Here is a 922,746-nt window from a genome sequence, read left to right on the forward strand (position 1 = left end):
TAAATGACCTCAATGAGCTTTGACCAGTATCCAGTTAAATATGAAGTAAATAATCTTAGTAGAAATTGAGTGAAAATTTATGACTACAAAAATTGCAATATTTGGTGTAGGGTTGATCGGTGGGTCGCTTGCCCTTTGTTTCCGCGGCAAGCCAGGGATTGAGGTTGTTGGCCACAGTCCCCGTTCCGGATCGCTTGAAGTGATGCTGGATCGCGGTGTCGTAGATGCCGCGACCCTTTCTATGGAAGAAGCGGTGCGTGACGCCGATTTTATCTTTCTGTGTGTCCCAGTAGGTAATCTGGAAGAGTACCTTGAGCAGCTGTATGAACTGCCGCTTAAGCCAGGCTGCATTATTACAGATGTAGGTAGCACGAAGGCCTCGATCGCTGCTGCGGCAGAGAAACTGTCACGGCCGGACGTGTATTTCATCGGTGGCCATCCAATGGCTGGCTCAGAGAGATCTGGTGTGGAGGCGGCCTCGACACTGCTGTTCGAGAATGCTTACTATGTTCTAACGCCAGCAACCGGTGTTCCAGATGAGGCTTTTGTCAAACTGGAGCAACTTCTACAATATACAAGGGCGCAGGTCGTACGGGTTAATCCTGTTCAGCATGATGAGATCGTTGGTGCGATTAGTCATTTGCCGCATATCATTGCGGTAGCGCTTGTGAATCAGGTGTGTAATTATAATGCTTCCAACGGCTTGTATCGGACCCTTGCTGCAGGTGGATTTCGCGATATTACGCGGATTGCTTCCAGCGATCCGATCATTTGGCGTGATATTCTGCTAAGCAATCGCGACGTGGTACTGTCGCTGCTTAAGGATTGGAATGAAGAGATCGGTGGCTTTATCTCCATGCTGGAGGACAGGAATGGGGAGGGAATCGTCGATTCCTTCGTCAAAGCAAACCGATTCCGTAGCGAGCTTCCTGAGCGTCGTAAAGGCATGATCTCATCGCTGTTCGATTTGTATATCAATGTCCCAGACCATCCGGGGATTATCGGACTTATTACGACGGAGCTTGGTGATCAGAACATTAACCTGAGCAATATTCAGATTGTTGAGAGCCGAGAAGATGTGCCTGGACTGCTACATTTGTCCTTCCGTCAAGAGAGCGCTATGGAGCGAGCCAAAGAGCATTTGCAATCGATGGGCTACACCGTATATGTCTGATTACTATTCTTATAAACATAACGAAAAGCGGGGTCTGTGTGACCCTGCTTTTTGATTTCAAAACCCAAATACATCATATGGAAAATTTGTAGTTTACCTACAATGTAAGCGCTAAAAAAATGTGTTGACAGAATGAAAACGGATACATTATAATAAAAGCACAGTATGGTTTCTCTCCACTCCTATCCAATATCTGTTGCTCGCTAGTGAGCATGCGTCACTTCAATTACGAAGTGACGTTTTTTTTTTATTTTGGTTAGTAGTACTGCTCGTCCGCTAAAATTATTTCAGCAATTGGGCGAACACGACGAGACGCATCTCATGCTCTTTTTCTTACGACTGTATCTTCCTGTGCAAGTAATCAGATTGAGTCTGTGCTCGTCCGTATCACCGAAGATTCTTTCCAGTGGTGCTTCAGCCGTAATGAAGGTTTCGACGCTATCAACAACATAAGTCAGACGTTGACCTGTGTTATTTGAGACGATGATGACGTCACCTGGAAGGAGCTTCTTCAGATTAAAAAAGATGGCTGGCAGGTATAGCTGTCCACATGCCCGTCCATATTGACATTACCCTTGGCTCCGGGAAGGACCCCAGGCTGAAGAATGCCTGCGATATTAGTATCCTCAGGTACATCCATTTGTCCATTTTCTGTAACGCCAACTGGCATGATTCGTGCAAAGACATTAATACTTGGGATATATAGATGATTAGGCAAGAATGGCTCAGTAGGGGGAGTATGTACTGAGTATTCGGAAGCCTTATGTGAATCGTCAGTCTGTATTAAATTACTATCAGTCGCCACCTTGGACGAAGCCTGAGGAAAATCGGTTGGAGCCTTCTGTATTTGTGCAGAGTCTGGGGCTGAACAGCTTGAGCAAGTAAAGGCAATAAGCATCGTAATTATCGTGAGCTTCCATCGTAGCATTTTCATCTTGGTAAATAATAGAAAGAGGGGGAGTTCCCTCTCTCAGCTCCTCTATTCTGTTTGTTCGCTTGCGCCACCGAAGCCTGTACGAGGCATTTCAGTAGCCTTTGTCTTGATGCTCTTTGCCTTGATACTCTTCGCATGTACTTTATGCTTTGCTGCTTTTTCCTTATGCATGTGCATTTTGTGCTCATGTGCTTTGTGCTCATGCGCCTTAGTCTGATGGGCAGGAGCGGCAGAAGCAGCTGATGCGAATGAAAGCAGAAGAGTAGCGGACAGCAGGACAGCTGACAGTTTTTTCATTGGCGTTTCCTCCAATACATATTTTATTCCCCGCGAATTATCGTCCCCCAAAATATCTTTTATATATATGGGAAAATACGGTGTCTCCACATCTTGAATTAAGACATCAAAGAATATCTTGAGAGATAACAGGATACATTGAACTTTAATAAATACTTATGAAGGGAACAGGATGCATGATTTACATTTACAACTGTTATGGGGGAACACATACATCTGTTCTAGCTGCAGCTTATCACTTAAACCGATTGCCGCGAGATCGCAAACCAACGAAGGAGGAGATATTGAATTCGTATTTGTTCGATAAGCTACTTCCGCAGGAACAGGGCAGATTGATTCACCATGGGCGGGATGATCAAGGTAATGAAGTTTATAGTGTAGGGAGGGGGAATTCCAAAGCGGTTATTCCGGCTATCTCCGGCTCGTTCCAGCTGTTGGCGGATAAGAAGAACTGCCGGAGAAGGTTGTAATTTCCAACACTTCACCAACAGTTCCTTGGGTGATGACAATGGGGGGCTTCTGTTCAAGACAGCTCAGACTAACGACTATTGGCCGGGCACTACTGGTGCTGGGGGCTCAGCAAACATATAAAAATATAATACAGTTGGTTGAGGCAACGACCCGAGCAGGCGATACCTTATCTCCAGAAGTACAGGTGCTGAACAATAAAGAAATGAAACCCTAAGACGCGTAATACAAACAGCTTAAAGCGGAGTTGGTCCAGAAGTGTAATCGGCAATCTCCGTCGATCCGAAGAATATTAAGCCAAAAACGACTATCAAAATAACAAGCTCAGCAAATCCTACGCCATCAAACTCTTCCAATTTTGAGGCCTCCTTACGATTAAAATATGAGCCATTTAATCTGTCATTTTCTTCATTGCGGCAAATACATCATTTATTGTGAGATCGCCATTGTTCTGAAAAAATGAAACAAGCGTATCTATGTTCGATCCGTTGCCGGAGCCGAGTGTTTTGTATTGGCCAATCAAGCTGATGACGACAGAAGCTTCTCTGAACAATTCGACCGAGTCCACTTTTAATTTGCCAGTTAACAGCAGGGCGGCAACAGCGGCTTCAATGCTCCCGGGCTTTTGTTGTTTTGATTTGGAAGATTTACTGTTAGAATTACTGTTTGAATTGCCATTTTTAGAGCTGCCATTTCTGGCTTTGCTGCCTTTGCCGGGAGAAGACATGCTATTACCTTCTTCCGTTTGTGAAATTGTGGATACGCACTTAAAGTGCTTGTTCAAAAAGTTCGAATTTTTTTAGCGAGAAGGTAGATGAAGTTAGGGACGGGCCACTTTTTGAACTTCCTATAAATATAATTTATGCCGTAATGAAGGTTAATGTTATCCTATTCGGCTAGATGAAGTTGTCTTAGCCTAGACATATTTTTATACTTCCTCCTTCTATGGTATAATATTGAAGGATTGCAATATGAATTGATAATGACGTCATCATATGGATGTTTTTTAAATATATTACATAAGCAAACCGCAACTTTTTTAATCCTGTTCGGTAATAATGTATAAGAATCGAACGGGGAATAAGCGCATGGATGGGCGAGGAGGTTCGCACTTAAATGACGGATTCCCAGATGATTCGTGAAATAAAAGAAGGCAATACCGAGTTGTACTCGGAGTTGATGCGAAGGTATCAACGCAAAATTTTGGCATTTGTATATCACATGTTAAAAAGCGCTCAATTGGAATTGTTGGCAGAGGATATTTGTTCTGAGACTTTTTATAAAGCATTTCGAAGTTTGCACTCATTCCGTGAAGTTGATGCTTCCTTCTCTACCTGGCTTTATACGATTGCAAGAAATACAGTTTTAAGTGAATTGCGTAAGCAGCGAAGCGGCAATGTGCCGTTAGAAGAGAGTGGATACATACCGGTTGCTCCGCACGAGCTTGTTCCTGAGCAGGCAGTTCTGCGAAATGAACGCGTTGTCCTCGTGCGCGAAGCGATTAACAACCTTCCGGAAAAACAGCGATCGGCGCTTATATTACGTGAGTACGACCAGCTGGACTACCAGGAAATCGCAAGCATTCTCGGTCAAAGCGTTAGTGCTGTGAAATCCTTGTTGTTTCGAGCACGCAGCAGCGTAAAAAGTCAGCTTGAACCCTATTTCTATGAGCCGAGCTTCGAGCATTATGAAGGGATGAAAAGCAGATGAATTGTAGTGAGGCGGAGCAATTATTTCCACTACTTCCGGATCTTCCGCAGGATGATCCACTTAGACAAAGGTTGGAATGGCATGTCTTGGGTTGTGAAACTTGCGCGGTAGAATATCGTTTCTGGCAGGAAAGTCTGGAGGTAGTTCATGATCTGCCGTTCGAGATAACTGATGAACAAGCCGAAACCGTTAACCGTAGGGTGATGGACAGGATATACTCGGAATCCCCCTGGCTTGCTCCAGATGTGCGGGACCCTGGGTACCATAAACGAATCAGCAGGCGCGTCTCATTATGGGCGGCATGCTTCCTGGTGGTATTTCTGTGCAGCGCATTACTGTTCGTGATGGGTGGAAAATTGGAGAACGACTCGAAGTATGAATCTTTGACGGGTGTTCTGCCGACCGCGGTAGCAGCAACCGATAGTGAGAAGATTAGCAATGTCTCCTTTAGCCTGCCGACCGAAGTCCGTGGCTTTGTTGATCCGTTTGTAGTGCAAATGGGCCCGACCTATCCTCAGTATTGGATGTACTTATCGATGGGGGGCATGGTTCTTGCCATCGTATCCTGGAAGGGTATCCGCCGCTCCAAGAGATAACGTGATATCTGCTTAGTATAGAGACGCTTCTTCTCCGGAAGAAGTGTTTATCTTTGTAGAGGGGCTTCATCCAACCTTCTCGGTGCTGAAAACTGATCTTTTTGAACAAATATAATTTTTTTATAGTCTTTCATTTTTGGGAGGTTGATTATGCTAGTTGGCTTGATACGTCATGGATTAACAGACTGGAATAAGATCGGAAGAATTCAAGGGCAGAGTGATATTCCTCTGAATGAAGAAGGGCGCAGTCAAGCGAGAAAATTAGCGGATCGACTGCTTACGGAACAAGAGTATCAATGGGATTTCGTCATTACGAGCGGTTTATCTCGGGCTCAAGAGACGGGAGAGATTATTGCTAAAGCTTTGAATATTCCGTTATATGATCCTGATTCAAGATTGATTGAGAAAGCCTTTGGTCAAGTAGAGGGGTTAACAGCTCAGGAGCGGGAGACGCTCTGGGGTGTGGATTGGAGGCAGTTAGAACTCGGTCAAGAGAGCGATGAAGCGATTCAAGAGAGGGCTTTATCATTTATGAAAGAGATCGGTGAGAAATATAGCGACAATAATGTGCTTGTGATCTCCCACGGTGGCTTGCTTGCTCAACTATTTACAGCTTTATATCAAAATAAGTGTACGGAGCGAATCGGCAATCTGTCCTTGACCATATTAGAGAAAAATGATCACAATTGGGATATGCGCCTCTATAATTGTACGCGCCATCTTGAGGATAAGCGAGATTTTATTGAATGACCTATTTCATGTAGAACCGCCATAAGGGCTGGTTTTTTTAGTATGAAGGAATAATTACCGTCAAATTTCCCATAATGGTATTAAAACGGCGAGGCGGTAACCTATGAATCTGGCGGATATGCTAACTTATGCTGATATTGCACAACTCAGCAGAATAGCGAACCATTATCAGTGCGATTGCAACGGAAACTCCAAGCATGAACTGATTCAATCCATCCTGCAGACAGTAGGGCGGCGCGGCTTCATCGAGCATCATCTGGATGAAATGAGCATGGAAGACTTACGTTTTTTGAACGCCCTTCTGTTCGATGGCCGGAAGCAATTCAGTCTTGAGGATTTACTGGCTTGTGCCAAGCAGTCGCGAGCGGCAAAGATCGAGCGCAATCAGGAGAAGGAACAAGAGCAAGAGCGTGAGAATCCCCGTGAGGTTATCTCGCGGTTCAGACAGCGCGCCTGGCTATTCCAGGGAGCAACACCTACAACTCGTTACTTATTCGAGGTTCCTGATGATCTGCGGCGTAGATTCCGTGAGGTAATGGTGAAACGCATGAGATCAGAGGTTGTACTGGCAGAGCAAGAACCGGTTATATACCGGGAAGAGTCTGACCTTATGTCGACCGATTTACACTTGTTCCTGGAATATGTTCTGAACCATAGTGTCGCTCTTAATGCGGAAGGGGTCATGTATCGGCGCAGCCAATTACAGATCATGGAGATGCTGCATGTGAGCGAGCCGCTAGTTGGCAAAGGCTGGAGATTTGGTTATGGCCGCCGCTTCAAGGATTATCCAAGTCGTTTCTCACTGCTATATGACTACGCCTATCATATCCGCCTAATTAAAGAGGAAGGAGACAGCTTGAGGCTCACCTCGAGCGGCTTGTCCTACCTCAAGGAGGAACATGGTGATACGATGCTACAGTTCGTAGTCTTCTGGTTAAGGCTATACAAAATACCGATACCGAATCTGCTCTCGATTATTTATTGGATCGAAAGATCTTCTGCGGACTGGGTAAGTGTAGCATCATTGTATCAGAAATTAGAGTCCCTAATAGCTGCATTCTTCTATGATACTCCCAAATCAATATTCGAAGAGCGGATTCTTCGAATGATGCTGCATCTGGGTATGATCCGTATCGGAGAGAATGGAGATGGGGAACGGTATGTTCAGACTACCGGATTTGGCAAGATGGCAACTGGGCAGTTGCATAAGGATTAGGCAAGGTAATACTTATCCTCGTTGACAACAGTGTATCGTATTGCTACAATCACTCCCAACTAAATGGCGGGAGAGTGATTCGTAGTGCTGATTGAATACCTAGGAAGAAGACCAAACCTGGATCCGTCGGTATTTGTGGCCGAGGGGGCGAAGGTTATTGGCGAGCTAACAGTTGGTAAGGATTCGACAATATGGTACAACGCGGTGCTCCGGGGAGATCTAGCGCCTATCATAATAGGTGAGCGCTGCAATATTCAAGATGGCGTCATTGGGCATGTTAACACCGCTCAGCCGCTAATTGTTCAGAGTGAGGTATCTGTGGGTCACGGTGCAATTATTCATGGCGCAACGATAGGCCAAGGTACATTAATCGGGATGGGGGCTATCGTCTTAAACGGCGCTGACATCGGTGAATATGCTTTAGTAGGAGCAGGATCTTTAGTAACAGAAAATACGAAAATTCCACCCTATACTCTTTCACTAGGCACTCCTGCAAGAGTCGTACGTGACTTAACAGAAGATGATTTGCTTAGGATGAAACGGACGATGGAAAGTTATGTAGTGAAAGGCCAAGAATATAGGATCTCTTGACAATGCATGGAGGTGCATCCTATGGATCAAATGAAGGTTACTTATGAAGCGATGCTCAGTTTAGCGGCGGAGATGGTCTGGGATGAGGCGCTGCGCAAGCACAGGTCAGAGCAAATATATAGCGAGATTGATTCTGCCCTGGCAAAAGGCGATGAGGTGGCCTTCCGACTTCTTACGGATGAACTGAAGACATTGAAACATTAGAGAAATGCCGTTCGGCATTTCTTTTTTTGTAATAGGGCGTGGACGGGGGACTATTTCTTTATCGGTTGGTAAATTTGCCCTTCAAATGTGACATCTCTGTGACTATAATAAGAGTGATACTAGGGGAGGAATGTTGCATGAAATTTAGTGAGATAGAGTCAACAGCCTGGGAGGAACTCCGTCCTTATCTGGACACTTGCCTACTTCCGGTCACCGCACTAACGGGGTTAGAGCAACCGTTTGAAGTGACGGACAAATTAGAACGGCTGAGGGATATTATGGATTGCGTCGAGATTCCGTTCAAAGGGAGGGTCGTTACTTATCCAGCTTTTCAATATGGTAGTACAGAGATCGCGGAGCTTATCAATGACGTATGTCGTAATATCAAATTATCTGGATTCAAGTACGCCATTGTAATATCAGCTCAAGCAGAGTTGAAGACAGAAGCGTTGAATGATGCGGATCTTATCCTTACGGCACTAGATTATCCGAACTATAAGACGCCCGAAGGAGTAGAACAGATTAGACAAGCAGTTCAAGCACTATGGCAAAGTTCTGAGTCGGATTAATTGTGACAAATTATCGACATTTTGGAAGCAAACCTACTGTTTATCCTTGGAAAATATGTGTCAAATTCTTGACGCTCTCAAAACGCTAATATATTATTAAACTGTCTTACATATTCATGTGATTATTGTCATTGAAAAGGGAAGATCATTAAAGATCAATTGGCGAAAAAAGGGGGTTGAAGACATTATGAGCAATCCGCATGACGAGCATGAATCGTCGCATAAACCGCCCATCCGTAAGGAAATGTCCCGGCGGCAGTTTCTTACATATACCTTGGGAGGCGCTACTGCATTTATGGTAGGTGGAGTGACGCTTCCGATGGTTCGCTTTGCCGTAGATCCGATTTTGCATAAAAAGGGCGAGGGCGCTTTCATTAAAGTGGTCGAAGCCAGCAAAATAACGAATGAGCCGCAAGAGTTCAATTTTGAACTTCCACAGCAGGATGGCTGGTATTCCAGTGTCGCCTCGCTCACGGCGTGGATTCGTAAAGACGAGAGCGGCAAAATTTATGCGCTTTCACCGATATGTAAACATTTAGGATGTACGGTCGGTTGGAACAATGACAAGAGTTTTCCTAACGAATACCACTGTCCTTGTCACGGAGCGCACTATACGAAGGACGGTAAGCAACTTGCAGTTGCACCGAAACCGCTTGATGAGTATAAGGTTATGCTCAAGGATGATTGGGTCTATCTCGGCGACATTGTTGCCAATACAAGAGTGAAGTAAGGAGGCGTAGATTCGGATGTTTAAGAATATGTATAACTGGATTGACGAACGTCTCGATATCACGCCGATCTGGAGAGATGTTGCTGATCATGAAGTACCAGAACATGTTAACCCGGCGCATCATTTCTCCGCCTTTGTGTATTGCTTCGGTGGATTGACGTTTTTTATTACTGTTATCCAGATTTTGTCGGGAATGTTCCTGACGATGTATTATGTACCTGATATTGTGAATGCTTATGCCAGTGTTGAATATTTGCAGACCCAGGTTGCCTTTGGGCAGATCGTTCGCGGGATGCATCACTGGGGAGCAAGTCTTGTTATCGTAATGATGTTCCTACATACGTTGCGCGTATTCTTTACTGGTTCTTACAAAGCACCACGTGAAATGAACTGGGTTGTTGGGATGCTGATCTTCTTCGTCATGATCGGGCTCGGTCTGACTGGTTATTTGTTGCCATGGGATAACAAATCCTATTTCGCAACCAAGGTTACGCTGGAGATTGCTAATTCAGTTCCGGTACTGGGACCGATCATTAAGGAATTGCTGCAAGGTGGAACTATTGTCGGTGCCGAAACGCTGACCCGCTTCTTCGCGATCCATGTCTTCTTCCTTCCGGCAGTACTGCTGCTCTTACTGGTAGGACATTTTATCATGATCCGCAGACAAGGGATCTCCGGACCTCTATAAGTGTGAGTTCATGAACAACCTCTATTTAAATATTAATGAATGAAGGGAGGCATTTACATGGCTCACGGAGACAAATCGAAAGAAAAAGTCGTATATGTCGGTGATTCTCGTGTTCGTAAAGGCGATGGCTTTGTTACACCTCCCGACTACACGGCTTATCCCGGAAAATCAGAAGCGTTCATTCCGAACTTTCTGCTGAAGGAATGGATGGTTGGTGTTGTCGTGCTTGTCGGGTTCCTCGTGCTCACGATTTCCGAACCGGCACCGCTCGGATTTCCGGCTAACCCTAGTGCTCAGGTCATTCCAATGCCAGACTGGTACTTTCTGTTCCTGTACCAATACTTGAAATATCCATATGCTTCTGGAGATTTTGTAGTTCTCGGAACGCTTGGGATTCCAGGTGTTGCCTTTGGTTCTCTATTGTTGGCTCCATTTCTCGATCGTGGCAAGGAGCGCAGATTCTATAAGCGGCCGATTGCGTCGTCGTTGATGCTTCTGTCGATAGCATCGTTGGTCTATTTGACCAATTTCGCCTGGACGCACTATCAACACGAGCTGAAGGCTTCAGGCCTTAAGCCGGAGCATATCCAGCGTGAAGAGAAGGCGCGTGAGAATCGGGAGAAGGGTCTACCGACAACGAATGCCGTTCAGAATAAAGAGATTGCTATCGTTGACAAGGATGATCCAGCGATGGAATCCTTTAAGAAGGCGACCTGTATCAGTTGTCATGGCGGAGATTTGAAAGGTGGAGGTGGGCCATCGCTACGCGGTATAGGTGATAAACATAATAAAGATGAGATTCTGACCATTATTAAAGAAGGCTTTAATGGTAGAATGCAACCAATGTATGATACTGCGAAAGCGAATGGCTTAAGCGATGATGATATCGATCATCTAGCGGATTGGCTTGCGAAGCAGAAGGCTGAAACTGTAAAATAGTAATAGCTGGATGAACCTGATCGTGAATACGATCAGGTTTTTACATATCTATCGGGCTAGTCCCGCCTAATGGAGAGGAGAATAAGGCTTGAGGCTGTCGATTTTGTGGAGCAAGTCATTGCTCGGGAATAAATACATATTATGGTGTCTATTTATTGTGAATCTGCTCGGAACGATCTACGGATATATTTGGTACGATGATCAGCTGCGGATGACGTGGGAGACTCAGCCGCATTGGTTGATTGTATTTGTTCCAGACAGTCCTACAGCTAGTTTGTTCTTTACTGCAGCTCTATTATTTTTATTATTCCCTAAGAAGTTAGGCAAATTCTATTTCATCCGTACGATAATTGAAGGATTAGCTGTCGTAACGAGTATCAAATACGGAGTTTGGGCGGTCACGATTATTTTTGCAGGAGCAGCCCAGGGAAATGCACTGGGGTGGCAGGATTGGATGTTGGTCGCATCCCATCTGGCTATGGCGGTCGAAGCTTTATTATATGTTCGCCTGTTTAAATTCGGCACATTGATGCTGATAGCTGCGTGGTGTTGGGCGCTATTGAATGACCTGATTGATTACAGCTTCGGGGTTTACCCGTGGTTGCCAGAAGTACTATGGAATGATGTGAACACGGTGATGATCTTTACCTTTGCCCTAACCTGCGCCAGTGCACTTGCTGGTTGGATGGCGCTCAAGGCGGCAAAACGATGGTAGTAAGCTTATAGTACGTGTTCAAAAAGTTCGGTTTTCAGCACCGAGAAGGTTGGATGAAGCTAGGGCATGAGGAGCGTAGCGTACGTGTTTTGTACGTGAGCACCGGAAGGCCCGACTGAATTCAAGATTCAATGTCGAATAACTCTCAGTGTTATTTCGTGATCAAAAGCGGACTTTTTGAACTACCTCTACAGATCAGGTTCTAAGCGTGGACAGCCTACCATAACATGATGGTAGGGAGGGATGTCCGTGAAATGGAAAGGATCTAGTCTATTAGCCGCTTTGTCTATTATCCTGCTGCTCCTGCAAGGATCCCAGGTTTATGCTGACGAGCTACCGGTCGCATCGACTGCGGATGTCAAAATAACGGAGCAGGAAAGAGCAGACAAGCTACGGCAACTGGAAGAGGCAACGGAGTTGTTATATCAAGACATGCAGCAGGGCAATACACAGAGAGCGAATCAGGATATGGAACAAGTCATTGAAGCGCTGGAGCGCCTGTCCTTCAAAGGGTTGACTTCGGTAGAGGGAATTCATGCTCTGGCTGAGAGCATTATGGATGTTAAGGAGACTTTGGCCAAGGCCGTAGATGGGCAAGAGGAATGGATTAGTTCATCTGCGCGGCTTAGGCTAGCTGTGAACAGTCTTACTCACCCGAAGCAGGCAATGTGGCATCAGTATTATAAAGTGTTGGGTGAGGATTTACAGCGAATGAACCAGGCTCATAACACAGGGAGCGGAGAGGCATTAAGACAGGCCTATCTTAGCTTGAAATCACATTACGAATTGATTCGTCCGGCAGTCGTGATCCGTAAGGATATTACAGAGATCAACCGCTTTGATTCCTGGTTGTATTATGTTGACAGCTTAACGAATGATACAAAAGCAGATACATCTGTACTAACTCGTACTCTGTTGCAAGGAGAAGCGTTGGTTAAGGAGCTGTTCGGCAAAAAGGGGGATGAACAGGTCTTTCTCCCAATCGCCGGATATGGAAATCCGTGGAACTGGAGTCTGCTCATCGGTGGTTGGATACTGCTAGCCTTGTTCTATACGGCTTACCGAAAATACCGGGCGAACCAGACGGTGATCACGATTCCTGGTAATAAAGAAAAGAATGATCGCTTCCGCTTCTAATCAATTTAAGAGAGGTGCCCATCAAAGATGGGCACCTCTTTCATTATTCTTCGCGAAAGCCCTCTCCGTGAACATCGCGAACATCGCTTATGATAATAAAAGCTCTGGGATCCACCGATTTAGCGATGCTCTGAAGACGTCTGATCTCCTGTCGTGATACGACACAGTAAGCCATTGGTTTATCCTGCTTAGAATAGGCTCCTTTGGCGGGAATCAGTGTGACGCCTCGCTCTAAGTCATTCGTGATGATATCTGCAATCGCCTCAGCATGGTCACTGATGATCATGAATGCTTTGGCTGAATAGGCGCCCTCTTGAATAAAATCGATCACTCTGGAGGCGATAAATACGGCAACGAGCGTGTATAGAATATTTTCCTTACGTACATAAAAGAGAGATAAGCCAATGATGATTACATCGATGCTGAGGATGACCTGTCCCATGCTGAAACCAAATCTGCGGCCAAGAATCCGAGCAATTATATCGGAGCCGCCAGTCGTTCCACCAAAGCGGAAGACAATGCCAAGACCAACGCCAAGCGTTACACCTGCATACATCGTAGCGAGAATATAATCGGTCTCTAACATTTCGATCCAGCCTTGGCTGAGAATATGTTCGAATACCCATAAGAAGAAAGAGAGGGAGCAGATCCCAATACCGGTCAGAATCATCTGCCGCCCGCCGAGAATTTTCCAACCCAGCAGGAATAGGGGGATGTTAATAATTAAGTTCGAAACAGACGGAGAGAAACCGAAGGCGTACTTCAGCAGAATTGTAATACCGGTAACTCCGCCCTCCATAAGCTGATTCGGTATTATAAAATATAGTAGGCCAAAAGCATAAATGGCTGTTCCAATAATAATCGGAACAACGGATCGCGCATAATTTGTGATATTTTTCATATTACTCATTTCTTCCTTTACTGGTGAGTAGTATAATCAATTTACGCAACTCTTTCATAGAGGTTGTTCTAGAGTCCTTTTTGAGCACGCACTCATAGTATATCTCTAAAAAGAATTTGTTTTCAATTTCCTGTTACGATAACATAAGAATTAATTTAGACAACAAGTTGGGGTGATAGGATGAATGAGAAATCTCTAGCTGAGATGCAGCGCGAAGTGGACAAGTATATTTCGCAATTCAAGGAAGGGTATTTCAGTCCACTGGCATTAATCGCGCGGATGAGTGAGGAGCTCGGCGAGCTTGCCCGAGAGGTCAATCATACATATGGAGAGAAGCCCAAGAAGCCGGACGAGCCGGAGGGCTCGATTGAGCTGGAATTAGGAGACATTCTCTTTATTACGATTTGCTTCGCCAACTCACTCGGAATTGATCTAACGGAGGCTCATGATAAAGTGATGCGAAAATTCTCGACCCGTGATGCGGATCGATGGACGAAAAAGGACACCGAATAAGGAGCACCTTCATATGCTGTATTAATGAATCAGCCCATTTTGGTTAGGGGGCAGCAGATGAAGGTGAAACAGTATTTAAGCGAAGCGTATCGCAGCATTTATGAGAATGATTTTGAGAAGGCACTCTATTGGTTTGAACAGGCACTAAGTATTGAACCGGATAATGCTGATCTTCATTATCGCCATTCGATCACTAGCGCCCGCAGCAATTGCCTCGACAAAGCACTAGTACATGCTAGCATTGCGACGACGCTTGCGCCAAATCATAAAGAATATGTGCTGCACTTTGATTGTTTAAGGGCAAAAGAGCTGCTCGGGATTGCCAGAAGGCATCTAGAGGGGGCAGCAGATGATACGATTAACCGATCTGAACGGGCCGTCCGTTTGCTTGCACGGGCGGGTGAGCTGGACCCTTTATCCGTCGAGGTACAGGCATGGTTAGCAATTGCATATGGTGAGATGGGGAGATATGATGCCGCCCTGTCTGCTCTACGCGAGGCTTACTCATTGCCTCAGGACGAAGTGGTTACGAGGCAACTCGCTGAATTGGAACAACAACTGGAAAACAAATTGAATCAGTCATCAACTTAGTTCAAGTGAAGGGGGATTAAAAATGGGGGAACAAATTAGAGTAGCCGTTGTCGGTGCAACCGGCAAAATGGGCAAAGAAGTCGTTAAGATGGTGCTTAAGGATTCAGAGCTTCAATTGGTAGCGGCAGTAAGTCCATCAGAAGAAGGATTGGACGCTGGAACATTGGTTGGTAAGTCGCAATGCGGAATCGCGATTACATCTGATCTGGAACTTGCTTTGCTTGAGAGTAAGCCGCAAGTTATGGTTGATTTTACAACACCTAAAACTGCATATGCCAATACTGAATTGGCGATCAGACTTGGAGTATCTCCGGTGACCGGTACGACCGGCTTTACGCCGGAGCAGATCGAGCATCTGGACAAGCTGTGCCAGGACAAAGGAATAGGCGGGCTCATCGCTCCCAATTTTTCCGTCGGCGCTATTCTGCTGATGAAATTTGCGGCCGAAGCGGCTAAATACTTTCCAAATGTGGAGATTATCGAATATCATGGGGATCAGAAGCTTGACGCGCCTTCCGGAACTGCGATCAAGACGGCCGAATTAATCTCGAACAACCGTAAGGAACATAGACAAGGCAATCCAAATGAAGAGGAGACCATTGAAGGGGCGCGTGGGGGTTATTACAATGGCTTCCGGATACATAGCGTTCGTCTTCCGGGGATCTTTGCTCAAGAAGAGGTCGTATTCGGGGATTTTGGCCAGACTTTGAAAATTCGCCATGATTCTTATGATCGCGCAGGATACATGCCTGGTGTTAATATAGCAGTGAAGAAGGTTCTGAACTGTAAAGGAATGGTTTACGGTTTCGAACATTTTATGGAAGAGTAGGAGATGAGACAGAATGCTTAACGTTGCATTTATTGCCCACGACAGAAAGAAAGAAGATATCGTCAATTTTGTAGTTGCTTATGAACATGTATTTCAAGGGAAAAATTTATATTCAACGGGGACGACTGGACAGAGAATTATGGAAGCTACCAGTCTGAAAATTCATCGTTTCTTATCCGGTCCTTTGGGCGGTGATCAACAAATCGGGGCGCTGATTGCCCAGAATGAAATGGATCTTGTTATTTTCTTACGCGATCCGCTGATGGCTCAGCCGCATGAACCTGACATTACCGCGCTGCTTCGTCTCTGCGATGTGCATGGTATTCCAGTTGCTACGAATATGGCTACGGCGGAAATTCTCGTTCGTGCCCTGGATCGTGGAGATTTTGCTTGGCGCGAACTGGTTGAATTGATGAAACCGGAGTTGAAGTAATGAGCGAACCGCTTGATATTTTAATTTTTGGCGCACATGCGGATGATGCCGAGATTGGAATGGCCGGTACAATTGCCAAGCAGGTTGCTGCCGGGTATAGAGTCGGCCTTTGCGATCTGACGGAAGCTGAGTTATCCTCTAACGGCAATGTTGAACTCCGCAAGCAGGAGGCCGTTGCAGCTGCTGAGCTGCTTGGGGTCACACTGCGCCTGAACCTCGGATTGCCAGATCGCGGCTTGAACGGTTCTGCAGAGCAGATCGCTGCGGTTACTGCGGTAATCCGTGAATATCAACCGGCGATTATTTTTGCGCCTTATTGGGAAGATCGTCATCCAGATCATATTGCTTGCAGTAAGCTGGTTGAGGATGCTGCATTCAATAGCAAATTGCGCCGTTATATGCCGGACAAGCCTGCAGTGGCTGCGCCAGAGCTTTACTTCTATTTCATTAACGATTGGAGAACTCCTGACTTGCTCGTGGATGTAACGGACAATTATGCGATGAAGGAGCAAGCCCTGGGTTGCTACCGCTCGCAGTTTGGAACAGAGCCGAAGGAGGAAGAAGTAGCACTTACGCCGCTGAATCAAGGATATGTAGAAAGGGTTAAGGCCCGGGATTCATTGATTGGTCAGCGTAAGCTTATTCCTTATGCCGAGGGGTTCGCGGTCAAGACCCCATATATTGTTAATCTATTTGGAACTCGGCGTTCATAAGTTATATAGGAACATATCGACCACTACATTATAAGGAGGCCCCCGCCAATGAACCAGCATTTAAAAATTGGCATAACATGTTATCCTTCACTGGGAGGTTCGGGGGTTGTTGCGACCGAACTTGGTAAACTTCTAGCAGAGAAGGGCCATGAAGTTCATTTCATTTGTCATGGAGTACCTTTCAGATTAGGAAGTTTCCATAAGAACATAATTTATCACGAGGTTGAGGTCAGCGACTATTATGTGTTCCGCTATCCGCCTTACGATCTATCTCTGGCTACGAAGATGGCTCAGGTTGCCAAGACGGAGAATCTCGATATATTGCATGTACACTATGCAATGCCACATGCGGTATGTGCCTTTCTGGCCAAACAGATGGTCGGTGACCGGTTAAAAGTGGTTACGACGCTACATGGAACGGATATTACCGTGCTTGCTCAAGATGAATCGCTTAAGGATCTGATCCGACTGGCTATTAACGAAAGCGATGCAGTTACTTCCGTATCGCGGGATTTAATCAGAGAGACTCGTGAAGTCCTTGATATATCGAGGGATATCGATTTGGCATACAATTTCGTGGATGAGCGTGTGTACTATCCTAGACCTTGTCTGGAGTGCCGTGATGATTTTGCTGCTCCCGGGGAGAAGGTGCTTATGCATATCTCTAATTTCCGTCCCGTCAAACGAGTTAGCGATGTAATCGATATCTTCGGAAAAGTAACTACCAAGATTCCTTCCAAATTGCTGCTCGTCGGCGAAGGTCCCGACTTGCCTAAGATTCAATGTAAGATCAAGGAGATGGGTCTTAGTGATAAGGTACACTTCCTTGGCAAACAAGACGATATTGCTCATGTCATCTCGATGGCAGACGTTCTGCTACTACCTTCGGAGAAGGAGAGCTTTGGTCTTGTTGCCTTGGAGGCGATGGCCTGCGGTGTACCGACAGTTGGATCGATAGCAGGCGGTATTCCGGAGCTCGTCACCCACGGAGATACCGGTTTCCTTGCTCCTATTGGTGATACAGATCAAATGGCTGAGTATTGTATCTCACTGTTCTCTGACACCCAGCTGGCGGAGCGTGTGAAGATGGCTTGTCTGGATCGCGCGAGAAATGATTTCAGCAGCGACCGGATTACCTCTATCTATGAAGCGATCTATTACCGTGTGCTGAATCGCGAAGTGCCTGGCCTCACATCGGTAAGCTAATCTCCTCTGGTTGCTTCGTCCCATTGGATATAGGCGAGTGAAGCGTAGGGAGAGGAATCGTATATTAGCATGGAGGCTTGCATTGTAATGAATTCATGGAAACAGGTAGACCCCCTGATGTATCGTCAGGGGGAAGCGGTGTTATATACACTGATCGCTCATGACTATGAAGCTTATTTGTCGGGGATGTGTGCGAGATGAAATTATGGGCCGAGAGGTCCATGATATGGATATCGCTACCTCGGCTAGACCTGAGCAGGTTATTGCTCTTTTTGATCGTACTGTTCCTACGGGGATTCAACATGGAACAGTGATGGTACTCATGGGCGAATATTCGTTCGAAGTGACGACATTTCGTAAAGAATCGGATTATGAGGATCATCGCAGGCCATCTCGGGTTGAATTTGTCGATGCGATTATAGAAGATTTACAGCGTCGTGATTTTACGATGAATGCGATGGCGCTCGGTATGGACGGACGACTGATCGATCCGTTCGCTGGACGAGGGGACATCGCTGCCGGTTTGATTCGCTGTGTCGGACAGGCAGGGGAACGCTTTGAAGAGGATGCCTTACGGATGATGAGGGCAATCCGGTTTGCTTCCGTCTTTGGTTTTAGACCGGTGAAGAGCTTGTGGAGAGCTCTATTATCCGGGAAGAAGATGCTATCCTTCATTGCCATGGAACGAATTCGGGCGGAACTTGAACGAGTTATTGAAGGGCCCCGCCCACTGCGTGGACTTGCCCTGATTCAGCGTAGCGGTATGATCGATGAGGTGAAATATCCCGTCTCTTATCCTGGACCGCTGCGAGAAAACTATTTAAGAACAATGGAGCATCCGTTAGTAACTGGTCTAGTGAAGCGTCTATATTTGCTGCTGAGAGGGCTGAATATTAGCGCAGATCAAGCCGATAGTTTGATGCGTCAGTGGACGTTCTCCAATTCGCTTGTGGAGCGGACTATTAAACTGATTAGATTCGATGAGCAGTGGATGACCCATATAACCTCCCTTCCTATAGAAGATCGTAAGGAAGAACAGAATTTGCGACGCGCCTGGATCTCCTTAGAGCTTGCTTGTGGCCGGGAGACGGTAACTGATTGGCTTGGATGTCATCAAGCGCTGCTACAAGAGCTCACTCAAGCCAACTCTCCCGTTCCCGTATGGGAGCAGTTGGCTGAGTGGGGCTTCTTGAACAGTCTCCTCAATCAAGCCGAGGCGTGGCATGAGGGGCTAACGGTATATGAACTGCGGGATCTAGCTATAGCTGGCAGTGATGTAATAGAGTGTACCGGCAAGAAGGGAGGACCATGGCTCGGGCAGCTAATGAAGCAATTGCTGGAGTCCGTAGCTATGGGCGATTTGATCAACGACCGTGAAGCGTTGTTGGAGCATGCGAAGGACGTGGTGAATCGAGATGGAATCTAATCATTTATTGCAGATGCTACTGGATAATCCCGGTCAGTATATCTCAGGCGAAGAATTAAGTCGGCGGCTGTCGATCAGTAGGACGGCGGTCTGGAAGCAGATTAATAAGCTTCGACAGGATGGCTATGAATTTGAGGCGGTTTCACGTAAGGGTTATAGACTGATTCATTCACCAGAACGAATCCATCGAGAAGATTTGCTATCGAGACTACAGACCACAACATTCGGCCGTCAGATCCTCGTTCAGGAAGTTGTTAAGTCGACTCAAGATGAAGTCAGGACATTGGCCGAGCAAGGTGCAACTGAGGGAACATTAATGATTGCTGAAGAGCAGACGGTGGGACGTGGTAGGCAAGGACGGAAATGGCACTCTCCACCCGGCAAAGGGATTTGGATGAGCATGCTACTGAGGCCGCGCCAACCGATCGCCTTTGCAGCTCAGCTTACACTGTTGACAGCGGTGGCAGTCTGTCGTGCCCTGCGCAAGGTAAGCGGGGTTGATGTCGGCATCAAGTGGCCTAATGATCTGCTCATTCAGGGCCGGAAGCTATGTGGATTCTGGTTGAATCGATTAGTGAGGACGAGCTGATCAAATATTGCATCGTTGGCATTGGCATTGATGTGAATCTGCTGCTGGAGGATATTCCTGAAGAGCTTCGCTCCGTTGCGACCTCGCTTCGGATCGAGAGCGACTGCAAGCAAGATCGGGTGCAGCTGATTGCAGAAATAATGTACGAGCTGGAGCAACTGTACAATCTATACAATGAAGAGGGCTTTGCTCCGATCGGTAACCTATGGGAAGCCTTATCCGTAACGATAGGACGTCAGGTACAGATCAAAACACCGCAGGGAGAGAGCAGCGGGATTGCAACTGGCCTGGATCCGTCAGGCGCCTTATTGATTTCCGATCAGCAGGGGCAGGAACGGACGATTTACTCCGGCGAAATCCAGCTGGGTTGAACTATGAACAACAGCGATCGGAAGAACATTTCACACGGCTGCTTTCATCCGTACAATCATTAGTTCAACTTACATAGTTGATCCAACCCCTTTATTGATAAAAATAAATTTGTTATACTGTTCGCAGGAGGCGGTATCGAGATATCGAACTGCACTCTTGTCGAGCGGTATTGCATGACGATTTAGCAGATTTAAGTATTCATCAAGGAATAGCTTGTTACACAAGCTATAGACGCGTATAGCTACAAGTAAATATAACGTCAAGTAGTATGCGTTGGATTCTGCTCAGAGCCGAAGAGGACCGAGACAGAAGGGACGATCGAAAGTGACTCTTCTTTGGATTCGGACCTTTTTAGTGCGTAACTAAAAGGTTTTTTTGTTGTGTTCGAGATACCGCATCGAAAACGACACGTAAGAGGAGACATGATTATGGCTGGAAAACAAATGTTAAACATTGTGAAAATGAAACGGATGAAGCAGGATGGCGACCCGATCTCCATGATTACAGCTTATGATTATCCATCGGCTACACTTGCCGAAGAGGCTGGGTCGATATTATTCTAGTTGGAGACTCACTTGGAAATGTCGTGCTGGGCTATGATACGACGATACCTGTCACACTGGATGATATGGTCTATCATTCCCGGTCGGTAGCCAGAGGCGCCAAGAATACGTTCATCGTGACTGACATGCCGTTTATGACATATCACGGAAGCATCGACGAGACGCTACGAGGAGTAAGCCGGATTATGCAAGAAGGGCATGCCCAAGCCGTCAAGATGGAAGGTGGAGCGGAGATCGCTGATACCGTGAAGAGAATTGTTCAGTCCGGAGTTCCGGTACTGGGCCATATCGGACTTACACCGCAATCTGTCAATCAAATTGGCGGCTACCGGATTCAAGGCAAGGATGAAGCCGATGCGAAGCGGCTGCTTGAGGACGCCAGAGCATTGGAACAAGCAGGTGCATTTGGCATCGTGCTGGAGCTTGTGACAGAAGAGGTAGCAGCCTATATCTCATCTGAGCTGAGTATTCCTACCATTGGAATTGGTGCTGGTCGTGGATGTGACGGGCAGGTGCTTGTATATCATGATGTACTTAAATATACTTCGAATTACCGCAATAAAAGGTTCGTTAAGACCTATGGAGATATAGGGGAGCAAATTCGCAGCGGTATCTCTGCTTATGTGCAAGAGGTTAAGGCTAAGCAGTTCCCTGCTGAGGAGCATGTATTTGCCGCCGAAGATGGAGTTCTGGATAATCTGTATGGTAAAGGAAAGGCGGAAACTCATTCATGAAAGTATTTACTACGACATCTGAGCTAAAAGAATTTCTGAAATCCGGGCGTATCGCCGCTATGAAGGAAGGCAAGGAACTGCAGGTTGGACTGGTTCCTACAATGGGATATTTGCATGAGGGCCATGCCAGTTTGTTGAGAAAAGCAAGAGCACAGAATGATCTGGTTGTACTGAGCATTTTCGTCAATCCGATTCAATTCGGACCAAATGAAGATTTGGACCGTTATCCGCGAGATGCGGAACGTGATTTGGCATTGGCAGAACACGAAGGTGTTGATGCCGTATTTATGCCAAGTGTAGAAGAAATGTACCCACAGCCAATTAAGACGAAAGTAGCTGTAGAAGAGCTAACCTCGAAGTTATGCGGAGCTTCCCGTCCTGGTCATTTTGATGGAGTAACTACAGTGGTCAGCAAGCTATTTCATATCGTTGCACCAAACCGAGCTTATTTCGGTCAAAAGGACGCTCAGCAGGTTGCTGTTGTCGCACAAATGGTCAAAGATCTTAATTTCGATCTAGAAATAATTCCTTGCCCGATCGTTCGTGAGAACGATGGCCTGGCTCTGAGCTCGCGAAATGTATACCTAAGTGCTGAGGAACGCCAAGCGGCGCTGATTCTGTCACGTAGCTTGAAGCAGTTGGAAGCAGATGTATATGGCGGTAAAGAGGTAACGGTTCTGGAAGCACGCCAACAGCTTACTCAGAAGATTGAGAGCGAACCATTGGCAGAGATCGATTATGTGGAGATAGCCGCTTTTCCAAGCTTAACCGCGCTTCAGCTGACAAATTCCTTCAACAGTGAGCTGGAGGTATTTGGAGCGATTCTAGTCGCTGTGGCCGTTAAATTTGGTACGACAAGACTGATTGATAATGTATTGTTAACAGGAAAGGGGGAGGCTATCCATGTATAGAACAATGATGAAATCCAAAATTCACCGTGCAACAGTTACAGAGGCAAATCTGAATTATATTGGGAGTATCACGATCGATGAAGATTTGATGGAAACTGCCGACCTTCTAGAGAATGAGAAGGTGCAAATCGTCAACAACAATAATGGAGCGAGGCTGGAGACATATGTAATTCCTGGTCCTAGAGGTAGCGGTGTGATTTGTCTGAATGGAGCAGCAGCACGTTTGGTACAGCCTGGGGATACAGTCATCATTATCTCATACGCTCAAATGTCTAATGAAGAGATCAGAAACTACAAGCCGACAGTCGTGTTTGTCGGAGAAGATAATAAACCAGTCGAGATGGCTTCCAAGGAGTTACATTCGACCATTCGTTAATGTCAAAGGGCGACCCCAGAGGCAGCGCTCAGCGAAGGTTCCACAGTTGGGTTATGCAATTAATGCCTGCGGGAATGAAAAGTCCCCCGAAACAAAAAATGAACTTAAGGCTCGCACTGATTGCTCGCACTGATTTCATTTTTAAGGGGTGGGATGCGGATGATTTTTCAACATATGTTTGCGGAAATGAATGAGATGTTGGATGAGATATCTAAATTTTATCCGATTGCCCAAGGAACGCAGAAGCAGGAGCTCACGCAAAAATGGAACCTTCTTAAGCACATGAGTGACGAAATTATTGAAGAATGGCTGAGCTTTGAAGAGAAGATGGGAGCGGTCAGGCAAAATTGGAGTGAGGCTGAAGCCGTCGATTATGTACTTCCTGAGATGAAATGTGATGCCTATGAGAAAGGGGAAGGTTACTATAAGCTCCTGATGTTCTCAAAAGCACTCGAACAGTTCCAGCTCGTTGTGCATGATTACCCGGATAGTCCTGTTGGCCGGACTTATTTAGCGATGTGTCATCTACATTTGCAGCAATTATCCGAAGCTTCCTCTCACTTCATCGCTGTGCTGGATAAGGCGACCAGCAATAGGCTTCGTTCCATTATTTACAATGCGCTGGGCTGTATCGAAGCCCAGAATGGGAAACGTCTGCGAGCGAAGGAATACTTCGCATTAGCCCATCGAAGCGACCCAACGCTACCTGAACCTCTGATGAATCTGCAGGCCTGTGACAACAGTTCAGGGAAGCTGAAATTTGGAGATGAACTGTCTCCATTAATGTAACGAACAGAATGAATCGAGCCGAGCTAAACAGCGACTTAACTGCAAGCGATGCACTCGTCATATGCCGGGGCATCGCTTTGTTCTTTTTTTAAAAATGCGTGTTCAAAGGCAACTTCTTAAAATGTTAGTTAATTTTCAAATTGGCTATATTCTGTTATGCTGTTTATGAGACTGGATTGAAGGGACTTAGGAACGAGAAATGAAATACGCGGTACTTGATTTTGAAACTACAGGCAATCAATCCTCTGATGAGATTATTCAGGCAGGACTTGCCATTATAGATCATGATTTGACAATTTCACAAGTTTATCGCTCTTATGTAAACCCGGGAATCCCTATTCCTCCATTTATAACAGGGTTGACCGGAATTACTGAAGAGGATGTCAAAGATGCGCCTGGATTGGACGAGGTCATGATGGAGATGGTTCCATTACTCGATGATGCAGTTCTGGTAGGACATAATGTAGCTTTTGACTTCAATTATTTACAGAGCGCTCTCGATAAGACGGGATACATGCCCTTTTCTGGACGCATTCTCGATACGATGGACTTTCTGAAAATATTCTTTCCTTCGCTGTCCACTTATCAGCTCGGATTGGTGTCACAGGAATTCAATGTGCAGCATGATCGGCCCCATCAGGCAGATAGCGATGCTCTAGCCACGGCTCTGATCTTCCTTAAGTGTCTGGAAGAGATAGAGCAGTTGCCTTTGCTTACGCTTCAGAGGCTGTCAGATCTGTTCAACAATGAAGACAGTGATCTGGCCTGGTTCTTTGATGCAATGCTACAAGAGAAGCAGCAGAAGGAATTTGGTGTTAACCCGGATGGGTTCACATACTACCGACAATTTGCCCTCCAGGTCAATGACTGGATGGATATTGAACCAGCCCGGGATCATATGCTCGTAAATCCACTGAAGGACGTATCCTTTGAACAGTTCATGGAGCAGGTCCGAGAACAGTTACAGCTGAAGCTGCCTGAATATGAAGAACGCGAAGCCCAGACCATGATGCTGGAACAAGTGATGCAGGTTTTTGATGAAGATAAGCATCTCTTGATTGAAGCTGGTACGGGTACCGGGAAGTCGCTTGGATATCTTCTTCCTGCGATCTACCATAGCGTGAAGCAGGATGAAAAGGTTATGATCAGCACCCATACGATTAATTTGCAGGAGCAGCTAAGGGAACGGGATCTTCCGCTTTTGACGGAGGTAGTTCCATTTCCGTTTCAGGCCGCAATTTTCAAGGGAAGGCAACATTATTTGTGTTTGCGCAAATTTGAACATAAAATAAATAGAAGAGATTTCACAACCCCAAAAGAAGAGGTGATGACGGCCGCACAAATGATCGTGTGGCTCGCTCAGACGGAAACCGGGGATGATGAAGAGCTTAATCTTGGAAATCGCGGCGGTGATTTCTGGGAGACGGTGGCCAGTGAATCTGAGTCCTGCCTTGGGCGCTCTTGCCCTTGGTTCCGGAAATGCTTCTACCATCGTGCTAAGCATGAAGCGGGCGTAGCCGATGTTGTTATAACGAATCATTCTAAGCTATTCACCGATATACAGGCTGGACATCAGCTTCTGCCGAGCTATGATCGTTTGGTCATCGACGAGGCTCATCATCTTGAGGATGTTGCTGGCAAGCATCTCGGCTTGCAACTCAAATATTTTACAGTTGTTCATACGCTAACCCGATTGTTCAAGGATAGCAAGACAGGGCAGCTTCCCTCCTTGCACTCCATGCTTCAGCAAGCGGGAACGGAAGCAGCAATGAAATGGATAACAGTCATTGACGGGATGTATCCATCGCTGATCGAAGTGAAGGAGACTTGGGACAAGCTGAGCGAATTGTTATTCGCATTGATACCTGAGCGTTCTGATGCGGCTCCTGGAGATCCGGGACAGTTCGTAACTAGACTTCTGCCGGATAAGAAGCCCAAGGCCTGGGATGCGCTAACTACATTAGAGAACTCGATATATATTACCTTAGGGGACATCCTCCGCAAAGGGGAGCGGATGGTGGCCGAAATCCGCGAGGAACAGGATGATTATGGTTCAGAGAGCCTGATTACAGACATCAGTGGACTACTTAAAGATTTGGCCAATGAACGTGAGACGCTTCGCTTCTTCATGAAGCTGGAAGATGAGAATACGGTATATTGGCTCGAGGCTAATGGGAACTACCGCAATCGTTCATTGCAAATCTTTGCGGTGCCGATTGATGTTAGTGCTCAATTAAAGGCATATTTCTTCGATAAGAAGAAAAGTGTAGTCATGACTTCGGCTACATTGACAGTTGATAAATCATTCGAATATGTGATTGAGCAGCTTGGTTTGCAGGAAGCAGCTAATGAGGACAGATTGATGTCTGCGATGCTACCTTCTCCGTTTAATTACAGGGAGCAGGCGTTAGTACTCATACCGCGGGATTTTCCAAGCGTTAAGGGTAGTGTTGGCGATGATTATTTTGTACAGACCCTGGTACGGTCTTTGGCGGACTCAGCAATTGCTACCAAGGGTAGGATGCTTGTTCTATTCACCTCCTATCGAATGCTGCGCCAAGTGTATGATCCGTTAAAAGAGCTTTTATCTGATGAAGGCATAACTGTTATTGGACAGGGAATGGATAGCGGCAGCCGAACGAAGCTGACCCGCCGTTTTCAAGGTCAGCAAGCCTCGGTGCTGCTCGGGACTAGCAGTTTCTGGGAAGGAGTAGATATTCCTGGCGAAGCTTTAACGAGCCTTGCAATTGTTCGCCTTCCGTTCCAGCCGCCGAATCATCCGCTTGTCGAAGCCAAGAGCGAGCGGCTGCAGAGAGAAGAAGAACCCCTTCATGAAGTTGTCGGTGCCTCAGGCAGTAATTCGCTTCAAGCAAGGGTTCGGCGTTTAGTGCGTTCATCCGCGGATCGTGGAATTGTCATTGTCTATGATACTCGCATTCTAGAATCTTATTATGGCAAGTACTTTCTTTATTCTTTGCCGGGACCGAAAATGGAACATATGACACTTTCTCAGATGGTTCCACGGATCTCAGAATGGCTAAACGATGATGAAGAGTCGTAATATCTTAAAATTGCACCTGTAGGGGGAAATAATATGAAATCAGAAAAAATTTCAGATGCGGTTGTACGCAGATTGCCTGTATACTTGCGTTTTCTTAACGAATTAAGCCATCGTGAGGTCTTAACGGTTTCTTCCCAGGAGCTCGGACAAAAGCTGGATTTAAATCCAGCTCAAATCCGTAAGGACCTCGCATATTTCGGTGATTTTGGCCGTAAGGGGATTGGGTATGACGTCTCATACTTGATCGAGAAAATACGGCAAATTCTGAATTTGGACCAGCAGATTAATGTGGCACTTGTCGGTGCAGGTAATCTGGGACAAGCCTTGTCCAATTATAATACTTATGTGAAGGATAATATGCGGATTATTGCAGTCTTTGACGCATCTCCAAATAAGATCGGTAAGAAGGTCAATGATATTACGATCCAACCGATCGAGGAATTGGAGCAGACGGTAAGAGACAAACATATTCAAATTGGAATTATTACAGTACCTGATGTGGAAGCGCAGCGCGTTGCCGATCAGCTTGTTGCTGCTGGAATCGGAGCGATTCTGAACTTTGCGCCTACGATTATCAAGGTTCCATCTGACGTGCGGATCCATGCGGCAGATTTCACAACAGATCTAATTAGTCTTGCTTATTATTTGCAAAGTGGAAAGGAATTACCGAAAGATGAGTCGTAAATGGTTGATTCAAAATGGTACGTTTGCAGTGCTGGATGAGAAGAATCCGATCGTCCATGGTTATATGTTGATCGAAGGAGATACAATCTCTTATATCGGCGAGGAGCGTCCAGAAGGCGTAGAAGGAGCAGAGACCTATGATGGTAAAGGCCAGCTCTTTATGCCGGGCCTCGTCAATTCACACGGACATACAGCGATGTCATTACTGCGTGGGTACGGTGATGATATGGTACTGCAGGAATGGCTTGAGCAGAAAATGTGGCCGATGGAGGCAAAGTTTACTCCAGAGGATGTATTTTGGGGTTCATCTTTGTCCGTCTTGGAGATGGTCAAGGGTGGTACTACAACCTTCCTAGACATGTATGATCATATGGATCAAGTGGGCAAAGTTGTGGAGACCGCTGGAATCCGCGGCGTTCTGACACGCGGTGTTATTGGTCTCTGCCCGCCTGAAGTACAGGAACAGAAGCTGGCCGAAGCGATTCGCATTTCACGTGATTGGCACGGTAAGGCGGATGGACGGATAACAACAATGATGTCGCCGCATGCTCCGTACACATGTCCGCCAGATTATATTGAGAAGTTTGTGCAAGCAGCGCATGATCTCGATTTGCCATTACACACACATATGTCTGAGACAAAAGCCGAGGTTCAGCAAAATGTGGACCAATATGGCGTTCGTCCAGTTCAACATCTACTTAATCTGGGCTTCTTCTCTCGTCCTTCCCTTGTTGCTCATGCGGTACATCTGACTGATGAAGAGATTGAGATTCTTGCTGCTCATAAGGTAGCTATCTCTCATAACCCAGGAAGCAACCTTAAGCTTGCCAGCGGGGTAGCACGAGTACCGGAGTTGCTGAAAGCTGGAGTAACGGTGTCGCTTGGTACCGATGGTCCTGCAAGCAATAACAATCTCGACATGTTTGAAGAGATCAGGCTAGCCGCACTTATTCATAAAGGGGTATCCGGTGATCCGACAGCTGTTCCTGCGCTTGAAGCACTTCGTATGGGGACGGAGTATGGGGCGAAATCGCTCTACTTGGAGAATACAGGTAAATTGGCTGCAGGTATGAAGGCTGATATGATCGCCGTAAATACGGATCAAGCTCACTTCCTGCCGCGGACGGATTATATCTCTCATATCGTCTATTCAGCAGGTCCAAAGGACGTAGAGCATGTATGGGTCGACGGTAAGCAGATTGTCCGCCATGGTGAATGTCTAACGTTGGACGAAGAGCGCATTCGCTATGAGGCGCAAGCGTCCTTTGAGGGCCTTCTCGGCCGTTAAGGTGAGAATTAGAACTCTAATTGGGAAGGAAAGAGAAGGTTGAAGAATAGAACCAAATGGATTCTGCTCTCCATTGTGATCCTGCTGATCGTCTTCTTTGGCCTTTACCGCTTCTATTTGTATATACAAGAGGATATTTGGCAGGGAGAGAATGCTGCAGTAACGCTGGCTAGACAAGAGACCGGACTTGTTGAATCGGAAAAGGTATGGAAGTCGGTCTGGGATGATGTGTGCTGGGTCGTTCTAGGTAAAAATGCGGACGGTGTAGAGATCATGGTCTGGATGGCGGAAGGGAAAGCCGCAGTGGAGAAACCGCTGTCTGAAGGGGTCTCCGAGCAGCAAATTCGTAAAATTATACAAGATCAGTTACCTGGAATCAATATTGTTAGATTGACGCCGGGTATTTATAACAATCAATATGTTTGGCAATTGTTCTATAAAGATAAATCTCATCATTATTACCGTTTCTTCAGCTTTAGCAATGGTGAGCCATTATCGGAAGTGTTCACATTGCCGAATCGTTAGAGATTGATTCAGATAACAAGCTTTGTTCATGAGATGAGCGCTTAATCGCAGCATTAATATGCGAATAAGCGCGATGATTCTCATTCGAACAAGGCTTGTTTTTTGCATAAAGATGAGTATATCCAAGGATGGAAACTTTTAAATGTCTAAAAATTAAAATAGTGTTCACACTTCGGTTTCTTCTTTTGTATAAGATATGATATACTTAATCCAGTTGTTTTGATAGATAAAAGTATATACTATTAATATATCAATATTAAAGGGGGACATCTCGTGAAACTGCGAATTGGAACGATCGCTGCTAGTGTTGCGGTTTCTGCACTGCTACTGTTTGGCGGCTGGTATGCTTATCAACATTGGGTGGTAGAGAGCCCGTTCGAGAAGACAGTGAAGCAATTTGACGGTGTAAATAGCGTCGAATCTGATATAAACAAAAAGCAAGTCGATTTGAAGCTAGATCTGAAACCCGGTACTAACCTTGGTGAACTGGTTAAGTATATTAAAGAGGATGGCAAGAAGTGGGTTGGTCAGCGGGAGTTGTCGTTTGAGATCAAGGATCAATCAAATAGTGATTTGAACAGAGCATGGAACAAGGTCCTGTTCCCGATTGCCCAGGCGATGGAGAATAAGCAGTATACGAATATTACTACTGCGCTTGATCAACTGCAGCAACAAAATGAATCTATTACTGCCAAGGCTGAAATGGATGAGAAGAATGTGTATATTACTCTAACAGATGGTAAAGCCAGTAAATTTATAATTCTACCTCGCGTTCCAGAACGAATGGGGGCATGGCCTAATGCGTAAGAGAATAGCAGAGATTTCTATTGGTGTAGTGCCTGTACTGCTCATTTTTCTAGCTTATATCGGTGTAAATATATTGCCGGTGGTATTCATAAGTCTCCTAATAGGCGGATTATTCATGCTTGCCAAGATGCGTGGTGGCATTGCAATAGGTGCAACACAGGACCGCAAACGAAGAAAGAACGGGCCAGCGAAGCTGACGTTCGCGGAGATCGGAGGTCAGGAGAGTGCCAAGCAAGAGCTCATCGAGGCGCTGGATTTCATGGTCCGTTATGAGGAAATTACGAAATTTGGCATCCGACCGATCAAAGGTATCCTACTGACAGGGCCGCCGGGAACCGGGAAGACGCTATTGGCCAAAGCCGCTGCCCAATATACGAATTCTGTATTCGTGGCCGCTTCAGGCAGCGAATTTGTAGAAATGTACGTTGGTGTCGGTGCGAGCCGCATCCGCGATTTATTCAAGGAAGCAAGAACCCGAGCTGCGAAGGAGAATAAAGAAAGTGCCGTTATCTTCATCGATGAGATCGATGTGATTGGCGGCAAGCGTGAGGGTGGACAACAGCGTGAATATGATCAGACGCTAAATCAGTTGTTGACGGAGATGGATGGGATCTATACTTCGGATACGCCTCGTATTTTGTTAGTCGCGGCGACCAACCGTAAGGAGATGCTCGACAATGCCCTGGTGCGTCCGGGCCGATTTGATCGTCATATTCAAGTTGATCTTCCCGACAAAGAGGTCGGATTCATATTCTGCAGCTCCATGCTCAAAATAAACCAATAGCTGAGCATGTGGATCTGGAGAAGGTGGCCGAGGAGACATTTGGATTCTCCGGTGCACAGCTGGAGAGCGTGATGAACGAAGCAGCAATCTATGCGATGCGTGATTCTGAAGAATTGATCACACAGCTTCATCTGTCCTTGGCGATCGATAAGGTCATGCTCGGAGAGAAGACAGACCGCGAATCGACGGTGGATGAGAAGCGGCGGGTTGCTGTGCATGAGCTTGGTCATGCTGTTGCTGCCGAGATTGTCTCGCCAGGTAGCGTGAACCAGGTCGTCTTAAGTCCGCGTGGACGGGCGCTTGGCTATGTTCGTCACAACCCGCAGGATGAGAAATATTTATATACCAAGGAGTATCTTGAAGGACAGATTATCGTCGCACTAGCAGGAGCGGCGGCGGAGGAAATTTACTATGGAGGACGAAGCACCGGATCAAGCAATGACTTCGAGCAAGCCTTGAACATCGTTCAGACGATGATGACATCTGGTCTTACTTCTTTAGGAATTATGAATATGGATATGATGACGAAGGAAGTGTTGATGAGAGAGAATTCCAGAATACTGGATGAGCTTGCTGCCAAGTCGAAGCAAATCTTAATCGATCATTCGGCGATATTCGACCAATCACTGGATATCCTTTTAAAGGAAGAAAGACTATCCGGCGAACAATTCCAATGTCAATTTAGTGAAATCAGTCTTTTACCTGGCATAAAACATGATGCCGGTTATTTTTTTTTACTTTTTCTTCGTGCTAAGATATTATTATATGTTGGGTATAAAAAGATGTATTATTCGACATTTGGGTACAATATTACGTAAGAAGATGAAAGGATGGAGCGAGAGAACCATGAATTTCAAAAAGATAGGTGTCATTGGTGGCGGCACGATGGGGCAAGGTATTGCCGAGATGCTCGCAGCTAAAGGACTTGATGTACTGCTTGTTGAAGAAACGACTGACAAACTGAACCATGCATATAGCATGATTGAGACGAGCCTTGATAAGCAACTCGAGAAATGGGCGATTACAAAGGCCGAGAAGAAGTTGATCTTATCCAAAATTCATAAAGTGACTCATTTTGCCGAACTCGGTACCTGTGATATGGTCATCGAGACCATTTCGGAGGATTTGGATGCCAAGAAACAGGTATTCAAGCAATTGGATCAAGTATGCCCAAGCAACATTATTCTGGCTAGCAATACTTCCACGCTCAGCTTGACTGAAATTGCCGGCTCTACCAAATATCCGGAGCGCGTTATTGGTATGCACTTTATTTATCCAGTAGCTAAAATTAACCTTGTTGAAATCATTCGTGGATTGAGAACTTCGGACTCAACCTTCGAGGAAACGAAAGGCTTCGTGGAAGAAGTTGTAGATAAGCACGGGATTATGGTCTATGAATCCCCAGGCTTTGTGACTTCTCGTATCATTTGCTTGATGATTAATGAGGCGCTGCATGTACTTGGCGAAGGCGTTGCTACTGCTGAGGATATCGATGATGCAATGCGCATCGGTTATCAATTCCAATATGGACCGCTGGAAATGGCTGACCGCTTCGGTCTTGATTCGGTACTTGCCGCTCTGGAACGCATGTTCCGTGAATTCGGCGAATTGAAATATCGCCCTTCCTTCGTGTTGAAGAAAATGGTTCGCGCCGGATCACTTGGTGTGAAGACTGGTGAAGGATTTTTCAAATACGATAAGGATGGTGACCGGGTGTGAAATTGCTCGTAATTAATGCAGGAAGCTCATCATTGAAATATCAATTATATGATATGACCGATGAATCAGTATTAGCTAAAGGCCTGGTTGAACGGATTGGTATGGATTCTTCGATCCTAAATCATAAGCCAACTGGCAAAGAGGAAGTTACTGAAGTAAGTGAAATTCTCGAGCATACGACGGCTATCCGCAAGGTGCTTGATAAATTGACTGATAAAGAGCATGGCGTACTGAACTCTGTTGAAGAGATTCAAGCGGTTGGACATCGCGTTGTTCATGGCGGGGAAGCGTTTAAAGGTTCTGCGCTCGTTACAAGCGAGGTTAAATCGGAAATTCGTCGTCTGTTCGACCTGGCTCCGCTCCACAATCCGCCAGCTATTCTGGGGATCAATGCAGCGGAGAAAAATATGCCTGGCGTACCTCAGGTTGTTGCTTTTGATACTGCCTTCCATCAGACAATGGACGAGAAGGTATATTTGTACCCGATCCCGAAAGTATTATATAAGAAGCACCGGGTTCGTCGTTATGGCGCCCACGGTACATCTCATGACTATGTGAGCAAGGTAGCGGCAGAGTATTTGAACCGTCCGCTCGAAGATCTGAAGATCATCACTTGCCATATCGGCAACGGCGCTAGCTTAACAGCTGTCAAAGACGGTAAGTCTATGGACACTTCTATGGGCTTGACTCCACTTGAAGGCCTCATGATGGGAACTCGCAGTGGCGATCTCGATCCAGCTGTTGTTACGTTTGTTATGAACAAAGAAGAGCTCTCGATTAGCGAAGTTAACTCGATGCTGAACAAGCATAGTGGTCTGCTTGCGATTTCGGGAAATAGTAGCGATATGCGCGATGTTACAGATGGAATGGCTGAGGGTGAGCCAAATGCAACATTGGCGTTTGAAATGTATGAATACCGTCTGCGCAAGTATATCGGGTCTTATGCAGCTGCGATGAACGGCGTTGATGTAATTGTATTTACAGCAGGTGTAGGGGAGAACTCTGTCATTGTAAGAGAGAAGGTTTGTGAGAACCTGACTTACCTTGGTGTTGAGATTGATCCAGAATTGAACAAGGTACGTTCCGGTGATCCTCGCCGTATTTCTACACCGAATTCCAAGGTAGAAGTATTGGTTATCCCAACCAATGAGGAATTGATGATTGCGCGCGATACGTACCGTATCGTTCAAGAGAATAACTAGTAGTAATTAAGAGGAGAGATAAGGACATGGCGAACAAAAGCGTTATTCGTCAAGTGGGCGAGCATGTCGGCGAGACTGTCGTCATTGGCAGCTGGCTCAACAACAAGCGTTCCAGCGGCAAAATTCAGTTCTTGCAGCTTCGCGACGGTACCGGATATATCCAAGGCGTTGTCGTAAAGAGCGAAGTTAGCGAAGAGGTATGGGATAAGGCGAAGAGTCTGACCCAGGAATCCTCAATGTATGTGACCGGTGTGATCCGCGAGGAGCCTCGTAGCCAATCCGGCTATGAAATGACGGTTACTGACATTGAAATTATTCATTTGACAGAAGATTACCCGATTACGCCGAAGGAGCATGGGGTAGACTTCCTGATGGATCATCGTCATTTGTGGCTGCGCAGTCCTAAGCAACGGGCGGTTATGGTTGTCCGTGCTGAGATTATCCGTGCGATTCAGGAGTTCTTCAATACGAACGGATTTACAAAAATGGACCCTCCAATTTTGACTCCAACCTCAGCGGAAGGAACAACCAATCTGTTCCATACGAAATATTTCGATGAGGATGCTTATCTGACACAGAGTGGTCAGCTCTATATGGAAGCTGCAGCGATGGCGCTTGGCAAAGTATATTCCTTCGGGCCGACATTCCGGCTGAAAAATCGAAAACTCGTCGCCACTTGATCGAGTTCTGGATGATTGAACCAGAGATGGCGTTCACGGATCATGAAGAGAGTCTCGTTGTGCAAGAGAACTTCGTTACCCATGTCGTGCAGTCCGTATTGAAGAACTGCCGTGCAGAACTGGAGACGCTAGGCCGTGACATCTCCAAGCTGGAGAATATCAAGGCACCGTTCCCTCGTATTTCGTATGATGATGCGATCGAATACTTGCATACGCAAGGCTTTGATATTCCATGGGGTGAGGATTTCGGAGCGCCACACGAGACCTCAATCGCGGAACGCTATGATAAACCGGTGTTCATTACGAACTATCCGGCAGGCATCAAAGCGTTCTATATGAAGCCTGATCCTAACCGGCCTGAAGTTGTATTGTGTGCTGATATGATCGCACCTGAAGGCTATGGCGAGATTATCGGTGGATCGCAGCGGATCGATGATCCTGAATTGATGGAAGAACGCTTCAAGGAGCATAATCTGTCTCAGGAAACTTATCAATGGTATTTGGATTTGCGTAAATATGGCTCTGTACCGCATTCCGGCTTCGGCCTTGGCTTGGAACGTACGGTTTCCTGGATTTGCGGACTCGAGCATGTCCGTGAGACGATTCCATTCCCGCGGATGCTGTACCGCTTATATCCATAAGCAGGGTGGTTAAGATGACGATGAACGATAGCTGGAAAGTATGGTCCAAAGGGATTTCCTTCGGACTTGAGGCGGCAATGGTGAATATTCCTCATGTTCTGTTCGTCCATTACCGGCAGCTGCATTTAGATGAAATGGAAGTCATGCTGCTTGTTCAGCTGCTTTCATTCAAGCAGGTGGAGCATAATGATTTTCCTTCTATCGATCAATTGGAGCTACGGATGGGCACGGCGCCCGGAGGGCTCTCCCCTGTCATCAGACGGCTGATGAAGGAAGGCTGGCTTAGTATCGATGACTTCATGGACGAAGCCACCGGGATACAATCGGAGTGTTACAATCTATCGGGGATGTATGAGAAGCTAGGGAAGTGTCTTGCTGAGCAACGTGCCGCTGGGCGGCAGGCTGAAGCACAGGTCACAGCTCCCGCACCGAAAGAGGAAGAGCAGAGGAACTTATTCGTTGTTTTCGAGAAGGAATTTGCTCGTCCGCTGTCCCCGATGGAATGTGAGACGATCTCCGGTTGGGTGGATCAGGATGGCTATCCTGAGGATTTGATACTGCTTGCTCTGAAGGAAGCTGTATTCGCTGGTAAGGTACATTTTCGGTACATCGACCGAATTCTACTGGAATGGAGCCGCAATCGCGTCAAGACAGTAGAGGATGCGAAGGCTCATATTCAGAAGTTCCGTACCGGGTCGCGTTAAGCCGACAGGATGTAGCGAATTGAATAGATATATGAAGAGCCAGGCCTCCGTAAAGGAGCCTGGCTCTTTGTTATATAGCCGTCATTGATTAGGTGCAGGGCCTATTAGTTTCCACGGTCCATATTGTCCAGTCGTACCTGGCTCTTGGTTCTGTGTCCACCAGAGCGCTTCCCACAACTGTCCGTTGTGCAGGACAATTTCGCCCTCTGTATATACTCGGATGTTATTCCAGACGAGGTATTCACCGAAACGGTTTGGATCACCTGGGAAGCCGGGCGCCGGATTTGTAGGTGCCGATGGATTAATGGAAAGGTTGACATCAATGACTTGATAGAACGCATTAACTGTATCGGCAATATCCCAAACAGCTACGATGACATAATATCCTTGGCGGTCGTTAGGAATAAAGCAGTCGTTGTATACGTCATTTGGCGGGATTGCGCCGTCATCCACATATCTGCAGAACAGCTCCAGATCCGACCGTTTCAACGGCGAATTCGGATCCCAGCCTTTCTTGGTAATATAATAATCCCAGGTATTTGTACTATGATTAGCGACGATTTTCCAATGGAAAGTATGCTCCCCACCGGTCATGTTCACTTTTGTCCAGCGAGTTGATGACTGTGCATCAAGCTCAAAGAATTTGTTACCGCTAGCAATTTTTCCATCAGGCACACCGATTTCTGGGAAGTCACCGCGTCCCTCAACACTCCATGGCTCATATTGTACGGCTCCGCAGTTCGTATTCTGTCCTGTATAACATAAATTAGCGCGGCTATTTACCTCATAGCCATGCGCAGATGCGCTATTCGCGAAGATCAGAGAGCATGCCAATATTAGAAATAAGGTACCTGCTGTAAAGTAGAGCATCTTCAGTCTAGAGAAATGATTGCCAGAAAAAGCTTGAACCGTCATATTAACTCCTCCTTCGTTTAAACAAAATAAAAAACCACTTTATTCTAGTTAATACAAAGTTAGCGATTACATATGACTGAATTCTTGGGTCCTGCAAATCTCAGAAGTATATTCGCAGCAGTAACCGCCCTCCTCCTTTCACAAATAGCAATTATGATCAAATCCCGAAGCTAAGGCTGTATACCTATCTAAACCTTGAATGAAGCCAAGATTCTTCAGGAATGATACTAGTCCTGTAAGAAGCATCAAATAGACTTGAGATAATCAATCTTATATTTCAAAGTGCAGAATATTAAAAATTTTAATTGTTAAATTTGTTATATATTATTCCAAATTACTAGAAATGTCAATTACTTTACAAAAAAAGATATATTTTTATTTATATGTTATTTGGTAGCGCGTTTATAGCTGCATAATTCTACAAATGATTCTTTTCTATGAAATTCTGATCCGAGATGCTAACTAAGTTACTCTTTATCCGTTACATAGTACAGGGAACAAACTTTCAGAGGAAATCTAGGCGACAAATTTAAATAAAAATATTTTTCAAATGATGCAGGGGTTGCCCAGGTTGCCGACGTCTATTATATGGAAGGAGGGGAGAAAGATTGGCGAAAAGGATGAGTTGCGCTTTATTCAGAAGCTCAGGCAAGGGGACCGAGAGGCTTTCCGTGAGCTTGTGCAGACTTACCGGAATCATGTCTATCGTATAGCTTACTCTGTGCTGCATGATGAACAGGAAGCCGAGGACACCGCGCAGGAAACTTTTCTGCAAATCTATAACTCTCTCTCCGAATACCGTGAGCAAGGCTTCAAGACCTGGTTAACCCGAATAGCCCTACATAAAGCGATAGATATGAAGCGTAAGCGAGAGCGCCGCAGAGAACAGCAAGGGAATGTTATTGAGTTGGCTTCACGTATGCCAGTCCAATCGGAGCATATATTACAAGGTCTACTTGAAGAGGAACAGAGGGATGAGCTAAGGCAGAAAATCAGACAGCTTCCGGACGGACATCAGATGATTATTACAGCCTTCTATTTGGAAGGCAAAAGCTATGGTCAGATTGCTGCTGAGCTTGAAGTCACCGAGAAGACGGTGGAATCGAAGCTGTATCGCGCACGAATATGGATGAGAGAGCATTGGAAGGAGGAGGAATGGCAATGAGAGCAGATAGTCAAGTTTCCCTGCAGGTCTGGAAGGCGTATATTCAGGGAGAGCTGACTCGGGAAGAAGAACAGCAGTTGGAGAACAGGCTGCTTGAAGATGAGGAAGCGGTGCTTCTCTATTCCGAAGCTCTCTCATGCTTGGAGAGTACAATACCGGAAATGAGAGAGGAAGAGCGGTGGCTTGAAGGACTGATGGACTCATTACCGGTGGCCACAGACCCTGCGAAGGAGCAAGGTCCAATCGGCAGATGGTTCAATCAAGCTTGGCTGCAATACGTGATTGCTGCGTCGATTACTTTGCTGCTGATGACAGGAGGGTTCTTCGATCATTTATTCTCAAGGGCTAATGAAGTGATCAACCATCCGCAGCAGGATATCTCGGTTAGCGATAGGCTTATGAAGGCAACCACCGGCTGGTTCGATAAATGGAATAAGTAGCTAAGATAGCTTGTTGAATACAAGATACAGAAAGGAAGGAATGACATTGACACATTATCGCAATCGCTTGCTTGCGCTCATATTAAACCTGATTCCCGGCCTAGGTCATCTTTATTGGGGAAGAAGGTAAGAGGGTGCTATACCCGGTATTTTTCTTCGGGGATCTTGTTCGGAGTACTATTAGCACTAGCTTCAAGAGAGGGAGCTTTCGTCGCTATAACCGCTGTTGCGGCGTTCATTCTCTGGTGCATCTCGATGCTCGATCTTATTATCGTACTATTACGGGAGCCTGCTGCCGTTCAACAACCGGTAGTATCGGATCCGCTTGATCCGCTGGGAATTATTCCACCACCGATGAGTCAAAAGGATAAGGATACCGAGCGCTTCTTCATTATTCTGCTCTCGTTCGTGCCCGGCCTCGGACATTTCCAATTGGGACTGATGCAGAGAGGGCTGTCCTTCCTAATCTCGTTCTTCGGATTGTTCACAATGTTGCTGTTCGTAACGGGAATTACACATGAGTCGATGTTTCTTCTGTTCCTTGGACTACTGCCGATCATCTGGCTCTATTCCATGTTCGATGCAGTTGGTCTCGTTCATCGCAAGCAGGCCGGGGAGATTATTCAAGACCGCAACTTGTTCGATGAATGGGAATCCGGCCGGATCGATGGAAGACGCAGCAAGATTCTTGCCACGCTGTTATCGGCATTTCCAGGTGCGGGTCAAATGTATCTCGGTCTTCAGAAGCGAGGTTTGCAGTTAATGGTGCTGTTCCTCGGAAGCTTCTATATAATCGATGTATTGCGTTTAAAAGTATTTCTGTTCGTGATTCCGATTATTTGGTTCTTCAGTCTATTCGACGGTCTGCAGCAAATTAGCCGTTATGGCATTCTGCCGCTAGAAGATCGGCCTTTAATCGATGGCAAAAGAAATTATCAGAATTGGCTCGGTATCGTTCTGATTCTACTTGGCGCTTATTATGTATCTATGGATCTATTGGTGCCAGCGATCGAGAAGTATTTCCCAGAGCTAAAAATTAGTTACTTTGTTCGTGAATATCTACGTCCGGTGTTGATTGCCAGTCTATTAATCGGCGGCGGTGTGAAGCTAGTGTCAGTCGGCACGAGGAATAAATCAGTGCAATAGAACTAAAACATACGCGAACAACTAGAATCCCCCTTTGTTTATTTCAATAACGAAGGGGGATTTTGGAATGCGTAGATGAGATTGAACAGTGCCAGATTTTTTTTAAAAAAATTTAGATGATGTCGATTCTGTGATTTCCCATTCGTTATAAAGATAGGAACGGCTTCCAAGCAGTTGGAGCGGGTAGGTTTCAATCTAAAAAAACGAGTATGCCGCTGTCATCTCAACCTCGAAGGATGCGGTTAGCTTTACGATCTTTAATCCGGCGGGGATTGAATTCCCGGAAGGAATGTTCGAGGGTCCATCAGAGCGAAAAACGATAAAGCTACGACAAGGGCAAGCCTATGACTCGGAACAACTGGAGAATCTTGTCATTCAGGCCTCGGCTATGTAGAACAATCCATTAGAATAACCCTTCGTTGATTTAAAATAAATGACGGAGGGTTATTCTTTAGACAATCCCTTATACATGTTTCGGTACGCAACCGGGGTAAGACTCTCGAACTTCTTGAACGTCTTAATGAAATACCCTGCGTCGCAGAAGCCTAGATCATCGCTCACCTGATTGACCAACAAATCAGTAGATTCTAATAACCGTTTGGCCCATTCAATCTTCAGTCTGGCGATAAAGACAGAGAAATTCTCTCCCGTCTCCTTGGTGAAGATACGGCTGAAGTAGCTAGGGCTAATATGGCAGAGCTTGGCCATCTCTTTCAAGATGAAATTCTCATTCTTATGCGTATAAATATAATCAAAGGCGGGCTGGAGTGCAGAATTCGAGGAGATGAATTTACCGGCTCCGTTTTTTAATTTCGTGTTGATCAGCGCTCCTGACAATTCTTGCTGGATCGATTGAATTCTGCGATATGCACGGTCGGCCGGATCAAGTTCCCGACTAGAAGTGGGGCCAGAAGCGTCTAAATTTGAGGTCAACATTCCTTTGTACAAATCGACGGTGGTATGCTTCTGAATCGCTTCTTCCACGATATAGGTGCTTAACTGCAGCAGCAGATCCACGCATTTCGTCACTTCATCATAAGTTAGGACTGGCAAATCATTGTAATGCTCCTCCAGCGCTTGGAATTTGCGATGGGTCTCGACATTGGCAGGCCGAGATACGACCTGTTCCATCAGCGGCATATCTGGTTCACGGAGCTTAAGCTGACCGGCCATAATGGCGCCAAGATATTGATTGTCGATAATGATCGGTATGGCGATATCGATAATATTGAAATGGCATAAATAGATATAAGGTTTATTCTGCCGGACGGCTTCAAGTCCGCCGCGGGCATCGCATTTTTGACAATATTGGGAGAGATGAGAATCCTGACGTACCCCTTGGCAGAAAGGCTGACAGTAACTGTGCTTGGTCACGGGAATCCCCTTATAATCGACCGTCAGAATGGCCATTTTCGTCACAAGCGATAGAGCATCCTGCAGCTTTTCCCATTTCTCCAGATCTATTATCTCCTCTAACTCAAATCGTGATTTGGACATGTTGGTAGTCTCCAATTAAGTAAAATTTACACTAAATCTATTATATCGAATTGTTCTACAAGAGGACAAGAAAATACAATTACATAGAATGATGACAAGAAAACACGATAAGAAAACGCTTTAAATTAAGCTCTTTGTTTCATGCTTCTCGGAATAGAGCATCCTATAATTAAAATATAATCTATTTGAGGAGGATGTAAGATGAGAAGAGCGTTTATTAGTCCAACGAAATATGTGCAAGGGGAAAATGAGCTGTTGAACCTAGGTTATTTTGTGAAGACATTTGGTGATTCTGCGCTGTTGATTGCACATCCTGATGATGTAGCACGTGTAAAGAACAAGCTTGAGGCAACTAAACATAAATTCAATATTACATTTGTAGAAAGTGGATTCCATGGGGAGTGCTCGCGACAGGAAGTAGCTAGATTGCAGGCGTTGGCGAAGGAGCATAACTGTGCATGTACGGTTGGTCTTGGCGGTGGCAAAGCGATTGATACGGCAAAATGTGTAGCTGAAGGCGAAGCTCTGATCATCGTACCAACGATCGCGGCCACCGATGCGCCGACAAGCCATTCCGCGGTTCTCTATACTCCAGAGGGAGAATTCGATGATTATGCGTATTTTAAGCAAAGTCCAAGTGTTGTCATGATCGATACGACAGTCATTGCTCAAGCGCCGACGAGATTTCTCGTTGCCGGGATGGGCGATGCGCTCTCGACTTATTTTGAGGCCAGAGCTACAGCCAATTCGTATTCTAATGTGAACGCCGGATTGCCGTGTGGAGTTCGCGAAGGTGTGTGCGGCGATGCCAAAGGGACGATTACAGCACTGGGACTTGCCAAGCTATGTTATGAGACACTGCTGGAGAACGGATATAAGGCCAAGCTGGCCTGTGATCAAAATATTGTAACCCCGGCTTTGGAGAATATCGTCGAGACAAATATTCTATTATCAGGACTAGGCTTTGAAAGCGGCGGACTGGCGGCGATTCATGCGATTCATAATGGCCTGACTGCCCTGGAAGGGACGCATCATTATTACCATGGCGAGAAAGTAGCCTTCAGCACGATTGCCCAATTAGTGCTTGAAAATGCCGACCGGGCAGAAATGAAAGAAGTTCTTGATTTCTCCCTTTCCATCGGGCTCCCGGTATGTCTGGCAGATATCGGTGTTGAGCATGTGAACTATGAGGAATTGCTGGAAGTGGCTAAGAAAGCATGTATCGCTGAAGAGTCCATCCATTCGATGCCATTCCCAATTTCCGAAGAAGCGGTTGCGTCGGCGATTATGGCTGCTGACCAATTGGGACGTCAATATAAATTGACCAAGGAGGTTTAAAATGAAGAAAATTATGAACAAGCCTGAAACCTTGGTTCGGGAAATGTGCAACGGACTAGTGCTGGCGCATCCTGAGCTAGATTTCAATTATAAATTTAAAGTTATATCCAAAAAAGAGATCAATTCTGATAAAGTAACGCTGATTAGCGGCGGCGGGAGTGGGCATGAGCGCTCATGCCGGATTTGTAGGTAACGGGATGCTGGATGCGGCTGTATGTGGCGACGTATTCGCTTCTCCATCGCAAATCCAGGTGTATCAAGCGATTCGTAATACGGCGGGTAGCAAGGGAACCCTGCTGATCATCAAAAATTATAGCGGCGATATTATGAATTTCAAAAATGCCGCTCATCTTGCCGGTGAAGATGGCATTGAGGTGGATTATGTCAAGGTGGATGACGATATCGCTGTCGAGGATAGTCTTTATACGGTAGGGAGAAGGGGCGTAGCGGGCACAGTGCTCGTCCATAAGGTTGCTGGAGCGGCTGCTGAAGCAGGCCTGTCATTGCCAGAAGTGAAAGAAGCAGCTCAGCACGCAATAGACAATGTCCGCAGCCTTGGCTTCGCTTTTACCTCCTGCACAGTGCCGGCCAAGGGTACGCCAACATTCCAGATCGAGGATCATGAGATGGAATACGGCGTTGGAATCCATGGTGAGCCAGGGATCCGCAGGGAGAAGCTGGTGACTGCTGATGAGTTGGCAGAGCGCATGGTCACATCATTGTTGGATAATCTGCAAATCAACGATCAGACGGAGCAGGAGGTCGCCGTATTAATTAACGGGTTTGGTGCCACACCGCTTCAGGAGCTGTATCTGTTGAACAATTCGGTCATTCGGGAATTAAATGCGAAGAACAAGAGAGTGTTCAAGACGTTTGTCGGCAACTACATGACAAGTATCGATATGGCCGGCGCTTCCGTGACGATTATGAAGCTCGATGATACGTTAAAGAAATGGTTGTCTGCGCCTTGTGATACACCGGCACTTGCGGTAAAAGGTCCATTTGAGCCAGTAAGTTATTCCGAGGTTATCCATGAGGAAAAAACGGTAGGCGACGTATCGTATAAGAACGAGACCGATCCTGCGGCAGCAGTCATTAAGAACGATCGACTATCGTTGCAAAATATCGTCTATTTGCTCGATCAAATGAGTGAGGTCATTATCGAAAATGAGGTTCCGTTCTGTGAGCTCGACGCCCACGCGGGAGACGGCGACTTTGGAATGAGTGTAGCCAAAGGCTTCAAGCAGTTAAAAGTGGAGTGGGGGGAGATTCTTGCTCACCATGGGCAGAATATCGGTGATTTCCTGGATGCCTGCTCACTTGTCATTATGGAGCACTGTGGCGGGGCCTCTGGACCGATCTGGGGATCAGGCTTCCGGGCAGCAAGCAAGCATGTTCAGCAGAAGCAGGAGCTGACCGCAAGTGAGGTTGCTAGTATGATGCAGGCTGTTGTCAAAGGTATTCAAGATACCGGTGAGAGATCATTCGGCAGAGGAGCCGTCGTTGGCGACAAGACATTGATCGATGCGCTTGTACCATTTGCAGACCAATGGACGAAGAGCGCAGAGCAGGGTGACGATCTGAAGCAGGCGGCAGCTAAGGCGGCTGAAGCAGCGGTCCAAGGTGCGCAGAAGACAGCGGAAATCGTAGCCAGGATGGGCCGAGCTGGCACAGTAGGCGAACGAAGCATCGGATACCCGGACGCAGGTGCGTATGCGCTCGGTGTTATTTTCACGGAACTGGCGAAGGCAATGAAATAATACGAACTGACTTTGGGGAGATTTGTCTTATTCCAGTGAATGTCGAAACAATTGCAAAGGGAACAGTCCTCGTTGGGAAAATCCATCGGGGCTGTTCCCTTTGCTATTTACAGTAGCAGGGAGAATAAGACTGATAATTGAAAGCAGATTATCGAAGCAGGGCGAGGCGCCGATACTCCAGTTCAAAAATAAATTCAAAGGCTTCCAGGTGCCGTTTGGCTTCCCAGATGCTGTTGCCCCAGGCATAAATGCCATGATTGCGCAATACGAAACCGGGAATATCGGAATGAATGGCTCCGGGTACGAGTCTGGCGATGGAAGGAATATCTATGTTGTTAGGCAGTACGGGAATCGCGATATTCGCATTTTCTTCCCAAATCCCAAGCTGCTTGATCAACTCGTTACTTTGTGCTGGGATGAAGCCGTGGTCCCCGTAATAATCACTAATCAAGTTATTAAATACGGTATGTACATGAAAAATAGCGCTACAGCCGGTCATTCGGTAGATTTTAGCGTGAATCAGGGTCTCCGTACTTGGCTTGAGCGAGGTTATCTCGCATGCTTCGCCTGTAGCATCGACAAACAGGAAATCCTGGGTGTATGCACCGCTTTGTCTTTACCGCTAGAAGTGATCGCAAAATAAAATTCATCAGGAGTATACCCGCCGACACGAGCGGATAAATCGCCGCTTGTGCTGGGGGACCAGCCCCTGGCTGCTAACTGCTCCTTCATTTCCTTAAGCTCGGTAAGCACGGCTTGCTTCTCTTCCAAGGTGATTTGTGCATAGGCCATCATTGACTACTGTCCCTCCTTAAGGATACAAATCTCCTCTAATTCCTATTTGCTTGAACACCACATATCCAAATGATTTGAAGTAATCGTATGATTGCTAAGGACAAATTATAATGCTTGTCAGTAAAATTGGCCCGATGAAGTAGGGATCATCGGGCCAATTTCATGGTTAGTTTATGGAGTTTCGTACATTATTGGGACTAGCCTTGCAGATTCGGTAAGTTGTCTAGGACAACTTATTTTAACGCTTCCTTTACGGCTTGCCCCATCTCACGGGAACGCTCCTCCGCTCTGCGGACGGCGGCTTTGACAGTCTCTGTGAAATTGCCCTCGCGCAGCTTATCCAATGCCGCGAGGGTTGAGCCGTTCGGTGATGTAATATCGGCACGCAGCTTGGCCGCTCTTCGCCAGTCTCGCGCATCATCACTGCTGCTCCAAGTACGGTCTGAATTGTTAATTCCCGCGCCTGCTCTGGGGATAGCCCACCTTCAATGCCGGCGGCGATCATCGCCTCCATCATGAGGTAGACATAAGCCGGGCCGCTACCTGATACACCCGTCAGAATCTCCATCTTCTCTTCAGGAATGACTGAGACAGTCCCGACGGCCTCGAACATCGTCAGTACCTGTTGTTTTTGTTCTTCACTGACTTCGTCAGAGAAGGAGATCCCAGTTGCACCGTATCCAATGGAGCTTGAAGTGTTCGGCATCGTTCTGGCGATCGGTGCTTCGAAGCCAAGTAACTTCTGGATCGTGTCGATGGACAAGCCGGCGATAACGGAGACGAGCAATTGCTTCTCCGAGAGATGAGGAGCGATCGCAGTGATGGCCTCCTTGGCATCTTTCGGTTTCATCGCCAGCACGATGATTGAAGCCTCATCCAACAGCTTATTCTTTTGCTCCTCCTGATTGCTAGTAACTACACCGTATTGATTCGTCAGATATGTCAGACGCTCCTGATTACTGCGATTCAGCATCGATATCGAGGTAGGCTCGGCGACCTGTTTATGAATAAGTCCACGGACGATCGCTTCCGCCATGGAGCCGGCACCGTAGAAGCAGATCTTGCCTGAATGTGATTCGTTAATGTTCTCGTTAGTGACCATGATAGGACCCCTAATGTTGATAATTAGTTTTGTTATGTCTAAGCTATTTTGCAAATTATAAACACTTCGGAAATGTAACGGAAATAGGTTCTGCACTATAATTCGTGTGATTAACCGCGGACTTGACCGTTGCCGTGAATGATATATTTAGTTGATGTCAAGGCTGGTAGCCCCATCGGTCCACGGGCATGCAGCTTCTGTGTGCTAATGCCAATCTCTGCACCAAAGCCGAATTCGAAGCCATCAGTGAAGCGGGTGGAGGCATTATGATAGACTGCAGCTGCATCCACTTCTTGAAGGAAACGCTCGGCATTTGGTTGATCCGCTGTCACAATACACTCGGAATGCTTCGTGCTGAAGCGGGCAATATGAGCCAGTGCTTCATCCAGATCCTTGACGACTTTGACGTTAAGAATATAGTCATTGTACTCGGTAGCATAATCCTCTTCTGTTGCCGGAACAGCCCAGTCTACCAGTGTTCTCGTCTGGTCGCAGCCTCTAATCTCTACGTTCGCTTCTTTGAACTGCTGCGCCAGAGTAGCTAGGTGTGTGGAAGCAAAATTCTGATGAACCAACAACGTCTCCATCGAGTTACAGACAGAAGGGCGCTGCACTTTGGCATTTAGCGCAATATCTGCCGCCATTGCTACATCTGCGGTGGCATCGAGATAAGTGTGGCAAATGCCTGCCCCTGTCTCAATGACCGGAACGGTGGCATTATTGACAACGTTCTGAATAAGCGAGCTGCCGCCGCGCGGAATTACGACGTCGAGCAATCCGTTCAGCTTCAACATTTCGTCAACCGAAGAACGGTTGGAATCCTCGATCAATTGCACCGCATCGCGTGGTATGGAAGTCGAATCTAACGCTTCATGGATAATCTCGACGATCTTGCGGTTGGAGTCAATAGCAGCAGAGCCACCTCTAAGAACAACAGCGTTACCTGTCTTCAGGCAGAGGCCAATAGCATCGACCGTAACATTCGGACGCGCTTCATAGATCATGCCGATAACGCCGAGTGGAACGCGGCGCTTCACGATGTGAAGTCCGTTCGGCCGTTCGAAGGTCTCCAGCACTTCTCCGATGGGGTCCGGCAGCGAGACGATCTGTCTCAAACCTTCTGCGATGTCAAGAATACGATGTTCATTCAGGGCGAGTCGATCGAGTAGGGATTCGCTTGTTCCATTGCTGCGTCCACGAGCAAGATCCTCCTGATTAGCGGCGATGATCTCTTCGTTATGCTCTACCAGCGCATTGGCCGCGGCAAGCAACGCTTCGTTCTTTTGTTCGGTAGTAAGTCCACCAAGGGCGGAGCAGGCGATACCTGCAAGTTGTGCTTTCTGTCTTACTTCACTCATTTCAAATACCTCCTTAAAATTTATATGTAGTGCCTAGATGATCAAGCTTTCAATGATATCCATTCGTCACGATGAATGACTTCCAGACGGTGGACGCTGTTCATCGTCTTCACAACCTCGGAGCTTGGCAGTCCCATGATATCTTGTATCTGCTCCGCATCATAGTTCACGAGGCCGCGACCAAGTATCTCGCCGTCCGAGTTAATGACCTCAACAACATCCCCGGCTTGGAAATGTCCTGTCGATTCACGCACCCCGACTGGAAGCAAGCTGCGTCCCCATGAATCAGCGCTTCTTCAGCGCCAGCATCGACCGTCAATGTACCGATCGGAATCGATAGGAAGCCTAGCCATTGTTTCTTACGAGGCAGAGCCGAGTCATTTGCTTCGAAGTAAGTACCTTGTCCTTGTCCGTTCACTACTTGCGTAAGCTGCCCCGGTTGTTTGAGCTTACCGATGAATACAGGAACTCCGCCGCGAGAGGCGATCTTGGCTGCGTCTATCTTGGAGCGCATGCCTCCGGTTCCAACGGAGGAGCCGGATCCGCCAGCAATCTTATAAATTTCATCATCAATCTCCCGAATGCGGTCTAGGCGCCGGGCTAACGGATCGATGCGTGGGTCCTTCGTATATAATCCATCCATATCCGTCAGGATGATTAATTGATCTGCTTTGATCAGATTGGCCACAAGGGCGGATAATGTGTCATTATCGCCGAATTTCAATTCATCAATAGAGACGGTGTCGTTCTCATTGATAATCGGAAGGATGCCTCGACCGAGCAATTCTTCCAACGTCATACTTGCGTTGCCCATCCGCTTGCGGTTCTGGAAATCGGAGCGTGTAAGCAGCACTTGCGCCGCCGATATGCCATGTACAGTTAGCGCTTCGCGATAGTTCTGCATCAATAGTGCCTGGCCAACAGCTGCGGCGGCCTGCTTCTCATGCAGCAGCTTCGGTCGCTCGGCATATCCGATCTCACGGAATCCTGCTGCAACCGCTCCGGAAGTGACGAGTAGGATCTGGTAATTTTCAGCCTTCAGGGCAGCTAGTTCGGAGGAGAAAAAGTCGATCGCCTCACGGTTTAATCCTCCCTCCGGTGAGGTTAATGAGCTGCTGCCTATTTTAACAACGATGCGTCTTAACATGGAGTTCACTCCTAGTAATAGGTTTATAAACAAAAAAACTTTCGCCTTTGCTCGCAAAGGACGAAAGTTTTACTTCCGCGGTACCACCTTAATTGATGATTAACTCATCCAACTTGATTACCCGGTAACAGGGGTACTGTCCGCTCTTGGTGAGCGGCCGCTCAGGGGTAGGTTTCGAAGAGGTGCGAAGTGCAAATTCTTGCAGCCGAGGAATCTGCTCTCTGTGGTCGCATCGCTCTTGTACTTGGTCCCGTCATAACGTTTATGTTCATGAAGAGATTATTTGTTATTGCTAGAATACCATGTGTCGCTTAGCTTGAAAAGAAGTTCAAGTCAAACTGTTCTTAAGACACCCTATAGTACCTGTCCGAGATTTTTTTATTTTACCTATTGACAGTTGGTAAAAGGTGGATTATTATCAATTCAAATCCGATCTAAAAAATTAGATCGATCTAAAATAACAGTTCGAATTAGAAATGTAGAATGATTTCTGTATCCAAATAGAGGAGGCATTTACATGAACAATGAACAATCTCAGTTTCTCGATATCTCCATAGAACAGGCTAAGCTACTGGGCAGCGCGCAGCGAGTTAAAATTATCACAGCACTTGTTGATACTGCTAAAACATCCAAGCAAGTGGCAGATGAATTGGGAGAATCTCCTGGCAGTATTCACTACCATATTCAAAAGCTTCATGAGGGTGGACTGATCGATCTAGTAAACACCCGGACCGTAGGGGGAATCGTGGAGAAATACTATCAATCGAAGGCTAAGTGGTTCAATACCAAGGGGGCTAATATGATCGATCCAGTGCTGGCTGACGGTTACGAAGCAGCATCTGCGACAAAAGTCAGCTTGCGTATGCAGCTTTCGCCCGAACAGAGGGAAGAGATGTTGGCGGAATTCAGGTCTTTGCTTGAAAAATGGGTTGCGGTTTCCTCGGCTTCGAAGGCGGAAGACAGTGAGGAATATGCAATTGGCATCAACGTGGTTTCGGCAGAACAGCTCAAAAAGTAATTCATTTGCTGAAGGCGGTGTATTCTGTGGAAATATTTAAAAATCGTAATTTCGCGGTGCTCTTTGTAGGCCGCATTCTGACGAATATCGGCGATAACTTATATGCGGTGGCAGCCATGTGGCTGGTATATAATTTGGGAGGTTCTACATTGTATACTGGGCTTGCCGGTTTCCTATCGATCCTCCCCCGTATTATTCAACTGTTCTCCGGTCCGATGATTGACCGTGTTCCGCTACGGGGGCTGCTAGTATATACACAGTTGTTTCAGGCATTACTGTTGCTTATTGTACCGCTAGCGTATTATTTTGACTTTTTGTCTGTTGGCTTAGTCCTTACAATTACACCTATTCTAACGACACTGAATATGTGGTTCTTTCCTGCGCAGCTTTCGGCTCTACCGAAAATTCTCGATAAGAAGCATCTATCACAAGGGAACTCCTTATTCACTATTGCATATCAAGGGATCGAAGTGGCCTGCCATGCGGCTTCCGGTGCTTTGATTATCATCCTCGGCGCGGTTTCGCTCTATCTTTGGAATTCGCTTGGATTCTTTATTGGAGCGCTGCTATTCACTCAACTCAGAATTAGGCCTTCCGACAAAAATATATCTAACAACGACATAACACCTCTTGAAAAAAACGGAGTAAAAAGCTCCAAATCAGCTCGTAATCATTTTAATAACTACATGTCAGACATGAAAGAAGGAATTAGACTGATTGTGGCTACACCCTTAGCGCGTATTCTATTCGGCATTATCTTGATAAATGCAGCCGGGGGAGCTACCTTTACTGTCATGCCCGCTTTTGCAAAAAGTCTAGGTGGAGCGCAGATATATGGATTTCTGTTGATGGCGCAAGCTTGTGGAAGTTTGCTGGGTGCCATCCTAGCTCCTTATTTGAGACTGGAACGAGTACGTTTGGGTTATCTGTTTGCTATTGCTTTTTGTCTCGCGGGAATTGCTTGGTTTCTTAGCATATTTGGCCATTATATTTGGCTTGTCATTCTGGTCTACGGCTTGGTTTGGTTTCCAGGAGGGGTCACCAACGTTATCGTCAACACAGTTCTTCAGAAAGGTGTGCCAGAGAAGAACCTGGGACCGTCTTTGCAGCCGCTACGGCAATCAGTGGCATTGTAAGCCCACTCGGCAGTTTGATCGGCGGTAGTTTGGGGGTTATCGTGGCAAGTTCTACAGTGATTGCAGGCTGCGGGATTGCTGTGATCTGTGTAGGTGTATTTTGGCTATTTGATCCTGCCACCCGAAGACTTCCTACCGTGGAACAAGTAGATACATCTTGGTTTGCGTCGTCTGTACGCTCGGACTCTGTCTCAGTATCTGCTTCGACGTAGAATTAATGTTGAAGGAAAAGTTTGCTAAGTTGATCTTGTAGTAACCAGATTCCAATCCTAGAACATAGAAAGTAGCTGCGATTTCGCAGCTATTTTCTATGTTCTGTCGCAAGCGAAGTTTGTGATTTTTATTAGAGATTAGCGTGAGTACGACTGCACCGGGTAGCCTGGATAAGCTGGGTATGGCAGTGGAGATGCTTGAGGACCCCCATATGTTGGGTAAGTGTTCGTCATCGCTGCCCAATGTGGCCTTACTGGCATTGAATATGCTTGCATCTGGGGTATGGACTGAAGGCCAGTAGGCTGTGGAGCCGCTTGGTTCCCATAAGTTTGGCTTGGCTGTAATCGCTGCGTTGATGCTTGTTCAGGCCGTACTTGTTGGACTGCTCCCGGCATCTGCTGAATCTGTGCCTGCTGAGGGGTACGTTTCTCATTGTTATAGGGACCAGATTGCTTGCAATTTTTTGGCGGGCCAAGAATAACTGTTGATGTGATAGGGGCGAGCGTCTGTCTGACCTCGGCCTCATTTAGGCAGTACGTATTAGCGAGTACACTGGCAGGAGTCAGTCTCAGAATGTCCGAACCGAAGATCACCTCTGGAATTGGGGCATCAAAAACGGCCAGCAGATGTGTATTATCCGTCGTTGCGATCTCATAATGCCACCAGCCCTGCGGAACATTGGCAACTTGGCCTGGCGTGATTGGCAAGTTAAGCAATTGATTGGTAAAAGGATTGATTAGGGTGACGACGGCCGAGCCGGTGATACAATACACTAATTCGGAAGCATTTTGATGATAATGAGGTTCAATCGTTCCACCGGTGCTAAGGAAAATATCGAGCAATGAGAAGTTTCCCAGTGTATTCAATTGATTGATTGACAGGGAATTAATATAATTTTGATTGTCTTTCTTGAAGAATAGGTTGTTCTTTAAATCGTAAGTGAAATTGACATTGGGCGAGGTATAATCCATGTAGGAGATAGACATATGCTGTACTCTCCATCCTTTCGATTAAAATTGATGTGGTATTCTATGCATTCGCCCAGTGGCTAGTGATTGAGATTCCCCTTAAGCATGGGGTTACGAAGATAAAGCATATCGTATTTATAAGGAGGATAAATTCATGGTTAATGAGAGGACCGATTGGAAAATTGCTCTAATCCAGACGCAGATAGCGGCGGGCGATCCGGATCGCAATCGAGTAATGCTGGAGCACAAAATGAGGCAGGCTGCAGAAGCGGTAGTGAAGCCGGATGTTATTGTATTGCCTGAAATGTGGAATTCAGGTTATGCACTTGAGCAAATCAATGAACTAGCTGATCTAGATGGGTTGACGAGCCGGACCTGGATTTCAGAGTTTGCTCGGAAGTATCAGGTTCATGTCGTCGCTGGATCGATTGCTGAGAAAAGAGAGGGCCTGGTGTACAACACCATGCTGGTGTTTGACCGGACGGGACCGAGGTAGCAGCTTATTCCAAAATACATCTGTTCGGGTTAATGAATGAGGATAAGTATTTGGTGGCAGGGGATAGAGCCGTTACGTTCAAGCTTGACGGGATAACGGCGGGTGCGTCGATCTGTTATGACATTCGCTTCCCGGAGCTTGCGCGGTCATTATCTCTAAATGGTGCACAGATGTTGTTCTTGCCTGCCCAGTGGCCGCATCCACGCTTGCAGCACTGGCGTACACTTCTAACCGCACGGGCCATTGAAAATCAGATGTATGTGATTGCATGCAATACGGTTGGCATAAAAGGCGATGATCATTTCTTCGGTCATTCAGCAATTATTGATCCATGGGGAGAATGGATTGCCGAGGGTGGGGAGACAGAGGAGATCGTGACTGGTAGTATCGACCTCACTCTAGTCAACACGGTGCGCCAACGGATTCCCGTCTTTAAGGACCGTCGTCCGGAGGCTTATGAGTTGTAGCGTTCTGCCAGGATCCTCTTGAACGTCTCAATGAATGCCTCCGCTGCCTTCGATAAATAACGCCCTTTACGGTAGGCGATAACGAGTGTGCGACTGGGAGCAGGATTGCTGAGCGGTAGATAGACCGGAATCAACTCACTACGTTTGGCTCTCGCGATGAAGTGAGGAACTAGCGTAATACCCATCCCGGCCGCAACCAGGGACTGGACAGTCTCTATGTTATTACTCTCAAATACAACGTTCGGTTCGAAGCCAGCCTGATGACACAGATCGATCGTTATTTTCCGGAAGCCTTGTCCTTTCTTCAGTACGATGAATGGCTCGTCCTTCAACTGTTTCAAGGAGACTCCGCTTCGATTTGCGGACTGGCTTGCCAGGGGATGCTGGGGTGGAACGGCCAGTTCGATCGGTTCTTCGCCAATTGGCTCGTAGGTAAGCGTCGGCTCCTGTAGCGGTAAAGAGAGCAGGCTCAGATCTGTGCCGCCTCCAGCGGTCAGCTTCTCTAGATTTAACGAGGTATCTTCTCGCAGTATAATATCAATGTCTGGATAAGCGGCTTTGAAGGCAGGCAGTACATACGGGAGTAAATGTGAGCCTGTTATTGGCATACTTCCAATTACGACGCGTCCAGCGCGAAGCTGGGAGATGTCATCCATTTCTTGGCGCAATTCCTTAACGGCATCCATAATCTTACGGGCATGCTCGATGAAGCTCTCGCCTGCATAGGTCAGCTCAACCGCGCTGGTGTTGCGCTGAAACAACTTGACACCGAGCTCCTGCTCCAGCTTGGACAATTGCTGGCTTAGTGAAGGTTGGGCAATATGCAGTTTGTCGGCAGCGCGTGAGAAGTTCTTTTCCTCGGCTATTTGAAGTGTATATTGCAGCTGTCTTAGTTCCATAAGTGCACCTCTTTTGATAGATAGATTTATTACGACGCATATTCACGTTGCTTATATGTTTTACCTATAACTATTATATGATATATAGGCAAGATTAGTCAGATAGAATATCCTGTTCCGGTAATAAATGTCGAACATGTTTGTTAAAGGAGATTCATTCTATGTATAATAGGGATAGTAGAACTCATGGGAGGTATTTGTGTGCGAAAAATATGGAAAGAGGTTCAAGGCTGGGGCATAGCAATCATCATTGGATTTGTACTTAGTATATTGATCGGTATATTCGTGATTCAACCTTATAAAGTGGATGGACACTCTATGGAACCGACACTGAAGGATACTCAACGAATCTACGCGTGGAAGATCAAGCATACACTGGATAAGCTGCCTAAATACGGGGATATCGTTATCGTGGATAGCCGCGTGAACCGGAGCCGTACTTTCCTGGATGATTTATTGGAGCATCCTATCATTAATTTAGTATCTGGCAAAGCAGATAATGAAATTTTTTATGTTAAGAGAGTGATCGGCTTGCCGGGTGATACGATAGAGGTTAAGGACGGCCATGTGTACCGCAATGGAGCAGAGTTGAGCGAGCCCTACATAAAAGAACAGATGGACCTCGGACCGGCTGAATCATGGGAGGTTCCGCAAGGGGATATATTTGTAATGGGTGATAATCGCAATCATAGCAATGATAGCCGCAGCATTGGTCCCGTTCCGTTGGATCATGTGATGGGAATTGATTTTAAGTAGACTTGAATATTGAACTGTATCAGGCATCCGTTAGGGTGCCTTTTTAAATGGATTTCTTATAGGCCAAACCTATCACTTTTATAGTTTTTATATCTTGGAACAATGAAGAGTTAAATGATATATTGATTTCAATATACGAGTCAATGGTTAGCAGCAAGAAATGCTACGCCTGACTTGTTCAATGTTCGAATCCTTGTGTGGGGTGAATTTAAATGAGCAACCAAAACAAAACGTTGTATGAGAAAATTTGGGAAAATCACGTGATTTATCAAGAGGAAGGTAAGCCTAGCATTTTGTACATCGATCTACATCTCGTTCACGAAGTAACGTCACCGCAAGCGTTCGAAGGCCTCCGATTGAATGGGCGTAAGGTGCGCCGTCCGGATCTGACGTTTGCAACGATGGATCACAATGTACCGACGAAGGACCGTTACAATATTTCGGATCCCATCTCCAAGCAGCAGATCGACACACTGTCGCAGAACTGTAAGGATTTTGGCGTTACGCTGTATGATCTGGATACGATCGACCAAGGTGTCGTTCACGTTATGGGGCCTGAACTCGGCCTGACGCATCCGGGTAAGACGATCGTGTGCGGCGACAGCCACACTTCGACGCACGGCGCTTTCGGTGCGTTAGCTTTCGGGATTGGTACAAGTGAGGTTGAGCATGTAATGGCGACGCAATGTCTCCAGCAGGCGAAGGCAAAGACTCTGGAAGTACGCTTCGTCGGCAAGCGTAAGCCAGGCGTTACAGCTAAAGACTTGATTCTTGGCGTCATTGCCCAATACGGAACGGATTTCGCGACAGGTTATGTTATCGAGTATACGGGTGAAGCGATCCGTGAGCTGACGATGGAAGAGCGGATGACTGTCTGCAATATGTCCATTGAAGCTGGAGCAAGAGCGGGATTAATCGCACCTGACGAGACGACTTTTAACTATTTGCGCGGACGTGAGCATGTACCGCAAGGAGCGGATTTTGACCGCGCTGTAGCTGAATGGTCTGATTTGAAGACCGATGAAGGAGCTTCATACGATCGCGTTGTTGAATTTGACGTCGACTCGCTGGTTCCACAAGTAACCTGGGGAACAAGCCCGGGTATGGGAACGAATGTGAATGCAAGCGTACCTAATCCAGCTGATTTCACGACAGAGAATGAACGCAAAGCAGCCGAGAAGGCGATTGAATATATGGGACTTACTCCAGGCACACCGATGACGGAGATTGAGATTGATTATGTATTTATCGGCTCTTGCACGAATGGCCGGATCGAGGACTTGCGTGCGGCTGCAGAAATCGCTCGTGGTTATAAAGTGTCCGATAAAGTAACGGCAATCGTCGTACCGGGCTCTGGACGTGTGAAGTTGCAAGCCGAGCAGGAAGGGCTTGATAAGATCTTCACCGAAGCAGGATTTGAATGGCGCGAAGCTGGATGCAGTATGTGTCTAGCGATGAACCCGGACGTACTACAGCCAGGGCAGCGCTGTGCTTCTACTTCGAACCGTAACTTCGAGGGTCGTCAAGGTCGCGGCGGCAGAACTCACCTCGTCTCTCCGGCGATGGCTGCAGCAGCTGCAATCAATGGGCGTTTCGTAGATGTACGTGAGTGGAATGTCATGAGCGAGATCGTAAGCTAAGGGAAGAGGAGGAGCATTATCATGGAAGCATTTAATAAACTAACGGGTATCGTCGGTCCTGTAGACCGGGTTAATGTGGATACGGATGCTATTATTCCGAAGCAATTTCTAAAGCGTATTGAGCGTACGGGGTTCGGACAATTTCTGTTCTATGAATGGCGCTTCGATACAGAAGGCAATGTGAATCCGGAATTCGAACTGAATAAACCGCGCTATAGCGATGCATCGGTTCTGATCTCTCGCGCCAACTTTGGCTGCGGCTCCTCCCGTGAGCATGCACCATGGTCGATCCTTGATTATGGGTTCCGCTGCGTAATCGCACCATCTTTTGCCGACATTTTCTATAACAACTGCTTCAAGAACGGAATTCTGCCGATTAAATTGTCAGAGGAGCAAGTTGAAGAATTGTTCCAGCGTACAGAACAGCATGAAGGCTACAAGCTGACCGTCGATCTGGAGAATAAGACGATTGTTGATGACTTCGGACTTAGCATCTCCTTCGATCTCGATGAGCACCGTCGCCAATTCCTACTGCAGGGCTTAGACGACATTGGTCTGACATTGCAGCATGAAGAACTGATAACTGCCTACGAGAAGCGCAAATTCGCTTAAATTAATTATTACTTAATCAATAGTCGATTCCCCTTGTTCTTTCCTACTTGGAAGCAAAGGGAGTCGGCTTCTTTTTGTTTGTGGATAATGGATAAGTTATTTAACCTCCTTTATTTCAATTTATATAGATTGGTAGAATTTCTCTCGAATATGAAACTTTCTTCATTAAAAATCCGTTATGAAATTTGTATGTATCTGTCACTCTCTGAAATATGAGTCTATCAGAAAACGCTATTATCTGATATCATGGAAGTTATTAGCAAACTGTGCGGTTGATTAGTTTTTAATCTGTTAGATGGTTGTCGGAGATATGTCGGATGCCGGAATTTGCTTTGTCAGATCTTGCTGCAGAAGTTGTTGGTGCTGCTCGCACTGCTGCAATCTCGCGGTAAATTACGAGAATGGTAGGGATAAGATGATGAAGAAATTGAGGTTCATAGTACTGTTCATGCTCTGTTTGTTCGCTATTCCGGGAATCAGCCAGGCGGCTTCCTCGGTCAGTACCCATATTTATCTTGACGGTTCTGAATTAGCACAGCCGGAGAAAGCACAGGCCGGGATAGTTAACGGGAATGTGATGGTCCCTCTACGTGTTGTGCTTGAAGGCCTTGGTTATGAAGTCAATTGGGAGAAGAAGACGGGAAGTGTGACAGTCTCACAGGCTGATACTACCTTGAAATTTGTAATTGGTGAAAAGACGGCCCTGTCCGGGACCGTAAGATTGAGCTTCGAGCAGCACCGTTTCTGCAGAATAACAATACACTTATTCCACTTCGCTTCGTAGGCGAGGAGATGGGTCTTCAAGTAAGCTGGGATAATAAGACAAAATCCGCTTACCTTTATAGTCCGGATGGTGGATCGGGCTCGGGGCTGGGGGAGGCAAGTCCGCTTCGAAGCCAGATGAGGAGGACGGGAAGCCGGAGAGTGTCCCACAGCAAGGTGATTCAAATGGTGGAGGAAGCACTGTTCCTTCAGCTTCGCAAGCTATGCTCAATGGTATTAGCTTCAGTGATAATCGTCTGCAAATCTCGGCATCTAACGATATCGAACCGAGCGTGTTCAAGATGGATGCACCAGACCGGATTGTTATTGATCTGCCGCAGACGTCTTTCTCTGAACAATTTGCAAGTGCCCTGCTACTGGATGACTCCATGCGGGGGCAATTTGCGGTAGCGGACCATCCTAGCGTATCTCAAGTCCGCTATGCTCTATTTACTAGCAATCCCGATACGGTTCGTATCGTACTTGATCTCAAAGCACCAAGTCCGTACACTGTTACTAGAGATGGTCTAGGCCTGATTACAATAGATCTGACAGAATCTACGGCGGTTACACCGTTTCCTTCCGGTGGCAGCGGGAAGAAGATAGTTGTTATCGACCCAGGACATGGTGGGACACAGCCAGGCGCTTCAAGTAAGAGCAAAAAGGTAGAGAAGGATTTCACACTAGCAGTTGGCTTGAAAGTACAAGCCTTGTTGGAACAGGAACCAGATATCGATTTCGTTCTTACAAGAACGACCGATGTCACGGTAAGCCTGCAAGACAGAGCCAAGTTGGCGAATGATTTGAAAGCTGACCTATTTATTTCGATTCATGGCAATAGTATCGATCCACCTGCTAATCCTAGTGGTTCCGAGACGTATTATACGAGAGAGAGAGCATTCCATTGGCGAATGTAATGCATAAGCATCTGGTAGCGGCGACAGGACTTACTGATCGTAAGGTGCGTTATAGTAGCCTTCATGTTACAAGAGAGACGAAGATGCCAGCGGTGCTGCTTGAGGTTGGGTATTTGAGTAATGATAAGGATGACGCCTTGATGTATACTGAGGAATTCCAGCAAAGAGTGGCCGAAGGGATTGTTGCTGGTATTAAGGAATATTTAGGACTGTAATCATCAATTACACGCTTGAAATGCGTAAGTCCCAAGGGGGAATGAAATATGAAGAAATTATGGCTCTCAGGATTGTTGGCGATATTAATCATTGCTTCTGTCGGATGCGGCCAAAAACCGGAAGCTTCACCGCAGGGAAATGATAGCTCTTCTTCGATCCAGGATCCGGTAGCAGCGGCACCGGATACGAATGGCGGTGGAGACAATGAGGGACAGAGCGGAATTACCGATCCGGCTACCTCGGAAGAATTGAAGGCTGACATCACGGTATATTTTACCGATGAGGATATTATGGATTTGAAGCAAGTCCAGCGTGAGATTACATACACTGACGCTAACGACAAATATGAGACAGCCTTTAAAGCTCTGCAGATGGCAGATGAGGGATTGATCTCACTGTGGGACAAGGTCGAACTGAACACGTTAGATTTCTCAAAGGGTCAGCTCGTGATCGATATTACAATTCCGCCAGAAGCTAGGCTCGGTGCTGGAGGAGAATCGCTTGCGATCGAGGCTTTGAAGAAGACGATGTTCCAATTTGACGAGGTGGACAGCATCGAAGTGACCGTGGATGGCAAACAGCTTGAATCGTTAATGGGTCATGTCGATTTGGAACATCCAATTACTAGATGATAGACTCAAATTCTGATAGGAATAGTTTCCGAGAATCTCGGAAACTATTTTTTTTCGGTTTGCAAAATAAGAAAATTGGCATATTATCGCAACTTTTGTGAGTTTTGGACGTCTAATAGTTCGTCTGATGATGGCCGGGCTATTGTCAGTTACCTGACATCATGAGTCAAAATACTTGAATGGTAGGGGTGAAGGATGAAAAAACTTGGCTTTGGTGTGTTGATGTTTTTTGTAATGTTTATGTTAGTCCTTCCACAGATCGGTCATGCTGCCTCGGGTGGTACGAGCATCGTCTTGGATGGAAAAACGCTGAACTTGCCTGCGAACGGACAGGTTCAGAATCTGAAGGGCAATGTAATGATTCCAATTCGTGTCGTCTCGGAGGAACTTGGTTTTGACGTCAATTGGGAGAAAAAGACGCGCACGGTAACTATACAGCAATCAGACACTGTATTGAAACTGGTCGTGGATCAGAGCACGGCTATCGTCAATGGTGATAGCGTAAAACTGCCGATGGCTCCTAAATTAGTGAGCGATACGGTGATTGTCCCGCTCCGATTTGTAGGGGAGCAGATGGGACTTCAAGTAAGCTGGGATAATCAGGCGAAGACTGCTTATCTTGTATCGCCAAACTCTGGATCGGGTTCAGGCAGCGGAGGAAATGCCGGCAATGGCAACCAAACACCCAATCCCGGACCGGTAGAGAATTTGGCCAATGTAAGTGGAATCAGCTTCAACAACAACCAGCTTATGATTGCGGTAGATAAAAATGTGAAGCCGAGTGTGTTCACAATGTCCGGACCAGATCGGATCGTCATCGATATTCCGAATGCTCGCTTCGGTGACAGCTTTGCAGCCGGACAGAACTTGGACAGCAACAAGAACGGATCACTGCAAGTAAGTGATTATCCAGGGATTTCACAGATTCGCTATGCATTGTTCAGCGACAATCCTTCGACCGTACGGGTTGTAATGGATATGGACAGTGCCAAGAAATATAAACTAGTGAACAACAATGACGGACTAGTCATTATTGATCTTAATGTTGAGGACTCTACATCTCCAGGAACTACTCCGGGGGGTGGCGGTAATGGCAAGAAGCTGGTTGTCATCGATGCTGGTCATGGGGGAAGCGATCCTGGAGCGATCAGTGTCACCAAGAAGAATGAGAAGGACTTTACCCTAGCTGTTGCGCTAAAGGTTCAGGCATTGCTTCAGAAGGAATCACAAATTGAAGTCGTCATGACTCGGGAGAGCGATACATATCCGACATTGAGTGATCGCTCCAATTTGGCGAATAAGTTGAATGCGGATATCTTTGTATCTATTCATGGCAACTCGGGACCGTCAACAGCGACAGGAGTGGAGACGTTCTATACTCGCTCGGATAGCGCTCAGCTTGCTAATGTTATGCATAAGTATCTTGTGCAGTCTACGGGGCTCGCTGATCGTAAAGTTAAAACGCAAAGCCTGCATGTAACCCGCGAAACAAAGATGCCGGCTGTACTTTTGGAATGTGGGTTCCTTAGCAATAGTAGTGATGAATCCAAGATGTTCACGGAGCAATTTCAGGATAGTGTAGCTAACGGGATTGTAAAAGGAATTAAAGAGTATTTTGGAATGTAATCATATAGTTTACTCAAAGTCCGAGTTCAAAAGTCCGTTCAAAAGCGGACTTTTTGAACTACTTTGTATAGGAGGTTACGATGATGAACAGAAAACTAATTGTATCAGGAATGCTGGTTCTTCTGCTCGTCCTGAGTACCAGTTGCGGACAAAAGCCGCAGGTTTCCCCATCTAATGGAGTTACTCAGGAACAGGTGGGAGCAGACGGAAAAAGCGATTCGCTCAGCTCAGAAAATGAGCAGGGAAGCAATGCCGAACAAGAAGGTAATACCGGTAATTTAGGGCAATCAGAAAATGGAGCTAACCAGGAGACTGAAGGGAACAGTTCGCTGAATGAGAAGAAGACTGCAAAGATCGAAACTTATTTCAGCGATGACCAGATGCTTGAATTGCAAAAAGTGGAGCAAGAAATCACCTATTCAAGTGACGACGACAAGTATTTAGCGGCCTTAAAGGCTCTGCAAAGTACTTCGGATCAAAAATTGTTTCCGTTGTGGGGAAAAGCTGTGTTCAACTCTGCTCAAATACAAAATGGTGAAGTTGTAGTGAATCTGTCTCTGCCAAACGAAGCAAGACTTGGCGCTGGTGGCGAAGCGATGGCTCTTGACGCGCTTAAACAAACTCTCTTTCAATTCTCTGAGGTTAAATCGATTCAATTGCTAGTCGATGGTCAAGAAGTGGATACCCTGATGGGCCATGTGGAATTAGAACAACCTTTGACTAGAAATTAGCCGAAATTGGAGGACTTAGGTAACTTCTGTCGAATAAGACATAGAAGTGCAAGTTCAAAAAGGTCGGTTTTTTAGCACTGAAGCTTATGCTTCTTTTTGTGCGATTTCTCAAAACGCATTCGTTGGATGAAGTCAGGGACTGGGGAGCGTACGTGTTCGGTACGTGAGCACTTGAGATGTTTCCGAAGGAACATTACTTCGTAAGCATCCCCTCAGACCCGCCTGAATTCAAGATTCAATGCCGAACTACCACCTGATTTATTTCGGGATTCAAGCGGACTTTTTGAACTGCCTCTAGGAGATTATTTTGTAGAAAGGGAGAATTTAATGTCATCATATAAACGCAAGTTTCAACGGAATATGAACAAAGCGGTATCTACTATGCTGGTAACAGCATTATGTCTAGGTGGAGGCGCGGCTGCCTTCGCAGATGGTGTGCAGGGAGAAGCTTCCCAATCGCAAACGCAGAATACGTCCTCATTCCAATTATTCAGTGATGTGAAAAGCGGCTTCTGGGCTGAAAAGCATATCTATAAACTGGCTTCCGAAGGAATTATTCTTGGTGATGCTGGGAAATTCCGTCCAGGAGACAGTGTGACTCAGCAAGAAGCAATTACAATGGCAATCCGCTTCATGAATTTAGATTCTAAGCTGGGTAGCGGTGAGAATACGCCTAAGGAATTGGTAGTCGGCAATTACTTCAAACCGTATGTCGAGCTTGCTCTGCAGCAGAAACTGATTGATAAGACGGAGGAAATCACCAGCACCAAAGAGAAGGAAGAGTGGGGCAAGAAGCCAGCTTCCCGTGAGTGGATTGCCAAGATTCTAGTGCGCGCATTGGACAAGGAAGCGGAAGCCAAAGCAGCGGCGGGTACGTCCACCGGGTTCGCCGATGAGAGTAGCATCTCAGCATCTGCTCGTGGATATGTTAATGTTGCCGTACAACTGGACCTAACAAAAGGTGTAGAAGGCAATAAATTCGATCCACGGGGCAATGTGACGCGTGCACAACTCGCTACCTTCTTTAGTCGCGGTGGCGATCATGTGAATCCGGGTTATGACAATGTATATGAAGGAATCGTAACTTCACTGAAGGATGACAGCCTGACATTGTTTGTGAATGGTACAACGCGAACCTTCAAGCTGGATAATCGTTCTGTATACTTCACGAAGGATTCGGAGACGAGCGTCTCCAAGGCTGCTCTTCAGCTATATACGAAGGTGCTTGTTGTGGATAAAATCGGATCGGCTGCATATGTTGAGGTGCGGGACGCTAGCCAGCAGCTTGAGAAGACGGAAGGAACCTTACTTAGAGTCCTTAGCGGCAACCGGTTGCTATTGTTAGTGAATAATGATTCAGTAACCTATACTTATGATAATAATACGATGTTCCTTGATCAAAACGGAAATAATATAGGTGCAGATAATCTGACTCCAGACAGTACCGTAGAAATTCAGCGCGAGACGTTTACTGCAGAGAAGAAGCCAATAATTGTTCAGGTGAAATCGGCTATCGTGAACAAGAGCGGTAGCGGTGTCGTTGAGGATTTCGATCTAACAAAGAAGACGATTAAGATCAAAGAAGCCTCTGGCTTGGAAGAGACCTTCAAATATGATGACAATACGATTGTTCTTTACCAGGATCAGCTGCTGAACAACCCTGGCGAATTGCAAAAGGGCGCTGCAGTTGAATTCACGGTGAAGAATAATGTGCTGACGAAGATCGAAGTAACACAAGGCATCGAGCGGACGGTAACGGGAACGTTGCTGAGCATCGAAGGGAAGTCGCTGATCAGCTTCATGAATACGAACGGCAAAGACGAGATCAAACGTCTTGTTGAGAAGCCGCTCATCGTGATCAATGGAATTGCTGATGCGACGCTGGATGATCTGATCGCTGATGTCAAAGGTGGAGACAAGGTCAAGCTGACGATCAATCCGGAGGAGCAGGTGACGAAGATCGAAGTTACCGGGCGTCAATCCGAATCGGTCAGCGCCGTATCGGTCGTTAAATATGAGCCTAAATTAAAAGCTCTGATGGTTGTGGATTCGGCAAAGAAGGTACATGCATTCACGCTGGATGAGAAGACGAAAGTCGAATATAATTCCGCTACACCTACGCTTGCTGGAGCGGAAGCTCTGCTGACTGAAGGTAGAAAGATCAATTTGACTTATATCGGGGATCGGGTTCTTTCCTTGCAAGTTATTTATAAATATGATGGAACCTATGTTTCTACGGATACAAGCAAGAAGCAAGTAACGATTCTGCAAGCTGACGGAACTAAGATTGATGTACCGTATCAAGGAACTGCGCCGTCGATTTCTATGTACGGGAAGAGTAATCCTGGTTTGTCGGATCTGAAGGCTGGTGATCCAGTTACAGTGATCCTGAGTGCCAATCAGGATGCATTGCAGACGCTAGCAGTCAAGAAGACCGTTCAATTTGAGATTACAAATGTCACAACAAGCAACAGTCGCATTAGAGCGGTTGCGAATGGTATTTCCGATGAATTCTATGTAGATCAAGCGACATTGTTCGGAGATAACGGTATCGCGATTAAAATTAATGATCTGAAGGTAGGCCAGACCATTAATGTTAGCTTCAGCGGACGTACGGCAACGTCTCTGCAGGTCGTTAAATTATCACTGGGCAAGGTGGATCAAGTTGATGGTTCGGTGCTGAAGTTGAAGAAATTCGACGGAACAAGTGAGACTTTCCCACTTGGAAGCGGTGTGAAGGTTGTTCGTAACGGAGTTGTAAGCTCGAGCTCCAGCCTGAATACTTCGGATCATGTTGAGGTACGTAAGGACACAGATGGCTCACTCCTGGTCAAAGTATTGTCCTCGATGGAGCGTCAAGTGTCACGTTACAACACGTTGACTAGTGAATTGTCGGTACTCAGATCAAGCGTAGCGGATAACAATTATCGCTTCTCTATTACAGATGATATATATATTCACCAAGGTGACACGACTTTGTCCGTGCAATCATTGAAGGAAAATGATAAAATTGTTCTGTATTTCAATGGCGACAAGCTGATTGAGATCGAAAAACAATAATCGTTTTCGTGAGAATAACCGTCTTGATGCGGGATGTTTCCCGGATCAAGACGGTTTTTAACCGTTAATGAGGATGAATGACCTTAGGAAAGCAGGTGAAGAGATGAAAGCTGAGGCTGTTCGGCATATTTTGGATACTATCGCCGTTATGTTCCCGGATGCTCATTGCGAGCTGAATCATAGCAATCCATTCGAACTGACGATCGCCGTTTTATTATCCGCGCAATGCACGGATGCTACCGTCAATAAAGTAACGGCTGATCTGTTTCAGAAATATAAGACGCCCGAAGACTATGTCTCTGTCCCGCCTGAGGAGCTGGAGCAGGACATCCGGCGGATCGGTCTGTTCCGCAGTAAGGCCAAGCATATTCAGAGCTTGTGCAAATTATTGATTGAGCAGTACAATAGCAAAGTACCGAATGACCATAATGAGCTAGTTAAATTGCCAGGTGTTGGCAGAAAGACGGCGAATGTTGTCATATCGAATGCTTTTGGCGTACCTGCCATAGCGGTGGACACGCATGTGGAGCGCGTTAGCAAGAGGCTGGGACTTGTGGGCTGGAATGATTCCGTGCTTGAGGTGGAGAAGAAATTGATGAAGCAGGTTCCGAAGGATGAATGGACCTTGACTCATCATCGTCTGATCTTTTTGGCAGATATCATTGTAAAGCTCAGAATCCGGGATGTGCAGATTGCCCGCTGCTGGATGTATGCCGCGAAGGAAAAAAACGTATGAAATAGTCACAACTTAGCAAGGATAGAGATAAGTGACTTAAACAAGATTAAGATAGTGAGGATGAGAAACAAGATGAAGTGTATTTCTGTCTATACCGACAATTTTGAGCAATTTTCCGATGTGTTTGAACAAGTGATGGAAATGGAGTTAAAGGAAAATGATGAATTGGAACTAGAGGGTCTTACTGTTAGCGATTCCGGTGAAGTTCCAGCACATTATCTCGAACGTATGGCTGTGAAGCCTGAAGTCGTTGTGATGAAGGACCGTCATAAAGGAGTTATGATCTTGCAGCATGGTAAAGTGTTCGAGATCTTGATCCCGACCGACTCAGATTTGGCAGAGAATGCTGCTGAGAGCACAACTGTATAATAGTAATGATTAATAGGCTGAACGGGCGATGTACTCCCCGTCAGCCTTTTTTGTTCTCATAACAGGTAGATCAGTTGGGGACAAAAACGAAGAGATAACTTGGACGAAGGATACGATTATTACAATTTATATAGATAAAAGAAGGAAATCATACATAAATTCGATCGATTGCAAATGAAGGCTTCCATGTGAGGAGCATGTAGGGTAAAATGTATATATTTCAAAAGGGATAGAGTCAAAATAAACTATCTCAATTAAAAAATTGAACTACCTATCATAAGGAGAATTTTCAATGGAAACGATTACAGATAGACAAGGCAGCAACCTGCATGAACGCCTTGTCCGACTTGGTGAGTGGTATCGGAGCCAAGCTGATGGAGTAGCCTCCGGAGAAATCGAAGATCTCCTGCATAAGCTGGCAGCTGATGAAGTGACGTTGGCCTTCTGCGGCCATTTCTCTGCTGGCAAATCGAGCTTGATCAATATGCTCTGCGGCAAGCAGGTGCTGTCATCGGGGCCGATCCCGACGACGGCGAATATCGCTGCACTTCGAAATGGAGCTCCAAAGGTCAGGCTTACGAAGGTCGCGAGTGAAGCTGGTATTAGCAAGGAATTGATTACGCTCTCAACAGCCGAGTTGGACGAATACTGCCGTGACGGAAATACATATGCAATGATTGAAATTTGGGATGAGATCAAGTTGCTGGAGAATGGCGGAGTACTGCTTGATACTCCTGGCGTTGATTCAGGGGAAGCTGCACATATGGTAGCTACGAATTCCGCGCTGCATTTAGCGGATGTCGTATTTTATGTCATGGACTACAATCATGTGCTCTCTGAGAGCAATCTTTCTTTTGCTAGACGACTAGCCGATTGGGGAAAGCCGCTCTATTTGGTGGTGAACCAGATCGACAAGCATCGGGAGAATGAATTATCCTTTGCAGATTACCGCAGGTCTGTTGAGCAGGCCTTTGAGTTATGGGGCATTGTACCGGCCGGGTGTTCCATATTTCGCTTAAGGAGTTGGATCATCCGCTGAACATGTTTGAGACGCTTCAGGAGACGATTATCCACTTGCAGGATAGTCACACGGAACTGCTTGAGTATAGTATCAATTGTTCGATCCGCTATGGAGCAGAGCAATTCCTCGCGCGTGCTAAAGCCGAGGGGGAAGAGCAGGAGCAAGATCTGCTGGAGCTTGTCGGTGGAGAGGATGGAATGCAGTCTATCGCGGATGAACTATCTGCATTTGAAGAAGAGTCGGTCCGCTATGATGAACAGGCAGTCCATATGAAGTGGGTGGCGGAGCTTGATTCGCTGCTGAACAATTCTTATCTTATGAATCCATCCTTACGCGCTGCGGCGGAGGATTATCTGGAGAGCCGCCGACCAGAATTCAAGACAGGATTCTTGTTCCAGCGCGGCAAGACACACCGTGAGCAGGAACGGCGCAGAGACTTTTCATGGAGAAGCTCACGGAGCAGACAGCAGCGCAAATAGACTGGCATGTGCGCGATTTGATCCGCAAACTAGGCCGCGGGTTCGATGCCTGGGATGCAAGGTGGGAGCAGCAACTTGATGAGCGGCTGCCTCAACCGGAAGAGTCATGGATCACGGACCCGGTTAAGGAAGGCGCGATGCTCTCTGGCGAGTACACGCTGCGCTACGCTACCGAGGTGGCGACCGGAATTGCCAGGTCGCTACAAGAGGGCAGCCCTGGGCATTGCCGATGGGCTGCTGAAGGAGCTGGCGCCGCGATTAGCTGAGGCGCGGCAAAGTCAGCCGCGCAGCGCGAGACGCTGCTGGCGCGGACCGCGGCCGCTGCGCAGCTTGAGGCGCAGCGCAGCGCCGCAGGCGAGCGCACCGCACATCTCATGGCGCTGTGCGGTGCGGCTCCGTCCCTCCCTCCGGGCATTCTGCCGGAGGTGAGGGACGAGGAGCTGCCCGCGCTAGCGGGGCAGCTTGCGGCGGTGCCGCCGGCACCGCCTGGCGCAACAGCGGTCGCGCCGGCGGTGGCTCCCGCTGCGGCCGTGGGCCTGCAGCGGTTGACGCAGGCAGCGGCAGTGCTGGAAGCCGCCGCTGCCAAGCTCTCCTCGTACCCGGCCTTCGGCTCGAGGGTACGGGAGCTGCGCAGCCGCGCGGCAGGGCTCGCGCACGGCCGATTCACGGTAGCGCTGTTCGGAGCGTTCAGCGCCGGCAAATCATCGTTCGCCAACGCCTTGCTCGGCGCCTCCGTGCTACCCGTATCGCCGCATCCGACGACCGCGGCGATCAATCGCATCCTCGCGCCTGAGGCCGGGATGGAGCACGGAACAGCCAAGATCAAGTTCAAAACGACCGAGGCAATGCAGCAGGATCTGGCGGACTCCTTCGAGGCACTGCAAATGGGGGCGTGGAAAGAGCGGACCTGGATTTCAGAGGTCGGTAAGCTGCGTGCGATTGATGTTCCCGCTACAGGGCGGGCCCACTACAGCTTCCTAAAGGCGGCTGCCGCAGGCTGGGAAGACAGCTATTCGAAGCTAGGTGCGTCTGAGATCACGGATCTTACGCAGTTCACTTCCTACGTCTCGGTGGAGAGCAAAGCTTGCTTCGTGGATCGTATGGATCTCTATTATTCCTGCCCGCTGACCGAGCAGGGGATCGTCATTGTAGATACGCCTGGCGCGGATTCCATTCATGCTCGTCATACAGGCGTAACCTTTCAATATATGAAAAACTGCGATGCCTTGATCTATGTAACTTATTACAATCATGCATTCTCGCGGGCTGACCGACAGTTCCTGGCGCATTTGGGTCGGGTTAAAGGCAGCTTCGCGCTAGATAAAATGTATTTTATCGTCAATGCCGCTGATTTGGCGGCGACGTCCTCAGAACTTGCTTCGGTAGTGGAGCATGTTAATGACGGACTGCGTAGCGCTGGGGTAGAGGCGCCACAGATTTATCCGGTATCCAGCTTGCAGGCCTTAAACGCAAAGGGCTTGGGAGATACAGAGCAATTGGCTGCATCGGGATTTGTAGAATTTGAGAGTACATTCTTTCATTTTCTAGGAAATGATCTGGCGGGCTTGGCTGTTCAGAGCGCCGTACGTGAGCTGAAGCAGATCATCCGCCAGGCCGATCAATGGGCGGAGGCTCTAGCTCAAGGTCAGGAGGCAAGACAACTTCAGCAGATTAATTTGCAGCTGGATAAGCAGATCTTCCAGAAGCAAACGGAAGAACTTGCAGCTGAGGATAAGTCGGCCGAAATTCGTCAGGAAGTGTCGGAGCTGCTCTATCATGTGCGGCAAAGATTGCGCCTCCTCGCCGGAGATTTATTCACGGAATACTTCCACCCGGTGCTGTTACAGGACGATGGCGGTGATATGAAACGGAAATTCTCAGCATCGATGCATGAATGGCTGTCTTCGCTGGCAATTGAGCTCCAGCGGGAGCTTCAGGTGACTTGCTTACGTACGGAGAACCGCTGCGGTGCTTGGCTGAATGAGGCAGGCGAACGCTGGATCCAGCAATTGCATCAGCAGTTGACGTTAAGTCCTGCATTGACCGGAGGAGAATTGTCCGCATGGAGTATGCCTGAGATACTTCAGGCAGAGCTTGAACTTCAGTTAAATACGGCCGAATATTGGCCTTATTTTAAAAATCCGAAATCCTTCTTTGAGGGTGGCGGAAGAAAGCGGCTGCGTGAAGCGGTCGAGGAACCTTTGTCAGGCATATTAAAGGAGGCTGTAGACAGAATCGAGGTAAGGTTAAGCGATTATTACTGTCTAGAAATGGTGCGTAGGTTTGGTGAATTAACAGCGCGATTTAATTTGCAATGGGAAGAATGGGAGCAAGGACTGGTGAATCTGTCTGAGGGAGATGGCGAGAAAGCGGAGAACTGGCTACAGATTACAGCCGAGCTGCGCGTCTTGACTGAGGAACTCAAACAAAATTAACAGTACATTCTTATTTACAAAAAAATTTCAAATGGGCTAAAGACTTAGGCGAATTTTCAGTAATCTTAATTCAAGATAGTCCTAAGTTGCTGGAGGTAATGACATGGAGGTTCTGAAGCAACTCTCGATTTATTATCGTGAGCGGCGATACTATTTAATATTATCTATACTATGTTTAGCGGCTACAACAGGGCTGGGCCTAGTATATCCGCTTCTGTTAAGGAAGCTGATTGACGATGTAATCAGGAAGCAACAATATAATCTGGTTATGGGCTTAGCCCTAACCGCACTATCGGTAGTTGTAATCAAAGCATTCATGCAGTTTCTGCACGGCTTCTTCGGCGGCAGGCTGGGCAACTATCTGGCTTATCGACTACGTAATGCTTGCTATGAAAAGCTGCAATTTCTATCCTTCCGTTATTATGACCGCGCGAAGACGGGGATCTAATGTCACGGCTTACCGGGGACCTGGAAGCGATTCGTAACTTCGTTGGCTTTGGTTTCGCTCAGATACTGAATCTCGTGCTGATGGTGACTTTTGGGATGGCAGTGATGATGTCGATCCATTGGCAGCTTACGCTAATTACTATGATTACGGTTCCGTTCCTGGCCGGAGTGGCCCTGAAATTCGAATCGAAGATTCACCCGGCATTTCAAGAGATGCGTCAGGCTCTTAGTTCATTGACGACAGCGGTGCAAGAGAACATTACCGGGGTACGTACCGTTAAAGCATTCGCACGTGAGTCACATGAAGTAGAGAAATTCTCGCACCGGAATGAGCGCTATAAGAACAATCAGATCTTTGCGGCGACACTGTGGAGTAAATTCTTTCCAGTGATGGAGTTGCTCGCATCGATTAGTGTAGCTGTTCTGCTGGCTGTAGGTGGAACACTAGTTGTTAAGGGCCAGTTGACTCTGGGCGATTTGGTAGCTTTCTTCAGTCTGATTTGGTTCATTATCGGTCCGATGTGGGGACTAGGGTTCCATATTAACAACTATACTCAGTCCAAGGCATCCGGAGAGCGGGTGCTTGAAATTCTGAATCAAAAAATCGATGTAAAGGATATCGAGAATGCTACCGATCTGTCAGCCACTGATGTGAAGGGCGAGGTTACATTTGAGAATGTGACGTTCGCCTACGGCAATAAATTATCGGCTGTCGAAGATATAAGCTTCGAGGCCTCTCCTGGCAAGGTGATTGGCTTCCTTGGTGGAACAGGGTCCGGTAAATCAACGATCATACAGCTATTGATGCGTGCTTATGATGTGAATGAGGGAAGCATTAAGCTAGATGGGCAGGATATCCGCACAGTGAGTGTGCAAAGTCTACGCCGTCAAATCGCCACAGTATTTCAGGAGACGTTCCTGTTCTCATCCAGCATTCGCAACAATATTTGCTACGGGATGAATGAGGTCTCCATGGAGGAAGTGATTCGCGTAGCTGAGTTGGCCAAGGCGCATGAATTCATTATGGAATTACCTGACGGCTATGATACGGTTGTTGGTGAGAGAGGTATGGGGCTGTCGGGCGGCCAGAAACAGCGGATTGCGATTGCGCGAGCGCTGCTGAAGAACCCGAAAATTCTTATTCTTGATGATGCGACCAGTGCGGTTGATATGGAGACGGAACAGGAGATTCAGGCTGGCTTCCAAGAGGTCATGCGCGGGCGTACAACCTTCATTATCGCTCACCGTATCTCTTCACTCAGACATGCCGATGAGATTCTTGTATTGGACGAAAGCCGTGTTGTTCAACGAGGAACGCATGATGAGCTGACTCAGATTCCAGGACCGTATCAGGATGTATATCGTATTCAATATGCCGATCATTTGGCCAAAGAAGAAGTACGTGCAAATAGGGGGAGGCATAACCCATGAATACAGAGGCACAAACTTTGCAGCAGAAGCCCCCGCAGAAGGGCAAGGTTAAGACGAAGATAGAGGATCGGTTTGTATATCAAGACGATGATATTATCGATAAAGCATTTGATTGGCAGCAGTTCCGCCGTCTGTTTGGTTATATGAGACCATATGCGAGGAAAATGTTGCCCCCAGTCATTCTGATGACGGTTCTCGGGACGATTACAAAGCTAACCGTACCATTCCTGACGAGTATCGCAATCGACAAAGCGATTGCTCCGGAAAAAGGCTCGCCGAGCTTGACGCTATTATATATTTTATCTGCTCTAGTGGTGGTTTTGTACATTATTCAATGGGCTACAGGGGTCTACCGCATTAAATATACAAATGTGATTGGACAACGTGTCATTTATGATCTCCGTTCGGATTTGTTTCGTCATATCCAGAAGTTGTCGTTCAATTTCTATGACAAACGTCCGGCTGGTTCTGTACTGGTTCGCGTGACGAATGACGTCAACTCCTTGCAAGATCTTTTCACGAACGGGGTCGTCAATCTGATGATAGACTGCGTTCAGCTGGCTGGGATCGTTGTCATCTTGCTGCTCATCAACTGGAAATTGGGCCTTGCTGTAATGGTAACCGTTCCGATTATGTTCTTGATATCTACCAAGCTGCGGCAAAAGATCCGTATTGCCTGGCAGGAAGTGCGGATGAAGAACTCGCGGATCAATTCCCATTTGAATGAATCCATTCAAGGGATTAGGGTAACACAGGCTTATACACAAGAGCATGAGAATATTCATTATTTTGATGTGATGAATGCCGATAGTAAGAAATCATGGGATAAGGCTTCGGCTATGAACCAGATGTTTGGTCCGCTCATTGACATTACCGGCGGGGTCGGTACATTTATTCTGTTTATCTTAGGTGCCTACTTGATTCAGCACGGTCAACTGACCATCGGTCTGCTGGTCGCGTTCAGCAACTATGTGGGTAACTTCTGGGAGCCAATTAACCGTATGGGGCAGATGTATAATCAGCTGCTCGTTGCGATGGCTTCCTCGGAACGGATCTTTGAATTTATGGATGAGGAGCCTGACATTGCCGACAAACCTGAATCGGTAGAGCTTCCTACGATTCAGGGCGACATTCGCTTCAAGCATGTCGTGTTCGAATATGAGAAGGGGCGCCAAGCACTAAAAGGAATAGATCTGAATGTTGAACCAGGCCAATCGATCGCATTGGTTGGACACACTGGTTCTGGTAAGAGTACGATTATAAATCTGCTTAGCCGATTCTATGATATCAATCAAGGTGAGATCCTGATTGACGGCTATGATATCCGCGATGTTAAAGTGGAAAGTTTGCGGAAGCAGATCGGGATTGTGCTTCAGGATACGTTCATCTTCTCCGGTACGATCCGCGACAATATTCGCTTTGGTCGACTGGATGCAACGGATGAAGAGGTTGAAGCGGCAGCCAAGGCGGTGGACGCTCACGATTTCATTATGAAGTTGCCTAAGGGCTACAATACGGAGGTTGAAGAGCGAGGCAACGCGCTGTCGATGGGACAGCGGCAGCTTCTGTCCTTCGCTCGGGCACTCTTGGCTGATCCGCGCATCCTAATTCTCGATGAAGCAACGGCAAGTATCGATACAGAGACTGAAGTGAAGATTCAAAATGCACTGAAGGTACTGCTGAAAGGTAGGACTTCCTTTATGGTTGCTCACCGTCTCTCGACAATTCGTAGTGCAGATAAGATCGTCGTGCTTGATCATGGTGAGATTAAGGAGACCGGGAACCATGAGCAATTAATGGAACATAAGGGAATTTATTGTGGTTTGGTTGAGGCGCAATTCCGCTATATGTAGAAATTTGTCGAACTTATTCGAAAATGAGATCTAGACTGCCGCTCTGACTATTGCAATCTAGAGTGGAAAACCTGAAAATAGAGTTAGTTATTTTATTTTCATATTTTCAGGGGGATTCTGGACTCATGTGGGGTGCGCCAGTATCTAAACATGCCAGGAGTATCATGCTTCTTGGCGGAGGAGAATTGGGCAAGGAAGTAGTCATTGAGGCGCAGCGTTTGGGCGTTCGAACGATTGTCGTTGACAGGTATGACCACGCACCAGCCATGGGTGTTGCTCATGAATCTTATGTGCTTGATATGTTGGATGGAGAAGCGCTTAAATCATTGATCGTTCAAGTTGCACCGGATCTGATTGTTCCGGAGATTGAAGCGATCGCAACACCCGTGCTGGTTGAACTGGAGCAGCAAGGATATAAGGTTATCCCGACTGCCAAGGCTGCTCTATTAACGATGGATCGCGAAGGAATCCGTAGATTAGCGGCTGAGGAACTCGGATTGCCTACAGCAAAATACCTGTTCGCAGACAATCTGGAGCAGTTACAGACCGCTGTAGCTGAGATCGGTGTGCCATGTGTGATCAAGCCGTTAATGAGTTCATCCGGCAAAGGACAGAGCGTATGCCGAAGGGTGGAGGATGTCGAGAAATGCTGGAATGCGGCTCTCGAAGGCGCTCGAGCTAGGAAGATGCGCGTCATCGTGGAAGCTTTTGTACCTTTTACAAGTGAGATTACGCTGTTAACTGTCCGTTCGGTAACCGGGACGATATTTTGTCCGCCCATTGGGCATATTCAGAAGGATGGGGACTACGTCGAATCATGGCAGCCTCATTTCCTGAATGAGGAGCAGCTACGAGAAGCTCATGAGATTGCACAAAAGATTACAGATGCGCTTGGCGGATATGGACTATTTGGTGTAGAATTATTTGTGACGGATCATGGCATAATCTTTAGCGAAGTGTCGCCAAGACCACATGATACGGGAATGGTGACGATGGTTACGCAGGATTTGTCAGAATTCGCGCTTCATGTACGTGCGATTCTTGGTTTTCCTATTCCTTCGGTTCAGCTGCTGACACCTGGTGCATCAGCAACCTTAAAGGCTGACCGAGAGGGTGAAGAATTCAAAGTCGCAGGTATGGAAGAAGCATTAGCATTACCGAGAACCCAGATTCGCGTGTTCGGTAAACCGCTCAGCAAGCCGGGAAGACGGATGGCTGTAGCTCTGAGCACAGCAGAGGATGTTGAAACGGCCCGCAGCCGCGCCAAACAAGCGGCAAGTCTATTAAAGGTGGTATGGTCAAATTGAGTAGTCAGGTGTATGCTCCTGCGTTAATCATTCGGAAGGGTTGCAGTGACGATGTCCATCATTTGCTTCCTTTGATGCGACAACTTCGTTATCCAACAACGCACAGTGTGCTCAAAGAGCGCCTTCGTATGTTGGAGGACAATCAACTGCATCATAGCTTGGTTGCTGAGGTGGATGGAGTGGTACGCGGTACTATCTTCTTGAAGCAATATCAGACGCATGATATGAATCAACCTATTACTCAGATCATCGCTATGATCGTAGATGAGGATCATCGAAGCAGTGGAATCGGTAAACGGCTTATGTCTGAAGCGGAATCCTGGTGCAAGGATCGCGGGAGTTCGCAATTGTTCTTGTCTGTTACGAATGAGAACAGCTTGATAGCCAAATCATTCTACGAGAGTATGGGCTTCACATGTACAGGACACCGTAGATTTAGCAAAACACTATCCTAGAAATCCATGAATATTATGAAATACTAAACCCGGCTCTCATGTGAGCCGGGTTATTTGTCATGTATTTTCTTATAAGTGCTGTTAGTTAGCAAGGTATAAATGCGATGCTTCCAAGGCCGACTCATCGGGGCACTCATAGCAGTTATTCCTGTAGGTTACCAGGGTACCTCGGAAAATGAGCTCTAGCATGGAGCAAGCAGATAGATCGTCCGGCGTTGTTAGCGCAGCCGATTTATTGCATAACTGGAGCCCCGCTCTCTCGAAAACTGCGCTGACGAATTGCGAGCAGAAATAGGAGTTCCTACCGCCAAACTCCATGTTCAATACGACACCTAGAATACCAAGGAAATTGTAGCTGTACAGCTCACTATTCTCCTCGAATTGGCGGACGAAGTTCCTCATTTTGGAGTAAGTCGTTTCGCTTACTGTGCAGCTATATACCGCACATGTTGCCCGTTCAAATATCCCTGAATAAATATCTTCTTTAACGAATCCGCCAATGAGCGGAATCAAGGGATGCTTCCTTCCGAAACTATACATTTCTCTTAATTCGGAATCAAAAGCTATTGAAGCGTGATTATAGGGGGCTTTCGTATATATACCGATCATTTTCGTAACAATTGTTCTCGGGTTGCTTAGTAAGATGTAGATTTGCTTCGAGTTATTCATCATTTTTCAACCGCCATTTTCCATAAAATTAGTTAGGTATTTACAAATGATGTATCCATTTGATATTACCATGGTAATCGTTTCCTTGGAATACCGAAATGGTCCGAAGACCGAATTAATACTAGACCAAAGTCGAGATCGGGGACTGATTTCCTTAATTTACTTTTATTGTAGAGTACGATAAAATCTTTGGCGATTAGAGGATTAATCAAATAAGTGAGAGTTCAAAAAGGGCGGTTTTCAGCACCGAGAAGGTTGAACTTTTTGAACTACCTCTATAAGAAGGCGGGAGATGACGTGTACAAATTAATCCTAGCTGACGATGAGGAAGACGTTAGAGAGGGACTGCTCGACCTGATAGATTGGGAGAGTATTGGCTATCAGATCGTCGATACTGCCGAAAATGGTAGAGAGGCCGTCGATCTTATAGAAAAGCATGTGCCAGATGTTGTTGTAACCGATATACAGATGCCCTTCATGGATGGTCTGAAGTTAACAGAATGGATTCGTCAGACGCATCCTGCGACCAAGGTTATTATTCTGACAGGTTATGAGCAGTTTGAGTACGCGCAGCGGGCGATTCAGCTGGATGTTAACGAATATGTGCTTAAGCCGTTCTCTTCAGAGGAACTGGCCGAGGTGCTGCGTAAAGTTAAACTCCAAATTGATGGTGAGCTGGAGGCTCGCAAAAACGTGCAGTTGTTAACGGAGCACTATAAGCGTAATCTACCTGTGCTGCAGCGCTTGTTTCTATCATCTCTAGTATCCAGGCCGCTCTCGCAGCAAGAAATCGTCGAGAAATGCCGCGGCTATAATTTACAACTGCAAGGTGAAGCATATGTGACCTCGATTATCAGGATTGACCGAGCGATCCGTCTGGCGGAGGGAATAGGGCCAGGAAGCAATCAGAAGCTGGTGAACAAGCTCTCATTGCGTGAAACGGATGATCAGCAGCTGCAATTATTTGCCGTGCTCAACATCGTGACCGAGATGATTCGCGAGCATTCTAGGGATCAGGCATTCATTCATCATGATGATGTTGTTCTGCTCAGCGTGTATGACGATCCGGGGGCAGAGCAGGCAGTAAATTCGACGCTTAAATGGCTGGAGGAGATCAGATTCAGTGTGGAGCGGTTTCTCAAGCTAAGTGTCACAGTTGGTGTGGGAACAGCTCGCTCGTCGTTGTCAGATAGCTATTATTCTTATAAAGAAGCGATGCATGCACTGGACTATCGCCTTGTTCTCGGCGGCAACAAACTAATATACATAGGCGATGTAGAATCTCCCGGAGATAGCGTGTTTGTGTTTGATGAATTGAAGGAGCAGGAACTAATCCGCTGCCTGAAGGTGGGAAGTGATGATGAGTTAAGGTTGCTGCTAGAGCAAATGTTCGGCAGTCTAATTGACTGTCGCAAATCGCTTCACGATTTCCAGCTGCGTCTACTGGTCATGCTAACCGCGGTTATCAAGGCCGCCAATGATATACATATCGATTTTGAAAAATTATTGGGTGAGGGCGGAGGATTTATCGGGCAAATATTCAGATTTACGCATGTGGACGAAGCCCGCGCCTGGTTTACCGAGCTATGCCTGAAGCTGAAGCAAATGATATCAAGTCGGCGGCAGACGAGTTACCACCAGCTGGTACAGCAAGCTAAAGATTATATCATGGATAAATATTCCGAACAGGATATCTCGATTAATAAAGTGTGCGCCCATCTGCATATCAGCACAGGCTACTTCAGCAATATTTTCAAAAAGGAAACGAAGCTTACTTTCGTGAACTATTTGCAGAATATACGAATGGAGGAAGCAAAGAATTTATTGGCGACAACGGATATGAAATCGTTTGAGATCGCTGAGCGGGTAGGATTCTCTGACCCGAATTATTTTAGCTTCTGCTTTCGTAAGAAATACGGCTTATCTCCGAAAGATTATCGGAATGGGGCACAGACCGTATGAGGTCATGGTGGCGTGTATTGACACGCTTTATTAAAGGCTTCCATTTTCGAAATATTCAGGTGCTGATTTCTAGCTCTTCGATTACGATTACTGTGCTTGTCGTTGTACTGGCAAGTCTGATGCTGTACGGAAGATTCTCCAAGGTTGCCGAAGAGAATGCTTATTTGAACCTGAAGCAGATCGTTGAACAGGTTAATTCCAATCTGGAGCTGTACGTCAGCGGGATGGAGGACATCTTTAATGTAACCCAGGATAAGATTGGTCAAGCCTCGAATGTATCGCATAACGAGCTGCTTGGTGAACAAATGGATACGATACTGAGCACCCGGGAGGATCTAGTCTCTATCGCACTTTTTACGAATGACGGGCAATTGGTGAATAGCGTCCCTGCACAACCGATGCGTAAAAATACGAAGCTTACGGAACAGAACTGGTTCGATGCGGCTCTGCTGATGCCTGGGACGCTACAATTTACGCCTCCGCATATTCAGAACCTGTTCAAGAGTGATTATCGCTGGGTCGTCTCGATGAGTAAAATGATCGACTATAGGGATGAGACTGGAATGAGAGAAGGGGTTCTCGTCATCGACTTTAACTTCCGTACGATCGATCAATTGAGCCAGCGCGTCAGCTTAGGCAAGAACGGTTATGTGTACATCATCGACGGAATCGGCAATATCGTATACCATCCGCAGCAGCAATTGATTTACGCTGGCCTGAAATATGAAAATCTAGAACCTGTGCTTAACTATACATATGGAAGCTATCTGGATGATCAGAACGGCGAGCAGAGGATCATTACAATTCAAACGGTGAAGACGGTGGGATGGAAAATTATCGGTGTCGCCTACGCGGATGAATTTTTGAGTACGAAGAAGGAATTGGCGGACTTTTTGTATCAGTTTTTGCTCATGTCGATCATGATTATCTTGATTATCAATATTTATGTTTCGGCGAAAATATCCAACCCGCTACGGCGCTTGGAGCAATCAGTCAAGCAGGTGGAGAAAGGTGACTTTTCTACACATATTTCTGTTGGAGGCGCCTATGAGGTTGAGCAGTTATCCAAACGTTTCAATCTGATGCTGCGGAGGATTCGTGAGTTGATGGATCAAATTATTCAAGAGCAGGAAGCCAAGCGCAAGAGTGAATTCGACGTATTACAATCGCAGATTAACCCTCATTTTCTCTACAATACGCTGAATTCAATTACGAGAATGGCTGAAATGGGACGTAATAAAGAAGTCGTAACGACGATCACTTCATTATCACGATTTTTCCGGCTTAGCTTGAGCAAGGGAAAACCGATCATCACAGTAAAGGATGAATTAGAGCATATTCGGCATTATTTGATTATTCAATCCATTCGCTTCAAGAACAAATTCCATTATGAAATCAAGGCAGATGAGGCGGTCCTGGATTGCCAAACCTTGAAGCTGATTTTGCAGCCGCTCATTGAAAATTCGATCCATCATGGCATCGAAAATTCAGTGGAAGAAGGAATGATCTTCATCCACGCGCATTTACAGGATGAGAAGCTAATATTTACGATCCGCGATAATGGGATTGGGATGACGAAGGAGCAGCTGGCGAAGCTATTAAGTGGTGATATTCGAAGCGAGAGCGGTTCAGGCGTGGGCGTGTTCAATGTGCAGACACGAATTCAGCTCTATTACGGGAAGTCATATGGATTGCATTATGAGAGCGAGCCTGAAGAAGGGACGATCGTCACGATTACGCTACCGGTACAGCGCTCAGACGATCACAAGACTGGAGGGAGCGTAAATGAATCTTAGAAATTGCTTGCTGAGAGGATTGATGGTTGTACTTGGTTTTTCTGCCCTTACAGCTTGTACTCCCACCGGAAACATACAGAGTAATGATAAGCCGCTAACGATCGATATGATCGTAAAAATGGAGCGGGGAGATTATTGGAAAACGATTCGTATGGGGGCTGAAGTGGCTGCGAAGGAATACAATGTGGAGCTGAATTTTCTAGCCCCGAATCAAGAGAACGATTATAAGCAGCAAATCAAGCTGATGCAGGAATCCATCGTTAGAAGGCCGGATGCTATAGTGCTGGCCGCCAGCGATTATGAGGCACTAGGTCAGGTAACTGACCAGACATCTTATTATAATATTCCGGTCATTTCTATGGATTCTGAGGTTGCCTCGACGAAAATAAAAACCTATGTGGGTACGAACAACTATGAAGCAGGTCAGACAGCAGCAAAACGCCTCAGCGAATTGACTGGTGGGCACGGGGAGATCGGTATCATTAACTTCGTCAAAGGAGCACGCAGTACAGATGAACGGGAGGAGGGCTTCCTAGATTATATGGCCCGGTTCTCGGGTATCGAAATCGTAGACATTGTATATAGCGGCTCAGACGAGACGTTGGCGTATGAGCTTACCCGTAAAATGCTACAGGAGCATCCTCGTATAAGGGGGCTCGTCTCACTAAGCGCAGAGTCCTCAATCGGAGCCGGTTTAGCAGTGCAGGAGATGGGGTATGCGGGGATTGTCAATGTGATCACCTTCGACAACCCTTCTGAAATGCTGGAGTTGCTTCAGGAGGGGACGATTCAAGCGATGGTGGTACAGAATCCGTTCAATAACGGTTATATGGCGGTTTATGCCGCAGTACAGGCCGCACACGGAGCCAAACTGAACGATAAAATTCCGACTACTGCCAAATTGATTGACCTTGACAATATGCTCTGGCCGGAAAATCAGAAGCTGATGTTCCCTTTTGTAAAATAACTAAGCGAAAAATCCAATTACATTAGAATTTTGATATAAGAGCGCAGTTTTCTTAATTCGCAAGCCATTAATTTTCCGTCATAATGTAAACGTATTCAAAACGAGGAGGTCAATAGCATGAAAAAAATAACGTCCGTATTGCTGGGGCTCGTTATGCTCGGAACGGTTATGGCCGGTTGTAACAGTTCGAGTGGAGGTAGCGGAGATACGCCGAAGGTCGGCGTAGCGATTTACAAATTTGATGATACTTTTATGACAGGCGTACGGAATGCCATTGAGAAGAATGCTAAAGGTATCGCTTCGGTTGATATTGTAGATAGCCAGAACTCGCAGCCGACGCAGAATGACAAAATCGATCTATTCTTAACGAAGAAGATGAAGGCGCTGATTGTGAATCCGGTGGATCGTACGGCAGCGGGTGTTATTATCGATAAGGCCAAAGCGAAGGATACACCTGTCGTATTCTTGAATCGTGAGCCACTTCCAGAGGATATGAAGAAATGGGATAAGGTCTATTACGTCGGTGCTAAAGCTGAAGAATCCGGCACAATGTCAGGTCAAATTATTGCAGACTACTGGAAGGCGCATCCTGAAGCAGATAAGAATGGAGACGGGGTTCTGCAATACGTGATGTTAAAAGGCGAACCAGGGCATCAGGATGCCGAACTTCGTACTCAATATTCGATTCAGGCTCTTGAAGACGCCGGGATCAAAGTAGAGAAGCTTGCAGAGGATACGGCCATGTGGGACCGTGTCAAAGGTCAAGAGAAGATGGCAGCCTTCTTGGCAGCTCACGGCGACAAAATCGAAGCTGTGTTTGCCAACAATGACGATATGGCACTTGGAGCGATCGAAGCTCTGAAGGCAGCAGGATATTTTAATGGCGATAAATTTATACCGGTTGTGGGTGTAGATGCCACCGCTCCCGCTATTCAGGCTCTGGAGCAGGGGACATTGCTTGGTACTGTGCTCAATGACGCTGAGAACCAGGGGAAAGCGTCTATCAAGATCGCTTCACTGCTAGCTCAAGGCAAAGAAGTGAATAAGGATTCCGTAGGCTACGAGATTACTGAGAATCAGTATGTCTGGGTCCCATATCAAAAAGTGACGAAAGACAACGCAGCCAACTTCAAATAACCGCAGATTGGCAGCAGCTTCGTTTGTAGTACGATCGTTGGAAGGTTCGTTGCCGAAAGGTGCGAACCTTTCAGTTTTTACGTAGCAGCATGTATGAAGAATACGTTCGCTGTGCCTCTTTTACGGAACAATAGATTAGGAGGCTGACATGATGATAGATCAGCAATATGTTTTGGAATTGAAGGGGATATCGAAGGAATTTCCGGGCGTCAAGGCACTTGACGACGTTACCTTACAGGTCAGACCGGGGACGGTTCACGCGTTAATGGGTGAGAACGGTGCTGGGAAGTCCACCTTAATGAAGTGTTTGTTCGGCATTTATAAGCAGGATGCAGGTGATATCTATTTAAACGGACAAAAGGTAGAGATTAATAGTTCGCGTGATGCGCTCCAGATGGGGATATCGATGATCCATCAGGAGCTACATCCCGTGCCGTTCCGCAGTGTGATGGAGAATATTTGGCTCGGACGCTTTCCATCTTGGTGGTTATTATTTATTGACCATAAGAAGATGTACCGTGATACGGAGGCATTGTTCAAACAATTAGATATTGATATTAAACCGGATACCATTGTCGGAAAGCTATCTGTATCTAAAATTCAGTCCATTGAGATCGCTAAGGCCGTATCTTTTAATTCTAAGATTATCGTAATGGATGAACCTACCTCGTCCTTAACGAGTGTGGAAGTCGAGCATTTATTCAAGATCATTCAGGAATTAAAGAGCCGCGGCGTGTCGATCATTTACATCTCGCACAAGATGGAGGAAATTCTGCAAATTTCCGACGAGGTTACAATCATGCGCGACGGCAAGAAGATCGGTACATGGGCAGCCGAGGAGTTGACAACCGATCTGATTATTTCTAAGATGGTCGGTCGCGATTTAACGCAGCGTTTCCCGCCGCGGAATAATGTGCCGAACGGTGTTGTTCTCAAAGTGGAAGGGCTGACTTCGATTCATCCAAAATCGTTTAACAATATATCCTTCGAACTGCGCAGAGGTGAGATACTTGGCATCGGCGGATTGGTAGGAGCGCAACGGACTGAGCTAATTGAGGCTTTGTTCGGCTTGCGTGAGGTCCAGTCCGGATCGATCACACTGAATGGAAAAATGGTGCGAATCAAGAGCGCTGCTGCAGCCAAACGGCATGGTATGGCTCTGTTGACAGAAGAGAGGCGCACTACGGGGATTTTTCCAGTATTGTCGGTTCATGAGAATGCAGCCATAGCCAATATGCGAAGATATGTCAGGCCTTATTTATTACTAAATGAACGGAAGAAACGGGACGAGGTCAATGAAATGGTAACAAAATTACGAACTAAAACCCCTTCTCCCAAGACGTTGATTATGAATCTATCGGGTGGTAACCAACAGAAAGTGCTGCTTGCACGCTGGTTGCTTACGAGTCCCGAAATTTTGCTGTTAGATGAACCGACACGCGGAATCGATGTTGGTGCTAAATATGAGATTTATACGATCATTGCTGACCTGGCCCAACAGGGTAAGAGTATCATTATGATTTCATCTGAAATGCCGGAACTGCTCGGTATGTCCGACCGTGTGATGGTTATGTCCGAGGGCCGGATCACCGGCATACTGAATGGTAGTGAAGCCTCGGAAGAAGAAATCATGCGTTTGGCCGCTCAACATTAGAGCATAAGAAGGAGAGAAGATGAATGGATATTAGAAAAATTCAAAGCTTTGTAACGGAAAATGCCATTTATATTGTATTAGCCGTGCTTGTGATAGCAATCGCAATCTATGAACCCAGCTTTATTGGCTTTAATACATTGCGGGATATTCTGATTCAATCATCAACCCGCGTCATTATTGCGCTTGGTGTAGCCTTTATTCTGATTACGGGCGGGACAGATTTGTCGGCAGGCCGAATGGTCGGATTAACGGCGGTCATATCAGCGTCAATGCTTCAGCAACCGGACTATGCACGTCGCTTCTTTCCTGATCTGCCGCAACTTTGGGTGATGACCCCAATATTTATAGCTATCGTAGTAGGTGTGATCTTCGGCCTAATCAATGGGGTGATCGTCTCCAAGTTCAAGGTTCCCCCTTTTATCGCGACATTAGGTACGATGGTTGCGATATACGGGATCAACTCTTTATATTTCGATACAGCTCCCAACAACTCACAGCCCATCGGAGGACTTAGAGCAGATTTTACAACGATAGGATCAGGATTTTTTAAGATGGGTGCATTCTCAATACCTTATATTGTGCTTATTGCGATCGCCGTATGTCTGATCGTATGGGTGTTGTTCAACAAGACGCGGCTCGGCAAAAATATGTACGCAATTGGTGGAAATATGCAGGCTGCTAAAGTATCCGGTATTAATGTTGTCCTAACTTTAATGATCATTTATTCGATTGCTGGTGCCTTATACGGTACGGCAGGTGTACTAGAAGCGGCCAGAACCGGCGGAGCGACGAATAACTATGGCAATATGTATGAGCTTGATGCGATCGCTGCTTGTGTTGTTGGCGGCGTATCGACTACAGGCGGTATTGGTACGGTTCCCGGCGTTATGGCTGGGTGTTAATCTTCACAGTAATTAACTATGGCTTGACCTTCATTGGAGTAGGACCTTACTGGCAGCAGATTATAAAGGGCGCCATTATCGTTGCTGCAGTAGCATTTGATATGCGGAAATATGCTGCAAAACGGTAATCGTTATCCTCTGCGATGATATTAGGCGGGTTCCGGAAGCGGACCCGCTTTTTCCATCATATTCCGATGCAAGCGAAGGACAAGCATGGTAGAATAAAAGAGACTATTTTCCAGATTGATTACCATGCTGAGGAGGGGATAAATCATTGAAGAAAATGAAGATGAAGGTTGCTAAGATGGGATTGATATTCTCCGTATTGGCAGTGTCTCTGGCGGCAACTCCTGCTGGTCATGGAACGGCAAGCGCTGCTGTTGCAAGTAAGAGTATGGCGGCAGTATATGCGCAGGTTCAAGCGGAACGGGCCGCTCAGGTTGTAGCGCTTGTGAATAAAGAACGGACTTCGGCAGGGCTAGAGCCTTTGACCGTACACACGAATTTATCGAAGATGGCCAAGGATAAAGCGATCGATATGTATCGGAGCGGTTATTTTGACCATACTTCGCCGAAATATGGTTCTCCTTTTGATATGATGGATACGTATAACATAACTTATCTCTACGCTGGCGAGAATATCGCCAAAGGACAGCGCTCAGCTGAAGAAGTCGTGAAGGATTGGATGAACAGTCCCGGTCATCGTGCCAACATCTTGAACCCCAAATATAAGCTGATCGGTGTAGGTTATTATAACGGTTATTGGGTACAGGAATTCATTGGTAAATAGGTTGTAAGATGCAATTATTAAGACAGTTAAATATAAAAATTAAAGCCGTGGCGGATGTCACGGTTCTTTATTATGCCATTTACCGCTTGGAGTCTGCATACATATCATAAGAGGATAACTTATCGCAGGGAGGAACCTACGAATGTCATTTTTCAAGCGGGAACAGGATTTGACGAAGTATGATTATAACAATACAGGCAGTGAGGCGGTGGATCTGAAGCAGCTTGAAGATAATTGTATGGATTATTCTTGTGGAAATATAGAGGATCAGAATGAAGTTCTTCTACGGATTCAGGCGGAATTGGAGGATACAGAGAGAGAACTGGCAGGGCGGATTACTCTGGAGGGAAAGTTTAAGCAGCTCTATGTAGAACAGCAGGCATTCGTCAATAGACGTATTCGTCAAGCCCATATGGGTGCCATGGCTCATCAGGAGGATTATGCCCGGCGCGCGTTGACGGAAAAGAGGTTAGCCGAGGCGAAGATGAAGGAATATTTGGCGAGTTACGAGTTGTATAAAGCAGAGGCTGAGCAGCTTCGAGACAAATTTGCTCATCTACTGGGGCAGCTTGAGGCTATGGAGCAGGAGCGGGGGAATCTGGTGGGAAACACTGACGGAGGCTAGGCATATTTTCAAAAATACGATGTATAGCAAGCCTGAGAAGCTGTTCTCAGGCTTTTTCGTGTAAAAATGAAGGCGGATCGGTTGTGGAATTTGCATCTTTGTTCAGGAAGTTTTATGTTATTACGTAAGTTGGTTAGAATTAATTAATGGGATATGATCAGGGATTCGGCACATACAGGAGGAACACGACCATGAATAAATCGTCGCGAATATGGCGAGTCACCGGCCTGCTCTCGGCGGTGTCAACACTGCTGCTTATTGTTGGATTTATCTATGCTGTCTATGATATGACGGTGCCGGCAAGCCAGGCAAGTAAGGTAAAGCCCGGGGACGGCGCACAATTGTCTGTCACGGCAGCGTCGCCTTACGATATTACTGCCATTGGCGATTCGCTGGCCAAAGGCACCGGAGATGATACAGGCAACGGATTTGCCCGTAAAACGGTGCAGTTATTAACGAAGCAGGGCAAGGAATCTAAATTAGTTAATAATCTCGGAATCAATGGGCTGACGACGAAGGCACTATTACCAATGCTCGATGAATCGGGAGTCCAGTATGGCCTCAAACAGGCTGGAATCATCATTTTGTCGATCGGCGGGAATGATTTATTCGCTGGGGCTCAGAGCTATCAGAGCAGCGGGGAGCTTCCGACCGAGGCGGAGATGGATGCCGCGGTGAAGACATTGGGAGAGAATTTTAAGAAAATTGTCAGCAAACTAAAGAAGATTAATCCTGATGCGCAATTGGTGTATGTTGGCTTATACAATCCTTTTGCTGATTTGAAGGACATGAAGGAAGCTGGAGATCGTGCGGTGGCGAATTGGAATTTGAATGTACTGGATACGATGAATCAGTATCCAGGCACAATTGTTATTCCAACCTATGATTTATTTACGAGCAATCTGGGTCGATATTTATCTGGTGACCATTTCCATCCAAATAGTGATGGTTATCAGATGATTGCGGATCGGATTGTACAGAGCATCGCGCTGATATAAGTTAAGGAGGAGAAGATTAGCGATGCATCATCTAACGAAGGCAAATGATGAGATTATTTTGTCGGTAGAGCATTTGAAGAAGCGGATCGGCAAACGCTGGATTGTGCAGGATGTATCGTTCGAAGTGAAAGCCGGAGAGATCTTCGGATTCCTCGGGCCGAACGGGGCGGGGAAGACAACGACGATTCGCATGCTAGTTGATCTAATTCGACCGACCGAAGGGAAAGTAACGATCTGTGGATATGATGTACAACGGGATCCAGAACGTGCGCTTAGCATGGTCGGGTCGATTGTAGAGAATCCAGAAGTATATACGTATTTGACAGGTTGGGAAAACTTAGAGCAGTTCGCCAGGATGCTGCGTGGGATCGATGCAGCGAGAATTCAAGAGGTTGCTGATCTGGTTGGTCTTGATCAGCGTATTCATGATAAAGTACGGACATATTCGCTCGGAATGCGACAGCGTCTTGGAATTGCCCAAGCCCTACTTGGCAGACCGAAGCTGCTCATTCTCGATGAACCAACGAATGGTCTTGATCCGAAAGGGATCAAGGAGATGCGCAGCTTCATCCGCCGCCTGGCAAAGGATGGGCTGGCTGTGTTCGTCTCGAGCCATCTGCTCAGCGAAATTCAAGTATTATGTGATCATGTAGCGATTATTAGCCGGGGCCGGGTCCTTGCGGTAGGTGCTGTTAATGAGCTACTTGACTCGAGTACAGGTTATGTTGTCTGGGAACTAGAGCCGTCTTCCGCTGGAGAGAATATGCTGGCTAGCCTTGGAATCAGCATTGTCGAGAATGTGGATGAAGTGCTGGATGATGCGATTATCGCTGGTTTTGGTGGTGAGGCGATCGTTACCCAGATGCAGGTGGATGATATTGCGGAAATTGTGCCTCGGCTTGTAAGCTCCGGGCTTCAAGTTCGATCTGTTCAGAAGGTAATTCCAACATTGGAACAATTGTTCCTGGAGATGACGGATGGTGAGGGTGTTGAATAATCTGCTGCTGTTAATTAAGAATGAGACGATAAAAATGATCAAGAAGAAGCGCTTTTACGTCGTTCTACTGGTGCTGCTCGTTCTCGTCCCCATGTTCACCTATGCCCAGATGCGGGAAGCCGCTTCAAAACGCGAGAAATTCGGCGCAGACTGGCGCAGGGAGGTCCAGCAGGCTATAACGGATAATCAGAATTCACTCGGCAGCGACCGTGTTCCTGAGGAGTGGAAGAAGTACCGTAAAATCTATATCGAGCAGATGAAATATTATCTTGAACATGACGTGAATCCGATTCAACCTGGTGGAGTATCATTCACCCGCGAATTTTTAGATAACGCCTCATCTTTGTTTATTCCTCTCTTGATCATGGGCGTAGGATCAGATATTGTATCCTCCGAGCGGACGGCGGGTACGATCAAGATGCTACTCACAAGGCCGGTCCGAAGGTGGAAAATACTGCTGAGCAAGTTAATTACGCTAATAATGTTCGTCTCTTTGATCATCGTCTCTACGCTGCTCATATGCTACTTGATTTCCGGGTTGTTTTTTGGTTACAGTGGATTTCAGCTTCCGGTATTTAGTGGCTTCCAATTGAATGGTGCCGAGGTGGATATGTCCAATGTCCATGCTGTACCACAGTGGAAATATATTTGCATGCAGTCGGGGTTAATCTGGTTCGTTGGAATTGTGGTTGCGATGCTAGCTTTTATGGTATCGGTGCTCGTTCGCAGTACTGCTGCGAGCATTGTCATTATGATGGCCGCGCTAATCGCTGGTAATATTCTCAGTAATATGGCATCAGCCTGGACGAGTGCTAAATATTTGTTCATGGTCAATCTCGGCCTTACGAACTATTTATCGGGGACGCCGGCTCCAATAGAAGGCATGACACTGGGCTTTTCACTCGCTGTTCTTGCCATTTGGGCGGCTTGTTCAACAATCGTCTCATTCCTTGTCTTTACGAAACAGGATATCATGAATTAAAATGGACAAGGATAAGAAAACATTTGTTTGCATTTATTTGGATTTGTAGTACATTAACGACTACATAACGAAAGTAAAAGGGGGAGCATGAATGGCGGAACAAATCGATTTGTTCGAAGAAGCTTCCGGCATCACTTCCGGAAGTGAATCTTCGGGATACGACGCGGACGACATTCAAGTGCTCGAAGGGCTTGTCGCAGTACGGAAAAGGCCAGGGATGTATATTGGCAGTACGAGCTCGTCGGGACTTCATCATCTGGTCTGGGAAATTGTGGATAATGCGGTCGACGAGCATTTGGCCAAATTTTGTTCCAAGATCGATATTACATTGAACAAGGATGGTTCTGTAACCATAGTAGATAATGGCCGCGGTATTCCAACTGGAATGCATAAGATCGGTGTTCCTACGCCGCAGGTCGTCTATACGATTCTGCATGCGGGGGGCAAGTTCGGCGGCTCCGGTTATAAGAAGTCCGGGGGACTGCATGGGGTTGGCGCTTCCGTAACTAACGCGCTATCCGAGTGGCTTGAAGTTGAGATCTATCGTGACGGCAAAATTCACCGCATGCGATTCGAGTACTGGGTGGATAAAAAGGTGTCGAACATGTTGGTGAACCGGTAACTGGACTCGAAATTATCGGCAATACGAATAAGACCGGTACGAAGGTAACATTCAAGCCGGATATTCGAGTGTTTACGAATGGGATTGGACTTAATTATGATACGCTCGCGGATCGATTGCAGGAAATCGCTTTTCTGAATTCGGGTCTGAAGGTGACTTTGAAGGATGAGCGTTCCGATCGCTCCGACGAGTTTTTTTACGAGGGCGGCGCGAGTCAATTTGTCGAATTTCTGAATGACGGCAAGGACGTGCTACATGATGTGGTTCACTTCTATGCAGAGCGGGAAGAGATCGAGGTAGAGGTAGCATTGCAATATAATGTGGGCTACACGGAGACTTTGGTGTCCTTTGTTAACTCGATTCCTACTCGGGGTGGCGGTACGCATGAGACAGGCTTCAAAACGGCGTACACACGCGTCATGAATGAATACGCAAGGAAAACTTCGATTCTCAAAGAGAAGGATAAGAATCTGGACGGCAACGATCTACGTGAAGGTATGATGGCTGTCATCAGCGTGAAGATGTCTGAGGTGGAATTCGTCGGTCAGACGAAGGATCAACTCGGGAGTGCTTCCGCACGGGGTGCAGTAGAGTCTGTCGTATCCGAGAAAATGGCTCTGTTCTTGGAGGAGAATCCGCAGGTCGCTCAAGTTCTGATCAAGAAGGCGGTGCAGGCCTCCAAAGCGAGGGAAGCAGCACGTAAAGCGCGAGATGAGATGCGCAGCGGCAAAAAGCGTAGCGAGAGCACGAATCTTGGCGGCAAGCTGTCTCCGGCACAGTCGAAGGATTATGCACGCAATGAACTGTTCATTGTCGAAGGGGATTCTGCTGGCGGCTCGGCGAAGCAGGGCCGGGACTCCAAGTTCCAGGCGATTCTGCCGCTGAAGGGTAAGCCGATGAACCCTGAGAAGGCCAAGCTGGCTGATATTCTGAAGAACGATGAGTATCGGGCCATTATTGCGGCGATCGGTGCAGGTATCGGCACAGAATTCGCTGTCGAGGATAGCAATTATGCAAAAATTGTTATCATGACGGATGCCGATACTGATGGAGCACATATTCAGGTACTCTTGCTAACGTTCTTCTATCGTTATATGAAGCCACTGATCGATGCCGGTCGGGTGTACATTGCCCAGCCTCCGCTGTACAAGATCACGAGGCGTTCAGGCAAGCTGGAGACGGTGCGATATGCATGGAGCGATGAGCAATTGCAAAATTATTTGAAGGAATTCGGTAAAAATTTCGAGTTGCAGCGTTATAAAGGACTGGGGAAATGAATCCGGATCAGCTGTGGGAGACGACGATGAATCCGGAAAGCCGTACAATGCTGCAGGTGAAGATTGAAGATGCAGCTAAGGCGGAACGGCGTGTATCCACCTTGATGGGGGATAAGGTTGACCCACGCAAGCGTTGGATCGTAGAGAACGTCGATTTTACGGAGTATGAGGAATAGAGGGTGACTTGATTTGAGTATGTTGGAGAATTTCTTACCGGCTTATTTGGAAGAGGTCGTAGGGGATCGCTTTGGCAGGTATTCCAAATATATAATTCAGGACCGTGCCATTCCTGACGTGCGCGATGGGCTCAAGCCGGTTCAGCGGCGGATACTGTATGCGATGTATGATTCGGGGAATACGCCGGACAAGCCTTACCGCAAGTCGGCCAAAACGGTCGGCGATGTGATGGGGAATTATCATCCACACGGTGACTCTTCGATTTATGAAGGCATGGTGAGGATGGCTCAGCCTTGGAAGATGGGACATATGCTGGTTGATGGTCATGGCAACTGGGGTTCCCAGGATGACGATCCGGCAGCGGCGATGCGCTATACAGAAGCGCGACTGTCACCGATTGCGATGGAGTTGCTGCGGGATATTGAGAAACGGACAGTACCGTTCAAAGATAACTTTGATAACTCAACTTTAGAGCCTGTGGTACTGCCATCCCGTTATCCTAATCTGCTCGTTAACGGAGTTAGCGGGATTTCAGCAGGATTTGCAACGGAGATACCTCCGCATAATCTACGCGAAGTTATTGATGCTTGTATTGCTGTTATGGAACGGCCAGAGCTTGGATTGGAGGAGATTACTTCCATCGTTAAAGGGCCGGATTTCCCTACAGGCGGAATCATTATGGGCGAGGAAGGCATCTTCGATGCCTATCGCACCGGGAAAGGGCGCATCTACTTGCGTTCCAAGACAGAGATCGAGAACCTGCGCGGTGGTAAGCAGCAGATTATCGTAACAGAAATCCCGTATCAGGTTGTTAAATCCCGTCTGGTGACGGCAATGGAAAATATTCGGCTGGAGAAAAAGGTAGACGGGATCGCTGAGGTTCGTGATGAGAGTGGACGTAACGGTCTGCGGATTGTCATTGAACTGAAGAAAGATGCTGATGCCCAAGGGATTCTGGCTTATCTGCTGAAGAAGACCGACCTACAGGTCACTTATAATTTTAATATGGTAGCGATCGTCAACAAAGCTCCGCGCCAGCTCGGCTTAAAAGCGATTCTTGAAGCGTATATCGCTCACCAGCGTGAGGTTGTGACGCACCGGACGCAATATGAGCTAGAGAAGCTGGAAGACCGCGCTCATGTGCTCGAAGGTCTGGTCAAGGCGCTTAATATTTTGGACGAAGTTATTGCGGCGATCAAAGCTTCGAAGAATCGTCAAGATGCACAGAACAATCTGCAATGGATGTTCGGCTTTACGGAACGTCAGGCAGACTCGATTCTTACTTTGCAATTATACCGTTTAACGAATTTGGAGATTACTTCGCTACAGAAAGAGCTCGACGAGATCGTGAAGAAGATCGCTGTATTACGCGGGATTCTGGAGAGCGATAAGAAACTCGTGGCTCTGATCAAGAAAGAGTTGTTAGAAATCCGTGAGAAATACGGGATTGACCGTCGCTCGGAGATTCAGAGCGAAGTGGAAGAGCTTAAGGTTAATCTTGAGGTGATGGTTGCTCAGGAGGACGTGCTGGTGACTCTGTCCAACGAGGGCTATATTAAGCGGACTAGCATGCTCTCGTTCACCCGTTCCGGCGGCGAGCGTGATGGCTCCGGGGTGAAGGAAGGCGACTATGTCAGACATGTGTTTGATGTGGATACGTTGCAGAATATTCTCATCTTTACACAGCGCGGACAATACTTCCTGTTGCCGGTGCATCAGATTCCCGAGTTCAAATGGAAGGACAACGGAACCGCGATTGTTAACGTCATACCACTGGCCAAAGAAGATACTATCATCGGAGCCATTCCGCTCAAATCTTTCGATGAAGCGGGCGTCAGTCTTGTCTTCGTAACAAAACGCGGACAAGTGAAACGTACGGAATTGAAGGAATACGAGACGAAGCGTTCGACGGCAGTTGCGGCCTGCAAAGTGGCGGATGGGGACGAAATTATTAAAGTTCAGATTAGCCGAGGCAGTCAGGATATTGTTCTGTTAACGAAGCAAGGGATGGCCATTCGCTTCGCTGAGAATGAAGTGAATGCGATGGGTCGCGTGTCTGCTGGTGTGAAGGGTATCGGTCTGAAGGAGGACGATGAGGTCGTCAGCGCGCTATGGGTTCAAGGCGATGAAGGCGAGTTGCTCGTTATCTCAGATCTAGGCTATGCGAAGCGCAGCCTGCTGCTCGATTATCCGCTCCAAAGCCGTGGAGGCAAGGGAGTGCAGACATTTGAATTCAAGGAAGGCAAGCGTGTTAAGCCAAACGGCAGCCGGATTGCAGGCGGCTTCCATTGTAAGGAGCCAATTACGATTGTGGCGATGACTCGGGAAGGGCAAGCTTATAGCTTTAGCTCAGAATCGGCGCCGCTTGCGGACCGTAAGTCGATCGGCAAGATCATGGCCCACATCGAAAAACAAGATGAAATTGTTGATCTGCTGATTTATTAAGTGGTGATCTAAGCGTTTTATTGGATCTATTTATAGAATAATGAAGAACCTTCAAGTCCGCGCTTGGCGGATTTGAAGGTTCTTTGTGTTATGGTTAACCTATCATGAATTAACGGAGTTTATTACAATACACTTGTGATGAGATTATTTCTATAGACGAGACTGAATCAAATACCATACAATTGCATTAGTTCGACATTTCAAGGAGGAAAAATTCATGCATAACACACAACATATTTTGGATGCAAAAAATTTCATTATGAGCAAGATAAAAGATTGTCCTACCATTGGATTGATTCTAGGCTCAGGCCTCGGAACACTTGCTAACGATATCGAAAACCCTGTAACAATCCCATACACCGAAATTCCTCATTTTGCACAGTCTTCAGCTGTTGGCCATGCCAACGAGTTGGTGATTGGACAATTGAAGGGGAAGACAGTAGCCGCTATGAAAGGGCGTTTTCATTATTATGAAGGCTTTACTTTAGATGAAGTTACTTTTCCAGTGCGTGTAATGAAGGCGCTTGGAGTTGAGAATCTTATTATTACGAATGCATGTGGAGCAGTGAATACAAGCTTTAATCCAGGGGATTTAATGTTGATTACAGATCATATCAACCTGGTTGGACAGAATCCGTTAATCGGGCCAAATAACGATGAATTGGGCACTCGCTTCCCAGATTTGTCCCAAGCCTATAATCCTGATTTACGTAAACTTGCTGGGGAAGTTGCTAATGACCTTAACATGAATTTACAACAAGGTGTCTATGCATGGTGGAGCGGACCTACATACGAGACTCCGGCTGAGATCCGTATGATCCGTACGATGGGAGCCGATGCAGTGGGTATGTCCACAGTCCCTGAGGCGATTGTGGCTGTCCACGGAAATATGAAAGTACTCGGAATATCCTGCTTAACAAATATGGCTTGCGGTATTCTAGATCAGCCCCTGAACCATGAAGAAGTGATTGAAGTAGCGGGTAAGGTTAGAGTGAATTTTATTGCATTAATTAAAGGCATTTTAGAAAGAATGGAATAGTGGGCGCAGAACAGGGATCTCCCTTGGCTTAACTTGTCTATGCAGAATACATCGTATCGGAGGCCAACAAGAAGATGAAGAGAGTTTATCTCGCTAGTCCATTCTTTAACGATAAAGAGGTCGCTGTTCTTGAGCAGGTAGAGAAGATTTTAGCCGACAAAGGCATGAACGTATTTTCACCATTTAGAAAAAGTAATGAAAATGCGGAGTTTGGTTCACGTCAATGGTCGATTGAAACATTTATGACCGATATTAAATATATTAAATGGTCTGAAATTGTTGTGGGCATTTATCATGGGAACTATTCAGACACAGGAACAGCTTGGGAGTTTGGTTACGCTTATGCGACGGATAAACCAGTGATTTTAGTTCATGTTGGCGAGAACAGTAACTTGATGGTTCATGAAGGAGCTCATGCTAATATTACATTGGAAGAGCTTAAAGATTATGACTTTGACAAGCTGCCAAGCTCTTTCTATTCAGGTGAAATGTTGTAGGACTGAGTTTGAAATGTATCAAAAAGCCGGGATCATCGTATTGATGTTCCTGGCTTTTTTGTGTAGTGAAGCTTTGATCATGCCATATTTGGAGTAATTAAATCATAATTAAGTGGTCGACAAAAGCGCTGATGATCGGATTTATCGACGTATCCTTGCGATAGACAAGGCCTACTTTCTTGCGTGGTGCGGGATCGGCAAGTGGAATAATCGCTACCTTTTCGCTAATCACGGTCTTGCCATAGGACTTGGGCAGAATCGTACCGCCTACACTTTGTTCGGCCATATGTAATTGAGATTCCAGGGTGGAGAGCTCCATAACAGGATTTAGTTGAATCTCCAGCTCGGCACAGGCGGAGTCGATCATCTGCCGAACCAGGAACTTCTGCGGGAATAGCACAAGTGAGACCTCGGCCAGCTGCTGAATCGTTATGTGGGAGTAGGTAGCATATTCATGGCTGGTGGAAATGGCCAGCACTAATTCTTCATCATAGAGTGGACGATAGACCAGTTGTTCATCAAATAGAGGCAGAAATACGACACCAACATCCAGCTGATTGTGCAACAATCCATCTCTGGTCTCCTCGGTAGCAAGCTCTGTAACGGTCAGCTCGATTCCGGGATAGAGGCGATGGAAAGCGACTAGAGCATCAGTTAATAAATGGTTGCCTGAGCAGCCAATCCGCAGCTTCCCCTCTGTAGCCCGGATAATTCATTAATTTCCTGACGAGCCAGCTTGAGTTCGTTAATGACCCGGTAAGCGTGCCCGAGCAGAATATGCCCGGCCTGGGTTAGAATCGTCTTCTTGCCAGAACGGTGAAATAGCGGGGCTCCAAGCTCATGTTCTAGCAGTCGGATCTGGTGGCTTAATGTAGGCTGTGAAATGCCTAATTTCTCAGCCGCTCTCGTAAAATGAAGCTCCTCGCTAACAGCCAGAAAGTACTCTAATAACCGGTGTTCCATTCGTAGCCCCCTTTATCGATAGATAATTTCTATGATTATAATCGATACCATAATATTGATCAATACAGATTAAATCGCTATAGTTATTAACAATAACTACCGTACCTAAGAAAGGGAGCGCTTGATATGGAACAGCTACAAGTGATTCGAACCAATCAGCCGAAGAGCAAACCAAATGAAGGGGAGCTGGGCTTTGGCAAATATTTCAGTGACCATATGTTTGTTGCAAATTATACGACTCAGCAAGGCTGGCATGATGCTAGAATTATTCCTTACGGGCCAATAAGCCTGGAACCATCCGCAATGGTGCTACATTATGGACAGGAAGTATTCGAAGGTATGAAGGCATACCGGGGAATGAATGGAGAGATTAATCTATTCAGACCGGAGAAGAATATCCAGCGCATGAATCTGTCCTGTGACAGATTAGGGATTCCTCAGGTAGATTCGGAATGGATGCTTGAGGCGATCTGTAAACTGGTTGAGATCGATCAAGACTGGATCCCGCAGCAGGTGGAAAATTCACTCTATATCCGTCCGTTCATCATTGCGACCGAGCCATGCCTTGGAGTACGTGCAGCTAAAGAATATCAACTGCTCATTATTACTTCTCCGGTGGGAGCTTATTATTCCAGCGGCTTGGCGCCAGTATCGATCTATGTAGAGGATCAATATGTCAGAGCAGTTCGCGGAGGAACAGGCGCGGCCAAGACTTCGATCAACTATGCTTCAAGCATCAAAGCGCAAGAAGAAGCCAAGCGCCAGGGCTACTCTCAGGTCATGTGGCTTGACGGCATTGAGCAGCGCTATATTGAAGAAGTTGGAAGTATGAATGTATTCTTCAAGGTGAATGGGGAAGTCATTACTCCGGAGCTGAACGGTAGTATTCTGCCAGGGGTCACGCGTGATTCGGTCATTGCAATGCTGAAGCATTGGGGAATCCCAGTGACGGAACGCAAAATTACCGTTGAGGAGTTGTTCGAGGCTCATAAGCAAGGAAAGTTGGAGGAAGCCTTCGGCACTGGTACTGCTGCAGTCATCTCCCCGATCGGTGCGATGAAGTGGGGGAGCTGAGTATTCAAATCAATGAAGGCAATATCGGAGAAGTTTCCGGTAGATTGTATGATTCGATTACAGGAATTCAGCAAGGAAAGCTTGATGATCCTCTTCACTGGAGATATTTGATAGGGTAATAGAAATACGGTCATAGATGAAATTGGACCAGGTCGCCTAATGGCGGCCTTTTTTTTCTTCTTCTTAGCTCCTAATCCCAGATTGAAAAATAATCCAATAAATTTTCTTGATGGAAAAATATTTGCACAAGGGAAAGATGGTGACTATGATATAAGACATGAGGACTTTGAAGGGGGAATGGATGTTGATTCAAATACATGGATTAACAGAAGAGGAGATTTACAAACTAGCAGAAATTTCTGCAGAGGGATTTAAGGATAATCCTGGGTTTCTGTTATGGGGGGATGATTCCAATTCTCGAAAGTATGTACTGACCCAGTTTTTCAATATTGTACTTGAAACATTAGCTGCAAACAAAATGGTATATGCAACATCGGAGAATTATGAAGGTATTTGTGCATTTTGGACTAAGAAGACGAGACTTAATTTGAAACAAAAATTTAAAATGCTAAAGTTGATCAAGTATTTTTCGATAAGAAGGCTAGCTAAGCTTTCAAAGCAGTTCTCAGGAATGAAAAGAGCAGAGCACTTTGTCAAAGAAGATGATGATTATCTCTTTATTTTTATGGTTGTTGTGCAAGAGCAGTACAGGCATCAGGGATATATGAGAAAAATGATGGAATTTCTATTTGGGGAAGCTGAAAAACGAAATATTCCATGCATTCTAGAAACGGACAGCAAAAGAAACGCAGAAATATATTCATATTATGGTATGAAAACAGAGAGTGTCCAACAGCTTTCTTCAGAGTTAACCTATTACATTCTTAAGCGTTAAATCATTATGGCAGGATTTTGAAAATGATTGTCGAAAATTTAATTTACACCCGCCTGTGATATTTGCATATCTATGATATCTGTCTGCTTTGTTGGCCAGAGATAAACAACTCATAAATATATGAAATATTCCGATATTAAGCGGTGATATCCATTTTTAAGTAGATCTATTGACTAGAGTTCAGCCTAGGGAGGGATCGGATTGCATACAGATGAATTTGTCAGATTGCTTGGAAAGATCGTTAAAGATTTTCAGACCCATATGGAAGACCATCTTGCACCTGCCTTAACGACATCGCAATTAAGCGTTCTTGAAGTCATGAATCAACAAGAGCATCACAGCTTGAAGCCTTCGGATCTTATTCCGTTTCTCTCTACTACACCCGCTGCAGTAACAATGTTGCTAGATCGCATGGAACGTGGCGAATTGATTCGTCGGGATCGCGATGAGAACGACCGTCGGATCGTATGGGTGTCCATTACGGAGAAGGGGCAGGCAGAGCTTGAGCGCGGAGTCTCCATTCGGGATACATATATCAATAGTATTCTTGATCGAATCTCGACGCATAACCAGCAATTGCTTGTTTTTTTACTTGGGAAAATATCTGGAGTAAAATCTTGAACGAGAAAATGGGGGATAATAGTAGCTTTATTTACATGAACATAGAAATAGCTTGCATTTAAGACAAACCGCTAGAGGGAGCGATTTGTCTTTTTTGCTTAGAAAAGGATGAAATTGAAGAGCAGGGAATATATTTATCAACAGTAATGGAGGTGTCCTTATGGGATATATCGAGGATCTGAGGATGCAGATAGGGAATCAACCTTTAATTTTAGTTAGACCAAGCGTTGCGATCATAAATAAGTTTGGGCAGATTTTATTGGTTAAGCATGAAGACAATTCCTGGGGAATACCGGGAGGCCTGATGGAGCTTGGTGAGTCAACAGAAGAGTGTATTAGAAGAGAAGTGAAAGAAGAGATAGGTCTTGATTTGGGACCGCTTCAATTGTTTGACGTATTCTCAGGGAAAGAGTTATATACGAAATTGAGGAATGGGCATGAATACTACAATATCATCATTGGCTATATTTGCACTGAATTTGAAGGGAAGATTATGCCGGATGGCGTTGAAGTTCTTGAGGCAGGATTTTATAGCTTGTCTGAAGTGCCCGCCAGTACACAACCGTATATTCAAGAAAAATTAAGACAATTAGGTCCTAAATTAGAGCAAGTCTTGAAAGCAACACAATAAGGGAAACCAAAACCATTACGTCATTAAATCTGTTGAATCCATCAACTGCAGGTGGTGATGAATCGTGATTTTCTCAATCCTACAGCTTATAGGTGGGGGTATTCTGGCCATAGGCTGGATTCCTCAGATCATGCAGATTATGAAGACGAAGTCCGTCAAGGATCTAAGCCTGAAATCCTACTTGTTCATGTTATTGGGCATAGGACTCATGGAGATTTATGCAATTGACTTAGTCGCAAACGGCTCTGGTATTGCTTTTTTGATGACAAACAGTCTATCTTTATTAGTCTTACTATTTGTAATTATGCTCGTTCTTCGTTATAGAGATAAGTGACCCTTTTATAAGAGAGGGATTACAAGGATCTAAATCTAGATTAAAATAAAAGAAAGTGAGAATTCAAAGGAGATACTCCGTAAATGACAGAAGAACAGCTTCCTTACAAGTTCAGTTTCTCGATTACTTACAAAGAATACAAGTCATTAACCTTAGCTCATTCGAAGAATCAATTGATTTTCATTAGTGTGTTCATATTTTTGGTCTTTATAGCAACTGCGTGGATCAAAAGTTCCGATCTTCACGTGATGATAATTAATGCACCGATAGGCATTATTGTTAGTCTAGTTCTGACGTGGTTCATGTGGCTGCTTACTCTTTCTAAGGCAAGGCGTGTGTATGAATCTAGTGGGGTTTTGAAGAATGAGCAGACTATCACCGTATCCGAGGACGGAATACAGATGACGATCGATACGAAGGATTCGTTGATTCCATGGAATGATGTTGCTAAGGTGACCGAGTCGAAGCTTCTAGTTATAATCTATCTCTCTCAAAATCAGGGTGTACTCATCCCCAAACATTCCGTGGATATGGCTAGATTTAAGAGAATCCTTCATTCATTTCTGGAAAGTAATCATTTGCAGATAAAATAACTATGATTTTTTAACTCGAGAATAACCATGGGAGAGGCGACTCTAAATTTATGAAGCAAATTGGTCAGGGTAGGACGGCAGATATATATGAGGTCGATGAGAGCAGCATTCTGAAGCTATATAAGAAAGGAATCTTCCATGAAGCGATAGATGTAGAATTTTCAGTTAGCCAATTTGTATATTCTATAGGCATTAACACCCCTAAGCCTATAAATTTGTTGTGGCAGGATGAACGACGGGGGATTGTATTTCAACGAATATCTGGCGTATCGCTACTTGATGCCATAACTCGGAGACCACTCCGTGCAAAGAAATATGCCCAAATTCTCGCCACCCTTCATTCTCAATTACATACATGTGAAGCAAGGGATTTAAAGAGAAAGCAGAAGGAAGTACTGGCTGATAACATTAAGTCCGCTCCTTTTTATCGGAAGAAGAAAAGAACAAGATCATCGTCTATTTGGATGAATTACCGAATGATCATAAGCTTTGTCATGGTGATTTTCATCCAGACAACGTTATGCTTGGCGAGCAAAATTGGGTGATTGACTGGATGACTGGAGCTGCTGGCCATCCAGCGGGCGATGCCGCTAGAACTGTAATTTTATTGAGCTTTGGTGCGTTGCCTCCAGGAACCCCGAAATTATCATAGGAATGATAATCCAAATGCTGCGAAGAAAAATCAAGAATGAATATCTGAAGCATTATTTAATGGTTACTGGAAGAAGTTTCGCAGAAGTCGATCAATGGATATTGCCAGTTGCGGCAGCTAGGCTTGTAGAATGGGTACCTGAAGAGGAAAAGAAGGAACTCATGTTAGAGATAAAGAAACGACTCGGATAGAGAATGGAGAGAACAAGTATGATTCTAGAAAAACTCGAATTACTGACAGTAAATCTGCAAGCAACGAAGACGTTCTATCAAGATGTGCTGGAACTGCAGATTGTTGAAGAAAAGGAAAATGCTTTCACGGTAAAGGCCGGGGCGACCCTCATTAGATTTGAAGAGACGGGGGCGTATGATCGTCCATTCTATCATTTTGCGCTTAATATTCCTGAGAATAAATTCCGCGAAGCGAAGAAGTGGATTCAGTCCAGGGTGCAGCTAATTCAGGAAGAAGGAGACGATGAAGCTTTCTTTACCTCCTGGAATGCCCACTCTCTATATTTCGAAGATCCCTCGGGCAATATTGTTGAATTCATTGCTCGTCATAATCTCTCCAACGCGATCTCTCATTGTTTTAGCAGCGCTGAGATCAATGGTGTGAGTGAGATCGGTGTGGTTGTTAACGAGGTAATCCCATTTGTGAGGACCTTGAATGAGATCGGTCTGCCTAACTGGAAAGAGGACGGTGAAGGACTTACTCCAGTGGGAGATGAGCGGGGCTTATTAATCGTCGTCAAGAAGGAGAGGACCTGGTTTTTCTCGAATCAGAAGCCTGCCGAGTACTACCCGCTGCGAGCTTACCTACAAGGGATTGGCCTGCTTACCTTTGCAGAGGATTCAACGTTTACTGTTGCCCCCGAAAAGAACTAGAATTTTGCCTAAGGAGGAACCCAATATGTATGAACTCAAAACAAAAGAAACCGATCACAGTGTTATTGAATTTATTGAGAACATCGACAATATGAAAAAGCGTGAGGATGCTTATCAGCTGCTCGATATTTTCACGGAAACAACAGGCTATGAAGCAAAGATGTGGGGACCTAGCATCATTGGATTCGGGAGCTATCATTATAAATACGACTCTGGTCATGAGGGGGATGCACCGCTCGTAGGTTTCTCACCTAGGAAAGCGAAGACGAGTCTGTATTTTGCCACAGGTGATTCTGGACGGGAGGAACTACTGAAGAAGTTCGGAAAACATACGGCCGGAAAGTCATGTGTCTATATCAACAAAACAGCAGATATTGATGTGACGATCTTGAAAGAACTAATTCAGCAATCTGTTGAGTTCTTGAAGAGTACCTATCCGAATCCATAGTAAATCAGGAACCTCGCCTTTGGCATAGTGCCGGAGGCGAGGTTCTTGTTGTTAATAGACTGAACATTTAATTGACGGGATAGTAAATGGTCATACTGAGCCGGGCCAGTTTATTGCTTGAATTGCAGTAGGTATGGGGTCTGTCGGCCTTAAAGCGTATGGAATCGCCTTCAATGATTGTGTACTCTGTTTCACCTAACCGAATGGTTACTTCCCCGTCGAAGACAGTTATAAATTCTTCGGTGCCTTCTCGGTGGGAATCCGAGTTAACCGTCCCCTTCGGGTCAATCTCGATCGAATAAATTTCAAAACGCTTGTCCTCTTGGAAATGAAAACAAGGTGATATCCGATATCTTCCTTCGTCCTCGGATAATACTTGAACATCATTACTGCGAACTACAGTCGCATCAGGCTGAGGACTATAAATAAGCGAAGTGAAGGAGACCTTTAGTCCATTCGCTATTTTCCAGATGGTTGCCAGAGTTGGGCTAGACTCTCCTCTTTCGATCTGTCCGATCATCGTCTTACTTACTCCGCTTAATTGAGACAGCTTTTCTAGACTTAATTTTTCCTTCTCTCGAATTGCTTTCAGATTTTTGGCCAGAGCTAGATGAATCTCCTCCAATTTAGCCACCCTCTTTTATTTACAATATAACGACCGATTTGTATAATAAAAAGCACGAACGTTATATTGTTCGTTTTAGGCATTATAGCATACATAACAAAGGGGGAGAGGCAATTGCCATGGGTTTCTTTTATTTTATTTGTTATAATTACTAGTTTTACTCCAGGCCCTAACAACATTATGGCTATGGCTTATGCGCAGAAATATGGGTTGAGAAGAATCACAACTTTTTGCTACGGTGTGGCTGGAGGCTTTTTTCTTATAATACTGTTGAGCAGCGGTTTTAATAGGGGACTTACTCGATTCATGCCAGTGATTGAGCTCCCGTTGACCATTTTTGGCGCAGTTTACATGTTATACTTAGCTTTTAAAATATTTACTAGTAACCAGAATGAATCCAGAGGTATCGTTGAAGGTCGGAATTTATTCTTAGTAGGAATACTGTTGCAATTTATTAACCCGAAGGGGATTTTGTTTGGCATAACGGTTGTCTCCGCCTTCATTCTCCCTTATTATGATAGTTATTCCAATTATTTCGCTTTCGCACTTCTTTTGGGCGCCGTTGGTTTATTGAGTACATTTAGCTGGGGATTATTTGGAACAGTATTTCAAAGGCTTATCTTACGCCATCATAAGATATTTAATATCGTTATGGCGATGTTATTAGTGTATAGCGCAATATCAATTATGATTAAATAGAATAGACGGGAGCTGAGAGAATGAGTAATTGGCCCACACCCTTTATGGAACCGGCAATATTGAGACAGCGGCTAGCAGCTATGAGTATTCTCGATGCAATATTGTGTTCGGAGGATTGGCTGCGCAGATACCAGTTTAACCCGCAATGGGATGAAGGTAAGGTACTGGCTTCTGTGAGCAATGGTTCTGGGGACGAAATTTATGTTGTATTTACTCCTGAGGGTGTCATCATAAAGGGATTTGATCATGAATCGAAAATGAGTCCTAATGCCAGAGATGATGGAGAGGTGTGGCCTGGTATTTATGAGCAGACTCCACCTTCTTTACTTAGCGGGCTAAATGACGAAGCGTTGTGTAAGGAGGATGTTACTTTCTGTTTGTGGAGAGAGTCTGGGGATCAAAAATGGAGATGTGGCGACATAGAATCCAAGGGATTTGATGACGGTTCTAATTATCTGTTAGGAATGATCTACGAAGCTCCGCAAGATTATGTAGATTGGGCAGAGGACTATTATGAAATGGAGCTGCCTGTCGATGTAGTTATACAAGTTTACAATGGCGATCCTGTCAGTGAAGAGATGATCTTGACCTTGAATCCGGAACGGGATGTACGGATGGCTCTTGAAGAGATTCGTGAGATCGGAAGATAGAAGGTAATACTACGTATTTTACCTACGATTTAGGATTTCTAGCATTGTCCAAGTAAACCCAAGCATAATATATAGTCCAAAATGCGAATGCCACAATAAAAGCATAAAAACGCTTTGTCGGTGGGAGGTATAAGATCATCAACAAGCGGCAATGGCGAATGGAGGCAAAAGAATAAGATACTTCATTTTATCGAATTTCAACTCAGCATCTCCTTCATTTGTAATGTTTGAACCATTGGATTTGTAATATTAACCAAATTATACTAAATAATAAGGGCAAAGCTCTATAAAAATTAGGAGGGTGTTCAATGAAATTCAACTGGCTTATGATGCCATCTTATTGGGAGACAGAGGTCAGACATAGGTATATTACACATGACACGGGCAGTAGCAAGCTGGTTGTATTATTTCCAGGCAAGAACTATCCTTGCAATCTACCGCTACTTTATTATGCTCGGAGCATAGCAAGCGAACAGGGATACGATACACTTAGTCTGGAATATGGATATCAGGCAGCAAAGATGGAGTTAAAATATGAGAACTTGCCCGTGATTATTGAAGAATGCACAGAAGCGGTTCGTCAAATCATAGGCGGCTATGATGAAGTGGTATTTATAAGCAAGAGCATGGGTACAATTGTAGCGGGTGAGGTTCATCGCAAGCTACAGTTACAAGTCAATCATATCTTTTTAACGCCAGTGATTGAGACGGTTCCATATATAAATTCTACCGATAGAATAGTGATCTACGGTAGTGAAGACTCTTTATTCGGAGATGCCGCTTTGCAGCAGATTGCTCCAGAGCATAATCATGGAATCATAGAAATTCCTGGAGCGGATCATGGACTGGAAGTAGGGAACGTTACAGAGAATCTAAGTCGATTACAGTTTATCGTTGATCTCTATGTCCAATTCTTAACTTCAGGAGCAGTAAAGAAATAAAAAGATCTAATTAGGAAAAGCCCCTCTAGAAGAGGGGCTTTCTTGATTTAGAGAATGAGATGTAAAGTGATTGTATTGTTCTATTCCAGGTACATTGATGTTACTTGCTGATCGAGGTCCGGCTGCCACTTTTCCAATATAATTGCAAAGCTAATCTTGCACATATGCATGCGATGAGCACGAACAGTAGAGACCATACGACTGCAGGAAGGAAGGTGATATCAGCCAGATTAGTTGCATCGCCCGCTTGACTAGGGTTAATGATAGACAGTGCCAGCAGGTAGATTGGACTTACGACCGATTCTTCGAGGCAGAGGAAGGCTAGCAGCAGGAAATAGAAATTGCGGACCCGCTCTCCAATAAAGTATATAAGAACATTTAATAGAATAAAAATGAGAAGCCACCATAGCCCATAACCTGAATGTACAAATAAAACAATGGTGATCAGCGCCAGTGCACTAATGACGATGAGACCAGCTGCCTGTCTCTGCTTGTAATAAACGAAGAACATCGCGATCGAGCACAAGGAGGCAGTAATATAGCCCGCGAGAGAGACGATGATCTGGCTCCAGCCTTGCTGTAATATGGAGTAAGTCACTCCGCTTTGATCCGGATTAAGCTCAATGCGCAGTACTCGGCCAGACATGATCAGTGTCAGTATGGCGTGGCCAAGCTCGTGAAACATCGTATCGAGAATACGAAACCAGTGGGAGAATGGAATCAACCGAGTCAGAAATGCCGCACCTAGCAGAAACAGCAATGCTTTAAGCCATTTATTCATAGCATACTTATTCTTCATAGAGGATCCTTTCATAGGCTTATTTATATTAATAGATAGTTCTTATTATAAGGGAAAATATGAGAAAAGTGACCAGACTTTTGTCTAGTTGCTCTTATGCTGCACAAGAGGGAGGATTTCTACAGTCACGCGGTTTTTTAACAAAATATAAAGAAGTCACCAAAGTAGTAAAATAAGGTCACAAAAATAGTAGTCAATACATCCGTTGCTTGTTTATAATCGGCGCGTAAGCATATTCATTGATTCGATCTCTTAGTCATATCATTCTAAATCAAAGGTGGTTTTGAAATGAGGGCAAAGATGGTTAGAAAGCTGACTGCTATCGTAATGAGCACATTGCTTCTGACAGTGATGACTTTTCCACTTACTACGCATGCCGCAGCAGCAGATGTCAGTATCAATTGGAATGATGTAAAGCAGGAAATCGACGGTTTTGGCGTCTCGCAAGCCGGATGGTCAGGTGCGATTTATGATCTACAGGAACCGGCGCGGAGCGAAATTATGGATCTCTTATTTACGCAGGATAAAGGAATCGGCTTGTCTATTCTTCGCGGTGCCATATTCGCTGAGTATAATCCTGCGCCAGGCCAATTCGATTTTACCGTAAGACCGGATCAAGTTTGGGTTATGCAGCAAGCCAAGGCGAGGGGCGTCGATAAGCTGATCGCTTCGACTTGGAGTCCGCCGGCTTGGATGAAGACCAACAATTCAACGACGCATGGCGGCTACCTGAAGCAGGAAAATTACGGTGACTACGCGCTTCTGATGTCTAAGTTCATCAAGGAGTACAAGCAGCAATTCGATCTTGATCTATACGCAGTATCTATCGCCAACGAACCGAATTCAATGACCTTCCTCTCCTGGGATTCATCGGAGTGGAACTCAACCAACTTCCAAGTATTTCTGAAAAATTATTTGAAACAAGCAATGATAAATGAAGGTGTGTCCTCTACTAAAGTAATCGCCGGCGAATCTTCCTGGTGGTCCGAGGATCTGATCAAGGACTCGTTAAATGATCCGGCTTCGGCTGAGAGAGTGGACATTGTTGGTGGACATAACTATCCGATTCCGATCTTGAATTTGGAGCTTCCAACCACACCGTTCTCTACTGCGGTCTCCAAAGGCAAGAAAGTGTGGATGACCGAAGTGTCTCAGGTGGACTCCTATGATCCGGGTATCAATTCCGGTCTGAAATTCGCAAAGCAAACCCATGACTTCATGACGAAGGCGGGTGTTAATGCTTGGATGTACTGGACAGGAGCAATACCTGGTGACAATGATGAGGGATTGATTAATGTTGATAAAGATACCAGTACGTATAAGATGACGAAGCGTTATTATACACTCGGAAATTACAGCAAATTTATTAAACCGGGATATGTTCGGATCGGTGCGACCGAGAATCCAAAGGCCAATGTATATTTCTCAGCCTACAAAGATCCTGCTACAGACAAGTTCACGATTGTGGCGATCAATAGCGGAGATGCGACTGCAGAGGTGAATCTGATTCCGAACGGCTTTACTGCAGGAACATTGACACCATATACGACCGATGATCAAATGAATCTGGCCCAGGGTCCAGCTGTAGGAGCTACCAACGGTAAATTCCAGACCATTATCCCAGCTCATAGCGTTGTTACTTTTGTCGGTCAGAAAGGATCACCACCAGCTCCCCAAGAGCAGACACTGATCGATGAGCTGGATGACTGGTCCAAGACATTTTCCCATACGAGCGGACTTGTGATGGATTCTAGCAATAGCGGATATTTTAATGGGGATAAGTCACGAGTTAAGCGCCTTGACGGAAAGACGGAGAGCTTTGTATATAAACTCCCGAACATTACTTCCTTTAGAGCCGATATGTATCAGTTTAGTGTATGGGACGGTATAGCTTTCTACGTCTCTTCCGACCAGGTGAATTGGACGAAATTAGCACATGCCAGCACTCCAGGAGTTTATACCGGCAGCCAGTGGTACCAAAAGACATATTATTCTACAGAGCTTCCACCTCCAGGAACCCAATACTTGAAGATTGAATTATCGGGTAGTGATTCTTGGGAGAAACAAGTGTCCCGGATGACTATTAAATACGCTATGTAATAGAATAAAAATAATAGTATAAGAGGGTGTGCATTATGCATGCCCTCTTTCTGCGTCTCCAATAAATTAGGAGAGGAACTTAATGTTTGTAAAGAGAATACATTTAAGAGAAAGGGAACTTGTGATGGGAGGTTAGACATTGACTAGAATCGGGTTCGTAAGACATGGGATTACCGAATGGAATAAGGAGAGACGGGCCCAAGGCCAGTCCGATATTCCGCTCAATGACTCTGGAAGACTTCAAGCTCAGATGTTGGCTGAGCGATTGAAAAATGGGGAATGGGATTGTATTTTCTCTAGCGATTTGTCACGGGCTAAGGAAACGGCAGAAATTGTAGCAGCGGCTATCGGATTGCCAGTTTGTATGGATCAGAGATTAAGAGAGATGCATAAAGGTGAGATCGAAGGAACGACCTTGGAAGAGAGAGTCGCGAGATGGGGAGAGGAATGGGAGAGCATTGAATTAGGCTTAGAAGCAGATCCATCTATTACTGGTCGAGGCATTTCGTTCATTTCCGAGATTGTCGCTAGTAATCCAGACAAGAACATTCTAGTAGTTAGTCATGGGGTATTGATTACTTTAACCGTCAAAGCCCTTGTCCCTGAGCAAGATATTGATCAGCATATACATAATACATCTCTGACTATCTTAGAACATTGCGGGTCCGAATGGAGATGCGAGCTATTCAATTGCGCCATACATTTATCAGAATCAGCACAGAGCAAGCGCTGAGCACCAGAAGTATCATTTATAAGTATACAGGAGAGGGAATCCGTGCATAGGCGCGGATTTTTTCATGCAGTGATTTATATCCAGAAAAGGGAAGATTTTAAACTTAGTAACAGAAGAATTTGAACTATACAAAAGTTACATAGATCAATAATATAAAGATGCAAGTTTTACTTTTTATTACATAAATATATTTTTTTAAAATATAATCCATCACTTAGCTTTAAAAGAAATTTTTCCTTTCACCTCCAAGAGAAGCAGAGCTTCTTGAAAACGCATACTAACACTCCGCATGCAAGCATTTTGATTCATTCCAGATGATGAATCGATGCCCTTTACCGCACTATTTTTTTCATTACAATCAAAGATTCATAGAGTCCGTTTACCGTCATGTTGGGTATATGCTTGTAGCCCATCATTTATTTTATCACATAGGGCCTTGAGTGAACGATTTGCTCTAATAAAGGGGGTGGTAGCTAAATAAATAGAAGGTTGTTAGGCAGCTGATTATTCCTTCATGACACAGTAGACCGCTGACTGGACCATAGTGACGGTGTACCGGACGGTACGCTAGTGTTAGGAATTGAATCGCAAACCATCAATAATAAGGAGTGATCCCATGAATTCGAAATTTTTAAAACGATTAGTGGCGATTATGGGAGTAGCAGCATTGGCGCTGACGCTAATTCAGCCTTATGGGACACAGAAGAGTTATGCTGCTGAAGCGCATGTTGACAATCCGTTCGTGGGTGCAACGATGTATGTGAATCCTGACTACGCGGCGTTGATCGATACTTCCATCGCACAGGTAAGCGACAGTACATTGAAGGCCAAAATGCAAACCGTTAAGTCGTATCCTACAGCCGTTTGGTTAGACCGCATTGCAGCGATTAATGGTGGTGACGAGAATGGCGGACGAAAAAGTCTGGAGCAGACAATGGATGCTGTTCTCGCTCAGAAGCAGGGGAATACACCAATCGTTGCAACATTTGTAATCTACGATATGCCTGGCCGAGACTGTCATGCTTTAGCTTCCAATGGTGAGCTACCTTTGACTGCAGCGGGCTTACAAAGCTATAAGACTGATTATATTGATCGCATTGCTGCGGTTTTTGCGAATCCGAAATATTCTGGAATCCGTATCGTAGCAGTCATTGAGCCAGATTCTTTACCGAATCTGGTAACGAATCTGAGCGATTCCAGATGTGCTCAAGCGAATTCCAGCAATATCTATCGCGATGCTACACGTTATGCGCTAGAAAAACTGCATGCGATCTCTAATGTCTATAATTACATGGATATTGGACACTCTGGATGGTTAGGTTGGGACAGCAACCGTCAACCAACGATTGATCTCTTCACTACAGTTGTCAGTGGGACTGCTGCAGGACTGGCAAGTGTAGATGGATTCATTTCGAATACAGCAAATACGACTCCACTTGAGGAACCAAATCTGCCTGATCCGAATTTGACGATTAATGGTAATCAGATCAAATCGGCAACTTACTACGAATGGAATCCTTATTTTGATGAATCCCATTTCACTGCTGCATTGTATTCGGGTTTCGTCGCTAAAGGCTGGCCTTCCAGCATCGGCTTCCTGATCGATACCTCTCGGAACGGCTGGGCGGACCGACCGGCCTACCAGCGCAAGTGGTACTACTGTTAATGCATACGTCGATTCTGGGCGGGTCGACAAACGGCTTCATCGTGGCAACTGGTGTAATGCCAGCAGCGCCGGCATAGGAATGCCTCCACAAGCAGCGCCAACTGGTTATCCTGGCTCGCATCTGGACGCCTTCGTATGGGTAAAACCTCCAGGTGAATCAGACGGATCCAGCTCCGCAATTCCGAACGATGAAGGCAAAGGCTTCGATAGAATGTGTGACCCTACTTACACCAATGCTAATGGTACATTGACAGGTGCATTGCCAAATGCTCCTGTATCCGGACACTGGTTCCACAGTCAATTCGTAGAGCTGGTCCAAAATGCATATCCAGCTATTCCGACTAGTGGCGGCGGAACACCAACTGTTCCTTCTGCTCCAGCAGGATTGACAGCGACAGCGGGCAATGCGCAAGTAGCGCTGAGCTGGACGGCATCAAGCGGAGCAACAGGCTATAACGTGAAGCGAGCTACAACGAGCGGTGGTCCGTACACGACGGTAGCCAGTGGAATAACCGCAACGAGCTACACGAACACGGGACTGACGAATGGCACGGCGTACTACTATGTTGTCAGCGCAGTGAACAGCGCGGGCGAAAGTGCGAATTCAACACAAGTGACAGCCACGCCACAAGCGACAGCGACTGTACCAGCAGCTCCGGCAGGATTGACAGCGACAGCGGGCAATGCGCAAGTAGCGCTGAGCTGGACAGCATCAAGCGGAGCAACAGGCTATAACGTGAAGCGAGCTACAACGAGCGGTGGGCCGTATACAACAGTAGCAAGCGGAGTAACTGCGACGAGCTATACGAATACAGGACTGACGAATGGCACGGCGTACTACTATGTTGTCAGCGCAGTGAACAGCGCGGGCGAGAGTGCGAATTCAACACAGGTGACAGCTACGCCACAAGCGACAGTGACTGTACCAGCAGCTCCGGCAGGATTGACAGCGACAGCGGGCAATGCACAAGTAGCGCTGAGCTGGACAGCATCAAGCGGAGCGACGGGGTATAACGTGAAACGAGCAACGACGAGCGGAGGTCCGTATACGACAGTAGCGAGTGGGGTAACCGCGACGAGCTACACGAACACAGGACTGACGAATGGCACGGCGTACTACTATGTTGTCAGCGCAGTAAATAGCGCGGGCGAGAGTGCGAATTCAACGCAGGTCACGGCAACACCGCAAACGACAGTGACTGTACCGGCAGTTCCGGCAGGATTGACAGCGACAGCGGGCAATGCGCAAGTAACGCTGAGCTGGACAGCATCAAGTGGAGCAACAGGGTATAACGTGAAGCGAGCAACGACGAGCGGAGGTCCGTATACGACAGTAGCAAGCGGGGTAACCGCGACGAGCTACACGAACACAGGACTGACGAATGGCACAGCGTACTACTATGTTGTCAGCGCAGTAAATAGCGCGGGCGAGAGTGCCAACTCCACGCAAGTCACGGCAACGCCAAATGGTGGAACGGGAACGTCCAGTTTAGTGCTTCAATATCGGACCGGGGACACAAACGCTACGGACAATCAAATCAAGCCTCAGTTCAACATTAAGAATAATGGTACATCTGCAGTGAATTTAAGCGATATTAAAATTCGCTATTATTTTACCAAGGATAGCAATCAAGACGTTAATGCCTGGATCGACTGGGCTCAGGTAGGTTCAGCTAATATTAATAAGACATTCGGGACAGCATCTGCTGTGAAGGCGGACACGTATATCGAGTTAAGCTTTACTTCCACAGCCGGATCTATTGCAGCTGGCGGACAGTCAGGAGAGATTCAATTGCGGATGTCGAAGGCGGATTGGTCCAATTTTGACGAGACAAATGATTACTCTTATGACGCAACAAAGACAGCTTACGCTGATTGGGATCATGTCACGCTGTATGTGAATGGTGTACTGGTCTGGGGAATTGAGCCTTAATAATCGGTTTGGACCGATCTCATTCGTATTCGTAGAGTCCATGAAAGATGGTGAGAATAAATGTTCAAAATATTAGCCAAAACCGTGTTGATCGGTTCGCTAGTTATTGGCGCAATGGGTCTAGGTACAGTAAGTACTGGAACCCAGCAGGCTAAGGCTGCCGCTAATTATTACCACACATCAGGGAGTAAAATCGTAGATTCTACTGGGAAGTCAGCCGTGTTTAACGGAATTAACTGGTTCGGATTCGAGACGTCGAACTATGCACCCCATGGTTTGTGGAGCAGATCTATGGATGATGTTCTGGATCAGATGAAATCTAAAGGCTACAACTTGATCCGTCTCCCATATAGTAACCAGATGTTTGATTCAGGTTCTGCTGCGAATGGGATCGATTATGCTAAGAATCCGGATTTGAATGGCCTGACTCCGATACAGATCATGGATAAGCTGGTTGATAAAGCGGGAGCCCGCGGGATGAAAATATTCCTGGATCGCCATCGTCCCGATTCCAGTGCACAATCCGAACTCTGGTACACTTCTGCCTATTCGGAACAACGCTGGATCGATGACTGGAAGATGCTGGCTACTCGTTATAAAGGAAATGATACTGTTATCGGTGCAGACCTGCACAATGAGCCTCATGGCACAGCTAGCTGGGGAACAGGGAATCAGGCGACAGATTGGAGGCTAGCTGCTGAGCGGGCAGGTAACGCCATTCTATCCGTGAACCCGAACTGGCTTATCATTGTAGAAGGAATCGAGAAGAATGTGCAGGGCTTCAGTGACAGCTACTGGTGGGGAGGTAATCTCAAAGGAGTAGCTAACTATCCAGTTAGACTTGACGTGCCGAATCAACTTGTCTATTCCTCACATGACTACGGTCCTGGTGTCTCAAATCAGACTTGGTTCTCTGATTCGTCATTCCCGAATAATATGCCGGGATTTGGGACGCTTACTGGGGATATATTAGCAAGCAGAACATCGCTCCGGTCATTGTCGGTGAATTTGGCGGCCGTGGCGTCGATTTGACCAGTACGGAAGGTAAATGGCAGAACAAATTGGTCGATTATATTGGAGCGAACAATCTCTACTGGACTTACTGGTGCTTGAACCCGAACTCCGGGGATACAGGCGGTCTGTTCCAGGATGACTGGACTACGTGGAATACAGCAAAGCAGACGATGCTGGATAGAATCATGCAGCCAATTAGCGGAGGCGGAGGAACGACCGTACCAGCTGCTCCGGCCGGATTGACGGCTACAGCAGGCAATGCGCAAGTAACGCTGAGCTGGACAGCATCAAGCGGAGCGACAGGGTATAACGTGAAGCGAGCAACGACGAGCGGCGGCCCGTACACGACTGTAGCTAGTGGAGTAACCGCGACGAGCTACACGAATACAGGTTTGACGAACGGTACGGCGTACTACTATGTTGTCAGTGCTGTGAACTCTGCTGGAGAAAGTCCAAATTCAGCCGCAGCATTTGCAACGCCAGCAGGCGGCGGTGGTACAACAGTACCTGCAGCACCAACTGGATTGACGGCTACGGCAGGCAATGGACAAATCAGCCTCAACTGGTCGGCATCCACTGGAGCAACAAGCTATAATGTGAAGAGAGCAACGACGAGCGGTGGAACTTACACTACCGTGGCTACGGGAGTGACAGGTACGACCTATACTAATCAGGGATTGACGAACGGTACGACTTATTATTACGTTGTCAGCGCCGTGAACTCTGCTGGAGAAAGTCCAAATTCAGCTGCAGCATCTGCCATACCTACGGGAGGCAGTGGCATACCATCCAGCAGTTTGGTTGTACAGTATAAGGCTGGCGACACCAATCCATCCGACAACCAGATTAAACCTTTCTTCAATATTAAGAACAACGGTACGACAGCTGTAAATTTAAGTGACCTCAAACTTCGTTATTATTTCTCGAAGGAAGGTACACAGAGCATGCAGTCCTGGATCGATTGGGCAGCTATCGGAGCCGCCAACATTCAACGGACCTTCACCGACACTTATGTTGAACTAAGCTTCACTGCGGCAGCAGGTTCTATTCCAGCAGGAGGCCAGACGGGTGAAATTCAGTTGCGGATGGCTAAGTCGGATTGGTCGAACTTTGATGAGTCGAATGACTATTCTTTTGATCCAACTAAGACGGCCTTTGCTGATTGGAACAAGGTAACTTTGTATCAAAATGGTACGCTGGTATGGGGATTAGAGCCTTAAGAAAAATGATATTAGAATGGGAAAGGGCCGCTTCGGCGGTCCTTTTCTTTTTTACTTCTATGTTCCATTATGCTCCATGTGATATTTAGAGAATTTCATTATAATAGGGTCATTCTCAAATTATGGAATGCATGATATAACTGAATGAGTGTTGTATTTTGAAAGTTAAAGTTGCGAATAGCGTATATATGACTGCTTGATATTATAACAAAGCGGAGGTGCTTGCATATGGAATTGAGACCGACGGAATATGTTGTAAAGGAACAAATACCGGCCAATCTATTCAGAAGCGTTGAAGCGGTGGGGGAAGATTAACGATTACCAATGAAAGACTGCTGTTCAATCCGCATATGATCAACATTCAGACGGACTCTGTTGAGATCGATATGGCCGACATTATCGGAGTTGAGAAGCGAAACACGATGGGGCTAGTACCTAATGGCATCAAGATCACGAATCGCTATGGCAGTGAATTTAAGTTTGTCGTATACAAGAGGGCTCAATTGATTGAGCTTATTAATCAGTATAGAACTTTTGGAATGTCACCAGACTCTAGTAGGACCTATTAAGTTGAGCCATGCTGAGAAATATCCTCTATTTAGCAATAACTACAATATTGTTCATAATGCTCCTCGGTGGTATTTTCTTATATCAAATCGGATTTTTCAAAGACACCCCAGAGATGAAGACAATGCAAGTTACAGAGATTCCTGATTTTTTATATATTCAGGATGCCCCCAATTTACCTGATTGGGAAGTGAAAAGTGTAGCAGGATTTAATGATCATTTCACTTCACCAACCTGCACGATTTATTATTCAAATGGTATTGAATTAGTACTTTCAACTAGTCCTATGAACTTCCAGAAATTGAACACTACACGATGAGAAGGTTATATTATTCGTTTAAAGTAAGGGAAGGAAGAACGGAGGACCTCGTTGTGGAACATATTAAAAGCTCTGAATCCAACCCTATAGAAGGAGGAGCAATTAATGAGTCAAAATCCGATCCAAACAGTGCATTTAGAAGAGAAGAAATTTATTGGGTTCCCCGTTACTTCCAGCTTTTCATTTCATGAACCTAAGCGAATTGAGGAGGCAAAACGCGAGTTCCTTGAGCGTAAGCATGAGATAAGACATGTTGTGAATCCAGATGAATATGTGTGCCCGCACTTCTCCTCGGAAGTATTGTTTACTTATTTCTTCTGTATGGAAGTTAGTGAGCTTGAGGACATACCGGAAGGGATGATCGGCTTCACTATTCCAGTCCGCAATTATGTGACAACGAGATCGGATACCGATCCTTACGAAGTGCTCCATACCTACATTAAAGACAACGGGATAGATCACAATCCAAAAGCTCTTGCTTTGGAGGTATATCAATTTGCCGACCCGGAATGGCCTGGCAAGGTTGATGTCTTTGTTCCGATTAAGGAGATATAAGAGACATAGTAGGAGGTATCACGCATGGATTTTGACAAATCGATAGAATTCGTGACCCAAAACTCTACTGATCCCTTTGATATAGTAAGGTTAGAGTTTATATTGTCTCAGAAGGTGCCCGGAGATGAACAATTAGAGAATATCATTCTTTCGCAGAGAACGGATGGGAGCTGGTCCCCTTTTTGGGCAGAGGGAAGCAGTTCACTGGATGCAACTTGCTATAGACTAGCCTTACTCGAGCAAGCCGGAATTAGAAAGCATCGAGTAGTAGACCAAGCAATTGATTTTATTTCAAGTCGAATGCATGAAAATGGTTCTTTTGAAGAGGACTTTGCGTTAAAAGATTTATGTCCTCCTTGGGCTGTTCCAGGTGAAGTTGCTCCAACGATTTATATCACTGCTAATTGTGCTTTTTGGATCAATTACTACACCTCATCTGTAGATCCGAGGACCGTCACGTATCTAAACCGTCAGATTAAGGACAATGGTACGATTCCTTCATTCTTGCATACGTACTGGTTAATAGGCGGCCTGTTTCATTCAATAGGTATGGATGGGGAAGCTAAACCTATTTTTCAAAGTTTAGTTGAGAAATGCAGTGAATTGTCTGCAGACAACCTGGCTTGGTTGATCAACACATTAATAGCTAGTCGAGTAGATCGTGAAGCTGAGGTGATCAGGGTTTCAGCCTCATACCTTTCTCGCCTGCAACTGCAAGATGGAAGCTGGAGGAGTGACGATGGTGCTTGGAAGGATGTCCATACCACGTTAGAGGCGATCAGGGCTCTTAGATATATTGGTTAGGAAGGTACGGAGTCTATCTTCTTTCTATCAAAAAAGAGGCTGGTGAATCATATGCCGCACGTACAAGTTCAAGATCTGCACATGTTTTACGAGAAGCTAGGTACAGGAGAACCAATCATTTTTTTACATAGCAGCTATTCTCGGGAATTCTTGCTTTTGCCAGTCAGTTGCTTGATTTTCAAAAGAACTATGCCTGCTATTATCCCGATTTCAGAGGGCATGGTAGGACCCGCTGCGAAAATATGGAGTGGAACTCAACCCAGCTTGCTAAAGATATCATTGATTTCATGGATGTGCTCCATATTCCTAAGGCTCATCTGATCGGTTATAGCTTAGGAGCAAATGTGGCTCTTTATTGTGCTGTCGATCATCCGGAGCGAGTCGCCTCCTTAGTCACAATTGGAACAAGCGGTTTCGCTGAACCTGCGGGAGTCGAGGAGTTTGAGCCAGAATGGCTGGTGGAGAATGGGCAGCAAGAACTGATTGAGCAAATGATTGAAAGGCACGAAGAGGCACACCTGGGAAATTGGCAGGAGTTTATGCGGCAATCGGCGATAGAATGGCGCTACTATCCACAGCTGACTGATGAGCAGTTAAGCGGGATTCGCTGCCCATCCTTGTTCATTACCGGGGAGCATGATCCGTTCGCAGGAGAAGAGAAAATCCAGAAGTTAAGTTCGCTTGTTCAAGGGTCGCAGTATCTGGTCGTTTCGGACTGCAGCCATAGGCCGCACACAGTAAGAGAGAAACCGGTACTTGTTAACGATTCGATTCTTTATTTTCTTAGTCAAACTTCGATCTAAGTTTTGTAAGAACTATTTCTTAAAGTGTGTGTTCAAAAAGGCCGGATTTCAGCACCGAAGCTTATGCTTCCGATGTGTGCTTTTTCAAAACGCTTCAGTTGGATGAAGCTAGGGGCTGAGGAGCGGAGCGTAGGTAAAACCTACGTGAGCACCGGAAGACCAGGCTGAATTCAAGATTCGCTGCCTTGGATACTTCTTGATTCACTTCGTGATCAAAAGCGGACTTTTTGAACATCCTCTTAAATGGGTTAGAAGGTGGAGAGGATATGGATCTGGAACAACGGAAGCACTGGAACGAGAATCACCAGCAATTGACGAGCCTGATCTTTATGGTGGACAAGCATGTACAAGCAGTTGATCTTTTTCTGACCCAGCACGCTCTATTGTATTCTTCGCAAATGAACGGTTCGGGTGTTACGACGTTAGAGGATCATTTATTAAATCAGATGACGGAGCAAGCTTTCCGTACATATCCTGTTAAAGTGCCGGGTACGAAGAACTCCATCGCTTGGCATTTATGGCATATCACCAGAATCGAGGACATGACAATGAATGTTCTTCTGAACGGTGAAGATCAGGTCTTCGAGACGGGGAATTGGAAAGAAAGACTACAGGTGAATTATATCCACAGTGGCAACGGGATGACCGAGGAAGAAGTAGCTGATTTGAGCTCGAATATGGATCTTTCTGCGTTATTAGCGTATCGGATCGAGGTCGGTCGTCAGACTCGCGAGGTCGTAGCCTCTACGCTTCCGGGACAATTTAACCAGAAGGTTGACCCTATAAGGATCAGGAAGCTAAAGGATGATGGAGCCGTTAAACTGGGGAAGAATGGTTGCTTGACTATTGGGGCAGCAAGAAGCTAGGCGGATTAATTCTGATGCCAGCGACCGGACATCTTTTCTGCATTTGAATAAAGCGGTCCGGATAAAGAGAAGCTGCAAAAGATCAGATGATATGAATTGAGAAGGAATAAATGCAAAAGCGGTTCGGCCCCCTAAATCTGGAGTCTGACCCGAGTAAAATACTGTATTCGTAGTCTAACGCTATATTTTAAAGTTTTACAAAGATCTATAGAACTGAGACCGATCTTCGAACTGCATAATCCAACTATAAAATTGGAGTGGAGACATCCGTTTTAGACTGCCATGCATTCTTCGGTTGTTGTAGAAATCGATATAGCTATCTATCGATTCATAGGCGGCCTCCATCGTCTTGTATTCTATTTTGCTGAATAGATTTTTCTCCACAATACTGTGGAACGACTCAATATATGCGTTCATATTTGGAGTTTTAGGAGGGATTCTTTCGTGTGAAATGCCCCAATTTTCACACGTATCTCCAAATAAAGCACTGATAAATTGAGGTCCATTATCTGTTCGGATCGTGGGTAGCGATTCTCCTGGCTGGATCCGGGACTCTAGTGCCTTTCCCAGAACTTGAATTGCATGAGTAGCCTTACATTCAGAGCCTCGGTAATAGCTCACAATAGCGCGGTCGAATACATCAATGATACTGAGCAGGAAAAGAAGCGGTCACGTCCTGCTACGTAACCATATTTAATATCCATTTGCCATAACTGATTCGGACCGGTGACTAGACGATTTCTAGGCAATCGACGAGGATGCTTCGTTCTTCTCTCTCGATACTTTTGGAGAATCCCCAATTCACGACACAAACGGTAAGCTTTCTTATTATTCAAAATGAGACGGTGATCCTTACGGAGGCACTCAGCAAGTAATTTATACCCATACTCGTTCTCTTCGCCTTCTGTAAGCTCTACGAACCACTCTTTAATCTGTTCGTCGCTTACTCTGGTACCGTTTTCCGTTAGGGAATAACCTGGGCATGGACGCCCTTTACGAATGCGTGTTACAGGCTCATCATGTTGGCCTATTCTTTTTTTCGTGCATAATAGCTTGACTCAGCCAACCCTAAGATTCGCAGTACCAGCGCTGCATAATCTCCCTGCTTAATAAACTGGTCTGCTATTTCGAATCTTTCAGATAAGCAGGGTTCTTCTTTTTAAGAGTTCACGCAGGATTTCGATTTCTAATTCCTTTTCGCCTAGGATCTTTACAGCGGTTTGGTATTTCTCTTCGACTTCCTGCAATCTTTTTAATTCCTGTAGCTGTTCATCTGCAGCGGGTATCTCATGCTCTTCGATTTGATCTCGATACTCCCTGATCCAACTACGAATAGTCTCAGGATGAACTCCATACTTACGGGACAATACGGCTACCTTAATCCCTGCTAGTGCCTCACGGACCACCTGTAAACGAACTTCTTCATACGCTTTATTCTTTCGTTTCATTTCGAATCTCCCCTTTATAAATAGTCTAATTTATTGGAGGGTAAGACTCCACTTTTATTAGGGGGCCGTGAGGAAAGTGCAGTTTTGATTCTCAATTTGCAACGCAGAGATTTATAAAACAGCCGCTAAGGCTAAATAGACATAAAACAGACGCTTCTAATCCGCCAATATCGCGGTATAGAAGCGTCTTCTTATTCTGCTAGCCTCATATCCGGTTGAATACAGATGGCTGCAATTTACATATTACTGCTCGAGACCAAGTTCTCGGCAACCTGCAAATATGTCCGCGAATCCCACAAATCCCAAGGGAATTGAGATGGGGGGAGGAGACTAGATCGACAGGCTCTTTGGTCACCGGATGAGGGAAGCCAACATACAGCGACCAGAGTGCGATTTGCTGGCCTGGCTTATTAATATGAGCCCCATATTTCTGGTCACCGTATAACGGACAGCCGAGATGGTTCATCTGTACACGGATCTGGTGCGAACGTCCGGTATGCAGTTCGATCTGCACCAGTGACAGTCCGTTTTCGGCTGAGACGCCAAGCACATGATAATCGAGAATCGCCTCCTTGCTGCCGGGTGTCCCCTTAGTCACTACGGATACCATATTGGTTCGTTCATCCTTCAGCAAGGTGTCGATCAAGTGTCCGTGCTGCTGAGGCGGCTGCCCATGAACGACGGCTACATATGACTTTGCGAATTTGCGGGTACGAACGGCATCGGAGAGGCGCGAGGCAGCCTTGGATGTCTTCGCGAAGATCATGGCACCGCCGACAGGACGATCCAGGCGATGGACGAGACCAAGATATACATTACCAGGCTTGTTATATCTCTCTTTAATATCTGCTTTCAGCAGATTCAATAGGTCCGGGTCTCCGCTGGCATCTTCCTGGGTTGGAACATTCACAGGCTTCTCAATTCCGAGCAAATGATTGTCCTCAAATAATATTCTCATTTCAGGATGTCCCGTTGTCCATGACACATCAGGCTCCATTATTACTCCTCCCAGCGGCCAAGAATTCCGCAAGGCAGGTTCATGCCGGACTTCGTAATCGGGAGACCGAGCTCACCGGCGGAGATTCGTCCGCCAAAACGGTTCTTCACAGTCATCGATAAAATGTTATTTAGTACAGTCGGTGAGATTCCCGTCGTATAAGAGTTGATCAGGAAGAACAGCGGTTTATCCGAGAGGATCGACAAGCATGACTCCACGAACGGATATAAGCTCTGTTCCAGCTTCCAAGTCTCCCCTGATGGTCCCCTACCATAAGAAGGGGGGTCCATAATGATTGCATCATATCGATTGCCACGGCGCTGCTCGCGTTGAACGAACTTGAATACATCATCCGTAATAAAACGGACAGGGCGATCTCCGAGGCCGGACAGAGCGAGATTCTCCTTGGCCCATTGCACCATTCCCTTAGCAGCATCGACATGCACCACAGAAGCGCCGGCCGAAGCACAAGCGACGGAAGCACCACCGGTATAGGCGAACAGATTAAGTACATTAATCGGACGATTCGCGCCTGAGATCTTGTCCATCATCCAGCGCCAGTTAGCGGCTTGCTCCGGGAAGAGACCCGTATGCTTGAAGCTCGTTGGTTTAATATAAAATTTGAGTTGGTCAAAGCCTATCGTCCAGCGTTCTGGAATCGGCTTCTTCATCTCCCAACTACCACCGCCGGAAGAGCTACGGTGATAGTGTCCATGCACATCCTGCCACGTCTTATCTTCATTGGCGATCGGCCAGATAATTTGTGGGTCTGGACGGCGCAGAATCACATCGCCCCAACGCTCTAACTTTTCTCCATTTCCTGTATCGATAACTTCATAGTCATTCCATTCATTAGCAACGTACATTTACGATAATCCTTCCTTCCAAGACAAGGTAGTTCATTGAATTCCCGATCGCCTGCAGGCCCCCGGGACGAATCATTCGGTAGTTATTGTACCTTATTTATCCGTCAACATGCTACTAATTGACGAATCTTGACCGAACCATAAACAATTATAACCGACTTTGGACTGTAAAAAGACCCATAACTATGATAATCTTGACAAAAAATATGTACTGCATGACAGATTGGAGAGAATGCAAAAATGCTTCGAGACTTTTTTCATATTATCGACCTTATAAAAAGCTGTTCTTGTTAGATTTCACCTGTGCTGTAATCGCAGGTCTGCTAGAGCTGGGATTCCCGATTGCGGTCAACCAATTCGTGGACAAGCTGCTTCCAGGTAAAGACTGGTCGCTAATCGCGATGGCCTGTGCCGCACTGCTCGGAATTTACATTTTGAATACGGTATTGAACTATATCGTTACCTACTGGGGACATATGCTAGGGGTAAATATCGAGACGGATATGCGAAAGAACATGTTCGAGCACCTGCAGAAGTTAAGCTTCAAATTTTTTGACAATCACAAAACCGGGCAACTTATGATGCTGGTTTGTAAAAACCTTATATAGCCTGCATTTAGCGGTCATTCAAGCAGCAAAATATTTCATTTGGGGGCGAATTGGGGGCGGAATTTTTCTAGCTTATCAGCTGCTTCGTCAGATAGCTTTTTGGTTACATGCGAATATATATTTGCAGTCGTTTGGAAATCAGTATGACCATGTCTCTCTTGAATTACTTTCAAACTTACACCCTCTTCTAATAAAAGCGTTGCAGAGGTGTGACGGAGATCATGAAGTCTAATATCAGGCAAATTATTTCTTTTAGTGAACCTTTTCCATCTATGAGATGGAGATGTAATATGAACTGATTTTCCTAAACCATCATGAAATACATATTCATGATTACCACCTTGCCAAATATCCATATTAGCATCCTTTTCTGCAATCCACTCAGTTTTAAATCGCTCTAATTCGTCCATAAACCATTTTGGCATTTTTACCGATCTTGATTTATTATTTTTTGGAGCTTTTGTAACTTGTCCAGAAGCTAGTGACTTATCAATATGGAGTATTTGTTTTTCAAAATCAATGTCACTCCATTGTAAAGCTAACAACTCCCCGCGCCTAAATCCACCAATCATGCATGCAGTAAAATACAATCTCCATGCGATCGGTTCAGTTTGTAAATGCATCAAAGCTTTACTTGCTTGTTCCGCATCATAATATTTTGTTGATCTATTATTGCCTTTAGGACGATCAACGCCATTCATAGGATTAGACTTAATAACTTGCCATTGTTGGGCTTTTGTGAAGATACTTTTTAAAATAGAATGACAGCATTGTTGCACACTTATAGAGTATCCTTTTATACTTTCCATAAAATCTACACAATGAAGAGTTTTTATGTTCTCCATTTGTTTACCTCGAAAAAAAGTAATCATATGCTTATTAATGAATGCATTATATGTTTTGATTGTATTGGGAGATAATTTGTTGACGTGAATAGAATATTTTTGTTCTACAAAATTTTCAAATAAAAATTTAGAAGGTTGAATATACTCTCCACTTTCAATCTCCACTTTAAAGGCGGCTAACTGATCTTCAAGGTAATCTTGAAGTTTTTTTGTTGTTCTCAATAATGATTTATCATTGATTGTTATGGTTTTTCTCCTTCTATCCCTTTTGCCGTTTGGTAATTCGCCTAAATCTATCGTGAGACGCCAAGATTGTTCGCCTCTTTTTTCAATATTTCCTTTCATTTAGAAATCCTCCAATCATCTCACTTATTTACCTCTCTTTTGCAATCTCTTTCATTTCTCGATACTGCTTCAAAGCGGTCTCGATAACTTTTATTTCGTCTTCGGTTAATACTTCGTTATTTACTAAAAATGTTTTTTCTAGATCGCTGTGATCATCATGTTCTCCAATTAATTTAGAAACGGTTATATCAAGAGCCTTAGCGATTGTCTTAAGAGTATCTAAGCTGGGGCTATAACGATCTTTCTCAACATCAGCAATATACGACCTTGATAAACTGCTTTTTTCCGCTAGTTGGAACTGAGTCAACTTCTTTTCTTTTCTGAACTTTTTAATGTTTTCTCCTAAAGACATAATTATTAACCCCCAATTAATGACGTGCAAACCAGACTTTCGATTAAAGTATAAGCTTAAAAGTAAGTGAATACAAGTCATTAAATGACGTAAATTCAAGTAAAAATGAGAAAAATGACGTGAAAAGTAGATAATAGCACGCAAATTCTTCCAAATGCTCTTATTCGCTTGATTTTATAGATTTACTAAATGACTAGAATACTGTACATTTTATTCAGGAGGTGACTTGAATGCTAGACAAAAAAACATTAGGAATAGTCATTAAAAAAGAACGAGAACGAAGAAAAATGACACAAGAAGAATTAGCAGAAAAAAGCGGTCTTTCGCGTTCTTATGTGTGTGATCTTGAATCTGGGAGGTATTTCCCTGGCGTTAAAACATTAATGAAAGTCTCTATCGGTTTAGGGAATGAATGTAACTTGATTGATATTGCATTAAAAGGAGAAGAAGTTCATGTATGATTCTTCTTTTCAAAAAGTAATGAATGATTTTTTTGAAGAAGCTGTAAGAGAAGCAGAAAAAAGAATATTAGCTAGGTTTGATGGTTCGTTTAGTAATACAGACACAATGCTTGATGTTAGTGAAGTTTCCAAAATGTTTGGTATATCAGATCAGACTTTATATTCAATGTGCAGACAGAAAAAAATTCCGCATCGTAAGTTTGGGAGTAGGGTTGTATTCAGCTCCAATGCATTGGAAAAATGGGGAAGAGAACAAGATGAACTAAATTATAGAAAAGAGTAATCAAATGAACAAATTGATTGAAAGAGAAAAGCAAGAGGTACAAGAAGCATTGGTTTTTTTTATAACGCGACTCGAATCAAAATTAAATGAATACCAAGACAGTGCTGTAGAAAATGAAGCGGATATACGTGATTTAAAAGATGCTAAGCGGGCTTATATAAAGCTTTTTGGAAAGGAGTAATTATATGAATCAATTAACTGAGGTACGTGTAAGGGAGATTGTCCGGGAGGAAATGAAAGAAGCTACCGCAGTAACGATAGCTCCAGCAATTACAGTTTCAGCAGATGTTTCAGTCGAAAAAGTAATTAAATGCATTACTGAACAATTAGAGAAATCTATTGTTCAATCGCGGAATCCTTTTGTGACTCTAACTGATAAAGTTCGGGATTAGACAAAACTCGAGTTACTGCTATAACTGCCATTCTAGCTGCAACTTGAGCGACTTGTTGGGTCATTACATGGTCTTGGATACTTTCAACATTGTCGAAGAAAATTTTCAATACATCTTTTTCAAGTTTATTAGCATCAATATTCATTGGTAGCACCACCTTTCTACATAGAATGACAATCCCACACTTAAATTCTAGCAGAAAGGAAAATATTTGAAAGGACTGATTATGTGAATAAATTAGTTAAAATCCAAGTTGAAAACAAGGCAAAGCAACTGACTATAAAAGAGGTGTATGGGAAGCGGGTTGTCACATTAAAAGAGGTAGATGAATTACACCTTAGAGCGGACGGAACGGCAAGGAGGAATTTTAACGAGAACAAAAAGCATCTAGTTGAAGGTGAAGATTATTTCGTACGAAATTCGTACGAAGCAAGATCAGAGTTTGGAATCACAGCGCCGAATGGTTTAGTTCTATTAACTGAATCTGGGTATCTAATGTTAGTAAAATCTTTTTCGGACGATCTCGCTTGGCAAGTACAACGGCAGTTGGTCAACACATATTTCCGAGTCCAAGAATCTAATCGCGATACGGTTAAAGCTTTGTTAGCAGCAACAAAGAATATCATCGCTGCTCATGAGCTGATGGAAGAGCGTGTGGATGACATTGAAAATAGGCTTGATACTCAAATCACCTTAGATAGTGGTCAGCAGCGCCGACTACAACAAGCGATCAATAAAAAGGTATGCACCATTGAACCGGACAAGGCAGAACGCGGAGAATTGTTCAGACAAATCCACAGAGAAATTAAAGACCGCTGGCAAGTGGCAAGTTACAAAGATGTTTTACGGCAGGAACTACAAGACGTTTTAAATTACGTGGAAGCCTGGAAGCCGATACGCCGGGCGAGCTAAAAAGGAGGGGACAAGCAATGCCAAGTCATGATGTGCAACTAATTCTAGCATTTAATAACTGTGTAGATCGTGGAGCTACTAAACAGCAATTGCAAGACTTTGTTGATCGGTGCCGTGTGCAGTGGACGAGCAATTCAGAAATGTTGGCTGTAGTTGATGGTTTGCAAAATAAAATTTGAAAGGGAGATAGAAATGCAAGTTAATCTTACGATGCGACAAATATTAAGAGTCCAAAATGCGCTCGAAGCAAGGATTAACGAACTCAAGAAGCACTCAGAAGAGAGCGCCGTGTTAAAAGACTCATTGGAAGAATACAAAGAGATTCAAAAGATTTTCAATGATGCTTTGTATCCAAATATACCGAAAGGAGAATGACCATGGGTAAATATCAAGGCGGCAGAAACGATGGGAAGCAGTTCTATGTAAGAGTGGGCAGTATTTGGATGGAGATTAATGCACTAATCGAATACGAAAAGGAAGCAGCTCATTATAGGAAGGATGTATCACTATGAACAACTCAAGTGTATTTTGTACCGAATTATCAAAAGGTGATGACGTTATTTTAGACAAGGATCAGGAAGTGTTGTTGATTTACCGCGACGGCTTCGAAGTACCAAAAGTTAAATTAGACAACCTTTCTGACATGCTAGCGCTTCGCAATCTTCTCAACGATGCTTATCCACCGGAGGTGCTAAAGACTGATAGAAAGATGGTGGTGAATAAGGAGGTCAGACAAATTTGACCGTTAGAATACGATTCAGCGAAAGTCAAGACGATCAAAGAGCTATGACGAAGGCTGGTGGCCAGATTGTTGTTCCAAAAGATAAAAAGCCTATGTTCTCTTTTCCGAGCGAATATCACTATAGGCAGTATCTAACGTATCGAAGGGAAATGAAAAACGCCCAAGGCGGCAACCAAGGGCGTAATTGAAACACTTATTAAAAATTCTACGGCAACAATAACACAAAATTTAGGAGGACGTCAAATGCATATTAAAAAAATTGAGATAAAGAACTGGCTCGGAATCAAAGAGTTATTATTTAACCCAGGAAAATTCAATAAGGTTTCTGGCGATTCTGGCACAGGTAAGACAAGCCTTGTCGAAGCGTTAGAAAAGGTATTTACGAATAAAAACCGCCGCACAGAAGTGATTCGTCATGACCAAGAAGAAGCGGAATTGTTTGTGGAATTGGATGACGGTCTACAGGCTACTCGTAAGATCCGGACGGAAAAATCTGATTATTTGAAGGTAAAGCATGATTCAAAGGCAGTAGCAAGCACAGAAACATTTCTTCGAAAGTTGATTAACGGCGAGATATTCCGACCGATTGAGTTTGTCCAGAAGACAACTAAGGAGCAAACAGAAATCATTTTAAACATGCTGCAGATCGGATGGACGGTTGATGATATTAAAAACTGGTTCAGTGAGGTTCCCGAAGCTGATTATCAACTTCACATCCTACAAATTTTGAAGCAAATTGAAACTGGTTATTATGCTGAACGTGAGAGCATTAACAGAGAAATCAACTTGTTACGGGCGAATATCGAGGGTATTAAGCGCGATTTGCCACCAAACTATAACGGTGATGAATGGCGCAGCGTGAACCTACAGGAGCTATATAACCAACTGTCAGAAGCGGAGGCGTCCAATAAACGGCTAGAAGAAGCTAAGTCCTTGATTGATGGCCTTTCCCTACGTATTGACGATATTAAACGCCGGGCAACACACGCAGCGGAGGAAAAGAAGCTTGATTACAACAGACAGCGTGACTCCTTAACAGCAGCCGTTACTAGATTGGAAGATAGTATACAGCGTGAACAGCTAGTAATTGATGATACAGACCGGAGGATTATTGAAGAATCTACACGCTTGGACAACGAGCTTGAACAAGCAATCGAACGCTTGAAACTACAATATCAAGCCAAAAAGCAAACTATGCGTGGAGAAGTCCGGTCTGCATCCGAACAATCCCGTGTGTTTATAGCGGAGTACAGGGAACAAATTGCTGAGAAAAAGACTACTCTTACCAACATTGAAGATCATGAGCGCAAAGATTTAGAGAAAATCGCGGATCATGAATCTAATCTTATTGCTACCGAAAACGAGAAGTCAGGTAACGCTCAAGAGGTTATTGATACGGTTGAATATATCGACCCTGCACCGCTAAAAGAAACAGCTGATCAGGCGGCATCCATGAAAGAATATCTGCGTGAATGGGAACGGATGAATGATATTATCCGCGAGAAATTAACGCCTAAGGAAGAACGCAGCGCCGAACTGACAGCCAAAATTAAGACGGCTAGGGATCTGCCAAAGGAACTGCTCAAAACAGCATCATTGCCAGTAGATGGATTGTCTGTAGATGAACAAGGGCGTATTAGAATCGACGAGACTCTTATTGACGGACTATCTGAAGGTGAAGCGCTGGAATTCGCTTTTAAGTTAGCGAAAGCCCAAGCAGGGGACTTGAAAGTTATCTGTGTTGATGGGTGGCAGAACCTTGGAAGCAAGCAACAGGAGATTATCGAATCTTCTAAATCGGATGAATACCAATACTTTGTACTCGAAACAATAGATGGCCAAGACTTAAACATTGAAGTGGTGGAGGGGTAAACCATGTCAGATAAATTACTAGTTATTCATAATAACCTTGAAAAATTGATAGATTCCAAGCGCGAAGCGATGCCTACTAGCTTTAACAAAACACGCTTTATCCAAAACTGTATGACTGTATTGCAGGATACAAAAGGTATTGAACAGTGCGAACCGGTTAGCGTAGCAAGGACGATGCTTAAAGGAGCATTCCTTGGTTTGGACTTTTTCAATAAGGAATGCTATGCGATCGTGTATAACGAAAATGTAGGCACAAAAGAAAACCCTAAATGGGTTAAGGGAATGCAATTTCAGACTGATTATAAGGGAGAAAAGAAGCTTGCCAAGAAGTATAGCGTTCGCCCGGTTAAAGATATTTACGCCAAGGTAGTTCGTGAAGGTGATGAATTTACAGAAGAGATTAAAGATGGCCAACAAACAATTCAATTTAAGCCACATCCATTTAACAATGGAGATATCATCGGGGCATTTGCCGTAGCTTTATTCGAAGATGGCGGCATGGTATATGAGGTAATGAGTGCCCCCGAAATAGAGGAAACAAGAAAAAACTACTCGAAACAAGCTAACGGTCAAGCATGGACCAAGAGTACAGGCGAAATGTACAAAAAGACGGTTTATCGCCGGCTGATGTAAAAATATTGAACTTGATTTTGACACGATTGAACAAGCACAAGCTTTTGAAGATTCTAGCGATTTCGATATGAGTAAGGAACCAAAGCCAGTACAACAAAGTCCATTAAATGAGTCTGTTGAAATGACTGAAGCTGAATACACGGTAGTAATGGACGGTGATACAAATGAAACTGAATAAGGATAATTACTTCAGTCAAGATGCTAACCGTCACTATATGTCAGTATCACAGTTCAAAAGCTTCCTGCCCTCATATGGAGGGTGTGAAGCTGGGGCGATGGCTAAGATTAACGGGGAATACGAATCTGCTCCAATTGCAGCCTTTATGGAAGGGCATTATGTACATGCTTGGAATGAAGGAACATTGGACGAGTTTAAGGCTAATAACCCCGATCTATACAGCAGCCGGGGAGCTACGGCAGGGCAATTGAAATCAAACTTTCAGCACTGTAACAAGATGATTGAGGTTTTAGAAAACGATCCGTTAGTTATGAAAGCATTAGCCGGGCGAAAAGAGGTTATCTTTACTACCGAATTGTTCGGCATACCATGGAAAGTAATGCTGGATAGCTACCAAAAGAATCTATTTGCTGACGTAAAGACGATGCGAGAAATGAGCGGAAAGTTTTGGAATACAGAAATAGGAGTATATGAGAACTTCATATATCACTATGGTTATCACATTCAGATGGCGATTTATGCGGAAGTCGAGAAGATTGAGAGTGGTCGCAAAGATTGGCTCCTACCACATATGGTTATTGTTACAAAGCAAGATCCACCCGACCATGAAATTATTTATTTTGATTATGACGCTATCGAACAAGGTTTGCACATTGTAAGCAAACATATAGAGCGAGTAAAGGCAGTTAAAAGCGGATCAGTTGAACCAGTTCGTTGCGAGAAATGCGAATACTGCCGGGCAACAAAGAAGATACAGACTATCAAACACTTTTCTGAATTAGCAGTTTACTAGGAGGTAATAACATGAACGTATTTTCATTAATCGGTAATCTGACAAGGGATCCTGAACTCAAATATAGCGGTGAAGGCAAAGCCTATACTAAGTTTTCTGTTGCTGTACCAAGAAGATTTAACCGGAATGAAGCTGATTTTTTCAACTGCACGGCATTCGGAAAACAAGCTGAAAATGTAGCTGAGTATTGTCGGAAGGGTTCAAAAGTCGGGGTAGTGGGTCAGGTCAATATTGACCGCAAGGAAGATAGGACTTACACCAATATCCTGGTTGATTCAGTTGAGTTTCTAACACATAAAGGCAGTCAATCTAATAACAAACAAGATCCATTTCAAAACGATGGTAAACCGATCGATATATCGAACGATGACTTGCCATTTTAGGCGGTGATCATATGTATGACTTTGGACACAATCCGGTTCCTAAACCTGGACAAGAGGTAAAGAGTCGAAGAAACAAACTACAAACACCGCAGCGACAAAGAAAACAAGGCGGAGAGCTAACCAAGGAAGAAGTTCGGGCAGAGGTAAAGAAACGTGATGGGAACTGGTGCTTACTGAGTGGTAAGCCAGGCCCCGGACTTCATCTCCATAGGGTGTGCTATAGCGGCATGGGCGGCGGTGGCGGTAAGTACGAAGTAAGTAATTGTGTGTTGTTGTCTGACTCTATGCATCGGCTTGTACATTCTAGTAAACGAACATGGCAGCCGCTGCTTTTAAACTTTTTGGATACAAAAAAGCAAGGTAATGACCCAAGCGCAATATTAAATGAGCTACGAAATAAAGCTAAATTAAGCGGGTGGTGACATGAAAGAAGCATATTACTTCTCGCATGACTGTAACGCCAGGCATGACCCTAAAATGACAGCCATGCGAGCTGCATACGGAGCTGAAGGTTACGGTTGGTACTGGATGCTCATAGAAATGATGATGGAGTCTAGTGACTACAAACTTGATATGCAATCCAAATACACATTCAATGCATTTGCATTGCAATTGCAATCAGAAACGATGCAAATGCAGAAATTTGTACAAGATTGCATTAATGAATTCGAGTTGTTTGTATCAGATGGTCAGTTTTTCTGGAGCAAGTCATTACTAAGGCGTATGGAAAAGCGTAAAAAAACCAGTGAAAAACGATCAGAAGCAGCAAATAAACGCTGGAGTAATGCAAATGCATCTAAAAGCGATGCAAATGCAATGCAAAATGATGCAAAGGAAAGTAAAGGAAAGGAAAGTAAAGTAAATGAAAATATAAAAGATATATGCGTGTCGGATGAATCCAACAAATATGATTCTGAGTTTGAAAACTTTTGGTCGGCATATCCTCCAAAGCGTAAAAGAGACAAAGCGAAGACATATAAAACCTGGCTTAAGAAAACAAAGTCCTTTGACAAAGTTAAAATGACGGAATGTGTGGAGCGATATGCAGCAGATAAAAAAACAATCGGTTATGACGGAAGTTACGCCAAGATGCCAACAACATTTTTAAACGCAGAAACATACAAGGACTATTTAACCGGAGGTGACGGTAGTGAAAGCACAGGATCTAGCCATGGCACTTCCGGAAAGTATACGGACTTCATTATCGAGTAATAATCCAACTTGGGAACATTGGGGCTGCTGCATCGCGTGTCATAAGTTGCTTGGTTATAAAGAGTACGCGATTTTAGGGCGTACCAGAAAATTTAGAATCCATTGTGACTGTGAGATTGAACATGATAAGCAGCAACGAGTCATCCAAGAACGCAAGGCCCGCACTCTTGAAGTGCAGAAAATATTCAACCGTTTGAACCTTATACCTGATTCTTTGACAAATGCAGGATTCAAGAACTTCCAGCAGCGCGAAGGATCAGAAAAAATATACGAGATTGCCAAAGGGTTTTACCGAAACTTCGAAAATGAAAAATTCGGTTATGTATTTTTCGGGACACCAGGCAATGGAAAAAGTCATCTAGCTAGAGCGGTGCAACGTTCGTTAGACGCTGATGGATGGCCTACATTGTTTCTTGACTGGCCTAAACTATCAGAACTAGCTAGAAGGTCGATCAAGGATGAACGAATAAATCTATCAGCGATAGTAAGGGCGGCGATAGATGTTGATTTGCTAGTGCTGGACGACATTGGAACCGGATGGCTAACGGATTTTGAATTTAAAAACGTAGCGTTCCCGATTATCAATGGACGGCAAAACAAGAAGACATTGTACACCGCTAATTTAAGCCCAGAACGTTTAGAGGCATGGTTTGCTAGTGATAAGGACGGGAAAGCACTGGATGAAGACGGTCGTTGCATCGATCGGATAATAGGAGATTGTAAGTTTGTCCATAACAAAGCAACAAGCATGCGGCGAGAGCGGGCGAGAATCATTGATTAGGAGGTAAGCAATGAAACACATAGATGATTACGAAATGATAGACAAGGATATTGAGTCATCAATGCGGTTTGCTCGGGAGTGCTTTGCAGCGGAAGAAATTGCAAACGATACAAGCCGGGATTTATTGGACCGGATCAGAGCAAGCGCAGAACTGCAATACAAGCAGGGGAAAGCTCGGGCCGAGGTGATGTAAATGGCAGTAAGTAAAGAGGATCGGAGACGGTATCAAGAAACGGCATGGAAGAAGGAAATGACGGAAATATTTGAATCGCTGGAATGGTCACTTTTCGAGAACTTTCAACGTGCCGACAGCATCATGGCTAAAATGTCAACCGAAGCTTCAGCATGCCAGATCCCCGGAGAATTCAGGGAACAGTTTATGAGGGACAAGCTAATAGACATGTTTGAACAGATTGCAGAACAAAGAGGAGGCTGAATAAATGACTAGATTCGTAGGAATAGACCCAAGTACTAAAACTGGACTAGTGATACTGAATGAATACGGAATAGTAGAGACACAAATTGAGGTTCTATTAAAAAACGGCACTCACTCAACGGCTACGGAATTGCAAGAATACGGCAGGGAAATTGCATTCTACGTTAATGATCATGATGTTGTTTGCATAGAGGGGTTTTCATTCGGATCAAAGGGGCAAGGAGTAAGCACGCAATACGGTGTTGGCTTTGCTATCAGGTTTGCTTTACAGGATATGGGGATACGGTTTTTAGATCCAACACCGAGCCAAGTCAAAAAGTTTGCAACCGGTAAGGGAAATACATCAAAAGACAATATGGTAATTCCCATTTTTAAAACGTGGAAGTTCGAACATGAATCAGATAACGTACGAGACGCCTTTGTTTTGGCTCAGATTGCACGATCAGTACGCACTGGTGTATTTACAACCAAATACCAGCAGGAAGTCATACAGGCGATTCTAGGCGGTAATAAGGACAAGAAGAAATCAAAGGCGGTGTAACCATGGGTCCAAGACAACAAGCAATCATTAATTTTATTGCAGAGTACAGAGAGTTAAATGGTTATTCACCAACAATTCGCGAAATTCAAATTGGCGTAAATTTAGCTTCGCCGTCAACAGTAGATGGACACTTGAATCGATTGGAAACGAACGGATACATCACAAGGAAAACCAATATACCACGGACCATTCTATTAACCGCCAAGGGAGACGAAGCTAGGAGTTCATTACAGACACTTTAAACACTCGGGAGTATAAACGGAAGGATACAAACTAAAGAGGCTTATACCGGCTTACAGGGCAGTGCGCAAGTGTAAATCTTAGTTTTCGGATCGTTTAACTAAAAATTGAGAGGAAGATGAAAATGTACGACTACGATTTTTACAACGAACCTAATGAATTTGAGCAGCAGGTAGATGAGTTTAAGGAATCGCTTATGAACTCAGTCCGCGATGATTATAAAGCCAAAATGGACAAGCTGCGTAAGGAAAATGCAGAACTGCAAGAGGTTAAGAAAAATTTTGAAGCTATCAAGCGTGATTTCAACCAGAAGGTTCTTGAACTGGATATGCAAAAGCGGACTTTGAAAAATGATGTTCGAAGAGAACGGCTCCTAGAGTTGATGGGAGATTTTAAGGTCGAATTATTTAGAGTGAATTACGACTGGAAGAGTGGTCCTAAGTGCGATAAATGTGATGAAGCAAGGAACATTTATTATAAGTCTCCATTAGGGAATCAAAAGGTTGAGCAATGTGATTGTAAAAACAATATTAAATACTACTATCCAAGACCACATATCTGCTCTTCATTTGAACTTCGTAACGGTAAATTTGTGGCTTGGTACAAACCTTATTGCGAAGCTGATGGCATGGAATTTGAGACTATCGGATCTTCAAGTGTCCCAAGATTCATTTACAAAGGTGAAGATTTCGAATTGATCAAAGAAGAGCACTATTACGTATACTTCGAAACTCAGGAACAATGTCAGGCTTATTGTGACTGGTTAACGGTTAAGGAGGATAACCAATGAAACAAGTATCTATTTTGAAAAGTGATTCAGTAACAGCAAACAATGACGGAGTATTGATAAAGAGTGGATCGACAGAGATTTTTCTAGGTTGGGATATTGTAGGGAAAATTGCAGATGTTTCTGAACCGCATTTTCAGAAAGAAATGATGATGGCTTTCGGGAGTTTGGTTTTGGAGGCTAATACCCATGAATAACCGGATACAAGAATTAATAGCGGCAGTTGATTGGTGTAAGAGCTTTGAATACAGCTTATTCCATATTACATTAACGGCGGCAGAAGAAATCGTATCCGAATATGACCGACTACAAGAAGGCCGTAATGCTGCTATAAGGGCTCTGGAAAAAGCAGAACAATTCATCAGTGCGATGATGGAGTTTTATGGAGAAGGATTAACGGTTTACAACTGGCATCAAAACGGAGACGGAGAACCGTGGGATAACTTTTTTGATAGCAACATGGAAGGTAACGAATTGGAATCTATCCGTACTGCTTTATCCCACCTGAAAGGATGAATAAACAATGAACCATCTGAGCCTATTTAGTGGAATTGGTGGAATAGATTTAGCTGCTGAATGGGCCGAAATGAAAACGGTGGCGTTTTGCGAACGAGAACCATTTCCACAGAAGGTATTGAAAAAGCATTGGCCTGATGCACCAATATACGACGATGTAAAAACACTAACGAAAGAGAGGTTAGAAGCTGATGGAATCGACACTGGAGCAATTGGAATTATTTCCGCCGGCTACCCTTGCCAGCCTGAGAGTTATGCCGGGAAGCGAAAAGGCAAGGATGATAACCGCTGGCTCTGGCCTGAAGCTTTTAGAATCATACAAGAAATCCAGCCCCGTTGGTTTGTTGGTGAGAATGTTGCTGGGCACATCACAATGGGGCTCGACAGTGTGCTTACTGACTTGGAAAGTATCGACTACGAAGCACAAACATTTGTTATACCGGCTGCAGCCGTCGGCGCCTTTCACAGAAGAGACAGAGTATTCATTGTTGCCAACATTAGTAGCCTCAGAGTGGAAGGGAGTTGCGCGGAACAGATACTGGGGAAGTCCGACTTATCGATCCGACAAACTGGCAAGTCGTTTCAGGAAGCGGAAAGAAGATTTAACACATTTGAATCCAGATTATGCAGAACTCTTCATGGGCTTCCCAATGGGGTGGACAGAGTTAAGTCACTCGGAAATGCAGTAGTACCGGGGCAAATATATCCTATCTTAGCGGCAATAAAGGCAATAGATGACATGATACAGCAAAGTTAACTCTATTTTAGAGGGGAGAGGTAAAAGGGATATGGAAGGATACAAGCTTAAAAAAGGTGACCTTGTTGTAATGCATACGTGTATGGAGCATGATCATCCGGATAACTTCGGGAAAATTTGGACGTGTCGTTCAGATGAATTTCAACACAAAGGGCATGATTACGGATCTATTTTTCTGGACGGATTCAGCGGATCTTTTTCGACTGAATTTTTGCAAAAGGTCAAAATTGAACCATTGCTTATCGATAAGGACGCAACTATAGCATCTCTACAGACAGAACTACAAAAGTCTAATGAATGCGCAGCACATTATACATGTAAACATCTTGCCGAAGAAAATCGGTATAACATGCAGAACAAGGAGCTTGCTGATAAGGACGAAACCATAAAACGGTTAGAAGCAAGTGTATCATTCAAGACGGTTGAACATGCTCAAAAAATAATGATCAGCGCAACATCTAACAATGAGCGGTTACGTAAAGCACTAGAAGAAGCAAGACAATACCCGAGACAACCAAACAATGAAGGCGGTTGGACGCTAAAATACGACTTTTTGGAGAAGATAGCGGACATGACATACCAAGAGTGCGAGGAATATTGCTCTATGGAACAGGTTGAAGGTGCTCTGTTATGTGCTGAAAGGCTATTAGGGGAAGGTGATAAGCATGAATAAATGTGGAGTATGCAATGAAGTTGTTCCGATGGATCATGAACAGTTGGGACGACGTGAAGATGACGGAACCATTACGCCTTACCACATGGGTTGCGAATTTCAGGCAAATAAAATTACACCATGTGAAGATTGCGGACAACATCGAAGATATTGCGATGATTGCGCTGAGCCTGTTTGGGAAGGTGATAAGGAATGAGTATAGAGCTGTATGACAAGGAAGAAATTTATGATAACGAGATAGCACCACTTATGAAGCGAGTTATTGAAATCTGCAAGCGCGAAGAACTTCCTATGGTTGCTCAATTCTATTTGAAACAACAACATCCAGATGCAGATGAGGAAAACGGCGCAATGTATTGCACCACTACAATAATTCCAGCGAGAGAGAAAATTTATGAAGAACATCATAATCATTTATATTATGTCGCTGAAGCTATGCGTTATGGACCGAGCGGAAAGCCTTATGTGATGGCGGCAACAATAACACATGGTTAGCCACTATACGGCTATAGAAGAGTAGATACAGCAGGAAGGAGTGTGTGAATTTTGGATTACAAGCAAAAGCGAATGATAGCGATCGGGGAGACATTGAAGGCATATACAGACGAGTCGCGACCGGGGCCATGGGTTGTGGCATATAGTGGCGGTAAAGATTCCACGATAGCTCTGGATATAGTGATTCGGTCGCTATTGCAGCTTAAGCAGTATAAACCAGAAGCTCTGAAACGGGATGTTTACCTTACTACGGCGCAGACGCATCTTGACTTTGTCACAGATCCCTTAAAACAAAGCGAACTTGCAAAGATAGAGAAGCTGGTTATTGAAAAATGCTTGCCTATTAAAACCGTCGAAGTTGCAGCGCCGATAGAAAAAAGCTTTATGTACCTAACGATTGGCCGAGGTTATCCCTTGCCAAAAAGCCGGATGAACCGCTGGTGTACGGAAAGATTGAAAATCGAACCATCGCAGAAGGAGCATAAAGCAATAAGTCCGACGCTTACGGTTACAGGCGTGAGACTTAGTGAATCAGCGGAACGGCGTAACAACATAGAAAACAGGCAAGTATCAGAGTTTTTCAGCAACACCGAATTTATGCCGATCGTGAACTTTACGTTAGATGATGTGTGGAGCTATCTAGTCAGAGAAGGAATGGCTTGGGGAGACGCTGAGGAACTAGGACAACTATATAAAGATGCAACCGGAGAATGTGGACTAAGGCAGCGCAAAGCCGGGGCAGATGAGAAAACTGATGACCCTTGTGGAGCTAGAACAGGATGTATTATCTGTCCAGTTGTCAAGATTGATAAGAGCAGTCAGGAATTTGCTAAACACAATCCTTGGTTGCAGCCTTTTGTAGGACTGAGAAACCTAATGATAGACATGTACAAAGATCCGCGAAATAAGGCGGGCAGAATGCGCGATGGAACGATTCTAGAGTATGGGAAGGGAACATTTACCGTCAAGGCACGAATGAGGCTATATGAAGCTGTTAGGCAGGCAGAAAGAGAGAATGAAGAGATAGCTGCACTATATGGAGTAACACCTCAAAAACTCATTTATTCCAAAGAACTTGACGACCTGATCCATAAGCAGTGGGAAGAAGATTTAATAGAATGTCCGTGGGTTGAGGATGCTGCTGAGGTGGGTAGGTTCTACGAGATGAAAATCAAAGGCTTGACTAATGGGTATCAGGTCACTTGGAATCATTACTACGATACTCCAAGCGAAAGTAATGAACCATACGCAAATATGATGAACTAGGCCGAAGGCCATCAAATAAACCAAAGGAGATTGATAGATATGGCTCATTATGAGTGTAAATATTGTGATCGTCCTGCTGGGTATATGGGTATACCGATTACCGTTGGATCTGAACAAATCTGCGCCTGTGGTGCTGAATGGGAAGATGCAAAAATACTGGTTGATGACGACGAGTATTACGATGAGGATTAAGGCCGAAGGCCATCGAGACGACCGAAATACTCAGCGTCAGCGGGGGCCGTATTAAGATTTTATAACAGGGATAGAGGCATAACCAAGCCTCTATCCTATAAAGGAGGGATACAAAGTGAAAGAAAACCAAAAAGCAGAAATCCAAGAAGTATATGAATTATTGATTGCTTGTTTAGAAGAAGAAGGTTACGAAATACCTTTTGCAAAGTATGCAGACAAAGATTATAAAGCGTTTGACTTGCCGCTTAGATCGGGTGAAAAAGTGCTAGTTACACTAAGTTGGGTTTAAGGAGGGATACAAAGGATGACTGAACTGGATTTGTATAAATTTGTTTCAGAGCAAGAAAGAGAATGGCGTGGAGATAAGCTGATTATGTGGCTTTATCCAAGTGATTTAACAGAATTTGCAAACTTGCTTGGCGGCAATTACCTTTCAGAAGGCGGAACAGAAGTAAGGCTGCTAACTGGCGGAATGATTGGAGTTGAACTAAACGAAATTTGTGAAGATTTTGATATAGACCCAGAACGGATTGCTACAAAAGATCAGGATTAAGGAGGGATAAAAGATATGAGAGAGATAGATTGCTATAACTGTGACGGAAAGGGTTTGGAGGTCGCTATAGGAGTGCATAATCTGCCTGAACAAGAGACATGTGTAGTGTGTAATGGCAAGAAGACCTTACTGGTGGATGAAGAGTTTGCAAAGTACATTCTAGGGGAGGTTAGAGAGTAATGGATAACAAGGAAAAGTATGAAGGTAAGACGGTGCAAATTTATGCCCACGTAGTGGAAGGCCGCTACGCAAGATTCATGTGAAAGAGGTCATCAATAACACGCACCTATTAGGGACAATCGTTGGAACAGAAGTTGATACTGCCTACTGCTTAACTGATGGTATTGAAGTGGAGGTATTAGATTGATGGATAAACAACCAAAGCTAATAGATGCAGATAAGCTGCTTGAATGGATGAGTAAACAATATATAGGATTTACAAATATGTTTGAACATCAAATTAAGGCGAAGATTGCAGACGGTGATTTTGATCCAGATCCCCTACCATTACCAACCATAAAGCCGGGAGATAAAGTGAGGATCATTGACGCTATGGAACACTCATTTATCGGGAAAGAAGATATTGTAACTAGTATTAGCGGATCTGCACCTTATAGTGCGCGGCTAAAAGAATCTCTAGGAGATTGGCCGCTATCAAGCTTGGAGGTATCCCATGACTGAGGTTAGAGACTGGCAAAAGGATAACGACCGACTACAGGAGATAAAATCAATCTTCGATGCACCGGGATATATATTTTACGGAGAATTAAATGAAGATGGGTTTGTCTCACAAGATGTAGCTGATGCTTCCGGGGATTTTGAATGGTTAATAAAGCAAGTTGAAGCAGAGAAAGAACGTGCAGATGACGCAGAAGGAAAGGCTAAATTTTGGGAAATGGAATATTATGCTTCACTTCGAGAATTTGCAGAGTATCGCACTAAACATCCATTAGATAAGGAGGGAGAAACAAAGTGAAGGAACTAGCCTTAAGTAAAGAACAATATGACAAAATAATGTCCGAAATATTGGTGTCTCATCGTTTTGGTGGAGGATCTAACAATCCAGATAGCAAGTACATTAAGTATGTTCGTCCAAGCTGGGATATGAGGGATGGAATGTGCTTCTCAATACGATTTGATGGGCTATTTGGAATAGATGGAACAAAAGAATTTAACTCTGGATACAGAGAAACAACCCATATGTATGAACGGATTATGGAATGGCTGAACAGTTCAACGGTTAAGGAGGGAGAAGAATCATGACACCTGAAGAGATACAAGCTATGAAGCCAGGCGAACATATGGATAGATTGATTGCGGAGAAAGTAATGCGTATGCATATAACTATTGGCGAATACAGCGGAGCAGAATATTGGAATGACGAAGATGATTTTTCGCCATATAGCGTAAAAGGATTCATACCTTCAATAGACATATCAACGGCGTGGGATGTAGTAGAAAAAATATCGAGCAAAGAAAACTGGATGCTTTATAGAATCGGGCAAACTGACGAAGATGGACAGATCAAATTTGAATGTGCATTTCTTGAGATTAATAGGGGCATTACTGGCTATGCAAGAGCAATAACAGCACCTGAGGCAATTTGTAAAGCTGCTCTATTAGCTGTATTAGGGAGGAAGAAAGGTGAACGACCAACAGCAATTAGAATACATCAAAAAAGAGTTTGGAAATAACCTGAAAGATGGCATATTAAACCTTCATATTTGTTGGCTCATAGATCAGGCAGAAAAATTGCAAGCAATGAAACAGGGCATACCTTGGATAAAGTACGATCCAGAGAATCCGCCGGAAGACTGTACGTCATTTATTGTAACCAACGGCAAAAATGTAACACAAGCAAGCAATCAATATGATCATATTAACGGCTTGAAGTGGTGGGATGACGACTTCGGTTTGTTAACTACTGTAACCCATTACGCACCTATAAACCTTCCAGGGGAGGGGTAGACATAACAAACGATACTGTAACAGCATTGACGCGATGGGTATGGACACAGAAGGCGCAGGAGATCGAACCAAAGCGACATAAGGCCGGGGAAATGGTATGGCCTCAGTACGCGAAGAAAGCGCCTAAACAGTGGCTAGAAGATGGTCTTATAGTGGACAAGACGGAATATGTCAAAGAAGGACAGACAGAGATATTTGATTTTATGTAAGGGGTGAAGGCATGGAAAACGAAGTGTTTCAAATAGCTTTCCCGGGAATGACGATTGATGAAGATGCGACATTTGAGAGAGTAGAAAAAGAGTTGAAGGCCGCAGCTCTCTATAAAAGAATGGGATTTGTTCGTAGGGAAGCCGCGCTCACTCCATCATATGCCGTTAAAGAAAACACAGGGTTTACAGGGATCAGTAAGCAAACCGAAAACATAGCTATTTACAACGTAGATGGTGAAGAACACGCAAAGTTAACTTATGATCGTGTGGCAATGGCAATAAGTAGGCTTATACATCCACATAAAGAGATTATATCAACTCGATACATGTCTTACCCGGAGCCTATAGATATTAATGTGTGGATGGAACTAAATCTATCAGAGCGAACTTATTACCGTTTTAAACGAGAAGCAATGTCAGAGTTGGCCTACGCGCTGCGATTAGAAGTAGTCATTGATGATACTGAAAAGTTGGCAGGAACTTGGCAGGAAGTTGGCAGAGAATTTGACTTTAGATAACTTAGAATAAGAGTATGGGAAATTGAATAAAGGACACCACAGAGGTATGGATACCTTGGATGATAGCGGCTAATACAGCGGCATAAAAATTCGCGGTGGTGCAAAGATCCTGAGCAATTCCCTAATGCGGGGTGGACTGAGTGATATCGGTCCGCTTCGCATATAGAGTAATAAGGGGTGAACGAATGAAAGTAGGAGATAGACGGAAATTCGCTTACCGCAAAAACAATGAGATATTGCTTGATTACGGTGAGGTTGCCAGTGCAGGTCGTACCACCATGGATGGAATAAAAGTTGTTGAAGTAAGGTTCGACAATTGCACTAGGTCATACTCATTAGATCATATTCAACATAGGTAATTCTAACCTTAACATATTCGTTACTCCACTCTTGCAAAGGTGCTATAAAGCACGCCTCCTCAACATAGCCGTGACTGCAGCGGTTAAAGAGTGGATCGCAGAGGCTACCGCTGCCTAAGTAAAGCGGTATACATAGTTGATTATCTATATGATAATATATGTTATGAGGTAACGGGGGTGATTTGTATGGATAACGATTTAACATACGGTAAATTGCAAGAGAAGTTTTGTGAGAAATTCCCTGGGTTAAAGCGATATATGAACGATTACAGACCAGCTGCAGGAATTAACACTATACGAATATGGTTTGATAATGGAATGGATATTGTGGTCTCATATGATCAAGATAAAGATGAATTTATGCTAACTAGTCGCCAATAGGCGGCTTTTTTATTTTACATAACAAAGGAGGTGCTTTAGTGCAGAAACATCAAACTTGGACAGATGAAGAATTAAAGCGATTAAGCGAGCTAAAAGGAACGGGCACACATGCGGAGATCGCGGAAAAGTTATCACATGAGTTTAATACAACTATCTCGTCTGAAGGTGTAAGGAAGCGTCTGAAAAGAGGGTGTAAGGTAGCACAAGCGCCTCTTAATTATAAAAACACAAAGGAAATACTACCTAACGGATCTCATAGGTCGGACAGATTGATAGAAATGTCTGAGGAGATGGAAAAGGATCCGAGCTATCTCTTGAGAGCACACGGATACGACCCAGAGATGTGGGAACTTACGGCTACCACATGGAGCGAGTGGGGACAGCATAACAGGCAGGACGGGACAGTAACCCTATATGCTAGCAAGATAACAATTAAACCGAAGCAGATTGGTTCTAACTTAGATGGATTGATAAAGGCCATAGAAAACATTGATCCAATTCTATTCACATACGAACAGGTTGAAACAGAAGACAAACGTATGCTTGAGATACCAATATTTGATTCACACTTTGGTATATCAGATTACGAATATTACAAACAAACACAACAAAAGATCATCGAAAGACTTTCATCCCGACATTGGGAGAGAGTCTTATTTATTTTGGGCCAAGACATGCTGCATAACGATGGATTTCGTGGCACTACAACAAGCGGAACGATTATAGAACAGGTAGATACAGCCAAGGCATGGGAAGAAGCTAGGAAGTTCTTTGAGCCGCTTATAGAGTTGGCATTATCACAATACAGTGTGGTTGATATCATCTATTCACCTGGAAATCATGACGAGGCTTTAGGTTGGGCATTCGTACAGATGATCAAAGCGAGATACCCACAACTCAACATTGATGATCGTATGGAGCAACGTAAGGCCTATGTCTATGGAGATAACTTTATAGGCATTACTCACGGCGATAAGGGGCGTAAAGACCTTCACAACATATTCCCAATAGAGTTCCCGCAAGAATGGGCCGGGGCCAAGAGCAGAGAGATCCACACGGGACATTTACACGTTGAAGAGACGAAGGATGTATTCGGTATGGCTGTAAGAACGTTAGCGACAAGAAACCGTACAGATAAATGGCACCGTGATAACGGATATGTAGGAGCACATAAGCGCTTCATGTTGTTTGAATATAGCGAGAAAGAGCTTGAATCAATTCATTATGTGTGAGGTGAGCAAAATGGCTAACGATCCAATAAATCCAAAGCACTATACAAGTGGAAAGGTAGAATGTATCGAAGCTATAGAAGCTGCTACAGATGGTTTAACAGGCGTTGAAGCTTACACTACAGGTAGCGCTATAAAATATCTTTGGCGCTGGAAAAGAAAGAATGGTATCGAGGATCTAAAAAAGGCGCAATGGTTTCTAAATAAGCTAATTGAAACGGTAGGTGATAACAATGGTAAAGCTTAGTCTCGACTTATTGAATGTCAAACCAGTTGAAGGAATGGCAAGGTTGCTTGCTGATATGTTCAGGGATGAAAGAATACCGGTGGAAGTCAAAGAGGAATATATAAATCAGTTCGAAGCGATTGAATGGGAGAACAAGCCAGTTACTGAGGCAGAAGCATACGGTAATGACTGCCCGAATGGTAACTGCGAAATATGAAGCAGTTCGTTAACGACATGATCCATATGAGCGAAGGGGAAAAGATGATCTTTTACTGGTGGGTATGGTTGGGTATGATCGGTATTTGTTTAGTTGCTGGATGGTTGCTCGGGGAAAAGGTAAGTAACAGAACGGAGGAATGACTAATGTCAAATAAGTGCCTATGTGTAAGCTGTGGAGGATGGTTCAAACGTCAAGGAATGGCTAAAGATGGTGTGACATGTCGTGATTGTAAAGAACAAAAAGCAAACGATCATTATTATGGAGTAAGTATTAAATCTGTGGGTGACGGTGAAATGATTTTGCCTTTAAATAATCTAAAAAAAGATCTTCTAAAACAAGATAACAATCTGTATTTGGAAAAGGTATATAACCGCGCTGATTTGATGAGTGCTATGGATGCTCTGGATAGGTTAGGCAAGGAGTATAAGGTTAGAAAACTAAACCAACAAGGCAATGCCATTAAGAATATTCCAAGTTTCTATTGGGAGATCAAAGAAGAGAATAGCAATGGCACTAAAACGTTTCTGCTCTAAGTCTGGATGTAAGATGCTAACAGATGGCAAGTACTGTGATGACCACGCCAACCTAGCACAAGATGATACAACAACACGTAACAGACTGTACGATAAGCAAGTACGTAACCAAGATGCAAAGAAGTTCTATAACTCCAAAGAGTGGATAGTGGCGAGAGCTCAGAGGTTACGTATAGATAAAGGACTATGTCAAGAGTGTTTAAGAGAGAAACGCATCAAGAGTGCTGATATGGTCCATCATACGAAGCCTATAAGAGATAATTGGGAGCTACGCCTAAGTATAAAGCACTTGGAGAGTTTATGTAATAGTTGTCATGGTAAGATAGACCACGACAAGCTCAAGTGAAATGGAGAAGAGCAAATGTTGGGAGTTATCAAAAGCATAGAGGAAGTACATGATTTACAAGTGACTTCGATAGCTCCGGGTAGTGGAACTGGAGGACGATTAGGAGTAAAGCAAATGCTCAATCAATTGTTCTTTTCTGATTCATTTATGGATGGATACAAAGTGGATACTGACAACCACACGCTATACGTGCTGATTGATAATGGTCAGTGTTGTAGTGAGTCATGGGGATATCTATCCAGCGAAGATGATTTAAATAAATATATTGGATCAACACTCACTGAGGTTAACTTAACAGATATAGCATTAAACCAAAAGAGAGTTGATTATAGTGGATACTATAAAGAAGCTGGCGGAATCCAGTTTGTTGATTTTCATACGGACTCAGGAGTGTTTCAACTAGCAGTATACAACGGACATAATGGTTATTATGGTCATGGGATATTAATCGTTAAAGACGACGATGTTATTTTGTCGGACACTCTATAGATATGGAGGGGGTGGGTCAAAAAGTTTTCAATGACAAACCCGAAGACCGCGTCTCCCCTTTTTTTGCGTGAAAATTCGTTTTTTGAAACTTTAGGAGGTGATCCCTGTGGGAAGAAACGCTAAACCAGTGTCCCTGCATCTTGCGCAGGGTAATCCAAATAGACTTACAAAGGAAGAATTGGCAGCAAGAGCGGATAATGAAGTTAAGCTTGGTAAAATCGAACTTGATCGTGTAAAACCACCGTCATTCGTAAGGGATGACACAGTTGCATACTCGTATTGGAAGCAACTTATGAAGGAATACAAAGATGCTGCAAAGCAAGGTATTGACTTATTAACCACATCTGATGTAAACCTGTTAGCTTTGTACTGTCGGACCTATTCAGAATATGAAAAACTGCTAAAACAGTACCAAAAAATAGAGAATATAGCTATCGATGACTATGTTTTCGAACAATATTTTGATAATTTGCAAGCTCAAGCCGAAGCCAATGAACAGGACGTTAATGAGTACGGATTGAGGGCCATGAAATATATCTCTCAACTAGCCTCATTGGATGGTGTTCTAAAGATTGAGACCGCCATCAACAAAAAGATGGACATGCTTATCAAAATGCAGGATCGCTTGTTCTTGAATCCTCTTGCCAAGGTAAAGAACATACCTAAACCGAAGGAGAAAGACAAGCCACAAAGTAAATTCGGTAAATTCAGCGGAGGGCGCGGAGGATGAATTATCCTCTTAATGTGCTGGCTGAAAATGACCGCACGACAAGATATGCTCTTGCGGTAGTTAATGGAGAACTTGATAGAGCGGTTGGGCAAACGGAAATACAAGCATGTCAAAGGCATCTTAATGACCTGGAGAGGCAAGGAACAGACGATTTTCCCTATGTGTGGGATCCGAGCGCAGCATATGAGCTTATAGAGTTCGCTGAAACGCTCACTTTGGCGGAAGGTGAAGAACCGGAGCCACTTAAACTATGGGGATTTCAAGACTTCATCTTCGGTTCTTGGCACGGGTGGAGAACGTTAAACGGATACAGACGCTTTAGAACATCATACGTACAAGTAGCAAGACAAAACGGGAAGTCACTCGGTAATGCGGTGCCTTCTCTTTTTTATGGTAATTTTGACGGATACATGTACCCTCAGATTTATGCTACTGCTACAAAACAGGCTCAAGCTTGGATAGTTGCAAAAGAGTGTGTTAAGTTCATCAACGCTGATCCAGAGTTATCAGGAACAAAATATGAAGCTGGTCTATTCACTATAAAAGAGTACGTAAATAAAATATTATGTAATTTGACAAATGGTGAAATTGTAGCTCTTGGACGTGATACAGAGAGTATAGATGGTTTCAGGCCATACTTCGGGAGTGTTGATGAGTATCATAAACACAAAACAAATCAGATGTATAAATTACTTGTTGATGGCACTACAAAACTAAAACAATGTTTAATATCTGTCATTACAACTGCTGGATTCGATCTTAATGGACCTTGTTATGATTTATATCAATATTGTAAAAAGATACTCGCTGGAGTTATTGATGATGAAACTCAGTTCGTTTATATTTCTGAGCTTGATCGTAATGATGATGTTTGGGATGAAAAGAATTGGGGCAAGGCCAACCCGTTGTGGACGGATCAAACGCTAATTAGTCTTCGTTCTGCTGCTATAAAGGCGAAAGAGATGCAAGGCGAGGAATTAAGAAACTTCTATACAAAGTCATTAAACGAGTGGGTGCAATTCGCGGACAATCAATACATGAACCTAGAACACTGGAAAAATTGCGAATCTGATATGACCATTGAAGACGTTCGCGGCGGTGAATGTTACTTAGGACTTGACCTTTCTAGTGGCGGCGACCTTACATCAGGCGTGTTAGAGTTTCCGTTGAATATTGATGGAGAGAGGAAATACTTTGTCCATTCGCATAGCTTTATCCCGGCGAAACGTGTTGCTGAACACGTCAAGACAGACCATGCTCCGTATGACATGTGGATCAAAGCAGGATTACTGACGCCAACACAAACATTAGGCGGCGTTAAAACTGATTACAAGTATATTCTAAGCTATTATAAAGAGCTTATAGATAAATATGACTTACAGTTAAAAGGAATTGCTTATGACCCTCATAATGCGGATGCTTTTTTAAGTGATCTCGATGAAACTTTTGGCGTTGATTGTGTGGAGATAAGACAAAGCGCTCGTAGTTTAAACGATGCTACGGTTGATTTTAAGCTTGAAGTCGAGGCGGGCAATGTTATTTACAACAAAGGTGAGAAACTTTTGTCGTGGAGTGTTGCGAATGCCAAAACTGAGAGTAATAGCTTTGGTGAAATCAAGATAGTCAAAGGTGAACCGGGTAAAAGGATTGACCCTGTTGACGCCATTATCGATGCTCATAAACTTACTTTAAGCATGGTTGAAACAACTATTGATATAACACAAGCGACTAATGACTACTTAGACATGATGGGATGGTAAGGGGGTGATAGATTGAGACTGTTTTCGTGGTTTAAGAGTCCGAAAAATCAAGCTGATGATAGCGATGATGGAGAATATGCTGATCTGAATAGCGAAAAATTACTAGAATGGCTAGGCATTAAGGGAAAGTATTCCAAAAATAAACTTTCAGAAGCTACTTACTTTGCGTGTTTGAAAATTCTCGCTGAAAGCATGGGTAAACTTCCGTTACACATGCTACAGAAAACAAGCAAAGGTATCGTTACGAGTGATAAGGATGACCTATACGGATTGTTAAAGCTTAGACCAAACCCATATATGACGAGTTCAATATTCTGGTCTACTGTCGAAATGAACAGGAATCACTATGGAAATGCTTATGTTTGGAAAAGGTATCAAGGCGCCAAACTGAAAGATTTATGGATAATGCCAAGTGATGATGTATCAATCATTTATGATGATGCTGGCATTTTCGGCAAAGAAGATAAGCTGTGGTACAGGTATTCTGACAAGCGTAGTGGGAAACAACACGTTTTCCCTCATGACGATGTTCTGCATTTCAAAACATCAATGACTTTTGATGGTATCACTGGATTGCCTGTCAGCGAGATGCTCAAATACACCGTAGATGGGGCGTTAGAGAGTCAAGAGTTTATGAACAACCTCTATAAGACGGGACTTACAGGCAAAGCCGTACTTGAGTACACAGGGGATCTCGACAAAGGGGCAAAGGAAAGGCTTGTGAAAGGGTTTGAAGACTTCTCTAATGGGTCTAAGAACGCTGGGAAAATAATTCCTGTACCGCTTGGTATGAAGCTTGTTCCGCTTGATATCAAACTTACAGATAGTCAGTTCTTCGAACTTAAAAAATATTCTGCCTTGCAAATTGCTGCTGGTTTTGGAATAAAACCAAACCAAATAAACGATTATGAGAAGTCAAGTTATGCCTCTGCCGAGGCTCAGAACTTGGCTTTTTATGTTGACACGCTTTTGTTCATCGTGAAGCAATACGAGGAAGAAATCACCTATAAGGTGCTTAGTACAAAACTCATCAAAGATGGTTACTTTTGGAAATTCAATGTCAACGTTATTTTGCGTGCAGATATCAAGTCGCAAATCGAAGCGCTATCCAAAGGAGTAAACAACATGATTTATACTCCGAACGAAGCGAGAGGATACCTTGACCTGCCTTCTGAAGATGGCGGAGATACTTTGTATGCTAACGGCAACTACATCCAGATATCAAAGGTTGGCGAGCAATATAGCAAATCAGCAGGGAAGGGAGGTGAGGAAGAGTGAAGTTCTGGAGTTTTATAGAAAACAAAGCAACTGAAACAGAACCAGAAAGCATTGAGTTACGAATAGAGGGCGACATCGTTGATGATAGCGATGTTTGGATCTATGAATGGTTTGGAGAGCCGGCGGCAGCCCCTAATTTGTTTAGAGAAGAACTATCAAATTACAAGGGAAAAGATTTAACTGTATGGATTGATAGTTATGGTGGTAGCGTGTTTGCAGGAGCAAGCATTTATAACGCTCTTAAGGAACATAAGGGCAAGGTCACTGTGAAAGTCGATGGTAAGGCTATGAGCGCAGCATCTGTAATCGCTATGGCTGGTGATGAAGTACTCATGAGTCCTGTGGCTGTAATGATGATCCATAACCCGCTTACAGGCGTTTATGGTGACATGCATAACTTGCGAAAAGTTGCTGATATCTTGGACGAAGTTAAAGATTCGATCATTAATGCATATGTCCTCAAAACAGGAAAATCAAGAGAAGAAGTTTCTGCATTGATGGACGAAGAATTTTATATGTCCGCTAATACTGCATTGAAAAACAAATTCGTTGACGGTGTACTTTATCAAGATCAACCGCTAAATGTTGAAAATCTAAGCGGAATTTCTCTGAATCGCCTATCGGTGGTCAGCAATGCAAGACAGTCAGTAGAACATGCAATTAACCTATTTAAACCGGAAGATAACGAAGATTTAGAACTTGAAATAAGCCTAATTTAGAAAGGATGAAAGTGTATATGAATAAGAAGTTGAGAGACATGTTGGAGAAAATTGAAAACAAAAAGGCAGAGGCTCGGGAGTTTCTAAACCAAGGGAAAAAGGAAGAAGCAAGAACGCTGCTTAATGAAATTAAGAACTTGCAAGAGGAATTCGACATTGCAAAAGATCTGTATGATCAGGAGAAAGAAGATATTGAAGATAAGGTAGAAAAACAACCAATTGTCGATGCGAAAAAAGGATTGAATGCATTCGTGAACATCTTCAAATCGGCTGTGCTTAAAAAGACAGCAAATGAAGAAGATGTGAAAATCTATAACATGATGACTGAAGCCGATCCGGTAGGTGGTGTTTCTGATGGTGGTATTACAGTACCTCAGGATATCCGCACACAAATTATGGAGTTGCGCAGATCAGAAGATGCGCTTGAAACGCTTGTGAATGTGGAACCAGTCTCAACTCTCAGCGGATCGAGAGTTATTGAAGTCAATGCTGATCAAGTTCCATTTGACAACGTGGACGAAGCGGCAGAGTTTCCAGACGTTGAAACACCGCAATTCGAAAATATCACTTACAAGGTGAAAAAGAAAGGCGGCATTCTCAAGGTAACAAGAGAATTGTTGCAGGATACCGCAGAAAATATCATTGGATACTTAAGACGTTGGATCGCTAAAAAGTCGAAAGTAACACGCAATTTCTTGATTCTAGGTCAATTAGACTCTAGCTTTGGTGGAGCTAAGACGAAGGAATTGAAGACGTTGGATGATTTTAAAGATGTGTTCAATGTATCTCTTGATCCTGCAATTGCAATTTCTTCCCGGGTACTAACCAACCAAGATGGTTTCAACTGGTTGGACAAGCTGAAAGACATTGACGGTAAATATGTATTGCAACCAGATCCGACTAATGCAACTAAAAAACTGTTGTTTGGTAGTTACCCAGTAACCGTTGTTACAAATAAAGTTTTACCAACTACAAGCAAAAATGTACCTTTCTATATGGGTGATTTCAAAGAAGCTATTACTCTCTTTGATCGCGAGACACTTTCTATCGAATTTTCTACTGAAGCAGGAGATTTGTGGGGTAAAGATTTGACAGGAGTTAAAGTTCGCGAACGCCTGGACATTAAGACAGTCGATAAAGAAGCAGTTGTTAAGGGTGTAGTAGATATTACTCCTGTACCTTAATAAACAAATTGAGGGGCCGAGAAATCGGCCTCTTTCCTGTATGGAGGTGATACATTGGCAAAGGTAATACTGGAATTTAAAGAGCGGTTCCATGACTATAAACGGTACAAGACTGGAGATGAATACCCGGAAGAAGACAAAGAAAGAGTGTCCTATCTTGTTAAGGCTGGTTTCTTAACTGTGGAACAGACAGAAGACGAACATAAACCGCGCCAACGTAAAAAGAGGGGCGTGAACAGTGATGGCGATTCTAACACCTAAAGAAACGAAGGTTTGGCTTAGAGTGGATGGTGATGACGAAGATACGATTATCGAAATGTTGATTGGAGCTTCAGAAACATATCTTCATAACGCTGTTGATACTATCTTTGACAGTGAAAACCAACTTGCTAAACTATATTGCCTAGTCTTGTGCGCTGACTGGTATGAGAACCGCGAATTAATTGGAGCGCAACCATCAGATAAGGTTAGGTTTACTTGCCAATCGATCATGACCCAGTTGCAACATGCCTATGGCGGTGATGCCTAATGGATAAATCTCTTGTAGATAGGTTGGACAAGCGAGTAACTATCTTGAGACCACCTGGTCCTGATGATACAGACGAATATGGACAACCATTAGATGAACTTATTGATGTATGCGAAGTATGGGCGGCAATTGAACCGCTGCAAGGTAAGGAGTTTATTGCGGCTATGCAGGAAAATGCCGAAGTAACAACGCGTATACGCATTCGTTATCGTACAGGAATTGATCGTACTATGACGGTTAAATATGGCGAACACGAATTCGAAATACTCTATATCATACATCCCCAGTTTGCTAAAAAGGAACTTCAGTTGATGTGCAAGGAGCGTCAGTGATGGCAGATTTTAGAATTGATGGGATGAAAGAGCTTGAATCTATGTTTAAGCAGCTTGAGAAGGTACCGCAAACAGTGGCTACAAAGGCAGCAAGAGCTGGAGCAACAATACCGCTCAAAGCAGCAAGAGAAGACGCTCCAGAAGATGATGGAGATCTTAAAAAAGGCATTATATTAAAACGTGAACGCAAGGTTAAAGTCGGAAAAGCTGTATATGGTGTAATGATGGACCCGGCGAAAAATGATATTTTTGTAAAAACAAGCGCTGACGGCAAGAGATCCTATTATCCAGCATCCATGGAGTATGGTTTTTTAACTGTAGATGGTGGTTATGTACCTGGATACCACTTTATGCGCAATGCGCTTGAGGACAATAAGGTTGCTGTTGAAAAAAAGGTACTAGATACAGCAAAGGTAGCTGTTGAAAAGATATTAAAGGGGTGATTGAGTGGACTTTGAAGCGGCTTTAACAATGGAATTGAAAACAATATCTGATGTACAAAATCGCGTTTATCCTCTCAATGCTCCTGAAAAAACAGCGAATCCATATATCATCTACGGATCTAGTGAAGGGCAAAGGACAAACACAATAACCGATGGATATCTATTAGATAAATCCGTCGAAGGTGAAATTAATATAATCGCCGCTAAGTATGCAGTGATGAAGCAAGTAACAAGACAAGTTATAGACATACTAATTAGCTTTAATCAGCGAGTAATAGGCTCGGGCGGCCCGTATATCGATGAAATGACATATGAGAAACCTGTGGAATTATACGAATCTAATGTTTCTCTATACCGCTGTGTAGTTGATTTTAAAGCATATTTTAAGGAGTGATTAATTTGACACAACGTGCATTAGGAACTAAGTTAAAGATAGGTTCTGGCGTATCAGCAGTGGCTATAGGAGGACTTAAATCCATATCGTCACCATCTATGTCTCAGGAAACAATTGACGTTACAACGCTCGATAGTGACGGTGGATACCGCGAGTTTATTGGTAGTTTTAAGGACGGCGGCGAAGTTTCTGCTTCTGGTTTTTTCAATCCCCAGAATGAAGGACAAGCTGCTGTTTACGAAGCGTTAGAAAATAGTACAGATGAAGATTTTGAAATTGAATTCCCTGCTGCAATGAAAGCAAAATGGGTATTTAGAGGTGTTGTTACTGCTTATAATACATCTGCAGAACTGGAAGATGCCATTAGCTTTGAAATAACTATCAAAGTATCTGGAAAACCTGAATTGAAAATTACGCAATAATAAATATTAAAAATCAGGCCGGGGTTATGCTCCGGTCTATTTTACTTGGAGGGATAAGGAATGAGTAAAGATAAAAACGATGTAGTTTTAATTGACCTTGATCGTCCGCGGGAATTGCGGTATGGACATAAGGCTTTGAAAACATTACTAGCCATGACGGGAAAAGATATTGATTCCATCGACATGGACAACATCGACCTGGGGGAAATTGAAAAATATCTCTATTGCGGTTTATTGTCAGATGCTAAAGCTAATGGTGAAACGCTGAAGCTAGAGAATATGGAAGATTTATTGGATCAAGCACCATCGTTTGGTCATATTATCGAAAAGATGAACGAAGCTTTTAGTGTCGCTTTTGGTGGATTAGACCCAAACTTGAATCAGCCGGAGAAGGTTCCGGCGAAAGTGTAAAGTTTAATTGGCAAGAATCAATGAAATTAGCTTTGAGAGTTGAGCTAAGTATCAGTGAATATAACGAGATTACTCCACATGAACTTAATTTACACATACAAGCTTATAACGAACGTATGACTTATGAAAATAAAGAACGGCTTACAGCCGCTTATCTTACTGCAGGATTGGCAAGAGCCAAGAAAATGCCAGACCTGAAGAAGATACTTGGCGAAGATAAGCCGGATATGCAAACTGACGAAAAGATGCTTCAAGTTGTAAAACAATTAAATGCCGCTATGGGCGGAACGGTTAGAAGTAGCGATGAATAATCGCTGCTTTTTTTGTTGTATGCAAGGGGGTGAATAAATGGCAGTTGTAAAAAACCTAATGGTTCGGCAGGTGCTGATTTTTCTGGTATGCGAAATGAAATGAAGCGCGCAAATCAGGATATGAAAAATTTCCAAAGCGGTATGAGTAGTTCGCTGAAAAAGTTAGCAGGTGCTTTTGCTGGGGTATTTGCAGTTAAAAAGATTATCGACTTCGGGAAAGAGTCTTATAAAGCATATAACGAAATGGCGATAAACGAAGCCAAACTAGCAACAGTTATGAAGTCAAGAATGAATGCTACAGATGATTCTATAGCATCTGTTAAACAGTTAATAGCAGCTCAAGAGGGGCTAGGAGTTGTTGACGTTGTAGCACAGACGGCGGCAGCACAAGAACTTGCAACGTATCTTGATACCGCAAGCGGACTAAAGGCGATCCTACCAACCATGAATGATATGATCGCCCAACAATATGGTATGTCGGCTTCAGCGGAGCAAGCAACGCAAATCGCCACAATGCTCGGCAAGGTACTGGACGGGCAGACAGGTGCGCTTAAACGATATGGATATAACTTCGACAAGGCTCAAGAAAAAATTCTCAAGTACGGAACAGAGGCACAACGCGTTTCCCTCGTTGCTGATATCATACGTGACTCTATAGGCGACATGAATGCCGAATTAGGAAAAACACCGCAAGGGCAAATGAAACAAATAGGTTACACCTTTGACGCGATCAAAATGACTATTGGTAGTGGGATAATGCCAATCTTACAAAAAATACTCCCATACATCCAAGCCATTGCCAATGCTTTTTTAAGGGCGGCACAGTTTGCCTCAGCATTCATAAGTGCATTCTTTGGATCTGTTAACACGGATAACAAAATGATTGCTAGTCAGGTAGGATCTGTCGAGGATCTTGGTTCTGCCTATGACGACGTTGGAAAAAAAGCGAAAAAGGCAAAAAAGGCTCAAAAATCAGTTGCCGGATTTGATCAACTTAATCTTGTAGGTGGTAGTTCCAATACTAAAGATGGCGAAAAGATTGATAGTATTGGTGCGGCAGCCGGGAACCTAGACAGTGGATTGTTCAGCGGCCTGACTGATTCAATGGATAATGTATCTTCAAAAGCCAAAGAAATGGCCGAGAAGGTTAAGAACGCAATTGCTACAATGAAAAACTTCATTGTCCAAAACAAAGATTATATTATTGCTGCTCTTGCTGGACTGGCTGCTGCTTTTACAGGAATGTGGCTAGCTGCTAATGGTGGAGCAGTCGCCAAAGGTGCAATGGACGCGCTTAAGAAGATTGCATTACTAGCTTCCCCGTTAAACTTAATCGCAGCCGCAATAGGTGTAATTGTATCGTTAGCCACATTGTTATATCTCAAGTGGGACGAGCTAGACACAAAATGGAAGGCTGTCGGTGTAGCTCTGTTAGGATCTGCCGGGCTTGTAGTATTGGCATTAAAGTTGGTAGAGAACAACCTTGACTCCATAAAGGCCGCGGCGCTTTACGTGTGGGATAACGTCTTAAATCCGTTTGGATCATGGTTGGCGTCTGGCTTTGTAGCCGCTTGGAATGGTGTATCTAAAGCCGCTGAATGGTTATGGAAAAATATATTAGTCCCGTTCGGCGGTTTTGTGACTAGCTTCAACAATAGCGTAATTAAACCGTTAGCCGCTGTTCTTAAAGATGCTCTAGGCGTGGCATTTAAGTTTGTGGCAGATGTAGCTAAGGATCTGTGGAATATGGTTCTTGTGCCATTTGGTAATTTCATCGGCAACACTTTCTCGAAGATTATTCAAGGCGCATCTGATGTATTCAGCGTTTGGTGGAAAAACGTACTTAAACCACTCGGTTCGTGGATTAGTGATAATTTCGGGCCTGTTTTTGTTGAACTTGGAAAAGCAATAACTTATGTATGGCAGAATGTCATGAAGCCATTTTCAGAGTTTATGCTCGGCAACTTCCAAACCATTCTCAAAAGTGTTTTTAGTTCGATTGGTACTATAATCAAGGGGCTGGAAACGACATTTGGCGGACTCATAGACTTTATCACTGGCGTGTTTACTGGCAACTGGAAGAAAGCGTGGGAAGGTGTTAAAACCGTCTTCAAAGGTGTTTTTGATACACTCTATGGCATTGTAAAAGCTCCTTTAGATTTGATTGTTGATGCTGTTAACACTCTTATTGGCGGACTAAATAAATTTAAAATTGATTTGCCAGATTGGGCAGGTGGAGGAAGTTTTGGGCTTGATATTCCTAGGATTCCTAAGCTTGCAAAAGGTGGACTTGCTTTCGGGCCTACGTTAGCTATGGTCGGTGATAACCGCGGCGCGGCATCTAATCCAGAGGTAATCGCCCCATTAAATCAACTCGAGAACATGATGAACAGTAATAGCGATCCACAAATGTTAGGTGTTCTAAATTCGATTCTAAGAGCCATACAGAGCGGACAGAACATAAATGTATCTGTATCGCAGAATGATGTTTATAACGCTGCTGTAGGCGGAATAAAAGACCACCAAAGACGCACAGGAGGTTTGCCGTTTCCAGTGTAAGGAGGAATGAATCATGCAATTAAAGGCAAATGGAAAACCGCTTGTGGCCTCTCCAAGTGAATTCAAAGTAACCATACTAGACCTTGACGATGCTGATTCATCTGTCCGCACATCGGATGGTAAATTGAATCGCGATAGAGTCCGGGTCATCAGACAAATAGAAATAGGTTGGAACGCTTTAACTGGCGTGCAAATTAAACAGATACTTGATGCGATGGAGAATGTATTCTTCGACTTTACTTTTCCCGATCCTAAAGCTGGAGGATATATTACTAGAAAGATGTATGTTGGTGACAGATCGGCACCAGTAGCATTCGAAAGGAAAGGCGTGCTTTGGTATAAAGATCTTAAATTCACGCTAACGGAACAATAACATGCATCCTATATCTCCTTTTTTGCTGAGTTATTGCGACAACCGGATCGGGAATTCAAAGTAAAAGCGGTTATTGACGGCGATGAGTATGGCAATAGACAAATTGTAGATTTCAAGATCGATAATAGTATCGCATCGGATGGTTTTGAGATTGGCACGGCCATACCATCTACTTTAACCATAAACATTAGAACAACAAAAGAAATCAAGTCTAATTCGAAGGTAATTCCATATATCGCGTTATCCACGTCAAATCTCACTTGGGAACAGATAGAAATACCGTGGAATCAGGTTGATGTACCGTGGAACGGATCCGGAACAAACTGGCTTCCATTGGGTGAATTTTTTGTAGATAAGCGAGAACGAATCAACAACGTATGGACATTCACGTGCCTAGATAAGCTAGTTTTCGCTGACGTTGCTTATATATCATCTCTGACATATCCAGCAACGATGAAAGCGGTATGGGATGAAATAATGAGGCGGTTAGGATGGACATATGACAGCAGTGTTGTGATTAATTCATCGTATATGATTCAAGTCGGTCCAGCCGGGTATACAATGCGTCAAGTGCTAGCTTATATCGCTGGAGCAAATGCGGCTAGTGTCATTGTCGGTAAAGATGGCGTTATTAGATTCAAACGGTTTTCAACATCTGCAGAGCCAGTATTTGAAATGACGCCATCTGACTACATTAGAGCTAAACAAACGAATCCAATTAAACAATACACACGCATGGTGGTAACTTACAACACAGAAGATGACTTATCATATGAATCAGGTTCAGGCGATGAAAACCATACACTAAGTCTTGAAAACCCATTTATGACACAGACGATGGTTAATAACCTTCTTGCAAGTTTAAAAGGATTCGCATATCTTCCATTATCAATGGATGCGCGCGGTTTTCCTCAACTCGAACATGGCGACATAATCGGATTTGAGCAGGATGAAAGTGCGGCGTGGATTGATATAGAAATACCGTGGAACCAAGTCAACATACCATGGAATGGGATAGTCAAATACAAATCCGTCATTTTGAAGCAAGCATTCAGCTTTAAAGGCGGTTTGAAGATGTCTATCGATTCGCCATCAATATCTGAGCAACAAAGTGAATTTGTCGTTGAAGGATCGTTGACACAACAAGTTAATAAACTTGATAAGACAGCAGTTAAAGAAGGTAAAAAATATTACGGCGCTACCATAACCAGAACAGAAGGATTGATAATAGAACGTGAAGACCACCTATCTAAGGCAGTATTTAACTCTGATGAATTGACTTTCTATGCTAATAATGAAAAGGCTCTTTGGTTTGATCTTCCAAACAGAAAATTTAAATTTAGTGGTACCTTAGAAGGCGTAGATGGTAAATTTACAGGAACCATAGAAGGTGGCAGTTTTATTGGGGGAAGCATTCAAATAGGTTCTGCTTTTAGCGTTAACAATGCAGGACATATGAAGGCTGTTGGCGCTGAATTCAGCGGGACAATATCGGCTGCAATTATAACTGGCGGACAAATAAGTGGTACATCCATCTACGGTGTTACTGTTACCGGTTCGACAATTAGTACCCGTGTTGGCAGTAGCAAGGGAATTGTGATGAATTCCGGATGGTCAGACCTTGAAGTTTATTCTGGCGTTTCAAGTGCTCACTTAACGTTCATGATAGAAGATCTGGCTGAGGATGCTGGGTTATGGTTTAACAGGGATGGTTTGATTACTTCTGGACGAGAAATACGCATTAGCGCACCTGGTGGTGTGTTCGTTAACGGAGTGCGTATAGGATGATTTTTCCTGATTTTTGTTATACAATGTAGAAAAAAACAGGAGGTTCATCTTATGAAAAAAGCAATTTATACCATTGTAACACTTTGTATTGGCGTTGTAATAGGAATGACAAGCACTGTTACTGCCTCCCCTGTACAAGATTATGTACAAGCTTCTATTCAAAGAATTAAATTCATTGTGAACGGTGAAGAAAAGAAACTTGATGCCGATCCATTAGTATACCAAGGAAGCACGTATCTTCCAGTTAGAACAGTGTTGAATGCACTCGGTTATGATGTTGGTTATAAGGCTGATAGTAAGACTGTAACGGCAGATAAATCAGTTGAAACCATTCTATCAGAAGCAAATGCGGCAATGCAAAAGGAGGGCAATGCAATGGAATCAAATGATCAAACTACAAACGATGGTTCTAAAATAATTGATGATCTTAATCATTCAATCACTAGAGAGAAAGAAACCATAGAAACAATAGAGCTAATGATACAAAATACCCAAGGACGTACTGATGTGTCGGAGGAATCGAAAAAACAAAAGATAGAGGAATATAAAGCGCGTATCGAGCGATCGCAAAATGCAATTGAGTCATACGAGGCTAAATTATCAGAACTAAAAAAAAAATTAAATATTTTCCAAAAAATGCTTACCAATGAATCCATCTAAATGGTATTATCAACTAGAATTAATAGGTAATTAGGGGGAGAATTTAGTTGGAACAAGCAAAAAAGAAATGGTATAAGCGTTGGTGGGTATGGCTCATAATTGTTCTTGTAATCGGCGCAATCGGTTCTAATATTGATAGTAAAGACGCTGAACCTACAACAAAATTAGATAATGCATCAAAACAAGGCGAACAAAACAAACAAGACAAGCAGGAATCAAAAAACAATGATTCTACAAAGATTGAGTCAGTGAAAACTGAAAAAGAAGATAAAAATAACAGTGATAAAAACGCAAAAGAAGAGAATAGAACTATAACTGCTGCTGGTGAAGGTATTGAAACTAAGAATTTCAAAATATCTGTTGTCAGCGTTGACGAACCAGAAAGCGATAATATGTTTATAGCACCTAGCGAAGGCAGTAAATTTGTAGCTGTCAACTTAGTAATAGAAAACATATCCAAAAAAGATTATACAGTTAGTTCTATGTTAATGTTTGAAGCTTACCAGGATGGATTCTCAATAAACGAAGACATTACAGCACATGCGATTAAAGGATACGATAAAACGATGGATGGATCTTTAGCTGCCGGGAAGAAAATAAAGGGAAGTCTCGTTTATGAACTACCGAAAGACTGGAAAGAGTTAGAGATAGATATTGATTTGACAAAGTTAAGCTTCAGTACAGATGGTGAAGTTAAGATTTTACTACAAAATAAATAGTTGATTGTTTTTCAATGGTCTCCACTAAATTATGGAGGCCTTTTTGTATTACCTGAAAGAAGGTGAATCTATTGGCGCAAATCAAAGCAATATTGAAGTGTGAACTTGATCCATTTAATCCTGTACCTGAAATATGCCAAGTAATAGACGCTATGATAGCCAATAACAAGCTTTATGAAGAGTCTATTTTGCTTGGGGTAATTGAATCCATACAGGGTCGTTTAGGTAGTTTAGAACAGCAAAAGAAGGGAGTTGGTACACGTGGCGTTGAGTAGATATGGTGGAGTGACTGGAACTGTACATGTAAATGAAGACTTTGAAAATATCAACGTTGCTTTAAATAATGTAGCTGCTGAAAATGACACCATTAAATCAAACGTTAACAAAGCTCAGTCTGATATAGATAATCATAAATTATCAACTTTAGCCCATGAGGCACAGAACATTGCATACGAAGGAGAAGTATCTGGTGCTAAAAACGTAAAACAAGGATTGGATATCACAAAACAGCGGATAGATACACTTATTTTAGAAAGTGGCAATAGTAGTCCTGAGGTTGTTGATGCGCGTAGTAGTTACCCAGTTTTGGGCGGACGCCTGAATGCGTTTGATGCACAGTTGGCTGATTATGCGTTGCATAAAAATAATAAAGTCACCGATATCGGCGGTGTGCATGGTCTATCAATTGAAACTGGAACTTGGCTCCCGATCTTAAGGGATATAAATAACAATCCGCTCAGCCATACTATGCAATACGGAAAGTATGAAAAACTCAATAAAAAAGTGGTAGCGTCATTCTTTATTGATATAAACGGGTTAAACGCAGCTAGTGGTCAAGTCGTTTTGAATGGTCTGCCATTTATAGAGGACAGAGGTTATGTTTACAGTGAGAACCTTCATTTTATTTCAACAGATGCAAACTTAGAGATGGTCGAAGGTATGGTTACATCATCATATTTAACCCTGAGGATTAAGAGAGTTGATGGATCAGTCAGCCCGATGACAACAGCCAATATGCCAACCAACATATCTATATCTGGCACTATTATTTATTTTACAAACTGAGGAGGTAAGACATGATAGAAAAGATTACACTAGATATGCTCAATCAGGATAATGTAAGCGTAAAAAGACAGACATATGTATCAGTTTCGGGGTTGAGTATCCTGTAGGAGATCCAATTAGGAGGGCATATGTTAATAGCATAGTCGGAAGACTCCAAATAGAAGAGGAAATCGAAGATCCTTATAAAGGCGTTATCATGCTTATGTGGGGAGACACACCAACAGTAACTGATCATACACAGTAGGACCATACTGCGCAATAACAACAGCGCCGCATAAGGCGTATTTTTTATGCCCTCGGAACTTATCCGGGGGCTATTTATATCCGGAGGTGATGGGATGGGATCGGAGCAAGCGGCTCTTAATGATATTAGCGTAAAGGTTGGAAGGTTTGAAGTTATGCAAGAAAACAATACCAAGGCAATTACAGATATGGCGGCAAGCGTTAATAAGCTTGTTGATAAGTTAGATAGGTCAGATGACATAGCAAAGGAAGCGCTAGACAAGTCAAAATCAGCACACAAGCGCCTTGATGGTATCGATAAAATTATTTTTTGGGTGTCTACAACTGTTATCGGATTGGTGTTGGTTGGGTTGGTTGGATTGGTTATCATTAAACCATAAGGAGATGTTGAAATGGAATGGAATGCGGTATTAGAGTTTATTAACGCGGAATTGTTGATTGTTGTTGTGGCATGCTGGATCATTGGATACGTCCTTAAACAGACACCTAAAGTACCTGACTGGACGATCATATACGGCGTTACTGCGGTCGCTATCGTCTTTGCTGTTGTATTGCTCGGGTTCACTGCTCAAAGCGTATTACAAGGCATTCTGAGCGGCGCTGTGGCTGTATATGGTAATCAGTTGGTTAAGCAGACAAGGAAAAGTGGTGAGGATGAATGATCACCAAAGGTAATTTTATTTTGATGGAAACATCCGAGTTTAGGCCATGGCTTACCAACCAAAAGATCACACGATCTATCACCAAATTACAAGTACATCATACATGGCTACCAAATTACTCTACACGCTTAAATCAAGATCATTTCAAATGCCTTGAAGGTATACGGAACTCACACCTAGCTAACGGGTGGAGCGGAACAGGGCAGAATATCACGGTCTTTGAGGATGGTAAAATAGCAATAAGCTTAGACCGGGACTTAAATAAAGTTCCTGCTGGGATCTCCGGGGCAAATACAGGCGCGCTGTGCATTGAGATTATAGGTAACTTTGACATTGGTGGCGATACCATTACAAGTGCTCAGAAACAGGCTGTAACACATGTATACGCTTGTCTATCTGATAAACTCAATATCACTATCAATACAGATAACATCGTCTACCATGCATGGTATACTCCGTCAGGATCGTTTCTTGGTGACTATGATAAAAACAAGTCAAGTAAAACATGTCCGGGAACAAATTTTTGGGGAGATGGCAACACAAAGGCAGCAGCCAATAAAGGCTTTATCAAAGCATTAAAAGATGAATATGAGAGATTAAAAAACGGTGGTGATGAAGTGACAAAGGCTGAATTTGAAGCATTAGAAAAGCGTGTTGCAGCAATTGAAGAAGCAAATAAACTTATTACTGCTCCTAAATGGTTTGTTGATGAATTTGGGAGCGCTGATCTAAAAGGTAAGATCAAAGATCCTAAACTTACATTCGAAGGTTGGAGAACTTTAGCGATTGACTTGCGTGTTCCCAAGAATTAGGATACAATCAGATCAAATCCGAAAGCATCGGTAGAAAAGCCAGCTTACCTTAATTGGTCGGCTGGCTTTTATTCGTTCAAATGCAAGTCATAATCATGCTCTGATCCTGGCACTGTGGGGTCAACGTACTTCTTTATATCTCCCCCTAGATACTTCTCCATTAATACGCCGCATTCTGCCCCTATATGGCTCCATAGCATGTTATATGAGTGATGATATCCCGGCACATATAACGAGCGTCTATGCCGCTTTGCGTACGTGTTTCTTCATATACCTTTATCCCGAGCAGTCTAAACTTGCGGCGTACCTCTTTTAGATCAACCATCACACGATCCATAGCAGTATCTATAAAGTTAATATATGGACCAGGAGTCTTTAGGTTCTGTTCAATTATCTTTTTATCGCGTTCAAACGCGCTGAGTACTAACGGCAGCAGTAAATACATCTTTACATATTGCATATCTGTAGGAGTCTGGTCGATTGGCATTTTATCACCTTTACAAGAACATTTGTTCTTATAATACTACCAGCGAGCTATATAATCAAATTAATTTGTCCTCTATTTGGCCTCTGAATGTCCTCCAAGTGACCTTTGTTATGTATAGTTTGGTGATATATTCAACTCATAAGAACAAGCGTTCGTTAATATTGATATTACCGCTTACATTAAATTATTTTAATCGGCGTTTATCGACAGCATTCGACTTTGCAAAGTGCTAAAGTTATCCATAAGCACCATTTGGGAGGGGATTGTTTTCTATACATAAATATGACGACTTAATTATTAGTTAAGTTTTCGCCAGGGGAGGGAGTATTTCTCCACCTAACCTGGACTTATTTCCATTCGTGCAGATCTTCCATAGTGCACCAAAGCACTTCTGATACTTTTGCGGCTAAGTCGTACGACAATAAACTCTTGCCATTAATAACTCTTGATATATGAGCTTCAGTGCAACCAACCATTATGGATAGATCGCGCGCGGTGATACCTCTTCTTAAAAGGAGTTCAGGTAGTAGGCTTTTCCCCGGTTCTCGGAGATTTGCCATGTCTTCACCTTTCTAAGTTTAACAAGTTGCAAGGTAAATTGTACCATGTGGATTAATTAAAAGTAAATATTATGAACTTTATTCTGGATATGATACAGGAAGAGGGGAAGTACAACATGTTAAATCTAAATGAAAAATCCAAAGAATTATTAGCTATCGTCTGTGAAACAACAAATAAAGAAAGCGTTGAGGAATTCAATAGGATTTTCATGAAAATAAGAAACTATATCCCCACTCATTTAATAGATGAATTTGATAAATTAGAAGAAATATACAATGATAATTCATTACCGTTAATCACGGCATACAAGATAGGTTATTATGACGGAAGTTATAGTGAAAAAGAAAAAGATGAAGCGAGCTACTATACTCGTTCCATCTTGGGGACAAATTGGGGTAAAAATAAGTCTGCGTAAAAACAATAATTATAATTGTTGTTACAATACACGTCATTTTATTCAAAAAAACATTCGAAATAGCAGTGTATTCTGCACATATTAAAAGATAACAAAACCGGGCATTTAATGTCACGCTTGTCAAATGATCTTGATAATATCGGTGAGGTCGCCCATCACAGGCCAGAGGATGTGTTTATCGCAGGTATGACACTGGTCGGTTCATTTATGCTCATGCTTTCGATCAATTGGAAGTTGGCTGTGTTGACCTTCTTAGTTGTGCCCGTACTCGTCTGGGCTGCGCTGCACTTCAATCGGCAAATGACGAAGACCTACCGTGGGTTGTTCGGGGCACTTGCAGATTTCAACTCTCGAGTTGAAGAAAACATCGGCGGGATTCGTGTTGTACAGGCTTTTGCCAATGAAGAGCATGAGAATAAGCTGTTCGCTGAGAACAACGGGCTATACCGCCGAACGAAGTTACGCGCCTACAAGATTATGGCCGGCAGTTTCTCAGTGAATTATATGTTGATGAGACTGGTCTCTTTATTCGTCATGATTTGCGGAACATGGTTCGTGATCCAGGGCGAGCTATCCTATGGGGAATTCGTCGGCTTTCTGCTTCTGGCTAACGTCTTCGTACGACCGATTGAGAAGATAAATGCGATTATTGAGAGCTATCCGAAAGGAATAGCCGGATTCAAGCGTTATATGGAGATTATGAATACAGAACCCGATGTAGCGGATAGAGTAGGCGCTTGGGATGCGGGGCAGTTGAATGGGGATATCGCCTTCCAGAACGTGAGCTTTGGTTACGACGGCAAAGACCGAGTGTTGAACCACATTAATCTGAATATCCACGCTGGGGAGACGGTCGCCTTTGTTGGGCCCTCTGGTGCAGGCAAAACAACGTTGTGCAGCCTGCTACCGCGGTTCTATGAGGTGGATGGAGGCAGGATCACAGTTGACGGGACAGATATCCGAGATATTACCTTATCCTCATTACGAAGCAATATAGGGATTGTGCAGCAAGATGTCTATCTATTCTCCGGCAGTATCCGCGAGAATATTGCTTACGGTAAACTGGGAGCCAGCGATGAAGAGATTTGGACAGCAGCACGCCGCGCCCAACTTGAAGATTTTATTGAATCACAGCCCGAGGGGATGGATACCGTCATTGGGGAGCGTGGAGTCAAGCTGTCTGGCGGACAGAAGCAACGTCTTGCCATTGCCCGTATGTTCCTGAAGAATCCTCCGATTCTAATTCTGGATGAGGCCACCTCGGCACTGGATACGGAAACAGAGCTGGCGATCCAGCAGTCTCTTGCAGAATTGTCAGAGGGGAGAACAACACTTGTGATAGCACACCGACTGGCAACGATCAAGAATGCCGATCGTATCGTCGTTGTGACGGGAGAAGGTATATCGGAGCAGGGCCACCACCAGGAGCTGGTGGCCGCAGGCGGCCATTACAGCCGCCTACACCAAGCGCAATTTGGAGCTATTTAAGCAAACACATAAGTCAAATAGTCCTGCGCACTGCGCAGCTGAAACCCGGCTGTCTCATAGAGCTTCATAGCAGCCGGGTTCTCTATGGCAACATCCAGCCAAATGCTGTGTCCGGCGGCGTATTCCCGAGCGATAACTTGCTCTAGGACAGCTCGTCCGATCCCTTCGCCTCTATAGCGGGAGTGAATCACAAAGCCATAGACCCAGCTTCGTTCCTCTAGTCTTGAGACGCGGATCTTGCCGACGATCTGGCCATCTGCAATGATCAGTTCGTTCTCGGCCATATCCTTGGGGCTTAGTCGTTCAAAATCTTGCAGTGTCTGTTCATAATTACATTGGAAGCCATCCTCATCCAGTTGGCTGAGTAATACCGCATCTTCCTGAGTAGCCGTACGTAGCGATATGCCCGGCCGCACGGAGCTGAGCTTATTCTCTGTCGCAACATATTGCATTTGGTATTCGGTAAAAGAATAGCTGCAACTGACAGTTTTCAGGAAGGCTTGGCCTGAGGCTGATGCCGCCAGCGTATTCAGCAAGATGGATGAGTACTTGGTCGCTTCTTCTCTAGTGATTCCATTCTTCAGCAATCTTGTAAAAATCCCTTGTCTTCTAAAATCAGGATGAACCATACCGCAAATCTCCATACTTCCGCCGATTACATACTTGCCTAGGAAGGCAATGAGCCGTCCTTCCCGGTATTCTACTAGATGAAGGCTGTTGTCTTCCTCCGGATTAAGCAGCATATCCCAATTCAGTTTTAGGTCAATCTGATCATGTTGTTCACAGATCGCCTGTAGTTCTTGCAATTCATCTACATTTAGTCTCAACATATGTATCTACCATCCTTTGCTAGTATTCTAGTAAAGGAATAAAGAAATAGCAACGGAAAGGATCAGTGTCTTTCGTTCTTCTGCAGAATATATCAAATTCTTGACAAAATCATTACAGCAGAGTAGCTTGGGATTATTATACAAAAATTGGGGAGAGGCAGGGAGAGCTATGGAGAAGAATGTTGTTGAGATGAAGGGTGTTAGCTGGCGGCGTGAAGGAAAAACGGTGCTACAGCAAATCGATTGGAACGTACAGGAAGGAGAGCATTGGGCTTTATTTGGCCTAAATGGCTCAGGCAAGACCACGCTTCTAAATTTACTCTGCGGCTACATCTGGCCGACAACTGGACAGATCAGCGTACTTGGCCATAAATTTGGCGAGGTAGATCTAAGAGAATTACGTAAATCAATAGGTTGGGTCAGCTCTTCGCTGCAAGAACGGCTACATGGTAATGAGAAGGCACAAAATCTCGTTGTTAGTGGCAAATTCGCCTCAATCGGTCTTTATGATAAGCCTACGGAGGCTGATTTCGAGCAGGCAGCCGCCCTCATGGAGCAATTACGCTGTGGACATCTCATGGATCGAACATACCAAACCTGTTCTCAAGGTGAGAAGCAGAAGCTGTTGATTGCCAGGGCTTTGATGGCGGCACCACGCCTGCTGATTCTTGATGAGGCAGCGAATGGGCTTGATTTTATATCGAAGGAAGGTTTGCTTGACAGTATCAGTGAGCTTGCGGAGAAGCCAGAAGCCCCAACTATGATCTATGTGACACACCATACCGAGGAGATTTTACCGATCTTCTCACATTCTTTATTGATCCGGCGTGGAGAGATTTTTGCCCAGGGCAGGACACAGGAAGTGCTGGATGGAGCCCGTCTGTCTGATTTCTTCGAAATGCCGGTTGATCTGAATTGGAATCAAGAACGGGCCTGGCTTTCGCGGAAATAAACTCTGTTGTAAATTTTGCTACTTTTTCCAGAGTGCCACGTACTATTAGTAATGTGCGTTCAAAAAAAGATGGCAAGATATGAAAAACGGAGGGATCCATATGGAGATGGGAACAAACCCTGGATCAAAGAAGACTGTCAAACTGCGTGGATTGTCAGGCCTTATTATCACGGTTATCGTTGTCGGAATTATAGGAATGGGGAGCTTCACACAGGTAGAATTCGGGCATGTCGGATTGTATAAAACGTTTGGAAAATTGAACAGCGAGGTATTGTCCCCAGGAATTCACTTCAAGATTCCGTTCATTCAGTCGGTCATTCAGGTGAACACCCAAGTGACTAAGGCGGAGACGGATACAACAGCCTCCTCGAAGGATTTGCAGCCTGTGTCGACACATGTTGCCGTCAACTATTCAGTGAATAAGGAATCGGCCTACAATCTAATGAATAATATCGGAGGGGCCTTCGACACGATCATTATTAATCCGGCTGTGCAGGAGATTGTAAAAGAGGTGACTGCGAGATATCAGGCCGAGGATCTGATTGCCAAACGGGATGTCGTTGCTGGGGAGGTTAGCGAGCTCTTGACAGCCCGTCTCGCGAAGTACGATCTTATCGTAAATGAGATTAATATCGTCGATTTTAAGTTTTCCGATGCTTTTAATCAATCGATTGAAGCGAAGCAGGTAGCTCAGCAGCAAGCACTCAAAGCCAGTAATGATCTAAAACGGGTTGAGATCGAGGCCAAGCAGAAGATTGCCCAAGCCGAAGCGGAGGCAGAGTCCCTTAAGCTGAAGAAGCAGGAAGTTACGTCGGAGCTTATACAATTGAAACAGATTGAGGTTCAAGAGAAGGCACTGGAGAAATGGGATGGGAAGCTTCCTTCCGTTACTGGAGGAGCAACACCATTCATCGACATTCAATCGTTAACAAATAAATAGACTATAGACTTAAGCATCTGCAAATGCCGCCCCTAATAGGGGCGGTATTTATGTTTGCTGTTGCCTCGACTTAGGGGAATGACCGCGGATCAGAAAGACGATCCAATATATCAGAGGAATAATAAATTCACAGACAATCAGCAATCCGGGCAATTTGAACCTCACAAATTCATTCAGTTCAGGTTGTGTCCTGACCATACACATGGACAGAATGGTGATGAAGGTGGTGGAGGACAACGTAAATAGACGGTGATCCTTGACTTGGGTGAGCTGTGCTATGCAAAAGAGGTTATGAAGATCGTGAAAGATACTTTGATGAACAGCCCTGTAAGCCATAGGATGATAAGAATGGGATCAACGGTCTGCAGGAAAGATCCGCTCTCAATGAAGCTGGTTAATTCCAGATCAGGATAAGCCATATTCGATGTGATCTCAGGTCCGAAGGCCAACAATACAAAGAACATATGCATCAGAATAATTACCAGAGAGAATAGAAGAGCTGATATTATATTTTTGTATGTTTTTTGTGGAGATTTCAAATAAGGCATAATTAGGAATAAAAAGATATTTCACCGAATAAGCTTATATTTAAGTAGATCCCACTGCCTAACTCAACAGGATTAATATGCGTGAGGAAGGCTGGGAGCATTGGTTTGTTGATCTCCCCGGAAGCTAGAATCGGAATCAGAAAATTGGATAGGACACTAAGTAGAAAAATGCCTTGCGCTGCTCGGAATATCGTCGATAATCCGGAATATACCGCATATGCTGCAACAAGACTGAAGATGAGTAGTATAGCCCATGATGGCGTTCCAACTAAATACTCGGAAAGCAGAAAGTCAGACATCTGCCGCAATGTGGCTGCACCAAGCAGCGCGTTCGTTAAGATGACTATAATAACTAGTATTGTATGCAGCCATTTTCCAACAAGCTCGTGCCCGTAATTGATGATGAACTCATCAGATCTGGATTTGGTAACTTTAATAGCCGGGTAGAGTAATAGACACGCCAGTAATGCGGCTAATAGTGTGGAAAGAAGAGAGGAAAATCCGCTAGCCGATGCTAAGGAATTCTCGAGAAAAGCTGTGAAAGTCGTATACATGGACACAGTGAACAGCGAGAAAATTTGTAGCGAACTAATTTTTTGCATTTTCTCAACTCCTCTCTTGAATTATTTGCTCCCGAAACTCATGAAGCTATGATTAGCGATGTAATTTAATATTATCGGCAAATTGAGCTTGTCCTTAAGAGCATACTGTAGCTCAATCATGATGAGGAGTGTGATTGTAATCGATAGACTAATAATTCTCTTCTTCAAGCTTGTTCTCTGATGACGCTGATTCATCCAGTCAAAGATGACGATCAGTGTAAAAACAAATCCGATCCAACCCATAACCTCCCTCCAAAGTTCAATTTTTCTTATAACGTTCTGAAGAGCGATAGTAGTTTCCCGATAGATTTAACGCGATGTCTACATCAATGTCGATCTTGAGTTGTTCGGCGTAATACTCGTTCCAATGATGTTGTAGTTGCTCCCAAGCTTTAGGATAACGCCAATCCAAGTAGTCGCTGAGCCGGAAGGCATCACATTTTGCTTGTTTTGTAGTTTGAAATGTTTGCTGCATCAGGTTTGCCAGATCTTTATTTAAAGACTTCTGAAGCAGAATAATCATCTCGTTATTTTTGACATCAAGATTTGAATTGGAAGAGAATAAATAGGCGTTACCCTTACTCTTGATTTGAAAGGCAACACGATTGTTTTTGAATGTAGGTTTGATCTTAGTTTGGATGTTGTCAATTTTGAATGTAATTTCTTGATTGTCCGTTGGTGATTTGATCGATGATATCGCAGAATTAATTTGTGAAGTAATCCATAGAGCCCCCTTAATTCATCAAATGTCAGTTGCCGTCCGGCGATCATTTTACCATTTGAAATAATGACTGCTCCGTTTGGACTGGCCCAGAGATTTTCTCCGAATTAACAACCTCACTTTTTGGAATGTTTTTGAAACTGATCTGTGGGATTAGTATATCTCCGGTTTTATACGAGGCCATTAGAAAATCCTTGACGGTTGTATTTAGAGTCAAATGATCGTCGATTAATTTAGTGAGTACGGTTGAGATGAAGCGTTCTGATACCGTTAAGGTACGTTTAATATCATCTACATTGTCCTTGGTTACGAAAAGGTTAGTACTGAATTGGAAATTTGGGAGTCGACTGATTAAATCGATGAGAGTGCCCATATCGTGCTGGGCGTAGCGGCTGCCGATGACAACAACTCGTGTCTGACCGAAGAAGATGTCTCTAGATGTGTCCAGTTGAATATCTCGCAACACTTGTCCAAGTTCTTTTCCTTTTTTAGATATAAAGGTAAATGGTTCAGCGCCTCCGCTACTAGAACCCCCGGTCTGGCCAGGGATCATCCGATTAGGGATTGGAAAGCCAAACGAGACCTCCAGATTTCCGTCCTCCAATAGATCGATGGTCATCATCGTTGGAAATATCCGTTCATTTAGCTCTTTGGATGACCAACATCCACTAAGTGTGATCACTAGCAATAGCAGAAGTGATGTATAGCATAGCTTTGCCTGGCCATTTTTTCATTCGTTATCACCCTTTGGCCTGGCCCAACCTCGGGCGTTCTTAGAAACTCTGTGACGATTATTGGAAGTGAGTGATGGCCTAGTACGCATAAACGTCCATGGCATCCGGATGAACGTATCATTCATATCCTCCTTACTAAGCGGTGTTAATGGAGATAAATAAGGTATCCCGAAAGACTTCAAATTGACCAAGTGGATATAGATCAAGATCAAGCCGCAGGCAATCCCAAAAAGACCAAATATAGACGCCAAAATAATAATTGGGAAGCGAAGCAGCCTGACGGATATACCAAGTTCGTAATGCGGGATAATAAAAGAAGCGATTCCGGTTAATGAGACGACGATCACTATCGTCGCCGATATCATCCCAGCTTGAACAGCTGCTGTACCAATGACGAGTGCTCCGATGATGGATACGGTTTGACCGATCGATTTCGGGATACGTATCGATGCCTCCCGCAGTGCCTCAAAGGTAATCTCCATAATAAATACTTCATAGACGACCGAGAACGGGATGATTTCACGGGCGGATGCGATTGTAATCAATAGTGGAAAGGGGATCATCTGTGGATGGAATGTAGTAATCGCAATATATAGAGACGGCAGCAGCAAGGAAATGAGTAAGAACAAATAACGTATCAACCGGATAAATGATCCGGCGACGAACCACATATTATAATCATCCGGAGATTGCATCAGCATAGACATTGTTACTGGAGCAATCAGACATACGGGGGTTCCGTTCATCATAATCGTTACCCTTCCTTCCAACAGTGAGGCGGTAACGGTATCCGGTCTTTCTGTATATTCAATTTGAGGGAAAGGGGAATATTGATCATCCTTCAGGAATTCTTCTACGTAGAACGTCCCTACGATGCCATCTATTTCAATATAGGATAGTCTACGCTTCAGCTCGGCAATGAGCTCTGGCTTGCAAATACCTTCTATATAACTGATGATTAGTGAGGTCTGAGTCCTTTTGCCAATAACTACTTTCTCCGTCTTGAGGGCCGGCGTCTTCAAGTGACGACGCAATATAGTTAAGTTGGTTGGCAGATCCTCGATGAACGATTCCCGCGAACCACGGATAATCGATTCATTGGGTGTCTCTTCGATAGAACGGGTCTGATAAGAGGCCACCTCGAAATTAATCATGCGCTTATCGCCATCGATAACCAGTGTGGCGCAGGAACTAAGAATATGGATGAGGCATTCGTTCATATCGGAGGTAATGGTATAATGCGAGACGGACAGGGACCTGCGTTCAAATAGAGTCTCATAAATATTTGATGATTCCGATGCTTCAGTTAATAGATCCTGCAATATGAAGTGCTGGAGTGAGTTCTGGTCTATCATTCCATTAAGATATATAATCGTGCAGCTCTCACCGGAGGATAAGGTGAATTCCCGGAAAGTAACGTCAGAGCAATTGCTGAATTGCTGCTTGAACCAGTCCAGACGTGTCTTGAGACTGTTGCTGGTCGCCTCCAGAACAGGCCATTCCGTCTGAGGAGGCTGTCCGCTTTTGGAAGGAGATTTTTTTTGTTTGTGATCGTGAAGTTGTTTCTTACGTCCCCAGAGCGACATGATAACAACCCCTTTCAACCCAAATGATGTGATTCAAACTATAAGGTTCGCGCTTGGAGCGAGTTTTATGCAAATGAATCTTTAGAACTATTTAAAGAAAGCGCTTTTTATTCGATATTATTAGTGCAGTGAATCGCTATTATCGTAATTCAGTTACATATATCTATATGTATAGATCTGACAGACTAGGAAGGCCTAAATTTGTCGAGAGGAGGCTGAGCATTTATGAAAATGCATATTACTGATCTTAAGGACGGGACCGGCTGAAATCCGATTTGTTCAATCGTGTTGGGCTCCACGTATTACCGAAAGGGACAAGCATACATAAAGAAGAAATCGCTCTTCTGTACAGACAGAGCATCGATTATATCGACATAGAACCGCGGGTCGATTCTACCGCTCTATTCGGGCTTGACCGCAGCGGATTCTCCAGCCAATTGCAGGAGAACTTTGAGCTTACGATTAAGGGGTACCAGTCGATCTTCCTAGAGGCTTTAACAACCGGTAAGTTCAATCAATCCATGGTAGATGATAAGCTACAGCCTATGCTTGAGGTTATTGATGAGAAGAAGGATGTCGTATCCTTGTTGATTTATTTTGGGCATGATGACGTCAATATTTACAATCATTCCTTACAAGTAGGACTCTTGTCTTATTACATCGCTTCATGGTTAGGGTACACCAAACAGGAGTGTACGGCCGTCAGTAAAGCTGGATATTTGCATGATATAGGCAAGAGCCGAGTACCGCAAGAAATTCGTAATCAGTCCCATCCTTTAAGTGATGAGGAGAGGGTAGAGCTTCGGAAACATACGAGGTATGGTTATGAGATTATCAAGGAGTCCATGTCTGATGAACGGATCGCCTTGGCAGCGTTACAGCATCATGAGAGAGAAGATGGCTCTGGCCATCCGCATGGATTGTACAAAGATCAAATTCATCCGTATGCTCAAATCGTGGCGGTAGCGAATGCTTATGTTGATATGACTGCTCCGGATGACAATGGCAATAAGCCGGCACTGTTGACGGTGCTTCGCAAGATATATGAACTCGGCTTCGGCGTACTGAATGAACGTGTAGTTCAAGTGCTGGCCCGCAATTTAATGCCTAACTTTATTGGCAAGAAGGCTCGGCTCAGCAACGGAGAGACTGCGACCATTGTATGGACGAATCCTTCGGATATCTTCAGACCATTAGTACAATCAGAGAAGAACTTTTATGATCTATCGACAGAACGGAAAATCGAGATTATAGAAGTATTTATGTAATTACAGAATAAAGGCCGCTGCCGGGATATATCCCATGCGACGGCCTTTATTCTATTTTAGGTTTCCAATCTCATAGCTGTAGCCGAATTAGATTTAGTAAGACTAATCCTTCCGCGGTTTGCGAGCTACCAAGCTGACCAGCTCGAGCAGTAGCACAGGTAGCGATACATTCGCTGGATAAGCTAGAAATCGGGGCTCCCAGTCAGGCGCGAATTTCTCCTTATAATTCCTTAGGCCGGTAAATCCGTAAAGGCTCTCACCATGCTCAAATAGCATATGCGCGAGTTTCTCCTCCCGCATAGCTGCTCGGCTACTACCAACGCTAGCTAACGGAGCCATACCGAGATTGAAGCGGGAATATCCCTGTTCCCGGCGAATTCGAACAGACGGATGAACAACTGATCCATCGTTCCATTCGGGACATTGGGTAGATGACGCATCAGATCTATGGATAATGTAACATCATGGTCGTAGACAGGAGCAATGGAGGCGAAGGCGATAATCTCGCTCTCCTGATTCGTAATCAAAGCGAGAGGAGCGAGTTGTAAGTAATTTTCGTCAAACCAGCCGATGGAGAAGCCTTTCTCTTTTTCCGTGTAGCCACTCATCTGAAATATACTTTAGTCGCTGTAGTAGCTTATCCTGATGAGGCGGCGTCGCAATTTCGAAGCTATAACCTTCTCTTTCGAAGCGATTGTGTGCCGCCCTGAGAGCTGCATTTCGCTTGCCACTTAAGGTGAAGCTACTTAGATCAACCATCGCTTCCTCGCCCAGTTTGAAGAACCTGTATCCATTCTCATGGTAGAGCGGCAAATAGTCAGAAATCGTCTGATAGAACACCGTCTCTAGTGCATATTGGTCAGCAAAGTTCTGGAACTGCTGAATAGCATCACTGATCTTTTCCTTCGGTCCCAGCGGGTCACCTAATACAACAAGCTTGTTATGAATTTTCGCATAAGGGATCAGTACTTGATTATCCATCGCCCAGAAGAAGCTCTTGTCCCCGCAAATAGCATATGTGTAAGCATATTACCGGGATAGTGCTCTAGAAAATCCTTTAACTTATCGCGATCTGCATCACCGATTTTGGACAGATTCAGCTGCTTCGGACGGAGCAGGTAAAAAAGAGTTAGCAGAAGCCAGGCAAGAAGTAGCCCGCTGACTGCTGAAAGGATGAATGCAGTGGATCCAAGCAGCTTAGGCGCATGCTCGCCCAAATGAAAATGAAACGGCTTCTTCAGAAAAGGGCGTGTACTCGCCCAATCAAATAATATACTCCAGAAATACAAGCAGTAATGATCATCCAACTAATGATGTGATATTTCCTAAGAGGAACCGACATCCGGTAAAATTGGTGTCTGGACATCCATAGCAAGAGAGCGATGACCAGCAGGATGATCGCCTCTTCATAATCGAATGCCTTGGCGAATGTGAAGATCGCCCCGGCAAAGAGTAGGAGCATCGTCCAGGAATAGGCACGTTTGACGCGCAGCGATATCCCCGTGACAATACGATCAGCATAATGCCAATGACGACGCTAAGCTGATGGGATAAGCGCATAATCGGTAATGAAAGAACACTCTCGATAAAATGGAACCGCGACAGAAGGGCGGGAGTAGCTGCTGATAGAAGTAGTAGTGCTCCTGCGACAAAGACGAGCTTACTTAGCGACCAGGCACTGACTTCACCAATAAAGCCAAGCGGTCCCGGCCAACTGCGCAACTTGCGTAAAGTACTAGTGACTTGTGCCGTCTGATAAGCTTCATTGGCGGACTTCTGAGAAGATGATTCTTCAGAACTATCTTCCGATACGACAGACACTCCTTTCTTACGATCCGAGAAAATTCAAAAGCCGCCATAATAAGGCCGATCAGCCAAGGCAGGATGTAGTATAGGATTCTGAACAGAATTAATACTACCGCGCTTTTCTCAGGAGAGTGTCCCAACAGCTGTAATCCGAGCAGAGCTGTCAGATCGAAGCCCCCGATCCCGCTTGGAGCCATACTGATAATGCCGGCAATTGCTGCCACTATGTATATCCCGAAGATTGCGGTAAAGGATAGATTCGGGAAAAATGCTCTACAAATGAACCAGAAAGTTAACCCGGCAAACAGCCATTCCATAAGGGAGACGGTCACTACAGAGGCGATCGTGCGCCATTGCATTTGCCCCCGGTCGCGATTGAACCATTTAGAGAATAGTGTCGTCCGATGTAGAAGTACGAATAACGGCAAATATAGTGCAGAACCCCATACTGCATATATAAGCCAATGATGAACCTCTGTAATTTGGCTGGCAGGGAAGACTGCAGAAATATTGAACCAGGCTAGCAGAGACAGTCCGGTAAACGGGATCGTCGACAGAAAGCCAACAGCTGCGGCGATCGTCGCATAGGAGGTTCCACGGCTGCGGAGAAGCGCAGTCCTTATTCCAGCCCCGGTCAGACCGGCGAAGCCTAACAAGTTGCTGGAGGTATTTGCGATCCATCCATATCTGAAGGTCTGCCAGCGGCTTAATGGAAGCTGGAAATGACGCCTGATTAAAAGATCATATAAGGTCATGATGGAGACAGCGATGAGAGAGAAGCAGAATAAGAACAGTAATGTCTGCGGATGAATATGGCGCAGATAATACAAGGTTTTGCCCCAATGAATCGTACGGAATTCCTTTTGCCCTTCCCAATACACGAGACCGATAATGACGATCGGGGAATAAGCCGAACCAATTTATTTTGATAAAGTGCGGATAACCATTTTTTTAGCTGTAATTTGTCGACGATTGTTCGGATGCGCTGCATAATAAATAAGCTCCCTTATTACATAAGTAATTATATTATGGTGTGCGGCGAAAGAATATGTCAAACATTGCTGTCACACCGAGTATATTATTCGTTGCAATGAACTGATCTACTCGGTTATCTATAAGGTTATTTAGATATTTTTGGTTTACTGTGATTTGGCAAGATGATATTATAACACTTGAAAATTAGAAATAATTTCAAATAGTTAGAAAGGGAAGATGTTGATGGAGGAAAAGCAACGCAAGGAACATCCTATTTTGTTTTCATTTATGCTTGGGATTGGATTAACATTGTTAGTAGCAGTAGCGTCTGCAGTTGCGACGATCTTGGAATCTGATGACCGGGGCATAGTGATTGCGCAAGGTATCGCGTTTTTCGTAATGGCAGTTATTATCACAATTTATATGAAGAAGAGAGATGCTTCTCTCGGGATATTCGGATTTACAAGAACAAATCTACATAAAGCAAAAGCAGTTCTATATTATCTCCCTTTACTTGTAATCGTGGTAGTTCAGCCTATTATTGGCGGATTTAATACTTCACTCTCGGTGACAGATATTGTTCTTATCCTGTTATTTTCCCTCCTAGTCGGGTATACCGAAGAATCCATTTTTCGGGGCATTATCCGTGAAAGATTACGTCCCAAAGGTTCTGTATTTTTTATCGTATTTTCTGCTTTATTTTTCGGTATTCTTCATATGGCTAATGCGTTTAATGGGAGTGGATTTCTTCATATCTTCCTGCAAGTCCTTAACGCGCTGTTGATTGGTTTCATTTTGGCATTAATCATTGAGATAGAGCACAGTATTATTCCCCTCATCCTGTTTCACTTTCTGTTCGATGCTCTGGCACAATTGACAAGTAGCTCCATCATAGATAAAGAAGTATTGGCGGTCTCGATTCTGAATATACTGTATCTGCTGTACGGGATATATCTGATTTATGTCATGTTACGGAGTAAGAGGGCATCATTGCATCCTAACGAACAAATAAGCCATTAAATATGACAGGGACCCCATAGGGGTCCCCTAGTTGCTTCTATATCATTTGTGCAATAGCATCCTTAAATTGATCTAGGGCTTTGCTGAGCAGAGCGCTAGGACAAGCCAAGTTAATACGAAGGAAGCCTGTTCCTTGTTCGCCATACAGTGAGCCTTCGTTGAAGGCAACTTTGGCTTCTTGATACATAAATTGTTTCAGAGCATCAGGGTCTAGGCCGAGCTTACGGCAATCCACCCATAGCAGGTAAGTTCCCTCCGATACAATCGTGTCCAGCATCGGGAGTTGCTCCTTGATGAACGAGACCGCATACTCCATATTGGCGCGTACATAATCGAGCAGAGCTTCCAGCCATTCTTCACTCTCGTTATAAGCAGCAATCGTAGCAGAAGGTCCGAAGAAGCTGACACCACCTACAGCCAGTGTCTGAACTTGCTTATCGAACAACCGTTTAATCTCGGGGTTCGAGATACAAGTAAATGAGGAATGAAGTCCAGGCATGTTGAAGGTTTTGGATGGCGCCAAGCAAGTAATTGTCCGTTCAGCAATCGCCTTAGATACCGTAGAGAACGGGATATGCTTCTTGTCGGCTAGTATTAAGTCACAATGGATCTCATCACAAATGACTCGGACATCATATTGCTCGCAGAGCTTCCCAAGACGCTCCAGTTCTTCGCGGTCCCAGACGCGGCCACCCGGGTTATGTGGACTGCAGAGTAGTAGTAACTTGGCACCGCCACGCATCAGACTCTCCAGATGCTCATAGTCCATTTCATAACGTCCGTTACGAAGCATTAACGGGTTCTCAGCAATAATCCGGCCGTTATTTCGAATCACATCATAGAACGGATTATATACAGGTGACTGAAGGATAACCTGGTCGCCTGGCTCAGACAATACTTGAATGGCGATACCAAGTGCGGGAACGACTCCGGGTGTATCCGTTAGCCATTCAGGTTTAATCGTCCAGTTATGTCGTCTGCTGAACCAACCGGTGATCGCATCTAGATACTCAGTAGTTCTGATCGTGTAACCGTACATTCCTAATTCAGCACGCCGTTTAACAGTCTCGATGACGGCGGGTGGACATTGGAAGTCCATGTCAGCTACCCATAGTGGCAGGACATCTGCATTGCCAAACAAACTTTCGGCTTGGTCCCATTTTAAAGAGAGTGTCCCTTTTCGTTCAAACTGCTCATCAAACTGATAAGTCATAGATTTGCTGTCTTCCTTTCTAAGCTATTAGCACTAAGCTGCAATATTTGCCTGCAAGGGTATGTCAGTTATTATTCATAACCGTTAATGACCACTTCTAATTCTCCGGTCATTGAGTCGATTAGAAAACCGTGAACGGGAACGTTAGCAGGGAGAAGTGGGTGGTTCTTTACAATGCCAACCGTATGGATGACACCTTCTTTCTCATTGTTAACTCCACGTAGCCATTTGTTCAGCTTGATACCGGAATTTTCTAATGTGCTTAGTACATCGTTGGAAATGCCTCGTTCTTGCATCGTTTCGATAACTCTATCCGAATTTATTGCAGCCATCCCGCAGCCTGTGTGCCCGACGATGAACACTTCCTCTGCTTTTAACTCATAGATAGCTACGATAAGACTCCGCATAACGCTACCGAAAGGCTGCGAAATAATCGCACCGGCATTTTTTATAATTTTGGCGTCGCCGTTCTTTAGATTCATTGCCTTAGGAAGCAGTTCCACTAATCTTGTATCCATGCAGGTGACAATAGCCAACTTCTTATCGGGAAATTTGTCGGTAATATAAGACTCATAATCCTTGTTCTCAACAAAATGGCGGTTATGCTCAAGAATAGTTTCTACACGGTTCATAGTGAACCTCCTTTCAAATTAAGCGGTGCTGTGATCTGTAGGATAGAAATAAAATTATTAATCCGCTTAAATTTTAATTATACGTCTCTAGAAAAGCATCAGCAAGAGAACGGGCGAAATAATTGAATTATGTTGCTCGTCTGTGATAATGTCATGGTGTATTCTACTTATATAGCTGGATGACATCATCTCAGATACTTAACAGATCGTGGCCAAAAATAAAAAAGAGGTGAAAAATCGGATGAATCAAAAAACAACGGAAATTTGGGAGCAATTCCAAGAGGTTCTTCGCAAAATGGCAAGCTATGGGGAAGCAGTTGCCCTGTTGCAATGGGACCTACGAACTGGAGCGCCGAAGAATGGTGCTGAAGCACGAGCTGCTACAATTGGCACGCTGGCAACAGAAAATTTCAAACTACAAACCTCCGAGGAAATGGGTGTTTACTTATCATATCTGAGTCGGCCTGAAGTGTTTGCTGAACTTGATGAGACAGACAAACGCCTCGTTAGTACCGTTCAGGAGGAGTATGATCGTAACGTAAAGATTCCTGCGCAAAAATTCCAGGAGTATATGGAGCTTGTATCGCATGCTGAGACACTATGGACCGACTTCAAGAAAAATAGCGACTTTGCTGGCTTCGAACCATATCTCACCAAGATCGTTGGAAAATTGCAGGAGATTATTGACTATTGGGGACCACGGGTACACGTTACGATACACTCTTAAATATCTATGAGCCAGACCTGACAGCCGAGAAATTGGATGAAGTATTCGGAAGACTGCGCGATCGACTCGTACCTTTAGTTCACCAAATTTCTGAGGCGTCAGAGATACCGGACACCGCTTTCCTGAACAATACATTTGCGATTGACCAGCAGCATAAATTCAGTCTGGCTATGCTGAAGGAGATGGGATATGACTTTGATGGCGGACGGGTCGACGAGACAGAGCATCCGTTCGAGACGACGATCAACCCGGGAGATGTGCGGATTACTACTCATTATTACGAGGATGATCTGACGAGTGCCTTGTTCAGCGCTCTTCATGAGGGCGGTCATGCACTCTATGAACAGAATGTGGATTCCAAGCTGAATGGTACTCCGCTAAGCCAAGGTACTTCGATGGGGATTCATGAATCGCAGTCCCGTTTCTGGGAGAATTTCATTGGACGCAGCCGTGAGTTCTGGGATCGCTATTACGGAGAACTACAGCAGCACTTCCCTGAGCAATTGAAGGGGATCTCTGTTGATCAATTCTATCGTGCCATTAACCGGGTCGAGAACTCGCTTATTCGTATTGAGGCAGATGAACTGACTTATAATCTACATGTCATCATCCGCTATGAAATTGAGAAGATGCTCTTCAATGAAGGTTTGCCGGTCAGCGAACTGCCGAAGGTATGGAATGAGAAATATCAATCCTATCTCGGAGTTACTCCGTCCAACGATGGTGAGGGAGTGCTGCAGGACGTGCACTGGTCTGGCGGTAGCTTCGGTTACTTCCCATCCTATGCGCTCGGAAATATGTATGCAGCCCAATTTGCCCATACGATCCGAAAAGAACTGCCTGAATTCGATAGCCTGGTTGCCGCTGGTAATCTGAAGCCAATCAAGGACTGGTTGACAGACAAGATTTATAAATATGGTAAGTCGCTGAAACCTGCGGAAATTATTAAGCAGGTCACTGGCGAAGATCTCAATCCAGACTATCTAGCCGATTATTTGGAACAAAAGTACAAAGAAGTTTACAAATTATAATCTCATAAAGGCTTCTAAATCATTTATATACGAAGCAAAAAGGGTACGAAAACCGTTATGGTTTTCGTACCCTTTTTTTAATTGGCATTCTGCTTTAGTAACTTCAAAGGTTTGAATTAATCGACTTCTTTGAGAGTTCTCTCAATGTTGGTTAAGCGTATGTTTATTTCTTGCATTTGTTGCTGCAGCCAATATGCGTTTTCTTTATCTATTTTTAGACGTTCGTCAGCTCGTCTTTCCGTTCGCCGAACAACTCCAATAATAAATACAATAATGGAGATAAATATTAAAATAGGAATTAGCAGTATAAATATTGATGGCCAAAAGATCTCCAACATGATCGAACTCCTTAATCTTGTTTATTTTTAAGAGTTAAACTACATACTGATTGAGCAATCAAATCCTCATTTAACTCAATACAGAAGGGGTTGAGCTCAAAATACTTCATTGCTTTGCCGTTGTCGGAAATTTCATGATGCCCATTGATAAGCTCGGCGTCCTCCAATCTTTGTAAATGTAAATAAAGTAGGGGTCTACTAATGCCTAATTCCCTTGCAAGTTGGCTTACATATTTCTTTTCGTGATGAAGTATCGCAATAATATGAAGGCGATAAGGGTTAGACAATGCCTCCAAAATTTTTAACAGTTCATCGCCAGTTAATTTGTTTTTCATATGTAATAATTTTATTACAGGTGTAATTTAAATGCAACTCCAAGAAAAAAACGGACTTTGGCTTGCTCCAAGTCCGTTTTACTATGTCTCAAGAATATTCAGATCTATCCTTATTAACTAGTCTTCAAACACAATGAATTCCTTAATGTTGTCCCGAATATAATTGCCAATGTTTTGAATGGTCGTTGGAGCGGCTTCATTGAATTGATAGGAAATGGAGCGTATGGATTCAAGCAGTTCTTGATTGAGGGCTAAATCTTCACGCGTTACATTAATCTCGTCTAAACTCCCCGGGTAATTGTACTTTTTTAGAACCGACTCTACTCTTTCGAGGATTTGTAGCATAGGATCATCCCCAAAATACTTTAATCCGGATTTGATCGAATACCAAATCTTAGGTTGTGCCATAAAATAAGCACTCCACCAATAAAATTCATCCAGCGATTCTATTGCGTGATCATAATATACGTGAAAAGAGAACAGTGACCGTTGACCTTCGGATAGATCATTATAAAATCCTTCCTTGATCGTGGAGCCATTTTCTAAAGTATGATCGGCCATTCTTTGTTTGTAAGTGCGTATTAATGGCTCAAAACAAACATTACACAGTTCTTCTTGACTCAGCGCACCTAGATCCTGTCTTTTCACTTTTGAAATTAATATATAAATCACTCTCCTCTCCATAATTATACAGTAGAAGGACAAAATGGGGGGGGTGAACCTGAGAAATAAATCCATAGGGGGATAATGGTACACGCAAACTCTAACGGACATAGCAGTCTCTTAGGGTAGTTATTTCGAACATAATAATTTTTACGGACATAGCTGGAGCTTAAAGGAGAAAAAGGCCCTTATTACAGTGGTTTACAGCTTTTGAGTATCGGTGGTGACCGTTAAAATTTGAAAACACCTAATTTTTGTGTTTAAGCGTCGCTGATGTCCGTTAGAGTGTGACGAGGAGAGCATCGCATCTTGACATATAGAGTATTACCCTCTCCATGCGCTTAACCAATTGCCCAGTTCGCGCATACACTTTAAGTATAAGCCTAATTATTTTTGTTAATGTGGAAGAGGTGAAGGGCATGTTTAAACGCAATGTGATGATGGTGATCGCACTGTTGCTCATACTGACGGCGGCATTGTCCGGCTGCGGAAGTGGCGGTGGATCGACCAAGGTGAAGATCGGTGAAGTCACGCGTTCGGTATTCTATGCGCCAGAATACGTTGCTTTGGAGAAAGGTTTCTTCAAGGATGAAGGGCTTGATGTAGATCTACAGACTACGGCAGGCGGGGATAAGACGATGACTGCTCTGTTGTCGGGGGCAGTAGATGTGGCTCTGGTCGGGCGGAAACTTCTATCTATGTGTACCAGCAAGGATCGGATGACCCTGTAATTAACTTCGCTCAATTGACCCAAACAGATGGGACCTTTCTCGTTGCTAGAGAAGCAATAAGCGATTTCGATTGGTCGAAGCTGAAGGGGAGTGTCTTCCTTGGCCAAAGAAAAGGCGGAATGCCACAGATGGCAGGTGAGTTTACGCTGAAGAAGCATGGTATCGACCCTCACGCCGATCTAGAATTGATCCAAAATATAGAGTTTGCCAACATAGCCGCTGCGTTCGCATCAGGTACGGGTCAATATGTACAATTGTTCGAACCACAAGCTTCGATATTCGAACGTGAAGGCAAGGGCCATGTTGTTGCTTCATTTGGAACGGAGAGCGGCCAGCTGCCTTATACCGTATTCATGACTAAGCAAAGTTACATGAACAAGCACAAAGATGTAGTCCAAAAGTTCACCAACGCAATCTATAAGGCACAGACCTGGGTTGGCTCCCATACGCCGGAAGAGACGGCGAAGACGATTGCGCCCTACTTCAAGGACACGGATATGGACATTCTAACAAGCTCTGTGAAGCGGTATCTCGAGCAGGGAACTTACGCCTCAACACCGGCCTTACATGAGGAAGCTTGGAACAATCTGCTCAATGTTATGGATAGTGCGGGAGAACTTAAGGAACGGGTAGAGATGGCAAAGGTGGTTAACAATGATTTTGCGGAATCTGCAGTGAAGGCTAGTTCCAAATAAATAGCCGGACGGAAGGGAGTGTGAGCGGTGGTTCCTGTCGTAGAACTGAAGGAATTGGATCATTTATATTTAACGGATCGGGAAGCGATACTTGCACTCAAGGGGATCAACCTGGCCGTTCATGCGGGTGAGTTTATTAGCCTGGTTGGCCCTAGCGGCTGCGGCAAGACCACGCTTCTATCACTAATAGCCGGACTATCGTCCCCTTCCCGGGGGCAGGTGCTTCTCCATGGCAAGCCGGTAATGGGACCAACACCTGAGATCGGATACATGCTTCAGCAGGACTATTTATTTCCTTGGCGGACGATCTTGGGCAATGCACAGCTCGGTCTTGAATTGACTGGAAGATTGAATGAACGCAGTATCCTCACGGTCATGGAGCTTCTGGAAGGCATGGGACTTGGGAATACAGCGAACCAGTATCCTCACCAGCTCTCAGGGGGTATGCGGCAGCGAGTGGCACTCGTCCGTACTTTGGCTACAGACCCGGACTTGCTGCTTCTGGATGAACCTTTCTCGGCGCTTGATTATCAGACGAAGCTTCAGCTGGAGGATCTAGTCGTTGATACGCTAAGGCAAAGGGGCAAGACTGGAATATTAGTCACGCATGATTTATCAGAGGCTATTGCGGTGAGCGACCGGGTTATTGTACTTGCTGCGAAACCTGGGAGAATGAAGAGTACTTATGATATCCCGGATAACATTCGTAAACTGCAACCTTTTTATGCCCGAGAGGAAGAAGGATTCAACGAGCTATTCCAGGAGATTTGGCGTGATCTGGAGACGTCGGATGAGAGGGGGCTGAAGGATGTCGCTCACACAAACGTTGAAGGTTAAGCATGAGAAGAAGGATTGGATTAAGGAGCAATGGCTAAGACATTGCCAGCTTAAGAGTAGGCGTCGGCGGCTCGTGCTTACTACTCAATTATCGCTTCTGTTATTATTCGTCGGGTTATGGGAATTGGCTGGTCAGTTGAAATGGATCAATGTACTGATTTTCAGTTACCCGTCCAAGATCGCCCGGCAAATTTTTAAGGATGCCTTGTCTGGAGAGCTATGGCCGCATTTGGGGATCACGGTGGCAGAGACGGCTGTTGGTTTCTTACTAGGGACGTTGATTGGAACGGCTTTGGCAGTTTTGATCTGGTGGTCCCCGTTCTTGTCCAGAGTGCTGGACCCCTATATGGTAGTGTTCAATAGTATGCCTAAGGTAGCACTAGGACCCATATTTATCGTGATGTTCGGCGCGGGCTATATGGCGATCGTCGTTACGACACTTTCTATCACAGTCATCGTTACGACTCTTGTGGTCTATAATAGCTTTAATGAGGTTGATCACAATTTGATCAAAGTGATTCGAACGTTTGGTGGCTCACGCCGAGACGTGTTCTTGAAGGCAATTCTGCCAGCTTCATTTCCTACAATCGTGTCGACCTTGAAGGTGAACGTTGGTATGGCCTGGGTAGGTGTCATCGTCGGAGAGTTTCTAGTAGCAAAAATAGGGCTGGGTATTTGATCGTCTATGGCTTCCAGGTTTTTAATTTCACCTTGGTGCTGTCTAGTCTAGTCATCATTGCCATTGTGGCAACGGCGATGTATCAACTGGTCGTATATATTGAACGCAAGCTGTTGAAGGAGCGATAAGCTCCTTCTTTTTGATACTGCCGGATTGCCCACTGCGAGCAAATCGAGTACGATGATGAAGTGAATTTGTTCGAATTTGTGTAAGTAGTAATGTAGTTTAAATTTGCACAAATATTCAAATGGTATATCTATAGTTTGTAAATGAAGGGTGATTAGATGGGATTCAGAGTAATTAAGACAGCGATCGCCACGGTACTGGCTATCATCATATCCGACGCGCTAGGTGTTGAAGGTGCAATATCCGCTGGCCTGTTGGCCATTTTGGGAGTGGATGTGACGCGAAAACGCAGCATTAGAACCGTATCGTCCCGATTCTTTGCTTCAATCTTGGGACTAATTATGGCGATTATTCTTTTCTACTTACTCGGCTTCCATATTTGGGTGCTGGCCGTCTACATCTTAATCGCTTTCCCGCTTCTTTCCCGCGCGAATTTCAAAGAAGGCATCGTCACGAGTTCTGTCGTAGTATTTCGTGTATTTGGCGGCGAGGTAATCAGCCTGAAGGTGCTGACGACACAGATCGAGCTACTATTGATCGGCCTTGGCTCCGCTATGATCGTAAATCTGTTATATATGCCGAAAGAGGAAGATAAGCTGCTCAAGATCCGTTATAAAGTGGACGGGCTATTCTCAATTATTTTTAGGCATATTGCGGCATCGCTTCGTGATCCAGAGCATCTATGGGATGGTAAAGAGCTAATTGAGGCTGGCAAATTGGTTGACGAAGGGCTAGCCTCTGCAAATCGAGGCCTCGAGAACCAGCTGATCTCGCCGAACGAGGCGTGGAATGTCTACTTCTATATGCGTAAGCAGCAATTGGATCGAATCGAAGGGATGCTTGAGATGATCTCTCTCGTCTATGAACGGATTCCACAAGGCGAAGCTGTGGCCACGCTATTTGAGCAGCTTAGTGTTGATGTAACCCAGGAGTTCTATTCGGGGCAGACGGAGGAAATGCAGAGACAGCTTGACTTGGAATTCAAAGAGATGAAGTTACCTTCATCGCGGGAAGAGTTCGAACTACGAGCCCATCTCCTGCAGCTCTCTCGTGAGCTAGCTTATTTCCTTGAGATCGCTAAGAAGGACAAGTCACGTCGTGCGGCTCAGACATCGTCTGTGGCTGATGTAGAAGAGTCTTGAGCCTTAGAAATATGTATGATCAGTTTATATTGCAGACAATAACGAACCTCTGGGGGTGCTTCAGGCACAAAATCCCAGAGGTTCGTTGTCAATTGCAGTATAAACAGAGAACAAATATTTTGAGTTACCAATACATATATATTTTTTAAGGATAATGGACGATAAAGCTTGGCTTATAGTTCATTTTCAAAAATTCCGATTTTCAGCACCGAGAAGGTTGGATGAAGCTAGGGCTTGAGGAGCGGAGCGTACGTGTTGGTACGTGAGCACCGGAAGGCCCGGGTGAATTCAAGATTCGATGTCGAGTATACTCTCAGAGTTACTTCGTGATCAAAATTGGAATTTTTGAATTACCTTATATAGGCATTCACATAATTATTTATGCTCATATATTCAACATTTGCCTATGTCCCGCATACACATGTATGGAATGATGTATGGAGGAGGTTCTAACATGTCATTGAAATATCAAAGTAGAGAGATTATAACGAAAGCGATCTGCGGAAAAGGTCGTAAGTTCTCTACCGTAACACATACCGTGACTCCGCCTCACAAGCCGTCTAGCATTCTGGGGGCCTGGATTATCAACCACCAGTATGAAGCGGTAGCAGCCGGCGACGGAATTGAAGTTATTGGTACTTACGATATCAACATCTGGTACTCCTATGATAAAAATTCGCAGACAGAAGTAGCCAAGGAAACGGTGTCCTATGTAGAGAGTATTCCGCTTAATTACCTGGATTCCAGACACCGCCCTTCAACGGTAGAGGTTACTGCGGAGGCAACGCAAGAGCCAAGTACCGTTGAGGCAAGCGTGACTGGTGACGGACGGGTATCGATTCGTGTGGAACGTGAATTCGCCGTAGAACTCGTGGCAGAGACGAAATTGAATGTTCTTGTCGTGCCTGGGAATGCAGAAGACAAAGAATATGATTTCGGATCTGACTCCGAGGATTACGAGGATTTAGATCCAGACCTCCTCGACGACGAGCTTTAGAAGAGTACTTCAAGAAGCGAGCTGCTGCATTGCAGATGGAGCCCCGAAGCTTTTGAACATTCCGTAAGTACGTATGTTCAAAATGTCAGACGTTCAGCACCAAGCAGCATTGAACTACTCTGTCAGTGCGAGTTCAAAAAGGCTGGTACCATTAAATCGCGGTCACTCATCCCTGAATAGCCTCGATTGGTTTTCTTATCAAAAGCGGACTTTTTGAACAAACTCTTTAAGAACTGTAGCAAGTTAGGTATTGGATTATAGTCTACTATATGCGGCAGGGGCGTCGTCGTCGAGGGCGGCTGCCCTCTTTTTGTTTTTATTTCGAATGAAGAAGCTAAAGCTGAGTGGGAGGTGTCATCGAAATGAACTCTAAGAAAAGTCATATCCTGCGTATTTGCATGCCCACCGGCGTATCTGCTCGGGAGATGTTCCATAAACTAGGCTCAGTAGCAGGGCCGTACCGTGTCTTGTTAGACCCAGTCGCCAATCAACGACCGTGGGGGAATGAATCAGGGAGTAGCATGAATGGGTTTGTATTCGGGCAGCCAGAGGCCTATCTGGCAGACGAGGTTGCTGAATGGTTCATAAATCACGAACTGGGACGCTTTATGAAACTTACTTCTACTGAAAGGGAACGGCGACTGATTACGGCTGGTTTACTAGCCTCCTTTGGATCTTCGAGGCCTAGCAACCAACGAACATACAAGCGTCGGTTCATAGTTAGCGTATTTCATCTCCGCGCCCTGCGTGCTATTCCGCTTGGTCGCTCAGGAATCGTCCGTTCTCCGGGACTTGGGCCGGAACAGGGCACCCCTTTATGGAGACGGCTGGAGAAGACGGCGATCCGGGCGTTGTATGCATTTGGACTTGATATGGGGGAAGTGATTATCGACGCAGGCGAGGAGGGGCTGTATTCAGTTGAGGAAGTTTCTCCGACACCTGATTTTACCGATGCAGCTACAGCTCAACTTTACGCGGATGCTATGGCGGAACATTTGGGTCGGCTAGATCAGTTTTCTAGCGAAGAGACAGAAGTGCTCATTGGGATGGACCCGGAATTTCTGCTCTTTAATCGTAGTTCGGGGAAGGTAGTACCTGCTTCTCGGTTCCTAAGCCATCACGGGGAAGCAGGCTGTGATGTGTTGCGCTTCCAGGGACGCAGACTGCTGCCGCTGGCAGAGCTCCGCCCAGCGCCAGGACGAGATCCGGATGAGATTGTTCGTCATCTGCTGCATGCTTTTCGAACGGCCAATACTTATATTTCTGACCGGAATCTACTCTGGCAGGCTGGGGGATGCCGCAGCGCGGCTTTCCGTTAGGAGGACACGTTCATTTCAGCGGAATTCCACTGACAAGTGAACTACTCCGCGTTCTAGATAATTACTTGGCGCTACCCGTCTTTATGCTAGAAGACAGTAGAAGCTTTCGTCGAAGGCCAAACTACGGATTTTTGGGTGATTACCGAATTAAGAGCTATGGTGGATTCGAGTATCGTACTTTGCCAAGCTTCCTCATCTCACCGTTAGTCACCAAAGGAGTCATCGCTCTGGCTAAGCTGATTGTAGAAGACCCAGGACATTTCAAGCGCAGACCCATGCAGGATGATGAGGTGTTCCGTGCTTTTTATAGCGGTCATCCAGAGCGGATCCGGCAGTTCATACTTCCTCTATTGTCAGATATAGTGCAGTCCGATGGCTATAGCCGTTATGAGAAATATTTGGATCCCTTTCTAGAAGCGGTTAAGTCAGGGCTGACTTGGGATGAATCCACCGATATTAGGGGGCCCTGGAAAATACAAAACAACTCGTAAGCCTCCATTCCTTTCTGTTATAATAGACTTCTAGTGTGAGTTCATACCGGACTTATAGAATGTCTTTTTATGAAATGGTAATTTGGAGGTTTCTCATGGCTAACTATACGCCGATGATTCAACAATATTTGAGTGTGAAGGCTCAGGCGAAGGATTCCTTTCTGTTTTTTCGTTTGGGCGATTTTTATGAAATGTTTTTTGATGACGCGATTCTGGCATCCAAGGAGCTGGAGATTACGTTAACTGGCCGAGACGGTGGCACTTCTGAGAAGATCCCAATGTGTGGTGTTCCCTATCATTCGGCTGAAGGCTATATCCAGCGTCTGATTGAAAAAGGGTATAAAGTGGCGATTTGCGAGCAAGTCGAAGATCCTGCCACGGCCAAAGGCGTCGTCCGTCGCGAGATTGTACGTGTTGTCACCCCTGGTACGATTATGGAAGGCAAGACGATAGCAGAGCATACGAATAACTACATACTCTGCGTTACTGAACAAGGTGGCAACATGGCGCTGGTCGTCTGCGATCTCTCGACAGGAGAGCTCTACGTGACCTCGTCTCCCGCGAACAAAGAATGGCTGCGTGATGAGATCGAGTTGTATGATCCGTCCGAGATCATCGGTGATGCAGAGCTGCTTGCATGGATTAAGAGCCAGGCATCCACGCTTGGGAAGCCGGTAGTGTATACCCCTTGGGATAGAGGGAAGGAAGAGACGGGACGCAGGCAATTCGGCGAGGCGACGTGGCTGAGACTCGAACCAGAGCGTCAGCATGGCATTTCTCTGCTAGTCGGATATCTGAGTGAGACTCAGAAGCGCTCCCTAGGACAGCTTACGAAGATTTCTTCCTATGAACCGGAGCAGTATATGATCCTGGATCCGTTTACCCGTCGGAATCTCGAACTCGTTGAGACGGTGCGGGAACGCTCTAAGAAAGGTTCATTACTATGGTTGCTTGATAAGACTGAGACGTCGATGGGTGCGCGCCTGCTGCGCCGCTGGGTCGATAAACCGCTGCTGCAAAAGAGCAGGATCGAGGAGCGACTGGAGGCGGTAGATGCGCTGCATCGTGACTTCATATTACGGGAGGATCTTCGCATCTTGCTCGGGGAGATCTACGATCTGGAGCGTCTTACTGGACGGATTGCCTTTGGCAGCGCAAACGGACGGGATTTGATTGCCCTTAAGGCTTCTCTGAATCAAGCACCGGCGTTGAAGCAACTGTGTGAATCATCAACATCTAACACTCTGCGAAAAATAGCTACCAGCATAGATATATGCCAAGACTTAGCTGAAATCATCGAGACATTGATTGCGGACGAGCCTCCGATATCATTGCGTGATGGTAGCGTGATTAAGAAGGGCTTCCATACTCATTTGGACGAGCTACGAGAAGCAGGTGCGAACGGGAAACGCTGGATTGCTGAGTTAGAAGCATCAGAGCGGAGATTGACAGGGATCAAGTCGCTGAAGATCGGTTATAACAAAGTATTCGGCTACTACATCGAAGTGACTAAATCAAATCTGTCTATGCTTCCGGAGGGGCGTTATGAACGGAAGCAGACGTTGGCGAATGCCGAGCGGTATGTGACGCCTGAACTGAAGGAGAAAGAACGTCTCATTCTAGAAGCAGAAGAGCAAATGGTCGATCTGGAGTATGCGTTGTTCCAGGAAGTTCGTGAGAAGATCGCTACTCAGATTACTAGACTGCAGTTACTGGCGGAGAAAATCGCTGAGATCGATGTATATCGTTCACTGGCTATCGTTGCATCAGATGGGAAGTTCGTCCGCCCAGTTCTTAGTGACGGCTTCGACATGGTCATTGAACAAGGCCGTCATCCTGTGGTGGAATCGGTAATGAATGATGCAGCCTTTATTGCTAATGCAACCGATCTACGCAAGGATGAAGCAAGCATTCTATTGATTACCGGCCCTAATATGGCTGGGAAGAGTACGTATATGCGCCAGGTTGCGCTTATTTCCATCTTGGCGCAAATAGGCAGCTTCGTACCGGCGGGGAAAGCGGAAATACCACTGGTTGACCGTATATTTACGCGGATCGGAGCGGCGGATGACTTGATCGGCGGGCAGAGCACGTTCATGGTTGAGATGGCCGACATTCAGATCATGACGGATAAAGCGACTCCGCGCAGTTTAATTATTATTGACGAATTGGGGCGCGGTACATCGACAAGTGAAGGCATGGCAATCGCTCAGGCCGTGATCGAATATGTCCATGATTATATCGGTTGTAAGGCGCTCGTCTCTACGCACTTCCATGAGCTGGCCCGACTAGAGAATAGCCTCTCGAATCTCCGGAATTACAGCATGGCTGTACAGGAGAGCGGGGATAAGGTGCACTTCCTACGCAAGCTGATCCCGGGTGCTGCAGATTCTAGTTACGGGATCTACTGTGCTCGCCTGGCGGGGCTGCCGGAAGGGATTATTGATCGTGCGTATGGTTTATTGCAGGGCTTTGATCTGTCGGCATCAGAAGCGGCTGTAGCTCGTCAGGAAGCTCATGTATCGGTAAATGGAGGTAATGATGGCAATGATGGCAATGATGCTAGTTCTGGCATGAGCCATCAACATACATCTGAAAATGTGAAGAACGTGGCTTCGAGCCAGCAGGCCACTACGGACAGAGTTGGAGCTGACTCCAATGTGGGTGAAGCTAGTGAGGGTTATACTGCACTGCAAGGCACGGAAACCGGTGGAACTAGTCAGCCTGAAGGGTTTGTTACAAGTAGAGGAACAGGAAGCTTGGGTGCCTCTATGGGTACTGTCGATACTGATGTTCCTACTGGTGTTCAGGATGCTGCTGGGGAAGTTGTTCAGCTATCGATGTTCGAGGATGATCTACCCGATCCAAGGCATGGTAAGCAAGCGCCTGCTGTTCAGCAACCGGCTGCGTTGAAGCAGATGGTAAGCATGGTGAAACATGCCGACCTGATGAACATGACTCCGATTCAAGCGATGCAGTTGATTAATGAGTTGAAGATGAAAGCAAATGAACTGTGATCAGTCTTCTATGTTACTCTAACGAAACTACAGATCGCTATTATCGTAAAAACAGTGATTAAATAAATTTAACGAAACTACAGATCGTTATTTGGCAGAAATCAAGGCTTTGAGCTGCAAATTTGCTTAAATAACGGTACCTAGTTTCGTTACAAGTTTTAGTACACCTTTTTTGGCTAAATAGCGATATCCAGTTTCGTTATGATAGATTAATTAAGCGAGGGATACTCGATAATAGTCACAGGTTAACCATGACGATCAAATAAGTGCATAACATACATTTATAAATCTAAAGTAATCGATTATTTCGGTAGTAATTGTAATTTGTACACTTAAAATCGCGCTTGTTCGTAGAATCCGTGAAACGAATGTTTTAAGTGTACGGTATACAATTAAAATGGTGTTTAGAATGCTCGTTACTTATTTAGTTGTACTTTTACAGTTAGGTTGAACACTTTATTGAAAACATGAAGCATCATGATGATGGATTGACTGAGGGGGAATGAACAATGGCTAAGATTGTTGTCTTGGATGAGCATATCGCCAACCAAATCGCCGCGGGTGAAGTGGTTGAACGGCCAGCCTCTGTGGTGAAGGAGCTTGTAGAGAATGCAATTGATGCTGGTGCTACGAGCATTGAGGTACAGGCTGAAGAAGGGGGATTGTCCCTCATTCGGGTCACCGATAATGGCTCAGGTATCGAACCTGATGATTGTGAGACGGCGTTTTACCGCCATGCGACGAGTAAGCTTCTGCAGGGCCGGGATTTGTTTCAAATCCGCAGCCTTGGCTTCCGCGGCGAGGCACTCCCGAGTATCGCCGCTGTGGCTAAGGTAAGGCTAGTTACTGCGAATAGCGATCAGGGCTTGGGGCGAGCTATTGAGATCGAGGGCGGGAATTTGAAGCTGAATGAAGAAATCGCTGCCCCTCAAGGTACAGATATCACCATTAAGGAATTGTTCTATAATACTCCGGCAAGGCTGAAATATATGAAGACGATTCAGACCGAACTTGGTCATATCTCTGATGTTATGTATCGTCAGGCGCTCTCCCATCCAGAGATCGCGTTTACGTTCCGACACAATGGAAATACGTTACTGCAAAGTCAGGGTGGTGGAGATCTGCTACAGGTTATCGCAGCGATTTATGGAGTGAACACCTCCAAGGGAATGGTGGCGATCGAGGCGGAGAACCTGGATTATCGCATATCCGGTTATATCGGCCTGCCAGAGATGACGCGCTCGAACCGAAGCGGGATGTCGACGATTGTTAACGGAAGGTATATCCGTAATCAGGGCCTGCACCAGGCGATACTTCGCGCTTATCATACATTGTTGCCGATCAACCGCTATCCGCTCATCGTCCTGACGCTGGACATGCATCCCTCGCTGGTTGATGTCAATGTGCATCCGGCCAAGCTGGAGGTCAGGTTTAGTAAGGAGCCGGAGTTGAACGGCTTCGTCGAGGAGAGCATCCGTGCCTTGCTGTCCGAGCAGGTTCTAATTCCTCAGGTGGTGAAGCAGAACATTGGTAGGGGCAGCACGAAGGCTGTGATTCAAGAGCAGTTCCATTTCACGCGTCCTGAGGTGACGAAGGACGTGGAGGATGGCAGCCGTCTCGTGGCTGCCGATAGTACAGCCGCCCGTGAAGTGACGGGCGGCATCGACAATGCGGCAGCCGCTCGCGAGCAAGCGGCTGCTGGCCGGGAAGCCGCACCAGCCTCCGGCGGTGCGGCAGGGCCTGGTGCAGGCGCTGGCTACAGCGCGCCTGCCGGGGCAGCGCAGCCGCGTACGCGCTGCGCGAACAAGCCGCGGGCGGCTACGCCAGTGGCAGCGGCGGCGGTATTACCGCCGCTGCGTCCAGCCGCCGCCCGGCGGCATCCGGCGCGTACGCAGAGCGCGCGCCAGGAGCGGCCAGCCCGGGCAGCTATGCCCCGGGCGGCCGAGGGCAAGCCGCGCCAGCTGTAAGTGGCGCGGCGTCGCAGGCGCTGTACGGCGCTCCGCAGGAAGCGCCGGAGCTGCCGGCCTTCCCTGAGCTGGAGCTGATCGGCCAGCATCACGGCACTTACTTGATTGCTCAAAATCAAGATGGCCTGTACTTAATCGACCAGCATGCGGCACATGAGCGTGTGAATTATGAATATTACTATGAGAAATTTGGACACCCTGCGGACGCTTCTCAAGAGTTGCTGCTGCCGATTACCCTTGAATTTACACCGTCTGACAGTGAAAAGCTGAAGGAGAGATTATCCTGGTTCGAGAGGGTCGGGGTCATCCTTGAGCATTTTGGCGGAGGTACCTTCCGTGTTGTATCACACCCTTACTGGTTCCCAAGTGGCGAGGAAGCCTCGATCATTGAGGAAATGGCGGAATGGGTGCTAAGTGAACGTGCAATTGACCTCTCCAAACTACGGGAGAAATCATCTACCTTGGTCTCCTGCAAAGCGTCGATCAAAGCGAATCAGAAGCTGACGATGGAGGAGTCCGATACATTATTGCAGCGTCTTGCTGCCTGCAAGCAGCCTTATACTTGTCCACACGGACGGCCGATCATTATTTCTTTCACAAATTATGATCTGGAGAAATTGTTCAAGCGAGTTATGTGAACGGAGGAATTCATGTTTTGATTATAACAACAGGAGATCACAGCGCTGCGGAACCAGTACAGCGTGCAATGGCACTCTCGAAGAAGTCAGGGGCTAGATTCGTTCCAAGAAATCGAACGTCATTGTCTAAATTGGCCCAGCGTTACGGAGATGACGATATTCTCGTTATTCTGGAGGGAGGTGCGCGGCTGCATCGGACTGGAGCGGAGCCACTTACCTTTCATCCTAGTATGGCTTTCGTCCGGGCGAAGCGACTGCTTCGTGGCGAACCGGACACGATGCTTGAAGCAGCAGGCGTACGCCCAGGCGATACAATTATCGATTGTACGGCTGGACTAGGTGCCGATTCTTCAGTATTTTCGCTCGGTGCCGGGCCTTCCGGAAGGGTGATCGCTCTGGAGGATTCCTTATCCTTGTGGGCATTGCTTACCGAAGGGCTCTCCTACTATGAGTCGGGAGTAACAGAATATGACGAGGCGCTCCGGAGGATCGAGACCGAGCATGTCCATCATTTGCAGGCACTCAAGGGGATGCCTGATAATAGTGCGGATATTGTGTATTTCGATCCAATGTTTCGCGATCCGATTACGGAGTCGTCAGCGATCTCCCCGCTCCGTACTTTTGCTAACAATGAGGGGCTGAGCCTGGAGACGATCGAGGAGGCATGCCGAGTTGCCCGCAGAAGCGTTGTGCTTAAGGAGAAGAAGGGAAGCGAAGAGTTTGCAAGACTTGGCTTTCAGGAGGTTGGACGTTCTCACACCAAAATTGTTTACGGAGTGATTTCACTTGATGATTAACGATAAACCGAACTTGCTCGTGTTGGTCGGCCCGACAGCGGTTGGCAAGACGAAGCTGAGCATTGAAATCGCAAAGGCATTTTCTTGTGAGATTATTTCCGGCGATTCTATGCAGGTATACCGCGGCATGGATATCGGCACGGCTAAAATACAGTCTTCCGAAATGGAAGGAATCCCCCATCATCTGATCGATGTGCTGGGTCCGGATGAACCGTTCTCGGTAGCCCAATTTCAAGATAGTTGCAGACGGTTGATCCCCGAGATTGGGGAACGTGGCAAATTGCCCTTCATTGTCGGAGGGACAGGCCTGTATGTGGAGTCGGTATGCTATGAGTATCAATTCACGGATACAGGCGCAGACGAAGAGTTCCGCTCCCGGATGCAGACAATAGCTGATGAGGAAGGCAATGAAGCACTGCACGCCCGATTGGCTCTCGTTGACCCCAAATCCGCAGAGAGATTGCATCCTAATGATGTGCGTCGGATCATCCGAGCTCTGGAGATTTATCACCTGAGCGGAACGACATTATCCTCTCAGTTGGATTCTCAGAATAAGCAGTCTCCATACAACTTATGTATCATCGGTTTGACAATGGACCGTCAAATGCTTTATAACCGTATTGAGCAGCGAATCGATGAGATGATGGATGCCGGACTTGTGGATGAGGTCAGAAATATGCTCGGGCAGGGATTTACCCGGGACCTTATTTCTATGCAGGGCTTAGGCTATAAGGAGATCGTAGAGCATTTAGAAGATGGAGTTCCCCTGGATGATGCTGTGATCAAGCTGAAGCGGGATACGAGACGATTCGCCAAGAGACAGCTCTCTTGGTTTCGGCATATGAAGGATATTTCCTGGGTAGATGTGACCGATCATAAAAATTTTTCCGGGAATTTAGAGGCTGTACGTGCTATAATAGCAGGAAAGTTTCAATCGAATCTTGAATATAAATCTAAATACTAATTGATCCTATTGGGGGTACGACGAATGAACAAATCCATTAACATCCAAGATACATTTTTAAATCAGCTTCGCAAAGAGAATATACCAGTTACCGTATTTTTGACCAACGGCTTTCAAATTCGCGGAACGATCAAAGCTTTCGATAACTTTACGATCGTAATTGACAGCGATGGACGCCAGCAAATGGTGTACAAGCACGCCATTTCTACCTTCCAACCACAGCGTAATGTATCCCTGATGCAGGAGTCTGCTGGCGAGGTATAATTTGGGGGTTTGAAACTTTTTGATCTTCAGTACGTTTAATGGTATAGGACTAAGAGTGGAGCAACCTGATTGAAGGTTGTTCTTTTCTTTCCAACAATGATTACTGGTCATTAGAGAAATACGATCATCTATCGAATCTGCTGTCAAGTTAGACTGGTATGAAGGGAGTCAGAGAAAAACAATGTCTACCAAGAGACCTTCCAGACTGGAAAGGAACGGCAAGCCAAATCACAAGCCTACCAAGCCTAATGGAACTAAAAAGAGAAAACTAACGGCTAGACGGGTAATGTGGACGCTATTTTTCACCGTGGCGATCGCTATCATATGTGCGCTTGCCGGATATCTTTATATTACCGTCAACGGTGAGAGAATCCTCAGTGAGAATGAGGATAAGCTGTTTATTTATGAAACTTCGAAGGTATATGACCGCAATGGAAATATGATGGGTGAATTGTCGGTGGATCGTAGCGAGCCAGTTGATTCCGATAAAATCCCTGATCTTCTGAAGAAAGCATTCGTAGCTACGGAGGATAGACGCTTCTATGAACATAGTGGTGTTGATCTTTGGTCCATCGGACGAGCTGCCGTTAAGGACGTCATGTCCCGTTCACTTGTCGAAGGGGGCAGTACGCTTACGCAACAGCTTGCCAAGAACATGTTCTTGAGCCGTGACAAAACCTTCTTCCGGAAAGCAACGGAAATGTCTATTGCAATGGCACTTGAGAACCATAAGACGAAGGATGAGATCATTACGCTGTATTTGAACCGGATTTTCTTCGGTCAGAAAGCGTATGGTATCAAGGCAGCGTCGCAGCGTTATTTCGGAGTTAGTGATTTGAATAAGCTGGAAATATGGCAAATGGCTACATTGGCGGCGATACCTAAAGGTCCGTCCGTATATAACCCAGTTTCCAATCCGGAACTGTCGAAGCAGCGCCGATCAGTGGTGCTTGATCTGATGTATGAACAAGGCTACATTACGGCAGCGGAACGCGATGAAGCGAAGGCCGTTGATTATAACTATGTTCCACCGGTGAAGAACGAGAGCTACCTGGCTTTCAAGGATTATGTTATTAAGGAAGCCGAGCAGAAATACGGGCTGACAGAAGACGATCTGAACCGTGGCGGATACAAGATTTATACAACGATGGATGCTCAAGCACAAATAGCCGTTGAGAAAGCGTTCGATAACAACGATCTCTTCGAGAAGAGTGTGGATGATCAGCCGGTACAAGCTTCGGTCGTTATCATGAACCATGAAAATGGCAGCTTGATTGCTCTGTTGGGCGGTCGTGATTACCAGCGCAAAGGCTTCAGTCGTATTGAAAGTCGCAGACAACCTGGCTCGGCCTTTAAACCGATCGTATCCTACGGTCCTGCGCTGGAGTCTGGCAAGTTCAACGTGAACTCGCAGGTCAGCAATGAACAGCAGTGCTTCGGCGACTATTGTCCTCGTAACCTGCATGGCTATTCCAAGACGATCGATATGACCACGGCACTGACGAAGTCTGAGAACATCCCAGCTGTATGGTTATTAAATCAGGTTGGAGTTAAGACTGGTGTGAAGTATGCTGAGGAAATGGGTATCAAGATGGATAAGAATGACAACAACCTGGCGATTGCGCTTGGTGGTCTCACCTATGGTACAAATACGCTGGAAATGGCAGGAGCATTCAGTGTGTATGCCAACGGTGGAGAATACAATGAACCATATTCCATCAAACTCATCAAGGATCACGACGGCAAGGATATTTTCAAATACAATCCGCCGAAGCCGAAGCGGGTATTTAGCGAGACAACCGCTTATTATATGACACAGATGATGCAAAATGTTATTAATGATGGTACAGGTAAACGTGCTAAAATCGATCGTCCACTTGCTGGTAAGACGGGAACAACACAGCATGGGATCAAGGGTCTGAAGAGCAGCAAGAACCGTGATGTATGGTTTGTCGGCTACACACCAGAGTGGACAGCTGCGATTTGGGAGGGCTATGACAATCCGGATAAGAACCATCTGCTGAACGGCAGCAGCGGTCAAGCCGCATCCTTGTTCGCGACAATTATGAAGGATGCTCTCAAAGGCGTTCCAGTGAAGGATTTCCCTGTTCCTGATAACCTCAAGCAAGCACCAGAGCCGCCGCAGGAAGAGGTACAGGTTACAGCACCTAGCGATTTGAGTGGTTCTTACGATGAAGGTACGGGGACTATTTCACTTAACTGGACGGGTGTAGATCAGACAGGGGTGAACTATCGGATATACCGTAGAGAGGCTACTGCGCCGAACTTTACACATTATATGGATGTAGTCACCACCTCGGCCGAAGATCTAACGATAACGCCGGGAACCGATTATGAGTATTATGTAACGGTCTACGATCCGGCAAGCGATACAGAAAGTCAGCCGTCAAACATCGCTCAAGTCTCGGTACCAGCAGAGGATAACGGTGGCGAGGGCGAAGTGATACCACCTCCGGATGGCGGTAATACGTCTAATCCTGGTGGAGGCAACGGTAATGGTAGTGGTAGTGGTAGTGGTGAAGTAACACCTCCACCTAGTGGCGGAGGCTCAGGTGAGTCTGGCAATGGTGGTAATCAAGGACCTCCTAGTGGAGATGGATCCGGCCAGGGGAATGGAACTGAGTCGGGTGGAGGAAGCAATAACGGAAGTGAACCAGGTGGAACTACACCAACTGATCCTGGTGGCGGAGGTTCATCTACCGATCCATCTGGGGATGGAAGTAGCGTTCCGAGTAGCGGCACCGGGGAATGTAGACTCCCTCGTTGTCCGATGATGTTACTCAAGATATAGAAAGACCGATATGAAAAGGTTAGAAATAGGGTTACGGGTAGAACACCGATGCTTATCCAAGAAGCATCGGTGTTCTTTTATGAGGTTGTTTAAAAAGTCCCCCTTTGATAAGAAAACCGGTTGAAGTAATTCGAGGATGAGCGACGGCGATTCAAAGGTAGGTTTTCTTGCGATATAGAATTTCATCATCTTCTGCTGATAACGTATAAATTCTATATCTAACACGAAGTAGCACTGGTAGCTTATTCGACATCGAACCTTGAATTCAGCCGGGCCTTCCGGTGCTCACGTACCCAAAACGTACGCTCCGCTCCTCAGTCCCTAACTTCATCCAATTTTCTCGGTGCTGAAAGTCTGACTTTTTAAACACGCACTTGTGTGTATTTTTTTTTTATTTTCGAAGATTCGTTTTTGAGTGAGCCTCTTAAATGTGGTAAGCTGAAGGTACATTGTGCCAGAGAGGTTTTGAACATGAAGCGAAAATTCGGAGATCGTGCGAATTGGCGCCGCGTGACCCAGCGCCAGTTCAAATCGAAGTATGTTGAAGGTGACACATTTACAGGTTATGCTACGTTCTATGGCATTAACGCGCTGCGCGACCCTCTATGGAAGACGTATGGAGGTCATACTTTTCGTATTGCCGATAAGGGATATACCTGGCTTCAATACTATCCCAAAGGAGCTCACTATGTAGTAACTGCCATGTTTGACGATCATGGGAGCATTGTGGAGTGGTATATCGACGTATGTAAAACCCAGGGGGTTACGGATCAAGGTGTCCCATGGTTTGATGATTTGTACTTAGATATTGTTGTACTTAAGAACGGCGAGGTGTTTTTACTGGATGAAGATGAACTGGATGATGCATTGAGCCGTGGCCTTATCAGTGTCAGGGATTACGACTTGGCGAAAGAGACGGCCCGTGATGTGATGAAATTGATTAAGAATCAAGCGTTCCCTTATTTTGCAATGTCGCTTGAGCATTATCGGACCGGCTACGTTCAATCTGATTCTAGCAATTCTGGAGGTTAACCATGGCTCAATACCGCGCAAGCTCACCGTATGCTGGGAACAGAAGAAGGAGCAACCGCAAATTCGTCTGGACTCTCCGTATTGGAGTGACATGTATACTGATCGGCATTTTATGGTCGGTCTATGCACTGGCCCAGATCGGTAGCGTATACAGGAATACAGCTGCGACTACTGTAGCTTCGGAACCTGTAGATGTAGGGATTATACTTGGCGCATCCATGTGGGGGGATCAACCTAGTCCCGGGTTGCAGGAGCGCCTTGAGCAAGGGCTTGCGGATTATGAGGCTGGCCGCTTTCATACCTTCATTCTAACAGGAGGCCTGGACAAGCCGGACTTCCGTTATACAGAAGCGGAAGGGATGGCAAACTATCTCGAGCAGCACGGCGTCCCGAAAGAAGCTATTCTACTCGAGAACAAGGCAACGAGCACTTACGAGAATTTGAAATTCAGCAAGGAGATTATGGAGGATAAGGGGTTAACCTCAGCTGTCATTATCACTCATACTTTCCATGGCAACCGGGCGTACGAGATCGCCGAAGCGTTGGATTATTCCAGCCCCAAGTTGTCACTTACAGAGACCCATGTTCTCAAGCGCGTTCCTACTATCTTGCGCGAAATTTTGGCTTATACGAAATGGAAGATAGATTATGTATTACTCGCTGTTGGCTGGAAATGACAAAACTTCTAATATCGGATGAGGAGAGAGAATACACTTAAATGTGTGTTTAAAAAGTCAGACTTTCAGGACCAAGAAGGTTGGATGAAGTAGGGACTGAGGAGCGGAGCGTACATAGTTTGTACGTGAGCACCGGAAGGCCCGCTGAATTCAAGATTCGATGTCGATTAAGCTACCAGTGCTACTTCGTGATCAAAGGGTGACTTTTTAAACAACCTCTTAAATGTGTGTTCAATAGCCCCTACCCTATAAAGAGGTGATCTGCGCTATGTCAGGGCGAGTAATGGCAAGAAGTGGTCCTCCTGAAGAGAGGCCTTCAAGACAAATTAATATTGTTCTACGTAATTCGGAGCCGCCGGTTGTCTCGCAGAGTGTTCCGGACAGTGAGGCTCATGCAACTACTGCCAAGCTCATGCCGCAAAATAGTCTGTTTGCAGATTTGCAGAAAGAGCTGGACGGACTGGTTGGATTGGATCATATTAAAGAATTGATGTATGAGATATTTGCACTTCTACAAATCGCCTCGATGCGTTCTGAGGCCGGACTGTTGTCCGGGGCTCAGGTATTCCATATGGTGTTCAAAGGAAATCCAGGAACCGGTAAGACGACCGTCGCCCGATTAGTGGCAAAGTTTTTTCAGAAAATGGGTGTACTTAGTAAAGGACATCTGATCGAAGTGGAACGGGCTGATCTTGTAGGAGAATATATAGGACACACGGCGCAGAAGACTCGCGATTTGGTCAAGAAGGCGATGGGCGGTATTCTGTTCGTGGACGAAGCCTATAGTCTGGCTCGCGGTGGAGAGAAAGATTTCGGTAAGGAAGCTATCGATACATTGGTAAAGTCTATGGAGGATTCGAAGAACCAGTTCATTTTGATTCTTGCGGGGTACTGTGACGAGATGGATTTCTTTCTCGATACCAACCCTGGACTACCTTCACGCTTCCCAATTGTGATGGAATTTCCGGATTATACGATTGATCAGTTGATCCAGATCGCCGAAGGGATGGCCAAGGAACGCGATTATATTCTGATGCCGCAGACAATTGTCAAATTGAAGCAGCATTTGCTCCGTGAGAAGATGGAAGGCGAGCATGTGTTCAGCAACGCTAGACATGTCCGTAATGTGATTGAGCGTTCGATCCGTCATCAGGCGGTACGCATTTTGAATCAATTTAGTGGTGGTTCTCCCGGTAAACTGGAGTTAATGACGATTCGTCCCGAGGATTTGAAGGTCGATAAGTAATTGGCAGATGACTCTGTCTGGATTTTGTTGACTTAGATGATTGAGAAGAAGTTGAACCTATGGTTAACACAGTGAACGGACGTTCTCGCGTTATTGCTGGAGCGTTCTACCAGCTGTACCATGGAGTTCAACTTTTAAAATTTTATGCATCGAGAATGTTAAGTGGTTTAAAAGTTAGACTTCACTTCTTGGATTAACTTAAAGGGAGAGAATAGTTGAATGGCGGTATTTTCAGAAGAGATAATAACACGAATGGAAGAGGCGGAATGTCAGGCAGAACAGCAGTTCCGTGAAATTGATCGTGTTGTGGACAAGAATCAGTTCAAAGTGATTGAAGCTTTTCAGAAGCATCATGTAAGTGATTTTCATTTTGCCGGATCGACTGGTTATGCATATAATGACCGGGGACGAGAGGTACTTGATCTTGTCTACGCGGACGTATTTGGTGCGGAAGCAGCGCTGGTCCGTCCTCACTTTGCATCCGGCACACATACGATCTCAACGGCATTGTTCGGTGTGTTACGTCCTGGGGATGAGCTTCTTTACATTACGGGTAAACCTTATGATACGCTGCATAAAGTCATTGGTAAACCTAGTGATGGCACGGGCTCTTTACAAGATTTTGGGATTACCTATGATGATGTGGCACTGTGTGCTGATGGTACGGTAGATTGGGATACAGTTGCCAGCAAAATAACATCCAGCACTAAGGTAATCGGAATTCAGCGCTCACGAGGATATGATTGGAGAGCTTCCTTCACGGTGGAGCAAATTGGTGAAATGGTGAAGCGTGTGAAGTCGTTGTCTCCGAATTGTATCGTATTTGTTGATAACTGCTATGGAGAATTTACGGAGGAGCAAGAGCCGACCGAAGTTGGGGCTGATTTGATCGCTGGTTCACTGATTAAGAATCCTGGCGGAGGATTGGCCGAGACAGGCGGATATATATGTGGGCGAGCCGACCTTGTGGAGTTGGCGGCGAACCGCCTGACTGCTCCGGGCATCGGAGGAGAAGTTGGTGCAATGTTGGGCACGACACGGGGCATTTACCAAGGGCTGTTCCTGGCTCCAACAATTGTGGGACAAGCCATTAAGGGAAGTATTTTAGCAGCGGCATTGTTCGAGCGGGTCGGCTTTGACAGTAAACCACGTTGGATTGACAAGCGTACGGATTTGATTCAGGCGATCTCCTTCAGCAGCTCGGAACATTTGATTGCTTTTGTACAAGGTATTCAGCGTGCTGCTGCGGTTGACGGCCATGTAGTGCCTGAGCCTTGGGATATGCCGGGTTACGATCATCCGGTCATTATGGCAGCGGGGACCTTTATTCAAGGGGGAAGTCTAGAGTTATCTGCAGACGCGCCGATCCGCGAGCCTTATATTGCTTATATGCAGGGTGGACTTACCTACTCCCACGTTAAGTTCGGTCTGTTGACTGCATTGCAGACGATGAAGGATCGTAAATTACTTTAAATTTTCTTGTAAGTAAACCTGACATCACTATTGACATGTTAGAATAACTTACATATCATTATTTTATGATAATTAAACTGGAAGGTTGAGAGCGATGAGTGACGATATTCGCAGAAATATGGCCTTGTTTCCGATTGGTATCGTGATGAAGCTTACGGATTTAACGGCTCGGCAAATTCGTTATTACGAACAGCATGAGTTGATTGTACCTGCGCGGACATCCGGGAACCAACGTCTGTTTTCCTTTAATGATGTGGAACGTCTTCTCGAGATTAAGGCCTTGATCGATAAAGGAGTCAATATCGCTGGGATTAAACAGGTGATCACTCCGGCAAATGGCGAATCTGAGGAAGCGACAGTCATAACGCGGGACACTGAAGAGAAACGTAAGGAAATATCGAATTCCGAGCTCTATCGTATGCTGAAGCAGGAATTGTTCACGAAGCAACGTCCTGGTCAGGTTTCTTTAATCCAGGGGGAATTATCCCGCTACTTTAAATTAAAATAACTGTTGGGAGATGTTAGCGTGAGTTACACCAAGGATGATATTCTGCGAATCGCCAAAGAAGAGAATGTCCGCTTTATCCGTCTGCAATTTACGGATTTGCTGGGAACAATTAAGAACGTGGAAATTCCAGTAAGCCAATTGGAGAAAGCGCTGGACAATAAGATGATGTTCGACGGTTCGTCTATTGAGGGCTACGTGCGGATCGAAGAATCCGACATGTATCTGGTTCCAGATCTGGAAACTTGGGTTATCTTTCCTTGGATTAGAGAGGATCGCATTGCCCGCTTGATCTGTGATGTGTATATGCCTGATGGCACACCGTTCGCTGGTGACCCGCGTAATATCTTGAAGCGTGTACTGAAGGAAGCCGAGGAAATGGGCTATACTTCGATGAACGTAGGACCTGAGCCAGAATTCTTCTTGTTTAAGACAGATGAGAAGGGCAACCCTACTATGGAGTTGAATGACCAAGGCGGTTATTTCGACCTTGCACCTACTGACCTTGGTGAGAACTGCCGTCGCGAGATCGTGCTGACACTTGAAGAAATGGGCTTTGAAATCGAAGCTTCTCACCATGAGGTAGCTCCTGGCCAACACGAAATTGACTTCAAATATGCTAAGGCAATTAAAGCGGCTGACCAAATTCAAACCTTCAAACTCGTTGTTAAAACGATCGCTCGTCAGCATGGCTTGCATGCAACGTTTATGCCGAAGCCATTGTATGGTGTGAGCGGTTCCGGAATGCACTGTCACCAATCCCTGTTCAAGGGAAAGACGAACGCATTCTATGATGAAAAGGATGATCTTGGTCTGAGCCAAGATGCTCGCCATTATATGGCTGGTATTTTGACACATGCGCGCTCTTTCGCTGCTGTAACTAACCCAACAGTTAACTCTTATAAACGTCTTGTACCTGGTTATGAAGCACCTTGCTATGTAGCTTGGTCTTCAAGCAACCGCAGCCCGATGATTCGTATTCCGGCTTCCCGCGGTGTTAGTACTCGTGTTGAGGTACGTAATCCTGACCCAGCTGCTAACCCATATCTTGCACTTGCCGTAATGCTCAAAGCCGGACTTGATGGAATCAAGAGAAAACTTCCGCTAGTTCAACCGGTGGATCGCAACATTTACGTTATGTCCGAAGAAGAGCTTATCGAAGAAGGCATTCCAAGCTTGCCTGGAGACTTGAAGGAATCTATCGGTGAATTGGTTCGCAGTGAGATCATGGCTGAAGCACTTGGTGAGCACGCTTTGACCCACTTCTGCGAATTGAAGGAAATCGAATGGGATATGTACCGGATGCAAGTTCATCAATGGGAACGTGACCAATATATGACGTTGTATTAATTCGAGGAATCCCTTGCGCCGTAAGGCGTGAGGGGTTTTTTGTATTTAGTTGGATGGAGTAGCCTTAATTTGTTGGCCCACCCAAACGGCCCCCGAATTTTTAATTCCTATTTTATAAATAGTCGTTTGAGTAGTTTTCAAACTTCTTCATATTCTTTGTTTCACAAGAAAGAGAGTTAATACCGCTTTTGCAAGAAATCTCAAAATCACTGAATTCGCAGGATAACATAGGGAACATGATCATGCATAATATCAGCCTGCTTTTAAGTCAAACCTCAATAGCAAAAGAGCCTTCCTAAAAAGGACGACTCTTGCCGAACTTGTAGATATTTGCTTAATTAATCACATTATCTACATCAAGGTGTTATAAAGCTTCCAGCGTAAGTTAGGTCATTACTACCAATGACTTGAGATGGAGTAACATAAGCTTCCTTTTTCTCGTCATAGTAACCAATGATATAGTCGGTTTTATTATTGCCATAATAGAATGCTTGCCAGATGAATTTTGAACAGTAGTTTGGATCTAATGAACCCAATTTAAAATTATCCCATGATGCCCATGGTATATAATAGGTTGATATACTCGCATAATTATTCTCTGCCCATTCAGCTGCTTTCACACCGTGAGCTGATCTATATACCTTGATAGTTTCACCTTTACCATGTCTACTTGAGTAAGCATAAATTCCATCTGATTTCCCGGCATTACCCGCTGCTGGGTTGACGTGATATACATTTAAGTCAGACCCTACAATACCGACATGTCCTACGATAGCAGTTGATGAACCAAACGATTTAGATGAGTAGACAATATCACCAGCTCGCATAATAACATTGCTTCCAGGGTAGTAAACAGGAAGTTCAGCTCTTGGCTCAACTTCTGCGTTTGCGCTTAAAGAAATTGAAAGTAATAGAAAAAAGACTAAGACTGAAAATAAATACTTGTAATATTTCATAATATCCCCCTTTAATAGAATATATTTACATATTTAATCTATCATAACTACCAGAAGTTTACAAGATTAACGACATGTAGTATTTTTATATCAACTAGTTTTCTGAAGGGGGCTATTTATGAGATTATATTCGAACAAGAGTTCTCAATTAATTATTACTTTACTCTACCCTTTACTAATTTTCTTATTATTGAGCTTCCGAGAAGAAATAGACACATGGATCGTCCCAATAGGCATATCATTTATATTTTGTTTTTTATGGAGAAACATTCGCTATTTAATGGTTTCAACATTGATTATGTGGGTTGTTACGGTTCCGTTGTGGTATTTTGTGGTTGAAATAGATAAAGAGAGTCAATTCGCAGTGCTTTTTAGTTCATCTTTACCACTAGTTGTCTTGCAATTTGTAGTTATTGTCTTAGTTCCAGAATTAATAATTATTTCTATTAGGAACTTTTTAATAAGAAGATTCATTTCAAAAAGTTGATTTATCACCTATACCGCGCCGTTCAATCAATGCTATAAACATGGATTGAAAATCTTATCGAGGATGTGCTTGTTATTAGCCCCGGATTTAAAATAGAATAGCATTTTAAGTTTTTCTCGGTACATAAATAATGTCCTTAGAACCTCTCAATGGAGAAGCCAAAGGACTGAAAATTTTACTTCTTCGTTATTTGTTTTTTACCTTTGGACACCGACATAAGTGGTCCGATCTTTTAGGTGATGTGAGAGGGAAGGGGCTTGCAGCCCCCTCTATATGATTATTCTGGCATGATCCAAACAATTTCGCTAATGCGGACAATAAATTTCTTATGTCTTTCTTCCAACACAACATGGTCTTGTTTTACATCGATGACACATCCATCGAGTCTGCCGCGTGTTGTTTCCAGAATAACAATTTTACCCATGAGGGACATTAAACACTCAACCACGCATTGATCGACGGGATGGACAATGATAGATTGAGGCATGTGTTGCTTGTGGGGCATGTTAGACATATTGGCCATATTAGCCATATTAGCGGTGTTTGGCATGTTAGACATATTAGACATGTTGGGCATTTGATACATCATTGGATAACCGTTCAAAAAATTACCTCCCAATATTTTATACGTCATTCTATGCATATGCCTATATAAGTAATTGGGCGTCCGCCTAGAGTTTGGAAATAAAATAGACAAAGGCCCGTTCTAGGATTAATACAAGGATCTCAAGTGAACGTTTAGATTGTAATGATTCGACAGAGCGTTTGAAAACCAGGGAGGAGAGAAGGGATTATATAATTACAATTTAAAAAGCATCCCACCAGGGATGCTTTTTGTGATCTTTGCTGCATTTAATCGTCAATTAATTGTATAAATCAATTCTAATGAAAATCTCGGAATAGGCCAATAACTTTACCAAGGATGCTTACGTGTTTCAAGCGAAGGGGCTCCATAGTAGGATTCTCCGGTTGCAGTCGGATATGATCCTTCTCCTTATAGAAGGTCTTAACCGTTGCTTCATCCTCCTCAGTCATTGCTACGACGATATCGCCGTTGTTCGCGGTTTGTTGTTGTCTTACGATAACATAATCGCCATTATGGATTCCGGCTTCAATCATGCTCTCGCCGACTACGGATAGCATGAATATCTCGCCATCGTTCGCATAATGATTAGGTAGCGGAAAGTAATCTTCTATATTCTCGGTAGCCGTGATCGGCACGCCCGCTGTCACTTTACCGACTACAGGAACGCGTGCTACCGAATGAGCAAACAGACCGGCGCTTTCGGATTCCTCGCCAAGAAGCTCGATTGCTCTCGGTTTGGTAGGGTCACGTCGAATGAATCCCTTCTTCTCCAGACGATCCAGATGTCCGTGTACCGTAGAGCTGGAGGCTAGTCCAACGGCTTCTCCAATTTCACGGACGGAGGGCGGATATCCTTTCGTTCGTACTTCGCTGCGTATAAATTCCAAGATTGCTTGCTGGCGGCTGGACACCTTAGACATAACCAATCAACTCCACTTAGTAACGTTTGGAAAAATTATAACATAGAACTACCGTTCGTACAAACATAAGTTCTAACATTGCTCGTTATTGACCCATCTTGACCATTTATGACGAAGAATGCTGTAAAAATAATTAGGGAACGAATGTTCGAAAAAAGTATTGAATCAAACAAGTGTTCGTGTTATATTATTTTCAGTAATAAGAACACTTGTTTGGAGATGAGGAAAATGCTTAAATATAGCACATATAAAAGTATTTATACGGAGTCAATCCAGAAATCTTCTATATTATCATCAGAGGTTCAAGGTTCCCGTATTTCTAAAACTGCCAAGAGAACGATGCTGGTGCTGGTACTGCTGTTATTAACCTGCACTGGGGTGGTCTCGGCTTTTGCCGCATCTAATGATAGCGTAAATAAGAAACCATTGGAGACAGTTATTGTTATGCCGGGTGATACTTTATGGGAGATCGCATCAGAACATAAACCTCAAGGTAAAGACATTAGAAGATATATAGAATCTATTAAGCGGGTTAACGGAATGCATGTAAGTTCGATAAAGGCTGGAGAGGTACTAGTTCTTCCTAAGTAATCAGTTACTTGTTCGATTTTTCCGGCCTGCTGATTGAACGTCGATTCTGTTTTACGATGAACCGAAATTACTATATAATGAAGAGAGCTTGTGTTACAGGCGGTTGTGCCTTGACAAGCTCTTTTTCTCATGTCAGAGTATGAATAATTGCTGCTTTGCATGAGTGGTAAATACGGCTTGAATATCTTCCAATATATGAGGATGCAAGCTGTAACATAAAAGATTAACGACTTGGGGAGGGACTTATGGATATAGAATCTGTTGTTGCGCGGATCAATGAATTGGCCCGTAAGCATAAAACTGATGGACTAACGGAAGAAGAGATTCTGGAGAGAGCTAAGCTTCGCGAGAGATATCTCGAGAATTTCCGGGCGAATTTCCGTCAAAGACTAGAACAAATCGAAATTGTCGAGGAGTAAGCCGGCCCTAGGGCCTGGCTATACATAACATGCGGCTTACGGATACGAGTGAGGCTTGATTGGCTTGACCTGTTGTAGGCTTATACTGTTGATAGGCGTTATTTAATATGAGGAGGACTGAGTATGGGTTCATTTGACAGAAAAGTAGAACGCAATCAAAAAAGATTGAACCAGAAAGGGAAAGGACCTGTGATTACGACAAGCACAGCATCCGATCCGCGAAGATCACTTGGTGTACGGGGGATGGTGACATTTTCCGCGGACGTAATATGATCCTTCCGGGCGTGCTGGTGCTCATAGCCCTACTATATTCAACCGTTGGCATTGTCGGTAATGCTGCAGAGATGAATTCTTGGCTTTATTGGCTGACGATAGGGCTATATTTGTTGCTTGCCTTCACCTTGTTCATGAGAAGACCTTATCTTCGCATTAATAAGAACTGGGTATATACAACCAAATACAACCGCGACCGACTTCTAGAGGCGGGCAATATTAAAAAAATCAAAGTAAGTCGCAAAAAAATTATGATCGTGCCTAAAATCAAGGATGCGAACTGGGTATTCTATCGTACTCGCAATTTGTTTGATACGACAGCTATGGGAGACCGTCTAGAGCAGTTCGCACACACTCACAATGTTCCGTTTGAGAGAGAATAGGATATTTCCGTAGAGCGCATAGCAAATAATGCATTTGTCATGGGAGAGGGAGGCTTGGTCGGAATGGCCATTAAAGCGGTATGTTTTGATTTAGATGATACATTGCTCTGGGACGATCGAAGCGTGAAAGAAGCTTTCGAGGAGACGTGCCGTAAGGCTGAATCCCTAACGGGCTGCAACCCAGTTGAGCTGGAAGCAGCTGTCCGTAGAGAAGCAAGGGAATTGTACGAATCCTATGAGACATTTCCTTTTACGAAAATGATCGGGATTAACCCCTTTGAAGGGTTGTGGGCAAACTTCTCAGCAGGCGAACAGCCGGAATTCCGTCAGCTTGAACAATTGGCACCGATCTATCGCAAGGAGTCTTGGCGTCGTGGCATGCTCTCTTTAGGCATTGATAATGATGAAATGGCTGCTGAGCTTGCCGAAGGTTTTGCTGCAGAACGCCGAGCACGCGCTTATGTATATGAAGAAACATTCCAAATCTTGCAGGAGCTAAAGGGGAAATTTAAGCTGCTTCTACTTACGAATGGCTGCCCTGCTCTGCAGCAAGAGAAGCTGGATGGGGTGCCAGAGCTCTCTGCCTATTTCGATAAGATCATTATCTCCGGTAGTTTTGGCAAAGGTAAACCTGATTCCTCGATTTTCAAGCACGCGCTTGATCAGTTAGGAACGAAGCCCGAAGAGACTTTAATGGTTGGGGACAAGCTTACGACCGATATTCGTGGATCACTCAGCGTAGGCATTCACGCAGTATGGATAAATCGTGATGAGAAGACCCGTAATGATGAGATCGTACCGGATTACGAAATCTCTCATTTATCCCAGTTGCATCAAATTATTACGGAATTTGCTTAAAATATAAGTTCAAAAGGCCGGTTACAGCACCGAAGCTTATTCTTTCGATGTGCGTTTTTTCAAAACGCTTCAGTTGGATGAAGCTAGGGCGTGAGGAGCGGAGCGTACGAAGTTTGTACGTGAGCACCGGAAGGCCCGGCTGAATTCAAGATTCGATGTCGAATAACTTCATGATTCACTTCGTGATCAAAAGCGGACTTTTTGAACTTCCTCTCAAGACCTCGCCATTTAAGATTCATGAGGAAGGAAGATAACATGCGAAGAAGAAGCTGGAGTTTTCTGATATTTGCGCTTATTCTCATCGTGATCAGTGGTTGTGGAGATAAAAGTTCTACCAATCACGTAGACAGCATGGCTATGGAACCGATTCAGGTGGGGCTTCAAGTGAATCCGACTGAGATTCAAGTAGGTGAAAAGGTCCACTTTGAGGCCAAGGTGACCTATCAAGGGAAGACAGTGGATGATGCCAAAGAGGTCATGTTTGAAATCTGGAAGGACGGAGATAGCGAAGACCAGCATAGTAAGGTAACCGTCAAGAGTGCTGGAGAAGGAAGCTACGTGCTGGAGAAAATCTTCAAAGAGGCGGGTAACTACCATGTTACCTCTCATGTTACGGCCAGAGATCAACATTCGATGCCTTCAGAGGAATTTACTGTGCATGAATAAGAATTCAATCTAATTGTCTTGTAAGAAAGCTGCTCTTCATGCGAAGGGCAGTTTTTTTAATGGCGTATTCCAGTCTGAATTTATGTCTATAGAAGCTTCAAGTTTCAATGGGACATGAAAAGAATAGCGTATATCATTGTGATATTGAAACTAATAGCAATCATGAAATGAGTCGCCAATTACGAACGATAACTAATCGAAGCGTAATTTCGTTCGTGTTTAATAATCCGATTACATACATTGGGATACATATATTTACTTCTCCGTTAGTAGAATTTGATTCGATTTAATTATTGATACTGACCCTTGAAACGTTTATTGAAATTTAACCCTAAGGTCAGTCATGGCGCGTGGTTCCCGATTTGGAATTGCATCTTTTCTTAATGGCTGACTTCTGATACACTAAAACTTAACGTTTTGCGGGAGGGATAGAACATGAGTAAGCCGAGTCTTGAGTCCAGAATGAAAGAACGAATATTAATCCTCGATGGGGCTATGGGTACGATGATTCAGCAGAGGGACCTGTCACCAGCCGATTTTGGTGGGGAAGATCTGGACGGTTGTAATGAAATGCTTGTGCTCACCCGTCCGGATGTGATTCAGGATATTCATGAGCAATATTTAGAGGCGGGAGCCGATCTCATAGAGACAAATACATTTGGTGCTACTTCGATAGTTCTTGCTGAATACGAACTGCAAGACCGTGCACGTGAGATTAACTTAGCCGCTGCGCGCCTAGCAATTGATGCAGCTAATAAGTATAGCACACCGGATCATCCACGATACGTCGTTGGTGCTCTTGGACCGACGACGAAGACATTATCGGTTACTGGTGGGGTCACTTTTGATGAGCTAACGGACAGCTACGAGGAACAAGCATTGGCATTAATCGAGGCTGGTGTTGATGTGCTGTTGCTTGAGACATCACAGGATACGCTTAATGTGAAGGCAGGGAGCATCGGAATATCCCGTGCTTATGATAAGTCCGGTACAAGATTGCCGCTGATGATATCCGGTACGATCGAACCGATGGGAACAACGTTGGCCGGACAGAATATTGAAGCTTTTTATATCTCGCTGGAGCATTTGAAACCGATCTCGGTCGGACTGAACTGTGCTACTGGACCGGAATTTATGCGCGATCATATTAGAACGTTGTCTGATATGGCAAGAACAGCAATTAGCTGCTATCCAAATGCCGGGTTGCCTGATGAGAACGGCAACTATCATGAATCGCCGGATTCGCTGGCCCAGAAGCTGGCGGGATTTGCGGAGCAAGGCTGGCTGAACATCGCTGGTGGCTGCTGTGGAACGACCCCTGCTCATATTGCCGCTATGGCCGATAAGATGAGCCAGTATGAGCCAAGAACAATCAGCGGCGAGCATCCTCCAGCATTGTCCGGCATTGAACCGGTCTATGTTGAAGTGGACAATCGTCCATATATGATCGGTGAGAGAACCAACGTTCTTGGATCGCGCAAGTTCAAACGGCTTATTGTAGAGGGCAAATATGAGGAAGCATCGGAGATTGCCCGTGCTCAGGTGAAAAATGGCGCTCAGGTGATCGACGTCTGCGTCCAGGACCCGGATCGTGATGAAGCAGAGGATATAAAGCTGTTCTTGGAGCTCGTAGCCAAGAAGGTGAAAGTGCCGCTGATGATCGATACCACGGACCCCAAGGTACTTGATCTTGCTTTGACATACTGCCAAGGCAAATCGATAATTAACTCCATTAATTTTGAAGATGGTGAAGAAAAATTCGAGAGCGTGACTCCTCTGATCCATAAGTATGGGGCATCGGTGGTCGTTGGGACGATTGATGAGAAGGGACAGGCAATTACTCGGGAAGATAAACTGGAGGTTGCCAAACGTTCGCATGATTTGCTCGTGAACAAGTATGGACTTTCTGCGGAGGATATTATTTTTGACCCGTTGGTGTTCCCGGTTGGTACTGGGGATGAGCAATATATTGGCTCGGCTAAGGAGACGATCGAGGGGATTCGTCTAATTAAGCAGGCGCTACCTGCCTGCCACACTGTGCTTGGGATCAGTAACGTCTCCTTCGGTTTGCCGGAAGCAGGGCGCGAAGTATTGAACTCTGTCTTCTTGTATGAATGTACGAAGGCAGGGCTTGATTATGCGATTGTGAATACCGAGAAGCTCGAACGTTATGCTTCGATTCCGGAGGAAGAACGCAAATTAGCGGAAGAGCTGATTTATAATACGAATGATGAGACCTTGGCTGCATTTGTCGCTGCTTTCCGTAACAAGAAGGTAGAGAAGAAGGAGAAGGCCGTCAACCTATCGCTTGAGGAGCGACTCGCTTCTTATGTAGTGGAGGGCACGAAGGAAGGTCTGATCCCGGATCTGGATGAAGCGTTGAAGCGTTACGGTGCACTTGAGATCATTAATGGCCCGTTGATGGCTGGGATGGAAGAGGTTGGACGTCTATTCAACAACAATGAGCTGATCGTGGCAGAGGTATTGCAGAGCGCTGAGGTCATGAAGGCATCAGTAGCTTATCTAGAGAATTTCATGGAGAAGAATGAGACATCCGTCAAAGGTAAAATCCTACTGGCGACCGTAAAGGGAAATGTCCATGATATCGGTAAAAACCTAGTGGAAATCATACTCTCTAACAACGGTTACAAGATCGTGAATTTGGGCATAAAAGTACCACCGGAGCGTATTATTGAAGCTTACCGTGAAGAGAAGGCTGATGCGATTGGATTATCCGGCCTGCTCGTCAAGTCGGCTCAACAGATGGTAGCCACAGCACAAGATCTACGCGGTGCGGGGATCGATGTACCTATCATGGTAGGTGGAGCGGCGCTGACGCGCAAATTTACACGGACACGCATTCGTCCTGAGTATAATGGACTTGTTGTCTACGCCAAGGATGCGATGGATGGACTAGATCTGGCCAACAAGCTCATGGATAAGGAACAACGTGAGAAGATGCGACTTGATATGGAAGCGGAGAAAGAAGCGGATTCTAAAGTTGCTGAGAAGGCACCGCTGCCACAGTTAACCCGGGTTGAACGCTCGAAAATATCACTTGATGTGCCTGTATATCAGCCACCTGATCTGGAGCGTCACATTTTAAGAGACTATCCGATTCAGCACATTATTCCATATATTAATATGCAGATGTTATTGGGACATCATTTAGGATTGCGAGGCTCGGTCGAGCAGTTGCTTGCTCAGGGTGACCCGAAGGCTGTTCAACTGAAGGAGACGGTAGATGAGATTCTAGCGCATGCGACACGTGACGGAATTATCCGTGCGAATGCAATGTATCGGTTCTTCCCGGCTCAATCGTCAGGCAACGATATTATCGTGTATGACCCAGCAGATCATAGTAAAGTACTCAAAACCTTCAGCTTCCCAAGACAACAGGTTGAACCGTACTTATGTCTAGCGGATTTCCTGAAGCCGGTGGACAGTGGTATTATGGATTATGTGGGCTTCCTCGTGGTTACAGCTGGACAAGGTGTTCGTGAATTGTCTGAGAAATGGAAGGACAGCGGAGATTATTTGCGCTCCCATGCGCTGCAATCTGTCGCCTTGGAGACAGCAGAAGGCCTTGCGGAACGGGTACATCATATTATGCGCGATATTTGGGGCTTCCCGGATCCGCAGGATATGACGATGAAGCAGCGTCATGGCGCTCGCTATCAAGGTATCAGGGTCTCCTTCGGCTACCCGGCATGTCCGAATCTTGAGGATCAGGGGCCGCTGTTTGAAATTATGAAGCCTGAGGATATCGGCGTAGAGCTGACCGAAGGATTTATGATGGAGCCAGAGGCTTCAGTCTCTGCCATGGTGTTTGCTCATCCGCAGGCTCAATACTTTAATGTAGATAAAGCCTAAGATGATTAATTGCGAGAACCCTCCGTCTAACGGAGGGTTCTCGGCAATTTGAGGGCACTAACGCCCGAAGGAGGTTATAGTCATGGAATTGTATTTCATGGGAACGAATGCAGGGGTTCCTTCATTGGAGCGCAACGTAACGTCCCTGGCGCTTCGTCTGTTCGACGAACGGCGCAGCTTCTGGTTGTTTGATTGTGGAGAGGGTACGCAACATCAAATACTTCGCTCGCCCCTTAAGCTTAGCAAGCTGGAGAAGATCTTCATTACGCATCTGCATGGTGATCATCTGTTCGGACTGCCAGGGCTCATCTCGAGCAGAGCTTACCAGGGGGAACACTCCGCTGACTATATATGGCCCGCCTGGGTTAAAGCAATATATAACAACATCGCTGAGTATCAGCGAGTCGAGGATCGATTATCGGCTAGATATCGTCGAACATGAAGGTGGAGAATTGTTCGAGGATGAGACCTTTCGCGTCGAGTCCGCACTGCTGGATCATCGGATCGCGAGCTATGGATATCGAGTCATTGAGAAAGATCTCCCGGGTAAGCTCGATTCTATTTTGCTAGGCAGTCACGGCATTAAGCCGGGTCCGCTATATGGCAGGCTAAAGCGGGAGAGAGCGTGGAAGCACCGGATGGTGTTATTATTACGCCGGACGAAGTACTGGGGAGTCCGAAGCAAGGGAGGATTGTAGCGATTCTCGGAGATACCCGTCCATGTAAGGCTGTCATTAGTCTGTCAGAAAGTGCAGACGCTATAGTTCATGAATCTACGTTTCTCAATGAGTTGGCACAGACGGCTTATGATTATCATCACAGCACTGCAAAGCAGGCTGCCGAAGCAGCGAAGGCGGCAGGTGCGAAGCAGCTCTATCTTACTCATTTCAGCTCAAGATATAAATCTGAGGAACAGCTTCACCGCTTACTTGTTGAAGCGCAGCAGACTTTTGCGAATTCTGAGCTAGCCCGGGAACATGTTATATATCCTGTGACACGTGCTGACGGGGAAGAGTAGGGTGGGAGATTACAGTGCTCTAATGAATTATTTTCCGGGAAAGCGCAGGATCTGACAGGCGATTGCAAAGTTTGCTATATCTATAAATAAGATAGATCCGTCTTCGATGTTGTTCGACGCGGCATGACGGGATCATGCGAAAGTTTGACAGAATCACGGCCCGATTACTGATTATTTTGACAACGGAATGTTCGGAAATTTGCTTGTCCTTTTGTTTTCCATGTACAATGATATTTGATACAGAGGAGGATAAAACGATGAGCAAATTAACAGCCGACTGGAAGGCTTATCTTATAGATTTGGATGGAACTTTATATCACGGAAGCCGTATGATACTTGGAGCAGACCGATTAATATCCGATCTCCAGGATGCTGATATTCCTTATCTGTTCGTTACGAACAATTCATCACGAACTCCAGCGGAGGTTGCCACCCATTTGCAGCAAATGGGAATTCCAGCCGATGAACATCACGTATGCACCTCGGCTGTAGCTGCTGCGCAGTACATCGCTGAGCAGTACCCGAGTAGCAAAGTGGCTCCGATCGGTGAGTATGGGCTGCTGGAAGCTCTTCGCGAGGCGGGACTAGAGTGTGATGAAGAGCATCCCGATGTAGTAGTTCAGGGGATTGACCGTTCCTTTACATATGAGAAATTAACGAAGGCGGCTCGGTTGATTTCGGGGGGGCACGATACGTTCTGACTAACCCTGATTTGCAGTTGCCCTCACAAGATGGACTGATGCCCGGTGCTGGTACTATCGCCGCAGCTATCAAAGCGGCATCGGGCCGTGAGCCGATCGTTATCGGTAAGCCGTCGGGAATACTGATGAAGTTCGCGATCGACAGGCTGGGTCTTCGTAATGAAGAGGTCGCTGTGATTGGTGATAATATGCTGACGGATATATCTGCAGGAGTCCATGCGGGTTGTGGCACGATTCTGACACTAACTGGCGTGACTACCGAGGACAACTTGGAGGAGTATGTTATCAGCACAGGGATTCAGCCTGATGTGATCTGCAAGAACCTGGATGAGATTCGCAAGCTGGTGTGTGAGAAAAGGTAATTTAAATAAGTGTTCAAAAAGATCAGTTTTCAGCACCGAAGCTTATGCTTTCGATGTGCGTTTTTTCTAAACGCCTCAGTTGGATGAAGCTAGGGCACTTTTTGAACTACCTCTAACATGAGAATGAAGGGAAGATGAGCCATGCCGGAACTACCGGAAATGGAAAATTATAAAGTACAACTATCACAGCATATCTTAGATTTACCGATTACTTCTGTGATGGTAAATCGCGAGAAATCGATCAACGTGGAAGGAGAAGCTTTCCGTTCCGAGTTGTTGGGCAGACAAGTGGTATTTGTGGAGCGCCGCGGAAAGCATCTCTTGTTCCATTTAGATAACGGACGCCGTCTTTTACTGCATTTAATGCTTGGTGGATTATTGTATTTGGGATCTTCCGACGATCGACCGGAGCGGAATACACAGATTGAGATTACCTTCGGTTCCGATCTTGTCCTATATTTCATGGGATTAAGACTTGGCTATCTACATATCCTCAGTGCCAAGGAAGCGGAAGAATCGCTGTCGCATCTGGGACCGGAGCCACTCGGGCGGAGAATGAACGAAGAGAGATTCATCAGTCTTCTGCAGAATAGGCGTAGCAGTTTGAAGACGGCTTTGGTTAATCAGGATATTATTGCAGGGATCGGTAACTGTTATGCGGATGAAATCGCCTTTGCCGCTGGACTACGGCCATCAGCTAAGCTGCAAAATTTCGAAATGGGAGACTTCTCACGTCTGTACCTTGCGATGCAAGAAGTGCTGATTAAGGCAACAGAAGCTGGAGGATATATGGAGATGCCTGTTATTAAAGGGGATACCTTAACGGGCGGCGCTAATGATATTTGCGAGGTATATGATCGGGGTGGGGAGACATGTTCCCGCTGTGGAGATCAGATTATAAAGGCAGAGATGGGCGGGCGCAAAGTGTTCTACAGTCCGGGTTGTCAGCATGATCGATGAGATTAAGGTCGGCGGACATTTCAGCATTCGATATGGATATTCCGGTGCTGCCAAGGCGGCGCTGCAGATTGGAGCAGGGGCTTTTCAGTATTTCCCCAAAAATCCAAGAGGTCTGTCGGTGAAGTCCTTTAATGCACAGGATGCAGAAACATGCCGCCAGCTTTGTCTCAAGAATCATATCGTATCAGTGGCACATACGCCTTATCCGAGTAATTTAGCCGCTGAGCCGAGTAACGAGGATGGACTTTTCCATCGAGTAGTAGACTCGCTGCGTAACGATCTGGAAATTGCAGAAGCTTGCGGTTCTATTGGAATAGTAGTTCATTTTGGCACAAATAAGGCTGGAAACCCCTTACAAAGTTATCAAAATATTATACAATGTATAAATAAAGTGCTTGCAAATTGGCGAGGTCAGACTAAGTTGCTGATCGAGAATCAGGCGGGGGACCATGGGGACATGGGAATGACGCTTGAAGAGATGGTTCAGATTCGCAAGCTATGTGATACTCCGCAGCATATCGGGTTCTGCCTTGATACTTGTCATGCTTTTGCATCGGGAATGTGGGTTGGTGAGAAGGATGATTTTGCGGATAAGGCACAGCGGCTGGGATTCTGGGAAGCTCTGTCCGTGGTTCATCTTAATGATTCCATGTATCCGCTGCATTCACGTAAGGACCGACACGCCAGAGTTGGGCAAGGATATATAGGAGAATCAGGTTTTAGAACGTTGCTACAGATGGATGCCATTCGACGTGTGCCATTAATTTTAGAGACCGCTACTGGAGCGGATGGAACGTATAGAGAGGATATGGAGCTGGTAAGGCAGTGGGCGGAGAGCTAGTGCTGGAATAACAGCGGAAAGGAAGAAGAACGTGATTCATCTATATATGGACGATTTCCGACAATGTCCAAAAGGGTTTACATTAGCGCGCTCGGTGGATGAATGCATTGAGTTGCTGCGTTTGACTGAAGTAGATATTTTATCGCTAGATCACGATATGGGTGTAGATGAGAAAACCGGCACTGAAGTGGCTGTTACTATCGCCCAGGAGGGTCTATACCCCCGTGAAATCTATTTGCATACATCGAGTAGTTGCGGTAAAAAAAGTATGTACGAAATCCTGTATCAGAATAAACCGGAGCACGTAGTACTGCATAACGGTCCGATTCCGTTCGAGCGTTTGGACGATATCGCGCGTCAGGCAGAGCAGCGTGCTGGAAAGTAAGAGAGGTTGCACAACTTGAATATTCACATACAAGAAAATACTGATGCTACGCAGGTCGTAGCGTCGACCCGATACGTGTGTACGGCGAATCATGGATTCGCTCCGTACGCACAGGAGGAACTGCGTAGATTATTTGGCTCGGTGAAGAGTACCGTGCTTGTATCTGGAGAGGTATTGCTGGTTACTCTACCGTTTGAGTCACAGGAGATTGAGAGACGTTTTGCTGAGGTGCAGCCTCTATTTTTGCGTCATATGTTTCCAGTCAGTTGGCAGTGGACGGTTGATGTAGAGAATTCGAACCGGGCTTGGGAGGATGAGCTTGTAGAGTACCTTCTTGCTGATGGGCGGATCAATGGGGCTAAGGTAGCTATCCAGCCACGGAAATCTGAAGGCTCATTGTGGCAGGAGAGTGCGCTTTCGTTCAAAGATATGCTTCAAGCACGGCTGGATGAATCCAAAGCTGAGTTTGTGGTGAGAGATGCCGATTTGATCGTATCTGTATTTATTGGGAAGGATCAAGTCCTGGTGGGAATCTCAACGCCGCAGCAGAATTTATCAGACTGGAATGGTGGAGCAATTCGTTTCCAGCGTGAGGAAGGGCAGATTTCAAGGGCGAAGTTTAAGCTCCTGGAAGCAGAATCAGTCTTTGATATCGATTTTTCGGCTTTTCATGAGGCGCTTGATATCGGGGCTGCCCCAGGGGGATGGTCCTCGTTCCTGCTGGAGCGAGGTCTTAAGGTAACGGCCGTAGATCCGGCAAAGATGCATCCATCGATACTTGATTCACCGCGGTTGACGCATATCCGAAAAAATGCGGACAGCGTTAAATTCCGTGAAGGACAGTTCGATTTACTCGTGTGCGATATGAGCTGGAATCCGAAACAGACGGCAAAAATGGTCATCGATTTGCTGTATGCGCTCGTACCGGGCGGAACAGCAGTCGTTACTGTCAAGCTGATGAGCAAGAAACCGATGGCGCTTATTCAGGAAGTTATCTCGCTGTTTGAGGCATCGCAAATGCAAGTACAGCGCGCAAAACAGCTGTTCCATAACCGTGATGAAATTACACTATATATGATTAAATATTAATAGCATGAACTAATTATTGTAAAAGTGCGTGTTCAAAAAGTACGGTTTTCAGCACCGAGAAGGTTGGATGAAGCTAGGGACTGAGTGGACTTTTTGAACAACCTCTAAAAAAAGAGTTTTACTTCTTATAAGTTTATGCTATACTGATTCCAAAATTATACAAGAATAACAATAGGGAAAGCATCCCGTTTAGTCTCGGCTAGTCCGAGCTGAACGTGATTGCTTTCCCTTTTGTGTTGCAAAGGAGGTTATCGCTTGCCGCATATTGCGATGCTTGCTGAAGGAGATGTTATTGCGGGACGATACCGGATCGAGCGCTTGATCGGACAGGGTGGCATGAGTCATGTGTATCTAGCTGCAGATTTAAAGCTTCCAGGTAAGCTGTGGGCGATCAAGGAAATGACGGACCGTGTGCCTAGAGAGATGCAATTGGAGGAGGAGGCAGCACTTTTGATCGCAATGAATCACCATCGTCTGCCGCGGATCGTTGATTTCTGGTCTAGTGAAAACGGAGATCGTTCTTATCTTGTGATGGATTATATCGAAGGGGTACATCTTGATAAGTATGTGCGGCAGTTAGGCTCTAGCTTCAAGCCGGAAACACTGGTCGGGATTGGCATGCAAATATGCGAAGGTCTGCATTACTTACATAGCCGAAAACCACCGATTATTCATCGCGATTTAAAGCCTTCAAATCTGTTGATTGACAGTAAGGGCGAGATTCGGTTTGTTGATTTCGGCATTGCCCGCAAATTTCGGCCTAACGGTATCGAGGATACGATCAAGCTGGGGACGATTGGATTCGCGGCGCCGGAGCAATATGGTGGCCGTCAGAGTGATGGAAGGGCGGATTTGTATTCCTTAGGTGCGGTGCTGCTCTATTTGGGGACCCATTGCAAGTATATGGAATGCACATCAGAGGCAATGACTCTGCTTGCCAAGAATGGATTTTCACGTCTAGGTCCTGTTATTGAGAAATTGTTACACAGCCATCCGGAGGAGAGGTTCCAAACAGCACAGGATGCGGGAACTGCCTTATCTAAGCTGCTCGAACGTTCACAGTCTCAAGGCATTAAGGCCAGGGGTAAAGAACAAGAAGGTGAAAAGGGTACATTTCCCGGTCGTTCTATTGTTATCGCTGTGATGGGAACCGGGCCGGGAGTTGGGGTAACGCATACAGCGATTTCACTGGCTCATTCGTTGGCCAGATATTCTCGAAGGGTTGCTGTGATGGAGCTTGATCCCCGGGCAACAGCGTTGGAACGAATTCTGCATAGGCTTGGGGATGAGGGGAGACATTCCAGACAGTTGCCTAACCGTCGTGCTCGTATTGAGGGAGTTGACTATATCAGAACCAGCTCAAGAGTTGAGATGCTTGATCTATTCGCAAAGGACTACACCTACATAATTTGTGATCTTGGTTCAAGCAGGCGTAAGGATTTGCTTGAGGAATATGTCAGGGCGGATCTGGCGATTCTTGTAGGCTCTTCTGCTGTGTGGAGGGTTGATGAATTGGAGCTGTTCGCTGCCGCTGCTCCAGGTCAAATCAAGCAATCGCCGGTGTACTGTCTTCCGTTTGTGGCTGGAGCAGAGGTTAGCAGGCTGCAGAGAACACTGGATACAAAGCAGGTCTATGCATTACCAGCCGATAGCAATCCGTTCGTCCCGGACAGGCCATGGAGATGGCACTGCTCCAGGCATGTAGTGAAGTGCTACCTCAAGGCATTCGTCCGGTCAAACGTGGATTCTGGTTATCCAGTAGAAAGTAGTGAAGGAGAAGTGAGATAGTAAATGATTAGAAAACGGACAAGGCAATTTATATATGCCGGAATTGTCGGTGCTGGAATCGTCGGTATTGCCTTCGTAGGTTATGCGATCCATGCTTCAAACAAATTGGAGCAGGTACGTACATCCGTGACTAAGCAATACGAATCTGAAATATCCGCGATGAAACAGGCTTCCGGTAATGTTGTCACCGGCTGGACCTTATCGCGGGAAATTCCAGCTGGAGAACGCATTACGAGACAGGATCTGACTTCGATTGTGCTTCCTGTGGACAGCGTTCCGGGTGATTGGTTGAAGGCCTCTGAGAATATCGTTGGTAAGGCCGCCAAAATTACGGTCGCTCCCAAAACGCTGCTTACCGACTCTTTGTTATTTGAGGAGGGGCAGTCTCAGACGATCTTCGTTATCGTGAGATGGGCTTCATCCAGTTGCCGGGTGAATTGAAGCAGAAGGATGTCGTCGACATTCGGATTCAATTCCCGACCGGACAGGATTATATTCTGCTGTCCAAGAAGCGGGTTGAATCACTCTCTCCCGGTGTTGTTACGTCAACCCTCAATGAAGAAGAGATTCTGCTGTTGTCCAGTGGGATCGTAGACGCTTATTTACATAAGGCATCTATTTATGCCCTTAAGTATGTGGAGCCGTACTTACAACGGGAAGCTATAATGACGTATCCGCCAAGCGATGCCGTGCTTCAGGTGATTCGAAAGGATCCGAATATTGTGGATATGGCGGAGCACGCACTGACAGCTACGATAAGAGCGGGACTGGAGGGCGATTTGGCGTCGGTCACGTCGCAGCGTGCGGCTGAATTTATGAGCCAGAAATCCACTTCTACTTCGGTCCGCACCTCGCAGGAGGGGAGCGATTCATTTGTGCTCGATGCTGGGAAGTGATAGTAACAGGAATCGGGTGGTTTGGTGGGTTGACAAGGTCTATTTGGAGGGGATCGGATGAAACGTTGGCTATTCGCCGGGGTGAGCGATAAGCGGGAGCTTATCCTCTACATATGTAAGCTGCTCACTGCGTCCGGACAGCGTGTATTGCTAGTGGATCGAACGGCCGAGAGCAAATATCAATATCTCACTCGTAACAGAGAGGCCGCTTTACCGCTAATCGAGTTCTGTGGCTTTGATATCACCAGTGGGAAGCTAATAACTACAGAAGAAGGAACTGGATTGCCAGAGGCAACCCGTATTAGGGACGAGAGCTATGATTATGTACTTTACGATTATGAGTTGGATCAGCCAGAAGAAAGAGGGCTATGCTCGCAAATGGATCAGTTTATATGGGTGACCACCTATGATCATTATGAGGTGGAACGAAGTGCTGACTGGTTCAGACAATTGCTTCGCTCGGATCCGGAACTGGCAGGCGTCCGTGTTCATCCTGTTCTGATAAGAACGGTGGAGAGCTACTTGACCGCAGATTACATGATAAGTCTGGCAGATGATTTACCGATAGAGTGGAATACAGAGGTTGCGTGCATCCCCTGGAATGAGCTTAATGCGGCCATCCATTATGAGAACGGGCATGAGCATATGCTTCATATTCATCGAATCACCAGCTCTTATAGAAGAGCCTTGATATCTTTAATTATACAGTTGACAGGCTGGACTAGAAACGAAACAAAAAGGGCGATGCGCAGCGCAAAAAGGAGGGTCATATGAGTCGAATTGTTATATGGGATTACGGTTATAGCGGTGCAGAGGATATCGCGGCGGCGATAGCCATTGTAACATCACTATACCAGAGACGGCGTGTATTGCTGATTAATGAAGAGGATGTCGGGCATGGAGTAGAGCAAGGATTTCCCGTGTATGACGCTGCAGTTAATAGAGATAGCTCGAAGATTACGGAGACCGGGACGGAAGCTTTGCTGCGGCTTCTTATCACTCAGCGCATATCACGGTATAACTTTGTGGACTATACAAGACCGTTGATTAACAGTCGTCTTGACCTCATCCCCGGTGCTAGTGGAGGACTGAACAGGCAGGCAGACGCTGCGCTGTTGCAACAGTTATATGCAGTAGCGGAGGATGTGTATGAATTCGTATTCCTGCATCGGAGCGGCATGTCGCTACCTGTTGAAGAAGCGGAAGAGGTGCTGCTGCTGCCTGTACTTCAACAGAATCGTATCGGACTTGACCCATTTTTTGCATATTATCGATCTTGTTCTGAGGTCTCAAGGAATAAGGTAAAAGGAATCATTCTCCGTAACTACGATCGTCAGGCCAAATGGAATATCGCAAATATCAAACGGTACTATAATTGTGAAATTCCGATTTATGGCATCTGTTATGATACTGGGTTCGCAGATTCATGGAATGAGCATGACCTGCTTCGGTATTTCCGTCGAATTCACTTGCCTGGTCGCATGGGAGCAAAACGTGGGACTATGCTGGAAGCTCTACAGGAGCTTGGTGGAGCATTATCCGCAGTCTCAGATAATTATTTACCTCCGTCATCCCTATCTGATGACAAGGGGGCTTAGCTATGGAACGACTTACGAACGGGATCGGGATTGCTTTGATTCTGCTTCTGGCACTTCTTCTCGTCTGGCTAAGGGCTAGAGCAGTATCTGAAGATAAATCAACGAGTAAGGTGATTCATGAACGTTATAGCCTACCCGATCTCATCGCCTATGTGAAGTTTCAACTACATGAACTGAGCCGCAATAAGATCAATCAATGGGGAATGGGGAGGAGTCCTGGGCACGTAAAGTGAAAGCAAGAACAGAGCTGCGCCAGGCACTGAGGGGATGTACTTATGGAGACCGTAGTGATAAGCGATTCGTTCAAACTTATATCCGTGATTTGCTACTTGAAGGATACGGGGTAACTGAGGAGAACATTGAACAGATTATTCCCTTTCAACAGCCATCAAGGCTGACTCACCAGGATCGGTTCGAGGTAATCTTCTATCTATATCGCAAAAGATACGGTGAAGATGCATTGTCGGTTCTAATTGAGGAATACGAGCTCGACGAGCCGAAGCAGACGACAGAAGTTGAAGAAGGGTATGTGTACGAAATTAACGGCGATGATATTGATTACTGCTTCGGTAGAGAATACAGACAGCTCTGCTTCGAAGAGAAGCTGGATATCGTCGTTCAGCGCGTCTATCAGTCCTATAAGGGTTTCTCTGTCATCGATAGTATGCTGGAGCAACGAATCGATGGAATAAGCGGCGGAGTAAGCGGAATATCCGGATCCGGTCATCTTGGTTATGAGCAGAATGATGTTAATGGAGCTACGTTTGGGACAGGCATTGAAGCTCCACTGGACGAAGATGGGCGAGATATATCTCGAGTATGGGAGAGCGTTTGGATATTTTATAAAGGGAAGAGTATCAGACTTCCTTTCCTATCCTTCGACAGTGAGTTCGAGCTCAGAAGGATCTGCCAAAATATATATAAATACAATTTGCCAGGTCAATTGTCAGAGGCCAGCGGATTTAAGGTGAACGATATGAAGGATGGTTCCCGGGTTGTCGTTGTCCGGCCTCCTTTTGCAGAGTCGTGGGCCTTCTTCGTCCGTAAATTTGATACTCAGGGAGCGACGCTTGAACAATTAATACAGGGCCGGGATTCAGAACTTCCAGTTCAGCTTCTGAAATATCTTATGAAGGGCAGCCGGATCACTTCGATTACTGGCTCGCAGGGCTCAGGTAAAACGACGCTGTTAATGGCGCTGGTCAAGCATATCTATGCATCTTATACACTTCGTGTTCAGGAGATGTCTTTCGAATTGAATCTGCGAAAGCTGTATAGTGCAAGAAATATACTTAGTTTTCGAGAGACAGAATACGTAAGTGGACAGGCTGGCCTTGACCTGCAGAAGAAGACAGATGGGACCGTACATATACTCGGTGAGGTAGCTACGGATGAAGTTGCTTCCTGGATGATACAAATGGCACAGGTAGCAAGCCTCTTTACCGTGTTCACGCATCATGCTAAGACCTTTCCTGATTTGGTCGATTCATTACGGAACTCGCTGTTGAAGACGGGAGTGTTCCGGGATGAGCGGGTCGCCGAGCTGCAGGTTGCTGGGGTTATCGATTTTGACATCCATTTGCGCAGAGACATTCACGGCAATCGTTATATTGAGCGGATTACGGAGTGTTGCCGCCGAAGCGATGGCGAAGCCGAAATATTGACCGGAGAACGAACCTATCAGGCAAGGACGATTGTTGAATATGTAGATGGTCAATACCGGATCATGCAACCGATAACCGAACAATGTCGTAATGAAATGCGGCGTGAGATGCTTCCGGAAGATGCCCTCCGTTTTGAGCAATTTCTGACTCAGTATTGGGGGGAGCAGATTGGAGCTTAAATCGATCTTGTTATGGATCGCATTTATATCATTTCTATTATTTGGCGGCGTCTATTTGATCGCTTTAGAGATTCGTAGGCGTGAAGAGAAGAAGGCAGGAGAGCTTGGGATTGCCTTAAATACTGCGACAGCGGGGCCAGGACTCTCATCCAGCTTCAAAGTATTCTGGGCGGCTCTACTATTACGATCCTATGCCTTTTCAATGAAAGTGCCACCCTTACGGTTATATGTGCTGAAGGTACGTGGCCGCATCTCGTTGCTGCAGACACCAGATGAATTCGAATTAAGAAGGCAGACGATGAAGCTCGTATATTCATTGCTTGGCCTATCTGGGATTGCGGTGGTCTCGCTGACATTGATGCATCCTAACGTGCTGTTCTTCCTCACAGTCATAATTGCTGTTGTCGTCATTCATGGGCTTATGCTCGAAGGTTATGTGGGGAGGCTGGAGAAGAAGCTACTGCTGCAAATGCTGCAGTGGTTCGCTGCGGTTAGACATGCCTATCATGCACACGAAATGGTAGCGGATGCGATCGACGAAGCGAATGAAGGCGCGAGTGAGGAACTGGCCAGACATGGGGAGAAAATCTATGAAGCTCTTATCTCAGCTGAGCCGGATAAGGAGCTTGATCGCTACTATGAAACTGCACCTAATCGTTTTCTGAGGGGCTTTGCCTCGATTTCCAGGCTGATTATGGAGTACGGAGATCGTAAGGATGAACAACAGGGATCGCTGTATTTGCGCGGGATCTCGAGCCTGACTGGGGAGATACAGCTAGAATTGATGCGCAGGAACAAGCTTGATTACTTGCTAAAAGGACTCAGTCTAATTGCACTAGCTCCTATTTTCTTCACGAAGCCTATTGAACTTTGGGCCAGACGGAATTTTCCACTGATGGATCAATTTTATTTAAGCAAGCTCGGAATCTCTATTCATATCGGCCTGTTCATTGTTATTATGCTCAGCTATATCCTGCTGCAGAAACTAAAAAGTGAGGAAGCAACCGCCTATCGGGCTGGCGTGGATATTTCGGCTTGGGAGGCAAAGATCTATCGCTATAAGGCGGTAAGAATGATTGTCAACTGGTTCTGTCCACCGCCAGGATCACATTGGTACGATCACATCGTCGAACTGCTTAAGGAGACGAATCAGACCCTTCGTGTTGAATTACTTCAGGTAAGACGAATCGCAATTTATCTTGGTTGTCTATTCCTCATGGTGGGCTCCATTAGTTGGACACATTGGAAGAGCAGGGAATGGATTGTAGCTGAGCCGCCTGGCAAGTTACGTATTTCTTGGCACACTCTCAAAGGAAGAAGGGGAAACTGCTCAGAAGATGGTAGAGCTGGAGCGGCAGATCCTACGCAGCCCAGGGATATCCACGGCGGACGATGATGCAGTAACACAAATCGTTACCACGGTGACGAAGCAGATCGGCTTGAAGCTGGATAAAGGCAAGGTAGAAGCGATTACCCAACGTGTTATGGACAAGCTTGATCGCTATCAAGCGGAGTACTGGAAATGGTGGGAGGTTATGCTTGCCCTCGCATTGCCCATGCTCGGGTATTACAGTCCGATCTGGACACTTCATTTCCAACGTAGATTAAGATTGACAGATATGAGGCATGAAGTGTATCAATTCCAGACGATGATCATGATTTTACGAGAGTTCGAACGTATCTCGGTAGAAGCGATACTGGAGTGGCTATACAGTTACGCCATTATTTTTAAAGCCCCACTTGAGAAGTGCTTGGCCTATTACAGCGCAGGAGCCCAAGAGGCTCTTCAGGGATTGAAGAATGAGATTGCGCTGGAGGAGTTCCAGCGCTTGAGCGAGCACTTGGCTCAGGCAGAGGAGAAAATACCAATTAGAAAAGCGTTTGATGATTTGCAGAGCGAGATGGGGTTTCAGTTTGAACGGAGACGACTTGATTATGAGAAGGATTTGGATATGAAGGCTGAACTGGGCCGGATGATCGGTTTTGCTCCCATGTACTCCATGATTTTCGCATATTTAGTTATTCCACTGATTTGGATGAGCTTCAAGCAGATGGATGTCTATTTTCAACAAATTCAAAATCTATAATGGTAGTCAAAATAGCTCCGCTCTTCAGACCCTAGCTTCATCCAACTGAAGTGTTTTGAAAAAACGCACATCGGAAGAATAAGCTTCGGTGCTGAAAATCGAACTTTTTGAACTCGAAATTATAACTAGGAGGAAAAAATATGAATAACGCTTCATCCGCATTAAAGGTAGCAGCTGGAATCTTCCTAACGATCGCGCTGATTACGATTGTTGTTGTCTTATTCGTCTCGGCTCAGGAGGCGACGAAGACGGCGCAGAACAATTTTTCAGACATTCAGACCGAACTGTCTCAGGCCGCTTTTACAGTATACGATGATACGACCGTTAGCGGTTCGCAGGTAACGAATGCACTACGTAAATTTAAAGACCGCGATCAATTCGGCATCCGGGTTCTTACGGGTAAGAACCGTCAAGGGGAGTGGTATGGAAATACTCTGAATATTACTGGTAATGCCGATGAATTTGGGTCTGTCATAAATAAAAGTAATACGGACATCAGCAATTCATGGAACGAGAGCTTAAATGAATATGTGAATCCGAGCGGGAAGTTCAAGGCCCGGGTTGTTAAGGATAATTCTAATGTCGTGCGCGGCCTGATCTTCACGCAGACAACTGTGAGTCCTTAATGTACCGTTCGCTCAAGGATATGATGTGGCTGCTCTGTTCCACGATACTGTGCATGGGCGCCCTTATATATACGCTTGATCATAGCGAGAGGCAAGCTCTGGTATTGGAAGGGATGGTCCCCTATATTCAGAATCAGAAGGTTAGTGTAAATACGCAGAATTGGATGAATAAAGCTATTCTGACGCAAAGCAGTTACGCTGGTGCGCAGATTTTATACGGTCTGGCAGATTGGCTGGATCAAGGAGTACAACTTCAGGTAGAAGATGTCCCCATTTCAGAGGTAGTTGACATCCCTTCTATATTGAAGACTGTCATTGAGCTCGATCGTAGTTATACCTATGATGCCGAATATGATCAGATGGGGCAGCTGTGCAACCTTTCCTTTCACCTAGTTACAGGAGGCGTTACTCCATGAGTAATCCGCTATCGAAGATAGTTGCGGCGCTGTTGGTAGTGGCTCTGCTGGTGCTGTACCCTGCAGTTCAAGCAGCAGAGCGCGAGGAGAATATAGCCGTATTAGCTGCTTACAATACGATGGTTCAATTCACGGATGCTGTTAGAAATAAAGGTTACTTGTCTGCTAGTATGTACGAAGATCTCGAGCGTGAGTTGGCTGTCTCCGGCCAGGTCTATGAGGTGGAGTTAGAGCACAGGCATAAGAAATATCATCCTGAGTATGACGATCCGGCTGATAGTGCGACGTTTCAGGATCGATTCAGCGTCATCTATGATTCCTACTATACGCCAGAGCTTATAGGTCGGTTATTTCCTGAAAACAACGGGTCGGTAGATGATCTAGACAGGTTGTACAAGATGGAGACAGGTGATTTCTTCTCTGTTGCGCTGACGAGACGCTCGGTTTCTCCGTATCAGGTGTTGACTGGATTCCTGAAGGTTCCATCTGCGGCCGGGAGGGATTCGCAGACGATGCATTATGGGGGAATAGTTCTAAATGAAGATTACTGATTGGGCTATTATCTTTGTCATAATCGTCAGCCCATTTCTCTGGGCTCTTTCACTGTATACCACGGATCTGCAGGAGGTTAACCGCCTGCAGATCCACTATACAACAGCGCTTCGGACTGCGGTACAGGATGCAGGGAGCGTGTTGAACCGAAATGAACTTCAGCAATTTGAGGTGGGATACGGCTCTAGTAAATATATGCGGGCAGATAAAGAACGGGCCCTGTCAGTTCTTCTGCAGTCGCTCGCGATCAACTTTGGTATAGCAGATGACCCACTGGCTCAAGCGGCATTTATGAAATATATTCCTTCTATAGTAGTGATCGATTACGACGGATATTGGATCTATGCGCTGGATGAGATTCGCGGAGCTGATGGAGAGCCAAGTTTAGAGTACCGCTGGCACCCAAAGAAGCGCTATGTTTATATGGATGGTGAGGGGAACAGCGTTGCTTTTACGCTGGATTCTTATATTAGGGTGATCTCTTCATCTACTGGTGAAGAGGTACGGGGGTTACTCGAGGATATTGCTACAATAGTTGACATACCGTTACTGCAGGATGCAGCTGTGTTCGACCAAGTAAGACGTTCGACCATCGTGCACCAGATTGAAGAGGATTTGCAGCAAGTCATCGCTGTACATAATGAATTTACCGCTAGATTAGGCTACACCTATACCTTCACTTTGCCTACGATCCCTCAAGAGGAGTGGAATAATACGTTGGATGATGTCGGGATTATCGCCTTCCTGCAGGGAATTCCCGTCGGGAATCATTACTATAACAACTTTGCTCTTGGGGGTGGGAGGCTGAGAAAGGCAGAGAGAATTGAAGGCGGATTCGATCCGGCAACGGGGATAAAATACTATTACTATGCAAAGTGCGAGGTTCCTTATAAAACCGAAGAGGTGTTCGCACGCAAACAGGAAGCTGCATCACAGGGTTATTATGAAGCCGATTGCAGGCCATAAAAGAACAGGCGCCACTCTGATGAGAGTGTGCGCCTGTTTGTGTATTGTGCTATGTTATTTAAAGGAGGCATATCCTTCATCGGCCATAACGACGCTGCCGTTGATAGCGCTCGCGTTCGGAGTGGAGAGTAGGTATACCGTATCGGCAATCTGTTCAGGCTGAGTCAGCTTATTGCCCATTACCTTGGACTTCATTGCATCAACTAGGCCTTGATCCTTATAGCCTTGAATAATTGGAGTATCGACGGCACCCGGAGCTACGGCAACAACGCGGATGCCATGTGGAGAGAGTTCGAGAGCCGCTGATTTGGTCATCATAATAACTGCGCCTTTGCTAGCGTGATAGGCGAAGGTTCCCGGAGAAGCCAGGAATCCGAATACAGAGGCAGTATTGATAATTACGCCATGGATCCCCATTTCTCTCATCTTCTTGCCAGCGGCGATGATCCCGTAGGCCACCCCATGCTGGTTCACGTTAATGACGGCTTGGTAATCTTCCAGTTTCTGATCTAGAACTGGGGTCAGACGGCCAATTCCGGCGTTATTGAACATCACGTCAATTCTGCCAAAGGTTTTAACGGCTTGCTCGACCAGAGCTTCGACATCTTCGAATTTTGATACATCCGTTTTAACGAAAATGGCTTCTCCGCCATTTGCCTTGATCTCATCAACAACAGCTTGTCCGGCTTGTTCATTGAAATCGGCAACGACGACGCGATCCCCTTCGGCTGCGAATTTCAATGCTGTTGATTTACCGATACCACTTGCACTACCTGTAATAACTGCAACTCTCTTTGTATCCATATGAGAACTCCACCTTTCTAGAAGTTGTAATTTATCTACGAGGTCATTGTAACAAATGTCATTGTTTAATAAAATTTATATATATTTATCTGCAATTAAATAATACTTAACAATTAGAATTGTTCAAAAAGTTCGGTTTTCAGCACCGTATCTTATTCTTCCGATGTGCGTTTTTTCAAAACGCTTCAGTTGGATGAAGGTAGGGTCTGAGGAGCGGAGCTACACGTTTTCGTAGAAAACGACTTCGTAAGCATTTGCTTAGACCCGGGTGAATTCAAGATTCGATGCTGAGTTACTTCTTCGATTTACTTCGTGTTAGATATAGAATTTATAAGTTATCAGCAAAGCTGATGAAATTCTATATCGTAAGAAAACCTACCTTTGAATCGCGGTCGCTCATCCATGAATTGGACTCGATTGGTTTTCTTATCAAAAGCGGACTTTTTGACTACCTTGTGAGAGGCGGGTTGTAAATGAATCTGGAACAGCTGGAGTATATCGTGGATGTGGCGAAGACGAAATCACTGACCAAGACAGCGGAGCGTACGCATGTAACCTTATCGGCGGTTAGTCAATCCATTTCTATGCTTGAGTCTGAGCTGGATGTTGTGTTATTCCACCGTTCTCGTGGCATCGGAGCAATTCCAACGGCAGAGGGCCAGGCTCTGATTGAGATTGCGGGCGAAATCTTGAACCTTGTGAAGCATCTGAAGGAGGAAGCGGGTAATTATAGCGAGCGATTAAATGGCGTATTATTCATCGGAACCATTCCTGGCCCTATGCACTTGCTGATGGAGCTGATCGCGGATTTCAAGATCGATTATCCAGATGTGAAGATACAGATCATTGAGAAGGGACCGAAGGATATTCTTGATGAGCTGCACAACAATCAGATTGACATTGGATTCATTGCACTAAATGAGAAGCAGATCAATCAGAACAAGACGCTGCGTTTCGAACGAACCTTTATGGGCAAGATGGTTGTCGGAGTTAGAGCCGATTCTCCGCTGGCTCTGCGGAAGTCCATACATCCGCGGGAATTACTGAAATATACGCTCGTATTGTACGATGACGAATATATCAGATCCTACATCACGGAGTTCGTGGCCAAGTTCGGGGAGCTTGATATTTTATTCATTTCTAACAATGTTCCGGCGATTCAGAAGGCTGTATTAGGTGGTCTAGCGCTTACGGTCGGCCTGGATTACTCGTTTAAAAATCAAGAGCTACCTGATAATATAGTGCCGATTGAGCTGGAGAATCATTATCCGGTATATTATGGCTGGGTAAGCTCTACTCAGAATCAGACCAATCCGATTATTAAACGCTTCATCCAACGGCTGAGGCATATGTAAGTCTCATAGTTTCGAACTCCGATCAATTAGGCTTTGCATGGATTGCTAGATTACGAACGATGGCTTGATATGCTACAATAAATTCTTGATTGTCCACATATTCAGAAGGACAAGCATGAAGTTTGAACGTCTAAATTCTACCTTTAGTTTTTCGAAAATAGTGATCTAAAGTTTCGTTAGAAGAGTAGTTAATAAGTGGATTCGCATAGAAACTTGGAATAAGGGAGTGGATCCTGTGCAGGATCGGTATTCGAGGCAAAAGTTGTTCCGACCTATAGGGCCGACTGGCCAGCAGATGCTCCTCGATGCTAAGGTGCTTATTATTGGAGCAGGCGCACTAGGTACTGGTCTAGCCGAGTCATTGGCCCGATCTGGGGTCGGCCATCTGGTGGTAGCAGATCGTGATTATATAGAATGGAGCAATCTCCAGCGTCAACAGTTGTTCACGGAGGAGGATGCTGCTTGCCGTAAGCCCAAGGCAGTGGCGGTCAAGGAGCGGCTCGCCATGATCAATTCTGAGGTGCAAGTTGAAGCGTATGTGATTGACGTTACTAGAGAAGAGTTGGAGGAACTGCTTCCTGGTGTCCAACTTATCCTTGATGCAACAGATAATTTTGATACCCGGCTGTTGATTAATGACATCTCCCAGAAATACCGAATTCCTTGGATTTATGGTGGCTGTGTTGGCAGCTATGGGATGACTTATACGATCCTCCCCGATGTGACGCCTTGCTTGAACTGTCTGCTTGGCACGATGCCGATTGGAGGGGAGACTTGCGATACGATTGGAGTTATCCCTTCCGCAGTACAGACTGTCGTCGCGCATCAGGCTACAGAAGCAATTAAGCTTTTGACGGGACAAGTTGACGCCTTACGTGGGACTCTGTTAACCTTTGATCTGTGGAAGAATGAACAGGTAGCTATTAAAGTCGATTCAGCCCGTCGAAGTGACTGCGCTTCTTGCGGAGAGGCGGCGACATACCCCTATTTATCTGCAGTTGGCACTAGAAAGACAGAAGTACTGTGCGGCAGAGATACGGTTCAGATCCGTCCCGCGCAACCCAAGGAACTGAATCTGGCTGAGATGGCACAGACATTAGGTAGATTAGGTGAAGGTCAGGTAGAGCGGAACCCTTTCTTGCTGTCATTTTCTATCGGGGATCATAGAATTGTGTTGTTTGCAGATGGAAGGGCCTTGATTCACGGGACGAAAGATCCGATGGAGGCTAGAGCAATTTATGACCGTTACTTTGGTTAACAGCCAATATATAATTATTTCGTATTTTACGGCCATTCCTGATCTACACGGGAATGGTTTGTTTATTTTTTGACCACTTTAATACTAAGTTGGAACAAGATATACATTCACATATACAGTTTGTTTGACGGACAGAAGGTGGGGGACAACATGAAGGCAAATTTGTTGCTGATTACAGATGATGAGAATTGGGGAGCAAAATGGCAGAACGATCTGGAAAGTACAGGATTCAAAGTTCATTTAGTTCTGGATACTGAGCAAATAGATCGGGAAATTGCCATAGAATCGCCAGAAGTTATTGTTATTTCGGGCGATTGGTCTTATGTTATTGAAATTATGCCAAGGTTAGGAGATGAACCGGCTTTTCCCATTATCGTATTGCAGCGGTCACCAAGAACGGCGGATACAGTAATGGCCTTCCAATATGGTGCAAATGATGTCATCAACGAGAATATGGCTATCGAAGAGATTAATGCGCGGATCGTTAGCTTGATAAGATTATTCAGGCGCATTATGGACGTTTATTCGGATGAACTATCCTTCGAGGATTTACGAATGGAGTTGAAGAGCCGTAAGGTGTTCCGGGAAGGTGAATTGATCCGTCTTACGCCGAAGGAATACGAACTGCTGAGGCATTTGCTCAAAAGAGTAGGTGAAGTCTGTCAGAGAGAGGCGATTCTGCAGGAGGTATGGGGGTATGATTTTGCCACCGGCACAAATGTGGTTGACGTGTATATTCGGCATCTGCGCAAGAAGATCGACAAGGGTAGGGCTCGCAAACTGATCCATACCGTAAGAGGAACGGGATATATGATACAATGAGGGCTGATCCCTGGCCAATATGGCACAGCGGGAACAGCCCTCGACTTTTTCATATCTTTTGTATGTTTTTTGTACTACAGTACGCGACGTGCTTTCAAGTAAGTTTTCTTCCAGTTACCGGAGTTAAGATCGGAGATCGTTACACCTGGTTTACCATAAGTGTGCAGGATTTTTCCGTTGCCCATGTATACTGCAACATGCGTTACGTTCTTGCCATTAGCGCGGCTTCCGCTTGAGAAGAACACCAAATCTCCGGCTTTCAGATTGCTCTTGGATACAGCTTTTCCGACCTTGGATTGAGCAGCAGCTGTGCGCGGTAGAGTTACGCCATATTTTTTGAAAATATGCTTCATAAAGGACGAGCAGTCAAATACTTTAGTAGTAGAAGTGGAAGCGCCGAATTGATAAGGGGTTCCCATATAAGTTTTACCATAATTGACAACTTGCGTTCCCTTGGATGTTGCGGTAGCTTGAGCTGCTGTATTCGATGCGGATGCGGATGCTGCATCAACGCCAGTGACCATAAAAGCGCTAAATCCGATTGTAGATGCAAGGCCGACAGCTAATATTTTTTTGGATATGTTGTTCATCTTCATGTTGTAGTTACCTCCAAAGTGACTAGATAGATTTTGTGTTATTGGTTAACCGAATCAAGTTAACCAGCTGAGATAAACTATAACAGAACTTTAATGTCCTAATAATTGGAATGGGTATGCTTAAGCTGGATACACCAAGGGTTTGAGGACGATTATTAAAAAACGATTAAAGTTACAAAATGTTAATTTGTTGACAACTTATTTATTATGAAAACAATGAAAAAACCTTGGTATCCCAAGGTTTTTAATCGTTGTAATAGTTTGTTTTAAAAGGTTACAATTTTGTATTATTCGATTTCAATCTTTACTTTGAATGATTAGTAACAGACCGCTGCGAATGGATACTGTTCCCTCTTTGCCTTCGAGACGGTTGCTTACTGCGAGCGACTGACCCATTTTTAAGGTGGCATTATGTAATGGATATTGGAAGCCTGTTAGATCAATTCCTGTTACCTCTGTGGTGATAGGCAATAAGGAGATATAAGTAAAACCTTGATTTTGGATATTAATGATGGAATCGGTTAAGGTTACATAATTGTTCTGATCCCAGATGGCGCATAGGATGTGCTGCTCCAGGCTCTTAACTAACAAGTGAATATTAGCTAGAGTATGGTCGAGTCTTGTCCCAGTGACACCGAACAGTACAATTTGTTCTGGCTGCTGTTCAATAGCGATATCGAAAGCAAGCTCCGTATCGGTTAAATCTTTGTTAATCGCATCGCAAGCCAGCATTTGTTCACTATGCTCTGAGATTTCCTCTAATTCAACAGGACTCACGGAATCAAAATCGCCGACAGAGAAATGTGGCTTAATTCCGTGCTGAACGAGAAATAAAGCTCCTCGGTCCGCGCCAATGATAATATCCTCAGATTGTATTTCTTCTATAAAGAGGAATCGATCGATCCTCCGGCAAAAATGAGTACTCGTTGTGCTGCCATATTCCTACTCTTCCTTTCTCTATCAGGCTAGTGGCCTCAGTTCAGTATAATTTAAATTTAAGTCTTGCACAATTAATGGAAGCGAGACTACAATGTATTGTATTATGCAATGAGAGCGCGAAGAAAGGGCAGTGAAGTACGGGGCATGGAACTATTTGAGATTTTTAGCGTAATTGGAACGGTTGCCTTCGCGTTGTCAGGCGCTTACGTGGCGATGGAAGAGGAGTATGACATTCTTGGTGTACTTGTATTAGGATTGGTTACGGCATTCGGTGGAGGGATCGTTCGTAACATCGTCATTGGTGTCCCGGTTACCATGATATGGTCCCAGGGAGGACTACTCCTGCTTGCGATCATTTCAATTGTTGTCGCGTTTATTTTGCCGTTATCATGGATTCACCATTGGAAGAAGACGGAGGCCTGGTTCGATGCCATCGGATTGGCGGCATTTGCGATTCAAGGTGCCCTTTACGCTACTGGCATGAAACATCCGGTTCTGGCTGTGGTTGTTGCCGCGATGCTGACAGGGATCGGAGGAGGAATTATCCGCGATCTACTGGCTGGCCGTAAGCCGCTGGTGCTGCGTGAGGAGATTTATGCTGTCTGGTCGATTGTTGCCGGACTTGTGATCGGACTTGGTATCGCCAAGTCTACAGTTAGTTTGCTGGTGTTGTTCGTCCTGGTGGTAAGTTTCCGAATGCTGTCTGTGTACTATAAATGGAAGTTGCCGCGTCGTTCTCTGAAGTTCGGAACGGTGGAGAATCCTTCTGCGAATCATGATAGCACGAAAGAACAGACGAAGACTCAAATGTAATGCAGCTATTATATAGATAGAAGTTGTCCGACGATGGACAAGATCTTACGATTAAATTAAACAAGAAGAGCGGACCGCGGTATATATGATTCCCGCGCAATCCGCTCTTTTTTTCGCATATGTTAGTTATTATAAAAAATACGTAAGCGCCTCAGGCAGTTCTTTCTGCCAAAATCCCCAGAGATGCTGGCCATCCTTCTCCAAATACTTCACTTTAGCGCCTCGCTCCTCAAGCAGCTTCTTAGCTTCGCGGTTCAATTCCACGAAATTGCAGGTTCCAAATGAATTAGTAAACTTGTCTTCCTGCAAACCGATAATCATATAGAGGGAGAGATTTGATAAATCATGTTCAGCAGCGATCAATTTCAAGGATGGTTCATAGTATGCACCGGACAAGCTGATGATTTTGGAAAACAGTGTGCGGTTTTTCATAGCGATATGCAAAGAGACTGAACCGCCGAGTGAGTCTCCGGCAAGAATGCGCTCCTGCGCCGTACGGCGGACGGGATAATTGCGCTCTACAAAGGGAATAATTTCTTCAGTGAAGCAGGCTGTATAAGCCTCATACCGTTCTCCTTCAGGAGAATATTCCGCGGTACGAACGGAGGTGTCCACTTCTACGCCGACAATGATAAACGGATCTATGTCTTCATCGAGAATCAGCTGATTTGCTGTCGTAGCAATGCGTCCGAAGTTGAAAAATTCCTCGCCGTCCTGGCAGTAAACCACCGGATAACTAATAACTTCATTATATCCTGGAGGTAGGTAGATGCGTAGGGACCGTTTCTCTCCCAGATGCTTACTATCGATTTCTTCTTTAATAATGGTTCGTTTCAGATAGCGCGAATCCGTCATTTTGCGTGTATCTCCTTCTCGATTGTTTTGCTTTGCAGATGTATTTAAGTTAACATAACCATAGGGACAAGGGTAGCACAGTACCTTGAACCACGAACTCTGTTACATAAATTTGATACACCTGTTATACAAACAAAAATAAAAATTTTGTTGTTTAAGCGCATTTCCTTTGACTTAACGACTAAAACAGTTGTATAATAATTCTATAACAGAGATCCATGATATTCAAATATTTCGTCGAGGTGAAAAAAATGAGCAAGATTCCTTATGAAGTATATACGGAGGACGTCGAAGCTTTGTCCGTGCTGTCGCCAGACGGTGAAATCGTGAACAAAGAGAAAGCTCCTGACTTAACCGATGATCAATTAAAAGAACTTATGTATCGCATGGTATTTACCCGTACTTGGGACGACCGTGCTGTTAACCTGGGCCGTCAAGGACGTCTCGGTTTCTATGCTCCTGTATCTGGACAAGAAGCTACAATGGTAGGTAGTGAATTTGCTCTGGATAAAGAAGATTTCGTATGCCCTGGCTACCGCGATATGCCGCAGCTCGTATGGCACGGTCTTCCACTTTATCAAGCATTCCTATACTCCCGTGGACATCAGCATGGTGGAGAAATTCCAGAAGGTGTTAACGTATTGATGCCGCAAATCATCATTGGCGCTCAAGTGCTTCATGCTATGGGGATTGCAATGGGCTACAAATTGAAACAACAAAAGCATGTAGCTATTACCTACACAGGTGACGGTGGTTCTTCTGAAGGTGATTTCTACGAAGCATTGAACTATGCTGGAGTATTTAAACTTCCGGTTATTTTCTTTGTGCAAAATAATGGCTATGCCATTACAACTCCATTCGCTAAACAAACCGCAGCTAAGTCGATTGCACACAAAGCAGTTGCAGCCGGCATCCGTGGCGTGAAAATTGACGGTATGGACGTATTTGCTGTAATTAGTGCGGTACGTGAAGCTGCTGAACTCGCTCGTAACGGAGAAGGAGCAACATTGATCGAAGCCGTTACTTACCGTTTCCGTCCACACTCTTTGTCCGATGATACTTCGAAATACCGGACTAAAGAAGAAGAAGGACAATGGAATGAGAAAGATCCAATCGCTCGTTTGGCTAAATACTTGGAAAAGAAAGGCCTTTGGACTGAAGAAGATACGGCTCGCGTAAAAGAAGAAGCCAAGGCTAAAGTAAATGAGCAAATCAAAAAAGCAGAACAAACTGAGAAGATGACTGTTTCTGGTTTGATCGACAGCATGTTCGAAACAACTCCTAAACATTTGGAAGCTCAAAAAGCTGATTTTCAATAATTAATTTGATCTTAACCCTATAAGTGTGTGTTTTTTAACAACTTCTATATAGGGATAAATATGCTGATTGGTTGTTCTAGTTCTAATGAGGAGGAAATGAAGCAATGGCACAAATGAATATGAAAGAAGCAATTCGCGATGCGATGCGCGTAGAAATGAAGCGGGATGCGAATGTACTTATCTTCGGTGAGGACGTAGGTAATGTCGGCGGCGTATTCCGTGTAACTGAAGGTTTGCAAAAAGAATTTGGAGAACAGCGTGTAATCGATACTCCGCTGGCTGAATCAGCTATCGGCGGTATGGCAGTAGGTCTTGGAATTCAAGGCTTCCGCCCAATCGCGGAAATCCAATTCGTAGGTTTCATTTTTGAAGCGCTCGATCAAATCCTGGTTCAAGCAGCGCGTATGCGTTATCGTTCCGGTGGTCGTTACAACTCCCCAGTTGTATTCCGTACACCATTTGGTGGCGGCGTAAAAGCAGCTGAGTTGCATACTGACTCTCTTGAAGGCTTGATCGCACAAACTCCTGGTATTAAATTGGTAATTCCTTCGAGTCCTTATGATGCAAAAGGTTTGTTGATCTCGGCTATCCGTGACAACGACCCTGTCTTCTTCATGGAGCATTTGAACTTGTACCATGCTTTCCGTGATGAAGTACCTGAAGGTGAATATACTGTAGAGCTTGGTAAGGCTAACGTTGTCCGTGAAGGTTCCAATGTTACGATCCTTTCCTATGGCTTGATGGTTCATACTGCAGTGAAAGCTGCCGAAGAGCTTGAGAAGAATGGCGTCAAAGCTGAAGTTATCGACTTGCGTACTTTGGTACCGCTCGACCTGGATACGATTCTTGCTTCCGTTAAGAAGACGAACCGTGTAATTATCGTTCAAGAAGCTCAGAAATCTGCTGGTATTGCTGCAGAAGTTATCGCTCAAATTAATGAGCATGCCCTTCTGCATTTGGAAGCTCCAGTACTTCGCGTTGCTGCTCCGGATACCGTTTATCCGTTCGCGCAAATCGAAGATCAATGGCTCCCAACAACAGCTCGTATTATCGAAGGCGTTAATAAAGTACTCGAATTTTAATAAAACGTAATATTTATAGGAGGTCCTCCAAGTGGCAAAGTTTGAATATCGTTTTCCAGAGCTTGGTGAAGGTTTGCATGAAGGCGAAATTATTAAGATGCACATCAAACCAGGCGACAAAGTAACTGACGAAGACATCATCATGGAAGTACAAAACGACAAGGCTGTCGTTGAAGTTCCATGTCCGGTAGAAGGTACAGTACAAGAAGTGTTCGGTACGGACGGCGCTATTTTCCGCGTGGGTCAAGTCGTTGCTATCATCGACGCAACTGGTGACATTCCTGAGCAAGATGCACCTGCTGAAGAAGAAGCTCCAGCAGCAGAAGCAGCACCTGCAGCACCGGCTGCAGCACCTGCAGCTGCGGCAGAAGCACCAGCTGCTCCAGACCGTGAAGTACTGGCTACTCCTAGCGTTCGCAAATTTGCTCGTGAGCAAGGTATCGACATTGCGCAAGTAGCTGGCACAGGTAAAGCTGGCAAGATCACTCGCGAAGATGTTGAAGCGTTCAAGAATGGTGGCGTAGCTCCAGCAGCAGCACCGGCTTCCACAGACGCTGGTCAAGCGGCAGCAGCAGTTGCAGCACCAACAGCAGTATCTACTGCAGCTGGTGAAGAAGAACGCGTTCCATTCAAGGGCATCCGTAAAGCCATTTCCAATGCGATGGTTAAATCGGCTTACACAGCTCCGCACGTTACGATTATGGACGAAGTTGATGTAACAGAACTCGTTGCTTTCCGTAAACGCATGAAACCTGTAGCTGAGAAGAAGGGCATCAAAGTAACTTACTTGCCATTTATCGTGAAGGCACTCGTTGCTGCTTCCCGTAAATTCCCAGCTCTTAATGCATCGATCGATGAAGTAAATAATGAAATTGTATATAAGAAACACTATGACATCGGTATTGCTACAGATACTGATAACGGCTTGATCGTTCCTGTAATCAAGGAAGCAGATCGTAAGAGCATCTGGATGATCGCTGAAGCTATTTCTGATTTGGCACTTCGCGGTCGCGAAGGTAAATTGTCTGCTGCTGAAATGAAGGGTAGCACGATCTCGATCTCGAACATCGGATCTGCTGGCGGTATGTTCTTTACTCCAATCATTAACTACCCTGAAGTAGCAATTCTGGGTACTGGCCGGATTACTGAAAAACCGGTAGCAAAAGATGGCGAAATCGTTGTTGCTCCGGTAATGGCTCTCTCGCTCAGCTTCGACCATCGTCTAATCGACGGTGCAACAGCTCAAAACTTTATGAACTACATTAAACAACTGCTTGGCAACCCTGAGCTGCTTGTAATGGAGGTGTAACAACATGGTAGTAGGAGACGCTTCAATCGATATTGATACACTAGTTGTAGGTGCTGGTCCTGGCGGTTATGTGGCAGCAATTCGTGCCGCCCAGCTCGGACAAAAGGTTATCATCGCTGATAAATCGGAACTCGGCGGCGTATGCTTGAACCGCGGATGTATTCCTTCCAAAGCGTTGATCGCGGCTGCTCATTCCTATGAGAACGCTAAGCATGGTGACGTTTTTGGTGTTACTGCTGAGAATGTAACTGTAGACTTTGCTAAGACACAAGAATTCAAGAACGGCGTTGTTAAGCAAATGACTCAAGGTGTTACCGGTTTGCTTAAAGGCAACAAAATTGAAGTGTTCAAAGGCGAAATCATGTTCATCAATGATTCGGAAGCACGTGCTTTCAATGAGCATGAATCCCTGCGTTATCGCTTCAAGCACTGCATCCTGGCAACTGGCTCCCGTCCAATCGAATTGAAGCCATTCCCATTCGGTGGACGCATTCTGTCCTCGACAGAAGCACTGAACTTGGAAGAAATTCCTGGCAGCCTTGTTGTTATCGGTGGCGGCGTTATCGGTGCTGAGCTTGGTCAAATGTACTCGAAGTTCGGTACGAAAGTAACGATCATCGAGGGTACGGATGCTATCCTTCCTGGCCTTGATAAGGACATGACTCGTCTTGTTGCGAAGGGCATGGAGAAGACAGGTATTGAAATCGTAACGAATGCTATGGCTGAAAGTGCTGAGCAAACGGATAAGAGTGTTAAGGTTAAATACTCTGTTAATGGTGAATCCAAAGAAATTACTGCGGACTACCTGCTTGTAACAGTAGGACGTCGTCCTAATACTGATGGTGACCTTGGTCTTGATCTGGCTAACATCGAATTGACAGATCGCGGTATGGTTAAAGTTGACCATCAAGGACGTAGTGTAAGTAACCCTAAAGTATTCGCTATCGGCGACATTGTTCCAGGTCTTGCACTTGCTCATAAAGCTTCTTACGAAGGTAAAGTTGCGGCAGAAGTCATCTCAGGCTTACCATCTGTAATTGACTACAAAGGTATGCCAGCTGTAGTATTCTCAGATCCTGAATGCGCAAGCGTAGGCTTAACTGAGAAAGAAGCTAAGGAAAAAGGCATCAAGGTTAAAGCGGGCAAGTTCCCATTTGCTGCTAACGGACGTGCAACTTCCGTGAATGCTACTGAAGGCTTCGTCAAAATCGTAGCTAATGCAGACAACGAAGTGGTAATCGGCGCACAAATCGTCGGTATCGAAGCTTCGAACCTCATTGCTGAGCTTGGTCTTGCTGTTGAGATGGGCGCAACGCTTGAGGATGTCTCACTGACAGTTCATGCTCACCCAACACTTGGTGAGATCGTAATGGAAACGGCTGAACTCGTTGAAGGCCATCCAATCCACATGATTTCTCGTTAATTCGAGGCTTAACGTTTCATCAACTCAAATCCTCTTATAGTGCGTGTTTAAAAAGTCAGACTTTCAGGGTGACTTTTTAAACTACCTCTAGTAGGATTTCTCCTAAGCATATTTTTGGCAAGACCGTTATGGTCTTGCCTTTTTTTTGCTTATAATGAGCAGTATCATACTGCAAACGATACTTATTGTACCTACCCAAAACATCCATTTTGCAGCGGTTACGTATGAAGCTGTAATGAGAAGCAGAGCAATGGTAATGGATACATAATGATCGACAGTACTTGGTTTTTTTCTAACGAATGATTGGGCTTGAGAAGCAGCTTTTTTTACTTTTGTGCTTGTATAATAAATCTTATCTTTAACTTGATTCTCCGTATCTTTTACTTTTTGATGTAGCGATCTATTCATATAGGCTTTATTCATGATCTTTCCCTCCGTATCGCCGTTTGGCGAATTCAGCGAATACATTTCCTTGATATTCTGAGATATCCAACTGTGCAGTCTCATCGATTTCCAAATTCGCATCTTCCTCGTAACCATCCTGTTCTTCACCGTCAAAACGATATAATTTCTGCAATAGCCTCCAAAAGGTCTCAATCTCGTCTGCTGTAAAGTCATGAAACATATCTGCTAGAAAATATGTGGACCTCTCGGAGCAAGTAATTAACGCTTCTTTACCTTCAGGCGTAATCTCGACATTGATAGAACGTTTATCCAGCTTGCTTGGTATCGACTGAACATAGCCTTTGTTCACTAGGCTCGTAATTAGTTTGTTCGCTGTCTGTTTTGTGGTACCTAGCTTCTTAGCAATATTCATCAGTGAGGTGTTCTCGACAGGTAAGTGAGCTATTGCAATTAGAGTCATATGCTGCCTTGAAGTTAATATTTCGAGATTCTCGTCTCCGCGTGTTTGAACCTTATTGACAACGGAAAATAATGTGGCATAACTCTGCTGCATGAAATGCAGTTCTTTTAGTAAAATGTTGATATCCATAGGCTGCTCCTTTTAAATTAGTAACCATACTGACTATTTAATAATATCGACTATTTACTTATTAGTCAACATACTGACTAATTTATCGCGTAAATTAATGAATATTTTAAAAAACTGTTTGATTGTGGATTTTTATGAAATATAATGTATCCATATATAGCTATGCATTCTATTAATCTTATCAAGAGGTCATATTATGATTAGAAGATTAAAAATAAGAACGTTAGTCATAGGCGGCTGCATTACTTTTTTCTTCATCATATTGTTAGTACGTGTATTCTGGGTGCAGGTCATGGAGACGGACTTCTGGCAGGCGTATGCCGAGAAGCAGTGGTCAAGACGCCAGATCTTGTATGCGACCAGAGGGACGATCACGGACCGTAATGGCGAGGTCCTGGCTATGATGGCACCTGCCTATACGGTGTCGGTCAATCCGAAGCTGATTAATAGTCTAGGACTGCAGGAGGAAGTGGCCACTGGACTTAGTGAAGTGCTTGGCAAGAACAAAGACGAACTGGTCAAGCTGGTGAATGCGAAGAATAAGGATGGGAACTTCTACGTACAGCGAGAGATACGCTATGAGGGCTATAAGATCGATCAGGAGCTGAGTGACCAAGTAGAGGCATTTACCCAGAAATTGAAGGACAAGCATGAGATCATTGACGTAGGGATCTATCAGTCAAAGGAGCAAAAGCGGTTCTATCCGTGGAAAAGTCTCGCGGCGCATGTTCTGGGATATGTTGACCGTGACGGCAAGTCCGTGTCCGGACTCGAATCGATGTATGATGAGGAATTGAAAGGACAGGATGGCTCTTTTGAATATAAAAGTGATGGCCGGGGAATTACGGTCACAAGGGCGGATGAGATCTACAATCCAGCGAAGGACGGAATGAATATCGAGCTGACGATTGATCATACGATCCAATATTATATCGAAGAAGCGATGAAAGAAGCATTTGATGAGCTGCAGCCGATCAGTATGACGGTCATTGCCGCTGATCCGAAGACGATGGAAATATTGGGCATGGCAAACCTTCCTACCTATGATCCGAATACGTATTGGCTGGAAGATGATCTGGGAAATTTTTATAATCATGCAATCAAATCGGTGTATGAGCCGGGTTCGACTTTCAAGATTGTGACGCTAGCTGGTGCTGTAGAGGAGAATCTATTCAATCCAGAGGCCAAATACATGTCGGGGAGCATTAAAGTGCCGGGCGCGACATTGCATGACATTAAGCATGCAGGCTGGGGAATATAAGCTATCTGGAGGGAGTCAAGCGTTCCAGTAACGTAGCCTTCGTCAAGCTTGGTTATGAAATGCTCGGACCAGAGCGTTTGAAACAGTACGTCGATGACTTCGGATTTGGGCAAAAGACAGGTATCGAACTGCCCGGTGAAGCTGGGGAGTCGTGAATCCGGAACGACCAGTCGAATATGCGACCATGTCCTATGGACATGGGATATCGGTTACGCCTCTGCAGCAGCTGGCTGCGGTAGGTGCTGTAGCCAACGGGGGATTGTTACTTAAACCGCATATCGTTAGATCGATTACCGATCCGCTGTCCGGAGAAGTAACTAAGACAAAGCCGGAGCCTATTCGTCAAGTAATAACAGCGGACAAAGCCCGTGAAGTTGGAGAATATCTGGAGCAGGTTGTATCCGATAGCGAGTTAGGGACCGGACGCTACGCTTATATTGAGGGTTATCGAATTGCCAGGCAAGACGGGTACAGCAGTTAAGTCAATCAAGGGCAAATATGATTATAACAAGCAGGTCGTGTCATTTATCGGATACGCGCAGGTCGATGATCCCAAGGTCGTGATGCTGGTTGTGATCGATCAACCGAGTAATTCAGACCTGGGCGGGGGTAAGGCAGCAGCACCGGTATTCAGGAAAATTATGAGTCAGACGCTCCAATATTTAGGAGTAAGTAAGAAGATCACCAAGTCAGACAACAAAGACGTAGCAGAGGCAGAGGTCATAGATTTGCTCAGAGCGCCGGATTTAAGCAAGCTCTCTTGCAGCAGGCAACAACTGAGCTTCGCAATAGGAATATTCCTTATTCCTTGCTAGGCGATGGGCAAGAGCTTGTATCACAATTTCCGAAGCCAGGGAGTTCGCTGATTAAGGGGCAGCAGGTATATCTTCTGACCGAAGCGGTGGAGCATATCGAGGTACCGGATCTCAAGGGACAATCTCTGAGAGATGCGCTTGAACTGCTATCAGTGCTTAATATTTTTGTAACGTTAGAGGGTGAAGGCTTTGTTGTCTCGCAGAAGGTCTATGAAGACAGCGGGAATAAACAGGTGAACCTTGTGCTTAAACCCCCGAGTGAGGGAATTAGAGGTAACGAAGAAGAACAAGAAGACGGCGATCAAGCTGTTGAATCCGGAAGCGATTAGCAGACGGTGTTGAATGCATTTGAACAGGGACGGACCATCATTTTTGGCATCGTCCTTTTTTATTTTTACATGGAGTAGTATTGATCAGAGAATTTGTTTTTGTTAAAATAAAACCGTCTGGACGGTACAGTAAATTTATGCGTAGTATTGAACATAAGGAGGTTGCAGTTATGGCGAACTCTAAGCGCAAGCTCCTCTTGGAGGCAGCTTCCGCAATTATTATGGAGCAAGGCATTCGCCGCTTAACGCTTGAAGAGGTAGCAGCCCGGGCGGGAGTCAGTAAAGGCGGACTGTTGTATCATTTTGCAAGCAAGGATGAGCTGATCAAGGGGCTGAACGAGGAGACGATCCGAGAGTTCCGCGAATTGCTACAGCAGGCACTGGAGGAGACGGGCAGCTATACGAAGTCTTATTTACTAGCTACAGTTCGACAGCTGGAAGGCTTGGGTCATTACAATGCTAGCTCCAGCATGCTAGCGGCGATTGCTACGAATATGGATCTGATTCAGCTATGGGAAGATGACTATCAGCGGTTCCGCAGCGAGATGACAAAGAGGGGCTTCCGCCTGAGGCTGGCCTAGTCGTTAGGTTAGTAGCCGACGGTTTTCTCTATTCCAGGTTATTCAACAGTGACCCGTTAAGTCAGGAGGAAGGACGGAGAGTCATTCAATATTTGTTAGATTTGATTGATAAGGAGAAAGATAAATGAGTTACTTGTTGTTAGGCCTAGCGATCGTGATGGATGTTTTCGCTGCGACAATGCTGAAGTGTCGAACGGCTTCGCTAGGTGGCTTCCGATTATTGGCGTTATTGTAGGATACGGAATTGCATTTTGGCTCATGGCGCAAGCGCTGAATTTTCTACCGCTGGGATTTGTATACGCAACTTGGAGCGGCGTGGGAACGGTCTTGACTGTTCTGGCCGGGATGTGGCTGTTCAAAGAGAAAATGAACCGTCAAGCCTGGATTGGAATGGGCATTCTGATTGCCGGTATCGTCTTGTTGAATGCAGCGTAGTAGAAGGAGGCACTAGAATGTCTGGAGTATTATATTTAACGTTGGCGATCATTTTTGAAGGTTTCGCTACAACGATGCTGAAGCTGTCGGAAGGCTTCACTATAGTTCTACCTAGTATTGGAGTAGTTGTAGGTTATTTGCTTTCTTTTACATCGCTTAATTTTTCTTTGAAGTATATTTCCCTGTCAACCGCTTACGCGACATGGAGTGGAGTGGGAACAGCATTATCGGTAATTATCGGGATCATAGTCTTTGGAGAGCAAGTCAACGGGCTGAAAATCGTTGCGATCGTGTTTGTCATTATCGGTATTGTAGTGATGAACCGTGCTAAAATCGAGAAAGAGGCTGGTGGAGTGAGTTATTCAGAACATGCACAATGAATTGATGTTCATAACATAATGTAGATCATAGACAAACTTATTTTCTGTAGCTATACTTTATAAAGTATCATACTAAACTTGTGAAAACCATTCGGATCGGTAATGGGTTTGAAGTTATACATTTTCAAAATGGAAGGTTGTGTTTGGCATGAGTAAGAAAGTGTATAGAGGCGAAGAAATCGAAGTTTATTTTGATGCAGAGAAATGTACTCATTCTGGTGTATGTGTGAAGGGAATGCCGGAGGTATTTGATCTGAAGAAGCGGCCATGGGTCAATACGGAAGGCGCATCTGCCGATAAGATCGCTGCACATATCGATACTTGTCCTAGTGGAGCGCTTACCTACAAATGGAAATCCAAATCTTCTGATAACGCAATGGAGAAGGAGTGAGATTCATGAGCAAGGTTCAACATAATGCGGAAGAGCATCAATTTTATATTCAAAATAATGGGGAGCTTATTGGAGAAATGACTTACAGCATATCCAGCGAATCTCTCTATATTATCGATCATACTTATGTGGATGACAAATATCGAGGACAAGGATTGGCTGAGGAATTGATGTCCACTGTTGTTGATTATGCAAGACACCATCAGATCAAGCTATTCGGACTTTGTCCCTTTGCCAAGCGGCAATTGGAGACGAAATTGGAATATGCAGATGTGAAGTATTAATAATGATTGAGCAGGCTGAGGCAGGTCCTTATCAGGGCTTGCCTTTTCTGTTATTGGCTAATCAAGGTTTGAGATAGCTTAGATCTGAGTAAGAGTTGACCTAAATTCACAGCTGTTATATTCTTTGGAATAACGTGGGGAAGGCTCTCGTATGAAGCTGCTATTTCTGTTCTGTTCGGGCCGCAAGCCGTTGGTAAAATGACCATCGGACATGAGCTTGAGAAAATAACGGATTTAAAGCTGTTCCATAATCATATGACGATTGAACTGGTGTCGCCCTTTTTCAGCTATGGAAGCCAGCCTGGACGATGGAGAACCACAGATTGAATTCCTATGCAGGGGAAATTCAAAAGGACAATCATTTGCGCATCAACAATACGGCAATTAGCACTGTCAATGTCGCTAAGATAATCAAAGAGAGCTTCGAACTGTAAACATATATGGAGGACTGATAATTAATGATACCAATTAAGCTGCCGAAGGAGCAGAAGCAAGAGATTGTAGAGAGTGTAAAGGAATATTTCGAAATGGAGCGTTCAGAGAGTATAGGGGATATTGCTGCGGAACAATTGCTCGATTTTATGCTCAAAGAGCTGGCACCTTATGTCTATAACAAGGCGATCGATGAGGCACGGCAGGCTGTAGAACAGAAATTAGCATCGATCGAGGAAGAACTGTACTCCTTGAAGAAACCACTGCGCTAATCTGGACGGCAGTTGATATAACCAAAAAGGGATGTGGGGGATCCCATATCCCTTAAGCATGGCCATACAATCTAATAGACAGGTCGTCAGAGCGGACTTGCTCAACAATCTCTATAAGAAGAAGGGGAGCAGATATAAACCAGTTATTCCGTAAAAAGGGATACGCCGACGGAAGAAGCGGCGTCGTGGAAAGAAACCGGGATGGTATCCGAACTGTCGTTTGTTCGCTGGCATTCCTGCCATCATTTCATCGGTAGGAACGGCAAGAGTAACACCGTCACTATCAACGTGTGCAATAAATCCGTCATAGCTCTGACCATCATTCGTAGTTATGCCGACATATTTATTCATACAGTTCCAGCATACTTGTTGATAATCCATAGCTAACCTCCTTGTTAGATTAGGTTCTCAACCATAGTCTATGGATTATTACCTATAATGCTCACGACATTCGCCCATATTGATTATAAATGAATGTGAAATGCAAGTACGCCCTCTTATCAGTTCACTCCAACAAAAAAGACGATGATTCCTATAAGGATGGCTACTCCACCGCCTATCCGAGTAAACGCAAGGTAAGTGTCGCTCGGTTCGGAATTTCCATCCACCTTCCAGCCTTCTTTTAGATACCAGGCAAACTCTGGCTTCGCCAAATTAAGTATACCGATAATGATACATATAATCCCGAATACAAAATTCATCGTGATCAACTCCTCTTGCAATAATTACGCGCAAGAAGAAATAATGTTTCGGTCACATGAACATGTCCGATGCAAAGAGGCTATCCTTGAAGTCACACGGAGTGACCTGGATAGCCTCTGCTTCATTTAAATGAATAAATTAATGCCCGATTGATCTGCTTTACCGAGGTAGTAGCCGACCCCGGCGATCTTAACACCGTCGATTAACTCCTCCTGCTTGATGCCCATCACGTCCATTGACATTTGGCAGGCTACGATCTCTACGCCTTGCTGGATCGCTGATTGAATCAGTTCCTCGAGAGAGGATACATTGTTACTGTTCATAACGGAGCGGATCATCTTCGCTCCCATACCCATCATGTTCATCTTGGATAGGGACAGCTTCTTACTGCCGCGCGGCATCATCGCTCCGAACATGCGTCCGATCATATTCTTAGACACAGCTACCTTCTCCGGCTTACGGATGACGTTCAGCCCCCAGAAGGTGAAGAACATCGTGACCTTCTTACCGCTAGCTGCTGCGCCATTGGCGATGATGAAGGAAGCAATTGCCTTATCCAGATCGCCGCTGAAGACGATCATTGAACTTCCGTCAGCTGCTGCTTGCACCGGAGCGCTTGAGGCTGTTTTCTCGGTCAAGGCGGCTCCTTTTTCTACATATGCTTCAATTGTGCCGTTCGGATTTTTGCTAACTTGTTTAAGTTGGTTACCGGACATGTTGACCCAGGCCTGAACATCTTCATAGAAACCGGCATCTGTTGCTATTACATGTAGGATCTCGCCATCGTTTAAATCATCCATCTTCTTCTTTAGCTGAACGAGTGGTCCTGGGCAGCATAATCCGCATGCGTCCAGCTCAGCAGTAGCCTGGATCATTGGTTCGGCTGTCGAGGCGATCTGCGCTTTGGCAGCCGTAGGCTCATGCTTTGTTAATTCTTGCATCGGGGGCGTAGCCGCTTTGCCAGGCTTATAGTTTGCCATTTGATAAGTTTTATAGCCACCGGTCAGATTACGAACTTTGAATCCCTTTTGCTGCAATATACGAGCACTAGTATACCCTCTTAAACCTACTTGGCAGTAGACCCAAATTTCTTTGGAAGCATCCAGTTCATCAAGCCGGCTGCGCAATTCATCAACAGGAATGTTCAAGGAGTCCGGAATATGGCCATTAGCATGCTCAAGCTCAGAACGAACATCGACCAAAATCGTATTGGCTGAATCCCGATCAGTGAGTTGCTCCACTGTGAAAACTTGTGTTCTTCCGCTTAGAATGTTCTCGGCGGTGTAGCCTGCCATATTTACCGGGTCTTTTGCGGAGGAATATGGCGGTGCATAGGCCAGTTCTAGCTCTGTTAAATCCGTAACATTACCGCGGAAGCGAATTACAGTAGCTATGTCATCAATGCGTTTGTCGACCCCGTCATAGCCAACTGCCTGGGCGCCAAGTACCGTTCCTTGATCATTAAATAACAGCTTCAATGATAGCGGAGTCGCTCCTGGGTAATAAGTGGCATGGGAGTTCGGATGAACATAGGAAACGTGGTAAGGTAATCCCAGACGGCGCAAAGTCTTCTCATTATTACCCGTTGCCGCACCCGTCAATCCGAATACCTTGATGATGGAAGTTCCTTGCGAGCCTTTATAGGTCGTTCCAAGACCGCACACATTGTCTGCGGCGATCCGACCCTGTTTGTTTGCTGGTCCTGCCAATGGAATCGCCGTTTTGCTTCCATTTACGAAATCCACGACCTCAACTGCGTCACCTACCGCATACACTTGATCCAGATTGGTCTCTAGAGAATCATTAACAATGATATGGCCGCGTGGCCCAAGTTCTAGCCCGCTATTCTTCAGGAAGCTGGTATCCGGGGTAACGCCGATGGCCAGAATGACAATCTCGCTGGTTAATGTGCTACCGTCAGCGGTTTGAACTTGAATACGATTGTCTGTCTCCTGGAATGAAGATACGGTCTGAGACATTAACAGATTCACACCACGTTCTTCAAGTTCTTTGGTTAATACTGCTGACATTTCAGGATCGAAGGGAGCCAAAATTTGCGGTCCACCTTCAATCAAGGTAACATCGAGACCGATATCGCGCAGGTTTTCAGCCATTTCTACGCCGATGAACCCGCCGCCGATGACGATCGCGGATTGAACCTTCTCTTCGACGACACGCGCTTTGATACGATCTGTATCGGGGATATTACGTAGTGTATGGATGCGTGAACTATCGATTCCTGGCAGATTCGGCCGGATCGGTCTCGCACCAGGGGAGAGGATCACTGCATCATAGCTCTCCTCATATTCGCCGCGTTCCTTGCTGCGCACGAGTACGGTCTTACTGTCCGGGCGAAGCTCCATAACCTCGCTCTCGGTACGAATGTCGATATTGAAGCGGCGATACATCGCTTCTGGTGTCTGTACAAGTAGCTTGGAGCGCTCCTTGATGGATTCTCCTATATAATAGGGAAGTCCGCAGTTGGCGAAAGAGATGTAAGCATCTCGTTCAAACATGACGATATGCGCATCCTCATCCAGTCTCCGCAGTCGTGCTGCAGCGGTCGCACCTCCGGCAACACCGCCTACGATTAATACTTTTTTGCTCATGCTAGTTCCTCCTCGAATAATGCTATCATCAGCTTCCGAATTTTCTCATCCATGATACGGTAATTGATCTCCAGACCATTACGCTCTGCTTCCACAATTCCGGCACTGCGCAATTTCTGCAAATGCTGCGATACTGTAGATTGCGGTAAATTCAAGCATTCCTGCATATGAGAAACGTTGCATTGCTTCTTCTCCATTAGCCCTCGAATAATACAGAGCCGCACAGGATGAGCCAAGGCTTTCAATATTTCTGCCTTCTGGTTATAGTCTTTAAAATTGTTATCCACAACGAATTCACCTCATACTATTTCGTTATATCGTAATATTACGATATATAGATATTTAAGTCAATTTCATATTCATTGTACAGGCGTGCATATATATGGGACATATGTAGTGCTAGGCTAGGCTGTCACAATGAATTACAAGTTAATAAGCAATGCTTGATTTCTTGTACACTGAACTGGTAAAGTTGAAACGGGCCAAATTTTAATAAGATGAAGACGAACGTTTTGAAAAGGAGATTAGGCAGGAAATGGACAATATTTTGGACTTTTTAAAATCAATTATTCTAGGTATCGTAGAAGGGATTACCGAGTTCTTGCCGGTATCCTCCACAGGCCATCTCGTTATCTTCGAGAACCTGTTAGGCTTTGAGGGTACAACCCCTTCCTTTGTAGAAATGTATACTTATGTAATTCAGCTTGGTGCCATTCTGGCAGTTATTGTTCTGTATTGGGCCAAGATCAAAGACACGCTCGTGAACTTTTTCCCTGGGAAGGTTGGATTTGAGCGTTCCGGGTTTAGGTTCTGGCTGATCCTGGCGATCGCATGTATTCCTGGCGGCGTATTCGGCATTTTGCTTAATGACCTATCAGATAAGTATCTGTTTACACCGGTTGTCGTAGCTATTACGCTATTCTTCGGCGGTATTTGGATGATGTATGCTGAATCCAGATTCCGGAACAATAAAGCTCCCGGAGTGAGCGGCGATGAGCTTAACGTAACCGTCAAGCAAGCGTTAATTATCGGTGCTTTTCAGTGTCTGGCGATTATTCCGGGAATGTCCCGTTCAGCTTCGACGATTATTGGCGGATGGGTGTCTGGATTGTCTACGGTTGCGGCAGCGGAGTTCTCGTTCTTCCTGGCGATTCCGGTTATGGTTGGTATGAGCTTGTTGAAAGTTGTGAAGATCGGCGGGCTGACAAGTCTGACAAGCGCTGAAATTATTTCGCTTATTATCGGATTTGTTGTATCTTTCATTGTTGCATTGGCTGTAATTCGGAAGTTCATTTCTTATTTGCAGAAGAAGCCAATGAAGGTATTTGCGATTTACCGGATGATCTTTGCTATTGTCGTTCTGGTAGCTGGGTTAATGGGGATTTTCCACTAATTAATTTAATAGTTGATTGATAAGACGCCTGGGCATGTGGAAGTAACCTTTATCGCTCAGGCTTCGTCTTTTTATATACTAGTAAACAACATCTCATAGCGGTAGTGGGTTAATTCAGATTGGTGGGTGAGAATGTGATTATTTGGATTAATGGTGCCTTTGGTGTGGGTAAGACAACGACGGCATTCGAATTACAGCGTAGGATACCAAATTCTATCGTGTATGATCCTGAGCATGTCGGATACTTCATAAGAAAGAAACTGCCAAAATCTATACATAAAGCGGATTTTCAAGATTACCCGATGTGGCGAGAAATGAACTATTCGATGTTACATCATTTGAGCGAGGAATTCATAGGGACCATTATCGTACCGATGACAATTACAAATCCGGATTACTTTGCCGAGATTGTTGGACGATTGCGAGGTGCTGGAGCTGATATAAGTCATGTAACTTTGCTTGCTTCCAGGGATACCTTGCTGAAGCGCCTCAAGGGACGGGGAGAGAAGGCAAACTCATGGCCGGTTCAGCAGATCGATCGCTGTCTAACCAGTCTTGGTACAGAGGTATTCGCCGAACATGTCTATACCGATGATTTGATGGCGGATGATGTTGTCGAACGAATTGCTTCGATTAGCGGTGTTACGCTTTCGCCCGATACGAGAAGCCGCTTCCGGAGAGCAATGGACCGCAAGCTGATTACGATCCGACATATTCGCTTTTGATCACGAAGTGAATCAAGAAGTAAACTGGACATCGAATCTTGAATTCAGCCGGGTCTTCCGGTGCTCACGTACCCAAAACGTACGCTGCGCTCCTCAGACCCTAGCTTCATCCAACCTTCTCGGTGCTGAAAAGCGAATTTGAACTCACATTTTAATGTCAGAATAAGATCATATTCTACTACATTGTAAAATTACAGTCTGTTATAATGAACAAGATGTGTTATTAAACGAGTATTTGGGGTGTGAGATAGATGAGAAATTATTTGGATTTACTGCAGGATGTTATGGATCATGGGACGGAAAAGAGGATCGGACAGGCACGGGCACTTATTCGGTATTCGGTAGACAATTGCGCTTTGACCTCAGCAAGGGTTTCCCGCTGATGACGACGAAGAGAATTCACTTGAAATCAGTTGTTCACGAATTACTCTGGTTCTTGAGTGGGGACACCAACATTAAATATCTGAAGGAAAATGGAGTTACCATTTGGGATGAATGGGCGGATGAGAACGGAGATTTAGGGCCTGTGTACGGCTCACAATGGCGTTCATGGCCGACACCGGACGGAAGAAGAATCGACCAGATTGCAGGTGTGATCGAGTCGATCAAGAACAATCCAGATTCGCGCCGTCACTTGGTCAGTGCTTGGAACGTAGCTGAAATTGACGAGATGAAGCTGCCGCCTTGTCATTTCGTATATCAGTTCTATGTGGCTGATGGGAAGCTGTCTTGTATGCTGACGATGCGATCAGTCGATACTTTCCTCGGTTTGCCATTTAATATCGCCAGCTATGCGCTACTCACGCATATGGTCGCACAGCAATGTGGCTTGGAGGTCGGTGAATTCATCTGGTCTGGTGGAGACGTGCACATTTACAAGAATCATCTTGAACAGGTGAAGACTCAATTGGAGCGGGAACCTTATTCTTTGCCACAGCTTGTGATTAAGCGCAAACCGGAATCTATTCTTGACTATGTCTATGAAGATTTTGAATTTGTCGGTTACCAGCATCATCCAGGCATTAAGGCCCCTGTCGCGATATAGAGCCAGACTTGGATAGGCAAGCATGAAGAGCAGTTTACGATGAACGGATTCCTAGGAAGGTGGATAACGAGATGGGAATGACATTTATTTGGGCTATGGCCAGAGATGGGGTTATCGGTCGGAACAATGATTTGCCGTGGCGTTTACCCGCGGATATGGCCTTCTTCAAAGCACAAACGACTGGGAAGACCGTGCTTATGGGCCGCAAAACCTGGGAGTCGATGCGTAGCCGCCCGCTGCCAAACCGCCGCAATGTCGTGATGACGAACGATCACTCGTATCATGCTGAGGGCGCTGAGATCGTGCATTCGGTGGAAGAGGCGTTAACTCTGGCAGATAGTGAGGAATTGATGGTGATCGGCGGGGCCGGGATTTTCAAGATATTGATTCCTTATGTGGATCGCTTGCTCGTGACTATGATTGAAGAGGATATTCCCGGGGATACCTTCTTCCGCAAATCGATTGGTCCGAATTCCAATTGGAGCAGGAGCGCGAAGGAATTCGCGATGAGAAGAACCCTTATAATTACCGGTTCTTGTCCTATGTGAGACTGCAACCGACTGTGTAATCGTGATACACTTACGATATCGAGTGAAAATATGTTATAATATATGTTAGCTACAGGGCTGCGCGGAGCGCGGCCCTTTTTATCTGTGGAACTGGAATGCTAGGAAAGTGGGGCGCTTGAAACAATGAAAACGCTCGTAATTGCTGAGAAACCCGATATGGGGCGAACGATTGCTGCGGTGATTGAACCGCGGGCGAAGAATAATCGCTCCTATCTGGAGGGAGAGCAATATATTATTACCTGGGCGATTGGACATCTGCTTGGATTGGCCGAGCCTGACGCTTATGATGACAAGTATAAAAGATGGAATTTCTACGATCTACCGATTATGCCGGAGCAATTCAAGATTGTGCCGAACCCAAGAACGAAGGATCAATTGAAGACGATCGGTGAACTAGCCAAAAGATGTAATGCGGTCGTGAATGCATGCGATGCCGGGCGTGAAGGACAATATATCTTCGCGTTGATTCAGCAGCGGCTTAAGCTCATGCAACCGGTTAGGCGGCTCTGGATCTCTGACTTGACCTCGGAGAGCATCGCCAAAGGCTTCGCTGAACTTCGGGACAGCTCTGAATTCGCCAATTTAACGAAGGCGGCGCGAGCGAGGAGCGAGGCAGATTGGCTCGTCGGTATGAACGCATCACGTGCCTTCACGACGAAGCATAATACACTGCTCTCGGTTGGCAGGGTACAGACACCTGTGCTCGCGCTGATTTATGACCGTCAGAAGGAAATAGAGAGCTTCGATTCCTTGACTTATTACGAGATCAAGGCTGAGTTTGAACAGTCTGAGCGTTCATATATCGGTACCTGGCAAGGAGACCGATTGACCGATGGAGAGAAGGCCAAGGAATTAGCGGATAAAGTTCGCGGCAAGCAGGGTCAGATCGTGGAATATGAGGTTAAGGAGACGAAGGAGTATCCTTACAAGTTATATGACCTGACGCTACTTCAACGCGATGCGAACGCAAAGTTCGGTTACTCTGCTAAGAAGACACTTGATTTGGCACAAGCTTTATATGAGCGCCATAAGCTGATTACATATCCGCGCACAAACTCCAATTATGTAACTGAACAGAACATCGAAGGAATGCACAAAACGCTGCATATGCTGAAATCTACAGATTACAAGGAGCTTGCCGATGGCGGGAATCAGAGTCTGGTAAATGTGAACAACAAGTCGGTTTGTAATCCTTCCCGTGTAGAGGATCACCATGCAATACTGCCAACCTTGAGAAGACCGGGAACGCTTAGCAAGGAAGAGGGGAATATTTATGATCTCGTCGTCCGCCGCTTCCTGTCGCATTTCTATCCGGCGGCCGAATATAAGCAGCATATGGTGATGACGGAAGTAGAGAAGGAATTGTTCAAGACGAATGTGAAAGAACTGCTGTCTTTGGGTTGGAAGATATGTCTGCCTGGGGATGACAATAAGGCTTCGAAGCGTGGCAAGAAGAAGGATGAAGAGGAAGAACAGGAGGAGGAGGTGAGTGAGCCGTTCTCTGTTGATCGCAATCAGCCGGTGTTGTGCAAGGAGGCTGAGGCGAAGGAGAAGGCGACTCAGCCGCCAAAGTCATATACAGAAGGCACTCTGCTCAAAGCAATGGAGAGCGCTGGTAAGCAGCTGGAGAATGATGAGCTCCGTGAAGCGATGAAGGATGCGGGTCTCGGAACGCCGGCGACTCGAGCAGCGACGATCGAGCGTTTGAAGAGTGTCGGATATATCACGATGCAGGGTAAACGGATTACGGTTACGCAGAAGGGGCGCACTGCCATCGAGCTAATCAGACATGCTGGAGTAGAGCTGCTGACCTCACCCGAGATGACGGGGCAATGGGAACGCAGGCTGTATCAGATCTCCAAGGGAGAGGCAACCAGCGAGAAATTTATGGAGAATGTGAAGAAGTTTACGGTCTCTATCATCGAGAAGGTGCGCGTACAGAAGAAAGCGGACGCTTCGATGTTCGAAGGCGGACCCGAGGAGAAAGGCAAGCGTGGCAGCCGCACAGGTTCTCGGTCCAAGGGAGGCGATTCCAAGACGGGGACCGCTTCCAAGCGGGGAAGTGGCTCATCTGGTAGTGGCAGGACTCCCGGGACAACTTCAGCCGGACAAGCTGCTAGCTCCGGAGGTTCGTCCGGCGGCGTAGCTGGAGGCTTCGAAGCGTTGGCGTCGTGTCCGCGAAGTGGCTGTGGCGGTCAGTTGATCGAGGGCCGCAAAGGCTATGGCTGTACCCATTACAAACAGGGTTGCGGCTTTGTTATTTGGAAAGAGTACGCCGGCAAGAAGATTTCGCGTTCGATGCTGCAATCATTGCTAGAGAAAGGCCACACTCAAATTTTGTCCTTTAAGCAGCCAGAAGGAGATTACAAAGGCCGGATTGAGCTGCTCGATCATGAGAGTGGGAAGCTGAGCTTGGAACGGACAGAAGGCTAGTGGAAGTGTGTGTAGTTGCCGAGCAGCCGAGCTAAACGAAGTGAACTAAAGAAAGAGCAGGGAATAGGCAAGAGGGTGAAATGGCTCTGGAGAAGCGTAGCGTTCGCCTTTGTTAACGGATTTCTCCCTAGTTGGATTCTATTAGATTAGGAAATCCGTGAGCAACTGCGATCGGAAGAACATTTCACCCGACTGCGCTTCCTCCGTTACAAGCATTTGTTCAACTACCATAGTCACACAAAAACTGGGCTGAAGGAGGATATCCATCAGCCCAGTTTTTTCACACTATCTAGATCTGTGAGATAGTTTATTAGAGCTACGAGTTTGCCCGGTGTTGGTGATAATGGCTGGGACCTCTTCGAGTGAGACTACCGTGTATAAATAAGAATCATTACGAGGAGGTATCTCTATGATATTATAGGTCCATTCATCGGGATGATTGATATGGATGGCATGGATACCTGCCGAGAGAGCTGGCGAGATATCGGTCCGTAGACTATTACCGATCATCCAAGTATTAGGACGGTTGAACGGGTGAGAGGTCAGGATTTCCTCCAATGCCTCTATGTTCTTATGCTGACGGATAAAGATACGGTCCTGAAAATAATCGGCCAGCTTCATCTGCTCAATTTTCCGTTGTTGGATCACAGTTTCGCCGCCGGTGTACAAGTACAGCTCATGCCGCTGACTTTGCAGGAAATCGAGCGTCTCGACCATTCCAGGATAAGGTTCAATGGATTGTTCATATACACTAAGGCCGAGCTTCATAAGCTGCCTTTCCTTAAGTTCATCATATCTCTCACCGAATTGCTGGCAGAAGTAGCGGTAGGTGTCAATCAGTGATTCCGGAAAATGTCGGCTGGCGAATCCTACTTGCTGTACTCCGGCTACATCGATTTCGATTTGCTTATCGCGAATCTCCTTAATCGGAAGCTGGTACTTATTGAACCATTCCGATACAATGTCGGCAAATTGACCTAGAATCAGATCAAAGTATTTGTTGCAATAGATCAACGTATCATCGAGATCAAAAATGATTTGTTGTTGTACATTATGTTTCATCTCTATCACTCCTTCTTGCACTTTCCCTTTATCATATTTATCCTAACTTAGCAGAAGAAGCAGCAGAAATGCAAATATCAATCTTCATGTCGGGACAGCCGCTAGATCCGAATATATGATTCAAGGAACATCTGTAGCTCGGATACACCGTCCGGACGGATGCTGAACTTCTCCGTACTACGGTCCGTGAGATGGACGCGAAGCATGCCTGCAGATCTTAGAATCATCAGTTCATGATGCAATTGGGCTCTCGATTCGTTAGTGTCCCGGATCATCTCCTGCATCGACTTGGGTTCATTCGCCAAATAGCGCAGCAGTTGCAGACGCTCCGGCTTGGATAAGGCCTGGGTCAGTCGGAGCAGGCAGATAGGCGGCTCCTCTTCGTCAGCCTCCGGAATGTCGATCGGATATTGGATAAGCAACACTTCTTCATAGAAGCAGTAGGTATTCACTGGTCTGAAATGAATCGAAGGAACGAGGATAATATGCTTCACTGGTAATTGCTGATCGAGTACAAGTCCACCCGATGCGAATTCAACCAGAGGCTCGGGATCCATTTTCTCAAGCAGATCCTTCTTCTCCATAGCGTCCTCTTCCATCATAACTGCGTATTGTTCCTCAATACCTTGAAAGTAATTGTTGTACCAAATGTTCAGAAGCGGTGCATAGTATTTCTGAATCCGTTGCGCATCTTCCAGAGTCGTACCTGGTACATGAGGAAGCATTCGGGCAAGCAGGGCATCGGCATTACCGTGAGATAAATCTTCAAGATAACCATTAATTTGCATGGTTGAGTCCCGCTCAAGCGCCAGGGCGAAGAGCAGATCATAATCTCCGAACGGATAATCGGCCGCCTCGGCGAAGGCTTGGCGAGCCTCCTCGCTCAGACTTAGTTGGATATCGTGAATCCATTCCCGTCCTATGTCCAAATTGTTAATCCATTTTCGTGTAGTATATAACATGAAGCTGCTGAGCAACTCATAAATCGGCGACACATCGACTTTTACATCATAAGCCATCCGTAAGGCCTCCCAGAACTATATTGCATACCTCTTAATTATGCTTGTGGGATTAGGGCTTGTCTACTATAATGTTTAGGAGTCGTTTCACGGGTTAAGGGGTTAATTACACTATCACATATGACTTAAAGTAGAAATCGTCATATTGTCTTGACGGTTTTCTTTGTTGTGCAGGGGGAAGGCATCATGACAATAACATCAAATTCTAGTAAATTTCCGATTCGTTTATCGCCATTTTTCTTATTAACAATGGTAATTATTATATCGGGGTTAAGCCAAGGACTGCTCTTGCCGGTTCTTGCCATCTTTATGGAGGAGCGGGGGATTCCATCCTCTGTGAACGGGATGCACGCTGCCGCTCTCTATGTCGGCTCATTTGCAATGACGCTGGTTGCCGAACGGGTACTTGGCCGTGCCGGTTTTAAGAAGCTGCTAATTGGCGGTATGGTAGCAGTTATGATCGCTTTACCGATCTTTCCATTAGTCTCGAACTTGTCCATTTGGTTCGTACTGCGTCTGATCGTTGGAATCGGCGACAGCGCAATCCATTTTACATCACAGCTCTGGCTACTTCTATTGTCGCCTAAGGAGCGTCGCGGACGTAACCTCTCTCTTTACGGCATGTCCTATGGGCTTGGCTTCAGCTTCGGACCCTTCGGTATCCGGCTTTTAAGCTACGGTCAGCTTCTTCCTTTTATCTTGTTGTCCATTCTTACTGCTATGGGAGTACTTCTTGTTATGGTTCGTATGCCTAATATGTATCCGGAGAAAGTAGCAGGTAATGCACGGGAGACACGCAAATACGGGCGAATATACAGATTGGCCTGGTTTGCTCTGTTTACCCCGCTATTATATGGGTATATGGAATCAACGATGAACAGTAACTTCCCAATCTACGGCCTGCGGATTGGATTGAGTGCAGAGCAAATCGCAACTTTGCTTCCTTTCTTCGGGATCGGTGGACTGATTCTGCAGCTTCCACTAGGAATGCTTAGCGACCGTTATAACCGAAAACTTGTATTAATGATTGCCAGGTCTAGGTGGTGGAGTGCTGTTCCTTATCGCTCCACTGGCAGAAAATCATTTTTGGAGCCTGCTGCTGTTGTTCATGGGAGCGGGGGCTTGGTTGGCTCCTTCTTCTCACTCGGACTGGCTTATACCGCCGACATATTGCCAGCAGGGCTGCTTCCTGCCGCAAATGTTATTGCTTCCTTCCATTTCTGCATCGGTAGTATTCTCGGTCCGAATGTAGGTGGGGCAGCGATGGAGTTCGTAGGTCCGGGTACGTTGTTCGTACTTCTGGGCAGTCTATATATGATTTTTACCTTGGCTGGATTCGGCTTTAGGAAACAATCTCTCGAAAAAAATGAAAATATGAACAGGCTGTAATGGATTTTCACGGCTATTTCCAATAAACTATAGAGTAGAACGACTTATGTATACTTACCTTTATAAATAGACAAAGGTACAACAAAGGCGAGTTCAAGAAAAAGCCGGTTGTAGCATCGAATCTTATGCTTCCGATGGACCTCGGTTGAGAGGTTTGCTTAACAAGAGCGGATTTTTGAACAACGTCTACAAAGGAGAATCGGACATGATCAAGGTTAGCCACTTAAAGAAATCGGTGGATGGAAATAAGAAACAGGTACTCCGTGATATCAATACTGAATTTGCTCAAGGGGAAATGGTTGGTATTGTCGGCGCAAGTGGTAGTGGGAAAAGCATGCTGCTCCGTTGTCTGGCACTTCGTGAGACTTGGAACAGCGGGGATTATTCATGGAACGAGGACAAGCTAATCCAGGGCGGCGGTAAGGGAACGCATAAATTCCGCTCCAGATTTGCTTATTTGGAACAGAATCCTACTCTTTATCCTGAGAGAACGGCGCTTAAGAATGTTCTGATCGGACAAGTTGGTCAAGTCTCGGCGATTCGCCGCTTTACCGGCATGGTCCGTTCTGATGATTATATGGGGGCGATGGATGAGCTTGAGAAATTCGGCTTACTCGACAAGGCCCATGTCAAAGCTGGCAAGCTTAGTGGTGGAGAGAAACAGCGGGTAGCAATCTGTCGTGCACTTGTCCATGGCGCCAAATTTGTCGCTGCGGACGAGCCGACAATCGGGCTGGATCCGAAATCGGCGGAGCGCGTCATCGAGACCTTCAGCCAGCTATGCAAAACTCAGGGAACGACCGTCGTGACTGCACTTCCACTTGAATTTGCTGAGAAATATTGCACGCGAATTTTGGGTATTCATTCCGGTGAAATTAAGGTGGATATTGTAGGGAGACGGTTGACGGCTGAGGAGAAACGGTTGATTGATTTAGCATGAAAAGAGTGATGAGTTTGAAAGGTAATCTAAGAAGCTGGCTGATGCTATGCTCTGGCTGCGTGCTGTTGTTCCTACTCAGCGGCTGCAGCATTATCGATGATCCAAAAGCTTTGATGCGCACGCCGCAGCTCTCCTCTGACCGGGAGTCGCTGTTCAACGTCATAAATGTCGAGACCAAAGGCTCGATTATCGCGCCGAAGGATGTGAAGAGCTCGATCCGAACTGCTGATCTGGACAATGATGGTGTGAAGGAAGCGATTGTCTTCTACGAGACTCCGGATGAGACGGTACGAATCCACGGGATGATTCTCGAACAACAAGGAGACAGTTGGATCGTTAAGGTTCGATTTGACGGCGAAGGGCAGAATCTCGAGACCTTCGATCTGAAGGACTTGGCCGGAGATGGTCGTCTGAACATTATCGCAGGCTTCTCTGGTGGGGGAGAGGATGTACAGAAAGGTCTAACTGTGTACTCTTATGACGGGCAGAAAGTAGATAATCTGTTAACCATACCATATAGCAATTTCCTGATCGATGACCTTAATCAGGATGGACAACTGGATATTACAGTCGTCAACTTGAAGCGGGAACAGAATGCAACTGTAACAGCATATCAGTTCGATGGAACATCGTTCAAGGAGCTGGATCAAATCCAATTGGATGATGCGGTTGAGGAATATTACAATACGGTCAGCGGTAACATTACACCAAAGCTGAGAGGTATCATTTTGGACGCCTCATTCGGGGCGCATTATGCCTATTCTCATATGCTTGTTATGAAAGATGGCAAGTTTGAGGATCTGGTTCCATCCCAGGATTTCACGTTCAAGAACTATCCAGTATACAGTGGGGACGTGGATGGCGATGGCATCCTCGAAGTGGGACGCTCGGAGAAGCCAATTGGCTGGGATGAGCCCCCTTATGAAATGCCACTCTTCTCTTACTATCAGTGGAATGAAGGAGCCGGAGATGATAAGACGAGCTGGAAGTTCGTTAAGCAGCAGTATATGGACCCTTCTGGCCGATTCTACTTCAACTTCCCTAAGGAATGGAACAGGACCGTAACGATCGACCCGAAATCCAATCCGGATGAGCATTTGTGGTTCGTCAAGGTGGATAATGGGGAGACGGTAGCGGAAATACGCTTCTTCTCGCTGTCGGAGTGGGAGAATTACAAGGATCAATGGGAGCTGCTGGCCTGGGATTATGACAAGGTTATCGGTTTCTATAGTAAGACGAATATGAAGGTTAACAAGGGTGAACAGGAAATTAAGCGTTAAACGCTGTTTATGATAGAGGGAGGAGACGCGAAGTGAGCAAAGTTTTGATATTGGAAGATGAAGAATCAATCCGAAGTTTTATCGTGATCAACTTGAAGCGGAATGGCTTTGAGGTGCTAGAGGCAGGTGATGGACACGAGGCGCTTGCGAAGCTGCAGAGCGTGCCGGATATCGATATCGCGCTGCTTGACGTGATGGTTCCAGGCATCGATGGATTTGAGGTGTGTCGCAGAATCCGCGAGACGAACGAACGGATCGGGATTATTTTTTTGACGGCAAAAGTACAGGAACAAGACAAGGTCTACGCGCTGTCTGTCGGAGCGGATGATCATGTCAGCAAGCCGTTTAGTCCTACCGAACTGATCGCCCGCATTCACTCTTTGTTGAGAAGGGTCAATGTTTATCGGGAGAGCAGCACGAAGGTTACTTTTACATCCGGACCATTCACCCTTGATCTGATCTCTAAGCAATTCAAGCGTGGCAGCCAATTAATAGAACTGACTCCGACCGAATTTTCACTGGTGCAATATTTCCTGGAGAACGAGAACTCCCCGCTTAGCCGCGATCAGCTGCTTGATCATGTATGGGGCAAAGAATATATGGGCGATCCGAAAATAGTTGACGTCAATATCCGTCGGCTTCGCCAGAAGATAGAGAATAATCCTTCCGAGCCGATGTTCCTCCAGACGGTCTGGGGGTTTGGCTATAAATGGAAGGGCGAGGTACAATGATCAAGAAGGGTATCGGACGGCAAATTGTAATGCATTATTTTATCGTCGTATTCGTAACTCTGTTCATGGTTGAATTGATCTTCTCTTGGCCATTCGCATGTATTATTACGATACGATCTATAACCATATGTCGAATCACACGACATGGGCGTCCGATTATTTTCAGAAATTCGTAAAGCTCAACGCGGATAATGATCCGAATTATTTTACGGAAATGCTCGATGCCTTTGAATTAAAGGATACAGAGCTTCTGATTCTGAACCGGAAAGGCAATGTCAAGGCGAGCAGCAATCCGTTCCAGGACGAGAAGGCGATACAGACTAGCGATGTATTGCAGGCCGCTTCAGGCAGTGTCGGTAAATGGATTGGTAGGCAGCCCTCTACAGGCGAGATGGTGATGGCCGTGTCATCCCCTCTACAAGTACGAGGGGAGAACGCCTACATCGTTCGTTATGTCACATCACTTGAGTCGGTTAATTCCAAGATGATGAATCTGACTTTGCTCTCTTCTGCGGTGTGTGTAGCCGTATTGGCGCTTGTTACCTTATTCAGTATCGGGCTAGCCAATTCGATCGTGAAGCCGATCAACAACATTCGTGCAGTATCTGCCCAGTTAGCGAAGGGGAAATTTGATACGCGTATCGAGGGCGAATATAGATATGAATTAGGAGAGTTGGCCTCTACGCTGAACTATATGGCTCAAGAGATCGTCCGCAGTAATCAGATAAAGGATGATTTCATATCGTCCATCTCCCATGAGTTGCGTACTCCGTTAACGGGAATCAAGGGATGGAGCGAGACGCTGACCTCAGGAGGATTCGATCCGGACGAGACAAAGATTGGTATGAACATCATCTCCAAAGAGACAGACGGCTTATTGGTCTGGTTGAGGAGATGTTAGATTTCTCCAAGCTGCAGCAGAATGAGATGAAGCTTGTGATCGGTCGTGTCAAGCTGCAGGATTTGCTCAAGGAGATTATGTTAAACGTATGGGCGAAGGCGGAGAAGAAGCAAATCCAGATCAAGCTTGATGGTCAAATTGATAAGCCGATCACGGTCATTGGTGATGCCAATCGATTGAAGCAAGTCTTCCTTAATCTGGTGGATAATGCGATTAAGTTCTCGCATGAGAATAGCTGGATCCATCTCGTGATCAATCCATTATCGGCGGATCAGGTGCAGGTTGAAGTTGTCGATAGCGGGATTGGGATAAGCGAGGAAAATCTGAATCGAGTTCGCGACCGCTTCTTCCAGGTCAATCATCAAGGCGGAGGAACTGGACTTGGATTGGCGATTAGTCAGCAGCTCGTTGAGCTGCACCATGGTCAAATGGATATACGAAGCGAGCTTGGGGTTGGTACTACAGTATCGGTCACATTACCGATGCCTGTTCATGATCCCGAAAATCGGGACGAAGAGGTAGAACAAATAAACTCCGAGGATCAAAATTAAATATGTAGTTGCATCATGAAGGGACTCTCTAAGGAATGCTGTACTTTAGAGAGTCCCTTTGTTATAAGTGTGTTTTTAAATATTTAAGTGTGCGTTCAAAAAGTCCGGGTTCTACCTCTAAGATGGCATTCCTTCTGCTCGGAGTCGCGGCGTCTTCTCATAGACCTCCATAAGCAATCTTGTTGGTTGCGGAATGAGAACTGGCTTGGCTGTAACGGTCTCACCGGGCCCAACGACCATAATATCGCCTAGTGCTCCCTTGATTATTGACCCATCTTTAATGATTGCATTTTCGCCAATAATGGCCTTCTCGATCCAGACATTGCGGCCAATCTTGGCTCCGGGCATTACGACGCTATCCTTAATCTTCGTATAGCGTCCGATGCTTGCTCCACCGAAGACAACCGATTGCTCAATCTGTCCTTCCAATTCGCAATTATGATGTACCAGTGAGTTGTTGATTTGCGTATGAAGGGCCAGAAAGGATGGAGTGCCGGGCAGTCCTTGGGTGAACATCGGCCAGGTTTCATTGTTTGTTAATTTCCAATCCGCGTTCTCGGTCAGTAAATCCATATGCGCTTCCCACAGACTTTGAACTGTGCCTACATCGCGCCAATACCCCATAAATTCATATACATGCAGTGGCTCTGTGCCTGTCAACATTTTAGGAATTAGGTCTTTGCCGAAATCATGGCTACTCATATTATCTTCCGCATCATCGATCAAATGCTGTTTAAGAAAATCCCAATTAAATAAATAAATACCCATGGAAGCTAAATTACTTGTCGGATGCATAGGCTTCTCAGCAAACTCTGTAATTCTGTTCTGTTGATCTGTGCTCATCACGCCGAAACGGTGCGCTTCTTCCCATGGTACGGGCATAACGGAGATGGTCGCTGTAGCATTTACTGACAAGTGATAATCAAGTAGCTTGCGGTAATCCATATGATAAATATGGTCACCCGACAAGATAAGCACCTGATCTGGCTTGAATTTGTCCACATACTCTATATTTTTGAATATTGCATCTGCTGTTCCTGCATACTCCTGTACACCGGCATTATAAGATGGCAGCAGGGAAATACCACCATGCTCATGCTTCGGGAGGTTCCATGCCTTACCCTCGCCAATATGTTCATGAAGAGATTCAGCCTCATACTGAGTAAGTACACCGATCGTATCAATTCCTGAGTTCACGCAGTTGCTGAGAGGAAAATCGATGATCCGGTAATGGCCGCCGAACGGTACAGCTGGTTTAGCAAGTTTGGATGTCAGCGGTGTTAACCTGCGACCTTCACCTCCAGCCAAAAGCATTGCAATACAATTTTTCTTATTCACTTCGCTTTTTCCCTCCCGTGTGGTTTGGACTGTGTTGTTCTTACGTACACTAGATATGACTCACTGAAATTAAAGGTATGGAAATTATCAGAAATTATTACAAGGAATTTTGCAAAAAGCATTTTTATTTTCATGCGCTGGGAGTTATCGTAATAATCATTAATAAGTGCGTGATTGAGCAACCCCTATAAAATTATTTGGAGAAGCGGGTGATTATACATTGTCCAATCGAGTAGATACGATATCTAAAGAAGATATTTATTTATTTCACGAAGGAATATTGTACCGAAGCTACCTAACCCTAGGATCGCATCTAACGATCGAGAATGGTCAGTCCGGCGTTCGATTCACCGTATGGGCTCCTAATGCGCAGCAAGTATCCGTTGCCTCGGATTGGAACCGATGGTGTGGGAGAATGATTTATTATATAAGATACCCGAATCGGGATTTTGGACTCGTTTTTTCCCGGATGTAGAGGAAGGAACTTTTTACAAGTATGAAATTACCGACTTGGATGGTGTTAAAAGCCTAAAGGCCGATCCGTATGCCTACTATGCTGAAGTTCGCCCTGCCACGGCATCCATCGTTAAATCGATTTCGGGTTATTCATGGCATGACGGGAACTGGCAGCACAGCCGAAAACCAATGTACCGTAGGCCAATGAACATTTATGAGCTGCACTTCGGAACTTGGCGCCAGAAGGAAGACGGCAGCTTCTATACATACCGGGAGATGGCAGACATTCTAATTCCTTATATTGTGTCGATGGGATATACGCATATCGAATTGATGCCACTGGCCGAACACCCTTATGACTTATCCTGGGGGTATCAAATTACAGGCTACTATGCTCCGACAAGCCGTTATGGCAAACCAGAGGATTTGATGTACTTCGTCGATCGCTGCCATCAGGCTAGGATCGGTGTTTTACTCGATTGGGTACCTGGCCATTTTCCCAAGGACGCACACGGTCTACGGCGATTCGACGGTACTGCATTGTACGAATATGAGGATGAGGCGAAGGCGGAGAGGCCGGGTTGGGGGACACTAAGCTTTGATTTTGGTAAGCCGGAGGTCAGGTCTTTTCTCATTTCGAATGCTTTGTTCTGGATGGATGTGTATCACTTCGACGGGCTAAGGGTCGATGCAGTAACCAGTATGCTACGCCTTGATTTCGAAAAGCAGGTTGGCCAGCATCCACTAAATGAGCATGGAAGTGTGGAGAATCTGGAGGCGATCGATTTCCTGAAGCAGCTGAACAAGATCGTCTTCAAATATTACCCCAATGCTCTGATGATGGCAGAGGAATCTAGCTCCTGGCCAGGAGTTACTACCCCAGTGGATGAAGGCGGACTTGGCTTCAATTACAAATGGAATATGGGCTGGATGAACGATACGCTTGGCTTTATGGAGACTGATTTTGGTGAACGTCCGATGAATCATCATTTGCTTACATTTCCGATCTGGTATGCCTTCGCAGAGAATTACACGCTGCCTTTATCGCATGATGAAGTGGTACATGGTAAGAAGTCCTTGCTCAGTAAAATGCCAGGAAACTATGAGCAAAAGTTTGCCGGTCTGCGGATTTTACATGGTTATTTGATGACATCACCGGGAAAGAAGCTGCTGTTCATGGGTGGAGAATTCGGTCAGTTTATCGAATGGAGAGATCAGGCGGAGCTGGACTGGCTACTCCTGGATTACGATATGCACCACAAAATGCTGGAATATACCCGTGCGCTTAATCATTTCTATTTAAGAGAGCCCGCCTTGTGGGAGAATGATCATAGTGGAGGCGGCTATCAGTGGATTAATCCACATGATGCGAATCAGAGCGTCATTTGCTACTTACGCAAAGGTCAGCGGGCCAGCGACACGCTGTTGGTCATCATTAACTTTCAGCCGGTAGAGCGGGATAATTACAGAATTGGAGTTCCCCAGAGTGGAGCATACGTGGAGATGTTCAATAGCAATTTGGATGTTCATGGCGGCGCTGATCGGATGCGCATCGCCCCATTGCATAGTGAGCCGAAGTGTTGGCATGATTGTTCGCACAGCATTGAGCTGGTACTTCCGCCGCTAAGCTTCATGATCTTGAAGCCGGTGACCAGATCTGGGCGGAGGCTTAAGCCTCACCGACCGAAGCTGGCCAGATATGGCAAAAAACCGAGGAGGAAGTATAAATGAAGATATTGTTTACTGCAGCTGAGGTTTTCCCGTTCATTAAGACAGGCGGGCTGGCTGATGTGATCGGTGCACTCCCAAAGGCGCTGCATGAGGCTGGCCATGATGTACGGATCGTATTACCTAAATATAAGGATATTCCATCCATCTACACAGACCAGCTGACCCATCTAGACGAGATGGTGGTGCCTGTCGGCTGGCGTAAACAGTACGGAGGAATCGAGTATTTAATCCATCAAGGTATGACTGTATATTTTATCGATAATGAGTATTACTTCGGCCGGGATGGTGTCTATGGTTATTGGGATGATGGAGAACGGTTCGCCTTTTTGAACCGGGCTGTACTTGAGATGCTGCCACGGATTGAATTTATGCCAGATATTCTCCATTGTCATGATTGGCATACGGCAATGATTCCGTTGCTTCTCAAGGAGCATTTTCAGGCCAATAAGGCCTACGCAAATATTCGAACTGTATATACAATCCACAATCTGCTGTACCAAGGGATTTTCCCATTTGAGATTCTGAACGACTTATTTAGTTTGCCTGAGCATTATTTTACAGCAGACGCGGTCGAGTATTACGGTAATGTAAGCTTCATGAAAGCCGGGCTTGTGTTCGCTGATCACGTAACGACAGTGAGTCCTACCTATGCTGCGGAAATTCGCACTCCCTATTATGGCTACGGAATGGACGGGTTGCTAAGTTCACTTGGTGATCGGTTGTCGGGGATTGTGAATGGCATAGATGCGGAGCTGTATAACCCGTTTACGGATGGGGAGATATATGCTAAGTATTACAACAGTCTGTTCAAAAAGAGGCAGAATAAGCTGGCGCTGCAGAAGGAACTGGGACTTCCTGAAGCAACATCGATACCCCTGATCGGCATGGTAACGCGGCTGGTTGAGCCGAAGGGCCTCGACTTGATGACACGTATACTGGATGAATGGCTATGGCAGGACGATGTACAGTTCGTATTGCTCGGTACAGGAGATAAGAGTTATGAGGATTGGTTCAGGGAAGCGGCGCAGCGCCATCCACAGAAGCTATCGGTACAAATTTTGTTCAGCGACAGATTGTCACGCCGCATTTATGCTGGCAGCGATCTATTCCTTATGCCTTCGCGCTTTGAACCTTGTGGCATTAGCCAATTGCTGGCCTTACGTTACGGGAGTATTCCTGTCGTCCGTGAGACGGGGGGCTAAACGATACGGTGCATTCCTATAACGGAAATACAGGTGAGGGGAACGGATTTACTTTTCACGATTTCAATGCGCATGATCTGTTAAATACCTTACGAAGAGCTGTATCCTTCTATAAACAGCCAGAAATCTGGGAGAGTATTGTCAAGAATGCGATGACCGGGACTATAGTTGGCTGCAATCGGCAAAACAGTATAGTGATATTTATGCAAGGCTTAAGTGAGTATAAATAAAAGCCGGGCTGGTATAATCCATTTGGATGGATTGATCTACCAGATTTCCGGCTTTTTTTGTTCATATGATATGGCGATACAGAATGCGGAAGCCATAGGGATCCAAATTGAGGTTCATCAGACCTGATTCAGGAGCAACTCTAACGCCAGATAATGCATCTTGCCAATCGCTTGTCTGAATCGGATGCGATAATACACAAGCTTTATCCGTATTATTCATCCAGACCATAAAATGCATCTTCTGATCCATACGCTCATATATAATGCAGGGATTACCTCTATTGGCCTGAAGGAAGCGGAAGCGCCCTTGCCTCAGTACGGTATGCTCCTTGCGCAGCGCGATCATCATTTTATAGAAGTCAAGCAGCTCGCGGTCCTGCTTGTTCGAATCCCACTCCATACATTTGCGGCAGTCAGGGTCAGCGTTCCCCGTTAATCCGATCTCGTCGCCATAGAAGATGCATGGTGTACCGATATAGGTGAAAAGGAAGACGACGCATAGCTTAAGCTTTCTTTTGTCGCCACCGACTCGGGTTAACAGCCGTGGCGTATCATGCGTACAGAGCATGTTGAAGATCACTTCATTCGTCTGCTGAGGATAACGCATAATGAGTGAGCCCATCTCGTTCGAGAAGTTGTAGCCATCCATTCCACCACAGAAAAATTCGAGCACCTTATCAGCGAAGGGATAGTTCATGACAGAATCGAATTGATCGCCAAGCAGCCAGTTCAATGAATCGCTCCATACTTCCCCGATAATGTATGCCTCCGGGCTCACTTTCTTCACGACGTTACGAAAATCACGCCAGAAATGATGATCGATTTCGTTGGCAACATCGAGCCTCCATCCATCCAGCTTAATTTCCCGTATCCAATATTCAGCTACACCTAGCAAATACTCCTTCACTTCGGGGTTGGCTGTATTAAATTTAGGCATATTCCCGTAGAAACCGAAGGTATCATAGGTCGGGACTCCATCTTTGATCTTCAATGGGAACTCATTGATATGGAACCAATCTGCATATTTAGAGTCTTGACCATGCTTCAGTACATCTTGGAACGGTGGGAATTGTTCTCCACAATGATTGAAGACTGCATCGAGTACGACGCGAATACCACGCTCGTGACAGGCTTCGGTGACCTTCCTCAGCAGATCGTTATCGCCGAAATGAGGGTCCACTTGACGATAATCTGTCGTATCGTACTTATGATAAGACGGCGAAGTAAATAAGGGTGTGAAGTAAATGGCGTTAATCCCTAGATCGGCGAGATGATTCAGATGTTCCAGCACCCCTTGTAAATCACCACCGAAGTAATTATCGAATTTCGGAGGGTTTCCCCAGTTCTCTACTGGATTTGGGTCATTACTTGGATTCCCATTAGCGAATCGCTCTGGCATGATCTGATAAAAGACTGCTTCTTTGGCCCATTCCGGTACCTTGAATACATCGATCTCGTGAATATAAGAGAACTCGAAGCATTCCCCGGTGGGGAAGGGGGCTCATGCTGTAGTCCTGAATCAAGCAAATAAATTGTCTCTGATCCGGCAACGAGCTTAAAGGCATAGGACAAGCGCCTGTAGCGAGGGCGTACAGCGATCTCCCAGTAGTCGAACATACGATCATGGGCGGCCTTCTCCATCGAGTACTCCTGATAAGTACCAGCCCAGTTATATTTATCACCAGTCATAATAACCACCTGTTCGAGGTCATCACGCTTCGTTCTGATTCGTAGATGAATCGTCGAATTATCGTAGGCATAGGCCCATTTGTCTCTTGGAACATGATATAGAGCTTCCAGCAGCATAAAGATTCAACTCCTCTCTAATATTATGTCCAAGCTCCTAGGAATTGAATAAAAGATTAATTACAAATTAAACAGACTAATAAATATTCACCATCGTTTTAACGCGACACAGTGTTGGAATGTGAATATATATACATAGAAAACACTTTTATAGAATAATATGGATATTCTAAAGTGATATTGCTAACAATTACAGCAGATATTTATTAACCACAGACTAATTAGCACGAAGAATCTGTGAATAAATGATGAAGGATTACATTTTACCTTTGCATATATATGCATTGTGCTTTATAATTGGTCAAGTAATTAAAAGAAAGTACAAGTTAGGAGAGAGAGAAAATGAAAAAGTGGGGAACATTAGTTATAGCTCTATTGATGGTAACCAGCTTGCTTGCCGCATGCGGACAAAATAAAAACAATGGTAGTAGTTCACAAGGGGCTGGGAGCAATGCCGGTAATTCTGGCAAGAAGGTAATAACGCTCGGTACTAGTGCAGACTTCGCTCCATATGAATTCCACATTAAGAATGACCAAGGACAGGATGAAATCGTCGGTTTCGACATTGAAATTGCTAAGGAGATTGCCAAGGATATGGGCGCTGAGCTGCAAATCAAGGATTTGCAATTCGATTCTTTGATGAATGAATTGAACAGCGGACGGATTGATTTCGCCATTTCCGGTTTGAGTCCAACGCCTGAACGTCAGAAGGAAGTAGATATGTCGAAGATTTACTTCACGACCGAGCAGGCTATTGTGACTCGTACTGGTGAAGAAGGTAACTACAAGACGATGGACACGCTGGTAGGCAAGAAGATTGGCGTACAGAAAGGTTCGATTCAAGAGGATATCGCTAAGACGATCAAGGATGCCAAGATTACGGCTTTGGCTAAGACTCAGGACATCATGATGCAATTGAAAACCGGACGGGTTGATGCTGCGATTATCGAAGGCCCTGTAGCTAAAGCGTATATTAGCAACATCGAAGGCTTGACGATCTCTGAAGCACAGCCTGCCGTAGAGGATGACGGATATATTGTTGCTGTGAAGAAAGGGAATACAGAGTTTCTTGATAAGGTTAACACTACTTTGACTCGGTTAATGGAAGATGGAAGTATCGATAAGTTTATTCAAGCGGCTAGTGATTTGGCTGTGAAATAAACATTGTACCTTTTAGAGGTTGTTCAAAAAGTCCGCTTTTGATCACGAAGTGATTCAAGAAGTAACTCGGCATCGAATCTTGAATTCACCCGGGCCTTCCGGTGCTCACGTACCAACTACGTACGCTTCGCTCCTCAGACCCTAGCTTCATCCAACCTTCTCGGTGCTGAAAATCGGACTTTTTGAACTCGCAGTTTAAGGAATTGCTCTAGAAAATAGCGGAGAAGCTTCGCTATTTTCTGCTTTTATGCAAGTTTTCTGATGAATTTGGGAGGAATGATCTGGTTATGAAGTTTTTTACGATGTTTTGGGATTACCGCGATTACTTCTTCACCGGTGTGCAGTATACGCTCTTGCTAGCAGCGATCGGTGTTGTTTGCGGCTTTATTCTTGGGCTTGTTGTCGCGTTGGCGCGGATGTCGCCCTTGAAAATCGTCCGTTTCATCGGCCATGCTTGGGTAGAGTTTCTGCGTGGTACGCCGATGATGGTGCAATTATTAATTATACATTATGGTTTCTCGCAATTATTCGGTGTTAACTTTACTCCGATTCAATCGGGTGCGATTACATTGTCAATCAATAGCTCGGCTTATTTGGCGGAAATCTTCCGCGCAGGTATTCAAGGTGTAGACCGTGGACAAGGGGAAGCGGCGCGTTCGCTAGGGATGTCACAGGGGATGTCGCTACGCTTCATCATTATTCCACAGGCGATCAAATCGGTGCTTCCAGCGATCGGCAATGAGTTCATTACGATTATCAAAGAGTCCTCTATTGTTTCTATTATCGGTGTGACCGAGCTGATCTTCCAATCTGGCTCTGTCGTCGGCATTACGTATAACGGGATGACTCCGTATCTGATCGTCGCAGTGATTTACTTTATACTGACATTCACACTATCACGGATTTTAGGTGTGTTCGAAAGGAAGTTGAAGGCCAGTGATAACCGTTAAAAATTTGCATAAAAAGTTTGGACATCTTCATATTTTAAAAGGAATTGACCTTGAGATTTCTCAAGGAGAGGTTGTCGTTGTGATCGGCCCAAGCGGATCTGGAAAAAGTACATTCCTTCGCTGTCTTAATTTACTGGAGACTCCATCTGAAGGTGAGATTCTGTTCGAAGGCGAATCGATCACTGCACGTGGGCATAATATCAATGTGACGAGGCAGAAGATGGGGATGGTGTTCCAGCAGTTCAATCTGTTCCCGCATAAGACGGTTCTCGACAATATTACGTTAGCTCCTATTCGCGTGAAGAAGTTGGACAAGAACAAGGCGGAGGCGATTGCGATAGACCTTCTTCAGACGGTCGGTCTGCAGGATAAGCGGGACGCGTATCCTTCGCAATTGTCCGGGGGGCAGAAGCAGCGGATTGCGATCGCTAGAGCGCTGGCGATGGAGCCACATGTGATGCTGTTCGATGAACCGACCTCGGCGCTGGACCCGAGATGGTCGGCGAGGTGCTCGAATGTCATGAAGAAGCTCGCTGACAAAGGTATGACGATGGTCATCGTTACGCATGAAATGGGCTTTGCCCGTGAGGTTGGTGATCGTATCATCTTCATGGACCAAGGAATGGTACTGGAGCAGGGCACGCCTCAGGAGGTATTCGGTGCAACTAAAGAGCAGCGGACAAAGGAATTCCTGAGTAAAGTACTGTAAAATCTGGTCTTATCATATTAACTTGTTTAACACCGCACGCTGCTTCAGCGCGCGGTGTTTTTTGTGTGAAGATATCTCGTTCTTTTTTTTCATCTACTGTAGATAGCCGAGACAAGCTTTCCAATCAGTAGGGGATATAGTATGATAACCATATAATGGGAAAGGTAGGGGGTTAATAGTGAAACAGCTAATTATCGGAGACGTCATGCATGAGCTGGTCTCTACACGTCGTATTCTGGCTTGCTTGCCTGAGGAACATATGACATGGAAGCCCCACGTGAAATCTATGACATTAGGCGGGCTTGCTACCCATATGATCAACCTGCTTAACTGGCAGGTAGCGATTTTTCTTTACCCAGAATTCGATCTATCAACCGTGCCGAATCGGCGGAAGCCTTGACCAGACGTGAAGACCTATTGGAAGAATTCGATGCGAATGTTACCAAGCTTGAACAGCTATTAGATAAATGTGATGAGAGTATGCTAGGGGAGGAATGGACGCTGCGCAGCGGCGACCATATTATCCTGCGCCAACCGCGGGCGAGCGCGCTCCGTACCTTCGGATTAAGCCATATGATCCACCACCGTGCACAGCTTGGAGTGTATTTACGTCTGCTCGATATCCCAGTGCCGGGATTGTATGGCCCTACAGCCGACGAGGAAGGCAAATAACCTAAACCTAACCGAACAGTCGAAGAGCATCAGCATGATCGCTGGTGCTTTTCGACTGTTTTTTTCTGACTCTTCATTTCTTAGAACTCGTACATATCAGGGAAATAATGTTAGTTATTTGAATGGAGAGGCCATATTTTTGTCATTAATTTATATTAAAAATTTCGCGTCCTATCAAGCTTTGTACGAAAATGGTAACAATTACAATAGCTATTGGTTACAAAGTTGTGATATATTCATTTACGCCGAAACTTACTAGATTAAGTACGGGGGACGATTTTTACGAAGGACGATTTGGAATCTAGTGATTACGAATTGGCTTTCTTGGGGTGAAGCGTGGCTGGGAAAGTAACAAAATCTTAATCTATTGTTACTATCTCTCGCGTAGGGAACTTCCTTTTCCCGAATCCGACAACTAACTCCGCAGGCGCACTAAAAGGAGGACAACAACATGAAGAAACAACATACATGGACAATCAAACGTATTATGGGGACGGCGATTATTACCGCTGGATTATTTGGAGCAATGCAAACTGTTCCTGCGCTGGCTGACTCGTTACATACAGCGAAGGATGGAGATACTTTCTATACACTGTCGAAGCAGTATGGAGTGCCGATGGACAAACTGATCTCAGCGAATCCTACGGTGAAGGCCACGAATATTTATGATGGCCTTAGCATCACCATTCCCGACAATAATAATAACACAACTGCTGCTCCGGAAGTGAAGGCTGAATCCACGGACAACGCAGTAATGCTGCCCACTCTGAACGTATTTTCTGATCAGAAGGTGGTAGAGGCTTGGGGCAAGAGCTTCAATTACTCCAAGACCATTAATGTCAAAGCATCAGCATATTCCTCGGCTGCAAGTGAGAATGGCGGATATGGAGCGGTAGATTATTATGGTAACCCACTTAAGCTTGGAACAATCGCAGTGGACCCGAAAGTAATTCCTCTCGGTACTAAGGTACTTGTAACCGGACATGATCATGCAGGTCTTCCAAAGAATGCATTTGTAGCGACAGCTACCGATATTGGGGGAGCGATTAAGGGCAATCGGATTGATATTTTCATCCCGGGAAGCAAGTCATTTGTGAATCAATTTGGTTATCAAGATGTTAAGTTATTTGTACTGAAATAGTAGATTAATAGAAAATTTAGATTATAGAGCCGAACCGGACAATTAAACTCCGATTCGGCTCTATTTCTAAATTAAAATTTATTTTTTTCGGTTTGTAGCATATCGGCTACATTTACGAATTGATACCCTTTGGATTTAAGCTCTTCAATAATCTCGGGAAGAGCTTGTATCGTTCCGCTCAAGTTGGAGCCCGAGCCGCCGCCTGCATGCTGTAGCACGATCGATCCTGGACCAACCGTCCTTAGAACATTCTGCTTGACCTTCTCTTTACTGAGCCCCTTCCAATCGAGAGAATCGACATTCCAATTCACAACTCTATAGTTATGCCGCTTCGCCCAGCGGATCTGCGCTTCATTAATATCGCCGTATGGAGGTCGAATCAGCTTTGGACGATAGCCGGTGATATTCTGAATCACCTTTTCGGTTCGCAGTATTTCTGACTGAAATTCCTGCATTGAGTGCTTCTTGAATTGATTGTGGGTATAAGAGTGGTTACCAATAATGTGACCATCTCTATGGATCTGACGTACAAGATCAGGATGTTTCTTGGCTCTGCTGCCAACGACGAAAAAGGTAGCTTTAACTCCTTCACGCTTCAGTATTTTCAACACTTGCGGCGTGAAGCGGGGATCGGGTACATCGTCAAACGTGAGGGCCACCTGTTTCACCCGTGGGCCGCGAAATACGAAGGTCTCAGAATATTTACGTTGTAGCTCGGCTAGATTAAGCGGTTTTGCGTTGGTCTCGGCGGATGTAGGTGCCGTGTCCTCCGTACCCGGTGACGACCGTTTGGCCTCAATGCTCCCAGAGCTCGGGAACAGCATGAGCAGGATGGTAAGGACGATCATCCAGTGTTTGAGTTTTGCGGACATAGCATTACCTCTTCTCCAAAATAATGTCATGATTTGGTATGCCCATAATCATCGGAAAATATGATGAAATGATTTATTTTCAAGGTAAGCGCTTCACTTAGATGTCATGGGTAATAGAGTGACGTTTGTCACAGACTGACTAGTGAAAAAAATTGCATCTTTATATGAAGTGTATAAAAATCAAGCAGGCGTTTATAAGTATGTGTTCAAAAGTGGAATTTTTGAACACCTTCTATAAGAAAGGGGACTGAACAAATTGACGGAAGTTATATCCAATGAGGAAGTAGCACCAGGAGTTTTTCGTCTGGCTGTTACCGGTCAATTCACCGGGAAGATGGGCCAGTTCTACATGATTCGGGCATGGGACAATTATCCGCTGCTGTCCAGGCCGCTGAGTATTTTCGATATCACGCCTGAACGGATTGAATTTCTTTATTTAGTCGTCGGTGAGGGAACAGCTATATTCTCACATTTAAAGCAAGGGGATCAAGTGAAGCTTGAGGGCCCATTCGGAAACGGTTTTACCACTCCGGAAGGAAAGACGGCTTTTGTTGGCGGGGGAATCGGGATTGCCCCGTTTTATTATGCCCTGCGCCAAGTTCCGAATGCCGATGTGTATCTTGGTTTTAGCCGCGAACCTTACGTGGTGGAAGAATTCCGCGCAGCATCAGCCGGTCAGACACATGTCAATGTGGGCGGCGTCATACTGGATGACCTTGATTTCGATGACTATGACACGATTATTGCCTGCGGACCACATCCGATGCTGCACGCCGTGCAGCGCAAGCAGCAAGCATCAGCTGGTCGTGCAAAAGTATATGTATCGCTCGAAAACCGGATGGCTTGCGGGATTGGAGCTTGTCTAGTATGCAGTGTGAAATGTAAAGACAAACGGAAAAAGGCATGTATAGATGGTCCTGTATTTCCAGTAGAGGAGGTCATATTCGAATGATTGATTTATCCTGTTCTTTCGGCAAGCTAACTTTTAAGAATCCCATCGTCATGGCCTCTGGTACTTTCGGATTTGGACAGGAATACGGAGCTTTCTATGATGTAAATCGTCTTGGGGGAATTTCCGGAAAGGGGCTGACCCTACAGCCGAAGGCTGGAAATGACGGAATAAGAGTCTATGAGACACCGTCTGGATTATTGAACAGCGTTGGTCTGGAAAATCCGGGAGTTGAAGCCTTCTTGCGTGAGGAGTGTCCTCGCTGGGAGCAGCTGGATCTCATCCGCATTGTGAATCTGGGCGGGAACACAATCCAGGACTATGTGGAGGGGGCTAAGTTGATCGAGACGGATGCAAAGAGAAGGTTACTTGAAGGCAATCCGGCTGTCGATATGATTGAGCTGAACATCTCCTGTCCTAACGTCAAAGCGGGCGGGATGGCTTACGGCATCCAGACGGAGACGGCACGAGAAGTCGTCAGAAAGGTACGTGCCGCAACTTCGCTGCCGCTTGTCATCAAATTGTCCCCAAATGCGGAGGATATCGTCGGTATGGCGGTCATGTGCGAGGAAGAAGGAGCAGATGGAGTATCGCTCGTGAATACTTTCTCCGCGATGAAGATCGATATATACAAGCGCCGGAGCGTGTTCAACAATCTCTATGCAGGCCTGTCTGGTCCAGCGATCAAGCCGATCGCTCTACGCATGGTGCATCAGGTCAGCAAGGCTGTATCGATTCCGGTGATGGGTATGGGCGGAATTTGCAGCGGAACGGATATTATCGAATTCATCATGGCCGGCGCTGCAGTTACGCAGATTGGCACCTATAACTTCACGAATCTTCGTGCCGGAGTAGATCTGCTTCAGCAAATAGAACAATTTATGCTCGCCGAGAATATTTCCACCTTGGACGAAATCCGTGGCATCCTATAAAATAGGGAAAGGATGTTCATAGGAGGCTGGAAAGATGGCATTTGAAGATATTAAATTGCAGGCAATTCCCATGGGCGAGATCTTGCGATCTTGGTTACTGGTGGGGTCGAACATATAGGAGCTGCTTCAACTGCATATTGGATTGGTGAAAATATAGAGGTTGAGACCTCCGCAGTACCAGGGCATAAAGAACATGTCTTGACCGTCAATATGGCAAGGGTGGCTGCCCAGAGACTGAAATGTACAGTGACTGTCATCATGGGAATTCATTATGATCACTTAAATAAAACAGAAATTGCCGAAGTGTCGGCTCGTACGGAAGCTGTGTTTAACGACTATCTCAGCTCCTGCTCCGAATAGGAAAGGGAGGGGAGACAGATGAATAACACAGTAACAACAAGCGATGATAAGTTCCGCCGTCATGCTGTATCCGTTGAAGAGGCCCAATCGCGTGTCATGCCATACGTCGTTCTGGGGGGAACGGAGCAAGTGAAGATTACCGAATCTAGGGGACGCATTCTTGCTGAGGATGTCATTGCGCCGCACCCATATCCGTTCTTTCGCCGCTCAGGCATGGACGGCTATGCGGTCATAAGCAGAGACATAGAGAATTGCACTGCAGAAGAGCCGGTTCTGCTTCAAGTGATTGATAACATCCCTTGCGGCAGTTTGCCTTCGGTTCCGATTGTTACGGGTACAGCAGCAAGGATTATGACAGGCGCAAAGGTGCCTGATGAAGCTGATGCAGTCGTAATGCTGGAGATGACTGAACAGGTGATTCAAGACGGCATCACATATATTAAGCTGAGACGGTCAGTTCCAGTAGGCAACAATATTACTCCGATCGGATTTGAGATTGCCGCTGGGGACAGACTTCTGGAGAAAGGGCGCAAGCTGTCAGCGGGCGAGGTCTCCGTACTGGCCACCTTTGGCTTGGCCTCTGTTCCTGTTGCGAAGCGTCCTCGGATTGCTGTTCTCTCTACCGGTTCCGAGCTACTGAAGGTAGATGAGCCGCTTCAAGATGGCAAGATTCGAAATAGCAATACCTATATGCTGGCGACCCAGATCATTGACGCGGGAGGGGAGCCTCATCTACTAGAGGCGATTCCCGATCAGTTGGACAAGGCGCGACGGATCATCGAGCAGGCTTTGGCCGACTACGATGTCGTGATTACAACTGGTGGAGTGTCTGTTGGCGACCATGACATTATGGCTGATATGGTCAAGGGACCGGAAGTAGAAATGCTCTTCAATAAAGTGACGATGCGTCCGGGCAGTGTGACGACAGCGGCGGTGAAGGACGGGAAGCTGCTATTCGCACTTTCCGGTAATCCTGGCGCTTGCTTCGTAGGCTTCGAGCTGTTCGTGCGTCCGTTGATCGGTGGAATGCTCGGCAGGGAGAAGCCATTTCTGGCGGAGATCGAGGCTGAGCTGGGCAGCGACTATATGAAGATTAACAACTTTACTCGGTTCGTCAGAGGACGGTTAGATCTTTCCTCCGGGAAGGTCATGGCTTATCCGGCTAAGCTCGATGAATCGTCTGTGATGGTCACGATCAAGGACAGCGACGTGCTTATCGTCATACCACCGACGACAACAGGAGTTCAGGCGGGACATCAGGTCAAGGTCCTGAAGCTCCCAGGCGGAGGATGGTGAGCGATGATTAGGCCGCCCGTCATCCAGATTGTCGGTTACAAGAATAGCGGGAAGACAACCTTAATCAAGCAGCTGCTGTCCGTATTCAATAGTTTGAAATTACGAGTTGCGGTGATTAAGCATGACGTTCATGGCTTCGAGATCGATCATGAAGGAACGGATACGTACGCTTATCGCCAACAGGGTGCAGCGGCGATCGCGATCACTTCCCCTTATCGTACGGCGTTGATAGAAGAACAACAGACTCCATTGGAGGAATTAATCGAGCGCTTCGGTAGCTACGATCTGATTCTGGTGGAAGGCTTCAAGCAAGAAGCATTTTCGAAGATTGTGATGCTGCGAAACGGCGAGGATCAGAAATTGCTTCAGGAGCTTGATCAGGTGAAGGCTTGTGTAATGAGGGATATAGAGATGGTGGAGCATGGATCACCACGAATAGAGCGAGTGGGCATCGCTGCCCCGCTCGCTCTATTCGTTGCAGATGAGATTGAGAAGATAGCAGTCTGGATTCTGGGCGAAGCGGAGCTGGTGCCCCTTGCCGAATAGGGCAAGGAACTACTCCCCTTCCGCCCGCCGCTCGATGGCTTCGGACATTGTCTTGTCGGTCAAGTGGGCGTAAACCTCGGTCGTCTCGGTTGAGGCATGACCGAGCTGCTCTTTAGTCTTATAAATGTCATTTTGCAAATAATAATCGGTAGCAAACGAATGGCGTAGCTTATGTACCGTCAGATAAGGTTTGCCGAATCGTTTGGCATATTTGATAATCATAGCCTGGATGGCTCTCTTTGTCATTCGCTTGCCTTCAGTCTGACCGTTGGGCAGGGCGACGAAGAGAGCTTTTTCCCGTTTTGGGGTTCGGTATCTCGTCTGCCTCAATTCAGTGTAATGTACGAGGTCATCTTTAGACTGCTCGCGGAAGTAGACCGGAGTCTTGAAGGTCTCGTCATTATTCCCTTTACGGTATACATAGAGCAACTTATTGTTCAAATCAAGATCATTCACATTCAGATTGACGACCTCTGATACCCGCAGTCCAGAATTGAGAATGAGGCTGGCAATGCAAGCGTCGCGCTCTCTATTATGCTCATAGGCATAGAGTGCCTGCTTATTGTTCTCGATGTCTTGTCCGTATCCTTCGGCAATATAGCTGATGAACTCGATCAGTTCATCCTCCTCAAGAATTTTCCCTTTCAGTTTGGCCGCAGTATCCTTCGGTTTATGGATTCGCTTGATCTCTACTTTAGCCATAATGTTGCGCTTCAGCAGTGGATAGAAATCCTCATCCTCGGCGATTTGACTTAAATAATGAAAAAGAGAACGTAGGGAGGACATTTTACGTGAGACTGTTATCCTCGAGTTCGTGCCCTCCGTTCGAGTCGTTAAATGCAGCCGGTAACCAGTGACGCTCTCCATCCTTAAAGTCTCTAGTTCCAGCAGTGTGACCCCTGCATTGTTGTCGGCGATAGAAAGACCCTCGGTGCGTAGCCAGCCAAAAAACTGCTCATAATCTCTGATATACTCCAACAGGGTAGAGGGCGAGAGATCTGGAAGCTTATAATCAATGAATTGCTGCACGAACCAGGGCATGTGAACCACTCTTTCGTCCAACTTCTTGCGGTCAATTACTTTTTGTACATTCATGTGTAGTTACACCTCCAGCTTGCGTGAAAGAAATATATAATCCGGTTCTCCGTGGGACTGCTCGACATCAAGCACCTCTACATTGCCAAAATATTGCTCCATCCGTTCTGCAAAAACAGGAGAAGCATTGGCGCTCCAGAAGGTTATGCATCCACCGGGTTGAAGCAGCCTATGTAGTTTACAGAAGCTGCTCTCGTGGTAGAGTGAATGATTCTGCTCGAACACTTTCCAGTCCGGTCCGTTATCAATATCCAGACAGATTAAATCGAACTGTTCATTCGTATTCCCGATCCAATCGATAAGATCTGCGTGAATGACTCTAGTCTTGAGATGTTCGACAGCCCGATCGGATACATCCGCCAGTTCCGTCTTGTTCCAATCAATGATCTTCTGCTCGATCTCTATGACGGTAACTTGTTCCACGCGAGGATCAAGCAGGGCCTCCTGTAACGAGAAACCGACTCCAAGTCCGCCAATCAATACATGTTGAGGCTGTGATACATATTGTAATGCGCTGCGTACGAGCAGCCGCTCCGATTCCCCATTATAAGTGGCCATGAGAAATGTTCCGTTGCTGATGATTTCGTAATCATTACCCCTACGTTGAAGCTGGATTTCTCCTCGGGTGGTCATCGCCCGCTCAATAATCTCAGCAGGATAGTCGCTATCATTCATGGGAGCGCATCTCCTTTGTTTAAAGTAGAGCCTTATTACTATTGTACACGATTACGGCTTGAAAATATCAACTAAAACGTATACATATTAAAAATACATCATATGAAAAATTCATAATAGAAAGACCTAGAAACGTACCTAGATCATGCCATCAATATCTCCAGTTTCATCTCTATTCCACACCAACGAAAATTGTAATAAGAGAGGCTCTTAATTAAAAGTCCGGTTCAATCTCTGCAGGAGAGTGCCGAACTGCTCCGATTCTTCATCACTCCAGTCCTTCAGCAGATTCCCGATCCGTGCCTGCCGTGAAGTTCTTGCCTCCTGAAATATCTGATGGCCTAATTCGGTGACTTGTAGGAAATAGGCTCGGCCATCAGACGGATCAGGAGTGCGGGATACATAGCCTTTCTCCTCAAGAGAAGAGACCTGTCTGCTGACAGTCGATATATCGAGATGAAACTCATCAGCCAATGTTTTCACACCAGCTTTGCCATGCGCCATAATTTGATGAATTAATAAATAGGCCGAGCGGTCGAGTATTTCATGCTTACGGTTTGTAATTCTGCGATATAGAATAGCAAGCTCAAGCTCGATCGTCTCCAGATTATGATTATTCACTTCTGAATCACCTCAAGTATTTATACAACTTCTATTGTAACCATTGTTTAATAGTAACATATTGTGGATTGTAAAATAAATCAAAGCAAGTTGATCGAAATTGTATTGACATCAATCCAAGTAGTTGTATAATACAATGATGTAGTTGTATTATGCAATTATATTTAGAATAGAGAGTTCAAAAAGTTCGGTTTTCAGCACCGAGAAGGTTGGATGAAGCTAGGGACTGAGGAGCGGAGCGTACGTAGTTTGTACGTGAGCACCGGAAGGCCCGGCTGAATTCAAGATTCGACGTCGAATAGCTTCATGATTCACATCGTGATCAAAACTGGACTTTTTGAACTTCCTCTAAAGAGAGAGGGAGGGAAATGATACATGTCTTCAAAAACTACGGCATTACCTGCTGAGTCAAATCTATTGAAGCCGGAAGAAGCAGCAACGAGCTTGCTTAAGCAACCGAGAGCGGTATGGGCCGTATTCTTCGCCAGTATCGTTGCCTTCATGGGTCTTGGTTTGGTCGACCCGATCCTACCAGCGATTGCAAAAAATTTGCATGCCAGCAGCAGTGAGGTATCCTTGCTGTTTACAAGCTATAATGCGGTGATGGCGATTGCTATGCTGATTACTGGCGTTATTTCTTCAAGATTAGGAATTAAAAGAACATTATTGCTAGGCATAGTCATAATCGCGATATTTTCATTTTTGGGTGGTTATTTTGATAATATATGGATGATTATCGGTATGCGAGGAGGCTGGGGCCTCGGAAACGCGTTGTTCGTAGCTACCGCGTTGTCGGCGATTGTTACTCTTTCCGGCAGCGGTACGACGCAGGCAGTTATCTTGTATGAAGCTGCGGTCGGATTAGGTATTTCTGTCGGTCCGTTGCTAGGTGGATGGTTAGGAGCCATCAGCTGGAAAGGACCCTTCTTTGGCGTTTCGTCACTTATGGTTATAGCTTTTATCGGACTCAGCGTATTCATGCCACGGTCTAAAACATCCGCTCCGAAATCCGGAAATAGTAACAATCCATCTAAAACCTCGATTATGGCACCTTTCCGTGCCTTGAAGCATCGTTCTTTGCTTGTGCTCGGATTAACTGCCTGCTTCTACAATTTTGGATTCTTCACGCTGATGGCCTATGCTCCTCTAGTGTTGGGCGAGATGGGCGTTGATGAGCACGGCCTCGGCTATATATTTCTTGGTTGGGGATTCTGCTAGCAATCACTTCCGTGTTCGTGGCCCCAATTTTGAAGGAAAAATTCGGTACTGTTAAGTCGATGTGTGCGATGCTATTCATGTTTTCACTCTGTCTTCTCGCGATGGGAATCTGGACGGATTCCAAGCTGGCGATTATTATCTCCGTAGTCGTTGCAGGTGCACTGCTTGGGAACAATAACACATTGATTACAGCTGCAGTTATGAATGCAGCTCCGGTTGAGCGTTCTACAGCATCGGCTGCATACAGTTTCTTGCGTTTTATCGGTGGTGCGATCGCTCCGTATTTGGCAGGGAAATTAGGAGAGAGCTTCAATTCACATGTGCCATTTATTGTTGGAGCTGCATTTGTTCTCGTCGCTGTCTTGTTTGTTTTCATGAATCAGCATCATGTCAAACATGTGGATGACGCTCCAAGCGGACATTAATAGTCGATAAGACAAACCACATACGACATATTTCGTGATATAATGAGCTATTGTCTGCTACGGATTTTTCAGATGCGTAAGGGGTTATTATTTCATGAAATTTACGGTTAATTACTTATCATTCTTCGTTATTCAAGTTGAGGGCAAGGAAGGCCAGACCGTTAAGAACTACAAGCATTTTCAGACGATGGACGGTTACGAGTATATTGACAGCGAGATCCGTTCTTTTCTGGACGGAGAGTTCACACGGATCGCCAAGCGCAAGGTGGAGAAGAATCCTGCGATAGAGCAGGCTCCGACGAAGATAGGACGTTTTATTGTCGAACCTGGCTATGAACTGGACAGCAATCCGAATTTCAATATGTTCGCGAGACTGCGCGGTGCTGAGGATAAGGAAGATTACAAGAATGCTTGTGATGATCTGGTACGTAGTTACCTAGATACGAGCTCAGTTCGTGGAGGGGCATTGATCGTTGTACAAGCAAAGCTAGAGAAATATTCGGAGGACCCATATATCTTCGTACTGAAATGTGACTTTGAACCGAAAATTGCCCGGATTTCCGATGAACGCAGCCTGATTACCACGGTAGAGATGGCGATTAGTGCACGAAATATGAAGTCTATCCTTTATCCGCATATGTATGAGGAGGGAATGGCCGATGAATGGGAATTGAAGATTCATCAATCTTCCCATGCCAAGTATTTCGAGGATTTCCTCCGGTTTGTTACCTACGAAATGTCTATACCGGAAATTGTTAATGAGCAGATGATGGAGTTCGTCCAGACTTACGTAGAGAATAAATGGCCGGACGAGAACGAGGAAGAGCGCCAACAGGTTGAGAAGGAAATTGAATTGTGGGCAGCAAGTGAGAAGCGGGTAATACAGGATAAGTGGGAGCCAGCGGAGGTCATCGAGGCGGCTGAGCGTATCGTAGAGATTAAGCCGGAGATCGAGCTAAAATTTAGAATCGGAGATACGGTTGTCAAAGGGAAACTGGCGGACTTTGGTAATGAGATTCATATCGCTAGGTTGAATGGCCGTTATGCTGTCATTCTTGAAGGCGAATCAATTACATTTGATAAGGCATTCTCTCCGGTAGAGCTTCTGCAACCAGATTCATTTGAGGTTGTCGCTCAACGGCTGATGGATAAGAAAATAGATGATGATGATGAGTTGTAATAATATCATAACAAGCGCTTATTTGTTTCGGTGATTTTGCCGTCAGATAAGCGTTTTTTCTTATGATCATAAGCTCCCTTTGCATGATTTGGACAGTTCTGGAAAGACTACTTGTTGCTAATGGTGCGTGTATCAAAAGATCTGTTTTCAGCACGAGAATTTCTAGGCTATGAAGCCGTTAGGATGATGAATATGTGGAAAGTCATAGTATCTCATTTTCCGGGCTGGGACGTTATTTTTCAATCGGTCATGTTATTTGTTCTGCCCGCAGGCTTCTATCTTTTGTCTAATTGGGTGAAATCGAGATTGGCCAAGCGGAGTTCGGCGGAGAGCAGAGAGGCTAGCAAGTCGGGAGGACTACGGAACAATAACAACTCAGAGAGTATAGCTGCTGAACAACCGGTAACAGGTAATTATGATCATGATCTCGCAGTGCTTAAGCAACAAGCCGTCAATCATTGCGATATTCATATCAGGGAGTTCAAAATCGGGGGGCGAATAGAGCTGCTGTTCTTTATGTAGATGGCCTTTATGATAAAAATCTGATGGATACGCAGGTTCTTGAGTCGTTGATGAACAAAGGGGGAATGATACCAATATCTCACAGGAAATCCCTATCACGAAAGAGAATTTGGTGAATCAGATTCTTCCGGTCAGTCAAGTCAGTGATACCGGTCAGCTGGATCAGATCGTGGAGGATATATTGACGGGCGCTGTTGCTCTACTAGTTGAAGGGTTAGAGGAAGTATTGATGATTAGTGGCTCAGCTGGGAATAGCAGAGGGATTGAAGAGCCGGTATCAGAAGGTCTATTAAGAGGCCCGCGCGCGGGATTCACCGAAATCATAAGCGAAAATACCGCTTTATTAAGGCGTCATGGCAAGAACGAGAGCTTACAGATGATCAAGTTCAAGGTTGGGGCGCGTGCTCAGAAGGATCTGATCGTCGCTTATATGAGAGATATCGCCAACTCTGAACTAGTCGATGAGGTCATTCGCCGCGTAGAGGCGATCGATATGGATTATTTGGCGGAGTCAGGCTATGTGGAGCAATTGATCGAGGACAACAGCTTAAGCTTGTTCCAGCAAATCCAGAATACTGAACGTCCGGACCGGGTCATCGGTGCTTTAATGGAGGGCAGAGTGGCGATTTTACTTGACGGGACTCCTTTTGTGTTGCTTGCCCCCGTTACCTTCAGCATGTTACTCCAGTCACCAGAAGATTATTATGAACGCTGGATACCGGCTTCATTGCTGCGAATACTGCGGTTCTTTACCGCCTTCTTGGCTGTATTTACTCCTGCTATATACATCTCGTTCATTTCATTTAATCAAGGGCTGATACCTACCGAATTAGTGGTAACGATTATAGAGTCCAGACTGTCCGTTCCGTTCCCTTCGATTATCGAAGCACTTCTTATGGAGGTCTCGATTGAAATTCTTAGAGAAGCCGGTATTCGTCTGCCCAAACCTATCGGTCCCGCAATGGGTATCGTTGGAGGTCTGATTATCGGTGATGCTGCAGTAAATGCAGGAATTATCAGTCCTTTTCTGGTTATTGTTGTGGCAGTTACTGCTATTTCATCATTCGCTATACCGTCCTACAGTGCGGGGATTACACTACGTATGCTGCGGTTTCTTGCTATGTTCTTTGCAGCTTTCCTTGGTCTATTTGGAACTGTATTGTTCTTCATACTGCTCTGTAGCCATCTGGCGAAGCTGAAGAGCTTTGGCGTACCGTATATTAGTCCGTTGTCTCCTTTCCGATGGAATGACTGGAAGGACTTCATTGTCCGTATGCCATTCAAGCTGATGAACCGGCGCCTTATTTTGATGAAGACGAAGGATTCCACCCGCAGAAAAAATTGAGGTCGTGATGGAGGAGAATTCTATGTTAACTGAAGATAAGAAAATCACGACTTCACAAACGGCAGTGATTATTAGCAACTGCATGCTTGGCTCTGGAATTCTCACTTTACCAAGAGTACTTGCTGAAGGTATGAAAACTCCTGATGGCTGGATGTCATTGTTGATAGGTGGGCTTTTGGTAATGCTGGCGGGATTGTGCATTGTTAAATTATGCAGACGATTTCCCGGGAAGACGATCTTCCAATTTTCTGTTGATCTTATGGGAAAGTGGCTGGGAAGCGTGTTCAATGTTGGACTTGCCGTTTTTTATATCTTCATAGCGGCATTTGAATTAAGAGTGATGTTTGAAGTAACGGCACTTTATCTGCTTGAGGAGGTTCCCCGATGGACGATTTTGATGTCTTTTATTTGGGTCGGATTATATTTAGTCCTGGGGGGCTTGGGCAATAGCCCGATTGTTCGAAATTATATTACCAATTACGATCGTAGTATTTGTTCTTACTATGCTACTGAGCAGTAAAATTTTTGAAATAGATAATTTGCTCCCCGTGCTTGGTGACGGAGTTTTCCCTATGCTGAAGGGCGTAGGTTCAACCATGCTCGTCTTCCTAGGACATGAGCTCATGTTTTTCCTTACGCCTGCAATGCAGCAACCTGAAAAGGCAGGGAAGGCGGTCATTATGGGAATCACGGTCCCTTTAATACTGAATCTGATTGCGTTTATTATGGTGATCGGTGGAATGAGTGTGTACGGGGCTACCAGCAGTACCTGGCCGACCGTGGACTTATTGCGTAGCTTCGAGATTAAGGGGCTTTTCTTTGAGAGATTCGATTATTTCCTGCTTGTGGTTTGGATCATGCAAATTCTAACCACCTTCTCTATTTTGCAATATGTATCTTCTAAAGGGTTAGCGCAGACGTTTAGAACCAATAATAAACCGATAATATACTTCTCGATGCCTATTATATTTATAATCGCTTGGGTTCCCCGAGACGTGAATGAGCTCTATAGTTTCAGTGATTTCTTTGGAGATATCGGGGTTTCTTTGTTCATGATTCTGCCTCCTATAATGCTGCTATATGCCGTGATCTTCAAAAAGGGCGGTGTGAGGTGATATGAGTCGTATGAAGCGGTGTTTACTAGTTATTTTCTTGATCCTGGTCCTGTTGAACCTCACAGGCTGCTGGGGAATCAAAGAAATCGAGGATCAGACGGTGCTTGTGGGGCTTGGTATGGACGTGGGCAATCTATCGAAAGAGGAGAAACAACTGGCGGAGAATGGAAATTCCTACCGGAAGAAGAATCGGGTTACACTTACATTTCAAATCATTCCATTTGAAATGAGACAAAGTTCTGGAAAATCGGATAAATCAAGTAATGATCTGTATTCGAACATTCAAGAAACCGGAGACTCCATGTTCCAAATGCTCCGTAAGATGGCAACACGGAGATCCAAGCCGATGATGGGCCATCATGTCAAAGTGATTATCATATCAGAAGAGCTTGCGAAGCGTATAGAAATTGACAAGCTGTTGAAGTTCGTACTTAGAGATAACGATATCAGACCGAGCTGCCTTGTATTTATAAGTAAGAGCAAAGCGAGCGAGGTTCTCGTCAGTAACAACTCTGGTGAAATCCCGTCCTTGGAGCTAACGGGCCTGGCCGAGAATGGGAGCAAAGCCAACAATGTACTGCCTCCTAAAAGTCTGACCAAGCTGGACGGAATTATTAATTCCGGCAGAGCTTCATCCTGCAAAATCTCGCCAGCTCTAGCGATGAGGTAGCTGTTGCCGGGGCATCCGTCATTAAGGGGAAGAACAGGAAATGGATCGGTTCCTTATCCATTCGGGAGGTTCTTGCGCTATCTTGGATGCGAGGGTCGGTCAAAGGCGGGGTGATTAAAACCTATGACAAGCAAGGGAATCCGATGACCTACGAAATCATCTCTGCCAAGTCTAAGGTTAAAGCTAAGATCAACGGGGAGGATATTTCTTTCCAAGTAAGTATCCGGTCGAAAGGAAGACTTATTGAGAACTGGGATACGAAGGAGCCAGCTGATAACGAAGAATTCATTAAAGAAGCGGAAGGTTATTTCGAGCAGGAACTTATGAATATGATGACGGATACGCTCCATACAATGCAAGATGTGTACCAGGTCGATGTCGGAGGGTTCAGGAATCATTTTCGTATTCAGCATCCCAAAGTATGGCGGAAGGTTGAAGAGGACTGGGATATCGTATTTAGCAAAGCTGATGTAAAGTTTGACGTAGATTTGATCATTGAAGATACAGGCTCTTCCGTCAAATAAAATTCTTGATATCATGTGGACAGCTTCTATCAAAAAAATAAATGTTGACTAAAAATTAAATTTGTGAATATAATATGATCAAGTTTTTGAAAAGATTGGCTATGAAGAGAATCAGGTCATGCGGGCGCTTATGTCCAGAGAACGGTGTATCTGCTGAAATCACCGTCTTAATCCCGAGTACCGACTCACCTCTGAGCTGCTGTCCTGAACCGCTGTTTAGCGTTAGGGAGAGCCGCTTGCACCCGTTAACGTGCGCAGATCGCGAAAATTTTCGCTCTGCCTAAGGCTGTATGTCTTGAGATGTACAGTGAAGCTGGGTGGTACCACGGAAGTTAACCCCTTTCGTCCCATAGCGCATATTATGCGCGGATGAGAGGGGTTTTTTGATTTATTTTGAATTGTTCTGGTGTGTGATTGCCTAATTGAATACAGAATGGCTGAGATAAGGACCAGATATGATGGATTATGTCCAGAGAATGGCGAGCAGGCTGAAATCGCCGTCTTAATCCCTGTATCAACTCACCTTGGAGCCGCATCTCCGAACACCGCTGCGTATTGCAGATGAAGGTTATTAAGAGATGCCGGGAGTTTTGCCCGTTATCGCATATAGAATCAGACCGTAAAGTGGTTATGATTCTTCTGAGGCCGTACGTTGCAATTTGGCAGTTTCAGGGTGACCCTGGAATTTTGTCTTGAGTGGACGGCATAACAAGGGTGGTACCGCGGAAGTGAACCTCTTTCGCCCCTGCACAGGTTAATTATTTGATCTGGCGCAGAGGCGAAGGAGGTTTTTTTAAAATCATTTTGAAGGGATGGAATGGAAAATGAGAAAAATTTATGTGTTCGATACGACACTGCGTGACGGAGAACAATCCCGGGAGTAAGCTTGACGACGGAGGAGAAGGTCGAGATTTCCATTCAGCTTCAGAAGCTAGGGATCGACCGAATTGAAGCGGGCTTCGCTGCAGCCTCTCCGGGAGAAATCGAGAGCATTCGTGCTGTATCTAGACAAGTCAAGGATGCGACACTGCTTAGTCTGGCCCGTTGTCATATGAAGGATATCGATGCGGTTGTAGAAGCGCTGCGTGATGCAGAGGATCCTTGCCTTCATCTCGTGCTCGCCACATCACCGATTCACCGGGAGCACAAGTTGCATATGGATAAAGCGAAAATTCTGGAGACGGCAGCATCGGCAATTCGATATGGGCGGAAATTCTTTAGCAAGATTGAGTTCTCCGCTGAGGATGCCAGCCGGACGGAGATCGACTTCCTGTGTGAAGTAACCAAGATGGCGATCGATGCTGGGGCCTGTGTTGTTAATTTACCAGATACGGTAGGCTTTGCAACACCTGAGCAGTTCGGCAATATGTTCAAGACGATCAAATCCAGTGTACCTGGTATCGAGAAAATTCAACTTAGCACACACTGTCATGACGACTTGGGAATGGCAACGGCCAATACGCTGGCCGCGATCGCAAATGGTGTTGATCAATTCGAAGGAACGATTAACGGTATCGGTGAGCGGGCGGGTAATACATGTCTGGAGGAAGTTGCGCTGGCGCTGGAGACGAGAAGTGATTATTATGGGGCGAAAACTTCCTTGAACTTAGGCGAGATCTACCGCACCAGCCGTATGGTCAGTAAATTAACCGGGATGAGCGTACCTGGAAACAAGGCGATTGTTGGTGCTAACGCATTTGCTCATGAGTCGGGCATCCATCAGGATGGTATGCTGAAGAATCGTAGTACCTATGAGATCATTACGCCGGAGACGATCGGTGCGAGTTCAAGCAAGCTCGTGCTCGGCAAGCATTCTGGCCGCCATGCATTCAAGGAAAAATTAATTGATATGGGCTATGAGCTTAATGAGGAACACCTCAATATCGCTTTTGCTAAGTTCAAGGTATTGGCTGATCGTAAGAAGAATATTCTGTCTGAAGATATCCGGGCCTTGTTGGACGGGAATCTGGTAGAAGGACCTAAGCCGTTCACGCTGGACAATATTCAAGTGTCATATGGGAATAAGACGATGCCTACGGCAGCAGTGCGGATTATCAAAGAGAATGGGGATATCGTTGAGGAGGCTGCAGTGGGAAATGGTTCGGTGGATGCCGTATATCGAGCGATCTCCAAGGCCACGGAGATTACAGCCGAACTGGAAGATTACACGATTCATTCTGTGACACATGGAACGGATGCACAGGGTGAGGTTCACGTTGTGCTGAGGCAGGGGGAGGTATCTGCTAGTGGTCGCGGGGTGAGCACGGATATTATCGAGGCGAGTGCGAAGGCATATCTGGAAGCGATGAACCGACTCATGAGCCGTCAGGACCGTGAGAAGCGTCGTGAAGGTAATATTGTGATCTCGTGATCAAAAGCGACTTTTTGAACAACCTCTAAAGGTGGGGTGGATATATGAGTGATGAAGCGGCAAGCAAAAGAGCGATACTTAATCATTCCAGCGTGATTGACGCGCGCACGCTTGCGGATTCTCACAAGCGGTTGGGCGAACTGATCAGACCTGGAATGCATGTGCTGGATATAGGTTGTGGAACCGGAGCTATTACACGAGGTATTGCAGAGATTACAGGACCAGAGGGCAGGGTCGTCGGAATCGATAACAATCCTGAATGGATAGCCAATGCGAGGTCACGGACGCAGGGAATCTCGGGTATCTCATTTGAAGTGGGGAACGTTTATGATCTACAGCTTGATCAGCAGTTCGATATCGTAACTTCTGCCAGGGTATTGCAATGGTTGAGTCATCCCTATGCAGCGATCGAGCAAATGGTTAAGAGGGTTAGAAGCGGAGGAAAACTGCTCATACTTGATTATAACCATCATAGAATAGAATGGAGTCCACCCATTCCACGGTCGATGCAAAGCTTCTACGATGCTTTCCTGAGATGGCGTTCAGATACTGGAATGGATAATGAAATAGCTGACCATCTGACGATGCTGTTGATGGAGACCTGGTGAACTGATCGATATTATATCTCTGCCCCAGCATGAAATCACTAGTCGTCAGGAGGAGCAATTCGTCCACAAGGCGTTGATCTGGGCTGAAGTTGCCGATTTTAAAGGGAAGCAAATGGTAGTGGACGGGTACATCTCCGAGTTGGACCGGGCAAGGGCGGAAGAGGAGTATCGTATCTGGGCCTGGCAATACGGAGAATCGCAGATGATGTATCTTCGATCCATCGAAGGAACCAAAAAATAAATACTAATAGTGAGAGTTCAAAAAGTCGACCTTCAGCACCAAGAAGGTTAACCTATAATATTCGAAAAAAAAGCAGCCAATTCGCAGGTAATACCGCATGTTGGCTGCTTTTATTATTTACAATTCGAGTTCGGCAATAGCTGCTTTAAGCTTGTTAGCTGAAGCTTGGAATTTCTCCAGTTCCTCATCGTTAAGTTCAAGATTGAGCACTTCGCGTACACCTGTTTTGTCTACAATACAAGGTACTCCCAGATATACATCCGATACTCCATTATAGTCGTTCAGCAGGGTAGAGACATTCAATACAGAAGCTTCGTTCTTTAGAATGGAGACGATAATACGGTCGAGCGCCAAGGCGATGGCATAAAAGGTTGCACCCTTCGCATTAATGATCTCATAAGCAGCGTTCTTCGTGCTCTCGAAGATGCTCTCACGCTCTTCATCTGTAAATACCAAATCGATACCAGCCACGTTAGCCAGGCTCCATAACGGTAATTCGGAATCACCATGCTCCCCAATAATATGGGCATGGATACTACGAGGATTTATTTCCTTGGCCTCGCCGATTAAGTAACGGAAGCGAGCGCTATCAAGCAGGGTACCCGAGCCAATGACTCGATTGGAAGGAAATCCGCTCTTCTTTAAGGAAACATAGGATAAAATATCCACTGGGTTTGTAGCGACAAGAATGATACCATGGGTATTGTACTTTACAATATTATGGATGATGCTGTCAAAAATATTGGCATTGCGCTTAAGTAGATCGATTCTTGTCTCACCAGGCTGTTGGGAAGCTCCGGCCGCAATTACGATAATGTCAGCACCTGCGCAATCGCTGTAATCGCCCGCCCAGATTTTCATACCGCCAGTAAACGGCAGACCGTGATTCATATCTAGAGCTTCACCAAGCGCTCTCTCTTTATTCGCATCGATCAGAACCAACTCGGATACCCGTTCCCGAAGCAATAAAGTGTAGGCAGTGGTTGCTCCAACAGCACCGGTACCGATAATGACAACCTTACTTGAACATAATTGAGATTCCATTCGCTTCACTCCTTATTGATTCGAATAGTAGTACATATATCTATGTACCCGGTAAATCGTACTTCATCCATTGTACATGAATTGGATTAAATTTGAAGCAAAATGTTATGAATTAAAACACAAAATTTTAATATTTTTGCCGAATGAATTGATGTCGAACAAGTCAGCATTCGTCTGTGGCAATGGTTTATTTATGTCATAATACTGCGGTTTTTATGCAGGATTTTTAACTAGTGAGATAAGTATGCTGGCTAAGCCGTTAAACATTGTAACCATTCTGTAAGGACGGCGTTGTCTAAATATATTATTCTATTAATATAAATATAAATAAGATAGGAACAGCGGTGATATGAATGTCTAATTCTAGAAACACAAAAGATTCAGAAATCTGGAAATCAAGAAAATCGAGAAACAGAAGAAAACGTCGAATTAAGCCTATTGTCACGATCGCGGTTATTTTGGCGTCTGCTGCAATTATTTTAACTGTAGTAGTAACGAAGAATTTAATGAATGATGATAAGGCAGGTTCGTCAGCTACAGTCGTAGCTCCACAATTGGATAGTCAGAAGGACAACACCTCCTCGGGAACAGAAGTTGTTCCTAATGACGATAACAATTCTGATGATAAGAATAAGCAACCAGATCAAGATAAAGGGACAGCCGACCAGAAGGATTCCGACAAGGATGACACTCAGGCGGACAAAGATAAGAACCAGACTCCATCAGATAAGAACAACAACGACTCGCAGAACCAGGCTCCAGCGGATAAGAACAACAATGATTCACAGAAGCCGGTTCAGAAGGAAGATCAGTATAAAGGTAAGAAAGTGATTTATCTAACGTTTGACGATGGTCCCGGCAAATATACATCAGAGATTGTCAAAATACTTAATGATAACGGGATTCATGCTACATTTTTCATGGTTGGCGGTAATTTGTCGGGGAATGAGGAGGCCGTAAAGGAGGCGTCTGAAGCTGGCAATTATATTGGTATGCATAGTATGACTCATGATAAGAAGAAGCTGTACGACCATGGAAGTGCTCCATTTATTAAGGAGTTCCAGAAGGAACAGGGATTAATGGAGGATATTCTCGGAACGCAGCAATGGCTTATCCGTGCCCCATATGGAAGTGCGCCAATGATTGATAAGAAATTCCGTGATGATATTGTTACATCCGGCTTTAAAATGTGGGACTGGACTGTTGATTCGCTGGACTGGAACTATCCGAAGCATCCTGAGAAAATAATTCAACAGGTCAAGAAGCAGGTACATCGTGATCGGGAAGTTATTCTTATGCACGAAAGATCGCAGACCGTTAAGGTCTTGCCAGAAGTTATCTCTTACTTGAAGGGTAAAGGGTATAGTTTTGCCGTCTACAAGCCTGATCAGCACTTCTCAGTGAACTTTGCCAAGGATGATAGATTGTAAGTCTATGTCAGCTCTATGATATAATTTTAATAGAAAGATAGAGTCATAGAGCTGTATGTTTGGAATCGACGAGTAATTGAAAGCGAGGTTTTAGTTCTTGAGAAGGTGGTATACGTTAATCGTTATTATTACAGCAGCTATTATGCTGCTCACTGCCTGTTCTTCCAACTCGCCTGCTACCGAACCTAAGGATAAAGCGGAGGAGCTATCTGAAGAAGGACAAACCTTGACTGTTATTAACCCGGATTCCGCAGGAAATAAGGCGGCAGCTGACAGTCCTGTGAACGAGACAAATAAATATGAGATTCAGACTAGACTAACGGATTTTCAGTTGCTGGGTGCCTCCACGGGGCTTGCCTGGGGAATAACCCACAGTGAACTTCGTTTGTATATGACGAATGACAACGGTGAGACTTGGACCAATATCTCCCCAGCGACATTGGTATTATTCTCCAGCAATCCTCAATATGGGAAAGATATTTATTTTGAGAATCCGACCCATGGCTGGATTATCCGTAATTTTTCCGAGTCCGGAGAGGCGATTGTACTAAGAACCATCGATGGAGGTATTACCTGGAAGATAACCTCTTTGCCTAAGGCAAATGAGGTTGCTTCCGTGTTTTTATTAATGAGGACCGGGGCTGGATCTTAACGATTGATAACAGTAAAAAGGGAGATACGACGAAAACGCTTTACTTCACAAATAATGGCGGGGCAAGTTGGGTTAAGGTAATGAGTACCCCGTTATTCCCGACGGGACCTTTAACAACGAGTACAACTCCGATTCAGACCAACTCCGTATCCATGACGTTCTCAAACGAAAAGATAGGGTATATTAGTGCGATTGAGTTTGGACAGCCAGAATTTTATGTGACGAGGAACGGGGGTATATCCTGGAATAAGAGCGACCAATTCTTTGATATGAGCAAATATAAGAATTGCTCCGGCTTCTTAACTGGAACCCCTACCTTCTTCAATAATTCAGATATCGGCTGGATGCCGGTCGGATGTATGCGCAACGATACCGTAAAGTATAACGGTTATTTTACAAATGATGGCGGTAAGACTTGGGCTTATGTCCCATTCGATATCGATTGGATCGCCGAGACCAACAAAGGTGCTGCGCCATTCTTCGTGAACAGTCTAGAGGGCTGGAACATTCACAATGGTACGGTATACCATACAACGAATCAGGGGAAGACATGGACAGCATTGCCGGTCAATGGGAAGCTGAATGATGTTATGGTGAATTTAGAATACAACCAGGTAGTGAAACTGCAATTTTTTACCGCGAAGTTCGGATGGCTGCTTGTGGCCAAGAGTGACGGGAAACGTTCGTTGCTCATGCAGACAGTGGATGGCGGAAGAAGCTGGCGCGTACTTTAGTACGTGCTGGCTTTTTTAATTAACATGCAATTGCTAGAATGAAAAAAATTATGATAAAAAAATTTAAGATTTATCTTATATTGTGAAAATAATCACATTTAAGACCATAACTTTGTGATATATTTAACTCATAAAGAAGAGAAAAAACAAAAACAAGAGAATCTAAACGAAAATTAAACTTAGGAGTGATTAATCATGAAAACTATGGACCAAGAACAAACTACTCGCAAATACATGCAGTTCTGTTATACATGTGAAGACGCTCATCTGTGTACTACCGAAGAAGCTTGTCAAGCTTGCTGGGCTGAGAAAGGGATGTTAGAAGAAGAACATGACGGTGCAGAAGAAACTCGTCAATTACTGCATATGTATTATGCATAACTCTTTAAGCCAAATGATAGAAATATAGCCTTCGATCCAATATGGGTCGGAGGCTTTTGCTGTTATATTAGGACAAGATCTCATATTTTCCTACAATTGCGAATATCAAGTTTTGAATCAGGTGGCATATACATAAGAAAGAAAGACAGGGCTTTATGGGCGAGTGAGTGCACCGCTCGATTTGATAGTAGGAGGGAGAAGAATGGAATCATGGGCCGAAATGCTTGGGGTAATGAATACCGCTTTTCCGATCTTTCTCGTCGTCATCTTTGGGGTGATTCTCCTGACTTCGGCGAGTGGAATTAGACGTTATTTTTCCAATAACCGACAGCCTTTATTAAGCGTCACTTCGATCATTGTAGGTAAGCGGACCGAGGTTTCGCACAGGCATGATACAGAGATGTCCGTCAATCGCTCAGATACGAAGTATTACGTCACATTTGAGGTCGAGAGCGGTGACCGCCTTGAGTTTGTGGTAAGCGGGCAGGAATATGGTCAGTGCTCGGAAGGAGACGAAGGGAAGCTGACGTTCCAAGGCAGCCGTTATTATGGCTTTGAGCGTCTAAGCAGAACTTATCGCGGGCTGCATGAGTACTGAAGCTTCATTGTAAGAGATAACGAAGAGCTGTCCGGGACGGACAGCTCTATTTGTATGAATATATGAAATATAGTTGAGTTCATTAGTGCGCCAAAGATTCTGTTCGGGACAAGAGCAGCTTGGCTACAGCCCTGCCGCTGGAGAAGGACCGTTCCGCTAATTCTCCCTTACCCTCGCAACCGTCGCCGCAGAAGAAGAGAGGGACATCTGGAAGCTGAAGCGGAAGAAGCCGATTAGTAACGATATTCTTGACGCTCGATACCATGGCTTTCTTTGACATCCTCTTGACTTCGGTTACATCACGCCAGCCAGGATAATACGTATCGAACAGCTTCTCCATCTTTTGAACTTTGCTATCTAGATACTGCTTCTTCTCGTCCTCGCTTAAGGTATCGTCATTTAAATAAGCTATACCCTGAAGTAGCTGCCCACCTGATGGTGCAACGGTATGGTCAGTGGCTGATACATCGCTGATGAACAGCTTGTTGTCCATATCACTAATGTAATGGAACGGACGCGCCACCACTTTGGAGAGACCAATATCGTACACGAGGACCTCGTTTGCCGTATTGTTCTTGAATGGCTCAATAGCTTGATTCCATGTCGTCGTCTCTAACAGCTTACCCACTTGCTGGACCAGGCATGGCCAATACAACTTGATCAAACTCCAGTGCCTCGCGGGTTTTGGTGTTCAGAATATACTTGCCGTTCTCCATACGAATGGATTCAACAGGCTCTTTGAGAGAAATCTCCCACTTCTCATTAGCTTCAACCTTGCTACGAAGCTGATTGGTGATGGTGGACCAGCTGCCAAGGATGTAGCTGACGGGTCTGCCGGAGAGGAATAGATTGTGATAATAATCGGCAATGACTTCACCAGATACTTGGCGGGCATCCTCTGGACTAATGAAGAAGTTGGAACAGACAAGATGCTCCCATAGTTCCTTGACGTCATGAGATGCATGCGTACGATCCAGATATTCTCCTAATGTACGGTGATTCTTCAATTGATGGAGATGTCCAATCACGGCAGCGATTTCAGTAATGAATCTGACCTTCTCTCGCTTGGTAAGTACTTCAGTCTTCATAATATTAACAAAGTCGAGTGGAGCCGCCGTGAGGGATTCATGTTTGGCATACACTACTTTGCGCTTATCAACCTGTTTGCTCTGGAACTGAAGTCCCAGTTCATTCTCCATATTGTGCAGCGTGTGTCTGTCGATCCCATAAACTGCATGTGCTCCATAGTTCAATGTAAAACCCGATTTCTCATAAGTGAACGCTCGTCCGCCGATTTGCGGGCTGCGCTCGAACACCGTTCCTTCGGTGTCTGGACTGTTGGATAGGTAAGCGGCGGCAGTTAAGCCAGCAAGTCCACCGCCAATGATCGCGATTTTCATGTAAGAACCTCCTAAAAGGTGTTATGGAAGGAGCTCTTGGTGATTACGCATATGAAGTGCTGTATTTATCCATATTCATTTACAGTATATGCTATTCATGTAAGCGCGTCCATAGAAATAGTCACTAATTATTCAAAATTGGAATCGCATTCAAAGTAAAAGGGTATTTGCCGTTAAATGTCACCACGATTACCTATTTCAAATGTTAAGATGCACCAATATAGGCGGATGCACATACGATATAGCGTTGAGAAGCGAGGAAAGGGGAACGGACGTTGCAGTAATTAAAACGAATTCAGAAGATGTTAAGCTGCTTGCGAGGCTGATCCGTACTGAAGCAGAAGGTGAAGGCGAGCAAGGGATGCTCATGGTCGGTAATGTAGGTGAACCGGATACCTGGTATGATCAACAAAATACCGGAAGATACAAAGCCCACTGCTTCTTTGCTTCTTCCGGAGAAGATTGTCCGAATGTTTATTGATAGTTAATTCAATACCCATAATTTAAGGAGGAAATGATTTATGTTCACACAATCATACAACCCGGTAGGCTATAATGTCGGAAACGGGACTTTTCGCAGATATTCGTCAGGAGGGAATTATTCAATGTCTCCGGGACAGACTCAGACTCATGCTATGCCACCGCAGGTTCCGGTAGGCAGCCCGATGACCTCGTCAGGAACCGCTGTGCCTACCCAGACGCCGGTTTTTGAGCAATCCTTTATCGAAAACATACTTCGTTTGAATTTGGGTAAGATCGGTACATTCTATATGACTTATGAGAACAATTCGGAATGGAATGCCAAGATCTTTAAAGGTAAGCTGGAAGCAGCCGGTCGGGATCATATCATTATTAGCGATCCCAATACAGGGGTAAGAACGATTCTCCTGATGGTTAATCTGGATTATGCTACTTTTGACGAGCCGCTACAATACTCATATCCATATGCAACAGGCAGTGTTCCATCAACAAGGGGCTGCTGCTAAAAGCAAGCGATAAATCCAAGCCTCCTGTACTTATATAGGGGGCTTTTATTTATGGATTGTACAATGGAAACAGAGATGGATTGGATATTTTCTATAAATTACGCCTGTACTTCAGTCATACACTGTGGTTTGACTGTGTAGTGTATAATAATATAATTATAGATGTAACGTACTCAAAATGAGAGTTCAAAAAGTGCGGTTTTCAGCACCGAGAAGGTTGGATGAAGCTAGGGTCTGAGGAGTGGAGCGTACGTAGTGGGTACGTGAGCACCTAAGATGTTTCCGCAGAAAACATGACTTCGAAAGCATCTTCTAAGACCCGGGTGAATTCAAGATTCGATGCCGAATTACTTCATGATTGATTTCGTGATCAAAAGCGGACTTTTTGAACTTCCTCTTACAAGGGAGATGAGTTCATTGGGGAGTTGACGATATATAACCGAAATAAACAACAATATTACTTTATACCGCGAAGGAGGTGTACCTATTCTCCGTAAATGAGCGGGAATAGGATACGTATTGACAGACCCTTTACCGAGTCTTTTTTCATTAGGACTAATGTTGTTATTGGTCTTGCTTAACGGTTTTTTCGTGTCGGCCGAGTTTGCGATCGTCAAAATCAAAAGCGGCCGAATTGACGCTTTGGTCGAAGAAGGGCGCAAGAGTGCTATAACTGCCAAGCACTTGTTAAATCATCTGGAAGGCTATTTATCTGCCTGCCAGCTCGGAATTACATTATGTTCTTTAGGCCTGGGGTTCCTAGGTGAACCGGTTGTGGCCCGGATATTGAATCCAATCTTTGTATGGGCAGGAATGGGCGAGAGTGCTGTCCATGTAACTTCAATAACTCTGGCTTTTGTTCTTATCGCTGTGCTTCATATTGTACTCGGGGAGCTAGCCCCCAAGACGATCGCGGTACGCAAATCCGAAGCTGTAACTTTATTGACTGCTCCACCGATGAAGATATTTTATAAAATCATGTACCCAGCTGTATGGGTGCTTAACTCGATGTCGGCAGGCCTGCTAAGAATGTTCGGAATTTCGCCAGTTTTGGGGAAGGAATCATTGCATACAGAGGAAGAAATCCGTGTAATGATGAAGGAAAGCAGCGAGAGCGGACTGATTGACAGTACAGAGATGTCGCTGGTTGACAATATTTTTGAATTTGCCGATACGACGGCAAGAGAGATTATGATTCCGCGTACAGAAATGATTTGTCTATATTCTCATAATTCAATGGACGAGAATTTGCAGATTGCTTTGGAAGGGACACGTACTCGATACCCTGTGTGTAATCAAGATAAAGACCATATTATTGGTTTCATTCATATTAAAGATCTAATACGCTCTAATTCGGATGATTATCATCATCTGATTCGTCCAATTATGGCTGTTCCCGAATCTATGCCGATTAGCAATTTGATGAAACAGATGCAGCGTGGCAAATGTCAGATCGCAATTCTGATTGATGAGTACGGAGGAACCTCTGGTCTTGTCACACTGGAAGACATCATTGAGGAGATTATTGGGGAAATCCAGGATGAATTTGATGAGGAGCGACCAGGTATTGAACAAATCGAGGAGGATGTGTTCTCCATTGATGGCTTAATGCTGATTGATTCCGTAAATGATCGCTTTGAATTAGAACTGGACTCTGACGATTATGATACGATTGGTGGATGGCTCTATTCTAGAATTGAAGTATTGCCGCCTCAGGTCGGTCAAACTGTGGAATATGATGGTTGTATGTACATCGTAGAGGAAACTGACAACAAGAGAATTTCACGCGTCAAATTGCTGAAGCAGGAATTTATTCCATTGGAAGAAGCAGGCGCTTAGACAATAGATAAATGAAGGGCACGGTGAATCATTCATCGTGTCCTTCGTTTACCGAAAGCGATTACATCATAATAAATAGGATTCTATCAGAATATAGGTTTTAACTATGAATGTAAGTTCAAAAAGTCAAACTTTCAGCACCGAGAAGGTTGGATGATGCTAGGGACTGAGAAGCGGAGCGTACGTTTGAGTACGTGAGCATAGGAAAGCCCAGTTGATTTCAAGATTCAATGTCGAATATTCCTTCAGTGTTACCCCGTGCTCAAACTTTTTGAACAACCTCTAAGGGAGTGTGAAAAGGTGTCATACCATTTAGACATACAATATAGTCGTAAATTTGAATTCATTAGCAGCCTACATAGCTATATATGCCGCAAGTCTCACAAAAAAATTGATCTGACACCGAACTGGGCCCAAAATATTAAACAACAGCTTACTCCCGAATTGTCCGCAATGCTTGATGAGTTAGAGGTGAATGGAGACTGGAAATTCTCATATCTGCTCATTTTACTCTCGACGGGAATGAATGAGATTCATGAGGTGATCGCTTGGCTCCAAAACATGTCCGTCGGGGATCTCTATGAATTGTTCGCGCCACATGGCAATCAGTTTCCGGCGAACATGGGGGAGTTCCAGCAGAGAATGATCACGGTATTTAGCGAATGGAACCGACAATACTTCGAACGATCTGATCCGGGAATTCACGAGGCGCTGCTCGGACATTTAGAAGAGAGAAGGACAGCCATTGGAGATATGAAGCAGGAAGCATTTATTGATGAGACGACGAATGGCTTGGTGTTTGAGCCTGTCTCTGGAGTGGACAAGCTGCTTCTCGTCCCGCAATACCATTTCCAACCGATGAATGTAATTATCCAGTACGGAGATGTGCTCTTCTGTCACTATTCGTCTAGGACGGATATCGGAGAAGAGGATTTTATGCCGATACATGATTTTCGTACGATCCGGGCGCTATCGGAGAAGAGCCGTTTAAGGATACTTCGTTATTTGCATCATGGACCTCGCAGTTTCATCGAAATTGTACGTGAAATGAATCTATCCAAAGGGATTACCCATGATCATATTGCCAAGCTACGTAGTGCCGGACTCATTTATGTTCATTTTCTGGGTGAGACTGTGACAGAATATAGCTTACGCCGCAAAGCGCTTAACGAAATTCAGATCAAATTACTCGATTATATTGAAAAATAGTAGACAGCCTTTTCCTCATAAATGCGAGGAAGAGGCTATTTTTTTACTTCAATTTTCTCGAAGTTTCGCTTTTATAAGAAATCTTTAACAGTTCTCTCTTTACAGAACCATTGAACGTACTTATAATAAACACTAACGGTTTAAAAGCATAGTTAGTCTGTCGGAATAATCGAAATTCTATATATGCTTAATATTTAAAGGATTTACAAAATTATATTTTCAAGAGGGGCAGGAGAGGTCTCATGAGAAAAAGTGCAATTTTGTTAACTTCATTAATACTAGCGGGTTCATTGCTATTGTCAGCATGCTCGAGCGATAATGCGGGGAATACGGCAAGTTCTGGATCCAGCAACGTATCGAGTAATTCCAATGCAGCGAACAGTGCTGTCGAAGCGAATCAGCCGATTGCAGCGAGTGATATGTCGAAGTTGCCAGGTCTGGCACAGAAACGTACAGATACGATCATTGTTGGCTTGACGAATCCAAGCGGTGCATTCACTCCTTATTTCCAACAAAGCGGTTATGACGGCAACGTATCTTCGCTGTTGTACTCTAGACTCGTCACTCAAGATGACAAGGGGCTTGCTGTCCCTGAACTTGCAGAGAGCTGGGATATTTCCGATGATCAACTAACTTACACCTTCCATCTACGCAAGGATTTGAAGTTCAGCGATGGATCGCCGATGACCGCGGATGACGTAGCTTTTACCTGGACATTGCTGTATGACAAAGCCTATGATGGCGATTCAATGATTCCTACGATCGGAATTAAGGGTGGGCAAGATTACAAGGACGGTAAGGCAACCTCTATTGAGGGGATTAAGGTCATTGATCCGCTTACCGTATCCGTCACTCTAGAGAAGCCAATTGCCACAGCGCCGATTGTACTTGGTGGTGAGATTTTATCCAAAGCGTATTACGGTAAAGATTATAAATTCGGCGATCTGGAATACATCAAGAAATTGCATGAAAATCCGGTTGGCAATGGCCCTTACAAGCTGGAGAAGTTCATTCCAGGCCAAGAAGTTCGTCTGGTAGCTAATGAATATTTCTATCTGGGCAAGCCGAAGACGGAGCATTTCATTTATAAAACCTCTGAGGGGGACACCTGGCAGTACCTAGAGACCGGGGAAGTAGACTATGGCTCCTTTACTGCAACACAGGACAATTTGAAGAAGCTGAAAGATATGGGCTACTTGAATATCGTTCCTTACACCCCAAGTGTATATGGCTATTTGGCTGTCAATCTGGGGCATGAAGCTTATAAGGATAAAAATGTGCGTCAAGCACTCGCCTACGGACTGGACCGTCAGGGTATCTATGTCGATGCCAATCAAGGAGCAGGCCAGGTGGCAAACATTCCGACAGCACCAATCTCTTGGTCCTACACCGAAGATGGAATCAACCCTTATGCCTATGATCCAGAAAAAGCGAAGCAAATCCTAGATGATGCTGGTTGGACTGTTGGTTCGGATGGAATTCGTGTGAAGGACGGTAAGAAGCTGACCTTGCATTTCCTAGGCAGCAAGAGCCCGGCAACCGATATCTTCATAGCTGTTGCTACAGAGGGATTCAAGGAGATCGGCATCGATTTCCAACCTGAGGTATTTGCGGACTTCAACGCACTGGTTGCTAAGTACGAAAGTGGTGACTATGATCTCGTATCCTTCTCGACGCCAATGCTGAGCGATCCTTCCGACGGTGTACAGCAATTTATTGATGGAGAGATCAAGGGTTACGACAATCCGAAGGTGAAGGAACTGTATTATGAAGCACTCTCCACAAGTGATACGGAGCAGCGGAAGCAGTACTATGCTGAGATGTATAAAATTTTGAACGACGAACTGCCGGTTATCTTTACAAGCTATAGAAAGAGCTATTATGCGTACAATGGCCGGCTGGACGGTGTGATCAACAATCCGTTCGCAGGATTCCAGGATGTTAATAATTGGTCTCTGAAATAAATTATTAATTCACTCATCCCCTGTACTGTATGACAGTATGGGGGATGCATCATAAGGAGCCGATCATGAGCACATATCTTGTAAAACGTCTCACTTATATGGTTATCATTCTGTTTGCCGCATCACTGCTTATTTTTTGCTTGTACGCATTTACGCCTGGCGATTTCATCAGCGGCAATATGAAGCTTAGTCCTGAGCGTAAGGAAGAGCTTCGGCAAATATACGGGTTGAACAAACCGGTTCTCGAACGATATGCGATTTGGATGAAGAATGCCTTCCACGGTGACTTCGGATATTCTTTGGCACAGCAGAAGCCGATTCTTCAGCTTTTTAATGATTATATATGGAATTCATTCTTGCTGGCGATCGTCTCAACCTTTTTCACATGGCTGATCTCAGTCATCATTGGCGTGATCGCAGCATACAAACAATATTCCTGGTTCGATTCACTCATTATGGTCATTATCTTTGCCGCCATGTCGATTCCGTCCTTCTTCATCGGCCTGCTCCTGATTAAGGGCTTCGCCGTCGATTTGAAGTGGCTGCCTCCTGGAGGCATGACGACGACTGGGAGCAATGCGACTGGATTTGCTTATGTGAAGGAAGTTATTCAACATATGACGCTGCCGGTTATTGTTATGACTCTGCTTAGCCTTGGGTCATTAACTCGTTACTTCCGTAGCAATATGATCGATGTGATCAAGCAGGATTATATCCGTACGGCCCGAGCCAAAGGTCTTAAGGAGCGTAAGGTGCTGTTCACTCACGCTTTGCGCAACGCCTTGCTTCCGGCAATCACGCTGGTCGGCTTCGAGCTACCGGCATTGTTCGGTGGTTCCTTGATTATCGAGAAAATATTCAACTGGCCGGGATCGGACAGCTCTATATGTCATCCTTCTCATCGCGGGATTACCCGCTATTGATGGGATTCACAATGTTTATTGCCATTCTGACCGTCATCGGAACTTTGCTGTCGGATCTGCTCTACAAATTGGCTGATCCACGAGTGAAACTATAAGGAGGTCGTACACCCTATGTCAGCTATGAGTGGTAATCTGGCCTCCGGAGGGGCGAAGGTGCCTGTCAAGGCAACTGCCGTGAAGTCTTCGCTGTGGAGGCAGTCTATTAAACGTCTTATGAGGAACAAGCTCGCGGTTAGCGGGTTTGTCATTGTAATTTTTATGATTCTGCTTTGCTTTATTGGTCCGCTCTTCTCGCCGTATTCAGGCAATCATAACAATCTGGCGATGATGAATAAGGCGCCTAGCGCTAAGCATTGGCTGGGAACGGACCAGTTAGGTCGCGATGTTCTGACTCGTGTTATGCTAGCGGGCCGCATCTCCCTAACCGTTGGCTTCGCATCGATGGTTCTGTCGGTATTTATCGGCTCTTTGCTGGGGGCGATTGCCGGGTATTACCGCGGTGTTGTTGATCAAATCATTATGCGGATCGCCGATCTGTTGCTGACGATTCCAAGTTTGCCGCTGCTATTCATCGCCGGCGCGATGTTGTCCGCTTGGAAGGTTCCAACCGACTATCGGATGTACATCGTTATGATCATGCTCAGCTTCGTTGGATGGCCGGGTCTGGCTAGGTTAGTCAGGGGCGAGATGCTCAGCTTGCGTGAGCGTGAGTATATGCAGGCTACTATTGTGCTTGGTTTGCGGGATCGCCGTAAGCTGTTCCATCATTTGCTACCGAATATTACACCATTATTGATCGTTATCGCTACACTAAATATCGGGGGATCGATTCTGATGGAATCGGTACTGAGCTTCTTCGGATTGGGTGTCATTCAGCCGACTCCAACTTGGGGAATATGATCGATTCAGCTAACAATCTGATCGACTTCCAGGAGAGACCTTGGCTATGGATTCCGCCAGGCCTGTGTATTTTCATCACCGTAATCGCCATCAATATTTTTGGTGACGGACTTCGAGATGTATTGGACCCCAAAAATAAAAGGTAGGTGGCTGTCATCATGGCAAATCATTTGCTCGATATTGAACATTTAAGCACTTATTTCTATACAGAGGAAGGCACTGTGAAGGCGGTTGATGATGTCAGCCTGCAAGTACGTAAGGGAGAGACAGTCTGTATCGTTGGTGAGTCTGGCTGTGGTAAGAGTATTACCGCGATGTCGGTTATGGGTCTGATTCAAGGTCCGAACGGGAAGGTTGTGGGTGGCAAGATCGATCTGGATGGAACGGATTTGCTCCAATTGGACAAGAACGAGCGTCGGGTTATTCGTGGCAAAGAGATCGGGATGATCTTCCAGGAGCCAATGTCCTCGCTGAACCCTGTGCTGACAATTGGACAGCAAATCATGGAGCCGCTAATCGAACATCTGCGGATGAGCAAGAAAGAGGCTCGTAAGCGGGCGATCGAATTGATCGAGCAGGTGGGCATTTCGCGTGCTGAACAGATTGCGGACTCTTATCCGCATGAGCTTAGCGGCGGGATGCTGCAGCGGATTATGATCGCCATCGCGATCTCATGTCAGCCGAAATTATTGATCGCTGATGAGCCGACTACGGCGCTGGATGTTACGATTCAAGCGCAGATTCTTGACATCCTGCGTAATTTTCGGAAAGAGACGGGCATGTCGATTCTGCTTATTACGCATGATCTGGGCGTTGTTGCGGAGATGGCCGATTATGTCATCGTTATGTATTCGGGTAAGGTCGTAGAGGAAGGCGAAGTTACCGAATTGTTCGCAAATCCGAAGCATCCGTACACCCAAGGTTTACTGCGTGCCAAGCCGATTCTGAATCAGCGGCAGGATGAGCTGTATTCGATTCCAGGGCAGGTGCCTAATCCGTTGGAGTTAACAGAATCCTGCTATTTCCATGATCGCTGTGAGCATTGCATGGAGATTTGTAAAGTCCGCAGACCTGAGCTAAGAGAGCTTGGTACGGAGCAGAAGGTCGCTTGCTGGCTGTACGAAAAGGAGGCGGCGGTTCATGTCTAAACCGTTATTAGAAGTTAATCATCTGAAGAAGTATTTTCCAATTAAATCTGGACTATTGAATCGCACTGTAGGTCATGTACGTGCAGTTGATGATATTAGTATTGCGATTAATCCGGGAGAGACCTTCGGACTGGTGGGGAATCCGGCAGCGGTAAGAGCACGGTTGGCAAGAGCATCGTACGTCTGACGGAAAAGACGTCGGGCGACATTATCTTCAAGGGCCAGGACTTATATGACTTATCTCCGCAGGAAATGCGTAAAATTCGCCCGCAGCTACAGTTAATCTTTCAGGACCCGTACAGCTCGCTGAATCCACGGGTACGTGTCGGCGATGCGATTGGCGAAGCGCTAATCGATCATGGGCTTGTACCGGCGGGAGAAGTAAGAGAGCGGGTGGAGGAAGTACTTGCCTCCTGCGGTCTGTCTTCCTATCATATCGACCGCTTTCCACATGAATTTTCTGGAGGTCAGCGGCAACGGATTGGGATTGCTCGTGCGCTCGTGTTGAATCCGGATCTGATCATTGCTGATGAACCCGTATCGGCACTTGATGTCTCGATACAGGCGCAGATTATCAATTTGTTCCGCAAATTGCAGGAGACACGCGGCTTAACTTATTTGTTCATCTCGCATGATCTGAGTGTAGTAGAGCATCTGTGCACCCGTATCGGCGTGATGTACCTTGGTACGATGATGGAGACAGCACCTCGTGACGAGTTGTTCAAGAACCCGCTGCACCCATACACGAAGGCGTTACTGTCAGCAGTACCTATTCCGATTCCGAAGTTGAAGCGGGAGAGGATCGTACTGAAAGGTGACATTCCGAGTCCGGCAAATCCACCATCCGGCTGTAAATTTCATACTCGTTGCCCGTTCGCCGTAGAACGCTGCAAATCCGAGGTTCCGGAATTTCGCAATGTTGGCAGCGAGCATCATGTAGCCTGCCATTTGGTGTAAGCTTCGGTGGTACTGAGTTAGTTCATTGCATGCTAAAATATCGAGATTCTAAGGCGTGTTAGTGGCATGTGAAATGTGGAAGGCTGGAGCTAGAGAAAAGCTTAGTACAAAAGCTTAATAATGATAGTTAGGTGCAGAAGTTAGAGTAGAAACAAATCCTAACGGAAATGAGGGACGTTATTCGGGCAAAATCCGAATAATGTCTCTTTTTCTTGTACAATAAAGTCTCCTAGTTCCATTAGAAATTCAAATGGCCTTATTTTACCGAAATAAGGGCTGTGATTTCCGTTATCAGCATAATGAAATTCAGCAAGTCTATGTGCAGGAATATTAGAATTACCGTGATCGAACTCATCACACTTATCGTAACCACCGCACCTATCAAACGTACCAAGCGGTCAATAATGTCCGGGTGATCCGGCGAAACATGAGGATGTTCCCGTTTTGTCCGTTTTTGACGCGAAAAAGGGGCGTCTCCAAGTCGAAAATCGACTTGGGAGACAACCCCTTCCTGTGCCACCATGTGATGCACGGCTAAGGATTACTATTAAAATGCCCACGCGCCTTGTTTGAAGATAGGTTCTTCCTGGCCGTCTTCCGTAACTCCGAAGATGTCCATCTCGCCGGATCCTACCATGAAGTCCTCATGGGCGAAGCTGGAGTTCAATCCGGCTTCAGTGAGCTCATCCTTGCTCATGGATTTGCCGCCTTCTAGGTTAAAGGCATAAGCGTTACCGATTGCCAGATGGTTCGAGGCGTTCTCGTCGAATAACGTATTATAGAACAGAATGCCAGATTGGGAAATCGGTGAACCATGCGGTACCAGTGCGACTTCGCCAAGATAGTGTGAGCCTTCGTCCAGCTCAATCAGATGCTTCAGAACAGACTCGCCAACCTCAGCACTGCTATCGATAATACGGCCGTTCTCAAAAGTTAATTTGAAACGGTCAATGATGTTGCCATTGTAGCTTAGTGGCTTCGTACTGGATACGGTACCGTTAACACCATCTCTCTGTGGAGCGGTGAATACTTCTTCCGTCGGCATGTTAGCCAGGAAAGTATTACCTTGCGCATTGATGCTCTCGGCAGCAACCCACAGATGTCCTTTAGGCAACTCAATTGTCAGGTCCGTTCCTGGTGCAATATAGTGTAATTTCTTGTACTTCTTGCTGTTTAAATAATCGGCTTTCGCTGATAATGTATTGATATGCTCACGCCAAGCAGCTACTGGGTCAGGCTGATCCAGACGAACCGTGCGGAAGATTGCTTCCCACAGCGCTTCGACTTGCTCGTTCTGCGGCAAATTCGGGAATACCTTGGCCGCCCAAGCTTGGGAAGGAACAGCAACGATCGACCAGCTGAATTTATCCGACATCTGTAAAGCACGGTATTTGCTCATTGCAGCACCGTAGGTTTTCTGATGATTCGTAATTCGCGTTGTAGATACGCCGTTAAGAAGGTCCGGGTCAGAGGAGATGACGTGAAGCACAGCAGCGCCGTTCTCAACAAGCTCAAGCATTTCACCAGCGTACCACTTAGGCTCGTCCAAGAATGATTCTTCAGCAGCCATATCGTAACGAAGGCGAGTGACTGTATCATCGCTCCAGTTCACTTTGACTGTTCTAGCCCCTGCTTCATAGGCCTGTTTCACGATTACACGTACAAGTTCTGCTGAATCAACCGTAGCATTGACGACCAGAGCTTGTCCCTTCTGCACATTTACACCGATCTTGACAGCAAGCTCAGCGTATTTTTGCAGTTTCTCTTGAAAATTCTCAATAGCCATAGTTACTCCTCCTATAAAAAAGGGTTATTCTATTATCATACTACGAATTACCGTAACTATCCAAGTAAGACAGGAAATTATTTAACCAATGGTAATTTTCCCTTCTGGATAGCGTAAGAGATCCTTTTGAGGTTTGGGTCTTATCGCATAGGCTAGTGTCAGTGGTCCAATACGTCCAATGAACATGACAAAGCAGAGGATGATTTTGCTAATGTTTGTTAAGTTTGGCGTTAGGTCGAGGCTGAGGCCCGTAGTCGCAAAGGCCGAGGTTGTCTCGAATAAGAGGGGAAGTAACTCACTGTCCTCCAGTGCTGATAAGACCATGGATACGGAAATAACCAGGAACAAGGCCATTAACGTCTGCGTAATCGCACGTAGAATGGACTCTTGTGGTAGTCGCTTCTTGAAGAAGACAATGTCCTGCCTGCTACGGATCATAGAATATACCGCCCCGATCAGGATGGCAAAGACCGTGACTTTGATTCCGCCGCCGGTGGAACCTGGTGCCGCCCCGATAAACATAAGTAGTACAAGGAAGAATTGGGTAGAGTGGCTCATGCTGCTAACATCTACAGTACTAACCCCTCCGGACCTGGAACTAATCGAATGGAAGAGGGAGGCTGTTATTTGCTGGCCGAGCGGTAAGTCCCCGAGCGTCGCTGGATTGAAGATCTCAATTGAGAAAATAACAAGCGCCCCGACTCCGATTAGGAAGGAAGACATGGTCAATACAATCTTCGAATGAAGGGATAATTTCTTGCATCTAGGATACTGGAGCAAGTCATGAATGACGATAAAGCCAATACCACCTAGGAAAATAAGCATCATAACGACGATATTGATATACAGGTCATTGCGAAAGTTACCGAATCCGCTTGAACTGTAATAGGAGCCGAACAGATCAAATCCAGCGTTGTTAAATACCGATATACTGTGGAAGATACCGAAATATATGGCCTTGCTGAGTGGCATCTCTATAGCCCATCTAGCAGCCAATAGAAGGGCCCCAGTTCCTTCAATTGTGATCGTATAATAGATGACGCGGCGAATCAGTGTCAGCAGGCCATCCATGGAATTGTAATTGATTGCTTCCTGCAGCACGAGGCGATCCTTGAGTGTGATCCTGCGGTTCAGGGCGAGAGCAATGAGTGTACCGAAGGTCATGAATCCCAGCCCACCAAGCTGTATAAGTAAGAGGATAACAATCTGGCCGAATAACGTAAAATGGACGCCGGTATCTACGACAGCCAGTCCAGTTACACAGGTCGCCGAGGTAGCTGTGAAGAAAGAATCTATGATATTTAAATGATGCCCGTTAACTGAAGAGATGGGCATGTACAGTAGAAAAGCTCCGATGATAATGATCATTCCGAAGCCGTAAGATAAAATCTCCGGAGGTGTCAGAGACCGCGGCTTGTTTTTTTGCTTTGCCAATGTTGTTCACCACCATTATCCGGGATATTGCTATTGATCAAAAAAATGTTACGATATTGCAGTAGGAGGTGCTTCTGCCTCGAATAATGATTATAATTAAGAACTACGGGAATATCGCATCCACTTAAAGAGGAAGTTCAAATAGTCCACTTTTGATCCCGAAGTAGATCATGAAGCTATTCGACATCGAATCTTGAATTCAGCCGGGCCTAAGCGGACGCTTACGAAGTTATGTTTCCTCCGGAAACATCTTAGGTGCTCACGTAGGTTGTGCCTACGCTCCGCTCCTCAGTCCCTAGCTTCATTCAACCTTCTCGGTGCTGAAAACCGGACTTTTTGAAACACACACTTAAATAAAGGAGCTAAGCAAAATGAATTTAATAATATTGCAATCTGAAATGCGTAAAGATGAAGACGGATCCTATGTAGGCAAGACGATTTTTCAGGTCGACTCGCATAAGGCAGATTATGAAATCACGTTCTACAGTAAGAAAGGTCGAGAATGGGATTACAGTCTGCACTATGCAAAAGAGTCAGGAGCCGAGGAAGAGCTTCTAGCGGTAGATGAACGGATCGAGCAGGATGACGAATGGTTCGATAGCTTGTTGGATGCAGCATGGAATACATATTCAGAAGAAGAATAGAGTAATTCTACACATGGATTGAGGTGACAGCCCTTGATGGATAAACCGTACTACCGAAGAAGTCTCGGTATTATTATGGCCCTGACGATTATTTATTTATTATCCAAGGTAAGTTTTATTTTTAATCCGCTCGTTACTTTGGTTCAAATTTGTATCGTACCGCTGACAATTTCCGCCTTCCTGTATTACCTGCTGCGCCCGATCGTTCATTATCTGGAAGGAAAGCATATGAACCGGGTCTTGTCTATTCTGCTGATTTATCTCATGTTTGCGGGGGTTATCACTGTCTTTCTCATCGTTGTCTGGCCGCCGTTGCAGAATCAGATTACCGAGTTCATTAACAATGTACCGAAGTTAATTACTGGACTACAGAGTCAGATGAATGATATTCGGGAGAATAACTATTTCTCCATGTTTAATGAATCGGATCTATCGATCACGAACAAGTTGATGGAGTATGCCAATTCAGCGATTCAGTCTGCCACCGGTTACATATCGCATGTGTTTAGTTTCTTGAATGACTTCGTTATTGTAGTGGGTACTGTCCCGATTATGCTGTATTACATGTTGAAGGACGATTATCGGGTCAGACCGATGATGGTCAGTGCGCTTCCGGTCCGGTACCGTGAAGACGGAGACCAAGTTTTGCAGGAAATTGACGGTATGCTTCGAGGTTTTATAGCAGGAAGAATGATCGACGCTGTCGTGCTTACCGTGATGAGCCTCATCGGCTTCTGGATCATTGGACTTCCTTATCCACTAATGCTCTCATTAGTCATGGGATTATTTAGTTTTATACCTTATTTCGGTATTCTGTTAGGCGCGATTCCTAGTGTCATTGTTGCCTTCACAATTTCTCCTAGTATGGTGATGTGGGTTATTATCGTCGTAGTAGTGTCGCATCAAATCGAGGGGAATTTGATTTCACCTTATATTTACGGCAGGACAATTAACATTCATCCGTTGACGACGATTATTCTGTTGCTCATTGCCGGAGATTTCGCCGGGATTCTTGGGATGCTGCTGGCCATACCGGTATATATGATGATGAAAATAATTGCCTTACGAGCTGTAAAAGTGTATAACAGCCAGAAATGATAATCAGGTGTGAGCTTTTTATCATGAAACCGTGATCAAAATCATATCTCCATCCCGCATCATAAGAGATGATTAATTAAATAGTGTGTGTTCAAAAGAGGACTTTTGAACAAGCTCTAAATAGAATTAATTCTCGGGGGATGATATTTTATGGCGGTCACCGCTAAAGCTGGGAAGTATTTCTACGCCTGGAGCAAAATTCTCCCTGACGGCTCTTTCTGCCTGTCGGATCAAGCCCTGCAGGAATACTATATTACAACAGAATCCAATATTATTCTGATGTCTGGCCGGAATACCCTGAAGGGCTTCAGCGTTCTCTGCAAGGAGAAGATTGCGAATTCTCCGCTTGCCGCAATATTTAATAATGTGCCACAGGTACAGAATTTTACGATTCCTGCGGGAGAAGCAGTGACTTTTAAGCAACGGCTATTCTGCTGGGCTTATCTGGACAAGGATCGGTACATTCACCTACCGATGGAGACCTGGAAGCAATTCGGTGTTACTCCAGGAGATCGGTTACTGAGCATGCGGGCCAACCATCTTGGTTTTGACAATCTATCGGAGGGGCCGTTTATTGACTTAGCCAAGCAACTCCGTGATGTGGCTGTCTACGAATAGAAGTTCAGCGATGGAAGCTATATGTGTATAGATTCGGTTGAAGGAGTACTATCACCTCACGGTTGGGGTGGGAAGTGCTCTTTTTTCTGATCTAAAGACTGGTTAATGTTGAACTAAGCTGCGCATTGTATAATAGGAAGGATAGAGAACTGCTGCACGAAAAGACGTTCTGATGAGAGAGGGAGTCGTTGCATAAAATGTTTGACCCAACGATATTTGAAAATTTGAAGGTTGTGCTGGAAGGTGCCGTATATGATCTTGACCTGAGTGGACAGGTTCAGGTGATCGGTCGTCATGACCGTATCGAGTTGTCCACGATGTCACGTTATTATGCATTACGATTCTGCCTGCCGGAGAAGAAGCAAATTCATGCTGAGCTGCGTTTATGGGCGGATACAGCGGATTTAGCAAGTGAGATTTTGGAGCTGGATAATCATAAACCGGGATGCTCGATGCAGCCTATATTCTATATTCCGATTCACGATCCTGAAAGAGAATGCCTGCAGATATCCCGTTTGGTAGAGGAGATATGGGGCTCTCGCTACCAGCCGATTCTGGAGATCAGGAGCATCTACGGTGATAAGCAAGCTCCGCATCTGCTGAAGCTGACGCTTCAATTTCACCGTAAGTTTGGTGAGGAGATTGCTGGCGATTTTGCGTCCTTACTGGAGCATATGATGATTTTACTGGATCGATTGTAGGAATTATTTAACTTGTATTATTACCGTGTTCTATAACAAACTATTGACATTTTCACGTTAGTGTAACTATCATTGTTACAATGGATAACGAAAGGGGGAGATACTCTATGACGATCAGTTCAAGATTTGCTGTGGCTATTCATATATTGTCACTGCTCGAACTGAACAAAGATGGCGTCTCTACTTCAGAATATATTTCCGGTAGTGTCAACACCAATCCAGTCGTTATTCGCCGTATAATGAGCATGCTTAGCAAAGCAGGACTTGCCAGTGTGCGTCCAGGCGTAGCCGGGCGAAATTGGCTCGCGATATATCGGAGATCACCCTGCTGGACGTATACCGTGCCGTACATGTTGTGGAAGAGGATGGTCTGTTCTCTGTACATGATAAGCCGAATCCGGAATGTTCGGTGGGCCGAAATATTCAGTCATCGATCGAGCCGATATTCGCGACAGCGCAGAAGGCGATGGAAGATAGTCTGGCGAAGGTAACGCTTCAAGATATCGTTGAGGATATCAGTACGAAGGAAGCTAGCGCCTGTGATTCATAAATGAAGTATCAATAACACTCAATATAATAACCGGCGCGGCTTCGGCTACGCCGGTTATTCCATATGTTGAATTTATACCTCTCTAGGCCTTCATTGAAGAGAAAGGAGATATAGTGATGGCAAAAGTATTGATAATCGAGGATGAAGTATCCATTCGAGAAGATCTGGAGATTTTGCTGAAGAATGCTGGCTACGAAGTTGTCTGTACAGAGGATTTTTTAAAAGCAGTGGGTGATGTAGAAGACAATAATCCCGATTTGATATTGCTTGATGTAAACCTTCAGGAATATAGTGGGTTTTCGATATGCACAGGGATTCGTAAGTTTTCAAACGTCCCTATTATTTTCTTAACAGGCAGAAATACTTCTATTGATGAACTACAGGCCTTTTCTCTAGGAGGCGATGACTACATAACTAAACCCTATCACCCCTCCGTACTTCTGGCTAGAATATCCACCATCTTAAAACGTACAAAGAGCAGTGTGCGAGATGAGGAGCAGATTCTCATACATAAGGGACTAACGCTGGATCTCCGATCCTACAAAATCATCTATGATGCGAAACAGGAAGAGTTGTCCAAGAACGAGTTTAAGTTACTGCATTACCTGTACCAACGAAAAAATGAGGTTGTTCCAAGGTTGGATATAATCGAATACCTATGGGATAACGATGTGTTTATCGATGACAATGCCCTGAGTGTTAATGTGACTAGAGTCAGAAGCAAGCTGGAGCAATTAGGAGTGTCTGATTTTATCGAGACAAAAAGAGGGGTAGGATATCGGATATGAGCCTCGGAAATTATCTGAAAGATAAAATCATATTGATTCTCATGAATGGGATAGGAGTGTTTCTTCTGTCCCTTTATCTATTTGCTGTTGGGAACAACACAGTCACTCTATCTCTCATTGCTGTCACATGGGGATTATCTTTCTGATTTGGATGGTGGTGGACTATGCCGAGCGGAAGCGCCATTTTGACAAGATAGATGCATTAATGGAGAAGCTTGATCAACCGTACCTTGTGCAGGAATTCATGGATCATTCATGGCGTCTAGAGGACCGGCTTTATCGAGAAATGCTCAGAAAGTCTAACAGAGCAGTTGTGGAGCGAATTTATCAGTTGGAAAATGAGCAGCAAGACTATCGTGAATTTATCGAAGGTTGGATTCATGAGGTTAAACTTCCGATCACTGGGATACGTCTTGCCTGCCATAATCAAGAACAGGATAACAGTAGACGCATAGAAAGATACTTAACCGAAATAGATAACGATGTAGAACAGGCATTATTCTATGCCAGGTCGGATCAGGTGTATAAAGATTACATCATCAAGGAAACTGAAATAGAGGCTGTAATATTGAACGTGCTTAAGAAAAATAAGTACTTAATGATACAAAATCAAATGAGCGCCAAGGTAGAATGTGATCGTATTACCGTATTTTCTGATGGCAAATGGTTGGAATTTATTTTGGGACAAATTCTGCTCAATGCTATGAAATATAAGAAGGAAAACGGTGGAATGATTTTATTTCAGGCCGAGACGATGAATAGCGGAATCAAATTGACAGTTCGGGATAACGGTGTGGGCATACCTGAAGGAGACAAGACGCGCATTTTTGAGAAAGGCTTTACTGGTTCCAACGGGCGAAACAGAGGCAAATCTACGGGGATTGGACTGTATCTTTGCAAGAAGCTTTGTATTAAATTAGGACTCGAAATCAACGCTCAATCCCTAGAAGGAGAGTTTACGGAGATCATTCTGCTCTTTCCCAAACACTCTTTTCTTTCAAAACTGAAAGATTAGTGAAAGATAACGATATACAACCTAAGAACGATAGAGACTATATTTGTGTTATCCGTTACGAAAGGAATGAAATAGAATGAGTGGATTGATTAAGGTGTGCGGTGTAGAGAAATATTATGGAACCAAAGCGAACATTACAAAAGTTCTGAATCGAGTCAGCTTTGACATTAATTCCGGTGAATTTATTGGAATCATGGGTCCCTCAGGTTCTGGTAAAACAACTTTGCTGAATATGCTCTCAACGATTGACACGGTGACCTCTGGTCATATTTATTTTGAAAATCAAGACATAACCACGCTGAATGAGGAGAAGCTAGCGGAATTTCGTAAACATAATCTTGGCTTTGTATTTCAGGACTTTAATCTTCTGGATACCCTGACGGTTGAAGAAAATATTGTCCTGGCTATGTCATTACAAGGGAAAGGCAAAAAAGAAATTCATGCAAAGTCTAAACAAACAATGGAGCAACTAGGTATCTATCAAATCCGAGATAAATTCCCGTATGAAGTGTCAGGCGGACAGAAACAGCGTTGCGCCTGTGCTAGAGCTTTGGTCAATGAACCGAAGCTGATACTCGCCGATGAACCGACAGGAGCACTTGATTCAAAATCCGCGACAATGCTGTTAGACACGTTTACAACGATGAATGAACATATGGGTGCTACCATTTTGATGGTTACGCATGATTCATTTTCAGCCAGTTACTGCAAGCGCATTTTGTTCCTAAAGGATGGTGAAGTTTTTCATGAACTGGTCAAGGGGGACGATTCAAGACGTGAGTTCCTGAATAAGATCCTGGATGTTCTCTCCCTCACAGGAGGTGACGTATCAGATGCTTGGTAGACTCACTCTCCGTAATGTGAGACGGTCCTCGAAAGATTACATTATTTATATCGTGACCATGGCTATTGTGGCTGCGCTTATGTTCGCGTTCAATGGCATGATATTCTCTAAAGATATGAAGGATCTCTACAGAGAATTTACCATATTTATTGTCCTTGTTGGCTTGGCATCATTTTTCATTGTCATGATCGTCATTTGGCTGATTCATTACATGGTTAACTTTATGATGGAAAAACGCAGTCGGGAGTTTGGAACGTATTTGCTTCTAGGCATGAAGAAGAAACAGATCGCTGCAATTTTTCGCTATGAGAATATGATTCTTGGGTTCATTTCCTTGCTTGCCGGAATCATTCCAGGGATGTTCTTTCAGATTGCGTTTACTAATATTTTCTATTCTATAATGGATGTTGAATATCGTATTTCTCTTGACTTTAGTCTCTGGAACCTGCTGCTGACCTTCGGTTTGTTCTTATTTGCTTATGGATTGGCTTTATTTAGAGTAAAGCGCAAATTCAACAAGATGACGATTAACAGTTTGATATCCATGGATAAACATAACGAGATTGTCAAAAATGAAAGAAGCACATGGAAAAAGCTGCTTGTATTCATCTCAGTTGCTTATATCATTCTATTTAACGTCCTTGTACTTACCTCCAAGATGAATATTGGATCGATGTGGTTTTATGTTGCCGGCTTGGTGGCAGCGATTTATCTATTGTATATAGGGCTGTCCTCGTTCTTCATCAGCTATATCAAAAAACAGCACAAGGGGATATACAAAGAGGCGAACATATTTGTGTTTCGGCAGTTGTCATCAAAGATTAAAACGATGCGCTTCACGATGGGGACACTGACGATTCTGTTTACAACGGTGCTGTTTGCATGGATGGTTGTCATGATGTTTGCTGATTATCAGAACAAAGAGCTTGAGAGGAGCCATCCATTCGATGTGTTGGTTTTCAGCGATGATACAAAGTATGACTTCCATAATGAACTAAGCATCATTACAGACGATTCAGTTATAGAAAATCAGCATATTTATAAAATATATGAAAACGGTACAGATCATATCAATCAGTATCTATATGAACATGTAGACGGCACATGGCAGAATGATCAAGGTAGCTCCTATTTTGGCCATGATACTTATATGGGCATTAGTGATTATAATTATATTCGGTCCATGCTTGGCTACGAAACCATAGAGCTAGATGATAATGGCTATTTGATTCAATGTATCGAGAGGGTAAGACCATATTTAGAGCAGCTCGCCGAAAGTGAATCACTCCTTGGTAACCAAGCTCTTAGTTATAAGGGGACATTCACCGACCCGCTTTCTCAAAATGGAATGAATGGAGCAGATTATCTGATTGTCGTACCTGATACATTTTTGAAGTCTATGCGCCCTTATTATTCCTTATTGGCTGCAAGTATTAAGGGAGAAGCACCAGCCCATTTAAGTGAGCGTCTGCTTTCTATTCGATCATCGTTATTGAACGAAGCTGGGGAATATAAGTATTCCATTCAACCTGGACAAGGTAGTAATAACATCATTAGCTATTCCTCCATTGTACTTGTTAAGGATAACGATATTGTAGAGGTAGGATTAGTTCTAGTATCTATAGCTTTTATATTGGCTTATATCGGGATTGTGTTTCTCTGTGCAGCCCTGACAATTCTAGCAGTCCAGCAGCTTAGTGATTCATCGAAGTATAAATTCCGTTATTCCATTTTGAAGCAGTTGGGATTGAGCAGAAAAGAGACGGATCGGGTTGTTCTGAAGCAATTAGGCGTATATTATTTATGTCCGTTCGTGATATCCATTGTACTTAGTATGTTTATCGGCTTGTTTGCGAGCGAACGATTCGTTTATTACACAGGTATTCAAGCGGGAATTTTCTGGTATTATCTGTTGGCCGCTTTCGTGTTTACGGTGTTATACGCTGTATACTTCATCGTGACCTATGTGGGTTTCTTGAGAAATATATATCACTAATTGAAAATTTACACAATGAAGGAACTGAAATAGCGCCCGCTATTATAGTTCCTTTTTTGTTATTTAACTTGGAATAAGTTCAAACTAGTGATTGACAACATAGATACTTGTAACTATAATGATTACAGGTGCTGTAACCAATGTGATTACATCAAATGATTATAGATTGAAGGAGGGATAGAAATGAAAGCAAGGATTCATCCTAAGGCAGAGATTGGGATTGTAAGATTGAAAATCACGAATTTAGACCGTTCGCTACGCTTTTATCAGGAAGTGATTGGGCTCCAGCTGCTGCGCCGAGAAACGCATCTTGCTGAGCTTACTGCTGATGGAGAGAAGGTTCTGCTTGTCCTGGAAGAAAGTGAGCATTTCCATATGATGCAAGGTAGAAATGTATCAGGCTTGTATCATTTTGCTATTCTGGTCCCGGATCGCGTGTCATTGGGACTGGCACTGCGTAATTTAATCAAGCATCAAATACCGGTTGGTCAAGGAGATCATCTCGTAAGTGAAGCTTTGTATTTGAATGATCCGGATCGTAATGGGATTGAGATTTATGCCGATCGTCCGCGAGATACGTGGCAGAGAGATGAACTGGGTGAATATAAGATGACCACGGACCCTGTCGATATCCAGGGATTGTTGGATATATCGGAGCAAGCCGAGTGGAGCGGTCAGCCGGCAGGAACTAAGATCGGACATGTCCATTTTCATGTTGGTGATCTGAATCGGGCTAGACAGTTCTATACGGAGGTTCTAGGTTTCGATATCGTATCCCATTTAGGGCAAGATGCTTTATTTATTTCGGCTGGTGGGTATCATCACCACATCGGACTAAATATATGGGCTGGTGTTGGGGCTCCACCAAATCCAGAGGATGCTACAGGGCTACGTTACTTCACAATTACGCTCCCTGATCAGGAGGCTCTTCAAGCAGTCAAGGATCGTCTGATACAAGCTGGAGTTGTCTATCAGCAAGAACCCGATTCCATTTCGCTTACTGATCCGTTCGGTATCGCCATGCGTCTCGTTGTTGCCCATTAATAATGTTGAGCTAGTTAATATTCACTGTTCATAGGAGCAGTGTTAATGAATAAATGGAAGTTATAAATTGGAGGTAATTAAAATGGCTAAAATTGCAATCGTAGGAGCAACAGGTAAAGCAGGCAGTCGTATTATGAAAGAAGCGTTGGATCGCGGACATGAAGTAACAGCGATCGTACGTAGTGCATCCAAATTGGACAATAAGGATGTTCCTGTAATTGAGAAGGATGTATTCGAACTGAAAGCAGAAGATGTGAAGAACTTCGATGTTGTAGTGAATGCCTTTGGCGCACCAGCAGGTCAAGAGCATCTGCATGTGGATGCCGGTAACGTATTGATTGAAGCGATAAAAGGGGCACCGACCACAAGATTGATCGTGGTTGGCGGGGCAGGCAGCTTGTATGTAGATGAAGCGAAGACGACCCGAGTGATGGATACACCAGGGTTCCCAGCGATCTTCTTCCCAACAGCTTCGAATCAGGGCAAGAACCTAGAAATTCTGCAAGCAACCGATTCGATCAAATGGACTTTTATTAGTCCCTCGGCTAACTTTGCGATCGGTAGACGGACCGGAGCTTACCAGACAGGCAAGGACCATCTTCTTGTCAACTCCAAAGGAGACAGTTATGTCAGCTATGAGGATTTTGCGGTCGCGGTGGTAGATGAGATCGAACATCCTGAACATATTAACGAGCGATTCACAGTTGTATCCGAAGCTTAATTCAGAATTGACAAAATTCAATATATATGGTGGATTACTTCACCTTATAGCCTCCATCGTCATGGAGGCTATTTTTGTGTTACAAAGATCAATTCACACAATAATATATGGGTTGAACTGAAGAGGGCAGGAAAAGGCAAGAGGCTGAAATGATTCTGAAGAAGCGAAGCGTTCGCCTTTGTGAGCGGATTTCTACCATGTCTGAATTTGTATATCAAGAAATCCGCGAACAACAGCGATTGTAAGAACATTTCACCCGGCTGCCTTCAGCTGGACAATCAATTCGTTCAACTCATATTAACAGCAAAAAGTAAAATTCGTTCCAAAATGCTCATTTCTATTTCTTATGAGACAGCGCTTACTTTCTTACAATTAAAACACATTCGATATTTCATTTTGCTAGACAACTGCCGAGGAGGAGAGAGAGAATGAAGCAGTCCAAAAAATCCTTACAGCTCAGCATGGGGATAAAGGAGCAGATCGCCGGGTATTTATTTGTTACCCCCTTAATGCTGGGACTGATTATTTTAACCCTGATTCCGGTGCTTGGTTCCTTGCTGCTTAGTTTCACGAATTGGAACTTTGTCGCTGGAATCGGTGCTATGAAATTTGCCGGGTAAGTAATTTCGTAAAGCTGATGCACGATAGTGTCTTCATGAAAAGCTTGGTCAACAATTTAATATTCGTTGTTATTGTACCGCTTACCATGATCGTTGCATTATTCCTGGCCATTCTGATTGATAAACATATTTATTTGAAAGATTTCTTCAAGGTGGTATACTTCCTGCCTTATATTTCGAGTATCGTAGCTGTAGCCATGGTATGGCAGGTGTTGTTCCATCCATCCTTGGGGCCAGTAAACAATATGTTGATGTCGTTAGGTATAAGCAATCCGCCGAAGTGGCTTGCTGATATCGATTTCGCACTACCTTCGCTTATGATGATTCAATTATGGATTATGCTCGGCTATAACATCATTATTTACATAGCTGGATTGCAATCCATTCCTAAAGATCTCTATGAAGCGTCAGAGATTGATGGGGCAAATGCATGGGTGAAATTCAAGAGCATTACATTACCTTGCGTATCTCCAACGACATTTTTCTTGTTGGTCACCGGGATTATCGGTACGTTCAAGATTTTTGATCTGATTCAGGTATTGACGCAAGGGGACCGGCCAACTCTACTACTGTTATCGTCTATGAGTTGTATGATACAGCCTTTAACCAGTTAAAGACGGGTTATGCTTCTAGTATGGCATTGGTTCTGTTTGTAATCTGCCTAATCATTACTACCTTGCAAATGTTAGCCCAGAAAAAATGGGTTAATTACTAATCAACCGACGAGAGGAGGTACTGAAATTGAAAATAAATCTATCGAAATTGATATGGACGATCGTAATGGCACTTATCGGGATCCTATTCGTACTTCCATTTATTTGGATGTTGTCGACTTCATTTAAGCCCGAGACGGATGTATTCAAATTCCCGATTGAATGGATTCCGAAGCATTGGAACCTCATTGAGAATTACAGGACTGTATGGAGCGGCGACTTTGTCCGTTACTACTGGAATTCTATATACATCACAATCGCAACTACTGTAATTAATGTTATCGTCTGTGCACTGGCGGCTTATGGCTTCTCTAAATTACGCTTCTGGGGCAGAGATACGATGTTTGTATTTGTACTTGCTCTGTACATGGTACCGCCACAGGCTTCATTAGTACCGCAGTTTCTTTTGTTCAATTGGTTTGATTTGATCAACACACATTTAGGCCTAATTCTGCTTAACAGCTTCAGTATTATTGGAGCCTTCATGTTGAAACAGTTCTTTATGGGCGTTAGTAATGAATATCTTGAGTCCGGTAAAATAGATGGCGCGGGTTACTTCCGCACCTTCTGGCAGATCGCTTTGCCGCTCATTCGCCCAGGTGTAGCTACCTATGCAATCCTTCGTTTTATTTGGACGTGGAATGATTACCAATACCCGTTAATCTTCCTGAAATCTAAAGAACTGTTCACCGTTCAGCTTGGAATCAGACTATTTGGTGACCAATATGGAGACGTCTATTCCTTAATGATGGCTGGGGCTGTATCCGCGATTCTTCCATTGTTGATTATTTTTGCAATCGGTCAGAAGCAGGTTATTGAAGGAATTTCGCTCGGTGGTGTGAAGGGATAAGGAAGTCAAAATAGTTTCGCTTAAGTAAAAATAGGGAACTTCGAAACAAATGATAGTATGGTAGGATTTTTGTGTAAGCGATTACTTACAATAAGTTGAACTGATGATTGTACAGATGAATGCTTCGGTTGAAATGTTCTTCCGATCGCTGTTGCTCACAGATTTCTTGATTCAATAGAATCCAATAAGGTAGAAATCTGTTCACAAAGGCGAACGCAGCTTATGCTTCCGAAGCTAGCTTTCTTTCAGAAAGCTCTCAGCTTCTCCAGAATCATTTCAACCCTTCGCTGTTCTCTGTGTAATCTTTAGTTCAACTATTATAGAAGTCGCTCAAGTAGTTATTAGAGGAGGGTCTATATGAGGATGAAAAAATGGTCAGTAATGTTGTTAAGCTTGTCTCTTGCTCTAGCGGTTACAGCCTGCGGCGGTGGCAATGGAAAGAACACAGATTCAAAGGCAAATGGCACGAGCAATTCTGGGGATAAGCCTACTACAGAACAGGTTACGCTGAAGCTTAGCACATGGCAGACAGATGCAAAAGCACAATGGAGCAAGATCATCCCAGAATTTGAGAAAGAGCACCCTAACATTAAGGTAGAACTGGATCTTCTGAATGAAAAAGGTGATTCGGTAGCTTCGATGCAAAAGCTGGATCTGATGGCAGCATCGAATGATCAGTTGGATATCGTTGAATTGCCTTATACGAATTATACTCAACGTGCGGATATCGGATTGTTCGAACCGTTAGATGATTATATTGCAAAAGACGGTTACAAATACGAGGATGAATATTTGGTAGATACGCATGTGAACGGCAAAATTTATGCTCTTCCATCGTCCATGCAGCGCTGGTTCGTGATTTTGAACAAATCGATGTTGGATGAAGCAGGGCTACCTGTTCCAACAGATTGGACTTGGAATGATTTTGAGCAATATGCGAAGACCCTGACCAAAGGAGAGGGTGCTGAGAAACGCTATGGCGCGTATCTTCACAATTGGCCGGACTACTTCCAATTACAGTTGATGAGTAAGCCGTCAGACAATACGTTCCTGAAGAGCGATGGAACATCTAATGCCAAGGATCCACTCTTGAAATCAAACCTTGAGATGATGAAGAAAATGATGTACGAAGATAAGAGTGCAAATCCGTATGAGGATATTATTTCGCAAAAGTTAGCTTATCGTAACCAATATTTCAACGGGCTCGCGGCTATGCTTCCGATTGGTGACTGGATGGTAGCGGAGTCAGGCGGAACGGATGCAATCCCGGCTACTTTTGAAACTGTATTTGCCCCACTTCCTAAATTAGAAGGAGAGAGCAAGCACTACTCACCAGTTCAACCTACCTATATGGCGGTAGCTTCGAAATCCAAAAATAAAGAAGCTGCTTATGAATTTGTAAGATGGTATACTTCCCAAGGATTAGAGATTGGCGGAAGAGTATTTTCCGGTTGGGCTAAATCGGATACGGATAAGCTGGTAGATACGATCGTGAACTCTTCCAAGGATCCGTCGAAGATTAATGTAGAATCGTTGAAATACACCATGAAAAATTCAACTCCTGGATCTTCATCTGTGCCAGCTAAATACGCGGATGAAGCGAAGAACGTTGTTATCCCAGAAGCTGAGCTATATCTGATGAATAAACAGGATATCGATAAGACGATTGATAGCATTGATCAGAAGATTACTGAAGTCGTGAACAACAACTAAATTGCGTGGGGACTTTTTAAACTACCTCTAAAAAAAGTAAAATTATTGCACCGGATAGGTGTAGTAATGAGTCTGGTTCTCCTAGTAGAAGGATTATACAATGATGGTATAAGGGAAAACGTTATGTTTTCCCTTATATCAATTCATAGCAGATGTGAGGCCAGTAATCATGAATAGGTTTAATTTCTCTTTACGCAAAAAATTGATTTGGTCAGCATTACTTTGTTTTCTACTGCCGCTCGGCGGAATTTATCTGATGACCAATTACTTGACGAAAGATCTTCTTCTGGAGCGTGCTGTTACCAGCTCTGAAGATGGTTTAAGGGCAATTCAGTCTGAAGTAAACAGTGTTATGGACCAGACGTTAGAGATATCTAATGTGGCACTCATGAATTCGGAGATCAGGCAACAGATTCAGTGGGGCCAGAAGAAAAAGGGCTCGCTGGAAGAGAACGACGACTATCACTTAAATTACAGTAGGCTGATCCGCATGTTGGATGAGCTGTTACGTCAGTATGATGATTTTTATGTCACCATCTTGGGAAAGAACGATTTTACATATACCAATTATTCATATAGTGATTTTAATCCTTATAAGCTGTACAGCCAGTCATGGTTTGAGCAATTAAATCATACACCGGCATTCTCCACTTATTGGGTTGGTTTGCAGCCTAATTATTATGATGGGGCGGGAAGAAGGGATCCTATGTGATCACAATAGGCCGTCCGATTCGAACTTCATCCAATAGTATTATTGGGTATGTTGTGATTAGTGTAAATGAGCGGAAAATCAACAGCTTGCTCACTAAAAACTTGAGTTCGAATCAACAGGTCATGTTGCTGAATGAAGAAGGAACAGTGGTTTCCCATTCAGATCCCTCATTCATCGGTAGCAAGATGGACTGGTGGAGACAAGACGAGCATGATCGAACGGTCGAAATGAACAGCAAAAAATATGTGTACGCAGAGCAGGAGATTCATGCGAATGATTGGAAGCTGGTTAGCTTGGTTCCATTGTCTTCGGCCATTTCCAAGAATAGACAAATCCTCTTGATTAGTTTCGGACTGCAGGCTCTGTTTTTCACCATTTTCTGTATTCTATTGACTGTATTAATTGCTACATTTACGAAGCCAATTCGAGATTTAAGCCGCTTTATTACGCATATTGGGCGGGGAGACTGGATATGCGTTCCGGAATCCGCGGTAACAACGAGGTTACTATGCTGGCACGAACGATTGATAACATGCTAGACCGGATTGAGTCAATGGTGGAGCAAATTACGATCGAGCAGGCGGGGAAGCGCAAGGCGGAGCTTGAGATGCTTCAGGCCCAGATTAACCCGCATTTTATGTTCAATCTGCTGAATTCCATCCGCTTCAATATTCTGATCCGGGGAGACCGGGAGAATGCGGAATTGATCGAATCACTGTCGTCCTTACTGCGCATGACGATTAACCGTGATAATGAGTTCATCACGTTACAGGAGGAGATCGATACGATCGGGCACTATACCCGGTTAATGAACTTCCGTCATGCGAATCAGGTTCGTCTGGATGTGAGCCTGATTCCTGGCTGTGAGAAGGCGCTAGTGCCAAGATTTATAATTCAGCCTTTTATAGAAAATGCAATTATACATGGCTTTGAGCAATTTGATGGTGATATCTTCATTGAAGCGGAAAGAGTAGAGCAGCAAGGGGCCAGTGATCTCAGAATAACGGTGCGCGACAACGGAGCTGGCATGAACAAGTCAAGATTGGATGAACTGCTCGCTAAGATGAATCAGGATAATGGTAATGCGAAGGAAGGGCCAAGACAGGGATTCTCAGGGATCGGTGTTGTGAATGTGTTCCAGAGATTGCGCCTGATTTATGGCGAGAAGTTAGTTACTGAGTTGCATAGTGAAGAGGATGTCGGGACCGTTATAGTAATCCAATTTCCGTATGAGACTAAGGCGAGGTGATCTTCATGTTGACGGCGATTCTGGTGGATGATGACTATCCGGTGTTGCGTTATCTCTCTGAGAACGTGGCATGGGCAGAGCTAGATATTGAACTGGTGGGCTGTTATTCGAATGGTCTGGAAGCCTGGGAAGGATCACAACGGCGATATCCTGATATCGTCATTACCGATATAGGGATGCCCAAGATGAATGGTCTCGAAATGCTGGAGAAATTCAGTACGGTAAATCCGCAACTTCGGTCAGTCATTCTATCCTGTCATAATGAATTTACTTATGCACAGCAAGCGATGAAGCTGAAAGCGAGCGATTATATTCTGAAAGAGAGCTTGAATGTAGACCAGCTGCAGCAGCTACTGGGCCATATATCAGCCGATCTGAGCAAGGAGAGGAATCGGACTGCAGAAGCTCTGAAGTATATGCAAATCGAGGCGAAGAATCGATCTGCCCTTAAGGAGAATTTTCTGAAGGATACGTTGTATCAGCTATCTTGGACGAAGGATGCATGGATCAAGCAGGCTAATCTGAACGGGTTAATGCTTAATGCCAAGCATTACGTCCCTCTAGTAGTATGTGTGGATCGCATGTCCGATATGATCCGTAGCCGCCAAATGAACGATCATACGATGATCTTTGCGGTGGAGAATGTCCTGCAGGAAGTGCTCGATGCTATGCATCGAAGCGTTATTTTCCGCTATAACCAACATGAACTTGTCATTCTTGTCTGCTGTGAAGAGCCTGTCAAGGAGCAGCAGCTGTTATTCTACTCCATACCGAAGGCGATTCAAGCTATTAAAAAATATGTAAAAGTATCGGTTACTTGTCTATTGGGTCGTCAAGGAGACACGCCAGATGAGCTGCGCCGTATCTTGCTGCCGATGCTGAACGATAGTAGTCAGCGCTTCTATTTAAGGGAGAATGAGTTGCATCGGTTCGAGAAGGCTGTATTTTCTGAAGAGGATATGTATGGAGAGTACGCGGCATTTTTCTCGAAAATTAATGATAGTCTAGCCCTAAATCTGCAGGAGCAATTGCGGAACACTATCGATGAGTGGACAGGGTGGGTTGAGAATCATCGCTTCCATCCGGCGAATGTCAAGGAATGGGTGCTGCAGTTGCTGATGGAACTCCAGATGAAGACGATGGTTACGCTTCGAACTCAACCGGATCTATCTGAAGATAAACTATACGATGTAGTCAATAGTATTCACTCGATGGAGCACCTAAAGAGTTGGATTATGGAATATTTATTGAAGCTGTCCAGGAAATTAAGCATCCTGTCGATCCGTTCCAAACGGACGGAGGTTATTCGGGCACAGCAGTACGTCATACAGCATGTTACTGAGAAATTAACGCTTGAGGATATGGCTGCTTATCTAAACCTGAATTCCAGTTATTTCAGCCGTTTATTCAAGCGCGAGACCAATCAGAACTTCATTGAATACGTCAATATGGTGAAGCTACAGAAGGCCAAGCAATTGTTGGAGCAATCCAGTAAGACGATCGAGGAGATCTCGGATTATCTGGGTTACGCTAATAAGAGTTACTTCATTAAATTATTCAAACGAGAGATCGGCATGACGCCGAGCGAATACACATCCTGGAATGGATGAGAATGAATCTTGGGGAGATGAGGAACGATGTGGAACACAGCGATTAAGGACGCCCTGGTTAAGCTAAGACAAAATATTGTTAAGCATCCTGGCATGCTGCCTCATATCATTGAGGGACAGTGCTACGAATGGGGAGAGAATAACGATTGGATCGAGGGCTTCTATACCGGTATGATGTGGCTTGCTTATGAATATGGCCAAGATACATTCTATAAAGAGTCGGCCGAGGCTTATCTGGCCAACTTCCGGGAACGTCTGGAGAAGCATGTCGCTCTGGATCATCATGATATCGGCTTCCTATATTCTCTGTCGGCGGTAGCGGAGTGGAGAGTTACTGGAAATGAAGAGGCACGTCAAGTTGCGCTTAAGGCGGCGGACACATTATTACATCGTTGGCGCCCACAAATCGGTATCATCCAAGCCTGGGGACTTGAGGATGATCCGGAGAATGGAGGGCGGATGATCATCGACTGTCTACTGAATCTCCCGCTTCTGTTCTGGGCGTACGAGCAGACTCATGATCAGAGATATTATGATGTTGCCATGCAACATGCGTTGATTAGTGAGAAATTCCTCGTTCGTGGGGATGGCTCGTCCTACCATACTTTTTATTTCGATAGAGCTAACGGTAATGCGATTCGCGGTGGCACACATCAAGGCTATCAGGACGGTTCAACATGGACACGCGGCCAGGCCTGGGGAATTTACGGCTTCGCTCTGGCTTATCGTTATACGAAGCATGAGGCTTTCTTGGATACTTCGAAGCGTCTTGCGAAATACTTTATCGAGCATATGCCAGAGGATGACGTTGTGTATTGGGATTTTGATGTACCAGTTGAAGAGGGAACGCCGCGTGACAGCTCAGCTTCGGCGATCACAGCATGCGGACTGTTAGAGTTGTTGGAATTGACTGCCGATGAAGGTGATAACTCCAGCCGTCAATTGTTCGAGGAAGCTCTGGATCGCACAATGAGATCGCTGGTAGAGAGATATGCGACTATGAATCTTCCGGATGCGGAAGGATTATTGAAGCATGGCTCCTATCATGTTCGAGGGGACCGTGCACCGGATGACTACATGATCTGGGGGACTACTTCTATTTGGAAGCCTTGGTGCGGATAGAGAAGGGGATTAAGGGTTACTGGTATGTAAAATAAATCTGGGTCCGGTTCGGGAATGTCATCCCGAGACCGGACTTTTTTAATTATATAGAGAATTCGTGAGTATCAAGTTATCCCAGACTGGGACGGATAGAGGCGTTTCAGTTTGCGTTGTTCATCCAGAAGCTGCATCATGGTTTGCTGGATGCTCCTGCCGTAAGTCGTTGCAAAAGCAGGATGCGCCAGATTCTTCGCTTCTAACGGATCTAGGGTGAGATTGTATAGTTCATATTCATCCTGCTCCGGAACGGTTTTGACATGTAGGCTGCATTTCGAGGGAGAATCTTCGGTCAAATTATCGGTTATCTGTGAAGTCAAGATCACATCCCTTACCCCTGGCTCGCTCCAGAACTGGACATTATCAAAATAGCGGGACAATTTCCAAAGCTCTTTCACACCATTATTCTCTAATGCCATTATCACGGTTTCGATATGATTCGGCTGTACAACAGCGGGATAAGGCATGCCTAACGGATTGATCTGTCGCAGGCCTCGTGTCACGTCATCATCGGTCATGAAGTAGAGTGGCTCATCAGCGATGATGTTGGCGTTCTGATTCAACATGGGCGGTGCCAGATTGCGTCCTACCAGCGGTTTTGCTTCACTGAATCTGTCCTGCAGGCGACGTTGTATCTCAGGAACATCAGCGCCGATGAGGCCTAGCATGGTAGGTAGAAGATCAACGTGACTAGTGAGGGTGTGGGTATCTTGACCATGTGGGAACAGATGTCTGTTATGAATCAGCAGAGGGACGTGTAGAAATTCTTCATAGGCACAGTACCATTTTTGATAGAGATGTCCATGGGAGCCTAGCAAATCCCCGTGATCAGAGGTGAAAATAACGATCGTATTGTCATAGAAGGAGGAACGGATCAGAGCTTCAAGTACTTTTTGCATTTGTTGATCAGCGTTCTTCTGCAGTTGGTAATACAGTCTTCGATAGAATGATTGGTTGGTGATGGGTTGCAGGGCTCTAGGGTAAATATCACGATAGCTTGCTTGGCAGCGTGGCTTGGTATTCAACGGCTCATGATTGGTTGGTGAGGGCGTGACTTCCGGTATGGTCCCCTCTACCGCAAAGTGGAACATAGGTAAATGTGCAGTAATAGCGCCGTATAATACGATATCATGCGGGTTCACGAACGAGGTTACAATCAACCAAGGTGGAGGATTCTCGTCATTAATCTTCTGTTGATCCAAGGACTCGATTAACTGAACTGTTTCCGCTGCGTAGACAACATCACGGCCGCTAATTCCATTTGACGCAGAAGAACCTGAGTTCCGGGGATTTTTGCCATGCGGCTCAGGACCAATCCAACCATGAAAGCCGAAATCGTTCAGGCGCTCCGCTCGGGCATATAATTGTGCCAATTGCGGATCGGGCACCCCGATTTTAGTGTCGTAGCTAGGCAGACTATTAAGGGTTCCGGGCACAATAATATCCTCATCGGACACATGCCATTTCCCCTTGTAGAAAGTCTGATACCCTGCCTCGCGAAAATAATCTCCCATCGTTGGCACCGTATTCCGATCCAACCAGAACATATCCGCATCGAAAGCACTCTTGGCTACTCCATTCGTCTGTGTAACCCCATGTAGAGAGGGATAGTGCCCGGTCATTATCGTCGCACGACTAGGGCTGCATGCGGAGCTTCCAATATAATGGCGATGGAACTCAAGACTATGTTGTTTTAAAAATTGCTGGGCCAGCAGGTTTTGTCTCCTCCATTCTTGAATTTCCGGATTCTCGTAAGGGGGAGGGTAGCGTTCTTCGTCTACCAGCAGAATTAGAATATTTGGCTTGTTTAATCGGCGTTCGGACCAAGTTAAGGGATCGCTCATATCGAACATCTCCAAATCAATATTGAAAAGCGGAAGTGTCTTTTGAAGGTGCAGCTGATATTAGATTATGATCATTATGATTTCAGCATTACAAGGTATCTCATACCTGGTGCCGCATGTTACAATATATGGAATCAAACTAAAAGAATCGTGATCATGATTTAAGGAGGACCCCTATGCTGGAGAAGAGATTAATTCAGTTCTTAAGTGAAGACAATCAGATCATGAATGATCTGAAGCTAGTACGGCAACTAGACTTGCCTCAGAGCTATATCGCAGCTGGATACATTCGGAATTATGTCTGGGATCGTCTGCATGGATACGGAAACCGTCGAACTTACGGTGACATTGACGTAATTTATTATGATCCACAAGATATATCAGAGGAACGGGATCGGCTGTTAGAGGATGAACTGAAGCGTAGTACCGGCAACGATAAGTGGTCGGTGAAGAATCAAGCAAGAATGCATATCCGTAATGAAGCCAGTCCTTATCTTTCTACGTTGGATGCATTAAAGCGCTGGCCTGAGACGGCCACGGCTGTTGGAGCAATGCTTGACCAGACGGATCAATTTCTGGTTTGTGCACCGCATGGACTGGAGGATCTATTCAAAATGGTAGTGAGAAGAAGTCCGTTCTTTTCGGATCAGGCTTATTATCTGGAAAGGGTCGGAAAGAAAGAGTGGGATAGATTGTGGCCGCTGCTGACCATAGTGGAGGAATAGCATTCGGTGGCAATATTCTTCCTAAGAAAAAAATTAATTAATAGGAGCTAATCTATATGCGCAGGTACAAATCCGTATCAGGTCGTGAACTCATCTATCATTCTTATGAGAAGCTATTAGAAGACTGGAGCGTCGATTATGTGGAGCGAGACATCATGACCTCGTACGGAAGCACCCATGTGGTGACCGCCGGCGCTATGGAGAATCCACCGCTATTATTACTTCATGGAACTGCGGACAATGCGGCGATGATGTGGATCTACAATGTCCAGCGTCTATCTGAGCGATTCTTCGTTATAGCGGTTGACGCAATAGGGGGATCCGGGAAGAGCGAGCCTAATATAGATTACTATGTAAAATTCGATCAAACTGTCTGGCTGGATGAAGTACTAGATGGACTTAGCATCGAATGGTTATATGTTGCAGGAGTCTCGTATGGGGCTTATTTAGCCTATCATTATGCCATTATGAGACCGGATAGGGTCATCAAGATCATATGCATGGCCGGTGGAATCGCAGCTAGCCAGGCTGAAGTGATGGGCAAGATGATGAAAGCCTTCCTACCGGAGGCGCTGTTTCCAAGTGAGGGTAGCTGCAAAAGACTGTTAAGGAAGTTGTCTGGTCCCAATTATAAGGTATTTGAGAGCAATACGGAGTTGATGAAGCATTGGTATTACTTGCTTAAGTATTTCAATAACAAGTCTATGGTACAGCACAAGCTGACAATATTTAACGATGAGCAAATCTCCAGTATCCGGGACAAGTCGCGCTTCTTAATTGGTGATCAAGATATGCTCAGCAATTATCCCAAATCGATTCAAAGGCTAGAATCGCATGGTTTAAATTATAGAATTGTGCGTCATGCCGGACATGCTATTAATCATGAGCAAGCAGAAGAGATAGATTCAGAAATCATCAAGTTCTTTATTGGCCCTTAATGTTGTCTGGAAGCAAGATGAATTGTAAGAGGAGAAACAATCTACCGATTATTGTTGATTCTATTTTTGAGGTGGAGTAATCTCGATGGAGCCGTCGGTGAAGTTTCTAAATATAGATGGGAGATCAGAGTGATGCAGTATTCAATCAGACCAATTACGGACGAGGATATACCTTTTTTATGGGAAACTTTGTACGAGTCTTTATATGTAATTGAAGGGCAGGAGCCGTTCGAAAAAGATATTATCCTTGATCCTCACATCTCCAAGTATGTAGAAGGCTGGGGCGGGAAGGAGATATAGGTTTTATTGCAGTTGATTATTCAAGTACGCCCGTAGGGTCGATTACCGCCCGTTATTTTAATGAAGAGAACAAAGGATTTGGGTATGTAGACCATGATGTTCCTGAGCTTGGAATGGCGTTATTGAAGACGTATCGGGGCATGGAATTGGTACGGCACTAATGTATAAATTGTTTGAAGCGCTCAGAGAAAAGGATGTAAGCAGAATATCGCTAAGTGTAGATCCAGGTAATATATCGGCTATGAAATTATATAAGAGATTCGGGTTTGAAGAGGTTGGTATGGTGGGTACGTCGGTAACCATGGTAGCTGAGGTACATACTTGAGCACATGAAGGAATAGTTGTTTATATTTATTCTATTCCTCGCTTTCCTACTGCAGTTGGTTGAAAATGGTTACATAATGATCAATGACCATATGAGGAGTGAAGGAATGAACTTTACAGTTCAAAAATGCAAACCCCGGATGATTATTCCGAGGTTGCCAATTTGCTGAATTATATACTCTCTGAGGAGATTCATGCGGATAATTTGGCTATAGAGGATTCCAAGATCCCCGCTGTAGGTTCGTTGGGGAAGAATGAATCAGGACTACTGACTGGTTATGACCGTATGCGGATCGTAGCTGTGGATGAGAAGGGAGTCATCGTTGGCTATGGCATATCCTGGAGAGCACCATGGACAGCGGCAGGAGAGCTGAACCATGCACTTATTGTGAATCCGCATTATAGGAATCAAGGGATTGGCGCAGCATTGTACAAAAAGTTGGAACAGTGGGCTTACGATATTGGCGCCAGTAAGCTGAATTATGAGGTACACGATGATCAGGACAGCTCTTTAGCTTTTGCCCGAGAGCACGGCTATGAACAAGAGAGACATAATTTCGAATCTGTCCTGGAACTGAACTCATTTGACGGGAGGATGTCTGAGTATATTAATCTCAGTTATCCAATTCTACCGCTCACAGAAATCGATGATCCTGACCGTGAACATAGGCTGTACGAGCTGTATAAAGAGACGGCGCAGGATATACCTGGCTTCAGTGGAGATTATTTTGATTTTCACGAATGGAGAAAATGGACCCTCGAATTGCCGGAATCAAAGCTTGAAAATGTTCTTGTAGCTCTGGATGGGAATAAATTCATCGGAGTCACTCATTTACTACACTTTGAGACTACGCAAAGTATGTATAATGAGTATACAGGTGTCCGACGAGATTACCGTGGCCAAAAGATAGGGTTATCACTAAAACTGAAAGCTATTGAGCTTGCTGTGAGTAAGAAAATAGAATACATGCGCACCAATAACGATTCATTGAATATTCCGATGCTAACGATTAATCGCGATCGTCTTCAATTCGTTGCTGTACCGGGCCGCTATAAAATGGTTAAGTTGATGCAGCAGGTATGACGTCATTTTAGTGGAAGTAATATACGAATGGATTTGAAAAGCTTGCATCTGCAGGCTTTTTTTAATCTTAATCTATGCTTGTTGTTGCTTTAGGAATCAAGTAGAATGCACCTTATATGAAGCTATGATGCTTAAGGAGTGGGACTTTATGAAAACTCATATTTATATTGTGAGACACGGACAGACGGAATGGAATGTGAAGCACCGGATGCAGGGACACCAGGACTCGCCATTAACGGATTTGGGTGTTGAACAGGCTAAATGGCTTGGTGAGGCGCTTCAGAACGAGCCTATCGACGTCATTTATGCGAGTTCAAGCCCAAGAGCAAGTAGAACGGCAGAGCTGATCAGAGCGGATAGAGAGATTGATATTTTTGAGACGGATGATTTCAAAGAGATTAATCTGGGTGCTTGGGAGGGAATGACCCAGGATGAGATAGAAGTTGTTTATCCGGATCAGATGGAGTATTTCTGGAAAGATCCAGGGAGATTTGGCGTATCTGGAAGTGAGACCTATCAGGAGGTATTTAACCGCGCTCATAAGAAGCTAACGGAAATTGTGCGAGAGCATGAAGGGAAGACCATTCTGATCGCGACGCATACTGTTGTAGTTAAGCTGTTGATGGGTTACTTCGAAGGTCGGACTCTGCAAAAATTGTGGGATCTTCCATACATTCATCCGGCATGTCTCTGTAAAGTCTCGTACGAAGGAGATTCGTGGGAGATTCAGTTGCATGGTGATATAAGCCATTATAAAAATACCGTTCAGTAGTGGGGGGCTAGTACATGCTCATCGATCTTACTCATTTAATACAGGATGGCATGCCCGTGTATCCTGGGGATCAGGAAACATCTCTGAGGCAGTCCAAACATATCAAGCAGGATTATTATAACAATCATCAATTGGATATCAATATGCATGCGGGTACTCATATAGATGGTCCAATGCATCTCCTGGACATTCAACATTATTTGAGTGAATTTCCGTTAGAACAATTTATAGGTCAAGCTTGTCTACTGGATGTATCGGGCAGAAGATTATAGAGTATGAGGAGAAATATGAGACGTTAATTAAGCCTCAAGATATTGTCGTTCTCTATACCGGCCATAGTCAATGTTATGGTCAGGAAGAGTATTTTATGGAATATCCAATTTTGACTAAGGAATTTGCCGAACTGCTAGTGCGTAAACAGGTCAAAATGATTGGGCTTGATACACCGTCTCCCGATAAGTATCCATTCGAGGTACATAAATTGTTGTTTCAGAATAATATTTTGATTCTAGAAAATTTAACAAACGTAGATCGTCTGTTAAATATGAGTCATTTTGAGATAATGGCATTACCAATGCTTATTCAGGCTGATTCAGCGATAGCACGAGTTGTTGCCCGTATAGATTTAGAGGCACGGACATAGAGGAGGATGCTACAGATGAGTTATACTTTTAAAGAAATGACCAGGGAGGCAGCCGTAATCATATCCCAATGGGAATATCCGGCTCCCTATAATTTTTATAATATGGACCCTGATGAAGAAGGGGTGGCTGAACTGATGAACGGTGATTATTTTTGCGTCACAGATGATGCCAGTTGTCTCGTTGGATTTTTCTGTTTTGGACTCTCAGCCAGAGTGCCAGGCGGTTATACGGCCGGCCTGTATACGGATGAGCAGCGACTAGACATCGGCCTTGGTATGGATCCCGCTCTCACAGGTCAGGGACTCGGAGGTGTGTTCGTTCAAGAGGGGCTGCAATGGTTACAAAATCAGCACGGGCAGAGCAAGTTCAGACTTGTAGTAGCCACCTTCAATGAACGAGCTAAGCGTGTTTACGCTGAGAACGGCTTTGTTCCGAGAGGAACGGTACTATCCAAGATTAATGGAGAAGAAGTTGAATTTTTGTGTATGGAAGCTGATTTATAAGCTGCGGACTTTTTCAACTTCATTATAGAGACAAAAGGTTACTTGTAAATGGGAAGTGTTTAGAAATGATCATGAATAAGACGATTGGGCTGCTGGCGCATGTTGATGCGGGGAAGACGACTTTTGCCGAGCAGCTTCTCTATCATACGAACAGCATCCGAAGTAAAGGGCGAGTGGATCATCAGGACTCTTTTCTCGACACACATGAACTAGAGAAGGCACGTGGTATTACGATATTTGCTGACCAAGCGATGATGAATTATGAGGCTTCAAGCTATTGTCTCATCGATACGCCGGGACACGTCGATTTCTCGGCAGAGATGGAACGATCACTACAAGTGATGGATTACGCCATTGTGATTCTAAGTGCAGTGGAAGGGGTTCAAGGACATACGGAGACGGTCTGGCAGCTTCTGCGGAAGCATCGTATTCCAACTATATTCTTCGTTAATAAAATGGATCGTACCGGTGCGGATCTTGAAGCTGTTCTGGAGCAAATTCATAGGCAGTTAACCCCATATGCGGTCAAGGTGAATGGACAACTAAGCATAGCGAATCTGGAGGAGGATCTAGTAGCAGCTGTCGCCGAGCATGATGAACAATTACTGGAGGACTATCTTGAGGGCAGCTATGATACAGATAAAGTTCTAACAGTGATGACAAGCACGATGAAGAAGGGTGATCTGTTCCCGGTTATGTCTGGTTCGGCGCTAATGGATCAAGGGATAGACGATTTTCTTAATAATCTAGAGATGCTGACCTCTACAACCTATAATCGAAATGCTGCTTTCGCTGCCAGAGTCTATAAAATACGGCATGAGCTGCAAGGAACATGTCTCTCCTTCCTGAAGATCACGTCTGGTAATTTGAAAGTCCGCGATGAAGTGAGATATATGAACAGTAATGGTGAACAGGTGCAGGAGAAAGTAACATCTCTTCGTACATATAATGGCGAGAAATATACGATTGTTGAGGAAGCTGAAGCAGGTCAACTGATCGCAGTGACTGGGCTCTCTTCAGCAGCTGTCGGCGATGGGCTGGGGGAACTGCAACAACGAGCTAAGTATGAACTTGTCCCGGCTCTGAAGTCCAAAGTTCTGTTCGATCCGAAGCTGTCTGTCCGAGAGGTACAGCGATATTTTCAGATGCTGGGCGATGAGGATCCTTCGTTAAATGTCATTTGGGATGAAGCGCTGCAGGAGCTGTATATCCATGTGATGGGGGCGATCCAGCTTGAAGTGCTGGAGCAGGTCGTCATGGATCGCTTCAAGCTGAAAGTCACCTTTGGCACGCCGGAGATATTATATAAAGAGACGATTGCAGGCGAGGTTTGTGGATGTGGGCATTTTGAACCGTTGGGTCATTATGCGGAAGTTCATTTGAGGATTGAGCCGGGACCGCGGGATAGCGGAGTTGTATTCCAAAATAAGTGCCATCCCGATCATTTAAGCACAGGTTATCAGAACTTGATCGGTCAGCATGTGCTAGAACGTGAGCATCACGGTCTGTTGACCGGATCTCCGTTTACGGATGTGGTCGTTACCTTGTTGAATGGACGAGCCCATAATAAGCATACGAGCGGCGGCGATTTTCGTGAAGCAACACACAGAGCGCTGAGGCAGGGACTGGAGCAAGCTGAGAACATATTGCTGGAACCTTATTACACCTTCAAGATCAAGGTCGATTTAGATTTGATAGGTCGTGTTATGTCAGATATTCGGCAAGCTCATGGTTCATTCGATCCACCTGAGACTCATGGAGATCAAGCATTCATTAACGGAACTGCACCGGTTGCTACGTTTATGAATTATAGTGCTGAGCTAGCTTCTTTTCGAAGGGGAGGGGATCGCTATCTATGCAACTTGGCGGCTATCAGCCGTGCCATGAGACTGAGAGAGTCATTGAGAGTCGGAGTTATGATATGAATGCGGATCCGGAGTATACCTCGGCATCTATCTTCTGTGCCAAGGGTCAGGCTTACAGCGTTCCTTGGGATGAAGCGGATAGTCATATGCATATTCAAAGATGATATAGCACTCAGCCTTCCAGTTCATCTGTTCAATAGATGAATACGGTGTGAACGATTTCTACTATGGCGATCTGTAAATCGAGGTATAGAATACTGAACAGCTTGTTTTCGTGCTTCTGTACGATATATAATAAACGGGGTATAAATCATGCTTTGGGGTTGAATATATGAACTTGATACTCAATAAATCGTCACCACCTATCTTTTGCTCTCGATGAATTAAACATAAATAATAATGAGGTGTGAACAAGATGGGACGTAAGTGGAATAATATTAAAGAGAAGAAAGCTTCAAAAGATGCTAATACAAGCCGGGTTTATGCTAAATTTGGCGTAGAAATTTATGTGGCAGCTAAGAAGGGCGAGCCAGATCCGGAATCGAACCGCGCGCTGAAGGTCGTTCTTGAACGTGCGAAGACCTATAATGTGCCTAAGGCGATTATTGATCGTGCTTTGGACAAGGCAAAAGGCAGTGCGGATGAAGTGTATAACGATCTTCGTTATGAAGGTTTCGGACCAAATGGCTCCATGATTATTGTCGATGCATTGACGAACAATGTGAACCGTACAGCATCAGCAGTACGTGCCGCATTTAATAAGAATGGCGGTAATATGGGTGTTAGTGGTTCTGTCGCTTATATGTTCGATTCTGCAGCGGTATTTGGGGTAGAAGGTAAAACTTCTGATGAAGTACTTGAATTGTTAATGGAAGCAGATGTAGATGTTCGTGACATTCTCGAGGAAGATGAATCGGTTATCGTATATGCCGAACCGGATCAATTCCAGGCTGTGCAGGACGCGTTCAACGCTGCAGGGGTCACAGAATTCACCATTGCTGAACTTAGCATGATTGCTCAGAACTATGTAACTCTGCCGGAAGATGGGCAAGCTCAGTTTGAGAAGCTGGTTGATGCGCTTGAAGACCTGGAGGATGTGCAACAGGTTTACCACAACGTTGAGCTTGAAGACTAAAATCGATTACTATATAATAAATATCCATTACAAGAAATCCTTATTTTATAAGGATTTCTTGTTTTTATCGGGCAAAGTCTGGAATAGACGATTTCGCATCAGGTGGTGTTGTATCTATGAGTTTTAAACTTAAATTTTCATTTACATTTTTGCTTAGTTTGCTATGCTTAGCCGGATTCGGAATGATCGCTTACTGGGTCGGCGGAATGCATGTTCACACTTTTGATAATACGGTGATCACGTTTGTTCAGGGGTTAGAGTCGGATTCTCTAACGAGAATAATGAAGGTGTTTACATGGATTGGTGGTCAGATTCCTGTTATTGTTATTTTGCTGGCGACACTCATACTCTTGTATGTCGTGCTGCATCATCGTAGTGAACTAGTATTCCTGGTCGCCGTCGTAGCCGGATCCGCATTGTTAAATATATTACTTAAGCAAATATTCCGTCGCGACCGTCCTTCCCTACACAGACTTATTGAAGAGACAGGCTTCAGCTTTCCCAGCGGTCATTCGATGGCTGCCTTTAGTCTCTATGGAGCGATCGTCTTCTTGGTATGGAAACATATTCCTTACATACTTGGCAGAATCGCAGTCATAGTTGGCGGGGCCTGTCTGATACTAATGATCGGCATTAGCCGCATTTATCTAGGTGTGCATTACCCTAGCGATGTACTTGGGGGATATTTAATCAGTGCTTGCTGGCTAACGGCATCGATCTGGTTATATCAAGGGTACTTGGAGGCTTCGTACGAGAAGAAGCGAGGTTATCGGAAGCTGAAGCGGTGACATCCTAACTTAATCAAATATTATGTGTTTATGATGAGAAGTTATTAATCCCGCACCATGATGGTCTCACATTGGTCGATATTGAAGAATATTGTTGATAATACAGGTGGTTCGGCAATGATGAATATTAATCTGAAATTTTCATACACTTTATTGTTTAGTTTGTTATGCTTGGGCGAACGACTGTCCGATAGCATCCAGATCGCGCTGCAGCATGGTAAGCAGAATGGGAAAAAGCATATATTGCTTCACCAGAAGCTTCTCGGCAGCTGTTAGAGATCAATTGCATCCATTGCCATAAGCCAAACTATCGTTCGTACATTTATTTCTGTTGTATGACAAATCGTTGACAATCGCGAGAAAAATAGGAATAAATGTACGGATTTTCGTACTATGTCACACTCGACCGAGTTATTCAATTATTTTGACAGTAGGACGTTTTTCGTGATATAATCGTTTTTGTCCGCTGGACGGCGGTCTTGCCGGACGAAGAGAATGCAATCATGGCGGAATTGGCAGACGCGCTAGATTCAGGTTCTAGTGTCAGCAATGACATGGAGGTTCAAATCCTCTTGACCGCACTATACCCATCAACAATAGGTTTCTGTTCTGCGATTTTCCGCGGATCAGAACCTTTTTTGTTGTTAGGATATTTAGACTCCCGATCATCGCCTGTAATACTTGTTTTCAACAAGGTGACTGAAGGGAACAGCCAATATTAGCTTTGTTTTTATTATCGTTGTTTAGTTTTTATTATATAACCCCCTACGAGACCAAAATATAATAAAGATGTACAAATAAACATTTCCAAGGGGGATGAGAAAATGAAGGGGAAGTACAAGTCAGGCAAACTCGTTTTAACTTCATTGCTCGTATCGAGTTTAATGCTGGCAGGCTGCGCTTCGAACAACGAACAAAGTGTAAACAGCCCGAGCCCTAACGCTTCCGACAGTGAAGTCGTGACAATCACAACAGCCCGTCAAGTCGGTGGAGACATCACGTTCAGGGACGGCGAGGACATCGATAATAATGTCCATTACAAATGGGCACAGGAAAAACTAGGCATTAACTTCAAAAATGAATGGACGGTAGGAACCAACGATGCCTTTTTGACCAAGCTGCGGCTGATGCTGAATACAAAAGAAAAGTTTCCAGATGTCATTCGCCTTGATGACCTAAAACTGGCGACCCAGTTGATCGATTCCGGAAAGATCATGGACATTACGGATGCGTTCGAGAAGTATGCGTCTCCCGCCTGAAGGAGCTGTTCGATACATATCCCGAGCTGTGGTACTCGGTTACGGAGGATGGCAAGCACTACGGATTGCCAATTACCAATGCGGTAAGCTCTTTCAACGTTCTGTGGATTCGTCAGGATTGGTTGGACAAGCTTAATCTGACTGCGCCCACGACGATCGATGAGTTGGAGAAGGTTATGGACGCCTTCACGAATCAGGATCCGGACGGCAACGGCAAAAAAGATACGATCGGTCTGTCGATCTCGCTGAGAGATGGAGTCACCACCTGGATGTCCTCGACCGATTTCCTTTTCGGTAAAACGGCGATCCCAGGGATTTGGAATAAAGGGGCAGACGGTCAACTTCAATACGGCTCTATCCAGCCGACCGTGAAACAGGGTGTAGCCAAGTTGGCGGAGTGGATGAAGAAGGGCTATCTCGATCAGGACGCGGGTACGTTGGACGCGGGCAAGGCGGTAGAAAGCTTTATCCAGGGAAAATCCGGTATGGTGTTTGGCGCGACTTGGATGTCGGGCGGCTGGCCGTTTACGGCTAACATGAACTTCGACTACAAGCCAATTCCGATACCGGCGGGGATTGACGGACAACAAGGATTTATAGGCGAGCCGCTCTCTTCGATGCGATTCTACTTCAGCAAAGACTTCGAGCATATGGACAGGCTTTTCCAGTATCTTGATGAGATCATGGGGCCCGGCTTCTATGACCCCGATTCGGATTTTGCGAACGGTTGGGCGGAAGGCTACGACTATATCATGGTGGACGACGAGCCGGTTTACGACCACGACAAGATCCCTGGCGGATTCGTCGATGCGAAGAAATATACACTCTTTTATAACGATATTCAGACACCGATGAAAGAGCTTGAAGTCATGGCGAAACTCGGAGAGGGCAATGCGCCGGAGACTCCTTACGAGAAGCAGTTCGCTAGCCGCGACAAGCGCTGGCAAGAGGCTTCGGCAGTACTGAAAACCTATATCGAGAAAGCCTCTGTTACGGATCAGTTCACCGGGCCACCTACCGATACGATGGCTCAGAAGAGCGATCTGCTCCGTAAGATAGAGAATGAAACGTTCCTGAAGATTATTTACAATCAAGCCTCGCTTGATACATTTGACACCTTTGTCGAGCAATGGAAGAAATTGGGTGGAGATCAGATCACGAAGGAAGTTAACGAATGGTATACTTCCGTGTCAGGTAAATAAACGGAAATTCTACAGCGGAGCTTGAGGAGGAATCTCCTCCTCATCTCTGTCTTGCATAGATAAGAACGAGGAGGCACATTCAGAAATGACTGAAGTAGCCGAAAAAAAGAAATCTTCACGATTTGTCAAGTATTTGCCGATCCATTTATTCATTTTACCTACGATTATCATACTCTGCATCTTTAACTATGCGCCGATGATGGGAATTATCCTTGCTTTTCAAGACTACAAGCCACGTCTTGGCATGTTTCATTCGCCTTGGGTCGGCCTAGAGCATTTCCATTATCTTTTCACGTATCCGGACGGCCTCCAAGTCATATGGAATACGCTGTTGATCGCCACGTTGAAGATCGTGGCAAATACGATAGTACCTATCATTTTTGCCCTATTAATTAACGAAGTCCGGCAACAGGCGTTCAAGCGAACCATCCAGACGATGGTCTACTTGCCGCATTTCCTATCCTGGGTCGTCCTGGGCGGCATCCTGACCGATCTGCTGTCCAATAGCGGCATGATCAACCAGTTGCTGGTCCGTCTCGGTTTCGATTCAATTCATTTCCTTGGAGACGGGACGTGGTTCCGGATTATCTTGGTGGTCAGCGACGTCTGGAAGGAATTCGGTTTCTCCGCGATTATATATCTAGCCGCGCTAAGCGGCATTAGCCCAGTACTATACGAGGCGGGTGAGATTGACGGGGCCTGGTGGAGACAGACACTGAACATTACTCTCCCTGCGCTCATCCCGGTCATCGTCGTGGTCGTGACACTTTCGCTAGGAAATATTCTTAATGCTGGATTTGATCAAATTTTCAATTTGTATAACCCGCTAGTATACCACGAAGGCGACATCATCGATACGTTTGTCTATCGGGTTGGCCTCATGAGTGGTTCATTCAGCTTCGCGACCGCCGTCGGTTTATTCAAATCTGCCGTCAGCTTTGTTCTGGTCGTGATCGCGTACCGGTTGGCCTATCGGTTTGGAAATTATCGAATTTTCTAACAAGGGGGACGGAGCATGTATCATAAGACTGTACCGTACAAAATTTTCAGTGCGTGCAATATCGTCATTCTCGCATTGATCTCGTTTCTATGCTTGATACCGCTTATTCACATACTCGCTGTATCATTCAGCTCCAGTTCGGCGGCGACCGCGAATATCGTCTCACTGTGGCCGGTTAATTTTACGACGATCGCCTATCAGAAAACGCTGGCAAATCCGTTGTTTTTCAACTCGCTGGTGTATTCGTTGATCCGAACGTTGTCAGGCACGGTGCTGTCGATGCTTCTGACCATCACAGCGGCTTACGGCTTGTCCAAGAATTTCCCAGGACGGGCAGTATATTCCTGGATTATTGTATTCACGATGCTGTTCAACGGTGGCTTGATCCCGACTTACATTGTGGTGACGAACCTACAATTGACGAATACGATATGGGCGCTTATCCTGCCCACTGCCGTCAACGTGTTCAACACTATTCTGATGATGCAATTTTTCCGCGGTATTCCAAAGGAGCTGGAGGAGGCGGCGTTTATAGACGGTGCGGGATATTTTCGGTCGCTCGCAAGAATCTATCTGCCTTTGTCGCTGCCGTCTCTGGCTACGCTATCCTTGTTCGCGATGGTTGGGCATTGGAATTCCTGGTTCGACGGGTTGTTGTACATGACGGATTATCGCAAATATCCACTCGCTACCTTTTTGCAGACGATAATCCAGAGTGGAGACATGCGCAATACGAGCATCGATCCGTCCGAGCTCGAAGCATTGTCCGAGCGGACGATCCGCTCCGCACAGATTTTCATCGGAGCTTTGCCAATTTTGCTCGTATATCCTTTTTTGCAGCGGTATTTCGTGAATGGCATGACGCTCGGAGCCGTCAAGGAATAGCATGAACTGCTTGATTCGTAAGGAAGTATTACTTTTCTCACGAGGAGAAAAACGGCGAGGAGGAGAACTGTGAAGCATACGCTTTTCAAAAAAATACTCTTGACGCTCAGCCTGTTCCTCGTGGCGGTATTGCTACTGTACGGCTATTCGAACGCGAAACATGAGACCGTCGTCAAAAAGCAGCTGCGCGATATGTCGATGAACCAGTTGTCCTTTTTTGCGGATCAAATGGACAATACGGTGCTCCAACTGGAGACCTTCTCGAGAATTCTGCTGCGCGATTCGAACATAATTGAACTCACGGGCTTCCCGTTGCTTAACAGTCCGTACGAGATCATGAGAAAAAAATTGGCCATTCTGGAGAAGTTGCAGCTTCAGAGTGCGTCGGCTTCGTGGACCAACGATATCACCGTGTTCGCACCCTCAGCCGGTCAGGCGCTATCGACCGCGACACATCCTGTTTCCAGCAATACGGATCTCAAGAGATGGGCAATGCGCAATTGGAACTATCTTGCGGCGAACGGCAGCCAGGACGAGGGAGAGTTCGTTCACATTAGCGTCGAACCATACGGTATGGCGCAGCGGATCGAGCAGGCAAACTCGGTTGTGGAGATTCGCTTCTCCGAGCGTAATATCGTGCAAATGTTGAACAAGTTTAATGATGAGGGTAAGGGTAACCCGCTGTTCTACCAGCGCGGCTATCCCGCCATTACGAACAGTTCGTTCGACCAGCGTCTCCTTGACGACGTTTTAGAGTATATGGACTTGCTCTCTACACAGGTCGGAGGAAACCAGGTCGTTCGCCTGCAGAACGTCAACTACCTGATCGCCTTCAAGGCCATTAGCAGCCTGCAGGGGTATGTCGTCAATGTTATCCCGCTTGACGATATTATGGCACCGATCCGTCAGAACAATTACTACGTGTACGGTTCGATATGTCTGATGCTACTCGTCAGCGTCTTCGTCGCCTGGGTCGTCTATATCAATCTGCAGGTGCCTCTCCGAGCGCTTGTCCAGGGCATACGTCAAGTCAAGATGGGGCACTACGGGACGCCGATCGAGACGCCAGTGAAAAATGAATTTCTATTTATCGTGAGGCAGTTCAACGAAATGACCTTACAAATTCAGGAACTCGTCGAGAATGTGCTGGAGGAGAAGATCAGAGCCAGTGAGGCCGAACTCAAGCAGCTGCAATCACAAATCAATCCCCATTTTTTGTACAACAGCCTGAGTTATATGGTGAATATGGTTAAGATGGATCGCAAGGATGCAGCGCTGCAGATGGGGTACCATCTGGCCGACTTTTATCGATATTCGACGCGCGTCGAAGAGCAGGAGGTGCTGCTAAGGGACGAGATCGCAAACGCTAGCGACTATCTGAGCATTCATTATCTTCGGCTGAGCCGGATGAGCTACGAGATTAAGGTTGAACCCTCGATGAACGAGGTCCCGATGCCCCGGCTGATTCTGCAGCCGATCGTAGAGAACGCGCTGATCCATGGCATCGAACTCATGGCTGGCGATTCCAACATTACGATCACGGGCTTCCACGAAGCCGATCGGTTCAAGCTCGTCGTGGAGGACAACGGAGGCAAGCTGACCGAGGCAAAGGTACAGGAGATGCGCCAGCGATTGGCGAACGTGAACGACGATAGGCAAGTGAGTTGCGGCCTGGCGAACGTTCACCGCCGATTGCAGCTTCGCTTCGGCAAGGATGCGGGAATCGGATTGTACCTGTCCCCTCACACGGACTGCGCGTAGAGATGAACTGGACATGGAGGGACAAAATTGACAAGACTGTTAATCGTGGATGATGAGTATCATCTCATCGAGAGTATGCTGAGCAGCATCCCGTGGGAAAGTGCAGGCGTCGAGGAGGTCGTCGGAGCATATTCGGCTCTGGAAGCGCTGGAGCTCCTGGAGGAGCGGGACTTCGATATCGTGATTACGGATGTGAAGATGCCGGAGATGGACGGGCTGGAACTGACGGCCATCATCAAGAAAAGGTGGAGATACATTAAGTGCATTCTGCTGTCCGGATATGTGGAGTTTGAATTGGTCAAGACGGGCATGCGTAACGAAGCGAGCGATTACCTGCTGAAGCCGGTGCGCGACGAAGTGCTGCTTACACGGTCCGGGAGCTGGCGGTTATTCAGCAGCAGGAGAAGGAACAGGAGCGGGCATATCTGGAATCCAAGGCGTTCCTCCACCAAAGTCTCCCGATTCTGCGTGCTAAGCTGCTCGGCGATCTGGTGTCCGGCAGCGAATGGCCGGAGCGGCAGTTGGCGGAGCGCTTGGAGCAGTACGACATCGGCATACGCGACGGCGACGGCGTCTCACTGCTGCTAGTGCGGATCGAACGCGAGGAGGATGGGCCGGATCGCACGGACGCCAAGCTGATGGCCTTTGCACTCACGAACATAATGGAGGAACTTCTGGAGGACGCGTATGATAGCTGGACCGGCGAGGACATGTACGGCCATCTGATGTTCGTCGTTAAGCGAAAGGTACAGGCGACGGCAACGCAGCCGCTGGACCGAATCTCCGACCAGTTTCTACGGATCGTTCGGCACCTGTACCGCTTTACGGTATCGGTTATCATTTCCCCTGAGGTGGCATTTCCCACCCGGTTGCAGCAAGCGTACCAACAGTGTGTCGCCTCGATTCGTCAATTCCTTGGAGATGAGCGGGATACGATCATCACAGTGGGGGCTGAACCGCGCAACTCCGTGCCATCGGAACTTTCAGCGCTGTACAGCCTACCGCTGTTCGTTCATTTACTAGAGGCGGGCCAGTGGGACGCCGCCCTTGCCAAGCTTGAGGACATCGCCGGGGAGTGGCGGCGGCAATTCAACGGCTCCTATGAGCATTTAATGGAAATTTATCACAGTCTTTCCGCTTCCTTTTTCTTTTTGATTCACAAGAACGGGAAACGAATCATCGATTATCGGCTAGCGAGTGGGAGTTTGATCCAGACGATCGACGAGCTGCAACAGTGGGCTTCGGAGCTGATCTCGGAATTTAGGTCCGAAATGCAGGACGATCTGTCCCGACATCGGAAGTCGCTGGTTGCGCAGGTCCAGCAGTATATCCAGTCGCATTTGTCCGCTGATCTATGCCTACAGACGATTGCTGATCGCGTCCATCTTCACCCGGTCTACCTGTCTAAAGTATACAAAAAAGAGACGGGCGAAAATATGACCGAATACGTCTATCAGTTGCGGATGGATAAAGCTTTATCGCTGTTGAATAATCGGGAACTGAAGGTGTACGAAGTAGCCGAGCAAGTTGGTTACAACAATCCTGCCTACTTCATCAGGGTATTTAAAAATCACTTTAATGTGACGCCGCAAGAGTATCGCGGTGATCCGCCGAAAGGATGAGCAAAAGCATGAACAAAGCAACCTCTCCATGGTGGTACGATAAGCCTGCAGGGTCATGGGACGAAGCGGCGCCGATCGGGAACGGTAAGCTGGGCGCGATGGTATTCGGTCACCCCAGCAAAGAGCGGATTGCGCTGAACGAGGACAGTGTCTGGTACGGAGGTCCGCGGGACCGCAACAATCCGGACGCGCTGGCCCATCTGGCGGAGATTCGCCGGGCGATTGTACAGGGAGAGCTCGACGTGGCTCACCGGCTCGCGGCGATGGCATTGTCTGGCGTACCTGAATCGCAGCGCCATTATATGCCGCTCGGCGACATGAGAATCGAGTTCGCAGAAGGTGGTGACTGGAGCGAATATCGCCGGGAGTTAGATATGATGTCTGGCGTCGTGAGCGCCTCGTACCTGCGTGATGGCGTACAGTACCGGCAGGAGGCGTTCGCCAGCTATCCGGATGGCATAATGGCGTTCCGGTACGAATCGGACTTGCCGGGGGCATCTCGCTCACGGCACGCCTGATGCGTGGCGATATGAACAGATACTTTGACGAGATTGCTCGACCAGCGTGCGCAACGCTGATCATGCGGGGCAACTGTGGCGGACAAGGTGGTATGGATTTCCGCATCGGATTGCGGGCGATCTCGAGGAATGGCAATGTCCGGCGGATCGGGGAGTACCTGGTCGTCGATAAAGCGGACAGCGTACTGCTGCTTGTATCGGCGGCGACCTCGTACCGCCATGACGATCCCGAAGCCGCGGTGCTCGCGTCGCTGGAGCGGGCGAGCGGGCGTGGGTACGATGTGCTCAAGGAGCGCCACGTCCGGGACTTCAAGGCACTGGCTGACCGTGTCTCATTGCGGCTTGATGGCATGGAGGAACATGAAGGATTACCCGTTGATGTCCGGCTGGAGCACGTCAGGCAAGGGGGCGACGACCGGGGGTTGGATGCGCTGCTGTTCGACTTCGGCCGCTATCTACTCCAGTCGAGTAGCCGTCCAGGCTCGCTCCCCGCGAATCTGCAAGGAATTTGGAATGAGAATATGCTGCCGCCTTGGGATAGCAAATATACGATCAACATCAACACACAGATGAACTATTGGCCTGCTGAAACCTGCAATCTCGCGGAGTGTCACGAGCCACTGTTCGACCTGATTGAACGCATGAGAGAGCCTGGTAGGCGGACTGCACGGATTATGTACGGCTGTGGGGGCTTCGTCGCCCATCACAATACCGACATTTGGGCCGACACCGCGCCGCAGGACACCTGGTTCCCGTCGACCTATTGGCCGATGGGTGCCGCCTGGTTGTGCTTACATCTGTGGGAGGCGTATGCCTTCAGCGGAGATGCCACGTTTCTGGAACGTGCTTATCCGACGATGAAGGAGGCAGCGACGTTCTTTCTGGATTTCCTCACGGAGACCGAGGACGGCCATCTGGTGACGAGTCCGTCTGTCTCTCCTGAAAATATATATGTGCTGCCAAACGGCCAATACGGCACGATTTGCAGAGGGCCATCGATGGACAGCCAGATTTTGTACGAACTCTTCTCCGCTTGTATTGAGGCGTCCTGCCGGCGACGACAGGACGAAGCGTTTAGGGCAGCCTTGATAGAGGCGCGGAGTAGGCTGCCCAGCCGGCTGTAGACGGAAACGGGCAGCTAATGGAGTGGATGGAGGATTACGAGGAAATGGAGCTGGGGCACCGCCATATCTCTCATCTATTTGCCTTGCATCCAGGTAGCCGGATCACCTTGAGGGATACGCCGGCATGGGCCGCCGCCGCACAAACGACGCTGGAACGGAGACTGGCCCACGGTGGCGGGCATACCGGCTGGAGCCGTGCCTGGATCATCAACTTCTGGGCTCGGCTGGAGAAGGGCGATCAGGCATACGACAATATTCGTGCGTTACTCGCCCAATCCACGCTGCCTAATCTGCTCGACAATCATCCTCCATTTCAAATTGACGGCAACTTTGGCGCTACGGCGGGCATCGCAGAGATGTTGCTTCAGAGCCATGCCGGCGTCATCCGTCTGTTGCCGGCACTCCCGAAGGCGTGGCCCTCTGGTTCTGTCGCCGGTCTGCGGGCTCGGGGATGCTGCGAGGTGGATATCCGCTGGTCGAGTGGCATGCTGGACGAGGCAACGATTCGGGTGCGCGAGGGCGGGAGCGGGCATTTACGCCTATTTGCAGGCATGCAAGTAACCGTGATTTCGGGGGAGGTGCCTGTCAATGTGGTATACGCCGTAGATGGCACGGCAGAATGGCCTGCGACGGCAGGTTCGACTTACATCGTAAGACCTCGTCTTACCTCCTGAGAAGCGGATCGCGGACGCCGGGGAGACGTTCGCGATTCGCTAATTATAATGAAGGGAAGTAGAAGCCTTTATGTCAAACCTCGGTCACAGACATTAGGAATTGATCAATCGTGAGTGGACATTCATGTACGGAGATATCCCGGAGGCAAAGGCGGAATCGTTCGACGACTCAACGTGGTACACTGTCGGACTTCCGCATTCGTTCGGCATTCCGTATTTCATGGAAAATGATTTTTATGTTGGATATGGCTGCTATCGTAAACGCCTCCATATCGACGCTTCATGGCTTGGCCGGAAGATCGGTCTTGAATTCCAGGGCGTTTTTCAAGATGCCGAGATCTATCTTAACGGTCGTCTGGCTGGTAGCCATCAAGGCGGCTATACCGCATTCTTCATCGATATCAGCGAACTGGCTCATGCAGGGACAATCTGCTGTACGTTCGTGTGAACAATCTGTGGAATCCGCGGCTCGCGCCGCGAGCCGGCGAGCATGTTTTCAATGGCGGCATCTATAGGGACGTCAGTCTGATCGTCACGGATCCGCTACATGTTGCTTGGTACGGCACGTTCGTGACGACGCCTGAAGTGTCGAGTGAGCGGGCGTCGGTCGAAATCAGGACGGAGGTCGTTAACGAAGGCGTTGCGTCTGTAAGCTGTACGCTCGTCTCGAGCGTGACTTATGCGGACGAGATAGTATTTGAAACGAAACAGCAACTGTCGATCGCGCCGGGCGAAAGTCTGGAACTCGTCGACTGCGGCCTTGTCGATTCGCCGCAGCTATGGCACCCCGATACACCGTGTCTGTACCAGCTACGCACCCAAATTTACCGGTTGGATGTGCCGGTTGACGAATACGATACGAGCTTCGGCATCCGCTGGTTCAGGTTCGATGCACACGAGGGCTTTTTTCTCAACGGGGAGCACTTTGATATTCACGGTGCTAATGTGCATCAGGATCACGCTGGCTGGAGCGACGCCGTCACACGTGCAGGGATGGCGCGCGATATTAAACTCATGAAGGATTGCGGCTTCCAGTTCATCCGTGGTTCGCACTATCCGCATCATACATGGTTCGCGGACGAGTGCGACAAACAAGGGATGCTGTTCTGGTCGGAGCTGTGCTATTGGGGGACGGGTGGACCCAAGGTAGAGGGTTACTGGACGAGCAGCGCTTACCCTGTCCGGGACGAGGACAAGGAGGCGTTCGAGGCCAGTTGCCTGTTGGCTCTGCAGGAGATGATTCGGACGAACCGAAATCATCCGAGCATTATCGTGTGGAGTATGTCCAACGAGCCGTTCTTCAGTGACCTAGAGGTCATGAACGAAGCGCGCACCCTTATCGTAAGACTGGTAGAAGAGTCGCATCGTCTCGACCCGTCGCGCCCCGCGGCTGTCGGCGGAGCGCAGCGTATGGGCTTCGACGCGCTAGGCGATCTGGCGGGATACAACGGCGACGGGGCCGCCTTGTACGTGGACCCGGATTCCCGAACTTTGTATCCGAGTACGGCAGCTTCATCGCCGACCGTCCGGGTGAATATGCGCCGTACTACGGGTACGGAGTGGAGCACAATCCGAGCTGGAGATCAGGAAAGGCGCTGTGGTGCGGAATTCATCACGGAAGCATCTTTTCCGATATGGGCCATATGGGGATCGTCGATTATTACCGGCTTCGCTCAATGCCTGGTACAGGTACAGGTACGAATTGCTTGGCATCGAACCGCCGACTCCTGCGCGCGACGGCGTGGGTCATGCGCTGAGATTGACGACGGATCGTACCGTCATCCGGACGGATGGGACGGATGACGCCCATCTGATCGTGCAACTTATGGACATCGACGGTCAACGGGTCAACTGTCCGGCGACGGTCACACTGGAGGTAACGGACGGTGATGGCCTGTTCCCAACGGGACGCACGATCGAACTATCGACTGAGGCCGGTAGCTTTCTGGACGGCATGGGCGCAATCGAGCTGCGGTCCTATTACGCTGGCACGATCCAGGTACAGGCGCGGTGCGGGGAGTTGAAGAGCGAGCTGACGCTTGAGGCGGTGGGGGCGGTGCCATTGGCGGGGCAGCCGTTACGCTGGCAGTCGGGACCGCCGTCACGCATGAAGGCGCCGGGCGAGGATATGATCTTCAATATCGCCAGGAGCCGTCCCGTGTTTTGCAGCAGCTATGCCGAAGGTTTTCTCTCGATGAATGTGACCGACGGCACCGCGGATACCTGCTGGATGGCCGCCGCAGACCGGAGCGAAGAATGGATCATGGTGGATTTGGAGGGGAGGAAGAGCGCCGACAGAGCCGTGATCATGTTTGCCGAATCGGTCGAAGAGTCTATAAAGACAGAGATCGAATATTCTTTTGACGGGAAGACGTTTTTGAAGATCGATGGCGTGAAAAAGGAAGAAAACTTCTTGTACTTTGATTTTCCTGCAAGAGAACTTCGCTATTTGAAGTTGACCTTCCCCGATTCACCGGCGGCGATCATAGCAATCGACATTTACACCTGAGGACGAGAGCGATTCGTCCAAATCACCTTCTTGAACAGGCTGTAGATATAATTTGACGTCAGTTGTTCCGCCCATTCTTCCAGCTCAAAAGGAAGGTGGGCTTTTTTTCATGAACAGCAAAACATGAATGATTCGGTCGATGCTCTGAGATTGCCAACTTATAGCGCGTCAAACCTCTAAGAACGATTTCGCGGTGTAAGCGATCGTTTTGTCCTTCCGTCGACTTATAATGCATTTCCATCCACGTGTAATACTACGGGCGCCAAATTGCCAATGGATCCGGCATTCGTCCCTACGTGGGGAAATAGTGGCCTGCCACCTTTTGAACGCATCGGAAAAATTATCGTATTTCCCCTCGTGAAAAACCCACGTTCTTCTCGTAGGTAAATGCTCAGTTTTCCTAGTCGGAATTCGAATTTGAACGATCTTTCGTACCAAATATATTTTCCTCTATTCAACACGAGAAACGGAGCGCCGAAATTTTCGAGCAGGCTATTAGGTCATGCGCTACATGTTCCGATCCATGGCACGCCATCGTGGATCGCGCCCCTCTTATGTTCTTGGTCGTCGTATCCGAGTCCGCTCTTCTCAATGTTTTACTTAAGCAGCTATGCTATTCCTCCGTGATGGCCCTTTTTTGTAAAAGGGTTTTGAAAAGACAGGCTTCAGCTTGGGGGATATTTAATCAGCGCTTGCTGGCTAACGGCATCGATCTGGTTATATCAAGGGTACTTGGAGGCTTCGTACGAGAAGAAGCGAGGTTATCGGAAGTAGGTACTCGGAAGTAGTTGCAGTGACATATGAATATGATCAAGGTATAATCTGATTAGTAAAGATTAACATTATTCCCGCATCAGGATGGTCTCATATCGGACGATTTTATGGTGCGGGATTTTTGTTTGAACTATCCTTTATCGGAGCAAAGCGTTGTCCATATAAACAGGATGAATATTGTGGTAACGGAGGCAATAGAATGGCGAAAAACACTGATTTGCCTATTATGTTATTCAGTGGTCAGCAGGATTTTGAGGACTGGCTCTCACAGCATCACGAAACCTCAGAAGGAATTATGTTGAAGATTGCGAAGAAGAATTCTGCAATCACTACTGTGTCTTATAGCGAAGCGCTAGACTGCGCATTATGTTATGGATGGATTGACAGTCAGAAGGAAAAGTGTCATGAGGATACTTGGCTGCAGCGTTTTACTCCTCGCAAAGCCAGAAGTATCTGGTCGAAGGTGAATAAGGAGAAAGCGGAAGTTCTTATCGCTAATGGTAGAATGAAGCCAGCCGGTCACCAAGCGATTGAGGTAGCTAAGCAGAATGGACGATGGGATAACGCCTACGAATCACAAAGCAAGGCCACCCTGCCGGAGGATTTTGCGAGTAAATTGGATGAGAATCTGCGGGCGAAAGAATTTTACGCTATGTTGGACAGCCAAAACAAATATGCGATCTTGTTTAGAATTAATAACGTCAAGAAGCAGGAGACGAGGCAGAAACGGATTGAACAGTTTATTACGATGCTGGAGCGGCATGAGAAGATTTATCCGTAGGTGGAACACGATATACAGATATAACGGGGAAATTATGAATATTATTAAATAAGTATCAGATTGTCTGCAGTATTCAAGAAAATCCAGAAAGGGTGTGTATTCAGTGAAACAACCATTTCTGCATAAACTGGAGCATGTACAAATTCCAGTGAGAAAGTTGGAAGAATCTATAGAGTGGTATACTACTAATCTTGGTTTTCGACTACAGAGTAAGTCTGATAAAAATAGGCACGCTTTTCTAACTTTGTCTGAAGGCACAATGTTAATGTTGTGGGAGACGTTGGATGACAGTCAAGCTAACTTTACTGTAAACGGGGAGATCATGCCGGTACTGCTGTTCAATACAACGAGAATCCATGAACTATTTCAATTACTGAAGTCTTTGGGAAGTGAGATTACTTTTTATCAAAATGAAGGGTTTGGCTGGGTTCTTAAGTTCATTGATCCCAATGGGAATATGTTGGGGGCCATTCAATACAACTAATCAATCATATAAATATTGCAGATAGGGTTGGAGGAGCATCTATGAAATATCTTTTTAAATATAATTGGGAAAATAGAGACCAATGGTTTGAGTTATGCCGTCCGTTATCTGAGGAAGAACTGCTCCGGAATCGAGCAGGTGGCGTCGGATCCATTCTGAAAACGCTATTTCACATTGTCGATGTCGAGTATAGTTGGATTCAAGGTATTAGTAATAATCCCGTCACTGACCCCAAGTTTGAAGATTACATGAGTGTAGATCTCATTCATCAATTATCCAATGAGTATCGTCCTCAGATCGAGCAATACTTAGCTAATTGGAAGAATGATATGGAATATGTAACGGTTCAGGTCCCTTGGAATGACGATTCCTATTTTGCAGGAGAAGTGCTAAGGCATGTCATCATGCATGAAATTCATCATATCGGACAGTTGTCTATATGGGCTCGAGAAACAGGAGTTCAGCCGATTTCAGCGAATTTTATAGAAAGGGGTTTCATGAAAATTGGATCATAAATATATTACGCGATTTACATGACTCGGAGGTCAAGGATAATGGCAGTTGAAAGTACAAGGCATTCTTGCACGTTAGCACCATGGTTATCTGTCAGCGATGGCAGAAGAGCGCTTTTTTATTATAAATCTGCCTTTCAAGCTAACGAAGTTTATCATTTAGAGGATCCTAGTGGTGCGATTGTCTCTAAACTCTCTATTGGTGCTGCTGAATTCTGGGTTAGTGACGATCCAGAAGCTAGTAACGGAAATGCCATTCCGATGATCTTAACTGTAGACGATCCTGATTCTGTATTTGAACAAGCATTAGTTGCGGGCGGGAGGAAGTTTATCCTGTTAGCGATTCTCATAATTGGCGAATAGGAAGATTGGTAGATCCGTTTGGATTCCATTGGGAAATAGGGCGTCCAGATATATGATGAAGGATGTAGTAAACACAACATACGACCGAGCTTAAGATATTTGTTATCTAAGGCTGGGTCGTTTTGTAAGTAACGTTAAGATTATTGAATCATTAACTAAGACTTTGAAGAGAGGATTGATTAGATGGAAAGAGAAAAAATAAAAATTGTTAATACATGGGGACTCATTGAGACAGAGCAAGCATGCTTGGATGGATCGATATTTATAGCGACTGGCGCTGAGAGACTGTATATGGAAGATGTTTCGCTTGCCGGAACCAAAATAACCAATGCAAATCTCAGCAATCTCGAGATCGACGGAGCACAGTTGGGAGGGGCTTACTTTCATAATATCGGCATTCCACGAGAAGGAGACTTTCACTATAATCCAGATACTGCGGGAAAGCCTGTCAGATTCGAGCATTGTGAGCTTGTACAGAGTAGTTTTACGAAGTGTGATTTACGTAAGGTTGAGATTCATGAATGCAAACTGGAGGGAATGCGGATCAATGGGATATTGGTAGAAGATCTTCTGAATGCATATGCCAAATTGCAGGTTAAAAATGAAGAGTGAGATGAGTATTCATCGTTGGCGATTTCACCGCTATGAACAACTTCATCAGTAAGGAAACAGTACTACACAATTAAGTTCTTCTCTTTGTAAAGTGTACATGCTAACATAGACCATAATTGTATATATCATACTAAGGAGTTGCATATTGCATGAGAAGAACTAGAAAAAGTATATGCGCTGGTATAATCGCCGTTGTGCTGCTTCTCACAAGCTCTGTGGCTTCGGTGTCCGCACATCCAGGTAGAACAGATGCAAATGGCGGGCATACTTGCCGCACGAATTGTGCGAAATGGGGATTAAAGAACGGAGAGTATCATTATCATAATGGTGGGGGTTCAAGCAAATCCAACTCTTCCAGTAAGAAGAGCACGACCAAAACAACGACTAAGAGCAAGATGACTACTACAAATAAAACAACGACCAAGAGCAAGACAATAACAACTTCGAGCAAATCCAAGCCAGCGACACCGACCTATGTGAAGTCAGGACTTATCGTCTATGTTAACGGAACGAAACTCTCATTTGATAGTGATCCATTGATCTATGAGAACACCAATTTACTTCCACTTCGCGAGATTGCCGAAGGAATGGGGGCAAGTGTTACCTGGAATAAGCAGAGTGGAACGATCACGGTGGAGAAAGATGTTCATAATATGACCTTAACGCTGGACAGCAAGACCGTGTATTATAACGGCAAGGCCGAGACCGCGAGTGCCGCACCGAAAGTGATTCAAGGAATTACATATGTACCCGCTCAAGTCTTCGCTAGAGGTCTGGGAGCTTCGGTATCCTATAATCAAAGTACGAACACATTAGATATCACCTACGAATAACAATGATGTACATTTAGTAGGGGACATTAAATAACAGTGCATTAAAAGTCCTTGTTGAGTGCTTTTAACGTACTGTTTTTTTATGGATTGAAGTCCTTGCGTTGACAAATTATATTTTTGTGAGATAGAATACTCTAAATGATTAAACGTTCGAACATTTAATCATTTAGGCGTTTTTCTATAATAAATGATTAGTTTATAACGATGTGGAAAGGTGTGTTTTAAATGAAAAACGTAAAAATACCTCCAATTGCACTTGGAACTTGGTCTTGGGGAAATGGTATAAATGGTGGAGATGCTATATTTGGCAATAATCCTTCTGAAAAGGAGCTACAACCCGTTTTTAATGCAGCTATGAATGCTGGATTTAATCTGCTGGATACAGCAGCCGTTTATGGAATGGGTGCATCTGAGACTATTTTGGGGAGTTTTATTAAAGATAGAAGAAGTGATGTGTTAATTTCAACAAAATTCACTCCACGTGGAGAACAGCCAGAACACGCACTAGAGGAAATGCTCACACAGAGTTTAAATCGGCTTCATATTGATTTTGTTGATTTTTATTGGATTCATAATCCAAATGATGTGGAAAGATGGACTTCTAAACTAATTCCATTGATGAAAAACGGAAAAATCAAATACGCAGGTGTTTCTAATCATAATTTAGAAGAGATCAAGCTAGCGGCTGCAATCCTTGAGAAAGAAGGTTTACAACTTTCAGCCGTGCAGAACCACTATAGTCTGCTTTATCGCTCATCTGAACAAGCTGGGATAATTGATTGGTGCAAAGAAAATAACATTTTATTTTTTTCGTACATGGTATTAGAACAAGGAGCTTTAACAGGAAAGTATAATATTCAGAATCCATTTAAGCCCGGAACGAGACGTGGAGATGCCTTTACTCCTGAGGTACTGCAAAAGCTAGACCATTTAATCGATGTTATGAGAGCAATAGGAAATAAGTATGGTGTAGAATGCGCACAAATTGCTATGGCTTGGGCTATTGCGAAAGGAACTGTTCCAATCATCGGTGTAACAAAAACAAAACATGTTGAAGATGCGGTTACCGCAGCTGGGATAAAATTAACAGAACAAGAAATCATAAGCTTAGAAACAGCTGCAAAGGAAACAGGTGTTGAAATTAAAGGGACGTGGGAGAAAAGTATGCACTTAATATAGGGGACAAGCAACCGTCATTTTTATATGATTACTCATCCGAATTTCAAATAAAGGGTATCCGTATCCTAATTGTTAGATGTATAATCATGGGAAAGAAATAAGCGAGAAAGGACGGTTGTTCATGAAGCTGTTCCCTCAGTTAGAAACGGAAAGATTTATTTTACGCAAGCTGACAGCGGCGGATGCCGGCGATATATTCCATTATTTCTCCAATGATGAAGTGACCAAGTATTATGAGGTTGAGAGCTTCGTAGAGTTGAAGCAGGCGCAGGATCTAATACAGTCGTGGAACAGCCGTTATACTAAGAAGATGGGGTTCCGTTGGGCGATTGCGGATAAGCTGAGTAATAAGGTGATCGGAACGTGCGGTTATCGCAATTGGGTAAAGGAACACTATAAAGCGGAGATTACCTTCGAGCTTAACCCGATCTATTGGGGCAGGGAGTGATGTCGGAGGTTCTGCAGGAGATCATGCGCTTTGGCTTCGATGATCTTGGATTGAACCGTATTGAAGCTTACATTGATTCTGATAATATCAGATCTAGGTATTTACTGGAGAAGACAGGATTTTTTGAGGAAGGCTATTTGAAACAGTGTTTCTACGAGAAAGGTCAGTTTGTGGATGCCGTACTATTCTCCTTATTGAAGGAACAGTACCGGGATAAAATTATAAGATGAGGATTTTCAGTTACTCTATTTATCAAAAGGAACTCAAAGAATCAGCATGCCGTACCTTCGGATGCTGATTCTTATTATTTACTCCAAAGTACCAGTACGGATAACTCTTATCTTTACATTCCCATGAATAGTGAAAGAAGGGAAGACACTGCTCCAATTTGTCGATTTGAGCTGAGCTTGTGAAACCTGACTTCGGTACACTTCCTTAAAGCCGATGCAATCGGAGTTTACAGCCTTCAGCTTGTTCAGAAATTCCTGAAGCTGATTGGATAATTCTATATCCAATTGTTTCTTAATGGCCACGACTGCTTCTGGCTTATCGAACTGATATGGTTCTGATATTTCTTGAATGTCGATGTCCATATTGATCCCTACGTTGAATTCAATGTTATGGGGATTTATAAGCTTCACTTTAGCTTTATTTTTAATGATTTTCATGACAACTTTTACATCTTGATCCGTGCTTTCATTCTCCAGAAATTTATTCATTCCACTCTTATTCAGGTTTTCTTTTTTTATAGTGGTTTCATACTGATAAGCCGTGGGCTCTCCTCTAAGTGATTTCAGAAAAAAACCTTCCCTAGGTGATGCTTGACCGACCATTTCATCATCATGAAAAAGAGCGATATTCGTCAAGACTATTCTTTCTTCCTCACGTTTAATGATGGGCAGTACGATATCTCTTGACATATCGCGACCACGGCATCGCGTAAATTCATGCAAAGTCATAATGGGGCTCCAGCTCTGCTGAGTATTATGGTCAAGCAAATCGTTCAGATATGTGCCGATATCTGCAAGATCTTCGTAAGAGTGAGACAGTAGATCTTCTACATTGCCATCCACAATCGCTAGCTTGATCATATCTCCAAGTGAAGGATCGCGGCTTAATACATCGATCTCGTTAATCATATGGAGGCGAAAGATATCTTTATCTAACAAAATTACACGGGTTTGACCGCTAGCCAATTCATAGGGGAGGCTTTCATTCATTTTCCGGCGAGCCCCTTTGCTTGTCATGGCGTTAACGGAAAGCGTTCGCTTACTCTTTTGGTATTCTGGTGTGGACTCTAGAAAGAAGCTGTAACCTGAAATGAATGGTCTTTCTTTGCATCATAACCAAGGGCAATAACAATCGAGATATCTTCCAGAACATTTGTCTTGAGGCATCCGGATAGCAATAAGGAGAAGGATATCAAAATAAGGCTCAGACGGGTTATCCTCATTTTGAATCACCTCCGGCAGATTTACGCCTTTGTCGGATACTCAATACTATTCCTGCAATCAAGGCGAGAATTAACGGATATATATAGCTAAGTATTATATTGAATACATTAATCCAATGATTGACTTGGTTAATTTTCGTATGCTCCTCAATATTATAAGAGATAACAAAAATCAACGTCATGACTATGATCATGATCGCTTTTGGATTGCTATTCCACATCCGTTTGCATCCTCTACTAATGGCCCAAGTGCTTATCGCAATTCCGGTTAACACAATGACCATCCATATAGAAATTACGATGAACTCCAGACGCTCGAGAAAAGGATACTTGATGATTTTAAGCATGTTAATAGATGGCCAGATGGACTTCTCTAATTGACATGAGGAGAAATACACAGTTGAAATCAACATTAAGACGAGATATATAAGATTGGTGAATCCAGCTCCCAACTGAACATGCATTTGAGCCTGCTGTTTATTGCGAACAAATGGATATAGCAGCATAATGATCTCAAATCCGGCCAAGCTAAATGCCATTTGTAGCGATCCTTGAATAACTTTCAAAGGTTCATCTGTATACAAGGGGAGAAGATGGCTCCATATGGCATACTTCAGAGGATAATAAAATAACAAAGAAGTAATCAGAATGATAATAAAGCCAATGACGCACAAACCTACAATAACCCGAATACCCCCATTTCCAACATACACCGTCAATATGGATAACAACAGAATGACCAACCATGAGGAGATATCAGGGAAGATCCATGTCTGAAGAACCTCTACATAATTTCGTATAATAATCGCTGAGACTGCAAGGTAATAGAGCATGTATATTAAGTTCAGCGTCATTCCGATCCCTTTACCGAATATATCGTAATGGATCCCAAATAAATCTGAGGATTCATACTTTCGCAGCATACGTATGATAAGCCAGATGACCAAGTGAGTCACGATTCCCGCTAGAAGAACAGACATCCAGGCATAGTGTCCGGCAAGTTTATTAATAGGTCGTTGAAAATTAAAAATACCAACCCCAATTTGAAAATTACAAATAATCAACGATAGCAAGAAAGCATGAAATTGCAAGTTTTTGTTAGGCAGGCTGTTGATTTTCATAGTTTCTCCTTAGTCGGAATGATCATTTGATTTCATCCATTGAAGGATCCGATTACTTAAACGTTGTTTATTATTTCGAGTGAAATCTGTCTTATAGTGGAACAGTGATGGGACTGTAAGCAGCATAGATCGAATAAGCCCATTCTTGCTTGGAGGATAGAGTGGAAATAGATAGGGCTTCCCATAACTCGTCATACGCAGCAAATGAATGATGAGTACTATGCTTAGGAAGACAATTCCCGGCAAACCGAGAAATCCGGCAATTAATAGCATTGGAAAACGGATGATTCGAATGGTGGAACTCATCATATAATTCGGAGTTGTAAAGGATCCAAGTGCAGCGAGGGCCACTAGCATGATCAGCAAATTGCTAGTAAATCCTGCTTCAACGGCTGCTTGTCCGATGACTATACCACCAACGATACCAATCGTCTGACCTACCTTTGACGGTAATCTGGCGCCTGCTTCACGAAGCAGTTCTATAGCTATTTCAAGTATCAGCGCTTCAATCAGTGGAGGGAAAGGTATTTTAGCGCGTGTAGATATAAGTGGATTAAGTAGTGGTGTCGGTATAATAACATAATGGTATGTAACCGCCGCAACATACAATGGGGTTAAATAAATAGAGATACATAATGCTATACTTCTCAGACAACGGTTAAATAGGCCAATTCCCCAAGTGGAATACCGGTCCTCTACCGAGTGAAAGAAATCAATAAAGGCATTTGGACCGATGATGACTTGTGAATTACCCTCAACAATAACGACGACTTTCCCTTCAAGAAGCGCTTGGGAGGTACGATCAGGGCGTTCCGACAGACTGCTCTCCGGAAATAACGAGTATTTATTATCTTGAAGAAGCTGTAGAAATAAGGGGCTACCTATAATTCCTTTATTCTGTTGGTTGCGGATACGCTCCCGAATCAATTCGACGAAGGGCTTGCTATCGGAGTCATCCATGTAGAGAATACTCGCTAGCGTGTTCGTGTCTGATGGAAGCTTAACGGACTCCTGGATGAGCCTTTCGTTAGTAATATAAGAGCGAAGTACCGCGATATTTTGCTCCATGGATTCAGTAAAGGCCATTTGCGGGCCGTAAATTGTCGATTCAGTGTCTGCATTACCTGGCGAACGCGTAGGAATGGATGCAATATTAATCAGAATGACTTGAGCAGATTCAGCAAGTGTAATGAGCACATATCCACTAAGCAGCTTCTCAATAGACTGCTCAAGGCTGTCCACCATTTTACAGTCTCCGATGGCGACCCAGTCCAGGACTTCATCTAGGGAATTTGCCTCGCCGTCCACAGGTAAACGTCCCAAAATATTTACATTTAACTGTAGGCTATCCACCATACCGTTCATATAGGAGACGGCTAAGGATTTACCGATTCCTTTGACGATCAATCCACCACTGCCATGGAGGAATTGACCGAGTTTATTCTGTAATTCTTCGCTGTATCTCGACATCAGATTCAACTCCTCTGATTTACTGGAAATTAGCTGTTCTAAAGCAGAATAAACTTATGTTATCCAAGGTCGCACTGAATATGCATGATTTTCCTGCTACTCATATCGGATGCCGTTCGATATTTCCTCTAAGCGTGCCCAATCTGATATGACGAGCCGCTTCTTCTCTTTAATGACCACGTTCATTACCATCAGCTTATGAATAACACGGTTAAGATGTCGCGGTGTGGTACCGATTAATGAAGCGATCTCGGAAATATGCGGGGTTAGGATTTCTTTGCCGAATTCATTTTGTAGCCTTGTTGTTAATAAGTAGCTAGCAAAACGTTCCTCCACGGATGCGAGCAGGTTGACTCTTGAAGCCGTGGTACAGGTTTGAAGCTTATAGGACAAGTGTCTTAGTAGCTCATTTAAGAAGCTGTTCTCCTGCATAAGCACGTTCTCTACGGTATCTTTATTAATGAATAAGAAGGTAGTGCGCTGAACGGCTTCGACTTGAGATTGTATGACTACCTTCTGAATTAGCTCAATATCTCCAAAGAGAGATAAAGGATGGCAGAACCGAAGTAGAAGTGATTTACCTGTCTCGACACTGGATGAGACCCGTGTTCTGCCTTCAACTTGAAAGTAAATGCCGTCTAATTCGGATCCTTCCCGAAGTATGACTTCACTGCGTTCATAGATGCGAAGCTGTAGAGAAAGACGGTCCGGTTGCGAAAGAGATGTTCCAAATGATATTGTTGAATATAGTTCTGAATGCGGATCTGATCCACCGTTGATTTCATAATTACCTCCTAATTTCGGACATATGTCCTTTTTATTATACAGATAATTGCTATGATGTAGTGGTAGTTCGAATAGCTCGTATCAATCATGAGGTAAATGAATAGAAAAAGAAGGAGTAAGGGCATGAAGTTTGTATTTGATCTCGATGGCACGATATGTTTCTCTGGTAAACCGCTAAGTACCGAAATGACTCGGGCTCTCGATCATCTGGTGGTGCGAGGGAATGAAATTATTTTTGCTTCCGCTAGGCCGATCCGCGATCTGCTGCCAGTGCTGCCGTCCCATATGCATAGCTATTCAATGGTTGGTGGGAACGGGGCCTTTGTGGCCGCAGAGGGACATATGGTGTCAACGATCCATTTTGACGAAGAGACGAAGGAACGAATCGTTCGTCTGATAGAACAATATGAGGCCGGCTGACTTAGCCGATAGTGAATGGGATTATGCATATACGGGGAATGTAGAGCATCCAATTAGACGGAATCTGGACCCTGAGAGCCGAGCTCATAATAGAGCCCTTGATGAGTTGAATGAACTCGTGAAGGTTGTTATTCTTAACAGTCTCGACCCGGAGCAGCTGCTCGCTGAACTGCAGAAGCTGCCGATTGTCATTCATAGGCATCATGCGGAAGATATTATCGATATCAGTCCAACGGGTGTTAACAAATGGGCGGGGCTACAGCAGCTAGGTCTCCGCGCTCAAGAGTTCATTGCATTCGGCAATGACGCCAACGACATCTCGATGTTTGAACAAGCATATTACTCTGTCTGCGTTGGGGATCATACTGAACTCTCAAATATGGCATCTGAACAAGTTGGAAATGCTGAGCAGCGAGTGATAGAGAGAATAGAGAAATTCGCGAATATATGTACTTGCTAGAATAATATAGAAGGCAGTCCTGCCGAAGTGCAGGACTGCCTTATTTTCTATTTGCCCCGGATTAACGCTCCTTATAAGCAATGATGTTGTTTATAGTCTACCATTTATTTTACTGTAATATATCTCCGACTAAGCAGCCACATCATCCCGCTTATCGCTAGGAAGTAGAGAGGCATCGTTAGCAATGAACCATTATGAAGCAGGCTCATTCCCCAGGTTGCCAAGCTGACTAGTAAGTAGTACCCCAAGCTGAATATCGCACCTGCTGTGCCGATCACGTCATGGAAACTGACTAATGCAAGGCTCAGACAATTGGGAAGAGCGATCCCAGACCCGAGCAGCATAATGAATAAAGCGATCAGAATGCACACAATAGCGATCAAGTCGGATAACATAGATAAACTACTTGCTATGGCTAGCAGTATAGCGCCGACGGTCATCACCAGACAGCCGATATGAATGATCTTCTCCGGTGCATAGATGGTCAGCATCCTTTTGGAGATCATCGCCCCGATTACAGAAGCGAGAGCAACGACTATACCCAAGAAGCCGTAAGCTCCTGGTGTTATATGAAAATACTCAATGAACAGGAAAGGAGCTTCCGCATAATAGCTGAATAGAACCCCATTAATGCCGCCAATGAGCAGTCCGAACACAAGCACTCGCGGTGATATCAGAATTCTTTTTAATACGGGTATGATGGCTACCTTAGTTCTGGCTGATACATCGGTTGTCTCTGGCAATCTCAAGAAAGCATACAAAAATAGTAGAACACTCATAACGACCAAGGCGAAGAATACCGCTCTAAAGCCAAAAAACTGGTCGATCCAACCGCCGATGAGCGGTCCGACGGCTGGTGTGAAGGCGATGACCGCGGATATTTGCGCGAACATAACATGTCGCTTATCACCGGATACACTCTCACGAAGGATCGTCTGGGTAATAACCGACCCTGTTGCCGCCCCGAAAGCCTGAATGAAACGGCTGACAAGCAATAGCTCGATAGATCCTGAGTAATAGCACATCAAGCTCCCTGCTCCATATACAAGGAGCCCGCCGAGCATTGCGGGTCTGCGACCTAAAAGATCGGAGAGCCATCCCCAACAGAATACACCCAACGCGAATCCGATAAAATAAATACTTAATGTCAATTGCACGGAGCTATTGGAGACACCAAGCGATGCTGAGATGTCGGGCAAGGATGGTGTATAGATGGTCTCACTTATTTGTGGAAAAGCCACAAGGATAATCATTAATAACAGAGATGGAACTGCATATTTCTTCATTCTATTTAGCCCTCCTACAAGCTAATATTCTGTCTGCGAATTACAACAAGAATATGAGCTTAGCTAGGGAAACGGGGGCATCATGATGGCAATACGGCCATATATCATCATTTCGTTCAGATTCCTTTCATATGTATGTGTAGGAGGGTTTAATTAATATCAATATTTGATACTTCGGATTACATTAGCATAGGTTAGAATGTAGAGTCAAGAATAGAAGAGTGTCTGAATTTCTGGCATGTCGGGATGGCTAGGAGAAAATTTAAAAATTATAAGAAATAAATTAGGCGCAAATACATGTTTTGGTAGAAAAAAAGCAGGGTTCAAAGTACAATTTAACAATGAGCATATCCATGAAATGAAGGAACCAGGAGGTGGGTTGAAATGCATTTTGTAACGAAACGGCTGACGATCAGGGAATTTGGATTGGAGGATATCGGTGATGTCCATAAGTATGCTTCGAACCCACTAGTAACCAAACATATGATTTGGGGTCCGAATACGGAAGACGAGACGAGGGAATATGTTGAACTGGTCATGGAACAGCAGCGTCAGGTACTTCGTCAAGACTATGAATTTGCTGTGGTACTTAACGCAACAGGGGAATTAATAGGAGGCTGCAGTCTTCATATCAGCAAATCAAGACAAGCCGAGATCGGATACTGTTTCGACCCTGCGTTCTGGGGACAAGGATATGCAACGGAAGCCGCGGGTGCGATGATTAGTTTTGGTTTCGGGCAACTGGGGATTCACAGAATTTATGCGACATGCCGACCGGATAACCTGGGCTCCGCCAAGGTCATGCAGAAGAATGGTATGAAATACGAGGGGCATTTGCGAGAGCATTTATGGCATAGAGGGAAATGGCATGATTCATACCAATATTCACTACTAGAATCTGAGTTCGTCTCTTCGGAGTTCGGGACCCGTCTGTGAAGTTACAATATGGGAATGGTCCTGACGAATGTAACATTATCTTATTGAGATTCGTTGTATTGTTGAGCGAACAAGTTATGGGTTCGACGATGATCCGGAGGTGAGAACAATCTATAAGACTTTTATTTTTGACGTTGATGGTACTTTAATCAATACAGAAGAAGCGGTGTTTGGATCGTTGCAGAAGATGCTTGAGCTTGAATATAACAAGAGCTATAAGCGTGAAGAGCTGTCATTTGTATTAGGTATTCCGGGCTCACGAGCTCTTCCACAGTTCGGAATCGAGGATATTGAGAGAGCAAATGAATTATGGAATCGGTATATGAAGGATTTTATGGATTCGATCCATGTGTATCCCGGCGTGGAAGAACTGCTATGTACTCTGGCTTCCAGAGGTGTTCAATTAGGAATCGTGACCTCGAAGACAAAGGCGGAACTAAAGGATGATTTTGAACCCTTTGGTCTACTAAAATATTTATCGGTCGTCGTCTGCGCCGATGATACCGAACATCATAAACCTCATCCTGAGCCAATCCATAAGTTCCTGGAGGTTGCCGGAGCAGATCCGGATAGTGCAATCTACATAGGGGATACCGTCTATGATTCCAGTTGTGCTCGTGATTCCAAGGTGGCTTTTGGCCTGGCTACGTGGGGAGCAAACCCAGCGCATAACATTGAAGCGGACCATTATTTTCAGAATCCAGAAGAAATTTTACAATATATAAAATGAAAGATTAGCAGGCACTGCTGATCATCATCATATCACTTGTGAACAGGGCAAGCAGTTGATCACTTGGATATTTGATAAAGAAGCCAGTTTAATTCAAGAGGTATAAAATCCATGAAGAATACAGATTTTCATCGCAATTTCAATTTATTCTTTGATGGTCTGGGATTACAGCGGCAATATACCGACCGCTCTGAACCGATGGAGCTGAGCTCGTTAATGGGGACAGGGCGGGTTCAGCGCTATGTGCCTCGCCATGATATGAATATTGTTGTCTCTGAGATGACATTTCAACGTGAAGTCGATGTATCGCTTAAAACCGGTATGCCAATGATTGAGCTTCATTATTGCTCACAAGGCACTCGGCAGTTTAGTGCGGATGGAGAGGAGTATCATTTGGCTCCGGGGATGATCAGTTTGCAGCTTATTCGCGAGACAAAGGTACGGTTCGAATTCGAGGAAGAGCAGCCTTATCAAATGCTCGGCATCGGGATTCCTGTTTCCACTTTTCATCATTTCTTAGAGGGTGCTGACAGCAGCAGGCCGGTTGATTTCAATAAACTGCTTGGTCAACGGAGTTACCGCGTCTTCCAAGAGAGAGTTGATCCGGCATCTTCCATGACCATAAAACGTCTGATGCAGGCGCTTCAGCAAAAAGGCATCAGTAATTTGGAGCTAGAGTGTAGTGTTCTTGAATTGCTGTCATCTTCGTTTCAGTCGCTACTGATTAAACGTAAAACATCGAATTTATCCAATAGCGATGTAGACAAAATAAAGAAAGCGCGGGAGATCATTCTGGAATGGATGGCGGATCCGCCTACATTAATTGAGCTATCCCGGATGATCGGCTTGAATGATTATAAATTGAAGGTTGGCTTTAAAGAGATGTACGGCACGACTGTCTTCGGATATTTGCGGGAGAAGAGGCTGGAGAAAGCGCTGCTTCTGCTTCAGGAAGGAAATATGAATGTTTATGAGACCTCGCTCGCCGTCGGATATTCTAATCCAAGTCATTTTGCACAAGCATTTCGGGATAAGTATGGGTAACTCCGGGAAGTCTGGCCCGACGCTCTTCGATTCAACCCCCGAATTCTCTATCGTAAATGATATATTACAAATGAACTGCTCTTTTGGGCAGTTTTTTTGTTGTCTTCATCGCTCCCTTGAACCGTAGAAATACTCCGTCCAGTGGTGGAGACAGGGCTTAAATCCAAGGTAATATGAACAAGTGATAATGAAAATCATTCGCATTAACGAATGGGGTTCGAAAACAGCGATAGATAGGAGTGAAAAGATGTGAAATACAGATTCACTGTAATGTTTCTTATTGTATTGTGTGGCATGATATCGATCGCTGCCTTTAATCCAATTATCGGCCCGCTATCCCGAGATTTGGGTCTTAGCGAGCTTCAGTCGGGATGCTTGGTATCGGTAGCCGGTCTTTGCTGGCTGCTAGGAGGGTACTTCTGGGAGAAACAAACCTTCATGAGCAGGAAGAAGATGCTGGCGTCCATTATGTTCGTCTATTTGATCACGCTGGTCATATTCGCTCTGCTTGCGGACTATGCAGCAGCTCATTGGCAAGGTTCGTCAGGGCTATTCTGGATTTTCTTCTTGCTGCGCGCTGTCGCAGGCTTCTTCTTCGGGGGAATTCCGGCCAAGGCGCAAGCTTATGTGATGGGGTGGACAACACAAGAGACGCGGACGAAAGGCATGGCTTTATTCGGAGCGGCGAACGGACTCGGGTTCGTATTAGGCCCGGCGATGAGTGGAGGCATGGCGGCGATTGGACTGACAGCTCCGATGTACGCTGTAGCCATACTGCTTGCCCTAATGATGATTCTGCTGGGATTATTGATCGAGGATGAACCGGAACAGAAGACGGTCCGCAGCGCCAAGGCTTCTTCACTCTCGCCGCTGGACGGAAGAATTCGCCTGTATCTATGGATCGGTTTGATGCTCTCTTTTGCCTTGAATATTGTTCAAGTGACAATCGGTTTCTATGTCCAGGACCATCTTGGATATGATGCCCGCCAGGCCACACAATTGATCGGGCTGGGACTGGCTCTGTCAGGAGTCATGGTCGTACTCTCACAGATCGTAATCAGTAAGCTGAAATGGAAATCTGACCATGTGCTTCGGGTTGGTTTGCTGTTCGTTGTACTCGGACTGCTGGGGCTTGTCGCTTTCATCCAGTATGCCTATGTCGATTTCCTTCTTCTCGGAATCGGGATTGGCTTCACATTGTTAGGTTATAGTGCAGGAGCGTCGCTGGCCGTACAGGATGAGGAACAGCGGAGTGTCGCTTCCTATATCGCCGCTTTGCAGGGAGGGGGCTCTTTCCTGGGTCCAGTTACTGGAACGGCATTATACACGGTGAATATAGCGGCACCTTACTCGTTCTGCGTGCTGTTAATCTGTGTGACCGGGCTCTTCTCCTTAAGAAGAAAGACGGTTCGTGTTCCGTCTGATCTATCGCAATAATGAATGATCTATAACGATCTCCGGCTTCCACCGGCGCCGGGCTTGCCTGAGCCTGACGCATGGGGCGGCAAAGTGACCAGTCTTGAGGGGCTGTCCACGCTGAATCCTGATCATCTGATTTTGATGGCCGATAGCTCGGACAACGTACTGGAGAAGAGCAGTATCTGGAACAGCCTGAAGGCAGTCTAGGCAGGCAAGGAATATCGTATGACAAGCCGCCAGAATTACAATGAAGCCTTATTTGCCCTGGGCAAGAAATCGCTGATGAATCAGTTTGTCGAGGATATCCTGAAAGGCTTGCAATAAGCGTTTTGTGGAGGAGGGATTCAATTGACTCATAAAAAAGGTATGTCCCGATTGTTTGAAATCGCCGGGGAAAGACGAGGTTTGTTAATACTCTCCGGTTTGTTGTCTTCGATAAGCGCCGTCTGTATGCTGGTGCCCTATGCCGCTGTATTTTTTATTCTGAAGGAGCTGCTGGAGCATGCCGCTGAACCGTCCATGGCTGATGGAGCGTTGATGGTGCGTTGGGGGATTATCGCCCTCTGCGGTCTGCTGGGAAGCCTGATCATGATGTATGCCGGAGGGATGGTCTCGCATGTAGCCGCTTTTCGAATTTTATATGGATTAAGGGTGAAATTGTCGGCCCATATCGGCAGACTGCCGCTAGGCTGGTTGAATGGCACGTCAACGGGAGCGGTGAAGAAGACGATGGAGCAAAATGTGGAGAAGGTAGAGACCTTTATTGCCCACCAGCTTCCCGATCTTGTTCATGTCGCGGTCACCACCCTATTCATGATTGTGGTCATGTTCCTGCTCAACGTATGGCTGGCTATCGCCTGCATTGTGCCTATCGTTCTTGCGCTGGTTGTCCAGAGCTTGCTGATGTCCGGCTCTAAGACGCAGGAGAATGTGCGGAAGTATCACGATTCACTGGAACGGATGAACGCTTCTGCCGTTCAGTATGTAAGAGGAATGCCTGCCATTAAGGTATTCGGGCAAACGGTGCAATCCTTCCGTCAATTTTATGAAGATATGATTCGATATCGTGATTTTTGTTTAAAATACACCGACCAATTCCAGACCGGATATCTGGTATTCAAGGTGATTCTCGGCTCCTTCGCCGCGTTCGTTCTGCCGGTAGGCGTGTATCTGCTAAGCCGCGATCCGGGAAACGTTGCTTTTGCTTCCGTGCTGCTGTTCTTCCTGATCATGGCCCCGGGTATCTCTTCTCCGATGTTCAAGATCATGTCCTTGACCTCTACGCTGAGGGATATCCGTGAAGGGGTAGAACGTATTGACCGGATTCTCGAAGAGCAGCCTGTATCAGAGCCGATACATCCGCAGCAGCCGGAGTCCTATGACATAAGCTTCGATCACGTCTCATTCGCATACGATGCGGGGGCCGGAAGCATGGAGGCATTATCGGATATTTCGTTTATCGCCAGACAAGGGGAGGTTACGGCGCTTGTGGGCCCGTCGGGAGCGGGTAAATCGACGGTGGCAAATCTGGTGCCCCGATTCTGGGATGTGAAGTCCGGAGCGATTCGCATTGGCCATGTTGATATCCGAGATATGGCCACCGTCGATCTGATGAATACCGTTGCTTTCGTATTTCAGGATTCATTTCTGTTCTATGATACGGTGTATAACAACATTGCCGTCGGTCGGCCTGACGCATTGCCGGAGGAGGTGCATGCAGCGGCGAGAGCGGCGCAATGTCACGCTTTTATTGAACAGCTTCCGCAGGGCTATGACACACTGATCGGCGAAGGAGGCGTATACCTGTCCGGCGGGGAGGAGCAGCGGCTGGCCGTTGCCAGGGCGATCCTCAAGAATGCCCCTGTGCTTGTGCTGGACGAGGCCACAGCATTTGCTGATCCCGAGAATGAATACGAGATGCAACTGGCCCTGAAAGAGCTGATGCAGAAGAAGACGGTCATCGTGATCGCGCATCGTCTGTCCACAATCAAGGATGTGGAACAGATTCTCGTGATGGAGAGCGGACGCATCGCCGAACGGGGAAGACATGAGGAATTGATCTCGGCTGGAGGAATCTATGCCCGAATGTGGGCTTCATACCGGCAGACTGAGAATTGGAGCATCGGCCAGAAGGAGGGGGTGGATGAACATGAACATGCTGCGCAATATTACCGCGGGTAATCCCCGCGCCTTAATCAGACCGGTTCTGTATACAACGTTGGCCAATTTGTTCAGCATAGTTCCTTTTGTGCTGCTTGTGGAGGCGATCAGGATCATCTTTCAATCATTTACCACTCCGGGGACTGCTCTAGACATGACACGTTTGTGGTGGGTATGCGGGGGGATGGCCTTGTCGTTGATACTTTTATATATCAGTGAGGTTCCTGCCTATCGCGCTCAGTATCGCATTGCTTACAGCGCCGCCGCTGACGGCCGGGCCCGTCTAGCCGAGCATTTGCGCAAGCTGTCGCTGGGCTTCCTGAACAAGCGTGATCCCGGGGACCTGGCCAATATGATGATGGGTGACTTCACGCTGCTGGAGCACGGTATCTCACATCTGGTCCCGCAGATGCTGGGAGCGATTGTCATGCCGCTTCTTGCTCTCGCAGGGCTATCGGTGCTCGATTGGCGCATGGCCCTGTCGTTGTTCGCTGCGCTTCCGGTCGCTATTTTGCTGCTGCTATTGACCACCGGCCTGCAACGCAGGCTTGGGGCTCAGCATATGCGAGCCAAGATCGATACGGCCAACCGTTTTCAGGAGTATTTGAACGGTATCCGCGTCATCAAGGCCTATAATTTGAGCGGAGAGCGCTTTGCCCGCCTGGAACGTTCATTCAAAGAATTGATGCGGCAGAGTATCCGGCTTGAAGGCTTGTTGGGGCCGATTGTATTGATGGCGATTGCCTGTATTCGGGCTGGTTTAACCTTTATGGTTATTGTCGGCGTTCATTTGCTTCTCGGCGGCAGCCTTGATTTGATGACCTTTATGGCCTTTCTGATCATCGGAACCCGTATATTCGAGCCGCTGACGATTGCGTTGGTTGGTTATGCGGAGTTCCGTTATCATGAGCAAGCCGGCGAGCGCATCGTCCAACTGCTGCAGGAACCTGTGATGCAAGGCGACAGACAGCCCGCAGCAGGACATGATATCGAGTTCAGGGAGGTTACCTTCGGCTATCTGGAACAGCCTGTTCTGCAAAAGGTAAGTCTCAGGATGCCGACAGGCTCCTTCACCGCTTTGGTCGGGCCTTCAGGCAGCGGAAAGAGCACCATGCTCCGCCTTATCGCCCGCTTCTATGATCCGGATCAGGGGACAGTGACCATGGGTGGGGAAGCGATACATGCGATGGATCCGGAGGCGCTGCTGCAGAAGGTTTCCATGGTGTTTCAGGATGTGTATCTGTTCCAGGACACGATTGCTAACAATATCCGCTTCGGGAAAGGCGATGCAACCGGGGAAGAGATCGAATCCGCCGCACGGCTCGCCTGCTGCCACGATTTCATTATGAAGCTTCCCGAAGGCTATGACACGCTGGTCGGCGAAGGAGGCAGCACGCTGTCGGGCGGAGAAAAACAGCGGATTTCCATCGCCAGGGCGATTTTGAAAGACGCTCCCGTCGTGCTTTTAGATGAGGCGACAGCTTCGCTGGACCCTGAGAATGAAGCGGAGATTCAGAAGGCGATTGACCAGCTTGTACAAGGAAGAACCGTTATCGTTATTGCGCATCGCCTCAAAACGGTACGTCATGCCGATCAGATTGCCGTATTGGATCAGGGGCAGATTGTAGAGACAGGCCGGCATGAGGAGCTATTGTCATTGAATGGCCTGTATGCCCGTCTATGGAGACGGCAGCATGAGACCGGCGGGTGGAGTATTTCTTCCTGAGCAACGACTTGATCGCATAGGCCCTTTTAACGATTAGCAAAAGGGAGTTATAATAATAAAAGATAATTTTACAGCTTTTACGATTATATCATGCTCTCAATCGCTAATTGGCAAGTAGAGTTACCATCTAATGAAAGGGCTGCACGACGATGACCGTAATGACGAAGAAAGCTTTGGCTTCTACTCTTAAATCGATGATGGAACGATCCTCATTGGAGAAAATCACGGTTAAAGATCTGGTGGCCGAATGCGGAGTGAACCGACAGACGTTTTACTATCATTTTCAGGATATATATGATTTACTAGGCTGGATTTATAAGACAGAGGCGTTAGACGCGATATCCAACTGTCGTACCTATGACACCTGGCAGCAAGGTTTCCTGAAAATATTCCACTATGTGCAAGGTAATAAAAAGTTCTGCCTTAGTACCTACCGCTCCATGGGGCGGAACATCTCGATCTCTTTCTGCATCAAGCGGTATTCGAGCTGTTGATGGGTGTGATTGAAGAGGTCAATGCCGGTAAGCAGATGCGAATGGAGGATAAGAAATTCATCGCCAATTTCTATACCTTTGCGTTCATAGGCATAATGCTGGAGTGGATTCGAAATGGCATGGGTGAGGAACCCGGTGTGATTATTGATCGGCTGAGTATCCTTGTGGAAGGCGATATTGAGAAGGCGATCAGTAAATATGTGAATATTAGCTAGCTCGGGAGCCGGATTAAGTAAAAAATCAAATATTTAGACATTTTAAGGGTTGTGTATAAATTTTATACATAACCCTTTTACTGTTTAGTGTTAACATTCCACATGCGCAGTATAGTGAATTTGCAGGGAAAATAATCATGTGTAGGTTACGCTAATATGAAATTCTAAATGGAGGTTATAAGCATGTATTACAGCAATGGAAACTACGAAGCTTTTGCCCGTCCAAAAAAACCAGATGGTGTTGATCAGAAATCAGCCTATTTGATCGGTTCAGGTCTAGCGTCACTGTCCGCAGCTGCATTCCTCATTCGTGATGGTCAGATGAAAGGGGAAAACATTCATATTCTAGAGGAACTCGATATTTCTGGAGGCGGATTGGACGGCATCTATGATGACGGAAGAGGATTCATTATCCGCGGTGGTAGGGAAATGGAAAATCACTTCGAGTGCCTTTGGGATTTATTCCGCTCCATTCCTTCATTGGAAGTAGAAGGTGCTTCGGTACTAGATGAATTTTACTGGCTCAACAAAGAGGATCCGAACTACTCCCTGCAGCGTGCGATTCTTAATCGTGGCGAGGATGCTCATACCGATGGCAAGTTTACACTTACACAAGCTGCTTCTATGGAAATTATCAAGTTGTTCTTCACTCCAGAAGAAGCGCTTGAAGATATGAAAATTACACATGTCTTCTCTGAAGATTTCTTCAACTCGAATTTCTGGCTTTACTGGCAGACGATGTTTGCGTTCGAACCATGGCATAGTGCAATGGAGATGCGCAGATATATTGCTAGATTCATCCATCATATCGGTGGATTGCCTGATTTCTCGGCACTGAAATTCACAAAATACAATCAGTACGAGTCACTTGCACTGCCACTGATGAAGTACTTGGAAGAGCAAGGTGTTACCTTCCAATACGCTACGACTGTAACCAATGTTCAATTTGAGATTACAGGTACAAAGAAAGTGGCTAAAAAGCTCGTATATGTTCAAAAAGGACAAGAAAAACAAATTGACCTGACTGAAAATGATCTGGTCTTCGTTACGAATGGTAGTAATACGGAAAGCTCCACATTAGGAGATAACAACACACCAGCTGTGATGAATACTGCTCTCGGTGGCAGCTGGGAACTATGGAAGAAAATCGCGGAGCAGGATCCTGCCTTTGGTCGCCCAGACAAATTCTGTGGTAATATTGCGGAAAGCAACTGGGAATCTGCTACAGTTACAACGCTGGATGACCGAATTCCTCCTTACATCGAGAAGATTTGCAAACGGGACCCATTCAGCGGCAAGGTTGTAACCGGTGGTATCGTGACGGTGAAGGATTCAAAATGGCTGATGAGCTTTACGTTGAATCGCCAGCCTCACTTCAAATCCCAGCCGAAGGATCAGCTCGTCGTGTGGGTGTATAGCTTGTATTGCGACGTGCCAGGCGATTACATCAAGAAACCGATGAAAGACTGTACGGGTATTGAAATCACGGAAGAGTGGCTCTATCATATGGGCGTACCTGAAGCAGAGATTCATGATATGGCAGTAAACTCCGCCAACTGCGTACCTTGCATGATGCCGTTTGTTACATCTTACTTTATGCCAAGAGCAGCAGGCGATCGCCCGAACGTTGTTCCTGATGGCTGTGTTAACGCCGCCTTTATCGGCAACTTTGCTGAGACACCGCGCGATACGGTGTTCACGACCGAGTATTCCGTCCGCACTGCTATGGAAGCCGTATACACATTGTTAGACATTGACCGCGGTGTTCCAGAAGTATTTGGATCTGCTTATGATGTTCGTGTGCTTCTGGATTCCACAGCGAAAATGATGGATGGCAAGAAACTAACCGACATGGAGCTGCCGGATACTGTAAAATTAGCTGCTATGACGGGAGTACAAAAGATTTCTCGTACCAGAATCATGCAGCTTCTGAAAGAGTATAAGTTGATTTAAACTAAAGAGATTATCATGCAAGTGCAACGTTCAATTATACTAATAGAGGATAAGAGGCAGAGAGGAACAACGGATCTGTCTAACATTGATAAGGAGATCGCTTGGCCGGGCGGTTTCCTTATTTTATTGGCTATGTTAAATTCTAATGTTGATTTGTGACCATAAGAAAACCGCCTTTGTGAAAAGGCGGTTAATTGAGCTATCGCTCCCAGTTAGCTTAATTAGACATAGTTGACTATGCACTTGTATCAAACATTGTTGGAATATTTATTTCTTTTACACAAGAAGCTTTGGAAAGACTTATGACGCATTTAACTAATGAAACGATATCTTGAAGGGGGATTTGTGTATAATTGTAGGCTGACAGGACTTTTTCGATTCCATCATCCAAAGGAATTTGGGTAGCAATTTCACCTGGGTTTATACAAGTTACACCAATTCCAAACTTTTTTACATGTTCCCTTATGGAATTGGCAATACCGCGCAAAGCAAACTTAGACGCTACAAATGAAACTTGTGTAAAATCATTATTCTCAAGACCTGCCGTAGAACCAACTAAAACGATTTTTGCGTTAGCCGACTTTTTTAAATTCGGTATAATCTTTTGTATACATGTAATTGCGGAAATTACATTCACATTAATAATTCTTGAAATTTCATTTGGGTCATCTTTTTCAAAATCATAGTCTTCACTAAATCCGTTGCTCTCCCATATCCCTGCATTATATATTAATACGTCTATGATGTGTTCATTTATCGTATTCGCAATCAAATTGTATGCATTAGATTTCGATAAATCAGCTTCTATCCAGTACTTATTGACTCCATCGTTAAGGTTCAAACTAGTAGGACAACTCCTAGAAACTATCCATACATTATCACCAATTTCTGGCAAACTTTTGACGAAGGCATCACCTAATCCTTTGCTCGCGCCAATGATAATAAAATTCTTCATGAACGTTGTTTCCTTTCATTTTTTGATTCAATTATTATACCAACCTTTGGAACTATCCTCCCGTTAACAAGAATAAGCAGAAAGCCGAAGCTTTTTGTTCGTGTCGGTGACAGTAAAAAGGCACGATTTGACCAACATATTTTTCTTATTCGATGCTGTATTCTCATATTCCTTGCTGTCTATTAAACGGAACCAAGCCAAATAATGTTGCAAATATTTGGTTGAAACACCATTGAAGCGGTCCATCCATTTCTTCAAACGGCTGTGATAGCTGTTTACGTTTTGGATATGGTAAACGCCTTTGACACGTTGTTTTCCGTCGGACTTAAATCGGTAATGAGCCATGCCCTTTGCATTCGCATAGGAGCTGAATGCCCGCCAGGAATCCGTGCAAAGCACGTTTGAGTCCGATAGATGACCACCAATCGCCTCATCTAACTTCGTTGTTCGAATACGACCACGCCCAAGAACGCCAGAGTAAGTCATCTTCTGACGGTCACGGGCAACGAGGACACACTTGGTCCTTGCTGATACCACGATATTTGGCTTTTCCGCCTCGTTTACGTGGCTTGCGTTCGGTGATGTTCCGCTTGCCCTTTTCCGAGTACAGTAAGTAGGTCTCGTCCATTTCAACGATACCTTGGAATGACTTGATTGGAATCTGTTTCAGGGCAGCAAGAATCTTATGTCGCCAGTAAAATAAGGTGACATATGTGACTTCGTCGTTTAATTGCTCGGCACATTTCCTCAGCAAATAGCCCTCAATCATGCATTCAATAAAACGAACCCACACATGAGGTCTTCTCGTTCGTTGCAGAGGCGTGTTTGTAAGGTCATTAAAGGTTTGGAGACAGGATTTACAGCGGTAACGTTGCCGTTTAACCTCTCCGACACGTGTTTTTACGGCGTACTTCCCAAAACGAACGACGGAATGGGTTTTGCAATGCGGACAAACAAGCCCATCTTTGTGCTTCTGCTCTTGGATTTCGTCAATTGCTCGAACGGGAGCCGACACACCCTTGGTTCGGGATTGCAAAAAGGAGATAAGCTCCTGCTTACCCCTATCGTCTAAAACATCAGCCAGCTTTTTTAGCTCCTTTAAATCCATAGATAAATCATCTCCGAACCGAATTGTTACCCTTACTATAGAACGCTTGTTTGTAGTTACCAAATATCAACATTAAGGTTTAACAAAGCTATTTTATTATTTTTTTGATTGACTAATTAATCAATGAATATTATGATTCCTCTATAACCAATATTTGCATCAAGGAGGCGGTACGTATGTCCCCAAGAATCGATGAACAAAATCAGCAAATTCGTGATGCGCGTAAGCAGCAATTGCTCGAAGCCGGGGCGAAAGTATTTGGGGAGAGGGGCTACGCAGGTACGAAAGTAAGTGATATTGTCGGGGAAGCTAAGTTGAGTCATGGTTTGATTTATCATTATTTTGCTTCCAAAGAAGATATCTATATTGAACTCGCCAAAACTGCGTTTACAACGTCCTATGAGGCGATCCGTCAAGTTGTAGAGATCGGTGGAAGCCCGTATGAACGGCTGAAGGCATTAACAGAAGGGATATTTGCTCATACCGGAGAGAGCGGTTATTTCTTTCTGATCGCCCTGCAGACGAATACATCGAAGACTGTTCCAGAAGAGGCCACGGCCATTTCCAAGGAATACTCTGCAAAGAGCCTGGAATTACTTGAGCAATTATTTCACGAAGGGCAGGAGCAGGGGGAGTTCATTCAGGCCAGCCCCTTTGAACAAGCGCTAATGTACTCTTCCATGCTAAACGGCGTTGTTTTTACCCGCTTGACCTATCCCGAGCTGGAGAACTTCCCGCAAGTTGATCAAATCTTGAGAATTTTCATCAATACACGATAAGGGAGTGAACAGGATGGAAACGAGGGAATTATCCATATATCGAAATCAGCAGGCTAAGGACCGCTTCATCGCTGCTTATGATCAAGCGTTAAGTGAATGGCCAGTACCCTATGAAATCAACTATGTGTCCACCGAATTCGGTGAGGCTCATATCATTCGCTGCGGGAATCCGGCCAACCCGCCCTTGCTGCTCATTCATGGTATGACGGCTACGTCGCTGATGTGGAGCGCGAACATCGCCGAATGGTCCAAGGACTATCATGTATATTGCATCGATGTACCAGGTGACTATGGTAAAAGCACGCTGCTGAGACCATTGTCGAACAGAGAGGCGGCTGCACAGTGGCTATTGGAGTTAACCCAGGAGCTTCGCTTGGAGAAATTTCATTTATTGGGGCATTCGATGGGCGGATTCTTATCCTTGAATTTTGCGGTGGCACACCCAGGGCGAGTGTCTTCACTTAGTTTGCTGGCACCTGCTGGTTCCTTCGCACCGCTGTCCAGAATGTTCTATCTGCAAATGTTCCCGGCAGTAATGTTCAAGGCGCAGTGGCTGATTGACCGGGCATTCACCTGGTGCATGTCGAAGCATAATAGCCTTGATCTACTTCCTAGCGCATACTGGGCGCTGATGACAGCAAGCTATAAGAACTGCTTTCCTCGGCTTGGCCTGCTTCCTTCCGTTCTAACTGACACAGAACTATCCCAATGTGCATTTCCTACCTTATTCATCGTCGGGGAAGATGAGGTCATCTACCGTAACTCCATCCCAGATGTGCGGGCGAAGGCCCGCTTGATTCCCGAAATCACCCTCGCAACCGTGCCTAAGGCTGGGCATCTTCTTAGTGTAGAACAGAAGCAGCGTATTAATGAGATAGTTATTGAATTCTTGGGCAAGCATCCGATAGATGCTAATAGGCAGTGAATATAGTGTATATATTGTATATTTCAGCAGTAAGCAATTGTGATCGGTTCATTCATAAAATCATGCTTGATCTCACCAAGAAGGTATGATAGTTTTTAATTAAAAGTTGATAATGATAATCATTATCAACTTTTAATTGTTTTAACTATTTATAAGGGGATGAACGCCGTGCATGCCAAAGAAAAATTACATCCTAATGACGGCTTAATTGCTACCAGCCATTTGCATAAAACAGATTTGCAAGAAATCAAAGCGTATATAGGCACCCATTATGATGAATCGTTGTCTATCACGCAGCTGGCGAGGATGGCTAACATTAGCCCCAAATATTTTGTGGATTTATTCAAAAAAACGTTCGGCCAAAGTGCGATGGAGTATTTAACGGACGTACGTATTCATCACGCTAAGCGTTATTTGGCGGAATCGGATGAGCGGCTTCGGGATATTGCCAAGAAGGTAGGGTACAAGGATGAGTTTTATTTTAGCCGCAAATTCAAAAAGGAAGTGGGGATGTCGCCTACTGATTTCGTGAAAAATACCAGGAAGCGCGTCGCAGTTTGTTCCCCCTCTGCCATCGGCCATTTACTCGCATTGAACATCATTCCGGAGATCGCCCCTCTCGATCCTAAATGGACTCCGCATTATTATAACCTCTACAGCGGCAAAATTAAGTCACATCTTATACTCACAAGCCCGTATTACGAATTAGCGTTTGAGACCAATCTGGATAAGCTGAGCCAGGCGCGGCCGGATGTTATCATCGGTTCCGATCAGATGCGGATTAGTGAGGGTAGCAGGTTGAATTCAATTGCGCCAGTACATTACATAGCAGGCAATAAAGGCTGGAGAGATCAATTGCTTGATATTGCTAATTACTTAGATAAGGAAGCTGTAGCAGAGCAGTGGATACGTAATTACGAGAATAACGTCGAAATTGCGAAGGCGCAAATGAGCCATTCGCTGGGTGACGATCGTATTATAGCCTTGCGGATTTATCGTACGCAAATGTTCGTATACCGGAATCGCGGGCTTCATGAAGTGCTTTATGAGGATTTAAACCTCCAGGCTGCTTGTGGAAAAGAGCTGAGCGGTCACTTACCTATTACCTTGCAAGAGCTGCAAGAGCTAGATCCTGAACGGATTCTGTTGATTATATGTCCGGAGGCTTTGACCCGTAAATATTGGTTGACATTGCAGCATTCGGAAGGATGGAAGAGACTACGGGCCGTCCAGAACAGTCATGTATATATGATCAGTGCTGATCCTTGGTTTGAGTATTCATCTGTGGCGATGGCTCGGATGTTGGACGAGGCCTTGCTCTTGTTTACCGGAAATTGTCCAAATATACTTCTGGATTATAGCTATGGCGAATCCTTAGCCAAATAAGTATACTCAAAGTCAACTGAGAACCATTATCAATCAAGGGGGATATATCATGTCAAGACTTTGGGGTACAAGAGAAAAGGAATGGAAGATTCTATTATCGATTCTATTAAGCTGTGTAATCATAGGAAGCTTGCTGGCCGGATGCGGTACCCAGGCGGAGAACAACGCTTCTAAGCCCAAACAGCAGACCGGAGGGGTTACAGCATCCGCTGAGGACGCCAAAGGGGAAAGCAGCAATGAAGAAGCACATGAGCGGATAATAACGGACGAGCTGGGACATGAAGTCAAGTTATCCGGTACGCCGAATAAGATCATTGCCCCTTATCTGGAGGAGTCTTTGTTGAAGCTGGGGGTGACCCCCGTTGCGCGATATTCTAATGCTAAAGATGGACATTGAGATTGGTTAGAAGGTTTAAGCGATGTACCGATCCTTGATTTTTCAGAAGGCTTGCCCTCTCCCGAGGTGATTATGTCGTATAACCCCGACCTGATCATTTTGCAGACAGAGACCTTTGCGGCAAATGGAGTCTATGATAGTTATGCTAAGATAGCGCCGACTTATGTTTTCAAAAATGCTTCTGGAAATATAGAGCAGTCGCTTGCCACAATTGGAGATCTGCTAGGCAAATCAACTGAAGCTGATGCGGCAGTGCAAGCCTATCGTGAGAAAATAAAAGAAGCTAAAGAGAAATTGAGCAAGGTTATGGAGAATAAAAAGGTTGCGATTATACGATTTGCACCCAAAGGGGTCAATATGATGGGTGGCAACTATTTGGCGGGATATTTGCTTCATCAGGAGCTGGGACTGGGCAAAACAGAACTTATCGGGGATGCAAACAGCGCGAGTCTCTCGCTGGAGATTATTCCCGAGCTTGATGCTGATTATATATTCGCCATTGATCAAGGGGGAGACCGTTCAATGATGGATAGCCCGATCTGGAAGAGTATGCCTGCTGTTAAGCAGGAGCATGTCTATGAAGTAGACAGTGGCTACTGGCTTGGAAGCGGCATGATTGCTTATGAGAAAATCATCGATGATGTGCTACGTTTTCTGAGCCAATAGGAGGGCTATCGTTGGAAAAAAGATATCAGAAGCTACGTTTGCCAATTTTTCACGTTGTAAAGTGGAGATTCCTAATGCGGAGCAATGGGTAATAACTTCTCGCATAGAACGACGAACCTACCGAATCACTATTGCCCATCCTATTGGAGAGCCACCACCTGGCGGATATCCGGTTATCTACTTACTGGACGGTAATTCGGTATTCGGCACGATGGTGGAAGCGCTGCGATTGCAGTGTCGCAGACCAGAGTATACCGGAGTCATGCCTGCGATTGTCGTCGGTATTGGCTACGAGATGGACGATCCGTATGCGCAAGAACGCTTCTATGACCTAACGCCGTTGCCATCAATGGAATATCGGAAACGTTCGGATAACGAACCGATTCCAGAGCAAGGTGGGGCGGAGGTCTTTCTGCAGTTTATTGAGGAGGAACTGAAACCGCAAATCGAAAGCGAATTTCTGGTCGATCGTACACGTCAAGCGCTGTTCGGGCACTCTCTCGGCGGATTATTCACGGTGTATGCGTTATTCAGAAAGCCTGAATCCTATCAATATTACGTTGCGGGCAGTCCGTCCCTGCATTGGAATAAAGAATATATGCTTGAATTGGAAAACGACTTTATTACTCGGGCAAGGAAGATACCAGTCCATATTCAAGTACTCTTCGGCGTAGGAGAACTGGAAAAATCGCATGAATGCGGCAATTGCGCTCGGGCACGAGCACTGACGGAACGACTGGCAGCAATTTCGACGGACATCGGCGTTAAGGCTAAATACCAGGAATTTGAACATGAAGGTCATGTATCAGTATTGCCAGTATTGATCAGCAGAGCACTTAGATTCGCATTACATCCAGACCCTACGAGGGACAATTAGGAAATATTCATAACATAGACATTGACTCCTTATGCATTTATCGTTATAGTACCTTTGTGCTTCAATGCAAGAAAGCCAGAAAGCGGGGAAGCTAGAAGGTGATAAATATATTCTCGTTCTTAGTGGGAGCAGGGAGTACATAATTTCTTGGCGATAACAAATGAATAAGGAGTCTTTACATCATGAATCGAGAGCTTAGTTTCTCAAAAAGTATTTTTCTCATTGTTTTTATTCTAGCACTACTCTTTGTATCCATATTTCTCTTAAAATCGGAGCCGCATCTACCGCTATTGGCAACTACCGTTGGTACAGCAACTATGCTGCGCCTATTTGGCTTCCCTTGGAAGAAGCTCGAATCGGCGATCATTCAGGGGATCCAGACAGCAATTATGCCGATTCTCATCCTGTCACTCATCGGCATTCTTATCGCTGTATGGATGATGAGCGGAACTGTCCCGACGATTCTATATTACGGAATGGATTATATTAAGCCGCAATTTTTTGCGGTAAGTGCACTATATGTTACAATCATCGTCTCGATGTTTACAGGTAGTTCATTTACAACGGTGAGTACAGTAGGGGTTGCCTTCATGGGCATTGCCTTAACTACGGGAATATCACCAACCTTGGCTGCAGGAGCGATCATCTGTGGAGCCTGCTTCGGTGACAAAATGTCGCCATTATCTGATACGACGAATTTTGCTCCAGCGGTAGCCGGAGTATCTATATTCACACATATTCGCAATATGCTATACACAACGATCCCGGCATTGATCATTACTACTGTATTTTTCTTGTTCGCTCCAAAGCCCGATGCGATAGATTTGTCTTCTATTCAGCAGATCAAGCTAGCCCTGCAAGAAGGGTTCCATATCCACTGGTTGACACTCCTGTCGCCATTTGCGGTTATTGCTTGCTCTTTCAAACGGGTGTCAATTATTCCAACACTGATCATAGGGATCGTCACCGGACTTCTAATAACGGCATTCGTTCAGCATCAGACGGCAATTGATGTCTGGTTCAGCGTAATGCAGAGCGGATATAAGAGCACAATCGCTAATGAGACGGTTTCTTCTATCGTTAACCGCGGCGGTTTGCAGTCGATGATGTGGTCTGTATCCCTAATACTGATCGCTCTCTCCTTGGGAGGTTTACTGCAGCATTGCGGTGTCATCGATGCCTTCTTCCGCAAGGCTATCCAGCCCTTGAAGCGGAGTAGCGCTATCGTTCTGATGACTGGCGCTTCATCTATTGCGGTAAACGGGATGACTGGTGAACAATACCTGTCAATTCTTCTGCCAGGCCAAATGTTCAAGGATGAATACAATCGCAGAGGGATTCCTGCCAAGACGCTGTCCCGTACGTTGGAGGACTGTGGCACACTCGTGAATCCGTTAATTCCATGGGGTGTTAGCGGCGCATTCTTCGCTGCGACACTAGGGGTTCCTGTCATCGAATATCTGCCTTATGCGACTTTCTTGTGGATGAGCCCGTTCATTACTTTCGCTTATGCTATAATCCCGAGATTGCAGAAGAATTCGCTTGGTCAGGAGCAGGTAGTCTCAGGGTAAATCATAAAGAGCCTGATATTTATCAGGTTCTCCAACCAATAGGGTTTCAGAACTTACTCCTAAGTTCTGAAACCCTATTATGCTTTTGAAAGGTTACATAGCCACATGCGTGCGTTTATACATCACTGATATTGCCGCTGCGATTAGGATCATCCCCATAAAGGCGGGAGCGGTATGACCAAGTGATACATAGATTTGACCACCAATGATAGGTCCAATTATTCTTGCTAAAGATTGAATAGCTTGGCTACCTCCTTGAATCCTTCCTTGTTCACTAGAATCAACAGACTTGGAGACCATTCCGTTGAATGAAGGCCCGAAGATTGAATCACCAAAACCAAATACAAACATGCCAACGATAAGAAGGGGATAGAATGAGAACAAAGCAGATAGCGCAATTAGGCCGTAACCTATAATCTCTGAAACCATTCCTAGAATAGATATCTGTACATCACTAAATTTTCTCAAAAGCTTAGGCATGATGAAGCCTTGTGAAATAATGTCTTGAACGCCCATGATTGAAAACATAAGTCCGATTAATGCAGGCTTCCAATTGAAAGTATCTATTGTAAATTGCGAAAATACTGCCTGTAGAGACCCATTGGGGATCCAAAGTAAGAAAGCTGAGATAAGGAGCCTGTTTAAATTTTTTATGGAAAGTATGTTTAGAAGCTGTGTAAATGGATTCAGTCTTGCAAAGGTAATCCTTGTCAGTCTGTTGTTCTTGTCAAGGCTCTCAGGCATAAATAAGAATCCATAAGCAAAGCTCAATAGAGTAATGATTGCTCCGGCATACATAGGTACGGAATAGCCAAACTTGGCGAGTAATCCGCCTAGAGTAGGTCCAATGACGGTACCTACACCTGCAACCGCACTCACCCATCCAAAGTATTTGGTCCGCTGTTCCTTAGGGGTAATGTCAGCAAAATAGGCGAAGATTGTACTTATGCTCCCGCCAGTTATCCCCTCTATGATGCGCCCAGCAAATAGTACGCATAGAGCTCCTCCTATGCCAAAAACGAAGTATCCAATTGCGGAACCCAAAAGACTTACTAAGAGTATTGGACGTCGACCATACCTGTCGCTCAAAGCCCCAATTCCTGGGGCCGCAAAAAACACGCAAATGGCATAAACAGAGGTCAGTAGCGTAACAACGATAGCTTGATCTCCCGGATCACTTATATAAGGCTGTACTAAGAATGGGACGACAGGTGTAATGATACTGAAGCCCATTCCGCAAAGAAACACAGACATAAGACCGAATATTAAGGCCTTTTTATTTACAGTTTGTGCTGTGTTTTGTTCATTGTTTGATCTAAATGTAGACACTTAAATGCTCCTTTCAAAGGTCTTAATTTTGATTCCTAGGAAACATTATTCATCGTATCTTCATTTTGTTTCCCTGTCAACAAAATATTAACAATAAAAAGGCAGCCTGCTCTCAATAGAGCTCGGCTGCCTGTCGTTTCATTTTTAGTATTCAAATTTATCTGACTTAATTTATGTCTATACCTTGTTTCTGGATTTCTGCATCCAGATGCCTACTATACTTTTCCATGAAGCTAAGCATACTGTCAAATTGCTCATCGGTTACCTGATCAAATACGACTTTATCCCGCTCCTGAAACTCTTTATGCAATTCATCATGGATTTTATAAACGACTTTTCCTTGCTCAGTAAGCCTGAAATAAACTTCTTTCTTGTTATCCGGCTTCTGATAGCTTTCGATGAGGTCTTTACTAATAAGCTTCTTAGTTATTTTACTAATGGCACCTCTGGTCATATATAATGACTCCGCTAGTTTTGTCACGTTGGAATCAACAATTCTACCAATGGAGTCGATACAATGTACTTCAGAAGGCTTATAATCCTTAAGACAGACTTCCATCTTAACCTTATTAAGCCAAGCCATCTTGTTAAATAACTCCCTGAAATCCATCATGACCTGTTCTTGTTTGTTCATGGCCTGCCCTCCGCCCGTTACTGCATTAACAATATTATATTACTTTTTGTTTCTATATCAACATTACCAATATTAATAACCGATCCAACAAACTATAAGCTGGGCTGGAGGCACAACATTAAGAGCCTGATTTTTATCAGGCTCTTAATTTATAACTTATTTACTCAAAAGGGAGGACCCAGCTAACCAAAGGATGTTAATACACTTTGCTCAATAATCTCCTGGAGTTCTTCTTTATGTGCTTCATACTGCTTAGCAGTAATGCTTCCGCTTTTTAGGCGGTCATCCAGCTGCTGCTGCAATTGCTTGGTCTGTAGTTCAATCACTTGGTCAATGTCGCCATCTTGATCAGCCGCAATGTCATGCAGAGATTTGCCCTCATATAACGACTCATACAGCTCCTTGTCGGATGATTGATTAAGAGCATCCAGTAAAGGATCCTTCTCTTGACTTTTATTGGCGGTCGACAGCTTGGCGACTGGGCTTGCGCTTGTGATGGAGCCGCTTAATGCGGTGTTTCCGAGGGAAATCACGACTGCCATCGTTCCGACGATCATCACTCGCTTTATGTTCATAGTAGAAAATCCTCGTTTCATAGTTTTAAGTAAAGATCATATGTTGGGTTAAGTGATAACTTTATCTTAATCCTATTGTAGACAACCAACCTGAAAAGAACCTTAAACTTTCTTTAAGACTAATTTAAATTTTTGGCAGGATAGACGGAGAAAAAATAAAGAGTTAGCTTCTAATCTGTAACATTAAATGCGAAAGAAGTCGGGCTTGTTTTGTGCGTGCTAAGGGAAGATCAACTTTTAAACCGTATTACTTAGCTATCTTTTAATGCCAGCAGCATGGTAGGCTCCATTCACTGTTATTGTAGAAAGAATGTGAGCCATTTCTTCAGGAGATTCCTTCTTCCCGTTTTCAATCCATTCTTGAATAATTCCTATGTGAGCCGATGCTACATAAGAGATAATATAATTTTTGGGGATTAATGTTTTTTTATTATCCAACAAATCGTTAAAGTTTTTATGAAATAATACTTCCCACATAAACCTTTTTAACTTTAGTTGAAATGACAAGTCCCCTTGTGGGCTTAAAACAGCTTTTATGAAATCACTGTTCTCATCTAAGTAGCGAAATATAATAACTGATAAGCGAAAAGGAATTTTGGACGTTTCGTCCTTACTAAATTCAGTGATGATGTTAGGGTAATGTTTGTTTATTACACTGGATAACTCTTTCATAACTTCTTCTTGACTTTTATTCATTAAATCATACTTATCTGTGTAATGAATGTAAAAAGTCCCTCGGTTAATACCTGCCTTATTAGTAATATCTTTTACAGACACACTCTCAAATCCTTGTTCCAATACTAATTCAATTAGAGCCAATTTAATTGCATTTTTTGTTCGAATAACCCTTAAATCAGTATAGTTCTCACTCATTTCAAGTCCTCCTGAAATTTTAATCAACAAAAACTAATATCTGTTCTTTAATCAACATAAATACATTTTTGATTATTGTGTAATACTATAAAAAATAGGATATTAATAATGAACAACATGTTGTTTTATTATATGGAATAACAATCCTTTAATCAAAGGAAGGTTTTTATCTTGAGGTTAATGTTGTAAAAACTAGAAACAGAGGATACAAAAGAGAAGGTATCATAACATATGAAATTTTTATTGAGGAATTGGTACAACTTTAGTGGGATATTGGCTTTAAGTTTATTAGCTTTATTTCCCTTTATTTATGGGGAGTTTAGTTATTTGCAAGGTCTCTTATTTCTAAACTTTATTGGGAGCAACACAAGTTCTTCTGCACGGTGTAGCTAGCAATATTCTATCTAGACAATGGTATAATCCTGGATTAGCTTCGGCATTATTTGGTCACTTGCCATTAGCTATTTTGTACATTTCTTACATCCATACAAATGGATTAGTTTCTTGGCTAGATTATGTCATTGCAATTATCTATATGGTAATCATGTATGTTTTTATCTTCCGTAAATTACTTATCGGATCATTAGCGAATGAAAATAGTTCCTACCCTTTTACGGAAAAAGAACTAGCCAAATATAAAAGATGGGATAAGTTTAATATTAAAAGAAAGTAACGATGTGAGCTGTTAAGAAAAGAGCGAAAGGTGTGGCTCTTTTTAATTTTCTCTCTCCTTAGGAACTTGTAGATAGATTCATACAGGGAGAACAGTTTATTGCAGAAAACCATAGCAAATGGACTGCCAGCTTCTTTGAAAAAAATATAACAAAATAATGTAGTTGTAGCATATAAAAAGAAATGGATAGAGATTCAGATGATTTCTGAAATCTCTATCCATTTTAATTTAACTAATATAATGTCTCAATCACTTAGTCTATTGGCATTATTGGACTTCCAACAACTTTCAATAAAACACTGTGGAAGCTGCCTCTTACTGCATTACTCATTAATAAATTCGGAAATTGCCGCTTAGAGCGAGCAAAGCAAAGAAATACAGACAATTGTCGTAATAGCGCCGTTCACCACTGCGCAGTGGTGTATTCCAGAACAAGTGCGCGAATTTTTCGGCGTCTGGGCCGTCCGCAGGCAGAGATGCCATCGCATTAGTCGCCAGCAGTCCGATGGGATGCAGCGCAGCTTCTTCAAAAGGCTGTCCGTCAATCGTATAGCGACGGTAGTCCGATACGTCAATGTCCCGGAAGAAATGTTGAATCCGGTTCGACTGCTCGACCTGCCATGGATCTTTTCGGAACCATTCCCAATCAAGGGCGATATTCGCTGCGACCCGGTACGCATCGCTGAAGAAATGACGGAAGTCGCCATGTGGCTGGGGTGCTGCAGGCGTTCCATCGAAATTCGCATATTCCGCTGCTAGACCAGTTACGGGATGACAGGCCTTATGTAAATAGCTACGGCTTGCTGCAGCAGCTTCACTCCAAAATGCACGATCTTGTTCATCGGCTTGTAAAGCGAACAATTCATAGAAATGGGGGAGATGATAAGACGGATCACTGAATGGTGACTCGGGTACGAATTTGATCAGTTTGGTCGCTGGATCCCACATCGGATCGCCTTCTCCATTCTCGCCTTGATGCAGACAAGCGCGGAGAATCGTCTTCGCCTGCTCAGAATAGTTGTAAGGCTCTGGACCGTCACCCCAGCGATTCGAGGCGAAGAATAGCGCCATAGCGAAAAATTCTTCTCCATCCGGTGCGGGTCCTGGAGACAACTTCGTACCATCCGGCTTGCAATGCCAAGCAAAATAATCCTTGTACCGCCCCTCTGTGTGCTGCATGAATTCCTTAGCGAACGTCCACATCCGATCGAATTCATCTTTTTTATTCATTTGAACAGCCATCATCATTCCGTAGGATATGCCCTCGGTTCTTACATCAATATTGCCGGTGTCGAGCAAATACCCTTTATTATCATCCAACTAATAGTAAATCCGCACATCAGAATCCCCGTAGAACAGTTCATTCCATGTGTTTTCAAGCTTTGCATTGATTTCTTCCTCAGAATAGCCGATTTCCTTGAACAAATTTCTATATTGTTTCGTGTGAAAAGCACCTTGCTCCAAAGTTGTCATCGCATCCTCCAGGATATCTTTTTGTCCAAATTATAGCATATTGGAAGGTGTATAAATTAAAGAGCTTCCCCTTATTAATATAGATTTCCGAAAGAGATCCGTAAGAATAAACCATCCTGGTCTATGATTTCAGAAGGCCTGGACGATTGTTTTTATTTTGCATATGTATAAAAATAACGTCGAAAATGTGCATTGCGGATACCGAAATGGGAGTATAAAATAAGCTTGAGCGAAATGAGATTGATAATCATTATCGATAGATTGTTTCGTTGATCATTGATATAGGAGAGGATCATGTTATGGCAAAATCTCGCCGATGGGTAGCGGTCTGCCTGGCTGTTCTGCTTAGCCTGTCCGTTGCCCTTGTCGGATGCGGCAAGCAAGGGGAGTCAAATAAACAGGCTGGACAAGCTGGCAAAGAAGGGACTGCTCAGCAGCAGACCAATAGTACGGGGAGCAGGGCAATAATGATACAAACGGGGAACAGCCATCAAGCGGAACTCGAACCGTAAGCGATGAGTTTGGAGAGGTTGAGATTCCTGTCCATCCTCAGCGTATTGCCGGAGTTTATTTGGAGGATTATCTGGTCGCGCTTGGCATTACACCGGTCGTTCAGTGGTATCATCCATCCTGGGGCAAGCAGGACTATCTCGATCTGAATGTTCCCCAGTTCGATATTACAGGCAGCATTGAGGCATTACTGGACGCATCTCCGGATCTGATTATCGTCGATGGAGTTGTTGATGCTGCCAAGTACGAAATATACTCCAAGATCGCTCCCACCTATCGTTTGCCTGAGAATATACTGCAGAATCCTCCGGAAATTCTCCGGATGATCGCTGATCTGGTGAATCAGAAAGAGAAGGGTGAAGAAGTACTTAAGCAATATGACCAGAAGGTTGTCGATGCAAAAGAAAAATTAAAGAACGCAATCGGGGATGAGACGGTAGCTGTGATCCGCCTTAATGTCGGGACAAAACGCTAGCCCTATTCGGCATCGAAAATCGATACACTGGAAATATCTATAAGGAAATCGGTCTGACACCTCCAACCATGGCGAGCGAGATGAAGGATTTCCATGCGGTCATATCTGAGGAGGTACTCCCAGAATTGAATGCGGATCATATTATTGTGTTCCCGTCGAACGGCTATTGGGATTCGGCCGAAAATAGAGAAGCGGAGAAATTGTTCGATAGTCCGTTATGGAAGTCTATGCCTGCCGTGAAGAATGGACATGTGTACCAGGTCGATCGGACGCATTGGCAATCCGGTGCGATCTACGCGAATATGAAGAAAATTGATGATCTGTTGAATATCTTCACTAAATAATTCGTGATATCAGAATTGAAGAAAATACCGTCAGGAGAGCGAATCCGTATTTGGGTTGAGCTTTCTTGGCGTTTGTTATATCTATTTTTATATCAATTTGATAGGAAAGGGATACGATGAGCCACGCAGGATTAATGAATATACACTACTCCATGTTATTCTCTATGTTTGGCATGGATTATTGTTACTTGCCTTTTGAATCAGCGGATAAGCCAATTATAGTGAACCATCATATCATACTCATTACAGTTCGCGGAGAAGGAAGCCTTTCTATTGATGAGGTCCCTTTGAACATGAAGCATGGTAAGGGTTATTTAATTCCTCCCGGCTCGGTCTACCACATCAGGCCAGGCAAGGAAGGGATCAGTTATTATCTGGTACTGTTTGGGATGCTGAGGTTAAGAGAAGATGGGAGCGCCGCCGCGGAAGAAGTAATTCCAGAGCGGATATTGTGTCCAGGTGAATTGAACTGCCAACCATTCTCTCAATGTATAGATCGCCTTGAAATATTGTATCAAATGAGGAATTGCCGTGATGAGCTTGAGTTCTTTGAGCAGCAGATCAGGTTCCAGGAGTGGCTGCGATTTATTTTCAGGCAAAATGGGTTCGTGCGGACGGAGAGGGATACGCGCCAAGCCGTGGAGGCTTCGATTCAGCATATTAAGCAGAACTATCAGGAGTCGCTCACCGTAGATCATCTAGCCACGCTGGTGAATATCACACGCTGGCAGTATACACGCCTTTTTAAGGAAATGACCGGTAAGGTACCGCTGGAATATATTAATGATTTCCGAATTGACCGGGCCAAGCAGCAGTTGCTAATGTCCGATGATCGTCTATTCGAGATTGCGCAGAACGTCGGGTTCAATAGCGAGTATTATTTCAACCGGCGATTCAAGAAATCGGTGGGTGTGTCGCCTGGACAGTATCGACGCAGTTATAGGGGTGAAAAAGGGTATTTGCGCCATTTCTGGAGGATTTCCTGGTTGCACTTGGCGTCACCCCTCTCATACAGTGCACTCAAGCGGAGTGGGGAAGCAAGAGTATCTTAAACTGGCTAATGTGCCTGTATTTGATGTCGGAATGGGAGATATGGAGGCATTATCGTTACATAAGCCTGACATCATTATCATCGATGGCGGGTTCAGTCGCTGGATTTCTTCAGATGTGCTGGGAAGCCTCGCACCGATGCACAGCCTCTCTCATCCTGGGGAAGATTGGCGTTCCACTTTAGAGACTGTCGCAGATTTACTAGACTGCAAATCAAAGGTTGTCAATATTATCGGGACTATGAACAGAGATCCGATAAGGCGCGTAAATTGCTTAAACCGTTGTTACATCGGCAAAGTGTAGCTTTTCTGCGCATCTCAACGCTTGGGATCAGTCTATATGGTGGTGAAGACCATGGCTATACAGGCCCTGTCCTGTACCGTGATCTCGGTCTGACGCCTCCCTTGCTTGTGAAGAAATTGACTAAGGATGCGAGGAAGGTATTGCTAGAGCCGCTAGAGCTACTAGAGCTTGATGCGGATCACTTGTTTATAACGTTCGATAAGCGTCATTCTACGAGAGAGGGGGAGGAAAGGGAGATTTTGAACTCGCCACTCTGGCAATCACTTCGTGCGGTGAGGGATGGCTGCGTGTACGAGGTGGATTTTTATACATGGATGAACTATGGGATTCTATCTCACCGCAAAAAAATAAATGACGTGCTGGCAGCGCTGACTTCTGGCTAGATTCAATTTTTAAAGAAAAAAAGGATTGTTTGAATATCTATCTCATGATAAATTGATAATGATTATCAATATCAATTACAAAAGGAGAGGATATATCTTGCATAGATCTTCAAGGTTGCATATTTTGCTAGTCTGTCTGCTAGGAATAGCTGTGCTATTGGCGGCATGTGGACAGTCTACAGGGAATTCAGCTTCCTCCGGCTCGGGGAAAAGAACAATACTTCGGGTAATAACCCGACAGCTTCATCATCGAATGCCACCAAACCGACGGAGACGGTTATATTCCATGCCGGGAACGGAGATATTGAAGTCCCGAGAAATCCGCAGCGTATCGTCGATTTGACGAATTTCTATACTGGCTATTTCCTGGCGATTGGAGTGAAGCCTATCGGCGTATCCACCGGAGCAATGGAGAATCCGTATTTTGCAGGAAAGCTGGATGGAGTAGTGGATGTCGGAAATGATCCTTCACCAGAGAAGATTCTTGAGCTTAACCCTGATTTGATTATTACATTCACGGGTAGTGAAGGGATCGACAAACTTGAGCAGATCGCTCCTGTCGTGGCCATCGACTACGGGAAGAAGAATTACAAAGATCAGATGATCGACTTTGGCAAGCTAACAGGCAAAGAGAAAGAAGCCGAGGATTGGGTAGTTGGGTGGAAAGCGAAAATTGATGATCTGAAGCCGAAAGTACAGGCAGCGGTCGGAGATAAGACCGTATCTATCCTTAATCCATATTCCAAAGGACTGTATGTGTTTGGTCATAACTATGGCCGAGGTGGAGAGATTATCTATGACGAATTTGGCCTTAAGGCTCCGCCTGAAGCGCAGAAGGAAGCGATCGACAGCGGAACAGGCTGGGCTTCCATCTCTCTTGAGAAGCTGCCGGAGTTCGCAGGCGATATCATCTTTACCTGTCCTTGGTCCGGAGATACAAGCGATCCGAAGATCATCTATGACAGCGGGATCTGGAAGGGGCTCCCTGCTGTCAAAGCGGGGCATGTTTTCCAGCTGAATCCACACGGCGATACATATAATGACCCGGTATCGCTGGAAGCGCAGTTAGAGTTCATCTCAAGCAGTCTATTGTCAGTGCAATAGGATGAACATTCCAACAAATACGGATTGGTTGCTTCATGTTCGGTTCAGGGTGACCGAAGCGGTGATGATCGAAAGCCGTGGTGACAGTTATCAGCTCCTATTCAAGGCATGTCCGGCCCAGATATTGCTCACCTCCTATAACCGGCATGGCTGCATTGTGATAGACGGGATTCTAAGTCCTTTATCCCCAAATAAGGTGTTTACGATCCAGCCAGGTCAACGTGTCGAGATTGACTATCCTTTAATAGGGGAACAGATCTTATATTTATTTTATTTTGAGATGTCTGTTGCAGAAGGTAGCGATATCGATAAGGAAGCAATCCGGCGGCTACCGCAGATTGCTGCAGTGTCTTCCCGGAGCAGATACTTGGCCTCTGTCAGAAAATCGTCGAGCACTGGAATACCGATGATGTCGCAGACCGCTTGGCTAGTGAAGCAGGGTTCCAGGATCTGCTACATTTGCTGTTGAAGAGACAAGGATGGTATGGGGATGTTCTGGAGCAGGTGAGGTTCTTCTTGGATCGCCATTATACAGAGACCGTTACAGTTGACTATCTGGCAGGTATGGCCGGAATGAGCCGGTATTACTTCATGAGATCCTACAAGGAAAGATACGGGCAGAGTGTCATGGAATATTTGACGGAAATCAGGATGAACAAGGCCAAGCAGCTGATGGAGGAAGGCACTGTGCTGCGTGAAATTACAGAATCGGTAGGGTATAAAGACCCGCAATATTTCAGCAGCCAATTCAGCAAATTTACAGGCATGTCTCCAAGCACCTATGTTGCCAACCGCAAAGAGAGGGTCGCTGCATATAGCTGGCCCAATATCGGTCATCTGCTGTCGCTGCAGATTATTCCTTATGCGGCCCCGATCGACCAGTCCTGGGCGGATGAGTACCGGAGAAAATATAGCTTTGACATCAAGGTTCCGTTAAGTCATGACTATGATTTCAACCGGCAGGCGTTGTGGCGTGCCCGTCCTGACAAGATCATTGCCCTGGAAGAGATGATCCCGGATGAAGAGAAGGCTAGGCTGCAACTGATTGCGCCAACCTTATTCCTGCCTTGGCATAGTGCGAACTGGAGAGTTCATCTACAGATGACCGCAAAGTTCTTGAATCGCGAAGCAGAAGCGGAGAAATGGTTGGTACATTATGATGAGCAGGCTGCAGCCGTACGCATGAAGGTTCCACCAGATTTCCGTGAGGGGGCCTGGCTTATCCTTACTTTCTGCCCGAGAGGAATAAAAATATGGGCAGAAGAGCTGGTACAGTTCTGTACGACGATCTCCAGCTTCCCTGCGCTAAAGGCGTTGAACAGATCGAATTTACAATATTTGCAGAGGTCGGGCAGCTGGAGCGATTTGATGCAGATGTGATACTGGTTCATGTGCTTAAGGATGCACAATCACAAAGCCTCTGGCAGAAGACCCAGGTGTCCGAGAGCTGGGGAATACTGAATCCAGTACGCCATGGCCAGGTGCTGCTAACATCAAATGCCGCATGGATGGCTGAACCGATTCTCGAATATACAGCAAATCGCCAGGAGCATTTATTACAGGAACTGGACCAGTTATTTAGTGCGCTGTAAGTAGAAATATATAGCATTATCTCGTATTCCTATGCGTGTCGAACATGATATATAATGTCCCTATCGATAATGATAATCAATATCAATTATGGAGGGGACAAGATGTTATCAATAGAAAGACAAGCGGTTGCGAGACGGAATGCGACCACTAAATACAGAAAATTTCGGGGATTGCACTACTGCTGATGGTGATTCTAGTCATTACGATGTTATCCGCCTGTGGCGGTAAAGAGAATCCGGAAGAAAATCCGGCGTCGCGAAGGCGGAAGCAAATACACCAGCTGCAGTCCAGTCTGAGTCGTCCAAGGAGAAAGAAGAAGGAAATACCATTAAGATCAAACATGGGTTCGGAGAAACAGAGGTCCCTGTACATCCGCAGCGAGTCGCGGTGTTCGGGCTGGAGGATATTATGCTATCTCTGGAGGCGCCGATGGTGTATGCCTATGACTTCAAAGGCTACTATCTGGATGATCAATTGCAGAAACTGAACATTTCCCTGTCCGGTAGCGCTGACTTCAAGCCGAACCCGGAAGCTATTCTTGAAGCCGATCCTGATCTGATCATCGTCCAGCAGTATTCCACGGATGAGAAGGGATACGCTGAGCTGAGCAAGATTGCACCTACGATCGCTTTCGCCCCGGATGATTGGAAGTCCTCGATCGTTGAGATCGGTAAGGCATTAGGGCTGGAGGATAAAGCACGAGCGGTGATTCAGGCCCATGAAGAGAAGCTTAAACAGGCACAAGATACAATTATTCAGGCGGTGGGTTCAGATAAGACAGTAGCCTTTGTCCGTCCTTCGGACAAGGATTTGCAAGTATTCTTCCCAAGCTTCAATCTAGTCTATACCGATTTTGGATTGAAGCCCGACTCAAGTATTGCAGATCTTCAGAAGAAGTCTGAGGACGGTTGGGGAATTAATCTATCACTAGAAGATTTGCCTTTGATTACTGCTGATTACGTATTCGCGATCTACGGTGGTTCGATAGACACAGAAGACGCGCATCAAGAAGCGGTAGGAACTGCGAAGCAAATTGAGAAGCTGCAGATTTGGAAGTCGCTCCCTGCTGTAAAGAAGAACCAGGTGTTTAAAGTGTCATCCAGACACTGGATGTCTTCAGGGCCGATTGCGGAGAGCATGGAAGCAGACGATGTCGTGAATGCGGTGACCGGCAAATTCTAGCGATTGCCGCAGCAATGCAAACATAAATGGCCGCTTCGATAGAGCGGTCATTTATGTTTGAACTGCAATTCTGATAGGTAAAGGTGGCATAAAATGAGTCTTAGCAAGGTAGATATGAACCTCACACAACAGAATGAAGAGGTTAAGAAAGTGACGTTACGTTCACATCAGTGGGCGGAGCAATCATTCTGATTGGAGGCGTAGTAGCTCTGATCCTCAGCATCGGACTGTCCGTATCCTTTGGGGCGGCGGATATTAAGCTTACAACCGTCTGGGAGGCGATATTTCACTACAATTCCGATTTGACACAGCATCAGATTATTCAGGAACTCCGGCTGCCGCGCGTTCTCGGCGGAGCGATGGTCGGCACTTGCTTCGCTGTAGCCGGAGCCATTATGCAGGGAATGACGCGCAATCCGCTGGCCGATTCAGGTCTGCTTGGTTTGAATGCCGGGGCAGGCTTTGCCTTGGCGTTATGCTTTGCTTTTTTTCCTGGTCTGCCATTCATCTACCTAATTCTGTACTCTTTCCTGGGAGCCGGTATTGGGGCAGGGATTGTCTACGGCATCGGCTCTATGACCAGAGGCGGGCTAACGCCACTGCGTCTGGTTCTGGCCGGAGCGGCCGTATCTGCATTGTTGTCCGCGCTTAGCGAAGGTATAGCTCTCTATTTCCGTATCGGACAGGATCTTGCTTTTTGGTATGCCGGTGGTGTTGCAGGTACGAGTTGGCTACAGCTAAAAATCATGTTCCCTTGGGTGCTTGCAGCTGTAATTGGAGCGATAATTCTGTCTCGCTCGGTCACGATGCTTAGTCTAGGAGATGATGTAGCGAAGGGGTTAGGTCTTCGCAGTGGTATGGTGAAGCTATTCGGCGTCATTATTGTGCTGATTCTGGCCGGAGCAGCTGTCTCGGTAGTAGGCGCTGTCGGTTTTGTAGGACTGATTATTCCTCATTTAACGCGGAAGCTAGTCGGAGTGGATTACCGTTTGATTATTCCGTGCTCCGGAGTTCTCGGCGCTCTGCTCGTCGTATTTGCGGACCTGGCGGCAAGAATGGTCAATCCACCATATGAGACTCCACTCGGTGCTCTGATTGCACTAATTGGGGTACCCTTCTTCTCTATATTTCACGCAAGGAAGGGAGGGAGCTGTAATGGCGCAGCCGACATTTGAAATGGACAACAAAAAGTCGAATATTTCACCTGAAGACATACGTCAGCAAAGAAGAAATGTCACTGTCCTGCTTATTCTTGGGCTGCTCATTATCATTGCCTTTGTGCTAAGCATGAATACTGGCTTTATCCGCCTCTCGCCGCTGGATACGATACGAACCTTGTTTGGGGAGGAACCGAGAAGGAACGGCTAATTCTATTTGATTTCCGTTTGCCTCGCATCGTAATATCGGTGCTGATTGGCGCCGGGTTGGCCGTGTCTGGCTGTATTATGCAAGGCATATCCCGCAATGCGCTTGCCGATCCGGGAATCCTGGGCATTAATGCCGGAGCCGGATTAGTTGTATTAATCTTTGTTGCCTACTATCCGAATATGGGCACCGCTTCGATATTTTTGCTGCCTGTGCTGGCATGGATTGGCGCCGGAGTGACGGCAGCCATTATTTTCTCCTTATCCTATAAGCGCCATAAAGGTTTGCTGCCAACGCGTCTACTGTTGACCGGTGTAGCCGTTGCCGCTGGAATCAGCGCAGCGACGATTGTTATTACACTACGAATTAACCAGGAGAAGTATCAGTTCGTGGCTACTTGGATGGCCGGGAGTATCTGGGGAACGAACTGGAAGTTTGTTCTGGCGCTGCTTCCATTCATTGTGATTCTACTTCCGTTCGTATTTTCTAAAGCGCGGACGATGAACGTGCTCAATCTGGGGGAGATGACAGCGACTGGTCTGGGAGCAAAGGTGTCCAGGGAGCAGGTTGTTCTACTTGCAGCTGCAGTAGGGCTGGCGGGCTCCTGTGTAGCAGTCAGCGGCGGCATCGGTTTTGTTGGCTTAATCGGACCACATCTGGCCAGAAGGCTCGTAGGACCGAAGCATCAAGCCTTATTGCCGGCGTCTGCATTGACGGGATCGTTCATGGTCATTGTAGCTGATATGTTGGGGCGTTTGATTCTGCAGCCGTCCGAGATACCGGCAGGTATTATCGTCGCCATTGTCGGAGCGCCATATTTTCTATATTTGCTAGCTCATTCACGATAATAGAGCCGAATTTTGCGATGGAGAATTTGCCTTAAGTACGTAGGAAGGGAGCGTATACTCTGTGCTGAGGAAATTTTTTTCCTATTATAAACCATATAAAGCTTTGTTCCTAGTTGACTTCTGCTGTGCCGTTGTTGCAGGGTTACTCGAATTGTTCTTCCCGATTGTCGTGAACCAGTTCGTTGATAATCTGCTGCCGAGCGGAAATTGGATGCTGATCTTCTGGGCATGTCTCGGATTGTTCGCCGTATATGCGTTGAATAGTCTGTTGCAATATATTGTCACCTATTGGGGGCACCGACTGGGCATCAATATCGAGTCGGATATGCGCGGTAAGTTGTTCAACCATGTGCAGAAGCTATCCTTCCGCTTCTTCGACAATAACAAGACTGGACATTTCATGGCCCGGATGACCAGCAATCTGATGGAGATCGGTGAGATGGCTCATCACGGACCGGAGGACTTATTCATCGCGGCAATGACGCTGATCGGCGCATTTGCACTGATGTTGACGATCAACTGGAAGCTGGCGCTGCTTGCCGTCGTCATCATTCCGGGACTGGTCTATCTGGCCCTCTATTTCAACCGGAAGATGATTCATGCGTTCCAGCGCATGTTCCGAGACATTGGCGAGTTTAACGCCCGGGTGGAGGACAGCATTGGCGGGATTCGCGTCGTACAGGCATTTACTAATGAGAAGTTTGAAGCCGAGCGTTTTGCTGAAAATAATGAGCAGTACCGACAGACGAAGTTTTTCTCTTATAAGATTCAGGCCCAGAACCTCTCCATTAGCTACTTCCTGATGAGGATCGTCATTTTATTCGTCCTCGTTTGTGGTACCTGGTTTGTCATTAAAGGGGAAATGACGAGTGGTGAATTCGTCGGATTCCTGCTGTTATCCAATGTCTTCCTCGGACCGATCAACAAGATTAATGCCGTTATCGAGAGCTATCCGAAGGGGATGGCTGGCTTCAAGAGCTACATAGAACTGCTTGAGACCGAGCCGGATATTGCCGATAGCCCGGATGCGATTGAGGTTGACCAATTGCGCGGCGACATTGAGTATCATCAAGTTACGTTTGGCTATGAGAATGAAGCCAAGGTGCTGGAAAATGTCGATCTAAGGATCAGAGCGGGGGAGACGATTGCATTTGTCGGTCCGTCCGGTGCCGGTAAGACGACGTTATGCAGCCTGCTGCCACGCTTCTATGAAGTGGAATCAGGTATGATTACAGTTGACGGCATCGACATTACTCGGATGAAGTTAGCTTCTCTACGAAAGCAGATCGGGATTGTTCAGCAGGACGTCTTCCTATTCTCAGGCACAATCCGCGAAAATATAGCCTATGGCGATCTAACCGCGGCGGATGCGGATATTTGGGAAGCTGTCAAGCGAGCCCGGCTGGATGAATTCATCGCCTCATTGCCTGATGGCTTGGAGACCGTGATCGGGGAGCGTGGCGTGAAGCTGTCCGGCGGACAGAAGCAGCGGCTCGCGATTGCCCGTATGTTCCTGAAAAATCCACCGATCCTTATCCTGGATGAAGCGACATCAGCTCTGGATACGGAGACCGAGAAAGCGATCCAGCAGTCCCTCAGTGAGCTGTCGGATGGCCGAACAACACTGGTGATCGCACACCGCCTGGCTACAATCAAGAATGCGGACCGGATTATTGTAGTTACGGAGCAGGGTATCGTCGAGCAGGGCAGACATAAGGACCTGGTCACAGCCGGTGGAGTGTACAGCAAGCTGCATGAGGCTCAATTTGGGTCATAAGGGATTATGAAAAGGTAGTTATAATAAAAATATAAACTAGAAAAAGGGGAAACTTCATGGTTTATCGAACTAGGCATTATTTATGGCAGTCCTGTATCGTTATTTTACTCGTTGTCGTACTATCCGCTTGTGGCAAATCGGCTGCTCCGGGGAATGCGCAGGAACAGGAGGTTGGTACAGAAAAGAGTCCGCGGCTGCAAAGGCAGAGACAAGAGTATATACAGACGCGCTTGGCCGGGAAGTTACCATTCCATTACATCCTGAACGGGTACTGACAACTCAATATTTGCCGGAGATGCTGGCAATCGGGATGAAGCCGGCAGGTGCGGCTACGCATTTGCTAACAGGCTTTGCGTCCATTAAGGACCAGATCGGTGGTATCGAAGATATCGGTGCCGCAAATGCGTTGGATCTTGAGAAGGCATTGGCACTTGAGCCTGATCTGATTATTGCTAATGAATACAATAAGGATCAACTGGATCAGCTTAATAAGATCGCCCCTACTGTTGTGGTTCAATGGGAAGGTCAGGATGCCTTCGAGCATTTCAAAGCGGTTGCTGATGTACTGGGCCAATCAGATAAAGCGGACAAGTGGATTCAGAACTTCGATAAAAAAGCAGAAGATGTGCGAGCTAAGCTTGCGGCTTATGTAGACGATAAAGAAACTTTTGGTGTCGTTGTGATCGGTGGATATGAGAAGGGGCAATTGAGAGTCTATGGAAGTGGTAACGTCGGATACACCTTATTCGACGCCCTGAAATTTCCGATGACAGATGCTGTCAAGCAGGAATGGGAGAAAGGAAATCACGAGGCCGGGATTAGCATTTCTCTGGAGAAGCTGCCGGAATATGCTTCTGCAGATCGTCTGTTCGTCGTTAAGTTTGACAATGATCCTGATTTTGTGACTGAAGTGGACAACAGTTCGCTGTGGAAGAACCTTCCGGCCGTCAAGAACGGTAATGTGTATGTGGTGGACGATGGCCTCTGGTTTTCTTACGATGTGATGTCTCTGAAGGCCCAACTGGACGACGCCGTGCGTTTGCTCAGCAAATAATCTGGAGTAATACGATAGCTTTGGATGCATGCCTAAGTAAGCAGGAAAAGTTTATATGTAGATATCTTGAGAGAGCAAATGATTTGATCATTTGCTCTTTTTGTACGCCCCAAAAGATAAAACACTGAATAGAAATCTAGAAATCTATTGATAATCCGCCAGTGATTCGTATACGTTGGGTGATTGAAGAAAGACCAGGTCAGAGCGTATTTCCAGGCTCCTGAGCCTGGTCTTTCAGTAGGTTTTGTACTGGGAGTATCACACAAATTTGTGAAATGGTGAATGAAGAGAGCCACTTATTAGCGTTATAAAAAACTTTGATCACAAGCGGTTTTACATATGGAAAAATAGTTGAAAACAGTGTAAAGATGCGGCTTTTCATGCTTAGGTACATAGTGATTCCTTCCCGACTGGTTGAAATTGTATTTTCAGAATCGATATATTTTTTGATAGAATAATTTGATGATAGGAAACCTGCCATGAGGAAACAATGAAGAGAGAGACATACTCGGGCGTTGACTGAAAAGGGGAGAACATATGAAATCTAAGAAGCTCGCATTGTTTACAATATCACTGCTGATCTTCATGCTGACCGGTTTGACTGGCTTGGTAGGTAATGCAGCGGCGGAGCCAAAATCTAGCAAAACTTATGTGATTGGTACAGATATTACGTTTGCTCCGTTTGAATTCCAAGATGTGAACGGTAAGTTCGTCGGGATCGACATGGATCTGCTGGAGGCCATTGCCCAGGATCAGAATTTCAGTTATGAAGTGAAGCCACTTGGCTTCAATGCGGCCGTTCAAGCACTAGAAGCGAAACAAGTAGACGGTGTAATCGCCGGGATGAGTATTACTGATGAGCGGAAGCAGAAATTCGAACTGTCAGAGCCTTATTTTGAATCCGGTGTGGTTATGGCTGTTAGCAAAAATAATGACGATATCAAAAGCTACGAAGATTTAAAAGGGAAGAAGATTGCTGTCAAGACAGGTACTGAGGGCTACCGATTTGCTGAATCGATTGCCACCAAATATAGTTTCACGATCGTGCCCTTCGACGAATCTGCCCAAATGTATGAGGATGTAAAGACGGGAAATTCAGTCGCTTGTTTTGACGATTATCCCGTACTGGCATATGGAGTCAATCAGAATAATGGGTTGAAAATCGTAACGAAAAAAGAAGCAGGCGGCTCCTATGGCTTCGCAGTGAATAAGGGAATGAATCAGGAGCTTATGGCTAAATTTAATGCCGGCCTGGCGAATCTCCAGGCAAGCGACCAATACGACCAGATTCTAGAGAAGTATCTTGGGGATAGTGCATCCCAAACGGTTGTGAAAAGCCGCGGGGGATTGATTCTCGAATCGCTGCCTGCGCTGTTCAAGGGTCTTGGGAAGACATTGCTGTATACGATCGTGTCCTTGTTCGTTGCCCTGATCTTCGGGCTGATCTTCGGATTTATGAAGGTGGGCCAGAACCGATTTCTACGCGGTGTTGCTACCGTATTCGTTGACGTTTTCCGGGGTATTCCGCTGATCGTCCTTGCTTTCTTTATTTACTTCGGGATTCCGCAGGCGTTCGGGTTCACGATGCCACTATTCCTGGCGGCCATTCTGACGCTTAGTTTGAATACGGGAGCTTATGTGACGGAAATTATTCGTGGTGGCATTCAGTCGATCGACCGCGGACAAATGGAAGCGGCCCGGTCACTTGGTCTGCCATATCGCAAGTCGATGATGAAGATTATTATTCCACAGGCGATTCGTATCATGATCCCGTCATTAATCAATCAGATGGTTATTACGCTGAAGGATACGTCGATTCTGTCGGCGATCGGTCTCGTAGAGCTAACACAATCCGGCAAGATCATTATCGCCAGGACATTTGCTTCCTTTGATATTTGGCTTGTCGTAGCTATTATGTATTTGGTCGTTATTACCGTTCTGACGAAATTGTCTGGTTATCTGGAAAGGAGGGCGCGCCGTGGGTAAGATTCGCGTTGATGGATTGAAGAAGAGCTATGGTACCAATCAGGTGCTGAAAGGAATCGATATGAAGGTTCAAGAAGGTGAGGTTGTGTGCTTGATCGGACCTTCTGGTTCGGGGAAGAGTACCTTTCTTCGTTGCTTAAATCGATTGGAGGAAATTACGGCAGGTCAGGTTATCGTTGATGATCTGGATATCGAGGATCCGAAGACGGATATCAATAAAGTCCGCGAAAATATCGGCATGGTGTTTCAACACTTTAACTTGTTTCCACATTTCAGTGTGCTGAAGAACATCATGTTTGCTCCAATGGAATTAGGCAAACTGGATGCAGGGCAGGCTCGTGACACTGCGCTACGCTTGTTGGAAAGAGTCGGGTTGGCGGATAAAGCCGATGTCTTCCCGAGCCAGCTGTCGGGTGGCCAGAAGCAGCGCGTAGCGATCGCTCGGGCTCTGGCGATGAATCCGGATATTATGCTGTTTGATGAGCCTACTTCGGCGCTTGACCCTGAGATGGTCGGAGAAGTGCTTGGTGTTATGAAGGATTTGGCCCGCGAAGGAATGACAATGGTTATTGTGACGCATGAGATGGGCTTTGCCCGCGAAGTGGCCGATCGGGTTGTGTTCATGGACGGCGGCTATATTGTAGAAGAAGGATCGCCGGAGGAAGTATTCGGCAATCCGAAGAACGAGCGTACGATCAGTTTCCTGGAAAAGGTACTGTAGTGCAGATGAATCCCTTCTAGGTGAACAAGTGCTGTAGATAAGTACTTGTTTACTTAGAGGGGATTTTTTGATTCATGACTGGTACAGGTGCATACAATTGATTTTGAATGAATAGCCGTAAATCCAATCATACTACAGGAAGAGTGTGGACTTGTGTCTTAAGAATAACTAAGGAAGAGTGATTAGATTGAAATGGACGTCGATATCATATCTGCTTCTCCTGCTGATGCAGAGCCCTGATAGCGTTCCGGAGTCTGACGAGTTAACAGTTACTCACGAAGGGAAACCGATCTCTAATCTGACTAGAGAGGCTCATCGTCTGCCGGTGTTCCCTCTGGTTGATATGAGTAGATATGAGCGCTGGGTTGATGAGTTAGACCGGATTACTTATAAGAAAGCGATTAATGCGCGTATTAATAGCTCGGGACAAATCGATCCAGGGCAGAATGGCTATAAGCTTAACAGACGTGAATTTTTGAAGGCTTATTATGGATATTTATATAATACCGGTGCTTCTTCCATCGAGGTTCCAACATATCCTGTCTATCCACGAGTAGATACGGAGCTACTAGCTTCGCTACGTTCTAAGCAGATTAGTAATTATGTGACTTACTATAACTCCAGTAATGCAGATCGTTCTCATAATATTGTCTTAGCGGCCAGAGCGATTGATGGTACGGTAGTCTTTCCTGGAGAGACCTTCTCTTTCAATCAGGTCGTTGGAATGCGTACGACAGGCAAGGGGTACAAACGAGCGGGAGTCATTGTAAGAGGGGAAATGACGGAGGGAATAGGTGGCGGATCTGTCAGGTATCCTCGACATTATTTAACGCAGTCGACAGAGCGGGGTTGAAGGTTGTTCAACGCTATTCCCACAGTCGTCATGTGTCATATGTACCTTCGGGCAGAGATGCGACCGTAAGCTGGGGAGGCCCAGACTTTGTGTTCGATAATGAATACAACCAACCGATTCTGATCCGTGCATTCGCCGGTGGTGGTAATATGGTCGTGAATATTTTCTCATCCAATGTCATTGAATATTCCCTAGAAAGATTCCTAGTATGTCCCATCAGCTTCCTGAAGAGATCAAAAATACTCACTCAGAATCTGGACCTAGCGTGATGAAAAACAACTCGATATAGATAATAAATCTTAGATAAAATACATTCTATACATAGTCAAATTATGCTAATATTCTTTGAGGGACGTTATTGTATCATTGCTGACACGAATCTACATAATCAGTAGTGGTTTTGTAACGCTGACATTCATAAGGGGGGATTCATCATGTTTAAAAAGTTACAAAGCAAGCTTATACTTATTTTTGCTCTATTGCTCATTATAGCTATGGTTACCTCACAATTGATAACCGGAGCTATAATGAGCAGCAGCTTCAAGAAAGAATTAGATACAATTGGGGCTGCTGAAGCAGAAGCGTTAACACAGATTACGGACTTACGTATTGATAATTTTGCCAAGGACATTTTGCAATTTAGCGAGCAGGATGAGATCGATAGCATTCTGATGAACGGCTCGTTAACTTCGTCCATGACGAAACAAATGAAGACATATACGAAGAATAATCCAGAAGTATCTGCTATTTATATGGCGGACTCGAAGAAGAAAATGTACGATCCAGAAGATAATGTATACGAGTCAACATATGATCCACTGACTAGGCCGTGGTACAAGCTGGCCAACGACAATAAGGATCAGGTGCAGATTAGTGAGCCATATATGGATCTTATAACCAAGAAAATGAAAGTTGCGATCTCAAAAGCGATTGTAGAGAATGATAAGGTGACAGGCGTCATCTCACTTGATTTAGATCTTGGACAAATTACGGAACAAATCAATGAGACTAATGTTGGATATAATGGCTATGGATTCATCCTAGATCAGGTTGGGGATCCGGTGGTACTACCAGATACAGATGGCAAAAATCAAATGGACAAGCCATATGTCGCAGAAATGTACAAAAAAAATGAAGGGAAGCTCCAGTACACAGATAATGACACGAAGAAGATTACATATTATAAAACTTCAGCACTGACTGGCTGGAAGATCGGTGCTGTATATAAAGAGAAGGATCTGTTAAGTCTCGTAAGTGGTATCGAGCAAATAGAATTGATCATTACGATCTGCGCCATCATCGTGGCTAGTATTATCGTTTATTTTGCTGCCAGATACATTACGAAGCCGGTTACTCAATTAACGAACCAAGTACAGTTAATGGCCAAAGGTGACTTGACAGTTCAAGGAAAGGCCAGATCCAAGGACGAGATCGGGCAATTAACCAGTCATTTTAATCAAATGGCTCAAAATATGCGAGAAGTCATATCCAAGGTTGTTGAATCCTCGGAGAAGGTATCGGATTCGGCTGTAAATCTGAGCGCGGTATCTGAGGAGACGAAAGCGACAAGTGAAGAGATTGCTCATGCAATGACGGATGTCGCCAAGGGTTCGATGGAAGGTGCGACCAATATAGAGAATATGCAACGTGTCACTCTTGACCTGGATTCGCAATTCAAGTTAATTCAAGAGACGATGGATGAAATGCAGTTCAATTCCAATAAGACGCAGGAGGCGAGCGTTGACGGCAGAGAGAAACTCGTCGTTCTTCAGACGCGTTCCGATGAATCCTTCACTGAAATACAAGCGATCGAGCAAGTGTTAAGTATTTTGGTCGAGAAAATAACGAATATCAGAGAGGTTGCAGCTACGATGAATGGCATTTCCGGGCAGACGAATCTGTTGGCTCTGAATGCCTCTATCGAGGCTGCAAGAGCTGGAGAAGCTGGCAAAGGATTCTCAGTTGTGGCTTCAGAGATTCGCAAGCTTGCAGAGAAATCAGCTGAACATGCCGATCAAATTAGTGATACTATCGTTGGTATTGTTGAAGAGGCAGAGAATGCAACTGCTGCGATGAGCAAGACGAAGGAAATTACTCTAGAGCAGAATGCTGCGGTTAAAGATACAGAGACTGCTTTTAAGACGATTCAAGATTTAATGTACCAAGTAATCCATTCTATTGATAACATGTCTGATGAAATGAAGAAAACCGTGACATTAAAGGATGACGTAGTACATTCGATTGAGAGTCTGTCGGCTATTTCAGAGGAATCAGCTGCCGCTGCTGAGGAAGTCAGCGCGTCGACACAGGATCAATTGCAAGCCATCGATACTGTTTCCAAATCTGCAGATGAATTAAGTCAATCCAGTACCGAATTAGAGCAATTGGTCAAGAAATTTACAATTTAGAAGTTATGTTTAGTTCAGGAACATTAGAGTAGACTCAGCGAAAAGTGAAGCCCGCATTTGACTGTTACAGTCAAATGCGGGCTTCTTCTATATAACTTCCTAATAACGTTCCAGCACCAAATTCGTCTTCAGCGAATCGGCAGGTACGAGCCAGCCATTGCTATTCAACAGATTCATCAGGCTGGTGCGTTTGGAGGCTGCCGTCTGATAGTCGTCGGTCTTGAAGGAAATTTCAACAATGTAGTCCGTTCCACTCCCGCTGGCCGAGGCAATCGGCCATACCTCAATATCTGTGTCTAGCCCTTCAAAAGTACCGCTGTATCTACTTGCCAGAATCGGGCCATGCGCATAAGCCTGCAGCAGCTTAGCCGTTCCCCAGCCTTGAGCATTTGTCTTATCAAGTTTCCCAGGGATCTTGCTTACCAGCATATTGAGCGCTTCTGATTCAGTAGGCAAAGTTAGCCCTTTGGAGGTCGATTCTTCTTTATCGTTCGAGAAGCTCAGCGTCTGTTTGCTGTAGCCCCAATCCACCTCAGCATCGTAATTCGTGTCCGCCGCGCTGAAGCCATCCAGGTTAGCCTGATTCAAGGCGGCATTGATATCTCCGTTCACCACGGCATAGCGTTTCTTATACGTCAATTCGTACTTCTTCTTATCTTCTTTTTGCGGAAACGTACATTCCAGCCTGAATCATTCAACGACAGATCCGTTGTATCGAAATATTCCACGAGCATCCGTGCTGCAGGCTCAGTAATCTGAAAAGCATCTTTAACCTCATTCTTGAGCGTAAAATCCTGCTTCAACACCGTGTCATTGCTTAGCAGAAACTTTACTTCATAGGATGGTACCGCGTTGCCTGCGGCCTCTACCTTAGGTTGGGATTGCCATCCAGTGGCCAACACAACTGCGCTCAATGCGGCAATGATCAACGTTCTGCCCGTCTTTGTCTTCTTCAATTTCATCATTTCAGCTCCTTTGGAATGAGATATGGGAATCTATGGTTCGATATCTACTCTAAGGGTGAAGTGTCAATTTCAGATCAAATTAAGGGTGATCTACAGTCAAAAATTGCAAGATTTATTATTGGTCTACCAAGAGTGACTATTGGATCGAACGGCTCCATTCATTAAGAAGCTCGATAAATTGGCCGCTCGTGGCAGACATATAGCGGTCCTGATTGGTAATGGCGTATACCTGACGTTCGGCGGGAAGACCGGGGATTGGCCAGATCCGCAGCAGGCCTTGGTCAGCCTCGGATTGGACAGCCATCCTGGATATGAATGAGATGTGCTCGCCTAGCATGACCGCCTGCTTGATCGCCTCCAGAGAATCGAGCTCCAATCTGGAGAAAGGGCTAATTCTATGCTGTTCCAGCCATTGATCCGTAATTCGTCGTGTACTGGAGGCCTTGCCATGCAGCACGAACGAAGAGGCGGCGATCAGCTCCGGCGTCCACTCCTCAGCTCCGGCGAATGGATGACTCGGGGAGCAGGCAAGAACAAGCTCGTCCATGCACAAAGCATAAGCTTTTAACGGATTTTCATGGAAGGATCCGGTAGAGATGATACCGATATCGATCTGATGAGAATGCAGCATTTGAGTGATGGCAGGAGCTGTCTTGACAGATAGGGAGATATGAATCCCCGGATAAGATTTGCTGAATACATCAATCAGCTTCGGTAAGATGTATGTTGCCGGAACGTAGCTTGCCCCGATCGTGAGCGTTCCCTGCCCTAGGGTATCGAATTCTTTAACGACCCGCTGTGCTTCCGCAGCTAGTGCATTGATTTTCATCGCATAGTGAAGCAGGGCATCAGCCGGCGTCTGTCAGAATGATCCGTCCCATACGGGCATCGAATAATTTCACCCCGAAGTCGCGCTCCAGATTTTTCATATGAAAGGTGACGGTAGGCTGCTTGAGTCCAAGCAGGTCAGCAACGGTGGTGATCTTATGGTGCTTCTCCAGCAGTTCAATAATCTCCAGCTTCAATAAATTAAGGTTCATCATCTGCAATTCCCATCCTTATATGAAAGAGATTCTTAATAAGTTGATTAAAAAATAATGCAGAGTATTGGCAAGAGGGAGAAATGATTCTGGAGAAGCGTAGCGTTCGCCTTCGTGAACGAATTTCTACCTTGTTGGATTCTATTTAATCAAAGAAATCTGTGAGCAACAGCGATCGAAAGAACATTTCACCCGGTTGCCTACATCTGGATAGTTTTTAACTCAACTTACTTATAGATTTAATCTATGAATATAAACGCAGTTCATTGAAATAATTAATTTTCATTTTACATAACTCTAATACTCCCTTTGATTCCCACAGGTAGACTAACTTATGTAGGAACGTAAGAGCAAGAAAACGTACCCAATGCGAATAAGGAAGGGAAATCATCAGATGGATTTAAACATAAGCGGTCTTGGCAAGAGCTTCGGCGGCAATATCGCGCTACATCCGACCGATCTGAGCATCCGTCAGGGGAAGTTCACGACGTTACTCGGACCATCGGGCTGCGGTAAGACGACGCTGCTGCGCCTGATCGCCAGTCTGGAACAACCGGATACAGGAAGCATCAGCTTTGGTGAGGATATTCTGTATAGCGCTGCAAGACAAGTGCCACCTCATCGGCGCGGCTTCGGAATGGTGTTTCAGGACTTTGCTCTCTGGCCACATATGACTGTCTTCGAGAATGTAGCCTTTGGGCTCAGGGCGACCGGGCGTAAGGAAGGAATTCACGATAGGGTGATGGAGGCGTTAGACAAAGTTAAGCTCAGCGGAATGGAGCAGCGCTATCCTCATCAATTGTCGGGTGGACAGCAGCAGCGGGTGGCATTCGCTAGAGCAGTGGCAACCCGGCCAAAGCTGGTGTTGTTTGATGAACCGTTGAGTGCGCTTGATGCCGTACTGCGAGATGAGATGCGCCTGGAGATGATGTATTTGGTCCGCGAAATGGGGCTTACCGCACTCTATGTGACGCATGATCAGATCGAGGCGATGTCCATGTCTGATCAAGTGATTGTCATGCAAGGCGGGCGAGTATTACAGCAAGGTGCACCTGAGGAGATCTACAATCTGCCTAAGCATTCGTTTGTAGCCAGGTTCATTGGGAAGTCGAACTGGTTGGCTGATGGGCAGTCGATGTTCAGACCGGAGCATATTCGCTTTGAACTAGGCAGCGAACAGGAGGTTCAATCCTACAATACTGTCGTATCGCAGGTGAGTTATGTTGGGGATCGTTATGAGGTCCGATTAAAGACGGATGAGGTAGCCGAGCTATGGTTGGCCCACTATCCAGAGCGACTAAGTGAAGGGACAGAACTGACTATCTATGTACCACAGAGATGTATTCACCGCATAAATGAAAGCTAATCAAGATTCCATAAAAAGAATAAAGGGGAAATGATCATGTTCAACTTAACACGTAATGCATGGAAAAAAGGTAGTGCGCTCGTTCTATCGTTAGCGCTTGGCGCCGCATTAGCTGGCTGCGGAAGCGACAATGCTAGCCAGAATACAGCAGCTTCGGCAAGCGCGGAGAATAAGCCAGCACAAGCTGCAGACAAGATTCTTACGGTATATACAGCAGGCCCGGAAGGACTTGCGAATAAGCTGATCGAAGAATTCCAGACGCAGACGGGTGTAAAGGTGGAGATGTTCCAAGGCACCACCGGTAAAATTCTGGCCCGTCTTGAAGCAGAGAAAGCCAATCCGGTAGCCGATGTCGTCATTCTCGCCTCGCTGCCATCAGCTCAAGGTCTTAAGAAGGATGGCTTGACGCTTGCATATCCCGAAGCTCAAAATGCCGATAAGCTGAATAAGGATTGGTCTGATTCGGAAGGCCATTATTTCAGCACCAGCGCTTCTGCACTTGGCATTGCTTATAATACGAAGCTGGTGACGACTCCTCCAACATCCTGGAGCGATCTGGCAAAGCCAGAGTTCAAGGACCAGGTGAACATTCCCGACCCGTCGCTGTCAGGTTCTGCACTGGACTTCATTACAGGTTATCTTAGCGACAAAGGTGAGAGCGGATGGTCTCTGTTCGAGCAGTACAAAGCAAATGGCGTAGCGATGGCCGGCGCTAACCAAGAAGCGCTTGATCCGGTTATTACTGGCGCGAAGAGCGTTGTAGTGAGTGCGGTGGATTACATGACTTATAAAGCAAAGGCCAAGGGCGAGCCGATCGATATCGTATATCCGCAAGAAGGCACAGTTATCAGCCCTCGTCCAGCAGCCATTCTTAAGTCTACAAAGCATGAAGAGAATGCGAAGGCATTTATTGATTATTTACTCTCTGATTCAGCTCAGAAGCTGGTCTCCGATGCAGCACTTCTTCCAGGACGTACAGATGTTAAGGCCGAGAACCGCGCTAACTTAGACGAAATTCCGCTACTTACGACAGATTGGGCATGGATGGGCGAGCATGGTCCGGAAGTAACTGATCAATTCACGAAGCTGTTCAAATAATATGAATAATACGGTACTACAGCGTCAATTAAAAATCTGGTCGATGGTGCTTGCGCTTCTAGTTCTTGGTCTTCTCATTGTTGTACCTTTGGCCGAAATTTTCATTCAGAGCGTGTATCGGGATGGGGAGCTGACTTGGTCAGCTCCGTTCCGTACACTGGCAAATTCCGATATGATGGCGGTGTTGCTATCCTCGATCTGGCTAGGCGTATGCGTCATTCTGGGAACGACCGTGCTTGCGCTGCCCCTCGCCTGGGTTATGGTCAATACCAGACTGGGGCGACTTCGCTGGTTGGAGATCGTATTCCTGATTCCATTCATGACACCACCTTACATCGGTTCAATGGGCTGGATTCTGTTCATGCAGAAGAACGGCTATCTGGAGCAGCTTGTTCCTGGTCTCGCTGGGTTAGGTCAGTCCTTCTTCTCCTTTGGAGGAATGGTCGCGATTATGAGTCTTCATCTGTATCCCTTCCTGTACTTGCTGCTTCGTGGAGCGCTGGAGCGGATCGGTGGGAATATGGAGGAAGCGGCAGCCGTCATGGGTGCACCGTTCTTGTATCGCTTCCGACGTGTGATTGCCCCATTGCTGCTATCGGCATTTGGTATGGGAGCCATGCTCGTCTTTGTGAAGACGATTGCTGAATTCGGCACGCCGGTTACGTTCGGCAAACGCATAGGCTACCAAGTGATGACCTCGGAAATTCATAAGTATATCTCTAGCTGGCCAATCGATTTCGGCAAGGCGACCTCATTGGCATCCGTACTGCTAACGACTTGTCTGTTGGTCTGGTATGCGCAGTCCCTGTTGAACCGTAAATATACTTATGGTCTGGTTGGGGGAAAAGGAGTACGTCATTCCTCGATGAATAGTGGCCGCTGGCTGCAGTGGGCAGGAGGAATCTACGCGGTTCTGCTTCTGCTCGTATCAGTGGGTATCCCTTATTTCTCCATCATCGCGGCTTCGACGATGAAGCTGCGAGGAGTTGGGCTCGCCTGGAACAACTTTACGTTCGATTTCTACAAAGAGCTACTGCGCTGGAATTCATCCAGCATGAAGGCTTTGATGAATAGTTTATGGTTATCTTTGGTTGCTTCTACGATTGCCGTGGCGCTGGGTACCTGGTTCGCTGTCGCGATCGGTCGGTCCAAATCTCGTCTGCAGCAGTTGATTGATCTGTTTAGCCTTCTGCCAAATACGGTACCAGGGATTGTTCTGGTCGTAGGATTGATACTGCTCTGGAATGCTCCATGGATGCCGATCCCGCTGTATAACACTTACAGTATGGTTATCCTCACCTATGTTATTTTATTTGTTCCTTATACGGTGCAGTACGTCAAGAGCGCCTTCACCCAAATCGACCCTTCGCTATTCCAAGCGGGTCAGGTGTTTGGCGGAAGGCCGGGATATATATTCCGTAGAGTGCTGCTACCACTCATCATTCCGGGGATGCTGGCCGGATGGATGATGACCTTCACCATTGCTTCGCGCGAGCTTGTTGGCTCTTTGCTGATCTTGCCTCCGTCCGTGCAGACCTCGGCGACGTATATTTACGCCCAGTTCGAGCAGGGGCAAGTATCGCTCGGTATGGCGATGGCTGTTATCTCTGTGGGAATAACGACGATTCTACTTATGCTGCTGGAAGTCCTCGGCTCCCGAAAGAAGTGGAACACGGCCTAATGGAACTGAAAATATGGGGTGGAGCCGGCGAGCATGGCCGTTCTTGTTATGTGCTAACAGGAGAACAGCATCGGATTATGCTTGATTGTGGCGTCAAGAAGGAGGGAACGGGACAATATCCCTTGCTTGATGTCAATCTGATTCCTGAGCTGACGGCAGTATTTCTGTCGCATGCACATGAGGATCATTCTATGGCTCTACCACTTCTATATAAGCACGGTTATGAAGGAGAAATATGGACGACTAGGCCAACGGTATCGCAGTTGGAGTTGTATTTTGCAAATTGGGGTAAATATGTAGCTGGCCGGAATGGAGAGCTGCCCTATGAACCCGAGGACATTTCGGCACTGAGATTTCGCATTCTAGAGGAAGAGGCCTCGGCAGGACAATGGCTGAAGCTGGACGATGGACTGACATTGCAGTGGGGGCGGAGCGGCCATATGCTCGGTTCTGTCTGGTTCCGATTTCAAATGGAGGGGCAGCAGCTGTTCTTCTCGGGAGATTTCAGTCGGGAATCTGCTCTGTTGGCAGCTGATGCTCCAGGTAAGCCACTTTCTGAAAGCCCCACTGTTCCCAATTCTTCTATATCTGCGACGGCATTATCCATTATGGACAATGCGTACGGAATGGATGAAGAATCCCAGGAGCAGAAACTGCATGCACTCCAGCAATTTATGCTCGAGGTGCTAGGGAGAGGTGGGCATGTGCTGCTGCCAGTTCCCGCATTTGGACGAGGACAGGAGCTACTCGTGTGGGCATTAAGTACATTCCCCAATCAGCCGATTCTGCTGGAGCGGGCGATTTATGAAGGGCTGTGTCAGATGGCGGAATGGGAGGCATGGTTAAGACCGGGTAGCCTTCATTCGATAGAGGGAGCGATGAAAACACTACATGTACATGTACCGGGTAGCCAGGAGGAACGGCTGCATTTATTGGAGGGAGAGGAGCCATTCATCATCTTCACGACCGATGGCATGATGGAGTCACCTCGTGCCCGCTGGTATGCGGAACGTCTATCATTTTCATCTAATCATGCTATCGTCATTACGGGTCATGCAAGTGAAGGCACCTTTGCCCGGCGGCTGCTGAGAGGAGAGACCGAGGAGACGTACTGCGAGACGGTACAGATGGGCTATAAAATCCATCAAGGTCTAGACGATGTCCGCTATATGCTACATGAGGTACCCAGTCGTCATACCGTACTGGTTCATGCCCCTAAGCCGGAGACGAATCGGGTAATTGTCTGCCTGGCTGGTGAAGGGTACCTAGGCTTGCATTCCTTGCAGCCAGGGTCCATATTACAAATATAGAAGTACAATAATCCTTCGTCAGACATTATGCCTGACGAGGGTTTTTGACGTTCTCAACGATCTGTAAAGGTGATAGAAAGTGATAGATATTTACCCCTTAATCAGACAAATTTATCCCTAATAATACATAAAAAGATAAAAATTAACTTATATAGGGAATATAATCCAAAACGGCGTATGGACATGTAAATCGTCTATGTATTCGTTTTCTTGCGTTATTAAGCGGTTTTACTGCGGGAGGAAGATTAAGCTAGTCTTAGGATTAGAGATAGAAAGAGAAAGAGGAAGAGAGGAGGAGCCCTACTTGTCATTCTTATTGTATGTAATAGCTGCTGTGTTTCTCATATTTCAAGCTCTGTATACGATCATTCCCCTTGTCTGCAGTAAGGTAAAAAGGCTTAATCCCGAGCTAGTGGAGAAATCAATATCGGTGCTCGTCCCGGCCTATAACGAGAAACTGACGATTAAAAATTGTCTGGATGCGATGGCTGGCCTGAATTATTGCAACTATGAGATTATCATCATTAACGATGGGTCCAAGGATGAGACCCTCTCCAGACTGGACGAACTACTGCAGCTCGAACCTGACTGCCGAACTCCTGCACATCAGTTAGCCTACAAGCCGATTATAGGCGTATACCGTTCAGTCTATTTCCCCCATATCCTCGTCATCGACAAGCAAAATGGTGGCAAAGCCGATTCTCTGAATGCAGGGATCGATTACTCTCTATCCGAGATCGTCATTACATTAGATGCCGACAGCATGCTAGAAACCAACGCCTTGAAATACGTCAATCAATACTTCCATAACAGCGATATTATTGCCCTCGGCGGCACCGTCAAAATTGTACAAGGGGCGGAGAAGCGGGACGGGACTATTGTAGAGAAGTTCAGAGGCCCTGGGCTAATTAAAAGCCAGATTATCAATTATACGCATGGCTTCTATGTACGCAAACTAACGCAGTCCTTCTTTAACTCCATTGTCGTGATATCCGGCGCTTTCGGCGCATTTTACAAGGATGTTCTGGTAGAGGTCAATGGATTCCGCAGCACTGTCGGCGAAGATATTGATATTACATTGAAAATTCACGAGTATTTAAAGGCCAATCGCCTGAAGAAGAAGCTGGTATATGCGCCTGAGGCGGTCTGTTACACGGAATGCCCGGAGAATTTGCCCAACTTCTACAAGCAGCGTATCCGCTGGCAGAAGGCGTTCATCGATTGTATTCTGATCTATTGGTCGCGGCTGTCGAGCCGTTTTGGTATAGGAGTAAATCTGTTCTTTGCTATTGACGGCTTCATGCTCGGTACCTTCTCGGCATTTATGACGTTCGTCTATATCGTGCAGATGATACTCTTTGCTCGCGGCAATCTGATCCACGCACTTATATTCATGCTGATCACCGTGATAATTAATGCTCTGCAAATTGTGATTTCATTTGTCCTCTGCAGAAAATATGGCAGCAGCTATAAGATTCAAGACTATATTAGGATGTTCATTTTTAGTCAACTGGAATTGCTCACATACCGGAATCTGCTGCTCTATATCAATATTATTGGGACGTTAAAATATTTTGATAATGATGAAGGCTGGGGGTTCGTGGATAGAAAAGGCGTCGCAGCCATCAGTCAAAATATCGCATCTGGATCGCATTCAGGATAGAAGGAGGACTCCTATGAACACGGTTATGGTAAGCAAACGAATCATATACGTAGATTGCTTGAGAATCCTATCAATTATTGCTGTTATTGCCCTGCATTACACGGCGGAAATACTGACCACATCGAATAATTTTCACACGGCTTCCTGGTGGATCAGCAATTTTTTCAATTCCATATCGCGGTTTGCCGTTCCCGTATTTTTTATGATAAGCGGTGCGATGATCCTGCGGACAGAGGTTCATTCCTATAAGGCTTTTTTCAAGAAGAGGATCATGCCTTTACTGATCTCGCTGGTCAGCTGGTCGCTCATCTACGGGTTGTATAACCAATACGTGATTTTGAAAAGCAATATGAATGGCTTCGAATTTCTGCTCGATTTCGGCTACCGTCTGCTGACAGATCGTAATTATGTGCATCTTTGGTTCCTTTATGCGATCATCGCCATTTATTTAACGGTTCCACTCCTCAGCAAATGGATCAAAGCCTGTAGTGAGAAGGATCTGAGATATTACTTGAGCTTGTGGTTTGCTGTAAGTATCGGGGGGCGCTTGCTGTACGATATCGTGGAACGGCTGACAGGAACAGGGATCAGTATACCACTCTTAAACATTCCGTTCTTTACGGGGTATCTCGGTTATTTTGTATTAGGCTACTATTTATATCATTTTGATCTGCCTGCGAGAATGAAAAATATGATGTTCAATCTAGGCTTCCTCTCATTTTTTATTGCCCCTGTTGCGACTTATTTTGTGTCCGTATACAGAGGCGTGCTTGACGAAATGTTCTACGGCAACTATTCCATCACCACATTTTTCATGGCTGTTGGCATGTTTATTTATTTCAAAGCTAAAGAGGAGGCGCTGAGCGCTAAAATGAATCATAAAGTACAAAAATTGCTCGGTTCAGTCTCCAAAGCCAGCTTCAGCGTATATCTGATTCATCTACTGATCGAGATGATGGTATCGGGCAGAACGGCGTTTGAGGCTTCATTATTAGAGGCAATTCTGGGCCTTCTAGCGAATATTTTCCTAATCCTTATGATCAGTTATGTCACTGTCAAGGTTTTGAATTTGAATAAGGCCACAACCTATATTCTGTTCGGCGGAAGAGGGTGATTCCATGAAGATCAGTTTATATACAAAAGTGTTCGTAATTGTATTACTGGCGGGTATGGGCCTCTATTTCTATCAAATCTCAAGCGCCGAGGATCATAAAGTGGTGGCGGTGTACGTGGAAGCCTGGAGAGATGCAGACAACGTCCGTTTGTCCGATAAAAATGTCGATATTGCTTATATTGCCTTTGCGAAGATAGCGGGGACGAGGCTCTATTTTCATGAAGACGAGGCAACGAACGAGCAGATTAAACGTAATATTCAAAAAATGAAGGAGAACAACCCTACGACACGATTCGTGCTTGCTATAGGCGGATATGGAGTGGATGGCTTCTCTGACGCTACAATGGATGAAAACCGTTATTTATTTACGGAGAGTATTGTTGAGATGATCCGAGAGCTGAAACTGGACGGCGTGGATATCGATTGGGAGTATCCAGCATTTCATGCTTGGAATACACAGAAATCACGGCCTGAGGACACGCAGAACTTCACCAGCCTGATGAAAGAATTAAAAGAGAAGATGTACCGGTTGCCTTTCAAGAACAAGGGATATCTATTGACTTTCGCCGCAGGCACGCAGGATTGGTATTTTCAGAACGTTGAGGTTCAGAAGGTTGCTAAATATGTCGATTACATCAATGTAATGAGCTATGACTTGATCGGCCAATGGTCGGATCAGACTGGCTTTAATGCCAATCTATTTATGGACCGCGGGAACAAGTCGCAGATGAGCGTCGATCAGATCATAACGATGTATCTTGATCATGATATAGACAGCAAGAAGCTGTTGCTCGGTATTCCTGCTTACTCCTATGCATGGAAGAATGTTAAGAACAGTTGGAATGACGGCGCATTTGCTCCCGGACAAGCAGTTGATATTGAGCAGTTGGATTTTACTTATAAGGTGATTCAGAAATCATATATGAACAAAAATGGTTACAAGCGTTACTTTGATGATCAAGCCAAAGCGGCTTATCTCTACAATGGAGAAACGTTCATCACCTATGAAGACACGGAAGCGCTAGTTGAAAAGGTGAAGTATATACATCAGCATGACCTCGGCGGCGCAATGGTCTGGGAATATTCTCAAGATGCCGAGGACGGGATCGTGAAATTTCTGGGAGATCAGCTGCGTCAATGATTAATTAGAGGATGTCGAGCCAGCAGCCAGTGTAAATCTTTTATAGTATAATAATTACTATTAGTGCGTGTTCAAAAGGCGGTTTTCAGCACCGAGAAGGTTGGATAAAGCTAGGGTCGAAAGGAGCGGAGCGTACGTAGTTTGTACGTGAGCACCGGAGGACCCGGCTGAATTCAAAATTCGATGCCGAATAACTTCTTGATTGACTTCGTGTTAGATATAGAGTTTATTCGTTATCAGCATGGCTGATGAAACTCTATATCGCAAGAAAACCTACCTCTGCATCGCGGTCGCTCCTCCTTGAATGACTTCGATCGGTTTTCTTATCAAAAGTGGACTTTTTGAACAACCTCTACTATATGGGATGAACAGAGAGAGAGGGTAAGGATGCCTACTATACTGGTTGCTGATGACGATGCGAATATTCGCGAGCTTGTTAGTTTATTTTTACGCACCGATGGATTCACAACTGTCGAGGCTGTAGATGGCCAAGAAGCGCTGAACATCTATGCCTCGACACAGGTGGATCTTGTCGTGCTTGATATTATGATGCCAATCATGGATGGTTGGACCTTGTGCAAGGAACTCCGCAGAGCTAATCCCGATCTGCCCCTTCTTATGCTGACAGCCAGAGGCGAAACCTGGGAGAAAGTAAAGGGATTCGAACTGGGGACGGACGATTATTTGACGAAGCCATTTGATCCGCTGGAGCTGACGGTTCGAGTGAAGGCATTGTTAAAGCGATACCGAATTGGCTCCACGCAGACCATCCAGTTAGCCAGTGTCATCCTCGATCGACTGACTTATAAGGTAACGAGAGGGACGGAGTCGCTCACCCTGCCGCTCAAGGAGTTCGAATTGCTGTATAAGCTGGCTGGAACACCTGGTCAGGTCTATACGCGAGAACAGCTGATTGATCAAATCTGGGGAATCGATTATGTGGGAGATGAACGAACGGTCGATGTGCATATCAAACGACTGCGCGAACGGTTCGCGACCATATCTGATTTTCGAATTGAAACTGTACGCGGGCTAGGTTACAAACTAGAGGTTTGCGAATGATCAAATCACTATATACTCGTGTGGTAGTTACATTTCTGGCCGCTATTATTTTGGGCACAGTCATCGGGTTTGTTATTACATTTTGGGAATATAGAGAGAAATTGAATGAAACCATGCATACGACCTTATCTAATTTCAGTCAGGATATCGTCCGGATTTACGAGATTCTTCCTGTTGATGAGGCGAACTTGTATGTGAGCGGTATGAGGCAGCTCAACGCTTATCATGTTCGAATTTACGATGGAACGGGGCAGTTCCAGTCCTATGGAGTACATAACGGACAGTCCCCTGCCTCTGTGACGATGGATCAAGTAAAGAAAGTATTGGGTGGGGAAATCGTGCGAGTTAATGCGAGTACTGTTTCTCCGAATCTCCTGGGGTTGCCGTTGAAAACGGAAATGGGTATGAAAGCGATGTTTGTGGAACAGCTGATAGCTCCTACTGCTTCCTTTAATATAAAATGGTTATCTTCTTTTGTGATCTATTCGTTAATTGCAGGCAGTCTACTAATTTTGGTTGCCTCTATATTCTTGGTAAGACCGATTAAAAAGCTAACCATAGCGACCAGACAGATAGCAGCCGGGGATTTCAATGTCGAGCTGAATATTAAGCAAAAGGGAGAGATTGGCTCTCTGGCTCGCAGTTTTGAAGAAATGATGCATGATCTGCAGCAGCTTGAACAAATGCGCAGAGATTTCGTATCGAATGTATCGCATGAGGTTCAGTCGCCACTCACTTCGATATCAGGTTATGCTAAGGCGCTTAAGCATGTAGCCATCTCCGACGTCGAGCGAAGCCGTTATCTTGATATTATCATTGCTGAATCGGAGCGGATGTCCAAGATGAGCGATGGCTTGTTGAAGCTGAGTTTGCTTGAATCACAGTCACAGCAGCTGAATCGGGTTTCATATGGGCTTGACGAACAGATAAGACGTGTGATCGTGGCGATCCAACCGCAGTGGTCGGCACGCGATATCTCTTTTGAGCTCCATTTAAAAGCAGTGACTGTAACAGCAGACTATGATCTTCTAAATCAGGTATGGACCAATATCATTGGCAATAGCATCAAATTCTCGGAGGAAGGCGGTGTGATTTCTGTCAGCGTCCTGCAGGATTCCAAAAATGTAGCCGTCCAAATCTCCGATGCGGGAATGGGCATCTCACTCGAGGATCAGAAGCGCATCTTTGAGCGATTTTTTAAGGCGGATCGTTCCCACAGTCGCAAGCATGGCGGCAGCGGCATGGGATTGGCTATAGTGAAGCAAATTGTATCTCTACATCAAGGTGACATCCGAGTAGAAAGCGAGCTTGGCCAGGGAACAACGATTATGGTCACTTTGCCAATAAATATTCTACCGGAGTAATTTAGAAATATTCGGTTATCGGATTGTTTAAGCTGCATTTCCTATGCTACAGCTTACATGGCAAGTAATGCTTGCTATGCTAGCGTAGCATTTTTTTATTTATATCTGTTCATATTCAGTTCATATTGTCGTCATGAGGAGTACATCTTCGTAAGATACACTTCTTCTTGTAGCCCAAGGAGGCTGAATAAACAGAGATAGATAGGAGAAGATGATCGTGCCACAAACAGAGAAAATGAATATAAAGAATAGAACGAGAGCCCAAAAAGTACGAAGTGTTTTGCTAAAAATAGCAGGAGCCATCGTACTAGCAGTTGTACTATTTCTAGTCGTTGTTTTTACAGTGGATAAGATCAGTAGTCGTGCGGAACAAAAAAAGATAGAGCCCTACGGTCAACAAGTATCTGTAGATGGGAAGAAGATGAATATATGGATTCAAGGGGAGGGGAAAGAGACAGTCGTTCTCCTACCTGGTTATGGAACAGCAGCGCCAGCACTTGATTTTAAAGCGCTAATCGAAGAGTTATCTCCATTCTACAAAGTCGTCGTGGTTGAGCCCTTTGGTTATGGATTAAGCGATGATACCAAAAAAGAACGAAACACAGCGAATATTGTAAGTGAGATTCATGAAGCCCTGCAGAGTCTGAATATTAATCGATACATTCTCATGGGCCATTCTATTGCAGGTATCTATGCGCTGGACTATGTGAACGAATATCCAGATGAAGTAATTGCATTTGCCGGAATCGATAGCAGTGTTCCAGAACAGGGCGGTATGGATGTTGAATTCCCAACGGGAACGTTCAAGTTTCTCAAAAAATCAGGTTTAGCTAGATTAATGTTGAAAGCATCGGGTGACCCCTATGCTGAACTCCCTTTTGATGATGAAACAAAAAAACAATTGAACCTTATTACGCTCAAAAATGTCTATAATTCCAGCAGCATGAATGAAATGGAACATATTTATTCTAATTTCGTTGCCGCCCAAAATTTAAAATTTCCGGAAAATCTTCCCCTTATTTTATTTGTACAATCAAATAATGAGAACAGAAAAGATTGGTTATCACTGCATGAAGAGCAAGCCAAAGAGTCTCGGTATGGAAAAGTGATACCACTTGAAGGAAGTCATTATTTACACCATACCCGTTCAAAAGAAATCGCCGAAGGCTTTAAGAGTTATGTGGAGGATATAATTTCAAAAGTGAAATAAAACAGCCTCCCTTTATTTATTAACGGTAAATTTATTTCCCGATACGCCTAGGCAAGGATATAATATAGTAATAACTTTGCCAATATGGGGAATGAAAATGTATCCAACGAAGCAGCAACTGGATAATTATGCGGAACTTGCCGTTAAAATAGGGGTTAATGTTCAGCCGGGTCAAACAGTGGTCGTCATGGCGCCCGTGACAGCAGCTGATTTGGTTCGGCTAATCACACTGCAAGCCTATAAATCTGGTGCGCACAACGTCTATGTAGAGTATAACGATGACGAGCTGACTAAAATTAAGTATCATCATGCACCCGAAGAAGTATTCTCAGAATATCCGGAATGGCGTGCGAAAGCGATGGAGGAATATGCGAAAAATGGGGCGGCTTTTATTCAGATCTATTCCCCTGACCCAGATTTGCTGGATGGTGTTGATCCAACACGAATAGCAACAGCTGCTAAAGCGGCGGCTACCGCACTAAGCAAATACCGTAGTTATCTGATGGGGCATCATACATCCTGGACATTGATTTCGTATGCTACACCTGAGTGGGCGTGCAAGGTGTTCCCAGACGAAAGTACGGAATCTGCCGTACAAAAATTATGGCAGCTTATCATCGATGCTACTCGCATTGATCAGGAAGATCCGGTTGAAGCTTGGAGATTACATAATGCTAAGCTTAACGAAATGGAAACCTTTCTGAATAATAAGGCTTACAAGCAATTGCAGTATGAAGCTCCTGGCACATCGTTAACTATTGATCTACCCGTGGGACATATTTGGCTTGGCGGTGCGAAGAAAAATAGAAAAGGAATTTTGGTCAATCCTAATATTCCTACAGAGGAAGTCTATACACTTCCAAGCAAGTATGGAGTAAATGGGACAGTTCGCAGCACGAAGCCTTTGAACAATAACGGTGTTATTATCGATGGATTTTCTCTGACGTTTAAAGATGGAAAGGTCGTTGATTTTAGTGCCGAGCAAGGTGCTGAAGCACTGCAGAAGCTACTGGATACTGATGAAGGGGCAAGATATCTTGGAGAGGTTGCGTTGGTTCCGCATGACTCTCCGATTTCTAACTCGAACGTGATTTTTTACAACACTTTGTTTGATGAGAACGCTTCTTGTCATCTGGCGCTAGGTCAAGCATATCCGGTTACTATCCAGAATGGAACGGAGATGGATGAACAGGCATTGGAGAAGCATGGAGTGAACAAAAGCTTGATTCATGTCGACTTTATGATCGGCGCTGCTGAGCTTTCCATTGACGGTATTACACAGGATGGACGTAAAGAAGCGATCTTTAGGAACGGCAACTGGGCATTTTAGAAGGATGATATGATGAATGTATCATTTGCTAAGTCTATAATATGATCTATCTGAATGTCTAAGAAAGGGAGTTTATTGTGTTTAATCTAACAGATTGTATAGGATTTATTACAAATACAGCTTCCAAGAAAATTGTCGACGCTTTTAATGAGCGATTGCGGGAAAGCAATATCACCAGGGTTAAATGGATTGCGTTGTTCTTCATCGGTGAAGAGAAGAATATCTCACAGAAAGATCTGGCCCAAAAGATGAACGCTAACGAATCCTCCATCGCCAGATTGTTGGAACGGATGGAAAAGGATGACCTATGTGTGAGGGAGAGAGATACGTCGGATCGCAGAATCATTAGAGTAAACTTGACGTCCAAGGGATCACAATTAAGAACTGAGCTACTGCCATTAGGGCAGATCTTCCATGATGATGCAACTGATGGGATTCCTACGGAGGATTTAGAGATTTTCAAGAACGTGCTGGATAAAATGGTTGCGAATGTTACCAAAGAACAATGATATGTAATAATTAAGGCAATCTCGCTAGCGTGCCGTCTATGGCGCCGCGAGATTGCCTTTTTATTGTACTATTCGATTTTAATGATCCCTGTTGTATGCAGAAGAACCAGAAGAACAAGAATTGGCGCAATGTAACGAAGCATGAACAGCCATATCTTGAACCAGACGGATTTCAATCCTGCTGCTTCTGCAGCACCTTTCCAGAAGTAACCTGGCAAATAGGGTAGTAATAAGCCCTCCTACGGGCAGCATGATATTCGAGGTTAAGAAATCAAGCCAGTCAAAGAAGTTCTTGCCGCCTATATTTGATAGGGATGGTGCAATCCCAAAGGATAGTGCGGATGGAAGCCCAATGAGCATAACAAGAACACTAATGATAATTACGGACTTCTTACGGCTCCAGCCCCAGCGGTCCATCGTAAAGGATACAGGGACTTCCAGCAAAGAAACCGACGATGTAAGAGCCGCGATTGCTAGCAGGATGAAGAACAGACCTCCGAAGAATGCGCCGAACGGCATTGCCGAGAAAGCTGCAGGCAACGCCATAAACACGAGGCTCGGTCCCGAGTCAGGAGCAATTCCGAAGGAAGCGGTAGTCGGGAAAATGATCAACCCGGCAACAAAGGCATAGATCAAATCACCAGCCCCGATCGCTAGCGTAGCTGATCCTAGCGATTGACGCTTGTCCACATATGCGCCATACGTTAACAGTATCCCCATCCCAAGCGATAGGGAGAAGAAGGCATGTCCCAGTGCGACCAATGCAGATTCTGCGCTCAGCTTGGTAAAGTCGGGTTTTAGGAAAAATGCAACACCCTCACCTGCTCCCGGTAGAGTTACAGCGCGGATCATTAAACCGATCAACAGAATGATTAGACCGGGTATTAGTATTTTGTTAAATTTCTCAATCCCACCGGAAATCCCTTTGATTACGACAAATGCAGTAATCAATATGGCAACAGCTTGCCAGACGATCGGTATATATCCGCCAATAAAGGAAGAGAACTGCCCTTCATAATCAGGATTGCTATACAAATGGCCGCTAAAGGATTGGACTGCGTAGTTCAGCGTCCAACCAGCAACAATGATATAGAAGGTCAAGATCAGAAAAGGAGCGATAACCTGTAGAAGCCCAAGCTTTCCGAATACTTTGGGGCCACCGGCTTTGACGAAGGAAGTAGCGGCACTGCCTCTACCTGCACGGCCAATGGCTAGTTCTGCTAATAGAACAGGAAGGCCTATCACGATCAGACAGATAATAAAGAGCAGGAAGAAGGCTGCTCCTCCATTCTCGCCAGTAATGTACGGAAATTTCCACATGTTTCCGAGACCTACTGAGCTGCCAATAGCAGCCATGATAAACCCTGTTGAAGAAAAACGGTCGTCTTTTTTCGACAACTCTGGGCTTTTTTGCGGTGTTGTCATAGAAGTTCCCCAGTATTAATATAAATATTTACTTATTATATTGCATTTTTGTAAGAAAACCATGGAAAAATGTTTCAAAACAGAAAATCTTATTTTCGACAAAATACTTTACAATGCAATTAATGCAGTGTAAACTAATAATAAATCATAAGTGAATTATTTCACAAAAATAAGGAGCTGACAGAAATGAAGAAAGATGTTAGACAAATGCTGAATGACTTTACTGGTGGCTTACAGGAACTGTCCGGAACAAATGGGGAGAGCGTTAATGCTTTTATGAACTTGCTGGGAACGAACTATGCCGATGGTGCTATTGATACGAAGACGAAAGAACTGATTAGTGTAGGGATCGCCGCCTATAACCGCTGTGAATACTGCATTGTGTTCCACGTCTATAAGGCGCTCGAAGCAGGAGCAACCCGCGAACAGATTATTGAGGCGGCTATGGTCGCTGTTGCCTTTGGCGGCGGACCAAGCATGGCTTACTCGGTTACCCTGCTTAAGGATTCAATTGATGAGTTCGAGAAGGACTTTAAATAAACCTATAAATTTCTATACGGCAACCTTCTGAATGGTTCGGGAGGTTGCTTTTTTCAGATAAGCCCAAGCACTAAAGAAAATCGGAGGGAACCTCATGATTATCAAGCTGGAACAGATCACAGGACACGCCAACAGGGCGAAAATTGGGAAGCTGAATGTTACTGAAGGTGATCAGATTGAGATAGGTCAACCTTTACTTCAGATGGAGAGCAAGAAAGGGAATTCACCTGTAGTATCTAAATATAAAGGCAAAATTGACAAAGTATTGGTCGAGGAAGACCAGGAAATTGAACTCGGTCAAAGCTTATTTGAAGTGACAACCGAAGGGTTAGCCAAAGAGACGGCAGAAAATAAACCGAAGTTGGACTACTTCAGTGGGCTTCTGCGTGGGAAGAAGGAGGATGTTCGAACTGAGCTGCTAATTATTGGCGCAGGACCGGGGGCTATGTCGCTGCCCTATACGCAGCTAAAAAGGGCATTCAAACTGTCCTTGTGGAGAAGGATTCCATGGGGGAACCTGCCTGAATGTCGGATGTATTCCGACCAAAGCTTTGATAAAATCCTCTGAGGTCTTCCATCAAATGATGCATGCCGATAATTTTGGTCTTTCAGTTAAGGAAATCGAGCTGGATATGGCCAAGGTAATTGATAAGAAGGATGAGATCAAGGGGACCCTGATATCAGGCATCGAATATCTGCTTGGCAAAAATAACGTCCGCGTCATTAAAGGCAACGCTTCATTCCTAAATGACAACCAGGTGCTCGTCAAGAGTGGAAAAGATGAATTCACGATTGAAGCCAAACATACCATCATTGCCACCGGTTCTCAAATCGCGGATATTAATCTGCCGGGAATTGATCAAGATTTTGTCATGAACAGCACCTCAGCTCTTGCTCTTAGAAAAAACATCAGCTCGGTTACGATTATCGGCGGTGGCGTCATCGGTATGGAGTTTGCTTTTCTTTATTCCAACTTTGGAATACAGGTCAATGTCATAGAATTCTGTGACAGGCTGTTAACGATGGTAGATAAAGACGTCTCAGAAGAAATTGCTCATATTGCTGCTGAGAAGAGAATCGGTGTATTTACGAGTTCCAAGGTAACCAGAATCGAGAAGGACCAGTCTGGGAAAGCAGTGGTTATCTTTGAACAGGAAGGCGCCGAGAAATTCATGACAAGCGAGAAGGTTCTAGTTGCGATTGGCAGAACGCCGAATCTGGACGGGCTGGAGCTCGAAAAGACAGGAGTCAAGCTGAACGACAATGGAAAAGGTATTGCCGTCAATATGCACTTACAGACTTCGGTTGATCATATTTATGCTATTGGCGATGTCACGAACCGGATTCAACTGGCCCATGTCGCTTCCCATGAAGGGATAGCGGCTGTGGATCATATACTCGGTTCTAATCCCCATGTTGATTACGGGATGGTGCCAAATGTGATCTTTACATCGCCGGAAATCGCAGCAGTAGGTCTGAATGAAGATCAGGCCAGACTTATGGGTAGGAACATTCAAGTTAGCAAGTTCCCGTTCCAGGCCAATGGCAAAGCATTAACGATGCGAGAAGGAAGAGGCTTCATCAAGTTAGTTAAGGATCTGGACAGCGGCAAGCTGATCGGTGCTTCGATCATTGGGCCTGAAGCTTCGGCGCTGATTAGTACAATGACAGTCATGATCGGTTCGGGGATAAGTGAGGATGAGATCGCGCACACCATTTTTGCCCATCCGACGACGGGTGAAGTGATCCATGAGGCTGTATTGGGCCTGAGTATTGGGGCTTTGCATTACGATGAATAGGATTATCCTGTCCGAAGAGCATAACCCGTACTATAATCTGGCGCTGGAGGAAGAGTTGCTGCGAGGCGTTAACTCGGATGAGGTCATCTTGTATTTATGGCAAAATGAGAAGACAGTTGTGATCGGCAGAAATCAGAATCCGTACCTTGAATGCGATGTACCGCAACTGGCGGCTAATGGAGTTCGGCTGGCCAGACGGATCTCGGGCGGAGGCGCCGTGTACCATGATTTGGGCAATCTGAACTTTACTTTCATTTATCAGGAGCATAACAAGAATCTCGAACAGCAGCTGCATGTGATTAAGCAAGCGGTAGAAGCGTTAGGGGTTACTGTTGAGTTCTCCGGTAGAAATGATCTGACCATCCAAGGGCAGAAATTTTCCGGACATGCCTTTTACGGAGAGAACGGCCACGAATTTCATCACGGGACGCTGATGGTGGATGTGGATTTGAGTCAATTGAGTCAGGTGCTCAGGCCCTCCAAGCTAAAGATGCAAGCTAAGGGAATCACATCCGTAAAGAGCAGGGTCGTTAATCTACAGCAGCTTTTTCCTTCCTGTACAGTGAATCAATTGATTGATTTACTGGTCGCGAGCTTTGGAGAAATCTATAAAGATGTGCAGGAGCCGCTCAAGTATAACAGTGAAAATTACATTCCGGCTCAGTTGAGTAAATATGCAGATTCCAAGTGGATTTTTGGCGAGAGCCCGAAATACGATGTGATGCTGGAGAGAAGAGTCCCACAAGCTATAATTCAAGCGTTGCTTTATATAGAGAATGGGATGATCAAAAGGATAAAAGTCCATTCTGACAGTCTTAGCACCTTGTCCTATGAACAGGTCGAGCAGCAATTCACCGGCAGGGTGTTTGACCTGCATTTCGAGGATCAATTATTTGGTGCAATCGAAGACTTACTTGATCCTAGCTCCTCATCCTCATAGAACCGCAAACACCCTTGTAATCATTGGTTAACCCAAGAGGTTCCGATGCATTATTAAGGGTGTTTTGCTTGCGATAATGGTATGCAGCAGGTCGAGCTTTGAGAAGACTACAGCCAGGTCGCGGCTATGCGAATGGAGGAAAGAAGGAAACTAAGAACAGCAAGAATAACGCAGCCTTTCAAAAAGCCAATAAAGTGAAACAGATAGTTCTTGTAACCCTTAGCGCCTTCGGTTCCCGGGATGACAATGAATTTTGGGGTGATCAGACAGAAAATAAGCCAGTCTAGAATAATTAGATCAGCCAAGCTGACGATTGTAAAAAGTACATAAAAATGAATAAAGGCCTGCCAAAACGTAATTTGCTGTGAATCCAGCACCAATGAAAATACAAGGGGAATGATAACAAGCAGTCCTAAGGGGATTCCTAGCTTATGCATCTGTTTCTTCTCATGAGGTGTCTGACTTGTTGTCATCCGTTGTATATCTTTAGGATAATCCTTGAGCCATATACGGGGATTGACAGCTAGAGACAGAATCAAGATGATTAAGAATCCGACAGATAATATCAGGCCTTCGATAAAGGATCTAGATATGTCCATGGATATTGCACCTCGCTTTGATCAATATTTAGTTATAGGCCCATTATAAATCACAAATGTTTCCCTAACAACAAAAAGTTTACATATGGAAACAATTTAGATTAATGATTTTTGTCTGGAATTAAGGAAGAGGACTAGATAAGCTATAATGGACTTACGTATGTAACAAGGAGGATATAGCTTATGGAATATTTAGCAATCTCAATCTCGCTTATTACCTTGATCGTATGTCTGAGTGTGTATAACAAAGTATCTGCCTTAGAGGCACGGATCAAAGCGATGCAGTTCCCAAGAACCGAAACGGTTCCCACAGTTCAAACTGAGGGACCAACGTCGTACTCCGGGCAGGATGAAGTCATTCGTCTGATACATGCGGGCAAGAAGGTTGAAGCTATTAAGAAATCAAGAGAATTGTATGGCATGTCGTTATTGGAAGCCAAGCAATATGTAGATGATCTGGCATTGAAGGTGTAGAAATAGAGGGGAGTCTCATCATGAAGAGGTATATCGTTATTGGAGCAGGAATTTTAGGGGCTTCAACGGCTTATCAATTATCTAAAATGGGAGCGGAAGTCCTTATTATAGATCGTAATGAGAAGGGACAGGCCACGGATGCAGCAGCTGGCATTATTTGCCCTTGGCTGTCTCAACGGCGCAATCAGGCTTGGTATCGTCTAGCTAAAGCAGGCGCTGGCTTCTATCCAGATTTAATTGAAGAGCTTATGAACGAAGGAGAGACAGAAACAGGCTACGCTAGAGTTGGCGCTCTCTGCATTCATCATGATCTGGAGAAAGTAATCAAGATGGAGGAACGGGCTCAACAGCGCAAAGCGGATGCGCCAGAGATTGGAGAGATCACGCGATTAGATGAGACAGAAACCCACCGCAGGTTCCCATTATTGGAAGAAGGCTATCATTCCGTTCATATAAGCGGGGCAGCCCGTGTAGATGGGCGCGCACTGCGGGATGCCTTGCTGCGTTCAGCAGAGAGACATGGGCGAAGCGGTTTGAGGGAAATGCCGTGCTGGAGTTCCAAGAGAATCGTATTACAGGAGTTCGTGTAGGAGCAGACACTTACACAGCGGATAAGACGGTTGTTTGTGCGGGAGCCTGGGCCAGGGAGCTGCTTCAGCCTCTGGGCATTCACTTTAACGTTCGCTTCCAGAAAGCGCAAATTATGCATTTACGGGCTGAGCATAGTCAGGATACGGGGAATTGGCCTGTGGTTATGCCGCCATCCGATCAATATTTGCTTGCGTTTGAGCACCAGAAGATCGTGGTCGGAGCGACTCATGAGAACGAAGTTCATAGCTATGATACAAGAATAACTCCAGGTGGGATGCAGGAAATATTGAACAAGGGGCTAACATTAGCGCCAGGCTTGGCGGACAGTACTTTCCAGGAGGTTAGAGTCGGCTTTCGGCCGTTTACACCTGGATTTCTGCCGGTGATCGGACAAATCCCTGGTTGGGAGGGACTTATTACGGCTAATGGCCTAGGAGCCTCCGGACTTACCATGGGTCCTTATATCGGAAGCCAGCTCGCCAAGCTGGCCTTGGGAATGGAGTTGGATATTCAGCTTGATGACTATGATTTAAGAGCAGCCATAGAAGAGCAATGACCATTGGGATGATAAAAAAAATCAGCAGACTTCAAAATATGACAGACTTCGACAAAGGGAGTCTGTTATATATTCTTTAGGCCTGGGAATAAAAACGTTTTTATTCTGGCCGATGGGGAGGTGAATTTTACTAAACGACTTCACCATAGCTTATAACTATTTAAAAATCGGAGGTACTGTATGGCAAAAGGAAATCGATTTCATAAAAAAGGATTTCGAATTTTTCTATCAACGATTTTACTGTTAGGAGCCTTTGTGGCAGATTGGAGTCTGGGGCATACAGATGTGGTCAATGCGGTGAGCAGTTTGTCGGATGGCGATTTTTTGAAGACGAACGGTACATCCATTCGTAAATCCAAGGGAACGGGAAGCAATGTATACCTGCGGGTACAAATGCTGGAGGCTGGCTGGTTCAGGAGTCGTGGATGAATCCAACGAACGCTCAGGATCAGAAGACGATGATGAATACATTCAAGGACCGCTTCGGTGCCGCAGCACGGGATGAGCTTATTTCTGTTTATGAGGACCATTACTGGACTACACAGGATTTTGATAACATTTCTGCGATGGGGATGACCGTTGTCCGCCTTCCTTTTACGTACATGAATTTGGTGGACGATTCCGGAAATTTGAAAGCGGATGCATGGTCGCGACTGGATTGGTTTGTGGAGAATAGCCGCCAGCGGGGGATTTATGTCATCCTGGATATGCATGGGGCATTTGGTTCTCAGAACGGTATGGATCATTCCGGAGAGATCAATGATGGCAATCAATTGTACGGAAATCCGAATAACCGCCAGAAGACCTTATGGCTATGGGAGAAAATAGCGGAACACTTTAAGGGGAACCCGGCTATAGCCGCTTATGACATTCTGAATGAGCCGGGAATTAAAGCTGCGGCGACAGGCCGTACGCAATGGGATTTCTATAACGATATCTATAATCGGATTCGGGCAGTAGATGGTGATCATATCATCATGATGGAATCTTGCTGGGATGCCGGGAATCTGCCGCATCCGCAGGAATATGGATGGACTAACGTCGTCTACGAATATCATTATTACCCATGGGATTCAGTGACCAGTGCTCCCGGCCAAGCGGCTTATATTTCGAGCAAAGTGACGGATATCCGCAGCCATAATTATGGAGTGCCGACATTCGTAGGGGAATTTACATCTTTTGATGTGGAGGACGCCTGGAAGAATACGCTGTCTACATTCAATCGCGAGGGCTGGCATTGGACCACCTGGACTTATAAAGTCACAGGCAGCAACAACTCTTGGGAATTTACAATCTTAATACAGAAGCGGTAGATATTTATCGTGATTCGCAAGAGACGATCCGTCAGAAATGGTCCAAGGTTGGCGCAAATTACAGTGCGGTGAATAGCAAAATCTACAACGTGATCAAGCCTTATTTGCAAGGATCAACAGATCCCGGCAGTGGCGGATCATCTTTATTTGCGGATGGGGAATATTATCTGACCGCTGTTGCTAACGGCGGGGTTGTCTCCGCGGAGAATGGAGGGGCCGAGCCATTAGTAGCCAATCGTGCCTCTGTAGGAGGGGCTTGGGAGAGCCTGCGGCTGGAAAATAACAGCGACGGGACAGTCTCCTTCAAATCGATGGCTAATCAGAAGTATGTCTGTGCGGTAATCGATGAGAGCAATCAGCTGTTGGCACGCAGCGCCTCAATCGGCACCTGGGAGAAGTTTGAGCTGGTTATTACCGGGAATGGCGATTACGGAATTAAGGCACTTGCCAACGGCAAATTCGTACAGGCGAATCTGAATGCGGGCGGCAGGCTAGAAGCAACTCAGGATAAAGTGGCAGGAGCTTGGGAAGCCTTCAAGATCACGAAAATGGGCGACTCTTCCGGACTGGAGTTTTGACGGCTCTCTGACCGATAAGTCCGCAGAATTTTATGAATATGCGAGCTATCAAGGCAAGTCTATTAAATTGGGCAAGGACGAATATACCTATAACGATCTGGTCTCCATAGGCATCGGCAACGATACCATCTCATCGCTGAAGGTTCCGCAAGGTTATAAGGTTACCTTGTACGTGGATGATCATTATAAAGGCGGAGCTAAGGTCCTGCTGGTGGATGCACCGTCTCTTGGCGATTTCAATGACAAGACCTCTTCGATTAAGGTTGAGCAAATAACACTCGGAAATTTTGACGAGGGGGGTTATACGTTGACCGCGATCGTAAACAAGAAGGTTGTTAGTGCGGAGAATTGAGGCAAGGACCCGCTCGTAGCCGACCGGAATTCCAATGGCGGATCAACAGAACGGAGCCAAGCTGTTTGCTTCCAGTGATACGATTGGGGGAGCTTGGGAGGCGTTCTGGGTACGGGAGTGAATTAAAACGAGAAGAAACAGCGGGCGGAGCTGAAGCTCCGGCCCGCTGTTTTTGTGTTCAAAACCGGGGATAGGAAGATCCAGAAAGAAAGTTCAACTTGAGAATCGACGATTTTATGTTCAATATATAAGAGACTAAAGTGTATATCAATAACTAGGAGAGTTGAGATGGGTCCAAGTGGAAAAAATGAAATGAGGAGCAGGTGTGAAGTCATGATAAATGTAGAGCGGTTGGCGGAAGTGTTCGCTAATGATTCCTATGAGATACAAAGTGTATATCGTCTGGTGATCCAGCCGAAGAGCCTGTTGCGGGAGTTCAGAACTTTAAAGTATGGATTTCTCTTTATAACCCGTGGATCCAATAAAATAATCGTCAACGGAACCGTCTATGAATTGCAGCCGGGCTCTGTATTTCACGCAGCCCCAGGCATGCAGATGGAAGCACAGGTTACAAGTGAAGCTGAGCTTGAGTACTATTCCGTTTACTATAATCTGGACAAGCACTGCTCAGAGAACAGCCTTCATGAGTGCAATACTCATTTCAGACTAGAATCCGGAGTGATTCCGCGAGTGATAGAATTATTGCTGATGCTCCAGCAGAATATCCATACCCCTGGAGGGCTGGGAAAGCTTCGGGTGAAGGAGCTGTTTCTAAGCATTATGCATCAAGTGCTGGTTGGGCATAAAAATCGGGAGGTCAGCGGTTCGATCGACATTGCAGCTATAGAAGAAGCCGTTGCCTATATTAAGAGAAATTATATGAACCCCTTAACACTTGAAGAGCTGGCGGAAATACATGCGATGAACCCTAAGCAATTTTCTTATTTTTTTCATAAGCATACAGGTGTCCGTCCCATTGATTTTGTGATCCAATATCGAATGGAGAGAGCTAGTGAGTTGCTGCGAGCCGGCAATTTCCCGATTCGTGATATTGCAGTTAGCGTCGGTTATGCTAATCCACTCTATTTCAGCAGGGCGTATAAAAAGAGATTTGGGATATCTCCATCCTTATACGCTCAGCAATTCAATAGTCCACTCTAATTTGAAGGCAAAAGGAAGCATTTTAATCTACCGATTTGATAATTGTGCATGCTGCATTTACTATTTGTGTATTTGCATTTGCTAGCGTCCTTGCTACACTATCAATTGAGAATGATAATCATTGATAACGAAACTGTTAATGATTAAGCTGTTCTCTTGAAAGCATCTAGAGATTAGTGCCATTTCTGAACGAATGACGATTCTCAGAGTGGGGAAAGGGTGGAAGAAGCAAAGTGAATGCACATCGGCAATTATGTATCGGATTTTCTTTATCAGCAACCTGGATGAAGGGACATGGCTGGCGACGTCCGGATAGTGGCGTGGAGAGAATGAGTTCGATCGATTATTATATCGAATTAGCCAAGCTGGCGGAGAAGGCCAAGCTCGATTTTCTGTTTAGAGCGGATTATCTATATGTAAGTCCGCAAATGCTGGGCGATTCCGCTAATTTTGGCAGTCCTGATCCGACGATGATATTCGCGGCAATCGCTCGTGAAACGGAGCGGATTGGACTTGTTACCACGATCTCCACTACTTTTAATCCGCCGTATGTTGTTGCCAGACAGCTACAATCCCTGCATTGGCTTAGCAACGGGCGTGCGGGCTGGAATATTGTAACCTCGATCGAAGGAGCTGAGAACTTTGGCATGGCTGCCATGCCATCCCCGGAAGAGAGATATGCGCGGGCGAGCGAATTTACCGATATAGTGCGCAAGCTCTGGGCCAGCTTCCCGCATGAAGCAGTACTGATTGATCGTGAATCAGGCCAATTTACGGACCCTAAGCAAGTGTCCCCGATCGATCATTCCGGGGAGTTCTATAATGTCCAGGGACCGCTCACCTTGCCTGCTCATCCGTCGGGAAATATCCCGCTGTTCCAGGCAGGAGCATCGGACATCGGTCGGAATTTTGCGTCTTCTGTTGCAGATGCCATCTTCGCGGCAATGCCGGACATGGAGTCCGGCATTGAATTGCGTCATGACCTAAGGAGGAGAGCAGAGGAACTCGGGCGTGACCCGAATGCGATTCGAATTTTGCCAGGCCTCTATTTCTTCCTGGCCGATACGCGCGAGAAGGCCCAAGGGCTGTTCGAGGCGGCCAATGCGCATTTAAGCACTGAACGAAGACTAGCATCGTTAAAATCTGTGTTGGGCCTGGATTTAAGCGGCTTTTCTCTGGATCATCGCGTGACTGAGGATTTGCTTCCTGATCCGGATCAGCCTGTCCGCAGCCGAACGCATGCTGAACTGCTCCGCCGCTATATTATCAACCACCAGCCGACCGTGGCAGAGGTGCTGTCAAGACCGGAAGTTCTCGGCTCCGCGCACTGGGTATCGGTTGGAACGGTGGAGGACGTATTGAATGACATTATTCAGAGATATGAAGCAGGGGCCATCGATGGGTTTATCGCTCTTCCAGGCGGCTCGGAACAATCAATGGAGCTGTTTTTCGAGCAGCTGATGCCGAGATTGGTGGAGCTGGGCTTATTTAGAAGTGAATATTCAGGTTCAACTTTGAAGGAGCATCTAGGGATTAGTTGATGCTAGCTGGTACCCAGGAATCCGATGAAGTAGCCATTTATAGCGAGGAGATTGAGAGATGCATAATAAGGAACTGTTTGATGTCACAATTGTAGGCGGTGGACCTGCCGGGCTGTTCTCCGCATTTTATAGTGGTTTACGTGAAATGAAAACGAAAATTGTTGAATTTCAGCCCTTTCTGGGCGGAAAAGTACATGTCTATCCCGAGAAGCTGATCTGGGATGTAGGCGGTTTGGCACCGCTTCCCGGCTCCCAGCTGATTGAACAAATGGTAGCTCAAGGTTTGACCTTTCAACCGGAAGTCGTTCTAGGAGAGAAAATAACGTCCATTGCCAAGGATGATGAAGATCATTTCGTGTTGCACACCACATCCGGCCGGAAGCATTACTCCAAGACAGTCATTCTGGCTATAGGGGGAGGAATTCTGAAGCCGATCAAGCTGGATATTGAGGGAGCGGAGCGGTTTGAGGTAACGAACTTACATTATACCGTAAAATCACTAGAACGCTTTAAGAACAAGACAGTGCTAATCTCTGGAGGAGGCAATTCAGCCATTGACTGGGCCAACGAACTGGAACCGATTTCCAAGCAGGTATATTTGACATACCGTAAAGAAACGTTAAAAGGACATGAGGCGGAGATTTCACGTCTTGAGAGAAGCTCGGTGGATTGTTTACTGAATACATCGATCGAGAAGCTGATTGCGTCGGAGGATCATCAGCGGATTGAGACGGTGGCAATGAGAAGTAATGAGACGGGCGGTACGTTTGAGCTTGAAATCGACGAAATGATCATTAATCATGGCTATGAACGCGATAAAGAATTGCTGGCCAACAGCGAGGTGCAAATCGAGTTGAAGGATTACTGGATTGCAGGCAATCCGTCGAGCGAGACATCGGTGCCGGGACTTTATGCCGCCGGCGATATTCTGCATCATGAGGGCAAGCTTCACCTGATCGCCGGGGCTTTCCAAGACGCCGCGAACGCGGCAAACAAGGCCAAGCAGTATATCTCGCCAGATGCAAATGCGCACGGAATGGTATCCTCACACAATGATCTGTTTACGCAAAAAAATCGTGAGTTGATGCAGCATTTATATGTCAAGAGTTGAAGAAGAGGCTGGAGGAAGTAGTATGAAGAGATGGTTAGGTAGTATAGTTGCGTTGGTCATTGTGACTGCAATGTTAGCCGGGTGTACCGGTGCGCCAGCGGCTGCGCCTTCAATGAACGATAGTAATGACGGACAGTCCAACGTGAACAGTACGTCTGAAGCTGGAGCGACAGACCTGGGCGTATGGCCCAGAACGATAACGGACGCTGCCGGTCATGAGATTGTACTTCAGGAACGGCCGGAACGCGTTGTTGTGCTTCATCCCCTATATTTGGATTACTTCTTGGCGCTGGATACACCTCCAGTCGCTTCGGGCAATGCTATGGGCGCGTTAGAGGAATACGCAACACTGAAGCCGTACCAAGGAACGGTGGAGATCGCTGATTTGGGCAGCGGGAGAGATTTGAATCTGGAGGCGGTAATTGCGGCGAACCCGGATGTGATCGTGACTTTTAAAGGCCATGTGGACGCGAATTATGATGAATTAAGCAAGATTGCTCCTGTTGTCCAAATTGACTATGGGGATACTTGGGAGAATGCCATGATGCTCTGTGCCCAGGTTATAGGCAAAGAACAGTTGGCAGAGCAGCTTATCAATGAGACTAAAGAAATCATTGCAAAGACGAAAGAACAGCTGAGTGGGTTGAAGGGAAAGAGCTTTGCGTTGCTGCGGGTTGACGGAAAAGCTAATTTTACCGCTCAGGGTGCAAAGAATACAGTCTACTACAATGATACTACAGGATTTGGTCTGTTAAAGCCGGAGGGCTATCCTGAAGACGGGCAAGTGTTGTCGCTGGAGGCATTATCGGCGATGAATCCCGATTATATTATTATCCAGCATGATCTTAAGACGGCTCAGGCAGCAGTTCAAGAGAAGGAAGCTATGGATGTATGGAAATCACTCACAGCGGTTAAGGAAAATCACGTTCTATTCTTTGATAATTCACTTAACACGGGAAGTGTCCTAGCCATTCGTCTGGCAGCGGAAAATTTTATGAATTTGGCTGGGCAGTAGATTCAACAGGCAATCGATTCTACAGTATTCGAAAGTAATTAGCGAACAGCAGGTTATGTAGATAAGGCCATCTCTCTGTAGTGGAAGCTGCAGCAGGGATGGCCATTTATTACAAATATGTTACTATATAAAATATTCATTAACTGGAAATAAAGAGTATATTTTAGTTATAATCGCCCAAATTAATCCTATGTTAGCAGAAATAGTGCTTTGTTTTATCGCTTTCACTTTGAGATAATGAAACCAACAAATTAGGATATTGCCTATTAAGGGATAGGTATACTCTAATAGTTACAAAATTGTCATCTTAGAGGAGGAACAACATATGATTAATATTAAGAAAAGTTTGATCAGCAGCCTGGTCGTCTCAGCAGTGGTCTCGGCGGTCGTTATTATTCCCTCTCCATCGCATGCTGCTTCCGTAAAAAACACCGTATCGTCAAATACAACGGTTCAAAATACTCAGAGTCAGACTGCTACTAATCCTGCTATTGAAAAAGTAATTCAAACAGGAATGAAATATTTGGGTACCCGTACGAGTTCGGTTCCAACCGCAACACAACGACAACATTTGACTGCTCTGATTTCATTCGGCAAATATTCAAAGAAGGAGCGGGCGTAGTACTTCCAACCGATTCCCGTCAGCAAGGGGCTTGGATTAAACAGAACAGTACGCCCGTCAATAACATAAACAACCTCAAACGTGGGGATATCGTATTTTTCATGAGTTATAAAGGGTCGAGCAGCTCCGCATACAGCCGGATTGATAAATCGAAGGAGCGGATTACACATGTTGCTATGTATTTAGGTGATGGAAAGCTTCTGCATACGTACTCCCAAAAAGCTGGTGGTGTGGTAGTAACTGATTTTTCTGCTTCCTGGCAGAATCGCTTCTTATTCGGAGGCAGTGTTCTAAAATAGAGATTATCTATATCGACATATTAGCTAAAGCCGCAGACATGCGGCTTTTTTTATTTTGGATGAATAATGCTTGTCACATAAACGTCATAATATCATTCGATTTTATATGTAAAAAGACTCGAAAGGGCTATGTCGGTGATAAAAGTTATAGCTTATTATACTATCGAGAGGATCTAAGTGGGGCTAATCGTCTGTAATTAAACGGGAAAGGAGGGAGGAAGAACAGCGTATGGTAGGCAATCGCACAATGATTTTCTATGTCCGCATTATTGTACAGCTTCTTATAATTGGCCTAATAGCGGGAATTAGCTGGAACATGGCTTCTACTTATGCTTCCGCAGCAGGATATGAGAAGGAACCGTCTAGTACACAACCCCTGATGCTACAACGAATTATTGATGAAGCTGAACCAGGGAGTGTTGTTGTATTGTCTGAAGGAAGTTACACTGGTCCAGTTGTGGTTGATAAGAAGCTGACCATTCAGGCCAAGGACAATGCTGTATTATCAAATAACACTGGTAATCCCGCCATAACGATCAAGGCAGACGCGGTAGTCTTACAAGGCTTAAGTATCCAGCAGGATTATGCTGATGTAGAGACGGCGGCCGTACTAGTTCAATCGGATGATGCCGATCTAAGTAACCTTAAGATCAAGACGCAGGGAACTGGTATTATGCTGCGTGATGCAAATGCTGTGACAATCCAAAATAATGAAATTACCTGGAAAAGGGTACGAGATGGTAGTGGCAGCGGAGTAGGAGAGAAGGGGAACGGGATTGATCTCTACAATTCCCACAACAACCTTATTCAACAGAATCGTATTTATAATATGAAGGACGGGATTTATTTAGAGAAAGGCAGCCAGTTAACCGTGGAAGAGAATCACATATACAGCTCTCGATACGGTATTCACTGCATGTACATAGACGATTCCCAGATTGTCGGCAATATCGGTGAATATAATTACACGGGTGCGATGATCATGGGAGTCAAGAACGCACGGATATCCAACAATTCTTTTCTGAAGCAAAACCGGAATGTATATGCACAAGGGATATTGCTATACGATGTACAAGCCTCTACGGTTGAGAGCAATATCGTAGATGGAAATCGTGTCGGAATTTACATGGAGCGTTCCAGTAACAATGAATTGAAGGAGAACTCGGTATATCGGAATTATATAGGGATTCAATTGCTCAAGGCTGAGGATAACAAGCTTCATCATAATGATTTTGTGGCTAATGTTATTGAAGCGGAAGCAGTGAATAGCAAGGCTAACGAGATCTATTATAACTACTGGGATTCGGCACAGGGCCTGGATTTAAATGAGGACGGAATTAGTGAAATTGCTTATTCAATTAATCCCTTCTATCAGCAGATCATATCAGATAAACCGGTATTTCAACTTTTTTTTCAATCACCTGGTATGACATTTCTAAGTGCGATGTACACGGAAAATCGGGATCAATGGACGACAGACATCTCTCCATCTATGCATTTAAATGTGATCCTAGACCATAACAAAGCACTAACTGATGTCGGGACGAGCATGTTCTGTCTGAGAAGACATATATGCTGATTATTACTTGTATGCTGTTTTTTACAGCTGTATTAACCATCATTTATTCGGGGGTATCGAAATCATGAAAAAAGGTCTAGCAGTTCTAATGATTATGTTTGTATTTGCCGCTTTGATCGGGTGTGGTCAGAAGAAATATGAGGCGCAAGCGATTAATGAGGACGTAGATGTATGCGCTGTATGTAATATGCAGGTGAAGGATGGGGCCTATGCAACACAGATCATTACCAAAGATGGCAGGAGCATTAAGTTCGATGATATCGGGTGCATGAACAAGTGGAAGTCCGAGAATGGAACGGATCAAATCGGTATGGATTATGTGCGTGATTATAACGATAAGAGCTGGGTAGAGTACGAGAAGGCAGCCTATGTCTATGATCCTTCTATCCGGACACCGATGGCATATGGGATTGTCAGCTTCAAGGATAAGAAGACAGCAGAAGCATTTATTAAGGAGCAGGGTGTGGGCACATTACTAAGCGCTGACGATTTAACGAAGCACACTTGGCAGCAAAGTATGGACATGATGGATATGAATGATCATGAGCATATTGAAGAAGATAACGGAGCGCATGGAGAAATGAACATGAATAGCAATAGTGGGCACTAAATCGAATAAAGGATGGGGATACGTGCATGACGGATCTACTGCAAATTGCGAAAAGAGAGATTAAAATGGGGTTCCGCAATCCCTGGTCTTATTCTTTTCTCATCCTGTTCTCTGTGTTCAGTTTATGTCTGCTGCTGATTAACTCACAGAATGAAGTTAGTGGTTATTCGGGAGTAACCGTTCAATGCTAAGTCTTATATTGTATTTGCTCCCGCTTATGGCTTTGTTCCTGGGTTCATTCTCACTGACGGCGGAGAAGGAAGAGGGAAGCTGGCAGCTGCTGTCGACTTATCCGCTTGGAACGCTTCCTTTTCTAGTCGGGAAGTTTACCGGGCTGTCTATGGTATTGCTGACAATTGTCTCTTTTGGCTACGGCCTTATGGGAATTGTTGCTGTTATTCTGGGCATATCCTTTGAATTGAGCACATACCTTCTCTTTCTTGCTTTCTCTTGCGGCTTAGTTCTATTATTCCTGAGCGCAGCCCTATTCATTGGCTCTCTATCTCGGAATCGTTGGCAGGCTCTAACGATCTCTGTAATGATCTGGTTCTTTCTGGTCATCGGCTGGCCTGCTATATTGATCTCGGTGCTCAGCTTGCTTCCTTATCTATGGATTAAGCCTTTGCTGACTCTCTTGACCATGCTGAATCCAGCCGAGCTGGTGCGTCTGTTCGTTGTTATTAAGCTCGGTGGAGGCTCGATTCTAGGCCCGGAATATTTCCAATGGGTAAGCTGGATTCAACAGCCATGGGGAAGCTTAGTATTTTTCCTCGTATTTATTGCCTGGATCGTATGCTCTATTGCATGCGTGTATTGGATTTGGGAAAGGAGACGTTCACTTGGATGATCCTTTTGTTATAGTCGAAGCTGTAAATAAAATAATCAAAAAGCAAACCATCGTTCATAATATCGATCTGAGGATTGGTACGGCTAGCATAGTAGGTCTTTGTGGTGGAAATGGAGCAGGAAAAAGTACTATTTTGCGAATGATTGCCGGCATTAACCAACCTACTTCCGGTGAAATATATGTCAATCGTCTTCAGTGGAAAAAAGATCGCAAACGATTCTCGCAGCAAATAGGCTATATGCCTGACGATTTTCAATTTCCGCAAGGTTTGACTGCTGGAGAAATCCTATCCTTTTGGGCAGCTCTACGCAGAGTCCCTGAGAAAAGAGTTGATGCGGTATTAGCTATGGTAGGATTGGAAGATAAGAAGGATAAGCCAGTTAATACCTTTTCCAAGGGAATGCGCCAGCGAGTGTTGTTTGCTCAAGCCTTATTAGCCAAGCCACCATTATTAATTATGGATGAGCCGACCAATGGTCTAGATCCTTATTGGATGAATGAATTTGTGAAGCTGCTACACAAAATTAAGCAGGAAGGTCATACGGTGCTGTTTTCAACTCATCAGCTCGAGATCGCTGAAGAAGTTGCAGATTCGGTCGTTTTTTTGAATGCGGGTCGAAATTGTGGTGGAGGAACCGTGACGGAACTACGCCAAAAATACGGTGATTATCCGCTTCAGGCTGCCTTTCAACAAAGCCTGGGATTTGAGCTGCGATGATGAAAATGAAATTGTATAAACAGAAATTAATAAGTCTCAGCTACAAACAGATATCACCGCAGCTGCGTCAAAAGAGGGTTAAAGTGGAAAATCACTTTAGCCCTCTTTTATTGAAAATAGTAATTACTAAGCATTTCGTCTTTGCTCATAGTTCTCTTTAAGACGTTTGATGTCTGCTCTAGGGGGAGAACCGAACATGCGGGAATATTCACGACTGAATTGAGACGCGCTTTCATAACCAACGCGATAAGCTACTTCAGCAGCCTCTGATGCCTCGGATAATAATAGACGACGAGCTTCTTGTAAACGCAGTTCTTTTTGAAACTGAATTGGACTCATAGCTGTCACTTCTTTAAAGTTCCGGTGAAATGAAGACACGCTCATGCAGGCCAGTTCAGCAAGCTCATCAATACGCAGAGGCTGATTATAGTGCTGCATAATTTGTTCTATAGCGTCCCTGATCCGATAAGTACTGCATCCTTCCATAGCAATCTGTGCCAATGTAATTCCATACTCTCCCTGCAATAGCCGATATAGTATTTCTCTGGTAAACAGAGGTGCCAGAAATGGAATATCGTCCGGTTGATCTAATAGTCTTGCTAGCCTGAGAATCGCATCTATCAGATTCGGCTCCATTTGACCGACAAATAAAGCCCGCTTCGAGTTACCTTTAGGCATCGGCTGCATGCCCGAGTCCGTTAAAATCTCTAAAATCTGATTCTTTGTAAATTCCAGTTTCAAACTTAAATAGGGTTCGTCAGAAGTAGCTTTGATGACCTGGCCAACTACCGGTAGGTTCATAGATGCAATCAAATAATTGGCGGGATTGTAAGTGTAACGTTCATTGGCTAGAAATATTTGTTTGGAACCTTTGGTAATGAAACACAAGCAAGGCTTATAAACTGCGTAGTCCGGTTCGGTCGTATTGGAATAACGGATCAAATATAGTGAGGGAATTGCTGTTTTTTGAATTCCTTCATGAAAGCAGTGACGTTCGATCAGCCCAGCTAGTTCATTATGCTGTTCATGTATATCCCGTGACATGAAATTCCTCCTCAATCGTTGTCCTATATAGTATAAGCTATCATATCCTTCATTCGAAGAGCTGTAAGAGAATTAGGCAATCATTCAATATTTTTGAGATAACGTATCACTGGGTAATTACAGCATAATAGATTTAGCAGACCGTATTCTGGCAAATAGATTGGTCTCTATTCATACTATTAAATAAAGGAGTGTGTAGAAGTTATGGAATACGTAAAACTAGGAAATACAGGGTTAGATGTATCCCGACTTTGTCTTGGCTGTATGAGCTTTGGTGTAGCAGAGCGTTGGACTCATCCTTGGGTACTTGATGAAGAGCGTAGTCGCCCAATCATAAAGAATGCATTGGAGCTCGGCATCAATTTTTTTGATACAGCAAATGTATACTCGGATGGTACGAGTGAAGAGATTGTTGGCCGGGCGCTGAGGGATTATGCCAATCGGGATGAAATTGTGCTTGCAACCAAAGTGCATTTCCGCATGCATCAAGGTCCAAATGGTGCCGGACTCTCCCGAAAGGCCATCATGAGTGAGATAGATAAGAGTCTCAAGCGATTGGGAACAGACTATGTGGATCTGTACCAAATCCATCGTTGGGATTACGATACTCCGATTGAAGAGACGATGGAAGCATTGCACGATGTTGTTAAGGCGGGTAAGGCAAGATACATTGGTGCCTCCGCTATGTACGCTTGGCAGTTTCATAAAGCACTAAATGTTGCGGACAGAAATGGCTGGACCAAGTTCGTGTCGATGCAAAATCATTTGAATCTTATGTATCGAGAAGAGGAAAGGGAGATGCTACCTCTTTGCAGAGAAGAGAAAATCGGTGTTATTCCTTATAGTCCACTTGCTTCAGGAAGATTGATTCGTGATTGGACGGAAACAACGCATCGTTCTGAAACCGATCAGATTCAGAGATCTAAATATGATGCGACTGCAGAGAAGGATCGATTGGTTGTGAAGCGAGTGGCAGAACTGGCGGAGAAACGTGGAGTGTCCCGTATTCATATTGCACTTGCCTGGTTATTGCAGAAACAGCCTGTAACTGCTCCGATCATTGGCGTTACAAAAATATCCCAGCTTGAAGACGCGGTAGGCGCGCTATCTGTTACGTTAACACCTGAAGAAATTGCGTGGTTAGAAGAGCCGTATGTACCTCACCCGATCATTGGTTTCAGTTAAATAAAGCCCCCATTTGATCTGCTATATTTCAGATCGAATGGGGGTTTCCTATTTTCATGAGATTTATAGTATTCCGACTTCTAAATTTAATTGTCAACCTGGAGATAAATTTTTAGGTTTACAATTAAATATCACCAAGCTATAATTCTATTACGTTAGAAGTCGACTCTAATGAGGATCGTATTTTATTTTGTTTTGACGGAGGTAGTCAGTTGAGAACACAAGAATTCGTATTCGCTGCATTATTCGCAGCTTTCATCGCAGTATTGGGTATGATTCCCCCAATTCCATTAGGGTTTATTCCTGTTCCTATAACAGCGCAGACACTTGGCGTTATGCTTGCCGGCTGCTTTCTGGGAAAAGAGCGGCTGCGCTTTGTCTCATCGTCTTTATCGTTTTGGTTGCAATAGGTTTGCCGATATTGTCTGGAGGGCGAGGCGGTTTATCTGTGTTAGTAGGACCGTCGGCAGGATACATCTTTAGTTGGCCGGTGGCTGCCTTTTGTATCGGATTTGCTACAGAGAAGGTATGGACAGGGATTAAGACATGGAAGGTTTTCTTCATCAATGCTGTTTTTGGGGTAATCCTAGTCAGTCTAATTGGAGCCCCTGTGATGGCTCTTATTACAAATACGTCGATTTGGGCTGGACTAGTAGCTTCCACGGTATACTTGCCGGGTGATCTGATCAAAGCGATTATCGCAGCGCTCATTGCGGTACAATTGAAGGCCTTCAGCCCGATTAAAGACATAAAGAATCAATGATCATGGTTAAATGAAATTTTCCATAGGTGTGATTAAATTGAATTTATTGTTACCTATACTTCAACATGCGCTACAAGAACCGAACCGGATAGCGATATCCTCCAAGCAGGGGAAACTAACATATGCGGCTTTGGTACAACGAGTTAGGCAAGTGGCACAAGGTATTATGCAGAATGGTATGAATCATGACAAGATAGCGATCCTGTCAACGAATCGACAGGAGTTTGTGGAGGTGTTTCTGGGCGCCGTCTACGCTGGATTTGTGCCCGTGCTTCTAGATCCAAAATGGAGTTCGGTGGAATTGAATGAGATTATTGGGCAATGTCAACCGAGCTTTATTTTTGCCGAGACTGCATTTGCTTCAAAGATAACCTTACAGAGTAATGATAGTCAGATAATTGAGTTCTCGGATGAACCATCTTGTTCTTATGAGAAATGGCTAACCCGGCACCAAGCGGCTCCCGAATTGAATCATCCTAACGAACTGTTATTTATCGGTTTTACTTCAGGAACGACCGGGATTCCAAAAGGATTCATGCGCACGCATTTATCTTGGATTCGAAGCTTTGAAGCGACGAATGAAGCTTTCCAATTAGTTCATTTGCAGCATTTTACTGCACCCGGTCCTTTTGTACATTCCTTGTCTCTATTCGCTCTGATGCAGAGTCTATATAACGGTGCGACGTTTCATATCGTGCAGCAATTTAATGCAGCTGAGGTACTGAGTTTGTGTTCAAATCATTCAGATATGGTTCTGTTTGCCGTGCCAACGATGATCGATTCGTTGATTTCGTTGACCGTTCCAGGTCATACGCATATCCAAGCCTTAATCAGCTCGGGCGGAACTTGGTCGGAGCATTCGAAGCAAAGGTGCCGGGAAGTATTTAACGGGGTAAAGCTGTACGAATATTACGGTTCATCAGAGGCGAGTTATATCAGTTATTTGAATGTGAATGAAGATAATAAGCTCGGATCGGTCGGTAGACCTTTTACAGGGGTTGAAATATCGATTCGAGACGAACATTTCCAGGAGGTAGCACCGGGAAGTATTGGTCAGTTGTACATTCGCAGCGACATGATGTTCCTTGGATATTATCAATTACCTGAAGAGACAGCTACTGTATTTCAGAACGGATGGCTAAAGACAGGAGACTTTATGTTCATCGATAGTGACGGATTTCTATATATGACTGGTCGTTCTAAAAATATGATGGTTACCGGCGGTCTAAACGTAATTCCGGAGGAAGTAGAAGCTGTGCTACAGCGTATTCCGGCGATTCGCGAAGTGATGGTATTCGGTATTCCGAACCACCACTGGGGTGAAATGGTAACAGCGATCGTACAATGGCGAGGAGATCAGCGGTTAACGATCGATGAGCTCAAGGCGTACTGTCGCGAAAATTTGGCTAGTTACAAAGCACCAAAGCAGCTCATCACTGTGGATCAGTTCATCTATACAAGCAGCGGGAAGATTGCACGCCACGCGATGAAAGAATACTTGAAGAGAGTGGAGTCATGAAAGAAGCTGTAATTGTATTGGCTAAACGTACACCTATAGGCAGAATTGGGGGGCGCTAAGTACGCTCGAGCCTGAAGTTATGCTTGCCCCACTGATCCGCCATATTATTTCTGAAACAGGTGTGCCACAAGATATGATCGATGAGGTTATTATCGGAAATGTTATTGGTCCCGGGGAAATATAGCGCGTTTAGCGGCCCTGGAGGCAGGGCTGCCTGTTACAGTGCCCGGTATAACAGTTGATCGCCAATGCGGTTCAGGACTGGAAGCGATAAATTTAGCAGCACGACTCATTCAGAGCGGCGCAGGGGACGTCTATTTGGCTGGCGGTGTCGAAAGCACAAGTCGTGCACCATGGAAAATGTTCAAGCCGAAAACGTTGGTTGGAGTTCCTGAGCTGTATACGCGAGCTCATTTCACACCAAGCTCATACGGCGATCCCGATATGGGCATAGCCGCAGAAAACGTGGCCCGAAAGTACGGGATTTCCAGAGAAGCACAGGATATGTACTCCTTAAGCAGCCATCAAAAAGCAGTGAATTCACAAGAAATCGGACGATTTGCAGGTGAAATTGTGCCGTTACAAGTGAACGGAGACTCGGTTGTTGCTGATGAATGTCCCAGAACCGATACAAGCCTTGAGAAGCTGCAAAAACTTCGGCCTATATTCATGGAAGAGGGTACCGTAACCGCCGGAAATGCTTGTCCTATCAATGATGGTGCGTCCCTAGTCCTCATCATGTCACTGCAAAAATGTCAAGAACTCGGCTTAAAGCCTATTTTACGTGTTGTGGATGCCGTTGCTGCAGGGGTTGATCCGCAATATCTTGGGATCGGCAGGTTCCTGCCATTCAGAAGCTGTTAAGCAGACAACGGATGTCGATAAATGATTTGGATGTCGTGGAGTTAAATGAGGCCTTCGCCTCCCAAGTGCTAGCTTCATTGCAGGAGCTTCACATCCTACAGAATAAGGTGAATAGAGGTGGCGGCGCGCTCGCTCTAGGTCATCCTTACGGAGCGTCCGGCGCGATCTTAATGACGCGCTTATGTGCTGAAATGATGCGGGAACCTTTCAAACGAGGAGTAGCTACACTGGGTATTGGTGGCGGTATGGGGCTTGCCACTTTAGTGGAGGCCGTAGAATGAATAAGCTTCATTTTAAGCTGCATCTGTCTGCGCAGTCCATTATGGATTACGCCAACAGTATTGAAGCACCTTTGCAAAAGATAGATGACATGTTGATCGCTCCGACAACGATGCCGGTTACTTTCTGGCAAATCGCGAAAGCTCCTTGGCTTAGCATGGATGAATCGCTCATTCACGGCATGCAGCAATTTCACTACGAAGCACCACTGATGGCGGAGATGGACCTGGATTGTGAATTGGCGCTAAGCAAAGTAGAGACTAAGGTGGGACGTCAGGGAGAGTTAACCTTATATACGCATACTCTTACTTGTACATGTGAGGGGAATCTAATCGTTACTGCGGTAACTACATTAATATTAGTAGGTGACAGTGTATGAGAAGACAGATTACTGCGGCTATGATCTCACAATATGCCGAAGTCTCCCAAGATACAGCAGCTTTTCATCTAGATACACATGCAGCTCGAGAAGCAGGTTATGAGCGTCCGATTGCGCATGGAATGTACATTATGGGATTAGCGCAGTCTTTATATCTGGTAGAGCATCGCAATCACTGGATTAGTTCCTATAGTATGAAGTTTCAAAAACCGCTGTATTCTGAGACAACCGCTTGCTTTCAATTTGAGGCTTGTGAGTACAATATCCAAGTCACTGTCACTTCAGAGGATGGAGATGTGATTGCCAAGGGTACTTTCACAGTGAAAGAGAGGGCCTTCTAGTGGAGAAAACGGTCTTGATTACCGGTGCCAGTAGAGGTATCGGACGCAGTATGGCGCTACAACTGGCGAGAAGCGGGTACCAGGTTGTTGTTAATGGGACACAACAGAAACTGATCGACACTGTCATAGAGGAGATTCGTATGGCGGGTGGCAAGGCTTTCGGTTACTGTGCCAGCGTCGCAGATCCCGAGGCAGTGACGGCTATGGTGGAAGCGATGGTTGAAAGATATGGCGGTATTGATGTATTGATTCATAATGCTGGTAATTTAATGGATAGCAAGTGCCTGTTGATGTCGGATGAGCAGTGGCGATCCGTATTGGATGTGCATTTGAATGGAGCCTTTTATTGTATACAGCGAGTGCTACCCTATATGACACAGCGCGGGGGCGACATACTGTTGATGACCTCTACTGCCGGATTACAAGGCTCTGTCGGACAGGTCAATTATAGTGCGGCAAAAGCTGGTATCCTTGGCATGGTGTGGACGCTGGCAGAAGAGCTGAAGCGTTATTTCATCAGAGTCAATGCCGTTGCGCCTGCGGCTTTAACCGATATGACTCGACCCGTAATGGAACATTTATGGCAAAAATGCGCACTTCGTAATGAACCGTACCCGGAGTTCTGGCAGGTAGGCAATGCTGATGATGTTGCCCTTTTTGTAGTCTCCCTGTTGGTGCAGCCCGATCAGGAGCTGACAGGCGAAATATTCGGAATAAACGGTTCGAAAGTGACCAGGTGGCAGAAGCCGGTACCTGTCAGCACGATGTATGGGACGGAGGCTTTTTTCACCTCGTGGAACAATCGGAAGGAAGGGCAATAAATGCTAACACTGGATCATGTTCATTTTTATTATGATAAGGCTCAGACGATCATAGATGATTTAAGTCTTACGATTAACGATGGTGAATTCGTTGCTGTCATTGGGGGCAATGGCTGTGGCAAATCAACGTTGGCCCGGCTTATGAACGGTTTGCTTCAGACCAGGAAAGGTAGAGTAAAACTTGATCACCTGGACACAGCAAACGTGAAGGATGTTGCAGAAATCCATCGACAAATTGGTTTGGTGTTTCAAAACCCGGATGATCAGTTCATTACTACTACAGTAATGGATGAGGTTCTGTTCGGCCTGGAGAATATTAGAGTGTCAAGAGATGAAATGACAATTCGGTTGGACGATGCGCTCCGGGCTGTACAAATGGAGGACTATACCGATGCAATGCCGCATGAGTTGTCAGGCGGTCAGAAACAGCGCGTAGCCATCGCGGCAATACTTGCCATGCGCCCCCGGATCATGATATTCGATGAGGCTACTTCCATGCTCGATCCACAGGGTAGAGAACAGCTACTTTCGATCATGTATGAACTGCATCGGCAGGGCATGACGATCATTCATATCACTCATCATTTGGAGGAAGTGCTCACAGCAGATCGCCTCTTACTGCTGCACGAAGGGAGATTGGAATTTGATGGACACCCGCTAACCTTCTTTAATACAGTTTGCCTGAAGGATTATGGGATGGATTCCCCCTTTGCCGTACGATTGCATCGAGCGCTTCAGTTAAGTCTCCCATTGATGGCCGATTGGAAGGAGATGATAACTTCCCAATGGTCTACGAGATGAAACAGGTGAGCGTGAGCTTTGCCGGGCGCAAGGCTCTTCATAATGTAAGCTGTTCTATTCAGAACGGCAAGTGGATTTCTGTCATAGGACAAACCGGCGCTGGGAAGTCAACCTTTGCCAAACTGTTGAAGGGATTGATCTCTGATTACGAGGGTGAATATCTGATCAATCAACAGCCTCTTCCTCGTGATCGAAAAGGACAGGTGAAGGTTGCTTCGGAAATTGGCTTTGTTTTTCAATACCCTGAGCATCAAATCTTTGAAACAACGGTATATAATGAACTGGCTTTTGCTCTGAAAATAATGGGATATTCATCCGAGCAAATCGCTGAGCAGATAGATTACATTTTACCGCAGTTCGGATTGTCTTCCGATATTTTGCCGCTGTCACCCTTTCAACTGAGCGGGGGTTTGAAACGGCGCATTGCCCTCGCCTCGGTATTAATGATGGAGCCGAAGCTGCTTATTTTGGACGAACCGACTGCAGGCCTTGATCCTTTAAGTCGAGATAATTTGTTGAATATGCTGAAGGAATGGCAGTGGAGGAACAACAGTACTGTTTTGTTCATTTCTCATCGCATGGAGGATGTAGCTCAATATTCGGACGAAGTGATGGTTTTTCGTGGAGGACATTTGCTGGGTCACTATGATGCTAGCGAATTATTTTTGAGAAATAGGGAATTGGTGGAGGAAGCGGGCTTGCTGCTGCCTGAGGCGGTACAGCTGTTAGGGCTGATCGAGCAATTATCCGGGCAGAAGATCGAAGTCGCAAGCTGCAGGGAGCAGGACATCCTTCGTAAAGTATTGCCCATTTGGCAGGCAAGAGGACATTTACATGGGAAATAAAATTTTGCTGGGACAATATGTAGAGACGAATTCCATCATTCATCGACTGGACCCGCGCTCGAAGCTAGTGTGTATGTTGGCGATGATGCTGAGCTTCTTTACACTGCAATCATTAATTAACTATACAGCTGCTACTGTCATTGTTTTCTTTGTTTTACTATTATCACGAATTCCATTCCATAAATATGCAAGAGGGCTAAAGCCTCTTTTATTTATATTGATGTTTACCTTTGTATATCATGCTTTGATGACAGAAGGTACTGTGATTTGGTCCTGGTCTGTTATCAAAATAACTACCGAAGGGCTGCAAAATGGATCATTCGTCGTGTGGCGAATCATTCTATTGATTTTGCTATCCTCAGTGCTAACCTTGACCACCAAGCCATTAACATTGGCTCAAGGTCTTGAAAAGCTGATGTCGCCGCTAAGCAAACTCCACGTGCCGATTGAGCAGTTTTCTTTGATGATTGTGATCGCGATTCGTTTTATTCCAACGATTGTAGAGGAGCTGGATCGTATTATGCTAGCCCAGAAGGCCAGAGGATATGACATAGCATCTCTTAAACTGCCAAGACGCATGTTTGCCTATATTCCGCTTCTAGTACCTCTGCTGATTACGACAATCCAACGTGCGGAGCAGTTATCGCTAGCTATTAATGCCCGGGCATATGGAAATGGTAGAGGACGTACCGTATATAAACAGCTCAAGCTGAAACGGATTGATTATCTGGTTGCTTGCTTCACGGCGATACTGGCATTAATCATGCTGTTAAGTTGAACTAATGATAATCCGAATTGGCATCCGGGTAAATTGATTTCATATCAGGGGGATAAGTGTGGATTGGGCTACACGGCTGACAGAGCTTCTGCAGATACAATATCCGATCATCCAAGGAGGGCTGGCTTATCTTGCCTATGCAGAGCTTGCTGCTGCTGTATCGAATGCCGGTGGCTTAGGCCAGATTACGGCTATGAGTCTTCCGAATGCCGCGTCTCTTCGTCAGGAAATACATCGTGCTAGAGCTCTGACTGACAAGCCGTTTGGAGTCAACTTTGCGATAGGGATGCATCATAGCGACTACGAAGACATGGTACAGACAGCGATTGATGAGCAGGTACCTGCTATAACGATAACGGGCGGAAACCCGGCTCCCTTATTGCAACAATTGCAGTCTACGAACATTAAGACCTTAGTGTTAGTCTCATCGCGCAGACAAGCACAAAAAGCGGAACAACTAGGCACTTCCGCTGTCATTGTCGTTGGTCAAGAGGGAGGAGGCCATCTGGGACGTGATGACGTAGGAACGATGGTGCTCGTTCCTCAGGTAGTGGATGCGGTTGGAATCCCTGTTGTAGCTTCAGGTGGTATCGGGGACGGACGGGGATGGATGGCAGCCCTTGCGCTTGGAGCCGAAGGGATCGAAATGGGAACTCGCTTTATCGCAACCAGGGAATGTGTTCATGCTTCGTCAACCTATAAACAAGCCTTGGTCGAAGCCTCTGAGAGTGATACGGCGGTTATCAAACGTTCCATAGGCGCCCCAGCGAGAGCGCTACGAAACAGCTACATCGATAAAATAATGGAGATCGAGCAACAGACGCCAACCTATGAGGCGTTAAAAAAATATATTAGCGGTGAAGCTAACAAAAAGTGGATTTACGAAGGCATTCGAGAAGAGGGCTTTGGTTGGGCCGGGCAAGTGACAGGCATGATTCATGATGTGCCAACGGTTTCCGAACTGATCAACAGAATGGTTCTTGATGCTGAGCAAATTCGAGGCAAGTGGCGATGAGGTGTAGATATCAGAACAGGAATACCTGTTCGATGACATATAATTGCGAAAGTACGGAGGCATGGACCCGAAAATTTAAAGATATCTGCTGGGAGAAGTTGTTATATAAATATCAAAAAGCCTAATCTATTAGGCTTTTTGATATTTATGTAGGGAATTGATGTGCCTTAGGGTAGGATATGCCATGTTATTTATGATTGTCACACTGGTGTAACATAACGAACCCAAGATAGTAGTATCAGATAGGGCAAGTTATGGAGGGATGTAAGATGACAAATAAAACGATTTTAATTACTGGCGGCACTGGCTCGTGGGGATTGGAACTGGTCACGCAACTTCTGAAAGAACAACCAAAGGAGATCAGGATATTCTCACGGAACGAATCGCTGCAAGTTCAAATGCGTCAAAAAATTGGGGATCCCAGATTAAAATTCATAATTGGTGATATTCGGGATAAAGCGGAAATGACCATGGCCTGCAGCGGTGTAGACGAGGTTTATCACCTAGCAGCGCTTAAACATGTTCCGATCTGTGAGAATCAGCCCGAGAGTGCGCTCAAAACAAACATAATTGGAACGCAAAATGTGATCGATGCAGCAATTGAGAACCATGTGCGGAAGGTGATGTATGTTTCAACTGATAAAGCAGTCAACCCTACAAATACCTATGGTATGACGAAAGCAATCGGTGAGAAGCTTATCATTTACGCTAATGGAAGATCAAATACAAGGTTTGCATGTTTTAGAAGCGGTAATGTTCTCGGAACGGCTGGAAGTGTTGTGCCTTTATTTAAAGAGCAACTGAATGAGGGGAGAAATCTCAGTGTAACCGATCCAGGAATGACACGTTTCTTTCTTACTTTAGAGGATGCTGTTCGAATCTTACTGACAGCGATGGAGAACATCTTCACAGGCGAAATATTCGTTGCTAAAATGGCAGCCTGTAGAATAACGGATCTTGCACAGGTGTTAATTAATCACTCTAAATCAAAGCAAACCAAAATTCATTATGTAGGCATTCGTTCAGGTGAGAAACTTCATGAGACATTGATTACGGAATCGGAGATCAGCCGGGTGAACGATATTCATGATCAATACTTTATTATTACCCCCGAAGACACAAAAGACTCGTTAGGGGTGAATGAAATTCAACTATACGATGCACGTCGAGGTTATCATTCGGAGGATTATATGATGTCACTTAAAGAAATTGAACAACTGCTTCACAGAGGAGGTTTTATAGGATGCAACGAAGAATTGTGCTAACGGGTGGCGGATCCGCTGGTCATGTTACAGCTAATCTTGTACTGATTTCTCGCTTGTTGGAGGAAGGTTGGGACATTCATTACATCGGGTCGAAGCGCGGTATCGAACGCGAAATGGTTGCCTCTTTGAAGAATGTTCGTTATTACGCGATTAATACAGGGAAGTTAAGAAGATACTGGGCATGGGCGAATGTAACAGATTTGTTTAAGCTTGTACTAGGCATTATACAGGCGTTCTTTCTCTTTTTCGGATTAAGCCAGGTGTTGTGTTTTCCTTAGGTGGATTCGTCGCAGTTCCTGTCGTGATCGGTGCTGCCATGAACGGAATTCCAGTAATCATTTTTGAGCCTGATCTCCACCCCGGGCTTGCGAATCGGATATCACGAAAATTTGCACAAGTAATGTGTACGACCTTCAGTAAGTCTACTGCCTTTGACCGGATATTTGACGGGAAAATGACACATGTCGGTCCGATTGTTAGAGAGGAACTGAAGTTGGGCAGTCGCGCACGTGGCATCGGGCTTTGCGGATTCAACGAAGAACTACCAATTCTTCTGATTATGGGAGGTAGTCAAGGAGCAGAGCGAATCAATCGCATTGTCAAAGAAGCACTCCCGAAGCTGTTAAAGAGTTATCAAGTCGTCCATATTTGCGGAATCGGGAAGATGGATCTGTCTATTGGTCACTACGCTGGTTATAGACCGTTTGAGTATGTTCGTGAAGAGCTTGCTGATCTGATGGCAATGGCCGATATTATTGTATCGAGGGCTGGTTCGAATGCGATACATGAATGTCTCCTTTTACGAAAACCTATGTTATTGATCCCACATGCCATTGGTGGAACACTAACAGGGCAAACATTAAATGCGGAGTACTTTAAGGATGCAGGCTATGCAGAGGTATTGTATGAATCTGATCTGACAAAAGAAACCTTCCTGAAAGCAGTGGATCGTACTTATAGCAATCAAAAATCATTTGTGGATGCGATGAAAGTTAGCAAAATGGACGGGGCAGTTGACAAGGTACTGGGATTCATTGAGATGGCCGTTAATGAGTCTATCAACGGTTAGATATTGGTAAGGGAGATTGATATGCGGATATTAATTGCAGACGATGAACCAGATATGCTTCGGATTTTAACGGCGTATTTCAAGAAGGAAGGGTACAAGGTGTTTACGGCAGAAAACGGAGAGGAAGCATTGGATATTTTTTATCGTGAGAAAGTTGATCTTGCTATTCTTGATTGGATGATGCCGAAGCAAAGTGGGATTGAAGTATGCCGGGAAATCAAATCGCGTTCGGACAAAAAAGTGCTGATTTTGACGGCCAAAAGCGAAGAAGAGGATGAACTGAAGGCGCTCAGCATTGGTGCGGATGAGTATATCCGTAAGCCTTTTCACCCGAAGATTCTCGTTCTCCGGGCCAAAAAGCTGCTAGACGATGACAAGGGACTGCTATATAAATCGCTTCGAATCGATCCAGAAGGCTATAAAATATATAAGGACTACGTAGATTTGCAGTTAACAAAAACGGAATTTGAGCTTATGTACTCCCTTGTCCGCCACAAAGGCCAGATTCTGTCCCGGCAGCAATTACTGGACTTAGTATGGGGTCTCGATTATTTTGGTGATGCAAGAACGGTGGATACTCATGTTCGCAGGTTGCGAGAGAAAGTTGGCGAAAACGTGATTCAAACGCACCGAGGACTTGGCTATAGCGTGGAGGCCGGCGATGAATAAGCTAGGGCGTAAGCTGTTTATAAGCATTACGGTTGCTGTCTTGCTCATTTTCATCATGTTCGTACTGCTAGCGAACCTGTTTATGCCGAAATACTATATTTACAAAACGAAAGAACAGCTCGGGGAAGCCGTAAATACAATTTCCGATCTTTCGGATGCAAACTGGGACGACGCGATTCCACAGCTTGAGCAGCAATACCACGTGACGATCGTGTATGACGATTTGCAGAAACCGGAAAATGACCTGAATGAATCGCTCAAACAGCAGCTTGCGACAAAGAGAGTGACGCTAAATAAGTTCTGGATTACGGACGAATCGTTGTTGAAGGTTAAATCGGGTATCCGAGTCAATAAAATATATGATCAAGGTAAGCTTAAATCCAGCTTCTACGCAAGTTTTATCCCGAAGGGCGAAACTATTGTCTTGATTGGGCTTTCGATGGCCTATATCAGTGATACGATCCAGATGATCAATGAATTCATTTTGATTCTTGCGCTTTGTTCGGTGCTGATTATCGTGTCGGTGGTCTGGATTTTGTCATATCGGATGACTAAACCACTGAAAGAACTAGGGCAGGTGGCGAAGGATATATCGGAGCTCCGTTTCCGAAAAGCCAAAGTCGTTACCGGGGATGAAATTGGGGAGCTGGCGGAAAGTATCAACGCCATGAGCGACAAGCTGAGCATTGCGCATGCGGATTTATCCAGAAAAAATGTAAGCTTAAAGCGGTTTATGTCGGATATGACGCATGAGCTGAAAACGCCGGTTTCGCTCATTCAGGCTTATGCCGAAGGGATTCAAGATGGGCTTGATGACGGCAGTTATGCGGCCACGATTCTGCGCCAGACTAAGAACATGGTTAAGCTTATTGACGAGTTTTTGAATTTTACGAAAATCGAAAGGGACGAGCTTGAACTTCGACCTGTTGCCGTTAAGGATTTGTTCCATGAATGTGTCGAAAAATTTAGCATCGAGCTGAAATCAAGGCATTTGCAGCTTGTGATTCGCGATGATCTGGAGGGAAATCCTTTGATTGCAGTGGATCCGGACAAAATTCGGATGGTGTTTCACAACCTACTTGGCAATGCAATCAAATATGCAACAGGCGAAAGAATTGACGTGCATTTTAGTAAGCAGGATGGTGAGATCGTACTTGCTGTGAGCAATCGATTTACAGGAGAGATCGCCGATGCATCTCAGATGTGGGAGCCCTTTTATGTGGAGGAAAGCTCGAGGCATAAAGCAGTGTCGGGCACGGGCCTTGGCCTTGCAATCGTCAAAACGGTTCTAGAACGGCATGGCTTTCGTTGCCATGTAGAAACAAAGGATCAGACGATCCACTTTTACATCTACTTTCAAGAAAACAACCCTCATTCGGCATGAAGCTGAATGGGGGCTATTTTCTTGGAGATAAAATAACTTATACGTTCCGGCACGAGGATTTAAGCATCATATTAGAGATTGGGTGCACGGAAGGTCGTCACCTTACTGCCATCCTCGATCACTGCCGATTTGGCCGGGATTGTGTGCTGGTTATACGTAACGTCTTTGTCAGAAATATTGACGGTAATCCGCAGTTGATCACCATAGGAGGCAGACTGTACAAGACGATCCGGGAGCATATTTGAAAAGACGTCATCGGCTTGGTAACAGCTTTCTCATGGAAAGGGCTCCACACCTTAAAATAATCCGTAATCAATTTCTTGTTCTTTTTCCAGCTGTCTTGATCGAAGTGATACAATGGCGGAACGTTGTAGAGAAGCTCTGTAAGCATTCGGCTCCCAATTTCGTCTTCGATTTTGAGGCTTCCCCATTCCCAATGATGCGTGGTGATCACCGAATCGTTATAAACAAGTTTATATAACGGCAAAGAGTAAAAGGGATCGGTATAGATATGCTCATACGCTTCCTTGACCGGAACGGTTTTGGCATATCTTTCTGGGATTCCTCCATTTGCTGACCAATACCCGCCGACATAATAAGGACTGGTCTTGTTTGCGCGCATATCCGGATCGGACCAGGCGATCACAGGCGTTTCGATCCCGTGCGCGAAGGCGATGGTCTGGCTGGCGAAGTCATTGCCGCCTTCGGAACCGATTACCATATGTTTATCGTCCCTAATGTACCCCATTCGCTCCAGCCGGGCCGCAAGATCCTGTTGCTGGGTCGTCGGATGCGACTTGGAATAATCGTCATAAATTTCTCCTGTAGCGTCGCAGTCAATGAACCAGGAATTAAAAGGGATACCATCTTGCAGTATGCTGCTGACACGCTGCTTGACGCTGGGTAGCGATAGCGTAGGATTTAGCTTGCGTCCCTTGCCTAAGAAGCCATTGATCTTTTGACCGTTTTTATTATCAATCGTTGCCGCATCGTAAAGGGAAGCATCAGGGAAAGATGCCGTGTTCCAGTCTATGCTCGCTTTCTGCTGTATGGAATGATAGGAATCGTACGGTCCTACCAGATACCCGAGACGCACCGCTTGTTCGACCATCTCGGGATTTAACAGCCCGTCCGCCCAATTGGGTAGGCCGATCCAAGCTTTACCGATTCCGGCATCATGCATGTCCTGCAGAAGTTCGGTCGAAGCTTTTGCTCCCCATAGTTCTATTGGGTCAGCGTTGTTTTTTAGAGCGCTTTTCAGCACGTTTTTGTTCAACTCATACAACTCTTGCTCGCTTAAACGATTGATACCTTTAGCAATAAGCTTTTTCGAGTTTTCATCCACATCCGCAAATATACCGGAATTGTAGAACTGGGGCATTTTTAAGACAGAATTCAGCGCTCTTGTCAGCGTTTGTTTTTGATAGTTGGCGATATACCCATTTTTGGATATGTCAGTAAGAGTCTGGTTATATTCCGTTGCACCATCTTCGCTGTACTTATCCAGCAGTTCTCCAATCCAGCCGTAGAGCGGCTCATGGATCGAATGAATGAGGGTATCCCAATGAATGTTATCTTTGGTTAATACCTGGCCGCTCCATAAATAAATATGCGGTGCACCAAACAGCTTACTCACGTTTGGGTTTTGGGCTACTTTTTCCGATAGCGTCGTAAATTCGCCTTTCTCCTGAATATAGGAACGGTAGACTTTCGCGATTTGAACCGGATTATTGTCGGTGACATAAACACGGAAACGATACGTTTTGTTCGGATTAACGGATGGAAATTCATGCGTAAAGCTCATTTGAATCGCAGGTTCGGTTTGAAATTGAACGGTGTCGTTGAACATATCGTCTGCAATGAATAGGATCGAATCCTGCTTTTGGTTCACGGCAAAAAAACGCATGGTAAAACTTTCGATAAAACTCATACTGTTATCCTTTAAATAGCTTTTCCATGTCTGATCTTCGCTAGGGATATATTTGCCTTCGCCGATGGGTAGCATGTAGCTGTCCCCTGCACCTTGGGCCATTCAAATTGCTTAGCTCCAGTAGAAGTTAGCGAGATTTCGAGGTAGCGGTCTTTTTTCTCCATTTTAATGTCCATTTGTTTCTGGGGGTATGTCCAAGAGATGGATGTAGGGGTTTTAGCCAGGTTCTTAACAGGCTCTTTCGGCATTGGAAGCGACGCGCTTGTCTTTGCTCCGTTTCGAATGATGAATAATTGGCTTGTCTCCGGGTCGGCGTTAAAGTCGAAATCATACGCTGCCGTTTGGCTTACGCTTTCAGCCGCATGACCGGCAGCCTTTTGCTGCGTTCCCTGTATGGCAGGCCGTGCGCTTTCTGTTTTTTGCATGTTCGCGCAGCCTGTCGCTAGTACCACGCTTGCCACACAGATGATGAATGTGATGTTTTTGATGTTCATTTCTTTCCCTCCTTAGCACCAATGTAAGATAAGAATGTTACATCAATGTGTCAAGGATGGTGAAAAAACAATTGCTAATGAAGGTACTTTACTTCACAATTATAATGTCTTTGAACAACAGCTAAAGAAAGATATAGTGGCTTGGAAAGTACTGTGGAGGCGAATATATGCTGATTAGAGAGATTGAGAAAAAAGATAACAAGCAAGTTGAGAGTCTTATCAGAACTTGCCTGATAGAATTTGGTGCGAATAAACCGGGTACAGCATGGGCTGATCCGAATTTAAGCGATTTCTATCATTTATACAGAGCCGATGGCTCTAAATATTGGGTCGTAGAGGAAGAGGGAAAGATTATAGCGGGTTGTGGGATAGGACCCGTTAATGGATTTTCGCATATTTGTGAACTACAGAAGATGTATGCATTGCAGGAAGCACGCGGGACCGGAGCAGCTAGCCAATTACTCGAGATCGCATTGGATTACGCGAAGGATCATTATAAGCAATGCTATTTGGAGACGCTCAGTAATATGATTGCTGCCAACAAGTTTTATACGAAGAAGGGTTTCAAATCATTGGACAAGCCGCTTAATGCAACGGATCATTTTGCTTGTGATGCCTGGTACATTATAGATCTATAGAATCATAATGTGATTATGTCCAGTTGTGGAGAACTCTGATAGGTTTAAAAATTATATGGATTATTTTTCCTATACCTATGTTACAATTGATTAGTCTTTGCATTTAGGCATTTATGTAGCTCAAAATGGTTCTACTATGCCGTAAAAAGAGATGAGTAAGGAGATTATCGGATGAGTATCCGTTTATGGTACACTTTTTTGAGTTTTGTTGCTTTGATTCTTTTAAGCGCTGCGGTGTACTCGGTGATTCAAACCAGAACATCATTTAAAGAGTTAGTTCTCAATCAGATGCATGAATTCGACTCTGTCAGTGAAATGCGCGTTAGTAAAAACTTTAACAAGCCAGATGAACAGGAGCTGAAAATTACGGATCAAGCTACAATTAAGCGCATTTTCAATAGTTTGTCTGACCTCAAACTATTGAAGAATAGCATGAAAACATTTAGTGACGATGAATATGAGATTCGGTTTCATGGGCGTACTTCAAGCTTTACCGTTACCTACTACCGTCCGGACCACATACGAATTATGAACGGTTCCAGCAATCATAAAAGATACAGTTGGGAATATAAAATTGTGAATCATTTTGATTCGAACGTGATCGAGGATCTGTTCAAAGGATGATCAATCACAGGCAAATTGCCTGTGATTTTTTAGTGTTTTGCTCGGAACATCTAACACCCCTTTTCCGCTATGGAAGAAGGTGTTTTACATGTTCGCTACCCGAGAATATGGTTGGCGTAAATATATTTATAGAAGGAATCTAACAAACAATAGCGAAAAATAAGCACTAGATGGAAATTTGTAGAATCGGAAGAAGGAGAGGGAGATTTGGCACTTCTACGCAAGCTGACCATTCGCTCACAGTTAACCTTCATTGCCCTTACTTTGGCAATCATTATACTGATCATTCTGTCGGCTAGCTATCTACAGATGGCGAAGATTGTGAAGTCGAACAACAACAAGGCGACGAGCGACCTGATCCTTCAGATGAAGCAGACGATATATGCGAACAAGGACGTATTGGAACGCCTCATTACGAACATTGCATTTAACAGCGATGTTCAGAGTTTTCTAATTGAAGAAGATAAAGTGCAACGATTCATGCTTAGTAAGCGAGTGGAGAGCTTGCTGATTAATACAAGGACACTCAAGGAAGGAATCCTCGATATTTTGGTGGTCGGCGATGATGGAAGCTGGATGGATATCGGGGAAGCCGAAGAATGATAGCTCCATATCAGCAACAACTCGCGGAGGGAGAGGCGTTCCAGTACTTTACGACCCGAGATGCATGGGATCAGTACTCAACGTCAAGCTTGTTCCTGATCGGTTTTCATATTAAGTATGCGCAACCCGGTGAGCGCTTCAATGAATCGATAGGTACGCTGTACTTTGTCATCTCTCCGAATGCTCTCATGGGAGGCATTAACAGTATCTCACAGGATATGAACTCCCAAGCCTTCTTCTTGGATCAAGACAATCGACTCATCTCAAGCGACGATACGGAAGGGTTGGAGAGTCAACTTGAGGTCCTCAATCGTGATCAAAATCTAATGAGTGATGAAGAGAAGGAGCTAGCATGGAACGGAAGAACCTATATAGCCAAGGGCGAGTACCTTCCAGAGCTTAAGAGCTCGATCGTCAGCATTATCCCGAAGGATGAACTGATGCGGAATTTGAATTCCATTCGCATTTTCTTTGGCATAATCTTCGTTGTTGCTGGAATTGTGATGGTAGTCCTGTTCGCGATTCTAACGAATAATATCCTACTCCCCTTGAAGAAACTGATGTTCTATATGAACACAGTCAAGCGCGGTAATCTGGATAAGCTGAAGCATAGAATCGATTTGGATGGCTATGTGGAAATTACCGTAGTAGCCAATGAGTTCAATAAAATGATGAATCAGATTGATACTCTAACGAAAGAACTGCTGGATACGAACACGGCGCTGCTTGGATCAGAGCTGGAGAAGAAGCAGGCGGAGCTGTCTTATCTCCGTAGTCAGATTAATCCGCATTTCTTATACAATACACTGGAGATGATCAAGGGAATGGCTGCTGTACAGGGAGCACAGGAGATTCGTGCCTCAGCTTCCGCTCTAGCCAGTATATTTCGCTATAGCATCAAAGGGGATAGCCTGGTACCGCTGAGGACAGAGCTATCCATTATCGAATCTTATTTACATATTCAGAAGCTTCGCTTTGGCTCAAGATTTCAGGTAGCGATGGATATCGAAGAGGCGGCGTTGGAATGTCCAGTACCTAAAATGATACTGCAGCCTATCGTCGAGAATGCGATCTTTCATGGTCTTGAAATGAAAGAGGAGCCAGGATTGCTTCGAATCCGTGCTATGAGAAACACAGATTCTGATCTCATCATCACAGTAGAGGATGACGGCGTTGGGATGGAGCCTGAACGGTTGGAATGGTTGAGGTCCACGCTACAGGAGTCGCCGAAGGAACTGCTATCCCCGAAGGGTGGAGGAAGCATTGGCTTTACTAATGTGAATGCCAGGATAAAGTTAATGTACGGGCCTGCATACGGACTTGATATCCAGAGTGTGGCAGGTCAAGGTACTTGGGTACAACTAACACTTTCATCTAAAGGCGGAGGTGCACGATGAAGATAAAGGTATTACTGGTGGATGATGAGCCGTGGGTCATCGAGAGCCTTAGGGCAAGCATTGATTGGAATACTCTTGGGTTCGAGGTGGTCGGTACGGCAAACAGCGGAACCGAGGCTATCTCCATGTTGGAGATCCTTAAGCCGGATGTAGTCTTCACAGATATTCGGATGCCAGGAATGAGCGGACTTGAACTAGTTAAGCGTGGCAAGATAATGGCTCCTGGGGTTGATTATATTCTGATCAGCGGCTATGCGGAATTTGCCTATGCCCAGAAGGCGATATCCTATGGCGCGATCGCGTATTGTCTGAAGCCCTTTGATGAGGCAGAGATCGAATCTATTCTGATCAAGCTTCGACGTGAGCGATCATCGCACCAAATCGGCGCAAGTGATGCCTCCATTGATAATGAGACGATGATACTTGGTTTTCTGGAGGAGCCCGATGAGGTTCAAATGCTGAGGCTATTGAATAGGTTAGAGGATTTGTCCGTGATCAGAAGTCCAGGCGATTCAATCGGCGTCATTGTATTAGCTTCTCCAAGTGTGGTCAGACCTGGTCTCCCTGAGCCATATCTGTACGCCAAGATCGGTAGAACGAAGCATCTCTTTCTGGTTCCCTATTATCATATAGAAGAACTGATCAGTTATATTGAGGAGCGGAGAATTGTGGATCTTCCAGTTTCCGAGGGAGAGGGTGGCTTGAAGATCTATGGAGTTGGTGTCACTGAACGATCAGCAATGCGTACGGACTTGCGCCGTGCGGTGAAAGAAGCTAATGAACTGGCCGATCAGTATTTCATCCATGGCGGCTTCATAATTGCCCGGAAGCAGCCGAGTATGGCAGGATCTTTTAAAGACCTGCTCAAACAGGTGGATGAGGTAATGCGAGTGGGGGACATGGCGCGTATCCACCGTATTTTTGACAAGCTTTCTCTACTATTCCATAGCGGTTCGCTTACGGTCCAGCATGCATTGCAGCTGCATCATATTGTGAACGCTTACTTATACTGCTTTAAGCTGGATTATGAGGAGCACATGCTCTATAGTCGCGAACAATTGCTGACGTCATATGATTCGGTTCAAGAGATGTTGCAGGATCTTCGTCAATGTGTCGCTGGCTTTGTCCTTCATACCCAAGATAAAGAGATGGTCCAGACAAGCAATGAAACGTTCCGCGCTATTTTGTCGTATGTAAACAATCATTTTACCGAGGATGTGTCGATTCAATTGCTGTCGAAGCAGTATTATACGAATCCAAGCTATATTAGCCAGTTATTTAAGAAGGAGATTGGCGAGACATTCACGGCATATATTGCGAAGCTGCGCATTGCCTATGCCTGTGAGCTTCTCAGAGGCACGAACTTACTCGTAGGAGAAATAGCGGAGAAGTCAGGGTATATGGATTATTTCTATTTCACAAGGATGTTCAAAAAATTCATGGGTAAGACTCGTCCCAGTTTAGGACAGAACTATGATACGTGGTATGTCTTCTTTTTAGTTTTAATATGGACCATTCTTAGAAATTAAGACCGGTCTGTGAATAGCCCCGGTCTCGGGGTTATTTTTATATGGAGAGAAATAACGATAATGCCTCGATATGAGCATTAAGCATAATCTTCTACAATGAGAGATGTTTATAGAAGAAAGCGGTTACAAGAAGGCACAAGGCAAGGGTTTTTCTAAACGAATGATAAGGGGGAACTGAAATGAAGCGAAAGTGGCTAGCAGCGCTGCTCATGATCACGATGATAGTCATGCTTGCAGCCTGTTCATCAGGAACTACGAATAATACGGCTAAGACAGACCCGAAGCCTGCTACAACTAACAGTAGTGAGCCAGTGAAGGAAGAGGAGAACAAAGCGGATGAGACTGCAAGTACAGCTCCTGTAGATGAGAAAATTGATCTGAAGGGCAGAACGATCCGACTCGGACAATGGTGGGGTATGGAGAACTATCTGTCCGAAGAGGAGAAAGAAATGCAGCGCAAGGTAGAGGAGAAATTCAATTGCAAGATTGAATATGTGACTGTACCATTCGATCAGATTCAGTCGCGGGTCATTACAACATCGGTTGCTGGCCAGCCGTTTGCTGACATCATATGGATGCCTTTGGAATGGACTATACCGAAGATGGTAAGCGAGGGGTATATTCGCAACATCGATGATCTGGTCGATATGAATGACCCCAACTGGAACGATATTATGTTAAGCTCCGGCAAATATGATGGCAAACAATACAGCTTTACTCAAAACGATAACAACGGAAACGGCTTCTATTATAACAAGACGCTTATTCAGAAGAATGGATTAGAGGATCCATACGAGCTGCAAGAAAAGGGCGAGTGGACCTGGGATAAATTCCTTGAGCTTGCTAAGGCGGTAACGAAGGACGGGGTATTCGGTGTTACTCAATATGGTGATACCCTGTCGCTAGCTATTCCATTCATCTACTCGAATAATGGCTTCGTTACGAAGGATGACAAAATCACCTACGATTCACCTGAATCGATGGAAGCCATTCAATTTGTATCAGACCTGTACAACGTTCATAAGGTCGTAGGTGGCACTTTCTCGGAAGGAACAGCACTCTTCTATCCAGGCTATCGCTGGGTAGCCTATGACTTCAATGGCAGCATGGCTGATGATTGGGGCTATGTATTCTACCCGAAAGGTCCGAAGGCGGACAAATATGTCGTACCAACGACCGTGAATATGTGGCATTTGATGAAAGATGTTGAGAATCCGAAGGATGTAATGGCGGTATGGATGGAGCTCTATGAACGCGATAAGGAGAAGGGCTACGACCTGGTCATCCGTGGTGAGGAAGCGAACTTCAGGAACCAAGAGGCCCTCAATACTTTACGGAAAATGCTCGGCAACGGTACGGTGTTACAGTACCAGGCCTATGAGGGCTTTCAAGGATATTTCAAAGAAGCGATTGACAACATTATGAGCGGTAAAGGCACACCGGCCAGTGAGCTGGCGAGAATTAAGCCATTAACGCAGGCGTCCATCGATGTGACCTTAAAGAAATAACCACAGAGCCATAGCGGGACACCCTTAAGGCGTATTTATCGCTTGGGGTGTCCCTCTTAGATGGAAGGAGGATGGGTATGCCCTCAGTTCATAGAAATTCAATCGTCAAGGGGCGTTGGCTGAAGCTTGTGCTCATCATGGTACTTGGGGCGAGTTGTATTCTGCCAGGTACGTTCTACCTGACGAGGTCTACGCAAGCAGACGCAGCGGGGACTGCCCGGAACGCCAAACAGGAAGTCATACCGAAGAAATATCAGGATGGAAGCTATGACCAATACTTGGCTCAGCACCAGAATGCACCGCGGCCGGACACTAAGATCGTGATTGAAGGAGAGAGCTTCACCAGTGCAGATGGGATGAGTCCGAGCATTGTGCAGGGAATCCCTGGATTAAGCGGACAGGCGGTGGAGACGGACGAGGAAGGCAGCTTAACGTGGACATTTGATATACCACAGGAAGGTATGTTCCAGATCGCTGTTCGTTATTATCAGCTCGAAGGCAAGAGTGCGGATATTGACCGGGAGCTATATATCGATGGAGATCTTCCTTTTACCGAGAGTAAAAATGTACTGTTCCACCGGATCTGGGCCAATGAGGGAGAGATGCAGCAGGATGATCGCGGCAATGATCTGTATCAGAAACAGATCGAGAAGCCGCTCTGGCAGGAGAATTATGTACAAAGCCCGGATGGGAGTCATACGGATCCGTATTTCTATTATTTCTCCCAGGGACAGCATACGCTGACTTTCGTATCGGCGCGAGAAAGAATGCTGATCGATACGATTACCCTGAAGCAACCTGATAAAGTACTCAGCTATGCACAGGTATCCGCTGGTTATGATGTTCAAGGCTATGCTCCAGCTTCTAACGTCCTGCTGAAGATCCAGGGTGAGGCAGCTGTACTGAAGTCAAGCCAGGTGCTGTATCCGATGATGGATCGAACTCGTTCGACGGAGCCTTACAATCTAACGAAGATACGATTGAACACGATCGGCGGTTATAACTGGTCGGAAGCCGGGCAATGGTTGACTTGGAATATCGAGGTTCCGAAGGACGGACTATATCATATTGGGATCAAGGCGAAGCAGAATTTCCAACGGGGAATGACCTCCTATCGCAAAATGTACATAGATGGGAATCTTCCTTTTGTGGAGATGGTGGACATTGGTTTCCCTTTCTCGACCGATTGGGAGATGAAGGAACTGGGCGCGGATCCAGGTGATTCTTCCAAGGCGGAGCCATATTTATTCTACCTTACTAAGGGACAGCATGAGATCAAGATGGAAGTTACCCTGGGGGAGATGGCGGATCTGCTGCGTATTGTAGAGTCCAGCGTGCTTGAGCTTAATAGCATGTACCGTCACATCATTATGATAACCGGCACGGTTCCGGATGAATATCGAGACTATCAACTGGATAAGAAGCTTCCAGATCTTGTACAGACCATGCTGGATCAAGCCGATATTCTCGAAACCGTCGTCGAACAAGCCGAACGGCTCGCAGAGGGAGGGGATCGTACGGCGGCGCTTACGCGGCTGATTGTTCAACTTCGTGACATGGCGCAAAACCCGGAGACGATTGCCAGACGGTTAGAGACCTTCAAGTCTAACACCAGCTCACTAGGCGATTGGATATATTCGATCAACTACATGCCGCTGTCGATCGATTACCTGGTGATTGCTTCCCCTGACGAGAAGCTTCCGTCAGCTAAAGCCAGCTTCTGGAGCAAGGTCAAATACAATACGGGGTCCTTCATGCTATCGTTCTTCACCGATTTCAACGCGCTTGGGGCCGCGAAGGACAGTGATAAGAAGATCTCGGTATGGACGACCATGGGGATAGATCAGGCGAAGATTGTCAAACGACTGATTGATGAGTCATTCACGAATGAGACTGGGATAGCGGTGGACATTAAAGTCGTCAGTGAAGGAGTATTATTGCAGGCGATGCTGGCTGGACGGGGACCTGATGTGGCATTCCCCTTGGGTAACGACAAGCCTGTGAACTATGCGCTCCGTAATGCGGTTGAGGATCTGTCCAAATATCCTGGATTCGATGAGGTGAAGCAGCGGTTCCATGAGAGTGCAATGGTTCCTTACCAATTCAACGGGGGATCTATGGGCTGCCGATGGGTCAGGGATTCCCGGTCCTCTATTATCGCAAGGACATATTGGAAGAGATGAATCTGGAAGTACCGGATACTTGGGATGACGTCTTCACGATGATTCCAGAGCTGCAGAAGCATAATCTGCTATTCGGTTTTCCTATCCAGGTGCTGGTTAAACTCGGTTCCAACGTTCAAGAAAGTTCTTCGTTACCGGTAAATCCAACCTTCGGGATGATGCTGTATCAAAACGGTGGAGAACTGTATAAAGAAGGAGGCAAAGCGAGCGCGCTTGCTACAGAGCTGTCGATCAAGACATTTATGGATTGGACCGATCTGTATACGACGTATAAGCTTCCGCTTACAACCGATTTCGTTAACCGCTTCCGTAGCGGTGAGATGCCGATCGCCATTGATGATTACACCAGATTCAATCTCATCAGTGTCGTAGCTCCTGAGCTAAAGGGTCTGTGGGATTTTACTGTAGTCCCGGGGACGAAGCAGCCGGATGGAACGATCCGCCGCGATGTACCGGCCAATGGAACAGCCGCAGTGATGCTGGAGGCCAGCAAGCACAAGGATGAGGCTTGGGCCTTCATGAAGTGGTGGACCAGTACTGAGAACCAGGCCAAGTACAGCTTGGAGCTGGAAGGATTAATGGGCCCCGCCGGCCGTAATCCGACGGCGAATCTGGATGCAGTGGCCCGTATTCCGTGGCAGACGAAGGATTATAAGACGCTGATGGAGCAATGGCCATGGGCGCGAGGCATTCCGGAAGTGGCAGGTGGTTACTTCACTGGTCGTCATCTGGACAATGCATTCCGCAGTGTCGTGATCTCGAGTGAAGACCCTCGCGAAGCGATCGATCTGTACACGCACTATATCAATGACGAGATCACGAAGAAGCGCAAGGAGTTCGGGTTGCCGGATTAATAAGTCGCTTTTCAGCACCGAGAAGGTTTAATTCAAGATTCGATGCCGAATAAACTACTAGATTCACTTCGTGATCAAAAGCGAAAGGGAGGCGTCTCAACATATGTCACTATCCAATCAAGGGGTTCAAGAGATCGCTCCGAATCCCAAATTGCATCGTCTGGGGGGACCCGAGAAGGGGAGGATAGCGCAGCTGTTCCGTGAAATGAAGATGAAGCGGCAAGGGTATATACTGCTTGCCCCATTCTTCATCCTCTTCTTTATCTTCACGGCTTTTCCTGTGCTTATGGCACTTGGACTCAGCTTCACGAACTTCAATATTCTGGAGCCTCCAAAATTCATCGGCTGGGACAATTATGCGAATCTGTTCATCAAGGATGAAGTATTCCTGATCGCCTTGAAGAATACCTTACTATTTGCTGTCATTACGGGACCGCTCAGTTACATTTCCTGCTTCTTTCTAGCCTGGTTAATTAACGAACTGCCGCCACGGATTCGTGCGATTATTACGCTTCTATTCTATGCTCCATCTATATCAGGCAACGTGTATTTGATTTGGCAGGTAGCATTCTCAGGAGACTCGTTCGGTTATGTCAATGCATTTCTTATGAAATGGGGCTTCATCCTGGAACCGATTCAATGGCTTCAGGATCCGAAATATATGCTATTCATTATTATGCTGGTGCAGCTATGGCTTAGCTTGGGAACGGCGTTCCTGGCCTTCATTGCAGGACTACAAGGGATGGATATGTCACTGATCGAAGCGGGAGCCATCGATGGGATTCGCAATCGCTGGCAGGAGCTGTGGTTCATCACGCTCCCTTCTCTAAGACCCATGCTTATGTTCGGCGCCGTCATGCAGATTACGTCATCGTTCGCGGTCGCCGATGTAGCGACGAATATGGTGGGTTTTCCAAGTCCACAGTATGCTGGGCACACCATTGTAACTCATCTGAATGACTATGGGAGCATCCGCTTCGAGATGGGTTACGCAAGTGCGATTGCGACGGTGCTCTTCGCGATCATGCTAGGATCGAATCTTATCGTACAGAAGCTCTTGAAGAAGGTAGGTGAGTAATCCGATGAAATGGACGATAAAGTGGAGATGGCGCAGACAGAAGAAGCTGAACCGTTCTTTTTCGATGGATATTGTCCTGTTTCTCCTTCTGGCGAGTGTGGGCGTCTTTATGGGAGCACCCTTCGTATTCATGATCAGCACAGCGCTGAAGCCGCTTGATGAACTGTTCTTATTTCCACCGACCTTTATCGTGCGCTCTCCGACGCTAGATAATTTCTATGATCTTATCCTGATCTTCTCCAATACTTGGGTACCGCTGTCACGATATATGTTTAATACGATCTTCGTTGCCCTGACAGGAACGGTAGGTCACGTAATTTTGGCTTCGATGGCTGCATATCCGCTGGCGAAGCTAAAGCTTCCAGGAGGAAATATACTGTTCATGATCGTTGTGCTCTCGCTGATGTTCGCTTCACAGGTTACTTCAATTCCGAACTATCTCACAATAAGCTGGCTTGGCCTTCTTAATTCATACTGGGCTTTGATATTCCCGGCGTTTGCTACTTCACTTGGACTGTTCCTGATGAAGCAGTTCATGGAGCAGATTCCCGATGCTTTGATCGAAGCGGCCAAGATCGACGGAGCCAGTGAATTTCGTATCTTCAGGAGCATCGTCATGCCGATGGTAAAGCCGGCTTGGCTGACCTTGATCATCTTCTCTTTCAAGGGCTTATGGGGAACCGGAAGCGGAGCACAGGGGGCATCGTACATCTACAGTGAACAGCTCAAGACGATGGACTATGTGTTCAGTCAGCTCCTGGGGGAGGCTTCTACCGCTCGGGTCCAATGGCTGCAGCCGCACTTATTATGATGACTGTACCGGTATTGATTTTTGTGCTGACACAGAGCAGTGTTATTCAGACAATGTCTACCTCAGGACTCAAAGAATAAGAGAAGGAGGGATCACAATTGACTTGGATACGAAGGATGACCTCCGTTCTAGTACTAATTAGCCTGTTCATCGTTCCGATTTCTGAGGTTCATGCGTTGCCTGATTATGGCTATAACTATTCCTATTGGGGCGATGCAGAGCCAGCGCCATATCCTTATCTGGCGGAGAAGCATATCTACGGTACCGACCTGGGTATCGGTGATTTGAACACACCGCAGGACGTATTTGTCGCGGGTGATCATCGTATGTATATCGCCGACACCGGGAATAACCGAATCGTGGTACTGGATGAGCAGGGCAAACTGATTCGTATAATTAAGGATTTTCAGAATAATGGTAGGCCGGATAGCTTCAACAAGCCTTATGGCCTCTATGCAGATAAAGACAGAATGCTATATGTTGCCGATACACAGAATCAGCGAATTGTGAAGCTGGATGCGGAAGGCCAGCTACTCCAGGTGATTGAAGCGCCTGAATCAAGCGTATTACCAGAGGGGTTCCAATTTTTTCCGAATAAGATCTTTGTGGATCTAGCAAATCGGATCTATGTTATCGCACAAGGAGCCTATGAAGGAATTATGGAATTCGATGCTAACGGTAGCTTCAAGGGATATGTTGGTACGAACAAAGTGAGGTTCAGCCCAGTAGACTTGCTATGGAAACGATTATCTACGAAAGAGCAGTCGAAGCAGATGGAGCTGTTCCTGCCTGTGGAATTTAGCAATCTCGATGTGGATGAGCGAGGCTTCATTTATGCCGTGTCCGCAGAGATCAACCCGATGACACCAATCAAGCGCTTTAACCCTAGCGGAGAGGATATTCTGCGAAGGGAAGGATATTTCAATCCGGTCGGAGATGTAGGGATAATACGAATCGAGGGATCGGAAGGTGCATCAGCTGATTTGCAAAATGAAGGAAGCTCTAGGTTTATTGATGTTGTATCCGATGTGAGCGGTATGTATAGCGGTCTAGATTCGGCACGTAATCGGATTTTCACCTATGATCGGGACGGCAATTTGCTCTATCAATTCGGAGGCGTCGGGACGCGATCTGATAACTTTCAGAAACCTGTGGCGATCGCTATGCTAGGAGAACGCATGGTCGTGCTTGATCAGGAGATGAACCGTCTTTCGATCTTTGCTCCAACCCGATATGGCGAGCTGATCCGCAAGGCGGTAATCGCACATTATAACGGAAGGGCAGACGAAGCAACTACGGCTTGGGAAGAAGTGCTTCAGCTGAATGCCAATTTTGACATTGCCTATATCGGTATCGGCAAGGCTCTGATGAAGAAGGATCAGAATCATCTCGCGATGGAGTATTTCAAGCATGGCAACAACCGCAAGTATTATTCCGAAGCATTCAAGCGGTATCGCAAAGAGTTTCTCTGGAATCATTTCGGGACGATTATGACGTGCATGCTTACAATCACTGCTCTAGTTATCGCAGCCCGGGTGCTATGGGTAAGGCGCAGAGCCAACGCTTTCTATGTGGACCGAGGCGTTATTGCATCTCCTTTCCATACGATATTTCGTCCCTTTAACGGGTTCTGGGAAATGAAGTACGAGCAGAAGGGGCGCACGAAGATCGCCATCATTATACTTATGTTGCTGATGCTGGTCATGATCCTGAAGCAACAATATGCCGGGTTTATTGTGAATTTCAACAAGCCGTCGGAGTTGAACAGCCTCAGCGAGTTAACCTACGTGGCTCTACCGTTCCTGCTGTTCTGTATCGCTAACTGGTCGTTAACGACGTTGATGGACGGCGAAGGGAAATTTCGCGATATCGTGATGGCGACAGGTTATTCATTGCTTCCACTTGTCATCGTCTATATCCCGCAAATCTTATTCAGCAACATAATGACGTACGAGGAAGCCACATTCTACTACCTGATGGAGACCATTGCTGTGATTTGGTTCCTGTGGCTCCTCTTCGTTGGAATGATGACGGTGCATCAGTACAGCATCTACAAGACAATATTGACATTATTCCTGACGGTGATTGTCATGATCTTTATAGTTTTCCTAGGTATTCTATGCTTCAGCTTGCTGCAACAAATGATTGCATTTGCCCAATCGATCTTTATCGAGATTCGGGCAAGGTTGTAAGGAGGGCCGGACATGAGCATAAGGAGAAAATGGATCATTCTGCTCTGCTGCAGCCTGATCTTAGCAGCAGGGATCGGTGAAGGATTGTCAGGAAATACAATTAGGGCTGAGGAGACAAGAACAGCCGGGAAGAATGAGTCGCCGAAGGATGCGGAGTTATTGGATTCTAGCGTTCAAGGTCATGAGGATAAAGTGGGATCGGACACGGTGGAGAGCCCGGCCGAGGCGTTAGATACTGTATCGCCGGATATAGCTCCGGCTACATCTTCAACATTAACGTCAACGGCGAAGCCGTTGGAGCTTCCACAGGGCACTGAGCTAGTGACGGAAAATGAGTATCTGCAGTTATATCTGAATAGCAAGACTACGGAACTGATGGTACGCGATAAGCTCACAGGACAGCTATGGAGCAGCAATCCCATTGACCGTGATGCGGATAAGGTCGCGAAGGGGACGAACCGGAGCGATCTCGATTCCCAGCTAATCCTGTCCTATTTCAATGATATGGGACATGAATCGCTGATTAACAATGCCGCAGATAGCATCGTGAAGGGACAGTTCGAGATCGAGAAGCTGGAGCATGGCGTGAAGATCACCTATGAGATTGGAAGCTCTGAGAAGGGGCTCGAAGCAATACCGAAGGTGATTAGCAAGGAAAGATTCGAGCAGCGAATTCTGGATCAGATTAGTGATGAGTCGGTACGTGGCCGACTTCGTAACCGGTTCTTTTACAATGAGGATAAGCAACAGTATGAGCGTAAGGAGATGAAGGACTACATCGTGAAGGATGTGGTGGAAATCCTCCAGTCGATCGGCTATACAGCGGAGGAAGCGAAGCAGGACAGCGCTACAGCCGATGGGGATACTGCTGCTAAGGAGAGCGCGGCACCCCGTTTCATCGTGCCACTTATATACGAACTTGATGGGCAGCAGTTATTGGCACATATCGATACCGCAGAAGTCCAGGATACTGAAGCGTTCCCAATTCGTTCGATTCAGCTTCTTCCTTTCTTTGGTGCTGCCGGGCTTAACGAAGAAGGGTATATCTTCGTACCTGACGGTTCAGGAGCTCTTATCGGGCTGAATCAGAATCATGCGGGGGCAAGGGCCTATGAACTGCCACTATACGGTGAGGATGCGACCCCAAAAGGGAATGAACTGATTCAAGCTCAATATAAGGAAATATCACGTTTGCCTGTATTCGGGCTGAAACGTGGAGACGAGGCGGTATTGGCGATCATTGAGAAGGGAGATGCGCAGGCTACTATATCTGCTGAGCCGAGCGGACGCTTGAACAGTTATAACTATGTAAATGCTTCCTTCCGGATGAAGGATATGGAGCCGGTTAATTCAGGGCAGGTTCTGTTACTAGACAGATCCCGAAATATTCAGCGATGTATAGCCAGGGCATTGCTATCCGATATAGCTTCATGAACGGTGAGAAAGCAAGCTATGTGGGGATGGCTGAGCGATATCGCCAATATTTGATAGAGCAGCATAGCCTCACTCCACTGCAAGAGAATGGTGAGCTTCCCTTGGTAGTAGAGTTGGTTGGGCTATCCCGGTGCGCAAGACTTTCCTAGGCATTCCATATGAGACCGTAGAGCCAGTAACAACCTTTAACGAAGCGATAGAGATCCTCGAGCAGCTTCAGCTAAAAGGAATCAAGCATATCCAGCTAAAGTATTCAGGCTGGTTCAATGATGGGTATTATCATTCACTGCCTTCAAAGATTAAGCCGGAGCGTGTACTTGGCGGAACGAAGGGGCTTGAGAAGCTGATTGAATATACCCAGGACCATCAAATCGAGTTCTATCCTGATGTTGCTTTTCAACGGGTATATAAGAATGGCAAAGGATTCAAGGCGCAGCGAGACGCTGCCAGATTCTTGAATCGCAAAGGTGCGTCCAGGCAGAACATCGACTTGGTGACAACTAATCTTACGTATAGACTGTATTATCTGCTTGCTCCAGATAAGATCAAGAGCGTAGTGGAGTCGTTCCTGAGTCATGTGACAAGCTTCAATATCCGTTCGTTGTCTCTACGTGATTTAGGAGAAGATTTGAACAGCAGTGTTGTACCAGAGAAGAGTACGTCCAGACAGGAAGCACAATCAATTGTAACGGATAGTCTGGAGGAGATGAAGGCTGAGTTAGATCGGCTTATGATTAGCGGCGGAAATGCTTATAGTCTTCCTTACGCCAGTATTATCATGAATGCACCACTCAGGAGCAGCCGTTTTAATATCGAGACGGAGGAAATTCCGTTCTATTCAATTGTTATTCATGGCTATGCAGATTATACTGGAAAACCGCTGAACCTGGAGCAGGACCAGGACTCTCAAGTTACGCTGCTTCGTATGCTGGAGACCGGTGCACTGCCTGTCTATCAATGGTTCTATGCCGATCCGTCTGTGATCCGCGACACGAAGCTGAACGAATTGTATTCCGCTTCTTACGCGAACTGGATTGATGAAGCGGCACAGTGTTATCAAGAGGTGAATGAAGTGCTTGGGAAGGTCCGTAATCAGCCGATCACGAATCATCGTAGGCTGCAAGAGCAGGTATATGAGACGACCTTCGGTCAGGGGATCCGCGTGATTGTGAACTATAATAGTGCGGCAGTTGAAGTCGAGGGAATGACGATAAAGGCGCTGGGGTATCGCGTGATCGGAGGTGGAGGAGCATGAGCAGACTACCGAAATGGATGACACGAACAGGGGAGAAGCGAAGATGGGGACTGAAGCAGCGGAACAAACTCACACTGAGGCAGAAGAAAGCAGGATTGGGAGTATTATTTGTTAGTCCATGGCTGCTTGGTTTCATCTTCTTGTTCCTTGTCCCGCTGTATCAATCATTTATCTACAGTCTTAATAAGCTCACTCTAGGCAAGGGCGGCTTCGATACGAGCTATGCAGGCTTCAGTTTCTACCAGGAGCTGTTCACGCAGCATCCTACCTTCAATCGAACGCTCGTTGAAGCGATTATGGATATTGTGATCAACGTGCCTTCAATTACGATCTTCAGTCTCTTTGTGGCGACGCTGATCAATCAGAAATTCAGGGGAAGAGTCTTCGCAAGAGCGATTTTCTTCTTGCCAGTTCTGCTTGCTGCGCCAGTTCTCTCTTTGGAGAATAGCTCTCAGATGACATTTATCGCGGCCTCGATTACAGGAGCAACGACAGAGGGCGGCGCCTTCGCATTTACGAGTTTCGAATTGAAGCGAATGCTGCTTGAAGCAGGCTTAGGCAACGGAATTGGTACCTATATTACGGGTTCTGTAGATCGGATCTACGAGGTCATCAGCTCGTCCGGAGTACAGATTCTGATCTTCCTCGCCGCTTTACAGTCGATCTCTCCATCGCTTTATGAAGCCGCAAAGATTGAGGGAACGACAGGTTATGAGGCCTTCTGGAAGATCACATTACCGATGATCAGTCCCATTATGCTTACCAATGTGGTGTACACGGTCATTGATTCTTATAACCGTAATCAGCTCAGCCAGATGATAAAGGATACGGCGTTCCAGTCCTTGAATTTTAGTCAAAGTGCGGCTATGGCGTGGGTCTATTTCCTCATCGTCTCGATCATTCTTCTTGTTACTACAGGCCTTATCTCTCGCAAGGTGTTCTACTATGATTAACGAACAAGGGGGGAATCTAAATGAAGTTACAGACTGAAGCAAGAGCGGCAGCTTTGAAAATGAGAAGAAGGGTGCAGATGATATCCCCATTGCAGCACGTCAAACATTGGAGTTGGGTCATTGTACGTGCCATACTGATTACGGGATTCTGCTTCGTCATCTTATACCCTCTGTTCTTCAAGTTGTCCGTCTCCTTCAAGGGTCGTGTGGACGTGTATGACACAACCGTGCTGTGGATACCGAAACACTTCACTTTGGATACAATCCGCATCGCCTTCAAAGCGCTCAACTATCCGAAGACGGCGCTGAACTCCTTACTGATTGCTGGGGTATCGACACTGCTGCAGGTCATTTCCTGCTCACTTGCTGCCTTTGCGTTCGCGAGGCTTCGCTTCAAGGGCAACGGTCTGTTATTCGGAGGGGTGATCTTTACGATTATCGTACCGGTTCAGACTATGATGGTCACGACGTACTTGAACTATCGCTACTTTGATATCTTCGGACTAATCAAGTTATTTACCGGACAGAATGGGGTCAATTTACTGGATAGCTACTGGCCTTTTATTCTGCAGTCCATTACTGGTATGGGGATTAAGAGCGGGCTGTTCATCTTCATCTTTCGCCAGTTCTTCCGCGGCATCCCGGTTGAGCTTGAGGAAGCCTCTTATATTGACGGCTGCTCTGTGCTGAAGTCATTTACACGGATTATGCTGCCGAATGCCATACCCGCTATGGTGACGGTTCTACTGTTCTCCTTCGTCTGGCAATGGAATGACAATTATTATGTGTCCCTATTCCTTACTTCGACGGATGTACTATCTACCAAGCTTCCGGTCATGTGGGCCTCGTTCTCTTTGAATGATCCGTTATATGCGTATTTGGTGAAAAACGCAGGTGAGCTGTTGTTCATGGCGCCAATCATCATTCTGTATATTTTCGCTCAGCGCTATTTCGTAGAAAGTGTGGAGCGAAGCGGATTGATCGGTTAACGTAATCGCTATTACAATAAAGAGCCACGTCTTGCCCGCAGCGGTTGTGAGAACCGAGTAGGTAAGATGGGGCTCTATTTACATATAATCGCTTTCGGGTGTTTACCGTTGCTGCAGCGCGTCATTGACTTCTTCGATCGCCTTGCTTAGTCCAAGCTGTTCATAATGTCTCACAGTATTATGCCACATCGCTATAGGGTCCTCACTACTAATCGTGACCTTGATAAGATCCTCAATAGGATTAATTAGTGTTCCAAGATTGTCCTTGGCCGGAGTGGAGAGCGAGTTGATCTTATGATACGTCGGAGTGGCCGTTGCATTCATAAGCTGCCATTCCATCTCATCAAGACTCTTCTGTATGTTGCGATCCCGGAAGTTAATCCGGTTCGTCTGGTCAAATCGGAAATTCCGCTCTTTGCCCCAAGAAGCCAATGACCGGAAGATGGAGAGTGAAGGGTAGAATCGTTCCAGATCGACAAGCTTCCGCTTCTGTTCGTCGTAGGGCCGGGTAATGATGATGAGATCATCCTCTTTATAATAATCTTTGCCCTCAAGCCCATAGCTGGTGAGCATCTGTCCCTCTGGTGAGAGAAGGTAATCGTATAAGCGCAAAATTCGATCCATCTTTTCGTCACTAAGCTTTGCATTGAAGTAAGTCTCTGACCAATACGTCTGTGCGGCATAAAAATATCGATAACCATCCTCCGTCGGCCACTGATGCAGTATATCTACGGCATCATAAAACTTTTGCCAAGGGTGAAGCTCGTTCCAGCGATCTTCTAGCTTGCTTAGACTATCTGGTGTAGCCTTATAGACGAGCGCACCAGCCTCATCATTTACAAACTTGTGAATGGCGTCCTCTTCTTTCATATAGTAGAAATCCTGATCCAACGCCCCGCTAGCATACAATTCCCGTAGCTGCGTTACGACATCATCCATTCTTTTAGAGGCATAATACGGAATCCACTGCGAGTCCTCGAACACCCATTGTTCGGTTGCCAATTGCGGAAATGTTGGGCTAAGTGCCCAAGTGAGCATACTCATGCCAGGAGCCGTCAGTCCTTCGACCTGTCTCGATCCGTCATGGGTCGTCTTCTGATGAAAGACCGTCAGCATGTTCAAGAACTGTTCGAAGCTTGATATATCCTTGAACTTCCGTTCTTCCATCCAGTCCTTACGAACGAACAGTACCCTCTCTAGCATCCATAGACGATTGGTTGGATATCCGATTCGGGGCAGCATATACAGTTTATTCTCTTTTTTTAGCGTATGGATATCTGGAATTTGGGAGATTTGATCGACATAGGGGTAAGGGGACAAGTCCTCAGGCAAGGGCTTAATCAATTGGTGTGTGATCCACTCATTATAAATTCCCGGCGAGTCGCTGGCGATCGAATGGGCGAATACATCAGGGAGATTATCCGTTGTAGCCCACATTTGTAACTTTTGTATATAATCTGAACTGGTGATATTCACAGGTATGATTGTCAGATTAAACTTCTGTTCAATCTTCTGTAGAATTGGGTCATTTCGTTCGAAGGCAGTACCGATATCCCAGAAGGCAATTGAGATTGTAAGATGCTCTTGGTAAGGGGAAACATCCTCTGTGGATTCATCTTTTAGAGTTGTGATCAAGTTTTGTTCAGATGTAAATACGATGGATAGTAGTAATAAAGCCATTAGTACGAGAATAGCAGATTGTGCAGACCGGGAAGAGCGAAGTGAAGACATGTGGAAGTCCTCCTCATATCACTGCAATAGAATAGCCGTAACTTTGTACTATGTTACTATTATAAGAGTGAATTGCTTGATTGTCAGCCGTAATAGAGATTTCCACGAAACTGTTATGCAGCTTCATTACAGGACACATAAAGAACAAATGAGTAGGCTATAGTGTTTTTATTGAGAATGTTCGATTACAGAGAAGTCTGTAGGTGAGGATATGAGAAATAGAAGTATTACATTTAAACTGTTTATTATTTCTGTCATTTTTTTTGCTTGTTTCTATCTTATGATTATTTTGTCTCAGTTCTTTTTCTTTGAGAAGTTCTATCAACATTACCGCATAACTAAGGTAGAGCGGGAATTGGATAAATTCGCTACGAAATATACGCAGGATAATACAGAGAACAAAGGGCATCTACTGGAAGCTATCAAATTTATGAGTCATAGCCGAAGTCAGCTGGCGGTCGTTAATATGGATGGCAACATGGTGATGGAGGACCCTTATCAACTAGTATTAGAGCTTCCTGATCATAAGAGGGTGCTTGTTGCGTTATCTCTTTTTATGAGCATGAATACGGAGAAGTTCCGGGAAGCCAATATTAAAATTGGAGACGAGTTGACGATCTGGGGAGAGAAGGATTTTCATGAGAACGACTCGACCACGATTCTGTATCCAGATAAGATCTATAAGCAGAACTCTAAATCCACTCCAATAGGAGAGAATATTGAAGGAGACTCTGTGTCAATTTCTGGAACTGTCGTCGATCTCGTCTTGCCGAATATAAAGAACTGGAATCAGCGTCAAGGCTTACTCATGATCGCTTTGTATGAGTACTTCCCGCTATCTCAAGAGATCCAAGATCAGCTTAATTCGATGGTTAAGCAAGAATTCCAGTGGGTGGACCCTTGGAGCGGCACAAGTAATTTTATCATCATTAAACCTGTCATGAAGGAGAATGGGAAAAAGGAACTGCTGTTCTCCATAACCTCTCTTCAGGAAATTAGTGATGCAAATGAAGCGTTGCGTTGGTTGTTCATTTACGTCGGATTGGGAGGCATTATTCTCATCCTAATCCTAGCACTCGTCTTTTCTAAAATGGTGGCGAAGCCTTTAATCGCATTAAATACTATGGCCAAGAAGATGCTGAATTTCGAATTTGGATCATTAAAGCCAATTCGACAAAAGGATGAGATAGGTAGCTTGTCTATGAGTATGCTAACAATGTCGCAGAAACTAGACAAGACGATGGGCGAGCTTCAAGAAGCGAATCAACAGTTACAGAAAGATATGGAACAGAAAGAACGAATGGAAAAGACACAGAAGGAATTCTTCACTAACGCATCACATGAACTTAAAACCCCTTTAAGTATCGTCAAGAGCTTTGCTGAAGGCTTGAAGGACGGAGTGAACTTAAATAAGCAGGATCATTACATCTCCGTCATTGTTGAAGAGGCTGAGAAGATGGAGATGTTAATTAAAGATATGCTGGATCTGGCAAGATTGGATTCCGGGACGATTGAATTGCGGAAAACATCCTTTATGCTCAGTGAACTGGTCGAGAAAGTCGCTAGTAGGCTAATGTATCCTTTACAGGATAAGGGATTAGAGATCGTCGTTGTGCCAGCGAATGAGCAGCCTGTTCTGGCCGATCCGTTATGGTTCGAACAAGTTGTCCTGAATTTGATTACGAACGCAATCCGCCATGCGACAGTAGGAAGCACTATATTAATTGAAGTTCACAGTGGACCGGATCGTACAACTTTATCTGTATCCAATCAAGGTGAAACTTTAAATGAAGAGCAGTTGAACCTCATTTGGGAGCGATTCTACCGTGGAGAAGCTTCACGTCAGCCGGCAGACTGGTGGGACCGGCCTTGGATTGTCCATCGCACAGCAGATCATGGATTTGCATGGCTGCAGTTACTCAGTGAGAAATCTGCAGGATGGCGTTCAATTTATCGTCGAGTTTCCGGAGTGACGCTGAATGGCTTCATTCGTATAATCATGAGTTCTAAGTATGCTGCTACTGCGGGTTGAGACAGCTTCAGAAAGAAGGAATATCGTGGGTAAACATGTGCTTATAGTGGAAGATGAAGCGCGGATTCGAGAAGTAATTTCGGATTACTTCATCCAAGATGGCTGGGAAGTCACAGAGACGGACAATGGGCGCGATGCACTAAGTTGGTTCGAAGCCCTCTATCCCGATCTAGTCATCCTTGATATTATGATGCCTCAGATGGATGGGTTTGAGGTGTGTAAAGAGCTTCGTATCCGTTCGGGGGTTCCTATCATTCTATTGACTGCCAAATCGGCTGACCAGGACAAACTGCTTGGTTATGAGCTTGGTGCGGATGACTATATTACAAAGCCGTTCAGTCCGAAGGTATTGGTCGCCAAGGCCAACTCGTTAATGAAGCGTGTGATAGACAATTATAGACCAGATGGATACCGAATCCTGTTCGGCACTTCCGTTCTTAATACGCTGGCGCATCGTCTAGAGGTAGACGGCGTAGAGGTTGAATTGACGCCAAAAGAGTATGATCTATTGTTGCTTCTCATCAACAATAAGAATCTGGTCGTCACTCGTGAATCGATTATCGCACGAGTATGGGGGATTGAATTCGATGGTGACAACAGAGTTGTAGATTCGCATATTAAGAAGCTCCGGTCGAAGCTCGGTTATGATTCGCAATATATCCGCACCGTGATTGGCGTCGGCTATAAATTTCAGCAAGAAGATCCCTCGACTAGAAAGGAGAATGACGATGAATTGGAAATTTGTTCCGAATACTTGTACTTTTGGAAATTTATCTGCGGGAGCAGTTTCTTTATTATTGACGATCCAGGAGCAATATCGGTTAGCTTTAATCTTTATTGCAATTGCGGCTCTATTTGATGTGTTTGATGGGTTCTTGGCACGAATAATGCACTGTAGCAGTGATTTCGGCAAGCAGCTTGATTCTTTAGCAGACATTGTGTCTTTCGGAGTAGCGCCCGCGTTTCTAGTCTTGTTGCATCAATCAGGAGAATTCCATTGGCTAAGTGCCTTAGCAGCAATTGTATTTCTGGTGTGTGGTGCTTCAAGGCTTGCGAGATTTAACATCTCGATCTCAAGCCCTCAATTTACGGGAATGCCAATAACCTGTGCCGGAACTCTGTTAGCCTGTTTGTCTCTTACAGATAATTTAAAACCATCGGTCATTATTGCGTTTACTGTTGTATTATCATTTCTAATGGTAAGCCGAATTCCGTTCCCTTCCCTTAAGAACATAAGCATCAGGAAGTAGGTCGGAGGAAGTTATGGAGACAGCGATCGATTTTATTACACAATATGGATATTTTGCAATTCTAGTGTTGTTGGCATTAGGTATTGTAGGGCTTCCGATTCCAGATGAGACACTTATGGTGTTCGTTGGCTATTTAGCTTCGGAGCATATATTGAACTATTTTCTAGCCATTATTATAAGCTTTATAGGTTCAGTAACCGGAATGGCCATTACTTATGTGATTGGGAGAAGGGTCGGCTCACCCATTATCGAGAAGTGCGGTAAGTGGGTCGGACTGACTCCGAAACGATATGACAAAGTTAGAAACTGGTTCAACAAGTACGGTTCCTGGACGATAGTGTTCGCTTATTTTATTCCCGGCATCCGGCATGTTACCGGCTACATGTCCGGGATTTCATCCCTTCCGTTTCGAAAATACCTATTCTTCTGCTGTACAGGAGCATTGGTATGGGCCATTTTGTTTATCTCGCTTGGATATTTTATCGGTGACCGGCTTCTGCGGTAATGAAAATGGACATATGTAACATTATTATCCTGCGTTGAATTTGACAACGCGGGATTTATAACATATATTGTTAGTAACAAAAGGATATTAACAATATGATACTAAGAACAAACTTTGATTACGGTGTAGGTGACGATTAATGGAATTAAGGGATCGCAATGGGTTGACGGAACGAGAGTTCCTTGAACAATATCGAGCTGGAGATTTTGAGCGCCCGTCGGTGGCCACAGATATGGTCATCTTTACAGTGAGTGATGCGGAGGAAGATAATTATCGCAAGCTTCCGGAGAAGGAGCTGCGCATCCTGCTCATTCAGCGTGGCGGGCATCCCTATCTGGGACAGTGGGCGCTGCCGGGGGGATTCGTCCGTTCTACGGAGACGACGGAGCAAGCGGCTCAGCGAGAGCTGCGGGAGGAGACCGGCGTTGATCATGTCTATCTGGAGCAGTTGTACACCTTCAGCGAACCGGGTCGTGATCCACGCACTTGGGTGATGAGCTGCTCTTATATGGCGCTCATTGATAGTAGTCAGGTTCAGGTCGAGGCTGGGGATGATGCGGATCATGCGGCTTGGTTCCAGCTCTCTCATCGATTGCTGCGGGAGTCAAAGGAGCTGTTGGAGGACGGGTATATCAAGACGATGCAGTACGATCTCAGCCTGATCTATGGAGATGTTTGCTTGAATGCTGTCGTAGAACGGAAGATCACATCGACGGCTACAGCCCATGCGACGGAGTACGCCATAATCTCCAATGAAGGGCTTGCCTTCGACCATGCGAAGATTATCACGTGCGCTATCGAACGCCTGCGGGGCAAGGTTGAGTATACGGATATTGCTCTTCATTTAATGCCTAAATTGTTTACCTTAACAGAACTGCAGCAAGTATACGAGGTCATTTTGGACCGAGATCTGCTGAAGGCGGCTTTCCGCAGAAAGATCGCCGATCTTGTCGAAGTGACAGATCATTATACGGAGAATGCCGGTCATCGTCCATCACGGTTGTACCGGAGAGATAGGGAGAGGATTTAATTGATCTATAACATAGATGACCTTCGCAAGGCCCATAATGCGGGTCAAAAATTTAAATATGTATTCTTCTGGGGGCATACACCGCCGTCAGACGGCAGTGTTAATCAGAGTTGCTTCAGTCAATGGTGGAAGATCGAATTTACTGTGGACGGTCAGCGCTATTCCTGTACAGAACAATATATGATGGCGGAGAAGGCGCGTCTTTTCAATGACAGTGAGATGGAAGCTTCGATAATGAATGCCAGACATCCGAAGGAGATGAAGGCCTATGGCCGAGCTGTGAAGAACTTCGACAATGAAGTCTGGGAACAGAACTGCTATGACATTGTGAAGCGAGGTAACTTGGCCAAATTTTCGCAAAATCCGCAGCTTGGTAATTTTCTGAAGACAACGAAGAGTCGGATTCTCGTCGAGGCCAGCCCGGTTGACCGCATCTGGGGTATTGGGATGGGGAAGGACGATCCCCATGTTGAGAATCCGATAAAATGGCGGGGACGTAATTTATTAGGTTTTGCACTGACTGAAGTACGGGATCAGCTCTTAACCGAAGATAGAAAGTAGGGTCGATTGCTCCAAAGATCGGAAGTGGATTCATTTGACAGTCTCTTCGGAGGTAAAGTAGGCTAAAGTTATACCCTATTGCACAATTGAGGAGGTTACAGATTTTGAAATATTTCTCCATATTTGCTTCCAAAAATGATATTGATGATCTAGAAGGCAAGATAGCGAGCGTGTTCGCTAAAGGTTATAAAGTTGGGATGAGTGGAAGCGATTATATCCTGCAGACTAATTCATTATTCAAGAAGCAGAAGCTGACGATTCGGGCCTTGACTGAGGATGCCAATCCGGATTATTTCGAGACGAATATTCCCGGGATGATGGGCTTTTATGAACGAATCGCTTTTGCAGATGGGCACCTGAAGGACTTAGTACTTACGCAAATCTCCGTATTTAATACGCTACTTACGGTCGAAGCAGAGAAGGAGCTTAGTGAAGAGCAATGGAAGCTATGTCTCGAGCTGATGTCTGCCCTTGGAGGCATCGGATTTCTACAGGACGGTACCCTGCTTGACAGTGACGGTCAAGTCATTGTTCATCCGGACGGAAGTTCTGGTCCTGCGGATTTTACGCCCATGCGTGCACGAATAAAATAATGGGTCCTCAGAAGACATCTGAGGAAGGCGCCCGGAGAAAGCAAGCGTCTATCTCTTACATACGTGAACGTGGTATACCTTATCTGGATTCTATGCCTGAGCTCCCGCCCGTAGCGGAATGTCGGTGGAAGACACCAGAAGAAATCGCAAGAAGAGCCGTGGCCCTGTTGATCGTGATTCAGTACGCTTGCGATGTTGCCCAAGGAGAAGAGCTTGGAGAGTCCAGGGACTTCATCAACAATCTACTGCGGAAATTCGGTGTAGAGGAACAGCTGACCAACAATGAGCGTGAGCTGCTACAGGACGAGCATCCGACGAATCAGGCAGCAATCAATATTACTTGGCAATATGAAGCTTATTGGGTATTGATCTGGGCGCTCGGGCTCGTAGAGAAGCTTGATTTTCCCGATCAGGTTTGTGACTGCGACTATGCCATTCAGGTCGTCTCAGAATGCGAATCCTTCGATGAATTCTATAAGAAGACATCGATACGTAGCCATGAGGTAATTCTTGACGAAGCCGACAGAATCTACCGTCTGCACTGGGCGTGTGTAGATAGTCGGATCCATGGTAAGAAAGCACCGGCTGGTATGAACGAGAGCATCGTCATGGAGAGACGACGTGGTTTGTTCTGGATGATCGGCCGCTTCGATGAAGGTTGGGACGATATTTCGATGGACACCTAGTCATAGTTAAATAGTCTCTGTTTACATGAATGACCGCCTTTTTATGGGCGGTTTCCTTTTTTGTGATATTCTTATAAGGCGTTCGGGTAGGGGAATAATCTCCACTTGCCAAAGAGACGATACATATATGTAATTTATTGATGGATGGGGTGTACAGCATAGATGATACTTGCTTTGTGGATAGTTCCGCTTGTCACATTAGTTATATTCCTCTGGTTCTACCTGAGAGATCCTAGGCGAATTATCAATGGCTTTCTGTTTAACATATTTGCCCTTTCAACTGCTGGAATATGTATTCTTGCAGCAATAACGTCCAATATTTGGATTCTTCGATTACTTGCGATAATTCCGATTATTTTAATCTTTTTGGTATTACTTTTTGGTGGATTCGCCTTGGCGATCCTCTTGGTGATTAATGGTCGTATCTTAATCAAAAAAGAAGGACGGAAATTTTCAAATTATCTCGCTTTAATATTAGGAATCTGTATCTTAGCTTATATCGTTATTACTATTATTCAGCCGGTTAGTTATGTACCATGGTGGGTACAAGTTTTATATTCAGGGATAACGATCTTACTATTTTATTTCTTTATCGATTTGTCCAGCTTCCTGTCGGCCTATTTTCTGTATCAGTTCAATCGTCCGAAATTGAATCAGAATTTTATTGTTGTACTCGGGAGCAGAATAATTGGCTATAGAGTTCCACCTTTGCTCGCAAATCGTATAAATAAGGCGATTGAATTTTATTATCGTCAGGAAACGGTGACAACACCGCCCAAGATCATTTTCTCCGGGGAAAAGGGTCGGATGAACAAGTGTCAGAGGCCGAAGCGATGCAAGCTTATGCGTTAGAAAAGGGAATTCCACTTGAAGATACCATTCAAGAGAATCGTTCCAGAAATACGTATGAGAATATGCTGTTCTCCAAGGAAATTATGGAGGATTTGAGCGGCGGAAAAGAGTATAACAGTATTTTCACAACGAATAACTTTCATCTGTTCCGAGCTGGGATGTATGCGCGCTTAGCAGGGTTGTCAAGCCAAGGGATCGGAGCTAAGACGGCTCTATACTACTGGCCAAATGCGATGATACGGGAATATGTCGCTGTTGTCGTCATGAATAAGAAGCGGCATAGTATCGTCTCCGGTATCTTATTAGGGATTCCGGTCGTTGTACTGTTATTTACATTTTTCGTGAAGTGATGACGGATTCGAATCAGAGTTAGAAGGGGAGAGGTGAGTATTCATGGACATAAAATATTCAATAACTCAAGCAACGCTTCAGGATTTGGATGATTTAGTGCTGTTATTTGACCTTTATCGGGTATTTTATCAGCAGCCCTCTGATTTGGAAGGAGCGAGGGCATTTTTATTCCAACGCTTCAATCATGCCGAGTCGGTGATCTTTATTGCACGAAATGCTTCGAATGGTTACGCAGCTGGATTTACTCAGCTCTATCCTACATTTTCGTCCATTTCTATGCATCGTTCATGGATACTTAATGATCTGTACGTACGGGAAGAATGCCGTAAAGAGGGCATTGGAGAGCTGTTGCTGAAGCAAGTGAAGGAATTTGCAGTATTAACTAAAGCAAAAGGCATTGCACTGTCTACGGCCCCTGATAATATCAGGGCTCAGTCACTATATGAGAAGGAAGGCTATGTTAAGGACGATGAGTTCTATAATTATTTCTTGGCTATAGCTCAAGAGTCATTGTAGGTTCTACTTAACTTCAACAGTGAGTTATTGGTGGCATTCAATTGAACCACCAAGAGATTGAAAGAAAACAGTATCGCTACTCTAAGGATAATCTTTGATTATTGAGCAGTCGTTATGTTATTAAAAAATAAAGGCAGTCGATTGCCCTACAGAATGAAGGAAATAAAGTGCTGCAATCTATTAGAACAGAACTGATTGAGGGTATAATCGCACTAGGAAAAATCAAATAAAATAGAGGGAGGTAAGCGATGAAAGTCTGGAAATGGGGCTATGAATCTGATAAATATGATTCTTTTACTTTTCCTAACCGTGATGCGGTAAATGATTATTTAGATCCTTATTTTAATGGAACTGTTATCGGGGAAAAATGGGAGAGGTTCCGTTTGAAACCTATCGTTCTCGGAAGCGTTGTGACTGTACAGGGATAGGTAGCCATATTCCTATATTCTGTGAACGTGCCGTAGAAGTGCTTGCACCTTATCTCAATTCGAATGTAGAGTTACTGCCTTTACAGCATCCTTCAAAGCGTTTCTATGCTGTCAATGTCATTAGGCTTATAGATGCATTGGACTATGAGAATTCAGAAGTTGAATATGTTGAGGGACAGCCCGGCTTTGTTAGAGATGTTAATCGATTTGCATTCAAGCTGGATGTGATCCAAGAGTCCCAAATCTTTATGATTCCAGAATATAAGAGTCTACGTATTTTTGTGACGGATACTTTTAAAGAGGCAGTAGAAGATAACGGGCTAAAGGGATTTACTTTTGAATTGCTCTGGGACTCCGAGATGAATAATGATGCTGAGGCAGATTTGGAGCGGCAGTATCAAGAGGCATTTGCGGCTGTAGAGCGTAACAAGGGTGAGAAGTTTTCTTTTGACGAGGCTATAAAAAGAATGGAAGCCGGGGAGAGCTTAGCGAGCGGTCAGTGGAGACTTCAGCAAGCACCTGACGGTACGGTAAGACTTGGGAATTTACAGGCGGATGGCAGCTACAGCTGGATTCAGCCAATCTTTTATCCTCCAGCCTTGCTTGACCTGAAATGGCATGTAGTAGATTCCCTACCGCTGAAATAAGAGACTAACTGTCGTACCCCTTACATTGAACTTTCGTTAGACGTGCGAGCATTTCATGAGCATATAAATAGTAACAGATTTGAAAGTTTACAAGTAAATAGAAGAAGGCTGCCAATCCAGTAATGGATTGGCAGCCTTTTTATCTCGCTCCGAACCTGCATAACGTCTAGACAGGATGATCCTTGTATTGCCTCGGTGTAACACCGGTATATTTCTTGAATACCTTCGTGAAATGGCTCTGATCGTGAAAATTAAGCAGACTGGCGGTTTGAAGGGGAGAAGAATCGGAGAAAGTGAGAAGCTTCTTAGCCTCTTCAATCTTCTGACGCTGAATATATTCGGTGACGGTCATACTCATCTCTTGCTTGAAGAGCTTCGAGAGGTAAGCGGGATGGACCCGGCAGCGTCTGCAAGCTCAGTCAGTTTAATCTGTTCATAGATTCGGTTGAATATATAGTTCTGACAGACCGCGATCGGCTTGGAGCTTTGATTTATGCGCTGGCGGCTGACACGGTCGGCGAAATCATTCATTACCTCCTGCATGGCTTGCGAGACTTCCTCCACCTCGTTCAACTCCTCAATATGCTGAATCCAGAGGTCGCAGATATTAAAAGCTACTTCTTGGTATAATCCGCCGTCGATCGCAGCTTGCATAGAGTGCGTAATGAGACAGATGGCCAAATTTTTCTCGTTGCGGAGCCGCTTTTCGAGACAGGATACCACTATTCTCTGCCGAGAAAAGGTCACGATACCGGAACAATTCCTCTTTGCGTCCTTCCTTCACCCATTGCAGCAGCAACTTACCCGACTTCAATTGATCGTGTATGTTCATGTTTAACCGCCTATCCAACAGACTTCGTTCCAACTCGTTGTTCAATTCGTGAGTCTTGAAGAACGGAACGCTACAGTCGACCACTTCTGTTATATCGAGCGGTCGGCGGAAAATTAAATAATTGAGTAGGATCCCTGCATGCAGCATCGATTTTTGATAGCGTACTGGCAATTGCTTATAGTATGCCCGCAGCGAATCAAGATGGACACCTGATAAGCCGTAATCGTATAGGAAGCCTTCAAGCATCTCGTCCGTAACCATCGAACTTACGGCTGGACCAATTACGATTGCTCCAGTGAGACCGGACATATCGCTGAAGCGGAGCCATACGTATTGGTCGAATCCATTCCAGGTGCTATAGCAAGGGATATCGCATGGCGAATGTTCTGAGAAAATACCAGTGAGAACTGTATTTCCATCAGGATCTAGCGGATGCAATTGTTCACTGCGCCCTGAAACGAATATAGCTTCTGTCGTATGATCGGCACAGAGCAGTCGTACAGGGAGCTGTAGATTATCGTGAACCATCTTAGCCAACCACAATTCGTTATCTATGATAGTTTGTTCCATTCATTTGCCTCATTTCTTCTATACAATTCATTACGAAGTTAAATATATACCAGTTAGACTGTAATTCTACCATAAAATCAATCCTGTATGCGTTACAATTTCACAAGATGAAGACTTAAGGGGGCAGCAAGAGAATCTGAACGGAAGCTAGTCACCGGTCTGGTGCAATAGATGGAGTGTCACAAACCTTCATCAAATAAGAATCAAAGTGTTTATATTCATAAAATTGAAAACGTTCACTTATTAAACGGGAGGCTAAGAAATGGACGGTACAATGAACAACGAACAGAGAGTAACACCGTTCAAAAGATTAACATTCGGCATTATGCTCGGATACGCTTGTATGATGATTGCGCTCATAACTCCGGCAATGCTGTTGCTGACATTTAAAATGATCGAGATTAGTCCGGACAATTACACAACTTCATTCGGTCTTGTAGCCGGAATTGGCGCGTTCTTCGCATTGATCGGTAACCCTATTGGGGGAACGATCAGTGACCGTACAAATGTAGCATTCGGCCGCAGACGAACCTGGTTCATCATTGGACCGATTGTCGGCTGTGTTTGTCTATTATGGATCGGTATGGCAACAGAAATCTGGCAGGTTACGGTTGCCTGGTCGATTGCACAATTTTTCTTTAACTTTGGTATGGCAGCGTATACGGCACTAATTCCAGATCAAGTTCCACTAGAGAAGCAAGGAACGATCTCAGGTATTCTCGGTCTCGTCTCGCCGCTTGCCGTTGTGATCGGAATGGCACTGATGACTATGATGACCGACTCTGCATCTCTTGTGAAATGGACCTTGCTCGCGGTTATTGGCATTGTTGGACCGATTATCAGCGCATTCCTGATTAAAGATAGCAAAGTTGAGATCGTAAGGGCCAGACCCGATAACATTCCGTTTGCCAAGAAGCTCGCTAATCTGTATCCAAGTCCGAAGAAGTACCCGGAATTTACATGGGCTATTTTTTCTAAGTTTTTGCTGATGATGGGATTTGGAAGTAGTTCGTACTTAGCCGTGATGCTAGTAAATCGTATGGGTTATACCGAGGCACATGCAACATCGGGGGTGGCTACGCTGCAAATGATCTCACTCGCCGCTATGTCTCTAACAAGTGTAGTTGGTGGGATGTTGTCAGACAAAGCTAAGAAGCAGAAACCGTTCCTTTATGGGTCTGCTTTTATCATGATGATTGGTACTCTAGTGTTCGCATTCATGCAGGATTTCTCGGTATTCATTGTTGCTACCGTCATCATTGGCCTTGGAGCTGGCTGTTTTACAGCGGTGGATACGGCCTTAGTCGCTCGTATATTACCGCGGAAAGAAGATGCTGCCAAAGACTTTGGACTCATGAATGTGGCTAATGCGCTGCCACAATCAATTGTACCGGCTATTGCGCCTCTGCTACTTGGTATAGGAGGATGGGCATTCTTCTATATCGCACTGGCATTATGTCTTGTATTGAGTATGCTCGCTACGAAGCCGCTTCCTGAAATAGGGAAGCGATCCAGTGTGGATACTGAGCAGCAATAATAGGCAGATAGATACAACAAGATTAACTTAAAATGAAAGGTAGGATTTACGTAATGACGAACCATGATGATACTGCTCTACACTATGAACCAACGATTGAATACGTAAAGAATGAGAACGGTCCAACGTTAGGCTATTCCACTGACTCTGGAGTTCGAATTATCGAGAAGGATGGCTTGCATTTTAAGAACTTGAGTAAAGACGGTGACTTGAAGCCTTATGAAGACTGGAGACTTCCTACTGAGGAGCGTGCCAAAGACCTCGCTTCCAGACTTTCTGTTGAAGAGATCGCAGGCTTAATGCTGTACAGCTCGCACCAGAATATTCCGGCAAGAAGTGGTGGCTGGTTTGGGGGAACGTACGCCGGTAAAGCTTATGAAGAGAGTGGCGCCAAGCCATGGGATTTAACCGATGAGCAGATTTCTTTCCTGAAGCAGACCCATCTTCGTCATGTATTGATTATGACGGTTGATAATCCGGAAATGGCGGCACGTTGGAACAACCGTCTCCAAGCTGTAGCCGAAGGAAGCGGCTTTGGTGTTCCGGTAAACAACAGTTCCGACCCTCGCCACGGCTTTGACGCTAGCTCAGAGTTCAATGCCGGTGCAGCATCAACGTCCCGTGTGTCATTTTGGCCAGAAACGCTTGGACTTGCGGCGACTTTCGATCCTGAGATCACGAGACAATTCGGAGAGATCGCATCGAAAGAATATCGCGCCCTCGGCATAGCAACTGCGCTGTCGCCGCAAATTGATATTGCCACCGATCCACGCTGGCATCGCTTCAACGGAACATTCGGCGAAGACTCCAAGCTGTCGGCCGATATGGCCCGTGCCTATGTCGACGGTTTCCAGTCATCCGAGGTTGAGCAGTCAGAGGGATGGGGCCCAGGTAGTGTAAATGCGATGGTGAAGCATTGGCCTGGCGGCGGCTCGGGCGAAGCCGGCAGAGATGCGCATTTCGGTTGTGGCAAATATGCGGTATATCCGGGCAATAATTTCGATGAGCATTTGATACCGTTCACGGAAGGAGCCTTCCAGCTTGAGGGCAAGACCAGACGTGCTTCGGCGGTGATGCCGTACTACACCATCTCCTATGACGAGGATAATAAGAACGGTGAGAACGTCGGCAACTCTTATAACCGTTATTTGATCAATGACTTACTACGGGAGGAGTACGGTTATGATGGAGTAGTATGTACAGACTGGAGCATTACGGCTGATGAATCCGAACACAAAGGCACCGTTTTCAGCGGCAAATCATGGGGAGTTGAGCATCTCTCCGTAGCTGAAAGACACTACAAGCTACTGATGGCAGGCGTCGACCAATTCGGCGGCAACAATGATGCAGGTCCTGTACTAGAGGCTTATCAAATGGGCGTAGTAGAGCATGGGGAGGCGTTCATGAGAGCGCGCTTTGAGCAATCGGCAGTACGGCTACTGTTGAACATATTCCGTCCTGGTCTGTTCGAGAATCCTTATTTGAATCATGAAGAGAGTAGTAAGATCGTAGGCTGCCCTGAATTCATGGCAGCAGGTTATGTGGCTCAACTGAAATCTATAGTTCTGCTGAAGAATAGGGGAGAGGTGCTTCCGATTCAGGGACGGAAGAAAGTCTATATACCTAAGCGGTTGCTGCCTGCAGGAATGAACTGGGTCGGCATGCCGACACCGGAGAGACTGGAAGATCCCGTTGATCTTAGTATAGTAGCTGAGTATTTTGACGTCACCGACAATCCAGAAGAAGCGGACTTCGGACTTGTGTTCATTGAAAATCCAGACTCTGGTATCGGCTACAGCCAGGAAGATGCGGAACAAGGGGGCAATGGTTATGTACCGATTAGCCTTCAATATCGTCCATATACTGCTGAATTTGCCCGTGAGCGCAGTATTGCCGGTGATCCACGAGACAGTGATGTGCTGAATCGTACGTACAAAGGCAAGACCGTGGAGACGCGCAATTCGCCTGATCTGGATGTCGTTCTCGATACGAAGGAGAAGATGAAGGGCAAGCCGGTTATCGTATCCTTGCTGCAGTCGAATCCGACGATTGTTGCTGAATTCGAGTCAGCACCTGATGCTATCCTCACTAACTTTGGTGTGAATGTCCGAGCTATTATGGAAGTGCTGACAGGCTCCTATGAACCGTCTGGTCTGCTGCCATTCCAAATGCCAGTTAACATGAAGACGGTTGAAGAACAATTTGAGGACGTTCCACATGACATGGAGTGCTATATTGATACAGAAGGTCATGTTTATGATTTTGGCTTCGGATTGAACTGGAGCGGTGTCATCGAGGATGCACGGACGGCGAAATACAAGAAGACACAGACACGTAATAAATAACTGCAAAAGGATGGCTCCCGTACTACAATGGAGTCATCCTTTTAAATTTCAATGTGTCAGATGCTTCTAATCCTTACAGCAATCACTCGCCCCAGTATTTCAGAGCAATGCTTTGCCCTTGATCAATCTTCGCCCATTGCTCATCCTCGGTCAATTCATTGCCGCCGTCACAGGAGGCAAAGCCACACTGGTGCGAGAGGAGTAAGCGTTCTTTCGGGATAATCTTGGACGCTTCGTCAAGTAATTGGAGTACGCGGGATTCGTCATCAAGGGTATTTGTTTTGCTCGACAGTAAACCAAGCACGATTTCAGTATCTGGCTTATCCTTGAACACTGCAAGTGCGTCAAGCGAACCTGCTCTGTCGTCATCCCACTCCAGGAAGAAGCGGTCGTATTTCAGTTGCTTTAAGAACAAATCGGCAATTTTGCTGTATGAGCCACCGCCCATATTTCGGGAATCGTAGTTGCCACGGCAATTGTGCGTCCACATTTTCAGCCCGAGGCTGTGACCGAAGTCAATCACTGTGTTATTGATGTCGATAAATTCCGCCGCCAACGCTTGTACAGTTTCTTGATCAATATTTTGACCCGTGTACGGAGAGTTAGGATTGTCGTCCGCAAAAATCTCCCAAAGGCAATCATCAAATTGCAGAATTTTACCTCCTGCTGCAGCGTATTCCTGAACGAATTCTTTGTACGCTTGAATAAGCCCCGCTTTTAATTCCTGCGGTGTGGCATAAACAGAATCTTTGTCGCCGATGTTGTCCGACCACGAGAGCTCCCCAAAGATATGCGAAGGCGATGGGATGCAGAGCTTCGTCTCTCTGTTGCCAGCAATTGCCGCTTGTTTTTTGAATACTTGAATAAAGTTATGGTTCTTCCCGCTTAGGGGTTCAGTAATCCGCAGACCAATGTCACGACGTGTCTCATATTTCTGAGTTTCATCCTTGTCGCGGAAAAAGTAGCCGTGGTCGGCAATATACCGGCTGATGCCTTTTAGCCCCCATACGAAATCCAAATGCCACATAGACTTCGAGAACTCGCCGTCCGTAATAATCTCGAGCCCATGTTGAATTTCCTTATCTATTACATGTTTCGTCGCTGCATGTTCACATTCCTCATATCCAGTTAAATCAGCATAGAACGGATATGTAATATCGTCACGATGCTCGATTTGGTGTTTGTAGGTCAATAGATTTTCGGGCGCAATAGACTGCCGACAGTTTGAAATTTCTTGCTCATTGGAAACCCTCCTAAATGTTTGATACCAAATGTTTGATATAAACAATCTAATATAAGAAGGGTCATATAGGGTAACTCCAAATTTCTATGTTCTGTTATAGCTATTAACTATACCTGACCATCCATAAGAACATCGTAAGCGCCCACGACCTGCTTTAATTCCTCAAGATACATTGTTGCCTGTTTGGTGAGTTGTATCGAATTATGCGCAATCCAACCAACCTCTATCGTATCGTCGATACGTAGCGGTACGGCCGTAATATTGTCTCCATTCAAGTCTGCGCTAACAATTCCCGTAGATATCGTGTAGCCATTGAGACCGATCATCAAATTGAAGATGGTTGCCCTGTCACTAACGCGTATTGTCTTTTTACTGTATGCCGTACTGAGAATTTCTTCCGAAAAATAGAACGAGTTATTCTCACCCTGATCAAAGGAGAGGCAGGTATAGTCTTCCAAGTCCTCAGGTGTGACGTACTTTTTCTTGGCAAGTGGATTTGACGCACTGACGAAAATATGTGGCTTAGCAATAAACAGCGGATGGAAGGTCAAGCCGTTCTCGCGTAGCAGCTTCTCAAGCACTCTTCTATTGAACGGATTCATATATAGAATGCCAAGTTCGCTTCGTAAGGTTTTTACATCCTCTATAATTTCATGAGTCCGTGTCTCGCGCAGTGTAAATTCATATTCATCCGCATTGGTCTTCTTGACCATATTTACGAACGCATTTACTGCAAAAGCATAGTGTTGAGTTGAGATGGAGCAGAGACGACGAGAGGGCTTCTTGCTCAAATAGCGCTGCTCAAGCAGGCTTGCTTGCTCGACAACTTGGCGGGCATAACCCAGAAATTCCACGCCATCCATCGTCAGTGTGATGCCTTTTGGTGTTCTATTAAAGAGTTCAACACCGGCTTTCGGCTTCCAAGTCTTTCACTGCGTTGGACAAGCTCGGTTGCGAAATAAATAGGCTTTCCGCCGCTTTATTGATCGAACCACAGTTCACGATTTCGATAAAGTACTTAAGTTGTTGTAAAGTCATTGGATTTTCCTCCCGGTCAAGTTTGGGATATTTATTCTCTTTTTTGTGCTCTTATTCTCTATGTTATATACATAGTATCAGCGTAAAATATTGACTGTTGTTTGCAGAATTATATCATATTCAGTGCGCGCAAAATATTTTGAATGAAGTAATGAAATTAACGGAGCTAGAAGGTGGCCTGAATGACTTTAAATATACTGAACAGCGAGGTGCACAGCCTCTTTGATCAATTTACGGATCTGATTCAAGGACAAACCCGGCAGCGGTCATGGGAACAACATATCACGATTCCTCCGCAGGTTGGAGAGGGAAGCATTTTGAGAACGCCGATCCGTCCCGGTATGGAAATTGTTGTAACCGACCTGACCTACGCACAGGATATGAAGCTTCGCATTCAGGAAGCCTGCCCGCTGTTTGAGCTTAGCTATTGCCTTAGCGGAGACATTTACTGTGAATGGGATGGCAAAGAAAGCCATACTCGTCATTGGACGGGCAATGTGCTATTTTTCGAGGATGAATTGGTCTATGAAGAGAAGAAGGCGGATGTCCGTCATCAAATGTTGGAAGTCCGCTTGTCCCCTCAGGCGCTGTTCCATTATGCGGCTGATCCGAGCGAGAAGCATAAAATGAAGACATGGCTGGCACGCCATAAGGGACATATTAATCCCTACCCGAATACACCGGAGATTCATCGATGTGTGTCGGATATGATGAACTGCACTTATGATGGTGGGCTGAAACGACTGTATATGGAGAGCAAGGCGATGGAGCTGATCGCTTTGTTTGGGAAAGTGGAAGGCCATGAAATGGAGAGCCATAGCCGCTTCTTGACCCGTGATGATCTACTGAAACTGGATCAAGCCAGGGAACTGGTGATTCTCAATTTCGAACAGCCGTTAACGCTTCAGGAGCTGTCGCGTAAAGTCGGGCTCAATGAATTCAAGTTGAAGAAGGGCTTCCGGGAACGTTTTGGTATGACCGTATTCGAACTGGTGCGGAAGAATAGGATGGAGAAGGCCCTGTATTATATGGAAATACAACGGATGAATATAGGGGAAGCGGCGGTAGCTGTGGGCTACAGTAATGTCAGCAATTTCACGACAGCTTTCCGTAAAATTTACGGATACAATCCAAGCGAATATCTCAGAAGTTTCAAATAATTATAGTAAATAGAATAGAAGAGATGTTATAAGAGGGATTTTCGGACATGATCAGCATGTTCGAAAATCCTCTTTGGCTTTTTCGGCTCCTTTTACAGGCAAAGAAAATCCCTTTGCAGGTAGAACGCTGAATCATTATCACTGATAATGATTATCAATTGGTCATGCTGCTAGTTCCAATATTTGCTGGAACGAAAAGCATGTCCAAATTTGCAGGAATTTCAGGGGAGGCAATCATGAGAAACTCAAGCAATAAAATGATCCAGTTCACTATACTTTTAACGGTGCTCGCTTTGTTTAGCGCTGCATGTGGCAATTCGCCGCATCAAGGAGCTCATTCAGCGAATACCGATAGTCAGGCCGTGGAAGGCGGAACATTAGCTGGTCATAATGGCAGTCAGCATTACCCGGTTACGCTCCGAATTTATACGGACGAAGGGAAAGAAATGAAGCAGACCATTGAGAAGGAACCGCAAAAAGTAGTCGTACTTGGAACAGCTATGGCAGAACTGATGATTCAATTCGGGCAAAAGGATAAAATTGCCGGTCTGGCCTATCTGGATCAGTCCTTTTCTCCATATACGGATGAAATCGCCAAGTTGCCGCTCTTAACTGAGCTGTGGCCGAGTAAAGAAGCCGTTATCGCCCTGCAGCCCGATTTGATCTATTCGATGTCTTCGGCATTTAAGGAAGATCGGTTAGGCGGGATATCCTTCTGGAACGAAAGGGGCATCCAGGTGGTTCCCGCATCGAATTTCAATATTGGACGCAGTATCGATTACTATTTCGACGATATCCGGAACTTTGGAAAAATCTTTAACGTGGAGGAGCAGACGGATTCTTACCTTAAGCAGCAGCAAACAAAAATCGATGAAATCACACAGAAGGCACAGCATGTGAAGGCTAAGCCTAAGGTGTTGCTGCTGGCAAACGCCGGGCGTGAAAATTACGATTATTATCCTCCATCCTGGTGCGTGATCGATGAGATGGTGGAAGGATCGGGCGGAGAGTATATGCAGTTATCGGATGGGTACATCGAATTGCAAATCGAAGCGATCATTGCTGCAAATCCGGATAAAATCATCTTGACCCATTTTCAGGAAAGCGACCATGAAAGCATCAAGAATAAGCTGCTCTCTAATCCGCGCCTGAAGAATATGAAGGCGATTCAAACCGGGAATGTCATGGTGGCGGATTACACAAATGCCATTCGAGGTGGATTGCAGCTCACGAATTTGTATGAAGAAGTTGCTCGATTCGTACAGCCCGAGCTGTATGGAGGACAATAAGCCATGGTAAGGCTGCAAGCGTATGAGAAGATCAAAGGCCACTGGGCTGATTTCGAGAAGTTAGCAAGCAGACGTTCTTCATTTGTCCTGATGATTTGTGCACTCGTTCTCGCTTTGATTTGTTCGATCGGACTAGCTTTGTCGATTGGTCAAGTATCGGTTTCCTTTGACGATGCGATGCAGATCGTCGTAAATCAGATGTTTGGCATCTCACTCGAACATCTTGATGGGACGCTCCCAGTTGGGGCTATTGATATCATTTGGAATATTCGCTTCCCAAGGGTATTGCTGGCTATGACTGTAGGCGCGGGGCTTGCATTATGCGGGACGGTCATGCAGGCCTTCGTGCAAAATCCGCTGGCGGATCCTTATATTCTCGGTATCTCGTCGGGTGCCTCCTTGGGGGCGACCTTCTCCATTATGCTGGGGATTGGGACAGCTAGTCTCGCAGGAAGCATGGGGGTGGCCTTTTGGGCTTTTATAGGGGCGTTAGGAGCAGCCGGAGGCGTGATGATATTAGCCAATTTGGGCGGAAAAATATCATCTGCCAAGCTGGTGCTAATGGGTACTGTAGTTAACGCACTATGTAGCGCATGCTCCAATTTCATTATATATATGGCGAGCAACTCCGAGGGAATTCGCTCGGTTACATTCTGGACGATGGGCAGCCTTGCTTCCGCCAAGTGGGATAGCTTGCCGCTTGTTGGGAGTATAACGATCGCTGCCGCATTCTTTTTTATGATGCAGTCACGGGTGCTAAATACGATGCTGATGGGGGACGAAGCAGCTATAACGCTTGGTATGAATATGAAAGCCTATCGAGGATTGTATATGGTGATATCTTCGGTTCTGACGGGGACACTTGTCGCGACATGCGGTATTATCGGTTTTGTCGGGCTTATCATTCCGCATATAGCAAGGGGTTTGGTGGGCTCAGACCATAAGCGATTGCTGCCGGTATCTATATTATTTAGCGCTATCTTTCTTATTTGGACAGATGTGCTGGCAAGGACGGTTATACCTAACAGCGAACTGCCCATTGGAATTGTAACGGCGCTTCTTGGAGCACCGATGCTGATGTACATGCTGTTGAAGAAGAACTATGGATTTGGGGGTAACTAGCATGGAACTGGCAGTCAATGAGATTGTAGTAGCTGTTAATGGCGTCCGAATTGTGAATGAAATTTCACTTTATGTCGGGCAAGGTCAATTCGTTGGAATCATCGGACCAAACGGCTGTGGTAAATCCACACTTCTAAAATCAATCTATAAAGTAATCAAACCAAAGCGGGGGGCGGTGTTTTTAGATAGTATCGATGTTATGAAGGCGAGGCCAAAGACGGTTTTTCAAAAGATGGCCGTAGTTGGACAATTTAATGATATGAATTTTGATTTTACAGTACTAGAAATGGTGATGATGGGGCGCACTCCGCATAAACAGCTTCTGGAGTCCGATCGCAAGGAGGACTACACAATCGTCCATAAAGCCCTGCAAAAGGTTGATCTTCTGGATTATGCGGATCGGAGTTACTCTACGCTCTCCGGCGGCGAGAAGCAGCGAGTCATTCTGGCACGTGCCATTGCACAGCAACCGGAGCTGCTCGTTCTGGATGAACCGACCAATCATCTGGATATCAAATATCAGCTGCAGCTATTGTCTGCCGTTAAATCGCTACAGATCGGCACTTTGGCCGCTTTACATGATTTGTCGCTTGCGGCATTATACTGCGATGTGCTGTACGCGGTCAAAGACGGGGAGATCGTGGCCAGCGGGACGCCGGAGCAGGTGTTGACCAAAGATCTGGTCCGGCATGTCTACAATATTGACTGCGATATTTACAACAATCCAGTGAACGGGAGAATAGCCTTTGCGTTTCATCCGAATGGAGACTGCTGCAGCGAAGGGAGCTGCCATAAATGACTTTGAATAATCCGACTGCGGCCCAGGTAAGTGAACTTGATCCAATACCGCAGGCCCATCCGCGCCGTTGGTTCGCCTTAATTCTGATTTTGCTGCCAACGCTGTTGATCTCGCTGAACAATTATATGATGCAGGTGGCGCTTCCAAGCATGCAAGCTAGCGTTCATGCCAGCTTCGCTGAAGCTCAGCTTATATTTTCAGGATATTCGTTAGGGCTGGCCATTGCCTTGATCCTGGGTGGGAAGCTGGGAGATTTGTATGGACGAAAACGAATGTTATGGATCGGAGTTATGGGCTTTACTTGTATGTGTTTGCTCGGCGGCTTGGTGTCCGACCCGACCTTACTCATTATGATTCGCATCGTTCAAGGGCTGTCGGCAGCGATGATTCAACCGCAGGTCTTGTCCATCATGCAAAGCAGCTTTCTCCCCAGTGAAAAAGGATTCGTCTTCGCTATTTACGGCGCAGTTATCGGTATCGGATTCACGTTGGGGCTGATCCTGGGAGGCTTATTGGTGGACTGGAATTTATTAGGTCTTGGTTGGCGAATCGTATTTCTGTTTAATGTGCCGTTTGGATTGCTGGTGATGCTGGGATTGCCCATCGTCCCTGAATCCCGCGGACAGTCCAGTCAAGGTATTGATTGGTTCGGGATCGCATTGATCATTCCGGGCTTGCTCATGCTTATCTATCCGTTAACCATTGGGCAAAAGCAAGGCTGGTCGCTATGGATCTGGGGCTGTTTGATCGTGTCCATCTTGCTGCTATTGGTATTTGTACTTTTGCAGAAACAGAGAGAAGAGACGGGGCGCACCCCATTGGTGGGGCTATCTATTTTCAAAATTGGCTCATTCCGCGTTGGAATCATTACAGAGCTGGTCGTATATCTTAGCATGTTTACTTTTTTCTTCATCTTGAATTATTATTTGCAGTCGGGACTCCATTTCGGTATTGCAGAGACGAGTCTTGTCTTTTTACCGCTAGGCCTTGGATTTTTCACCACCTCATTATTGTCGTCACGGATGGTGCAGAGATGGGGGCTATGGTGTTAAAAACCGGGATGCTTACGATGGGAGCCAGTTTATTTATACTGATCTGGTCCTTGCACATTGATGCCGTACATTTATTCCATTGGCAAAATATTATGATTCTCTTGGTATATGGGCTAGGTTTGGGCATGGCGACAACGCCGCTGGCTAATATGATCCTGCATCAGGTGCCCCCGACATTGGCCGGGACCGGTTCGGGCTGTTCACCACCTTGATGTATTTGGCGAATGTTTTTGGAGTAGCATTAATTAGCATTTTATTCTCGGCTGCTCTGCGCTCCCCACTTGCGGAAGCCAGCCTGGAAGACTATGTTCGAGCTTTCTCCTTGTCGACTGCAGTGAGCGGGGGATTGGCTATTGCGGCATTTGGCTGCATAAGCAGGATAAGAGAGAGGGAGGGCTGCGCAGAGTGAATGATTGACAAGCTTGATTATCATTAGTTAATTTATTAATATAAGTTAACTAAATTAATAGGATGATGAGCATGGCTAATACGGATATTTCTTTAAGAGAGATCAAGAAGGCGAGAGCTAAAATTGCATTATATGAAGCTAGTCTGTCTCTAATGGAAGATAAGATGTTTCACGAAGTTATGGTAGAGGAGATTTGTCAGATAGCGGAGTTATCGCGTGTTACTTTCTTTAAATTTTTTCCGAAAAAAGAAGATGTGCTTATCTATTTCATGCAAATATGGCTCACAGAACGGATCATTGAAATCGAGAACATGAATAAGCATAGTTTCGATGCTATCAGGCATTTGTTGTACAAAGTAGGAGAGCAAGCCGAGACGATCACTGGCGTTATGCCAAGCTTGATTTCTTTCCTCGCGCAGATGAAAATGCATCCCGCTCTTCAGGATTTAAGTAAAGCTGAGATACGGCTCTTGTTCCCCCAAGAAGAGGAAATAGGAGGTAAGACACCGAATCTTTACGATCTTTTTAAACGCAGCATGATTGAAGCTGAGGGATCGGGGCAGCTCAAGCAGGGAATATCCGTCGAAATTGCGGTGAAGATATTGTTCACGATTTTTTATGGTTCTTTTCTGACTGCTCAACAATATGCTTCTACCGATATTATCGGATTCTATGAAGCTCATCTTCAATTGCTAGAAAATCATTCATGAATTAATCTGGAACTATCATCATCAAGTGCTGATCTTATACAAATAAGCCAATGCCGTTTAATACGGTGTTGGCTTTTTAGCTTTTATATTGTTGTGAAATCCAACTGTAGTAATAGTCATTATTATTTACATAAATATATTTATTTACTCAAGTAAAGTTTTATATTATAATTTGCCTTATCAGATTTATGATCTCAATATTGGGAAGGGAGATTTATAATGGCTACAGGGAATGATGGGTTGCATGTTGTGGTTGGTACAGGACCGCTAGGGATGGCGGTTATGGAGGAGCTTCTACATAGGGGAAAAGCGTAAGGATGGTGAATAGAAGTGGTAGGGCGACTGTACCTTCAGGAGTACAAGTCGTTAAAGGGGATGCCGCTGATGTCGTAAGCATCGGTCAAGCTTGCAAGGGGGCTTCAGTTATATATCATTGCGCCAAGGCGCCTTATACTGAATGGCCGGAGAAGTTCCCGCCAATCATGAAGGGCATCATTGATGCAGCCGCAGGGGAAGAAGCCAAAATTGTCTATGGCGATAATCTATATATGTATGGAAGTAAGTATGAAGTACTTACAGAAGAATTGCCGAATGACGCAATCGGGCGTAAAGGTAGAACTCGCGCTCAAATGGCTGATGCGCTACTGGCTGCGCATCATAGTGGGAAGGTAAGGGCGGTAATAGGCCGCGGCGCTGACTTTACGGTCCTAGAGTGCTGGATTCCTCATTAGGCGAACGAATCTTTCAGGCCGCGCTAGATGACAAGCCCGCTGAAGTGCTGGGAAATATCGATATTCCTCATACATATCTATATATCCGCGATTTTGCGAAAGGCCTGGTTACACTTGGAGAGCGTGAAGAGGCTTTAGGTCAGGTCTGGCATATACCGGGCGCAGCTACCTTAACGACTAGACAAATAGTGGATATGATCTATGAAGCGGCTGGTAAGCAGCCCAAATTCCGCGTCGCGCCCAAATTCTTCGTATCTCTGATGGCCTTGTTCAACGCCAATATGAGAGAGATCAAAGAGATGCTCTATTTATTTGAGAAACCGTTCATGGTCGATTCGAGTAAGTATGAAAAAGTGTTTGGTACGGATACAACACCACATGAGCTAGCGATTACAGAAACGATGGCTTGGTTTAAAAATAGGTCTGTTCAATTCAAATCATAATTTGTACTTATGGTTAGTAATCTAGTGTGTTAACATAAAAATTACCAATTAGAATTTATAATTGGAGGCAAGTATATGAAGATATTCGTAGCAGGAGCAACGGGAGTGATCGGCCGTCTGCTGCTCCCCAAATTGGTGGAAGCGGGGCATGAAGTTGTTGGAATGACCCGCAATACGGAAAGTACAGAGCTTATTCGTACATCAGGTGCAGAAGCCCTTGTACTTGATATTTTTGATCGTAAAGCTGTATTCTCTGCTATGAAGGATGTCCGACCTGATGTTGTCATACATCAGCTCACCTCATTAAGTGATCGGGACTTCAAGGAAAATGCCAGAATTAGAATTGAGGGGACTCGTAATTTAGTGGATGCTGCGAAGGCCGCAGGGGTGAAGCGACTGATCGCACAGAGTATTGCCTGGGCATATGAACCAGGTGATCAGCCAGCTTGCGAAGAAGACTCACTCGATATAGACGCTCCCTTACCGCGTAAATCAAACATCGATGGTATCATCGCTTTAGAGCGGGCGGTGGCTGAAATCCCGGATCATGTGATTTTGCGTTACGGGATGTTTTATGGTCCTGGAACATGGTACGACATTGATGGTGAAATGGCGAAGAAGGTGTTGAATCATCAGCTCCCAGCAACAGATGGAGTGATGTCATTTCTTCATGTCGAGGATGCGGCCCATGCGGCATTGTTGGCTTTGAATTGGCCGGTCGGTCCAATCAATATCGTGGATAATGAGCCTGCTCCGGGAACCCTGTGGCTATCGGTTTACGCGGAAGCTCTGCAAGCCACTGCTCCAGAATATCAAGAGGGAAGACAGGGCTGGGAACGAGGCGCATCGAACGTAAAAGCAAGGACAGTATATGGTTGGGAGCCGTTATATCCTACATGGAACCTTACTTCCTTTTGACATTAGTTTGACATCAAACTATAATAGGGCCATGCAAACAAGAGACATTGTTTCATTAATTTCGAAAATTAGAGAGAAAGTCAATCGGTTTATTGTATCAGAGATGGCGAAGAACGGGATGGAAGGCATAGGCACTTCACATGGCGATATCATTTACGCACTTCTTAATATGCCTAGAATGACTATGGCCGATATATCTCAAAGGATCAATAAGGATAAGTCGACAGTGACTGCACTTGTTGAGAAGCTAGTTCAACTGGGATATGTAACTAAGGAAAGGAGCCAAGAAGACGCGAGAGTTGTTTATGTTGCCTTAACTCCCAAAGGAAGTGAATTAGAGCAGATCTTTGAATCGATATCCCACAACATGTTAGATGTATTTTACTTCAACATCTCTGATGAAGAAAAAGAAGAATTGCTTAGAGTTTTATCAAAGATATATAACAATTTCTAATTTTTTTTGAATGAATAGTTTGATATCAAACTAAATGATTATGGAGGAATCAATATGAAAGACTATACGAAATCATTACCACATCATACAGAGAAGTACGTTGGAGAGAACGATTTGTTTCTCGAAATATTTGAAGGAGAAGACCTTGCGGAGACAAATGAATTAAGACCTCCTTTGTTATTTGTGCATGGTGCCTTTACAGGCAGCTGGATGTGGAGTAAATACATTCCTCATTTTATTCGTGAGGGTTGGACCTGTTATTGTATGAATGTGAGAAGTCACTACAAGAGCAGACAACTGGATATGACGAAAATAACTTTTGAGGATTATTTGGATGATATTAAAGAGATCTTGAAGGAGTGTAAGTTCCCTCCGATTGTAGTCGGATTTAGCATGGGCGGAATTCTGGGTCAGAAACTGGCCGAGACCGTAAAACTCGCTGGTCTGGTATTAATCGACTCCGTAATCAGCAGAGAAGTTCATGATGTAGCGCCATACGAGGAATTAGCACAGACCATTACTGAGATCATCGTACATGCCCCGGCACGTGAAGAGCTCTCCAGCATCGATGAATCTACGGAGGATATTGAATTTCAAAGAAAGTACTTAGCCATGGAGTCAACCCAGGCGTACAATGCATTTTCTTTTTCAACGGAATCACAAGGTATATCTATAGACAACGCTTCAATTTCTTGCCCTTGTCTGGTAATTAAAGCCGTCAATAGTGATAATGATGATCGCCATGGGAAGATAACTGCAGAGCTGCTTCGCGGAGATTATCTCGGGCTATGGAATATGACGCACACCGGCGTGCTTGTAGGACAGAGATACATGGAATCGGCCCGGAAAATACTGGAATGGTTGAGGTTGCATGAAGTAGCGGCTTAATAAAAATTTGTATCATTTACCTCCGAGTATCGTCATACACCTTCTTTAGAACGAATAAAGGAGGTTCTCCATTGGATCAATCGGCACTTTTCGAGCATCGCTTCTGGCTGCAAATCTTAGGTGATCACTCAAGATTTATTTTCAACACACTCTCACCGAAAGAAACAGCAGATATACAAACCGCACATCAGTTTATTCAAGCCTTCGACCAGCTTCTCAATCAAACGCGTGATATAGATTCGGTTGCTCAGCTTGGAACGCTAAATAAGCATGCCTACAGTCTGACCGTAAACCTGCGACAATTCAAGTTGAACATTCTGGAACGTCAACTCGTCAAGCAAATTACGATTGGGTTGACGCCAACCTTCCTGAATCATATGGTCAATGAGCTTGAGGAGTACTTGCGTATTTTGAACTGCTTACTAGAGGGGAAGCCAGTCCCACAATTCGATGCGCTGCATCATGATTTTCTGTGGCTGTCTGACGCAGCCGCTCATGCTGCAATTATATCCAGTGATTTGGATTTTGTTGAGAAGCGGTTGATTGACAGAAGTCGGGCCTTTGAGGGACATTTTCAACAGTTTTATTTGAAGAGTATTGAAATGGCCGGTTTCATGAGGACAGAACTTCGGGATTTCCCAGCTTTCCGGAGATTCCATATAGATGTTGACATGGAGATGAATATATTCAGGGCCTTTTTGAAAGAACTGGAGGATTTGGAGCTGTCGGCAGAAGTGCTAGACCGCATTTCACCACTTATACCGGATCATATGATGAGGGAAGAGTGCTATTACTTAATGAAGCTAGCTCAATTAGGCTTGGTACATGATCCAGAATGTACACCGGATAAACCAAGAATAGAAGAGAAGATCTAACATAGCCGCTGTATAGCGGCTTTTTCCATTTATAGATCGGTTTATCAAGTTTAGCGCACCAGGCAGTATTATTATTAATATCTACTATTGATCCGATAAAATATATAGTATTAGATGTTCAGAATATAGTATAATTTGCTAATCTGAGGGGGCTATCTTATGGAAAACAATATTCTTGCTGAAATTCGCCGGCGTTGTATCGAGAATGGAATGCAGCCGACGGATGTCCCTTCTCCATTAACAAAGGTGACTGACGAACACTTACAGAAGCAAAAGAGGCTTTATGCTGACATCTTAGAGGTTACGGAGATTATTGGAGAAAACACAATCAAGCTACTAAATGGTCAGATGGTGCTATTCCTGGTTACGGATGATAAAGGTCTCGTTATTGATTCCTTCGGGGATCGCATCATGAAAGAGAACTTATCGCAATTAAATATTACAGAGGGGAGTGTGCTGGTTGAGCCTGAAGTGGGTATTTGCGCAACCCTTATCGCCCTTGACAAGAAAATTCCTTTCCAGACGGTAGGAACGGATCATTTCCATCTTGCTCTGCACGATTCGGCGTGTCACAGTGTTCCTTTTTCTTTCCCTGATGATTATGGTGGACAAGGGGTATTGCAGGGTACGATTTCACTGATGACAAGCGTCGTTGATTTTAGCAATTATCCGCTAGCTATGCTAGTAAACATGGTAGATTCGATGGCGCGAGAGTTGATCTTGAGAAGAACGAATCAGCGTCAATTGGATTTGCATCATCTTATGGTAAATAACCTTGATACGGGCATTCTCTTGGTTGATCGTCAGGGGTTCATAGTTGATTTTAACAAGATTGTGATTAACATGATTCCGGATTGCATTTCGGTCGGGCAAACTTCGCTTCATATAACTGAATTAGGAACATATATTCTGGAAGCGATTACGAAGGGACAGCCGCAGCGGGATATCGAAATTCACTACGACGTGAAAGGGGTACACACAGTTTGTTTGGTGGATATCATCCCTATCTTTGAGATGGGGAAAATTGAAGGAGCATATGCCCAGTTTCGCGATATTACTGAACGGTATTATCTTGAACAACAGGTGATTGTCAGTGAGAAACTTTCTGCGATTGGCAAACTGGCTGCTGGACTGGCGCACGAGATACGAAATCCGCTGACTACGATTATGGGCTTTGTACAAATCACTCGCTCACGTCCGCTTGACCCTGTAACTACACGTTATATGGGTTATGTTCAAGAAGAATTGGAACGCGTTAAGAATCTCGTATCCGATTTTGTAACTATGTCCAAACCATCCGTTCCCATCATAAAACCGATTGAAATCAATGCTTTTCTGGAAAGTGTACTCCGATTTATGGAAGGGCATGCAACGCTACATGATATTAGATTTACTACAAGTTTCTACACTACTGATCAGGATATCTTATATGCCGATGCAGCACAGATCAAGCAAGTATTGATCAATATTTTGCAAAATGCCGTTGAAGCTTCTAAGCCTAACGAGAAGGTTACTTTGAAGACGCGGAAACAGGATAACAGTTTAATCATCACTGTCTCTGACAATGGTATTGGGATTAGTCCAGAGAATCTGACTAAAGTTCAGAATCCTTTTTTTACGACCAAAGACAGTGGAACGGGGCTCGGATTATCTGTTTCTTACCGAATTATTAATAATCATAATGGAGAAATCACCATCGATTCTAGACTAGGTGTAGGTACGGATTTTAATATTCATTTACCTTTGACATGCAACAACATAAAGGAGTGTTCTATGTGAAAGATGTTGTGCAACTCTTAGTTGAGACCTTCGTCAAGCTTGGCATTTCACATGCTTTTGGAATTCCAGGAAAATCGGTCGCCCCTTTGATATTAGAATTTGGCAACCAGGATATTGAATTCATCTTGGGAAGACATGAGAGTGGGGCCGGATTCGCAGCCGGAGGCTATGCGCTTACGAATAACAAATTGGGGATAGTCGTAGCAACTTCAGGACCGGGAGGCACCAATCTTGTTACAGCCGCGGCACATGCGAAAATGAACTGCTTGCCTGTGCTCTTTATTACCGGACATGAGTCGGTAGCTGAAATGGGAATCCCGCAATGCCAAGATTCTTCGCAATTCGGTATTGATTTAGCAGAAATCATGAAACCTGTCACTTTGTTTAGTACGATGGTGACACGAGCCGATGCTTTTCCTGCGATCCTCACTTATGCTATGCGTGAAGCGATGACCGGACGAAAAGGACCTGTGCATCTATGTATTCCATTTGATGTGATGATCTCATCTGTCAGTGAGACAACTATTCATTTACCGTCTACTAGCATCGATTACATAGCTACCAACCTGACAGATGTCGTGGATCAGCTGCAAAATGCTCGTAACCCTGTTATTCTTGCAGGTAAGGGAGTAGTACTCTCGGGTGCACAGGAGTCACTCGCCAAGTTCGCAGAGAAGTATCATTTACCAATCGTTACAACCCCGGGTGGCAAAGGAAGCATTCATTCATCTCATCCTCTTTATTACGGACCTTTAGGTTTAGGTGGCCATCGAAGAGCTATGGATTTACTAGAATCAGATGTGGACTTGCTATTGGTAATGGGATCGCGTCTAAGTGATACCGCCTTGGCTGGTCTTGACCGTTCTCACTATCCTCAGCAAGTTATCCAGTTTGATATCGCTCGTGAATTTATGGGCGGTATTATACAAACGGAGTACATACCCGTCCTTGGAGATTTACGAACCAATTTAGATGAGATTTTACGTATTTATCCTCATGAACCAATCCATTTACATACAGCTACACCTTACCATGATCCACTCCCTGACTTGGAGTTTCTTTCTGTCGCAGAAGTCTGTCAATCTGTCAGTGATCTCATTCCGGAGAATACAACGATCTTTGCCGATGATGGAGCCCATGGCTATCATGCTGTCCGTTGGCTGGATCTCAAGCCTGGTGTGAAATTTTTCTTTGATTCTTATTTTGCCTCTATGGCTAATGCGATTGGGATGGCGATTGGAGCCAAGTTCGCCGATCGGGAGCGGAACGTCATTTGTTTAACAGGAGACGGTTGTATATTTATGTTAGGCTCTGAGATATCCACTTGTGTGGCTGAGCAGTTACCAGTGATATTTATCGTTATTAATAATGGGCAGCTGGATATGGCATTGAAAGGAATGCGGCAGTTTACCGGTCGAACGGATGGTACGATTTTCAAGCAACCTCTGGATGTCGCCGCTTATGCAGCTTCGATGGGAGCAGATAGCGCAAGATGTACAACACGTGACGAATTTAATCTGGTGTTCAAGCAAGCATTAAGTTTCAATAAGCCATTCGTCATTGATGTTATAGTGGATAAGGAAGAGATTCCTTCTTCCTTGGCAAGGGAAATGAAACTCGATTAAAGCGCTTGTAATAACAAATAATGAGTAAGAGAGGAATGTACCTTGGCGGATAATTCGCCAAATGAAGTCATGAAGAAAAGCCATGTTGTTCTATTGTTAATACTATTCGTAGCTACTCTATTTGGTCTACGTATTTTATGGATGGAGGTGTCTCCTCATCGAGATCAGGTTTCCATTCATAATGGGGAATTAGATTTACGTGATTGGGATGCAAAAGATGGAAATATTCTGTTGCTTGATGGGGAGTTGGAGTTCTACCCCTCACAATGGTTAATGAATGAGAATTCGGGACAAATACCGAACGGTAGAGCGCCTCGATTTCTCAATGTCCCTGGGGGTTGGGATGAAGCTCTGAACTACAAGGAACCAACACCATATGGTTATGGCTCCTATCGTTTACGCATTCATGTGAATCCGGCGAATGACATGAATTATAGCATTCGAATCATGAGCGTACGCTCATCCTCAGAGTTATACGTCAATGGTCGATTGCATGCTAAGTCCGGGCAAGTGGGGAGACGAAGGGGAATCTACGGCAAGAAATCTCCCCTATTCTTTCGACTTTGCAGCTGATGAGAACGGCGAGATCGATCTGGTGATTCAGGCGGCGAACTATGTGGATAGTCGAAGCAGTGGCATTGTGCGCTCAATTAAGTTCGGTTCAGTAGCGGCCATCGACAGAGATATGAAAATTTCTTCTTCCATGCAGTTTCTGGCCGCCATCATATTTCTGATACACTCTTTGTATGCACTTCTTTTATACGTGCTAGGCAACAAAGAGAGGAGACTGCTCTACTTCTCTCTGCTGACGTTATGCTTCGCACTCTCTGATATGTTCAGTAATGATGAGAAGTTGTTCCATCAATTATTTTATATCAGCTTGGATTGGGATTTTCGGATAACGAATATTTCTCTCATGGTCGGTTTTTTTGCCTTACTACAGTGTACGAATCATCGTGAACTTCCATATTGGAGAAGAATATATCCTTTGTATGTGGCATTGACTCTGGGAACGGCTATAATTACATTATTTTTAGAAATTAATCAGGTCATTATGTTCTTTCCGATGTATACGCTACTTGCGTTTACTGCCGGTCTGGTCACATTGATTTCGGTGTCTAAAATCGTCTTCTTCGATATTACAAAGCATTTGTTGCTGTTGTGTTCGATCCTAGCGCTATTCCATCATTTCCTCTGGGCATTATACTGGCGGGAAAGCAGCATGAGCATAGTTAGTTATCCATTTGATATGATCATTTCGATGGGCTTCTTAGCTTCTGTATGGTTCAAAGATTACTTCAAGATGCATGCGAATACTAAGGAACTTGCCGCCACATTGCAAAGAATGAATGACCATAAGGACCAGTTTTTAGCTAATACATCACATGAATTCAAAAATCCGCTGCATAGTATTTTGAACATGTCACAATCGGTATTAAAGAGGGAGCGCCATCTGCTGCAGGAGAGAAGTATCAATGAGCTTGAGAGGGTTCTTTCTGTAGGGCGTCGCCTAAACTTGATATTAAACGATTTGCTTGACGTGATGAGCTTGCGGGAAGGAAATCCACGTATGCAGCAAAAGGCCATACGCATTCAGCCGATCATAACTGGGGTTATTGATATGCTACAATTTAATGCGGAAGTGAAGTCCGTTCAAATTGTTAATCAAGTTGAGGATGATTTTCCTCCAGTCATTGCGGATGAGAACCGGATCGTGCAAATCGTCTTCAATTTACTACATAATGCTGTGAAGTATACGAATGAAGGGACAATCACGATCCAAGCTTCTGAAAAGGACAGTAGAGCCTATATTGTGATTACCGACTCCGGGATTGGAATGGATGAGGTTTTGCTTAAGCGTCTATTCCGTCCATATGAGCAAGCAGCCACGAACGAGACGATAATTGAAGGCGGTTTTGGATTAGGCTTAAGTATAAGCAAACAACTGGTTGAGCTTCATGGAGGAAGACTGGAAGTATCGTCTGTCCTAGGCAAAGGTTCTGAATTTACATTCTCATTACAACTTGCTTCTTTTGGAGCCGAGGTAGAGAATGAGACTTTTTCGATTTCTGATTCCTTTGCACAGATGGCTACAGAATTTATATCCGTACGAGAGGAAGTTTCAGCTGATCAGGAAATAGCGGAAATCCCCTTTGTTATGAAGGCAACAGCTTCAGACGAAATGAACCGTGATCGTCCGCTGATATTAGTTGTTGATGATGATCCCGTCAACCTTCAGGTACTTGAAGCTATACTGCCCATGGATGAGTATGATACAACGATGGTAACTAGCGGTAAGGAAGCGCTGGCTATGCTGGACGCCAAAGAATGGGATCTGGTCATCTCTGATATTATGATGCCGCATATGTCTGGATATGAACTAACGCAGATGATACGTGAGCGTTTTACACTCACGGAGCTTCCCATCTTGCTTCTTACGGCGAGAAGCCAACCGAAAGATATTCAATTCGGTTTCCTAGCGGGAGCGAATGATTATGTAACGAAGCCAGTGGAAGCGCTAGAAATAAGATTGCGAATCGAGGCGCTCGTCACGATAAAACAAAATGTACAGGAACAATTGCAGTTAGAAGCAGCGTGGTTGCAAGCGCAAATTCAGCCTCACTTCCTATTCAATGCTTTAAATTCAATCGCTGCATTAAGTGAAGTGAATCTGGGTAAAATGCAGGATCTGCTAAATGAGTTCAGTCATTTCTTGAGAAGTAAATTCAGCTTTCAGAACATGGATGGACTTGTTCCCATCGAAGAGGAGCTCAGTCTAGTACGCTCTTATCTATATATTGAGAAGGTTCGGTTTGATGAACGACTAGAGGTGATATGGGAAGTCGATGGCTGTGAGGGCTTGAAAGTACCTTTCCTGTCGATCCAGCCTTTGGTTGAAAATGCGATAAGACATGGTATTATGAAGCGCTCCCGTGGCGGAAAGGTAATCATTCGAATTTCTAATTATGACACGTATACAGAAATAACCGTTGAAGACGACGGGATCGGAATGGATGAAGTCCAATTGCAGCGTATTCTGGAGAGAAGAGCTGACCGCAGTACGGGAGTTGGTCTGATCAATACGGATCAGCGTCTAAAACGGCACTTCGGAACAGGACTTCATATTGAAAGTACGTTAGATTCAGGGACGAAGGTTACTTTTTATGTATACGACAGGTGAGTGGTAATTCAAAATGATGCCCTATGGCGGATTCTTAATATTCATCGATTTACATTGGGAGGCCTGTGACCATGCAGAACATTGTTGATTTACGTTTATTCAATCAGCTTATCTCTGGAGGGAAGCCAGATAAGCCTGAACAGGTCGCAAAACATCTGGGTGCTTTGCAGGCACAAGACTATCATCAAGCTCTATGGGCCATTGGATTGCGCATGTCATCGGGTACAGTGGCGGACATTCGAGCAAAGCATTGCAGATCATAAAATTTTATTGACTTGGCCGATGCGCGGTACGATTCATTTTGTTCCTGCGGAAGATGTGAAATGGATGCTAAAACTATTGGCTACGCGTACTCTGGCTAAGGATGCTCGAAGACAGAAGCAGTTGGAACTTAATCAGGAGATCATCGAACGCGTCAAGCAGATGTTCTATGATGTACTGTGTGGGAACAAACGGAAAACTCGACCACAGCTTATGCAAATGTTGGAGGAAGAAGGGATCAGCACGAAGAACCAGCGGGGGTATCACCTTCTTTGGTATCTTTCACAATCGGGTCTCATCTGTCAGGGGCCGAGGGAAGGCAAGCAGCAAACTTTTGTATTGTTGGAGGAGTGGGTGCCGAGTGCCAAGGAATTCTCCATGGAAGAATCGATTGGGATACTCGCCGAACGTTATTTTACAGGCCACGGGCCTGCTACTGTTCAAGATTTTGCCTGGTGGGCAGGCATCACGCTCTCAAATGCCCGACAAGGGATCGAAGCTGCTAAGTCCCGTCTGGTTTCGGATAAAATAAACGGTCAGGAGTATTGGTGGGCTGGGTCTTTACAAGATGGATCAATGGAGGAAAGACCAAGCGTCTATCTTCTTCCGGGGTTCGATGAGTATTTGCTCGGTTATAAGGATCGTAGTGCGGTATTAAGAGCTGAATATGCACCCCGCATTATTCCCGGTAATAACGGAATGTTTATGCCTACTATCGTCATCGATGGTCAGATCGCCGGAATATGGAAACGATCCATTAAGAGCAAAGGAATAGATATCGAATTTGATTTTGTTTACTTCTCTAACAGGCAGAGAAGAGAGCATTATCAAGGCTGCCGAGCGATATTGTTCATTTATGGGGCTACCTTTAGCTCAGGTATCTTTTAAGTAATATTAACATCTGGGCTTTTTGTACGAACCGCCGCTAATACGACGTCAATCGTATTTGTTGATTGAGAGAGGTAATCTCCTAAAGAAGCTCCGAGTGGACGAGTAAGAATGCGAGCAATCTAAAACGCTAATATTCCATCAAGTTTCAAGAATTTCCATGCTAAGAATACACAAGCGATGATAATGATGACTGTTATTTCTGTAAGAAGATAACCAAGACCGAGTTGTTCAGAAAATAAATCGCCGACGGCAGTTTCTAATGCAAAGGTGAAAAGAATGGTGAGCCAATAGAAAACTTCTCTTAAATAGTCTATGCATGAGATGATATAGTAAATATATATATAAGAAGGGGGCGATTGCACTGCCAAATTTGCAATTTGGCACGTTTGTGCTGAATATCGAACTGTTAATTTATTTGATTGCTGGTATCATCGGCGTTCTGGCGGTTCGTTTTCGGGAAAGAGATCGTCCACATCAGGAGCGACTCGTATCGGACGCTTGGAATGCCGTCTTTCTATGGTTGATTGTTTGGAAGCTAAGCTTGATTTTGTTCGACTTCAAGGGGGTCATCCAGCATCCGCTCTCTTTAGTCTTCTTTAGCGGAGGGCTGAAAGGTGTCTTGATAGCGTCCATTGTTGCGGTCGCTTATTTATTTCTACGGAATTATCGCCGGGTAAGAAGCTGGGAGGCGATGTTGGTTGTAGTGAGCTGGGGGGCAGGGATGGCGGCGACTGCATTCCTCGGTTTCATTCTTCTAAGCGGCCCGTCCGGCGTAGCTGATTATTTGGGACTGGCTGTATCGGTTACATTACTTGCTTTCCTTCTTAGTCCGTCGACTAGGATCGCAGCCCAATCGCTTGGAGTTGTACTCATCGTCGTGATGTTAGGGGTTACGATACTCAATACAACGGGAGGCAAGAGTGTTCGCCAGGATCAAGCTGCTCCTGATTTCGAATTGACAGACTTAGACGGAAAATCTGTTAGACTATCCGACTACCGTGGCAAAACCGTCGTCATGAATTTCTGGGCAACCTGGTGTCGTGTATGTCAAGCAGAGATGCCTCATATGGAGAGGTTTTATCAAGATCAACAGAATCAGGACGACGTTGTCGTTCTATCTATCAATGCAACGAGCCAGGAGCGAAGCAGCGATAATGTAGAAAATTATGTAGATAAAGAAGGACTAAGCTTTCCTATCGTGCTGGACAAGGATGGAGACGTGTTGAAAGAATATAAGGTAACTGCGTATCCGACCACTTATATTATCGATCCTTCGGGTAACATCCGAGAGCGCTATCTGGGTGCGGTCAGCTTCGATAGTATTAAGAAGGCAGCGAATAGAGTGGATTAGGGGATACTCCGAGATGAGCTGGTAATTTTAATAATTAAAATTCATACGAATCTTCCAGAGGAATTGTTCATGGTTGTACCGAAATATACTAGTACTGCTTCATCAAACATTTGGGCTATATGACCGAAAAGGAGCGTGCAAAGTATGGAAGCAAAATTATCAAGTGAAGAGTCTGCATTGATCATGCAGAGTGTTCAGGATTTCTTGTCAAAAATACGAAGAGAGTGTGAAGACTCCTCAGATAAGGAGTTCCTCTCTCAACAGATTAAGGTTGCCCAATCGGTATTCGAACAAGTTCTTGATTTAAGATTATCAGATGATGGCAAGACGATCAGTACTATAGGGGAAGTTCCAGTTAGAGATTTGGCGTTCAAAGCAAATTACACATATCATGGCCGAGATAAAATAACTAGAACGGGAAGTATTGTCGTAGAAGTTAGCCATAAGGCTTTCGTTAAGCAAGCTGTTAAAGATCGACTTCACAAGGATCGTGGCTGGGAACAAGGATGGATATTTGTAGGCTCGATTGAGCAAGTAGACAACATGGATGGAGCAAAATGAATTAGAGATTCCAAGTCCATATATCCAAATTGAAGGGAAGTTCAGGCCGCCAAGTAGGCGGCTTTTTCTATACTTTCAGGAGGGAAGTTAAAATGAACAAAACCGAACGGCAGCTCGCTATTACGCTTGAACTGCAGCGGACTAAGATGCTCAAAGCGGAAGATTTGGCGGCTCAGTTTGAGACGAGTGTGCGGACGATATATCGTGATATTCAAGCCCTTAGCGAGGCCGGAGTCCCGATCGTTGGAGCTCCCGGACAGGGATATTCTCTGATGGAAGGGTATTTTTTGCCACCTGTCGGTTTTACGGCAGATGAGGCAGTAGCCTTACTTATGGGAACGGATTTTATCGAGCAGAAGTTGGATGGCGAATACGTCAGTGCTTCTAAGGCGGCCAGGCGGAAAATCGAAGCGGTTCTGCCGGAACAGGTGCGCGGCGAATCAGCGCGTGTACGGGAAACAATGCGCCTTCTTCATATTAGAGAATCGGTAATGGGTCGGAAAGAGAAGGATTATCTTGGACAAGTACGGCGTGCGATTCTGGAACGTCGTAAATTAAGTTTTACGTATCTGAAAAAAATGTCAGAATTGGACGGGAAACGCGAAAGCAGGCGGGAGGTTGCTCCATACGGACTGGTGCTTGTTCAGGGAAACTGGATGTTGATTGCATACTGTGATCTACGGCAGGATATCCGTCATTTCCGATTGTCACGGATGACGGAGCTTACCGTGTTAGAAGAGCGCTTTTCCATGCTGCCCGGATTTGACCTGAGCCGTTACCGCCCACCTGACGACCGAAACATGCGGATAGTGGTTCGGGTGAATCTTGATATTGCCGACAAAATCGCCGAGACCTGGTAATTTTTATATGGAAGCGATGGAGGCGCGGAAGGACAATTTTCTGGTCACTTTTCGCGTTAGGCATATGGAAGAATTGCTGCCTTATATCCTTGGCTGGGGTGGAGACGTCGAGGTGTTGGAACCAGAATCTTTCCGACTTCGCATTCGGTCAGAGGTAGAAAAAATACTAAAACGCTACTGACATACTGTTGTCAGTAGCGTTTTTTTATATTAAGAATATACCTACTATTTATTGATGAGGAGTTGTTTACTTGATGAGAAGTACACAGGAAGCATTACAGGAGTTTGAAGCGACGGTAGAACGTTATTTACTCGAACTGGACAACCTCGATTTGAAGCAGACGCTTCAAAAACCGAACGAGGAGGAATGGTCCATCGGGCAAATGTATATGCATTTGATTCAATCGGCTCAATATATGCAATTACAACATGTCGACCAATGTTTAACAGAAAGTAATGAAACCTTGGCTCACGAAGAAGAAAAAACGGAGCAAGGTAGGATCATATTCGAGCAAGGAAGTTTTCCTCCCATTCGGATTCGAGTCCCGGCTTCGCCTCAATACACTCCGCAGCAGCCGGAAAGCAAGGAACAACTTACGGAAGGGCTTCATAGTGTGGTAGAGCGGATGAGACGAACGGAACCCGCCTTGAGTCAGGCATCCCTACGGCACAAGATCGCTCATCCCAGATTCGGCGCGTTAAACGCCAAAGAATGGTTCTTGTTGGTCGAAATGCATTATCGGCATCACTTATCGCAGTTGGAACGTTTGAAAATGGAGCTTTCATCGACAAATAAAGTATAATATACCAAAGAACCACCGAAGGATGAAAATCCTGTTGGGTGGTTCTTTTTTCTTGCGTCTACTATGCCAGAATTACAGAAGGGGGCGATGAAGAATGTTCCAAGATTTCAAACTCGTCGACGATCGTCCGGTCGCGATACAAGTGAAAGAATACGTGAAACGTTTAATTATAAAAGGGGCGCTTCAAGCGGATCAGAAGCTGCCTTCTACACGAGAAATGAGCGGATTGCTCAAGGTGAGCCGCAATACAATCATTGCCGCCTATGAAGGGCTGGAAGATGACGGATATACGTATGCTCTTCCTGGGAAGGGCAGTTATGTAGCTCAATTGGCTGCAGATAGTGGTCAGTCTGTTGCCTCCTCCGCCTGGCAGATAGACTGGAAGGCGAGAATGAACGAGTATGCCGGATCAGCTGTAGAGTTAGATATGATGAAGCAGGGCATCCGCGCTCAAAAAGGAACCATCTCATTTACCAGCATCGCTCCGGATGAGCATTTATTTGATCTCGGAGATGTGAAGCGAGCCTTTATGGATCGGATGGCGATCGAAGGGCAGGTGCTGCTGAACTATGGCTATGCTAAAGGCTATAAGCCGCTGATCGATTATCTGATGCGTTATATGGAGAATAAGGGAGTCGATATCAGCGGCAAAGATATGTTGATTACAAGCGGATTTACAGAAGGATTTGACATTGTGCTGTCGGCACTGCGTCCTTCTGGACGCCGTGGAGCGGCCCTTTGCGAGAATCCGACCCACCATACTGCAATCAAAAATATGAAGCTGCAGGGATTTGAAATTACCGGCATCCCGATGGAACGAGACGGTATAGATGTGGAGTTGCTTGAGGCGGAATTAGAGAAAAAGGCACATCACTTCGATCTAGCTTATCTAACGCCTTCCTATCACAATCCTACAGGAATAGTCATGTCAGCGGCGAAGCGCAACGCTGTTGTGAGATTGATGATGCGTTATCAGATTCCGGTGATTGAGGATGGATTCAATGAGGAACTACGCTATTCAGGATCGCATATCGCGCCTCTAATTGCGACTGCAGGCCAGGGGAATGGAGTCATATATATCGGTAGCTTCTCCAAGGTGCTGTTCCCTGGGCTAAGGGTAGGCTGGGTGCTTGCAGACAGGGCACTGATCGACAATCTGGAGAGCATTAAGCGTGCGCGTACGATTCATACATCAACAATCGATCAATCGATTTTGTATCAATATTTGCTCAATGGCAATTTCGATAAATATGTTAAAAAAGCACGCACGGAGTATAAACGCAAATACGAGCTAACGAAGGCATGTTGTGAAGCGCATCTTCCTGAGGCGCAGCTATCGGGCGACGGGGGCCTACATCTGTTTCTTACCCTCCCGCCAACTGTTGATACACGTCAACTGTTAGATGCTTGTACAAAACAGGGTGTTATTTTTACACCGGGAGACCGGTTCTTCATTCAAGAAGGCGAAGGGACGAATACATTGCGACTTGGGTTCTCACGGGTTACGGCTGAGAATATCGAGCGGGGGATTCAATTGATCGGCGAGCAGGTACGCCAAATTCTTAAGGCATAACGATAAATACAACAAATGAGGTGTCATGATGAAGATAGGTGTAATTATGGGCGGTATTTCTTCTGAACGTGAGGTGTCACTACGGACAGGTGAAGAGATAATTCATCATTTGGATCGAAGTCGTTATGAGGTAGTTCCTATTATCATTGATCAGCGAGCGGATTTAATCACTCAGGTTCAACAGACCAACATAGATCTTGCATTTTTAGCGTTGCATGGCCAATTTGGTGAGGATGGCACGGTGCAGGGAGCGCTGGAGACACTGGGTATCCCGTACACGGGAAGCGGTGTTCTGGCTAGTAGCTTATGTATGAATAAGCAATTGTCGAAGATGCTGCTTAAGGCAGCGGGAGTGAGTACGCCTGTAGGTCTTTGTTGGCAGGGAATGGACGAATATGATCCACAGGCGGTAGAACAGTTGGGTTACCCGGTTATTGTGAAGCCGAATACGGGAGGATCCAGTATTGGTATCCAGCTTGTGCATAATGAAACTGAACTGCTTGCAGCAGTTCAGGAGGCTTGTACTTTAGATCAGACCATATTGATTGAGCCCTATATTCAAGGGATGGAGATAACTTGTTCCATCGTTGATGGAGAGGTGCTACCTATTATTGGCATTCGCTCCGCTCATTCAGCATGGTTCGACTACACGGCAAAATATGAGGTTGGTGGCGCTGAGGAAAAAGTGATTGAGTTTCCTCCCGCGATCCAGCAGCGTGTGCGTGAGGCGGCGATTGCCACCTATCGGCAGCTACAGTGCAAAGTCTATGCCAGGATCGATATGATTTTGTGTGAGGATATCCCTTACGTGCTAGAAGTCAACTCTTTACCTGGAATGACCTCGGGCAGCCTGCTTCCGAAGAGCGCAGCGGCAGCAGGTATGAGCTTTTCACAGCTATTGGATCGGATCATTGACAGTTCGCTCCGCGAGCGGAGACAAGAATGGGGATGCTGCAGTATGTTTAGTGATAAGGGTGCTGGGAGATTTTTGTCTTCAAATGTACAGAATATTAAGCCATCGGGTATCCGTGCTTTCTTTGATCTGAATGCAGCAGCCGGAGATACGATTGGCCTTGGAGTTGGAGAGCCGGATTTTGTGACACCAGAACGAGTTCGTGAAACTTGTATTCAGGCTTTGCGTGATGGGAAAACCAAATATACCTCTAACGCTGGCTTGATGGAGCTGCGGGAGGAGATAACGAGTTATTTGAATCGTAGCTTTGCACTTTCCTATGACCCTAATCATGAAATCTTCGTCACGGTCGGGAGTAGTGAAGCTGTCGACCTGGCGCTACGGACCGTTCTTGATCAGGGGGATGAAGTGCTGATTCCGGCACCAAGCTATGTTGCCTATGAACCGATTACTCATCTGCATGGGGGAAGATTGTCGAAGTGATGACAACTCCAGAGGAGCGGTTCAAGTTGACCCCGCAAGCATTGCAAGCGGCGATTACGCCTCATTCTAAGGTTTTGATGCTCAATTATCCGTGTAATCCGACCGGATCAGTGATGACAGAGCAGGATTGGCAGCCGATAGCTGAGCTTCTTATTAAGCATAATTTGGTTGTTATTTCAGATGAAGTATATGCTGAGCTGACTTTCGGAAGAAAGCATGTCAGTATTGCCTCATTGCCAGGCATGAAGGAGCGAACGATCGTCATTAGTGGCTTTTCTAAAGCTTTTGCGATGACAGGTTGGAGAGTAGGTTATGCATGTGGTCCGCGTGAGTTAATAGCCGGCATGTTGAAAATCCACCAGTACACGGCGATGTGTGCTCCTACCATAGCACAGATCGCGGCGCTTGAATCATTGCGTCATGGTCTGGCTGCCAAGGACGAAATGATGGCAAGCTACAATGAACGCCGTAAGTTGTTTGTGGGTGGGTTGAATACTATAGGATTAACTTGTCATGAGCCTGAGGGGACTTTCTATGCTTTTCCTTCCATTTCTTCTACTGGAATGACATCTGAACAATTTGCTCTGTGGTTGTTGAAGGAGGCGAAGGTGGCAGTTGTACCTGGTCATGTGTTCGGGTCCGGTGGAGAGGGCTTTATCCGCTGTTCGTATGCAACTTCACTTGTCGATTTGGAGAAGGCCCTGGAGAGAATGGCGAGGTTCGTACAGATCACGCAGGCGGTATAATGGCTGAATATACAAACAGATCACTAAATGGACTTGAGTCCATAAAGTGATCTGTTTTTTGAGGTAGGGCTACATAATATATTTGCTTGTAAGTGACTGCTTTGCGCTTATGAGTTGTTTGGGTGTGCCCTCAAATACGACTTGTCCGCCATTGCTGCCACCTTCAGGACCCATATCAATGATCCAGTCTGCGTTTCTTATGACATTTAGGTTATGTTCAATGACTATTACCGTATTTCCGGCATCTACAAGACGATTCATGATAGCCAGAAGATGAGTAATATCCGACATATGCAGTCCAGTCGTTGGCTCGTCCATTACGTAAATGCTTCCCTTTTTGTGCAGTTCACTGGCCAGCTTGATGCGTTGGCACTCACCACCAGACAGTGAGCTAAGAGGTTGGCCAAGTGTCAGATAATCGAGTCCGACGTCACTCATGGCCTGTAGCTTCCGTACAACTTCTTTGATCTCAAAGAAATCGAGGGCTTCTTGAACGGTCATCGCCAGTACATCAGCGATCGACTTACCGTTCAGTTTGTAGCCCAATACTTCTTCTTTGAAGCGTTTGCCACCACACACTTCGCAAGGTGTCTTCACGGTTTCCAAAAAGGCCAATTCAGTATAAACCACACCAAGACCTTGGCAGTTGTCGCAGGCTCCCTTGGAATTGAAGCTGAACAATCCAGCATTCACTTTGTTGGCTGAGGCAAAGGCTTTACGTACATCATCCATGATACCGGTGTATGTAGCCGGATTTGAACGAGTAGAGGTACCAACAAATGTCTGGTCGATCACAATCGCATCCGAATGCTGCTGTAAGAACACTTCGTTAATTAATGTGCTCTTACCGGAACCAGCCACTCCTGTTACTACGGTTAATACACCGGTTGGAATATCTACACTTACATTGTTCAGGTTGTGAAGACTCGCATCTACGATGGATAATTTACCGGAAGGTGTACGGAAATGCTCCTTGATCGGCATCGAATGTTTCAAATGATTACCTGTAAGAGTATCCGCCTCCAGCAAGCCGGAATAGCTTCCTTCGAAGACAATGGTCCCGCCACGGCTACCAGCGAATGGACCGATATCGACGATATGATCGGCTACTTGGATCACATCAGGGTCATGTTCAACAACAATCACCGTATTGCCTTTGTCGCGAAGCTTCTGCAGTAATTCATTGAGACGATGCACATCTCGGGGATGTAGTCCAACACTTGGCTCGTCAAAGATATAGACGACATTGACGAAGCTGCCACTCAGATGCTTGACCATTTTAACCCGTTGAGACTCTCCGCCGGATAAGGTGTCGGTCTCACGGTCGAGGCTTAGGTACTCCAGTCCAATATCAATCAGGTGCTGCAATCTTTCGGTTAATGCTTTTACCATAGGGGCTGCAACCGGATCATTGATTCCTCGTATGATCTCAATCAGCTGACTTGCCTCCATGGAAGAGAGTTCAGCAATATTGCGGCCGTTGATTTTACAGCTAAGTGCTGCCTGGCTGAGGCGAGTGCCGCGACATAGCAGGCAAGGACCATCGGTGATATAGGGCTCGACCTTCTTCTGCGTTCGTTCCGACATTGCTTTAATATCCCGCTTGATATACTTGTTAGTGAACTTTTCGATGAATCCTTCCACCGTAATATTCACGGTCTTTCCACCGAACTGTGTAGCCACTTTCTTCGCCTTCCCGTACAGCAGTTCTTCTAGCTCCTCGTTCGAATAATCACTCAGCTTCTTATCGAGATCATAGGATCCCGACTGAACGATCATTGTAAAATCGAAGCTGCCCACAGTATAGTCTGGCAGTAGAATGGCCCCTTCAGTTAATGAGAGTGACATATCCAATGCCTTACTCATATCTACGCACCGACTGCGACCCGTTCCATTACATTCAGTACACATGCCATGTGGATCATTGAACGAGAACATATGCCCTTCGCCTACATAGGGCTGACCGATCCGTGAGAATAGAAGGCGGAGAATAGGGGAGATATCGGTAATCGTGCCTAAGGTTGAATGTGCGCCCCCGCCTAAGCGTTTCTGGTCAACGACAACTGCCATACTTAGATTTTCAATCGCATCGGCTTCTGGCTGCGGAATACGTGGTAGAAAGTTTCGGACGAACATGCTGAAGTTTTCGTTCAATAGGCGCTGGGACTCGGCTGCGATGGTATCGAATACGATCGACGATTTTCCGGAACCCGATACACCAGTAAAAATGGTAATTTTACGCTTAGGAATGCGCAAAGATACGTCTTTAAGATTGTTCTCCCGGCACCGCGGATTTCTATATATTCTTGGGACATAATTTTTTTCCACCTTCAAGTCCTTGAGTATTGGAAAATTCCATTCCACCATTCGGATGGTTGATGACGGAACTGAAAATCCATTGATAATGCTAAACTCATTCTTCTTCATCCTCTAAAAGTTGGCTCAACCGTATCATATTTGTATTCCAGTACTTGCTGTAGAAAGCTACCCAATCCTGAACTTCTCTTAGAGGAGTGGCGTTGAGTCTAAATCGTGTTTCTCTGCCGACTTTGCGGTCATGAACCAGATCAGCCTCTTTCAGAATGGTCAAGTGCTTGGATATCGCGGTGCGTCCCATTTGAAACTGTGATGTTATTTCATGAAGTGGTATCTCATCCGCCTCTGCCAACAGATGAATGAGTTCCCGTCTGGTTGGATCTGCAATTGCGCTAAATACATCCCTGAATTGATATTTCTCATTCATATTCACATGACTCTCTCCTAATTATTATTGCCAGGGACAGCCGCTAATTTCACCACGCTTTCCAAATGACTTCATCATATTAGACACCATTTAGTGTCGGTTTGATTATATGTGACCATTTGGTGTCATGTCAACGAGTGGAATGAAGATCGACTATTTATTTCTTCTTCAACCCAGCTGCAAATAAAGGACCTTCTAGCGTAATAGTCGATAGTATAGTTGCCATTTCTTGAGGAGTTTCTTTCCTGTCACCTAGCAGCCATTGCTGAATTACTCCCATATGAGCCGATGAGATATATGAAACTAAATATTCAGCAGGAACAAGCATATTAAGTTTATTTAAGGGCCCATTTTTACTATCAAATAGATTTTTCCACATAAATTCTTTTAGTTTTGTTAGGAAATTTATATCTCCTTTAGGGCCTAATACAGCCTTCAAAAAGTCCCTATTTGTATCTAGATACTCAAATATTAAAACAGCAACACTAAAGGGTTTTGATGCCAGGAAATTAATGCCTGGATCCTCAAACTGATCAGGCAGGTTCTTTTGCACAATGTCAGCCATTTCGTGCATGAGATCCTCTTGACACTTGGTCATTAAATCAAATTTATCTTGATAATGTGTATAAAAGGTCCCACGGTTGATTCTTGCTCTCGTGGTGATGTCTTTTACCGTGATGGCCTCAAAACCATTGTCTTCGATTAATTCCACTAATGCATTTCGGATCGATTCTTTTGTTCGAATGACGCGTAAATCGGTATTCATTTCTCTCAAGTGAACTCCTCCTTGAATTTTATTTTCAACACATCCACTAACAATGTCGGATAAACGACACAACTATGAATTGTGATTATTGCAAAGGAAATTATCTAAAATTATAATCATAACATCGATAAATAAACAACATGTTGTTCATTATTATAACAAAAAAAGAGGAGTGGAATACATGAAAATTTTAAAAAATAAGCTATTGTGGTTATCGCCTATCGCAGCGTTGGCAATCATATTTATTTTTTCACTAACCTTATTTCCATCGGTTCAACCACAACCCAAAAATTTGCCTATCGCTATCGTCAATGAAGATGAAGGTGTGAAGATGCCTGATCAACCTGAGATGAATATGGGGAATACGTTGGTTGAAATGATACGGAAAAGTTCGGAACCATCTGCAGATCAAGAACCTGCTGTGAAATGGATGGAAGTAAAAAGCACAGACGAAGTGCAAAAGGGTTTAGATAATCAAGAGTACTACGCTGCGCTAGTTATTCCTAAAGACTTTAGCGCCAAGCAAGCGTCGCTGCGAACACCAGACCCATCCTCGCCTGAGGTTCAAATTTTCATCAATCAGGGGATGAATACTGCAGCATCTACTATGGCAGGACAAATGTTGAATGGAATCGTTGATAACATGAATAATAGTGTTCGTACTCAGCTGCTGGAAGGATTTAAAGCTCAAGGGGCAACTTTAACCACTGAACAGGCTTCCAGTCTAGTTACGCCAATATCTAAAAAGACTATAAATGTACATGAAATCGGAACGAACACGGCAAATGGAAATGTACCCGTTTCCTTATTCCAACCCCTTTGGATGGGAAGTATAGCGAGTGCTGTAATTATCTTCTTTGCCTTTAAAAATACTCAGGTTCGCTCTAAAAAAGAGAAGCTTATGCTGAAAATTACACAGATTATCACGGGTGCCATTGCCGCTCTTGTCATTGGATTTGGGCTAACCTGGATTGCAGAGGGAATGGTAGGGTTCCATATTCCGCAATTTATGGATACGGCATTATTTTTAACGATTACTTCCCTTAGCTTCTTCCTGATGATTTCAGCGGTACTATCGTTGTTAGGAATAAAGAGTATGGTGGTCTTTGTTCTAATGCTCTTCTTCGGGCGCCACTGCTTGCACTTGCTCCTGAAATGATGTCTTCATTTTATCGTGATTGGATCTATTCCTGGTTACCAATGCGATATATGGTAGAGGGTCTTCGTGAAATATTCTTCTTCGGTAAAGGCTTAACCTGGAATACTCCTCTTTCTGTTCTCATCTGGATCGGGGTAGGGGGGATCATTATATTACTTGGATCTTCACTAAAACTGAGCTCAACCAAAGGACAAAACGCAGTACAGGGATTAGAAAGATAAAGGTTACAACATAACAAATTCGGAGCATCCGTTGGTGGTGGAAAGACGGGTGCTCTGGACATGTTAGGTTTTCACGGTTATAATTATGATTAATTGATTAAACGAATGAACGGAGATAGATTGTATGAGTGATCAAGACGAGCGTGTACTACAACAATTTAAAATGTGCATTCCATTGCTGGAAGTGTTAACCGATGCAAACCGTCAAGCCATCATTATGCTGCTTGCACAACACAAATCGGGTCTGAATGTCAATACGATAGCTGAACATATCAATTTGTCCAGACCGGCTGTCTCTCATCATTTGAAGGTGTTGAAGCAGGCTGGTTATATTGATTCCGAGAAAAAAGGCGTAGAAAATTACTATATGTTGACGATCAGCAAACCGCTTGAACAAATCAAATCATTAATTTCAGTCGTCGAAGCCCAGTGCAGCAGCTCTAAGTAAGCAACAAAAGAATTGCTGGAAATGGACAAACGATTTTTTTGTTCTTTTAGTCGAATTGTTTAAACCTATAATCCAAATAGGAGTGATATTAAATGAAAGCTATGATCATTGAGAAATACGGGAAGGTAACTCCATTAATCATGACAGAGCAACCCATGCCGGACATGGGAGAACATGATGTATTAGTGGAAATCCACGCAGCTAGCTTAAATCCGATCGACTATAAAATAAAGGAAGGTAAAGTGAAGTTCTTGTTGACCTACAAGTTTCCATTAATACTAGGAAATGATTTCTCCGGTGTTGTGGTGAAGGTCGGTGATCGGGTCACTGCATTTAAACCTGGAGATGAAGTTTACGGAAGACCGCGCAAAAGTCGGATAGGCACATTAGCTGAATATATTGCAGTACATGAAGAAGATATTTCGTTAAAACCGCACAATCTCAGCTTTGTAGAGGCAGCATCCATACCACTCGTCGGACTTACGACTTATCAAGCCTTTACTGATATTATGAATCTTCAAAAAGGCCAAAAAATTCTGATTCATGCAGGAGCAGGAGGCGTTGGCACCTTTGCCATTCAATTGGCCAAATTAATGGGATTATATGTCGCAACAACGGCTAGCGATAAAGGCTATGAATTAGTCAAATCGCTCGGTGCTGACCTGATCATTAATTATAGAAAAGAGAATTTTGAAGAATTGCTTACAGGATATGACGCCGTCTTTGATACATTAGGAGGAGAGGCTTTGGAAAAATCATTCCAGATCCTGAAGCCTGGCGGACAAATCGTATCCATCTCCGGTATGCCGAACGCAAGATTCGGTAAAGATCAACAATTGGGTTGGATGAAGACAATTGTTCTGTCCATCGTAAGCCGGAAGATTACAGCGCTTGAGAGGAAGAGCTACTCGAAGTATCATTACCTTTTTATGAAGCCAAGTGGAGCTCAATTGAAGATAATAAAAGAATTTATTGAAGCAGGCCATATTATACCGATTATCGATAAAGTTTATACTTTTGAAAATACCGGGCAAGCATTTCAGTATCTGGAAGAAGGACGCGCCAAAGGAAAGGTAGTCGTTCAAATGAAATGATCCAATTGAGTTGTAGAAAAACTGCCGGTTGAATGAACATGATCCAGGTATGGCAACCTAAGGAAGTGGTATACATCTCATTTTCCAGAGGAGGATATCTGTTTATGGCTCACCAGAAAAGAAGGAAAGAAGCTGCCTGGAAGTCTCGAAAGCAAGAACACCATCCTCATGGTAAAATCAAATCATTCAAGGAATTGTCCAGCGAATAACGAGAAGTATACTTCATGCAAGACAAAGACTGTCGGATTTCTCCGGCAGTCTTTTTATGCAATAATGAATCTAAAGGAGCGATTGAGAATGGCGCGTGTGTTATTCATTAATGGTGGTTCAGAGGGACACATCAACCCAACGATTAGAGTTGTTAAGGAGCTTATTTCACGTGGTGAAGAGGTCGTATACTTCTGTATAGAAGCTTTCCGGGAACGGATTGAGAAGATGGGAGCTACTGTAAGAACCTTTGACGATCAGAAATTTATAAAGGCCTTTATCTCAGGCGGTAGAAATTATTTACTCGAGCGAATCAACGGTTTATTACTTACTGCCGATATTGTTATACCAAGTGTTCTTGAACAGATCGAGGGAGAGCATTTTGACTATATCATTCATGATTCCATGTTTGGCTGTGGACGATTAATAGCTCAAATCCTTAAGCTTCCGGCAATCAATTCATGTACTACTTTTGCGCAAACTGAAGCATCTGTCGAAAAGATACTGGAGCAGTTTTATGATGAAGTTCCTTCAGAAATCGTTAGACTGATACAAGATAAATATCAAAGTCTAACGGAATTAGTGAAGGCAAAATATGATGTGGATATCAAGTCTCCCTTCGAATTGTATTGTAATCCTGCACCACTTACGATCGTATATACCACTCGGGAGTTCCAACCTGAGGCGGGAACATTTGACCTGTCTTATAAATTTGTAGGACCATCCATCTCGGCACGAATTACTCATGAGAGCTTCGACTATACAGCGATTAAGGAGAATAGTCCTATCTACATATCACTGGGTACTGTCTTTAACCAAGCGGTGGATTTCTACAAGCTCTGTTTTGAGGCTTTCGAGAACACGGATTATACGATTGTCATGTCTGTAGGGGATAGAGTCCAGATATCTGACTTAGGGGATATTCCTAGAAATTTCATCGTACAAAATTATGTCCCGCAAACGGATGTACTTCAATACGCGAAGTTATTTATTACCCATGGCGGAATGAATAGTGCCCATGAAGGTCTCTATTATGGCATTCCGCTTATTGTCCTCCCGCAAAGTGCGGATCAACCAATCATCGCTGAGCAAGTCGCGCGCACTGGTGCTGGCATAACATTACAAATGCAATTCATAACGGCGGATCAACTCCGTGAAGCTGCAGATCATGTGCTGAGTCGTGCATCCTTCAAGAAGGCTGCCATAAGTATGAAGGATTCCTTGCGAGCATCAGGAGGTTATCAGCAGGCGGTGGATGAGATTTTCAACTTTAAAAGTGATTTTAAAAAAGGATGGAATAGCTAATTATGAAGACTACACGTTCTGCATTAGTTGTGGGAGCGACGGGGTTGGTTGGAATCGACCTGGTGAAATTGCTTTGTAACAGTGAAAAGTATGATTTGGTGAAAATAATCGTTAGACGCCCAGTTGAGTACTCGCATCCTAAGCTAGAGGTACATATCTGTGATTTTGATAAGCTCACTTCACAGGATATTGGAGAGGTGCAGGATGTATTCTGCTGCATGGGTACCACCATCAAAAAAGCGGGATCTCGTGAAGCCTTTAAAAAGGTTGATTTTGAGTATCCACGTACGATTGCCGCTTTGGCTAAAAAGCAAGGGGCAGAACATTTCATCATCATTACAGCGATGGGGGCGAATGAGAAATCATTATCCCATTATGGCCGAGTAAAAGGGCAGATTGAAAAGGAATTAATTGCGATGGATTTCCTTCGATTGTCGATCCTCCGGCCCTCACTTTTAACAGGAAGTCGAAGTGAATTCCGGTTAGGGGAACGAATAGGGGCATTGGTTCTTAAAGTAATAAACCCTATTTTCGTTGGAACGATGAGAAAATATCGTTCAATTTCTGGACAACAAGTCGCATACGCCATGAAATCTATAGCGCTAAGCAGAAATGAGCAGAAAGTGACTATCTATCCATCTGATGAAATTGCCAAGATCAAATAAGGTTATGGTTAACCACTTTGTGGAGGATTGACTTATCCTTTTATTTTGTTTATAATTAGAGTGTAAAAATTAAATAACTGGATTGTTACTGGTAAAGCAGGCAATACCTTAAAACAGATAATATAGAGAAATTTTTCTATATGATTGTTTTTTGGATTGTGTGCTTTTTTGATTTTACTCGTTTTTTTTGTATTATGTATGAACGGGGGTGATGCTAGTGAGGGTTGCTAAAAAATTTAATAACAATGTCATAATGTCGCTTAACGAAAACAAACAAGAAGTTATTTTGATTGGCTGTGGTCTTGGTTTTGGAGTGAGCAAAGGGGATCCAATTAATAAAAGTAAAATTGAAAAGACTTTTGTCTTAGATAAAAACTACAATCGGGAAGCAGCTTTTGATTTATTAGCTGATATCCCTAAAGAACATCTTGATTTAATTAAAAATATTATTGAACTTGCTGAGAGTTTGCTTGAGGTTCAATTAAATGATTATATCTATTTGTCACTTTCAGATCATTTATTGTACGCATTTAAGCGCCATGAAGCAGGAACGGATATTAGTAATCCTTTATTGAATGAGATTAAAGCCGTTTACCCTAAGGAATATGAGGCAGCATTGCGAGCGTTGGAACTGATTTTCGAGGCAACAGGAGCCAGGCTGGCAAAGGATGAGGCAGGTTTTATTACCTTGCACTTTGTAAATGCTCAACAAGGACAAGTTACAATTAATGAAACCATGAAGATTCCTAAAATGATCAAAGAAATTTTACAAATTGTAGAATTTCATTTTTCTACCCAATTGGAAGCGTCGTCAATTTTTTATGATCGGTTTATTACTCACTTGAAATACTTCATTAAACGAAGCATTGATGCTCAGAATGAGGAAGATAATCCCCAAACTCTCACCATGTTGAAGTCTTTAAGGAAGAATACGCCTCAGGTATATAAATGTGTTGAGAAGATTTCTGAGTACATGCGAGAGTCACAAGATATAACAATTGGTGATGAAGAAAAATTTTATTTATTCGTGTATATTTATAAATTAACAACTAAATAATAATCAAAATGGATTGTTACTGCGATGCAGGCGATACCTAGGATGACATAGAGATTTTCTCTATGCCGTTTTAGGTATCTTTTTTATATCAACATTTTTATTTATGAGAGGAGAAAGACAGCATGAACAAAGGTTTTCCACAAGATTTCTTATGGGGAGGGGCTATTGCGGCCAATCAGATTGAAGGAGCTTGGAATGAAGATGGGAAAAGTATCGGCTTGTCAGATTTGTTTATTTATAAACCTGAAGCGGATAACTCTAAACTCCACACGGCGAATATGACTCAAGCTGAAGTTGAATTTGCGGTCAATGATAAAGACGGATACTATCCGAAAAGACATGGCATCGACTTTTATCATACGTATAAAGAAGATTTAAAATTACTAAAAGAAATGGGATTTAAAACACTGCGCTTTTCAATCAACTGGGCTCGGATTTTTCCTAGTGTAGAAGATTATACTCCTAATGAAAAAGGATTAGAATTTTACGATAACTTTATTGATGAGATTATCAAAAATGGCATGGAACCAATCGCAACCATTTTACATTACGAAATCCCCCTGTATATAACAGAGAAATATCAAGGTTGGAAAAATAAATCCGTCATAGATCTGTATGAAAAGTATGGACAAACTCTGTTAGAACGTTATCATGGTAAAGTTAAATACTGGATTGCGATCAATCAAATTAACTTGCTTCATATTGAGCCATTCCTGTCCATAGGGACATGCATTGATACTGTTGACAATTTTGAAGAAGCCAAATACCAAGGCGTCCACAATCAAATCGTGGGGAGTGCCCTGTTGAAGAAGTTTGCCAAAGAACAAGGATATGATGTTCAAATTGGCACGATGCTGGCCGACTTAACGGCTTATCCGGAAAATGCACATCCCGATAATGTACTCTTGGCGATGAAACATAATCGTCTGAATTATTATTATACGGATGTTCAGTTTAGAGGGGCATACCCAGGATATATCACAAGATTTTTTGATGAAAGTGAAATTGATATTAAGATTACTGCAGAGGAAGAAGCATTGCTGAAAGATAACACACTTGATTTCCTAGCGGTTTCTTACTATTTCTCACAAATGGTATCCATGGAGTTGACCAAGGAGCAGCATGTCTCCTATTCCTACAGTTCAGCTAAGAAAAATCCGTTTCTTGAGGTGAGTCCATGGGGATGGGCTATTGATTCCAAAGGCATGTATAATTGCTTATCGCAATACTGGGATCGTTATCAAAAACCGATCTTAATTGCAGAAAATGGATTAGGCATGTATGACAAATTAGTAAATGAAACGGTAAATGATGACTACAGAATTGAGTATATTAAAGATCATTTAATCCAGTTAAAAGAGTGTATTAGAGATGGAATTGAGATTATGGGTTTTTGTGCTTGGGGACCTATAGATTTAGTGAGTGCTTCAACGCAGGAGATGGAAAAACGTTATGGATTTGTTTATGTGGACAAGGATAACTTAGGCCAGGGAACTGGGAAGCGTTATAGAAAGAAGTCCTTCTATTGGTACAAAGGAATTATTGAGACAAATGGAGAAAATCTATAAAAGAGGGGGACATGAAGATGGACTATAAGAAACTATCAAAGGATATTATCCCCTTAGTCGGTGGTAAAGATAATATTAAATTGATCTGGAACTGTTTCACGAGATTACGCTTTAATTTAGTTGATGACACAATACCTCAAATCGAAGAATTGAAAAAATTAGATGGTGTTATTGATATTCAAGTTACGTCCTCGCAATTTCAAATTATTATAGGAAATAACGTCGAGATTGTAGCTGATGAAATTAATCGACTCATTGGTCACGATAAAAAACAATCCACCGAACAACCAGCAGCATCTGAACAATCAACACCTAAAAAAGGCGTGAAAAATAGAGTTAATGGGGTCCTTGAAACCATCTCAGCAATCTTTTCGCCTATACTACCGGCCATTATTGGCGCTGGTATGATGAAAGTTGTATTGGCACTGATTACGCTTACTAAAGTAATGCCAGAAACAAACGGTGTTTTCCAAGTATTTACGATGATCTCAGATTCAGCTTTTTACTTCTTACCATTCTTATTAGCGGTGTCTTCTGCGAGAAAATTCAATGTCAACGAGTTTATAGCATTGTGTCTGGCGGGAGTCCTACTGTATCCGACTTTAATAAATGGTGCGGCTAATGGATTGGAACCCATGAAATTTTGGCTCTTTAATTTGCCGTATTTAAGTTATAGTTCGTCTGTCATTCCCGTTATCTTAGGTGTATGGTTAATGAGCTATATTTATAAAGGCGTCAACAAAATAATGCCACCTATGCTCAAAGCAATTTTAACTTCCCTTGTCGTATTAGTGATCACAGTACCGATTGTGTTAATTGTGATCGCACCGTTAGGCTTTTACATTGGTGAGTATTTATCAAAAGGTTTGATTTGGTTATTCTCAACGGTAGGTCCTTTGGCTGGTTTTCTGCTTGCCGGATTCAATCCGTTTATCGTAATGACAGGAATGCACTATGCCTGCATGCCAGCCGCCATTCAAAGTTTGGCTACGAATGGATTTGATAATTTTTGGTTGCCGTTTGCATTAATCAGTAATATGGCACAAGCAGGAGCAATTTTTGCAGTGTTTGTAAAATCAAAGTCCCCTGAGCAACGTTCGATTACCATGTCGACGGGCTTGTCAGCAATCTTTGGGATTACGGAGCCGGGTATGTATGGGGTTACTATGAAATTGAAGAAGCCGTTATATGCAGCTATGTTAGGAAGTGCTATTGGCGGTTGTGTTGCGGTGTTGCTAAGTGTAAAAACATTTTCATTTGTACCTCCTAGCATTTTTGCATTACCCACTTATATTGCTCCTGATGGGAATATGTCTGGGTTGTGGGCCATTCTAGTAGGCATCATTGTAAGCTTTATTTTAAGCTTCATTTTTACAATGTTCTTTAAATTTGAATCCAATTCAACAAACAACAAAACAAACAACAAAACGAATGAACAAAAGAATGAAATTGAACAAGAAAAGAGCACGAAGTTGAATGTTGATTTGAATGAAGAAGAAGTGGTTGTTAGTCCTTTTGCTGGCAAGGTAATACCTATGAGTCAGGTGCCCGACACGGCATTTTCAGAAGAGCATATGGGTAAAGGGGTGGCCATTGAGCCTGATGAAGGGATCCTAAGGGCGCCTGTAGATGGAGAAATTGCTGTTATCTTTCGGACAAAACATGCGATTGTAATGACCACTGCTCACGGGGCAGAAGTATTAATGCATATTGGTATTAACACGGTGCAACTGAAAGGTGAGCACTTTGAATCCCTTGTACAGGTGGGGATAAAGTGAAAAAAGGTCAGCCGATAGTAAAATTTGATCTTGAAGCTATAAGAGCAAAGGGTTACGCTACTGTAACACCAACTATCGTTACAAATTATAGTGAATTTCCTGAATTTGAAATGGTCAAAACGAGAGAAACGATTAAGATCGGTGATCCGATAATGACCATTAAAGGAGCTATTTGATACTACGCGTATCAATAACTTAATGATTACTAAGAATCTCTCTATTAATTGGGGAGATTCTTTTTAGCTGTTCCAGTTCACCAAACTTCATGTTTTCCATTCCGAAAATTGCTTATAAACGCTTAACAAAACGTGCAGAAATACTTATAATCAAATTATGGAGGTGATCCCTATTTATCAAGAAGAAAGGCTAGTTAAGATTCTTGAAGTGCTTCATAAGGAAAAAATGATATCAAATCAGAGGATATGCGATATGCTTGCTGTTTCCAGAGACACCACGCGACGTGATTTCATTAAATTAGTGGAACAAGGTGCTGCGATTCGAACCCATGGAGGTATTGCACTACCTGAGTTTAATGACAAGATAAAGGCTTATAAAGAAAGAATCACGGCATCTGTTGAAGATAAATCTTTAATAGGAAAACTAGCGGCATCTTATATACAAAAAGGTGACCTATGCTTCTTGGATGTATCTACTACTGTAAAATTTCTATGTAATCACTTGAAAACAAACTGTACAATTTATACTCATTCTCTTGATAATGCAGAAGCATTATCTAACAATAACGAGCTTGATGTGTACCTTTTAGGAGGTAAGTTTAATCACGAGAATCGTTTTTTCTTCGATGTTAATGTGGCTTCTTCATTAAATGATATTTACTTCGATAAGACTTTTCTTGGCGCAGCAGCTATCCGAGAAGATGGTGTCTATTTCTCTAATGTTGAAGATGCGGTCATAAAAGGTTTAGTGGCAAAACGATCAAAAGAGGTTATTTTACTGACTGACTCACAAAAATTCAATCGAGTAAGTTCCTATAAAGGAATTGGTTGGTCTGATATTGACACCATTATCACAAATGAAAATCTCCCAAATAACTTTATAAAACAAGTAGAGGAAAATAAGATTGAAATCAAGTTTATTCATGAAAGTAGGGGAAGCGATGAACACTCCGAGGAGGACTACTCATGACAAAGATAAGGTTAGTTTTCAGTGACATAGACGGTACTTTAATCAATTCTAACCATGTTATTTCCGAGCAAACCAAGCATGCAGTAAAAACAACAACAAACCTAGGTGTACCCTTTGTCCTAGTTTCTGCTAGAATGCCAAGAGGAATTTTGCCGCTCCAAAAGGAATTGGAAATCGACTCTCCGATCATTTGCTACGGCGGTTCATTGGTAATAGATGGTGAAGGTAACACAGTTCTTAGTAAGAGCCTTCCGCAAAAGAATATTAATGGTATTTATGAAATGGTAAAAAGTAAATTCGCAAACATACAAATAAATATCTATAGCCACGATCAATGGATCGTTGAAAATTCTCAAGACGAATGGGTTATACAAGAGCAGCAAATCACAAGAGTCACTCCTGTTCAGTCAGACCTGATATCTTTTATTAACTCAAAGCCCGAAGTACATAAAATCCTCTGTATGGGTCCGAGTGAAGATATTGAAGAGCTTAGGAAAGTCGTAATGACAGACAATTCTGATCTAACGATTTACAAATCAAAAGACACTTATCTAGAAATCATGTCTGGGGAAGCATCAAAATCAAAAGTGATTCAGCAATTAATGAACCATTATGATGTTAAAAGAGAAGAAATTATGGCAATTGGGGATAACTTCAATGATGTTGATATGCTGAAATTCGCAGGACTAGGTATTGCTATGGGGAATGCGCCTGACGAAGTTAAAATATATGCTAACCAGGTGACAAGTAGCAATGATGAAGAAGGGGTAAGTTTGAGTTTAGAAAAAAATGTCATTCGACAAACGCTTGTTATATAACATAAAGTGCCTGCTTTATGAATGATATATGGGGTATATTTATTAGAGCATATCGCTTATGAAGTGATATGCTCTTTTTTCGACTAGATTAATAGACTGGGAAGATGAAGTATATCCCAATTATGTTATTATTGGGATAGAAGTTTAAACAAAAATAATTGAAGAAATTTTTCGGATTCGATGTCGATTTTCCTTTCCGTTATTCGTTGTCTTGATAACAGCAAGCTAAGCAAGCGAATAATCAACCTTTAAGGGACGGAAGGGCGGGGATCATCGTTATGGGGAAAATTATCATGCAGCAATTCATAACATTGGATGGAATTATGCAGGCGCCAGGCGATCCGAAGGAATTCGAATATGGTGGCTGGCAGAAGCCATATGTAGGCGAGGAGCACTTAGAACTGATTGTTGAACAGGCACATGCGGTGGATGCGCTCTTGCTCGGACGCAAAACTTATGAGAGTTTCGCGGCAGCATGGCCGTCAGCGAATGGCATGCGGGGACTGGCAGTTCGGCTGAACCAGATGGCGAAGTTCGTGATGTCGAGAACCTTGAGTCAGGCGGAGTGGAATACTTCGATCATCCATGGTGAGGCAGCCGAAGAAGCAGTGAAGATCAAGCAGCAATTAAGCGGAGATTTGCTTGTCGTTGGCAGCGGCGATCTCGCCCAGACTCTGATGAAGCATCAGCTGATCGATGAATATCGATTATGGGTTCACCCGGTAATCTTAGGTTGTGGTCAACGATTGTTCAGAGAGGGAAATGAGAAAATGCCTATGCACCTCATGGATGTCAAGTCATTGAGATCAGGTGTAGTGATTTATACTTACGAGCTGGAGAGATAATTATCAAAATTTAAATAAAAAGGAGATATGCACGATGTATTCAGTTATTTCAAAAGATGGTACATCCATAGCCTATGATCGAGTGGGTCAAGGACCGCCACTCATTCTGGTAGCGGGAGCATTTAGCTACCGTAAATTCCCCGGACAGGTGCAACTGGCCAATCTATTGTCAGAGCAATTCACTGTCTATAATTACGATCGTCGCGGGCGTGGCGATAGCGGGGATGCATCAATCTACTCGATTGAGCGTGAGATTGAAGATCTTCAGGCGATGATTGATGCAGCGGGTGGATCGGCCTATGTGTGGGGATTGTCATCCGGGGCGATTCTAGCTCTGCAAGCCGCGGCGAGAGGGGCGAATATTATGAAGCTAGCCTTGCATGAACCACCTTTTGTCGTTGATGATGCTGGTCATAAGCCACCGGAGGATTTCGCCAAGCATGTGTCAGTACTTATGGCCTCTAATCAGCGAAGTGAAGCTGTAAAATATTTTATGACCAAGGGAATGGGGGCGCCTTCATTTGTGGTTAGTATGATGCGAGTCATGCCAGGCGTGTGGACCAACCTGATGTCGCTTGCTCATACGCTACCTTATGATGCAGCACTGCTTGATGGTTATATGGATGGCAAGGCACTGCCTCAAAAGTTGTGGGATACCGTCAAGATGCCAACGATTGTCATCGAAGGAACTGAGAGCCCGGTTGCGCTACGTCATGCTGCCAAGGCACTGGCGGACGTACTACCGAATGCTAAGCTGCTGAGTAAAAAGGTCTCGGTCATACGAAAAAGCTCAATACGAAGCAGGTTTCATCTGAGCTCGAAACGTTCTTTAGTAGCAACGCATAAGCACCTTTAACCCCGAAGTTACGTATGGAAGCCCTACAGGTATAAATGAATCAATAGGAGGAGAGATCGACTTATGAGATTTATGATGATTGTGAAAGCAACAACTGACTCTGAGGCAGGAGGCATGCCGAGCCAAGAGCTTATCGATGCGATGCAGAAGTACAATGAGGAACTGGTGAAGGCCGGCGTGCTCTTAGCGGCGGATGGATTAATGCCTAGCTCAAGCGCAGTTCGAATCTCTTATCCGCAGCCCGGAGGCAAACCGAAATTGGTGGATGGCCCGTTTACGGAGACCAAAGAGCTAATAGCCGGATATACGTTGATTGAGGTCAAATCGAAGGAGGAAGCGTTGGAATGGGCACTGCGTATGCCGGATCCGCATGGATTTGGACAAGGGGAGATTGAGCTTAGGCAGGTGTTTGAAATCGAAGAATTGATGGACAATCCTAACACACTATCCAAGGAAGTTACGCTTCGTAGGCAGGTCGAGGAGCAGAAGAAAGCGTGAGTTCATCTCAGACACATCGAACCATTGATGCGATATGGCGGATAGAGTCAGCGAAGCTAATTGCAGGACTGACGCGAATGGTACGAGATGTTGCTCTTGCGGAGGATCTAGCTCAGGATGCGCTGGTCATTGCCCTTGAACGCTGGCCGGAGACCGGTATTCCAGACAACCCAGGGGGATGGCTGATGACGACCGCGAAGCGCCGAGCCATTGATTTTATGCGCAGGAGCAAGCTGCGTAATCAGAAATATGATGAGATTGGTCGCACGGCACCTTTATATACAGAGGATGAAGTAGAACATACTTTGGATGGGGAGATCAGTGATGATCTCCTTCGTCTGATCTTTATGACATGCCATCCGGTACTATCCCAGGATGCTAGAGTAGCTCTAACGCTACGTCTGTTGTGCGGTCTAACTACGGATGAGATTGCACGCTCTTTCTTTGTATCGGAGTCTACGGTCGCTCAGCGGATTGTTCGGGCGAAGAGAATGCTGAGTGCCCAGAAGGTCCCATTTGAAGTGCCTACCGGGGAGGAACTGAATCAGCGTATGGCTGCAGTACTTGAAGTCATCTATTTAATGTTTAATGAAGGGTACTCGGCGACTTCGGGTGAACACTGGGTTCGGCCTTTACTATGTCAGGAAGCGCTAAGGCTGGGACGAATTTTGGCTGAGATCGCACCTTATGAACCGGAAGTGCATGGTCTGGTTGCGTTGATGGAGATTCAAGCATCTCGTCTGAAGACACGGATTAATGTTATGGGAGAACCGATCCTTCTTATGGATCAAAATCGTACGAAGTGGGATCAACTGCTGATTCGCCGTGGTATAACGGTGCTGGAGCGGAGCCGGAAGCTAGGTCGACCGCTCGGCCCTTACGCTCTACAGGCGGCAATATCTGCTTGTCATGCCGAGGCGCGTTCCGCAGCTGAGACGGATTGGATCCGTATCGCGGCTCTTTACGATGCACTTGCCAGGTTAACGCCCTCGCCTATCGTGGAACTGAACTGGGCTGTAGCGATATCGATGGCATTTGGTCCAGCCCTTGCTCTACAGATTGTAGACGAGTTGAATAAAGAACCTTCTTTAAAAGAATACCATTTGCTACCCAGTGTTCGTGCAGATTTGCTTGCAAAACTGGGAAGGTATGATGAAGCACGGTCTGAATTCGAACGCGCTGCATCGATAACCCGGAATACCCGTGAACGTGAGCTCCTTCTTCAAAGGGCAGCCGAATGCGTATCGGCTACATACAAAAATGATTAATAAAAAAATGTATTTCTGTCACGTATAGTGCAGATGCCTACTCCAATCTAAGGGCTAAAGAATATGATGGTGTGAACACGAAAACAAGGAGGGGAAACATATGGGTGGTGTAGTTGGCGGTGTTGGTGAAGGATGCTATGGACCTGGAGTTGGAGGATTGTGGACTTCAACTGGCGCGATCTTGGTTCTGTTCATACTGCTTGTAATTATTACAAGAAGCTTCTGCTTTAACTGATCGCTAGAATGATAAGCTTGTCTTCACAACCTAAGTGAAGTACACCCCTTAGAGTAACCATTGGAGATACCCTTGGTATATCCGATGAATTCTAAGGGGTGTATTTTTGTGAATTATAGAGGTTTTTTAAACTCGCACTTAAATGACTAAGCTTAGTAATAAAATAAATCCTAATCCAGCTACGGAAATAATCGTCTCAAGTAAGGTCCAAGTTGCAAATGTCTCTTTCATGCTCAAACCAAAGTACTCTTTGAACATCCAGAAGCCAGCATCGTTCACATGTGAAGCAATTACACTACCGGCACCGGTTGCAAGCACAACTAGAGCAAGGTTAACATCCGTTTGTCCTAACATTGGAAGTACCAGACCGGTTGTCGTTAAGGCAGCGACCGTAGCAGATCCCAAGGAAATACGCAAGATAGCAGCAATGATCCAGGCAAGCAGGATCGGTGATAATGAAGATCCTTGGAACAATTCGGCTACGTAGTCGCCAACGCCACCGTCAATTAATACTTGCTTGAAGGCACCGCCTCCACCGATAATCAAGAGCATCATACCTATGTTGGAGATTGCGGAAACGCAAGATTCCATCACGTTCTTGATTGGAATTTTTCTTGCCAATCCCATAGTGTAGACAGCTACTAATAGGGATATCAACATGGACACATCTGCATTTCCGATGAATTCGATTCCTTTAAGTAGTGCATTTTCCTTAAATCCGATCGTTTTTTGCATCAAAGTGATGAACGTACCGATAGACATTAAAATTACAGGCAGCAGAGCGGTAAAAACACTAATTCCAAAACCTGGCGTTTCTTCAAGTTTGAATACTTTCTGTTCACCTAGCGAGCGGATATCGCCAGTTTTAGTAAATGCTTGAGGTACAAGCTTTTTAGCTAATTTTGTGAATAAAGGTCCTGCAAGTATTACTGTTGGAACCGCTACAATAAATCCATATAGCAATACATGGCCAAGGTTCGCACCAAGTTCACCAGCAATGGCGGTTGGTCCTGGGTGTGGCGGCAAAAATCCATGCGTTACAGATAATGCAGCACCCATTGGAATACCGAGATATAAGATGGAGACCTTCAATTCTCTTGAAATGGCAAAGATAATCGGAATTAATAACACTAACCCTACCTCAAAAAACAAGGCAATACCAATAATAAACGAGGCAGTCACGACAGCCCATTGAATGTTCTTCTCACCGAATTTGTTAACAAGAGTCATAGCGATACGCTGGGCGCCTCCGGAATCGGAGAGCAACTTTCCTAACATCGCGCCGAGACCAAAAATAAGCGCTAGATGGCCTAGTGTACCTCCTAAACCTGACTCAATGGTCTTTACAATATTATCTAGTGGGATGCCAAGTGCTAATGAAACACCGAATGATACAATAATCAATGATACGAAGGTGTTTAATTTAAAGAACATAATTAATACAAGTAATGCTACTATTCCTATTGCTACAATGACTAATGGCATCGTAATATCCCCTCACTGCTTAGAATTAGTTGTCTTAGATCAAGCTTCTTTGGTAATTGGTGATTCGTGTATATTCATCTTCTAATATTCTTGATAAGCTGATGAACACGGGTAGTAATTGTCTATATTCTTTTACGGCTTCTTCTTGTGGTGTGTGTTTGTAGGTACTACCAATCATTTGCTTAACGATATCAAAAGATTCAATTTGCCCAGTAGCGTAGAGACCTAGTATACATGCTCCTAGACAAGAACTTTCGTAACTTATTGGCACAACGACTTCAGATTCGAAAATATCGGACATTATTTGCCGCCATACTTCAGATCTTGCAAAGCCTCCAGTTGCTTGAATCCGGGTAACGGGGCCATCCATACACTCGGTTAAGGCTAAGAACACAGTGTATAAATTATAAATAACACCTTCTAGAGCAGCCCGAATCATATGCTCTTTCTTATGCGACATGGCCAGACCAAAGAATGAGCCACGCGCCTTAGGATTCCATAGTGGGGCACGTTCGCCTGCGAGATAGGGGTGAAATATTAGTCCGTCTGCTCCTGGTCTTACACGTTCAGCTATCTTGGTTAATACATCGTAGGGATCAATTCCAAGTCTCTTGGCCGTCTCTACTTCGGAAGAAGCAAGCTCATCACGGATCCAACGGAGAACCATTCCTCCATTATTTACAGGTCCACCAATCACCCAATGATTTTCCGTTAAGGCATAACAGAATATTCTTTCTTTCTCATCGGTTTGCGGCTTGTCAATGACGGTCCGAATCGCTCCGCTTGTCCCAATCGTGACAGCAATCTCACCTTTTCCAATTGCGTTCACACCTAGATTTGATAGCACACCATCACTGGCGCCAATGACAAATGGAGTCTGTGGATCGATACCCATCCGCTGCGCTAGAGCCAGATTGCAATTGTTGTATACTTGGGTGGTCGGTACGAGTTCAGATAATTGAGCACGCGTTATGCCAGCGATAGTTAAAGCTTCTTCATCCCAATCTAATGAGGATAAATTCATCATCCCCGTGCACGAGGCGAGGGAGTGATCGATAACATATTGATCGAACAACTTTTTGAAGATATATTCTTTGATTCCGATATATTTTTTAGCTTTAGCCGCGATCTCATGCCGATCATTCACGATCCAGGTAATTTTACTTAACGGAGACATGGGGTGGATGGGGGTTCCTGTCCGTCTGTAAACTTCATGTCCGTTCAATTCCTCTTTAATTTTCTGGGCCCATGCTTCACTGCGATTATCCGCCCAGGTGATGCAAGGTGTTAGTGGCTGATCATTTTCGTCAATCACAATAACACTGTGCATGGCACTGCTAAAGGAAATAAACGATGGTTGTTTATCTGCATGATGTATTGTAATGTTGGAAACCGCTTGCAAAACGGCCTGAAAAATCTCTTCTGGATCTTGCTCCGCTGTGGATATATCAGGTGTATGTAGCGGGTAACCAATATTCTCCGTTTGTATCACTTCACCATGATCGGTGAACAATACTGCTTTGGTGCTTGTGGTGCCAATATCTACGCCTAACATGTAGCTACTCATGATGTTGTTCTACTCCTTTAAAAAAATGATGTTTATTAATTACCCATATCAAGTCGCTATAATTTTCTTTAAATCGAATGTGCATCGACAATAGAACAAAGCTTTCCATAACGGGCTTTAATTTATTCCAAATCATTAAGAGATAGGGTGTGAATGGTACGGACAAAATGGTACCGCTTTCTATATTGCCAGAAATAATACGCATTCTTGAATACGTCATGATCTTACCTTCATTTGTTAATCAAGTATACTTGTATACAAGTATTATACTCTGGATTCATTATTATGCAAGCGTTTTTATTTTGCAAGTATGTCGATTTTCAAGTCTTGAGTTCGTTGTATTTGTAGTGGCCGGATAATCTATGTCCCAAATGTTAAGAAAATGATAAAGGAGCGTACGAGAATGAATCAGGAAGTAACCAATTTTATTGAAGAATTGAAGGAACCTTGGCATAAGGAATTTACCCTCAGACTGCGTGATGTGGTACATCAAGCGATCCCTGATGTGCATGAGCGTATTCAATATAAGAAGCCTCACTTTTTGAAAAATGGGAAATATGCAGCTGCGATCTCTACCTCGAAAGAAGCGGTTAGCTTCACCATTTTTAATTGTTCAGATCTAGAGTTCCCAGAAGGGAAGTTCGACGGTCCACCAGAAAGAAAGACGCTTAAGCTTCGTAAAGGAGATACGGTTGATCCCGAGCAACTGGTGTCATTGGTCAGCAAGGCTTCTAGCTCGCTTTAAATGCAAAGACAGTGCTGTATGATCAATATAGACGGTAATTTGACATATAGATTTTGCTTGCTCAAGTAAAGACTTCACCCCCGAAGCATACGCAAGACAGGCAATAACGAAGCAGATTTGAAATGGATACGATAATCCTATTTTCACATACGATATTGAAATTAAATAATGCGCTTACATGCTACCATGGCAGTAGTTGACCGAAAACGACTGATGAATGAAAGGCTGCGGCTTGAAAAGACGATGGCGTATTCATTCATATGGCGCTGCTAGGTCAAATACTTTTTGCAATCCGGGTCTGTCTTTACCGGGTTCAAATAACCGGAGGGAATTTACTATGACAAAAACGATTGTAGCGGTAATCGGCTGCGGAACCATTGCCAACAATGCTCACATCCCGGCCTATATGGCTAATAAGGACGTCGAGATCAAGTATTTCTGCGATATCCGCAGGGAGCGGGCTGAGAAAGCAGTTGAACAGTATGGGTGCGGTACGGCCGTGGAGGATTATCGGGTCATTCTGGACGATCCTGAGGTGATGGCGGTTTCGGTTTGTACTCCGAACAACATTCACGCCTCTATCGCGATCGATTGCTTGCGCGCGGACAAGCACGTGTTATGCGAGAAGCCAGCCGCCAGAACGTACAAGGAAGCGCTGGAGATGCAAAAAGCCCAGCATGAAACTGGGAAAACGCTGAATATCGGCGTCGTGAATCGCTTCAATAAAGGCGTCAATATTATCAAGCAAATGATCGAAAGCGGAGAACTTGGTGAATTGTATCATGTTGTTGTCAGTTTCCGTTCACATCGCTCGATTCCGGGACTGGGCGGAGACTTTACGACCAAGGATGTCGCGGGAGGAGGAGCGCTCATTGACTGGGGTGTTCATTTTCTAGATATCGTCATGTACTGTACGGGCGATCCGCAGCCGAAGACCGTATCGGGACAGACGTATTCCAAGCTCGGCAAAGATATGCCGAATTATGCATACTTGAACATGTGGGCAGGTCCTCCGAACTATGAGGGCAGCTATGATGTGGATGACTTCGTAACAGCGATGGTTCGGACGGAAGGACCGTCGATTACTGTGAACGGCGCTTGGGCACAAAATATCGGCGTCGAAGAAATGTATATTGATTTTCTTGGGGACAAAGCGGGCATTCGTCTTCATTACGGCAAGGAGTTTACACTGTATTCGGCGAAGCACGGTGCTTTGTTGGAAAGCACCCAAAATATCCGCAGGGCAACGCCTTCCAGGAGGAGATTGACTGCTTTATCTCCGCCATTCATTCTGGAGAAAAGCTGCCGTCGCATATTGATACGGTGATTTTGTCCTCACAAATTATTGAAGCTATTTATCAATCCTCTGAAGAAGGTCGTGAAATATCGCTTCTGGAACAGGGGGTGCTGGGATGAAGAAAATAGGTTTTATCGACTACTATCTGGATGAATGGCACGCGAACAATTACCCTGAATGGATCCGTAATGCTTCAGGCGGTACGATGGAAGTATGTTTTGCTTATGGCATGAAGGATGCCGAGCAGGGGCTTAGCAATACGGAATGGTGTACGAAACATGGTTTGACGTGGTGCGAAACGATTGAAGAAGTAATCACCCAAAGTGATTACTTGATCGTACTGTCGCCTGACAACCCGGAGCAGCATGAGGTACTTGCCGAGCTGCCGCTGGCTTCAGGAAAGCCAACTTATATCGATAAGACCTTTGCCCCGGACAGGGCAGCGGCGGTTCGTTTGTTTGATCGGGCCGCGAAGTATCAGACTCCACTATATTCTTCGTCAGCGCTCCGGTATGCTGCGGAATATATAGAAGTCGAGCGCTCAGGGATCAAGGTGATCTCGAGTTGGGGTCCAGGCGCTATGGAAAATTACTCGATTCACCAGATCGAGCCGATCATTTCCTTGATGGGGGTAGGCGCGAAGCGCGTTATGTTCATCGGCACGGAAGCTGCGCCAGCCCTACTGATCGAGTTTTCTGACGGAAGACAGGCAACGATTCAACAGCCGGGTCAGGGCTCTCCGTTCATGTTGTCCATCAACTACGACTCGGGAGCCTGCCGCGTCGTACAGCCGGCATCGGATTTCTTCCAGAGCTTTATTCGTGATTTGGTGAGATTCTTCGAGACCCGGGAGGTAACTGTGCCGTCCTTCGAGACCATTGCCGTTATAACCATTATTGAAAATGCACTTATTGCCGCTAAGCAGCCTTATCAGTGGATCGAGCTGACGGAGAGCCATTAATCGGTCAATCTAAATCGTTAAGAGATGCGGCCTAAGCCGCCTGTCGTCACTTGATTGAAGTTGCGATGGGCGGCTTTTTTGTGTTCTTATACGCTTTTTGTTTTTTCCACTTGCATGTTGCGATTCTTTTTTGAATCAACGGATCGAAGATTCGCTTGCTCCACTTACCGAGTAACGAAAGGGTTTTCGCATCGACGAAAAGATAGAACCAATGGGCTAATGCAAAGATGATTGGGGTTGTTAGTATAACAGTGAGAGTAACGCTGAGAGAGTAAGAGAACAGGAGGTGTAACTGATAGAATATATAGGATCCGAGTGAGCAGATTATCGTGAAGTGGAGTAGATATAAAGAGAACGATATTTTGCCAAGGTAAGAGAACAGTTTTCGGCTAAACAGCGATTGGAGGCGAGAAGAATTCAGAAGGGCCGTCAAGGTAAAAAATGCACCTAGTGTATGGTAGAACACAAAAAATGAAAAAGATGAGGTCTTCCAAACTAGCAAGGAATATACGGTGTTCTCGATACCCACATAAGGATAGGAGCCAAGATATAAGCCTATGCACAGAAGAAAGAGGGTGATCCAAGGTCGCTGAATGACCGTTAGCCAGTTTCGACCGCTGTACTTCAGGTCGCTAAGCGCCATGCCAAGTACGAAACCCAAATAATACGAATCAATAAGCAGCACGGCGAGAATCACATATCCGATAAACCGAAGTTTGAATCTGCCAATGGTCAGAAGAAATCCAAAAATGAGGAAGGAACCGAACAGTTCATAGGTCATGGTCCATAACACTGGATTGTAAGCGGATCCATATCGAAAGAAATTGTGGAATAAGGCTTCTTGAATCATGACAAGGAAGTTAGAGCTGGCCACAAACGGATCAGGCATTGAAGATAACGTCGTTTGGCGAATATCGCTAAAATATCCTAGACCAAGCAACATGACCATGTAGGCAAGTACGACGGACAGGGCTGCCGGAACCGCCAATCGAAAATATCGGCGCAGCGCGGAGGAGTAAATATGTATCTTATCTAACGTGCTAAAATACCGCCAGCTGAGCACAAAACCACTCAATACGAAAAAGACGCAGACAGAAAAATTGCCGTTGAACAATAAGTTCAGCGGTGTCCTTGCCGTAAAGCTCTCAAAGGAAAAGTGGACAATCTCCGGTTTTCCTTCAAACACTGATGGCGCAAATACCTGAAAAAAATGAGAAACGACGACCACGCAAGCTGCCAAACCTCTTAGACCATCCAAATAAACGATTTTCGATGCCATATACGCTCAACTCCCCAGTTTTTCAATATTCAGGGTTCAATTTTATTAGATTTAAAAAAGGAATGATTGTACTAACGTAACGAGTTGCAAACGCGAAGCGAGTGGCAGATGAACTACGGTTTTACGAAAAAGGGGACAAAGAGGAGTGATTTGAGATGAAAAAACTCGATATCGATCAATTGACCCGCAAAGGAGTGATTTATTTTAACTCCAAGTTGGAGATGCTGGAAGATTTGCATTGCAAGATGTATCGAATGGATTCGCTCGTCAGCTTGTCCACCCATTTTCATGACTACTTTCAGATATGGTACGTATCTAAAGGGGAATTTCTGCACACACTCGGCACGCGGCAATACCGGATTAAAAAAGGGGATCTGTTTCTTGTGCCTCCCTTTACGCTGCATCGCATTCAGACTTTCGAAAAAGAGAAGGTTGAAATTTTAGGTTGCGAATTTTTGCCGTCCTTCATCAACGAGAGATTTGACGATCCTGTCAAGGATCAAATGTTTTTTGACTTCAACTATTTGAAGCATTTTTTTAATCCAGACTGCACTCGTCATTCGCAGATTGTTTTTGATGGAGTAACGGATGGGAAAATCCGAAACTTGCTTCAGGATATGCTGAGTGAATATGAAGAACGTACGCCGTTTTTTCCAATCGCTCTGAAAGCGAATCTACTGCAGCTGTTATCGATCATCATTCGCCAGGTGAATGGGGAACTTGTAAAGGCCGGATTTCAAAAAATCGAAAGGTATCGGGATACGATGAATAAAGTGGTCGAATATATTGATCAAAACGCTCATGAGGACATTAAGCTGGAGCATATTTGCGCCATGTCTAATATGTCGAAGCCAACGATTTGCAGATTGTTTAAAGAGTGGACGGGCAAGACCTTCAACCGCTATCTTGTTAATTTACGTATAGCAAATGCGCTTGTTCTCCTGCAGCGTCCGTCATTGTCGGTCACGGATGTATGTTATGCCACAGGGTTTAACGAGCTCGCTTACTTTTGCAGAATTTTCAAAAAGTACACTGGCATTTCTCCCAATCAGTTCCGTAAACAGGCCATGAACAAATAGCTTTAAATTTTAACGATAGTCCAACTTTAAGATACAAAAGTGAAATTAACTAAAGCGCTTACATGCTAACATATGGGGTAGTTGATGGTAGCAAACGAGGGCTCGTTGTTGTTGCTATCAAAAGTTGAGGGGGGAAGAGACATGAAGCGAAAAGGAAGTATATTAGTTCTAATCTTCGTATTTATGTTTGCGATTTTATCCGGCTGCGGTGGTGGTAAAGATACTCCAAGCTCCGGGAAGGAAAGCGGTGAATCGAAGAGCGGAGACTCCAAAAAAGAATCGGTTGAGCTTAGCTTTTGGTATGGTTGGACCAGGTCCGGAAGCAGAAGCGCTCGAAAAATTGATCAAGAAGTGGAATGATGCCAATCCTGATATTAAGGTAAAAGGGTTGTCACAAAGCGATTACCAGAAGCAACTGACAGCCATTACCGGAGGTAATCCCCCTGATGTCGCGTCCAACTTCGGTCAGGATGTCGTACCGTGGGGAGAACGGGGTGCCATGATGCCACTCGATGATTACATCAAGAAGGATAACGTAGATTTAGGTGATTTTGTGCCAGCTGCCCTGAGCTCTTCCCAGTCCCAAGGTAAAACATATGCCATTCCAATTGCCATGCACGTAACGATGCTCTTTTATAACAAAGATGTGCTAGAAAAAGCAGGCTTGAGCGGACCTCCGGAAACGATGGGTCAACTCAAAGAATACATCACAAAGCTGAGTGTCAAAGATGATGGAGGAAAACTCCAGCAGCTAGGCCTATGGCCGGGGCTTGATGCCTTCACGTTCAGTAATGCTTATGGCGGATCTTATTACGATGCGGATAAAAAGCAGGTAACTCCGGATAATGCGGGTGTCAAAGCGGCTGTCGAGTTTGGAAAAGGGATTTGGGATCAGTTTGGATCCAGTGAGCTCGATCGGTTTGCGTCCGGATTAGGTCAGTACATGTCGCCTCAGAATCCTTTCTTCACAGGCAAGTATGCGATGACGCTCGATGGCGAATGGCTGCCGACATTCATTAAACAGTTCGCTCCGAACTTAAATTACGGCATTGCGCCAATCCCTTACGATGAAAATAATCCAAACCTCAAAAATCCGGGCAACGTAACCACAAGCGTATTTTATATTCCGAAAGGCGTGAAGCATCCGGACGAATCGTGGAAGTTCCTGAAATGGATCACGGAACCGGAACAAATGGCGGAGTTTACCGCGGCCATCGGTAATTTGCCTACCAGAACTTCGCTGCAAACCAATGAAATCTACAAGGATGTACCTGGCTTCCAGGAGTTTTTACAATATTCCTCGAGTCCTAATCTACACTCCTTCCCGGCCACATCTTTTTCGTCGGAGTATATGACGGAGTTCTCGACGCAATACAATGCAATTCTTCGTGGAGAGGTCAGCGTGGATGAAGGGTTGAAAAGGGTGAAAGATAAGATTCAGCCTCTAGTCAAATAATCCGACATAAGGATCTAACTCAGTCGCTTATAGGGCCGGGTTAGATCCAATCTATCATGAGGAGGACAGGTAGATGAGAGACTCCATATCCGGCAATTCATTTCTAAGGAGGAGGGGTTGGACGAGAAGGGAATGGCATTATTTTTGGCTAGGACTGGTCTTCGCTTCTCCATGGATCATCGGCTTCCTGGTTTTTACCGTATATCCTTTCTTCAGCTCTCTATACTTCAGTTTGACGGAATATGATCTGTTTAATTCCCGAGATGGGTGGGCATAGACAATTACCAGGCGATTATGAAAGATCACAACTTTTATAAATCTATCAGCAATACGTTGTTTATGGCTTTCATCTCCGTTCCTATTACGTTGTTCAGCTCTTTGCTCATTGCTATGTTGCTGAACTTTAAAGTAAAAGGCATCAATTATTATCGCACGATATATTATCTACCTGCGGTTATCCCAGGCGTCGCGAGTGCCTTGCTCTGGACATGGATGCTGAATCCGGACTTCGGCCTCGTCAACATTTTTCTGCGCTGGGTAGGCCTTCCTGATCCGGCTTGGCTGCTAGACCCTCGGTTTACCAAGCCTTCACTGATTCTAATGGGACTTTGGGGCTCCGGAGCGGGTTCACTGATTTTTCTAGCTGCCCTTCAAGGCGTTCCGCAAACCTATTACGAAGCGGCGCAGGTCGATGGGGCTAACTGGTGGTATCGGTTTTGGAAAATTACTGTTCCGGCGCTGTCGCCGATTATTTTATTCCAGCTTATCATGGGGCTAATCGGTGCGTTTCAGATTTTTACGGAATCTTACATTCTAGCGGGAGGAAAATCGGGCAACGCCCTTGGTGGACCTGGGCAGTCGTTATTATTTTATGCCGTTAATCTGTACCAGGAAGCCTTTATGAATCTGAAGATGGGCTACGCTTCGGCGCTCGCCTGGATTCTGTTTATCATTGTCATGATGATTACGCTGCTGGTCCTGAAAACATCCAAACGCTGGGTCTATTACGGAGGTGAATAGCGGATGAGCGCTGCAAAACTGCTTCGCACGAAAATTTTCCCACATACGATGTTGATCCTGTTTGCTGTATTTTTCCTATTTCCTTTCGTATGGCTTGTATTCACCTCGCTCAAGTCGTCGAACGAAATATTTGAGCTGCCACCGCGAATCATACCGGCATCTTTTCAATGGGCGAATTACATAGCTGCGTTTGAAACCGTACCGTTTGGCCACTATATGCTGAATACGCTCGTTATCTGTGTGGTATGTATCATTGGGCAATTGTTTGCCGCTCCGCTCGTCGCTTATTCGATCTCTCGAATCCCGTGGGTGGGGAGCAAAATTATTTTCGCGATCGTCTTGGCTACGATGATTTTGCCGTCGCAGGTGCAGTTGATTCCACAATACATCATCTTTGCGAAGCTCAGCTGGATCAACACTATTCTACCACTTACGATTGGGGCTTTTTTCGGAGCTCCATTCTATATTTTCTTATTGCGGCAGTTTCTCTTAGGCGTTCCCAGAGAGTTGTCTGAAGCAGCAAAAATGGATGGGGCGTCAGAATTCCGGATATACGCACAAATTATTCTACCGACATTGAAACCTGCGTTAGCGACCGTCGCCTTGTTTACCTTTGTGGGTGCATATACTGACTTTATGGGACCGCTTATTTACTTGAACGATGCAGCCAAATGGACGCTTACGCTCGGTCTGCAGGGCTTCCAGCAGGATCACGGGGCGCAATGGAAAAGCTGATGGCCGCATCAACGATTATGGCGATTCCTATGATTTTGCTCTACTTTTTCGGCCAAAAATACTTTATGCAATCGGGATCGGCTTTTACGGGGTTTAAGTAATTTATTTCACGGTGGAGAACCCGAATTGAAGCAGGCTGCTAAGGCAGTCTGTTTTTGCTTTGAACTTCGAAGCTTACTTGCCTTTAGATAAACAAATTCTTTTAAAAAAAGAACTTGAATAACATTTTATATCGAATTAACTTATCTAAGAAAGGAGGATTAAAATATGAAAATAACTATTGAAGAATTACCTGAATCAAGGATTGCATATTTCCGAAATGTTGGGGAGTATGGTGAAAGGCAGAACAAAGGATTAATGGAGGATTTTAAAAAGTGGGCAAAGTCGAACGGTATATTTGATAATTCTACAATTTTGGGTATACCGCAAGATAACCCAGAGATTACTCGTAAAGAGGAATGTCGTTATGATGTTTGCGTTGTTATAAATAAAGATTTTAATGTGGCAAAACCAGCTCATGTTGGTGAATTTTCTGGTGGAAAATACGCTGTTTTCTTGCTTGACCATACAAAAGAGGCAGTCAGTGAATTTTGGGGCAATATTTTTTCTGAGATAGAAAGAAATAATCTAACAATAAGAGAACAACCAATTATTGAAAGATATACTTCACAAATGATTGATAATCATTTGTGTGAAATATTAGTTCCTATACAGTAAAGAGGAAATATCTTCTTGTCTATTTTTATATAAAATTTTGGTAAGGTAGATAACAGTATATTGATAAGAGGTGAAGAGTTGTGGTGATTAAGAAACGCTGTTTGTTCTGTGATGAGATTGTCCCCACTGAATCGGAAGGCAATTACGATAGATATATAGGCTGTTCCTGTTCACCCGGCGGGTCCTATAGCTTGCATAAAGACAGCTACGAACTTATTAATTCGTTATCATACCAAAAGAAGCGCAATATACTTCATTTAGTATCGGCTTATATCCGGGAGCTAAATGATCGTGATGAAAAGGTTACTCTATCTGCTGACGATATGGAGTCCATTGAAAATTCTCCGGAAATCCCTGTGACTATAGAAGATAAAGGCAAGCGTCTACTGCAGTATTTGTATAGACATTCTGAAAGCTCTGGGGAGCCTGTTGTTATTCAACCACTTTCTAGCAACTATAACCTGACGTATTCACCGAATCTGCAAGAGCTGGTATATATCATTGATAAACTTAGAAACGATCAGTTGATCATCAGGGAAGGAATGAGCTTTCAGCTTACGGAACAAGGATGGAACGAAGCAGCGGCAAGTGCTGAAGGAAAAAAATTAAAGCCATGCTCCATTCTCATCTCGGAGGATATGCATTTGGGTACAGAGTGGCAGGAAAGAATATTGCCTTTGATCGAGCAGTACGGTTATCTACCTCGCTTGCTTGCACATACGAAGTCACAGAACTGCGAAAAGTACTCTTTGGAACTTATTGCGGACAGTAAACTGATTATTGCAGATTTAAGCGGTCAACCTCCTGAAGTATATTTTGGAGCGGGATATGCGCTCGGTTTGAACATTCCTGTGATCTGGACTGTAAACAGCGGTGAGGCCGAGATACCTCCTGTTAAGATAAAAGAAATTCGTCCAATTGTCTGGAATACTACTGAAGATCTAGCAGGATTACTCCAACAGAGGTTAAGTTGATAAACAGATCACCATTGGTTCCTTATGGAGAAGAGGTTGGCAATAAGCTGGCTGATCTTCTGAGGGAGCATATTCTGATCGCAGGGAAAATTGTAGCGGCTGCCAACCGACAAGAACGAAATCCATATGATTCATTTTGCCGACATCCTGACAGAAGGTATTGTCAAACAGTTTCCTGGAAAATTTTAAGCAAGAGCCATAGACAATAAAAAGCGGATCAATCTGAAGGAATTCCATTACGGAATTCCTTTTTATTTTTCCATAGATAATCCTTGGATCGCCTGGGTTCATTTCAACGCAAAACGAATATGATTATTATCCAAATTAGACTCATTCATATGACACTTGTCATACAGAAGACATTACAATCATGAATACCGAAAGAATGAGCGTTAGAGTATGATGGATTCAGTTTAGCGAGAAGGAGATATGCATATGATACAACCTTCAAGAACCATTTCTAGTGCTGTTGTACGCGGATTTGCAGGCGGAGTTATTTTCATGGCTTTATTCGGTACCCTATGGGCATATATTGGAATCATGGGATTGCAGGGTTTGGGGACTCCATTGTTGTTAGTCACAGCTAACGCCATAGGGATTGTAATGTTCATCGGTGGTGCCTCACTTATGCTCGCAGCACGAAAATTAAAGACTCCGACTTCAATATCAAAATCAAATGGTAAACGAATAGCAATATGGTTCGGTTGGCGGCGCTCTGATCCTGTGGGGAACTGGCGTAGCAGTGTGGATGATGGGGAAAATGTTACTTCATATCATTTAGGAGATAAGTGATATGCTCATTTTAAATCAAGCGCTATATGGGATAGGGTAGGGGATAAAGGTTGGTTTTAGAATGAAATAAGACTTTACCAGTTAAAAGCACAATCCGAATAAATTGATTCACATAAAATATGATCATCTTCAGAGATTGGAGGTGAACATATTGACACTAATCGAAATTCGCGATTTTGCTAGACGAAATGTTGGTCGCCGTGTAATTGTTGTGCTCAAGTCTGGAAGGCGTATTGAAGGAGTGATCGTCTTTGCCGGTCTTCTCTCTCTTATTCTTCGTTTTAGAGTTAGAGGAGTGTTAGTAAGACGGAGATTTTTTTATAGAAATATTGCCCGTATAATATTAGTATAATGACCGATTAATATTTAGAGTATCCCCACAAGTGATTGTGGGGATGCTTTTTGTCTGAATTCAAAAGTCGCATTATAAATAAATTGTCCTATTAGATAAAAAATTTGATAAGGAAAAAAATCAAAACAATAATTCCAAAGGCAATAAGCAAACTAGCCGAATTCCAGAGTACTTCCCTGAAATAATCGGAGCCCATTCTCTGTTTCTCTTCATGCCGCTGTTTGTGTATATGGGGATCATATTGTCCGGGCGGATTGCGAAAATCATTCATAAGAACATCTCCTTTTAACTAACTTACTTATTAGCAGATTATAACATTGCGGATACGGGGAAGATAGTTAGTTCTTCCATTAAACTACATGTATAAGAACTTTTGAGAAACAGTAATCATGGGGTTTCGAGGACCAGTAACGTTTCAGCGACCTCTATTCCATTCACAAGAAGCACAATTTTGTGCTGACCCGGATAATGGCGCCGTGTGGTCAGATCAGCCCAGCTATGTCTTCTCGTTCCAGTAAGATGTGAACCGCCGGGTACGGTCTTATCGGACAGCAGAAATAATTTACGCGTTGGCTTCCCGTTTGCCTTAATGAAGTAAATCCCATACTCAATACGAACATGTAATGTTTCACCTTCGCGAATATCAAGGTTATATTGTATTTCACAGCTATCGCCAATCATTAGAGTCGAGGGCTGCACAGAGATTGAAGCTGACGTAGTAAGCGGAACCTCCTCTGTAGAGATTGCGTAGCCAAATAACTTCATAGCTTCAGGGATCGCTCTGCGAACTAATGTGCGGCATCCCTGTCGTATGATCCAATCCGTATCAGAATGCGTGCCGATCCAGCGTTGCCCGGTTTTAAGCACCAAGGCGGGATTGTCCTTTGCAATGTCATTGAGATTATTAGCGACGCTCTTGCGCACATACAGGGAAGGATCTGCCTTGAGCAACTCAAGGATGGACAATACCGGGGTTGGATCCTCTTTAAACATTGGAAGGGCTTGTCCCAGGGAAGACGCGGGCGACAGCCTTCGCTGGCAAGCCGTCGTACATGCTCATTGGGGTGCTTAGCCCATATATTCATTCGGCGCATTGCCCGTTCCGGGTCCGACAGGATAAATGACCTTATGGCGAATTCGGCGGACGATTTCTGTGTAAAGTTCTCTAACGCGTTCATAGAGAGCTCCCAGTGCTTTTCCTCCCGACCATATACTTCTACAAAGTCCGGAAAGAAAAGATAGGGAAAACCAACGCAGCTGTCCGCAATGGTATACAAAATCTCCAGCGCAGCGGCATAGTCATGAGGAAGATAAAGCCCAAGTTTTTCGGATATCCGTCGTGTCCGGGCTTTAAGCGGAAGCGTATCCCATGTATCATCCATCATTGCCGCTACAAATGCCTTAGTATCAAAAACGCTATAAGCGGATTGAACCTTTTTACTAAAATCTAATAAAAACTTCTCATTATAGATATCTTTTAATAATTCCGCCAATGTATATCCTCCTTCAACGTAAGCACTGATCGATCTATGTCTTTGTGCTAACTATATCCGAATTTTATCAGATATAACCTGACAGCAGTATGGCATGTTATACGAGGGGAAATGGAAAGCAGCCTTATCATATCTAATTAACGGTCAATAATGTCCGATAAATTAGATCAAATGGAAATTATAGTCATATCAGCAGGTGGCTTAGCTTTGAGCTTACACCAGCTCCAATACGACCATCTGATGATTCTCTAAATACGGAACCGTATACTTGATTTCGCCATACTCGTCGGTCTTATAGGGAAGCTCCTCCATAGACGGGGCCATATAGACCCGCTTAATTGTTGCGGAAGCAGGGAGACGCAAGCTGACGTCAACGTCCTGCAGCGGTACGATGTCCTCGATGACTTCAACACGCCCTTTCAGTACGGGGGAGGCATACAATAAGTGATTGATGTAGCGATTCTCCTGAGCTTGATATTGGAGCGTAGCGATGCCTTGAGCTGGCAAATCGCAGCTCAGGGACGGCCGCGGCAACAGCCGGGAAAGAGCATGTATTACCATCTCTTTCAGGATGAGGTGGCCATTATCTGCATAGTCGCCGAATACATTCCAGGCGATATAGATGCCGTTCTGGCTTTCGATCATACCAGGTCCGTTATCCTCTCCGGCGCTCGGGGTATGTAAATGCGAGCTGAAGGTAAAGACGTCGCGGTTGAAATACGGATTCTCCCGTCGGCCAAGTGAATGGCCACCGTTCAGTTCCACCAGTTGTCCTTCTCCGTACATAACAAATGAAGCGGGCAAAAGGAAGCCTGGAGAGAAGTCCGGATGAAAATAAGACGGCTGGTACGGGTTGGTACCTTTCCATTCCAATCCCATTTCAAGCATAAAAGTATCGCCGGCCGCATTTAGGCCCGAACACCCCGTTGCTAGAACTTTTCCGCCGTTAGCTGTAAATATGTTGATGGCATCCCTCAATTTCGACCATACCGACACCTCATCCGGTAGAATCAACACTTTGTAACGGCTGAGATCCGCATCGACATCCACTATGTCGTACAGATAATGACCCTCGGTCAGAATTCGTACTGCTCCTGCATCAGCCAGATTGGTTCGTTCGTTCTTCTCCTGGGTGTCCGGGCAAGCCTCGCGAGCCGCTTCCAACGACAAGACGGCGATGTCTGCCACAGATGAAGTGCTGCGACACCATGGCTCTTTCGCTTCTACTTCAGCATAGGCGGAACCGATCAGGGCATAGGTCGCCTCATCCATCAGTCCCGACGGATGAAGCTGGTCGCCGATCGAGCATTTGGCACCGTGGGCTAGGCTGAGTGCCGTCTCGAAGCGCAGCGCATTTGGATGCTTATACCCGCCGAATTCGCCCATGAGGTGTGGAATTTTCCCGTCATGCCAAGATAGTCCATGCCCAGCGATTGGACGTAGCGCGCCGAAAGCGGAAAGTGATCATAGCCCCAGCCCCCGGTCGGCAGCGATTCAAGTTCCAGATGGCTGTTGACATGGGCAAGATCACGGCGGCCTCGCAGTTGATGACCGCTGTTATGAAAGACCGGAAGGCCTGGCTTGACAGCATCAACCGTTCCTCGTACTCGCCGGGTATAGTTCAGGTAAGTTCGTTCGCCCAAGGCGGCAACAGCTGCTTTGTCGCGTGGATCCTGTCCGGCCTCCCGAAGCGCGGCCACGCAATACTGGCATCGGCATTCACGAATTCCGACGATGTCGAGGAAAATGCCGTCCGCATCATAGTTGGAGACGACCTCATGGATTTGTGCCAGTAAGATGTCCAGGTAAGGTGTATTGAAGCAAAACTCGTGGTAGCCTGGTGTCATGAAATCTCTCGCCCATCGTGTCCGGTCTTCTGCATCACGGCATAACCATTCGGGATGGCGCCTGGCAAGCTTCTCATCGAGGCCGGCGGAGAGGTACACTGGCGTTTTGACGCTGATTTCATGAGCGGCGGAAATCATTTCGCCGAGCAGATCGAACGTGAGATGCGGATGCATAGTATTAGCTTCACTAGGATGATAGGCCCAGCCGTGATGGCATTTCGAAAAGACAGTTATAGAATCGACATGTCCGATGCGCAGCATATTCTGGAACTGAGATCTGGAAAACTGGCTTCCGATGCCTGGGATAGCCTCAGAAGTATGAAAATCGAGATGAACTTGACGGAAACGCATGCTTGAACAGCTCCTTTACTGGTATATTAGAGCGATTTCTTGTGTTCAATGTACCTCTTTTACATGGGAGCAACCAGTGATAATATGAACTTTGGATAGCACAAAACGGACTTGTGGATTGGAGAGAATCGACGTGTATTGTCTGGAATTTGCCATTCCGCCGCTGCCGCAATTCTTAATGGCGGGACATGCCGTACGGAAGCCAGGAGACCAGCATTTCGCTCGCGTCTTTGGTGTATACGACCTGCTTCTGGTAACGAGGGGAACGCTCTATATGACGGAAGATGAGACGGAATATGAAATCGGTGCAGGAAAGATGCTAGTGTTGGAAGCGGGGTTACCGCATTTCGGGCATCGATCCTGCTTGGAGGATACAGAGATTTATTGGGTGCATTTCGTCCATGGACATCCGGCAACGCACATCCGGCAGGAGCATATTCCTTGGTCGACCCTGCTGTCAAAAGGTACGGATGAGGATGTCGAGCCGTCCTCGCAGCAGCGGATGTACTTGCCGAAATTCGCTTCCGTTGATGTACAAAGCATAGTGCCGCTGTTACGCGAATTGGACGATATCCACAATGGGTTGAACGTAGAAACTGCACTGCGGCTCCATCTGTTGCTTGCCGAGCTGTTCGCGGCGCTGCAGACAGAATGTGTGCGGACATCCGAACCGGAGCCTTCCTTGCGGCTGGCCAGGGCTGCCGTAGCGTATTTGAACGAACATTGGAGGCAGCCGTATCAGCTTTCAGAATTGGAGGCAAGCCTGCATTTCCAGGCGAATTACATCACGAGATGCATGAAGAGACATATCGGCAAAAGTCCGCTGCAGTATGTGTTGCACCTGCGTCTGGAGGAGGCCAAAAAATTGCTGGGAGGAACGGTGCTTGGTATTTCCGAGATCGCGGAAAAGGTAGGGATCCGTGATCCTAACTATATGGTGCGTCTGTTTACGGCCAAGCTTGGCATGACTCCAGGGGCGTATCGGCTGATGCTTCGTCAGAGGAAGGGAGAGTAAGCTGCCGGGGATATGCTTGTCGATGATCCAAAAAAACGAATCAAATACCATTCTACCTTCGGTTAATGTTCCATCACTTTGATCCACTTGTATCGATTTACTTTGACAAGCGCTACAAAGCACTTAAGGATCTGATCACTTTTAAGAACTATAAAAATAATTACCGGTGAGAAGTTTAACACAAATGTTCCTAGCAACGAGGCTGGCAAAATCAGTAGCCACATAAAGATAAAGTCATTATACATCACGAAGGTTGTATCCCCGCCGCTTTGTATAATCCCAGATAAGGCGGGCATTTCATAAGATGTTCCGATCACGGTGATAGAGAGTATAGTCATGAACGCTGCAGCAAGGTCTTTGGCCTCATCCGAAATAGAGTAGAGGAAAAGAACGTGGTCTTTAGCAATAAACAAGATGATGCCGGTTAACACACCAATCAGAAGGTACAGGACCTGTAGTGTTTGGCTATAAGCCTTGATTTTTTGGAATATGCCTTCTCCCACCGTTTTTCCCATAATAATCGCAGAAGAAGTGGCGGAAGCATAGGATATGACCGTCACGAACTGAAATATAGTTGTTGCTACGCTATTGGCTGCGATGGCGGAGGTTCCCATATGACCAAGAATTCCTGTCTGTACAGCCATAGCTCCAGCCCAAGAGAAGCTCGATAATAAAATAGGCAGCGCAATTTTGGTATATTGCTTCAGGATCAGCCGATCCAGATTGAAGAAGTCGTGCAACTGAAGACGTAAGGCCTGGTTATGCTTCAGTACATACATGATGACGATGAAGCACTCCACGATGCGGGAGATTAAGGTAGCTGTGGCTGATCCTTCGAGTCCTAATTTTGGCAGCCCGCCATACCCATATACCAATCCATAATTAAGCGTGACATTAATAACCAGTGTACATAGAGATACAATCAGGCCGATTTTGACGATTTCCACGCTTCTTAGTGTAGCTAATAGAACATTGGTGATGGCAAAAAAGACATAGGAAAAAGAAATGATCGTTAAAAACTTAGCTCCTTCTTGAATCACCGGACATCATTCGTCATTGCGGATAAAAGCCACGATGAAGAACAGAGAGCTACCAGCCACATAAGAACGCCGATACAAATCGAAATCGCCATGCCGGCACCAACGACTTTTCGAATAGGTTGGACCTCATTCTCTCCCCAAAAGCGAGAAGCCATAATGATGACGCTTTGAGAGCAGCCGATCATCAGAAACGTTGCGATAAACTGAATCTGATTAGCTAGCGACGATGCAGAGAGGGCTATTTCACTATACCCGCCAAGGATTAGGTTATCCGAGAGGTTAACCGCTATCGTAATTGCGTTTTGCAGACCAATAATCAGCGTTAAACTGAAGAAGCTTTTGTAGAAGCTTCGGTCTCTTACCAAGAGACTCATGATGGTTCGACTCGCCGGTTCTTGTAATAGTAAATTTTATCCTCTTCATTGATTTCACGCTGCACTCTGCATGGGTTCCCAACGGCAATTACACCCGAAGGCACATCCTTCGTGACGATGCTTCCTGCACCAATTACACTGTTCTTGCCAATCGTTACGCCAGGATTAATAATAGCGCCGCTTCCGATCCATACGCCATCTTCAATCACAACAGGGAAGGCATACATTTGCCCGGTCGCACGTAATTCCGGATCAACGGGATGCCCTACCGTACATATGGTTACGTTAGGTCCGATTAAGACGCCATTTCCGATCGTAACCGTCGTATCATCTATAATGGTTAGGTTCGTATTGGCATAGAAACCGTCTCCAATAAACGTGTGGGAGCCATAACAGATATGCAGTGGAGGCTCGATCCAACAATTAGAACCATAATTCCCGAATAGCTCATGAGCCAAGGCAACTCGTTTTTCTACCTCTGAGGGTCTAGTATGGTTAAAGTCATATACTAGTTCTTTTCCTTTAAGGCGTTCCTCCGGCAATCCTTCGCCCATATCCGTAAAGAGCTTTCCATTTTTTATATTATCGCGTTGAGACATGCTTACGACCTTCTTTCTATACAGGATTGATATCTCATTGGATTATTTTATAATTATAGTGCATAACTATTTTCGATTATATCGAAATTAACCATATTTATATAACAATCGTATTTTCAGGAGGGAATATGACACAGCTGAATGTTGCTGACAATCTGTCGGAAATCATTGAATACGATACTCCTTATCTTCCTATTCGAACGAGACAATCCCAATTATCTTATTTTTACAATCGAAGCGCGAGCTGCCATTGGCATATAGATTTGGAGTTTATAGTCGTTTTGGACGGCTCCATGAATTACTTTGTGGACGGGAAAACTATATCCTTCAAAAAGGGGAAGGTATTTTTGTTAACTCAAATCGGTTGCACTATGGCTATGGTCATAAGGATGATGATTGCGATTTTCTCGTGTTATTGCTCAGCCCTCAGCTTCTTGTGCGGAATTCTCATATAGAAAATAAATATATTCGGCCGTTATTACAGGATCACCTGAGTAATGCCATTATTTTAAGAGAGGAAACTGCTTGGCAAAAGGAGGCGCTTCAATACATCAGAAAGCTATATGAACTATGTCATGAACAAGTGGAAGGCTATGAACTTCTAGCTCTCAGTCAGTTTGAGTTATTATTTTTACATTTATATCAGAATACGGTTGGAAATCATGGACTACACCAGGAGCACTCCAAGGATATGAACGCACTTAAAAATATGCTAGGATACATTCAATCCCATTTTGCAGAATATATCAGTTTACAAGAGATTGCTGCTGCTGGATCTGTTGGCCGTAGTAAATGCTGCACTTTATTTAGAAATTCCCTGAAAAAATCGCCGATAGAATACCTTACAAGCTATCGTATCCAAAAAAGTGTAGACTTCATGACTAACGATGGTCTTAACATGACAGAAATCTCGACTGCCTGCGGGTTTAGTAGTTCAAGTTATTTTGCCGAAACCTTTAAAAAAATATGGGGAGTCTCCCAACTGAATACAGAAAAACAATAACTAGCAACTAACTCGGAAGATCGATTGTTATTCTATTAAAATGTGGACATAGAAAGAGAAAAGGTGGAGAGAATCATAAGATGCAAGAGAATTTGCAAATCAAACAACATGGGGTTGAAGTTAGTAGTGAAGAGAGCTTTTTACAGGGAGTAAAAGATTGTATTCCTACATTATTGGGTTACTTGAGTATTGGGTTTGCTGCTGGAGTGCTAGGAACAACATCTGGACTAAGCATCACAGAAATTACCCTTATGAGCTTACTTGTATATGCTGGATCCGCTCAATTCATCTTAGCCGGGATGGTAGCGGCAAATGGCTCGGCTTCGGCTATTATATTTACGATATTCTTTGTAAATCTCCGCCACCTTTTATTGAGTGCGGCCTTATCACCTTATTTCAGACATTTATCTCCCTTGAAGAACATGTTGATAGGCTCTTTGCTCACGGATGAGACATTTGGTGTCGCCATAGCTCAGACAACGAACAAGACATACATCAGTGACAAATGGATGCACGGCCTTAATGTAACAGCTTATCTAAATTGGGTCATCGCCAACGTCGCAGGGGCATTTTTGGGACAGTGGATTACAGATCCTCAGAAATTTGGCCTGGACTTTGCATTGCCAGCCATGTTTATCGGATTGTTAGTTCTGCTGATGGTGAGTCGGGCGAAAGTGGCCGTAGATATTGTGGTTGCTGTAAGTGCAGTTGTCATTGTTGTAGGCGTATCTCTAGTGACTTCTGCAAGTGTAGGTGTCATCGTGGCTACAATCTTTGCCTCGACAATTGGAATGGTGGTGGAAAAATGGAAATAAGATGGTCAATTCTTATGATTATAATCGGGGCATCTATCGTCACGCTCATTCCAAGGGTGCTTCCGCTTGTTGTGCTTAGTCGCATACAAATACCCGAATGGGGAATGCGCTGGCTGAATTATGTTCCAATCGCAGTCATGGCGGCGTTAGTAGGGCAAGAGTTACTAATGAAGAATGGGGAAATGTTCCCTTACAAAGCAACCTAGAGTTATTGGCTGCATTGCCAACTTTCATCGTGGCTAAATTGACGCGTAGTTTGTTAGGGACTGTAGTGGTCGGGATTATCTCTATCATGGTGTTGCGTTTTATTTTCTGAGGACAAAGTCGTGCTACCACAACTTTGCCCTCAAAATGAATGGTTAGTCGCTATAAAAAATAAAACCTTGGAGGGCTCAATGAGGAAATCAAGACATGTAGCATTACTTATAGCATTGCTTCTGGTATTCGAAATGATTGCTCCGGTAAGAACCGTGTTCAGTAATCCTGACAGTAAGAGCTTAGTACGGGAAAAGTTATATTTTGAATGGATGGGTCACAAATATAGGAAAAATGAAACAGGCTTTCCTATTGTAAGGATGACAAAAGTAGATTTCTCTACAGGCTTATTTACATATGAAGATGCCATTATAGACTTTATTGATACTTCTACCAATTACTATTTTGAAAGTGCATGGGGGATGAATACGAAAAATCCTCTGGTTACATACGCGGTACTCAAAGGTGGAACGACAGAGAAAATAATAAAATATGATAGCCAGAGCAAATTGTTCACCCAAATTGCTGATCGTACTATCGCTGACGGAAAGATTGATGGAGTATATCCGGATGCAGGGTTGTATGTCATTGAAAAGGGAAGAAGAGAATACCTGGTTTATTCTTTAGCAACGAATAAGTTAATACATAAGGCCAAGGAGCAGCCAAAGGAACATTCAAATTCATTTATAACAAATTTTCTGTATAGAAATTACTTTGATCCTGAGCCATCAATAGGGGCGCTATATGTCGAGGCGGGGGAATACTATGATTCTAAAAAAAATGGGTATGTAACTTATCCTGGTGAATTTCCCTACGAGATTAAGCCAGATGGTTCTATTGCAAAGCTTCATTCATACAAAGTAAATGCTTCGGATGATTTTGTATACAAGAAAAGGCTAAGCAGTTCGGTCGTCTTTAAGCAATCTAAGACTAAAAATCACTTCAAGCACGAGCTCATCATTAATGGTCAAATTCGGACCCTGTTTGAGACGAATACAGAACGTCCGGACTATGCCTTCGCAGTGGCACAGATCAGTCCAGGGGGAAATATATCATCTTTTGGGTGAACTTCACTGAGAACAAAAGAAGAGTTAAGGGCAAGGAAGAATACCGTATCTTTGATACTGAAACGGGAAAGTTGGTTCAAACAATCCCAATTAATACGACCGGATCATCTTCCGGGAGTGAATTTGGAATCAGTTGGACCGCCGGTACGGATCATATTTACCAATCGGGTCTGTTAAGTTCTGGTGCGTATCGAGTTATTGATTCCAAAGTGACTACGCCCCGAAGATATGGAAATGTTGTCGATAATTTTAGACCGCCGTACTATACTTTTAGCCTGAATGATTACTTAACCGGAAATGATCCAATTCCAGTTAGCTTTAAGGGTAACTACATGCAATACAGTGGTCAAGGGACATTCCGAATCGCTGATCTAACCACGTATTCACCTGTCTCAGAATTAATGGACTTGTTGGGCGGGACTGTCATTACTGAGGCTGGTGAGACAACCGTGACTTATCAGGACAAATCATATACTTTGGATCCTAAGAAGCAGATCGTATGGAAGAATCGAACGTATTATCCGATTAGAGAGGTCTTATCAGGTGTAGGTTTGAAATTATTGACCAAAAGTAACAAGATGGCTACCTCCGATTGGAGAGAGTTACAGATCGTTGAGTAGGATAATTCAATGATAGTTGTTCCCACTATCCAATTTATCAGTCGAAGTTGTTAATCCGTATATATGTGTTTTTGTAAATCTGTTGAAAGTATTTAAACTGATAATTAAATTACTATCGTTTATAATTTAGATATGATGAAGTGAAATAATGATCTTATATATGCAGAATGGAGCTAACTATAATGTATCGCAATTTAGAAGATTGCCTCATTGATTTAGAGAAGCATGGTCATTTGGTTCGAATCCGAGAAGAAGTTGATCCGTATCTTGAGATGGCTGCAATTCATTTGAAAGTATATGAGGCGGGAGGTCCTGCCTTACTGTTTGAGCGCGTAAAAGGATCCCAATTTCGTGCGGTTTCTAATCTTTTTGGTTCAATGGAGCGTAGTAAATTTATTTTTCGAAAGACGTGGGATTCTGTACACAATGTAATGGCAGTTCGGAACGATCCAATGAAAGCTCTTAAGAAGCCCTTTAGCAATATAGGAACGGGATTAGCCGCATTTAAAGCACTTCCGTTAAAAAAATGGGGTAATCTTCCTGTTACAGCTCAAGAAATTCAAATTTCAGATCTTCCATTGATTCATCATTGGCCTAATGATGGTGGTGCTTTTGTAACATTGCCGCAGGTTTATTCAGAGGACCCCGAGAAACCTGGAATTATGAATTCCAATTTAGGCATGTACCGCATTCAATTAACCGGCAATGAATATGAGATGAATAAAGAAATTGGTCTGCATTATCAAATTCATCGGGGAATCGGAGTCCATCAGGCGAAGGCAAATAAAATGGGAAAACCGCTCAAAGTAAGCTGTTTTATTGGCGGTCCGCCAGCACATACTTTAGCAGCTGTTATGCCTCTGCCGGAAGGATTAAGTGAAATGACGGTAGCTGGTATGCTGTCGGGGCATAACTTTAAATACAACTATGTCGATGGTTACTGTATTAGCAGTGATGCTGATTTTGTAATTACAGGGGAGATATATCCTGAGGATACAAAACCAGAAGGACCTTTTGGGGATCATTTAGGTTACTATAGTCTAATTCATCCTTTTCCAGTCATGAAAATTCATAAAGTATATGCCAAGCCGAATGCGATTTGGCCATTCACAGTCGTAGGAAGACCTCCGCAAGAGGATACATCTTTTGGCGAGCTTATTCATGAATTGACTGGTGATTCGATCAAGCATGAAATCCCGGGGTAAAAGAAGTTCATGCAGTAGATGCTGCGGGGTCCATCCGTTGCTCTTCGCAGTTGGCAGCGAAAGATATACACCTTATCAGCAAGTAAAGAGGCCTACAGAGCTCCTTACACTGGCGAATCGAATATTAGGCACAGGACAATTAAGCTTGGCTAAATATTTGTTTATTACAGCTGATGAAAAAGAACCAATTAGTTCACATGATGAAGTAAAATTCTTAACTTATATTTTAGAGCGACTCGATCTGCGTCGTGACATACATTTTTATACGAATACCACGATTGATACCCTTGATTATTCCGGGACAGGTCTGAACAGCGGTAGTAAAGTAGTTATTGCGGCATATGGAGATAAATTGAGAAGTTTATGCCATGAAGTACCTGAAAATCTAAAGGGCATACGTGGATATGAGAATGTTCGGCTTATCATGCCAGGCGTTGTGGCGATGCAAGGTCCTAAATTTAACAGCTATGCCGATACAGAGAAAGAAATGCGAGGGTTGTGTGATGCCCTTCAAGAGAAGGGACCTTTCGAATCCTGTCCAATGATTGTTCTCTGCGACGACAGCTCATTTTTGAGTGAATCGATCCACAACTTCCTATGGGTTACATTTACGCGCAGCAATCCTTCCCATGATATTCATGGAGTGAATAGCTTTTATGAGCATAAGCACTGGGGTTGTGACAATTTAATCATTGATGCCCGTACTAAGCCGCATCAAGCACCACCTTTAGTTACCGATCCTACAGTAGAGAAAAATATTGAGCGTTTGTTTGTGAAGGGAGCTAGTCTGGCGGAATTATATAGTACAGAACTCAAAGTTTTAAAAATTGAAAAATAGAAAGAGCGTCTTGGAGATGACCCCAGACGCTCTTTCTGTTGTATCGACTAAAGACCTCTTGCTAAATAATGAAAAAACTTGGCAAGTAGACCAAGTTTAAAAAGTAATTGAAACACCAATAGCGCTATGATATAATCATTAGCGCATCTAAAATGAACATAAAATTAGTAATCATAATTATTCTTCCTAATATTATTGTATACCAGTGACCAGTGATTTGTCAATGCCCATTTTACCCGGACGGAAAAGGAGCGTGTTCAGATGAATAACAAAGCAAAAGAATGGCAAATAGAACAAGAACGACTGGATCAAGTCAGGGATAAACTGCAAGCAAGAATCGACGAGCTGGAGCCGGAGGTTACCGGGACGCGCGAGCAGGCTTCCGAAATTCGCAGACGATTCTGGGATGAAGTGACGGTCAATACAAGTTCGGACGAGGACTTTGAAGAGACATTTTATACCATTAAACAACAAGCCGCGGTATTATCCGAGCGAGAGCGCCGTCATCGGCTTCTTAGCCAGCAATGGAAGAACTTAAATCGCCTGTTGTCCTCACCATATTTTGGACGTATCGATTTTCAAGAGGATGACTTGGATTTGACCGAGCAGATTTATATCGGTGTATCTTCTTTCATGGAAAAAGATGGATTGAGCTTCCTGGTATATGATTGGCGTACCCCTATCGCGAGTCTCTACTACGATCATTCTCCCGGTGAAGCCTTTTACGACACGCCGGTCGGGAGAATCACGGGGACGATGGACCTGAAACGGCAGTATCAGATCCAAAATGGACAGATCCGCAATATGTTTGATGCGAACGAAACGATTGGAGACGAGTTGCTCCAGCGAGTATTGTCTAAAGGCGCGGATTCGCAAATGAAAAGTATAGTAGCAACGATCCAGAGGGAACAGAACGCGATTATCCGAGACGATCACAGTCGGCTGCTTATCGTACAGGGGCGGCTGGAAGTGGGAAGACTTCCGCGGCTTTGCAGCGTGTGGCCTACCTACTGTATAAGAACCGCGATACACTTAAGGCAGATCAGGTCGTTCTTTTCTCGCCAAATCCGATCTTTAACAGCTATGTATCCTCCGTGCTTCCTGAACTCGGGGAGGAGAATATGCAGCAGACGACTTTCCAGGAATATCTCGAATATTGGCTTGGTTCATCTTTGCGACTAGAAGACCCGTTCGATCAGATCGAATATGTGCTGACCGCCCAATCAACACCAAATTATGAAGCTCGGCTTCAGGGGATGAAATACAAGGCGTCTGAGGCTTACTTGAGAGCTTTGCAGAACTATGCAAAGTGGCTAGGACGGGAAGGGATGATGTTCGGAAGTGTTCGGTTTCATGATCGTGATCTGATCACTGCGGAGCAGATAAACTCACAATTTTACAGTTATGACCCCTCATTGAGCTTGGCCAACCGTGTAGATCTTCTGCAGAAATGGCTTATGAAGGAACTATCGATCATAGAACGTAAAGAACGCGAAGCCTCTTGGGTGGAGGAGGAATTAAATTATCTCGACATCGAACAATATGCGGAAGTTTTTGGTGAGCTGCACAAGGATCGGGAAGTGTTTGACATCTCTGAGCGTTACGCCGAGGTTTACGAGATAATAACTAAAAAGCGTCGGGAGGATGAAAGTGACTTCGATTTTGCCGACCGGGAGAAAGAGTTGCTCAGCCAGAGAATTGTGAAGCAGAGCTTCAAACCGGTAAGACGAAGCGTGAAGAATTTTTCTTTCATCAATGTCCAAGGGCTATACGCACAGCTGTTTGATGATAAGGCGGGTTATCGAGAGAAGACGGAAGAGGATGAGATTCCTGTTCTATGGTCCGAAATCTGCCAACAAACCAAAGAAAAGCTAGATCAGAACGAATTATTCTATGAAGATGCGACTCCGTACTTGTATTTAAAAGAACTGCTTGAAGGCGTTCGGACGAACACGGAAATTCGCCATGTCTTCGTCGATGAGGGGCAGGATTATTCGCCGTTTCAATATGAATATCTTAAAAAGCTATTTCCTCGTGCCCGCATGACAGTACTAGGCGATTTTGGTCAGGCAATCTTCACGCAATCAACAAAGTTGCAGGATACAGATTCACCGCTGTTTCAACTTTTTGGCAATGTCGAAACAAACTTGATCCGCTTGGTGCGTAGTTATCGATCAACACGGGAGATTGTGGAATTTACGAAGGAACTTCTCTTGGATGCATCGGAAATCGTACCATTTGATAGGAGAGGACCGAAGCCTCAGCTTGCAAGGTTAGAAGCTGGGGAGGGGCGTAATGCGCAGATACTGAGAGATATTGCGTCGCTTCAAGCCGAGGGCTACGATTCGATTGCCGTCATTACGAAGACGGCAGCTGAAAGCCGCAAGGTCTTTGAATCTTTACAGGCTCAAGGAAGCGATGAATTGCAGCTTATTACGAAAGAGACGGTCTATTTTGATAAGGGAGTAATGATTATTCCTGTATATCTCGCAAAGGGTATTGAGTTCGATGCGGTTCTGATCTATGAGGCTTCGCCTCAAACCTATGGCCGTGAAGCCGATCGCAAGCTTCTGTATACCGCGTGTACGCGAGCGATGCACCAACTTTTGCTATATACAACAGGGGATTGGGCACCATTTGTGAAGGAAATGAACACAAATTTGTATGAGATTGTGAACTGAACATTTAGAAAAAAGATCGTTCCCTTATATTCAGGGAACGATCTTTTTATTAGAAGCGGTCAGGTATCTTAATAATTACGAGCTCTCAAGAGTTAGCAACGTTTCTGCGACCTCGACTCCATTCACTAGAAGAACAATTTGGTGTATGCCAGGATAATGACGTCTTGTGGTCAAATCAGCCCAACTGTGCTTTCTCCTTCCTGCGAGATGTGCACCACCGGATCCTTGTCGTATAATCCAATCCATATCGGGATTTACGCCGATCCAACGACGGGCTGTATCAAGTACAAGGGAAGGATTGTCCTTAGCAACTCTAAAATGGACAATACCGGAGCAGGCTCCTTCTTAAATATCGGAAGGGCTTGTCCCCATGGAAGGCGTGGGCGGCAGCCCTCGCTGGCAAGACGTCGTACATGTTCATTTGGATGTTCAGCCCATATGGTCATCTGGTATAATGCCCGCTCTGGGTCAGCCAGAATAAATGTCCTTATGGCGAATTCGGAGGATGATTTCTGTGTAAAGTTCTCCAGTGCGGCCATAGAGAGTTCCCAATATTTCTCCTCCTGACCATATACTTCTACAAAATCGGGAAAGAAAAGATACGGAAAACCAGTGCAGCTGTCAGCAATTGCATACAAAACTTCGAGTGCTGCAGCATATTCACTAGGTAGTAAAGTCCCTAGAGTTGTAGAAATCCGCCGTGTTCGTGCGTTTAGTGGAAGATCATCCCAGGCTTCATCCATCACACCTGAGACAAATGCAGTAGTATCAAACGCGCTATATGCGGAGTGAACCTTTCTGCTAAAATCTAATAGAAAGTTCTTGTTATATACTAATACTACTATGAAATTCAGCCGCCCCCAAGTTTGGGAGCGGCTGTTTGTTGTGCAACGCTTTATGGATTCAGATCAATTACTCTGAGATGACGATGATCAATTCTGCATTCGTGATGCCTGGAAGAGATCTCGTCATGACACCGGAGTGGTAAGCTATGATTTTAGCACCTGGCGTCAATTTCGCTTCACCACCAAGGCTATTTACGATTTTCGTGTCTTTTGTGATGTTTAGGATGACATCATTGTAGAAATTTTCATCAGAGTTCACGTTCACGTAAACCTGCTTATCGTTGGTACGATCCTTCATGATTGTGCCTTCGATTTTCAAATTCTCTTGACCTTTTACGACGATTTTGCTCGCATGAGACATTGCAGGGAAACTCATTGTCATGACTGGACCGTAAGTCGCTTCAACATTTACATTGGCTTTGATCGCATCTTTCGTAAGGGCTTCACCTTTATCATTCACGATTACGGTATCTTTGTCTACGGTAAGGATAATTTGTTCTTGCCCACCTTGTTCAAGCGGTTTACCGACAACTGTTACACGATCACCGTTCACATCCGTTACGATGCCGTCCGTACCTGGTAATTGCACTTGGCTTTCCTCCAAAATGATAATCATCTCAGCATTTGTGATACCTGGTAGTGACATCGTCATGACAGGGGAGTGATAAGCAACGATCTTCATGCCTGGCGTAAGTTGCGTTTGGTTTCCGTGAAGATTTACGATCTTCGTATCTTTGTTGATATTTAGCAAGATATCGTTGTTCTTATTATTATCCGAATTGACGTTCAAATAAATGCGGTTGTCGTTAGCAAAATCGGATTTCTCGATGGTTCCTTCAACTCTAATAGACTCATGATCCTTCACGACGATTCTGGTTGCATTGCCGATTGGCGGCAAGCTAAATGTAACCGCCGGGCCATAGAATACGTCCACATTTTTATCTAATTGGAGGGCGTCTTTCGTTAGTAGTTCTCCCTTTTCATTTACGATGACCGTATTATCATTCACATTCAGCTTGATTTCCTTCAGACCGCCTTGTGCCGCAGGTGTACCAACAACTGTGATTTGATTGTTGTTCTTCTCTGTAATCACACCGCTTGTTTCAAGCTCATCCTGCACTTGTTGTTCCTTCTTTACGATGATGTAGTTCGCTTGTACTTGAGCAGGAATGCTCTTCGTCATCTTCGAGCCGTAGAACGCTTCGATGGTCATGCCTGTCTTAATATCCTTACGGTCTACTTTTTTACCATCTTGATCGACGATTGGCGTATTACCCGTTAGTTGGAGAACGATCGTTTCTTCTTTCGAGGTGTAGAGGTTCTTACCTGTTACGACGATCTTGTTGTTCTTCGCTTCGGACACTTTTCCTTGGATACCGTTTATTTGTTGATCCTGAACGATGATAGAAATAGCGGTGCCTTTAGGTGGCAAGCTCTTCGTCAGCACCGGACTGTAAAATACTTTAATGGCTTTTTTCTCTTTGATCACTTGATCTAAGCTAACCTTCTTGCCTTTACTGTTGATGATCTTCGTGTCCTTCGTGATCGCTAGGATCACTTCGTCTTGGGCACTAGGTGTGAGCCCTCTGCCGATCACCGTGATGGATTTACCGTTAGAATCATTGGTATAATTCGTAATTTGACCTAGCGTGCCGAGAGTTTTTTGTTGCTCTTTGTTTTGATTTTCTTTCTTATGTTCATTATTGTCCTTGTTACCGTTATGTTTACCGTTCATATTCGCGATCGTTACGTCTTCCTTTTGATCCACTTGATTTACTGGTCCTGGTGGGCAAATTGCAAGATGCGCCTCGTTTGCACTTACCACAGGAACTGCTGCCATTGCTAGAATCGTTGCCGTTGTGAGTACTTTGTAAAATTTGTTCATGTTATTATTCCTCCAATATTCACAATTATCTTCTTGTTAGTAATTCTTTCTTTCATGGCAATATGACAATTCATGTAATTCCATACATGATCATAAACGGGAGGTCTCCTTAAAATGTTGCATCATATGGAAAATAATACACAGCGTATTTATTAGTGAACTGCTCTATTATTTTGGAATAGAATATTTTCCCTCGCCATAGATTGAAATTGGGTATTCCAAATTTTTTATATTTAATTGAACACCGTTCATTTTAGACGATATGTAACTGCATACTAAATGAAAGGTGTAATTTGCATCAGGGTGACAGCGCTTACTTATAATTTTATGTTTCCTGCAATGATCCAAGTCATAAGAAAATCTAAATATTAATTAAGGAGGCTGTTCTTTTATGGTATTTGTTGAGCCGGGGGCGAATGGATCGAAGGTTACTTTTAAGAAGCGTTATGAAAATTATATCGGTGGTAAATGGGTTGCTCCAGTTCAAGGTCAATATTTCGAAAATGTTTCGCCTGTGAACAACTTGCCATTCTGTGAGGTGGCTAGGTCGAGTACAGATGATATCGAGCTGGCGCTGGATGCAGCACATGAAGCAAAAGATGCTTGGGGGCGTACATCGGTTGCGGAGCGTGCATTCATTCTGAATCGGATTGCGGATCGAATTGAGGCGAATTTGGAAATGCTTGCGGTGGCCGAAACATGGGATAACGGCAAGCCGATCCGGGAAACGATGGCGGCCGATTTACCACTCGCCATCGATCATTTCCGCTATTTTGCCGGCTGCATCCGGGCCCAGGAAGGATCGTTAAGCCAGATCGATGACGACACGGTTGCTTACCATTTTCATGAGCCGCTTGGGGTTGTTGGCCAGATCATCCCATGGAATTTTCCGTTGTTGATGGCTACATGGAAACTGGCTCCGGCACTCGCTGCAGGCAATTGCGTCGTGCTGAAGCCTGCGGAGCAGACACCAGGCGTCGATCATGGTTTTGATGGAGTTAATTGAGGATCTGTTGCCGCCAGGTGTGGTGAACATTGTCAACGGTTTTGGCTTGGAAGCAGGCAAGCCGCTCGCTTCGAGCAGCAGAATTGCCAAGATAGCATTTACGGGGGAGACGACAACCGGGCGACTGATCATGCAGTATGCTTCCCAGAATCTGATCCCAGTCACGTTGGAACTAGGCGGCAAATCCCCGAATATATTTTTGAAGATATCATGACTAAGGACGATGCTTTCTTTGACAAGGCGCTCGAAGGTTTTACGTTGTTTGCGCTGAACCAGGGCGAGGTCTGCACTTGCCCTTCTCGGGCGCTCATTCAGGAATCCATTTATGATCAATTTATGGAACGGGCATTGAAACGGGTAGCTGCCATCAAGCAGGGTAATCCGCTCGATCCAGCCACGATGATTGGCGCCCAGGTATCTACTGAACAGATGGAGAAAATCCTGAGCTATATCGACATTGGCAAACAGGAAGGAGCAGAATGCCTGATTGGCGGAGGGCGCGCTTCACTCGAAGGGGAGCTGGCAGACGGTTATTATATCCAGCCTACCGTACTTCAAGGAAATAACAGCATGCGTATTTTCCAAGAAGAGATTTTTGGTCCTGTTGTGGCTGTGACGACCTTCAAGGACCAGGAAGAAGCGCTCGCAATTGCGAATGATACGTTATACGGTCTCGGCGCCGGAGTTTGGACACGTGATGTGAACACCGCATACCGGGTCGGTCGCCAGATTCAGGCCGGACGTGTCTGGACCAATTGCTACCATGCGTATCCGGCTCATGCGGCCTTTGGTGGTTACAAATCCTCCGGTATCGGTCGTGAAAATCACCGGATGATGTTATCGCACTACCAGCAAACGAAAAATTTGTTGATCAGCTACAGTCCTAACGCGCTGGGCTTCTTCTGAAATGGGGAAGACGTATGAGCCTGGAAGAAGATGGTGTGCGCAAGGTCATCGCCACAGATGCTGCACTGGAACTGATTGACTTGCTACGAACGAAACACGGCCCGGTCATGTTCCATCAATCGGGTGGCTGTTGCGACGGCAGCTCGCCTATGTGTTTCCCGGTAGGCGAATTCCTTATCGGAGAGAGCGATGTAAGGATGGGGGAGATCGGCGGAGCCCCGTTTTACATGAGTAAAGCCCAATATGAGTATTGGAAGTATACTCAGCTGATCATCGACGTAGTTCCTGGCAGAGGTGGGATGTTCTCGCTCGAAGGACCAGAGGGAAAAAGATTTCTGACCCGTTCACGCGTCTTTAATGAAGAAGAGCAGCGAAAGTTCAAGCTTTTGTGAGGAGTGGTATGAAAACAGGGTCAGGCGCTCATGTTATAAATGGAGGTGAACGTCATGACTGGAAGAAACAATAAGCCAAAGAACGACGGACCTGCCGCTACTCCTGGACGGCTAGATCAATTCGGTGAGAAACTGACAGAAGATGAAGGAAATAAACCGATGAATCCAGGTAAAAACAGCGGAAAGCGCTGTTGATTGAAGATTATTTTTTTGGTGAGGAAGTTTGAAAAAAAGAAACGGCGCTTTTAATAGGTGCCGTTTCTTTTTTCTATGTATGTTAATTTGCTTAATAATGAGATAGTCGATTACATAATAGAATTAATGTTCGAGGAAAGTCTTCCCTCTAGACCCGACTTTGTAGTATGCTAGCTGTAAAGCTTTAAAGCGCCTTAACGGTTCCTTAGCCAACGAGGAAGAAAATAGAATAAGGAGCGTGCAATTATATGCAAAATAAGTTAACAAGTAAAGAATCTACATTGATAATACAAAGTGTTCAGGATTATTTACTTAAACTACGAAGTGAGAATGAAGACTCTTTAGACAAAGAATTTCTCAATAATCAAATAACAACTGCTCAATCGGTGTTCGAAAAAGTTCTTGGTTTAAAATTATCAGATGATGGAAAGTCGATAAGTGATATGGAAAGCCCCGATGGAATATTACTGTTTAAGGCAAATTACAAATACAATGGCCGAGATAAAAAGACAAGAATGGGAAGTATGGTCGTTCAAGTCCTCCGTAAGGATTCTGTTAAGCAAGCAATAATAGATCGTCTTCATAAAGAACGTGGTTGGGAAAAAGGATGGATATTTGTAGATACGATTCAACAAGTGGAGTCAATCGAAGATACAAAATAAACAGAGATTTTTCGTTATTCAACTATTGTTACTTGTTATAATCGGAACCACCAGAAGTCTGAATGATTTAGTGGATACTTAGGCAACTAATTACAGGGCTTGATAGTGATTAGTTGTCTTTTTGTGCTAACAATATTGATCGATACTCCAATATACGATACGATGCATGAAGAATCTAGTGCGTGATATCCAACCTTCTTGGTGCTAAAACCGGCCTTTTGAACACGTACTAATAGGAAGGAAGATCATTAATTATGACGAAGAAGCTGTTTTACGATTCCGCTTATTTGATTGAATGGAAGACTAAGATAAGCAAGATTATAGAGAGAGAAGACGGGCATTACATCATTCTGGAAGAGACAGCCTTTTATCCAGAAGGCGGCGGGCAGCCTAGTGATGAAGGTACGATTAATGGGATTCCTGTGCTTGATGTAATTAGTGAAGGAGAAGAAGTATTACATAAGATGGCGAGTTTACCCGAACAGACTGATGCGGAATGCCAGATACATTGGTCTAGAAGGTTCGATCATATGCAGCAGCATAGCGGACAGCATCTACTCTCGGCAGTATGTCTAGACCTTTTTCAGGCAACAACTCTAAGTTTCCATCTAGGGACAGATTATTCCACGATTGATGTAGAACATCCAGATCTAAATCCTGAGCAGTTGACACGGATCGAACATGAAGTGAACCGACAGATCTATATGAATCACAATATTCTTAGTTACTTTGTTACGCAAGAAGAAGTGGCTCAGTTGCGGCTCGTCAAACAGCCAAAAGTGACAGAGAATATTCGCATTGTTGAAATGAAGAATGTAGAGTTTAACGCATGCGGAGGGACTCATGTATCGTCAACGGGCGAAATCGGGATCATTAAGCTGTTGAAGGCAGAAAAGCAAAAGGGAAATACACGGATTTATTTCAAATGTGGATACCGTGCTTTAGGAGAATTTAATGATAATGCGCGGATTATTAACGCCTTATCCATCAAATTTAATACAGGTAAAGATGAGATTATAGATCGAATAGACAAGTGGGAAATGGAGTATAAGCAACTTCAGGTTGAGTGTATGGCCTTGAAAGAGAAGAATGATAAATATGTCGCACAGGAGTTGTTATCTAAACAGGAAGGGAGCCTTCTTACATATATTTTTGAGGATAAGTCCCTTAAGGATTTACAGAACCTCGCGATAAAGTTAACAGCTGACAATGAGCTTCAAGTACTATTTGCTACGTCATTGGAGAATAAGATTGTTATGGCGCATAACGGGAGTTTTGATCATTCCTGCGGGGCCTTCTTTAAAGCCAACTTAGGATCATTCCAAGGAAAAGGGGGAGGCAGTGAAAAGATCGCGCAGGCTGGATTCCCGACCTGGGAGAACGCTTCTGCTTTCTACGAATTTACCAGAAAATCGTTTCAATCTTGATGACTTTACAGGTATATCAGCAAAATGAAAAGTGCTCAAAAATATATTTTATTTTACTGTCGTTATAAAAAAAAATAACCCTTCAAAGTCGCTAATTCTAGCGGCTTTTTTGTTTAAGGCAACAAGTAGGGTGTGCTCTGCAGAAAATAGATTACATAAAAAATATTATGTTTACCGGAGAGCGGTCGCGCTAATATTAACAATAATGAGTTTTATTTACATTCTGGAATAACGACGCTGACTGCATTAGCTGAACCGAATCGTATGAATATCGTACAGCTATTGCGTGATGGTCCTCTGACTGTTGGCGAAATTGCCGAGCAAGTGGGACTTCGCCAACCACAAGCGTCAAAACATTTAAAAGTGCTTAGTGATAGCGGAGTTGTGGAAGTACGGGTTGATGCGAACCGTCGGATCTACAAGCTTCGGTCTGAACCCTTTCAAGCGATGGATCTTTGGCTGCAGTCCTTCCAGCATATTATGGAAGATCGATTTGATAACTTGGATAATTACTTACGTGAACTTCAGAATAAGGAAAAACCTTAGCATCATTTAATTAGGAGGAGATTACTATGTCAAAGAACGAAATGGTCTCGAGAGTAGAGAACGATCGTATACTGGTGCTGGAGCGCGTATTCGATGCACCGCGCGATCTCGTATTCCGGATGTTTAAGGAACCGGAACACCTCAAGCGTTGGTGGGGACCAAGAGGTTGGGAGATCCCGGTGTGTAACATTGATTTTCGTCCGGGAGGCGTATGGCATTACTGCATGAAGTGTATCGATCAGAATTTAGGTGAATTTTACGGTATGGAATCATGGGGAAAAGGTGTCTATAAGGAAATTATCGAATTCGAAAAGATCGTCTACAATGATTATTTCTCGGATGCTGAAGGCAATAATAATGAGTCCCTGCCAACGACTCTAATGACGTTAGAATTTATCGATCTAGGCGGCAAGACGAAATTGGTTAACCGCGCTGAATATGTGTCGCCAGAGGCCCTTAAAACAGTTATGGACATGGGTATGCTGCAAGGTATCACTGAAACCTGGGATCGCTTGGGCGAGATGTTAGAGTTGGAAAAGAAATAAGTTAGGGAATAATTTACTAAAGCAGTTAATCAAAAAGATTAGCTGCTTTTTTCACTATAAAAGAGTAATATAGTTTGAGCGAGTCCTTGAAAGATGGATTTGAGTTTACTATAATTTACTCTTAGTAAAAGAGGTCTAATAAATATTCAACTAGAACTCAACCAGAAAGGGGTATTATTGATGCTAACTACACAAACAACAATAGGACAACTCATGAATGAACGTAAATCCGTTCGTAAATATAAAGAAGGGGTTGTCATTCCACGAGAAAAGATACAAAATCTGCTTCAACAAGCGATTACCGCACCTTCTTCAAGCAATTTGCAACCTTGGCGATTCCTTGTAATTGACGATCCACAAGTTAAAAAAGAATTGCGTACAATTGCTAATAATCAAGAACAAGTGGAGACTTCATCAGCGATTATTGCCGTAATTGGTGATCTTAGCATGTACGAAAATGCTGAACAAATATACGATGCTAATTTTGAACAAGGTTTTATGACTCGAGAAGTTGCTGATTTAATGATTAAAAATTCACGCGCTTTATATAGTAATTTACCAGAAGCTGTTCTAAAAAATATTGTACATTTCGATGCAGGACTAATATCGATGCAAATTATGCTGTTAGCAAAAGATATGGGTTATGACACAGTACCAATGGGTGGCTTTGATAAAGTTAAATTTGCGGAGAAATTCAACCTTCCTCAAAATGAAATTGCTATTTTACTAATTGCAATTGGTGAAGCTTCCACTCCTGCATATGGCTCATCACGTCTGCCATTAGATCAAGTAGTACGTTTTATGAATTAATACTAAGTATAATAAGTTCTATAACATAACAAAAGAAGGCTGCCGATGCAAGTAGTTCGGCGGCCTTCTTTGCGAATAAGGAGTAAGTATCAAATGACGAAAAATTATGTGCACCATCAATGTGTCCAACTAATACATATTTTAGAATCTGGGCATTTTATACAAAAGCATGGGCCGACATATTCTTAAAGCAATTTTCCCTTTTGAATGTTTGCGGGGAATTTTACCATGTTTAAGATTAAGCATTTCATGTACAGTTAAGGATATGTACGTATAATAACAAGCGGCCTTTTGCCAGGCTGCTTTTTTGTGTGAATAATGATAATCACTACTTAGAAGGAGGACGCGATGAATATTCTAGTTGTCGATGACGAGCAGAGTATCCTGAACCTCATCCGTCTCAATCTTGAGATTGAAGGCTACACAGTACACACAGCCGCAAGCGGCCAAGCTGCGCACGAACAATGGCAGGCGCAACCGATAGATTTGATTATTCTTGATGTTATGCTTCCCGATACAGATGGGTATCAATTACTGCGCGAGTTCCGCAGCAGCAACTCTGACGTTCCTGTCATCATGCTTACCGCCAAAGGACAAATTAACGACAAGCTGCTGGGACTGCAATTAGGCGCAGATGATTACCTCGTTAAGCCATTCCACAGTACGGAGCTACTGCTTCGAATTAAGGTGATCCAAAGACGAATGAACAAGCAAGAGCAGAATAGCTCCGGATCTAGCCGCATGCATTGCGGCCCTTTTCAAGTCGATTCGGAAAAGCGATTAATACTTGTGAACGGACAGGAGGTTACACTGACGTATCGAGAGTATGATTTGCTTCTGCTGTTATTATCCAATAAGCAGCGTATATTCACTCGAGATGATCTCCTTATGAAGGTGTGGAAGCTTGATTTTCCGGAAAATACGAGAGCAGTCGATATTATGATACAGCGCCTCCGCAAAAAGTTAGGACAAGAGGGAGAGCGAATCAAAACCATTTACGGCGTCGGTTATAAAATAGATTGTTAATTTGCTGAACTATTTTGAATAAGGTGGACAACCTATGACTTTACAGAGACGCATTCACTTGGCACTTCTAGCTCTATTCATTCCTGTCATGCTTTTTCTCTATATCGTGCTTGATATTTCTTTACAGAATAATGTATATCACTCCGCGGTTAATTCGTTGCAAAAGCTCAGCGTAGAAGCTCAGATCTACACGATCAATTATGTAGAACGCGAACAAAAAGGCGAACCAGATGCCACCCTTCAAAAGGGCGCTCCGCTTATTGCCTCATATCTGTCCAAGCGCATGGGCGTTCGCGTACAGCTCATTAACGTGCATCATAACGTCCTAGCTGATACCGAGCGAGGAGCATTACCTTATGTGAATCAGGATATACAACAAGCGATGCTTGGTAATAAGTCCTATATGATTCAAAAGGCTTCTCCTTCGCCATTGCTGCTGTTCTCAAGCCCAATCTACGTTGACAATCAAGTCATCGGATTAATTCGATTCCTCCAGCCCCTGGAGGATGAATCTCAGCTACTCAATCGAATGAATGTCACCTTTGCGGTTGCTTGCTTGTTTATACTCGCTGCCGCCGTGCTGGTTGCGAATCGCTTCGCCAAGTCGCTGAGCAGACCGATCGAGCAGCTTCGAGATATGGCGAAGAAGCTTGCCAACGGCCATTACGGAAGCCGTATCGAATTAAGCGGTTATGTGGAAATAAGTCAGTTAGCACATTCCTTGCATGCGATGGCCGATGCAATCGAGCTACACATCAAACAGTTAGGACGGGAGAAGGATAAACAGCGCGATTTCCTCGATCGAGTCACCCATGAGCTGAAGACGCCTCTGACCGCGATTATGGGATATTCGAACTTAATTCCACGTCTGAAGGATCCGAAGGATGTTGGGAAAGCTTACGCCATATTTCCGTGGAAAGCGAGCGAATGCTCACGCTTGTCGAGGAACTGTTAAGCCAATCCAAGTATGGAGACAGCCCATTCTCGGTATCTCCTACCATATGCGACATCGCGTCGATTGTAAGCGAAGCAGTCTATGTCTTACAACCACGACTCGACAAATATCAGATTCGGCTGCGTAACAAGCTAGTCACCACGATGGTTGTCGCAGATCCAGATAAGACGAAGCAGATTTTCTTGAACTTGCTCGATAACGCAATCAAATATAGCGATGCATCCAAACTTGTAATAGAGCAAACATCAAGCGACGAGGCAGAGCAAATTACGATCCGGGATGATGGAATTGGCATAAGCCCTTCTCTCATTGCACGATTTGACAGCTCCTCAACGGACGAGAGTCTAACAGAAACTATAGGCAATGGCTTCGGGTTGCTTATATGCAAACAGCTAATGACCCTGCAAGGAGGAGCAATGTTCATACAGTCCGAGGATGGGGTCGGAACGACGATCACGCTGAAGTTCCGCTCACCGGCAGCATTGAATACACAACCTCTGCCAACAAGCTCGAAATAATACATTTATGAAACAATTACGAGGAGATTATGAAATGATGGTTGTTTATGCTGAGTAGGGAGAGTAATACAGAATGAACAAGCTTATATGGAGTGTCGTTCTTTTTACAGGAATTATTCTATTGCTGATTTTCGCCGGTTTCTTCATGAATGAGCAAGTCTATAAGAAAGTCGGCATTATTGACGATAAGCATGAAGTGTTGCGAAAAGTAAGCGATTCCCTTCCTGTTCAAGTAACAATTTCTCATCAGAAATGGGGATCTTTGATTGTCAATGACGAGGTAAGTCTGCACTCACTCGTATCCTATGTTGATCGGATCAAGCAGGAGTATGAACCGAGGCTGTCTACTGATATCGACAGTGAACAGGCCATTCTCTCGGGACGCATCCAATATTTGAACGGAAGCGAGGAGACCTTTGAGCTTAGCAGCACCTTTACCCTTGGCAAATGGTCTTACGGACCTGGACATGAGACACCTCTGCTGTCTGCCTTGCAGACACAGTTGCAAAGTTTCTACTATACGCCTGAGCATTTTGCACAATTCATACGAAATGCAGAAAGGATCACTTTCCGTTCTAACGGCGAACAAGAAAGCTTGCTTGATCATGAAAAGGGTTACTTGGTGACCAGCATTAGCCAAGCATTGGAAATCAAAGATTTGGTCGAAATTAAGCAATTGTTGCTCCACAAGCAGATGCCGCTTGGCTCTATTACTGCATACAAGGAAGACAAGAAGCTGATAAATGATCGTAGCAACCTCCTGCATATCGTGGTTTATTCCGATTATGTCGTCATGCAGTATATGGGTGATGACAACGGCAATTCGATCTATTTGCAGGCAGGCTTGGAGGAGTTGCTTCATGGAAAGAACACAAAGGCGGATATAAGATGACACGATTACTCTACCTTTTACTATTCGTCTGTCTAGTTACGCAGGCAGGCTGTTCCAATGATTATCATGCTATTACTGTGGATGAACAAGGTATGCCTGATTTGAAAGGGCGTCATCTGGTTGCATACGTGGCGGCTCGCGAAGAAGTCGGTAGTGCACTGTTGTCCTCCTTCTGTCAAGAAACAGGATGTACATACGAATACATTCGGCTGTCGACAGAGGAGATATTGCGCCGTGTGGCTCAAGAATCAACGAAGCCGCAAGCGGATCTCGTTATTGGTGGAACGATCGATGCGCACATGACGATGAAGGAAGAGAATCTATCCTCCCCGATTCGAAGCGCAAACATGGATCTTATACCTTTTCCATTTAAGGACGTGGACGGGTATTGGGCTGGTTACGAAGTAGAACAATTATCGATTGCGGTTAATCGCGAACGCTGGGATCAAGAATTTGCACCGTTTGGGTTGAAGATTCCTAAGACGTGGGAAGACCTGCTTAATCCTGCATACCGCGGAAAAATTGTGATGCCAGATCCGAATTATTCAGGTACCGCGTACACATTTATCGCTTCGTTATACGATGCATGGGGGAGCAGAGAACATCCGATTATTTGCGTAAGTTGAACAGCAATATCGGTCTGCTTACTGTAAACGGCTTCATGCCGGCACAATATGTTAGCTCAGGTGAGTATGCAATCGGTATCAACTTTCTCGGAGATCAGCGCAAACTGCGCGAAGCCGGGTTTGATATTGTGAGCAGCATTCCGACTAATACGAGCCTATTTGTCAACGGAATATCTAAAATCCGGAACGCGCCTAATGAGAGCGCTGCAGACTGGTTCATCAATTACAGCTTGTCGCAAGAGGCAGCAACTGTCTTGGAACGAGTGTCTTATGGCACTCCAACCGTGCACAAGAACAAGCAGGATGAATCGAATTCTGCTGTCTTACCTGTACACAGTTCAATGCGTAGACATGATCAAATCTTAGACCTTTGGAACAGATTGCGTACGGACAATAAAGGTCAAGGAGAATGAAGAATGTTAGGTTGGTTGAAAAAAGCTCCCGCAATACCTCGATTGCCGGAGAACATGATCGCAAAGATGTATCGAATTTTTCGTATCCGTACATTGATCGGTATTTTTGTAGGATATGCGGGCTATTACTTAGTACGCAACAACTTTACCCTGTCAACACCGTTTTTGAAAAGTGAATTTGGGTTCACTCCTTCTCAGCTCGGAATGCTGAGTGCCGCCCTTGCGGTTACTTACGGGATCAGTAAATTCTTTATGGGGAATTTGGCCGATAAGGCTCATACTCAGCGATTTATCGCTGTTGGCTTATTCATGGCTGGACTTGTTAACCTTTTTTTCTTGAGTTCAGCTTCCTCGTTCGGCCTCATCTTCATGATGCTGATCATAAACGGAGTGTTTCAAGGTATGGGTGCTCCTCCTTGTAGTATCGTTCTAGCGAACTGGTTCTCAAAGAAAGAGCGCGGCACATACATGGGAATCTGGAATTCGTCTCACAATATCGGCGGCGGCATTATTGCGCCAATCGTTGGTGTTTCATTAGGGATTCTCGGATCCGCTTACTGGCAATCCGCAATTTTCGTTGTTCCTGGGATTATGGCTATGGTTATCGCCGTCTTCGTATGGTTCTGCGGAAAGGACACGCCGCAATCAGTCGGCCTTCCGCCAGTGGATGAATATCGCAACGATTATGACGACGTAGAACGTAACCCGGAAGGCGACAAGCTGTCCATGAAGGAAATCTTGTTCAAATATGTACTTAAAAACAAATTCATCTGGTTCCTGTGCTTGTCGAACGTATTCGTATACTTCATTCGCTTCGGCGTCTTGAACTGGGTACCTCTGTACTTGACGGAAGTAAAAGGCTTCACGCAATCGCAATACCAACTTGCATTTGCCATATTCGAATGGGCGGCCATTCCAAGCTCGCTCATCGTTGGCTGGCTTAGTGACAAGGTATTCAAGGGTAATCGGATGCCACTTTGCATTATCAGCATGGCCGGCGTTGTGTTGGCTACACTCGTGTATTGGCAGTCAACGAATGTGATTATTATCAACATCGCCATATCCATTATTGGCTGTCTCATTTATGTGCCGCAGTTCTTGATCGGCCTTAGTGCAATCGACTTCGTACCGAAGTTCGCAGTAGGTACCACGGTGGGTATGACTGGATTGTTCGCTTACTTGTTTGGTAACCTGACTGCAAGCGCACTCGTTGGATTCATCGTCGAATCCTCCGGTTGGAATGGTTGCTTCCTAATGCTTCTCGCGAGTGGCGTAATGGCAGCACTCTTCCTAACACTGATTCAAATTGGTCGTAAGAAGCAGCTTGCGAACGCAGCGAATCAAGCGTAAGTCTTAGCAATAAATAATAAATAACCCTCTGAAGTCATGCTACTAAGGCTGGCAATCAGAGGGTTTTCTATTGTTTAACATTTAGAGTTAATCTCCCGCTATCTACAGGGGGTGGTACGGGGTGACTTAGACCAGATGGCAAGCGACATGATGTCCTGGCTTCGCTTCCCGAAATTCTGGCTCGCTCTCAGTGCAGATCGAAGTCACATATGGGCAGCGTGTTCGGAAGGAACAGCCACTCGGTGGATTCAGCGGACTAGGTAGCTCGCCGCTAAGTACAATCCTTTCCTTGTCTGCTTCGAAATCAGGATCAGGGACGGGGATGGCAGACATAAGAGCACGTGTATAAGGGTGAAGCGGCTCTGCATAAAGTGTCTCACTGTCTGCCAGCTCCACGATCTGACCTAAGTACATGACGGCAACTCGATCGCTGATATGCTTGACCATAGACAAATCATGCGCGATGAACAGATAAGTTAGTCCAAGACGTTTCTGTAGATCCTTTAGTAAATTGACGACCTGGGCCTGTATGGATACGTCCAGCGCTGAGATGGGCTCATCACAAATAATGAATTTCGGATCGACAGCTAGCGCGCGAGCGATTCCGATGCGCTGGCGTTGGCCACCCGAAAACTCATGGGGATAGCGGGTAGAATGCTCTGGATTAAGCCCGACTAGATAAAGAAGTTCCTCAACTCGCTTCCTGCGTGCAGATCGGGTCTCAGCGAGACGGTGAATGTCAAGTGCCTCACCAATAATGTCCATAATTGTCATGCGCGGATTAAGCGAAGCGTACGGGTCCTGGAAGATCATCTGCATCTCGCGACGAAAAGCTTTAAGCTGGCCCGGCTTCAGCCGGTAAATCTCGAACCTCCATACAATGCCTCGCCGGCAGTCGGCTCATATAAACGAAGAATTGTTCTTCCTGCTGTCGATTTGCCGCATCCCGATTCGCCTACCATGCCGAGTGTCTCACCTCTGTCGACGCTGAAGCTAATGTTATTAACAGCCTTAAGTGTCTGGCCTCGTCCAAGGTGAAAATATTTACTCAACTGTTTAATCTGGAGCAATGGCTCTGTACTCATCGGGATACCTCCTGTGCCAGTGGATGTTGCAGCCAGCAGCTTGCGCTATGGGTTTCGCTGATATCGGTCGATTCCGGCAACTGCTGTTGGCAGATGTTCATCGTGTCATTACACCTGGCCCAGAACGGGCAGCCTTCTGGTGGTTTGGCTAGATCAGGTGGTGTACCGTAAATCGGCACAAGCGGCTCATTCTTGTTCTGATCGATCCGAGGTAGGGAACGCAGCAGGCCTTGGGTATAAGGATGCTGTGGTTGCTTTAATATTTCGCGCTTCGTACCGGTCTCAACGATCTGACCCGCATACATGACAATGACACGATCACACAAATCCGCCACAATGCCAAGATCATGCGTAATTAAAATGATCGAGGTCCCAAACTCACTCTGTAGAGATTTTAGAACACGTAGGATCTGGGCCTGGATCGTCACATCTAGCGCTGTCGTCGGCTCGTCCGCGATTAGCAGGGCCGGGCGACAAGCTAAAGCAATGGCGATCATAGCCCGTTGCCTCATGCCACCGGAGAACTCATGCGGGTACTGCGAGAAGCGTGAGGCAGGATGGGGATACCGACCATCTCAAGCATCTCAATTGCTCGCCGCTTGGCTTCCTTTGCTGTCATTTGCTGGTGTTTGATCAGCACCTCGGTAATCTGGTGTCCTATCGTCATCGTCGGATTCAGCGATGTCATCGGATCCTGAAACACCATCCCGATATCCTTACCTCGTATAGACTGCATTTCCCGCTCGTTCAAACTTAGTAGATCTTTTCCCTGGAACAGGATCGATCCTTGATGAATACGGGCGGGAGGCTGCGGTAGTAGACGCATGATGGCTTGTGCAGTCACGCTTTTCCGCAGCCGGATTCGCCGACAATGGCGATGGCCTCACCGGGCTGAACATGGAATCCGATACCGCGCACGGCCTGCACATCGCCGCCGCGGACATGGAAGGAGACATGCAAATCTTGGACTTCTAGCAATTTTTGCAAGGGCGAACCCTCCTAGTCCTTATTTTTTCATCTTCGGATCGAGCGCATCGCGCAGCCCGTCCCCGAACAGATTAAAGCACAGCATCATCAAGCTGATAAACAGCGCAGGAAAGGCGAGACGCCATGGATAAATAATCATGGTTTTAAGCGCGTCGTTGATCATCGTTCCCCAGGATGCAGCTGGCGATTGCACCCCTAGCCCAAGGAAGCTAAGCACCGCTTCACTGAAGATGGCTGAGGGCACTGCCAAGGTCAAGGTAACGATAATCGGACCCATTGCGTTTGGCAGGAGATGTCGAAACAAGACGCGCATATGGGGCGAGCCAAGAGACCGGGAGGCGAGGGCGTATTCCTGATTTTTGAGCTGCATCATCTGTCCACGTACGATCCAAGACATATTGATCCAGCCAGTCACACACAGCGCCAATATAATCGTACCCAGGCTTGGTTCGAAGACGACAACAAGCAGAATCGCTACCAGAAGATCCGGAATAGAATAGATGATTTCAGAGATTTTGTTCATCACCTCGTCAAGACGTCCGCCGATATAACCCATGATCCCGCCGTAGATAACACCGATGACGAGATTGATGGCTGCAGCGGAGAAGCCGACAGTAAGAGAAATACGGGCGCCCATCCACGTTCTAGCGAACATGTCGCGGCCGAGATCGTCCGTACCGAACCAATGCTCGGCGGAAGGTGGCAGATTCGTCATCTCTAGATAATTAGAATAGTAATCGTAAGGCGTCAGCATTGGACCGATTATTGCCATGATGATAATGAGCAGTAAGAAGACTAGGCCTGTCATAGCAACTGGGTTGCTGCGCAGACGCAGCCAGGTGTCACGCCATGAAGATACTCCTTCCTGTTCGATCGCTTCCGCCGCATGTTCGCTAACTTCTGCCTTTCGAAAATCTTCCAGGACCAGTTCGCGTTTGTCGGCAGGGGAAGAATGCAACATTGTCATGCGGCCTTCTCCTTTCTCGAGACCAGAGTGATGCGGGGATCGATGAGTCCGTACGCAATGTCGGTAATGAAGCGGGCGCACATGAGAATAAGCCCATAAAATAGGGTAATGCCCATAATTAACGAATAGTCACGGTTGCTGATGCTGATGACATATATTTTGCCGAGACCACCGATCCCGAAAATTTGCTCGATGATAAAAGAACCTGTCACGACGTTGGCCGTGAGTGGACCGAGATAGGTGACAACGGGTAGAATACCGTTGCGCAGCACATGTCTTTGGATGATGGCACCGGAGGATAAGCCTTTGGCCTTTGCGGTCTTAATATAGTCGGCAGTCAACACCTCTAACATATTCGAACGTGTCAGGCGTGCGATAAAGGCAATCGGCAGGGCGGATAGCGCCAAGGTCGGCATTATATAATCAAGCGGGCCGCTCAGACCAACGACATGAAGCAATCTCAGTTTTACGCCGAAAATATATTGGAAAAAGGAAGCTAATACAAAGCTGGGAACAGATACGCCCAGAACTGCGATGATCATCGATACAGAGTCGAGAAGCTTGCGATGCCGCAGCGCCGCAACCATGCCGAGACCAACTCCGATGACAACAGAGAAAATAATCGAGACAATACCTAGCTTTAAAGAGTAGGGGAAGGCATCGCGAATCATTTGACCGACTTCACGGTCCAGCATTTTCATCGAAATGCCCAGATCGCCTTTCGCCAGGTTGCCCAGGTATACGAAATATTGTTCATACAGCGGTTTATCCAGTCCGTATTGGGCCATGAGACGGGCACGGATTTCCGGTGGAACCGCTTTTTCCGACATGAAGGGATCGCCGGGAATGGCTTTCATGAGCAAAAAAGTGACGGAAGCCAGTACCCACAGAGACAGGATGAGATAGAACAATTTGGTCAGGGTATACCGAGTCATGAATGCATCCTCCTTTCTTATCAGATTAAACAAGCACTATTACTGCCGTGGATATGAAGAAGCGGGACGCACCGGCTATGGGGGCCAAATGCATCCCGGATGTAATTCCTGCTGGACAGGCTTGGACTGCGCCGTTATTCGAAGTAACCCCGGTTGAAGATGATGTTTCCTTGGTAGTCGATAAACACGTTTTTGAGATTTGGTTTCTTTAACGCAACGTTCGTGTAGTAGTACAACGGAATAATAGCCTGATCTTGCTCGATCAATATACGCTCTGCTTCAGCTATCAATTCCATCCGCTTCTTGTTATCAAGTGATTGCTTCGCCTCATGAACGAGCTTGTCGTATTCTGGATTGCTGTATCCGATATCATTGTTTCCGCTCCCGGTCATGTACAGATCGAGGAAGGACATAGGGTCGTTGTAGTCGGTTTGCCATCCGGCCCGGGACACTTGATAGTTGAGCGCGGTGCGGTTCTTCAGGAAGACGCCAAATTCCTGATTCTCAATTTTTGCTTTGATACCGAGATTTTTGTTCCACATATCGACAATGGCCTCGGCCACCTTCTTATGGTTTTCATCGGTATTATAGATGAGCGTAAATTCAGGCATGGCGGATAGCCCCTCTTCGCTGAGCCCTTTTTGCAGCAACGCCTTTGCTTCATCTATATTTTCCTTGAAATAATCGTCCTTGTGCTCGGTGCGGAATTCACCATTCTCACCCGCGATTCCCGGAGCAACAATGCCATACGCGGGCAGTTGTCCGCCAAGAGTCACCTTATCAACAATCAACTGACGATTGATCGCCATCGCCAGCGCTTTGCGGATGTTGACATTATCAAACGGCTTCTGTTTATTGTTGAACAAATAGTAGTAGGTGGAGGCGATGCCCTTGATGTCTAATTCATCCGGCTTCGTCTGCTTCATGATTGGAATCTGCTCGTTAGGAATACGTCCGGTCGGCATACCGGCAAAATCGAGCTGGTCGGTCTCATACATGCTGAGTTCCGAGCCGGAATCGTCTACCATGGTCATGTGCACTTTGGTGAATTTGATTTCGTCTTTAGCGTAGTAATACTCATTCTTAACTATCTCAAGTGAGCTTTGCTGTTTCCATTCGCCCATTTTAAACGGACCGTTCGAAATGATGGTACTTGCGTCGGATGCCCACTTCGGATTGTCCTTCACGGAAGAATGTACTGGGAAGTAAGTCGAGAATGAAAGAAGGCTTAGAAAATACGGAGTGGATTGCTCTAGCTCGACCTCAAGCGTATTGGCATCGATGGCTTTGACGGCTACCGAATTCGGGTCGGTGTTCTCTCCGGTGTTATACGCTTCTGCACCCTTGATATAGTACATCTGATAAGCGTATGGTGGCGCCGGCTCGGCCTTTGGATTGAGCACCCGCTTCCACGCAAACTCAAAGTCATTCGCTGTCACGGGATCTCCATTCGACCATTTTGCGTCTTTCCGTAGATGGAAGGTGTACTTGAGACCATCCGGGAAATATCCCACTTCTCTGCAATGCCTGGAATGGCTTTACCATTCTCGTCACTCCGCGCCAGCCCTTCGTACAATCCTGTGAGTACTGCGAACCCTACGTTGTCTTGTACTTGACCGGGATCTAGTGATGGCGGATTCGAATGCAAATTGAAGCGGAAGACCTGCTCCTTCGGTGTTTCGGTCTTGCCCCCAGATGACTGATCAGCGGCTTTTTCATTGTTTGCCTTCGGTGGCGCGGAAGAATTGGTGTCTTGACCACTGCTTCCACAAGCACTCATAATAGTGCTTACAGCCATTATGATAAGCAAGGCTAGTATGGCTTTACGTTTCTTTAACATAGCGTACCCCTCTCTTTGATAAGTAGTGGTTCAAACCCTATCATTTTATAAAAATGCTAACTCGTCTCTATTTATTCTCATTCGCAGGAAATTTTTATAAAAAATCAATGAAGGGGAAAGTACGCGGGTTATTAAAATGGTGTTCCATATGCCAGCAAATGGTTGATTGGGATGGACATTGTTATACTAAAAAAGTAATAGTTTCACATATATACCTTGCTCTTCTATTTTCTATGAGAAACGGGTAAAGCATGCGAGGAGTTATTCATGATCAAAATACTAGTGGTAGATGACGAGAGTAGCATTCGGTCGGCTGTGGCTTACGCGCTGCGTAGGGAAGGGTATGAAGTGGAAATGGCTGCGGACGGTCAGGAGGCTCTGGACAAGGTGGAGACATTCCGACCTACAGTTATGGTGCTTGATGTCATGATGCCTCGTGTTAGCGGTTATGATGTATGCCGTAAGCTGGACGGACAACCTCGGCTGGCGATTTTGTTACTGACTGTCAAAGATGATATTGTCGATAAAGTGCTCGGACTGGAGCTGGGCGCTGACGATTACATGACTAAACCTTTTGATATGCGGGAGCTGCTGGCCAGAGTTAAGGCTCTATCACGCCGGGGAAGTTATGTACAGCAAATACAGCAGGAGCAGGAGGATGTACTGAGACTAGGAGCTTTGACCGCAGAGATATTCAGCCGCACGGTGTCCATTCAAGGTGAGCTGCTCGAATTAACACCTAAGGAATTTGATCTGCTAGTCTTGCTGGTGCGCAATCCGGGACGGGTCTATTCAAGGGAAGTGCTACTGGAGAAGGTATGGGATATGGACTTTGCGGGTGGCACCCGCACCGTGGACATCCATGTACAGCGTCTGCGCAAAAAGCTGGGCAATCTCCACGGTATCATTCAGACCGTTTACGGAATCGGATATAAAAGTACGGAGTTATCCTAAATGATCGGCAAATTTCGGCTAGGCCTGAAAGGGAAAATCTCTTTGTTACTCGCCCTTTTGCTCGTTTTTGTGGTGACTTGCCTAAGCGTACTAGTGCTGAGCGGAATCCGGGAGAACCAGCGAACTCTACTGGAGCAGTCTTTTACTAGGCAAGCAGAAGCCGCCAATCTGCATGTGCGGGAGGAATATCTGACCGGAGGCAGGATGCAGCCGGAACAGTTTATGAAGCAGACGGGTCAACGGCTGGCCGTGGATTTGGGTGCACAAAGTGGTACGGCAGTGACGCTGTATACGGTGGACGGCACATTTGTCGGTACCTCGCTGCCGTTTCAGCCCCGGGCCGATGTGCAGGATGCTCTACGTTTTACAGCCCAAGGACAGTCGGCGTACATTACCGAAGGGGATCAGCTATTGTTTCTAGCGCCTCTATACAATGCCGAGCAACGTCTGGGCACGGTACAGTTTCATGCCTCGCTTGCTGAGCAAAATGCTTTTTACGCCCGAATCCGCTGGTTGTTTCTACTTGCCGGAGCCACTGTACTCGGTGTCGGATTCCTAATCGGTTACGTCTATGTCCGGCGCCAGGTAAATGTCATTAGTAGGTTGAACAAAGCGGCATCGCAAATAGGGCAAGGGGATTATTTATCGGCCCCTTCGGTAATTAGAAAGGATGAGCTGGGAGAGCTTGCCCAGGGAATCTATGAAATGAGCCGAAGCATCTCCACGTCAGTCGGTGCTTTGCATGAGGAGAAGCAGAAGCTGCTTGATACGGTGGGACGATTGCGAGAACTCGAGCAGCAGCAGAAGCAGTTCATCGGCAATATTAGCCATGAGCTGAAGACACCGTTAACCTCGATTATTGCGTATGCCGACCTGTTGAATATGTACAGCGATGATCCTGCCCTGTTAGACGATGCCGGAAGGCGTATCCATGTAGAGGCACAGCGGCTGTACGGTCTTGTAGAGAAGGCGTTGCAGTTGTCGGCGATGGATGTTTACGAGTTTGAGACACAAGTGGAGGCGGTTCCGCTGCGACCTTTGCTTGAGGAAGCTGTGGCCCGGCTGCAAGGAAAGGCGGACAACTGCGGGGTCACGATCCATACTTCGCTTGCTGCAGGAGAGGTATGGGCCGATCCTGAGAACGTGATGCACATCATGCTTAATTTACTGGACAACGCGGTGAAATATAACCGTCCAGGCGGAAAAGTTCACCTGCTTAACTACATTGCAGCACCAGCAAATGAGGCAGGGCGGATGATCATCGAAGTTGCCGATACGGGAATCGGCATTCCAGAGGAAGCCGTACTACGTATTTTCGATCCGTTCTATACAGTTAGCAAAGACCGATCAAGGGCCAGCGGTGGAACAGGACTGGGGTTAGCTCTGGTTCGTAATCTGGCCGAGAAGCAAGGAGGAACGGTACAGCTTGTCGAGACAGGGCCGAACGGGTCACGTTTCACGGTAGAGCTTCCACTGCATGCTTCTGGTTCGGAAGGAATAAAATATACACAAACTAACGAAAGCGAAGCTCGGAATGAATAAGATCATCCGGGCTTTTCGTCGTGACTCACGCCAAATATAGATTCAACGATTGTTTACAAGTTCGTTACAAGCCAGATATTTTCACGAAATATTGTCTTTCTATACTAAGGGCCATGGGGGAGCTTGCAACAGATGAAGAGACCACAACCGGATCAAGCGGCCCGGGTCTGAATAACATTTTTGAGCAGGAGGACCTCGATGAAGATGAACAGAAGGAATTACATCGCCGGACTGCTTGCCGCGACCTTGCTGACAACTGGTATTATATCGGGTTGTAGTGCAGCGCAAGAGGGCAGAACAGCACCGGTTCGCACCACGCCCGATGCAGGAAGCCGAACCAGCACCGAGACGGGAGGAGGAAAACGTGAACTGACAGTAGTCAAAGAGGGCAAACTGCCTGCTGATCAGGGAATTATCGTGCAACGGATACACCGGATTGATGGCGCAAATATCGAGAAATGGCTGTCAGACGATGAACTGGACATCCAAGTAACTACGTTGGAGAAGCAGGCCACTGCTACAAATGAACCGCAATTTAGCTATAGTCGGTTCCGTTTTGATCTAGGGACAGGACAGCGAGAGAATATCAAGGAGCAACCAGGAGTAAGTCAGGGGAAGATCGTCAAATCATTCCCATCGCCGGATGGGAAATACAGCTTCATACAGACCTGGAAGAACAAATATGAGGCCGTGAATACGATCACAAATATGGCTACAGGGGAGCGAAATGAGCTTTTAACGATTGACAATTATATGGAAGTGGGCGGTTGGCTCAATAATGACTCCTATATTCTTGCTGCAGGCTCGATGGAGAACCTAGGTGCGATATGGAAGATTTCTGTGAATGGGAACCGGGAAAAGATTGAGTTACAGGATTCCGAAGTAGAGTTCTTTACCCAATTTGCTGTGGGTAATGGACAGATTTATTACACAGATAACAATAGCCGTTTGAAAAGGTTTACCCCAACACAAGCTCGACCAACCCTGCTAGCAACGGATGTCTCTACTTTGAGCCTGTCTCCTGACAGTCAGAGGATTGCCGTCACCACCACAAGAAGCGGTGGGCAGGAAGAAGAGAGTCTGCTTATCTACGATACGAGTGGTCATGTGCAAGGCTTACAGATCGGTAAGGGCGACTTGATATCCTATCAATCCTGGTCCCCCATTCTTCCAAGCTGGCCTTCGCGGTTTATACCGAGGATAAAGGCGGCATGAATGGGATCTATATTTTTGATACTGTCTCCGGTAAGGTATCGCCGCTAGGGTTATCGTATTTTCCGGTATATCCGCTAAGCTGGAGCCCTTCTGGTGCAAGGCTCGGTATCACTGTGGATGACAAAGAGAAGCTTGTCGTAACTCATATTGTCGATTTTAAACAATGATCATGTTTGGAAAAGAGGAGAAGAAAAAGGAGAGATCGATATAAAAAAAACACTTTTGTCGCTCATCGTACTGGGAATGACATTATCAGGAGCCGCTGGTGTGTATGCCGGAAGCAAGCTGGAGAAGATTAGCGCTTATCTGAATCACGGCATTACTTTTAAAGTTAATGGAGCCGTTCAATCTTTAACAGACAGCAATGGCAAAAAGCTTGTGCCAATCACTTACCAGAATACGACATATTTGCCGGTGCGGTCGTTTCCAACATGGCTGGAATCAACGTGCAGTTCGATGCCGCCAGTCAGCAAATTCGCCTGGAAACGACACAAGGCGGTGATAACCAGCCTGCAGTTGATTTGGCGACTGTTAATTACAATGAAGAGCAGATTAAAGCAATCAAAAAGGCTTACGCTAATTTCGAATCCTTTGAGACATCCTATGCTCCAAAGCAAATGACCGAAAATGACAGTTACGTTAAAGCGGCAGCTACGGGTGATGGAGTCAATTTGATCTTTAAACATATGATTGTTAATGTGTCACCACGGGATTATTCCACTGACTATGAATCCAAGGAAGTCAAATTGTCTAATGGCGTCATAGCGAAGTGGTATACACCTTCCGATACACCGATGCTGGGTTTCCAACTGGACGACCGGACAGTGACGATTAGCTCCCCAGACGGTTCCTTGAGCAACAGCCAGATCGAGCAGGTCGCTGTTAGTGTAACTAAAGTGAAGTAAGTATGAACTAGAAAATTAGTGAACTACCAGCCTTAGTTAGCTCTTGCCACCGATCTGTATCATTATTTTGATAGAGTAACACATCCGCTTCGCCTACAATATGATGAGTCTAGAAAGCTAAAGAGGTGAGCATATGGCAGTCGTAAAAGCCAGGAAACAGGATATTGATATGTTGGCAAGGTTGCTTCGAGCTGAAGCTGAAACTGAAGGTGAAACGGGCATGCTCCTTGTTGGAAATGTTGGCATTAACCGAATAAGAGCAGATTGCTCCGATTTTAAAGGCATCCGGACAATCCCCGATATGATCTACCAACCGCATGCGTTCGAAGCATTGCAACATGGCATGTTCTATCAAAACGCAAGAGATAGGGAACGCCGTCTGGCGCAACGGGCTGTGAATGGCGAACGAAGTTGGCCAGCCGAATTTTCTCTATGGTATTTCCGTCCAGGAACGTTCGAAAATCCCGGACCATGTCCGCCAACTTGGTATAATCAGCCGCTCGTAGGACGATGGAAGAAGCACTGTTTTTATCAACCGACCGTAGAAGAATGTGAAAATGTATATAATACGTTTTAATTACTAAGTAATATGTTCAAAAGGGAAGGGCCAGCCGTGAAGGCTGGCCTTTAAAGCCATGCCGTTATATTTTCAGTAGAAACTGACAAATACATATCCTCACATTATAATTGCTATATATATCCTACAGAGTTACTCGCTAGGAGACGATTGTCTGTTGTTTTGTATCAACGACGGTTAAAGAATGAGTAGGAGGGATCAGATTCCAATGAATTTAGCTATCAAGTTGATACAAGATTTCAAAGACCGCGATACCCGGCAACAGCTGAAAGGCTATCGGGAAAAAACGGAGCTCATCAGGAAACGGAATTTGGAAGCATGGGATGAAAAGCAGCTACATACGGAATCTCTCCGGCTGAAAAAGGAAGCAAAATCGGGTACGCTTTTAGACGAGCTGCTAATTGATGCCTATGCGCTAGTCTGCGAGGCAGCGAAGAGAACGCTCGGATTACAGCCTTATGATGTCCAGATCATGGCTGCCATCGCTTTGCACGAGGGATTCTTGATCGAGCAGCAGACTGGCGAAGGAAAAACGCTCTCTGCTGTTATGCCTGCTTATCTACATGCACTAACTGGCGAAGGCGTTCACGTGCTAACTTTTAACGATTATTTGGCAAATCGAGATGCGGAGTGGATGGGCCCGATCTATCGCTTCCTCGGGTTAACGGTAAATTCGGTTCAAGCGGGGATGAGATTGTCCGAGAAACAGGAAGCGTACAATGCGGATGTAACCTATGTTACGGCCAAAGAGGCGGGATTCGATTACTTGCGCGACACGATCGCACTGAACGAAGCCGATACCGTGCATCGTCCTTTCCACTACGTCATCGTCGATGAAGCGGATTCGCTTCTTCTTGACGAAGCGCGGGTACCGCTAGTCATCGCCGGCGAGCCAGGCTCTTCCAGCAGCGACGGTATTCGTTTCGCAGAAGTGGCTAGGCAGCTCAGGCAAGATGAGTATTATGACTTCGACGAGTTCCAGCGGAACGTTTATTTAAGTGAAGCGGGCTCAGCGAAAGCGGAATTGCTGCTAGGATGCGGCAATTTGTACGAAAGCCATAATAGTCATTTGTTAATGTCGTTAAATTGTGCGCTGCATGCGGAATTGTTATTGAAAAAGACGTCGATTACATCGTCCGGGACAGTAAGATTGAGCTGATCGACGAATATACCGGCCGGGTGGCGGAGAACAGGCATTTGCCAGAAGGGCTGCAACTCGCACTTGCGGCCAAAGAAGGGTTGAAGCCCTCAGCCGGTGGGAAAATTCTTGGTACAATCACCCTTCAGCACTTCCTGAGCCTATACCCGAAGATTTGCGGAATGACGGCTACCGCACAAGCTTCTGCAATAGAATTCGAAGCAATTTATGTGCTACAGGTCGTGCAAATTCCGCCGAACCGGCGAAACATACGGATCGACCATCCGTACCGGATATATACCCATAAAGAAGCCAAACTTAAGGCGCTTATTCAAGAAATCTTGTCCGTCCATACAACGGGACGTCCGATTCTCATTGGTACGTCAAGTGTCGGGGAGTCTGATATAGTGGCGGAGGCGCTAGCGGCTGCCGACGTACCTTGCCATGTTCTGAATGCGAAAAACGACGCCAAAGAAGCCGAGATCATCGCCAAAGCGGGAGAAATCGGCGCCGTGACAGTGTCAACGAATATGGCGGGACGTGGCGTCGACATTCGGCTCGGCGGAGGCAATCCCACGCATGCAGAAGCTGTCGCTAAGCTGGGCGGATTGTACGTGATTGGTACGCATATGCACCAAAGCGTGCGGATCGATAACCAACTGCGCGGTCGATCTGGTCGCCAAGGTGACCCGGGTGCTTCCGTATTCTTCGTAAGCTTGGAAGACGAGTTGATGCTTAGATTCGGCATTGATAGAGTAATACGCGATAGACAGGATGAAGCTCTCGCAGAGTCGGCGCTCCACAGCAAAATTGTGCATATCCAGCACGTTATTATGGGCCAAAACTTCCGTATCCACCAGGAACTAAACTGTTATTCGGATATAGTGGAGGAACAGAGGCGTATGCTATACGAGGAGCGGCTCGGAATTTTAAAAGGCGAGACGCCGATGACCCCTTCGGAGCAGAGGGTATGGCTTTATTATATCGATAAGTTTTGGGCTGACCATTTAGCATATGTTTCTTACATTCGCGAAAGCATCCATTTGACGAGCCTTACTAACCGCCATCCGCTCAACGAATTTTTTACGCAAATCACCCAAGCATACGAGCAAATTTCGGCTAATGTAAATAGTGAGACGGTAAATATGCTTGTAAAGCTCGGAGGTTCGAATGATCCGGCGATGTGGGAAAAGTTCGGGCTGAAGAGCCCTACTTCTACTCGGACTTATATTATTAACGATCAATATATGGAGTACTTTCAGAATCCCAGTTCATGGGCCTCAGGAACGATAATCGCTTATTGGCTTCGCAAGATGTTAAAGCCCGTATTCGGGGGGTCAAAACTTTAATAGGAACGAGTGATCGTGTTGTTCCTGAAGTGCAAGATTAAGTACTCAGTTTGCCCGAGAGAAGGTTAAGGAATTTCTTCAAATATATAATAAGTAAGCACGAAAAAGCAGCTCATTAGAGCTGCTCTGTTAAACTTTATTTATGAAGTTGGCATCTCTGTGTAGGTCTTTTGGCAATTCATATTTGAAATACGAGGCACATACACCATCTCACCGGCCATCAAATGGTTAGGGTTGGCAAGGTGCGGATTGGCCTCTTCCAAAATAGATGGAGGCATATTATATTTGTGTCCCACTGAGGCTAACGATTCTCCAGTCTGGGCTTGATGCTGCGCGAATAACATGTTATTCGAGTTTTCTTCTCTAAAGAAGGGAACGGCGAATGGGGAAAGAAGAAGAACGGGAACAAGGCACGACCAGGGAAAAAAGGATGGGGAATAGGACGGAAAAAAGGCCGACGGCCAAATCCACCACCGAAACCACCACCAGGAGCAAAACCACGATCCATAAGATAACCTCCAGAAAATAGTCATTTGTCTATATAAGGATATTCCCTTGGCAATGATTTGCCACAAAATAATTAAAAAATTGGCGTTGTAATTGAATAGAAGGAGGACACATATCGTCAAAATATGTGTCCTCCTTTATTCGTACCAGGTAGGTGGCTTCTAAAGAATGCTATTCACTTCGAAGTGCAACAACTGGATCTTTCTTTGCAGCCATTCTTGATGGAATAAATCCAGCAATTAAGGTGAGTATCATACTTCCCGCAACCAGTGCTGCTGCATGAAGTGGGTTAAGATTTGCAACTCCGGAAATTCCTGCCAGATTAGATATAATGGAATTAATCGGTATTTCAAGCAGATATGAAAGACCTACTCCAATCATTCCTGCCGTGAATCCTATAATCAGCGTTTCCGCATTAAATAACCTTGAAATGTCTTTTTTACGTGCACCCACACTACGAAGGATGCCGATTTCTTTGGTACGCTCAATTACCGAAACATACGTTATTATACCGATCATAATTGTGGAAACCAAGAGAGAAATAGCAGCAAATCCGGTCAAAACATAAGTTACGGTATCAAGTAGTGTTCCTGTTATGGAAGAAATCATTTCCGCCATATCCGAATAAATCAGTTTATTATCGTCTGATTTATCATTATTGTATTGATCAAGGTATTCCTTTACCTTGTCTTTGCTATCGTAATCTTTTGGATAAATATTGATACCCGTTGGAGTGGAATCAGCTCCAAGCATGATCAATGCATTGTCCTTTGCCTTATTGTCTAGAGGAGTGCCAAGTATAACATCCTTATCCGAATCTTTTTGGGCGGTGGCAATTTCGCTCTTTAGCGCATCCTCAACTACATCTACGGTGAGAGCTGTGGTATACGCAATACCTGGTGATAAATAGCTGCTTGATACATCTTGTTTCGAACGTAGAATACCGGTAATTGTGAGATTTGTTCCAGTATCACTGTCATATAGCTTTTCATAATCTGTAGGCGCAGCCGCAGTGAATAAATCTCCATTCCTAGTATAGTATTCATCATTCGGTATTACTTTTAAAACTGTTTTGCCAATAAAATCGGTAAGCTTATAATTTTCGGTATCCTCAGTAATACCAAGTTTCTCAAAAAATGCTTTGTCAATACGGTTATATTTATCAACAACTAATACGACTTCGTTTTTTCCTGTAGGCATCCTGCTTCCTTCACCAATTAAATCATATTGAGATAGAATAAAATCGTTATTTTCAGGAAGCTCCTGCAAATAGGTACTATTACTACCCATCATCATTCCCATACCGCTTGGAGTAAAAGTTGTTTCAAACTTTACGGCTGTGTCTTGTCCTTTTGCCAACAAATTGATGTTCACTCCGTGCATATAGGAAATATTGTTGACGGCATTAGGCAATTCAGTTTCCAGTTTTCCGATATAATTAAGATAATCTTCGGTAATGATATTGCTATGCTTTGTACTGTTTTTCTCACTGTCATAGGAGTACATAACGTTATCCTTCGGATATTCTGTATATCCTGCTGCATCATTATTTCCTTCAAGACCACCAGGACCACGTTCGGTCAAATCTATGGTTTGCTCGCCTGTGCTGATGGTGATGGGAAAACTGCTCAGTGTATCGGACTGCATACTGCTCATATAGGTAGACAGTCCGTTTGAAAGAGCCAAGACAAGCGCAACACCGATAATTCCAATGCTCCCAGCAAATGCTGTAATAAGCGTTCTGCCTCGTTTTGTCAGTAGATTTTTGAAGGAAAGCATCGTTGCTGTTATCAGTGACATGGAGGTTTTCTTAAATTTCTGTTGTTTGGGTGTTTGTACGGATGCTTTTTCTGTTTCAGCTTCCACAATTGGATTACTGTCCGACTGAACTTCACCGTCTAAAAAACGGATAATTCTGTCTGAATATTCCTCTGCCAGTTCACCGTTATGGGTCACCATGATGACAAGACGTGTTTTGGCCACTTCCTTTAAAATATCCATGACTTGAATACTGGTATGACTGTCAAGTGCTCCGGTCGGCTCATCCGCAAGGATTATATCGGGATCGTTCACAAGCGCCCTTGCTATGGCTACACGCTGCATTTGACCGCCAGACAATTGATTTGGCTTCTTATTCAAATGGTCTACAAGCCCAACTTCTATTAGTGCCTGCTTCGCCCGTTGTTTTCTTTCAGAAGCTGATACACCAGATAAAGTCATAGCGATTTCAACATTTTGCAATATCGTTTGATGTCCGATTAGATTATAACTTTGAAATACAAAGCCTATAGAACGGTTACGGTATGCATCCCAGTCACTGTTCTTGAACTCCTTAGTGGACAAACCGTTTATTACTAAATCGCCACTATCATAGCGGTCTAAACCACCGATAATATTAAGAAGTGTGGTCTTACCACAGCCTGACGGACCGAGTATGGAAACAAGTTCATTTTCTCGAAATCCAAGTGATATGCTCTTTAAGGCGGTAACGACTTCGCCGCTATTATATGTCTTTTTTATTTTCTCTAGTTTGAGTTTCAGCATGAACACTCCTCCATTCTTTTGTGTGCACCAATAGGGTAGCAGTGTAAAGTAAACTCAATATCAATTGAATGGAGTGATACAGTTGATATTCAGTTTACTTTTTGATCGTAAAATGAATTAGCAATAATAAGGCAAATGGAGGCATTGAATATGCTGAAAATATTAGTCGTAGAAGATGATACTAACAGCAGAAAGCTAATGTGTGCCGTTTTAAAACAGAACGGTTTTGAAACATACTGGGCGGAGGACGGCATTATCGCACTTCATTTAATGGAACAGCAGCACATTGATTTAGTAGTACTTGATTTAATGATGCCGAATATGGACGGCTATGAATTAACACGGCAACTCCGGCTTTCATGGGAGAATCTGCCCATCTTGATGGTTACAGCTAAGCAAGAACCAAAGGACAAAAGGAAGGGGTTTCTTGTTGGTACGGATGATTATATGACAAAACCTGTAGATGAGCAGGAGATGGTACTTCGTATTAAGGCACTTCTACGCAGAGCTAACATTGCCAGTGAACACAAGCTAACAGTCGACAAGGTCGTACTTGATTATGATGCGCTCACCGTATCCCGTGAAGATAAGGTTATTACACTGCCGCAAAAAGAGTTTTACCTATTATTTAAGCTGCTTTCTTATCCGAATATGATTTTTACTCGTCTCCAACTTATGGATGAGATTTGGGGAGTGGAATCCGAAACCGATGACCACACACTTAATGTTCATATAAACCGCTTGAGAGACAGATTTAGGGACTGGTCAGAGTTTGAGATTATTACAGTTCGGGGGCTTGGTTATAAGGCGGTGAAAAAAACATGAGAGATTTTTTTAAGAAGCGATTGAGTCTTGCTATAACCTTGGTGATGTTTGTATTCGGTGTTATGGTTGCAACATTTTTGCTGATTGGAGGAAGCGTCGTCCTATTACAACATATTGGCGTTATTTCTCTATCTAGTCATCTTGCACCGGATTCGAGAGGAACCAATGGAAATCCTATATTCCCGTTAGTTATACTCTTTGGTCTCTGCATCTTGCTTGGAACTGCACTTACAGCCTTTCTCAGCAAAAAAGCGCTGAACCCCATCCGCAAGGTAATTGATGCCACACATAAGGTGGCCGGAGGAGACTTTAGCGTTAAGGTAGATCTAAAAGGCATTGGGGAATTGGAAGAATTATCTCAGAGCTTCAATAAAATGACACAAGAACTCTCGAGCATTGAAACACTGAGAAGCGATTTTGTTAACAACTTTTCCCATGAATTTAAAACACCTATCGTTTCTTTACGTGGTTTTGCAAAACTTCTCAAGGAGAATAATCTTTCGGATGAAGAACAACGGGAGTATCTTGACATTATCATCACGGAATCAGAGCGTTTAGCTGCACTTTCTACCAATGTGCTTACTCTGTCGAAATACGAGAACCTTAAAATTGTTGCGGATAAAGCCCCTTTCAGGCTGGATGAACAAATTAGAAGGGCCATCGTATTAATGGAACCCAAATGGTCTGCCAAGGAGATTACCGTAAATGTGGACTTAGATAATGTGACTTATAGAGGAAATGAAGATTTGACACAGCAGATATGGCTTAATCTTATCGATAACGCCATTAAATTTTCCTATCAAGGTGGCCTTATAAATATAAACCTTGCATATGAAAATGACGAGATCCGGTTTGTTATTCAGGATGACGGATCTGGTATGGACGAACAGACTAAAGCACATATTTTCGATAAATTTTATCAGGGAGATACTTCCCATTCTAAAACAGGATACGGGCTTGGACTTCCACTTGTAAAACGCATAATAGAACTTTGTAACGGTGACGTTGACGTTCAAAGTCAAATGGGTAAAGGCAGCATATTTACCGTTGTATTGCCGTTATAAACATATAAATAAAGCGGTATTAACAAATAGGAGGATTGTGCAGATGATAAAGATTTTTAAGTATCTCAAGCCCAAGGAATGGATACAAGCAGTTATCAGTCTTGTATTCATTGTCGTGCAAGTATGGCTTGATTTGAAATTACCGGATTACATGGCTGAAATTACTCAGCTTGTCCAAACCTCAGGTAGTGAGATGAGTGAAATCTGGAAAGCCGGAGGTTATATGCTCCTGTGTGCGCTGGGGAGTCTTGTGTCCGCTATCCTGGTTGGCTTTTTTGCAGCACGGATTGCATCGTCTTTCTCGCAAAGGCTTCGTAGTCTGCTGTTTAACAAGGTCGAATCCTTTTCAATGGAGGAAATAAACCGCTTTTCTACTTCGAGTCTGATTACCCGTTCTACAAACGATATTACGCAGATTCAGATGCTTGTCACCATGGGATTACAAATCATCATCAAAGCGCCGATCATGGCGGTCTGGGCCGTTACAAAGATTGCTGGAAAAGGATTTGAATGGACACTTGCGACGGGTGTAGCTGTTTTGATTTTGCTGGTCTTGATCGCGTTTATTATGGTATTTGTCCTGCCGAAATTCAGAAAAATGCAGACGCTCACCGACAACTTAACTCGCGTGGCTAGGGAAAACCTTACAGGCTTGCGCGTAGTTCGAGCTTATAACGCCGAGGATTATCAGGAACAAAAGTTTGAAAAGGCTAACGAAGAACTTACTTACACCAATTTGTTCACTAACCGTGCCATGTCGGTAATGATGCCGGTGATGAGTATGATTATGAGCGGACTTAGCCTTGCAATTTATTGGATTGGTGCATATCTAATCAATGCAGCTGAAGCAACGGACCGATTGACGCTTTTCTCCAATATGGTTGTATTCTCATCCTACGCCATGCAAGTCATTATGGCCTTCTTGATGCTAGTTATGATATTCATTATGCTTCCGAGAGCCAGCGTTTCCGCCAAACGTGTCAATGAGGTGCTGGATACGCAGCCGACTATAAAAGACGGTCATGTTAACGAGGGCTTACAGGGATTAAAAGGCGAGGTCACATTCAATCATGTCAGCTTTAAGTACCCGGATGCGGCTGATTATGTTATAGAGGATGTCAGTTTTACAGTAAAACAAGGTGAAACTATCGCGTTTATCGGCTCAACCGGGAGCGGGAAATCAACCCTTATCAACCTTGTACCACGTTTTTTTGATGTGACTGAAGGCGAAGTACTGATTGACGGCGTGAATGTAAAAGAATATAGCATTGAATCGCTTAATAATAAAATTGGCTATGTGCCGCAAAAGGCTGTCATGTTCAAAGGAACGGTGAGTTCCAACGTAGCCTTTGGAGATAATGGAAGCGCAGGTTACAGTGAAGATGAAGTTAAAAAAGCTGTACAGATAGCACAGGGCGCGGACTTTGTGGAAAAGATGGACGATGGTTACAATGCGCTGATTTCACAAGGTGGCACAAATGTATCGGGTGGTCAGAAACAACGTCTCGCGATTGCTCGCGCAGTCTGCCGTAAACCTGAAATATATATCTTCGATGATTCATTTTCGGCGCTTGACTATAAAACAGATCGTGTTCTACGCAGCGTGCTGAAAAAGGAAACTGCTGGAGTGACAAGTATGATTGTAGCACAGCGGATTGGAACCATCATGGACGCCGATCAAATTATTGTACTAGATGAAGGCAAAGTGGTGGGAAATGGAACTCATAAGGAGCTGCTACGCGACTGTGATGTATACAGGGAAATCGCTATGTCACAATTGAGTGAGGAGGAATTGATATCATGAGTGAGAAAATGGAAAGTAGAAGACCCGCCAGAGGACCAATGGGGGACCTCCCGGTATGCATGGTCCGGCCGAAAAGCCAAAAGACTTCAAAAGTACATGGGGCAAATTGATTAAATATTGTAAAAATTATATGCCCGTCATTGTGATTGCACTCATTATCGCGGCCGTCGGTACTGTATTACAAATCATAGGGCCGGATAAATTAAAGGACATGACCAATGAAATTACCAAGGGGCTTCCCGCGCTGATAAACGGGCAACCTGTCGTAGGTGCAATTGATATGGATGCCGTAGTGAATATTGCCATGTTGCTCGTATTCTTCTACGCGTCCTCTGGGTTGTTAAGTTTTATTCAAAACTATATTATGGCAACTGTAACAGCTAAAATATCCAAAAATATGCGGACCGGCATTTCTCAAAAAATCAATAAATTACCGCTTAAATACTTTGATAAAACAAGCTATGGCGATGTACTCAGCCGTGCGACTAATGACGTTGATACGATAGGACAAACGTTAAATCAAAGCATCGGTACAATGGTCAGCGCAATAACCATGTTTGTTGGTTCTCTGGTTATGATGTTCTACACGAACTGGATTCTGGCGTTGACCGCGATCGGTTCTACCATTATCGGCTTTGTATTAATGATGTTGATCATGTCAAAATCAAAGAAACATTTTACAGCACAACAAGAAGGCCTTGGTGAAATCAATGGTCATATTGAAGAGGTTTATTCGGGACATAATGTTGTTAAAGCCTATAACGGTGGCAAGGCGGCAAAAGAAACATTCGAGAAAATTAATAAAACTCTATATGACAGCGGCTGGAAGTCTCAATTTCTGTCGGGATTAATGATGCCTATTATGAGCTTTATTGGTAACTTAGGTTATCTAGCCGTGTGCGTAGTCGGAGCAGTACTTGCCATGAACGGGACTATTTCCTTTGGTGTAATCGTAGCGTTTATGTTGTATATACGCCTGTTCACGCAGCCGCTTGCGCAGTTAGCCCAAGCAGCTCAAACGATGTTAAGAACCGCTGCCGCAAGCGAGCGCGTCTTTGAATTTTTCGAAGAAGAAGAAATGGCAGATGAAAGCGAAAAAGCAAAAAAACTTGCTAATGTCAAAGGCGACGTAGAATTTAAACACGTTAAATTCGGCTACGATAAGGATAAAACGATAATCCACGACTTCTCAGCCATGGTCAGAGCAGGGCAAAAAGTCGCAATCGTCGGCCCGACAGGGGCAGGAAAAACGACGATGATTAACCTTTTAATGCGTTTCTACGAGCTGGATGGAGGCGAGATATTGCTGGACGGTATACCTACGCATGAAACTACTAGAGAAAACGTACACGAACAATTCTGCATGGTATTGCAAGACACATGGCTTTTTGAGGGAACGATCAAAGATAACATCAAATATAGCAAGCAAGGCGTGACGGATGAGGAAGTCATTACCGCATGTAAAGCAGTCGGATTGCATCATTTTATACGAACGCTTCCCGATGGCTACAATACAGTATTGAATGACCAAGCAAGCTTATCGGCAGGACAAAAACAGCTTCTTACTATCGCGCGAGCCATGATCCAAAATGCACCGCTCTTGATTCTAGATGAAGCGACAAGCTCGGTCGATACACGCACGGAACGTAAAGTGCAGGAAGCAATGGATAAGCTAATGGTTGGTAGAACATCATTTGTTATTGCACACAGACTTTCGACCATACGCAACGCTGATATGATTCTTGTCATGAAGGATGGCGATATTATAGAAAGCGGCAATCACGTCGAGCTTCTAGAACAAGGCGGATTCTACGCGGACCTGTATAACAGCCAGTTTGAAGTACAACAGGCTATATAGTTTCCTTGGGGACGAACCCTTGGCCCAACCAAATCCACAAGAAAGGACACCCATCGTGAGGTGTCCTTTCTGCTATGAAATCTATTTTACATTCAAATTTTCAACAATTTCGGCATACTTATTTTCAGTCAGGTCATAGAAACAAATGATAATAACGCTGATAGCGATTCCAATTACCGGGAAGATGGACATCATCAAATTAATCCCGTTCAAAGTAACTGCCGATTGAATTACGTTAGGCGCATATCCAAAAAAGGTTAATCCAAAACCGGCCGCAGCACCAGCAATTGCGGTGCTGATCTTTCCAGCGAATGTACCTACAGCTGTAATGATACTCTCTGATCTTTTCCCTGTCTTCCACTGGGCATATTCAATCGTATCAGCTTGCATCGAAGCGGTAAGAACAAGGCTAAAACCTATGCTGAACATACTAACTGCATTCATTACAAACAAGTACACGATTTGATCCGGTTGTCCAAAATAAAATAATATATTACCTATGATACCGATGATCCCGCCTGCAATATACGTATTCTTTTTTCCTAATTTAGCCGATATTTTGGGCATCAGCCCAGCTGCAAGAAGCATCAACAGCATACCGCTTAACGAAAAGGCAGCAAACAACCCTTCATTTCCGAGATTATAACGGATATAGTATACCGTTACTGTCTGCTTCAATACCATCGTGGTTCCCGAAAATAAACTGGCTATCGTCAAGATCAGCAACGGTTTGTTTTTCAAGACAACATCTAGGCTTGCCTTTAGAGATTCCTTCTCTTGTTTGACTTCATAATGATGCTCTTTTGTATTACGGAACAAGTTGATGCTAGACAGGACACATATAGAACCAAATATAACAGCAACCCAGAAGTATCCCTTAGCAGCGTTCCCATTGCCAATGGCATTTACAATGGGAAGGGAGGCACCGCTAGCAATTACAGCACCGAGAATACCTAGCATTTTACCAATCGCAATCACTTTGGTCCGTTCTACTGGATCAATAGTCATAGCAGGCGCCATGGACCAGTAGGGGACGTCGAATAAGGCATAAGCCGTATTCCACAGAGCATACGTAACGACTAAATAGACGGTCTTCATTTCAGGACTAAGATCGGGTGCATAAAAGCAGAGAACGGTCAGTATGGAGACCAAAATCCCTCCTGCTAATACAAACGGTCTAAATCTTCCCCAACGTGTGTGAACTCGATCGATGACCACAGCAATGACTGGATCTAGTACAGCATCCCATATTCTGACGAGGAGAAACAGTGTACCTACGAACGCCGCGCTGACTTCAAGCACATCCGTATAAAATACCAAGAGCAAAAAAGTTATAAGCCCAAAAACCATATTTTGCCCAAAAGCCCCTAATCCAAAGGACCATTTTTCCTTACTACTCACCTGTTGCATGATGATTTCCCCTTTTATAAGAACATGGATCACTCTTGAAGTTTGGTTTCATATTGGTTTTGTAGATTAAGGAATTGCTGAATACTTCGATTTAAGCCGCCAATCCGGTTTCTCTTTAACCATAATTGAGAGTAACGGATACGAATCGATGTAATCGAATCGATCAATTGATTGAGTTGTTCTGTTCTCCAAACCTCATCCTTAGCTTGTTCAAATAGAATAAACTCATAGAGATCAAGCGCATGATTAAGGAGACGAATCGTATAGTCGAACTCTTCGCGAATCAAATGGTTATCCGGACATTCCATGTTGCTCTCTTGAAGTTTGCTCGACATTCTCTCCAAGAAACGCCTCATCTCTTCATATTGGAAATTTCGCACGAAATCGATGGATTCATTTTGCGGTAGATTGGCCATCCCATAGTTAATTGATGTAAAAAGAGAGTTAAGCTTATCATTTAATACCTCGCTATTAGTCAAGCCACCGCCAAGCGGTGTCAACAGAATAAACATCGCTGTCATATTCAAAATCGGGAAATTCTCAAAACGATAATAGTTGCCTAACTCAAGTACGAAACTTCCCATTATGTTGTTGGCATCCTCAAATACCGAGCGGTTCAAATAGTTCACAACATCTGCCTCAGCCGTAGCGATGGAATCGGCATTCCAACTTAAACCTGCGCTATAAACATAACCCGCATAGCTGATAGGGGCATATTGCCAGTGACCCATATCTCCCCAATCCGTCACGATGAGGCCCGCCGCACCATATTTTTTCCCGTTTATGGCCGCATCCGCAATATTGCCAAGCATGTTATCGGTCCGGCCAGGCAATGGACATCCAACTGCTTGTCCCTGGACAAACCATGTAAGGCTTCCCGGACTCTTTCATTATTTTGCAATGATTTTCGAACGGGCGAACTTTTGCATAATTCCAATCCAGCACCATGCAGTCTTCAGGCAGTTCATTGATCATTTCAGGGTGCAAGAAGATGATATCCCCCATAAAAGGGGCCTCTTTCCATGTTTACGAACGATTTGCACGACTTTCTTCAAGAAAGCCAAATAGAGGTCAGCCGTACTAGAATCCTTGTCTGCTTCCTTGCTCTTTCCCTTCCCAAGCTCAAACGGTTCATCGAAATTGATATTTACAAACGGCGATGAAAAGTTAGGAAGCAGCTCATTAAGCAAGTTCTCAACTAATTCCAATGACTTCGGATCTTTGACGTTTAAGGTGGAAGCAGGAAACTTGACTCCTGGCACGAGTTCATAACCCTCCGGACATTCAGCCAATTCAGAGAATGGTTCTCTTTCAAGCCATTGAGTCATATGTCCCAAAAGATTTTGATTCGGTATCAAATCAATAAACCGCTCTGTAGCATACCGATCCAAAGCTTGAACCTCAGCAGCTGTCAAGGGTGTTTCATACGGGAAAAAGCTCTTGTAGCGCTCATATTCAAAGCAGTAGCCTTCCATGTATAGCTGTAAATGATTCATTTTGAGATCCGCCATTAGGTCGATCAGTCTATACAACGAGTGCATAGAGGGATTTTGTCCCGTCCAATATCCAGCATTAAGCCTCTGACTTTCAAATCCGGTGCATCCTTGATCTTCAAATAAGGAATAGTATTACTACACTGATTGTATATTTGCTTCAACGTTATCAGTGAATAGTTCAAACCTGCGAGATCCGCATATTCGATTGTAACGCCGTTTTCTTGAATAGACAGATGGTAGCCTTGCTCAGAAATCTGGCCATTATATTTAAACGAGAAGGCTGGCTTATGCTCTTGCTCCCGGTCTACCGCAGCAAACGGCATACTTGTGATCTCAAGCAGTCGATGGATGATCATAGATTCTCTACCACCTTGATCAAGCAACGAAGATGGACTAATCTGAACGGATAGTTGGTTTGGTTTTAACCATAGCCCTGATTCAAAAACAATATGTCGAGGAACAGGGAAAAGGAATAAATTTTGCGTATTCATTAGTTTGTAACCCCTTTCACATAAATTTCCATTGGCGGATGTTCTTAATAGCGAAATTCATAATCACAAAAAAATTAGTCAGTGCTATCTAAGATAAAACAAAGTATACTAAAGTCTAATTTGCTAATTGGATAATATCTTTCAGTTATAGATAATAATAAGGAGAGTTATTTGTGGTAGAAAATGATGGGATTAATATTGGTTTAGTTAAGGAACAGGCCAAAAGCTTACATTTGATTTCTGGAGAATACGTTACGGGTGTGGATATGGAATCTAATACCGTGTTCTCTTTACGGACTCTAAGACCTCAATCAAGCTTGTGAACCAGAGCTTCCTTTTAGATCTCTTTACACTCATGAAAGAGCGACAGAATGAAATACTGGAATTAGATTATCCGCATTTCTTATTTCTATCCCCTGATTCATGGGTATTGTATGTTCTTCACCTAAAAGATAAAAATCTACATATCATCTTAGGTCCTATACCAGAGCAGGATCGTACAGAGAAACTTCAACATCTGATCCGTTTATGTAACTGGCTATTTCAATCAAATGATACTTACACCTTGCCCCAGCCAAAAACATATACTCTACTACGGGAAGAAAATGTCCAAGAATCGCAGGATTTATCTCTTGTTCATATTTACTATGAACGGGAATTTAATCATTTCCCTCTAATACATGGCGAATATTTAAAATCAAGAATGTTGGCGGGAGACTTGAAGGCAATCCAAGACTTTTTCGATTCCTACTCAAATATTCTTAAACTAGCATCAGAAAATATTGAACTTGCGAAAGGCGATCAGTTACGGTCATCCAAAAATCATCTTATTGCTGCGTGTGGAATCGCTTGTTCCTTTGCACTCGAAGGGGGAGTAGATGATGAATACGCAAGAACGCTCGCAGACCAATTTATTCTTAAAGCTGAAAGCATTCAAACGAGGTCCGACTATATTAAATTAGTGCGCGATATCTTTTTAAAGTTCACATCCAGTGTTATAGAATTCTCCAATCCGGACTATTCTACTTTAGTCATAAGCACGATTCATTATATGCATACCCATTTTTTCGAAAAATTGACCTTAGATGATGTGGCTAGAAAGCTCGGAAGAAGTCCTTCATATATTTCAGACAAATTAAATAAAGAGACCGGTCAGTCATTTAATGAAAATCTAAATCAAATTCGGATAAAAGAAAGCAAGCAGTTGTTAATTCATACGCAAAAATCCATTAACGAAATCGCCATCGCGGTAGGGTTTGATTATCAAAACTATTTTGCTAGAGTCTTTAAGAAAATAGTCGGTGTCACGCCTTTACAATATCGTAATAAAAGAGGACTCAGTTGACTTGACCCGAATGACGGAGTATATTACTTGAATCGCTTATAAAAGGTGGCTTCAAAAATATGCCTAAAAAGGAACTCATGCTTGAGGTTTCGGGGATGTTTCGCCAATTGCTGAAGAATATGTCGAATGAATTGAACAAAGTCTGCACCAAAGAATACAATCTATCTTTTTCACAGTATCAGATCCTATATACTCTCAAAATGCGGGGCGCGCTGAAAGTGTCGGAGCTAGCTGAAGCACGATCTCTTACGCCTCCAGCAGTGACGGGTTTGATCGACAAGCTTGATGCCGGGGGTTATGTGAAGAGAGAGCGGGCGGAGGACGATCGTAGGGTGGTATATACCGTAATTACAGAGAAAGGATATAACATCGTCGAGAAGGTGACCGAGGATCAGAAGGAACTGATTCAAGCGCTTTTCGATATGCTTCCCGAGGAAGATATGCAGCATTTGAAGAGAATCTACTCTTCGATGCTTTTAAAGTATAATCGATAATAGCTAGAAGGTATAAAAAAACAGCACCTTACAAAAGGTGCTGTTTTTTATACCGAATGATTGACATAAATTCTCTCTAATGCTTCCATCTGAATAGGTTTGATTGAGAGGATCGGGCGAATTTCCTTAGCTTGGGCCTCGGCTTCCTGTAAGTTCGTACTCAATCCAAGCTCCATTAAAATACAGGTAGCAACAGTACCCGTACGACCTTTTCCTCCTCCACAATGAAAGGCAACCTTTTCTCCCTTTCGATATGCAGATACAACTTCAAGAATTGCCTGATGAAAGAGTTTATTTTGTGGTTCTGTTGGATGATCATCTAGAGGGATTTTAATCCATCTAACATTAGGATCATTTGAGGCTGATTGAGTGGCCTCCTCGCGTAAATCGACAATCACATCAATGCGTTCATGCTCAACTATATCAGGGATATCTAGCGCTCCACCCATAAAGATCCGATTTGGAATTAGTGCATGATAATTGGTTGAAATCATTTGTATTCTCCTCATTACGGTTTGAGTTTTGATCAAATCATAATTCAACTAGATATTCACTGTCAATAACTAAATAATTACTTGATTATATAATTGAATGCTTATAGTCTACTAGGAGATTATCTTTTCTGGATCGCTATTTAACGGTTTGGATCTTTGCTGCGATGGCCATAGGAATTTTGCTTGGAAGCTTGGTACGGGAGTATCTAATACATTGACTGAGATGCAAGTAGGGACTACCTCTGTACCGATTGCTATTGGCCTTATCTTGATGATGTATCCACCACTTGCAAAGGTTCGCTATGAGAAATTGGGGCGGGTATTTAAAGATTGGAAGGTACTCATACTTTCCTTGGTTCAGAACTGGATAATAGGCCCAATCCTCATGTTTGTTCTAGCCATTCTGTTTTTGAGCGATATGCCTGAATACATGATTGGTCTTATTATGATTGGCCTTGCTCGTTGTATTGCTATGGTACTAGTATGGAGCGACTTAGCAAAAGGTGATCCTGACTATACTGCAGGACTTGTTGCATTTAACTCCATATTCCAGATTTTGTTCTATTCCGTGTTTTCCTATGTGTTCATCACAGTGATACCAGAGTGGTTCGGTATCACGGGTTTTGAAGTGAATATAACTATGGGAGAGACCGCGGAGAGTGTTCTAATCTACTTAGGAATTCCTTTTGTTGCCAGTTTTTGACGCGCTTTTTTCTTATCCGGTCGAAGGGTGAAGAGTGGTATGTTCAGAAGTTTATTCCGAAGATCAACCCACTAACTCTAATTGCTTTGTTATTTACGATTATTATGATGTTTTCTTTAAAAGCGGATATGATTGTAAATCTTCCGCTAGACGTAGTTCGCATAGCGATACCATTAGTCATTTACTTTGTTATTATGTTTCTTGTGTCTTTTTATTTGTCTCATAAAACCGGAGCAAGCTATCAAGTGTGTACCTCGCTATCCTTCACGGCGGCAAGTAATAATTTTGAATTAGCGATTGCAGTTGCGATTGGTGTATTTGGAATTAATTCGGGGAGGCTTTTGCTGCGGTGATAGGTCCACTTGTTGAGGTACCCGTGTTGATTGCTCTTGTGAGTGTAGCGCGTAGATTTGAAAGAAAGTATTTTTCTACTAGGGAGTCGTGATATTTATGAGTAAACCAGTTGTGTATTTCTTATGTACGGGAAATTCTTGTCGTAGTCAGATGGCAGAGGCTTGGTTAAGAAATCTTGGTGGAGATCGTTATGAGGTGCTCAGTGCAGGACTTGAAGCACATGGATTAAATCCAAGAGCAGTTCAGGTCATGAAAGAAGCAGGCATTGATATAACTAGTCATTCATCGGATGTAATAAATCCAGAAATTTTGAATCGGGCGACTTATGTTATTACACTTTGTGGCCATGCAGATGAGCATTGTCCGATCATTTCCAATAAGAATGTAGTGAAGTGGCACTGGGGATTTGATGATCCAGCTCAGGCCACAGGAACAGAAGATGAAATTATATCACAATTTAGAGCGGTGCGTGATGCAATCAAAGCGCGTGTAGAGCAGTTTTTAGAAACAGGGAGGTAAATAATTTTTTAAGATAGCCGACCTTGCAAGGTCGGTTTATTTCCTTACTCAAGAAGATTTGCAGAATGAAAGAAACGATGAATCTAACTGAGGGCCCATCGCCCCTACACTTTGGTTCATCAGAACTTTATTTAGCACAATTATTAATTCATTAGGAAGCAGTAGTAATTTGTGATTATAAGTAAATTATCCCTTTCTTGGAATCCACAAAAAGTGTAATATAGTCGGTACGTGATGTGATCAAACCACAAATTTAGAGGATTTGAGGGACCAATGGATAAATTTCCAAATGAAATCGTAGATGCCTTGAAGCAGTATGAGATCTCTCCAGAGCAGGTGCTGATCTGGATATTGTGTGACCGGACATTGGATAAGGGCTTTAAAGATACTTATGTGCTGCTCACCCGCGAGTATGTATTGATCCTGACAAGCAATCGGGAACCATACCTGGAAAAGACGTACAACGGTTATACCGCAAAAGTGAAAGCGCTTTCCGAAACGAATGCTGTGGAATGGGATATGGAGAAGATCGGGATCAAGGAGATTGAGTCCTTGACCATTATGAATCTGGTCGCTTCCGGCATGATCGTAATGAAGGCGCCGGAGGAACGGGTGATCGCCGCATTTACGAATGGCCACATGAAGCGTGCTGCCAAACTCGCGGGGGTCTTTGACAAGCTGAAGAAAGACGAAATTCCGATTGAGCAGGAACTGGATGAAGACCTTGAGCGTGCTGCTTGTCCAAAGTGCGGAATGATATATCCCGAGGAAGGCAGGCAAGTCTGCCCTAAGTGTATGAAGAAACATGCTGTATTTGGCAGGCTGTTGTCTTTTGCTGGCAAGTACAAGACTTCTATATTTTGGATCGTGTTTTTTATGCTATTGAACTCAGCCGCAGGGCTTGTGATTCCTTATCTGCAGGGGACGCTGTTGTTTGACCAGGCTCTTGGAGGGAAAGGGGCTTTCGCAGGACGGATTGGACTCGTCATAATTCTGATAATCGCTTTCCGGACATTGGCGCTGTTGTTTGGGGTTATCTATGGAATCATCAATGCAAAGATGTCCGTAAATATCGCCTTTGATCTGAAGGCTAGCGTATTCCATGCGATGCAGCGCTTGTCATTAAGTTTCTTTGAGAAGAAGCAAACCGGACAGCTGATGACCCGGATCAATAATGACGCGACCGAACTACAGTATTTCTTTATCGATGGAATTTCTTATTTTGTAGTGAACGCCATGAATATCATCGGGATTATCACGATTCTACTTATCATGGATTGGCAGCTTACACTGCTTTGCTTGCTGCCGCTTCCGCTCGTATTCTTTCTGGTCCGCAGGGCGTTTCCGAAGTTATGGCGTCTTTCCATTCGAAGGCATAAAAGGGTGAGCTTAATGAATGCCATTATCAGCGATACGATCCGTGGGACGCGCGTGGTAAAGGCATTTGGGAAGGAGAAAGTGGAGAATGACCGCTTTCAGAGGGTAAGTGGCGATTTTTCTCATGCAGAGCAATCTTTTAACAAAATGGGCGCGACAATGTTTCCTATACTCAATATTTTGACACAAGCTGGCGGGATTATGATTTGGGCTTTTGGCGGCTGGAAGGTGATGCAGGGGGATTTAACCTTCGGTAAAGTGATGACTTTCATCAATTACATGCTCCTGCTGTATGGCCCTATTCAATTTATGAACAACATTATGAACTGGTGGTCCTACTGCATGACCGCCGCGCAACGGATTTTTGAAATTCATGATGCGGTGCCTGACGTTGCAGATAAGCCGGACGCCATGCAGCTGACGGATATGCGCGGGGAAATTCAGATTACGAACGTGACCTTTGGTTATGAACCTAACAAGGCGATCTTGAAAGGGGTGTCCCTGCACGCCAAGCCCGGCCAGATGATCGGTGTTGTCGGGCATTCAGGAGCCGGCAAATCGACGCTGGTCAACTTGATCCCAAGGCTTTATGACGTAAATGAGGGGAACATCCAGATCGATGGATTTAACATTAAAGATTTAGCAACCGCCTCTTTACGCAAGCATATCGGAATCGTATCCCAGGATGTGTACGTGATGTCCGGGAGTATTGCCGAGAATATCGCGTACGCCGATCCGGATTGCACGCTCGCTGATTTGATTCATGCCGCCAAGGTTGCGGGCGCACATGACTTCATCGAGAAGCTCCCCGACGGTTACGATACCATTGTCGGCACGGGTGGACATAATCTATCAGGCGGCGAGAAGCAGAGGCTTAGCATTGCCAGAGCGATTCTGCACAATCCGAAAATATTGATTCTAGATGAGGCCACAGCATCGCTGGATACCAAGACAGAACTGCAAATTCAGGAGGCGCTTGACACGTTAGTGCGGGGAAGAACGACGATTGCTATTGCGCACCGCTTGTCCACGCTAAGGAATGCCGATTATCTGGTTGTTCTAGAACACGGGACGATTGTGGAAGAAGGGACTCATGAACAGCTGATGATGAAGGAAGGGGCCTATCACAGCCTGGTAAGGAAACATGACGAAGCGTTGAAGATGAATGAGGTGATTATGGTATGAGTAAGTACGGTGTCGACAGTGCGCAAGCTTCACAACATAGCGGAAGTGCCGATCTGGCCGAGGCTGCCCAAATTCGTTATTTAACTCCTGGAGATGTGGCGTTCACCCGGACGGAAGGCCATATGTTGAACGTTAAAATGGGGACTGGAGAATATTCTGGAGTTTATATCCACTGCTCCTTTCCTCATACGAATAAACGAATCTATTTATCGATCAGAACGGTAGACAATGAAGAGATCGGTATGATCCGCTCTCTGGATGAATTTCCGGAGGAGACGCAGCGGCTGCTGGAAGAACAGGTCCAGCTGCGCTATTTTGCCCCGAAATCACAAAGGTGTTGTCGGTGAAGGAGGAGTTCGGTTATTCCTATTGGGAAGCGGAAACTTCTTCAGGACTTTGCCGATTTACGGTTCGCGAAGGTGGAGGGAATGTCAAGCTGATGAGCGCGAACAGGCTGTTGATCGTGGATGTGGATGGCAACCGGTTTATTATCCCTTACCTGGATCGATTAAGCGATAAGGAATATAAAATGGTCGAAGTATGCATGTAGAACCATTACGGTAGGGAGGTACCCATGAATCTTAACTTTACACTGCTCGAGCGTGATTTCCATGTGGCCTCACAGGCCGTCGGTGAAACTATCCGCTATTGTGTGCCGGCGGATCTTACGCTCGGCGGGAAACGGGCAGAAAACTACTTCGTAATCGGGGAGCAGAAATGGGCCTTGATTCAGAAGGGGGCTGTAATAGAAAGCGGCTTCATTGCGGATGCTGGGTCGTACAAAGTGGTTCCGCTGATCGGCAGCGCTGTTCTTGAGGGGAAGAAGCCGGAAGCAAGTTTATTCTAACAAGACTGTCCATGAAGCATGCAGCAAGATACGGATATATAGCGCAAATTTTGAATGATATGTCCAGACAGCGAAAAATCCGGATTTATAACGATGAAGAGGAGCCGGTCTGCGCGAACTGTGGTGGTTCGCTCATTCGCGGTACGAGGGTGTGTCCGAATTGCATGAATAAGGCAGCTGCTTTCAAACGACTACTCTCGGTTTCTCTTACCCATTACAAAATATTTGCCGTAGGGCTCACGGCCATCCTTGCGGCTGCAGCGGTATCCATGCTGGGGCCCTATTTTCAAAAACTGTTGGTCAATTCCTCCCTGCAGCCTCCGGCGGGCGAAACACCTAATATGCATGTGTTTATTATAGCCATAGTAGGTTTGTTACTGGTATTGGTTGGAGGGGAAGGGCTTGGCATCGTGAAAGGCCGGATCATGGCCAAAGCCAGCTCGGAAATTGCGGCAGATTTGCGTAAGCTGGTGTATGAACGGATTCAGAGTTTGTCGCTCGGTTTTTTGACCACGCAGCGTGCTGGGGATATCATGAACCGGATCACTTCGGATACGGATCGAATCCGCAACCTGATGCAGGAGCTGTTCACAACGGCGGTGTATCAGCTTATCATCCTGGTATCGGCAAGCGTACTGCTCTTTACCGCCGATTGGCGGCTTGCGTTAGTTGTACTACTGCCGGCTCCGTTTGTCGCCTACCTACAGAGATACATCTGGAAAGGCGTGTTATGGAAGCTGTTCCATAAGCAGTGGAGAGTTTATGACAAGGCGAATTCCTATCTGCATGACGTGCTGAGCGGTATCCGTGTCGTCAAAGCCTTTGGTAAAGAGGAGCGGGAGGTCAAGCGATTCAGGGAGTACAACAGCGAGTTCGCGGTCGCGACCTTTCGATCGGAGAAGGTATTCAGTATTATGCAGCCGATTTCCACCTACTTGATCCAGTTGGGGCAGTACCTTGTGCTCCTTATAGGCTGCTACATGATTATCGACAAAGAAATGACTCTAGGCGAGCTGGTTCAATTTAGCGGATACGCTGCCATGATCTACGGGCCGATCTCTTGGCTGATGTTTCTGCCCAGATGGCTGTCCGATGCGGTCATCTCCATTGAACGGATCTTCTCGGTGATTGACGAGCAACCGGAGGTCACTGATATGGATTCTTCCGTTAAACATTCCATTCAAGGAAAGATAACGTTCCATGATGTTGTTTTTGGTTATAAGTCTTACGAGCCTGTTCTGAAAGAGATCAGCTTTGAGGTCAAGCCGGGAGAAATGATCGGCCTTGTTGGCCACTCGGGATCGGGGAAATCGACGCTCATTAATCTGGTTTCCCGTTTCTATGATGTGAATGAAGGAGAAATATTGATCGACGGGGTGGATATCCGTCGGATCGAACAGGCTCATTTGCGCTCCCAAATCGGTGTCGTTCTGCAGGAGACCTTTCTCTTCAGTGGAACGATTCTGGATAATATCCGCTATTCTAAAATGGATGCCACGTATGAGGAAGTTCTAGAAGCGGCGAAGATCGCCAATGCGCATGATTTTATCATTCGGCTGCCTGACGGATACGACACGCGGCTCGATGAGAACGGCGGCAATCTGTCCGGAGGTGAGAGGCAGCGACTGGCGATTGCTCGGGCGGTACTGAATGATCCGCGCATTTTGATCCTTGATGAGGCCACAGCTTCGCTTGATATCGATACGGAGACCTCGATTCAGGAAGCATTGCGCCGGGTGACAAAGAGCCGTACAACCTTGGCGATAGCACACCGTCTCTCGACGCTCCGTCATGCCGATAGGCTGATCGTCCTCAATAAAGGGGAAATCGCCGAAATCGGGACCCATACAGAGCTGGTTGAGAAGAAAGGGATCTATTATAGTTTGATCACGGCGCAGCGAAATATGGCAAAGCAGAAAACGGATATAGTTGTGGAGCCTGCAGGATAGAAGATTATAAGGACACCATCGAGGTGTCCTTTTTACGATCTACTGTAGGGGACTCACAGGATTGGATAGAAGGGGTACAAATACATGATCGGAATAATTATTCGAAAGGCTGTAACCTTTCCGTTATTGGATCGTGGTTAGGTTGAGGGGATAAATGATGAAGCATAACACACTTGAAAGTGTGTACCGGAAATACATGCCGGACCTATACCGATATTTACGAACTCTGTGCGGAGATGATGTCGGTGCCGCAGAGGATTTGGTGCAGGAGACCTTTTACCGTGCCTATCTACATCTGGAGAATTACAAAGACGAGAAGGTTAAGCCTTGGCTTTTCCGTGTGGCCTACAATGCATTTATCGATATGAAACGAAAAGAGAAGCGTAGCACCGTATCATCCGAAGAATTTTTCCATCGGTTGCCCGAAGATGATCGGAAGGGGCCAGAATCGGTTGTTTTGCAAAAAGAAGATCATGACGTCTTAATGGCGTGGATCGCACAGCTGCCAGAGCTTCAGAAGCAGGCATTGGTATTATACGATTTGCACCAGCTTACATATCAGGAAAGTGCAGATGTGATGGGGATTACCTTGTCGCATTTTAAGATTCTACTATTTCGTGCGAGGCAGCAACTGAGGAAGAACAAGGAAAGGAACGATCAGGATGACTGATGATTTCAAGCGGAAGCTTCAGGATTACAAGAATGGCAAGCTGTCAGATGAAGAACGGGCTGAGCTGGAGCAGCAGCTGGAGAAAATGGAGATCTACCAATCTTATCTGGATGAAATGCTGGATGGCGAGGAAGAGCATAGAAATCCGGGAGCTAATCGGGTGACCGACAAAGAACTGAACATGTATAAGCGTGAGGCAAGCCTATTGAGAAAAGGGAAATGGCGAGCACGTATCGGTACGGTGTTTACACTGATTAGTCTATATATCATTGTTACCGTATTGACTTCGATCGGAACAGCCCTCTACTACTGGACTGGAGATCCGAACCGTTACGATATTTATCGAGATGTGGTAGAATCGGCCATTGCGGTAACTTATCCGAATGTGACGGTTCACATCAGTGGGGAACAGGAACCTATTTAAGTATGAATGCAACGAGCAAAATGACTAAACGCGTTGGTGACGAGTATCTTGAGGTAGGCGAATTTTCAGGAACTCTCCTATTAAACTGGTTGCGATTATATGACTTCACTTGGTCGGATAGTGAGGCTGTTCGGTCCTCTGTGTTCCAATTTCCGGGGACCAAGGAACATAGCAGTGATCAGGAATGGAAAAGATTAGAAATGATGCCTGAAGGGACGGTAGCTGAAGCATATGTATCCTATAACCGGTTATACAAGACGGATGAATTTTTGCAGCAATTCCGAGACAAGCAGTTAGAACCACTCTGGTTCGCTGTTGATAATGGAGTTCATGGAGATGGGCACGGTAACGACGGCGTTATACTGAACCCCATTGGTTTTCCAAGCATGCCACTCTGGCACCCAGACGATGGAAAAGTCACAAAACACAAGGTAAGTAAAGGGTTCTGGGGATCCGAGAGCTCCTCCATAACCGCATATCCTGCCATTGAAGAATACGGTTCTGGCCAGCTACGAGACGAGAACTTTATTAAAACGCTTCGCTTATTGAATCAACATAAATCTATTGCTGATCGTATAGTTTATGGATTCGATATTCAGAAGTCGCTGGCATACGTGGAGAGAAACGGGGTAAATATCTACGGCGCCGTAGTCACCGGACCTACCAAGGAAATTCTGAAGCTGAAAAATGACCCTGCCGTGTCCAGTATCCGTGTCGGTAAAGTTACTCTATGGAATTGGAATCATGAGTCGTAAAGCTTCCGGATGATCATCAATGATTCAATTGATCATACTAAAGAAGTAGTAAGTGTATGAAAAGGTCGATATAATGAAGATGTCTATCTCGTATTCATGTGACCATTAGAAGTCATTTAGGAATTGATATAGACGCTGCTTGTAGTTAACTATATGGCAGTTATATTAAGGAGAGAGAGAAATGAGCACATCAGATACGATCGTTACACATGTAGTACTCCGTATAAGTCACTAATATCCATTAAACTTATACGGAGGAATTATCATGTCAATGATACAAGTACAAGACTTAACATTTTCTTATCCAAGCAGCTTTGATAATATTTTTGAAGGTGTAAACTTTCAGATAGATACGGATTGGAAACTAGGATTTATCGGTAGAAATGGACGAGGGAAAACAACATTCTTTAATCTGTTATTAGGCAATTATGAGTATAGTGGGAAAATCAGTTCTTCAGTCGAATTCAACTATTTTCCATATCCCGTTTCGGATAAAAATAAGTATACCTATGAGGTTCTTGAAGAAATTTGTCCCCAAGCAGAAGATTGGGAATTTCTTCGTGAGTTATCCTATCTAAATGTGGATGCCGAGGTCATGTACCGGCCATTTATCACATTATCAAATGGAGAACAAACAAAGGTATTGCTTGCCGCGCTATTTTTGAATGAAGGTCAATTTCTATTAATTGATGAGCCTACCAATCATTTAGATACGGATGCACGTAAGATTGTCTCTAGTTATTTAAAGAAGAAGAAAAGCTTTATTTTGATTTCGCATGACAGAATCTTCTTAGATGGATGCGTTGACCATATCCTCTCTATCAATAGAGCGAATATTGAAGTTCAAAGTGGTAACTATTCTTCATGGAAGTTAAATTTTGATAGACAGCAGGAACATGAAGAGGCAACAAATGAGCGTCTGCAAAAAGACATTGGGAGATTAAAAGATTCCTCAAAGCGTTCAGCAGGTTGGTCTCATCAAGTGGAGGCTTCAAAAAATGGAACAACGAATTCGGGTTCTAAGTTGGACAAGGGTTTTGTAGGTCATAAAGCGGCAAAGATGATGAAGAGAGCCAAGAGCATTGAATCAAGGCAACAAAAAGCGATTGAAGAAAAGTCAAAACTGCTAAAAAATGTCGAGAAAACCGAGTCTTTAAAATTAGAACCACTGGAATTTCAGTCAAAAGAATTGATTGTTTTGTCTAATGTGTCTGTCAGGTACGATGACCAAATCGTAAATCAACCAATTAGCTTTAAGGTTGAACCTGGTGACCGAATTGTACTTGACGGAAAGAATGGAAGCGGAAAAAGTAGTATCCTAAAACTAATCTTAGGGGATCCGATACAACATACAGGCTCAATGAATTTAGGTTCTGGACTTGTCATTTCCTATGTTAGGCAGGATACTTCTCATTTGAAAGGACTATTATCGGACTTTATCCAAGAACATGAGATTGATGAATCATTATTTAAATCTATATTACGTAAGATGGATTTTGACCGAATTCAATTTGAGAAAGATATATCTCATTATTCTGGAGGACAAAAGAAAAAACTGCTCATAGCCAAAAGTTTATGCGAAAAGGCTCATCTATATATTTGGGATGAACCGTTAAATTTTATTGATATTTATTCTCGCATGCAGATTGAAGAGCTTATTCAAAGTTTTAATCCCACAATGGTTATTGTTGAGCATGATCAGGCATTTCAACAAACGGTTGCTACAAAAATCGTATCTATGATAGGTTAAAAGCCCCGATAGGGGCTTTTTGCCTTGTGTGACAGGCATAGGAAGATCCTTATCGATATTGATAACTAAATAATTACTTGATAATATAAGTAAATGCTTATATAATAATTTTGTAAATAGTTGACCGAAAAATAAGGAAAGGAGTGCAAGTTATGATTCCTATAGATATTATGGCAGAGCAACTCAAGTTATTGGGTGATAAAACACGTTTAAACATTATCCATATTTTATTTCACCAAGAAGCCTGCGTCTGTCATTTGGTTGAAATATTAAAGATGACACAGCCGAATATCAGTCAACATATGCGAAAATTAAAAGATGGAGGCCTTGTACAAGAACAGCGGAGAGGGCAATGGATCTTTTATTCTGTTGATATTAACGATAAACCGTATATACGCGAAATACTGACTCACTTACCCGAGTTAAGCGAAGAATCGAAATCCGTTCTAGAAGAAATTCCTTGTAAGTCAAGCGAGGATAAAATGATGCAATCAAAGCGCGTGTAGAACAGTTTTTAGAAACAGGGAAGTAAACAATTTTCTAATAAAGCCGGCCTTGCGTGGTCGGTTTATTTCCTTACTCAAGGAGTTTTTGAGAATGAAAGGAACGATGAATCTAACTGAGGGCCCAATCGCCCCTACACTTTTGAAGTTAACACTACCTATTATCGCAACAAACTTCATATCCACTACTTATGGACTGGTTGATATGATATGGGTTGGCAAATTGGGAAGCGATCCCGTTGCTGCCATCGGAACGGCTAGTTTTTTTGTGAATTTAGCGGTCGCGTTATCTACCATGATTACTATAGGAACTGGGATTAAAGTGGCCCAAAGCATTGGCGGAGGAAGAGAAGAACAGGCCGGGGTGTATATCAAGAATGGTTTTTTGATGTCCATCATTCTTAGCCTCTTATATATGGTGATAATTTTCACATTTAAAAAAGGTCTTATTGGTTTCTTTGGGCTGGATAACGAACATGTTGAAACCATGGCCATTCAGTTTTTATTGATCTCCATGATTGGCATAGGCTTCTCTATCATCAATACTTTATTTAGTACAATTATTAATTCACTAGGAAACAGTAAGCGACCATTCAAAATCTTTACAATCGGCTTTTTAATAAATATGTTGCTTGATCCTTTATTGATTTTTGGTCTTGGTCCAATACCTGCATTAGAGGTTAAAGGTGCAGCTATCGCAACATTAATAGCGAATATTTTCGTCACTATTTTGTTTGTGTTTGAAGCGAAGAAAACTCACCTTTTTGCTAAGAACAACCCGTTTAAAACGAAAGAAATGAGTGAAGTGATTACGCTAGGAATTCCAATTACGATCCAAAGGGTAACATTTACGATAATCTCCATCATCATTGCAAAAATTATCGTCAACTGGGGCCCAGAAGCGATTGCTGTACAAAAGGTAGGGATTCAAATTGAGTCCATTTCTTACATGACAATAGGAGGCTTACAAGGTGCAATCGCGGCGTTTTTTGGACAAAATTATGGAGCACGTAAAATTGGACGAATACGAGAGGGTTATCACCGAGCTTTATTGTTAACGATGACCTTCCTTCGGCGTCTTAATATCATTAGTGTTTATTTTATTTCCCAAACCACTCTTTTCATTATTCCTGACTGATTCTAAATCTTTAGAGCTCGGCGCAAATTATATGAGAATCATCGGATACTCACAATTGTTTATGTGTATGGAGCTAATGACGGTAGGGGCCTTTAATGGTATAGGCAAGACGCATATCCCGCCAATTTTTAGCATCATTCTCACAGCCCTTCGAATACCAATGGCGATCGTCCTGTCAGGGCCTTTTGGATTGAACGGGGTGTGGATGTCAATTGCGTTAAGCAGTGTGCTGAAAGGAATTATACTCGTAAGTTGGTTTAAAATTACGCTTCGTAATCTGAATAAATCGGTTACTTTGAACACGTAAACCTTATTGAAGGAAGGTCCTAAGAATGATCGCATTAGATCATCATTTTATAGATGAAATTATCAGAGAACACTTACAAGAAGAAGTCTTTAAAGGTCATTTTGGACTAGAAAAGGAAAATGCGCGGGTAGATAGAGACGGAAAACTTGCTCTATCTCCTCATCCAGCTGTCTTTGGTGATAAGCTTGATCATCCCTATATAAAAACTGATTTTTCGGAAAGTCAAATTGAAATGATTACCCCTGTGCTTAACAGTACAGAGGAGGCTTATCATTTCTTAGAAACCCTGCATGATATCGTCACGCTTGAACTGAAAGATGAGTACTTATGGACCAGCAGTAATCCACCAAAACTTCCAACGGAAGAGGAGATTCCTATTGCGAAGATGAATGATCCAGAAGCGGATCAGTATCGTATGCAATTGGCCGAGAAATATGGACGTAAAAAACAATTGCTTAGCGGTATTCATATTAATTTCTCTTTCCAGGATAGTTTATTGAATAGGCTTCACCAGAAGTTAGACAAATCTGTTCCATATAAGGAATTTAAAGATGAGATGTACTTAAAAGTTGCGCGGAATATCATTCGATATCGTTGGTTACTGATTTACCTAACTGGTGCAAGTCCTGTATTCGATAAAACCTATGTTGAGCGATGCGTACATTTAAGTCATCATCTGGATGATGAGAGCCACTACTTCCCATATATGAATTCATTGCGGAATAGCATGTGCGGTTATCGTAATCAAAAGCCTTATTATGTGTCATTTAACACTGTTAATGATTATGTACAAGATATTCGTCAATTCATCACAAACAAACAATTGCTAAGCGCAAAGGAATTATATAGTTCTCTTCGTTTGAAAACTACAAAGGGAGAAGACATGCTTACAGATCTGATTGAGCATGGTATCGAATATATAGAACTTCGAATGATCGACCTAAACCCTTTAAGTAAGATTGGAATACATCATGATACTCTTCAATTTATTCATTTGTTTATTGTGTTTTCATTGTTCTTACAGGACGAACCTTTAGATTTGGAGGAGCAGAAGCAAGCACATGATAACGTTGATCAGCTCCTGTCTGAAGGGATTAAGTCGAAGATCAAAATGGGTCATACGATGGTAAGTATGGAGGCACTTGCTCTTGAGATTTTGGACTCTATGATGGATTTGTTAAATATCCTTAAGCCCGGTGATACACATAATTTGCAAGTTATTGAACAAGAAAAGAAGCGGATTTTAAACCCGCAAACCAGCTATGCATCCATCGTTAAATCTGAAATTGAAAAATCATCATATTCGACCTATCATTTGAACCAGGCAAAGCTCTATGCGAAACAAAGTCTGGAAGTAGGTTATACATTTGCCGGTTATGAAGACCTGGAATTGTCTACTCAGCTGTTACTTAAGGCGGCTATCAAGCGGGGGATACGATTTGAAATCCTTGACCGCGATGAGAATTTTATCCGACTGCAAAAAGGGGATCAGATTGAATATGTGAAGCAAGCTACCAAAACATCACTAGATTCCTATAGCACCGTACTTATTATGGAGAATAAGATCGTTACCAAAGAAGTACTTCGTACTAATGGCATTCGTGTTCCAGACGGAGAGGCGTATGCCAATATCGAAGAGGCTATGTCAGCGGTTGAGAATTATCTGGGGAGACAAATCGTCATTAAGCCTAAATCGACGAATTTTGGACTTGGGATATCGATTTTCACCAACGAGTTTTCAAGAGAGGATTATAGAAAGGCATTTGAATTGGCCTTTGAGTATGATCGTACCGTGTTGTTAGAAGAATTCATGTCGGGAAAAGAGTATCGCTTTCTGGTCATGGGTGATGAAGTGGTCGGTATTTTACACCGTGTACCTGCAAATGTATTGGGGGATGGGATACACACAATCACCCAATTGATTCACGAGAAAAATAAAGATCCGCTCAGAGGGAAGGGATACAAGACTCCGCTTGAACGAATCCAGTGGGGTGATGCAGAACAACTATTTTTAAAGGGCCAAGGTAGATCTTTAGAGGATGTTCCCGCTAGTGGTGAAATCGTCTATTTGCGGGAGAACTCAAATATAAGTACAGGTGGAGACAGTATTGATTATACAGATGATATTCCAGACAGTTATAAGCAATTTGCTATAAAGTCAGCTAAAGCAGCTGGAGCAACAATCTGTGGAGTTGACATGATGATTGATGATATTAGAAATGAGGCAACCCAACATAACTACAGTATTATTGAAATTAACTTCAATCCAGCGATTCATATTCATTGTTATCCGTACAAAGGTAAAAATCGTAAGGCAGATGATAAGATCTTGGACTTATTGTTCGAAGTAAAATGATAACTAGCCGTTCCATGAACATGGTACGAGTGCACTCCCGACTTGCTTCGCGGCCATACCGACACGATGATTTTACGACTCTTAACCGAAGCTGACCGTTACGGCTATGAAATTGTCAAGCTGATTACCCAGCGTTCGGGCGGCGAGCATGAATTAAAGGAAGCCACGATGTACTCCAGTGTTCGGCGGCTTGGGGCTGACGGTGATATCGAATGGTATTGGGGAGATGAATCTCAGGGCGGACGACGTAAATATTTTAGGATTACGGAAAAGGGTAAGGCGACCTACGCCCGCAACAAAAGCAACTGGGAGTATGCAAAACGCTTGCTTGAAAACTTGCTATAGAGGTAGTTTGAACACTCACTTATAGGGAGGTTTGATGTTATGAATGAGAAATTGAATAACTATTTGAAAGGTGTATTTGCACCATATGAAGGATTGAAAAGCAATTCAAGCAGGCACAGATAATTATGTGAATTACCTGTTGCCTGGAATACTCCTTATTGCTATTGCGAGTGGTGTATCCTACACGTCTTTCCGCCTGTTTACCGATGTTCAGCGAGGCATACTCGAGAGATTTCGCACCATGCCAATTTCACGTTCTGCCTTGCTATGGGGGCATGTGCTTACATCGTTGGTATCTAATACTATATCTCTTATCGTCATCATCCTCGTAGCGCTAATTATGGGCTTTCGTTCGCCAGCGGGGCTACTGTCATGGCTTGCAGTTGCCGGCATCCTCATGCTATTTACACTCGCAATAACTTGGGTCGCGGCAATTGCCGGGCTATCCGCCAAATCAGTAGATGGAGCTAGCGCCTTTTCTTATCCTATTATCTTCCTTCCGTTTATCAGTTCAGCGTTTGTGCCGACGGAGTCAATGCCAAGAGTCGTCCGTGTCTTTGCCAGAACCAGCCGGTGACCTCGATCGTGGAAACTATTCGATCATTATTGTTAGGCCAGCCGCCCGGCAACGATATATGGATCGCACTCGCGTGGTGTATTGGAATTATGCTTGTATCCTATTTCTTTGCAATGAGGGTATATAAGAAGCGTGTATGAAATAATGGAATTGATCCGAACTGAACTGTGAGACAAAAAAACCGTGCTGCACCAATATCTTGGTTGCCGCGCGGTTTTCGCATTTTTCTTTAAGGCATTGGCATGATGCAAAAAAGAAACATATCTCACTATGGCAGTTTTCTATCGCTGGCGGATTTATCGGATATTTGACCGACATTACTTCCTATGGATTGATGAAAGGAGCATTTCTTTCTACGGAAAGCAGCTAGCTCACTTGCACTTTATATTACCAAAATTGCGACTTCCGATATGTATTGGATGTTCTTCTGTTGTGTTCAGGACTCTCGAAGCTGTGGATTGCATTCATTCAGTAGTTTTCATGCTTGATATTTTGTGGTTGACGGACTATATTTATAAATCATAAGGGTCCTAACGAATTTTATGAACAGGAGGTAAATGCACATGGATGAACTGGAAGTAACGAACCTGATGCTGCTGCGTCAGTTCCGGAAGTGCTCACATCTACAATCACATCGGATGAGCCGCTTTCAAGGGCAAGGGCGGATATTGATTCTGTTGCGCGAGCGTGAGGTGATCACCCAGCGGGAACTGTCAGATATTATGCAGCGACGTGCTGCAACGCTAAGTGAGAAGCTGGAAATTATGGAGAGTAACAGACTGATTACACGAACTAAGAACAGTGCTGATAAGCGAAACATCGACATTCGTCTAACTGATAAGGGCAGAGAGATGGCTTTGGAGGCAGAAAGGAGCGTGCGGAAACCGCAGATACGCTATTTTCTATACTGGATACTGACGAAAAGGTGCAATTACAAGAGATATTGCAGAAGCTATACACCCATTGGCAGAAGGAAGAAATCAACGCGCAGACGAATGGTGAGGCGATGGTATGAAGCTTATTTTTAGTTTTATCCGTAGACATCTTGGGATGTTCTTGACGGCAATGTTTTTTCTGTGCGTGGAAACCTTAGCGGATCTATTGCAGCCTACCTTCATGGCATACATCGTTGATAACGGCGTCAAAGGACAGGATGTGCAGGTGATTCTGTATTATGGAGCCATCATGGTGGGGATTGCAGCGTTAGGGGCACTAGGTGCAGTGATGCGTAATATCTATGCCAGCCGCACCTCACAGACCATCAGCAAAGAGCTACGCGGGGAATTGTATCGGAAGGTGCAAACTCTCTCATTTGAAAATATTGACCGCCTACAGCCTTCCTCCATTATTACGCGCATCACCAACGATGTTACCCAAATTCAGAATTTTATCAACAGCAGTATGCGCATTATGATCAAAGCTCCTATTACTTGCATAGGGGCGGTGATACTAATCATGGTGCAGACGCCACAGCAGATTCCAGTGATGGTAGCCATACTGGTTATTGCTGGCGCGCTGATCGTAGGGAACATGAAACTGGGATATCCTCGGTTTGGCAAGCTGCAGCAGAAACTGGATAAACTGAACGGTGTAAGCAGAGAGTTCTTTTCCTCTATCCGTGTCGTCAAGGCGTTTGGTGCCGAGGCTCAGGAGCAAGAGAAATTCGGGGCTGCAGCTGGTGAGTTTGCCGATGCGGGGATTTCTGCTACTCGGGTGCTTGCTGTGTTCTCGCCACTTATCAATCTTACAGTCAATATGGGTATTATTGCGCTGTTATGGCTATCTGGGTCACAAAATACGGGGCAAATCGGTCGGCTGATGGCATCGGTCAACTATATGACACAGGTGCTTTTTGCTATAGGGATGGTCTCCATGATTCTCAATACGGCGGTACGTGCTCTGGCATCCTCTGAGCGTGTGCAGGAGATTTTGGATGAACAGCCTGCACAACTACAGCCACAGCAGCCGCGGGTGTTCGATGTTAAGGGAGAAGTCTCGTTCAACAATGTGTCTTTCACCTATGCACGCACGGGTAGAGCAGCAATAGAGGGCATTGACTTTACCGCAAACGCAGGAGAAACCATCGGCATCATCGGTCCTACCGGTTCAGGTAAGACTACGCTAGTTAATCTGGTCCCACGATTCTATGATGCAACGCAAGGCCAGGTGCTGATTGATGGGTGTGATGTAACTCAAATGGATACTGAATTGTTGCGTAATGCCATTGCCGTGGTCCCGCAGAAGGCACTACTATTTACAGGCACGATTGCCGATAATCTACGCTTTGGGAACAGTGCGGCAACCGATGAAGAACTTAGGCAAGCCGCCAGAATTGCCAGTGCGGACGATTTTGTGTCTGATTTTACAGATGGATATGAGACCCGGCTTGGACAGGGGGGCGTGAATCTCTCCGGAGGGCAGAAGCAGCGTATATCCATCGCCCGAGCTCTATTGCGGAGGCCGCGTATTCTCATTTTGGATGATTGCACAAGTGCGCTGGATGCTTCTACAGAGGCGGCCGTGCTGAATGGTTTGCGTACGGAGGCAGCAGGTATAACGGTGCTGCTCATCAGTCAGCGCATCTCTACTGTCATGCGTACGGACAGAATTCTCTGCATGGAGGACGGTCAACTACGCGGATTTGGCACGCATCAGGAGTTAATGGAGAATTGTATGGCTTATCGTGCTATCTATGCATCGCAGATCGGAGGCGATCATCTTGAATAAGAGCATGACACCGCCGCCAGGCGGACCGGGCAGGATGCATCGCGGCACACAGACAGTTAAGCCCAAAGACATGAGGGGCACTCTATTAAGATTATGGGAGTTGACCAAGGGACAGCGCAAAGGATTGGGTTGGATACTGCTGTTCTCGGGGCTCGCTTCTGGATCTGCCATCCTATCACCGCTGCTAATCGGAAATATTGTCAACCTGATTGACGCAGGAAACCCAGCGGTTTGGTTACTGGTACTGGTACTGCTTGCTGCACTGTACGTGTCTGACTGGTTAGTACGTTTCTTGCAGCAATTTCTTATGGCTTCCTTGGGGCAGAAAATCATTCTGCACATTCGTAAGCGCCTATTTGCCGTTATGAACAAACTGCCGCTGTCTTTCTTCGACCGTAGGCAGCACGGAGAGTTGATGAGCCGGCTAACGAATGACGTTGATAATATCAGCACTACAATTTCGGATTCACTCACCCAATTATTGATGTATGGATTCACGATTATAGGTGTCTTCATCATCATGTTAAGCCAGAATGTAGTGTTAACCTGTGTTGCGCTGGTGTCGGTTGTATTTATTTTTCTACTCACACGAATCATCACCAGACGTACTCGTAAATTATTCGCTAAGCAACAGGCGATCCTGGGTAAGCTGAATGGTCAGATCGAAGAGAGCGTCTCGGGGCTGAGTATGGTTAAGGCATTCAACCGTGAACAGCAGATGATTGAGCAATTTGAGGAACATAACGAACAATTGCGTAGCGTCTCGACACATGCCTTAATTTGGTCGGGCTATCTGATGCCTATTATGAACGTCATTACAAACCTGAGCTATGTTAGTATCGCCATTGTCAGCGGCGTTATGGCAGCGCACAATATGATTACGGTAGGTATGATCTCCAGTTTCTTGCTGTATTCCAGGCAATTCGGGCGTCCATTTGTTGATATTGCGAACATCTACAACAGCTTCCAAACAGCTGTAGCGGGAGCAGAGCGTATCTTCGAGATTCTTGATGAAGAACCTGAGCCTGCTGATGTTCCTGATGCTCTACCTTTAGAAGCTCCTAGCGGTGAGATTCGGCTCGAACTTGTAAGCTTCGGCTACAAGGCCGGATCGCCAATCCTCAAAGATGTTAGCGTGACAATCCCCGTAGGTACGAGAGTAGCGATTGTTGGGCCTACCGGTGCGGGCAAGACCACGCTGATCAATCTGTTAACTCGCTTTTATGATGTGGATGAAGGTAGTATTCTACTAGATGGACATGATTTACGTGAATACCGCATGCAGGATCTGCGCAGAACCTTCGGTGTCGTACTTCAGGATACATCACTGTTTGGGATGAGCGTGCGCGATAATATTAGCTATGGTAGAGCTGACGTTCCATTTGAAAAGATCCAGGCCGCAGCGGTAACCGCTGGTGCAGATTCATTCATCCGCAGGCTGCCCAAAGGGTACGATACCATCCTTACACAGGGCGGTGCAGCGTTAAGCCAAGGGGAGCGGCAGTTATTAACCATTGCACGAGCGGTGCTGATGGACGCACCCATTCTCATTTTGGATGAAGCGACAAGCTCCGTGGACACGATGACCGAGCAGAGGATACGTGCGGCAATGCTCGCGATTACACAGGGACGCACTTCGTTTGTCATCGCACACCGCCTATCCACGATCAGGGACTCCGATATCATTATACTAATTGAAGGTGGCCGCATAGCTGAACAGGGAACACATGAGCAGCTGATGACACAGGACGGCCAATATGCCTCGATGTATCGTACACAGATAGGAATAGAATAGAAGAGCACAAGAAAGCAGCGGCAGTCACAGACACGAAAGTCTGGGCTGCCGCTGTTTTATTGATGACTAATGACACAAATGTGTCTATATTTGAGTACAGAATTGTTCATAAAGTGGAAAGATAAAAATTAATTTGCATACTTATAGCTGTCATTAGTTTTGTTTAACATTTCCTTGAATCCAGGAGTAGCATACAGCTTCTTGTCTTTGGTAATGAACAAAACTTCCGTGTTAGGAATACTCTCGGCAAATTTCAGACCATCTTCTACACCCATAAGGACAAGTATAGTGGCCATCGTATCAGCAGTGGTTGAACTGTCTGCAATTACTGTGGCACTGCCGATATTATTTTCAGCAGGATAGCCTGTCTTAGGATTGAGGATATGAGGATACATTTTACCGTTTTCTATGAAATAACGTTCGTATATCCCTGAAGTAACAACGGTCTTATCATTGATAGGCACATTACCGATCGGTATGCCACGTTTCTGATCGGGATCCTGAATGCCGATGGTCCAATCTTTGCCGCCGGGCTTCTGGCCCATAGCGTATATGTTGCCGCCCAAATCGATAATAGCGCTGTTGAAGCCTTGATCCGCTAAATATTTATAAACGACATCTGCAGCAAATCCTTTTCCGTAGGCGCCAAGGTCGATTTCCATGCCTTTTTCTGTCAGATACAGCTCATGCTTATCTTTGTTCAATTCTAGCTTCTGATAGTCGCACAGCTTTTGCATGGCAGCTATATCTGCTGCTGTTGGGACATGAGCGCCCTCGTGACCGATATTCCATAGACTAACTAGTCTACCGGCCGTCGGATCCAGTAGCCCGTTTGAACGTTTGGCAAACTCTACGGCATACGCCACAAGATCAAATGTATCCGGGATACTTGAACCGGAGCGATGCCGGCATTCATGTTAACTTTGTAAATTTCACTCTTCTCATTTGTTCTACTGATCTTGTTATCGATCTCTTTAAGTAGAGCATCGATTTCCTGTAAATTTTTCTTGGTCGCGCGATTGTCATAGATTTTAATATTGACTACTGTATCAAAAATAAAGTAGGTTTCCTTCATAGGTTCAACGTTTTGGTTCTGAGTCTCGCTGCCAGAGAGGCTAGCGCTATTGTCTGAACTTCCGCAACCTGCAAGCAGGGAGGCGGCTATGGACATCGTTACCAATAAAATAGCAGCTTTCTTCATTTTCATCGGATTATCCTCTTTTCTGACTGACTAATATCGTCCTTGATTGTAGCAGAAATCTAGCACTACTAAAAGTACTAATTTTCACAAAAGAATATTTCTAATAGTGAAGCATAATGGTGCTGATACAAATATAAAAGGTAGCCAGATTAATAATCGGCTACCTTTATTCAACAAACGTGTCTAGTGACACAATTGTGGTTTGAATCTACAAGCTGCTGAACACGATATTACGTAGCTTGCGCGTAATCGTCATCGTACCGGCATCTTTTTCTGGATCATAAAAAGGATCGTCAGCCCGTCTTGAGGGCTGTTGCAGAAGTATGCTCCTAGCCAGCCGTCCCAACCATATTCGCCCTGGCTGCCGATCAATCCGGCTGTTCTAGGGTCAGTCATGATGCGCATTTGGTTACCGTAACTATAACCGCGGAATGTATGCCATGTGTCAAAGCCTTTTTGCTGCCAATCGGTTAGAGAAGCCGATGTTAAGTATTGAACGGTTCTAGGTCTTAACAATTGGACACCATTGAAGCAGCCTTGGTTCATCAGCATTGTCGTAAATTTGGCAGCATCATCTATTGTGGATGTAAGGCCCGCTCCTCCAGACTCGAATGCCGGCTCTTGATCCATTTGATGGTGGATGCCCAGATGGCTATCAGAATAGAGCTTCAAACCTCCAGCGCCGTCATCCTGATAGGTTTTAGCCAGGCGTTCTCTTTTTTCTTCAGGCAGCCAGAATCCGGTATCCTTCATCTCTAATGGATCGAGTATTTCTTTTCTCAAAAATTGTCCGTACCGCATACCGCTGACTGTTTCCACAATCGCGCCAAGGACATCCGCCGATGCTCCATATTGCCAGTTAGATCCCGGTTCAAATGAAAGGGGACCTTGGCCCAGGCGATTTGCAAATTCAATGGTACTCATTGGGTTTTCATCGTACATACGGCTGCCTAGTTCATTGAACAAAGCCTCCGTGTGCTGCCCACCGTACACCAATCCCAATGTCATATTCAATAAATCGTGAATGTTGACTTCACGAGCGACAGGTACTAGTTCACCGTTTATCTCGACCTGTTGGTCTTTAAAACCTGGAATATAACGGCTTACAGGATCGAACAAATCGATCTCCCCACGTTCCAGCAGCATCATGATGGAAACGGCAGTGAGTGGCTTCGTCATCGAATATAGACGAAATATCGAGTCTCTTGTAATGGGGCGTCCCGCTTCAATGTCGGCCAAGCCGTCTTCATGGTAAAAAACTTCATTGCCGTCCTTGATCACCATAAAATTCGCGCCGGAGATTTCCTGGTTATCAATACACACTCTCAGCGTTTTTTTCAATTGATTGATTACTTGGGTATCTAGCATGTTTGTTATGACTCCTTCACGAATATGTTCATTAGTCGAAAACAGATGTTATACAATTCACTATACAAAATATTAAGCGCTTTCGGGACGGTTGTATAGAAGGATTTACATGAAAGATCGAATCATCGCAGGTAGATAAAGTAGAAATCGTACGATAGGATGTCGCCGTAGGCCGATGAATCCATTGATGCAATCCTTTACAGTGGTAGATATCATCTAAGGATGAGTTAACACAGTTCGAGGAGGCAATGATATGGATCATCAGGTTTTGCAACAACGACAGTTATGGTTCGTGAATCAAAGATTCGGCATGTTTATACATTTTAATAGCGCTACTTTCCAGTTCGCAGATACGGAGATGAAAGACTGGGAATATGGATACGAGAATCATGATGAGCCGCGGAGGTTCCCGTTCGATCCGTCAGAATGGAATCCGGACCAATTAGATTGTACGCAATGGGCACAAGCAGCCAAAGCCGCGGGAATGCGCTTCGCTGCCTTGACGGCCAAGCATCATGAAGGCTTCAGCTTATGGCCAACACAGTATACGGAGCACTGTATTCGAAATGCAACCAGCCAAAGGGATGTCGTTAAGGAATATCTTGACGCGTTCAAGCAGGAGGGAATTGAGGCGGGCCTTTATTTCTCGATGCTTGACCTGCACCACAAAATCGGCCGTAAGAAATGCACCCTTGAAGATAAACAGTTCATTAAAAATCAAATCGAAGAATTGCTGACAGGTTATGGCGACATTCCATTTCTCATCATTGACGGCTGGAACGCCCATTGGGGGGACCGAAGTACGAGGATCTTCCTTTCGAAGAAATAAATGAATTCGTGAAAGGATTTCAACCCAATTGCCTCCTGATGAATATAAGCTGTGAGTCCAATCTAGATCATACCGATATCGTATTCTACGAAAATGCTGCCGGACAGGAGATTGATGATTCTTTCGAGGGGCCGGGAGCTAGCTGTAATATTTTGACGGATACATGGTTCTGGAGAGCATCGGATACGACGATGGATCTTAAAACGACGGATTGGGTCTTAGACAAAACACTTGATGCGAACAGCCATAACGTGACTTTCTTATTAAATGGCGCGCCAAATCAGCATGGACTGCTGGACACTAATATCACCCGACGGTTTAAAGAAATCGGAGAAAGATACAGTAAGTCAGAGGATCTGGTAACAATTCCTTCGAATTGGTTACATCGACCGTAAATGAACCGAAACGATAACGAATATAAAAGCGCTTGTTCATTCAATTGGACAAGCGCTTTTACCCGTATGATGGATACTCAGAACTGTTTAATCCATTTCAATAAACTGGTACCGCTTACGGTATGCTCCTGGCGTAAAGGAAGTGTGACGTTTAAATAGACGCGTGAAATAGTTATTGTCGCTGAACCCGCATCGTGAGCCGATTTGAATGATTGACAGTTCTGAATGTGCTAATAGCTGTTTTGCACGTTCGATCTGAAGATGATGCCTATATTGCATGGGACTCATGCCCGAATACTGCTTCAAGCAGCGGGCTAAATAATCGAAGTGGTAATGTAGGTCATTTTCCATTCCTGTAGAGTCGAAGGGTTGTTCCAAATGTTCAGTCAAATAGGCAGCGACTTGCTCCCCTAGAGAAAGAGAGCGGGCTTGTGGACTGTGGTTTCGCATACTGTATTGCAGTTCTAAAAGAAATCGGCCGAATAATATTTGTAGCTCGTAGGATCGCGATGCAGATAGCATGCTAAGCACATGTAACATTTCCGTAAGCATCGGCAGAATTGAGCGCAAATCGATGGTCGTAAATTTCGGAATATCTACCATACCTGGATGAACCTCGATATCCTGGTCCGTTCGATTGAGCAAAGGCTGTGGCCAGTTTGTTTTGTCGATCAAGGCAGGCGGAGGCGATCCTGGATACTGAAAATGAATCCAATATACTTCCGTCTCGGTATCGGTCGGCCGGTATCCACGATGTATCTTCCCAGGCTCAAGGACCAAGAGCATGCCTTCTTTGATGTCATATGGAATCCCGTCTTCTTCCATGTAGAGCGTACCTTTCACGCAGATAATGATATCGAATGCCCCTAATTGACGCTTCGCATGTACAATCCCTGGCGGCCATAGTGTATGGCCAACAGTGGCGATCATAGGAGGGGGCGGAACATGAAGTTCAAGTACAAGCATATCGGATCACCTATAGAATAGAATGTTGAAATTGTACTATAAATCGATTGTACTGTCAGCATGGATCGGCAGGTCAGTGGCTATGCTTTTTTTCAATTGTTGATGTAAAAGGTAGTATCCTTGAAAAAGGAACTTATATCTAAACCTCGAATATCTAATGTAATCGGATAGCTATAAACTTGATAATAGACAGGAGTTAGATCCAAATGATAAAAGGTTTCGGAGGAATATTTTGGAGAACTAAAAATCTCGAAGTAATAAAAAAATGGTACAGTGAAGTATTGAAGATTGAAATAGGAGATTGGAATGGGGCTGTGATAAAACCCCAATTAGGAAATGAGACTATCTTTTCTTTCTTTACAGAGAATGATAGTTACTTTCCAGCAGACCAACAAGTGATGTTAAATTTCCAAGTAGATAATCTATACGAGACTATTAAGCATCTTGAACATCTTGGTATTCCTCTTGCGAAGAAAGAAGAGATTAGTGAGTTTGGAAAGTTCATTTGGATTGAAGATCCTGATGGCCGACTGATCGAACTTTGGGAGAAATAACGAGATGAAGCAAAAACGCGGCTACTGACATAGATCAGCAGTCGCGTTGTGCTTACGAGGGGTACTATAGTTTTCTGGCTTTGATTACAAAAGTTACAGGAAGCATCTTTGCTTTGTTTGCAAAATCGTTGTTATCGTCGCATGATTGTATTATTTCATCATCAGATTGCTCAATCATCTGCTCAATGACAAATCCCGCTTTGGAGAGCGCATTCACATAGGTTGATAGTTTACGATCCGATAAGGTCAGCGTACTTTCGCCAAGAGATACTGAGTACCAAGATTCATCGAAATAATTCTTTTTAAAAACAAGCTTATTATCTTCTACAGCAACACATTTGTGTATAGGGTGAGACCAACTGAAAATAAATACACCATCTTTTTTAAGGTAAGAAGCGATTCTGCTAAAAGTACCCTCAAGGTCGGTGGTCCAGCCTATAGCATAAACCGAATAAACAAAATCAAAATAATCCTCTGGTATGCCACATTCATCTTCCATAGGAGAACAGATCAATTGTGCCGAAAGACCGCACGCGGTCAAATGCTGCCTTGTCTTTTCGATTTGGTTCTCTGATATATCCGTACCCCATAGTTCAGCTGCATTGCGTTCCCCTAGATATTGCAAGGATTGACCACTTCCACAGCCGATCTCCAGCATCTTCTTTCCCGAGACATCACCAAATAATTGGCAGTTTTCTTCTGTGACAAATGCTCCATAGAGAGGAAGCGAGGTTGCTCCTAAGATGTCACTTCCTTTTGTGTCCCAAAATAAGCTGTTTGTTTGGTGAACAACATTCTTATCCATGTCGACCGAGATGGCGACGCCAGCCTCGCCACCACCAATAATGTTTGGTCTATTCGCAGAATCCTTGTCCATGCAGACACTCTCCCCGAAAATAAATAATATGAGTCTAGACGTATATCCCAACTTGCTCTTTAACCCAATAACACATATAAAATACGAACACGTGTACTATTCATTCCATGATAATGTACCATTTTCCTATTAATAAATCCACGTAAAATATTCCATATATCGTCCATCGAAAATAGTAAAAAGAACTAAAGTAAAATCAAAAAATTGATATTGAGCTACAACGGGGTTCAATTATGATTAAGATAACGACCCAGAAGGAGTGGATAGAATGAGTACTTGCAAAGTCATTGTCACAAGACCGAAAGTAATCGACGATGTTCTGGTTAACCCTGGAATCGGATTTATGACCTTTCAACGTTTTAATGGAGACAAGTTGAACGAAGGGAAAGGTTGGACAGAGGGGTTTCCAATTGTATATCAAGACTTTGATGGAAACTTGGAAAATGAAAATCATCCAATGACTTCGATTGCTTATTTCAGAATCTACTGGAAATACATAGAGCAGGAAAAAGGTAGCTATAATTGGGAGCTCATTGACAAGGCACTCGAGACGACCCGTGCGCGCAAACAAACGCTAATGCTTCGAATAGCCCCATATGGTGCAAACGATGAAGAAATGTCCCCGCTTGGTACCGAGAATTGCTAGGGAAACCAGCTGAAAAGTTTGATGGGCCCGGTTGGATGGTGGATGCGGAAGACCCGACTTATGCCGAATATTTCGGAGGTTTTATCCGTGCTTTAGGAAGAAGATACGACGGTCACCCGGATATGGAAAGCGTCGATCTGTCCATTGTAGGCTCCTGGGGTGAAGGTATCGGTTCGAATTTATTAACTCGTACAACTAGAGAGGCGCTGGTGGATGCGTATACGGATTCCTTCAAAGAAACACCTCTAGTGATGCTGCTGACCGATAAGAATACGAACAGTTATGGTTTGTCCAAAGCCAATGTGGGCTGGCGTGTTGATTGTCTGGGAGATGTGTGTGGCAAAGCATGGGAGTTTTCTGATGACTGGTCGCATATGAACGATTATTATCCGCAGCAACTCATACGCTCAGGCATGCAGGAAGCGTGGAAGAAAGCCCCCGTTTCGTTGGAGGTGTGCTGGGTAGTTCAGCACTGGAAGGATAAGGGGTGGGATATAGATTACATTATTGATCAATCGTTGAAATGGCATATTTCATCCTTTAACGCAAAGTCTTCACCGATCCCCAAAGAATGGGAGTCCAACGTGAATCGTTGGCTTAATAAAATGGGTTATCGCCTGGCATTACGTAAATTTTCGTTCCCTGAGACGGTAAAACCGGGTGGTAAGCTTGCGTTTGCTTCTTGGTGGGAGAATCTAGGTGTCGCTCCATGCTACAAGAAATTCCCTTTGGCGCTGAGACTTAAAAACGATCAATCAACCCAAGTATTCATCACGGAAGCCAATATTAGCGAGTGGCTCCCCGGAGACAGTCTTTTCGATAGTGCCGTATGGATTCCGGCAGATTTGCCATTGGGGAATTATCAGCTTGAGATTGCTATTTTATATGGGCATACCCATCAGCCTGCCATACAACTGGCCAATACCGGAAGACAACCGGACGGTTGGTATTTGCTTGGCAACGTGGAAGTGCAGCTTGAACTTGAATCGCCTGATGTGATCGAATAGCTTCTGGGGGCTTATTTATTGGAGAGCCTTCCAACCTTCGTTGACAGAGGCCCGCTTAACTATTAAGGTTATGAGGGATACAAGGTCATATATTTATTGGAGGATTTTTATGAATCAACGTTTTCAAATTACGAGATCCATGCAACCAAACTCTAGCGATCAAGAGATTTCATTGGAAGAATGCCAAGCTTATTTTTCATCCAAAGCTGACTTTATTTATCAGACGGTGCTGACTGTAAAAGGTGAGGAAAGCACCATGTCTATACCGGGAGATTTCTTTATGTGGAAACATGGAGAAGTTCTTATTCCATTCAGACACTATATGGGAGATCTGTATGTTGCCGTTTCCCATCAAGATGTCGTACCCCTCATGATGGAAATTGCTACTGATCTTCATGCAGATATAGTGGAAGGATAATCGATTGAGCCGCGATCATCGCGGCTTTTTTGTTGTAAAGATATAAGTTCTTTAGGTTAGAGCTTCCAGTATATCTTAGGCAAGGTGATTGGTATGATAAACATAAACTATGGGGGTACAATAAAATGGATACATCAAACGATATAGTGGCTGAACTGCGTACATATACGGCGACACATGCATCACACTCCCATAAACATGCCCATCTAATTATGTCACTGCACGGAGAGCTTGTGGTCAAAAACGGAACGAATCAGCATCTGGTGAACGAGCAAACATTGCTATTTGTTCCGCCCAACCTAGAGCATCATTTTTACTCGACGGTACGTAATGAGTTTTTAGTACTAGATATTCCTAGCGGGTTGGTTTCAGTAAGTGAGATACTGGGTATAGGTATTAGCTGCAAGGCTATCACTGTAAATAATCAATGGAAAGGTATCCAATTTCTTATTCTACAAGAGATGGAGCATCAGTATTCTCACGCGGCACTCAGAGATTTATTTCCTTATATTAACCGCTGCCTGCAACAGAAGAGGAGTATGCCAAGGTCAATTCGTTATATTCATGAACATTATGATGAGCCAATTACGGTTCAAAAACTTGCTGAGTATGAACATTACAATCCCACTTATTATTCTGAATGGTTTATGAAGGAGACGGGGAAATCTCCTTCCTCCTATATACAGGAAGTGAGATTAAATGAGGCCAAGAAGCTGTTGCGAAGCAGTGATATACCTATACTACATATTGCGATTCAAGTAGGGTTTGGGCATCAGTCTTCATTGACACGCTTATTTGTGAAGCATGAACAATTGACACCAAGTCAATACCGTAAGGAGTATAAGAACTAGCCGCTTACATCTGTCATCCGGTCAAAATGATCTGACGTTTAGATAAATCTTCGAGAATATAAATATGTAAAATTAAATACTAGTTGCTAATCGAATAGATGAAAACCGTTGCTGCTCATGATGCGAAAATGGAGGGAACAAAGATGGCAAAAATTGAAGATTTTTTAGAACTAGACTTACGTATCGGTACGATTATAGAAGCAAAACCATTCCCAGAAGCGAGGAAGCCGGCGATTAAACTTATGATTGATTTTGGCGAACTCGGGATCAAGCATTCTTCTGCTCAGATAACACGTAGATATGAACCGGAACAACTAGTTGGCGCCCAAGTGGTAGGTATCGTTAATTTCCCGCCAAGACGTATAGCAGGGTTTAAATCTGAGGTATTGGTGCTCGGCGGGACTCCCGAGGAAGGTGATGTAGTCCTGTTAAAGCCTGATGTACCTATTGCAAATGGCACACCGATTGCCTAGTAATGCTTTATAGCTGTGAGTAGGTAGGAAATCTTGGATGACAGGAGCATTTACTCATATAAAAAGTCGCGGATAACGCGACTTTTTTTGTTTTTACGATATAGAGGTGTTGAATTAAAAGTTTTTTTCAGGTTAGATATAATAAGAGTACTATTTGTGGTAAATCATCAGACGAAGAATGAATATATTTCAAATAAAGGAATGTATATAAATGAATCAAAAAAAAATAAACGTCATTTTAGCAGCACATAAGTTATTCAAAGACAAGGGATATATTGAAACTTCAATTCTTGACATCGTAAAAGAAAGTAATACATCACGAGGTACTTTCTATAATTATTTCTCTTCAAAAGCAGAATTACTTGTTGAGATGAATCAATATTTTGAAGACTTATTAAATCAAGAGCGTACACTTTTCACCATTAACTATCAGCAAGGTGATTCAGTTCAACTATTGCGAGAAATTTTATACCTTACCAAAAAAGAGAACTGGAAAATAAATTAGGGCGAATTATGTCCGAGGCTGCTGGAGAAAAGGAAGTTAATATTTCAGAATATATTGAAACCTTAAAGAAGAATAGAGCATATTGGCTTCACGACTATGTGAATCAAGCGTTTGGAGAGATCTATCCTAATGCAACATGGAATGCTGCAATAATGCTTGAATCCATTATTAATAATTATTTAGGATTTAATATCTTAGTCAAAAATCCAAAACCCATAAATCAAGTGATTGATTATGGTTTGGATCAAGTCATGAATTGCTTAGATAATATGAATCAACATCCTTTGTTTTTACCAAGTGAATGTGAAATTAATGATATGTTATCGAAAGAAGAGCAATTTATTCATGAATCAAATCAATTAATCAAGTGGCTCAATCAATCTTTTGCAGACCATACTAATTATCCATTACTGAAAGAATATGTTGAATTATTATTGCGAAATCGTACTCTAATCGATACGAATCCGGCACTTGTCGCGCACATCAAGCAACATTTTCTGCAAGAATTACACGAGGTATACCCTGAAATTTCAAATTATATTAAACTCATTGTCTAAAATAGACAATGAGTTTTTTGTTGCTTTTTTAAAATAGCTGTAATATAATTCATACAGTTCTAGAACGTGAATACAAAATTGTACTCTGAGTATATTTAAAGGAGGATCATTATGGAGAGAGCGTTACAGCAAACTAAACCAAATTATTTATTAATAGCAAACGTAATGATTGGAGCATTTTTTGCTATTCTATGTAACACACTAATGAGTAACGCCATTCCAACCATAATGAAAGCATTTGATGTTGGAGCATCAAGTGCTACCTGGTTAACAACAGGCTATATGTTAGTGAGTGGTATTATCATTCCAACATCTGCATTTTTCTTAAATAAATTCTCAATTCGTAATTTGTTCTTGTGGAGTATGGGGTTGTTTACGATTGGAACGATAATTGGTGGTTTTGCTCCCAATTTTACATTCCTAATAATAGCACGCATTATTCAAGCATGCGGAGGTTCAATCCTATCTCCATTGTTAATGAACTTATTGTACAGCTCGTTCCCACCAGAAAAGAGAGGGAAATCAATGGGACTAGTAGGGCTTATATTAATTTTCGCCCCAGCGATTGGCCCTACAATTTCTGGTCTCATTTTAGAGGTTGCATCATGGGAATGGTTATTCCATATGATTTGGCCAGTTACCCTTATAATTACAATCATATCGTTTAAAATAATGAAAAAGGATAAAGAAACACAGCCAGGCTCATTGGATGTACTTTCTGTTATACTAAGTGCAATTGGATTCGGTGGTATTATTTATGGCTTCAGTACAGCAAGCAAACAAGGCTGGGATTCTTCAATAGTTATCATTTGTTTAGTTGCAGGAGTTTTAGGATTAGCGGCTTTTGTAATTCGACAGAACTTTCTAGAAAAACCAATGTTAAACTTTAAAATTTTTCTAAACCCAAAATATACGTTATCTATTTTGGTGTTAATTACAACTATTTTCGGTATGTACTCGGTCATGATACCTGTCCCGCTATTCATGCAAAACATTCTTGGAATGACCGCATTAAAATCGGGTTTAATTATGCTTCCAGGTGCCATGATTATGGGTTTACTTGCACCCATTAATGGTAAGTTATTTGATCGGTTTGGAATTCGTCCACTTATTTTAGTTGGTTTTCCTTTTATGATTGTAGCATCTGTCATTTTGGGGAATTTAGGATTAGAGACTGCTTCTTGGGTAATTTGTATAACATACGCCATTCGTTTGATTGGCGTGGGGATGGTTCAGATGCCTCTTCAAACAAACGCACTCAATGCGTTAAAACCAGAAGAAATATCTCATGGTACGGCGATGAACAGTACGTTAGGTCAAACCGTTGGGGCAATCACTTCAAGTCTTATCGTTACGTTGATATCAAATCGTACAGTATTTCATGGCAAGGAAATGCTAGAAGAGCAAAAAGCCAACATGATAGGGATGTCTGCTGACGCGATTCAAAAACTGAAAGAAACAATCTCAATAGACGCCTTTATTGCCGGGAACAATGATACTTTCCTATTTTCGATTGTTATCGCAGTGATTGGTTTAGTAGTAGGTTTATGTTTGAAAAGTAAAAAGAAGATCTGATCTTGATGAGCTTCAATACCGCCTCTCCCGAAGGAGATGGCCGGAAGCGTTAAGTGAAGTAGGTTGGAAATTATGGCGTTACTAACACATGCTTGAACTAGTTCGTTATGACTATATTACTACTTTCTTCCTGTTCCATTAAACCTATTACTGTTATTATGTAAAAATAACAAAAAAGGTGAGGAACATAGGCATGGCAAAAAAAATAAATATCATATTATCTTTTCTAATAGCAATCATCATTTCGTTCTGCTTAGGCGTGTATTTCTCGCCTGACTTAGGTTTTAATCGGAGTGGATCGACTACAGTCAAGGCAGGGCAACCATTGGCTGATGCTTATGCTGATAGTGAGCAAACGGAAGATCCTGTAAATAAACCATCAAAGGGAAATGACGAAGAAGAAGTTATATCCGACGCAGATGATCAAATCGTTGCAGACGAATCGGATGTTACCCAGGTTAAAGCGGAGAATCGTATCAGCGATCCAAGTGAATTCAGATTCGGCGTCAACACCGTGAATGGTATCACTTTGAGTTGGTGGGTCAATAATTTGACCGACAAAACGATCAACTACTATACTGTGAAACTTAGTACCTTTAATCCTGTAGGAGATCCTTCATATGACCAGCACAGCGGTGACAGCACCTTCAAAATACGTTATGTCGGACCAGTCGAGCCCGGGAAGAATTCGGTGTGTTCAGTCGCTTCACCTATCAAGCTACTTTGGATTCGATTCGTATAGACGAGGTTGAATTGGAATATGCGGATGGTACAAAAGAAAGCATCATCTACAATCGCACGACTTCGGACGATAGTGGACTTGATAGTAGATAATGAATGAACTACGCATAGAATGAATCTGCTCATCACATAATACTCCTTGAGGAAACAGTGTTTTTCTCAAACCGTTCAGATAATTGCCGATTCTCACGACATGAGGAGGTGTAATGTGATGAACAAGACGGATGCGAAGCATAGCTCCAAGCAAGTAAGAAGGAAATCAGGTGTTCCAAATCTTAATGCGGAATTTGCCGCAGACACAGGCGCTGGTGCAGATGCAAAAGCCTCTAAAGGAGCCACCCAAAAGGCGAAGCATTAGACAGCTGAATTTATGCTTGCTTTGATGAAACAAGAGCTCAGAGCCACCTGTTCGGACTGGTGAGAAGCCGAATTGAAGATATGTAAGCAGAATGAGTATAAGACCACTGTGGTATAACCAAGTGGCCTTTTTTTATTTGTCAGGGATACGAATTTTGCATTAAAGCAAAAAAAACGAGGTTCTTTTCGAGATCAGCGGAGATAATACGTTTCTTGTCATTTCACATCGGATAATGTTATCGTGATTGGACATTGCGCTTATGATTGATTTTAGATAGAGTGGAACGGCCCTCTTTGATGTTAAGGGCCAGAATCACGCACAACACTAGTAACCCCATCATCAAATACACCGAGTTGATCCACGAATCACTGTTCCCTTTTACAAGCTGCATAGCCAATATGACAAGCACGCCTCCCAGGTTGCCGGTCAGCATAATCAATCCCGTCGCCTCTCCGGCATGTTGCTCACCGGCCAGACGCTCCGTATGCGACAGCAGCAAAGAGTAACCGGGCAGGAAGATAAATCCGAGCACAGCGCCCAATATAAGCAGAAGCATATATTGATCTATGGTGCATATCAAATAGACAAGCACAATGGAGATCAAACAGCTAATCCACAGGAAAGGCTTCATCCTACCAAGCTTGTCGGATATACCTGGAATGATGCTCGCACCAACGATACCTCCTATGATCAGCATTCCCCCGATCAAGCCCGCCCCTTCGGCATCAATGCCGTTAGGCTTAAGAATCGGCTCAAGCCATGAAGTGAGACCGTTAAAGAAGCCGAGCGCGAGCAGTGAAATGATCGAGATTAAGAGGAGCTGCCGATTGCGCAGCAGCGGAATATAATCTCGCCAGCTGATCCCGCCGGATTCATTCGTCATCTGTTCATTCAGCTTATTTTGCGGATTTGGATAAGCTACAAGTGCAAACAACACTGCTGACACAATCGTGATCACCGCAAAAATGACCATTGTCATTTGAAGTCCAGTTGCTTCTACAAGCATCGGTGTACCTGCAAGCGCTAAAGCCATACCTGCGAACATACCAACGGTTCCCACTCCGGTCGCCATGGCCTGTTGCTTTTGTCCGAACCAATCGACCACCAGCTTGGATATCCCGTTTATCACATACGGCTGCCCAATAGCAATCCCAATCTGTCCAATCAGTAGCCACATAAAACTGTAGTCCATAATACGAACACAGGCGAATATTGCCATAATCCAACCACCGATTCCGATCCCGAACCGATAGCCTTTGCGGTCAATGACGATTCCGGCATGGATAGAAAGAAGTACATAAATGAGTGGAAAAACAATGAGCAGCCAGTTGATATCCGATTCCGTCACATGATAAGTTGCTTCCAGCATCGTAATCAAGGGAGCAAAATTAAGCCAGAGCATTTGGCTGATTCCTGCTAGTATCGTAAAGCTGACTAATACGGTGTAGCGATTTGTAAAGCGAGGTTGCTTGGCAATTGAGTTCAACTTCAGTTCCCCCTGTTCCTCATATTAATCATTATAATTATGACAATATTACGGCCTTTATTTGAGTATTCCTATTAAGAATTAGAAAGCTGTATCTCGAATCATGGCGCAATACCTTCGTATGGTATAATAATCGAAATGATTTTGGAGGATTTCGATAAGCATACGAAGGACGAGTTCATCATCGTAGCAGAAGAGGGCGGTATCCTTTTGGGCTTTTCCTCTAAGCATGATATAGTGGACAAGAAGTCGAACATTAGGCGGTTTATTTTGGGTCAAAGTTTGAATTTGTGTCTACAATGAGAGGATTTGAGCTTGAAGTGAAAAATAATTTTTGGCTTGATTTACCCGGCCTTTTTTTGTACTTGCGCCAATGGAAGATGTGACGCACGTTGTTTTTCGACATGTCGTGAGTAAAGCAGGAAGACCGGATGTGTTTTTTACAGAGTTTGCGAATACGGAGAGCTATTGTCACCCAGAAGGAAATCATAGTGTGCGTGGCCGTTTACTATTTAACGAGGATGAACAACCTATGGTTGCACATATATGGGGCGATAAGCCTGAGTATTTTCAAAAAATGAGTATCGATATGGCGAAGTTAGGATTTAAAGGGATCGACATCAATATGGGTTGTCCTGTTCATAATGTGGCATCCAATGGGAAGGGGAGTGGCTTAATTCTTCGTCCAGAGGCTGCAACTGACATCATACAAGCAGCAAAGGCAGGAGGATTGCCTGTAAGTGTGAAGACCAGACTTGGTTTCACTAGGGTTGATGAATGGCAGGACTGGTTGACACATATATTGAAGCAAGATATTGCTAATCTTTCGATTCATTTGCGTACAAGAGAGGAAATGAGCCAAGTCGATGCGCATTGGGAACTGATTCCTGAAATTAAGAAACTTCGAGATCATGTGGCACCACATACGCTGTTGACGATTAATGGAGACATTCCTGACCGTCAAACGGGCTTGAAGCTGGCTGAACAATATGGTGTGGATGGGATCATGATCGGGCGTGGTATTTTTAAAAATCCATTTGCCTTTGAAAAAGAGCCGAGGGAACATAGCAGTACCGAACACCTTGATCTTTTAAGATTGCAGCTTGATCTCCATGATCACTATTCTCAACAATTAGAGGTACGTCCATTCAAGGCTCTTCATCGCTTTTTCAAAATTTATGTCAAAGGATTTAGAGGAGCAAGTGAACTAAGAAATCAATTGATGAGCACGGCATCTACAGATGAAGTACGTGCACTTCTGGACGATTTTGCGAGGCATATGGATGAGGGTGAAGACAGTTAAATGATGTAGCTTTTTGTAGTAAAGAAGACAGCAGGATCCTCCTGTGTGTCTTCTTTTTTTGTGTTTAGATGCAGAAGCATTCAACAAGGAAGGGCGAATTTAGCGATGATAGCAGAGATAGTTATGAGTGGTCCGCAATTTTCAGCACGGAGTTTCAAAGAATTCACGAAGGATGTGACCCCACGGAAGCGGTCAAAAGGACCAATTCATGTGTTAAATAGAATTAAAGAAATTGTTCTAGAGATCATGTCATTCGTAGGAATCAATCAAACTTCTATTAAGTGCATGGGCATGGGAATACCTGTTAAGTTAACAGGCAGAACAATTCCAATATGTGGTATTATATAAAGGGGTAGTTTGAAGATTAGATGAGTAACTAAAAGTTGGATCCGTTATTTTGAGGAGTGATATATTGAGGCAAGCAAGATTAGTTTTATTAGTGCTATCCATGTTGTCCTTAGTATCAGCATGCAGCAGTACAGATAAGACCATTAGGGCCGAAGCCCCTGTGAAATCCCTCGAAGAAGATCAAGTAAAAACGTCCTTAAGTAAAGATATTAACACGAATCCTCGTGAGGAATACATTGAAAAGTTCTCTTATCTGAAACAGCTGTCTTTAGAGAAGCAGGAGGCTTTTACTAGATTTAAAGATAAGAGGAACTTGCAATACCTTTACAATTTTACCCCCGAGGATATGGTGCTGGTTTATCTTCACTGTCTATCAATTAGTGACCCAGACTTGATATATACGATTACTCTTAATGAGGGGCAACTTCCTGATCAAGACAAATTTCGGAAAGATTATTTCGAATATGCTTCAAATTATGATTCTGAAACAGCAGTACATTACAGATATTATGATTCTATAAAAGTGGATGAGAGTACGGCTGAGGAGAATAAGGTAACGGTACTTATTACGGTTAGTATAGAAAGTATGACTCATACCATGGCTTTGGGGTTACAAAAAGAAGATCAAGTTTGGAAGCTGGATATCTATCCTATGATAAAAGAATATATAAATAAAGCGAGTAAGAACAAAACAAAATAGGTTATTTCAAATAAAAAAAGCTGAGGTTACGTGTATGACAGTTTTGAAAAAACGAAAGTGGATTTTATGGTTGTCAGCGTTAGTCCTTATCGTTGCAGTTCCAATAACTATTTTCATGCAAATAATCATTCATTCTAATGTTCCAGCACTTGCAGAAGGAAGCATTGAGCAGCGATATGCACGACATGGAAGCTATCATGTAAAGGTAGAAGAAGTTAAGAGTGAGAACGGAGAGGCTTTATTTAGAATATACTACCCAGCATTTCAAGGAGACGAAACTTATCCTATTATTTCTTGGGGGAATGGAACCGATGCTACGCCAGATCGATATGATGAGCTCTTATCTCATCTTGCTAGCTGGGGATTCATAGTAATCGATTCCTATAGCAAGACAACAGGAACAGGCAAAGAAATTGTGGATGCTATTGATTATTTGAGAAATGAAAACAAGGTAACAAACAGCTTGTTTTATCGAAAAATAAAAATGGAACAGATTGGTGTAGCGGGACATTCTCAAGGGTCTACGGGAGTCATAAATGCGCATACCAACTATAAAATTGGATCGTTGATTAAGACGGTTGTATCCATTGCTCTCCCGAGTTTGAAGTATTGTGATCCAGAAGATGTGTACGATACAGCACGTATTACCGTACCTTTCCTCATTATAGGGGGACACGAGATTTTCTAATCTCACCGGTATCAACAAATCAATTAGCCTTACATAGTACTAACGCAAGCACGCCGGTTATGATGGGGATGGCCAAAGGTGCAGCTCATACTGCGATTGAAGGTAATGGTGGCAATCATAGGGGGTATTTGACGGCTTGGATGAGATATCAACTGCTTGATGATCAGGAAGCCATGAAGGCATTTCAAGGGGATTCTTCCGAGATGATGCATAATACAAATTGGGTGGATGTTATACAAGTAAATATGGATTAATCCGTGCATCAATAACAAAAATATTGTTCAAACCTCAGCATCGATGCCAACTCGATAACCAGTTGTCTGTGTCGTTGGTATAACCGGTAAAATTTGCTTATAATCAAATTTTCTTTTGATTTCTCACAAAGGGTTATGTCAGACTATAGAAGTGAAATTGCATTTCAACTTTTTCCCGCGAAAGGAGATGTTTTAAATGACTGCTAAGGTATTGGTGGTTTTATCTTAACCGAATATCGGGCATAGTAAATTCCAATCTAAGATTATATCTTGGAATGAGAGTATCCTGGAATTATCAATCGTGTTTTTTGCTATGCCGTAAACAGTAACCTTTCGTGAATACTGCTGTTAGCGGGATACGATGAAGGCCGTATCTCTTTTAGATTATAAGCCGACTTTTGGCTTTTCGCCGCGGAACAGTAGCTTCTTAGGAGGCTGTTGTTTCGCGGTATTTTTATGCCCAAAAACAACTTTAATTTCTAGGAGAGAATAGGGTCAATGATTGATTCAAAACAATATGAAAAATATTTCACCTTGTTAAAATATGATTGGAGGACTTCAAAATGAATGAAATAAAAGCCGAAACTCTAATACAGGTTTTAAGCAAAATGCTAGGTACTGAAATAATCTGCGTCGATTTCCATACCAAACAATTACATGGAGGTACAGTGGGTGATGTACAGCTTGTAATGGGCAATGCCAAAACCACTGACGGGGGTGAATTACCCTATAAAATCGTTTTGAAATCGCAGAAGAAATGGGAACGCTACAGCGATCCCGATTCATGGCGTAGGGAATATGATTTTTATAAATCTAATTTCGGCGCTTTGTTTTATGAATCATTCCGTTGGCCTGAATGTTATCACGTCGAAATGAACGAAGAAGAAAACGAAACGCAGATATGGATGGAATATATCGACGGCATATCGGGATTAGACTTGACTGGCGATATGTATAAACAAGCAGCCGAGGAATTAGGACGGTTCCAAGGCAAGTTATACGCCCAGCCAGCATATTTACAGAACTTGAGCAATCTGAGCAAAGTAGATTATATGAAGAATTTCTATCTTCATTATAGGTCATGGAATAGAGTGTACGATTATATACGCTCGGACGACTGCGTAATCCCGCAACACTTATGTAAAATGCTCATCGACATTGATGAAAACGCAGATGAAATAATCAACCGTATTGAAAAGCTACCCATCGTGCTGTGCCACAGGGATTTTTGGGTGACAAATATTATATCTTCAGACGGTAAAATCATAGTCATCGACTGGGATACCTCTGGGTGGGGCTATTTAGGTGAAGATATGGCAAGTCTTATTGCGGACGAAGCCGATATTGAACACATGGTTGAATACTACCGCAGATGTGTCCCAGCGTATTACAAGGGCTTCTCGGAATATGTTGATATTTCACACATAACGGATAACTGCGTTTATGAGATGATTCTATTTTTATTCGGGTACAGGCTTGTCGAATGGATTATGGACGCAGGATCGGGCAACGAAATCCAAGATACGGATGATGAGAGAACGCTGCACATTCAAACCCTGCAAAAAGTCTATGAAATGAAGAATACCAACTAACGGACTCGATAGTTCAACCATGACAAGGCTGCCAGCTCAATTGGCAGCCTTGTTGCGCTAACGGGCAGATTACAGCAAGAACAAAAAAGCATCTGTATAATCAGTTACAGAGTAGCCACTCAAACACGCAGAAAATGGTTTAATGCATTAAGTAAACCCTGAGGGTCCTCCTCCGGTATGAGGTGACCGCATGGTAGGGAGTATCCTGTATAATTAGCTGCATACTTTCGCCATAGATCAAGAACATTAAATAATTGTCCGACGGTTCCCTTTTGTCCCCATAGGACGAGCAGCGGTTGTTTCGCCTTTAGTCCGGTTTGTTCTTTTTCGATCGTAACATCAATGGTGACTGAGGCACGATAATCCTCACAAACAGCGTGTACGCAAGATGGATTTCGATAACAACGTAAATATTCGGCATAGGCTTCAGGTGTTACCGCTCCCGGTGTTTTACTTTGAGTAGAAAGATGCTCTGTCAAATAAAGTGCTGGCGTAGCGTTTATCATGCACTCAGGTAATGGGGCGGACTGAATATGATAAAACCACCAAAAATATTTAGTAGCAAACTCCTGATTGGTGTGAGCATACATCTCAGTGGTAGGAGCAATGTCAAGAACAACAGCTCTTTCGACTGAATAAGGATGATCTAACATCATCTGAAAAAGAACCCGTCCACCTCGGTCATGACCCACAGCTTGGAATTGCTTGAAACCAAGGGTGTTCATCACTTGTATTTGATCGTGTCCCATCTCTCTCTTCGAATAACGAATATGATCTAGGCCTCCATCCGGTTTGCTAGAGTCACCGTAACCTCGCAAATCCGTTAAAACCACAGTAAACTTTTTTGCAAGCGTTCCGGCAACCTTGTGCCAGGCAATGTGTGTTTCGGGATGTCCATGTAGCAGAAGTAACGGGGGACCAGAGCCGCCGACCAGTGTGTTAATGATTGCTCCACTTGTGCGTATATATTGTTGTCTAAAACCGGGGAAAAATTTTAGGTTCGCTTCTAAGGCTGGCGCAGCCGATTGATTAGACGCTTTAACCGCTGCGGAAAAAGCTCCTGAATCATCTAGAGGAAGAAACGGAGAAGTCATTTTATCATCACCTCTCTTAATCAATATTTCTATTACTGGAACATGATGTATTAAAGTTGTTTCGTTATTTGACCAAAAGAAAACCGCCTTCGTAGAATAGGCGGTTTATTGCTATAGTTATCCGTTAGTACAACAATAAAAATCATTATAAAGCGAATCTGTTCTTAATGATTTCAGCAACCTCACAAGCACTTAAATTCGAGTTGTTAATTCTGATGTAATTTCCTCTTTTAATTTCTCCCTCGAAGGAGTTTAATCGATGTTGCTCCATTGTCTGTAATAGATCCTGTTCAGAACGAGTAACATTCCTTTTTGTTGGTTTGTGTTCAAGTCTGTGAGGAGTCTTGTTACGCTCAATTCTTTTCTCAAGATCGGCTTCAAGTTCAACAAAATACACTTCGCCATCTTTATCTTCGATTGTTTTGCAAATTTTATCAACGTAGTCCCAATCCTCATGCAAATCGAATCCCCATACGTAAGTGAATATCATTCCATACATATCACTATCAGCGGCGGCTTCAAATATGTCTTGACGAAATTTATTTACTAATCTCCACATTTCACTATTAAAACCGAATAGGGGAGCTAACATTTCAATTGTTACGTGATTGTGGAACAACTTTAGTTTAGTTACCTTCTCCAATTGATGTCCTACTGTCATTTTTCCTACAGCCTGCGGACCAAATATTATAACAAATTTCATTAAATCATCCCCTTGGAAGATATTTCAATAATTCTATCACAATTTGAACAAGATTCGAAGCAGTTTTATTGAATTAGACTGCCCGTTAGCTTAACAAGAATAAGCAGAAAGCCGAAGTTTGGCATTCGTGTCGGTCACAGTAAATAGGCATGATTTGACTTAGTAAAACTACAAAGAGGATAATTTAACCAAATGGCGAATAGATTGTCACTGAATACTAAGGTTCAAGTAATCGATGAGACGAAGAGGGGAAAACCGAAATGAAGACGATCAAGTGTATGATGAACCACCTGTACTGGGCGGATGGACGCATCTTGGACGCGCTCGAGGAGAGTGAGACGAAGAACAAGGACCTTCTGAAGCTGGTTCGGCACGTCGCGGTCGCGGAACGAGTCTGGCTGTCCCGATTGCAGGGCAAGGGCAGCGCGCAATATTCGTTGTGGGAGGAATCGGAAGATCTGACGGCGATCAGGACGATGTTCGAAGAAAACGCCGAGCAATATCGCGTCTATATCGAAGGGATCGAGGATTCCGAGTTGGATGAGATGATCGACTATGCAAGCCAGAGCGGGGTTCCGTTCCGAACGTCCATCCGGGACATCCTGTTGCAGGTCCTTTTACATGGGCAATATCACCGGGGACAGATTAATCGGGCACTTCGGATCGAATCGGTAGAGCCCATCCAAGTCGATTACATCACGTTCGCGAGGCTCTAGTTACCCAAATTGGCATTTTGAATTTTATATAGCTAAGGGATATTACTATTAATTCTATACTCTCTAGGAGTCATACCCACTTTCTTTTTGAAAACTTTAATGAAGTAACTAGAGGAATGAAAACCACATTCTAAGCAGATTTCTTGAATGCTATGTAAGGTATAGCATAACAATCGTTTTGCTGACTCAATACGATGCTCTAGTAAATATTCTATTGGTGAACAATTTAAAAACGAATGAAAGCAGCGGGAAGCTTCACTTTTACTTATGTTGGCTGAAACTGAAATATCCTGCAGCGAAACTTCGTTCATGTAATTCTGATGAATATAAGACAACATTTTTTGTAATCGTACTTGGTATTGCATATCTTTTTGAGTATGAGTGATTCTAGGGATTTGATCCATATGATTGTAGATGGATTGCCATATTTGATTCAGAGAACATTGCACCTGCATTTCGAAACATGCTTCTTTCAGAAGTTCAGAATTCAAATGTATATCAGGAAAAGCACCAAAAGGACTCTTCAGACCATATTGGTGCAACAAGGCAAAAATAGTCGAAAGATTACTTGAAATTTCATTGTGCCATGGAATATCGGTATACAGCACAAAATAGGGCAATTCGGAATTCGTAAGGATCGGCCGTACATACTTTTGATAAATGATGCTTGTATGTGGTGCGATCATCTCTGTAGAAAAAACAATATTAGGACATTTACACATATCATTTTCATCAATCTGTTCAAATGAATGTAATGTATTACTACTAATAAAAATACCATCCCCTGATTTCAATTCAATGAAATGGTTACCGATTTGAACTTTCAGATCTCCACCTAATGCGACGAAAAATTCTGGTTCGAAGTGCCAGTGAAGCGGAAACTTTCTATTTTCAAATTTGTATAACTCATCAACATAGAACTGAATAGGAAACTCATTTTGACCATGTTGTATTTTTTCATAAAGTGTATGGTCTAGATGCAAGAAGTTTGAGATCATGAGTAAACCTCGCGTTTGGTAATATAGTTATATAAATAGAGAATAAAGTACATTTTTTATCATTCCTTCGATGATATAATCTTATCTTGTAAAACAGAAAAACGCTATATAGTAGTTTAATCATGAATGATCTCACGATAAGCAAAATTGGACGATGATCAGGAGGACTTATGAATATCGATGAAATAAAGCAGATGATTAATTCCGGGAAAATGTATGATGATGCTGGAAAAGAAGTATCAGTACTTAGAGCACATGCGATTTCAAGATGTCGGAAGTACAATCATAAAGTAAATACCAATGATGATTACGATATGTCCATTATGAGAGAGTTATTTTCTGAAGTTGGGGAAAATGTGTACATCGAGTCCAACTTCCGGTGTGAATTTGGCTTTAATATTTCTATTGGAAATGATGTTTATATCAATCACGACATGATCATTCTTGATTGTAACGAAGTAAAGATCGGTAACGATGTCTATATCGGCCCTAGAGCCGGATTATATGCGGCAAATCATGCTGAAGATCCTTATGAACGTGCAGACAAAGGGGTGTATTCCGCACCCATAATACTGGAAGACAATGTATGGCTTGGTGGTGATGTTAAGATTACGCAAGGCGTGACCATCGGTAAAAATAGTATTATCGGAGCTGGAAGTGTAGTCACTAAAGATATTCCTCCTAATTCTATTGCTGCCGGGATTCCGTGCAAAGTGATCAGGCCGATCCGATTTTCTGACCATCCATGGAAAAGACCTTCGATTTAAATTAATATATGAGATCATCATCAAATCCAACGGATACACGCAAAGCACCTTGTCCAGAAACAGAAACATAAACGAAATATATTAACTTAAAGAAGTCGCGAAAATCGCGGCTTTTTTGTTTTTACAACAACAAAGTACAGACACAATGAACGGAACGGTTGTATTTGCAGGTGAGCCGAAAATGGAATTTGGAATCACGTTGAAGTAATTGGAATTAAAGCTGGATATTAATAAAAAACAGTAGGGCGCACAAAAGGTATTCTACTGTTTTTTTCCTACGATTGCCCTGGGCTTTAGCCCAGTCTAAAACTAGACTATAGACAATTTCGCCCAGATCATAAAAAAACTAAACTGGGATTCGTTGAACATATACCTAGTTAGAGAGAGGAAGTTATTAAGTGAAAAATAAACTCGCATTGGTGCTAGCAACTGCATTGGCACTCCCCATGATTCTACCAACAGGGTCGACAGCGGCTCCAAGCAATCAGACTTCAGTAGTAGCAAGTCAACCTGGACTTACGAAGATTGCGACAGAGAAAGCAGGACTCCTGACGAAGTCCTATGGGGCATACAGTGTGCAGTATGCACTGATTGATCATGGAAACATTATTTTGTCGGGTCAGACTGGTAAAAACGACATGCAAGGAAAAGAGCCGTTAACCAAAGATACGGTATACGGTATTGGATCGGTCAGTAAAATGTATACGACGGCTGCAGTGATGAAGCTAGTGGACGAAGGTAAGATCGATTTAGATACACCTGTCATTCAATACATCCCTGATTTCAAGATGAAGGATGAACGCTACAAACAGATTACAACGCGGATGCTATTGAACCATTCCTCCGGCCTGCAAGGTTCTACTTACAGCAATGATCTTTTATTCGAGGATAAGAATACCTCTGAACATGATACATTATTGCAGCGATTATCCGGCCAGAGTTTAAAGGCGGACCCAGGTGCGTTCTCTGTATATTGCAACGACGGCTTTGCGCTGGCTGAGGCTCTGGTGGAAAGAGTTAGTGGCATGAGCTTTACCGCCTATGTACATCAGCATTTTACAGAACCGTTGCAGTTAAATCATACAAAGACCTCGCAAGACCCAGAAGAAGGCATCAAGCGGGCAGGGCTTTATTTTCCTACATATGAAGGACAGCTTCCGAATGAGTCACAGAATATGATTGGCACTGGGGGCATCTCTTCTACGGCAGAAGATATGGTGCGATTCTCACGGGTTTTTATGGGGAGGCTGAAGGCATTCTCTCAGCCAAAGCAGTTAAAGCGATGGAGCAAGAGGAATATAAAAAAGGAATGTGGCCAGGGGATGCAGATAGTATGTTCAATTATGGCCTCGGATGGGATAGTGTGAAGTTATATCCATTCAATGAATATGGGATCAAGGGCTTGGCAAAAACGGGCGACACACTATTGCAGCATGCTGTGTTAGTCGTGCTTCCTGAACAGAACATGGCAGCGGCAGTGTTGTCCTCCGGCGGACGTAGCTCTACAAATCGATTGCTGGCTAATGAATTGCTGCTAACGGCGCTTAAAGAAAAGGGTGTCATCAAGGCCGTCAAGCCGGGCAAGTCATTTGGCAAACCTGTTAAGGCTAAGATGCCGCAAGCGGTAATGAAGCAAGCAGGATATTACGGCGATAGCAGCAGCCAATTCAAACTAAACATTTCGAAGAATGGGGAATTGTTCTTAGCTCCCGATCCAGATGAGAAATATGTGTACACTGCGGATGGAAGTTTTGTCAACAAAGAGGGTACCTCCAAGCTTAGTTTTGTAACTGAAAAGAATGGACGTACCTACTTGAAGAGAAATTCATATCGCACAGAGCCAGGATTGGGACAAGATGCAATGTCTGAGTATGTAGCTGAGAAGTTAGAAGATAATAAGCTATCCAAGGAAACCGCCTCTGCTTGGAAGAAGCGGGAAGGCGTCAAGTTCTATCTTGTGAACGAAAAATATAACTCTATGATGTATTTCTCTCTCCCTATAAACCAGATTACTCGTGAGGAAGATTTTCCTGGCTATTGGGAGGGTAAAAAAATAACAGGTCCGAACACAGCGGCGCATCAGATCCAGATTCCCGTGTTGGCAGGCCGCGATACAAGTGAAGCCCGCTTCTACACAGAGGGCGGCCATGAATACTTTGAAGAAACTGAAATGCTGTTCATGAACGAGTCAAATGTAAAACCGCTCTTTGCAGGCCAATCGTCCAAAGTTACACTGCAAGCGAATGGGTATGCGAAATGGTTTACTATCCCGCAAAGGGCAGCAGGGAAAACGATGACCGTGACGCTGCCCGCGAAAAGTTCATTCGCTGTATATGATGAAGAAGGAACGTGCATCAACTTTAGCTTTTTGAGCGGCAACAACAAAGTACAGCTGCCGAACAATGGAACTATAGTATTTGCCGGGGCGCCGAACGTAAAATTTGGAATCACTTTGCAATAAATAATGAGAAAAATAGCTCTCTACGAAAGCCGTCGGTCCAATCGACGGCTTTCGTTAAATTGAATAGTTACTTTCGGTCGAATCGAAACGACAGTTCCTTGACTTTAGTCCAGGTCGAAGACTGGCCGCTGGACTGTTTTAGCAAAAGCCGACGATAGGTAAAATATAGAAAGAATAAATACGGAACAGGTGGAGATAAAATGAGAACGAATAAAAAAATGGCAGCCATATTGGCAATTGTCATAGCGGTTGTCGGGTTCACCGGCTGCGCGAATCCAGTTACGTCGCTGACAGGTAACCTGGAAAAATCCGTCATTGGAGAAGGCTCAGGTGCGGGAGAAGTTGTCTCCAAGGAGCAAAAGACGTTCGAGGCCACTTCATTTGACAGCGTACATATCAGCGCACAGGCGATGGCGATTGTCGTTACAAGAAGCTCCGGTAACAATGCCGAGGTGGAGTTTCTCGCGGATAAAGCGATCAGTAACCAGTTTACTTTTGACGCTTCCGTAAAGTCGAAGGTTTTGAATGTTAAAGTCGAAGAAAATGGAAAGAAACTAAATCTATCGGATGATCAAAGAGGAGAGAGAAAACTGCTTATCTCGTTGCCGGACAAATTATACGAGCAAGTGACGATCAAAAACAATTTCGGACGCATCGAGGCGACCGATCTGAATACGAACGGTCTGAAGATTAATTTGGACGCGGGAGAAATTCGAGTTAGCCGGGTTTTGGGAACTATGAACCTGGAGGCGAAATCAGGTGCAATCTTTGTGGATGGCATTAGTCTCGAGAAAGATTTAAAGGCAAAGACAAATGTCGGGGAAATCGCTATTCATTTGAGCGAGTCGCCTAGGAACGCCGAAATCAGTTTGAAAAGCGAAATCGGCAACGTCATGGCTGATTTTGACGATATCCAGTTTGATGCGAATACGTCAAACAAAAAAACGGGCGCGATCGGCTCGAAAGGGCCTCGCCTGAACGCATCCACCAACATTGGTTCGATTGTAGTCGACGCAAATTAACCTGCCGAGTGGAACGCGACCGAACAGGATATAATTGTTCGGTCGCCTTTTGGTTTAGCTGGAACTATTCAGTTTTGTGATGCTCCTTGAAAATTGGAAAATTCGATTATATTCAAATAATATCTAGTTCAATTTTTTATCATTTGATACGATCGGAGCAAATGCAATTATGTAAGGAAGTGAACATAATGAGATATCAACAAAGTAGAATTATAAATATACCTTTATTTTCTCATACGATAACTGACTTTTGGTGGGCGCAGTTTTTTAATGGAGAGGTCCTCCACAGTGATGAAGTCTTTACTGTTGCCATTAACCCTAATCTGAGCGAAGATTGTCGGGTCATGGTCCTGGAAATCACCGACGGCCGGGTTATGACGGTTCTAACGCCTGCTATGGCCGATAAGATAGGACTTGATCAACGACAAGACCTGTCTGAACTGACCTTTCGCCGAAAATTGATTGAAGCAGGAGTTAGATTGCATGGTGCAGATTATCTTTTTTATTTTACTGAAACCGAAAAGAACTTATTGCTGCAAGAAAATTTGGAAGGTGACTTACGCCGGTTAACAGAGCAAGATGATGAAGTTTTCTCCGAGTTCCAGTCTTCCGCTTCGGATCAAGACTTGGATGACGCTTATGTGGAATTGGATCACTGGGCGGTGTTCGGATCTTTTGACCAAAACCGCCTCGTCTGCGCCGCGAGCATGTATCCCTGGCAGAACGCGAAAATTGCAGATCTCGGCGTATTGACTCTGACGTCTTTTAGAGGGAAAGGTCATGCCCGCAAAGTGGTGCGTTCTATATGCAAGTATGCTAATGATCAGGGATACGAACCACAGTATCGATGCCAACTCCATAACCAAGAATCTGTGTCGCTAGCTAATTCGGCAGGTTTGACGTTGTTTGGAAAGTGGAATGTAATTTCGCCTGACTAAACTCAAAAATAATAGATGAGAAGAAATAAGTGATGTAAAGAGGCAGAAGGAAAACTGTCGGGTGACAAAAACATAGTAACATTAGAAGCCGCAATTATGCGGCTTTTTATTTTTATGATATCAAGAATTTCTAGCTTTCCGATATGACCTCATCAACAGCAGGAATGTTGAAAAATTCCATATTTGCTAAACTAACGGGTAGGATAGTTCAAAAGTTTCGCGAATACCCTACATATGGAATTATTTACGAAGTTCGTGAATAAGACGTTATGTGAAAGTCTCGAAAGACACAATTTAGAAAGGAGTTGCACAGAAGTGGAAATCCTTAAGAGAAAAATAATGAGACAAGCTACTTTATTGCAGATCGGAGGTTTTAGACCGTCTGGAGAATTAACAAGTTCGATATTTGGTAAGGTAAATGTATCTCTACCAAATGAAGAATGGCCCTCTTCAAACAATAAACCTATGATACCACTATGCCAAATTAACATTATTCAATTACCATATATTCCAGTATCGCTTAAAGATATTGAAATGATCACATTATTCATCGATAGTAATGATCTTCCGGATAACAATCCAAATGGGCAGAAATGGTGTCTTCGGGCTTATAAATATATAAAAGATTTAGTCCCCATTCAAAGCGTTCCATATGAATCTAATATAAAAGTTTTTGAGATGAAACCAACATTAATCGAAGAAGACTATCCTTGTTGGGATGATTTTGTTGAAGAATTAAGTAAAGAAAACATACCTGTTACTGTAGAAATAAATGATTTTTATAATAATCATTTGAATAATGTTTCAGGATTAAAAGTAGGCGGATGGCCAACAACAATTCAATCAGAAATATATTGGGCTCCGTATAATCAGCATCCCGTTAATCCTCAGTTTGTATTTCAAATCGATTCAACAGATAAAGGCAATTGGTTCTGGGGAGACAATGGAGTAGGTTACATTGGTCGAGGAACAACCATTGAAGGATCTAATGAGTGGGTTATTGAGTGGCAATGCTTTTAGTATTTCGACGAGACCTTCACATAACACTATATTCACGCTTCGGGGCATTCGCCCTCGGTCCGGCAGAGCAGTAGCGAAGAAGTGGATTCAGCCGGACACATACGCACCGACTAAGCGCATCGCGCCCGGTCATTTCGTGACCTTAAGTCAGGGGGCGTCGTGAACACAACAACGTTAGATGAAACTTGCAGAAAGCTTGAGGTGTGTGTATGGACAGAGTAGCGAATATAAGATCAGAAGAAAAGAAATATCATGATTTCTGTTATGATAATTACTATTTATTTGAGCCAGGTTCTTGGTTACACAGACCAGTGAAAACCGTAATCGATCTTTTAGCAGAATATAAAGATCAAGAATACTTATGTGTATTAGATTTAGGTTCTGGGATCGGTAGGAATAGCATTCCCATTGCCGAATCCATGAAAAACAGAGATGGAAAAGTAGTTTGCGTTGATTTGTTGGAGTCGGCAATAGATAAATTGAATAGTTATAGTCATAAATATGGGGTTGAACAATTTATTGTTACAAGATTATCAGATATTGAACAGTTCACAATCGAACAAGAAGAATACGACATAATTGTAGCTGTATCTTCTTTGGAACATTTAAGTTCGGAAAGTGCATTGGAAAGAAAACTTAATGAATTAACTTCTGGAACTAAACCAAATGGAGCCAATTGCATTATTATTGGATCAAACATACGAGAAGTAAACCTTGAAAATGGACAAGAACTAGATCCTATGTTTGAAGTGAATATAACTACAGAAAGCATGTTGGAAATCTTGGATTATCAATATGCTGGATGGGAAGTTAGAAATCGATTTGTAAAACAATTAGAATTTGAGATTGACAGAAATGGACAATCAGTAAAACTCACATCTGATTGTGTTACCTTTATTGCAAAGAAAATTGTGTAGGTTAATACAAAGAGGTCTGCAAGCATCATCTAACATCATATCCACGCATCGGAGCCTAACGTGCATAATATGTACCCACGACTAAAAAGAGTGTTGGCCAAAAAGGGATATCGGTTATTTGTTATATGTGTCTTTTTAATCGGTATCGGAATTTCAAAACAATGCCATATTTAGCGCTCTATTGTACAAAGAATCTGGGAACGAGCACAGGTGATTTTAGCTTTTTTATGATATTGGACTTTGCACGTAATGACGAGCGAGTCCGGGCGGTCGGGATGAACGGATCACGAACGAATCCGAACGTTCCGAAAGATATGAAGGTGTGTGGCGTACCTTGTTTGCCTTACTGGATTTATTTGCAGCACTCCAAAGAGGTTGCGGAACGGTTGAATTACTATTACCCGTACGATGATGACAGAAATGTCTGCATACTTGATGCGGGTGCAACGATTGGAGCCGGGAGCCAACTCAATTTAATCATTAATTTTTGAAATAAGCCAAAACCAGTCAAGCATATTTTTTTGCTTGGCTGGTTTTTGTATGGCGGTGTAATTCCTTGAGCCATCTAACGAATGGGGTGTTTGGAATCGTATGATGTTATTAAATATTGCGAAGGAAAACACGTGTTTTACTTAAATGGTAGCGCCACCATCAACGGCAAATGACTGTGCAGTAATATTATTGGCAAGATCACTACATAAGAAAAGAGCCATGTTTGCAATATCTACTGGTTCTTGTGGGCGCTTGAGTGGAATCATGTCGGTAAAACTTGCAAATACCTTTGTTCTTGTCTCTTCGTCATCTCCAGCCATTGCATCAAGCTGTTTCTCCCACATTTCGGTTCTAACAACGCCAGGGAGAATAGCATTAATATTAATATTTGATTCTGCGACTTCTCTAGCTAATGCGGCAGTCAGAGCCATTACACCAGCCTTTGCAGAAGCATAAATACTTGATGCTGGAGTAGCCATTTTTGCAGCAATGGAAGAAAGATTTACAATTTTCCCCGATTTACGTGGCACCATATAAGCAAGAGCTGCCTTACAGCCATGAATAGTACCTTTCAAGTCGATGTCAACGACAAGATCTATTTCGTTGGTAGTAAACTCTTGGATCGGTTTCATGATACCAATACCTGCGTTATTGATCATGAAATCAAGTTTGCCCAACTCTTTAGTTGTAGTTTCGATAAGTTTGGTGAAGGATTCTGAATCCCGAGTGTCAATCTGGAACGCAATCGATTTACGGCCCATACTCTTAATTTCCTCAGCAGTTTTTAATGCGTTTTCTATATTAAGATCGGCGACAACCACGTCTGCTCCTGCTTGTGCAAATCTTAGAGCGATGGCTTTTCCAAGACCGCTTGCTGAGCCAGTTACAATAGCTACTTTATTATTCATATTAATCTCAATCATTCTATTAACCTACCTTTCATTAAATTGCTTCTAGCATAAATTAAAGACTAAGAAGCATCATCGGAAATATTACCTATATTATGTTATATTATTCACAAGCGATAAAGGAGATGTGGGTGCATAATGGAACATATTACAATCGAAGACTATCAGATGATCCTTGATTTGTGTTATATGATGAATCACTATAACGAACAGTATCGCCATAGTATACTGGAAATTCTGGCCGAACGATTAGGCTCAGGGTATCACCATCTTACATTCCTTACGCTTGATCAGCACGATAAACTAGGAGATCCTGTTGGAATTAATAAAGTACAGAGCTTGTGTGAAAGTTATACCGATATATATGATCGTTTTGATATATTCAGCGATGTATGTAAACCCGGGAAGAGGACTGCCGGAGTAATGTCGATTGAAGATATTATGAGTTTGCATGAGTATGAACAAACCACTTACTATAATGATTTTCTCCGTAAAGAAAACCTTTATTACGAGTTGGCAGTTCCACTTTGCTACAATAATAGGCTTGTTGGGGGCCTTGGTCTCTTTAGAAAAAAAGAGGGGGATTTTACACTGCGTGATAAGGAGATAGTTAGCCTATTCTCCCGACATCTGGCTTTAAGTTATCACAATTCGTTAAAAGCTCAAGAATTTAATTCTGACCGAGGGCGATTAGCGAAAAGATGTCAGAAAGAGAACCTTCTTTTAAAACTAACATTGACGGAGAGGGAAATTGTTTCTCTTGTAGAAAAAGGATTGACGAACCGAGAAATTGCTAAACAAAATAACATCAGTTTTCATACTGTAAAAGCTCATTTAGATCATATTTATAACAAACTAGAAGTGCATAGCCGAACAGAAATGCTTCATCGAATTAACAGCAATGAAATAAAGGTTTAAAATCTTAATAGCAAAACTCAGCAGATGGATTGAATGTGGTTTGGAAAATCACTACGTTAAGATTTGCGATCCGTCATGCCGTAAGAAGATGTAGCAGGGACCCTAGGGACGCATCCAAATATACAAGTTCAAGTCGTTGAGGGAGAACATGAATCCGTTTCATGTGTGAACTATCGCGAGGAAGAAACCAAAGTGATGCACAGTATTTATGTTATGATTTAATCATTCGCATCAGGATGAATCTGGATACTTGGACGAATAATATAATACATGAAGTACTTCAAGGGGGATCATTTTGTGAGCAGAGGCAACCATCAGGTTCCATTCGGCTATGAACCGCCTAAGGCGAGTCGTAGGGGGACGATGATTTATTACGATTCATTTGAACATACGACAGATCTAGAATTGACCATAGCGGCAGAATATGCGGACAAACATGCTTTTGAGAAATTCATTCTTTATCCACTGCATGAGAAAAGCGTGGGAGGATGTCGAAGGAACCTGTTCAGGCGTATTACAAACGTGAGGATCGATTGCATGCATGGAAACGCGAACACGATCAAGCGTCAATCTACATCGAAGGATGGGAAGGCAAACGTAAAAAATACACCCCCATTGATGCGGCCTTACGGCACCTTGCTGAATACTATCCATCACCGCTTTTTCTCTATGTCACACCAGAATTCGCAAATTTATTTGCTTCTTTCTCTTCTTTTGAGGATTGGATTGTGAAGATTCGGCTTGTGCTCTCATCCGAACCGGAGCGCATGCATCCTCGGCTTGAGAAATTTCGTCATCGTTGGAATACGATACATACAACATAATCACGTATATAGTAAGAAGGGGCTGTCTTTAAGGTCATTGCTGACCTTTGAAGTGACCCGAAAAGTTAGACAGTTTATTTTCATTAAGCAGTTTGTTGGGCATGAGTCCGGTATTGTACCGGACTCATGCCTTTTAATTTTGATTTAATCCGCTTGTAATTATAGTAGTTAATATACTTGGATAATTCCTCTTTAAAATGTTCAATACTTTTAAATTCCTTTATATAAAGGAATTCTGATTTGAGAATACCGAAGAAGTTCTCCATCACAGAATTATCATAACAGTTGCCCTTTCGCGACATACTCTGCGTGATTTGTTTTCTTTGTAATGCCTGACGGTATTGCTTCATCTGATAGTGCCATCCTTGATCTGAATGCATGAGAAGCTTGCCTTCTATCGTTAGCCTTTCAAAAGCTTGCTCTAGCATATCTGATACAAGAGAGTAGGTAGGTCTAAGTCCTATCGTATACGAAATGATTTCACCGTTATATAAATCCAGAACAGGTGACAGATACAGTTTTTCTCCCAGTAATTTAAATTCTGTAATGTCTGTCACCCATTTCTGATTTGGTCTCTCTGCTTTAAAATTACGGTCTAATAAGTTCGGTGCAATCTGACCGACCTTACCTTTGTACGAGCGGTACTTTTTCACACGGACTATTGATATTAATCCTAGCTCTTTCATAATACGTTGGACCTTTTTATGGTTCACCTGATGCTCACGATTCCTTAATTCATCACGAATACGACGATAACCATAGCGGCCTTCATGCTCGTCATAAATGGATTGAATGAGTACCTTTAGCTCGCCATCTGGATCGGGACGTCCGAAGCTTTTAATCACGTAATAATAGGTGCTGCGCGGAATACCTGCAAGCTGCAGAAGTGCTATCACCGGAAATTCACGCCTTAATTCATAGACTACTTGCGCTTTGTCTTGTTTGGTGATTTTCCCTTGTTTTGAACTAAGGCATTCAACTTTTTTAAATAGGCATTTTCCATACGTAAACGTTCGTTTTCTGCCTGTAGTTTCTCAAGTGACCCTTCATCTTGTTTTGTTGGTTTCTTTGTTTCTTTGTTCATGGATGTACGCCCCTTTTTCTTTGCTTTGAAGGCGTCAAATCCCTTTCTTTCAAACTCTTTAACCCATCTTTTGATAGGTGAAGGTGAGGGAATACCAAAATGCGCAGCGATATCTACATATGAGGCCTTCGTTTTTAACCGATATTCAAGTACCTCTAGTTTAAACTCTGGTGAATATGAAGCATAGTCTTTTATTCGAAAACCTTCAATCCCCACTCGCTGTACAGCTTTGCCCAAGAGTAAATTTGAGTTTTGGATACACCATATTTTCTTCCAATGGATGGCGCAACTTCGTTACCTTCCAAATATCTTAATACAATTTCGAGCTTCTCTTTTACAGAAAATTTCCACATAAAAAACTGCACCTCCAATTGTTAGTTGTGTCTAACAATTGGGGTGCAGTTCACTTTTTTGACAACCCCTTTCAATCGTTTTCGTTACCTCAATGCAAGAGATGGAGCATGGTTGCTATATCAGCAATCTTTGATCAGATATACCATTCCTTCAGTAAAGATTCATTCATTTGAGATAAGTTTGGTATTTCTTTTGTAGGATTTTGATAAAAAGTGTCGAATAATAGATATTCAGCAAAATCCTATTTCTGGATTATTTGATTGAACACAGAGGTATTGAAATAATCAATACGGAAATTAAGAGACCAGTAGAAGAAGAGGTGTTTTCAAAACTAAAAAGCTATAACAATAAGGTATTTGCATTAATAACGGCGAAGAAGCTCTTAAATTTGGGAGAAGTGTAGGGAATGAAATATTAAAACATCATAAGGGAGTTCATCGATGAGAAGTAGTTTAAAGATTAAAATGTTAATTGTTTTTTCAGTTTTGCTTGGTATTTCTTGTTTTCTGATTAGCTTTTTTGTATATCGTTCATCGTTAGATCTAGTGAAAGAGACTGTTGGTCAACAAAATTTAGCAATGATTGATCATGCAATCGCTAAGATAGATGATAAAGAGTATCAAAACATGGAAGTCGGTGCTAAAAAGGATGGGTATTATCAAGAATTACAAAAAGAGCTAAGCTCTGTTAAAGAGTTCTATAAGGTAACTAGTTTGTATACAATGTCTCGTGTAAAAAAGGGTGAAGACTACGAATATTACTATATGGTAGATAGTACGCCGAGTGAGGAATCAACGATTGGTGTTAAAGAAGAATCACCCGAATCCTATCCTAAAATGAAACAAGTATTTGAAACAGGGAAAGTACAGTTTCAGTTATCAAATGATGCAGAATATGGTGCTGTACTAGCTATTTATGCTCCGTTAAAAAATAAGGATGGAGAAGTGATTGGATTATTGGGGGCAGATTTGGATGCCACGGAAGTTTATACAGCCATGGACGCAAAACAAGTGAAAATTATTACTATTACACTGATTGTCTTAATAGTAGGAATCTGCATTGTTTATTTCTTCACAGATTATTTAACGAAACCTATACGAAAATTAACATCCCAAGTGAGAAAAATCGGTAATGGGGATTTAACTGTTGTGATAGAAACGGGTCGTAAAGATGAAATAGGACTTCTAACACAAGCTTTTCAACAGATGGTATTAGATTTGCAAAATATCATTCTTGGCATAAATGTTGGGTCCAAGCAGTTAATTGACACGACCAATTCAGTGGCTGAAAGTAGCGAGAAGGCAAGTGAAGCAATTAGCCAGATATCTGCGTCCGTTCGGGAAGTATCGGCAGGAGCGCATGCACAATATAAAAGCTCGGAGGAAAGCTCTGTTACATTAGAACAAATGTCAGAGGGCATTCAACAAATTGCAGAAGCTTCTTCAAATGTATCTCAATTATCATCGATTAGCTTACATAATGTAGAGCTCGGAAATAGTAACATTGAAAAAGTAATTCATCAAATGAATGTTATTCATCAATCTGTTCAATTATCGGCAAATGCAATCAAAAAACTCGAGAATCAATCAAACGAAGTTTCACATATTATAGATATCATTCGTGACATTGCTTCACAAACGAATCTACTTGCATTAAATGCTGCGATTGAAGCAGCGAGAGCTGGTGAATCAGGAAAGGGCTTTGCAGTAGTAGCCGATGAAGTAAGAAAGCTAGCTGAGCAATCTGAAAAATCAGCAAATAGTATATCGGATTTGATTTCTAAAATAAATGTGGATACAAGTTTAACAGTACAAACAATGAATGTTGTAACAGAAAATGTCGAAGACGGTAGACAAGCTGTTGAAGAAGCTGGAAAATCATTTGAAAGTATTCTTCACTCTATTCAGGGCGTAGTATCTCATACGAAGCAAGTTTCTGAAACTTCAGAAGAAATGTCAGCATTCTCGGAGGAAATCACAGCAGGAGTAATGGAAACGACGATGATTGCAAATAAGGCTGCAGAGGCAACTGAAAGTGTAGTCGACCGAACAATTGAACAGGAAAAGTACAATCAAGATATCCTTCATGCCGTATTAAGGCTTAACAAAATGGCAGCAGATCTTGAAGAAACGGTTTTAAAATTTGATGTAGGTATCAAAAATCCAGATAAATCTCACGTAATTTAAGAATGAATTGCGTTGGTTCAAGACGAACTGTCTCCCTTATCGGAAGAAATGAACATTTATGCGTCGAACAAAGATTGCGCTGTACGTGTAAAGGGAGACAAAATCGTCATTTTAGGCAATGTATATTTAATTTCCCAATCAAATGGATGAGACGCTTTAATTGCCAAAAACAATCAAACTTTTTATTGAAAAAATGAGTTAGCTGAAAATATTGAAATATATTATAAGTAATTCTGGGAAGTCGGTAACTTTTTGGCTAACTACGTATTCGACGCGAGAGACGTTATAAGAAATCGGCGCCAACCATAATATTATTAAAGACAAATACTGAGTATTTGTCGCTTTTTTATCGATTTTTGCGCTTACCCAGGAAATTTCGATCGCCCGGTGAGACAGCAGGGAAGTAAACTCAGGCGACACATCCATTCAACAAATCGTGGCCAGGCATGAAACGGCAGCCGCATGTATAAAAGGTTTTATTCATAAAGTGTTCTATAATTTTTAAGTGGTGGTCGGGCTCCTTCAACATAATAGCTGTAGCAGTGGTTGTTGTCTTAATGAAGTCATCGCTCAACTAAAGGGCAGGTTAGTTAAGGTGGTTACCGCCATAAGTCTTGGTTATCCATTCTGAAAATGGATAACACTTATAGTTGAATATTATTGCACACGGGGGCATTTCTTCATGAAATTTGAGCTTGGACGCTGCTTGCTGCATGAACGACTTCTGGAATCCAGAAAAACGGTGGAATCGCTGGCAAAGGAATTGCTTCTTAAACCGGAACGAATTTCCGACTTTATGGATAACAAAAGAGTCATGCCGCTCAAAATCGCTATATCAATCGCCGACTCCATCGGTTGCGATGAACGTGCCCTGTATGAATTAATTCCGCTAGTACCGATATCAAAATAACCGGAATGCGCACCTGGAGTGGGTTCCGGTCATGAAGGAAAATATGACACACGTATCATATTAGTGTTTTAAGATTGGTAAGTAAAACTTGATTCTCTCCCTCTGAAAAAATGGCGACGTAACCGCTTAGGATGTTGATTGAAACTCCCTACGAATTGTTGATTCCGAATGTGTTGGTTTTCTTGTAGCAGTGTCTTGGTAAATATTTGCACTTGAAATAGAGGATAATCTATAGTAGAATCGTTCAGGTGATCACTCAAAAACTATATAGTACTGTATAACCTCTAGAATATGGTTAGAGGGTATCTACCAGGAACCTTAATAATCCTGACTACAGAAAATGAATAATTTCATTTTTTGTAGTCAGGATTATTTGTGTTTTCTGTAAAGAACCTTCAGAGCTATTTCTTTAATTTGCAACTGAGAAAGGACATGAAACAGAAAATGAATTTAAAAGTATTTATATTAGCATTATCGACCGTTGCGGTTGGATTGGTTGAATTAATCGTTGGTGGAATATTGCCGACAATCGCTGACGATTTCAATATTTCATTAAGTGTCGCGGGGCAACTTATCACGGTATTTGCACTTATCTATGCTATTACTGGTCCGGTTTTATTAGTATTGACCAGCAGAATCGAACGCAAGAAATTGTATCTTGCTTCCCTATTTGTCTTTTTAATCGGAAATATAATGACATATTTTAGTCCAAACTTTACCTTTATGATGATTGCTAGGGTGTTGACGGCAATTAGTACAGCACTTGTCGTTGTACTTTCTTTAACCATTGCTGTTAAAATTGTTGATCCTGCCCACAAGGCAAAAGCTTTGGGACTCATTTATATGGGTATCAGTTCGTCACTAGTGTTAGGTGTACCGTTGGGCATCCAGATTTCCAATATGTTTGGATGGCGCGTAATATTTCTTGGGATCGCTGTGTTATCTATCGGATCGATGGTACTTATTTCACTATTTCTTGAGCGAATTCCTGGGGAAAATACAATTCCATTTTCACAGCAATTAAAGTCTTTAGGAAGCGGGAAAATAATCAGTGCCCATCTTGCTACCATGTTTACGCTAGCAGGACATTATACGATTTATACCTATTTCACACCATTTTTAGAAACGAACCTTCATCTGAATTCTAACTGGATAAGCATCTGTTATTTTATATTTGGTATTGCAGCTGTAGGTGGTGGAGCATTAGGCGGAACATTATCAGATTGGATTGGTGCTCGCAAAAGTATCATTTTCGTTATCAGTGCATTTGCTGTTGTATTGTGTGTATTGCCATTTACAACATTTTCACTCGTATTATTCTTCCCAACGATGATAGTTTGGGGAGCATTGAGTTGGAGTTTGGCGCCGCCGCAACAAAGCTATTTGATTCAAACTGATCCAGCTACATCTGCTATACAGCAAAGCTTTAATAATTCCGCATTGCAAATTGGTATTTCACTTGGGTCAGCAATTGGTGGTGTTGTGTTAAACCAAACTAGCTCGATTTCCAGCACAGCTTGGGTTGGGAGTGGCATTGTTATTATTGCGTTACTATGTGCAGTCTTTTCTTTTACGAGACCCATCATCTCAAGAGTACAAAAGTCATCAGTTTCGTCTTCCCACGAGGTCTAAAGTTAACGTATACATCCACCAATTTGTATCTCCTTTAGCTACAAACTTAGTTTATAGTGAGATTATTTAACAACATTCTTTATGTTTAGTTCTACATGGAGTATTCTATATTTAAAAAAATACAAGGAGGAATTAGTATGAGTAATGTTTATGTAAAAAGTGAGTTTTCTCCTTTGAAAAGAGTAGTTCTAGCTCAATCTGAGTTCTCATTTCCATCGAAGGAAGATTTATGTAATGAAGAATTCTTAACAGAAGAAAGTAAAGATTTATATAGAGGAAAGGATATATTAGGTAAAAACTATAAAGAGGTTTTTCCAGAGAGACAGAAAGAATGGGAAGAGGAAAGAGAAAATTTAAAGAAGGTTCTAGAGAAATATAATGTAGAAGTAATAATTCCTAGGCTGCTGACTGACTATGAAAAGGAGATAGGAAAAGAAGATGGTTATAGTAATTTCTTTGTAAGAGATCCCTTTTTCACAGTAGGACATTTTTTAATAGAAGGGTCTCTTAGATTTCCACATAGAAGAAATGAGATACTACCTGTCAGAAATATATTAACAAAGGAGTCAAACGAAAATAATTGTTTATACTTATCTGTTCCTAAACCAGATATATCAAAAGGGGAATACTCAGAAGATGGTCCATTTTTAGAGGGAGGAGATGTTTTAGTCTTAGATAAAACTATATTTGTAGGTAGATCTGGACTTGCATCAAATAAAAATGGAGTTATTTGGCTAAGTAATATGGTTAGTAAATTTGGGTATACGGTAGTTGAGGTACCCCTTCATCATACAATACTTCATCTTGACTGTGCTATTAGCTTAGTTAGAGAAGGGCTAATGATAGTTTGTGAAGAAGCATTATTAGACGGTATACCTAAACAGTTAAAAAGTTGGGACAAGATATATGTAACAATAGAAGACTCTTCTAAACTTGCCACAAATGGCCTACCTATAAATGAAAATATATATATTACAGATCATGAATTTAAATGTATTGGAGATGAGTTGGAAAAAAGAGGGGTTACAGTGGAGTATGTAGATTTTAAAATATCAAGAAGTTTCGGTGGATCATTTAGATGCAGCACTCAACCTTTGTTAAGAAATGATGGCTAAATAAGTCACCTCGTATTTCTTTTAGTTCAATATTTCCGTTTTTTTGGTTAAATTTATGAAATATTATATAAAGTGACACTATATATAATCTCAATCGGTGGAACTAGTTGTGGTCCGATACAATGTTTACCAGGTTTGCTGAGTAGACGGATCTAGGCGTTATCACTCATGCCAAATCAAGCTCGATCGCCAATTAGTAGCTCGAGCATTCTGATCTTCTCCGGAATAAGCCTGATCGATGCGAACGGCCCTGCAGGCGGCTAGCTCATCGATCAGGCTTTGCATTCCTTTTTATGTAACGGTAGGTAGGGTCGGCTTAGTGTGAAAGCAAAGGCATTTTGCTCCACAAGGTGATATCACTTTGATATTGGAGGACTTAAAAGGTAATATAAGAAAACTAGATTATGAATACAGTTTTTTTATAGCTAATCTCCGAATTAAGCCTGTAAAGACGACTCTATAATTTTTCTGAAATTCGAATTTTTATAAATTGTAGAGTAGTAGAAGTATTCTTAAAAAATCGTCCATCGAGATAATGATTAATAGTATTAATTCAATAGTGGAATTTGGAGGAAGTACTTATAGTATCAAGGTTTTGTAGACTAAAAACGATTATTATGCTTGTTAGAAAAGTAGAGGTAGATAATCATTAATATTATTAATTATATAAATTCAAGCATGTATATTTGCTGTATTCAGAAGTCACTAAAGCATTCCATTGAGTCATTTATAATTCTGCAAAATGATACCGATTATAGCAACGATAATTTGAATGCAGGAATAATATTCCACTAAATCAATTGAAATTAAAGTGTTGACAAAGAAATTTATAAGCACTATGATTGCTGTAATCTAATATTGGATACACGATGAAAGAGCGAAGTAGCAAGTTTGTCACTGTTCAGAAAGCCAGGGGTTGATGCGACCTGGTCATACTAAACTTTGCGAATTACACTCCGGAGTACCTTAGGTAATGCTAAGCGGACTGGCAATCGATATCATTGCTAAGAGTGGTATTAATGGTGAACTGCAGCGCCTTTAATGCAATTTGGGTGGTAACACGGTAAATATATCGTCCCTATGTCTACAATAGACTAGGAGACGATTTTTTTATTTTCTAATAAAAAATTCACCAGGGAGATGAACTAACAATGATGAACATTATCGATGAATTGGAATGGCGCGGTGCCATTAATCAACAGACAGATGCAGAAGGATTACGTAAACTAACTAACGAAAAGTCGATTTCATTGTACTGTGGTGTTGACCCTACCGGTGACAGTATGCATATAGGTCATTTGATTCCATTTATGATGCTGAAGAGATTCCAGATGGCTGGCCATCGTCCAGTAATTCTGATCGGCGGTGCTACCGGTACAATCGGAGATCCAAGCGGACGTACCACTGAGCGCACACTTCAGACGATGGATCAAGTACAGAAGAACGTAGATGCTCTGACTGCACAAATGAAGAAGCTGTTCTTAAATGAAGGAGATACTGGTCTCCGCATGGTGAACAACTACGATTGGACGAAGGAGATTACGATTTTGGACTTCCTTCGCGACTTCGGTAAGAACTTCAGCGTCAATACGATGCTGGCCAAAGATATTGTAGCTAGTCGTCTTGATTCGGGGATTTCCTTCACTGAGTTCTCGTACCAGATCCTGCAGTCGATCGACTTCCTTCATCTATTTAAAAATGAAGATGTGCAATTGCAGATCGGCGGTGCTGACCAATGGGGGAACATTACGAGTGGCCTTGACTTGATTCGTAAGAAAGAAGGATCAGAAGCAAAAGCATTCGGCTTAACCATTCCTCTAATGCTTAAAGCAGACGGAACGAAATTTGGTAAGACCGCAGGCGGAGCAATCTGGCTTGATCCGAACAAGACAACACCATTTGAATTCTACCAGTTCTGGGCTAACCAAGATGATCGCGATGTAATTAGATACCTGAAATTCTTCACTTTCTTAACGAAGGAAGAAATCGATGCTCTTGAGGTAAAAGTTCAGACTGAACCACATAAACGTGAAGCGCAGCGTGTTCTTGCTGAAGAGATGACAAGATTCGTACACAGTGAAGATGCACTTGCTCAAGCTAAGAAGATTACGGAAGCATTGTTCAGTGGCGATATCAAGGCCCTGACTGCAGATGAAATTGAACAAGGATTCAAGGAAATGCCTACATTCCAAGCTTCCAAGGAAGCGAATAATATCGTCGACTGGCTCGTTGAGGTAGGTATTGAACCATCCAAGCGTCAAGCACGTGAAGATATTACAAGTGGAGCCATCTCTCTGAATGGCGATAAGGTCACTGATACAGAAATGACCTTAACGGTGGATCATTCCATTGAAGGCCCTTTTCATTATCCGTAAGGGCAAGAAGAACTACAACCTCGTTAAACTCGGAGAATAGCTGATTGTCGGGTGACAAAAACATAGTATCATTAGAAGCCGCTAATTAAGCGGCTTTTTTTGTTTTAAGGAAACAAGAACATGGTCCTTATACCGATTAGATACAAATTATAATTCGACAGTTATTTCATTAAGTTAACAGGCAGAATAGCTTAACGTTGTGTCCGTCTTAGCACTTTCAATTATAACTGAACTTTACCGTGCAGTTATTTTATAGATCGACTATAATGACAGCATTAATGATTGAGGAGGTAATTTAAATGAAAAACGTGATGTATCATACCGCAAAAACATATAAGGGTGGAACACTTTCCTCATTGTAGCGGTGTACTCCCCTTATATGTACTTTTAATAAACAGATAAGGGGCAAAAAAATGCAATTTCCAGTGAAAAAATTCTTCTCATATTACAAGCCGTATTTAAGATTATATCTAGCGGTATTGGGATGCGCTTTGATAGCGTCCGCTATTGCCTTGGTCTATCCGCTGCTCGTACGGTATATTACAAAGGATGTTCTCACAGGTGACTTGTCCAATGCGTTACCTAAAGTGTATTGGATTGGCGGGCTTATGCTAGTTTTAGTATTGATTGAGAATGTTGGAAATGCCTTTGTAGGCTACAAAGGTCATCTAGTTGGAGCTCGAATGGAAAGTGATCTGCGAAGAGAGCTGTTCGAACACATGCAGAAGCTTTCCTTTGGCTTTTTTGATAAGGAAAAGACAGGTCGGCTCATGTCTCGAATAACTAACGACCTGTTACTACTTTCAGAACTGTATCATCACGGACCGGAAGATTATATTAAATATATCGTCCGCTTTATTGGTGCGGTTATCATTTTGTTTTTCATTAACGCGCCAATAACGATTGTCATAATCTGTTTTTTTCCAATACTGGTTGTGTCTCTATGGTATTTTAATAAGGTATTGAACAAGGCATTAGTAAGAAACAAAGAGCGAATCGGGGATGTAAACGCACAGGTAGAAGATAGTCTAGCGGGGATTCGCGTTGTTAAATCGTTTGCCAACGAACACCTCGAAATTGAGAAGTTTAATCGACAAAACAATCGTTTTCTCGATAGTCGAAAGCATACTTACAAGGCGGAGGCATATTTTTACCATGTATTTGAAACGTTGCTACAGCTGATCACAATAACGGTTATCATCTTTGGAAGTGCCAGTATCGTCAATAATACATTAGATTTAGCGGATTTGATCACTTTTCTGCTTTATATAGGCTTTATGATAGAGCCTCTTCAAAAAATGACTCACATGAGCACGCAGTTTCAGGAAGGTATCACCGGCTTCCAGCGATTTATGGAGATCATGAGGCTTACGCCGGGCATTGAAAACAAACCGAGTGCAGTGACCTTGCCGAAGGTACATGGCGAAATTGAGTTCAAACAGGTTTCCTTCCGTTACGAAGATCATTTGGACAACGTCTTATCAAACCTTTCATTTCGTGTACAACCGGGTGAATATGTTGCGTTGGTGGGTCCCTCGGGCGCTGGGAAGACTACTTTGTGCTCACTCATTCCCCGCTTTTATGATGTGTTGCATGGGCAGGTGTTACTTGATGGAATCAATGTCCGGGATATCGATCTGCGTTCATTGAGAAATAACATCGGCGTTGTTCAGCAGGACGTTTATCTTTTTTCGGAAACGGTGATGGAAAATATACGTTACGGGAACCCGAAGGCTAGCGATGAAGAGGTGATTGCGGCAGCAACCCGTGCCAATGCGCACGACTTCATCATGAGTTTGCCGAATGGCTACCAGTCCGATATCGGACAGAGAGGTGTCAAATTATCCGGCGGCCAAAAGCAACGATTAAGCATCGCTCGCGTATTCTTAAAAAATCCACCGGTTCTTATTTTTGATGAGGCAACTAGTGCGCTGGATAATGAGAGTGAAAGCATCATCAAGGAGTCCCTAGAAGCGTTGATAAAGGGCGCACAACCATCGTTATTGCCCACAGACTTTCCACGATTCGTAATGCCGGCGGATTATCGTCTTAACCGAGGATGGAATTGTCGAGCAAGGTACACACTATGATTTACTTGCACTTGATGGAACCTACGCACACCTGTACTCCAAGCAGTTTGAGTTATAATTTATTTATCTTTTAACTAAATATCAGCTAACTCCTTTTCGATAAGGTCAGTTCATTATTTCGTCAGAGTTCATGAGCGTTAAATTAAAGACCAAGATGTCACATGATGCAACAACACAAATCGCCACAAGCTACGATTTAAAGTAGGCTTGCGGCGATTTGTTTTCATTTTTTTAAAAATATTAAACCCTTTACTTAAACGATGATCGCGGCGTATAATCCATAAAGACATTGGAGTGGGAAGAGGGAAATTGATTATGAACAATGGCTTGATCAATGCTATTATCGCGTATATCATGTGGGGAGTTCTCCCACTTTATTGGAAGTTGTTTAACGATGTGCCTGCAGGCGAGATTCTGTCACATCGGGTTGTCTGGTCGTTCATCTTCATGGCTGTTCTCGTCGCCGTCCAGCGTCGCTGGGGTGACATGAAGCGGATTGCGACCAGCCGCTCGCTCCTGCTGTCGCTCACCGCTAGCGGACTGCTGATTGCTGCTAATTGGCTCATCTTCATCTGGGCGGTCAACAACGACCATGTCGTCGAGACAAGTCTCGGCTATTATTTGAACCCGTTGCTGAACGTGCTACTTGCGGTTGTCTTCCTTCGTGAGAAGCCGAACCGTGGCCAATGGCTCGCGATTGCCATCGCTGGCGCCGCGGTGCTCATCATCGCCATCGATTACGGACGGTTCCCATGGATCTCAATTTCGCTGGCCGCGACGTTTGGCTTGTACGGCCTAGCGAAGAAGAAGATCGGACAAGACGCTTCCGTAGGCTTGCTGTCGGAGACGGCTGTAGTCCTGCCCGTTGCGCTCGGCTACTGGATCTATTTGGCCGCCGTAGGAAAGACGACGGCATGGACGCTACCTGTGCCCACGTTAGTCGAACTGCTTCTTTCCGGCGTGGTAACAGCGCTACCGCTGCTTTTCTTTGCGCGAGCGGCCGCCCGGATGGCGCTGTCCACGCTCGGCTTCGTACAATACATCGGGCCAACGATCATGCTGTTACTGAGCGTATTCGTGTTCAAGGAATCGGTATCGCCGGTTCTTCTCATCGGCTTCGCGCTCATCTGGACAGCGCTAGTCGTATACGCTGCGGCATCGGTTCGCGCCACGAAACTCGCAAAGGTGCGCTAACGACAAACACGTCCGCCAGGTACCGTCATAACAGCCATTTCCGTCCGCTGGGTGGAGATGGCTGTTTTCTGTTTGGGGAGATAACAAACTTTTTTAGATTGTGTTAATCTGTCTAATAGTGAACTCAATAGAGAGAGGGATGTTACTTGAAAACAAATGTATTATATATTGAGGATAATGAGAAAATAGGCAGTTGGGTAAAAGAAGAATTGGAACAGCGAGGATTTTCAGTTCAGTGGTTGCTTTCTGGTGAGGGAGCCGAAAGAGAAGTACATCAGCATGAAATCGTTATTTTGGATATCATGTTACCCGGGTTAGACGGATTTACGGTGGGAAAACGATTAAAGAAAGCAGCTCCTGCTGTTCCTATTTTGCTGTTATCTGCTCGTACATCGATAAATGATAAGGTAGACGGTTTACAATTTGCTGATGACTATTTAACGAAACCATTCCATACGGATGAATTAGTTGCAAGATTAGAAGTATTAATCCGACGGAGAGGTGGAACACATTCCGAACGAATTTCATTAGGAATTCATATTGAAGTAGATCCAGAAGTTCAAATGGTATATGACAAACGCACAGGAGAAGAAATTTTATTAACAGGGAAACAACATCAAATATTAATGTACTTCTTACGCCACCCCAATCAAGTTCTACCAAAAGAACAAATCTATGAAGCAATTTGGCAAGAAACTTATATCACTGGTGATAAAACAATAATGGTACATATCCATCGACTGCGTCAAAAGCTGGAACGTTATCCAGATTCCCCAGAGATTATTGAAACGTTGAAGGGAATAGGCTACCGGGTGAAACTATGAAACAGACTAGATCATTATTTCGTCGTTTTCTAAAAGGACATTTTCTATTTATCTTTTTCCCTCCAATTTTGCTTATTTTCATCTCTGCGTTCTTTGGGTTTTCTATCCATGGAGATGCTATCAATAGAGAAGATCTGAATACGTTAAATCTATTTTACGTTACACTACTTTTATTTGGTTTTATTATTGTCGCATTTGTTGTAATGTCTTGGCTGTTCTTCTTGAGACTTCGTAAACGTCTTACCCGCTTACAGGAAGCCATGTCATTTTCAGCTAATCATGACTCATTTCCTAAACCAATATCTGTTCAAACGGATCGTATGGATGAAATAGACCAGTTGGGAAGTTCTTTTAATTGGATGATTCAACAGCTTGAAGACAGTCGCAAGCGAGAATATGAAGAGGAATTATTACGACATTGACTCATTGCGAATTTATCTCACGACTTACGAACGCCACTTACCATTTTGAGAGGACATGTCACCAGATTAAATAAAGAATCAATAAGTTTAGAAGGACAAAACTCGTTAACGGAGATAAACCATACGATTACAAGAGTCGGAGATCTAATGGATGATTTACTTTCCTATACATTGCTTACATCAGGGAAGCATCCTTTTGAGCCCACATCAACAGATATTGGACGTTTAGTAAGAGCATCTGTTGCTGCGTGGTACCCTGCATTTGAAGAAAAAGAAATTCAGCTGGACGTTGATTTACCGACAGAGGAGACTTTTTATTGGGAAGCAGATCCTAAATGGATGACACGGGTTCTGGATAATTTATTTCAGAATATTCTTCGCCATGCAGCTGAGGGAAAATATGCAAACATTGTGGTTGATGTAGAACAAGAACTGATTATTGTTGCAGACAGAGGACCTGGTATGGATAACTCTCCCTATGAGCATGGGGCGGGAATTGGTTTATCGACTTTAAATTATATGTTGAAAAAAATGAAGCTGAAGGCTGACTTTACATCAAATGAAAATGGCACAAGAGTAGCTATTGGTAGAGCGTTACCTAAAGTTAACCCAGAAGTAAACACCATGATAACCGAGATGTAACTTCGCTTCTTTATAATGAGAACCATAACAGAAAGGAAGTGTTATGGTTGCTTACAATTAATAACTTAGTCAAGCATCGCGGAACTGGGGAAATCTTATCAGGTATCAGTTTTAAAGCTAGGCCCGGTAGAGTAACTGGTTTTTTAGGTCCAAATGGGGCAGGTAAAAGTTCTACACTTCGCATCCTGCTTGGATTAGATCATGCCACCTCAGGGAGTGCACTAATTAATGGCAAGCCATTCGCAGAATTACATAATCCTCTAGCAACAGTGGGGGCCGCACTTGATGGATTTGGAGCTCATCGTATGCGAACAGGACGGGCACACTTGCGTTGGATTGCTCGTGCCACAGGATTGCCTTGCTCACGTGTCGAGGAAGTTCTGAAAATAGTAGGTCTTACTAATGCAGCTGGTAAACGAGTTGGGAGTTATTCCCTTGGTATGGGGAGAAGACTTGGAATGGCAGCTGCACTTCTTGGTGATCCAAAAATATTGGTTTTAGATGAACCCGTAAATGGGCTCGACCCACAAGGAATTCGCTGGATTCGGACATTTTTACGTGAACGTGCTGCGTCTGGTAACACGGTGTTGCTATCTAGTCATCTCATGGGAGAACTTGCAGAGACGGTTGATGATGTGGTGATTATTAATCATGGAAAAATCGTTGTAGATGGATCATTGGAAGAAGTCATAGGTAACCATTCTTCTCTAGAGGAAGCCTTTTTTGCCCTGACATCTGAACATGCGGGTGTTGTTATATGAGAGCATTCAACGCAGAATTATCTAAATTGTTCTCCCTGCCGAGCATTTGGCTTGCCTTTCTTATTGGAGCATTTGCCCCAGCGGTCATTGCTGCCTTGGACAGTATAGCGCAAAAAGGTGAGATAATAGCTGGAGTTAGCACACGGCTATCGGAAGTTGGCTATATTGGATTAGCTCTTGGTGTGCAAGGTGTCATTATTATTGGTGTTCTTGCTGTCAGCAGTGAGTATTTGACAGAGAGCAGTGAATCTGGTGGAGGGAATCAGATTACAACAAGTTTAACGGTTGTTTCATCACGGCTTCATTTTTTGTTGGCAAAAGCAGGCGTCGTGACAGTGATCAGCATACTGCTTTGTATTGTTGCTATGTTGACAACTGTGTCAGCCACGCATCTTATTCTCGGTGATTATACCCCTGCATTTGAATGGTCTAAACTGATCGGAGCAGTTTGTTACTGGGCATTCACTGCTCTTTTAGCATTTGGGATTACGGTTCTAACTAAGAATGGCATTATTCCGCTTGCTGTGCTCATCATAAATACATCCCTTGTATCATTCAGTTTCCTGCTTTCTAAGATTACAAAGTTGGCGTTATACTTACCAGATCGAGTTGGCCTTGAAATGTTTATGTTTACTGGCGACAGATTTCTCACCCCGTTTACAGGTGGTTTAGTCATGTTTGCTTGGGTAATCGTTCTTTTCATTGTTGCAGCTATTATATTCCATAGGAGGGACGTTGCCTCATGAGAGTCTCTTCAAGTAGAAAGATAACACGCATCCTTCGTGCTGAGCTGGACAAATTAGTAACATTACCATTGATATGGCGCACTCTTATGGGTACATTCATTGTTAATTTAGTTTTAGCCGCAGCATTTACTTCTGTTGGTCTACAAGGAGCAGTAGGAACGCAAAGTATACTGAATGTAGGACTTGCTTCTATGGGATATCTTCAAGCAGGTTTCATTATTCTTGGGATCTTAGCTGCTTGTTCGGAGTATACCTGGTGGACAGATTCGAACTACATTAACTACGATACCTTGGCGTGGGTTTCAATTATTCACGAAGCTTATGGCATTGGCAATTATAACTATTCCTGTGGCGCTCATTATTGCTGGATCAGGTATACTATATACTTTTATTATGATGAGAGACAGAGCAGTAGTGATTGAAATAGATACCATGATAAGAACATTAGTAGGAGCAACAGGCTATCTAACATTAACCACACTTCTCAGTGCAGCTGTAGGTGCTTTACTAAGACGAACCACTCCTACCTTAGTAATACTTCTTGGTTATTATTTCATTGTCAGTCCATTGTCGAGAGATATTCTGCCTAATTATTTTCCGGATACAGCAGGATTTTATATGTATATGCCGCCTTCCTCTAATGAAATAAATATCCTTACACCACTGCAAGGGACAGGTATTTTAATGTTATGGTCACTGATCTTTATTACAGTAGCTATTGTATTTTACCGTAAACGAGATGCCTAGGTTTAGGTTTGATCCTGAAGGAGTTGTCCTTCATTGGAGGATTTCAAAATTTTGACTATTTAATTTCTTTATCATGTACCTGTTCTAACAGCACTGCTGTACCTACGAAGCGGTCACATCCAATATAGCTATCAAATAACTAATTAAATAAATAAGCTAGCCACGCGATGTCGGAGGCCAAGAACTTATACGCTTAAAGAGTCGCGGAAATCGCGACTTTTTGTTTTAACGATTAGATATGTCTTCCTTGTAAATTTGTTCCTATACTTTACAACGAACTTTTTCGAGCATATGTGACTGGCCTCACAAATCGATAAAACGCGGATGGTATAATGACTTTGTTTACCGGAGCAAACCAAAAATCTTGATCCAGATCAAATATATACATTTCCATCAGAGTTTGGATAAACTTCGAAACTATTATCAAGCGCAGATCGATGTTCATCAAGAACAATGGTTGGCTTGGAGGCAGTGATCTGGTTCCTGCTGAAGAAATTATCCGTTTCTTCTTAGAAGAATTTGAATAAGGGAGTGTTGAAGTGTGACTCAAGATCAGTTTACATTCAGTGACATGAAAATGATTGACAGAAAAAATCTTGGCAGTCAGGTTCCGTTGGAGTTATTTCGAACGATCCGCCTGATCGGCATGTATCAAGGCTTGCCAATGGGGGGAAAGGTACGACGCTCACAATCGGACGCAAAATAGGCGAAAATCTTCCGGTCAATTCGATCAACGAATTGCTACAAATATTCCAAGAGCTAAAGATCGGAATTCCTAAGATTATTAAACAGGATGAGCGAACTATGCGTATAGCAGTAGAGGATTGCTTTTGCGAAGGGTTACCGATTATGGATGGAAAGCTCGTTTGCGATTTGGAGGGAGCCATTATGGAAGGTGCATTGACCAAAATATTGGGGAAGAGAGTGGTAGTCAAGGAAGTAAAATGCAATGTGAACGGTGACGATTGTTGTGAATATGACCTTAGATTTTAGTAAGCACGCTTCGAAGGGGATGTTAATACCAAGGAAACAATTAAGTAGTACTATATAGCTCGGCAAATTCCCGGCTGGCCCAGTGATTCTCTGGGACCCAGGGAATGGTGATTGTATCAACCCCAGGATTGCGGAGTAGTGGGAAGAGACGATACACCATGACGGTAAATTCGGCTTTGGTTACAGGCTGGTCGGGCCGGAAAGTGCCGTCGGGAAATCCAGTCAGAATACCGCGTAGATTCATATCGTGAATCGACGACTTAGCCCAATTGTACTTATTGTTATCATCCACATCCTTGAATCCTGCAAAAACGGGCGAAATCCAGGTAGCCGACATTAACATGAGGGCCATGCAAGTCAAAAGCAGCTTCTTCAATTTGGTAAACTCCTTACTTAGTAGTGTCTGGATGTGTTACGATGCACTCGTAATTCGTCAGGGTCCAGCATGCAGTATTTTACCAAACAAAGAGTAATATATCATTGAAAAAAATGGAATTTCCCTTTGTTAGGATTCTTCTTCAAAGTATGGTCCTAATTGATTTGCAATCCTGCAAGAAGGATTATTCTACACAATAACAGTTCTGCCATTGATAAAGGCTTGGTTGATTAAAAAATTAAAATAAACCTTTGCAAATGTAGACAGTATGCAGATAGTAATCACGCATGATTGGATGGATGTTTACCGGGTGATGGGGCAAAGCCTACAATTGTAGGCTTTCGCCTCGAATAGAATAATACTATTCGCATCGTATTTACGAAGTTCGAGAATAAGACGTATCGGGAATTACCGAGTGATTTATAACTACTTCACCCTATCAGGAAAAAATAGTCATCCAAGAAAGGGCTTTGATGCTTACAGTATGTACATAATGACCGTAGTGGTGTATATTTCAACATGCTGGTTAATTAGTTTAAAGAAATGAATATGACCAAAATAAGAATACTGCATGTAACGGAGTGATCTATATGAGCAAATCAAAAGGTAAGAGTGGAACAGGTAGAGGCACGGGTAAGAAAGGCTGGACCCGCTGGGATGCAAAAGCCCGCCGGGCCCAAAGCGCCCCGAAACCTTATACGAGTAAAGGTACGAAAAAATCCAGCGATGCTAAAGACGAGGGACCTATCTGACCTACCTGAAGTTTATCTGGGTGGCAGTATTATTCCTTAGGATGAATGATGACGGTACTTATCGTGCTGTAAACGAGGACACCTCAGTTTTCCTTAAGGTTACTGACCAGAATCTCCTGACAACAGAAAACAATGAAGTATATAAAAACCAAAAGACTCAGACACTTATAAGTAAGTATGATCTGCAGAGAAAATTAATTAATAAAAAAAGTAGCAGTTATCAAACTGCTACTTTTTTTTATTATAGGCTTTAATATATATGTCTTTCTCAAGTTCTACTGCAATTGCAGCCCCTTCGTTAATACCTTTGATCTTGTATAGCTTTGTACCAACGGGATAATAGTTTGAGAAGCTATCCGCTTTCATGTTCTCTTCATTGTCTGAGGAATATTTTATTTGTCCAATTTTTTTATCAATGTCCTCGACTTTTTCGTCGGTTCCAAGATAAGAATGCTTATTAAAAACAATCATTTTGCCGTATGGCCAACTAGAAGAAGCAATCTCTTTTCCTCCATCGCCCTGTGCCCTCCGTCACAACTTGTTAAATTTAGAAAAGTAAAAAATAAAATTAATACAACAAATGATTTTTTAATCTTAAATAGCCCCTTTCTAATAAAGAATTGTTATTTTCATTATAGACGTATAAATCTGTTGATAGGTTCGGTAAGGAAATGGCAGTTATTAAAAATATAACTGAGTGACAGATTGATAGATTATTTCAAAAGGACCATTCTTTTGTCCTTTCTTATTGTGCTAAGGAGAAGAACTTATATTGTTATCGGTTGCTTTCTCGTTATACTAACGGGCAGGACGCGGTGAACCGTCACAAATAAGGGCAAGTTTTTTTGCGGAGTTCCTTGCGGGGATGGATTTGTATATATGTGTGTAGGTTTCGGGATATGGCTGGACAAAGAAAAAGCCCCGTAGAACAGGAGCTCATTGAAATAATATATAATTGAAATTCTGTCACTTTCGGTGTTGCATGTTACCCTCACGTAGTATAGAATAAATTGATGAATAACTATTGGAAGGAGTGGGAATATGAGGAGGAAACGGAAGGCTTGTGATAAGTCGATTGTTACAATTTCATATTCTCGTTCCATTAAGACACTAAAGCATTCGTTGCTTTAGTGTTTTTTATTTGCGCGGAGGTGTTAATTTGACAAGGTACAAGAGAGTTCTTATTAAATTAAGTGGTGGAGCTGTGGCCGGAAACACGGAATTTGGTTTTGAGCCCGAAAGGTTAGACCATATTGCTAATGAAATTATGTCAGTGGTGAATCTAGGTGTAGAAGTATCATTAGTAATAGGTGGAGGGAATATTTTTCGCGGTAATATGGCGGAAAGCTGGGGAATTGAAAGAGCAGAAGCTGACAACATCGGGACGTTTGCTACTGTTATTAATAGCTTGATGCTTCGAGGAGTTCTTAAAGCCAAAACAGACAAAGAAGTTCGTGTGATGACAGCAATACCTATTACATCAGTTGCAGAACCATATATCAGACTAAGAGCAGTTCACCATCTAGAAAAGGGCTATATAGTAATTTTTGCAGGCGGAAACGGGCAACCCTACGTTACAACGGATTACCCTTCCGTTCAAAGGGCAATCGAAGTTAATTGTGAAGCATTGTTAGTAGCAAAACAAGGCGTAGATGGTGTTCTCAATGCAGACCCTAAGTTCGACAAAGAAGCAAGGAAGTTCAGGTCACTTCACTACAACGATGTTTTAAAATATAACTTGAAGGTAATGGATCAATCAGCTTTCATCTTAGCTAGAGACTACAATCTGCCAATGCATGTGTTTAATTTTGACAAGCCGGGCTCAATGAAAGAAATTTGCGAGGGGAAAGTTAATGGAACAATAATTAGTGGTGAGTCAATTTTGGAATTGGAATGAGTTGAAGATTATGAGGGGCATAACAGCGCTCCCTCTTTTTCGTAATACTTGCCGTTACAGACAGCGCGGGGAACCGTACCCTAAATAGTGATAAAGCAGAAAATGATGATAAAGATTGAAGCAGCTTTGATAAATATGCTTTTGGAGGATAATCGTAGATAAAGCCTATAACCTCATATAAAATGGAACTATCTCCAAAAATGAAGGTATTGGATTCGGATACGAGCAGATAAAGATAAATTAATAGAACGTCCAAAGTGGAGGGGGAACCCTTCTGATGAGAACAAAACAATTCGACTACAAGTCGAAAAATATGTTTCAAAATTGAAAATATGAATTATGAGGAAGCAGAAGCACCGATAAATTTTAAAATGCGGTAGGCATTGATTATCGGGGATTCGTTAAGCTCGGATATAAAGTGAGGACAGATGGTGGGTATGGACACCTGTTGGTTTAATCCGGATGGGAAACCGAATAATACGGATATTATTCCGACCTATGAAATTCGTACACTTCAGGAGCTGTATCAGATATTAGGGATGCAGAGAGGTTGATCTCTTATAAGAAGCAAGCCGACAAACCTTGGGCTAACAGCGGTTATCGGCTTTTTTGGTTAGAAGATTGAATAAACCGTTTTCATGGCTATGTACGGAATAGAACTAAAACTTTATTTTATGCTGCTAACAATTCGGTTGCGTCCTTCTCTTTTGGCTTGATATAGGACTTGATCTACAGCTTGAAATAGATCGTTGATAATCGTTCCGTAATCTGAAGAAATATGAATCGGGAAACGAGTGGATAGCAACCCTATACTAACCGTAATGGATAAAGAACTAGAGGCATGGGAAACGGCAATCGCATTGGATTCGACCGCAGACCGGATTTGCTCAGCCAAATGATGTGCTTCCGTCGACTCCATGCGAGGCAAGTAGATAATAAATTCCTCTCCGCCAAAACGGGCCAAAATATCGGTATGCCGAATCTTTTGTTTAATAACGTTCACCGTTCCGCATATAACCTCATCTCCGACCAAATGGCCGTAATTATCGTTGATTAATTTAAAAAAGTCGATATCCAATAACAGAATTGAAAAAGGCGACTGATCGTTCATATTTATTGTGATCTCACGTTCCAACTGCTGTATCAAATAATTCCGGTTATAGCAACCTGTTAAGCTGTCTGTAATCGCGAGCTGCCGGAGTTTTTGGTTGGTAAGAAACAGCTCCTCTTGAATTGCGATTAACGATTGGTTACTCTCTTGCAGCTCTTCGTTTTGTGACGTTGTTTCATCAATGAGACGACGCATTTCGCTCATATCCTGGAAAGTAATAATGCGTCCCGCCCGGGAGTTTCCCACCATGATTGGAGAAACGTGAACATGAATATGGACATGATGCTGACCTTGTTTTTGTAATGATACGTCGATATCTGCGCTTCCCAGAGGGCATTCCATGTATGTTTTCAAGAACGCTTTCGTGCTGTTTGAAGGCTCCCGCAGTGGGGAAATGGAATGAATGTCGAACCGGTTCTCCGATCTGTAGATCGATATAGGAAGGAAGTGACTGATTGATTTCCATAATCATTTCATTCTCATCAAGTACCAGAATCCCGAGCGTTATTGTATTAATAATGTCCTGATGGGCTATCGTAATTAGATTAAAGACTTTATCACGATGTATGGCAATAACAAAAAAGACAGCAGATAATAGAATGCCAAGAGAAGTCAGTCCTGGAGTCACACTTTGGGAGAAGGGATGGACCACATTTATAAATATGTCCGCCCAAATGAACGCAACCATGACCAAAATTCCTCTGAGCACTTGCTTCACTTGTTTTTTGATCCGGGGCGAATGATCCGAAACCAGCGTCTGATAGATAATATAAAGAGACACGATACCATACCCGACTAAGACAACAGCCGTAATCCAAAAAAACGGTCCATACGTTCTTTGAATGAAACCGCCATGCAAAGGCTGAACAAACATAGCATTGGGATTGAAAATGACCCCAAGCGTTACGATTAAAGCGGGAACCGGAATTGCAAAACATAATCTTCTTCGCGAATTGAGAGAATACCCTGTTAATAGGAGTGTGAAGAATAGCCATCCGACGGCAAGAAAAGCCAGATCGAGAAAAGCGAGTTTCACATAAAATAATTGTAACCTGATATCCTCCGTTGTTTTGATGGCAAACTGGCAAAAAGGCCAAAACATCATGAAAAAATGGAACCCCAAATAAACCTTGTGCAAGTTGGTTATGGTAACCGAAGCAAATATATAAATCCATAAAGTAAGCAAAAGGAGAAGTACGACTAGATCAATCCATATCATAACACCCAATGTACACCTCTTTAACGATGGAATTTGCAATCTACCGATTTTGAACATGGAATAAAACGGAATGCTTAGGACTACCGAGCAATGCAGATATTTTATACTAGAAAGCAAGATTATGACAACAATAATTCTCGATTAAGGAGATTATGATGGCAAATTTGAATTGATGGATGCTGAATGGGACGTTTCGGAGGAATAGAATGATTTCCCTAGCCTTAGATTGAAAATAGGGAAGAGCCTTATTTCAACTTAAATTGAACACCTATCCCAAACGGTAGCTGTAATGGTTCTAGAATACAAACACATTAGAGACTATGAGCTGCTTCCAAACTGGCAAGACATTCTTCACTCAGATATATAGTGTTAAGAAACCAATCATTCATTTTCTTTATTCAGCAATTGCTCTGCATAGATAATACAACGTTCTGCAAATTCCAGTGATTGATCTGTTATAGGATACAGTCCAGTTGTCTCTGACGGCATTTTTCTTACTTCCCAAAACTTATTCATTAACTCTTCATTTCCATCAAATGTATCATTGGAAACTGCAATCAACTCACAACCAATCTGATAGCCAGCTTCAGATTCAGGTAATATGCTATGCTGCTGACACCATTCAATTCTCCGTAATAGTGAAATATATTGTTGGGTGATTCGGTCGCTTTTACTAAGACTAGGAAGCACTTGTTCTAAAAAATCCTTCTCGTCATCTTCAAAATATTCAATCCATTTTTTCGAATTATGTTTGGCTGTCTGTACTAAATGTGAAATTCGTTTCCACGATAATTCTCCCTCAAGATCAAACATGTTGATGAGCGAGGTCGTATTGGAGATGCTAGTTTGGAGCGAAGAAAGTTGTTCTTGAAGATGATTATAGTGAGCTTTTAGTATTTCTCGGTAGGATAGCTTATCCAATAAATTCTGAATCTCATCGAGTGGAAGCATGAGAGATTTTAGAAGTATGATCTTTTCCAAAGTAAACAAGTTTTCTTCGGAATAGCAACGGCGTCCGCTTTCGTCCTTAAAGCTAGGTGTAAGGAGCCCAATTTGATCATAGTAGCGAAGTGTTCTTACAGAAACATTGCTTTGTTTGGATACTTGTCCTGTTGTCCAATGACTCATGATATTCCTCCAAAAAAAATGCTTGCAGGTGACGTAGCGTCACCCAATATATTTGAATTATATCACAGAGACAAAGGGGTAAGGGAATGACTGATCACTTAACGCATTGGAAACAAAGGGATAATTGGACATGGAAAGAGTTTGTAGCTTTGCTGTTGCTAGAGTTTGTATTTGTTATCGGATTTATTAAATTTGTAGTAAAACCCGTATATGCGCAATCGCTTGGAGATGAGCTGTATTCAGGAACATTGACAGGGCTTACAATAGCAATAGTATTAATGCTGGGAGTGTATTTCATAGGGCTACGTCCTAAAAAGCTTTCTTGGAGTGAAGTGGGTTTAAGATCCTTTCCTGCGAAGGATTGGTGGCGAATTCTGTTATGGACGTTCTTGCTGATTATAGGCAGCACCATCGTAATGATCCTTACCAGCTATATCGGCAATACATTTGAAAATTCTAAGACGGAATCAATTCAGCAGAATGTTACGGTCTTCAGTGTATTCATTGCGTTTGCATCAGCAGTGATCATCTCGCCTATATACGAAGAGATATTCTATCGCGGTTTTATCTATCGCTGGCTGCGAACCCGATTAGGCATTGGTCGGGCAATGTTTTTGAGTGCGAGTCTCTTTACGATAGTCCATATTCCTACCTATAACGCGATGCCTGCGAATTTTCTTGGGGGATCATATTTGCATGGGCGTATGAACGAACAAATTCTGTTTGGCCTGCAGTATGGGTACATGGCTTAACAAATGGACTATTTTTATTATTGACTCTGGTAATGTAACGGGAGAAAGAAAAAGAGTTACCTAATTCGTAAACAAGCACTTCGAGGCAATGACGACAAATGAGACGTGTGCGCCACGGTCATTTTTATTGGATATTCTTATTAAACAAATGACATAGAAGCAGAGGATTTTAGATTTGAGGGCTATTACAGAAAAGTGTAGTTAAGCTAGCTGGCATTCTTAATGAGTTATGGTCAATGAACAATAAACCACATCTGCGTTGAAACAGTCACATCGTGGTTCTAGTTATTTCACTAAAATAATGACATGATTATTGTGGAGGGGTTATAGTTGCGCATTGTAATTATATATAACAAGACAAAATATGATTTATGTCGATCAGTGATATCCTATAAGGTGAAAATCCAGCATCTACCCGAGAGGGCATGCTCTTCGACAGTATTCTATGAATTGTTAAATAATTGAATGAAGGTGAAAATTATGATTAGAGTTGCGAAATTGGAGGATGGGAAAGATATATCCAAACTATTGACGCAATTAGGCTATCCGGATTCCGAAGTTTTTATTATAGAAAATATGGAGAAACTTCTTACTGATCCGAACGCAGAATTATTGGTTTACGAAAATGAAGAACGCCTTGTTGCCTGTATCTCTCTACATTATATCCCACAATTGGGTATGAAACGAGATATTGCATTGATTAATTATCTTGTTGTGGACTCCTCAATTAGAAGTAAAGGAATTGGAAAGGAATTAGAGGAATATGCCACTGCATCTGCCAGAGAAAGGGGATGTGGCATTATTCAAGTTCATTGTCATTCCAGAAGAATAGATGCTCATAAATTTTATGAGAGACAAGGTTTTAAGGAGACTCCTAAGTATTTTTCAAAAATGTTAAACAATTGAAGGACTAAATTCTCACTAGAATATAAAATTTTCAGACGGCAATTTCTTTTTGATCTACAACAAAGTTTTAATAGAAGAGAAAATATTTATTCGGCAGATCAATGTTCAACTAACGGGACACTATAGCTTAATAATATAACGAAAACGCGACCATAATGAACAAAATTGATTTGAAAGAAGCACATGAAGACGGGGCATAGGGGAAATTTATAATAATTGGAGAAATCATAATGGATATACCTTTGTATGACATTCTTAAAAGGGATAAATATGTATTTATGTGATCTCAATCGAATATATACCCCGCAATTTCTATCATTTTATATAGATATTTGTGTCCTAAAGGCCAATCAATATAACTTGTTCAATTCGTTATCATTTATGAAATTGGTTATTGACCAGAGTGGAGAGCAAAGATTCCTTGCAGTGGCGTTTCCAACACAGAAAGCTAAAGGTTAACTAGTGACACGTTCGGTTGTTTACAGATCGCGATTTTGGATAGTATGATTATTGATATTGCACATGATAAACTATTGATTGCGCAGCTACCAAATTAGGAATGGGGGAAATCCAAGATGCCGACAATTCAAATTGAAGGAAGAGGCTCTTATGAAGTTGTAGAAGGTACTAAACTTGTGCTTGCCCTGGAGGATAACGGGGTAGACATATTGCACCGCTGCGGCGGCAACGCCAAATGCACGACGTGCCGGGTCGAAGTGGTGGATGGAGACACCGGTCCGGTTAGTGAAACGGAAGCCTCTCTTCTGCAGGCCAAAGGCATTGCGGAATCGAACATCCGTTTATCATGCCAGATTCGAGTACATAACGATCTTACTGTAAAACCGGTGATGACGGTATCGTCATCCGGCCTGGAGCCAGGCAATCGGCCGCAAGACTAACCGATCGCGAACTGGCTTCCAGACTCTTAACCGCGCTGAAGCATCTCGCATGAGGTGCTCAGCGTGGTTTTTAATGGATGGCCTTGGGCAGTTCACCGAACCAGCTAAGCCTTATGCGAACATATCGTGATAATCAAATTCATTCGTTGATAAATCAGGTAACGCTGATGTTCTCAGGCGAATAGCGGAGGCTACAGAACTCTTGATAGATTTGTTTCAAAACTAGTAAAAAAGGCGACCGATTTCTTCTTATAGAATTATAGGAATCTGTCAGCTTTATTAGCAAAGGGTTACTGTGAAGTAGAGATCTGGCATTTACAAAATGTAAATTGTCATTTGATTAAATATCACATAATTCACTAAATATTATACTAAGAGGGAAGTATGTAGCCAAATTTATGTCATTAATGTAGACACATTTGTGTCATTAGTAGTCATACGTCGTGTCGGGTGAGAAAAACATAGTAACATTAGAAGCCGCTGATCAAGCGGCTTTTTATATTTATGTTATCAAGTTCTTGTCAAAACTCAATGACAAGAACCTGATAACATTCCCGACAGATGACAAGAACATTGTTACATTCCCGATATGATGTCATCGACGGCGGTTAATCCAAAGAATGAATCGCAAGGGTAATGCAATATTCCCATTTTAATTACGTTCTATCTAAAAAGATGCGAAGGGGTATGAAAAAGATTTTTATTTATCTTCATTATTATTGTTATTATCTAATGTGCTTGTGGAAGTAAAGCAGAGATGTAGGAACAGTTAGAGGAAGACCCATTTTGGGCTCATTAATGCTTTAATACAAGACGTTTAATTAAGTAATCGAGAGCTCTGGCTAATGTTGGGGTCTTTTTGTGTATATGAATACTAGGGAAACGCATTTAATCTCCTATAAAATCCTTGTCCAAGCTGGTCTCAACTCCGAAAAATCACTTTTTAAAGCCAGATAGAACTAGGTGCAAACGTGTATTCCATTCCATTTCTTTCAAATCATTATGATATAATATAGGAAAAATGATGCATGAAAAGAGGCTTATCGATGGATATTAATTCACGGCATCTAGAGAAAATTGCTGAAACTGAATTTTCGTTGATCAAACGGTACTTTGACATGGAACAGCAACAGTACATTGTTTTAAAAGAGACAAAAGGAAATCTGGATCGATTTACGAGACTTCTTTTTGAAAGAGAGGTAGGAGCTTTACGAAAGCTCCACCATAATCATATTGTCCAAATGTATAAGTTTGAGTTCGCACCTGGTGAAAATGGCGGCCAAAAGGGGAGAATATTTCTTGAGCATATTAGTGGAGAAACCCTTCAAACAATCGATCGATCGTTAATTGAAAGTATTGACAAAATAAGAATCATTCAGCAGCTTATTGATGCTGTTGAAGCTGCTCATAGCCAAGCCATACTGCATAGAGATATCAAACCCTCTAATATAATGATTGTAGATTATAGACATGCGAAGCTAATTGATTTCGGACTCTCCAAGATCAAGGGGATGGTTACAGGTGATACGACTTATAAATATGGTTCTAATTATTACACAGCTCCAGAAGTTGGGTATCATCCAGAAAACGCCTCTTTTCAAAGTGACATTTACTCTTTAGGAGCCACGATCTACTTTCTCCTAACTGGAAATGTACCCGAATTCCCTAATAAGTTACAGGATTCCATTTCAAGGAGTTCCGACATTATTCCATCATTAAAGGACGTCCTGATAAGGGCCGTTAACCCTGAGCTTGATGAAAGATATGAAACTATCACCGATCTCAAGCGAGACCTAGCTCAGATCATGGGATCTCTAATGTCGGATACGAAATTCTCCATCATATTCACTCATGAAATGATAGAGAAGGCCAAAAGACAGAAATTTGTGCCAAAAGGCATCTACATTGATGTGTTTATTGACCAATACTTAAACAAGTGGTTTGAAAAAGATATATATGGATTTGTCGATTCAAAACTTGAGCATGGCAGGTTGAACGACGACGATGAAGTTTCTTTTTTCTCGACAGATGGATATCTTTTGAAAGGCCTGTATAGGGAGCACGACGAGTATTTTTTAGTTCATGAAATAAGCTTCATTAAACAGCAGGTTGAGCGAACACATTATGAGAAAAAGTACTTACGTATAGCTGGTAAACCTATCTTTAATCATACAGCTCTACGAAATAATACACAGGTGGTTCACCAGACCATTGAAGTTGTAAATGATCTCGTCGATCATCGGACCGATTACCAATCGGATGCGAGGAAACAAACTGAATTTGAGAAATTTTTTGGAATTTGGTCAGAGTATCTAGAAAACGAAAAAGACTTGCTTGTCTCAGCTGCAAAAACCGTTGAATACTTAAACTATCGCTATAACACAGAAGATCATACGACAGAGTTTGAGTTGAAAGATACAACAATAGAAAGCTTAGGATTTACAAATGAAACAACCATCATATTTGATCCCAAACTAGAAGACCCAAATAGTAAACACAGAGCAAAACCAGTAGTTGTTGGAAAGTTCAAGGAAATTACTTACCAGGACGATTCAGTGTTTCTCATAGTTGAATCTCCAAAAAGAGTCAAAGGAATTCCCAATTCGGGAAACTCGTAGAAGATTATCGTTTTAAACTTAATCTGGTTGATAAACAAATGAGCGCTATTCGTGCTTTAAATAGCGATGAGGCCATATGTAATGAAAATTTGCGCGATATCATCTTAGGTTTTGAAACCCCAAAATCAGTAGGGGGTTTTAATGACGTTAATTTCTTTAACAAAAGATTAGATGAGAATCAGAAAGATTCTGTAAAAGTGGCCCTCAATACATCTTCTATTGCCGTAATACAGGGACCTCCTGGAACGGGAAAAACGACGGTAATTCGAGAATTTGTTAATCAGATCCTACATCGTAACAATGCCGATATATCACAGGAGAAGTATAAAATTCTCATTGTTTCTCAATCACATACCGCTGTTGACAATGTATTGGAAGGGCTAGATTTTCAACAAGATATTAGCACAAAAGTAATTCGGATTGGACAAGATGATAATATATTGCCGGCGATTCGAGATAAATTTAGTGTCTCAAACGTCAGGAGTTTATGGGCAATTGAAACCAAAGAAGCCTCTAACCGAAAGATGAATGAGCTGATCTCACAGCATGGAATTGATACGGATGAGCTAAACCGCTATGTTGAAATTCACTCCCAAACACATCGTTCAGAGGAGGAAGAATTGCTGATACAGCAATTCGAAACGAAATACCAGGATGAACCAGAAAAACAACGGATTATACGTACCGCTACAGTCCAACGTAACTGGATAGATCGTCTCGGAATTGCCAGCGATTCAGAATCACGGCTTATTGAAAATGCCACGATTGTTGCGGGAACCTGTACAGGCTTTAATTCGAATCCATCTACCAGAAATATGAATTTTGATTATGTCATTGTTGATGAAGGAGCAAAAGCAAGTGTACCAGAACTTCTTATACCGCTCCTTAAAGGCAGCCGGCTGATTTTAGTCGGAGATCATCAACAGCTACCACCTGTATTAAATACAGACGCTATCAAGCTAACTTCTGATGGAAAACAAGAAGATTTTGAGAGTGGTATATTCAAACGCCTGTACGATAGCTTTCCGAAATCTAATCGAATCCGCTTAACGACGCAATACCGGATGCACCGAACCATAGGTGATATGATTAGTAGTGTCTTTTATGGTAATGAGATTCAAACTGGAATTCCCGATGAAGAACGAACCCATGAACTACAGTTGTATCAAGGAAAACAACTGATATGGGTGAGTACAAGTAGGGAATACAATCGGAGAGAACAAAGGCATAAGACGCAACAAAATACAAACTCATATAAAAATGAAAAAGAAATTCAAATCATAAAACAGATGCTATGGGATATTGACAAAGAAGAGAGTGCTTGTTGGTATGAAATCGCAGTAATAACAGGCTACAGCTATCAAAAATCTATCATTAGAGATTTTGTTGCGAGAGCTGACTTCAAAAACATCAAGAATATTGAGGTCAATACGGTAGATGCATATCAAGGGAAAGACAAAGACATTGTCATTTATAGCACCGTCCGCAGCAACAAAGATAATGACATTGGATTTCAAAAGTCAGCGCAGAGAATTAATGTGGCACTGTCCAGAGCGCGAAGATTATTAATAATCGTTGGAGACAAAGATCATTTCATGGGGAATAGACAACCGACAAATAAACTTCCAGAAATAGACCGATATATGTCTCAAAAAGAAGGCTGTGAAATTATTGAATACAAGGAGCCAAGTGATGCGAGAAAATGAATACATTCTAGATTTGAAATCAAAAATCCCTCCCAATATTGAGGGGCTAATCTATTTAAAAACAATTACGATCGGCATTCCATACGTTCGTATGAAGTTAAATATAACTACTCGTCGGGAATATCTACTGCCTTTGGCGCAAGAGATGGTACTACGCCTTCTTGAACAGAAATGGACGAACTATGATGAGATAGGTGAAGTCCTTGGCATAGACAAAGACTATTTGGACAAAATTCTTCTGGAGCTCGGTGTAGCTGATTACATTAGTCATATGGGGAAGCTAATCTCCCTGACTGATGCCGGAAGAAAAGTTTTACTTGGATTGAGATCCATACGAATTGAACCGGATTTTATGGACAGTGTCTATTTCAATATGCTCACTGGAGAAATTGTAAAAGATGAGAGCGTGATGAGATCCAAGTTTAGGAATAGATCTAAATGTATGGTTTACCTAAATAATATTAAAGATTTAAATGGCGATTTTCTCACTACCTACGAACATGAAATCAGGGAATTATATAATATAAGAGTTAGAGTTAATCGGGATAGATATATGGATGATGAAACGATTGGTATGGACGAATTATACCGGGTCATTTCAATTGAGGATTTTGACCGCGTATACGATCAAATTCCAGCACATGTTTACTACTCCCGAGATACTGACAACATTGTGTTTGATCTGATAAGCAGTGATAATAAAGATTTATATTACACATGTCTAAGAGATCAAATGAAAAATCATCCTAAATCATTTGACGAGATTTATGATACATGGGAGCACAAACAACGAAGAAAATCTAACTTCTTCAATTGGTATCCTGAAGAAGCGTATGACATAGAAACTTTAGAAGATAAGCGCTTTGAGTTGGTGACTCACCTCCAAAGTTCAAGTGTAGACATGGATCAGATCTACAACAGTTATTTTACAGATCGACTTATGATTTACCAAGAGTATCAAGACATTCTACGATCTCTAACTCAAAAGAAACCTAGAGAGGTTATCATTATAACAGATAATTTGTACATGTTAGAGAAGAGCGAATATAGTTTGCTAGCCTTAATGGATGCAATCTCTCAAAATTCGGCGATCTATATTGGCCATGGGGATAGATCAAACTCTGTAGTCTCAAAAATAAAAGAAAAGCCAAATGTAAAAGCTGTTTTTTCAAAGGAATACCCTGATATAAGAGGCACTCGAATTATCGTAGATGATGAATACATGCTTACAATTCAACACAAACCGTTTCATCTAAGAGGGGAATGTTTTTTGCAAGAAGTCGGTATTCTGACTTATAACAATGCACATATCAATTTAATAAAAGATCTATTTCCTGACATTGCATCGTCAAAGGAATAAAGCTTAAATCCTCTCAATAAAACCTTCGTCTATTAAACGAAGGTTTTTTATTATGACTTTAGTCAGTTGAGCACGCGATAGCGTGCGAAACATAAAACCACCCGCTATGCGGGTGGAGGGCTCAAGGGTTTGACCAATAAGACCATCCCGATAAAATTGAAATGTTCAGTCTCAATGAAAGGAATGGTCTTAAATGGCAAACAAGAGCTATTATAGTCTAGCTCACACAAAGTGGATGTTCAAATACCATATTGTGTTCACCCCGAAGTATAGACGGAAAGAAATCTATAATCAAGTGAGGAAAGACATATGTACAAAATACGAGTTTTGTGAAGAAGTCTTGAATAAACGTATAGAATCCGATCTAAATCGTTCCTTGATTCTCTCAATTTCTAAATCCCACCATCATATGATATGCATTTATTAAATTGTTCGCTTATTTTGTATTCTACTTATAAATTTTTCTTAAGTCGGTTCCTCGATCGCCAAATACTAATTATTTATTGATCTATTTGTATGTATTAATTATTTATAAAAATGCGTATACGTTTTTTCCTTTAATTCATTCTGCACAGTTCTAATTCATAATTTTTAAATGTTATTTGCTTCCAATAAATCGCTAATTCAATTGAATTCGTTCTCAAATCGACCTATTATGTGCTACGTGGCTTCATCATTCATAGTATGTGATTTTTTTCTCAATATTAAACTAAATGAAAAAATCAAATGACTGCCACACTAATGTTGGCAGTCATTATAGTCTTATTAAGATTATTTCTTTATCTGTACTTCGATTGTACGAATCGCATGATTCCCAAATGCGTCTTGTACACGCAAATCAATCTTTTGCTTCCCACTTGTTTTCATAAATGAAGAAAAATCAGCAAAGAATCTCCGTTCCTCTTCATTAACACGAACATAGTTCCAATGTTTTCCATCCATACTCCATTGCATTTTAATTAGAGGGACATCATATTTGTGTTGACGCTCGAATTCTTTCGTAATAGAGATGCGAGTTATCGGATGACGAATCATTTGATCGTCAATTTCCCCAAGAAGCTGCCCTTTAACTGCCTTGCTTGGATTGATATTCTTAATTTCAGGAGCCTTCGTGTCAATGAATAGCGTGGTATCCTCTATAATCGTTTGTCTCTGTTCCGCGAAGCTCTTCACCTTTATGCTATAATCACCATTTGGTAGTTGAGCGCCATAAATATCTTTTCCAGTAAACTTATAATGAAATAATCCTTCTGGATGATTAGCTTGGCTCAATAGCACATATGTTTTCCCTGCTAATGATTTAGGTTCTTCATCATTTCGGGTCGCGGTTATCATAATCCGCTGCGCCGGAACGGTCGCATAATAATCAATAACTGCGGTTCTTCTTTCGATATCACCTGATGGAGCAAACATCGAATTATCCATGTTCAGTCCCATGACTAAAGGATAGGACTTGACCTGGTTGATTAATAGTACAGGCAATCTTAACGTATCGTTGTTCCCTTTGATTTGAATAGAACCTGTCCATATCCCTGCTTCTTGCTGCTTATCAACCATCCACTTTACTGGAATCTTGACGGTTTGATTAGGCTGCACGGTGATTTTCTCTGGTAAATCCATATTTAGTTCGCCTGGAGCCGTTTCATTATGTGCTTCAAGCTGATACGTAATTGACTTGGATGAGGTATTCGTAAGTTCAAAAGATTTAGTTCTTACTGGACTCGCTTCTTTGTTATCAACTGAGATCGGGTCAAATGAAAGACTTGCCAGCTCGATAAAGGTGTTCGTTTTTAATGCTACTTCAAAATTGACACTTCCTGCACCTTGTTCCGTGCGAAGGCATGGCGTACCTTGTTCATTTACAAGTTGATTCGCATGTTGCATCAAAGCAGACTTAACCATCACAGGTGTCCAGTCTGGGTGTGCCTCTAGCAATAACGCAACAGCCCCGGTTACTTGTGGTGCTGCCATACTCGTACCGCTAGACAAACTGTATTTCTCGTCTCCAGGCTTCGAACTGTAAATGTTGATTCCTGGAGCTACAAGATCAGGCTTCATAAGCCAAGTGCCTGCAGCGGGTCCTCGTGAACTTATATCTCCTACACGCTCCTCAGTATTCATGCTGCCCCATGTCCATTCCTTAGAGGTAGCATCCTTTAACTTGCGAGCATCTTCCATCGATAGTACTGCGCCAGGGATCATTTCAATCAGATCAGCATCCGCCTTGATTTGCATGGTAGATCCTTGATATTCCATATTAGGAAGGGCGAATAGAATCCCCTTCACTCCGGTTTTATGGGCAGCCGTGTACCATGGATCTACATCCACATCTTCATCTGACAGTTCAATGACCAAATTCTTATCCCAATACTTGGAGTCTTTCAACTTCTCTGGTGCAATCTTACCTGCATACATAAATGAAGCTGCACCTGATGTCGGAAACTCTTTGGCTCCATATAATGGTAGTAAATGGATTTCCGTCGTCCCACTTAGAAGTGTTGTATCTGTGCGTGCCTGCTGGGTTGCACCAACAACAATGGGTTCTTCTCCATAGCCAGGCGATGTGATTGCCCAATCTTCACCAATATTACCAGCCGACTTTACGATTACGACACCTTGTTTTACCGCTTCTGCTACAGCTTGAGCAACAGGTTCATTCGGCGCATCTATATCAGCGTTTAATGATAAATTAATAACCTGTGCGCCATCTATGACGGCTTGCTTAATAGCTTTTACAACGAGTGGAGTATCTCCAGCTTCCTGAGGATTTCCAACTAATGCCCGATAAACCAAAAGATCTGCATCCGGAGCCTGTTGCATGATAATGCCTGCCACATGTGTTCCATGCCCTTTTTCATCTTGAGGATTTAAATCATTCTCAACAAAATCGTATGTTTTTTTAATATTTCCTTTGAACAAAGGATGATCCATCGCTATGCCTGTATCAATAACCGCTACTTTGACACCTTTGCCTGTATACTGCTCAGACCATGTCGTAAAACCTGTAGCAATATTATTTTTACTAAACCCTATGGAAGCTGCTTGAATCCTAGTCATGCCCAAAATGCTCATACATGTCATTGACCCCACAATCGCTACTACTACCAATTTCTTACGTTTAAATAATCCTTTCATTCCTATACTTCCTCTCCTATCATGATGACCAAAAAATATAATATACCTTTTCGGCATATCATTCCTTACATATCAGTAACACTAGTAACAAAACTGTTTTTATAAGAATAAGTTTGTTGTATCACCTGATGATTATAAAAAGACCGCCCCTCATTGAGTTGCGGTCTTTTAAGTTGACATTATTCAATTATTGCATTAAATTAACTTGTTACTATTTACCTTTTTGATTTCGATAACGTTTCAACTAGCTTTGTATGGCTGTGGCAATCGGATCGATATCACGGAAATATTCGTCGTAACTTTTATGTATGGTGGCCCAGAATCATTCGCTTTGATATCAAACGGCGTAAGGGGCTTGCCTATCGTGTCAATAAGTGCGAATACCGGAAGCCGGGTTTTTGATTAAAAAAGTGAGACTCCCGGTATCAAGAACACCTGTAGCACCTATAGTACCCTCTACGCTTCCAAGCTCTCATAGTATGCTTTTAGTTCTGGCCATTGATTTTTTAGTATGGCATATTGTTCAGTTATTCCTTTTGGAAACAAAATTCCTAAACCACTTGAATGTTCAAACTGTAACGAAGGTAACTTTTCTTTTAAACTTTCCCATAACTTCCATACACCAAACCCGGGTGTGTGACACGAAATATCATGAAACATTATAATACCATTTTCAGCAAGCTTAGGAAGCCAGAGTTCATAATCATGACTTACTGCGTCATATTGATGAAATCCGTCGATATGAAGTATTTGAATAGAATCATCTTCAAACTGCATTACTGCCTCGTCAAAAGTTGCTCTTAGCAGATGCGTAAAACGTGGGTATATTGTAGTTGAGATGACTGAAACAGTATCATATACTTCATTACCATAATGACCAGCATGGGGGTCCCCAACCCAAGTATCAACTGCGTAACATGAAGAAGGTAGTTTGCCGTCCTCGACTGCCTGACACATACTAAAAAAGGAAGTCCCCCAATGTGTACCTAACTCTACAATGGTATTTGGCTGATAATAATGGATTAGATCATAAGCGAAACGACAATGTCCTCTCCAAGCTGAATGTTGCAAAATACGCGAGTCAATTTGATCATACTCGAAGATTGGATTAAGTTTTTTCCATTCGTTCATTAACTCCCCCCCAGCCATTCTATTGGCAAAACAACTTAACCCGAGATTCTTTGTAGTGGGTATCAAGATTCCCAGACGGTCGTTATTCGCCACGTGCATGATCAGCATCCGAGAAATAATTATTAACGAATATCGTTCGATACTTCTCATATGCCACATAATCGAAGTCGTCGCCATTATAATGTATGCACCACGAGCTTCGTACGACAGGTACACCTACGACATATCCAGCACGCTGAATTTCTAAGGACTGTGAAGTATCATAAAAATGAAAGCCGTCGAACAAATCCTCTCTCCAGGGAACATCAACCTGCGTAGCCATAAAGAATCCATCGATGGCTTGCACCCGGATATATTCCTCAGACTCATGCCATCCATTCTCGAATCGAAGAAGTTGATATGTCTCTCTACGATGTTCGATCACTTGGCCTACCAGTGATGAATCTTCCCACCAGATCCCGTTACTAGGAACTGTTACACAGCCTGCAAGACCTATCATGCCAAGCTCCGGGTATCGAAGAAATAACGCTATTAATTCTATTAACATGTTCTTGTAAACAATAAACGTATCCTGATGTATATATATTTTGTATTTTGCTGTATGCTCCAATGCCCGATTATAAGCGCTTGTCATGCTGCTCGCTTGCCTAATAGGCATCACTTCTACAGTGAATCCGGGCGGTACCAGCAAATTATCGATCTGTCTTCTGGCTTGCTGATATATGCTCTCATCGTTAATGCAAATAATAAAAAGAATTGTATTGGGCTGCATCATTGATCCTCCTCTCTCATCCACGACTGAGCCATGCAATTGCGCTTGTTGCTGTATATGAAATCATACTTCAGAGTAATAACCAAAGAACCAGCCAGGGTGAGACATACTTTCTAGCTGGTTCTTAATTGAGTTTTACCAACGTATCATTCGTTTCATATTTATTTCTCGCGTTCTGCAAACAACTTCTGGAAATATTCTTTGTTATACAGCATGCTTGGATGCGTTGGATGGTAGGACAGTGCAATCTCGTTATGCTCATTTGCTTTCTCATATTGCCCTAGTCGATCATAGCAAAGGCATAGTTGTACATGAGGCAACCAAGTATAAAAATGCGGACTATCCATGCTCATGTTACTGCTGTCCGGCTTATAATTTGTTGCTTCTGTATACCAATATATCGCAATATGATAATGATTTTTCTCCAAAAAATGACTTCCCATCGTACAGCAGAATTCAGCTCTTGGCTTATCGTATAGCAAAGTCCGGCATATAGATTGGACTCTCTTTTCCTCATTACCAAGCTGTGCATAACAATCCCCATCTTTAAGCACGCCTGGATATTGTCTTCAATCCACCCTTCCTTGCCATCAAGAAATTGTTCGTAATACAGGATCGACTTATTAAAATGAGCATTATCGCGTAGTTCATTCGCGAAATAGTATAAATCCCTTGGTGTAAATGGTTTGCCTTCCTGCTCTCGTTTGAGATAAATTTGCAAGTTACGGTCGGTGTAAGCTTTGTCTTTACCGTGTGTGATACCAATCTCACTGCTCTGTATATTTCCGAATACTTCCAGGTATTCATGTACTGCACCTATCCATTGAAAGTTTCGGTCTCTACGGACCAAACGGTTTCGCTTCAAGCTGGAAGATACATTACCCGCCTCATCGAAGGAAAGATAATAATTCATAGCGACGCTATCTACTTCGAAGGGAAGTTTCTTTTTTAGTTGAATAAATAGCAGCCGTCTTTTCCTTAATGATATCGTCTGCGTCCAGCCATAATATATATTTTTTTGTTGCTTTGCTAAATGCATAGTTACGAGCGGCTGCAAAATCATCAATCCAATCAAAATTGAAAATTCGGTCAGTAAATTGCGAGGCAATCTCCTTCGTTCGGTCGGTTGAGCCTGTATCTACAATATTAATTTCGTCAGCGATCCCCTTAACGGATGATAAACATCTTGCGAGAGATTCCTCTTCATTCTTAACAATCATACATAAACTAATCGTGATCAATGTGTCCGCTCCTCCTTCGGGCTTGCCGGCATTTGAAACCCAGCTGCTCTACGAAATAAGAAGGTATCATCGATCATAGCCATCATATCTTGATCCTCTTCAAGCATGAATTTCAAGCTCCAAAGGTTCTTAATGTACTTATTGGTATACACCTGACCTTGCTCCATCCACAGGACATACGGCACTGTTGCTTGTTCAAACGCATATCGGTATGGAGCCTCGTCATCGTGCTGACTGGAAAAGTGAAATACATGAGGAGTATAGTTACTGGCGATTTCGACCGTCTTGTCGGTTGATCCCAAATCAACAATAATCACTTCATCCACCTCGTCAATTATCGAATCTAACGATCGACTAAGCGTCAACTCGGCATCCAGCGTAATCATGCACAGACTGACCTTAGTGAGAGGTTTATAAATAAGCTGATGTATGTCCTTCCCCACTTCTCGCATGCTCTATGAGAATTTTGCATCAATAATACGCCTAGACTTGTATCCTGCAAATGATGCATCGTCGCATGACCGATATGGTGAATATAAGAATCATGGACCACTCTTAGCAGATATCCGCTGCGTAAAGCGCGCAAACAAAGATCATCATCCTCATAGTTGCCTAGACCGAACGTTTCATCAAAATTTCCGATTTCGTCGAGAACTGATCTCTTGGCTAATAGACAGAAACCGACCAAGCGTCTTACATCCGTATAACAGCCTGCGTTATCTTCACATTGCTGTCGTGCGAATGAATCTAGTTCGCTCAGATCGGTGTAAGTTACTGGGATTTGATGATGACCGCTCGAATAATTCGTCACAGGTCCAACCATTCCTACTCTTTCATTTTCATACAGAACAGACAGCATATTATCCAACCAATGCTCCGTTACGATCGTATCGTTATTTAAAAAAAGAATATTCTCCCCCTTTGCTAGTTCAATCCCCTGGTTGCACCCTTTTGCAAAACCAAGATTTTCGTTATTAATATGAACGATTACATCAGGTTGTCTGTTTAAATAAGCAACCGTACCGTCCGTTGATCCGTTATCGACCACTATTAGTTCATAATCCTGGGTATGCTCTCGAATACTTTGTAAGCACTTGGAAGTTAAAGCAAGTTGATCATGAGTCAAAATAATGATGCTGGTTGTCACTACATCACCTCATTTTTAGTAAGCTCCAATTTTGCATGTGAAAGATTACCTGCTGGAAAGAGGAGTTGGATGAGAAAATGATCATGTATTGAACTTCACCTGATTAAATACTTAGGTAAAAGACTTGATCCGAAATGAGACACACCTAGTCCTTACTGCTTGTTTCGTAACGAGATAGGCTAGCGGTCTCTGTATCATATTCATGAAACGTAGGATGTTGAAGAAATTTCTGTGGCTATTTCCTAACTTCCATCCATGGTCCAGTCTCAGGAGAAGACATAAAAAAGACAGCCGTCGCAGGAAGCGAAGCTGCCCTTTATTATGTTTCAGTTGCTGTTTGAACCTTGAAGTCTTTAAAACTGATCCACTAAACTGTCCTCGGTGCACATACAGCCAGATCATTACTCTCAAACTCTAACGGTTATGACAACGCTTATTTAACTCAAAATGCCCTGTTTCAAATTTTACCGGTTACGAACGAGCTTATTTGGGTGTTTTTCGCAAAAAACTATCATATTTGATCAAATAACGTCAACTAGAACCGTTAGAGTTGCACCAGTGATTATTTCCATGCAATAACCACTGGTGCAACCGTAAGAAATCTAATTTAGCACACGCCCTATGGAATCATGATTTTCTGTCCGATCTGCAATCTATACACGTTCGTAATCCCGTTGAGATGGGCGATGCTCTTCCAGTCCACGCCAAACTTGATGCCGATGCGGTACAGGGTGTCACCCTTCTTGATGACATATACTTTGCTGGAAGTTTCCGGTGCCGGTGCCGGTTTGGTCGGCTGCGAAGGCTTCGCCGGAGTTGAAGGCACAGACGGCTTGGTAGGCGTCTCCGGTTTAGTTTCCGGTGTTGTCACCGGCGCTGTACTCCCCGTGCTGACCGACAGATCGAGCCCGTACTTTGCGAATCCGTCCTCGGCCGCGCCGATGTACTTCATGTTTTTACTGCTGGCCACAAGGTTTTTCGCATCCGGAGAGGATGTAAAGGTTACGTTCAACTTGGCATCGACAGGTGTAAAAGTCCAGTTACCGTCAGCAGACGGGTTGATGGTTCCGTTGTCGCGGATATAGTCGATAATGACTTGGCGGTTTTCGTCTGGAGCAGCCATAATGATCCGCTTGCCGTCCGGATTGGCGAGCTTCGAGGACGAAGCGCGATAGTTATTGGTCGCCACGACGAACTTCTGTTTCAAGTCGATCGGCTTGCTGTCATACTGCAAATTCTTGATCCGGTTGGCCGAAGGATTCACCACATTGCCTTTCGTATCATATTTGTTCGGCTGGGTCACATCGATTTGATAGGTTACTCCGTCGATGACGTCATAATTGTACGTTGGGAAATCCATATTAACGAGCGGCTGCTCGGTCGTCGTATTGGAAGGATCGATTTGGTTGAACTGGCCTGAGGACCATTCCAGCCACTCCTTCACTTCGGCTCCCGTGACCACAACGGCGTGTACGGTATTCGGGTACACGTAGAGGTCAGATACGTTCTTGATCGCAATCGTTCCTGCCGGAATGTTCGTATAATAAGACGCTCCGTTACGTCCCCCGCCTTGAATGGAGCCCCTGCCGACAGCACTGGAAGGTTCTCGTATTCGGTACCCTTTAGGTTCTTCTCGACATACCATTTCTGAGCATTGGTGACGATTTGAATGGATGGATCATCCTGTACGAGCGCAAAATAGCTGTTGATTGGCGCACTAGTATTGCCTACTGGTCCGCGTACATATTCGATCGTAGCATCATGCTCCGTCTTAACTGCGTCCACGATTGCTTGATCGGTATCCACGAGCGACTTCTTGTTCGCTGTATCATAAATTGGGCGTGCTTCGGTTTTCGAATCGACCACCTTCCACTTGCCGTCCGCGTTCTCCAGGTTTAGGTCGATGATACCGAGATGATCGCCCCAGAATCCAGGTTCGACCGAAGGTACTCCGTTAATGGTTCCCTTCTCCAGATCAACGCCAGTTTTGCCCTTGAAATCCGCACTTGGGAACGTTTTATGCGCATGTCCAAACAGGATGGCGTCAATACCTTCCACCTGGCTCAGATAGAGAACCGAATTCTCCATCAGAGGAGTCTGTGGAATGTCTTCGAAGCCAGAGTGAGGAATCGCGATGATAATGTCGGCTCCTTCTTCTTCATCTGAGGGATGAACTTTTTGGCCGTTTCAACAATGTCCTTCACAATGACTTTGCCTTCCAGATTGGCACTATCCCATTGCGAAATTTGCGGAGGAACGAACGCGATCACACCGACCTTAATCGTCTGCTCCTTGCCGTTATCATCTGTTACCTTCTTATTCAGAATCGTATAAGGGGTAAAATAGTTTACATCATTGCTGTCATCCTTATCCCCGTCGTCCTTGTAAACGTTGGCATTGACAATCGGGAAGTTCGCTCCCTTTTCCGACAGCTTCAGGAAATCCAAGCCATAATTGAATTCATGGTTGCCGACGCCGCTTGCATCGTAATCCATCAAATTCATTGCTTTGTATACCGGATGCACTTCACCATCTGTAAGCGGTTTCACTTTAGCTACAAAATCACCCAGTGGATTACCTTGAATCAAGTCCCCGTTGTCGAACAACATACTGTTTTTCACTTCGCTTCTAGCCGCCTTGATCAGGCTCGCCGTCTTGGCAAATCCGTATTCGTCGGTGGGCTTATCCGCATAGTAGTCATAGTTGACCATGTTCACGTGCAAATCGGTTGTCTCCATGATCCGTAGATTCACCTTGGATCCGCTGCTACTGCTGTCTGCGAATGCAGGTACCATCGGAATGGCGAGCAAGTTGAGAACAACGGCTGCCGCGGTGATGCTCTTCAAGACTTTAATACGGGTCTTTGACATGTTACCCCTCCTAATATTGGTACATCGAGTACGTTGGGCAGAACTAATTCAACACCTCATTAATAACTAACCATTGTTAAATTAAGTTCTGTCTACAACTGTAGTTTATATCTGTGTATGTTAGGAGTTAAAGACAAAAAAATCCAGTTATAAAAAATAATACCCGAGTAGAAGGTCTCAAGTATCAAGGAGTAACATGATTTGTGAAAATGGTTCTAAATACTTACCGCTGTATGCAGTTGAAATTCACTCTGGTGCTTTACCATGAAAAAGAGTATGATAGAAACTTGTCAGTACATTTTTCATAAATAGATTGCTTTATTTTTATTTCTTACCTTTTTAACACTTTTGCAAAAGGGGTTCTTCATCATGACCAGACATAAATTGGGGTTTTGGCTCCTGACCGCACTTGTGGTCGGCAATATGGTCGGTTCCGGAATCTTCATGCTACCAAGGTCGCTGTCGGAAGCGGCAAGTCCTGCCGGAGTCATTCTTGCCTGGGCCGCAACGGGTCTCGGTGTACTTACACTGGCGTTAGTATTCGGCAGCTTGGCTGTCCGTAAACCTGAACTTAGTGGCGGCCCGCAGATCTATGCCAAGGAGCTGTTTCGTGAAGGTTCTCAAGGCTCCCTTTTGGCCGGATTTATGGCCACTTGGGGATACTGGATCGGCAATATCGCAGGTTTTGTGGCGGTAATCACGACCTTCGCGAGTTACTTATCCACTTTTTGTCCGGTGCTTACCAGTGATAAGGTATGGTTCACCGTAGGAAGTTTTACGTTACAAGCCGGAAATGTCCTAACATTTCTCGTCTGCTCGATACTACTGTGGGGAACCCACACCATTTGTCTTAGAGGTATGAAAGGTGCAGGCATGCTAAACTTTATCGCCACAGCGACTAAGGTTATCGGCTTCACTCTCTTTATCATTATCGCCCTGTTTGCGTTCCAAAAGAGCAATATCGGGCCATTTCTGGCACCACGTACGAATGACAGTGGGAAGACACTTGGTTTGCTCTCTCAGGTTAATGCTGCAGCGGTTGCAACCCTGTGGGCTTTCATCGGCGTTGAGTCCGCTATGGTATTCGCTGCAAGAGCGCGTCGCAAGCAGGATATCCGCCGCGCGACGATTGCGGGGCTGCTCATTGCCATTGTGCTCTATGTGGGCATCAGTGTATTGACAATGGGTCTGCTCACACAGAACCAATTGATAGCTTCTCAAAATCCGTTAGTGGACGGCATTTCTAGTGTGTTGGGTCCCGTTGCTGGTAAAATACTTGCTGGTCTAGGATTAGTCAGTCTGCTCGGCTCTACGATCGGTTGGGTGCTGCTTAGTAGTGAGGTTCCATTTCAGGCTGCCAAGCAGGGAGTGTTCCTTCCGTCTTTTATCAAAGAAAATAACAAGGGAATGCCAAAGACATCGCTATGGATCTCGAATGCGTTCGGTCAGATTTTACTACTGTCCACAATCTCAGGCTCCATCTCTGCAGCTTTTGATTTTATTATCTATATTGCTACGCTCGCCTATTTGCTTCCTTACCTGATCGCATCGATATATCACCTTAAGCTGATCTGGAACGGTGAAACTTACTCAATACGTAAAGAACGGGTGACCGAGGGGATTATTGCAACTCTGGCCGCTATTTACTCGCTGTGGGTCATCATAGCGGGAACAGCAAACCTTAAGACATTTCTACTTGGAATTGCGTTAATTGTCAGCGGTATTCTGTTCTATCCGCTTCTGTTGCGGTATCGGAAATATAGCTAACACAATATTGAACGCTGAAAAGGCGACCATCATAAGATGGACGCCTTTTCTTATTTTCGCTATGTTATTTCGCATTGGTCTTCGAATATTGCTCCAGTAGTGTCGTAACCGGGATACCGTCAATCATCATGCCATCGAGACGGCAGTTTTGAATACTTACATTATTTAAATCGCAGTTTTCGAAAATGGCCGTACTTAGATCGCTGTTACGGAACGTAACGGGCTCCACGTTAACCCATCCATCAGTACCAGGCTCCCGATTTAACTGGCTCTCGGATGCATCCGGCCTCCGGATATGCTCGAAAACCGTGCCTCCCATTTGAATTTCATCGATAAGAACGTTTGAAAAATATATATGCTCCCACTTCGCCCCCACAAAATTCACATGCCTTAGCAGACTCTTTCGCATATCGATTCCATGAAGTCTGGCATCCTGAAAGCTCACCATTCTAATGTTCTCACCTCGTAGATCCTGGAGGACATACCCGCCCTTCTCGTCTACGACGATTTGGTCTGTAAGACGTCTATCCACGGTTCGCTTGCGAATTGGAAAATGCATCTCAAATACGGAGTGTTCGTTATCCGTGCCAAGGAACCGTTCATCATGCCGCTCGAATTCAAAGTCATCCACGGCATCATATTCAGTCTGCTGCGGAAACCAATACCCGTGGAAATAATCCCATACCTGCCCGAGCCCACTTGCTTTACCGCGATATGTGATGACGACGTAGTCGTCTTCGGGGATTGAAACTTCCGTCATCCCTTCTGGCAGCGAGGCCTTTGACCCTGATTCTATTTCAACTCCAGCTATATAACGAAAATTCTGATGTGGTCCAAATGGAGGTTCGTACTGATACAATCCAATGGTTGCAAAAGGCTGCTTGATATCGGCAATCTCACGGATCCGCGGCATCACGTTCCCCAGAACATTGGTATCGCTTGTCCCGCATTAGTCTTCTGCTGGTCAACAAACGTCTCGATCCCAACGATGCGACGAGTTCCCCCTTGCGGATCTCCACGTTTATAACACCTGGATAACGATCTGGAGCAAGAACGTTTGATTTTTCTTTAATCGGCGCGTATATATCGAAATCGAAGCTGTCAATCTCTTCGGCCGGAATATGAAACGGATTCACGGGTAGTAGACGGTTCATTTCAAAGCCGAATGCCCCTTCACGAGTATCCCTTTCATAGGGTCCCTCTCCGAACCACTTGAACAAGTATGCATAAGCAGCTTCCATCTGGGAGCGATCCCCCTGAACGGTCAGTTTTGCAAATCGCTTCGCGGAAATGGTGATTGCCTCCAATTCAGCAGGTAGCCCGTCAAAATTGTTAACGACCATGCCTACCCATAGCGTAGTCACTTCCGTCGCCCACTGCCATTCGGGAATAAAGACGTACCCATGCTCCTTATCCGCCACAGCCGGATGACCATCAAGCCATGCAGCTACCTTTGACCATGTTTCACGAACCAATCGGCCGTCTCTCGGGATCCGGAGTACCGCCGCTTTTAATTCTGGTCTTTCCACAATTTCAACGGTCATAGCTATACCCCCACGTGATCTTGACAAATCATCACAATATTACCGTCCTCATCTCGAATGTTGAAGAAAGATACTACAGGCAGCCTTTGAATCCCATATACGATTTCAAAGCCAATCTCCTGTGCTTCTTTCGCAGCTTGATCAATGTCATAAGTACTCAGTTTGAATAGAACAGGTCCACGTTCAGTAATCGGCATGTTGTCCATTCCATTGGAATCTAAAATCAGCCCTGTCCCGTTGTCTAAATGAAACACATGAAGATGATCGTAACGGTCCTGCTCCCTGATTTCCAGTCCCATCAGCTTTGAATATCGTTCCACCGCGCGATTTAAGTGTCTGACCCACAAAAATGTCGATTGAATGTGAGGATCAATGCTGCAGTGAGCGCGACTGCCGTCAATGCCACCAAATGCCAAATGGTATCCGTCAGGATCGGCAATTACGAATTCCTTCCAAGGTCCGCCCTCCGCGTAGATAACCGGCTCCTGGGCAATCATCGCCCCCTTGGACTTGAATTCCTCATAAAGGCTGTCCAATGCGGCCCATGTATCGACATAAGCGGAGACATCGATCCCAAGATCCGAACCTGGTTCAGGCGGGTTAGGGTGTACAGCGGATGGATCTGGTGCCTGATGTAGCTTGAGTGCGAGCCCGGTCAATCCGTCCCGTTCCGCCCACCAGTCTGTTACGTCAAAACCGAGCACGTCCCGGTAATACTGCCTAGAGCGTGCCAAATCCGACACGGATAATACGGTCAATGAACTGCTGATTTGTTTGGGCATAGAATTCACTTTCCTCTCTCATTCATTTTCGCGATTACGATTCGATTGCCGTCCGGGTCAAGAAGTGTAAATTCACTCAAATCCGGGAAATAACTAGGTTCGCCCGCAAGCTCAAAGCCTTCGCTTCGCACAAAAGCGAGAGCGGCTTCAAAATCCTCGGTTTCGAAATAAAATACTTCCGTGAACGATTCCTGATTTAGATAACGGTTTTGGTCAAGCAGCAACGATGCACCGGAGATCACAGGCACGGAATAAATGTGCTGAGCTGCCACATCTTCATCAAACGGTACGCCTAGTAAGTCTGAATACCAACGGGCAGCCTCTCTTATATTTTTCACATCGACAAAAACTCCACCGACCCGTGGCAAAATCGGACTTTGGCCCGTGATCAAGGCATCCGCATCCCCCTGTTCGGACCAGCAAGCCATGTGCGTGTTCCCCTCTGGATCACGGAAATTGAAGAATGCCATTGTCCCATGCCTTTCCAATTCCAAAAGTGGCTCGCCTTTCTCTTGAATATAGCGGTAGGCATCATCAATGCTCTTCGCTTCGAACATGATGCGCGGCATCATTCCCTCGTCCCAGTCCAAGTTTTGCCGGTTCACCCTATTCGAATCGAGAATCAAATGCGTCCCTTCAAAATCAAACCAATAGACGGGTCCTCCGTTCATCCGCTCTTCCATCATCGGCAACCCTAACAAACGGCTATACCATTCTGCTGAGCGGCGTAAATCCGTCACGTGCACAAACACGCTGGCAACCCGGTTCACGAATGGGATTTCGGTAACCGAACTAAAAACGCTTTCATGATTAGCCAAATTGAACCAACTCCATTTCCGAGATTCTAATCGTCAATCCTTCCGGCGATGTGATGCACTCTATTATGTTGATATGATTTTATCATATGGATATCATGGTTTTCCATAGATTTCCTAACATGCTTATTTCCGACAGCGTGATTGTTGTTTTTCCTAATCCATCACGATTTAACATGAAATATCATATACATAATATGAGGTGATTTGTATGACAAATGAAAAATATCCACTCGTTTCCGTATTAATACCGACATACAATAGGCCCGATTACTTTCGATTAGCTTTAGACTCAGTTTTAGCACAAACCTATCCTAATATTGAAATTATTATTGGAGACGATAGTACAGATAATGCAACTCAAGAATTGGTGAAGCAATTTTATTTACCTGCATATAAAAACATCATTTATTTTCGAAATTCTCCCACATTAGGACAATTTCAAAATGATTTAATGTTATTTGAACAAGCGTCTGGTGACTATATTAACTATCTAATGGATGATGACCTATTCCATCCAGATAAAATACAAAAGATGATGAACTTTTTTCTAACAGATAGTAATATTTCGATGGTTACATCATACAGAAAATTAATTAATGAAGCGGGTGTACATATACCTGATTCAATCAATATCAAGTTGTTCGAATTTACTACTATATTACCTGGAACGTATGCTGGAAATCGAATGCTAATGGATTGTCATAATTATATTGGAGAACCAACTACTGCATTATTCAAAAAACAACATTTAACGGAGCCTTTTGGGACTTTAAACGGACGAGAATATAACTGTTGTGTAGACATGGCATCATGGCTTCATTTATTATCTAAAGGAAATTTGGCATATATCTCGGAACCTTTAAGCTCTTTTCGAATGCATTCAGGTCAACAATTAAATTCGTATATGAAAACCCTAGAAGGTACCGAAGATTTGACACATCTCATAACTACGTCTCAAAATTATAGGTTTTTACAAAATAAAATAGAATATCAACAGGCTTTAGAAAAAGTTCTACAGGTAATTCTGTACGGCTTTCAGTATTATGGTGAAGACATGACAGACGAGATAAAACAACGATTAAATCAATGTGTATCGACTGTTCACATAGAGATAGCGAAACAAAATTAAGATACAAGCTGAAGTCGGTACCCTACCGGCGTTAGCGTATTTTATTTTTGTTTACATCACACTGATGAGCTTATTTGTATATATTATATAAGTTGCTCTGTTAATTAATTTTAAGTGATATACTCTTGTTTTCATTTTAGGAGGGAGCAATATGGAAGGATCATTAGCCCATAATACACTTCACTGGTGTCTTTTTCCCGTTCATGAAAATACTCATGTTCCTAATTTATTGTACGAAGTTCACAAAAGTAGATTAGATTTACAAGAAGCTTTTCCGGATCCATTAGGAATGAATCAAACCGCTTTTTTAAACTGGGCTCAAACTTTTTTAGGTAAAGAATATTCGATTGGTGATGATCTACCTAACCGCTTTAAAATAAAAATAGATCCTACTTTATATTCAAAATGGGATTCTTTTTCGAATGGGCAATAGCTCCAGTTCAGCATAATACCTATATTCCTAATTTATTATTTGAAATTTATAGAAATAGTCCTAATTTGCAACAAGCTTTTCCAGATCCACTCCGTAGTGATCAAATTGATCTATTGAAATGGGCGCAATATAACCTTGCTAATGAATTTGACGAAGAAGACGATTTCTTCTCCAGATTTAATATTGTGATATCAGAAGATCATTTATCTGAGACAGCCAGCACACGGGTATTACCGCATTTAAGAAAAGGGATAAACTTAGTAGGTTTTTCACGTCTTGAGGCCGGGATAGGAGAATCTTGCCGCTCCGCAGCAAGGGCTATTCAAAGTACAAACATTCCATTTGGTATTATTAACTGTCCACTTCCGATTCCATTAATGGATCTGTCTTGGGTAGATAAGGAGATGAAATCCCCTGTCCACAATGTGAATATTTTACACATGAATCCAGATATGTTCCTAGGTGTTTATAATACGCTTGGACAGCATTTTTTTAATGGACGTTATAATATTGGCTACTGGCATTGGGAGTTACCAGTAATACCAGAAGATTGGATAAGTAGTTTCGGACCTTTAGCTGAAATTTGGGTCCCTTCTTCTTTTGTATTCAATGCAGTATCTAAGAAAACAAATCTTCCTGTTACTTGTATTCCGCATTGTATTCAAGTTGAATGTCCTGAAGATATAGATCGTAGGTACTTTGAATTACCCACAGATCGCTTTTTGTTTCTTACTATGTATGATACGAGAAGTATTTTACAACGAAAGAACCCAATTGCAGCTATCATAGCATTTCAAAAAGCCTTTTCTAAAAATGATCCCTCTGTGGGATTAGTAGTAAAAGTGAATGCCTCTGAGTATCATCCTGAAGAAGTGCTGCAATTTCAAGATTTAATCAAAGATAACAACAATATTTTCCTTATCAATCAAGCGCTCCGACGAGAAGAAATAAATGCGTTGATTCAATCTGTTGATTGCTTCGTATCTTTACATCGTTCAGAAGGTTTTGGACTTGTGTTAGCAGAAGCAATGTATTTAGGAAAGCCAGTCATTGGTACGAATTGGTCCGGGAATACCGATTTTATGGATCGAGATAACTCTTGTGCAGTGGATTATTCCCTTATTAAAGTCGGAAGAGACTATGGTCCTTACAGACACGATCAAATATGGGCAGAACCTGATATTGATCATGCAGCCTATTATATGCAGAAACTTGTCTCTGATCCATTATGGTATAGCACGATTGCCGAAAAAGGAAAAGAAACCATTCATAAACGTTTCTCTACGCAGGTAATAGGTACGATGATATATAAAAGACTTGAAAAGTTAGGTTTAATCTAAGCGCGTAAAGAAGGAGAAATTCATGGGGTTATTTATGAATCTTAATGGGTCTCATTAGAAAGGAGTTTAATAAAATGAGCGTACATGAAACATATCCTCAATTACAAATCAGTATTTTGTATGGATTCATAGAACAGGTTGATGGCTGGTTAACAAATCTGGAGCAAACAGCACTTCTGCATTTACCCGCTTTAGTTGATCATTTAGATGGGGAAATCATTGAGATCGGTTCTTATAAAGGAAAAAGTACAGTAGCCCTTGGTTTCGGGAGTAAGTGGATTAGTAAGCGAAAACGTTCGATATATGCCATTGATCCATTTATTCCGAGTATTGAATATGGTGAATACTATAATGACTTTCAAAAAAATATACGAGCATTTCAACTAGAGAATTATGTGATTCCAATTAAAAAATTTAGTCATGAAGCGATCCATGACTGTCCTGAGCATATTTCAGCCCTTTTCATCGATGGAAATCACAACTATTTAGATGTAAAGAAAGATATCGAACTTTATTCTCCAAGAGTTGTAGCCGGAGGAATGATTGCGTTTCATGATTACAATGTTTATGAAGGTGTCCAACAAGCAGTTGATGAACTTTGTGAGAGTAAAGAATATGTGTATGTATGTGATTACGATCGTTTGCGTCTTCTCCGTAAAATGAATTAATTTGTTAAAGCCCTCATTTCTTATTTTAAGAAATTGAGAGCTTTTCAATCAAGGGACAACAGGACTATGGAATGACAATCCCATTCGCCTCGAGCGCCTTTTTACCGCCTCAAGGTACTTAAATCCGTAGCGACTATCGGGTTCCAAATAAGCTCCTTCCCCACTCATTCCACGCATTAATGAATACGAAATCACTCTTGTACAGTGTTTTAGCACGTAGAATTTGATGACTAAGATACTTTACGAACTTTTCAGGACTTGCACCCTGAAAGGTTAGAGCATTATTTCCTACACGAGGTGTATTATCCCAATCCACAAACGCTCCGGGAAATATCTGCTTAGTCGTATCATACGGATTTCTAGACAGAAGCGATTCCCATAATCGGTCGTAGTCCATCACCCAGATATCCTCTTCTTGATTACCTTTTAACACGTTCCAGAGATCTTGGCGACCCCCATGAATCCACGTATATTGAGGTTCAAACTCGACACTGGCATCGAATCCTTTGACGTTCGGAATAGAGAAACTATTTAACGTATCTACAAAGTAAATACCATTGAACCCGTATGCTATAGCTAGCTGATTCCAATATTGAAGCATGGCTTCGCACTGTGGTATACTGCCCGGTTGGTAAATGATAAACATAGGTTTGTTATCCATTCGAATGTATCTTTCATCCATAAATGCTTGTAGTAAATAGTCAAAATGGAGTTTCCAGTCTTGTTCGTTACCATAGTCTTGTGGCATAAGTACATGACCACTTGATCCATCCCATCTACGGGTCCATGGTTCATTGGCCCAGGATAGACAAAATGGCAAGTCTGGTTCACCTGTTCTAAGTACTTCGTTAAAGGGTGTCTCCAGTAATTGTTTGCCTTTAAACCAGTAATGATAGTAGCAAAATCCGTAGATTCCAAATTGTTTTGCTAACTCGGCCTGCCACTTACGTGCGGAGGGATCCGTTAAATCGTAGTAATTGTTCTGATAGGGTTCACGTGGCTGATAATGCTGTGGAAATCGCGACGTAGCTTTTCTGGTATTTGTCCACTCTGTGAATCCTTCTCCCCACCATTTATCATTTTCTAGAATCCTGTGAAACTGGGGTAAGTAGAACGCAACAATCTTCATCATTTATCCCTCCCCTTTCTAATCTTGTACGTTGTTGTATGTTTATCTCATTATTTCCAAGATAGTTATAATTGGCAGCTATGATTCTGTGAGGGGATACAAATCGGACCTGGCTCCTCCAGCAAGAATAACACTTTTCATCGTCACCACCTTTTTTATCATGGTATGTATCATAGTTTGGTTTGTTACGGAATAAGAATCATATTTGTGCATGTATGTATCACCAGAAAAACCTGTTTGCATATATTACACGAGTAAGGAATTCATCAAACAGCATTTTTAAATTGGGCACAATATAACCTTGCTCATAAATATGACGGAGAGAATCCTGTCGTTTAGCGGCTAGGACTATCATTAATTCCACTATGGTAGCGTGTAAAGGAGGAGAAATTCGTGGGGTTATTTTCGAACCTTCCATATTCAGATACTTTTATGTATGGCGAAAGAGAACTCTTTTATTGTCGGGTACCCATTAACAATACATCTGAAAGATGTATTGAAGTACCGATAGGTATCGACTTTCTAATCAAGCATAAATCCGAAAGAATACTTGAAGTTGGAAATGTACTTCATTCTTACTTGCAAGAACCCATAGGAAGAGATATTGTTGATAAGTTCGAGACGGCTCCTGATGTTTTAAGTATAGATGTAATGGAATATAATCCTGCTGAAAAGTACGATGCTATTCTAAGCATATCAACAGTTGAACATATTGGACAATTCACAGATCCATCAGGTTGTTATGGAGAAAAAGATATTATTCGGCATAAAGATGCACCTTTGAAAGCCATCGTAAAAATCTATGAACTCTTAAAAGAAGGTGGGCAAGCATTAATTACAATTCCTTTTGGCAAGTTAATGGATTTGGGATGGTTAATACAATTTAATGATCTCTATATGCAATTATTGACTAAGAAATATAACATACCGGGCGACGAACTTAATACAAGATATTATAAAAAAATCGATATGGAGATATCAAGCGTTATTCCTAGGCAAATATGGTCACCTTGCTTACAAGAAGACCTAATGGATACCAGCTTTGGAACGCCATTTCCTAATGCAAATGGAATCGTTGTTTTAGAAATTAATAAGAAGAGTGATAAGGAATTAATTTTTGATAACACGGTATTTGAATTTCATTCTCCTTACGTTATTCAATCCCTATATTTCAATTTTCCTCAATCCTTCAATATTCCTACACATTTTGATCTAGAGGGATGGATCCCCGTTCAAGGAATGGGAGCAGTATTTTACGGACCTTATGTTGACCTTGAGGTAGGATCTTATTTGTTTAATTTAGAATTAGAGGTAGATCATCCTTGTGATTTTGTTGTTGATATAACTTCTAATTTTGGCACTAATAAATTATTGGAATATAAAGTTACTCATTCTATCGTACTAACCGACAATCTTCATTTAGACTCCCCCAACATAACGTTGAGATAAGACTAATGAATAATACGTTCCCTTCCCCAGTTACTAGAGTAAGAGTAAGAACAATTACATTAGGGGCCTGTAAAAAGAGGAGTGATATAATGAGCTATAATGATAGTGAACATTCTTTAATTCCCCCTCCTGATCTAATACAATATGTAGGAGGCGGTTTCGAAGAGGTGGGAAGAGAATTTTTCGAACTTTTCACCCGAATTGGAAAGTTAGAACCTCATGAGAAGGTATTAGACGTAGGCTGCGGAGTTGGAAGAATGGCGGTGCCTTTAATCAATTATTTAAATGAACATGGTTCCTATTATGGTTTTGATATCTTTAAGCAAGGTATTACATGGTGTCAAAATAATATTTCAATTAGTCATGACAATTTTCATTTTGAGCATGTTGATATTTACAACCAAATGTATAACCCTACAGGAAAAGAAGATGCTTCTGGGTATCTATTTCCTTATAAAGATGAATCATTTGACTTCATTTTTTTAACCTCTGTATTCACTCACTTACTTCCAAAAGAATTAGATCATTATTTATCAGAAATCGTTCGTGTTCTCAAACAAGATGGCAGATGTTTTATTACTTTCTTTTTAATGAATTCTGAGTCCTCCCATTATTTAAATTCCGGATTAAGTACACAAGGATTTTATCATCAGGTGGAAAATTGTTATGTAGTTAATACAGCTATACCTAATGCCGCAGTCGCTTATTCTGAAGATGAAATCCAGCGTCTATTCAATAAATATAAATTAACAATGATAAATAAACCTTATTATGGTTCCTGGTGTGGGCGACCTGAGTTTACAAGCTATCAAGATATTATTGTAATAAATAAAAGCTGAATATGGAGAATATTAATTAGAACCTCAATTCATTTTTAGAAATTGAGGTTTTTTTAATTTAGTGGCTGGTTAAAAAAACCTTGTCCCCGTCAATTTATTGCAATGTTAGGTACATGCCCTTACTTATTTATTGAGCTATTTCATATGATACATAAGTCTAAAAGAAGGAGGTTAGAAAATTGCCCCACAAACGACCAATAAAGGCATGTAAAAAATGTGGTCAAAAAAAATGCAGATGCAATGTGAAGCAAGATGTTAATGTGAAGCAAAAAGTTAATCTGAAAGTACGAGGGATTAGGGGCCCTCAAGGTCCTAAAGGCCCTCAGGGACCTCAGGGTCCTCAGGGTCCTCAGGGACCTCAGGGTCCTCAGGGTCCTCAGGGACCTCAGGGACCTCAGGGTCCTCAGGGACCTCAGGGTCCTCAGGGACCTCAAGGTCCTCAGGGGGCAACAGGTGCTACGGGTGCTATTGGGCACACTGGCGCTACGGGTGCTACTGGCGCTACTGGTGCTACTGGGCATACTGGCGCTACAGGTGCTACTGGACATACTGGCGCAACGGGAGCTACTGGGCATACTGGCGCTACAGGAGCTACTGGGCATACTGGCGCAACGGGAGCTACTGGGCATACTGGCGCTACAGGAGCTACTGGCGCAACGGGAGCTACTGGGCATACTGGCGCAACGGGTGCTACTGGACATACTGGCGCAACGGGTGCTACTGGGCATACTGGCGCAACAGGAGCTACTGGGCATACTGGCGCAACGGGAGCTACTGGGCATACTGGCGCAACGGGTGCTACTGGGCATACTGGCGCAACAGGAGCTACTGGGCATACTGGCGCAACGGGAGCTACTGGGCATACTGGCGCAACGGGTGCTACTGGGCATACTGGAGCAACGGGTGCTACTGGTGCTACTGGTGCTACTGGTGCTACAGGTGCTACAAGTGCTACAGGTGCTACAGGTGCTACTGGTGCAACGGGTGCTACTGGTGCTACAAGTGCTACTGGTGCAACGGGTGCTACTGGTGCTACAAGTGCAACGGGTGCTACTGGTGCTACTGGTGCTACTGGTGCTACTGGTGCTACTGGTGCTACAGGTGCAACGGGTGCTACTGGTGCTACTGGTGCTACTGGTGCTACAGGTGCAACGGGCGCTACTGGTGCTACAGGAATAACTGGACCGCTGATCACTGCCAATTTTGCAATCATCGACGGAGGATTTGAACCGTCACCGATTCCTCCAGGAGGAACCGTTCCATTTAACATGGAGCCAGTTATTAGCGGAACTTTGATCACTCAAACGCCACCTTCGCCAGACATTATGCTTGCAGGTGGACACAGCTATCTGATCAATTGGGAAGCATCAGAAATAACAATAACACTTCCACAAGCTTCATCAATACAATTCATATTGACATTGAACGGTACCGAAATCGAATACAGCTTTGTTTCAGCCGCTCCGAACTCGCCAGTTGGCATCCATACGTCAGGGACTATAATTGCTACCACCCCGCCAGGACCGGATAGCGTGCTGAATCTAGTTAATACTTCTTTATTCACAATAAATAACTTAGGTGTAACGTTCACTATCGTAGCGATCGCTTAACCTGGACTTTCATCTATATTTGGTATAGATATTTCACTCTTGATACTGAGAACCGACATGGGGAGAACTAAAAGCTTAGCTAGTGGCTCCCCTCTTCGAATTCGGCATTCCTTCAATGGTTCGAAAGCGAGCGGCAATCCTAATCTCTCCTGAACTCTTGCTAACGTAGGCCCATGTAGCATGCCAGGGTGTATGATAAAACGGCCGTCTTGCGTTTCGATTGGTTGTATAAGGATGAAGTAACCTTTGGGAATCTCTACACTCCACCCTTGCCTCCATTCAAATGTTCCTTCACCATTCGGAAGCAGCATCGGATAGTATAATCCGCTGTATTTATACTCGTGGATTTTATACCAACCAGCGGGTGTAACGCCGATGATTACGTCATTTTTATGTGCCCAATCCTCCATAGGATACAAATGCTTGAGTCGTGCAAACTCAGTCAGGTCCTGACTGGAAATTTGGATTTCCTTTACGGGCTGGATATCAATGTCGATTGGACAACGAATGGTCCAGCCCAACTCCTTCGCCATCCGGTATGGCCAACATACTCCTTTGACACGCTTCGTTTTGATCCATCTGGAGCTGTCATCAGGCCACCGTGTATCTTCTATTTTTTCTCGAGCAGGCAGTATTGCAAAGTCCAGTAGCTGATTGAACTTTATACTGATCATAGGCTACCTTCTTTCTTAGTACTGTCAATCAAGATGAATCTATGCTCAGGGTCATGAATTTATGATTAATCTCATAATACGCACTTTTAATCAGCAAGTAGATATGGGGTCACGGTAATACGACTACTTTTTCACTACAAGAAGAGCAAAGCTTGGCATACTCTATACACGTGTCTAAGGAATCATCCGGTTCCATTGGCCACCATCGAATCGCCCCCACCCGCGACATAGATGCAAAAGTTTCAACTTCTGTTGGAACATTGCCTACGACGACTACTTCAAACTCTTTAAAATTGGTCTCTATGCCCTTTTGAAGCGTCTTAATTAATTCGGTATGCTCTTTTGTAACATAGGAATATGGAATAGGAAAAAGAATCGATTTTTTTGTTGAGTCTTCGCCATTGATTTGAGCGGATTTTCGTGCGGATCATCTGTAGTTGTTTCCCATACATGACTACATTCTACAGCTTCAGGTAAATCCAATTCTTTCAATCTTGTGTGGAATTTCTGATGATAATAACTTTCTAGTTCCGCGCAAAGGATCTGTATCTGCTGATTTCTATGAAAAGTAGAGTTATCCCCATCTTCATTTCGATACTGGATATAAAGTAGATGTGGTATCGCTACAAATTTTGTAACAAGAAACGTCCGCGCTAGGATGTCGTAATCGTCCGAAACCAATAATTCCTCGCGATGACCTCCAATCAAGTGATAACAGTCCCTCGTCCAAGCACGAGGATGATTCGGTAACCCTACCAAATGTCGGATGGTCATCCCGTTGATTGTCGTTTGTTTCAACACATTTTGCCATCGATTCATTTCATGGATCCAGACTCGGTAATACACACTGTATCCAAAACCGCAGTCCCAACCATACCATTGAGCATGATGGCTTCTTACGTATACTTCTGCATTTTCCCCATAAGCAAAACCACACTCAGGATGTTTTTGAAATGCCCCCACAATCTTCTCAAGACAATCAGAGGTTAGTTCATCATCATGATCTAATTCAACTAGAATTTCCCCTGTACACAGACCTGCTGCATACCGTTTGGTTGCTCCAATGTATCCATTACGAGAATCTTGACGATACCTTCTTACCCGAGGATCGTTAAGAGGAAGTAAGTCTTTGTTGTAAGTCTCATCCTTATCACCGGAGTCATCAACAATCACCCATTCCCAATTAGGGTAGGTTTGATTCAGAAGAGAGCGATAAGGGCGCTGTATTTTCTTCTGGGATTTGAAGCTAGCTGTGAAGACAGATACTAGAGGGGTCTCTGATGAAAATCTAGTTAAAGGTATGGCTTTGTTTTCTGGGAGAGGATCTGTACTGCTGAGCCAGCAATAAAATAACTTGCATGGTTGTATCTCTTCCGGTGAGCTAAAATGCAACCAACGTTTTTTTTCGTGATTGGGTAAAGAGTTCAATGTATCAAATTCTTCACGCCTAGTCCCCAATGAAAGATAGACACGTGGTTTTTTTGGTTTAATATCTACCAACAAATCGTTAGGTCCATATATTTTCAAAGTGATACAAGCTTCATTCATTCTTGTCATGATGTCTTTCCATCCATCCCATGATTTGGTTCCTGATATGAATAAATGAGCGGTCAATAGTGGAGTTTGTTTTGATAGCATATTATCCCCTCTTCACATTCTTACTTTTTTGAAAAGAAAAATGACAATTCGTCTGTCTTTTATCGTGAATTCTGTTCCATATTCTTTATATTATGAAAGCAAGAGCACATTGTTAGAGTTATGTGGTAATGCCTGTACACACCTATTGCCAATTTCATAAGATACATAAATTAATAATAAGGAGGTTATCAAATTGAACTGTAAAGAAGAACAATCAAGAAGGAGATGTAAAAAAATAAACCGTTGTAATCGCAACTGCAAAGTAAAACAAACAGTTACTGTAACTCAAAAAATCAATGTGATAGTAAGTGGTGTAAAATCCTCTATTAATTAGGTATTCATAGCTTTATAATGTTATCCTCTATCCCCATAATCTGCATATCGACCTCTAATTCGGGTGTATTCTCTTTTGAGATACTCCCTTTTTAGTCAACCGTGTTTTCGTCATATAGACAAGCATCACGTTATTTTTTAGCAATGTTAGGTAGAAGCCTTTCCTCATTTATTGCCTACTACATACCATACATAAGCTTACAAGAAAGAGGTGAGAAAATTGCACCCCAAACAGCCAAAAAAGGTATGTAAAAAATGTGGACATAAAAATTGCAAATGTGATGTAAAACAAAATGTAAAACTGAAGCAAACCATTAATCTGAAAGTAAAAGGTCCACAAGGACCTCAGGGACCTCAAGGGCCTAGAGGACCGAAAGGACCTCAGGGGCCTCAGGGACCACAGGGACCTCAGGGGCCTAGAGGGCCGAAAGGACCTCAAGGGCCACAAGGGCCACAAGGACCTAAAGGACCTAAAGGAGCTACAGGAGTCACGGGTGCAACGGGTGCGACGGGTGCAACGGGTGCTACAGGAGCTACAGGAGCTACAGGAGTCACGGGTGCAACGGGTGTTACAGGAGCTACAGGTGCGACGGGTGCAACGGGTGCAACGGGTGCAACAGGTGCAACAGGTGCCACTGGGCATACTGGCGCTACAGGTGCCACTGGGCATACTGGCGCAACAGGTGCTACTGGGCATACTGGGGCTACGGGTGCCACTGGGCATACAGGAGCTACGGGTGCCACTGGGCATACAGGAGCTACGGGTGCTACTGGGCATACTGGGGCTACGGGTGCCACTGGGCACACTGGCGCAACGGGTGCTACTGGGCATACTGGGGCTACAGGTGCCACTGGGCATACAGGAGCTACGGGTGCCACTGGGCATACTGGCGCAACAGGTGCCACTGGGCATACTGGGGCTACAGGTGCCACTGGGCATACAGGAGCTACGGGTGCCACTGGGCATACTGGCGCAACAGGTGCCACTGGGCATACAGGAGCTACGGGTGCCACTGGGCATACTGGGGCTACAGGTGCCACTGGGCATACAGGAGCTACGGGTGCCACTGGGCATACAGGAGCTACGGGTGCTACAGGTGCTACAGGTGCTACGGGGCTACTGGTGCGACTGGTGACACAGGTGCTACAGGTACAACGGGGCTACTGGCGCTACTGGTGCCACAGGTGCAACGGGTGCTTCGGGTACTACTGGTGCTACGGGTGCAACTGGTACTACTGGTGCTACGGGTACTACTGGTGTAACGGGTGCTACGGGTGCTTCGGGTACTACTGGTGCAACGGGTGCAACTGGTACTACTGGTGCTACTGGTGCTACAGGTGCTACGGGTGCTACGGGTGCGACAGGCGCGACTGGGCACACTGGCGCTACTGGAGCTACAGGTGCTACAGGTGCTACAGGTGCAACGGGTGCTACGGGTGCTACGGGTGCGACAGGCGCGACTGGTGCCACTGGGCACACTGGCGCTACTGGAGCTACAGGTGCGACTGGTGCCACTGGTGCAACGGGTGCCACTGGGCACACTGGAGCTACAGGTGTAACGGGTATTACAGGTGCTGTTGGTGTTACTGGCGCTAGCGCAATCATTCCATATGCGTCCGGTGGTCCTATCGTATTGGCAACTACTGCCCTTGGGTTAGTTGGCACCGGTGGTCTCGTTGGATTCGGAAGCTCCATAGATGGCATTAGCGCTTTAGGCGGAATAATCGATTTGTCCGGTACACTAATTGAATTCCCGATACTTGATTTCGCGTTCTCGGTGCCTCGTGCAGGTACGATCACATCCATTGCCGCATTCTTCAGTACGACAATCGCACTGACACTAGAAGCAACAGTAACAGTTACTGCACAGCTATACACTTCAACAGCGGCATCCGGGCCAACCAACACCTTCATTCCGATTCCTGGAGCCTCCGTAGATCTGTCGCCATCCATCACGGGGATAGTTGCGTTTGGAACTGTACTGAACGGTATTACGACCGGATTATCTGTGTCCGTAAGTCCGCAAGATCGTCTATTAATGGTATTCACAGTTTCAGGTACGGATATTACTGTAATTACGGTAGTCACCGGCTATGCAAGTGCTGGAATAACAATCAATTAATCAAAGAACGTATTTTAGATTAAACTGTCGCCGCCCTCTTCCAACGACGGAAGAAGGGCGGCGATGCATGGTCCAATGGATTATCCCTACCTACATAAACCTCCAAAATCTATGTCGCTGGCCAATTTGTTCGCTTTGGCCAAGGATCCATGAGTTCCGGCATCTGTCCACCAACCTTGAAGTACGTTGTATGTTAGCTCATTGTTCTCAAGGTAGCTATTATTGACATCCGTTATTTCGAGTTCTCCACGATTAGATGGTTTAAGCGTCTTGATAATGTCAAAAACACGACTGTCATACATATAAATTCCAGTTACTGCATACGTACTTTTTGGGAGACGCGGCTTTTCCTCAATAGATATGATTCGATCATTCTTAAACGCAGGAACACCATACCGTTCTGGATCGGGGACCTCTTTAATAAGAATCTTGGCACCTTTTGACTGATGGATAAAGTGTTCGACATATGAACCAATGTGGTCATTGAAGACATTGTCCCCCAATATAACGGTAAAGAGATCAGGTCCGATAAATGTCTCCGCCAATCCGAGCGCTTGGGCAATCCCTCCTGTCTCATCTTGGACCTTATAAGTGAATTCTGCTCCAAACTCGCGTCCACTGCCTAGGTGATTTACCATGGATCCCATGTGTTCCTTACCAGTTACTATAAGGATTTCGTGTATATTAGCCTGAAGCAGCTTATAAATGGGATGATAGATCATGGGATATTTCCCTACAGGTAATAAATGTTTGTTTGTGACTTTTGTGAGGGGATACAACCTGGAACCGGTCCCTCCAGCAAGAATGACACCTTTCATTGTCACCCTCCTTTTTAATTCATGTTATGTGACATAATCTGGTTTGTTACGGAATAAGAAGCACAGTTCATCATAAATGAATTTTTAGAATTGATAATAAGATGAACTAGTCAGGACAATAGCCGTCATCCCGATAAATGGTTCAGAATACCGTAAGATAGAGGTGATCTAATATGAAACATAAATACATTCTAAGCAAAATGAAGAAAGGATCGGCTTTGATACATGATCCCCAACTATACCGCCACATTCCGGTAACTCACTGGTATCATGCCGCGACTCTTACTAAGATGCTCAAAACCAACCCTGTTCTGTATATTAAACCCGATAAAGGGTCACAAGGAACGGGAATTATCCGGATCAAGAGGATTAATAACTTCGAAAGCTTGATTTCGTTCAAATCATCGTCCCAAAAGTACCCCAACACCAGAATAGCTTTCGAAGTCGCAAAAAGAATGCAACGCGGCAAGAGATACATTATCCAGCAAGGTATTCCACTGGCGACTTATCGAAAGAAACCTTTTGATTTGCGGATCGTGCTCCAGAAACCCTCCAATCGATGGCTGCTTACCTGGATGAGTGCAAAGGTCGCACCAAGATCAAATTCCATCGTTACTAATGTGGCAAAAGGTGCGCGGGATGCAAAAATAGAACAAGTCCTTCGAGGGGCTGATCAAGGGCTAAACGTACCCTCAGTTATGAAGGAGCTAAGCGGTGTTTCCTACAAAATCGCACGGAAATTGGGTTCTCGCTTCCCTCTTCGAATTGTTGGGTTGGATATGGGAATCGATAAGAAAGGAAAGGTATGGTTTATCGAGGCTAATACGAATCCAAGCTTTCACGGATTGAATAAGTTTGATCCAGTGCAATATCGAAGATATCTTCGTGCAAAGAAGCAAATAGAAGCACATAGCTGAAATGAGAATTTCTCGAAACTGCGTAAGGTTAAAGTGCTCATATAACTCGGGTCTTGGGGACATGATAATAGCTACAAAATAAAATCCAAGACGTGGGGAGAAAAAATGCAAAAATGGACTGCTGTAATGCTGCTTTGCACTTTTATGATGTGCAGTCTGTATAGCCCGGCAGATGCAGCAACCACAACTTCCGAGAAAGAGATAAAACAAACTTTGAATGATCTTTTTGCGTTAAAATCTGATTATCTGGCGGGTCGTAACAATAAATTAGAAAGCTTCTACGATAATAAGCACTCGTTAAGTCGCCAAGCTTATAAGATGGAAGTAGCTCGTAAACTCTACTTGCATACTTGGGCTAAGAAAAGAGACATGAAGATTGTCAATTGCCAATCTAAGATCCGAGTGACCAGAGTTAGGATCAGTGAGAATTCAGCTGTTGTTTCCTTAGGTCATTCACAAAAAATATCCTATAGCTATATGAATCATCCTTCTGCAGCGCAATGGTTCGGATTAGGGACATGGCATGCTATTACTTTAAAGAAGGTGGACGATCGCTGGATTGTGTGGAAAGAATGGTATCTAGATCCATTGGAAGAAAATCCACGCCTGATACCTTCCGGTGTCCCCACCTCCTCACCTAACCGTGAAGTTCCCCAAGACAGCAAAAATTATAAGCGGACAGCGGCCGTAGCTTATGCGAATAAATATGCGGGGCTGGCTTGGGGATCAGGCAATAATGGAAGATACAATCGGAAATACAAAAGTTACAACAATCACGGTGGAGACTGTACCAATTTTGCCTCCCAAGCTCTTGGGGACCCAGAGGAAGGTGGCGGCCTGCCTATGTTAGGGTCCTGGAGGTATCGCTATCCGAATGGCGGAAGCAGGACATGGATTCAGACGGATGCTCTTAAAAATTTTATTCTGTACTCGGGATATGGTCGCGTAATCGCAAATGGTTCCTATCCTGATTTGACCAAGAATTCGGATTCTTATCCGTATGGAGCAATTGGTCAACTTATGGAGGGAGATTTAATCGCACATGTCTTAAAAAATGATGTTGATCATTTCTCTGTCGTTACCGGATTCGATGATCATGGCTACCCTCTTGTCAACTCTCACACCGCAGATCGCTTCAGAGTTCCGTTCGATCTAGGCTGGGATAATACAACCAAATATATCCTCATCCATATACGTGATTAGTGAATAATTCAGAAAAACACATACGTACTTAATCCATTTCATATATTTAATGGACAAGTATGTATGTGTTGGGGTGAGATTTGTGAATATACCACCCGTCATAAGGCAGATGGGAATTCGTCTCGGTGCTATAACGTTGGTTAAAGCTATGGGACTAATAGGCAGGATTTTATTGACCCGCATGGTAGGTACAGAAGGAATAGGGTTGTTCCAAATTGCCTACTCCTATTATGGATTTGTATTTATGCTTATAACAGGTGGTGTACCAACCGCCTTGGCTTTATATACGGCTGAACAGAATGCCCATGGCTGGATCTGGTTCAAACGTCTGTCTGTCGTCTTTGGTCTTGTTGGAACAGCGATATGTATATTATCGATAAGCTATTCGCAGCATGTCTCAGAATGGCTCGGCAATCCTCATTTGTCAATCTTCATACGCCCCCTCTCACTTGCCCTGTTTGTGGTTCCATTGCTAAGCTTGCTCCGGGGTTATCTTCAAGGTCTGGAATCTTATGGAGCTATAGCTGTATCTGAATTAATCGAACAAGCAGTTCGTGTCGTTCTTATGTTATCCATCGCCTGGCTTCTGATGCCTCAGGGAACGATATATTCAGCTGGAATAAGTCAGATTGGAACAGCCCTTGGCGGTATTGCCGCTTTTATCAGTTTGTTAATTTATTATTTGCATACGAAAAGAAAGGATGTAATATACTCTACTACTCCCCGTTCTAGAATCACAGACGGTATTTGGTTCTTAAGAAGTTCCTTCTCGATTGCAATGACCCGATTAATGGTTCCTTTTTCTGATATGCTGGACGCTATGATTATCCCTTCAAGACTCCAAACTGCGGGTTATGATTCTTCGCAAGCGACGGCCATGTACGGTCTGCTCACCGGTATGGCCATTCTGATTGTGTATATGCCCACGATTCTGACGGGGGCAATATCACATACCATTACCATGAAACTGGTCATGGCCTGGAAAGAGAGACGTATTGGACAATTTAATACAAGAAGCCGAGAGGCATTGGAAATAGGCTGGATTTGGGGGATAGCTACCTGTATTTTTCTGTGGTACTACAAAAGCGAACTCTCTCTGGTCTTCTTCAGAACTCCAGAAGCAGCAGAACTTATACAGTGGTTATTTATCATCCCTCTGCTCGCGGATTACGAGAGATATCAACTAGCATCCTCTGGTCACAAGACAATAAGCGAATAAGCTTGATTGGAACCATTATTGGAATTTCCGTTGCTGCCTTATCCCATTATTTATTCATACCAATAGAAGGACTGCATCTTCTTGGAGCAGTAATTGGTATTATATTGATGGAACTCATCGTAACAACAATGAATTTGATAGAACTGAAAAGAGTTATCGGTAGAATCAATATAGATAAATTACTTATAAATACACTGATCGTCCCGATGATCTTAGTGCCTGCTGCAATTTTGACCCAATCAATAGGTATACATATCAATTGGGGACATTATTCTGCTCTGCCTGGTATGTTTCTGTATCTTCTTTTAGTTTCTACTTATTTGTTAATAAGGTATCGACCTAATGTTTAAATCAAATTAAAAAACCTCCAGTCTATTTGTCTGAACGGAGGTTTTTGGGATGTACGCTCTGGTTAATCTTGTTTTTTATTAGGATGCTGCTGGTCTTGCATGCGCGAGAAGATCATATCATAACTGTCATTTCCGTGGAATAATGACCGTTTTACACGGGAAATCGTCGCTGTACTTGCGCCCGCTTCGGTTTCAATTTGATTATAAGTATGATTGTTATACAGCATCTTAGCAACTTGAAAACGTTGGACTAAAGTCTTTATTTCGTTAACCGTACATAAGTCGTCAAAGAAAGCGTAGCATTCCTCTTCGTTTCTAATGTTAGGATGCCTTCTATAAATTCATCCAATGCTTTTCCTTTTAATTCATCAATAAGCATTAATAGTCCCTCCTCGAGTCATGACAAGCCCCTGATCTATGTATAACATAATTTAGCAATAATTTTCACCTGCAATTATTACCATATCAATATTTAAGCACATTAACATAAAAAAAGCTGGCTTATTAAAACCAACTTTTTTTATGTCATAACGAATTAATGCGCTGTTTTGGCCGATTTTCTACTCATGAACCCGTACAGAATATTTAGGATCGGCGCCACAATACAGAAGATAGCAAAAGGTAAGTATTCGAGGGTTGATACACCGAGTGTTCCGGTGATAAATACCCCACTCACGCCCCATGGGATTAGAGCATTGACCGCTGCACCACCATTGGCGAGTATTCTCGACATTTCTTTGCGGTCCAATTGTATCGCATCATACTGCGATTTGAAAGCTTCCCCAGGCAATATAATCGATAAATATTGCTCGCCAAGCAGCAGATTAACACCCATCGCGCTTAAGCCTGTCATAAGAATCAATTTTCCTTTGGTGCTTACGAATGAGGTAATGCGTGAAATGATCGTCTTGATGATATTCATTTCGACGAGCAATCCACCTAGAGCAAGTGCCAAGAGAATCAAGGATACCGACCACATCATACTCTGAATGCCACCACGTGTAAGCAGCTTGTCCACGCTTTCTACACCAGTATTAGCGACATAACCATTTTGCATCAGTGCAGAAATATCCGATAAGCTGGTATGCGGATAATAAATGTAAATCACACCAATCGTGAACAGAATGCTCATCAATAAGGTTGGAATAGCTGGAACCTTTCGCCAAGCACATAGGAAGAGTACGATAACCGGAATTAACGTTACGACAGAAATCGGGAATGAACTACTTAGTGTATTCACAAGTTCATTGACTTCTTGTCCGGTTGTCAGGACTTTGGCATGTCCAGTGACTAAGAAGAAGATTACGGTGATGAGGAATGCCGGAATGACAACACGTATCATATAACGAATATGATCAAATAAATCGACCTCAGCAATGGCCGATGCCAGATTGGTTGTATCTGATAATGGAGAGATGTTGTTGCCTAAGAAGGCACCTGAAATGATGGCTCCAGTTGTAATGGCAGGATGGTAGCCCATAATTTGCCCCATGCCGAAGAAGGCGATGCCGACAGTTGAGATTGTTGTAAATGAGCTGCCTACCGTAATCCCTACGACTGCGCAAATCACAAATACGGAAGGCAAAAAATATTTAGCGGATAAAATTTTAAAACCATATATCATAATAGTCTGAATCGTACCTGCTGCAATCCAGACACTAATTAATGCGCCGATTAACATAAATATAAGTATAGGTATCAACCCTGGAGAGATTCCATTCGAGATCCCCTTATGAATCCGATCCCAGGAAGCTCCTTTTATTTTGGCAAATACGATAATTACGCCCAGGGAGATTAAGATAGGAATTTGTGGATCCATTCCTAAACCGATAATACAAGCTCCAATTATCGCTAACAATACGACTAAAAGAAATAGGCTTTCTTTTAAAGTCACCTCTTTGTTCATAAGCTGAACTCCTTATCATGTATTGAACTCTGTTGATTAGGTGGTAATGATGGATTGATCTTAGATTAAACAAAATACGCTTCTACTATTCAACACGGTTCTCTGCTCTGTTATATGCGCCATGCCAGACAGGTCCTACAAAGCGATTAAAAGCAAATCCACCTTGAATGGCTGCAGTAGTAAATTCTTTTGCCTTGGAGACAGCCTCTTTAACAGACATTCCTTTAGCTAATCCTGCAGCAATAGCAGCCGCGAAGGTACAACCTGCGCCATGATTATGGTTCGTGTCGAGCTTGTCTGCCTCATACAGGGTAAATTCATTACCGTCATACAATAGATCAACTGCTTTCTCGGCCTCAAGCGTCTTACCGCCTTTAATTACAACGTTCTTGACACCTAAATCATAAATACGGTGAGCGGCTTCCTTCATATCGTCAATCGTTCTAACTTTTGAGATGCCGGCAAGTTGACCTGCCTCGAACAGATTCGGTGTTGTAATCGTCGCTCTTGGCAGCAACAAATCACGAATGGCTTGACCATTCTCAGGTTGTACCACCTCATCCTCGCCTTTACATACCATTACCGGATCAATAACGATATTTGTGATGTCATGCTCATCAATGACCTTGCTTAACAATTCGATGACTTCAACAGACCCAAGCATTCCGGTCTTCATTGCATCCATTTTGCCACCAGACAATACGGTCTTGATTTGCTTAAGGACCAATTGCGGATCAATGGGCTGAACCTCATGATGCCAATTATTATCGGGATCCATTGTAACGATCGAAGTAATACTGCAGAAACCAAATGTTCCATACTCTTGGAATGTTTTCAGATCGGCTTCAAGACCGGCGCCTCCGCTGGAATCTGAGCCTGCTACTGTCAGTACTTTTCTTATGTTAGCCATTTCAAAGCACTCCTTATATTAGATAAAAGAGGAAAGCGTAACAACCATATCGGGTGTTACGCATTTCCTTATTTATGAGAGATTAGTTCATTTCGTACATGTAGATTTTCTCAAGCTTATTTTGCATAGCTTTTTCAATTTTACCAGCATACTCTTCAAATGTCTCAGCATCATGAGCATAAGGAGACAATGCACAAGCACGAAGGATTGTTACTTTCCCGGCGCGATCCCATTCCTCATTAGTGAATCCGAGGCTCTTCACGAATTCCAATGGGCTGTTGCCATAGTCAGGAATAGCAAAGTCGGTATGGGAAGTAATGAACTCGTTGCTGTACAAACCGCCTTTGACATAAGAAGCATAATCGAAGAAGTCATGATTCAGTTTGTTCATTCTCTCCAGATCTGTATTGCCTTCTTCATTAAATACATAGTCAACCATGTTGAAGTCAGGCTTTGTCAACGGATGAAGAACGATTGTCTTATCGCCAACTGTAAATTTCTTATCCTTCAAGAAGTTATAGAAGCGATAAGCCCCTTCGATACTAGCGCCCATTAATTTACCATAGCCTGTTACATTCAGTGGCAATACTTTATGAGCTGTCCATACAGCAGCCGCAGTAGCACCTGCTTTGGAACCTTCTAGGATATATGCACCAAGCAATGCTGGAATGTCTGCACCCTTTTCAAATACGTAGGTAGCGAAGTAAGAAATTGCTTCACGCATGCGGATGTCACGAATTGCGATGGCACCAGCGGAGTAAGGAATATAACCCATTTTATGAGGGTCAATTGTAACGGATTCTGCTTTGCTGATGGCTTTGAAGGAATTGTAGATATCTTCAGTAAGCCATTCGTCCTTCAGCTTCATATCTGTAAAGATGTTGTGTTTTTTGTACACTTCATCAATTTTATTATATTCGATAAACTCATCATTCTCATCAAGGAAGATGGCACGAGCGTAACCGCCGTATGCAGCATCGATATGAACGTAATAATAAATGCCTTCTTTAGCGAGTTTTTCACGCAATTCGATAATTTTATCGATATGGTCAATTTGGCCTTCTTCTGTACTTCCGACAACACCTACTACGCCGAGAACCGGAATATTCTGTTCAGCTAATTCGCGAATGCGTTTCTCAAGTTTCTCAATGTCCATGCGGTACTCGCTGTCAACATCAATAGCTTCAACTTGATCTAAGCCGATACCGATAATATCGCCAGCTTTCAACCAAGAATAGTGTTTGGTTTGTGGAATGAGCCATTTACCAAGTTTTTGTAGATTATTACCACCACGAGCTGACTTAGCTTTAATCTCGTCCATATGGTCAGCAAGTTTTTCAGTAAGATCCATAATTTCTTCTGTAGACATGTTCAGCAATTCCCACTCGGATTTGCCTGCTACAGCTTCAGGTACAACTTCTTTGATAGCCAGTGGAAGTGATTTGATATTACGTGCGTACCAAAGACCTTCCAAGTTGGCGATGGAACCATCGGCACAAATGTGGCCCCAGCTCTCGCCTGCTTTGTAGCTCATCAGCTTAGCAATTTCATGACCAACTTCTTCTTCCATTTGCGATGTACCTGGAGAGGATTCATAAGCCACGTTATTACCATTCCAAAGCATTGCTGCTGTATAAGCGATAATCGATGGCATCAAGGTTTCGGAGTTCATATGGCCCCAGAAACGACCTGCAGTATGCCAAGGCAGCGATTCGGAGCGAAGCTTCGATGACAATACGTTAAATACGCTACGCATATGATCGGCAGTATCTTGGAAGCTCTTAGAACTTTTATCGAAAGGAGTGATAACTGGCAAGTCTTGAGGCATATAATTTTGGCGCCAGCCCACATGTTCGTCAACCATTTTCAATAAGATTTCCTTGAACAGATCGACGTTCTCGCCTTTATCACCAAGGAACAATGCTTTGAGGTTAATATCAGGAATTGAATAGTTCATGTTGAGTACCTCCGTATTATGAAATTTATAAAAAAGGATTAATGATCGAATTAGCTGTGATTAATCACTTTTTTTCCAGCTAGGTTTTTTGAATTTATAAATGATCAGGGCAACGCCTACCATCACTACAGTCGCAACGACTTGGTAAATGACGTATCCCGTGGAGAAACTCTTAGGCAAAATAGATGGTGGAATCAAGCTAACAATGATCGTGATAACAACGCTTAGTAACGACAGCAATGAGACGAACCACATCAAACCGTTACCTTTTCCTAGACGGAATGGTCTAGTCATATTAGGTTCTTTATAACGCAGACGAACTGCGGAAATGGCGATCAAAGCATATACGATACAGTATAGAATCGTTGTCGTAATCGTGATAACCAGGAAGGCGCTGTTTACGTCAGGAACGACGATATACATAACCGATACCAAAGAAATAACGATAGCTTGAAGTAATACGAATGTAATTGGAATACCTTTGCTATTTCTCTTCTGGAAGAATGGTGGCAAGTTACCATCTTCCGCAACTTTGATCATCGATTTACTTGGTCCAAGTACCCATGCGCTAAGCTGTACAAGAACACCGATCAAGATCATCGCAGAGATAATGTTTACGAAAATAGATGGAATACCAAGGTCTGCACAGAAGATCATATATGGTTGAGTAATATTGGAAAGCTCCATCTTACCCATTGGAACACCGTTCGCAACAGTCAAACCAGCGATCAAGTTGAAGATAACCAGCAAGATTACGGAAGCAATTACCGCAATTGGATAGTTGCGCTTAGGGTTTTCAATATTGTTAGCATGCACTGAGGAAATTTCTACCCAGCAAAGATGAAGATAATACCAGATAGATAAGCGAGACTACCAAGATCGCTAAGATTAGGCAGCAGATCGCCAGCTTTGAAGTTCGCCAAGTAGCCGCTTGGATTAATGCCGTTCTTGAACATATAAGCAAGACCAAGTACTACGAGTACTAAGAATGGAATATATACACCAATAATTGAACCCCAGTTACCTGCGATTTTAACCATATCGAATTTCAAGTTCAGGAGCGTAACGCCCCAGTACGAAATAAGAATTACTGCGAAGATGAAGAAATTGTTTGAAGATAAATGAGGTACATTAATAACATATCCGAACAGTACCCCTACTGTTGAAGCAACCATAACCATACCGAAGAACATTTGAACCCATAAGAGCCATGAGGTAACAAATCCCCACTTCTCTCCAATTGCTTTTTTAACCCAGACTTGGGGTCCACCTTCTTCTTGGAATCCCGTTGATAATTCAGCCGACATCAAGGCGATTGGAAGTGCAAATAGTACAGCTGCAACCAGCATATAGAATATTTGTGTCCAACCTGTAATGGCGAGCGTCGGTACACTACGTACTGTACCGAAGAAGGCCATAGTGATACCAATCAACCCGAATAAGGTTAATTTTTTTGAATTGGCCATAAAGCTCCCTTCTTTCTCTCTAATCTAGCTCCTGATACATCCAAAATATGAATAATTAATGTATTACTAATTAATGGATGAATCATGAAGTTTTGTTGCAAGGAAATTTTATGAATTCGTTAATCGATTAACTTTCTACGTCAGAATACGCCTATTTTTATATCGTGTCAATTCGGTTCAAAGCCTTGTCACATGAGGATTTTTTGGTTTTTTCCAGAAACTTATCAACAGTCCCTTTAAAGGTTCTACCATTTCACCACTAAAGGCTTTAAACCATTTTCGCTTTTATGGGTTAAAGCATTTTCAGGGAAAAGAAATGAATATTAATACATCTAATTGCATAAATTATTAATCTTTATAGTAGAGGATAATTCATGCACAAGATCCTATTATTTATAAGCAGCACTCTCCTTTTCACTTCTGAAGTCAGGGATGAATGAAGACTGGCCCTTGGCTTTGCTTATCGTTATGATGGCTTGGGCAAAAGAAACTTATGAGTGCACATTAACGCAAGTTGAGGAATATAGTGGTTATGGTACGGTGGAATTTAGGAAAAGGTATACTTATGCGTTGTAGGGAATAACTAATCGCTTCATACAGCTCTAAATTGTTTTTTACATAAGAAGTAATATCCATCAACATTTCTATTATTTTGAAATACGACGAAAAAACGGGCTTACATGCAATTGGAAGAATAAAACAGAACAACCCAATTTTCAACCATAAAAATAGCTGAAAATTGGGTTGTTCTGTTACAAATAAGACATTGTTTTTGTGATGAAAATCATAGATTAATTGCTTGATTAAGCAGGTGAACGGCTTATTCTATCTATAATATTGTCCTTTAAATAGTTTTCTTAATTCTTACTTCTATTATAAAGGGAAGAGAATAGCTGAAAGCTATTCTCCGAGTTTAACGAGGTTGTAGTTCTTCTTGCCCTTACGGATGATAATGAAGCGACCTTCAATGGAATGTTCCTCCGTCAAGGTCATTTCTGTATCAGTGACCTTATCACCATTCAAAGTGATGGCTCCGCTTGTAATATCTTCACGCGCTTGACGCTTGGATGGTTCAATACCTACCTCAACGAGCCAGTCGACGATATTCTTTGCTTCCTTAGAAGCCTGGAATGTAGGCATTTCCTTGAAACCTTGTTCAATTTCATCTGCAGTCAGGGCCTTGATATCGCCACTGAACAATGCTTCTGTAATCTTCTTAGCTTGAGCAAGTGCCTCTTCGCTGTGTACGAATCTTGTCATCTCTTCAGCAAGAACACGTTGTGCTTCACGTTTATGTGGTTCAGTTTGAACTTTTTCCTCAAGAGCATCGATTTCTTCTTTCGTTAAGAAAGTGAAGAATTTCAGGTATCTGATTACATCGCGATCATCTTGGTTAGCCCAGAACTGGTAGAATTCAAATGGAGTTGTCTTGTTCGGATCAAGCCAGATTGCCCCGCCTGCGGTCTTACCAAATTTCGTTCCGTCTGCTTTTAGCATCAGTGGAATGGTTAGGCCGAATGCTTTTGCTTCTGATCCTTCCTTCTTACGAATCAAATCTAGACCACTCGTGATGTTCCCCCATTGGTCGGCACCGCCGATCTGCAATTGCACATCTTCATTCTTAAATAGATGAAGGAAGTCGATCGACTGCAGGATCTGGTACGAGAACTCAGTGAAGGAAATACCCGAATCAAGACGGCTAGCTACAATATCTTTGGCCAACATCGTATTGACGCTGAAGTTCTTCCCGAAGTCGCGAAGGAAGTCCAAGATCGTAATTTCCTTCGTCCAATCGTAGTTGTTCACCATACGGAGACCTGTATCTCCTTCATTTAAGAACAGCTTCTTCATTTGTGCAGTCAGAGCATCCACGTTATTTTGTACTTGATCCATCGTCTGAAGTGTGCGCTCAGTGGTACGTCCGCTTGGATCTCCGATTGTACCGGTCGCGCCGCCGATTAGAATTACTGGACGATGGCCAGCCATCTGGAATCTCTTCAGCATCATAAATGGAATCAAATGACCTATATGCATACTGTCACCGGTAGGGTCAACACCACAGTATAATGAAATCGACTTTTCAGTAGTTAGTTTACGTAATCCTTCTGCATCTGTCTGTTGATTAATAGCACCGCGCCATTCCAATTCATCGATAATGTTCATCATTGTTAGTTCATCTCCCTGGTGAAATTTTTATTAGAAAATAAAAAAATCGTCTCCTAGTCTATTGTAGACATAGGGACGATTTATTAACCGTGTTACCACCCAAATTGCATTAAAGGCGCTGCAGTTCACCATTAATACCACTCTTAGCAATGATATCGATTGCCAGTCCGCTTAGCATTACCTAAGGTACTCCGGAGTGTAATTCGCAAAGTTTAGTATGACCAGGTCGCATCAACCCCTGGCTTTCTGAACAGTGACAAACTTGCTACTTCGCTCTTTCATCGTGCATCCAATATTAGATTACAGCAATCATAGTGCTTATAAATTTCTTTGTCAACACTTAAAATTAAAAATAAAAGTTGGTAAATTATTCCCTGAAACGTTGAAATACAGTGATTATCCACATGAATTTTTGATTATTTATATCATTAACAACCCTCTCCCTTCTACCTTTTCGATTAAGTGTTTCGAGTCTTAATTACTTGTAAGACATTGACATTGAGGGCTTTTCAGTTAAGTTGAATATTTGCTTAATCACAGCTCCTCTTGAACTAATAGATCAACTATCCGAGTTCATTTTTTAACTTTTTAGTATTTTATAAAAATTCGATTTTCAGGAGATATATTCATGCTTTGGTTGCTAAATCGGCAATGAATATTTTGGAGATTAATGCTCAAGCTATAATAACCCAAGATAGACGAATGTTAATTCGATTGCTATGGAGTGAACTCTGTGAATAATTCTGGCGGTAAGATCGGTGTTATCCAGATCTTTATGATCATCATGCTCTTTAATGGATTGCTAAGTCATGTTATCGTCAATCCTATTCTACTCGATGCTTCCCACAGGGACTCCTGGATAACACTTATTTTCACAGGTGTCCTGTTCATTCCATGGACTGTTCTAATTGTCTATATTATGAGGAAGTCAGAGAGGCAACATCTCCAGGAATGGCTTGCGAAGAAGACCAGTCCATTCTTGTCCTGGGTTATGCTGGCTCCAGTAGTTATGCTGTTATTTATGATCGGCAATATGACAATTACACAGACAACGGTCTGGACGGTATCTAATTATTTGCCAGCCACTCCGCAGACAGTTATTCTTATCGTCTTAATTTTGGTCTGCCATTATGCAGCTAAGCATGGAATCACCGCTATTGCTATAGGTTCCGGTATTTTATTACCTGCTGTTCTTGTCCTTGGCTATTTTGTATCCATTTCAAACTTAACAGAGAAGGATTGGCTATTGCTACTACCTGTCTTTGAGAATGGATTGAAGCCAATTACAACTGGGATGCTGTATGCAAGTGGCGCATTATCTGAGATTTTCCTAATACTGATGCTGCAGCATCGTCTCAAATCAACGATGAAACCCTGGCATATTATGCTTTTGGCTCTTTTGCTTGTCTATATTTCACTTGGCCCTATTATCGGCGCGATTACAGAATTCGGTCCTACAGAATCTGCGAAGCAAATGGTGTCTCCCTATGAACAATGGCGACTCGTGAGGCTGGGAAACTATGTAGAGCATGTTGATTTTCTATCTGTCTTTCAATGGTTGTCAGGAGCGACAATACGCATCAGTTTGGCCCAATTTCTGATTGCAGATTTATTTGCACATCGTAATCCTCAATTGCGTAACCGCATAATAACGCTGATTACGACTCTTTTCCTCATTTTGACGGTGGCCCTGCAACGATACAATACGTTCTATTTGAGTATGTTCAGGATTGCTCTCATAGCTACTTTAATCATTGCTGTCGTCTTAACTGCCTGTTGGGCTGTTATCGCCCGGTTCGCTAAACCTACCAAGGAGGAGACATCATGAGCGAACAATGCACGCAAACTTCGGTCTGGACTAAGCAAATGCTGACTGAATTATTCAAGAAAGCATCAGATGTCGTTCTTCAGACATTTCATTTTCAGGAACAGAATAAGACTTGTGAAATTATGCTTATCTATTCTGGAGGACTATGTGACGGAACGCAAATTGCACATACGGTGCTTCCGGAAATGGACCAAATGTTCGGACGGATCACTTTGAGACTTTGCTACGGGATAATGCGGTAGGAGCTTTGCCTCTGCTTCGCTTCAATAAGGAAGCATCCAAAGAGGATATTGTAGATTCTATCTTCGAAGGAAATCTCCTGATTGCCTTTACAGATACGAATGATCTGTTCAAGTTGAATATTAGTAATCTTCCGGAGCGCGCACCCGAGGAATCGAGTACAGAAATTTCGATTAAAGGACCCCGGGACGGATTTGTCGAGTCATATGTGAAGAATATAGCTTTAATCCGCAAGCGTATCCGCAGTACTTCTCTATGCTGCGAGACGATTATACTGGGCAGGCGAACAAGAACTAAGATCGCATTAATGTACTTAGACAATGTCTTGTCTCCGAAAATCTTAAATGAACTTAAACATCGAATCAAAAAAATCGATGTCGATGGTCTCTTTAGTATTAATCAACTTGAGGAAGCTCTGTCCGATGTAAAATATCCGATCTTCCCTCTTCTCGATTCGACAGGAAGACCGGATTATGCTGTGAATGCCTTACTCGCTGGAAGGTTTGTTCTCATTATTGACGGGAATCCGCTCACTCTCGTTGGTCCTGCCACTTTTAACATCGTCATGAAATCACCGGAGGATATGCATTTTGGCTTTCTGTATGTTTCCTTTGTCAGACTAGTTCGTCTTTTCAGCTTCTGGATGTCGATTCTATTGCCTGGTTTGTGGGTGGCCCTGACTGCATTTCATCAAGACCAGATTCCGTTCCAGTTGATGGCGACCATCGCCTCCTCGCGTCAAGGGCTGCCATTCTCAGCGCAGATGGAGATGTTTATCCTGTTGTTGCTGTTGGAAATTTTCCGAGAAGCAGGGGTACGGCTCCCATCCGCGATCGGACAGACGTTAACGGTCATCGGGGCTCTCGTTATCGGTGATGCCGCGATTCGGGCGGGATTAGTATCTCCTTCCGTCGTCGTTGTTGGTTCTATTACAGCGGTCATGGGGGTTACGCTTGTAAATCAGACGTTAAGCTCAATTGTCAGTGTATTGCGCTTCTTTATGTTTCTAATCTCGTCGTTTATTGGAATGTACGGGCTTATTTTAGCGATGATATTGCTCTTGTTCTATATGTCCAGGCTCAAATCATTCGGCGTTCCTTATCTCTCGCCGATATCCCCTCCCATTTTTAAAGACATGTTGAAGGCCTATTTACGGCTTCCTTGGAGTAAAATGCGCACCCGTCCAGCCTCACTTGATCCGATCGATCCTGATCACCAGAAGGAAGATGGGCAATGAAGCGGGTATGTCGGAAGCTCCTATTGCTGGCGAGTGTTATTCCAATGCTAGTGTTAACGTCCTGCTGGAATTCCAAAGATATTCAGAACATGGCCTATGTCACGGGGATCGGATTCGACTTTAAGGACGGAAAATATATTACTTATGTACAAGTTCTAAATTTTGCCAACATCGCTAAATCTGAGACCAATTTGTCGGGACGCAACGTTCCAACCTGGATTGGTAAAGGGGAAGGAACTACAGTAACCCAGTCCTTCAATTCGATTTATTCAACTGCACAACTCAGGGTATTCTGGGGCCATGTTAAGGCCATCGTGTTCAGCGACAAATTCCTTGAGGAAGGTGAACGAATCCGGTCTTCATACGATTTCGTTAACCGTTATCGTGAAATTCGATATAACATTCCGATCTACGGAACGCGGGAACCGATGCGGGATATTTTCTCTACGAAATCAAATTTGAATATTTCCCCGCTTCAGACCGTGATGGAATCGCCGGAGATGACCTATTCCCAGCGATCAAGCATTATGCCCTTATACGGCTACAAGCTGGTCGCTCTAATCAATGAACTGGCAGGAGCCCCGCTCCTCCCTTCATTAGCGATCGACCGGGAAGCTTGGACGGAGGACAAGGACCAGAAGCCGATGTTCAAAATCGACGGTGCCTATTTCTTCCAGGGATCTGTGGCCAAAGATTGGTTCTCCGAAGATGATTTGCAGGGCTATCGCTGGATGCAGAAGAAATTACAACGATCGATCATCAATATTCCGGATGATATTGAACCCAAAGCGGCAATTGTGCTAGAGAAACCGAGAACAACAGTTCATCATGTCGTTCGTGATGGGCATGTCAACTATACAATCCATCTGAAAATAAATGCTTATGTAGATGAGCTTCGTCGCAACCTCAAAAAGCAGGAAATCGAGGATATGGCCGCTCAAGCTATCGAGAAACAAATCAGGTACACCTTTAAGAAAGGTACGGAACGCAAGGTTGACATATTTAATCTTACGGAATGCTTGTATCGTGAGAATCCAAAGAAATGGCGGGAATTAAACAAGGAAGGTGGATTTATGATCGATAAAGAATCATTAGTAAACGTTAAAGTGGATGTGAAGTTACAGCATAGCGGAAAATATAAGTTAAGGGTCGATTAGCTGGAGAATAAAAAAGAGCATTCACATGTGATAGGCAGTATACACCTGCAGATCATAAGTGGATGCTCTTTCATATTCAATTCGTATGCACTTGTTCTAGATTTTCCCGGTACAGCCGCTTAATTCCTCGGCGCTAACAACATGACGGATACACCAACCAGACAGATCGCGGCTCCAATCCAATCATATAAGTCAGGCGTTTTCTTATCGATGCCCCATCCCCACAATACGGATAAAACAATGAATATACCGCCATAGGCCGCATAGACCCTTCCGAAGGAAGAGAATGATTGAAATGTAGCGATAACCCCGTAAAGTGCCAGAATAATTCCACCAAGCCCACCTAACCAGAAGGACTTGCCGTCACGAAGCCAAAGCCAGATTAAATATCCCCGCCGATTTCTGCAATTCCTGCCAAAATAAAAATAGCGATCGATTTTACCATTTATTGATCCTTCCTACACTAACTCACCAGTTCAATCCATAAAGTTAAGTATACAAGAAAATTAATGAAGCAGATAGCGAAACAAAATAATTCATCATGTTAATTAGTAGAGAGGATTTGTCTCCAGCTTCGTATTCCAAGGCAAGAAGCTCCATGGACAATTCGTATCGGTTAACTGCCTTTTAATGAACTGAAGATGCATCGAAGTACTGGAATCATCCAGTTCTTTCTGCCAAAATTGCCTGCCGATAATATAAGCAAGCCCATATTCTATCCAATTACTATAAGATTGCTGGATCTGGTTCGCGTTGTTCAACAGATAGGACCAAGCGTATTCTCGAGAAAAATATCCGACCTCAGCACAAAAATGACATATTGAGGCAGCGCGCCCGAGATCCCAGGCGAGTATGCCGGATTCGGGTAGCAGTTTGTCATACCTTTGCACGATCCGGGCATTTATCGTCTTATATTCGTCCTTTAATGATGCGATATACAGGTCTTGCTGCTTAGTGGTCATAAAACGAACAATTTCCCGGGTCTGGTTAAAATCTTCACGATGGCCTATTTCAGAAAGCGAATTAAGGGTATCATAGGCACTCTCTTCATCTACGATACTCCACCCTTCACCTAAGAGGACATCCTTAATGTCATCGATATTGCGACTTCCTTTATCAGGAGCATATTCATTGGCAAATACATATCCGTTCGCATTTAGCAATATATCGCCAGCAGCTAGCGCCCAGAGTTGACTCGAGCTAAGCAAGTTATTCATTTACGATCACTTCCCCCGGGAATTCAGTACTTAGTGCTTTATCATCAAGTATATTAGGAAAATCAAAATGCATGGTCGTCTCTTTCAAATAACTATAAGGATTCATACCCAATCTATTTAATAATTTGCCTCGTTTGATATAATACTCCTCTAAATACCTAAGCCGTCTCACATAATCCGGATGATTGGGACATGCCTCTACAGCGCTTCGTGCTACTTCCAATCCAGTCTCATGATCGCCAAGCCCATAGAGAACAAGACTATAATAACTACTCGTATCTCCGCGTAGCCCCGAGTTGTAGGCAGCCTGAAAGTAAATTTTAGCTTTGTCATACCTATTGGTGTAATACATGAGTATCCCGCAATAGAACCAGATATATGGATTACGATTATTCTCAGCGACATGATTGATGTACTTATCCGCTGAGACATTCAGCATCCTCAGAAGAGAGTTATCAATATTGTTCCAATTCTGTAGCTCCACGAATACTCTCACGAGCTGCAGCAAAGCCCATTCATTGTTCTCTTCCAGCTTGAGCACTTTCTCTAGTGGATCAATCGCCTCATCAAATCGGCGGGATGCTAATAGAGAAGCTGCATAGAACTTTAAAAAAACACATGGATCATCTACACCTTCAAGATGCTTGAGTAGCTCCCTATATGTGGCTACCGCCGCCTCCCACTCTCTAAGGAACATACTACTATTGCCTATCAATAGATTCGCATAGAGCTGCAAATCCTCCGATTCATAGCTTAGGAATTCACGGATATTCGTCCGACACAACTCATATTCCTCTAAGCGATAGTGGGCTAGCCCTTTATTATAATAAGCGTAGTAGAAATTTCCCTTCTCTAATGCGATATCAAGCATATCAATGCATTCGCGGTGCTTGCCGGTGCCCAGCAACACTTCACCATATTCAAAGAAAAATACCGGATCACTCGTATCATCCAATTTAGCGCTATTAAAATGAAAAGAGCTCTCGGTGTAACGTTTCAGATTATAATAACAGTTCGCGATCCCGACATGAGATAGACGGTGGTCCTTCTGCTCTAAGGCATACTTGTAGACATCAATCGCTTCTTCATATCTCTCCGATTTTCTAAAAGTTTCCGCTTTATAAAACAACGCGTCGCCATCTGTTGGATCTAGTTCCAGAATCTGTTCGGATAAGATCAGACTAAAATCGTATTCACCAAGAAAATATGCGTTTCGCGCGGTCTCCAGTAGTAGTTCAAGCCTGAAGCCATTATCCAAATTTTGTTCCTGAACAGCTGTTTTATAATAATGAGCGGCCTCATCATAGCGCCCAACCAGATGTAGAATATGGCCGAACAGATAGTTCTCCCTTACATTCAGGGCCTCTTGCTTCTCCAGATAACTTAGTATTTCAATCGCTGTGTCATGGAATAGGTCCATCTCTTGATAAGTTTCAACCATTCCTGATAGTAGTTCGAAGAGTTCGGGATTCGGTTCTAAGTGCGTTAAAATAGACTCAAGCCGACTACTAAACACAATAAATTGATGCAGCGCATGCAAATCCCATGGACAATGCTTAGTGATGCGAAGATATGTATTTATCGTCTCGATATCTTGTTTCAGCTCGGTATGACATTGAGCCAGACCTGTAAGCGCCCGAAAATTATCCGGTTCATTAATTAGAATCCGCCCGTATGCATGGCAGGCTTCTTCATAGTTGCCCGTCTTAAAGAGCGCGAAAGCCAGTTCATTATAATAATCGGAATCCTCGGCAGAGACATCCATCCTCCTTAAGATCCGGAGCACTTCATCCCACTGTCCCTGCTGCATCCAGTATTGTCCCAACATTCTGCATAGATCAGGCTCATTCGGGATAAGCTTAGCAGCCTCAAGCAAATAATGTTCAGAGCGTTCATAATCACTATGAATTAAGGTGATCTGCGCTCTTCCTCTTAGTGATAGGAAGTTCTCAACGGCCTCATCGTCTAGTTCGCATCGGGCAATAAAGTCATAGTTCAAATCCCAATAAGCTTCCAGCTGTCGATAGAAATGATGGATATAGTCTTCCGGGAAATTCTTCTCCAGCCAGGTTGTCATACTGGACCAATGAAAAGATTCATCGAGTAGTCTCCATACGGCGCCTGGAGCCCAGGATCTCTCCATGAGCATCCTAAGTAACTCATATTCTATAATTTGACGCGTCCCAATCCCGATAAACCGATCATCGTCCAGCAGCGAATTCCAACGACTCACGTCCACCCGATAATGAATGTTATCGTAGAGCGCGGCAGCTTCATGAAGGAACTCTATGGCCGAGGCTGTTGAGATATCAACGTACTGAGTCTGTTCCGGTTCGTTATTCACTTCAGAAGAAGTCGTCAATATTTCAGCAGGAATCTGCTCACGAGTGACAGCATAACCGTCTTGTTCAATAGCCCTTGCTTCATCTTCACGCCGACGGAGCTGATTATTTTTAACTTCTACTACCACTGCTTCATAAGCTACGCGCAGGCGTTGGAAGCCTTCCGGATCATCCTCCGGATGCGCCACTTTGAGCTTGGTCACATAAGCTCGCTTGATCACTACGAGATCGTCAGTGGGCTCGATACCTAAGAGGCTCCAGAATTCTTTCATCAGAATTCTATCCCCCTCTCGATCGTATCTAGATAAGCTTTGTAATCCACAACGGCCTGTTTTATTTCCCGGTCATCTTGACGGTTCAGAATATCCTCGAACTGGCGCAGTAGCATCGCCACCTGGTCACGTGTCCTTCCCAACGATTCTTCATATAGTCTCTCTCCACGGGCTAGTAGTAGCTTGATATCCATGCGATCTCGTGGATGAATCTTGATCTTCGAGAGTTCCTTGAACCTCTGTTCGATCTGCTCTTTAGAGTATTGGCCTGGATGTTCTTCGAAGATCACCTGCTTCTTCTCGTCAGTGCTAACAATGGTAGTTTCAACCTCAAGTATGCCATTAATATCATAAGTGAAGCGTATATCAACGGCTTGCTCTCCCTTCTTGGCTGAGGGAAGATCAACCAGAAATTCGCCAAGTGCAATATTGTTTTGTATTAATCGGCTCTCTCCTTGATAGACGTCAATTCGCATCGAAGTCTGCCAGTCGTTGATCGTATAATAGCGTCCGATTTTGCTCACGGGAACAACAGAGTTACGCTCAATGATCGGACTGAAATGACCGGATTCATACTGCCCTGGGGAGATTTCCACAGCCATACCAACGCCTAAAGTATACGGACAGACATTGGTTAATACGATATCGTTCACCGCCTCGTCTCGGGCCTTCATTCCAGCTTGAATAGCTGCTCCGATCGCTACCGTTTCATCGGGATCAATATGCGCGGAGGCCAATCTATTGAACATTTTAGCGACAAACGTAGAGATGATCGGCATCCTCGTAGCCCCGCCGACAAGGATAATCGCATCAAGGTCGGATGGACGGACCGCCGCATCTCGAACTGCCCGTTCAATCGGTTGTCTCAGTCGCATCAGCAGCGGCTTGGCCAAATTTTCGTAAAACTCTCCACTAATCTTGTATGGCTTCAGTGTATCAGTCTGGCTGAGCTCCATTACTGCTGCTTTGCCTTGAGACAATGTAAGCTTAGCTGCTTCAGCCTGTTTGCGGATCGCTCCGGTAAGCTTGTGATCCTCGAGATCAATGCTCCCAATCTCCTGTCGTGAGATGAATTCCTGGAACAGCAGATCCGTGAAGTCTTCACCTCCCAGATAGTTGTCTCCAGCGACAGCTTGTACCTCCATCAAATCCTCGAACCGTTCGAGAATAGAGACGTCAAAGGTACCTCCGCCCAGATCAAATACAAGAAAGCGGGTATTCGGGTCTTCTAAATGTAATCCATAAGCAACTGCCGCTGCAGTAGGTTCATTTATTAGCCGTTCTACCTTTAACCCAGCAAGCAGTCCAGCTCTTCTCGTCGCTTGTCGCTGAGCATCATTGAAATAAGCCGGTACGCTAATCACTGCCTCGGCAACGGTTGTACCTAGATAGGCCTCAGCGTCCTCCTTCAGAGCGCGAAGTACAAATGAGGATAGATCTTCGGAGGAGAATCGATAATCTCCAAGCTGAAAGATTTTGTTCGTACCCATATATCTTTTGAACACGGAAGCCGTCAAATGCGGGTGTGTAATTAGTCGTTGTCTTGCGACTTCCCCAACAATCACATCTCCGTCCTCTTCCACACTAATAATAGAAGGCGTTAAATGCTCACCGAGCGAATTAGGAATAATCTTTGGTCCTTCAGGCGTAAAAGCGGCGACAACACTGTTTGTTGTACCCAAGTCAATTCCGATAATTGTCAAAATCTATCCCTCCATTTCTATAAAAGCGTATATCTATAGCCATGATGCGAATCTATGTAGTAGTTATTGGAATCTGTAGATTCCATATTATACAGTCCAGTGAATATGTCTCATGTATGTTATCGGAATGAAAATAACAGTTCTTAAGACCTATTAACAATTTTTATATTGGTCCTGGAACAGCATAACAAAGAAATCCCCCTCCTATTCGTTACCTAAGGAGAGGGATTGACTTCACGATCTATTCTTCTATATCCGCATAGTATTCTTCTTTCATCTTCTCCCAATACTTCTTGTCCTCATCTGTTATAGTTCTTAGCACTCGGCAAGGATTACCTACAGCAATGACACCATCTGGAATGTCCTTGGTTACCACGGAGCCGGATCCGATGATGACGTTGCTTCCTATCGTTACTCCGGGATTAATGACGGTATTCCCACCGACCCATACATTGTCACCGATCGTAATCGGGGTTCCGAATTCCAGCAGTGTATTTCGTACTTCTGCGTCAACGGGATGCCCAGCTGTAAATACGCTTACTCTAGGTCCGAACAGAACATTGCTGCCGATCTTAACCTTGGCTACGTCCAGAATAATGCAGTCAAAATTAGCATAGAAATTGTCGCCGACCGTAATATTGCAACCATAGTCACAGCGAAAAGGCGGCTCGATATATACCGACTCCCCCACCGATTCGAATAAATCTTTCAGAAGCTTGCCTCTATAATCCTTCTGTTCCTCTGTCGTATTATTGAACAATCGCGTAAGCATCCGGGACTTCTTGCTGTCTTCGGCCAATTCTCCTGACCCTGCCATATAGAGCTTTCCGGCTAGCATTTTCTCTTTATTCGTTGCCATCTCTCTCTCTCCTATCTGAAGTAATATGTTAGCACATGCATCATTTCCAATCGATTTGATCGTAACAGAATCCTGCCATGATATTCAAGCTTTCTCCTTACGAAGCAGTTCAATCAATTGCGCGATACCAGAATCAATTCGTTCCACGGATACATGACTTACGTTCAGCTTGATGATGTTCCTCTGTAAATTTCCGGGCAAATAGTGCTTATCCATCGGCTCGAGAATAATTGAATGCTTCTTCGATTGCTTAATGATCTGTGGAACTGATAGATGCTCATCCAGCACCAGATGGGTATGGATCCCCGGATGCTTCGGCGGATAGTAAGTGAAAATTCCATCACTATGTGCAGATTCACGCTTAAGTGCAGCATCCAACTGCTTCGCTCGTGAGAAATATAAGTTATTGAGTTGCTCTTTATGTCGGACAAACATTCCACTCTGAATATATATTTCGAGCGCTCCCTGAGAGAGCATGGAGCTGTCGATATCTAAGGAGCGCTTATAGCGAATGAACGTCTCTCGTATGCTGTCCGGAAGAACCACAATACCAATACGTAATCCAGGAAAAATAATCTTGGAGAAACTCTTCAAGTAAATAACGCGTGAATCCGTATCGTATGCGAATAAGGGATCGGATTTGCTGTCCTGCTCTAGATCAGCCATATAATCATCTTCCACCACATAGACGTTGTATTTATGGGCTAACTCTACGATTGCTTTTTTCTGTTGAGGGGTATAAGACACTCCAAGAGGAGAATGCATGCGGGGTATGGTATAGAAGAACTTAATATCCCCCGTCTTAAACAGCTCTTCCAACCGATTCATATCTATCCCCTGGGCTGTACGATAGATCCCTTGCACCGGTAGCCCATGAGTTAGAAGATGATCGATGAATAAGTGATAGCCTGGTTGCTCAATCAGGATGGTCTTCTTCCCATTGGGAAAAGGAAGCAAAGCCAATACGGCCAGAGCCAGCTGTACCCCGGAAGTGATAACGATATTGCGCTCTTGTGCGAATACTTGTGAATCGGCCAGTTGCCTTTGCATCACCTTGATCAAAGAAGGCAACCCCTGTGGCGTTCCATATATGAATAGGTCATTCTTGTACATATCGATCGCTTTATTGATACAGTGCTGGAAATCGAGATAAGGGAACAGGCCAGGATCTGGCGCGGAAGTGGCGAAGTCGATCATGATAGGCTCCTTGCCTTCAACCCTACTGCTCCTCTGTACAACATAATAACCACTACGGGGTACCGAATAGATCATATGGCGCCGGACCAACTCATTTAGTGCAGCCAGTACCGTACTTTTGCTATAGCCATAACGTTTTGACAATGTATGTATAGAAGGAAGTCTGCTCCCTTGCTGGAATGTACCGCTTCGGATGCCGGCTTCTAGCTCATCAGTCAAATGTATATATTTAAGCAATCGAATCAACTCCTGTTTGCAATCTGTACCGGTACAGTTGAACTTTTTCGCTATTGTAGCATAATCATTCCCCCTTACTATAGGATTGAGTCATCGATGATGTATACATCTATTTGAAGCAACCTATTGAGGGGGAGTACTCGTGAATAAACGGCAAAATAAGCTTGCCTATATAGCGGCAATATTAAATGCATTAATCATTGGTTTTTCATTTCTTTTTGTTAAATTAGCTCTACAGGTCTCGCATCCATTGGATACTCTTGCTCATCGGTTTACGATAGCATTCATAGCTACAGCTCTTCTGCTAATCATAACGCGTCGTCGTATTCAACTGGATTTTAGAACCTTGCTCACGCTTATCCCGTTAGCTCTATTCTATCCATTTCTCTTCTTTGTTCTGCAGACCTTCGGGTTAGTATATACGACATTGTCCGAGGCGGGGATCGTGAATGCGCTTGTCCCTATTTTTACAATGCTGCTCGCATCGATATTTCTTAAGGAGCGTTCCAGTCTCTTGCAGAAACTATTCACTGTGTTAACCGTTGCCGGTGTTGTGTTTATTTTCGTCATGAAGGGTGTGCAAATGAATTCATCCAGTAGCTTAGGGATTGTACTGATCTTACTGTCCGCGTTGTCCTTCTCGTCATATAGCGTGCTCGCTCGAAAAATTACTCAGAAGGTGCATTTGCTAGATATTTCGTTCGTTATGTCCTTGATTGGTGCATTGTCGTTTAATGGAATATCTGTGATTCATCATGGTCTCCAAGGAAGTATGAACCATTACTTTGATGCTTTTACGGCACCGTCATTTATACTGTCGATACTCTATCTCGGTGTGTTGTCATCACTCATGACCTCGCTGCTAGCGAATTTCGCTCTGAAGCATATGGAAGCATCCAAAATGAGTATTTTCGGTAATGTGGGTACGATATTTACAATTCTAGGAGGGGCTATATTCCTCAAAGAGCCGATCGCATACTATCATATCATCGGTGCTATTATGGTCTTGATCGGAGTTGTGGGCGTCAGCTTGACTAAACCAGGCGGGAGCTTCTCTAAGGCAAAAAAATCGCGGGAGAACTCGATAACTGCCAAATAATCTTGCCATATCCATTCATAGTAGACAGGTTCAGTGTATAATTGTAATTGATTTACATTACGTGTGTATGATGGAAGGTCTACTTCTCATAGATTGGAGGATTGAAATGGCGTTATTGAAGGATAGTTCTGATTGGGAAGAATATAAAGAACGTTATGAACAGGCTTGGCTTAACCTGCAAGATTGTGATGAGGAGAAAGCATCTAAGCTTCTGAATTGAATGCATTATGACATGTTATCCATAAATCAGAAGATTCGCCATAAGCTCCAGCCTTTCAATACAAAACTGCTCTGGATTATTCCAGTGTGTGTCGTTTCATCCATGTCTTTATTGTATGTGCTGGTTGTATGGGTGGCTTTAATCATTGAGTAGATCGCCCCCTATCAACTCTAATAATAGGAGAGTAGATTTTTACTCTCTTTTTCCCGCACTCATAAGTTGACATAATAAATGTTATGTAACTCATATTGATTTTAAATTGCAGTTAGTTTACATAATATTATTTATGTCTACTCTATTGATTTCATCATAACAAAAGACCACCATTTAGGTAGTCTCAGGCTGTCAAATCACCTTCTCTAACGAAACTGGATATCGCTATTTAGGCAAAATATGACTTCTAGAAATTCTAACGAAACTGGGTATCGTTATTGTAGCAAATTAGTGGCTAAAAGCCTTGATTTCTCTCAAATAACGATCTGCAGTTTCGTTAGATTTTATTTGAACTTGTTTTTGATGAAATAACGATCTGTAGTTTCGTTAGTGAGTGACAGACTTTGCGTGTGCTCTTTCAACAGTTAAAGGCCACCATGCGGTGGCCCCTTTTACTCAGTCTAAATATTCTCCTGCTTAATGGCATCAATAATGTTCTCTTTCTTCACCTTGGAGCTAGAATAGATCATTGCCGATCCTACAATGACGAACACACCAATAACAACGATAGTAAAGCTCATCCAAGGTAATTGGAACTGATAAGAGAAGGAATTCATCAATGAACGATGGATTAAGAACATTACACCGATACCGAGTGGTAAGCCATATAGAAGCGATTTTATGCCATAGAAGATGCTCTCATAGTGAATCATCTTATTGAACCCCTTCGGCGTCATGCCAACCGACCTCAGCATGGCAAATTCACGCTTGCGCAGGGCAATGCTAGTTGATATCGTATTGAAAATATTAGCGACAGATATGGCTGTGATCAGCAGAATAAAACCATAAGTAAACACAGAGACCAGCATAATCATTTGCTCATCTCTCAGCTTTTGACTGTAAGGGTTAAAGGTATAATAATCATTATCTTTATTTAGATTAGAAATATCGCGCTCGGTTTTCATCGGATCCGTGCTCTTCAGAAACATTCTCTGGTGTCTAAATATTTCTTTGTCGTCTCCAACCAATAATCGATCCATGACAGTCTCAGAAACGATAATGTTCAAGTCACCTGGCCCGGAACTGTTGATTCCAAGAGGCCGTTGATCAGTGAGAGCAGCTACCTCTATCGCTCCTTTATTAATTTCCTTCTGTGGATCTCCCACCTCGGCGAGAAGATCAAGATGATCACCGATTTTGGAATAAATAGCTTTGGTTTCTACGTATTTCTTGATCACATCATCTGAGTATACAGCTTGATTAATGACGATGGCCTTCATCTTCTCCGGATCGATAAGTTCCTTATAATTTACTCCAACCTTGGCCGCATAAGCCATAAGGCTCTGATCATCAAGTGAGTATAGCAGCACCTGATATCGGTATTTGCCATTCTCAAAAATGTGATCATCCTGTCTAGCCATTTCCTTCAGAGGCTCTGCAACATAAGCCTTATCCACCCAGGAGTAAAAATAAACCTGCATTAATAACGAATAATCCTCAACCTCTTTGAATTTAGCCACCGATTGTATAAAAGAGGCATCAAGATTCCTATTCCCGGATCCAATCTCAATATCATAATTTAAGCCGCTTTGCGACAGCTCTACCGATTTCTTCAAATTGTCCGTGAAATAAGATACGGTAAGAAACAGTATGATACTAATCACGAGTGAGAATATTGTCGCCTGATACTTGCGTCTGTTGCGCTTTAAATTCTTTAGGCCTATCTCAGCTTCAATGCCGAAGATTGCTCGTACTAATCTGGATGTCTTCACTGTTTTACCCGTTAGTTTAATGTCAGCGGATTGGCGGATCGCTTCAATCGCCGTCACCTTCGACGCTCTTCTCAGCCGGCAAATAACTTGAGATAAAGATGGTGAAGGCTGAGACGATGATAGCAACGATCATCGAAAATGGCGTGACTGTCACCTTCAGACCCTCTGTAAGATCAAGCGCTTGTTTAATAGCGGAGTTAATAAAGTAGAAGGTAATCCCTATTCCGGCAAGTCCGCTTACAATCCCTAAAGGAATACTAATTAAGCCAATGATCGCTCCTTCAAAAAACACCGAATTACGTTTTTGCCTGCGGGTCGCCCCTACACTAGATAACATACCTAAATGACGAGATCGTTCAGCAACAGAAATGGCAAATGCATTGTAAATGAGCGATACCGAGCCAATGATAATGATGGACAATATGATTGTAGTTAGAGAATAGATCGTCATGTTCAAGCTAGAATTATTCGTAATACCGTAATAACGAAGCAATTGGTTGTTGTATTCGATCTGCTTCTGCGGAATCCCGATTGATTGAGCCAATTGTTCAGCATGTTTATAAATAGATTTGTTAACTGTATTAACAATGACTGAGACGTTTGCCTTGTCATTTACTCCAAATTTAGACTCATCGGTATACGTAAATGCGGAATAACCTGGTCCCCATGTGGGCTCCCATTTGGGAGGATTAATCATACCTACGATCGTATAGTTATGCGCTTTTAAGTCGACTAGCTTCTCCCCTGGCTTACCATCATCTATGATAAAGGGATAGTTTTGTCCTAAGTTATCGGAAGGAACATTATCAAGCAATGAATAGCGCTGGCCGATGTTTAGCGTAATCGAATCACCAATTTTGTAATTGGCGCCTGCGGATTCAATAATATCTTTGGAAATCACGATCTCATTTTCATTTTGCGGAAGACGTCCTTCAGTTAATTCGATGTTGAATTGACGAAATCCGAAGTCATCATATCCTTTAACGGACATGTATGGCCTGCTCGGAATTTTGGTCTTATCCAGATTTGCGTATCCCAAATTCCTGGTGACGGATAGCGATTTGGTCTGTCCGTCCTTCTTGATCGCATCGATTTGCTTGGCATCCACATTCTTATAAAGTACATGCCATTCACCATCGGCTGAGATCTCTTGTCTCTTCATCAAATCTAGAAATGATGTGCCAATCGTGGTTACTGCAGTAATCATAGCAACGGATATAATAACACCGAAGATGGTTACCAGCGTTCTTTTCTTGTTCTGCCTCAAATGTCTAATCGTAAGCTTATTAATGATATTCATGGACGAATCACCTCGTCCTTGGCAATCCTTCCGTCTTCAATTGAGATTACGCGATCAGCTTGGAGCGCTATCCTTTCATCATGAGTAATAATGATGAGTGTCTGATTCAGCATTTTGTTAAACAGCTTCAACAAATCGATAATTTCACTGCTATTTTTACTATCAAGATTTCCCGTAGGCTCGTCTGCTAGTATAATAGAGGGATTGCTAATTAACGCCCGGCCAATGGAGACACGTTGCTGTTGTCCACCCGATAGCTGATTCGGCAGATGGTTTAATCGATCGCTTAAACCTAGGGCATCTACGATATCTTTTAACTGCTTCTTATCAACCTTATGCTGGTCAAGCAGCATTGGCAATGTGATATTCTCTTCTACAGTCAATACCGGAATCAGATTGTAGAATTGATAGATCAATCCGATTTGCCTGCGCCGGAATACAGCGAGCTGAGTCTCATTTAAACTATAAATGTCTGTATTATCAATCATTACTCTGCCGTAGGTCGGACGATCGACACCACCAAGCATATGTAACAAAGTGGATTTCCCTGAACCTGAAGGACCAATGATCGCCACGAACTCCCCTTTTGTACCGAGAAAGATACATTATCCAATGCAGTGACTGCCATTTCACCTTTTCCGTAAATTTTAGACAAGTGCTCTATCTTCAAAATTTCCATGCTAAATCCTCCAATATTTGTTGATAGAGTCAGTATAACTGCTGAAAATGACTATACAGTGACTGGCAGAGTGACATTCTAGTCACTTTACAGACGATATTAGCAGCCGCTAAATTATACTTTTATAAAATTTGATATTGAACCGAGTTCCTTCCCCGGATAACTACTTACATCTATCGTTCCGCTCTGGCTTGTAATTATACTGTGAGCCATAGCTAATCCTATTCCAACACTACTATCTCCGGCATTTTTGCCTTTATAGAATCGTTTGAAAATATAAGGCAAATCCTCCTTGGCAATTCCTTGTCCATTATCAGCTATCTCTATTTCGGTAAATAGCGGATTTTCTCCATATTGAATCGTGATGCTTCCGCCATCATGCGAATGTTCTACAGCGTTTTTCAATAGATTAATGAGCGCTTCTACCGTCCAATTCAGATCACCAATGAATGCTACTTCCGCATCGCCATCAACCTCAACCGACAGCTCCTTAATATCAATCGGGATCAATAGCGGCTCCATCGCCTTATGAAGCAGCTGTTCAACCCGAACCTGGTCCTTCTTAAAATGAATCGTGCCTGCATCAATTTTGGATAGCTTCAATAACGAAGTGATCAACCATTCGATACGCTCTAATTGGATACGGATATTACGGGTAAACTCACTCCGCTTCTCGTTAGGAAGCTCTGGTTGGCTTAGTAGATCCACCATGACCAACATCGAGGTGAGGGGAGTTTTAAGCTGGTGGGAAATGTCGGAAATAGCATCTGTGAGTCGAAGTTTATCCTGCTGAAGAAGAACGCTTTGTTCGGATAGCATAAGCGTCACTTTATATATTTCATTTTTTAGGATACTTAGCTCGCCCTCTACATTATCACGCACATCCAGAGTGTAGTCCCCGCTAGCAATACTCCGCAAATAACCTGATAGCTTCTCCATCTCCCGGTATCTCCAGCGAGTGTACAGGACGCAGCAAGTGATCAGCAGAAATGAAGCAATTAGAACGACAATCACGGGGGAAATCGGTAAAAGTAAGTAGCTGCCGCGGCAGCTACCGTAACTGTAGTCATAATCAACATTACTATTCCAAATTCTTTATTGCGTAGAATACGAATCACCACCCAACTTATAGCCAAGCCCACGAACGGTCTTAATTAGCGTCGGTTCCTGAGGATTGTCTTCCAGCTTTTCACGCAGTCTCTTGATGTAAACGGTGAGTGTATTGTCATTCACAAAATCGCCAGCGATATCCCATATCCCCTCAAGCAATTGAGCTCGTGAGAGAACTTGTCCAATATGATTAGCAAAAATAAGCAATAAGCGATACTCCAGTGCGGTTAATGGCACCTCGTTTCCTTGCTTATATACCTTCCCCTCCATCGTGCCGATTCGTACTTGACCGATCTCGATATATTCTCTTGGCTGTACTTGCTGTTTGCCCAATTGCTGGTTCTGATACCGTCTAAGTACTGATTTAATTCGCGAGGTTAACTCACGAATACGAAAAGGCTTTGTAATATAATCGTCCGCGCCCATGTCCAGGCCCATTACTACGTTCACTTCATCATCAATCGCTGTTAAGAAAATGACCGGTAAATCGCTTCTCTCCTTTACCAGCTGACAAAGATCATAACCGTTTCCATCAGGCAACGACAAGTCGAATAGGCATAGTGAAAACTGCTCCAGTTGCTCTTCAATCACATGTCTAGCCGAATCTACATCATAACAAATAATAGTGAAGAAGCCGTCCTGTTCTAGGGAATATTGAAGTCCTGCAGCGATCGTCTTATCATCTTCTACAAGCAATATGTTCATGTTCATTAAGACTCATCCTATCTTCAAACTAATAGTCAATAATGCCAATGCGAAGCCCCTCGTCAATTATGACGAAGGTCTCTTATTCTGACGTTGCTGCTGTATAATGACGAATCACTGTTGACGGTGAATGAAGAATAGCTCTGATCTGCTATTATTCTCATAGTATCATCGAACAAACTCCTTTGTTGGCGGTCGACAAGGAAGATGAACGGATCTGCCTGCACTTCTATATCTGTATCGAGCGGTTGGTCGACGATTTGAACAACTAACACGCCATTACACCCGCAATCTTCCGTATCATAGTATAGTTTAAAGTAACCGGGACGTGCTCCCATATATTCATTCAGCTTTTTCTCTGTAAAAAGATCAAATTTAACGTTCAAAGGTAAACTCTCCTTTATATTTTTTTGATATGGCTTATTATAACATCGACATTCAATTTCGTTTTATTATTCTAGCAAAGCCGTGACTAATGCAACAGTTGGAATATATTCATTTATATTATTAATTATTAATACAATAAATTAAATATGGTTTTGCTTCATCACCAATTGTATAAGCTGGTTCCAAACCTGCCATAATATCTCAGAACCTAAATTACACAACTTTGGAGGCTTATGAAGTGAATAATTATCAATCACAACAAATCTCACAGCTTATTCATCAATTAACACAGCAGACAAACCAGGCAACTATGGCTTATCAGCAATTACTTAAACAAGAAGAAAATAATGCGATGCAGCTCGAGCAATTGGCGCAACGTGAGCGTCATGCCGTTCAGGTCATTCAAACCGCGCTTCAAGGTCATCAAACAGCCATACAACAATTGCAGCAAATTTCCAATTTGACTCAACAAATGAGCAACACGGCGTCCTATTCAACGAACTATTCAGAGCATCAATATAACCCTGCAGCCTCAACGGGATATATGAACCAGCAGCATAATCCTTCGAACTCTTCGGGATATATGAGTCATCAGCATAATCCTACTAGCTCTAACGGTTATATGGGCCAGCAGCATCAGTAACACAACATCCTGCTAATAATAAAAAGTGACTTCGCTCCTATGGTGTATTAACACTAAAGGTTAGCACGAAGTCACTTTCTGTTTTATTTATCACTTAGAAATCATATTCTGCATCCTTCGCTGAACGAATAGCTGTGAATGCATCTACGTAGATTACTGTATCTTCTACTAAGCGCTGAAGACGGAAGTGAATATCATCATTAATAATTTCCTTACGTTGAAAGTCCTTTTCTTCAATAAATACATACGAAGGAACAATATGTGCCTTCATGTAGGACAGGATTGGCTTTAACTGTTGTTCTGCCATCAAATAGTGCTTTGCCGTCCCGGCGGTGACGATGATACTGACGACTTTATCTCGAAAAGCGTTAATAGGCAACAAATCGAATATATTTTTTAGTGTTGCCGGTATGGAGGCCTGAAATACTGGCGTTCCTATGATAATCGCATCCGCAGCCATGATCGTTTCCGTCACATATTTAGTATCTCCATCATACTCCATATAATTTCGACCATCGCTGAACTCCAGCTTATATTCTGCAAGATCAAGCATGGTCACTTCTGCTTCAGGATATTTTTCTACTGCTATCTTCATAGCATAATCCACTGCTGTCCGTGTCTTGGAACCGACATTTGAGCCCGATAGTGCTACAATTTTCATCATCCTCTTGTCTCCTTTATTTATGGGTCGTATGTTTCTTAATTTCTGGCATGATTTTAGTTGCGATCAGCTCAATGTTCTTAGCAATTTTGTCGAATGGAACGCCTCCGAAATCAATCTGTGCCATAAAACGTTGTTGACCGTACAATTCGTATTGATATAGTAATTTTTCAATGATCTGTTGCGGACTGCCGACCATTAGTGCATCACGGTAATCTGCTGCCTGCGCAAAATGTTGTTTAGGATAGCTGCCTCCCCGTATTGCCTGAAATCCCGTATTTAGATGAGGATATAATTCGCGCATAGCATCCTGCGAGTTTTCAGCTGTATAGAATAAACTTGTTGTCGCAATCGGTAACGTATCTGGATTAAAGCCGTTCTTCCGAGCAGTCTCACGATACGCATCTACCGAATGCTTGAAGTTAATCGCTGGTCCACCAAGTGTAGTTAGCATCATCGGGATTCCTGCATATCCCGCCTTAATAGCACTAGCTGGGGGTCCTCCTACTGCACGCCAGACTGGAAGATGTCCGTTCAAAGGTTGAGGGAGAATCATTGCGTTCTTCAAGGGGGCACGGAACTTGCCTTGCCAGGTGGTTCTTTCCTCATCATTTAACTTGATTAGCAGCTCCAGCTTCTCTTCAAATAATTCTTCGTAATCTCGAACATCATAACCGAGCAAATCATAAGCGCCTACGCGCGATCCACGACCAGCTACAATTTCTGCACGTCCATTCGAGATTAGATCTAGAGTCGCGAAATCTTCATATACTCGTACGGGTCCGAAACACTCAAGACAGTAGCGGAACTCGCAATTTTAATCTTTTTCGTAGCCTGTGCAATCGCCCCTAATATAACGGTATGTGCCTGAGTGGTAAAATGCATTTCATGGCTTTCGCCAACGGCAAAAACATCAAGTCCAGCTTCATCTGCCAGTTTACTTGCCTCGATTAATTCCTGGATACGCTGCTGTGGACTTATTAGTGTACCAGTGTGCGGATTCCGAATATGATCTCCTATAGAATAAAGGCCGATTTCCATCCCCTTTGTTGTATCGATGCGATATTGTTCCATCGTTATCTCTCCCCTACTTAATCGATTGGTGTCAAGTTTGCTTCAATTTCTGCACGTCGTTCTGCCAGGAACGGTGGCAAGCTTAAATCTTTGCCAAGTTGCTCAATGCTTGAATCAGCTGTGAATCCAGGACCGTCCGTTGCAATTTCAAATAAAACTCCGTTCGACTCACGAAAATACAGGCTTTTGAAATAAAACCGATCTACGATCCCAGAAGTATAAAAGCCGCGTTCTCTAACCGCTTCTTCCCAATAGAGTAACTCCTCTTCATTTTCAACCCGTATTGCAATATGATTGATGCTTCCCTTACCTGGTTTCTCCCGCGGCCCGAGATCCTGTTTAATAAGAATTTCGCCGAAGGACTGCCCAGCTACGGATTGGTAGATCGCCTCTTGATCTGAATAATTAACTTCAACGTAACCGAAGAGATCTTTTAATGTTCTTGCTAACCGATCCAAATGACGAACCGTAATTTCAATCGTACCCATTCCTAGAATAAGATGCTGTGGATCCACATCGGAGCCTGTCCATGGTGTCCATGAATCTGGAATCTTCTCACCATTGTTATTTATCAGTATCATTCGCAAACCTTCTTGATCCTCAAATGGCAGCGCATCTCGTCCTGCGTACATTGTAATTTCACCGTGCTTCACTTCTAACTTCTCGAATCGTTCTTTCCAATAAACAAGACTCTCATAAGATGGAACCAACAGTCCAATTTGAGTAATGGCATTGGTACCACGGACCGTACTTCCTATGTTAGGCATTTCAAAAAAAGTGAGCTCTGTGCCCGCATTCCCGATCAAATCTCCAAAGAATAAATGATACATGGAAGGATCATCTTGATTCACGGTCTTCTTTACTCTTCTTAAGCCTAGAACTTCTTGGTAAAAGTAGTTATTCAATTTAGCATCCTTGCTAAGCATTGATATATGATGATGTCCACGGATCGTGTGCATTTTTATTCCTCCTGAATATAAATTGACTAGTCAAGTGATGATTTAAAAAATTACTCTTTAGGTAATTCTTTTTTTTGGCTATTCTTATGAACCTTGGTCATCAGTGTGTAGAGTGTTTTTTGCTCTTCTTCGGTTAATACCTCATCGAAAAAGGATGATTGAAATTTCACCTGCTCCGGCATCGCCCGAGCAACTACCAATTCACCCTTCTCGGTCAGACTGATGGTCTTCGTCTTCCAATCACATTTACGGACGATGTATCCTTCATTCTCAAGACGGACCAGCATGCGAGAAATACCACCTTGCGTTACCGTCACTCGTTCAGCTAACTCCATTTGCGTCAGTGGCTGATAGTTACGGATTTGCATAAGCACATCGAATTGGGCTGTCGTTAAATCGAATTGTCTCAGGAATTCGTTCGATAATTGGTTACTTTGATTTGCAAATCTTACTAAGCGCAGCCAAATTAGCGAACCAAAGGTATTATTCTGCATGAACATCCCTCCCTCATCACTGGTTATAGTATCACTTTACTACTCAATTGATAATAATGCAAGAGCAGATACTACATCCGACCTTAGTTCATTAATTAATCCAATTAAATATATGACAAATTTAACCTTTTGGATAAAATTACCCCTATATTATAAAAATATCCCCCTATATGGAATACGGATCTTCAGTTAATATTTTCCTAGACAACAAGAGAAAGCGCATTCAATATACTTTTAGGGGGAATTGTGTTGAAAAAGTATTCAATTATGCTTCTAAGCGTACTCTTGCTGGTCTCCATGTTCCTGGCAGCATGCGGCAACAGCAAAAACGGAAGCGGAAGCAACACATCTGCGGATGGGAACACAAGTAAGAACAATACTCCGAGCACGCAACAGGAAGATACAAAGAAAAATGCTGATCCAGTTAAACTGCGTGTATTCTCAACATTTGGCGGTACTGACGCCGCTCGCGAAGCTTTTCAAAAAGCGATTGACGATTTTACTGCCGCTAACCCTAATGTAACTGTTGAAAATGACACCATGTCGGCCAACGACGACGGCTTCCGTACGAAAGTTAATACAGATATGACTAGCGGCAACGAGCCGGATCTCCTCTTCTACTTCATTGGAGCCGATGCTGAAGGCTTTGTCGATGCGGGTAAGGTAGTACCACTGAATGAGATTTTGGATGCTGATGCGGAGTGGAAGAACGGATTTGCTCCAAGTGCTCTTGGTTTTGCGAAGCAGGCTGACGGAAATATCTACGCTGCACCGCTAACCGGGTTCTACGAAGGTCTCTTCGTTAATAAGAAGATCTTTGCAGATAATGGCCTGGAATTGCCGACGGATTGGGATAAAATGACTACTGCTGTGAAGACGTTATCAGCAAAAGGGATTATCCCTTTGTCAGTACCATTTGATCAGTCTCACTATTTGATTGAGTATTCAGTTCTGTCCGCTGCTGGCCCTGAAAGTCAAAATAAAGGCTTGAAGGATGGCGTCGATCCAAACTGGGAAAAGGCATACGCCGCGATGAAAGAACTGTATGACCTGGGTGCATTCCCTAAAGATGCAGCTACGATTGATCTGAGCATGTCAGGCAACTACTTCAGCGAAGGACTTGCAGCTATGACGATCGAAGGTTCATGGGCGATTGGCGGTTGGAGTGATGACACTAAAAATAACGCAACGGTTATCCCATTCCCACAAGTTCCTGGCGGTGCTGGTAGCGGCAACAATGTTGTCGGCGGATTTGGCTCCGGCTTCTATATCTCGAAGGCAGCGTATGATAATGCTGCTAAGAAAGACACTGTAGTTGCTTTGATGAAACATCTGACATCCCCGGCTAGCATTCAGAAGATCGCAAGTGCTAACGGAGGAACACCAGCTGCTGAAGTAGAGCTTACTGGCCTTCCTCAAGTAGCTCTCGACGGATTTGCAATGGCTGCCAAAGCAGATTCGATCAACTCGCCGGTAGACAGTAAGGTTGCTCCTGAAACTTTCTCAGAACTTCGTAGAAACGTTCAGCAGGTTGTAACTGGCAAGATTACACCTGCTCAAGCGATCGAAAGTGCTAAGAAAGTGGAAGATGCAAATAAAAAGTAAACTTTACCTCCCCTCCACCCGAACTAAATAAACGGATGTGCGCCGCCCAATCGCTTTATCCCCGGGCGGCGCAGCCGTTTCAAATAGTAGATTTACCAAAATACACTACAACAAAGGTGATGATTATGAAGGGCGATCGTAAATATATCTTCATGTTTCTCCTTCCGTCAGCGTTGCTTATGACACTATTTTTGTATTATCCGTTCTTTAAGAGCTTTTATTTAAGCTTTTTCCGAACTAAGGGATTCTTCGACAAGAAATTCGTCGGATGGGACAACTTCCATCGGTTATTCACAGATAACTTGCTTGGTGCAGCTACTCTGCATACGCTGGAACTGATGCTGTATGTGCTCCTGTTCCAAGTTGGGATAGCACTTGTATTGGCTGTTCTCGTCGAAGGGATCGGTAGGTTGTCAACTTTTTACCGTACGGTCTTCTTCTTTCCGGTCGTAATTTCCGGTACAGCTATTTCGCTGTTGTTCGTACTTTTCTACAATTATAATTTTGGTTTACTCAACAACTTGCTGGCGAACTTCGGAATCGAGAAAATTCTCTGGTTGGATGAAGGAAATGCACTTAAAGCTATAGCGATTCCTACGGTTTGGCACTATGTTGGCTTCTATTTCATTCTGTTCCTGACCGCAATGTCGAAGATTCCATCGGATTATTATGAAGCTGCTCGACTCGAAGGCATCGGCGCCTTTAAACGTACGACCATGCTAACGATTCCACTCATTATGAGCGATATCAAGGTCGTTATTACTTTAGCCATCACAGGGACGCTCAAGGTATTTGAATTTGTATGGGTAATTACGAGCGGGCAGAACGGCTCGGAAGTGCTGGGTACATATATGTACAAGAAGGCCCTGGTCGACCAGAACTTCGGCTATGGTTCAGCCGTAGCTATTTATATGGTGGTATTCGGTGTATTGCTGGCATTATTAGCCAATCGTTTGTTAAAAAGAGACGAGATTACATACTAAGCCATATAGGGGTGTACAGTTATGGAACCAACAATTTCAGTAAATCCTAAAGTCCAGCGTGGAGAATTCAGGCGGTTCAAGCTAAGTTCCGTCTTTGTATATATCGTCCTGACCGCATGGGCGATGACTACGATTTACCCGTTATTCTGGATCATTAACAATTCCTTCAAAGTATCCAGAGATGTCATGAACAACTCATTCAGCGTGGCCTGGCATCCTACCCTTGTGAACTATACGACGGCATTGGATCGGATTAATATTGGCAAGAGCTATGTCAATAGCCTAATCATGTCCGGATCCACAGTAATTCTAGTACTTATTTTGGGCGGATTGGCCGCTTACGTACTGTCCAGATTCAATTTCGCCGGTAAAAAAGCGATTTACTCCCTTCTTTATGCTACGCTGTTGATCCCGGCATTTGCTACTGTTGTTCCAGTGTACGAGTTGCTGATTAAGACCAGTATCGTTAATACGTACTGGGGCTCATTCTCCCCCAGACGGCAGGCAACTTGACCTTTGCCATTCTTGTAATGGCTGGTTATATGTCGACGATTCCAAAGGAATTGGAGGAAGCCTCATTTATTGATGGTGCGAATCGCTGGCAAATGTTCTACAAGGTGTTCGTTCCGATCTCGAGACCTGTCTTTGCTTCGACAAGCATTTTCGTATTTCTGTGGTCTTATAATGACCTGTTCTCAGCGTTGATCTTCGTTAATAAAGAGAATGTCCGTCCTATCGTGGCCCTACTGAATGAAATTAGCTCACAATATGGCACGGACTTCGGTTTGATGGCTACTGCAGTGACATTAACGGTCTTCCCTGTCCTGATCGTCTATTTGTTCATTTCCAAATATATTCAAAAGGGTTTGACCGAGGGTGCCGTCAAAGGTTAAATGGATCAGTGATTATACCGATTCTTACATGATGATGAAAGAAAGGTCGAGTCAGGCAAAATTGCCTTGAACTCGACCTTTTCCGTTCCATTAAGTAGAGGAATATTTATCTCTTATATTAGTTTACATAATATATATTACGTTAACCCTTTTAAACATCACTTATTTATTTCCGAGTTGTTCCGCCAAACCGATTAGAAGTCCATCATTTCCACGGATGTAGCAGAGCCGATACGAGTTCTCGTACTGAACCACTTCGCCAACGAGCTGAGCACCATGCTTAATGAGTCTGGATACCATTTCGTCAATGTCTTCAACGGTGAACATGACGCGAAGATAACCAAGGGCATTTACGGGAGCAGTTCGGTGATCTGATATAGTGTCATCAAGGGATTCTACAACGATGCCAACATTGTCCATTCTTAGTAATTTATTTTTTGCCATAGTTTTTATCTCCTTATCTGACCAATTTTTTTTACCCTAATTATAGAACGTTAGTTCGTATATATCAAATATCAATAACAAAGTTAACATAGCCTTATAAAAAAGAAGCAGAATAACTAATTTCGTTACCCCTGCTTCTTGTTATCATTTCATTAAGTTTCGAATCACTTATAATCTGCTGCTCAACACATCACCTAACCGTCTCATACCTTCGGCAATATTCTCGTTGGACATATTGGAGAAATTCAATCGTAGCGTATGATGCCCCCACCGTTCGGGAAGAAGGAAGCACCGGAGACGAAAGCGACATGATTACGCAGGCATTCCTGGAGAAGCTCTGCAGAGTCGATAAACTCAGGCAACTCCAGCCAAATAAATAGGCCTCCCTGTGGTGTACTGTGTGACACACTTGGGGGAGATATTCCTTAATACAGGATACCATGGTGCTGTATCTTTCTCTATAAATCGCTCTTATCTTCTCAATATGCGCATCCAGATCATACATCTCCATATATTTGGTCGCGACACGCTGCGCGAAGCTATCGGTGTGCAGGTCGGCGGACTCTTTCAACGATACATATCTGGATGTGAATGCCTCGTCGGCACAAATCCATCCGAGACGAAGACCCGGGAGAATATCTTAGAGAAGGTGCTGAGATAAATAACCCTGCCTTCTGTATCAAAATGCTTCAGCGGTGGCAACGGTTCTCCCGCAAATCGGATCGCTCCGTATGGATTATCTTCAAGGATGACAACGTCATACTGATTTGCAAGCTGCACGATTCTCTGTCTTCTCTCAAGCTTCATCGTCCGGCCTGTTGGGTTCTGAAAGTCAGGAATGGTATAGATGAATTTCACATTCGGATGAGCTTGCAGCTTCTTCTCCAGCTCTTCCATGAGCATACCGTCTTCATCCATATCAACTTCAACGAATTGTGGATTATACACCTTGAACGCGTTAATTGCAGCAAGATATGTAGGGCTCTCGCAAATAATAACATCGCCCTCATCGATGAATAGCTTGCCGGTAAGATCAATCGCTTGCTGTGAGCCTGAAGTGATAATTACATTCTTATAATCGGATTCAATACCGATGGTTTTCATTCTCTCACAGATGGCTTGCCTAAGCGGTATATATCCTTCTGTCGTGCTATATTGAAGTGAAGCTGGACCTTGTTCATTCAACACAGCTTCACATACAGCCTTCAGCTCTTCGACCGGAAACAGCTCTGGAGCTGGAAGTCCACCTGCGAAGGATATCACCTCGGGTCTCTCCGACATTTGAAGCAATTGATGCGTTCCAGAAGGTTTAAATTCACGAATTCTTTTAGAAAACTTATTGTTCATTCTGCTACCCCTTTGTGTTAAACATGCTAGTCTATTGTTAAAAATACAAGTATGAGTTCAATCGTGTAGATTTTTCTCAAAAATACTAAATCCGGAGTTTTCCCCAAGTAGGTATATCCATTCCCACTATAGTAAGTATTTAGTTTGGCATTGTCCGCGATACAGTCAAGACGAATTTTATCTTTGCCCTCGAAGCGAACACCATCCTCACACCATTTTATGATCGAACTACCTAGCCCAAGGCTGGTATAATCTCGGTTGATCGCGAGTCGATGTAAATATAGCGCACCGTCTCCATCGTATGCCTTCGACTCCCAAAGACGGCGATCCCATTCGCTTGGCTGACGCATAAGGATTACCATTCCAGCGATATCTGTCCCTGATTTGCAGACGAATACATCCCCGTTCAGAATCGCTCCAGCAGTATTGTGAGAATCCTCGCCAGTCAGCAGACCGCTCCACTGGGTTGAACCTCTACTTAGTAGCCATTCTGCTGTCTGAATCAGGAGTGCGGCAACAGCTTCCGTATCCGCGGGCTTGGCTTGTACCATTGTAAGCCCTTCACCAATGTGCTCGTCTATAATTCTGAATGATCCAATCAAGTAAGATCCCTCTCCCAAAACGAAATAATATTTTCTAATCGTACCTCGTCGTTGCTCTAGATTTCTCCACTAATCAAATAATTATAACTTATTATGAGCTGGCCAGTCGAGTCTAGGAATATTCAAGCTAAATATAATCTTTGAATTCATATTGTGATTTTTGCTATAATTCTCTAGAGATAGAGATAGTTTGTATACAATAGTAATTACATAGTAAAGGAGAAATCTCTTTATGATCATTAAGCCCAAGACTCGTGGTTTTATTTGTACAACGGCCCATCCGGAGGGGTGTGCGAAGCAAATCGAACAACAGATCGAATATGTGAAAGCTCAGAAGAAAATTCAAGGCCCTGTCAATGTCCTCGTCGTAGGTGCATCAACCGGGTACGGACTTGCTTCGCGGATCGCTGCCGCATTTGGCGCTGGTGCGAATACAATTGGTGTATTCTTTGACCGTGGTGCTGAAGGTACGCGTACAGCTAGCGCTGGCTGGTACAATTCCGCGGCCTTTGAACAGGCTGCACAAAGCCAAGGCCTGAAATCCTTCAGCATCGTAGGCGACGCCTTCTCTAACGAGATCAAGACGAAGACGATTGATCTGATCAAGTCCGAGTTCGGCCAAGTTGATTTGGTCGTATATAGCGTAGCATCGCCGCGACGTACCCATCCAGTCACTGGAGAAACCTTCTCTTCCGTTATCAAGCCAATCGGAGAAGCATACTCCAATAAGACGATGAACTTCCACACCGGTGAAGTATCGATGACAACCATCGAACCGGCTTCAGAAGAGGAAGTAACCCAGACAATCGCCGTTATGGGTGGTGAAGACTGGAAGATGTGGATCGAGCAGCTTCTGGAAGCAGGCGTACTGGCCGAAGGAGCAACAACAGTAGCTTACTCCTATATCGGTCCTGAGATCACTCATCCGATTTATCGCGAAGGTACGATCGGCAAAGCCAAGAACGATCTGGAGCAGACGGCACATCAATTGCAGGCACTTCTCTCAGATAAGGGTGGACGGGCTTTCGTATCGGTGAACAAGGCACTCGTAACCCAATCCAGCTCGGCGATTCCAGTTGTGCCACTTTACATCTCCGCCTTGTACAAAGTAATGAAGGAGAACGGATTGCATGAGAATTGCATCCAGCAAATGTACCGTCTTTTCTCAGAACACCTATATAACGAGAACGCCAAAGATACAAATTGTTTGATCCGCATTGACGACTGGGAAATGCGTGAAGATATCCAGGCAGAAGTTATGAAGCGCTGGGCAGCGGTTGAGACGGACAACGTCAACGAATTGTCTGATTTCAGCCGGTTACCAACAAGACTTCTTCCAACTGTTCGGCTTCAATACTGATGGTGTTGATTATGAAGCCGATGTGGAGCCAAGTGTAGATATCCCTAACCAAGTTTAGACTCTCTACTATTGCAGTTCTATGAATTGAAGAAACTCATAGTAAAATAAAACCCGTTCTCTCTACCTTTTGTAGATGGTCAAGCCCCTATTTTGTAGACATTGAAAAAGCCCTTAGGCCACGAGCTGGCGTCGGTACTGTACTGGCGTCAGCTTGTTTAGTTTTCTTTGTGGTCGATTATGGTTATAAAACTGGATATATGTCTCAATTCTCCTTTGTACCTCATCCAAAGTTCGGATATCATAGGGATAGAGTCCTTCCGTCTTTAGATGTGAGAAGAAGCTCTCCATCGAGGCATTGTCATAACAATTGCCTCTGCGAGACATGCTGATTTGGGCGCCAACCTGTGGCAGCATGTCGTGGTAAGCATAGGACGTGTACTGGAACCCTTGGTCGCTGTGAACGATCAATCCAGACACGTCCTTAGTCTTTTCAAAGGCATTTCTGAATGTCTGTAAGACCAGCTCGTTATCATTTCGCAAACTCATATGGTAGGCTACAATTTCGTTATTAAACAAGTCTTTGATTGCCGAAAGGTAAACCCAGGTGTCCAAAACTCGGAATTGGGTCACATCTGTTACCCATTTTTGATTGGGCTCATCCGCCTTGAAATTACGACTCAAGAGGTTATCTGCAAAGCGTCCACCAACAGAGGAGGAATAGTTATAACGCCGCTTACGACGTATTTTAGCTTGTAATTCCAAGGCTTGCATAAGACGCAATACTTTCTTGTGATTCCACCACACCTGATGGTCTTGGAGCAGAAATAATTGGATCTGCCGGTATCCGTACTTGCCTTCATATCGATCATATACGGCTTGGATCAAGGCTTTGCAAGACTCATCCCGATCTGTTTCTCCTCGCTTCAGATAGGCATAATATCCACTTCTTGAGACTTTCAATAACTTACATAGTGCATAAACATTTGATCCATCGGCTAATTCTTTGATTATAGAAAACTTCTCTTTCGTACCTCCCGCATCCAGATTTTCAAACACTTTTTTAGCATAAGATTCTCCCGTTCTAATTGTTGAACATACCGATTCTGATCCACATATTCTTTGCGTCTTCCTCGTTGATCCAGCAGACCAAACTCCCCTTGCTCACGGTATTTCCTCATCCACCTTTTCACTCTGTCTTTATCTTGAATTTCAAGATGCTCGGTTATCTGTCGATAGGTCCATTTCTCCTCAACATGTAATCGAATCGCTTCTATTTTGGTTTCTTCAGAATATGATTTAAACTTTTTCCCTTTGTTTGACACAAAAATACACCCCTAGAATTCATCGGTTTACCCAGGGGGTTTTTCCAATGTCTATTCTAAAGGGTGCACGTCAAGAAAGAACGGGTTTTTATTAATTACTCCGATTCAGGAGCTGCCTCTGTAGTCTCGATAACATCATGATTCTCCTCCGTTGGATCATCATGAGAGCCTTCCTCAAGATCATCCTCCTCTTCCCAACGACTCTTGAAGAAAAGATTATAGATCTTAACAACAACTATCTTGATGAGCATGTACACAGGAATAATGATCAGCATCCCGACAATTCCGAACAAATCGCCGCCAGCAAGTACGACGACGATCGTCGTAACCGGGTGAATATCCAGCTTCTTACCGAAGACTAATGGAGATATTAGGTTATCCTGAATTTGCTGAGCTACAAGAATGATCACTAACGACCAGATGGCCATCGATGGTGATTCGATCCAACCGATGATAACGATCGGAACCGAAGACAGAATCGCACCGAAGAACGGAATGAAATTCAAAATCACAGCGAGTACGGTCAACGTAAGTGCATACGGTAATCCAAGGATTAGAAAGCCGATATACATCAATATGCCCAGCGCCACATTTACAAGCACTCTGCTAACAATATAGCCGCTAAGCGCGTGATCGATCTCATCAGTAACTTCCTTCACATCCTTGTGATAGCGTCTTGGGAAGAAACGGGCAATGCCACGACTGAACTTGTTTCCTTCCTTCAACATGTAGAACAGCAGGAGCGGAGTTGTGAACAGAATGATGGCGAAATTAGAGAAAAATGAGAACAACCCCGACATATAATTACTTACGAAATTAAAGCCCTTATTCAAATATTCAGTCAGATTTGATGCCGGACTGAAATCATCAGGCAGAAATTTCGACAGGACGCCATTCTGCTCCAGCTCCATAAGCTGTTTGCCAAATTTATTCAAATAATCCGGTGCGCTCATAACAAGCGCGGTAACCTGACTACTTAACGAAGGCCATACGCCGAGAATGAACCCAACAATAAGAACAGCCATGACCAGATAAATGAGTAGTACGGATAACGAGCGGTTGAACTTATGGCGTTCCATATAATCGACCAGTGGGCGCAACATATAATAGAAAAACCGGCCAGCAACAATGGAATCAGAATAATCTTGAATAATGATTTGATCGGTGTAAAAAGAAACTCTACTTTGGAGCAAAGGAACACGATTAAGAGCACCAGCGCGGCAGCAAGGCACACCTTGATGAAATTATTAAGTCTACTCACACGACTCCCCCATATCTTTATATATAAATATTTCTACAGCATTTCCTAATTATATCCTTAATCTATTACTCTATTCAAATCTCCTGTAACATTTATCACCATTCGCATTCCACATTTCGATCATGGCTGAAATAATTAGCATTTACAATGTTCATATACTAATTAAATTCGATATACAATAAACTAATAATTAGCAGAAGGAGATTCTTGATGAACTATAATAATCCAATTGATCCAAATGATTCAGCTGAAAATCCAAAATTTTCTAATCGTGATGCATGGAAATATGAATCTATTTATAAATATCGGCCATTATTTTCTTATACGAAGCTTTTTAAATCTCTTATTAGTATTTTTAGAAAGAAGCAACGTTAAGCTTCTTATCTATATACTTACATTGAAATGCTGTTTAAAGCCCTCTTTTCCTTGATCCGTAACTTTGACAGCTCGAATAGATGGAACTTGAACGATCCAGCTTAAGTCTAAAAATCGCTTCATCAGCTCGTTTCCTAAAGCTCCAGCAAGATGATGATGACGCTCGCTCCAGTCCAAACATGCATGAGAAAATGAACGACGTTTCCTTTTGAGATGACCTAAATCAATACCGAAATCAGTAAAGAACTGTTCTCCCTTAGGTGTTACTATAAAGTTTCTATTATCTTTCTCCAAATAATCCATATTCAACATGGATTCAGTTAAATCGACTCCTAATTTTCCTGCTAAATGATCATAGCAAGTCCTTGCTTCTTGAAGCAATTTTACTTGATTAGATTGTTTTAACGAGCACACTTCTGGAGGTGGAGATATCGCAAGAAAAGATTCTAAAACACCTGCGACTTCTTCATTAGCCAGCTGATAATAGCGATGGCGTCCTTGTTTTTCAACATGAACAAGGCTAGCTTCTATTAATTTAGAAAGATGAAAGCTAGTTGTTTGAGGTGTTATTGCAGCCATATATGCTAATTCACTGGCGGTATGAAATCGGCCATCCATTAAACTCATTAGAATTGTTGCTCGTGATTTCTCACCTAGAGGGGCGACAATTTCCGCAACATTTGGATTTATACTCATTTTCATCAACCTTTCTTCATTCCATATTTCGATATTAATTGAAGTGTTGGTCGATTACAATGATATAAACAACTCAAGGAGGTAAGGCAATGAATACCTATTATGCAGTTATATTTACTTCTCAAAGAACAGAACACGATTCAGAAATGTATGAACGTATGTCTGACAAGTTAGAAGAGCTAGCAAAAACACAACCTGGATTTATTAGATTGGAGAGCATAAGAAATAATGAAGGGTTTGGCATTACAATTTCTTATTGGGAATCCTTAGAAGCTATTCAAAACTGGAAAGATAATTCAACACACCAAGCAGCACAACAAAAAGGAAAAGAAACATGGTACAGCCAATATAACGTGCAGATTTGTAAAGTACTAAGAGAGTTCAACCAAAACTAAAAAACCAGTTGCCGATTTACTATTGGCGACTGGTTTTTTTAACTTGCAAGGTAATTTGTCCCCTGTCCCCAAGTTTGTGAGACAGAGATTTTTGTTATTTAAGCTTGAACTACTAATTCTTCTGCTTGCTCAGCTGGGGCCTCCACCTTATGGCTTTGGTTCGAAGTACGCAGCGGAAGCTCCTTCAAGAAGAATGCAAGCAGGAGTGCTGCGCAAAGAACAAGTGCGCCTGTGAAGAATACAGTGGACAGCGTGCTACCCAGCGCATCACGGATCGTATCGATCATTTGCGTGAACAGTGGCTGTACTTCCTTAGGAAGTTCCGCCATTGTCTTTTCAATCAGTGGTTTATTCATCAAGGTCGTTGGATTCGCAAATCCTTGCAGCTGTTGAGCCAACTGTGGATCGACCTTACTGAAATCCGGCGCTGATGAAGAAGTAAAGGCACTCTTCAAATTCTTGGTCAGACTATTCGACATAACCGTTCCCATTACTGCAATCCCAATCGTACCGCCAAGATTCCGGAACAATTGGGTCGAAGCAGTTACGACACCCAGTTCCTTGTGAGAAACGGCATTCTGTGTCGCAAGTGAGAATACCGGCATACCGAGACCAAGACCAATACCAAAGACGATAGTCGTAGCGATCGTAAATGCGATGTGATGCATAAAGATCATACCTGGTCATACCGATAATCATAACCGGGATCCCGATCAATGCGAAACGCTTGTATTTACCGGTTCTAGCAATGAGCTGTCCTGTCACAGCACTTGTGATAACCATTGACAGCGACATCGGGATGGTTACATACCCGGCATAAGTCGGCGATATTCCAAGTACACCTTGAACGAAGAACGAAATATAGATCATCGCGCCCATCAGACCGAAGTTCATGATGAAGCCGATCAGGTTAGATACCGTAACGACACTATTCTTGAATAGATGTAGCGGCAGTACAGGCTCCTTTACCTTTGATTCTATAAAAATGAATATAGCTGCTGACACAACCGTTACAGCCAGCAATCCGAGAATTTGAATCGAACCCCAGGCATATTCTGTACCTGCCCATGAGAATGCTAACAACAATGGCACAATTGCAATCGTCAGGAACAGTGAGCCCATGTAATCGATGTGCTGCCCTGGCTTGCGATCAACTTTCGGAAATAGAACCATGATCATAATGAATGCTACTACACCTAGTGGAAGGAAGATCCAGAACAACCAGTGCCAATCGATATGGTCAACCAGGTAACCACCAAGAGTTGGTCCAAGTACACTGGAGAAACCGAATACTGCTGTCATAAGGCCCATCCATTTACCGCGCTCTCTCGGAGCGAATAAGTCACCAACCGCCGTAAAGGCTGTCGATTGAATGATACCTGCACCAATCCCTTGAATACCACGATAAGTAATGAATTGGAATACATCATTGGATGTACCAGGTTAGAAATGCGCCTATCATAAATAATAATATACCTATTAGAATGAACGGCTTCCGTCCGTACATGTCTGATAATTTCCCAACTAGAATCGTAGCGATGGTTGAAGTCAACAAATAGATGTTGATTGTCCAGGTATAGTAATCCATCCCGTCTAATATAGCGATGATTCTTGGCATCGCTGTACTGGTTATCGTCTGGTTAATGGCTGCGAAGAACATGGCTGCCATAACTGCAATCATAATCGTAATTTTACGTTTAAGTGTTAAATGCTCCATATAGCTTTCTTTCCACCTCAGTTATTTAAGTTAGTTATCTATATTAACCAGCATCTGAGCGAAGATTCGCTTTAAATGCTGAATATCCTCTTCGGATAGTTGGTTAAACAATTTCTCTATCATTTCCCGATAGGTTTCTTTGACCGAATCAATAGCATGAACGCCAGGCATCGGTGATTTTAATATAGACTACCCTCCTATCATCTGTTGCTCTTTCCCTCTCTACGTAACTATAGCTACACAGTTTATCAGCCAAACCGGTAATCGCTGCGGAGGTCATATTTAGCGCATCGGCCAATTCAGATACCTTGAGAGGTCCGCGGGTGTTCAAGCCGTACAGAATTTGAAACTGAGGAAAAGAGAGATTCATTTTGCATGCACCTCGGTTCCAATCCTGTGAAGCTTTTTTCATAAGAAGTCTGAACATATTGGATACTTCCAAAATTTCTTGATCGATGGCCAACCCTTCCTCTCCTTAACGAATAGATTCTTTCACCATTGGAAAGTTAACAGCTTAATTAATAAACAATTAATTATTAAACTGTATAAATAATTTGCATAGATCAATATACATTTTTTTATAAAAAAGTTCAAGTGTTAATTCATAATTTTTTTTGCCAATTTTCAAGCTGCTAAGATCATTACTAGAAAACTCTGCAGTTCCGCGCTCTTCTATTTCATCTACTATATTAGTAGAAACACATATGAAGCATTTCGGTGAAGTGACGATACCTAGCCATTTTCACTGTCATATCCCCATTTTCACCATATTTCTGCTATAATATTAATTGCATTAAATGTAGATTTAATGCAATTTCTCTTTTAAACGATGAAATGGGTGTGATTCTGATGGATAACACAGCTATTGCCGAGCAATATGAACGCGAATTACAGCTATTTTCGATTTATATGAAAGACCGGGAATATTCCAAGGAGACACAGAAAGCATATACTTTCGATGTGATGCATTTTCTTCATAATCTGGAGGGGAAAAAAGTAGCCGAGGTGTCGGATTTCGATGTCATGAATCATCTAACCCTTGTCCGCGAGACTGGAGCGGGAGCAAGATACCGGAACCGATGCCAATCGGCAATCCGTCTCTTCTATAAAGTACTGGTAAAATTTCAAATGACGAATTATAATCCGGCATTGAATATTGAAAGAGCCAAGGTAGATAAGAATCGGAAACCGACTTATCTTGAGAAGCCGTTCCTCGATGCTTGCATACAGCTAATCGATGGGAAGTATGTCGTTCGTGATGTTACGATTGTCGCCTTAATGGCGTATGCAGGATTGCGCGTCAGTGAGATCGTGCGTTTGAACATGAACGATTTCAATAAAGAACGATCGGAGCTCGGGGTACTCGGCAAGGGCGAGAAATGGCGTTACATCCCCCTCCCTGCCGAGATGAATGAACTGCTCCAGCACTACATAAGCAAACGAATCGAACCGAAAAATAAAAAAGATCAGTTCGCAATGTTCATCTCACAGTTCGGAAGACGGATTAGCAAGCGTATGGTGCAGACGATCGCCGAGAATACCTTCTCTACCTTACAGTCCGAGTATCCGGAGTTGCAAGGTATGAAGCTGTCAGCACACAAGCTAAGACATTCCTTTGCCACTGATCTTCTGCGTAGTGGGACAGATCTGCGAACCGTTCAAGAATTGCTTGGACATGAAGATATTTCAACGACACAAATTTATACGCATGTATTGGATGAGACGAAGAAGAAAGCGATGGATAGTATTCGTCCTGATTTGAGTAGACTGATATAGTATTTAATTGTCCAGTTTATTCAGGAATAGAAGAAAGCAGCTACCGAGGTAGCTACTTTCAATGATTTTCAAGTTCTAGTGATGCATTACATCCGTATGTTGAGAAATCTCACTCAGTGCATCTGCTGCGATGCTATCGAATTGACCTGACATTGCCAGGTCTCCAATCGCTACAACACCAACCAATTCCCCCTGCTCAACAACAGCCAGACGACGAATCATTTCCTTTGCCATCAGATCGGCAGCTTCATCAACGGTTGTATCCGGCGAGGCAGTGACAATATTCTGTGTCATCACTTCTCTCGCAGGTGCAGATCCGGGTCTCTTGGCAGCATACCCACGAACGACAAGATCGCGATCGCTTACCACACCGAGTAATTTATTGTTATCTACCACAGGAATAAAACCAATGTTATTTTTGTCCATCTTAACAGCAATTTGGTAAATATCATCATCAGGTGATACGGTTTCACAGTTTGTAGTCATAATCTCACGTAATCTTTTCATGAGAATCCCCCTTTCTTCAAAGGGTAGATTTTCCGTATATCATAAATCCTATTCATCCTAGGACAAAATTAAAGACGATGCCATTAACTGACATCGTCTATTTGCAATATAGGTAGTCGAATTTCAAATCGCGTACCCTGATGAAGTTCGCTTGTAACGTTCATCTCTCCTCCGTGCACTTCAACAACATTATGGGTAATGGCCATGCCGAGCCCTGAACCCTTGTGCAGCTCTCCTGTATTGGTACCCCGGTAATACCGGTCGAAGATCCGTTCAAGCTCTTCTTTCCTAATACCTTTGCCATTGTCTTCGACACAGATCCAAACGTCGAGGCCCTTTTTCATAACCTCAACCTGAATCGCCACTTGTTCATCATTATGGACTATTGCGTTGTAAATGAGATTGCCGACAGCCCTACGGATCAGAATTTCATCCACATCGATTTTGATCACCTCATGGCTACAGTGAAAATCAATGTTCCGGTTGGCATATCGCGCATCATTTAATGTATCGATAACAACGTTCCGGACCAGTCCCACGATGTTGACATTCTTTTTATGAAGCATCATTTTTTTATTTTTCAAACGGGTGGACAGATTCAAATCTTCGATCACGTCTCGTAAATACAACGACTTGCTTTCAATGATCTCCGCGTAATCTCTCATCTCTTCAATCGAAAATTGATAATCCTTGTCTTTCATCATTTCCGCATAGCCCTGAATGGAAGCTAGTGGTGTCTTGATATCATGCGAAATATTTCCGATCCACTCTTCCTTCATCTGATCTAGCTTCTTTCTTTCCTGCTCGCCTGCTTGTAAATTTTGGGACAAAACATTGACATTATGAAACACGTCTTTATAAATCCCTTTTGACTCATAATGTACACGATAGTTTTTATTAGCTAGTTGTTTGATCCCGTCAATCAGCCCACGAAGCGGCCGGGTCAGCTTTTTGCTAAAAATATAGGCGATGCAAAGCGCAACCAATCCGTCAACCGCAATCAGGACCAGGGTTCCGGTTTCGAATATCTGTCTAACTACTCTGATATCGTAAGTTAACACATATCGCTGCAAATAACGGTCTTTGAAGCCGATCAGATAACTGTAGCGGTAATTAGGCTCCGTCTTTTCCCCAACAAATACGGTGGAGAAGGTCTCTTTTTCAAGATATTTATAGGCGTTGACGATATCTATGGGCGTGTATTTCGTTTTGGCTCCTTCAGGTACATGGTAGCCATAAAGCAGCTTGCCATTCTCGTCCAGCACTTGAATCCATGCTTGCTTACTTTGTAATTGCTCTTTCCCATTGTCGGTAATGGAAATTCCGGATGGAGATACGGTGATTTCATCCACAAAGGAACGAGTAAAGGACTCCGCCGTATTATTTCCGCTATAAAACAGACTTCCTTTAGTTGCCATCTGGCTAATATATAACCCGATCAACACCAGGATATTCATGATGATCACAATGACAACGATCAGAACAACGGATACCAAATATCGCCCTGTCAGCTTCCATTTCATCGGCTATTCATCCTCTACCGAAAGCTTGTAACCGAGCCCCTTCACTGTAACCAAATACCGCGGGTTGGAAGGGTCCTCTTCAATCTTTTCTCGAAGCCGCCTTATATGTACCATAACAGTATTGTCAAAACCGAAAAATTCTTCTCCCCACACCCGTTCAACCAGACTTTCCTTACTGATAATCTGATTGGGGTGCTTAAGCAAATGTGTCAGCAAACCAAGCTCCTTCGGTTTGAGCTCGATTACTTCACCGTTTTTCCTGATCTCGATCTTCTCCTCATTCAACTCGAAAGGACCCGCCTTAATGATAAGTGGCTGCGATTCCTGCACCTGTAAAACATCCGGTCTTCTGAACCGCGCCTTAATCCGGTAAGCTAATTCCTTCGGACTGAAAGGTTTGGTGATATAATCATCGCCGCCGATGGCGAATCCTAAAATTTTGTCGATCTCCTCGGTTTTAGCTGACAAGAAGAATATCGGAACATTGGACACATTACGGATTTTTTTGCAGACATCATAACCTTCCCCATCCGGAAGCATGATATCCAATATCACAATGTCGGGTTGTATATCCTGAAATTGCGTCCACCCGTCCGCAGCGGTCGAAGCAGTATATACCTGATCGATCCCTTCCTTGATAAGAACAGTCTTCAACAACCTCAAAATATCTGCCTCATCATCTACGAGTAATACCTTTTGATCCCAAGACAAAGTAAATTCTACCTCCTTTCAACGGAATGGGAATACGAGTTATGCAGCCGAACCCATAACCGCATAACTCGTGATTTTGTCCCACCCTGCAATTTACTATAACAAAGTGAAGACAAACTAAGGAAACTATTTTATTACTCTTGAGCGAAAAATTTAGCCATTGGATTTTCTGTCTTTTTGTCCATCGTAACTTTTCCTGTCCGGTTCATCTCATAATATTGATAATAATCGGATGTGAAATTTAAAGCAGTCAATGCTTGCTCCCCAAACGGTTCAACCATTCCGTCTGTTAGTGCATCCCCATTCCAATAGAAATGAAGCATTAAGCGGTTTTGATTATACGGATGTTTAATAATATAAGCGCCGGCACCTTCTTTTTATTCATCATCTTTTTCCAGTCCCAACCGATATTTTTGGATTTTTGAATGATGCCTGGCTTCAGAGCTTGAATAAATCCGTTAGTTTTGGCGCTACCGATGACGATAATATTGCTTAACGCCAGTTCCTTGGTCATTTTCTTCTTCAATACCTGACGTTCTCTAATCACAGTGGGTTTAATACCTGTGAACGATAATGTAGCCTCCAACTGATTCAATAGCGCTTCCTGCTGCTTCTTCGCCTTAGCTCCAACCTTATCGCTTACCACGATAGTTAGTGGTTCACCTTCATACACCTTCTCCATCATTCTACTCATCGTCTCGTATGGAAGCCCGGTGATCTGGTTCAACGAAGCATGATACATCTCTTTGAACTGCTCACGCATATATTCAGTTTTTTCTGCTTCGGTCAATTGAAATTCCGGTTTCAATACAAAATTAGGCTCATGAAGTGCTTTGTCCATTTCATCCCGGGCCTCTTTGCCAAGTGTATCCTCAATCGTCTGAAGTAGGCCGGCTATCGTCGCATTTTTATATTCATAACGTTTAAAATATTCTTGCATAAATGCATCGAATTTGTCCTCGCCGGCCAAACGGTATAGCTGGTAGATCGCCTGCCGTCCCTTGCCATAGTATACCGGATTCGCATTGTCTCCGACTTCCTTGTTAGTGGAAGCGATCGGTTCGTCAAAGGAGGAATCATCATATTGAAGTAATTTGAAGCCATTCATTGAATCTCCTTGTTTCTCCGTAAAATAAACCTTTGAAAAATCAGCAAAGCCTTCGTCCAAGAACGATTCTGTCTCCGAATTGTTACCGATCAGAGAATGGAACCATTGATGAGCAATTTCATGTACAAACACATCGTCATGGGCAGCGTCTGCATTGCTTCCTTTCAAGCCCATTTGAATCACGCGTGAAAATTCCACTGCAACGCCCTCGACATACGACTCGGCAATCCGAAATTCAGGGTAAGGATATTTTCCGTATTTTTCATTAAAGAACTGAATTACTTTGAATGCTTGGTCGATGTACTGGTCAATGACTTTTTTCTTATCCGGTGCATTGTCGAAATAATAATACTCAACCGTCAGTCCGTCTCGCGTTACACTATCCACCTTATAATTAGGGCTAGCAAAAAAGACGAATTCCCGTGTATTGTTTGCCACCGTGGATACAATTTTACGTCCAGCTTCCTTCTCCTGCTGAGTAGTCATTGTTCCCGGCATCAATACCTGATACTTGTCCGGTACATTGAAATGTACTTCAAAGTCCGATGAAGTGTAATAATCAGTTTCAAATGTTGTGCTGTATGGCGTTTTGTTCCATTGATGGTTGGCTTCGTCATAAACTGCCAGGGCCGGGAACCAATGAGCACCATTAATGATGTCTTTATAATATGATAACCGCTCAGATCCATACGGAATCTTAACATCGAATTCAAGCTGTAAGGTTACCGATTCACCTGGCTTAAGTCCCTGTCCAAGTGTAACGGTTAAAGCCTGATTTTTATTCTCATATGTTAAGGATTGCCCGTTTGCAGTTACTTTTTTCATATCAATGCCGCCCAAAAAGTCATCTGGAGTAAGTTTAGGATTTTCTTTTAAGATTTCTTCATTCGTCCGTTTGAACATCTCTGTCTGAGTCGCTGTCGAACGGTTGGCATCGGCAAAAGTATGAAACACAAGCTCAGGAAGCGTATCCTTGGTAGTATTGCGGAACGTCACGGTTTCACTGCCCTGGATATGCATGTTTTTCTCATCCAAACGGGCATTGATCTGATATTGAATCGACGTTTGCTCCTCTGCAGCGCTTACCGATTGTCCAGCAACGGATACCGGCGCAGCCAGTGCGTGAACACTAGTAACGACTGGACTTGCTGCCAACGTTACAGCCACAGAGCATGCGACTGCTTTTAAGGTGATGGATTTGAAAGTTGTTTGTTTGTTCATTGGATTCTCTCCCTTTTATGTATCGCTTCGGTTACGGATCGTTCTTCCGATGCTTCGGAAGAATCGGCTCCGCCCCCTTCGCGACTTTTCAATTCTAACAATTCTTGCGGATTAATCCCCGCTACTACTTACTCCCCATTTTCTTCAAGTTTCTGTTTCGCCTTCTCCGGCAGCTCATTTGCTTGCACTTCCTGGTAGGATTTCACTTCATCGCCCTTCAGGTATACCTGAAGATAAGCTTGCTTGCGCAGATCCTTTTGCGCTGTAAAAGTGAACGCTTTTTCCTTTCCGTCTTTATCGAAGCCTGTCATCGTATATTCGTAATGAGTGTAAATTTCCCCACTATCGGACTTACCTTCTATCTCTTTGCCACTGTCCTGAATTTGTACGTAATAGCTATCCGCACCAATGCGGTTGATGTTGACATTTTGAATAAAAACAATAAATCCGATCAAAGCCACTAAAATGATACCCGTTCCAATTAAAAGTCCTTTTTTCATCGTTTCTCTTCCCCATTCTATATAAATTAGAATTACTTAACATTCGTTACGATTCTATAGTAGGCATTGACGGTTAACACATAATAAATCACATAGATGCAAGTGTAGACGCCCATGCAAATGACTACAGGAATCATCAGGTTGGTGTGCAACAAGTTGGATAATGCCGATAGAGCAACTGTACAATGGGCGATGCCGGCAATCAGCGGCAGGGCGAATATAAAGCCTACCTGCTTGGCGACCGTTTTGCGGATCTCCTTTTTGTTGACACCAATTTTATGCAGAATCAAATACCGCCCTTTATCAGAACTCGCTTCCGTCAACTGCTTAAAGTAAATGATGCTGCCTGTTGCGGCTAGAAACACAAGTCCCAGAAATCCACCCATAAATATCATGAGTCCAGACGCTTCCATCCCTTTGGAATAAGTGTCATAGAAGCTCGAAAATCTCGCATTGTCCGGTAAAATCTTCTCAATATCCGCAGTTAATGTTTTAGCTTTCTCTTGACCTGTAATGCTATAGATCTCAAGCGTGTCGCTTATGGCCTTCGGCTGAAGCTTCCCGAATATCTCGTCACTGACGACAATGGTCGTATAGACGGGGCGTTGGTTCAAAACGTTATATTTGTGCATTGCCTTGAAGGTTACCTGCTGCTTCTGCTGTTTATCCTTTAATGTAATGGTCTTGCCGACATATTGTGGCGACAATCCTTCCATATAAGATGGATCCAGCACAACCGCTTCATTTCCCTTAAGTGAGAGCTTCTCGTCTCTGTTCTGATCATCGGCCAGTTGATTGAAATCATGCTCCGACAAAATGGTAAAGGCCATTTCCCCGTCATAAAAGACAGATTCAAGACCACTTACGTCCGCATTCATTTCAAGTACCGGTACAGATTGATGGTAACGAAGTTTGTGATCCGCTGATTTTGCGACCAAATCATCAATCTTCTTTACTGAGCCTTCATCTGTGGAGATAAACATCATGCTATTTGGATTAGCTAACTCGGCGTTAGTACGATTGTTGTAATAAAAGCTGTACGACGTCCCAACAGCTGTCAATGTAGTTGCGCTAAGTACCGCAATAATTGTCAGCGTAGCGGCATTCCCTTTGATCCGATACAACAACTGGGAGGTGCCGATCATGTTCATCCCTTTCCAGTATTTCTTTTTACGGGCCGGGATATTTTCAACAATGCGACGGTTAAAGTACTGAAGAGAAAATAAGTGCCCAAGATAACCGTAAGCAAAATCACAAGCGGGGTCATCAAAAATCCTAATGTCTCCCATACCTTAGACTGCAACAGATTCTGCAGGGCAAGCCAGTAACCAGTCCCGATCAGAATCAGCGAGATCAGTGCCGTGATCCACGATACCTTCGGCTCCCGCTCATGCTCCTGATCCGCACGAAACAATTCGATTAATTTGAATCGGTAGATCAAGCGGTAACCTTGGAATGAGGTGATCAGAGTAATGATCATAAATACGATCACTGTGTTTATCACGGCTGATAAAGAAATTGTAAAGTGGTTGAGCAATTCATACCCCATCACCTTCATCAGAATCATAACGAAAAACTGACTAAGCACCGAACCAAGGGTAATCCCGATGATAAGCGCCAATATGCCCATCAGAAAATTTTCATAAAACAGCATGCGACCGATCTGCTTTTTACGTACCCCGAGTAAGGAGTACAATCCGACTTCTTTCTTGCGTTTTCTTGTGAAAAATGAGTTCGAATACCAGATAAAAATGGCCACAAATATCATAAGTACAACCGACGCTCCACTGAAGGCGGAACTGATTTTCGGTGAACCTTCAGAAGCCGACTGGATCGTAGTATCGTATTTCAAAGAAACAAACGTAAAGTAAATCACGATACTGAAAATCATGGATACAAAATATAAGAAATAATTCGTAAAGTTTTTCCTGATATTTTTGCGCGCGATGCTAAACAACGTCATGATGCTCACCTCCGAGCGCTGCTAGAACCTCCAAGATTTTTTGGAAAAATGTTTTTCGCTCTAAGTTCAGCTTGTGAATCTCTGTAAACAGCGTACCGTCTTTGATAAAGATGACACGATTGCAGTAGCTGGCCGCATAAGCATCATGCGTTACCATCATAATGGTCGATTGGTTGGTCTCATTTAGGCGGCTCATACTTTCCAGCAGGCTGGTCGCCGATTTGGAATCCAAAGCTCCGGTAGGCTCGTCCGCCAGAATCAGACTTGGATTGGTTACAATGGCGCGGGACGCTGCTGTACGCTGTTTCTGTCCCCCAGAAATATGGTAGGGATATTTATCCAATATATCTCGAATGCCGAAAGTATCGGCAATTTCATTTACACGTCTCTCAATTTCCGCAGGAGGAACTTTGGATAAAGCTAACGGAAGTAGTATATTTTCTTTGACTGTAAGTGTGTCGAGCAGGTTATAATCTTGAAAAATAAACCCGAGCTTATTCCGGCGGAAGTCCGACAGCTTTCTTCATTCGCCCATGCGATCAATTCACCATCGATGATCACTTCTCCCGAGGTCGGAGTATCAATAGTCGAGAAAATGTTCAGTAATGTCGATTTCCCCGCACCGGATGGTCCCATAATACCAACAAACTCGCCTTCCCGGATATTCAGGTTAATCTCATGCAGAGCCGTATATATATTTCCTTTCGTACCAAACGTTTTAGTAACATCTGCAGCTTGCAAAATAGTTTTCATTAGGTCTGTCTCCTTACATACACAAGTTAACAATCACAAATGTAATAATAACGGCCGAACCTTACAGCATTTTAATCCGAACCTTACATAAACCTTAAAACGTAAAAAACCCTCAGAATTCGCTTATCTAGCGAACCCTGAGGGTTGGTCGATGTATTTAATTACAAGTGCATTAGAAGTTCATAATCAATGAAAAATCAAAAATGATCGCAGAGATAAATAACGAACTTAACAACAATACGAATATGACGTAAAGAACAGTCCCCCGCCTAAACACAGGCTGCTCCACGCCGGAAGCTTGGGCGTAATGTGCAGCAGTTAGCCCCGCCAATATACCCATAATGAGAAACCATGGTTCGTAAAAAGAGATCCCATAACGCAAGACGGTTCATATCGACCTCAGCCCACCCTTGCAACCTCAGCGAAATGGCTCCGGCCAAGAAAGTATCTTGGTTATAATACCAGTGATACCGTGAGCAACTAAAAATGCTACGCATGTAAGGGTAGGGACTAAGACTAGAAGACGCGGGATCTTTTTCTCCTAAAGAGTGGCATCCATCCGGGAACTATTCTTCCCCATGGCCTGCCAAGCCCCAGTAATATAAAACCACATAGCATAATCAAAACACCTGCTGCATAGCTGGACACGCTAAAAGCACTCGTGTCGGAAAACCGTCCATAACCGCCCATCACTCCGCCGATTGCCGCTTCATAGAAACGCACGAAAACTGCGTAAACTAGCGCCCAAAGAAAGCCGGCATATGCTGGCCAAACCGAACTCCTCGTAAAACGTTCAAAAGCATTTAAACCCGCATTCGAAGCCATTCAACTCCCCTTTTCTGAACGAGTTTCGAACTGCTACTAGATATACTAGATTATAATATAGACGCTAAACAAGGTTTTATCTAGCGTAGTAGTTTGGCTATAGATGAAGTATTATTTTGGCAAGTGTGAAGTAAATGACAAGTCCGGTACCATCCACTAAAGTTGTAATAAAAGGACTCGATACAACGGCTGGGTCAGCCTTCAGCTTATGCAAAATTAATGGTAAAATGGCTGCTACGAAAGATGCCCAAAGGACAATCGTTAAGGCTGCCAAAGCGACTACTAGTCCAACATTCCAATGAACTCCAAGGATGTAAGCACGGCCGAAAGCAATCAAGGAGATTGTAGCGCCTGTCATTAAACCTGTAGTTACTTCCTTCCTGATCACCTTAAAGATGTCCCTGAAATGCACCTCGCCTACAGCTAGTGCCCGAACCAAAGTTGAGACCGTTTGGGTTCCGGTATTCCCTCCTGTTCCAATCAAAAGCGGAATAAAAAATGCCAGTGCGATTACTTCAGATAACGTCTCTTCATAATGCCTCAGGACAGTTCCTGTATAAGCTTCTGCTACAAATAAAATTAATAACCAAATAATACGTTTTCGATATAAACGGAACACGGACGATTTAAAATATGGTTCATCAAGAGGCTGGCTTCCGCCCAACTTCTGAACATCTTCGGTCGCTTCTTCATGGATGACATTCGATTAAGTCATCGACTGAAATCACACCAATTAATCGGTCTTGCTGATCAACAACGGGTAGAGCGACTAGATCATAACGTGATAACAGTTCCGCTGCTTCTTCTTGTTCCATGGTAGCAGGTACAGAGATCACTTCTCCCGCTATAAGCTCAGAAAGAAGTGTTTGGGGATCGTTTAAGATGATATTTTTTAGTGAAACTACTCCAAGTAGCTCCCCTTATTCCCAATCACATATATATAGGAAGTAATCTCTGCTTTATGACCAATATTTCGAATGTGCTGCAGAGTTTTCTCTAGTGTCCATGAATTTGGTGCGGCAATATAGTCTACCGTTGCAAGGCTGCCGGCAGTATGTTCTGGAAAGGTCATCAATGTACGAATCTTCTGGTTATAGCCCTCTGGAAGCAAAATGAGCAACTTCTCGGCTTGGTAGTGATGGATGGCAAGCATCATATCGACCACGACATCACTTGACATATTGTTAAGTATTTTAGATGTCATAGACTCGTCCAAATAACTCAAAATCCTATATTGCATGACTGGTTCTAAGTATTCAAGTATCTCAGCAGACATTACAGGATCTAATTTGTTAAACAGTTCGACTTGTTCCCTATTCTCGAGCTGCTCAATGCACTCAGCCAAATCATATGGCCTAAACGTTTCAAAATAGTTTGTAATGGCTTCGGTATCTTGATGATGTAACAACTGTTTTAATATATCAATCTGGATCATGTACGTTAATTATTCTCCTTCCTGTTAGGTTGTGGCAAGAGGAATAAGAAGAGTAGCAACACTGTAATAAATGAGTAAAGCTACAATGTCAGTTAATGTTGTTAATACCGGTCCAGAAGCAATCGCCGGGTCAATTCTCAGATGCTTAACAATCAAAGGAAGAATAGCTCCGGTTATCGTACCAAAGAAAATAGCGATGAATAATGCCAAACCAATGACCGAACTAATCATCGGTGAAGAATTCAACAGTAGGTTGGATAGTACGAATGCGAACAATCCGCAGACGAATCCTGTCAGCGCACCGATGCAGGTTTCTTTTCCAAGTAAAAGCCAGCTGTCCTTACCGCTTACGGAACTCATGCTGATTCGTCTTAGTGCGACAGACAATGATTGAATACCGCTATTTCCAGACATTCCTAATATGACGGGAATGAATAACGCAAGTGTAGTGAACTGTTCCAGTGAGGCTAGATAAGGAGCCATAATTTTCGTCATCAAAAATCCGAGTACTGTCAGTCCGACAAGCCAAGGTAACCTTTGACTGACTAGTCGAATTGTGCCTGAAGCTAGCGATATTCCGCTCTTTAACGCGGCGAAACTTTCAATACTTAGTGACATTCGTTCTTCCATTAGTTCGATAACATCATCTACCTTAATGATACCGATTATGATCCCCTCTTGATCCGTAACTGGCAGCTCCAGAAGATTGTATTTCTTGATCAAGTTAGCCGCTTGTGTCTGATCAGCTTTATCTTGAATAGAAATTACATTGGAGTACATTAGCTTTTCCATCGTAGCGTTCGATTCTGCTCGCAGTAACTGATGGATCGAGACCGTTCCGATTAGACAACGGTCCCCATCGATAACATAGAGATGATGATAATTATGATCCCCGCTTGTTAGACTTAACTTTTTCAAGACTAAATCTACGGTGTCTATAATATTTGCAGTCAGAAACTCTGTATGCATAAGAGAACCTGAGGAGTTGACCGGATATTTCATGATCCTCTCAATGTGTGCCCTTGCTTCCGGGTTCATCGCATTCAACAATGAGAGCGATTTTCGCCGGGTCACAGATTTTAAGAATGCTGCCGCTTCTACTGGAACCATCATATTTAGCATTTCAACGACATACTCAGAATCAAGATACGTCACGGCTAGTCTTCGATCTTCCCAACCAAATTCCTGGAATACTCCAACAAACTCATGCGGATACAGAGAATGAAGCACTTTTCCGCGATTTTTCTCACTTAATTCTAGAAAGAATGCCGCTTGATCAGAAGCGTGTAAGCTTAAAAAAGCAGATAGAAACTGCTTCATTTCGTTGGATGCTAAGTGAAATCGAAGTTCATTCATCATATCGCCTGTCTGTTTCATTTTTAGATCCTTCATCCGCTAACCTTCTTTCATTAATCATAACGAACCTTTGCATGTAAATACTTTGGCATATTGCATTGCATCATATTCTATATTTAACAGAAGATGAAGAGGTTATGAAAAAGTTAAGTTAGTTGGACAATTTAATGAACAGACACAGTGATATAACGATTCTGGACTCATTGGATTAGGCTGGTTCGTCATGATGGGCTCGTACGCTCAATGCCAACCCGATGGCAATCATATTGCTGATCAGAGAACTACCGCCATAGCTAATGAACGGCAATGAGATACCCGTCAATGGGACTAATCCAATGAGCATGCCGATATTAACAAAAATTTGGAACACTAACATCCCTATTATTCCAATGATAATGTATGACCCTGCGAGATCCTTACTCTCCATAACAATTTGCACCATACGGTAAATGAGCATGAAATATAGCATTAGAAGCACCGCAGATCCAACAAATCCGTAATTTTCTCCGATTACGACGTAAATCGAATCCGAGTACGCATAAGGAATGAACCCCTTCTTAATATAATAACCGTCACTTCCGGTTAAGCCTCCCGAACCGATCGCGCGCATCGCATTTTGGACATGCCATGATTTGTCAGGATCGCTTGCAGGATCAAGAAATGTTTGAATTCTTGCCATTTGATGGGGCTCCACAAATTTGGATAATAACTCCTGATCCGTATTATAAAGCCATAGTACTGTACCAATAGTTACTATCATGGTGCTGAGGAACACAATCATATACAGTAATCGAATATTACCCATCCACAGCATGCTTATTAATACTCCGATAAATACAAGCGCGGTACCTAAATCTGGCTGCTTCATAATTAAAGCTATAGGAATCAAAAAGACGATGCAAACTGGGATAAGATCTTGAACTAATCGGAGCTTCTCTCCAGCTCGTTTCCCTAACAGATGAGCAGCGAGCAAAATCGTAAATATCTTCACAAGTTCTGATGGTTGAAGCTGGAAGTGACCAATGTTTAACCAGCGGGTTGCACCGTTAATGTTCTCTCCAGATACCTGAACTACAACAAGCATAGCTATACCCAGGCCATAAAGAATATACAGTAATCTACCCAACAGAATTCTATAATCGAACCAAAACAAGGCCAGCATGGGGATACAAAATGCCGCGAACATAATTAAATTACTGATATGCAAACCAGCTAAATTAGTATCCTTGGTAGCCCCGTATATGGAGATAGTACCGCAGGCGACCAGACACATCAGAGTGAATAACGTGAATTTATCTAACTTCTTTAGTTGCTGAATAAACATGTAGTACCCCTACTTTGTTAAATTTTTAGACTTTTCCTGGCGTTGGTAAGAGTTATATCTTGATATGTTCAGTAGAATGCCGGTGCTAGCTAAGCATAAAATAAGTGAGGAACCGCCATAACTAATTAACGGTAGCGGTAAGCCAGTGATCGGCAAACAACCAGTAACACCTCCAATATTCAGTACGAGTTGAATAAAGATCATCATAACGATGCCTACCCCTAACAAAAGGCCGAAAGGATCGTCACAGCGAATCGCTGCGGTATAGCCCCTCCATATGAACACAAAAAACACCAACATGAGCAGGAAGGTTCCAATAAACCCGAATTCTTCGCCAACTACAGCAAAAATAAAATCGGTGTGTGCTTCCGGTAAATAAAAAAGCTTCTGTATACTTCCACCAAGACCCGTTCCGGAGAGACCACCATGCCCTAATGCATAGAGCGATTGAATAAGCTGGTAGTCCGAGTTCTGAGGGTTGCTCATCGGATTCAGGAAAGTAGTGATCCGCTGCAGTCGATAACTTTGGCTTACGGCCAGATAGACAAACATCGGGATAAGTAACAAACTAAGCAGGAATAAATGACGGAGATTAACACCACCGACAACAAGGATCGTTAAGGCAATAGAGAACATTATTAATACCGTACCAAAGTCTGGCTGTTTCATAACAAGAAGCAAGACCAATCCAACAACCGCTAGAATCGGAAGCAATCCTCTCCTGAAGTTGCGGATATTTTCACCTTTTCTGCTAATTAAGGTTGCCAAGTACAAAATAATGCTTAACTTCGCGAACTCAGCAGGTTGTAAATTAATACCGTTTAGTACAAACCAACGCCTTGCGCCGTTGATATCGCTTCCTGCAAATAATACAAGCACAAGCGTAATAACAGATAAAATTAATAGAACAGGGGTTGCCTTTTCCACCAAGTATAGGGGATACACATAAAAATGAGCATCACAAATAGTCCAATGAGCGCAAAAACGCCTTGTTTCATGACGTAATGCCACGGACTGTTGTGTTTGATTAGAGCTATTGGTGAACTCGCGCTAAAAATCATGATCAATCCAAATCCTACAAGAAAAAGGGTTACGAACAGAAGTGAAAAATCTGGGCGGCCTCGAATTTTGCTGCTCAACTAGAATGACCTCCATCCGCCGCATATTTCGTTATTCAAGATCGAGCTTTCCGCGATACTCTTTCTTGGCAACTAGTTCTAATTTATCGTTATGCAATTCATAGACATCCAATCCACTACCCGCTGCCCCAAGTGACCAGCCAAGAGCAAGCTCGGGTAGACCATCATGATTGAGGTCGGAGAACCCTGCATACACCACACCGTAACCATAGCCATTAACTTCAGATACAATTCGCCACTTATTGTCTTGCTGCTTGAACAATACCGCCTTTAGTAATTTCCCGGAAGAGTTGCTCTCTTCGTACACAACCACAGCTTCATCAATACCGTCTCCATCCATGTCTCCGAAAGTCACGTCCTGCCCCTCTTCGCTCTGCATAGGTACTATTAATTTCACTTGATCCGGGAGTAACTTAATTAGCTCATGACTGACAGTACCGCGTTCCTGGCTGTTTGTGGATACAGGGGGCTTAATCATATCTATAGGCGTAGCCGGAATCCCACATCCACCGAGGATCAATAACATCGTCAGCATAATTCCTGTTCGTCCAAGTTTATTAAGCATTTGGCGATCATCACCCCCGCATGTCCATATATTAAAGGCTACGCAGCTCGAAGTGGTTATGAAATAGTTAATATTTCACTACTACACACGATTCGCCGGTATTCATCCGGAGTACAACCTACGACTGCTTTAAAATCTTTTATAAAATGAGATTGGTCATGATACCCTAGCTCCATCGCAAGCTGTGAAAGATCAATCGGCGCCTGGCGATCCATCATCTCAGCAGCATTCTGTAAGCGATACAGTCGAATCACCCACTTCGGGCAGATGCCGACATATTGATCGAATAATCGCTGAAGTTTACGGATATGGATCTGAAAATGATCACACACCACATCTACCTTGGATACATCCCTATCTCCTGAGATGAAATCAATGATTTGGTTGATCTGAAGCACCTGCTCATCTTGTGACGGAAGCTTGGACAGTAGCAGCTCATTCATAGCCTTCACCATAGAATGTTGTTCATCGCCAAGATTGAGGATCGTATGCTCCAACTCAGGTCCGTTCATATCAAGGATGGCACTTACTTCTAGAGGGTGATTTAGCAAACTGGAGACGGAATGCTGTAGGAACGGATAGAAGCCTCCTGGCTTAAATTTGATCCCAAAGACGAGGCCTTGTCCATAGATAGGATACGTGAACTTCTGAGTCGAAGGAGCATAGATCAGCGTCTTACCCGGCTCAATAACTAGATTAACGCAAGGATTCGGGACAACATGCTGCATGAATGGTTCTTCATCCCGACTTTCCCAGCTGACAATCCAGTAATGCTTAACAAAATAACTTAGTGCTTCCGCGGCGGGATAACGAGACAAGTTGAACCTCTGCTCTCCCCTCTGCAGGTTTAGAACTCCCATACTCGGCTTGTTAGTATTCAGCATGAATTTATCAACTCCTGACTTGTTCATAACAATTATTCTTGTCGTGTTTTTACAATACACCGTTCGACTTACAAGGTATCATGATATTAACATAAAATTCCTGTTCTCAGGAGTTTTACATGATTTCAAGAAGAGATATCCATCTATAGGGAGCGTGGAAATATGACAAGCCTAAAATATGAATTTTATATCGGTGCCGAGCAAGGAAAAGTGTGGGATCTGCTGGTAGAACCTGAGGGGACAAGAAAGACTTTCTTTAACTGCGTACTACAGTCCAGTTTTAAAGCCGGTGAGCCTTTTGCCTACATCGGACCTGGTGCAGACGGCGATGAGACGGTGCATGTTTATGGGGACATCCTGACATATGAACCACAAAAGACATTAAGCTATCTCGAGCATCCAGGGGCCTCCTATCATGCAAATCACCAGGAACTAACTTCACGAGTTACTTTCACGTTGGATACGGTGGGCAAATGCACGAAGCTAACGCTAATTAATGATCAATGGTCAGACAACCATCCCTCCTTGCAGAATGCCGAATCACATTGGTGGATGATACTGAGCAACATCAAAACGGTGGCCGAAACCGGAAATACACTCGACTTTGGCTGGTAAATACGCGTAAATGCAACCAATTTAAAAAAGAGCAGCTGTGAGAACAGCCGCTCTTTCTACATCATTTCGATCATCCATATTTTTATTTCAATGTCCCAATATATTCGAATTTTGGCTTGCTGTCCGTACTGAGTCCTACCTCTTGTCGTAAAGTTTTAAGCGCATCCATTAGATCATCTTGTTTCACATATACAAATGGACTCTTCCAATCGCTTTCTACTTCTAAAGATTGAATTTGATTCGGCTTTAAACTGGGGAAGTTCAAGATCCATCGACGTAATACCGGTCCAGGTATATCGGATGTTACATTATTACCAATGATATCTAGAATGCTTCCCCATTGGCTTATTCCATTAAAAGAACTCAATTTATCCAAAATCTGTTTTATAACCTGCTGTTGACGCTGATTACGGGCAAAGTCGGAAGACTCTTGTGTACCTTGATTAGATTTACGATAACGAACAAAGTTCAACGTCTGTTGTCCATCTAACGTCTGCAGTCCTTTTTGTAAATCAATATTCGTCCCGTCTGCAGAGTCTTTATATTTCATGTCCATATGGACATTGATCTGAAGTCCGCCTAATACATCTACTGTTTCTTTTAATGCATCGAAATCTACAACAACCATATAATCAATAGGCAGATCTAACAACTCACTGAAGAATTGTTTCGTATTCGGAATAGCCCCGGATTTATCTTTGATATAGTTATGGGCATAATAATAATTTGCTTTGCGGGAACCCGTTGAATCAGAATAGATCTTTAGATCTCGCGGTAGGGACAAAAGACTTGCTGAATGGGTATCAGGATTATAACTTACAAGCATAAGAACATCTGTATTTACCGTCCCGTCACTACCATCCCGACTATCGACTCCCGCTAGAAGGAAGATCATCGGTTTTATCTCCGGATCAGGTATTGGTGTGGAATCTTCATCGTTATGAGAGTTTTCGAACGTTGGCAACGTTTCTCCACCGGAAGCTATTCGCTGTAGCGCAGCATCCGCCTTAACATATAAGTATCCTACATAGCTACCAACTCCAAGGACAAGTACAATAAGCAGTATACCCGTGATTTTTAGAACTCTACGTACTGCTATTTTTTTAAAAAAATCAGACATGGTTTCCCCCACTATATTAAAAATAGTTTATTGATATATAATACGGCTCAATCTATGAACGACGCAAGCCTACTTTTCTCTCAACGCCTTCATATAGCTTTAAACCTACGTTTAAACCCTTTTGGGCCAGGGACCAGCGATGAAAAATCTGTTTTACAAGAAGTGCGCAAATTACGCCTAAAAGTGCACCTGTTATCACATCTGATGGGAAATGAACACCATTCCAAATTCGAGAGAATGAAATCAATCCGGCAAGTAGAAGCCAAATGACACCATCTTTTTTCCGATATAAAAATATTGCCGTTGCAATGACAAATGAACCAATAGAATGATCGCTAGGGAACGAAGCGTTTGCAGCGTGGTCTATTAATTGATGGACGGGAAATTGGACAAACGGTCTGTCCCGATAGAACAAATGAGAAAGGATATTCCCTACTCCAAAACCAACGCAGGCCGCAAAGAGCGCTACAACTACCATCTTCTTATTTTCACGGCCGCTCATGAACCAATAAATAATGATTCCAATGTAAAAGAGGTATTCCGCTTTTTCTGACATAAATTGCATAATTGGATTCAATGCTGAAAGTGTAACTGTTAAGTTATTAATAGTTTCAAACACAATCTGATCTATTTGAATTAAATTCAAAATCTTAACCCTCTTCCTGATGATATGATATCTAGTAATAAAAAATAAGTTATGATAGAAATGGGCATCACAAATAGTCCAATGAGCGCTCAAACGCCTAGTTCAGACGTAGTGCCTCGGACTATGTGTTAGATCATAACGGTCGTTAATAAGTTTCCGATATATTAAATCCTCGTCTGGTAGTATCCATGATTAATCAGTTAGTTATCGAGATCGAGATTTCCATGATATTCCTTCTTCTGAATGAGCTCCAATTGATCATTACTCAATTCATAAATATTCAGCCCGTTGCCTGCCGCTCCTAATGACCAACCGAGTGCAAGCTCTTGTCTACCATCGTGATTGATATCCGGGAAGCCGGCATACTCTAGCCCATACCCAAAGCCCTTGATCTCAGATACGATTCGCCACGAATTGTCAAACTGCTTAAATAATGCTGCCTTCAAGGCTTTTCCCGATGTACTGCTATCTTCGTAGACAATGAGGGCTTCATTGATTCCATCGCCATCCATATCACCGAATGAAATATCTTGTCCCTGCTCGCCCTGCATAGGAACTATTAGTTGCGCTTGATCGGGCAGTAGCTTCATAAGTTCTTGACTGACTTCATCCCGTTCTAGACTGCTCACAGATACAGGAGGCTTGATCATATCGATAGGCGTTGCCGGAATGCTGCAACCTCCGAGCATCAATAACAAAGTCACCATAATTCCTGCTCGATTGAGTTTATGAAGCATATTTATGATCATCTTCCCCAGTCTTCCAAGGTTAGTATCTATTTTAATCGTGTCGGCCCATAAAGTGGTTATGAAATAGTTAAAATTCATCATCTAACTACAGGCAGAAGAATGTGAACCGTCGTCCCCTTGCCCATCTTGCTGCTGATTCGTAGTTCTCCTTGATGCAATTGAATGATTTGATCGGATATAGCGAGACCGAGTCCACTACCTGCAGCATGCTGATCCGCTTTATAAAATTTACGAAGGACATGCGCCAATTTATCCTCGGCGATCCCTAACCGGTATCCTCAACACATATGATGACATTTTCTTCATCCCTATATGCTCGGACAACAATACTACCTCCATGTGGGGTGTATTTCAACGAATTATCCAACAGATTTATGAAGACCTGCTTTAACCGATTCACATCAGCCGAGACATTAGGAAGATCTTCCTCAACTTGCACTTCCAGGTTGACCCCTTGCCTGACTGCCCTTGGGTTAAGCTGTCTACCGATTTGCCAAATCAACTGTTCAAGATCGACAGAAGTAAACTGGAGAGATATTCTACCGTTATCCAGTTTTGAGAAATCAAGCAGTTCATCTACCAAATGAGTTAACCTGTCGCTCTCTGCTTCCATAATATCAAGTCCTTCTTGAACAAGCATTTGGTTGTTCCTCCCATTTGCCTTGAGAGTAATGACCCAGCCTTTAATCGAAGTAAGCGGCGTACGAAGTTCGTGGGAGATGGAAGAGATAAAATCATTCTTCAGTTCTTCGCTCTTTAGGATTCTTGCAGCCATCATATTCAGCGTATCCGCTAAAGAGCCTAATTCATCCTGATAACGCTTGTGTACTCGTACGTTGAAATCTCCTTCCGTCATACGGTTCGCTGCTTGCTTAAGATCCTTGATTGATCTTGTAATTGTCCGGGACAGTAGCAATCCGAGTATCGTGACGATGGCGATAACAAGGATACCGACGGAGATGAGAAGAATCGTAATCTGATGGATCGTATGCAGTGTCGTTGTCAAGGAAGTAGCAAACCTAACCTCACCCAACGTGGAGCCTTTTTCTTGCGCTTGTAAAGGGTAGGATACTGCTAATACCGGTTCATTCGTTACCGGATCCTTCCCTTTCCACACTCCAGGTATACCAGTGATAGCAGTCTGCACATCTGGATATTGAGTCATTTTAATCTGACCATGGAACCCATTAGAATCCTGCAACAGCCTACCTGAAGTGGTGATGATCTGAACCTGAGCATCTGAATTGTGTGAGAACCCTTTCAGGAGACGATCTGATTGCGCCTCCAAATCATCTTCAGCAAAATATTGCTGAAAAAAAGAAGCAGACAGCTCGGCTTGATTCATTAAAATCCGCTCTACATTATGAAAGTAGTAAAACCTCACCGAGGCGATAAGGAAGATCTCAAGAATCAGAACGGTGATAAAGATCACGACCATATAGCTTCCCACGAGCCTTTTCTGTATGCCCATGTCTTATCCGTCCTTCCTCCACCGATATCCGAGTCCCAGACTGTCTCAATCCATTGCGGATTGGAACCGTCATCCTCGACTTTCTCACGGAGCTTGCGCACATGCACATCTACTGTCTTCGGGTCACCTATGAAATCCTCGCCCCAGACGAGATTCAGCAATTCATTACGAGATAATGCGGTATCGGGATGTTCCAAAAAGATCGAAGCATCTGGAATTCCTTCGGTGTCAGCTCGATAACCTCATCGTGCTTGAACACTTTATTTGAATTCATATCGACGCGGAACGGACCAGACTCAAGAACATGCCGCAGCGGCATCATTTTGTTGTCCGTGCGCCGCAGTATAGCATGAATACGTGCTACAAGTTCGAGCGGATTGAACGGCTTGACGATATAATCATCGGCACCGATCTCTAGCCCCTTGATCTTATCCAGATCTTGTCCACGTGCAGTTAGAAATACTATTATGACCGATGGGTCCTGTGCTCTGATCTGTGTGCAGATCTCAAATCCATCAGTATCCGGCAGCATAATATCCAGAACAATGACATCAGGTTTATGTTCAGAATAGCTCTGTATCGCTGATTCTCCACTTGCAGCTTCATATACTGTAAATCCATTATTAGATAAATTAATCGAAATAAATCGTCTAATATGATCTTCATCTTCACAGATCAACACATGATTACGTGTTACATGATCCAAGCTTTGCACCTCCCAACCTTGGATGCGTTAATGATAAAGTGGATAATACTCGAAAATAAAGACCTTGTCAAAAATGATCCGATTTTCTCACCTGAATGCAAAAAAGCCGCGATAAGCGGCTTTTTGCAGACTTTATTTTACAATAACGAGTTCCGGCACAGGAACGAAATTGAAGTTTTTATGCAGAGCCTCCTGCACAATTTGAATTAACTCGATCACATCAGCTGCCGTTGCCCCGCCACGATTCTGTATGACATTGCCATGTACCGGCGAGATCATCGCATTGCCGCGTGCAGTACCCTTAAGCCCGACGCTCTCCACCAGTTTGCCAACCGGCGTTCCAATCGTGTAATCATTCTTGAACACGGAGCCGCAGGAAGGATAATCGAAATGATTCTTTCCGGTCCGATCTTGAACAACATTCATCATCGCCTCAGGAACTGGCTTGTTGCTCTGTTCTAATGAAGACAAATAATTGCGATAGAAACGGTAGAAGCTTGCTAAACTGGAATTATCGATGCTATCCCTTACAAGCGGTTGATTCAAATAATTGTTAATCCGTTCGAAATCAAAAGACGCTCCCGCCGTTTTCAATTTCAAGTCGGCCCCTGTGATGAACCAAGGTTGATGTTGAAAAATAGACTGTTTGTAAGCAAATTGGCAATCATCCACATGGATGCTCTGGATTCCTCTTCCCGGTGCATCTAGATCGATATAATATACCGTATCCAAATAATCACACATCACATTGGCAAAATATTTTGCATTCATATAGACACCACCACCTAGCGTACCCGGTAGTAAGAAGGTAAAATGATAGTCTGTAAAGCCGCTAAGATCTCCGAATAATGATAGCATCGATAGTGGAGTTCCTGCTGATACATACAGGAGATCTCCTCTTGGCATAACTTCAATGTGGTCACGCATCGATATATATAAGGTCTCAGGACCAGGACGATCGGGTAAAAGAAGATTCGAGCCCATCCCGAACATCACCGTCTGAATTCCACTGGATTGAGCTTGTTCCAATAATAGTACAATTTCTTCAGTGCGTCTGGGCTTGGCGACAAACCGAGCCATCCCTCCGATTTCATAAGTTGAGTATTTCGATAAATCCTCATTTTCCTTGCATATCTGGGTTAGTCTGTGATCCCAAAACATGGGTAGTCTCCTTTCAACAATAAGAAAACCTCTTAACGAGGCCATTCAGGTTGAGCGACCGCAGGCTCAATGGTTGGTTTTCTTGCAGCGGACTATATAAGTATATATAGATATAGGTCTCTATACAAGATATGTGCATGAATTCCGGTTTGCGCTTTTGAATAAGGCGGCTACTTTCGACGGAGACTACACGAGACATATAAATAGGTAGTACAATATAAGAAAGAAATCTAAGGTTGTGATCTTAATGAATGCCTCCAAAACTGCAAGTCTGTCTGTGTTCAGCAACACTTTCATCGTCATATTGAAGCTCATCGTCGGTTTTCTAACCGGATCCGTTGCCGTTATATCGGAAGCAATCCATTCTGCTCTGGACTTGCTGGCCTCGTTGATCGCATTTATTTCTGTCCGTATATCAGGCCGTGACGCAGACCGCGGACATCCGTACGGACATGGAAAAGTAGAGAACATATCGGGGACAATCGAGACGCTACTAATCTTCGTCAGCCGGTATTTGGATTATTTATGAATGCGTGCAGAAGCTGCTACATCCTTCCCCTATCGAGCTTCCGCATCTCGGAATCATCGTGATGTTTATTGGTGCAGCAATCAACTTCGTCGTATCCGTCAAGGTGAAGCGCACGGCCGATGCAACTCATTCCGTAGCAATGAAATCCAATGCCCTACATCTGCTTACGGATGTCTATACTTCCTTGGGCGTTGGCGTCAGCCTATTACTAGCCGCAATCACGGGCTGGACTATCCTTGATCCTCTGATCGGAATTGTACTTGCCTGCTATATTATGTGGGAAGCCTTCGAGCTAATGAAGGAATCCTTTCCTCCATTGATCGATGCTCACCTAACTGATGCAGAAGAGGAGCAGATTTTACAGGTGATTGCCCAATATGAAGCTCAGTACATTGAAATCCATGATTTCCGTACCCGGCGGTCCGGACCTGAGGAATATATCGATTTCCATCTTGTGCTTCCCTCTAAAATGGACATCGAGACCGCCCATCACCTTTGCGACAATATTGAAACGGCCATCAAGAGCATCTTTAATCGAGCTCAGGTTTTGATCCATGTCGAACCTGAGCACGAGCAGAAACATATGGGAATCCATATGGCTACCAAGAACAAATGAAGAGAGACCCTGAGTGGGTCTCTCTTCGAGCCTTTTAAATAGTACACATTGGTACTAATTGAGTTTTCTCAATATAATTACCGCATTATGGCCGCCGAATCCGAAGGAATTGGACATACCAATCTGTAGGTCCTTGCTTCTAGCTTCATGCGGAACATAATCAAGATCGCAGATTGGATCAGGGTCATGCAGATTGATTGTCGGCGGGATGATCCCCGTCTGCAGGCTCTTGACGAGAGCGACCGCTTCAACAGCACTCGATGCACCCAGCAGATGGCCTGTCATCGATTTATTGGCAGTCACGGGAACGTCATATGCCGCTGCTCCAAATAGCTTCTTAATCGCCTTCGTCTCCGAGATATCTCCGATTTCTGTACTAGTGGCATGTGCACTAATTACGTCGATCTGCCTAGGTTCAATTCCGGCATCCTGAAGCGCCAGCTCCATCGCACGGTACGCTCCGATTCCTTCTGGATGAGTTGCTACCATATGATAGGCGTCGGAAGTCGCTCCATATCCGATAACTTCGGCATAGATTTTAGCGTTTCTCCGCTCCGCATGGGATAACGATTCAAGTACGACAATCCCTGCTCCCTCCGACATAACGAAGCCGTCGCGATCCCGATCGAATGGCCTGCTCGCTTGTTCAGGCGCATCGTTACGGCTTGACAATGCCCCGGCATTGCCAAAGCTAGCGAGTGATATATCCGTAATTGCAGCTTCTGTACCGCCAGCAATGATTACATCGGCTCCGCCTGAACGAATTAGCCGCGCTGCTTCACCAATCGCAGTATTGCCTATTGAGCAAGCAGTCACGGGAGAGAGTGTCGGTCCAGTCGCCCCATATTTAATGCTGATCATAGCCGCGGCCATATTCGAGATCATCATCGGTACCAGAGTCGGGCTGACTCGCTGTGCCCCTCTATTCTTCAACTGATCATGTTGATCGAGCAGTGTCTGTATACCGCCAACGCCTGAACCAACATAGACACCCAGACGCTGTAAATCTAGTTCATCCAGCTTTAGCTCGGCATCTTTAACAGCCTGATCTGCCGCTACTATTGCAAATTGGCAGAAGCGATCCATTCGCCTTGCTTCTTTACGGCCGAACTCCTCTTCGGCGTCGAACTCCTTTACAAGTCCAGCAATTTTCGCTTTATGAGATGATGTATCAAATGTATCAATATGTGATATTCCAGATTTACCATGTACTAGACTGTCCCAGAAGCTGTCTACTTCATTTCCGACAGGCGATATTACGCCCATTCCTGTAATAACTACTCGTTCCATCGTTGTTCATCCTTTCTATTAGGCATAGCTCTAGATCGGTCAGAACCTCTCTTACCATCCATCTTGTCACTTTCATTATGCTATTACAAGTTGTGTGTTATCATAGTATAAGAACTACTAGTCTAACGAACTCAATTATCTTGGAGAGTGACTAATTGATGAAGGATCAAGGAAGGCTTCAGGCTTTATCAGAATTTCTCAAGGCGAGCCGGGCCAAGATTTCACCGGAGTCTGTCGGATTCTCACATGGTACACGCCGACGCACGCCGGGCCTACGCCGAGAAGAAGTGGCGCAGTTGGCTGGGGTGAGTCCAACATGGTACACATGGCTGGAACAAGGCAGAGATATACAAGTGTCCACCTCAGTACTGGATTGCGTCGCTACTGCACTACAACTAACCGTTGACGAGCGGAAATATCTATTTGCCCTCGCGATGGGCCCAGTCTCCCCTGCCGCCCGCCCCAAGGATGAGTTTGCAGCGATCAGCCCCGCTTTAATCAAGATCATTCAGGAGCTGCGCTACTGCCCTGCGATTATCAATGACCGTCATTATAATATCGTAGCTTGGAATGCAGCTGCTTCCCAGGTATTCATCAATTTCGATAGCATACCCTTTGAGCAAAGGAACATGATTTCGTTGCTTTTTACGAGAAAGGAATTACGGCGACTTGCCGTGAATTGGGAGGATTTCGTCAGCGGCTTTCTTGCGATCTTCCGTGCCTATTACGGGCAGTACGTGGAGGATGAATGGTACGAAGAATTTATTGCCGAAATGAGTGGAGCCGCACCGGAATTCAACGCCTTATGGCAGCAGAGCAAGGTGAGTACTGCGCCAGAAGTGTTAATTGAATTTAGACACGCCAAGGCTGGCAAGATGTTATTCCACCTTACTTCCTTCCAGGTACAAGGTGATGCCGATTTGCGCTGCAGCATTTACACTCCGCCCCCGACTCGAATACAGAGAATAAGTTGAGGAGACTGCTGGAGAGTCAGTAAATAACAAAAAGAACGGAAATGAATACATTTCCGTTCTTCTGTGCATTCCACGGCCTAACCCTCTAACAATCTGCCTCTTAACGTCTCGATCTCTTCAGTACGAAGACCATTCGTGATCAAGTACTGCTCTGCCCCACCATAGACCGAATAGAGATGATCGAGCATGATCTCCATATTCTCAGGTGCGCTACCCATGAATGCCCGATACTCCTCTATGGACATTTCTGCTGGGCGATCTTTCAGAAGCTCGTCGATAATCGGAGCCAGGTTCGTCTCGGTCTCCGCATAATCACTAACAATGGTCTCCCGAGGTACTCCTGCCAAATCTAGCAAAAGTGCAGCAACAACACCGGTGCGGTCTTTACCAGCAGAGCAATGAAATAACAATCCTTCCTCTGTCTCTGCAATACGGCTGAATACTTCAGCTAATAATGGCCCGGAGTTGTCCAGCAATATTTTATACATGTCGCCCAGACTGCGAATATCTACTAACCTAGTAGTCGCTGGATTAACCAATGAAATATTATAGTAATGCACCTCTTGACGTTCCGCAAATACATCCTTCTTGGCTGCTGTCTCATCACCGAAACGCAGATCAATAATCGTCCGTACACCTAACCCGAGAATCAATTCCTGATCACGTGCCGAGAGCTGGTGCAGCCCGTCCGCACGGAACAAGCGTCCGTTCTGTACAATTTCACCTGTTATTGTCTCATACCCGCCGATATCACGTACATTATAAGCTCCGTCCAACTTCAGCAGACGTTCCAAGCCGTTCGTTGTCATTGTCAATGGAATAACCGCCTTTCAAATGATCCTTGTCTGTCGGATACCCATCAAAATTACAACAGGAAAATCCGCAGCTTCCTACTATAAATTATAGGAAATCTGCTTCTCTTCCGTCAATTTTTATACCTAGATCTGAGCCTAAGCAGTCACTTTATTAATAAATTCTACGATAGCATCATGCATTTGATCCAACGCAGGTTGCTCCACTGGATAGTGACTGCCGTTTTCTAGGGTAACGATTTTCACATCTACCTTCGTTATTTTATCTAAGAACGGAGTGCTTAAATGTAGCGGTGTCCATCGATCCTGTTCAGGCTGCGTCAAAAGAATGGGACATATATTAAATTCTTCTGCTTCAAGTGCTGGTTTGTACTCGGAGTAACTTTTTAAAAATGCCATACTTGTTTTATTTGCAGCAGAAGTTTTATCACGATTAAAGACCTTCATTACCTCTTTATCATTGCATAGGGCACTCATCTTAGAAGCTACACTCATCTTCATCTTGAAGCTTCTTAAGCCGATTTTACATGCAACGCCTACCATTGGAATTCCAACTCGACTCATAAACAGGTTTTTAGCTGTTTCATCACGCACTTGTTGAACCCTTTGATCCAAGAAGGTCATCCCAACGATCCCTTTCACTTTCTTGTTTTTTGCTGCAACATGATAAGTTTCCATACCACCGGCACTTAAGCCATACAGGACAATCGGTCTGTCATCGCGTTGTAATTCATAGTCTATATAATCACTTGCTAAATCAACCCAGTCATCATACTTCACAATGGCACCCTTTCTGACTTCTGTTACTCCATAAGTTGGCATGTCAATGGCAATCGTTTCGAAACCATCTTTTGATAAGGGACCGCCTAAAATCATAGACATCTGTCTGCCATTGGTACCTACGCCGTGTAACAAAATTACTTTAACTGGGGCTTTTTTATTACGGAAACAATCTAAATGTACTTTATGACCCTTCCAGTTCCACCATTCTTCCGTTGGATGATAACTTTGCGTAAAATGGTATTTCCTAGGTAAATGATTCTGTATCTCCTGCCATTCCTTTTGTGTACTGTATGTCATTTCGTCTCCTCCTTATTAATGTTGACAACTTATATAACGACTCGAACATTCATATGTTCGAACTAACGAACGTTTACTGAGTAAATAATATTTTATTTTTATATCATTGTCAATGTGTATTTTTGGTATGCATTTAACAAAAAAAGTAGCATTTTAAAATACTACTTTCATCGTTTAACTATTAACTTATTGATTATTTCTTCAATCGGTTATCGGTTTCCAACGAATTAATGAGTTGTTTTAATAAGATAAGGGAATTGTCGAGTGTAAGGGAATAATATCTTTCAGTAGCACGCTTTTGAACTGTCACAATTTTTGCGTCTAACAAGTGCTTCAAATGGTGTGAAATGGCTGGTCTAGACAAAGAAAGACGTTCTACTATTTGATTTACTGACATTTCTCCTTCATCATATAACAACACCAGTATTTCTTGACGATTTAGATCCTGCAAAATGGAGAAGATAGGGGTACATTCTCTTAATATGTTAATGGTTTGTTGACTCATGATTTCTCTCCTGTCTAATTATTCGAACATTTTCTTCCTACTACGAATTATAGGAAATACGCGTCTGTTCCGTCAATGATTGCAACTGTAACGATATCTGATATCAGCATTATGCAGATCGTTCCAAATTGAGGATTAACGCGTCTAGATCATCCCACCCGTACCCCACTTCTCTCAGGCTTATACCGCCTATTTCTACATCTTCGTACGCTGTAGATTCCCCGCCAAGCGATTCATAGAAGGCACAGTAGCCGTTATCCTCTAGTGCCCAGACCAGCATGGACCGGTAACCAGTCTCACGCAACTGAGAGCCGACCGATAGCATTAGTTTGCGTCCTATCCCCAGTCTTTGATACACCTCAAGCAGATAAATGGCATAAAGCTCCCCTTCATACGGTAACTGATCAGAACGGGAGCGACCGCCTGAAGCAAATCCGATAATCTCCCCCTGCTCGGTCTCCGCCACAAAAATATTCATGGATTGCTCTGTACCAGACAACTGCCGTTTCCACATTTCAGCACGCTTCTGGGCGGATAAATCGGACAGATATGAGTCTGGAACAACTCCCCGATAGGTCGTACGCCAGCTTGCGACATGTACATTTGCGATAGCTTCTGCATCCTGAAGTACGGCATGACGAATATGGAACATTAAAAGGCCTCCCTTAGATTGCCATTATTTAAAATCTTCTTTGGAAATAGCGATTGATGGGTAGTGCCCAATTTGAGTTAAATCCGTATCGAAAGGAACACTATAAACCATATAGTAATTGTCCTCGTTTACTACTGAAGTTAGCTCTTCAAAACGATTTCTAGCTTTGTTAGAATCTGTGGTTGCATAAACTACAGCGACAATGCCTACTCCCTCTTCCATCCATCCTTTAAGAATCAATTTCAACGGTTGTTCATTTGTCAAAGCTGTTTCTACCATATTCATGTATTCTGTCATGTTAAAACTTTGCCTTTCTAAGTCGAATTGAGTTGTTAGTTTCTTCGGCTGAAATAAGGAGATCGAGGAATTACTCCTCGATCTCTTTGCGCCAGCTCTGACGGTTCCTTTTCCCCGATTTAGAGGAGCTTGTGCTTGAACGTCCTTCGTTTCTCTTCGCTGCGATCCTTTCTTTCCTCATCTGGAATCGAATCTCACGCTGCATCTTGTGGTAGTTATCAAGTCTCTTCCGGTCTAACTCCCCTTCATCTATCGCATGTAGTACTGCGCAGCCTTTCTCATGCCGGTGCTGGCAATCACTGAACTGACACTGTTCCTTCAATTTCTCAATATCCTCGAAAGTGCGCTCGAAGCCACCATCATCGTCCCAGATCGATAGCTCCCGCATACCCGGCGTATCGATAAGAACACCGCCCTGCGGAAGCAAGAAAAGCTCCCTGTGCGTCGTTGTATGGCGTCCGCGGCTATCGTCTTCGCGCACTTCCTGCGTAAGCTGCAGCTCGGCTCCGGTTAGCCAGTTGATTATCGTAGACTTTCCGCTTCCGGACGACCCGGCCAGAGCAATCGTAGTACCCGGGTAGACGTAAGTCTCAAGCTGGTCTCTACCAATGCCTAGATGAGCCGATACGCTTATTACTGGCACTCCTGGAGCGATTAATTCCGTCTCTGCGATAAAGGATGGTATATCTTCACAGAGATCGCTTTTGCTCAGAACGATTATCGGATTAACTCCGCTGTTCCAGGCCATAATTAAATATCGCTCTAGACGGCGGACGTTAAAGTCGTAGTTGAGCGCACATACGATGAACAGGGTGTCTACATTTGCAGCAATAATCTGCTCCTTCGTCTCAAACCCAGCCGCTTGTCTGGCGATTAAGCTTTTGCGATCCACTATCTCATGGATAATCGCATCATCGCCCTCATTCATCATTTTTACCGCGACCCAGTCCCCGACGCCGGGATAACTTCTCTGCTCACTGGCCTTAAGCCGAGCTTTGCCCGATAAGGTAGCCCAACTCGTTCCTCGTTCACTTCTAATCTCATACTTCTGGCCATGATCCGCTACAATCCTTGCCGGCTCAATTTGACCTTTTATACTGTATTGTTCGGCAATATTCCGCCATTTAGGCTGCCATTCTGTAGTCCATCCGAATGCTTCTAATTGATGATTTTCCAATTTGTGTTCTCCCTTTCGTATTCTCCTGAACGAATCAAGCGACATCAAAGGAATCCCTACGTAATTGCTTGCCTAAAAAGGGCTCAAATTGGCTAAACTACACCAAAAAGCATCCGCAGAGATCCCTCTACGGATGCTTAAGCTTCATTTCTATCTTACGATTCGAAACTTACCTGAGTTTAATGATTGATAAACACAGGTCAAGACTTCGATCAAGAGACAGATATCCGTTCAGGAGACTTTGTTTTATAAGCAACATGCACAACAAATTTACGGTTACTCATATTACATCGCCTCCTTCAACAATTTCCCATAGTGTAACCAATATTTCGATATGAAGTCAATGGACAAAATAATTATAACCATCTATTGGCCAATGATGGCGAAACCCGTGATTCAAGATTGATGTGATGAACTTCCTCTTACAGGTTGTTTTTTAAAGAGGGGCTCAAGTATAATGATGTGACATAATCATCACAATATTATAAACCAGTTGCAGGAGGACTAATCGAATTTGTCTATGAGTATCTCTTCTATTATTTCAATCGTCTTTGGTATCATCTTTGTTCTGAATATTCTGTTTGGTCTCGTCATTGTCTTTCAGGAGAGGAAGGATATCGGATCGACCTGGGCCTGGCTGCTTGTTCTCTCCTTCATTCCCGTGCTCGGATTTATACTTTACCTACTGTTCGCGCAGGATTTCCGCAAAATCCGGCTATTTCACTGGGATGATCTCAAGAAGCTTCGTTATGAGAAATTACTACTTGAGCAAATGGAGAGTATCCAGTCTGGAGGCTTTCAATTCAAGAATGATGTAGCTCAGAAAAATGATGATCTTATTTACATGCATTTGAACGAGAATCATGCACTTCTCACTGAAGATAATGAGATCGATATTTTGACGGATGGAAAGGTTAAATTCGAGCGGCTATTTCAGGACATCAGAGAGGCACAGGAATCAGTACATGTCCAGTACTACATTTTCCAACGAGATAATCTGGGTAAGAAATTCCTCGATCTGTTGACAGAGAAAGCGAAGCAAGGAGTTAAAGTTCGTCTGCTATATGATGAGCTAGGCTCGAGAAAGTTAACCAAGGGCTTCTTCAAGGATTTCTTGGCAGCAGGTGGTGAAGCCGAAGCCTTCTTCCCTTCCAAGCTACATTTAATTAACCTGAGAATCAATTACCGTAATCATCGTAAGCTAGTTATTATTGACGGCAAGATTGGCTACGTTGGTGGCTTCAACGTCGGAGATGAATATCTCGGGATCAAGAAGAAATTCGGATATTGGCGCGATACTCATCTACGAGTTCAAGGCAGCGCGGTATACGCCATGCAAATTCGCTTCATTCTAGACTGGAGCCAAGCGTCGCAGCATAATGAAATTACATATGAGACTAAGCTATTCCCGGCAATTGAGACGACAGGTCGGGTAGGAATGCAGATTGTCACCAGTGGTCCCGATTCAAGTCTGGAACATATCAAGAACGGTTACATCAAGATGATTATGTCCGCTAAGCGATCCATCTATATCCAGTCTCCTTATTTTGTTCCGGATCCTAGTGTATTTGATGCGTTACGAATCGCCGCTTTATCCGGTGTAGATGTACATATCATGATCCCGGACAAGCCGGATCACCCGTTCATTTATTGGGCCACCTTGTCCCATGTCGGAGAACTCCTGAAGCTTGGTGTCAAGGTCTATCTCTACAAAAAAGGCTTTATCCATGCCAAGACCATTGTCGTTGATGATGAGATCTCTTCAGTCGGAACCGCAAATATGGATTATCGCAGCTTCCGCTTGAACTTTGAAGTGAATGCATTTATTTATCATGAAGCTACCGCTCAGAAGCTGAGTGAAATATTCTTGGAGGACATTAAAGACTCCACCTTGTTGACTATAGAAGATTACGGGCAGCGTCCAAGATTGGTGCGTATGAAGGAATCTATTTCACGCTTAATATCTCCAATTCTATAGTATGTGTCCATACGAAAAAACAGCCTTAGGTTAGCATTCCTAGGGCTGTTACTTCTATTGGCTTTATTTATTTTTATTTACGTCCGAAATCAGCTTTAATCTCGCCCCATTCGACGGTATTCCATTTCAGGATTTTATTCTCATACTTATTGTTTTGCAACCACTGTACCGCTCGGTCCGTCAATTCCCAAATTTCTCGTGTCGAATCATTACGTTCCAGAGAAGTGGCTGGTTTTTTGTTGCGGACCCATGCCAGTGCTGTTTTCGAATCGGTGTATACCGTCCTCTTGCTGCCCTGTTTCTTCAAGTAAGCAAGCGCATGGACAATCGCGATGAATTCACCTAAATTGTTCGTTCCGTTCTTTACAGGACCAACATAGAACAGAATCTCACCAGTTTGGGTATCCACTCCCTTGTATTCAACCGGACCGGGATTACCTCTTGTACCTACGTCTACTGAAATGCTGTCATAATCTATTTCCTCTTTAGTGGCAGTTGTTGATGATTTGTACTTACTGTGATTCGATGGATAGCCACTACCAGAACCTGCTGTCTTCGCCTTGTCTCTTCCCCAGTTCTGTTTCCAACCGTTAGAATATGCTGCTTCTGCCTCTGCATGGGACTCGTAGGATTTGTATTTTGCATTAGTATAACCGTTAACTTGTGTCTGACACTCGGGCCAAGAGGTATAGATTCCAGGTTTATGCCCTTCCCAGACCACGTAAAATTTTTGTTTCGCCATATTCTGCTCCTATTAAATGCAATCAGTATTTAGAAAGTTATCACACTGAAGATTATATATTGCGTAAAATCAGTGAGCAAGACTCTCTCCTTCAAAAGCCGTAATAACCTGCTTAACTTCCTCCGGAATTGGCGTGCTCTTCCCGTTGTTGGTATCAATCAACACTACAGCTCCACGTCCGGCAGCTTTCAAAGTATCTTCTACAACGACGGCATATTCCACATCCAGAGAGGACCTGCCAAGCGACGCCACACGCACATGCATTTCAACCTTATCGCTACGATACATCTGTGCTATGTACTGGCACTCCAAATCGGCAACGACTGCCACTCTCTCTTCACCGAACAACTCAGCAAACAGCCCGAGATTCTCAAAATATTCAATCCGTCCCTGCTCAAAATACATGAAATAGCTTACATTATTAACATGTCCAAGCATATCGGTCTCACAATATCTCACCTTAATAGGTATTGAAAAGTGAAACTTATGCAGCCAACTCTTCAAATCAGGTTGAATAAAACTTTCTTTTTTCATTAAAGTTTCTCCTTTTGACTATCGATCTGGCGCAAAAAACGGGCACCACTTACGCATATATGTGATAAGTAACCATTTTTATATATAATGATTGAAATTATCCATTTAAGCGTCCGCGGTGTCCGTTAAATTTTTATATAAATTCTTACTTACAATGAACAGGAATCGTCCGTGCAGGTTGCCCCATCCGAACCAAGGACATCAAGCTTTGTCTTAGGATTCTCTTCTTCCCATACCTGATTTAGAGCACCCAGAAAGGCTTCCATAGGCTGTGCTCCACGGACCGCATACTTGCGGTTTAATACGAAGAACGGTACTGCTTGAACGCCTAGTCTTGCCCCTTCCTGCTGATCACCAATCACTTGTTCTTTATATTCGTCCCCAGCCAGCATTTGCTTGACTTCACCGGCATCCAGCCCAACCTCAGCGGCTAAGTCTGCCAATACGTCGTGATCCCCAACATGCTTCGATTCTGTGAAATACGCGGAAAGAAGACGCTCCATCATTTCCTTGCCATTCCCTTTCGTATCGGCATAATGACCGACCCGGTGGGCATCTAGCGTGTTCGTCATAACTGCCGTATCTAGATGATAATCCAATCCAACATCACGCGCCTGCGCAACAACCTGGTCATTCATTCCTCTCGCTTGTTCGACAGAAATACCATATTTATGTGCGAGCATCTCCTCCATTGATTCGTCGTACTGCTTCGGTGCATTTGGGTCGAGCTGGAAGCTCTTGAAGACGAGTTCCACCTGATCTTTGTGAGGGAACTGCTCCAAGGCTTGCTCGAATTTCCGTTTACCTATATAGCAAAAAGGACAAGCAATATCTGACCATATTTCTACTTTCATCGTATATCCTCCTTCGTTCATTTCGTTTTGACAACCTAAAAACAAATTTCATCTCTCAAGCAAATATGCCATTGCTGTAACTACAACAATTACATTATAAAGCATTCACTTACAAAACTACAGTACCTTTAAATATATAAATTCAAAAATACTGTGCCTTTTTTTACAGACGTGTTCAAATTCAGAATGCTATATTCGCGTTAAACAGTGTTTAAATCATAGTTTGAAAGGAAGACACTATTGTATGCTACTTCACATTGGACTGGATATGGGTTCAACAACAGCTAAACTGGTTGCCATTACAGCGAATGGCGAGATCATACATCAGAGATACTGCAGACATTTTTCCGATGTTAAAGGTACGACACTACATATGTTGACTGAATTAAAGTCGAAATTTCCGGACGCCATCGTATCGATGAACATAGCTGGCTCTGCAGGACTATCGATGGCAGAGCATGTAATGCTGCCCTTCGTCCAGGAGGTCATCGCTTGTACAGAGGCTGTTGAACAATACATTCCTAACACAGATGTAGTTATTGAACTAGGCGGCGAGGATGCCAAAATCATCTATTTCACAGGTGGTCTGGAGCAGCGGATGAATTCCGCCTGTGCCAGGTGGCACTGGAGCTTTTATCGATCAGATCGCCGCTCTGCTAAAGACCGATGCGGAAGGAATGAACGAACTGGCCAAAGGCTGCCAGACAATCTATCCGATCGCTTCACGCTGCGGTGTATTTGCTAAGACGGACGTACAGCCTCTACTTAACGAAGGCGCACGTAAGGAAGATATCGCCGCATCCGTATTTCAGAGCGTAGTCACCCAGACGATTAGCGGACTTGCTTGTGGTCGTCCAATCCGCGGTAATATTGCCTTCCTCGGCGGCCCACTGACCTATTTATCCGAGCTGCGCCAACGTTTTGCGAAGACGTTAAAAATCACTGACGAAGCGGTTATTTTTCCCGCGAACAGTCTGTATTTCGTGGCAATAGGAGCAGCAATCAAGAGCCGAAACTTTGAGCCGATCGCGATCGACGATCTATGCTCACGCTTTGAAAGCTTCACAATAAATGGTAGAAGCCGTACTACCACTTCTCTTCCCCGTCTCTTTCAAGATGAAACGGTGCTGCAGCAGTTTCGTGAACGGCATGCAACCGCCTCTGTTCACAAGGGAAATCTGTTAAGCTACAAAGGTCCTTTATTTCTAGGGATCGATGCTGGTTCAACAACGACCAAGATTGTGCTGACCGGAACGGAGGATGAACTTCTATATACTTTCTACGACAGTAATCATGGGAATCCCCTTGAATCGGTGCGTAATGGTCTACAGACGATGTACCGAGAGCTTCCGGATGAGGTCTATATCGCAAATGCTGCAGTAACAGGATATGGCGAGGGTTTGATTAAGGCAGCGTTCAAGGTCGATATCGGTGAAATCGAGACTGTTGCCCACTATAAAGCGGCAGCCCGTTTCTCCCCTGAAGTAGATTTCATTCTCGATATTGGCGGTCAGGACATGAAATGCATCAAGATTAAGAACGGGGCGATCGACGGACTGATGCTGAACGAAGCATGTTCCGCCGGATGTGGCTCCTTCCTGGAGAGCTTCTCTGGTTCACTTAACGTTCCGATCGAGCAATTCGCCGAAGCTGCGCTACTTGCCGACGAGCCAGTAGACCTGGGTTCGCGTTGTACTGTATTTATGAACTCCAAGGTGAAGCAGGTTCAGAAAGAAGGCGTCTCCTTAGCCAATTTATCCGCCGGACTTTCCTATTCTGTCATCAAGAATGCGATCCAGAAAGTATTGAAGCTGCGCAATACCGAAGAACTTGGTGAGAACATCATCGTTCAGGGCGGGACGTTTTACAATGAAGCGGTACTAAGGGCCTTCGAGCTGTTGATCGGCAAAGAGGTCGTCCGCCCCGATATCGCCGGGATGATGGGCGCCTACGGCTGTGCTTTGATCGCCAAAGAGCAGTACAAAAGCGGATTAAGCACCCTGCTGTCTCTATCTGAGCTTGGACAGTTCACCTGCTCGATATCACATAGCCGCTGCGGGCTATGTGGCAATAACTGTGCCCTTACCATCAATCGCTTCCAAGATAGACGCTTCTTCATCACTGGCAACCGCTGTGAACGTGGTGCCGGATTGCGTAAGGAGAAGAACCATCTGCCTAATCTTTATGAATATAAGTATGACCGTATCTTTGGCTATGAATCATTACCCGCTGAGAAAGCAGTGCGCGGCACCGTAGGCATCCCGCGCGTTCTAAATATGTACGAGAATTTTCCGTTTTGGCACACCTTTTTCACGAAGCTGGGATACCGGGTCATCCTCTCCCCTCGTTCCAGTAAGAAACTATTTGAGCAAGGCATGGAATCGATCCCTTCTGAATCCGTCTGTTATCCAGCGAAATTAACCCATGGTCATGTGGATAGTCTGATTGAGCAGAAGGTCGACTTCATCTTCTACCCTTCGGTCGTCTATGAGCACATGGAGGATGAGGAAGCCAGGAATCATTTTAACTGTCCAGTGGTCACATCCTATCCCGAAGTGATCCGGGTGAATATGGATCGGCTCAAAGAGGCGGGTATCCCCTATGTTCAAGCATTCCTGACTCTTGATAACCCTAAGGCGCTGAAGAAAGAGCTAGCAAATACTTTTCCACAAATCTCGCGCAGGGAAATCAACGAAGCGGTCGATGCTGCACTGACAGAAGCTGATACCGTCAGAAAGGACATTCGTCACAAAGGCGAGGAAACGCTACGCTACCTTGAGAAGACCGGGACGAAAGGAATCGTTCTTGCCGGAAGGCCTTATCATGTTGATCCGGAGATCCACCATGGTATTCCTGAGTTGATCAATACGTACGGATTGGCTGTGTTAACCGAGGATTCCATCGCCCATCTTGCCGAACCAGCTAATGATCTGCGCGTTGTTAATCAGTGGACCTACCATTCCCGGCTCTATCGCGCCGCGAGGGTAGTCGCAACCCGTAATGAGATTGAGCTTGTACAGTTGAATTCATTTGGATGTGGCCTTGATGCAGTGACGGCGGACATGGTTCAGGAAATATTGGAACGAAATCATAAGATGTACACGATAATCAAGATCGATGAAATCAACAACCTTGGGGCAGCCCGCATTCGAATCCGTTCTCTACTAGCCGCAATGAAAGAGCGGGAACAAAAGAAAATCAGAATGGATTGTACGGAGACCATAACAAGTAGCACGCTCCTCTTTACAGAGGAAATGAAAAAAGAATATACCATTCTGATACCACAAATGTCGCCTATTCATTTTGAACTATATGAGGCTGTTCTGAACAGTGAGGGCTATCGGGCTGAGCTGATTCCGGAAGTTACCGCGGACACGATCGATGAAGGACTTCGGTTCGTGAACAATGATGCCTGTTACCCGGCGATTCTGACCATTGGACAGCTCGTTCATGCATTAAGAAGCGGCAAATATGATGTCAATCGCACAGCGGTCATCATGTCACAGACCGGAGGGGCATGCCGGGCTACCAATTATATTGCCCTACTACGCAAAGCGCTAAAGGACGCCGGGTTGGAGCAAATTCCGGTCATCTCACTGAACGCGGTCGGTCTTGAGAAGCATCCAGGCTTTGAATTCTCGCTTAGCTTGGTCAAGAAGCTGATCGCTGCTACGGTGTATGGTGATGCCTTGATGAGAGTCAGCCATCGGATTCGTCCATACGAGCTTCAGTCAGGTAGCACCAATGATCTGTTCCGTAAATGGATGGGCATTTGCGTAGCATCGCTCTACAATTTCAGCTTTCGTGCTTATAGAAGCAATCTGGCGCGGATCGTACAAGAATTCGACTCACTACCGATTACAGATTATCGCAAGCCACGCATCGGTGTCGTCGGCGAGATTCTCGTCAATTCCATCCTGGCGCCAATAACCATATCGTAGAGTTGATCGAACAAGAAGGTGCGGAAGCTGCCGTTCCGGATATTCTCGATTTCTTCCTATACTGCTGTTACGGGTCTGTGTTCATGGGACAGCATCTTGGCAAGAGCAAGCGGGGTATCATTGGAGGACGCAGCTTGATTTATTTCCTGGAGCAGTTCCGCAAGCCCCTCAAGGATGCCCTGCTGCTCAGCAAACGCTTTGCAGTACCGCTGACAATCTATGAGCTAGCTGAGAAAGCGAATCGGTTGCTATCTGTCGGCAATCAAGCAGGAGAAGGCTGGTTCCTGACTGCGGAGATGATGGAGCTGATTGAGAGCGGTGTAACGAATATCGCCTGCATTCAACCGTTTGCCTGTCTACCAAATCATGTCACCGGTCGGGGAATGCTCAAAGGCCTAAAGGAATTGTATCCAGCGGCTAACATTACGGCGATTGATTATGACGCTAGCGAGACCGAGGTTAATCAGATTAACCGATTGAAGTTGATGCTGGCTACCGCCTTTAAAAATATAGAACGAGCTGAGGTGAATCCATGAAGCAGCCATCCAAAGATCAGGAATTGTCAACGAAGGAGCATATTCTGAGGGTTACACATGATGTTATTATGCAGATGGGCTTTGAGGCTGTAACAACGCGCAAAATCGCCTCTCTTGCAAATGTGAATATCGCCATGGTGAATTATTATTTCGGTACCAAGGATAAGCTTCTGGACGAAACAATCAAGATTATCCTTAATTCATATAAAGGATGTTTCTCCGTGCTGGATCGGACGGATCTGCCTGCCAAGAAGCGGATGGAGATTTTCTTGACCGAGTACGCCAGAACCTTTCAGAGATACCCAGACTTACTTAGGCAAATTGTTAGTCATAGCAGCTTCCCTTTCGAATCGCAATTTGAATTTGCTCATTTCGTCAAGACGATGGGATTTCCTAAAGTAACGGCAGTCTTGAAAGAAATGACGAATGAATCGGACTCGGACAAGCTGATTCTGTCTAGCGTGCAAATTTTCGGAGCCCTGCTCTTCCCGATCCTAATGGATCCATTAATCGGCCAGATGTATCATAATCCCCTGCCCGATCTCGAGCAGCAGGTAAAAGAACTCCTGAATAAAATGTCGTAAGCAAAATTAAACCAGGGATCCCAGATTAAGTAAGGGATACCCCGGTTTTTATGAATAACATACATCTTATGTAGCCCTAGCTCCAGGAGAAGCGATGACCTTCTTCCTTCTCAGAATCGCTTAACTGCTGGCGATAATCGCTTGGGGTCATATTATATTTACGGCGGAACACTTGGGAGAAGTGCCTCATATCCTGATAACCGATTCTCTCCGCGATATCGGATATTTTCAAGCCCGGTTGGTGCAGTAAGCGCCTTGCTTCCTCCATTCGTAGATGAATGATATAGTCCTTAAAGCCATGCCCTGTCTTCTGTTTGAATAATTGACTGAAGTAGACAGGGGTCAGAAAGACCACAGAGGATACTCTCTCCAGCGTCACTTCCTCCTGATAGTGAGCCCGGATATATTTTAACGCCAGTTCAATCGCCTCATTGTTATGATCCTCATGATTAAGCTCGCTAGATTGGCCAACCTCTGCTCGTTGCATAAGCTCTACCTGTCTAGGAATTAGCGAGAATTTATCTAGCTCCTCTGTTGCGATCACCTGGAAAGGAACCTTCAAGCAGCGCTTAAGCTGAGTCTTCAGTTCATCAATCAGCACAGGCAACTGATGGGGTAAATCTGGTGTCACCAGACCTACGAGTTGATTGACCGAAGCGCTGGCCACAACCCCATGTCCGAAATTGTCGAACAGCTCCGTCAGCACATTTTCCACGATAAAATGCTCCAGATGACCAGACCGCTTCTGCTCGATTTGTACCATGACCAGATAAAAATAAGGATGATCTTCCAGCAAAGCGTTCAAATCAATACCGCCAAAGTCCAAACCGGTAATAAGCCGGGTTAGCGCTCCTTCCCGTAGCAAGCGTAGATTCTGCCGCACTAGATGCGTCTCCTTGGAGCGCATCGTATTCTGTTCAATTTCTGCACCAAGTTGCTCGACCATTTCGATCAGCGCTTCCTTACCGATCGGCTTAAGTAAGTAATCCCGGGCACCGAGACGAACCGCTTCACGGGCATAGGCAAACTCAGAGTAAGCAGAAATAACGACCCATTTGACATGTGGATGCCTTCCGCGCGACAGCTCCATCAGTTCAAGCCCCGTCATGCCTGGCATTCGTACATCTGTTAACACGAGATCAATGGACTCAATTCTGAGTAACCAAGCCGCTTCATCCGCTTTTGCTGCTAAATAGACCGTATGCTGAGGAAACTGTTGAGACAGCGTGCGCTGTATCCCCTCGCGGATTATACTCTCGTCATCTACAACCAATATGTTCATACCTCTACCCCCTCATATCGGATTTCGGCATCACAACAATAACTTTGGTTCCCTGTCCGAATTCGCTACATAACTTGAGGCCATAGGGCTCGCCGAACATCAGCATCAATCTCTGATCGACATTAAATAGACCAATGCCACGGCGATTCGGTAATCCATTATCCTGCTCCATTACCTTCATCATCGAATCGGTCCATTCTCGGAGCGGCTGCGGCCTTCAAGTAATATCGCGGAGATCCTTTCCAGCGTTGAAGCGTCCATGCCCACTCCATCATCCTCAACGACCAACAGCAGAAGTTCATCGCATTCCTTGCTGTAGACATGGAGTGTACCTATCTGCGCCTTCGGTTCTAGACCGTATTTTACAGCATTCTCAATGATCGGCTGCAGCGTCATCTTCGGAATTCTTGACTCTAGATGTTGTGTTGGAACAGAGATATTAACCTTCAATCTCTCTCCGAGACGAGTCTCGATGATCGTTAAATAATTTCGCATTTGCTCTAATTCATTCCCAAGAGTGGAGCTAGCTCCTTCCTCCCATTCACTGTTATAGCGAAACATTCTGGACAAGGCCAGAATAACCCGGCCCAGACGGTCATTCTCCCGTTCATCCAGCATCCAATAGATCATGTCGAGTGTATTGAACAGGAAATGAGGATTCACCTGGGTCTGAAGTGCCTGAAGCTGCGCGTTCTTCTCGCTAATCGAAGCCAATTTAATCCGCTCAATCAATTCGTCTATTCGACCGACCATACGGTTGAAGGAAGCGACGAGCACATTAATCTCCTCATAGGAATCGGCCTTCACTTCTCCGTGGAAATTCCCCATCTCGACCTGCTTCATTTGACGGATTAGTCGCTTGAACGGCAAGGAGAATGTTCGCGAGATGAAGCCAGCCAGGAACGTTGCGGCTATTATGACGCCAATAACGACAGACATTAAATATTGTCTTGTCTTCCTCAATTCAAGCTGCATATCCGACAATGGGGTCTGGCTGATTAACGTCCATTCTGGCTTCTGAATCGGTGCCGCCGTAAGCAGGGAGCCGTTCATTTCCTGAATTCTTATACCGTCGATACGAGGTGTAGAGGGCCAATCCTGTGGAATGCCCGTCTCCTCTCCCCCTCTGCAGTACTGATGATCTCCATTCCATGCTCATCTCGAATCGCTACGACACTGTCTTCGCCAAGACTGGCGTTGGATAGTGCCGAGATAATCGCCGAAGCATCGGTCTCGATCAGTACGATGCCGATCTGCTTGAGCTCACTCAGCTCGAATAGCTGGCGACCAAAGGCGAAGACAGGCTTGTCGAACCCACCGCTCATCAGTGAATGCGGATATACCCCCAGCCATTTCATCTCCCCGGATGACTGACGTAGAATTCGAAACCAGGCCGTCTCCGCATATTCTCGCACCATTCCACCCATCGAACGCTCATAGCTGTACACTCGCCCCGAATAAGTGACGATATGGATACCGACGATATCATCCCTGGAATAGAAGATCGCCCCTAAGGTATCGGTTATCCGCTGATCGTTATTTACTTGTATTACCGGGTTTTCTTTATTTCCACGATCCTGCAACAGTCGAATCAATTCAGAATTACTGTTCAGAGATTTAGTGACACTGTCATAGCTTTTTAGAAGCAAATCAAATAACCCCGCCGTCTGCGACATATTCTTCTCCGCAATGTCACTGACTTTGGTTCGAATTTGCTCGGTAGCCCGCTGATAATACAGATAAGTCGTAATTAACACTAAAGCCAGCATGCCAACTAACAATAGTAAAAAGAGACGGTTATGGATTGAACGGAAGCTTCTCATAGTAAACCTATTTTAACCTTTGACCGCTCCGGCGACCATCCCTTTTGTAATCTTCTCCGCTAGCAGGAAGTAGATCAAAATGACAGGCAATGCTCCGAGCACGAGGAAGGCCCCAATTCCTCCGTAATTTACTGAATATTGGCTGACGAAGCTGTATACGCCAAACGGAAGTGTCCGAAGACGTTCCGCCGTGACGAAGGTCGCCGCCAGAATGTACTCATTCCAAATGTTAATGAAGGTAAGTATGCAGACGGTCATAATCGGAGGAACAGATATCGGCAGAGCGATATTCCAATAGATCCGGAAGATCCCTGATCCGTCTACAATGGCTGATTCTTCGATCTCGTGAGGGATCGTCTTCATGAACCCACTGATTATGAAGACCGCAATTGGTGTCTGGAAAGCCATATAGGGTAAGATCAGCGACAGATGCGTATTCAGGATGCCTATATGCTTAAATATGATCATGAGTGGAAGCAAAGTTCCCTGCATAGGAATCATCATTCCCACGAGGAACACCATCAACACTACATTCGCATATCTCCAACGGAATCTGGCAATGGCGAATCCAGTTAGTGAAGCAAGCACAATAACGCAGACCATCGTTACGGAAGTAACAAAGAGACTATTCAGCAAATAGCGAAAATACTGCCCGCCCCCGAGTGCGTCGCTGTAGTTCTGCCATTGCAGACTAGCTGGTAAGGCGAAGAAGCTCCCGGAGAGAATCTCCTCGTTCGTCTTCAAGGAATAGATTAACAGCCACAGCAAAGGATAGAGCTGGGTAACGAGTAGAATCGCGAAGATCAGATAGACAATTGATGTCGTGATGGAGAAGCGTCTTCGCCTATAATTCCGAACAGTTGGTTTCCGTAGGACGGGTGCCGTGTGACTCATCTTATCTCCCCTCTCTTCTATGAATACCGTTTGTCCAGCTTGCTGAACAAACCGTTAATGATAATCGTTGCTGCTAGACATAGAATGACTAGGAAGGAAGCGATAGCACTACCGTATCCATACTTCATCGATAAGAACGACATGTTGTACATCAGACTAGCGACGACCTCTGTCGCATGTGCCGGACCTCCGCCGGTCATAACCATAATCAGGTCAAAGGATTGCAACGAACCAATAAACGATAATACGACCGAGATCTTAAAGATCGGAACGATTAGCGGCAAGGTAATGTAACGATCCGCCTTCAGCCCACTGGCACCGTCGATCTTTGCTGCTTCGTAAATATCGGAAGGGATATTCTGTATGCCAGTAAATTGAATCAAAATATGATAGCCGAGGTACTGCCATAAGGCGACGACGATCACGGAGTAGATCGCAATCTTTGGCTCGGTCAACCAGGAATGTGTCCAAGCACTAAGGCCCATCGACTCCAGGACTTGATTGAGCATCCCGCCCATCGAGGCCGGATTATAAATTGTCTTCCACAGTTGTCCAATGACGACGACCGATAGAATGACCGGCAGAAAATAGCTAGAGACGAGAAAGTTAGGCTTCTTGACATAGCGGCTAATTAATATGGCTATAAATAATGCGAGAGGTAACTGCACACACATCGATACCCCTGCCAGCAGCATTGTTCTTCCTACGGCAGGCCAGAATATAGGGTCGTTCGTCAGCATTTTCTCGAAATTTTTAAGACCGACAAACTTAGCCACGCCGATCCCGTTCCAATCCAGCAAGCCACTATAAAATGATACGAGAATCGGCACGAATACTAGTAAGCTGTATATTATTAGACAAGGTAGAACAAACGCAGCGATCTTCCATCCGGAAACCTTAAGTACATTCATGATGTTCCCTCCCATCTAGACGTTGATGTATGTAGTACAAGGAGACCGAAGAGAGCATGGGAACTCCAGCTTCCTTCGGTCTCCTTCCTCAGCGTCTGTTATTCCTTATTCTCGTCGTAAGCGGTCTGATGTTCTTTCGCAACCGCGGCCGCATCTGTTTTCGATACGAACAGATTCTGAATGCTGCTAAGATGAGCCTGTGCAGTACCCGGGTTCATCGTATTGTCGAAGGCCAGGTCTCCACCTTTAACATCCTTGAACAAGTTCAATACTTCCATCGCCATATCGGAGTATCCGGCTGCTTTGAAATCTCCATCCACCGTCTGGGCCAGACCGATCGCGCCTTTCAGTTTGAACATTTCCTTCGGATAATTGACTAAGAAGTAGTTCAAGAAGTCGAGTGTCTCTTCTAAATGCTTGCTGTCCTTCGAAACAGCGAATGCGCTACCTGGAGCGAGCATGAATTCATTAGGATCACCCTTGCCGTTAACCGTCGGGAACTTGAATACGCCTACGTTCTGATTTTCGTTAGCTGTTGATTCTTCAATACCACCCGTAGCCCAGCTACCCATGAAATACATCGCGGATTTACCTGTCTTGAACAAGTTCTCACCTGCGTTATAGTCGAACGAAGTTGCTCCTTCTTGGAAAGCTCCGGCCTGGACCAGATCTTCAAACGCATTAACTGCTTCGGTGAACGCTGGATCTTCAAAAGTCTTCTTGCCGTCAAGCACATCCTGAAGGAAACCAGGGCCGCCATTAGTGCGAAGCAAAATGTTCATGAACAGGAAGGAACCGGTCCAGGAATCCTTCTCCCCAATCGCCATCGGCTGAATGCCTTTGGCCTTAAGTTGCTTCACCACGTCAACCAGTTCTTCGAAGGTCGTTGGAACCTTAACTCCGCCTTCTTCGAACATCTTCTTGTTGTAATAAATAATTGCGATATTGTTGCCGTCCGGAAGCGCATACAAATTGTTGTCGAAGGTGTAATAATTGAGGATACCCTCCTGGAATGTGCCCTTTAGTCCATTCTTCTCTACCATATCATTGAGTGGTGCGAACAAGCCGGCATCGACGAAGGGCTTCATTTGCGCAGCCGGGTTAACGATAGTGATGTCCGGCACTTCCTTGGAAGCCGCTTGTGTCTTCAGCTTCACCTTCTGTTGGTCGGTATTCAGCGAATCAAGCTCAATTTTGACATTTGGATGCTCGGCTTCATAGTTGGCAACAACCGTACGAAGCATTTTATACTTAGGATCAGTTGGGTCCGGATAGATGTTCTGGAAGGTAATTTTGACATCCTTCTTGCTCGTATCCTCTTTCGTACCAGAGTTCGTCTGGCTGTTCGTCTTGCCTTCATTCTTCCCACCATTGCTGCTAGTGCTATCATTACTGCCGCTGCCGCAAGCAGCCAGGCCCAATGTCAGCGCACTTGCGAGCAGTGCGATCATCAGTGGCTTGAACTTCATCCCGTGAATCCCCCTTAACAAATATTTGATTTCTAGCTTCATTATGTTGTAAGCGGGATTATTAAACAATGCGCGATCTTAAGGAGTCATGTTTGTAAAATTAAGATCTTTCTAAAAAAACCGGGTCATCCCAGCCTTAGCTGGAGATTTCCCGGTTTCTAGACATTATCTATTTGATCGGCTTTGAGATGATTACAACTCTAAATCTAAGGGGACCACTGCCTGTTTCACTTCATCGGCCTCCTCCCCATTAATAAGCATAGCGGCCAGCAAACCCACGCACAGTATGCAAGCTAGCAGAATAAATGTAATCAGGTAGCTGCCGCTCTTCATGGAATAGAGTGAAATAATCGGACCAAAGCTGGTGCCAGTAAATAAAATGAACGTATAAACGGATACAGCTATTCCACGCATCTTCCCTCCCAGTTGACCAACGAGCGAAACGAGCGAAGGTACGGCAATGGCGATGCCTGATACAAAGATGATACTCATTACAACGAGCAAGGGCAGATTAGATATTATTCCCATAGACGCCAGTCCGATGATTGCCAGCAACAACCCGGCCCGCAGCGTGACACGTAGACCAAGCCGCTTGGATATTCTGCCTGCGAAGGGAGACACGAGCATGCCCAATATGCCAAACATCCGCACATAGAGGATCTCTTGCTTGCTCAGTTCAAAGGGAGCTTGGCTTAAATAATTGCCGAGCACCGTATACATGCTTACAAATGACATAAGCAGTACAAACGCCACCAAATAGCACAGCACCAGCTGTTTCTGGACAAATACCTTGCCGATTTGCTTCATAGGTTCCCAGATATTAGCGTGAGCTTGCTGGATGCCTCCTTTTGGAAGTAAGAAGAACACTACAGCTGCAGTTAATGCGTACACCATTGCAAGGGTATAAAAGACAGCATTCCATCCGTAATGCTCACTGATCACACTGCTGATCACTTGCCCCACAATTCCTGCTGCTAGGAATCCCGTACTGATAAATCCGATTGTTGTAACCCGTTTTTCCGCTGGATACATTTCTACCGCATAGGCAAGTGAAACCGGGGAGAAGGTTGCAGCCGCTGCTCCTTGCAGTCCCCTTAGAACTAAGAGCCACGCAAATTGATGAACGAATCCAAGCATTAAAGAGATAATCGTCAGAAAAAGCAGTCCTACGAAAATAACGAGTTTCCGTCCGTACTTATCCGATAGAGCGCCATAGATTAAGCACCCTAGGGCAAAGCCAATCGAAAAGGTGCTTCCCGCAGCCGCTGCTTGTGTCGCCGAAATACTGAAAAGCTGCGCGAATACGGAAATAAGCGGAATGGTGACATACAAGCTGGACATAACTACGAGTCCGGACCAGCATAGAATGACGGTCATAAGTGAGTAGTTTCTTGCTATATTTGTTTGGTTATCCATTGTACACCTCAATTTTAATATGGTTAATAGATAGATTTCGCCGGAAATTGCATATCATACAGCGCCTTGTATCTTCCCTTTTGCCGCAGCAGTGTCTCATGATTCCCCAGCTCCATGATCTGTCCATGCTCCAGGACAACGATTTGATCTGCACTTTGAATCGTCGAAAGCCGATGGGCAATAACCAGACAGGTACGCCCTGGCAAAAGCATGGACAACGCACGCTGGATATACTGTTCCGACTCCGTATCAAGAGCCGCCGTAGCTTCGTCCAGAATGAGGATACGAGGATTGGTCAAGAAGGCTCTGGCAATGGACAGTCTTTGCTTTTGTCCGCCTGAAAGCTTGACCCCTCTTCCCCAATCGGAGTCTCATACCCTTGAGGAAATGCAGTAATAAATTCATGGGCATTCGCAGCGACTGCTGCCGCTTGAATTTCCTCGGCTGTTGCTTCCGGCTTACCGTAAGCAATATTTTCACGAATAGTTCCGTTCAATAGAATGACTTCCTGCGACACAATACCCATTTGCTGACGCAGTGATTTCATCGTCACATCCGTTAACGGATGTCCGTCAATATAGATATCGCCTCGCTGGACGTCGTACAAACGGGCAATTAGATAAGCAATCGTTGATTTCCCTGAACCTGATGAGCCGACTAGAGCAGTCGTCTGATTACGCCGCAGCAGCAAGTGGAAGTTCTGCAGAATAGGTCTTCCTTCTTCATAAGCAAACCCCACATCATCGAACACAATATCCCCATGAACAGGAGGGAGTACAATTGCATCTTCCTTATCGCAAACCCTTGGGACAACCTCCAGCACTTCTTGAATCCGCTCGAAGGCGGCTGCAGATTGCTGTAGCTTGGTAATTAATCGGCTGAAGGAACGAATGGGAGCTTGCAGCAAGCCCAAGTAGGCCAAGTATGCGACAATCTCACCCACAGTCATACGGTTGTGCATGATCTGCCAAGCTCCGAACAAGAGCACTACAGTCATGCCTATAAGGTTAAGCCAGTTGATAATAGGCGCAAAGATCGCTGACAAGCGAGACGCCGCTACGGTTGCTGCCCGGTGCTGCTCACTCCATTTCGCGAACTCCATGGCTTCCTTATCCTCACTTGCAAATGACTTGACCATACGAATGCCTGACAAAGTATCTTGAAGTGAGTTATTTAATTCCGCGGATATTTGCCGGACTGTTCGATATGCTCTTTTAATACGTAGACTGAAAAATCGCGATGTAACGAATAGAAAAGGTAAAGTGATTAAGGTCAGAAGCGCCAGCTTCCAATCGGTATAAAACAAGTAGCCGACAATCGCGATAAAAGTAATCATGTCTGCGAGAATAGATAGGCTGTCTGCGGAAACCAGCTCTTGCAGTTGATTGACATCGCCCGTCAACCTTGCCATTAGATCGCCTGTACGATTTCGGTCGAAAAACGTCAAATCCAAACTTAACGTATGCTTATACAGCTTGCTCCGCAGCTGGAAGATTGCTCTCTGACTGACAAGCGTCATCACGTAACTGCTGCCGAAATTAAATCCCCCTAGCAGCAAGCCCGCCAATACAATAAGTCCTCCCGTTTCCAACAAGGCAAAATATCTTTTAGCAGGTATAATCTGATCAATAATGTGCTTGGTTAGCTGAGGAATCGTAAATTCGAGTACAGAGATGGCGATAACAGAGATCGCGCCGAGCATTAGCAGGCCCCACTGTGACCTGGTGTGCATGAACATCTCCTTCACCATCGTGCGCAGCGTAACCAAATGAGGTGCACGCGCCTTCTGTTGATGCATGGAACCTTGTGTTCGTCTCATGTTTGATCACGTACTTTCATTTCAATATAAACGTAAATAGTTGATTAAGATTAACTGGATAGTATTACATGTAATTAGATTATCTAACTATATGATCAAAAAAATTATCTTCCTGCTCCTAGCCGATTTTCGATATTTTTATTTAACTTAACCAGGACGCTTCTGAACACCTCCTGCTCTTCTTTATTTAATTCTTCTACCAGAGATGCGCAGGTCGACCAGAAGGTAGGCAATACTCGTTGCAGCAGCAATCTACCTTCCGGACTGATACGAACGTGGGTCATACGGCCGTCCTTGGCATACGGCTCGCGGATAATCCAATTCCTCTGCTCCACCCAATTCAGTAATGAAGTAACCGAGGAACGGCGTATACCCAGCCGATCTGCAATCGACGATGGTGTAACCAGCTCTTTATCAGCGTGAAGCGATAATAACACTAGTAGATCCAGCTTGCTCTCGGTGATGTCAAAAGAAGATAAGCCTTCATCCACTACGTCCAGGACGTTATCCCCAGCCACAGCATGACTAATCCCAAATGGGCTGCGTTCTGATCCGTCTCGGATGAGGCCGTACGCTCCATAAGTTTCAAATATGGCTCTATTCCCAGTCTAGGCAACTGCTGCTCTGTTGTGTATTCTTTGGCTGGCTTTCTATTCATCTTGCACACCTCCTTGCCCATATAGTTAGATTATCTAATTACATGTAATATAACCTACTTTTTATATCTTGACAAGACAAATTAATCGCATTTGTGGATGGTCTTTACTCCGTTAGCCTAGAATCAATCTTCTAGGTCGTTTGCATAATCTTCACCTCTACGACAAACAGCAGCCCCGGCTTGAAGTCAGAGCTGCTGTCTTACTGTCATCCTCTATGCGTGAAAATCAAGTCCGGAGCGGACTTCCTTGACGTAGCCGCTGCGGATGACAAAGTCGCCGAAATGCTCCCTACCCGCCTGTCTACTGCATAGTGCTTAATGATCGGCGAGAGTGAATCGAGAATTTCCGCTTCACCGATGTTTTCTTTGTACAGCTTGCTAAGTCGGTCACCAGCGAAGCCGCCACCCAAATACATGTTGTATTTGCCGGGCGCCTTGCCGATGAAGGCAATTTCGGCCAGTGCTGGTCTGGCGCAACCGTTCGGGCATCCGGTCATACGGATGACGATATCTTCCTCCGCTAGCCCGGATTCCTGCAGCATCGGCTCGATCTTATCGAGCAAGGAAGGCAGGTAGCGCTCCGATTCAGCCATTGCCAGACCGCAAGTCGGAAAAGCGACGCATGCCATTGAGTTTCTACGCAAGGCTGTGTAATTAGCCCCATCGGATAATCCGTGCTGCTGGATAAGTTCGTTGATTTTTTTCTTCCTATGACTCGTCACACTGCCGATCACCAAGTTCTGATTCGCAGTTAAGCGGAAATCACCCTGATGAATCTTGGCAATCTCCTTAAGGCCGGTCTTCAGCAAGTATCCTTCCTCATCCTTAATGCGGCCATTCTGAATGTACAACGTATAATGCCATTTGCCATCGCTGCCCTTCACCCAGCCATAACGATCACCGTTATGCTCAAAATGGTATGGACGAGCATCCTCCAAGCTCCAGCCGAGCCGCTTCGTCAGTTCTTCGATGAACCAGTCGATGCCGCGATCATCGATCGTATATTTGAAGCGGGCATGCTTGCGCACTGCACGATCGCCATAATCGCGTTGAATCATTACCGTCTTCTCCGCCAAATCGACGATCTGTTCTGGATGGCAGAAGCCAATCAACTGTCCAACCTGCGGATAAGTGTTGGTATCGCCGTGAGTCATCCCCATTCCGCCGCCGACCGTTACATTGAAGCCCTGCAGCTTGCCATCCTCTACGATCGCGATGAAACCGAGATCCTGCGAATAGACATTTACATCATTCGAAGGTGGAACAGCGACTCCGATCTTAAATTTTCGCGGCAGATACACAGCACCGTAAATCGGCTCCTGCTCTTCCTCCTTGCTCGGAGTACTCTCTACCTTCTCCCATCTAACCAGATCTCATGGTAGGCCAGTGTTCTTGGCTCAAGATGCTTGCTCAGCTGATTGGCCCAGGCATAGACCTGCTCATGAATCTCCGACTGGTACGGATTCGGGTTGCACATAACGTTCCGATTCACGTCTCCACAAGCTGCAATCGTCGTCAATAAGGAATCATTCACTTCCTTAATCGTCTGCTTCAATTTCCATTTCAAAAGTCCATGCAATTGGAAGGATTGCCGTGTTGTTAAGCGGATGGTGCCATTCCCGTAACGGTCCGACAAGGAATCCATCATCAGCCATTGATCCGGTGTAACGACTCCGCCCGCAGCGCGGACACGAAGCATAAATTGATACGCTGGTTCTAGCTTCTGTTTATTGCGCTCATTGCGTAGATCACGGTCATCCTGCATATAGCTACCGTGAAATTTCATCAACCGGTTATCGTCCTCCGGGATGGACGCGGTAATACGATCCTCCAGCGTCTCCCGCAGTTTGCCACGCAAATAATTGCTGCAGCGCTTAATATCCTCCACATCACTATGCGGCGCACTGTTCAGCGACAGTAAGTTGTTATCTGACATCCGCTTTACTCCTCTCACAAGACTTGAAAAAACTATTTAATAAGTGTTCAAAAAGTCCGATTTTCAGCACCGAGAAGGTTGGATGAAGCTAGGGTCTGAGGAGCGGAGCGTACGTTTTGAGTACATGAGCACCGGAAGACCCGGCTGAATTCAAGATTCGATGCCGAATAAGCTCTCCGTGTTTCTTCGTGTTAGATATAGAATTTATTCGTTATCAACGGAGTTGATGAAATTCTATATCGCCAAGAAAACCTACCTTTGAATCGCGGTCGCTCATCCTTGAATGACTTCGATCGGTTTTCTTATCAAAAGTGGACTTTTTGAACTACCTCTCTTAGTACACATCTCTTAAGTAACGCTTCTCCTGCTGCATACCGGCCAAGTATTCTGTAGCCTGTTCTGCATTCAGGGCACCCTCGCGTTCTATAATTTGAAGCAAAGTGGCATGAACGTCATGAGCCATTCTTTTCTCGTCACCACAGACATATACAACTGCTCCTTCTTGCAGCCAAGTAAACAGCTCGCGACTATGTTCTAGCATACGATGCTGTACATAGACCTTCTCCGCCGTATCCCGAGAGAAAGCTACATCCATCCTAGTGAGTACTCCGTCCTTCAGCCAGCGCTGCCATTCTATTTGATAGAGGAAATCGGTCGTGAAATGCTGGTCCCCATAGAAGAGCCATGTTTTGCCGGTTGCCCCGTCTCCTCCCGTTCTCCGAGGAAAGCTCTGAATGGAGCTACGCCGGTGCCCGGACCGATCATAATAATCGGTGTATCCGGATTGTCTGGAAGCCGGAATTGATCATTCTGCTGAATATATACTGGGAGATGATCGCCCACCTCTGCGCGCTTTGCTAACTGAGTTGAACAGACGCCGTATCTTTCGCGGCCATAACTCTCATAATTCACCGTACGAACCGTAATATGGACTTCTTCTGGGTACGCCGCAGGGCTACTGGAGATGGAATACTGGCGGGGAGGTATTTTACGCAATATGGATGTGAGTTCCTGTGCCGTATGTCCCTTTAGCGAAAAATCATGAATCAGATCCAACAAATCTCGGCCGTTCAGATACGATCTCAGCTCTGCTTCATGCCCTGCCTGCACTAGCTCCTGCAACTGGGCATGCCCCGTTAAGGCTGCAGCTTGGGTTAATAGTGGCTTAGTTAACACTGTAAGTTCATAATGGCTCAAGAGAGCATCGCGAACTTGCTTCTGCTCACCATTCTTATTGACCGTCACTTGTTCATCACCAGACCAGCCCATCGCATCCAGAATATCCTGAACAAGTTGCGGATGATTCTCAGGGTAAATTGCCAGACAATCGCCCGGTTGATATTGCAGATCTGAACCTTCTAGCGAAATCTCTATATGCCTCGTCTCGCGCTCAGAACCGCGTCCGTTCAGGTTGAGATTTTCTAGGATCTCAGCCATAAATGGGTTCGTACGGGAGTAAGTTGAGGAACTTCTGTCGGCTTGAGATCCCGTTACCTGAGACATGTTGGCTTGAACAGGAATACCCGATGCTACCGCATGCCCCACATTTAGCGCTGCAAGAACTTGATTCGTCCACTCCGTTGCTGTCTCATCAAAGTCGACATCACAATCCGCGCGATCAACGATCCGTTTACCTCCAAGCTCCTCTAGCCGCTTATCGAAATCCTTACCTGTCTGGCAGAAAAATTCATAGGATGTATCGCCAAGCGCCAGCACAGAGAACTCCAGGCTCTCCAGCTTCGGAGCCCGCTTGCTGTGCAGAAACTCATAGAATGAGATCGCCGCATCTGGAGGGTCACCTTCACCATGTGTACTGACTAGAAGTAGCAGTTTCTCGATCTTCTTCAACTGGTTCGGCTTCAAATCTCCCATCGATATGGTTGTCACCTGGAAGCCTTCGCCCTCCAGTCTGCGTGACAACTGCTGCGCCAGACCCTTCACATTACCCGGTCTGACTACCGTATAACACCGTGATTTCTTTGGAGGTCAAAGTACTACTAATCCCCGCCTGCACTACTAAAGAATGCTCGTTAGCTACAGGTATCATAGCATCTGTCGCTTTGACAACCACTTGCTGATCGATTGAAGCCGCAGCACCTGTGACAGTTCCCAGCAGGGCCGTGAGATATCCGCTCAACCACACCCGTTGAGAATCGTTCAGACTCGGTAATAAGCGATTTAAAAGGTCAACTTGTTCTTCGTTAAAAGGACTGTTCGTTACTTGTAAGACCAATAATTTCACCCGTCCAACTTAAAATCCAAGTATTTATATCAGAATTATATAAACTGAAATTAACATAGCATAGATATGAGGTCAATTAGAATGATCTTATGGTATTTATCAATAATATTGATAAAGTGCGTCGACTCCCTTTCTTTATGACCTCATATTTTTAAAGATTGAGTTATAATGGAGATCGGGCCCATAAAAGGCATGTAGGCAAGTAAGGTTAGGGAGGAATGAAGTAGTGGATAATTTCAATCAATTATTAGAAAAGTATGCTGAACTGGCCGTTAGAGTAGGTGTTAATATTCAGCCGGGTCAGCTTCTGATCGTACAAGCCCCAATAGAGACGGTAGATTTGACGCGTCTGATCGTCAGCAAAGCATATGAAGCCGGAGCTAAGCTTGTTCAGGTGGAGTGGATCGACGAGATGATCTCGCGGATCAGATATGAGAAAGCCCCAGAGGACTCCTTCAGCTTCTATCCTAAATGGGAAGCAGATAAAATGGAGCAATTCGCGGAAGCTGGCGGTGCATTGTTACATATTAAAGTACCTGACCCTGAGCTACTTCGCGGTGTTGACAGCTTGCGGGTATCTACCGCAGTTAAAGCAGCGGCCATTGCTCGTGAAAAATTCAGTATGTATACACGCAACAACATCATCAGCTGGTCTCTGGTTAAAGCGCCAACGTTGGCCTGGGCCAACAAGGTATTCGCTGATCTTCCAGAAGAAGAGCGGATCAATGCGATGTGGGAAGCCGTCTTCGCCATGAACCGGGTCGGTAGCGGCGATCCTGTGCAGGCTTGGCAGGAGCATATCAAACAGCTCAAAGAACGCCAGGAGTTTATGAACAACAAGCACTACCGCAGCCTTCATTATCGTGCTCCAGGCACCGATCTGCGTGTAGAGTTGCCTGAAGGATATAGGTGGCTTGGTGGCGGTGACGAAAATGCATCCGGCACATATTTTGTTGCTAATATGCCAACGGAGGAAATCTATACGATGCCGCATCGTACAGGCGTAAATGGTACCGTCCACAGCACGCTTCCGCTCAATTTGAATGGCCAGCTGATCGAAGGGATCGAACTTACATTTGAGAACGGAAAAGTGACTCACTTCGATGCCAAATCGGGCCGTGAACATCTGGCCAAACTACTGGAGACCGATGAAGGCGCCACCCACCTTGGCGAAGTCGCACTCGTTCCACATGATTCGCCGATCTCTCGTATGAACCGGGTCTTCTATAATACTGGTGTCGATGAGAATGCCTCCTGCCATTTCGCGCTTGGCAGCGCCTATCCAGTTAATATTGAAGGCGGTACTAAGCTGAGCAAAGAGCAGTTGCTAGAACGGGGGGCTAACGTAAGTCTAACCCATGTTGACTTCATGGTTGGCTCAGCAGAGCTGGACATTGATGGCGAGCTTCCTGATGGCACTATTGACCGGTATTCCGCAAAGGGAACTGGGCGTAAGACTCTAACTTCTTCCAGATAGGTTGGGTTCTTAATAAAACAGTTATCACCACAAAATGATGGTGATAACTGTTTTTTGCGTATCAATCTCTATGCTTAGGTGACTCACTTAAACGAATGTAGCGGCAGCATCACTTTTTCCTTGACTTGATTAACGATCTCATCAATAGAGACAAGCTTACTGTGCCCATCTTTACGAACAGTTAGCTCGACTTCCCCTTGTTCAGCGTTCTTGCCTACTGTAATTCGCAGTGGAATACCAATTAGCTCAGAATCCTTGAATTTTACGCCAGCACTTTCATTCCTATCATCATACAATACCTCAATCCCTTGCTGCGACAGATCGGCATACAGTCTTTCTGCAGCTTGAATTTGCTGTTCATTCTTACTGGATATAAGGATAAGATGAACTTGAAATGGAGCCACTGACATAGGCCAGATCATACCTCGATCATCATGATATTGTTCAGCAACGGCGGAGAGTAGTCTCGATATTCCAATACCGTAACAGCCCATGATCATCGGTTCCTTTTTACCGGAGCTATTCAAAAACTGAGCATTTAGCTTATCACTGTATTTGGTGCCTAGCTTGAAGATATGCCCCATCTCAATTCCACGTGAGAATTTCAGCCGCCCTTGCTCACAATGTGGGCAACGCTCTCCCTCTACTACGTTCCGGAAATCGCCAACTTGCTCAAGCTTAAAATCCCGTCCTGGACGGACATGAATCTCATGTACATCCGCTTCATTGCCGCCTGGCAATGCCTTCACACATTATGGCAACCTCTTGATCTACAAGCACAGGGATAAGGAGTCCACAAGGGCCAATAGAACCAGCAGGTGCCAGCCCAAACTCTTGTAGGGAACCTGGCTCAACAATCTCACAACTCTCGGTGTTCAAATATTTCATCACTTTAAGTTCATTGACCTGATGATCACCTCTGACTAAAACAGCAACAATTTGTTGATCCGTCTTATAAATAAGCGTCTTAATAATTTGCTTCGCTCCCACCTGCAGGCCGGTAACGAGTTCATCAATCGTGCGGATTCCAGGAGTGAGGATTTTCTCGCGCGGTGGCACTTCGGACGAAAGCACAACTGATGCAGCTCCGTCCCTACCAACAGCGGCTTCTATATTTGCTGCATAATTACAGCTAGTACAGGATACAATCGTATCCTCGCCAATATCGGCCAAGGCCATAAATTCATGGGTCTCCCCTTCGCCGCCAATCGCTCCCGCATCCGCCTCCACGGCTCTATAATTCAACTCCATACGCTCAAAAATGCGCTCATACGCCCCGTACATTTTTCGATAAGATCGATCTAATCCTTCCCAATCTATGTCAAAAGAATAAGCATCCTTCATCACAAATTCTCGTCCGCGAAGTAATCCGAATCTAGGACGGCGCTCATCTCTAAACTTCGTTTGGATCTGGTACAGCGTGACGGGCAGCTTCCGATAAGAGTTAATCTCATCCCGTACCAAAGCTGTGATAACTTCCTCATGCGTTGGCCCCAGAACGAACTCCCGTTCATTACGATCAGATAGACGCATTAGCTCAGGACCATACACACTATACCGTCCTGACTCCTTCCACAGATCAGCAGGCTGGAGCGCCGGCATCAGTATTTCCTGCGCCCCGGTAAGTTCCATCTCCTCACGAATAATCTGCTCAATCTTACGTAATACACGCCGGCCTAATGGCAGATAGGTATAAATTCCAGCCGCCAATTGCCGGATAAATCCGCCTCTTAACAGCAATTCATGACTCGCCGCCTCTGCTTCCGCAGGCGATTCTCGCAAAGTGTTCAATAGTAAAGTGCTCTGTCGCATTGTAACAACCTCCTTGTTATAAAAAACAAAAAGACACATTCGTTAGGGACGAATGTGTCGTGTTACCACCCTATTTCGACAATGACGCATAGCAGTCGTTCAAAAAGTCCGATTTTGATCACGAAGCAATTCAGGAAGTAAATTCGGCATCGAATCTTGAATTCACCCGGGCCTTCCAGTGCTCACGTACAAACTACGTACGCTCCGCTCCTCACGCCCTAGCTTCATCCAACCTTCTCGGTGCTGAAAACCGGCCTTTTTGAACTTGAGTAAATTACATCATTGTCCTCTTTCTCGGATAACGGCCGAACCCCGGTAACGGTTATCCCGTTACAGCTCGCAAGTCAGGAAGTACTCCTTCGCCGGAAGAATCCTCTCAGCCTGTGGGATTCTCTCTGCACCGCGAACTTTGGAATACCGGTCTTGGTCATTGCTTTTTTGAAACTTTATCATGCACAGGTGGGATAGTCAATACTATAGAAGTTCAGCCACGCGAGCTGCGGTCGCTTCACCGTTGGCGATGCAGTCCGGGATACCTACGCCGTAATATGAGCAACCGGCCAGGAACAGACCCGGATACTGCTGCGCGACCTTACGCTCCAGTGATTGGACAACCTCATGATGCCGCAAATGATAGTTAGGCATAGAGTCCGTCCACCGCGTAATTGCATAGGTTGTCGGCTGCGGAAGCTCGCCTATACTCTGCTGCAGATCAGACATCGCTTCCTGCAACATATCTTCCTCAGATAGGCCTTGAAGTCGTTCATAATTCGGACCTGAGCTTTTATAGAATAGGCGCACCAGTAATTGATGATTCTTCGATGTATGAGTCCATTTACGACTAGTCCATGTAGAAGCCTGGCACTTCAATCCACTGCTATCGGCAACGATGAATCCCGTTCCATTCTCCGGAAGCAATTCATCACTTACGTCAAAGCCCATATATACACTGATCAAGGAACTTCCGACCAATTCTGCAAAGTCTTCGTTCAGACTCTCATCGGTAAGCATCGACTGAGCCGCTTGATGTGGCACACTCAGAACAACACTGTCCGCCAACAAGCTACGGCCATCCTCCAAATCTATCGAATACTGCTCATTGTCTCGTATTACACGGCTCACTTTGCTGCCTTTCATCCACACGATCTCTGACAGCACCTGCTCCATCCGCTCAATAATCGCTGAAGTACCACCTGCAAAGGAAAGAAATTTCTTCTCCCCTTGCGATTTAAAGGTCTGGCGATTTTCTGCAAGTCCCTTCATAATACTGCCGTACTGATTCTTATAATCCAATAAATATGGCAGCGTGGAAGCAATTGTTAATTCATTTAGCTTACCGGAGTAGACACCTGATAATACCGGAGCAATTTGCTTCTCAACGATCTCTTTGCCAAGAAAAGCTTCTAGGAACAGTCCGATCGAATCGTTCATCGTGAACGTCTCATTCGTTGTGTAGAAGTCCTTCAGCGCCTCCACCTTGCCCTCTGCCGAGACAAGCTCGCTCTCAGCCAATGCCTGAAGACTCAGCGGGATGCCGAATACCGCGTCCTCGGGTATTAACTTCAGCTTACCGTCCGTATGAAGATAGGATTTGCCAGTAGCGTTATAGACGACCTCATCTCGTAGTCCAAGCTCATCGATCAGTGGGTCAACGTTCCGTTTACGGGCAACGAGAGAGTCGGCTCCAACTTCCATAATAAATCCATCCTGCTTCACAGAATGGATTTTTCCACCTAACCGCTCATCCGCTTCAATTAGTACTATTGTTGCATCAAGATTCCGTTCCTGAATGATCTTATGCAAATAATAAGCCGTGGACAAACCTGTAATTCCTCCACCAATTACTGCAACCTTCTTCAATCTATCCCACCTCGATCAAGGGTATATTCACTCCCCCCATCATAACCTACTTGTCTTAAGGCGGACAATATTGATACTACAAAGTTCCTTTAATATACACATCAATAGCATCTCGTAGAAATTGGGCCAGTCCATGCTGATGCTTGTCATAATACTCACGAAACCTCTCGTCCTCTACATACATTTGCGCTAAGCCCGCATGAGCTTCCTTATTGTAGCTGTTCCAATAATAAGTCAGCCACTCTCTATGCAATCCAGCAGCATGCTGAGCCTGTTCTCCTGCCGGATCTCCTGTCTTATACGCCTCCAGCAAAGCCGCAATGACTTCGTCGGCCAGTGCTGTCACACGCTCATATTGCTCAACTGTCATATTTCGGAGCTTCCCGTTTGATTTATCGATTGTATCAGCGCCATATTTCTCTCGAATCTCAGTCCCATATTTCTGCTCATTCTTAGCGATTAACTGTTCTTTGAAGCCAGTAAATTTCTCTGTATCAGTCATCGTTATTCTCCCTTCTGCTTCGGTTATCGTATGATCTACATTCGCAATTAGCAGATCAAGCTGCCGCTTGCGGTCAAGGAGCTGTTTGCGATGCTGCTTCAGCGCAGCGATCCGATCAAAGGACGGGGCCGTAATCACCTCTTTGATGTGATCCAGTGCAAATCCAAGCTCGCGAAAAAACAATATTTGCTGCAACTGGTTGAGCTCGGCTGCCCCGTAAATCCGATATCCTGATGAGTTGGTTCTTGCCAGGCTTAAGAATTCCAATCTCATCATAATAGCGTAGTGTCCTTGTACTGATCCCCGCTAGCTGACCCAACTTTTGAATGGTGTATTCCATCAGCTTCCCTCCTGACAAATTCACTCTACACCTTAACGTAACGTGAAGGTCAACACCTATTTTATTATTCCTATATAAGTTATCTTGTTAATTGGCCTCGATTGGATTTCAAATCAGAAGCGGGCTTGATGAGCATCTTCTATAAGAGCATTTGCTTCCAGGGGAAGCGTAGCGTAGCTTCCTTCGTCCTCTCCTGACATTGCTTAATAATCTCCACACTAATTATATCTGGGATATGCTGGCGATGCTTCTCGAACATTGTGAGACTGGCCAATAATCGATGCTGATTCTTGAGGTATAAGCTTATTTTAATACTGCGAAGTAATTGACTTGCTCCCCGCATCAGCTCTCCTCTATCAAGCCAATATACAGCACTTTGATAGTACATTCGGCTATATTGATCACGCTCTCTAATCTGATTTTCGCCACATATCATGAATGCGGGGGTTTCAGTAAAGTGGTGCAGCATCTCTTCTAAGTTGTGATCGAGGGAGAACCCGTATTTATTAGCAGCAATTAATGAACCGATTAAGCCTTCTAATCTTAAATGCGGGTATTCTTCTATGAGGGAGGCAAGCTGCGGAAGTCGGTTCAACTCGCAGGTCTTCAGCTCTAGCGCCAACAATCTTCCCTTAACTAACAACGAGAGACACTCTGCTTCCAGTATGTCTTCTGGTAGGGCATCATAGATTAGCGGTAAATGGAAGCCGTCTTCTAGACATTCCCTTGCCTCGGAGTACGCCATTTCAGACTCATATGCTTCTGACATCATTAATAGTCCTTGTCCATAATACGCCACTATAGAGCGTCTAAAGGGAGGCCTGTTTCGAAATTTGTTATCATTCTGTTTCTTGAAAAATAGCTCAACCTGCTTCATCATTTCAGCAGCATATTGCCGCACCTCATCCCAACGATCAAGCACAGCATAGGCGCGCGCAAGCAGATAGAGCCCTTCCAACGTATGCTCATAAGGCAGACGATAACGAAAAGGAATGAACCTGAGCATTTCCTCCGTATTACCAGGCTTTGTCTCGCTAGTCATGTAAAATATCCGGAAATAGCATATGACGATCTCATCCGTCACTGTCCTCTCGTCATTCAGCTTCACAATTTTCTCATATAATTCGGATGCAGGCTGCCACTTGCCGCGAGCGAACAAGGATTCTGCTTCTTCGAACAGCTCCTTATGTGTCACAGCCAGTTCCTGCTTTTGCGAGACTCTGTGATCAGTCGTCATTGAATGATCTCCCTCGAATTGGCAAACATAAATTCAATATTTTAGGAAATATAAATATATAAAATACATTTACCTTTATATTACCAATATTAACTTATAAGTTCAATTAAACTTTATATGCATGTTATAGATTAACTTAGGTTGCTACAATTCATGTAGGTGATGAGCATGAGCTTTGATTATTCCCTGATTGGCAGGCGCATCAAGCAAGCCCGGGAAGAACATGGGATTACACAAGAAATACTGGCTGAGAAGCTGGACGTCTCCAACGCATACATAAGCAAGATTGAGCGTGGTAAGACACCGATTAATCTGGACAGGCTTTCACAGATATGCGTAGTACTTGAGGAATCACCAGAATATATTCTGAGCGGTACCAATAAGCTGTCCAATGACTATTTGCGCAATGAAATTATTGAGATGCTGGAAGAATGTCCACCGGAGAAGATCAAATTAATTATGCAAGTAATAAAACCAATTATTGAATTCAATTCGCCAAAAGGCTGACACCCGAATCGTGGTGCCGGCCTTGCTTTATTTTGTAGGGGAACTTGTTTATCATTAATAGAGGTTAACTGGACTTTTTGAACACGTATTAATAGATGAGTATCTAGCTACGTTGATAATTAGTGTAAGAAGATGAGGTAATGCGATGCGACATTTATTAACTCAGAGCGCGATACATATGTTCTGCGGCAAAGCGGCTTATGAGACAGGACGGGCTTACTATGAGGCCGGCAAGGTGAACTACACAAGGCAGAATACGGACCAACAAATTTATAAGGCTATTGTATCGGGAACAGATGAATATGAAGTGAATTTGACGATCTATTCGGACGGCGCATTAACAACGGATTGTACTTGTCCGGCTTTTGCTGCGAGTGGTAATTACTGCCCACATATCGCGGCGGTGATGATAGGCGTGTATGAATTACAGAATCATCCCAAACCATCGGCTGCACATGTTATGGAACGTAAAGAGACCATTGTAAATCAAGCGGCCAAGCTGGAGCGGGACTTACCCCCTGCCCCTATCGCAGCTCGACCCAGGAAACGCGGCTGATGCGTGATATTATGGGACTGTTCGGTATGAGCAAGCCCCGTCTGACACGGACTGGATCATATTTCGATGCAAGAGAGCGAATTGAAGCTGAATTTATACTGAGGCTCGACTCCTACGGATATGAGAAGCAAATATTCTCGATCGAGATGAAGCTGGGGACAAAGCGTCTATATATTGTGAAAAATATTAAGCAGTTTCTGGAACAAGTCGATCTCGGCGGAAAATATACATTCACGCCCAATTTCACCTATGATCCGCAGTTCCACAGCTTCCCTGCTGAACTGTCCGCGATTGTACAGAAGCTAATCGACATTCATCGGAACGAGCATTTAATTCGTGAGACGGCAGATCATTATAACATTCGTTCCGGCTATCCCGAAGAACGGAGCCTAGTGATACCACCTTATGCCTGGGCAGAGCTGCTAGCACTGTTACGCTCCTCCCCTTCTGTTAAGCTAGAGGCCAATGGGGTATTGTACAAAGGATTCTTCGAATCAAGCAGACCGCTGCCGATCCAATATGCTATCCGCCATTCCGATGAGGATGATTCCTATTCTTTCGAGGTCGAAGGTTTGGATGAGATCACCATTCTCGATTCCTATAATATGGCATTAATCTATAACGAGCTGATCACTCTCGATCCGCAACAATGCCTACAGCTCCATGAACTTAAGAAGCTGCTAAAGGTTTATCGCAAAGCTAAAGTCGGCGTTGGCACAGAGCAGATGGCTCTGTTCATAGAGAAGGCCCTGCCTGGGTTAATGAAACTAGGTGAAGTGAAGATCGATGATTCGATCACAGACCGGATCGTGCGCAAGCCACTACAGGCCAGATTATATCTGGATCGCTTGAAGAACCGCTTGCTTGCTGGACTGGAGTTTCAATACGGAGATGTAGTCATTAACCCGCTTGAGGATAAGGATCTACAACGTGGATCCGACCACATCCTCATTCGTGATGAAGACCAGGAGCAGCAAATCCTTGAGTTGATGGATGATAGCTCATTCGTGCGAACAGAGAGCGGCTTCTTCCTGGAGGATGAGACGGCAGAATTTGATTTTCTCTATCATATTGTACCGAGACTGGAGCAATTCGTTAATATATTTGCCACGACGGCTGTAAAAGTAAGGATAGAGCGGCCTTCTACACCGCCTAGAATCTCAGCTATTTGGGATGAACGTACGGATTGGCTCGAATTCAAATTCGAATTGAATGGTGTTGCTGAGAAAGAAGTACGCGAGCTCATCGAGGCGATCCAAGTCAAACGTAAATATTACAAACTGCCAAACGGTTCTTTAATGCCATTATCAGACGAGAAATTCAAGAAAATGATTCAGTTCGTTCAGGATTCAGGCAAGCTTCAGTTCAATGAAAATGGTGATGGCATACGTGTTCCGTTAGCCAGTTCATTCCATCTCCTGGATGAGCAACGGTATACGGAGCTGTTAAAGCCGGAGAAGTCACTACGCCGTCTTCTGTCGAATCTGAAGAATCCCGACAATATGGAGTTCGTACTGCCAACAAGCCTTGCTCCTGTTCTACGTGATTATCAGGTTTATGGGTATCAGTGGCTGAAGACGCTGGCCATGTATCACTTTGGCGGCATTCTCGCCGATGATATGGGACTGGGCAAGACGCTGCAGAGTATCACTTTCCTCGTCTCTGTATTACCGGAAATTCGCGAGCATAAGCTACCGGCGATTATTGTAGCACCTGCTTCCCTCGTCTACAACTGGCGAAATGAACTGCGAAAATTCGCTCCAGAGATACGGAGTCTGATCGTTGATGGCAGTAAGAGCGAGCGGGTTCGTCAGCTGCAGGAGCAAGACGGATTCGATATTATTATTACCTCTTATCCGCTGCTACGTCGAGATATTGAGCAGTATACCGAACAAGCTTATCATACATTGATTCTGGATGAGGCGCAGAACTTTAAGAATCATACTACACAGACGGCTCATGCCGTCAAGGCGCTCCAAGCCAAGTATAAGTTCGCGCTGACCGGAACACCAATAGAAAATTCGCTAGAGGAGTTATGGTCGATCTTTGATGCGGTCTTCCCTGCCCTATTCAGAGATAGACAGACATTCAACGATCTGTCGCGGGAGAACATCGCCAATCGGATCAAGCCATTCCTATTGCGCCGCTTGAAGACGGATGTTCTGAGTGAATTGCCGGAGAAAATTGAATCGGTGCAAACTTCTGAGCTGCTGTCCGATCAGAAGAATCTGTATGCGGCCTATCTCGCCCAGCTTCAGCAAGAGACACTGAAGCATCTTAACGAGGACAGCTTCCAGCAAAATAAGATCCGCATTCTGGCCGGCCTCACTCGTCTACGTCAATTATGCTGCCACCCTTCCCTATTTATTGAAGACTATAAGGGCAGATCGGCCAAGTTTGATCAGCTCTTCGACATTATTGACGAATGCCTCAGCTCTGGGAAGCGAATGTTAATCTTCTCGCAGTTTACCCAAATGCTAAATCTAATCGGACGTGAACTCGGGTATAGTGGTATACCTTATTTCTACTTAGATGGAACGACACCTTCTTCTGAGCGGATTGATCTATGCGACAGGTTCAATGAAGGTGAGCATGATATCTTCTTGATCTCACTGAAGGCTGGTGGTACCGGGCTTAACTTGACCGGAGCAGATACGGTCATTCTGTACGATTTATGGTGGAATCCAGCCGTTGAGCAACAGGCTGCGGACCGTGCCCATCGCATCGGGCAGACGAAGGTAGTACAGATCATCCGTCTCTTGACCGAAGGAACGGTTGAGGAGAAAATGTATGAGCTACAACAGAAGAAAAAGGATCTGATCGACGAGATCATCCAACCCGGACAACAATCGATCTCTAGTATGACGGAGCAAGAGATCCGGGAGATACTAATGATCTGACGAAGATTTGAGAAGAGCAAGCTTGGTTAATACCAGGCTTGCTCTTGTTTTTGTAAAGGAACTGCAAGCGAATTTATCCCATCTATCTATTTGCTTCTGTCAATTAGTTTACATAACACTCTTTATGTCAATCATTTCGAGTTTAGCTAACCATATTTTTCATTGTGGGGACACTCTAATTTTAGTTTATGACATAAATTATTAATCATATGAACATTAGTTCCTCGACTTTCTTTATAAACTGTACTTCGATCAGTATGGTCAGAGGAAAGCCTTATTATAGGCCTCCCCTTCAGTTTAATAGACCATTTTCACAATGTTATCGCATATAATTAACACGATTAATTATATGCGAACCTACTTCTAATAAGTAAATTTTTAAAATTACTTAATATTGGTTTACATAACTTATAATATGTTAACCAACTATTCATTCCTTCGTTCTTATTCTTTAAATTCTCTACAGACAATAATTGTACAGAACGTTACTTTAGTTCGGCGGATATACTTCAAACTCATACAGCGAGTAGCCGTATAGGGTTCCCATTTCTGTTCCATACATTTTTACATATTTAGCTTGCACATTGTTCAGAGGAATGTCCTGTACTCCCCCGCTTCCGTTGGATTCCGTGTAAACATCATTCCAAACCGATCCGTCATTGGAAACTTGGATTTTAAATTTGACCGCATATGCATCTTCCCAATGAAGTCTTACACTGCCGATCTTCTTAACCGTTCCGAGATCTACATATATCCACTGTGGCTCACTACCTTCACTACTATTACTAGCCCATCTAGACTGTAAATTGCCGTCAAAGGCCCGCTCCGCTTCAAAGTTAATTCCACCGAAAGAACTTGCTACTGCTGGTGCATTAACCGCCAGATTGGATAGTGACGTCTGCTCGACCGAAGTGGGCTTCCACCAGTTCCCAGAGATGTACAGCATATTGAGAAGATTATAGCTATCGCTGAGGTAATCCTCCCTCTTGTTCTTCATCCAATCCCAGCCGGCATTGACCCAGGCTTGGTTGCTGCTGTCAGCCGTACCCGCTGAGATGAACGGAGATACGAATACCGCTGTCGCATGATCCCCTTCTTCTGTTCCGTTTAGCGTATAGCTATTTTTAATATTCGAAGGAGTGTTATTCGTCTTCCCTTTGATCCAACTTGTCAACTTATCAGAGATCGCTTTGCTACGCGGGTCCCCATACATCGCATAATCCATGACGAATCTAAGCGGGACACGGCTGGCGTTATAATAATAAATGCTCGTCTTTTTGGATTTATCGAGATACCCATCAGGTGCAGGTTTAGGCGGGTTATTGATTACAAAATCTGAGATCAGACCTGTTGTAGGAGAGTAAGTATTACTAAAATCACTGTATATAGCATAGAGGTTATCGAGCAATTGAATCCATATCGGATCCTCAGTTACTTCATAGAAAGCCCTTAGATGGCTGAGCATCCATGAGGAAGGCCTTGTATTGAGACCGTTCTTAGTATCCGAATCACCCAGATTCAGTCGGTTGTTCGTCGTTACATTACTAGCCTTAATGCCATTCGATATCATTTGCTTCGCTTCTTGTAAATAGTTGATCGAGCCAGCTGATCCCCACTGATTATGGGCAAGAATTAATGAATATGCGATATCGAGATCCCCTTCGGTAACTGATTCGAAATGTCCTTGAGCCTTCTTGTCATCCGCGACAACCCTCCCCATAAGATTAGGGTTTATCGCACTCTTGTACGCTCGGGCCGTCTTGAACAATCCATTATAGATCGTCTGCGCATCCGGATCATGTCCAGCCATAAGCACCGTAATGATCATTCCGTATCCTTGTCCCTCCGAAGAACCCAAGGCAGTGAAGCCATCCTGACTCCCAGTTATGTCACCCTTGACATAATAACCACCAGGTAACGAGCTGAGGTCATGCTTCAAGTACTTCCCTTTCCAATAATCATAGTACTGGGCGACAGATTGATTCATCGCATTCTGGGTGATGTGGGTTGGTTTGATAATACCTGGATAACTTACCTGTTGTGGAAAAGACTTCTTTTCTCCCGAGGCATAGCTGTTCTGCGGAAGCGCGATTGATCCCGCCCCGGCTAATAAGACTGCAATGACCAGACTGACAAACATCTTGTACCTTTTGCTCTGTTTTGGATTGGACACTGTAGTCGAAGTAGCTGTTGCAGCAGATCGTGGGTGAACATTGAACTTTGTCCGCATTTTAACCCTTGTCCTTGTCTGAAGCATCGCATTTCCTCCTTTAGAGTTTGTTCTAAAAGATCGCTTCTGATCACCAAATGAATCAGGCATCCTCTTTAGGAACTCCCACTTTAAGTGTGATTCATGTGCCGCTTGTGCTGAATGAACTACAACGTTGGAAGATGTGCCAGGTCTGAATCAAGGATGTCTTATGCTTGTATAATATTACATTTATTGAAAATAATAAACTGGATTCGAACAAACAAATTCAATGCATTTTGAATGTACAGGAGGAACCAAGCCTATGAGTAACAATCAAGATCATTCTCAGGATGAAGCGAAGCTCCGGAATAAAATGGACTCTGCCGGAGATTCATTAATGGAAAAAACGAAAATGGAACAAGGCGTAGATATCGAGCCTGAAGCCGATGAATGGGTGGCGAAGCCGGCTGCTTTTAGCGATACGGACGAGGAATAATCGAAAGTTTACATGGAATCCGCTACAGCGAAGGAGCTGGGCGGATTTTCTCTTTCCTGGCAGCTGGCAGCCATACAGTCTTAAGCTGTTCTGTCGTCAAAAAAGAAGCAACCAAACCATAGGTTCAGCTGCTTCGTATGTGACTGATCTTACCGCGTTATATCAATAACAGCGCAGGCAATGCGCGCCCCGGAATTTCCTGACGGATCGGTGACGTAGTCATCGGCTTTTTCATGAATCATAAGAGAAGTTCCGCCTGGCTTCAACAAAGAATTCGGGGAGCCCTTCTTGAGTGTTACCATCTTGCTCTCCAAATCGGTGTTGACCGTTCCATCGGCTTTGACCGAAAGGTTCAGCAGATCACCTGCATGGAACCCTTTCGGATTTTTGAATCCATGCTGTTTGCCCTGTGGGTTGAAGTGAGCCCCAGCGGTTTTAAAGTCAGGCGGTTCGCATTTTCCAGTCTCATGAAAATGAATACCATGCTCTCCCGGAGGCAGGTTCTTCGCTTCAATATGGATCTGAACGACGTCCGCTTTTTGCGTCAACACGGCCGTGCCCACCTCTGCTCCCTTGGAATCGATGATCACCGTCTTTATTTGCAGTTCCTCTGACTTAGCAAAAGCAGGATTCATAGGTGCAGCTCCAAATAATAGGGTGGCAAGGATACTTAGGCAGATAGCTTGTTTTTTCATTGTGCAGATTGTCCTCCTGTAGATGTTTTCGCTTCCTTCCACAGGATGTCCCATTTGCATAGAAAAGATAACATTTTGGCAAGCACTCTCTGTGTATTACCTTCGGCTTACCAGATAATTCGTTTATTATAATATTTGTCGCAAATAGTTGAGACTGGTCTTGATCGATTCCAGCTGTGGAATCTCGTACTCCTCCTGCTCCACGGTATACCATTCCACTCCACTACGCTTACCTACAGCCGTTATAGTCTTGAAGTCAAGAATGCCCGAGCCGATCTCCGTATTTCGCTGATCCTGCTTGTCTTTCATATCTTTGATATGAAGAATACGACAACGGTCTGCAAAAGACTCTATCCATTCTGCTGCACTGAACCCGGCATACTCAGCCCAGTATGTATCCAGTTCGAAGAACATATGCTCAGGCGAAGTATGTTGGGCCAACAGCTCCATTCCCGTTAAGCCGTCATGCTTCTGGAATTCGATGCCGTGATTGTGATAACCGAAGCGTAGCCCCTGCTCTTTGCAGCGCTCACCAATCCGATCGAAAATCTCCGCGGTCCGCTTATAGCTGTCAGCATTCTCACGCAACTCTTCAGGAAGCCCTGGACAAATAATATATGGACTGCCGATAGCTAGCGAATAATCGATCATCTCTTCAATCCGTTCGGTGAGATCTGGCATACCGATATGACTCCCGGCAGCACGTAGTCCGTATTCGTCTAGGGACTTCCTAAGCTGCAACGCCGGAGTACCGAAATATCCAGCGAACTCAACACCGTCATAACCGATCTCCGCAACTTTTTTTAGTGTACCTAGAAAATCCTCGCTCGTTAGTTCTTTGATAGAATAAAGCTGCAGCGCTATGTTTTCCATATGATGATGCCTCCTTCTATATAATGGGGTAAGGTAAAGATACCAAAATCAAAGCGTAATAATACAATGAAACTACTTAAATATATCAAATATTTGATGCCATTGTTACTAAAATGAAAACCGAACCATCGTGCGGGATTTTACGAAACTAGGTATCGTTATTCGACTCAAATTGCTCTGTTTAGACCAAATTTTTGACCAAATAGCGATCTGTAGTTTCGTTAGATTTTTTTACGCACTAGTATAGTACAAATAGCGTGTCCCAGTTTCGTTAGTTTGGCTGGCGCCGGGAGGGAGCACACTACTGAGTCATCGCTACTATCCATTGCTACTGAGTACCATTAATGGCTCATTTCGGCCAAGTCACTAACTATTAAGCTACTGACGATCCCTAATCCCCATGTAACACGATCACAGAAGCAACGTATGTATCATCACTTTCAGACCCTTCAGCATCGTCTCATGCGACAAGGAAGGCAAGCTTGGCTTGGCTGCGGCCATCTCTTCCGACGCCGGGAAATGGACGAATCCGCCGACCATTGGCAGCTGGTGAACACGAATGTAATCGAGCAAAGCATACATGGTATTGTTACAAATAAATGTTCCTGCCGTATAAGAGATCACAGCCGGAATGCCCTGCTCCTTCATGCTGTCCACCAACTCGCGAACAGGAAGAAGGCTGAACAAACCGTCAGGACCGTCAGGGTTAATCCGCTCGTCAAAAGGGCGATTTCCTTTATTGTCAGCTACGCTGGATTCTTTAGGAACCTCCTTAAGATTAATTGCGATCTGCTCTGGCGTAATCGAAGTACGCCCTGAAGCAAGCCCGCAACAGATAACGGCATCCGGCCGTAGCACCCGCACTACCTCAAGCAGCTTGTCCGCACATACATCAAAGACAACTGGAAGTATCAAAGTATGAATTTCTGCTCCGGAAATCTTCTCCTCCCCGATATCGGCAAGTAGCCTCTCGGTCGGGTTTATGGAATCTCCACCAAAAGCTTCAAACGCGGTGATCAAAATTTTCATTCTTATCCCCCTCTCGTTCAAGTCCAGCCCTGAGCCCCTCAACATCCAACCCATCCACGGCAAAAGCCTGACGAACTAGCTCTGGTGCGACAAATTCATCGTATTTGCCCAAATACGGCGCTTCATCTGGCCCAAGCAGCATGGACGGATCCGTACAAAAACTGCATTCGAGTAAAATCTGTTCCAAGAGCGCTTGACTGTCCGCTTTACCGGACACAACGAAATAATACGGCTCCATCGGCACGATGGAACGAAGTGAAAGACGCTGCGAGAGGTTATTTTTGAGCAGCCGCTCTAGCGTACGGAACTGTTTGCTGCCAACCCACGGCAAAATGAATAACGAGTCGCCACCTGCCGGGATCGACCGGTGATCTCAACAGCCCGCTCTCCTTCGCTAGACGACGAGCCCGCTCCAGGCGATTGACTGCCTGCGGAGATAGATACGGATAGATCATACTATCCGCCAATACCTCACGCATTTTCCGCACTACCAACGTATGAATGTCTCCGCCAGCCCCGAGCCACAATGTATCGACTTTACCTAAAGAGTCTTTAACGTATACAGCCTTGTGCTTGGTGTCCACCTCAGTGACCTTCCACAGCTTGCCTGCTAACGAGAAGCAGTATCCTGGCGGCGGCACAGTCGTAATCGAGCCAATTTCCTCCGTTCCATTATAAACGGCATGTTCCTCATCATCCTTGAATACAGCGTAGAATCGAAAGTTGTTCACAATCTTCTCGCCCGTTAGGCCGATGATCAGGGTTTGCTGCTCGGTCCATTGAATATGATCCGTTTGCAGCAAGTAATTCAGGAACACTTTGTACGTATCCTGGGAAATCTGATGGAAAGACGGCAGCGACAGCACATCGGATGCCAGCTCGGCAGGCGTCGCTTCGCCTCTACTCTTCAAAATGCTCATCGTTTGGTGATAGAGAAGACCGATTGGCATTTGACGTATATCGAGCGGCTCCACCCAGCGGTCTCGAACGTACAGCTCGATGACAGCAATCGCCCGCAGCAGCATCCACGGCATACGGGCAGGCAGCATCGCATCTTCGTCCTCTTCTTCCGGGCAGACAAACAGCATCTCGGAAGCTGCATCCCCCCGCCTTCCAGACCGACCTAGCCGCTGCACGAAGCTGGAGGCGCTGTACGGTGCACCCAGCTGTATGACCCCTTCCAGCTCTCCCAAGTCAATTCCTAACTCGAGCGTTACTGTCGCAGCGGCAACTGCAGGGCCTGGCTTATCCTTGAGCGCAGCCTCTGCTTCTTCGCGCAGCATCGCCGAGATGCTGCCATGATGCACATAGAATACATCCGGCTGATGGCGGTGCGCCGCCACCCTACGCAGCTCCAGCGTCGTCAACTCCGCATCGGAACGACTGTTGGTGAATACTAACGCTTTTTTCAAATGTGTACTGTCATAGACGAAGTTGTAATAAGCCTTGCGGGCATTCTGTAAATGCTCGGCCTGCTCCTCGTCCCGGGCATCCGGGAACGAGAAGTGCTCAACCCGCAGCCGCAGCTTACGCCCCCCAGGCACGGATACGGCTTCGACCGGCTGCTTACTTCCAGCGCCGAGCCAGGCCTTGGCTGCTTCATAGTCACTTAGGGTTGCGGATAAGCCCACACGTCTTGGCAAACAGCCTGCCATTCTCTCAATCCTTGCGATCAGGCTTAGCACCTGAATACCTCGGTCCACCCCCATAAAAGCATGTACCTCGTCGATAATAATGTATCTAAGATCATGGAACAAAGCGGGGATCGCATTAGGCCGGTTCATCAGTAGACCTTCCAGCGATTCCGGCGTAATCTGCAGCACGCCCGATGGATTACGCATCAACTTGCTCTTCTCCGTCTGTGAGACATCGCCATGCCAATGCCAGGCTGGAATATTACCATCCCGAAGCAATTCTTTGATCCGTTCGAACTGGTCGTTGATCAGCGCCTTCAGAGGGCCAATATACAAAATACCTACGGATGCGGATGGACGTTCATGCAACTCGGTTAATGCCGGGAAAAAAGCTGCCTCTGTCTTCCCTGACGCCGTCCCTGCTGCAATCAGCATATGGTGCGGGGAATCCATGCAAATTTTAAGCGCCTCTACCTGTGCCGGACGTAGCGTCTCCCATCTCTTCCGATAAATAAATTCCTGAATAAACAGCGCCAAGCGGTAAAATAGCTGATTCGCCTCGCCGCTCATAATTCAAACTCCGCCAGGAAATCATCCAGTTCATCCTTTGGCTCCCCTACACCTGCCGCTGGCTCAACCATCCGTTCTCCAAGCAACTGGCTGAACGAAGCCTCAGGATTCTGATGCAAGGTATGCAGCAAATCCATAAAATCACGCACGATTTCCCGCGGTGTCAGCAGCTCGTCCGCTCCCATTCTACCAACAGCCATCTCCATAAACTGAATTAATTCCGCATCAGTTAAGTTCGGGGTATAGCTAAAATGCAAACCATGAATTTGCCGCAGCTTCTGCAGTAGGATCAAAATTTCTTCATGTGAAAGCATCTCAAGTTTGAGAATTGGACCCGTGTAATTACGGTAACCGGCGCCTGCAAATCTTCCTTCCACCAGACGGGAGCGCAGCGCCTCATAGCTGAATAGACCGCGCCGTTCGTCCTCAACAAACTGAGGCGTACCCCCCAGGAAAATACCAAGATGCTCCGCTTTGCCCTGCATCGTATCGTTAAACATCGTCAGCAGCTTTTCATAATTGCTCGTGCGAGCGATGCTGTTCGATATTTTATATAAATTGACGCCCTCATCAATAAACAGCAGCAATCCTTGATAGCCAACCGCCGCCACAAATTCCGACCACAGCTTGATATAGTCGTACCAGTTATCATCATCGATAATGACGCTCACATCGAGTTCTTTCCGCGCTTCGGTCTTGGTCGGGAACTCGCCGCGAAGCCAGCGCAGAGCTGCCTGCTTCTGCCCATCCTCACCTAGCTTATGCCCATTCCAATAGGCCGCCAATACGCGTGCAAAATCAAAACCGTGTACCAGGTTCTGCATCTGTGCTGTGACCGTGAAAATCCGCTGCTCCACTGCTTCTGTTAGTGCTGGATCACCGGGGCGTAAGCCTTCCTCTTCATCGCATCCTGCTGAATGGTAGTAATCCATTTCTGCAGCACGGCCTCCAGCGCTCCACCGTCCGGACGAGTCCGCGTCGACAAATGCGTCATCAGCTCACGGTAAGTGGCCAAGCCTTGGCCTTTCGTACCAACCAGACGCCGTTCGGGTGACAAATCCGCGTCAGCCGTCACAAAGTCGCGATCGAGCGCATAATTGCGGATCGTTTGTAGCAGGAAGCTCTTACCGCTGCCATAGCGTCCGGTGATCAGCTTCATGGCTGCCCCGCCTGCGGCGATATTGTCCATATCGCGTAATATGGCTTCTACCTCAGCCTTTCGGCCCACCGCGATATGTTCCAGGCCGATTCTTGGCACCACGCCTGCAGTCAACGAATTGACCAACGCCGTTGTCAGCCGCCGCGGGATCTTGATCTGCATTGTCATTGATTCCGTCATTTTTGAATCTGTCATTCCACTCCACCTCGTCCGTTTCGCCCTAATAATGCAAAATGATCTATATAATCTACAGCGATAGATTCACCGTCCACCACCAAATCTCCGATTGTCTCCATCGCTAGCTCGTTGATTTCATCGAGTAGCAGCGCAGGCATCATCCCGTATTTCTCGGCAATATCATTTACACTGTCACTTGCCTCTTTCAACGCATATAGAGCTTCAAGATGTGCCTGCCCAAGCTGTTCGGTAAACAGCAGCCAATCTTCGTCTAAGCTGGACGTATCCCAGACGATATTCGGATTTAGGTCGACCTGGTTTGTGTCATCCCCTTGGGCCAATTCTGCTTGCTGTACTATCAAATCTGTCTGCAGCAAAGAAACATCTGTAACGCTGTTTAAGCTCAATTCCATGGATTGCGGCGATATTTCAGCACTTGGTCCTACTTCTAAGCTGTCATTGCCCCAACGTTCCGCTCTCGGTTCTATCTCCTTCACACCGTCCGCCATAGACTCGATAGCTGGTATCCATTCTTGCTGTATCTCCTCAACTATCAGTTCATCCTCGACGGTCAACATACTCCGTACTTCTTCACTATCCTTCTGCAGCGTAGCCAGTCGTTCGGGATCAATGGAGATTACAGGTCCGGCAGGCTTCGTTGCTTCGGTATATTCTTTCTCCAGGAAACGCTCGATCAGTATCCATGTCTCCTTCATAAGCGATATGCCGCGCAGCCGACCCTTGAAGTGGTGAAGCTCTCGCAGTTTATTTTCCGTACAGCGGATCAACTGGGTCATGTAATAACGAAGCGGCGGACATTTCCGCAATTGGTATATACGGAGCGGCAGCGTGCGTCCATATAACTCCGTATCATAAACGGCACTACGGAATAAATAACGCTCTATCGTCTTACCATTTCCTTTGTAGAAGGTATCGACCAAGTTTTTACCTGTTGTCTTCCGCAAATAGGAATCGACTAGAACTACCACCTTTGGAACATAGGCCTCCATGAGTGCGCGTCCGCCGCTCATATAGAACTTACTACGCTGCAAGTCATAATCTGAGAGAGTTAATATTTGCTCCAAACTCAGTTCGGAAGGCTCATTTTCTAAAGTTCTCTTTAATTCCAGATCGAACAGCTCTCCGGATTTAGCACTAGAAGACCTCATGACGATATCCATTAAAGGAAGGTTCAGCTTATGCACCAGAACAAAATCACATATCCAATCAACCATATAACTATTCATCTTCGGGAACATAGATTGGTAAGCGTCCCATAGCTCTATCAGCAGTTCATATCCCTGCTCCGGCTCCTTCCAGCCAACACCATGAATCAGCTCATATAAATAGACAAAAATATAAGAAAGGTCAGTAAAAGGGTGCCGTCCCTGCCGCATCTCGCTTCTCCAGTAAAAAAACCAGCCCTGCTGTTCTTCGTTCATCTGCTCAAAGGTAGGCCAATAGCTCATAAAAGGTACATAAAGTGACGGCTCCCCTTCTCTTTCTGCCCATTCTTTGGCTTGCTTCACAAATCTACGTTCTCTCGTAAGCTCTTGCACAGAAAGAGAGGCTCCTTGAACTGGGCGATCCCTCCGCTCAGGGATAGTCATCTCCTGTAACGAGTCGCTCTGCTCCTTTATTTCACTCATATCTATTTCCGCAAAGTCCAACGATTTGTTATATGGATTCATGGAACGCACATCACCATTCATACAATAATTTGTTCTAGTTTCGAAAGTATCTCTTTTATGATCATAACATTATTATCGTCCCAAGAACACATGTTCTATAAATAGAATTAAAATTTTTGAATTGCTCTAATCCTGCCCTTTAGTTTCGCCCCAATGATAAATTAAAGCCCGCCAAAAGTCGTATCGACTTCCAGCAGGCTCAACGTTTATTTATTCAGCTGTTCTTCCACGAACGGTAATAACCCGATCCAATCCGACATTATATCTCACATTCATAGTGATCGTATCAGCGACAAAATGGACCTCCAGTGTAACACAACTAGGAGTTTCAATCGCTTGCAGTGTTACTATAAGCTCATCTTGCGATTTCCAAGTAAAGCTGCCAGCTATACGAGTTCCCTTCCCCTCAATAGTTAGCGTTGATTCAGTCAACCAATGCTCGCGTCCCAAAGTGATGCTATCTTCACATTCCAGCTTCAACGTTAGACGTGCAGAATCTTTATCGAATTCGATCCCCCATTCTTTCAGTGGGAACGGATTCTGATCCATCTGAGTTTGATCGATTTCAAATCTTTTTCCATGAACTAGCGATTCCTGAATCGACTCTTTACCCAGCCGCGGAACCTCCAGTTGCAGCTTGGATAAATATTCGCTTAGCTCTACCGAGCTATCGTCCGTTGCAATCGGCTCAGGCAGGAAACCTGGCAATAGATGATCCCAGACACTGTTCAATATAACCTGCATATCTCCTGTTCCTGACGTAATCGCCATAACAGCATCCTGTTCCGGCATGACAATACAGAACTGGCCGAAGGCACCGTCTCCGCGATAGATTCCATGGCGGCAGCGCCAGAATTGATATCCGTAGCCTTGCGCCCAGTCACTATCACCGCCATCGCCATTGGATATTTGCTTTCTGGTAGCCTCATTGACCCAATCCTCATCAACAATCCGCACACCGTTCCATAGCCCTTTTTGCAAATACAACTGCCCGAACTTAGCGATATCCTCCGTCTTAATATTAAGCCCGTACCCACCGGTATTAATCCCACGCGGGCAAACATCCCAAGACGGATTCTCAATGCCAAGTGGCTCAAACAGCCGCGGGGTTAAGTAATCAATCAGACATTGTCCCGAAGCTTTCTGTAAAATCGCAGACAACATATATGTAGCCCCGGTATTATATAGGAAATGCGTTCCCGGCTCATGCGGCACAGACAGCTTCAGAAAAGCTCTGACCCAATTGCCATCCTCTGCTGCAAGCAATGCATCCATCGTATCTTGGTCATGTCCAGTCCCCATCATTAGCAGATGGCGGATTTGCATCGTAGCGAGATGTTCAGAGATGGTCTCCGGCAGATCTTCCGGGAAATATGAGACAACCGAATCATCCAGCGTCATGATTCCCTCGTGGACAGCCATACCAATTGCCGTCGAAGTGAAACTTTTACTTAGCGAGAATAGCATATGAGGAAGCTCTGGCGCATAAGGGGCCCACCAGCCTTCCGCCGCCACCTGGCCATGCCGTAACAGCATAAAACTATGTAGTTCACTCTGATGCTCTCTCACAGCATCCAGAAAAGCGATGACTTGCTGCGGCAATATTCCCAACTGTTCCGGCGTAGTTCTAGGTAATGATCTCTTCGTCATTTGCATCCGTTCTTCTCTCCTCATGGGTACGATTAGCCTACCCTATCAAATGTATGAACCTTACTAAACGTAGACAATCATTACCATTATACTACACTTCCTATCCTGTCATATAACTAATGATACATGCTAAGGAACCAGAATCATTCTCCCCACCGCTTCCCGCTGCTCAAATCGACGATGAACCTCGGCAGCTTCAGCCATTGGATATACACCTTCAATCGGTACCTTTAACAGATCTTGATCGAGCCATTCAAGCAGCAGCTGTTCATATGCTTTCCAATGCTTCCGATAAGGAAGGCCATTCGTCCGCGTTACAAATAACGAGCCTTTCTCCTGTAATCTCATTAGATCTAGTGGGGGGATAAAACCGCTGGATTGCCCAAAAATAATCAAATATCCACCTAATCCCAAACTATCCAGATTCATCTCGAATACATCCTTACCGACCCCATCATAGACGACTCGTACTCCCTCATCACCAGTAAGCCTACGAATCTCTTTCGCAGCAGCAGTGCTACCCCCAGAATGCTCGGAAAGGACAATCACATGGTCGCAGCCTACCTCACGAACCGCCCGAGCCTTCTTCTCAGAAGATACAACACCAATCACTCGTCCCCCGCATAGCTTCGCCATTTGTACCAGTAGCATCCCTAGACCACCTCCTGCCGCTTGCACCAAGCACCAGTCGCAGGCCCGCACAGGATAAGCATGATGTGTAAATGCATATGCCAAGAACCCTTGTGTCAGTACCGCAGCAGCCTGCTCAACACCAAGGCCGGCTGGGATTGGCATTAGTCTGGTGCTTGCCGTAATTACATGCGTTGCATACGTCCCGGTTCCTCCAAAACACATGACCCGGTCGCCAACCTTCATCCCCTCTGGGCATCCCTGCGCCAAGCCTTCGATAACACCTGCAGCTTGACTACCGATTGTCAGCGGTAATTCCGTTGTCATTCCGCCTTTTTCCTTGTAAAATTTATGGTTGACCAGATCTCCCCTACGCATTTGTACATCCAGGAAATTAACCGCGGCCGCTTCGATTCGAACCAATGCTTCTCCGTGCTCGAGTGATCGAAGCTCTACCTCCTCCCATTTCATTTCTTCAGGTGCGCCATATGAATGAATACGTACTGCTTTAGCCATAACCATTAATGCCTCCTTTTTTGTTTCTTGGAAACAATATATGCGCATCACGGCTTTTTGTCAATATTGTTTCTTGGAAACTTTCATAAAGTTAGATTTCCCTGTATAATATACTGAGCCTATTATCATTCAATCAGGAAAGGTGCATTGGTGTGGAAAAGTCAGATGAACCGTTCTCCTCAAAGGGAATGAAGCAAAAACAATTATCAATTAACCGCATAATGGTGCTTGTAGAACAAATTGGACAACGCATTCAGCAGGAAGATGATGAAGAACGCAAATGGCTGATTCAGCATTGTCGGGACCCGCTCTTATGCTCTCTTCTTCCGGAGATGACCGTTGCTGAGCTGCATGTTGTAGATGCCATCGGCAAGCTCGAACCGGTTAACGGGATTACTATCTCCAAGCACTCAGGTATTCCCAAAGGGACCGTTTCAAAAATCACTCGAAGACTGATCCATAAGAAATTACTGCAGTCAGAGTCGCTCCTAAACAACAAAAAAGAAATTTTATTCCGGATGACCCCGCTAGGAGAGAAGCTGTTTATACTGCACCAGCAGCTTCACATCGAGATCGAAAAAGGAGCCACGGCTTTCTTGAACCGATATTCCGAGGAAGAGCTTTCACTCTTAAGCCGTATCCTTCAGGATACACTTACTACCTCATGGGTCACTCTTGATGAAGAATAACAATGGAGGATAACATCTAACGTATGAAATCTGCTTACACCGTAAAATCTTTTAATTTTCTCTTCTTTGCCCTGCTGTCCATGTTCATACCATTCTTACCTCTCTATTTCAGTGACCGCGGGCTGAACGAGACACAGATCGGTACCATCATTGGTATCGGCGGCTTTATTACTCTGATTGCCCAACCATTGTGGGGGATGATCAGTGACCGACTACGTACCATCCGTAAAGTTCTACTGTTGCTTGTGATCTGCTGTACGATAACGGGCTACTCTCTGTATAGCACTGATAGCTACCCCTTGATCCTGTTATTCGTTATGCTGACTTATTTCTTTCTGATGCCGGTCGATCCTCTGACCGAAAGTTTGAATTTCCGCGTGGCCGAATCTGAAGGAATCAGCTACGGATCATTACGAACATATGGCGCCTTAGGTTATGCTGTAATGTCCCTCCTTGCCGGCTTTCTGATGACAGAATACGGTTCGCGTAGTCTGGGTATTACGTTTGCAGTGCTTGGCGTCATTAGCCTGATTGTCGCCTTCTTGATGCCGGATGCTCCGGTATCAGGCAAGCCGTTGACGATCAAGAGCCTCAAGAATTTTCTGAGTAACAAGGAGACGCTTCTCTTCCTTATTCTTGTATTTATCAGCTCCATTCCGGCTCGGATGAATGACACTTATTTGGGGCTATACATTAAGGACTTAGGTGGAAAACCCAACCTTCTTGGACTGGCATGGTTTCTGGCCGCTGGAAGCGAAATTCTGGTGTTCTCGTTAAGCTTCTGGTGGCTACGCAAAAATAAGGAACTTGCCATTATTGCCTTTGCCGGGGCGTTTTACTTTATTCGCTTCTTCATCTCCGCCTGGATCAAGGATCCGAATTGGCTTGCCTATATCCAGCTTTTGCAGGTATTCACGTTTCCTGTGTTCTACACTGCGGCGATACAATATCTGTACAGCATCGTGCCTGTAGAGTGGAGAGCGACTGGTCAGACCGTATTGGCACTACTCTTCTTTGGAGTATCCGGCATTATTGCCTCATTCGCAGGAGGTGCACTATACCAAGCTCTTGGCGGTCATGTGATGTACTTGACGATTTCCGTCCTGTCACTAATCGGGACGTTGTTCGGCCTGGTACTCTATCGCAAATATGGACGAAATAAATCCACGGAAGGATCCTAAGAAGAACATATTTACAAGATCAAAAAAGACGGGTACTCCCAAATTATTCGGAGAGTGCCCGTCTTTTTAATAAAGTAGTAGAGGCTAGAGCTTGCGGTATTTTTTCAAGGCCACAATATTTAGAACAATAAACAGCGCCGCGAATAGCACCAGTACACTTAGATCCACTACAATGTCTGCAAATCCTAAGCCTTTGTACATCACACTCTTTAGAGCATCTGCCCCGTAATACAGCGGCATAATTCTAGCGATTACCCGTACCCATGTAGCCATATGCTCAAGCGGGAATATACCGGCAAAGAAGATCTGCGGTATGATGACGAGTGGAATGAACTGCACCATTTGAAACTCTGAGGCGGCGAAGGTAGATAATAGAATCCCTAGCGACAACGCCACGAAGGCCAGCAACAGGTTTGTCAACAGCACATACCAGATCGATCCAGCCATATTCATGCCAAGAACTAACGTCGCATATAGAACGACAATCACGGTTTGTAGAAACGCAAAGATGCCATATCCAGCCAAGTACCCGGTAATTACTTCTCCCCTGCGCACTGGCGTAGACATTAATCGTTCCAAAGTTCCCGTCGTTCGTTCTCGCAGTAATCCAATCCCGGAAATTAAGAATACGAAGAAGAACACAAAGAATCCAATTAGAATCGGACTTAGCGTATCAAAAAAGGTCGTATCCGCGCTGCCATATACATACTCAACAGTTAGTTCGGGCTTAGCACTAGGAACTCCACCTTCCTGCTGAACCGCACCGGTAAGAGCGTCAGCCGCCTGGCCAATCTTCATCTGCAACGCTTTGGACTGCGAAGGATCGCTATTGCCTAGAATTAAATGGAGCTGTCCCTCTTGAATTTCAATGATCGCATCAAGCTTATCTTGTATTAACGTATCCCGATTAGCTGTCTCATACGTTACGATATCGAGCCCCTGCTGCTTCAGAACTGAAGCCCATTGCGGAGAGAAACCGACCACACCTATTTTCGCGTCGGACGCATTGCCGGTGTGATTAAATAAATAATGCATCAGCGACAAGACGAGTAGCGGTGCTAGGAACAACAAAGCTAACGTTCGCTTGTCACGCAGCAGTTGTTCGCAAATTCTTCTTATGAGCGCCTTGATTCTCATACTGTACCGCCCCTGCCCGCAGAAATACTTCTTCCAAGCTCGCCACATCATACTGCTGTTTAAGCTGCTCAGGCGTGCCACTGGCCAGTATGGTTCCTTCACGAACCATTGCCAACTGGTCGCACTTATCCGCCTCATCCATCACATGTGTCGTCACAATGATGGTCTTATGCTCAGATGTCTTTAGTCTGATGAGCTCCTTCCAGATCGCCTGTCTCAGTTCCGGGTCAATACCAACTGTTGGCTCATCTAGAATCAGGACGGAAGGATCATGCAACAATGCTATCGCCAGCGATAGTCTGCGTTTCATCCCGCCAGAATAAACAGCAACTTTCCTTCCCAAATCATCCGTTAGGCCAACCAGATCGGCTGCATAGGCGATTCGCTGCTTCTGCTCAGCCCTGTTCATCTTGAACATTGAGGCAAAAAATTTCAGATTCTCCTCCGCTGTGAGTTCACCATATAAAGCATCCGATTGCGCCATATATCCGATGTGCTGAAGCATCGACAAACTAGGCATTCTCGTCTGCAATACTTGAACTTCTCCTTCATCCGGCAAATCCATACCAACCATCATTTTGACAAGTGTCGTCTTACCTGCACCAGAAGGGCCGATCAGCCCATAAATTTGCCCCATCTCCATTTGAAGATTCACTTTGTTCAGCACGTTCTTCGAGCCGAAGCTCTTACTAACTTGCTGCACTTTGACGGTAGCTTCCATCTTTTCCGCCCCCTAAATAAATGAACACTGCGTTGATTATCTTCTGCGATTTAATTATAATCAATACAGATTTCAACTACAATAAACAGAATCCTCGAATGTGATCATTATTCGGTAGCCGTGGAACAAACATTGCTGGGGACTGGGGGAACTGATAAATGATGGAGTCATCAAGAGACAAGCGGGTAATGCGAACAAAGGCGGTCATTCGCGAGGCATTAACACAGTTAATTGAGGAAAAAGGATTCGAAGCGCTAACCGTCAAAGATATTACAACACGGGCGGAGATTAATCGCGGAACCTTCTATCTGCATTACCGTGATAAATATGATCTTCTAGAGCAGAGCGAGCAAGAGCTAATTCAAGGTCTCATTGGGATTCTTACCACGATTCGTCCGTTTAATAGTCTAAATCAAATAGAAATGGAACAGATATTCCCCATATTGTGAAGATTTTTGAATACTTTGGCGAGCAGGCCGACTTCCTTAAGACGATTCTCGGACCCAAGGGAGACCCTTCCTTCCATATGATGCTAAGAAAAATGATGTCAGAGCATTTATTCGAGAAAAACATGGTTTCATTCATTCGTAAGGAAAACGCGTTGGTTCCGACAAATTATCTGGTCTCTATCTGGCCTCGGCCCATTTCGGCATTATACAGGAATGGCTGATGCAGGGGCGCCAAGAGTCGCCACAGGAAATCGCGTCAATTATGTTCAAGCTGACCGCGCGAGGTCCTTTGTACGCGGCAGGTGTGATTAAAGACCCCAAACAAATCGCGGACAGGAGGTAAGTCATGGATCAACAAAAGCTAATCCGAAAATTCGATAAACAATCGGCATTATATGAGGAAAATACGCGCAAGCGGATGCTTAGAGAGTGGCGGCAGCGTCTTATTGAAGGTGTCAGTGGAGACATATTGGAGATTGCAGTTGGTACAGGTGCCAATTTCCCGTATTATGATATGACTAAAGTCCGGCTGACCGCGGCTGATTTCAGTCCAATGATGCTAAAGCGTGCAGCCGGAATCGCAAATGAACTGCAAATGCAAGTAAACTTCATCGAGAGCGACATTGAGAAATTGGTTCTACCTGAGCAATCCTTCGATTATGTTGTTTCTACCCTTTCCTTGTGCGGATATGATAATCCAGCACATGTCCTCCGCAATATAAGGCAATGGTGCCGACCTGACGGGCGAATCTGTCTGATGGAGCACGGACTAGGGAATAACATCATGCTAAAATCGGCCCAGCACATCCTCAACCCGATAGCTCATAAAATATCCGGCTGCCATTGGAATCGCGACATCATGCAGATGGTCAAGGATTCTGGCCTACAAATCGAGCGGATGGAGCAGCATTGGGGCGGCATGATTCATCTGATTTGGGCGGTTCCTGACAATTCGTGATGCCTCTGGCAACAGCCCTTTATATGAGTGAAATCGGATCAGGTAGCTCTTTGGGGTGTAACACATCCGCTCATTATACATAAAAAGGCTCAGGTCTTATTCATGACCCGAGCCTTAGCCTTGCTATTATTTCACAAAACGCCCGATAAAATCGGCCACTACACTCTCGTACTTCTCTGGATTCACGCGGTATGCTTCAGCATGTCCCGCACCCGGAACGATGTATAGTCCCTTCTCCACTGGACTGTTCTCATAGACGATATGTACCATCTCCGTTGGAACGAAGGTATCGTTGTCTCCATGAATGAACAGCGTCGGAGTATGTGATTTCCTTACTTGCTTCAAGGCTGACGCCTCACCGAAGAAATATCCAGCCCGCAGCTTCGTTAACAGGCTTGTCGCGTGCAGTATCGGAAATGTTGGTAGATGATACATCCGTTTTAATTGGAAGGACAATTCATCCTTTACCGACGTGTAACCACAATCCTCAACAACAGCCTTTACATTGACAGGGAGCCTCTCCCCACTTGTCATCATCACTGTGGCTCCACCCATCGACACCCCGTGTAGAACGATCTGCGTATCCGCTCCATTTACTTCAATAGCACGCTGAATCCATTTTTGATAGTCTTTTCGCTCTGGCCAGCCGAAGCCAATATATTTGCCCCCGCTACGCCCATGAGCTCTGCCATCTGGAAGCAAGACGTTATAGCCTAGCTGTTCATAGTATAGCTTGGCGAAGGAGCTCATTTCTATTGCGTTACCAGTATAACCATGCGCAATAATCGCCGTCTTGTCGGAATGCTCGCAGGCTGCCAAGTAATAGGCTTGGAGATGAATTCCGTCATCCGAGTCCATTTCCCAATACTCAAAGTTTTGGCTATTCCACCATTCCCGAGCTTCATTAATGAATACGTTAGCAGCTTCTGGCAGCTCACTCGACTGTAAATCCGGATTATCGTTCAAGAATTCCTTCGTAGTGCGCGCAATGGCTACTTGATAGAAATACAAGCTAGCGATTGTAATTATTAATAATAGCAATACAACAATGGCTACAATTAGGATAGTCATTCTGTCTTTATTTCGCTCCCTATTTAAGTATACTGCCTTCATTATGGCTACTTAAATATAACAAGATCATAAGGGGCATTCAACATAGAGATTGTTCAAAAAGTCCGCTTTTGATCACGAAGTGGATTAAGAAGCAAATTCGACATCTAATCTTGAATTCAGCCGGGCCTAAGCAGATGCTCACGAAGTCATGTTTCCTACGGAAACATCTCAGGTGCTCACGTACAAACTACGTACGCTCCGCTCCTCAGTCCCTAGCTTTATTCAACCTTATCGGTGCCGAAAACCGGATTTTTGAACTCGCATTGTTAGCGTTCGAAGTTCGCAGCCTGTTGACGTATTTTCGATCTAAACCCAAACTGTACCAAGCAGTACATCAGCAGGAATAGGATCATGAATCCAGCTGAATAACGGTACATTACCGCGTAGTTGCTATGTGAAGCGATAAGTCCCAGTAAGATAGACCCGATGGCAACACCGAAATCCGTTGAGTTATAAAACATGCTGTTGGCCGTTCCGTATTGTTCCGGCGTAGAGGTGCGGATCATCCACGCTTGAAGCGTTGGCTGAATAGCCCCGAATCCAAGTCCATATAACAGTGCGGATACGATTAATAGAGGCAAGGATCTAGTATAAGACAATACTGTCATACTAGCCACTACGAAGATCGCAGCCGGAATTAAGACTGCCGCATGACCTTTACGGTCAAAGAGTCGGCCTGATATTGGGCGAACAATGACGATCGTAATTACGTTGAATAGGAAGAACAAACCGACCTGCTCCAGATGAATGAACTCACCGAATAGTGCGATGAATCCAAGCAAACCGCTATAGGTAATACATAGTATCGCATTAAGTAGAGCAGGGAACCACATCTTGTGATTGAACTTCGGTTTGACCTGTTTACCGCTCTGTTGCTTAGTAGCCTTACTCCCAACGTGAGCCGTAGGTCTTGATATTGAACGAGAAAACAGTAAAATTGGCAGGATCAAGACAACGGTAAGTGTTGCTACAATCGTTAAATTACTAAATCCATAAGCACGCATGACATTTAATCCTATAATTGGACCAAATGACATGGCCAGACTGCTTGATAATCCGAAATATCCGATCCCCTCTCCCATACGGCTTCTTGGGATAATCTGCGATGCCAAAGTCGGTAAAATTGTGCTTGATATCCCAAAGCCAAGGCCAAAACCCACGCGCATTGACAGTAAGCCGCCTATGGTTCCAGCTAGTGAGTAGATGCCAGTTGTAATCGTAGCGATGATTAGTCCGGCGTAGAGCAACTTATCGCGAGGCACACTTTTAATGAGTCCAGCCGTTAGAAACCTCGCAATAATCGCCGATGCTGCGAATACACTTGTCACCAGGCTGACCTGAAAATCACCGGCCTGAAATTCATTTTTTACATATGCCGGAAAAGTAGACAGCAACATTTGCAAATTCAAAAACATTAAAAAAGAACAGATCGTTAACGAAATAAATGATTTCGTCCACAATCGTTCCTGGTCTTCCAGTAACATAATCTCTCCCACTTTCTTAAAAGGTTGTTCAAAAAGTCCACTTTTGATCACGAAGTAACACTGAAAGCATATTCGGCATCGAATCTTGAATTCAGCCGGGCCTTCCGGTGCTCACGTACCAACTACGTACGCTCCGCTCCTCAGGCCCTAGCTTCATCCAACCTTCTCGGTGCTGAAAACCAGCCTTTTGAACTCGCACTTAAATATCCCGGTTAACTCCAATGAAATGATGATCAATACGATGCAATAGCTCCAATATCGCCTCGTATTCCTGTTCAGTTATACATTGTAGCAACTCACTTCTCATATCCTGTTCATAGATCATACCCGCTTCAATGATCGGCTTTGCCTTTTCTGTGCTGTATACCAGATAAGAACGCCGATCCTCCTTGCCTTGTTGTTTGCGTACCAGTCCTTTGTTCTCCAATTGATCCAGAATACGCGTCGTCGTTGGATGATCCTTGCTGGTCCGCTTAGCGATCTCCTTCTGTATTAAGCCTTCTGCACTATCAACCTCGAGTAAGACTGACCACTGCTCTGGTGTGATATCGAATTGCTTCAAGCGATGTTGCATGTACATAGACAATTTGCGATAGGTCACGCCCATTTCAAAACCAACGGAAGGAACATTCTCCACTCCATCCTTTGCTAACATCCAGATCACCTCATTATCAAATCAGACTTTCTGTGAATACTTGTCTTAACAACTATATGATAAACAACTATTTTTGTAAATGGAAATTATTATCATTCAGAAAACCCCGCCGCTTCCATATAGAAAGCGACGGGGCTTAATACTCCCAATGACGGTCTAGTTATTCTTCGTGGTTCGAATCCGATTCCACGAAATATTTTAATTGGGACAGCTTATTATCCCAGAAGCGATCAAAGTAAGATAACCATCGCTTCAGTTCGAATAGTGGTCCGTATTCAAACGATAGCGAGTCTCTCGGCCGATCTTCCGTTCCTGAACCAGCCCGGCATCCGCTAGAACATGTAGATGCTTAGAAACAGCAGTCCGGCTCATCTCAAAATGACCAGTCAGTTCTTTCAAGGGTAACTCTTGATCCCCCAAGATGCTAAGCAATTCGCGGCGAGTCGGATCAGCGATGGCCTGAAAGACATCCTGTTTAGCTCTGGCCGCTTCCATCATTAAGCCTCAAGATATGACTTCAGCTTGATAACCAGACCGCTCCAGCCACCGTCCATATTGCCACGAATAACGGTATGAGGCTGACCGAATTCCGTAACCTGATCGGCGCTCCAGCCGCCATGGATGACCGTAACTTCTGTCTGCTCTTCTTTGTCCGTCAATTCAAAGGTTAGCGTCCAATCCTTGCCCCAATTGAAGGACAAGCGATGCGGTACATCTACCAAAGTTACTTTGCAAGGAGAGAGCCCGAACGGTCCTGCATTTAATTGAAATTCATGCCCTACTACCGCTTCAAGATCATTAGGCATGAACCAAGCGGACAAACCATCCGCTGTGGACACGGCGCTCCACACTTTGTTTATCGGGGCATTTACTAAAACGGAATGACGGATATCCGGCAATTTCTGATCGATATTGTTGTCCATATTAATGTATAAACTCCTTTCAAAATAGGAAACTATTTGGTTTCTAATTAGAATTATACGAAACCAAATGGTTTCATGTCAACTACCAAAAAAGACCGCATCCTTCATCATTAGGATACGGTCTTGGCCTAACTTTTATTAGTACGCTCCGCGAATATGTTCATCCACTTCGTTCTTATAATACTTACGCAGACGCTCCAATTCCTCCGGGCTGAATGATGGTACATCTAAGGTACCCAAATTATCTTCAACCTGCTTCACATTTTTGAACCCTGGGATCACGCAGCTGACTTCCGGATGATCGAGAATCCAGCGCATAGAAGCACGAGCCATATCACCACGGCCCTCAGCGATCCAAGACAAGCCGTTTGCAAGCTCCACCCCTTTGGCGAACGGCAAGCCAGCGAAAGTCTCACCCACGTTAAAAGCCTCGCCATTCGCATTAAAGTTGCGATGGTCATTGGCACTGAACTTTGTGTCTGTATTGAATTTACCTGTTAGCAATCCGCTTGCAAGCGGAAGACGAACAAGCAGTCCTACACCTGCTTTATGGGCTGCCGGGAACAATTCCTCTGCCGGTTTTTGACGGAACAGGTTAAAGATGACCTGCAACGCAGACACACCAGGAACGTCTAGACAGAACAGTCCTTCTTCAACCGTCTCTACACTAACACCGTAATGACGGATTTTCCCCTCAGCTTTAAGCTTGTCCAACTCTTCAAATACGCGTCCATCCTTAAGGATCTCAAAAGGAGGACAATGAATTTGATATAGATCTATCCGCTCTCGCTGTAACCGCTTCAGGCTATTCTCGCAGTAGTTGCATATAGACGCCTCTGAATACGTATTCGGATCATGAATATCTCCTGCGCGGCAAAATTTCGTCGCAATATGAATCTCATCTTCTTTGCCCTTCGTCGCTTTGGCAAGTAACTCTTCGGCATGTCCACCGCCATATACATCTGCGGTATCGAAGAAGTTGACTCCTTGCTCCATCGCTGTCTCCAAACCGCGGAGAGCATCCGAATCATCGGAACTTCCCCAATCTCCTCCGATTCCCCAGGTTCCGAAGCTTACTTCACTAACTTTTAAATCGGTATTGCCCAACTGCCGGTATTTCATCGGTAATCCTCCCTAATCTAGCGATCTCAGAGAGCTTGTCCGTGAACGCGCTCCCACACAGTATTCATATCCAGTGTATATCATATGTATAGCTTTTGGCTATCGCTGTTGTTCATTTTATTGAGTTTTCTTACTAAACTAGAAATATGAAATAAAAATTAATCATCTATGATCGCGCATATCCGCCGAAAATGTGATTTTTCACGTGATTTCTTGTGATGATCACCTAGCTACATCAGAACGCACTTGAAATGTAGTAAGCTTAATTTCCTTCCGATATGTCTGGATAGTGGTAACAAATCTGCTTATCTCGACATTTGCAAACTTGTCAAAAAGTTTCAAGGCGATTCGCCTATGGTTATGGAACGATTCAGACAGGACTCTATGAATCTGCTCCACTTCCTGATTATCGAGAACAGGACGCATCTTCCTCTTTACCTCTTGTTGTTGTCGAATCATCGCTTATTTATGCTCAGGTAGTATAAAGTTCCTCTCCCACAAGTCATCGTCGGTTTGGGTTTTGGCATAGATATATCCCGCTCCATCCCTCAAGGATCATAATGGTATCCAGTCTTGGATTGTCTGGCCAGAAGATATATGCTGCTGTACAAGCACATCCAAAGCGGCCTTGATATCCGGGTATTGTCGCGTTCTAACTCGGGCTTGGTCGGCATTCGACGACGCTGCGATGAGAAGTTATACTGAATCCTAAGCACCTTTCGTTCCAGATCGCTTAACATATTATCACCTCCCAATAAGAACGTACGTTTGTATCATGCCCCCAACCAGTTAATTTAATCAATATAAAAAAGACCACTTTGGCGTTGCCTCGGTGGTCATATTTGCATTTGAAATATGCTCAATGATGTCTGGAAGACGGATATTGGTTACCGTTTCTGGTAATCGGTTATTGATTCAAATGGAGATATATCTTCGTAAGAAATAGAACCGTTTCAAGTTTAGTAATTGTACCACCCAACTGTGTTGCCTTCTGAATCAACTCGTTTATCGAAGTCCAGGTCAAGATCGAAGTCATCACTAATTGTCCAATGACCATTAGCATATTTTAAATAAATAAGGTCTTCGGACACACGATTATCTCTCCCTCCATCTTTTTTATCTATACTAAAATCAAGCTTACATTGGACGACAGCTTCCTTATCTCCAAGGTAAACAACCCGTTCATTCAATAAAATACGCCTTTCGCTGGAAAAGGGAAGGATTTCCTCCCTCATAAAATCTTCCCATGACCCATCCCCAAATAATGATTTATCTTTCCATTGTTGAATAAATGTAGGATCCGTATATTGAATAATGAGATCTAGGTTTTTCTCGTTTAACGCTTGATAATAGGTTCTCAGATCCGACAAGACTTCGTTCTGCTCATCATAACGATTTTTCATGATAGACGCAGCCTGTTTGTCGATATCCTCCGGAAGTTCCGTATGACTATAAACTGAGGCTTCATCTGCGATCTTCCACTGTCCTCGTTCATAACGAATATCAAAGATATATACATCTGATTGATTCAATACTTCTGTATTCTTGATATACGTTACTTGGACTCTTGCTTCACTGGCGGAAGTATATTTAATCCGGTCAATTGTTACCTTAAAGTCTCGAACTGTGATTTCACTGACCGGTTGGTTGGCCTCGTAATCATATTCAAGATTCATATACCTCCGTTTAAGATTGTCAAATGTATATAACAAGGGACTGTAAGTCTTGTAGTACTTCGTAAGAAGATCTATTATAGCAGACTCTTCTCCATATCCGTAAGGCTTCAAATTAACAGTCAAACTAGATTTATCATAATTAACAGAATATTTAGCTAAGTTACTAATCAAACGAAGAGGGAGATAAACATGTCCATTAATAACAGGAATCGTATTATCTAAGTAGTAAATCGCGTCGTCATACTCAATAATGTCCTCGCCTGCCCAGAATTGGATTTCAGCGCCATTAATGACCCCTGAGATTTGCCCAGTACCAGGATCATATGCAACCTTGTATCCTAACGCGGAAAAAAATGAACGGTATGGCGCGTACATAACGCCCGACATTACGATCGGATGGACTCCAGCAATTTTTACATTATTCACATACAATTGAATCGATTTGTCAGCAGATGCCACTCCTATTAAATGCTGAGTAGTCACTAACAAGCAAAAGCTGAGCAGTGAAACTAAGAATTTTCTAATCATATGACACTTCCTATTCCACTTTAATGTGTTCTATGTACAACAATATTCTTCTATGTTGGGTACTCACGAAACTTTTGAACTATCCTGCCCGTTAGCTTAATCGACATTACGCGCCAGGTCAGACGGACTTAGCCTCGCAAAGTGTAAGCTGATTCCTACGCATAACGTCTTATTCATGAATTTCGTATTACTCCACCTAAACTAGCACCTTGGTCGAGCGCCAAAGCCGAATAGAAGTAAAAATGCGAAACTGGACTCATGCTGAGATGTTGCAGAGTCCAGTGTTTGAGAAGTTTATATTTTAGTCGAGAGGGATAATACGAACATCCTCGACTGGCTGTTGTTTCATAATTGCACTCGCGCCTAAATCTTTCGGCGCCGATTCTTTAATCGCGGAAACGAGCCAAATGGTACTCCCGACCATCGCAGAGATAAACCCAGCCACGATAAGACCAACGCCACGAACCCCGATAATTATGTAATTATATGCGTCTCCTCCGACAATGTGTCCGAAACTACTCCCTTTATCATAAATGCGATCAGGATTGTAGTCCCCGTAATGATACATTGTTATAAATCCGAAGACCACAAAAGCGGCAGCAAGTATGTAGCTACCAACGATGTATTTTTTCACGAAATCACCTCCTCTCCAACATATTAAAATGTACAACTCTCGAGAAGAAACCGCTCGCCGCCGATCCTCACGCTATTTTCTGTTACATCCTCTATTTTCCCGCTTCTGATCGATTCATCCGCAATAAAAACAACGATCGGAGTCTGCTCCTTTTGTGCGGTATAAAGGTGTATCTCGGAGGTTAGTGGCTTCATGAAACGTGATTTATGCCTCATTCTGATTCATAACTCCCTTACTTATACCAAAATTCTACCATATTTTTCAGATGATAGTGAGAGATCATTTATTAAGAAAAAAGCCCACCAACCAATTAAGGTTAATGGGAGTAAAAAATGATTGTCTTGAACCACTAAGACAATCATTTTTTGATTATTATGCTCCAGCCTCTAATTCATCCAAAGGAATGAACCATGCCCTCTTACCGTAGTTTCTTGCCCAAAGAATTTGCTGACTCTTCGGATGATTCCTCCATGCTCTCCAAATTCCGTAACATCCTATTCTTTCATTCCAAACAAGTTTATTATTCCAAAAGTATTTTTCCATGAAAACCGTATATTAAATAAAAATATGAAATAAAAATTAAATCATCTATGATCGCGCATATCCGCCGAAAATGTGATTTTTTTGTTATGACCTAATTGTATCAAAATGACAAAGCCCGATGTATTTCCTCCAATTCCTGATCGTCAAGTAATGGCCGTGTCTTTCTCTGACTCTCACGATCCAACTGCTCAATTGCTTCGTTATGCTCTGATTATTCGCAGAAAATAAAGTAATAAACTTAAAAATAGTACTAGACCGAGAAAATAAATTTATAGACAGATTTTGTTGATAGTAGATCTGATGGCTGAACGTTGGCTGACTAATTAACAACCGCTCGGCAGACCGCGAAGAATGAAGCTCTTCACAGACCATTAAGAAATAGGTCAATAATCGATGTTCCTTTTGGTTGTCCCCGTCTAGCATAGATATTCTCTATGTTCACAATTTAAAAATCGACAATGATCAAGTTTCGGTTTTTTTATACAGTTTATATAGCCCTTACAAGAGGAGAAAACATAGCATGCTTAAATCATCAGTGGGGTTGAAGTACGTTCCTGTCGAGCAGATCGGGCCCATGCCCTATGTACGAGCGGATGTGTTTATGGAGATGGAACTAAAATGAATACGGAGACATAATTTAGATGTTTTGGTTTTAACGGGAGACGATAGCATAATAAAAGCAGCGGTAGTCTAAGACTTAGTTTAAAAAGGCTGAAGATATATCTTTCCATAAAGCCTTTAATATCAGGCAGTTAGATCTAGTACTTTATTTCCGAAGACACTAATGGTTGTTAATGAGCATTTCGAAGACCGACTAAAAGTAGAATACGACATAGAATAAAAAGGCTAAGGAATAAGATTACTTATGAATATGGGTGTTTGGGTTGCTATCGCTGTTGCACTTGTTGTTGCTATAGGCTTTTTTAGAAAGAAGAAATGAAGGAAATCCAGAGCCAAAAAAGACCAGCCGCACAGACCCCGAACCCGGTCAGGTTATAGGGGGCTGCCCTGTCTTCCAGCATAATAAGGTTCCCCTGGATCAAGATCGATCACAATCCGGCGAGGTTCCACCAGTGAGTATTGATGCTCACAACGCCAACGCATTTCTTCACTTACACCGATCGTCTCGCCATCTTCAATGATATCGCCCTGATTATATAGGTAGTAAGCGATATTCCCCAGTTGCTCAGCAATCTCATTTGGTTCCAGATCATAATAATGACACTGCACATCAGGGATGCCAAGTGCAGCCAACCCTACCGTGTCCATAAGCCCCTCCGCTCTTCCACTGCCAGTTCCTTCAACATTATAGAATCGAATATTTAACGCGCCATATAGTAAATTATCTTGCTCTACAGCAGATAGGTATTCGTTAGGCTCAACCAACTTATCGCTCTCACGGAAGTAAACTGCGTCACAAGGACACGCCTCCAAGACCGCACGAAGCGCACCGCTGAACAGCTGTAGTCCCGATTGTGGCGTAAGTCCCGCAGCCATCATGTCTACCAATAACAAAGTATGATTGCATTGTTCCAAGGTTTCAGCAGCTTCCTGCCAGTGCCAGGACTGCTGGAGTGCGGTGTTGTAATCGGCAGCCGGACGATGCTCGATGTTCATCAAGCTAATCTGAGCCGGCAGTTCACCTTCTGTATATTGAAGCATATAGTTCAGATGGAAAAAATGTAACATCGTCCCTTCATATTCTTCATTAGCTTCCCATACAGCAAGCTCCTCAGTCGCGGATTCTTCCTCCTCCGGCATGCTTGTCCAGCCGGTGTAAAGCTCCATTTTCTTATAGAGTAAATCCCGGTCCAGTTTCGGCACCTGCTTGTATTTAAGTTCGACAGCATAAACACGAGCGAAGCCCAAATCGTTCTCTTCATTCAGCATTTCATTCACATCATTCATCCCCTTATTTCATTCATATCTTGATCTATTAAGCCACCTCGCCCCAAACTAGATATCCTTCACTCCCTCATCAGACCAGTACAATGTTCAAGTATGAGCCAGAAATTGTTGTTATCATAACCCGTAACGGTTCCCTGTACCTGATAGCCTGGATACATCAGCTCCGGCTTCGTCTGCGCACTTAGCATTGAGGTATCAGCAATGGCGTAGGCAGTCTCACTTAGTTGTATAATTACCCCTTGTGGGTAAAACATCATCATAGATCCATTAACAACGGTACCTCGTACGTAATCCTGCTTAACCTGCTCCCAGTCCGTCCTATATGGCGCAATAGCTTTGTTCCATATCTCATTGAATTGCTCATGAGATATCTCCTCATCACCTTCAAATAGTTCGATCTCCTTTTCTGCCAAGAAGAAATCCGGGGCGATGGATATCATATAACGACCATTCATCACAGTTATCTGTCGGTAAGCGATCATTTCAGCATCTACTTCGAAATAATAATATTCTTGTTCCTCAATCCCTTGAGCTTTAATATATTTCAACCCGAACCTCCTTCTGCTGACTGACGCATGAATCTTCCAATCAATACCTTCCCATTATATCCATTTCCCCCCTGCAAGTCAGCCGAAAAAAGACGATCCCCGCTGAATAAATCGGATAGAATCGCCGTAAGAGATCACTATTCTACTCATTGCTGCATCTCTAAATAATCACGCTGAAGCAGACCCATAAAGACAATATCATGCCATTTCCCTTCTCTGAATAATGCCTCCTTGCTTAAGGCTTCCTGCTGAAAGCCCAGGCTCTTATACTGACGGATTGCCCTGTCGTTGAATGAAAACTCTAAGTGACAAGCGGTGCATATTCATCTTATAGAAGCAATACCCCAGCAGCAGATTCATCCCCTCGGAACCGTAGTCCTGCCCCCAATACTTCTTCTCCCCGATATCAATAATGCACTCCGCATTCCGGTTCTTGTATTCAATATTGATCAAGGCCAGAACTCCAATCGGAGTCTCACTTTCTTTCTCAACTAAAATATAGCTTTTAGAGGAGGCAGAGCCCAAAATGACATACTCGACAAAGGTCTGGGTATCCTGGGGTGAGTATACATCTAAAATAGGATTCGTCGATCGCATAATCTCCTGATCATTTCTCCAAATATGGTACAACGCCGTATCGTCAGTGGTCATTTTCCGCAACTTAACACGTGCTGATTCGAATAGCATCATGTCTATCACTCCTCTTCTTTCATCAAAACTATAATCCTAATTCATGAATCGGACGTAGCATCTGCTCCATTGAGAACATTAGAGCTGCTAGCTGCTCCTTAACCCTTGTGGCCTCATGACCTAATTGATAGGTATCGAGCATTAAGCCGTTCATAAAGGAAATAAGAAATCTGGCAGTCACAGCAGACTGTAGCTGTGGCCTAAATTCTCCACATTGCACCCCTGCTTCAATAACTCCCTCAATAGCTACAGCGGTTTCACTATAGCGCTCGGTTATGTAGGGAAAAGCATTTTTATTCTTCACGTATTGGGAGGATAGGAAAAACTCCGACTTCGCCAGCACCAGCGTTTGTTAAAGCAGCAATCATCTCACGGTATCCACGGTTCTTGGCATGCTGTAGAATTACCGGGCGAGGTGGATATACGTTCTACTTTTGGGCAAAGTAACAACGAATTGCGCATTATTTCCAGAATCGAGGTTTAGATATGCCTGACAACCATTGCAATGATTTCCCACTCAAGAAGCATTTGGCGAAGCATCTTGAAGAAATATCCTCATTAGCGCAGCAGAATATAGAGCTTCTGGAAGATGAGAATATATGTCTCATCACGGAGTTTGAAAATATGAGAAACCTCATGACAGATATCGTGACGACTGCGGCGTCCTTTTACTTAAATTGTTATCTATCCCCCTATACAGCGAAATATAGAGACTTAACGATATGTATGCGGAACTTATCCGAACGCAAGCATGGCGCGCTCATTGTCGTGGAACGGAAGGATGCGCTGGACCCGCTGATTTCGTCTAATATCCCGATTGGCGGAACGTTAACCCATGCTTTACTTGAATCGATCTTCTATCCAGGCAATCCTCTTCATGACGGTGCTGTTCTGATTCGCTCTGATACCGTTGTTTCCGCAGCTAATGTTCTTCCCTTATCAAGCATTCACGTCTCAGACAAGAAACTGGGAACAAGACATTGCGCGGCGATCGGGCTGACTGAACGCTGTGACGCCCTGGTCCTCGTCGTATCCGAAGAGACCGGCCAAGCTTCATTTGCGATAAGCGGAGTACTTCATCCGGTTAATGTATCGCCAATCGAATTATGAACAGAAAAAAGGCAGGAATGAATATCAATCATTCCTGCCCTCTTGCACCCTTCTAAAATCTATTTATTATCTCTTTTTCTTACGAAATAAGGAGATCCCCCCAAAGCCGCTGATTACAGCTAAGTAGTACCCCAAATCGTACCACCATCCTGAATTATTGATTTCATAAATTCTGATATCATGATTAAATAAACCGATAACTAGAGAGATCGGAGCGACCCAGCCATGCCATATCCCCAGAAAAAGCCAGCCTGATTTTGCGCGGTATACGTTCCATCTCCGGGTACACAACCTGAGAGAAGCGCCATTACAACTAGCAACATTGCGATCAGTATGAGATGTCTTTTTGATTTCATTTTTATCAACCTCCAAATATTTTTATTTTGTTCCATTTAACCGTCTCTCAAGCAGCTTCATTTCCTCATTCGCCTCTCTGGTTACGACCTTCAATATGATCCCTAGAATTAATGAGACAATAGAGATAATAAGACATATTACCGTATATATAGTACCTCTTAAATCATTGGTATAATTGTATTGTATAATTTCCGAAAAGTTGCTAGTTATTAAAAAAATCCACATCAATATGAAAAACAAAGCAAAGCTGACAAAGCAAAGATTGGATATTTTATTTGTCCTTTCAAAATAAAGCATTCGAGTCACTCCTTCCCCTAGTCCTTAACTCATATAATACTGACTCAGCCTGCTTCGGATTTTTAATAATAATTATTTTTTTACCTAACGAATATTTCTTCAGTTTTTCCATCACAGCTGGCCTTTTGTCTCTTCTGAAATTCCAGCTGTACTTAATGAATGGCCAGTCGATCGACTCAGGGCAGCCCTCATTTAAATCCGGTCTGGATCTGCCGTTATATTGAATTCTCCTCTTGATTACTCGATAGGTGGTAACCCAAGGGGAGAGATCCATGAAGACGACGACATCCGCTGCCTCCAAACGCATATCTAACGTTTTTCCATAATATCCATCGATGATCCATTGATCTTCTTGCACTAAGTTTCTAATGAACTCATTCCACTCGTCTGGTGGAGTCTCCTGCCATCCCGGCTTCCAGTAATAATAATCCAAATGATAGACCGGAAGATCCAGAATTTCTCCTAGCTTACGCGCGAAGGTCGACTTTCCGGAACCATTTGACCCAATAATAATAATCTTCATAGCGAATGCCCTTCTTTTTTTGGATATTCTTTATTTAAGTAATATAAGTGGTTAAACTATTGATAAAAACGGTCAAGGAGTTTTAATGATGTGCGGGCGATTTACGATAACTGCTCCTATTGAAGAAATAATGATTCGATACTATATCGAGAAATCAACAATCATCAATTATCAACCAATCTATAATGCCGCCCCGATGCAGTATGTTCCCGCTGTGGTTAGCAGTAAAAACGGCAATCGGTTAGGCGAGCTTCGTTGGGGCTTAGTTCCATCGTGGGCGAAAGATGATAAGATCGGTAGCAAAATGATTAACGCGCGAGCCGAAACGATCACAGAAAAACCGTCATTCAATAAACTGCTGTCATCTCATCGTTGCATCTTTCCAGCGGATGGATTCTACGAGTGGAAGCAGTGGAACGTATCCAAACAGCCGTATAGAATTCTGATGAAAGATGATCGTATCTTCTCGTTTGCCGGACTTTATGAGATGTGGATCGATTCTGACGGTAATAAACTAGCAACAGGCACAATCATCACCACAGAACCAAATCGTCTTATGGCCGACATTCATAATCGTATGCCAGTGATTCTTCGTTCAGAAGATGAGGCAGCATGGCTTGATCGCAAAAATACGGACGTTCCATCGCTGCTCAAGCTGCTGCGCCCGTATGACGCAGATGAAATGCGAGCCTATCCCGTTTCAACTGCTGTAGGAAATGTAAGAAACAACTTTCCTGAACTACTTCAAGAAATAAATTAAGCTCGTATGATTAGGTTTATAAACGATACTCAAGCTGCAGATCTCTTGGGTCATTCTCATAAAGTTCCTTCTTCATTTCCTCTGCTTCCGTACATCCCAATGCGTGATAGAATGCAACCGTATCCTCAGCGGATCCAGCACAGATGTAGATCTTATCAGCCCCCCACTCCCGTGCTTTCTCAGCGCAAGCATGAAATATTACTTTGCCAATACCCTTATTGCGATGTTCTAATGAAATGAACAGAGAATCGAGTAATACATATTTGAATGCGCTACCGAAAAATTCCCGATTGATCGTTCCATATCCTATTAGCTGACCGTTTCCCTCAAAAACGCCAACAGCATATCCATGTTCATTTAAAGTCTGTCTTAACTTTGATAAATAATGCTCGTAACCGTCCGGCCAGTCATTCTCTTGATAATCGATTACCACTAATTGACGTGTACCGTCTACCTGTCGCCATGCTCTTCTAATGTACTGTGAAGGATTAATTTCTTTGATTCGCTCGCATTCGTCAATGGTTAAGCTTCGGTATGTATAAGGCATTTTTCCCTCCAGAAAATATAAAATATGTTCAACTCTGTAGATCCTTAACTAAGTAAATTAACAATTCATCATCAACAACAACAGGCTTTCCTGGTATGACAGGAACATTATCATAAGTAATTCCATTGCCGTCCGCAATATATCCACGGGACATGTACATTCTCTGCGCATTTCCGTAATCCTTATAAAGCCCGACACCTAATCCGATATACCGGGAAGTTTGGCTGGCGATTCGCTCGAATTCATCGAATAACTGGCTAGCGATCTTCAATCTTCTGTAACTTGGAAAGACGTTCAGATCATTGATTTCAGGAATTTGATTATCTCGAAAATAAGGATACTTCGATTCATACAACAAATGACAGCAACCAGCTATCGAATCATTGCAATACGCCATTAATGTGACACGTTTACCTTCCTGGTTCTCTTCAAGACAATTAAGGTAATAATCACCTCGATGATACCAAGGATACTGCTCTGCAAACTCTATATCGAGCAAATCAGCTTCTTCTACTGTCGATAGTCTTTTAATCTGAATTACATGTTTCATTCTTTTCCCTCTTTTAGAATAGTAATATGCTTGGCTTCTGCCTGTGTAGGGTAAGATTCGTCTATCCCGCCCTTTATTTGATATTGTATCTTCTGACCTGGTTTCAAGCCGTGTTTCTTCGTACTGAGCCAAATGGCATTACCGGAATATTCATTCATTATATCCTTCCAGCTCTTCACGGGAAATTTCTCATCGACGACTAAAATTCCCTTATTAGTAATTTCTAGAATATATCCCTCGCCCACAACTTGTGACGTTCCTTGATTACAGCCAATTAGAGCCGTGAACACCAATGTCAGTAATACAATTTTCTTCATTGCTCTCCTCCTAAGTATCCATAGTGATTCAAACCGTACTCCTGAAGAGATTTCTCAGCAATTTTTTCATATTCGATATTTGATTTAGAATGATCTCCTAATTTAACGGTTGCTATCGAGGTTAAATCGTTGTTTTCGCATGATTTAAACTTCTAACGGTTTTTACAGAGGTTATTTCGGAATTTCAGCGAAAATACTACTGATATTACTTGAATAGCACGTATGACAACCGTTAGATGTATAAAACTATCATTTTGTTATGATTAGCCGTTTTGGCAACTGTTACAATCTAAATTACGTATATGTACGTTACGCTGTTTTCCACTTGTAAACTCACACATCAGAAATTCCGGGTTGCCATCCGGTCTCTTGCGACCAACTATGCGCTTTCTGTATTATTTCCCATACGATCGGTCCTTTTCCTTCAACATATTTATGGCGTTCCTGCCTGTACAATTGCATTAAACGATACTTCTCTAGAGCATACCTTAAGCAATCTTCTCTATGTTCTCTTAAATAATCTCTAAATAGGAGAGTTATCTGTTCCGAGAAACCCCCGACTTCTCTTATATGGATATGCGTTCTTCTAGATCCCGGTACTTCACGAAAGTATCTCTTGGTTTTATCGGGATTCTCTGCTCTAAATACAAAACCAATACGCTCCAGCTTATCTTTATAATTAGAGACAACTTCATAATTGTGCATTGAAACCTGTATATCTATAATTGGCTTGGCATCCATTCCAACGATCGACGTAGATCCTACATGATCAATTCGAACCGCCATTTCTCCTAAAGCGTCCCTTAATTTCAATCCAATCTCGAGAAATAAGTCGCTCCATTCAGGATCATATTCAGCAATTCTCCACTGGTCTTCCATACAACCCCTCCTTCTCAAACAACTGCTTCCATTCACATGCTGTTGTCTTAATAAAACGTTCTATCGCTTCTGTTTGAAAATAGACAGGTGTAATTTGGGGTTCATTCCCCTGATCTTGCAGCCATCTTACCTTGGTATCCCTGTACTGGTTAACTTCAAGCTGTGTTACATAAGGATTTATTGTAAAGCCTTCAGCATTTAATACTTTAGAAATGATTTCCCCCAAACGTCCATGGATCTTAAAAGAATAAACTCTACTTGACTGACTTCCTCGTTATATTTCGTCCTGATTTCATTTCCTTCGCCTTTAAAGTTTTGCTCAAAATCGGAGTAGAGTGTTTCGGTCCAACGTAAATCCGTATAAATATGAGAAAAGTATCCCAGCACAAATTCCTTCGATTCTGGCTCCGAATACTTCTCTATGTATTCTCTGCACTTCATCAGAATCATTTCCGCGGTGGGCATTTTACCTTTATGAATAAGGTGAGTAAATCCTTTCTCTTCCCTCGTAATAATTCCCCTTGCATGAATCGCATCAGGGGCGATGCTGCCTAGTAATAAGCTGGGAGACGCTTTACCGGAAGACAATTCCTCAGATACCGCAAAATGTACCATTGGCCAAGGCATTTAGATATCTCCTTCCAAACTGTACTCGTAGAACAACTCTACAAACCTCATTTAGATCCTTCGCAATATCCATTCCACAAACCTATCATTCGAAGGAATTACTACCAGTTTAATCAACTGAATTGCTCCTAACAAGCAAAATAATAGAGCAGCGCTGGAATCCTTCTCCTTGCACTGCTCTCTTTCATGCACCAAGCTATTTCCAGTACAACGAATTTCTTACACAAGCTTTCTCTTAGCTCACCCGAAACGTTCCGGTTCCAAATGCGCATAGGTCGCCGTTGTCCATTCTGGCGAAGGCATGAGCTGTGATCATTTTGCGGCTCGTATGAATTAGCTCGGCGGTGACGATCATTTTGCCGGAACTAGATTTAGCCACGTAGTTCATATTCAAATTCGTGGTCACCACATTGCAATTTGGCCTGTTCATCATCGCCAAGAGTCCCATCGCAGAATCTAGTAACGTAGCGTGAACCCCGCCATGTACAATCCCGATCAAATTATGATGATGCGGTTTGATCTCCAAAGAGACGACAACCTGCCGATCATCCACCGTCTCAACCTGCGCTCCAAGATATTCCCAGAAGGTCCCCTTTGAGAGACGCTCCCATTCCACCATGTAGACATCTTTCTGATTGGAATCCACTTCCATACCTATCCCCCTTTCTCTAAAACTATGCCTATCAAGAACAGGATCTAATAACGATTCACTTAATATCCTGACTCAATTTTGACTGCTCTTCTTCGATCAGCTTGCGCCGCAGCACCTTACCCGCCATCGTCTTCGGCAGACTATCCCGGAATTCATAAACCTTCGGGACTTTGTAAGCCGCCAGCTTCTCCTTACAGAACTTCTTCAATTCCCCTTCTTCTAGCTTGGCTCCATTCTTTGGCACGATATAAGCCTTCACCGTCTCTCCGCGATAAGGATCATATATACCAGCAACAATAGCCTCCTCCACACCAGGAAATTCGAATAACACTTCTTCAACTTCTCGAGGATAAATGTTGTAGCCGCCAGCGATAATGATGTCTTTACGTCGATCTAAAATGTAAAAATAACCGTCTTCATCCATCTTGCCTAGATCGCCGGTGAGTAGCCATCCATCGCGTAGGCATTTATAAGTTTCCTCCGGTTGATTCCAGTACCCTCTCATCACCTGCGGTCCTTTAACCGCCAGCTCACCCAGCTCGCCAACTTCCACTTTCTCAAGCGTATCTGGCTGAACGATCATGGCTTCCGTGTCTGGGAATGGGATGCCGATTGATCCGTTCTTACGTTTTCCCAAATATTGTTCGCATGTGTAACCGGTGAAGCTTCCGTAAGGCCATAGCCTTCAATTAGCTTACCACCCGTGACTTGCTCGAACCGAGACTGTACCTGATGAGGCAATGAGGCCGCTCCGCTAATACAAACCTGAATCGAAGAAAGGTCGAACTTCCCGACCTCGGGATGATTAATAATGGCTACATACATCGTTGGCGCCCCTGGGAACACCGTCGGCTGCTTGCGGTCAATCGTACGTAACACATTATCAATTTCGAAACGCGGTAGCAGAATCAATGTTCCTCCAAACATTACAGCCTGATTGAGCAGTACCGTCATCCCAAATACATGGAAGAACGGAAGCGCCGCTAAATATTTCTCCTGTCCAGGCCTTGCGCGATAGAACCATAATTTCGTCTGAACCGTATTTGCGACAAGATTTTGGTGCGTAAGCATTACCCCTTTAGCAAAGCCTGTTGTTCCCCCGGTATACTGAATAAGAGCCAGCTCGTTCTCCGTATCGATCGGTTCCAAATAAGGAACCGGCTGCGTATTTTTAACCAGTTCTTTAAATGATACAACCCGTTCATTATAGTTAACTTTTACTGCAGTTCCATCTTTCCTAGCTTTCAACGGATACAATAAATTTTTCGGAAATGGTAACTCATCCTGAACTTTTGCCACGATTATATAGTCAAGCGGGTGTTCCTTCATGGTTTTATTGACCCGGTCTACGAGAATATCCAGCGTTACGATAACCCGTGCCCCTGAATCCTTCAGCTGATACTCCAGCTCTCGCGGCATGTACAGCGGATTGGTCATAACGACCACTCCGCCGATCAATAGGATGCCGTAATATGCGATCACAGTCTGCGGACAGTTCGGCAGCATGACTGCAACGCGGTCTCCTTTGTGAACTCCAAGGTTACGCAATGCGTTCGCGAAGCGGTAAGTTTTATCCAATAATTCACGATATGATGTTGTAGCTCCCATGAAATCTAGTGCTGCTTGATCGGGATATCGCTGCGCTGAATCCAATAAAAATTGGGCTAAATGCTGCTGAGGATAGTCATAGGTCGGTGGTACTTCGGCGGGATAATGTTGAAGCCAAGGTTTTGCATCCATCCCTTCCACCTCCATTTCATATTTTCATTATGAAACGTATGTCTCTGACTGGATCACTTGGGCTGCAATTTCCCTCTTTATTGCAACCAAATTGACGGGGTTTCTTTTCGTCCATTTCTTCAAGACGGAGAGTTGCGTCCGCAGCATATCGCCTGTCGCCATCGTCGTCAGCACCTCTCTGGCCCAGTTCTCGATGCGGGTGAATTCCTCCTGGATATAAACCGTTGTCAGCGCAATTGTCAGCTTCGCCTTCTCCTCAGAGGTCTGGCTGATCTTCTTCTGCGTCCTCAGCAGCGCACTTTCCATCCCAAAAATTCCAATCATAATATCGGCAAGATTACTGAGGATCTCTTGTTCCTGCTCAAGCTTGGTCTGATAGGTCTGCACCGCTCCCGCACTAACGAGTAAAAATACTTTTTTAGCCATCTTTAGCAAATGTGCCTCTTGTTCCAGTGTTCCATCCCCTTCAGGAATACTCACACGCTCCATCATTTCTGCTTGAAGCTCCATTGCTTTTTGCAGCAGTGGTAATTCGCCTTTTAACGCCCGCTTCATCAAAGTACCAGGGATCAGGAGCCGATTGATTTCATTCGTTCCCTCGAAGATCCGGTTAATCCGAGAATCGCGGTATATCCTTTCGACTCGGTATTCCTTCGTATAACCGTAGCCGCCATGAATTTGCACACCTTCATCCACTACAAAATCAAGCGTTTCCGAGCCAAACACCTTATTAATGGAACATTCCAACTGGTATTCGGCAATCGCCTTGGCTGAGCGATAACCAACGTCAGGGGCGCTAAGATCCACATCAGCAAGTCCGGTATCAAACAACCCGGCAGTCCGATAAACCATGCTCTCCAGTACATAAGTACGGATATTCATGTCTGCAAGCTTTTTGCCGATGAGCGGGAAGGATGATATTTTCACCCCGAATTGTGTCCGTTCATTCGCATAGTGAGCAGCCAGTTCAAGTGTATCTTTGCAGGCTCCGACACAACCTGCCGCTAATTTAAATCTACCTATATTCAAAATGTTAAATGCGATCAGATGCCCTTTGCCAACCTCCCATAGCAAATTCTCTACCGGTACCTTGACATCTTCGAGAATAAGCGGACAAGTGGATGAAGCCTTGATTCCCATCTTCTTCTCTTCCGGACCAATGCTGACACCTTCCATCGTGCGTTCTACAATAAAAGTGCTGAACTGTGTCCCTTCTACCTTCGCATAAACGATAAAAATATCAGCAAATCCAGCATTCGTTATAAATTGCTTCGTACCATTCAATACATAATAACTTCCATCCTCGGACAAATGGGCCGTCGCCTTAGCGCCCTGCGCATCTGAACCGGAGGAAGGCTCCGTCAAACAATAAGCGGCGATCTTCTCCCCAGAGGCTAAGGGAGGCAGGTACTTCTGCTTCTGCTCCTCTGTTCCGAAATAGACGATCGGCAGTGTTCCGATTCCCACATGAGCTCCGAATGATAAAGCAAAGGAGGATGCTTTTGTCAGCCTCTCATTAATAAGTGTGGTGCTGACTTTATCTAGTCCCATTCCCCCGTACGCTTCCGGTACATCTGCCCCTAACAAGCCCAACTCGCCAGCTTCACGGAGTAATTTCACCGTTAAGTCATAGTCCAGATTCTCAAGCTCCGCATCATGCGGAGCTATCTCCCCTGCACGAACATCTTCGTCGCATCCGCGATCATGCGTTGCTCCTCAGTGAAATCCTCAGGCGTAATCATGCTCTGAAAATCTCCATCCTCAATCACGAAGCTCCCGCCACGCACTTTGCGAGTATCTTGCTGATTCATTCGATCCTCTCCTTTTGAATTGATCCATTGAATGAGTTAAATAGCGATACTAGCCGTGCACCTCAAACACTCCAGCTGCTCCCATACCGCCTCCGATACACATGGATACGACTCCGTATCCTCCGCCACGTCTACGCAGCTCTGTGATTAGTGAGGCGCTCAGTTTTGCTCCCGTACAACCAAGCGGATGGCCAAGTGCAATCGCGCCGCCGTTCACATTCACCTTCTCCTCATCCAGCTTCAATTCGCGAATAATGTGCAGACATTGTGAAGCGAACGCTTCATTTATTTCATACAAGGCTACATCCTCCGCCGTGATTCCGGCCATCGCTAGCGCCTTGGGGATCGCCTTGACCGGGCCAACACCCATCAGCTCCGGCTCTACACCGGCCAGTGCAAAGGAGCGGAATGTGGCTAAGGGTTTAAGCTGAAGCTCCTCTGCTTTCTCCTTGCTCATCACGACCAGTGCTGCAGCACCATCGCTCATTTGTGATGAGTTACCAGCGGTCACAGTGCCACCCGCCTTGAAGCTCGGAGCTAGCTTTGCCAACGCCGCAAGCGTAGTGTCTTCACGAACGCCTTCGTCTGTATCAAAAATCGCTGCCTTGGACCTAACTTTCCCCGAATCGTCGACGCTTTTGAACTCTGTCTGCAATGGAACGATCTCCTCCGCAAATTTCCCTGCAGCAATCGCTGCTGCAGCCCGCTGATGTGAACGCAGGGCAAAGGCATCCTGATCCTCGCGGCTGATCCCGAATTTCTCGGCAACACGTTCCGCCGTATGCCCCATCCCGATATATACTTCCGGATACTGCTCAACAATTCGTGGATTCGGCGAAACTTTAAATCCGGTCATCGGAACATGACTCATGCTCTCTACTCCTCCAGCAACGATGACATCCGCATGACCAAGCATGATCCGCTCTGCCGCAAAAGCGACGGCCTGCAGCCCGGATGAACAGAAGCGGTTAATAGTAAGCGCTGGAACCGTCACCGGGAACCCGGCATATAACGCCATAATGCGGGCAAAGTTTAGGCCCTGCTCACCTTCCGGCATTGCGCAGCCGATGATAATATCCTCCACATCCACTTTTTGCAAGCCCTTGGCCCGCTCTATAGCTGCTTCCAGCACAACTTTACCAAGATCATCCGCGCGCGTGTGGACCAAGCTTCCTTTCTTGGCTTTGCCGACCGCCGACCGGGCTAATGATACGATGACTGCTTCCCTCATTTTTTTCTCCCTCCCCAAGCTAATTGCGCAGCGGCTTGCCTTTGCTTAGCATATACTTCATACGCTGCCTCGTTTTCGCTTCTCCGCACAGGCTGAGGAATGCTTCCCGCTCCAGATCAAGCATGTATTGCTCAGTTACGAAGGTACCCGTAGGAACATCTCCTCCCGCTAACACATGAGCAAGCTTCTTCGCAATTAGAAGATCATGATCACTGATGTACCCGCTCTCCCTCATACCGATCGCTCCAAGCTGCAGCACCGCCTTTCCTTCTGCACCTACCACTCTCAGCTTGGTCTCCTGGATAGGCTCATAATCAGACGCAGCCAACCGCAGCACCGCCTGCTTCGCTTCATGGATCATGTAATCCGGATTGATGACGATTCGGTCGCTTGGCCTTAAATAGCCTAGACGTTTCGCATCATAGCCACTTGTTGAGACCTTCGCCATGCCGATCGTTTCAAAGAGGCGGTTGATATAAGGCTGTAAATCCACTTCTGGCAAATTAGCCTGCTGGCTAGCACGTAGTGCGAATTCTTTACATCCACCGCCAGCCGGAATCAGCCCAACGCCGACTTCGACTAGACCGTAGTACGATTCCGCAGTAGCTATGACCTGGTCCGCCGGCAGGCATACCTCGACACCGCCACCAAGTGTCATCCGATGCGGTGCGGCAATGACCGGCTTCTCGAATCTCTTCAATTGATACATCGTTCTCTGGAACAACGATATAATCTCATCAACCTCATCCCATTCCTCGTCCTCCGCCTCCATAAGCAAAAGCATGAGATTAGCACCGACACAGAAATTGCGTCCTTGATTAGCAATGACCAACCCAGCATAGTCACGTTTCCTGATCTCTTCCTGACTTTGTGAGATCATGTTCAGAATATCTTCGCCAATGGCATTGTTCGGAGAGTGGAACTCAAGACAGGCCACGCCATCACCCAAATCAATCAAGCTAGCTCCGGCATTGCTTCTGATCACTTGCTTCTGCTCCTTCAAGTCGCGTAACGATATGACCTCCTGCGGCTGCTCTACGGCCTTATAACGACCACTCATAACGTGAAATAGCTGCCCTGCTTCCTTTTTATAGAACGATGTGCCGCCTGCTTCGATCCACTCGGTTACCCACTGCGGGATCTTCAATCCTTCGGCTTCCATTCTCTTTACTGACGATACGAGGCCGATTGCATCCCAGGTTTCGAACGGACCCATCTCCCAGTTGAAGCCCCACTTCATCGCTTCATCAATGTCCTGAATGCTGTCCGCTATCTCGCCGAGTTTGGAAGCAGAATAAAGTAGTACATGCTTCAATACATTCCAGGCCAGATCGGAATAGCGGTCGCCTCCGCTCAGCAGCGCTTTAAGCTTTGCTCTTGCCCCCTTCACTACCTTAGCGCCCTCCAATGAACCTGAAGACGGTTTTACCTGTGGTTCATATGTTAAGCTCTGCAAATTTAAGGCGAGAATCTTACTCTCTCCCTTTTCTTTCAACTTGCGGTAGAAGCCTTGACCCGATTTCTCCCCCAACCACCCCTTACTCACCATGTCTTGAAGTACCCGAGGTACAGTGAAAATCTCGATCTCAGCCTCATCCTGAACATTGTCCCGCACATTGTCAGCCACATGTAGAAAAGTATCTAACCCTACCAAATCAAGCGTGCGGAAAGTCGCGCTTTTGGGGCGTCCCATTGCCGGCTGGTGACGGCGTCAACTTCCTCTACAGTGAACCCCTGCTGCAACATCTCGCGTAGCGTGACCAGTAAACCATACGTACCGATTCGATTTGCAATAAAATTCGGCGTATCCTTGGCGATGACCACTGTTTTTCCAAGAGTACGCTCCGCAAATCTGCGCAGCCTCGCGACATGAACAGGATCTGTATTTTCCCTGGTATAATCTCCAACAGCTTCATATAACGCGGCGGGTTGAAGAAGTGAGTTCCCATAAAATGCTGCCGGAACTCCAAAGATCTGCCCTCGCTCATCGCTTGAATCGAGATTCCCGAGGTATTCGTGCTAACGAGAATTCCCGGCTTCCAATATTGCTCGATCTTGCCTAGAAGCTCTCGCTTTACATTCAAATTCTCTACTACTACCTCGATCACCCAATCAGCATCCTGAATCTGCTGTAGATGATCTTCGAGATTACCAGGCGTAATACGTGACGCAAAGTCTACATCATATAATGGTGCCGGATTTCTCTTAGCTAAACTGGCTATGGCCGCCGAAGCATAACGGTTTCTAACCGCTGGATGCGAGAGCGAATATCCCTTAGCCTTCTCGGCCTCGGTCATTTCTGTAGGTACAATGTCGAGCAGCAAACAGGTGATACCCGCATTAGCTAACCCTGCCGCAATCCCGGACCCCATAATGCCTGAACCGATAACAACTGCTTTAGAAATCGATTTATCCATCTCTGCCTACCTCCAACACAAGAATTCACGACAAAATCTATTTGAGGTTGTTTAAACTCGCACTAGTAATGCTCACCAAATACAGACAATTCCAATATCTCTGCAACATCCTTGGTCTTCACATCTAGTTCCTTCATCTTGACCCCGTCTTCCAGCATCGTAAGACAATAAGGACAGCCACTGCCGATCATCGTAGGTGATACCTCCAGTGCCTGCTCCGTCCGGGCCAGATTAATACGCTTACCACCGGTCTCTTCCATCCACATCATGCCGCCGCCTGCTCCGCAGCACATTGCATTCTCGCGCGAGCGCTTCATCTCAACCAATTCCATACCCGGAATGGAACGCAATATTTCCCTTGGTGCTTCATAAATTCCGTTATATCGCCCCAAATAGCAGGAATCGTGATAAGTCATTCTCTCCCGCACTTCATAGCGAGGCTTCAGCTTTCCTTCCTTAATGAGGCGCTCCAGTAACTGCGTGTGATGAATCACTTCGACGTCATCAAGCCCGAATTCTGGATATTCATTTTTAAAAGTGTTAAAAGCGTGCGGATCGGCCGTTACGATTTTCCGTACACTATGCTGCTGGAACAATGCAATGTTTTCCTGACAGAGCTGCTGGAACAGAAATTCGTTTCCCATCCGCCTCGGCGTGTCCCCGGAATTCTTCTCCTCGTTACCGAGGATGGCAAAATTAATGCCAGCCTCCAGCATCAGTCTGGCGAAGGCGCGTGAAATTTTGCGGCTGCGCAGGTCGTAGGAGCCCATTGACCCTACAAAAAGAGATATTCGAAGCCGGGATTATCATGTACCGAAGGAACGGACAGTCCTTCAATCTCAGCGGTCCATTTCATCCGCTCATTGCGACTGATTCCCCACGGGTTACCTTGCCGCTCAATATTTTGCAGCGCACGCTGTCCTTCCTGCGGGATACTCCCTTGCATTAATACTAGATGGCGGCGCAAATCGATAATTTTATCGACATGCTCATTGCCGACTGGGCATTGATCCTCACAATTGCGACAGGTCGTACAGGACCAGATTTCCGCTTCCGACATCACATCACCAATCAGCTCTAGTTCCTTTGCAGTGACATTATTAGCGCTGTCCTTCTCCTGAGTCACCCAGGAATCATGCTGCCATTTTAGAGTTGGTCGAATATCTGTGATTGCTACACCGCTCTCATGCAACCCCTCTATACCAGGCAGATCGACGGTTGAATCCTTCTTATCGGTCAACATATGAGTGCGAGCCTGTGAGGAAGCAAAGGCAAAAGCCGGCTGCCAGGGTGACTTTCCGGTTTGCTGCACCCCGACCTCTGTCAAGTGATCGCGCAACTTGGTAATGAGATGCATCGGAGAGAGCATTTTCCCGTGTTCGAGGCAGGGCATACATTTGTGCACCGTCCACATTCGACGCAAGCGTAGAAATCAAGCATCTGTTTTTGAGAAAAATCTAAAATCGTTCCGGCCCCGAAGCTCTCTGCTTCTTCGTCCTCCAGATCGATACTCAGCAGGCGTCCTGGCGGTTCCGTACGGCGTAGCCAAATATTAATCGGAGCTGTAATCAAATGAAAATGCTTGGATTGAGGTATATAGACTAGAAAGGTTAGTAGAATCAGAAGATGCAGCCACCAGAACAGGTAAAACAAAACCTCGGCTGTTTGTGCAGATAAACGGTTAAATGCTACGGAGATTAGTGAGGATACTGGAGCATAGAAAGATGGGTTTAGCTGGAACCATATTCGCTCAAAACTTAAGGAGAAGAGAACAGTGAACATTAACGAAGAGATTAAAATGATGACTATACTAGGCTTCCAGCCTTTCTTCAATCGGGGTAATCGTTCCCCATATCTCCGATAGGCCGCATAGATAATAGCAAGTAGAATGAGTAGAACGGTGATTTCCTGGCTTAGGCTAAATAGATGATATGCTGGCAGAGGCAGATGGCCGCCTCCCTGGGATAGACCTTTTACAATCAAATCGATAGCGCCAAACTGCAAAATAATGAACCCGTAAAAGATGACTATATGCATAATCCCACTACGCCAGTCCTTCAGCAATTTCCGCTGTCCGAATACTTGGCTAAGAAATCCGCTCCAATTCCCCCATCTAAGCCTGCTCCTTATCTGAAACTCCACAGGGCGCCCAATCTCAGATAGAGATAACGATGATAAAGTGCCTTATAAAACAAATAAATGGCGTAACCCGTTACCATAAGAACAAGAATCGATTGCAGCATTTGCCACACCTACATCACCCCAGCCTCCTTGTTTAAATTAATGATTCATATTGACAATAAAAGCGCTATCACCTAAGATTAATAAAAAATGAATGAGTGTTCATTCATTTGACTGAAATTTTAACATTGGGGTGTCGGGATGACAAGTAGGAAACAGGAAAAATTTGAAATGATTTTAGACGCTGCTGAGAAAGTAATCGCCGAGAATGGCTTTTATGGTTCGCAAGTATCTAAAATCGCTAAGGAAGCAGGCATCGCAGACGGTACGATATATTTATATTTCAAGAATAAAGAAGATATCCTTATTTCCCTCTTTCAAAATCGTCTGGGCAGCCTCGTAAGCACATTTAAGAATAGCATCACAGATGAAGACAGTGCCGAAGAAGCCTTGTTCAAGGTGTGCGAAATCCACTTCTCCCTGCTCGAGGAAAATGTACATCTGGCCTATGTAACGCAAATCGAGCTGCGACAGAGCTCACTGGAACTTCGCAAAGCGATCGGTCAAGCAGTGAAGCCCTATATTCAGCTAATCGAGCATATTCTTGTAAAAGGAGTTGCTGATGGAAGCTTCAGGGCAGAGCTTGACACCAAATTAACACGCCAGCTTATATTTGGAGCAATGGATGAAGTTGTCACCTCCTGGCTGATCTCAGGACAGAAGTATTCCTTATCCGCACAAGTGCATAACACCGTAGATTTCTTCTTAAGGGGCTTGAAATAAGCTTTCTTGCCCAGGCTTGAAACGGTATGAGATGATATCAAGTTGATTTGAAAGGAGTATGATCGATGAACATTTTCGTAATCTTGAAGCAAACCTTTGATACGGAAGAAAAAATAAGCATTGTTGACGGTCACATTAACGAAGAGGGAGCCAAATTCATTATCAATCCCTATGATGAATATGCCGTCGAAGAGGCGATTCGCCTAAAGGAACAGCATGGCGGTACGGTCATCGTGCTATCCGTCGGCGCGGCAAGAACCGCCGAAGCGCTGCGGACAGCGCTGGCTATGGGCGCAGATGAAGCCGTTCTTATCTCCGATGATGGCTTGGCTACCGATGAATTCAGTATCTCTACCCTCTTAGCCACCTATTTCCGGGACAAATCATTCGACCTCATTCTCGGGGGATACTTCTCAGTTGACAATGGTGCCGGTCAAACGGCGATCCGTCTTGCCCGATTGCTAGACATTCCCCATGCCTCAGCCATTACCAGGCTGGAAATTGTACAAAATAAAGCCACGGTTGTACGCGACGCAGAAGGAGATTCAGAGACGCTTGAAATAAGCTTGCCCGCTCTTTTACCGCACAACAGGGTCTTAATGAACCACGTTACCCATCCCTACCTGGAATTATGAAAGCCAAGAAAAAACCATTCCACGCGCTAGACCTCCAGCAGCTTAACTTAACAGAAGCAACAATAATCGCTCCAAGAACAGAACGCACCAGCCTTTCACTTCCTGCCGCACGTAAAAGCGGACGTATTCTGAAAGGTACTCTCATGGAACAAACCGCTGAATTGGTTCAGTTACTCAGAAGTGAAGATAAGGTCATATAGAACCGTAACAAACTTGATCATATATTCAAAATCTCCCATCCAACCTTTGCTACTACTTCCAATCACAAATTACAAGGAATAGAAATAAGGAGGAATTCCAATATGGGGAACATTTATGTCGTCGTTGCCGAAGCCCGGGACGGCCGATTGCGCCAAGTGAGTCTGGAGGCAGTTCATGCTGCTGCCTTGGCAAGTCATGAAGACGATAAGCTTATAGCTGTGCTACTAGGACATCACCTGCAAGAAGCTGCAAATGAACTGGCACGTTATGTAGAAGATCAAGTCATTATTATAGATCATCCTGATTTGGCAATCTATCAAGCTGAAGCCTTCTTCTCGGCCATAACTTCAGTACTGGATCAGCTTCAACCATACGGCGTTTTCTTCGGACATACGTCTATTGGACGCGATCTGGCCCCGTTAGTAGCTGCTCACTTGAGCGCTGGACAAATCTCTGATGTAATTGCTCTTACGCGAACGGATGATACAGTTTCATATACACGCCCTCTCTATGCCGGTAAAGCTTTCGAGAACAAACAATTTATCAGTTCACCGCAAATCGTAACGATCCGCCCTAACAATATCTCTCCAGCTCAGCCTGTTCCTGCCGCAGCACCAATTACCCAACTCACTTATAGTCCCTCTGCCTCACTGCGAACGGTAATTAAGGAAGTCGTTAGGAAATCGACTGGCAGAGTAGATTTAACGGAAGCCAAGGTCGTAGTCTCAGGAGGACGTGGAGTAAAAAGCAAAGCCGGATTCCAGCCATTGGAGGAGCTAGCGGAAGTACTGCAGGGTGCAATCGGCGCTTCCCGCGGCGCCTGCGATGCCGGATACTGTGATTATTCACTACAGATCGGCCAGACCGGCAAGGTCGTTACGCCCGAAATATACATTGCCTGTGGGATCAGCGGTGCGATTCAGCATTTGGCTGGCATGAGCCAATCGCGCATTATCATCGCGATAAACAAAGATCCTGAGGCCCCGATCTTTAATGTAGCCGATTACGGGATCATCGGCGATCTGTTCGAGGTCGTGCCTCTATTGACGGAGGAATTTAGAAAAGTATTAAGCGTTTCGAATTAATCAGCTTTGGGATCGATCGAATGAATAAAAAGGTTCCGCCAGCACAAAGCCAGCGGAACCTTTTATCCATGTTTTCTGATTGTGTTGTGGTGTTTTTGCTAATGAATTATATCGTTGTTAGAAAACAAATGCTCTTGTAATGATAACCAACAGAATGAAGAGCACTAAAATTGCTGCTGTTGAAGTAAAGAGTCCTCCACCACAACTATAACCTACACCGCCAAGTACTTCGCCCATGTGTGTAAACCTCCTTATAATTTAAAGTACACATCATCGTATTAATTTTTCTGTCAAAAAGATTGGACACCTTCACCAATAATAACGTCTATTTTATCGGATACTTGTATTACAAGTTATATTGTTCGCTGTCTGTTTTTTTTCGGATAGAGCTAAACCAATGAAGGGACTCTTTTGTTTTAAAAAAACCACCTACCAAAAAAGGTAAGTGGGCTAAACTGCTTGCTTAAGCTATTAAAAAACAAATGCTCTTGTAATGATTACAAGCAATATGAATAGAACCAAAATCGCTGCAGTTGAAGTCCATAATCCACCGCCAAGTACTTCTCCCATCTGTGAATACCTCCTTATATTTAAAGTACACACCATCATATTCTATTTTCTGTCTAAAAGATTGGACAGCTTCCCCAATGATAAAGTCTATTTATCGGATACTTGTACTACAAGATTTATCCTCGACTGTCCGGTATTGAATGAAAATAGGCTGCCAAAGAAAAACGAGCCTAAAGAATCACTTCTAAGGCTCGTTCTTGGTTAGAAACAGCCAAATAACCTCTCCCATAACCGTTAAAATATGAATCGGAGCATATAGATTCAAATAAGCTTTGTCATAACCGTTAGAATTCGAGAGCCACTATTCCCTAATCGTCACTATACTTCCTTCACCACTTGGCAGCACGCCACTTTTGTTTAGCTTCACTGTCGCACCTTCCGGCAGGTTGGAGAAGACGATTGGCGAAATAAGCGAAGGCGCATGCTCTTTCACATAGGCCAAATCTACTTCCAAGATTGGTTGTCCAGCTGCTACCAAATCACCTTCCTTAACAAGGACATTGAAGCCCTGGCCCTTCAGCTTCACGGTATTTACCCCGATGTGCACAAGCACTTCCTTACCGCCGTCTGACATGATGCCGATAGCATGCTTGCTCGGGAACACGTTAAATACTTTTCCGTAAACCGGAGAAGCGATCAAACCCTCATGCGGTAAAACTGCAAAACCGTCGCCGGTCATTCTTTCTGCGAATACTGGATCTGGGACTTTGGAAATATCCATCAGTTCACCTTTTACCGGCATCACAATATCTTCGTTGATAACCGCGTCGCCGTCCTGAGCCGCCTGTTGCTCGACTTCGGCCGGCTTCACGGCTTCTGTCTTCTCGTCCACCCGCGGGGCTTTGCCGCTCATAATATCAGCGATTTGCGTCTTAATCGTGTCGGAACGTGTTCCGAAGATAGCCTGAATATTGTTGCCTACTTCAAGCACGCCGGATGCTCCAAGCTTCTTGAGCCGGTCCTTGCTCACATTTCCCTTGTCCTTCACTTCTACTCGTAAACGGGTAATACAGGCATCGAGGTGAACGATGTTCTCTCCTCCACCCAGTGCAGTCAAAATATTATGCGGCAGATCATCCTGCCGAACGGGACCACTTTCTCTTGCCCCTTCTTCTACGGTTTCTGGATCTTCCCGACCTGGCGTTTTGAGGTTAAATCTGCGGATTACGAAACGGAATCCGAAGTAGTAAATGACCGCGAGAATCAAACCAACGATGATCACGTACCACCATGGGGTCCGGTTTGGAATTACTCCGAAGATCAGGTAGTCGATCAATCCTCCAGAGAAGGTCATCCCTATTTTGACACCAAGCAAATGCATGGTCATAAAGGACAATCCTGCAAAAATCGTATGCACAGCGAACAAGATAGGAGCGACGAACAGGAACGAGAATTCGAGCGGTTCAGTAATCCCCGTTAAGAATGATGTTAAAGCAGCCGAACCCATAATCCCGGCCACGTATTTTTTGTTCTCGGGTCTGGCCTCATGATAGATTGCCAGTGCCGCAGCGGGAAGCCCGAACATCATGAATGGGAATTTCCCGGTCATAAAGGTACCAGCTGTAAACGGTACCCATCCCGGAGCTGTGCCATGAAGATTTGCTGGTCCCCGCGAACCAACTGTCCAGCTTTATTGACGTATTCACCAAATTCAAACCAGAACGGGGAATAGAAAATATGATGTAACCCAAATGGAATCAGCGCGCGTTCCACGATGCCGAAGATCAATGCGGACAAGGTCCGGTTTTGTTCCAGCATGAAGTACGAAGCGGAGTTTAATCCGCTCTGGATTGGAGGCCAAATAATGACCATCAACAAACCGAGCAGGACCGAGGTTGCCGCCGTCATAATCGGAACGAAGCGTTTCCCGGCAAAAAAGCCAAGATAGGACGGAAGCTCAATCTTAAAGAAGCGACGATACATCGCAGAGGCAAGTATACCTACAATAATCCCGCCGAAAACACCCGTAGCCAACGTTGAAATTCCGAGAACATCAGCGTAAGCCGGGTCTGTACCGACCATCGCTGGGGTTACACCGATGACCGTGCCCATCGTTACGTTCATGACAAGATAACCGATGATCGCTGCAAGCCCAGCTACACCCTCGCCCCCGGACAAGCCGACGGCAACTCCAACAGCGAACAGCAATGCCAGATTCGTGAATACGATCTGCCCGGCATTCATCATAACGGTAGCCACCGCATGGATGGAACTGTTATCTAGAGCTGGAACGAGACTTAGGAACTCTGGGCTAATCAACATGTTGCCAATGCCGAGCAGCAGCCCTGCGGCAGGAAGCAGCGCGACCGGCAACATCAGCGCCTTACCGACTCTTTGCAAAATACCAAACAAACGCTTGAACATTTACATCCTCCTGAATACAAAATTGATCTATCTAACAATGCGCAACCTCTAACAATAAAAAAAGCATGAGCCAATAAAAAGTCTTTTCCATGCAAGTCATCATTTAGGGATAGATTACCCAGTAAATGGACATTACAATCAAAAACCTTTTATAAACTCATGCTTTAACGATCAATTCGGGTTTATTGCTTATTTAGACACTTTCAAACGGTTTTCAGCTGGAGCGAATTGTTTCTCTCCTGGTTGTACGGTTGGTTTACCGAATGGCATTTGACCGAGCAATTTCCAGGAAGCTGGAATATTCCATTCTGCTTTGACTGCATCATCAATCAACGGATTGTAGTGTTGAAGAGATGCACCAAAGCCTTCATTTGCAAGTGCAGTCCAGACAACCAATTGCAGCATGCCGTTGGATTGGTTAGACCATACTGGGAAATTGTCTTTGTAAAGTTCAAATTGTTGTTGCAAGCCTTCAACTACAGCTTGATCTTCGAAGAACAACACTGTACCATAACCAGCGCGGAAGCCAGCCATTTTCTCAGCAGTAGGTCCGAAGCTCTCAGCTGGTACGACATTCTTCAAAGTAGCTTCCGTAATATTCCATAGTTTGTCATGCTGCTCATTCAGTACGAGCAATACACGGGAAGATTGTGAATTGAAAGATGACGGAGTATGAAGAACCGCTTCTTTTACGATCTCTTCAATCTTCTCATCCGAGATAACTGTCTCCTTACTAATTCCATATACACTGCGTCTGTTCTTCAACAAATCGATAAATTGACTCATTAGATTCAATCCCCTATCCATTTTTAATTTATGATGGCCTTTAAACTGTGAATCATTCAACAACTTTTCGGCCGTTTCTCTGATATTAAAGTTTAATACTAACTTTTTCTCAGCAACTTATATTTATATATTACATAAGTAATAAGTCTAATGCAAGCATTTTTTCAAAAAAAGTTACCTACAATAAAAAAGTAAGTGTATAAGCATGACCAACGATATATTCCTATACTTGTCCTTATGGGTTATACTGGAAAAAACAATTATGGGAGTGTTACGTACCTTGGCGAGAACGAAAATCTTCTTAAGTTCTGTGAACGAGGACGGGCTGAAGCCGCTCCGCAAAAGCGTATATCAGGAGCTTCAAGCCCTTGGCCATGAACCTGTTATGTGGGAGGAGAATATCGGACCTTGGCTGGCCAGCGCCGATCCCGTTACACTCTGTCTACAAGCTGTAGAGCAGTGTGATATATATCTGCTGTTCATTGGTAGCAAAGCCGGCACTTTTGATAAAGCCGCAGAAAGAACCATTACTCACCTGGAATTCATCAAGGCGCAAGAGCAGGAAATTACGATTCTAGTGTTCGCTGATGTTGAGGTCAAGCGTATCTTCTTCAGTACGGTTAAACCGCTACTCGACCAATATATCGATCATTTTATTAGCGAGGAGGAACGCTTCCCCTCCCCAGTTCATATGATGGATGCACTTCGACAACAAAGCCAGGTCCCTGGACATATTGATCCTTATGTATGGTACTTTCTTTATGACATGATTCTGCGTAACGTGTATATCGATGATTTATCTCTGGGGGTACCAATTAACTGGAGGACTTATTTCAGTGATCTGCTGCGTAGAGGCTCGCTTCTGCTTCCTCTTGAAGAATCCATCCAACTTAGTGGCAACCGACTGGAGCAATTAGACGAAGCCTTTGAACTGATTGCCGAGTTAATGCCACAACTGCAGATCACCGGCTTTCCTGATGCGGAGAAATTCCTAAAGCTGATCATGGAACGCTCCTGCGGCGGTATGATTGAACACGGCTATGGGAAATATATGACGGAGAGCGTCGGAAGCTATGGGGGTTGCTCAGCGATTACCCTGTATGTCAGGCATGACAATCAACTCCAACTAGTCGCCAAATGTGGGAAGGCTCAAGGTCCCCGTACTATTTGCTTGACAACAAGAGCTCCTATGCCGTACTTACTTACCATATAGGCGATCAGCGAGAACAGGTCTTCTTCACTGCTGCCAAGAATATGTTCTATTATTGCATTCGTTCCGGGCATTATGTCATTACTTTACATTATCCAGCGGAGACGGATTGGGATTATAAGAAGTTTATCCGCTATAAAGAAAGTGTAAACCATGCTATAATAAGTAAAAATCCAGTCATTATCGAATTCATCAAACTATGTCTAGGGGGGATGCAGCGTGGGTAGCGGTGTATTCGTATCCAAGAACGGACGGGTAAGCAAAGCGATTGGAATTCAGCCTAAGGAAGCATTATTATTTGCCCCTCCTAAGAAGGATTCGTCGCAAATATTAGAAGAACAGCGCATTGCTGTGAAGCGTAATAGCAAACAGATCAAAGATCGGTTCGCCCAAGCAACCAAACGGGCTTGAATTAGTGAATTGCCTTTTAGTGCATGTTTAAAAAGTCAGACTTTCAGCACCGAGAAGGTTGGATGAAGCTAGGGACTGAGGAGCGGAGCGTACGTAGTGGGTACGTGAGCACCGGAAGGCCCGGCTGAATTCAAGATTAAATGACGAATAAGGCCTGAGTATGGTATAAAACCATGCTCAGGCCTTTCTATTTTCAATTCAGCTACAACAGGATATGTAATCCCGTGAACCATACTGTGACATATTCCCGAGCCGCTTGAACGATCTGCTCTTCATCACTATAGAGACGGATGATTTCAAAATACCCTTCCAAAAATGCTATCGCCAGCGGCCGCGCCGCATCCGAATTTAGCTGCTTGCTCGCAGTCTTCTTCTGATTATGCTCCGTAAAGTGCATCTTAACATGGTTTGCAAAGTGATCAAAAAACTCATTTTTAATATTCTCTTGCTTCGTCCCCTTGCTCTCATACAATAAAATCAACAAACTCTGCCGGTATTCACGCAAGAACTCCGCCAGCAAGCTCTCCAACTGATCCAGGATAACCGGCATGCGGTCCGCCGAGATCTCCTCGCTATTCTCCATTAGCTCAAGCAGACGTTCATATGCCGGCATCGTAACTGCTTCCAGTAATGCTTCCTTGTTAGGAAAATAGCGATACAAATTGCCTACCGATACTCCCACTCCGACAGCAATATCCTTCATAAATGTCTTCTCATAACCGAGATCCAAGAACATATTTTGGGCAGTCTTCAGCATGGCTTGCCGCAGTTCATCTTTTAAAACTTGCATAAGCGTGAACCTCCATTCGCTTTTAAATATAGGCATGACCACAGTGAGTTGTCAACGTGCTTTAAAAGGGGATGAATTTATCTTGACTTTACATGGGGATCGGCGTATTTTAAAAGTGAATTATAATTCATTATTGGACGAAGTTATAACGCGCGAACAAATCTGGAGTACTTTCACAAATTCATGGTAGGAAAGGAGCGCCCGAAATTTATGATCGAAGTGAACGATTTAAAATACACGTACCCAGGAAGCAAAAATCCGGTGCTTCATGGGCTCAATTTTTCCATACCGGAGGGAGAAATATTCGGTTTTCTCGGACCCTCTGGAGCTGGAAAAAGTACGGCTCAAAAAGTTCTCATCGGCATCCTGAAGCAATACGAAGGGAAAGTTACCGTCCTGGGGAGAAATGTCTCAGAGGCTAAGCCAGATTATTATGAGCGAATTGGTGTAGCCTTTGAGTTCCCTAATTTTTATGGCCGATTTACCGCTTTGGAGAATCTACACCTTTTTCGTTCTCTTTATAAAAGACCAACGAGCAAGCCAGAGGATCTGCTGGAGAGTGTCGGACTTACGAAATATGGTCACACAAAGGTTGAGAACTTCTCCAAAGGGATGAAGATGAGGCTTAATCTGTGCCGGGCACTACTAAATCAGCCTGACATTTTGTTCTTGGATGAGCCTACTTCAGGTCTGGACCCAGTCAATGCCCGATTAGTTAAGGAGATCATTCTACAATTGAAAGCCGCCGGGAAGACGGTACTTATAACAACGCACAGTATGCATACAGCAGAAGAAATTTGCGACCGTATCGCTTTTATAGTCGATGGAAGGATTGTCCTCATTGACGCTCCACGTGAATTAAAAGTGCAGCATGGCAAAAAGAGCATCCAGGTGGAATACAGGAAGGATGAACAGGTTAAGCAGGAACACTTCGCCCTAAATGGAATAGGCATGAATCCGGAGTTCATGGAACTGCTGCTTCGTGAAGAAATTGAAACAATTCATACCGAGGAGGCAACACTCGAGGACATTTTCATCAAGGTGACGGGGAGGAATCTGGAATGAGGATAGCTAGTGCCATTGCATACGATATTAAATTACAGCAAAGACACGGTTTCTATTACGCTTACCTGGTGATCAGCCTATTCTACATCGTGTTATTACGCATACTTCCTGCCTCCTCCCGCGAGATGGCGGATATTATACTGACCTTTACCGATCCGAGCATGCTTGGGTTCTTCTTTATCGGAGGTCTAGTGCTTCTGGAGAAAGGCCAAGATATTCACAATACGTTATTTGTCACACCATATAAACATGAGGAGTATATCGTGTCCAAGACGTTATCACTTACCCTGTTATCTATGATCAGCAGTTATGTGATTCATATTAGTCAGTTTGGCTTATCGACGAATCCACTGTTGTTTTTGGCAGGAGTGTTCCTGACATCAGTATTTTTCACGCTGGCTGGCATGGGTGTGGCATTTCGCTGCCGCTCGTTAAATGGTTTCTTTTTTCTATCTACACTGGTTACGTCTGTGTTCATGCTGCCGATCCTGGATTTCTTGCATATCTGGTCTACACCGATTTATTATGTACTGCCGACTCAAGGTTCGTTCATGCTACTCCGTTCGGTATTCGAGCCCGTTCCATGGTTACAAATCTTATATGCGGTGCTGATACTTGCAGGATGGGGCGGACTCGCATTCCTCTGGACCCGGTATTCATTCCGTAAATTTATTATGCTGCGAATGGGAGGAGATGGGCCATGATTCCTGCACTACGTCTACTTCGAAGTGATATGCGGCTCATTGGCCGGGACGCTATGCTATTCTTCTATCTTCTTGCCCCATTGCTATTGATGTCTGCTTTAAAATATGGGTGCCGGTCGCTAATGATGTATTGGCTATCTACTTCCATTTTTATTTATCTGAGTATTATGGACTGATTACCGGTGTATCTCTTCTGCTGGTTAGCCTAATTCTTGGCTGTATGTGTGGATTTATGATGCTGGATGAACGGGATGATCATCTGATTCAATATTACGCGGTGACACCGCTATCTCGAAGCGGCTATCTCATTTGCCGTCTCGTTACGGCGATTGTCCTTTCAATCATTTATGATATGATACTGCTCTTGTTTGCTGCACCGAGGTCAATAACTATAGCTCAGGTAATGTATCTACTGCCTATGGCAGTGCTTGAAGCGCCTATTATTGCTTTATTTCTAGTTGCTTTTGCAGCTAATAAAGTCGAGGGTCTTGCTCTATCCAAAGGAGCGAGTTTAACCGTTGCCATACCTGCAGCAGCATGGTTCATACACTCCCCTTTAAAATTTGGGTTTGGCATCTTCCCTGCTTTTTGGATTTATGAGCTTATGAACAGCGACTATGAAGGAGAACCGTGGAAAGCTCTGCTTCTCATGCTGATAGGAATAGGTGTTCATCTGCTGGTCGTATGTGTTATGCTGCGCAAGTTTCTGTTAAGACAGGATTAGCCATAATTTCTTTAACGACTCCTGCATTTAAAAAAACACCCCGTTGTCAATCAAAAGTTTCTGACATTGGGGTGCTTTGCTTTATGCGATCAACTTCAATCCGACGGCGGCAGACAGAACCATAGCAATGAATAGGATCCGTCTCCACTCCTTAGATTCTCCATAGAAAATCATACCGACAAGTGCACTGCCCACCGTCCCGATCCCGGTCCATACCGCGTAGGCCGTCCCCATGGAGAGCGACTGCATGGCAATGGACAAGAAAATAAAGCTAAGAATAAAACCGCCGAACAAGAGCGCGAAGGAAGCGATATCTTTACGCTGGTTTAGCTTATTGATACCAGCTACTCCTAGCACTTCTCCAAACCCGGCCAAAATAAGCAAGATCCAGGCCATGATTATCCCTCCTCCTTCACTTCATGCTCTTTTGTAATCATCTTTAGGCCAATTACGCCGGCTAACAACAGCAGAATTAGCAATATTTTTACCAGCTTAACAGGCTCATTGAAGACTAACATCTCCGTTAATACTGTACCTGCGGTTCCGATACCCGTGAATACAGCATACGCGGTCCCCACAGGCAACCTCTTGGTCGATAGAATTAGCAGATACATACTGAGCACGATCGAAATAGCAGTTCCAATCCATTCCAGAGCATTCCCGGCATGCTTTAAGCCAATAACCCAGCTGATCTCAAGCAATCCGGCAATGAATACAAGCAACCAGTTGCGTCTCATTTCCTCACTCCTCTCTCTAACAATGTCCAGAAAGATATGGCTATGAAGGATTCAATCCCACACTCCTTATCTTCTCCGGACCTCGCAAAAACCAAAAAAAGCCCAGAGAAGATATCCTTCTGATATCCTCCCGGGCTTTTATCCCTCCGTGTCCACAGGCATCTGCACCCGTGCGTCTCTCTCGGACCAGTCCAGCATCAAGTCGCTGCTGCGGAACCCTAGAGAACAAAATGTACCCTTATCTTAAAGGAAAACGAAGCTTGGGTCAACATAAAACCCAAATATACGCCCCCCTTGTATCTTGTCGACCTATGTTTTAACATATTAATTGCAGAGTTATTTGAGTTACTTACTTATACTTTCAAATAGACAAAAAAAGGAGTGTAGACGAACATGAATAGAAAGCTATTCTCGCCTTTTACAATTAAGAATACCACATTCAAAAATCGGGTCGTTATGTCACCGATGTGCATGTACTCTTCACCGAACCAGGACGGTAAGGTTGCCGATTGGCATCTCGTCCACTATCCAACCCGTGCAGTTGGTGGTGTAGGCTTGATTATTATCGAAGCTACAGCCGTATCTCCAGAAGGTCGTATCACGTATAGAGACCTTGGTATCTGGGATGACGAACATATCGAAGGATTACAAAGACTTGTATCACTAATTCAGCAAAACGGGGCCAAAGCCGGCATCCAGCTCGCCCATGCAGGCCGCAAGGCTGATCTTGAGGAGACGATCTTTGCACCATCGGCGATCCCATTCACTACAATGAAGACTCCGAAAGCTGCTGATCTGGAAGAAATCCGTGGAATCGTGCAGAACTTCCGCAATGCAGCCCGTCGCGCAAGAGAAGCCGGATTCGATGTGATTGAAATTCACGCAGCTCATGGTTATTTGCTGAATGAATTCCTGTCGCCTCTTGCCAATCATCGTGAAGATGAATACGGCGGCAATGCCGACAACCGCTATCGTCTACTTGGTGAAGTCATTGAGGCCGTGAAGCAGGAATGGAACGGACCGTTATTCGTCCGAGTCTCGGCCGAGGAATATGCCGAAGGTGGCAATCACCTTGAGGATTACATCTATTATGCTCGTAAGATGAAGGAACAAGGCGTTGATTTGATCGATTGCAGCTCTGGCGCTGTCGTGCCAGCTCATATTGATATCTTCCCTGGTTATCAGGTGAATCTGTCTGAACAAATCCGTCATCAAGCCGAAATCTCAACAGGTACCGTTGGACTGATTACCAATCCGCACCATGCGGAAGAGATTATTGGCAACAATAGAGCAGATTTGGTCCTTCTTGGACGTGAGCTATTGCGTGATCCATACTGGACCCTGCATGCTGCCAAGGAGCTAGGCGCAGAGATTCAGCCACCGAAGCCATATGATCGGCGTTTTAAGGATGGGCCATATGAATAGAACTGAAACTGTGTTCTCCTACAGAAACATCTTAATTGTGACCGCAGTAGAGGCCGAACGTGAAGCTGTTCTGAGTGGCATTACCAAGTCTGCTAGCGATCGTGGGCATGAAGGACAAGTGAAGTTTGATGTGCAGTTATGCGGGGTAGGCCCGATATCAGCAGCGGCAGAGACCGCCGCCTATTTGGCCGCCAACTCGAATTATGATCTCGTCATCAGCGCTGGCATCGGCGGCGGCTTCATAGGTCGTGCTGAAATCGGCTCGATCGCCATCGCCGATAACATCATAGCTGCCGATCTTGGTGCAGAGACCGGAAATGGCTTCTCCAGCTTAGACGAGCTTGGTTTCGGTTCATCAAGTATTCCAGTGGCGACAGCCCTTACTGAAGAGTTGATGAAGTCCATCCAAGATGCCGGGTGGCCGGTCTGCATTGGGCCTATTCTAACCCTATCCACCGTAACCGGGACTCAGAATACGGCTGATGATCTAACGCATAGAATTCCTCGAGCAGTTGCTGAAGCGATGGAAGGCTACGGAGCCGCATTTGCTGCTCACCGCCTGAATATTCCCGTCATGGAGATTCGGGCTATATCCAATGCCATTGGCCCACGCAACCGCGAACTATGGCGTATTGGCGATGCCCTGCAGGCGCTCGAACGGGCTAGTTATTATTTAGCGGAGGTATTACAACCATGAGAATTGCTTTTTCACCCTGTCCTAACGATACTTTTATATTCCATGCTCTAGTGCATGGACTCATTCCGGGAACTCCCGAATTTGAAGTCACCTATGCTGATATCGACCGTACAAATGGATGGGCGGCGTCCGGTAACGGTGGGGATATTATGAAAATATCCTTTGCCGCTTTGCCCTGGGTGCTAGACAAATACGCCTTGCTTCCGTGCGGTGGTGCACTAGGTCGCGGCTGCGGACCGCTAGTACTGACCAAGGGGAATTCTGAACAGCTTGGAGACCCCACTTCCCTGTCCGGGCTACGTGTTGCTGTGCCAAGCGAACGCTCTACAGCGTATCTTCTGTTCCGCTTATGGGCTGCACAGCATGTTCCGGGAGGGGTTGGCGAGATTATTGTCATGCCTTTCGATAAGATCATGCCTGCGGTCCAGAATGGCTCCATCGATGCCGGACTGGTCATTCATGAAGCACGTTTTACTTATAAAAACTATGGCTTGCAGCTGATGGCCGATCTTGGCAACTGGTGGGAAGAAGATACAGGCCTGCCGATTCCCTTAGGTGCGATCATTGCTGACCGTTCCCTCGATCTTGCTTCTATCAGCAAATGGATCAAGCAGTCTGTAGAATATGCATGGTCCAATCCAGATGCTTCAGCAGATTATGTACTCAGCCATGCACAGGAGATGTCACCCGAGGTTACACAAGCACATATTAATCTCTACGTGAACAAATACTCGGCGGATCTGGGCGATGATGGTTATGCCGCAATTTCAGCACTGCTGAACCGCGCCGCCGATGAGGGCCTTGTTCCGGCCATCGATCCCGAGTCATTGAGAGCATAGGAATCTGAATAAAAAGGCAGCCTGACTTATGAATCTCCTTTCCAGGCTGCCTTTACTATTTCATCTTATTAAGAACGGTAACGAAAGGCGGCCATGATATGCCTAAAGTCGACAATTTACTAGCTATTCTATGGATGCTCAAATCAGGTAAAAAAATTACTGCAAAACAAATTTCGGAAAAGTTAGAGATGAATATAAGAACGGTATATCGTTATATAGACACTCTTTCAACAAGTGGCGTACCTATTATCTCAGACACTGGACATCATGGTGGATATACTTTATTAAATGATTTTATGGAAGCCCCTCTATTTTTCGATTTGGAGGAAAAGACTTCCCTGTTTCATGCTGCTATATTTGCAGAAGAAGCCGGATATTATGGTGGAGAAGCAATAAATAGGGCTATGTCGAAGCTGAGCAAATATTCTAACCCAGAGCAGGAAACAAGACTAAATCAACAAGTAACCAGTCTAAATGTAATAGGCCGAATAAATACGCGCTCGACAGAATCTTACTTGAAGCTTCTGGAGAAGGCTATAACTGAAAAATATTCAGTAGAAATTCAATATCATAAATGTAGCGAGAATGAATCAAATTACAGATTGATTGATCCATACAAAAATATTTATTGGAATAATAAATGGTACGTCATCGGATTTTGCCATCTAAGGAATGATATCCGTAGTTTTAGAGTAGAGCGAATTAAACACCTCGTGCTTACTGAAAATAAGTTTAACCGCCCAGATCATTTTTCTTCCCATGACTTTTTTTTGAAAAATCTCCTTCCTTCCATAGATGATAAAGAAGATATTATCCCTCTAGTTATCACGTGTAATGAAAGTACATTACATGATATTTGCCAGCATTGGTTTTTAGGGAATTATTTACAGGAACAGACCTCGAATCAAGCGGTATTCCTGCTTGAAAGAGACATAATACATACGCACGTTCCTTATTTGTTTTTACCATACGGTAAATCTATTCAAATTATTGAGCCAATCAGTCTTAAACAAAGGCTTGTTGAAGTTCTTTCAGAGTTAATTGAATTTCATCAAGTATGATGACTTCCCTGACGCTAGCTGTCAGGGAAGTTGTTTTATAATAAGCTCAATTGATTATGACAGGAGTGTTATGGATGCCAGCAAACAATGCTTATCTTTATGTATTTGATACAATGTCTGATTGGGAATATGGATATTTAGTTGCCGAACTTAACTCAGGTAGATTTTTCAGAAGAGATTTAACACCCATAATAGTAATTACAGTAGGAGCAACTAAAGATATCATTACTACAATGGGAGGACTGAAAATAAAACCGGATTTCCCCTTGTTGAGTGTGTTTTAGAGAGTAACGACCTTATCATTTTACCTGGTGGGAATACTTGGGGAGATAATATCCACCAACCTATTTTGAAAAGAATTGGCGAGGCTCTAGAGATCGGTACTGTTGTCGCTGCAATTTGTGGGGCTACTGAGGGACTCGCGAATAGTGGATACCTAAGCTCAAGAAAGCATACAAGCAATGACCTGGAGTATTTGAAAATGGTGTGTCCTAATTATACAGGGGAAGATTTCTATGAGTTTGAGCCAGCAGTATCTGATAATAATTTGATTACTTCATCAGGAATAGCTCCTCTGGAATTTGCAATGGAAGTCCTAAAAGTTTTAGATGTGTTTGCACCAGAGACACTCCATGCATGGTATAAACTTAATAAAACGCATCAAGCTGGGTATTTTTTTCAGTTAATGGACTCGATTAATAATGAGTCAAACGAAAAGAAATGAATAATAAAAAGCTGTAGCTAAAAGATCGTTAAGAACGGTTTTAGCTACAGCTTTCTGTTTACGAAAATCCTATTGCCAGCGCTTCAGAGTGGGAAGGAGGCCCCGCAGCATCGAGCGTGCGGTCTCCTCGCTCATTCCCCCGTCTCATCCGATACCATATGGGGAACACATATCTCGATCATTTCATCCATTGTCACATTCGCCGTGAAGCTTCCTTCTTTATAGCAATAATGACAATAGTCCTCGTTCTTCGAGCCGTCCGCTTCTGTTCCGTACTCAGCGTCCGGCAGGTTCATTGGCATAGCGCAGCTTTGGCACATTTTCATTTCACTCATTTGGAATACCTCCATTCAAGATTTCATCATCGACTCAAGCCAATGATTTAATGAAGCTCTGTATTTGCTTCTTATGATGCTTGTCATGAGGAACAAATCCACGTAAATAACTGTAGATGCTGAACTTTCTTCCATCTCCATCCACATAATTTAACAAATACTCTTCATCCCGCAAACCAGAAATAGATTGAATAATCTTCTTACGGTATTCTACGAATTGATCATAGAGTTCCTGCTTTGTCTGGGATTTCGCATACTGGATCGCATGAGCATTGAATTGGTTGAAATCCTGATGCTTTAAAGTCAGGGGTTCCCCTAACTTGATCTTCTCAATCGCTTCCTCGTAGAAATACTTATCCCAGAGCATGATATGACATACAATATCCTTTACCGTCCACTTGCCTTCTGCGATCGGAGTATCCCAATATCTATCCTCCAAGTCGCAGAGTGAAGCCACAAACGAAATGAACCCATCATACTCCTCTATCATTTCCGTACTTGTCTTAGCCACTCGTTCCCTCCTCACGTTTAGCTGTATATTGTTTAATTCATTAGAATCACCTTGATTATATAACCCATTAACTGACACCCATATGTCATATTAACTATACTTTCCTATCATATTTTTCAATTTTCTTATAATAATTTCACGGATATGAGCCGGCTCCAACACCTCGGCCTGATCGCCAAAGGATAGGATGTAGCCATACACCCAATCATTCTCCGGAAATGACGCTGTGACGATGAAGCTTCCGTCCTCACAACGCACCATTTGATCCTCTTCGAACTCATCATAAATTCGGTAAGATAACGTATCACATATTTTCAACTTGAGCGTAACGATTGGCGTTAGATCTGTCCAACCTGTCTGCTCTTGATCTTCGTGAATGCCATCCAAATAGTTCCCACTGCAGCTCTCCTCACGTAGAATCAGATTCATCATCCTTGACAGTTTGAATAGACGCATCGCCTGCCTGTCCAGACAATACGCCTTCAAATACCAGGTCCTTCCTTTAAACCATAATTGAAGAGGTTCTACCACCCGGGCAGTTCTATCATACGAGCTTGTACCATAATAATCGAAAGAAAGTCGCCGTCTCTCTAATATTGCAGCCTTAATAGACTGGAAACGCTCCTGTTTCCCATCACCCCAATTAGTGAAATCTACTTCTATCCAATTCGCTTGCTGAAACCCGAACATACCGCTCATTTTAGTAAGAATCTGGTTCACCTCAGGATACTGAGTGGCCTTCATTCCCTGTAGGGCTGATAGAATATCCCTCTGCTCTTTATCGGACAGCAGTGACTTGTTCAGGACGTAGCTCTCAAGGAGACTGATTCCGCCACCCTTCCCCTTATTTGTATATATTGGTATGTTAGCCTCACTAAGAATGTCGAGATCCCTATAGATCGTTCGGGTAGACACCTCAAAATGCTCAGCAAGTTCCTTCGCGGTCACCGTCTGCTTATCCAGCAAAATATATACTATTTCAAATAATCGCGTAATCTTCGACATGATTCCTCCTGCATCGTATGAAGCGATTAAGCCCCTTGACTTCGTTTAGTTTCCGAATCTGCGCCGATACCCGCATTTACGGCATAGTTCCTCAACTGCTTCCCTACGCGAGAATCCTTCGTACAGACGATTCGCCCTCTCCCCTTCAATGATCTCGGAGAATGAGCTCTCGTGCACATTACCCAAATTAATAACTCCCTCTCCATCCAGACAACAAGGAATGACCGTACCATCGACCAGAATTCCCGCCTGATTACGGAGCGCATGGCAGAATCCGTGCCCATCATCCTCCTCCGCCTTCAGATCAGGCCAATCGAACTCCACATCTTGATTTAAATAAATCCGTTCGGCAATCTTGACGCCACTTCCAGGAATCACCTTCTCCTCGATGCGATAATCAAGTCCGAATTCCTCTTCAATCAATGCAAGCGTAGCTCTATTACGACTACGAATATGATTCTCCTCATTATCTCTCCTAAGATTCCAGAGCCGGAAAGACACGATCAAGTTCGATGCTGCCGTTGCTTCGCGAACGAAAGCGAATATCTCGCGAAGGTAGCCTTCGCGGTTCTCCGAACCTGCATGTCCATCGAAGCTGTGCAGGGAGAAATTCATTTGCCTTAACGCAGGCTTGCCGAGCAGCTTCGGTGCTGCCTTATGAATCAACGTCCCATTCGTCGTAATATTCACTTTAAAGCCTTTTTCATGACTCAAATCAAGCAATTGATCAATTTTGGGGTGAAGCAGAGGTTCACCCTTAACATGAAAATATATATAATCCGTATGCGGCTTAATATCGTCCAATATCTTACTGAAATCCTCCACTTTGATAAAACGGGCTTGTCTCTGCGTCGGGGGCAGAAACTGCAAGCCAAATTGCATATGCTCGTCGTCTCAATATAAAATTTCTTAAATTTCTTCATACTCGTGTTCTCTTCTCCAATCCTCACGCGCTTGCTCGCAATGACCAAGCAGGTTGAACATCATAATTTTGTCTTGATCTATTCCTATTCTATCTTATCTGTCCCAAAAGTCACAGTAATTCCACCTAGATGTGGAGCTTTCATTACGGACCGCCTCGTCAACCGAATCCATACTATTTGGATCCGTTCTATTTGAGTTGGCGGCCCCTTCTTCACTAACCGTTATTGCGCAAGCTGATTCTTACTTGTTCGAGGATAATCGGTGTACCAGCTAGCACTGTATCATCCTCTAAATCAAGAAACAAGGAGTCCGAGGTTACTTGATATAAGTTATTTCCTTGCATAATTCCGTTCATATACAAATTTGAATAATGGCTTGGATCCAGATCAAGGAATTGGGTCGCCTGATCTCCGTCATCATTTAGGAATTGAGTGGCAGGTATGACCACGGAAGATTGCAAATCTGTCTCTGGAAAATAGAAATAACGGAAGACCAACACGATCACGGTTAGATTACCGATTCCAGACGGTCCAGGAGGTCCTTGAGGTCCTTGAAGTCCTTGAAGTCCTTGAAGTCCTTGAAGTCCTTGAAGTCCTTGAGGCCCCGTAGGTCCGGGTGGCCCCGCTGGTCCCTGTTCTCCTGGTGGCCCAGAGAATCCCCGCAAACCTTGTATACCTGGCGGACCTTTTCCCAGCTGGACCTTGAATACCCGGCGGCCCGGGTTGACCCTTTACCCCCGCTGGACCTTGAATGCCTGCCAGGTCCAGGTAACCCGGGAGATCCTGGTGGTCCCGGCGGGCCTTGCGAAACATACGGGGTTTCTGGATTTTGTAGATCTACTTTGCCTTGAAGATCTGGTACTCCTCTCATTCCAAGAGTTTCATCCACTCTTCTGCGGGTATCCGAGGACAGATGTCGTGTTTTACTAGCATGCTTTGAACCACGATGAGGAAGGTGACTCTTCAGCTTATGCAATGTCTTCCGCAATTGTCTATTTTTCTCAAAGTGATGCATTTTATGAGATTGATACTTGGTTTTACTCCGCTTAGCGGATTTAACATCGTACCCTTTATCATCTTGGCTAAAAACAAATAATGGCTTGCGCTGCTTCAATCTTCTTCTAATCATTCTGTGTAAATACATCAATCCACCTCCTCGTACCAAGAATATTGACTAAGTTATCTTATGTTGATTGCTTGGCGAAGAAATGGACATTTTACCTACATTCAGGCAGACGTTTGAAATTAATCGGTATGAAGAAACGCCGTTGCCACTCTATTAGAAATATCATTATATGTTATGAATCGAGAATCTCTCGATCTACTCATATATTAATAAGGAGTGATAATCAATGGGAGTTATTAAACCGGTATTTACAGCCACTGCAACTGCACCCTTTGCTAGTGGTGGTGAAGTTACAACGACATTAAACCCTGATACGACCCGCTACTTTGCCGCACTGACCGCAGCCATGCTGGGAGCTACGAACACAACAATTCCAGCAGGGAGTTTTGTCGACGACTCGGATAGTCCTATCATTGCACTGCCAGCGTTAACTGCTAACGACTATTTCAACGTGTATATTAATGGAGTTCTTCAGCAGCTATCTTTGTCCACACTAACAACAGATAGTCTTGTATTGAATGCGACAACTCCGGATCTATCCGAAGGCACGCCAATTCAACTTGAGATCGTCAGCTTCTCCAACGTAACATCGACCCTGTCGACACCACCCGATATTTCAGCACCAATCATAACGATTATTACCTGAACCAATTGCATGCAAAACAGGAGGCTACTCATTAATGGAGTAGCCTCTTTTCTGCCGTACGTTCTATTCGTTATTTTTACTGGATTCTCTAACCTTCTTCTTCGTTTGCTTCCAATCCTCAAGTGAAGCGCCAGCATCAACATGGAGTAATCCACTCTTGGAGATACCGATTTGTTGGGATGAATATATTCCCGTATGCCCAGAGAACAGATAGCTTACGATGCAAGCTATGAACATATATAATGCCCCTTCAGAGCCGAATATTTCAATTCCCATGATGAAACAAGCTATCGGAGTACTCGTCGCGCCTGAGAAAACAGCAATGAAACCAAGCGCGGCCAGGAATGGACCGTATATATGCAGCAGACTAGCCAGCGAATGTCCGAGGGTTGATCCGATGACAAACAGAGGTGTTACCTCTCCTCCCTGGAATCCGGACCCAAGTGTAATTGATGTGAACAGTAGCTTCCAGAAGAAGGCGAACGGAGAAACCCCGTCCGTCAATGAAGAGGTAATTAAAGGTATGCCCAGTCCCAGATAATCGCGGCTGCCAACAATGTAGACTAGGGCAATGATAACTAAACCACCAACAGCGGATTTCAATACCGGATTCTTTATCAACCGCGTGAACATCCTCTTAAGAAAATGAGTGAGTTCGCTAAAACAGAGACCCGTCAATCCAAAGATGACAGAAGCCAGCAATACTTTAAGCAGTACCATAACAGACAACGCCGGAATAAAATCAACTGAATAGCTTGTATGGTGAACACTCCATAAATGCGTCGCTACGACATCCGCAATAAAGCTGGCCGCGAAACAAGGAATCAGTGCCCGGTAACTTATCATACCGATCGCAATCACCTCAAGGCCGAAAATTGTTCCAGCAAGTGGTGTTCCGAACACTGAACCAAAGCCGCCACTAATCCCGCACATGAGTAGAATCCGCAGGTCCACAGCATCGATTTTGATCATTTTACCAAACCACTCGGCGAGGCTACCACCCATCTGTACCGCGGTTCCCTCACGCCCAGCCGAACCACCAAATAGATGGGTAACCAGTGTCCCGAACAGTACGAGCGGTGCCATCCTTAGCGGGATCGTCTCTCCTCCCTTCTGAATACCTTCTAGGATCAAGTTATTCCCTCTTGAACTACTCCCTCCGAGTTTCATATACAAGTAACTGACTAACGCCCCCCCAACAGGCAACAGGAACAACAGCCATGGATGCGATAGACGCTGCTGCGTCATATAATCCAGACTATGTAGGAATAAGGCCGATGCACTCCCAGCAAGAACCCCGACGATACTGCCAAGAACAAGCCATTTGATAAAAGAACCCAGATAAGCAATATGCGGGAACCTATACAGCAGCCGCCCCCGTCTCCCATTTTGTTCGTTCATCATAAAGTTCCTCTTCTCTAACTTAATGTACAATCGTGTGAAGGTCAGAGCCGCTTCGACTCAAAAAAAACAGACTCCTACCAGGAATAACATACCTGGTAGGAGTCATTAGCCTTCACGGCGGTTATGGCGAACTCCATCGCCTATATTATTCAAGAATCAGCTACAAAAATTATATTACATTCGAGTGGCAGCGTCAACGTTACATGATTCTGACGATTAAGGCGAGCTATTCAAGCTTGGGCAGGCAGAAGCCTTACCTCTGCATAGAATGGAATAAAAAGCACAAAGAAGGGTGAATGCCATTGACCAGTTTTCGTAAAGCCTACCATTTGAAACAGCGCATCTCCAAGACAATGCTCAAGAAGCGAGGAATACATGGGGTTGGTGTCGGCTTGAAGGAACCCGGCAAGCCGGGTAAGGGGGCTGCCGTCATCGTCTATGCTACTCCAGCCGCAGCAACAGCTGGCATGCGCAAGCCAAAAACCACGCATACCCGGCAGCCTTTACCAACCATAGCCAAGAAAATATCCGGTGTCCCTGTAAGGGTCGTACGTTCCAAAGGCTTCAAAAAGAATTCTAGCAGCGGGAATTTCACGAAGCATATACGTCCGGTGATCGCCGGATACAGCATTGGAAGGCCTGAAGAATCGGGAACCGCCGGTTTGATTGTGAGTACCGATCCTCAGGGCCTTGATCAATATATCTTAAGTAATAACCATGTCCTCGTTAACAACAATTCGAGCCGTACCTCTGTAACGATTCAGCCTGGCGGTGCCGATGGAGGAACAACCAAGAAGGATCTGGTCGGTTACATGAGCAAATTTGTCAAGCTGCATAAGAAAAAGAACAATTATATAGACGCGGCTATCACAAAACCACTCAGCAGAAATCTGGTTAAGCCG

General features: G+C 44.4%; 829 protein-coding genes, 1 tRNA gene, 150 pseudogenes, 4 riboswitches and 3 other annotated features (1 of these 987 cut by a window edge). Of the genes and pseudogenes, 685 read left to right on the forward strand and 295 right to left on the reverse strand.

What is annotated here, in order from left to right; translation table 11 throughout:
- Positions 1 to 79 precede the first annotated feature (79 nt).
- Positions 80 to 1,174, forward strand: coding sequence for a prephenate dehydrogenase (locus RE628_RS10560; RefSeq protein ID WP_309158644.1), 1,095 nt, complete (start codon positions 80 to 82; stop codon positions 1,172 to 1,174).
- A 287-nt stretch (positions 1,175 to 1,461) separates the two neighbouring features.
- Here the strand turns inward: RE628_RS10560 and RE628_RS29595 are convergent, their stop codons facing one another.
- From RE628_RS29595 to RE628_RS10570, 3 genes are read right to left on the reverse strand one after another with little or no spacing between them, the layout of a single operon-like run.
- Positions 1,462 to 1,710 carry a class F sortase gene (locus RE628_RS29595; protein ID WP_375143107.1) on the reverse strand — a complete coding sequence of 83 codons (249 nt, stop codon included), beginning with the start codon at positions 1,708 to 1,710 and terminating at the stop codon, positions 1,462 to 1,464.
- Complete coding sequence (locus tag RE628_RS10565; protein ID WP_309158645.1) at positions 1,686 to 2,102, reverse strand: class F sortase; 417 nt, start codon at positions 2,100 to 2,102, stop codon at positions 1,686 to 1,688. Before RE628_RS10565 ends, RE628_RS29595 begins: the two co-directional genes overlap by 25 nt.
- 51 nt (positions 2,103 to 2,153) lie before the next feature.
- Entirely contained in the window at positions 2,154 to 2,405 is a 252-nt protein-coding gene (locus RE628_RS10570; protein WP_309158646.1) for a hypothetical protein, read from the reverse strand.
- 176 nt (positions 2,406 to 2,581) lie between these two features.
- On the opposite strand from RE628_RS10570, the pseudogene RE628_RS10575 reads away from it, so the two are divergent.
- A pseudogene (locus tag RE628_RS10575) lies at positions 2,582 to 3,090 on the forward strand (DUF3189 family protein).
- 174 nt (positions 3,091 to 3,264) lie between these two features.
- On the opposite strand, the gene RE628_RS10580 reads toward RE628_RS10575, so the two are convergent.
- Complete coding sequence (locus tag RE628_RS10580; RefSeq protein WP_309158647.1) at positions 3,265 to 3,600, reverse strand: hypothetical protein; 336 nt, start codon at positions 3,598 to 3,600, stop codon at positions 3,265 to 3,267.
- A gap of 389 nt (positions 3,601 to 3,989) precedes the next feature.
- Here RE628_RS10580 and RE628_RS10585 point away from each other — a divergent pair, with 389 nt between their 5' ends.
- The 12 genes from RE628_RS10585 to RE628_RS10640 all read left to right on the forward strand — a co-directional run bounded on the left by RE628_RS10585 (position 3,990) and on the right by RE628_RS10640 (position 12,718).
- Positions 3,990 to 4,583, forward strand: a complete 594-nt coding sequence (locus tag RE628_RS10585) for an RNA polymerase sigma factor (RefSeq protein ID WP_309158648.1) — start codon at positions 3,990 to 3,992, stop codon at positions 4,581 to 4,583.
- Positions 4,580 to 5,179 carry an anti-sigma factor gene (locus RE628_RS10590; RefSeq protein ID WP_309158649.1) on the forward strand — a complete coding sequence of 200 codons (600 nt, stop codon included), beginning with the start codon at positions 4,580 to 4,582 and terminating at the stop codon, positions 5,177 to 5,179. Before RE628_RS10585 ends, RE628_RS10590 begins: the two co-directional genes overlap by 4 nt.
- Before the next feature lie 150 nt (positions 5,180 to 5,329).
- Positions 5,330 to 5,929, forward strand: coding sequence for a histidine phosphatase family protein (locus RE628_RS10595; RefSeq protein ID WP_309158650.1), 600 nt, complete (start codon positions 5,330 to 5,332; stop codon positions 5,927 to 5,929).
- 103 nt (positions 5,930 to 6,032) lie between these two features.
- Positions 6,033 to 7,145, forward strand: a complete 1,113-nt coding sequence (locus RE628_RS10600) for a hypothetical protein (RefSeq protein ID WP_309158651.1) — start codon at positions 6,033 to 6,035, stop codon at positions 7,143 to 7,145.
- 84 nt (positions 7,146 to 7,229) lie between these two features.
- Positions 7,230 to 7,736, forward strand: coding sequence for a gamma carbonic anhydrase family protein (locus tag RE628_RS10605; RefSeq protein WP_309158653.1), 507 nt, complete (start codon positions 7,230 to 7,232; stop codon positions 7,734 to 7,736).
- A 21-nt stretch (positions 7,737 to 7,757) separates the two neighbouring features.
- A complete protein-coding gene (locus RE628_RS10610) occupies positions 7,758 to 7,940 on the forward strand; it encodes an IDEAL domain-containing protein (RefSeq protein ID WP_309158654.1) in 183 nt (60 codons plus the stop codon).
- Between the two features lie 137 nt (positions 7,941 to 8,077).
- A complete protein-coding gene (locus tag RE628_RS10615) occupies positions 8,078 to 8,509 on the forward strand; it encodes a DUF2487 family protein (RefSeq protein WP_309158655.1) in 432 nt (143 codons plus the stop codon).
- A gap of 187 nt (positions 8,510 to 8,696) precedes the next feature.
- Positions 8,697 to 9,239 carry a Rieske (2Fe-2S) protein gene (locus tag RE628_RS10620; RefSeq protein ID WP_309158657.1) on the forward strand — a complete coding sequence of 181 codons (543 nt, stop codon included), beginning with the start codon at positions 8,697 to 8,699 and terminating at the stop codon, positions 9,237 to 9,239.
- A gap of 16 nt (positions 9,240 to 9,255) precedes the next feature.
- A complete protein-coding gene (gene qcrB, locus RE628_RS10625) occupies positions 9,256 to 9,927 on the forward strand; it encodes a menaquinol-cytochrome c reductase cytochrome b subunit (protein WP_309158658.1) in 672 nt (223 codons plus the stop codon).
- A 57-nt stretch (positions 9,928 to 9,984) separates the two neighbouring features.
- The gene (locus RE628_RS10630; RefSeq protein WP_309158659.1) at positions 9,985 to 10,866 is read left to right on the forward strand and encodes a c-type cytochrome; all 882 of its coding nucleotides are present in this window, start codon (positions 9,985 to 9,987) and stop codon (positions 10,864 to 10,866) included.
- A gap of 88 nt (positions 10,867 to 10,954) precedes the next feature.
- Entirely contained in the window at positions 10,955 to 11,581 is a 627-nt protein-coding gene (locus RE628_RS10635) for a DUF1405 domain-containing protein (RefSeq protein WP_309158660.1), read from the forward strand.
- A 243-nt stretch (positions 11,582 to 11,824) separates the two neighbouring features.
- Positions 11,825 to 12,718 (forward strand): sporulation protein YpjB, encoded by an 894-nt coding sequence (locus tag RE628_RS10640; protein ID WP_375143067.1) that lies wholly within the window; start codon positions 11,825 to 11,827, stop codon positions 12,716 to 12,718.
- Between the two features lie 43 nt (positions 12,719 to 12,761).
- On the opposite strand, the gene RE628_RS10645 is transcribed toward RE628_RS10640, so the two are convergent.
- Positions 12,762 to 13,619 carry a YitT family protein gene (locus tag RE628_RS10645; RefSeq protein WP_375143068.1) on the reverse strand — a complete coding sequence of 286 codons (858 nt, stop codon included), beginning with the start codon at positions 13,617 to 13,619 and terminating at the stop codon, positions 12,762 to 12,764.
- 180 nt (positions 13,620 to 13,799) lie between these two features.
- Between RE628_RS10645 and RE628_RS10650 the strand changes: the two genes are divergently transcribed.
- The 22 genes and pseudogenes from RE628_RS10650 to RE628_RS10755 all read left to right on the forward strand — a co-directional run bounded on the left by RE628_RS10650 (position 13,800) and on the right by RE628_RS10755 (position 35,759).
- Complete coding sequence (locus RE628_RS10650) at positions 13,800 to 14,132, forward strand: nucleotide pyrophosphohydrolase (RefSeq protein ID WP_309158663.1); 333 nt, start codon at positions 13,800 to 13,802, stop codon at positions 14,130 to 14,132.
- A 57-nt stretch (positions 14,133 to 14,189) separates the two neighbouring features.
- Positions 14,190 to 14,723 carry a tetratricopeptide repeat protein gene (locus RE628_RS10655; RefSeq protein WP_309158664.1) on the forward strand — a complete coding sequence of 178 codons (534 nt, stop codon included), beginning with the start codon at positions 14,190 to 14,192 and terminating at the stop codon, positions 14,721 to 14,723.
- 22 nt (positions 14,724 to 14,745) lie between these two features.
- A complete protein-coding gene (dapB, locus tag RE628_RS10660) occupies positions 14,746 to 15,552 on the forward strand; it encodes a 4-hydroxy-tetrahydrodipicolinate reductase (protein WP_309158665.1) in 807 nt (268 codons plus the stop codon).
- 13 nt (positions 15,553 to 15,565) lie between these two features.
- Complete coding sequence (mgsA, locus tag RE628_RS10665) at positions 15,566 to 15,985, forward strand: methylglyoxal synthase (RefSeq protein WP_309158666.1); 420 nt, start codon at positions 15,566 to 15,568, stop codon at positions 15,983 to 15,985.
- Entirely contained in the window at positions 15,985 to 16,698 is a 714-nt protein-coding gene (gene bshB1, locus RE628_RS10670) for a bacillithiol biosynthesis deacetylase BshB1 (RefSeq protein ID WP_309158667.1), read from the forward strand. Before mgsA ends, bshB1 begins: the two co-directional genes overlap by 1 nt.
- 48 nt (positions 16,699 to 16,746) lie before the next feature.
- On the forward strand, positions 16,747 to 17,904 hold the full coding sequence (bshA, locus tag RE628_RS10675; RefSeq protein WP_309158668.1) for an N-acetyl-alpha-D-glucosaminyl L-malate synthase BshA: 1,158 nt from the start codon (positions 16,747 to 16,749) through the stop codon (positions 17,902 to 17,904).
- Positions 17,905 to 18,109: 205 nt separating this feature from the next.
- Positions 18,110 to 19,330, forward strand: coding sequence for a CCA tRNA nucleotidyltransferase (locus RE628_RS10680; protein ID WP_309158670.1), 1,221 nt, complete (start codon positions 18,110 to 18,112; stop codon positions 19,328 to 19,330).
- A pseudogene (locus tag RE628_RS10685) lies at positions 19,320 to 20,290 on the forward strand (biotin--[acetyl-CoA-carboxylase] ligase). The gene RE628_RS10680 and the pseudogene RE628_RS10685 overlap by 11 nt, the downstream one beginning before the upstream one ends.
- 429 nt (positions 20,291 to 20,719) lie before the next feature.
- Positions 20,720 to 21,588: pseudogene (gene panB, locus RE628_RS10690) on the forward strand (3-methyl-2-oxobutanoate hydroxymethyltransferase).
- Positions 21,585 to 22,499: a pantoate--beta-alanine ligase gene (gene panC / locus RE628_RS10695; RefSeq protein ID WP_309158671.1), complete on the forward strand. Its 915-nt coding sequence runs from the start codon at positions 21,585 to 21,587 to the stop codon at positions 22,497 to 22,499. The pseudogene panB and the gene panC overlap by 4 nt, the downstream one beginning before the upstream one ends.
- On the forward strand, positions 22,492 to 22,875 hold the full coding sequence (gene panD / locus RE628_RS10700; protein WP_309158672.1) for an aspartate 1-decarboxylase: 384 nt from the start codon (positions 22,492 to 22,494) through the stop codon (positions 22,873 to 22,875). The genes panC and panD overlap by 8 nt, the downstream gene beginning before the upstream one ends.
- A 159-nt stretch (positions 22,876 to 23,034) precedes the next feature.
- Entirely contained in the window at positions 23,035 to 23,664 is a 630-nt protein-coding gene (locus RE628_RS10705) for a tetratricopeptide repeat protein (protein WP_309158674.1), read from the forward strand.
- Positions 23,665 to 23,863: 199 nt separating this feature from the next.
- Positions 23,864 to 26,725, forward strand: a complete 2,862-nt coding sequence (dinG, locus tag RE628_RS10710) for an ATP-dependent DNA helicase DinG (RefSeq protein ID WP_309158675.1) — start codon at positions 23,864 to 23,866, stop codon at positions 26,723 to 26,725.
- A gap of 33 nt (positions 26,726 to 26,758) precedes the next feature.
- Entirely contained in the window at positions 26,759 to 27,409 is a 651-nt protein-coding gene (locus RE628_RS10715) for a redox-sensing transcriptional repressor Rex (RefSeq protein ID WP_309158677.1), read from the forward strand.
- Positions 27,399 to 28,697 carry an amidohydrolase gene (locus RE628_RS10720; protein ID WP_309158679.1) on the forward strand — a complete coding sequence of 433 codons (1,299 nt, stop codon included), beginning with the start codon at positions 27,399 to 27,401 and terminating at the stop codon, positions 28,695 to 28,697. The genes RE628_RS10715 and RE628_RS10720 overlap by 11 nt, the downstream gene beginning before the upstream one ends.
- A gap of 39 nt (positions 28,698 to 28,736) precedes the next feature.
- Positions 28,737 to 29,222 carry a cell wall elongation regulator TseB-like domain-containing protein gene (locus RE628_RS10725; protein WP_309158680.1) on the forward strand — a complete coding sequence of 162 codons (486 nt, stop codon included), beginning with the start codon at positions 28,737 to 28,739 and terminating at the stop codon, positions 29,220 to 29,222.
- A gap of 273 nt (positions 29,223 to 29,495) precedes the next feature.
- Positions 29,496 to 30,029 carry a hypothetical protein gene (locus RE628_RS10730; protein WP_309158681.1) on the forward strand — a complete coding sequence of 178 codons (534 nt, stop codon included), beginning with the start codon at positions 29,496 to 29,498 and terminating at the stop codon, positions 30,027 to 30,029.
- Positions 30,022 to 31,520: pseudogene (locus tag RE628_RS10735) on the forward strand (AAA family ATPase); the annotation flags it as partial. The gene RE628_RS10730 and the pseudogene RE628_RS10735, both read left to right, overlap by 8 nt.
- A 139-nt stretch (positions 31,521 to 31,659) precedes the next feature.
- Entirely contained in the window at positions 31,660 to 32,532 is an 873-nt protein-coding gene (locus RE628_RS10740; RefSeq protein WP_309158683.1) for a 3-hydroxyacyl-CoA dehydrogenase family protein, read from the forward strand.
- Positions 32,529 to 33,734 (forward strand): acetate/propionate family kinase, encoded by a 1,206-nt coding sequence (locus RE628_RS10745; RefSeq protein WP_309158684.1) that lies wholly within the window; start codon positions 32,529 to 32,531, stop codon positions 33,732 to 33,734. The genes RE628_RS10740 and RE628_RS10745 overlap by 4 nt, the downstream gene beginning before the upstream one ends.
- A 26-nt stretch (positions 33,735 to 33,760) precedes the next feature.
- Positions 33,761 to 35,055, forward strand: a pseudogene (asnS, locus tag RE628_RS10750) (asparagine--tRNA ligase).
- 14 nt (positions 35,056 to 35,069) lie between these two features.
- Complete coding sequence (locus RE628_RS10755) at positions 35,070 to 35,759, forward strand: DnaD domain-containing protein (protein ID WP_309158685.1); 690 nt, start codon at positions 35,070 to 35,072, stop codon at positions 35,757 to 35,759.
- 81 nt (positions 35,760 to 35,840) lie between these two features.
- Here RE628_RS10755 and RE628_RS10760 read toward each other — a convergent pair whose 3' ends face one another.
- A complete protein-coding gene (locus RE628_RS10760; RefSeq protein ID WP_309158686.1) occupies positions 35,841 to 36,674 on the reverse strand; it encodes a lytic polysaccharide monooxygenase in 834 nt (277 codons plus the stop codon).
- A 571-nt stretch (positions 36,675 to 37,245) separates the two neighbouring features.
- On the opposite strand from RE628_RS10760, the gene RE628_RS10765 reads away from it, so the two are divergent.
- The 4 genes and pseudogenes from RE628_RS10765 to RE628_RS10780 form a co-directional block, all read left to right on the forward strand.
- Positions 37,246 to 37,839, forward strand: a complete 594-nt coding sequence (locus tag RE628_RS10765; RefSeq protein WP_309158687.1) for an RNA polymerase sigma factor — start codon at positions 37,246 to 37,248, stop codon at positions 37,837 to 37,839.
- On the forward strand, positions 37,836 to 38,279 hold the full coding sequence (locus RE628_RS10770) for a hypothetical protein (RefSeq protein ID WP_309158689.1): 444 nt from the start codon (positions 37,836 to 37,838) through the stop codon (positions 38,277 to 38,279). The genes RE628_RS10765 and RE628_RS10770 overlap by 4 nt, the downstream gene beginning before the upstream one ends.
- 165 nt (positions 38,280 to 38,444) lie before the next feature.
- Positions 38,445 to 39,425: a hypothetical protein gene (locus tag RE628_RS10775; protein WP_309158690.1), complete on the forward strand. Its 981-nt coding sequence runs from the start codon at positions 38,445 to 38,447 to the stop codon at positions 39,423 to 39,425.
- 205 nt (positions 39,426 to 39,630) lie between these two features.
- Positions 39,631 to 39,819 (forward strand): annotated as a pseudogene (locus RE628_RS10780) (DUF1801 domain-containing protein); the annotation flags it as partial.
- Between the two features lie 50 nt (positions 39,820 to 39,869).
- Here the strand turns inward: RE628_RS10780 and RE628_RS10785 are convergent.
- Entirely contained in the window at positions 39,870 to 40,922 is a 1,053-nt protein-coding gene (locus RE628_RS10785) for a PocR ligand-binding domain-containing protein (protein ID WP_309158691.1), read from the reverse strand.
- A 201-nt stretch (positions 40,923 to 41,123) separates the two neighbouring features.
- On the opposite strand from RE628_RS10785, the gene RE628_RS10790 reads away from it, so the two are divergent.
- On the forward strand, positions 41,124 to 42,260 hold the full coding sequence (locus RE628_RS10790; protein ID WP_309158692.1) for a glycerol dehydrogenase: 1,137 nt from the start codon (positions 41,124 to 41,126) through the stop codon (positions 42,258 to 42,260).
- 1 nt (position 42,261) lies between these two features.
- Positions 42,262 to 44,020, forward strand: a pseudogene (gene dhaK / locus RE628_RS10795) (dihydroxyacetone kinase subunit DhaK).
- A 148-nt stretch (positions 44,021 to 44,168) separates the two neighbouring features.
- On the opposite strand, the pseudogene mtnB reads toward dhaK, so the two are convergent.
- The 4 genes and pseudogenes from mtnB to proB all read right to left on the reverse strand — a co-directional run bounded on the left by mtnB (position 44,169) and on the right by proB (position 48,422).
- Positions 44,169 to 44,812 (reverse strand): annotated as a pseudogene (gene mtnB / locus RE628_RS10800) (methylthioribulose 1-phosphate dehydratase).
- A gap of 236 nt (positions 44,813 to 45,048) precedes the next feature.
- Positions 45,049 to 45,917, reverse strand: a pseudogene (gene proC / locus RE628_RS10805) (pyrroline-5-carboxylate reductase).
- A gap of 110 nt (positions 45,918 to 46,027) precedes the next feature.
- Entirely contained in the window at positions 46,028 to 47,275 is a 1,248-nt protein-coding gene (locus RE628_RS10810; protein ID WP_309158693.1) for a glutamate-5-semialdehyde dehydrogenase, read from the reverse strand.
- Positions 47,276 to 47,316: 41 nt separating this feature from the next.
- Positions 47,317 to 48,422, reverse strand: a pseudogene (gene proB, locus RE628_RS10815) (glutamate 5-kinase).
- Positions 48,423 to 48,475: 53 nt separating this feature from the next.
- Positions 48,476 to 48,688: a binding site (T-box leader), on the reverse strand.
- Positions 48,689 to 48,939: 251 nt separating this feature from the next.
- On the opposite strand from proB, the gene RE628_RS10820 reads away from it, so the two are divergent.
- The 3 genes from RE628_RS10820 to RE628_RS10830 are packed head-to-tail and all read left to right on the forward strand — an operon-like array spanning position 48,940 to position 50,788.
- Positions 48,940 to 49,440, forward strand: coding sequence for an ArsR/SmtB family transcription factor (locus tag RE628_RS10820; protein ID WP_309158695.1), 501 nt, complete (start codon positions 48,940 to 48,942; stop codon positions 49,438 to 49,440).
- Between the two features lie 26 nt (positions 49,441 to 49,466).
- Complete coding sequence (locus RE628_RS10825; RefSeq protein ID WP_309158696.1) at positions 49,467 to 50,576, forward strand: MFS transporter; 1,110 nt, start codon at positions 49,467 to 49,469, stop codon at positions 50,574 to 50,576.
- A 41-nt stretch (positions 50,577 to 50,617) separates the two neighbouring features.
- A complete protein-coding gene (locus RE628_RS10830) occupies positions 50,618 to 50,788 on the forward strand; it encodes a hypothetical protein (protein WP_309158697.1) in 171 nt (56 codons plus the stop codon).
- 138 nt (positions 50,789 to 50,926) lie between these two features.
- Here the strand turns inward: RE628_RS10830 and RE628_RS10835 are convergent, their stop codons facing one another.
- On the reverse strand, positions 50,927 to 51,775 hold the full coding sequence (locus tag RE628_RS10835) for a cupin domain-containing protein (protein ID WP_309158699.1): 849 nt from the start codon (positions 51,773 to 51,775) through the stop codon (positions 50,927 to 50,929).
- 136 nt (positions 51,776 to 51,911) lie between these two features.
- On the opposite strand from RE628_RS10835, the pseudogene RE628_RS10840 reads away from it, so the two are divergent.
- Positions 51,912 to 52,720, forward strand: a pseudogene (locus RE628_RS10840) (carbon-nitrogen family hydrolase).
- On the opposite strand, the gene RE628_RS10845 reads toward RE628_RS10840, so the two are convergent.
- A complete protein-coding gene (locus RE628_RS10845; protein ID WP_309158700.1) occupies positions 52,708 to 53,619 on the reverse strand; it encodes a LysR family transcriptional regulator in 912 nt (303 codons plus the stop codon). The pseudogene RE628_RS10840 and the gene RE628_RS10845 overlap by 13 nt on opposite strands.
- A gap of 186 nt (positions 53,620 to 53,805) precedes the next feature.
- On the opposite strand from RE628_RS10845, the gene lepB reads away from it, so the two are divergent.
- The 19 genes and pseudogenes from lepB (at position 53,806) to RE628_RS10940 (ending at position 75,104) form a co-directional block, all read left to right on the forward strand.
- Positions 53,806 to 54,375, forward strand: coding sequence for a signal peptidase I (lepB, locus tag RE628_RS10850; RefSeq protein ID WP_309158701.1), 570 nt, complete (start codon positions 53,806 to 53,808; stop codon positions 54,373 to 54,375).
- A 212-nt stretch (positions 54,376 to 54,587) separates the two neighbouring features.
- A complete protein-coding gene (gene leuC, locus RE628_RS10855) occupies positions 54,588 to 56,015 on the forward strand; it encodes a 3-isopropylmalate dehydratase large subunit (protein WP_309158702.1) in 1,428 nt (475 codons plus the stop codon).
- Positions 56,016 to 56,036: 21 nt separating this feature from the next.
- Entirely contained in the window at positions 56,037 to 56,627 is a 591-nt protein-coding gene (gene leuD / locus RE628_RS10860; RefSeq protein WP_309158703.1) for a 3-isopropylmalate dehydratase small subunit, read from the forward strand.
- A gap of 448 nt (positions 56,628 to 57,075) precedes the next feature.
- A pseudogene (locus RE628_RS10865) lies at positions 57,076 to 57,800 on the forward strand (copper amine oxidase N-terminal domain-containing protein).
- Positions 57,692 to 58,521: pseudogene (locus RE628_RS10870) on the forward strand (N-acetylmuramoyl-L-alanine amidase). Before RE628_RS10865 ends, RE628_RS10870 begins: the two co-directional pseudogenes overlap by 109 nt.
- Before the next feature lie 48 nt (positions 58,522 to 58,569).
- Positions 58,570 to 59,154 carry a GerMN domain-containing protein gene (locus tag RE628_RS10875; protein ID WP_309158705.1) on the forward strand — a complete coding sequence of 195 codons (585 nt, stop codon included), beginning with the start codon at positions 58,570 to 58,572 and terminating at the stop codon, positions 59,152 to 59,154.
- A 195-nt stretch (positions 59,155 to 59,349) separates the two neighbouring features.
- Positions 59,350 to 60,780 carry an N-acetylmuramoyl-L-alanine amidase family protein gene (locus RE628_RS10880; protein ID WP_309158706.1) on the forward strand — a complete coding sequence of 477 codons (1,431 nt, stop codon included), beginning with the start codon at positions 59,350 to 59,352 and terminating at the stop codon, positions 60,778 to 60,780.
- Positions 60,781 to 60,860: 80 nt separating this feature from the next.
- Positions 60,861 to 61,511, forward strand: coding sequence for a GerMN domain-containing protein (locus RE628_RS10885; RefSeq protein ID WP_309158707.1), 651 nt, complete (start codon positions 60,861 to 60,863; stop codon positions 61,509 to 61,511).
- Positions 61,512 to 61,838: 327 nt separating this feature from the next.
- Positions 61,839 to 64,571 (forward strand): S-layer homology domain-containing protein, encoded by a 2,733-nt coding sequence (locus RE628_RS10890; protein ID WP_309158708.1) that lies wholly within the window; start codon positions 61,839 to 61,841, stop codon positions 64,569 to 64,571.
- Positions 64,572 to 64,674: 103 nt separating this feature from the next.
- A pseudogene (gene nth, locus RE628_RS10895) lies at positions 64,675 to 65,312 on the forward strand (endonuclease III).
- 67 nt (positions 65,313 to 65,379) lie between these two features.
- Entirely contained in the window at positions 65,380 to 65,676 is a 297-nt protein-coding gene (locus tag RE628_RS10900) for an NAD/NADP transhydrogenase alpha subunit (protein WP_309158709.1), read from the forward strand.
- A 292-nt stretch (positions 65,677 to 65,968) separates the two neighbouring features.
- Positions 65,969 to 66,715: a dynamin family protein gene (locus RE628_RS10905; protein WP_309158710.1), complete on the forward strand. Its 747-nt coding sequence runs from the start codon at positions 65,969 to 65,971 to the stop codon at positions 66,713 to 66,715.
- Between the two features lie 2 nt (positions 66,716 to 66,717).
- The gene (locus RE628_RS10910) at positions 66,718 to 67,176 is read left to right on the forward strand and encodes a hypothetical protein (protein ID WP_309158712.1); all 459 of its coding nucleotides are present in this window, start codon (positions 66,718 to 66,720) and stop codon (positions 67,174 to 67,176) included.
- Entirely contained in the window at positions 67,140 to 67,442 is a 303-nt protein-coding gene (locus RE628_RS10915; RefSeq protein WP_309158713.1) for a hypothetical protein, read from the forward strand. The genes RE628_RS10910 and RE628_RS10915 overlap by 37 nt, the downstream gene beginning before the upstream one ends.
- A 108-nt stretch (positions 67,443 to 67,550) precedes the next feature.
- Positions 67,551 to 69,611, forward strand: a complete 2,061-nt coding sequence (locus RE628_RS10920) for a dynamin family protein (protein WP_309158715.1) — start codon at positions 67,551 to 67,553, stop codon at positions 69,609 to 69,611.
- A gap of 103 nt (positions 69,612 to 69,714) precedes the next feature.
- A pseudogene (locus RE628_RS10925) lies at positions 69,715 to 71,489 on the forward strand (ABC transporter ATP-binding protein).
- Complete coding sequence (locus RE628_RS10930) at positions 71,486 to 73,342, forward strand: ABC transporter ATP-binding protein (RefSeq protein ID WP_309158716.1); 1,857 nt, start codon at positions 71,486 to 71,488, stop codon at positions 73,340 to 73,342. Before RE628_RS10925 ends, RE628_RS10930 begins: the two are co-directional and overlap by 4 nt.
- A gap of 125 nt (positions 73,343 to 73,467) precedes the next feature.
- Entirely contained in the window at positions 73,468 to 74,649 is a 1,182-nt protein-coding gene (gene purT, locus RE628_RS10935; RefSeq protein ID WP_309158717.1) for a formate-dependent phosphoribosylglycinamide formyltransferase, read from the forward strand.
- Positions 74,646 to 75,104, forward strand: coding sequence for a GNAT family N-acetyltransferase (locus RE628_RS10940; protein ID WP_309158718.1), 459 nt, complete (start codon positions 74,646 to 74,648; stop codon positions 75,102 to 75,104). The genes purT and RE628_RS10940 overlap by 4 nt, the downstream gene beginning before the upstream one ends.
- An 81-nt stretch (positions 75,105 to 75,185) precedes the next feature.
- Here RE628_RS10940 and RE628_RS10945 read toward each other — a convergent pair whose 3' ends face one another.
- Complete coding sequence (locus RE628_RS10945) at positions 75,186 to 75,776, reverse strand: hypothetical protein (protein WP_309158719.1); 591 nt, start codon at positions 75,774 to 75,776, stop codon at positions 75,186 to 75,188.
- A 294-nt stretch (positions 75,777 to 76,070) separates the two neighbouring features.
- Between RE628_RS10945 and RE628_RS10950 the strand changes: the two genes are divergently transcribed.
- The 15 genes and pseudogenes from RE628_RS10950 to RE628_RS11020 all read left to right on the forward strand — a co-directional run bounded on the left by RE628_RS10950 (position 76,071) and on the right by RE628_RS11020 (position 94,640).
- Positions 76,071 to 77,735: a response regulator gene (locus RE628_RS10950; protein ID WP_309158720.1), complete on the forward strand. Its 1,665-nt coding sequence runs from the start codon at positions 76,071 to 76,073 to the stop codon at positions 77,733 to 77,735.
- Positions 77,732 to 79,531 (forward strand): sensor histidine kinase, encoded by a 1,800-nt coding sequence (locus RE628_RS10955; protein ID WP_309158721.1) that lies wholly within the window; start codon positions 77,732 to 77,734, stop codon positions 79,529 to 79,531. The genes RE628_RS10950 and RE628_RS10955 overlap by 4 nt, the downstream gene beginning before the upstream one ends.
- Positions 79,521 to 80,498 carry a substrate-binding domain-containing protein gene (locus RE628_RS10960; RefSeq protein ID WP_309158722.1) on the forward strand — a complete coding sequence of 326 codons (978 nt, stop codon included), beginning with the start codon at positions 79,521 to 79,523 and terminating at the stop codon, positions 80,496 to 80,498. Before RE628_RS10955 ends, RE628_RS10960 begins: the two co-directional genes overlap by 11 nt.
- Before the next feature lie 117 nt (positions 80,499 to 80,615).
- Complete coding sequence (locus RE628_RS10965; RefSeq protein ID WP_309158723.1) at positions 80,616 to 81,635, forward strand: galactose ABC transporter substrate-binding protein; 1,020 nt, start codon at positions 80,616 to 80,618, stop codon at positions 81,633 to 81,635.
- A 151-nt stretch (positions 81,636 to 81,786) separates the two neighbouring features.
- Entirely contained in the window at positions 81,787 to 83,289 is a 1,503-nt protein-coding gene (locus RE628_RS10970; protein ID WP_309159436.1) for a sugar ABC transporter ATP-binding protein, read from the forward strand.
- Between the two features lie 23 nt (positions 83,290 to 83,312).
- Positions 83,313 to 84,319: pseudogene (mglC, locus tag RE628_RS10975) on the forward strand (galactose/methyl galactoside ABC transporter permease MglC).
- Between the two features lie 155 nt (positions 84,320 to 84,474).
- On the forward strand, positions 84,475 to 84,981 hold the full coding sequence (locus RE628_RS10980) for a CAP domain-containing protein (RefSeq protein ID WP_309159437.1): 507 nt from the start codon (positions 84,475 to 84,477) through the stop codon (positions 84,979 to 84,981).
- Positions 84,982 to 85,123: 142 nt separating this feature from the next.
- The gene (locus RE628_RS10985) at positions 85,124 to 85,606 is read left to right on the forward strand and encodes a PspA/IM30 family protein (protein WP_309158724.1); all 483 of its coding nucleotides are present in this window, start codon (positions 85,124 to 85,126) and stop codon (positions 85,604 to 85,606) included.
- Between the two features lie 191 nt (positions 85,607 to 85,797).
- Positions 85,798 to 86,604: a GDSL-type esterase/lipase family protein gene (locus tag RE628_RS10990; RefSeq protein WP_309158725.1), complete on the forward strand. Its 807-nt coding sequence runs from the start codon at positions 85,798 to 85,800 to the stop codon at positions 86,602 to 86,604.
- A gap of 22 nt (positions 86,605 to 86,626) precedes the next feature.
- The gene (locus tag RE628_RS10995) at positions 86,627 to 87,601 is read left to right on the forward strand and encodes an ABC transporter ATP-binding protein (protein WP_309158726.1); all 975 of its coding nucleotides are present in this window, start codon (positions 86,627 to 86,629) and stop codon (positions 87,599 to 87,601) included.
- Positions 87,594 to 88,583: an ABC transporter permease gene (locus RE628_RS11000; protein WP_309159438.1), complete on the forward strand. Its 990-nt coding sequence runs from the start codon at positions 87,594 to 87,596 to the stop codon at positions 88,581 to 88,583. The genes RE628_RS10995 and RE628_RS11000 overlap by 8 nt, the downstream gene beginning before the upstream one ends.
- Positions 88,584 to 88,674: 91 nt before the next feature.
- A pseudogene (gene parE, locus RE628_RS11005) lies at positions 88,675 to 90,658 on the forward strand (DNA topoisomerase IV subunit B).
- A 13-nt stretch (positions 90,659 to 90,671) separates the two neighbouring features.
- Complete coding sequence (gene gyrA, locus RE628_RS11010) at positions 90,672 to 93,104, forward strand: DNA gyrase subunit A (RefSeq protein WP_309158727.1); 2,433 nt, start codon at positions 90,672 to 90,674, stop codon at positions 93,102 to 93,104.
- A 217-nt stretch (positions 93,105 to 93,321) separates the two neighbouring features.
- Positions 93,322 to 94,143, forward strand: a complete 822-nt coding sequence (locus RE628_RS11015; RefSeq protein ID WP_309158728.1) for a purine-nucleoside phosphorylase — start codon at positions 93,322 to 93,324, stop codon at positions 94,141 to 94,143.
- A 74-nt stretch (positions 94,144 to 94,217) separates the two neighbouring features.
- Complete coding sequence (locus RE628_RS11020) at positions 94,218 to 94,640, forward strand: nucleoside 2-deoxyribosyltransferase (protein WP_309158729.1); 423 nt, start codon at positions 94,218 to 94,220, stop codon at positions 94,638 to 94,640.
- Between the two features lie 97 nt (positions 94,641 to 94,737).
- Here the strand turns inward: RE628_RS11020 and RE628_RS11025 are convergent, their stop codons facing one another.
- Positions 94,738 to 95,352, reverse strand: coding sequence for a LysR family transcriptional regulator substrate-binding protein (locus RE628_RS11025; protein ID WP_309159439.1), 615 nt, complete (start codon positions 95,350 to 95,352; stop codon positions 94,738 to 94,740).
- The gene (locus RE628_RS11030; RefSeq protein WP_309158731.1) at positions 95,295 to 95,603 is read right to left on the reverse strand and encodes a LysR family transcriptional regulator; all 309 of its coding nucleotides are present in this window, start codon (positions 95,601 to 95,603) and stop codon (positions 95,295 to 95,297) included. Before RE628_RS11030 ends, RE628_RS11025 begins: the two co-directional genes overlap by 58 nt.
- A 126-nt stretch (positions 95,604 to 95,729) precedes the next feature.
- Between RE628_RS11030 and RE628_RS11035 the strand changes: the two are divergent.
- The 11 genes and pseudogenes from RE628_RS11035 (at position 95,730) to RE628_RS11085 (ending at position 101,735) form a co-directional block, all read left to right on the forward strand.
- Positions 95,730 to 96,796 (forward strand): annotated as a pseudogene (locus tag RE628_RS11035) (branched-chain amino acid aminotransferase).
- Positions 96,797 to 96,963: 167 nt separating this feature from the next.
- Positions 96,964 to 97,572 (forward strand): GNAT family N-acetyltransferase, encoded by a 609-nt coding sequence (locus RE628_RS11040; protein WP_309158732.1) that lies wholly within the window; start codon positions 96,964 to 96,966, stop codon positions 97,570 to 97,572.
- A gap of 201 nt (positions 97,573 to 97,773) precedes the next feature.
- Positions 97,774 to 98,193 (forward strand): MarR family winged helix-turn-helix transcriptional regulator, encoded by a 420-nt coding sequence (locus RE628_RS11045; RefSeq protein ID WP_309158733.1) that lies wholly within the window; start codon positions 97,774 to 97,776, stop codon positions 98,191 to 98,193.
- 160 nt (positions 98,194 to 98,353) lie between these two features.
- Positions 98,354 to 98,824, forward strand: a complete 471-nt coding sequence (locus RE628_RS11050) for an NUDIX hydrolase (RefSeq protein ID WP_309158734.1) — start codon at positions 98,354 to 98,356, stop codon at positions 98,822 to 98,824.
- A gap of 64 nt (positions 98,825 to 98,888) precedes the next feature.
- Positions 98,889 to 99,158 (forward strand): PQ-loop domain-containing transporter, encoded by a 270-nt coding sequence (locus tag RE628_RS11055; RefSeq protein WP_309158735.1) that lies wholly within the window; start codon positions 98,889 to 98,891, stop codon positions 99,156 to 99,158.
- Positions 99,159 to 99,241: 83 nt separating this feature from the next.
- Complete coding sequence (locus tag RE628_RS11060; protein WP_309158737.1) at positions 99,242 to 99,751, forward strand: YcxB family protein; 510 nt, start codon at positions 99,242 to 99,244, stop codon at positions 99,749 to 99,751.
- Positions 99,752 to 99,801: 50 nt separating this feature from the next.
- A complete protein-coding gene (locus tag RE628_RS11065; protein ID WP_309159615.1) occupies positions 99,802 to 100,296 on the forward strand; it encodes a BUD32 family EKC/KEOPS complex subunit in 495 nt (164 codons plus the stop codon).
- Positions 100,272 to 100,403, forward strand: a complete 132-nt coding sequence (locus RE628_RS11070; protein ID WP_309159440.1) for a hypothetical protein — start codon at positions 100,272 to 100,274, stop codon at positions 100,401 to 100,403. Before RE628_RS11065 ends, RE628_RS11070 begins: the two co-directional genes overlap by 25 nt.
- A gap of 14 nt (positions 100,404 to 100,417) precedes the next feature.
- Positions 100,418 to 100,594 (forward strand): hypothetical protein, encoded by a 177-nt coding sequence (locus tag RE628_RS11075; RefSeq protein WP_309158738.1) that lies wholly within the window; start codon positions 100,418 to 100,420, stop codon positions 100,592 to 100,594.
- 18 nt (positions 100,595 to 100,612) lie between these two features.
- Positions 100,613 to 101,287, forward strand: coding sequence for a VOC family protein (locus RE628_RS11080; protein WP_309158739.1), 675 nt, complete (start codon positions 100,613 to 100,615; stop codon positions 101,285 to 101,287).
- A gap of 25 nt (positions 101,288 to 101,312) precedes the next feature.
- The gene (locus tag RE628_RS11085) at positions 101,313 to 101,735 is read left to right on the forward strand and encodes a DUF1801 domain-containing protein (RefSeq protein WP_309158740.1); all 423 of its coding nucleotides are present in this window, start codon (positions 101,313 to 101,315) and stop codon (positions 101,733 to 101,735) included.
- 67 nt (positions 101,736 to 101,802) lie between these two features.
- On the opposite strand, the gene RE628_RS11090 is transcribed toward RE628_RS11085, so the two are convergent.
- Entirely contained in the window at positions 101,803 to 102,360 is a 558-nt protein-coding gene (locus RE628_RS11090; protein WP_309159441.1) for a helix-turn-helix domain-containing protein, read from the reverse strand.
- Positions 102,361 to 102,474: 114 nt separating this feature from the next.
- Between RE628_RS11090 and RE628_RS11095 the strand changes: the two genes are divergently transcribed.
- From RE628_RS11095 to RE628_RS11105, 3 genes are all read left to right on the forward strand, one after another.
- Positions 102,475 to 103,059 carry a LysE family transporter gene (locus RE628_RS11095; RefSeq protein WP_309158741.1) on the forward strand — a complete coding sequence of 195 codons (585 nt, stop codon included), beginning with the start codon at positions 102,475 to 102,477 and terminating at the stop codon, positions 103,057 to 103,059.
- 20 nt (positions 103,060 to 103,079) lie between these two features.
- Positions 103,080 to 103,709, forward strand: coding sequence for a hypothetical protein (locus RE628_RS11100; protein WP_309158743.1), 630 nt, complete (start codon positions 103,080 to 103,082; stop codon positions 103,707 to 103,709).
- 308 nt (positions 103,710 to 104,017) lie between these two features.
- Positions 104,018 to 104,650, forward strand: coding sequence for an alpha/beta hydrolase (locus RE628_RS11105; RefSeq protein ID WP_309158745.1), 633 nt, complete (start codon positions 104,018 to 104,020; stop codon positions 104,648 to 104,650).
- Between the two features lie 100 nt (positions 104,651 to 104,750).
- On the opposite strand, the gene RE628_RS11110 is transcribed toward RE628_RS11105, so the two are convergent.
- Positions 104,751 to 105,431, reverse strand: coding sequence for a M50 family metallopeptidase (locus tag RE628_RS11110; protein ID WP_309159442.1), 681 nt, complete (start codon positions 105,429 to 105,431; stop codon positions 104,751 to 104,753).
- 306 nt (positions 105,432 to 105,737) lie between these two features.
- Here RE628_RS11110 and RE628_RS11115 point away from each other — a divergent pair, with 306 nt between their 5' ends.
- The 11 genes from RE628_RS11115 (at position 105,738) to RE628_RS11165 (ending at position 118,029) form a co-directional block, all read left to right on the forward strand.
- Entirely contained in the window at positions 105,738 to 107,549 is a 1,812-nt protein-coding gene (locus tag RE628_RS11115) for a glycoside hydrolase family 30 protein (RefSeq protein WP_309158746.1), read from the forward strand.
- Positions 107,550 to 107,688: 139 nt separating this feature from the next.
- Entirely contained in the window at positions 107,689 to 108,282 is a 594-nt protein-coding gene (locus RE628_RS11120) for a histidine phosphatase family protein (protein WP_309158747.1), read from the forward strand.
- A 616-nt stretch (positions 108,283 to 108,898) separates the two neighbouring features.
- Positions 108,899 to 109,948 carry a glycoside hydrolase family 6 protein gene (locus RE628_RS11125; RefSeq protein ID WP_309158748.1) on the forward strand — a complete coding sequence of 350 codons (1,050 nt, stop codon included), beginning with the start codon at positions 108,899 to 108,901 and terminating at the stop codon, positions 109,946 to 109,948.
- Complete coding sequence (locus RE628_RS11130) at positions 109,887 to 111,881, forward strand: cellulose binding domain-containing protein (protein ID WP_309159443.1); 1,995 nt, start codon at positions 109,887 to 109,889, stop codon at positions 111,879 to 111,881. Before RE628_RS11125 ends, RE628_RS11130 begins: the two co-directional genes overlap by 62 nt.
- Positions 111,882 to 111,941: 60 nt before the next feature.
- Entirely contained in the window at positions 111,942 to 112,913 is a 972-nt protein-coding gene (locus RE628_RS11135) for a glycoside hydrolase family 5 protein (protein ID WP_375143069.1), read from the forward strand.
- Positions 112,877 to 114,115: a cellulose binding domain-containing protein gene (locus RE628_RS11140; protein ID WP_375143108.1), complete on the forward strand. Its 1,239-nt coding sequence runs from the start codon at positions 112,877 to 112,879 to the stop codon at positions 114,113 to 114,115. Before RE628_RS11135 ends, RE628_RS11140 begins: the two co-directional genes overlap by 37 nt.
- A gap of 350 nt (positions 114,116 to 114,465) precedes the next feature.
- Positions 114,466 to 114,684 (forward strand): PH domain-containing protein, encoded by a 219-nt coding sequence (locus tag RE628_RS11145; RefSeq protein WP_309158749.1) that lies wholly within the window; start codon positions 114,466 to 114,468, stop codon positions 114,682 to 114,684.
- Positions 114,685 to 115,106: 422 nt separating this feature from the next.
- Positions 115,107 to 115,556, forward strand: a complete 450-nt coding sequence (locus tag RE628_RS11150) for a GyrI-like domain-containing protein (RefSeq protein ID WP_309158750.1) — start codon at positions 115,107 to 115,109, stop codon at positions 115,554 to 115,556.
- A 24-nt stretch (positions 115,557 to 115,580) separates the two neighbouring features.
- Positions 115,581 to 116,360, forward strand: a complete 780-nt coding sequence (locus RE628_RS11155) for a prenyltransferase/squalene oxidase repeat-containing protein (protein ID WP_309158751.1) — start codon at positions 115,581 to 115,583, stop codon at positions 116,358 to 116,360.
- 167 nt (positions 116,361 to 116,527) lie between these two features.
- Positions 116,528 to 117,163 carry an alpha/beta fold hydrolase gene (locus RE628_RS11160; RefSeq protein ID WP_309158752.1) on the forward strand — a complete coding sequence of 212 codons (636 nt, stop codon included), beginning with the start codon at positions 116,528 to 116,530 and terminating at the stop codon, positions 117,161 to 117,163.
- A 266-nt stretch (positions 117,164 to 117,429) separates the two neighbouring features.
- A complete protein-coding gene (locus tag RE628_RS11165) occupies positions 117,430 to 118,029 on the forward strand; it encodes a DinB family protein (RefSeq protein ID WP_309158753.1) in 600 nt (199 codons plus the stop codon).
- A gap of 195 nt (positions 118,030 to 118,224) precedes the next feature.
- Here RE628_RS11165 and RE628_RS11170 read toward each other — a convergent pair whose 3' ends face one another.
- From RE628_RS11170 to RE628_RS11190, 5 genes and pseudogenes are all read right to left on the reverse strand, one after another.
- A complete protein-coding gene (locus RE628_RS11170; RefSeq protein ID WP_309158754.1) occupies positions 118,225 to 118,650 on the reverse strand; it encodes an integrase core domain-containing protein in 426 nt (141 codons plus the stop codon).
- Positions 118,647 to 119,060: an IS3 family transposase gene (locus tag RE628_RS11175; protein WP_309159444.1), complete on the reverse strand. Its 414-nt coding sequence runs from the start codon at positions 119,058 to 119,060 to the stop codon at positions 118,647 to 118,649. Before RE628_RS11175 ends, RE628_RS11170 begins: the two co-directional genes overlap by 4 nt.
- A gap of 105 nt (positions 119,061 to 119,165) precedes the next feature.
- On the reverse strand, positions 119,166 to 119,477 hold the full coding sequence (locus RE628_RS11180) for a transposase (RefSeq protein ID WP_309155764.1): 312 nt from the start codon (positions 119,475 to 119,477) through the stop codon (positions 119,166 to 119,168).
- Positions 119,478 to 119,713: 236 nt separating this feature from the next.
- A pseudogene (locus RE628_RS11185) lies at positions 119,714 to 120,474 on the reverse strand (RluA family pseudouridine synthase).
- Between the two features lie 2 nt (positions 120,475 to 120,476).
- Positions 120,477 to 121,340, reverse strand: coding sequence for a class I SAM-dependent methyltransferase (locus tag RE628_RS11190; RefSeq protein WP_309158755.1), 864 nt, complete (start codon positions 121,338 to 121,340; stop codon positions 120,477 to 120,479).
- Positions 121,341 to 121,555: 215 nt separating this feature from the next.
- Between RE628_RS11190 and RE628_RS11195 the strand changes: the two are divergent.
- Positions 121,556 to 121,942 (forward strand): annotated as a pseudogene (locus tag RE628_RS11195) (ABC transporter transmembrane domain-containing protein); the annotation flags it as partial.
- A 41-nt stretch (positions 121,943 to 121,983) separates the two neighbouring features.
- Here the strand turns inward: RE628_RS11195 and RE628_RS11200 are convergent.
- Positions 121,984 to 123,138, reverse strand: coding sequence for a tyrosine-type recombinase/integrase (locus RE628_RS11200; protein WP_309158756.1), 1,155 nt, complete (start codon positions 123,136 to 123,138; stop codon positions 121,984 to 121,986).
- Positions 123,139 to 123,166: 28 nt separating this feature from the next.
- Positions 123,167 to 123,490, reverse strand: coding sequence for a helix-turn-helix domain-containing protein (locus tag RE628_RS11205; RefSeq protein WP_309158757.1), 324 nt, complete (start codon positions 123,488 to 123,490; stop codon positions 123,167 to 123,169).
- A gap of 230 nt (positions 123,491 to 123,720) precedes the next feature.
- Between RE628_RS11205 and RE628_RS11210 the strand changes: the two genes are divergently transcribed.
- Genes RE628_RS11210 through RE628_RS11220 form a run of 3 tightly spaced genes read left to right on the forward strand, consistent with a single transcriptional unit; the run spans position 123,721 to position 124,415 of the window.
- Entirely contained in the window at positions 123,721 to 123,951 is a 231-nt protein-coding gene (locus RE628_RS11210) for a helix-turn-helix domain-containing protein (protein WP_309158758.1), read from the forward strand.
- Positions 123,944 to 124,234: a helix-turn-helix domain-containing protein gene (locus RE628_RS11215; RefSeq protein ID WP_309158759.1), complete on the forward strand. Its 291-nt coding sequence runs from the start codon at positions 123,944 to 123,946 to the stop codon at positions 124,232 to 124,234. The genes RE628_RS11210 and RE628_RS11215 overlap by 8 nt, the downstream gene beginning before the upstream one ends.
- 4 nt (positions 124,235 to 124,238) lie before the next feature.
- Positions 124,239 to 124,415, forward strand: coding sequence for a hypothetical protein (locus RE628_RS11220; RefSeq protein WP_309158760.1), 177 nt, complete (start codon positions 124,239 to 124,241; stop codon positions 124,413 to 124,415).
- 155 nt (positions 124,416 to 124,570) lie between these two features.
- Here the strand turns inward: RE628_RS11220 and RE628_RS11225 are convergent, their stop codons facing one another.
- Positions 124,571 to 124,771 carry a hypothetical protein gene (locus tag RE628_RS11225; protein ID WP_309158761.1) on the reverse strand — a complete coding sequence of 67 codons (201 nt, stop codon included), beginning with the start codon at positions 124,769 to 124,771 and terminating at the stop codon, positions 124,571 to 124,573.
- Between the two features lie 83 nt (positions 124,772 to 124,854).
- Here RE628_RS11225 and RE628_RS11230 point away from each other — a divergent pair, with 83 nt between their 5' ends.
- The 66 genes from RE628_RS11230 (at position 124,855) to RE628_RS11555 (ending at position 162,460) form a co-directional block, all read left to right on the forward strand.
- The gene (locus RE628_RS11230; protein WP_309158762.1) at positions 124,855 to 125,538 is read left to right on the forward strand and encodes an ORF6N domain-containing protein; all 684 of its coding nucleotides are present in this window, start codon (positions 124,855 to 124,857) and stop codon (positions 125,536 to 125,538) included.
- 17 nt (positions 125,539 to 125,555) lie between these two features.
- Positions 125,556 to 125,717: a hypothetical protein gene (locus RE628_RS11235; protein ID WP_309158763.1), complete on the forward strand. Its 162-nt coding sequence runs from the start codon at positions 125,556 to 125,558 to the stop codon at positions 125,715 to 125,717.
- 13 nt (positions 125,718 to 125,730) lie between these two features.
- On the forward strand, positions 125,731 to 125,913 hold the full coding sequence (locus RE628_RS11240) for a hypothetical protein (RefSeq protein WP_309158764.1): 183 nt from the start codon (positions 125,731 to 125,733) through the stop codon (positions 125,911 to 125,913).
- Positions 125,914 to 125,915: 2 nt separating this feature from the next.
- Positions 125,916 to 126,050 carry a hypothetical protein gene (locus RE628_RS11245; protein ID WP_309158765.1) on the forward strand — a complete coding sequence of 45 codons (135 nt, stop codon included), beginning with the start codon at positions 125,916 to 125,918 and terminating at the stop codon, positions 126,048 to 126,050.
- On the forward strand, positions 126,047 to 126,280 hold the full coding sequence (locus RE628_RS11250) for a hypothetical protein (protein ID WP_309158766.1): 234 nt from the start codon (positions 126,047 to 126,049) through the stop codon (positions 126,278 to 126,280). The genes RE628_RS11245 and RE628_RS11250 overlap by 4 nt, the downstream gene beginning before the upstream one ends.
- Positions 126,277 to 126,468, forward strand: a complete 192-nt coding sequence (locus RE628_RS11255) for a hypothetical protein (RefSeq protein ID WP_309158767.1) — start codon at positions 126,277 to 126,279, stop codon at positions 126,466 to 126,468. Before RE628_RS11250 ends, RE628_RS11255 begins: the two co-directional genes overlap by 4 nt.
- 55 nt (positions 126,469 to 126,523) lie before the next feature.
- Complete coding sequence (locus RE628_RS11260; protein ID WP_309158768.1) at positions 126,524 to 128,152, forward strand: hypothetical protein; 1,629 nt, start codon at positions 126,524 to 126,526, stop codon at positions 128,150 to 128,152.
- Between the two features lie 3 nt (positions 128,153 to 128,155).
- On the forward strand, positions 128,156 to 128,785 hold the full coding sequence (locus RE628_RS11265) for a recombinase RecT (protein WP_309158769.1): 630 nt from the start codon (positions 128,156 to 128,158) through the stop codon (positions 128,783 to 128,785).
- Between the two features lie 164 nt (positions 128,786 to 128,949).
- Positions 128,950 to 129,756 (forward strand): PD-(D/E)XK nuclease-like domain-containing protein, encoded by an 807-nt coding sequence (locus tag RE628_RS11270; protein ID WP_309158770.1) that lies wholly within the window; start codon positions 128,950 to 128,952, stop codon positions 129,754 to 129,756.
- Positions 129,757 to 129,767: 11 nt separating this feature from the next.
- Entirely contained in the window at positions 129,768 to 130,139 is a 372-nt protein-coding gene (locus tag RE628_RS11275) for a single-stranded DNA-binding protein (RefSeq protein ID WP_309158771.1), read from the forward strand.
- Between the two features lie 11 nt (positions 130,140 to 130,150).
- Complete coding sequence (locus RE628_RS11280; RefSeq protein WP_309158772.1) at positions 130,151 to 130,561, forward strand: hypothetical protein; 411 nt, start codon at positions 130,151 to 130,153, stop codon at positions 130,559 to 130,561.
- Position 130,562: 1 nt separating this feature from the next.
- The gene (locus RE628_RS11285; RefSeq protein ID WP_309158773.1) at positions 130,563 to 131,351 is read left to right on the forward strand and encodes a DUF4373 domain-containing protein; all 789 of its coding nucleotides are present in this window, start codon (positions 130,563 to 130,565) and stop codon (positions 131,349 to 131,351) included.
- A complete protein-coding gene (locus RE628_RS11290; RefSeq protein ID WP_309158774.1) occupies positions 131,290 to 132,132 on the forward strand; it encodes an ATP-binding protein in 843 nt (280 codons plus the stop codon). Before RE628_RS11285 ends, RE628_RS11290 begins: the two co-directional genes overlap by 62 nt.
- Positions 132,133 to 132,142: 10 nt before the next feature.
- Positions 132,143 to 132,325: a hypothetical protein gene (locus RE628_RS11295; protein WP_309158775.1), complete on the forward strand. Its 183-nt coding sequence runs from the start codon at positions 132,143 to 132,145 to the stop codon at positions 132,323 to 132,325.
- On the forward strand, positions 132,326 to 132,568 hold the full coding sequence (locus tag RE628_RS11300) for a hypothetical protein (protein ID WP_309158776.1): 243 nt from the start codon (positions 132,326 to 132,328) through the stop codon (positions 132,566 to 132,568).
- Positions 132,569 to 132,572: 4 nt separating this feature from the next.
- Positions 132,573 to 133,109 carry a hypothetical protein gene (locus tag RE628_RS11305; protein ID WP_309158777.1) on the forward strand — a complete coding sequence of 179 codons (537 nt, stop codon included), beginning with the start codon at positions 132,573 to 132,575 and terminating at the stop codon, positions 133,107 to 133,109.
- 2 nt (positions 133,110 to 133,111) lie between these two features.
- Positions 133,112 to 133,351, forward strand: coding sequence for a LexA family protein (locus RE628_RS11310; protein ID WP_309158778.1), 240 nt, complete (start codon positions 133,112 to 133,114; stop codon positions 133,349 to 133,351).
- A 122-nt stretch (positions 133,352 to 133,473) separates the two neighbouring features.
- The gene (locus RE628_RS11315; protein ID WP_309158779.1) at positions 133,474 to 134,139 is read left to right on the forward strand and encodes a hypothetical protein; all 666 of its coding nucleotides are present in this window, start codon (positions 133,474 to 133,476) and stop codon (positions 134,137 to 134,139) included.
- The gene (locus RE628_RS11320) at positions 134,136 to 134,333 is read left to right on the forward strand and encodes a hypothetical protein (RefSeq protein ID WP_309158780.1); all 198 of its coding nucleotides are present in this window, start codon (positions 134,136 to 134,138) and stop codon (positions 134,331 to 134,333) included. The genes RE628_RS11315 and RE628_RS11320 overlap by 4 nt, the downstream gene beginning before the upstream one ends.
- A complete protein-coding gene (locus RE628_RS11325) occupies positions 134,326 to 134,652 on the forward strand; it encodes a hypothetical protein (RefSeq protein ID WP_309158781.1) in 327 nt (108 codons plus the stop codon). The genes RE628_RS11320 and RE628_RS11325 overlap by 8 nt, the downstream gene beginning before the upstream one ends.
- Positions 134,653 to 134,659: 7 nt before the next feature.
- Positions 134,660 to 135,409 (forward strand): DNA cytosine methyltransferase, encoded by a 750-nt coding sequence (locus tag RE628_RS11330; protein ID WP_309158782.1) that lies wholly within the window; start codon positions 134,660 to 134,662, stop codon positions 135,407 to 135,409.
- A 31-nt stretch (positions 135,410 to 135,440) separates the two neighbouring features.
- Positions 135,441 to 136,082 carry a hypothetical protein gene (locus RE628_RS11335; protein WP_309158783.1) on the forward strand — a complete coding sequence of 214 codons (642 nt, stop codon included), beginning with the start codon at positions 135,441 to 135,443 and terminating at the stop codon, positions 136,080 to 136,082.
- On the forward strand, positions 136,075 to 136,278 hold the full coding sequence (locus RE628_RS11340) for a hypothetical protein (RefSeq protein WP_309158784.1): 204 nt from the start codon (positions 136,075 to 136,077) through the stop codon (positions 136,276 to 136,278). Before RE628_RS11335 ends, RE628_RS11340 begins: the two co-directional genes overlap by 8 nt.
- Positions 136,275 to 136,577: a hypothetical protein gene (locus RE628_RS11345; protein ID WP_309158785.1), complete on the forward strand. Its 303-nt coding sequence runs from the start codon at positions 136,275 to 136,277 to the stop codon at positions 136,575 to 136,577. Before RE628_RS11340 ends, RE628_RS11345 begins: the two co-directional genes overlap by 4 nt.
- Positions 136,578 to 136,628: 51 nt before the next feature.
- A complete protein-coding gene (locus tag RE628_RS11350) occupies positions 136,629 to 137,843 on the forward strand; it encodes a phosphoadenosine phosphosulfate reductase domain-containing protein (protein WP_309158786.1) in 1,215 nt (404 codons plus the stop codon).
- Positions 137,844 to 137,892: 49 nt separating this feature from the next.
- On the forward strand, positions 137,893 to 138,090 hold the full coding sequence (locus tag RE628_RS11355) for a hypothetical protein (protein WP_309158787.1): 198 nt from the start codon (positions 137,893 to 137,895) through the stop codon (positions 138,088 to 138,090).
- Positions 138,091 to 138,150: 60 nt separating this feature from the next.
- Entirely contained in the window at positions 138,151 to 138,324 is a 174-nt protein-coding gene (locus RE628_RS11360; protein WP_309158788.1) for a hypothetical protein, read from the forward strand.
- A 15-nt stretch (positions 138,325 to 138,339) separates the two neighbouring features.
- Positions 138,340 to 138,588: a hypothetical protein gene (locus RE628_RS11365; RefSeq protein WP_309158789.1), complete on the forward strand. Its 249-nt coding sequence runs from the start codon at positions 138,340 to 138,342 to the stop codon at positions 138,586 to 138,588.
- Positions 138,589 to 138,603: 15 nt separating this feature from the next.
- On the forward strand, positions 138,604 to 138,768 hold the full coding sequence (locus RE628_RS11370; protein ID WP_309158790.1) for a hypothetical protein: 165 nt from the start codon (positions 138,604 to 138,606) through the stop codon (positions 138,766 to 138,768).
- Positions 138,769 to 138,954: 186 nt separating this feature from the next.
- Complete coding sequence (locus RE628_RS11375) at positions 138,955 to 139,269, forward strand: hypothetical protein (RefSeq protein ID WP_309158791.1); 315 nt, start codon at positions 138,955 to 138,957, stop codon at positions 139,267 to 139,269.
- Positions 139,262 to 139,564: a hypothetical protein gene (locus RE628_RS11380; RefSeq protein WP_309158792.1), complete on the forward strand. Its 303-nt coding sequence runs from the start codon at positions 139,262 to 139,264 to the stop codon at positions 139,562 to 139,564. Before RE628_RS11375 ends, RE628_RS11380 begins: the two co-directional genes overlap by 8 nt.
- Positions 139,561 to 139,851, forward strand: a complete 291-nt coding sequence (locus RE628_RS11385) for a hypothetical protein (RefSeq protein WP_309158793.1) — start codon at positions 139,561 to 139,563, stop codon at positions 139,849 to 139,851. Before RE628_RS11380 ends, RE628_RS11385 begins: the two co-directional genes overlap by 4 nt.
- Positions 139,848 to 140,282 (forward strand): BC1872 family protein, encoded by a 435-nt coding sequence (locus RE628_RS11390; protein ID WP_309158794.1) that lies wholly within the window; start codon positions 139,848 to 139,850, stop codon positions 140,280 to 140,282. The genes RE628_RS11385 and RE628_RS11390 overlap by 4 nt, the downstream gene beginning before the upstream one ends.
- On the forward strand, positions 140,233 to 140,556 hold the full coding sequence (locus RE628_RS11395) for a hypothetical protein (RefSeq protein WP_309158795.1): 324 nt from the start codon (positions 140,233 to 140,235) through the stop codon (positions 140,554 to 140,556). Before RE628_RS11390 ends, RE628_RS11395 begins: the two co-directional genes overlap by 50 nt.
- 26 nt (positions 140,557 to 140,582) lie before the next feature.
- Positions 140,583 to 140,765, forward strand: a complete 183-nt coding sequence (locus RE628_RS11400) for a hypothetical protein (RefSeq protein ID WP_309158796.1) — start codon at positions 140,583 to 140,585, stop codon at positions 140,763 to 140,765.
- An 11-nt stretch (positions 140,766 to 140,776) separates the two neighbouring features.
- A complete protein-coding gene (locus RE628_RS11405; protein WP_309158797.1) occupies positions 140,777 to 141,283 on the forward strand; it encodes an ArpU family phage packaging/lysis transcriptional regulator in 507 nt (168 codons plus the stop codon).
- Positions 141,284 to 141,828: 545 nt separating this feature from the next.
- Positions 141,829 to 142,023 carry a hypothetical protein gene (locus tag RE628_RS11410; RefSeq protein WP_309158798.1) on the forward strand — a complete coding sequence of 65 codons (195 nt, stop codon included), beginning with the start codon at positions 141,829 to 141,831 and terminating at the stop codon, positions 142,021 to 142,023.
- 38 nt (positions 142,024 to 142,061) lie between these two features.
- Complete coding sequence (locus RE628_RS11415; protein ID WP_309158799.1) at positions 142,062 to 143,255, forward strand: hypothetical protein; 1,194 nt, start codon at positions 142,062 to 142,064, stop codon at positions 143,253 to 143,255.
- Between the two features lie 10 nt (positions 143,256 to 143,265).
- The gene (locus tag RE628_RS11420) at positions 143,266 to 143,499 is read left to right on the forward strand and encodes a DUF3310 domain-containing protein (protein ID WP_309158800.1); all 234 of its coding nucleotides are present in this window, start codon (positions 143,266 to 143,268) and stop codon (positions 143,497 to 143,499) included.
- Positions 143,486 to 143,695, forward strand: a complete 210-nt coding sequence (locus tag RE628_RS11425) for a hypothetical protein (protein ID WP_309158801.1) — start codon at positions 143,486 to 143,488, stop codon at positions 143,693 to 143,695. The genes RE628_RS11420 and RE628_RS11425 overlap by 14 nt, the downstream gene beginning before the upstream one ends.
- Before the next feature lie 146 nt (positions 143,696 to 143,841).
- On the forward strand, positions 143,842 to 144,231 hold the full coding sequence (locus RE628_RS11430; protein WP_309158802.1) for a hypothetical protein: 390 nt from the start codon (positions 143,842 to 143,844) through the stop codon (positions 144,229 to 144,231).
- Between the two features lie 13 nt (positions 144,232 to 144,244).
- Positions 144,245 to 144,577, forward strand: coding sequence for an HNH endonuclease (locus RE628_RS11435; RefSeq protein WP_309159445.1), 333 nt, complete (start codon positions 144,245 to 144,247; stop codon positions 144,575 to 144,577).
- 15 nt (positions 144,578 to 144,592) lie between these two features.
- Entirely contained in the window at positions 144,593 to 145,066 is a 474-nt protein-coding gene (locus RE628_RS11440) for a DUF7448 domain-containing protein (RefSeq protein WP_309158803.1), read from the forward strand.
- A 106-nt stretch (positions 145,067 to 145,172) separates the two neighbouring features.
- Positions 145,173 to 145,796 carry a P27 family phage terminase small subunit gene (locus RE628_RS11445; RefSeq protein ID WP_309158804.1) on the forward strand — a complete coding sequence of 208 codons (624 nt, stop codon included), beginning with the start codon at positions 145,173 to 145,175 and terminating at the stop codon, positions 145,794 to 145,796.
- Positions 145,793 to 147,556 carry a terminase large subunit gene (locus tag RE628_RS11450; RefSeq protein WP_309158805.1) on the forward strand — a complete coding sequence of 588 codons (1,764 nt, stop codon included), beginning with the start codon at positions 145,793 to 145,795 and terminating at the stop codon, positions 147,554 to 147,556. Before RE628_RS11445 ends, RE628_RS11450 begins: the two co-directional genes overlap by 4 nt.
- Positions 147,557 to 147,640: 84 nt before the next feature.
- Positions 147,641 to 148,834: a phage portal protein gene (locus RE628_RS11455; RefSeq protein ID WP_309159446.1), complete on the forward strand. Its 1,194-nt coding sequence runs from the start codon at positions 147,641 to 147,643 to the stop codon at positions 148,832 to 148,834.
- Positions 148,831 to 149,553: a head maturation protease, ClpP-related gene (locus RE628_RS11460; protein ID WP_309158806.1), complete on the forward strand. Its 723-nt coding sequence runs from the start codon at positions 148,831 to 148,833 to the stop codon at positions 149,551 to 149,553. The genes RE628_RS11455 and RE628_RS11460 overlap by 4 nt, the downstream gene beginning before the upstream one ends.
- 17 nt (positions 149,554 to 149,570) lie before the next feature.
- Positions 149,571 to 150,737, forward strand: a complete 1,167-nt coding sequence (locus RE628_RS11465) for a phage major capsid protein (protein WP_309158807.1) — start codon at positions 149,571 to 149,573, stop codon at positions 150,735 to 150,737.
- 54 nt (positions 150,738 to 150,791) lie between these two features.
- On the forward strand, positions 150,792 to 150,998 hold the full coding sequence (locus RE628_RS11470) for a hypothetical protein (protein WP_309158808.1): 207 nt from the start codon (positions 150,792 to 150,794) through the stop codon (positions 150,996 to 150,998).
- The gene (locus tag RE628_RS11475; protein ID WP_309159447.1) at positions 150,979 to 151,266 is read left to right on the forward strand and encodes a head-tail connector protein; all 288 of its coding nucleotides are present in this window, start codon (positions 150,979 to 150,981) and stop codon (positions 151,264 to 151,266) included. The genes RE628_RS11470 and RE628_RS11475 overlap by 20 nt, the downstream gene beginning before the upstream one ends.
- Positions 151,266 to 151,598: a phage head closure protein gene (locus tag RE628_RS11480; RefSeq protein WP_309158809.1), complete on the forward strand. Its 333-nt coding sequence runs from the start codon at positions 151,266 to 151,268 to the stop codon at positions 151,596 to 151,598. The genes RE628_RS11475 and RE628_RS11480 overlap by 1 nt, the downstream gene beginning before the upstream one ends.
- Positions 151,598 to 152,041, forward strand: coding sequence for an HK97 gp10 family phage protein (locus tag RE628_RS11485; RefSeq protein ID WP_309158810.1), 444 nt, complete (start codon positions 151,598 to 151,600; stop codon positions 152,039 to 152,041). Before RE628_RS11480 ends, RE628_RS11485 begins: the two co-directional genes overlap by 1 nt.
- Positions 152,042 to 152,045: 4 nt before the next feature.
- Complete coding sequence (locus RE628_RS11490) at positions 152,046 to 152,435, forward strand: tail completion protein gp17 (protein WP_309158811.1); 390 nt, start codon at positions 152,046 to 152,048, stop codon at positions 152,433 to 152,435.
- A 5-nt stretch (positions 152,436 to 152,440) separates the two neighbouring features.
- Positions 152,441 to 152,857 carry a phage tail tube protein gene (locus RE628_RS11495; RefSeq protein WP_309158812.1) on the forward strand — a complete coding sequence of 139 codons (417 nt, stop codon included), beginning with the start codon at positions 152,441 to 152,443 and terminating at the stop codon, positions 152,855 to 152,857.
- A 60-nt stretch (positions 152,858 to 152,917) separates the two neighbouring features.
- On the forward strand, positions 152,918 to 153,268 hold the full coding sequence (locus RE628_RS11500; protein WP_309158813.1) for a hypothetical protein: 351 nt from the start codon (positions 152,918 to 152,920) through the stop codon (positions 153,266 to 153,268).
- A gap of 20 nt (positions 153,269 to 153,288) precedes the next feature.
- Positions 153,289 to 153,579 carry a hypothetical protein gene (locus RE628_RS11505; RefSeq protein WP_309158814.1) on the forward strand — a complete coding sequence of 97 codons (291 nt, stop codon included), beginning with the start codon at positions 153,289 to 153,291 and terminating at the stop codon, positions 153,577 to 153,579.
- Positions 153,580 to 153,678: 99 nt separating this feature from the next.
- A complete protein-coding gene (locus RE628_RS11510) occupies positions 153,679 to 156,138 on the forward strand; it encodes a phage tail protein (protein WP_309158815.1) in 2,460 nt (819 codons plus the stop codon).
- A 13-nt stretch (positions 156,139 to 156,151) separates the two neighbouring features.
- Positions 156,152 to 156,511 (forward strand): DUF6711 family protein, encoded by a 360-nt coding sequence (locus RE628_RS11515; RefSeq protein ID WP_309158816.1) that lies wholly within the window; start codon positions 156,152 to 156,154, stop codon positions 156,509 to 156,511.
- Positions 156,512 to 156,544: 33 nt separating this feature from the next.
- The gene (locus tag RE628_RS11520; protein ID WP_309158817.1) at positions 156,545 to 158,299 is read left to right on the forward strand and encodes a hypothetical protein; all 1,755 of its coding nucleotides are present in this window, start codon (positions 156,545 to 156,547) and stop codon (positions 158,297 to 158,299) included.
- A gap of 51 nt (positions 158,300 to 158,350) precedes the next feature.
- Entirely contained in the window at positions 158,351 to 158,959 is a 609-nt protein-coding gene (locus RE628_RS11525; RefSeq protein ID WP_309158818.1) for a stalk domain-containing protein, read from the forward strand.
- Positions 158,960 to 159,006: 47 nt separating this feature from the next.
- Positions 159,007 to 159,678 (forward strand): DUF4352 domain-containing protein, encoded by a 672-nt coding sequence (locus RE628_RS11530; RefSeq protein ID WP_309158819.1) that lies wholly within the window; start codon positions 159,007 to 159,009, stop codon positions 159,676 to 159,678.
- A gap of 71 nt (positions 159,679 to 159,749) precedes the next feature.
- Entirely contained in the window at positions 159,750 to 159,953 is a 204-nt protein-coding gene (locus RE628_RS11535; RefSeq protein WP_309158820.1) for a hypothetical protein, read from the forward strand.
- Entirely contained in the window at positions 159,940 to 160,743 is an 804-nt protein-coding gene (locus RE628_RS11540) for a hypothetical protein (protein ID WP_309158821.1), read from the forward strand. Before RE628_RS11535 ends, RE628_RS11540 begins: the two co-directional genes overlap by 14 nt.
- A 338-nt stretch (positions 160,744 to 161,081) precedes the next feature.
- Complete coding sequence (locus tag RE628_RS11545) at positions 161,082 to 161,366, forward strand: hypothetical protein (protein ID WP_309158822.1); 285 nt, start codon at positions 161,082 to 161,084, stop codon at positions 161,364 to 161,366.
- Positions 161,367 to 161,378: 12 nt separating this feature from the next.
- Entirely contained in the window at positions 161,379 to 161,648 is a 270-nt protein-coding gene (locus tag RE628_RS11550) for a phage holin family protein (protein ID WP_309158823.1), read from the forward strand.
- Entirely contained in the window at positions 161,645 to 162,460 is an 816-nt protein-coding gene (locus RE628_RS11555; RefSeq protein WP_309158824.1) for a peptidoglycan recognition protein family protein, read from the forward strand. The genes RE628_RS11550 and RE628_RS11555 overlap by 4 nt, the downstream gene beginning before the upstream one ends.
- A gap of 181 nt (positions 162,461 to 162,641) precedes the next feature.
- On the opposite strand, the gene RE628_RS11560 is transcribed toward RE628_RS11555, so the two are convergent.
- Together RE628_RS11560 and RE628_RS29600 are read right to left on the reverse strand one after the other, a co-directional pair.
- Positions 162,642 to 162,947 carry a YhjD family protein gene (locus tag RE628_RS11560; RefSeq protein WP_309158825.1) on the reverse strand — a complete coding sequence of 102 codons (306 nt, stop codon included), beginning with the start codon at positions 162,945 to 162,947 and terminating at the stop codon, positions 162,642 to 162,644.
- Positions 162,948 to 163,294: 347 nt separating this feature from the next.
- A complete protein-coding gene (locus RE628_RS29600) occupies positions 163,295 to 163,507 on the reverse strand; it encodes a helix-turn-helix transcriptional regulator (RefSeq protein WP_375143070.1) in 213 nt (70 codons plus the stop codon).
- Positions 163,508 to 163,623: 116 nt separating this feature from the next.
- On the opposite strand from RE628_RS29600, the gene RE628_RS11565 reads away from it, so the two are divergent.
- Positions 163,624 to 163,923, forward strand: a complete 300-nt coding sequence (locus RE628_RS11565) for a hypothetical protein (protein ID WP_309158826.1) — start codon at positions 163,624 to 163,626, stop codon at positions 163,921 to 163,923.
- A gap of 87 nt (positions 163,924 to 164,010) precedes the next feature.
- Positions 164,011 to 165,411 (forward strand): annotated as a pseudogene (locus RE628_RS11570) (ABC transporter ATP-binding protein); the annotation flags it as partial.
- Here the strand turns inward: RE628_RS11570 and RE628_RS11575 are convergent.
- Positions 165,408 to 166,241, reverse strand: a complete 834-nt coding sequence (locus tag RE628_RS11575) for a GNAT family N-acetyltransferase (RefSeq protein ID WP_309158827.1) — start codon at positions 166,239 to 166,241, stop codon at positions 165,408 to 165,410. The pseudogene RE628_RS11570 and the gene RE628_RS11575 overlap by 4 nt on opposite strands.
- Positions 166,242 to 166,410: 169 nt before the next feature.
- On the opposite strand from RE628_RS11575, the gene RE628_RS11580 reads away from it, so the two are divergent.
- Together RE628_RS11580 and RE628_RS11585 are read left to right on the forward strand one after the other, a co-directional pair.
- Entirely contained in the window at positions 166,411 to 167,193 is a 783-nt protein-coding gene (locus RE628_RS11580; RefSeq protein WP_309158828.1) for an ABC transporter ATP-binding protein, read from the forward strand.
- 106 nt (positions 167,194 to 167,299) lie between these two features.
- Positions 167,300 to 168,133 carry a prohibitin family protein gene (locus tag RE628_RS11585; protein WP_375143109.1) on the forward strand — a complete coding sequence of 278 codons (834 nt, stop codon included), beginning with the start codon at positions 167,300 to 167,302 and terminating at the stop codon, positions 168,131 to 168,133.
- Positions 168,134 to 168,408: 275 nt separating this feature from the next.
- Here RE628_RS11585 and RE628_RS11590 read toward each other — a convergent pair whose 3' ends face one another.
- From RE628_RS11590 to RE628_RS11615, 6 genes are read right to left on the reverse strand one after another with little or no spacing between them, the layout of a single operon-like run.
- Positions 168,409 to 168,681, reverse strand: coding sequence for a GerAB/ArcD/ProY family transporter (locus tag RE628_RS11590; RefSeq protein ID WP_309158830.1), 273 nt, complete (start codon positions 168,679 to 168,681; stop codon positions 168,409 to 168,411).
- Positions 168,682 to 168,683: 2 nt separating this feature from the next.
- The gene (locus RE628_RS11595; protein ID WP_309158831.1) at positions 168,684 to 169,283 is read right to left on the reverse strand and encodes a GerAB/ArcD/ProY family transporter; all 600 of its coding nucleotides are present in this window, start codon (positions 169,281 to 169,283) and stop codon (positions 168,684 to 168,686) included.
- Positions 169,284 to 169,304: 21 nt separating this feature from the next.
- The gene (locus RE628_RS11600; protein ID WP_309158832.1) at positions 169,305 to 169,526 is read right to left on the reverse strand and encodes a hypothetical protein; all 222 of its coding nucleotides are present in this window, start codon (positions 169,524 to 169,526) and stop codon (positions 169,305 to 169,307) included.
- A gap of 16 nt (positions 169,527 to 169,542) precedes the next feature.
- Positions 169,543 to 170,022 (reverse strand): Ger(x)C family spore germination C-terminal domain-containing protein, encoded by a 480-nt coding sequence (locus tag RE628_RS11605; protein WP_309159448.1) that lies wholly within the window; start codon positions 170,020 to 170,022, stop codon positions 169,543 to 169,545.
- Positions 170,023 to 170,050: 28 nt separating this feature from the next.
- Positions 170,051 to 170,686: a Ger(x)C family spore germination protein gene (locus RE628_RS11610; protein ID WP_309158833.1), complete on the reverse strand. Its 636-nt coding sequence runs from the start codon at positions 170,684 to 170,686 to the stop codon at positions 170,051 to 170,053.
- A gap of 48 nt (positions 170,687 to 170,734) precedes the next feature.
- Positions 170,735 to 172,324 (reverse strand): spore germination protein, encoded by a 1,590-nt coding sequence (locus tag RE628_RS11615; RefSeq protein WP_309158834.1) that lies wholly within the window; start codon positions 172,322 to 172,324, stop codon positions 170,735 to 170,737.
- Between the two features lie 275 nt (positions 172,325 to 172,599).
- Here RE628_RS11615 and RE628_RS11620 point away from each other — a divergent pair, with 275 nt between their 5' ends.
- Positions 172,600 to 173,592 carry an HD-GYP domain-containing protein gene (locus tag RE628_RS11620; protein ID WP_309158835.1) on the forward strand — a complete coding sequence of 331 codons (993 nt, stop codon included), beginning with the start codon at positions 172,600 to 172,602 and terminating at the stop codon, positions 173,590 to 173,592.
- 102 nt (positions 173,593 to 173,694) lie between these two features.
- Here the strand turns inward: RE628_RS11620 and RE628_RS29605 are convergent.
- The 4 genes and pseudogenes from RE628_RS29605 to RE628_RS11650 all read right to left on the reverse strand — a co-directional run bounded on the left by RE628_RS29605 (position 173,695) and on the right by RE628_RS11650 (position 176,279).
- A pseudogene (locus RE628_RS29605) lies at positions 173,695 to 174,573 on the reverse strand (phosphatidylglycerol lysyltransferase domain-containing protein).
- Positions 174,555 to 174,809 (reverse strand): hypothetical protein, encoded by a 255-nt coding sequence (locus tag RE628_RS11640; RefSeq protein WP_309158839.1) that lies wholly within the window; start codon positions 174,807 to 174,809, stop codon positions 174,555 to 174,557. The pseudogene RE628_RS29605 and the gene RE628_RS11640 overlap by 19 nt, the downstream one beginning before the upstream one ends.
- Before the next feature lie 20 nt (positions 174,810 to 174,829).
- Positions 174,830 to 175,054 carry a hypothetical protein gene (locus RE628_RS11645; RefSeq protein WP_309158840.1) on the reverse strand — a complete coding sequence of 75 codons (225 nt, stop codon included), beginning with the start codon at positions 175,052 to 175,054 and terminating at the stop codon, positions 174,830 to 174,832.
- 202 nt (positions 175,055 to 175,256) lie between these two features.
- Positions 175,257 to 176,279: a flippase-like domain-containing protein gene (locus RE628_RS11650; protein ID WP_309158841.1), complete on the reverse strand. Its 1,023-nt coding sequence runs from the start codon at positions 176,277 to 176,279 to the stop codon at positions 175,257 to 175,259.
- A gap of 337 nt (positions 176,280 to 176,616) precedes the next feature.
- Here RE628_RS11650 and RE628_RS11655 point away from each other — a divergent pair, with 337 nt between their 5' ends.
- The gene (locus tag RE628_RS11655; RefSeq protein WP_309158842.1) at positions 176,617 to 177,393 is read left to right on the forward strand and encodes a CPBP family intramembrane glutamic endopeptidase; all 777 of its coding nucleotides are present in this window, start codon (positions 176,617 to 176,619) and stop codon (positions 177,391 to 177,393) included.
- A 37-nt stretch (positions 177,394 to 177,430) separates the two neighbouring features.
- On the opposite strand, the gene RE628_RS11660 is transcribed toward RE628_RS11655, so the two are convergent.
- Positions 177,431 to 178,606 (reverse strand): MalY/PatB family protein, encoded by a 1,176-nt coding sequence (locus RE628_RS11660; protein ID WP_309158843.1) that lies wholly within the window; start codon positions 178,604 to 178,606, stop codon positions 177,431 to 177,433.
- A gap of 71 nt (positions 178,607 to 178,677) precedes the next feature.
- Complete coding sequence (locus RE628_RS11665; RefSeq protein WP_309158844.1) at positions 178,678 to 179,238, reverse strand: beta-class carbonic anhydrase; 561 nt, start codon at positions 179,236 to 179,238, stop codon at positions 178,678 to 178,680.
- A gap of 241 nt (positions 179,239 to 179,479) precedes the next feature.
- Between RE628_RS11665 and RE628_RS11670 the strand changes: the two are divergent.
- Positions 179,480 to 180,996, forward strand: a pseudogene (locus tag RE628_RS11670) (carboxypeptidase M32).
- 116 nt (positions 180,997 to 181,112) lie between these two features.
- On the opposite strand, the gene RE628_RS11675 reads toward RE628_RS11670, so the two are convergent.
- From RE628_RS11675 to RE628_RS11685, 3 genes are all read right to left on the reverse strand, one after another.
- Positions 181,113 to 181,334, reverse strand: a complete 222-nt coding sequence (locus RE628_RS11675; RefSeq protein ID WP_309158845.1) for a hypothetical protein — start codon at positions 181,332 to 181,334, stop codon at positions 181,113 to 181,115.
- Positions 181,335 to 181,345: 11 nt separating this feature from the next.
- A complete protein-coding gene (locus RE628_RS11680) occupies positions 181,346 to 181,669 on the reverse strand; it encodes an ArsR/SmtB family transcription factor (protein ID WP_309158846.1) in 324 nt (107 codons plus the stop codon).
- A 117-nt stretch (positions 181,670 to 181,786) separates the two neighbouring features.
- A complete protein-coding gene (locus tag RE628_RS11685; RefSeq protein WP_309158847.1) occupies positions 181,787 to 182,341 on the reverse strand; it encodes a hypothetical protein in 555 nt (184 codons plus the stop codon).
- A 410-nt stretch (positions 182,342 to 182,751) separates the two neighbouring features.
- Here RE628_RS11685 and RE628_RS11690 point away from each other — a divergent pair.
- The 18 genes and pseudogenes from RE628_RS11690 to glnA all read left to right on the forward strand — a co-directional run bounded on the left by RE628_RS11690 (position 182,752) and on the right by glnA (position 206,091).
- Positions 182,752 to 183,758 (forward strand): annotated as a pseudogene (locus RE628_RS11690) (ABC transporter substrate-binding protein).
- A gap of 27 nt (positions 183,759 to 183,785) precedes the next feature.
- A complete protein-coding gene (locus tag RE628_RS11695) occupies positions 183,786 to 184,595 on the forward strand; it encodes an ABC transporter ATP-binding protein (RefSeq protein ID WP_309158848.1) in 810 nt (269 codons plus the stop codon).
- Positions 184,567 to 185,402 (forward strand): annotated as a pseudogene (locus tag RE628_RS11700) (ABC transporter permease). Before RE628_RS11695 ends, RE628_RS11700 begins: the two are co-directional and overlap by 29 nt.
- A 156-nt stretch (positions 185,403 to 185,558) precedes the next feature.
- On the forward strand, positions 185,559 to 186,542 hold the full coding sequence (locus RE628_RS11705; protein WP_309158849.1) for an aromatic acid exporter family protein: 984 nt from the start codon (positions 185,559 to 185,561) through the stop codon (positions 186,540 to 186,542).
- Between the two features lie 454 nt (positions 186,543 to 186,996).
- Positions 186,997 to 187,539 (forward strand): outer spore coat protein CotE, encoded by a 543-nt coding sequence (gene cotE, locus RE628_RS11710; RefSeq protein WP_309158850.1) that lies wholly within the window; start codon positions 186,997 to 186,999, stop codon positions 187,537 to 187,539.
- 1,046 nt (positions 187,540 to 188,585) lie between these two features.
- Positions 188,586 to 189,349 (forward strand): annotated as a pseudogene (locus RE628_RS11715) (hypothetical protein).
- Positions 189,350 to 189,444: 95 nt separating this feature from the next.
- A complete protein-coding gene (gene mutS / locus RE628_RS11720; protein WP_309158851.1) occupies positions 189,445 to 192,366 on the forward strand; it encodes a DNA mismatch repair protein MutS in 2,922 nt (973 codons plus the stop codon).
- Between the two features lie 509 nt (positions 192,367 to 192,875).
- Positions 192,876 to 194,971 (forward strand): annotated as a pseudogene (gene mutL / locus RE628_RS11725) (DNA mismatch repair endonuclease MutL).
- A gap of 17 nt (positions 194,972 to 194,988) precedes the next feature.
- Positions 194,989 to 195,768, forward strand: coding sequence for a class I SAM-dependent methyltransferase (locus RE628_RS11730; protein WP_309158852.1), 780 nt, complete (start codon positions 194,989 to 194,991; stop codon positions 195,766 to 195,768).
- Positions 195,761 to 196,732: a tRNA (adenosine(37)-N6)-dimethylallyltransferase MiaA gene (miaA, locus tag RE628_RS11735; protein ID WP_309159449.1), complete on the forward strand. Its 972-nt coding sequence runs from the start codon at positions 195,761 to 195,763 to the stop codon at positions 196,730 to 196,732. Before RE628_RS11730 ends, miaA begins: the two co-directional genes overlap by 8 nt.
- A gap of 24 nt (positions 196,733 to 196,756) precedes the next feature.
- Entirely contained in the window at positions 196,757 to 196,996 is a 240-nt protein-coding gene (gene hfq / locus RE628_RS11740) for an RNA chaperone Hfq (protein WP_193556449.1), read from the forward strand.
- Between the two features lie 181 nt (positions 196,997 to 197,177).
- Positions 197,178 to 199,808 carry a PBP1A family penicillin-binding protein gene (locus RE628_RS11745; RefSeq protein ID WP_309158853.1) on the forward strand — a complete coding sequence of 877 codons (2,631 nt, stop codon included), beginning with the start codon at positions 197,178 to 197,180 and terminating at the stop codon, positions 199,806 to 199,808.
- Positions 199,809 to 200,279: 471 nt separating this feature from the next.
- Positions 200,280 to 200,840 (forward strand): ribonuclease FAU-1 family protein, encoded by a 561-nt coding sequence (locus RE628_RS11750; protein WP_309158854.1) that lies wholly within the window; start codon positions 200,280 to 200,282, stop codon positions 200,838 to 200,840.
- Positions 200,841 to 200,842: 2 nt separating this feature from the next.
- On the forward strand, positions 200,843 to 201,517 hold the full coding sequence (locus RE628_RS11755) for a YdcF family protein (protein ID WP_309158855.1): 675 nt from the start codon (positions 200,843 to 200,845) through the stop codon (positions 201,515 to 201,517).
- Between the two features lie 268 nt (positions 201,518 to 201,785).
- The gene (locus tag RE628_RS11760) at positions 201,786 to 202,763 is read left to right on the forward strand and encodes an AAA family ATPase (RefSeq protein WP_309158856.1); all 978 of its coding nucleotides are present in this window, start codon (positions 201,786 to 201,788) and stop codon (positions 202,761 to 202,763) included.
- Between the two features lie 219 nt (positions 202,764 to 202,982).
- Complete coding sequence (locus tag RE628_RS11765) at positions 202,983 to 204,236, forward strand: methionine gamma-lyase family protein (protein ID WP_309158857.1); 1,254 nt, start codon at positions 202,983 to 202,985, stop codon at positions 204,234 to 204,236.
- A 94-nt stretch (positions 204,237 to 204,330) separates the two neighbouring features.
- Positions 204,331 to 204,744 (forward strand): MerR family transcriptional regulator, encoded by a 414-nt coding sequence (locus RE628_RS11770; protein ID WP_309158858.1) that lies wholly within the window; start codon positions 204,331 to 204,333, stop codon positions 204,742 to 204,744.
- Between the two features lie 18 nt (positions 204,745 to 204,762).
- Positions 204,763 to 206,091, forward strand: coding sequence for a type I glutamate--ammonia ligase (glnA, locus tag RE628_RS11775; RefSeq protein WP_309158859.1), 1,329 nt, complete (start codon positions 204,763 to 204,765; stop codon positions 206,089 to 206,091).
- Between the two features lie 356 nt (positions 206,092 to 206,447).
- Here the strand turns inward: glnA and RE628_RS11780 are convergent, their stop codons facing one another.
- From RE628_RS11780 to lexA, 3 genes are all read right to left on the reverse strand, one after another.
- Positions 206,448 to 207,047, reverse strand: a complete 600-nt coding sequence (locus tag RE628_RS11780; RefSeq protein WP_309158860.1) for a hypothetical protein — start codon at positions 207,045 to 207,047, stop codon at positions 206,448 to 206,450.
- A gap of 764 nt (positions 207,048 to 207,811) precedes the next feature.
- A complete protein-coding gene (locus RE628_RS11785; protein ID WP_309158861.1) occupies positions 207,812 to 208,138 on the reverse strand; it encodes a DUF2642 domain-containing protein in 327 nt (108 codons plus the stop codon).
- Positions 208,139 to 208,416: 278 nt separating this feature from the next.
- On the reverse strand, positions 208,417 to 209,040 hold the full coding sequence (gene lexA, locus RE628_RS11790; RefSeq protein ID WP_309158862.1) for a transcriptional repressor LexA: 624 nt from the start codon (positions 209,038 to 209,040) through the stop codon (positions 208,417 to 208,419).
- Positions 209,041 to 209,268: 228 nt separating this feature from the next.
- Here lexA and RE628_RS11795 point away from each other — a divergent pair, with 228 nt between their 5' ends.
- The 25 genes and pseudogenes from RE628_RS11795 to RE628_RS11920 all read left to right on the forward strand — a co-directional run bounded on the left by RE628_RS11795 (position 209,269) and on the right by RE628_RS11920 (position 232,231).
- Positions 209,269 to 209,631: a LysM peptidoglycan-binding domain-containing protein gene (locus tag RE628_RS11795; protein WP_309158863.1), complete on the forward strand. Its 363-nt coding sequence runs from the start codon at positions 209,269 to 209,271 to the stop codon at positions 209,629 to 209,631.
- A 245-nt stretch (positions 209,632 to 209,876) separates the two neighbouring features.
- Positions 209,877 to 210,050, forward strand: coding sequence for a DUF896 domain-containing protein (locus tag RE628_RS11800; RefSeq protein ID WP_309158864.1), 174 nt, complete (start codon positions 209,877 to 209,879; stop codon positions 210,048 to 210,050).
- A 123-nt stretch (positions 210,051 to 210,173) separates the two neighbouring features.
- Positions 210,174 to 210,323 (forward strand): hypothetical protein, encoded by a 150-nt coding sequence (locus tag RE628_RS11805; RefSeq protein ID WP_309158865.1) that lies wholly within the window; start codon positions 210,174 to 210,176, stop codon positions 210,321 to 210,323.
- Positions 210,320 to 210,706: a hypothetical protein gene (locus RE628_RS11810; protein ID WP_309158866.1), complete on the forward strand. Its 387-nt coding sequence runs from the start codon at positions 210,320 to 210,322 to the stop codon at positions 210,704 to 210,706. Before RE628_RS11805 ends, RE628_RS11810 begins: the two co-directional genes overlap by 4 nt.
- A 63-nt stretch (positions 210,707 to 210,769) precedes the next feature.
- Positions 210,770 to 211,564, forward strand: coding sequence for an HAD family hydrolase (locus RE628_RS11815; protein WP_309158867.1), 795 nt, complete (start codon positions 210,770 to 210,772; stop codon positions 211,562 to 211,564).
- A 255-nt stretch (positions 211,565 to 211,819) separates the two neighbouring features.
- Entirely contained in the window at positions 211,820 to 212,230 is a 411-nt protein-coding gene (locus tag RE628_RS11820; RefSeq protein ID WP_309158868.1) for a FixH family protein, read from the forward strand.
- Between the two features lie 435 nt (positions 212,231 to 212,665).
- Positions 212,666 to 216,103, forward strand: a complete 3,438-nt coding sequence (gene metH, locus RE628_RS11825; protein WP_309158869.1) for a methionine synthase — start codon at positions 212,666 to 212,668, stop codon at positions 216,101 to 216,103.
- A gap of 82 nt (positions 216,104 to 216,185) precedes the next feature.
- A pseudogene (gene rnz / locus RE628_RS11830) lies at positions 216,186 to 217,121 on the forward strand (ribonuclease Z).
- Positions 217,122 to 217,378: 257 nt separating this feature from the next.
- A pseudogene (locus RE628_RS11835) lies at positions 217,379 to 218,184 on the forward strand (TIGR01457 family HAD-type hydrolase).
- 141 nt (positions 218,185 to 218,325) lie between these two features.
- On the forward strand, positions 218,326 to 219,144 hold the full coding sequence (locus RE628_RS11840) for an Fpg/Nei family DNA glycosylase (protein ID WP_309158870.1): 819 nt from the start codon (positions 218,326 to 218,328) through the stop codon (positions 219,142 to 219,144).
- Positions 219,134 to 219,985, forward strand: coding sequence for a deoxyribonuclease IV (locus tag RE628_RS11845; protein ID WP_309158871.1), 852 nt, complete (start codon positions 219,134 to 219,136; stop codon positions 219,983 to 219,985). Before RE628_RS11840 ends, RE628_RS11845 begins: the two co-directional genes overlap by 11 nt.
- Before the next feature lie 46 nt (positions 219,986 to 220,031).
- Positions 220,032 to 220,370 carry a cyclic-phosphate processing receiver domain-containing protein gene (locus RE628_RS11850; RefSeq protein WP_309158872.1) on the forward strand — a complete coding sequence of 113 codons (339 nt, stop codon included), beginning with the start codon at positions 220,032 to 220,034 and terminating at the stop codon, positions 220,368 to 220,370.
- Between the two features lie 15 nt (positions 220,371 to 220,385).
- Positions 220,386 to 221,459, forward strand: coding sequence for a 23S rRNA (cytidine(2498)-2'-O)-methyltransferase RlmM (locus RE628_RS11855; protein ID WP_309158873.1), 1,074 nt, complete (start codon positions 220,386 to 220,388; stop codon positions 221,457 to 221,459).
- A gap of 255 nt (positions 221,460 to 221,714) precedes the next feature.
- Positions 221,715 to 223,247, forward strand: a complete 1,533-nt coding sequence (locus tag RE628_RS11860; RefSeq protein WP_309158874.1) for a serine/threonine protein kinase — start codon at positions 221,715 to 221,717, stop codon at positions 223,245 to 223,247.
- A 3-nt stretch (positions 223,248 to 223,250) separates the two neighbouring features.
- Entirely contained in the window at positions 223,251 to 223,688 is a 438-nt protein-coding gene (locus RE628_RS11865) for an SAF domain-containing protein (protein WP_309158875.1), read from the forward strand.
- Entirely contained in the window at positions 223,658 to 224,143 is a 486-nt protein-coding gene (locus tag RE628_RS11870; protein WP_309158876.1) for a hypothetical protein, read from the forward strand. The genes RE628_RS11865 and RE628_RS11870 overlap by 31 nt, the downstream gene beginning before the upstream one ends.
- A gap of 57 nt (positions 224,144 to 224,200) precedes the next feature.
- Positions 224,201 to 224,917, forward strand: coding sequence for a hypothetical protein (locus tag RE628_RS11875; RefSeq protein ID WP_309158877.1), 717 nt, complete (start codon positions 224,201 to 224,203; stop codon positions 224,915 to 224,917).
- Entirely contained in the window at positions 224,914 to 225,741 is an 828-nt protein-coding gene (locus RE628_RS11880) for a hypothetical protein (RefSeq protein WP_309158878.1), read from the forward strand. Before RE628_RS11875 ends, RE628_RS11880 begins: the two co-directional genes overlap by 4 nt.
- A gap of 2 nt (positions 225,742 to 225,743) precedes the next feature.
- A pseudogene (locus tag RE628_RS11890) lies at positions 225,744 to 227,584 on the forward strand (ATPase, T2SS/T4P/T4SS family).
- Positions 227,574 to 228,980, forward strand: coding sequence for a hypothetical protein (locus tag RE628_RS11895; RefSeq protein WP_309158881.1), 1,407 nt, complete (start codon positions 227,574 to 227,576; stop codon positions 228,978 to 228,980). Before RE628_RS11890 ends, RE628_RS11895 begins: the two are co-directional and overlap by 11 nt.
- The gene (locus RE628_RS11900; RefSeq protein ID WP_309158882.1) at positions 228,922 to 229,671 is read left to right on the forward strand and encodes a hypothetical protein; all 750 of its coding nucleotides are present in this window, start codon (positions 228,922 to 228,924) and stop codon (positions 229,669 to 229,671) included. The genes RE628_RS11895 and RE628_RS11900 overlap by 59 nt, the downstream gene beginning before the upstream one ends.
- Before the next feature lie 140 nt (positions 229,672 to 229,811).
- The gene (locus RE628_RS11905) at positions 229,812 to 230,297 is read left to right on the forward strand and encodes an ABC transporter permease (RefSeq protein ID WP_309158883.1); all 486 of its coding nucleotides are present in this window, start codon (positions 229,812 to 229,814) and stop codon (positions 230,295 to 230,297) included.
- A 53-nt stretch (positions 230,298 to 230,350) separates the two neighbouring features.
- A complete protein-coding gene (locus RE628_RS11910) occupies positions 230,351 to 230,713 on the forward strand; it encodes a hypothetical protein (protein ID WP_309158884.1) in 363 nt (120 codons plus the stop codon).
- Entirely contained in the window at positions 230,710 to 231,264 is a 555-nt protein-coding gene (locus RE628_RS11915; RefSeq protein WP_309158885.1) for a hypothetical protein, read from the forward strand. The genes RE628_RS11910 and RE628_RS11915 overlap by 4 nt, the downstream gene beginning before the upstream one ends.
- Positions 231,251 to 232,231 carry a hypothetical protein gene (locus RE628_RS11920; RefSeq protein WP_309158886.1) on the forward strand — a complete coding sequence of 327 codons (981 nt, stop codon included), beginning with the start codon at positions 231,251 to 231,253 and terminating at the stop codon, positions 232,229 to 232,231. Before RE628_RS11915 ends, RE628_RS11920 begins: the two co-directional genes overlap by 14 nt.
- Positions 232,232 to 232,285: 54 nt before the next feature.
- Here RE628_RS11920 and RE628_RS11925 read toward each other — a convergent pair whose 3' ends face one another.
- On the reverse strand, positions 232,286 to 233,035 hold the full coding sequence (locus RE628_RS11925) for an SDR family NAD(P)-dependent oxidoreductase (protein ID WP_309158887.1): 750 nt from the start codon (positions 233,033 to 233,035) through the stop codon (positions 232,286 to 232,288).
- A 473-nt stretch (positions 233,036 to 233,508) separates the two neighbouring features.
- On the opposite strand from RE628_RS11925, the gene RE628_RS11930 reads away from it, so the two are divergent.
- From RE628_RS11930 to RE628_RS11940, 3 genes are all read left to right on the forward strand, one after another.
- A complete protein-coding gene (locus tag RE628_RS11930) occupies positions 233,509 to 234,390 on the forward strand; it encodes a LysR family transcriptional regulator (protein WP_309158888.1) in 882 nt (293 codons plus the stop codon).
- A gap of 235 nt (positions 234,391 to 234,625) precedes the next feature.
- Positions 234,626 to 235,648, forward strand: a complete 1,023-nt coding sequence (locus tag RE628_RS11935) for a MoeB/ThiF family adenylyltransferase (protein ID WP_309158889.1) — start codon at positions 234,626 to 234,628, stop codon at positions 235,646 to 235,648.
- A gap of 150 nt (positions 235,649 to 235,798) precedes the next feature.
- Positions 235,799 to 236,470, forward strand: a complete 672-nt coding sequence (locus RE628_RS11940; protein ID WP_309158890.1) for a winged helix-turn-helix domain-containing protein — start codon at positions 235,799 to 235,801, stop codon at positions 236,468 to 236,470.
- A gap of 74 nt (positions 236,471 to 236,544) precedes the next feature.
- Here RE628_RS11940 and RE628_RS11945 read toward each other — a convergent pair whose 3' ends face one another.
- Together RE628_RS11945 and RE628_RS11950 are read right to left on the reverse strand one after the other, a co-directional pair.
- Positions 236,545 to 237,066, reverse strand: coding sequence for a C40 family peptidase (locus RE628_RS11945; protein WP_309158891.1), 522 nt, complete (start codon positions 237,064 to 237,066; stop codon positions 236,545 to 236,547).
- A gap of 297 nt (positions 237,067 to 237,363) precedes the next feature.
- Positions 237,364 to 238,004: pseudogene (locus RE628_RS11950) on the reverse strand (thiamine diphosphokinase).
- A gap of 145 nt (positions 238,005 to 238,149) precedes the next feature.
- Here RE628_RS11950 and RE628_RS11955 point away from each other — a divergent pair.
- Complete coding sequence (locus tag RE628_RS11955; RefSeq protein WP_309159450.1) at positions 238,150 to 238,818, forward strand: trimeric intracellular cation channel family protein; 669 nt, start codon at positions 238,150 to 238,152, stop codon at positions 238,816 to 238,818.
- 129 nt (positions 238,819 to 238,947) lie between these two features.
- Here RE628_RS11955 and RE628_RS11960 read toward each other — a convergent pair whose 3' ends face one another.
- Positions 238,948 to 239,673, reverse strand: coding sequence for an alpha/beta hydrolase (locus RE628_RS11960; protein ID WP_309158892.1), 726 nt, complete (start codon positions 239,671 to 239,673; stop codon positions 238,948 to 238,950).
- Between the two features lie 251 nt (positions 239,674 to 239,924).
- Here RE628_RS11960 and pdhA point away from each other — a divergent pair, with 251 nt between their 5' ends.
- The 4 genes from pdhA to lpdA (RE628_RS11980) all read left to right on the forward strand — a co-directional run bounded on the left by pdhA (position 239,925) and on the right by lpdA (RE628_RS11980) (position 244,806).
- Positions 239,925 to 240,992 (forward strand): pyruvate dehydrogenase (acetyl-transferring) E1 component subunit alpha, encoded by a 1,068-nt coding sequence (gene pdhA, locus RE628_RS11965; RefSeq protein ID WP_309158893.1) that lies wholly within the window; start codon positions 239,925 to 239,927, stop codon positions 240,990 to 240,992.
- Between the two features lie 104 nt (positions 240,993 to 241,096).
- Positions 241,097 to 242,074 (forward strand): alpha-ketoacid dehydrogenase subunit beta, encoded by a 978-nt coding sequence (locus tag RE628_RS11970; RefSeq protein ID WP_309158894.1) that lies wholly within the window; start codon positions 241,097 to 241,099, stop codon positions 242,072 to 242,074.
- A gap of 31 nt (positions 242,075 to 242,105) precedes the next feature.
- The gene (locus RE628_RS11975) at positions 242,106 to 243,383 is read left to right on the forward strand and encodes a dihydrolipoamide acetyltransferase family protein (protein WP_309158895.1); all 1,278 of its coding nucleotides are present in this window, start codon (positions 242,106 to 242,108) and stop codon (positions 243,381 to 243,383) included.
- 4 nt (positions 243,384 to 243,387) lie between these two features.
- Complete coding sequence (gene lpdA, locus RE628_RS11980; protein ID WP_309158896.1) at positions 243,388 to 244,806, forward strand: dihydrolipoyl dehydrogenase; 1,419 nt, start codon at positions 243,388 to 243,390, stop codon at positions 244,804 to 244,806.
- 126 nt (positions 244,807 to 244,932) lie between these two features.
- On the opposite strand, the gene RE628_RS11985 is transcribed toward lpdA (RE628_RS11980), so the two are convergent.
- Positions 244,933 to 245,229 (reverse strand): hypothetical protein, encoded by a 297-nt coding sequence (locus RE628_RS11985; protein WP_309158897.1) that lies wholly within the window; start codon positions 245,227 to 245,229, stop codon positions 244,933 to 244,935.
- Positions 245,222 to 245,800 (reverse strand): MarR family winged helix-turn-helix transcriptional regulator, encoded by a 579-nt coding sequence (locus tag RE628_RS11990; protein WP_309158898.1) that lies wholly within the window; start codon positions 245,798 to 245,800, stop codon positions 245,222 to 245,224. The genes RE628_RS11985 and RE628_RS11990 overlap by 8 nt, the downstream gene beginning before the upstream one ends.
- A 196-nt stretch (positions 245,801 to 245,996) precedes the next feature.
- Here RE628_RS11990 and RE628_RS11995 point away from each other — a divergent pair, with 196 nt between their 5' ends.
- From RE628_RS11995 to RE628_RS12045, 12 genes and pseudogenes are all read left to right on the forward strand, one after another.
- A complete protein-coding gene (locus RE628_RS11995) occupies positions 245,997 to 247,061 on the forward strand; it encodes a peptidoglycan D,D-transpeptidase FtsI family protein (protein WP_309158899.1) in 1,065 nt (354 codons plus the stop codon).
- A gap of 5 nt (positions 247,062 to 247,066) precedes the next feature.
- Positions 247,067 to 247,542, forward strand: a pseudogene (locus RE628_RS12000) (penicillin-binding transpeptidase domain-containing protein).
- On the forward strand, positions 247,514 to 247,876 hold the full coding sequence (locus RE628_RS12005; RefSeq protein WP_309158900.1) for a penicillin-binding transpeptidase domain-containing protein: 363 nt from the start codon (positions 247,514 to 247,516) through the stop codon (positions 247,874 to 247,876). Before RE628_RS12000 ends, RE628_RS12005 begins: the two are co-directional and overlap by 29 nt.
- Entirely contained in the window at positions 247,822 to 248,205 is a 384-nt protein-coding gene (locus tag RE628_RS12010) for a PASTA domain-containing protein (RefSeq protein ID WP_309158901.1), read from the forward strand. Before RE628_RS12005 ends, RE628_RS12010 begins: the two co-directional genes overlap by 55 nt.
- Before the next feature lie 170 nt (positions 248,206 to 248,375).
- On the forward strand, positions 248,376 to 248,786 hold the full coding sequence (locus tag RE628_RS12015; protein ID WP_309158902.1) for a TetR/AcrR family transcriptional regulator: 411 nt from the start codon (positions 248,376 to 248,378) through the stop codon (positions 248,784 to 248,786).
- A gap of 14 nt (positions 248,787 to 248,800) precedes the next feature.
- Positions 248,801 to 248,914 (forward strand): annotated as a pseudogene (locus RE628_RS29610) (hypothetical protein); the annotation flags it as partial.
- Positions 248,892 to 249,221 (forward strand): DMT family transporter, encoded by a 330-nt coding sequence (locus RE628_RS12020; protein WP_309158903.1) that lies wholly within the window; start codon positions 248,892 to 248,894, stop codon positions 249,219 to 249,221. The pseudogene RE628_RS29610 and the gene RE628_RS12020, both read left to right, overlap by 23 nt.
- 17 nt (positions 249,222 to 249,238) lie before the next feature.
- Positions 249,239 to 249,601, forward strand: coding sequence for a DMT family transporter (locus RE628_RS12025; RefSeq protein ID WP_309158904.1), 363 nt, complete (start codon positions 249,239 to 249,241; stop codon positions 249,599 to 249,601).
- Positions 249,602 to 249,749: 148 nt separating this feature from the next.
- Positions 249,750 to 249,992, forward strand: coding sequence for a (4Fe-4S)-binding protein (locus RE628_RS12030; RefSeq protein WP_309158905.1), 243 nt, complete (start codon positions 249,750 to 249,752; stop codon positions 249,990 to 249,992).
- A 5-nt stretch (positions 249,993 to 249,997) separates the two neighbouring features.
- Positions 249,998 to 250,276, forward strand: coding sequence for a GNAT family N-acetyltransferase (locus tag RE628_RS12035; protein ID WP_309158906.1), 279 nt, complete (start codon positions 249,998 to 250,000; stop codon positions 250,274 to 250,276).
- A gap of 198 nt (positions 250,277 to 250,474) precedes the next feature.
- Positions 250,475 to 250,585, forward strand: a pseudogene (locus RE628_RS29615) (shikimate kinase); the annotation flags it as partial.
- A 149-nt stretch (positions 250,586 to 250,734) separates the two neighbouring features.
- Entirely contained in the window at positions 250,735 to 250,980 is a 246-nt protein-coding gene (locus RE628_RS12045; RefSeq protein ID WP_309158907.1) for a DUF2164 domain-containing protein, read from the forward strand.
- Between the two features lie 111 nt (positions 250,981 to 251,091).
- On the opposite strand, the gene RE628_RS12050 is transcribed toward RE628_RS12045, so the two are convergent.
- The 4 genes from RE628_RS12050 to RE628_RS12065 form a co-directional block, all read right to left on the reverse strand.
- The gene (locus RE628_RS12050; RefSeq protein WP_309158908.1) at positions 251,092 to 251,361 is read right to left on the reverse strand and encodes a phosphatidylinositol kinase; all 270 of its coding nucleotides are present in this window, start codon (positions 251,359 to 251,361) and stop codon (positions 251,092 to 251,094) included.
- Positions 251,362 to 251,480: 119 nt separating this feature from the next.
- A complete protein-coding gene (locus RE628_RS12055; RefSeq protein ID WP_309158909.1) occupies positions 251,481 to 251,681 on the reverse strand; it encodes a DUF6199 family natural product biosynthesis protein in 201 nt (66 codons plus the stop codon).
- A gap of 126 nt (positions 251,682 to 251,807) precedes the next feature.
- Positions 251,808 to 254,291 carry a DsrE/DsrF/DrsH-like family protein gene (locus RE628_RS12060; RefSeq protein ID WP_309158910.1) on the reverse strand — a complete coding sequence of 828 codons (2,484 nt, stop codon included), beginning with the start codon at positions 254,289 to 254,291 and terminating at the stop codon, positions 251,808 to 251,810.
- Positions 254,288 to 254,578: an ArsR/SmtB family transcription factor gene (locus RE628_RS12065; RefSeq protein WP_309158911.1), complete on the reverse strand. Its 291-nt coding sequence runs from the start codon at positions 254,576 to 254,578 to the stop codon at positions 254,288 to 254,290. Before RE628_RS12065 ends, RE628_RS12060 begins: the two co-directional genes overlap by 4 nt.
- A gap of 248 nt (positions 254,579 to 254,826) precedes the next feature.
- Here RE628_RS12065 and RE628_RS12070 point away from each other — a divergent pair, with 248 nt between their 5' ends.
- From RE628_RS12070 to RE628_RS12090, 5 genes and pseudogenes are all read left to right on the forward strand, one after another.
- Complete coding sequence (locus RE628_RS12070; RefSeq protein ID WP_309158912.1) at positions 254,827 to 255,684, forward strand: undecaprenyl-diphosphate phosphatase; 858 nt, start codon at positions 254,827 to 254,829, stop codon at positions 255,682 to 255,684.
- 134 nt (positions 255,685 to 255,818) lie between these two features.
- Positions 255,819 to 256,409, forward strand: coding sequence for an AAA family ATPase (locus RE628_RS12075; RefSeq protein ID WP_309158913.1), 591 nt, complete (start codon positions 255,819 to 255,821; stop codon positions 256,407 to 256,409).
- A 251-nt stretch (positions 256,410 to 256,660) separates the two neighbouring features.
- Positions 256,661 to 257,454, forward strand: a pseudogene (thyA, locus tag RE628_RS12080) (thymidylate synthase).
- A gap of 71 nt (positions 257,455 to 257,525) precedes the next feature.
- Positions 257,526 to 258,022: pseudogene (locus RE628_RS12085) on the forward strand (dihydrofolate reductase).
- 124 nt (positions 258,023 to 258,146) lie between these two features.
- Positions 258,147 to 260,456: a type IA DNA topoisomerase gene (locus RE628_RS12090; protein WP_309158914.1), complete on the forward strand. Its 2,310-nt coding sequence runs from the start codon at positions 258,147 to 258,149 to the stop codon at positions 260,454 to 260,456.
- A gap of 285 nt (positions 260,457 to 260,741) precedes the next feature.
- Here RE628_RS12090 and RE628_RS12095 read toward each other — a convergent pair whose 3' ends face one another.
- Entirely contained in the window at positions 260,742 to 261,518 is a 777-nt protein-coding gene (locus RE628_RS12095) for an HAD family hydrolase (RefSeq protein ID WP_309158915.1), read from the reverse strand.
- 101 nt (positions 261,519 to 261,619) lie between these two features.
- The gene (locus RE628_RS12100) at positions 261,620 to 262,537 is read right to left on the reverse strand and encodes an ArsR family transcriptional regulator (RefSeq protein WP_309158916.1); all 918 of its coding nucleotides are present in this window, start codon (positions 262,535 to 262,537) and stop codon (positions 261,620 to 261,622) included.
- Between the two features lie 186 nt (positions 262,538 to 262,723).
- Here RE628_RS12100 and RE628_RS12105 point away from each other — a divergent pair, with 186 nt between their 5' ends.
- From RE628_RS12105 to RE628_RS12125, 5 genes and pseudogenes are all read left to right on the forward strand, one after another.
- Positions 262,724 to 263,926 (forward strand): MFS transporter, encoded by a 1,203-nt coding sequence (locus RE628_RS12105; protein WP_309158917.1) that lies wholly within the window; start codon positions 262,724 to 262,726, stop codon positions 263,924 to 263,926.
- 205 nt (positions 263,927 to 264,131) lie between these two features.
- Positions 264,132 to 264,866, forward strand: coding sequence for a phosphonate ABC transporter ATP-binding protein (locus RE628_RS12110; RefSeq protein ID WP_309158918.1), 735 nt, complete (start codon positions 264,132 to 264,134; stop codon positions 264,864 to 264,866).
- Positions 264,863 to 266,146: a hypothetical protein gene (locus RE628_RS12115; protein ID WP_309158919.1), complete on the forward strand. Its 1,284-nt coding sequence runs from the start codon at positions 264,863 to 264,865 to the stop codon at positions 266,144 to 266,146. The genes RE628_RS12110 and RE628_RS12115 overlap by 4 nt, the downstream gene beginning before the upstream one ends.
- A gap of 32 nt (positions 266,147 to 266,178) precedes the next feature.
- Positions 266,179 to 266,877, forward strand: coding sequence for a response regulator transcription factor (locus RE628_RS12120; protein WP_309158920.1), 699 nt, complete (start codon positions 266,179 to 266,181; stop codon positions 266,875 to 266,877).
- Positions 266,874 to 268,329 (forward strand): annotated as a pseudogene (locus tag RE628_RS12125) (ATP-binding protein). Before RE628_RS12120 ends, RE628_RS12125 begins: the two are co-directional and overlap by 4 nt.
- A 117-nt stretch (positions 268,330 to 268,446) precedes the next feature.
- Here the strand turns inward: RE628_RS12125 and RE628_RS12130 are convergent.
- Entirely contained in the window at positions 268,447 to 269,667 is a 1,221-nt protein-coding gene (locus RE628_RS12130; RefSeq protein ID WP_309158921.1) for a glucose-1-phosphate adenylyltransferase, read from the reverse strand.
- A gap of 220 nt (positions 269,668 to 269,887) precedes the next feature.
- Between RE628_RS12130 and glgB the strand changes: the two are divergent.
- A pseudogene (glgB, locus tag RE628_RS12135) lies at positions 269,888 to 271,854 on the forward strand (1,4-alpha-glucan branching protein GlgB).
- A pseudogene (gene glgA, locus RE628_RS12140) lies at positions 271,851 to 273,276 on the forward strand (glycogen synthase GlgA). Before glgB ends, glgA begins: the two co-directional pseudogenes overlap by 4 nt.
- Before the next feature lie 71 nt (positions 273,277 to 273,347).
- Here glgA and RE628_RS12145 read toward each other — a convergent pair.
- Positions 273,348 to 275,092 (reverse strand): annotated as a pseudogene (locus tag RE628_RS12145) (alpha-glycosidase).
- A 342-nt stretch (positions 275,093 to 275,434) separates the two neighbouring features.
- On the opposite strand from RE628_RS12145, the gene RE628_RS12150 reads away from it, so the two are divergent.
- The 5 genes and pseudogenes from RE628_RS12150 (at position 275,435) to RE628_RS12170 (ending at position 279,725) form a co-directional block, all read left to right on the forward strand.
- Positions 275,435 to 276,253, forward strand: a complete 819-nt coding sequence (locus RE628_RS12150; protein WP_309158922.1) for a transporter substrate-binding domain-containing protein — start codon at positions 275,435 to 275,437, stop codon at positions 276,251 to 276,253.
- Between the two features lie 287 nt (positions 276,254 to 276,540).
- Positions 276,541 to 277,203 (forward strand): amino acid ABC transporter permease, encoded by a 663-nt coding sequence (locus tag RE628_RS12155; protein ID WP_309158923.1) that lies wholly within the window; start codon positions 276,541 to 276,543, stop codon positions 277,201 to 277,203.
- Entirely contained in the window at positions 277,190 to 277,912 is a 723-nt protein-coding gene (locus tag RE628_RS12160; protein ID WP_309158924.1) for an amino acid ABC transporter ATP-binding protein, read from the forward strand. The genes RE628_RS12155 and RE628_RS12160 overlap by 14 nt, the downstream gene beginning before the upstream one ends.
- A gap of 175 nt (positions 277,913 to 278,087) precedes the next feature.
- Positions 278,088 to 278,584, forward strand: a pseudogene (locus RE628_RS12165) (DinB family protein).
- Positions 278,585 to 278,817: 233 nt separating this feature from the next.
- Positions 278,818 to 279,028, forward strand: a riboswitch (cyclic di-AMP (ydaO/yuaA leader).
- Positions 279,029 to 279,035: 7 nt separating this feature from the next.
- Positions 279,036 to 279,725 (forward strand): 3D domain-containing protein, encoded by a 690-nt coding sequence (locus tag RE628_RS12170; RefSeq protein ID WP_375143072.1) that lies wholly within the window; start codon positions 279,036 to 279,038, stop codon positions 279,723 to 279,725.
- A 71-nt stretch (positions 279,726 to 279,796) separates the two neighbouring features.
- Here the strand turns inward: RE628_RS12170 and RE628_RS12175 are convergent, their stop codons facing one another.
- Positions 279,797 to 280,597 (reverse strand): polysaccharide deacetylase family protein, encoded by an 801-nt coding sequence (locus tag RE628_RS12175; protein WP_309158925.1) that lies wholly within the window; start codon positions 280,595 to 280,597, stop codon positions 279,797 to 279,799.
- A 256-nt stretch (positions 280,598 to 280,853) separates the two neighbouring features.
- Here RE628_RS12175 and RE628_RS12180 point away from each other — a divergent pair, with 256 nt between their 5' ends.
- From RE628_RS12180 to mobB, 5 genes are all read left to right on the forward strand, one after another.
- Positions 280,854 to 281,549: a dihydroorotate dehydrogenase electron transfer subunit gene (locus tag RE628_RS12180; protein ID WP_309158926.1), complete on the forward strand. Its 696-nt coding sequence runs from the start codon at positions 280,854 to 280,856 to the stop codon at positions 281,547 to 281,549.
- Positions 281,546 to 282,478 (forward strand): dihydroorotate dehydrogenase, encoded by a 933-nt coding sequence (locus RE628_RS12185; RefSeq protein ID WP_309158927.1) that lies wholly within the window; start codon positions 281,546 to 281,548, stop codon positions 282,476 to 282,478. Before RE628_RS12180 ends, RE628_RS12185 begins: the two co-directional genes overlap by 4 nt.
- Positions 282,479 to 282,568: 90 nt before the next feature.
- Complete coding sequence (locus RE628_RS12190) at positions 282,569 to 282,838, forward strand: prenylated flavin chaperone LpdD (protein ID WP_309158928.1); 270 nt, start codon at positions 282,569 to 282,571, stop codon at positions 282,836 to 282,838.
- 18 nt (positions 282,839 to 282,856) lie between these two features.
- A complete protein-coding gene (glp, locus tag RE628_RS12195; RefSeq protein ID WP_309158929.1) occupies positions 282,857 to 284,134 on the forward strand; it encodes a molybdopterin molybdotransferase MoeA in 1,278 nt (425 codons plus the stop codon).
- A gap of 3 nt (positions 284,135 to 284,137) precedes the next feature.
- Positions 284,138 to 284,680 carry a molybdopterin-guanine dinucleotide biosynthesis protein B gene (gene mobB, locus RE628_RS12200; protein ID WP_309158930.1) on the forward strand — a complete coding sequence of 181 codons (543 nt, stop codon included), beginning with the start codon at positions 284,138 to 284,140 and terminating at the stop codon, positions 284,678 to 284,680.
- A 9-nt stretch (positions 284,681 to 284,689) separates the two neighbouring features.
- On the opposite strand, the gene xerS is transcribed toward mobB, so the two are convergent.
- From xerS to RE628_RS12215, 3 genes are all read right to left on the reverse strand, one after another.
- Positions 284,690 to 285,775: a tyrosine recombinase XerS gene (gene xerS / locus RE628_RS12205; protein WP_309158931.1), complete on the reverse strand. Its 1,086-nt coding sequence runs from the start codon at positions 285,773 to 285,775 to the stop codon at positions 284,690 to 284,692.
- A 6-nt stretch (positions 285,776 to 285,781) separates the two neighbouring features.
- Positions 285,782 to 286,450, reverse strand: coding sequence for a spermine/spermidine synthase domain-containing protein (locus RE628_RS12210; RefSeq protein ID WP_309158932.1), 669 nt, complete (start codon positions 286,448 to 286,450; stop codon positions 285,782 to 285,784).
- Positions 286,451 to 286,660: 210 nt separating this feature from the next.
- On the reverse strand, positions 286,661 to 287,071 hold the full coding sequence (locus RE628_RS12215) for a MarR family winged helix-turn-helix transcriptional regulator (protein ID WP_309158933.1): 411 nt from the start codon (positions 287,069 to 287,071) through the stop codon (positions 286,661 to 286,663).
- 375 nt (positions 287,072 to 287,446) lie between these two features.
- Here RE628_RS12215 and RE628_RS12220 point away from each other — a divergent pair.
- From RE628_RS12220 to RE628_RS12260, 9 genes and pseudogenes are all read left to right on the forward strand, one after another.
- Positions 287,447 to 288,714: pseudogene (locus RE628_RS12220) on the forward strand (MFS transporter).
- Positions 288,715 to 288,808: 94 nt separating this feature from the next.
- Positions 288,809 to 289,894 carry a DUF3900 domain-containing protein gene (locus RE628_RS12225; RefSeq protein WP_309158934.1) on the forward strand — a complete coding sequence of 362 codons (1,086 nt, stop codon included), beginning with the start codon at positions 288,809 to 288,811 and terminating at the stop codon, positions 289,892 to 289,894.
- A gap of 192 nt (positions 289,895 to 290,086) precedes the next feature.
- Positions 290,087 to 291,761 (forward strand): annotated as a pseudogene (locus tag RE628_RS12230) (spore germination protein).
- An 82-nt stretch (positions 291,762 to 291,843) separates the two neighbouring features.
- A pseudogene (locus RE628_RS12235) lies at positions 291,844 to 292,876 on the forward strand (GerAB/ArcD/ProY family transporter).
- A gap of 10 nt (positions 292,877 to 292,886) precedes the next feature.
- Positions 292,887 to 293,546, forward strand: a complete 660-nt coding sequence (locus RE628_RS12240) for a Ger(x)C family spore germination protein (protein ID WP_309158935.1) — start codon at positions 292,887 to 292,889, stop codon at positions 293,544 to 293,546.
- Between the two features lie 20 nt (positions 293,547 to 293,566).
- Positions 293,567 to 294,070, forward strand: a complete 504-nt coding sequence (locus RE628_RS12245; protein WP_309159452.1) for a Ger(x)C family spore germination C-terminal domain-containing protein — start codon at positions 293,567 to 293,569, stop codon at positions 294,068 to 294,070.
- A gap of 824 nt (positions 294,071 to 294,894) precedes the next feature.
- Positions 294,895 to 296,441: pseudogene (locus RE628_RS12250) on the forward strand (2-isopropylmalate synthase).
- A gap of 44 nt (positions 296,442 to 296,485) precedes the next feature.
- Positions 296,486 to 297,049, forward strand: a complete 564-nt coding sequence (locus RE628_RS12255; RefSeq protein WP_309158936.1) for a class I SAM-dependent methyltransferase — start codon at positions 296,486 to 296,488, stop codon at positions 297,047 to 297,049.
- 73 nt (positions 297,050 to 297,122) lie between these two features.
- Positions 297,123 to 297,290, forward strand: a complete 168-nt coding sequence (locus RE628_RS12260) for a hypothetical protein (protein ID WP_309158937.1) — start codon at positions 297,123 to 297,125, stop codon at positions 297,288 to 297,290.
- A 117-nt stretch (positions 297,291 to 297,407) separates the two neighbouring features.
- Here the strand turns inward: RE628_RS12260 and RE628_RS12265 are convergent, their stop codons facing one another.
- Positions 297,408 to 298,334, reverse strand: a complete 927-nt coding sequence (locus tag RE628_RS12265) for an L-lactate dehydrogenase (RefSeq protein WP_309158938.1) — start codon at positions 298,332 to 298,334, stop codon at positions 297,408 to 297,410.
- A 353-nt stretch (positions 298,335 to 298,687) separates the two neighbouring features.
- Between RE628_RS12265 and RE628_RS12270 the strand changes: the two genes are divergently transcribed.
- The 5 genes from RE628_RS12270 to RE628_RS12290 all read left to right on the forward strand — a co-directional run bounded on the left by RE628_RS12270 (position 298,688) and on the right by RE628_RS12290 (position 302,129).
- The gene (locus RE628_RS12270; protein ID WP_309158939.1) at positions 298,688 to 299,764 is read left to right on the forward strand and encodes a polysaccharide deacetylase family protein; all 1,077 of its coding nucleotides are present in this window, start codon (positions 298,688 to 298,690) and stop codon (positions 299,762 to 299,764) included.
- A gap of 97 nt (positions 299,765 to 299,861) precedes the next feature.
- A complete protein-coding gene (locus RE628_RS12275) occupies positions 299,862 to 300,416 on the forward strand; it encodes a WD40/YVTN/BNR-like repeat-containing protein (RefSeq protein ID WP_309158940.1) in 555 nt (184 codons plus the stop codon).
- Positions 300,417 to 300,496: 80 nt separating this feature from the next.
- A complete protein-coding gene (locus RE628_RS12280) occupies positions 300,497 to 301,150 on the forward strand; it encodes a WD40/YVTN/BNR-like repeat-containing protein (RefSeq protein ID WP_309158941.1) in 654 nt (217 codons plus the stop codon).
- A 195-nt stretch (positions 301,151 to 301,345) separates the two neighbouring features.
- The gene (locus tag RE628_RS12285; RefSeq protein ID WP_309158942.1) at positions 301,346 to 301,531 is read left to right on the forward strand and encodes a hypothetical protein; all 186 of its coding nucleotides are present in this window, start codon (positions 301,346 to 301,348) and stop codon (positions 301,529 to 301,531) included.
- Positions 301,532 to 301,733: 202 nt separating this feature from the next.
- Positions 301,734 to 302,129: a DUF2500 domain-containing protein gene (locus tag RE628_RS12290; RefSeq protein WP_309158943.1), complete on the forward strand. Its 396-nt coding sequence runs from the start codon at positions 301,734 to 301,736 to the stop codon at positions 302,127 to 302,129.
- Positions 302,130 to 302,211: 82 nt separating this feature from the next.
- On the opposite strand, the gene RE628_RS12295 is transcribed toward RE628_RS12290, so the two are convergent.
- Both RE628_RS12295 and RE628_RS12300 read right to left on the reverse strand, forming a co-directional pair.
- Positions 302,212 to 302,784 carry a hypothetical protein gene (locus RE628_RS12295; RefSeq protein ID WP_309158944.1) on the reverse strand — a complete coding sequence of 191 codons (573 nt, stop codon included), beginning with the start codon at positions 302,782 to 302,784 and terminating at the stop codon, positions 302,212 to 302,214.
- Positions 302,750 to 303,529 carry an FAD-dependent oxidoreductase gene (locus RE628_RS12300; protein WP_309158945.1) on the reverse strand — a complete coding sequence of 260 codons (780 nt, stop codon included), beginning with the start codon at positions 303,527 to 303,529 and terminating at the stop codon, positions 302,750 to 302,752. The genes RE628_RS12295 and RE628_RS12300 overlap by 35 nt, the downstream gene beginning before the upstream one ends.
- A 247-nt stretch (positions 303,530 to 303,776) precedes the next feature.
- On the opposite strand from RE628_RS12300, the gene RE628_RS12305 reads away from it, so the two are divergent.
- The 9 genes and pseudogenes from RE628_RS12305 to RE628_RS12345 all read left to right on the forward strand — a co-directional run bounded on the left by RE628_RS12305 (position 303,777) and on the right by RE628_RS12345 (position 313,455).
- Positions 303,777 to 304,010, forward strand: a complete 234-nt coding sequence (locus tag RE628_RS12305; RefSeq protein WP_309158946.1) for a hypothetical protein — start codon at positions 303,777 to 303,779, stop codon at positions 304,008 to 304,010.
- A 40-nt stretch (positions 304,011 to 304,050) separates the two neighbouring features.
- Complete coding sequence (gene gerQ / locus RE628_RS12310; RefSeq protein ID WP_309158947.1) at positions 304,051 to 304,515, forward strand: spore coat protein GerQ; 465 nt, start codon at positions 304,051 to 304,053, stop codon at positions 304,513 to 304,515.
- A 558-nt stretch (positions 304,516 to 305,073) separates the two neighbouring features.
- Positions 305,074 to 306,354: a hemolysin family protein gene (locus RE628_RS12315; RefSeq protein WP_309158948.1), complete on the forward strand. Its 1,281-nt coding sequence runs from the start codon at positions 305,074 to 305,076 to the stop codon at positions 306,352 to 306,354.
- 300 nt (positions 306,355 to 306,654) lie between these two features.
- Positions 306,655 to 307,563: an ArsR/SmtB family transcription factor gene (locus RE628_RS12320; protein ID WP_309158949.1), complete on the forward strand. Its 909-nt coding sequence runs from the start codon at positions 306,655 to 306,657 to the stop codon at positions 307,561 to 307,563.
- 242 nt (positions 307,564 to 307,805) lie between these two features.
- On the forward strand, positions 307,806 to 309,527 hold the full coding sequence (locus RE628_RS12325) for an ABC transporter substrate-binding protein (protein WP_309158950.1): 1,722 nt from the start codon (positions 307,806 to 307,808) through the stop codon (positions 309,525 to 309,527).
- 65 nt (positions 309,528 to 309,592) lie between these two features.
- Positions 309,593 to 310,545, forward strand: a pseudogene (locus RE628_RS12330) (ABC transporter permease).
- Between the two features lie 16 nt (positions 310,546 to 310,561).
- Positions 310,562 to 311,496: pseudogene (gene opp4C, locus RE628_RS12335) on the forward strand (oligopeptide ABC transporter permease).
- A gap of 12 nt (positions 311,497 to 311,508) precedes the next feature.
- Complete coding sequence (locus RE628_RS12340; protein WP_309158951.1) at positions 311,509 to 312,498, forward strand: ABC transporter ATP-binding protein; 990 nt, start codon at positions 311,509 to 311,511, stop codon at positions 312,496 to 312,498.
- Positions 312,491 to 313,455 (forward strand): annotated as a pseudogene (locus RE628_RS12345) (ABC transporter ATP-binding protein). The gene RE628_RS12340 and the pseudogene RE628_RS12345 overlap by 8 nt, the downstream one beginning before the upstream one ends.
- A gap of 547 nt (positions 313,456 to 314,002) precedes the next feature.
- On the opposite strand, the gene RE628_RS12350 reads toward RE628_RS12345, so the two are convergent.
- Together RE628_RS12350 and RE628_RS12355 are read right to left on the reverse strand one after the other, a co-directional pair.
- On the reverse strand, positions 314,003 to 315,235 hold the full coding sequence (locus RE628_RS12350) for an aminopeptidase (RefSeq protein ID WP_309159453.1): 1,233 nt from the start codon (positions 315,233 to 315,235) through the stop codon (positions 314,003 to 314,005).
- 87 nt (positions 315,236 to 315,322) lie between these two features.
- Complete coding sequence (locus RE628_RS12355) at positions 315,323 to 316,675, reverse strand: TrkH family potassium uptake protein (protein WP_375143073.1); 1,353 nt, start codon at positions 316,673 to 316,675, stop codon at positions 315,323 to 315,325.
- Between the two features lie 371 nt (positions 316,676 to 317,046).
- Here RE628_RS12355 and RE628_RS12360 point away from each other — a divergent pair, with 371 nt between their 5' ends.
- From RE628_RS12360 to RE628_RS12450, 19 genes and pseudogenes are all read left to right on the forward strand, one after another.
- Positions 317,047 to 317,319 carry a hypothetical protein gene (locus RE628_RS12360; protein WP_309158952.1) on the forward strand — a complete coding sequence of 91 codons (273 nt, stop codon included), beginning with the start codon at positions 317,047 to 317,049 and terminating at the stop codon, positions 317,317 to 317,319.
- Between the two features lie 36 nt (positions 317,320 to 317,355).
- Positions 317,356 to 318,417 carry an AI-2E family transporter gene (locus tag RE628_RS12365; RefSeq protein ID WP_309158953.1) on the forward strand — a complete coding sequence of 354 codons (1,062 nt, stop codon included), beginning with the start codon at positions 317,356 to 317,358 and terminating at the stop codon, positions 318,415 to 318,417.
- 150 nt (positions 318,418 to 318,567) lie between these two features.
- Positions 318,568 to 319,035 carry a hypothetical protein gene (locus RE628_RS12370; protein WP_309158954.1) on the forward strand — a complete coding sequence of 156 codons (468 nt, stop codon included), beginning with the start codon at positions 318,568 to 318,570 and terminating at the stop codon, positions 319,033 to 319,035.
- 197 nt (positions 319,036 to 319,232) lie between these two features.
- Positions 319,233 to 319,736, forward strand: a complete 504-nt coding sequence (locus RE628_RS12375; protein WP_309158955.1) for a hypothetical protein — start codon at positions 319,233 to 319,235, stop codon at positions 319,734 to 319,736.
- 107 nt (positions 319,737 to 319,843) lie between these two features.
- Positions 319,844 to 320,286 (forward strand): annotated as a pseudogene (locus RE628_RS12380) (Rrf2 family transcriptional regulator).
- 116 nt (positions 320,287 to 320,402) lie between these two features.
- Positions 320,403 to 321,074 (forward strand): response regulator transcription factor, encoded by a 672-nt coding sequence (locus RE628_RS12385; protein WP_309158956.1) that lies wholly within the window; start codon positions 320,403 to 320,405, stop codon positions 321,072 to 321,074.
- A gap of 127 nt (positions 321,075 to 321,201) precedes the next feature.
- Positions 321,202 to 322,089: a sensor histidine kinase gene (locus tag RE628_RS12390; protein WP_309158957.1), complete on the forward strand. Its 888-nt coding sequence runs from the start codon at positions 321,202 to 321,204 to the stop codon at positions 322,087 to 322,089.
- Between the two features lie 76 nt (positions 322,090 to 322,165).
- The gene (locus RE628_RS12395) at positions 322,166 to 322,933 is read left to right on the forward strand and encodes an ABC transporter ATP-binding protein (protein WP_309158958.1); all 768 of its coding nucleotides are present in this window, start codon (positions 322,166 to 322,168) and stop codon (positions 322,931 to 322,933) included.
- Positions 322,923 to 324,929, forward strand: coding sequence for an FtsX-like permease family protein (locus RE628_RS12400; RefSeq protein ID WP_309158959.1), 2,007 nt, complete (start codon positions 322,923 to 322,925; stop codon positions 324,927 to 324,929). The genes RE628_RS12395 and RE628_RS12400 overlap by 11 nt, the downstream gene beginning before the upstream one ends.
- Positions 324,930 to 325,112: 183 nt before the next feature.
- A complete protein-coding gene (locus RE628_RS12405) occupies positions 325,113 to 325,973 on the forward strand; it encodes a VOC family protein (RefSeq protein WP_309158960.1) in 861 nt (286 codons plus the stop codon).
- A gap of 82 nt (positions 325,974 to 326,055) precedes the next feature.
- Positions 326,056 to 326,694 (forward strand): NAD(P)-dependent oxidoreductase, encoded by a 639-nt coding sequence (locus tag RE628_RS12410; RefSeq protein ID WP_309158961.1) that lies wholly within the window; start codon positions 326,056 to 326,058, stop codon positions 326,692 to 326,694.
- A gap of 428 nt (positions 326,695 to 327,122) precedes the next feature.
- Positions 327,123 to 328,029 (forward strand): annotated as a pseudogene (locus RE628_RS12415) (carbohydrate ABC transporter permease).
- A gap of 26 nt (positions 328,030 to 328,055) precedes the next feature.
- Entirely contained in the window at positions 328,056 to 328,877 is an 822-nt protein-coding gene (locus tag RE628_RS12420) for a carbohydrate ABC transporter permease (RefSeq protein ID WP_309158962.1), read from the forward strand.
- 357 nt (positions 328,878 to 329,234) lie between these two features.
- Entirely contained in the window at positions 329,235 to 330,590 is a 1,356-nt protein-coding gene (locus tag RE628_RS12425; protein WP_309158963.1) for an ABC transporter substrate-binding protein, read from the forward strand.
- 169 nt (positions 330,591 to 330,759) lie between these two features.
- On the forward strand, positions 330,760 to 331,302 hold the full coding sequence (locus tag RE628_RS12430; RefSeq protein ID WP_309158964.1) for a hypothetical protein: 543 nt from the start codon (positions 330,760 to 330,762) through the stop codon (positions 331,300 to 331,302).
- Positions 331,299 to 331,841 (forward strand): HAMP domain-containing protein, encoded by a 543-nt coding sequence (locus RE628_RS12435; RefSeq protein WP_309158965.1) that lies wholly within the window; start codon positions 331,299 to 331,301, stop codon positions 331,839 to 331,841. The genes RE628_RS12430 and RE628_RS12435 overlap by 4 nt, the downstream gene beginning before the upstream one ends.
- Complete coding sequence (locus RE628_RS12440; RefSeq protein ID WP_309158966.1) at positions 331,775 to 332,551, forward strand: sensor histidine kinase; 777 nt, start codon at positions 331,775 to 331,777, stop codon at positions 332,549 to 332,551. Before RE628_RS12435 ends, RE628_RS12440 begins: the two co-directional genes overlap by 67 nt.
- A gap of 5 nt (positions 332,552 to 332,556) precedes the next feature.
- A complete protein-coding gene (locus RE628_RS12445; RefSeq protein WP_309158967.1) occupies positions 332,557 to 334,161 on the forward strand; it encodes a response regulator transcription factor in 1,605 nt (534 codons plus the stop codon).
- A gap of 27 nt (positions 334,162 to 334,188) precedes the next feature.
- Positions 334,189 to 335,318: pseudogene (locus RE628_RS12450) on the forward strand (glycoside hydrolase family 88 protein).
- Positions 335,319 to 335,387: 69 nt separating this feature from the next.
- On the opposite strand, the gene RE628_RS12455 reads toward RE628_RS12450, so the two are convergent.
- Positions 335,388 to 337,163, reverse strand: coding sequence for a sulfatase family protein (locus tag RE628_RS12455; RefSeq protein WP_309158968.1), 1,776 nt, complete (start codon positions 337,161 to 337,163; stop codon positions 335,388 to 335,390).
- A gap of 176 nt (positions 337,164 to 337,339) precedes the next feature.
- On the opposite strand from RE628_RS12455, the gene RE628_RS12460 reads away from it, so the two are divergent.
- The 37 genes and pseudogenes from RE628_RS12460 (at position 337,340) to RE628_RS12635 (ending at position 365,011) form a co-directional block, all read left to right on the forward strand.
- Positions 337,340 to 337,888, forward strand: a complete 549-nt coding sequence (locus RE628_RS12460; protein ID WP_309158969.1) for a nucleotidyltransferase family protein — start codon at positions 337,340 to 337,342, stop codon at positions 337,886 to 337,888.
- A gap of 56 nt (positions 337,889 to 337,944) precedes the next feature.
- The gene (locus RE628_RS12465) at positions 337,945 to 338,826 is read left to right on the forward strand and encodes an alpha/beta fold hydrolase (protein ID WP_309158970.1); all 882 of its coding nucleotides are present in this window, start codon (positions 337,945 to 337,947) and stop codon (positions 338,824 to 338,826) included.
- 132 nt (positions 338,827 to 338,958) lie between these two features.
- Complete coding sequence (locus tag RE628_RS12470; protein WP_309158971.1) at positions 338,959 to 339,126, forward strand: hypothetical protein; 168 nt, start codon at positions 338,959 to 338,961, stop codon at positions 339,124 to 339,126.
- Between the two features lie 160 nt (positions 339,127 to 339,286).
- A complete protein-coding gene (locus tag RE628_RS12475; RefSeq protein WP_309158972.1) occupies positions 339,287 to 339,451 on the forward strand; it encodes a GNAT family N-acetyltransferase in 165 nt (54 codons plus the stop codon).
- A gap of 126 nt (positions 339,452 to 339,577) precedes the next feature.
- Positions 339,578 to 340,534: a GNAT family N-acetyltransferase gene (locus RE628_RS12480; RefSeq protein ID WP_309158973.1), complete on the forward strand. Its 957-nt coding sequence runs from the start codon at positions 339,578 to 339,580 to the stop codon at positions 340,532 to 340,534.
- 148 nt (positions 340,535 to 340,682) lie between these two features.
- Positions 340,683 to 341,306, forward strand: coding sequence for a histidine phosphatase family protein (locus RE628_RS12485; RefSeq protein ID WP_309158974.1), 624 nt, complete (start codon positions 340,683 to 340,685; stop codon positions 341,304 to 341,306).
- Between the two features lie 14 nt (positions 341,307 to 341,320).
- The gene (locus RE628_RS12490) at positions 341,321 to 341,578 is read left to right on the forward strand and encodes a cyclase family protein (protein WP_309158975.1); all 258 of its coding nucleotides are present in this window, start codon (positions 341,321 to 341,323) and stop codon (positions 341,576 to 341,578) included.
- Positions 341,545 to 341,949 (forward strand): cyclase family protein, encoded by a 405-nt coding sequence (locus RE628_RS12495; protein WP_309158976.1) that lies wholly within the window; start codon positions 341,545 to 341,547, stop codon positions 341,947 to 341,949. Before RE628_RS12490 ends, RE628_RS12495 begins: the two co-directional genes overlap by 34 nt.
- A gap of 15 nt (positions 341,950 to 341,964) precedes the next feature.
- Complete coding sequence (locus RE628_RS12500; RefSeq protein ID WP_309158977.1) at positions 341,965 to 342,453, forward strand: GNAT family N-acetyltransferase; 489 nt, start codon at positions 341,965 to 341,967, stop codon at positions 342,451 to 342,453.
- Positions 342,454 to 342,524: 71 nt separating this feature from the next.
- Positions 342,525 to 344,482: pseudogene (locus RE628_RS12505) on the forward strand (GTP-binding protein).
- Positions 344,483 to 344,733: 251 nt separating this feature from the next.
- The gene (locus tag RE628_RS12510; protein WP_068781401.1) at positions 344,734 to 345,453 is read left to right on the forward strand and encodes a YebC/PmpR family DNA-binding transcriptional regulator; all 720 of its coding nucleotides are present in this window, start codon (positions 344,734 to 344,736) and stop codon (positions 345,451 to 345,453) included.
- A gap of 116 nt (positions 345,454 to 345,569) precedes the next feature.
- Positions 345,570 to 346,241 (forward strand): phosphatase PAP2 family protein, encoded by a 672-nt coding sequence (locus RE628_RS12515; protein WP_309158978.1) that lies wholly within the window; start codon positions 345,570 to 345,572, stop codon positions 346,239 to 346,241.
- A 117-nt stretch (positions 346,242 to 346,358) separates the two neighbouring features.
- Entirely contained in the window at positions 346,359 to 346,517 is a 159-nt protein-coding gene (locus RE628_RS12520) for a hypothetical protein (RefSeq protein ID WP_309158979.1), read from the forward strand.
- Positions 346,518 to 346,738: 221 nt separating this feature from the next.
- Positions 346,739 to 346,822: transfer RNA gene (locus RE628_RS12525), tRNA-Leu, on the forward strand.
- A gap of 243 nt (positions 346,823 to 347,065) precedes the next feature.
- On the forward strand, positions 347,066 to 347,500 hold the full coding sequence (locus RE628_RS12530; RefSeq protein ID WP_309158980.1) for a hypothetical protein: 435 nt from the start codon (positions 347,066 to 347,068) through the stop codon (positions 347,498 to 347,500).
- Between the two features lie 65 nt (positions 347,501 to 347,565).
- The gene (locus RE628_RS12535) at positions 347,566 to 348,702 is read left to right on the forward strand and encodes a type 2 periplasmic-binding domain-containing protein (protein ID WP_309158981.1); all 1,137 of its coding nucleotides are present in this window, start codon (positions 347,566 to 347,568) and stop codon (positions 348,700 to 348,702) included.
- 85 nt (positions 348,703 to 348,787) lie between these two features.
- Positions 348,788 to 349,702, forward strand: a complete 915-nt coding sequence (locus RE628_RS12540) for an ABC transporter permease (protein ID WP_309158982.1) — start codon at positions 348,788 to 348,790, stop codon at positions 349,700 to 349,702.
- Between the two features lie 15 nt (positions 349,703 to 349,717).
- Positions 349,718 to 350,587, forward strand: coding sequence for a carbohydrate ABC transporter permease (locus tag RE628_RS12545; protein WP_309158983.1), 870 nt, complete (start codon positions 349,718 to 349,720; stop codon positions 350,585 to 350,587).
- 69 nt (positions 350,588 to 350,656) lie between these two features.
- The gene (locus RE628_RS12550; RefSeq protein WP_309158984.1) at positions 350,657 to 352,348 is read left to right on the forward strand and encodes a sensor histidine kinase; all 1,692 of its coding nucleotides are present in this window, start codon (positions 350,657 to 350,659) and stop codon (positions 352,346 to 352,348) included.
- A gap of 27 nt (positions 352,349 to 352,375) precedes the next feature.
- Entirely contained in the window at positions 352,376 to 352,936 is a 561-nt protein-coding gene (locus RE628_RS12555) for a response regulator (protein ID WP_309158985.1), read from the forward strand.
- A complete protein-coding gene (locus RE628_RS12560; protein ID WP_309158986.1) occupies positions 352,936 to 353,970 on the forward strand; it encodes a helix-turn-helix transcriptional regulator in 1,035 nt (344 codons plus the stop codon). Before RE628_RS12555 ends, RE628_RS12560 begins: the two co-directional genes overlap by 1 nt.
- Before the next feature lie 8 nt (positions 353,971 to 353,978).
- Positions 353,979 to 354,488, forward strand: coding sequence for a glycoside hydrolase family 95 protein (locus RE628_RS12565; protein WP_309158987.1), 510 nt, complete (start codon positions 353,979 to 353,981; stop codon positions 354,486 to 354,488).
- Positions 354,488 to 355,612, forward strand: a complete 1,125-nt coding sequence (locus RE628_RS12570; RefSeq protein ID WP_309158988.1) for a glycosyl hydrolase family 95 catalytic domain-containing protein — start codon at positions 354,488 to 354,490, stop codon at positions 355,610 to 355,612. Before RE628_RS12565 ends, RE628_RS12570 begins: the two co-directional genes overlap by 1 nt.
- A gap of 44 nt (positions 355,613 to 355,656) precedes the next feature.
- Positions 355,657 to 355,914, forward strand: a pseudogene (locus RE628_RS29620) (glycoside hydrolase family 95 protein); the annotation flags it as partial.
- Positions 355,915 to 356,004: 90 nt separating this feature from the next.
- Positions 356,005 to 356,286 (forward strand): glycoside hydrolase family 95-like protein, encoded by a 282-nt coding sequence (locus RE628_RS12575; protein ID WP_309158989.1) that lies wholly within the window; start codon positions 356,005 to 356,007, stop codon positions 356,284 to 356,286.
- Positions 356,287 to 356,386: 100 nt separating this feature from the next.
- Entirely contained in the window at positions 356,387 to 356,734 is a 348-nt protein-coding gene (locus tag RE628_RS12580; RefSeq protein WP_309158990.1) for a sugar-binding domain-containing protein, read from the forward strand.
- Positions 356,735 to 356,856: 122 nt separating this feature from the next.
- Positions 356,857 to 358,089, forward strand: coding sequence for a glycoside hydrolase family 2 protein (locus tag RE628_RS12585; RefSeq protein WP_375143111.1), 1,233 nt, complete (start codon positions 356,857 to 356,859; stop codon positions 358,087 to 358,089).
- Positions 358,090 to 358,111: 22 nt separating this feature from the next.
- Entirely contained in the window at positions 358,112 to 358,795 is a 684-nt protein-coding gene (locus RE628_RS12590) for a discoidin domain-containing protein (protein ID WP_309158991.1), read from the forward strand.
- 650 nt (positions 358,796 to 359,445) lie between these two features.
- On the forward strand, positions 359,446 to 359,583 hold the full coding sequence (locus RE628_RS12595; RefSeq protein WP_309158992.1) for a hypothetical protein: 138 nt from the start codon (positions 359,446 to 359,448) through the stop codon (positions 359,581 to 359,583).
- 185 nt (positions 359,584 to 359,768) lie between these two features.
- Positions 359,769 to 360,350, forward strand: coding sequence for a YdeI/OmpD-associated family protein (locus tag RE628_RS12600; protein ID WP_309158993.1), 582 nt, complete (start codon positions 359,769 to 359,771; stop codon positions 360,348 to 360,350).
- Positions 360,351 to 360,453: 103 nt separating this feature from the next.
- Positions 360,454 to 360,834, forward strand: coding sequence for a VOC family protein (locus RE628_RS12605; RefSeq protein ID WP_309158994.1), 381 nt, complete (start codon positions 360,454 to 360,456; stop codon positions 360,832 to 360,834).
- A 41-nt stretch (positions 360,835 to 360,875) separates the two neighbouring features.
- Positions 360,876 to 361,349 carry a DinB family protein gene (locus RE628_RS12610; protein ID WP_309158995.1) on the forward strand — a complete coding sequence of 158 codons (474 nt, stop codon included), beginning with the start codon at positions 360,876 to 360,878 and terminating at the stop codon, positions 361,347 to 361,349.
- A gap of 39 nt (positions 361,350 to 361,388) precedes the next feature.
- Positions 361,389 to 361,709, forward strand: coding sequence for a VOC family protein (locus tag RE628_RS12615; RefSeq protein WP_309158996.1), 321 nt, complete (start codon positions 361,389 to 361,391; stop codon positions 361,707 to 361,709).
- Positions 361,710 to 361,892: 183 nt separating this feature from the next.
- Complete coding sequence (locus RE628_RS12620; RefSeq protein WP_309158997.1) at positions 361,893 to 362,321, forward strand: pentapeptide repeat-containing protein; 429 nt, start codon at positions 361,893 to 361,895, stop codon at positions 362,319 to 362,321.
- A 149-nt stretch (positions 362,322 to 362,470) separates the two neighbouring features.
- The gene (locus RE628_RS12625) at positions 362,471 to 363,154 is read left to right on the forward strand and encodes a copper amine oxidase N-terminal domain-containing protein (protein WP_309158998.1); all 684 of its coding nucleotides are present in this window, start codon (positions 362,471 to 362,473) and stop codon (positions 363,152 to 363,154) included.
- A gap of 225 nt (positions 363,155 to 363,379) precedes the next feature.
- Positions 363,380 to 364,333, forward strand: a complete 954-nt coding sequence (locus tag RE628_RS12630) for an aldo/keto reductase (protein ID WP_309158999.1) — start codon at positions 363,380 to 363,382, stop codon at positions 364,331 to 364,333.
- A gap of 121 nt (positions 364,334 to 364,454) precedes the next feature.
- Positions 364,455 to 365,011: pseudogene (locus RE628_RS12635) on the forward strand (GNAT family N-acetyltransferase).
- A 78-nt stretch (positions 365,012 to 365,089) separates the two neighbouring features.
- Here the strand turns inward: RE628_RS12635 and RE628_RS12640 are convergent.
- From RE628_RS12640 to RE628_RS12670, 7 genes and pseudogenes are all read right to left on the reverse strand, one after another.
- Positions 365,090 to 366,001 (reverse strand): Ger(x)C family spore germination C-terminal domain-containing protein, encoded by a 912-nt coding sequence (locus tag RE628_RS12640; protein WP_309159000.1) that lies wholly within the window; start codon positions 365,999 to 366,001, stop codon positions 365,090 to 365,092.
- Between the two features lie 77 nt (positions 366,002 to 366,078).
- Entirely contained in the window at positions 366,079 to 366,234 is a 156-nt protein-coding gene (locus RE628_RS12645; RefSeq protein ID WP_309159001.1) for a hypothetical protein, read from the reverse strand.
- The gene (locus tag RE628_RS12650) at positions 366,231 to 367,355 is read right to left on the reverse strand and encodes a GerAB/ArcD/ProY family transporter (protein WP_309159002.1); all 1,125 of its coding nucleotides are present in this window, start codon (positions 367,353 to 367,355) and stop codon (positions 366,231 to 366,233) included. Before RE628_RS12650 ends, RE628_RS12645 begins: the two co-directional genes overlap by 4 nt.
- Positions 367,356 to 367,364: 9 nt before the next feature.
- Positions 367,365 to 368,825 carry a spore germination protein gene (locus RE628_RS12655; protein WP_309159003.1) on the reverse strand — a complete coding sequence of 487 codons (1,461 nt, stop codon included), beginning with the start codon at positions 368,823 to 368,825 and terminating at the stop codon, positions 367,365 to 367,367.
- Positions 368,826 to 368,921: 96 nt separating this feature from the next.
- Entirely contained in the window at positions 368,922 to 369,257 is a 336-nt protein-coding gene (locus RE628_RS12660) for a Crp/Fnr family transcriptional regulator (protein WP_309159004.1), read from the reverse strand.
- Positions 369,258 to 369,311: 54 nt separating this feature from the next.
- Positions 369,312 to 369,509, reverse strand: a pseudogene (locus tag RE628_RS12665) (cyclic nucleotide-binding domain-containing protein); the annotation flags it as partial.
- Positions 369,464 to 369,610, reverse strand: a complete 147-nt coding sequence (locus RE628_RS12670) for a hypothetical protein (RefSeq protein ID WP_309159005.1) — start codon at positions 369,608 to 369,610, stop codon at positions 369,464 to 369,466. The pseudogene RE628_RS12665 and the gene RE628_RS12670, both read right to left, overlap by 46 nt.
- Before the next feature lie 124 nt (positions 369,611 to 369,734).
- On the opposite strand from RE628_RS12670, the gene RE628_RS12675 reads away from it, so the two are divergent.
- Positions 369,735 to 370,031 (forward strand): HAD family hydrolase, encoded by a 297-nt coding sequence (locus tag RE628_RS12675; RefSeq protein WP_309159006.1) that lies wholly within the window; start codon positions 369,735 to 369,737, stop codon positions 370,029 to 370,031.
- Positions 370,018 to 370,491, forward strand: coding sequence for an HAD family hydrolase (locus RE628_RS12680; RefSeq protein WP_309159007.1), 474 nt, complete (start codon positions 370,018 to 370,020; stop codon positions 370,489 to 370,491). Before RE628_RS12675 ends, RE628_RS12680 begins: the two co-directional genes overlap by 14 nt.
- A gap of 104 nt (positions 370,492 to 370,595) precedes the next feature.
- On the opposite strand, the gene RE628_RS12685 is transcribed toward RE628_RS12680, so the two are convergent.
- A complete protein-coding gene (locus RE628_RS12685) occupies positions 370,596 to 371,777 on the reverse strand; it encodes a multidrug effflux MFS transporter (RefSeq protein ID WP_309159008.1) in 1,182 nt (393 codons plus the stop codon).
- Between the two features lie 384 nt (positions 371,778 to 372,161).
- Between RE628_RS12685 and RE628_RS12690 the strand changes: the two genes are divergently transcribed.
- The 9 genes and pseudogenes from RE628_RS12690 (at position 372,162) to RE628_RS12730 (ending at position 382,454) form a co-directional block, all read left to right on the forward strand.
- Positions 372,162 to 372,713: a GNAT family N-acetyltransferase gene (locus tag RE628_RS12690; RefSeq protein ID WP_309159009.1), complete on the forward strand. Its 552-nt coding sequence runs from the start codon at positions 372,162 to 372,164 to the stop codon at positions 372,711 to 372,713.
- Positions 372,714 to 372,813: 100 nt separating this feature from the next.
- Entirely contained in the window at positions 372,814 to 373,443 is a 630-nt protein-coding gene (locus RE628_RS12695) for an HAD family hydrolase (protein WP_309159010.1), read from the forward strand.
- A gap of 111 nt (positions 373,444 to 373,554) precedes the next feature.
- A complete protein-coding gene (locus RE628_RS12700; RefSeq protein ID WP_309159011.1) occupies positions 373,555 to 374,487 on the forward strand; it encodes an AraC family transcriptional regulator in 933 nt (310 codons plus the stop codon).
- 249 nt (positions 374,488 to 374,736) lie between these two features.
- Positions 374,737 to 375,924 (forward strand): MFS transporter, encoded by a 1,188-nt coding sequence (locus RE628_RS12705; RefSeq protein ID WP_309159012.1) that lies wholly within the window; start codon positions 374,737 to 374,739, stop codon positions 375,922 to 375,924.
- A 42-nt stretch (positions 375,925 to 375,966) separates the two neighbouring features.
- Complete coding sequence (locus RE628_RS12710; RefSeq protein ID WP_309159013.1) at positions 375,967 to 376,113, forward strand: hypothetical protein; 147 nt, start codon at positions 375,967 to 375,969, stop codon at positions 376,111 to 376,113.
- A 141-nt stretch (positions 376,114 to 376,254) separates the two neighbouring features.
- Complete coding sequence (locus RE628_RS12715) at positions 376,255 to 378,087, forward strand: ABC transporter ATP-binding protein (protein WP_309159014.1); 1,833 nt, start codon at positions 376,255 to 376,257, stop codon at positions 378,085 to 378,087.
- Complete coding sequence (locus tag RE628_RS12720) at positions 378,056 to 379,792, forward strand: ABC transporter ATP-binding protein (RefSeq protein WP_309159456.1); 1,737 nt, start codon at positions 378,056 to 378,058, stop codon at positions 379,790 to 379,792. The genes RE628_RS12715 and RE628_RS12720 overlap by 32 nt, the downstream gene beginning before the upstream one ends.
- Positions 379,793 to 379,989: 197 nt before the next feature.
- Positions 379,990 to 380,501: pseudogene (locus tag RE628_RS12725) on the forward strand (TetR/AcrR family transcriptional regulator C-terminal domain-containing protein).
- 183 nt (positions 380,502 to 380,684) lie between these two features.
- Entirely contained in the window at positions 380,685 to 382,454 is a 1,770-nt protein-coding gene (locus RE628_RS12730; RefSeq protein WP_309159015.1) for an oleate hydratase, read from the forward strand.
- Positions 382,455 to 382,689: 235 nt separating this feature from the next.
- Here the strand turns inward: RE628_RS12730 and RE628_RS12735 are convergent, their stop codons facing one another.
- A complete protein-coding gene (locus RE628_RS12735; RefSeq protein WP_309159016.1) occupies positions 382,690 to 383,409 on the reverse strand; it encodes an SDR family NAD(P)-dependent oxidoreductase in 720 nt (239 codons plus the stop codon).
- A gap of 63 nt (positions 383,410 to 383,472) precedes the next feature.
- A pseudogene (locus tag RE628_RS12740) lies at positions 383,473 to 384,517 on the reverse strand (IS1595 family transposase).
- A 176-nt stretch (positions 384,518 to 384,693) separates the two neighbouring features.
- Here RE628_RS12740 and RE628_RS12745 point away from each other — a divergent pair.
- From RE628_RS12745 to nhaC (RE628_RS12775), 7 genes are all read left to right on the forward strand, one after another.
- Positions 384,694 to 385,296 carry a TetR/AcrR family transcriptional regulator gene (locus RE628_RS12745; protein ID WP_309159017.1) on the forward strand — a complete coding sequence of 201 codons (603 nt, stop codon included), beginning with the start codon at positions 384,694 to 384,696 and terminating at the stop codon, positions 385,294 to 385,296.
- 13 nt (positions 385,297 to 385,309) lie between these two features.
- Positions 385,310 to 386,221, forward strand: a complete 912-nt coding sequence (locus RE628_RS12750) for an alpha/beta fold hydrolase (protein WP_309159018.1) — start codon at positions 385,310 to 385,312, stop codon at positions 386,219 to 386,221.
- A gap of 159 nt (positions 386,222 to 386,380) precedes the next feature.
- Positions 386,381 to 387,607, forward strand: a complete 1,227-nt coding sequence (locus RE628_RS12755; protein ID WP_375143074.1) for a helix-turn-helix domain-containing protein — start codon at positions 386,381 to 386,383, stop codon at positions 387,605 to 387,607.
- Positions 387,608 to 387,656: 49 nt separating this feature from the next.
- On the forward strand, positions 387,657 to 388,004 hold the full coding sequence (locus RE628_RS12760; protein ID WP_309159020.1) for an ABC transporter substrate-binding protein: 348 nt from the start codon (positions 387,657 to 387,659) through the stop codon (positions 388,002 to 388,004).
- A 66-nt stretch (positions 388,005 to 388,070) separates the two neighbouring features.
- Positions 388,071 to 388,670 (forward strand): ABC transporter substrate-binding protein, encoded by a 600-nt coding sequence (locus tag RE628_RS12765; RefSeq protein ID WP_309159021.1) that lies wholly within the window; start codon positions 388,071 to 388,073, stop codon positions 388,668 to 388,670.
- 7 nt (positions 388,671 to 388,677) lie between these two features.
- Positions 388,678 to 389,547 (forward strand): alpha/beta hydrolase, encoded by an 870-nt coding sequence (locus tag RE628_RS12770; RefSeq protein WP_375143112.1) that lies wholly within the window; start codon positions 388,678 to 388,680, stop codon positions 389,545 to 389,547.
- A gap of 182 nt (positions 389,548 to 389,729) precedes the next feature.
- Entirely contained in the window at positions 389,730 to 391,118 is a 1,389-nt protein-coding gene (gene nhaC, locus RE628_RS12775; protein WP_309159023.1) for a Na+/H+ antiporter NhaC, read from the forward strand.
- A gap of 93 nt (positions 391,119 to 391,211) precedes the next feature.
- Here the strand turns inward: nhaC (RE628_RS12775) and RE628_RS12780 are convergent, their stop codons facing one another.
- From RE628_RS12780 to RE628_RS12795, 4 genes are all read right to left on the reverse strand, one after another.
- On the reverse strand, positions 391,212 to 392,447 hold the full coding sequence (locus RE628_RS12780; protein WP_309159024.1) for an MFS transporter: 1,236 nt from the start codon (positions 392,445 to 392,447) through the stop codon (positions 391,212 to 391,214).
- A gap of 166 nt (positions 392,448 to 392,613) precedes the next feature.
- Positions 392,614 to 393,081: a MarR family transcriptional regulator gene (locus RE628_RS12785; RefSeq protein ID WP_309159025.1), complete on the reverse strand. Its 468-nt coding sequence runs from the start codon at positions 393,079 to 393,081 to the stop codon at positions 392,614 to 392,616.
- A gap of 182 nt (positions 393,082 to 393,263) precedes the next feature.
- The gene (locus RE628_RS12790) at positions 393,264 to 393,656 is read right to left on the reverse strand and encodes a hypothetical protein (RefSeq protein ID WP_309159026.1); all 393 of its coding nucleotides are present in this window, start codon (positions 393,654 to 393,656) and stop codon (positions 393,264 to 393,266) included.
- Positions 393,657 to 393,911: 255 nt separating this feature from the next.
- Positions 393,912 to 394,529 carry a TetR/AcrR family transcriptional regulator gene (locus RE628_RS12795; RefSeq protein ID WP_309159027.1) on the reverse strand — a complete coding sequence of 206 codons (618 nt, stop codon included), beginning with the start codon at positions 394,527 to 394,529 and terminating at the stop codon, positions 393,912 to 393,914.
- A 355-nt stretch (positions 394,530 to 394,884) separates the two neighbouring features.
- Between RE628_RS12795 and RE628_RS12800 the strand changes: the two genes are divergently transcribed.
- Positions 394,885 to 395,202, forward strand: coding sequence for an HXXEE domain-containing protein (locus RE628_RS12800; RefSeq protein ID WP_309159028.1), 318 nt, complete (start codon positions 394,885 to 394,887; stop codon positions 395,200 to 395,202).
- Positions 395,203 to 395,532: 330 nt separating this feature from the next.
- Here the strand turns inward: RE628_RS12800 and RE628_RS12805 are convergent.
- A pseudogene (locus RE628_RS12805) lies at positions 395,533 to 396,675 on the reverse strand (glycosyl hydrolase family 8).
- Positions 396,676 to 396,974: 299 nt separating this feature from the next.
- Here RE628_RS12805 and RE628_RS12810 point away from each other — a divergent pair.
- The 19 genes and pseudogenes from RE628_RS12810 to RE628_RS12895 all read left to right on the forward strand — a co-directional run bounded on the left by RE628_RS12810 (position 396,975) and on the right by RE628_RS12895 (position 414,631).
- Positions 396,975 to 397,187, forward strand: coding sequence for a hypothetical protein (locus RE628_RS12810; protein ID WP_309159029.1), 213 nt, complete (start codon positions 396,975 to 396,977; stop codon positions 397,185 to 397,187).
- Positions 397,188 to 397,246: 59 nt separating this feature from the next.
- Positions 397,247 to 397,660, forward strand: a complete 414-nt coding sequence (locus RE628_RS29625) for an ABC transporter substrate-binding protein (protein WP_375143075.1) — start codon at positions 397,247 to 397,249, stop codon at positions 397,658 to 397,660.
- 68 nt (positions 397,661 to 397,728) lie between these two features.
- Positions 397,729 to 398,004 carry an ABC transporter substrate-binding protein gene (locus RE628_RS29630; protein WP_375143076.1) on the forward strand — a complete coding sequence of 92 codons (276 nt, stop codon included), beginning with the start codon at positions 397,729 to 397,731 and terminating at the stop codon, positions 398,002 to 398,004.
- 134 nt (positions 398,005 to 398,138) lie between these two features.
- Positions 398,139 to 399,056 (forward strand): AraC family transcriptional regulator, encoded by a 918-nt coding sequence (locus tag RE628_RS12820; RefSeq protein ID WP_309159030.1) that lies wholly within the window; start codon positions 398,139 to 398,141, stop codon positions 399,054 to 399,056.
- Positions 399,034 to 399,357 (forward strand): TroA family protein, encoded by a 324-nt coding sequence (locus tag RE628_RS12825; RefSeq protein WP_309159031.1) that lies wholly within the window; start codon positions 399,034 to 399,036, stop codon positions 399,355 to 399,357. The genes RE628_RS12820 and RE628_RS12825 overlap by 23 nt, the downstream gene beginning before the upstream one ends.
- A complete protein-coding gene (locus tag RE628_RS12830; protein ID WP_309159032.1) occupies positions 399,324 to 399,740 on the forward strand; it encodes a TroA family protein in 417 nt (138 codons plus the stop codon). Before RE628_RS12825 ends, RE628_RS12830 begins: the two co-directional genes overlap by 34 nt.
- A gap of 165 nt (positions 399,741 to 399,905) precedes the next feature.
- The gene (locus RE628_RS12835) at positions 399,906 to 400,844 is read left to right on the forward strand and encodes an iron-hydroxamate ABC transporter substrate-binding protein (RefSeq protein ID WP_309159033.1); all 939 of its coding nucleotides are present in this window, start codon (positions 399,906 to 399,908) and stop codon (positions 400,842 to 400,844) included.
- Position 400,845: 1 nt separating this feature from the next.
- The gene (locus RE628_RS12840; protein ID WP_309159034.1) at positions 400,846 to 401,313 is read left to right on the forward strand and encodes a hypothetical protein; all 468 of its coding nucleotides are present in this window, start codon (positions 400,846 to 400,848) and stop codon (positions 401,311 to 401,313) included.
- Positions 401,268 to 402,224, forward strand: coding sequence for an AraC family transcriptional regulator (locus RE628_RS12845; RefSeq protein ID WP_309159035.1), 957 nt, complete (start codon positions 401,268 to 401,270; stop codon positions 402,222 to 402,224). The genes RE628_RS12840 and RE628_RS12845 overlap by 46 nt, the downstream gene beginning before the upstream one ends.
- Positions 402,221 to 402,436: a hypothetical protein gene (locus RE628_RS12850; RefSeq protein ID WP_309159036.1), complete on the forward strand. Its 216-nt coding sequence runs from the start codon at positions 402,221 to 402,223 to the stop codon at positions 402,434 to 402,436. The genes RE628_RS12845 and RE628_RS12850 overlap by 4 nt, the downstream gene beginning before the upstream one ends.
- A gap of 388 nt (positions 402,437 to 402,824) precedes the next feature.
- Positions 402,825 to 403,619, forward strand: coding sequence for an ABC transporter substrate-binding protein (locus tag RE628_RS12855; RefSeq protein WP_309159037.1), 795 nt, complete (start codon positions 402,825 to 402,827; stop codon positions 403,617 to 403,619).
- Positions 403,620 to 403,733: 114 nt separating this feature from the next.
- Positions 403,734 to 404,775: pseudogene (locus tag RE628_RS12860) on the forward strand (FecCD family ABC transporter permease).
- Positions 404,776 to 404,795: 20 nt separating this feature from the next.
- A pseudogene (locus tag RE628_RS12865) lies at positions 404,796 to 405,832 on the forward strand (FecCD family ABC transporter permease).
- A 61-nt stretch (positions 405,833 to 405,893) separates the two neighbouring features.
- Positions 405,894 to 407,609, forward strand: a complete 1,716-nt coding sequence (locus tag RE628_RS12870; RefSeq protein WP_309159038.1) for an ABC transporter ATP-binding protein — start codon at positions 405,894 to 405,896, stop codon at positions 407,607 to 407,609.
- An 82-nt stretch (positions 407,610 to 407,691) separates the two neighbouring features.
- Complete coding sequence (locus tag RE628_RS12875) at positions 407,692 to 408,663, forward strand: ABC transporter substrate-binding protein (RefSeq protein WP_309159039.1); 972 nt, start codon at positions 407,692 to 407,694, stop codon at positions 408,661 to 408,663.
- Between the two features lie 537 nt (positions 408,664 to 409,200).
- Complete coding sequence (locus RE628_RS12880; protein ID WP_375143077.1) at positions 409,201 to 410,649, forward strand: amino acid ABC transporter substrate-binding protein/permease; 1,449 nt, start codon at positions 409,201 to 409,203, stop codon at positions 410,647 to 410,649.
- The gene (locus tag RE628_RS12885) at positions 410,642 to 411,370 is read left to right on the forward strand and encodes an amino acid ABC transporter ATP-binding protein (protein ID WP_309159040.1); all 729 of its coding nucleotides are present in this window, start codon (positions 410,642 to 410,644) and stop codon (positions 411,368 to 411,370) included. Before RE628_RS12880 ends, RE628_RS12885 begins: the two co-directional genes overlap by 8 nt.
- Positions 411,371 to 411,713: 343 nt before the next feature.
- Positions 411,714 to 412,492, forward strand: a pseudogene (locus RE628_RS12890) (VanW family protein).
- Between the two features lie 165 nt (positions 412,493 to 412,657).
- Entirely contained in the window at positions 412,658 to 414,631 is a 1,974-nt protein-coding gene (locus RE628_RS12895; protein WP_309159041.1) for a methyl-accepting chemotaxis protein, read from the forward strand.
- A 99-nt stretch (positions 414,632 to 414,730) separates the two neighbouring features.
- Here the strand turns inward: RE628_RS12895 and RE628_RS29635 are convergent.
- Positions 414,731 to 415,593 (reverse strand): annotated as a pseudogene (locus RE628_RS29635) (hypothetical protein).
- A gap of 139 nt (positions 415,594 to 415,732) precedes the next feature.
- Positions 415,733 to 416,636, reverse strand: a pseudogene (locus RE628_RS12910) (LysR family transcriptional regulator).
- 394 nt (positions 416,637 to 417,030) lie between these two features.
- On the opposite strand from RE628_RS12910, the gene RE628_RS12915 reads away from it, so the two are divergent.
- The 12 genes from RE628_RS12915 (at position 417,031) to RE628_RS12970 (ending at position 431,484) form a co-directional block, all read left to right on the forward strand.
- A complete protein-coding gene (locus tag RE628_RS12915; RefSeq protein ID WP_309159044.1) occupies positions 417,031 to 418,002 on the forward strand; it encodes an ABC transporter ATP-binding protein in 972 nt (323 codons plus the stop codon).
- 36 nt (positions 418,003 to 418,038) lie between these two features.
- On the forward strand, positions 418,039 to 419,100 hold the full coding sequence (locus RE628_RS12920; RefSeq protein ID WP_375143078.1) for an ABC transporter substrate-binding protein: 1,062 nt from the start codon (positions 418,039 to 418,041) through the stop codon (positions 419,098 to 419,100).
- A gap of 1 nt (position 419,101) precedes the next feature.
- Positions 419,102 to 420,781 carry an ABC transporter permease gene (locus tag RE628_RS12925; protein WP_309159046.1) on the forward strand — a complete coding sequence of 560 codons (1,680 nt, stop codon included), beginning with the start codon at positions 419,102 to 419,104 and terminating at the stop codon, positions 420,779 to 420,781.
- Complete coding sequence (locus tag RE628_RS12930; protein WP_309159047.1) at positions 420,781 to 422,091, forward strand: MBL fold metallo-hydrolase; 1,311 nt, start codon at positions 420,781 to 420,783, stop codon at positions 422,089 to 422,091. Before RE628_RS12925 ends, RE628_RS12930 begins: the two co-directional genes overlap by 1 nt.
- 304 nt (positions 422,092 to 422,395) lie before the next feature.
- Positions 422,396 to 423,754 carry a glycosyltransferase family 2 protein gene (locus RE628_RS12935; protein WP_309159048.1) on the forward strand — a complete coding sequence of 453 codons (1,359 nt, stop codon included), beginning with the start codon at positions 422,396 to 422,398 and terminating at the stop codon, positions 423,752 to 423,754.
- Between the two features lie 13 nt (positions 423,755 to 423,767).
- Positions 423,768 to 424,868 (forward strand): acyltransferase, encoded by a 1,101-nt coding sequence (locus tag RE628_RS12940; protein WP_309159049.1) that lies wholly within the window; start codon positions 423,768 to 423,770, stop codon positions 424,866 to 424,868.
- A gap of 4 nt (positions 424,869 to 424,872) precedes the next feature.
- Entirely contained in the window at positions 424,873 to 426,009 is a 1,137-nt protein-coding gene (locus RE628_RS12945; protein WP_309159050.1) for a glycoside hydrolase family 18 protein, read from the forward strand.
- 387 nt (positions 426,010 to 426,396) lie between these two features.
- Positions 426,397 to 427,071: a response regulator transcription factor gene (locus tag RE628_RS12950; RefSeq protein ID WP_309159051.1), complete on the forward strand. Its 675-nt coding sequence runs from the start codon at positions 426,397 to 426,399 to the stop codon at positions 427,069 to 427,071.
- Positions 427,068 to 428,435, forward strand: a complete 1,368-nt coding sequence (locus tag RE628_RS12955; protein WP_309159052.1) for a sensor histidine kinase — start codon at positions 427,068 to 427,070, stop codon at positions 428,433 to 428,435. The genes RE628_RS12950 and RE628_RS12955 overlap by 4 nt, the downstream gene beginning before the upstream one ends.
- 211 nt (positions 428,436 to 428,646) lie before the next feature.
- A complete protein-coding gene (locus RE628_RS12960) occupies positions 428,647 to 429,645 on the forward strand; it encodes an alpha/beta hydrolase (RefSeq protein ID WP_375143079.1) in 999 nt (332 codons plus the stop codon).
- 91 nt (positions 429,646 to 429,736) lie between these two features.
- The gene (locus RE628_RS12965) at positions 429,737 to 430,975 is read left to right on the forward strand and encodes an aminopeptidase (RefSeq protein ID WP_375143080.1); all 1,239 of its coding nucleotides are present in this window, start codon (positions 429,737 to 429,739) and stop codon (positions 430,973 to 430,975) included.
- A gap of 77 nt (positions 430,976 to 431,052) precedes the next feature.
- Entirely contained in the window at positions 431,053 to 431,484 is a 432-nt protein-coding gene (locus RE628_RS12970; RefSeq protein ID WP_309159054.1) for a MarR family winged helix-turn-helix transcriptional regulator, read from the forward strand.
- Between the two features lie 68 nt (positions 431,485 to 431,552).
- On the opposite strand, the pseudogene RE628_RS12975 reads toward RE628_RS12970, so the two are convergent.
- Positions 431,553 to 432,909, reverse strand: a pseudogene (locus RE628_RS12975) (sodium-dependent transporter).
- Positions 432,910 to 433,095: 186 nt separating this feature from the next.
- On the opposite strand from RE628_RS12975, the gene RE628_RS12980 reads away from it, so the two are divergent.
- The 4 genes from RE628_RS12980 to RE628_RS12995 all read left to right on the forward strand — a co-directional run bounded on the left by RE628_RS12980 (position 433,096) and on the right by RE628_RS12995 (position 436,188).
- Positions 433,096 to 433,449 carry a carboxymuconolactone decarboxylase family protein gene (locus tag RE628_RS12980; protein ID WP_068781337.1) on the forward strand — a complete coding sequence of 118 codons (354 nt, stop codon included), beginning with the start codon at positions 433,096 to 433,098 and terminating at the stop codon, positions 433,447 to 433,449.
- Positions 433,450 to 433,543: 94 nt separating this feature from the next.
- Positions 433,544 to 434,017 carry an acyl-CoA carboxylase biotin carboxyl carrier protein subunit gene (locus RE628_RS12985; protein WP_309159055.1) on the forward strand — a complete coding sequence of 158 codons (474 nt, stop codon included), beginning with the start codon at positions 433,544 to 433,546 and terminating at the stop codon, positions 434,015 to 434,017.
- Complete coding sequence (gene lpdA, locus RE628_RS12990; protein WP_309159056.1) at positions 434,001 to 435,248, forward strand: dihydrolipoyl dehydrogenase; 1,248 nt, start codon at positions 434,001 to 434,003, stop codon at positions 435,246 to 435,248. Before RE628_RS12985 ends, lpdA (RE628_RS12990) begins: the two co-directional genes overlap by 17 nt.
- On the forward strand, positions 435,241 to 436,188 hold the full coding sequence (locus RE628_RS12995) for a lipoate--protein ligase (protein ID WP_309159057.1): 948 nt from the start codon (positions 435,241 to 435,243) through the stop codon (positions 436,186 to 436,188). Before lpdA (RE628_RS12990) ends, RE628_RS12995 begins: the two co-directional genes overlap by 8 nt.
- 107 nt (positions 436,189 to 436,295) lie before the next feature.
- Here RE628_RS12995 and RE628_RS13000 read toward each other — a convergent pair whose 3' ends face one another.
- Positions 436,296 to 436,787, reverse strand: a complete 492-nt coding sequence (locus RE628_RS13000) for a nitroreductase (RefSeq protein WP_309159058.1) — start codon at positions 436,785 to 436,787, stop codon at positions 436,296 to 436,298.
- 183 nt (positions 436,788 to 436,970) lie between these two features.
- Here RE628_RS13000 and RE628_RS13005 point away from each other — a divergent pair, with 183 nt between their 5' ends.
- The 16 genes and pseudogenes from RE628_RS13005 to RE628_RS13080 all read left to right on the forward strand — a co-directional run bounded on the left by RE628_RS13005 (position 436,971) and on the right by RE628_RS13080 (position 450,154).
- A complete protein-coding gene (locus tag RE628_RS13005) occupies positions 436,971 to 437,261 on the forward strand; it encodes a hypothetical protein (protein WP_309159059.1) in 291 nt (96 codons plus the stop codon).
- 20 nt (positions 437,262 to 437,281) lie between these two features.
- Positions 437,282 to 438,408, forward strand: a pseudogene (locus tag RE628_RS13010) (NAD(P)/FAD-dependent oxidoreductase).
- Between the two features lie 180 nt (positions 438,409 to 438,588).
- Positions 438,589 to 438,837, forward strand: a complete 249-nt coding sequence (locus tag RE628_RS13015) for a hypothetical protein (RefSeq protein ID WP_309159060.1) — start codon at positions 438,589 to 438,591, stop codon at positions 438,835 to 438,837.
- Positions 438,834 to 439,721: a glycoside hydrolase family 5 protein gene (locus tag RE628_RS13020; protein ID WP_309159061.1), complete on the forward strand. Its 888-nt coding sequence runs from the start codon at positions 438,834 to 438,836 to the stop codon at positions 439,719 to 439,721. The genes RE628_RS13015 and RE628_RS13020 overlap by 4 nt, the downstream gene beginning before the upstream one ends.
- Positions 439,688 to 440,299: a fascin domain-containing protein gene (locus tag RE628_RS13025; protein WP_309159062.1), complete on the forward strand. Its 612-nt coding sequence runs from the start codon at positions 439,688 to 439,690 to the stop codon at positions 440,297 to 440,299. Before RE628_RS13020 ends, RE628_RS13025 begins: the two co-directional genes overlap by 34 nt.
- Positions 440,300 to 440,366: 67 nt before the next feature.
- Complete coding sequence (locus tag RE628_RS13030) at positions 440,367 to 440,651, forward strand: hypothetical protein (RefSeq protein WP_309159063.1); 285 nt, start codon at positions 440,367 to 440,369, stop codon at positions 440,649 to 440,651.
- 333 nt (positions 440,652 to 440,984) lie between these two features.
- Entirely contained in the window at positions 440,985 to 441,812 is an 828-nt protein-coding gene (locus tag RE628_RS13035) for a helix-turn-helix domain-containing protein (RefSeq protein ID WP_309159064.1), read from the forward strand.
- A 233-nt stretch (positions 441,813 to 442,045) separates the two neighbouring features.
- Entirely contained in the window at positions 442,046 to 443,353 is a 1,308-nt protein-coding gene (locus RE628_RS13040) for an NtaA/DmoA family FMN-dependent monooxygenase (protein WP_309159065.1), read from the forward strand.
- 58 nt (positions 443,354 to 443,411) lie between these two features.
- On the forward strand, positions 443,412 to 444,464 hold the full coding sequence (locus RE628_RS13045; protein ID WP_309159066.1) for an NAD(P)/FAD-dependent oxidoreductase: 1,053 nt from the start codon (positions 443,412 to 443,414) through the stop codon (positions 444,462 to 444,464).
- A 22-nt stretch (positions 444,465 to 444,486) separates the two neighbouring features.
- Positions 444,487 to 445,479, forward strand: a complete 993-nt coding sequence (locus RE628_RS13050) for an iron-siderophore ABC transporter substrate-binding protein (protein WP_309159067.1) — start codon at positions 444,487 to 444,489, stop codon at positions 445,477 to 445,479.
- Between the two features lie 325 nt (positions 445,480 to 445,804).
- The gene (locus tag RE628_RS13055) at positions 445,805 to 446,101 is read left to right on the forward strand and encodes a hypothetical protein (protein WP_309159068.1); all 297 of its coding nucleotides are present in this window, start codon (positions 445,805 to 445,807) and stop codon (positions 446,099 to 446,101) included.
- Positions 445,999 to 446,400, forward strand: a complete 402-nt coding sequence (locus RE628_RS13060) for a C40 family peptidase (protein ID WP_309159459.1) — start codon at positions 445,999 to 446,001, stop codon at positions 446,398 to 446,400. Before RE628_RS13055 ends, RE628_RS13060 begins: the two co-directional genes overlap by 103 nt.
- 229 nt (positions 446,401 to 446,629) lie before the next feature.
- Entirely contained in the window at positions 446,630 to 447,979 is a 1,350-nt protein-coding gene (locus RE628_RS13065; RefSeq protein WP_309159069.1) for a right-handed parallel beta-helix repeat-containing protein, read from the forward strand.
- A 64-nt stretch (positions 447,980 to 448,043) separates the two neighbouring features.
- Entirely contained in the window at positions 448,044 to 448,589 is a 546-nt protein-coding gene (locus RE628_RS13070; RefSeq protein ID WP_309159070.1) for a nitrous oxide reductase accessory protein NosL, read from the forward strand.
- Between the two features lie 26 nt (positions 448,590 to 448,615).
- Positions 448,616 to 449,436 (forward strand): annotated as a pseudogene (locus RE628_RS13075) (ABC transporter permease).
- Positions 449,429 to 450,154: an ABC transporter ATP-binding protein gene (locus tag RE628_RS13080; RefSeq protein WP_309159071.1), complete on the forward strand. Its 726-nt coding sequence runs from the start codon at positions 449,429 to 449,431 to the stop codon at positions 450,152 to 450,154. The pseudogene RE628_RS13075 and the gene RE628_RS13080 overlap by 8 nt, the downstream one beginning before the upstream one ends.
- A gap of 126 nt (positions 450,155 to 450,280) precedes the next feature.
- Here the strand turns inward: RE628_RS13080 and RE628_RS13085 are convergent, their stop codons facing one another.
- Positions 450,281 to 451,198, reverse strand: coding sequence for an AraC family transcriptional regulator (locus RE628_RS13085; RefSeq protein ID WP_309159072.1), 918 nt, complete (start codon positions 451,196 to 451,198; stop codon positions 450,281 to 450,283).
- A 204-nt stretch (positions 451,199 to 451,402) separates the two neighbouring features.
- Here RE628_RS13085 and RE628_RS13090 point away from each other — a divergent pair, with 204 nt between their 5' ends.
- The 17 genes and pseudogenes from RE628_RS13090 (at position 451,403) to RE628_RS13170 (ending at position 465,175) form a co-directional block, all read left to right on the forward strand.
- Positions 451,403 to 452,383, forward strand: a complete 981-nt coding sequence (locus tag RE628_RS13090) for an aldo/keto reductase (protein WP_309159073.1) — start codon at positions 451,403 to 451,405, stop codon at positions 452,381 to 452,383.
- A gap of 212 nt (positions 452,384 to 452,595) precedes the next feature.
- Complete coding sequence (locus RE628_RS13095; RefSeq protein WP_309159074.1) at positions 452,596 to 452,793, forward strand: biotin transporter BioY; 198 nt, start codon at positions 452,596 to 452,598, stop codon at positions 452,791 to 452,793.
- Positions 452,781 to 453,146, forward strand: coding sequence for a biotin transporter BioY (locus RE628_RS13100; protein ID WP_309159075.1), 366 nt, complete (start codon positions 452,781 to 452,783; stop codon positions 453,144 to 453,146). The genes RE628_RS13095 and RE628_RS13100 overlap by 13 nt, the downstream gene beginning before the upstream one ends.
- Before the next feature lie 37 nt (positions 453,147 to 453,183).
- On the forward strand, positions 453,184 to 454,665 hold the full coding sequence (locus RE628_RS13105; protein WP_309159076.1) for an AMP-binding protein: 1,482 nt from the start codon (positions 453,184 to 453,186) through the stop codon (positions 454,663 to 454,665).
- Positions 454,662 to 455,810 (forward strand): annotated as a pseudogene (locus tag RE628_RS13110) (thiolase family protein). Before RE628_RS13105 ends, RE628_RS13110 begins: the two are co-directional and overlap by 4 nt.
- A complete protein-coding gene (locus RE628_RS13115) occupies positions 455,807 to 456,187 on the forward strand; it encodes an FAS1-like dehydratase domain-containing protein (protein ID WP_309159077.1) in 381 nt (126 codons plus the stop codon). Before RE628_RS13110 ends, RE628_RS13115 begins: the two are co-directional and overlap by 4 nt.
- Positions 456,184 to 456,528 (forward strand): MaoC family dehydratase, encoded by a 345-nt coding sequence (locus RE628_RS13120; protein ID WP_309159078.1) that lies wholly within the window; start codon positions 456,184 to 456,186, stop codon positions 456,526 to 456,528. Before RE628_RS13115 ends, RE628_RS13120 begins: the two co-directional genes overlap by 4 nt.
- Positions 456,528 to 457,349 (forward strand): SDR family NAD(P)-dependent oxidoreductase, encoded by an 822-nt coding sequence (locus RE628_RS13125; RefSeq protein ID WP_309159079.1) that lies wholly within the window; start codon positions 456,528 to 456,530, stop codon positions 457,347 to 457,349. The genes RE628_RS13120 and RE628_RS13125 overlap by 1 nt, the downstream gene beginning before the upstream one ends.
- On the forward strand, positions 457,350 to 458,150 hold the full coding sequence (locus RE628_RS13130) for an energy-coupling factor transporter ATPase (protein WP_309159080.1): 801 nt from the start codon (positions 457,350 to 457,352) through the stop codon (positions 458,148 to 458,150).
- Positions 458,147 to 458,995: an ATP-binding cassette domain-containing protein gene (locus RE628_RS13135; RefSeq protein ID WP_309159081.1), complete on the forward strand. Its 849-nt coding sequence runs from the start codon at positions 458,147 to 458,149 to the stop codon at positions 458,993 to 458,995. The genes RE628_RS13130 and RE628_RS13135 overlap by 4 nt, the downstream gene beginning before the upstream one ends.
- A complete protein-coding gene (locus RE628_RS13140; protein ID WP_309159082.1) occupies positions 458,985 to 459,773 on the forward strand; it encodes an energy-coupling factor transporter transmembrane component T family protein in 789 nt (262 codons plus the stop codon). Before RE628_RS13135 ends, RE628_RS13140 begins: the two co-directional genes overlap by 11 nt.
- Positions 459,774 to 459,831: 58 nt before the next feature.
- On the forward strand, positions 459,832 to 460,788 hold the full coding sequence (locus RE628_RS13145; protein WP_309159083.1) for an NAD(P)H-dependent flavin oxidoreductase: 957 nt from the start codon (positions 459,832 to 459,834) through the stop codon (positions 460,786 to 460,788).
- 269 nt (positions 460,789 to 461,057) lie between these two features.
- On the forward strand, positions 461,058 to 462,053 hold the full coding sequence (locus tag RE628_RS13150; RefSeq protein WP_309159084.1) for a polysaccharide biosynthesis protein: 996 nt from the start codon (positions 461,058 to 461,060) through the stop codon (positions 462,051 to 462,053).
- Positions 462,032 to 462,331, forward strand: coding sequence for a glycosyltransferase (locus tag RE628_RS13155; RefSeq protein WP_309159085.1), 300 nt, complete (start codon positions 462,032 to 462,034; stop codon positions 462,329 to 462,331). The genes RE628_RS13150 and RE628_RS13155 overlap by 22 nt, the downstream gene beginning before the upstream one ends.
- Positions 462,319 to 463,122, forward strand: coding sequence for a glycosyltransferase (locus RE628_RS13160; protein WP_309159086.1), 804 nt, complete (start codon positions 462,319 to 462,321; stop codon positions 463,120 to 463,122). The genes RE628_RS13155 and RE628_RS13160 overlap by 13 nt, the downstream gene beginning before the upstream one ends.
- Before the next feature lie 21 nt (positions 463,123 to 463,143).
- Positions 463,144 to 463,791: a response regulator transcription factor gene (locus RE628_RS13165; protein WP_309159087.1), complete on the forward strand. Its 648-nt coding sequence runs from the start codon at positions 463,144 to 463,146 to the stop codon at positions 463,789 to 463,791.
- Complete coding sequence (locus RE628_RS13170; RefSeq protein ID WP_309159088.1) at positions 463,784 to 465,175, forward strand: sensor histidine kinase; 1,392 nt, start codon at positions 463,784 to 463,786, stop codon at positions 465,173 to 465,175. Before RE628_RS13165 ends, RE628_RS13170 begins: the two co-directional genes overlap by 8 nt.
- Positions 465,176 to 465,246: 71 nt before the next feature.
- Here the strand turns inward: RE628_RS13170 and RE628_RS13175 are convergent.
- Positions 465,247 to 467,530: pseudogene (locus RE628_RS13175) on the reverse strand (glycoside hydrolase).
- 236 nt (positions 467,531 to 467,766) lie between these two features.
- On the opposite strand from RE628_RS13175, the gene RE628_RS13185 reads away from it, so the two are divergent.
- The 15 genes and pseudogenes from RE628_RS13185 (at position 467,767) to RE628_RS13260 (ending at position 485,647) form a co-directional block, all read left to right on the forward strand.
- Positions 467,767 to 468,237: a GNAT family N-acetyltransferase gene (locus RE628_RS13185; RefSeq protein ID WP_309159091.1), complete on the forward strand. Its 471-nt coding sequence runs from the start codon at positions 467,767 to 467,769 to the stop codon at positions 468,235 to 468,237.
- A gap of 171 nt (positions 468,238 to 468,408) precedes the next feature.
- A complete protein-coding gene (locus tag RE628_RS13190) occupies positions 468,409 to 468,861 on the forward strand; it encodes a hypothetical protein (RefSeq protein ID WP_309159092.1) in 453 nt (150 codons plus the stop codon).
- A gap of 207 nt (positions 468,862 to 469,068) precedes the next feature.
- Positions 469,069 to 469,464: a hypothetical protein gene (locus tag RE628_RS13195; protein WP_309159093.1), complete on the forward strand. Its 396-nt coding sequence runs from the start codon at positions 469,069 to 469,071 to the stop codon at positions 469,462 to 469,464.
- On the forward strand, positions 469,461 to 470,861 hold the full coding sequence (locus RE628_RS13200) for a sensor histidine kinase (protein ID WP_309159094.1): 1,401 nt from the start codon (positions 469,461 to 469,463) through the stop codon (positions 470,859 to 470,861). Before RE628_RS13195 ends, RE628_RS13200 begins: the two co-directional genes overlap by 4 nt.
- The gene (locus RE628_RS13205) at positions 470,858 to 472,390 is read left to right on the forward strand and encodes a response regulator (RefSeq protein ID WP_309159095.1); all 1,533 of its coding nucleotides are present in this window, start codon (positions 470,858 to 470,860) and stop codon (positions 472,388 to 472,390) included. The genes RE628_RS13200 and RE628_RS13205 overlap by 4 nt, the downstream gene beginning before the upstream one ends.
- Positions 472,391 to 472,569: 179 nt before the next feature.
- Complete coding sequence (locus RE628_RS13210; RefSeq protein ID WP_309159096.1) at positions 472,570 to 473,898, forward strand: ABC transporter substrate-binding protein; 1,329 nt, start codon at positions 472,570 to 472,572, stop codon at positions 473,896 to 473,898.
- A 77-nt stretch (positions 473,899 to 473,975) separates the two neighbouring features.
- The gene (locus RE628_RS13215; RefSeq protein WP_309159097.1) at positions 473,976 to 476,081 is read left to right on the forward strand and encodes an extracellular solute-binding protein; all 2,106 of its coding nucleotides are present in this window, start codon (positions 473,976 to 473,978) and stop codon (positions 476,079 to 476,081) included.
- The gene (locus RE628_RS13220) at positions 476,027 to 476,935 is read left to right on the forward strand and encodes an ABC transporter substrate-binding protein (RefSeq protein ID WP_309159098.1); all 909 of its coding nucleotides are present in this window, start codon (positions 476,027 to 476,029) and stop codon (positions 476,933 to 476,935) included. The genes RE628_RS13215 and RE628_RS13220 overlap by 55 nt, the downstream gene beginning before the upstream one ends.
- Positions 476,936 to 477,038: 103 nt before the next feature.
- Positions 477,039 to 478,013 (forward strand): carbohydrate ABC transporter permease, encoded by a 975-nt coding sequence (locus RE628_RS13225; RefSeq protein ID WP_309159099.1) that lies wholly within the window; start codon positions 477,039 to 477,041, stop codon positions 478,011 to 478,013.
- 4 nt (positions 478,014 to 478,017) lie between these two features.
- Positions 478,018 to 478,904 (forward strand): annotated as a pseudogene (locus RE628_RS13230) (carbohydrate ABC transporter permease).
- An 18-nt stretch (positions 478,905 to 478,922) separates the two neighbouring features.
- Positions 478,923 to 481,016 (forward strand): YIP1 family protein, encoded by a 2,094-nt coding sequence (locus RE628_RS13235; RefSeq protein ID WP_309159100.1) that lies wholly within the window; start codon positions 478,923 to 478,925, stop codon positions 481,014 to 481,016.
- Between the two features lie 12 nt (positions 481,017 to 481,028).
- Positions 481,029 to 482,450, forward strand: coding sequence for a DUF5696 domain-containing protein (locus tag RE628_RS13240; RefSeq protein WP_309159101.1), 1,422 nt, complete (start codon positions 481,029 to 481,031; stop codon positions 482,448 to 482,450).
- Positions 482,411 to 483,705: pseudogene (locus tag RE628_RS13250) on the forward strand (DUF5696 domain-containing protein). Before RE628_RS13240 ends, RE628_RS13250 begins: the two are co-directional and overlap by 40 nt.
- Positions 483,702 to 484,658 (forward strand): carbohydrate ABC transporter permease, encoded by a 957-nt coding sequence (locus tag RE628_RS13255; RefSeq protein ID WP_309159104.1) that lies wholly within the window; start codon positions 483,702 to 483,704, stop codon positions 484,656 to 484,658. Before RE628_RS13250 ends, RE628_RS13255 begins: the two are co-directional and overlap by 4 nt.
- Before the next feature lie 20 nt (positions 484,659 to 484,678).
- Positions 484,679 to 485,647, forward strand: a complete 969-nt coding sequence (locus tag RE628_RS13260; protein ID WP_309159105.1) for a carbohydrate ABC transporter permease — start codon at positions 484,679 to 484,681, stop codon at positions 485,645 to 485,647.
- 102 nt (positions 485,648 to 485,749) lie between these two features.
- Here RE628_RS13260 and RE628_RS13265 read toward each other — a convergent pair whose 3' ends face one another.
- Entirely contained in the window at positions 485,750 to 487,378 is a 1,629-nt protein-coding gene (locus tag RE628_RS13265; RefSeq protein ID WP_309159106.1) for an extracellular solute-binding protein, read from the reverse strand.
- Positions 487,379 to 488,678: 1,300 nt separating this feature from the next.
- On the opposite strand from RE628_RS13265, the pseudogene RE628_RS29640 reads away from it, so the two are divergent.
- From RE628_RS29640 to RE628_RS13320, 12 genes and pseudogenes are all read left to right on the forward strand, one after another.
- A pseudogene (locus RE628_RS29640) lies at positions 488,679 to 489,152 on the forward strand (sensor histidine kinase); the annotation flags it as partial.
- Between the two features lie 121 nt (positions 489,153 to 489,273).
- Positions 489,274 to 489,351: a hypothetical protein gene (locus RE628_RS29645; RefSeq protein ID WP_375143113.1), complete on the forward strand. Its 78-nt coding sequence runs from the start codon at positions 489,274 to 489,276 to the stop codon at positions 489,349 to 489,351.
- An 84-nt stretch (positions 489,352 to 489,435) separates the two neighbouring features.
- Positions 489,436 to 490,113 (forward strand): annotated as a pseudogene (locus RE628_RS13275) (response regulator transcription factor); the annotation flags it as partial.
- Between the two features lie 25 nt (positions 490,114 to 490,138).
- Entirely contained in the window at positions 490,139 to 490,660 is a 522-nt protein-coding gene (gene pssA / locus RE628_RS13280; RefSeq protein ID WP_309159108.1) for a CDP-diacylglycerol--serine O-phosphatidyltransferase, read from the forward strand.
- 13 nt (positions 490,661 to 490,673) lie between these two features.
- On the forward strand, positions 490,674 to 491,165 hold the full coding sequence (locus RE628_RS13285; protein WP_309159109.1) for a DedA family protein: 492 nt from the start codon (positions 490,674 to 490,676) through the stop codon (positions 491,163 to 491,165).
- Positions 491,166 to 491,304: 139 nt separating this feature from the next.
- Positions 491,305 to 492,195: an NUDIX hydrolase gene (locus RE628_RS13290; protein ID WP_309159110.1), complete on the forward strand. Its 891-nt coding sequence runs from the start codon at positions 491,305 to 491,307 to the stop codon at positions 492,193 to 492,195.
- Entirely contained in the window at positions 492,196 to 492,756 is a 561-nt protein-coding gene (locus tag RE628_RS13295) for a riboflavin biosynthesis intermediates N-glycosidase (protein WP_309159111.1), read from the forward strand.
- A gap of 104 nt (positions 492,757 to 492,860) precedes the next feature.
- Positions 492,861 to 494,035, forward strand: a pseudogene (locus tag RE628_RS13300) (DUF4272 domain-containing protein).
- Between the two features lie 162 nt (positions 494,036 to 494,197).
- Positions 494,198 to 495,237 (forward strand): annotated as a pseudogene (locus RE628_RS13305) (YdcF family protein).
- 43 nt (positions 495,238 to 495,280) lie between these two features.
- Entirely contained in the window at positions 495,281 to 495,754 is a 474-nt protein-coding gene (locus tag RE628_RS13310; protein ID WP_309159112.1) for a GNAT family N-acetyltransferase, read from the forward strand.
- A 248-nt stretch (positions 495,755 to 496,002) separates the two neighbouring features.
- Positions 496,003 to 496,182, forward strand: coding sequence for a hypothetical protein (locus RE628_RS13315; RefSeq protein ID WP_309159113.1), 180 nt, complete (start codon positions 496,003 to 496,005; stop codon positions 496,180 to 496,182).
- 38 nt (positions 496,183 to 496,220) lie between these two features.
- Positions 496,221 to 496,829 carry an imm11 family protein gene (locus RE628_RS13320; RefSeq protein ID WP_309159114.1) on the forward strand — a complete coding sequence of 203 codons (609 nt, stop codon included), beginning with the start codon at positions 496,221 to 496,223 and terminating at the stop codon, positions 496,827 to 496,829.
- 166 nt (positions 496,830 to 496,995) lie between these two features.
- Here RE628_RS13320 and RE628_RS13325 read toward each other — a convergent pair whose 3' ends face one another.
- On the reverse strand, positions 496,996 to 497,187 hold the full coding sequence (locus RE628_RS13325; protein WP_309159115.1) for a helix-turn-helix domain-containing protein: 192 nt from the start codon (positions 497,185 to 497,187) through the stop codon (positions 496,996 to 496,998).
- A gap of 249 nt (positions 497,188 to 497,436) precedes the next feature.
- Positions 497,437 to 498,231 (reverse strand): hypothetical protein, encoded by a 795-nt coding sequence (locus RE628_RS13335; protein WP_309159117.1) that lies wholly within the window; start codon positions 498,229 to 498,231, stop codon positions 497,437 to 497,439.
- Positions 498,232 to 498,493: 262 nt separating this feature from the next.
- Between RE628_RS13335 and RE628_RS13340 the strand changes: the two genes are divergently transcribed.
- Together RE628_RS13340 and RE628_RS13345 are read left to right on the forward strand one after the other, a co-directional pair.
- Positions 498,494 to 499,768: an MFS transporter gene (locus RE628_RS13340; RefSeq protein WP_309159118.1), complete on the forward strand. Its 1,275-nt coding sequence runs from the start codon at positions 498,494 to 498,496 to the stop codon at positions 499,766 to 499,768.
- 53 nt (positions 499,769 to 499,821) lie between these two features.
- The gene (locus tag RE628_RS13345) at positions 499,822 to 502,113 is read left to right on the forward strand and encodes a glycoside hydrolase family 3 protein (protein WP_309159119.1); all 2,292 of its coding nucleotides are present in this window, start codon (positions 499,822 to 499,824) and stop codon (positions 502,111 to 502,113) included.
- An 82-nt stretch (positions 502,114 to 502,195) separates the two neighbouring features.
- Here the strand turns inward: RE628_RS13345 and RE628_RS13350 are convergent.
- A pseudogene (locus tag RE628_RS13350) lies at positions 502,196 to 503,355 on the reverse strand (cobalamin-independent methionine synthase II family protein).
- Positions 503,356 to 503,463: 108 nt separating this feature from the next.
- Positions 503,464 to 504,394, reverse strand: a pseudogene (locus tag RE628_RS13355) (LysR family transcriptional regulator).
- A gap of 182 nt (positions 504,395 to 504,576) precedes the next feature.
- Between RE628_RS13355 and RE628_RS13360 the strand changes: the two are divergent.
- From RE628_RS13360 to RE628_RS13450, 19 genes and pseudogenes are all read left to right on the forward strand, one after another.
- Positions 504,577 to 505,554 (forward strand): helix-turn-helix transcriptional regulator, encoded by a 978-nt coding sequence (locus RE628_RS13360; RefSeq protein ID WP_309159120.1) that lies wholly within the window; start codon positions 504,577 to 504,579, stop codon positions 505,552 to 505,554.
- 236 nt (positions 505,555 to 505,790) lie between these two features.
- Entirely contained in the window at positions 505,791 to 506,843 is a 1,053-nt protein-coding gene (locus tag RE628_RS13365) for an ABC transporter substrate-binding protein (RefSeq protein ID WP_309159121.1), read from the forward strand.
- Between the two features lie 3 nt (positions 506,844 to 506,846).
- Positions 506,847 to 507,965 carry a FecCD family ABC transporter permease gene (locus RE628_RS13370; protein ID WP_309159122.1) on the forward strand — a complete coding sequence of 373 codons (1,119 nt, stop codon included), beginning with the start codon at positions 506,847 to 506,849 and terminating at the stop codon, positions 507,963 to 507,965.
- 1 nt (position 507,966) lies between these two features.
- Positions 507,967 to 508,764: an ABC transporter ATP-binding protein gene (locus tag RE628_RS13375; RefSeq protein WP_309159123.1), complete on the forward strand. Its 798-nt coding sequence runs from the start codon at positions 507,967 to 507,969 to the stop codon at positions 508,762 to 508,764.
- Positions 508,761 to 509,816, forward strand: coding sequence for an MFS transporter (locus RE628_RS13380; RefSeq protein WP_309159124.1), 1,056 nt, complete (start codon positions 508,761 to 508,763; stop codon positions 509,814 to 509,816). The genes RE628_RS13375 and RE628_RS13380 overlap by 4 nt, the downstream gene beginning before the upstream one ends.
- 8 nt (positions 509,817 to 509,824) lie before the next feature.
- On the forward strand, positions 509,825 to 510,028 hold the full coding sequence (locus tag RE628_RS13385) for a hypothetical protein (protein WP_309159125.1): 204 nt from the start codon (positions 509,825 to 509,827) through the stop codon (positions 510,026 to 510,028).
- A 5-nt stretch (positions 510,029 to 510,033) separates the two neighbouring features.
- A complete protein-coding gene (locus RE628_RS13390; protein WP_309159126.1) occupies positions 510,034 to 510,225 on the forward strand; it encodes a hypothetical protein in 192 nt (63 codons plus the stop codon).
- Positions 510,226 to 510,296: 71 nt separating this feature from the next.
- On the forward strand, positions 510,297 to 510,935 hold the full coding sequence (locus RE628_RS13395) for a TetR/AcrR family transcriptional regulator (RefSeq protein WP_309159127.1): 639 nt from the start codon (positions 510,297 to 510,299) through the stop codon (positions 510,933 to 510,935).
- A 317-nt stretch (positions 510,936 to 511,252) separates the two neighbouring features.
- On the forward strand, positions 511,253 to 511,666 hold the full coding sequence (locus RE628_RS13400; RefSeq protein ID WP_309159128.1) for a Rossmann-fold NAD(P)-binding domain-containing protein: 414 nt from the start codon (positions 511,253 to 511,255) through the stop codon (positions 511,664 to 511,666).
- Positions 511,648 to 512,109 (forward strand): Rossmann-fold NAD(P)-binding domain-containing protein, encoded by a 462-nt coding sequence (locus RE628_RS13405; protein ID WP_309159129.1) that lies wholly within the window; start codon positions 511,648 to 511,650, stop codon positions 512,107 to 512,109. The genes RE628_RS13400 and RE628_RS13405 overlap by 19 nt, the downstream gene beginning before the upstream one ends.
- A gap of 75 nt (positions 512,110 to 512,184) precedes the next feature.
- Positions 512,185 to 513,027 carry an NAD-dependent epimerase/dehydratase family protein gene (locus tag RE628_RS13410; protein WP_309159130.1) on the forward strand — a complete coding sequence of 281 codons (843 nt, stop codon included), beginning with the start codon at positions 512,185 to 512,187 and terminating at the stop codon, positions 513,025 to 513,027.
- A gap of 103 nt (positions 513,028 to 513,130) precedes the next feature.
- On the forward strand, positions 513,131 to 513,481 hold the full coding sequence (locus RE628_RS13415) for a MarR family winged helix-turn-helix transcriptional regulator (RefSeq protein ID WP_309159131.1): 351 nt from the start codon (positions 513,131 to 513,133) through the stop codon (positions 513,479 to 513,481).
- A gap of 54 nt (positions 513,482 to 513,535) precedes the next feature.
- A complete protein-coding gene (locus RE628_RS13420; protein WP_309159132.1) occupies positions 513,536 to 514,369 on the forward strand; it encodes an alpha/beta fold hydrolase in 834 nt (277 codons plus the stop codon).
- Positions 514,370 to 514,440: 71 nt separating this feature from the next.
- Positions 514,441 to 515,244, forward strand: coding sequence for a DUF2935 domain-containing protein (locus RE628_RS13425; protein ID WP_309159133.1), 804 nt, complete (start codon positions 514,441 to 514,443; stop codon positions 515,242 to 515,244).
- 159 nt (positions 515,245 to 515,403) lie between these two features.
- On the forward strand, positions 515,404 to 517,023 hold the full coding sequence (locus tag RE628_RS13430; protein ID WP_309159134.1) for an ATP-binding protein: 1,620 nt from the start codon (positions 515,404 to 515,406) through the stop codon (positions 517,021 to 517,023).
- The gene (locus tag RE628_RS13435; protein ID WP_309159135.1) at positions 517,020 to 518,648 is read left to right on the forward strand and encodes a thiamine pyrophosphate-binding protein; all 1,629 of its coding nucleotides are present in this window, start codon (positions 517,020 to 517,022) and stop codon (positions 518,646 to 518,648) included. Before RE628_RS13430 ends, RE628_RS13435 begins: the two co-directional genes overlap by 4 nt.
- Positions 518,649 to 518,690: 42 nt before the next feature.
- A pseudogene (locus RE628_RS13440) lies at positions 518,691 to 521,829 on the forward strand (ATP-binding protein).
- Between the two features lie 71 nt (positions 521,830 to 521,900).
- A complete protein-coding gene (locus RE628_RS13445) occupies positions 521,901 to 522,092 on the forward strand; it encodes a hypothetical protein (RefSeq protein WP_309159136.1) in 192 nt (63 codons plus the stop codon).
- A 7-nt stretch (positions 522,093 to 522,099) separates the two neighbouring features.
- Positions 522,100 to 522,978 carry a winged helix DNA-binding domain-containing protein gene (locus RE628_RS13450; RefSeq protein WP_309159137.1) on the forward strand — a complete coding sequence of 293 codons (879 nt, stop codon included), beginning with the start codon at positions 522,100 to 522,102 and terminating at the stop codon, positions 522,976 to 522,978.
- A 122-nt stretch (positions 522,979 to 523,100) separates the two neighbouring features.
- On the opposite strand, the gene RE628_RS13455 is transcribed toward RE628_RS13450, so the two are convergent.
- A complete protein-coding gene (locus RE628_RS13455) occupies positions 523,101 to 523,343 on the reverse strand; it encodes a COG4705 family protein (protein ID WP_309159460.1) in 243 nt (80 codons plus the stop codon).
- 8 nt (positions 523,344 to 523,351) lie between these two features.
- Between RE628_RS13455 and RE628_RS13460 the strand changes: the two genes are divergently transcribed.
- The 7 genes and pseudogenes from RE628_RS13460 (at position 523,352) to RE628_RS13490 (ending at position 530,271) form a co-directional block, all read left to right on the forward strand.
- Positions 523,352 to 524,332: a redoxin domain-containing protein gene (locus RE628_RS13460; protein ID WP_309159138.1), complete on the forward strand. Its 981-nt coding sequence runs from the start codon at positions 523,352 to 523,354 to the stop codon at positions 524,330 to 524,332.
- Positions 524,333 to 524,476: 144 nt separating this feature from the next.
- Positions 524,477 to 524,893, forward strand: a complete 417-nt coding sequence (locus RE628_RS13465) for a hypothetical protein (protein ID WP_309159139.1) — start codon at positions 524,477 to 524,479, stop codon at positions 524,891 to 524,893.
- A gap of 92 nt (positions 524,894 to 524,985) precedes the next feature.
- A pseudogene (locus tag RE628_RS13470) lies at positions 524,986 to 525,934 on the forward strand (helix-turn-helix transcriptional regulator).
- A gap of 73 nt (positions 525,935 to 526,007) precedes the next feature.
- Positions 526,008 to 526,556, forward strand: a complete 549-nt coding sequence (locus tag RE628_RS13475) for a DinB family protein (RefSeq protein ID WP_309159461.1) — start codon at positions 526,008 to 526,010, stop codon at positions 526,554 to 526,556.
- Positions 526,557 to 526,650: 94 nt separating this feature from the next.
- Complete coding sequence (locus tag RE628_RS13480; protein ID WP_309159140.1) at positions 526,651 to 528,129, forward strand: aminotransferase-like domain-containing protein; 1,479 nt, start codon at positions 526,651 to 526,653, stop codon at positions 528,127 to 528,129.
- A gap of 28 nt (positions 528,130 to 528,157) precedes the next feature.
- Positions 528,158 to 529,078 (forward strand): annotated as a pseudogene (locus tag RE628_RS13485) (D-alanine--D-alanine ligase); the annotation flags it as partial.
- Positions 529,079 to 529,087: 9 nt separating this feature from the next.
- A pseudogene (locus tag RE628_RS13490) lies at positions 529,088 to 530,271 on the forward strand (aminotransferase class I/II-fold pyridoxal phosphate-dependent enzyme).
- Positions 530,272 to 530,340: 69 nt separating this feature from the next.
- Here RE628_RS13490 and RE628_RS13495 read toward each other — a convergent pair.
- The 3 genes and pseudogenes from RE628_RS13495 to RE628_RS13505 all read right to left on the reverse strand — a co-directional run bounded on the left by RE628_RS13495 (position 530,341) and on the right by RE628_RS13505 (position 533,789).
- Positions 530,341 to 532,586: pseudogene (locus tag RE628_RS13495) on the reverse strand (ATP-binding cassette domain-containing protein).
- Positions 532,587 to 532,684: 98 nt separating this feature from the next.
- The gene (locus tag RE628_RS13500) at positions 532,685 to 533,014 is read right to left on the reverse strand and encodes an ArsR/SmtB family transcription factor (protein ID WP_309159462.1); all 330 of its coding nucleotides are present in this window, start codon (positions 533,012 to 533,014) and stop codon (positions 532,685 to 532,687) included.
- Between the two features lie 157 nt (positions 533,015 to 533,171).
- Entirely contained in the window at positions 533,172 to 533,789 is a 618-nt protein-coding gene (locus tag RE628_RS13505; RefSeq protein ID WP_309159141.1) for a TetR/AcrR family transcriptional regulator, read from the reverse strand.
- A 178-nt stretch (positions 533,790 to 533,967) separates the two neighbouring features.
- Here RE628_RS13505 and RE628_RS13510 point away from each other — a divergent pair.
- The 16 genes and pseudogenes from RE628_RS13510 to RE628_RS13585 all read left to right on the forward strand — a co-directional run bounded on the left by RE628_RS13510 (position 533,968) and on the right by RE628_RS13585 (position 548,948).
- A pseudogene (locus RE628_RS13510) lies at positions 533,968 to 535,160 on the forward strand (YhgE/Pip domain-containing protein).
- A 124-nt stretch (positions 535,161 to 535,284) separates the two neighbouring features.
- Positions 535,285 to 535,608, forward strand: a complete 324-nt coding sequence (locus RE628_RS13515; RefSeq protein ID WP_309159142.1) for an ArsR/SmtB family transcription factor — start codon at positions 535,285 to 535,287, stop codon at positions 535,606 to 535,608.
- Positions 535,609 to 535,700: 92 nt separating this feature from the next.
- Positions 535,701 to 536,702 carry an NADP-dependent oxidoreductase gene (locus RE628_RS13520; protein WP_309159143.1) on the forward strand — a complete coding sequence of 334 codons (1,002 nt, stop codon included), beginning with the start codon at positions 535,701 to 535,703 and terminating at the stop codon, positions 536,700 to 536,702.
- Between the two features lie 104 nt (positions 536,703 to 536,806).
- A complete protein-coding gene (locus RE628_RS13525) occupies positions 536,807 to 536,911 on the forward strand; it encodes a DUF6254 family protein (protein WP_309159144.1) in 105 nt (34 codons plus the stop codon).
- A gap of 88 nt (positions 536,912 to 536,999) precedes the next feature.
- Entirely contained in the window at positions 537,000 to 538,214 is a 1,215-nt protein-coding gene (locus tag RE628_RS13530) for a macrolide family glycosyltransferase (protein ID WP_309159145.1), read from the forward strand.
- A gap of 2 nt (positions 538,215 to 538,216) precedes the next feature.
- The gene (locus tag RE628_RS13535; protein WP_309159146.1) at positions 538,217 to 538,879 is read left to right on the forward strand and encodes an oxidoreductase; all 663 of its coding nucleotides are present in this window, start codon (positions 538,217 to 538,219) and stop codon (positions 538,877 to 538,879) included.
- Positions 538,880 to 539,096: 217 nt separating this feature from the next.
- Positions 539,097 to 539,936 carry a PRD domain-containing protein gene (locus RE628_RS13540; RefSeq protein ID WP_309159147.1) on the forward strand — a complete coding sequence of 280 codons (840 nt, stop codon included), beginning with the start codon at positions 539,097 to 539,099 and terminating at the stop codon, positions 539,934 to 539,936.
- A gap of 122 nt (positions 539,937 to 540,058) precedes the next feature.
- Positions 540,059 to 541,504 (forward strand): glycoside hydrolase family 1 protein, encoded by a 1,446-nt coding sequence (locus RE628_RS13545; protein ID WP_309159148.1) that lies wholly within the window; start codon positions 540,059 to 540,061, stop codon positions 541,502 to 541,504.
- 17 nt (positions 541,505 to 541,521) lie between these two features.
- A pseudogene (locus RE628_RS13550) lies at positions 541,522 to 543,458 on the forward strand (beta-glucoside-specific PTS transporter subunit IIABC).
- A 157-nt stretch (positions 543,459 to 543,615) separates the two neighbouring features.
- Positions 543,616 to 544,428 (forward strand): DeoR/GlpR family DNA-binding transcription regulator, encoded by an 813-nt coding sequence (locus RE628_RS13555; RefSeq protein WP_309159149.1) that lies wholly within the window; start codon positions 543,616 to 543,618, stop codon positions 544,426 to 544,428.
- Positions 544,425 to 545,246 carry a Cof-type HAD-IIB family hydrolase gene (locus tag RE628_RS13560; protein WP_309159150.1) on the forward strand — a complete coding sequence of 274 codons (822 nt, stop codon included), beginning with the start codon at positions 544,425 to 544,427 and terminating at the stop codon, positions 545,244 to 545,246. The genes RE628_RS13555 and RE628_RS13560 overlap by 4 nt, the downstream gene beginning before the upstream one ends.
- A gap of 278 nt (positions 545,247 to 545,524) precedes the next feature.
- The gene (locus RE628_RS13565) at positions 545,525 to 546,091 is read left to right on the forward strand and encodes a dihydrofolate reductase family protein (RefSeq protein WP_309159151.1); all 567 of its coding nucleotides are present in this window, start codon (positions 545,525 to 545,527) and stop codon (positions 546,089 to 546,091) included.
- A 34-nt stretch (positions 546,092 to 546,125) separates the two neighbouring features.
- Complete coding sequence (locus tag RE628_RS13570; protein ID WP_309159152.1) at positions 546,126 to 546,947, forward strand: alpha/beta fold hydrolase; 822 nt, start codon at positions 546,126 to 546,128, stop codon at positions 546,945 to 546,947.
- Positions 546,948 to 547,010: 63 nt separating this feature from the next.
- Complete coding sequence (locus RE628_RS13575) at positions 547,011 to 547,445, forward strand: YciI family protein (RefSeq protein ID WP_309159153.1); 435 nt, start codon at positions 547,011 to 547,013, stop codon at positions 547,443 to 547,445.
- Positions 547,442 to 548,713, forward strand: a complete 1,272-nt coding sequence (locus tag RE628_RS13580) for an RNA polymerase sigma factor (protein WP_309159154.1) — start codon at positions 547,442 to 547,444, stop codon at positions 548,711 to 548,713. Before RE628_RS13575 ends, RE628_RS13580 begins: the two co-directional genes overlap by 4 nt.
- 100 nt (positions 548,714 to 548,813) lie before the next feature.
- Positions 548,814 to 548,948, forward strand: a complete 135-nt coding sequence (locus RE628_RS13585) for a YjcZ family sporulation protein (protein ID WP_309159155.1) — start codon at positions 548,814 to 548,816, stop codon at positions 548,946 to 548,948.
- A 138-nt stretch (positions 548,949 to 549,086) separates the two neighbouring features.
- On the opposite strand, the gene RE628_RS13590 is transcribed toward RE628_RS13585, so the two are convergent.
- Entirely contained in the window at positions 549,087 to 550,433 is a 1,347-nt protein-coding gene (locus RE628_RS13590) for a GntP family permease (protein ID WP_309159156.1), read from the reverse strand.
- A gap of 34 nt (positions 550,434 to 550,467) precedes the next feature.
- The gene (gntK, locus tag RE628_RS13595; RefSeq protein WP_309159157.1) at positions 550,468 to 552,000 is read right to left on the reverse strand and encodes a gluconokinase; all 1,533 of its coding nucleotides are present in this window, start codon (positions 551,998 to 552,000) and stop codon (positions 550,468 to 550,470) included.
- Positions 552,001 to 552,403: 403 nt separating this feature from the next.
- Here gntK and RE628_RS13605 point away from each other — a divergent pair, with 403 nt between their 5' ends.
- The 3 genes and pseudogenes from RE628_RS13605 (at position 552,404) to RE628_RS13615 (ending at position 555,003) form a co-directional block, all read left to right on the forward strand.
- Entirely contained in the window at positions 552,404 to 552,745 is a 342-nt protein-coding gene (locus tag RE628_RS13605) for a DUF1801 domain-containing protein (protein ID WP_309159158.1), read from the forward strand.
- 337 nt (positions 552,746 to 553,082) lie between these two features.
- A pseudogene (locus RE628_RS13610) lies at positions 553,083 to 554,161 on the forward strand (Gfo/Idh/MocA family protein).
- Positions 554,158 to 555,003 carry a Gfo/Idh/MocA family oxidoreductase gene (locus RE628_RS13615; protein ID WP_309159159.1) on the forward strand — a complete coding sequence of 282 codons (846 nt, stop codon included), beginning with the start codon at positions 554,158 to 554,160 and terminating at the stop codon, positions 555,001 to 555,003. The pseudogene RE628_RS13610 and the gene RE628_RS13615 overlap by 4 nt, the downstream one beginning before the upstream one ends.
- A gap of 46 nt (positions 555,004 to 555,049) precedes the next feature.
- On the opposite strand, the gene RE628_RS13620 is transcribed toward RE628_RS13615, so the two are convergent.
- Positions 555,050 to 556,282 carry an acyltransferase family protein gene (locus tag RE628_RS13620; RefSeq protein WP_309159160.1) on the reverse strand — a complete coding sequence of 411 codons (1,233 nt, stop codon included), beginning with the start codon at positions 556,280 to 556,282 and terminating at the stop codon, positions 555,050 to 555,052.
- Between the two features lie 155 nt (positions 556,283 to 556,437).
- Here RE628_RS13620 and RE628_RS13625 point away from each other — a divergent pair, with 155 nt between their 5' ends.
- The 8 genes and pseudogenes from RE628_RS13625 (at position 556,438) to RE628_RS13660 (ending at position 563,055) form a co-directional block, all read left to right on the forward strand.
- The gene (locus RE628_RS13625; protein ID WP_309159161.1) at positions 556,438 to 557,361 is read left to right on the forward strand and encodes an AraC family transcriptional regulator; all 924 of its coding nucleotides are present in this window, start codon (positions 556,438 to 556,440) and stop codon (positions 557,359 to 557,361) included.
- Positions 557,362 to 557,502: 141 nt separating this feature from the next.
- Positions 557,503 to 557,721 carry a hypothetical protein gene (locus RE628_RS13630; protein WP_309159162.1) on the forward strand — a complete coding sequence of 73 codons (219 nt, stop codon included), beginning with the start codon at positions 557,503 to 557,505 and terminating at the stop codon, positions 557,719 to 557,721.
- The gene (locus RE628_RS13635) at positions 557,663 to 558,817 is read left to right on the forward strand and encodes an ABC transporter substrate-binding protein (RefSeq protein WP_309159163.1); all 1,155 of its coding nucleotides are present in this window, start codon (positions 557,663 to 557,665) and stop codon (positions 558,815 to 558,817) included. Before RE628_RS13630 ends, RE628_RS13635 begins: the two co-directional genes overlap by 59 nt.
- A gap of 73 nt (positions 558,818 to 558,890) precedes the next feature.
- Positions 558,891 to 559,837: pseudogene (locus RE628_RS13640) on the forward strand (carbohydrate ABC transporter permease).
- A 3-nt stretch (positions 559,838 to 559,840) separates the two neighbouring features.
- A pseudogene (locus RE628_RS13645) lies at positions 559,841 to 560,673 on the forward strand (carbohydrate ABC transporter permease).
- Between the two features lie 166 nt (positions 560,674 to 560,839).
- Positions 560,840 to 561,289: an AraC family transcriptional regulator gene (locus RE628_RS13650; protein ID WP_309159164.1), complete on the forward strand. Its 450-nt coding sequence runs from the start codon at positions 560,840 to 560,842 to the stop codon at positions 561,287 to 561,289.
- An 80-nt stretch (positions 561,290 to 561,369) separates the two neighbouring features.
- Complete coding sequence (locus RE628_RS13655; protein ID WP_309159165.1) at positions 561,370 to 562,263, forward strand: hypothetical protein; 894 nt, start codon at positions 561,370 to 561,372, stop codon at positions 562,261 to 562,263.
- Positions 562,264 to 562,698: 435 nt separating this feature from the next.
- On the forward strand, positions 562,699 to 563,055 hold the full coding sequence (locus RE628_RS13660) for a hypothetical protein (protein WP_309159166.1): 357 nt from the start codon (positions 562,699 to 562,701) through the stop codon (positions 563,053 to 563,055).
- 739 nt (positions 563,056 to 563,794) lie between these two features.
- Here the strand turns inward: RE628_RS13660 and RE628_RS13665 are convergent.
- A pseudogene (locus tag RE628_RS13665) lies at positions 563,795 to 564,900 on the reverse strand (DNA alkylation repair protein).
- Positions 564,901 to 565,113: 213 nt separating this feature from the next.
- Positions 565,114 to 567,098, reverse strand: a pseudogene (locus RE628_RS13670) (beta-galactosidase trimerization domain-containing protein).
- 91 nt (positions 567,099 to 567,189) lie between these two features.
- Here RE628_RS13670 and RE628_RS13675 point away from each other — a divergent pair.
- Entirely contained in the window at positions 567,190 to 568,113 is a 924-nt protein-coding gene (locus RE628_RS13675) for an AraC family transcriptional regulator (protein ID WP_309159167.1), read from the forward strand.
- 62 nt (positions 568,114 to 568,175) lie between these two features.
- On the opposite strand, the gene RE628_RS13680 is transcribed toward RE628_RS13675, so the two are convergent.
- From RE628_RS13680 to RE628_RS13690, 3 genes are read right to left on the reverse strand one after another with little or no spacing between them, the layout of a single operon-like run.
- The gene (locus RE628_RS13680; RefSeq protein WP_309159168.1) at positions 568,176 to 569,153 is read right to left on the reverse strand and encodes an MATE family efflux transporter; all 978 of its coding nucleotides are present in this window, start codon (positions 569,151 to 569,153) and stop codon (positions 568,176 to 568,178) included.
- Positions 569,150 to 569,527 (reverse strand): MATE family efflux transporter, encoded by a 378-nt coding sequence (locus RE628_RS13685; protein WP_309159169.1) that lies wholly within the window; start codon positions 569,525 to 569,527, stop codon positions 569,150 to 569,152. The genes RE628_RS13680 and RE628_RS13685 overlap by 4 nt, the downstream gene beginning before the upstream one ends.
- A complete protein-coding gene (locus RE628_RS13690; RefSeq protein WP_309159170.1) occupies positions 569,524 to 570,126 on the reverse strand; it encodes a DapH/DapD/GlmU-related protein in 603 nt (200 codons plus the stop codon). The genes RE628_RS13685 and RE628_RS13690 overlap by 4 nt, the downstream gene beginning before the upstream one ends.
- 250 nt (positions 570,127 to 570,376) lie before the next feature.
- Here RE628_RS13690 and RE628_RS13695 point away from each other — a divergent pair, with 250 nt between their 5' ends.
- From RE628_RS13695 to helD, 7 genes and pseudogenes are all read left to right on the forward strand, one after another.
- On the forward strand, positions 570,377 to 571,129 hold the full coding sequence (locus RE628_RS13695) for an AraC family transcriptional regulator (RefSeq protein ID WP_309159171.1): 753 nt from the start codon (positions 570,377 to 570,379) through the stop codon (positions 571,127 to 571,129).
- 80 nt (positions 571,130 to 571,209) lie between these two features.
- Positions 571,210 to 571,944 carry an AzlC family ABC transporter permease gene (locus tag RE628_RS13700; RefSeq protein ID WP_309159172.1) on the forward strand — a complete coding sequence of 245 codons (735 nt, stop codon included), beginning with the start codon at positions 571,210 to 571,212 and terminating at the stop codon, positions 571,942 to 571,944.
- Positions 571,935 to 572,260, forward strand: a pseudogene (locus RE628_RS13705) (AzlD domain-containing protein). Before RE628_RS13700 ends, RE628_RS13705 begins: the two are co-directional and overlap by 10 nt.
- A 79-nt stretch (positions 572,261 to 572,339) precedes the next feature.
- The gene (locus tag RE628_RS13710; protein ID WP_309159173.1) at positions 572,340 to 573,266 is read left to right on the forward strand and encodes a hypothetical protein; all 927 of its coding nucleotides are present in this window, start codon (positions 572,340 to 572,342) and stop codon (positions 573,264 to 573,266) included.
- Positions 573,263 to 573,886 (forward strand): hypothetical protein, encoded by a 624-nt coding sequence (locus RE628_RS13715; RefSeq protein WP_309159174.1) that lies wholly within the window; start codon positions 573,263 to 573,265, stop codon positions 573,884 to 573,886. Before RE628_RS13710 ends, RE628_RS13715 begins: the two co-directional genes overlap by 4 nt.
- Positions 573,887 to 574,068: 182 nt before the next feature.
- Positions 574,069 to 575,929 (forward strand): annotated as a pseudogene (locus RE628_RS13720) (UbiD family decarboxylase).
- 261 nt (positions 575,930 to 576,190) lie between these two features.
- A pseudogene (gene helD, locus RE628_RS13725) lies at positions 576,191 to 578,610 on the forward strand (RNA polymerase recycling motor HelD).
- Positions 578,611 to 578,685: 75 nt separating this feature from the next.
- Here the strand turns inward: helD and RE628_RS13730 are convergent.
- Together RE628_RS13730 and RE628_RS13735 are read right to left on the reverse strand one after the other, a co-directional pair.
- Positions 578,686 to 579,464: pseudogene (locus tag RE628_RS13730) on the reverse strand (hypothetical protein).
- 58 nt (positions 579,465 to 579,522) lie between these two features.
- Positions 579,523 to 581,340 (reverse strand): hypothetical protein, encoded by a 1,818-nt coding sequence (locus RE628_RS13735; protein ID WP_309159175.1) that lies wholly within the window; start codon positions 581,338 to 581,340, stop codon positions 579,523 to 579,525.
- Positions 581,341 to 581,731: 391 nt separating this feature from the next.
- Here RE628_RS13735 and adh point away from each other — a divergent pair.
- The 13 genes and pseudogenes from adh (at position 581,732) to RE628_RS13800 (ending at position 593,609) form a co-directional block, all read left to right on the forward strand.
- A pseudogene (adh, locus tag RE628_RS13740) lies at positions 581,732 to 583,252 on the forward strand (aldehyde dehydrogenase).
- 14 nt (positions 583,253 to 583,266) lie between these two features.
- Positions 583,267 to 583,644, forward strand: a complete 378-nt coding sequence (locus RE628_RS13745; protein ID WP_309159176.1) for a DUF779 domain-containing protein — start codon at positions 583,267 to 583,269, stop codon at positions 583,642 to 583,644.
- A 54-nt stretch (positions 583,645 to 583,698) separates the two neighbouring features.
- Positions 583,699 to 583,839: a hypothetical protein gene (locus RE628_RS13750; protein ID WP_309159177.1), complete on the forward strand. Its 141-nt coding sequence runs from the start codon at positions 583,699 to 583,701 to the stop codon at positions 583,837 to 583,839.
- Between the two features lie 248 nt (positions 583,840 to 584,087).
- Positions 584,088 to 584,501: a hypothetical protein gene (locus tag RE628_RS13755; RefSeq protein ID WP_309159178.1), complete on the forward strand. Its 414-nt coding sequence runs from the start codon at positions 584,088 to 584,090 to the stop codon at positions 584,499 to 584,501.
- Positions 584,502 to 584,755: 254 nt separating this feature from the next.
- Positions 584,756 to 585,928 (forward strand): alanyl-tRNA editing protein, encoded by a 1,173-nt coding sequence (locus RE628_RS13760; RefSeq protein ID WP_309159179.1) that lies wholly within the window; start codon positions 584,756 to 584,758, stop codon positions 585,926 to 585,928.
- A gap of 228 nt (positions 585,929 to 586,156) precedes the next feature.
- Positions 586,157 to 586,474, forward strand: coding sequence for an ArsR/SmtB family transcription factor (locus tag RE628_RS13765; RefSeq protein WP_309159463.1), 318 nt, complete (start codon positions 586,157 to 586,159; stop codon positions 586,472 to 586,474).
- Between the two features lie 26 nt (positions 586,475 to 586,500).
- Positions 586,501 to 587,019, forward strand: coding sequence for an SRPBCC domain-containing protein (locus RE628_RS13770; protein ID WP_309159180.1), 519 nt, complete (start codon positions 586,501 to 586,503; stop codon positions 587,017 to 587,019).
- A 180-nt stretch (positions 587,020 to 587,199) separates the two neighbouring features.
- Positions 587,200 to 587,829 (forward strand): nitroreductase family protein, encoded by a 630-nt coding sequence (locus RE628_RS13775; protein WP_309159181.1) that lies wholly within the window; start codon positions 587,200 to 587,202, stop codon positions 587,827 to 587,829.
- Positions 587,830 to 588,177: 348 nt separating this feature from the next.
- Positions 588,178 to 588,855, forward strand: a complete 678-nt coding sequence (locus tag RE628_RS13780; RefSeq protein WP_309159182.1) for a response regulator transcription factor — start codon at positions 588,178 to 588,180, stop codon at positions 588,853 to 588,855.
- 34 nt (positions 588,856 to 588,889) lie between these two features.
- Positions 588,890 to 590,328 (forward strand): annotated as a pseudogene (locus tag RE628_RS13785) (sensor histidine kinase).
- Between the two features lie 73 nt (positions 590,329 to 590,401).
- A complete protein-coding gene (locus RE628_RS13790) occupies positions 590,402 to 591,220 on the forward strand; it encodes a DUF3919 family protein (RefSeq protein ID WP_309159183.1) in 819 nt (272 codons plus the stop codon).
- A pseudogene (locus tag RE628_RS13795) lies at positions 591,217 to 592,259 on the forward strand (ABC transporter substrate-binding protein). Before RE628_RS13790 ends, RE628_RS13795 begins: the two are co-directional and overlap by 4 nt.
- Before the next feature lie 3 nt (positions 592,260 to 592,262).
- Entirely contained in the window at positions 592,263 to 593,609 is a 1,347-nt protein-coding gene (locus RE628_RS13800; RefSeq protein WP_309159184.1) for an MFS transporter, read from the forward strand.
- Between the two features lie 126 nt (positions 593,610 to 593,735).
- Here the strand turns inward: RE628_RS13800 and RE628_RS13805 are convergent.
- The 5 genes and pseudogenes from RE628_RS13805 to RE628_RS13825 form a co-directional block, all read right to left on the reverse strand.
- Positions 593,736 to 594,694 (reverse strand): annotated as a pseudogene (locus tag RE628_RS13805) (ABC transporter ATP-binding protein).
- Positions 594,691 to 595,681, reverse strand: a pseudogene (locus tag RE628_RS13810) (ABC transporter ATP-binding protein). Before RE628_RS13810 ends, RE628_RS13805 begins: the two co-directional pseudogenes overlap by 4 nt.
- A gap of 19 nt (positions 595,682 to 595,700) precedes the next feature.
- Positions 595,701 to 596,648: an ABC transporter permease gene (locus RE628_RS13815; protein ID WP_309159185.1), complete on the reverse strand. Its 948-nt coding sequence runs from the start codon at positions 596,646 to 596,648 to the stop codon at positions 595,701 to 595,703.
- Positions 596,645 to 597,583: an ABC transporter permease gene (locus RE628_RS13820; protein ID WP_309159186.1), complete on the reverse strand. Its 939-nt coding sequence runs from the start codon at positions 597,581 to 597,583 to the stop codon at positions 596,645 to 596,647. Before RE628_RS13820 ends, RE628_RS13815 begins: the two co-directional genes overlap by 4 nt.
- A 134-nt stretch (positions 597,584 to 597,717) precedes the next feature.
- Positions 597,718 to 599,423: pseudogene (locus tag RE628_RS13825) on the reverse strand (peptide ABC transporter substrate-binding protein).
- 267 nt (positions 599,424 to 599,690) lie between these two features.
- Here RE628_RS13825 and RE628_RS13830 point away from each other — a divergent pair.
- From RE628_RS13830 to RE628_RS13860, 7 genes and pseudogenes are all read left to right on the forward strand, one after another.
- Positions 599,691 to 600,377, forward strand: coding sequence for a response regulator transcription factor (locus RE628_RS13830; RefSeq protein ID WP_309159187.1), 687 nt, complete (start codon positions 599,691 to 599,693; stop codon positions 600,375 to 600,377).
- Positions 600,378 to 601,919 (forward strand): sensor histidine kinase, encoded by a 1,542-nt coding sequence (locus RE628_RS13835; protein WP_309159188.1) that lies wholly within the window; start codon positions 600,378 to 600,380, stop codon positions 601,917 to 601,919. It begins immediately after the preceding gene.
- Between the two features lie 198 nt (positions 601,920 to 602,117).
- A complete protein-coding gene (locus RE628_RS13840; RefSeq protein ID WP_309159189.1) occupies positions 602,118 to 603,134 on the forward strand; it encodes a TolB-like translocation protein in 1,017 nt (338 codons plus the stop codon).
- Positions 603,131 to 603,301 carry a hypothetical protein gene (locus RE628_RS13845; protein ID WP_309159190.1) on the forward strand — a complete coding sequence of 57 codons (171 nt, stop codon included), beginning with the start codon at positions 603,131 to 603,133 and terminating at the stop codon, positions 603,299 to 603,301. Before RE628_RS13840 ends, RE628_RS13845 begins: the two co-directional genes overlap by 4 nt.
- A 264-nt stretch (positions 603,302 to 603,565) precedes the next feature.
- Positions 603,566 to 604,039: a hypothetical protein gene (locus RE628_RS13850; RefSeq protein WP_309159191.1), complete on the forward strand. Its 474-nt coding sequence runs from the start codon at positions 603,566 to 603,568 to the stop codon at positions 604,037 to 604,039.
- A gap of 133 nt (positions 604,040 to 604,172) precedes the next feature.
- Positions 604,173 to 604,616, forward strand: a complete 444-nt coding sequence (locus RE628_RS13855; protein ID WP_309159192.1) for a cell wall hydrolase — start codon at positions 604,173 to 604,175, stop codon at positions 604,614 to 604,616.
- A 208-nt stretch (positions 604,617 to 604,824) separates the two neighbouring features.
- Positions 604,825 to 607,103: pseudogene (locus RE628_RS13860) on the forward strand (DEAD/DEAH box helicase).
- A gap of 140 nt (positions 607,104 to 607,243) precedes the next feature.
- Here RE628_RS13860 and RE628_RS29650 read toward each other — a convergent pair.
- From RE628_RS29650 to RE628_RS13870, 3 genes are all read right to left on the reverse strand, one after another.
- Positions 607,244 to 607,447, reverse strand: coding sequence for a LysM peptidoglycan-binding domain-containing protein (locus RE628_RS29650; RefSeq protein ID WP_375143114.1), 204 nt, complete (start codon positions 607,445 to 607,447; stop codon positions 607,244 to 607,246).
- The gene (locus RE628_RS13865; RefSeq protein WP_309159193.1) at positions 607,405 to 607,611 is read right to left on the reverse strand and encodes a hypothetical protein; all 207 of its coding nucleotides are present in this window, start codon (positions 607,609 to 607,611) and stop codon (positions 607,405 to 607,407) included. The genes RE628_RS29650 and RE628_RS13865 overlap by 43 nt, the downstream gene beginning before the upstream one ends.
- Positions 607,612 to 607,781: 170 nt before the next feature.
- A complete protein-coding gene (locus RE628_RS13870; protein WP_309159194.1) occupies positions 607,782 to 610,154 on the reverse strand; it encodes an ABC transporter ATP-binding protein/permease in 2,373 nt (790 codons plus the stop codon).
- A gap of 150 nt (positions 610,155 to 610,304) precedes the next feature.
- Here RE628_RS13870 and RE628_RS13875 point away from each other — a divergent pair, with 150 nt between their 5' ends.
- Genes RE628_RS13875 through RE628_RS13890 form a run of 4 tightly spaced genes read left to right on the forward strand, consistent with a single transcriptional unit; the run spans position 610,305 to position 615,705 of the window.
- Positions 610,305 to 610,979, forward strand: a complete 675-nt coding sequence (locus RE628_RS13875) for a response regulator transcription factor (protein WP_309159195.1) — start codon at positions 610,305 to 610,307, stop codon at positions 610,977 to 610,979.
- A complete protein-coding gene (locus RE628_RS13880; RefSeq protein ID WP_309159196.1) occupies positions 610,976 to 612,043 on the forward strand; it encodes a HAMP domain-containing sensor histidine kinase in 1,068 nt (355 codons plus the stop codon). Before RE628_RS13875 ends, RE628_RS13880 begins: the two co-directional genes overlap by 4 nt.
- A 43-nt stretch (positions 612,044 to 612,086) precedes the next feature.
- Positions 612,087 to 613,847, forward strand: coding sequence for an ABC transporter ATP-binding protein (locus tag RE628_RS13885; RefSeq protein ID WP_309159197.1), 1,761 nt, complete (start codon positions 612,087 to 612,089; stop codon positions 613,845 to 613,847).
- 55 nt (positions 613,848 to 613,902) lie between these two features.
- Positions 613,903 to 615,705, forward strand: a complete 1,803-nt coding sequence (locus tag RE628_RS13890; protein WP_309159198.1) for an ABC transporter ATP-binding protein — start codon at positions 613,903 to 613,905, stop codon at positions 615,703 to 615,705.
- 81 nt (positions 615,706 to 615,786) lie between these two features.
- Here the strand turns inward: RE628_RS13890 and RE628_RS13895 are convergent, their stop codons facing one another.
- The 5 genes from RE628_RS13895 to RE628_RS13915 are packed head-to-tail and all read right to left on the reverse strand — an operon-like array spanning position 615,787 to position 619,102.
- Positions 615,787 to 617,115: an MFS transporter gene (locus RE628_RS13895; RefSeq protein ID WP_309159199.1), complete on the reverse strand. Its 1,329-nt coding sequence runs from the start codon at positions 617,113 to 617,115 to the stop codon at positions 615,787 to 615,789.
- A gap of 29 nt (positions 617,116 to 617,144) precedes the next feature.
- Positions 617,145 to 617,927, reverse strand: coding sequence for a hypothetical protein (locus RE628_RS13900; protein WP_309159200.1), 783 nt, complete (start codon positions 617,925 to 617,927; stop codon positions 617,145 to 617,147).
- Position 617,928: 1 nt separating this feature from the next.
- Complete coding sequence (locus tag RE628_RS13905) at positions 617,929 to 618,090, reverse strand: hypothetical protein (protein ID WP_309159201.1); 162 nt, start codon at positions 618,088 to 618,090, stop codon at positions 617,929 to 617,931.
- Positions 618,087 to 618,611, reverse strand: coding sequence for a family 20 glycosylhydrolase (locus tag RE628_RS13910; RefSeq protein ID WP_309159202.1), 525 nt, complete (start codon positions 618,609 to 618,611; stop codon positions 618,087 to 618,089). The genes RE628_RS13905 and RE628_RS13910 overlap by 4 nt, the downstream gene beginning before the upstream one ends.
- 23 nt (positions 618,612 to 618,634) lie before the next feature.
- On the reverse strand, positions 618,635 to 619,102 hold the full coding sequence (locus tag RE628_RS13915) for a glycoside hydrolase family 20 zincin-like fold domain-containing protein (RefSeq protein ID WP_375143081.1): 468 nt from the start codon (positions 619,100 to 619,102) through the stop codon (positions 618,635 to 618,637).
- A 355-nt stretch (positions 619,103 to 619,457) separates the two neighbouring features.
- Between RE628_RS13915 and RE628_RS13920 the strand changes: the two genes are divergently transcribed.
- Both RE628_RS13920 and RE628_RS13925 read left to right on the forward strand, forming a co-directional pair.
- Positions 619,458 to 620,447 (forward strand): helix-turn-helix transcriptional regulator, encoded by a 990-nt coding sequence (locus tag RE628_RS13920; protein WP_309159204.1) that lies wholly within the window; start codon positions 619,458 to 619,460, stop codon positions 620,445 to 620,447.
- A gap of 59 nt (positions 620,448 to 620,506) precedes the next feature.
- Positions 620,507 to 620,941: a MarR family winged helix-turn-helix transcriptional regulator gene (locus RE628_RS13925; protein WP_309159205.1), complete on the forward strand. Its 435-nt coding sequence runs from the start codon at positions 620,507 to 620,509 to the stop codon at positions 620,939 to 620,941.
- A 47-nt stretch (positions 620,942 to 620,988) separates the two neighbouring features.
- On the opposite strand, the gene RE628_RS13930 is transcribed toward RE628_RS13925, so the two are convergent.
- Positions 620,989 to 621,435 carry a protein-tyrosine phosphatase family protein gene (locus RE628_RS13930; RefSeq protein ID WP_309159206.1) on the reverse strand — a complete coding sequence of 149 codons (447 nt, stop codon included), beginning with the start codon at positions 621,433 to 621,435 and terminating at the stop codon, positions 620,989 to 620,991.
- A 164-nt stretch (positions 621,436 to 621,599) separates the two neighbouring features.
- Here RE628_RS13930 and arsB point away from each other — a divergent pair.
- From arsB to RE628_RS14025, 19 genes and pseudogenes are all read left to right on the forward strand, one after another.
- A pseudogene (gene arsB, locus RE628_RS13935) lies at positions 621,600 to 622,583 on the forward strand (ACR3 family arsenite efflux transporter).
- Positions 622,584 to 622,588: 5 nt separating this feature from the next.
- Positions 622,589 to 623,011: an arsenate reductase (thioredoxin) gene (arsC, locus tag RE628_RS13940; RefSeq protein WP_309159207.1), complete on the forward strand. Its 423-nt coding sequence runs from the start codon at positions 622,589 to 622,591 to the stop codon at positions 623,009 to 623,011.
- A 273-nt stretch (positions 623,012 to 623,284) separates the two neighbouring features.
- Positions 623,285 to 625,573 (forward strand): ABC transporter ATP-binding protein, encoded by a 2,289-nt coding sequence (locus tag RE628_RS13945; RefSeq protein WP_309159208.1) that lies wholly within the window; start codon positions 623,285 to 623,287, stop codon positions 625,571 to 625,573.
- Positions 625,574 to 625,710: 137 nt separating this feature from the next.
- A pseudogene (locus RE628_RS13950) lies at positions 625,711 to 626,123 on the forward strand (DUF1854 domain-containing protein).
- A 24-nt stretch (positions 626,124 to 626,147) separates the two neighbouring features.
- Complete coding sequence (locus RE628_RS13955; protein WP_309159209.1) at positions 626,148 to 626,420, forward strand: hypothetical protein; 273 nt, start codon at positions 626,148 to 626,150, stop codon at positions 626,418 to 626,420.
- Positions 626,421 to 626,431: 11 nt separating this feature from the next.
- Positions 626,432 to 628,369, forward strand: a complete 1,938-nt coding sequence (locus RE628_RS13960; protein ID WP_309159210.1) for an ABC transporter ATP-binding protein — start codon at positions 626,432 to 626,434, stop codon at positions 628,367 to 628,369.
- A 154-nt stretch (positions 628,370 to 628,523) separates the two neighbouring features.
- Complete coding sequence (locus tag RE628_RS13965; RefSeq protein WP_309159211.1) at positions 628,524 to 629,039, forward strand: sigma-70 family RNA polymerase sigma factor; 516 nt, start codon at positions 628,524 to 628,526, stop codon at positions 629,037 to 629,039.
- Positions 629,032 to 629,463: a sigma factor regulator N-terminal domain-containing protein gene (locus RE628_RS13970; protein WP_309159212.1), complete on the forward strand. Its 432-nt coding sequence runs from the start codon at positions 629,032 to 629,034 to the stop codon at positions 629,461 to 629,463. The genes RE628_RS13965 and RE628_RS13970 overlap by 8 nt, the downstream gene beginning before the upstream one ends.
- A 2-nt stretch (positions 629,464 to 629,465) precedes the next feature.
- Positions 629,466 to 630,218 carry an anti-sigma factor C-terminal domain-containing protein gene (locus tag RE628_RS13975; RefSeq protein ID WP_309159213.1) on the forward strand — a complete coding sequence of 251 codons (753 nt, stop codon included), beginning with the start codon at positions 629,466 to 629,468 and terminating at the stop codon, positions 630,216 to 630,218.
- A gap of 265 nt (positions 630,219 to 630,483) precedes the next feature.
- Positions 630,484 to 631,968: an Lsa family ABC-F type ribosomal protection protein gene (locus tag RE628_RS13980; RefSeq protein ID WP_309159214.1), complete on the forward strand. Its 1,485-nt coding sequence runs from the start codon at positions 630,484 to 630,486 to the stop codon at positions 631,966 to 631,968.
- A 152-nt stretch (positions 631,969 to 632,120) separates the two neighbouring features.
- On the forward strand, positions 632,121 to 632,474 hold the full coding sequence (locus RE628_RS13985; RefSeq protein WP_375143082.1) for an ArsR/SmtB family transcription factor: 354 nt from the start codon (positions 632,121 to 632,123) through the stop codon (positions 632,472 to 632,474).
- Positions 632,475 to 632,565: 91 nt separating this feature from the next.
- Positions 632,566 to 633,609 carry an MATE family efflux transporter gene (locus tag RE628_RS13990; protein ID WP_309159216.1) on the forward strand — a complete coding sequence of 348 codons (1,044 nt, stop codon included), beginning with the start codon at positions 632,566 to 632,568 and terminating at the stop codon, positions 633,607 to 633,609.
- A complete protein-coding gene (locus RE628_RS13995; RefSeq protein ID WP_309159217.1) occupies positions 633,563 to 633,916 on the forward strand; it encodes an MATE family efflux transporter in 354 nt (117 codons plus the stop codon). The genes RE628_RS13990 and RE628_RS13995 overlap by 47 nt, the downstream gene beginning before the upstream one ends.
- Before the next feature lie 25 nt (positions 633,917 to 633,941).
- Positions 633,942 to 636,272, forward strand: a complete 2,331-nt coding sequence (gene gshAB / locus RE628_RS14000) for a bifunctional glutamate--cysteine ligase GshA/glutathione synthetase GshB (RefSeq protein ID WP_309159218.1) — start codon at positions 633,942 to 633,944, stop codon at positions 636,270 to 636,272.
- A 66-nt stretch (positions 636,273 to 636,338) separates the two neighbouring features.
- Positions 636,339 to 636,617 carry a PadR family transcriptional regulator gene (locus RE628_RS14005; protein ID WP_309159464.1) on the forward strand — a complete coding sequence of 93 codons (279 nt, stop codon included), beginning with the start codon at positions 636,339 to 636,341 and terminating at the stop codon, positions 636,615 to 636,617.
- A gap of 100 nt (positions 636,618 to 636,717) precedes the next feature.
- Positions 636,718 to 637,334, forward strand: a pseudogene (locus RE628_RS14010) (ABC transporter permease); the annotation flags it as partial.
- A gap of 423 nt (positions 637,335 to 637,757) precedes the next feature.
- Positions 637,758 to 638,222 (forward strand): MarR family winged helix-turn-helix transcriptional regulator, encoded by a 465-nt coding sequence (locus RE628_RS14015; RefSeq protein WP_309159219.1) that lies wholly within the window; start codon positions 637,758 to 637,760, stop codon positions 638,220 to 638,222.
- Complete coding sequence (locus tag RE628_RS14020) at positions 638,206 to 639,921, forward strand: ABC transporter ATP-binding protein (protein WP_309159220.1); 1,716 nt, start codon at positions 638,206 to 638,208, stop codon at positions 639,919 to 639,921. Before RE628_RS14015 ends, RE628_RS14020 begins: the two co-directional genes overlap by 17 nt.
- The gene (locus tag RE628_RS14025; RefSeq protein ID WP_309159221.1) at positions 639,914 to 641,716 is read left to right on the forward strand and encodes an ABC transporter ATP-binding protein; all 1,803 of its coding nucleotides are present in this window, start codon (positions 639,914 to 639,916) and stop codon (positions 641,714 to 641,716) included. The genes RE628_RS14020 and RE628_RS14025 overlap by 8 nt, the downstream gene beginning before the upstream one ends.
- A gap of 128 nt (positions 641,717 to 641,844) precedes the next feature.
- On the opposite strand, the pseudogene RE628_RS14030 reads toward RE628_RS14025, so the two are convergent.
- Together RE628_RS14030 and RE628_RS14040 are read right to left on the reverse strand one after the other, a co-directional pair.
- Positions 641,845 to 642,923: pseudogene (locus tag RE628_RS14030) on the reverse strand (FAD:protein FMN transferase).
- 246 nt (positions 642,924 to 643,169) lie between these two features.
- Positions 643,170 to 644,285 carry a serine hydrolase domain-containing protein gene (locus tag RE628_RS14040; protein ID WP_309159224.1) on the reverse strand — a complete coding sequence of 372 codons (1,116 nt, stop codon included), beginning with the start codon at positions 644,283 to 644,285 and terminating at the stop codon, positions 643,170 to 643,172.
- 253 nt (positions 644,286 to 644,538) lie between these two features.
- On the opposite strand from RE628_RS14040, the gene RE628_RS14045 reads away from it, so the two are divergent.
- Both RE628_RS14045 and RE628_RS14050 read left to right on the forward strand, forming a co-directional pair.
- Positions 644,539 to 645,114 carry an alpha-L-fucosidase gene (locus tag RE628_RS14045; protein ID WP_309159225.1) on the forward strand — a complete coding sequence of 192 codons (576 nt, stop codon included), beginning with the start codon at positions 644,539 to 644,541 and terminating at the stop codon, positions 645,112 to 645,114.
- Positions 645,115 to 645,152: 38 nt separating this feature from the next.
- On the forward strand, positions 645,153 to 645,509 hold the full coding sequence (locus tag RE628_RS14050) for an alpha-L-fucosidase (RefSeq protein ID WP_309159226.1): 357 nt from the start codon (positions 645,153 to 645,155) through the stop codon (positions 645,507 to 645,509).
- 87 nt (positions 645,510 to 645,596) lie between these two features.
- On the opposite strand, the gene RE628_RS14055 is transcribed toward RE628_RS14050, so the two are convergent.
- Complete coding sequence (locus RE628_RS14055; RefSeq protein WP_309159227.1) at positions 645,597 to 646,475, reverse strand: AraC family transcriptional regulator; 879 nt, start codon at positions 646,473 to 646,475, stop codon at positions 645,597 to 645,599.
- A gap of 206 nt (positions 646,476 to 646,681) precedes the next feature.
- Here RE628_RS14055 and RE628_RS14060 point away from each other — a divergent pair, with 206 nt between their 5' ends.
- Complete coding sequence (locus RE628_RS14060) at positions 646,682 to 647,029, forward strand: VOC family protein (protein WP_309159228.1); 348 nt, start codon at positions 646,682 to 646,684, stop codon at positions 647,027 to 647,029.
- 64 nt (positions 647,030 to 647,093) lie between these two features.
- Here the strand turns inward: RE628_RS14060 and RE628_RS14065 are convergent, their stop codons facing one another.
- Positions 647,094 to 647,906 (reverse strand): class I SAM-dependent methyltransferase, encoded by an 813-nt coding sequence (locus RE628_RS14065; protein WP_309159229.1) that lies wholly within the window; start codon positions 647,904 to 647,906, stop codon positions 647,094 to 647,096.
- A gap of 268 nt (positions 647,907 to 648,174) precedes the next feature.
- On the opposite strand from RE628_RS14065, the gene RE628_RS14070 reads away from it, so the two are divergent.
- From RE628_RS14070 to RE628_RS14115, 10 genes are all read left to right on the forward strand, one after another.
- Positions 648,175 to 648,552, forward strand: coding sequence for a hypothetical protein (locus tag RE628_RS14070; protein ID WP_309159230.1), 378 nt, complete (start codon positions 648,175 to 648,177; stop codon positions 648,550 to 648,552).
- 35 nt (positions 648,553 to 648,587) lie between these two features.
- Positions 648,588 to 649,559 carry a DUF4832 domain-containing protein gene (locus tag RE628_RS14075; protein ID WP_309159231.1) on the forward strand — a complete coding sequence of 324 codons (972 nt, stop codon included), beginning with the start codon at positions 648,588 to 648,590 and terminating at the stop codon, positions 649,557 to 649,559.
- 109 nt (positions 649,560 to 649,668) lie between these two features.
- Positions 649,669 to 649,977 carry a hypothetical protein gene (locus RE628_RS14080; protein WP_309159232.1) on the forward strand — a complete coding sequence of 103 codons (309 nt, stop codon included), beginning with the start codon at positions 649,669 to 649,671 and terminating at the stop codon, positions 649,975 to 649,977.
- Positions 649,978 to 650,102: 125 nt separating this feature from the next.
- Positions 650,103 to 650,828 (forward strand): helix-turn-helix transcriptional regulator, encoded by a 726-nt coding sequence (locus tag RE628_RS14085; protein WP_309159233.1) that lies wholly within the window; start codon positions 650,103 to 650,105, stop codon positions 650,826 to 650,828.
- Between the two features lie 143 nt (positions 650,829 to 650,971).
- Positions 650,972 to 651,301, forward strand: coding sequence for a chaperone CsaA (gene csaA / locus RE628_RS14090; protein ID WP_309159234.1), 330 nt, complete (start codon positions 650,972 to 650,974; stop codon positions 651,299 to 651,301).
- Between the two features lie 211 nt (positions 651,302 to 651,512).
- Complete coding sequence (locus RE628_RS14095; RefSeq protein ID WP_309159235.1) at positions 651,513 to 651,806, forward strand: TetR/AcrR family transcriptional regulator; 294 nt, start codon at positions 651,513 to 651,515, stop codon at positions 651,804 to 651,806.
- An 8-nt stretch (positions 651,807 to 651,814) separates the two neighbouring features.
- Entirely contained in the window at positions 651,815 to 652,363 is a 549-nt protein-coding gene (locus tag RE628_RS14100; protein ID WP_309159236.1) for a hypothetical protein, read from the forward strand.
- 111 nt (positions 652,364 to 652,474) lie between these two features.
- Positions 652,475 to 653,938, forward strand: coding sequence for a DHA2 family efflux MFS transporter permease subunit (locus RE628_RS14105; protein ID WP_309159237.1), 1,464 nt, complete (start codon positions 652,475 to 652,477; stop codon positions 653,936 to 653,938).
- 193 nt (positions 653,939 to 654,131) lie between these two features.
- Positions 654,132 to 654,680 carry a hypothetical protein gene (locus RE628_RS14110; protein WP_309159238.1) on the forward strand — a complete coding sequence of 183 codons (549 nt, stop codon included), beginning with the start codon at positions 654,132 to 654,134 and terminating at the stop codon, positions 654,678 to 654,680.
- Positions 654,681 to 654,890: 210 nt separating this feature from the next.
- Positions 654,891 to 655,037, forward strand: a complete 147-nt coding sequence (locus RE628_RS14115) for a hypothetical protein (RefSeq protein WP_309159239.1) — start codon at positions 654,891 to 654,893, stop codon at positions 655,035 to 655,037.
- 235 nt (positions 655,038 to 655,272) lie between these two features.
- Here the strand turns inward: RE628_RS14115 and RE628_RS14120 are convergent, their stop codons facing one another.
- On the reverse strand, positions 655,273 to 656,523 hold the full coding sequence (locus tag RE628_RS14120; protein WP_309159240.1) for an MFS transporter: 1,251 nt from the start codon (positions 656,521 to 656,523) through the stop codon (positions 655,273 to 655,275).
- Positions 656,524 to 656,822: 299 nt separating this feature from the next.
- Here RE628_RS14120 and RE628_RS14125 point away from each other — a divergent pair.
- The 5 genes and pseudogenes from RE628_RS14125 (at position 656,823) to RE628_RS14145 (ending at position 661,408) form a co-directional block, all read left to right on the forward strand.
- Positions 656,823 to 657,826 (forward strand): annotated as a pseudogene (locus RE628_RS14125) (tRNA dihydrouridine synthase).
- 412 nt (positions 657,827 to 658,238) lie between these two features.
- Entirely contained in the window at positions 658,239 to 658,874 is a 636-nt protein-coding gene (locus RE628_RS14130) for a hypothetical protein (RefSeq protein ID WP_309159241.1), read from the forward strand.
- 34 nt (positions 658,875 to 658,908) lie between these two features.
- Positions 658,909 to 659,562: a poly(ethylene terephthalate) hydrolase family protein gene (locus RE628_RS14135; RefSeq protein WP_309159242.1), complete on the forward strand. Its 654-nt coding sequence runs from the start codon at positions 658,909 to 658,911 to the stop codon at positions 659,560 to 659,562.
- Between the two features lie 68 nt (positions 659,563 to 659,630).
- Positions 659,631 to 659,816 (forward strand): hypothetical protein, encoded by a 186-nt coding sequence (locus RE628_RS14140; protein WP_309159243.1) that lies wholly within the window; start codon positions 659,631 to 659,633, stop codon positions 659,814 to 659,816.
- Between the two features lie 563 nt (positions 659,817 to 660,379).
- The gene (locus tag RE628_RS14145; protein ID WP_309159244.1) at positions 660,380 to 661,408 is read left to right on the forward strand and encodes an aminoglycoside phosphotransferase family protein; all 1,029 of its coding nucleotides are present in this window, start codon (positions 660,380 to 660,382) and stop codon (positions 661,406 to 661,408) included.
- 119 nt (positions 661,409 to 661,527) lie between these two features.
- Here the strand turns inward: RE628_RS14145 and RE628_RS14150 are convergent, their stop codons facing one another.
- Positions 661,528 to 662,502, reverse strand: a complete 975-nt coding sequence (locus RE628_RS14150; protein ID WP_309159245.1) for an alpha/beta fold hydrolase — start codon at positions 662,500 to 662,502, stop codon at positions 661,528 to 661,530.
- Positions 662,503 to 662,647: 145 nt separating this feature from the next.
- Positions 662,648 to 663,205, reverse strand: coding sequence for a DEAD/DEAH box helicase family protein (locus RE628_RS14155; protein WP_309159246.1), 558 nt, complete (start codon positions 663,203 to 663,205; stop codon positions 662,648 to 662,650).
- A 260-nt stretch (positions 663,206 to 663,465) separates the two neighbouring features.
- On the opposite strand from RE628_RS14155, the gene RE628_RS14160 reads away from it, so the two are divergent.
- Positions 663,466 to 663,921 carry a DinB family protein gene (locus tag RE628_RS14160; protein WP_309159247.1) on the forward strand — a complete coding sequence of 152 codons (456 nt, stop codon included), beginning with the start codon at positions 663,466 to 663,468 and terminating at the stop codon, positions 663,919 to 663,921.
- Positions 663,922 to 663,953: 32 nt separating this feature from the next.
- Here RE628_RS14160 and RE628_RS14165 read toward each other — a convergent pair whose 3' ends face one another.
- The gene (locus RE628_RS14165; protein WP_309159248.1) at positions 663,954 to 664,919 is read right to left on the reverse strand and encodes an AraC family transcriptional regulator; all 966 of its coding nucleotides are present in this window, start codon (positions 664,917 to 664,919) and stop codon (positions 663,954 to 663,956) included.
- A gap of 170 nt (positions 664,920 to 665,089) precedes the next feature.
- Here RE628_RS14165 and RE628_RS14170 point away from each other — a divergent pair, with 170 nt between their 5' ends.
- The 7 genes and pseudogenes from RE628_RS14170 to RE628_RS14200 form a co-directional block, all read left to right on the forward strand.
- On the forward strand, positions 665,090 to 665,686 hold the full coding sequence (locus RE628_RS14170) for a sugar O-acetyltransferase (protein ID WP_309159249.1): 597 nt from the start codon (positions 665,090 to 665,092) through the stop codon (positions 665,684 to 665,686).
- A 398-nt stretch (positions 665,687 to 666,084) separates the two neighbouring features.
- Positions 666,085 to 668,147: pseudogene (locus RE628_RS14175) on the forward strand (serine hydrolase domain-containing protein).
- A 200-nt stretch (positions 668,148 to 668,347) separates the two neighbouring features.
- On the forward strand, positions 668,348 to 669,169 hold the full coding sequence (locus tag RE628_RS14180; RefSeq protein ID WP_309159250.1) for a DUF4097 family beta strand repeat-containing protein: 822 nt from the start codon (positions 668,348 to 668,350) through the stop codon (positions 669,167 to 669,169).
- Positions 669,170 to 669,357: 188 nt separating this feature from the next.
- Positions 669,358 to 670,107 (forward strand): GNAT family N-acetyltransferase, encoded by a 750-nt coding sequence (locus RE628_RS14185; RefSeq protein WP_309159251.1) that lies wholly within the window; start codon positions 669,358 to 669,360, stop codon positions 670,105 to 670,107.
- A gap of 315 nt (positions 670,108 to 670,422) precedes the next feature.
- The gene (locus RE628_RS14190; protein ID WP_309159252.1) at positions 670,423 to 671,127 is read left to right on the forward strand and encodes a DUF1963 domain-containing protein; all 705 of its coding nucleotides are present in this window, start codon (positions 670,423 to 670,425) and stop codon (positions 671,125 to 671,127) included.
- A 209-nt stretch (positions 671,128 to 671,336) separates the two neighbouring features.
- Positions 671,337 to 672,044 (forward strand): class I SAM-dependent methyltransferase, encoded by a 708-nt coding sequence (locus RE628_RS14195; RefSeq protein ID WP_309159253.1) that lies wholly within the window; start codon positions 671,337 to 671,339, stop codon positions 672,042 to 672,044.
- A gap of 227 nt (positions 672,045 to 672,271) precedes the next feature.
- A pseudogene (locus RE628_RS14200) lies at positions 672,272 to 672,361 on the forward strand (aminoglycoside 6-adenylyltransferase); the annotation flags it as partial.
- 315 nt (positions 672,362 to 672,676) lie between these two features.
- Here RE628_RS14200 and RE628_RS14205 read toward each other — a convergent pair.
- Positions 672,677 to 673,459: an SDR family NAD(P)-dependent oxidoreductase gene (locus tag RE628_RS14205; protein WP_309159254.1), complete on the reverse strand. Its 783-nt coding sequence runs from the start codon at positions 673,457 to 673,459 to the stop codon at positions 672,677 to 672,679.
- 123 nt (positions 673,460 to 673,582) lie between these two features.
- Here RE628_RS14205 and RE628_RS14210 point away from each other — a divergent pair, with 123 nt between their 5' ends.
- The gene (locus RE628_RS14210) at positions 673,583 to 674,362 is read left to right on the forward strand and encodes a helix-turn-helix transcriptional regulator (RefSeq protein WP_309159255.1); all 780 of its coding nucleotides are present in this window, start codon (positions 673,583 to 673,585) and stop codon (positions 674,360 to 674,362) included.
- A gap of 488 nt (positions 674,363 to 674,850) precedes the next feature.
- The gene (locus RE628_RS14215; RefSeq protein WP_309159256.1) at positions 674,851 to 675,186 is read left to right on the forward strand and encodes a hypothetical protein; all 336 of its coding nucleotides are present in this window, start codon (positions 674,851 to 674,853) and stop codon (positions 675,184 to 675,186) included.
- An 83-nt stretch (positions 675,187 to 675,269) separates the two neighbouring features.
- Here RE628_RS14215 and RE628_RS14220 read toward each other — a convergent pair.
- Positions 675,270 to 676,623, reverse strand: a pseudogene (locus RE628_RS14220) (IS3 family transposase).
- A 441-nt stretch (positions 676,624 to 677,064) separates the two neighbouring features.
- On the opposite strand from RE628_RS14220, the gene RE628_RS14225 reads away from it, so the two are divergent.
- From RE628_RS14225 to RE628_RS14300, 16 genes and pseudogenes are all read left to right on the forward strand, one after another.
- Entirely contained in the window at positions 677,065 to 678,810 is a 1,746-nt protein-coding gene (locus tag RE628_RS14225; protein ID WP_309159257.1) for a methyl-accepting chemotaxis protein, read from the forward strand.
- 6 nt (positions 678,811 to 678,816) lie between these two features.
- Positions 678,817 to 678,960: pseudogene (locus RE628_RS14230) on the forward strand (cyanophycinase); the annotation flags it as partial.
- Positions 678,961 to 679,492: 532 nt separating this feature from the next.
- On the forward strand, positions 679,493 to 679,720 hold the full coding sequence (locus RE628_RS14235; protein WP_309159258.1) for an XRE family transcriptional regulator: 228 nt from the start codon (positions 679,493 to 679,495) through the stop codon (positions 679,718 to 679,720).
- 253 nt (positions 679,721 to 679,973) lie between these two features.
- A riboswitch (purine riboswitch) is annotated at positions 679,974 to 680,074 on the forward strand.
- A gap of 90 nt (positions 680,075 to 680,164) precedes the next feature.
- Positions 680,165 to 681,352 carry an MFS transporter gene (locus tag RE628_RS14240; protein ID WP_375143115.1) on the forward strand — a complete coding sequence of 396 codons (1,188 nt, stop codon included), beginning with the start codon at positions 680,165 to 680,167 and terminating at the stop codon, positions 681,350 to 681,352.
- Between the two features lie 137 nt (positions 681,353 to 681,489).
- Positions 681,490 to 682,467, forward strand: a complete 978-nt coding sequence (locus tag RE628_RS14245; RefSeq protein ID WP_309159260.1) for a dimethylarginine dimethylaminohydrolase family protein — start codon at positions 681,490 to 681,492, stop codon at positions 682,465 to 682,467.
- Positions 682,468 to 683,327: 860 nt separating this feature from the next.
- Positions 683,328 to 683,550: a binding site (T-box leader), on the forward strand.
- 71 nt (positions 683,551 to 683,621) lie between these two features.
- Positions 683,622 to 684,882, forward strand: a pseudogene (gene tyrS / locus RE628_RS14250) (tyrosine--tRNA ligase).
- Positions 684,883 to 685,255: 373 nt separating this feature from the next.
- Positions 685,256 to 686,990 (forward strand): annotated as a pseudogene (locus RE628_RS14255) (ABC transporter ATP-binding protein).
- A 257-nt stretch (positions 686,991 to 687,247) separates the two neighbouring features.
- Complete coding sequence (rarD, locus tag RE628_RS14260) at positions 687,248 to 688,126, forward strand: EamA family transporter RarD (protein ID WP_309159261.1); 879 nt, start codon at positions 687,248 to 687,250, stop codon at positions 688,124 to 688,126.
- Positions 688,127 to 688,272: 146 nt separating this feature from the next.
- A complete protein-coding gene (locus RE628_RS14265; protein ID WP_309159262.1) occupies positions 688,273 to 688,950 on the forward strand; it encodes a response regulator transcription factor in 678 nt (225 codons plus the stop codon).
- The gene (locus RE628_RS14270; protein ID WP_309159263.1) at positions 688,947 to 689,372 is read left to right on the forward strand and encodes a sensor histidine kinase; all 426 of its coding nucleotides are present in this window, start codon (positions 688,947 to 688,949) and stop codon (positions 689,370 to 689,372) included. The genes RE628_RS14265 and RE628_RS14270 overlap by 4 nt, the downstream gene beginning before the upstream one ends.
- A 3-nt stretch (positions 689,373 to 689,375) precedes the next feature.
- Complete coding sequence (locus RE628_RS14275; RefSeq protein WP_309159465.1) at positions 689,376 to 690,014, forward strand: sensor histidine kinase; 639 nt, start codon at positions 689,376 to 689,378, stop codon at positions 690,012 to 690,014.
- Between the two features lie 47 nt (positions 690,015 to 690,061).
- Positions 690,062 to 690,775 (forward strand): ABC transporter ATP-binding protein, encoded by a 714-nt coding sequence (locus RE628_RS14280; RefSeq protein ID WP_309159264.1) that lies wholly within the window; start codon positions 690,062 to 690,064, stop codon positions 690,773 to 690,775.
- A complete protein-coding gene (locus RE628_RS14285) occupies positions 690,772 to 691,521 on the forward strand; it encodes an ABC transporter permease (RefSeq protein ID WP_309159265.1) in 750 nt (249 codons plus the stop codon). Before RE628_RS14280 ends, RE628_RS14285 begins: the two co-directional genes overlap by 4 nt.
- Positions 691,522 to 691,842: 321 nt before the next feature.
- The gene (locus RE628_RS14290) at positions 691,843 to 692,268 is read left to right on the forward strand and encodes a hypothetical protein (protein ID WP_309159266.1); all 426 of its coding nucleotides are present in this window, start codon (positions 691,843 to 691,845) and stop codon (positions 692,266 to 692,268) included.
- A gap of 541 nt (positions 692,269 to 692,809) precedes the next feature.
- Positions 692,810 to 692,974 (forward strand): hypothetical protein, encoded by a 165-nt coding sequence (locus tag RE628_RS14295; RefSeq protein ID WP_309159267.1) that lies wholly within the window; start codon positions 692,810 to 692,812, stop codon positions 692,972 to 692,974.
- Between the two features lie 98 nt (positions 692,975 to 693,072).
- Entirely contained in the window at positions 693,073 to 693,261 is a 189-nt protein-coding gene (locus RE628_RS14300) for a V4R domain-containing protein (RefSeq protein ID WP_309159268.1), read from the forward strand.
- Positions 693,262 to 693,301: 40 nt separating this feature from the next.
- Here RE628_RS14300 and RE628_RS14305 read toward each other — a convergent pair whose 3' ends face one another.
- Positions 693,302 to 693,637: an S-layer homology domain-containing protein gene (locus RE628_RS14305; RefSeq protein WP_309159269.1), complete on the reverse strand. Its 336-nt coding sequence runs from the start codon at positions 693,635 to 693,637 to the stop codon at positions 693,302 to 693,304.
- Between the two features lie 590 nt (positions 693,638 to 694,227).
- Between RE628_RS14305 and RE628_RS14310 the strand changes: the two genes are divergently transcribed.
- The gene (locus tag RE628_RS14310; RefSeq protein WP_309159270.1) at positions 694,228 to 694,389 is read left to right on the forward strand and encodes a DUF3934 family protein; all 162 of its coding nucleotides are present in this window, start codon (positions 694,228 to 694,230) and stop codon (positions 694,387 to 694,389) included.
- Between the two features lie 228 nt (positions 694,390 to 694,617).
- Here the strand turns inward: RE628_RS14310 and RE628_RS14315 are convergent, their stop codons facing one another.
- Positions 694,618 to 694,860, reverse strand: coding sequence for a hypothetical protein (locus RE628_RS14315; RefSeq protein WP_309159271.1), 243 nt, complete (start codon positions 694,858 to 694,860; stop codon positions 694,618 to 694,620).
- Between the two features lie 688 nt (positions 694,861 to 695,548).
- Here RE628_RS14315 and pyrH point away from each other — a divergent pair.
- Both pyrH and RE628_RS14325 read left to right on the forward strand, forming a co-directional pair.
- Positions 695,549 to 696,286, forward strand: coding sequence for a UMP kinase (pyrH, locus tag RE628_RS14320; RefSeq protein WP_309159272.1), 738 nt, complete (start codon positions 695,549 to 695,551; stop codon positions 696,284 to 696,286).
- 383 nt (positions 696,287 to 696,669) lie between these two features.
- Positions 696,670 to 696,840, forward strand: a pseudogene (locus tag RE628_RS14325) (HAD family hydrolase); the annotation flags it as partial.
- 113 nt (positions 696,841 to 696,953) lie between these two features.
- Here RE628_RS14325 and RE628_RS14330 read toward each other — a convergent pair.
- From RE628_RS14330 to RE628_RS14340, 3 genes are all read right to left on the reverse strand, one after another.
- On the reverse strand, positions 696,954 to 697,592 hold the full coding sequence (locus RE628_RS14330) for a GGDEF domain-containing protein (RefSeq protein WP_309159273.1): 639 nt from the start codon (positions 697,590 to 697,592) through the stop codon (positions 696,954 to 696,956).
- Positions 697,576 to 698,673, reverse strand: a complete 1,098-nt coding sequence (locus RE628_RS14335) for a histidine kinase N-terminal 7TM domain-containing protein (protein ID WP_309159274.1) — start codon at positions 698,671 to 698,673, stop codon at positions 697,576 to 697,578. Before RE628_RS14335 ends, RE628_RS14330 begins: the two co-directional genes overlap by 17 nt.
- Before the next feature lie 324 nt (positions 698,674 to 698,997).
- Positions 698,998 to 699,744, reverse strand: coding sequence for a MerR family transcriptional regulator (locus RE628_RS14340; RefSeq protein WP_309159275.1), 747 nt, complete (start codon positions 699,742 to 699,744; stop codon positions 698,998 to 699,000).
- An 86-nt stretch (positions 699,745 to 699,830) separates the two neighbouring features.
- On the opposite strand from RE628_RS14340, the pseudogene RE628_RS14345 reads away from it, so the two are divergent.
- The 7 genes and pseudogenes from RE628_RS14345 to RE628_RS29655 all read left to right on the forward strand — a co-directional run bounded on the left by RE628_RS14345 (position 699,831) and on the right by RE628_RS29655 (position 708,412).
- A pseudogene (locus RE628_RS14345) lies at positions 699,831 to 700,534 on the forward strand (lysostaphin resistance A-like protein).
- A 442-nt stretch (positions 700,535 to 700,976) separates the two neighbouring features.
- The gene (locus tag RE628_RS14350) at positions 700,977 to 701,402 is read left to right on the forward strand and encodes a GNAT family N-acetyltransferase (RefSeq protein ID WP_309159276.1); all 426 of its coding nucleotides are present in this window, start codon (positions 700,977 to 700,979) and stop codon (positions 701,400 to 701,402) included.
- Positions 701,403 to 701,977: 575 nt separating this feature from the next.
- The gene (locus RE628_RS14355) at positions 701,978 to 702,301 is read left to right on the forward strand and encodes a 2Fe-2S iron-sulfur cluster-binding protein (RefSeq protein WP_309159277.1); all 324 of its coding nucleotides are present in this window, start codon (positions 701,978 to 701,980) and stop codon (positions 702,299 to 702,301) included.
- Between the two features lie 1,046 nt (positions 702,302 to 703,347).
- Positions 703,348 to 704,919, forward strand: a complete 1,572-nt coding sequence (locus RE628_RS14360; RefSeq protein ID WP_309159278.1) for a serine/threonine-protein kinase — start codon at positions 703,348 to 703,350, stop codon at positions 704,917 to 704,919.
- Positions 704,920 to 704,957: 38 nt separating this feature from the next.
- Positions 704,958 to 706,625: an AAA domain-containing protein gene (locus RE628_RS14365; RefSeq protein ID WP_309159279.1), complete on the forward strand. Its 1,668-nt coding sequence runs from the start codon at positions 704,958 to 704,960 to the stop codon at positions 706,623 to 706,625.
- A complete protein-coding gene (locus RE628_RS14370) occupies positions 706,612 to 707,985 on the forward strand; it encodes a hypothetical protein (protein ID WP_309159280.1) in 1,374 nt (457 codons plus the stop codon). Before RE628_RS14365 ends, RE628_RS14370 begins: the two co-directional genes overlap by 14 nt.
- A 193-nt stretch (positions 707,986 to 708,178) precedes the next feature.
- Positions 708,179 to 708,412 carry a transposase gene (locus tag RE628_RS29655; RefSeq protein WP_375143083.1) on the forward strand — a complete coding sequence of 78 codons (234 nt, stop codon included), beginning with the start codon at positions 708,179 to 708,181 and terminating at the stop codon, positions 708,410 to 708,412.
- 344 nt (positions 708,413 to 708,756) lie between these two features.
- On the opposite strand, the gene RE628_RS14380 is transcribed toward RE628_RS29655, so the two are convergent.
- The 7 genes and pseudogenes from RE628_RS14380 to RE628_RS14410 form a co-directional block, all read right to left on the reverse strand.
- A complete protein-coding gene (locus RE628_RS14380) occupies positions 708,757 to 711,120 on the reverse strand; it encodes a S8 family peptidase (protein ID WP_309159281.1) in 2,364 nt (787 codons plus the stop codon).
- A gap of 456 nt (positions 711,121 to 711,576) precedes the next feature.
- The gene (locus RE628_RS14385) at positions 711,577 to 712,251 is read right to left on the reverse strand and encodes a class I SAM-dependent methyltransferase (protein WP_309159282.1); all 675 of its coding nucleotides are present in this window, start codon (positions 712,249 to 712,251) and stop codon (positions 711,577 to 711,579) included.
- Between the two features lie 82 nt (positions 712,252 to 712,333).
- The gene (locus RE628_RS14390) at positions 712,334 to 713,023 is read right to left on the reverse strand and encodes a glycosyltransferase family protein (protein ID WP_309159466.1); all 690 of its coding nucleotides are present in this window, start codon (positions 713,021 to 713,023) and stop codon (positions 712,334 to 712,336) included.
- A gap of 161 nt (positions 713,024 to 713,184) precedes the next feature.
- A pseudogene (locus RE628_RS14395) lies at positions 713,185 to 714,243 on the reverse strand (glycosyltransferase).
- Positions 714,244 to 714,260: 17 nt separating this feature from the next.
- Positions 714,261 to 714,650, reverse strand: coding sequence for a glycosyltransferase (locus RE628_RS14400; RefSeq protein WP_309159283.1), 390 nt, complete (start codon positions 714,648 to 714,650; stop codon positions 714,261 to 714,263).
- Entirely contained in the window at positions 714,647 to 715,411 is a 765-nt protein-coding gene (locus tag RE628_RS14405) for a glycosyltransferase family 2 protein (RefSeq protein WP_309159284.1), read from the reverse strand. The genes RE628_RS14400 and RE628_RS14405 overlap by 4 nt, the downstream gene beginning before the upstream one ends.
- A gap of 619 nt (positions 715,412 to 716,030) precedes the next feature.
- Positions 716,031 to 718,281 (reverse strand): annotated as a pseudogene (locus RE628_RS14410) (bifunctional 2',3'-cyclic-nucleotide 2'-phosphodiesterase/3'-nucleotidase).
- 369 nt (positions 718,282 to 718,650) lie between these two features.
- Here RE628_RS14410 and RE628_RS14415 point away from each other — a divergent pair.
- A complete protein-coding gene (locus RE628_RS14415) occupies positions 718,651 to 720,048 on the forward strand; it encodes an amino acid permease (RefSeq protein WP_309159285.1) in 1,398 nt (465 codons plus the stop codon).
- A gap of 64 nt (positions 720,049 to 720,112) precedes the next feature.
- Here the strand turns inward: RE628_RS14415 and RE628_RS14420 are convergent, their stop codons facing one another.
- The 4 genes from RE628_RS14420 to RE628_RS14435 are packed head-to-tail and all read right to left on the reverse strand — an operon-like array spanning position 720,113 to position 723,192.
- The gene (locus RE628_RS14420) at positions 720,113 to 720,961 is read right to left on the reverse strand and encodes an effector binding domain-containing protein (protein WP_309159467.1); all 849 of its coding nucleotides are present in this window, start codon (positions 720,959 to 720,961) and stop codon (positions 720,113 to 720,115) included.
- Positions 720,945 to 721,592 carry a GyrI-like domain-containing protein gene (locus RE628_RS14425; RefSeq protein ID WP_309159286.1) on the reverse strand — a complete coding sequence of 216 codons (648 nt, stop codon included), beginning with the start codon at positions 721,590 to 721,592 and terminating at the stop codon, positions 720,945 to 720,947. Before RE628_RS14425 ends, RE628_RS14420 begins: the two co-directional genes overlap by 17 nt.
- Before the next feature lie 2 nt (positions 721,593 to 721,594).
- Positions 721,595 to 722,374, reverse strand: a complete 780-nt coding sequence (locus RE628_RS14430; protein ID WP_309159287.1) for a VOC family protein — start codon at positions 722,372 to 722,374, stop codon at positions 721,595 to 721,597.
- A 5-nt stretch (positions 722,375 to 722,379) separates the two neighbouring features.
- Positions 722,380 to 723,192 (reverse strand): VOC family protein, encoded by an 813-nt coding sequence (locus RE628_RS14435; protein WP_309159288.1) that lies wholly within the window; start codon positions 723,190 to 723,192, stop codon positions 722,380 to 722,382.
- A gap of 208 nt (positions 723,193 to 723,400) precedes the next feature.
- Here RE628_RS14435 and RE628_RS14440 point away from each other — a divergent pair, with 208 nt between their 5' ends.
- From RE628_RS14440 to RE628_RS14455, 4 genes are all read left to right on the forward strand, one after another.
- Positions 723,401 to 724,321 carry a glycosyltransferase family 2 protein gene (locus tag RE628_RS14440; protein ID WP_309159289.1) on the forward strand — a complete coding sequence of 307 codons (921 nt, stop codon included), beginning with the start codon at positions 723,401 to 723,403 and terminating at the stop codon, positions 724,319 to 724,321.
- Between the two features lie 151 nt (positions 724,322 to 724,472).
- Positions 724,473 to 724,754, forward strand: coding sequence for a hypothetical protein (locus RE628_RS14445; RefSeq protein WP_309159290.1), 282 nt, complete (start codon positions 724,473 to 724,475; stop codon positions 724,752 to 724,754).
- On the forward strand, positions 724,727 to 726,094 hold the full coding sequence (locus RE628_RS14450) for a glycosyltransferase family 4 protein (protein ID WP_309159291.1): 1,368 nt from the start codon (positions 724,727 to 724,729) through the stop codon (positions 726,092 to 726,094). Before RE628_RS14445 ends, RE628_RS14450 begins: the two co-directional genes overlap by 28 nt.
- A 74-nt stretch (positions 726,095 to 726,168) precedes the next feature.
- A complete protein-coding gene (locus RE628_RS14455; protein ID WP_309159292.1) occupies positions 726,169 to 726,762 on the forward strand; it encodes a class I SAM-dependent methyltransferase in 594 nt (197 codons plus the stop codon).
- 48 nt (positions 726,763 to 726,810) lie between these two features.
- Here RE628_RS14455 and RE628_RS14460 read toward each other — a convergent pair.
- Positions 726,811 to 727,891, reverse strand: a pseudogene (locus tag RE628_RS14460) (glycoside hydrolase family 99-like domain-containing protein).
- Between the two features lie 393 nt (positions 727,892 to 728,284).
- Between RE628_RS14460 and RE628_RS14465 the strand changes: the two are divergent.
- From RE628_RS14465 to RE628_RS14475, 3 genes are all read left to right on the forward strand, one after another.
- Positions 728,285 to 729,340: a class I SAM-dependent methyltransferase gene (locus RE628_RS14465; protein ID WP_309159293.1), complete on the forward strand. Its 1,056-nt coding sequence runs from the start codon at positions 728,285 to 728,287 to the stop codon at positions 729,338 to 729,340.
- Positions 729,341 to 729,429: 89 nt separating this feature from the next.
- Positions 729,430 to 730,179: a class I SAM-dependent methyltransferase gene (locus RE628_RS14470; RefSeq protein ID WP_309159294.1), complete on the forward strand. Its 750-nt coding sequence runs from the start codon at positions 729,430 to 729,432 to the stop codon at positions 730,177 to 730,179.
- Positions 730,180 to 730,632: 453 nt separating this feature from the next.
- Positions 730,633 to 731,358, forward strand: a complete 726-nt coding sequence (locus RE628_RS14475; RefSeq protein WP_309159295.1) for a hypothetical protein — start codon at positions 730,633 to 730,635, stop codon at positions 731,356 to 731,358.
- 166 nt (positions 731,359 to 731,524) lie between these two features.
- Here the strand turns inward: RE628_RS14475 and RE628_RS14480 are convergent, their stop codons facing one another.
- From RE628_RS14480 to RE628_RS14490, 3 genes are all read right to left on the reverse strand, one after another.
- Positions 731,525 to 731,770: a hypothetical protein gene (locus RE628_RS14480; RefSeq protein ID WP_309159296.1), complete on the reverse strand. Its 246-nt coding sequence runs from the start codon at positions 731,768 to 731,770 to the stop codon at positions 731,525 to 731,527.
- 15 nt (positions 731,771 to 731,785) lie between these two features.
- Positions 731,786 to 732,463 (reverse strand): hypothetical protein, encoded by a 678-nt coding sequence (locus tag RE628_RS14485; protein WP_309159297.1) that lies wholly within the window; start codon positions 732,461 to 732,463, stop codon positions 731,786 to 731,788.
- Positions 732,464 to 732,787: 324 nt separating this feature from the next.
- Complete coding sequence (locus RE628_RS14490; protein ID WP_309159298.1) at positions 732,788 to 734,101, reverse strand: glycosyltransferase; 1,314 nt, start codon at positions 734,099 to 734,101, stop codon at positions 732,788 to 732,790.
- An 827-nt stretch (positions 734,102 to 734,928) separates the two neighbouring features.
- Here RE628_RS14490 and RE628_RS14495 point away from each other — a divergent pair.
- The 3 genes from RE628_RS14495 (at position 734,929) to RE628_RS14505 (ending at position 736,557) form a co-directional block, all read left to right on the forward strand.
- Positions 734,929 to 735,570, forward strand: coding sequence for a hypothetical protein (locus RE628_RS14495; protein ID WP_309159299.1), 642 nt, complete (start codon positions 734,929 to 734,931; stop codon positions 735,568 to 735,570).
- 130 nt (positions 735,571 to 735,700) lie between these two features.
- The gene (locus tag RE628_RS14500; protein WP_309159300.1) at positions 735,701 to 735,994 is read left to right on the forward strand and encodes a hypothetical protein; all 294 of its coding nucleotides are present in this window, start codon (positions 735,701 to 735,703) and stop codon (positions 735,992 to 735,994) included.
- Between the two features lie 74 nt (positions 735,995 to 736,068).
- Entirely contained in the window at positions 736,069 to 736,557 is a 489-nt protein-coding gene (locus RE628_RS14505; RefSeq protein WP_309159301.1) for an exosporium glycoprotein BclB-related protein, read from the forward strand.
- A gap of 86 nt (positions 736,558 to 736,643) precedes the next feature.
- Here RE628_RS14505 and RE628_RS14510 read toward each other — a convergent pair whose 3' ends face one another.
- Positions 736,644 to 737,375 carry a sugar phosphate nucleotidyltransferase gene (locus tag RE628_RS14510; protein ID WP_309159302.1) on the reverse strand — a complete coding sequence of 244 codons (732 nt, stop codon included), beginning with the start codon at positions 737,373 to 737,375 and terminating at the stop codon, positions 736,644 to 736,646.
- 200 nt (positions 737,376 to 737,575) lie between these two features.
- Here RE628_RS14510 and RE628_RS14515 point away from each other — a divergent pair, with 200 nt between their 5' ends.
- The 4 genes from RE628_RS14515 (at position 737,576) to RE628_RS14530 (ending at position 741,064) form a co-directional block, all read left to right on the forward strand.
- A complete protein-coding gene (locus RE628_RS14515) occupies positions 737,576 to 738,292 on the forward strand; it encodes a YheC/YheD family protein (protein WP_375143084.1) in 717 nt (238 codons plus the stop codon).
- Between the two features lie 105 nt (positions 738,293 to 738,397).
- Positions 738,398 to 739,495: an amidase domain-containing protein gene (locus RE628_RS14520; protein WP_309159304.1), complete on the forward strand. Its 1,098-nt coding sequence runs from the start codon at positions 738,398 to 738,400 to the stop codon at positions 739,493 to 739,495.
- A gap of 82 nt (positions 739,496 to 739,577) precedes the next feature.
- Complete coding sequence (locus tag RE628_RS14525) at positions 739,578 to 740,714, forward strand: oligosaccharide flippase family protein (protein WP_309159305.1); 1,137 nt, start codon at positions 739,578 to 739,580, stop codon at positions 740,712 to 740,714.
- Between the two features lie 2 nt (positions 740,715 to 740,716).
- On the forward strand, positions 740,717 to 741,064 hold the full coding sequence (locus RE628_RS14530; RefSeq protein WP_309159306.1) for a hypothetical protein: 348 nt from the start codon (positions 740,717 to 740,719) through the stop codon (positions 741,062 to 741,064).
- Positions 741,065 to 741,126: 62 nt separating this feature from the next.
- On the opposite strand, the pseudogene RE628_RS14535 reads toward RE628_RS14530, so the two are convergent.
- From RE628_RS14535 to tyrS (RE628_RS14560), 6 genes and pseudogenes are all read right to left on the reverse strand, one after another.
- Positions 741,127 to 741,443 (reverse strand): annotated as a pseudogene (locus tag RE628_RS14535) (YerC/YecD family TrpR-related protein).
- Positions 741,444 to 741,599: 156 nt separating this feature from the next.
- The gene (gene nhaC / locus RE628_RS14540; protein WP_309159307.1) at positions 741,600 to 742,970 is read right to left on the reverse strand and encodes a Na+/H+ antiporter NhaC; all 1,371 of its coding nucleotides are present in this window, start codon (positions 742,968 to 742,970) and stop codon (positions 741,600 to 741,602) included.
- A gap of 85 nt (positions 742,971 to 743,055) precedes the next feature.
- Complete coding sequence (gene pdxK / locus RE628_RS14545) at positions 743,056 to 743,880, reverse strand: pyridoxine/pyridoxal/pyridoxamine kinase (protein ID WP_309159308.1); 825 nt, start codon at positions 743,878 to 743,880, stop codon at positions 743,056 to 743,058.
- A gap of 82 nt (positions 743,881 to 743,962) precedes the next feature.
- Positions 743,963 to 745,837, reverse strand: a complete 1,875-nt coding sequence (gene tdc / locus RE628_RS14550) for a tyrosine decarboxylase (protein WP_309159309.1) — start codon at positions 745,835 to 745,837, stop codon at positions 743,963 to 743,965.
- Between the two features lie 60 nt (positions 745,838 to 745,897).
- Positions 745,898 to 747,303 (reverse strand): annotated as a pseudogene (gene tyrP / locus RE628_RS14555) (tyrosine-tyramine antiporter).
- Between the two features lie 900 nt (positions 747,304 to 748,203).
- Positions 748,204 to 749,466 (reverse strand): tyrosine--tRNA ligase, encoded by a 1,263-nt coding sequence (tyrS, locus tag RE628_RS14560; RefSeq protein ID WP_309159468.1) that lies wholly within the window; start codon positions 749,464 to 749,466, stop codon positions 748,204 to 748,206.
- 71 nt (positions 749,467 to 749,537) lie between these two features.
- Positions 749,538 to 749,760, reverse strand: a binding site (T-box leader).
- Between the two features lie 442 nt (positions 749,761 to 750,202).
- On the opposite strand from tyrS (RE628_RS14560), the gene RE628_RS14565 reads away from it, so the two are divergent.
- From RE628_RS14565 to RE628_RS14580, 4 genes are read left to right on the forward strand one after another with little or no spacing between them, the layout of a single operon-like run.
- Positions 750,203 to 751,297 (forward strand): endospore germination permease, encoded by a 1,095-nt coding sequence (locus RE628_RS14565; protein WP_309159310.1) that lies wholly within the window; start codon positions 750,203 to 750,205, stop codon positions 751,295 to 751,297.
- On the forward strand, positions 751,294 to 751,539 hold the full coding sequence (locus RE628_RS14570; RefSeq protein WP_309159311.1) for a hypothetical protein: 246 nt from the start codon (positions 751,294 to 751,296) through the stop codon (positions 751,537 to 751,539). The genes RE628_RS14565 and RE628_RS14570 overlap by 4 nt, the downstream gene beginning before the upstream one ends.
- On the forward strand, positions 751,518 to 752,774 hold the full coding sequence (locus RE628_RS14575) for a spore germination protein (protein WP_309159312.1): 1,257 nt from the start codon (positions 751,518 to 751,520) through the stop codon (positions 752,772 to 752,774). Before RE628_RS14570 ends, RE628_RS14575 begins: the two co-directional genes overlap by 22 nt.
- Complete coding sequence (locus tag RE628_RS14580; RefSeq protein ID WP_309159313.1) at positions 752,771 to 753,931, forward strand: Ger(x)C family spore germination protein; 1,161 nt, start codon at positions 752,771 to 752,773, stop codon at positions 753,929 to 753,931. The genes RE628_RS14575 and RE628_RS14580 overlap by 4 nt, the downstream gene beginning before the upstream one ends.
- A gap of 119 nt (positions 753,932 to 754,050) precedes the next feature.
- Here the strand turns inward: RE628_RS14580 and RE628_RS14585 are convergent.
- From RE628_RS14585 to RE628_RS14610, 6 genes and pseudogenes are all read right to left on the reverse strand, one after another.
- Positions 754,051 to 754,376 (reverse strand): annotated as a pseudogene (locus tag RE628_RS14585) (YnfA family protein).
- A gap of 103 nt (positions 754,377 to 754,479) precedes the next feature.
- Positions 754,480 to 755,148 carry a DUF1266 domain-containing protein gene (locus RE628_RS14590; RefSeq protein WP_309159314.1) on the reverse strand — a complete coding sequence of 223 codons (669 nt, stop codon included), beginning with the start codon at positions 755,146 to 755,148 and terminating at the stop codon, positions 754,480 to 754,482.
- The gene (locus tag RE628_RS14595) at positions 755,141 to 757,762 is read right to left on the reverse strand and encodes a J domain-containing protein (protein ID WP_309159315.1); all 2,622 of its coding nucleotides are present in this window, start codon (positions 757,760 to 757,762) and stop codon (positions 755,141 to 755,143) included. The genes RE628_RS14590 and RE628_RS14595 overlap by 8 nt, the downstream gene beginning before the upstream one ends.
- Positions 757,762 to 759,465: an Hsp70 family protein gene (locus tag RE628_RS14600; RefSeq protein WP_309159316.1), complete on the reverse strand. Its 1,704-nt coding sequence runs from the start codon at positions 759,463 to 759,465 to the stop codon at positions 757,762 to 757,764. Before RE628_RS14600 ends, RE628_RS14595 begins: the two co-directional genes overlap by 1 nt.
- 241 nt (positions 759,466 to 759,706) lie before the next feature.
- Positions 759,707 to 760,324 carry a sugar O-acetyltransferase gene (locus RE628_RS14605; RefSeq protein WP_309153793.1) on the reverse strand — a complete coding sequence of 206 codons (618 nt, stop codon included), beginning with the start codon at positions 760,322 to 760,324 and terminating at the stop codon, positions 759,707 to 759,709.
- Between the two features lie 84 nt (positions 760,325 to 760,408).
- The gene (locus tag RE628_RS14610; RefSeq protein WP_309153794.1) at positions 760,409 to 761,758 is read right to left on the reverse strand and encodes an aminotransferase-like domain-containing protein; all 1,350 of its coding nucleotides are present in this window, start codon (positions 761,756 to 761,758) and stop codon (positions 760,409 to 760,411) included.
- A 142-nt stretch (positions 761,759 to 761,900) separates the two neighbouring features.
- Between RE628_RS14610 and RE628_RS14615 the strand changes: the two genes are divergently transcribed.
- Positions 761,901 to 762,857 (forward strand): DMT family transporter, encoded by a 957-nt coding sequence (locus tag RE628_RS14615; protein ID WP_309153795.1) that lies wholly within the window; start codon positions 761,901 to 761,903, stop codon positions 762,855 to 762,857.
- Between the two features lie 834 nt (positions 762,858 to 763,691).
- Here the strand turns inward: RE628_RS14615 and RE628_RS14620 are convergent.
- The 6 genes and pseudogenes from RE628_RS14620 to RE628_RS14645 all read right to left on the reverse strand — a co-directional run bounded on the left by RE628_RS14620 (position 763,692) and on the right by RE628_RS14645 (position 769,182).
- Positions 763,692 to 765,059, reverse strand: a complete 1,368-nt coding sequence (locus RE628_RS14620) for an ABC transporter permease (RefSeq protein WP_309153796.1) — start codon at positions 765,057 to 765,059, stop codon at positions 763,692 to 763,694.
- Entirely contained in the window at positions 765,046 to 766,302 is a 1,257-nt protein-coding gene (locus RE628_RS14625) for an ABC transporter permease (protein ID WP_309153797.1), read from the reverse strand. The genes RE628_RS14620 and RE628_RS14625 overlap by 14 nt, the downstream gene beginning before the upstream one ends.
- Positions 766,299 to 766,981: pseudogene (locus RE628_RS14630) on the reverse strand (ABC transporter ATP-binding protein). The gene RE628_RS14625 and the pseudogene RE628_RS14630 overlap by 4 nt, the downstream one beginning before the upstream one ends.
- A 109-nt stretch (positions 766,982 to 767,090) precedes the next feature.
- A pseudogene (locus tag RE628_RS14635) lies at positions 767,091 to 768,090 on the reverse strand (sensor histidine kinase).
- Positions 768,077 to 768,796 (reverse strand): response regulator transcription factor, encoded by a 720-nt coding sequence (locus RE628_RS14640; protein WP_309159469.1) that lies wholly within the window; start codon positions 768,794 to 768,796, stop codon positions 768,077 to 768,079. Before RE628_RS14640 ends, RE628_RS14635 begins: the two are co-directional and overlap by 14 nt.
- A gap of 62 nt (positions 768,797 to 768,858) precedes the next feature.
- A complete protein-coding gene (locus RE628_RS14645; RefSeq protein WP_309153798.1) occupies positions 768,859 to 769,182 on the reverse strand; it encodes an iron-sulfur cluster biosynthesis family protein in 324 nt (107 codons plus the stop codon).
- Positions 769,183 to 769,421: 239 nt separating this feature from the next.
- On the opposite strand from RE628_RS14645, the gene RE628_RS14650 reads away from it, so the two are divergent.
- Positions 769,422 to 769,826 carry a hypothetical protein gene (locus RE628_RS14650; protein ID WP_309153799.1) on the forward strand — a complete coding sequence of 135 codons (405 nt, stop codon included), beginning with the start codon at positions 769,422 to 769,424 and terminating at the stop codon, positions 769,824 to 769,826.
- A gap of 94 nt (positions 769,827 to 769,920) precedes the next feature.
- Here RE628_RS14650 and RE628_RS14655 read toward each other — a convergent pair whose 3' ends face one another.
- The 4 genes and pseudogenes from RE628_RS14655 to RE628_RS14670 form a co-directional block, all read right to left on the reverse strand.
- A complete protein-coding gene (locus tag RE628_RS14655; RefSeq protein WP_309159470.1) occupies positions 769,921 to 770,487 on the reverse strand; it encodes an NADPH-dependent FMN reductase in 567 nt (188 codons plus the stop codon).
- Positions 770,488 to 770,503: 16 nt separating this feature from the next.
- Positions 770,504 to 771,561 (reverse strand): annotated as a pseudogene (locus RE628_RS14660) (LLM class flavin-dependent oxidoreductase).
- Between the two features lie 17 nt (positions 771,562 to 771,578).
- The gene (locus RE628_RS14665) at positions 771,579 to 772,520 is read right to left on the reverse strand and encodes a ring-cleaving dioxygenase (protein WP_309153800.1); all 942 of its coding nucleotides are present in this window, start codon (positions 772,518 to 772,520) and stop codon (positions 771,579 to 771,581) included.
- A 50-nt stretch (positions 772,521 to 772,570) separates the two neighbouring features.
- Complete coding sequence (locus RE628_RS14670; protein WP_309153801.1) at positions 772,571 to 773,014, reverse strand: MarR family winged helix-turn-helix transcriptional regulator; 444 nt, start codon at positions 773,012 to 773,014, stop codon at positions 772,571 to 772,573.
- 249 nt (positions 773,015 to 773,263) lie between these two features.
- Here RE628_RS14670 and RE628_RS14675 point away from each other — a divergent pair, with 249 nt between their 5' ends.
- The 4 genes from RE628_RS14675 to RE628_RS14690 all read left to right on the forward strand — a co-directional run bounded on the left by RE628_RS14675 (position 773,264) and on the right by RE628_RS14690 (position 776,495).
- Complete coding sequence (locus RE628_RS14675; protein ID WP_375142914.1) at positions 773,264 to 774,619, forward strand: ABC transporter substrate-binding protein; 1,356 nt, start codon at positions 773,264 to 773,266, stop codon at positions 774,617 to 774,619.
- Positions 774,620 to 774,744: 125 nt separating this feature from the next.
- The gene (locus tag RE628_RS14680) at positions 774,745 to 775,602 is read left to right on the forward strand and encodes a carbohydrate ABC transporter permease (RefSeq protein ID WP_309153803.1); all 858 of its coding nucleotides are present in this window, start codon (positions 774,745 to 774,747) and stop codon (positions 775,600 to 775,602) included.
- Positions 775,603 to 775,623: 21 nt separating this feature from the next.
- Positions 775,624 to 776,115: a carbohydrate ABC transporter permease gene (locus tag RE628_RS14685; protein WP_309153804.1), complete on the forward strand. Its 492-nt coding sequence runs from the start codon at positions 775,624 to 775,626 to the stop codon at positions 776,113 to 776,115.
- Positions 776,112 to 776,495: a carbohydrate ABC transporter permease gene (locus RE628_RS14690; protein ID WP_309153805.1), complete on the forward strand. Its 384-nt coding sequence runs from the start codon at positions 776,112 to 776,114 to the stop codon at positions 776,493 to 776,495. The genes RE628_RS14685 and RE628_RS14690 overlap by 4 nt, the downstream gene beginning before the upstream one ends.
- A 162-nt stretch (positions 776,496 to 776,657) precedes the next feature.
- On the opposite strand, the gene RE628_RS14695 is transcribed toward RE628_RS14690, so the two are convergent.
- The 4 genes from RE628_RS14695 to RE628_RS14710 form a co-directional block, all read right to left on the reverse strand.
- Positions 776,658 to 776,939: a VOC family protein gene (locus RE628_RS14695; RefSeq protein WP_309153806.1), complete on the reverse strand. Its 282-nt coding sequence runs from the start codon at positions 776,937 to 776,939 to the stop codon at positions 776,658 to 776,660.
- A gap of 245 nt (positions 776,940 to 777,184) precedes the next feature.
- Entirely contained in the window at positions 777,185 to 777,346 is a 162-nt protein-coding gene (locus RE628_RS14700) for a hypothetical protein (protein ID WP_309153807.1), read from the reverse strand.
- A gap of 160 nt (positions 777,347 to 777,506) precedes the next feature.
- On the reverse strand, positions 777,507 to 778,286 hold the full coding sequence (locus tag RE628_RS14705; protein WP_309153808.1) for an aminotransferase-like domain-containing protein: 780 nt from the start codon (positions 778,284 to 778,286) through the stop codon (positions 777,507 to 777,509).
- Positions 778,287 to 778,312: 26 nt separating this feature from the next.
- Positions 778,313 to 778,888, reverse strand: coding sequence for a GNAT family N-acetyltransferase (locus tag RE628_RS14710; RefSeq protein ID WP_309153809.1), 576 nt, complete (start codon positions 778,886 to 778,888; stop codon positions 778,313 to 778,315).
- A gap of 232 nt (positions 778,889 to 779,120) precedes the next feature.
- On the opposite strand from RE628_RS14710, the pseudogene fabV reads away from it, so the two are divergent.
- Positions 779,121 to 780,306 (forward strand): annotated as a pseudogene (gene fabV / locus RE628_RS14715) (enoyl-ACP reductase FabV).
- 113 nt (positions 780,307 to 780,419) lie between these two features.
- On the opposite strand, the gene RE628_RS14720 reads toward fabV, so the two are convergent.
- The 4 genes from RE628_RS14720 to RE628_RS14735 form a co-directional block, all read right to left on the reverse strand.
- Positions 780,420 to 781,304, reverse strand: a complete 885-nt coding sequence (locus tag RE628_RS14720; protein ID WP_309153810.1) for an IS3 family transposase — start codon at positions 781,302 to 781,304, stop codon at positions 780,420 to 780,422.
- Complete coding sequence (locus tag RE628_RS14725; protein ID WP_309153811.1) at positions 781,256 to 781,570, reverse strand: helix-turn-helix domain-containing protein; 315 nt, start codon at positions 781,568 to 781,570, stop codon at positions 781,256 to 781,258. The genes RE628_RS14720 and RE628_RS14725 overlap by 49 nt, the downstream gene beginning before the upstream one ends.
- 95 nt (positions 781,571 to 781,665) lie before the next feature.
- On the reverse strand, positions 781,666 to 782,763 hold the full coding sequence (locus RE628_RS14730) for an AI-2E family transporter (RefSeq protein WP_309153812.1): 1,098 nt from the start codon (positions 782,761 to 782,763) through the stop codon (positions 781,666 to 781,668).
- Positions 782,764 to 783,215: 452 nt separating this feature from the next.
- Positions 783,216 to 783,902, reverse strand: coding sequence for an ArsR/SmtB family transcription factor (locus RE628_RS14735; RefSeq protein ID WP_309153813.1), 687 nt, complete (start codon positions 783,900 to 783,902; stop codon positions 783,216 to 783,218).
- Between the two features lie 89 nt (positions 783,903 to 783,991).
- Between RE628_RS14735 and RE628_RS14740 the strand changes: the two genes are divergently transcribed.
- The gene (locus tag RE628_RS14740; protein WP_309153814.1) at positions 783,992 to 784,297 is read left to right on the forward strand and encodes an antibiotic biosynthesis monooxygenase family protein; all 306 of its coding nucleotides are present in this window, start codon (positions 783,992 to 783,994) and stop codon (positions 784,295 to 784,297) included.
- A 98-nt stretch (positions 784,298 to 784,395) separates the two neighbouring features.
- Here RE628_RS14740 and RE628_RS14745 read toward each other — a convergent pair.
- The 3 genes and pseudogenes from RE628_RS14745 to RE628_RS14755 all read right to left on the reverse strand — a co-directional run bounded on the left by RE628_RS14745 (position 784,396) and on the right by RE628_RS14755 (position 786,477).
- Positions 784,396 to 786,014 (reverse strand): annotated as a pseudogene (locus RE628_RS14745) (MFS transporter).
- Positions 786,015 to 786,044: 30 nt separating this feature from the next.
- Complete coding sequence (locus tag RE628_RS14750; RefSeq protein WP_309153815.1) at positions 786,045 to 786,185, reverse strand: hypothetical protein; 141 nt, start codon at positions 786,183 to 786,185, stop codon at positions 786,045 to 786,047.
- On the reverse strand, positions 786,163 to 786,477 hold the full coding sequence (locus RE628_RS14755) for a MarR family winged helix-turn-helix transcriptional regulator (protein WP_309153816.1): 315 nt from the start codon (positions 786,475 to 786,477) through the stop codon (positions 786,163 to 786,165). Before RE628_RS14755 ends, RE628_RS14750 begins: the two co-directional genes overlap by 23 nt.
- Positions 786,478 to 786,863: 386 nt before the next feature.
- On the opposite strand from RE628_RS14755, the gene RE628_RS14760 reads away from it, so the two are divergent.
- A complete protein-coding gene (locus RE628_RS14760) occupies positions 786,864 to 787,790 on the forward strand; it encodes a tyrosine-type recombinase/integrase (RefSeq protein ID WP_309153817.1) in 927 nt (308 codons plus the stop codon).
- A gap of 75 nt (positions 787,791 to 787,865) precedes the next feature.
- On the opposite strand, the gene RE628_RS14765 is transcribed toward RE628_RS14760, so the two are convergent.
- The 14 genes and pseudogenes from RE628_RS14765 to RE628_RS14850 all read right to left on the reverse strand — a co-directional run bounded on the left by RE628_RS14765 (position 787,866) and on the right by RE628_RS14850 (position 803,604).
- Entirely contained in the window at positions 787,866 to 788,297 is a 432-nt protein-coding gene (locus RE628_RS14765; RefSeq protein ID WP_309153818.1) for a CBS domain-containing protein, read from the reverse strand.
- A gap of 83 nt (positions 788,298 to 788,380) precedes the next feature.
- Positions 788,381 to 789,820, reverse strand: a complete 1,440-nt coding sequence (locus RE628_RS14770) for a sensor histidine kinase (RefSeq protein ID WP_309153819.1) — start codon at positions 789,818 to 789,820, stop codon at positions 788,381 to 788,383.
- Positions 789,821 to 789,823: 3 nt separating this feature from the next.
- Positions 789,824 to 790,531, reverse strand: a complete 708-nt coding sequence (locus RE628_RS14775) for a response regulator transcription factor (protein ID WP_309153820.1) — start codon at positions 790,529 to 790,531, stop codon at positions 789,824 to 789,826.
- 134 nt (positions 790,532 to 790,665) lie between these two features.
- Positions 790,666 to 790,854, reverse strand: coding sequence for a hypothetical protein (locus RE628_RS14780; protein ID WP_309153821.1), 189 nt, complete (start codon positions 790,852 to 790,854; stop codon positions 790,666 to 790,668).
- The gene (locus RE628_RS14785; protein WP_309153822.1) at positions 790,854 to 792,860 is read right to left on the reverse strand and encodes a M1 family metallopeptidase; all 2,007 of its coding nucleotides are present in this window, start codon (positions 792,858 to 792,860) and stop codon (positions 790,854 to 790,856) included. Before RE628_RS14785 ends, RE628_RS14780 begins: the two co-directional genes overlap by 1 nt.
- A 128-nt stretch (positions 792,861 to 792,988) precedes the next feature.
- The gene (locus RE628_RS14790; protein ID WP_309153823.1) at positions 792,989 to 793,360 is read right to left on the reverse strand and encodes a YxeA family protein; all 372 of its coding nucleotides are present in this window, start codon (positions 793,358 to 793,360) and stop codon (positions 792,989 to 792,991) included.
- A gap of 32 nt (positions 793,361 to 793,392) precedes the next feature.
- Positions 793,393 to 795,323: pseudogene (locus RE628_RS29660) on the reverse strand (ABC transporter permease).
- Positions 795,310 to 796,076: pseudogene (locus RE628_RS14805) on the reverse strand (ABC transporter ATP-binding protein). The pseudogenes RE628_RS29660 and RE628_RS14805 overlap by 14 nt, the downstream one beginning before the upstream one ends.
- 922 nt (positions 796,077 to 796,998) lie before the next feature.
- Positions 796,999 to 798,336, reverse strand: a pseudogene (gene mgtE / locus RE628_RS29665) (magnesium transporter).
- 24 nt (positions 798,337 to 798,360) lie between these two features.
- Entirely contained in the window at positions 798,361 to 799,728 is a 1,368-nt protein-coding gene (mgtE, locus tag RE628_RS14825) for a magnesium transporter (RefSeq protein WP_309153829.1), read from the reverse strand.
- Between the two features lie 172 nt (positions 799,729 to 799,900).
- Positions 799,901 to 801,016 carry an FtsW/RodA/SpoVE family cell cycle protein gene (locus tag RE628_RS14830; protein ID WP_309153830.1) on the reverse strand — a complete coding sequence of 372 codons (1,116 nt, stop codon included), beginning with the start codon at positions 801,014 to 801,016 and terminating at the stop codon, positions 799,901 to 799,903.
- A gap of 9 nt (positions 801,017 to 801,025) precedes the next feature.
- Positions 801,026 to 802,077 (reverse strand): annotated as a pseudogene (ftsW, locus tag RE628_RS14835) (putative lipid II flippase FtsW).
- Between the two features lie 109 nt (positions 802,078 to 802,186).
- The gene (locus RE628_RS14845) at positions 802,187 to 802,720 is read right to left on the reverse strand and encodes an FG-GAP repeat domain-containing protein (RefSeq protein ID WP_309153832.1); all 534 of its coding nucleotides are present in this window, start codon (positions 802,718 to 802,720) and stop codon (positions 802,187 to 802,189) included.
- Between the two features lie 56 nt (positions 802,721 to 802,776).
- On the reverse strand, positions 802,777 to 803,604 hold the full coding sequence (locus tag RE628_RS14850) for an AraC family transcriptional regulator (RefSeq protein ID WP_309153833.1): 828 nt from the start codon (positions 803,602 to 803,604) through the stop codon (positions 802,777 to 802,779).
- A gap of 162 nt (positions 803,605 to 803,766) precedes the next feature.
- Between RE628_RS14850 and RE628_RS14855 the strand changes: the two genes are divergently transcribed.
- Complete coding sequence (locus RE628_RS14855; RefSeq protein WP_309153834.1) at positions 803,767 to 804,219, forward strand: SRPBCC domain-containing protein; 453 nt, start codon at positions 803,767 to 803,769, stop codon at positions 804,217 to 804,219.
- Positions 804,220 to 804,301: 82 nt separating this feature from the next.
- Here RE628_RS14855 and RE628_RS14860 read toward each other — a convergent pair whose 3' ends face one another.
- The 8 genes from RE628_RS14860 to RE628_RS14895 form a co-directional block, all read right to left on the reverse strand.
- A complete protein-coding gene (locus tag RE628_RS14860; protein ID WP_309153835.1) occupies positions 804,302 to 805,339 on the reverse strand; it encodes an LCP family protein in 1,038 nt (345 codons plus the stop codon).
- Between the two features lie 52 nt (positions 805,340 to 805,391).
- Positions 805,392 to 805,985, reverse strand: coding sequence for an undecaprenyl-diphosphatase (locus RE628_RS14865; protein WP_309153836.1), 594 nt, complete (start codon positions 805,983 to 805,985; stop codon positions 805,392 to 805,394).
- Between the two features lie 200 nt (positions 805,986 to 806,185).
- A complete protein-coding gene (locus RE628_RS14870) occupies positions 806,186 to 806,722 on the reverse strand; it encodes a hypothetical protein (RefSeq protein ID WP_309153837.1) in 537 nt (178 codons plus the stop codon).
- A gap of 89 nt (positions 806,723 to 806,811) precedes the next feature.
- The gene (locus RE628_RS14875; RefSeq protein ID WP_309153838.1) at positions 806,812 to 806,982 is read right to left on the reverse strand and encodes an ATP-binding protein; all 171 of its coding nucleotides are present in this window, start codon (positions 806,980 to 806,982) and stop codon (positions 806,812 to 806,814) included.
- 17 nt (positions 806,983 to 806,999) lie between these two features.
- The gene (locus RE628_RS14880; protein ID WP_309153839.1) at positions 807,000 to 808,205 is read right to left on the reverse strand and encodes a sensor histidine kinase; all 1,206 of its coding nucleotides are present in this window, start codon (positions 808,203 to 808,205) and stop codon (positions 807,000 to 807,002) included.
- On the reverse strand, positions 808,163 to 808,366 hold the full coding sequence (locus RE628_RS14885) for a winged helix-turn-helix domain-containing protein (protein ID WP_309153840.1): 204 nt from the start codon (positions 808,364 to 808,366) through the stop codon (positions 808,163 to 808,165). Before RE628_RS14885 ends, RE628_RS14880 begins: the two co-directional genes overlap by 43 nt.
- On the reverse strand, positions 808,360 to 808,911 hold the full coding sequence (locus RE628_RS14890; protein ID WP_309153841.1) for a response regulator transcription factor: 552 nt from the start codon (positions 808,909 to 808,911) through the stop codon (positions 808,360 to 808,362). Before RE628_RS14890 ends, RE628_RS14885 begins: the two co-directional genes overlap by 7 nt.
- 132 nt (positions 808,912 to 809,043) lie before the next feature.
- A complete protein-coding gene (locus tag RE628_RS14895; protein WP_309153842.1) occupies positions 809,044 to 810,072 on the reverse strand; it encodes a UDP-N-acetylmuramate dehydrogenase in 1,029 nt (342 codons plus the stop codon).
- Positions 810,073 to 810,319: 247 nt separating this feature from the next.
- Here RE628_RS14895 and RE628_RS14900 point away from each other — a divergent pair.
- Positions 810,320 to 811,217: pseudogene (locus tag RE628_RS14900) on the forward strand (cation diffusion facilitator family transporter).
- 54 nt (positions 811,218 to 811,271) lie between these two features.
- Here RE628_RS14900 and fabF read toward each other — a convergent pair.
- Complete coding sequence (gene fabF / locus RE628_RS14905) at positions 811,272 to 812,507, reverse strand: beta-ketoacyl-ACP synthase II (RefSeq protein WP_309153843.1); 1,236 nt, start codon at positions 812,505 to 812,507, stop codon at positions 811,272 to 811,274.
- A gap of 158 nt (positions 812,508 to 812,665) precedes the next feature.
- On the opposite strand from fabF, the pseudogene RE628_RS14910 reads away from it, so the two are divergent.
- Positions 812,666 to 813,504 (forward strand): annotated as a pseudogene (locus RE628_RS14910) (helix-turn-helix transcriptional regulator).
- Positions 813,505 to 813,558: 54 nt separating this feature from the next.
- On the opposite strand, the gene RE628_RS14915 reads toward RE628_RS14910, so the two are convergent.
- From RE628_RS14915 to rsgA, 6 genes are all read right to left on the reverse strand, one after another.
- Positions 813,559 to 814,290, reverse strand: coding sequence for a tyrosine-protein phosphatase (locus RE628_RS14915; protein WP_309159472.1), 732 nt, complete (start codon positions 814,288 to 814,290; stop codon positions 813,559 to 813,561).
- A 141-nt stretch (positions 814,291 to 814,431) separates the two neighbouring features.
- Positions 814,432 to 815,373, reverse strand: coding sequence for an alpha/beta hydrolase (locus RE628_RS14920; protein ID WP_309153844.1), 942 nt, complete (start codon positions 815,371 to 815,373; stop codon positions 814,432 to 814,434).
- Positions 815,374 to 815,566: 193 nt separating this feature from the next.
- The gene (locus RE628_RS14925; protein WP_309153845.1) at positions 815,567 to 815,878 is read right to left on the reverse strand and encodes an ArsR/SmtB family transcription factor; all 312 of its coding nucleotides are present in this window, start codon (positions 815,876 to 815,878) and stop codon (positions 815,567 to 815,569) included.
- Between the two features lie 109 nt (positions 815,879 to 815,987).
- Positions 815,988 to 816,530 carry a GNAT family N-acetyltransferase gene (locus RE628_RS14930; protein WP_309153846.1) on the reverse strand — a complete coding sequence of 181 codons (543 nt, stop codon included), beginning with the start codon at positions 816,528 to 816,530 and terminating at the stop codon, positions 815,988 to 815,990.
- Between the two features lie 24 nt (positions 816,531 to 816,554).
- A complete protein-coding gene (locus RE628_RS14935; RefSeq protein ID WP_309153847.1) occupies positions 816,555 to 816,815 on the reverse strand; it encodes a hypothetical protein in 261 nt (86 codons plus the stop codon).
- Between the two features lie 82 nt (positions 816,816 to 816,897).
- A complete protein-coding gene (rsgA, locus tag RE628_RS14940) occupies positions 816,898 to 818,049 on the reverse strand; it encodes a ribosome small subunit-dependent GTPase A (RefSeq protein WP_375142916.1) in 1,152 nt (383 codons plus the stop codon).
- A gap of 475 nt (positions 818,050 to 818,524) precedes the next feature.
- Between rsgA and cls the strand changes: the two genes are divergently transcribed.
- The gene (gene cls / locus RE628_RS14945; RefSeq protein ID WP_309159473.1) at positions 818,525 to 819,982 is read left to right on the forward strand and encodes a cardiolipin synthase; all 1,458 of its coding nucleotides are present in this window, start codon (positions 818,525 to 818,527) and stop codon (positions 819,980 to 819,982) included.
- 73 nt (positions 819,983 to 820,055) lie between these two features.
- Here cls and rnhA read toward each other — a convergent pair whose 3' ends face one another.
- The 3 genes from rnhA to RE628_RS14960 all read right to left on the reverse strand — a co-directional run bounded on the left by rnhA (position 820,056) and on the right by RE628_RS14960 (position 822,112).
- The gene (rnhA, locus tag RE628_RS14950; RefSeq protein WP_309153849.1) at positions 820,056 to 820,724 is read right to left on the reverse strand and encodes a ribonuclease H; all 669 of its coding nucleotides are present in this window, start codon (positions 820,722 to 820,724) and stop codon (positions 820,056 to 820,058) included.
- A 69-nt stretch (positions 820,725 to 820,793) separates the two neighbouring features.
- A complete protein-coding gene (locus tag RE628_RS14955) occupies positions 820,794 to 821,258 on the reverse strand; it encodes an acyl-CoA thioesterase (protein WP_309153850.1) in 465 nt (154 codons plus the stop codon).
- A gap of 149 nt (positions 821,259 to 821,407) precedes the next feature.
- Positions 821,408 to 822,112 carry a DsbA family oxidoreductase gene (locus RE628_RS14960; protein ID WP_309153851.1) on the reverse strand — a complete coding sequence of 235 codons (705 nt, stop codon included), beginning with the start codon at positions 822,110 to 822,112 and terminating at the stop codon, positions 821,408 to 821,410.
- A gap of 244 nt (positions 822,113 to 822,356) precedes the next feature.
- Here RE628_RS14960 and RE628_RS14965 point away from each other — a divergent pair.
- Positions 822,357 to 826,589 (forward strand): annotated as a pseudogene (locus tag RE628_RS14965) (acyl-CoA dehydratase activase-related protein).
- The gene (locus RE628_RS14970; RefSeq protein ID WP_309153852.1) at positions 826,586 to 827,173 is read left to right on the forward strand and encodes a TetR/AcrR family transcriptional regulator; all 588 of its coding nucleotides are present in this window, start codon (positions 826,586 to 826,588) and stop codon (positions 827,171 to 827,173) included. Before RE628_RS14965 ends, RE628_RS14970 begins: the two are co-directional and overlap by 4 nt.
- A 76-nt stretch (positions 827,174 to 827,249) precedes the next feature.
- On the opposite strand, the gene RE628_RS14975 is transcribed toward RE628_RS14970, so the two are convergent.
- The 13 genes and pseudogenes from RE628_RS14975 to RE628_RS15035 all read right to left on the reverse strand — a co-directional run bounded on the left by RE628_RS14975 (position 827,250) and on the right by RE628_RS15035 (position 841,614).
- Complete coding sequence (locus RE628_RS14975) at positions 827,250 to 828,455, reverse strand: response regulator (RefSeq protein WP_309153853.1); 1,206 nt, start codon at positions 828,453 to 828,455, stop codon at positions 827,250 to 827,252.
- A gap of 4 nt (positions 828,456 to 828,459) precedes the next feature.
- Positions 828,460 to 828,639: a sensor histidine kinase gene (locus RE628_RS14980; protein ID WP_309153854.1), complete on the reverse strand. Its 180-nt coding sequence runs from the start codon at positions 828,637 to 828,639 to the stop codon at positions 828,460 to 828,462.
- A complete protein-coding gene (locus RE628_RS14985) occupies positions 828,636 to 829,508 on the reverse strand; it encodes a sensor histidine kinase (protein ID WP_309153855.1) in 873 nt (290 codons plus the stop codon). Before RE628_RS14985 ends, RE628_RS14980 begins: the two co-directional genes overlap by 4 nt.
- Positions 829,509 to 829,519: 11 nt before the next feature.
- Positions 829,520 to 830,278: a cache domain-containing protein gene (locus tag RE628_RS14990; RefSeq protein WP_309153856.1), complete on the reverse strand. Its 759-nt coding sequence runs from the start codon at positions 830,276 to 830,278 to the stop codon at positions 829,520 to 829,522.
- A gap of 12 nt (positions 830,279 to 830,290) precedes the next feature.
- Positions 830,291 to 831,172 (reverse strand): carbohydrate ABC transporter permease, encoded by an 882-nt coding sequence (locus RE628_RS14995; RefSeq protein ID WP_309153857.1) that lies wholly within the window; start codon positions 831,170 to 831,172, stop codon positions 830,291 to 830,293.
- A gap of 17 nt (positions 831,173 to 831,189) precedes the next feature.
- Entirely contained in the window at positions 831,190 to 832,083 is an 894-nt protein-coding gene (locus RE628_RS15000; RefSeq protein WP_309153858.1) for a carbohydrate ABC transporter permease, read from the reverse strand.
- 98 nt (positions 832,084 to 832,181) lie between these two features.
- Positions 832,182 to 833,552 carry an extracellular solute-binding protein gene (locus RE628_RS15005; protein ID WP_309153859.1) on the reverse strand — a complete coding sequence of 457 codons (1,371 nt, stop codon included), beginning with the start codon at positions 833,550 to 833,552 and terminating at the stop codon, positions 832,182 to 832,184.
- Positions 833,553 to 833,744: 192 nt separating this feature from the next.
- On the reverse strand, positions 833,745 to 834,968 hold the full coding sequence (locus RE628_RS15010) for an MFS transporter (protein ID WP_309153860.1): 1,224 nt from the start codon (positions 834,966 to 834,968) through the stop codon (positions 833,745 to 833,747).
- Between the two features lie 23 nt (positions 834,969 to 834,991).
- Positions 834,992 to 835,288, reverse strand: coding sequence for a hypothetical protein (locus RE628_RS15015; RefSeq protein ID WP_309159474.1), 297 nt, complete (start codon positions 835,286 to 835,288; stop codon positions 834,992 to 834,994).
- On the reverse strand, positions 835,264 to 836,787 hold the full coding sequence (locus RE628_RS15020) for an ABC transporter ATP-binding protein (RefSeq protein ID WP_309153861.1): 1,524 nt from the start codon (positions 836,785 to 836,787) through the stop codon (positions 835,264 to 835,266). The genes RE628_RS15015 and RE628_RS15020 overlap by 25 nt, the downstream gene beginning before the upstream one ends.
- A gap of 104 nt (positions 836,788 to 836,891) precedes the next feature.
- Positions 836,892 to 837,445: pseudogene (locus RE628_RS15025) on the reverse strand (MarR family winged helix-turn-helix transcriptional regulator).
- Positions 837,446 to 837,658: 213 nt separating this feature from the next.
- A pseudogene (cysI, locus tag RE628_RS15030) lies at positions 837,659 to 839,381 on the reverse strand (assimilatory sulfite reductase (NADPH) hemoprotein subunit).
- 334 nt (positions 839,382 to 839,715) lie between these two features.
- Positions 839,716 to 841,614: pseudogene (locus RE628_RS15035) on the reverse strand (assimilatory sulfite reductase (NADPH) flavoprotein subunit).
- A 235-nt stretch (positions 841,615 to 841,849) separates the two neighbouring features.
- On the opposite strand from RE628_RS15035, the pseudogene RE628_RS15040 reads away from it, so the two are divergent.
- Positions 841,850 to 843,078 (forward strand): annotated as a pseudogene (locus RE628_RS15040) (aminopeptidase).
- A 105-nt stretch (positions 843,079 to 843,183) separates the two neighbouring features.
- Here RE628_RS15040 and RE628_RS15045 read toward each other — a convergent pair.
- The 4 genes and pseudogenes from RE628_RS15045 to RE628_RS15060 form a co-directional block, all read right to left on the reverse strand.
- A pseudogene (locus RE628_RS15045) lies at positions 843,184 to 844,912 on the reverse strand (proline--tRNA ligase).
- A 474-nt stretch (positions 844,913 to 845,386) separates the two neighbouring features.
- Positions 845,387 to 846,772, reverse strand: a complete 1,386-nt coding sequence (gene hemG, locus RE628_RS15050; protein ID WP_309153862.1) for a protoporphyrinogen oxidase — start codon at positions 846,770 to 846,772, stop codon at positions 845,387 to 845,389.
- Between the two features lie 76 nt (positions 846,773 to 846,848).
- A pseudogene (locus tag RE628_RS15055) lies at positions 846,849 to 847,614 on the reverse strand (MerR family transcriptional regulator).
- 139 nt (positions 847,615 to 847,753) lie between these two features.
- The gene (locus RE628_RS15060) at positions 847,754 to 848,851 is read right to left on the reverse strand and encodes a hypothetical protein (RefSeq protein WP_309153863.1); all 1,098 of its coding nucleotides are present in this window, start codon (positions 848,849 to 848,851) and stop codon (positions 847,754 to 847,756) included.
- A 168-nt stretch (positions 848,852 to 849,019) separates the two neighbouring features.
- Between RE628_RS15060 and RE628_RS15065 the strand changes: the two genes are divergently transcribed.
- The 3 genes from RE628_RS15065 (at position 849,020) to RE628_RS15075 (ending at position 852,814) form a co-directional block, all read left to right on the forward strand.
- Positions 849,020 to 849,358 (forward strand): helix-turn-helix domain-containing protein, encoded by a 339-nt coding sequence (locus RE628_RS15065; RefSeq protein WP_309153864.1) that lies wholly within the window; start codon positions 849,020 to 849,022, stop codon positions 849,356 to 849,358.
- Positions 849,359 to 849,503: 145 nt separating this feature from the next.
- Positions 849,504 to 849,914 (forward strand): SWIM zinc finger family protein, encoded by a 411-nt coding sequence (locus tag RE628_RS15070; protein WP_309153865.1) that lies wholly within the window; start codon positions 849,504 to 849,506, stop codon positions 849,912 to 849,914.
- Entirely contained in the window at positions 849,914 to 852,814 is a 2,901-nt protein-coding gene (locus tag RE628_RS15075) for a DEAD/DEAH box helicase (protein ID WP_309153866.1), read from the forward strand. The genes RE628_RS15070 and RE628_RS15075 overlap by 1 nt, the downstream gene beginning before the upstream one ends.
- A 490-nt stretch (positions 852,815 to 853,304) precedes the next feature.
- Here RE628_RS15075 and RE628_RS15080 read toward each other — a convergent pair whose 3' ends face one another.
- Positions 853,305 to 853,751 carry a discoidin domain-containing protein gene (locus RE628_RS15080; protein WP_309159475.1) on the reverse strand — a complete coding sequence of 149 codons (447 nt, stop codon included), beginning with the start codon at positions 853,749 to 853,751 and terminating at the stop codon, positions 853,305 to 853,307.
- Positions 853,728 to 854,954: pseudogene (locus tag RE628_RS15085) on the reverse strand (glycosyl hydrolase family 8); the annotation flags it as partial. The gene RE628_RS15080 and the pseudogene RE628_RS15085, both read right to left, overlap by 24 nt.
- A 373-nt stretch (positions 854,955 to 855,327) precedes the next feature.
- Here RE628_RS15085 and RE628_RS15090 point away from each other — a divergent pair.
- Positions 855,328 to 855,501, forward strand: coding sequence for a hypothetical protein (locus RE628_RS15090; protein ID WP_309153867.1), 174 nt, complete (start codon positions 855,328 to 855,330; stop codon positions 855,499 to 855,501).
- A gap of 149 nt (positions 855,502 to 855,650) precedes the next feature.
- Here the strand turns inward: RE628_RS15090 and RE628_RS15095 are convergent, their stop codons facing one another.
- From RE628_RS15095 to RE628_RS15130, 8 genes and pseudogenes are all read right to left on the reverse strand, one after another.
- Positions 855,651 to 856,196: a superoxide dismutase family protein gene (locus RE628_RS15095; RefSeq protein ID WP_375142917.1), complete on the reverse strand. Its 546-nt coding sequence runs from the start codon at positions 856,194 to 856,196 to the stop codon at positions 855,651 to 855,653.
- Between the two features lie 126 nt (positions 856,197 to 856,322).
- Positions 856,323 to 857,069: a sugar phosphate isomerase/epimerase family protein gene (locus RE628_RS15100; RefSeq protein WP_309153868.1), complete on the reverse strand. Its 747-nt coding sequence runs from the start codon at positions 857,067 to 857,069 to the stop codon at positions 856,323 to 856,325.
- 411 nt (positions 857,070 to 857,480) lie between these two features.
- Entirely contained in the window at positions 857,481 to 858,098 is a 618-nt protein-coding gene (locus tag RE628_RS15105) for a pyroglutamyl-peptidase I (protein ID WP_309153869.1), read from the reverse strand.
- Positions 858,073 to 860,302: pseudogene (locus RE628_RS15110) on the reverse strand (DEAD/DEAH box helicase). The gene RE628_RS15105 and the pseudogene RE628_RS15110 overlap by 26 nt, the downstream one beginning before the upstream one ends.
- A pseudogene (locus RE628_RS15115) lies at positions 860,299 to 861,629 on the reverse strand (ATP-binding protein). Before RE628_RS15115 ends, RE628_RS15110 begins: the two co-directional pseudogenes overlap by 4 nt.
- A 23-nt stretch (positions 861,630 to 861,652) precedes the next feature.
- Positions 861,653 to 863,350 carry a TerB N-terminal domain-containing protein gene (locus RE628_RS15120; protein WP_309153870.1) on the reverse strand — a complete coding sequence of 566 codons (1,698 nt, stop codon included), beginning with the start codon at positions 863,348 to 863,350 and terminating at the stop codon, positions 861,653 to 861,655.
- A gap of 189 nt (positions 863,351 to 863,539) precedes the next feature.
- Positions 863,540 to 864,985 (reverse strand): serine hydrolase domain-containing protein, encoded by a 1,446-nt coding sequence (locus RE628_RS15125; protein ID WP_309153871.1) that lies wholly within the window; start codon positions 864,983 to 864,985, stop codon positions 863,540 to 863,542.
- Between the two features lie 123 nt (positions 864,986 to 865,108).
- Entirely contained in the window at positions 865,109 to 866,125 is a 1,017-nt protein-coding gene (locus RE628_RS15130; protein ID WP_309153872.1) for a quinone oxidoreductase family protein, read from the reverse strand.
- Between the two features lie 188 nt (positions 866,126 to 866,313).
- Between RE628_RS15130 and RE628_RS15135 the strand changes: the two genes are divergently transcribed.
- The gene (locus tag RE628_RS15135) at positions 866,314 to 866,814 is read left to right on the forward strand and encodes a MarR family transcriptional regulator (protein WP_309153873.1); all 501 of its coding nucleotides are present in this window, start codon (positions 866,314 to 866,316) and stop codon (positions 866,812 to 866,814) included.
- A gap of 23 nt (positions 866,815 to 866,837) precedes the next feature.
- Positions 866,838 to 867,995 carry an MFS transporter gene (locus RE628_RS15140; protein ID WP_309153874.1) on the forward strand — a complete coding sequence of 386 codons (1,158 nt, stop codon included), beginning with the start codon at positions 866,838 to 866,840 and terminating at the stop codon, positions 867,993 to 867,995.
- An 84-nt stretch (positions 867,996 to 868,079) separates the two neighbouring features.
- Here the strand turns inward: RE628_RS15140 and RE628_RS15145 are convergent, their stop codons facing one another.
- Together RE628_RS15145 and RE628_RS15150 are read right to left on the reverse strand one after the other, a co-directional pair.
- A complete protein-coding gene (locus RE628_RS15145; RefSeq protein WP_309153875.1) occupies positions 868,080 to 869,132 on the reverse strand; it encodes an ABC transporter permease in 1,053 nt (350 codons plus the stop codon).
- Positions 869,083 to 869,853, reverse strand: coding sequence for an ABC transporter ATP-binding protein (locus tag RE628_RS15150; RefSeq protein ID WP_309153876.1), 771 nt, complete (start codon positions 869,851 to 869,853; stop codon positions 869,083 to 869,085). The genes RE628_RS15145 and RE628_RS15150 overlap by 50 nt, the downstream gene beginning before the upstream one ends.
- 158 nt (positions 869,854 to 870,011) lie before the next feature.
- On the opposite strand from RE628_RS15150, the gene RE628_RS15155 reads away from it, so the two are divergent.
- From RE628_RS15155 to RE628_RS15170, 4 genes are read left to right on the forward strand one after another with little or no spacing between them, the layout of a single operon-like run.
- On the forward strand, positions 870,012 to 870,302 hold the full coding sequence (locus tag RE628_RS15155; RefSeq protein WP_309153877.1) for a TetR/AcrR family transcriptional regulator: 291 nt from the start codon (positions 870,012 to 870,014) through the stop codon (positions 870,300 to 870,302).
- Positions 870,299 to 870,523, forward strand: coding sequence for a TetR-like C-terminal domain-containing protein (locus RE628_RS15160; protein WP_309153878.1), 225 nt, complete (start codon positions 870,299 to 870,301; stop codon positions 870,521 to 870,523). The genes RE628_RS15155 and RE628_RS15160 overlap by 4 nt, the downstream gene beginning before the upstream one ends.
- Positions 870,523 to 870,645, forward strand: coding sequence for a hypothetical protein (locus RE628_RS15165; RefSeq protein ID WP_309153879.1), 123 nt, complete (start codon positions 870,523 to 870,525; stop codon positions 870,643 to 870,645). Before RE628_RS15160 ends, RE628_RS15165 begins: the two co-directional genes overlap by 1 nt.
- 3 nt (positions 870,646 to 870,648) lie before the next feature.
- The gene (locus RE628_RS15170) at positions 870,649 to 871,260 is read left to right on the forward strand and encodes a class I SAM-dependent methyltransferase (RefSeq protein ID WP_309153880.1); all 612 of its coding nucleotides are present in this window, start codon (positions 870,649 to 870,651) and stop codon (positions 871,258 to 871,260) included.
- Between the two features lie 126 nt (positions 871,261 to 871,386).
- On the opposite strand, the gene RE628_RS15175 is transcribed toward RE628_RS15170, so the two are convergent.
- From RE628_RS15175 to RE628_RS15250, 17 genes and pseudogenes are all read right to left on the reverse strand, one after another.
- Positions 871,387 to 872,331, reverse strand: a complete 945-nt coding sequence (locus RE628_RS15175) for an alpha/beta hydrolase (RefSeq protein WP_309153881.1) — start codon at positions 872,329 to 872,331, stop codon at positions 871,387 to 871,389.
- A gap of 308 nt (positions 872,332 to 872,639) precedes the next feature.
- Complete coding sequence (locus RE628_RS15180; RefSeq protein ID WP_309153882.1) at positions 872,640 to 873,857, reverse strand: MFS transporter; 1,218 nt, start codon at positions 873,855 to 873,857, stop codon at positions 872,640 to 872,642.
- 199 nt (positions 873,858 to 874,056) lie between these two features.
- Positions 874,057 to 874,512 (reverse strand): MarR family winged helix-turn-helix transcriptional regulator, encoded by a 456-nt coding sequence (locus RE628_RS15185; RefSeq protein ID WP_309153883.1) that lies wholly within the window; start codon positions 874,510 to 874,512, stop codon positions 874,057 to 874,059.
- A gap of 160 nt (positions 874,513 to 874,672) precedes the next feature.
- A pseudogene (locus tag RE628_RS15190) lies at positions 874,673 to 875,007 on the reverse strand (ArsR/SmtB family transcription factor).
- A gap of 2 nt (positions 875,008 to 875,009) precedes the next feature.
- Complete coding sequence (locus RE628_RS15195) at positions 875,010 to 875,435, reverse strand: SRPBCC family protein (protein ID WP_309153884.1); 426 nt, start codon at positions 875,433 to 875,435, stop codon at positions 875,010 to 875,012.
- A 138-nt stretch (positions 875,436 to 875,573) separates the two neighbouring features.
- Complete coding sequence (locus tag RE628_RS15200; protein ID WP_309153885.1) at positions 875,574 to 876,557, reverse strand: aldo/keto reductase; 984 nt, start codon at positions 876,555 to 876,557, stop codon at positions 875,574 to 875,576.
- A 222-nt stretch (positions 876,558 to 876,779) separates the two neighbouring features.
- Positions 876,780 to 877,016: a YolD-like family protein gene (locus RE628_RS15205; RefSeq protein ID WP_309153886.1), complete on the reverse strand. Its 237-nt coding sequence runs from the start codon at positions 877,014 to 877,016 to the stop codon at positions 876,780 to 876,782.
- Between the two features lie 89 nt (positions 877,017 to 877,105).
- Positions 877,106 to 877,297, reverse strand: coding sequence for a hypothetical protein (locus tag RE628_RS15210; protein ID WP_309153887.1), 192 nt, complete (start codon positions 877,295 to 877,297; stop codon positions 877,106 to 877,108).
- A 219-nt stretch (positions 877,298 to 877,516) separates the two neighbouring features.
- Positions 877,517 to 878,761, reverse strand: coding sequence for a copper amine oxidase N-terminal domain-containing protein (locus RE628_RS15215; RefSeq protein WP_309153888.1), 1,245 nt, complete (start codon positions 878,759 to 878,761; stop codon positions 877,517 to 877,519).
- A gap of 301 nt (positions 878,762 to 879,062) precedes the next feature.
- A complete protein-coding gene (locus RE628_RS15220) occupies positions 879,063 to 879,395 on the reverse strand; it encodes a hypothetical protein (RefSeq protein WP_309153889.1) in 333 nt (110 codons plus the stop codon).
- Between the two features lie 23 nt (positions 879,396 to 879,418).
- Entirely contained in the window at positions 879,419 to 879,610 is a 192-nt protein-coding gene (locus RE628_RS15225; protein ID WP_309153890.1) for a hypothetical protein, read from the reverse strand.
- A gap of 428 nt (positions 879,611 to 880,038) precedes the next feature.
- A complete protein-coding gene (locus RE628_RS29670) occupies positions 880,039 to 880,122 on the reverse strand; it encodes a YolD-like family protein (protein WP_375143116.1) in 84 nt (27 codons plus the stop codon).
- 80 nt (positions 880,123 to 880,202) lie between these two features.
- Positions 880,203 to 880,361: pseudogene (locus tag RE628_RS29675) on the reverse strand (LysR family transcriptional regulator); the annotation flags it as partial.
- 570 nt (positions 880,362 to 880,931) lie between these two features.
- On the reverse strand, positions 880,932 to 881,846 hold the full coding sequence (locus tag RE628_RS15235) for a DUF4261 domain-containing protein (RefSeq protein ID WP_309153892.1): 915 nt from the start codon (positions 881,844 to 881,846) through the stop codon (positions 880,932 to 880,934).
- A 59-nt stretch (positions 881,847 to 881,905) separates the two neighbouring features.
- Positions 881,906 to 882,394 (reverse strand): hypothetical protein, encoded by a 489-nt coding sequence (locus RE628_RS15240; RefSeq protein ID WP_309153893.1) that lies wholly within the window; start codon positions 882,392 to 882,394, stop codon positions 881,906 to 881,908.
- A 146-nt stretch (positions 882,395 to 882,540) separates the two neighbouring features.
- Positions 882,541 to 883,081: pseudogene (locus RE628_RS15245) on the reverse strand (GNAT family N-acetyltransferase).
- A gap of 31 nt (positions 883,082 to 883,112) precedes the next feature.
- Complete coding sequence (locus tag RE628_RS15250; RefSeq protein ID WP_309153894.1) at positions 883,113 to 883,427, reverse strand: hypothetical protein; 315 nt, start codon at positions 883,425 to 883,427, stop codon at positions 883,113 to 883,115.
- A gap of 143 nt (positions 883,428 to 883,570) precedes the next feature.
- On the opposite strand from RE628_RS15250, the gene cdaS reads away from it, so the two are divergent.
- Complete coding sequence (gene cdaS / locus RE628_RS15255) at positions 883,571 to 884,194, forward strand: sporulation-specific diadenylate cyclase CdaS (RefSeq protein ID WP_309153895.1); 624 nt, start codon at positions 883,571 to 883,573, stop codon at positions 884,192 to 884,194.
- A 200-nt stretch (positions 884,195 to 884,394) separates the two neighbouring features.
- On the opposite strand, the gene RE628_RS15260 is transcribed toward cdaS, so the two are convergent.
- Both RE628_RS15260 and RE628_RS15265 read right to left on the reverse strand, forming a co-directional pair.
- On the reverse strand, positions 884,395 to 884,550 hold the full coding sequence (locus RE628_RS15260) for a hypothetical protein (RefSeq protein WP_309153896.1): 156 nt from the start codon (positions 884,548 to 884,550) through the stop codon (positions 884,395 to 884,397).
- 284 nt (positions 884,551 to 884,834) lie between these two features.
- A complete protein-coding gene (locus RE628_RS15265) occupies positions 884,835 to 885,371 on the reverse strand; it encodes a DNA topology modulation protein (protein ID WP_309153897.1) in 537 nt (178 codons plus the stop codon).
- A gap of 88 nt (positions 885,372 to 885,459) precedes the next feature.
- Between RE628_RS15265 and RE628_RS15270 the strand changes: the two genes are divergently transcribed.
- On the forward strand, positions 885,460 to 886,131 hold the full coding sequence (locus RE628_RS15270; protein ID WP_309159477.1) for an SOS response-associated peptidase: 672 nt from the start codon (positions 885,460 to 885,462) through the stop codon (positions 886,129 to 886,131).
- 16 nt (positions 886,132 to 886,147) lie between these two features.
- On the opposite strand, the gene RE628_RS15275 is transcribed toward RE628_RS15270, so the two are convergent.
- The 12 genes and pseudogenes from RE628_RS15275 to RE628_RS15330 all read right to left on the reverse strand — a co-directional run bounded on the left by RE628_RS15275 (position 886,148) and on the right by RE628_RS15330 (position 899,145).
- Positions 886,148 to 886,678, reverse strand: a complete 531-nt coding sequence (locus tag RE628_RS15275) for a GNAT family N-acetyltransferase (RefSeq protein ID WP_309153898.1) — start codon at positions 886,676 to 886,678, stop codon at positions 886,148 to 886,150.
- Between the two features lie 28 nt (positions 886,679 to 886,706).
- Complete coding sequence (locus RE628_RS15280) at positions 886,707 to 887,228, reverse strand: GNAT family N-acetyltransferase (RefSeq protein ID WP_309153899.1); 522 nt, start codon at positions 887,226 to 887,228, stop codon at positions 886,707 to 886,709.
- The gene (locus tag RE628_RS15285) at positions 887,225 to 887,545 is read right to left on the reverse strand and encodes a DUF3221 domain-containing protein (RefSeq protein ID WP_309153900.1); all 321 of its coding nucleotides are present in this window, start codon (positions 887,543 to 887,545) and stop codon (positions 887,225 to 887,227) included. Before RE628_RS15285 ends, RE628_RS15280 begins: the two co-directional genes overlap by 4 nt.
- Before the next feature lie 333 nt (positions 887,546 to 887,878).
- Positions 887,879 to 888,424 (reverse strand): GrpB family protein, encoded by a 546-nt coding sequence (locus RE628_RS15290; RefSeq protein ID WP_309153901.1) that lies wholly within the window; start codon positions 888,422 to 888,424, stop codon positions 887,879 to 887,881.
- Entirely contained in the window at positions 888,399 to 888,650 is a 252-nt protein-coding gene (locus RE628_RS15295) for a hypothetical protein (RefSeq protein ID WP_309153902.1), read from the reverse strand. Before RE628_RS15295 ends, RE628_RS15290 begins: the two co-directional genes overlap by 26 nt.
- Positions 888,623 to 889,051 (reverse strand): hypothetical protein, encoded by a 429-nt coding sequence (locus RE628_RS15300; protein WP_309153903.1) that lies wholly within the window; start codon positions 889,049 to 889,051, stop codon positions 888,623 to 888,625. Before RE628_RS15300 ends, RE628_RS15295 begins: the two co-directional genes overlap by 28 nt.
- Positions 889,052 to 889,286: 235 nt before the next feature.
- Entirely contained in the window at positions 889,287 to 889,703 is a 417-nt protein-coding gene (locus RE628_RS15305; RefSeq protein ID WP_309153904.1) for a PaaI family thioesterase, read from the reverse strand.
- A gap of 55 nt (positions 889,704 to 889,758) precedes the next feature.
- Positions 889,759 to 891,443 (reverse strand): annotated as a pseudogene (locus RE628_RS15310) (long-chain fatty acid--CoA ligase).
- Between the two features lie 27 nt (positions 891,444 to 891,470).
- Positions 891,471 to 893,254 (reverse strand): annotated as a pseudogene (locus tag RE628_RS15315) (acyl-CoA dehydrogenase family protein).
- Positions 893,255 to 893,303: 49 nt separating this feature from the next.
- On the reverse strand, positions 893,304 to 894,485 hold the full coding sequence (locus RE628_RS15320; protein ID WP_309153905.1) for an acetyl-CoA C-acyltransferase: 1,182 nt from the start codon (positions 894,483 to 894,485) through the stop codon (positions 893,304 to 893,306).
- A 19-nt stretch (positions 894,486 to 894,504) separates the two neighbouring features.
- Positions 894,505 to 896,902: pseudogene (locus RE628_RS15325) on the reverse strand (3-hydroxyacyl-CoA dehydrogenase NAD-binding domain-containing protein).
- A 62-nt stretch (positions 896,903 to 896,964) separates the two neighbouring features.
- Positions 896,965 to 899,145, reverse strand: a pseudogene (locus RE628_RS15330) ((Fe-S)-binding protein).
- A gap of 139 nt (positions 899,146 to 899,284) precedes the next feature.
- Here RE628_RS15330 and RE628_RS15335 point away from each other — a divergent pair.
- The 3 genes and pseudogenes from RE628_RS15335 to RE628_RS15345 all read left to right on the forward strand — a co-directional run bounded on the left by RE628_RS15335 (position 899,285) and on the right by RE628_RS15345 (position 901,787).
- Positions 899,285 to 899,866, forward strand: a complete 582-nt coding sequence (locus RE628_RS15335) for a fatty acid metabolism transcriptional regulator FadR (RefSeq protein ID WP_309153906.1) — start codon at positions 899,285 to 899,287, stop codon at positions 899,864 to 899,866.
- Between the two features lie 65 nt (positions 899,867 to 899,931).
- Positions 899,932 to 900,701: pseudogene (locus tag RE628_RS15340) on the forward strand (electron transfer flavoprotein subunit beta/FixA family protein).
- Between the two features lie 102 nt (positions 900,702 to 900,803).
- Positions 900,804 to 901,787, forward strand: a complete 984-nt coding sequence (locus RE628_RS15345; protein ID WP_309153907.1) for an electron transfer flavoprotein subunit alpha/FixB family protein — start codon at positions 900,804 to 900,806, stop codon at positions 901,785 to 901,787.
- A 117-nt stretch (positions 901,788 to 901,904) separates the two neighbouring features.
- Here the strand turns inward: RE628_RS15345 and RE628_RS15350 are convergent, their stop codons facing one another.
- The 4 genes and pseudogenes from RE628_RS15350 to RE628_RS15365 all read right to left on the reverse strand — a co-directional run bounded on the left by RE628_RS15350 (position 901,905) and on the right by RE628_RS15365 (position 905,507).
- On the reverse strand, positions 901,905 to 902,024 hold the full coding sequence (locus tag RE628_RS15350; RefSeq protein WP_309153908.1) for a YjcZ family sporulation protein: 120 nt from the start codon (positions 902,022 to 902,024) through the stop codon (positions 901,905 to 901,907).
- 234 nt (positions 902,025 to 902,258) lie between these two features.
- A complete protein-coding gene (locus RE628_RS15355; RefSeq protein ID WP_309153909.1) occupies positions 902,259 to 902,357 on the reverse strand; it encodes a YjcZ family sporulation protein in 99 nt (32 codons plus the stop codon).
- 301 nt (positions 902,358 to 902,658) lie between these two features.
- Positions 902,659 to 904,721: pseudogene (ptsG, locus tag RE628_RS15360) on the reverse strand (glucose-specific PTS transporter subunit IIBC).
- A gap of 189 nt (positions 904,722 to 904,910) precedes the next feature.
- The gene (locus RE628_RS15365) at positions 904,911 to 905,507 is read right to left on the reverse strand and encodes a nitroreductase family protein (RefSeq protein WP_309153910.1); all 597 of its coding nucleotides are present in this window, start codon (positions 905,505 to 905,507) and stop codon (positions 904,911 to 904,913) included.
- A 280-nt stretch (positions 905,508 to 905,787) separates the two neighbouring features.
- Here RE628_RS15365 and RE628_RS15370 point away from each other — a divergent pair, with 280 nt between their 5' ends.
- The 3 genes from RE628_RS15370 to RE628_RS15380 are packed head-to-tail and all read left to right on the forward strand — an operon-like array spanning position 905,788 to position 907,128.
- Positions 905,788 to 906,720: a DUF4062 domain-containing protein gene (locus RE628_RS15370; RefSeq protein WP_309153911.1), complete on the forward strand. Its 933-nt coding sequence runs from the start codon at positions 905,788 to 905,790 to the stop codon at positions 906,718 to 906,720.
- Complete coding sequence (locus RE628_RS15375; RefSeq protein ID WP_309153912.1) at positions 906,675 to 906,944, forward strand: hypothetical protein; 270 nt, start codon at positions 906,675 to 906,677, stop codon at positions 906,942 to 906,944. Before RE628_RS15370 ends, RE628_RS15375 begins: the two co-directional genes overlap by 46 nt.
- The gene (locus RE628_RS15380) at positions 906,937 to 907,128 is read left to right on the forward strand and encodes a hypothetical protein (protein WP_068781060.1); all 192 of its coding nucleotides are present in this window, start codon (positions 906,937 to 906,939) and stop codon (positions 907,126 to 907,128) included. The genes RE628_RS15375 and RE628_RS15380 overlap by 8 nt, the downstream gene beginning before the upstream one ends.
- A 202-nt stretch (positions 907,129 to 907,330) precedes the next feature.
- Here RE628_RS15380 and RE628_RS15385 read toward each other — a convergent pair whose 3' ends face one another.
- A complete protein-coding gene (locus RE628_RS15385; protein WP_309153913.1) occupies positions 907,331 to 907,918 on the reverse strand; it encodes a TetR/AcrR family transcriptional regulator in 588 nt (195 codons plus the stop codon).
- Positions 907,919 to 908,128: 210 nt separating this feature from the next.
- Between RE628_RS15385 and RE628_RS15390 the strand changes: the two genes are divergently transcribed.
- The 3 genes from RE628_RS15390 to RE628_RS15400 all read left to right on the forward strand — a co-directional run bounded on the left by RE628_RS15390 (position 908,129) and on the right by RE628_RS15400 (position 910,411).
- Complete coding sequence (locus RE628_RS15390) at positions 908,129 to 908,983, forward strand: ABC transporter ATP-binding protein (RefSeq protein WP_309159478.1); 855 nt, start codon at positions 908,129 to 908,131, stop codon at positions 908,981 to 908,983.
- On the forward strand, positions 908,980 to 909,687 hold the full coding sequence (locus RE628_RS15395) for a fluoroquinolone export ABC transporter permease subunit (RefSeq protein ID WP_309153914.1): 708 nt from the start codon (positions 908,980 to 908,982) through the stop codon (positions 909,685 to 909,687). Before RE628_RS15390 ends, RE628_RS15395 begins: the two co-directional genes overlap by 4 nt.
- 130 nt (positions 909,688 to 909,817) lie before the next feature.
- A complete protein-coding gene (locus RE628_RS15400) occupies positions 909,818 to 910,411 on the forward strand; it encodes a hypothetical protein (protein WP_309153915.1) in 594 nt (197 codons plus the stop codon).
- Between the two features lie 81 nt (positions 910,412 to 910,492).
- Here RE628_RS15400 and RE628_RS15405 read toward each other — a convergent pair whose 3' ends face one another.
- Positions 910,493 to 910,807 carry a DMT family transporter gene (locus RE628_RS15405; RefSeq protein ID WP_309153916.1) on the reverse strand — a complete coding sequence of 105 codons (315 nt, stop codon included), beginning with the start codon at positions 910,805 to 910,807 and terminating at the stop codon, positions 910,493 to 910,495.
- Positions 910,808 to 910,809: 2 nt separating this feature from the next.
- Entirely contained in the window at positions 910,810 to 911,148 is a 339-nt protein-coding gene (locus tag RE628_RS15410; RefSeq protein WP_309153917.1) for a DMT family transporter, read from the reverse strand.
- Positions 911,149 to 911,273: 125 nt separating this feature from the next.
- A riboswitch (guanidine-I (ykkC/yxkD leader) is annotated at positions 911,274 to 911,381 on the reverse strand.
- A gap of 160 nt (positions 911,382 to 911,541) precedes the next feature.
- Here RE628_RS15410 and namA point away from each other — a divergent pair.
- From namA to RE628_RS15435, 5 genes and pseudogenes are all read left to right on the forward strand, one after another.
- Positions 911,542 to 912,573, forward strand: a complete 1,032-nt coding sequence (gene namA, locus RE628_RS15415; protein WP_309153918.1) for an NADPH dehydrogenase NamA — start codon at positions 911,542 to 911,544, stop codon at positions 912,571 to 912,573.
- On the forward strand, positions 912,566 to 913,270 hold the full coding sequence (locus RE628_RS15420) for a futalosine hydrolase (protein WP_309153919.1): 705 nt from the start codon (positions 912,566 to 912,568) through the stop codon (positions 913,268 to 913,270). The genes namA and RE628_RS15420 overlap by 8 nt, the downstream gene beginning before the upstream one ends.
- Entirely contained in the window at positions 913,267 to 914,109 is an 843-nt protein-coding gene (locus tag RE628_RS15425) for a 1,4-dihydroxy-6-naphtoate synthase (protein ID WP_309153920.1), read from the forward strand. The genes RE628_RS15420 and RE628_RS15425 overlap by 4 nt, the downstream gene beginning before the upstream one ends.
- A 98-nt stretch (positions 914,110 to 914,207) precedes the next feature.
- On the forward strand, positions 914,208 to 915,170 hold the full coding sequence (locus RE628_RS15430; RefSeq protein ID WP_309153921.1) for a helix-turn-helix transcriptional regulator: 963 nt from the start codon (positions 914,208 to 914,210) through the stop codon (positions 915,168 to 915,170).
- A 74-nt stretch (positions 915,171 to 915,244) separates the two neighbouring features.
- Positions 915,245 to 915,894: pseudogene (locus RE628_RS15435) on the forward strand (type 1 glutamine amidotransferase family protein).
- A gap of 131 nt (positions 915,895 to 916,025) precedes the next feature.
- Here RE628_RS15435 and RE628_RS15440 read toward each other — a convergent pair.
- The 6 genes and pseudogenes from RE628_RS15440 to RE628_RS15465 form a co-directional block, all read right to left on the reverse strand.
- A complete protein-coding gene (locus RE628_RS15440; RefSeq protein WP_309153922.1) occupies positions 916,026 to 916,229 on the reverse strand; it encodes a zinc ribbon domain-containing protein in 204 nt (67 codons plus the stop codon).
- Between the two features lie 34 nt (positions 916,230 to 916,263).
- The gene (locus RE628_RS15445; protein WP_309153923.1) at positions 916,264 to 916,740 is read right to left on the reverse strand and encodes a DinB family protein; all 477 of its coding nucleotides are present in this window, start codon (positions 916,738 to 916,740) and stop codon (positions 916,264 to 916,266) included.
- A gap of 90 nt (positions 916,741 to 916,830) precedes the next feature.
- Entirely contained in the window at positions 916,831 to 917,745 is a 915-nt protein-coding gene (locus RE628_RS15450) for a helix-turn-helix transcriptional regulator (protein ID WP_309153924.1), read from the reverse strand.
- Positions 917,746 to 917,790: 45 nt separating this feature from the next.
- A pseudogene (locus RE628_RS15455) lies at positions 917,791 to 918,668 on the reverse strand (radical SAM protein).
- Positions 918,669 to 918,883: 215 nt separating this feature from the next.
- Complete coding sequence (locus tag RE628_RS15460) at positions 918,884 to 919,174, reverse strand: DUF4183 domain-containing protein (protein WP_309153925.1); 291 nt, start codon at positions 919,172 to 919,174, stop codon at positions 918,884 to 918,886.
- Positions 919,175 to 919,176: 2 nt separating this feature from the next.
- Positions 919,177 to 919,797: a hypothetical protein gene (locus RE628_RS15465; protein WP_309153926.1), complete on the reverse strand. Its 621-nt coding sequence runs from the start codon at positions 919,795 to 919,797 to the stop codon at positions 919,177 to 919,179.
- Positions 919,798 to 920,020: 223 nt separating this feature from the next.
- On the opposite strand from RE628_RS15465, the gene RE628_RS15470 reads away from it, so the two are divergent.
- Positions 920,021 to 920,440: a DUF4183 domain-containing protein gene (locus RE628_RS15470; protein ID WP_309153927.1), complete on the forward strand. Its 420-nt coding sequence runs from the start codon at positions 920,021 to 920,023 to the stop codon at positions 920,438 to 920,440.
- A 63-nt stretch (positions 920,441 to 920,503) separates the two neighbouring features.
- Here RE628_RS15470 and RE628_RS15475 read toward each other — a convergent pair whose 3' ends face one another.
- Positions 920,504 to 921,841: a voltage-gated chloride channel family protein gene (locus RE628_RS15475; RefSeq protein WP_375143117.1), complete on the reverse strand. Its 1,338-nt coding sequence runs from the start codon at positions 921,839 to 921,841 to the stop codon at positions 920,504 to 920,506.
- 92 nt (positions 921,842 to 921,933) lie between these two features.
- Positions 921,934 to 921,994: riboswitch (Fluoride riboswitch) on the reverse strand.
- A gap of 152 nt (positions 921,995 to 922,146) precedes the next feature.
- On the opposite strand from RE628_RS15475, the gene RE628_RS15480 reads away from it, so the two are divergent.
- A protein-coding gene (locus RE628_RS15480; protein ID WP_309153929.1) for a hypothetical protein crosses the window boundary here: on the forward strand, positions 922,147 to 922,746 show its 5' portion. Its footprint extends 330 nt past the window's final position; the window shows 600 of its 930 coding nt (coding positions 1-600); its start codon is at positions 922,147 to 922,149; its stop codon lies off the right edge, out of view.

This window comes from Paenibacillus sp. D2_2 (assembly GCF_031199965.1).
In the GTDB taxonomy this organism is placed as follows: Bacteria; Bacillota; Bacilli; order Paenibacillales; family Paenibacillaceae; genus Fontibacillus.

Excerpts from the sequence above, each read along its gene's own strand:
- RE628_RS10560 (WP_309158644.1), top strand. The coding sequence starts at position 80 with ATGACTACAAAAATTGCAATATTTGGTGTAGGGTTGATCGGTGGGTCG.
- RE628_RS10565 (WP_309158645.1), bottom strand. The coding sequence starts at position 2,102 with ATGCTACGATGGAAGCTCACGATAATTACGATGCTTATTGCCTTTACT.
- RE628_RS10570 (WP_309158646.1), bottom strand. The coding sequence starts at position 2,405 with ATGAAAAAACTGTCAGCTGTCCTGCTGTCCGCTACTCTTCTGCTTTCA.
- RE628_RS10580 (WP_309158647.1), bottom strand. The coding sequence starts at position 3,600 with ATGTCTTCTCCCGGCAAAGGCAGCAAAGCCAGAAATGGCAGCTCTAAA.
- RE628_RS10585 (WP_309158648.1), top strand. The coding sequence starts at position 3,990 with ATGACGGATTCCCAGATGATTCGTGAAATAAAAGAAGGCAATACCGAG.
- RE628_RS10590 (WP_309158649.1), top strand. The coding sequence starts at position 4,580 with ATGAATTGTAGTGAGGCGGAGCAATTATTTCCACTACTTCCGGATCTT.
- RE628_RS10595 (WP_309158650.1), top strand. The coding sequence starts at position 5,330 with ATGCTAGTTGGCTTGATACGTCATGGATTAACAGACTGGAATAAGATC.
- RE628_RS10600 (WP_309158651.1), top strand. The coding sequence starts at position 6,033 with ATGAATCTGGCGGATATGCTAACTTATGCTGATATTGCACAACTCAGC.
- RE628_RS10610 (WP_309158654.1), top strand. The coding sequence starts at position 7,758 with ATGGATCAAATGAAGGTTACTTATGAAGCGATGCTCAGTTTAGCGGCG.
- RE628_RS10615 (WP_309158655.1), top strand. The coding sequence starts at position 8,078 with ATGAAATTTAGTGAGATAGAGTCAACAGCCTGGGAGGAACTCCGTCCT.
- RE628_RS10620 (WP_309158657.1), top strand. The coding sequence starts at position 8,697 with ATGAGCAATCCGCATGACGAGCATGAATCGTCGCATAAACCGCCCATC.
- qcrB (WP_309158658.1), top strand. The coding sequence starts at position 9,256 with ATGTTTAAGAATATGTATAACTGGATTGACGAACGTCTCGATATCACG.
- RE628_RS10630 (WP_309158659.1), top strand. The coding sequence starts at position 9,985 with ATGGCTCACGGAGACAAATCGAAAGAAAAAGTCGTATATGTCGGTGAT.
- RE628_RS10640 (WP_375143067.1), top strand. The coding sequence starts at position 11,825 with ATGTCCGTGAAATGGAAAGGATCTAGTCTATTAGCCGCTTTGTCTATT.
- RE628_RS10645 (WP_375143068.1), bottom strand. The coding sequence starts at position 13,619 with ATGAAAAATATCACAAATTATGCGCGATCCGTTGTTCCGATTATTATT.
- RE628_RS10650 (WP_309158663.1), top strand. The coding sequence starts at position 13,800 with ATGAATGAGAAATCTCTAGCTGAGATGCAGCGCGAAGTGGACAAGTAT.
- RE628_RS10655 (WP_309158664.1), top strand. The coding sequence starts at position 14,190 with ATGAAGGTGAAACAGTATTTAAGCGAAGCGTATCGCAGCATTTATGAG.
- dapB (WP_309158665.1), top strand. The coding sequence starts at position 14,746 with ATGGGGGAACAAATTAGAGTAGCCGTTGTCGGTGCAACCGGCAAAATG.
- mgsA (WP_309158666.1), top strand. The coding sequence starts at position 15,566 with ATGCTTAACGTTGCATTTATTGCCCACGACAGAAAGAAAGAAGATATC.
- bshB1 (WP_309158667.1), top strand. The coding sequence starts at position 15,985 with ATGAGCGAACCGCTTGATATTTTAATTTTTGGCGCACATGCGGATGAT.
- bshA (WP_309158668.1), top strand. The coding sequence starts at position 16,747 with ATGAACCAGCATTTAAAAATTGGCATAACATGTTATCCTTCACTGGGA.
- RE628_RS10680 (WP_309158670.1), top strand. The coding sequence starts at position 18,110 with ATGGGCCGAGAGGTCCATGATATGGATATCGCTACCTCGGCTAGACCT.
- panC (WP_309158671.1), top strand. The coding sequence starts at position 21,585 with ATGAAAGTATTTACTACGACATCTGAGCTAAAAGAATTTCTGAAATCC.
- panD (WP_309158672.1), top strand. The coding sequence starts at position 22,492 with ATGTATAGAACAATGATGAAATCCAAAATTCACCGTGCAACAGTTACA.
- RE628_RS10705 (WP_309158674.1), top strand. The coding sequence starts at position 23,035 with ATGATTTTTCAACATATGTTTGCGGAAATGAATGAGATGTTGGATGAG.
- dinG (WP_309158675.1), top strand. The coding sequence starts at position 23,864 with ATGAAATACGCGGTACTTGATTTTGAAACTACAGGCAATCAATCCTCT.
- RE628_RS10715 (WP_309158677.1), top strand. The coding sequence starts at position 26,759 with ATGAAATCAGAAAAAATTTCAGATGCGGTTGTACGCAGATTGCCTGTA.
- RE628_RS10720 (WP_309158679.1), top strand. The coding sequence starts at position 27,399 with ATGAGTCGTAAATGGTTGATTCAAAATGGTACGTTTGCAGTGCTGGAT.
- RE628_RS10740 (WP_309158683.1), top strand. The coding sequence starts at position 31,660 with ATGAATTTCAAAAAGATAGGTGTCATTGGTGGCGGCACGATGGGGCAA.
- RE628_RS10755 (WP_309158685.1), top strand. The coding sequence starts at position 35,070 with ATGACGATGAACGATAGCTGGAAAGTATGGTCCAAAGGGATTTCCTTC.
- RE628_RS10760 (WP_309158686.1), bottom strand. The coding sequence starts at position 36,674 with ATGACGGTTCAAGCTTTTTCTGGCAATCATTTCTCTAGACTGAAGATG.
- RE628_RS10770 (WP_309158689.1), top strand. The coding sequence starts at position 37,836 with ATGAGAGCAGATAGTCAAGTTTCCCTGCAGGTCTGGAAGGCGTATATT.
- RE628_RS10785 (WP_309158691.1), bottom strand. The coding sequence starts at position 40,922 with ATGTCCAAATCACGATTTGAGTTAGAGGAGATAATAGATCTGGAGAAA.
- RE628_RS10790 (WP_309158692.1), top strand. The coding sequence starts at position 41,124 with ATGAGAAGAGCGTTTATTAGTCCAACGAAATATGTGCAAGGGGAAAAT.
- RE628_RS10810 (WP_309158693.1), bottom strand. The coding sequence starts at position 47,275 with ATGAGTGAAGTAAGACAGAAAGCACAACTTGCAGGTATCGCCTGCTCC.
- RE628_RS10820 (WP_309158695.1), top strand. The coding sequence starts at position 48,940 with ATGAACAATGAACAATCTCAGTTTCTCGATATCTCCATAGAACAGGCT.
- RE628_RS10835 (WP_309158699.1), bottom strand. The coding sequence starts at position 51,775 with ATGTCTATCTCCTACATGGATTATACCTCGCCCAATGTCAATTTCACT.
- RE628_RS10845 (WP_309158700.1), bottom strand. The coding sequence starts at position 53,619 with ATGGAACTAAGACAGCTGCAATATACACTTCAAATAGCCGAGGAAAAG.
- lepB (WP_309158701.1), top strand. The coding sequence starts at position 53,806 with ATGGGAGGTATTTGTGTGCGAAAAATATGGAAAGAGGTTCAAGGCTGG.
- leuC (WP_309158702.1), top strand. The coding sequence starts at position 54,588 with ATGAGCAACCAAAACAAAACGTTGTATGAGAAAATTTGGGAAAATCAC.
- leuD (WP_309158703.1), top strand. The coding sequence starts at position 56,037 with ATGGAAGCATTTAATAAACTAACGGGTATCGTCGGTCCTGTAGACCGG.
- RE628_RS10875 (WP_309158705.1), top strand. The coding sequence starts at position 58,570 with ATGAAGAAATTATGGCTCTCAGGATTGTTGGCGATATTAATCATTGCT.
- RE628_RS10880 (WP_309158706.1), top strand. The coding sequence starts at position 59,350 with ATGAAAAAACTTGGCTTTGGTGTGTTGATGTTTTTTGTAATGTTTATG.
- RE628_RS10885 (WP_309158707.1), top strand. The coding sequence starts at position 60,861 with ATGATGAACAGAAAACTAATTGTATCAGGAATGCTGGTTCTTCTGCTC.
- RE628_RS10890 (WP_309158708.1), top strand. The coding sequence starts at position 61,839 with ATGTCATCATATAAACGCAAGTTTCAACGGAATATGAACAAAGCGGTA.
- RE628_RS10900 (WP_309158709.1), top strand. The coding sequence starts at position 65,380 with ATGAAGTGTATTTCTGTCTATACCGACAATTTTGAGCAATTTTCCGAT.
- RE628_RS10905 (WP_309158710.1), top strand. The coding sequence starts at position 65,969 with ATGGAAACGATTACAGATAGACAAGGCAGCAACCTGCATGAACGCCTT.
- RE628_RS10910 (WP_309158712.1), top strand. The coding sequence starts at position 66,718 with ATGTTTGAGACGCTTCAGGAGACGATTATCCACTTGCAGGATAGTCAC.
- RE628_RS10915 (WP_309158713.1), top strand. The coding sequence starts at position 67,140 with ATGGAGAAGCTCACGGAGCAGACAGCAGCGCAAATAGACTGGCATGTG.
- RE628_RS10920 (WP_309158715.1), top strand. The coding sequence starts at position 67,551 with ATGGCGCTGTGCGGTGCGGCTCCGTCCCTCCCTCCGGGCATTCTGCCG.
- RE628_RS10930 (WP_309158716.1), top strand. The coding sequence starts at position 71,486 with ATGAATACAGAGGCACAAACTTTGCAGCAGAAGCCCCCGCAGAAGGGC.
- purT (WP_309158717.1), top strand. The coding sequence starts at position 73,468 with ATGTGGGGTGCGCCAGTATCTAAACATGCCAGGAGTATCATGCTTCTT.
- RE628_RS10945 (WP_309158719.1), bottom strand. The coding sequence starts at position 75,776 with ATGATGAATAACTCGAAGCAAATCTACATCTTACTAAGCAACCCGAGA.
- RE628_RS10955 (WP_309158721.1), top strand. The coding sequence starts at position 77,732 with ATGAGGTCATGGTGGCGTGTATTGACACGCTTTATTAAAGGCTTCCAT.
- RE628_RS10960 (WP_309158722.1), top strand. The coding sequence starts at position 79,521 with ATGAATCTTAGAAATTGCTTGCTGAGAGGATTGATGGTTGTACTTGGT.
- RE628_RS10965 (WP_309158723.1), top strand. The coding sequence starts at position 80,616 with ATGAAAAAAATAACGTCCGTATTGCTGGGGCTCGTTATGCTCGGAACG.
- RE628_RS10970 (WP_309159436.1), top strand. The coding sequence starts at position 81,787 with ATGATAGATCAGCAATATGTTTTGGAATTGAAGGGGATATCGAAGGAA.
- RE628_RS10980 (WP_309159437.1), top strand. The coding sequence starts at position 84,475 with ATGAAGATGAAGGTTGCTAAGATGGGATTGATATTCTCCGTATTGGCA.
- RE628_RS10985 (WP_309158724.1), top strand. The coding sequence starts at position 85,124 with ATGTCATTTTTCAAGCGGGAACAGGATTTGACGAAGTATGATTATAAC.
- RE628_RS10990 (WP_309158725.1), top strand. The coding sequence starts at position 85,798 with ATGAATAAATCGTCGCGAATATGGCGAGTCACCGGCCTGCTCTCGGCG.
- RE628_RS10995 (WP_309158726.1), top strand. The coding sequence starts at position 86,627 with ATGCATCATCTAACGAAGGCAAATGATGAGATTATTTTGTCGGTAGAG.
- RE628_RS11015 (WP_309158728.1), top strand. The coding sequence starts at position 93,322 with ATGCATAACACACAACATATTTTGGATGCAAAAAATTTCATTATGAGC.
- RE628_RS11020 (WP_309158729.1), top strand. The coding sequence starts at position 94,218 with ATGAAGAGAGTTTATCTCGCTAGTCCATTCTTTAACGATAAAGAGGTC.
- RE628_RS11030 (WP_309158731.1), bottom strand. The coding sequence starts at position 95,603 with ATGGAACACCGGTTATTAGAGTACTTTCTGGCTGTTAGCGAGGAGCTT.
- RE628_RS11050 (WP_309158734.1), top strand. The coding sequence starts at position 98,354 with ATGGGATATATCGAGGATCTGAGGATGCAGATAGGGAATCAACCTTTA.
- RE628_RS11060 (WP_309158737.1), top strand. The coding sequence starts at position 99,242 with ATGACAGAAGAACAGCTTCCTTACAAGTTCAGTTTCTCGATTACTTAC.
- RE628_RS11065 (WP_309159615.1), top strand. The coding sequence starts at position 99,802 with ATGAAGCAAATTGGTCAGGGTAGGACGGCAGATATATATGAGGTCGAT.
- RE628_RS11070 (WP_309159440.1), top strand. The coding sequence starts at position 100,272 with ATGCTTGGCGAGCAAAATTGGGTGATTGACTGGATGACTGGAGCTGCT.
- RE628_RS11075 (WP_309158738.1), top strand. The coding sequence starts at position 100,418 with ATGCTGCGAAGAAAAATCAAGAATGAATATCTGAAGCATTATTTAATG.
- RE628_RS11080 (WP_309158739.1), top strand. The coding sequence starts at position 100,613 with ATGATTCTAGAAAAACTCGAATTACTGACAGTAAATCTGCAAGCAACG.
- RE628_RS11085 (WP_309158740.1), top strand. The coding sequence starts at position 101,313 with ATGTATGAACTCAAAACAAAAGAAACCGATCACAGTGTTATTGAATTT.
- RE628_RS11100 (WP_309158743.1), top strand. The coding sequence starts at position 103,080 with ATGAGTAATTGGCCCACACCCTTTATGGAACCGGCAATATTGAGACAG.
- RE628_RS11105 (WP_309158745.1), top strand. The coding sequence starts at position 104,018 with ATGAAATTCAACTGGCTTATGATGCCATCTTATTGGGAGACAGAGGTC.
- RE628_RS11110 (WP_309159442.1), bottom strand. The coding sequence starts at position 105,431 with ATGAATAAATGGCTTAAAGCATTGCTGTTTCTGCTAGGTGCGGCATTT.
- RE628_RS11115 (WP_309158746.1), top strand. The coding sequence starts at position 105,738 with ATGAGGGCAAAGATGGTTAGAAAGCTGACTGCTATCGTAATGAGCACA.
- RE628_RS11125 (WP_309158748.1), top strand. The coding sequence starts at position 108,899 with ATGAATTCGAAATTTTTAAAACGATTAGTGGCGATTATGGGAGTAGCA.
- RE628_RS11135 (WP_375143069.1), top strand. The coding sequence starts at position 111,942 with ATGTTCAAAATATTAGCCAAAACCGTGTTGATCGGTTCGCTAGTTATT.
- RE628_RS11145 (WP_309158749.1), top strand. The coding sequence starts at position 114,466 with ATGATCAACATTCAGACGGACTCTGTTGAGATCGATATGGCCGACATT.
- RE628_RS11150 (WP_309158750.1), top strand. The coding sequence starts at position 115,107 with ATGAGTCAAAATCCGATCCAAACAGTGCATTTAGAAGAGAAGAAATTT.
- RE628_RS11155 (WP_309158751.1), top strand. The coding sequence starts at position 115,581 with ATGGATTTTGACAAATCGATAGAATTCGTGACCCAAAACTCTACTGAT.
- RE628_RS11165 (WP_309158753.1), top strand. The coding sequence starts at position 117,430 with ATGGATCTGGAACAACGGAAGCACTGGAACGAGAATCACCAGCAATTG.
- RE628_RS11180 (WP_309155764.1), bottom strand. The coding sequence starts at position 119,477 with ATGAAACGAAAGAATAAAGCGTATGAAGAAGTTCGTTTACAGGTGGTC.
- RE628_RS11190 (WP_309158755.1), bottom strand. The coding sequence starts at position 121,340 with ATGTACGTTGCTAATGAATGGAATGACTATGAAGTTATCGATACAGGA.
- RE628_RS11200 (WP_309158756.1), bottom strand. The coding sequence starts at position 123,138 with ATGAAAGGAAATATTGAAAAAAGAGGCGAACAATCTTGGCGTCTCACG.
- RE628_RS11205 (WP_309158757.1), bottom strand. The coding sequence starts at position 123,490 with ATGTCTTTAGGAGAAAACATTAAAAAGTTCAGAAAAGAAAAGAAGTTG.
- RE628_RS11210 (WP_309158758.1), top strand. The coding sequence starts at position 123,721 with ATGCTAGACAAAAAAACATTAGGAATAGTCATTAAAAAAGAACGAGAA.
- RE628_RS11215 (WP_309158759.1), top strand. The coding sequence starts at position 123,944 with ATGTATGATTCTTCTTTTCAAAAAGTAATGAATGATTTTTTTGAAGAA.
- RE628_RS11220 (WP_309158760.1), top strand. The coding sequence starts at position 124,239 with ATGAACAAATTGATTGAAAGAGAAAAGCAAGAGGTACAAGAAGCATTG.
- RE628_RS11225 (WP_309158761.1), bottom strand. The coding sequence starts at position 124,771 with ATGAATATTGATGCTAATAAACTTGAAAAAGATGTATTGAAAATTTTC.
- RE628_RS11235 (WP_309158763.1), top strand. The coding sequence starts at position 125,556 with ATGCCAAGTCATGATGTGCAACTAATTCTAGCATTTAATAACTGTGTA.
- RE628_RS11240 (WP_309158764.1), top strand. The coding sequence starts at position 125,731 with ATGCAAGTTAATCTTACGATGCGACAAATATTAAGAGTCCAAAATGCG.
- RE628_RS11245 (WP_309158765.1), top strand. The coding sequence starts at position 125,916 with ATGGGTAAATATCAAGGCGGCAGAAACGATGGGAAGCAGTTCTATGTA.
- RE628_RS11250 (WP_309158766.1), top strand. The coding sequence starts at position 126,047 with ATGAACAACTCAAGTGTATTTTGTACCGAATTATCAAAAGGTGATGAC.
- RE628_RS11260 (WP_309158768.1), top strand. The coding sequence starts at position 126,524 with ATGCATATTAAAAAAATTGAGATAAAGAACTGGCTCGGAATCAAAGAG.
- RE628_RS11265 (WP_309158769.1), top strand. The coding sequence starts at position 128,156 with ATGTCAGATAAATTACTAGTTATTCATAATAACCTTGAAAAATTGATA.
- RE628_RS11270 (WP_309158770.1), top strand. The coding sequence starts at position 128,950 with ATGAAACTGAATAAGGATAATTACTTCAGTCAAGATGCTAACCGTCAC.
- RE628_RS11275 (WP_309158771.1), top strand. The coding sequence starts at position 129,768 with ATGAACGTATTTTCATTAATCGGTAATCTGACAAGGGATCCTGAACTC.
- RE628_RS11280 (WP_309158772.1), top strand. The coding sequence starts at position 130,151 with ATGTATGACTTTGGACACAATCCGGTTCCTAAACCTGGACAAGAGGTA.
- RE628_RS11285 (WP_309158773.1), top strand. The coding sequence starts at position 130,563 with ATGAAAGAAGCATATTACTTCTCGCATGACTGTAACGCCAGGCATGAC.
- RE628_RS11295 (WP_309158775.1), top strand. The coding sequence starts at position 132,143 with ATGAAACACATAGATGATTACGAAATGATAGACAAGGATATTGAGTCA.
- RE628_RS11300 (WP_309158776.1), top strand. The coding sequence starts at position 132,326 with ATGGCAGTAAGTAAAGAGGATCGGAGACGGTATCAAGAAACGGCATGG.
- RE628_RS11305 (WP_309158777.1), top strand. The coding sequence starts at position 132,573 with ATGACTAGATTCGTAGGAATAGACCCAAGTACTAAAACTGGACTAGTG.
- RE628_RS11310 (WP_309158778.1), top strand. The coding sequence starts at position 133,112 with ATGGGTCCAAGACAACAAGCAATCATTAATTTTATTGCAGAGTACAGA.
- RE628_RS11315 (WP_309158779.1), top strand. The coding sequence starts at position 133,474 with ATGTACGACTACGATTTTTACAACGAACCTAATGAATTTGAGCAGCAG.
- RE628_RS11320 (WP_309158780.1), top strand. The coding sequence starts at position 134,136 with ATGAAACAAGTATCTATTTTGAAAAGTGATTCAGTAACAGCAAACAAT.
- RE628_RS11325 (WP_309158781.1), top strand. The coding sequence starts at position 134,326 with ATGAATAACCGGATACAAGAATTAATAGCGGCAGTTGATTGGTGTAAG.
- RE628_RS11330 (WP_309158782.1), top strand. The coding sequence starts at position 134,660 with ATGAACCATCTGAGCCTATTTAGTGGAATTGGTGGAATAGATTTAGCT.
- RE628_RS11335 (WP_309158783.1), top strand. The coding sequence starts at position 135,441 with ATGGAAGGATACAAGCTTAAAAAAGGTGACCTTGTTGTAATGCATACG.
- RE628_RS11340 (WP_309158784.1), top strand. The coding sequence starts at position 136,075 with ATGAATAAATGTGGAGTATGCAATGAAGTTGTTCCGATGGATCATGAA.
- RE628_RS11345 (WP_309158785.1), top strand. The coding sequence starts at position 136,275 with ATGAGTATAGAGCTGTATGACAAGGAAGAAATTTATGATAACGAGATA.
- RE628_RS11355 (WP_309158787.1), top strand. The coding sequence starts at position 137,893 with ATGAGTGTAAATATTGTGATCGTCCTGCTGGGTATATGGGTATACCGA.
- RE628_RS11365 (WP_309158789.1), top strand. The coding sequence starts at position 138,340 with ATGACTGAACTGGATTTGTATAAATTTGTTTCAGAGCAAGAAAGAGAA.
- RE628_RS11370 (WP_309158790.1), top strand. The coding sequence starts at position 138,604 with ATGAGAGAGATAGATTGCTATAACTGTGACGGAAAGGGTTTGGAGGTC.
- RE628_RS11375 (WP_309158791.1), top strand. The coding sequence starts at position 138,955 with ATGGATAAACAACCAAAGCTAATAGATGCAGATAAGCTGCTTGAATGG.
- RE628_RS11380 (WP_309158792.1), top strand. The coding sequence starts at position 139,262 with ATGACTGAGGTTAGAGACTGGCAAAAGGATAACGACCGACTACAGGAG.
- RE628_RS11390 (WP_309158794.1), top strand. The coding sequence starts at position 139,848 with ATGACACCTGAAGAGATACAAGCTATGAAGCCAGGCGAACATATGGAT.
- RE628_RS11405 (WP_309158797.1), top strand. The coding sequence starts at position 140,777 with ATGGAAAACGAAGTGTTTCAAATAGCTTTCCCGGGAATGACGATTGAT.
- RE628_RS11410 (WP_309158798.1), top strand. The coding sequence starts at position 141,829 with ATGGATAACGATTTAACATACGGTAAATTGCAAGAGAAGTTTTGTGAG.
- RE628_RS11420 (WP_309158800.1), top strand. The coding sequence starts at position 143,266 with ATGGCTAACGATCCAATAAATCCAAAGCACTATACAAGTGGAAAGGTA.
- RE628_RS11425 (WP_309158801.1), top strand. The coding sequence starts at position 143,486 with ATGGTAAAGCTTAGTCTCGACTTATTGAATGTCAAACCAGTTGAAGGA.
- RE628_RS11430 (WP_309158802.1), top strand. The coding sequence starts at position 143,842 with ATGTCAAATAAGTGCCTATGTGTAAGCTGTGGAGGATGGTTCAAACGT.
- RE628_RS11435 (WP_309159445.1), top strand. The coding sequence starts at position 144,245 with ATGCTAACAGATGGCAAGTACTGTGATGACCACGCCAACCTAGCACAA.
- RE628_RS11440 (WP_309158803.1), top strand. The coding sequence starts at position 144,593 with ATGTTGGGAGTTATCAAAAGCATAGAGGAAGTACATGATTTACAAGTG.
- RE628_RS11450 (WP_309158805.1), top strand. The coding sequence starts at position 145,793 with ATGAATTATCCTCTTAATGTGCTGGCTGAAAATGACCGCACGACAAGA.
- RE628_RS11465 (WP_309158807.1), top strand. The coding sequence starts at position 149,571 with ATGAATAAGAAGTTGAGAGACATGTTGGAGAAAATTGAAAACAAAAAG.
- RE628_RS11475 (WP_309159447.1), top strand. The coding sequence starts at position 150,979 with ATGGCGATTCTAACACCTAAAGAAACGAAGGTTTGGCTTAGAGTGGAT.
- RE628_RS11480 (WP_309158809.1), top strand. The coding sequence starts at position 151,266 with ATGGATAAATCTCTTGTAGATAGGTTGGACAAGCGAGTAACTATCTTG.
- RE628_RS11485 (WP_309158810.1), top strand. The coding sequence starts at position 151,598 with ATGGCAGATTTTAGAATTGATGGGATGAAAGAGCTTGAATCTATGTTT.
- RE628_RS11500 (WP_309158813.1), top strand. The coding sequence starts at position 152,918 with ATGAGTAAAGATAAAAACGATGTAGTTTTAATTGACCTTGATCGTCCG.
- RE628_RS11505 (WP_309158814.1), top strand. The coding sequence starts at position 153,289 with ATGAAATTAGCTTTGAGAGTTGAGCTAAGTATCAGTGAATATAACGAG.
- RE628_RS11510 (WP_309158815.1), top strand. The coding sequence starts at position 153,679 with ATGAAGCGCGCAAATCAGGATATGAAAAATTTCCAAAGCGGTATGAGT.
- RE628_RS11515 (WP_309158816.1), top strand. The coding sequence starts at position 156,152 with ATGCAATTAAAGGCAAATGGAAAACCGCTTGTGGCCTCTCCAAGTGAA.
- RE628_RS11525 (WP_309158818.1), top strand. The coding sequence starts at position 158,351 with ATGAAAAAAGCAATTTATACCATTGTAACACTTTGTATTGGCGTTGTA.
- RE628_RS11545 (WP_309158822.1), top strand. The coding sequence starts at position 161,082 with ATGGGATCGGAGCAAGCGGCTCTTAATGATATTAGCGTAAAGGTTGGA.
- RE628_RS11550 (WP_309158823.1), top strand. The coding sequence starts at position 161,379 with ATGGAATGGAATGCGGTATTAGAGTTTATTAACGCGGAATTGTTGATT.
- RE628_RS11555 (WP_309158824.1), top strand. The coding sequence starts at position 161,645 with ATGATCACCAAAGGTAATTTTATTTTGATGGAAACATCCGAGTTTAGG.
- RE628_RS11560 (WP_309158825.1), bottom strand. The coding sequence starts at position 162,947 with ATGCCAATCGACCAGACTCCTACAGATATGCAATATGTAAAGATGTAT.
- RE628_RS29600 (WP_375143070.1), bottom strand. The coding sequence starts at position 163,507 with ATGGCAAATCTCCGAGAACCGGGGAAAAGCCTACTACCTGAACTCCTT.
- RE628_RS11565 (WP_309158826.1), top strand. The coding sequence starts at position 163,624 with ATGTTAAATCTAAATGAAAAATCCAAAGAATTATTAGCTATCGTCTGT.
- RE628_RS11575 (WP_309158827.1), bottom strand. The coding sequence starts at position 166,241 with ATGTTGAGACTAAATGTAGATGAATTGCAAGAACTACAGGCGATCTGT.
- RE628_RS11580 (WP_309158828.1), top strand. The coding sequence starts at position 166,411 with ATGGAGAAGAATGTTGTTGAGATGAAGGGTGTTAGCTGGCGGCGTGAA.
- RE628_RS11585 (WP_375143109.1), top strand. The coding sequence starts at position 167,300 with ATGGGAACAAACCCTGGATCAAAGAAGACTGTCAAACTGCGTGGATTG.
- RE628_RS11590 (WP_309158830.1), bottom strand. The coding sequence starts at position 168,681 with ATGCCTTATTTGAAATCTCCACAAAAAACATACAAAAATATAATATCA.
- RE628_RS11595 (WP_309158831.1), bottom strand. The coding sequence starts at position 169,283 with ATGCAAAAAATTAGTTCGCTACAAATTTTCTCGCTGTTCACTGTGTCC.
- RE628_RS11600 (WP_309158832.1), bottom strand. The coding sequence starts at position 169,526 with ATGGGTTGGATCGGATTTGTTTTTACACTGATCGTCATCTTTGACTGG.
- RE628_RS11615 (WP_309158834.1), bottom strand. The coding sequence starts at position 172,324 with ATGTCGCTCTGGGGACGTAAGAAACAACTTCACGATCACAAACAAAAA.
- RE628_RS11645 (WP_309158840.1), bottom strand. The coding sequence starts at position 175,054 with ATGCTCCTACTCTTTGCCGGGGCGATCTTCACATTCGCCAAGGCATTC.
- RE628_RS11655 (WP_309158842.1), top strand. The coding sequence starts at position 176,617 with ATGGAGGAAAAGCAACGCAAGGAACATCCTATTTTGTTTTCATTTATG.
- RE628_RS11660 (WP_309158843.1), bottom strand. The coding sequence starts at position 178,606 with ATGACTTATCAGTTTGATGAGCAGTTTGAACGAAAAGGGACACTCTCT.
- RE628_RS11665 (WP_309158844.1), bottom strand. The coding sequence starts at position 179,238 with ATGAACCGTGTAGAAACTATTCTTGAGCATAACCGCCATTTTGTTGAG.
- RE628_RS11675 (WP_309158845.1), bottom strand. The coding sequence starts at position 181,334 with ATGTTGGAGATCTTTTGGCCATCAATATTTATACTGCTAATTCCTATT.
- RE628_RS11680 (WP_309158846.1), bottom strand. The coding sequence starts at position 181,669 with ATGAAAAACAAATTAACTGGCGATGAACTGTTAAAAATTTTGGAGGCA.
- RE628_RS11705 (WP_309158849.1), top strand. The coding sequence starts at position 185,559 with ATGGGATTCAGAGTAATTAAGACAGCGATCGCCACGGTACTGGCTATC.
- cotE (WP_309158850.1), top strand. The coding sequence starts at position 186,997 with ATGTCATTGAAATATCAAAGTAGAGAGATTATAACGAAAGCGATCTGC.
- mutS (WP_309158851.1), top strand. The coding sequence starts at position 189,445 with ATGGCTAACTATACGCCGATGATTCAACAATATTTGAGTGTGAAGGCT.
- miaA (WP_309159449.1), top strand. The coding sequence starts at position 195,761 with ATGATTAACGATAAACCGAACTTGCTCGTGTTGGTCGGCCCGACAGCG.
- hfq (WP_193556449.1), top strand. The coding sequence starts at position 196,757 with ATGAACAAATCCATTAACATCCAAGATACATTTTTAAATCAGCTTCGC.
- RE628_RS11745 (WP_309158853.1), top strand. The coding sequence starts at position 197,178 with ATGTCTACCAAGAGACCTTCCAGACTGGAAAGGAACGGCAAGCCAAAT.
- RE628_RS11750 (WP_309158854.1), top strand. The coding sequence starts at position 200,280 with ATGAAGCGAAAATTCGGAGATCGTGCGAATTGGCGCCGCGTGACCCAG.
- RE628_RS11755 (WP_309158855.1), top strand. The coding sequence starts at position 200,843 with ATGGCTCAATACCGCGCAAGCTCACCGTATGCTGGGAACAGAAGAAGG.
- RE628_RS11760 (WP_309158856.1), top strand. The coding sequence starts at position 201,786 with ATGTCAGGGCGAGTAATGGCAAGAAGTGGTCCTCCTGAAGAGAGGCCT.
- RE628_RS11765 (WP_309158857.1), top strand. The coding sequence starts at position 202,983 with ATGGCGGTATTTTCAGAAGAGATAATAACACGAATGGAAGAGGCGGAA.
- RE628_RS11770 (WP_309158858.1), top strand. The coding sequence starts at position 204,331 with ATGAGTGACGATATTCGCAGAAATATGGCCTTGTTTCCGATTGGTATC.
- RE628_RS11780 (WP_309158860.1), bottom strand. The coding sequence starts at position 207,047 with ATGAAATATTACAAGTATTTATTTTCAGTCTTAGTCTTTTTTCTATTA.
- lexA (WP_309158862.1), bottom strand. The coding sequence starts at position 209,040 with ATGTCTAAGGTGTCCAGCCGCCAGCAAGCAATCTTGGAATTTATACGC.
- RE628_RS11795 (WP_309158863.1), top strand. The coding sequence starts at position 209,269 with ATGCTTAAATATAGCACATATAAAAGTATTTATACGGAGTCAATCCAG.
- RE628_RS11800 (WP_309158864.1), top strand. The coding sequence starts at position 209,877 with ATGGATATAGAATCTGTTGTTGCGCGGATCAATGAATTGGCCCGTAAG.
- RE628_RS11805 (WP_309158865.1), top strand. The coding sequence starts at position 210,174 with ATGGGTTCATTTGACAGAAAAGTAGAACGCAATCAAAAAAGATTGAAC.
- RE628_RS11810 (WP_309158866.1), top strand. The coding sequence starts at position 210,320 with ATGATCCTTCCGGGCGTGCTGGTGCTCATAGCCCTACTATATTCAACC.
- RE628_RS11815 (WP_309158867.1), top strand. The coding sequence starts at position 210,770 with ATGGCCATTAAAGCGGTATGTTTTGATTTAGATGATACATTGCTCTGG.
- RE628_RS11820 (WP_309158868.1), top strand. The coding sequence starts at position 211,820 with ATGCGAAGAAGAAGCTGGAGTTTTCTGATATTTGCGCTTATTCTCATC.
- metH (WP_309158869.1), top strand. The coding sequence starts at position 212,666 with ATGAGTAAGCCGAGTCTTGAGTCCAGAATGAAAGAACGAATATTAATC.
- RE628_RS11840 (WP_309158870.1), top strand. The coding sequence starts at position 218,326 with ATGCCGGAACTACCGGAAATGGAAAATTATAAAGTACAACTATCACAG.
- RE628_RS11845 (WP_309158871.1), top strand. The coding sequence starts at position 219,134 with ATGATCGATGAGATTAAGGTCGGCGGACATTTCAGCATTCGATATGGA.
- RE628_RS11850 (WP_309158872.1), top strand. The coding sequence starts at position 220,032 with ATGGACGATTTCCGACAATGTCCAAAAGGGTTTACATTAGCGCGCTCG.
- RE628_RS11865 (WP_309158875.1), top strand. The coding sequence starts at position 223,251 with ATGATTAGAAAACGGACAAGGCAATTTATATATGCCGGAATTGTCGGT.
- RE628_RS11870 (WP_309158876.1), top strand. The coding sequence starts at position 223,658 with ATGGGCTTCATCCAGTTGCCGGGTGAATTGAAGCAGAAGGATGTCGTC.
- RE628_RS11875 (WP_309158877.1), top strand. The coding sequence starts at position 224,201 with ATGAAACGTTGGCTATTCGCCGGGGTGAGCGATAAGCGGGAGCTTATC.
- RE628_RS11880 (WP_309158878.1), top strand. The coding sequence starts at position 224,914 with ATGAGTCGAATTGTTATATGGGATTACGGTTATAGCGGTGCAGAGGAT.
- RE628_RS11900 (WP_309158882.1), top strand. The coding sequence starts at position 228,922 with ATGGTAGAGCTGGAGCGGCAGATCCTACGCAGCCCAGGGATATCCACG.
- RE628_RS11905 (WP_309158883.1), top strand. The coding sequence starts at position 229,812 with ATGAATAACGCTTCATCCGCATTAAAGGTAGCAGCTGGAATCTTCCTA.
- RE628_RS11910 (WP_309158884.1), top strand. The coding sequence starts at position 230,351 with ATGGGCGCCCTTATATATACGCTTGATCATAGCGAGAGGCAAGCTCTG.
- RE628_RS11915 (WP_309158885.1), top strand. The coding sequence starts at position 230,710 with ATGAGTAATCCGCTATCGAAGATAGTTGCGGCGCTGTTGGTAGTGGCT.
- RE628_RS11920 (WP_309158886.1), top strand. The coding sequence starts at position 231,251 with ATGAAGATTACTGATTGGGCTATTATCTTTGTCATAATCGTCAGCCCA.
- RE628_RS11925 (WP_309158887.1), bottom strand. The coding sequence starts at position 233,035 with ATGGATACAAAGAGAGTTGCAGTTATTACAGGTAGTGCAAGTGGTATC.
- RE628_RS11930 (WP_309158888.1), top strand. The coding sequence starts at position 233,509 with ATGAATCTGGAACAGCTGGAGTATATCGTGGATGTGGCGAAGACGAAA.
- RE628_RS11940 (WP_309158890.1), top strand. The coding sequence starts at position 235,799 with ATGAAGGCAAATTTGTTGCTGATTACAGATGATGAGAATTGGGGAGCA.
- RE628_RS11945 (WP_309158891.1), bottom strand. The coding sequence starts at position 237,066 with ATGAAGATGAACAACATATCCAAAAAAATATTAGCTGTCGGCCTTGCA.
- RE628_RS11955 (WP_309159450.1), top strand. The coding sequence starts at position 238,150 with ATGGAACTATTTGAGATTTTTAGCGTAATTGGAACGGTTGCCTTCGCG.
- RE628_RS11960 (WP_309158892.1), bottom strand. The coding sequence starts at position 239,673 with ATGACGGATTCGCGCTATCTGAAACGAACCATTATTAAAGAAGAAATC.
- pdhA (WP_309158893.1), top strand. The coding sequence starts at position 239,925 with ATGAGCAAGATTCCTTATGAAGTATATACGGAGGACGTCGAAGCTTTG.
- RE628_RS11970 (WP_309158894.1), top strand. The coding sequence starts at position 241,097 with ATGGCACAAATGAATATGAAAGAAGCAATTCGCGATGCGATGCGCGTA.
- lpdA (WP_309158896.1), top strand. The coding sequence starts at position 243,388 with ATGGTAGTAGGAGACGCTTCAATCGATATTGATACACTAGTTGTAGGT.
- RE628_RS11985 (WP_309158897.1), bottom strand. The coding sequence starts at position 245,229 with ATGAATAAAGCCTATATGAATAGATCGCTACATCAAAAAGTAAAAGAT.
- RE628_RS11990 (WP_309158898.1), bottom strand. The coding sequence starts at position 245,800 with ATGGATATCAACATTTTACTAAAAGAACTGCATTTCATGCAGCAGAGT.
- RE628_RS11995 (WP_309158899.1), top strand. The coding sequence starts at position 245,997 with ATGATTAGAAGATTAAAAATAAGAACGTTAGTCATAGGCGGCTGCATT.
- RE628_RS12015 (WP_309158902.1), top strand. The coding sequence starts at position 248,376 with ATGGCGAACTCTAAGCGCAAGCTCCTCTTGGAGGCAGCTTCCGCAATT.
- RE628_RS12025 (WP_309158904.1), top strand. The coding sequence starts at position 249,239 with ATGTCTGGAGTATTATATTTAACGTTGGCGATCATTTTTGAAGGTTTC.
- RE628_RS12030 (WP_309158905.1), top strand. The coding sequence starts at position 249,750 with ATGAGTAAGAAAGTGTATAGAGGCGAAGAAATCGAAGTTTATTTTGAT.
- RE628_RS12035 (WP_309158906.1), top strand. The coding sequence starts at position 249,998 with ATGAGCAAGGTTCAACATAATGCGGAAGAGCATCAATTTTATATTCAA.
- RE628_RS12045 (WP_309158907.1), top strand. The coding sequence starts at position 250,735 with ATGATACCAATTAAGCTGCCGAAGGAGCAGAAGCAAGAGATTGTAGAG.
- RE628_RS12050 (WP_309158908.1), bottom strand. The coding sequence starts at position 251,361 with ATGGATTATCAACAAGTATGCTGGAACTGTATGAATAAATATGTCGGC.
- RE628_RS12055 (WP_309158909.1), bottom strand. The coding sequence starts at position 251,681 with ATGAATTTTGTATTCGGGATTATATGTATCATTATCGGTATACTTAAT.
- RE628_RS12060 (WP_309158910.1), bottom strand. The coding sequence starts at position 254,291 with ATGAGCAAAAAAGTATTAATCGTAGGCGGTGTTGCCGGAGGTGCGACC.
- RE628_RS12070 (WP_309158912.1), top strand. The coding sequence starts at position 254,827 with ATGGACAATATTTTGGACTTTTTAAAATCAATTATTCTAGGTATCGTA.
- RE628_RS12090 (WP_309158914.1), top strand. The coding sequence starts at position 258,147 with ATGAAAACGCTCGTAATTGCTGAGAAACCCGATATGGGGCGAACGATT.
- RE628_RS12095 (WP_309158915.1), bottom strand. The coding sequence starts at position 261,518 with ATGAAACATAATGTACAACAACAAATCATTTTTGATCTCGATGATACG.
- RE628_RS12100 (WP_309158916.1), bottom strand. The coding sequence starts at position 262,537 with ATGGCTTATGATGTAAAAGTCGATGTGTCGCCGATTTATGAGTTGCTC.
- RE628_RS12105 (WP_309158917.1), top strand. The coding sequence starts at position 262,724 with ATGACAATAACATCAAATTCTAGTAAATTTCCGATTCGTTTATCGCCA.
- RE628_RS12110 (WP_309158918.1), top strand. The coding sequence starts at position 264,132 with ATGATCAAGGTTAGCCACTTAAAGAAATCGGTGGATGGAAATAAGAAA.
- RE628_RS12115 (WP_309158919.1), top strand. The coding sequence starts at position 264,863 with ATGAAAAGAGTGATGAGTTTGAAAGGTAATCTAAGAAGCTGGCTGATG.
- RE628_RS12150 (WP_309158922.1), top strand. The coding sequence starts at position 275,435 with ATGAAAAAGTGGGGAACATTAGTTATAGCTCTATTGATGGTAACCAGC.
- RE628_RS12155 (WP_309158923.1), top strand. The coding sequence starts at position 276,541 with ATGAAGTTTTTTACGATGTTTTGGGATTACCGCGATTACTTCTTCACC.
- RE628_RS12170 (WP_375143072.1), top strand. The coding sequence starts at position 279,036 with ATGAAGAAACAACATACATGGACAATCAAACGTATTATGGGGACGGCG.
- RE628_RS12175 (WP_309158925.1), bottom strand. The coding sequence starts at position 280,597 with ATGTCCGCAAAACTCAAACACTGGATGATCGTCCTTACCATCCTGCTC.
- RE628_RS12185 (WP_309158927.1), top strand. The coding sequence starts at position 281,546 with ATGATTGATTTATCCTGTTCTTTCGGCAAGCTAACTTTTAAGAATCCC.
- glp (WP_309158929.1), top strand. The coding sequence starts at position 282,857 with ATGAATAACACAGTAACAACAAGCGATGATAAGTTCCGCCGTCATGCT.
- mobB (WP_309158930.1), top strand. The coding sequence starts at position 284,138 with ATGATTAGGCCGCCCGTCATCCAGATTGTCGGTTACAAGAATAGCGGG.
- xerS (WP_309158931.1), bottom strand. The coding sequence starts at position 285,775 with ATGAATGTACAAAAAGTAATTGACCGCAAGAAGTTGGACGAAAGAGTG.
- RE628_RS12210 (WP_309158932.1), bottom strand. The coding sequence starts at position 286,450 with ATGAATGATAGCGACTATCCTGCTGAGATTATTGAGCGGGCGATGACC.
- RE628_RS12225 (WP_309158934.1), top strand. The coding sequence starts at position 288,809 with ATGAAATTTACGGTTAATTACTTATCATTCTTCGTTATTCAAGTTGAG.
- RE628_RS12240 (WP_309158935.1), top strand. The coding sequence starts at position 292,887 with ATGAAGCGGTGTTTACTAGTTATTTTCTTGATCCTGGTCCTGTTGAAC.
- RE628_RS12255 (WP_309158936.1), top strand. The coding sequence starts at position 296,486 with ATGAGTGATGAAGCGGCAAGCAAAAGAGCGATACTTAATCATTCCAGC.
- RE628_RS12265 (WP_309158938.1), bottom strand. The coding sequence starts at position 298,334 with ATGGAATCTCAATTATGTTCAAGTAAGGTTGTCATTATCGGTACCGGT.
- RE628_RS12270 (WP_309158939.1), top strand. The coding sequence starts at position 298,688 with ATGTCTAATTCTAGAAACACAAAAGATTCAGAAATCTGGAAATCAAGA.
- RE628_RS12280 (WP_309158941.1), top strand. The coding sequence starts at position 300,497 with ATGAGTACCCCGTTATTCCCGACGGGACCTTTAACAACGAGTACAACT.
- RE628_RS12285 (WP_309158942.1), top strand. The coding sequence starts at position 301,346 with ATGAAAACTATGGACCAAGAACAAACTACTCGCAAATACATGCAGTTC.
- RE628_RS12290 (WP_309158943.1), top strand. The coding sequence starts at position 301,734 with ATGGAATCATGGGCCGAAATGCTTGGGGTAATGAATACCGCTTTTCCG.
- RE628_RS12300 (WP_309158945.1), bottom strand. The coding sequence starts at position 303,529 with ATGAAAATCGCGATCATTGGCGGTGGACTTGCTGGCTTAACTGCCGCC.
- gerQ (WP_309158947.1), top strand. The coding sequence starts at position 304,051 with ATGTTCACACAATCATACAACCCGGTAGGCTATAATGTCGGAAACGGG.
- RE628_RS12315 (WP_309158948.1), top strand. The coding sequence starts at position 305,074 with ATGTTGTTATTGGTCTTGCTTAACGGTTTTTTCGTGTCGGCCGAGTTT.
- RE628_RS12325 (WP_309158950.1), top strand. The coding sequence starts at position 307,806 with ATGAGAAAAAGTGCAATTTTGTTAACTTCATTAATACTAGCGGGTTCA.
- RE628_RS12340 (WP_309158951.1), top strand. The coding sequence starts at position 311,509 with ATGGCAAATCATTTGCTCGATATTGAACATTTAAGCACTTATTTCTAT.
- RE628_RS12360 (WP_309158952.1), top strand. The coding sequence starts at position 317,047 with ATGAATTTAATAATATTGCAATCTGAAATGCGTAAAGATGAAGACGGA.
- RE628_RS12365 (WP_309158953.1), top strand. The coding sequence starts at position 317,356 with ATGGATAAACCGTACTACCGAAGAAGTCTCGGTATTATTATGGCCCTG.
- RE628_RS12370 (WP_309158954.1), top strand. The coding sequence starts at position 318,568 with ATGGCGGTCACCGCTAAAGCTGGGAAGTATTTCTACGCCTGGAGCAAA.
- RE628_RS12375 (WP_309158955.1), top strand. The coding sequence starts at position 319,233 with ATGTTTGACCCAACGATATTTGAAAATTTGAAGGTTGTGCTGGAAGGT.
- RE628_RS12385 (WP_309158956.1), top strand. The coding sequence starts at position 320,403 with ATGGCAAAAGTATTGATAATCGAGGATGAAGTATCCATTCGAGAAGAT.
- RE628_RS12390 (WP_309158957.1), top strand. The coding sequence starts at position 321,202 with ATGGGGATTATCTTTCTGATTTGGATGGTGGTGGACTATGCCGAGCGG.
- RE628_RS12395 (WP_309158958.1), top strand. The coding sequence starts at position 322,166 with ATGAGTGGATTGATTAAGGTGTGCGGTGTAGAGAAATATTATGGAACC.
- RE628_RS12400 (WP_309158959.1), top strand. The coding sequence starts at position 322,923 with ATGCTTGGTAGACTCACTCTCCGTAATGTGAGACGGTCCTCGAAAGAT.
- RE628_RS12405 (WP_309158960.1), top strand. The coding sequence starts at position 325,113 with ATGAAAGCAAGGATTCATCCTAAGGCAGAGATTGGGATTGTAAGATTG.
- RE628_RS12410 (WP_309158961.1), top strand. The coding sequence starts at position 326,056 with ATGGCTAAAATTGCAATCGTAGGAGCAACAGGTAAAGCAGGCAGTCGT.
- RE628_RS12425 (WP_309158963.1), top strand. The coding sequence starts at position 329,235 with ATGAGGATGAAAAAATGGTCAGTAATGTTGTTAAGCTTGTCTCTTGCT.
- RE628_RS12430 (WP_309158964.1), top strand. The coding sequence starts at position 330,760 with ATGAATAGGTTTAATTTCTCTTTACGCAAAAAATTGATTTGGTCAGCA.
- RE628_RS12440 (WP_309158966.1), top strand. The coding sequence starts at position 331,775 with ATGCGTTCCGGAATCCGCGGTAACAACGAGGTTACTATGCTGGCACGA.
- RE628_RS12445 (WP_309158967.1), top strand. The coding sequence starts at position 332,557 with ATGTTGACGGCGATTCTGGTGGATGATGACTATCCGGTGTTGCGTTAT.
- RE628_RS12455 (WP_309158968.1), bottom strand. The coding sequence starts at position 337,163 with ATGAGCGATCCCTTAACTTGGTCCGAACGCCGATTAAACAAGCCAAAT.
- RE628_RS12460 (WP_309158969.1), top strand. The coding sequence starts at position 337,340 with ATGCTGGAGAAGAGATTAATTCAGTTCTTAAGTGAAGACAATCAGATC.
- RE628_RS12465 (WP_309158970.1), top strand. The coding sequence starts at position 337,945 with ATGCGCAGGTACAAATCCGTATCAGGTCGTGAACTCATCTATCATTCT.
- RE628_RS12470 (WP_309158971.1), top strand. The coding sequence starts at position 338,959 with ATGCAGTATTCAATCAGACCAATTACGGACGAGGATATACCTTTTTTA.
- RE628_RS12475 (WP_309158972.1), top strand. The coding sequence starts at position 339,287 with ATGTATAAATTGTTTGAAGCGCTCAGAGAAAAGGATGTAAGCAGAATA.
- RE628_RS12480 (WP_309158973.1), top strand. The coding sequence starts at position 339,578 with ATGCAAACCCCGGATGATTATTCCGAGGTTGCCAATTTGCTGAATTAT.
- RE628_RS12485 (WP_309158974.1), top strand. The coding sequence starts at position 340,683 with ATGAAAACTCATATTTATATTGTGAGACACGGACAGACGGAATGGAAT.
- RE628_RS12490 (WP_309158975.1), top strand. The coding sequence starts at position 341,321 with ATGCTCATCGATCTTACTCATTTAATACAGGATGGCATGCCCGTGTAT.
- RE628_RS12500 (WP_309158977.1), top strand. The coding sequence starts at position 341,965 with ATGAGTTATACTTTTAAAGAAATGACCAGGGAGGCAGCCGTAATCATA.
- RE628_RS12510 (WP_068781401.1), top strand. The coding sequence starts at position 344,734 with ATGGGACGTAAGTGGAATAATATTAAAGAGAAGAAAGCTTCAAAAGAT.
- RE628_RS12515 (WP_309158978.1), top strand. The coding sequence starts at position 345,570 with ATGAGTTTTAAACTTAAATTTTCATTTACATTTTTGCTTAGTTTGCTA.
- RE628_RS12520 (WP_309158979.1), top strand. The coding sequence starts at position 346,359 with ATGATGAATATTAATCTGAAATTTTCATACACTTTATTGTTTAGTTTG.
- RE628_RS12530 (WP_309158980.1), top strand. The coding sequence starts at position 347,066 with ATGAAGGGGAAGTACAAGTCAGGCAAACTCGTTTTAACTTCATTGCTC.
- RE628_RS12540 (WP_309158982.1), top strand. The coding sequence starts at position 348,788 with ATGACTGAAGTAGCCGAAAAAAAGAAATCTTCACGATTTGTCAAGTAT.
- RE628_RS12545 (WP_309158983.1), top strand. The coding sequence starts at position 349,718 with ATGTATCATAAGACTGTACCGTACAAAATTTTCAGTGCGTGCAATATC.
- RE628_RS12565 (WP_309158987.1), top strand. The coding sequence starts at position 353,979 with ATGAACAAAGCAACCTCTCCATGGTGGTACGATAAGCCTGCAGGGTCA.
- RE628_RS12570 (WP_309158988.1), top strand. The coding sequence starts at position 354,488 with ATGCGTGGCGATATGAACAGATACTTTGACGAGATTGCTCGACCAGCG.
- RE628_RS12590 (WP_309158991.1), top strand. The coding sequence starts at position 358,112 with ATGGACATCGACGGTCAACGGGTCAACTGTCCGGCGACGGTCACACTG.
- RE628_RS12600 (WP_309158993.1), top strand. The coding sequence starts at position 359,769 with ATGGCGAAAAACACTGATTTGCCTATTATGTTATTCAGTGGTCAGCAG.
- RE628_RS12610 (WP_309158995.1), top strand. The coding sequence starts at position 360,876 with ATGAAATATCTTTTTAAATATAATTGGGAAAATAGAGACCAATGGTTT.
- RE628_RS12615 (WP_309158996.1), top strand. The coding sequence starts at position 361,389 with ATGGCAGTTGAAAGTACAAGGCATTCTTGCACGTTAGCACCATGGTTA.
- RE628_RS12620 (WP_309158997.1), top strand. The coding sequence starts at position 361,893 with ATGGAAAGAGAAAAAATAAAAATTGTTAATACATGGGGACTCATTGAG.
- RE628_RS12625 (WP_309158998.1), top strand. The coding sequence starts at position 362,471 with ATGAGAAGAACTAGAAAAAGTATATGCGCTGGTATAATCGCCGTTGTG.
- RE628_RS12630 (WP_309158999.1), top strand. The coding sequence starts at position 363,380 with ATGAAAAACGTAAAAATACCTCCAATTGCACTTGGAACTTGGTCTTGG.
- RE628_RS12640 (WP_309159000.1), bottom strand. The coding sequence starts at position 366,001 with ATGAATGAAAGCCTCCCCTATGAATTGGCTAGCGGTCAAACCCGTGTA.
- RE628_RS12645 (WP_309159001.1), bottom strand. The coding sequence starts at position 366,234 with ATGAGGATAACCCGTCTGAGCCTTATTTTGATATCCTTCTCCTTATTG.
- RE628_RS12650 (WP_309159002.1), bottom strand. The coding sequence starts at position 367,355 with ATGAAAATCAACAGCCTGCCTAACAAAAACTTGCAATTTCATGCTTTC.
- RE628_RS12655 (WP_309159003.1), bottom strand. The coding sequence starts at position 368,825 with ATGTCGAGATACAGCGAAGAATTACAGAATAAACTCGGTCAATTCCTC.
- RE628_RS12660 (WP_309159004.1), bottom strand. The coding sequence starts at position 369,257 with ATGCAGGAGAACAGCTTCTTAAATGAGCTACTAAGACACTTGTCCTAT.
- RE628_RS12670 (WP_309159005.1), bottom strand. The coding sequence starts at position 369,610 with ATGAAATCAACGGTGGATCAGATCCGCATTCAGAACTATATTCAACAA.
- RE628_RS12675 (WP_309159006.1), top strand. The coding sequence starts at position 369,735 with ATGAAGTTTGTATTTGATCTCGATGGCACGATATGTTTCTCTGGTAAA.
- RE628_RS12680 (WP_309159007.1), top strand. The coding sequence starts at position 370,018 with ATGAGGCCGGCTGACTTAGCCGATAGTGAATGGGATTATGCATATACG.
- RE628_RS12685 (WP_309159008.1), bottom strand. The coding sequence starts at position 371,777 with ATGAAGAAATATGCAGTTCCATCTCTGTTATTAATGATTATCCTTGTG.
- RE628_RS12690 (WP_309159009.1), top strand. The coding sequence starts at position 372,162 with ATGCATTTTGTAACGAAACGGCTGACGATCAGGGAATTTGGATTGGAG.
- RE628_RS12700 (WP_309159011.1), top strand. The coding sequence starts at position 373,555 with ATGAAGAATACAGATTTTCATCGCAATTTCAATTTATTCTTTGATGGT.
- RE628_RS12720 (WP_309159456.1), top strand. The coding sequence starts at position 378,056 with ATGAACATGCTGCGCAATATTACCGCGGGTAATCCCCGCGCCTTAATC.
- RE628_RS12730 (WP_309159015.1), top strand. The coding sequence starts at position 380,685 with ATGTATTACAGCAATGGAAACTACGAAGCTTTTGCCCGTCCAAAAAAA.
- RE628_RS12735 (WP_309159016.1), bottom strand. The coding sequence starts at position 383,409 with ATGAAGAATTTTATTATCATTGGCGCGAGCAAAGGATTAGGTGATGCC.
- RE628_RS12745 (WP_309159017.1), top strand. The coding sequence starts at position 384,694 with ATGTCCCCAAGAATCGATGAACAAAATCAGCAAATTCGTGATGCGCGT.
- RE628_RS12750 (WP_309159018.1), top strand. The coding sequence starts at position 385,310 with ATGGAAACGAGGGAATTATCCATATATCGAAATCAGCAGGCTAAGGAC.
- RE628_RS12755 (WP_375143074.1), top strand. The coding sequence starts at position 386,381 with ATGAACGCCGTGCATGCCAAAGAAAAATTACATCCTAATGACGGCTTA.
- RE628_RS12760 (WP_309159020.1), top strand. The coding sequence starts at position 387,657 with ATGTCAAGACTTTGGGGTACAAGAGAAAAGGAATGGAAGATTCTATTA.
- nhaC (WP_309159023.1), top strand. The coding sequence starts at position 389,730 with ATGAATCGAGAGCTTAGTTTCTCAAAAAGTATTTTTCTCATTGTTTTT.
- RE628_RS12785 (WP_309159025.1), bottom strand. The coding sequence starts at position 393,081 with ATGAACAAACAAGAACAGGTCATGATGGATTTCAGGGAGTTATTTAAC.
- RE628_RS12790 (WP_309159026.1), bottom strand. The coding sequence starts at position 393,656 with ATGAACATAAAGCGAGTGATGATCGTCGGAACGATGGCAGTCGTGATT.
- RE628_RS12795 (WP_309159027.1), bottom strand. The coding sequence starts at position 394,529 with ATGAGTGAGAACTATACTGATTTAAGGGTTATTCGAACAAAAAATGCA.
- RE628_RS12810 (WP_309159029.1), top strand. The coding sequence starts at position 396,975 with ATGGCAAAATCTCGCCGATGGGTAGCGGTCTGCCTGGCTGTTCTGCTT.
- RE628_RS29630 (WP_375143076.1), top strand. The coding sequence starts at position 397,729 with ATGGCGAGCGAGATGAAGGATTTCCATGCGGTCATATCTGAGGAGGTA.
- RE628_RS12820 (WP_309159030.1), top strand. The coding sequence starts at position 398,139 with ATGAATATACACTACTCCATGTTATTCTCTATGTTTGGCATGGATTAT.
- RE628_RS12835 (WP_309159033.1), top strand. The coding sequence starts at position 399,906 with ATGTGGACAGTCTACAGGGAATTCAGCTTCCTCCGGCTCGGGGAAAAG.
- RE628_RS12840 (WP_309159034.1), top strand. The coding sequence starts at position 400,846 with ATGAACATTCCAACAAATACGGATTGGTTGCTTCATGTTCGGTTCAGG.
- RE628_RS12875 (WP_309159039.1), top strand. The coding sequence starts at position 407,692 with ATGGCAGTCCTGTATCGTTATTTTACTCGTTGTCGTACTATCCGCTTG.
- RE628_RS12880 (WP_375143077.1), top strand. The coding sequence starts at position 409,201 with ATGAAATCTAAGAAGCTCGCATTGTTTACAATATCACTGCTGATCTTC.
- RE628_RS12895 (WP_309159041.1), top strand. The coding sequence starts at position 412,658 with ATGTTTAAAAAGTTACAAAGCAAGCTTATACTTATTTTTGCTCTATTG.
- RE628_RS12915 (WP_309159044.1), top strand. The coding sequence starts at position 417,031 with ATGGATTTAAACATAAGCGGTCTTGGCAAGAGCTTCGGCGGCAATATC.
- RE628_RS12920 (WP_375143078.1), top strand. The coding sequence starts at position 418,039 with ATGTTCAACTTAACACGTAATGCATGGAAAAAAGGTAGTGCGCTCGTT.
- RE628_RS12925 (WP_309159046.1), top strand. The coding sequence starts at position 419,102 with ATGAATAATACGGTACTACAGCGTCAATTAAAAATCTGGTCGATGGTG.
- RE628_RS12930 (WP_309159047.1), top strand. The coding sequence starts at position 420,781 with ATGGAACTGAAAATATGGGGTGGAGCCGGCGAGCATGGCCGTTCTTGT.
- RE628_RS12940 (WP_309159049.1), top strand. The coding sequence starts at position 423,768 with ATGAACACGGTTATGGTAAGCAAACGAATCATATACGTAGATTGCTTG.
- RE628_RS12945 (WP_309159050.1), top strand. The coding sequence starts at position 424,873 with ATGAAGATCAGTTTATATACAAAAGTGTTCGTAATTGTATTACTGGCG.
- RE628_RS12950 (WP_309159051.1), top strand. The coding sequence starts at position 426,397 with ATGCCTACTATACTGGTTGCTGATGACGATGCGAATATTCGCGAGCTT.
- RE628_RS12955 (WP_309159052.1), top strand. The coding sequence starts at position 427,068 with ATGATCAAATCACTATATACTCGTGTGGTAGTTACATTTCTGGCCGCT.
- RE628_RS12960 (WP_375143079.1), top strand. The coding sequence starts at position 428,647 with ATGATCGTGCCACAAACAGAGAAAATGAATATAAAGAATAGAACGAGA.
- RE628_RS12965 (WP_375143080.1), top strand. The coding sequence starts at position 429,737 with ATGAAAATGTATCCAACGAAGCAGCAACTGGATAATTATGCGGAACTT.
- RE628_RS12980 (WP_068781337.1), top strand. The coding sequence starts at position 433,096 with ATGAAGAAAGATGTTAGACAAATGCTGAATGACTTTACTGGTGGCTTA.
- RE628_RS12985 (WP_309159055.1), top strand. The coding sequence starts at position 433,544 with ATGATTATCAAGCTGGAACAGATCACAGGACACGCCAACAGGGCGAAA.
- RE628_RS12995 (WP_309159057.1), top strand. The coding sequence starts at position 435,241 with ATGAATAGGATTATCCTGTCCGAAGAGCATAACCCGTACTATAATCTG.
- RE628_RS13000 (WP_309159058.1), bottom strand. The coding sequence starts at position 436,787 with ATGGACATATCTAGATCCTTTATCGAAGGCCTGATATTATCTGTCGGA.
- RE628_RS13005 (WP_309159059.1), top strand. The coding sequence starts at position 436,971 with ATGGAATATTTAGCAATCTCAATCTCGCTTATTACCTTGATCGTATGT.
- RE628_RS13015 (WP_309159060.1), top strand. The coding sequence starts at position 438,589 with ATGGCAAAAGGAAATCGATTTCATAAAAAAGGATTTCGAATTTTTCTA.
- RE628_RS13020 (WP_309159061.1), top strand. The coding sequence starts at position 438,834 with ATGAATCCAACGAACGCTCAGGATCAGAAGACGATGATGAATACATTC.
- RE628_RS13035 (WP_309159064.1), top strand. The coding sequence starts at position 440,985 with ATGATAAATGTAGAGCGGTTGGCGGAAGTGTTCGCTAATGATTCCTAT.
- RE628_RS13045 (WP_309159066.1), top strand. The coding sequence starts at position 443,412 with ATGCATAATAAGGAACTGTTTGATGTCACAATTGTAGGCGGTGGACCT.
- RE628_RS13050 (WP_309159067.1), top strand. The coding sequence starts at position 444,487 with ATGAAGAGATGGTTAGGTAGTATAGTTGCGTTGGTCATTGTGACTGCA.
- RE628_RS13055 (WP_309159068.1), top strand. The coding sequence starts at position 445,805 with ATGATTAATATTAAGAAAAGTTTGATCAGCAGCCTGGTCGTCTCAGCA.
- RE628_RS13065 (WP_309159069.1), top strand. The coding sequence starts at position 446,630 with ATGGTAGGCAATCGCACAATGATTTTCTATGTCCGCATTATTGTACAG.
- RE628_RS13070 (WP_309159070.1), top strand. The coding sequence starts at position 448,044 with ATGAAAAAAGGTCTAGCAGTTCTAATGATTATGTTTGTATTTGCCGCT.
- RE628_RS13085 (WP_309159072.1), bottom strand. The coding sequence starts at position 451,198 with ATGTCACGGGATATACATGAACAGCATAATGAACTAGCTGGGCTGATC.
- RE628_RS13090 (WP_309159073.1), top strand. The coding sequence starts at position 451,403 with ATGGAATACGTAAAACTAGGAAATACAGGGTTAGATGTATCCCGACTT.
- RE628_RS13115 (WP_309159077.1), top strand. The coding sequence starts at position 455,807 with ATGAATAAGCTTCATTTTAAGCTGCATCTGTCTGCGCAGTCCATTATG.
- RE628_RS13120 (WP_309159078.1), top strand. The coding sequence starts at position 456,184 with ATGAGAAGACAGATTACTGCGGCTATGATCTCACAATATGCCGAAGTC.
- RE628_RS13130 (WP_309159080.1), top strand. The coding sequence starts at position 457,350 with ATGCTAACACTGGATCATGTTCATTTTTATTATGATAAGGCTCAGACG.
- RE628_RS13135 (WP_309159081.1), top strand. The coding sequence starts at position 458,147 with ATGAAACAGGTGAGCGTGAGCTTTGCCGGGCGCAAGGCTCTTCATAAT.
- RE628_RS13140 (WP_309159082.1), top strand. The coding sequence starts at position 458,985 with ATGGGAAATAAAATTTTGCTGGGACAATATGTAGAGACGAATTCCATC.
- RE628_RS13150 (WP_309159084.1), top strand. The coding sequence starts at position 461,058 with ATGACAAATAAAACGATTTTAATTACTGGCGGCACTGGCTCGTGGGGA.
- RE628_RS13155 (WP_309159085.1), top strand. The coding sequence starts at position 462,032 with ATGCAACGAAGAATTGTGCTAACGGGTGGCGGATCCGCTGGTCATGTT.
- RE628_RS13165 (WP_309159087.1), top strand. The coding sequence starts at position 463,144 with ATGCGGATATTAATTGCAGACGATGAACCAGATATGCTTCGGATTTTA.
- RE628_RS13170 (WP_309159088.1), top strand. The coding sequence starts at position 463,784 with ATGAATAAGCTAGGGCGTAAGCTGTTTATAAGCATTACGGTTGCTGTC.
- RE628_RS13185 (WP_309159091.1), top strand. The coding sequence starts at position 467,767 with ATGCTGATTAGAGAGATTGAGAAAAAAGATAACAAGCAAGTTGAGAGT.
- RE628_RS13190 (WP_309159092.1), top strand. The coding sequence starts at position 468,409 with ATGAGTATCCGTTTATGGTACACTTTTTTGAGTTTTGTTGCTTTGATT.
- RE628_RS13200 (WP_309159094.1), top strand. The coding sequence starts at position 469,461 with ATGATAGCTCCATATCAGCAACAACTCGCGGAGGGAGAGGCGTTCCAG.
- RE628_RS13205 (WP_309159095.1), top strand. The coding sequence starts at position 470,858 with ATGAAGATAAAGGTATTACTGGTGGATGATGAGCCGTGGGTCATCGAG.
- RE628_RS13210 (WP_309159096.1), top strand. The coding sequence starts at position 472,570 with ATGAAGCGAAAGTGGCTAGCAGCGCTGCTCATGATCACGATGATAGTC.
- RE628_RS13215 (WP_309159097.1), top strand. The coding sequence starts at position 473,976 with ATGCCCTCAGTTCATAGAAATTCAATCGTCAAGGGGCGTTGGCTGAAG.
- RE628_RS13220 (WP_309159098.1), top strand. The coding sequence starts at position 476,027 with ATGGGTCAGGGATTCCCGGTCCTCTATTATCGCAAGGACATATTGGAA.
- RE628_RS13225 (WP_309159099.1), top strand. The coding sequence starts at position 477,039 with ATGTCACTATCCAATCAAGGGGTTCAAGAGATCGCTCCGAATCCCAAA.
- RE628_RS13240 (WP_309159101.1), top strand. The coding sequence starts at position 481,029 with ATGAGCATAAGGAGAAAATGGATCATTCTGCTCTGCTGCAGCCTGATC.
- RE628_RS13255 (WP_309159104.1), top strand. The coding sequence starts at position 483,702 with ATGAGCAGACTACCGAAATGGATGACACGAACAGGGGAGAAGCGAAGA.
- RE628_RS13260 (WP_309159105.1), top strand. The coding sequence starts at position 484,679 with ATGAAGTTACAGACTGAAGCAAGAGCGGCAGCTTTGAAAATGAGAAGA.
- RE628_RS13265 (WP_309159106.1), bottom strand. The coding sequence starts at position 487,378 with ATGTCTTCACTTCGCTCTTCCCGGTCTGCACAATCTGCTATTCTCGTA.
- RE628_RS29645 (WP_375143113.1), top strand. The coding sequence starts at position 489,274 with ATGGATTTGCATGGCTGCAGTTACTCAGTGAGAAATCTGCAGGATGGC.
- pssA (WP_309159108.1), top strand. The coding sequence starts at position 490,139 with ATGAATTGGAAATTTGTTCCGAATACTTGTACTTTTGGAAATTTATCT.
- RE628_RS13285 (WP_309159109.1), top strand. The coding sequence starts at position 490,674 with ATGGAGACAGCGATCGATTTTATTACACAATATGGATATTTTGCAATT.
- RE628_RS13290 (WP_309159110.1), top strand. The coding sequence starts at position 491,305 with ATGGAATTAAGGGATCGCAATGGGTTGACGGAACGAGAGTTCCTTGAA.
- RE628_RS13310 (WP_309159112.1), top strand. The coding sequence starts at position 495,281 with ATGGACATAAAATATTCAATAACTCAAGCAACGCTTCAGGATTTGGAT.
- RE628_RS13315 (WP_309159113.1), top strand. The coding sequence starts at position 496,003 with ATGAAAGTCTGGAAATGGGGCTATGAATCTGATAAATATGATTCTTTT.
- RE628_RS13325 (WP_309159115.1), bottom strand. The coding sequence starts at position 497,187 with ATGAGTATGACCGTCACCGAATATATTCAGCGTCAGAAGATTGAAGAG.
- RE628_RS13335 (WP_309159117.1), bottom strand. The coding sequence starts at position 498,231 with ATGGAACAAACTATCATAGATAACGAATTGTGGTTGGCTAAGATGGTT.
- RE628_RS13340 (WP_309159118.1), top strand. The coding sequence starts at position 498,494 with ATGGACGGTACAATGAACAACGAACAGAGAGTAACACCGTTCAAAAGA.
- RE628_RS13345 (WP_309159119.1), top strand. The coding sequence starts at position 499,822 with ATGACGAACCATGATGATACTGCTCTACACTATGAACCAACGATTGAA.
- RE628_RS13360 (WP_309159120.1), top strand. The coding sequence starts at position 504,577 with ATGACTTTAAATATACTGAACAGCGAGGTGCACAGCCTCTTTGATCAA.
- RE628_RS13365 (WP_309159121.1), top strand. The coding sequence starts at position 505,791 with ATGAGAAACTCAAGCAATAAAATGATCCAGTTCACTATACTTTTAACG.
- RE628_RS13370 (WP_309159122.1), top strand. The coding sequence starts at position 506,847 with ATGGTAAGGCTGCAAGCGTATGAGAAGATCAAAGGCCACTGGGCTGAT.
- RE628_RS13375 (WP_309159123.1), top strand. The coding sequence starts at position 507,967 with ATGGAACTGGCAGTCAATGAGATTGTAGTAGCTGTTAATGGCGTCCGA.
- RE628_RS13380 (WP_309159124.1), top strand. The coding sequence starts at position 508,761 with ATGACTTTGAATAATCCGACTGCGGCCCAGGTAAGTGAACTTGATCCA.
- RE628_RS13385 (WP_309159125.1), top strand. The coding sequence starts at position 509,825 with ATGCTTACGATGGGAGCCAGTTTATTTATACTGATCTGGTCCTTGCAC.
- RE628_RS13395 (WP_309159127.1), top strand. The coding sequence starts at position 510,297 with ATGGCTAATACGGATATTTCTTTAAGAGAGATCAAGAAGGCGAGAGCT.
- RE628_RS13400 (WP_309159128.1), top strand. The coding sequence starts at position 511,253 with ATGGTGAATAGAAGTGGTAGGGCGACTGTACCTTCAGGAGTACAAGTC.
- RE628_RS13410 (WP_309159130.1), top strand. The coding sequence starts at position 512,185 with ATGAAGATATTCGTAGCAGGAGCAACGGGAGTGATCGGCCGTCTGCTG.
- RE628_RS13415 (WP_309159131.1), top strand. The coding sequence starts at position 513,131 with ATGGCGAAGAACGGGATGGAAGGCATAGGCACTTCACATGGCGATATC.
- RE628_RS13420 (WP_309159132.1), top strand. The coding sequence starts at position 513,536 with ATGAAAGACTATACGAAATCATTACCACATCATACAGAGAAGTACGTT.
- RE628_RS13430 (WP_309159134.1), top strand. The coding sequence starts at position 515,404 with ATGGAAAACAATATTCTTGCTGAAATTCGCCGGCGTTGTATCGAGAAT.
- RE628_RS13445 (WP_309159136.1), top strand. The coding sequence starts at position 521,901 with ATGCAGAACATTGTTGATTTACGTTTATTCAATCAGCTTATCTCTGGA.
- RE628_RS13465 (WP_309159139.1), top strand. The coding sequence starts at position 524,477 with ATGGAAGCAAAATTATCAAGTGAAGAGTCTGCATTGATCATGCAGAGT.
- RE628_RS13475 (WP_309159461.1), top strand. The coding sequence starts at position 526,008 with ATGAGAAGTACACAGGAAGCATTACAGGAGTTTGAAGCGACGGTAGAA.
- RE628_RS13480 (WP_309159140.1), top strand. The coding sequence starts at position 526,651 with ATGTTCCAAGATTTCAAACTCGTCGACGATCGTCCGGTCGCGATACAA.
- RE628_RS13500 (WP_309159462.1), bottom strand. The coding sequence starts at position 533,014 with ATGAATGAGAAATATCAATTCAGGGATGTATTTAGCGCAATTGCAGAT.
- RE628_RS13515 (WP_309159142.1), top strand. The coding sequence starts at position 535,285 with ATGAGTGATCAAGACGAGCGTGTACTACAACAATTTAAAATGTGCATT.
- RE628_RS13520 (WP_309159143.1), top strand. The coding sequence starts at position 535,701 with ATGAAAGCTATGATCATTGAGAAATACGGGAAGGTAACTCCATTAATC.
- RE628_RS13525 (WP_309159144.1), top strand. The coding sequence starts at position 536,807 with ATGGCTCACCAGAAAAGAAGGAAAGAAGCTGCCTGGAAGTCTCGAAAG.
- RE628_RS13530 (WP_309159145.1), top strand. The coding sequence starts at position 537,000 with ATGGCGCGTGTGTTATTCATTAATGGTGGTTCAGAGGGACACATCAAC.
- RE628_RS13535 (WP_309159146.1), top strand. The coding sequence starts at position 538,217 with ATGAAGACTACACGTTCTGCATTAGTTGTGGGAGCGACGGGGTTGGTT.
- RE628_RS13545 (WP_309159148.1), top strand. The coding sequence starts at position 540,059 with ATGAACAAAGGTTTTCCACAAGATTTCTTATGGGGAGGGGCTATTGCG.
- RE628_RS13555 (WP_309159149.1), top strand. The coding sequence starts at position 543,616 with ATGGAGGTGATCCCTATTTATCAAGAAGAAAGGCTAGTTAAGATTCTT.
- RE628_RS13560 (WP_309159150.1), top strand. The coding sequence starts at position 544,425 with ATGACAAAGATAAGGTTAGTTTTCAGTGACATAGACGGTACTTTAATC.
- RE628_RS13565 (WP_309159151.1), top strand. The coding sequence starts at position 545,525 with ATGGGGAAAATTATCATGCAGCAATTCATAACATTGGATGGAATTATG.
- RE628_RS13570 (WP_309159152.1), top strand. The coding sequence starts at position 546,126 with ATGTATTCAGTTATTTCAAAAGATGGTACATCCATAGCCTATGATCGA.
- RE628_RS13575 (WP_309159153.1), top strand. The coding sequence starts at position 547,011 with ATGAGATTTATGATGATTGTGAAAGCAACAACTGACTCTGAGGCAGGA.
- RE628_RS13585 (WP_309159155.1), top strand. The coding sequence starts at position 548,814 with ATGGGTGGTGTAGTTGGCGGTGTTGGTGAAGGATGCTATGGACCTGGA.
- RE628_RS13590 (WP_309159156.1), bottom strand. The coding sequence starts at position 550,433 with ATGCCATTAGTCATTGTAGCAATAGGAATAGTAGCATTACTTGTATTA.
- gntK (WP_309159157.1), bottom strand. The coding sequence starts at position 552,000 with ATGAGTAGCTACATGTTAGGCGTAGATATTGGCACCACAAGCACCAAA.
- RE628_RS13605 (WP_309159158.1), top strand. The coding sequence starts at position 552,404 with ATGAATCAGGAAGTAACCAATTTTATTGAAGAATTGAAGGAACCTTGG.
- RE628_RS13615 (WP_309159159.1), top strand. The coding sequence starts at position 554,158 with ATGAAGAAAATAGGTTTTATCGACTACTATCTGGATGAATGGCACGCG.
- RE628_RS13620 (WP_309159160.1), bottom strand. The coding sequence starts at position 556,282 with ATGGCATCGAAAATCGTTTATTTGGATGGTCTAAGAGGTTTGGCAGCT.
- RE628_RS13625 (WP_309159161.1), top strand. The coding sequence starts at position 556,438 with ATGAAAAAACTCGATATCGATCAATTGACCCGCAAAGGAGTGATTTAT.
- RE628_RS13630 (WP_309159162.1), top strand. The coding sequence starts at position 557,503 with ATGAAGCGAAAAGGAAGTATATTAGTTCTAATCTTCGTATTTATGTTT.
- RE628_RS13635 (WP_309159163.1), top strand. The coding sequence starts at position 557,663 with ATGGTTGGACCAGGTCCGGAAGCAGAAGCGCTCGAAAAATTGATCAAG.
- RE628_RS13650 (WP_309159164.1), top strand. The coding sequence starts at position 560,840 with ATGAAAATAACTATTGAAGAATTACCTGAATCAAGGATTGCATATTTC.
- RE628_RS13660 (WP_309159166.1), top strand. The coding sequence starts at position 562,699 with ATGATACAACCTTCAAGAACCATTTCTAGTGCTGTTGTACGCGGATTT.
- RE628_RS13685 (WP_309159169.1), bottom strand. The coding sequence starts at position 569,527 with ATGAGTCTCTTGGTAAGAGACCGAAGCTTCTACAAAAGCTTCTTCAGT.
- RE628_RS13690 (WP_309159170.1), bottom strand. The coding sequence starts at position 570,126 with ATGTCTCAACGCGATAATATAAAAAATGGAAAGCTCTTTACGGATATG.
- RE628_RS13700 (WP_309159172.1), top strand. The coding sequence starts at position 571,210 with ATGCAAGAGAATTTGCAAATCAAACAACATGGGGTTGAAGTTAGTAGT.
- RE628_RS13710 (WP_309159173.1), top strand. The coding sequence starts at position 572,340 with ATGAGGAAATCAAGACATGTAGCATTACTTATAGCATTGCTTCTGGTA.
- RE628_RS13735 (WP_309159175.1), bottom strand. The coding sequence starts at position 581,340 with ATGAACAAATTTTACAAAGTACTCACAACGGCAACGATTCTAGCAATG.
- RE628_RS13745 (WP_309159176.1), top strand. The coding sequence starts at position 583,267 with ATGAGCCTGGAAGAAGATGGTGTGCGCAAGGTCATCGCCACAGATGCT.
- RE628_RS13750 (WP_309159177.1), top strand. The coding sequence starts at position 583,699 with ATGACTGGAAGAAACAATAAGCCAAAGAACGACGGACCTGCCGCTACT.
- RE628_RS13755 (WP_309159178.1), top strand. The coding sequence starts at position 584,088 with ATGCAAAATAAGTTAACAAGTAAAGAATCTACATTGATAATACAAAGT.
- RE628_RS13760 (WP_309159179.1), top strand. The coding sequence starts at position 584,756 with ATGACGAAGAAGCTGTTTTACGATTCCGCTTATTTGATTGAATGGAAG.
- RE628_RS13770 (WP_309159180.1), top strand. The coding sequence starts at position 586,501 with ATGTCAAAGAACGAAATGGTCTCGAGAGTAGAGAACGATCGTATACTG.
- RE628_RS13775 (WP_309159181.1), top strand. The coding sequence starts at position 587,200 with ATGCTAACTACACAAACAACAATAGGACAACTCATGAATGAACGTAAA.
- RE628_RS13780 (WP_309159182.1), top strand. The coding sequence starts at position 588,178 with ATGAATATTCTAGTTGTCGATGACGAGCAGAGTATCCTGAACCTCATC.
- RE628_RS13790 (WP_309159183.1), top strand. The coding sequence starts at position 590,402 with ATGAACAAGCTTATATGGAGTGTCGTTCTTTTTACAGGAATTATTCTA.
- RE628_RS13800 (WP_309159184.1), top strand. The coding sequence starts at position 592,263 with ATGTTAGGTTGGTTGAAAAAAGCTCCCGCAATACCTCGATTGCCGGAG.
- RE628_RS13815 (WP_309159185.1), bottom strand. The coding sequence starts at position 596,648 with ATGACAATGTTGCATTCTTCCCCTGCCGACAAACGCGAACTGGTCCTG.
- RE628_RS13820 (WP_309159186.1), bottom strand. The coding sequence starts at position 597,583 with ATGACTCGGTATACCCTGACCAAATTGTTCTATCTCATCCTGTCTCTG.
- RE628_RS13830 (WP_309159187.1), top strand. The coding sequence starts at position 599,691 with ATGATCAAAATACTAGTGGTAGATGACGAGAGTAGCATTCGGTCGGCT.
- RE628_RS13835 (WP_309159188.1), top strand. The coding sequence starts at position 600,378 with ATGATCGGCAAATTTCGGCTAGGCCTGAAAGGGAAAATCTCTTTGTTA.
- RE628_RS13840 (WP_309159189.1), top strand. The coding sequence starts at position 602,118 with ATGAAGATGAACAGAAGGAATTACATCGCCGGACTGCTTGCCGCGACC.
- RE628_RS13845 (WP_309159190.1), top strand. The coding sequence starts at position 603,131 with ATGAATGGGATCTATATTTTTGATACTGTCTCCGGTAAGGTATCGCCG.
- RE628_RS13850 (WP_309159191.1), top strand. The coding sequence starts at position 603,566 with ATGGCTGGAATCAACGTGCAGTTCGATGCCGCCAGTCAGCAAATTCGC.
- RE628_RS13855 (WP_309159192.1), top strand. The coding sequence starts at position 604,173 with ATGGCAGTCGTAAAAGCCAGGAAACAGGATATTGATATGTTGGCAAGG.
- RE628_RS29650 (WP_375143114.1), bottom strand. The coding sequence starts at position 607,447 with ATGTTATTCGCGCAGCATCAAGCCCAGACTGGAGAATCGTTAGCCTCA.
- RE628_RS13865 (WP_309159193.1), bottom strand. The coding sequence starts at position 607,611 with ATGGATCGTGGTTTTGCTCCTGGTGGTGGTTTCGGTGGTGGATTTGGC.
- RE628_RS13870 (WP_309159194.1), bottom strand. The coding sequence starts at position 610,154 with ATGCTGAAACTCAAACTAGAGAAAATAAAAAAGACATATAATAGCGGC.
- RE628_RS13875 (WP_309159195.1), top strand. The coding sequence starts at position 610,305 with ATGCTGAAAATATTAGTCGTAGAAGATGATACTAACAGCAGAAAGCTA.
- RE628_RS13880 (WP_309159196.1), top strand. The coding sequence starts at position 610,976 with ATGAGAGATTTTTTTAAGAAGCGATTGAGTCTTGCTATAACCTTGGTG.
- RE628_RS13885 (WP_309159197.1), top strand. The coding sequence starts at position 612,087 with ATGATAAAGATTTTTAAGTATCTCAAGCCCAAGGAATGGATACAAGCA.
- RE628_RS13890 (WP_309159198.1), top strand. The coding sequence starts at position 613,903 with ATGCATGGTCCGGCCGAAAAGCCAAAAGACTTCAAAAGTACATGGGGC.
- RE628_RS13895 (WP_309159199.1), bottom strand. The coding sequence starts at position 617,115 with ATGCAACAGGTGAGTAGTAAGGAAAAATGGTCCTTTGGATTAGGGGCT.
- RE628_RS13900 (WP_309159200.1), bottom strand. The coding sequence starts at position 617,927 with ATGCTTGGCAATATTGCGGATGCGGCCATAAACGGGAAAAAATATGGT.
- RE628_RS13905 (WP_309159201.1), bottom strand. The coding sequence starts at position 618,090 with ATGATCAATGAACTGCCTGAAGACTGCATGGTGCTGGATTGGAATTAT.
- RE628_RS13910 (WP_309159202.1), bottom strand. The coding sequence starts at position 618,611 with ATGAATCATTTACAGCTATACATGGAAGGCTACTGCTTTGAATATGAG.
- RE628_RS13915 (WP_375143081.1), bottom strand. The coding sequence starts at position 619,102 with ATGAATACGCAAAATTTATTCCTTTTCCCTGTTCCTCGACATATTGTT.
- RE628_RS13920 (WP_309159204.1), top strand. The coding sequence starts at position 619,458 with ATGAAAGAGCGACAGAATGAAATACTGGAATTAGATTATCCGCATTTC.
- RE628_RS13925 (WP_309159205.1), top strand. The coding sequence starts at position 620,507 with ATGCCTAAAAAGGAACTCATGCTTGAGGTTTCGGGGATGTTTCGCCAA.
- RE628_RS13930 (WP_309159206.1), bottom strand. The coding sequence starts at position 621,435 with ATGATTTCAACCAATTATCATGCACTAATTCCAAATCGGATCTTTATG.
- arsC (WP_309159207.1), top strand. The coding sequence starts at position 622,589 with ATGAGTAAACCAGTTGTGTATTTCTTATGTACGGGAAATTCTTGTCGT.
- RE628_RS13945 (WP_309159208.1), top strand. The coding sequence starts at position 623,285 with ATGGATAAATTTCCAAATGAAATCGTAGATGCCTTGAAGCAGTATGAG.
- RE628_RS13955 (WP_309159209.1), top strand. The coding sequence starts at position 626,148 with ATGAATCTTAACTTTACACTGCTCGAGCGTGATTTCCATGTGGCCTCA.
- RE628_RS13960 (WP_309159210.1), top strand. The coding sequence starts at position 626,432 with ATGAAGCATGCAGCAAGATACGGATATATAGCGCAAATTTTGAATGAT.
- RE628_RS13965 (WP_309159211.1), top strand. The coding sequence starts at position 628,524 with ATGATGAAGCATAACACACTTGAAAGTGTGTACCGGAAATACATGCCG.
- RE628_RS13970 (WP_309159212.1), top strand. The coding sequence starts at position 629,032 with ATGACTGATGATTTCAAGCGGAAGCTTCAGGATTACAAGAATGGCAAG.
- RE628_RS13975 (WP_309159213.1), top strand. The coding sequence starts at position 629,466 with ATGAATGCAACGAGCAAAATGACTAAACGCGTTGGTGACGAGTATCTT.
- RE628_RS13980 (WP_309159214.1), top strand. The coding sequence starts at position 630,484 with ATGTCAATGATACAAGTACAAGACTTAACATTTTCTTATCCAAGCAGC.
- RE628_RS13985 (WP_375143082.1), top strand. The coding sequence starts at position 632,121 with ATGATTCCTATAGATATTATGGCAGAGCAACTCAAGTTATTGGGTGAT.
- RE628_RS13990 (WP_309159216.1), top strand. The coding sequence starts at position 632,566 with ATGAAAGGAACGATGAATCTAACTGAGGGCCCAATCGCCCCTACACTT.
- gshAB (WP_309159218.1), top strand. The coding sequence starts at position 633,942 with ATGATCGCATTAGATCATCATTTTATAGATGAAATTATCAGAGAACAC.
- RE628_RS14005 (WP_309159464.1), top strand. The coding sequence starts at position 636,339 with ATGATTTTACGACTCTTAACCGAAGCTGACCGTTACGGCTATGAAATT.
- RE628_RS14015 (WP_309159219.1), top strand. The coding sequence starts at position 637,758 with ATGGATGAACTGGAAGTAACGAACCTGATGCTGCTGCGTCAGTTCCGG.
- RE628_RS14020 (WP_309159220.1), top strand. The coding sequence starts at position 638,206 with ATGAAGCTTATTTTTAGTTTTATCCGTAGACATCTTGGGATGTTCTTG.
- RE628_RS14040 (WP_309159224.1), bottom strand. The coding sequence starts at position 644,285 with ATGCTAGATACCCAAGTAATCAATCAATTGAAAAAAACGCTGAGAGTG.
- RE628_RS14045 (WP_309159225.1), top strand. The coding sequence starts at position 644,539 with ATGGATCATCAGGTTTTGCAACAACGACAGTTATGGTTCGTGAATCAA.
- RE628_RS14050 (WP_309159226.1), top strand. The coding sequence starts at position 645,153 with ATGAATATAAGCTGTGAGTCCAATCTAGATCATACCGATATCGTATTC.
- RE628_RS14055 (WP_309159227.1), bottom strand. The coding sequence starts at position 646,475 with ATGCTTGTACTTGAACTTCATGTTCCGCCCCCTCCTATGATCGCCACT.
- RE628_RS14060 (WP_309159228.1), top strand. The coding sequence starts at position 646,682 with ATGATAAAAGGTTTCGGAGGAATATTTTGGAGAACTAAAAATCTCGAA.
- RE628_RS14065 (WP_309159229.1), bottom strand. The coding sequence starts at position 647,906 with ATGGACAAGGATTCTGCGAATAGACCAAACATTATTGGTGGTGGCGAG.
- RE628_RS14070 (WP_309159230.1), top strand. The coding sequence starts at position 648,175 with ATGAGTACTTGCAAAGTCATTGTCACAAGACCGAAAGTAATCGACGAT.
- RE628_RS14075 (WP_309159231.1), top strand. The coding sequence starts at position 648,588 with ATGGTGGATGCGGAAGACCCGACTTATGCCGAATATTTCGGAGGTTTT.
- RE628_RS14080 (WP_309159232.1), top strand. The coding sequence starts at position 649,669 with ATGAATCAACGTTTTCAAATTACGAGATCCATGCAACCAAACTCTAGC.
- RE628_RS14085 (WP_309159233.1), top strand. The coding sequence starts at position 650,103 with ATGGATACATCAAACGATATAGTGGCTGAACTGCGTACATATACGGCG.
- csaA (WP_309159234.1), top strand. The coding sequence starts at position 650,972 with ATGGCAAAAATTGAAGATTTTTTAGAACTAGACTTACGTATCGGTACG.
- RE628_RS14095 (WP_309159235.1), top strand. The coding sequence starts at position 651,513 with ATGAATCAAAAAAAAATAAACGTCATTTTAGCAGCACATAAGTTATTC.
- RE628_RS14100 (WP_309159236.1), top strand. The coding sequence starts at position 651,815 with ATGTCCGAGGCTGCTGGAGAAAAGGAAGTTAATATTTCAGAATATATT.
- RE628_RS14105 (WP_309159237.1), top strand. The coding sequence starts at position 652,475 with ATGGAGAGAGCGTTACAGCAAACTAAACCAAATTATTTATTAATAGCA.
- RE628_RS14110 (WP_309159238.1), top strand. The coding sequence starts at position 654,132 with ATGGCAAAAAAAATAAATATCATATTATCTTTTCTAATAGCAATCATC.
- RE628_RS14115 (WP_309159239.1), top strand. The coding sequence starts at position 654,891 with ATGAACAAGACGGATGCGAAGCATAGCTCCAAGCAAGTAAGAAGGAAA.
- RE628_RS14135 (WP_309159242.1), top strand. The coding sequence starts at position 658,909 with ATGACAGTTTTGAAAAAACGAAAGTGGATTTTATGGTTGTCAGCGTTA.
- RE628_RS14140 (WP_309159243.1), top strand. The coding sequence starts at position 659,631 with ATGGCCAAAGGTGCAGCTCATACTGCGATTGAAGGTAATGGTGGCAAT.
- RE628_RS14145 (WP_309159244.1), top strand. The coding sequence starts at position 660,380 with ATGAATGAAATAAAAGCCGAAACTCTAATACAGGTTTTAAGCAAAATG.
- RE628_RS14150 (WP_309159245.1), bottom strand. The coding sequence starts at position 662,502 with ATGACTTCTCCGTTTCTTCCTCTAGATGATTCAGGAGCTTTTTCCGCA.
- RE628_RS14155 (WP_309159246.1), bottom strand. The coding sequence starts at position 663,205 with ATGAAATTTGTTATAATATTTGGTCCGCAGGCTGTAGGAAAAATGACA.
- RE628_RS14160 (WP_309159247.1), top strand. The coding sequence starts at position 663,466 with ATGAAGACGATCAAGTGTATGATGAACCACCTGTACTGGGCGGATGGA.
- RE628_RS14165 (WP_309159248.1), bottom strand. The coding sequence starts at position 664,919 with ATGATCTCAAACTTCTTGCATCTAGACCATACACTTTATGAAAAAATA.
- RE628_RS14170 (WP_309159249.1), top strand. The coding sequence starts at position 665,090 with ATGAATATCGATGAAATAAAGCAGATGATTAATTCCGGGAAAATGTAT.
- RE628_RS14180 (WP_309159250.1), top strand. The coding sequence starts at position 668,348 with ATGAGAACGAATAAAAAAATGGCAGCCATATTGGCAATTGTCATAGCG.
- RE628_RS14185 (WP_309159251.1), top strand. The coding sequence starts at position 669,358 with ATGAGATATCAACAAAGTAGAATTATAAATATACCTTTATTTTCTCAT.
- RE628_RS14195 (WP_309159253.1), top strand. The coding sequence starts at position 671,337 with ATGGACAGAGTAGCGAATATAAGATCAGAAGAAAAGAAATATCATGAT.
- RE628_RS14205 (WP_309159254.1), bottom strand. The coding sequence starts at position 673,459 with ATGATTGAGATTAATATGAATAATAAAGTAGCTATTGTAACTGGCTCA.
- RE628_RS14210 (WP_309159255.1), top strand. The coding sequence starts at position 673,583 with ATGGAACATATTACAATCGAAGACTATCAGATGATCCTTGATTTGTGT.
- RE628_RS14215 (WP_309159256.1), top strand. The coding sequence starts at position 674,851 with ATGTCGAAGGAACCTGTTCAGGCGTATTACAAACGTGAGGATCGATTG.
- RE628_RS14225 (WP_309159257.1), top strand. The coding sequence starts at position 677,065 with ATGAGAAGTAGTTTAAAGATTAAAATGTTAATTGTTTTTTCAGTTTTG.
- RE628_RS14235 (WP_309159258.1), top strand. The coding sequence starts at position 679,493 with ATGAAATTTGAGCTTGGACGCTGCTTGCTGCATGAACGACTTCTGGAA.
- RE628_RS14240 (WP_375143115.1), top strand. The coding sequence starts at position 680,165 with ATGAATTTAAAAGTATTTATATTAGCATTATCGACCGTTGCGGTTGGA.
- RE628_RS14245 (WP_309159260.1), top strand. The coding sequence starts at position 681,490 with ATGAGTAATGTTTATGTAAAAAGTGAGTTTTCTCCTTTGAAAAGAGTA.
- rarD (WP_309159261.1), top strand. The coding sequence starts at position 687,248 with ATGAACAATGGCTTGATCAATGCTATTATCGCGTATATCATGTGGGGA.
- RE628_RS14270 (WP_309159263.1), top strand. The coding sequence starts at position 688,947 with ATGAAACAGACTAGATCATTATTTCGTCGTTTTCTAAAAGGACATTTT.
- RE628_RS14285 (WP_309159265.1), top strand. The coding sequence starts at position 690,772 with ATGAGAGCATTCAACGCAGAATTATCTAAATTGTTCTCCCTGCCGAGC.
- RE628_RS14290 (WP_309159266.1), top strand. The coding sequence starts at position 691,843 with ATGGCATTGGCAATTATAACTATTCCTGTGGCGCTCATTATTGCTGGA.
- RE628_RS14300 (WP_309159268.1), top strand. The coding sequence starts at position 693,073 with ATGCGTATAGCAGTAGAGGATTGCTTTTGCGAAGGGTTACCGATTATG.
- RE628_RS14310 (WP_309159270.1), top strand. The coding sequence starts at position 694,228 with ATGAGCAAATCAAAAGGTAAGAGTGGAACAGGTAGAGGCACGGGTAAG.
- RE628_RS14315 (WP_309159271.1), bottom strand. The coding sequence starts at position 694,860 with ATGATTGTTTTTAATAAGCATTCTTATCTTGGAACCGACGAAAAAGTC.
- RE628_RS14330 (WP_309159273.1), bottom strand. The coding sequence starts at position 697,592 with ATGCGTCGTCTCATTGATGAAACAACGTCACAAAACGAAGAGCTGCAA.
- RE628_RS14335 (WP_309159274.1), bottom strand. The coding sequence starts at position 698,673 with ATGTTCAAAATCGGTAGATTGCAAATTCCATCGTTAAAGAGGTGTACA.
- RE628_RS14340 (WP_309159275.1), bottom strand. The coding sequence starts at position 699,744 with ATGAGTCATTGGACAACAGGACAAGTATCCAAACAAAGCAATGTTTCT.
- RE628_RS14350 (WP_309159276.1), top strand. The coding sequence starts at position 700,977 with ATGATTAGAGTTGCGAAATTGGAGGATGGGAAAGATATATCCAAACTA.
- RE628_RS14355 (WP_309159277.1), top strand. The coding sequence starts at position 701,978 with ATGCCGACAATTCAAATTGAAGGAAGAGGCTCTTATGAAGTTGTAGAA.
- RE628_RS14360 (WP_309159278.1), top strand. The coding sequence starts at position 703,348 with ATGGATATTAATTCACGGCATCTAGAGAAAATTGCTGAAACTGAATTT.
- RE628_RS14365 (WP_309159279.1), top strand. The coding sequence starts at position 704,958 with ATGAGCGCTATTCGTGCTTTAAATAGCGATGAGGCCATATGTAATGAA.
- RE628_RS14370 (WP_309159280.1), top strand. The coding sequence starts at position 706,612 with ATGCGAGAAAATGAATACATTCTAGATTTGAAATCAAAAATCCCTCCC.
- RE628_RS29655 (WP_375143083.1), top strand. The coding sequence starts at position 708,179 with ATGGCAAACAAGAGCTATTATAGTCTAGCTCACACAAAGTGGATGTTC.
- RE628_RS14380 (WP_309159281.1), bottom strand. The coding sequence starts at position 711,120 with ATGAAAGGATTATTTAAACGTAAGAAATTGGTAGTAGTAGCGATTGTG.
- RE628_RS14385 (WP_309159282.1), bottom strand. The coding sequence starts at position 712,251 with ATGAACGAATGGAAAAAACTTAATCCAATCTTCGAGTATGATCAAATT.
- RE628_RS14390 (WP_309159466.1), bottom strand. The coding sequence starts at position 713,023 with ATGCAGCCCAATACAATTCTTTTTATTATTTGCATTAACGATGAGAGC.
- RE628_RS14400 (WP_309159283.1), bottom strand. The coding sequence starts at position 714,650 with ATGATTACGCTGGATGCCGAGTTGACGCTTAGTCGATCGTTAGATTCG.
- RE628_RS14415 (WP_309159285.1), top strand. The coding sequence starts at position 718,651 with ATGACCAGACATAAATTGGGGTTTTGGCTCCTGACCGCACTTGTGGTC.
- RE628_RS14420 (WP_309159467.1), bottom strand. The coding sequence starts at position 720,961 with ATGCCGCGGATCCGTGAGATTGCCGATATCAAGCAGCCTTTTGCAACC.
- RE628_RS14425 (WP_309159286.1), bottom strand. The coding sequence starts at position 721,592 with ATGACCGTTGAAATTGTGGAAAGACCAGAATTAAAAGCGGCGGTACTC.
- RE628_RS14430 (WP_309159287.1), bottom strand. The coding sequence starts at position 722,374 with ATGCCCAAACAAATCAGCAGTTCATTGACCGTATTATCCGTGTCGGAT.
- RE628_RS14440 (WP_309159289.1), top strand. The coding sequence starts at position 723,401 with ATGACAAATGAAAAATATCCACTCGTTTCCGTATTAATACCGACATAC.
- RE628_RS14445 (WP_309159290.1), top strand. The coding sequence starts at position 724,473 with ATGGAAGGATCATTAGCCCATAATACACTTCACTGGTGTCTTTTTCCC.
- RE628_RS14450 (WP_309159291.1), top strand. The coding sequence starts at position 724,727 with ATGGGATTCTTTTTCGAATGGGCAATAGCTCCAGTTCAGCATAATACC.
- RE628_RS14455 (WP_309159292.1), top strand. The coding sequence starts at position 726,169 with ATGAGCGTACATGAAACATATCCTCAATTACAAATCAGTATTTTGTAT.
- RE628_RS14470 (WP_309159294.1), top strand. The coding sequence starts at position 729,430 with ATGAGCTATAATGATAGTGAACATTCTTTAATTCCCCCTCCTGATCTA.
- RE628_RS14485 (WP_309159297.1), bottom strand. The coding sequence starts at position 732,463 with ATGATCAGTATAAAGTTCAATCAGCTACTGGACTTTGCAATACTGCCT.
- RE628_RS14490 (WP_309159298.1), bottom strand. The coding sequence starts at position 734,101 with ATGCTATCAAAACAAACTCCACTATTGACCGCTCATTTATTCATATCA.
- RE628_RS14510 (WP_309159302.1), bottom strand. The coding sequence starts at position 737,375 with ATGAAAGGTGTCATTCTTGCTGGAGGGACCGGTTCCAGGTTGTATCCC.
- RE628_RS14515 (WP_375143084.1), top strand. The coding sequence starts at position 737,576 with ATGAAGAAAGGATCGGCTTTGATACATGATCCCCAACTATACCGCCAC.
- RE628_RS14520 (WP_309159304.1), top strand. The coding sequence starts at position 738,398 with ATGCAAAAATGGACTGCTGTAATGCTGCTTTGCACTTTTATGATGTGC.
- nhaC (WP_309159307.1), bottom strand. The coding sequence starts at position 742,970 with ATGAACAAAGAGGTGACTTTAAAAGAAAGCCTATTTCTTTTAGTCGTA.
- pdxK (WP_309159308.1), bottom strand. The coding sequence starts at position 743,880 with ATGGCTAACATAAGAAAAGTACTGACAGTAGCAGGCTCAGATTCCAGC.
- tdc (WP_309159309.1), bottom strand. The coding sequence starts at position 745,837 with ATGAACTATTCAATTCCTGATATTAACCTCAAAGCATTGTTCCTTGGT.
- tyrS (WP_309159468.1), bottom strand. The coding sequence starts at position 749,466 with ATGAACATTATCGATGAATTGGAATGGCGCGGTGCTATTAATCAACAG.
- RE628_RS14570 (WP_309159311.1), top strand. The coding sequence starts at position 751,294 with ATGAGCGAACAATGCACGCAAACTTCGGTCTGGACTAAGCAAATGCTG.
- RE628_RS14580 (WP_309159313.1), top strand. The coding sequence starts at position 752,771 with ATGAAGCGGGTATGTCGGAAGCTCCTATTGCTGGCGAGTGTTATTCCA.
- RE628_RS14590 (WP_309159314.1), bottom strand. The coding sequence starts at position 755,148 with ATGAATAACTTGCTTAGCTCGAGTCAACTCTGGGCGCTAGCTGCTGGC.
- RE628_RS14595 (WP_309159315.1), bottom strand. The coding sequence starts at position 757,762 with ATGAAAGAATTCTGGAGCCTCTTAGGTATCGAGCCCACTGACGATCTC.
- RE628_RS14605 (WP_309153793.1), bottom strand. The coding sequence starts at position 760,324 with ATGGCAACGAATAAAGAGAAAATGCTAGCCGGAAAGCTCTATATGGCA.
- RE628_RS14625 (WP_309153797.1), bottom strand. The coding sequence starts at position 766,302 with ATGAATATCATTAATAAGCTTACGATTAGACATTTGAGGCAGAACAAG.
- RE628_RS14640 (WP_309159469.1), bottom strand. The coding sequence starts at position 768,796 with ATGAACATATTGCTTGTAGAAGATGATAAGACGATCGCTGCAGGACTT.
- RE628_RS14655 (WP_309159470.1), bottom strand. The coding sequence starts at position 770,487 with ATGAAAATTGTAGCACTATCGGGCTCAAATGTCGGTTCCAAGACACGG.
- RE628_RS14665 (WP_309153800.1), bottom strand. The coding sequence starts at position 772,520 with ATGCACACGATCCGTGGACATCATCATATATCAATGCTTAGCAAGGAT.
- RE628_RS14670 (WP_309153801.1), bottom strand. The coding sequence starts at position 773,014 with ATGCAGAATAATACCTTTGGTTCGCTAATTTGGCTGCGCTTAGTAAGA.
- RE628_RS14680 (WP_309153803.1), top strand. The coding sequence starts at position 774,745 with ATGAAGGGCGATCGTAAATATATCTTCATGTTTCTCCTTCCGTCAGCG.
- RE628_RS14685 (WP_309153804.1), top strand. The coding sequence starts at position 775,624 with ATGGAACCAACAATTTCAGTAAATCCTAAAGTCCAGCGTGGAGAATTC.
- RE628_RS14695 (WP_309153806.1), bottom strand. The coding sequence starts at position 776,939 with ATGGCAAAAAATAAATTACTAAGAATGGACAATGTTGGCATCGTTGTA.
- RE628_RS14705 (WP_309153808.1), bottom strand. The coding sequence starts at position 778,286 with ATGAACAATAAGTTTTCTAAAAGAATTCGTGAATTTAAACCTTCTGGA.
- RE628_RS14735 (WP_309153813.1), bottom strand. The coding sequence starts at position 783,902 with ATGAGTATAAATCCAAATGTTGCGGAAATTGTCGCCCCTCTAGGTGAG.
- RE628_RS14740 (WP_309153814.1), top strand. The coding sequence starts at position 783,992 with ATGAATACCTATTATGCAGTTATATTTACTTCTCAAAGAACAGAACAC.
- RE628_RS14750 (WP_309153815.1), bottom strand. The coding sequence starts at position 786,185 with ATGCCTGGCGTTCATGCTATTGATTCGGTCAAAGAAACCTATCGGGAA.
- RE628_RS14760 (WP_309153817.1), top strand. The coding sequence starts at position 786,864 with ATGGATAACACAGCTATTGCCGAGCAATATGAACGCGAATTACAGCTA.
- RE628_RS14765 (WP_309153818.1), bottom strand. The coding sequence starts at position 788,297 with ATGAAAAGATTACGTGAGATTATGACTACAAACTGTGAAACCGTATCA.
- RE628_RS14770 (WP_309153819.1), bottom strand. The coding sequence starts at position 789,820 with ATGAAATGGAAGCTGACAGGGCGATATTTGGTATCCGTTGTTCTGATC.
- RE628_RS14780 (WP_309153821.1), bottom strand. The coding sequence starts at position 790,854 with ATGCTTCATTTCTATTGGAATGGGGATGCACTAACAGACGGAATGGTT.
- RE628_RS14785 (WP_309153822.1), bottom strand. The coding sequence starts at position 792,860 with ATGAACAAACAAACAACTTTCAAATCCATCACCTTAAAAGCAGTCGCA.
- RE628_RS14790 (WP_309153823.1), bottom strand. The coding sequence starts at position 793,360 with ATGAAAAAAGGACTTTTAATTGGAACGGGTATCATTTTAGTGGCTTTG.
- mgtE (WP_309153829.1), bottom strand. The coding sequence starts at position 799,728 with ATGAAGGATCTAAAAATGAAACAGACAGGCGATATGATGAATGAACTT.
- RE628_RS14830 (WP_309153830.1), bottom strand. The coding sequence starts at position 801,016 with ATGTTTATTCAGCAACTAAAGAAGTTAGATAAATTCACGTTATTCACT.
- RE628_RS14845 (WP_309153832.1), bottom strand. The coding sequence starts at position 802,720 with ATGCTTAATAAACTTGGACGAACAGGAATTATGCTGACGATGTTATTG.
- RE628_RS14850 (WP_309153833.1), bottom strand. The coding sequence starts at position 803,604 with ATGCTGAATACTAACAAGCCGAGTATGGGAGTTCTAAACCTGCAGAGG.
- RE628_RS14855 (WP_309153834.1), top strand. The coding sequence starts at position 803,767 with ATGACAAGCCTAAAATATGAATTTTATATCGGTGCCGAGCAAGGAAAA.
- RE628_RS14860 (WP_309153835.1), bottom strand. The coding sequence starts at position 805,339 with ATGTCTGATTTTTTTAAAAAAATAGCAGTACGTAGAGTTCTAAAAATC.
- RE628_RS14870 (WP_309153837.1), bottom strand. The coding sequence starts at position 806,722 with ATGCTTCATAAACTCAATCGAGCAGGAATTATGGTGACTTTGTTATTG.
- RE628_RS14880 (WP_309153839.1), bottom strand. The coding sequence starts at position 808,205 with ATGGGCATACAGAAAAGGCTCGTGGGAAGCTATATGGTCGTGATCTTT.
- RE628_RS14895 (WP_309153842.1), bottom strand. The coding sequence starts at position 810,072 with ATGTTTTGGGATCACAGACTAACCCAGATATGCAAGGAAAATGAGGAT.
- fabF (WP_309153843.1), bottom strand. The coding sequence starts at position 812,507 with ATGGAACGAGTAGTTATTACAGGAATGGGCGTAATATCGCCTGTCGGA.
- RE628_RS14915 (WP_309159472.1), bottom strand. The coding sequence starts at position 814,290 with ATGACAACGAACGGCTTGGAACGTCTGCTGAAGTTGGACGGAGCTTAT.
- RE628_RS14920 (WP_309153844.1), bottom strand. The coding sequence starts at position 815,373 with ATGACATACAGTACACAAAAGGAATGGCAGGAGATACAGAATCATTTA.
- RE628_RS14925 (WP_309153845.1), bottom strand. The coding sequence starts at position 815,878 with ATGAGTCAACAAACCATTAACATATTAAGAGAATGTACCCCTATCTTC.
- RE628_RS14930 (WP_309153846.1), bottom strand. The coding sequence starts at position 816,530 with ATGTTCCATATTCGTCATGCCGTACTTCAGGATGCAGAAGCTATCGCA.
- RE628_RS14935 (WP_309153847.1), bottom strand. The coding sequence starts at position 816,815 with ATGAATATGGTAGAAACAGCTTTGACAAATGAACAACCGTTGAAATTG.
- rsgA (WP_375142916.1), bottom strand. The coding sequence starts at position 818,049 with ATGTCGCTTGATTCGTTCAGGAGAATACGAAAGGGAGAACACAAATTG.
- cls (WP_309159473.1), top strand. The coding sequence starts at position 818,525 with ATGAGTATCTCTTCTATTATTTCAATCGTCTTTGGTATCATCTTTGTT.
- rnhA (WP_309153849.1), bottom strand. The coding sequence starts at position 820,724 with ATGGCGAAACAAAAATTTTACGTGGTCTGGGAAGGGCATAAACCTGGA.
- RE628_RS14955 (WP_309153850.1), bottom strand. The coding sequence starts at position 821,258 with ATGAAAAAAGAAAGTTTTATTCAACCTGATTTGAAGAGTTGGCTGCAT.
- RE628_RS14960 (WP_309153851.1), bottom strand. The coding sequence starts at position 822,112 with ATGAAAGTAGAAATATGGTCAGATATTGCTTGTCCTTTTTGCTATATA.
- RE628_RS14970 (WP_309153852.1), top strand. The coding sequence starts at position 826,586 with ATGAAGCAGCCATCCAAAGATCAGGAATTGTCAACGAAGGAGCATATT.
- RE628_RS14975 (WP_309153853.1), bottom strand. The coding sequence starts at position 828,455 with ATGAACATATTGGTTGTAGATGACGAGAGTATAATCCGCGAGGGGATA.
- RE628_RS14980 (WP_309153854.1), bottom strand. The coding sequence starts at position 828,639 with ATGATGAAGGTAATGGAGCAGGATAATGGATTACCGAATCGCCGTGGC.
- RE628_RS14985 (WP_309153855.1), bottom strand. The coding sequence starts at position 829,508 with ATGAACGGCTCCCTGCTTACGGCGGCACCGATTCAGAAGCCAGAATGG.
- RE628_RS14990 (WP_309153856.1), bottom strand. The coding sequence starts at position 830,278 with ATGAGAAGCTTCCGTTCAATCCATAACCGTCTCTTTTTACTATTGTTA.
- RE628_RS14995 (WP_309153857.1), bottom strand. The coding sequence starts at position 831,172 with ATGAGTCACACGGCACCCGTCCTACGGAAACCAACTGTTCGGAATTAT.
- RE628_RS15000 (WP_309153858.1), bottom strand. The coding sequence starts at position 832,083 with ATGAATGTACTTAAGGTTTCCGGATGGAAGATCGCTGCGTTTGTTCTA.
- RE628_RS15005 (WP_309153859.1), bottom strand. The coding sequence starts at position 833,552 with ATGAAGTTCAAGCCACTGATGATCGCACTGCTCGCAAGTGCGCTGACA.
- RE628_RS15010 (WP_309153860.1), bottom strand. The coding sequence starts at position 834,968 with ATGGATAACCAAACAAATATAGCAAGAAACTACTCACTTATGACCGTC.
- RE628_RS15020 (WP_309153861.1), bottom strand. The coding sequence starts at position 836,787 with ATGAGACGAACACAAGGTTCCATGCATCAACAGAAGGCGCGTGCACCT.
- RE628_RS15060 (WP_309153863.1), bottom strand. The coding sequence starts at position 848,851 with ATGACGACTGATCACAGAGTCTCGCAAAAGCAGGAACTGGCTGTGACA.
- RE628_RS15065 (WP_309153864.1), top strand. The coding sequence starts at position 849,020 with ATGAGCTTTGATTATTCCCTGATTGGCAGGCGCATCAAGCAAGCCCGG.
- RE628_RS15070 (WP_309153865.1), top strand. The coding sequence starts at position 849,504 with ATGCGACATTTATTAACTCAGAGCGCGATACATATGTTCTGCGGCAAA.
- RE628_RS15075 (WP_309153866.1), top strand. The coding sequence starts at position 849,914 with ATGCGTGATATTATGGGACTGTTCGGTATGAGCAAGCCCCGTCTGACA.
- RE628_RS15090 (WP_309153867.1), top strand. The coding sequence starts at position 855,328 with ATGAGTAACAATCAAGATCATTCTCAGGATGAAGCGAAGCTCCGGAAT.
- RE628_RS15095 (WP_375142917.1), bottom strand. The coding sequence starts at position 856,196 with ATGAAAAAACAAGCTATCTGCCTAAGTATCCTTGCCACCCTATTATTT.
- RE628_RS15100 (WP_309153868.1), bottom strand. The coding sequence starts at position 857,069 with ATGGAAAACATAGCGCTGCAGCTTTATTCTATCAAAGAACTAACGAGC.
- RE628_RS15105 (WP_309153869.1), bottom strand. The coding sequence starts at position 858,098 with ATGAAAATTTTGATCACCGCGTTTGAAGCTTTTGGTGGAGATTCCATA.
- RE628_RS15120 (WP_309153870.1), bottom strand. The coding sequence starts at position 863,350 with ATGAATGGTGATGTGCGTTCCATGAATCCATATAACAAATCGTTGGAC.
- RE628_RS15125 (WP_309153871.1), bottom strand. The coding sequence starts at position 864,985 with ATGCAAATGACGAAGAGATCATTACCTAGAACTACGCCGGAACAGTTG.
- RE628_RS15130 (WP_309153872.1), bottom strand. The coding sequence starts at position 866,125 with ATGGCTAAAGCAGTACGTATTCATTCATATGGCGCACCTGAAGAAATG.
- RE628_RS15135 (WP_309153873.1), top strand. The coding sequence starts at position 866,314 with ATGAAGCAAAAACAATTATCAATTAACCGCATAATGGTGCTTGTAGAA.
- RE628_RS15140 (WP_309153874.1), top strand. The coding sequence starts at position 866,838 with ATGAAATCTGCTTACACCGTAAAATCTTTTAATTTTCTCTTCTTTGCC.
- RE628_RS15145 (WP_309153875.1), bottom strand. The coding sequence starts at position 869,132 with ATGAGAATCAAGGCGCTCATAAGAAGAATTTGCGAACAACTGCTGCGT.
- RE628_RS15150 (WP_309153876.1), bottom strand. The coding sequence starts at position 869,853 with ATGGAAGCTACCGTCAAAGTGCAGCAAGTTAGTAAGAGCTTCGGCTCG.
- RE628_RS15155 (WP_309153877.1), top strand. The coding sequence starts at position 870,012 with ATGATGGAGTCATCAAGAGACAAGCGGGTAATGCGAACAAAGGCGGTC.
- RE628_RS15165 (WP_309153879.1), top strand. The coding sequence starts at position 870,523 with ATGCAGGGGCGCCAAGAGTCGCCACAGGAAATCGCGTCAATTATGTTC.
- RE628_RS15170 (WP_309153880.1), top strand. The coding sequence starts at position 870,649 with ATGGATCAACAAAAGCTAATCCGAAAATTCGATAAACAATCGGCATTA.
- RE628_RS15175 (WP_309153881.1), bottom strand. The coding sequence starts at position 872,331 with ATGACTATCCTAATTGTAGCCATTGTTGTATTGCTATTATTAATAATT.
- RE628_RS15180 (WP_309153882.1), bottom strand. The coding sequence starts at position 873,857 with ATGTTACTGGAAGACCAGGAACGATTGTGGACGAAATCATTTATTTCG.
- RE628_RS15185 (WP_309153883.1), bottom strand. The coding sequence starts at position 874,512 with ATGTTAGCAAAGGATGGAGTGGAGAATGTTCCTTCCGTTGGTTTTGAA.
- RE628_RS15195 (WP_309153884.1), bottom strand. The coding sequence starts at position 875,435 with ATGGACAACAATATCGATCAGAAATTGCCGGATATCCGTCATTCCGTT.
- RE628_RS15200 (WP_309153885.1), bottom strand. The coding sequence starts at position 876,557 with ATGAAATACCGGCAGTTGGGCAATACCGATTTAAAAGTTAGTGAAGTA.
- RE628_RS15205 (WP_309153886.1), bottom strand. The coding sequence starts at position 877,016 with ATGATTCGACAACAACAAGAGGTAAAGAGGAAGATGCGTCCTGTTCTC.
- RE628_RS15210 (WP_309153887.1), bottom strand. The coding sequence starts at position 877,297 with ATGTTAAGCGATCTGGAACGAAAGGTGCTTAGGATTCAGTATAACTTC.
- RE628_RS15215 (WP_309153888.1), bottom strand. The coding sequence starts at position 878,761 with ATGATTAGAAAATTCTTAGTTTCACTGCTCAGCTTTTGCTTGTTAGTG.
- RE628_RS15225 (WP_309153890.1), bottom strand. The coding sequence starts at position 879,610 with ATGAGGCATAAATCACGTTTCATGAAGCCACTAACCTCCGAGATACAC.
- RE628_RS15235 (WP_309153892.1), bottom strand. The coding sequence starts at position 881,846 with ATGAATGATGTGAATGAAATGCTGAATGAAGAGAACGATTTGGGCTTC.
- cdaS (WP_309153895.1), top strand. The coding sequence starts at position 883,571 with ATGCCTGACAACCATTGCAATGATTTCCCACTCAAGAAGCATTTGGCG.
- RE628_RS15260 (WP_309153896.1), bottom strand. The coding sequence starts at position 884,550 with ATGAAATCAAAAAGACATCTCATACTGATCGCAATGTTGCTAGTTGTA.
- RE628_RS15265 (WP_309153897.1), bottom strand. The coding sequence starts at position 885,371 with ATGAAGATTATTATTATTGGGTCAAATGGTTCCGGAAAGTCGACCTTC.
- RE628_RS15270 (WP_309159477.1), top strand. The coding sequence starts at position 885,460 with ATGTGCGGGCGATTTACGATAACTGCTCCTATTGAAGAAATAATGATT.
- RE628_RS15275 (WP_309153898.1), bottom strand. The coding sequence starts at position 886,678 with ATGCCTTATACATACCGAAGCTTAACCATTGACGAATGCGAGCGAATC.
- RE628_RS15280 (WP_309153899.1), bottom strand. The coding sequence starts at position 887,228 with ATGAAACATGTAATTCAGATTAAAAGACTATCGACAGTAGAAGAAGCT.
- RE628_RS15285 (WP_309153900.1), bottom strand. The coding sequence starts at position 887,545 with ATGAAGAAAATTGTATTACTGACATTGGTGTTCACGGCTCTAATTGGC.
- RE628_RS15290 (WP_309153901.1), bottom strand. The coding sequence starts at position 888,424 with ATGGAAGACCAGTGGAGAATTGCTGAATATGATCCTGAATGGAGCGAC.
- RE628_RS15300 (WP_309153903.1), bottom strand. The coding sequence starts at position 889,051 with ATGCCTTGGCCAATGGTACATTTTGCGGTATCTGAGGAATTGTCTTCC.
- RE628_RS15305 (WP_309153904.1), bottom strand. The coding sequence starts at position 889,703 with ATGGAAGTGGATTCCAATCAGAAAGATGTCTACATGGTGGAATGGGAG.
- RE628_RS15320 (WP_309153905.1), bottom strand. The coding sequence starts at position 894,485 with ATGAGGGAAGCAGTCATCGTATCATTAGCCCGGTCGGCGGTCGGCAAA.
- RE628_RS15335 (WP_309153906.1), top strand. The coding sequence starts at position 899,285 with ATGACAAGTAGGAAACAGGAAAAATTTGAAATGATTTTAGACGCTGCT.
- RE628_RS15345 (WP_309153907.1), top strand. The coding sequence starts at position 900,804 with ATGGGGAACATTTATGTCGTCGTTGCCGAAGCCCGGGACGGCCGATTG.
- RE628_RS15350 (WP_309153908.1), bottom strand. The coding sequence starts at position 902,024 with ATGGGCGAAGTACTTGGCGGTGTAGGTTATAGTTGTGGTGGAGGACTC.
- RE628_RS15355 (WP_309153909.1), bottom strand. The coding sequence starts at position 902,357 with ATGGGAGAAGTACTTGGCGGTGGATTATGGACTTCAACTGCAGCGATT.
- RE628_RS15365 (WP_309153910.1), bottom strand. The coding sequence starts at position 905,507 with ATGAGTCAATTTATCGATTTGTTGAAGAACAGACGCAGTGTATATGGA.
- RE628_RS15385 (WP_309153913.1), bottom strand. The coding sequence starts at position 907,918 with ATGCAAGTTTTAAAAGATGAACTGCGGCAAGCCATGCTGAAGACTGCC.
- RE628_RS15390 (WP_309159478.1), top strand. The coding sequence starts at position 908,129 with ATGATCGAAGTGAACGATTTAAAATACACGTACCCAGGAAGCAAAAAT.
- RE628_RS15395 (WP_309153914.1), top strand. The coding sequence starts at position 908,980 with ATGAGGATAGCTAGTGCCATTGCATACGATATTAAATTACAGCAAAGA.
- RE628_RS15405 (WP_309153916.1), bottom strand. The coding sequence starts at position 910,807 with ATGGCCTGGATCTTGCTTATTTTGGCCGGGTTTGGAGAAGTGCTAGGA.
- RE628_RS15410 (WP_309153917.1), bottom strand. The coding sequence starts at position 911,148 with ATGAGACGCAACTGGTTGCTTGTATTCATTGCCGGATTGCTTGAGATC.
- namA (WP_309153918.1), top strand. The coding sequence starts at position 911,542 with ATGAATAGAAAGCTATTCTCGCCTTTTACAATTAAGAATACCACATTC.
- RE628_RS15420 (WP_309153919.1), top strand. The coding sequence starts at position 912,566 with ATGAATAGAACTGAAACTGTGTTCTCCTACAGAAACATCTTAATTGTG.
- RE628_RS15425 (WP_309153920.1), top strand. The coding sequence starts at position 913,267 with ATGAGAATTGCTTTTTCACCCTGTCCTAACGATACTTTTATATTCCAT.
- RE628_RS15430 (WP_309153921.1), top strand. The coding sequence starts at position 914,208 with ATGCCTAAAGTCGACAATTTACTAGCTATTCTATGGATGCTCAAATCA.
- RE628_RS15440 (WP_309153922.1), bottom strand. The coding sequence starts at position 916,229 with ATGAGTGAAATGAAAATGTGCCAAAGCTGCGCTATGCCAATGAACCTG.
- RE628_RS15450 (WP_309153924.1), bottom strand. The coding sequence starts at position 917,745 with ATGTCGAAGATTACGCGATTATTTGAAATAGTATATATTTTGCTGGAT.
- RE628_RS15465 (WP_309153926.1), bottom strand. The coding sequence starts at position 919,797 with ATGATTAGAAGAAGATTGAAGCAGCGCAAGCCATTATTTGTTTTTAGC.
- RE628_RS15470 (WP_309153927.1), top strand. The coding sequence starts at position 920,021 with ATGGGAGTTATTAAACCGGTATTTACAGCCACTGCAACTGCACCCTTT.
- RE628_RS15475 (WP_375143117.1), bottom strand. The coding sequence starts at position 921,841 with ATGAACGAACAAAATGGGAGACGGGGGCGGCTGCTGTATAGGTTCCCG.